835 protein-coding genes, 20 tRNA genes, 3 rRNA genes, 1 other RNA gene, 19 pseudogenes and 4 riboswitches (2 of these 882 only partly in view) are annotated in these 906,944 nt (G+C 71.0%); of the genes and pseudogenes, 419 read left to right on the top strand and 459 right to left on the bottom strand.

Annotation, left to right across the window (positions count from 1 at the left end):
• The 10 genes from CRP49_RS15965 to CRP49_RS15920 form a co-directional block, all read right to left on the bottom strand.
• On the bottom strand, positions 1-68 hold the 5' end (the start) of the coding sequence (locus tag CRP49_RS15965; RefSeq protein WP_097253963.1) for an isopenicillin N synthase family oxygenase. Its footprint begins 973 nt before the window's first position; only the first 68 of its 1,041 coding nucleotides appear in the window; it begins with the start codon at positions 66-68; the stop codon falls past the left edge of the window.
• Between the two features lie 207 nt (positions 69-275).
• Entirely contained in the window at positions 276-905 is a 630-nt protein-coding gene (locus CRP49_RS15960) for a TetR/AcrR family transcriptional regulator (RefSeq protein ID WP_257033415.1), read from the bottom strand.
• A 4-nt stretch (positions 906-909) separates the two neighbouring features.
• On the bottom strand, positions 910-1,647 hold the full coding sequence (locus CRP49_RS15955) for an enoyl-CoA hydratase family protein (RefSeq protein WP_097253962.1): 738 nt from the start codon (positions 1,645-1,647) through the stop codon (positions 910-912).
• On the bottom strand, positions 1,644-3,212 hold the full coding sequence (locus CRP49_RS15950; protein WP_097253961.1) for a 4-coumarate--CoA ligase family protein: 1,569 nt from the start codon (positions 3,210-3,212) through the stop codon (positions 1,644-1,646). Before CRP49_RS15950 ends, CRP49_RS15955 begins: the two co-directional genes overlap by 4 nt.
• A gap of 29 nt (positions 3,213-3,241) precedes the next feature.
• Complete coding sequence (locus tag CRP49_RS15945) at positions 3,242-4,402, bottom strand: acyl-CoA dehydrogenase family protein (RefSeq protein ID WP_097253960.1); 1,161 nt, start codon at positions 4,400-4,402, stop codon at positions 3,242-3,244.
• Positions 4,403-4,409: 7 nt separating this feature from the next.
• Positions 4,410-6,257: a biotin carboxylase N-terminal domain-containing protein gene (locus tag CRP49_RS15940; RefSeq protein WP_097253959.1), complete on the bottom strand. Its 1,848-nt coding sequence runs from the start codon at positions 6,255-6,257 to the stop codon at positions 4,410-4,412.
• 5 nt (positions 6,258-6,262) lie between these two features.
• The gene (locus tag CRP49_RS15935; protein ID WP_097253958.1) at positions 6,263-7,861 is read right to left on the bottom strand and encodes an acyl-CoA carboxylase subunit beta; all 1,599 of its coding nucleotides are present in this window, start codon (positions 7,859-7,861) and stop codon (positions 6,263-6,265) included.
• Positions 7,858-9,534: an acyclic terpene utilization AtuA family protein gene (locus CRP49_RS15930; RefSeq protein WP_097253957.1), complete on the bottom strand. Its 1,677-nt coding sequence runs from the start codon at positions 9,532-9,534 to the stop codon at positions 7,858-7,860. Before CRP49_RS15930 ends, CRP49_RS15935 begins: the two co-directional genes overlap by 4 nt.
• Positions 9,531-10,325, bottom strand: coding sequence for a TIGR03084 family metal-binding protein (locus CRP49_RS15925; protein WP_097253956.1), 795 nt, complete (start codon positions 10,323-10,325; stop codon positions 9,531-9,533). The genes CRP49_RS15930 and CRP49_RS15925 overlap by 4 nt, the downstream gene beginning before the upstream one ends.
• Before the next feature lie 91 nt (positions 10,326-10,416).
• Entirely contained in the window at positions 10,417-12,129 is a 1,713-nt protein-coding gene (locus CRP49_RS15920; protein ID WP_097253955.1) for an NAD-dependent malic enzyme, read from the bottom strand.
• A 255-nt stretch (positions 12,130-12,384) separates the two neighbouring features.
• On the opposite strand from CRP49_RS15920, the gene CRP49_RS15915 reads away from it, so the two are divergent.
• A complete protein-coding gene (locus CRP49_RS15915) occupies positions 12,385-13,128 on the top strand; it encodes a class I SAM-dependent methyltransferase (RefSeq protein WP_097253954.1) in 744 nt (247 codons plus the stop codon).
• A 35-nt stretch (positions 13,129-13,163) separates the two neighbouring features.
• On the opposite strand, the gene CRP49_RS15910 is transcribed toward CRP49_RS15915, so the two are convergent.
• The 5 genes from CRP49_RS15910 to CRP49_RS15890 form a co-directional block, all read right to left on the bottom strand.
• The gene (locus tag CRP49_RS15910) at positions 13,164-14,102 is read right to left on the bottom strand and encodes a DMT family transporter (protein ID WP_097253953.1); all 939 of its coding nucleotides are present in this window, start codon (positions 14,100-14,102) and stop codon (positions 13,164-13,166) included.
• A gap of 129 nt (positions 14,103-14,231) precedes the next feature.
• Positions 14,232-16,271 carry an ABC transporter ATP-binding protein gene (locus tag CRP49_RS15905; protein ID WP_097253952.1) on the bottom strand — a complete coding sequence of 680 codons (2,040 nt, stop codon included), beginning with the start codon at positions 16,269-16,271 and terminating at the stop codon, positions 14,232-14,234.
• Between the two features lie 440 nt (positions 16,272-16,711).
• Complete coding sequence (locus tag CRP49_RS15900; RefSeq protein ID WP_097253951.1) at positions 16,712-17,833, bottom strand: peptidoglycan bridge formation glycyltransferase FemA/FemB family protein; 1,122 nt, start codon at positions 17,831-17,833, stop codon at positions 16,712-16,714.
• Positions 17,834-17,864: 31 nt separating this feature from the next.
• Positions 17,865-18,638, bottom strand: coding sequence for a metallophosphoesterase (locus CRP49_RS15895; RefSeq protein WP_097253950.1), 774 nt, complete (start codon positions 18,636-18,638; stop codon positions 17,865-17,867).
• Positions 18,635-21,463 (bottom strand): FAD-binding and (Fe-S)-binding domain-containing protein, encoded by a 2,829-nt coding sequence (locus CRP49_RS15890; protein ID WP_097253949.1) that lies wholly within the window; start codon positions 21,461-21,463, stop codon positions 18,635-18,637. The genes CRP49_RS15895 and CRP49_RS15890 overlap by 4 nt, the downstream gene beginning before the upstream one ends.
• A gap of 156 nt (positions 21,464-21,619) precedes the next feature.
• Between CRP49_RS15890 and serC the strand changes: the two genes are divergently transcribed.
• Entirely contained in the window at positions 21,620-22,738 is a 1,119-nt protein-coding gene (serC, locus tag CRP49_RS15885) for a phosphoserine transaminase (protein WP_097257381.1), read from the top strand.
• A gap of 225 nt (positions 22,739-22,963) precedes the next feature.
• Here serC and CRP49_RS15880 read toward each other — a convergent pair.
• From CRP49_RS15880 to CRP49_RS15870, 3 genes and pseudogenes are all read right to left on the bottom strand, one after another.
• Positions 22,964-23,671 (bottom strand): annotated as a pseudogene (locus CRP49_RS15880) (sensor histidine kinase); the annotation flags it as partial.
• A gap of 713 nt (positions 23,672-24,384) precedes the next feature.
• Positions 24,385-25,881, bottom strand: a complete 1,497-nt coding sequence (locus CRP49_RS15875) for a cellulase family glycosylhydrolase (protein WP_097253948.1) — start codon at positions 25,879-25,881, stop codon at positions 24,385-24,387.
• Positions 25,882-26,000: 119 nt separating this feature from the next.
• On the bottom strand, positions 26,001-26,990 hold the full coding sequence (locus CRP49_RS15870; protein ID WP_097253947.1) for a hypothetical protein: 990 nt from the start codon (positions 26,988-26,990) through the stop codon (positions 26,001-26,003).
• A gap of 89 nt (positions 26,991-27,079) precedes the next feature.
• Here CRP49_RS15870 and CRP49_RS15865 point away from each other — a divergent pair, with 89 nt between their 5' ends.
• The 3 genes and pseudogenes from CRP49_RS15865 (at position 27,080) to CRP49_RS15855 (ending at position 29,027) form a co-directional block, all read left to right on the top strand.
• Positions 27,080-27,763: an SGNH/GDSL hydrolase family protein gene (locus CRP49_RS15865; protein ID WP_097253946.1), complete on the top strand. Its 684-nt coding sequence runs from the start codon at positions 27,080-27,082 to the stop codon at positions 27,761-27,763.
• 36 nt (positions 27,764-27,799) lie between these two features.
• A pseudogene (locus tag CRP49_RS48840) lies at positions 27,800-27,949 on the top strand (DUF397 domain-containing protein); the annotation flags it as partial.
• An 85-nt stretch (positions 27,950-28,034) separates the two neighbouring features.
• The gene (locus tag CRP49_RS15855) at positions 28,035-29,027 is read left to right on the top strand and encodes an aldo/keto reductase (protein WP_097253944.1); all 993 of its coding nucleotides are present in this window, start codon (positions 28,035-28,037) and stop codon (positions 29,025-29,027) included.
• Between the two features lie 138 nt (positions 29,028-29,165).
• Here CRP49_RS15855 and thpR read toward each other — a convergent pair whose 3' ends face one another.
• Entirely contained in the window at positions 29,166-29,738 is a 573-nt protein-coding gene (thpR, locus tag CRP49_RS15850) for an RNA 2',3'-cyclic phosphodiesterase (RefSeq protein WP_097253943.1), read from the bottom strand.
• A 77-nt stretch (positions 29,739-29,815) separates the two neighbouring features.
• Here thpR and CRP49_RS15845 point away from each other — a divergent pair, with 77 nt between their 5' ends.
• Entirely contained in the window at positions 29,816-30,349 is a 534-nt protein-coding gene (locus tag CRP49_RS15845; RefSeq protein WP_097253942.1) for a GNAT family N-acetyltransferase, read from the top strand.
• Positions 30,350-30,371: 22 nt separating this feature from the next.
• On the opposite strand, the gene CRP49_RS15840 is transcribed toward CRP49_RS15845, so the two are convergent.
• Entirely contained in the window at positions 30,372-31,643 is a 1,272-nt protein-coding gene (locus tag CRP49_RS15840) for an MFS transporter (protein ID WP_097253941.1), read from the bottom strand.
• A 96-nt stretch (positions 31,644-31,739) separates the two neighbouring features.
• Entirely contained in the window at positions 31,740-32,177 is a 438-nt protein-coding gene (locus CRP49_RS15835) for a MarR family winged helix-turn-helix transcriptional regulator (protein ID WP_094217179.1), read from the bottom strand.
• Between the two features lie 155 nt (positions 32,178-32,332).
• On the opposite strand from CRP49_RS15835, the gene CRP49_RS15830 reads away from it, so the two are divergent.
• Positions 32,333-32,515 (top strand): ribbon-helix-helix protein, CopG family, encoded by a 183-nt coding sequence (locus CRP49_RS15830; RefSeq protein WP_097257380.1) that lies wholly within the window; start codon positions 32,333-32,335, stop codon positions 32,513-32,515.
• Positions 32,516-32,525: 10 nt separating this feature from the next.
• Here CRP49_RS15830 and CRP49_RS15825 read toward each other — a convergent pair.
• Positions 32,526-33,976, bottom strand: a pseudogene (locus CRP49_RS15825) (NCS2 family permease).
• Positions 33,977-34,138: 162 nt separating this feature from the next.
• Between CRP49_RS15825 and CRP49_RS15820 the strand changes: the two are divergent.
• A complete protein-coding gene (locus CRP49_RS15820) occupies positions 34,139-34,408 on the top strand; it encodes a DUF2530 domain-containing protein (protein WP_094217177.1) in 270 nt (89 codons plus the stop codon).
• A gap of 106 nt (positions 34,409-34,514) precedes the next feature.
• Positions 34,515-36,911 carry an HAD-IC family P-type ATPase gene (locus tag CRP49_RS15815; RefSeq protein WP_097253939.1) on the top strand — a complete coding sequence of 799 codons (2,397 nt, stop codon included), beginning with the start codon at positions 34,515-34,517 and terminating at the stop codon, positions 36,909-36,911.
• A 3-nt stretch (positions 36,912-36,914) separates the two neighbouring features.
• Here CRP49_RS15815 and CRP49_RS15810 read toward each other — a convergent pair whose 3' ends face one another.
• Together CRP49_RS15810 and CRP49_RS47880 are read right to left on the bottom strand one after the other, a co-directional pair.
• Complete coding sequence (locus CRP49_RS15810) at positions 36,915-38,474, bottom strand: FG-GAP-like repeat-containing protein (RefSeq protein WP_179851635.1); 1,560 nt, start codon at positions 38,472-38,474, stop codon at positions 36,915-36,917.
• Between the two features lie 89 nt (positions 38,475-38,563).
• Positions 38,564-39,043 (bottom strand): hypothetical protein, encoded by a 480-nt coding sequence (locus CRP49_RS47880; RefSeq protein WP_257033412.1) that lies wholly within the window; start codon positions 39,041-39,043, stop codon positions 38,564-38,566.
• Between the two features lie 443 nt (positions 39,044-39,486).
• Between CRP49_RS47880 and CRP49_RS15800 the strand changes: the two genes are divergently transcribed.
• Positions 39,487-43,149 carry an ALF repeat-containing protein gene (locus CRP49_RS15800; protein WP_179851634.1) on the top strand — a complete coding sequence of 1,221 codons (3,663 nt, stop codon included), beginning with the start codon at positions 39,487-39,489 and terminating at the stop codon, positions 43,147-43,149.
• A complete protein-coding gene (locus tag CRP49_RS15795) occupies positions 43,146-43,505 on the top strand; it encodes a DUF6086 family protein (RefSeq protein ID WP_097253937.1) in 360 nt (119 codons plus the stop codon). The genes CRP49_RS15800 and CRP49_RS15795 overlap by 4 nt, the downstream gene beginning before the upstream one ends.
• Positions 43,506-43,578: 73 nt before the next feature.
• Here CRP49_RS15795 and CRP49_RS15790 read toward each other — a convergent pair whose 3' ends face one another.
• The 4 genes from CRP49_RS15790 to CRP49_RS15775 form a co-directional block, all read right to left on the bottom strand.
• Entirely contained in the window at positions 43,579-44,409 is an 831-nt protein-coding gene (locus tag CRP49_RS15790; protein ID WP_097253936.1) for a hypothetical protein, read from the bottom strand.
• 206 nt (positions 44,410-44,615) lie between these two features.
• Positions 44,616-45,545: a hypothetical protein gene (locus tag CRP49_RS15785; protein ID WP_097253935.1), complete on the bottom strand. Its 930-nt coding sequence runs from the start codon at positions 45,543-45,545 to the stop codon at positions 44,616-44,618.
• A gap of 165 nt (positions 45,546-45,710) precedes the next feature.
• Complete coding sequence (locus tag CRP49_RS15780; RefSeq protein WP_097253934.1) at positions 45,711-48,839, bottom strand: sacsin N-terminal ATP-binding-like domain-containing protein; 3,129 nt, start codon at positions 48,837-48,839, stop codon at positions 45,711-45,713.
• 111 nt (positions 48,840-48,950) lie between these two features.
• The gene (locus CRP49_RS15775; RefSeq protein ID WP_097253933.1) at positions 48,951-49,877 is read right to left on the bottom strand and encodes a DUF3027 domain-containing protein; all 927 of its coding nucleotides are present in this window, start codon (positions 49,875-49,877) and stop codon (positions 48,951-48,953) included.
• Positions 49,878-50,688: 811 nt separating this feature from the next.
• On the opposite strand from CRP49_RS15775, the gene CRP49_RS15770 reads away from it, so the two are divergent.
• The 4 genes from CRP49_RS15770 (at position 50,689) to CRP49_RS15755 (ending at position 54,188) form a co-directional block, all read left to right on the top strand.
• Positions 50,689-52,095 (top strand): MFS transporter, encoded by a 1,407-nt coding sequence (locus CRP49_RS15770; protein WP_097253932.1) that lies wholly within the window; start codon positions 50,689-50,691, stop codon positions 52,093-52,095.
• Between the two features lie 62 nt (positions 52,096-52,157).
• Positions 52,158-52,631, top strand: a complete 474-nt coding sequence (locus tag CRP49_RS15765) for a DUF2771 domain-containing protein (protein WP_097253931.1) — start codon at positions 52,158-52,160, stop codon at positions 52,629-52,631.
• Positions 52,628-53,350 carry a futalosine hydrolase gene (locus tag CRP49_RS15760; RefSeq protein ID WP_257033670.1) on the top strand — a complete coding sequence of 241 codons (723 nt, stop codon included), beginning with the start codon at positions 52,628-52,630 and terminating at the stop codon, positions 53,348-53,350. The genes CRP49_RS15765 and CRP49_RS15760 overlap by 4 nt, the downstream gene beginning before the upstream one ends.
• Complete coding sequence (locus tag CRP49_RS15755; RefSeq protein ID WP_097253929.1) at positions 53,340-54,188, top strand: 1,4-dihydroxy-6-naphthoate synthase; 849 nt, start codon at positions 53,340-53,342, stop codon at positions 54,186-54,188. The genes CRP49_RS15760 and CRP49_RS15755 overlap by 11 nt, the downstream gene beginning before the upstream one ends.
• Positions 54,189-54,202: 14 nt before the next feature.
• Here the strand turns inward: CRP49_RS15755 and CRP49_RS15750 are convergent, their stop codons facing one another.
• On the bottom strand, positions 54,203-54,712 hold the full coding sequence (locus CRP49_RS15750; protein WP_097253928.1) for a hypothetical protein: 510 nt from the start codon (positions 54,710-54,712) through the stop codon (positions 54,203-54,205).
• A gap of 17 nt (positions 54,713-54,729) precedes the next feature.
• Positions 54,730-55,113: a cold-shock protein gene (locus tag CRP49_RS48835; protein WP_097253927.1), complete on the bottom strand. Its 384-nt coding sequence runs from the start codon at positions 55,111-55,113 to the stop codon at positions 54,730-54,732.
• Between the two features lie 173 nt (positions 55,114-55,286).
• Here CRP49_RS48835 and CRP49_RS15740 point away from each other — a divergent pair, with 173 nt between their 5' ends.
• Positions 55,287-55,538 (top strand): hypothetical protein, encoded by a 252-nt coding sequence (locus CRP49_RS15740; RefSeq protein WP_097253926.1) that lies wholly within the window; start codon positions 55,287-55,289, stop codon positions 55,536-55,538.
• Here CRP49_RS15740 and CRP49_RS15735 read toward each other — a convergent pair.
• Both CRP49_RS15735 and CRP49_RS15730 read right to left on the bottom strand, forming a co-directional pair.
• Positions 55,514-56,149 (bottom strand): HAD family hydrolase, encoded by a 636-nt coding sequence (locus CRP49_RS15735; RefSeq protein WP_097253925.1) that lies wholly within the window; start codon positions 56,147-56,149, stop codon positions 55,514-55,516. The genes CRP49_RS15740 and CRP49_RS15735 overlap by 25 nt on opposite strands.
• A 34-nt stretch (positions 56,150-56,183) precedes the next feature.
• Entirely contained in the window at positions 56,184-57,188 is a 1,005-nt protein-coding gene (locus tag CRP49_RS15730; protein WP_097253924.1) for a hypothetical protein, read from the bottom strand.
• A gap of 252 nt (positions 57,189-57,440) precedes the next feature.
• Here CRP49_RS15730 and CRP49_RS15725 point away from each other — a divergent pair, with 252 nt between their 5' ends.
• The 3 genes from CRP49_RS15725 to CRP49_RS15715 all read left to right on the top strand — a co-directional run bounded on the left by CRP49_RS15725 (position 57,441) and on the right by CRP49_RS15715 (position 62,208).
• Positions 57,441-59,045: a hypothetical protein gene (locus CRP49_RS15725; RefSeq protein ID WP_143669988.1), complete on the top strand. Its 1,605-nt coding sequence runs from the start codon at positions 57,441-57,443 to the stop codon at positions 59,043-59,045.
• Between the two features lie 97 nt (positions 59,046-59,142).
• Complete coding sequence (locus CRP49_RS15720; protein ID WP_179851633.1) at positions 59,143-59,592, top strand: carboxypeptidase-like regulatory domain-containing protein; 450 nt, start codon at positions 59,143-59,145, stop codon at positions 59,590-59,592.
• A 78-nt stretch (positions 59,593-59,670) separates the two neighbouring features.
• Positions 59,671-62,208, top strand: a complete 2,538-nt coding sequence (locus CRP49_RS15715; RefSeq protein WP_097253921.1) for a helicase C-terminal domain-containing protein — start codon at positions 59,671-59,673, stop codon at positions 62,206-62,208.
• A 27-nt stretch (positions 62,209-62,235) separates the two neighbouring features.
• Here CRP49_RS15715 and CRP49_RS15710 read toward each other — a convergent pair whose 3' ends face one another.
• Entirely contained in the window at positions 62,236-62,775 is a 540-nt protein-coding gene (locus CRP49_RS15710) for a hypothetical protein (protein WP_097253920.1), read from the bottom strand.
• Positions 62,776-62,923: 148 nt separating this feature from the next.
• On the opposite strand from CRP49_RS15710, the gene CRP49_RS15705 reads away from it, so the two are divergent.
• Positions 62,924-64,567 carry a DNA repair helicase XPB gene (locus CRP49_RS15705; protein ID WP_097253919.1) on the top strand — a complete coding sequence of 548 codons (1,644 nt, stop codon included), beginning with the start codon at positions 62,924-62,926 and terminating at the stop codon, positions 64,565-64,567.
• 53 nt (positions 64,568-64,620) lie between these two features.
• On the opposite strand, the gene CRP49_RS15700 is transcribed toward CRP49_RS15705, so the two are convergent.
• From CRP49_RS15700 to CRP49_RS15690, 3 genes are read right to left on the bottom strand one after another with little or no spacing between them, the layout of a single operon-like run.
• Positions 64,621-64,917: a hypothetical protein gene (locus CRP49_RS15700; RefSeq protein WP_097253918.1), complete on the bottom strand. Its 297-nt coding sequence runs from the start codon at positions 64,915-64,917 to the stop codon at positions 64,621-64,623.
• Positions 64,914-66,119: a glycosyltransferase 87 family protein gene (locus CRP49_RS15695; protein WP_373560351.1), complete on the bottom strand. Its 1,206-nt coding sequence runs from the start codon at positions 66,117-66,119 to the stop codon at positions 64,914-64,916. The genes CRP49_RS15700 and CRP49_RS15695 overlap by 4 nt, the downstream gene beginning before the upstream one ends.
• Before the next feature lie 18 nt (positions 66,120-66,137).
• Entirely contained in the window at positions 66,138-66,320 is a 183-nt protein-coding gene (locus tag CRP49_RS15690; RefSeq protein ID WP_094217152.1) for a hypothetical protein, read from the bottom strand.
• A gap of 302 nt (positions 66,321-66,622) precedes the next feature.
• Between CRP49_RS15690 and CRP49_RS15685 the strand changes: the two genes are divergently transcribed.
• Positions 66,623-68,689, top strand: a complete 2,067-nt coding sequence (locus CRP49_RS15685) for a UvrD-helicase domain-containing protein (protein WP_097253916.1) — start codon at positions 66,623-66,625, stop codon at positions 68,687-68,689.
• Between the two features lie 43 nt (positions 68,690-68,732).
• Entirely contained in the window at positions 68,733-69,500 is a 768-nt protein-coding gene (locus CRP49_RS15680) for a hypothetical protein (protein WP_257033411.1), read from the top strand.
• Positions 69,501-69,503: 3 nt separating this feature from the next.
• On the opposite strand, the gene CRP49_RS15675 is transcribed toward CRP49_RS15680, so the two are convergent.
• Positions 69,504-70,202 (bottom strand): copper homeostasis protein CutC, encoded by a 699-nt coding sequence (locus CRP49_RS15675; protein WP_097253915.1) that lies wholly within the window; start codon positions 70,200-70,202, stop codon positions 69,504-69,506.
• Positions 70,203-70,279: 77 nt separating this feature from the next.
• Positions 70,280-70,951, bottom strand: a complete 672-nt coding sequence (locus CRP49_RS15670; RefSeq protein WP_179851632.1) for a maleylpyruvate isomerase family mycothiol-dependent enzyme — start codon at positions 70,949-70,951, stop codon at positions 70,280-70,282.
• 50 nt (positions 70,952-71,001) lie between these two features.
• On the opposite strand from CRP49_RS15670, the gene CRP49_RS15665 reads away from it, so the two are divergent.
• Both CRP49_RS15665 and CRP49_RS15660 read left to right on the top strand, forming a co-directional pair.
• Entirely contained in the window at positions 71,002-71,646 is a 645-nt protein-coding gene (locus CRP49_RS15665) for a hypothetical protein (protein WP_097253913.1), read from the top strand.
• A 26-nt stretch (positions 71,647-71,672) separates the two neighbouring features.
• A complete protein-coding gene (locus tag CRP49_RS15660) occupies positions 71,673-72,773 on the top strand; it encodes a GNAT family N-acetyltransferase (RefSeq protein ID WP_179851631.1) in 1,101 nt (366 codons plus the stop codon).
• Positions 72,774-72,818: 45 nt separating this feature from the next.
• Here the strand turns inward: CRP49_RS15660 and CRP49_RS15655 are convergent, their stop codons facing one another.
• Both CRP49_RS15655 and CRP49_RS15650 read right to left on the bottom strand, forming a co-directional pair.
• Entirely contained in the window at positions 72,819-73,100 is a 282-nt protein-coding gene (locus tag CRP49_RS15655; RefSeq protein WP_097253911.1) for a DUF4031 domain-containing protein, read from the bottom strand.
• A 7-nt stretch (positions 73,101-73,107) separates the two neighbouring features.
• Positions 73,108-73,491 (bottom strand): hypothetical protein, encoded by a 384-nt coding sequence (locus tag CRP49_RS15650; protein ID WP_097253910.1) that lies wholly within the window; start codon positions 73,489-73,491, stop codon positions 73,108-73,110.
• 55 nt (positions 73,492-73,546) lie between these two features.
• On the opposite strand from CRP49_RS15650, the gene CRP49_RS15645 reads away from it, so the two are divergent.
• From CRP49_RS15645 to CRP49_RS15625, 5 genes are all read left to right on the top strand, one after another.
• Entirely contained in the window at positions 73,547-74,452 is a 906-nt protein-coding gene (locus tag CRP49_RS15645) for a MurR/RpiR family transcriptional regulator (protein WP_097253909.1), read from the top strand.
• 50 nt (positions 74,453-74,502) lie between these two features.
• Positions 74,503-75,432, top strand: a complete 930-nt coding sequence (gene murQ, locus CRP49_RS15640) for an N-acetylmuramic acid 6-phosphate etherase (RefSeq protein WP_097253908.1) — start codon at positions 74,503-74,505, stop codon at positions 75,430-75,432.
• A gap of 16 nt (positions 75,433-75,448) precedes the next feature.
• Positions 75,449-76,969: a PTS transporter subunit EIIC gene (locus CRP49_RS15635; RefSeq protein WP_097257376.1), complete on the top strand. Its 1,521-nt coding sequence runs from the start codon at positions 75,449-75,451 to the stop codon at positions 76,967-76,969.
• 30 nt (positions 76,970-76,999) lie between these two features.
• Positions 77,000-77,218, top strand: coding sequence for a hypothetical protein (locus tag CRP49_RS15630; protein WP_097253907.1), 219 nt, complete (start codon positions 77,000-77,002; stop codon positions 77,216-77,218).
• A 181-nt stretch (positions 77,219-77,399) separates the two neighbouring features.
• Positions 77,400-77,972 carry a hypothetical protein gene (locus CRP49_RS15625; RefSeq protein WP_097253906.1) on the top strand — a complete coding sequence of 191 codons (573 nt, stop codon included), beginning with the start codon at positions 77,400-77,402 and terminating at the stop codon, positions 77,970-77,972.
• On the opposite strand, the gene CRP49_RS15620 is transcribed toward CRP49_RS15625, so the two are convergent.
• The 4 genes from CRP49_RS15620 to CRP49_RS15605 all read right to left on the bottom strand — a co-directional run bounded on the left by CRP49_RS15620 (position 77,969) and on the right by CRP49_RS15605 (position 81,319).
• The gene (locus CRP49_RS15620) at positions 77,969-79,522 is read right to left on the bottom strand and encodes a carboxylesterase/lipase family protein (RefSeq protein WP_097253905.1); all 1,554 of its coding nucleotides are present in this window, start codon (positions 79,520-79,522) and stop codon (positions 77,969-77,971) included. The two genes, CRP49_RS15625 and CRP49_RS15620, sit on opposite strands and share 4 nt — an antisense overlap.
• A 69-nt stretch (positions 79,523-79,591) precedes the next feature.
• A complete protein-coding gene (locus CRP49_RS15615; protein WP_097253904.1) occupies positions 79,592-80,719 on the bottom strand; it encodes an NADH:flavin oxidoreductase in 1,128 nt (375 codons plus the stop codon).
• A gap of 142 nt (positions 80,720-80,861) precedes the next feature.
• On the bottom strand, positions 80,862-81,089 hold the full coding sequence (locus CRP49_RS15610) for a hypothetical protein (RefSeq protein WP_097253903.1): 228 nt from the start codon (positions 81,087-81,089) through the stop codon (positions 80,862-80,864).
• Positions 81,086-81,319: a hypothetical protein gene (locus CRP49_RS15605; RefSeq protein ID WP_097253902.1), complete on the bottom strand. Its 234-nt coding sequence runs from the start codon at positions 81,317-81,319 to the stop codon at positions 81,086-81,088. Before CRP49_RS15605 ends, CRP49_RS15610 begins: the two co-directional genes overlap by 4 nt.
• A gap of 115 nt (positions 81,320-81,434) precedes the next feature.
• On the opposite strand from CRP49_RS15605, the gene CRP49_RS15600 reads away from it, so the two are divergent.
• From CRP49_RS15600 to CRP49_RS15585, 4 genes are all read left to right on the top strand, one after another.
• A complete protein-coding gene (locus tag CRP49_RS15600) occupies positions 81,435-82,271 on the top strand; it encodes a helix-turn-helix transcriptional regulator (protein WP_097253901.1) in 837 nt (278 codons plus the stop codon).
• Positions 82,258-82,449 carry a DUF397 domain-containing protein gene (locus CRP49_RS15595; protein ID WP_097253900.1) on the top strand — a complete coding sequence of 64 codons (192 nt, stop codon included), beginning with the start codon at positions 82,258-82,260 and terminating at the stop codon, positions 82,447-82,449. The genes CRP49_RS15600 and CRP49_RS15595 overlap by 14 nt, the downstream gene beginning before the upstream one ends.
• A gap of 278 nt (positions 82,450-82,727) precedes the next feature.
• The gene (locus CRP49_RS15590) at positions 82,728-83,546 is read left to right on the top strand and encodes a hypothetical protein (RefSeq protein ID WP_097253899.1); all 819 of its coding nucleotides are present in this window, start codon (positions 82,728-82,730) and stop codon (positions 83,544-83,546) included.
• A 59-nt stretch (positions 83,547-83,605) separates the two neighbouring features.
• Positions 83,606-84,277 carry a Uma2 family endonuclease gene (locus CRP49_RS15585; RefSeq protein WP_097253898.1) on the top strand — a complete coding sequence of 224 codons (672 nt, stop codon included), beginning with the start codon at positions 83,606-83,608 and terminating at the stop codon, positions 84,275-84,277.
• An 81-nt stretch (positions 84,278-84,358) separates the two neighbouring features.
• Here CRP49_RS15585 and groL read toward each other — a convergent pair whose 3' ends face one another.
• The 4 genes from groL to thrC form a co-directional block, all read right to left on the bottom strand.
• Positions 84,359-85,981 carry a chaperonin GroEL gene (gene groL / locus CRP49_RS15580; RefSeq protein WP_097253897.1) on the bottom strand — a complete coding sequence of 541 codons (1,623 nt, stop codon included), beginning with the start codon at positions 85,979-85,981 and terminating at the stop codon, positions 84,359-84,361.
• Positions 85,982-86,305: 324 nt separating this feature from the next.
• The gene (locus CRP49_RS15575) at positions 86,306-86,512 is read right to left on the bottom strand and encodes a cold-shock protein (protein WP_019057200.1); all 207 of its coding nucleotides are present in this window, start codon (positions 86,510-86,512) and stop codon (positions 86,306-86,308) included.
• Positions 86,513-86,955: 443 nt separating this feature from the next.
• Positions 86,956-87,231: a MoaD/ThiS family protein gene (locus tag CRP49_RS15570; RefSeq protein ID WP_094217122.1), complete on the bottom strand. Its 276-nt coding sequence runs from the start codon at positions 87,229-87,231 to the stop codon at positions 86,956-86,958.
• Positions 87,228-88,511: a threonine synthase gene (gene thrC, locus CRP49_RS15565; RefSeq protein ID WP_097253896.1), complete on the bottom strand. Its 1,284-nt coding sequence runs from the start codon at positions 88,509-88,511 to the stop codon at positions 87,228-87,230. Before thrC ends, CRP49_RS15570 begins: the two co-directional genes overlap by 4 nt.
• A gap of 17 nt (positions 88,512-88,528) precedes the next feature.
• A riboswitch (SAM riboswitch) is annotated at positions 88,529-88,670 on the bottom strand.
• 158 nt (positions 88,671-88,828) lie between these two features.
• Between thrC and CRP49_RS15560 the strand changes: the two genes are divergently transcribed.
• Positions 88,829-89,773 (top strand): glucosyl-3-phosphoglycerate synthase, encoded by a 945-nt coding sequence (locus CRP49_RS15560; protein WP_097257375.1) that lies wholly within the window; start codon positions 88,829-88,831, stop codon positions 89,771-89,773.
• A gap of 86 nt (positions 89,774-89,859) precedes the next feature.
• The gene (locus CRP49_RS15555) at positions 89,860-91,278 is read left to right on the top strand and encodes a trehalose-6-phosphate synthase (RefSeq protein ID WP_097253895.1); all 1,419 of its coding nucleotides are present in this window, start codon (positions 89,860-89,862) and stop codon (positions 91,276-91,278) included.
• A gap of 8 nt (positions 91,279-91,286) precedes the next feature.
• Here the strand turns inward: CRP49_RS15555 and otsB are convergent, their stop codons facing one another.
• The 3 genes from otsB to CRP49_RS15540 are packed head-to-tail and all read right to left on the bottom strand — an operon-like array spanning position 91,287 to position 93,677.
• Entirely contained in the window at positions 91,287-92,120 is an 834-nt protein-coding gene (gene otsB, locus CRP49_RS15550) for a trehalose-phosphatase (protein ID WP_097253894.1), read from the bottom strand.
• A gap of 49 nt (positions 92,121-92,169) precedes the next feature.
• Positions 92,170-92,394 carry a DUF3263 domain-containing protein gene (locus tag CRP49_RS15545; protein ID WP_097253893.1) on the bottom strand — a complete coding sequence of 75 codons (225 nt, stop codon included), beginning with the start codon at positions 92,392-92,394 and terminating at the stop codon, positions 92,170-92,172.
• A 38-nt stretch (positions 92,395-92,432) separates the two neighbouring features.
• The gene (locus tag CRP49_RS15540; protein ID WP_097253892.1) at positions 92,433-93,677 is read right to left on the bottom strand and encodes an extracellular solute-binding protein; all 1,245 of its coding nucleotides are present in this window, start codon (positions 93,675-93,677) and stop codon (positions 92,433-92,435) included.
• A 139-nt stretch (positions 93,678-93,816) separates the two neighbouring features.
• Here CRP49_RS15540 and CRP49_RS15535 point away from each other — a divergent pair, with 139 nt between their 5' ends.
• The 3 genes from CRP49_RS15535 to CRP49_RS15525 all read left to right on the top strand — a co-directional run bounded on the left by CRP49_RS15535 (position 93,817) and on the right by CRP49_RS15525 (position 97,019).
• On the top strand, positions 93,817-94,761 hold the full coding sequence (locus CRP49_RS15535) for an ROK family protein (protein ID WP_097257374.1): 945 nt from the start codon (positions 93,817-93,819) through the stop codon (positions 94,759-94,761).
• Positions 94,761-95,972, top strand: coding sequence for an N-acetylglucosamine-6-phosphate deacetylase (nagA, locus tag CRP49_RS15530; RefSeq protein WP_257033410.1), 1,212 nt, complete (start codon positions 94,761-94,763; stop codon positions 95,970-95,972). The genes CRP49_RS15535 and nagA overlap by 1 nt, the downstream gene beginning before the upstream one ends.
• 117 nt (positions 95,973-96,089) lie before the next feature.
• Positions 96,090-97,019: a 1-phosphofructokinase family hexose kinase gene (locus CRP49_RS15525; RefSeq protein WP_097253890.1), complete on the top strand. Its 930-nt coding sequence runs from the start codon at positions 96,090-96,092 to the stop codon at positions 97,017-97,019.
• Here the strand turns inward: CRP49_RS15525 and CRP49_RS15520 are convergent.
• Positions 97,016-97,957, bottom strand: coding sequence for a carbohydrate-binding protein (locus CRP49_RS15520; RefSeq protein WP_097253889.1), 942 nt, complete (start codon positions 97,955-97,957; stop codon positions 97,016-97,018). The genes CRP49_RS15525 and CRP49_RS15520 overlap by 4 nt on opposite strands.
• A 117-nt stretch (positions 97,958-98,074) precedes the next feature.
• Positions 98,075-99,730: a diguanylate cyclase CdgB gene (gene cdgB / locus CRP49_RS15515; RefSeq protein ID WP_097253888.1), complete on the bottom strand. Its 1,656-nt coding sequence runs from the start codon at positions 99,728-99,730 to the stop codon at positions 98,075-98,077.
• Between the two features lie 294 nt (positions 99,731-100,024).
• On the opposite strand from cdgB, the gene CRP49_RS15510 reads away from it, so the two are divergent.
• The gene (locus CRP49_RS15510; protein ID WP_097253887.1) at positions 100,025-100,597 is read left to right on the top strand and encodes a flavin reductase family protein; all 573 of its coding nucleotides are present in this window, start codon (positions 100,025-100,027) and stop codon (positions 100,595-100,597) included.
• 56 nt (positions 100,598-100,653) lie between these two features.
• Positions 100,654-100,990 (top strand): annotated as a pseudogene (locus CRP49_RS47870) (GNAT family N-acetyltransferase); the annotation flags it as partial.
• Between the two features lie 51 nt (positions 100,991-101,041).
• Here the strand turns inward: CRP49_RS47870 and arfB are convergent.
• The gene (gene arfB / locus CRP49_RS15500; protein WP_097253886.1) at positions 101,042-101,479 is read right to left on the bottom strand and encodes an alternative ribosome rescue aminoacyl-tRNA hydrolase ArfB; all 438 of its coding nucleotides are present in this window, start codon (positions 101,477-101,479) and stop codon (positions 101,042-101,044) included.
• Between the two features lie 151 nt (positions 101,480-101,630).
• Between arfB and CRP49_RS15495 the strand changes: the two genes are divergently transcribed.
• Entirely contained in the window at positions 101,631-102,206 is a 576-nt protein-coding gene (locus CRP49_RS15495) for a TerD family protein (RefSeq protein ID WP_097253885.1), read from the top strand.
• Between the two features lie 70 nt (positions 102,207-102,276).
• On the opposite strand, the gene CRP49_RS15490 is transcribed toward CRP49_RS15495, so the two are convergent.
• Entirely contained in the window at positions 102,277-102,714 is a 438-nt protein-coding gene (locus CRP49_RS15490; protein WP_097253884.1) for a hypothetical protein, read from the bottom strand.
• Positions 102,715-102,811: 97 nt separating this feature from the next.
• Between CRP49_RS15490 and CRP49_RS15485 the strand changes: the two genes are divergently transcribed.
• Both CRP49_RS15485 and CRP49_RS15480 read left to right on the top strand, forming a co-directional pair.
• Positions 102,812-103,753, top strand: a complete 942-nt coding sequence (locus CRP49_RS15485) for a bifunctional GNAT family N-acetyltransferase/NUDIX hydrolase (RefSeq protein WP_097253883.1) — start codon at positions 102,812-102,814, stop codon at positions 103,751-103,753.
• 311 nt (positions 103,754-104,064) lie between these two features.
• Complete coding sequence (locus tag CRP49_RS15480) at positions 104,065-105,624, top strand: M4 family metallopeptidase (RefSeq protein ID WP_097257373.1); 1,560 nt, start codon at positions 104,065-104,067, stop codon at positions 105,622-105,624.
• Positions 105,625-105,661: 37 nt separating this feature from the next.
• Here the strand turns inward: CRP49_RS15480 and CRP49_RS15475 are convergent, their stop codons facing one another.
• Positions 105,662-107,056, bottom strand: coding sequence for a M1 family metallopeptidase (locus CRP49_RS15475; protein WP_179851629.1), 1,395 nt, complete (start codon positions 107,054-107,056; stop codon positions 105,662-105,664).
• 70 nt (positions 107,057-107,126) lie between these two features.
• Here CRP49_RS15475 and CRP49_RS15470 point away from each other — a divergent pair, with 70 nt between their 5' ends.
• Positions 107,127-107,627: a hypothetical protein gene (locus CRP49_RS15470; protein ID WP_097253882.1), complete on the top strand. Its 501-nt coding sequence runs from the start codon at positions 107,127-107,129 to the stop codon at positions 107,625-107,627.
• A gap of 29 nt (positions 107,628-107,656) precedes the next feature.
• Here the strand turns inward: CRP49_RS15470 and CRP49_RS15465 are convergent, their stop codons facing one another.
• Positions 107,657-108,358 (bottom strand): pentapeptide repeat-containing protein, encoded by a 702-nt coding sequence (locus CRP49_RS15465; RefSeq protein ID WP_097253881.1) that lies wholly within the window; start codon positions 108,356-108,358, stop codon positions 107,657-107,659.
• Between the two features lie 140 nt (positions 108,359-108,498).
• Between CRP49_RS15465 and CRP49_RS15460 the strand changes: the two genes are divergently transcribed.
• Both CRP49_RS15460 and CRP49_RS15455 read left to right on the top strand, forming a co-directional pair.
• Positions 108,499-109,659, top strand: coding sequence for an NAD(P)-binding protein (locus tag CRP49_RS15460; RefSeq protein ID WP_097253880.1), 1,161 nt, complete (start codon positions 108,499-108,501; stop codon positions 109,657-109,659).
• A gap of 55 nt (positions 109,660-109,714) precedes the next feature.
• Positions 109,715-110,689, top strand: coding sequence for a zinc-binding dehydrogenase (locus tag CRP49_RS15455; RefSeq protein WP_097253879.1), 975 nt, complete (start codon positions 109,715-109,717; stop codon positions 110,687-110,689).
• 116 nt (positions 110,690-110,805) lie between these two features.
• Here CRP49_RS15455 and CRP49_RS15450 read toward each other — a convergent pair whose 3' ends face one another.
• On the bottom strand, positions 110,806-112,212 hold the full coding sequence (locus tag CRP49_RS15450) for an FAD-binding oxidoreductase (RefSeq protein WP_097253878.1): 1,407 nt from the start codon (positions 112,210-112,212) through the stop codon (positions 110,806-110,808).
• A gap of 216 nt (positions 112,213-112,428) precedes the next feature.
• Between CRP49_RS15450 and CRP49_RS15445 the strand changes: the two genes are divergently transcribed.
• Positions 112,429-116,250: a CHAT domain-containing protein gene (locus CRP49_RS15445; RefSeq protein ID WP_143669987.1), complete on the top strand. Its 3,822-nt coding sequence runs from the start codon at positions 112,429-112,431 to the stop codon at positions 116,248-116,250.
• Positions 116,251-116,258: 8 nt separating this feature from the next.
• Here CRP49_RS15445 and CRP49_RS15440 read toward each other — a convergent pair whose 3' ends face one another.
• Positions 116,259-116,936 carry a rhomboid-like protein gene (locus CRP49_RS15440; protein ID WP_257033409.1) on the bottom strand — a complete coding sequence of 226 codons (678 nt, stop codon included), beginning with the start codon at positions 116,934-116,936 and terminating at the stop codon, positions 116,259-116,261.
• A 10-nt stretch (positions 116,937-116,946) separates the two neighbouring features.
• On the opposite strand from CRP49_RS15440, the gene CRP49_RS15435 reads away from it, so the two are divergent.
• Genes CRP49_RS15435 through CRP49_RS15425 form a run of 3 tightly spaced genes read left to right on the top strand, consistent with a single transcriptional unit; the run spans position 116,947 to position 120,056 of the window.
• Positions 116,947-117,840 carry an aminoglycoside phosphotransferase family protein gene (locus CRP49_RS15435; RefSeq protein ID WP_097253876.1) on the top strand — a complete coding sequence of 298 codons (894 nt, stop codon included), beginning with the start codon at positions 116,947-116,949 and terminating at the stop codon, positions 117,838-117,840.
• Positions 117,841-117,899: 59 nt separating this feature from the next.
• Positions 117,900-118,970, top strand: coding sequence for a nitrous oxide reductase family maturation protein NosD (locus tag CRP49_RS15430; RefSeq protein ID WP_097253875.1), 1,071 nt, complete (start codon positions 117,900-117,902; stop codon positions 118,968-118,970).
• Between the two features lie 57 nt (positions 118,971-119,027).
• Positions 119,028-120,056: a methyltransferase gene (locus tag CRP49_RS15425; protein WP_097253874.1), complete on the top strand. Its 1,029-nt coding sequence runs from the start codon at positions 119,028-119,030 to the stop codon at positions 120,054-120,056.
• Positions 120,057-120,143: 87 nt separating this feature from the next.
• Here the strand turns inward: CRP49_RS15425 and CRP49_RS15420 are convergent, their stop codons facing one another.
• The 7 genes from CRP49_RS15420 to CRP49_RS15390 form a co-directional block, all read right to left on the bottom strand.
• A complete protein-coding gene (locus tag CRP49_RS15420) occupies positions 120,144-120,467 on the bottom strand; it encodes a TcmI family type II polyketide cyclase (protein ID WP_097253873.1) in 324 nt (107 codons plus the stop codon).
• Between the two features lie 22 nt (positions 120,468-120,489).
• A complete protein-coding gene (locus tag CRP49_RS15415; protein WP_097253872.1) occupies positions 120,490-120,969 on the bottom strand; it encodes an SRPBCC family protein in 480 nt (159 codons plus the stop codon).
• A gap of 1 nt (position 120,970) precedes the next feature.
• Positions 120,971-121,228 carry an acyl carrier protein gene (locus tag CRP49_RS15410; RefSeq protein WP_094217094.1) on the bottom strand — a complete coding sequence of 86 codons (258 nt, stop codon included), beginning with the start codon at positions 121,226-121,228 and terminating at the stop codon, positions 120,971-120,973.
• A 19-nt stretch (positions 121,229-121,247) separates the two neighbouring features.
• Positions 121,248-122,495 carry a ketosynthase chain-length factor gene (locus CRP49_RS15405; RefSeq protein ID WP_097253871.1) on the bottom strand — a complete coding sequence of 416 codons (1,248 nt, stop codon included), beginning with the start codon at positions 122,493-122,495 and terminating at the stop codon, positions 121,248-121,250.
• Positions 122,492-123,772, bottom strand: a complete 1,281-nt coding sequence (locus tag CRP49_RS15400; protein WP_097253870.1) for a beta-ketoacyl synthase — start codon at positions 123,770-123,772, stop codon at positions 122,492-122,494. Before CRP49_RS15400 ends, CRP49_RS15405 begins: the two co-directional genes overlap by 4 nt.
• Complete coding sequence (locus CRP49_RS15395) at positions 123,769-124,206, bottom strand: cupin domain-containing protein (RefSeq protein ID WP_097253869.1); 438 nt, start codon at positions 124,204-124,206, stop codon at positions 123,769-123,771. The genes CRP49_RS15400 and CRP49_RS15395 overlap by 4 nt, the downstream gene beginning before the upstream one ends.
• A gap of 86 nt (positions 124,207-124,292) precedes the next feature.
• Positions 124,293-125,375 (bottom strand): SchA/CurD-like domain-containing protein, encoded by a 1,083-nt coding sequence (locus CRP49_RS15390; RefSeq protein ID WP_097253868.1) that lies wholly within the window; start codon positions 125,373-125,375, stop codon positions 124,293-124,295.
• 200 nt (positions 125,376-125,575) lie between these two features.
• On the opposite strand from CRP49_RS15390, the gene CRP49_RS15385 reads away from it, so the two are divergent.
• Complete coding sequence (locus CRP49_RS15385) at positions 125,576-127,204, top strand: FAD-dependent monooxygenase (RefSeq protein WP_097253867.1); 1,629 nt, start codon at positions 125,576-125,578, stop codon at positions 127,202-127,204.
• Between the two features lie 72 nt (positions 127,205-127,276).
• Here CRP49_RS15385 and CRP49_RS15380 read toward each other — a convergent pair whose 3' ends face one another.
• Together CRP49_RS15380 and CRP49_RS15375 are read right to left on the bottom strand one after the other, a co-directional pair.
• Complete coding sequence (locus CRP49_RS15380) at positions 127,277-130,033, bottom strand: hypothetical protein (protein ID WP_143669986.1); 2,757 nt, start codon at positions 130,031-130,033, stop codon at positions 127,277-127,279.
• A gap of 228 nt (positions 130,034-130,261) precedes the next feature.
• Positions 130,262-130,335, bottom strand: a tRNA-Thr gene (locus CRP49_RS15375).
• Between the two features lie 205 nt (positions 130,336-130,540).
• Here CRP49_RS15375 and msiK point away from each other — a divergent pair.
• On the top strand, positions 130,541-131,677 hold the full coding sequence (gene msiK, locus CRP49_RS15370) for a diacetylchitobiose ABC transporter ATP-binding protein MsiK (RefSeq protein ID WP_097253865.1): 1,137 nt from the start codon (positions 130,541-130,543) through the stop codon (positions 131,675-131,677).
• Here the strand turns inward: msiK and CRP49_RS46845 are convergent.
• A complete protein-coding gene (locus CRP49_RS46845; protein WP_179851628.1) occupies positions 131,667-131,807 on the bottom strand; it encodes a hypothetical protein in 141 nt (46 codons plus the stop codon). The two genes, msiK and CRP49_RS46845, sit on opposite strands and share 11 nt — an antisense overlap.
• A 97-nt stretch (positions 131,808-131,904) precedes the next feature.
• On the opposite strand from CRP49_RS46845, the gene CRP49_RS15365 reads away from it, so the two are divergent.
• Positions 131,905-132,366, top strand: coding sequence for a hypothetical protein (locus tag CRP49_RS15365; protein WP_097253864.1), 462 nt, complete (start codon positions 131,905-131,907; stop codon positions 132,364-132,366).
• 85 nt (positions 132,367-132,451) lie between these two features.
• Positions 132,452-133,182, top strand: a pseudogene (locus CRP49_RS15360) (NDP-sugar synthase).
• A 149-nt stretch (positions 133,183-133,331) separates the two neighbouring features.
• Here the strand turns inward: CRP49_RS15360 and CRP49_RS15355 are convergent.
• The 7 genes from CRP49_RS15355 to CRP49_RS15320 all read right to left on the bottom strand — a co-directional run bounded on the left by CRP49_RS15355 (position 133,332) and on the right by CRP49_RS15320 (position 140,097).
• On the bottom strand, positions 133,332-134,978 hold the full coding sequence (locus CRP49_RS15355) for a DoxX family protein (protein WP_179851627.1): 1,647 nt from the start codon (positions 134,976-134,978) through the stop codon (positions 133,332-133,334).
• A 128-nt stretch (positions 134,979-135,106) separates the two neighbouring features.
• The gene (rlmB, locus tag CRP49_RS15350; RefSeq protein WP_097253862.1) at positions 135,107-136,048 is read right to left on the bottom strand and encodes a 23S rRNA (guanosine(2251)-2'-O)-methyltransferase RlmB; all 942 of its coding nucleotides are present in this window, start codon (positions 136,046-136,048) and stop codon (positions 135,107-135,109) included.
• Positions 136,049-136,135: 87 nt separating this feature from the next.
• Complete coding sequence (cysS, locus tag CRP49_RS15345) at positions 136,136-137,539, bottom strand: cysteine--tRNA ligase (protein ID WP_097257370.1); 1,404 nt, start codon at positions 137,537-137,539, stop codon at positions 136,136-136,138.
• A 45-nt stretch (positions 137,540-137,584) separates the two neighbouring features.
• Complete coding sequence (locus CRP49_RS15340; RefSeq protein WP_097253861.1) at positions 137,585-137,989, bottom strand: PPOX class F420-dependent oxidoreductase; 405 nt, start codon at positions 137,987-137,989, stop codon at positions 137,585-137,587.
• 60 nt (positions 137,990-138,049) lie between these two features.
• Positions 138,050-138,547, bottom strand: coding sequence for a 2-C-methyl-D-erythritol 2,4-cyclodiphosphate synthase (gene ispF, locus CRP49_RS15335; RefSeq protein ID WP_097253860.1), 498 nt, complete (start codon positions 138,545-138,547; stop codon positions 138,050-138,052).
• On the bottom strand, positions 138,537-139,289 hold the full coding sequence (gene ispD / locus CRP49_RS15330) for a 2-C-methyl-D-erythritol 4-phosphate cytidylyltransferase (protein ID WP_097253859.1): 753 nt from the start codon (positions 139,287-139,289) through the stop codon (positions 138,537-138,539). Before ispD ends, ispF begins: the two co-directional genes overlap by 11 nt.
• A gap of 325 nt (positions 139,290-139,614) precedes the next feature.
• Complete coding sequence (locus CRP49_RS15320; protein ID WP_003953493.1) at positions 139,615-140,097, bottom strand: CarD family transcriptional regulator; 483 nt, start codon at positions 140,095-140,097, stop codon at positions 139,615-139,617.
• Between the two features lie 639 nt (positions 140,098-140,736).
• Between CRP49_RS15320 and CRP49_RS15310 the strand changes: the two genes are divergently transcribed.
• On the top strand, positions 140,737-141,414 hold the full coding sequence (locus CRP49_RS15310; protein WP_097253858.1) for a DUF461 domain-containing protein: 678 nt from the start codon (positions 140,737-140,739) through the stop codon (positions 141,412-141,414).
• Between the two features lie 85 nt (positions 141,415-141,499).
• Here CRP49_RS15310 and CRP49_RS15305 read toward each other — a convergent pair whose 3' ends face one another.
• The gene (locus CRP49_RS15305; RefSeq protein WP_010358452.1) at positions 141,500-142,180 is read right to left on the bottom strand and encodes a response regulator transcription factor; all 681 of its coding nucleotides are present in this window, start codon (positions 142,178-142,180) and stop codon (positions 141,500-141,502) included.
• A complete protein-coding gene (locus CRP49_RS15300; protein WP_094217078.1) occupies positions 142,177-143,430 on the bottom strand; it encodes a cell wall metabolism sensor histidine kinase WalK in 1,254 nt (417 codons plus the stop codon). Before CRP49_RS15300 ends, CRP49_RS15305 begins: the two co-directional genes overlap by 4 nt.
• Positions 143,431-143,665: 235 nt before the next feature.
• On the opposite strand from CRP49_RS15300, the gene phoU reads away from it, so the two are divergent.
• Positions 143,666-144,355: a phosphate signaling complex protein PhoU gene (gene phoU, locus CRP49_RS15295; RefSeq protein ID WP_094217077.1), complete on the top strand. Its 690-nt coding sequence runs from the start codon at positions 143,666-143,668 to the stop codon at positions 144,353-144,355.
• Between the two features lie 132 nt (positions 144,356-144,487).
• Positions 144,488-144,643 (top strand): hypothetical protein, encoded by a 156-nt coding sequence (locus tag CRP49_RS46840; RefSeq protein WP_179851626.1) that lies wholly within the window; start codon positions 144,488-144,490, stop codon positions 144,641-144,643.
• 84 nt (positions 144,644-144,727) lie between these two features.
• Here CRP49_RS46840 and CRP49_RS15290 read toward each other — a convergent pair whose 3' ends face one another.
• Positions 144,728-145,528, bottom strand: coding sequence for a GAF and ANTAR domain-containing protein (locus CRP49_RS15290; RefSeq protein WP_257033408.1), 801 nt, complete (start codon positions 145,526-145,528; stop codon positions 144,728-144,730).
• 119 nt (positions 145,529-145,647) lie between these two features.
• On the opposite strand from CRP49_RS15290, the gene CRP49_RS15285 reads away from it, so the two are divergent.
• Positions 145,648-146,166: a hypothetical protein gene (locus CRP49_RS15285; RefSeq protein ID WP_097253857.1), complete on the top strand. Its 519-nt coding sequence runs from the start codon at positions 145,648-145,650 to the stop codon at positions 146,164-146,166.
• A 75-nt stretch (positions 146,167-146,241) separates the two neighbouring features.
• A complete protein-coding gene (locus CRP49_RS15280) occupies positions 146,242-146,550 on the top strand; it encodes a hypothetical protein (protein WP_097253856.1) in 309 nt (102 codons plus the stop codon).
• Positions 146,551-146,643: 93 nt separating this feature from the next.
• Here the strand turns inward: CRP49_RS15280 and CRP49_RS15275 are convergent, their stop codons facing one another.
• Complete coding sequence (locus CRP49_RS15275; RefSeq protein WP_097253855.1) at positions 146,644-146,964, bottom strand: GYD domain-containing protein; 321 nt, start codon at positions 146,962-146,964, stop codon at positions 146,644-146,646.
• Between the two features lie 196 nt (positions 146,965-147,160).
• Complete coding sequence (locus tag CRP49_RS15270) at positions 147,161-147,922, bottom strand: phosphoglyceromutase (protein ID WP_097253854.1); 762 nt, start codon at positions 147,920-147,922, stop codon at positions 147,161-147,163.
• Between the two features lie 155 nt (positions 147,923-148,077).
• Here CRP49_RS15270 and CRP49_RS15265 point away from each other — a divergent pair, with 155 nt between their 5' ends.
• From CRP49_RS15265 to CRP49_RS15255, 3 genes are all read left to right on the top strand, one after another.
• Positions 148,078-149,337 (top strand): MFS transporter, encoded by a 1,260-nt coding sequence (locus CRP49_RS15265; protein WP_097253853.1) that lies wholly within the window; start codon positions 148,078-148,080, stop codon positions 149,335-149,337.
• Positions 149,338-149,440: 103 nt separating this feature from the next.
• Positions 149,441-149,914: a carboxymuconolactone decarboxylase family protein gene (locus CRP49_RS15260; protein WP_097253852.1), complete on the top strand. Its 474-nt coding sequence runs from the start codon at positions 149,441-149,443 to the stop codon at positions 149,912-149,914.
• 419 nt (positions 149,915-150,333) lie between these two features.
• Complete coding sequence (locus tag CRP49_RS15255) at positions 150,334-150,981, top strand: DUF2637 domain-containing protein (RefSeq protein ID WP_097253851.1); 648 nt, start codon at positions 150,334-150,336, stop codon at positions 150,979-150,981.
• Between the two features lie 41 nt (positions 150,982-151,022).
• Here CRP49_RS15255 and CRP49_RS15250 read toward each other — a convergent pair whose 3' ends face one another.
• Positions 151,023-151,484, bottom strand: a complete 462-nt coding sequence (locus CRP49_RS15250; protein ID WP_097253850.1) for a DUF2000 domain-containing protein — start codon at positions 151,482-151,484, stop codon at positions 151,023-151,025.
• Positions 151,485-151,533: 49 nt separating this feature from the next.
• On the opposite strand from CRP49_RS15250, the gene CRP49_RS15245 reads away from it, so the two are divergent.
• Positions 151,534-152,325: an AraC family transcriptional regulator gene (locus CRP49_RS15245; RefSeq protein WP_097253849.1), complete on the top strand. Its 792-nt coding sequence runs from the start codon at positions 151,534-151,536 to the stop codon at positions 152,323-152,325.
• Here the strand turns inward: CRP49_RS15245 and CRP49_RS15240 are convergent.
• From CRP49_RS15240 to mshA, 3 genes are all read right to left on the bottom strand, one after another.
• Entirely contained in the window at positions 152,304-153,959 is a 1,656-nt protein-coding gene (locus CRP49_RS15240; RefSeq protein WP_179851624.1) for a glycosyl hydrolase family 28-related protein, read from the bottom strand. The genes CRP49_RS15245 and CRP49_RS15240 overlap by 22 nt on opposite strands.
• A gap of 101 nt (positions 153,960-154,060) precedes the next feature.
• Positions 154,061-154,561: a YbjN domain-containing protein gene (locus CRP49_RS15235; protein ID WP_094217065.1), complete on the bottom strand. Its 501-nt coding sequence runs from the start codon at positions 154,559-154,561 to the stop codon at positions 154,061-154,063.
• On the bottom strand, positions 154,554-155,891 hold the full coding sequence (gene mshA, locus CRP49_RS15230; protein ID WP_097253847.1) for a D-inositol-3-phosphate glycosyltransferase: 1,338 nt from the start codon (positions 155,889-155,891) through the stop codon (positions 154,554-154,556). The genes CRP49_RS15235 and mshA overlap by 8 nt, the downstream gene beginning before the upstream one ends.
• Positions 155,892-156,089: 198 nt before the next feature.
• On the opposite strand from mshA, the gene CRP49_RS15225 reads away from it, so the two are divergent.
• The 3 genes from CRP49_RS15225 to CRP49_RS15215 all read left to right on the top strand — a co-directional run bounded on the left by CRP49_RS15225 (position 156,090) and on the right by CRP49_RS15215 (position 159,922).
• On the top strand, positions 156,090-156,941 hold the full coding sequence (locus tag CRP49_RS15225) for a class I SAM-dependent methyltransferase (RefSeq protein WP_373560350.1): 852 nt from the start codon (positions 156,090-156,092) through the stop codon (positions 156,939-156,941).
• 221 nt (positions 156,942-157,162) lie between these two features.
• The gene (locus CRP49_RS15220; RefSeq protein ID WP_097253845.1) at positions 157,163-158,248 is read left to right on the top strand and encodes a C40 family peptidase; all 1,086 of its coding nucleotides are present in this window, start codon (positions 157,163-157,165) and stop codon (positions 158,246-158,248) included.
• Between the two features lie 375 nt (positions 158,249-158,623).
• The gene (locus tag CRP49_RS15215) at positions 158,624-159,922 is read left to right on the top strand and encodes a PP2C family protein-serine/threonine phosphatase (protein ID WP_097253844.1); all 1,299 of its coding nucleotides are present in this window, start codon (positions 158,624-158,626) and stop codon (positions 159,920-159,922) included.
• Positions 159,923-159,954: 32 nt separating this feature from the next.
• Here CRP49_RS15215 and CRP49_RS15210 read toward each other — a convergent pair whose 3' ends face one another.
• From CRP49_RS15210 to CRP49_RS15190, 5 genes are all read right to left on the bottom strand, one after another.
• On the bottom strand, positions 159,955-160,302 hold the full coding sequence (locus CRP49_RS15210; protein ID WP_179851623.1) for a DUF2516 family protein: 348 nt from the start codon (positions 160,300-160,302) through the stop codon (positions 159,955-159,957).
• A gap of 112 nt (positions 160,303-160,414) precedes the next feature.
• Positions 160,415-161,011 carry a hypothetical protein gene (locus CRP49_RS15205; RefSeq protein ID WP_097253843.1) on the bottom strand — a complete coding sequence of 199 codons (597 nt, stop codon included), beginning with the start codon at positions 161,009-161,011 and terminating at the stop codon, positions 160,415-160,417.
• Between the two features lie 88 nt (positions 161,012-161,099).
• Complete coding sequence (locus CRP49_RS15200; RefSeq protein ID WP_097253842.1) at positions 161,100-161,591, bottom strand: helix-turn-helix domain-containing protein; 492 nt, start codon at positions 161,589-161,591, stop codon at positions 161,100-161,102.
• 122 nt (positions 161,592-161,713) lie between these two features.
• Positions 161,714-162,439 carry a bifunctional 2-polyprenyl-6-hydroxyphenol methylase/3-demethylubiquinol 3-O-methyltransferase UbiG gene (locus tag CRP49_RS15195; protein ID WP_097253841.1) on the bottom strand — a complete coding sequence of 242 codons (726 nt, stop codon included), beginning with the start codon at positions 162,437-162,439 and terminating at the stop codon, positions 161,714-161,716.
• Positions 162,440-162,505: 66 nt separating this feature from the next.
• Positions 162,506-163,303, bottom strand: a complete 798-nt coding sequence (locus CRP49_RS15190) for an MBL fold metallo-hydrolase (RefSeq protein ID WP_097253840.1) — start codon at positions 163,301-163,303, stop codon at positions 162,506-162,508.
• Between the two features lie 86 nt (positions 163,304-163,389).
• Here CRP49_RS15190 and CRP49_RS15185 point away from each other — a divergent pair, with 86 nt between their 5' ends.
• The 7 genes from CRP49_RS15185 to CRP49_RS15160 all read left to right on the top strand — a co-directional run bounded on the left by CRP49_RS15185 (position 163,390) and on the right by CRP49_RS15160 (position 168,038).
• A complete protein-coding gene (locus CRP49_RS15185; RefSeq protein WP_097253839.1) occupies positions 163,390-163,983 on the top strand; it encodes an ABATE domain-containing protein in 594 nt (197 codons plus the stop codon).
• Entirely contained in the window at positions 163,880-164,482 is a 603-nt protein-coding gene (locus tag CRP49_RS15180; RefSeq protein ID WP_373560391.1) for a class I SAM-dependent methyltransferase, read from the top strand. Before CRP49_RS15185 ends, CRP49_RS15180 begins: the two co-directional genes overlap by 104 nt.
• Before the next feature lie 68 nt (positions 164,483-164,550).
• Positions 164,551-165,411: a GNAT family N-acetyltransferase gene (locus CRP49_RS15175; RefSeq protein WP_097253838.1), complete on the top strand. Its 861-nt coding sequence runs from the start codon at positions 164,551-164,553 to the stop codon at positions 165,409-165,411.
• Positions 165,412-165,516: 105 nt separating this feature from the next.
• Positions 165,517-165,645: a hypothetical protein gene (locus CRP49_RS48830; protein WP_306459740.1), complete on the top strand. Its 129-nt coding sequence runs from the start codon at positions 165,517-165,519 to the stop codon at positions 165,643-165,645.
• Positions 165,646-165,656: 11 nt separating this feature from the next.
• Positions 165,657-165,773, top strand: a complete 117-nt coding sequence (locus CRP49_RS49105; RefSeq protein WP_373560349.1) for a hypothetical protein — start codon at positions 165,657-165,659, stop codon at positions 165,771-165,773.
• 43 nt (positions 165,774-165,816) lie between these two features.
• Complete coding sequence (locus CRP49_RS15165; protein WP_097253837.1) at positions 165,817-167,022, top strand: NAD(P)/FAD-dependent oxidoreductase; 1,206 nt, start codon at positions 165,817-165,819, stop codon at positions 167,020-167,022.
• Between the two features lie 119 nt (positions 167,023-167,141).
• Positions 167,142-168,038: an RNA polymerase sigma-70 factor gene (locus CRP49_RS15160; protein ID WP_097253836.1), complete on the top strand. Its 897-nt coding sequence runs from the start codon at positions 167,142-167,144 to the stop codon at positions 168,036-168,038.
• On the opposite strand, the gene CRP49_RS15155 is transcribed toward CRP49_RS15160, so the two are convergent.
• The 3 genes from CRP49_RS15155 to CRP49_RS15145 form a co-directional block, all read right to left on the bottom strand.
• Complete coding sequence (locus CRP49_RS15155; RefSeq protein WP_097253835.1) at positions 167,962-169,374, bottom strand: MFS transporter; 1,413 nt, start codon at positions 169,372-169,374, stop codon at positions 167,962-167,964. The genes CRP49_RS15160 and CRP49_RS15155 overlap by 77 nt on opposite strands.
• A 173-nt stretch (positions 169,375-169,547) precedes the next feature.
• Entirely contained in the window at positions 169,548-170,033 is a 486-nt protein-coding gene (locus CRP49_RS15150) for an HAD domain-containing protein (RefSeq protein WP_097253834.1), read from the bottom strand.
• A gap of 11 nt (positions 170,034-170,044) precedes the next feature.
• A complete protein-coding gene (locus CRP49_RS15145; RefSeq protein WP_097253833.1) occupies positions 170,045-170,668 on the bottom strand; it encodes an RraA family protein in 624 nt (207 codons plus the stop codon).
• A 158-nt stretch (positions 170,669-170,826) separates the two neighbouring features.
• Here CRP49_RS15145 and CRP49_RS15140 point away from each other — a divergent pair, with 158 nt between their 5' ends.
• Entirely contained in the window at positions 170,827-171,666 is an 840-nt protein-coding gene (locus CRP49_RS15140; protein ID WP_097253832.1) for a nitroreductase family deazaflavin-dependent oxidoreductase, read from the top strand.
• Positions 171,667-171,687: 21 nt separating this feature from the next.
• Here CRP49_RS15140 and CRP49_RS15135 read toward each other — a convergent pair whose 3' ends face one another.
• From CRP49_RS15135 to CRP49_RS15120, 4 genes are all read right to left on the bottom strand, one after another.
• Positions 171,688-173,736: an AAA family ATPase gene (locus CRP49_RS15135; protein ID WP_097253831.1), complete on the bottom strand. Its 2,049-nt coding sequence runs from the start codon at positions 173,734-173,736 to the stop codon at positions 171,688-171,690.
• 40 nt (positions 173,737-173,776) lie between these two features.
• On the bottom strand, positions 173,777-174,403 hold the full coding sequence (locus CRP49_RS15130) for a TetR family transcriptional regulator (RefSeq protein WP_097253830.1): 627 nt from the start codon (positions 174,401-174,403) through the stop codon (positions 173,777-173,779).
• Between the two features lie 23 nt (positions 174,404-174,426).
• The gene (locus tag CRP49_RS15125; RefSeq protein ID WP_097253829.1) at positions 174,427-176,646 is read right to left on the bottom strand and encodes an aminoglycoside phosphotransferase family protein; all 2,220 of its coding nucleotides are present in this window, start codon (positions 176,644-176,646) and stop codon (positions 174,427-174,429) included.
• Between the two features lie 78 nt (positions 176,647-176,724).
• Entirely contained in the window at positions 176,725-177,828 is a 1,104-nt protein-coding gene (locus tag CRP49_RS15120) for an aminoglycoside phosphotransferase family protein (protein ID WP_097253828.1), read from the bottom strand.
• 241 nt (positions 177,829-178,069) lie between these two features.
• Here CRP49_RS15120 and CRP49_RS15115 point away from each other — a divergent pair, with 241 nt between their 5' ends.
• Complete coding sequence (locus CRP49_RS15115; RefSeq protein WP_097253827.1) at positions 178,070-178,816, top strand: HAD family hydrolase; 747 nt, start codon at positions 178,070-178,072, stop codon at positions 178,814-178,816.
• A 98-nt stretch (positions 178,817-178,914) separates the two neighbouring features.
• Entirely contained in the window at positions 178,915-179,901 is a 987-nt protein-coding gene (locus tag CRP49_RS15110) for a hypothetical protein (RefSeq protein ID WP_097253826.1), read from the top strand.
• Here the strand turns inward: CRP49_RS15110 and CRP49_RS15105 are convergent.
• From CRP49_RS15105 to CRP49_RS15095, 3 genes are all read right to left on the bottom strand, one after another.
• Positions 179,898-180,782, bottom strand: coding sequence for a winged helix-turn-helix domain-containing protein (locus CRP49_RS15105; protein WP_097253825.1), 885 nt, complete (start codon positions 180,780-180,782; stop codon positions 179,898-179,900). The two genes, CRP49_RS15110 and CRP49_RS15105, sit on opposite strands and share 4 nt — an antisense overlap.
• Positions 180,783-180,866: 84 nt before the next feature.
• Positions 180,867-181,607 carry an HAD family hydrolase gene (locus tag CRP49_RS15100; protein ID WP_257033407.1) on the bottom strand — a complete coding sequence of 247 codons (741 nt, stop codon included), beginning with the start codon at positions 181,605-181,607 and terminating at the stop codon, positions 180,867-180,869.
• A 32-nt stretch (positions 181,608-181,639) separates the two neighbouring features.
• Positions 181,640-182,491: a winged helix-turn-helix domain-containing protein gene (locus CRP49_RS15095; RefSeq protein WP_097253824.1), complete on the bottom strand. Its 852-nt coding sequence runs from the start codon at positions 182,489-182,491 to the stop codon at positions 181,640-181,642.
• 157 nt (positions 182,492-182,648) lie between these two features.
• Between CRP49_RS15095 and CRP49_RS15090 the strand changes: the two genes are divergently transcribed.
• On the top strand, positions 182,649-182,837 hold the full coding sequence (locus CRP49_RS15090) for a hypothetical protein (RefSeq protein WP_097253823.1): 189 nt from the start codon (positions 182,649-182,651) through the stop codon (positions 182,835-182,837).
• A 12-nt stretch (positions 182,838-182,849) separates the two neighbouring features.
• Here the strand turns inward: CRP49_RS15090 and CRP49_RS15085 are convergent, their stop codons facing one another.
• The 3 genes from CRP49_RS15085 to CRP49_RS15075 form a co-directional block, all read right to left on the bottom strand.
• A complete protein-coding gene (locus CRP49_RS15085; protein ID WP_097253822.1) occupies positions 182,850-183,758 on the bottom strand; it encodes a GntR family transcriptional regulator in 909 nt (302 codons plus the stop codon).
• A gap of 303 nt (positions 183,759-184,061) precedes the next feature.
• Complete coding sequence (locus CRP49_RS15080) at positions 184,062-185,300, bottom strand: GNAT family N-acetyltransferase (RefSeq protein ID WP_097253821.1); 1,239 nt, start codon at positions 185,298-185,300, stop codon at positions 184,062-184,064.
• 72 nt (positions 185,301-185,372) lie between these two features.
• Positions 185,373-185,963 (bottom strand): aerial mycelium formation protein, encoded by a 591-nt coding sequence (locus CRP49_RS15075; RefSeq protein ID WP_097253820.1) that lies wholly within the window; start codon positions 185,961-185,963, stop codon positions 185,373-185,375.
• A gap of 159 nt (positions 185,964-186,122) precedes the next feature.
• Here CRP49_RS15075 and dtd point away from each other — a divergent pair, with 159 nt between their 5' ends.
• Positions 186,123-186,548 carry a D-aminoacyl-tRNA deacylase gene (gene dtd / locus CRP49_RS15070; RefSeq protein ID WP_097257365.1) on the top strand — a complete coding sequence of 142 codons (426 nt, stop codon included), beginning with the start codon at positions 186,123-186,125 and terminating at the stop codon, positions 186,546-186,548.
• 113 nt (positions 186,549-186,661) lie between these two features.
• On the opposite strand, the gene CRP49_RS15060 is transcribed toward dtd, so the two are convergent.
• From CRP49_RS15060 to CRP49_RS15030, 6 genes are all read right to left on the bottom strand, one after another.
• A complete protein-coding gene (locus CRP49_RS15060) occupies positions 186,662-187,627 on the bottom strand; it encodes a folate-binding protein YgfZ (RefSeq protein WP_097253818.1) in 966 nt (321 codons plus the stop codon).
• 10 nt (positions 187,628-187,637) lie between these two features.
• On the bottom strand, positions 187,638-188,075 hold the full coding sequence (locus CRP49_RS15055) for a Fur family transcriptional regulator (protein ID WP_097253817.1): 438 nt from the start codon (positions 188,073-188,075) through the stop codon (positions 187,638-187,640).
• Between the two features lie 16 nt (positions 188,076-188,091).
• On the bottom strand, positions 188,092-188,667 hold the full coding sequence (locus CRP49_RS15050) for an FABP family protein (RefSeq protein WP_097253816.1): 576 nt from the start codon (positions 188,665-188,667) through the stop codon (positions 188,092-188,094).
• Between the two features lie 209 nt (positions 188,668-188,876).
• Positions 188,877-189,719: a hypothetical protein gene (locus CRP49_RS15040; protein WP_097253815.1), complete on the bottom strand. Its 843-nt coding sequence runs from the start codon at positions 189,717-189,719 to the stop codon at positions 188,877-188,879.
• Complete coding sequence (locus tag CRP49_RS15035) at positions 189,716-190,486, bottom strand: hypothetical protein (RefSeq protein WP_097253814.1); 771 nt, start codon at positions 190,484-190,486, stop codon at positions 189,716-189,718. The genes CRP49_RS15040 and CRP49_RS15035 overlap by 4 nt, the downstream gene beginning before the upstream one ends.
• On the bottom strand, positions 190,483-191,202 hold the full coding sequence (locus CRP49_RS15030) for a hypothetical protein (RefSeq protein ID WP_257033406.1): 720 nt from the start codon (positions 191,200-191,202) through the stop codon (positions 190,483-190,485). Before CRP49_RS15030 ends, CRP49_RS15035 begins: the two co-directional genes overlap by 4 nt.
• A gap of 114 nt (positions 191,203-191,316) precedes the next feature.
• On the opposite strand from CRP49_RS15030, the gene CRP49_RS15025 reads away from it, so the two are divergent.
• Positions 191,317-191,679 carry a DsrE family protein gene (locus tag CRP49_RS15025; RefSeq protein WP_094217032.1) on the top strand — a complete coding sequence of 121 codons (363 nt, stop codon included), beginning with the start codon at positions 191,317-191,319 and terminating at the stop codon, positions 191,677-191,679.
• 10 nt (positions 191,680-191,689) lie between these two features.
• Here the strand turns inward: CRP49_RS15025 and CRP49_RS15020 are convergent, their stop codons facing one another.
• From CRP49_RS15020 to CRP49_RS14990, 7 genes are all read right to left on the bottom strand, one after another.
• Positions 191,690-191,953 (bottom strand): DUF3099 domain-containing protein, encoded by a 264-nt coding sequence (locus CRP49_RS15020; protein WP_097253813.1) that lies wholly within the window; start codon positions 191,951-191,953, stop codon positions 191,690-191,692.
• 89 nt (positions 191,954-192,042) lie between these two features.
• On the bottom strand, positions 192,043-192,330 hold the full coding sequence (locus CRP49_RS15015; RefSeq protein ID WP_010351646.1) for a DUF1416 domain-containing protein: 288 nt from the start codon (positions 192,328-192,330) through the stop codon (positions 192,043-192,045).
• Between the two features lie 44 nt (positions 192,331-192,374).
• Positions 192,375-193,220, bottom strand: a complete 846-nt coding sequence (locus CRP49_RS15010) for a sulfurtransferase (RefSeq protein ID WP_097253812.1) — start codon at positions 193,218-193,220, stop codon at positions 192,375-192,377.
• A 131-nt stretch (positions 193,221-193,351) separates the two neighbouring features.
• Positions 193,352-193,432, bottom strand: coding sequence for an Ms5788A family Cys-rich leader peptide (locus CRP49_RS49100; protein ID WP_350751515.1), 81 nt, complete (start codon positions 193,430-193,432; stop codon positions 193,352-193,354).
• 199 nt (positions 193,433-193,631) lie between these two features.
• Complete coding sequence (locus CRP49_RS15000; protein WP_097253811.1) at positions 193,632-194,327, bottom strand: DUF2993 domain-containing protein; 696 nt, start codon at positions 194,325-194,327, stop codon at positions 193,632-193,634.
• Positions 194,328-194,440: 113 nt separating this feature from the next.
• Positions 194,441-194,716: a hypothetical protein gene (locus CRP49_RS14995; RefSeq protein WP_097253810.1), complete on the bottom strand. Its 276-nt coding sequence runs from the start codon at positions 194,714-194,716 to the stop codon at positions 194,441-194,443.
• Complete coding sequence (locus tag CRP49_RS14990; protein WP_097253809.1) at positions 194,713-195,087, bottom strand: hypothetical protein; 375 nt, start codon at positions 195,085-195,087, stop codon at positions 194,713-194,715. The genes CRP49_RS14995 and CRP49_RS14990 overlap by 4 nt, the downstream gene beginning before the upstream one ends.
• A 172-nt stretch (positions 195,088-195,259) precedes the next feature.
• On the opposite strand from CRP49_RS14990, the gene CRP49_RS14985 reads away from it, so the two are divergent.
• Both CRP49_RS14985 and CRP49_RS14980 read left to right on the top strand, forming a co-directional pair.
• Complete coding sequence (locus CRP49_RS14985; RefSeq protein ID WP_097253808.1) at positions 195,260-196,099, top strand: helix-turn-helix transcriptional regulator; 840 nt, start codon at positions 195,260-195,262, stop codon at positions 196,097-196,099.
• Positions 196,081-196,281, top strand: a complete 201-nt coding sequence (locus tag CRP49_RS14980) for a DUF397 domain-containing protein (protein ID WP_097253807.1) — start codon at positions 196,081-196,083, stop codon at positions 196,279-196,281. Before CRP49_RS14985 ends, CRP49_RS14980 begins: the two co-directional genes overlap by 19 nt.
• Here CRP49_RS14980 and CRP49_RS14975 read toward each other — a convergent pair.
• From CRP49_RS14975 to CRP49_RS14965, 3 genes are read right to left on the bottom strand one after another with little or no spacing between them, the layout of a single operon-like run.
• Complete coding sequence (locus CRP49_RS14975) at positions 196,278-197,396, bottom strand: hypothetical protein (RefSeq protein ID WP_097253806.1); 1,119 nt, start codon at positions 197,394-197,396, stop codon at positions 196,278-196,280. The two genes, CRP49_RS14980 and CRP49_RS14975, sit on opposite strands and share 4 nt — an antisense overlap.
• A gap of 4 nt (positions 197,397-197,400) precedes the next feature.
• Positions 197,401-197,655 carry a MoaD/ThiS family protein gene (locus CRP49_RS14970; RefSeq protein ID WP_097253805.1) on the bottom strand — a complete coding sequence of 85 codons (255 nt, stop codon included), beginning with the start codon at positions 197,653-197,655 and terminating at the stop codon, positions 197,401-197,403.
• A 52-nt stretch (positions 197,656-197,707) separates the two neighbouring features.
• Positions 197,708-198,559, bottom strand: a complete 852-nt coding sequence (locus CRP49_RS14965) for an alpha/beta hydrolase (protein WP_097253804.1) — start codon at positions 198,557-198,559, stop codon at positions 197,708-197,710.
• Between the two features lie 181 nt (positions 198,560-198,740).
• Here CRP49_RS14965 and CRP49_RS14960 point away from each other — a divergent pair, with 181 nt between their 5' ends.
• The 8 genes and pseudogenes from CRP49_RS14960 to CRP49_RS14925 all read left to right on the top strand — a co-directional run bounded on the left by CRP49_RS14960 (position 198,741) and on the right by CRP49_RS14925 (position 205,642).
• On the top strand, positions 198,741-199,520 hold the full coding sequence (locus CRP49_RS14960) for a response regulator transcription factor (protein ID WP_094217020.1): 780 nt from the start codon (positions 198,741-198,743) through the stop codon (positions 199,518-199,520).
• A gap of 97 nt (positions 199,521-199,617) precedes the next feature.
• A complete protein-coding gene (locus tag CRP49_RS14955) occupies positions 199,618-200,643 on the top strand; it encodes a LacI family DNA-binding transcriptional regulator (protein WP_097253803.1) in 1,026 nt (341 codons plus the stop codon).
• A 94-nt stretch (positions 200,644-200,737) separates the two neighbouring features.
• Entirely contained in the window at positions 200,738-201,748 is a 1,011-nt protein-coding gene (locus tag CRP49_RS14950; protein WP_097253802.1) for a S1C family serine protease, read from the top strand.
• Positions 201,749-201,778: 30 nt separating this feature from the next.
• A complete protein-coding gene (locus tag CRP49_RS14945) occupies positions 201,779-202,009 on the top strand; it encodes a hypothetical protein (protein WP_097253801.1) in 231 nt (76 codons plus the stop codon).
• Between the two features lie 90 nt (positions 202,010-202,099).
• Positions 202,100-202,834, top strand: coding sequence for a response regulator transcription factor (locus CRP49_RS14940; RefSeq protein WP_094217016.1), 735 nt, complete (start codon positions 202,100-202,102; stop codon positions 202,832-202,834).
• Positions 202,831-204,309 carry a cell wall metabolism sensor histidine kinase WalK gene (locus tag CRP49_RS14935; protein WP_097253800.1) on the top strand — a complete coding sequence of 493 codons (1,479 nt, stop codon included), beginning with the start codon at positions 202,831-202,833 and terminating at the stop codon, positions 204,307-204,309. Before CRP49_RS14940 ends, CRP49_RS14935 begins: the two co-directional genes overlap by 4 nt.
• A gap of 359 nt (positions 204,310-204,668) precedes the next feature.
• Positions 204,669-204,851, top strand: a pseudogene (locus CRP49_RS14930) (pectin esterase); the annotation flags it as partial.
• 68 nt (positions 204,852-204,919) lie between these two features.
• Positions 204,920-205,642, top strand: a complete 723-nt coding sequence (locus CRP49_RS14925) for a PH domain-containing protein (protein ID WP_097253799.1) — start codon at positions 204,920-204,922, stop codon at positions 205,640-205,642.
• 11 nt (positions 205,643-205,653) lie between these two features.
• Here CRP49_RS14925 and CRP49_RS14920 read toward each other — a convergent pair whose 3' ends face one another.
• The 3 genes from CRP49_RS14920 to CRP49_RS14915 all read right to left on the bottom strand — a co-directional run bounded on the left by CRP49_RS14920 (position 205,654) and on the right by CRP49_RS14915 (position 209,612).
• Positions 205,654-207,435 (bottom strand): ABC transporter ATP-binding protein, encoded by a 1,782-nt coding sequence (locus tag CRP49_RS14920; RefSeq protein ID WP_097253798.1) that lies wholly within the window; start codon positions 207,433-207,435, stop codon positions 205,654-205,656.
• A gap of 94 nt (positions 207,436-207,529) precedes the next feature.
• Entirely contained in the window at positions 207,530-207,652 is a 123-nt protein-coding gene (locus tag CRP49_RS47865) for a hypothetical protein (RefSeq protein WP_257033405.1), read from the bottom strand.
• 166 nt (positions 207,653-207,818) lie between these two features.
• The gene (locus CRP49_RS14915) at positions 207,819-209,612 is read right to left on the bottom strand and encodes a bifunctional UDP-sugar hydrolase/5'-nucleotidase (RefSeq protein WP_097253797.1); all 1,794 of its coding nucleotides are present in this window, start codon (positions 209,610-209,612) and stop codon (positions 207,819-207,821) included.
• Between the two features lie 169 nt (positions 209,613-209,781).
• On the opposite strand from CRP49_RS14915, the gene mshD reads away from it, so the two are divergent.
• The gene (mshD, locus tag CRP49_RS14910) at positions 209,782-210,708 is read left to right on the top strand and encodes a mycothiol synthase (RefSeq protein ID WP_097253796.1); all 927 of its coding nucleotides are present in this window, start codon (positions 209,782-209,784) and stop codon (positions 210,706-210,708) included.
• A gap of 30 nt (positions 210,709-210,738) precedes the next feature.
• Here mshD and CRP49_RS14905 read toward each other — a convergent pair whose 3' ends face one another.
• The 4 genes from CRP49_RS14905 to CRP49_RS14890 form a co-directional block, all read right to left on the bottom strand.
• On the bottom strand, positions 210,739-212,265 hold the full coding sequence (locus CRP49_RS14905; RefSeq protein WP_097253795.1) for an ABC transporter permease: 1,527 nt from the start codon (positions 212,263-212,265) through the stop codon (positions 210,739-210,741).
• Positions 212,262-213,128, bottom strand: a complete 867-nt coding sequence (locus CRP49_RS14900; protein ID WP_097253794.1) for an ABC transporter ATP-binding protein — start codon at positions 213,126-213,128, stop codon at positions 212,262-212,264. Before CRP49_RS14900 ends, CRP49_RS14905 begins: the two co-directional genes overlap by 4 nt.
• A 66-nt stretch (positions 213,129-213,194) precedes the next feature.
• Positions 213,195-214,034: a zf-HC2 domain-containing protein gene (locus CRP49_RS14895; RefSeq protein ID WP_097253793.1), complete on the bottom strand. Its 840-nt coding sequence runs from the start codon at positions 214,032-214,034 to the stop codon at positions 213,195-213,197.
• Positions 214,031-214,582, bottom strand: a complete 552-nt coding sequence (locus CRP49_RS14890) for an RNA polymerase sigma factor (RefSeq protein WP_094217006.1) — start codon at positions 214,580-214,582, stop codon at positions 214,031-214,033. The genes CRP49_RS14895 and CRP49_RS14890 overlap by 4 nt, the downstream gene beginning before the upstream one ends.
• Positions 214,583-214,694: 112 nt before the next feature.
• Here CRP49_RS14890 and CRP49_RS14885 point away from each other — a divergent pair, with 112 nt between their 5' ends.
• From CRP49_RS14885 to CRP49_RS14840, 11 genes are all read left to right on the top strand, one after another.
• A complete protein-coding gene (locus CRP49_RS14885) occupies positions 214,695-215,081 on the top strand; it encodes a GntR family transcriptional regulator (protein ID WP_097253792.1) in 387 nt (128 codons plus the stop codon).
• On the top strand, positions 215,078-215,974 hold the full coding sequence (locus tag CRP49_RS14880) for an ABC transporter ATP-binding protein (protein ID WP_097253791.1): 897 nt from the start codon (positions 215,078-215,080) through the stop codon (positions 215,972-215,974). The genes CRP49_RS14885 and CRP49_RS14880 overlap by 4 nt, the downstream gene beginning before the upstream one ends.
• Complete coding sequence (locus CRP49_RS14875; RefSeq protein ID WP_097253790.1) at positions 215,971-216,984, top strand: ABC transporter permease; 1,014 nt, start codon at positions 215,971-215,973, stop codon at positions 216,982-216,984. Before CRP49_RS14880 ends, CRP49_RS14875 begins: the two co-directional genes overlap by 4 nt.
• Positions 216,981-217,838 carry a hypothetical protein gene (locus CRP49_RS14870; protein ID WP_097253789.1) on the top strand — a complete coding sequence of 286 codons (858 nt, stop codon included), beginning with the start codon at positions 216,981-216,983 and terminating at the stop codon, positions 217,836-217,838. Before CRP49_RS14875 ends, CRP49_RS14870 begins: the two co-directional genes overlap by 4 nt.
• Positions 217,839-218,209: 371 nt before the next feature.
• Positions 218,210-220,441, top strand: coding sequence for an RNA degradosome polyphosphate kinase (locus CRP49_RS14865; RefSeq protein WP_097253788.1), 2,232 nt, complete (start codon positions 218,210-218,212; stop codon positions 220,439-220,441).
• Positions 220,422-221,522, top strand: a complete 1,101-nt coding sequence (locus tag CRP49_RS14860) for a CHAD domain-containing protein (RefSeq protein WP_097253787.1) — start codon at positions 220,422-220,424, stop codon at positions 221,520-221,522. The genes CRP49_RS14865 and CRP49_RS14860 overlap by 20 nt, the downstream gene beginning before the upstream one ends.
• A 19-nt stretch (positions 221,523-221,541) precedes the next feature.
• A complete protein-coding gene (locus tag CRP49_RS14855; protein ID WP_097253786.1) occupies positions 221,542-221,955 on the top strand; it encodes an NUDIX hydrolase in 414 nt (137 codons plus the stop codon).
• A gap of 26 nt (positions 221,956-221,981) precedes the next feature.
• Positions 221,982-222,227, top strand: a complete 246-nt coding sequence (locus tag CRP49_RS14850) for a hypothetical protein (RefSeq protein ID WP_097253785.1) — start codon at positions 221,982-221,984, stop codon at positions 222,225-222,227.
• Complete coding sequence (locus tag CRP49_RS46835; RefSeq protein ID WP_179851621.1) at positions 222,167-222,907, top strand: hypothetical protein; 741 nt, start codon at positions 222,167-222,169, stop codon at positions 222,905-222,907. The genes CRP49_RS14850 and CRP49_RS46835 overlap by 61 nt, the downstream gene beginning before the upstream one ends.
• 75 nt (positions 222,908-222,982) lie before the next feature.
• Positions 222,983-223,852, top strand: a complete 870-nt coding sequence (locus tag CRP49_RS14845; RefSeq protein ID WP_097253784.1) for a hypothetical protein — start codon at positions 222,983-222,985, stop codon at positions 223,850-223,852.
• 95 nt (positions 223,853-223,947) lie between these two features.
• Positions 223,948-224,130 (top strand): hypothetical protein, encoded by a 183-nt coding sequence (locus CRP49_RS14840; protein WP_094216995.1) that lies wholly within the window; start codon positions 223,948-223,950, stop codon positions 224,128-224,130.
• Positions 224,131-224,139: 9 nt separating this feature from the next.
• Here the strand turns inward: CRP49_RS14840 and CRP49_RS14835 are convergent, their stop codons facing one another.
• Positions 224,140-224,445: a metal-sensitive transcriptional regulator gene (locus CRP49_RS14835; protein WP_020940900.1), complete on the bottom strand. Its 306-nt coding sequence runs from the start codon at positions 224,443-224,445 to the stop codon at positions 224,140-224,142.
• Positions 224,446-224,651: 206 nt separating this feature from the next.
• On the opposite strand from CRP49_RS14835, the gene CRP49_RS14830 reads away from it, so the two are divergent.
• Both CRP49_RS14830 and CRP49_RS14825 read left to right on the top strand, forming a co-directional pair.
• A complete protein-coding gene (locus CRP49_RS14830; protein WP_094216994.1) occupies positions 224,652-225,272 on the top strand; it encodes a DUF47 domain-containing protein in 621 nt (206 codons plus the stop codon).
• A 7-nt stretch (positions 225,273-225,279) separates the two neighbouring features.
• The gene (locus CRP49_RS14825) at positions 225,280-226,278 is read left to right on the top strand and encodes an inorganic phosphate transporter (RefSeq protein ID WP_097253783.1); all 999 of its coding nucleotides are present in this window, start codon (positions 225,280-225,282) and stop codon (positions 226,276-226,278) included.
• Between the two features lie 203 nt (positions 226,279-226,481).
• Here the strand turns inward: CRP49_RS14825 and pstB are convergent, their stop codons facing one another.
• From pstB to pstS, 4 genes are all read right to left on the bottom strand, one after another.
• Positions 226,482-227,258 (bottom strand): phosphate ABC transporter ATP-binding protein PstB, encoded by a 777-nt coding sequence (gene pstB, locus CRP49_RS14820; RefSeq protein WP_094216992.1) that lies wholly within the window; start codon positions 227,256-227,258, stop codon positions 226,482-226,484.
• Positions 227,259-227,334: 76 nt separating this feature from the next.
• On the bottom strand, positions 227,335-228,396 hold the full coding sequence (gene pstA / locus CRP49_RS14815; RefSeq protein ID WP_097253782.1) for a phosphate ABC transporter permease PstA: 1,062 nt from the start codon (positions 228,394-228,396) through the stop codon (positions 227,335-227,337).
• On the bottom strand, positions 228,393-229,400 hold the full coding sequence (gene pstC / locus CRP49_RS14810) for a phosphate ABC transporter permease subunit PstC (RefSeq protein ID WP_097253781.1): 1,008 nt from the start codon (positions 229,398-229,400) through the stop codon (positions 228,393-228,395). The genes pstA and pstC overlap by 4 nt, the downstream gene beginning before the upstream one ends.
• A 141-nt stretch (positions 229,401-229,541) precedes the next feature.
• On the bottom strand, positions 229,542-230,669 hold the full coding sequence (gene pstS, locus CRP49_RS14805; protein WP_097253780.1) for a phosphate ABC transporter substrate-binding protein PstS: 1,128 nt from the start codon (positions 230,667-230,669) through the stop codon (positions 229,542-229,544).
• Between the two features lie 323 nt (positions 230,670-230,992).
• Here pstS and CRP49_RS14800 point away from each other — a divergent pair, with 323 nt between their 5' ends.
• Complete coding sequence (locus CRP49_RS14800; protein ID WP_097253779.1) at positions 230,993-232,552, top strand: FAD-binding oxidoreductase; 1,560 nt, start codon at positions 230,993-230,995, stop codon at positions 232,550-232,552.
• A gap of 53 nt (positions 232,553-232,605) precedes the next feature.
• On the opposite strand, the gene CRP49_RS14795 is transcribed toward CRP49_RS14800, so the two are convergent.
• The 3 genes from CRP49_RS14795 to CRP49_RS14785 form a co-directional block, all read right to left on the bottom strand.
• A complete protein-coding gene (locus CRP49_RS14795) occupies positions 232,606-233,307 on the bottom strand; it encodes a phosphatase PAP2 family protein (RefSeq protein WP_097253778.1) in 702 nt (233 codons plus the stop codon).
• Between the two features lie 230 nt (positions 233,308-233,537).
• Positions 233,538-234,539 (bottom strand): bifunctional lytic transglycosylase/C40 family peptidase, encoded by a 1,002-nt coding sequence (locus CRP49_RS14790; protein ID WP_097257363.1) that lies wholly within the window; start codon positions 234,537-234,539, stop codon positions 233,538-233,540.
• 111 nt (positions 234,540-234,650) lie between these two features.
• The gene (locus tag CRP49_RS14785) at positions 234,651-235,253 is read right to left on the bottom strand and encodes a ScbR family autoregulator-binding transcription factor (RefSeq protein ID WP_167444167.1); all 603 of its coding nucleotides are present in this window, start codon (positions 235,251-235,253) and stop codon (positions 234,651-234,653) included.
• Between the two features lie 135 nt (positions 235,254-235,388).
• Here CRP49_RS14785 and CRP49_RS14780 point away from each other — a divergent pair, with 135 nt between their 5' ends.
• From CRP49_RS14780 to CRP49_RS14770, 3 genes are read left to right on the top strand one after another with little or no spacing between them, the layout of a single operon-like run.
• Positions 235,389-236,330, top strand: coding sequence for a ScbA/BarX family gamma-butyrolactone biosynthesis protein (locus tag CRP49_RS14780; RefSeq protein WP_097253777.1), 942 nt, complete (start codon positions 235,389-235,391; stop codon positions 236,328-236,330).
• A gap of 2 nt (positions 236,331-236,332) precedes the next feature.
• Positions 236,333-236,596, top strand: coding sequence for a LysR family transcriptional regulator (locus CRP49_RS14775; protein WP_094216985.1), 264 nt, complete (start codon positions 236,333-236,335; stop codon positions 236,594-236,596).
• A gap of 47 nt (positions 236,597-236,643) precedes the next feature.
• Complete coding sequence (locus CRP49_RS14770) at positions 236,644-237,342, top strand: HAD family phosphatase (protein WP_097253776.1); 699 nt, start codon at positions 236,644-236,646, stop codon at positions 237,340-237,342.
• Between the two features lie 107 nt (positions 237,343-237,449).
• Here the strand turns inward: CRP49_RS14770 and CRP49_RS14765 are convergent, their stop codons facing one another.
• Entirely contained in the window at positions 237,450-238,028 is a 579-nt protein-coding gene (locus tag CRP49_RS14765; protein WP_179851620.1) for a TetR family transcriptional regulator, read from the bottom strand.
• An 84-nt stretch (positions 238,029-238,112) separates the two neighbouring features.
• Here CRP49_RS14765 and CRP49_RS14760 point away from each other — a divergent pair, with 84 nt between their 5' ends.
• From CRP49_RS14760 to CRP49_RS14735, 6 genes are all read left to right on the top strand, one after another.
• Positions 238,113-239,246: an acyl-CoA dehydrogenase family protein gene (locus CRP49_RS14760; protein ID WP_097253774.1), complete on the top strand. Its 1,134-nt coding sequence runs from the start codon at positions 238,113-238,115 to the stop codon at positions 239,244-239,246.
• Positions 239,247-239,372: 126 nt separating this feature from the next.
• Positions 239,373-240,953 (top strand): arginine decarboxylase, encoded by a 1,581-nt coding sequence (locus tag CRP49_RS14755; RefSeq protein WP_097253773.1) that lies wholly within the window; start codon positions 239,373-239,375, stop codon positions 240,951-240,953.
• Between the two features lie 5 nt (positions 240,954-240,958).
• Complete coding sequence (locus tag CRP49_RS14750; RefSeq protein WP_097253772.1) at positions 240,959-242,545, top strand: class I adenylate-forming enzyme family protein; 1,587 nt, start codon at positions 240,959-240,961, stop codon at positions 242,543-242,545.
• 55 nt (positions 242,546-242,600) lie between these two features.
• Positions 242,601-243,626 (top strand): DMT family transporter, encoded by a 1,026-nt coding sequence (locus CRP49_RS14745; RefSeq protein WP_097253771.1) that lies wholly within the window; start codon positions 242,601-242,603, stop codon positions 243,624-243,626.
• A gap of 251 nt (positions 243,627-243,877) precedes the next feature.
• Positions 243,878-244,390 carry a hypothetical protein gene (locus CRP49_RS14740; RefSeq protein ID WP_097253770.1) on the top strand — a complete coding sequence of 171 codons (513 nt, stop codon included), beginning with the start codon at positions 243,878-243,880 and terminating at the stop codon, positions 244,388-244,390.
• Positions 244,391-244,519: 129 nt separating this feature from the next.
• Positions 244,520-246,265, top strand: a complete 1,746-nt coding sequence (locus CRP49_RS14735; RefSeq protein WP_097253769.1) for a S8 family serine peptidase — start codon at positions 244,520-244,522, stop codon at positions 246,263-246,265.
• Between the two features lie 102 nt (positions 246,266-246,367).
• Here CRP49_RS14735 and CRP49_RS14730 read toward each other — a convergent pair whose 3' ends face one another.
• The 6 genes and pseudogenes from CRP49_RS14730 to CRP49_RS14710 all read right to left on the bottom strand — a co-directional run bounded on the left by CRP49_RS14730 (position 246,368) and on the right by CRP49_RS14710 (position 250,392).
• The gene (locus tag CRP49_RS14730) at positions 246,368-247,138 is read right to left on the bottom strand and encodes a trypsin-like peptidase domain-containing protein (protein WP_097253768.1); all 771 of its coding nucleotides are present in this window, start codon (positions 247,136-247,138) and stop codon (positions 246,368-246,370) included.
• Positions 247,139-247,272: 134 nt separating this feature from the next.
• A complete protein-coding gene (locus CRP49_RS14725; protein ID WP_097253767.1) occupies positions 247,273-247,464 on the bottom strand; it encodes a hypothetical protein in 192 nt (63 codons plus the stop codon).
• Between the two features lie 66 nt (positions 247,465-247,530).
• Positions 247,531-247,625, bottom strand: a pseudogene (locus tag CRP49_RS46830).
• A gap of 110 nt (positions 247,626-247,735) precedes the next feature.
• Positions 247,736-248,920, bottom strand: a complete 1,185-nt coding sequence (locus CRP49_RS14720) for a flotillin family protein (protein WP_097253766.1) — start codon at positions 248,918-248,920, stop codon at positions 247,736-247,738.
• A gap of 11 nt (positions 248,921-248,931) precedes the next feature.
• Entirely contained in the window at positions 248,932-249,183 is a 252-nt protein-coding gene (locus CRP49_RS14715) for a hypothetical protein (protein WP_097253765.1), read from the bottom strand.
• Positions 249,184-249,444: 261 nt separating this feature from the next.
• Positions 249,445-250,392, bottom strand: a complete 948-nt coding sequence (locus tag CRP49_RS14710; protein WP_097253764.1) for an oxidoreductase — start codon at positions 250,390-250,392, stop codon at positions 249,445-249,447.
• Between the two features lie 108 nt (positions 250,393-250,500).
• Between CRP49_RS14710 and CRP49_RS14705 the strand changes: the two genes are divergently transcribed.
• From CRP49_RS14705 to CRP49_RS14695, 3 genes are all read left to right on the top strand, one after another.
• The gene (locus CRP49_RS14705; protein WP_097253763.1) at positions 250,501-251,106 is read left to right on the top strand and encodes a TetR/AcrR family transcriptional regulator; all 606 of its coding nucleotides are present in this window, start codon (positions 250,501-250,503) and stop codon (positions 251,104-251,106) included.
• A 266-nt stretch (positions 251,107-251,372) separates the two neighbouring features.
• Positions 251,373-252,737 carry a S53 family peptidase gene (locus tag CRP49_RS14700; protein WP_097253762.1) on the top strand — a complete coding sequence of 455 codons (1,365 nt, stop codon included), beginning with the start codon at positions 251,373-251,375 and terminating at the stop codon, positions 252,735-252,737.
• A gap of 328 nt (positions 252,738-253,065) precedes the next feature.
• Positions 253,066-254,370, top strand: coding sequence for a S53 family peptidase (locus CRP49_RS14695; RefSeq protein WP_097253761.1), 1,305 nt, complete (start codon positions 253,066-253,068; stop codon positions 254,368-254,370).
• Positions 254,371-254,432: 62 nt separating this feature from the next.
• Here the strand turns inward: CRP49_RS14695 and CRP49_RS14690 are convergent, their stop codons facing one another.
• Both CRP49_RS14690 and CRP49_RS14685 read right to left on the bottom strand, forming a co-directional pair.
• Positions 254,433-255,293, bottom strand: a complete 861-nt coding sequence (locus CRP49_RS14690) for a hypothetical protein (RefSeq protein ID WP_179851619.1) — start codon at positions 255,291-255,293, stop codon at positions 254,433-254,435.
• 132 nt (positions 255,294-255,425) lie between these two features.
• The gene (locus CRP49_RS14685; RefSeq protein WP_097253759.1) at positions 255,426-255,875 is read right to left on the bottom strand and encodes an ATP-binding protein; all 450 of its coding nucleotides are present in this window, start codon (positions 255,873-255,875) and stop codon (positions 255,426-255,428) included.
• Positions 255,876-256,071: 196 nt separating this feature from the next.
• Here CRP49_RS14685 and CRP49_RS14680 point away from each other — a divergent pair, with 196 nt between their 5' ends.
• Entirely contained in the window at positions 256,072-256,917 is an 846-nt protein-coding gene (locus CRP49_RS14680) for a helix-turn-helix transcriptional regulator (RefSeq protein ID WP_097253758.1), read from the top strand.
• A gap of 11 nt (positions 256,918-256,928) precedes the next feature.
• Complete coding sequence (locus tag CRP49_RS14675) at positions 256,929-257,273, top strand: DUF397 domain-containing protein (RefSeq protein WP_097253757.1); 345 nt, start codon at positions 256,929-256,931, stop codon at positions 257,271-257,273.
• 117 nt (positions 257,274-257,390) lie between these two features.
• Here CRP49_RS14675 and CRP49_RS14670 read toward each other — a convergent pair whose 3' ends face one another.
• The 3 genes from CRP49_RS14670 to CRP49_RS14660 all read right to left on the bottom strand — a co-directional run bounded on the left by CRP49_RS14670 (position 257,391) and on the right by CRP49_RS14660 (position 259,716).
• Positions 257,391-258,110 carry a contact-dependent growth inhibition system immunity protein gene (locus CRP49_RS14670; RefSeq protein ID WP_179851618.1) on the bottom strand — a complete coding sequence of 240 codons (720 nt, stop codon included), beginning with the start codon at positions 258,108-258,110 and terminating at the stop codon, positions 257,391-257,393.
• Between the two features lie 132 nt (positions 258,111-258,242).
• Complete coding sequence (locus tag CRP49_RS14665; RefSeq protein ID WP_097253756.1) at positions 258,243-258,773, bottom strand: hypothetical protein; 531 nt, start codon at positions 258,771-258,773, stop codon at positions 258,243-258,245.
• Positions 258,774-258,780: 7 nt separating this feature from the next.
• A complete protein-coding gene (locus CRP49_RS14660; RefSeq protein WP_097253755.1) occupies positions 258,781-259,716 on the bottom strand; it encodes a DNA/RNA non-specific endonuclease in 936 nt (311 codons plus the stop codon).
• Positions 259,717-260,441: 725 nt separating this feature from the next.
• Between CRP49_RS14660 and CRP49_RS14655 the strand changes: the two genes are divergently transcribed.
• The 6 genes from CRP49_RS14655 to CRP49_RS14630 all read left to right on the top strand — a co-directional run bounded on the left by CRP49_RS14655 (position 260,442) and on the right by CRP49_RS14630 (position 267,563).
• Positions 260,442-260,750 carry a hypothetical protein gene (locus CRP49_RS14655; protein ID WP_014673544.1) on the top strand — a complete coding sequence of 103 codons (309 nt, stop codon included), beginning with the start codon at positions 260,442-260,444 and terminating at the stop codon, positions 260,748-260,750.
• A 168-nt stretch (positions 260,751-260,918) separates the two neighbouring features.
• Positions 260,919-261,740, top strand: coding sequence for a hypothetical protein (locus tag CRP49_RS14650; protein ID WP_094216962.1), 822 nt, complete (start codon positions 260,919-260,921; stop codon positions 261,738-261,740).
• A complete protein-coding gene (locus CRP49_RS14645; RefSeq protein WP_097253754.1) occupies positions 261,730-263,061 on the top strand; it encodes a hypothetical protein in 1,332 nt (443 codons plus the stop codon). The genes CRP49_RS14650 and CRP49_RS14645 overlap by 11 nt, the downstream gene beginning before the upstream one ends.
• Entirely contained in the window at positions 263,058-264,617 is a 1,560-nt protein-coding gene (locus CRP49_RS14640; RefSeq protein ID WP_097253753.1) for an SCO6880 family protein, read from the top strand. Before CRP49_RS14645 ends, CRP49_RS14640 begins: the two co-directional genes overlap by 4 nt.
• A gap of 14 nt (positions 264,618-264,631) precedes the next feature.
• Positions 264,632-266,044, top strand: coding sequence for an ATP-binding protein (locus tag CRP49_RS14635; protein ID WP_094216959.1), 1,413 nt, complete (start codon positions 264,632-264,634; stop codon positions 266,042-266,044).
• A gap of 16 nt (positions 266,045-266,060) precedes the next feature.
• Positions 266,061-267,563, top strand: a complete 1,503-nt coding sequence (locus tag CRP49_RS14630) for a type IV secretory system conjugative DNA transfer family protein (protein WP_097253752.1) — start codon at positions 266,061-266,063, stop codon at positions 267,561-267,563.
• 4 nt (positions 267,564-267,567) lie between these two features.
• On the opposite strand, the gene CRP49_RS14625 is transcribed toward CRP49_RS14630, so the two are convergent.
• Positions 267,568-268,128 carry a GNAT family N-acetyltransferase gene (locus CRP49_RS14625; protein ID WP_179851617.1) on the bottom strand — a complete coding sequence of 187 codons (561 nt, stop codon included), beginning with the start codon at positions 268,126-268,128 and terminating at the stop codon, positions 267,568-267,570.
• An 82-nt stretch (positions 268,129-268,210) separates the two neighbouring features.
• Between CRP49_RS14625 and CRP49_RS14620 the strand changes: the two genes are divergently transcribed.
• Positions 268,211-268,759: a cysteine hydrolase family protein gene (locus tag CRP49_RS14620; protein WP_097253750.1), complete on the top strand. Its 549-nt coding sequence runs from the start codon at positions 268,211-268,213 to the stop codon at positions 268,757-268,759.
• Between the two features lie 54 nt (positions 268,760-268,813).
• Here the strand turns inward: CRP49_RS14620 and rrf are convergent.
• The 4 genes from rrf to CRP49_RS14595 all read right to left on the bottom strand — a co-directional run bounded on the left by rrf (position 268,814) and on the right by CRP49_RS14595 (position 275,153).
• Positions 268,814-268,929, bottom strand: a 5S ribosomal RNA gene (rrf, locus tag CRP49_RS14615).
• A gap of 85 nt (positions 268,930-269,014) precedes the next feature.
• Positions 269,015-272,134: ribosomal RNA gene (locus CRP49_RS14610) — 23S ribosomal RNA — on the bottom strand.
• 296 nt (positions 272,135-272,430) lie between these two features.
• Positions 272,431-273,956: ribosomal RNA gene (locus tag CRP49_RS14605) — 16S ribosomal RNA — on the bottom strand.
• The 16S, 23S and 5S rRNA genes sit together here, the layout of an rRNA operon.
• Before the next feature lie 645 nt (positions 273,957-274,601).
• A complete protein-coding gene (locus tag CRP49_RS14595) occupies positions 274,602-275,153 on the bottom strand; it encodes a MarR family winged helix-turn-helix transcriptional regulator (protein ID WP_097253749.1) in 552 nt (183 codons plus the stop codon).
• Between the two features lie 110 nt (positions 275,154-275,263).
• On the opposite strand from CRP49_RS14595, the gene CRP49_RS14590 reads away from it, so the two are divergent.
• Entirely contained in the window at positions 275,264-276,553 is a 1,290-nt protein-coding gene (locus tag CRP49_RS14590) for an MFS transporter (protein ID WP_257033404.1), read from the top strand.
• A gap of 139 nt (positions 276,554-276,692) precedes the next feature.
• On the opposite strand, the gene CRP49_RS14585 is transcribed toward CRP49_RS14590, so the two are convergent.
• Both CRP49_RS14585 and CRP49_RS14580 read right to left on the bottom strand, forming a co-directional pair.
• A complete protein-coding gene (locus CRP49_RS14585) occupies positions 276,693-278,339 on the bottom strand; it encodes a SpoIIE family protein phosphatase (RefSeq protein ID WP_097253747.1) in 1,647 nt (548 codons plus the stop codon).
• A gap of 130 nt (positions 278,340-278,469) precedes the next feature.
• Positions 278,470-279,849, bottom strand: coding sequence for an NAD(P)/FAD-dependent oxidoreductase (locus CRP49_RS14580; RefSeq protein WP_097253746.1), 1,380 nt, complete (start codon positions 279,847-279,849; stop codon positions 278,470-278,472).
• 380 nt (positions 279,850-280,229) lie between these two features.
• Between CRP49_RS14580 and CRP49_RS14575 the strand changes: the two genes are divergently transcribed.
• Positions 280,230-280,991: a TetR/AcrR family transcriptional regulator gene (locus tag CRP49_RS14575; RefSeq protein WP_097253745.1), complete on the top strand. Its 762-nt coding sequence runs from the start codon at positions 280,230-280,232 to the stop codon at positions 280,989-280,991.
• 406 nt (positions 280,992-281,397) lie between these two features.
• Complete coding sequence (locus CRP49_RS14570) at positions 281,398-283,311, top strand: sigma-70 family RNA polymerase sigma factor (protein ID WP_097253744.1); 1,914 nt, start codon at positions 281,398-281,400, stop codon at positions 283,309-283,311.
• Here CRP49_RS14570 and CRP49_RS14565 read toward each other — a convergent pair.
• Together CRP49_RS14565 and CRP49_RS14560 are read right to left on the bottom strand one after the other, a co-directional pair.
• Positions 283,308-286,604, bottom strand: a complete 3,297-nt coding sequence (locus CRP49_RS14565; protein ID WP_097253743.1) for a BTAD domain-containing putative transcriptional regulator — start codon at positions 286,602-286,604, stop codon at positions 283,308-283,310. The two genes, CRP49_RS14570 and CRP49_RS14565, sit on opposite strands and share 4 nt — an antisense overlap.
• Before the next feature lie 438 nt (positions 286,605-287,042).
• The gene (locus tag CRP49_RS14560; protein ID WP_097253742.1) at positions 287,043-289,121 is read right to left on the bottom strand and encodes an asparagine synthase-related protein; all 2,079 of its coding nucleotides are present in this window, start codon (positions 289,119-289,121) and stop codon (positions 287,043-287,045) included.
• A 734-nt stretch (positions 289,122-289,855) separates the two neighbouring features.
• Here CRP49_RS14560 and CRP49_RS14555 point away from each other — a divergent pair.
• The 4 genes from CRP49_RS14555 (at position 289,856) to CRP49_RS14540 (ending at position 294,894) form a co-directional block, all read left to right on the top strand.
• On the top strand, positions 289,856-291,280 hold the full coding sequence (locus CRP49_RS14555; RefSeq protein WP_097253741.1) for an MFS transporter: 1,425 nt from the start codon (positions 289,856-289,858) through the stop codon (positions 291,278-291,280).
• A gap of 115 nt (positions 291,281-291,395) precedes the next feature.
• Positions 291,396-292,607 (top strand): L-2-hydroxyglutarate oxidase, encoded by a 1,212-nt coding sequence (gene lhgO / locus CRP49_RS14550; protein WP_097253740.1) that lies wholly within the window; start codon positions 291,396-291,398, stop codon positions 292,605-292,607.
• A gap of 94 nt (positions 292,608-292,701) precedes the next feature.
• Positions 292,702-293,544: a tRNA (guanosine(46)-N7)-methyltransferase TrmB gene (gene trmB, locus CRP49_RS14545; RefSeq protein ID WP_097253739.1), complete on the top strand. Its 843-nt coding sequence runs from the start codon at positions 292,702-292,704 to the stop codon at positions 293,542-293,544.
• Between the two features lie 36 nt (positions 293,545-293,580).
• Positions 293,581-294,894, top strand: a complete 1,314-nt coding sequence (locus CRP49_RS14540) for a PrsW family intramembrane metalloprotease (RefSeq protein ID WP_097253738.1) — start codon at positions 293,581-293,583, stop codon at positions 294,892-294,894.
• Positions 294,895-294,969: 75 nt separating this feature from the next.
• On the opposite strand, the gene CRP49_RS14535 is transcribed toward CRP49_RS14540, so the two are convergent.
• The 5 genes from CRP49_RS14535 to CRP49_RS14515 form a co-directional block, all read right to left on the bottom strand.
• Positions 294,970-295,914 carry an aldo/keto reductase gene (locus CRP49_RS14535; RefSeq protein ID WP_097253737.1) on the bottom strand — a complete coding sequence of 315 codons (945 nt, stop codon included), beginning with the start codon at positions 295,912-295,914 and terminating at the stop codon, positions 294,970-294,972.
• A 105-nt stretch (positions 295,915-296,019) separates the two neighbouring features.
• Complete coding sequence (locus CRP49_RS14530) at positions 296,020-297,054, bottom strand: M23 family metallopeptidase (RefSeq protein ID WP_097253736.1); 1,035 nt, start codon at positions 297,052-297,054, stop codon at positions 296,020-296,022.
• 7 nt (positions 297,055-297,061) lie between these two features.
• A riboswitch (cyclic di-AMP (ydaO/yuaA leader) is annotated at positions 297,062-297,221 on the bottom strand.
• Positions 297,222-297,473: 252 nt separating this feature from the next.
• On the bottom strand, positions 297,474-298,709 hold the full coding sequence (locus tag CRP49_RS14525) for a PP2C family protein-serine/threonine phosphatase (protein ID WP_097253735.1): 1,236 nt from the start codon (positions 298,707-298,709) through the stop codon (positions 297,474-297,476).
• Positions 298,710-298,900: 191 nt separating this feature from the next.
• Positions 298,901-298,974 (bottom strand) — tRNA-Met (locus tag CRP49_RS14520).
• A 66-nt stretch (positions 298,975-299,040) separates the two neighbouring features.
• Complete coding sequence (locus CRP49_RS14515) at positions 299,041-300,174, bottom strand: dihydrofolate reductase family protein (protein WP_097253734.1); 1,134 nt, start codon at positions 300,172-300,174, stop codon at positions 299,041-299,043.
• Positions 300,175-300,268: 94 nt separating this feature from the next.
• Between CRP49_RS14515 and CRP49_RS14510 the strand changes: the two genes are divergently transcribed.
• Complete coding sequence (locus CRP49_RS14510; protein ID WP_373560348.1) at positions 300,269-300,856, top strand: MarR family winged helix-turn-helix transcriptional regulator; 588 nt, start codon at positions 300,269-300,271, stop codon at positions 300,854-300,856.
• A gap of 99 nt (positions 300,857-300,955) precedes the next feature.
• Positions 300,956-301,591 carry a GTP cyclohydrolase II gene (gene ribA / locus CRP49_RS14505; protein WP_097253733.1) on the top strand — a complete coding sequence of 212 codons (636 nt, stop codon included), beginning with the start codon at positions 300,956-300,958 and terminating at the stop codon, positions 301,589-301,591.
• A 130-nt stretch (positions 301,592-301,721) separates the two neighbouring features.
• On the opposite strand, the gene CRP49_RS14500 is transcribed toward ribA, so the two are convergent.
• On the bottom strand, positions 301,722-303,149 hold the full coding sequence (locus CRP49_RS14500) for a DHA2 family efflux MFS transporter permease subunit (RefSeq protein WP_097253732.1): 1,428 nt from the start codon (positions 303,147-303,149) through the stop codon (positions 301,722-301,724).
• 16 nt (positions 303,150-303,165) lie between these two features.
• Complete coding sequence (locus CRP49_RS14495) at positions 303,166-303,774, bottom strand: NADPH-dependent FMN reductase (protein ID WP_373560347.1); 609 nt, start codon at positions 303,772-303,774, stop codon at positions 303,166-303,168.
• Between the two features lie 142 nt (positions 303,775-303,916).
• Between CRP49_RS14495 and CRP49_RS14490 the strand changes: the two genes are divergently transcribed.
• Complete coding sequence (locus CRP49_RS14490; RefSeq protein ID WP_097253731.1) at positions 303,917-304,603, top strand: TetR/AcrR family transcriptional regulator; 687 nt, start codon at positions 303,917-303,919, stop codon at positions 304,601-304,603.
• 6 nt (positions 304,604-304,609) lie between these two features.
• Here CRP49_RS14490 and CRP49_RS14485 read toward each other — a convergent pair whose 3' ends face one another.
• The 4 genes from CRP49_RS14485 to CRP49_RS14470 form a co-directional block, all read right to left on the bottom strand.
• The gene (locus CRP49_RS14485; protein ID WP_097253730.1) at positions 304,610-305,056 is read right to left on the bottom strand and encodes a hypothetical protein; all 447 of its coding nucleotides are present in this window, start codon (positions 305,054-305,056) and stop codon (positions 304,610-304,612) included.
• A gap of 124 nt (positions 305,057-305,180) precedes the next feature.
• Positions 305,181-305,603 carry an arsenate reductase ArsC gene (locus CRP49_RS14480; RefSeq protein ID WP_097253729.1) on the bottom strand — a complete coding sequence of 141 codons (423 nt, stop codon included), beginning with the start codon at positions 305,601-305,603 and terminating at the stop codon, positions 305,181-305,183.
• Between the two features lie 25 nt (positions 305,604-305,628).
• Complete coding sequence (locus CRP49_RS14475; protein WP_179851616.1) at positions 305,629-306,363, bottom strand: MIP/aquaporin family protein; 735 nt, start codon at positions 306,361-306,363, stop codon at positions 305,629-305,631.
• Complete coding sequence (locus CRP49_RS14470; protein ID WP_179851615.1) at positions 306,360-306,734, bottom strand: helix-turn-helix transcriptional regulator; 375 nt, start codon at positions 306,732-306,734, stop codon at positions 306,360-306,362. Before CRP49_RS14470 ends, CRP49_RS14475 begins: the two co-directional genes overlap by 4 nt.
• 106 nt (positions 306,735-306,840) lie before the next feature.
• Here CRP49_RS14470 and arsM point away from each other — a divergent pair, with 106 nt between their 5' ends.
• Entirely contained in the window at positions 306,841-307,599 is a 759-nt protein-coding gene (gene arsM / locus CRP49_RS14465) for an arsenite methyltransferase (protein ID WP_097253727.1), read from the top strand.
• A 33-nt stretch (positions 307,600-307,632) separates the two neighbouring features.
• Here arsM and CRP49_RS14460 read toward each other — a convergent pair whose 3' ends face one another.
• The 4 genes from CRP49_RS14460 to CRP49_RS14445 form a co-directional block, all read right to left on the bottom strand.
• Positions 307,633-308,799 carry an acetylhydrolase gene (locus tag CRP49_RS14460; protein ID WP_257033403.1) on the bottom strand — a complete coding sequence of 389 codons (1,167 nt, stop codon included), beginning with the start codon at positions 308,797-308,799 and terminating at the stop codon, positions 307,633-307,635.
• A gap of 29 nt (positions 308,800-308,828) precedes the next feature.
• Positions 308,829-309,518: a response regulator transcription factor gene (locus tag CRP49_RS14455; RefSeq protein ID WP_097253725.1), complete on the bottom strand. Its 690-nt coding sequence runs from the start codon at positions 309,516-309,518 to the stop codon at positions 308,829-308,831.
• The gene (locus CRP49_RS14450; RefSeq protein ID WP_257033402.1) at positions 309,509-311,095 is read right to left on the bottom strand and encodes a sensor histidine kinase; all 1,587 of its coding nucleotides are present in this window, start codon (positions 311,093-311,095) and stop codon (positions 309,509-309,511) included. Before CRP49_RS14450 ends, CRP49_RS14455 begins: the two co-directional genes overlap by 10 nt.
• Before the next feature lie 174 nt (positions 311,096-311,269).
• Positions 311,270-312,328 (bottom strand): oxygenase MpaB family protein, encoded by a 1,059-nt coding sequence (locus tag CRP49_RS14445; RefSeq protein WP_097253724.1) that lies wholly within the window; start codon positions 312,326-312,328, stop codon positions 311,270-311,272.
• Between the two features lie 91 nt (positions 312,329-312,419).
• Here CRP49_RS14445 and CRP49_RS14440 point away from each other — a divergent pair, with 91 nt between their 5' ends.
• Positions 312,420-313,070: a TetR/AcrR family transcriptional regulator gene (locus tag CRP49_RS14440; protein WP_097253723.1), complete on the top strand. Its 651-nt coding sequence runs from the start codon at positions 312,420-312,422 to the stop codon at positions 313,068-313,070.
• A 40-nt stretch (positions 313,071-313,110) separates the two neighbouring features.
• On the opposite strand, the pseudogene CRP49_RS14435 reads toward CRP49_RS14440, so the two are convergent.
• The 6 genes and pseudogenes from CRP49_RS14435 to CRP49_RS14410 all read right to left on the bottom strand — a co-directional run bounded on the left by CRP49_RS14435 (position 313,111) and on the right by CRP49_RS14410 (position 317,609).
• Positions 313,111-313,562: pseudogene (locus tag CRP49_RS14435) on the bottom strand (nitroreductase).
• 1 nt (position 313,563) lies between these two features.
• The gene (locus CRP49_RS14430; protein ID WP_097253722.1) at positions 313,564-314,292 is read right to left on the bottom strand and encodes an SDR family oxidoreductase; all 729 of its coding nucleotides are present in this window, start codon (positions 314,290-314,292) and stop codon (positions 313,564-313,566) included.
• A gap of 99 nt (positions 314,293-314,391) precedes the next feature.
• Positions 314,392-315,060 (bottom strand): nitroreductase, encoded by a 669-nt coding sequence (locus CRP49_RS14425; RefSeq protein ID WP_097257359.1) that lies wholly within the window; start codon positions 315,058-315,060, stop codon positions 314,392-314,394.
• A gap of 220 nt (positions 315,061-315,280) precedes the next feature.
• A complete protein-coding gene (locus CRP49_RS14420) occupies positions 315,281-315,685 on the bottom strand; it encodes a MarR family winged helix-turn-helix transcriptional regulator (RefSeq protein WP_257033401.1) in 405 nt (134 codons plus the stop codon).
• 243 nt (positions 315,686-315,928) lie between these two features.
• Positions 315,929-316,001, bottom strand: a tRNA-Lys gene (locus CRP49_RS14415).
• Between the two features lie 87 nt (positions 316,002-316,088).
• Positions 316,089-317,609 (bottom strand): amino acid permease, encoded by a 1,521-nt coding sequence (locus tag CRP49_RS14410; protein ID WP_097253720.1) that lies wholly within the window; start codon positions 317,607-317,609, stop codon positions 316,089-316,091.
• A 250-nt stretch (positions 317,610-317,859) separates the two neighbouring features.
• Here CRP49_RS14410 and glgA point away from each other — a divergent pair, with 250 nt between their 5' ends.
• Positions 317,860-319,050, top strand: coding sequence for a glycogen synthase (gene glgA / locus CRP49_RS14405; RefSeq protein ID WP_097253719.1), 1,191 nt, complete (start codon positions 317,860-317,862; stop codon positions 319,048-319,050).
• 107 nt (positions 319,051-319,157) lie between these two features.
• On the opposite strand, the gene CRP49_RS14400 is transcribed toward glgA, so the two are convergent.
• The 6 genes from CRP49_RS14400 to CRP49_RS14375 form a co-directional block, all read right to left on the bottom strand.
• A complete protein-coding gene (locus CRP49_RS14400) occupies positions 319,158-320,750 on the bottom strand; it encodes a GMC family oxidoreductase (RefSeq protein WP_094218865.1) in 1,593 nt (530 codons plus the stop codon).
• A 55-nt stretch (positions 320,751-320,805) separates the two neighbouring features.
• A complete protein-coding gene (locus CRP49_RS14395; protein WP_097253718.1) occupies positions 320,806-322,347 on the bottom strand; it encodes a GMC family oxidoreductase in 1,542 nt (513 codons plus the stop codon).
• Between the two features lie 9 nt (positions 322,348-322,356).
• Positions 322,357-322,686, bottom strand: coding sequence for a Nif11-like leader peptide family natural product precursor (locus tag CRP49_RS14390; RefSeq protein ID WP_097253717.1), 330 nt, complete (start codon positions 322,684-322,686; stop codon positions 322,357-322,359).
• Positions 322,683-323,018, bottom strand: a complete 336-nt coding sequence (locus CRP49_RS14385) for a Nif11-like leader peptide family natural product precursor (protein ID WP_094218862.1) — start codon at positions 323,016-323,018, stop codon at positions 322,683-322,685. Before CRP49_RS14385 ends, CRP49_RS14390 begins: the two co-directional genes overlap by 4 nt.
• Positions 323,019-323,122: 104 nt before the next feature.
• Positions 323,123-324,391 (bottom strand): low temperature requirement protein A, encoded by a 1,269-nt coding sequence (locus CRP49_RS14380; protein ID WP_097253716.1) that lies wholly within the window; start codon positions 324,389-324,391, stop codon positions 323,123-323,125.
• A gap of 7 nt (positions 324,392-324,398) precedes the next feature.
• Positions 324,399-325,349: an NAD(P)/FAD-dependent oxidoreductase gene (locus tag CRP49_RS14375; RefSeq protein WP_179851614.1), complete on the bottom strand. Its 951-nt coding sequence runs from the start codon at positions 325,347-325,349 to the stop codon at positions 324,399-324,401.
• A 201-nt stretch (positions 325,350-325,550) separates the two neighbouring features.
• Between CRP49_RS14375 and CRP49_RS14370 the strand changes: the two genes are divergently transcribed.
• Entirely contained in the window at positions 325,551-326,585 is a 1,035-nt protein-coding gene (locus tag CRP49_RS14370; protein ID WP_097253715.1) for a zinc-binding dehydrogenase, read from the top strand.
• A 188-nt stretch (positions 326,586-326,773) separates the two neighbouring features.
• On the opposite strand, the gene CRP49_RS14365 is transcribed toward CRP49_RS14370, so the two are convergent.
• From CRP49_RS14365 to CRP49_RS46825, 21 genes are all read right to left on the bottom strand, one after another.
• Positions 326,774-327,409 (bottom strand): disulfide bond formation protein DsbA, encoded by a 636-nt coding sequence (locus CRP49_RS14365; protein ID WP_097253714.1) that lies wholly within the window; start codon positions 327,407-327,409, stop codon positions 326,774-326,776.
• Between the two features lie 127 nt (positions 327,410-327,536).
• Positions 327,537-328,955 carry a DHA2 family efflux MFS transporter permease subunit gene (locus CRP49_RS14360; protein WP_179851613.1) on the bottom strand — a complete coding sequence of 473 codons (1,419 nt, stop codon included), beginning with the start codon at positions 328,953-328,955 and terminating at the stop codon, positions 327,537-327,539.
• A gap of 178 nt (positions 328,956-329,133) precedes the next feature.
• Complete coding sequence (locus CRP49_RS14355) at positions 329,134-329,556, bottom strand: CoA-binding protein (protein ID WP_097253712.1); 423 nt, start codon at positions 329,554-329,556, stop codon at positions 329,134-329,136.
• Positions 329,553-331,805, bottom strand: coding sequence for a 1,4-alpha-glucan branching protein GlgB (gene glgB / locus CRP49_RS14350; RefSeq protein WP_179851439.1), 2,253 nt, complete (start codon positions 331,803-331,805; stop codon positions 329,553-329,555). Before glgB ends, CRP49_RS14355 begins: the two co-directional genes overlap by 4 nt.
• Positions 331,802-333,883: an alpha-1,4-glucan--maltose-1-phosphate maltosyltransferase gene (locus CRP49_RS14345; protein WP_179851612.1), complete on the bottom strand. Its 2,082-nt coding sequence runs from the start codon at positions 333,881-333,883 to the stop codon at positions 331,802-331,804. The genes glgB and CRP49_RS14345 overlap by 4 nt, the downstream gene beginning before the upstream one ends.
• A 35-nt stretch (positions 333,884-333,918) precedes the next feature.
• The gene (locus CRP49_RS14340; RefSeq protein ID WP_097253710.1) at positions 333,919-334,719 is read right to left on the bottom strand and encodes a MinD/ParA family protein; all 801 of its coding nucleotides are present in this window, start codon (positions 334,717-334,719) and stop codon (positions 333,919-333,921) included.
• A gap of 20 nt (positions 334,720-334,739) precedes the next feature.
• A complete protein-coding gene (locus CRP49_RS14335) occupies positions 334,740-336,020 on the bottom strand; it encodes a PP2C family protein-serine/threonine phosphatase (protein ID WP_097253709.1) in 1,281 nt (426 codons plus the stop codon).
• Positions 336,021-336,030: 10 nt separating this feature from the next.
• Positions 336,031-336,543, bottom strand: coding sequence for an ATP-binding protein (locus CRP49_RS14330; protein ID WP_097257356.1), 513 nt, complete (start codon positions 336,541-336,543; stop codon positions 336,031-336,033).
• Between the two features lie 11 nt (positions 336,544-336,554).
• Positions 336,555-336,866 (bottom strand): STAS domain-containing protein, encoded by a 312-nt coding sequence (locus CRP49_RS14325; RefSeq protein WP_097253708.1) that lies wholly within the window; start codon positions 336,864-336,866, stop codon positions 336,555-336,557.
• Positions 336,867-336,892: 26 nt separating this feature from the next.
• Entirely contained in the window at positions 336,893-339,037 is a 2,145-nt protein-coding gene (gene glgX, locus CRP49_RS14320) for a glycogen debranching protein GlgX (protein WP_097253707.1), read from the bottom strand.
• Complete coding sequence (locus CRP49_RS14315; RefSeq protein WP_094218851.1) at positions 339,034-339,375, bottom strand: STAS domain-containing protein; 342 nt, start codon at positions 339,373-339,375, stop codon at positions 339,034-339,036. Before CRP49_RS14315 ends, glgX begins: the two co-directional genes overlap by 4 nt.
• Complete coding sequence (locus CRP49_RS14310) at positions 339,372-341,210, bottom strand: AGE family epimerase/isomerase (RefSeq protein ID WP_097253706.1); 1,839 nt, start codon at positions 341,208-341,210, stop codon at positions 339,372-339,374. Before CRP49_RS14310 ends, CRP49_RS14315 begins: the two co-directional genes overlap by 4 nt.
• Positions 341,211-341,212: 2 nt before the next feature.
• Positions 341,213-341,812, bottom strand: coding sequence for a DJ-1/PfpI family protein (locus tag CRP49_RS14305; protein WP_094218849.1), 600 nt, complete (start codon positions 341,810-341,812; stop codon positions 341,213-341,215).
• A complete protein-coding gene (locus CRP49_RS14300) occupies positions 341,805-343,451 on the bottom strand; it encodes a thiamine pyrophosphate-binding protein (RefSeq protein ID WP_097253705.1) in 1,647 nt (548 codons plus the stop codon). The genes CRP49_RS14305 and CRP49_RS14300 overlap by 8 nt, the downstream gene beginning before the upstream one ends.
• A 54-nt stretch (positions 343,452-343,505) precedes the next feature.
• Positions 343,506-344,342: a type 1 glutamine amidotransferase domain-containing protein gene (locus CRP49_RS14295; RefSeq protein ID WP_094218847.1), complete on the bottom strand. Its 837-nt coding sequence runs from the start codon at positions 344,340-344,342 to the stop codon at positions 343,506-343,508.
• 29 nt (positions 344,343-344,371) lie between these two features.
• Complete coding sequence (locus CRP49_RS14290; RefSeq protein WP_257033400.1) at positions 344,372-345,037, bottom strand: EthD domain-containing protein; 666 nt, start codon at positions 345,035-345,037, stop codon at positions 344,372-344,374.
• Positions 345,038-345,170: 133 nt separating this feature from the next.
• Positions 345,171-346,661, bottom strand: a complete 1,491-nt coding sequence (locus tag CRP49_RS14285; RefSeq protein ID WP_097253703.1) for a maltokinase — start codon at positions 346,659-346,661, stop codon at positions 345,171-345,173.
• A complete protein-coding gene (locus CRP49_RS14280) occupies positions 346,658-347,968 on the bottom strand; it encodes a transposase (protein ID WP_097253702.1) in 1,311 nt (436 codons plus the stop codon). The genes CRP49_RS14285 and CRP49_RS14280 overlap by 4 nt, the downstream gene beginning before the upstream one ends.
• A 202-nt stretch (positions 347,969-348,170) precedes the next feature.
• On the bottom strand, positions 348,171-348,866 hold the full coding sequence (locus tag CRP49_RS14275; protein ID WP_097257355.1) for an SDR family oxidoreductase: 696 nt from the start codon (positions 348,864-348,866) through the stop codon (positions 348,171-348,173).
• 46 nt (positions 348,867-348,912) lie between these two features.
• Positions 348,913-350,259: a sugar phosphate nucleotidyltransferase gene (locus CRP49_RS14270; protein ID WP_097253701.1), complete on the bottom strand. Its 1,347-nt coding sequence runs from the start codon at positions 350,257-350,259 to the stop codon at positions 348,913-348,915.
• A 45-nt stretch (positions 350,260-350,304) separates the two neighbouring features.
• The gene (locus CRP49_RS46825) at positions 350,305-350,451 is read right to left on the bottom strand and encodes a hypothetical protein (protein WP_167444252.1); all 147 of its coding nucleotides are present in this window, start codon (positions 350,449-350,451) and stop codon (positions 350,305-350,307) included.
• Positions 350,452-350,760: 309 nt separating this feature from the next.
• Between CRP49_RS46825 and CRP49_RS14265 the strand changes: the two genes are divergently transcribed.
• Positions 350,761-351,576 carry a LuxR C-terminal-related transcriptional regulator gene (locus tag CRP49_RS14265; protein ID WP_257033399.1) on the top strand — a complete coding sequence of 272 codons (816 nt, stop codon included), beginning with the start codon at positions 350,761-350,763 and terminating at the stop codon, positions 351,574-351,576.
• A gap of 625 nt (positions 351,577-352,201) precedes the next feature.
• Here CRP49_RS14265 and CRP49_RS14260 read toward each other — a convergent pair.
• On the bottom strand, positions 352,202-353,068 hold the full coding sequence (locus tag CRP49_RS14260; RefSeq protein WP_097253699.1) for a hypothetical protein: 867 nt from the start codon (positions 353,066-353,068) through the stop codon (positions 352,202-352,204).
• Positions 353,069-353,667: 599 nt separating this feature from the next.
• On the opposite strand from CRP49_RS14260, the gene CRP49_RS14255 reads away from it, so the two are divergent.
• Positions 353,668-355,593 (top strand): helix-turn-helix domain-containing protein, encoded by a 1,926-nt coding sequence (locus tag CRP49_RS14255; protein ID WP_257033398.1) that lies wholly within the window; start codon positions 353,668-353,670, stop codon positions 355,591-355,593.
• An 86-nt stretch (positions 355,594-355,679) separates the two neighbouring features.
• On the opposite strand, the gene CRP49_RS14250 is transcribed toward CRP49_RS14255, so the two are convergent.
• From CRP49_RS14250 to CRP49_RS14240, 3 genes are all read right to left on the bottom strand, one after another.
• Complete coding sequence (locus CRP49_RS14250; RefSeq protein ID WP_097253698.1) at positions 355,680-357,827, bottom strand: DEAD/DEAH box helicase; 2,148 nt, start codon at positions 357,825-357,827, stop codon at positions 355,680-355,682.
• A gap of 215 nt (positions 357,828-358,042) precedes the next feature.
• Positions 358,043-358,546 (bottom strand): hypothetical protein, encoded by a 504-nt coding sequence (locus tag CRP49_RS14245; protein ID WP_097257353.1) that lies wholly within the window; start codon positions 358,544-358,546, stop codon positions 358,043-358,045.
• A 97-nt stretch (positions 358,547-358,643) separates the two neighbouring features.
• Positions 358,644-358,994 carry a metallopeptidase family protein gene (locus CRP49_RS14240; protein ID WP_097253697.1) on the bottom strand — a complete coding sequence of 117 codons (351 nt, stop codon included), beginning with the start codon at positions 358,992-358,994 and terminating at the stop codon, positions 358,644-358,646.
• A gap of 83 nt (positions 358,995-359,077) precedes the next feature.
• Here CRP49_RS14240 and CRP49_RS14235 point away from each other — a divergent pair, with 83 nt between their 5' ends.
• The 8 genes from CRP49_RS14235 (at position 359,078) to CRP49_RS47860 (ending at position 365,967) form a co-directional block, all read left to right on the top strand.
• Positions 359,078-360,631: a metallophosphoesterase gene (locus CRP49_RS14235; protein ID WP_097253696.1), complete on the top strand. Its 1,554-nt coding sequence runs from the start codon at positions 359,078-359,080 to the stop codon at positions 360,629-360,631.
• 80 nt (positions 360,632-360,711) lie between these two features.
• Positions 360,712-360,784 (top strand) — tRNA-Glu (locus CRP49_RS14230).
• A gap of 38 nt (positions 360,785-360,822) precedes the next feature.
• A tRNA-Asp gene (locus tag CRP49_RS14225) sits at positions 360,823-360,897 on the top strand.
• 24 nt (positions 360,898-360,921) lie between these two features.
• Positions 360,922-360,995: transfer RNA gene (locus CRP49_RS14220), tRNA-Phe, on the top strand.
• Between the two features lie 120 nt (positions 360,996-361,115).
• Positions 361,116-361,427: a hypothetical protein gene (locus CRP49_RS14215; RefSeq protein ID WP_179851610.1), complete on the top strand. Its 312-nt coding sequence runs from the start codon at positions 361,116-361,118 to the stop codon at positions 361,425-361,427.
• A gap of 58 nt (positions 361,428-361,485) precedes the next feature.
• Positions 361,486-365,430: an ATP-dependent RNA helicase HrpA gene (gene hrpA / locus CRP49_RS14210; protein WP_097253695.1), complete on the top strand. Its 3,945-nt coding sequence runs from the start codon at positions 361,486-361,488 to the stop codon at positions 365,428-365,430.
• A 96-nt stretch (positions 365,431-365,526) separates the two neighbouring features.
• Positions 365,527-365,601, top strand: a tRNA-Asp gene (locus CRP49_RS14205).
• A gap of 168 nt (positions 365,602-365,769) precedes the next feature.
• Positions 365,770-365,967: a DUF6274 family protein gene (locus tag CRP49_RS47860; RefSeq protein ID WP_097253694.1), complete on the top strand. Its 198-nt coding sequence runs from the start codon at positions 365,770-365,772 to the stop codon at positions 365,965-365,967.
• A gap of 410 nt (positions 365,968-366,377) precedes the next feature.
• Here CRP49_RS47860 and bldC read toward each other — a convergent pair whose 3' ends face one another.
• Both bldC and CRP49_RS14190 read right to left on the bottom strand, forming a co-directional pair.
• Positions 366,378-366,584 (bottom strand): developmental transcriptional regulator BldC, encoded by a 207-nt coding sequence (gene bldC, locus CRP49_RS14195; RefSeq protein ID WP_003949541.1) that lies wholly within the window; start codon positions 366,582-366,584, stop codon positions 366,378-366,380.
• Positions 366,585-367,102: 518 nt separating this feature from the next.
• On the bottom strand, positions 367,103-367,945 hold the full coding sequence (locus CRP49_RS14190; protein ID WP_097253693.1) for a hypothetical protein: 843 nt from the start codon (positions 367,943-367,945) through the stop codon (positions 367,103-367,105).
• A 200-nt stretch (positions 367,946-368,145) separates the two neighbouring features.
• Between CRP49_RS14190 and CRP49_RS14185 the strand changes: the two genes are divergently transcribed.
• Together CRP49_RS14185 and CRP49_RS14180 are read left to right on the top strand one after the other, a co-directional pair.
• Positions 368,146-369,240 (top strand): Glu/Leu/Phe/Val dehydrogenase dimerization domain-containing protein, encoded by a 1,095-nt coding sequence (locus CRP49_RS14185; RefSeq protein WP_097253692.1) that lies wholly within the window; start codon positions 368,146-368,148, stop codon positions 369,238-369,240.
• 317 nt (positions 369,241-369,557) lie between these two features.
• Complete coding sequence (locus CRP49_RS14180) at positions 369,558-369,809, top strand: DUF3073 domain-containing protein (protein WP_094218832.1); 252 nt, start codon at positions 369,558-369,560, stop codon at positions 369,807-369,809.
• A gap of 82 nt (positions 369,810-369,891) precedes the next feature.
• Here CRP49_RS14180 and purM read toward each other — a convergent pair whose 3' ends face one another.
• The 7 genes from purM to purS all read right to left on the bottom strand — a co-directional run bounded on the left by purM (position 369,892) and on the right by purS (position 377,318).
• Positions 369,892-370,959, bottom strand: a complete 1,068-nt coding sequence (gene purM, locus CRP49_RS14175) for a phosphoribosylformylglycinamidine cyclo-ligase (RefSeq protein ID WP_097253691.1) — start codon at positions 370,957-370,959, stop codon at positions 369,892-369,894.
• A 34-nt stretch (positions 370,960-370,993) separates the two neighbouring features.
• Positions 370,994-372,523, bottom strand: a complete 1,530-nt coding sequence (purF, locus tag CRP49_RS14170) for an amidophosphoribosyltransferase (RefSeq protein ID WP_097253690.1) — start codon at positions 372,521-372,523, stop codon at positions 370,994-370,996.
• Positions 372,524-372,724: 201 nt separating this feature from the next.
• A complete protein-coding gene (locus CRP49_RS14165; protein ID WP_257033397.1) occupies positions 372,725-373,147 on the bottom strand; it encodes an META domain-containing protein in 423 nt (140 codons plus the stop codon).
• 56 nt (positions 373,148-373,203) lie between these two features.
• Complete coding sequence (locus tag CRP49_RS14160) at positions 373,204-374,001, bottom strand: maleylpyruvate isomerase family mycothiol-dependent enzyme (protein ID WP_097253688.1); 798 nt, start codon at positions 373,999-374,001, stop codon at positions 373,204-373,206.
• A gap of 103 nt (positions 374,002-374,104) precedes the next feature.
• On the bottom strand, positions 374,105-376,381 hold the full coding sequence (purL, locus tag CRP49_RS14155; RefSeq protein WP_097253687.1) for a phosphoribosylformylglycinamidine synthase subunit PurL: 2,277 nt from the start codon (positions 376,379-376,381) through the stop codon (positions 374,105-374,107).
• On the bottom strand, positions 376,378-377,058 hold the full coding sequence (purQ, locus tag CRP49_RS14150; RefSeq protein WP_097253686.1) for a phosphoribosylformylglycinamidine synthase subunit PurQ: 681 nt from the start codon (positions 377,056-377,058) through the stop codon (positions 376,378-376,380). The genes purL and purQ overlap by 4 nt, the downstream gene beginning before the upstream one ends.
• On the bottom strand, positions 377,055-377,318 hold the full coding sequence (gene purS, locus CRP49_RS14145; RefSeq protein ID WP_097253685.1) for a phosphoribosylformylglycinamidine synthase subunit PurS: 264 nt from the start codon (positions 377,316-377,318) through the stop codon (positions 377,055-377,057). The genes purQ and purS overlap by 4 nt, the downstream gene beginning before the upstream one ends.
• A gap of 311 nt (positions 377,319-377,629) precedes the next feature.
• Between purS and CRP49_RS14140 the strand changes: the two genes are divergently transcribed.
• The 8 genes from CRP49_RS14140 (at position 377,630) to CRP49_RS14105 (ending at position 382,131) form a co-directional block, all read left to right on the top strand.
• Complete coding sequence (locus CRP49_RS14140) at positions 377,630-377,947, top strand: Lsr2 family protein (RefSeq protein WP_031164632.1); 318 nt, start codon at positions 377,630-377,632, stop codon at positions 377,945-377,947.
• A 156-nt stretch (positions 377,948-378,103) separates the two neighbouring features.
• Positions 378,104-378,175, top strand: a tRNA-Gly gene (locus CRP49_RS14135).
• Between the two features lie 82 nt (positions 378,176-378,257).
• Positions 378,258-378,333 (top strand) — tRNA-Gly (locus tag CRP49_RS14130).
• Between the two features lie 118 nt (positions 378,334-378,451).
• Complete coding sequence (locus CRP49_RS14125; RefSeq protein WP_097253684.1) at positions 378,452-379,390, top strand: ABC transporter ATP-binding protein; 939 nt, start codon at positions 378,452-378,454, stop codon at positions 379,388-379,390.
• Positions 379,387-380,166, top strand: a complete 780-nt coding sequence (locus CRP49_RS14120; RefSeq protein ID WP_097253683.1) for an ABC transporter permease — start codon at positions 379,387-379,389, stop codon at positions 380,164-380,166. Before CRP49_RS14125 ends, CRP49_RS14120 begins: the two co-directional genes overlap by 4 nt.
• Before the next feature lie 14 nt (positions 380,167-380,180).
• On the top strand, positions 380,181-381,422 hold the full coding sequence (locus CRP49_RS14115; RefSeq protein WP_097257351.1) for a sensor histidine kinase: 1,242 nt from the start codon (positions 380,181-380,183) through the stop codon (positions 381,420-381,422).
• Positions 381,419-382,033: a response regulator transcription factor gene (locus CRP49_RS14110; RefSeq protein ID WP_094218820.1), complete on the top strand. Its 615-nt coding sequence runs from the start codon at positions 381,419-381,421 to the stop codon at positions 382,031-382,033. The genes CRP49_RS14115 and CRP49_RS14110 overlap by 4 nt, the downstream gene beginning before the upstream one ends.
• A gap of 22 nt (positions 382,034-382,055) precedes the next feature.
• Positions 382,056-382,131: transfer RNA gene (locus tag CRP49_RS14105), tRNA-Gly, on the top strand.
• Between the two features lie 38 nt (positions 382,132-382,169).
• On the opposite strand, the gene CRP49_RS14100 is transcribed toward CRP49_RS14105, so the two are convergent.
• The 6 genes from CRP49_RS14100 to ffs all read right to left on the bottom strand — a co-directional run bounded on the left by CRP49_RS14100 (position 382,170) and on the right by ffs (position 390,947).
• Positions 382,170-383,069: a phosphoribosylaminoimidazolesuccinocarboxamide synthase gene (locus tag CRP49_RS14100; protein WP_097253682.1), complete on the bottom strand. Its 900-nt coding sequence runs from the start codon at positions 383,067-383,069 to the stop codon at positions 382,170-382,172.
• Positions 383,070-383,183: 114 nt separating this feature from the next.
• Entirely contained in the window at positions 383,184-384,680 is a 1,497-nt protein-coding gene (locus CRP49_RS14095) for a N,N-dimethylformamidase beta subunit family domain-containing protein (RefSeq protein WP_097253681.1), read from the bottom strand.
• 232 nt (positions 384,681-384,912) lie between these two features.
• Positions 384,913-386,775 carry a hypothetical protein gene (locus CRP49_RS14090; protein WP_097253680.1) on the bottom strand — a complete coding sequence of 621 codons (1,863 nt, stop codon included), beginning with the start codon at positions 386,773-386,775 and terminating at the stop codon, positions 384,913-384,915.
• 276 nt (positions 386,776-387,051) lie between these two features.
• Positions 387,052-388,338 carry a phosphoribosylamine--glycine ligase gene (gene purD / locus CRP49_RS14085; RefSeq protein WP_097253679.1) on the bottom strand — a complete coding sequence of 429 codons (1,287 nt, stop codon included), beginning with the start codon at positions 388,336-388,338 and terminating at the stop codon, positions 387,052-387,054.
• A gap of 132 nt (positions 388,339-388,470) precedes the next feature.
• The gene (locus tag CRP49_RS14080; protein ID WP_097253678.1) at positions 388,471-390,789 is read right to left on the bottom strand and encodes a DNA polymerase III subunit gamma and tau; all 2,319 of its coding nucleotides are present in this window, start codon (positions 390,787-390,789) and stop codon (positions 388,471-388,473) included.
• A gap of 62 nt (positions 390,790-390,851) precedes the next feature.
• An RNA gene (ffs, locus tag CRP49_RS14075) (signal recognition particle sRNA small type) lies at positions 390,852-390,947 on the bottom strand.
• Between the two features lie 96 nt (positions 390,948-391,043).
• On the opposite strand from ffs, the gene CRP49_RS14070 reads away from it, so the two are divergent.
• Positions 391,044-391,131: transfer RNA gene (locus CRP49_RS14070), tRNA-Ser, on the top strand.
• Between the two features lie 64 nt (positions 391,132-391,195).
• On the opposite strand, the gene CRP49_RS14065 is transcribed toward CRP49_RS14070, so the two are convergent.
• From CRP49_RS14065 to argH, 16 genes are all read right to left on the bottom strand, one after another.
• The gene (locus CRP49_RS14065; protein WP_116129416.1) at positions 391,196-391,822 is read right to left on the bottom strand and encodes a histidine phosphatase family protein; all 627 of its coding nucleotides are present in this window, start codon (positions 391,820-391,822) and stop codon (positions 391,196-391,198) included.
• Complete coding sequence (locus CRP49_RS47855) at positions 391,819-392,301, bottom strand: SRPBCC family protein (protein WP_101373972.1); 483 nt, start codon at positions 392,299-392,301, stop codon at positions 391,819-391,821. Before CRP49_RS47855 ends, CRP49_RS14065 begins: the two co-directional genes overlap by 4 nt.
• A 15-nt stretch (positions 392,302-392,316) precedes the next feature.
• Positions 392,317-394,077: a carbamoyltransferase C-terminal domain-containing protein gene (locus tag CRP49_RS14060; RefSeq protein WP_306459739.1), complete on the bottom strand. Its 1,761-nt coding sequence runs from the start codon at positions 394,075-394,077 to the stop codon at positions 392,317-392,319.
• A gap of 55 nt (positions 394,078-394,132) precedes the next feature.
• Positions 394,133-395,179 carry an FAD-binding oxidoreductase gene (locus tag CRP49_RS14055; RefSeq protein ID WP_097253676.1) on the bottom strand — a complete coding sequence of 349 codons (1,047 nt, stop codon included), beginning with the start codon at positions 395,177-395,179 and terminating at the stop codon, positions 394,133-394,135.
• An 88-nt stretch (positions 395,180-395,267) separates the two neighbouring features.
• Positions 395,268-396,227 (bottom strand): hypothetical protein, encoded by a 960-nt coding sequence (locus CRP49_RS14050; protein ID WP_097253675.1) that lies wholly within the window; start codon positions 396,225-396,227, stop codon positions 395,268-395,270.
• A 342-nt stretch (positions 396,228-396,569) separates the two neighbouring features.
• Positions 396,570-397,022 (bottom strand): nucleoside deaminase, encoded by a 453-nt coding sequence (locus CRP49_RS14045; protein WP_179851893.1) that lies wholly within the window; start codon positions 397,020-397,022, stop codon positions 396,570-396,572.
• Positions 397,023-397,489: 467 nt separating this feature from the next.
• Complete coding sequence (gene xdhC / locus CRP49_RS14040; RefSeq protein WP_094218810.1) at positions 397,490-398,299, bottom strand: xanthine dehydrogenase accessory protein XdhC; 810 nt, start codon at positions 398,297-398,299, stop codon at positions 397,490-397,492.
• A 1-nt stretch (position 398,300) separates the two neighbouring features.
• A complete protein-coding gene (gene xdhB, locus CRP49_RS14035) occupies positions 398,301-400,733 on the bottom strand; it encodes a xanthine dehydrogenase molybdopterin binding subunit (protein WP_097253674.1) in 2,433 nt (810 codons plus the stop codon).
• Positions 400,730-402,199: a xanthine dehydrogenase small subunit gene (locus tag CRP49_RS14030; RefSeq protein ID WP_097253673.1), complete on the bottom strand. Its 1,470-nt coding sequence runs from the start codon at positions 402,197-402,199 to the stop codon at positions 400,730-400,732. The genes xdhB and CRP49_RS14030 overlap by 4 nt, the downstream gene beginning before the upstream one ends.
• Positions 402,200-402,736: 537 nt before the next feature.
• Entirely contained in the window at positions 402,737-404,002 is a 1,266-nt protein-coding gene (locus tag CRP49_RS14025; RefSeq protein ID WP_097253672.1) for a cation:proton antiporter, read from the bottom strand.
• Positions 404,003-404,033: 31 nt separating this feature from the next.
• Positions 404,034-404,798 carry an enoyl-CoA hydratase/isomerase family protein gene (locus CRP49_RS14020; protein ID WP_097253671.1) on the bottom strand — a complete coding sequence of 255 codons (765 nt, stop codon included), beginning with the start codon at positions 404,796-404,798 and terminating at the stop codon, positions 404,034-404,036.
• A complete protein-coding gene (locus CRP49_RS14015; protein ID WP_097253670.1) occupies positions 404,785-405,153 on the bottom strand; it encodes a hypothetical protein in 369 nt (122 codons plus the stop codon). Before CRP49_RS14015 ends, CRP49_RS14020 begins: the two co-directional genes overlap by 14 nt.
• A 43-nt stretch (positions 405,154-405,196) precedes the next feature.
• Positions 405,197-406,045, bottom strand: a complete 849-nt coding sequence (locus CRP49_RS14010; RefSeq protein WP_097253669.1) for a DMT family transporter — start codon at positions 406,043-406,045, stop codon at positions 405,197-405,199.
• 70 nt (positions 406,046-406,115) lie between these two features.
• Positions 406,116-407,063: a methionyl-tRNA formyltransferase gene (locus tag CRP49_RS14005; RefSeq protein WP_097253668.1), complete on the bottom strand. Its 948-nt coding sequence runs from the start codon at positions 407,061-407,063 to the stop codon at positions 406,116-406,118.
• Positions 407,064-407,086: 23 nt separating this feature from the next.
• Complete coding sequence (locus CRP49_RS14000) at positions 407,087-408,259, bottom strand: argininosuccinate synthase (RefSeq protein WP_097253667.1); 1,173 nt, start codon at positions 408,257-408,259, stop codon at positions 407,087-407,089.
• Between the two features lie 44 nt (positions 408,260-408,303).
• Positions 408,304-409,845, bottom strand: coding sequence for an argininosuccinate lyase (argH, locus tag CRP49_RS13995; RefSeq protein ID WP_179851609.1), 1,542 nt, complete (start codon positions 409,843-409,845; stop codon positions 408,304-408,306).
• Between the two features lie 451 nt (positions 409,846-410,296).
• Here argH and CRP49_RS46820 point away from each other — a divergent pair, with 451 nt between their 5' ends.
• The 14 genes from CRP49_RS46820 to CRP49_RS13930 all read left to right on the top strand — a co-directional run bounded on the left by CRP49_RS46820 (position 410,297) and on the right by CRP49_RS13930 (position 428,400).
• Positions 410,297-410,461, top strand: coding sequence for a hypothetical protein (locus CRP49_RS46820; protein WP_179851608.1), 165 nt, complete (start codon positions 410,297-410,299; stop codon positions 410,459-410,461).
• Positions 410,462-410,616: 155 nt separating this feature from the next.
• Positions 410,617-411,624: a helix-turn-helix transcriptional regulator gene (locus CRP49_RS13990; RefSeq protein ID WP_097253665.1), complete on the top strand. Its 1,008-nt coding sequence runs from the start codon at positions 410,617-410,619 to the stop codon at positions 411,622-411,624.
• A gap of 508 nt (positions 411,625-412,132) precedes the next feature.
• Positions 412,133-413,389, top strand: coding sequence for a beta-ketoacyl synthase (locus CRP49_RS13985; RefSeq protein WP_094218797.1), 1,257 nt, complete (start codon positions 412,133-412,135; stop codon positions 413,387-413,389).
• 38 nt (positions 413,390-413,427) lie between these two features.
• The gene (locus CRP49_RS13980; RefSeq protein WP_097253664.1) at positions 413,428-414,849 is read left to right on the top strand and encodes an NAD(P)/FAD-dependent oxidoreductase; all 1,422 of its coding nucleotides are present in this window, start codon (positions 413,428-413,430) and stop codon (positions 414,847-414,849) included.
• Positions 414,850-415,003: 154 nt separating this feature from the next.
• Entirely contained in the window at positions 415,004-416,485 is a 1,482-nt protein-coding gene (locus tag CRP49_RS13975; protein ID WP_097253663.1) for a class I adenylate-forming enzyme family protein, read from the top strand.
• Positions 416,482-417,627: an acyl-CoA dehydrogenase family protein gene (locus tag CRP49_RS13970; protein WP_097253662.1), complete on the top strand. Its 1,146-nt coding sequence runs from the start codon at positions 416,482-416,484 to the stop codon at positions 417,625-417,627. The genes CRP49_RS13975 and CRP49_RS13970 overlap by 4 nt, the downstream gene beginning before the upstream one ends.
• A gap of 2 nt (positions 417,628-417,629) precedes the next feature.
• Entirely contained in the window at positions 417,630-418,259 is a 630-nt protein-coding gene (locus tag CRP49_RS13965; RefSeq protein WP_097253661.1) for an FMN-binding negative transcriptional regulator, read from the top strand.
• A gap of 8 nt (positions 418,260-418,267) precedes the next feature.
• Positions 418,268-421,300, top strand: coding sequence for an AMP-binding protein (locus CRP49_RS13960; RefSeq protein ID WP_097253660.1), 3,033 nt, complete (start codon positions 418,268-418,270; stop codon positions 421,298-421,300).
• Positions 421,290-422,489, top strand: coding sequence for an alanine racemase (locus CRP49_RS13955; protein WP_097253659.1), 1,200 nt, complete (start codon positions 421,290-421,292; stop codon positions 422,487-422,489). The genes CRP49_RS13960 and CRP49_RS13955 overlap by 11 nt, the downstream gene beginning before the upstream one ends.
• Positions 422,489-426,364 (top strand): non-ribosomal peptide synthetase, encoded by a 3,876-nt coding sequence (locus tag CRP49_RS13950; RefSeq protein WP_097253658.1) that lies wholly within the window; start codon positions 422,489-422,491, stop codon positions 426,362-426,364. The genes CRP49_RS13955 and CRP49_RS13950 overlap by 1 nt, the downstream gene beginning before the upstream one ends.
• Positions 426,361-426,606: an acyl carrier protein gene (locus CRP49_RS13945; protein ID WP_097253657.1), complete on the top strand. Its 246-nt coding sequence runs from the start codon at positions 426,361-426,363 to the stop codon at positions 426,604-426,606. Before CRP49_RS13950 ends, CRP49_RS13945 begins: the two co-directional genes overlap by 4 nt.
• 38 nt (positions 426,607-426,644) lie before the next feature.
• Positions 426,645-427,484: a TauD/TfdA family dioxygenase gene (locus CRP49_RS13940; RefSeq protein ID WP_097253656.1), complete on the top strand. Its 840-nt coding sequence runs from the start codon at positions 426,645-426,647 to the stop codon at positions 427,482-427,484.
• Positions 427,485-427,531: 47 nt separating this feature from the next.
• On the top strand, positions 427,532-428,044 hold the full coding sequence (locus CRP49_RS13935; RefSeq protein WP_097253655.1) for a peroxiredoxin-like family protein: 513 nt from the start codon (positions 427,532-427,534) through the stop codon (positions 428,042-428,044).
• The gene (locus CRP49_RS13930) at positions 428,041-428,400 is read left to right on the top strand and encodes a rhodanese-like domain-containing protein (protein WP_218892960.1); all 360 of its coding nucleotides are present in this window, start codon (positions 428,041-428,043) and stop codon (positions 428,398-428,400) included. The genes CRP49_RS13935 and CRP49_RS13930 overlap by 4 nt, the downstream gene beginning before the upstream one ends.
• A gap of 50 nt (positions 428,401-428,450) precedes the next feature.
• On the opposite strand, the gene argJ is transcribed toward CRP49_RS13930, so the two are convergent.
• The gene (argJ, locus tag CRP49_RS13925) at positions 428,451-429,605 is read right to left on the bottom strand and encodes a bifunctional glutamate N-acetyltransferase/amino-acid acetyltransferase ArgJ (RefSeq protein WP_097253653.1); all 1,155 of its coding nucleotides are present in this window, start codon (positions 429,603-429,605) and stop codon (positions 428,451-428,453) included.
• A 120-nt stretch (positions 429,606-429,725) separates the two neighbouring features.
• Here argJ and CRP49_RS13920 point away from each other — a divergent pair, with 120 nt between their 5' ends.
• From CRP49_RS13920 to CRP49_RS13905, 4 genes are all read left to right on the top strand, one after another.
• Positions 429,726-430,505 carry an enoyl-CoA hydratase/isomerase family protein gene (locus CRP49_RS13920; protein WP_257033396.1) on the top strand — a complete coding sequence of 260 codons (780 nt, stop codon included), beginning with the start codon at positions 429,726-429,728 and terminating at the stop codon, positions 430,503-430,505.
• On the top strand, positions 430,502-431,947 hold the full coding sequence (locus CRP49_RS13915; protein ID WP_097253652.1) for an asparagine synthase C-terminal domain-containing protein: 1,446 nt from the start codon (positions 430,502-430,504) through the stop codon (positions 431,945-431,947). Before CRP49_RS13920 ends, CRP49_RS13915 begins: the two co-directional genes overlap by 4 nt.
• Positions 431,948-431,979: 32 nt before the next feature.
• Positions 431,980-432,837 (top strand): catechol 1,2-dioxygenase, encoded by an 858-nt coding sequence (gene catA / locus CRP49_RS13910; RefSeq protein WP_097253651.1) that lies wholly within the window; start codon positions 431,980-431,982, stop codon positions 432,835-432,837.
• 130 nt (positions 432,838-432,967) lie between these two features.
• The gene (locus CRP49_RS13905; protein ID WP_097253650.1) at positions 432,968-434,191 is read left to right on the top strand and encodes an FAD-dependent monooxygenase; all 1,224 of its coding nucleotides are present in this window, start codon (positions 432,968-432,970) and stop codon (positions 434,189-434,191) included.
• On the opposite strand, the gene CRP49_RS13900 is transcribed toward CRP49_RS13905, so the two are convergent.
• The 6 genes and pseudogenes from CRP49_RS13900 to CRP49_RS13875 form a co-directional block, all read right to left on the bottom strand.
• Positions 434,168-434,785 (bottom strand): poly-gamma-glutamate hydrolase family protein, encoded by a 618-nt coding sequence (locus CRP49_RS13900; RefSeq protein WP_179851607.1) that lies wholly within the window; start codon positions 434,783-434,785, stop codon positions 434,168-434,170. The two genes, CRP49_RS13905 and CRP49_RS13900, sit on opposite strands and share 24 nt — an antisense overlap.
• 2 nt (positions 434,786-434,787) lie before the next feature.
• Positions 434,788-436,575 (bottom strand): copper resistance CopC/CopD family protein, encoded by a 1,788-nt coding sequence (locus CRP49_RS13895; protein ID WP_257033395.1) that lies wholly within the window; start codon positions 436,573-436,575, stop codon positions 434,788-434,790.
• Between the two features lie 57 nt (positions 436,576-436,632).
• Complete coding sequence (locus CRP49_RS13890; protein ID WP_097253647.1) at positions 436,633-437,394, bottom strand: SDR family NAD(P)-dependent oxidoreductase; 762 nt, start codon at positions 437,392-437,394, stop codon at positions 436,633-436,635.
• Positions 437,391-437,867: a cupin domain-containing protein gene (locus CRP49_RS13885; protein ID WP_097253646.1), complete on the bottom strand. Its 477-nt coding sequence runs from the start codon at positions 437,865-437,867 to the stop codon at positions 437,391-437,393. Before CRP49_RS13885 ends, CRP49_RS13890 begins: the two co-directional genes overlap by 4 nt.
• Entirely contained in the window at positions 437,854-438,456 is a 603-nt protein-coding gene (locus CRP49_RS13880; protein ID WP_097253645.1) for a GNAT family N-acetyltransferase, read from the bottom strand. Before CRP49_RS13880 ends, CRP49_RS13885 begins: the two co-directional genes overlap by 14 nt.
• Positions 438,434-440,595 (bottom strand): annotated as a pseudogene (locus tag CRP49_RS13875) (penicillin acylase family protein). The gene CRP49_RS13880 and the pseudogene CRP49_RS13875 overlap by 23 nt, the downstream one beginning before the upstream one ends.
• Before the next feature lie 78 nt (positions 440,596-440,673).
• Here CRP49_RS13875 and CRP49_RS13870 point away from each other — a divergent pair.
• From CRP49_RS13870 to CRP49_RS47850, 5 genes are all read left to right on the top strand, one after another.
• Entirely contained in the window at positions 440,674-441,396 is a 723-nt protein-coding gene (locus tag CRP49_RS13870; RefSeq protein WP_097253644.1) for a siderophore-interacting protein, read from the top strand.
• Between the two features lie 24 nt (positions 441,397-441,420).
• Positions 441,421-442,014 (top strand): HhH-GPD-type base excision DNA repair protein, encoded by a 594-nt coding sequence (locus tag CRP49_RS13865; protein WP_097253643.1) that lies wholly within the window; start codon positions 441,421-441,423, stop codon positions 442,012-442,014.
• Positions 442,015-442,116: 102 nt separating this feature from the next.
• On the top strand, positions 442,117-442,785 hold the full coding sequence (locus CRP49_RS13860; RefSeq protein WP_097253642.1) for an HdeD family acid-resistance protein: 669 nt from the start codon (positions 442,117-442,119) through the stop codon (positions 442,783-442,785).
• A gap of 77 nt (positions 442,786-442,862) precedes the next feature.
• Positions 442,863-443,186, top strand: coding sequence for a hypothetical protein (locus CRP49_RS13855; RefSeq protein ID WP_257033394.1), 324 nt, complete (start codon positions 442,863-442,865; stop codon positions 443,184-443,186).
• A gap of 46 nt (positions 443,187-443,232) precedes the next feature.
• Positions 443,233-443,358: a hypothetical protein gene (locus CRP49_RS47850; protein ID WP_257033393.1), complete on the top strand. Its 126-nt coding sequence runs from the start codon at positions 443,233-443,235 to the stop codon at positions 443,356-443,358.
• 495 nt (positions 443,359-443,853) lie between these two features.
• Here CRP49_RS47850 and CRP49_RS13850 read toward each other — a convergent pair whose 3' ends face one another.
• Positions 443,854-445,401, bottom strand: a complete 1,548-nt coding sequence (locus CRP49_RS13850) for a helicase HerA-like domain-containing protein (RefSeq protein ID WP_097253640.1) — start codon at positions 445,399-445,401, stop codon at positions 443,854-443,856.
• A 115-nt stretch (positions 445,402-445,516) separates the two neighbouring features.
• Between CRP49_RS13850 and CRP49_RS13845 the strand changes: the two genes are divergently transcribed.
• Positions 445,517-445,813 carry a type II toxin-antitoxin system VapB family antitoxin gene (locus CRP49_RS13845; RefSeq protein ID WP_003999914.1) on the top strand — a complete coding sequence of 99 codons (297 nt, stop codon included), beginning with the start codon at positions 445,517-445,519 and terminating at the stop codon, positions 445,811-445,813.
• 99 nt (positions 445,814-445,912) lie between these two features.
• A complete protein-coding gene (locus tag CRP49_RS13840; protein ID WP_257033392.1) occupies positions 445,913-446,545 on the top strand; it encodes a LytR C-terminal domain-containing protein in 633 nt (210 codons plus the stop codon).
• A gap of 36 nt (positions 446,546-446,581) precedes the next feature.
• Here the strand turns inward: CRP49_RS13840 and upp are convergent, their stop codons facing one another.
• Entirely contained in the window at positions 446,582-447,217 is a 636-nt protein-coding gene (upp, locus tag CRP49_RS13835; RefSeq protein ID WP_097253638.1) for a uracil phosphoribosyltransferase, read from the bottom strand.
• A 96-nt stretch (positions 447,218-447,313) separates the two neighbouring features.
• Here upp and CRP49_RS13830 point away from each other — a divergent pair, with 96 nt between their 5' ends.
• The 9 genes from CRP49_RS13830 (at position 447,314) to CRP49_RS13790 (ending at position 452,743) form a co-directional block, all read left to right on the top strand.
• A complete protein-coding gene (locus tag CRP49_RS13830) occupies positions 447,314-447,511 on the top strand; it encodes a hypothetical protein (RefSeq protein WP_097253637.1) in 198 nt (65 codons plus the stop codon).
• Positions 447,512-447,856: 345 nt separating this feature from the next.
• Positions 447,857-448,390, top strand: a complete 534-nt coding sequence (locus tag CRP49_RS13825) for a hypothetical protein (protein ID WP_097253636.1) — start codon at positions 447,857-447,859, stop codon at positions 448,388-448,390.
• 56 nt (positions 448,391-448,446) lie between these two features.
• Positions 448,447-448,878: a tRNA adenosine(34) deaminase TadA gene (gene tadA, locus CRP49_RS13820; protein ID WP_244201952.1), complete on the top strand. Its 432-nt coding sequence runs from the start codon at positions 448,447-448,449 to the stop codon at positions 448,876-448,878.
• Positions 448,879-448,923: 45 nt separating this feature from the next.
• Positions 448,924-449,008, top strand: a tRNA-Ser gene (locus tag CRP49_RS13815).
• Positions 449,009-449,163: 155 nt separating this feature from the next.
• Complete coding sequence (locus CRP49_RS13810; RefSeq protein ID WP_097253635.1) at positions 449,164-449,343, top strand: hypothetical protein; 180 nt, start codon at positions 449,164-449,166, stop codon at positions 449,341-449,343.
• A gap of 31 nt (positions 449,344-449,374) precedes the next feature.
• Entirely contained in the window at positions 449,375-449,668 is a 294-nt protein-coding gene (locus CRP49_RS13805; protein WP_094218764.1) for a Dabb family protein, read from the top strand.
• A 175-nt stretch (positions 449,669-449,843) separates the two neighbouring features.
• A complete protein-coding gene (locus CRP49_RS13800) occupies positions 449,844-450,713 on the top strand; it encodes an RNA polymerase sigma factor SigF (RefSeq protein ID WP_097253634.1) in 870 nt (289 codons plus the stop codon).
• Positions 450,714-451,025: 312 nt separating this feature from the next.
• Entirely contained in the window at positions 451,026-451,952 is a 927-nt protein-coding gene (locus tag CRP49_RS13795) for an RNA polymerase sigma factor SigF (protein WP_094218762.1), read from the top strand.
• Between the two features lie 38 nt (positions 451,953-451,990).
• The gene (locus CRP49_RS13790) at positions 451,991-452,743 is read left to right on the top strand and encodes a hypothetical protein (RefSeq protein WP_097253633.1); all 753 of its coding nucleotides are present in this window, start codon (positions 451,991-451,993) and stop codon (positions 452,741-452,743) included.
• Between the two features lie 9 nt (positions 452,744-452,752).
• On the opposite strand, the gene CRP49_RS13785 is transcribed toward CRP49_RS13790, so the two are convergent.
• Positions 452,753-452,956 carry a hypothetical protein gene (locus tag CRP49_RS13785; RefSeq protein ID WP_167444247.1) on the bottom strand — a complete coding sequence of 68 codons (204 nt, stop codon included), beginning with the start codon at positions 452,954-452,956 and terminating at the stop codon, positions 452,753-452,755.
• Between the two features lie 204 nt (positions 452,957-453,160).
• Here CRP49_RS13785 and CRP49_RS13780 point away from each other — a divergent pair, with 204 nt between their 5' ends.
• The 4 genes from CRP49_RS13780 (at position 453,161) to CRP49_RS13765 (ending at position 457,678) form a co-directional block, all read left to right on the top strand.
• Positions 453,161-453,655 carry a MarR family winged helix-turn-helix transcriptional regulator gene (locus CRP49_RS13780; protein ID WP_097253631.1) on the top strand — a complete coding sequence of 165 codons (495 nt, stop codon included), beginning with the start codon at positions 453,161-453,163 and terminating at the stop codon, positions 453,653-453,655.
• Positions 453,656-453,668: 13 nt separating this feature from the next.
• Entirely contained in the window at positions 453,669-456,212 is a 2,544-nt protein-coding gene (locus tag CRP49_RS13775; protein WP_097253630.1) for an MFS transporter, read from the top strand.
• A gap of 105 nt (positions 456,213-456,317) precedes the next feature.
• Positions 456,318-457,139, top strand: a complete 822-nt coding sequence (locus CRP49_RS13770; RefSeq protein ID WP_097253629.1) for a YceI family protein — start codon at positions 456,318-456,320, stop codon at positions 457,137-457,139.
• A gap of 68 nt (positions 457,140-457,207) precedes the next feature.
• Positions 457,208-457,678: a PPOX class F420-dependent oxidoreductase gene (locus CRP49_RS13765; protein ID WP_097253628.1), complete on the top strand. Its 471-nt coding sequence runs from the start codon at positions 457,208-457,210 to the stop codon at positions 457,676-457,678.
• A 90-nt stretch (positions 457,679-457,768) separates the two neighbouring features.
• Here CRP49_RS13765 and CRP49_RS13760 read toward each other — a convergent pair whose 3' ends face one another.
• The 8 genes from CRP49_RS13760 to CRP49_RS13725 all read right to left on the bottom strand — a co-directional run bounded on the left by CRP49_RS13760 (position 457,769) and on the right by CRP49_RS13725 (position 467,620).
• Positions 457,769-458,530, bottom strand: a complete 762-nt coding sequence (locus tag CRP49_RS13760) for a TetR/AcrR family transcriptional regulator (RefSeq protein WP_179851606.1) — start codon at positions 458,528-458,530, stop codon at positions 457,769-457,771.
• 79 nt (positions 458,531-458,609) lie between these two features.
• A complete protein-coding gene (locus tag CRP49_RS13755) occupies positions 458,610-460,028 on the bottom strand; it encodes an MFS transporter (RefSeq protein WP_179851605.1) in 1,419 nt (472 codons plus the stop codon).
• A gap of 71 nt (positions 460,029-460,099) precedes the next feature.
• Positions 460,100-462,292 (bottom strand): glycosyltransferase family 39 protein, encoded by a 2,193-nt coding sequence (locus tag CRP49_RS13750; RefSeq protein WP_097253626.1) that lies wholly within the window; start codon positions 462,290-462,292, stop codon positions 460,100-460,102.
• Positions 462,289-463,755 (bottom strand): bifunctional glycosyltransferase family 2/GtrA family protein, encoded by a 1,467-nt coding sequence (locus CRP49_RS13745; RefSeq protein WP_097253625.1) that lies wholly within the window; start codon positions 463,753-463,755, stop codon positions 462,289-462,291. The genes CRP49_RS13750 and CRP49_RS13745 overlap by 4 nt, the downstream gene beginning before the upstream one ends.
• Positions 463,756-463,769: 14 nt before the next feature.
• Positions 463,770-465,407 (bottom strand): HAMP domain-containing sensor histidine kinase, encoded by a 1,638-nt coding sequence (locus CRP49_RS13740; RefSeq protein WP_097253624.1) that lies wholly within the window; start codon positions 465,405-465,407, stop codon positions 463,770-463,772.
• Positions 465,404-466,144 carry a response regulator transcription factor gene (locus CRP49_RS13735; RefSeq protein ID WP_165955629.1) on the bottom strand — a complete coding sequence of 247 codons (741 nt, stop codon included), beginning with the start codon at positions 466,142-466,144 and terminating at the stop codon, positions 465,404-465,406. Before CRP49_RS13735 ends, CRP49_RS13740 begins: the two co-directional genes overlap by 4 nt.
• A gap of 170 nt (positions 466,145-466,314) precedes the next feature.
• Positions 466,315-467,187: a DUF2797 domain-containing protein gene (locus CRP49_RS13730; RefSeq protein WP_097253623.1), complete on the bottom strand. Its 873-nt coding sequence runs from the start codon at positions 467,185-467,187 to the stop codon at positions 466,315-466,317.
• A gap of 64 nt (positions 467,188-467,251) precedes the next feature.
• Entirely contained in the window at positions 467,252-467,620 is a 369-nt protein-coding gene (locus CRP49_RS13725; protein WP_097253622.1) for an HGxxPAAW family protein, read from the bottom strand.
• 83 nt (positions 467,621-467,703) lie between these two features.
• Between CRP49_RS13725 and CRP49_RS13720 the strand changes: the two genes are divergently transcribed.
• Together CRP49_RS13720 and CRP49_RS13715 are read left to right on the top strand one after the other, a co-directional pair.
• The gene (locus tag CRP49_RS13720; protein WP_097253621.1) at positions 467,704-468,195 is read left to right on the top strand and encodes a helix-turn-helix domain-containing protein; all 492 of its coding nucleotides are present in this window, start codon (positions 467,704-467,706) and stop codon (positions 468,193-468,195) included.
• Positions 468,196-468,295: 100 nt separating this feature from the next.
• Positions 468,296-468,877, top strand: a complete 582-nt coding sequence (locus CRP49_RS13715) for a hypothetical protein (protein WP_218892959.1) — start codon at positions 468,296-468,298, stop codon at positions 468,875-468,877.
• Between the two features lie 596 nt (positions 468,878-469,473).
• Here the strand turns inward: CRP49_RS13715 and CRP49_RS13710 are convergent.
• From CRP49_RS13710 to CRP49_RS13700, 3 genes are all read right to left on the bottom strand, one after another.
• Complete coding sequence (locus CRP49_RS13710) at positions 469,474-470,529, bottom strand: HTTM domain-containing protein (RefSeq protein ID WP_097253620.1); 1,056 nt, start codon at positions 470,527-470,529, stop codon at positions 469,474-469,476.
• A 79-nt stretch (positions 470,530-470,608) separates the two neighbouring features.
• Positions 470,609-471,223, bottom strand: a complete 615-nt coding sequence (locus CRP49_RS13705; RefSeq protein ID WP_257033391.1) for a DUF5819 family protein — start codon at positions 471,221-471,223, stop codon at positions 470,609-470,611.
• A gap of 313 nt (positions 471,224-471,536) precedes the next feature.
• Complete coding sequence (locus CRP49_RS13700; RefSeq protein WP_257033390.1) at positions 471,537-472,643, bottom strand: ice-binding family protein; 1,107 nt, start codon at positions 472,641-472,643, stop codon at positions 471,537-471,539.
• A gap of 799 nt (positions 472,644-473,442) precedes the next feature.
• Here CRP49_RS13700 and CRP49_RS47845 point away from each other — a divergent pair.
• The 6 genes and pseudogenes from CRP49_RS47845 to CRP49_RS47840 all read left to right on the top strand — a co-directional run.
• Positions 473,443-473,754, top strand: a complete 312-nt coding sequence (locus CRP49_RS47845) for a hypothetical protein (RefSeq protein WP_257033389.1) — start codon at positions 473,443-473,445, stop codon at positions 473,752-473,754.
• A 190-nt stretch (positions 473,755-473,944) separates the two neighbouring features.
• The gene (locus tag CRP49_RS13690; RefSeq protein WP_097253618.1) at positions 473,945-474,550 is read left to right on the top strand and encodes a DUF5994 family protein; all 606 of its coding nucleotides are present in this window, start codon (positions 473,945-473,947) and stop codon (positions 474,548-474,550) included.
• A 5-nt stretch (positions 474,551-474,555) separates the two neighbouring features.
• The gene (locus CRP49_RS45895) at positions 474,556-474,717 is read left to right on the top strand and encodes a hypothetical protein (protein WP_179851604.1); all 162 of its coding nucleotides are present in this window, start codon (positions 474,556-474,558) and stop codon (positions 474,715-474,717) included.
• A gap of 308 nt (positions 474,718-475,025) precedes the next feature.
• On the top strand, positions 475,026-475,382 hold the full coding sequence (locus tag CRP49_RS13685; protein ID WP_097257345.1) for an STAS domain-containing protein: 357 nt from the start codon (positions 475,026-475,028) through the stop codon (positions 475,380-475,382).
• A 56-nt stretch (positions 475,383-475,438) separates the two neighbouring features.
• Entirely contained in the window at positions 475,439-475,933 is a 495-nt protein-coding gene (locus tag CRP49_RS13680; protein WP_179851603.1) for a hypothetical protein, read from the top strand.
• A gap of 84 nt (positions 475,934-476,017) precedes the next feature.
• A pseudogene (locus CRP49_RS47840) lies at positions 476,018-476,330 on the top strand (hypothetical protein); the annotation flags it as partial.
• Here CRP49_RS47840 and CRP49_RS13670 read toward each other — a convergent pair.
• Positions 476,296-476,368: transfer RNA gene (locus CRP49_RS13670), tRNA-Arg, on the bottom strand. The pseudogene CRP49_RS47840 and the gene CRP49_RS13670 overlap by 35 nt on opposite strands.
• A 206-nt stretch (positions 476,369-476,574) precedes the next feature.
• Positions 476,575-476,665, bottom strand: a tRNA-Ser gene (locus tag CRP49_RS13665).
• 195 nt (positions 476,666-476,860) lie between these two features.
• Here CRP49_RS13665 and CRP49_RS13660 point away from each other — a divergent pair.
• Both CRP49_RS13660 and CRP49_RS13655 read left to right on the top strand, forming a co-directional pair.
• Positions 476,861-477,403 (top strand): SSI family serine proteinase inhibitor, encoded by a 543-nt coding sequence (locus CRP49_RS13660; protein ID WP_097253617.1) that lies wholly within the window; start codon positions 476,861-476,863, stop codon positions 477,401-477,403.
• 264 nt (positions 477,404-477,667) lie between these two features.
• Positions 477,668-482,107, top strand: coding sequence for a PAS domain-containing protein (locus CRP49_RS13655; protein ID WP_097253616.1), 4,440 nt, complete (start codon positions 477,668-477,670; stop codon positions 482,105-482,107).
• Here the strand turns inward: CRP49_RS13655 and CRP49_RS13650 are convergent.
• Complete coding sequence (locus CRP49_RS13650) at positions 482,104-482,697, bottom strand: TetR family transcriptional regulator (RefSeq protein ID WP_097253615.1); 594 nt, start codon at positions 482,695-482,697, stop codon at positions 482,104-482,106. The genes CRP49_RS13655 and CRP49_RS13650 overlap by 4 nt on opposite strands.
• A gap of 126 nt (positions 482,698-482,823) precedes the next feature.
• Between CRP49_RS13650 and CRP49_RS13645 the strand changes: the two genes are divergently transcribed.
• On the top strand, positions 482,824-484,038 hold the full coding sequence (locus CRP49_RS13645; RefSeq protein ID WP_097253614.1) for an MFS transporter: 1,215 nt from the start codon (positions 482,824-482,826) through the stop codon (positions 484,036-484,038).
• Positions 484,039-484,125: 87 nt separating this feature from the next.
• On the opposite strand, the gene CRP49_RS13640 is transcribed toward CRP49_RS13645, so the two are convergent.
• The 8 genes from CRP49_RS13640 to CRP49_RS13605 form a co-directional block, all read right to left on the bottom strand.
• Positions 484,126-485,781, bottom strand: coding sequence for a long-chain fatty acid--CoA ligase (locus tag CRP49_RS13640; protein ID WP_097257343.1), 1,656 nt, complete (start codon positions 485,779-485,781; stop codon positions 484,126-484,128).
• 99 nt (positions 485,782-485,880) lie between these two features.
• Positions 485,881-486,438 (bottom strand): SigE family RNA polymerase sigma factor, encoded by a 558-nt coding sequence (locus CRP49_RS13635; protein ID WP_097253613.1) that lies wholly within the window; start codon positions 486,436-486,438, stop codon positions 485,881-485,883.
• 147 nt (positions 486,439-486,585) lie between these two features.
• Positions 486,586-487,752 carry a lipid-transfer protein gene (locus CRP49_RS13630; protein WP_094218741.1) on the bottom strand — a complete coding sequence of 389 codons (1,167 nt, stop codon included), beginning with the start codon at positions 487,750-487,752 and terminating at the stop codon, positions 486,586-486,588.
• On the bottom strand, positions 487,749-488,192 hold the full coding sequence (locus CRP49_RS13625) for a MaoC family dehydratase (protein WP_097253612.1): 444 nt from the start codon (positions 488,190-488,192) through the stop codon (positions 487,749-487,751). Before CRP49_RS13625 ends, CRP49_RS13630 begins: the two co-directional genes overlap by 4 nt.
• Positions 488,182-489,285: an acyl-CoA dehydrogenase family protein gene (locus CRP49_RS13620; protein ID WP_097253611.1), complete on the bottom strand. Its 1,104-nt coding sequence runs from the start codon at positions 489,283-489,285 to the stop codon at positions 488,182-488,184. The genes CRP49_RS13625 and CRP49_RS13620 overlap by 11 nt, the downstream gene beginning before the upstream one ends.
• Position 489,286: 1 nt before the next feature.
• A complete protein-coding gene (locus CRP49_RS13615) occupies positions 489,287-490,222 on the bottom strand; it encodes a bifunctional MaoC family dehydratase N-terminal/OB-fold nucleic acid binding domain-containing protein (RefSeq protein ID WP_257033388.1) in 936 nt (311 codons plus the stop codon).
• Entirely contained in the window at positions 490,219-491,370 is a 1,152-nt protein-coding gene (locus tag CRP49_RS13610; RefSeq protein WP_097253610.1) for an acyl-CoA dehydrogenase family protein, read from the bottom strand. Before CRP49_RS13610 ends, CRP49_RS13615 begins: the two co-directional genes overlap by 4 nt.
• 202 nt (positions 491,371-491,572) lie before the next feature.
• Complete coding sequence (locus CRP49_RS13605; RefSeq protein ID WP_097253609.1) at positions 491,573-491,884, bottom strand: hypothetical protein; 312 nt, start codon at positions 491,882-491,884, stop codon at positions 491,573-491,575.
• Positions 491,885-492,251: 367 nt separating this feature from the next.
• On the opposite strand from CRP49_RS13605, the gene CRP49_RS13600 reads away from it, so the two are divergent.
• Positions 492,252-493,151 carry a bifunctional DNA primase/polymerase gene (locus CRP49_RS13600; protein WP_097253608.1) on the top strand — a complete coding sequence of 300 codons (900 nt, stop codon included), beginning with the start codon at positions 492,252-492,254 and terminating at the stop codon, positions 493,149-493,151.
• On the opposite strand, the gene CRP49_RS13595 is transcribed toward CRP49_RS13600, so the two are convergent.
• Positions 493,139-493,810, bottom strand: coding sequence for a hypothetical protein (locus tag CRP49_RS13595; protein ID WP_097253607.1), 672 nt, complete (start codon positions 493,808-493,810; stop codon positions 493,139-493,141). The two genes, CRP49_RS13600 and CRP49_RS13595, sit on opposite strands and share 13 nt — an antisense overlap.
• Positions 493,811-494,257: 447 nt before the next feature.
• Here CRP49_RS13595 and CRP49_RS13590 point away from each other — a divergent pair, with 447 nt between their 5' ends.
• The gene (locus CRP49_RS13590) at positions 494,258-494,602 is read left to right on the top strand and encodes a hypothetical protein (protein ID WP_097253606.1); all 345 of its coding nucleotides are present in this window, start codon (positions 494,258-494,260) and stop codon (positions 494,600-494,602) included.
• A gap of 143 nt (positions 494,603-494,745) precedes the next feature.
• On the opposite strand, the gene CRP49_RS13585 is transcribed toward CRP49_RS13590, so the two are convergent.
• Positions 494,746-494,833, bottom strand: a tRNA-Ser gene (locus tag CRP49_RS13585).
• A 72-nt stretch (positions 494,834-494,905) separates the two neighbouring features.
• Complete coding sequence (locus CRP49_RS13580) at positions 494,906-496,408, bottom strand: S1C family serine protease (RefSeq protein ID WP_097253605.1); 1,503 nt, start codon at positions 496,406-496,408, stop codon at positions 494,906-494,908.
• Positions 496,409-496,703: 295 nt separating this feature from the next.
• Here CRP49_RS13580 and CRP49_RS13570 point away from each other — a divergent pair, with 295 nt between their 5' ends.
• The 3 genes from CRP49_RS13570 to CRP49_RS13560 all read left to right on the top strand — a co-directional run bounded on the left by CRP49_RS13570 (position 496,704) and on the right by CRP49_RS13560 (position 499,528).
• Positions 496,704-497,531: a glycerophosphodiester phosphodiesterase gene (locus CRP49_RS13570; RefSeq protein WP_097253604.1), complete on the top strand. Its 828-nt coding sequence runs from the start codon at positions 496,704-496,706 to the stop codon at positions 497,529-497,531.
• Positions 497,532-497,703: 172 nt separating this feature from the next.
• Positions 497,704-498,342 carry an ATP-binding protein gene (locus CRP49_RS13565; RefSeq protein WP_097257341.1) on the top strand — a complete coding sequence of 213 codons (639 nt, stop codon included), beginning with the start codon at positions 497,704-497,706 and terminating at the stop codon, positions 498,340-498,342.
• A gap of 223 nt (positions 498,343-498,565) precedes the next feature.
• Entirely contained in the window at positions 498,566-499,528 is a 963-nt protein-coding gene (locus CRP49_RS13560) for a DUF5926 family protein (RefSeq protein ID WP_094218730.1), read from the top strand.
• Between the two features lie 243 nt (positions 499,529-499,771).
• On the opposite strand, the gene CRP49_RS13555 is transcribed toward CRP49_RS13560, so the two are convergent.
• Together CRP49_RS13555 and CRP49_RS13550 are read right to left on the bottom strand one after the other, a co-directional pair.
• A complete protein-coding gene (locus CRP49_RS13555; RefSeq protein ID WP_257033387.1) occupies positions 499,772-500,398 on the bottom strand; it encodes a hypothetical protein in 627 nt (208 codons plus the stop codon).
• Between the two features lie 56 nt (positions 500,399-500,454).
• Positions 500,455-501,120, bottom strand: coding sequence for a bifunctional DNA primase/polymerase (locus CRP49_RS13550; RefSeq protein WP_097253603.1), 666 nt, complete (start codon positions 501,118-501,120; stop codon positions 500,455-500,457).
• A gap of 606 nt (positions 501,121-501,726) precedes the next feature.
• On the opposite strand from CRP49_RS13550, the gene CRP49_RS13545 reads away from it, so the two are divergent.
• From CRP49_RS13545 to CRP49_RS13535, 3 genes are all read left to right on the top strand, one after another.
• A complete protein-coding gene (locus CRP49_RS13545; protein WP_097253602.1) occupies positions 501,727-503,163 on the top strand; it encodes a PP2C family protein-serine/threonine phosphatase in 1,437 nt (478 codons plus the stop codon).
• Between the two features lie 159 nt (positions 503,164-503,322).
• Positions 503,323-504,783 carry an aminopeptidase P family protein gene (locus tag CRP49_RS13540; protein ID WP_097253601.1) on the top strand — a complete coding sequence of 487 codons (1,461 nt, stop codon included), beginning with the start codon at positions 503,323-503,325 and terminating at the stop codon, positions 504,781-504,783.
• Positions 504,784-504,876: 93 nt separating this feature from the next.
• Positions 504,877-506,241, top strand: coding sequence for a PLP-dependent aminotransferase family protein (locus CRP49_RS13535; protein ID WP_097253600.1), 1,365 nt, complete (start codon positions 504,877-504,879; stop codon positions 506,239-506,241).
• A gap of 38 nt (positions 506,242-506,279) precedes the next feature.
• Here CRP49_RS13535 and CRP49_RS13530 read toward each other — a convergent pair whose 3' ends face one another.
• The 4 genes from CRP49_RS13530 to CRP49_RS13515 form a co-directional block, all read right to left on the bottom strand.
• Positions 506,280-507,149, bottom strand: a complete 870-nt coding sequence (locus tag CRP49_RS13530) for a triphosphoribosyl-dephospho-CoA synthase (protein ID WP_097253599.1) — start codon at positions 507,147-507,149, stop codon at positions 506,280-506,282.
• A 9-nt stretch (positions 507,150-507,158) separates the two neighbouring features.
• Positions 507,159-508,088, bottom strand: coding sequence for an intradiol ring-cleavage dioxygenase (locus CRP49_RS13525; RefSeq protein ID WP_097253598.1), 930 nt, complete (start codon positions 508,086-508,088; stop codon positions 507,159-507,161).
• Between the two features lie 118 nt (positions 508,089-508,206).
• Positions 508,207-508,770 carry a GNAT family N-acetyltransferase gene (locus CRP49_RS13520; RefSeq protein ID WP_097253597.1) on the bottom strand — a complete coding sequence of 188 codons (564 nt, stop codon included), beginning with the start codon at positions 508,768-508,770 and terminating at the stop codon, positions 508,207-508,209.
• A 53-nt stretch (positions 508,771-508,823) separates the two neighbouring features.
• Positions 508,824-509,270, bottom strand: coding sequence for an ATP-binding protein (locus CRP49_RS13515; RefSeq protein WP_097253596.1), 447 nt, complete (start codon positions 509,268-509,270; stop codon positions 508,824-508,826).
• A gap of 253 nt (positions 509,271-509,523) precedes the next feature.
• Between CRP49_RS13515 and CRP49_RS13510 the strand changes: the two genes are divergently transcribed.
• The 9 genes from CRP49_RS13510 (at position 509,524) to CRP49_RS13470 (ending at position 519,332) form a co-directional block, all read left to right on the top strand.
• Positions 509,524-510,351, top strand: coding sequence for a hypothetical protein (locus CRP49_RS13510; RefSeq protein ID WP_179851602.1), 828 nt, complete (start codon positions 509,524-509,526; stop codon positions 510,349-510,351).
• Positions 510,352-510,530: 179 nt separating this feature from the next.
• Positions 510,531-511,265, top strand: a complete 735-nt coding sequence (locus CRP49_RS13505; protein WP_097253595.1) for a YcnI family protein — start codon at positions 510,531-510,533, stop codon at positions 511,263-511,265.
• Between the two features lie 91 nt (positions 511,266-511,356).
• Complete coding sequence (locus CRP49_RS13500; protein ID WP_097253594.1) at positions 511,357-512,010, top strand: SCO family protein; 654 nt, start codon at positions 511,357-511,359, stop codon at positions 512,008-512,010.
• Positions 512,007-512,468 (top strand): copper chaperone PCu(A)C, encoded by a 462-nt coding sequence (locus tag CRP49_RS13495; RefSeq protein WP_097253593.1) that lies wholly within the window; start codon positions 512,007-512,009, stop codon positions 512,466-512,468. The genes CRP49_RS13500 and CRP49_RS13495 overlap by 4 nt, the downstream gene beginning before the upstream one ends.
• Positions 512,469-512,481: 13 nt before the next feature.
• Complete coding sequence (locus tag CRP49_RS13490) at positions 512,482-514,395, top strand: copper resistance CopC/CopD family protein (RefSeq protein ID WP_097253592.1); 1,914 nt, start codon at positions 512,482-512,484, stop codon at positions 514,393-514,395.
• A gap of 8 nt (positions 514,396-514,403) precedes the next feature.
• The gene (gene efeB / locus CRP49_RS13485; RefSeq protein WP_097253591.1) at positions 514,404-515,687 is read left to right on the top strand and encodes an iron uptake transporter deferrochelatase/peroxidase subunit; all 1,284 of its coding nucleotides are present in this window, start codon (positions 514,404-514,406) and stop codon (positions 515,685-515,687) included.
• A gap of 81 nt (positions 515,688-515,768) precedes the next feature.
• Positions 515,769-516,701, top strand: coding sequence for a prephenate dehydratase (gene pheA, locus CRP49_RS13480; RefSeq protein ID WP_097253590.1), 933 nt, complete (start codon positions 515,769-515,771; stop codon positions 516,699-516,701).
• Positions 516,702-517,254: 553 nt separating this feature from the next.
• On the top strand, positions 517,255-518,532 hold the full coding sequence (gene serS / locus CRP49_RS13475) for a serine--tRNA ligase (RefSeq protein ID WP_094218715.1): 1,278 nt from the start codon (positions 517,255-517,257) through the stop codon (positions 518,530-518,532).
• A complete protein-coding gene (locus CRP49_RS13470) occupies positions 518,529-519,332 on the top strand; it encodes an HAD family hydrolase (protein ID WP_097253589.1) in 804 nt (267 codons plus the stop codon). Before serS ends, CRP49_RS13470 begins: the two co-directional genes overlap by 4 nt.
• A 40-nt stretch (positions 519,333-519,372) precedes the next feature.
• Here CRP49_RS13470 and CRP49_RS13465 read toward each other — a convergent pair.
• From CRP49_RS13465 to CRP49_RS13440, 6 genes are all read right to left on the bottom strand, one after another.
• Positions 519,373-519,457 (bottom strand) — tRNA-Ser (locus tag CRP49_RS13465).
• Positions 519,458-519,698: 241 nt separating this feature from the next.
• Positions 519,699-519,941, bottom strand: coding sequence for a hypothetical protein (locus CRP49_RS13460; protein ID WP_097253588.1), 243 nt, complete (start codon positions 519,939-519,941; stop codon positions 519,699-519,701).
• 78 nt (positions 519,942-520,019) lie between these two features.
• Positions 520,020-520,739 carry an ABC transporter permease subunit gene (locus CRP49_RS13455; protein ID WP_097253587.1) on the bottom strand — a complete coding sequence of 240 codons (720 nt, stop codon included), beginning with the start codon at positions 520,737-520,739 and terminating at the stop codon, positions 520,020-520,022.
• 10 nt (positions 520,740-520,749) lie between these two features.
• Positions 520,750-521,661, bottom strand: a complete 912-nt coding sequence (locus tag CRP49_RS13450; RefSeq protein WP_097253586.1) for an ABC transporter ATP-binding protein — start codon at positions 521,659-521,661, stop codon at positions 520,750-520,752.
• Positions 521,658-522,575: a hypothetical protein gene (locus CRP49_RS13445; protein ID WP_097253585.1), complete on the bottom strand. Its 918-nt coding sequence runs from the start codon at positions 522,573-522,575 to the stop codon at positions 521,658-521,660. The genes CRP49_RS13450 and CRP49_RS13445 overlap by 4 nt, the downstream gene beginning before the upstream one ends.
• Entirely contained in the window at positions 522,565-523,527 is a 963-nt protein-coding gene (locus CRP49_RS13440; RefSeq protein WP_097257338.1) for an ABC transporter ATP-binding protein, read from the bottom strand. Before CRP49_RS13440 ends, CRP49_RS13445 begins: the two co-directional genes overlap by 11 nt.
• Before the next feature lie 248 nt (positions 523,528-523,775).
• On the opposite strand from CRP49_RS13440, the gene CRP49_RS13435 reads away from it, so the two are divergent.
• The 6 genes from CRP49_RS13435 to CRP49_RS13410 all read left to right on the top strand — a co-directional run bounded on the left by CRP49_RS13435 (position 523,776) and on the right by CRP49_RS13410 (position 530,158).
• Entirely contained in the window at positions 523,776-524,618 is an 843-nt protein-coding gene (locus tag CRP49_RS13435) for a M24 family metallopeptidase (protein WP_094218709.1), read from the top strand.
• Between the two features lie 11 nt (positions 524,619-524,629).
• A complete protein-coding gene (locus CRP49_RS13430) occupies positions 524,630-526,381 on the top strand; it encodes an SDR family oxidoreductase (RefSeq protein ID WP_097253584.1) in 1,752 nt (583 codons plus the stop codon).
• Positions 526,382-526,631: 250 nt separating this feature from the next.
• Positions 526,632-527,579 carry a MerR family transcriptional regulator gene (locus CRP49_RS13425; protein WP_097253583.1) on the top strand — a complete coding sequence of 316 codons (948 nt, stop codon included), beginning with the start codon at positions 526,632-526,634 and terminating at the stop codon, positions 527,577-527,579.
• A 121-nt stretch (positions 527,580-527,700) separates the two neighbouring features.
• Entirely contained in the window at positions 527,701-528,240 is a 540-nt protein-coding gene (locus CRP49_RS13420) for an RNA 2'-phosphotransferase (RefSeq protein ID WP_097253582.1), read from the top strand.
• A gap of 43 nt (positions 528,241-528,283) precedes the next feature.
• Positions 528,284-529,186, top strand: coding sequence for an LLM class flavin-dependent oxidoreductase (locus CRP49_RS13415; RefSeq protein ID WP_097257337.1), 903 nt, complete (start codon positions 528,284-528,286; stop codon positions 529,184-529,186).
• Between the two features lie 84 nt (positions 529,187-529,270).
• Positions 529,271-530,158 carry an HAD hydrolase family protein gene (locus CRP49_RS13410; RefSeq protein ID WP_179851601.1) on the top strand — a complete coding sequence of 296 codons (888 nt, stop codon included), beginning with the start codon at positions 529,271-529,273 and terminating at the stop codon, positions 530,156-530,158.
• Positions 530,159-530,239: 81 nt separating this feature from the next.
• Here CRP49_RS13410 and cydD read toward each other — a convergent pair whose 3' ends face one another.
• Genes cydD through CRP49_RS13395 form a run of 3 tightly spaced genes read right to left on the bottom strand, consistent with a single transcriptional unit; the run spans position 530,240 to position 536,337 of the window.
• On the bottom strand, positions 530,240-533,743 hold the full coding sequence (cydD, locus tag CRP49_RS13405) for a thiol reductant ABC exporter subunit CydD (protein WP_097257336.1): 3,504 nt from the start codon (positions 533,741-533,743) through the stop codon (positions 530,240-530,242).
• Positions 533,744-533,802: 59 nt separating this feature from the next.
• Positions 533,803-534,813, bottom strand: coding sequence for a cytochrome d ubiquinol oxidase subunit II (cydB, locus tag CRP49_RS13400; RefSeq protein ID WP_097253580.1), 1,011 nt, complete (start codon positions 534,811-534,813; stop codon positions 533,803-533,805).
• 15 nt (positions 534,814-534,828) lie between these two features.
• Complete coding sequence (locus CRP49_RS13395; protein WP_097253579.1) at positions 534,829-536,337, bottom strand: cytochrome ubiquinol oxidase subunit I; 1,509 nt, start codon at positions 536,335-536,337, stop codon at positions 534,829-534,831.
• Positions 536,338-536,543: 206 nt separating this feature from the next.
• Here CRP49_RS13395 and CRP49_RS13390 point away from each other — a divergent pair, with 206 nt between their 5' ends.
• The gene (locus tag CRP49_RS13390; RefSeq protein ID WP_097253578.1) at positions 536,544-536,918 is read left to right on the top strand and encodes a cyclophilin-like fold protein; all 375 of its coding nucleotides are present in this window, start codon (positions 536,544-536,546) and stop codon (positions 536,916-536,918) included.
• A 74-nt stretch (positions 536,919-536,992) separates the two neighbouring features.
• Here CRP49_RS13390 and hisC read toward each other — a convergent pair whose 3' ends face one another.
• A complete protein-coding gene (gene hisC / locus CRP49_RS13385) occupies positions 536,993-538,072 on the bottom strand; it encodes a histidinol-phosphate transaminase (RefSeq protein ID WP_097253577.1) in 1,080 nt (359 codons plus the stop codon).
• A 429-nt stretch (positions 538,073-538,501) separates the two neighbouring features.
• Here hisC and CRP49_RS13380 point away from each other — a divergent pair, with 429 nt between their 5' ends.
• The 3 genes from CRP49_RS13380 to CRP49_RS13370 all read left to right on the top strand — a co-directional run bounded on the left by CRP49_RS13380 (position 538,502) and on the right by CRP49_RS13370 (position 542,094).
• Positions 538,502-539,614, top strand: coding sequence for a LacI family DNA-binding transcriptional regulator (locus tag CRP49_RS13380; protein WP_097253576.1), 1,113 nt, complete (start codon positions 538,502-538,504; stop codon positions 539,612-539,614).
• Between the two features lie 357 nt (positions 539,615-539,971).
• Positions 539,972-541,048 carry a metallophosphoesterase gene (locus tag CRP49_RS13375; RefSeq protein ID WP_097253575.1) on the top strand — a complete coding sequence of 359 codons (1,077 nt, stop codon included), beginning with the start codon at positions 539,972-539,974 and terminating at the stop codon, positions 541,046-541,048.
• 182 nt (positions 541,049-541,230) lie between these two features.
• A complete protein-coding gene (locus CRP49_RS13370; RefSeq protein WP_097253574.1) occupies positions 541,231-542,094 on the top strand; it encodes a hypothetical protein in 864 nt (287 codons plus the stop codon).
• 89 nt (positions 542,095-542,183) lie between these two features.
• Here CRP49_RS13370 and thiC read toward each other — a convergent pair whose 3' ends face one another.
• The gene (thiC, locus tag CRP49_RS13365; protein WP_097253573.1) at positions 542,184-543,968 is read right to left on the bottom strand and encodes a phosphomethylpyrimidine synthase ThiC; all 1,785 of its coding nucleotides are present in this window, start codon (positions 543,966-543,968) and stop codon (positions 542,184-542,186) included.
• A riboswitch (TPP riboswitch) is annotated at positions 543,961-544,134 on the bottom strand. Its footprint overlaps the gene before it by 8 nt.
• An 80-nt stretch (positions 544,135-544,214) precedes the next feature.
• Here thiC and CRP49_RS13360 point away from each other — a divergent pair.
• Positions 544,215-545,660, top strand: a complete 1,446-nt coding sequence (locus CRP49_RS13360; RefSeq protein ID WP_097257335.1) for a YibE/F family protein — start codon at positions 544,215-544,217, stop codon at positions 545,658-545,660.
• 97 nt (positions 545,661-545,757) lie between these two features.
• On the opposite strand, the gene CRP49_RS13355 is transcribed toward CRP49_RS13360, so the two are convergent.
• From CRP49_RS13355 to CRP49_RS13340, 4 genes are all read right to left on the bottom strand, one after another.
• Positions 545,758-546,195 carry an SsgA family sporulation/cell division regulator gene (locus tag CRP49_RS13355; protein WP_094218695.1) on the bottom strand — a complete coding sequence of 146 codons (438 nt, stop codon included), beginning with the start codon at positions 546,193-546,195 and terminating at the stop codon, positions 545,758-545,760.
• A gap of 99 nt (positions 546,196-546,294) precedes the next feature.
• Positions 546,295-547,209 carry an IclR family transcriptional regulator gene (locus CRP49_RS13350; RefSeq protein ID WP_257033386.1) on the bottom strand — a complete coding sequence of 305 codons (915 nt, stop codon included), beginning with the start codon at positions 547,207-547,209 and terminating at the stop codon, positions 546,295-546,297.
• 201 nt (positions 547,210-547,410) lie between these two features.
• The gene (locus tag CRP49_RS13345) at positions 547,411-547,623 is read right to left on the bottom strand and encodes a DUF5326 family protein (RefSeq protein WP_094218693.1); all 213 of its coding nucleotides are present in this window, start codon (positions 547,621-547,623) and stop codon (positions 547,411-547,413) included.
• A gap of 166 nt (positions 547,624-547,789) precedes the next feature.
• Positions 547,790-548,107, bottom strand: coding sequence for a cupin domain-containing protein (locus CRP49_RS13340; RefSeq protein ID WP_094218692.1), 318 nt, complete (start codon positions 548,105-548,107; stop codon positions 547,790-547,792).
• A gap of 60 nt (positions 548,108-548,167) precedes the next feature.
• Between CRP49_RS13340 and CRP49_RS13335 the strand changes: the two genes are divergently transcribed.
• The 5 genes from CRP49_RS13335 to CRP49_RS13315 all read left to right on the top strand — a co-directional run bounded on the left by CRP49_RS13335 (position 548,168) and on the right by CRP49_RS13315 (position 551,882).
• The gene (locus CRP49_RS13335) at positions 548,168-548,545 is read left to right on the top strand and encodes a phage holin family protein (protein WP_097253571.1); all 378 of its coding nucleotides are present in this window, start codon (positions 548,168-548,170) and stop codon (positions 548,543-548,545) included.
• A gap of 7 nt (positions 548,546-548,552) precedes the next feature.
• Positions 548,553-549,044 carry a low molecular weight protein-tyrosine-phosphatase gene (locus CRP49_RS13330; protein ID WP_097253570.1) on the top strand — a complete coding sequence of 164 codons (492 nt, stop codon included), beginning with the start codon at positions 548,553-548,555 and terminating at the stop codon, positions 549,042-549,044.
• The gene (locus CRP49_RS13325; RefSeq protein ID WP_097253569.1) at positions 549,041-550,189 is read left to right on the top strand and encodes a cystathionine gamma-lyase; all 1,149 of its coding nucleotides are present in this window, start codon (positions 549,041-549,043) and stop codon (positions 550,187-550,189) included. The genes CRP49_RS13330 and CRP49_RS13325 overlap by 4 nt, the downstream gene beginning before the upstream one ends.
• Before the next feature lie 217 nt (positions 550,190-550,406).
• Entirely contained in the window at positions 550,407-551,312 is a 906-nt protein-coding gene (locus CRP49_RS13320; RefSeq protein ID WP_097253568.1) for a LysR family transcriptional regulator, read from the top strand.
• 87 nt (positions 551,313-551,399) lie between these two features.
• Entirely contained in the window at positions 551,400-551,882 is a 483-nt protein-coding gene (locus tag CRP49_RS13315) for an NUDIX domain-containing protein (protein WP_094218687.1), read from the top strand.
• A 12-nt stretch (positions 551,883-551,894) separates the two neighbouring features.
• Here the strand turns inward: CRP49_RS13315 and CRP49_RS13310 are convergent, their stop codons facing one another.
• Together CRP49_RS13310 and CRP49_RS47835 are read right to left on the bottom strand one after the other, a co-directional pair.
• Entirely contained in the window at positions 551,895-553,385 is a 1,491-nt protein-coding gene (locus tag CRP49_RS13310) for a globin domain-containing protein (RefSeq protein ID WP_097253567.1), read from the bottom strand.
• A gap of 319 nt (positions 553,386-553,704) precedes the next feature.
• Positions 553,705-553,836 (bottom strand): annotated as a pseudogene (locus CRP49_RS47835) (hydrolase); the annotation flags it as partial.
• Positions 553,837-553,987: 151 nt separating this feature from the next.
• Between CRP49_RS47835 and CRP49_RS13300 the strand changes: the two are divergent.
• The gene (locus tag CRP49_RS13300; RefSeq protein WP_097253566.1) at positions 553,988-554,854 is read left to right on the top strand and encodes a GNAT family N-acetyltransferase; all 867 of its coding nucleotides are present in this window, start codon (positions 553,988-553,990) and stop codon (positions 554,852-554,854) included.
• Positions 554,855-554,931: 77 nt separating this feature from the next.
• Here CRP49_RS13300 and CRP49_RS13295 read toward each other — a convergent pair whose 3' ends face one another.
• Both CRP49_RS13295 and CRP49_RS13290 read right to left on the bottom strand, forming a co-directional pair.
• Positions 554,932-555,351 (bottom strand): heme-binding protein, encoded by a 420-nt coding sequence (locus CRP49_RS13295; protein WP_097253565.1) that lies wholly within the window; start codon positions 555,349-555,351, stop codon positions 554,932-554,934.
• 128 nt (positions 555,352-555,479) lie between these two features.
• A complete protein-coding gene (locus tag CRP49_RS13290; protein WP_097253564.1) occupies positions 555,480-556,688 on the bottom strand; it encodes an MFS transporter in 1,209 nt (402 codons plus the stop codon).
• Between the two features lie 143 nt (positions 556,689-556,831).
• On the opposite strand from CRP49_RS13290, the gene CRP49_RS13285 reads away from it, so the two are divergent.
• Positions 556,832-557,290, top strand: coding sequence for a MarR family winged helix-turn-helix transcriptional regulator (locus CRP49_RS13285; protein ID WP_097253563.1), 459 nt, complete (start codon positions 556,832-556,834; stop codon positions 557,288-557,290).
• 9 nt (positions 557,291-557,299) lie between these two features.
• Complete coding sequence (locus tag CRP49_RS13280) at positions 557,300-557,752, top strand: GNAT family N-acetyltransferase (RefSeq protein ID WP_097253562.1); 453 nt, start codon at positions 557,300-557,302, stop codon at positions 557,750-557,752.
• Positions 557,753-557,807: 55 nt separating this feature from the next.
• Here the strand turns inward: CRP49_RS13280 and CRP49_RS13275 are convergent, their stop codons facing one another.
• Positions 557,808-559,196, bottom strand: coding sequence for a serine hydrolase (locus CRP49_RS13275; protein WP_097253561.1), 1,389 nt, complete (start codon positions 559,194-559,196; stop codon positions 557,808-557,810).
• Between the two features lie 62 nt (positions 559,197-559,258).
• Complete coding sequence (gene dnaB / locus CRP49_RS13270) at positions 559,259-560,737, bottom strand: replicative DNA helicase (protein ID WP_097253560.1); 1,479 nt, start codon at positions 560,735-560,737, stop codon at positions 559,259-559,261.
• Positions 560,738-561,195: 458 nt separating this feature from the next.
• Between dnaB and CRP49_RS13265 the strand changes: the two genes are divergently transcribed.
• Complete coding sequence (locus CRP49_RS13265) at positions 561,196-562,533, top strand: MATE family efflux transporter (protein WP_097257334.1); 1,338 nt, start codon at positions 561,196-561,198, stop codon at positions 562,531-562,533.
• 138 nt (positions 562,534-562,671) lie between these two features.
• On the opposite strand, the gene rplI is transcribed toward CRP49_RS13265, so the two are convergent.
• The 4 genes from rplI to rpsF form a co-directional block, all read right to left on the bottom strand.
• Positions 562,672-563,118, bottom strand: a complete 447-nt coding sequence (rplI, locus tag CRP49_RS13260) for a 50S ribosomal protein L9 (RefSeq protein ID WP_097253559.1) — start codon at positions 563,116-563,118, stop codon at positions 562,672-562,674.
• Between the two features lie 18 nt (positions 563,119-563,136).
• Positions 563,137-563,373 (bottom strand): 30S ribosomal protein S18, encoded by a 237-nt coding sequence (gene rpsR / locus CRP49_RS13255; protein WP_003949403.1) that lies wholly within the window; start codon positions 563,371-563,373, stop codon positions 563,137-563,139.
• A gap of 41 nt (positions 563,374-563,414) precedes the next feature.
• Positions 563,415-564,005, bottom strand: a complete 591-nt coding sequence (locus CRP49_RS13250; protein WP_094218673.1) for a single-stranded DNA-binding protein — start codon at positions 564,003-564,005, stop codon at positions 563,415-563,417.
• 74 nt (positions 564,006-564,079) lie between these two features.
• Positions 564,080-564,370: a 30S ribosomal protein S6 gene (rpsF, locus tag CRP49_RS13245; protein ID WP_003956532.1), complete on the bottom strand. Its 291-nt coding sequence runs from the start codon at positions 564,368-564,370 to the stop codon at positions 564,080-564,082.
• A 264-nt stretch (positions 564,371-564,634) separates the two neighbouring features.
• Here rpsF and CRP49_RS13240 point away from each other — a divergent pair, with 264 nt between their 5' ends.
• The 3 genes from CRP49_RS13240 to CRP49_RS13230 all read left to right on the top strand — a co-directional run bounded on the left by CRP49_RS13240 (position 564,635) and on the right by CRP49_RS13230 (position 567,365).
• Entirely contained in the window at positions 564,635-564,949 is a 315-nt protein-coding gene (locus CRP49_RS13240) for a hypothetical protein (RefSeq protein WP_097253558.1), read from the top strand.
• Positions 564,950-565,128: 179 nt separating this feature from the next.
• Entirely contained in the window at positions 565,129-566,250 is a 1,122-nt protein-coding gene (gene femX / locus CRP49_RS13235; protein WP_097253557.1) for a peptidoglycan bridge formation glycyltransferase FemX, read from the top strand.
• Between the two features lie 83 nt (positions 566,251-566,333).
• Positions 566,334-567,365: an alanine racemase gene (locus CRP49_RS13230; RefSeq protein ID WP_097253556.1), complete on the top strand. Its 1,032-nt coding sequence runs from the start codon at positions 566,334-566,336 to the stop codon at positions 567,363-567,365.
• A 99-nt stretch (positions 567,366-567,464) separates the two neighbouring features.
• Here the strand turns inward: CRP49_RS13230 and CRP49_RS13225 are convergent, their stop codons facing one another.
• Both CRP49_RS13225 and CRP49_RS13220 read right to left on the bottom strand, forming a co-directional pair.
• Positions 567,465-568,997 carry a glycosyltransferase family 87 protein gene (locus CRP49_RS13225; protein WP_179851599.1) on the bottom strand — a complete coding sequence of 511 codons (1,533 nt, stop codon included), beginning with the start codon at positions 568,995-568,997 and terminating at the stop codon, positions 567,465-567,467.
• Positions 568,998-569,126: 129 nt separating this feature from the next.
• Complete coding sequence (locus CRP49_RS13220) at positions 569,127-571,394, bottom strand: transglycosylase domain-containing protein (RefSeq protein WP_097253554.1); 2,268 nt, start codon at positions 571,392-571,394, stop codon at positions 569,127-569,129.
• Positions 571,395-572,152: 758 nt separating this feature from the next.
• On the opposite strand from CRP49_RS13220, the gene CRP49_RS13215 reads away from it, so the two are divergent.
• The 3 genes from CRP49_RS13215 (at position 572,153) to CRP49_RS13205 (ending at position 575,368) form a co-directional block, all read left to right on the top strand.
• A complete protein-coding gene (locus CRP49_RS13215) occupies positions 572,153-572,836 on the top strand; it encodes a PadR family transcriptional regulator (protein ID WP_097253553.1) in 684 nt (227 codons plus the stop codon).
• A 43-nt stretch (positions 572,837-572,879) separates the two neighbouring features.
• Positions 572,880-573,962: an inositol-3-phosphate synthase gene (locus CRP49_RS13210; protein ID WP_094218665.1), complete on the top strand. Its 1,083-nt coding sequence runs from the start codon at positions 572,880-572,882 to the stop codon at positions 573,960-573,962.
• Positions 573,963-574,057: 95 nt separating this feature from the next.
• Positions 574,058-575,368, top strand: a complete 1,311-nt coding sequence (locus CRP49_RS13205) for an MFS transporter (protein WP_097253552.1) — start codon at positions 574,058-574,060, stop codon at positions 575,366-575,368.
• Between the two features lie 45 nt (positions 575,369-575,413).
• Here the strand turns inward: CRP49_RS13205 and CRP49_RS13200 are convergent, their stop codons facing one another.
• Positions 575,414-576,856: a CCA tRNA nucleotidyltransferase gene (locus CRP49_RS13200; RefSeq protein ID WP_097253551.1), complete on the bottom strand. Its 1,443-nt coding sequence runs from the start codon at positions 576,854-576,856 to the stop codon at positions 575,414-575,416.
• A gap of 257 nt (positions 576,857-577,113) precedes the next feature.
• On the opposite strand from CRP49_RS13200, the gene CRP49_RS13195 reads away from it, so the two are divergent.
• From CRP49_RS13195 to trxA, 7 genes are all read left to right on the top strand, one after another.
• Complete coding sequence (locus tag CRP49_RS13195; RefSeq protein WP_097253550.1) at positions 577,114-579,480, top strand: DUF6049 family protein; 2,367 nt, start codon at positions 577,114-577,116, stop codon at positions 579,478-579,480.
• A gap of 46 nt (positions 579,481-579,526) precedes the next feature.
• Positions 579,527-581,881 (top strand): murein biosynthesis integral membrane protein MurJ, encoded by a 2,355-nt coding sequence (murJ, locus tag CRP49_RS13190; RefSeq protein WP_097253549.1) that lies wholly within the window; start codon positions 579,527-579,529, stop codon positions 581,879-581,881.
• Between the two features lie 118 nt (positions 581,882-581,999).
• Positions 582,000-583,700, top strand: a complete 1,701-nt coding sequence (locus CRP49_RS13185) for a protein kinase family protein (RefSeq protein ID WP_097253548.1) — start codon at positions 582,000-582,002, stop codon at positions 583,698-583,700.
• A 21-nt stretch (positions 583,701-583,721) separates the two neighbouring features.
• Complete coding sequence (sigM, locus tag CRP49_RS13180; protein WP_097257333.1) at positions 583,722-584,447, top strand: RNA polymerase sigma factor SigM; 726 nt, start codon at positions 583,722-583,724, stop codon at positions 584,445-584,447.
• Positions 584,444-585,379: an anti-sigma factor gene (locus tag CRP49_RS13175; protein WP_097253547.1), complete on the top strand. Its 936-nt coding sequence runs from the start codon at positions 584,444-584,446 to the stop codon at positions 585,377-585,379. The genes sigM and CRP49_RS13175 overlap by 4 nt, the downstream gene beginning before the upstream one ends.
• A 171-nt stretch (positions 585,380-585,550) precedes the next feature.
• Complete coding sequence (trxB, locus tag CRP49_RS13170; RefSeq protein ID WP_097253546.1) at positions 585,551-586,516, top strand: thioredoxin-disulfide reductase; 966 nt, start codon at positions 585,551-585,553, stop codon at positions 586,514-586,516.
• 46 nt (positions 586,517-586,562) lie between these two features.
• On the top strand, positions 586,563-586,889 hold the full coding sequence (gene trxA, locus CRP49_RS13165; RefSeq protein ID WP_097253545.1) for a thioredoxin: 327 nt from the start codon (positions 586,563-586,565) through the stop codon (positions 586,887-586,889).
• A 77-nt stretch (positions 586,890-586,966) separates the two neighbouring features.
• Here trxA and CRP49_RS13160 read toward each other — a convergent pair whose 3' ends face one another.
• The 9 genes from CRP49_RS13160 to rpmH form a co-directional block, all read right to left on the bottom strand.
• The gene (locus CRP49_RS13160; protein ID WP_097253544.1) at positions 586,967-587,584 is read right to left on the bottom strand and encodes a GNAT family N-acetyltransferase; all 618 of its coding nucleotides are present in this window, start codon (positions 587,582-587,584) and stop codon (positions 586,967-586,969) included.
• 318 nt (positions 587,585-587,902) lie between these two features.
• Entirely contained in the window at positions 587,903-589,003 is a 1,101-nt protein-coding gene (locus CRP49_RS13155) for a ParB/RepB/Spo0J family partition protein (RefSeq protein WP_097253543.1), read from the bottom strand.
• Positions 589,000-590,073 (bottom strand): ParA family protein, encoded by a 1,074-nt coding sequence (locus CRP49_RS13150; protein ID WP_097257332.1) that lies wholly within the window; start codon positions 590,071-590,073, stop codon positions 589,000-589,002. Before CRP49_RS13150 ends, CRP49_RS13155 begins: the two co-directional genes overlap by 4 nt.
• Before the next feature lie 265 nt (positions 590,074-590,338).
• On the bottom strand, positions 590,339-591,055 hold the full coding sequence (gene rsmG / locus CRP49_RS13145; RefSeq protein ID WP_097253542.1) for a 16S rRNA (guanine(527)-N(7))-methyltransferase RsmG: 717 nt from the start codon (positions 591,053-591,055) through the stop codon (positions 590,339-590,341).
• 118 nt (positions 591,056-591,173) lie between these two features.
• A complete protein-coding gene (locus CRP49_RS13140; protein WP_094218653.1) occupies positions 591,174-591,686 on the bottom strand; it encodes a R3H domain-containing nucleic acid-binding protein in 513 nt (170 codons plus the stop codon).
• Between the two features lie 15 nt (positions 591,687-591,701).
• Positions 591,702-592,973, bottom strand: coding sequence for a membrane protein insertase YidC (yidC, locus tag CRP49_RS13135; RefSeq protein ID WP_097253541.1), 1,272 nt, complete (start codon positions 592,971-592,973; stop codon positions 591,702-591,704).
• 3 nt (positions 592,974-592,976) lie between these two features.
• The gene (gene yidD, locus CRP49_RS13130) at positions 592,977-593,342 is read right to left on the bottom strand and encodes a membrane protein insertion efficiency factor YidD (protein WP_097253540.1); all 366 of its coding nucleotides are present in this window, start codon (positions 593,340-593,342) and stop codon (positions 592,977-592,979) included.
• The gene (gene rnpA, locus CRP49_RS13125; protein ID WP_094218650.1) at positions 593,339-593,710 is read right to left on the bottom strand and encodes a ribonuclease P protein component; all 372 of its coding nucleotides are present in this window, start codon (positions 593,708-593,710) and stop codon (positions 593,339-593,341) included. Before rnpA ends, yidD begins: the two co-directional genes overlap by 4 nt.
• A 21-nt stretch (positions 593,711-593,731) precedes the next feature.
• Positions 593,732-593,869, bottom strand: coding sequence for a 50S ribosomal protein L34 (gene rpmH / locus CRP49_RS13120; protein ID WP_005482975.1), 138 nt, complete (start codon positions 593,867-593,869; stop codon positions 593,732-593,734).
• Positions 593,870-594,243: 374 nt separating this feature from the next.
• Here rpmH and dnaA point away from each other — a divergent pair, with 374 nt between their 5' ends.
• The 9 genes from dnaA (at position 594,244) to CRP49_RS13070 (ending at position 607,051) form a co-directional block, all read left to right on the top strand.
• Positions 594,244-596,205, top strand: a complete 1,962-nt coding sequence (gene dnaA, locus CRP49_RS13115) for a chromosomal replication initiator protein DnaA (protein WP_097253539.1) — start codon at positions 594,244-594,246, stop codon at positions 596,203-596,205.
• A 918-nt stretch (positions 596,206-597,123) separates the two neighbouring features.
• Complete coding sequence (dnaN, locus tag CRP49_RS13105; protein WP_094218648.1) at positions 597,124-598,254, top strand: DNA polymerase III subunit beta; 1,131 nt, start codon at positions 597,124-597,126, stop codon at positions 598,252-598,254.
• Positions 598,255-598,455: 201 nt separating this feature from the next.
• Positions 598,456-599,331: a phosphogluconate dehydrogenase (NAD(+)-dependent, decarboxylating) gene (gnd, locus tag CRP49_RS13100; RefSeq protein WP_097253538.1), complete on the top strand. Its 876-nt coding sequence runs from the start codon at positions 598,456-598,458 to the stop codon at positions 599,329-599,331.
• Positions 599,332-599,383: 52 nt separating this feature from the next.
• Positions 599,384-600,505 carry a DNA replication/repair protein RecF gene (recF, locus tag CRP49_RS13095; protein ID WP_097253537.1) on the top strand — a complete coding sequence of 374 codons (1,122 nt, stop codon included), beginning with the start codon at positions 599,384-599,386 and terminating at the stop codon, positions 600,503-600,505.
• Entirely contained in the window at positions 600,502-601,047 is a 546-nt protein-coding gene (locus CRP49_RS13090; protein WP_097253536.1) for a DUF721 domain-containing protein, read from the top strand. Before recF ends, CRP49_RS13090 begins: the two co-directional genes overlap by 4 nt.
• Positions 601,048-601,411: 364 nt before the next feature.
• On the top strand, positions 601,412-603,481 hold the full coding sequence (gene gyrB / locus CRP49_RS13085; protein WP_097253535.1) for a DNA topoisomerase (ATP-hydrolyzing) subunit B: 2,070 nt from the start codon (positions 601,412-601,414) through the stop codon (positions 603,479-603,481).
• A 42-nt stretch (positions 603,482-603,523) separates the two neighbouring features.
• Entirely contained in the window at positions 603,524-606,118 is a 2,595-nt protein-coding gene (gyrA, locus tag CRP49_RS13080) for a DNA gyrase subunit A (RefSeq protein ID WP_097253534.1), read from the top strand.
• A gap of 18 nt (positions 606,119-606,136) precedes the next feature.
• Entirely contained in the window at positions 606,137-606,865 is a 729-nt protein-coding gene (locus CRP49_RS13075) for a DUF3566 domain-containing protein (RefSeq protein ID WP_097253533.1), read from the top strand.
• Between the two features lie 112 nt (positions 606,866-606,977).
• A tRNA-Ile gene (locus CRP49_RS13070) sits at positions 606,978-607,051 on the top strand.
• Between the two features lie 225 nt (positions 607,052-607,276).
• Here the strand turns inward: CRP49_RS13070 and CRP49_RS13065 are convergent.
• Together CRP49_RS13065 and CRP49_RS13060 are read right to left on the bottom strand one after the other, a co-directional pair.
• A complete protein-coding gene (locus CRP49_RS13065) occupies positions 607,277-611,449 on the bottom strand; it encodes a WD40 repeat domain-containing protein (RefSeq protein WP_097253532.1) in 4,173 nt (1,390 codons plus the stop codon).
• Positions 611,450-611,846: 397 nt separating this feature from the next.
• The gene (locus tag CRP49_RS13060) at positions 611,847-612,332 is read right to left on the bottom strand and encodes a hypothetical protein (protein ID WP_097253531.1); all 486 of its coding nucleotides are present in this window, start codon (positions 612,330-612,332) and stop codon (positions 611,847-611,849) included.
• A gap of 253 nt (positions 612,333-612,585) precedes the next feature.
• Here CRP49_RS13060 and CRP49_RS13055 point away from each other — a divergent pair, with 253 nt between their 5' ends.
• Positions 612,586-613,002: a hypothetical protein gene (locus CRP49_RS13055; protein WP_097253530.1), complete on the top strand. Its 417-nt coding sequence runs from the start codon at positions 612,586-612,588 to the stop codon at positions 613,000-613,002.
• Between the two features lie 68 nt (positions 613,003-613,070).
• Complete coding sequence (locus CRP49_RS13050; RefSeq protein WP_097253529.1) at positions 613,071-613,259, top strand: ferredoxin; 189 nt, start codon at positions 613,071-613,073, stop codon at positions 613,257-613,259.
• Positions 613,260-613,276: 17 nt separating this feature from the next.
• Here CRP49_RS13050 and CRP49_RS13045 read toward each other — a convergent pair whose 3' ends face one another.
• The 3 genes from CRP49_RS13045 to CRP49_RS13035 form a co-directional block, all read right to left on the bottom strand.
• The gene (locus CRP49_RS13045; RefSeq protein ID WP_097257330.1) at positions 613,277-614,035 is read right to left on the bottom strand and encodes a glycosyltransferase family 2 protein; all 759 of its coding nucleotides are present in this window, start codon (positions 614,033-614,035) and stop codon (positions 613,277-613,279) included.
• Between the two features lie 8 nt (positions 614,036-614,043).
• Positions 614,044-614,691, bottom strand: a complete 648-nt coding sequence (locus CRP49_RS13040; RefSeq protein WP_097253528.1) for a GntR family transcriptional regulator — start codon at positions 614,689-614,691, stop codon at positions 614,044-614,046.
• Positions 614,692-614,860: 169 nt separating this feature from the next.
• Positions 614,861-615,193 carry a DUF6344 domain-containing protein gene (locus CRP49_RS13035; RefSeq protein ID WP_097253527.1) on the bottom strand — a complete coding sequence of 111 codons (333 nt, stop codon included), beginning with the start codon at positions 615,191-615,193 and terminating at the stop codon, positions 614,861-614,863.
• A gap of 348 nt (positions 615,194-615,541) precedes the next feature.
• On the opposite strand from CRP49_RS13035, the gene CRP49_RS47470 reads away from it, so the two are divergent.
• Entirely contained in the window at positions 615,542-615,670 is a 129-nt protein-coding gene (locus tag CRP49_RS47470) for a DLW-39 family protein (RefSeq protein ID WP_003999697.1), read from the top strand.
• Between the two features lie 200 nt (positions 615,671-615,870).
• Positions 615,871-617,226 (top strand): hypothetical protein, encoded by a 1,356-nt coding sequence (locus CRP49_RS46815; protein ID WP_257033385.1) that lies wholly within the window; start codon positions 615,871-615,873, stop codon positions 617,224-617,226.
• Here CRP49_RS46815 and CRP49_RS13020 read toward each other — a convergent pair.
• Together CRP49_RS13020 and CRP49_RS13015 are read right to left on the bottom strand one after the other, a co-directional pair.
• Positions 617,190-618,752 (bottom strand): serine/threonine-protein kinase, encoded by a 1,563-nt coding sequence (locus tag CRP49_RS13020; protein ID WP_097253525.1) that lies wholly within the window; start codon positions 618,750-618,752, stop codon positions 617,190-617,192. The two genes, CRP49_RS46815 and CRP49_RS13020, sit on opposite strands and share 37 nt — an antisense overlap.
• Before the next feature lie 138 nt (positions 618,753-618,890).
• Positions 618,891-619,439 carry a DNA-binding protein gene (locus CRP49_RS13015; RefSeq protein ID WP_094218632.1) on the bottom strand — a complete coding sequence of 183 codons (549 nt, stop codon included), beginning with the start codon at positions 619,437-619,439 and terminating at the stop codon, positions 618,891-618,893.
• A gap of 184 nt (positions 619,440-619,623) precedes the next feature.
• Between CRP49_RS13015 and CRP49_RS13010 the strand changes: the two genes are divergently transcribed.
• A tRNA-Ala gene (locus CRP49_RS13010) sits at positions 619,624-619,696 on the top strand.
• Positions 619,697-619,801: 105 nt separating this feature from the next.
• Here the strand turns inward: CRP49_RS13010 and CRP49_RS13005 are convergent.
• Positions 619,802-620,626, bottom strand: a complete 825-nt coding sequence (locus CRP49_RS13005; protein ID WP_097253524.1) for an SDR family oxidoreductase — start codon at positions 620,624-620,626, stop codon at positions 619,802-619,804.
• Between the two features lie 259 nt (positions 620,627-620,885).
• Complete coding sequence (locus CRP49_RS13000; RefSeq protein ID WP_097253523.1) at positions 620,886-621,587, bottom strand: DUF5324 family protein; 702 nt, start codon at positions 621,585-621,587, stop codon at positions 620,886-620,888.
• Between the two features lie 244 nt (positions 621,588-621,831).
• On the opposite strand from CRP49_RS13000, the gene CRP49_RS12995 reads away from it, so the two are divergent.
• Positions 621,832-622,365 (top strand): peptidylprolyl isomerase, encoded by a 534-nt coding sequence (locus CRP49_RS12995; RefSeq protein ID WP_097253522.1) that lies wholly within the window; start codon positions 621,832-621,834, stop codon positions 622,363-622,365.
• 120 nt (positions 622,366-622,485) lie between these two features.
• Positions 622,486-623,376, top strand: a complete 891-nt coding sequence (locus tag CRP49_RS12990) for a rhomboid family intramembrane serine protease (protein ID WP_097253521.1) — start codon at positions 622,486-622,488, stop codon at positions 623,374-623,376.
• Positions 623,377-623,626: 250 nt separating this feature from the next.
• Here CRP49_RS12990 and crgA read toward each other — a convergent pair whose 3' ends face one another.
• Positions 623,627-623,881 carry a cell division protein CrgA gene (gene crgA, locus CRP49_RS12985; protein ID WP_094218627.1) on the bottom strand — a complete coding sequence of 85 codons (255 nt, stop codon included), beginning with the start codon at positions 623,879-623,881 and terminating at the stop codon, positions 623,627-623,629.
• A gap of 140 nt (positions 623,882-624,021) precedes the next feature.
• Here crgA and CRP49_RS12980 point away from each other — a divergent pair, with 140 nt between their 5' ends.
• The 7 genes from CRP49_RS12980 to CRP49_RS12950 all read left to right on the top strand — a co-directional run bounded on the left by CRP49_RS12980 (position 624,022) and on the right by CRP49_RS12950 (position 628,886).
• Entirely contained in the window at positions 624,022-624,810 is a 789-nt protein-coding gene (locus tag CRP49_RS12980) for a DUF881 domain-containing protein (RefSeq protein WP_097253520.1), read from the top strand.
• Positions 624,811-624,832: 22 nt separating this feature from the next.
• Positions 624,833-625,522 (top strand): class E sortase, encoded by a 690-nt coding sequence (locus CRP49_RS12975; RefSeq protein WP_097253519.1) that lies wholly within the window; start codon positions 624,833-624,835, stop codon positions 625,520-625,522.
• Positions 625,523-625,575: 53 nt separating this feature from the next.
• Entirely contained in the window at positions 625,576-625,737 is a 162-nt protein-coding gene (locus tag CRP49_RS12970; protein WP_097253518.1) for a hypothetical protein, read from the top strand.
• The gene (locus CRP49_RS12965) at positions 625,734-626,372 is read left to right on the top strand and encodes an aminodeoxychorismate/anthranilate synthase component II (RefSeq protein ID WP_097253517.1); all 639 of its coding nucleotides are present in this window, start codon (positions 625,734-625,736) and stop codon (positions 626,370-626,372) included. The genes CRP49_RS12970 and CRP49_RS12965 overlap by 4 nt, the downstream gene beginning before the upstream one ends.
• Positions 626,369-627,502, top strand: coding sequence for a class E sortase (locus CRP49_RS12960; protein ID WP_097253516.1), 1,134 nt, complete (start codon positions 626,369-626,371; stop codon positions 627,500-627,502). Before CRP49_RS12965 ends, CRP49_RS12960 begins: the two co-directional genes overlap by 4 nt.
• A 14-nt stretch (positions 627,503-627,516) precedes the next feature.
• Positions 627,517-628,272 (top strand): class E sortase, encoded by a 756-nt coding sequence (locus CRP49_RS12955; protein ID WP_097253515.1) that lies wholly within the window; start codon positions 627,517-627,519, stop codon positions 628,270-628,272.
• A 173-nt stretch (positions 628,273-628,445) separates the two neighbouring features.
• On the top strand, positions 628,446-628,886 hold the full coding sequence (locus CRP49_RS12950) for a hypothetical protein (RefSeq protein ID WP_097253514.1): 441 nt from the start codon (positions 628,446-628,448) through the stop codon (positions 628,884-628,886).
• 93 nt (positions 628,887-628,979) lie between these two features.
• On the opposite strand, the gene pknB is transcribed toward CRP49_RS12950, so the two are convergent.
• The 6 genes from pknB to CRP49_RS12920 form a co-directional block, all read right to left on the bottom strand.
• A complete protein-coding gene (gene pknB / locus CRP49_RS12945; RefSeq protein WP_097253513.1) occupies positions 628,980-630,971 on the bottom strand; it encodes a Stk1 family PASTA domain-containing Ser/Thr kinase in 1,992 nt (663 codons plus the stop codon).
• 454 nt (positions 630,972-631,425) lie between these two features.
• Complete coding sequence (locus tag CRP49_RS12940; protein ID WP_097253512.1) at positions 631,426-632,913, bottom strand: penicillin-binding protein 2; 1,488 nt, start codon at positions 632,911-632,913, stop codon at positions 631,426-631,428.
• The gene (locus tag CRP49_RS12935; RefSeq protein WP_097253511.1) at positions 632,910-634,358 is read right to left on the bottom strand and encodes an FtsW/RodA/SpoVE family cell cycle protein; all 1,449 of its coding nucleotides are present in this window, start codon (positions 634,356-634,358) and stop codon (positions 632,910-632,912) included. Before CRP49_RS12935 ends, CRP49_RS12940 begins: the two co-directional genes overlap by 4 nt.
• A 24-nt stretch (positions 634,359-634,382) precedes the next feature.
• Positions 634,383-635,927: a Stp1/IreP family PP2C-type Ser/Thr phosphatase gene (locus CRP49_RS12930; RefSeq protein WP_179851889.1), complete on the bottom strand. Its 1,545-nt coding sequence runs from the start codon at positions 635,925-635,927 to the stop codon at positions 634,383-634,385.
• Between the two features lie 132 nt (positions 635,928-636,059).
• Complete coding sequence (locus tag CRP49_RS12925; protein WP_094218614.1) at positions 636,060-636,578, bottom strand: FHA domain-containing protein; 519 nt, start codon at positions 636,576-636,578, stop codon at positions 636,060-636,062.
• 10 nt (positions 636,579-636,588) lie between these two features.
• The gene (locus tag CRP49_RS12920) at positions 636,589-637,449 is read right to left on the bottom strand and encodes a DUF3662 and FHA domain-containing protein (protein ID WP_097253509.1); all 861 of its coding nucleotides are present in this window, start codon (positions 637,447-637,449) and stop codon (positions 636,589-636,591) included.
• Positions 637,450-637,807: 358 nt separating this feature from the next.
• Between CRP49_RS12920 and CRP49_RS12915 the strand changes: the two genes are divergently transcribed.
• A tRNA-Leu gene (locus CRP49_RS12915) sits at positions 637,808-637,891 on the top strand.
• Positions 637,892-638,309: 418 nt separating this feature from the next.
• Positions 638,310-638,639, top strand: a complete 330-nt coding sequence (locus tag CRP49_RS12910; RefSeq protein ID WP_097253508.1) for a helix-turn-helix transcriptional regulator — start codon at positions 638,310-638,312, stop codon at positions 638,637-638,639.
• On the opposite strand, the gene CRP49_RS12905 is transcribed toward CRP49_RS12910, so the two are convergent.
• Positions 638,636-639,433 (bottom strand): hypothetical protein, encoded by a 798-nt coding sequence (locus CRP49_RS12905; protein ID WP_097253507.1) that lies wholly within the window; start codon positions 639,431-639,433, stop codon positions 638,636-638,638. The genes CRP49_RS12910 and CRP49_RS12905 overlap by 4 nt on opposite strands.
• A 398-nt stretch (positions 639,434-639,831) precedes the next feature.
• On the opposite strand from CRP49_RS12905, the gene CRP49_RS12900 reads away from it, so the two are divergent.
• The 21 genes from CRP49_RS12900 to CRP49_RS12800 all read left to right on the top strand — a co-directional run bounded on the left by CRP49_RS12900 (position 639,832) and on the right by CRP49_RS12800 (position 662,180).
• Positions 639,832-640,500, top strand: a complete 669-nt coding sequence (locus CRP49_RS12900; protein WP_097253506.1) for a response regulator transcription factor — start codon at positions 639,832-639,834, stop codon at positions 640,498-640,500.
• Positions 640,497-641,609 carry a sensor histidine kinase gene (locus CRP49_RS12895; RefSeq protein WP_097253505.1) on the top strand — a complete coding sequence of 371 codons (1,113 nt, stop codon included), beginning with the start codon at positions 640,497-640,499 and terminating at the stop codon, positions 641,607-641,609. Before CRP49_RS12900 ends, CRP49_RS12895 begins: the two co-directional genes overlap by 4 nt.
• A gap of 9 nt (positions 641,610-641,618) precedes the next feature.
• Positions 641,619-642,545, top strand: a complete 927-nt coding sequence (locus CRP49_RS12890) for a histidine phosphatase family protein (RefSeq protein ID WP_257033384.1) — start codon at positions 641,619-641,621, stop codon at positions 642,543-642,545.
• Positions 642,546-642,831: 286 nt separating this feature from the next.
• Positions 642,832-643,671 (top strand): helix-turn-helix domain-containing protein, encoded by an 840-nt coding sequence (locus CRP49_RS12885; protein WP_097253503.1) that lies wholly within the window; start codon positions 642,832-642,834, stop codon positions 643,669-643,671.
• Between the two features lie 98 nt (positions 643,672-643,769).
• Entirely contained in the window at positions 643,770-644,645 is an 876-nt protein-coding gene (locus CRP49_RS12880; RefSeq protein WP_097253502.1) for an MBL fold metallo-hydrolase, read from the top strand.
• A gap of 213 nt (positions 644,646-644,858) precedes the next feature.
• A complete protein-coding gene (locus CRP49_RS12875; RefSeq protein ID WP_257033383.1) occupies positions 644,859-646,340 on the top strand; it encodes an MFS transporter in 1,482 nt (493 codons plus the stop codon).
• A 79-nt stretch (positions 646,341-646,419) separates the two neighbouring features.
• Positions 646,420-647,457, top strand: coding sequence for an AvrD family protein (locus CRP49_RS12870; protein ID WP_097253500.1), 1,038 nt, complete (start codon positions 646,420-646,422; stop codon positions 647,455-647,457).
• 65 nt (positions 647,458-647,522) lie between these two features.
• Complete coding sequence (locus CRP49_RS12865) at positions 647,523-648,218, top strand: AAA family ATPase (protein ID WP_094218597.1); 696 nt, start codon at positions 647,523-647,525, stop codon at positions 648,216-648,218.
• 140 nt (positions 648,219-648,358) lie between these two features.
• On the top strand, positions 648,359-649,366 hold the full coding sequence (locus CRP49_RS12860; RefSeq protein WP_097253499.1) for a beta-ketoacyl-ACP synthase III: 1,008 nt from the start codon (positions 648,359-648,361) through the stop codon (positions 649,364-649,366).
• A gap of 303 nt (positions 649,367-649,669) precedes the next feature.
• Positions 649,670-649,936, top strand: a complete 267-nt coding sequence (locus CRP49_RS12855) for an acyl carrier protein (protein ID WP_094218595.1) — start codon at positions 649,670-649,672, stop codon at positions 649,934-649,936.
• 91 nt (positions 649,937-650,027) lie between these two features.
• Positions 650,028-650,777: an HAD family phosphatase gene (locus CRP49_RS12850; RefSeq protein WP_097253498.1), complete on the top strand. Its 750-nt coding sequence runs from the start codon at positions 650,028-650,030 to the stop codon at positions 650,775-650,777.
• A complete protein-coding gene (locus tag CRP49_RS12845) occupies positions 650,774-651,379 on the top strand; it encodes an AAA family ATPase (protein ID WP_097253497.1) in 606 nt (201 codons plus the stop codon). The genes CRP49_RS12850 and CRP49_RS12845 overlap by 4 nt, the downstream gene beginning before the upstream one ends.
• Positions 651,380-651,439: 60 nt before the next feature.
• A complete protein-coding gene (locus tag CRP49_RS12840; protein WP_097253496.1) occupies positions 651,440-652,387 on the top strand; it encodes an NADP-dependent oxidoreductase in 948 nt (315 codons plus the stop codon).
• Between the two features lie 106 nt (positions 652,388-652,493).
• A complete protein-coding gene (locus CRP49_RS12835) occupies positions 652,494-655,268 on the top strand; it encodes a non-ribosomal peptide synthetase (protein ID WP_097253495.1) in 2,775 nt (924 codons plus the stop codon).
• Between the two features lie 19 nt (positions 655,269-655,287).
• Entirely contained in the window at positions 655,288-656,244 is a 957-nt protein-coding gene (locus CRP49_RS12830) for an NAD(P)-dependent oxidoreductase (protein WP_257033382.1), read from the top strand.
• Positions 656,241-657,269, top strand: a complete 1,029-nt coding sequence (locus CRP49_RS12825) for a methyltransferase (RefSeq protein WP_097253494.1) — start codon at positions 656,241-656,243, stop codon at positions 657,267-657,269. The genes CRP49_RS12830 and CRP49_RS12825 overlap by 4 nt, the downstream gene beginning before the upstream one ends.
• 50 nt (positions 657,270-657,319) lie before the next feature.
• Positions 657,320-658,717 (top strand): FAD-dependent monooxygenase, encoded by a 1,398-nt coding sequence (locus CRP49_RS12820; RefSeq protein ID WP_097253493.1) that lies wholly within the window; start codon positions 657,320-657,322, stop codon positions 658,715-658,717.
• Positions 658,718-658,923: 206 nt separating this feature from the next.
• Entirely contained in the window at positions 658,924-660,366 is a 1,443-nt protein-coding gene (locus CRP49_RS12815; protein ID WP_373560346.1) for a DUF2252 domain-containing protein, read from the top strand.
• Positions 660,367-660,430: 64 nt separating this feature from the next.
• Positions 660,431-660,907 (top strand): hypothetical protein, encoded by a 477-nt coding sequence (locus tag CRP49_RS12810; RefSeq protein ID WP_097253492.1) that lies wholly within the window; start codon positions 660,431-660,433, stop codon positions 660,905-660,907.
• A gap of 81 nt (positions 660,908-660,988) precedes the next feature.
• Positions 660,989-661,801: a hypothetical protein gene (locus tag CRP49_RS12805; protein WP_097257326.1), complete on the top strand. Its 813-nt coding sequence runs from the start codon at positions 660,989-660,991 to the stop codon at positions 661,799-661,801.
• 49 nt (positions 661,802-661,850) lie between these two features.
• Complete coding sequence (locus CRP49_RS12800) at positions 661,851-662,180, top strand: rhodanese-like domain-containing protein (protein ID WP_097253491.1); 330 nt, start codon at positions 661,851-661,853, stop codon at positions 662,178-662,180.
• Between the two features lie 31 nt (positions 662,181-662,211).
• Here the strand turns inward: CRP49_RS12800 and CRP49_RS12795 are convergent, their stop codons facing one another.
• The 6 genes from CRP49_RS12795 to paaA all read right to left on the bottom strand — a co-directional run bounded on the left by CRP49_RS12795 (position 662,212) and on the right by paaA (position 667,146).
• Entirely contained in the window at positions 662,212-663,345 is a 1,134-nt protein-coding gene (locus CRP49_RS12795; protein ID WP_097253490.1) for an acyl-CoA dehydrogenase family protein, read from the bottom strand.
• Positions 663,346-663,529: 184 nt separating this feature from the next.
• Positions 663,530-664,594 (bottom strand): 2Fe-2S iron-sulfur cluster-binding protein, encoded by a 1,065-nt coding sequence (locus CRP49_RS12790; protein ID WP_097253489.1) that lies wholly within the window; start codon positions 664,592-664,594, stop codon positions 663,530-663,532.
• Positions 664,594-665,142 (bottom strand): 1,2-phenylacetyl-CoA epoxidase subunit PaaD, encoded by a 549-nt coding sequence (gene paaD / locus CRP49_RS12785; protein WP_097253488.1) that lies wholly within the window; start codon positions 665,140-665,142, stop codon positions 664,594-664,596. Before paaD ends, CRP49_RS12790 begins: the two co-directional genes overlap by 1 nt.
• Positions 665,136-665,855: a 1,2-phenylacetyl-CoA epoxidase subunit PaaC gene (gene paaC / locus CRP49_RS12780; RefSeq protein WP_097253487.1), complete on the bottom strand. Its 720-nt coding sequence runs from the start codon at positions 665,853-665,855 to the stop codon at positions 665,136-665,138. Before paaC ends, paaD begins: the two co-directional genes overlap by 7 nt.
• On the bottom strand, positions 665,852-666,139 hold the full coding sequence (gene paaB / locus CRP49_RS12775; protein WP_094218582.1) for a 1,2-phenylacetyl-CoA epoxidase subunit PaaB: 288 nt from the start codon (positions 666,137-666,139) through the stop codon (positions 665,852-665,854). The genes paaC and paaB overlap by 4 nt, the downstream gene beginning before the upstream one ends.
• Positions 666,136-667,146: a 1,2-phenylacetyl-CoA epoxidase subunit PaaA gene (paaA, locus tag CRP49_RS12770; protein WP_097253486.1), complete on the bottom strand. Its 1,011-nt coding sequence runs from the start codon at positions 667,144-667,146 to the stop codon at positions 666,136-666,138. Before paaA ends, paaB begins: the two co-directional genes overlap by 4 nt.
• A gap of 310 nt (positions 667,147-667,456) precedes the next feature.
• Between paaA and CRP49_RS12765 the strand changes: the two genes are divergently transcribed.
• From CRP49_RS12765 to CRP49_RS12755, 3 genes are read left to right on the top strand one after another with little or no spacing between them, the layout of a single operon-like run.
• Complete coding sequence (locus CRP49_RS12765) at positions 667,457-668,269, top strand: DUF5819 family protein (RefSeq protein ID WP_097253485.1); 813 nt, start codon at positions 667,457-667,459, stop codon at positions 668,267-668,269.
• Positions 668,266-669,483 carry an HTTM domain-containing protein gene (locus CRP49_RS12760; RefSeq protein WP_097253484.1) on the top strand — a complete coding sequence of 406 codons (1,218 nt, stop codon included), beginning with the start codon at positions 668,266-668,268 and terminating at the stop codon, positions 669,481-669,483. The genes CRP49_RS12765 and CRP49_RS12760 overlap by 4 nt, the downstream gene beginning before the upstream one ends.
• The gene (locus CRP49_RS12755) at positions 669,480-670,244 is read left to right on the top strand and encodes an RNA methyltransferase (RefSeq protein WP_097253483.1); all 765 of its coding nucleotides are present in this window, start codon (positions 669,480-669,482) and stop codon (positions 670,242-670,244) included. Before CRP49_RS12760 ends, CRP49_RS12755 begins: the two co-directional genes overlap by 4 nt.
• Here CRP49_RS12755 and paaN read toward each other — a convergent pair.
• Positions 670,241-671,932 carry a phenylacetic acid degradation protein PaaN gene (gene paaN, locus CRP49_RS12750; RefSeq protein ID WP_097253482.1) on the bottom strand — a complete coding sequence of 564 codons (1,692 nt, stop codon included), beginning with the start codon at positions 671,930-671,932 and terminating at the stop codon, positions 670,241-670,243. The genes CRP49_RS12755 and paaN overlap by 4 nt on opposite strands.
• Positions 671,933-672,092: 160 nt before the next feature.
• On the opposite strand from paaN, the gene CRP49_RS12745 reads away from it, so the two are divergent.
• Together CRP49_RS12745 and CRP49_RS12740 are read left to right on the top strand one after the other, a co-directional pair.
• Entirely contained in the window at positions 672,093-673,607 is a 1,515-nt protein-coding gene (locus tag CRP49_RS12745; protein WP_097253481.1) for a 3-hydroxyacyl-CoA dehydrogenase, read from the top strand.
• Complete coding sequence (locus tag CRP49_RS12740) at positions 673,604-674,191, top strand: TetR/AcrR family transcriptional regulator (protein ID WP_097253480.1); 588 nt, start codon at positions 673,604-673,606, stop codon at positions 674,189-674,191. Before CRP49_RS12745 ends, CRP49_RS12740 begins: the two co-directional genes overlap by 4 nt.
• Positions 674,192-674,226: 35 nt before the next feature.
• On the opposite strand, the gene CRP49_RS12735 is transcribed toward CRP49_RS12740, so the two are convergent.
• Positions 674,227-674,721, bottom strand: coding sequence for an Lrp/AsnC family transcriptional regulator (locus tag CRP49_RS12735; protein WP_373560345.1), 495 nt, complete (start codon positions 674,719-674,721; stop codon positions 674,227-674,229).
• 175 nt (positions 674,722-674,896) lie between these two features.
• On the opposite strand from CRP49_RS12735, the gene pdhA (CRP49_RS12730) reads away from it, so the two are divergent.
• The 7 genes from pdhA (CRP49_RS12730) to CRP49_RS12700 are packed head-to-tail and all read left to right on the top strand — an operon-like array spanning position 674,897 to position 682,773.
• The gene (gene pdhA / locus CRP49_RS12730; RefSeq protein ID WP_097253478.1) at positions 674,897-676,042 is read left to right on the top strand and encodes a pyruvate dehydrogenase (acetyl-transferring) E1 component subunit alpha; all 1,146 of its coding nucleotides are present in this window, start codon (positions 674,897-674,899) and stop codon (positions 676,040-676,042) included.
• Entirely contained in the window at positions 676,039-677,043 is a 1,005-nt protein-coding gene (locus CRP49_RS12725) for an alpha-ketoacid dehydrogenase subunit beta (protein WP_094218572.1), read from the top strand. Before pdhA (CRP49_RS12730) ends, CRP49_RS12725 begins: the two co-directional genes overlap by 4 nt.
• Positions 677,043-678,362, top strand: coding sequence for a dihydrolipoamide acetyltransferase family protein (locus CRP49_RS12720; protein WP_097253477.1), 1,320 nt, complete (start codon positions 677,043-677,045; stop codon positions 678,360-678,362). Before CRP49_RS12725 ends, CRP49_RS12720 begins: the two co-directional genes overlap by 1 nt.
• 46 nt (positions 678,363-678,408) lie before the next feature.
• The gene (locus CRP49_RS12715; RefSeq protein WP_097253476.1) at positions 678,409-679,299 is read left to right on the top strand and encodes an NTP transferase domain-containing protein; all 891 of its coding nucleotides are present in this window, start codon (positions 678,409-678,411) and stop codon (positions 679,297-679,299) included.
• Positions 679,296-680,651, top strand: a complete 1,356-nt coding sequence (locus tag CRP49_RS12710) for a molybdopterin molybdotransferase MoeA (RefSeq protein WP_097253475.1) — start codon at positions 679,296-679,298, stop codon at positions 680,649-680,651. Before CRP49_RS12715 ends, CRP49_RS12710 begins: the two co-directional genes overlap by 4 nt.
• The gene (locus CRP49_RS12705; protein ID WP_097253474.1) at positions 680,648-681,745 is read left to right on the top strand and encodes a TrkA family potassium uptake protein; all 1,098 of its coding nucleotides are present in this window, start codon (positions 680,648-680,650) and stop codon (positions 681,743-681,745) included. Before CRP49_RS12710 ends, CRP49_RS12705 begins: the two co-directional genes overlap by 4 nt.
• 47 nt (positions 681,746-681,792) lie before the next feature.
• Positions 681,793-682,773 (top strand): NAD(P)H-quinone oxidoreductase, encoded by a 981-nt coding sequence (locus CRP49_RS12700; RefSeq protein ID WP_097253473.1) that lies wholly within the window; start codon positions 681,793-681,795, stop codon positions 682,771-682,773.
• Positions 682,774-682,786: 13 nt separating this feature from the next.
• Here the strand turns inward: CRP49_RS12700 and CRP49_RS12695 are convergent, their stop codons facing one another.
• Positions 682,787-683,413 carry a hypothetical protein gene (locus tag CRP49_RS12695; RefSeq protein WP_097253472.1) on the bottom strand — a complete coding sequence of 209 codons (627 nt, stop codon included), beginning with the start codon at positions 683,411-683,413 and terminating at the stop codon, positions 682,787-682,789.
• A 169-nt stretch (positions 683,414-683,582) separates the two neighbouring features.
• On the opposite strand from CRP49_RS12695, the gene CRP49_RS12690 reads away from it, so the two are divergent.
• A complete protein-coding gene (locus tag CRP49_RS12690; RefSeq protein WP_097253471.1) occupies positions 683,583-684,122 on the top strand; it encodes a bacterial proteasome activator family protein in 540 nt (179 codons plus the stop codon).
• A 71-nt stretch (positions 684,123-684,193) separates the two neighbouring features.
• On the opposite strand, the gene CRP49_RS12685 is transcribed toward CRP49_RS12690, so the two are convergent.
• The gene (locus CRP49_RS12685; RefSeq protein ID WP_097253470.1) at positions 684,194-685,828 is read right to left on the bottom strand and encodes a protein kinase; all 1,635 of its coding nucleotides are present in this window, start codon (positions 685,826-685,828) and stop codon (positions 684,194-684,196) included.
• Positions 685,829-686,171: 343 nt separating this feature from the next.
• On the opposite strand from CRP49_RS12685, the gene CRP49_RS12680 reads away from it, so the two are divergent.
• On the top strand, positions 686,172-687,791 hold the full coding sequence (locus CRP49_RS12680; protein WP_097253469.1) for a protein kinase: 1,620 nt from the start codon (positions 686,172-686,174) through the stop codon (positions 687,789-687,791).
• A gap of 179 nt (positions 687,792-687,970) precedes the next feature.
• Here the strand turns inward: CRP49_RS12680 and CRP49_RS12675 are convergent, their stop codons facing one another.
• Entirely contained in the window at positions 687,971-689,014 is a 1,044-nt protein-coding gene (locus tag CRP49_RS12675; protein ID WP_179851595.1) for a phosphotransferase, read from the bottom strand.
• Between the two features lie 120 nt (positions 689,015-689,134).
• Positions 689,135-689,260: pseudogene (locus CRP49_RS47830) on the bottom strand (DNA-binding response regulator); the annotation flags it as partial.
• A gap of 305 nt (positions 689,261-689,565) precedes the next feature.
• Between CRP49_RS47830 and pdhA (CRP49_RS12670) the strand changes: the two are divergent.
• Genes pdhA (CRP49_RS12670) through CRP49_RS12660 form a run of 3 tightly spaced genes read left to right on the top strand, consistent with a single transcriptional unit; the run spans position 689,566 to position 693,190 of the window.
• A complete protein-coding gene (pdhA, locus tag CRP49_RS12670) occupies positions 689,566-690,777 on the top strand; it encodes a pyruvate dehydrogenase (acetyl-transferring) E1 component subunit alpha (protein ID WP_097253468.1) in 1,212 nt (403 codons plus the stop codon).
• A 2-nt stretch (positions 690,778-690,779) separates the two neighbouring features.
• On the top strand, positions 690,780-691,766 hold the full coding sequence (locus tag CRP49_RS12665; RefSeq protein WP_097253467.1) for an alpha-ketoacid dehydrogenase subunit beta: 987 nt from the start codon (positions 690,780-690,782) through the stop codon (positions 691,764-691,766).
• 11 nt (positions 691,767-691,777) lie between these two features.
• Complete coding sequence (locus tag CRP49_RS12660; RefSeq protein ID WP_097253466.1) at positions 691,778-693,190, top strand: dihydrolipoamide acetyltransferase family protein; 1,413 nt, start codon at positions 691,778-691,780, stop codon at positions 693,188-693,190.
• Between the two features lie 69 nt (positions 693,191-693,259).
• Here CRP49_RS12660 and CRP49_RS12655 read toward each other — a convergent pair whose 3' ends face one another.
• Positions 693,260-694,237: a BRO family protein gene (locus CRP49_RS12655; RefSeq protein ID WP_097253465.1), complete on the bottom strand. Its 978-nt coding sequence runs from the start codon at positions 694,235-694,237 to the stop codon at positions 693,260-693,262.
• 130 nt (positions 694,238-694,367) lie between these two features.
• Here CRP49_RS12655 and murJ (CRP49_RS12650) point away from each other — a divergent pair, with 130 nt between their 5' ends.
• The 3 genes from murJ (CRP49_RS12650) (at position 694,368) to CRP49_RS12640 (ending at position 698,003) form a co-directional block, all read left to right on the top strand.
• A complete protein-coding gene (gene murJ, locus CRP49_RS12650; protein ID WP_097253464.1) occupies positions 694,368-696,026 on the top strand; it encodes a murein biosynthesis integral membrane protein MurJ in 1,659 nt (552 codons plus the stop codon).
• Positions 696,027-696,210: 184 nt separating this feature from the next.
• On the top strand, positions 696,211-696,963 hold the full coding sequence (locus CRP49_RS12645; protein ID WP_097253463.1) for a hypothetical protein: 753 nt from the start codon (positions 696,211-696,213) through the stop codon (positions 696,961-696,963).
• 122 nt (positions 696,964-697,085) lie between these two features.
• Positions 697,086-698,003 carry an alpha/beta fold hydrolase gene (locus CRP49_RS12640; protein ID WP_097253462.1) on the top strand — a complete coding sequence of 306 codons (918 nt, stop codon included), beginning with the start codon at positions 697,086-697,088 and terminating at the stop codon, positions 698,001-698,003.
• On the opposite strand, the gene CRP49_RS12635 is transcribed toward CRP49_RS12640, so the two are convergent.
• The 3 genes from CRP49_RS12635 to CRP49_RS12625 all read right to left on the bottom strand — a co-directional run bounded on the left by CRP49_RS12635 (position 698,000) and on the right by CRP49_RS12625 (position 699,968).
• Complete coding sequence (locus tag CRP49_RS12635; protein WP_143669983.1) at positions 698,000-698,452, bottom strand: hypothetical protein; 453 nt, start codon at positions 698,450-698,452, stop codon at positions 698,000-698,002. The genes CRP49_RS12640 and CRP49_RS12635 overlap by 4 nt on opposite strands.
• Positions 698,449-698,991: an RNA polymerase sigma factor gene (locus tag CRP49_RS12630; RefSeq protein ID WP_097253460.1), complete on the bottom strand. Its 543-nt coding sequence runs from the start codon at positions 698,989-698,991 to the stop codon at positions 698,449-698,451. Before CRP49_RS12630 ends, CRP49_RS12635 begins: the two co-directional genes overlap by 4 nt.
• Before the next feature lie 65 nt (positions 698,992-699,056).
• Positions 699,057-699,968, bottom strand: coding sequence for a D-alanyl-D-alanine carboxypeptidase family protein (locus CRP49_RS12625; RefSeq protein WP_097253459.1), 912 nt, complete (start codon positions 699,966-699,968; stop codon positions 699,057-699,059).
• Positions 699,969-700,158: 190 nt separating this feature from the next.
• Here CRP49_RS12625 and CRP49_RS12620 point away from each other — a divergent pair, with 190 nt between their 5' ends.
• Positions 700,159-700,809, top strand: coding sequence for a GntR family transcriptional regulator (locus CRP49_RS12620; protein WP_094218882.1), 651 nt, complete (start codon positions 700,159-700,161; stop codon positions 700,807-700,809).
• Positions 700,806-702,104, top strand: coding sequence for a nitrate/nitrite transporter (locus CRP49_RS12615; protein WP_097253458.1), 1,299 nt, complete (start codon positions 700,806-700,808; stop codon positions 702,102-702,104). Before CRP49_RS12620 ends, CRP49_RS12615 begins: the two co-directional genes overlap by 4 nt.
• Before the next feature lie 96 nt (positions 702,105-702,200).
• On the opposite strand, the gene CRP49_RS12610 is transcribed toward CRP49_RS12615, so the two are convergent.
• Together CRP49_RS12610 and CRP49_RS12605 are read right to left on the bottom strand one after the other, a co-directional pair.
• Positions 702,201-702,980 (bottom strand): cyclopropane-fatty-acyl-phospholipid synthase family protein, encoded by a 780-nt coding sequence (locus CRP49_RS12610; protein WP_097253457.1) that lies wholly within the window; start codon positions 702,978-702,980, stop codon positions 702,201-702,203.
• Between the two features lie 60 nt (positions 702,981-703,040).
• Positions 703,041-703,865: a maleylpyruvate isomerase family mycothiol-dependent enzyme gene (locus tag CRP49_RS12605; RefSeq protein ID WP_097253456.1), complete on the bottom strand. Its 825-nt coding sequence runs from the start codon at positions 703,863-703,865 to the stop codon at positions 703,041-703,043.
• 217 nt (positions 703,866-704,082) lie between these two features.
• Between CRP49_RS12605 and CRP49_RS12600 the strand changes: the two genes are divergently transcribed.
• Positions 704,083-704,877, top strand: coding sequence for a carbon-nitrogen family hydrolase (locus tag CRP49_RS12600; protein ID WP_097253455.1), 795 nt, complete (start codon positions 704,083-704,085; stop codon positions 704,875-704,877).
• Between the two features lie 24 nt (positions 704,878-704,901).
• On the opposite strand, the gene CRP49_RS12595 is transcribed toward CRP49_RS12600, so the two are convergent.
• Positions 704,902-705,396 (bottom strand): LURP-one-related/scramblase family protein, encoded by a 495-nt coding sequence (locus CRP49_RS12595; protein WP_097253454.1) that lies wholly within the window; start codon positions 705,394-705,396, stop codon positions 704,902-704,904.
• Positions 705,393-706,427, bottom strand: a complete 1,035-nt coding sequence (locus CRP49_RS12590; RefSeq protein WP_257033381.1) for a GlxA family transcriptional regulator — start codon at positions 706,425-706,427, stop codon at positions 705,393-705,395. The genes CRP49_RS12595 and CRP49_RS12590 overlap by 4 nt, the downstream gene beginning before the upstream one ends.
• 51 nt (positions 706,428-706,478) lie before the next feature.
• Here CRP49_RS12590 and CRP49_RS12585 point away from each other — a divergent pair, with 51 nt between their 5' ends.
• The 3 genes from CRP49_RS12585 (at position 706,479) to CRP49_RS12575 (ending at position 709,810) form a co-directional block, all read left to right on the top strand.
• Positions 706,479-706,865, top strand: coding sequence for a cupin domain-containing protein (locus CRP49_RS12585; protein ID WP_097253453.1), 387 nt, complete (start codon positions 706,479-706,481; stop codon positions 706,863-706,865).
• A gap of 148 nt (positions 706,866-707,013) precedes the next feature.
• Positions 707,014-707,865 (top strand): calcium-binding protein, encoded by an 852-nt coding sequence (locus CRP49_RS12580; RefSeq protein WP_097253452.1) that lies wholly within the window; start codon positions 707,014-707,016, stop codon positions 707,863-707,865.
• Between the two features lie 121 nt (positions 707,866-707,986).
• Entirely contained in the window at positions 707,987-709,810 is a 1,824-nt protein-coding gene (locus CRP49_RS12575) for a thioredoxin-like domain-containing protein (protein ID WP_097253451.1), read from the top strand.
• A 10-nt stretch (positions 709,811-709,820) separates the two neighbouring features.
• On the opposite strand, the gene CRP49_RS12570 is transcribed toward CRP49_RS12575, so the two are convergent.
• The 4 genes from CRP49_RS12570 to CRP49_RS12555 form a co-directional block, all read right to left on the bottom strand.
• The gene (locus tag CRP49_RS12570; protein WP_097253450.1) at positions 709,821-710,072 is read right to left on the bottom strand and encodes a hypothetical protein; all 252 of its coding nucleotides are present in this window, start codon (positions 710,070-710,072) and stop codon (positions 709,821-709,823) included.
• A 95-nt stretch (positions 710,073-710,167) separates the two neighbouring features.
• Positions 710,168-711,808, bottom strand: a complete 1,641-nt coding sequence (locus CRP49_RS12565) for a hypothetical protein (RefSeq protein ID WP_097253449.1) — start codon at positions 711,806-711,808, stop codon at positions 710,168-710,170.
• 124 nt (positions 711,809-711,932) lie between these two features.
• The gene (locus CRP49_RS12560; protein ID WP_097253448.1) at positions 711,933-713,231 is read right to left on the bottom strand and encodes a M18 family aminopeptidase; all 1,299 of its coding nucleotides are present in this window, start codon (positions 713,229-713,231) and stop codon (positions 711,933-711,935) included.
• A gap of 94 nt (positions 713,232-713,325) precedes the next feature.
• A complete protein-coding gene (locus CRP49_RS12555; RefSeq protein WP_097253447.1) occupies positions 713,326-715,152 on the bottom strand; it encodes an acyl-CoA dehydrogenase in 1,827 nt (608 codons plus the stop codon).
• 143 nt (positions 715,153-715,295) lie between these two features.
• On the opposite strand from CRP49_RS12555, the gene CRP49_RS12550 reads away from it, so the two are divergent.
• The 4 genes from CRP49_RS12550 (at position 715,296) to CRP49_RS12535 (ending at position 720,176) form a co-directional block, all read left to right on the top strand.
• On the top strand, positions 715,296-715,760 hold the full coding sequence (locus CRP49_RS12550) for an SseB family protein (RefSeq protein WP_094218542.1): 465 nt from the start codon (positions 715,296-715,298) through the stop codon (positions 715,758-715,760).
• 193 nt (positions 715,761-715,953) lie between these two features.
• Positions 715,954-717,885 (top strand): YncE family protein, encoded by a 1,932-nt coding sequence (locus CRP49_RS12545; protein WP_179851594.1) that lies wholly within the window; start codon positions 715,954-715,956, stop codon positions 717,883-717,885.
• Positions 717,886-718,017: 132 nt separating this feature from the next.
• Complete coding sequence (locus CRP49_RS12540) at positions 718,018-718,995, top strand: pirin family protein (RefSeq protein WP_097253445.1); 978 nt, start codon at positions 718,018-718,020, stop codon at positions 718,993-718,995.
• Between the two features lie 134 nt (positions 718,996-719,129).
• Entirely contained in the window at positions 719,130-720,176 is a 1,047-nt protein-coding gene (locus CRP49_RS12535; protein WP_097253444.1) for an AI-2E family transporter, read from the top strand.
• On the opposite strand, the gene CRP49_RS12530 is transcribed toward CRP49_RS12535, so the two are convergent.
• Positions 720,137-722,251 carry a SpoIIE family protein phosphatase gene (locus CRP49_RS12530; protein WP_097253443.1) on the bottom strand — a complete coding sequence of 705 codons (2,115 nt, stop codon included), beginning with the start codon at positions 722,249-722,251 and terminating at the stop codon, positions 720,137-720,139. The genes CRP49_RS12535 and CRP49_RS12530 overlap by 40 nt on opposite strands.
• Positions 722,252-722,541: 290 nt before the next feature.
• Here CRP49_RS12530 and aspS point away from each other — a divergent pair, with 290 nt between their 5' ends.
• Together aspS and CRP49_RS12520 are read left to right on the top strand one after the other, a co-directional pair.
• Positions 722,542-724,305, top strand: coding sequence for an aspartate--tRNA ligase (gene aspS, locus CRP49_RS12525; RefSeq protein WP_097253442.1), 1,764 nt, complete (start codon positions 722,542-722,544; stop codon positions 724,303-724,305).
• A gap of 130 nt (positions 724,306-724,435) precedes the next feature.
• A complete protein-coding gene (locus CRP49_RS12520) occupies positions 724,436-725,326 on the top strand; it encodes an intradiol ring-cleavage dioxygenase (protein ID WP_097253441.1) in 891 nt (296 codons plus the stop codon).
• A 12-nt stretch (positions 725,327-725,338) separates the two neighbouring features.
• Here the strand turns inward: CRP49_RS12520 and CRP49_RS12515 are convergent, their stop codons facing one another.
• The gene (locus CRP49_RS12515; RefSeq protein WP_097253440.1) at positions 725,339-726,007 is read right to left on the bottom strand and encodes a nucleotidyl transferase AbiEii/AbiGii toxin family protein; all 669 of its coding nucleotides are present in this window, start codon (positions 726,005-726,007) and stop codon (positions 725,339-725,341) included.
• Between the two features lie 92 nt (positions 726,008-726,099).
• On the opposite strand from CRP49_RS12515, the gene CRP49_RS12510 reads away from it, so the two are divergent.
• Positions 726,100-726,447 carry a DoxX family protein gene (locus CRP49_RS12510; protein WP_097253439.1) on the top strand — a complete coding sequence of 116 codons (348 nt, stop codon included), beginning with the start codon at positions 726,100-726,102 and terminating at the stop codon, positions 726,445-726,447.
• 100 nt (positions 726,448-726,547) lie between these two features.
• Complete coding sequence (locus CRP49_RS12505) at positions 726,548-727,891, top strand: polysaccharide lyase family 1 protein (protein WP_257033380.1); 1,344 nt, start codon at positions 726,548-726,550, stop codon at positions 727,889-727,891.
• A 79-nt stretch (positions 727,892-727,970) separates the two neighbouring features.
• Here the strand turns inward: CRP49_RS12505 and metG are convergent, their stop codons facing one another.
• From metG to CRP49_RS12480, 5 genes are all read right to left on the bottom strand, one after another.
• Positions 727,971-729,686 (bottom strand): methionine--tRNA ligase, encoded by a 1,716-nt coding sequence (metG, locus tag CRP49_RS12500; RefSeq protein WP_097253437.1) that lies wholly within the window; start codon positions 729,684-729,686, stop codon positions 727,971-727,973.
• A gap of 137 nt (positions 729,687-729,823) precedes the next feature.
• The gene (locus CRP49_RS12495; protein ID WP_097253436.1) at positions 729,824-731,620 is read right to left on the bottom strand and encodes a VWA domain-containing protein; all 1,797 of its coding nucleotides are present in this window, start codon (positions 731,618-731,620) and stop codon (positions 729,824-729,826) included.
• A 123-nt stretch (positions 731,621-731,743) separates the two neighbouring features.
• A complete protein-coding gene (locus CRP49_RS12490; RefSeq protein WP_097253435.1) occupies positions 731,744-733,681 on the bottom strand; it encodes an FUSC family protein in 1,938 nt (645 codons plus the stop codon).
• 38 nt (positions 733,682-733,719) lie between these two features.
• Positions 733,720-734,679, bottom strand: a complete 960-nt coding sequence (locus tag CRP49_RS12485) for an endonuclease/exonuclease/phosphatase family protein (RefSeq protein WP_097253434.1) — start codon at positions 734,677-734,679, stop codon at positions 733,720-733,722.
• A 10-nt stretch (positions 734,680-734,689) separates the two neighbouring features.
• Entirely contained in the window at positions 734,690-735,490 is an 801-nt protein-coding gene (locus CRP49_RS12480) for an alpha/beta fold hydrolase (protein ID WP_097253433.1), read from the bottom strand.
• A gap of 90 nt (positions 735,491-735,580) precedes the next feature.
• Between CRP49_RS12480 and CRP49_RS12475 the strand changes: the two genes are divergently transcribed.
• The gene (locus CRP49_RS12475; RefSeq protein WP_097257324.1) at positions 735,581-736,909 is read left to right on the top strand and encodes a PLP-dependent aminotransferase family protein; all 1,329 of its coding nucleotides are present in this window, start codon (positions 735,581-735,583) and stop codon (positions 736,907-736,909) included.
• Between the two features lie 371 nt (positions 736,910-737,280).
• Here CRP49_RS12475 and CRP49_RS12465 read toward each other — a convergent pair whose 3' ends face one another.
• Positions 737,281-738,222: a hypothetical protein gene (locus tag CRP49_RS12465; RefSeq protein ID WP_097253432.1), complete on the bottom strand. Its 942-nt coding sequence runs from the start codon at positions 738,220-738,222 to the stop codon at positions 737,281-737,283.
• A gap of 231 nt (positions 738,223-738,453) precedes the next feature.
• The gene (locus CRP49_RS12460; protein WP_097253431.1) at positions 738,454-738,900 is read right to left on the bottom strand and encodes a hypothetical protein; all 447 of its coding nucleotides are present in this window, start codon (positions 738,898-738,900) and stop codon (positions 738,454-738,456) included.
• A gap of 92 nt (positions 738,901-738,992) precedes the next feature.
• On the opposite strand from CRP49_RS12460, the gene CRP49_RS12455 reads away from it, so the two are divergent.
• Complete coding sequence (locus CRP49_RS12455) at positions 738,993-740,210, top strand: PP2C family protein-serine/threonine phosphatase (RefSeq protein WP_179851593.1); 1,218 nt, start codon at positions 738,993-738,995, stop codon at positions 740,208-740,210.
• Positions 740,211-740,274: 64 nt separating this feature from the next.
• Positions 740,275-741,333, top strand: a complete 1,059-nt coding sequence (locus CRP49_RS12450) for a hypothetical protein (protein WP_097253429.1) — start codon at positions 740,275-740,277, stop codon at positions 741,331-741,333.
• A 21-nt stretch (positions 741,334-741,354) separates the two neighbouring features.
• Here the strand turns inward: CRP49_RS12450 and CRP49_RS12445 are convergent, their stop codons facing one another.
• The 4 genes from CRP49_RS12445 to CRP49_RS12430 form a co-directional block, all read right to left on the bottom strand.
• Positions 741,355-743,322, bottom strand: a complete 1,968-nt coding sequence (locus tag CRP49_RS12445) for a YncE family protein (protein WP_373560344.1) — start codon at positions 743,320-743,322, stop codon at positions 741,355-741,357.
• Positions 743,323-743,447: 125 nt separating this feature from the next.
• Positions 743,448-744,689: an amidohydrolase gene (locus CRP49_RS12440; RefSeq protein WP_097253427.1), complete on the bottom strand. Its 1,242-nt coding sequence runs from the start codon at positions 744,687-744,689 to the stop codon at positions 743,448-743,450.
• 68 nt (positions 744,690-744,757) lie between these two features.
• A complete protein-coding gene (locus tag CRP49_RS12435; protein WP_097253426.1) occupies positions 744,758-745,243 on the bottom strand; it encodes an NPP1 family protein in 486 nt (161 codons plus the stop codon).
• A 13-nt stretch (positions 745,244-745,256) separates the two neighbouring features.
• The gene (locus tag CRP49_RS12430) at positions 745,257-746,828 is read right to left on the bottom strand and encodes an LCP family protein (RefSeq protein ID WP_257033379.1); all 1,572 of its coding nucleotides are present in this window, start codon (positions 746,826-746,828) and stop codon (positions 745,257-745,259) included.
• Positions 746,829-747,108: 280 nt separating this feature from the next.
• On the opposite strand from CRP49_RS12430, the pseudogene CRP49_RS49095 reads away from it, so the two are divergent.
• Both CRP49_RS49095 and CRP49_RS12420 read left to right on the top strand, forming a co-directional pair.
• A pseudogene (locus CRP49_RS49095) lies at positions 747,109-747,730 on the top strand (hypothetical protein).
• A 271-nt stretch (positions 747,731-748,001) separates the two neighbouring features.
• The gene (locus CRP49_RS12420; RefSeq protein WP_097257323.1) at positions 748,002-749,345 is read left to right on the top strand and encodes a helix-turn-helix transcriptional regulator; all 1,344 of its coding nucleotides are present in this window, start codon (positions 748,002-748,004) and stop codon (positions 749,343-749,345) included.
• Between the two features lie 28 nt (positions 749,346-749,373).
• On the opposite strand, the gene CRP49_RS12415 is transcribed toward CRP49_RS12420, so the two are convergent.
• Positions 749,374-750,156: a hypothetical protein gene (locus tag CRP49_RS12415; protein ID WP_097253424.1), complete on the bottom strand. Its 783-nt coding sequence runs from the start codon at positions 750,154-750,156 to the stop codon at positions 749,374-749,376.
• A 342-nt stretch (positions 750,157-750,498) separates the two neighbouring features.
• On the opposite strand from CRP49_RS12415, the gene thrS reads away from it, so the two are divergent.
• Both thrS and CRP49_RS12405 read left to right on the top strand, forming a co-directional pair.
• Entirely contained in the window at positions 750,499-751,758 is a 1,260-nt protein-coding gene (thrS, locus tag CRP49_RS12410; RefSeq protein WP_373560390.1) for a threonine--tRNA ligase, read from the top strand.
• A gap of 34 nt (positions 751,759-751,792) precedes the next feature.
• A complete protein-coding gene (locus tag CRP49_RS12405; RefSeq protein ID WP_097253423.1) occupies positions 751,793-752,773 on the top strand; it encodes a nucleoside hydrolase in 981 nt (326 codons plus the stop codon).
• On the opposite strand, the gene CRP49_RS12400 is transcribed toward CRP49_RS12405, so the two are convergent.
• Positions 752,770-753,867, bottom strand: a complete 1,098-nt coding sequence (locus CRP49_RS12400) for a HoxN/HupN/NixA family nickel/cobalt transporter (RefSeq protein ID WP_101374084.1) — start codon at positions 753,865-753,867, stop codon at positions 752,770-752,772. The genes CRP49_RS12405 and CRP49_RS12400 overlap by 4 nt on opposite strands.
• Positions 753,868-753,894: 27 nt before the next feature.
• Positions 753,895-754,079, bottom strand: a riboswitch (cobalamin riboswitch).
• 115 nt (positions 754,080-754,194) lie between these two features.
• Between CRP49_RS12400 and CRP49_RS12395 the strand changes: the two genes are divergently transcribed.
• On the top strand, positions 754,195-755,841 hold the full coding sequence (locus CRP49_RS12395) for a glycoside hydrolase family 13 protein (protein WP_097253422.1): 1,647 nt from the start codon (positions 754,195-754,197) through the stop codon (positions 755,839-755,841).
• Here the strand turns inward: CRP49_RS12395 and CRP49_RS12390 are convergent.
• The gene (locus CRP49_RS12390) at positions 755,838-756,587 is read right to left on the bottom strand and encodes a DUF4142 domain-containing protein (RefSeq protein WP_097253421.1); all 750 of its coding nucleotides are present in this window, start codon (positions 756,585-756,587) and stop codon (positions 755,838-755,840) included. The genes CRP49_RS12395 and CRP49_RS12390 overlap by 4 nt on opposite strands.
• Positions 756,588-756,833: 246 nt before the next feature.
• Here CRP49_RS12390 and CRP49_RS12385 point away from each other — a divergent pair, with 246 nt between their 5' ends.
• Both CRP49_RS12385 and CRP49_RS12380 read left to right on the top strand, forming a co-directional pair.
• On the top strand, positions 756,834-757,520 hold the full coding sequence (locus CRP49_RS12385; RefSeq protein WP_097253420.1) for a DUF6445 family protein: 687 nt from the start codon (positions 756,834-756,836) through the stop codon (positions 757,518-757,520).
• Positions 757,521-757,682: 162 nt separating this feature from the next.
• On the top strand, positions 757,683-758,099 hold the full coding sequence (locus CRP49_RS12380) for a hypothetical protein (RefSeq protein WP_097253419.1): 417 nt from the start codon (positions 757,683-757,685) through the stop codon (positions 758,097-758,099).
• A 45-nt stretch (positions 758,100-758,144) separates the two neighbouring features.
• On the opposite strand, the gene CRP49_RS12375 is transcribed toward CRP49_RS12380, so the two are convergent.
• Positions 758,145-758,417 carry a DUF2871 family protein gene (locus CRP49_RS12375; RefSeq protein WP_097253418.1) on the bottom strand — a complete coding sequence of 91 codons (273 nt, stop codon included), beginning with the start codon at positions 758,415-758,417 and terminating at the stop codon, positions 758,145-758,147.
• 111 nt (positions 758,418-758,528) lie between these two features.
• Here CRP49_RS12375 and CRP49_RS12370 point away from each other — a divergent pair, with 111 nt between their 5' ends.
• The 5 genes from CRP49_RS12370 to CRP49_RS12350 all read left to right on the top strand — a co-directional run bounded on the left by CRP49_RS12370 (position 758,529) and on the right by CRP49_RS12350 (position 764,038).
• Positions 758,529-758,765 carry a hypothetical protein gene (locus tag CRP49_RS12370; protein WP_097253417.1) on the top strand — a complete coding sequence of 79 codons (237 nt, stop codon included), beginning with the start codon at positions 758,529-758,531 and terminating at the stop codon, positions 758,763-758,765.
• Positions 758,766-758,927: 162 nt separating this feature from the next.
• Positions 758,928-761,504 carry a hypothetical protein gene (locus CRP49_RS12365; protein ID WP_097253416.1) on the top strand — a complete coding sequence of 859 codons (2,577 nt, stop codon included), beginning with the start codon at positions 758,928-758,930 and terminating at the stop codon, positions 761,502-761,504.
• 47 nt (positions 761,505-761,551) lie between these two features.
• Positions 761,552-762,256 carry a DUF4328 domain-containing protein gene (locus CRP49_RS12360; protein ID WP_097253415.1) on the top strand — a complete coding sequence of 235 codons (705 nt, stop codon included), beginning with the start codon at positions 761,552-761,554 and terminating at the stop codon, positions 762,254-762,256.
• A 60-nt stretch (positions 762,257-762,316) separates the two neighbouring features.
• The gene (locus CRP49_RS12355; RefSeq protein WP_097253414.1) at positions 762,317-762,982 is read left to right on the top strand and encodes an SDR family NAD(P)-dependent oxidoreductase; all 666 of its coding nucleotides are present in this window, start codon (positions 762,317-762,319) and stop codon (positions 762,980-762,982) included.
• Positions 762,983-763,084: 102 nt separating this feature from the next.
• Positions 763,085-764,038 carry an MIP/aquaporin family protein gene (locus CRP49_RS12350; protein WP_097253413.1) on the top strand — a complete coding sequence of 318 codons (954 nt, stop codon included), beginning with the start codon at positions 763,085-763,087 and terminating at the stop codon, positions 764,036-764,038.
• Here CRP49_RS12350 and CRP49_RS12345 read toward each other — a convergent pair.
• From CRP49_RS12345 to CRP49_RS12330, 4 genes are all read right to left on the bottom strand, one after another.
• Entirely contained in the window at positions 764,035-764,394 is a 360-nt protein-coding gene (locus CRP49_RS12345; protein WP_097253412.1) for a transcriptional regulator, read from the bottom strand. The two genes, CRP49_RS12350 and CRP49_RS12345, sit on opposite strands and share 4 nt — an antisense overlap.
• The gene (locus CRP49_RS12340) at positions 764,391-764,840 is read right to left on the bottom strand and encodes a hypothetical protein (protein WP_097253411.1); all 450 of its coding nucleotides are present in this window, start codon (positions 764,838-764,840) and stop codon (positions 764,391-764,393) included. Before CRP49_RS12340 ends, CRP49_RS12345 begins: the two co-directional genes overlap by 4 nt.
• Positions 764,841-764,961: 121 nt before the next feature.
• Entirely contained in the window at positions 764,962-766,074 is a 1,113-nt protein-coding gene (locus CRP49_RS12335; RefSeq protein WP_094215955.1) for a sensor histidine kinase KdpD, read from the bottom strand.
• Between the two features lies 1 nt (position 766,075).
• Entirely contained in the window at positions 766,076-766,831 is a 756-nt protein-coding gene (locus CRP49_RS12330) for a response regulator transcription factor (RefSeq protein ID WP_097253410.1), read from the bottom strand.
• Between the two features lie 105 nt (positions 766,832-766,936).
• On the opposite strand from CRP49_RS12330, the gene CRP49_RS12325 reads away from it, so the two are divergent.
• Genes CRP49_RS12325 through CRP49_RS12315 form a run of 3 tightly spaced genes read left to right on the top strand, consistent with a single transcriptional unit; the run spans position 766,937 to position 769,168 of the window.
• Positions 766,937-767,635, top strand: a complete 699-nt coding sequence (locus CRP49_RS12325; protein WP_097253409.1) for a glycosyltransferase family 2 protein — start codon at positions 766,937-766,939, stop codon at positions 767,633-767,635.
• A gap of 52 nt (positions 767,636-767,687) precedes the next feature.
• Positions 767,688-768,305, top strand: a complete 618-nt coding sequence (locus CRP49_RS12320; RefSeq protein WP_097253408.1) for a DUF2064 domain-containing protein — start codon at positions 767,688-767,690, stop codon at positions 768,303-768,305.
• Between the two features lie 8 nt (positions 768,306-768,313).
• Positions 768,314-769,168 (top strand): bifunctional 2-polyprenyl-6-hydroxyphenol methylase/3-demethylubiquinol 3-O-methyltransferase UbiG, encoded by an 855-nt coding sequence (locus tag CRP49_RS12315; protein WP_097257321.1) that lies wholly within the window; start codon positions 768,314-768,316, stop codon positions 769,166-769,168.
• 328 nt (positions 769,169-769,496) lie between these two features.
• Here CRP49_RS12315 and CRP49_RS12310 read toward each other — a convergent pair whose 3' ends face one another.
• A complete protein-coding gene (locus CRP49_RS12310; RefSeq protein ID WP_257033378.1) occupies positions 769,497-770,822 on the bottom strand; it encodes a molybdopterin-dependent oxidoreductase in 1,326 nt (441 codons plus the stop codon).
• Positions 770,823-770,935: 113 nt separating this feature from the next.
• Between CRP49_RS12310 and CRP49_RS12305 the strand changes: the two genes are divergently transcribed.
• On the top strand, positions 770,936-772,261 hold the full coding sequence (locus CRP49_RS12305; protein WP_097253406.1) for a hypothetical protein: 1,326 nt from the start codon (positions 770,936-770,938) through the stop codon (positions 772,259-772,261).
• A gap of 37 nt (positions 772,262-772,298) precedes the next feature.
• On the opposite strand, the pseudogene CRP49_RS12300 reads toward CRP49_RS12305, so the two are convergent.
• The 5 genes and pseudogenes from CRP49_RS12300 to CRP49_RS12280 all read right to left on the bottom strand — a co-directional run.
• Positions 772,299-772,796 (bottom strand): annotated as a pseudogene (locus CRP49_RS12300) (helix-turn-helix domain-containing protein); the annotation flags it as partial.
• A 54-nt stretch (positions 772,797-772,850) separates the two neighbouring features.
• Complete coding sequence (locus CRP49_RS12295; protein ID WP_097253405.1) at positions 772,851-774,311, bottom strand: FG-GAP-like repeat-containing protein; 1,461 nt, start codon at positions 774,309-774,311, stop codon at positions 772,851-772,853.
• Positions 774,312-774,336: 25 nt separating this feature from the next.
• Positions 774,337-775,743, bottom strand: a complete 1,407-nt coding sequence (locus CRP49_RS12290; protein ID WP_097257320.1) for an FG-GAP-like repeat-containing protein — start codon at positions 775,741-775,743, stop codon at positions 774,337-774,339.
• A 152-nt stretch (positions 775,744-775,895) separates the two neighbouring features.
• A complete protein-coding gene (locus CRP49_RS12285; protein WP_097253404.1) occupies positions 775,896-776,885 on the bottom strand; it encodes an NAD(P)-dependent oxidoreductase in 990 nt (329 codons plus the stop codon).
• 83 nt (positions 776,886-776,968) lie between these two features.
• The gene (locus CRP49_RS12280) at positions 776,969-778,027 is read right to left on the bottom strand and encodes a CdaR family transcriptional regulator (protein WP_097253403.1); all 1,059 of its coding nucleotides are present in this window, start codon (positions 778,025-778,027) and stop codon (positions 776,969-776,971) included.
• A gap of 239 nt (positions 778,028-778,266) precedes the next feature.
• On the opposite strand from CRP49_RS12280, the gene CRP49_RS12275 reads away from it, so the two are divergent.
• Entirely contained in the window at positions 778,267-780,474 is a 2,208-nt protein-coding gene (locus CRP49_RS12275; protein ID WP_097253402.1) for a hypothetical protein, read from the top strand.
• An 87-nt stretch (positions 780,475-780,561) separates the two neighbouring features.
• Positions 780,562-785,454 (top strand): DNA repair ATPase, encoded by a 4,893-nt coding sequence (locus CRP49_RS12270; protein ID WP_097253401.1) that lies wholly within the window; start codon positions 780,562-780,564, stop codon positions 785,452-785,454.
• Between the two features lie 85 nt (positions 785,455-785,539).
• Here the strand turns inward: CRP49_RS12270 and CRP49_RS12265 are convergent, their stop codons facing one another.
• Positions 785,540-785,746 (bottom strand): hypothetical protein, encoded by a 207-nt coding sequence (locus CRP49_RS12265; protein ID WP_097253400.1) that lies wholly within the window; start codon positions 785,744-785,746, stop codon positions 785,540-785,542.
• Positions 785,747-785,779: 33 nt separating this feature from the next.
• Between CRP49_RS12265 and CRP49_RS12260 the strand changes: the two are divergent.
• Positions 785,780-786,058, top strand: a pseudogene (locus CRP49_RS12260) (response regulator transcription factor); the annotation flags it as partial.
• 11 nt (positions 786,059-786,069) lie between these two features.
• Here CRP49_RS12260 and CRP49_RS12255 read toward each other — a convergent pair.
• Together CRP49_RS12255 and CRP49_RS12250 are read right to left on the bottom strand one after the other, a co-directional pair.
• A complete protein-coding gene (locus CRP49_RS12255) occupies positions 786,070-786,630 on the bottom strand; it encodes a GNAT family N-acetyltransferase (protein ID WP_097253399.1) in 561 nt (186 codons plus the stop codon).
• On the bottom strand, positions 786,627-787,997 hold the full coding sequence (locus CRP49_RS12250) for an ATP-grasp domain-containing protein (protein WP_097253398.1): 1,371 nt from the start codon (positions 787,995-787,997) through the stop codon (positions 786,627-786,629). Before CRP49_RS12250 ends, CRP49_RS12255 begins: the two co-directional genes overlap by 4 nt.
• A 342-nt stretch (positions 787,998-788,339) precedes the next feature.
• Here CRP49_RS12250 and CRP49_RS12245 point away from each other — a divergent pair, with 342 nt between their 5' ends.
• From CRP49_RS12245 to CRP49_RS12240, 3 genes are all read left to right on the top strand, one after another.
• Complete coding sequence (locus CRP49_RS12245; protein WP_097253397.1) at positions 788,340-789,242, top strand: hypothetical protein; 903 nt, start codon at positions 788,340-788,342, stop codon at positions 789,240-789,242.
• Positions 789,230-789,361, top strand: a complete 132-nt coding sequence (locus CRP49_RS47825; protein WP_257033376.1) for a hypothetical protein — start codon at positions 789,230-789,232, stop codon at positions 789,359-789,361. Before CRP49_RS12245 ends, CRP49_RS47825 begins: the two co-directional genes overlap by 13 nt.
• Before the next feature lie 163 nt (positions 789,362-789,524).
• On the top strand, positions 789,525-789,983 hold the full coding sequence (locus CRP49_RS12240; protein ID WP_143669982.1) for a hypothetical protein: 459 nt from the start codon (positions 789,525-789,527) through the stop codon (positions 789,981-789,983).
• Between the two features lie 4 nt (positions 789,984-789,987).
• Here CRP49_RS12240 and CRP49_RS12235 read toward each other — a convergent pair whose 3' ends face one another.
• Positions 789,988-790,761: a VOC family protein gene (locus CRP49_RS12235; protein WP_097253395.1), complete on the bottom strand. Its 774-nt coding sequence runs from the start codon at positions 790,759-790,761 to the stop codon at positions 789,988-789,990.
• A gap of 128 nt (positions 790,762-790,889) precedes the next feature.
• Positions 790,890-791,255: a helix-turn-helix domain-containing protein gene (locus tag CRP49_RS12230; RefSeq protein ID WP_097253394.1), complete on the bottom strand. Its 366-nt coding sequence runs from the start codon at positions 791,253-791,255 to the stop codon at positions 790,890-790,892.
• A 117-nt stretch (positions 791,256-791,372) separates the two neighbouring features.
• Here CRP49_RS12230 and CRP49_RS12225 point away from each other — a divergent pair, with 117 nt between their 5' ends.
• Positions 791,373-792,023, top strand: coding sequence for an FMN-dependent NADH-azoreductase (locus tag CRP49_RS12225; RefSeq protein ID WP_097253393.1), 651 nt, complete (start codon positions 791,373-791,375; stop codon positions 792,021-792,023).
• A 117-nt stretch (positions 792,024-792,140) separates the two neighbouring features.
• Here CRP49_RS12225 and CRP49_RS12220 read toward each other — a convergent pair whose 3' ends face one another.
• Entirely contained in the window at positions 792,141-792,977 is an 837-nt protein-coding gene (locus tag CRP49_RS12220; protein ID WP_097253392.1) for a DUF2182 domain-containing protein, read from the bottom strand.
• 180 nt (positions 792,978-793,157) lie between these two features.
• Between CRP49_RS12220 and CRP49_RS12215 the strand changes: the two genes are divergently transcribed.
• On the top strand, positions 793,158-796,220 hold the full coding sequence (locus tag CRP49_RS12215; protein WP_097253391.1) for an FG-GAP-like repeat-containing protein: 3,063 nt from the start codon (positions 793,158-793,160) through the stop codon (positions 796,218-796,220).
• A gap of 32 nt (positions 796,221-796,252) precedes the next feature.
• Here the strand turns inward: CRP49_RS12215 and CRP49_RS46805 are convergent, their stop codons facing one another.
• A complete protein-coding gene (locus tag CRP49_RS46805; RefSeq protein ID WP_179851591.1) occupies positions 796,253-796,957 on the bottom strand; it encodes a pentapeptide repeat-containing protein in 705 nt (234 codons plus the stop codon).
• 521 nt (positions 796,958-797,478) lie between these two features.
• On the opposite strand from CRP49_RS46805, the gene CRP49_RS12205 reads away from it, so the two are divergent.
• Positions 797,479-798,027, top strand: coding sequence for a hypothetical protein (locus CRP49_RS12205; RefSeq protein WP_257033375.1), 549 nt, complete (start codon positions 797,479-797,481; stop codon positions 798,025-798,027).
• A 20-nt stretch (positions 798,028-798,047) separates the two neighbouring features.
• Here the strand turns inward: CRP49_RS12205 and CRP49_RS46800 are convergent, their stop codons facing one another.
• Genes CRP49_RS46800 through CRP49_RS12190 form a run of 3 tightly spaced genes read right to left on the bottom strand, consistent with a single transcriptional unit; the run spans position 798,048 to position 801,744 of the window.
• Positions 798,048-798,962, bottom strand: a complete 915-nt coding sequence (locus CRP49_RS46800; RefSeq protein ID WP_097253388.1) for a peptidoglycan-binding protein — start codon at positions 798,960-798,962, stop codon at positions 798,048-798,050.
• A 38-nt stretch (positions 798,963-799,000) separates the two neighbouring features.
• Positions 799,001-800,695 carry a transglycosylase domain-containing protein gene (locus tag CRP49_RS12195; RefSeq protein ID WP_097253387.1) on the bottom strand — a complete coding sequence of 565 codons (1,695 nt, stop codon included), beginning with the start codon at positions 800,693-800,695 and terminating at the stop codon, positions 799,001-799,003.
• Positions 800,692-801,744: a sigma factor-like helix-turn-helix DNA-binding protein gene (locus tag CRP49_RS12190; protein ID WP_097253386.1), complete on the bottom strand. Its 1,053-nt coding sequence runs from the start codon at positions 801,742-801,744 to the stop codon at positions 800,692-800,694. Before CRP49_RS12190 ends, CRP49_RS12195 begins: the two co-directional genes overlap by 4 nt.
• 181 nt (positions 801,745-801,925) lie before the next feature.
• Here CRP49_RS12190 and CRP49_RS12185 point away from each other — a divergent pair, with 181 nt between their 5' ends.
• From CRP49_RS12185 to CRP49_RS12175, 3 genes are all read left to right on the top strand, one after another.
• On the top strand, positions 801,926-802,444 hold the full coding sequence (locus tag CRP49_RS12185; protein ID WP_097253385.1) for a SigE family RNA polymerase sigma factor: 519 nt from the start codon (positions 801,926-801,928) through the stop codon (positions 802,442-802,444).
• On the top strand, positions 802,434-803,132 hold the full coding sequence (locus tag CRP49_RS12180; protein ID WP_097253384.1) for a hypothetical protein: 699 nt from the start codon (positions 802,434-802,436) through the stop codon (positions 803,130-803,132). The genes CRP49_RS12185 and CRP49_RS12180 overlap by 11 nt, the downstream gene beginning before the upstream one ends.
• A gap of 128 nt (positions 803,133-803,260) precedes the next feature.
• Positions 803,261-805,219, top strand: coding sequence for a nitrate- and nitrite sensing domain-containing protein (locus CRP49_RS12175; protein WP_097253383.1), 1,959 nt, complete (start codon positions 803,261-803,263; stop codon positions 805,217-805,219).
• A 285-nt stretch (positions 805,220-805,504) separates the two neighbouring features.
• Here the strand turns inward: CRP49_RS12175 and CRP49_RS12170 are convergent, their stop codons facing one another.
• The 3 genes from CRP49_RS12170 to CRP49_RS12160 form a co-directional block, all read right to left on the bottom strand.
• Positions 805,505-806,521, bottom strand: coding sequence for a zinc-dependent alcohol dehydrogenase family protein (locus CRP49_RS12170; protein ID WP_097253382.1), 1,017 nt, complete (start codon positions 806,519-806,521; stop codon positions 805,505-805,507).
• A 173-nt stretch (positions 806,522-806,694) separates the two neighbouring features.
• Positions 806,695-807,129, bottom strand: a complete 435-nt coding sequence (locus tag CRP49_RS12165) for a nuclear transport factor 2 family protein (RefSeq protein ID WP_097253381.1) — start codon at positions 807,127-807,129, stop codon at positions 806,695-806,697.
• Positions 807,130-807,179: 50 nt separating this feature from the next.
• On the bottom strand, positions 807,180-808,100 hold the full coding sequence (locus CRP49_RS12160; protein ID WP_097257318.1) for a zinc-binding dehydrogenase: 921 nt from the start codon (positions 808,098-808,100) through the stop codon (positions 807,180-807,182).
• A 119-nt stretch (positions 808,101-808,219) separates the two neighbouring features.
• On the opposite strand from CRP49_RS12160, the gene CRP49_RS12155 reads away from it, so the two are divergent.
• Positions 808,220-809,170 carry a LysR family transcriptional regulator gene (locus CRP49_RS12155; protein ID WP_097253380.1) on the top strand — a complete coding sequence of 317 codons (951 nt, stop codon included), beginning with the start codon at positions 808,220-808,222 and terminating at the stop codon, positions 809,168-809,170.
• 44 nt (positions 809,171-809,214) lie between these two features.
• On the opposite strand, the gene CRP49_RS12150 is transcribed toward CRP49_RS12155, so the two are convergent.
• The 9 genes from CRP49_RS12150 to CRP49_RS12110 all read right to left on the bottom strand — a co-directional run bounded on the left by CRP49_RS12150 (position 809,215) and on the right by CRP49_RS12110 (position 814,496).
• Positions 809,215-809,502, bottom strand: a complete 288-nt coding sequence (locus CRP49_RS12150) for an SCO5918 family protein (protein WP_097253379.1) — start codon at positions 809,500-809,502, stop codon at positions 809,215-809,217.
• A 68-nt stretch (positions 809,503-809,570) separates the two neighbouring features.
• The gene (locus CRP49_RS12145; protein ID WP_179851589.1) at positions 809,571-809,969 is read right to left on the bottom strand and encodes a CBS domain-containing protein; all 399 of its coding nucleotides are present in this window, start codon (positions 809,967-809,969) and stop codon (positions 809,571-809,573) included.
• 79 nt (positions 809,970-810,048) lie between these two features.
• Positions 810,049-811,515, bottom strand: a complete 1,467-nt coding sequence (locus CRP49_RS12140; RefSeq protein ID WP_097253378.1) for a DEAD/DEAH box helicase — start codon at positions 811,513-811,515, stop codon at positions 810,049-810,051.
• A 162-nt stretch (positions 811,516-811,677) separates the two neighbouring features.
• A complete protein-coding gene (locus tag CRP49_RS12135) occupies positions 811,678-811,881 on the bottom strand; it encodes a cold-shock protein (protein WP_007383480.1) in 204 nt (67 codons plus the stop codon).
• A 229-nt stretch (positions 811,882-812,110) separates the two neighbouring features.
• On the bottom strand, positions 812,111-812,452 hold the full coding sequence (locus CRP49_RS12130; RefSeq protein ID WP_097253377.1) for a MerR family transcriptional regulator: 342 nt from the start codon (positions 812,450-812,452) through the stop codon (positions 812,111-812,113).
• A gap of 149 nt (positions 812,453-812,601) precedes the next feature.
• Positions 812,602-813,000 (bottom strand): DUF5994 family protein, encoded by a 399-nt coding sequence (locus tag CRP49_RS12125; RefSeq protein ID WP_097253376.1) that lies wholly within the window; start codon positions 812,998-813,000, stop codon positions 812,602-812,604.
• Positions 812,997-813,452: an STAS domain-containing protein gene (locus CRP49_RS12120; protein ID WP_220378271.1), complete on the bottom strand. Its 456-nt coding sequence runs from the start codon at positions 813,450-813,452 to the stop codon at positions 812,997-812,999. Before CRP49_RS12120 ends, CRP49_RS12125 begins: the two co-directional genes overlap by 4 nt.
• A gap of 71 nt (positions 813,453-813,523) precedes the next feature.
• Positions 813,524-814,018, bottom strand: coding sequence for a DUF5994 family protein (locus CRP49_RS12115; RefSeq protein ID WP_257033374.1), 495 nt, complete (start codon positions 814,016-814,018; stop codon positions 813,524-813,526).
• 217 nt (positions 814,019-814,235) lie between these two features.
• Positions 814,236-814,496, bottom strand: coding sequence for a hypothetical protein (locus CRP49_RS12110; protein WP_097253375.1), 261 nt, complete (start codon positions 814,494-814,496; stop codon positions 814,236-814,238).
• 325 nt (positions 814,497-814,821) lie between these two features.
• On the opposite strand from CRP49_RS12110, the gene CRP49_RS12105 reads away from it, so the two are divergent.
• A complete protein-coding gene (locus CRP49_RS12105) occupies positions 814,822-815,505 on the top strand; it encodes a hypothetical protein (RefSeq protein WP_097253374.1) in 684 nt (227 codons plus the stop codon).
• Positions 815,506-815,538: 33 nt separating this feature from the next.
• Here CRP49_RS12105 and CRP49_RS12100 read toward each other — a convergent pair whose 3' ends face one another.
• The 3 genes from CRP49_RS12100 to CRP49_RS12090 form a co-directional block, all read right to left on the bottom strand.
• Positions 815,539-817,302, bottom strand: a complete 1,764-nt coding sequence (locus CRP49_RS12100; protein ID WP_097253373.1) for a SpoIIE family protein phosphatase — start codon at positions 817,300-817,302, stop codon at positions 815,539-815,541.
• A 141-nt stretch (positions 817,303-817,443) separates the two neighbouring features.
• On the bottom strand, positions 817,444-817,938 hold the full coding sequence (locus CRP49_RS12095; protein WP_097257315.1) for a DUF5994 family protein: 495 nt from the start codon (positions 817,936-817,938) through the stop codon (positions 817,444-817,446).
• 374 nt (positions 817,939-818,312) lie between these two features.
• A complete protein-coding gene (locus tag CRP49_RS12090; protein ID WP_257033373.1) occupies positions 818,313-818,921 on the bottom strand; it encodes a TetR/AcrR family transcriptional regulator in 609 nt (202 codons plus the stop codon).
• 90 nt (positions 818,922-819,011) lie between these two features.
• Here CRP49_RS12090 and CRP49_RS12085 point away from each other — a divergent pair, with 90 nt between their 5' ends.
• The 3 genes from CRP49_RS12085 (at position 819,012) to CRP49_RS12075 (ending at position 820,541) form a co-directional block, all read left to right on the top strand.
• Entirely contained in the window at positions 819,012-819,773 is a 762-nt protein-coding gene (locus CRP49_RS12085) for an SDR family NAD(P)-dependent oxidoreductase (RefSeq protein WP_097253372.1), read from the top strand.
• A gap of 139 nt (positions 819,774-819,912) precedes the next feature.
• Entirely contained in the window at positions 819,913-820,134 is a 222-nt protein-coding gene (locus tag CRP49_RS12080) for a type II toxin-antitoxin system VapB family antitoxin (RefSeq protein ID WP_174523383.1), read from the top strand.
• Positions 820,131-820,541: a PIN domain-containing protein gene (locus CRP49_RS12075; RefSeq protein ID WP_097253371.1), complete on the top strand. Its 411-nt coding sequence runs from the start codon at positions 820,131-820,133 to the stop codon at positions 820,539-820,541. The genes CRP49_RS12080 and CRP49_RS12075 overlap by 4 nt, the downstream gene beginning before the upstream one ends.
• A 647-nt stretch (positions 820,542-821,188) precedes the next feature.
• On the opposite strand, the gene CRP49_RS12070 is transcribed toward CRP49_RS12075, so the two are convergent.
• Positions 821,189-821,533 (bottom strand): helix-turn-helix domain-containing protein, encoded by a 345-nt coding sequence (locus tag CRP49_RS12070; RefSeq protein ID WP_097253370.1) that lies wholly within the window; start codon positions 821,531-821,533, stop codon positions 821,189-821,191.
• 695 nt (positions 821,534-822,228) lie between these two features.
• On the opposite strand from CRP49_RS12070, the gene CRP49_RS12065 reads away from it, so the two are divergent.
• Entirely contained in the window at positions 822,229-822,603 is a 375-nt protein-coding gene (locus CRP49_RS12065) for a hypothetical protein (RefSeq protein ID WP_097253369.1), read from the top strand.
• A gap of 127 nt (positions 822,604-822,730) precedes the next feature.
• Here the strand turns inward: CRP49_RS12065 and CRP49_RS12060 are convergent, their stop codons facing one another.
• The 4 genes from CRP49_RS12060 to CRP49_RS12045 form a co-directional block, all read right to left on the bottom strand.
• Positions 822,731-823,045 carry an SCO5918 family protein gene (locus CRP49_RS12060; protein ID WP_097253368.1) on the bottom strand — a complete coding sequence of 105 codons (315 nt, stop codon included), beginning with the start codon at positions 823,043-823,045 and terminating at the stop codon, positions 822,731-822,733.
• Between the two features lie 47 nt (positions 823,046-823,092).
• Positions 823,093-823,362: a hypothetical protein gene (locus CRP49_RS12055; protein ID WP_097253367.1), complete on the bottom strand. Its 270-nt coding sequence runs from the start codon at positions 823,360-823,362 to the stop codon at positions 823,093-823,095.
• A gap of 115 nt (positions 823,363-823,477) precedes the next feature.
• Positions 823,478-824,968: a DEAD/DEAH box helicase gene (locus CRP49_RS12050; protein WP_179851588.1), complete on the bottom strand. Its 1,491-nt coding sequence runs from the start codon at positions 824,966-824,968 to the stop codon at positions 823,478-823,480.
• A gap of 181 nt (positions 824,969-825,149) precedes the next feature.
• Positions 825,150-825,353: a cold-shock protein gene (locus tag CRP49_RS12045; protein ID WP_004986771.1), complete on the bottom strand. Its 204-nt coding sequence runs from the start codon at positions 825,351-825,353 to the stop codon at positions 825,150-825,152.
• 438 nt (positions 825,354-825,791) lie between these two features.
• On the opposite strand from CRP49_RS12045, the pseudogene CRP49_RS47820 reads away from it, so the two are divergent.
• A pseudogene (locus CRP49_RS47820) lies at positions 825,792-825,890 on the top strand (VapC toxin family PIN domain ribonuclease); the annotation flags it as partial.
• Positions 825,891-826,432: 542 nt separating this feature from the next.
• Here CRP49_RS47820 and CRP49_RS47815 read toward each other — a convergent pair.
• The 7 genes and pseudogenes from CRP49_RS47815 to CRP49_RS12000 all read right to left on the bottom strand — a co-directional run.
• Positions 826,433-826,612 (bottom strand): annotated as a pseudogene (locus CRP49_RS47815) (VapC toxin family PIN domain ribonuclease); the annotation flags it as partial.
• Positions 826,613-826,738: 126 nt separating this feature from the next.
• Positions 826,739-827,314 carry a hypothetical protein gene (locus CRP49_RS12030; RefSeq protein ID WP_097253365.1) on the bottom strand — a complete coding sequence of 192 codons (576 nt, stop codon included), beginning with the start codon at positions 827,312-827,314 and terminating at the stop codon, positions 826,739-826,741.
• Complete coding sequence (locus tag CRP49_RS12025) at positions 827,311-828,705, bottom strand: hypothetical protein (RefSeq protein WP_097253364.1); 1,395 nt, start codon at positions 828,703-828,705, stop codon at positions 827,311-827,313. The genes CRP49_RS12030 and CRP49_RS12025 overlap by 4 nt, the downstream gene beginning before the upstream one ends.
• On the bottom strand, positions 828,702-829,511 hold the full coding sequence (locus CRP49_RS12020) for an ABC transporter ATP-binding protein (protein ID WP_373560343.1): 810 nt from the start codon (positions 829,509-829,511) through the stop codon (positions 828,702-828,704). Before CRP49_RS12020 ends, CRP49_RS12025 begins: the two co-directional genes overlap by 4 nt.
• 20 nt (positions 829,512-829,531) lie before the next feature.
• Positions 829,532-830,350, bottom strand: a complete 819-nt coding sequence (locus CRP49_RS12015; protein WP_097253362.1) for a hypothetical protein — start codon at positions 830,348-830,350, stop codon at positions 829,532-829,534.
• Positions 830,347-830,893, bottom strand: a pseudogene (locus tag CRP49_RS12010) (RNA polymerase sigma factor). The gene CRP49_RS12015 and the pseudogene CRP49_RS12010 overlap by 4 nt, the downstream one beginning before the upstream one ends.
• A 757-nt stretch (positions 830,894-831,650) precedes the next feature.
• Positions 831,651-833,282, bottom strand: a complete 1,632-nt coding sequence (locus tag CRP49_RS12000) for a glycosyltransferase family 39 protein (RefSeq protein ID WP_097253360.1) — start codon at positions 833,280-833,282, stop codon at positions 831,651-831,653.
• Between the two features lie 70 nt (positions 833,283-833,352).
• Between CRP49_RS12000 and CRP49_RS11995 the strand changes: the two genes are divergently transcribed.
• The 6 genes from CRP49_RS11995 (at position 833,353) to CRP49_RS11965 (ending at position 838,650) form a co-directional block, all read left to right on the top strand.
• Positions 833,353-833,820: a GntR family transcriptional regulator gene (locus tag CRP49_RS11995; protein WP_306459775.1), complete on the top strand. Its 468-nt coding sequence runs from the start codon at positions 833,353-833,355 to the stop codon at positions 833,818-833,820.
• Entirely contained in the window at positions 833,807-834,718 is a 912-nt protein-coding gene (locus CRP49_RS11990; RefSeq protein ID WP_097253359.1) for an ATP-binding cassette domain-containing protein, read from the top strand. Before CRP49_RS11995 ends, CRP49_RS11990 begins: the two co-directional genes overlap by 14 nt.
• On the top strand, positions 834,715-835,686 hold the full coding sequence (locus CRP49_RS11985) for a transporter (protein WP_097253358.1): 972 nt from the start codon (positions 834,715-834,717) through the stop codon (positions 835,684-835,686). Before CRP49_RS11990 ends, CRP49_RS11985 begins: the two co-directional genes overlap by 4 nt.
• A gap of 116 nt (positions 835,687-835,802) precedes the next feature.
• Positions 835,803-836,606 (top strand): class I SAM-dependent methyltransferase, encoded by an 804-nt coding sequence (locus tag CRP49_RS11980; RefSeq protein WP_097253357.1) that lies wholly within the window; start codon positions 835,803-835,805, stop codon positions 836,604-836,606.
• A gap of 380 nt (positions 836,607-836,986) precedes the next feature.
• Positions 836,987-837,607, top strand: coding sequence for an RNA polymerase sigma factor (locus CRP49_RS11970; RefSeq protein WP_097253355.1), 621 nt, complete (start codon positions 836,987-836,989; stop codon positions 837,605-837,607).
• Complete coding sequence (locus CRP49_RS11965; protein WP_097253354.1) at positions 837,604-838,650, top strand: CU044_5270 family protein; 1,047 nt, start codon at positions 837,604-837,606, stop codon at positions 838,648-838,650. The genes CRP49_RS11970 and CRP49_RS11965 overlap by 4 nt, the downstream gene beginning before the upstream one ends.
• A 465-nt stretch (positions 838,651-839,115) precedes the next feature.
• Here CRP49_RS11965 and CRP49_RS11955 read toward each other — a convergent pair whose 3' ends face one another.
• The gene (locus CRP49_RS11955) at positions 839,116-839,514 is read right to left on the bottom strand and encodes a hypothetical protein (RefSeq protein ID WP_257033372.1); all 399 of its coding nucleotides are present in this window, start codon (positions 839,512-839,514) and stop codon (positions 839,116-839,118) included.
• On the opposite strand from CRP49_RS11955, the gene CRP49_RS46795 reads away from it, so the two are divergent.
• Positions 839,515-839,658, top strand: a complete 144-nt coding sequence (locus CRP49_RS46795) for a hypothetical protein (RefSeq protein WP_179851438.1) — start codon at positions 839,515-839,517, stop codon at positions 839,656-839,658.
• Between the two features lie 264 nt (positions 839,659-839,922).
• A complete protein-coding gene (locus CRP49_RS11945) occupies positions 839,923-840,279 on the top strand; it encodes a hypothetical protein (RefSeq protein WP_097253353.1) in 357 nt (118 codons plus the stop codon).
• A gap of 192 nt (positions 840,280-840,471) precedes the next feature.
• On the opposite strand, the gene CRP49_RS11940 is transcribed toward CRP49_RS11945, so the two are convergent.
• Positions 840,472-840,822 (bottom strand): hypothetical protein, encoded by a 351-nt coding sequence (locus CRP49_RS11940; RefSeq protein ID WP_373560342.1) that lies wholly within the window; start codon positions 840,820-840,822, stop codon positions 840,472-840,474.
• A gap of 187 nt (positions 840,823-841,009) precedes the next feature.
• Between CRP49_RS11940 and CRP49_RS11935 the strand changes: the two genes are divergently transcribed.
• From CRP49_RS11935 to CRP49_RS11925, 3 genes are all read left to right on the top strand, one after another.
• Positions 841,010-841,291, top strand: coding sequence for a hypothetical protein (locus tag CRP49_RS11935; protein WP_097253352.1), 282 nt, complete (start codon positions 841,010-841,012; stop codon positions 841,289-841,291).
• Positions 841,288-841,686 (top strand): PIN domain-containing protein, encoded by a 399-nt coding sequence (locus tag CRP49_RS11930; RefSeq protein ID WP_097253351.1) that lies wholly within the window; start codon positions 841,288-841,290, stop codon positions 841,684-841,686. Before CRP49_RS11935 ends, CRP49_RS11930 begins: the two co-directional genes overlap by 4 nt.
• A 266-nt stretch (positions 841,687-841,952) precedes the next feature.
• Positions 841,953-842,330: a hypothetical protein gene (locus CRP49_RS11925; protein ID WP_257033371.1), complete on the top strand. Its 378-nt coding sequence runs from the start codon at positions 841,953-841,955 to the stop codon at positions 842,328-842,330.
• Positions 842,331-842,864: 534 nt separating this feature from the next.
• On the opposite strand, the gene CRP49_RS11920 is transcribed toward CRP49_RS11925, so the two are convergent.
• Positions 842,865-842,935 (bottom strand) — tRNA-Gly (locus tag CRP49_RS11920).
• 586 nt (positions 842,936-843,521) lie between these two features.
• Here CRP49_RS11920 and dcd point away from each other — a divergent pair.
• Complete coding sequence (gene dcd / locus CRP49_RS11915) at positions 843,522-844,097, top strand: dCTP deaminase (protein WP_094215902.1); 576 nt, start codon at positions 843,522-843,524, stop codon at positions 844,095-844,097.
• Positions 844,098-844,110: 13 nt separating this feature from the next.
• On the top strand, positions 844,111-844,608 hold the full coding sequence (locus CRP49_RS11910) for a phosphoribosyltransferase (RefSeq protein ID WP_094215901.1): 498 nt from the start codon (positions 844,111-844,113) through the stop codon (positions 844,606-844,608).
• Positions 844,609-844,695: 87 nt separating this feature from the next.
• On the opposite strand, the gene CRP49_RS11905 is transcribed toward CRP49_RS11910, so the two are convergent.
• The 14 genes from CRP49_RS11905 to CRP49_RS11840 form a co-directional block, all read right to left on the bottom strand.
• A complete protein-coding gene (locus CRP49_RS11905) occupies positions 844,696-845,748 on the bottom strand; it encodes a Yip1 family protein (protein WP_097253350.1) in 1,053 nt (350 codons plus the stop codon).
• 111 nt (positions 845,749-845,859) lie between these two features.
• The gene (locus CRP49_RS11900; protein ID WP_097253349.1) at positions 845,860-847,281 is read right to left on the bottom strand and encodes an FG-GAP-like repeat-containing protein; all 1,422 of its coding nucleotides are present in this window, start codon (positions 847,279-847,281) and stop codon (positions 845,860-845,862) included.
• Between the two features lie 31 nt (positions 847,282-847,312).
• The gene (locus CRP49_RS11895; RefSeq protein ID WP_097253348.1) at positions 847,313-848,692 is read right to left on the bottom strand and encodes an FG-GAP and VCBS repeat-containing protein; all 1,380 of its coding nucleotides are present in this window, start codon (positions 848,690-848,692) and stop codon (positions 847,313-847,315) included.
• A 97-nt stretch (positions 848,693-848,789) separates the two neighbouring features.
• On the bottom strand, positions 848,790-850,271 hold the full coding sequence (locus tag CRP49_RS11890) for an FG-GAP and VCBS repeat-containing protein (protein ID WP_097253347.1): 1,482 nt from the start codon (positions 850,269-850,271) through the stop codon (positions 848,790-848,792).
• Positions 850,272-850,466: 195 nt separating this feature from the next.
• Complete coding sequence (locus CRP49_RS11885; RefSeq protein WP_097253346.1) at positions 850,467-851,753, bottom strand: VCBS repeat-containing protein; 1,287 nt, start codon at positions 851,751-851,753, stop codon at positions 850,467-850,469.
• 138 nt (positions 851,754-851,891) lie between these two features.
• Positions 851,892-852,146: a hypothetical protein gene (locus tag CRP49_RS11880; RefSeq protein ID WP_094215896.1), complete on the bottom strand. Its 255-nt coding sequence runs from the start codon at positions 852,144-852,146 to the stop codon at positions 851,892-851,894.
• Positions 852,143-852,373: a hypothetical protein gene (locus tag CRP49_RS11875; protein ID WP_097253345.1), complete on the bottom strand. Its 231-nt coding sequence runs from the start codon at positions 852,371-852,373 to the stop codon at positions 852,143-852,145. The genes CRP49_RS11880 and CRP49_RS11875 overlap by 4 nt, the downstream gene beginning before the upstream one ends.
• A 12-nt stretch (positions 852,374-852,385) precedes the next feature.
• Positions 852,386-853,228, bottom strand: a complete 843-nt coding sequence (locus CRP49_RS11870; protein WP_097253344.1) for a peptidoglycan-binding protein — start codon at positions 853,226-853,228, stop codon at positions 852,386-852,388.
• 20 nt (positions 853,229-853,248) lie between these two features.
• Positions 853,249-853,899, bottom strand: coding sequence for a hypothetical protein (locus CRP49_RS11865; RefSeq protein WP_097253343.1), 651 nt, complete (start codon positions 853,897-853,899; stop codon positions 853,249-853,251).
• Positions 853,896-854,081, bottom strand: coding sequence for a hypothetical protein (locus CRP49_RS11860; RefSeq protein ID WP_094215892.1), 186 nt, complete (start codon positions 854,079-854,081; stop codon positions 853,896-853,898). Before CRP49_RS11860 ends, CRP49_RS11865 begins: the two co-directional genes overlap by 4 nt.
• Before the next feature lie 92 nt (positions 854,082-854,173).
• The gene (locus CRP49_RS11855) at positions 854,174-856,564 is read right to left on the bottom strand and encodes a hypothetical protein (RefSeq protein ID WP_097253342.1); all 2,391 of its coding nucleotides are present in this window, start codon (positions 856,562-856,564) and stop codon (positions 854,174-854,176) included.
• On the bottom strand, positions 856,551-857,387 hold the full coding sequence (locus CRP49_RS11850; protein WP_097253341.1) for a hypothetical protein: 837 nt from the start codon (positions 857,385-857,387) through the stop codon (positions 856,551-856,553). The genes CRP49_RS11855 and CRP49_RS11850 overlap by 14 nt, the downstream gene beginning before the upstream one ends.
• Positions 857,388-857,414: 27 nt before the next feature.
• Positions 857,415-858,392: a hypothetical protein gene (locus tag CRP49_RS11845; RefSeq protein WP_257033370.1), complete on the bottom strand. Its 978-nt coding sequence runs from the start codon at positions 858,390-858,392 to the stop codon at positions 857,415-857,417.
• A 43-nt stretch (positions 858,393-858,435) separates the two neighbouring features.
• Positions 858,436-858,957 (bottom strand): hypothetical protein, encoded by a 522-nt coding sequence (locus tag CRP49_RS11840; protein ID WP_097253340.1) that lies wholly within the window; start codon positions 858,955-858,957, stop codon positions 858,436-858,438.
• A gap of 86 nt (positions 858,958-859,043) precedes the next feature.
• Here CRP49_RS11840 and CRP49_RS11835 point away from each other — a divergent pair, with 86 nt between their 5' ends.
• Positions 859,044-859,433, top strand: coding sequence for a DUF3592 domain-containing protein (locus tag CRP49_RS11835; RefSeq protein WP_097253339.1), 390 nt, complete (start codon positions 859,044-859,046; stop codon positions 859,431-859,433).
• Between the two features lie 284 nt (positions 859,434-859,717).
• On the opposite strand, the gene CRP49_RS11830 is transcribed toward CRP49_RS11835, so the two are convergent.
• The 7 genes from CRP49_RS11830 to CRP49_RS47810 form a co-directional block, all read right to left on the bottom strand.
• The gene (locus CRP49_RS11830) at positions 859,718-860,005 is read right to left on the bottom strand and encodes a hypothetical protein (protein WP_373560341.1); all 288 of its coding nucleotides are present in this window, start codon (positions 860,003-860,005) and stop codon (positions 859,718-859,720) included.
• Between the two features lie 116 nt (positions 860,006-860,121).
• Positions 860,122-860,412, bottom strand: coding sequence for a hypothetical protein (locus CRP49_RS11825; RefSeq protein ID WP_094215886.1), 291 nt, complete (start codon positions 860,410-860,412; stop codon positions 860,122-860,124).
• Between the two features lie 79 nt (positions 860,413-860,491).
• Entirely contained in the window at positions 860,492-861,085 is a 594-nt protein-coding gene (locus tag CRP49_RS11820; protein ID WP_097253338.1) for a phage tail protein, read from the bottom strand.
• 23 nt (positions 861,086-861,108) lie between these two features.
• Complete coding sequence (locus CRP49_RS11815; protein ID WP_306459774.1) at positions 861,109-861,444, bottom strand: hypothetical protein; 336 nt, start codon at positions 861,442-861,444, stop codon at positions 861,109-861,111.
• A gap of 326 nt (positions 861,445-861,770) precedes the next feature.
• Entirely contained in the window at positions 861,771-861,959 is a 189-nt protein-coding gene (locus CRP49_RS11810) for a helix-turn-helix domain-containing protein (RefSeq protein WP_094215883.1), read from the bottom strand.
• Positions 861,956-862,501, bottom strand: a complete 546-nt coding sequence (locus tag CRP49_RS11805) for a hypothetical protein (RefSeq protein ID WP_179851587.1) — start codon at positions 862,499-862,501, stop codon at positions 861,956-861,958. Before CRP49_RS11805 ends, CRP49_RS11810 begins: the two co-directional genes overlap by 4 nt.
• A 41-nt stretch (positions 862,502-862,542) precedes the next feature.
• Positions 862,543-862,764: a WhiB family transcriptional regulator gene (locus tag CRP49_RS47810; protein ID WP_257033369.1), complete on the bottom strand. Its 222-nt coding sequence runs from the start codon at positions 862,762-862,764 to the stop codon at positions 862,543-862,545.
• Positions 862,765-863,057: 293 nt separating this feature from the next.
• Between CRP49_RS47810 and CRP49_RS11795 the strand changes: the two genes are divergently transcribed.
• From CRP49_RS11795 to CRP49_RS11785, 3 genes are read left to right on the top strand one after another with little or no spacing between them, the layout of a single operon-like run.
• Complete coding sequence (locus CRP49_RS11795) at positions 863,058-863,504, top strand: helix-turn-helix transcriptional regulator (RefSeq protein WP_257033368.1); 447 nt, start codon at positions 863,058-863,060, stop codon at positions 863,502-863,504.
• A 16-nt stretch (positions 863,505-863,520) separates the two neighbouring features.
• On the top strand, positions 863,521-863,949 hold the full coding sequence (locus CRP49_RS11790; protein WP_097253335.1) for a hypothetical protein: 429 nt from the start codon (positions 863,521-863,523) through the stop codon (positions 863,947-863,949).
• Complete coding sequence (locus CRP49_RS11785; RefSeq protein ID WP_097253334.1) at positions 863,946-864,272, top strand: antibiotic biosynthesis monooxygenase; 327 nt, start codon at positions 863,946-863,948, stop codon at positions 864,270-864,272. The genes CRP49_RS11790 and CRP49_RS11785 overlap by 4 nt, the downstream gene beginning before the upstream one ends.
• A gap of 54 nt (positions 864,273-864,326) precedes the next feature.
• Here CRP49_RS11785 and CRP49_RS11780 read toward each other — a convergent pair whose 3' ends face one another.
• The gene (locus CRP49_RS11780) at positions 864,327-865,094 is read right to left on the bottom strand and encodes a GntR family transcriptional regulator (protein ID WP_097253333.1); all 768 of its coding nucleotides are present in this window, start codon (positions 865,092-865,094) and stop codon (positions 864,327-864,329) included.
• Positions 865,095-865,106: 12 nt separating this feature from the next.
• On the opposite strand from CRP49_RS11780, the pseudogene CRP49_RS11775 reads away from it, so the two are divergent.
• Together CRP49_RS11775 and CRP49_RS11770 are read left to right on the top strand one after the other, a co-directional pair.
• Positions 865,107-865,408, top strand: a pseudogene (locus tag CRP49_RS11775) (hypothetical protein).
• 176 nt (positions 865,409-865,584) lie between these two features.
• On the top strand, positions 865,585-867,051 hold the full coding sequence (locus CRP49_RS11770; RefSeq protein ID WP_097253332.1) for a hypothetical protein: 1,467 nt from the start codon (positions 865,585-865,587) through the stop codon (positions 867,049-867,051).
• Positions 867,052-867,151: 100 nt separating this feature from the next.
• Here CRP49_RS11770 and CRP49_RS11765 read toward each other — a convergent pair whose 3' ends face one another.
• The gene (locus tag CRP49_RS11765; protein WP_097253331.1) at positions 867,152-869,419 is read right to left on the bottom strand and encodes a (Fe-S)-binding protein; all 2,268 of its coding nucleotides are present in this window, start codon (positions 869,417-869,419) and stop codon (positions 867,152-867,154) included.
• Between the two features lie 207 nt (positions 869,420-869,626).
• Between CRP49_RS11765 and CRP49_RS11760 the strand changes: the two genes are divergently transcribed.
• The 5 genes from CRP49_RS11760 (at position 869,627) to CRP49_RS11740 (ending at position 874,905) form a co-directional block, all read left to right on the top strand.
• Entirely contained in the window at positions 869,627-870,646 is a 1,020-nt protein-coding gene (locus tag CRP49_RS11760; protein ID WP_097253330.1) for an MraY family glycosyltransferase, read from the top strand.
• A gap of 94 nt (positions 870,647-870,740) precedes the next feature.
• On the top strand, positions 870,741-872,588 hold the full coding sequence (gene dnaK, locus CRP49_RS11755) for a molecular chaperone DnaK (RefSeq protein WP_097253329.1): 1,848 nt from the start codon (positions 870,741-870,743) through the stop codon (positions 872,586-872,588).
• Positions 872,585-873,247: a nucleotide exchange factor GrpE gene (gene grpE, locus CRP49_RS11750; RefSeq protein ID WP_094215867.1), complete on the top strand. Its 663-nt coding sequence runs from the start codon at positions 872,585-872,587 to the stop codon at positions 873,245-873,247. Before dnaK ends, grpE begins: the two co-directional genes overlap by 4 nt.
• Positions 873,248-873,283: 36 nt before the next feature.
• Complete coding sequence (dnaJ, locus tag CRP49_RS11745) at positions 873,284-874,450, top strand: molecular chaperone DnaJ (protein WP_097253328.1); 1,167 nt, start codon at positions 873,284-873,286, stop codon at positions 874,448-874,450.
• A 5-nt stretch (positions 874,451-874,455) separates the two neighbouring features.
• Positions 874,456-874,905: a heat shock protein transcriptional repressor HspR gene (locus tag CRP49_RS11740; RefSeq protein ID WP_097253327.1), complete on the top strand. Its 450-nt coding sequence runs from the start codon at positions 874,456-874,458 to the stop codon at positions 874,903-874,905.
• A 60-nt stretch (positions 874,906-874,965) separates the two neighbouring features.
• On the opposite strand, the gene CRP49_RS11735 is transcribed toward CRP49_RS11740, so the two are convergent.
• A complete protein-coding gene (locus tag CRP49_RS11735) occupies positions 874,966-876,663 on the bottom strand; it encodes a PA14 domain-containing protein (RefSeq protein WP_097253326.1) in 1,698 nt (565 codons plus the stop codon).
• A gap of 296 nt (positions 876,664-876,959) precedes the next feature.
• Here CRP49_RS11735 and CRP49_RS11730 point away from each other — a divergent pair, with 296 nt between their 5' ends.
• Entirely contained in the window at positions 876,960-878,066 is a 1,107-nt protein-coding gene (locus CRP49_RS11730) for a sugar ABC transporter substrate-binding protein (RefSeq protein ID WP_097253325.1), read from the top strand.
• Positions 878,067-878,456: 390 nt separating this feature from the next.
• Positions 878,457-879,500 (top strand): helix-turn-helix transcriptional regulator, encoded by a 1,044-nt coding sequence (locus tag CRP49_RS11725; protein ID WP_097253324.1) that lies wholly within the window; start codon positions 878,457-878,459, stop codon positions 879,498-879,500.
• Here the strand turns inward: CRP49_RS11725 and CRP49_RS11720 are convergent.
• The 5 genes from CRP49_RS11720 to CRP49_RS11700 all read right to left on the bottom strand — a co-directional run bounded on the left by CRP49_RS11720 (position 879,463) and on the right by CRP49_RS11700 (position 884,513).
• On the bottom strand, positions 879,463-880,443 hold the full coding sequence (locus CRP49_RS11720) for a helix-turn-helix transcriptional regulator (RefSeq protein ID WP_097253323.1): 981 nt from the start codon (positions 880,441-880,443) through the stop codon (positions 879,463-879,465). The genes CRP49_RS11725 and CRP49_RS11720 overlap by 38 nt on opposite strands.
• Positions 880,440-881,429, bottom strand: a complete 990-nt coding sequence (locus CRP49_RS11715) for a helix-turn-helix transcriptional regulator (RefSeq protein ID WP_097253322.1) — start codon at positions 881,427-881,429, stop codon at positions 880,440-880,442. The genes CRP49_RS11720 and CRP49_RS11715 overlap by 4 nt, the downstream gene beginning before the upstream one ends.
• Complete coding sequence (locus tag CRP49_RS11710) at positions 881,426-882,430, bottom strand: helix-turn-helix transcriptional regulator (RefSeq protein WP_097253321.1); 1,005 nt, start codon at positions 882,428-882,430, stop codon at positions 881,426-881,428. Before CRP49_RS11710 ends, CRP49_RS11715 begins: the two co-directional genes overlap by 4 nt.
• A 67-nt stretch (positions 882,431-882,497) precedes the next feature.
• Complete coding sequence (locus CRP49_RS11705) at positions 882,498-883,481, bottom strand: helix-turn-helix transcriptional regulator (RefSeq protein WP_097253320.1); 984 nt, start codon at positions 883,479-883,481, stop codon at positions 882,498-882,500.
• 21 nt (positions 883,482-883,502) lie between these two features.
• The gene (locus tag CRP49_RS11700; RefSeq protein ID WP_244201798.1) at positions 883,503-884,513 is read right to left on the bottom strand and encodes a helix-turn-helix transcriptional regulator; all 1,011 of its coding nucleotides are present in this window, start codon (positions 884,511-884,513) and stop codon (positions 883,503-883,505) included.
• Between the two features lie 297 nt (positions 884,514-884,810).
• On the opposite strand from CRP49_RS11700, the gene CRP49_RS11690 reads away from it, so the two are divergent.
• Positions 884,811-885,146: a hypothetical protein gene (locus CRP49_RS11690; RefSeq protein ID WP_094215856.1), complete on the top strand. Its 336-nt coding sequence runs from the start codon at positions 884,811-884,813 to the stop codon at positions 885,144-885,146.
• A 179-nt stretch (positions 885,147-885,325) separates the two neighbouring features.
• On the opposite strand, the gene CRP49_RS11685 is transcribed toward CRP49_RS11690, so the two are convergent.
• The gene (locus CRP49_RS11685) at positions 885,326-885,739 is read right to left on the bottom strand and encodes a pyridoxamine 5'-phosphate oxidase family protein (protein ID WP_097253319.1); all 414 of its coding nucleotides are present in this window, start codon (positions 885,737-885,739) and stop codon (positions 885,326-885,328) included.
• A 160-nt stretch (positions 885,740-885,899) separates the two neighbouring features.
• On the opposite strand from CRP49_RS11685, the gene clpB reads away from it, so the two are divergent.
• Positions 885,900-888,497 carry an ATP-dependent chaperone ClpB gene (gene clpB / locus CRP49_RS11680; RefSeq protein ID WP_097253318.1) on the top strand — a complete coding sequence of 866 codons (2,598 nt, stop codon included), beginning with the start codon at positions 885,900-885,902 and terminating at the stop codon, positions 888,495-888,497.
• Positions 888,498-888,711: 214 nt separating this feature from the next.
• Here the strand turns inward: clpB and CRP49_RS11675 are convergent, their stop codons facing one another.
• Positions 888,712-889,182, bottom strand: coding sequence for a hypothetical protein (locus CRP49_RS11675; protein WP_143669981.1), 471 nt, complete (start codon positions 889,180-889,182; stop codon positions 888,712-888,714).
• Between the two features lie 139 nt (positions 889,183-889,321).
• Between CRP49_RS11675 and CRP49_RS11670 the strand changes: the two genes are divergently transcribed.
• The gene (locus tag CRP49_RS11670; protein WP_094215852.1) at positions 889,322-889,852 is read left to right on the top strand and encodes a YbjN domain-containing protein; all 531 of its coding nucleotides are present in this window, start codon (positions 889,322-889,324) and stop codon (positions 889,850-889,852) included.
• Between the two features lie 44 nt (positions 889,853-889,896).
• On the opposite strand, the gene CRP49_RS11665 is transcribed toward CRP49_RS11670, so the two are convergent.
• The gene (locus tag CRP49_RS11665) at positions 889,897-891,081 is read right to left on the bottom strand and encodes a pyridoxal phosphate-dependent aminotransferase (protein WP_097253316.1); all 1,185 of its coding nucleotides are present in this window, start codon (positions 891,079-891,081) and stop codon (positions 889,897-889,899) included.
• Between the two features lie 140 nt (positions 891,082-891,221).
• Here CRP49_RS11665 and CRP49_RS11660 point away from each other — a divergent pair, with 140 nt between their 5' ends.
• The 4 genes from CRP49_RS11660 to CRP49_RS11645 all read left to right on the top strand — a co-directional run bounded on the left by CRP49_RS11660 (position 891,222) and on the right by CRP49_RS11645 (position 895,055).
• The gene (locus CRP49_RS11660) at positions 891,222-891,539 is read left to right on the top strand and encodes a hypothetical protein (protein WP_097253315.1); all 318 of its coding nucleotides are present in this window, start codon (positions 891,222-891,224) and stop codon (positions 891,537-891,539) included.
• 315 nt (positions 891,540-891,854) lie between these two features.
• Positions 891,855-892,382 (top strand): DUF2617 family protein, encoded by a 528-nt coding sequence (locus CRP49_RS11655; protein ID WP_094215849.1) that lies wholly within the window; start codon positions 891,855-891,857, stop codon positions 892,380-892,382.
• Positions 892,383-892,534: 152 nt separating this feature from the next.
• Positions 892,535-894,175, top strand: a complete 1,641-nt coding sequence (locus CRP49_RS11650) for a polyamine aminopropyltransferase (RefSeq protein ID WP_097253314.1) — start codon at positions 892,535-892,537, stop codon at positions 894,173-894,175.
• 79 nt (positions 894,176-894,254) lie between these two features.
• Positions 894,255-895,055, top strand: coding sequence for an SRPBCC family protein (locus CRP49_RS11645; RefSeq protein ID WP_097253313.1), 801 nt, complete (start codon positions 894,255-894,257; stop codon positions 895,053-895,055).
• A gap of 10 nt (positions 895,056-895,065) precedes the next feature.
• Here CRP49_RS11645 and CRP49_RS11640 read toward each other — a convergent pair whose 3' ends face one another.
• Positions 895,066-895,443, bottom strand: a complete 378-nt coding sequence (locus CRP49_RS11640) for a YciI family protein (RefSeq protein WP_097253312.1) — start codon at positions 895,441-895,443, stop codon at positions 895,066-895,068.
• A gap of 63 nt (positions 895,444-895,506) precedes the next feature.
• Here CRP49_RS11640 and CRP49_RS11635 point away from each other — a divergent pair, with 63 nt between their 5' ends.
• From CRP49_RS11635 to CRP49_RS11620, 4 genes are all read left to right on the top strand, one after another.
• Positions 895,507-896,295 carry an aldose epimerase gene (locus CRP49_RS11635; protein ID WP_097253311.1) on the top strand — a complete coding sequence of 263 codons (789 nt, stop codon included), beginning with the start codon at positions 895,507-895,509 and terminating at the stop codon, positions 896,293-896,295.
• A gap of 10 nt (positions 896,296-896,305) precedes the next feature.
• Complete coding sequence (pyrE, locus tag CRP49_RS11630; protein ID WP_097253310.1) at positions 896,306-896,854, top strand: orotate phosphoribosyltransferase; 549 nt, start codon at positions 896,306-896,308, stop codon at positions 896,852-896,854.
• Between the two features lie 147 nt (positions 896,855-897,001).
• Positions 897,002-898,024: a class II fructose-bisphosphate aldolase gene (gene fbaA / locus CRP49_RS11625; protein WP_094215843.1), complete on the top strand. Its 1,023-nt coding sequence runs from the start codon at positions 897,002-897,004 to the stop codon at positions 898,022-898,024.
• Positions 898,025-898,090: 66 nt separating this feature from the next.
• Positions 898,091-899,545, top strand: coding sequence for an MFS transporter (locus tag CRP49_RS11620; RefSeq protein ID WP_097253309.1), 1,455 nt, complete (start codon positions 898,091-898,093; stop codon positions 899,543-899,545).
• Positions 899,546-899,733: 188 nt separating this feature from the next.
• Here the strand turns inward: CRP49_RS11620 and CRP49_RS11615 are convergent, their stop codons facing one another.
• Complete coding sequence (locus tag CRP49_RS11615; RefSeq protein ID WP_097253308.1) at positions 899,734-900,672, bottom strand: sigma-70 family RNA polymerase sigma factor; 939 nt, start codon at positions 900,670-900,672, stop codon at positions 899,734-899,736.
• Between the two features lie 10 nt (positions 900,673-900,682).
• On the bottom strand, positions 900,683-901,885 hold the full coding sequence (locus CRP49_RS11610; RefSeq protein ID WP_097253307.1) for an NAD(P)/FAD-dependent oxidoreductase: 1,203 nt from the start codon (positions 901,883-901,885) through the stop codon (positions 900,683-900,685).
• 415 nt (positions 901,886-902,300) lie between these two features.
• On the opposite strand from CRP49_RS11610, the gene CRP49_RS11605 reads away from it, so the two are divergent.
• The 5 genes from CRP49_RS11605 to CRP49_RS11585 all read left to right on the top strand — a co-directional run.
• The gene (locus CRP49_RS11605) at positions 902,301-902,714 is read left to right on the top strand and encodes a DUF3151 domain-containing protein (protein ID WP_097253306.1); all 414 of its coding nucleotides are present in this window, start codon (positions 902,301-902,303) and stop codon (positions 902,712-902,714) included.
• Between the two features lie 152 nt (positions 902,715-902,866).
• Positions 902,867-903,715, top strand: coding sequence for a tryptophan 2,3-dioxygenase family protein (locus CRP49_RS11600; RefSeq protein ID WP_097253305.1), 849 nt, complete (start codon positions 902,867-902,869; stop codon positions 903,713-903,715).
• Positions 903,708-904,892 carry a kynureninase gene (gene kynU / locus CRP49_RS11595; protein ID WP_097253304.1) on the top strand — a complete coding sequence of 395 codons (1,185 nt, stop codon included), beginning with the start codon at positions 903,708-903,710 and terminating at the stop codon, positions 904,890-904,892. Before CRP49_RS11600 ends, kynU begins: the two co-directional genes overlap by 8 nt.
• Positions 904,893-905,100: 208 nt before the next feature.
• The gene (locus CRP49_RS11590) at positions 905,101-906,000 is read left to right on the top strand and encodes an alpha/beta hydrolase (protein WP_097253303.1); all 900 of its coding nucleotides are present in this window, start codon (positions 905,101-905,103) and stop codon (positions 905,998-906,000) included.
• 292 nt (positions 906,001-906,292) lie between these two features.
• On the top strand, positions 906,293-906,944 hold the 5' portion of the coding sequence (locus CRP49_RS11585) for an alpha/beta hydrolase family protein (protein ID WP_257033367.1). It continues 350 nt past the right edge of the window; the window shows 652 of its 1,002 coding nt (coding positions 1-652); its start codon is at positions 906,293-906,295; the stop codon falls past the right edge of the window.

Here is a 906,944-nt window from a genome sequence, read left to right as displayed (position 1 = left end):
GACAGGTCGATGATCGGGAGCTGGGCGTACGCGTCGTACGAGGGGTTCGTCGCGGGGTGCGTCGTCATGGGTGCGTCCACAGGGTGTGTGGGCACGGGCAGGCCGCCGAGGGTGGGGCGGCGCGCGCCCGGGATGCCGTGAGGGGGAGAAAAGGGGCTGAGGTCAGGCGGAAGGCCGACAGCCCATGCTCGTGACGCGCACGTAGTCCACGTGGCGGCGGCGAACGAGCATCGGAAGCATGGGCCCAAGGGTAACGCGCTCCCGCGGTAACCCGTTCAGCCCAGTGTTTCCTCCAGGAGCAGCGCCCACTGGGCCACCACGCGCTCGCGGCGGGCGGTGTCGTCGGTGAGGAGGTTGGCGAGGCCGAGGCCGCGGGCCATGTCGAGCAGGCCCTGGACGGTCTCCCGGACGCCGGGGCGGGACTCGTCGGCGCCGAGCAGGTCGACGGCGATGCGGTGGGTCTCGCGGCCGACGCGGGCCTCCAGCTCGGTGACGCGCGGGCGCAGCTGTTCCTCGTCGGATGCGGCGACCCACAGGTGGAGGGCGGCGCGGAAGAGGGGGCCGGTGTAGAGGTCGACGAGGGCGAAGACGACGGCGCGGCGGTCGGCTGCGCCGTCCGGGAACAGGGCGCGCAGGGCGGTGGAGCGTTCTTCGGCGACGTACTCGACGGCGGCTGTGAAGAGGTCCTCGCGGGTCGGGAAGTGGTGCTGGGCGGCTCCTCGGGAGACGCCGGCGCGTTCGGCTACGACGGCGACGGTGGAGCCTGCCCAGCCGTGCTCGGCCAGGCAGGCCACGGCGGCTTCCAGGAGCCGCTGCCGGGTGGCCCGGCTGCGGTCCTGCTTGGGGCTGCGGTCCGGCTTCGGGTGCTGTCCCGGCAGGCGGTCGCGTTCCGCCGTCGTGCTCACGTCCTCACACCACCCATGCCGCGTCCCGTCTTTCCAGGAAGGCCGTCATCCCCTCCCGGGCCTGGGCGGTGGAGAACAGCCGGGCCGAGAGCGCGGTCAGTTGTGCCGCGTCCCGGTCGAACGTCTCCAGCACCCTAGCCGTGAGCAGCTGTTTCGTCTCGGCCAGGGCCTGGGGGGAGGAGCGGCGCAGGCCGTCCAGGACGGGGGCGAGGGCTTCGTCCACGTCGTCGGCGGTGGTGGTGAGCAGGCCCAGGTGTACGGCCTCGGCGGGGGTGAAGCGTTCGCCGGTGAGGTAGTAGCGGGCCAGGGCGCGGGGGTCGGTGCGCGGGATGACCGGGAGGGAGATCACCGCGGGGGCCACGCCGATGCGGACCTCGGTGAAGGCGAAGGTGGCGGTGGTGGAGGCGGCGGCGATGTCGCAGGCGGCGAGGAGGCCGAGGCCGCCTGCGCGGACGTGTCCGGTGATCCGGGTGAGCACGGGTTTGGGCAGCTCGACGATCTGCCGGAGCAGGCCCACGAAGGTGTCCGGGTCGGGTGGGTCGCGCAGGTCGGCGCCGGCGCTGAAGGTGGTGCCGGTGTGGGTGAGGACGACCGCCCGGACGTCCTCGTCCTTGCCGCAGTCGGTCAGGGCCTCGGCCAGTTGGGAGACGAGGGCGGCCGAGAGGGCGTTGCGGGTGTCGGTGGCGTCCAGGCTGAGGGTTTCGACGCCACGCGCGCGCGTGCGTCCGATCAGTGGGCTCACGTGTGCTCCCTGAGCTGCCGTCGCAGGATCTTCCCGCTGGCCGCGCGGGGGACGGTGTCGATGAAGGTGATCCGGCGGACGCGTTTGTAGGGGGCGACGCGTTCGGCGACGTACAGCATGATCTCGTTCTCGCCGAGGTCGGCGGCGGTGGGCTGGCGGACGACGAAGGCGTGCGGGATCTCGTTGCCGTCGTCGTTGTAGGCGCCGATGACGGCGGCGTCGGCGATGCCCGGGTGGGTGAGCAGGAGGGCCTCCAGTTCGGCGGGGGCCACCTGGAAGCCCTTGTACTTGATGAGTTCCTTCACCCGGTCGACGACGAACAGCCAGCCGTCCTCGTCCACGTGGCCGATGTCGCCGGTGTGCAGCCAGCCGTCGGTGTCGATCATGTCCGCGGTGGCGTCGGGGCGGCCGAGGTAGCCCTTCATCACCTGGGGGCCGCGGATGAGGATCTCGCCGGGGTCGCCGGGCGCGAGGTCCTTGCCGGGGTCGTCCAGGGAGACGATCCGCATCTCGGTGCCGGCGATGAGTTTGCCGACCGTGCCGGGGGGCGCTTGGTGCAGGGCGTCGAGCGGGACGACGTGGGTGCCGGGTGACAGTTCCGTCATGCCGTAGGCCTGGCCGATCGGGGGCAGGCCGAGGCGTTCGGCGCAGGCGGCGGCGAGGGTGGCGTCCAGGGGGGCGGCGGCGCTGATGACGTACTTCAGGGAGGAGAGGTCGTAGCGGGCGACCGCCGGGTGCTTGGCGAGGGCGAGGACGATCGGCGGGGCGACGTACAGGCCGGTGATGCGGTGGTTCTCGATGGCGGCGAGGAAGGTCTCCAGGTCGAAGCGGGGCAGGACGACGACGGTGGCGCCCTTGCGCAGGGGCGCGTTCATCAGGGCGGTCAGGCCGTAGATGTGGAAGAACGGCAGCACGGCGAGGATGCGGTCGCCGGGTCCGGCCGGGACGGGGGGTTCCAGCTGGGCGAGGTTGGTGGCGATCTGCCGGTGGGTGAGCATGACCCCCTTGGGGATGCCGGTGGTGCCGGAGGAGTACGGCAGCGCGGCGATGTCCTCGGCCGGGTCGAAGTCGATCTCCGGTTCGGGTGCGGCGGAGGCGAGCATGTCGATGAGCGAGCGGTGTCCGGGTGCGTTGTCGCACACGAATATCTCCCGTATTCCGCCCGCGAGTTCGGCGGCCCGTCGGGCGGACTCCAGCAGCGGGGAGACGGTGACGATCCAGCGGGCGCCGCTGTCGGCGAGCTGTTTGGCGAACTCCTCGGGAGTGGCGAGCGGGTGCACGGTGGTGACGGAGGCACCCGCGCGCGTGGCCGCGTAGAAGGCGGTCGGGAAGGCGATCGTGTTGGGGCTGTGCAGGGCGAGGACGTCGCCCTTGCGTACTCCGGCGTCGGCGAGCGCGGCGGCCAGCCGCCGGTGGAACCGGTCCACTTGTTCGTACGTGAGGGTGGTGCCGTCCGTGCCGTCGATGAGGGCCGGCTGGTCGCCGAAGTCGGCGGCGCGGCCCAGGACGGCCTCGTGGATGGGGAGATCTACGGGCGGAACGTCTGCGTACTCGCTACGGAACACGGTTCCTCCAAGCGGCTGCCGGTGCCGCCCTAGTACGACTTGGGCAGGCCCAGGGTCTGGTGGGAGACGTAGTTGAGAATCATCTCCCGGCTCACCGGAGCAATACGAGCCACACGCGCGGCCGTTATCAACGAGGCGAGCCCGAACTCGCGCGTGAGGCCGTTGCCGCCGAGGGTGTGCACGGCCTGGTCGACGGCCTTCACGCAGGCCTCCCCGGCCGCGTACTTGGCCATGTTGGCGGCCTCGCCCGCGCCGATGTCGTCGCCGGCGTCGTACAGATGGGCCGCCTTCTGCATCATCAGCCGGGCCAGTTCCAGGTCGATGTGCGCCTGCGCCAAGGGGTGTGCGATCGCCTGGTGGGCGCCGATGGGGGCCTTCCAGACGGTACGGTCGCGGGCGTACTCGATCGCCTTGGAGAGCGCGTAGCGGCCCATGCCGATCGCGAAGGCGGCGGTCATGATGCGCTCGGGGTTGAGTCCGGCGAACAGCTGCAGCAGGCCGGCGTCCTCGTCGCCGACGAGCGCATCGGCGGGGAGCCGTACGTCGTCCAGGACCAGCTCGAACTGCTTCTCGGCGGCGTTGAGTTCCATGTCGATGGGGTTCTTCTGGAAGCCCTCGGCGTCCGTCGGGACGATGAACAGGCAGGGCTTGAGGCGTCCGGTACGGGCGTCCTCGGTGCGGCCGACGATGAGGACGGCGTCCGCCATGTCTACGCCGGAGATGAAGACCTTGCGGCCGGTGAGGAGCCAGTCGGTGCCGTCTTTGCGGGCTGTGGTGGTGATGCGGTGGCTGTTGGAGCCGGCGTCGGGTTCGGTGATGCCGAAGGCCATGAGGCGGGTGCCGTCGGCGAGTCCGGGCAGCCAGGTGCGCTTCTGTTCCTCCGTGCCGAAGCGGGAGATGACCGTTCCGCAGATGGCTGGTGAGACGACGAGCATGAGGAGGGGGGAGCCTGCGGCGCCCAGCTCTTCCAGGACGATGGAGAGTTCCGTGATGCCGCCACCCCCACCGCCGTGTTCCTCCGGGAGGTTGACACCGAGGTAGCCCAGTTTGCCTGCCTCGGACCAGAGTTCGGTCAGTGGCTTTCCCTCGGCGATGGTGCGGGAGAGGTAGTCGCGGCCGTAGCGCTTGCCAAGGGCGGCGACGGCGGATCGGAGGGCCTTGTGCTCTTCGGACTCGATGACGGGAGTCATGGGGCTCCTAAGAAGAGGTTTCCTGTACTACGGCGAGCAACATGCCTGGCTCCACCTGCTGGCCGGCCTTGGCGTGCAGGGCGCTGAGCGTGCCTGCGACGGGCGCCGTGATCTGGTGCTGCATCTTCATCGCCTCCAGCCAGATCAGGGGCTGGCCGGCCTGTACGGCGGCTCCCTCGGTCAGGTCCTCGGCGATGCGTACGACCGTGCCGGGCATCGGGGCGAGCAAGGATCCCGGGGCGAGCTGGGCCGTCGGGTCGGGGAAGCGGGGCAGGGCGGTGAGGCGGGCTCCGTTGACGTACACCTGGTCGCCGTAGCGTGTGACGTCGAACTTGCGCTGTACACCGTCCACTTCGAGTACGACCCTGCGCGCGTCGGCGTGTACGACGCGCACCCCGTCGGCGGTGAGGCCCTGCCTGGTGTGCCGGTAGTGGACCTCGTGCTCCTCCCCCGCCATCTCGTACCGCTTGGCCTGCGGCTGTGAGGGAACGTTGCGCCAGCCGCCGAAGCGGGAGCGGCCGTGGGTGTCGGCGAGGGCGGCGGCCAGGGGGGCGTACGGGTCGGGGGCGAGGGCGGTCAGGTCGGTGAGGTGGCGGTCGTAGAAGCCGGTGTCCATGTGGCCGCCGGTGAACTCCTCGTGCCGCAGCGAGCGTACGAGCAGCTCCCGGTTGGTGAGCGGGCCGTGGAGTTCCGCTCGCTCCAGCGCTCCGGCGAGTTTGCGGAGCGCCTCCGCGCGTGTGGGGGCGTGGGCGACGACTTTCGCGAGCATCGGGTCGTAGTGGACGCCGATCTCGTCGCCGTCGGTGTAGCCCGTGTCGAGGCGGACGGCGGCGGGTACGGCGAGGCGGTGCAGGGTGCCGGTCTGCGGGGCCCAGTCGCGGGCGGGGTCCTCGGCGTACAGGCGGGCCTCGACGGCGTGGCCACGCGCGCGTGGAGGGGTCTTTTCGAGGGCCGTGCCTTCCGCGACGCGGAGTTGTTCGGCAACTAGGTCGAGGCTGAAGACCGCCTCCGTGACGGGGTGTTCGACCTGGAGGCGGGTGTTCATCTCCAGGAAGTGGGCCCTGCCGTCGGCGACCAGGAACTCGACCGTGCCGGCGCCCACGTAGGACACGGAACGGGCGGCGCGTACGGCCAGCGCGTACAGCTCGTCCGTGAGCCTCTCGGAGAGTCCGGGGGCCGGGGCCTCCTCGATCACCTTCTGGTGGCGGCGCTGCAGGGAGCAGTCGCGGGTGCCGAGCGTCCAGACCGTGCCGTGGGTGTCGGCGAGGATCTGCACCTCGACGTGGCGGCCGTGCTCTACGTACGGCTCGACGAAGACCTCGCCGTCGCCGAAGGCGCTCGCGGCCTCGGCGCCCGCGCCCTCGAGTGCGGCCGGCAACTCCTCCAGGCGGCGCACGATCCGCATCCCGCGTCCCCCGCCGCCGGCGGCCGCCTTCACGAGCACCGGCAGGTCGGACTCGGTGACCTCGCCCAGGGGCGCGATCCCCATCAGCTCCTTGGCGCGCGTCTTGGACGCCATCGCCTCGATCGCCTCGGGCGGCGGCCCGATCCAGACCAGTCCGGCGTCGAGGACGGCGCGGGCGAACTCGGGGTTCTCGGAGAGGAAGCCGTACCCGGGGTGCACGGCGTCCGCGCCGGCGGCCAGCGCCGCCTTCACGATCAGGTCGCCGCGCAGATACGTCTCGGCGGGCGTCGCGCCCGGCAGCCGTACCGCCGTGTCGGCCGCGCGCGTGTGGAGCGCGTTCTGGTCCGCGTCCGAGTGCACGGCGACCGTTCGGATTCCCAACTCACCGCAGGTGCGGAAGATCCGGCAGGCGATCTCGCCCCGGTTGGCGACCAGCAGAGTCGAAATCATGAGCCTCACATCCGGAAGACGCCGAAGCCACCGCGCGCGCCCTCGTAGGGGGCGCTGTGGATCGCGGACAGGCACAGGCCGAGGACGGTGCGGGTGTCGCGCGGGTCGATGACGCCGTCGTCGTACAGCCGCCCGGACAGGAACATCGGCAGCGACTCGGACTCGATCTGCTGCTCCACCATGGCGCGCAGGGCCGCGTCCGCGTCCTCGTCGTACGGCTGCCCCTTCGCCGCCGCCGACTGCCGGGCGACGATCGACAGCACGCCCGCGAGCTGCTGCGGGCCCATGACAGCCGACTTGGCGCTGGGCCAGGCGAACAGGAAGCGGGGGTCGTAGGCCCGCCCGCACATGCCGTAGTGGCCGGCACCGTACGACGCCCCCATGAGGACCGAGAGGTGGGGGACGCGGGAGTTGGACACCGCGTTGATCATCATCGCGCCGTGCTTGATGATCCCGCCCTGCTCGTACTCCTTGCCGACCATGTAGCCGGTGGTGTTGTGCAGGAAGAGGAGCGGGATGTCGCGTTGGTTGGCGAGCTGGATGAACTGGGCGGCCTTCTGGGACTCCGCGCTGAACAGGACCCCTTGGGCGTTCGCCAGGATGCCGACCGGGTAGCCGTGCAGGCTCGCCCAGCCGGTCGCGAGGCTCGTGCCGTACAGCGGCTTGAACTCGTCGAAGTCGGAGGCGTCGACCAGGCGGGCGATGACCTCGCGCGGGTCGAAGGGGGTCTTCAGGTCGCCGGGGACGATGCCGAGCAGGTCGTCCTCGTCGTACTTGGGCGGGGCCGCCGGGCCCGGATCGCCGTACGCCTTGCGGTGGTTGAGGCGGGCCACCACCCGGCGGGCCTGGCGCAGGGCGTCCTGCTCGTCCACGGCGAAGTAGTCGGCGAGGCCCGACACGCGCGCGTGCATCTCGGCACCGCCGAGCGACTCGTCGTCGCTCTCCTCGCCGGTCGCCATCTTCACCAGCGGCGGCCCGCCGAGGAACACCTTCGCCCGCTCCTTGACCATGATCACGTGGTCGGACATGCCGGGGATGTACGCGCCGCCGGCGGTGGAGTTGCCGAAGACGACGGCGACGGTGGGGATGCCGGCGGCGGACAGCCGGGTCAGGTCCCGGAAGATGGCGCCGCCGGGAATGAAGATCTCCTTCTGGGAGGGCAGGTCGGCGCCGCCGGACTCCACCAGGCTGATGCAGGGCAGCCGGTTGGCGAGCGCGATGTCGTTGGCGCGCAGGGCCTTCTTCAGGCTCCAGGGGTTGCTGGCGCCGCCGCGCACGGTCGGGTCGTTGGCGGTGATCAGGCACTCCACGCCCTCGACCACGCCGATCCCGGTGACCAGGGACGCGCCGACCGTGTAGTCGCTGCCCCAGGCGGCCAGCGGGGACAGCTCCAGGAACGGGGTGTCCGGGTCGAGGAGCAGCTCGATGCGCTCGCGGGCGAGCAGCTTGCCGCGTTTGCGGTGCCGTTGGATGTACTTCTCGCCGCCGCCCGCGAGCGCCTTGGCGTGCTCGGCCTCCAGGTCGGCGAGCTTGGCGAGCATGGCCTCGCGGTGGGACTGGTAGTCGGGACTGCCCGTGTCCAGGGCGGAGGTCAGGACGGTCACAGAAGAACCTCCGGGATGTCCAGGTGGCGGGAGCGCAGCCATTCGCCGAGGGCCTTGGCCTGCGGGTCGAAGCGGTGCTGGGCGGCGACGCCGGCGCCGAGGATGCCGGTCACGACGAAGTTGAGGGCACGGAGGCTGGGCAGGACATGCCGGGTGACGGGCAGGTCGCGGCTCTCGGGGATCAGCTGCCGGAAGGTGTCGGCCGTCACCGTGTGGGCGAGCCACCGCCAGGCGTCGTCGGTGCGGGCCCAGATGCCGACGTTGGCGTTGCCGCCCTTGTCCCCGCTGCGGGCGCCGACGACGAGGCCGAGAGGGGCACGGCGGACGGGACCTGCCGGAAGGGGCTCGGGCAGCGGTGGCTGGGGCAGTTCGGCGGGTACGAGGGTGTCCTGGGCCGGTGCCACAGTCACCCGGCGCCCGTCATGGAGGACCGCCACATGGTCGACGGCACCATGGGGCACGTACACATCCTCGAAGACCCCATAGGGCGCGCCCTTTCCGGGTGGCGCCAGCACATGGAAGCCCGGGTAGCTGGCCAGTGCCAGCTCGATGGCGGCTCCGCTCAGCGCACGCCCGACGACCTGCTGGTCCGGGTCCCGTACGACGAGTCGCAACAGGGCGCTGGCCGTCTCCTCGGTGTCCGCGTCGGCCCGGTCGGTGCGGACGAGATCCCAACGGACCTCGGCGGGAGGCGACTTGGCGAGGGCGTCGGACAGCTGCTCCCGGACCAGTTCCGCCTTGGCCTCGATGTCGAGTCCGGTGAGGACGAAGGCGACCTCGTTGCGGAAGCCGCCGAGCCGGTTGAGCCCGGCCTTGAGCGTCGGCGGCGGAGCCTCCCCGCGCACGCCCTCGATCCGCACCCGGTCGGGGCCGTCCTGGCTCAGCCGTACGGTGTCCAGCCGGGCGGTGACGTCGGGGCCGAGGTACCGGGCGCCGCCGGTCTCGTAGAGCAGCTGCGCGGTGACCGTGCCGACGTCGACGAAGCCGCCGGTACCTGGGTGCTTGGTGATGACGCTGGTGCCGTCCGCGTGGATCTCGGCGAGCGGGAAGCCGGGACGGCGTACGTCCCCCTCCTGGAAGAAGGAGTAGTTCCCGCCGGTCGCCTGCGTCCCGCACTCCAGGACGTGTCCGGCGACGACGGCGCCGGCGAGGCGGTCGTACTCCCCCGGCTGCCAGCCGAAGTGGGCGGCGGCCGGCCCGGTGACGAGCGCCGCGTCGGTCACCCGGCCGGTGATCACGACGTCGGCGCCGGCCCGCAGGCACTCGGCGATGCCGAAACCGCCGAGGTAGGCGTGGGCGGCCAGGGTGCCCGGGTGGGCGGCGGTCAGGTCGTCGCCCTCGACATGGGCGACCCGCACGGGGATGCCGAGCCGGTCGGCCGACTGCTGTACGGCGGCGGCGAGTCCGGCCGGGTTGAGGCCGCCGGCGTTGGTGACGATCCGCACCCCGCGCTCGTGGGCGAGGCCGAGGCAGTCCTCCAGCTGGCGCAGGAAGGTGCGGGCGTATCCGGCGGCCGGGTCCTTGAGGCGGTCGCGGCCGAGGATGAGCATGGTCAGCTCGGCGAGGTAGTCGCCGGTGAGGACGTCGAGTTCGCCGCCGGTGAGCATCTCGCGCAGGGCGTCGGCGCGGTCGCCGTAGAAGCCGGAGAAGTTGCCGATGCGCAACGGGTTCACCGGGTGCCCTCCTTCGGCGGGCGGCCGGTTCCGGGCGGGCCCGCGAAGGCCTGCGCGATGTCGAGCCAGCGGTCGGCGTCCGGGCCCACGGTGTTCAGGGCGAGGTCGGTTCGGTGGGCGCGCTGGGTGACCAGGAGGCAGAAGTCGAGGGCGGGGCCGGTGACGTGCTGGGGGGCGCCGGACGGACCGTAGGCCCACAACTCGCCGGAGGGAGACGTGAGTTCGATGCGGAACTCCTCGGCGGGCGGGGTGAGTCCGTGGACGCCGAAGGCGAAGTCCCGCGTGCGCACACCGAGCCGGGCGATGTGCCGGAGCCGGTCGGTGGGGGCGCGGGTGACGCCGAGGGCCTGCGCCACGTCCAGTGCGTGGGCCCAGGTCTCCATGAGGCGGGCGGTGGCCATGGAGGCGGCCGACATGGGCGGGCCGTACCAGGGGAAACGCGCGCCGGGTGCTGCCGCGCGCAGGGCCTGGTCGAGGGCGGCACGCCCGCCGCGCCACGCCGCGAGCAGGTCGGCGGCCGGGAGCCGGGCGCCCTCCTCCGCGCCCTCGTCCACGAAGGAGTCGGGGCTGGCGAGCGCCTTCTCGACCAGCGCGCGGAACGCGTCCGCGTCGGTGACGGCGAGCAGCGCCGACCGGTCGGTCCAGGCGAGGTGGGCGATCTGATGGGCGACGGTCCAGCCGGGAGCGGGCGTCGCGAGCGCCCACTGCTCCGGGGTCAACTCGGCTACGAGTCGGTCCAGTTCGTCGCTCTCGGCACGCAGGTCGTCGATGACGGGCGTCGGGTCGGCCATGGGGGGAGCATGGCAGCGGGGGCAGAAACAATCAAGCGTGCTTGCATTAATTTGGTTCGGAGGGCTCTGTGGGATGCCCGCCTCGCCGGTGTCACACGGCTTCCACCGGCGGATACACCGGCTCCCACCGCGCCGCCCGCACCGCCGCCTCGACGTCGTCCACGCCCGCCCGGGCCACCCCCTCCTCCATCGCCGCACGAGCCACGGCCACGGCGACCGCCTCCGAGGTGGCGCGCAGGTCGCGGATCGGCGGGAGCACCGGCGCGTTCAGCCGGGCGACGTCAGTGTCGTCGGTCCGGCGGGCCACCGCGTCCGCCGCCGCGCGGAGCATCTGGTCGGTCACCCGGGAGGCACGTGCGACGATCACGCCGAGGCCGAGACCGGGGAAGACCAGGGCGTTGTTGGCCTGGCCGATCTCGTACGTCGTACCGTCCCGCTCGACCGGCGCGAAGGGGCTGCCCGTGGCCACCAGTGCCTTGCCGCCGGTCCAGTCGAGCAGGTCGGCGGGGGTGGCCTCGGCGAGATCGGTGGGGTTGGACATGGGCAGGATGATCGGGCGCCCGGTGTGCCGGGCCATCTCGCGGACGATTGCCTCGGTGAAGGCGCCGCCCTGCCCGGAGGTGCCGATGAGGATGGTCGGGCGGACCCGGCGGACCACCTCGTCGAGGGGGATGCCGGGGAGATCGGCGTCGTGCCGCCAGTCGGCGACCTGATCGACGGGGCGGGCGTACGACACCTGGAAGTCGCGGAGCTTGTCGCCCTGGTCGGCGGTGAGGAGGCCGTACCGGTCGACGCACCAGAAGCGGGCGGTGGCCTCCTCGGCGGACAGGCCCTCGGCGACGAGGGCGTCCCGGAGCTGGTCGGCGATGCCGATGCCGGCCGTACCCGCGCCGAAGACCACGATCCGGTGCTCGGTCAGGGGCACGCCCGCGGCCCGTACGCCGGACAGGACGGCGGCGAGGTTGACGGCACCGGTGCCCTGGATGTCGTCGTTGAAGGTGAGGACCTGGTCGCGGTAGCGGTTGAGGACGCGACGGGCGTTGGCGGTGCCGAAGTCCTCCCAGTGCAGCAGGGCGTTCGGGAAGAGTTTCGTCGCGGTGGTGACGTAGGCGTCGATGAAGGCGTCGTAGGTGTCGAGGTCGACGCGAGGGTGCCGGTTGCCGAGGTAGAGCGGGCTGTCGAGGAGTTCCCGGCGGTTGGTGCCGACGTCGAGCATGACGGGCAGGGTGCGCAGCGGGTCGATCCCGGCGGCGGCCGTGTAGACGGCGAGCTTGCCGACCGCGATGTCGATGCCGCCCACGCCCCAGTCGCCGATACCGAGGATGGCCTCGCCGTCGGTGGCCACGATCAGGTCGACGCCGTCGGCACCGAGGCCGCTCGCGCGCAGGGAGCGTTCGATGTCGTCGGGCGCGTCCACGGAGAGGTAGATCCCGCGCGGACGCCGGTACTCGTAGCTGTAGCGCTCGATGGCCTTGCCCACGGTGGGTGTGTAGACGATGGGCAGCATCTCTTCGAGGTGGTCGCCGACGAGCCGGTAGAACAGCACCTCGTTGCGGTCGTGCAGGTTGGTCAGGTTGACGCTCTTGGCCAGGTCGTTCGGCTGCTCCCGGAACTGCGCGTAGGCGCGTTCGGCCTGTTCGTCCTGGGTGAGCACACCGGGCGGGACCAGTCCGACGAGGTCCAGGGCCCGGCGTTCGGCCTCGGTGAACGCGGTGCCGCGGTTGGTTCGGGGGTCGGCGAGGACGGCCCGGCCGCGCGCCGCGGTCCTCAGGGGGCGGGGGGTGGTGTCGCGAGCGTCGGTCATGGGGTCCGCCTTCCGTCCGGCTCTGCCCTGCTCTGCCCCCTTCAGGAGTGTGCCGGAGGCGTGGGGGATCCGCAGGGAAGGGCGCGGTCGGCCTTGGACGGCACTCACTGGGTGAGGACGCGGATCGGGTGTTCCGGGTCGCGCCGCCGGGCCCGCAAACAGGAGCTGCGGGTCGTACGGCACGGGGTGCGTGCCCTGGTCGTAGCGTCGGAAAAGCGCGCGCGTCGCTGATGGTTCCCGCAGTACCGTCAGCTTGTGCCCGATGAAGACGGTTATTTCGGAGAAGCGGTCGCGGCGCGGTACGACGAGTCGTCCGCGGGGATGTTCGAGCCGGAGGTCGTGGCGCCGGCCGTCGATTTTCTGGCGGAGCTGGCGGGTGCGGGCGGCCGGGCGCTGGAGCTGGGGGTCGGTACCGGGCGGATCGCGTTGCCGCTGAGGCGGCGCGGGGTCGAGGTGCACGGGATCGAGTTGTCCCGGGCGATGGTGGAGCGGATGCGGGCCAAGCCGGGCGGAGCCGCGATCGGGGTGTCGATCGGGGACTTCGCGGCGACGAAGGTGGCCGGCACCTTCTCCGTCGCCTACCTGGTCTACAACACGATCATGAACCTGACGTCACAGGACGCCCAGGTGGAGTGCTTCCGCAACGCCGCGGACCATCTGGAACCCGGCGGCTGCTTCGTCGTCGAGGTCATGGTGCCCGACCTGCGCCGGCTGCCGCCGGGGCAGAACGCGGTGCCGTTCCGGGTGGACGACGGACGGCTGGGCTTCGACCTGTACGACGTGGCGACGCAGTCGATGAGTTCGCACCATGTGGAGGTCGTGGACGGCCGCGGTTCGTACCTGGCCGTTCCGTTCCGGTACGTGTGGCCGGCGGAGCTGGATCTGATGGCCCGGCTCGCGGGGCTGCGGCTGCGTGAGCGGTGGGACGGCTGGAGCCGGGAAGCCTTCACCGGTGAGAGCCGGCAGCACGTGTCGGTGTGGGAGAAGACGGGCGACTGAGGTCGTCCGGGGAGCGCGCGTCCCGGAAGTGTGCGTCAGGCCTCCGGGGTTTGCGCCCGCACCTTCCCCCGCCCCACCTGGGTTCGCACCGCGCCGATGCTCGCCGCGATGACCAGCGTAATCGCCGCCGCCTCCGTGGCGGACAGGGCCTGGCCGAGGATCAGGAAGCCGGCCGTGGCCGCGATGGCCGGTTCCAGGCTCATGAGGATGGCGAAGGTGGAGGCGGGCAGGCGGCGCAGGGCCAGGAGTTCGAGGGTGTAGGGCAGCACCGAGGAGAGCAGGGCCACCGCCGAGCCGAGGGCGAGGGTGGTGGGGTCGAGGAGGCGGGTGCCCGCCTCGGCGATGCCCAGGGGCAGGAAGAGCAGGGCCGCCACCGCCATCGCGAGGGCCAGTCCGTCCGCCTGCGGGAAGCGGCGGCCCGTACGGGCGCTGAAGACTATGTAGGCCGCCCACATGGCACCGGCGCCCAGGGCGAAAGCGACACCGGTGGGGTCGAGGTCGCTGAAGCCTCCGCCGCCGAGCAGGAAGACGCCCGCGAGGGCGAGGCCCGCCCACACCGCGTTGACCGCCCGGCGGGACGCCAGGACGGACAGGGCCAGTGGGCCGAGGACTTCGAGGGTGACCGCGGGGCCCAGCGGGATACGGGCGACCGCCTCGTAGAAGAGGCCGTTCATCGCGCCCATGGTGATGCCGAAGACGACCACCGTGCCCCAGTCGGTGCGCGAGTGGCCGCGCAACCGGGGCCGGCACACCAGCAGGAGGACCACGGCCGCCGCGAGGAGCCGCAGGGCGACGACGCCGAGCGCGCCGGCCCGCGGCATCAGGGTCACCGCGAGCGCCCCGCCGAACTGGACCGAGATCCCGCCGGCCAGCACCAGCCCCACCGGGCCGAACGAACCGAGGCGGCTCGGTGCACCACCCGGGGGTACGGGCGCGTGCTGCGTCGAGGGTGCGGTGGCGCTGGGGGTGCTCACGGGCGGTCCTGGGGGCTGGCTCGGATCAGATCATGTTCATCTCGATGTACTACCGAGTCCAGGGTAATAGACCGCGTCAGGAGTGTGAACCCCTTATGTAGCTGTCCTGGATGCTGAGATTCATCGCGCTCAGATGCCGGGCCAGGGCTCCTCGTCCCGGAACAGGGGGCGGCCGTCGGGAAGTGTGGTGGGCACCGACACATGGGCCTCAGACATATGGGCCTCATACACAGGCTGGGGCCAGGCGGTGACTTCGACGGCGTACGGGTCGTAGCCGTACTGCTGCTGGTACCCCGGCGTGTACTCGTACGCCGGTGCCGGCTCGGGCCTCTCCTCGAACAGCGGCAGCCGCAGCTCGGCCGTGTCCATGGACGCGTTGTTCTGCGAGCGGTGCAGCCGCGCGTAGGCCCCGCCCCGCGCGAGCAGTTCCTCGTGGCGGCCGGTCTCGACGATGCGGCCGCGGTCCACGACGAGGACGCGGTCGGCGTCGGGGGCGAGGTTGAGGTCGTGGGTGATCATGATCGTCGTACGGCCCGTCATCAGCCGGCGCAGCGGCTTGACCACCCGGCGGGCGGCCATCGCGTCCAGGCCGGTGGTCGGCTCGTCGAGGACCAGGACCGGGGCGTCGCGCAGGATGGCGCGGGCGATGGCCAGGCGCTGGAGCTGGCCGCCGGACAGCCGGGCCGAGTTGGGGTCGACCCTGGTGTCGTAGCCGTCGGGGAGCCGGACGATGAAGTCGTGCGCGTCGGCCGCCCGGGCCGCCTCCTCGATGGCCTGGTCGCTGGCGCCGGGCCGGCCGCAGGCGATGTTCGCGCGGACCGTGTCGTGCAGGACGAGGGTCTTCTGGGGGAGGAGCGTGACGTACTCGCGGAGGCGGGCCAGCGGGAAGTCGCGCAGGGGCACGCCGTCCAGCAGGACCTCGCCCGCGTCCGGGTCGTAGAAGCGGAGCAGGAGCTTGGAGACCGTGGACTTTCCGGCGCCGCTCGGGCCGGTGACGATCACCAGTTCACCGGGGCTGACGGTGAAGGACAGGCCTTCGAGGGCCGTGCGGTCGGCGCCGGGGTAGCGGAAGGAGACGTCCCGGACCTCGACCGTGCCGTCCGGGCGGCCGGGCGCCGTGCCGTGCCGGGGGTCGGTGACCGAGGGCCGCACGTCCAGGATCTCGATCAGCCGCTCGGCGCCCGCCGTGGCCGCGGTGACCGTGAGCCCGAGCTGGGCCAGGCCCCGCACGGGCGGGTAGAGGTAGCCGAGGAACGCGGCGAAGGCGAGGAGCTGGCCGAGGGTCATCCGGCCGGTGGAGATCTCCCAGGCCCCGATGCCGATCACGGCGAGCACGCAGACCGTCTCGATGACCTGGACGAGCTGCTCGTAGGCCTCGTTGAGCCGGGTCGAGCGGACGGAGGCGCGGAACCAGGCGTTCGCCTCCTCGCTCAGCCGCCGGCGTTCGGCGTCCCGGCGGTCGTAGGCCTGGGTGAGCACGATTTTGCCGAGGGACTCCTCGACGACGGAGGTGATCGCGCCGTCGGCGACCCGGCCCTCCCGGGAGACGTCCTTGATGGAGCCGGAGAAGCGGCGGGCGGCCAGCCAGAACAGGGGCGCGAGGACGAAGGTGGCCGCGGCCAGGTCCCAGCGCAGCCAGAACGCGGCGGCCGCGTAGAAGAGGGCGGAGAAGGCGGCCGAGGCGGCGCCCACCAGGCCGGACACGACCATCGTCTCGATCGCCTCGACGTCACTGGTCAGGCGGGAGAGCAGGTCGCCCTGGCGGTGGCGCTGGAAGAAGTGCGGGGGCAGTTGCTGCACATGGTCGAAGACGTGCTCGCGCAGCCGCATCACGAAGCGCTCGGTCGCCCACGCGGCAAGGGAGTTGCCCGCGTACGCGATCAGCGCGCCGACCACGGCGATGCCCAGCCACTTGACGGCCGGACTCCAGAACGCGGCCAGCGAACCCTTCTGCAGGGCGTGGTCGGTGAGGTCGCCGAAGAGCAGGATGGCCTCGGTCTCGGCGAGCGCGGCGAGCACCGTGCACACCCAGACGAGGACCAGCCAGCGGCGCAGTCCTCTGGTCAGCGGCCAGAAACGGCGGAACGCGGTGCGGGCGGGAATGGTCGGGGTGTCCTCGTGCTCGAGTTCCTCGCCGTCATCGATCTCATCATTCTCATCGATTTCCATGCACATTCCCTCCGCTTTCTCGCACCCGTCCCGCTGGAATTCAGGAACTCATGGGAAAAGGGGTCGACGGTGCACCATCGACCCCTTTCAGCTCAGCGTCGGATCAGCGGTCCTGGCCGGGCAGCGGCTTGGGCGCGTGCTTCTTGGGCTTCGGCTTCGGCGGCGGGAGCTGCTTCGACTTGGGCTTCGGGGGCAGCGGGGCAAGCTTCTTGAAGCTCATTCCGACTCCTGGTGTTTCGCAGTTCTATGGTCCGTGAATTCCGCGTCCGGAACCCGACATCGAAGAACCTACACGCCACCCAAGCCCCCGAACGGCAAAAATGGCAAAGGGGCGCTGTGAGTACCTGGGAGTACCTTGGCGATTCCTGAGAGACGCTCCCGAACCTGAGAGTTCTCTTATGAACCCGATACGAACCTGAGAGTCGCCTTATGAACCGGGCTCAGCGCCGGGCCATGTAGACGCCGAAGGCCTTGTGCAGCAGCCGGTTGAGCGGGAAGTCCCACTCCCCCAGGTACTCCACGGCCTCACCGCCCGCGCCCACCTTGAAGCGGAGCAGCCCGAGCAGGTGGTTGGACTCCTCCAGGGTGTCGGTGATGCCCCGGAAGTCGTAGACGTGGGCGCCGAGTTCGTGGGCGTCGGCCATCATCCGCCACTGCATCGCGTTGTTGGGCTGGACCTCGCGCTTGCGACTGGTGGAGGCGCCGTAGGAGTACCAGACATGGCCGCCGACGATCAGCATGGTGGCCGCGGCGAGCACCTCACCCTCGTGGTGGGCCAGGTACAACCGCATCCGGTCGGGGTGTTCGGCGGCGAGCGCCGTCCGCATGCGCTGGAAGTACGGCAGCGGGCGCGGGATGAACCGGTCGCGCTCGGCGGTCTCCGCGTAGAGGCCGTAGAAGACCTGCAGGTCCTCGTATCCCCCGCGTACGACCTTCACGCCCGCCTTCTCGGCCTTCTTGACGTTGCGCCGCCACTGCTGGTTGAGCCCGCGGTGGACGTCCTCCAACGACCGCCCGGCGAACGGCACTTGGCACACATAACGCGGCTGCCCGGCGGCGAAGCCCTCCTCGCTCCCCGCCTCCGCCTGCCGCCAGCCCATGCGGCGCAGCCGGTCCGCCAGCTCCAGGGCACGCGGCTCGTACGACGTCGCCTCCGCGTCCCGCAGCCGGTGCGCGCCCGGGTCGGCGATCGCGGCCTTGACCGCCTCGGGACTCCACCGCCGCACGACGACGGGCGGCCCCATCTTCACGGAGAAGGCACCGCGCCCCTTGAGGTAGGCCAGCATCGGATCCAGCCAGCGCTCCAGATCAGCCGCGTGCCAGTCGATGACGGGCCCTTCGGGCAGATAGGCCAGGTACCGCTTCACCTTCGGCAACGGCCGCAACAGCGCCAGCCCCGCCCCGACGAGCCGCCCGCCCTCGTCGAACCACCCCAGACTCTCCGCCTGCCAGTCGGGCTTCACGTCTCCCCAGGACGGCAGCTGCATATGGCTGACGGAGGGCAGGGAGGCCACGAAGGCCAGGTGCTCGGGGCGGGTGATGGGGCGGAGGGTGAGGGGCATGGGCGGGGCTCCTTCGAGGTCACTGGTCTCCTCACCCTACGAAGCCACCCCTCCCGTCCCTCGGTCCGAACGCCGTCAGCGCTTCCGTGTCCGTCACGCGGGAGTTGAGGTAGAAGTCGGCCCACTCCGCGATGTCCGGATAGGCGCACTCGGAGGTGAGCCGGGTGATCGCCGCCGGTATGTCGTACGACGTCACGCGCAGGTCGGCTCCGGGGCCGAGGAGGCACCAGTGGGCGCCGGGGCGGCCGTACGGCATGCCGACGCTGCCCGGGTTGACCACCAGCCTGCCCTGGGCCAGGCGGACGTAGGGCATGTGGGTGTGGCCGCAGACGATCGTGCCTGCGTCGGGGGCGAGGTCGGTGAAGACCTCCGCCCAGCGCTCGGGGCGGGAGTCGACCAGCACGACCTCCTCGTCGTCGCGCGGGGTGGCGTGGCAGAACAGGACCTTGCCGAGGCCGCGGACGCGGAGGGTGAGCGTTCTGGGGAGGGCCGCGAGGAAGTCGACCTGCTCCTCGCTGAGCGCCTGCGCTGCGAAGGGGCCGATGGGGTCCGGGATTTCCGTGCGCTCGCCCCGTCGGTACTCCACCAGCTCCCGGTCCGCGTTCCCGCCGACCCACAGCACCCGGTCACCCAGCGACCGCAGCAGGTCCAGCACCTCGGACGGCTGCGGGCCCGCCGAGATGTCGCCGGTGAGGACGATCCCGTCGGCGGCGGCCACCTCGGGCTCCGCAAGGACGGACTCCAGGGCGGGGAGTACGCCGTGGATGTCGGAGAGGACTGCCAAGCGGTCGTATTCCTCGGTCACTTCTCAACCCCCGGTTCCTTCTCCAGTTCCTCCGCCAGCACCTCCGCCAGATGCCGCCCCCGCACCCCCGCCAGCTGCTCCAGCTGTGTGCGGCAGGAGAAGCCGTCCGCCAGGATCACCGTCCCCTCGGACGCGTCCCGCACCGAGGGCAGCAGCTGTTCCTCCGCGCACGCCTTCGACACCTCGAAGTGGCCATGTTCGAAGCCGAAGTTGCCCGCCAGGCCGCAGCAGCCGCCGCTCAGCTCGCCGGTCAGGCCCGCGGACTCGCGCAGGCCGCGGTCGGCGGTGTCGCCCAGGATCGCGTGCTGGTGGCAGTGGGTCTGGCCGGCGACCGGGCGGTTGACTCCGGGCGGGGTCCAGTCGGGAGCATGGCGCTCAAGTGCCTCGGCGAAGGTGAGGACCGCTGACGCCAGCCGGGGCGCGCGCGGGTCGTCGTGCAGGAGTTCCGGGAGGTCACCGCGGAGGGCCGCCGCGCAGCTCGGCTCCAGGACGACGACCGGGGTGCCCCTGCGCAGCACCGGTTCCATCAGGTCCAGGGTGCGGCGCAGCACCGCGCGGGCCCGGTCCAGCTGGCCGGTGGAGACGTAGGTCAGGCCGCAGCAGACCCCGCCGCCGAGCGGGCGGGACGGTGGCGGTACCGGCCTGAGGCCGGCGGCCTCCAGCACCCGTACGGCCGCCTGTCCGACCGAGGGTGAGAGGTGCTCGGTGAAGGTGTCGGGCCACAGGACGATCGGGTCCCCCACCGTGCGCCGCTTCCGCCGCCGCCACCAGTGGCTGAACGTCTCCGGCGCCACCCGAGGGATCTGCCGTTCCGGTGCGATTCCGCCCAGCCGTTTCCCCGCCCGCGCCAACAGCCTTACGGAGGCGAGTCTGTTGAGGAGGGGGGCCGTGCGGGTTCGTGCCACCCAGCGCAGCCACACCGGGAGCCGGCCCATCGTGTAGTGGGCGGCCGGGCGGCGCCGCCCCTCGTAGTGGTGGTGCAGGAACTCGGCCTTGTAGGTGGCCATGTCGACGCCCACCGGGCAGTCCGAGCGGCAGCCCTTGCAGGACAGGCACAGGTCGAGCGCGTCCCGGACCTCCGTGGAGCGCCAGCCGTCCGTGACCAGCTCGCCCGCGAGCATCTCGTGCAGCAGCCGGGCCCGTCCCCGCGTGGAGTGTTCCTCCTCGCCGGTCGCCCGGAAGGAGGGGCACATCACGGCGGGGCCGGCCGCCGTGGTCGTACGGCACTTGGCGACGCCGACGCAGCGGCGGACGGCCGCGCGGAAGTCGCCGTCGTCGGCCGGGTAGCCGAAGGCCACGTCCACCGGGCGGCGGGGCAGGACGGAGAAGCGGAGGTTGGTGTCGAGCGGGGCGGGGCGGACCAGCATGCCGGGGTTGAGGAGGTCGTCGGGGTCCCAGACCGCCTTGGCCCGCTCGAAGAGCCGTACCGTCTCCGCGCCGTACATCCGCGGCAGCAGCTCCGCGCGGGCCTGGCCGTCGCCGTGCTCCCCGGACAGCGAGCCGCCGTGGGCGACCACCAGGTCGGCCAGTTCCTCGGAGAAGCGGCGGAAGCGGCCGACGCCCGCCGCGGTGAGCAGGTCGAAGTCGATGCGGACGTGAATGCAGCCGTCGCCGAAGTGGCCGTAAGGAGTGCCGCGCAGGCCGTGGGCGGTGAGCAGGGCGCGGAAGTCGCGCAGGTAGGGGCCGAGCCGGGCGGGCGGTACCGCGCAGTCCTCCCAGCCGGGCCAGGCCTCGCTGCCGTCCGGCATGCGGGTCGCCGTCCCGCTCGCGTCCTCGCGGATGCGCCACAGGGACCGCTGGGCCGTCGCGTCCGTCACCACCAGGGAGTCGACGACGTCGGCCGCGCGGACGATCGCCTCCGCACGCGCGCGTGCCTCGGCCGGCGTCTGCCCGCCGGTCTCCACGAACAGCCAGGCACCGCCCTTGGGCAGGCCGGCCGGCGAGCGCACCAGGTCGGCGGCCATGCCCTCCACCGTCAGCGGGCCGTGCGGGAGCAGACCTGCGGCGGCCTCGGCGGCCGCGCTCTCGTCGCCGTACGCGAGCACCGCGAGGGCACGCGCGCGTGGGGCCTCCACGAGCCGTACGACCGCCTCGGTGAGGATGCCGAGGGTGCCCTCGGAGCCGCAGAAGGAGCGGGCGACGTCGGCGCCCTTCTCGGGCAGCAGGGCGTCCAGGGCGTACCCGGAGATGCGGCGGGGCAGGTCGGGGAAGCCGGTGCGCAGACGGGCCAGGTCCCCTTCGACCAGGTCGCGCAGCCCGTCCGGGGCGCCCGCCCAGCCCTGCCCGAGCCGCAGCCGCTGCCCGCGCCCGGTGATGACGGACAGCTCCCGGACACTGTCCGCGGTCGTCCCCCAGGCGACCGAGTGGGAACCGCAGGAGTTGTTGCCGATCATTCCGCCGAGCGTGCACCTGCTGTGCGTGGCCGGGTCGGGGCCGAAGCGCAAGCCGTGCGGGGCGGCGGCCCCTTGGAGGCGGTCGAGGACGAGCCCCGGTTGGACGACGGCCGTACGGGTGCCCGGGTCCAGCTCCAGCAGGCCGTTCATATGCCGGGTGAAGTCCAGCACCACGCCCGTGCCGGTCGCCTGCCCCGCGATCGACGTGCCCCCGCCGCGCGCCACCACCGGCACCCCGCGCGCCCGGCACACCTCCAGCACCGCCACCACGTCCTCGGCGTCGTGCGGGGCCACCACTCCCGCCGGGACCCGCCGGTAGTTGGACGCGTCCATGGTCACGAGCGCCCGGGCGGTGACATCGAAGCCGACCTCACCCCGGACGACCCCGCGCAGCTCCGCCTCAAGGCCCGAGAGACCCGCCAGATCCGTCATGCGTCCAGGATGCATCCGATCACGCACAGTCACCGCGACTTTTCCACAGCCCCGCACGTTTCGTCGTACAACCTCACAAGTCCACAGTTCAGCGATCTCGTCTCATCGGACGGACACGGTTCCGTCCCGTTTCGCGTGGGCGATACCCTCCGACTCGTGGCCGACATCCAGATTCCCGCTGACATCAAGCCCGCCGACGGACGATTCGGCGCGGGCCCCTCCAAGGTGCGCACCGAGGCGCTCGACGCGCTCGCCGCGACCGGAAGCTCTCTGCTCGGCACCTCCCACCGCCAGGCCCCGGTCAAGAACCTGGTGGGCCAGGTCCGCGAAGGCATCAGCTCCCTGTTCTCGCTCCCCGAGGGCTACGAGGTCGTCCTCGGCAACGGCGGCTCCACCGCCTTCTGGGACATCGCCACGCACGGACTGATCGAGAACAAGTCCCAGCACCTCAACTTCGGCGAGTTCTCCTCCAAGTTCGCCAAGGCCGCCAAGCTCGCCCCCTGGCTGGCCGAGCCGACCGTCATCGCCACCGACCCGGGCACCCACCCCGAGGCGCAGGCCGAGGCGGGCGTCGACGTCTACGCCTTCACGCACAACGAGACGTCCACCGGTGTCGCCATGCCGATCAACCGCGTGGCCGGCGCCGACGAGGGCGCGCTCGTCCTCGTGGACGCCACCTCCGGCGCGGGCGGCCTCCCGGTCGACATCGCCGAGACCGACGTCTACTACTTCGCCCCGCAGAAGTCCTTCGCCTCCGACGGCGGCCTGTGGATCGGCGTCTTCTCCCCGGCCGCGATCGAGCGCGCGGAGCGCGTCCACGCGTCCGGCCGCCACATCCCGGAGTTCTTCTCGCTCCCCACGGCGATCGACAACTCCCGCAAGAACCAGACGTACAACACCCCGGCCCTCGCCACCCTCTTCCTGCTCAACCAGCAGCTGGAGTGGCTCAACGGCCAGGGCGGCCTGGCCTTCTCCACCGGCCGCACCAAGGACTCCTCGACCCGCCTCTACACCTGGGCGGAGGAGTCCAAGTACGCCACCCCGTTCGTCGCGGACCCGGCCAAGCGCTCGCAGGTCATCGGCACGATCGACTTCTCCGACGAGATCGACGCGGCGGCCGTCGCCAAGGTGCTGCGCGCCAACGGCATCGTGGACACCGAGCCGTACCGCAAGCTCGGCCGCAACCAGCTGCGCATCGCGATGTTCCCGGCGATCGACCCGGCGGACGTCGAGGCGCTGACGAAGTGCATCGACTTCGTGATCGAGAAGCTCTGACCTCCTTCCTTCGACGTCGCTGAGGGGCGCCCCGGTTTTGCCGGGGCGCCCCTCGTCGTACGACGGCCACGCCCCCCTACGCCTTCGCAGCCCGGCCTGTCATGGGTGCGGACGCTCGATGGACAGGTGGCCGGAGTCGCAGATGGTGAAGAGGTGTGCCGTGGCCGTGGGCATCTGCCCGCCGCCGTGGTCGAGGTAGCCGGGGTCAAACTGGTCGGCAACGAACTCGCTGCCGTTCTCGTTGGCGTCGACGGGCAGCATGACCAGCGCGGCCGTACCACCGGTGACGGAGGGGCCCAGCTGGATGCGGATGCCGTGGCGCCGGGACAGACGACCGACCACGAACAGACCCATGCGGTGGGCGACCGACACATCCACGGAGGGCGGCGAGGCGAGCCGCTCGTTGATCTCGGCGAAGTCCTCGGCGGTCAGACCGAGACCGGAGTCGTGGATCTCGATCATCACACGGCCGTCGGGCAGTGCCTGCCCGGTGACCTTGACCCTGGTCCGCGGCGAGGAGAAGGACGTCGCGTTCTCGAGCAGCTCGGCGAGCAGGTGCACGAGGTCGGTGACCACACGGCCGGCGATCTCGACGGTGGGCACGCCGGTCAGCTCGATGCGCTCGTACTGCTCCACCTCGGACGCGGCGGCGCGGAGCACGTCGACCAGTGCGACCGGCTGGGTCCAGCTGCGGCCGGGCTCTTCACCAGCGAGAACGAGGAGGTTCTCGCAGTTGCGACGCATCCGGGTGGCCAGGTGGTCCAGTTTGAACAGCGACTCCAGCCGGTCCGGGTCGGCCTCGCGGGACTCCAGCTCGGCAAGGAGTGACAGCTGGCCTTCGATGAGCCCATGGGAGCGATGCGAGAGGTTGATGAACATCGCGTTGATGTTGCTCCGAAGGAGGGCCTCGTCAACAGCCAGTCGCGCGGCCTCCGTCAACTGGCGCAGCGCGGCTTCCGGGTCCGCCGGCCGGTGCTCGGCCACCTCGGCGGCCTTGGCCAGACGCAGCCGTTCCTCCCTCGCCCGCCGCTCCGGCTCCGCTCGCTCAGCGGCCTCCTGCGCCACGGCCAGTTCGGCTTCCAGCTCCCGGCAACGCGTCCGCGCGGCGTCCCGTTCCCGCTCCGCCTCCGCGAGCGCCTTCTCCAGACGAGCGACCTCGTCCCGCGGCCGCGCGCACGCCTCCTCCAGCTCCTCCTTGCGCATCCGGTGCCGTTCCAGGTCCGCCCGTAACGAGCCCCGCTCCTGCTGCTCCGCCGCCTCCAGCCGGCGAAGCTGTGACTCCAGTGCCCACAACTGCTGCCTCTGCCCCTCCGCGGCCCTCCTCAGTTCCCGGATCTCCAGCTGCGCCTCCTCCTCACGCAGAACGGCGTCCTCCAGCCGGTCGCCGGCCATCTGCTCCCGGTACCGGGCCGGGTCCTCGGCCAGCAACGCGTCCCGATGCAGCCGGGCCGCCTCCTCGCGGTCATCGTCCCCCACCACCGTCTCCTCTCACCGGATGCGTCCGGGATGTACGTACAGGAACCCGACAGGCCGCCTGTCCCTCACCGTCATGTCAACGACGGCAACCGGTCTCGGTCAGTGCACCTGGGAACACATATCGAGGGGCGCCCGGTGCCAACACCGTGCGCCCCTCGGTCATACGGCCGTCAGGCCGCCGTACACGTCAGCGAAGGCACCGCCCCGCCGCCCGGCGCACCCCCGAACCCGAAGCTCGCCGAACCGCCCACCGGCACGCTCCCGTTGTGAGCGGCGTTCACAGCCGTGACGCTTGACACGCTCTGCGTGTACGACGCGTTCCACATGTTCGTGACCTGCTGTGAACCGCTCCACTTCCACGTCACCTTCCAGGAGGAGAGCGCGGTCGTCCCGGTGTTCTTCACGGTCACGTCGGCGTTGAAGCCGCTTCCCCAGTCGCTGCTGACGGTGTAGGTCGCGCTGCAACTCGCCGGGGTGCTCCCGCCGCCTCCTCCCCCGGTGCCCGGGAACAACGGCGCCTTGACGCTCGCCAGATACCCGTCCTTCACCGTGTCCACGGTCGCCCAGTCGTCCTTCAGGATCCCGCCCGTGTCACCGGAGTCCGGGTTCCACGACCAGAAGGTCCACTGGAAGGAGTCGGCCCCGTACGTCGACGTCGGCCGCAGGTAACTCACCAGTGCCGCCAGCCACTTCTGGTCCACGGTCGACTGCAGCGTCGTACCGAACTCGCCCACCCACACGGGCGCGATGTTCTGCTGGAAGATGTAGCCCCAGTACTTGTCCCAGACGCCGGGCATGTTGGCCGGGAAGGACGGGTCGCTGAACCAGCTCTGCTGGGCGACGCTGGTGGCGTAGTCGTGCGCCGAGTAGACGACCCGGTTGGCCACGCCGAGCTGCACGGGGTACTGGGCAACGCCCATCAGGTTGCCACCCCACCACCCCGACACACCGTTGTACGACTGCACGCCCTCGACGAAGATCAGCAGGTTCGGGTTGACGGACAGGACGGCGTTCCCGGCGCGCTGGGCGGCGAGGCGCCAGTCGGTGGCCTGGTCGCCACAGCCCCAACAGGCGGGATCGTGCGGCTCGTTGTGCAGGTCGATGCCGATGACGGTGTCCTGGCCCTGGTAGCGGGTGGCCAGCACCTTCAGGTCGGCGATCCACGTCGACTCGGGGACGGACGCGGTGTACCAGAGCGCGGACTGGCCACCGGAGTCGGGGCGGTGCCGGTCCAGGATGACCTTCAGGCCGTCCTGGCCCGCGTACGCCACGATCCGGTCCATGACCTGGAGGGACGTCAGCCCCTGGAGGTCGGCGTTCTTGCCGCCGGAGAAGTCGATGCTGTCGGGCATCGTGCCGCTCTTGAGGATGTCGTCGCTGTAGGGCAGCCGGATGGTGTTGTAGCCCAGCGACTTCATCTGGTCGATCATGCTCTTGTAGTCGCGCGACCAGAGGCCGTGCACCACGTGGTTGCCGGTCTCGAAGCCGAACCAGTTGATCCCGGCGATGCGCACCGGCTGCCCGGCAGCGTCCAGGATCTGCCGGCCGCTGGTGTGCCAGTATCCGGTTCCGGGGGCGGCGGCCGCATGCGCCGGGTGCGCGCCGGCCAGGGGCAGGAGGAGCGCGGCGGCGGCAGCACACAGCGCCCTTCGCAAGCTGCGGAACATGTGCCTGTTCCTCTCGGGGAGGCGCGGCCCCGGAACAGAATGGGAGCGCTCCCATACGCCGCGCACCTCCCAGAGAACTGACACACCGCACGCGCGTCAAGACATCGGGAACCGCCGGTTCAACTCCTGCGCCGCAGCCGCCGCAGGCCGAAGAAGGCGGCCGCGCCGACGGCGACGATGACGGCTCCGACCTTGATGCTCCCGCTGTTGCCGGTACTGCTGCCGCTGCCGTCGGCGGAGGCGGAACTCCCGCTGCCGGACGGCTCCTTGCTCGCCGCCCCCGCCGGTGCGTCCTGCGCCTCCACCGAACTGTCGGCGCCCTCGCTGCCGTACATCAGCTTGGTGCCGTCGACGGAGTACGACACGGACTCCCCCTGCCCCTGCAGGGGGGCGTCGAGCCGCCCTTCCTTCTTGATCTTCCCGCCGTTCCAGTCGTAGTAGAGGCCACCGAAGTACCCCCGCACCGCGAGCTGCCGGCCGTTCGGCGAGAAGGCGGCGTCGGTGGCCCAGAGGTCGATGGCGGCGACGGGCCTGAAGATGTTCGCGCCGGAGGTGGAGAGAGTGGCGGGCCCTTCGTACAGATGCCCGCCGTCCTCCTTCTTGTCGATGATGTACACGCGCCCGGTCTTGGGGTGCACCACCAGCGACTCCGCGTTCCTCGCCCCGTCCGAGTACTTCACGACGTACTGCGTGGCCCTGGCCGTCTGGTCCTTCAGCACCTTCGGCTCGGGCAGCCGGTAGATCCAGACGTACGGCCACTTGCCGTCCAGGTTGTCGCCGATGTCGCCGACGTAGATCTGGTTGTCCGGTCCGATGGAGATGGCCTCCACGTCACGAGGGGAGCCGACCCCGCCCAGGGTCACCGTGGCGACGGTCTTCCCGGTCGCGCTGTCCACGGCGTAGATGTACGGCCCGTCGTCGCTGTCGTTGTGCGTCCAGTAGATGCCGGGATGCAGACGGGAGGCGGCCAGGCCGCTGGACTCGGTGATCCGGGGGTCCTTGATGGTGAACCCCTGGTCACCGGTGCTGTCACCATCAGCGGCGGAGGCGGGCAGCGCGCAGGCACCCGCGAGCAGGACCCCGGCGAGCAGGGCGAACGGTCGACGCATGCCACCAAGCCTGCCATTCCCTCCGGGGGTTCACGGGGCGTGGTAGGCCTCACATCCCACATGCAGCCGTGATCGTCCATCATGACCGGATGCTTAGGTTCATGCCCGTGGGCGACTCCATGACGATCGGGAGCGCGGGCGAGCACACGTGGCGTTACCGACTGTGGCGACACCTGTGCGAGTCGTACGGCGGCCCGTTCACCTTCGTCGGCCCGCGCGAGGAGCTGTACGACAAGACGGCCGAGGCACCGACGTCGTACGCGTACGCCGAACCCGGCTTCCCCCGCGCCCACCTGGCCGGCTGGGGCGAGGGCTGGCAACACATGGCTCCGCTGATCGGGGATGCCGTGCGCGCGCACCGGCCGGATGTGCTGCTGGTGTCGTTGGGCCTGATCGACCTGGGCTTCTACACGGACGCCGAGCAGACGGCGGAGAACGTACGGGCCTTCGTCGCGGGCGCCCGTGCGGCCCGCCCGCGCATCCGCATGGTGCTGCTGCCGGTGATCCCGAACATCCGCGCCACGGCGGACGCCGCCTTCGCCGAGCAGGTGGACCGGTTCAACGTCCTGCTCGCCAAGGCGGTCGCCGACCTGGACGAGCCCCGGTCGCCGATGCTGCTGGCCTCGCCGCCCGAGTCGTACGACATCCACGCCGACACGTACGACGGGACGCATCCCAACGCGAGCGGGGAGCACCGGATCGCGGGGGCGTTCGCGGGGGCGATGTGGGAGGCGTGGGGGGTCGGACAACCGTACGAGGCCGGAACGGGCTGACCGAATTCCGGCGTCTCCTGGTCACCGTGCGTATCGTTGAGCCGCGCGGCTGCACTCGTCGGTGGGGGCAGCCGGGGCGCTGACCCGTCCGTTGGGCGGTCCCTGACGCCCGCCGTCATCCACATCCGCGACTCCAAGCACCCCACCGCCCCCGCCCTCACCGTCACCCCCGCCACCTGGTGGGCGTTCGTCAACTCACTGGGCCAGAACATCCCGTTTAGTGGCAAGATCGCTTGCCTAGAGCGCACTCCAAGCCGTTGGCTGGTTACCCATGAAGTACACGCAGCTAGGACGCACGGGACTCAAGGTCAGCCGACTCGTCCTCGGCACCATGAACTTCGGCCCGCAGACCGACGAAGCCGACAGTCACGCGATCATGGACGCGGCGCTGGACGCGGGCATCAACTTCTTCGACACCGCGAACGTGTACGGCTGGGGTGAGAACAAGGGCCGTACCGAGGAGATCATCGGCAACTGGTTCGCCCAGGGCGGCGACCGGCGCGACAAGGTCGTGCTGGCCACCAAGGTGTACGGCAACATGGCCGCCGACGGCGACTCCTGGCCCAACCACGACAAGCTGTCCGCGCTCAACATCCGACGGGCCGTGGACGCCAGCCTGAAGCGGCTGCAGACCGACTACATCGACGTCTACCAGTTCCACCACATCGACCGCCGGACCCCCTTCGAGGAGATCTGGCAGGCCATCGACGTGCTCGTGCAGCAGGGCAAGATCCTCTACGTCGGCTCCTCCAACTTCCCCGGCTACAAGATCGCCCAGGCCAACGAGATCGCCGCCCGGCGGGGCGGCACCATCGGGCTGGTCAGCGAGCAGTGCCTGTACAACCTCGCCGAGCGGCGGGCCGAGATGGAGGTCATCCCGGCCGCGCAGGAGTACGGCCTCGGGGTCATCCCGTGGTCGCCGCTGCACGGCGGTCTGCTCGGCGGAGTGATCAAGAAGGAGGCGCAGGGCGGGCGCCGTGCCTCCGGGCGGGCCGCCGACTCGCTCGCCAACACCAGCATCCGCGCGCAGATCCAGTCGTACGAGGATCTGCTCGACAAGCACGGTGTGGAGCCCGGCGAGGCCGCCCTGGCCTGGCTGCTCACCCGCCCCGGCGTGACCGGCCCGATCGTCGGCCCGCGCACGTCCGAACAGCTGGAGTCGGCCCTGCGGGCCGTGGAGCTGGAGCTGGGCGAGGAGCTGCTGGCGGGCCTGGACGAGATCTTCCCGGGTCCGGGCCCGTCCCCGGAGGCCTTCGCCTGGTAGCCGTGGCCGACGGTACGTACAGCCGTCTCGGCGGCGGTCTACCTCCCGACCGCCGCCGACACGGCAACCACCACGAACATCAGCACAAGCACACCGGCCATGATCCGGTTCCGGGTTTTCGGGTCCACGTACCCGAGCCTAACCGGCCCCGCCGAGAGCCCAGCGGGCGACCGTCTCGTACCGGGGCTGCTCCCCGGGCACCCCGGATCTGGGCAGGTTGCTGCGCACCAGGTGCAGCTCGGCCACGGTCCAGGTGCGGCTGGTGAAGTCGCGGAGGCTCTCGACGTACGGCCGTACGTCCACCGAGTCGCGGCTGCGCGCCACCGTCAGGTGGGCCTTGTAGCGGCGGTGCTCCCCCATCGGCACCCCGGCCTTCCGTGCCGCCGCCTCCGTGCGGTCGGCCAGCAGGCCCAGGGTCTCCAGGTCGCCGTTGGCGCCCGTCCACAGGGCCCGTCCATGGCCGAACTGGCCGCCGCCGGCCAGCGCCAGCGGGAAGGGCTCGGTGCGGTGGGCCGCGCGCTCCAGCCGGTCCGACAGGTCCGGTACGAGTTCGTCGTCGACCTCGCCGTAGAAGGCGAGGGTGAAGTGCCAGCCGGGGCGGCCGGTCCAGCGCAGTCCGTCGGCGCCGGGCAGCCCGCGCAACACGGCGACCTCGGCGGCGAGTTCGTTCGTCACGTCCTCCGGGGGCAGTACGGCGGCGAAGAGTCTCATGTCGTCACCCTCCCAGGGAACGGATCACCGGGCCATACGGCTGCCCGGACGCGCCCCGGACCGGCATGATCAGGTGCATGGAGAAGAACGGGAAGATCAGCATCCGAGAAGGCGGGCCGGACGACGTCCCCGTGATACTCGGCATGTTCGACAGTGCCGTGGAGTGGCTGGTGGCGCAGGGGCGCACCCGGCAGTGGGGCACCACGCCCTGGTCGGAGAACCCGAGGGCGGTGGCCATGGTCACCCGGTACGTCACCGAGGGCGCCCCGTACATCGCCGAGTACGACGGTGTCCCGGCGGCCACGCTGACCCTCACCGACGCGCCCGGCGAGTACCTGCAGCCCGCCGACGAGCCCGAGCGCTTCATCCACATCCTCGCCTCGGACCGCCGGTTCAAGGGCCTCGGCACGGGGGCCGCCCTGCTCGCCCACGCGGCCCAGGAGACGGGCCGGGCCGGGATCTCGCTCCTGCGCGTGGACTGCTACGCGGGCGACGACCGCAAGCTGGTCGCCTTCTACGAACGCAACGGCTTCATCCCGACCGAGCCCTTCACCGTCCCCGTCGGCGAGGACGACTGGCCGGGACAGGTCCTGGCCCGGAGGGTCCTGTAGAGACCCCCCGGGGGCCGTACGGTCACGCCGTCGTAGCCAGCCGCTCCCGCTCCCGCGGTACGAACCGCACCCGCGGGTGACCGTGGTGCCAGCCCACCGCCAGCCGCAGGCCGCCGATGCGGGCCAGGACCAGACCGATGGTGGCGGCCGCGGCGGTGGAGACGATGCCGCCGACGGCGAAGCCGACGCGGGGGCCGTAGGTGTCGGTGATCCAGCCGACGATCGGTGCGCCCAGTGGCGTACCGCCCATGAACACCATCATGAACAGGGCCATCACCCGGCCGCGCATGGCCGGGTCGGTGGCCATCTGCACGGCCGTGTTCGCGGTGACGTTGACCGTCAGGCCGAAGATGCCGATCGGGACCATGAGCAGCGCGAACAGCCAGTACGACGGGGCCAGCGCGGCCACGATCTCCAGCGCGCCGAAGGCCACCGCGGCGGCGATCAGGATGCGCAGGCGGGCCGTGCCGCGGCGGGCGGCCAGCAGGGCGCCGCCGAGGGAGCCGACGGCCATCAGTGTGTTGAAGAGGCTGTAGGCGCCTGCGCCGGCGTGGAAGACGTCGTCGGCGTAGGCCGACAGCCACACCGGGAAGTTGAAGCCGAAGGTGCCGATGAAGCCGACCAGGACGATCGGCCAGATCAGCTCGGGGCGACCGGCGACATAGCGCAGGCCCTCGCGCAGCTGGCCCTTGCCGCGCGGCGCCCGCTCGACCGCGTGCAGGTCGCGGGCGCGCATCAGCAGCAGGCCGGCGATGGGCGCGGCGAAGGACAGGCCGTTGGCGAGGAACGCCCAGCCGGTGCCCACGCCGGTGATCATCAGGCCGGCGACGGCGGGGCCGACCAGACGGGCGGACTGGAAGTTCGCGGAGTTCAGGCTGACCGCGTTCTGCAGCTGCTCGGGGCCGACCATCTCGGAGACGAAGGACTGCCGGGCCGGGTTGTCGACCACCGTGGCGAGGCCGACGGCGAAGGCGGCGACGTAGACGTGCCAGACCTGGACGTGGCCGGTGAGGGTCAGCGCGGCGAGCGCGAGGCCCGTGACGGCCATGGCGGTCTGGGTGACGAGCAGCGTGGGGCGCTTGGGCAGGCGGTCGACCAGGACACCGCCGTAGAGGCCGAAGAGCAGCATCGGCAGGAACTGGAGGGCCGTGGTGATGCCCACGGCCGCGGAGGAGCCGGTGAGGCTGAGGACCAGCCAGTCCTGGGCGATGCGCTGCATCCAGGTGCCGGTGTTGGACACGACCTGGCCGATGAAGAACAGGCGGTAGTTCCGGATCTTCAGCGAGCTGAACATCGAGGATCTACGAGGGTTGTGGGTGGATGTCGGTGCGGGGGCGGAAGGTGTTCCGGGTCCCGTACTCAAAAGCGTTCGCCTCCTTGCGAATGGTGCTTACAGATGCGCGAGCTTCTCCAGCACGGGGGCGGCGGCGCGCAGTTTGGCCCACTCGTCCTCGTCGAGGCCATCGACCAGGCCTGCCAGGAACGCGTTGCGCTTGCGGCGGCTCTCCTCGAGCATCGCCTCGGCCTGCTCGGTCTGGGTGACGACCTTCTGGCGCCGGTCCTCGGGGTGCGGCTCCAGCCGGACCAGCCCCTTGGCTTCGAGCAGCGCGACGATGCGGGTCATCGACGGCGGCTGGACGTGCTCCTTGCGGGCCAGCTCGCCCGGCGTGGCCGAGCCGCAGCGGGCCAGGGTGCCGAGCACCGACATCTCGGTGGGGCTCAGCGACTCGTCGACCCGCTGGTGCTTGAGCCGACGGGACAGCCGCATCACGGCGGAGCGGAGTGCGTTCACGGCGGCAGCGTCGTCGCCATGGGTTAGGTCCGGCATGTTCTTTAGCGTAACTCATTACTCTCGCTAAAGACCAACCGCGACACGCCCGAATGCCCGTGACGCCCGCCACTGAACCGTCCGATCACTCATATGAGTGAGTAGGTTCCAGAAAGTGACGCGCGGGACGGCCTGATGTGGCGACCCTCGTACGCATGGGGACCACTGTGCTCAGCCTGCGGATAGACGGGGAGCTGCTCGAAAGGCTCCGGCACCACGCGGCCAGAAGGGGAATGAGCGTGCAGGACTATGTGGTCCGCACGCTCATCCGGGACGACTTCGACGAGCGGTTCCAGGCCGCCGTCGAGGAGACGGAGAAGTTCTACGGGGTCACCTGACCCCGGGTGATCAGGTCAGGCCCAGGGCCGGCATCAGGTAGTAGAAGAGGAAGACGGCCGAGACGACGTACATCGGCACCGGGATGTCCTTCCCGCGGCCGGCCGCCAGGCGCAGCACCACGAAGCTGATGAAGCCCATGCCGATGCCGTTGGTGATCGAGTAGGTGAACGGCATCATCAGCATGGTCACGAAGGCCGGGATCGCGATCGTGTAGTCGGCCCAGTCGATCTCCTTGACGGAGTTCGACAGGATCAGGAAGCCGACCGCGATCAGCGCCGGCGTGGCGGCCTGGGACGGGACCATCGTGGCGACCGGGGTGAGGAAGAGGGCCACCGTGAAGAGGCCGCCCGTGACGACGTTCGCGAGACCCGTGCGCGCGCCCTCGCCAACACCCGCCGTGGACTCCACGAACGCGGTGGTCGCCGAGGCAGAGCTGGCACCGCCCGCCGCGACCGCGAGGCCGTCGACGAAGAGGACCTTGTTGATGCCCGGCATGTAGCCCTGGGCGTCGGTCAGCTTGGCCTCGTCGCTGACGCCCATGATCGTGCCCATGGCGTCGAAGAAGCAGGACAGCAGGACGGTGAAGACGAAGAGGACGCCGGTCAGCACGCCGACCTTGGAGAAGCCGCCGAACAGGCTGAACTGGCCGATCAGGCCGAAGTCGGGGGTGGACACCGGGTTGCCCGGCCACTTCGGGACCGTCAGACCCCAGGTCGTCACGTGGGCGACCGAGTTGATGATCAGCGCGAGGACGGTCATCCCGACGATGGAGATCAGGATCGCGCCCGGCACCTTGCGCACGATGAGGGCGAAGGTGAGCAGCGCGCCCAGGATGAAGATCAGCACCGGCCAGCCGTCGAGGTGACCGTTGCTGCCGAGCTGGAGCGGCACGGTGGTCTGGGCGGCGTCCGGGATACGGCTGACGAAACCGGAGTCGACCAGGCCGATCAGCATGATGAACAGGCCGATACCGATGGAGATCGCCTTGCGCAGGCCGAACGGCACGGCGTTCATCACGCGCTCGCGCAGACCCGTGGCGACCAGCAGCATGACCACGAAACCGGCCAGCACGACCATGCCCATGGCGTCCGGCCAGGACATCCGGGGCGCCAGCTGGAGCGCGACGACCGAGTTCACGCCGAGACCGGCGGCGAGCGCGATCGGGACGTTGCCGATGACACCCATGAGGAGGGTGGCGAACGCGGCCGTCAGGGCGGTCGCCGTGACCAGCTGGGCGTTGTTCAGGTGATGCCCGTACATGTCCTTCGCGCTGCCGAGGATGATCGGGTTCAGCACGATGATGTACGCCATCGCGAAGAAGGTGGCGAAACCGCCGCGGATCTCGCGGGCGAGGGAGCTGCCGCGCTCGGAGATGCGGAAGTAGCGGTCGAGAGCGCCGTAGGCGGGGGTGCCGCCCGGCTGCTCGGGGCGGGGACCTTGGCGGGTGCCGAGGTGGACATGCGGGACCTCATCACCTACGGGGTCCCCCCGAGCCCCGTTGGAGTTTCATACGAACAGAAGTGGTCAAAGGTAAACGGTTTCAGTATGAACGTATGACTCTCACATCGCCATCTCCGCGCGTAGACCATTCAGCCCCGGCATCGCCTCGTAAGCTGTGCCCCATGGCTAAGTGGACCCCGAAGCACGAGGCGCCGGAGCCCCTGGAGGGCCCCGTGGTCGCCACCATCACCGGCGGCACGATCGTGTGGTTCGTCCTCTTCCTGGTCCAGCTCCCCTTCTACGGCTGGTACGCCGACCACGACCGCACCTGGTGGCTGTGGACCTGCCTGGCCGGGGCCGGTCTTGGGCTCATCGGCATCTGGTACGTCCGCAAGCGGGACGCGGCGATCAAGCGGGACGCGGCACTGAAGGCGGCCACCGCAGCGGAGTAGCCGGCGGCCCGGCGCTACAACCAGCGCACGACCCGGCTCCTCCCCAGGTCGGAACTTCCGCGCACTCGGCAGGTGAAGGCGCAAAACCGCACGTACCGTCGAATGCATGACCCACATAGACGCGGGCGCGGAACTCGACCCCGTCCATCCCGTGGCCCTACCGGCGACCAGGCCGGCAGGGCTGACCGCCGCCGAAGTGGTGGAGCGCCTCGCGCGCGGGCAGGTCAACGACGTGCCGGTGCGCAGCAGCCGCTCCCTGGGCGAGATCGTCCGCGCGAACGTCTTCACCCGGTTCAACGCGATCATCGGCGTGCTGTGGCTGGTCATGCTGTTCGTCGCGCCGATCCAGGACAGCCTGTTCGGCTTCGTGATCCTCGCCAACACCGGCATCGGCATCGTCCAGGAGTGGCGCGCCAAGCAGACCCTGGACTCGCTCGCCGTGATCGGCGAGGCCCGGCCCACCGTCCGCCGCGACGGGAACGCCGTCGAGGTGGCCACGAACGAGATCGTCCTGGACGACCTCATAGAGACGGGCCCCGGGGACAAGATCGTCGTGGACGGGGTGTGCCGGGAGGCCGACGGGCTGGAGATCGACGAGTCGCTGCTCACCGGTGAGGCCGATCCGGTCGTCAAACGCCCCGGCGACCGGGTGATGTCCGGCAGTTTCGTGGTCGCGGGCGGCGGAGCCTTCCAGGCGACCAAGGTGGGCCGCGAGGCGTACGCGGCCCAGCTCGCCGAGGAGGCCTCCCGCTTCACCCTCGTCCACTCCGAGCTGCGCTCCGGCATCTCCACGATCCTCAAGTACGTGACGTGGATGATGGTCCCGGCCGCGATCGGACTCGTCGTCACCCAGCTGGTCGTGAAGAACAACGGCCTGAAGGACGCGGTGGCCCGCACGGTCGGCGGCATCGTCCCGATGGTCCCGGAGGGGCTGGTGCTCCTCACCTCCGTCGCCTTCGCCATCGGGGTCATCCGGCTCGGCCGGAAACAGTGCCTCGTGCAGGAGCTGCCCGCCATCGAGGGCCTCGCCCGCGTCGACACCGTCTGCCTGGACAAGACCGGCACGCTGACCGAGGGCGGCATGGACGTCACCGAGCTGCGGACCCTCGACGGTTACGACGAGACGTACGTGCGCAGGGTCCTCGGCGCCCTCGGCGAGTCCGACCCGCGCCCCAACGCCTCCCTCCAGGCGATCATCGACGCCTACCCGGACAGCGAGGAGTGGCGCTGCATCGAGTCGCTCCCCTTCTCCTCGGCCCGCAAGTACAGCGGCGCCGCCTTCAGCGAGGGCGACGGCGAGGCCAGCACCTGGCTGCTGGGCGCCCCCGACGTCCTGCTCGCCCAGGGCGACCCGGCCCTGGCCGAAACCGAGCGCCTCAACGAACAGGGCCTACGCGTCCTGCTGCTCGCCCGCGCCACCCGCGACCTGGACGACCCCGAGCCGGCCCGGGGCGCCCGCCCCACCGCCCTCGTGGTGCTGGAGCAGCGGCTGCGGCCCGACGCCGCCGACACCCTGCGCTACTTCGCGGACCAGAACGTCCGCGCCAAGGTCATCTCCGGTGACAACGCGGTCTCCGTCGGCGCGGTCGCCGCCAAGCTGGGCCTGTCCGGTACGACGATGGACGCGCGCCGGCTGCCGGCCGACCCGCGGGGCATGGCCGAGGCGCTGGACGAGGGGACCGTGTTCGGCCGGGTCACCCCGCAGCAGAAGCGGGACATGGTCGGCGCGCTCCAGTCGCACGGGCACACGGTCGCGATGACCGGCGACGGCGTGAACGACGTCCTCGCCCTCAAGGACGCCGACATCGGTGTCTCGATGGGCTCGGGTTCGGAGGCGACCCGGGCGGTCGCGCAGATCGTCCTGCTGAACAACAGCTTCGCCACGCTGCCCTCGGTGGTGGCCGAGGGCCGCCGGGTCATCGGCAACATCACGCGGGTGGCGACCCTGTTCCTGGTCAAGACGGTCTACTCGGTGCTGCTCGCGGTGCTGGTGGTGTGCTGGCAGGTCGAGTACCCCTTCCTGCCGCGCCACCTGACCCTGCTCTCCACGCTCACCATCGGCGTCCCGGCCTTCTTCCTGGCCCTGGCGCCCAACAAGGAACGGGCCCGGCCCCACTTCGTCCGCAGAGTCATGCGGTACTCCGTTCCCGGCGGGGTGGTGGCCGGAGTGGCGACCTTCGTGACGTACCTGATCGCCCGGCACCACTACACCGGCCCTGGCGCTCTGGACGCGGAGACCAGCGCGGCGACCCTGACCCTGTTCCTGATCTCCATGTGGGTCCTGGCGATCATCGCCCGCCCCTACACCTGGTGGCGTGTCACCCTGGTGGCGTCGATGGGCGTCGCCTTCCTCTTCGTGCTCGTCGTCCCGGCCCTGCAGAGCTTCTTCGCGCTGAAGCTGGTGGGCGTGGCGATGCCGTGGACGGCGGTCGGGGTGGCGGTGGTGGCGGCGGCCGCCCTGGAGTTCCTGTGGAAGTGGGTCGACCGCCGCTTCGCGGTGTGAGCGTCAGACGGTGGGCCACATGGTCTTGCCCGGCGCCAGTCCGCCCTTGCCGTTGCCGGCGAACCAGCTCAGCTGGCCGTTGACCTCCATGGAGGCGATGTCGGCCTTGCCGTCGCCGTTGAAGTCGCCGCTCAGCAGGGGCCGGTAGCTCGTCCAGTCCTGGCCGGACCACATCGAGCGGGCCTTGTCGAAGGTGCCGTCGGCCTTGCCCGGGTAGAGGCCCAGGGACCCGTCGGAAGCGGCGGCGGCGATGTCCTCCCGGCCGTCCCCGTTGAAGTCACCCGTGGCGATGTGCTCCTTCTTCCAGGTCTTGTCCGGCCACATCGACTTCTTCTGGTTGACCAGGTTGCCGTCGGCGTCCCGCTTGTAGGTGTAGAGGGAGCCGTCGGGCCACTGGAAGATCGGGGTGTCGTGGCCCGGGGTGGCGCTGTGCAGGACGGCGGCCGGCAACGGCTCCTTCCAGGCGGCGTCCGTCCAGAGCTTCTTCCTGGTCCACACGGGCAGCGGCACGCGCTTCTGGCCCATGAACAGGTCACCGCTGTCCGAGACGGTGATCATCTCGAGTCCCGCCGTCTCCTCGAAGTCACCCGCGAGGATCACTCCCGTTCCCGGGCGGCCGAGGGCGCCCAGGTAGGTGCCGAACTCCAGCGTGCCGTCGGGGCGGCTGTAGAAGACCTGGATCGAGTCGTTCGCCATCAGGGCCACGACGTCCGAGCGGCCGTCGCCGTTGAAGTCGGCGGTCGACATGGCGTCCTTGATGTACTTCTGCCGGTTGACCATGCGCACGCGCTGCACCCAGTCCGCGATGTCGTCCACGCGGGTGGCGACGGCCCCGGTGCGGGTCTCGTCGGAGTTGAGGCAGCCGCCGCCCCAGGACGCGGTGACCACGGCGGTCAGGTTGCCGCGCGCGTTGAGCACCGGGCCGCCGGCGTCTCCGGCGCACAGGGCGCCGCCGGAGGTGGGCGAGATCGCCAGCGTCGTGGCGGCGACGGAGTCCACGCCGAACGCACCGGTGTGTGCCTTGCCCGGAGCCCACTCGGTCTTGGTACGGCCGTAGCCGACGGCCCTGAGCTGGTCGCCCTGGGCCGGTGCCGTCGAGTCGAGCTTGGCGGCGGCGATGTCCGGGAACGGACCGTCCAGCCGGTCCTCGATGCTCGGGTCGTCGATGCGCGCCATGACCAGGTCACGGTCGGGGTGCGGGACCAGCTGCAGCACCGTCAGCTTCTCCGGTGCCGTGGCGGGCCGGTTGCCGTCGGCGGTGACCACGGTCGGGAACTGCGGCTTGCCCGCCGGGATCTTCGTGGCGTGCTGGGGGTCGGCCGCGAAGCAGCTGGCCGAGGTGAGCACCCACTGAGGGTCGACCAGGGTGCCGGAGCAGGCGCGTTCGTTGTCCTTGCCGAAGGCGATGTGCAGCTTCACGGTGAACTGGTCGGCGTCGGTCGCGACCTGGTCACCGACGACGGACTGGGCCGGCGCCGCGCCCATGAGTCCGGCCGCGAGACCGGCCGCCAGGACCCCGGCGGTCCACGCCGTGCGCTTCCCGCGCGAACTTGGGTGTGTCACGTTTCCTCGCATCACAAGACGTGCTCTGCAGACGCAGAGGCCATTCGGGTCCGTGCGGGGTGTCACGCACGGACGGGGAGGTCGGCGGATCAGCCGGTCACGCGGAGTTCGACCAGCACCGACCTGGCGCCGCCGACGGTGCCCTCACCGACGGACTCGAAGCCGCCCTGGGGCACGTTGACCGTCGTGGTCCTGCCGTCGGCGGTGAGGTCGGCGCTGACCGGATGGTCTGCGGCCTCCACCGCGAAGACACGCGGCAGTTCGAGCGTGAGGCGGCCGGTCTTGGCCGTGGCCCGGAAGCAGTACGTGCCCTGACGGCCGACCGAGTCGTCCTTGACGGTGAGCACACGGATCTGCTGGGCGGCCTGGTCGCAGTCGGCGAGCAGGATGTGGCCGTCGCCCTTCTTCAGCTTGATCCCCTTCTCGACCAGGATGCGGTCGGCCCCGGGATACCCGTAGTCCTCGACCGCGACAGGCGGAGTCGACGGGGACGGAGCCGGGGGCGGGTCGTCGGCCGAGGCCACGGAAACGCCCGCGAGTGTGGCGACTCCGGCCACGAATACGGACACCGCTATTTTTCGGGCATGGAAAAGCACTGAGGAGTCCCTTCAGGAAGGAATTCTCGAAAGAGAAATGACCTCAATTGCAGGCATGCCGACAGCACTGGAGACGTCGCAAAATAACCCCCGCAATTAAAAGAAATGGGGCAGAAGAGGGCCCCGGCAAGAGACACTGCTGGTCAGGCAGCGGCAAAGACAGGCCATAGGTTAGTCAAAGATCAGCCACACGTCAACGCGCAACCTTCACACCTTCGCCAACCAACTCCCTTGAACCATGAGCCAGTTGCCACCATAAAGCCACAAAGAGGGCATCCTGCCGACCGGTGCTCCGCCGCACGGATTCAGCGAGGAAATCCGATTCGATTTGCAAAGATGATGGGCGCTACGCTGCCTTCTCCATTATTCGGCGACTCGCATTCGGGGGCGTCGCCGATCACCGAGACAGGTGTTCAGTGAATCGAAGAACTGACCAGCTCGATAGCGCCGGAAAAGCGGCGCGTCTGATACGCCGAACGGCATTCACCCTGCTCCCTCTGGCCCTCACCGCCGGCCTGCTGGGCGCGGCGCCCGCCGCGGGAGCCACGCCGGCCGGGGGGAGCGTCCGGGCCGCCGCACAGGCACAGACCACCGCCGAACAGCGCGGCCTGGTCGTCGACTACTGGGAGGAGGGCGGCCCCGGCGTCAAGGCGGCGGCCGAGGCGGCACTCACCGGCAGCGACGCCGACGTCCGGGCCTTCCTGGCCGCGGTCGGCGACCTCTCCTTCCAGGACGAACGGGTCAGCGCCGCCCAACTCGCCTCCGTCGGGGGCCCGGAGCTGCTGACCGCCGCCCGCCAGGCACTCGCCGGAACACCGGACCAGCTGCACGAGTTCCTGGACGACGGCTGGGAAGACCCCATGGAGCAGGACAACCGCGTCCGGGTCGCCCAGATCATCGACACCTCCGGCCCCAACGTGCAGAGCGCCGGCCGGGCCGCGCTCGCCGGCAGCGCCGAGGACGTCCGGAAGTTCCTCACCGAAGGCCGGCAGACCCAGCAGGAGGAGGACGAGCGGGTCCAGCTCGTCCAGATCGTCAGCGTGGGCGGCACCAACGTGAAGGCCGCCGGGCGCCTCGCGCTGAGCGGCAGCGCCGCGGACATCCGCGAGTTCCTGCAGGTCGGCCAATTCGTCGCCCGGGACAAGGACGAGGAGCACGCCTCGGTCGCCGAACTCGCCGATCAGGCGAAGGAAGCGGGCCGGCAGGCCGCCAAGGAGACCGCGGCCGCCAAGACCGAGTCTTCCAAGGCGGTCAAGGCCGCCGAGCTGGCCAAGGACGCCGCCCTGGAGGCCCAGGCGGAGGCCAAGGCCGCCAAGGACGACACGGACCGGGCCGCGCGCGCCGCCAAGCGGGCCGCCACGGCCGCGTCCGAGGCCGCGGCCGCCGCACAGCGGGCGATCGACGCGGCCAACGCCGCGAACAACTCGGCGCGCGTCGCGGCCAACGCGGCCGCGCAGGCGGCCGCCGCGGCGGCCGGTGCCTCGCAGGCCGCCGCCCGGGCGCGCAACTCCGCCGCCGACGCCGCGGTCGATGCCAAGAAGGCGGACGCGGCGCGTAAGGCGGCCGAGGACGCCGACAAGGCCGCCAAGGGGGCCGAGCTGGCCGCCGACGCCGCCGACCAGGCGGCCAAGGCAGCCGACGCGGCCGGGGACGCCGCCCACTCCGCGGCCGGCGCGGGCGCCAACGCCAAGGCCGCCGCCGACGCGGCCGCGGAGGCCGGCAACTACGCGGGCCAGTCGAGCGCCGAGGCCGCCGAGGCGCGCTCCGCCGCGGCCGCCGCGAGGCGCCACGCCGGTGAGGCCAACCGTGCCGCCGGCGAGGCCGAGTCACTGGCGCGCAAGGCGGGCAAGGCCGCCCGCGAATCCCGGGACGCCGCGACGTCCGCGGCCACCCACGCCCGGAACGCCGGCAAGGCGGCCCGGGAAGCGGCCGAGCACGCCGGCGAGTCCGCGAAGGCCGCCACCAAGTCCACGGAACACGCCAACGCCGCGACCGAGGCCGCGGGCGCGGCCACCGCCGCCGTGACCAAGGCCCAGGAGATCTACACCCTCGCCCGCCAGGTCGAGGCCGAGGAACTGCAGGGCCGCACCAACGCCGGCATCGAACGCGCCCGGGACGACAAGGAGCAGGACGACGCCCGTACGGCCGCGCAGGCCGCGCTGGAGAAGGCCGCCAAGGACCGGCAGGCCGAGCGGGACCGCCTGGTGGCCGAGGCGGCGGGGCCCGACGCCGACCTCGCCGCCGTCGCCAGGCAGGGCCGTGCCCTGGCCGTGCGCGTGATGAAGGGCGGCACGGCCTGGGGACGCGGCGCGGCCGAGGCCGCGCTCGGCGGAACCGACGAGGTCGTCGTCGACTACCTGCGCAACGGCTGGAAGACCGCCGAGCAGCAGGATCAGCGGTCCTACGTGGAGCGCCTCGCCGAGGAGAGCGAGAACAAGGCGGTACGGGACGCGGCCGAGACCGCTCTCGACGGTGACGCCGCCACCATCAGCGAGTTCGTGGACAACGGCCAGTACCAGGTGGCCGCCGAGGCCATGCGCGTCGCCATCGCCCAGGTGCTCGACGGTGCCGGTCCCGTGCTCACCGACGCGGGTCGCAAGGCCCTCGCCACCGGGGACCCGAAGAAGTTCAGCGAGTTCCTGCTCACCACGCAGCACACCGCGCGGACGCAGGACGAGCGGGTCCGGGCGGCGCAGCTGGTCGACAGCGGCACCCCCGAGGTGAAGTCCGCCGCGCGGATCGCCCTGGAGGGCTCACCGCAGGCCCTGCACGCCTTCATCGTCTCCGGTCAGTACAAGGCGCTGCGCAAGGACTACCTGTCCGCCACCCACGTGGCCCAGGTGCAGAAGCTGATCGCGGACGCGGCGAAGGTCGCCGCCACCGCACGGCAGAACGCCGCCACGGCCCAGAAGGTGGCCGCGACCGCCCGCAAGGCGGCCGCCGAGGCCAACGACTGGGCGAAGAAGGCGAACGCGGCCTACGCCGACGCGCAGGAGTACGCCAAGAAGGCCGACCAGTACGCCAAGGACGCCGAGACGTCCGCGGCGCAGGCCGCCGCCTCCGCCAAGACGGCCCGCGATGCCGCGAACCGCGCCGATCGCGATGCTGCCGACGCGGCCAGGTCGGCGGCGGACGCCACGCTCTCCTCGGAGGCCGCCCAGGCGGCCGCGTCGAACGCCTCGTACTACGCCGACCAGGCGTGGAAGTCCGCGGTTGCGGCGGGCAAGGACGCCGACGCCGCGATGAAGGCGGCCACCGACGCGTTCAAGGTCTCCGTGCAGAAGTACCGCGAAGAGGCGGAGGCACGGCGCAAGGCGGCCGTGGAGGCCAAGGAGAAGGCCAAGAACGACGCCGGGGCGCGCGCCCGTGAGCTGTACCGCTGCGGGCAGGCGATCGTCCCCTGCGACCCGGTGGACTTCGCCCGCTGGTGCCAGCACCAGGAGATCTACTGCGACATCCTGGCGCACGGCAAAGAGTTCGGCGACGCCATGGAGCAGCTGTGGAACGTGGAGAAGGAGCTGCTGGGCCTCGGCCAGTACGAGGACTGCATGGAGAAGAAGGACTTCGACTCCTGCAGCGGTCTCGTGGTGGACGCCCTGCTCAAGAGCAAGTTCAAGGTCCTGGACCGGGCCTTCGAGGAACTGAAGCTGCTGAAGCGCGGCTGCAAGCTGGTCTCCAAGGCCTCCTTCGCCCGCCCCGCCTCGTTCCGGACCCAGGCACGGGCCGCCGCCGGGAGCAACCCCGTCAAGTGCCTGGAGGGCCTGAAGGACCACGACGTCTACGACCCCGTCTCCGGGAACCGCATCACCGACATCGACCTCTTCGAGAACGGTGTGATGTGGGAGCTGAAGACGGCGATCTACGCTGACGACAAGTGGCTCGACGACAAGGTCAACAAGAAGCTCGCCGCCTATCTCAGGTGCCGCGAGCTGCTCCCCGGCTACGAGAGCGCGCCCATCGGGTTCCGCTTCACCAGGTCGGGGATGGATCCGCGGTTCCGGACGGCCCTGCAGGAGCGGTTCAAGGAGCTCAGGCAGAAGTACCCGGAGCTCGACCTCAGACTGGAGATCGCAGATTGAGTTACCCCTTCGAGTACGGCGACGAGACGCTCTGGGAAGCGGGGTATCACGGCGGGCAGCTGTACCACGCCCTCGCCCAGGGGGCGGCCGGATTCCTCGGTGTGCCGTCGGGGCTGACGCCCACCCCGCAGGGGAGCTGCTCGGTGGACGGCGAGGTGTTCCAGGTCTTCGTGCAGCGCCTGTACGAGCTGTACACCTCCAGTTCCAACGAGGTCCTGCGGGAACTGGGGCACGGCCTGCTCGTCACCTCGCTCGTCCTGCTGGACCGGACGGGCGGACGGATCGCCGTACGGCCCGAGGACACGGCGGCCCTCGATGAGGCGAGGGCGGCTCTCGCCCGGACCATGGCGTCGTAGGAGCCGGACGACCACCACGTGACCGGGGGCCGCCTTGGAAGGCGGCCCCCGGTCTCATGTATGCGGCGAAGGGCTACTGCACGTCGACGAAGTCACCCGTGGCGCTGACCGCCGGGGTCGTCGAGGTACCCGCGAAGCTGAAGCGCCAGTAGCCGTCGTAGTTCGCGGTGGTGGTGGTCTTCAGGTTGCCGGAGGAGTCCGTGTACACCGTCTTGACGGTGGTGTACGTGCTCGTGCCCGCCTTGCGGAACTGCAGCTTGACCGGCTGGTTGGTGTAGCCGTGGTACAGGTTGTCGTCCCAGTTGGCGCGGGACAGCTTGCCCGTCACCGTGAGGGTCTTGCCCTTGGCGACCGGCTCCGGGCCGGCGTTCACCGTGAGCTTGGAGTAGCGCTGCACCAGGGTGCTGCCCAGGCCGCTCTTGTCGTTGTAGCCGACCTTGCTCAGGTCGGGGTTTTCCTGGTCCTGCCCGTTGAAGGCGACCGCCTCGGCCGCCACGCCCCAGGTGCCGGCGTCCGCGCTCTTCGGGTCGGGGTCGGTCGGGTAGATGTCGACCGTGCCGGTGCAGGTGGCGGTGGTCGCCGTGGTGGGCGTACAGGTCGCCGGGTTGTCGCCGTACAGCTCGGGGGACGAGTCGCTGTAGGTGCCCTTGTAGAGGAAGGCGTCCGTGTAGAAGTCACTCGCGGTGATGTCCACGTCCGCGCCGTGCGTCAGCGTGTACGAGTACGTCGTGCTGACCTTGTTGGTCGTACCGACCTTGATCGCCTTGGCGATCGTGACGTTCGAGAAGCTCACGTTCAGCGTGTACGGGGTCCCGCTGGTCGGAGCGGCCTGCGCGGCCGGCACGGCGAGAGCGGAGAGGGCCAGGGCGCCGGAGACGGCGGCCACGGTGGCACGAATACGCATGTGCGTTCCCCTGGAGGGAGAAGTGATCTTGGAGTCGGTTGACTCAAGCGATCAGATCCGTGAGGGGTGCAGTTGGTTGTACGTCAAGAGCGGCTCCCGGCCAGATTTTGGCCTCGCATTGCCAGCCCGTGACACAAGTGAGAGGAAACGTTCCGGCTCCGGAAGCCTTGGGCGTCCGGAGCCGGAACGGGGCGTGCGCGACCGTGCTACTGCACGTCGACGAAGTCACCCGTGGCGTTGACCGCCGGGGTGGTCGTGGTGCCCGCGAAGGCGAAGCGGTAGTAGCCGTCGACCGACGCGGTGGTCGTCGTCTTCAGGTCGCCCGTGGAGTTGGACTTGATGGTCTTCAGCGTGGTGTAGGTGCTGGAGCCCTTCTTGCGGAACTGCAGCTTCACCGACTGGCCGGTGTAGCCGTGGTACTGGTGGTCCTCCCAGTTGGCCCGGGACAACTTGCCCGCGACCGTGATGGTCCTGCCCTTCTTCACCGGCTCCGGGGCCGCGTTGACTGTCAGCCTGGAGTAGCGCTGGACCAGCGTGGTGCCGAGGGAGCCCTGGTCGGCGTAACCGACCTTGGTGACATCGAAGTCGGCGCTGCTCGGGTCCTGGCCGTTGAGCGCGATGGCCAGAGCCGCACCGTGCCAGGTGCCGGCGTCGGAGTTGAACAGCTCGTCGTCACCCGGGTAGATGTCGATGAGGCCCGTGCAGGTCTCGGTGGTCGACGAGGTGGGGGCGCAGGTGGCCGGCTGGTCGCCCAACAGCGTGTTGTCCGGCTTGTCGTAGGAGCCCTTGTAGATGTAGGGCCCGGTGAGGAAGTCATCGGCGGTGACGTCGACGTCGGCGCCGTGGGTCAGCGTGTAGGTGACCGTGGTGGAGACGTGGTTGGTCGTACCGACCTTGACGGCCTTGGCGATCTTGAAGTCGGAGAAGGTGACATCCATCGCGTACGGGGCGCCGTCGGCCGCGGTGGAGGCGCTGAACGCGGTCTTGTCCGACGTGGCGGCGTGCGCCGCCCGGAGGACCTTCGCGGCCTCCGCACGATAGGACGAACCGGCGTCGGCGGCCTGCGCGGCAGGCATGGCGAAGGCGGAGAGAGCCATGGCGCCGGAGACGGCGGCCACGGTGGCACGAATGCGCATGCGATCCCCTACGGAGAGTCGGGTCCGGCGGCGGTCGCACCGCGCGGGTGCAACCGCCACCGGACCCAATTGATCTTGGGAGCCTGCTGGCTCACCTGACCAGATCCGCGACGCACGGGAATGGTTGTACAGGATTTAATGATTCCGTGAGAGGTCGCGGGAGGTTCAGTCGAACCACCGGTCCCGCGCCAGCTCCTCCGTCCGCGTCGGGTCCTCCAGCAGGGCCGCCACCTCGAAGCGGCGCGGCCACTGGCCCGCCGCCCAGGACAGGCCCGCGGCAACGCCCTCCAGGGTGGCCGCGTGCAGGACGCCGTCGCCGGTCAGCCGCCAGTCGATCTCCACACCGTCGACGACCAGTTCCTCGTGCTCGACATAGGTGTCGGGGGTCCGCGGACCGAGCAGCACCCGCACCGGGTCCGGCACGTCGTGCTCGGCGCCCTCGGAGGTCACCTCGCCGGTGACGGACTCGCTCAGCCGCCGCACCTGGAACAGCTCGGCCAGCTCGGCGGCCCGGGACGGACGGACCGGCAGCAGCGGGACACCGGAGGTGAAGGGCAGCAGGTCGGGCGAGTCGACCACGACCGCGTCGGCCGCGTCCACCACCGTCACCCGCCCGTCGGTCACGGCCCGCAGCTCGTCCGGCAGGGTCACCTGCTCCGGCTCCAGCTCGGCCAACGCACCGTACAGACCGTGCAGTTGGGCCGCGGTGACCGGCCGCTCCGGCTCGGCGAGGCGCTCCAGCAGCTCGGCGGCGCCGCCGGGTTCGTCCAGCAGGGCGGCCACCGAGGTCCGCACGCCCAGCGCGCGCAGCACCTGCTCGTCGTCGAAGCCGGTCGCGTCGGCCTCGTCGTACAGGCCGCGCAGCAGCGGGTCCCCGCCGGCCGCGAGCAGACCGGCCGGACGGCGGCCGTCGAGCACCGGGTGCCCGCGCAGCCACCACGCCGTGTACGGGCGTACGACCTCGTGGGTGCCGTCGGGCAGCAGGATCCGCACCGGCTGGGTGAGGGCGTCACGCAGCGGCGGGCGGGCGAGCAGCGAGAGGGCCTCGGGCCAGTGGTCGTCGTCCACCAGGTCGAGGTCCCGTACGGCGACGAGTTCGGTGGCGACCGGAGGTACCGGGCTGTCCGGGAAGCGGTCGAGGATGTCCTCGCACCACACGTCCACGGCGTCCAGCAGACCCGCGTCGTCCGGCTCGGCGAAGTCACCCTCCCGGGGTTCCAGTTCGTCCGGGTCGAGAACCACGTCCGTGGCGCGCACCAGCGCGAAGTCCGCGAGGACGCCACAGGCGGTGAGCGGCTGCTCGCCCCACTTCGCGGCCAACTCGGCGTCCACAGCGGCCAGTTCGTCCTCGCGGATCACCCGGGCGAAGGGGCTGCCGGGGAAGACCAGTTCGCCCGCCGGGGCGAGTTCGCCGTCCTCGTCGGGCAGCGCGAGGGCACCCAGCCAGGGCTCGTCACCGGGCTCCAGACCCGCGTCCCGCACCAGGGCGAGCACGGTGTCGGCCAGCTCCTCGGCGTCGGGAGCGTCCTCCTCCCACAGCGCCCCGCCCTCGTCGTCCAGGGAGTTCGCCACGGCGGCCCGGACCTGCGGGGTGGTCAGCACCGCGCGCGGGGACGCGGGCAGCGCGCCCAGCTTCTCCAGCAGCGGGTGCGCGGCCGCCTCGTGGGTGACCTTGAGCCCCAGCCGGCCCAGGATGTCCGGATCGATGGGCGCGGCGTCCGCCGTGGGCAGCAGCACCTGCCGGGGCCCGATGGTCGTACGACCGTCCGCGAGGGGCACCGGAAGTCCCGAGAGCCGGTCGGGGTCGACCCCGGCGAGGCTGTCGTAGAGCCGCCACCACCACTCGGGGTCCTTCTCCAGACCGGCGAGCCGGTCGACGGCGTCGGCGAGCGGGAGCCGGGCGACCCCGAGGGTGCGCAGCTCGACGCGGCGCTCCAGCCCCGCCGGGAGCAGGGTGGGCAGCACCTCGGCGAGGACCCGTACGGTGTCCGCCCCGGCGCCCTCCACCACCTCGGCGTCCCGCGGCCGCAGCGCCTGCGGAAGCTCTTCGTCGGTCTTGGAGTCGACGGCCGGGGGCAGGAACGCGGTACGCGGCAGCCGCTCCAGGACCGCCTGCCGCAGCGCGCCGTCCAGCTCGCCCTTGCCCAGCGGCCCGGGTACGAGGTCGATCACGCCCTCCGTCACCGGCCGCCATTCGGCGAGCAGTTCGGCGTAGGCGTCCGCCGCCCGCTGCACCAGGAAGTCGGTCAGCGGACCGGGGGCCGCGTGCCGGCGGGTGGTGTCCAGCGGGAAGGAGGCGATGAGCAGGGCGGGGACACCGAGGGGCTCGTCGCTGGGGGTCGGGGCGTGCACGACCGGGCTGGTGCGCGGCCGGACCGGGCGGCCGTCGGCGTCCGCCGGTACGGCCCAGGTCAGCGACCAGTGCGGGCGCAGGCGCTCCTCCACCGGGCGGTCGGCGAGCAGGTCCGGGGTGAGCGGCCCGTGCGCGGAGACGGTACGCCAGTGCGTGGTCCCGTCCCGTGAGTCCTCCACGACGGTGACGGCGCCCTCGGTACGGCGGCGGAGGGTGCGCGGGGCGCCGCCGTCGACCTCCACCACCACTTCCTCCAGCCCGGGCAGGGCGAGGAGCAGGGCGTCGTCGACGGCGCCCAGGAGGCGCTCGGCGAGGTCGGCGGCGGCGGTGTCCCGCAGGGGCAGGATGACGGCGGTGTCGTACGGCTCCGGGGCGGATCCCTCGGCGGCGAACGGGAGGCGGAGCAGTGGGACATGTCCGTCGCGGCGGCGGATCTCGTCACCGAGGCCGGGGCTGTGCCGGGCGGTGTCGGCGGCCAGCTCGCGCGCCTCGGCCAGGGCCCAGCGGACGCCGCCGTGCCGGCCGACGATCGCGGGCTCGTCGGTGACGGAGAGTACGGCGGCGAAACCGACACCGAACCGGCCCACGGCGCCGTGGGTGTCGTGGGCGTCCCGTTTGGCCGAGGCCCGCAGGGTGGACAGCGACTCGACACCGGCCGCGTCCAGGGGGGCGCCGGTGTTCGCCGCGACCAGGACGCCGTCGCGGAGGGTGAGACGCAGCCGGCCCGGTGTCCTCGCCCGGGCGGCGGCGTCGGCGGCGTTCTGGGCCAGCTCCACCACGAGCCGGTCCCGGTAGCCGCCGAGGACCAGGTCCTCCTCGGCGTTGGCGTCCTCACGGAACCGGGCGGGACTGGTGGCCCAGGCGTCGAGGACACCGCGGCGCAGACGGGCGGTGCCGAAAGGGTCGGCGCCTTCGGCCGCCGGCCGCACGTACTTGCTCACGTTCACTCTCCTCATCGGCGTGAGGACGAAGGTACAGCGAGTACGGCATGGGGACCGAAGGCACAGGTCAGGATCCGGAGACGGAGGAAAGGGACGCCCGGACCGCTCTGGCTACGAGTGGCCGAGTTCCGCTGCCTCCTCGTCGCCCGCCTCCGGGACCGAGCCCGAGTCGGCGGCCGGGCGGAGCGGGAAGACGTCGACCTTCAGCTCGTCGATCACCGGCTCAGCGGGCTGGGGCGGCTTCGGCATGACCGCCGCCTCCGAGTGGCCGCCGCAGCCGTACGCCAGGGAGACCACGCGGCCGTCGGCCGGGGAGAACTCGTTGGCGCAGACACCGAAGGCCTGGCCCAGGGAGCCGCCGATGGGGTTGAGGAAGCCGCAGGTCAGACAGGTCGCCGGGGCCGCCTGGGCCATCGGGGTCTTGGGGCCGAAGCCCTCCTCCCAGCGGTCGGCCGCGGTGTGCAGGCCGTAGCGGGACAGGACGCGGGCGCGACGCAGGCCCAGTTCCTGGGCCACCGCGGCGATCGAGCCGCGGGTGGGGACCGTCGGCTGGGTGGCGGGCGTACCGCGCGTCACGTCGGCGTCCTCGGCGTCCGCCAGCTCGACCATGTCCTCCGACATCACGGAGTTCGGCAGGGGCTGCTCCTCGCCCGTGTAGCCGGGCTCCAGGCGGAGGTCCTCCTGGTCGGTCGGGAGCAGGTCGCCGGGGCCGAGGTCGCCGGGGCGCAGGCGCTCGCTCCACGGGACCCACTCGGGGGCGAGGAGGGCGTCGGGGCCGGGGAGGAGGACCACCTCGTCCAGGGTCACGATCTTCGCGCGGGAGGCGCGGGCCACGGTCGCCGCCCAGCGCCAGCCGCGGTAGCCCAGTTCCTTGCACTCGAAGAAGTGCGTGACGACTCGGTCGCCCTCCGCCACCAGGCCGACGTGCTCACCGACAACTCCGGGCGCGGCGGCCTCCTCGGCGGCGGCGCGGGCGAGGTCCACGGCCTCGGCGCACAGACGGTCGGGGGTGCGGCTTCGCGTTGTCGCTGCGCTCACAGGTATCGCTTCTCTCCTACGCCGTCTGCAATGAGTGCGGCTGCCTCCGGCGGTCAGGCGGACGGAGCGGACCGGGGGACCGCATCAACGTCTGCATCCGACTCGCGCTCGGGCGCACCTCTGCCATCCATTGTGCGTTATGGCTGAGATACGCACGCTACCTCGTCGTCGGCGGTCGGGAACAGTCCGGCGCTGCGCGGCGATGTTTCCCACCCACCCACCCGCCTCGGTCGGCTGCGAAGTGGGCGCGGTGTTCCGGCTCGGTCGGCGGCGAAGCGGCGCCGGTGTTCCGCCTCGGTCGGCGGCGAAGTGACCCCCCGCGTTCCGCCTCGATCGGCCGTCAAGAACCCCCGGCATCCCGCCTCGATCAGCCGCCGAGAACCCCCGCATCCCGCCTCGGACAGCCGCCAAAAACCCCGGCGTTCCGGCTCAGTCGGCTGCCAAGAGGCCCCCGCGTTCCGGCTCGGACGGCCGCCAAAACCCCCGGCACCCCGCCCCGGACAGCCGCCCAAAACCCCCGCACCCCGCCCCAGACAGCCGCCCAAAACCCCCCACACCCCGCCCCAGACAGCCGCCCAAAACCCCCCACACCCCGCCCCAGACAGCCGCCAAGAACCCCCCACACCCCGCCCCGGACGACTGTGAAGCGACCCCGGCGCTGCGGCTCGGTCGGCTGCACAGTGGCCCCGGCATCCCGTCTCCGTCGGCTGCCAAGTAGCCCCGGCATCCCCGCTCGGTCCGCTGCGAAGTCGGGCCCGCAACCGACTCGCTTGGTTTCAAACCGCACTATCGGGCGGTGTCTCGGGGCACTATGAACCACGTGGCAGCCGCGGACAGGGGGAGCGTTCGAGGTGGCGGTTCGGGCCGGGTCGGCGGTGCCGTCCGCGCGGTGGGGCGTGCCCTGCACTTCCCTGTGACCGGTACCGCGCGCGGGATCCGGAAGGCCACGCACGCCCATGGTGCGGGCGAGTCGGGGCTGGGCAAGCTGATCGAGCTGCACGCGGTGAACGGCGCCGGGGATGTCATGATCACCATCGCGCTGGCCTCGACCGTGTTCTTCTCCGTGCCGACCGATGAGGCGAGGGGGCGCGTCGCGCTCTATCTCGCCATCACCATGGCCCCCTTCACCGTCCTCGCCCCGGTCATCGGGCCGCTCCTCGACCGGCTGCCGCACGGGCGGCGGGCCGCGATGGCCGCGGCGATGCTGGCGCGGGCGCTGCTCGCGCTGATCATCTCGGGGGCCGTGGCCAGTGGGAGTCTGCAGCTGTATCCCGCCGCCCTGGGGGTGCTGGTCGCGTCGAAGGCGTACGGGGTGGTCCGCAGCGCGGTCGTGCCCCGGCTGCTGCCGCCCGCCTTCTCTCTGGTGAAGGCCAACTCCCGGGTCACCCTCGCCGGACTCCTGGCCACGGGCGTGGCCGCGCCGATCGGGGCGGGGCTGCATGCCGTCGGGGACCCCTGGCCGCTGTACGGCGCCTTCGTGATCTTTGTTGCAGGGACGTTCCTGTCCTTCTCCCTGCCGCCCAAGGTGGACTCCGCCAAGGGCGAGGACCGGGCCCTGCTCGCCGCCGACGAGGAGCATCTGCACGGGCCGCACCGCAAGGAGACGATCAGGCGACGGCCGGGGCTGCGGACGGTCGGGCCCGCCGTCACCCATGCCCTCGGCGCCAACGCCGCCCTGCGCTGTCTGTCCGGCTTCCTGATCTTCTTCCTCGCCTTCCTGCTGCGCGAGCACCCGCTGACCGGAGAGAGCGCGGCGGTCTCACTGGGGATAGTGGGGGTCGCGGCGGGGGCCGGGAACGCGCTGGGCACGGCCGTCGGCGCCTGGCTGAAATCGAAGGCGCCGGAGATCATCATCGTGACCGTCGTCGCCGTGGTGCTGGGGACGGCGATCGTGGCCGCCGTGTTCTTCGGGGCCTTCCTCGTGGCCTGTCTGGCCGCCGTCGCCGGGTTCGCGCAGGCGCTGGCCAAGCTGTCCCTGGACGCGCTGATCCAGCGGGACGTGCCCGAGCTGGTGCGGACGTCGGCGTTCGCGCGGTCCGAGACGCTGCTTCAGGTGGCCTGGGTGTTCGGCGGCGCCGTCGGCATCGTGATGCCCCTCAACGGCACCCTCGGCCTCACGGTCGCCGCCGTCATCGTGGCCGCCGGCTGGCTGACCACGCTGCGCGGGCTGCTCGCCTCGGCACGGCACGGCAGCAGGCCGCGGGCGCGAGTGGCGTAACGAACCGGGCACGCCGCACCCCACATGGGCGGCGGGCTCCGGGTGCCCGATAGCCTTCGGCCATGACCACGCTGCAATCCGCACTGCGACGCCGCCGCGCCGTCGCCGCCGCCGGCGCCGTTTCCGCCGGACTGCTCGTCCTGTCGGCCTGCGAGAAGCCGTCGCCCGTAGCGACGATCACCGTCGGCCGAAACTCGGTCAACTCCGAGGCTCTCTGCTACAACGACGGCAAGGCCCTGGACGCCCAGTCGCTGGCGAAGTGCGCCAAGAAGGCCGAGGACATCGAGTCGATCAAGGTGGACCCGGACGAGACCGTCCGTTTCGGCGTCGACCCGAAGATCGCGGACGCCGGCTGGATCCTGCTGGTGAACGGCCGTCAGTTCACCGACGTGAGCAAGAAGACCTACACCACCATCCCTGGCAGCGCGTTCTTCAACGCCCAGTACGGCACCCAGGGCAACAGCAACACCGTCTCCATCCAGATGGGCCAGCAGCCGGCCAAGGGCCTGTGGTCCTTCAAGCTGAAGAAGGCCTGACCACGCCCTCCGTACGCGTTCTCGTAGCCACCGCAGTCCCGGCCGAACGGGATGCGGTGGCCCGGGCGTTCCCGGACGCGGGTGAGGAGGTACGGCTGCCGGGCGTCCGTCTGGTCCGGACCGGCTCCGGGTACGACCTGCTGGCCGCCGGTGTCGGGCCCGCTCTCGCCGCCGCCTCCACCGCCACCGCGCTCACCGCCGCCGCCCTCGACGGCAGCCCCTACGACGTCGTCGTCTCGGCCGGGATCGGCGGTGGCTTCCAGCCGGGGGCAACGGTCGGCTCGCTCGTCGTCGCCGACGCGATCACCGTGGCCGATCTGGGCGCCGAGACCGCCGACGGCTTCCTCCCGGTCACCGAACTCGGCTTCGGGACCGTCACCCACCGGCCGCCGGCATCACTCGTACGAGGCGTGTCCGAGGCCACCGGCGCCCGTCCCGGCACCGTCCTGACCGTCTCCACCGTCACCGGCACCGCCGCCCGCGCCGCCGAGCTGCGCGCCCGCCACCCGCAGGCCCTCGCCGAGGGCATGGAGGGGTTCGGCGTGGCCGAGGCGGCAGCCGCGCACGGGGTGCCCGTGCTGGAGATCCGCGCGGTGTCCAACCCGGTCGGCCCGCGCGACCGCGCCGCCTGGCGCATCGGCGACGCGCTCGCCGCCCTCACCGAGGGGTTCGGGAAGCTCGCGCCCGCATTGGAGAGTTGGAACACGCATGACCAGTGATGCGATGCAGATCGCCTACTCGCCCTGTCCGAACGACACGTTCGTCTTCGACGCCCTCGCCCACGGCCGGGTCCCCGGCGCCCCCGCGCTGGACGTGACCTTCGCCGACATCGACATCACCAACGGCATGGCCGAGCGCGGCGAGTTCGACGTGCTGAAGGTGTCGTACGCCGTGCTGCCGTACGTCCTGGACGAGTACGCGCTGCTGCCCTGCGGGGGCGCGCTGGGGCGGGGCTGCGGGCCGCTGGTGCTGACCCGGGAGGCGGGGACCGACCTGACGGGCCGTACGGTCGCGGTGCCGAGCGAGAGGTCGACCGCGTACCTGCTGTTCCGCCTCTGGGCCGCGGACACGCTGCCCGGCGGGGTCGGCGAGATCGTCGTCCTGCCGTTCCACGAGATCATGCCGGCCGTACGGGACGGCAAGGTGGACGCCGGACTCGTCATCCACGAGGCACGCTTCACGTACCAGAACTACGGGCTGCACAAGCTCGCCGACATGGGCGAGCACTGGGAGCGCACCACCGGGCTGCCGATCCCGCTCGGCGCGATCATCGCCAAGCGGTCGCTGGGCGCCGAGACCCTCGGCCGGCTCGCCGACTCGATCAAGGTGTCCGTCCGGGCCGCCTGGGACGACCCCGAGGCGTCCCGGCCGTACGTCATGGAGCACGCCCAGGAGATGGACCCGGCCGTCGCCGACCAGCACATCGGGCTGTACGTCAACGAGTTCACCGCCGACCTCGGCGAGGACGGCTATGCGGCGATCCGCGGGCTGCTCACCCGCGCGGCGGCCGAAGGGCTGCTGCCGCCCCTAGGCCCGGATGCGCTCGACTTCCCCTGAGCGGTCCGGCCGGCTCAGGCCTCCGGGGCGGCGGGCTCCCCGTCGCCGTCGGCAAGGGGCGTGGCCAGCGGCCACTGGGCCAGCGACAGCATCCCCAGGACTTTGCGGATGAGGAAGCCGGCCAGGGGCAGTTCGACGAGCACCGCGAGCGCCGCCGCCAGCCACACGTCCGGGGTGCCGAGCGCGAGCGACACGTCGAACCACGCATCACAGACCAGCAGCGCTCCCGTCGCGACGGCCGCTATGACGACGGCCCGGTGCCGGCGCCAACCGAGGAAGGCGGTGGACGCCATCGCGAGCACGAGCAGGACGTCGAATCCGACCCAGGTCGCGCGCCACTGGCGGACCGTGTACCCGCTCGGCAGCGTGCACGCCAGCAGGATCGTCCACGGAACGAGACCGACGGCGCACACAGTGAGTAGTTCCAGGGTGTGCCGCCGCTGCCGCCGTATCCGCTCCAGCAGCTCGGGGGCCGGGGTCCTGGCCGCGGCCCCGTCGCGGGAGTCGGTTCGTATGTCGCTCAAGTCGGCTGTTCCAGGGATTACACGTCCAGCTGGTCGGCGACCGCGCGCAGCAGTCCGGCGATCTGCTTGCCGGAGGCCTTGTCCGGGTAGCGGCCCTTCTCGAGCATCGGCGTGATGTTCTCGAGAAGAGTCGTCAGGTCCTGCACGATCGAGGCCAGCTCGTCCGGCTTCTTGCGCTGCGCGGCCGCGACGGACGGCGTCGGGTCGAGCACGATCACGGAGAGGGCCTGGTCACCGCGCTGACCGGCGACGACGCCGAACTCCACGCGCTGTCCCGGCTTGAGCACATCGACTCCGGCGGGGAGAACCGAGGAATGGACGAAGACGTCACCGCCGTCGTCGCGGGAGAGAAAGCCGAAGCCCTTCTCGCTGTTGAACCACTTGACCTTGCCGGTAGGCACGTCTGTCCTCGTCCTCGTACTCGTCGGAAAACTACTCGGAAACGGCTCTTGATAGCACTAGAGCGGGTCGACCATGACCCGCCGCTGACAAGCGCTACCAAGGCTAATGCTCTTCGGGCGGGTGACAAGACGTCCCCCGGTTGTTCTCTTGCGCTGGGAACTACCCTGGTCCGGTGCGTGACAAAACCCAAACGAATTCCGCCGGGCCCGGTGACCGACTGATCCGCGCCGGTGCCGTGGTGTTCTTCATCGGGGCCGTGGCCACCCTCGTCACGGTGGCCCCGCTGTTCCTCGGTGCGAAGCCTTTTCCGACATACATGTTCGGTCTGAGCATGCTCATGGCCGTCGGCTTCCTCGTCGCCGGGGCGGGTGTGCTGCGTTCCGTCGCCGCCGGGCGGCGTCAGGCGCGGGGCGCCGCGCGGTAGGCGGCCAGCCAGGCCGGGAAGGCGGAGAGGTCGTCCAGCACGACATCCGCCCCCGCGGCGCGCAGTTCGTCGCCGTCGCACGGTCCGGTGGCCACGGCGACCGACAGCGCGCCCGCCGTACGGGCCCCGCGGACGTCTCCGACGTGGTCACCGACGTACACGCCCGCGCCGTACTCGCGCAGGGCCTCCGCCTTCCGCTCGGCCCACAGGTCGCCCACGACCACGTCGGGTTCGATGCCCAGGTGGGCCAGGTGCAGCTTGGCGTTCGGCTCGTACTTCGCCGTGACCACCATCGTGCGCCCACCGGCCGCCCGTACCGCGTCCATCGCTTCCCGCGCGCCCGCCATCGCGGGCGTCGCGGCGATGGCTATCGAGGGGTACATCTCGCGGTACAGATCGGCCATCGCGGCGACCTCCTCCAGCGGGAACCAGTTGACCAGCTCCTCCACGAGCGGGGGTCCCAGCCGGGTCACCGCGAGGTCGGCGTCGATGTACGTCCCGGTCCGCTCCGCCAGCGCCAGGTAGCAGGCGTGGATGCCCGGGCGGGAGTCGATGAGGGTCATGTCGAGGTCGAAGCCGATGGTGAGGGCGGGGGCCGGGGTGGGCGTCATGGGGGACATTGTGCCGGGTGCCGCCGACGCCCCTCTAACGCTTTCTCTGTGACCGCCAGACCAGGAACAGTGCCGAGGCCACGGCCGCGCCGCGGACCACCCAGGGCCAGGTCTCGGCCAGGGCGTCGTTCATGTGGCCCTGGGGAATGGGGGTGCCCCAGCGGCCGGTGTTACGGCCCCACAGCCACAGCAGGCCGGACGCCAGGGCCAGACCGGGGACGCCCAGTACGGCCCACTTGGTCTCCGCGGGAGTGAGGCGGCGGGAGCCGTAGGCGATCAGCCAGCCCAGCAGGAGCGCGAACCAGTTGCCGAGCACGGCACCGGCGACCAGTGCGGCGGCGGCCAGCAGGAGGAGGGGGTTGCTCCAGCCGGCGGCGGGGATCAGGCGGCGGGCGGCCGGTGCGGGGGCGGGTGCCTTGCGGGCGAACAGGCGGCGGCGTGGGGCGGCGGCCTGTTCCACCGCGTCCGGGGTCTCTTCCTGGCGGGGCTCCGGCTCCTTCTCCCCCGTCTCCGTCGGCGGGCGTTTGAGCAGGTCGGGGATCTCCACCCCGCCCACGAACCCCGGTACGGCGTCACCGGCGGGCGTACCGAACGGGCTGCCCTCCACCCGCCACCAGTCCGGGTGCGTCGCGCTGTCCCCCAGCTCGTCCGCGGTGGCGAGATGCGGTGGGGACGGGGTGGTGCGCGGCTCCGGCTCGGCGGGGCGCGGCCGGGGTACGACCCGGCGCAGCCCCTTGGGGCGTTCCTCCGGCCGTGGCTCCGGCTCCCGCTGTACGGGCACGGAGGCGGGCGCCGACCGCGGCACCCCCGTGGTGCTTCCCGCGGCCTCGACCACCTCGTCCGGGGTGCCCAGCCGGTCCAGGATGCGGCGTACGGCGGCGGGGCTGTCCACCGCCACCTTGGCCCGGTGCCGGTCGATCTCGTTGCGCAGCTCCGACACCAGCCGCATCCGCGCGGACGACGGCAACTGCCGCTGCTGAGCGATGTCTCCGACGCGGCTCAGATACTCGTAGACGACCTGATCGCTTTCGATCCCCACGGAAAACCCCTCTGGGGCAACGGTGATGACACCCCGTTGGACGAAGGTACCGCGTGCGTGCGGGTGACCGGTGGCGCGCCTCAACTGGCCATCGATCGGAATCACTTCGGTGTTCAACCACCCAAACGGCCGTTCAGGTGGATTTGGGTGAAATATTCCTGAGGTCGCAAAGTTTCCGAATGTTCTCTCTCATGCTGTGCGTGACCTGCTCGCCGGCCGCCGAGGCCGCGAAGCGAAGAGAGGAAGTCTGTCTTGACGACCAGACGGAGAGCGCGCCGCGTCGTACCAGCGATGCTGGCCGCGCTCGCGCTGAGCCTGGGCCTGGCCCAGGGGGCCGGGGCGGCGGCTCAGCCCAAGGCTGAAGGGAACCCGGTCAAGGCGACCCAAAGGGTTCACCTGTCCAAACCGAGGTTGGTCAACCCGACCGGGCACGCCAAGCCGAAGGTTCAGAAGAGCCAAGCTCCCCTGCCCACCATTTCCCGCCAGAAGCTCGCCGAGCTGAAGGCCGACGCCACGAAGCACGGCGCGAAGAACCGGCCGAACATGCACGGCGGGAACAGCGCCAGGATGGCGAAGCAGCCCTCCCAGGGCAGCTTCGAGGGGCTCAGCCAGCCCTGCTGCCTCCGGCCGCCGGACACGACCGGCGCCGTCGGCAAGGGCCAGTACGTGGAGACCGTGAACGGCGCCGGCTTCGGCGTGTTCAACAAGTCGGACGGCAGCCTGCTGAAGAACGTGTCGTTCGCGAGCTTCTTCGGCTACAGCGCCGAGGACATCTTCGACCCGCGCGTCCTCTACGACAAGAAGTGGAACCGCTGGGTCATCTCGGCCGAGGCGTTCCCGGAGAACAGCACGGTCCAGAAGGTGTTCTACGCGGTGTCCACCAGCTCGGACGCCACCAAGCCGTTCCTCATCTCCACGTTCGACCCGCCGGAGAACCCCGGTGACTTCTACGACTTCCCGCAGCTGGGGCTCGACCAGGACGCCGTGATCGTCACGGCGAACATCTTCGACTCCTCGAACAACTACGTCCGCACCCGCGCCTTCGGCCTGGCCAAGGCCGACCTGTACAACGGCATCGGCACCAGCTTCCTGTACTTCGACCTGGGCACGCCGGGCACGGTCGCACCTCCCGTCGTGGACGACAACAACGCGAACTCCTTCCTGGTGGCGGCCGCCCCCACGAGCGACCATCTGAGCCTGTTCAAGGCCACCGGCCTGGGCCGGAGCAACGAAGCCATCTCATTCCAGGCCGACGTGCCGGTGACCTCCTACACCGTGCCGCCGGCCGCCCGCCAGCCCGGTACGAGCAGCCTGCTGGACTCTTCGGACTCCCGGTTCTCGAACAACAGCACGCAGATCGGCAACCAACTGCTCAACATCCACACCATCTCTTCCGGCGGGCTCCCGACCCCGGTGTGGTACCAGATCAACACCGACACCAACGCGCTGACCGGTGCCGGTGCCGTGTTCGAGGCCAGCAACTCGGACGACTTCAACGCGTCGGTGGCCGGCTCCCCCGTGGGCGGCACCATTAGCAACCCGATCGGCCGGATGTTCTTCACCTGGTCCTCGACCCAGGTGAACAGCCCCACCCACCAGGTGCGGGTCAAGAGCGGCGGCCGCCTCGCCACCGACTCGCCCAACGTCATCGGCGGCAACACCCACTCCACGGCCTCGACGTTCTACGACCCGACGGGCGACCCCGTCGAGCGCTGGGGTGACTACTCCGCCGTCACCATCAACCCGTCCGCGACCAACACCTGCGCCGTCGGCAACCGTGCCTACGTCGTGAACGAGCGCCAGATCAGCACCACCTCGTGGGGCTCGCGCATCGGCAGGCTCGGCTTCTGCAGCTAGCAGGCAGGACCGGACACCACTGACACACCCCAGGGCGGAGGGGGTGGCCACCGTGCCACCCCCTCCGCCCTTCCCGCTGTCTGCCTACAGTGGAACCGTGCTCCCGCATCGCCGCCGCTCCGCCCGGCGGCCGCCCGGCGGTCTGCTTCTCGCGGTCGTGGCGCTGGCCGTGCCGGTGGCGCTCGCCGCGTGCTCCGGAGCGGTCCCGAACGGGCCGGGCAGCGCCTCGGCGGACGCCCGGTCCGGGGTGAAGGGCGTCGTCGTCCTCTGGCCGACCTGCCCCGTGGAAGGCGCTCCCGGGAGCCGGGACTGCGGCAGCAAGCCCGCCGAGGCGACCGTGCGGGTGCGGGACCGGGCCTCGGACACCGAGGTGGCGAGCGTGCGCACCGGTCCGGACGGCCGGTTCCGGGTGCCGCTGCGGGCCGGTACGTACGAGGTACGGGCGGCCCGGGCCTCCGGTACCGGGTACTGCGCCCCGGTCGACGTCACCGTCCGCCCCGACGCGTACACGGAGATCACCATCAGGTGCGACACCGGCCTGCGCTGACTCCGGCGGGCCGGTACGACGCCGTACGACACCGCTGTGCCCGCCCCGGCGGCTGCCCTGTCGGCTACCGTTGGCCGGATGAGCCCCGAGGCCCCCTCAGCCCCCCGGTCCCTGGCGGAAGCGCTCCGCGCGAGGGACGACGCCTCGCTGGCCGCGCTGCTGCGCAGCCGACCCGACCTCATCACCCCCGTCCCCACCGACCTCACCCAGCTCGCCACCCGCGCCGGCACCCGCGCCTCGGTCCTGCGGGCGCTGGAGCGCCTCGACCGGTTCGCGCTGCAGACCGCGGAGGCCCTGGCCGTGGCCCCGGAACCGGCGTCGTACGACACCCTGCTCGGTCTGATGGCGGGGGACGCCAGGGACGAGACCGTCGCCGCCGCGCTGCCGCGCGCGGTGGCCACCCTGCGCGAACAGGCCCTGGTGTGGGGCGACGACGAACGGCTGCGGCTGGTGCGGACCGCGCGGGAGCTGCTGGCGCCGTCCGCGCAGCACCCCTCCCCGACCGGTCTCGGCCCGAGCGTGCAGGAGGCCACCGCGGGCATGTCCCCGGGGCGGATCCAGGAGATCGTCGGCGCCGCCGGGCTGGCCTCGACGCACGACTCGGTCTCCGCCGCGGCCGCGCTCACCGCCCTGTTCACCGACCGGAAGGCGATGGCCGCGCTGCTCGCGAAGGCCCCGGAGGCGGCCCGCGAGGTGCTGTCCCGGCTGGTGTGGGGGCCGCCGTACGGGCAGGTCACCGCCGAGCCGGCCGCCCATCTGCGCTGGCTGCTGGACCGCGGCCTGCTGCTGCCCACCGCGCCCGGCACGGTCGTCCTGCCCCGCGAGGTCGCCCTGCACCTGCGCGAGGGCCGCGCGCACCGGGCACCCGAGCCGCTGCCGCCCGCCGTCGAGCCGGCCGCGGCGCACGCTCCGCAGATCGTGGACGCCACCGCGGCCGGGCAGGCGTACACCGCGCTGACCACCGTCGAGGAGCTGCTGAAGGACTGGGACGAGGGCGGCCCGGCCGTGCTGCGGGCCGGCGGGCTGAGCGTGCGGGACCTGAAGCGGACCGCCGTCGCCCTCGACGTGCCCGAGCCGGTCGCCGCCTTCTGGGTCGAGCTGGCGTACGCGGCCGGTCTGCTCGCCTCCGACGGCGAGGCCGACGAGCGGTACGCGGCCACCCCCGCCTACGACGAGTGGCTGGAGCGGCCCCCCGCCGAACGCTGGGCCCGGCTCGCCGAGGCCTGGCTGGCGGCCACCCGGACACCGGGGGTGGTCGGCGGCCGGGACGCGAAGGACCGTACGTTGTCCGCGCTGGGGCCGGGACTCGACCGGTCCGCCGCCCCCGAGGTACGGCACCGGGTGCTGACCCTGCTGGCCGGGCTCCCGCACGGCGCCGCCCCCACCGCCGAGTCGGTGCTGGCCCGGCTGCGCTGGGAACGGCCGCTGCGCGGTCCGCAGCGCGACGGCGACGGTGCCGACGACCTGCGCTCCCGGCTCGCCCGCTGGACCCTCTCGGAGGCGGAGCTGCTCGGCGTCACCGGGCGCGGGGCGCTGTCGGCGCAGGGGCGGGCGCTGCTCGGCGCACCCGCGGCCGCTCCGGCCGCCGCCCCGGAACCCTCCGGGCCCGGCGACAAGCTCCCCGTCCACCACCGCCCGGCCGCCCTCCACGAACCCCTCTCCACCACCGAGCAGGCCGTCGCCACCGCCGCCGCGGCCCGGCTCCTCGCGCCCCTGCTGCCCGAACCCCTGGACCACGTCCTGCTCCAGGCGGACCTCACGGCGGTGGCCCCCGGCCCGCTCCGGCGTCCGCTCGCCGACATGCTCGGGGTCCTCGCGGACGTCGAGTCCAAGGGCGGGGCGACCGTCTACCGCTTCACCCCGGCCTCGGTCCGCCGCGCCCTGGACGCCGGCCGGGCCGCCGCCGACCTGCACGCCTTCCTCACCGCGCACTCCCGTACGCCGGTCCCGCAGCCGCTCGCCTATCTGATCGACGACGTGGCACGCAAGCACGGCCATCTGCGGGTGGGCGCGGCCTCGGCGTACGTCCGCTGCGACGACGACGCCCTGCTGAACGAGATCCTCGCCGACAAGCGGGCCGCCGCCCTGCGCCTGCGCCGCCTGGCCCCGACCGTCCTGGCCGCCCCGACGGACCCGGCCACACTGCTGGAGGGCCTGCGCGCGATGGGCTTCGCGCCCGCCGCCGAGTCCGCCGAGGGCGACGTCCTGATCACCCGCGCCGACGCCCACCGCACCCCGCCGCGCACCGCGCCCGAGCCGGTGCCGGACGGACCGCCGCCGCCCGACACCACGCTGCTGTCGGCCGCGATCCGCGCGATCCGGGCGGGCGACCTGGCCGCCACCGCCCCGCGCAAGCCCTCGGGCAGCGCCCTCGCGGGCGGTGAGCTGCCCCGCACCAGCTCCGCCGAGACCCTGGCCACCATGCAGGCCGCCGTCCTGACCGGCGAGTCCCTGTGGATCGGCTACGTCAACGCCGAGGGCACCGCCAGCCAGCGCGTCATCGCCCCGATCCGTGTCGAGGGCGGTTTCGTGACGGCGTACGACCACACGGCCGACGAGGTGCGGACGTATCCGCTGCACCGGGTCACGGGGGTCGCGGAGCTGGCGGAGGAGTAGGTCCTGTCCCGGCTGGGGCGGGCCCGGTCAGCAGTCCTTGACGGGAGCGTCCGCGGGCAGGCCGAAGTGCTTGCGGGCGGCGGCCTCCAGGTCGCCGGCCGCAACCGAGTCCGCGGGGCCGGGCTCGGCGAAGAAACTGAAGTGGTCCGCCACCCAGTTCGCGTTCCCCTCGCCGTCCGGCGCCTCCTCCCGCGACACCACGCGATAGCCGCCGTCCGCGTCCCGCCGCAGCCGCACCACCTGCGGGACGTCGGCGCCGGAGCACTCCATCAGAGCGCCCTTCCGTACCCCGTACTCCATGCACAACGTGGTCACGCCGGCCCGTACGACGCCGTCCTTCTCGTCGAGGTCCCGCACCCTGGCCCCGCAGAACCACTGCGCCCGGAGAGCGGGCTGTGTCTCCCCGTACCCACCGCCCTTCGAGTCCGCCACCAGCCGGGCCTCGATCACCGGCCGCACCTCGCTCCACAGGTGCTGATCGACGCCCGCCGGCCACACCACCCACGCCCCGGCCGCCACCAGCACCGCCGTGGCTCCCAGGCCGATCCCCCACCTGCGTACCGACATCGCCCCGCGCTCCTCCCCTGACCGCGCCCCCGCGCCGCTCCCGCGCTTCAAGACCCGGGTCGGGGGCACATGGTTGCAGCGGCCCCGCCCTGATCATCCGCCGGTAGGGCACACTGGACGTTTGGCCGTGCGGAAGGGAAGTACCTCGGTGAACGGACCGCTGATCGTCCAGTCGGACAAGACCCTGCTCCTGGAAGTCGACCACGAGCGGGCCGACGACTGCCGGCGTGCCATCGCGCCCTTCGCCGAGCTGGAGCGGGCCCCGGAGCACATCCACACCTACCGGGTCACGCCGCTCGGCCTGTGGAACGCGCGGGCCGCGGGGCACGACGCCGAGCAGGTCGTGGACGCGCTGGTGCAGTACAGCCGCTACCCGGTGCCGCACGCGCTGCTCGTGGACATCGCCGACACGATGGACCGGTACGGGCGGCTCACCCTCAGCAAGCACCCCGCGCACGGACTCGTCCTCACCACCACCGACCGGCCGGTGCTGGAGGAGGTGCTGAAGTCCAAGCGGATCGCCCCGCTGGTCGGGCCGCGGATCGACCCGGACACCGTGATCGTGCACCCCTCCGAGCGCGGGCAGATCAAGCAGACGCTGCTGAAGCTGGGCTGGCCGGCCGAGGACCTCGCCGGGTACGTGGACGGCGAGGCGCACCCCATCGAGCTGCTGGAGGACGGCTGGGCGCTCAGGCCGTACCAGAAGCAGGCCGTGGAGAACTTCTGGCACGGCGGGAGCGGCGTGGTCGTGCTCCCCTGTGGCGCCGGAAAGACGCTGGTCGGCGCCGGGGCGATGGCCCAGGCGAAGTCCACCACCCTGATCCTCGTCACCAACACCGTCTCGGCCCGGCAGTGGAAGCACGAGCTGGTGAAGCGGACCTCGCTGACCGAGGACGAGATCGGCGAGTACAGCGGGACGAGGAAGGAGATCCGCCCGGTCACCATCGCCACCTACCAGGTGCTGACGACCAAGCGGAAGGGCGTCTACCCCCACCTCGAACTCTTCGACTCCCGCGACTGGGGTCTGATCGTCTACGACGAGGTGCACCTGCTGCCGGCCCCCGTCTTCAAGTTCACCGCCGACCTGCAGGCCCGCCGCCGCCTCGGTCTGACCGCGACCCTCGTGCGCGAGGACGGCCGCGAGTCCGACGTCTTCTCGCTCATCGGGCCGAAGCGGTTCGACGCTCCCTGGAAGGAGATCGAGGCGCAGGGCTACATCGCGCCCGCCGACTGCGTCGAGGTCCGGGTGAACCTGACCGACTCCGAGCGGCTCGCGTACGCCACCGCCGAGACCGAGGAGAAGTACCGCTTCTGCGCCACCACCGAGACCAAGCGGAAGGTCACGGAGGCGATCGTCCGCCGGTTCGCCGGGCAGCAGATCCTCGTCATCGGCCAGTACATCGACCAGCTGGACGAGCTGGGCGAGCATCTGAACGCCCCGGTGATCAAGGGCGAGACGTCCAACGCGCAGCGCGAGAAGCTCTTCGACGCGTTCCGTGAGGGCGAGATCAGCGTGCTCGTGGTGTCGAAGGTCGCCAACTTCTCCATCGACCTGCCGGAGGCCACGGTCGCCGTCCAGGTGTCCGGCACCTTCGGCTCCCGGCAGGAGGAGGCCCAGCGCCTCGGCCGGGTCCTGCGCCCCAAGGCCGACGGCCACCAGGCCCACTTCTACTCGGTCGTCGCCCGCGACACCATCGACCAGGACTTCGCCGCCCACCGCCAGCGCTTCCTGGCGGAGCAGGGGTACGCGTACCGGATCGTCGACGCGGACGAGATCCTGGCGGGGGGCTAGGCGAAGGCCGGCCCAGGGACTCGGGACACGCGGTCCCGAAGGGGGAGTACGGCCTAGAAGAAGGCGTGCTCCTCCATCCAGCCCTTGGTCTTGCCGAACTTGCCGTAGTACCAGCTGCCGTGCTTGGCGGTGCAGTACACACGCACCTTGTTGCCCGCGAACACGGACTTCTTCACCTTGGACTTGAAGCTGGGGCTGGTGTACATGTCGGCGTGGTCCCACTGGACCACCGGCAAGGTCGCGTCCTTGATGTTCTCGGTGCACGCGGAGGAGCCGACGGCCGATGCGCTGGGCGCGGCCATGAGGGTGGCTCCGAGGGCGAGCGCGGTGGCGGCGGTCAGACCGCTCACCGCCTTTCGGAACGGAAGCGTCGAGAAAGGCATGCCAGTTTCCCCGTTTGCTCGGTCGAATCGATCTGACAGCTGATCATGCTGTCATACGAGCCGATCAACCCCAGCGCCAGGAGGGGGTAAGCGGCCGCCAACGGCTGCTGCCACCACGGGAGTTCCAGGTCCAGGTCGCCCTCGTGCGGCACCAGCCACATGGTGCGGGCGGTGAAGACGAGGGCCACCAGTGCCGCCGTACGGGTACGGCCCTCCGCCAGCAGCACGGCCAGCAGCGGGACGCACCACACCCAGTGGTGGGTCCAGCTGATCGGGCAGACCAGCAGGGCCGTGAACGCGGCGAGCAGGACCCCGTGGCCCTCCCGGCGGGCGCGGGCGGCCAACGACAGGCCCACCACGGCCGCCAACGCCGCCGGAAGTACCCAGGCAAGGCCCGGCGCGGAGTCGCCGAGGACCCGCGCCACCAGCCCTCGCAGGGACTGGTTGTCCACGATCCACGCCTTGCCCACCCGGCCGGTCTCGTACAGGCGGCGGGTCCAGTAGTCGGTGCTCGCGGACGGCAGCAGCAGGGCGCCGAGCAGGACCGTGCCGGCGAAGCCGGCCGTCGCCGTGGCCGCCTCCCGTTTGCGTCCGCGCAGGAACACGTAGACCACGAACACCGCCGGGGTGAGCTTGATCCCGGTCGCCAGGCCGAGGGCCAGGCCCTTGGCGCGGGCGCCCGGCGGCCGGGTCAGGTCCCACAGGGCCAGGCAGGTCACGGCGAGGTTGATCTGCCCGAACAGGAGCGTCTGGAAGACCGGCTCCAGCCAGAGGGCGAGGGCCGTGCACGCGCAGAGGAGGGGCAGGGGCAGGGGGCGGGCCGCCAGGCGGGCCGAGAGGGTGACCAGGCCGGCGAGCAGGAGCGCGTTGCCCGCCAGGAAGGCCGCCTTCAGCGCCGGGACGGGGAGCCAGGTGGCCGGGACGAAGAGGATCGCCGCGAAGGGTGGGTAGGTCGCCGGGAGCCGCCACTCGGTGACCGTGAAGCCGTACAGGTCGCCGCCGTGGGACGCGGCAGCGCCCTCGGCCCGGTAGACCAGCAAATCGGCCATCGGGGCCCGCTGCAGGACGCACAGGGCGGTGAAGGAGCAGAGGGAGACCGCGAGGAGGAGCAGGGACAGCAGGGCGGGGGACAACAGGGCAGGGCGGGACGCCACCGTCCGTTTCGGCACGGAGGTGACCCTATGCCGCTACTTACGGTGTATGCCCGCTTCCTCGCCGTACTCGCCGAGGATCACGACGCTGAACGCGGCCTCCACGAACACCTTGACGGCGCGCAGGGCGTTGCCCAGGGGGTGGTGATGCGGGCCGTCCACGGCCGTGGCGCCGGACGGGGGGCGGACAGAGGCTGGATGGATGGTTGCTGCGCTCATGTCTCCATGGTGGAACTTCGGACCCCCCTCGCGCATCGGTCTCCAGAGCCAATCCCGGAGGCCTCCGCGTAGCTCTCCGGGTGGACCCCCACCCCTACGCCGGGCGGGCCCCGTCCCCTAGGGGTCGCCACCTCCGGAGGACCCGCGAGGAAATTCATTGGCCTCCTCCTGGCCACCCCACCTACAATCTCCGCTCTTGCCCGCCTCCCCACGGAGTGCCGCCGCCCGGACGGAAACCGGGCGGCCCCCAGTCATGCCACGAGGCTCCCAGCCACGCCCAGAGCAGATCCGGAGGCACCCCCTTGTCCACGCCCGCCCACGAACCGCTCGACGCGCCCCTCGACGACCCGCTCGCCCGGGAGCGCACCCACCTCGCCTCGTCCCGGTCCGCGCTGCGCGCCATGCGCGAGGACGTCGAGGCGCTGGACATCCGCGACGTCACCGCGAACTGGGTCAACGCCGAGGTGCTCGCCCACCAGATCGACGAGCGCATCAAGGCGCTCGCCGACCTCAGCGACACCCCCCTCTTCTTCGGGCGGCTCGACTACCTGCACACCCCGGGCGCCGACCGGGCGGAAGGGGCCGAGGGCGAGAGGTTCTACATCGGGCGACGGCATGTGCACGACGCCGACGGCGACCCCATGGTCATCGACTGGCGCGCCCCGGTCTCGCAGCCGTTCTACCGCGCCTCCAAGAAGGACCCGATGGACATCGGGCTGCGCCGCCGCTTCGGCTACACCGGCGGCGACCTGACCGCGTACGAGGACGAGCACCTGTCCGACCCCGCCGAGGCGGCCGCCACCAGCAAGCTGCTCCAGCAGGAGATCGAGCGGCCCCGCGTCGGCCCGATGCGGGACATCGTGGCGACCATCCAGCCCGAGCAGGACGAGATCGTCCGCAGCGGCCTTGGCGGGACCGTGTGCGTGCAGGGCGGCCCCGGCACCGGAAAGACCGCCGTCGGCCTGCACCGCGTCGCCTACCTCCTCTACGCCCACCGGGAGCGGCTCGCCCGCACCGGCACGCTCGTCATCGGGCCGAACAAGTCCTTCCTGCACTACATCGAGCAGGTCCTCCCCGCGCTCGGCGAGCTGAGCGTGCAGCAGGCGACCGTGGACGACCTGGTCGCCCACGTCGAGGTGCGCGGCACGGACGAGGCGGCCGCCGCCGTCGTCAAGGGCGACGCCCGGATGGCCGAGGTGCTGCGCCGGGCCCTGTACTCCCACGTGAGCATGCCCACCGAGCCGGTCGTCGTCGTACGCGGCTCGCGGCGCTGGCGGGTTCCGGCGTACGAACTGGAGGACCTTGTCCGCGAGTTGCTGGAGCGGGACATCCGGTACGGCGCCGCCCGCGAGGCCCTGCCGCAGCGGATCGCGCACGCGGTGCTGGTGCAGATGGAGCGGGCCGGGGAGGCGCCGGACGACCGGGTGCAGGACGCGGTCGCCCGCAACAGCGCGGTGAAGGCGGCCGTGAAGGAGGCCTGGCCGGCCGTGGACCCGGCGAAGCTCGTGCTGCGCCTGCTGACGGACGCCGGCTTCCTCGCCGAGCACGCCGAGGGGATCCTGAACGAGGACGAGCAGAAGACGATCCTGTGGGCGAAGCCCGTGCGCAGCGTGAAGTCGGCGAAGTGGTCGGCGGCGGACGCGGTGCTGATCGACGAGGCGGCCGACCTGACGCAGCGCACGCACTCGCTCGGGCACGTGGTCCTCGACGAGGCACAGGACCTGTCCCCCATGCAGTACCGGGCCGTCGGCCGCCGCTGCACCACCGGCAGCGCGACCGTCCTCGGCGACCTGGCGCAGGGCACGACACCCTGGGCGACCCGGAGTTGGGACGAGGCGCTGGCCCACCTCGGCAAGCGGGAGGGCGTCATCGAGGAGCTGACGGCGGGCTTCCGCGTCCCCACGGACGTCATCACCTACGCCTCCCGCCTCCTCCCCCACATCGCACCCGGCCTCACCCCGGTCGCCTCGGTCCGTGAGAACCCCGGCTTCTTCGACCTTCGTACGAGCACGGAGACGGCCGAAGTGGTCGCCGCCTGCGAGGAGTTGCTGCGCAACGAGGGCTCGACCGGTCTGATCGCGGCCGACGCCCGCGTCCCGGCACTCGCCGAGGCCCTGACCGCGGCCGGGATCACCTACCTGGCCCCGGGCGAGGAGACCACCCGCGAGACCCGCCTGACCCTGGTCCCGGCCTCCCTCGCCAAGGGTCTGGAGTACGACTACGTGGTCCTGGACGAGCCCCAGGCGGTGGTGGACGGCGAGCCGGACGAGCGCACGGGCCTGCGGCGGCTGTACGTGGCCCTGACCCGAGCGGTGTCGGGCCTGATCGTGACGCACGCGGCGCCACTGCCGTCACAACTCGCCGAGTAGGGTGCTGCGCCGTCCCCGTCATATCCTTTGGAAAAGGCCTGCGTTGAGCTACCCGCCGCATCCCCCGCACCGACAGCCGTACCAGCAGTCGTACCAACAGCCGTACCAGCAGGCTCCCGGGCCGTATCCGTCCGCTCCCGGATGGCCGCAGCAGTACGCCGGCGCGATGCCGATGGGCGGGCCGCCGGCCGGGTGCGAGGTGTGCGGGGCGTCGCCCGCCGCGCCGGTGACGGTCCGCGGCCATCAGGGCATGCTGGTGATCATGCGGTTCCTGCGGCGGCAGGGGATGTTCTGCCGCACCTGCGCGCTGGCCGTCTTCCGGGACATGCAGGCGGACACCATGGTGCTGGGCTGGTGGGGTCCGATCTCGGTCTTCGTCACCCCCTTCACCCTGCTGGCCAACGTCAGCGCCCTGTCCGGCATCAAGCGGATCCCGGCACCGGTCACGGCCGGGTGGCGGCCACCGTTGGACCCGGGCAAGCCGGTGTTCCGGCGGCCGGCCGGTGTGCTGGCCCTCATCCCGCTGGGCGTGCTCGGCCTGCTGCTGCTCGCCGTTCAGATCCTCTTGGTCATCGGTCTGGTGGCCGAGTCGAGCGGGAGTGACCACCCGACCCTGACGGTCGGGTCGTGTGTCCGCAACGACGGCGACTGGATCGACCAGGACCTCAGGACGGTGCCCTGCGGCTCCTCCGACGCCCAGTTCCGGGTCTCCGATCCGAGCACCAGCGTGTGTCTCCCCGAGGACCATCGGGCAGGCCTGGAGTACAGCGAGGACGGCGCGACGTCGTTCTGCCTGCGCTCCCTGAAGTGACGGCTAGGCGGCCTCGCCGTCCAGCACCGCCCGCCACTGCGCGACCGCGTCCACCGAGACAGGCCCCTCCCAGCCCTGCGGCCGGGCCGCGCCGCCGATGTGGAAGGCGTCGATGCCGGCGTGCCGGAGGGCCGGGACGTGGTCCAGGCGCAGGCCGCCGCCGACGAGGATCGTCTGGTCGTAGCCGGGCTCGCCCCGTCGGCGCGCCTCGGCGACCAGGGTCGGCAGGCCCTCGTCGACGCCGGAGGCGGAGCCGGCGGTGAGGTAGGTGTCCAGGCCGGGCAGGTCGGCGAGCTGCTTGCGCAGGGCGTCGCGGTCGGCGGCGCGGTCGATGGCCCGGTGGAAGGTCCAGCGGCAGCCGTCCAGCGCGGCCACCACCCGCTCCACCGCGGCCAGGTCCACCGAGCCGTCCGCCTCCAGGAACCCGAGCACGAACTGGTCGGCGCCGGCCGCCCGCAGCTCGCCCGCCGACCGGACCAGGCCCTCGGGGTCTCCCGCCGCGAACCCGTCCGTCAGCCGCAGCATCACGCGCAGGTCGATGTCGACGGCTGCCCGGATCCCGGCGACCGTGGCCGCCGACGGGGTGAGCCCGTCGGCCGCCATCTCGGTGACCAGCTCCAGACGGTCCGCGCCTCCGGCCTGGGCGGCGACCGCGTCCTCGACGTCGAGGGCGATCACCTCCAGGACTGCACGCTTGCTCATGGCACCCCATTCATCGGCGGCTACAGGTCTAGTCCAATTCAAGACTACGCCGGTTCCGTACCCGCCCGGGCCACCCCTTACCCGAAGATGTTCAGTTCCCCCGCCGCCGCGCCCGCCAGCTCGTACGCGGCCCCGTCCAGCGGCCGCCCCGAGTACAGGCGTACGAGGGTGGCGGCGTCGCCGATGTACCGGGCGGGCGGACCCCCCGCCGCCGCGTCCCCCAGCCGCAGCGGCTCGTCCACGTCGTCGAGGTCGGCGTGGAGCGGCACGTGCTTCTTCTCCCGGGTGACGCGGACCAGCAGGGTCAGCGCGTCCGGCAGCCCGGCCCCCGCGTACGCCCCCGGCGCGCCGAAGACCTCGCGCACGTCACCCGCGTGCACCCACTCCCCCAAGGCGATCATGTCCAGCACCCCGCCCGCCTTGGCGATCACCGGCCCCGCCTCGGTCATCCCGCGCTCCAGCTCGTCCACGACCCGCGCGTTCGTCCACCCGGCACGTTCGGCGATGTCCCGGTCGTTGGACTCGGGCGAGAACACCCCCTTCTCGTACCGGCTCTCCACCACCCGCATCAACGCGGCGGAACAGTGCGCGAGCACGTCCCGTACGGTCCACCCCGGACACGCGGCGGTCGGCAGCGCGAAGTCCGCGTCCGTGCGCGAACGCAGCAGCGGTATCAGCGCGTCCCGCTCGACCGCCAGCAGCCGACCGGGGAGTTCGGGGTCACGTGGTACCTCGCGTATGTCAGTCATGGGCCCCAAGCTAGGGGCCTGCCCCGCGCACGTCACGGAAGAATGAGCACATGGACGATCTCGACGCCCTGCGCCTCCGCTTCACCCGCGCCCTGGAAGGAGCCCGCGCCCCCGGCGGCGGCCCCGACCCCGCCCCGTACGCCGACAACCTCCTCACCCGCTGGCAGGAGCCGCAGCGCCACTACCACACGCTGGCCCACCTCACCGCGGTCCTCGACCACGTCGACGTGCTGGAGGAGTGCGCGGCCGACCCGGACGTCGTACGCCTGGCCGCCTGGTTCCACGACGCGGTCTACCTCCCCGACCGGTCGGAGAACGAGGAGCGGTCCGCGCACCTCGCCGAGCGCGCCCTGCGCGAGGCGGGGGTGCCGGAGGCGAAGACCGCCGAGGTAGCCCGCCTCGTCCGCCTCACCGTCACCCACGACCCCGCCGACGACGACCGCGACGGCCAGGTCCTGTGCGACGCGGACCTCGCGATCCTGGCCGCACCCCCGTCGGCGTACGCCGCCTACACCGCCGAGGTCCGCGAGGAGTACCACTTCGTCCCCAACGACGCCTTCCGCGAGGGCCGTTCGGCGATCCTTCGCCAACTCCTCGACCTGCCCCGCCTGTTCCACACCCCGTACGGGCAGAAGCACTGGGAGCCCACCGCCCGCTACAACCTCGCGGCCGAGCTGGAAATGCTGTCGACCTGAGGGAACCGGCACCCTAGGGTTCGCCCATGCGACCGATAAACGGGGATGACGTGATCGCGGCCGTCGAGGGCAGCGCGACGACACTGGGCACCGCGGTGGACCGGGACTGGAAGGGCGTCAAGGCCTGGCGGATGGAGTGGAGTTGCCAGGAGACGGCCGAGCACGTCGCGCAAGCCCTGTTCGGGTACGCGAGCCGCCTGGTCACCGGCGCCCAGGACTGGCTCCGCTGTGACCTCACCTTCGACGAGGACGCCGACGGCACCGCTGTGCTGGAGGTGATCCGGTCGACCGGCGGCCTGCTCGCCGCGACCGTCCGCACCACCCCGCGCGAGGTGCGTGCCGTCCACCCCTACCCCTTCGGCAGCGCCGACCGCGAGGGCTTCGCCGCGATGGGCGTCGCCGAGGTGCTGCTGCACACCCACGACATCGCCCGGGGCCTCGGCATCGCCTACGAGCCGTCCGAGGACCTCGCCGAGTCCGTCCTGACCTGGCTCTTCCCGCACGTCCAGCCCGGTCCCGCGCCCTGGCCGACCCTGCTGTGGGCGACCGGCCGCGGCGAGCTGCCCGGCCGCGCCCAGGTCACCGAGTGGCGCTGGCGGAACAACCTCGTCATCCCCGCCGAGCGCTTCACCCTGGTCGGCGTCCGCCCGGCCGCCGCCCGCGACCTCCGCATCGGCGGCGACGGCGGCTTCGAGTGGATCGAGAACGGTCCGTACGAGGGCACGCGGGAGGCCGCCAGCTACCTGGTGAAGGCGTACGAAGCGGGCGTGCACCGGCCCGAGTTCGGCGTCTTCGCCCTCGTACGCCACGAGGACGGCCGCGCCATCGGCGGCATCGGCTTCCACGGCGTCCCGGACGAGGAGGGTCGGGTCGAGGTCGGCTACGACCTCGTCGAGGGCGCACGCGGCCACGGTTACGCGGCCGAGGCCCTGCGCACGCTGACGGAGTGGGCACTGACCCGCGACGACGTCGACACGGTCTTCGCGACGATCGAGGGGGACAACCTTCCCTCGCAGCGGGTGGTGTCCCGGGCGGGGTTCACCCGGGCGACCGTGGAGGAGGAGCGGACGGCGCAGGACGAACACGGCATGGAGAGCGGGCTCCAGCTCTACATCCGCCGGGGCTGAGCCAGAAGACATCCGCCGGGGCCGAGCCGGCAGCCGGGACCTGGTTCAGTCCCGCACCGAAGGAGCCGGCCGCCCCTTCGGACGCCGCAGGCCCGCCTCGGTGAGCCTGCGGACCAGTTCCTTGGAGCCGATCTCCACCGCCCCGGCGGCCACCGCGTCCGCGTACCGGTGCGACGGGATGTCGTAGTGGTCGCGCTCGAAGGCCCGCCGGGGTACGCCCAACTCATCGGCGAACCGGTGCAGTTCGTCGTACGAGACGTCGCTCACCAGGTGCGACCACATGCGCCCGTGGCCGGGCCAGGACGGCGGGTCGATGTACACCGTCACGGGAGCCTCACGAGGACTGCATCCCGCCGGTGGCCCGCCCCAGCGCGCCCACCGCGGCGACCTTCACGCCCGCCTTGTGGCACACCCAGTGCGGGTCGGGCCCCAGTTCCGGCTCGACGTCCAGCGCGTGCGGGTCGCCCGAGCCGCACACCGGGCACAGCGGCCAGCGGCCGTACCGCTCCAGCAGCGCGTCCTGGACGTCCTGCGCGACCAGCCCGGCCACGTAGTCGACGCCGTCCGGCCACTGCTCGACCCACCAGCGGCGCTGCGCGACGGAGTCCTCGACCAGGGAGACGACGTCGGCCTCGGCGACGTCGCCCGCGACCAGATCGGCGAGCACCAGCGCGCGGGCGGCGTGCAGCGCCTGCTCAAGCGGGGTTAGGGACTCCATGGTCCCATTGTGCGCACTCTTGACCGCGAGACCGAAACGAAAATATCTTTCATTGGTGACCCAGGAAGTGAAGGAAATTTTCGGCAGTCCGGGCGGCTCGCTCGCCGCCAAGGTGCGCACCCTCGCCCCTTCCATGACCCGGTCCATGCAGCGCGTCGCCGAGGCGGTCGCGGGCGACCCGGCCGGCTGCGCCGCCCTCACGGTCACCGGCCTCGCCGAACTGACCGGCACCAGCGAGGCGACGGTCGTACGCACCGCCCGGCTGCTCGGCTACCCCGGCTACCGCGATCTGCGCCTCGCCCTCGCCGGGCTGGCCGCACAGCAGCAGTCCGGGCGCGCGCCCGCCATCACGACGGACATAGCGGTGGACGACCCCATCGCCGACGTCGTGACCAAGCTCGCCTACGAGGAGCAGCAGACCCTCGCCGACACCGCCGCCGGACTCGACACCGCCCAGCTGGGCGCGGCCGTCACCGCGCTCGCCGGCGCCCGCCGCACCGATGTGTACGGCATAGGGGCGTCCGGTCTGGTCGCCCAGGACCTCACGCAGAAGCTGCTGCGGATAGGGCTCATAGCCCACGCGCACAGCGATCCGCATCTCGCGGTGACCAACGCCGTGCAGCTTCGGGCGGGGGACGTGGCGATCGCCATCACGCACTCCGGGTCGACAGGGGACGTCATCGAGCCGTTGCGGGTGGCGTTCGAGCACGGGGCGACGACGGTGGCCATCACCGGACGGCCGGACTCTCCGGTGACGCAGTACGCCGACCATGTGCTGACCACCTCCACGTCCCGGGAGACCGAGTTGCGGCCCGCCGCGATGTCCTCTCGGACCAGTCAGCTGCTGGTGGTGGACTGTCTGTTCGTGGGAGTCGCCCAGCGGACCTACGAGAGCGCGGCTCCTGCGTTGGCCGCGTCTTACGAGGCGTTGGCCCATCGGCACCGGAGTTCGCCTCGATAGAACGTACCTAGGGAACTGACCAGCCCTGAACTGGAGAAGAGCCGCCCCCCATGACCTCCACCCCCCGTCGGCTCCAAGCCGAACTCGCCTCCCTGACCACCGAAGCCTTCCGGCCGGAACTCTCCGAGATCGACCAGTTGCCCACCCTCGACATCGCCCGCCTCATGAACGGTGAGGACGCGGGTGTGGCCGCCGCCGTCGGCGCGCGGCTGCCGCAGATCGCCGCCGCCATCGATGCCATCGCCGAGCGCATGGCACGCGGCGGACGGCTGGTGTACGCCGGTGCCGGTACCGCGGGCCGGCTCGGTGTCCTCGACGCCTCCGAGTGCCCGCCCACCTTCAACACCGACCCCACTCAGGTCGTCGGGCTGATCGCGGGCGGGCCCGAGGCCATGGTCACCTCGATCGAGGGGGCCGAGGACTCCGAAGAGCTGGCCCGCGCGGACCTGGACGCGCTGAAGGTCGGCGCGGACGACACCGTCGTCGGCATCTCCGCCTCCGGCCGCACCCCGTACGCCATCGGCGCCGTCGAGCACGCCCGTGCGCTCGGCGCCCTGACCGTCGGACTGGCCTGCAACGAGCACAGTGCGCTCGCGGCCGCCGCCGAGCACGGCATCGAGGTCGTCGTCGGGCCCGAGCTGATCACCGGCTCGACCCGGTTGAAGGCCGGGACGGCACAGAAACTGGTGCTCAACATGCTGTCGACGATCACGATGATCCGTCTGGGCAAGACCTACGGGAACCTGATGGTCGACGTCCGCGCCTCCAACGACAAGCTCCGGGCCCGGTCGCGGCGGATCGTCTCCCTGGCCACGGGAGCGAGCGACGGGGAGATCGAGAAGGCGCTCACCGAGTCGGGCGGCGAGGTGAAGAACGCGATCCTGGCCATCCTCGCCGGCGTCGACGGCCCGACGGCCGCCCGCCTTCTGGAGGAGTCCGGCGGTCATCTGCGTGCCGCGCTGGCGGACGCGGGCACCTGACCCGCACGCTCGGGGCGTGCGCAACGACCCCACTTCCACCGCAGCCGCCGTCCTCGCCCGGGTCGGCGGCCCCGCGAACGTCACGTCCGTCGCCCACTGCATGACCCGGCTCCGGCTGGCCGTCGCCGATCCGACGGCGGTGGACGAGGAGGGGCTGCGGGGGCTGCCCGGGGTGCTGGGGGTGGTCGCGGACGGGGGGTCGTCGGTGCAGGTCGTGCTGGGGCCGGGGGTGGTCGGGGAGGTCACGGAGGCGGTGCGGGAGCGGGTCCGGGAGGTCCCGGAGGCGGTACGGGAGCAGGTCCGGGAGGTCCCGGAGGAGGTACCGGAGCGGGTCGCCGAGGAACCGGGCGGCGGCGCGGGCGCGCGGGTCGCCGATCAACCGGTCGGTGCCGGCGCCCCGTTGAAGGAGCAGCTCAGGCAGCGCAACGCCACCCCCTTCAAGACCGCCCTCCGCCGCATCGCCGCCGTCTTCGTACCGCTCATCCCCGCCCTGATCGGCTGCGGCATCCTCGCCGGGATCAACGGGCTGCTGGTCAACGCCGGTTGGCTGCCCGGCCTGACCCCCGCCCTGGCTGCCGTCGCGTCCGCCTTCATGGCGCTGATCGCGGTGTTCGTCGGGTACAACACGGCGCAGGAGTTCGGCGGCACGCCCGTGCTGGGCGGGGCGGTCGCGGCCGTGGTCGTCTATCCGGGCGTGGCCAAGGTGACCGTGTTCGGGGTGCACCTGGCCCCCGGCCAGGGCGGGGTGCTGGGTGCGCTCGCGGCGGCGCTGCTGGCGACCCGAGTGGAGAAGTGGTGCCGGGGCCGGGTGCCGGGCGCGCTGGACGTGCTCCTGACCCCGACCGTGACCGTCCTCGTCTCCGGCCTGGTCACGCTGTACGGCCTGATGTACGCGGCCGGCGTGGTCGCCTCGGCGATCGGCACGGCGGCGAACTGGCTGCTGGCCACCACCGGAGCCGTGGCCGGACTGGTCCTCGGCGGCCTGTTCCTCCCCCTCGTCATGCTGGGCCTGCACCAGGCCCTGATCCCCATCCACACCACCCTCATCGAGCAGCAGGGCTACACCGTCCTGCTCCCGCTGCTGGCCATGGCGGGCGCGGGCCAGGTGGGCGCGGCGCTGGCGGTCTACGTCCGGCTGCGCCACGACACCTCACTGCGTACGACGATCAGGTCGGCGCTCCCGGCGGGCCTGCTGGGCGTGGGCGAGCCGCTGATCTACGGCGTCTCGCTCCCCCTGGGCCGCCCGTTCGTGACGGCGTGCGTGGGCGGGGCGGCCGGCGGGGCCTTCGTCGGGTTCTTCGCGATGCTCGGGGACCAGGTCGGGGCGACGGCCATCGGCCCGTCGGGCTGGGCCCTGTTCCCGCTGCTGGCGGGGAACAGGGGCGCGGGGGTGGCGGCGGCCGTCTACGGGGGCGGCCTGCTCACCGGGTACGCGGTGGGTTTCGCGGCGACGTACCTCTTCGGCTTCCCCCGCCGCCCGCGCTCCCGTGCCCGCTCCCGCTCCGACTCCGGCTCCCGTGTGGCCGCATCGGCGTGACGGACCGTCGGGACCGTTCGTTTCCCCGGCATGATGAAAAAGCTCCTGGCCACCGCCGCCCTGACCGCCTCCGCCGCCGCCCTCACGGCCCCCGCCGCCCAGGCCGACGACCACTGGACCGCCACCGGCACCGCCCTGTGCGCCGGTGACCTCGTCGTCGGCCCGGCGGCCAAGGCCGTCTCACCACTGCCGCTGGCCGACGCCGCCCCCACCTGCGGCAAGGGAAGCCTCATCCGCAACAAGGGCTGACGGCCTCGCCACCGGCACCCGCTGGATTCAGCGGCTGGGGGGCACGCCAGACAAGGATGTAGCGCCAGAAGAGCCGACCCGACCACGAAAGCTGCACGGGTGGTGCGGGTGGGAACACGGACCCGGCCGAAGGCCGGGTGCCCACCCACCGGCCGGAGGCAACCGCGCTACCGTCGACACCATGAACCACGCCCAGCTCACCGCCCTAGGCCGGGCCCTGCGGCTGCTCGGGGAGCACGGGGAAGCGCTCAACCCCGACACCCCGGACGCCCGGCTGCACGAGGTCAAGGCCGATCTGCGGCGGGCCCTCGACCTGCTGGACGAGACCGTCGGCACCGGCGCGCCCACCACCCGCTGCCCCGAGCATCCGCACGGGCCCGTCGACGAGAGCGCCCCCGATCTGTGCCTGCTCTGCGAGACCCGGCGCCGGGCCGCCCGGCGGTCGGAATACCAGAGCGGCAGGCCACAGCCGGCCGAGCCCGCTGCCAAGGCCCCCTCCCGTTACGGCGTCCGCGCCGACCGCCCCCAGCCCCAGCAGCGATGGCTGCCGGAGGCGTGGAACGGGCGCGAGTGGGAGCTGTGCGGGACGCCCCGGCGGGACCGGCACGAGGCCGAGGCGTATCTGACCGCCCAGCGACGCGGATCCCGGCCCGCCATGGCGTACCGGCTCGTGCACGAGTTCACCGACTACGAGGTGCTCCGGATCTGGGGGACGCCGGTACAGGTCGACATCGAGCCCTTGGGCAACCTCTAGCCGAGAAGGGGCAGGGGCGGGAAGTCGTACCTCTCCCACAGCAGCCTGCTGCGCTCCTCCGGGTAGGCCGTGACCTTCGGCTCCGCGTCCAGGACCTGCACCAGGCGGGCCTCGGTGTCGTACGCCGGCCAGCCCGGGTCTCCCGTGCGGGCGAACGACGTCCACGCGCGGCGGAAGCGGGCGGACAGCTCCTCCGCCTCGGCGGGTATGTCACCCCTGGCGAACAGGAGATTTCCGAGGTCGGCGCGGAACGTGCCGAACAGCAGGGCGATGTCCAGGGCGTGGCAGGCGCCCAGGGCGCCGCCGTTGCCGGGCGCCTCCCAGGTCAGTTCGTAGACGTGGGCCCGGCCGCCGCCCGCCAGCTGGGCCTGGGCGAGGTGCAGGGTCGGTATCGCGAACAGCCAGTCCGTCTGGACCCGTTCGTACAGCTCGGACGCGTCCGCGTCCGGGAAGGCCGCCCGGTAGGCCCGCTCGCCCGCCTCGCCGCCCGGGGCCAGCAGGCGCAGGGCCGCCGTCGTCCGGTCCTCCGTGATCTTGCCGAGCATGGCGCCCAGGACCAGGAACAGGCGGTACTCGTCACGGTTGTGGCCGGTCAGCAGGTCCACGTCCCTGGCCGCGCCCGCCGCGAGGGCCTGCCAGGGGGTGGTGGGCAGGACGTCGCCGTCCACGACCGGGGAGAAGGGCGTGACCGTCGGGGCCGCCTGGCCCCACCGGTCCGTGTACTGGAGCATCTTGGCGCTCAACGCCTGCCCCGCGTCCGGCAGCCGGCGGGGGTCCACCGCAGCCAGATCCGCCGCCGTGGGCCGTCTGCCCGCCTCCGCCGCGAGCGCCCCGGCCATGTCGCGGGCCAGCTCGGCGGAGAAGTACGTGCCCGGCACGCTCTGTGCCACCGCCCGCCGGAACAGGCCGCGGGCCCTCGGCATCGCCAGCAGCGAGGCCACCGAGCCCGCTCCGGCCGACTCGCCGAAGACGGTGACCTCGCCGGGGTCGCCGCCGAACGCCCCGATGTTCTCCTGCACCCACTCCAGGGCCGCGACCTGGTCCAGCAGGCCCCGGTTGGCCGGCGCGCCCTCCAGGAGGGTGAAACCCTCTATGCCCACTCGGTAGTTGAAGGTGACCACGACGACGTCGCCGTCCCGGGCGATGCGCTGTGCGTCGTAGCCGGGCTGGCCGGAGTGGCCCGCCTTGTAGGCGCCGCCGTAGATCCACACCATGACCGGGCGGGCGGCGGACGGGTCCGCGTCGGGCGTCCACACGTTCACCGTCAGCCAGTCGTCGCCCGTGGGGCCGGTCGCCTCGCCCGTACGGCCCAGGAGGCCCGCCTCCTGGGGAGGAGGGGGCCCGAAGGCGTACGCCTCCCGGGTGCCGTCCCAGGGCCGGGCCGGGCGCGGGGCCTGGAACCTGGCCTCGCCGACCGGGGGTTCGGCGAAGGGGATGCCACGGAAGACCGCCAGACCGTCCTCGTGGCGGCCGCGCACCGCTCCGGAGGCGGTGCGCACCACGGGTCCGGCGGTCTCCGCCGCCCGGGCCCCGGACTCGCTCGTCGTCATGCTCGCTCCTCACTGGTCATCAGGGGAACGGACGGGAACGATCACAAGTGCCCGGCCGGCTCGGCCACTTCAGCTCAGCGTCTGCAGGGCGGCCGCGTCGTAGGGCTTCAGCTCGTCGAAGCGGTCCGCGAGCACCTTCGCCGCCCACTCCGGGTCCTGAAGCAGCGCGCGGCCGACGGCCACCATGTCGAACTCGTCGGCCTCCAGGCGGTCCAGGAGGTTGTCGATGCCCTTCACCGGGGAGCCCTCGCCCTGGAAGGCGTTGATGAAGTCGCCGTCGAGGCCGACCGAGCCGACGGTGATGACCGGCTTCCCGGTGAGCTTCTTCGTCCAGCCAGCGAGGTTCAGGTCGGAGCCGTCGAACTCGGGCAGCCAGTAGCGGCGGGTGGAGGCGTGGAAGGCGTCGACGCCGGCGGCGGCCAGCGGGGTGAGGATCGCCTCCAGCTCCTCGGGGGTCTCGGCGAGGCGGGCGCCGTAGTCCTGCTGCTTCCACTGCGAGTAGCGGAAGAGGACCGGGAAGTCGGGGGAGACGGCCTCGCGGACCGCCGCGACGATCTCCGCCGAGAACTTGGTACGGGCCACCAGGTCGCCGCCGTAGGCGTCGGTACGGCGGTTGGTGCCGGCCCACAGGAACTGGTCGAGGAGGTAACCGTGGGCACCGTGGATCTCCACGCCGTCGAAGCCGATGCGCTCGGCATCGGCCGCCGCCTCGGCGTACGCGGCGACGACGTCGTCCAGGTCCTGCTGGGTCATGACCTTGCCGGTCGGCTCGGCACCCTCGGTGACCAGCCCGGACGGCCCGACAGCGGGAGCGTCCGGGTAGGGAGCGTCGCCCTGCTTCCGGACCATGCCGATGTGCCACAGCTGCGGCACGATCGCGCCGCCCGCCGCGTGCACCGCCTCGGCGACCTTCGCCCAGCCGGCCAGCTGCTCCTCCCCGTGGAACCGGGGCACACGGTCGCTCTGCCCCGCCGACTCGTGCCCGACATACGTCCCCTCGGTGACGATGAGCCCGACACCGGCGGCAGCACGGCGCGCGTAGTACGACAGCACGTCCTCGCCCGGGATGCCGCCCGGGGAGAACATCCGGGTCATCGGCGCCATCACGATCCGGTTGGGAACCGTGAGCCCGTTGAGGCTGATCGGGCGGGAGAGGATCTGGGCCGCGCGGGAGGCGGGAGGCGTCGTGTCGGTCACGTGGGGGCTCCTCGGGAATGGATCGGTGGACCGGCTGGTATGTGCACACGCATTGTTGCACCCCCTAAAAGAACCCTCTATGCGGTGCGGCACATTCCGAATCCGGGGCTGACCGCCCTGTGATCCCGGCCACGCCTGAACATCAGGGCAGCTCGACCGCTGCGCGCGAACGGGCATCCCGGTTCAGCCGCCGCACCCGTTCCCGCAACACCTCGTCCGGCGCCACCTCTCCCAGCTCCCCGGGTGGACAGTCCCACTCCCGCCCGCCGCCGACGGGCCGGAGCTGCACATAACCTCCTACGCGCGCCATGACCTCGCCGATCCGCCCGCTCCGTACGTCGACGGCGTACGTCCCGATCTCTCCGGTCACGCATCCCCACCCGACCGCCGCAACGCCGCCGCCAGCCGCGAGGCCACACCCAGGTTGCAGCGGCCGAGGTCGACCAAGGCGTACGGCTGCCCGTCCGAGCCCGTTACTGGGTCGATCCGCAGCGACGGCAGGACGATCCCCACCTCGTGCAGGGCGGCACGCAGCCGCTCCACGGCCTCCTCGGTGGTCCGGGCGGGCCGCTCACCCGTCGTCGAATTCACCGTCTCCATTGCGCCAATCCCTCCACGCTGAGTGTTCGCTTTCACCACACAGCGTGGCCGCCGCCCCCCTAACCTGGCCAGATACGGCGTCCCAACAAACTCTGCTGTCAGATCGGGAGTTGCCATGGCAGGACCGAAGGACCTCGATCCGTCATCGTCGCCGCGCGCGTTGCTGGGTGCCGAGTTACGGCATGCGCGCGAGCGGAAGGGGCTGAGTCAGGAACAGTTGGGCCAGAGACTGTTCGTGAGCGGGTCGTTCATCGGGCAGCTGGAGGCGGGGACTCGGCGGATGCAGCCGGAGTTCGCGCGGATGCTGGACGAAGTGCTGGAGACGGACGGCTTCTTCACGCGGAATTGCAGGGCGGCGGCCAAGTCGAAGTTTGAGGAGCACTTCGAGGTGGTGGCGGAGGCGGAAGCTCAGGCCACTGCGATCAGGGAGTACACGCCGCTCTTGATCCCCGGGCTGCTACAGACGCGCGCGTACGCACAGGCCGTGAACCGCGCGCACGACCCAATGGCGCCAGAGGAGACCATCGAGGAGTGGACGGAAGGCCGGATGGAACGGATCCGTCTACTCGACCATCCAACAAAGCCGTTGTTGTGGGCGGTGCTTGACGAAGCGTCGTTGCGCCGGGAGGCCGGTGGCCGGGCGGTGATGGCGGAGGCCCTGAGCCACATCGTCGACTTGGCCCGCCGGAACCGAGTCATCGTGCAGGTGCTGCCGTTCAGTGCAGGTGCACACGCGGCGATGCAAGGCGCTCTGAAGCTGATGGAGTTCGCGGACGCCGCTCCGATGGTCTACTTCGAGGGAGTGCGCAACCGGCACCTGGAGGACGACCCGGCCAAGGTCGCCCAACTGAGGTTCGTGTACGACCTCCTCGTGGCCTCCGCGTTCTCGCGGGAGAAGTCCCTGGCCCTCATCGAGGCGTTGGCGGAGGATTACACCCATGAGGATCCCTGACTACGACCTGAGCTGGCGCAAGTCGACGTACAGCACCGGCGGCGACAACTGCCTCGAAGTCGCCGACGGCCACCCCACCCTCATCCCCGTCCGCGACTCCAAGACCCCCCTCGGCCCGAAGCTCGCGTTCCGGGCCGAGGCGTGGTCGGTGTTCGTGGAAAACATCAAGCACAGCTGATCCACATCGGCCCCGGGGCTCAAGCGCCAAGCTCCGAGCCGTCTTTGCATGGAATGGGCGGAGGGCTCAACCCACCCTCCCACCCCGCGAGTTGACTTGGCGCGACCGACTTGCGACGGACAGTCACGAGCCTCTAGCGTGCCCGCATAACGAACAACCCCCGCCAGGTGCTGCAACACCTGCGGGGGTTTGACCTACGAGACCGGCAAGGACCCGATCCCGTGGCTGAAGCCAAGCTTAGTGCTGCCCCCCTGCCCGCGCACGCGTCCCCGCACCCGATGGCCAATCCGGGCTACGGCAAACGCTCCGCACCAGACCAACTCCCCTGCACCAACCACGACTTCTCCCACCTCCCGCCCCGCGAAGCCGCCATCGCCGCGTACCTCGACCGCCTCCCCGACGGCGCCGACATCTCGGTGAAGACACTGGCCAAGACACTCCCGTACGGCCAGTGCGCGCTCCGTACGGCGCTCAACCGCATCCAGGCGGCAGGGCACTTGAGGCGAGGCCGGGAACGGCTGGAGACCGACTCGGGCGGCTCGCGCTGGATCACCCGATCGTGGTGGACCCGTACCGCGCGTGACGACGCCTGGTGGGCGGCCTTCACGCGCGGTGACGTACCGGAGGACTCACCCGAACGGCCCGGCCCCACCCGCTCCCGCGCCCACATCCTCCTCGCCGCCCTGGGTCGTACGGCCCCGGTGCTGTCCCTGTCAGCCGCCGACTGCGCGGCGCTCGCCCCGCTGGTGGAGGAGTGGTTCGCGCGCGGGGCCACCGAGGAGATGCTCCTGGCCGCGCTGACCGCGGGGCTGCCGACGCCCGTGCACAGCCCGGCGGCCCTGCTCCGCCGCCGGTTGACCGACAAACTCCCGCCGGAACCACCGGCTCCCCGCCCACCCCGCCGAGTCCTGGAGTGCGCGGAGTGCGGGGTGCCGGGGCGGCCGGAAGCGCTACCGGGAGGCGTATGCAGCGCCTGCCGGGGCGAACGCGCTCCCGCGCACCCTCGTACGCCCCTGCCCGCCCCCGCAGTCCAAGCCCGCGTGGGCGAGATCCGGGCTGCGATGTCCCTGAAGCGACGAGAGAGGACACCCGTATGACCGCTCCTACGGTCCGACGACACAACGCCGGGGCACGATGGAGGGGAGGAGGCGACGCCATGACCCCCAGCACCGCCGAACGCCCGCAGATGCCCATCGAGGACTTCGAGGAACTTGCCAGCGTGGCCCCGGAGAACGTGCGCCTCGAATTCGCCGACGGGCGAGTCCGCACCAAGGACCCGCTCAGCGTCGAGGACTTCGAGGAACTGGAGCGCCGGGCGCCGGAGACCGTCCGGCTTGAGTACATCAACGGGAAACTAGAGGTCAAGGCGATGCCGGACGGCAAGCACCGGTCGATTTACGTGTGGCTGGTGCGCCAGTTTCTGCTCCACCGTCCCGACCTTGATCTCGCGCCCGAGTCCGGGGTCAAGGCCGAGGCGTACCGCAAGGGACGCGCCCGCACCGATGCAGCACTCGCACCCGTGGATCACTTCGTCGAGGACGGCGAATGGTCCGAGGCCGACGGCATCCTGATGGCCCTGGAGATCACCTCCCGCGACCGTGACACCAACCAGCGCGACCGCATCGACAAGCCCATCGGCTACGCCGAGGCCGACATTCCTGTCTACCTCCTCGTCGACCGTGACAACTGCACAGTCGTCGTGTACAGCGAGCCCAAAGACGGCCGCTACCGTCAGTCCCCCTCCTACCCCTGGGGAGCAATCATCGAGCTCCCGCCCCCGGTGAGCATCACCCTCGACACCGAGCCTCTGAAGAAGTACGCCTACTGAAACGCCCAAGGGCGGCACCCCCAGCCAGAAGCTGGACGTACCGCCCTCGGTCCGAAGGACAGGCGATCAACCAGAGGTCGATCAGAAGTCCATGTCACCGCCCGGCATGCCGCCCGGAGCGGCCGCGGCGGCCTTCTCCGGCTTGTCGGCGATGACGGCCTCGGTGGTGAGGAACAGCGCGGCGATGGAGGCGGCGTTCTGCAGGGCAGAGCGGGTCACCTTCGCCGGGTCGATGATGCCCTCGGCGATCATGTCGACGTACTCACCCGTGGCGGCGTTCAGGCCGTGGCCGACGGCCAGGTTGCGCACCTTCTCCACGACGACGCCGCCCTCGAGACCACCGTTGACGGCGATCTGCTTCAGCGGGGCCTCCAGCGCGAGCTTCACGGCGTTGGCGCCGGTCGCCTCGTCACCCTCGAGGTCCAGCTTCTCGAAGACGTTGGAGGCCTGCAGCAGGGCCACGCCACCACCGGCGACGATGCCCTCCTCGACGGCGGCCTTCGCGTTGCGGACGGCGTCCTCGATGCGGTGCTTGCGCTCCTTCAGCTCCACCTCGGTGGCGGCACCGGCCTTGATGACCGCGACACCGCCGGCGAGCTTCGCCAGGCGCTCCTGCAGCTTCTCGCGGTCGTAGTCCGAGTCGCTGTTCTCGATCTCGGCGCGGATCTGGTTCACCCGGCCGCCCACCTGCTCCGAGGAGCCGGCGCCGTCGACGATGGTGGTCTCGTCCTTGGTGATGACGACCTTGCGGGCGCGGCCCAGGAGGTCCAGGGTCGCGTTCTCCAGCTTGAGGCCGACCTCCTCGGAGATGACCTCGCCGCCCGTGAGGATGGCGATGTCGCCGAGCATGGCCTTGCGGCGGTCACCGAAGCCCGGGGCCTTGACGGCGACGGACTTGAAGGTGCCGCGGATCTTGTTGACGACCAGGGTCGACAGGGCCTCGCCCTCGACGTCCTCGGCGATGATCAGCAGCGGCTTGCCCGACTGCATGACCTTCTCGAGGAGCGGGAGCAGGTCCTTGACGGAGCCGATCTTGGAGTTGGCGATGAGGATGTACGGGTCCTCGAGCGACGCCTCCATGCGCTCCATGTCGGTCGCGAAGTAGGCGGAGATGTAGCCCTTGTCGAAGCGCATGCCCTCGGTGAGCTCGAGCTCCAGACCGAAGGTGTTGCTCTCCTCGACGGTGATGACGCCTTCCTTGCCGACCTTGTCCATGGCCTCGGCGATCAGCTCGCCGATCTGGGTGTCGGCGGCGGAGATGGACGCGGTGGAGGCGATCTGCTCCTTGGTCTCGACGTCCTTCGCCTGCTCCAGGAGGGCGGCGGAGACGGCCTCGACGGCCTTCTCGATACCGCGCTTCAGAGCCATCGGGTTGGCGCCCGCGGCGACGTTGCGGAGGCCTTCCTTGACCAGGGCCTGGGCCAGGACGGTCGCGGTCGTCGTGCCGTCACCGGCTACGTCGTCCGTCTTCTTGGCGACTTCCTTGACCAGCTCGGCGCCGATCTTCTCGAACGGGTCCTCGAGCTCGATCTCCTTGGCGATGGAGACACCGTCGTTGGTGATCGTGGGGGCGCCCCACTTCTTCTCGAGGACGACGTTGCGGCCCTTGGGGCCGAGCGTCACCTTCACGGCGTCCGCGAGCTGGTTCATGCCGCGCTCGAGGCCGCGCCGCGCCTCCTCGTCGAACGCGATGATCTTGGCCATGTGAAGTGGTCCCTCCAGGACTGGGGGTGATTCCTTCGGACCGCGCCCGCGCCCGCGACGGACGGCTCGCCGGCCTGTGGTTCCTTGCCCCACCTGGCCTGCGGGCCTCACCGACCCGGTCCTTCTTTGTCACTCTCACCTTCAGAGTGCTAACGCCAATGATTAGCACTCGGCACCCCCGAGTGCAAGCGCCTCGGGCATGCCGGAGGGGGCCTCAGCCGCGCGCGAACAGGGGGCGGCGGGCACGACGAAGGGCCCGTACCCCAGGAGGTACGGGCCCTTCGAAGATGAACAGAAGAACGTCGCTGTCAGTCGACGCGTGCTTCAGCTGGTCGCCAGACGGACCATGTCCGCCTGCGGGCCCTTCTGACCCTGCGAGATCTCGAAGTCGACCCGCTGTCCCTCTTCCAGGGTGCGGTAACCGTCCATCTGGATCGCGCTGTAGTGGACGAAAACATCCGCACCACCGTCGACCGCGATGAAGCCGTACCCCTTCTCCGCGTTGAACCACTTGACGGTGCCCTGAGCCATGCCTAACTCCCCTATTACTGGCCCTTGCACAGATCCACACTTCGCGGACCCGGGTCAGACCTCACCCCCCATTGGTCGGGGGCGTGCGCCGGAACGCGTCGACCGCGGCTGAATGTATCTGTCCAACTGCCGTCTGCAACAGGTCAATCGGACGAGAATTCTGGACGAGACCGGTCCGGAATCTGCCGAGAATTCGTCCGAATTCAGGGCAAGTCGGGCCCTATAAAAGCCACAAAAGCGGCATATAACCCGCGCACTTTGGCTGTTTCTCGCCGGGGCGTAGTGCATGATTCCGGGGCTTGCGACCCGCAGGTCCGGAACGCGTTCCCCAACTGTACCGCGCTCAATCACACAGAATGGCCCCCTCCGCTTCTCTCACGGAGGAGGCCATTCGATGAACAATCGGTAACCGGGGTTACCGACGGTAATGATGTGTCATTCGGTCAGCCGCCGGCGACGGCCGGAATGATGGAGACACCGGCACCGTCCGGGGTCGCGGTCTCCAGACCCTGCTCGAAGCGGACGTCGTCGTCATTGACGTACACGTTGACGAAACGGCGCAGCTTGCCCTGGTCGTCGAGAACGCGGGCCGCGATGCCCGTGTGGTTCTTCTCCAGGTCCCCGATGACCTCGGCGAGGGTCGCCCCCTCAGCGGCGACCTCGGCCTGGCCCCCGGTGTAGGTGCGCAGGATGGTGGGGATGCGAACGGTCACGCTCATGCGAGGCCAGCCTCTCGGAAGGAGTCCAGGGTCGGGCGGATGGTGGCGGTGAGCCCCGTACCGGCCACCGCGTCGAGGGTCTTCAGGCCGTCACCCGTGTTGAGAACGACCGTGGTGAGCGACGGGTCCAGCACACCGCTCTCGATCAGCTTCTTCGTCACGCCGACCGTCACGCCACCGGCGGTCTCCGCGAAGATGCCCTCGGTGCGGGCCAGCAGCTTGATCGCGTCGACGACCTGCTCGTCGGTCACGTCCTCCACCGCACCACCGGTGCGACGGGCGATGTCCAGGACGTACGGGCCGTCGGCCGGGTTGCCGATCGCCAGCGACTTGGCGATGGTGTTCGGCTTCTGCGGGCGGACCACGTCGTGGCCGGCCTTGAAGGCGGTGGACACCGGCGAGCAGCCCTCGGCCTGGGCACCGAAGATCTTGTACGGCTTGTCCTCGACGAGCCCGAGCTTGATCAGCTCCTGCAGGCCCTTGTCGATCTTCGTGAGCTGGGAGCCGGAGGCGATCGGGACCACGATCTGGTCCGGGAGCCGCCAGCCGAGCTGCTCGCAGATCTCGTACGCCAGGGTCTTGGAGCCCTCCGCGTAGTACGGCCGCAGGTTGACGTTGACGAAGCCCCAGCCCTCGCCGGCCGGGTCACCGATCAGCTCGGAGCAGAACCGGTTCACGTCGTCGTAGTTGCCCTCGATGCCGACCAGCTCGCCGCCGTAGACCGCGGCCATGACGACCTTGCCCTGCTCCAGGTCGTGCGGGATGAACACACAGGAGCGGAAGCCGGCGCGGGCGGCGGCGGCGCCGACGGCACCGGCGAGGTTGCCGGTGGAGGAGCAGGAGAGGGTGGTGAAACCGAAGGCGCGGGCGGCCTCCAGGGCCTGGGCGACGACGCGGTCCTTGAAGGAGTGCGTCGGGTTGCCGGAGTCGTCCTTCACGTACAGCCCGCCGGTGACGCCCAGCTCGCGGGCCAGGTTGTCGGCCTTGACGAGCTTGGTCCAGCCGGGGTTGATGTTGGGCTTGTCGGCCACGTCGGCGGGGACGGGCAGCAGCGGCGCGTACCGCCAGATGTTCGCGGGGCCGGCCTCGATCCGCTTGCGCAGCTCTTCGGTGTCGTAGGCGGAGAAGTCGTAGGCGATCTCCAGCGGGCCGAAACACTCCTCGCAGGCGAACACCGGCCCGAGGGGCACCTGGTGACCGCACTCGCGACAGCTCAGCGCTGCGGCGGGGCCGAGGTCTACGGTGGGATTGCTGGTGCTTGCAACTGTCTGCACAGCCATGGAGGCGAGGCCCTTTCTCCTCATCTTCCTCACGACGCATCTCGCCGTGAGACGGATTTGGCACCTTCCCTAGCCGGGAGCCTCGCTGGAGAACGAGAACCGACTGGAGGGTTGCCGGGGCTTCATCGGGCCGTTTCCCTCTGCCCCTCTGGATGAGCTGTATGTGGTTGTCAACGCTCGTTGACCCGGACATGCGATGGTCACCGGCGTTGTTCAAGACTGTAACCGAAGGCCAGGACAGTTGAGATAGTCGTCCGAACCGCGAGATGGATCACACGGTCACCCCCTGTGATCACGACAGTGAGGAGCCGCAGACCGTGCTGGAAGAAGTCGACCGCTGGCTGGCCACCCGCTCCTGGTCCGTGACCGATCGTCCGCTCCACCGGATACTCGCCGCCAAGCAGCGCACCGGTCAGTCCGTCTCCGTCGTCCTGCCCGCGCTGAACGAGGAGGAGACGGTCGGCGACATCGTCGCGATCATCCGTCACGACCTCATGCAGCAGGCCCCGCTCGTCGACGAGATCGTCGTCGTCGACTCCGGGTCCACCGACCGTACCTCCGAGATCGCCGCCAGGGCCGGCGCGCGGGTCGTCCACCGCGACGACATCCTGCCGCGCATCCCGGCCGTCCCCGGCAAGGGCGAGGTGCTGTGGCGCTCCCTGCTGGTGACCAGCGGGGACATCGTCTGCTTCATCGACGCCGACCTGAAGGAGTTCTCCTCCGACTTCGTCTCCGGCATAGTCGGCCCGCTGCTCACCGAGCCGGGCGTCGACCTGGTCAAGGCGATGTACGACCGCCCGCTCGGCGGCGCTGCGGGACAGGGCGGCCGGGTCACCGAACTCATGGCCCGCCCGCTGCTGAACATGCACTGGCCGCAGCTGGCCGGTTTCGTGCAGCCGCTCGGCGGCGAGTACGCGGCCCGCCGCTCACTGCTCGAACAGCTCCCCTTCCCCGTCGGCTACGGCGTCGAGCTGGGCATGCTGGTCGACGCCCTGCACCTGGTGGGCCTGGACGCGCTCGCCCAGGTCGACGTCGGTGTGCGCAAGCACCGCCACCAGGACGGACAGGCTCTCGGCCGGATGGCCGCGGCGATCTACCGCACGGCGCAGCTGCGGCTCGCCCGCGGGCATCTGATCCGGCCGTCGTTGACCCAGTTCGAGCGGGGTGAGGACGGATTCGAGCCGCGCACCTACTCGGTGGACACCGAGGAGCGGCCGCCGATGGCGGAGATCGCGGAGTACGCGGCGCGCCGGGTGGCGTGAGGGGCGCACGAGAACGGCTGTATACAGCCCCCTTCCGGGGCAGACCGTACGTTTGAGCGTTTCCGGGCCGGGCTAGGTTGAGGACCATGGCTTCCACCCACGGTGCTGAGGTGCTGGTCGCGTCCAATCGCGGCCCGGTTTCGTACGAGGTGATCGAGGACGGCTCGCTGCTCGCCAAGCGGGGCGGCGGCGGGCTGGTCTCGGGTCTGTCGGCCATCGGGCCGGAGACCAACGCGGTCTGGGTGTGCGCCGCGCTGGGCGGCGGCGACCGTGAGGCGGTACGGCGCGCGGGCGGCGGGCTGCTGCCGGCCGAGGAGACCGGCGGGCAGCGGGTGCGGATGCTCGACATCGACGCGACCGTGTTCGCCGACGCGTACAACGGCATCGCCAACTCGGTGCTGTGGTTCGTCCACCACATGCTGTACCAGACCCCGCTGGAGCCGATCTTCGACGCGGAGTTCCGGCGGCAGTGGGCGTCGTACGAGGCGTACAACCACGCCTTCGCCGAGGCGCTGGCCGAGGAGGCGGCGGACGGCGCCGCGGTGCTCATCCAGGACTACCACCTGGCGCTCGCCCCCCGGATGCTCCGCCGGCTCCGCCCCGACCTGCGCATCGGCCACTTCTCACACACCCCGTGGGCCCCGCCGGACTACTTCCGCCTGCTGCCCGACGACATCGCGGCCGAGCTGCTGACCGGCATCCTGGGCGCGGACCGGGCGGCCTTCCTGACCCAGCGGTGGGCGGACGCCTTCACCGACTGCTGTCACGCGGTGCTGGGCCCCGGCATCCCGTCCGGGACCCGGATCGGGGTGCACGGACTGGGGGCCGACGCCGACTTCCTGCGCGAGCGGGCGCACCGGCCGGACGTGGACGAACGGATGGCCGCGCTGCGGGAGGAGATCGGCGAGGGGCGCCGGACGATCGTCCGGGTGGACCGCACCGAGCTGTCCAAGAACATCGTGCGCGGCCTGCTGGCGTACCGGCAGCTGCTGGAGGACCACCCCGAGTGGCGCGAACGGGTGGTGCATCTGGCGTTCGCGTACCCGTCCCGGCAGGATCTCGCCATCTACCGCGAGTACACGGCCGAGGTGCAGCGGGTGGCGGAGACGATCAACTCCGTGTTCGGGACCGAGGGTTGGACGCCGGTCGTGCTGCACGTCAAGGACGACTTCGCCCGCTCCCTGGCCGCGTACCGGCTCGCGGACGTGGCCCTGGTCAACCCGATCCGGGACGGCATGAACCTGGTCGCCAAGGAGGTACCGGTCGTCTCCGACGAGGGGTGCGCGCTGGTGCTGTCGCGGGAGGCGGGGGCGTACGAGGAGCTGGGCGAGGACGCGCTCGTGGTGAACCCGTATGACATCGGGGGGACGGCGAGGGCGTTGCACGAGGCGCTGAGCCTGGCGGGGGGTGAGCGGGCGGAGCGGTCGAAGAGGTTGGCCGCGGCTGCTACTGCGTTGCCGCCGGCGCAGTGGTTCCTGGATCAGCTTGGTGCGCTTGAGCAGTGATGGCGTTGTCACGCCATGTGTACCGCCAGTGCTCGGAGTAGCGCTACGACTCCCTCCGGGCCGTCCACCACCATGTCCGCCCGCTCCGCCAGTTCCGTGACCTCTGCGCTGCCGCTGCAGATCAGGAGGCCGGGGATGCCGTCGGAGCGGAGTTTGTCGATGGCCGCGTAGGCGGGGAGGTCACCCAGGTCGTCGCCGGCGTAGACCACGCACTCGGCGCGGGTGGTGCGGGCGTGGTCGAGGAGGGCGACGCCCTTGTCCATGCCGGGCGGGCGGAGTTCGAGGACCAGCCGGCCGGGCTCGACGATCAGGCCGTGCCGGGTGGCGAGGTCGGCGAGGGGGTCGCGGAGGGCCTCGAACGCGGCCTGGGGGTTGTCGGCGCGGCGGGTGTGGACGGCGACGGCGCGCCCCTTCTCCTCGATCCAGGTGCCGTGCCCGGCGCCGACGCGGTCCAGGAGACCCGGCAGCTCGGCGCGGACCGCGGCCACGCCGGGGTGGGGCGGGGGTGCGGTGACCGTGCCGGTCGCGGCGTCCCAGCGCTCGGCGCCGTAGTGGCCGAGGACGACGAGGTGCTCCAGGCCGGGGACGCCGGCGAAGCCGCCGTGCCGGACCGCCACCTCGGCGGGTCTGCCGGTGACCACGGCCACCGAGGCCACCTTGGGGGCGAGGGTGGTGAGTGCGGGGACCGCGTCGGGGTGGGCTCGGGCCTGCTCCGGGTCGGCGACGATGGGGGCCAGCGTGCCGTCGAAGTCGAGGCCGATCACCGCGGTGTGCGGCTTGGCGAGCAGTGCGGCGAGTCCATCCCGGCCGGCCTGGGTCACCGGGGTCGGCAGAAGGTCCATACACCGACAGTATCCAGCGCGGGCCGGGGTCACTCCTGGCGGCGAAACCTCAGCGCTCGGAGCGGCGTGCCTCCCGTACGCGCCGCAACCGGTTCACCGTCACCGGATCCAGCGCCAGTGCCCTCTCGTCGTCCAGTAGGGCGTTGAGGAGCTGGTAGTAGCGCACCGGTGCCAGGCCCAGTTCCTCGCGTATCGCCCGTTCCTTCGCGCCGGGGCCGGGGAAGCCCCGGCGCTCCAGCGCGAGGATGGCTTTTTCGCGGGTGCCCAGTTCCATGGGGGCCACCGTAACGCCGGGCACTGACAGGCGGCGGCTCAGTTCACATCCTCGCTGTCGGCCTCGGTCGCCGTCGCCTGGAGGCCGGTCAGGACGCCGGCGGGGCTGCCGGCGGGGGTGACCGCCTGGCCGATCTGCTTCTTCACGGCCGCGCTGACCGCCGCCCAGGAGGTCTTGCCGACGGGATACAGCTCGGAGGTCGGAAGCTGGTCGAGGAAGGGGTGCAGGGCCTTGTCCGGGGCCGAGTCCGACTCGGTCATGGTGTTGGACGCGGAACCGGTGACCGGGAGGAGTCCGTACTCGCGGGAGAAGGCGAGGACGTTCTTCTGGTCGTAGACGAAGTCGAGGAAGTCGCCTATCTGATCGGCGTGCCCGTGCTGCTTGAAGCCCATCATCCAGTCGGCGACGCCCATCGCGGCCCTGGCCTTGCCGCTGCGGCCCGGCATCGGGACCATGCCGAACTGCACGCCCTTCTTGGCTGCCTGCTGGATCAGCGTGGGATGCCCGTTGAGCATGCCGACCTGGCCGTCGGCGAAGGCGGCGAAGGCGTCCGCGCGGTTGAGCTTGCCGGGGGCGACCGGACCGGTCAGGCCCTTGCCGACCAGCTCGTCCTTGAGCCAGGTGAAGGTCTGGACGTTCTCCGCCGAGTCGATGGTGTAGGTGCCGATGTCGTCGGTGTAGCCCTTGCCGCCGCTCAGCAGCCACTGCATGGTCTCGGCCTGCGCCTCCTCGGGGCCGAGCGGCAGCGCGTAGGGGTACTTCACCCCCTCGTCCTTGAGCGCCTTCGCGTCGGCGGCCAGCTCGCTCCAGGTGGTGGGCGGGGTGATGCCGGCCTTGGCGAAGAGGGTCTTGTTGTAGAAGAGCACCCGGGTGGAGGCGGCGAACGGGATGCCGTACTGCACGTGCTTCCACTCGCCCGCGTCGGCGAGCTGGGAGAGGAAGTCGGCCTGGGTGCGGATGGAGAGCAGGTCGGAGGCCTGGTAGAGCTTGCCCGCGGCCGCGTAGTCGGCGTAGGCGCCGATCTGGGCCAGGTCGGGTGCGTCTCCGGCGTCGACCATCTCCTTGACCTTGCGGTCGACGTCGTTCCAGGAGTAGACGCTGACCTCGACCTTCACGCCGGAGTGCTGGGACTCGTACGCCTTGACAAGGTTGTCCCAGTACTTCTTCGAGCTGTTGGCGGCCGAGTCGCCGTAGTCGGCCGCGACCAGTCTGAGGGTCACGTCGGAGGAGCCCGTACTCCCGCAGCCGCCGAGGACCGCCGTCATGCCCAGTGCGGACACCACCGCGATCGTTCCTGCCGTACGCCGACGCACCGTCAAAGCCCCAACCCTGCTGTCTGACCGTTCAATATGTGGACACATAAGGTCTACACCACGTGAGTGGACTAGACCTCTTGTGGGTCCGCGGGCCACACTGTCCCCCGTGAGACATGTCATCGCCCTGGACGTGGGCGGTACCGGGATGAAGGCGGCCCTCGTCGGAGACGACGGCGCGCTGCTGCACCGCGCCCGCCGGGCCACCGGCCGCGAGCGCGGGCCCGAGGCGGTGGTCGGGACCATCCTCGACTTCGCCTCGGAGCTGCGCGCGTACGGCATCGAGCGCTACGGCGAACCGGCCGCCGCGGCCGGCCTCGCGGTCCCCGGCATCGTCGACGAGGAGCACGGCATCGCCGTCTACGCGGCCAACCTCGGCTGGCGGGACGTACCGCTGCGCGCCCTGCTCGCCGACCGGCTCGGCGTGCCCGTGGCACTCGGCCACGACGTGCGCACCGGCGGGCTCGCCGAGGGCCGGATCGGCGCGGGCAAGGGCGCCGACCGGTTCCTGTTCGTGCCGCTGGGCACCGGCATCGCCGGCGCCATCGGCGTGGACGGGCGGGTGGAGGCGGGCGCGCACGGCTTCGCCGGCGAGATCGGCCATGTCGTCGTGCGCCCCGGAGGCACCCCCTGCCCCTGCGGGCAGCGCGGCTGCCTGGAGCGGTACGCCTCCGCGTCCGCCGTCAGCGAGGCGTGGGCGGCGGCCTGCGGGGACCCGGACGCGGACGCCGCCGACTGCGCGAAGGCCGTCGCGTCCGGCGACCCGAACGCCGTCCGGGTCTGGCAGGAGGCGGTGGACGCGCTGGCCGACGGCCTGGTCACCGCCCTCACCCTGCTGGACCCGCGCACGCTGATCATCGGTGGCGGCCTGGCCGAGGCGGGGGATGTGTTGTTCCAACCACTGCGGGACGCCGTCCGGCGCCGGGTCACCTTCCAGAAACTGCCGTCCATCGTCCCGGCCGCCCTCGGCGACACGGCCGGCTGCCTGGGCGCGGGGCTGCTTGCGCGGGACCTATTGACCAGCACTCCTACGACTCCGGAGGTAAGCACCTGATGGCCACTGAGCGGGACTGCCCAACTCCGGAGGCTTCGCCAGAGGCGCGGGGAACTGCGCGACGAGCCCCCACCGGCCCGCAGGTACTCACCGGCGCGAACGTGGTGCTTCCCACCGGCACGGTGAAGAACGGCCAGGTACCCGTAGACGGCAAGCGCATCGCCAGCACAGCGCCAGCCAACGCTGAGGTGATCGACGTATCCGGCCACTGGCTAGTACCCGGCTTCGTCGACATCCACAACCACGGCGGCGGCGGAGCCTCCTTCTCCGGTACGGCCGAGGACATCCTGACCGCCATCCACACCCACCGCCTGCACGGCACCACCACCCTGGTCGCCTCCACCGTCACCGACGAGATGGACCTGCTGGTGCGGCAGGCGGGGCTGCTGAGCGAGCTGGCCGAGCAGGGCGACATCGCCGGGATCCACTTCGAGGGGCCCTTCATCTCGCCGTGCCGCAAGGGCGCGCACTCCGAGGAGCTGCTGCGTGACCCGGAGCCGGCCGAGGTGCGCAAGCTGATCGACGCGGGGCGCGGCAAGGCGACGATGGTCACGCTCGCCACCGAGCTGCCGGGCGGCATCGACTCGGTACGGCTGCTCGCGGAGCACGGAGTGATCGCGGCGATCGGGCACACGGACGCCACGTACGAGCAGACGGTCGAGGCCATCGACGCGGGCGCCACGGTCGCCACCCACCTCTTCAACGCCATGCCGACTCTCGGCCACCGCTCCCCCGGCCCGATCGCCGCGCTGCTGGAGGACGAGCGGGTCACGGTCGAGCTGATCAACGACGGCACCCATCTCCACCCCGCCGCGCTGGAGCTGGCGTTCCATCACGCGGGCGCCTCCCGGGTCGCGTTCATCACCGACGCGATGGACGCGGCCGGCATCGGCGACGGCCGCTACATGCTCGGCCCGCTGGAGGTCGAGGTCAGTGAAGGTGTGGCCCGGCTGGTGGAGGGCGGCTCGATCGCGGGGTCCACGCTCACCCTGGACCGCGCGTTCAAGCGGGCGGTGACGGTCGACAGGCTGCCGGTGGAGGACGCGGTAGCGGCGCTTTCCGCCACCCCGGCCCGCCTCCTGGGCCTCTCCGACCGCATCGGCTCCCTGGAGCCCGGCAAGGACGCCGACCTGGTGCTGCTGGACCAGAACTTCGACCTCAAGGGCGTGATGCGCCGGGGTGAATGGGTGGTGGCGCCCCAACTGCCCTGATCCGTCCCCCTCTTCGCCGGACGGCGGCCGATCCTCGTACTGGGCCGGCCGCCGTCTCTTTGGCATGATCGGGGCCCCGGAACCGAGGCGCACGTACTTCGAGGGAGGTCGGCCCGGGTGATCCTCACGGTCACACTGAACACCGCTCTCGACATCACCTATCGCGTACGGTCCCTGCGGCCGCACGCCTCGCACCGCGTCTCGGACGTCATCGAACGGCCGGGCGGCAAGGGTGTGAACGTGGCCCGGGTGCTGGCCGCCCTCGGGCATGAGGTGACGGCCACCGGGTTCGCGGGCGGCGCCACCGGCCAGGTACTGCGCGAGCACCTCTCGGCCACGCCGGGGGTGACGGACGCGCTCGTCCCGATCGCGGGTGCCACCCGCCGCACGATCGCGGTCGTGGACGATCTCTCCGGCGACACGACCCAGTTGAACGAGCCGGGCCCGCAGATCTCCCCCACCGAGTGGGGCCTCTTCCTGGACCGCTACGAGGAACTGCTGGCCCCCGCCTCGGCGGTGGCCCTCTCCGGCAGCCTGCCGCCGGGGGTACCGGTGGGCGCGTACGCGGGCCTGATACGCACGGCCCGCGCGTTCGGCGTCTCCGTGCTCCTGGACACCAGCGGCGAGCCCCTGCGCCGGGGGGTGGCAGCCCGCCCCGACATCATCAAGCCCAACTCCGACGAACTGGCCGAACTCACCGGCTCCCACGACCCGTTGCGCGCCACCCAGGACGCCCGCCGCCGCGGCGCCCACACAGTGGTCGCCTCCCTCGGCCCCGAAGGCCTCCTCGCCGTAACCCCCGAGGGCCGCTGGCGCGCCGCCCCACCCGCCCACATCCACGGCAACCCGACGGGCGCGGGCGACTCGGCGGTCGCAGGCTTGCTGTCGGGTCTGGTGGAACGACTTCCGTGGCCGGAGCGGCTGGCCCGCGCGGTCGCGCTGTCAGCGGCGACTGTACGGGCCCCGGCGGCGGGCGAGTTCGACCTAGCGGCGTACGAGGAGCTGGTGGGGCGGGTGGCGGTGACCGGGGTGGCCAGCGCGGCCTAGCTGTCCCGCTTGACCTGGCCCTTCTTCAGCCAGAGCTGGTCCAGCAGGACATCGCACTTGTCGCCGGGCTGGCAGGAGAGCGAGATGGTGTTCGGGCCCTTGTTCAGCGTCGGCCAGGCGTAAGTCTCCGTCCAGGCCTCTGCCGGGTCGTTCTTGTGGGTGAAGTTGCCGAGGTTGAACTTGCCGCCGAACGGCTTGCCATTGACGGTGAGGGTCATCGACTGATCCTCACCGGCGTTGCTGAACCGCGCGAAGATCGTGTAGGTGCCGTCCTCGGGGATGTTGTTGAACGTCCAGGTCACCGAGGAACCGACCGTGTTCAGCCCGCCCACATACGTACCGCCCGCCGCCTGCGCACCCTTGACGTCCGATGCCTTCGTCGCCTCGCCGGCCAGCTGGAGAGCGCTCGCGTCCGTCTTCGGCAGGTCGCCCGACGCTGCCGAGTTGCTGCTGGACGGGCTCGGCTTGCCGCTCTGGGACTGGGTCGGGGAGGTGCCCACCTGGCTGCTGGACTTGTTGTCGTCCGAGCCGCCGTTGAGCATCGCGACGCCGATGCCGATGACGACCGCGGCGACCACCGCGATGGCGCCGATCAGCAGGCCCTTGGTGTTCGGGCCACGGCGGCCGGGGGCCGGCGCGGCGGGCTGGCGGCTGGTCGGGGCGCCGCCGGGGAGGGTCTCGGGGGCCTGGTAGTGGGCGTTCGGCTGGCCGTAGGCGCCCTGCTGCTGCGGCGGGACACCGGGCTGCTGCTGGCCGTACTGCGGCGCCTGCTGCCCGCCGTAGGTACGCTCGCCGACCGCACGCACTCTGCTGACCGAGTTCGGGTAGCCGTAACCACCGGACGGCGGCTGGGCTCCTCTGGCCTGACCGTCGGCGTACAGGTAGCCGAACGGGTCGTCGTCCTCGGGCGTGCTCGGGCTGTTTTCGCCGGGCGTCATCCCTTGGTCTCCTCAGCAGGTGCGGGTGGATCCGGTACAGGTCTGGAATGGCGAGCCTACCCGCTCCAGCTGGCCCAAACGGGTGACTCAGACCGCATCAACTCACTGACCTGCGGATCATCCGGCGCGTCGGTGCTGTTTGGGACGAGATCGTTTCTCTACGTACATCCGCTCGTCGGCTGACTTCAACACTTCGTCCGCAGTCATGCCGCAGTGTGCCCAGCCGATGCCGAAGCTGGCGCCCACCCGGACGGCCCGGCCCTCGGCGCGGATCGGCTGGATGATCTCGTTGCGCAGACGTACGGCCAGGTCCTGGGCGTCGGCCTTGCCGAGGCCGTCGGCGAGGATCACGAACTCGTCGCCGCCGAGGCGGGCCACCGTGTCCCCGTCGCGCACACCCCTCGACAGCCGCCGGGCGACCTCGATCAGGACCGCGTCGCCCGCGTTGTGCCCGAACCGGTCGTTGATCGACTTGAAGCCGTCCAGGTCGCAGAAGAGCACCGCGAGGCCCTTGGTGCCGTCGTCGTGGCCCTCCTCGGGGGCCGCGATGTGGACGTGGTGGTCGTACCCGTCGTACGCCTCCGCACCCGGTGCGAAGTCGAAGCCGTGGCCGACGGGGCTGTCGTACGCGGGGTGGCCGTAGGCCGCGTCCAGGGACTCCAGCGCGCCGGCGTGGGCCTGCCGCTGGCAGAGGCGGCCCGACAGGCGGGAGCGCAGCTCGGCGGAGTTCGGCAGGCCGGTGAGGGAGTCGTGGGAGGCGCGGTGGGCGAGCTGCAGCTCGCGGCGCTTGCGCTCCTCGATGTCCTCGACGTGGGTGAGCAGGAAACGGGGGCCGTCGGCGGCGTCCGCGACGACCGAGTTGCGCAGGGACACCCAAACGTACGTGCCGTCGCGGCGGCCGAGGCGGAGTTCCGCGCGGCCTCCCTCGGCGGAGGTCCGGAGCAGGGTGCCGATGTCCTCGGGGTGGACGAGGTCGGAGAAGGAGTAGCGGCGCATCGCGGAGGCGGGGCGGCCCAGCAGACGGCACAGCGCGTCGTTGGTGCGCAGGATCCGGCCGTGCTGGTCGCCGCCCATCTCGGCGATCGCCATGCCGGAGGGGGCGTACTCGAACGCCTGCCGGAAGGATTCCTCGCTGGCGCGCAGCGCCTGCTGGTCGCGCTCCAGGCGGACCAGGGCGCGCTGCATGTTCGCACGTAGACGCGCGTTGCTGATCGCGATGGCGGCCTGGAAGGCGTACATCTGCAGGGCCTCGCGGCCCCAGGCGCCGGGGTGGCGGCCGTTGCGCGGCCGGTCGACGGATATGACACCGAGCAGCTCGCCGGAGGAGCCGCCCTGCACGCCGGGTGTGTACATGGGCGCGAAGAGCCGGTCGGAGGGGTGCCACTCGTCCTCGAAGCGGGGCGCGGGCCCGTCGGTGTACCACTGCGGGACGTCATCGTCGTCCAGCACCCAGCCCTCGGTGTGCGGTATGAACACCAGGTCGCCCCACTGCTCACCCATGCTCAGCCGGCGCAGCCAGGAGTCACGGGAGCCGACCCGCCCGGTGATCAGGGCCTCGGCGGCGGAGTTGCCGGAGAAGGCGGCGACGACCAGGTCGCCGTCGGGGCGTACGAGGTTGACGCACGCCATCTCGTACCCGAGAGCGCCCACGACGCCGTCGGAGACGGTCTGCAGTGTGTCCGCCAGGCTGCGTGCCGTGTTCATGTCGGCCATGACCTGGTGCAGCTGTCGCAGGGACGCAAGACGGACATACGGCTCCGACTCGGTCTCCATGCTCGCCCTCCCCCCGAGACCTCGCAGCGAATCAAGGGTTCTCATCGGCGTATCGCCATTACCAGCTTCCGCCACTGAATCACAGCGCGCTGCCCACTCGGTACACAGGGTCAACAATTAACGGGCCTTGTGACTCAAGTCACAGAAGAACGTGAACAATTGAGTGGAGTTTCTGCGTTTCCCCTGTGTGTTTCCTGGACGCAGGCTTTGTGATGTGTCCTTCCCTGGTCCTAGGACCCGGCTAGGGCGCAGGCCCGATGCGCCGCGCACGGTGCGGAGATTAGCGTCACCGGCGTGCTGAACACTCCCTCACCCACCGCCACAGCCGCTTCCGGGCATGCTGAGGGGGTGAGCAACGACGAGTTCCGGGCCGCGATGTCCCGGCTGGCCGCGGGCGTGGTCCTGGTGACCGCGCAGGAGCCGCCGCTGGACCCGGACGACCCGACCGCGCCGGGCGGCGAGGACGTCGGCATGACCGCCACGGCCTTCATGTCCGTCTCGCTGGACCCGCCGCTGGTGCTGGTCAGCCTGCGCACGGGCGCCCGCATGGACGACCTGCTCGACGAGCAGCCGCTGTGGGCGGTCTCGGTGCTCACCGAGAGCCAGCGCCACGTCGCCGGCCGCTTCGCCATGAAGGGCCGCATCAGCGACCGCCTGCTCTTCGAGGACCTGCCCTGCATCCGCGGGGAGGCCTCCGGCGCCCCGCTGGTGGGCGGCGCGCTGGCCACCCTGGAGTGCCGCACCGAGCAGCGGGTGACGGCCGGGGACCACACGCTCGTCATCGGCCGGGTGCTGACCGCGCGGGTGCCGAGCGCGGAGGGCGGGCCGCTGATGTATTTCCGCGGCCGGTACCGGCAGTTGGGGTGATCGGGCGCGCCGGAATTCCGTGGCTGCGCCGTCATCGATCTGCTTAATGCGCGCGGATGACTGCTGATCCGACTGCGCATCTGACTGCTCATCCGACTGTTCATCTGGAAGAGATAACGCCCCGGAATCTCGAAGCCGCTCTCGCCATTCGCATCCGCCCCGACCAGGAACACGCGGTCGAGCCGGTGGCCCACTCCCTCGCCGAGGCGTACGTCCACCGAGCCGGTCTCGCCTGGCCCCGGCTGATCGTGGACGGCGACCGCCCGGTCGGCTTCCGCCGCCGAGGAACAGGGCAAGGGGTACGGCCGCTTCGCCGTCGACTCCGTCACCGCGGAACTGCGCAGCCGGGGCGCCAAGGAGATGTACGTCACCTGGCATCCCGGCCCGGACGGCGGTGGGGTGGCCTCGTGGCAGGCGAGGTCGGCTCCTGACAGCCGGAGCCGGCTAGCCCCAGTCCCGGCCCGAGCGGCCCCGCTTCGTGTCCGAGCGCTGCTTCTTCTCGCGCAGTCGGCGCTCGTTGATGCCGCGGGGGATGCGGGTCGGTCTGCGGGGCTTGGGCGGGGGTGCGGTGGCCTCGGCGAGGAGGGCGGCTAGGCGTACGGCGGCGGTCTCGCGGTTGCGCCACTGGGACCGGTGCTCGGAGGACCGTACGACCACGACCCCGTCGACCAGCCGCCCGGCCAGCCGCTGCAGCGCCCGCTCCTTCCACACCTCGGGAAGCGCCTCGGTGGCCGTGAGGTCGAAGCGCAGCTCCACCTGCGAGTCGCTGGTGTTCACATGCTGGCCACCGGGCCCGGAGGATCTGGAGAAACGCCACGTCAGCTCGGCCTCGGGTAGCGAGACCGAGCCACGGATGAGGTAAGGCCCGGACATGCATCCCATGTTCCCGGTCCGGCCCGCCTCACGTCACCCGGTTTTCCTTATGGGTAAAAAAGGTAAAGGGATCCGGAACCATCGGGACCCCCCTCGACGTTCTCCCCGGTGACGGTAGCTTCGTCGGCACAGAAACCTAAAAGGGAAGGGACTCCCAATCATGGCTGTAAGCCTGTCCAAGGGTGGCAACGTCTCGCTCACCAAGGAGGCTCCGGGCCTGACCGCCGTCACCGTGGGCCTCGGCTGGGACGTCCGCACCACCACCGGCACGGACTTCGACCTGGACGCCTCCGCCATCGCGGTCAACGGGCAGGGCAAGGTCTACTCGGACGCCCACTTCGTCTTCTTCAACAACAAGCAGACCCCGGACAACTCGATCGTCCACACCGGCGACAACCGCACGGGCGAGGGCGCGGGCGACGACGAGGCGATCAACGTCAACCTGGCCGCCCTCCCGGCCGACATCGACAAGATCGTCTTCCCGGTCTCCATCTACGACGCCGAGAACCGCGGCCAGAACTTCGGCCAGGTCCGCAACGCCTACATCCGCATCATCAACCAGGCCGGCGGCGCCGAGATCGCCCGCTACGACCTCTCCGAGGACGCGGCCACCGAGACCGCGATGGTCTTCGGCGAGCTGTACCGCAACGGCGCGGAGTGGAAGTTCCGCGCGGTGGGCCAGGGCTACGCCTCGGGCCTGGTGGGCATCGCCCAGGACTTCGGTGTGAACGTCTGACGGACGCCGCGCTGCGCGGGGACCCCTGGCTTCGGCCGGGGGTCCCGGCATTCGGGGCCGTGAAGCAGCCCTACCAGCCCGTCGGCCGGTAATAGCCCAGCACGGCGGACAGTTGGGCGAACCACTCCCCCAGCCGCGCCCTCGGCTTCGCCTCGACCACGCACTCGTAGAACCGACCGTCCGGGAGGACCACCGCCACCATCAGGGCCTTGCCGGACGGAGCCACCTTGTAGTGGACGCTGCGGATCTCCTGCCAGGGGAAGTCGACGGACATGCCGTGGTCCTCGAAGGCCACGCCCTGGGTGTCGACCACGATCGAGTTGTGGCGGTCGACCGCCATGAACTCCGGGCCGCTGACATGCGGCTGGGGTGAGGTCGGGGCGTAGGCGTACTGGGGTGGCGGGGGGCCGAAGCCCGCTTGAGCGGTGGCCGGCGGGAGCGGTGGTGGTGGCGGTGGCTGTTGGCCGTAGGGGGGCTGGTTGCCGTACGGCGGTGGCTGGGTGGTCATCGTCTTCCGTCTCCCCGGACATGGTGTGGCTCCTGCGGAAATCTATCCAGCACCCCGGCGCCCCCAGAAGGACCCGGTCAGTGGATAGGGTCCCGTCATGCTCCTCGAACGGCTCTCGTCGACCGACGGCTCCCTCCCCGCTGAGCTGCTCACCGAGCTGACGGCGCTGTACGCCTCCCACCACGAGTTCCACGCCCTCAGCGGCGACTTCCCCGACCCGGACGACATCCGCCCCGAGCAGGTGGCGGTCGCGCTGGCCGACGACCTGGCCCACCCGGACGCCGAGGTACTGCTGGCCCGGTCCGAAGGGCGACTGGTCGCGATCGTGATCACGCTGGCCCACCACCCCGACCCGGCCGACCCGGACCCGTGGATCGGGCTGCTGATGGTCGACGCGGCCGAGCAGGGCAAGGGGTACGGCCGGCGGGTCGCCACGCTGGTCGAGGAGCGCTTCCGTGCCGCCGGGCGCCGGGCCGTTCGACTCGCCGTCCTCGACAACAACCCGAAGGGCCTGGCCTTCTGGACCGCCCTCGGCTACGAGGTCGTCGACCACCGCCCCGACCGCGCCCTCGGCCGCCCCTGCGCCGTGCTGCGCAAGGTGCTGCGAACCCCCCGGCAGGCGGCCCGAGTCGCCGTCGTCGACCCGGAGGGCTCCGTCCTCCTCTTCCGGTACGACAACGTCGAGGTCGGCGTCCACTGGGCCCTGCCCGGCGGCGGCCTGGAGCCCGGCGAGGGCCCACGCGAGGGCGCCCTACGGGAACTGGCCGAGGAGACCGGCTGGACCGACCTGGAGCCGGGCCCCCTGCTGTGCACCTGGGAACACGACTTCACGCACTCCTCCACCCCCGTCCGCCAGCACGAGCACATCTACGTCACCCACGGCCCCCACCGCGAACCGGCCGGCCCCGCCCTCGCCGCCGCGCACGCCGCCGACGGCATCCTCACCTGGCGCTGGTGGAGCAGGCAGGAGCTGGCCGAGGAGGCGGAGCCGGTGTGGCCGCCGGACCTCGCCCGGCTGCTGGACGAGTGGGAAGGCTGAGCGGACTGTGGGGCATCAAGTTCGCTTGATTCAAAGGAAGTTGACCGCACGCGCCGCGTCCGGATAGCGGATTTCGCAGCACGTCTTTCGGATACGAACACGTAAAGTCTTGTCGGCACCCTGTCAAACGGGCCGTTCCCGGTGTCACTCTCTCCTCGCCGCCGCAACTCTGTGCATCCCCTGTGTCCCGTCTGTGTCTCCAACCCCACGGAGACCAGCCTGAAGGAGATCGAGTGAGACAGCAGCCCCACGCTCCCCGCACCTCCCGCAAGACCGCCGTGCGCGCCGCCGCCCTGGTCGGCTCGGCCGCGATGGTCGTCCTCGCGCTGCAGAACGGCGCCGCGACCGCCGCCCCCACGCACACCCCCGGCGCCACGGCCCTCCCGCTCGGCGTCACGGCCCGTGCCGCCGCCATCGAGTCGGCCCAGCGGCACGCCGGTGCGGCGGCCCGGGAACTCGGCCTCGGCGCCAAGGAGAAGCTGGTCGTCCGGGACGTGGTGAAGGACGTGGACGGTACCGTCCACACCCGTTACGAGCGGACGTACGCCGGTCTCCCCGTCCTCGGCGGCGACCTGGTCACCCACGCGGCGAAGAACGGTTCGCTCAAGGGCGTCAGCAAGGCGACCAAGGCCCGGATATCCGTGCCGACCACCACCGCGGCCGTCTCCCCCGCGAGTGCGAAGAAGAGCGCCCTCAAGGCCGCCGGCAGCGCCGCCAAGGCCACCGCCTCGACCTCCCGCAAGGTCGTCTGGGCGGCCGGTGCCAAGCCCGTCCTCGCCTACGAGTCCGTCGTCAAGGGCCTCCAGCACGACGGCACCCCGAGCGAACTGCACGTCATCACCGACGCGCAGACCGGCAAGAAGCTCTACTCCTACCAGGGCATCGACACCGGCACGGGCACCAGCCGGTACAGCGGCACCGTCACGCTCGGCACCACCCCCTCGGCCTCCGGCGGCTACGACCTGATCGACGGCGGCCGCGGCGGGCACAAGACGTACGACCTGAACGGCGGTACGTCCGGCACCGGCGCCCTCTTCCACGACGCCGACGACGTCTGGGGCGACGGCACCGTCACCAACCGCCAGACCGCCGCTGTCGACGCCGCCTACGGCGCCGCCGTCACCTGGGACTTCTACAAGTCCGCGTTCAACCGCAACGGCATCGCGGGCGACGGCAAGGCCGCCTACTCCCGCGTCCACTACGGCAACGCCTACGTCAACGCCTTCTGGGACGACAGCTGCTTCTGCATGACGTACGGCGACGGCTCCGGCAACACCGACCCGCTGACCTCCCTCGACGTGGCCGGCCACGAGATGAGCCACGGGCTGACCGCGGCCACGGCGAAGCTCAACTACAGCAAGGAGTCCGGCGGTCTGAACGAGGCCACCTCGGACATCTTCGGCACCTCGGTGGAGTTCTTCGCGAACAACTCCTCCGACCCCGGTGACTACCTCATCGGCGAGAAGATCGACATCAACGGCAACGGCACCCCGCTGCGCTACATGGACAAGCCCAGCAAGGACGGCGGCTCCGCCGACTACTGGTCGAGGACGGTCGGCCGGCTCGACGTGCACTACTCGTCGGGCGTCGCCAACCACTTCTTCTACCTGCTGAGCGAGGGCAGCGGCGCGAAGACGATCAACGGTGTCTCCTACAACTCCCCGACGTACGACGGCTCCACGGTCACCGGCATCGGCCGAGCCAAGGCCGACCAGATCTGGTACAAGGCCCTGACCACGTACTTCACCTCGACGACCACCTACGCGGGTGCCCGCACCGGCACCCTGCAGGCCGCGGCGGACCTGTACGGCTCGGGCAGCGCGGAGTACAACGCGGTGGCGGCGGCCTGGAAGGCGGTCAACGTCAAGTAACCGCACGCGCACGGCAGTACGACGGCCGGGCCGCCCGTCAGGGGTGGTCCGGCTTGCCGTTGCCGTACAGCCAGTCCTTCCAGATCTCGCCGAAGTCCTTGTCCGGGGCCTTCTTCTCCACGTACGCGGTGAAGTCGGCGGTGTCGGCGGTGCCGTAGCGGTGGGCGGCGGCCCAGCCCTGGATGATGTCGTAGAAGGTGTCGTCGCCGACCTTCTGGCGGATCTTCTGCAGGACCATCGCGCCGCGCTCGTAGACCGGGCTGTCGGAGATGTGCGCGGCGCCGGAGGGCTTGGCCGGCGGGAAGGCCCAGATGCCCTCGTCGTCGCCCTCGTACAGCTCGGTGAAGGTCTGCTGGGCGCTCTTGCCGCCGTGGTCCTCCGCGTACAGCCACTCCGCGTACGTCGCGAAGCCCTCGTTGAGCCACATGTCCCGCCAGGTCCTCGGGGTGACCGAGTCGCCGTACCACTGGTGGGCGAGTTCGTGCACGAGGGTGCTGGTGTCGAGCTGGTCGGCGGGGAAGACGGGCCGGGTCTGGGTCTCCAGGGCGTAGCCGGCGTCGCCCGGGCGGTCGACGATCGCGCCGGTGGAGGAGAAGGGGTACGGCCCGAAGTTGGTCTCCTCCCAGTCGATGATGTCGGGGATCTTCGCGAGCACCTTGGCACTGGCCTCGGCCTGGGTGGGGTCGACGGCGGTGAGGACGGGCAGGCCGTGCGGGCCCGTGGTGTGGGTGATGTCGTAGTGGCCGATGGCGACAACGGCGAGATAGCCGGCCATGGGCTGGGCGGAGTGCCAGGCGAAGGTGGTCCGGCCGCCCTTGGTGCTCTGGCTGGTCAACTCGCCGTTGGAGACGGCCTGGAGGCCCTTCGGGACGGTGACCGTGATGTCGTACGTCGCCTTGTCCGAGGGGTGGTTGTTGCCCGGGAACCAGGCCATGGAGCCGACCGGCTCGCCGAGGGCGAGCGCGCCGTCGGCGGTGGGCAGCCAGCCCTCTTCCGAGCCGTCGGGGTCGGTGAGGGTCTTCGGGGTGCCCGCGTAGCGGACGGTGGTGCGGAACGTCTCGCCCTTGTCGAGGTCGTCATGGGGCCGGACGGTGAGTTCCTGGCCGGCGCGGTTCCAGCGGGCGCGCTTGCCCTCGACGGTGACTGAGTCGACGTCCAGTCCGGAGAGGTCGAGGTCGAAGGCGGACAGGTCCTTCGTGGCGCGGGCGGTGATGACGGCCTTGCCGGTGAGGTGGCGGGTGCCGGGGGTGTAGTCGAGGATGAGGGCGTAGTGGGTGACGTCGTAGCCGCCGTTGCCCGCCTTCGGGAAGTACGGATCGCGCACGCCGGAGCCGCCCGGGGTGCCGTGGACCCCGCCGTCGCACGCGGTGCCGGTAAGGGCGAGGGCGAGCAGAGCGGCAGCTGCCGGGACAAGGCGCGCGGATCTGGACATGTCAGTGATCCTAGGCGGATGAGGGGCATCGCAGCAGGGCCGGGGCTGTGGGCGTGACACCATCTCTCCCGTGCTCGACATCGGCTACGCCCTCTCCAACCGCTTCCCGGACCCGCCGCAGACCGACTACCGCCGCGCGGACGTCCACACGCTGCGGCACGACCTGTTCTGCGGGGACGTCTATCTCGCGGACACCAAGACGGACCGGGAGCTGTCCACAGCCTGGGGATGGGTGCCGGTGCTGGACTTCGCGTGGGCGCTGTGCGACATCGCGGAGCAGTTGGACCGGGACCCGATGGGCTCCCGCGCCTCCCGGCCGCAGCACGTGGAGCTGGACTTCACCGAGTCCACCGACCGGATGCTGTTCGAGCGCCGCTTCGGCTGGGTGGACATCGAGGCCGACTGGATGCCGGCCGAGGAGCCCCCGCTCACCTTCTCCCACACCGAACTCCGCCGCGAGGCCCGCGACTTCCTCCACGACCTCCTCGCCGACCTGACCGACCTCCACGAGGACCTGGCGGAGAACCCGGCGATCTGGACGCTCCAGGCCCGCTTTCCCCGCGTGTCCTGAGCATCGCTTCAGCCGACCCCACCGACCCGTCACCCCTCCACCCGGATGCCCAGCTCCCCCGCCAGCACCGGCGCCAGATCCAGCAGTTGCCCGGTGCTGATCACCGCCCCCGAGAGCCGGTCGAGACCCCGCGCGATCTCCAGCGGAACGGCCCCGCGCAGGTCCACGTCCTTCAAGGTCGCGCCGCCGAAGTCGGCCTTTCTCAGGGCGCAGTCGACGAACTCGACCCGCTCCAGGTGGGCGCCGGAGAAGTCCGGTTCGACCAGGACGCAGGACTCGAAGACGACGTCCTTGAGGCGGGCCTGGCGGAGGTTGAGGTAGTCGATCTTGCCGCCTCTGATCACGACCCGTTCCAGCACGGCGCCGTGCAGCTGGGTGCCGCCCAGGCGGGGGTCGGCCAACTCGACGTCGCGGAACGTGGACTCGGCCAGGTCCGTGCCGACGCCCCGCAGGCCGGTGAGGACCGAGTCCAGGAAGCGGGCCCGGCCCAGTGCCGTCTCGTCCACCGCGCAGCCCGTCAGCGCGCAGTCCATGAAGCGGGCGCCCACCCCGTCCTGCCCGGCCAGGTCCGCCTCCCGGAACTCCAGCCCGTCGTAGTCGCCGTCCGGCGCCAACTCCCCGTCCGTCCAGGGTTCCAGGGGTGGCAGCCGCAGCTCCGGCCGCCGTGCGCCCTTCACCACCGAATTACCCGTGCCCGTGCCCGCGCCCGTGCCCGTCGCTCTCCTCGCCATGCCCCCATGCTGCACCCCGCCACTGACAATCCGCCTGAGCTGCGGACATCGGATCCGCGGTCGGCCGATGTCACATTTCAGGGCGCTCAAACGGTCGTACTCATGGACAAGGTGAACCGACCCGAGGGAGAGCGCACCCCATGCATCGCATCACCGTCGTCGGCGGCGGCTTCGCCGGGCTCACCGCCGCCATCACCGCCGCCGAGGCAGGCGCCAAGGTCACCGTGTACGAGGCCCACCACACCCTGGGCGGCCGGGCCCGCACCGCCGAGGGGCCGTACCGGACCAACGAGGGCCCGCACGCCCTCTACAACGGCGGCCCGCACTGGATCTGGCTCAAGCAGCGGGACCTGATCGGGCCGCTCGCCCCGATCCCGCCCCTGGAGGCGGCCCGGCTGCGGCTGCGCCACCACGGCGTCCTGCGCCGCACCCCGCCCTTCGCCCTGCTCAAGCTGCTGCGCCCCAGCGTCCGTCAGGCTCCCGTCGACACCGACTTCCTCAGCTGGGCGACCGGCATCGCCGGCGAGGAGGGCGCCCGGGCGGCCGCCAACTACTCCGCCGTCGCCCTCTTCCACCACGACCCCGGCGCCCTGTCCGCCGCCTTCGTGCAGGAGCGGCTGCGCCGGGCCACCAAGCTGCCGCCGGAGGCGCACTATCCGCGGGGCGGCTGGGCGAGCGTCATCGACCGGATGGCCGCGCGGGCCTGGAACCTCGGTGTGCGGATCGAGACGCTGTCACGCGTCGACACCCTGCCGACCGACACACCCGTGGTCGTCGCCACCTCCCTGCCCGCCGCCCGGCGGCTGCTCGGCGACGACTCGCTGACCTGGTCCGGCGGCCGTACCGTCCTGCTCGACCTCGCCCTGCGCACCCGGCGCGGGGACGCCTTCGCCGTCTCCGACCTGGACGCACCGGGCTGGATCGAACGGTTCACGGCGCAGGACCGGACCCTCGCCCCGGCCGGCGAGCAGCTGCTCCAGGGGCAGATCCCGATCGGGCCCGGCGAGGCGCGCGCCGACGGTCTCGCCCGGGCCGAGGCACTGCTCGACCTGGCCTTCGAGGGGTGGCGGGAGCGGGTCACCTGGCGGCGGGAGGCGGTGGCGGACGGTCGTACGGGCGCCGTGGACCTGCCGGGCACCAGCTGGCGGGACCGGCCCTCCGTGGACCGCGGCGACGGCGTCTACCTGGCCGGCGACCAGGTGGCGGCGCCGGGCGTGCTGTCCGAAGTCTCCTTCAACAGCGCGGTCACGGCGGTGTCGCTGATCCTCGGCCGGACGGCCCTTGACCTCAAGCATGCTTGAGGTCGAAGAGTGGCCTACGGAGATGGAGACCGAGACACGATCACTGGGGGATGCCATGCACGCCGTACGCCTGTACGCCTTCGGGCCGGCCGAGAACCTGACCTATGAGACGGCCGTGGACCCGGTCCCGGGGCCGGGCGAGGTGCGGATCGCCGTGGCCGCGGCCGGGGTGCACCTCCTCGACACCGCCCTGCGCGAGGGACAGCAGGGCCCGCTGCCCGAGCTGCCCACCCTGCCGACCGTCCCCGGCCGCGAGGTCGCGGGGGTCGTGGACGCCCTCGGCGACGGCGTGGCGGAGGCCTGGCTCGGCCGGAGGGTGGTCGCCCACCTGGGCTTCGCGCCCGGCGGCTACGCCGAACTCGCCGTCACCGGCGCCGAACGCCTGCACGAGATCCCGGACGGACTGGGCTTCGCCGAGGCCGTCGCGATGATCGGGACGGGGCGTACGGCGCTGGGGATCGCGCAGTTCGCCGAGCCGGGGCCGGACGACGTGGTCGTCGTACCGGCGGCCGCGGGCGGCATCGGCACACTGCTCGTGCAGCACGCCAAGAACGCCGGAGCGACGGTGGTCGGCCTGGCGGGCGGCCCGGAGAAGACCGCCCGGGTGCGCGCGAACGGCGCCGATCTCGCCGTCGACTACACCGACTCCGGCTGGCCCGCCAAGGTCCGCGCCCACCTCGGCGGGCTCCCCGCCACGATCGTCTACGACGGTGTCGGCGGCGCGGCCGCCCGGGAGTCCGTGGCGCTGCTCGGACCCGGCGGCCGGCATCTCATCTTCGGCTGGTCGGCGGAGGGCATCGGGGAGGGACGTCAGGGCTACTCCGTCGACGGGCTCTCCGAGTCGGTGCTCGGCCCGGCGATGCTCCAGAAGGCCGGCGGCCTGCGCGCCCTCGAACTGCGCGCCCTCACCGAGGCCGGCGAAGGCCGCCTGCGCCCGGCCGTCACCCGCTTCCCCCTCTCCGAGGCGGCCGCCGCGCACCGCGCGCTGCAGAACCGCGGCACGATCGGAAAGGTGGTGCTGGAGCCATGAGGCACAAACGTGGCGAAGCCTTGCGGCAGGGATGCGGCGAACCCCTGAGGCAGAGGCCCGGCGCCCCCCGAAGCAGGGGCACGGCGAACCTCTGAGCCCCGGCCACCGCCGGTGCCTCAGTGCCGCCCCGCCACCCGGTCCGCGACACGGGCCAGCCGTGAGGACTCCGTGCTCGGGTGGAGGAGTTCGTTTCGGTCGGCGGCGCGGTAGGTGGCGTACATGCCCTGGACGCCCAGCCAGCGGAAGGGTTCCGGCTCCCACTTGCGGACCTTGTGGTTCACCCAGGGCAGGTCCGTCAGCTCGGTGCGGCCGGCCTGGCCCGAGTCCTGCTGGACGAGGTCGCGCAGGGTGCGGGCGGCGAGGTTGGTGGTGGCGACGCCCGAGCCGACGTAACCGCCCGCCCAGCCGAGGCCGGTGGCCCGGTCGAGGGTGACCGTGGCGCACCAGTCGCGCGGGACGCCGAGGACGCCGGACCAGGCGTGCTCGATGCGCAGGCCGGCGAGGGCGGGGAAGAAGCGGGTCAGGATCTCCCGCAGGGCCTCGATCGTCTCCGGCTGGGTGCGGCCGTCGTTGTCGGTCCGCGAGCCGAAGCGGTACGGCACCCCGCGCCCGCCGAGCGCGATCCGCCCGTCGGCCGTGCGCTGCGCGTACATGTAGGCGTGCGCCATGTCGCCCAGCGTCTCCCGGCCGTCCCAGCCGATCGCCGCCCACTGCTCGTCGGTGAGCGGCTCGGTGGCGATCATCGAGGAGTTCATCGGCAGCCAGGTGCGCCGCTGGCCCTTCAGGGAGGCGGTGAAGCCCTCCGTGCAGCGCAGGATGTACGGGGCGCGCACCGTGCCGTAGGGGGTCACGGCGTGCTTGGGGCGGATCTCGGTCACCGGGGTCGACTCGTGGATGGTCACGCCGAGCGCCTCGACGGCCGCCGCGAGGCCCTTGACCAGCTTCACCGGGTGCAGCCGGGCGCCGTGCGGGGTCCAGGTCGAGCCGACCGCGCCGGCCATCCTGATCCGCTCGGCGGTCTGCCGGGCGCCGTACAGCTCGCGGTCCTTCTCGCCGTACGACAGCTCGTGCTCGTGGAACGCCTTGAGACGGGCGAGCTGGGCGGGTGTGGTCGCCACTTCCAGTACGCCGCCCCGGTGCACGTCGGCGTCGATGCCCTCGGCCTCGGCGACGGCGACGACCTCGGCCACGGTGTCGTTCATCGCCTTCTGCAGCCGTACGGCGGCCTCGTGGCCGTGCAGCTTCGCGTACCGGTCGCGGCCCGCGATGCCGTTGTACAGCCAGCCGCCGTTGCGGCCGGAGGCGCCGTAGCCGCAGAACTTCTGCTCCAGGACGGTGATACGGAGGAAGGGGGCGGCCTTCTTCAGGTAGTACGCCGTCCACAGTCCCGTGTAGCCGCCGCCGACGATGACGACGTCGGCGGACGCGTCCCCGGGCAGCGGCTCCCGCACCGCCGGAAGACCGTCGTCCGCGTACCAGAAGGAGATGCCACCGTTGACGACATCGCTTGCCGAGGTGCTCATGCGCGGACGTTAACCCACGCAGCAGTCGGTGTCTCCTTCGGATTCCGTGCTTTTCGGGGGCGACAGGGCCGGTCTGGGCGGGTTCCTCGGACGGTGGACGGTGGCAGTGCGACTGGGGATGCTCGCCCGGCAAAGCCTTTCAGGGCCGAGTAGTTGACGTAGAGACTGAGTGGAAGCGGGTCCTACGGGGCGAGGCACGCGCACGGCTGGGAGCCGGTGGGCAGCGAGGTTCGACGGGACGAGGGCGGGGCCGGGGCGGCTGAGCGGCAGAGGGAGCTGGCCGAGGCCGTCCAGGATGCCCACCGTGTGTTGGACGACAACACCACGGCCCGGTCCGTCGAGGCGCTGAGTCCGGTGATCGAGCGGCTGGCCCGCGTCGAGGCCGCGTTGGCGGAGCACGGGGAGGACTTCTCCGCCGTCTTCATCGCCCTGGGTCTCGTGCTCGGCGCGCGCTGTCTGAGCAGGGGTGAAGACACGCCGTCGGGCTCCGGTTCCAAGGACCGGACCGAAGCGCTACGGCGCCTGCGGTGGGCGGACCGCCACGGGCCGCCGGCCCACCTGCTCGTCGTGCAGGCCCGCATGATGCTGATCTTCCTGCTCGCGCCCTGGAACCTGCCCCGCGCCGACGGCACCCGCACCGTCCTGCGGAACGCGCTGCTCACCTCCGGCCACCAGGAAGACCTGCTGACCGAGTCGCTGCGCCAGGACCTCACCGAGGCCGGCGAGGTCGCCGACCGGATCGCCGCGGCACCGCTCGACGCGGAGTTCCAGGAGCGGACCGCGAGGGTCAAGGGGGTCATCGAGCGGATGCTGGCTCCGGGCGCCGCCTTCGCCGACGACACGGCTGGGGCCGGCGGCGGGCCGGATGCCGACGACACGGCTGCCGCCGGCGGTGGACCGGACGTCGATGACTTCGATGACGTCGATGACACGGACGGCACCGAGGACACGGACGACCCCGAGAGCGTGCTGCTTGATGCCGTACGCGGCCTGGTGTCCCTGGCCGGCGCACGCAGCACGGCGAAGTTCACCCGCATTCTGCTCTGGCTGATCGCAGCGTTGGGGCCCCGGACCGGCGACCACGCGGGCGAGGATCTGGAGCTGGACTCGGAGGCCTCGGCGCTGTTGCGCCGGGCCGCCGTCGGCCGCGCGGCCGGCACCGAAGGCATCCGCCACGCTGCCGACCTGGCACTGAGGACCCTCCACACGCTGCCGCCGGACGCACCCGAACGGGGCCGGGTCGCCAGGCTCCACGCCTACCTGCTGGTCGAGGTGGAGGCGCTCGAACCCGGATCGGTCGACTTCCGCACCGTCGAGCGGCCCACGCCGGACCGGGCCGACGACGACGGCAACCGTCTCGAGGACTGGCCGGTCGGTCTCACCCTGGAGCCAGGTCTGGCCGCCTGTCTCGACGGCCGGCTACGGGACTTCGCTGCCGAACTCGGCGTGCGGGAGCGGCGCCAAGCGGCCGCCATCGACCGGCTGCTGGCCTACCGGACGGGCGATACCGGCTACCTGGAGGACGCGGCCACCCTGCTCGCGGAGGCGATCGACGCGAGCCCCGACTCCTGGTGGGTCATGGCCCTGCGGACGGAGCTGGCCGAGATCCAGGAGCAGGCCGCCTCGTACGGCGGCAGCTTCCACGACGCGGACAGCTCCCTGGCCACCATGCGAGAGCTGGGCGTGGCCCTGCGACACGACGGCTCGCTGCCGCTCGACGCGCCGTTCACCCTGGAGCTCCTCCTCTCCACCGCGGACAGCGAACTGCGCCATGCGGAGCGCACCGGAAACCACGAGGCCCTGCCGCGCCTGGTCGAGGAGCTGCGCGCCCGGTATGCCGCCCTGCCCGAGGACAGCGAGTGGCGGGGCAAGGTCGCGGAGCGGCTGAGCCAGTTCGACCAGCTGGGCACGGACGGCGAGGGCGCGGTTGCCGAGGCGGTGGACCTCGCCGCCGAGCGGGCAGACCTGGAACGCGTGCTCGCCGAGACCCGCCGCAAGCTCGGCGAGCCGGAGGTGTACGCCCAGCACGAGTACGACCAGCGTGTCGTGCTCGGCATGCGGATGTACCTCTCCTTCCTGCGCGGCCTCAAGGACCCCGCGCTGCTGGACGGCGCCATCACCGAGCTGACCCGCGCCCGCGCACTGCTCGCCGAGGGGCGTGGCGGAACGCGGCGCGTGGACGTCCTGATGAAGCTGGCCGAGGTCCACATGATCCGTGCCGCCGGGGGCGGCCCGCGTGCCTCCGAGGACAGGCGGGCCTTCGTGGAGATCACCCGCGAGGCGCTGGGCGAACTCGCCGCCGACGTCCTGCTCCAGATCGGCGCCGACCACGGCCTGTCGGCGGCGCTCCTGGGCGCCGTACTGTCGCGGCGGCTGGCGCTCGTCGCCCACCGCACCGGCCGGCCGGCCGACGAGGTGGCCGATCTGGAGAAGGGGCGCGCCCTGGTGCTCAAGGCCGCCGCCGCATCCCGACGAAGCATCCCCGAACTCCTCGACACCGCCGGTCACCCCGACCTGGCCCGACAGTGGCGCGCGCAGATCCATGCGGACCCACTGCGGCCGACGCCCGAAAGGGACCCATCGCGGCCGACACCCGAAACAGACCCACCACCCCCACCAACCGCAGCCACAGCCGCACCACCCCCACCCACCAACGGCCCACCCATCCCCAGCGCCCTCCGCCGCAAGGCACTCGCCGCGCTCGGCGTCCGCCCCGGCACCGCCGAAGGCCCGGGCATCCGGCAGTTGGTGGGCGCCGCCGACGTGGCCCAGCTGACGGCGGGCCTCGCCGCCACGGGCACGGACGCGCTGGTCTATCTGGTGCCCGGGGCGCCTCTGGCCAACGGCTCGTGGCCCGGCCACGCGCTGATTCTGCGTCCCGGCGCCCGCCCCACCACGCTTTCCCTGCCGGAGTTGACCAACCCCGACAGCGGGCCGCTGGGGCGTTTTCTCGACGCCGGGGCAGGACGCTCCCGGGCGCTCGCCGACCCGAAGCTGCACGCGTCGTGGAAGGCCGCCTGGGAGGGGCACTGGCAGGCCGCGCTGCGCGAGCTGTGCGAGTGGGCCTGGAAGGCGGTGATGGGCCCGGTGCTCACGGCCGTACGCCCGAAGCTCGCGGCCCTGGGACCGCTGGCCCGGCCGCCGAGGATCGTGCTGGTGCCCTGCGGCCGGCTCGGTGTCGTGCCGTGGCACGCCGCACGCCTCCGGGGGCTCGGCGAGCACGGCCACCGGTACGCCTGCCAGGAGGCCGTCCTCAGCTACGCCCCGTCCGGCACCCACTTCCTCGCCGCGGCCGCCCGGCGGCGGATGCCTCCCGCCGACGGGCCGCAGGTGCTCGTCGCCGACCCGGAACTGACGCTCCCGTGGGCCGAGGTGGAGACGGTCGCGCTGCGTGCCGGCTGCTATCCCGACGCCCTCCGGTACGGCGAGTTCGTCACCACCGACGAGGTGCCGGACGCCGAAGGCACGCCGGCGGAGCTGCTCGCCGTGCTGCCCGGCGGCGCGTCGCCGGCGTCGGTGGTCCACCTGTCCTGCCACGCCGTCGCCGCGCCACGCCCCACCGACTCCGCACTGTGGCTGGCCGCCCCGCCCGGCGCGGGCCAGGACGCCGGCCGACTCACCGTGGCCGGCATCCTCGACGGCGCGTCGGGGCGCCGGCCGGACTCCGCGGGTCCGCTGGTCGTGCTCAGCGCCTGCGAGACCGACCTGAGCACGCGCCACCACGACGAGGCGCTGACCCTCGCCACCGCGCTGGTCACGGGCGGCGCCGCCGACGTCGTGGGCTCCCGCTGGGCCGTGCACGACAGCGCCACCGCCGTGATGATGGCCGTCTTCCACCACCACCTCACCGCCGGCGGGCTGGCCCCGCCCGACGCCCTGCGCGCCGCCCAGTTGTGGATGCTCAACCCGCACCGCAAGGCCCCGCGCACCCTCGACGGCCTCCTCCGCCGCGAGGCCACCCGCCCCGACCTCCACCGCCTGCACAACTGGGCCGCCTTCACCCACCAGGGCAACCCGGCGCCCGCGCCGGCGGGATGAGGGGCACGTCAACCGGTGAAGGCGGCCCGCAGAGCGGCCAGTGTTTCCTTCGGATTCCACACCTTGCCGCGGCCTCGGACCAGCGGATAGCAGCCGAGGCCGATCAGTACCGACAGGAAGTGCCCGAAGTCGGTGAAGGTGCGGCTGGTGGCGAGCGGGACCGTGTAGATCGCGAGCAGGACGGCCAGGTACAGGTACCGCCAGGGCGCCGCGATCCGGTAGGTGAGCACCGCCATCACGCCCGCCAGGGCGTAACTGACGCCGATGTCCAGGGTGTTGACCGCCGAGTGCGGGGCCATGCCGTCGCGGATCGCCTTCAGCAGGGCCAGCTCGCTGATCAGCGTGGCGAACGCGTGCGCGGACACGCACACCGCGAGCCAGCGCAGGGTGCCGAGCCAGCGTTCGGCCTGGGCGTGGAAGACGGTGTACAGGACGGCGTACGGCAGCCAGCGCCCGCTGTCGATCCACATCGCGCTGGTGATCAACACCCGTACCGGGTTCTGGGACAGCTCGTGGATGTTGGTCGACCGCTGCCGCAGGAAGTCCTCCTCGAAGTCCGGCGACATGTGGTGCAGGGCGACGGTGGTGAGGAACAGGATCAGCAGCCAGACGTAGGTGCCCGGGGCGCTGCGGACGTAGGCCGCGACCGCCCGGAGCCCACGCCGAAATCGGATGATCCGGTTCACAGAAGTCAGTATGGTCGGCAAGGTGATCGAGGTGCCTGGCGAGCTGGCCGCTTCTCAGCAGAAATTCAACGGGGAGGCGGGGCGGGCGTTCATCGCGGACCTGCCGCGGCGGGCCGGGGATTTCCTCGGGCGCTGGGAGCTGCGGGTCGACGGACCCGCGATGTACGGGGTGACCGCGCTGGTCCTGCCGGTCGTGCGGGGCGACGGCAGCCCGGCCGCGCTGAAGCTGCAGCTGCTCGACGAGGAGAGCGCGGGCGAGCCGGTGGCCCTGCGGACCTGGGCCGGGGACGGGGCCGTACGGCTGCTGGAGCACGACGAGCCGACCTGCACGCTGCTGCTGGAGCGGCTGGACGAGAGCCGCATGCTGACAGGTCTGCCGGACGCGCGCGAGGCGGTCCTGGTCATCGCCGGGCTGCTGGAGCGGCTGACGTCCGTACCTGCCCCCGCGGGACTACGCCGTCTGGGCGATGTCGTGCGGGCGATGCTGGACCAGGTCCCCTGGGCGCTCGGCCGGATCGCGGATGCGGCGGACCGCCGTCTGGTCGCGGACTGCGCGGCCGCGGTGCACGAGGTGGTCGCCGAGCCCGGTGACCGGCTGCTGCACTGGGACCTGCACTACGACAACGTCCTGGCGGCCGACCGGGCGCCGTGGCTCGCCATCGACCCCAAGCCGCTGGCCGGCGACCCCGGCTTCGACCTGCTGCCCGCGATCGACAACCGGTACGACCCGGCCGAGACCCGCTGGCGCTTCGACGCACTGACGGCGGCGCTGGGCCTGGACCGGGAGCGGGCGCGAGCCTGGACGCTGGGGCGGGTGCTGCAGAACTGCCTGTGGGAAGTCGAGGACGGCAGGCCGTTGGAGGACGTGCAGCTGGAGATCGGGCGGGAGCTGCGCGGCGGCTGACACGCCACCGGATGGCCTATCCGGACATCATTGAATAAACCAGTCATACCGTACGCGATATGAAGAGATGTCACATCGCATATCTCGCGTGCACCGCGGCCCTCATCGGCGCGGGGCTGGGGGCGGCTCCCGCTGCGGCCGCCCACAAGACCCTGGTGGTCCACCCGGGCGAGTCCATCCAGAAGGCCGTGGACGCCGCACAGGCCGGGGACACCGTTGTCGTGCTCGGTGGCACCTATCACGAGAGCGTCAAGATCACGACGCCCCGGGTGACCCTGCGGGGCGTCGGCGCCGGGACGGTGATCAAGCCCGTCAACAAGAAGTCCGCGCAGAAGGCCGCCAACAGCTGTGCCGAGGGCGGCTACGGCATCTGTGTGGTGGGCACCAAGGCCAAGAACGTCGAGGGCGTCACCGTCGAGGACCTGGCCGTGACCGGCTTCAGCCGGACCGGTGTGTTCGGCATGGCGACGGACACCATGACCGTGCGCCGGGTGTACGCCTACAAGAACGGCGTGTGGGGCATCGCCATGGAGCGGTCCGTGCACGGGCAGCTCCTGTACAACTACGCGCACGACAACGGCGACGCGGGCCTGCTCCTCGCCAACACCATCACGGAGGAGGCGGGCGCCTACGACGCCAAGCAGACGCTGGTCGCGCGCAACCGTCTGGAGGGCAACCGGGTCGGCGTCACCGTCCGCCGGCTGCGCAACCTCACCGTCGCGGAGAACTACGTCACCGGCAACTGCGCCGGCGTGTTCGTCGTAGGTGACGAGAACAAGCCCAAGGCCGGCGCCCTGGAGGTGGCCTCCAACCGCGTCGTCAGGAACAACAAGTCCTGCCCGAAGACCGACCGGCTGCCCGCCCTGCAGGGTTCCGGCATCGTGCTGACCGGCACCGAGAAGGTCTCGGTCACCGGGAACGTGGTCACCGGCCACGCGGGCAAGTCCCCGCTGTCGGGCGGCATCGTGCTGTTCAAGAGCTTCGTGGGCGCCACCGGCGAGAAGAACCGGGTCAGCGACAACATGCTGGCGGACAACTCCCCGGCGGACCTGGTCAACACCGAAACCGGCAAGGACAACGCCTTCGCGCACAACGCCTGCCGGGCCTCCAAGCCCGCGGGCCTGTGCTGACCGCACACGCACTGCCCCTGCTGGACCGACGAAGGCCGAAGAGAGAGAGGGCGGCAGATGACGACCGCTGAAACAGCCCCACCGCCACCCATGCGGCTGCGCGAACTCGTGTTCGGCGCGGCCTGTGCCGCCGCCGTCCGGGCGGCGGCCCGGCTGGGCGTCGCCGACGCCCTCGAGAACGCGCCGATGGCCGTCGAGGACCTCGCGGCCGCGGTGAAGACCGAACCGAAGCCGCTGCGCCGGCTGCTGCGGGCCCTGTCCTGCTACGGCGTCTTCGCCGAGCAGCCGGACGGCACCTTCGCGCACACCGAGATGTCCCGGCTGCTGCGCGAGGACGACCCGAACAGCCTGCGCGCCATCGCCCTGTGGTGCACCGAGCCGTGGACCTGGGACGCCTGGCCCCGGCTGGACGAGGCGGTGCGCACCGGAAAGAACGTCGTGGAGGACCTCTACGGCAAGGAGTTCTTCACCTACCTCAACGAGGACGCCCCCGAGTCCGCGGACGTCTTCAACCGCGCGATGACCCGCTCCAGCGAGCAGTCGGCGCGGGAGGTGGCGGCCCTGCTTGACCTGTCCGGAGCCAGGTCCGTCGCGGACATCGGCGGCGGCCAGGGGCACGTGGTGGCGTGCCTGCTGGACAAGTACCCGGAGATGCGCGGCAGTCTGCTCGACCTGCCCCGGGTGGTGGAGAACGCCCTGCCGCGGCTGCGCGAGGGCGGCGATCTCGCCCACCGCGCGCGGATCGTGCCCGGCGACGCCAGGGAGGCGATCCCGGTCCCGGCCGACGTCTACATCATCAAGAACATCCTGGAGTGGGACGACGAGAGCACGGCCCGGTTGCTGCGCAACGTCGTCGAGGCGGGCGGCCCCGGCACCCGGGTCGTCGTCATCGAGAACCTGGTGGACGACACCCCCTCGATGCGCTTCAGCACCGCCATGGACCTGCTGCTGCTCCTCAACGTCGGCGGGGCCAAGCACACCACCGACTCCATGGTGAGCAGGCTGACCGCGGCGGGCCTCAGGGTGGAGGACATCCGCCCGGTCAACCCGTATCTGCACGCGTTCGACTGCCACGTGTCCGGGTGACGGGGCACCCGGACACACAGCACCGGCCGCCGGGCCCGCGACGCTGCGGGCCCGGCGGCCGGTGGCCGTCCGGGGGTACCGTACGGCTCAGTCGCGCTCCCAGACATAGAAGCGGTGGGCCATCGCGTCCTTGGGGGACCTCCAGGTCTCCGGGTCGTACGCGCTGACGTACGCCTGCAGCCGCTCGCTGACGTCACGGAACTCGGGGTGGTTCGTCACCTTGGCGATGGCGGGTCCCGGCTCGCGCTCGGACTCGATCAGGTGCATGTACACATCGCCGAACTGGAAGAGGCTGCGCCGCACGACACCGACGAGGTGGGGCAGCTCTCCGCGGTCGGAGTCCGCGAACACCTTGGCGATGTCCGGGGCGGAGCCCGGGGCCATCCGGGCGACGATCAGGGCCTGGTGCATGGGACGTGCTCCTCCTTCCGGTTCAGTCGGCCAGGGCCGGTGCGGGCCGGTGTCCGGCGGCGGCCTTCTCGATCTTGTCCCGGATGAGGGCCAACTGGACCTTGGAGTTCTTGTTGATGTTGTCGGTCATCCAGGCGTCGTCGACCGGGGCGTCGGGCTTCATCGCGAAGTCCTGCGTCCAGATCATCCGGGTGCCGGCCGGGGCCTCCTCGTACCGCCAGTGGATGTCCATGTGGGCGAAGGGGCCGGTCTCGACGCGGCGGGCCTTCACGGTGAGCGTGTCGCGGTCGGGCGTGCGCTCGGAGACCCAGCTCCAGACGGTGCCGTTGTCGTCCGGGTGCATGGTCAGCCGGAACGTCGTCTTCTTCCCCTCCCGGGAGAGGATCTCGACGGACGCGTACTCGCTGAACAGCTGGGGCCAGCGCTCCAGGTCGTTGGTCATGTCCCAGACCAGGTCGAGCGGCGCGGCGATGGTGATCTCGTTCTGCGTGTGTCCTGCCATGTCAGGCTCCTGCCATCAGAGTGCTGTTGACGAGGTCGAGGAACTGCCGGGGCGTCTTGCAGCGCTCCGCGTCGGGCGGCATCGGGGTGCCGTGCCGGTTCTCCAGCTCGCCGACGATGCCGAGCAGGCCGAGCGAGTCGACGCCGAGGGCGTCGAAGCCGGACTCGCCCTGCTCCAGCAGCAGGTCCGGGGCCACGGTGACCCCGGCGGCCTTCTTCATCAGCGCGGCCAGTTCTTCCACGGTGATCTGTGCGGTCATGCGATTCCCTCCTGTACTGCTAGGCGTTCACGGCGCCGTGCCGGAGCACCAGCGCCGAGTTCGACCCCATGAGTCCGCGGCTGAGCACCAGCGCCGTACGCAGCTCGGCGACGCGGGCGCGGCCGGTCACGAGGTCGAGGTCGTGGCAGACGTCGAAGACGTTCGGCGTCGGCGGGATCAGTCCGTGCTCCATCGCGAGCACGGCCGCCGCGGTGTCCAGCACGGGCGCCGCGCAGTAACCCCGGCCGATGCCGGTCTTCGGCGCCGTGACCGGTACCCGGGTGCCGTGCGCGCCGAGGGCGTCGGCGAGCGCGAGCGCCTCGGCCCGGTCCGCCTCCGGCACCCCGAGGGCGTCGGCGAAGACGACGTCGACCTCCTCGGGCGCACAGCCGGCCTCGGCCAGGGCCTGCCGGATGGCGTGCGCCAGACCGTCCTGGGACTCGGCCCAGCGGGAGGCGCCGGTGAAGGTGGCCGCATGCCCGGCGACGAAGGCCCGGATGTCCGCGCCGCGCTCGCGGGCGGAGCGCTCCGCCTCGACCACGAGCATCGCGCCGCCCTCGCCCGGCACGAAGCCGCAGGCGGCGTCTGTGAACGGGCGGTAGGCGCGGGCCGGATCCTCCTCACGGCTCAGCTCCTCGTAACCGAGCTGGCAGACCATCGAGTACGGCGCCAGCGGCGCCTCGGTGGAGCCGGCCACGATCACGTCGGTGCCGCGCCGTACCGCCCGCGCCGCGTGTGCGAGGGCGTCCAGACCGCCGGCCTCGTCGGAGGCGACGACCGAGCAGGGGCCCTTGAACTTGCGGCGGATGGAGATCTGGCCCGTGCTCGCGGCGTAGAACCAGGCGATGGACTGGTACGGGCCGACGAACCGGCTGCCCTTGCCCCACAGCTGCTGCAGCTCGCGCTGGCCGAACTCGCCGCCGCCGGACCCGGCGGCGGTGACCACCCCGATGGAGTACGGCTCCTCGGAGGTGTCGGCCTGCCCGAGCCGGGCGTCGTCCAGCGCGAAGTCGGCCGCGGCCATGGCGAAGTGCGTGAACCGGTCGGTCTGGACCAGGAACCGCTCCTCGATCGTCACGGACGGATCGAAGGCGCGGACCTCGCCGGCCACCTTCAGCGGAAGGTGCTCACAGCCCTCGCGGGTGATCCGGTCGAGGACGCTGAGACCTCCCTGGGTGGCCTTCCAGAAGGTGTCGGTGCTGGTGCCGTTGGGCGCGACCACCCCGATGCCGGTGACGGCCGCGCGCCGGTCATGCGGTTCGCTCATCGTGTCCTCTCCCTAGTCCGGTCCCTCGTCCGGGTCAGGACCACCGCGGACTGGAAGCCTCCGAACCCGCTGCCCACGGACAGGACGCTGGTCAGCTTCCGTTCGCGGGCGACGCGCGGGACGTAGTCCAGGTCGCACTCGGGGTCGGGGGTCTCGTAGTTCGCGGTCGGGGGTACGACCTGCTTGGCGAGGGCCAGCACACACGCGACCACCTCGATCGCCCCGATCGCCCCGAGGGAGTGCCCCACCATCGACTTGATGGAGCTCATGGGGGTGTCGTAGGCGTGGTGGCCGAGCGCCCGCTTCACAGCCGCCGTCTCGTGGCGGTCGTTCTGCCGGGTGCCGGAACCGTGGGCGTTGACGTAGTCGATCGCCGTGGGGTCGAGCCGGGCGTGGTCGAGCGCGGTCTCGATCGCCCGGGCCATCTCCAGGCCCTCGCTGGTCAGGCCGGTCATGTGGTAGGCGTTGCCGAAGGTGGCGTAGCCACCCAGCTCGCAGTACACGTGCGCACCGCGGGCCCGGGCGTGTTCCAGCTCCTCCAGGACGAGCACCGCACCGCCCTCGCCCATGACGAACCCGTCACGGTGGTTGTCGAAGGGCCGGGAGGCGTGTGCGGGGTCGTCGTTGTTCGGGGACGTGGCCTTGATCGCGTCGAAGCACGCCATGGTGATCGGGGAGATCGGCGAGTCCGACGCGCCCGCTATGCAGATGTCGGCCCTGCCCTCCTCGACGGTGTGGAAGGCGTACCCGACCGCGTCCAGGCCGGAGGTGCAGCCGGTGGAGACGGTCTGCACCGGCCCCTGGGCGCCGAAACGTTCCGCCACCGCGGCGGCGACCGTGCTCGGCGAGAACGCCCGGTGCAGATGCGGCTCCGCCTCCCGGTCGTCGACGTCCCAGCGCTGCCCGCGGTGGCTGACCAGGACGTAGTCGTGCTCCAGGCGGGTGGTGCCGCCGACCGCGGTGCCCACCGAGACCCCGACCCGCCAGGGATCCTCCCGGGCCAGGTCGAGACCCGAGTCCCGGACCGCCTCCTCCCCGGCGACCAGGGCGAACTGGATGTACCGGTCCGCCCGGGCGACCTGGTCCGCGTCCAGGCCGTGCGCCGCCGGGTCGAAGTCGCACTCGGCGGCGATCTGCGACCTGAGCCCCGAGGGGTCGAAGAAGGTTATGCCCCGCGTCGCGGTCCGGCCGTCGGCAAGCAGATCCCAGAATGCCGGTACGCCGATGCCGCCCGGAGCAACGATGCCTATGCCAGTGACCGCCACGCGCCGGGTCATGACCGAACCCGACCCCGGTCGGCCGCGTGCGCGGCACCCGCCTCGGTGACCACCGCGGCGGCCCCGATGACCTCGGTCTCCTCGGTGTCGACATGGCCCAGCTGCGGCCGCGGGGCCAGCGGACCCAGGTGGAAGACGATCCGCGCCTCCACCTTGCCGACGTTGCGGAAACGGTGCCGCATGTGGGCCGGGATCATCAGACCCTGCTCGGGCCTGAGCGCGTGCGGCTCACCGTCCAGGTCCACCTCCAGCTGCCCGCAGACGACGTAGACGAACTCCTCGGAGTACGGGTGGTAGTGCTCGCCGATGCGGTCACCGGGCTGCACGATGGCCACGCCCATGAAGCCGCTGGTGGAGCCGACCGTGGCAGGGGTGAGCATGGCGCGCAGGTCGCCACCTCGCCGGACGTTGGGCTCGACCTCACTGAGGTCCACGATTTTCGGACGGGGTTTGATGGACAACGTTTCCTCCGTTGGGTGTCTGCGTCGGCGCGCGGCGCTGGGGAGACCCGGCCGCCGGATCAGGCGTCCGGCGAACGGCGGTCGGTGATCAGGTCCATACGGGCGACCTCGGCGTCGAGCAGCTCCCGCACCTCGGCGGCCACCCGGGCCTCCCGGGGCAGCACCTCGGCCTCCTGGTCGCCGCGCATGTCGACCAGGCGCACCACCACGTCGTCCCGCTGGAAGACCGTGCTGCGCAGCACCGGGCTCGCCGGGTCGTCCGCGGACGCCGTGTCGGCCTGCGCGATCAGCTCGGCCAGCCGCATCCCGCGGCCGGGCCGGGCCGGGTAGTACAGGGCCTGCCGCCTGCCCTCCGACTGGTCCTCCGTGCTCACGTGGTGCACGGCCGGCAGCGCCGCCCGGGTGAAGAACATCCGGGCCGAGTCCTGGTCGTTGAGGTCCCGGTCCTGCTCCAGATACGGGTTGATCGCCTCCTCGACGGCCCGCACCTCCGGCTGGCTGGCCACGTGCCGGAGCGCCGCGAGCAGATCGCCGCGCACCTCGATGGCCCGCACCACCCGGTTGCCGTGCATGAACAGCGAGGTCCGGCACAGCCGCGTCGTGTCGTCGACCCGGGCCTCGGGCGAGGCGTAGTCCGCGAGGATCCTCGCGACCTTCTTCTCGCTGCCCGGCTTGACCGTGAAGGTCAGCGCGTGCCGGATCACCCCGTCGCCGATGCGCGGGTGAGCCTGCAGCCGGCGCTCCGCCGACTGGTGCTGCTCGGCGCCGCCGGTCTCACGCACGATGTGGAAGCGCAGCGACCGGGTGTCCCGGACACAGCTGTGCAGCGGCTGCACCATCCGCACGTGCTCCTCGCTGTTCACCCAGGTGAGGAACGGCGGAGCACTCTCCCACTCACTCGTGATGAGCCATTGGGACGGATTCTCGATCGACTGGCACAGTTGGTCGCTGACATGGCCGGGCACCGACGCAACCTGCTTGCACAGCTGCTCGTACGCCTCGAGGAACTGCTGCTGTGCGCCGTCGTAGACGTCGACCAGGAGGACGACCCGGAGCCGGGAGCCGTCGAACACGGACTGGGAGACACGCTTCGACACCTCGCGTGTCAGCTTCTCTGAAAGACGTTCAGACGTCGTGGTCATCCTGCACACATCTCCTTCGCGGGGCAGAGCCATCGCCGGCCGCGAGTGACGCGACGGCAGCGTTCCTTGATCCTGTGCCGGACCCCACAAGCCCGCGACTCGTATGAACCACGCGGGTGATTGGGCACGCGGAGCAGGCGCCACCGGGCAAGAGAACTCACAGGCGCCCCACACGCGCACCCCTGCCTCTGGAGGCCTCGATGCAGCAAAGAGCCGACCACCGGATCCCCGTCCTCATCGTGGGCGGCTCCCTGGTGGGCCTGTCCATGTCCGTGTTCCTGGGCCGTCTCGGTGTGCGGCACATGCTCGTCGAACGGCACTCCGGGACCTCGGTCCACCCACGCGGACGCGGCAACAACGTGCGGACGATGGAACTCTTCCGGGTGGCCGGCATCGAGCCGGACATCAGGGCGGCGGCCTCACTCCTCGCCGACAACCACGGCATCCTCCAGACACCCACTCTTGTGGGTGATGCCGGCGAATGGCTCTTCAAGCACATCGACCCCGGCGGCGGACTCGCGAGGTTCAGCCCCACCAACTGGTGCCTGTGCAGCCAGAACGACCTCGAACCCGTCCTCCTCGACAACGCCCGGGAACTCGGCGGCGACCTGCGCTACTCCCACCGGATGGAGTCCTTCGAACAGGACGACTACGGAGTGACCGCGGTGATCCACGACCGCGCCGCCGACGAGCGCTACACCGTCCACGCCGACTACCTGATCGCCGCCGACGGCCCCCGCAGCCCCCTCCGCACCGCGCTCGGCATCCGCCAGACGGGCCCCGGCGACCTCTTCGCCAACGTCAGCGTCACCTTCCGCTCCGCAGGCCTCGCCGACGTCGTCGGCGACCGCCGCTTCATCTGCTGCTACCTCACCCACCCGGACGCCGACGGCGCCCTCCTGCCCGTCGACAACAAGGAACGCTGGGTCTTCCACGCCCCCTGGCACCCCGAGCACGGCGAAACCCTCGACGCGTTCACCGACGAACGCCTCCAACGCCACATCCGCCAAGCCGTCGGCGTCCCCGACCTCGACGTCAAAATCACCGGAAAGGCGTCCTGGCGCGCCGCCGAACGGGTCGCCGACCGCTACTCCTCCGGCAGGGTCTTCCTCGCCGGCGACTCCGCCCACGAGATGTCCCCGACCGGCGCCTTCGGCTCCAACACCGGCATCCAGGACGCCCACAACCTGGCCTGGAAACTGGCCGCCGTCCTGGCTGGCTGGGCCGGCCCCGGCCTGCTCGACTCGTACGACACCGAACGCCGCCCGGTCGCCCTCGCCACCAGCGCCCGCGCCTCCGCCCGCTCCGTCGAACACAGCCACCCCGGCTTCGCCCCCGCCCCCGGCGTCGGCGGCGGCAAGCGCGGCGGCATCCTCAACGTCGTCCTCGGCTACCGCTACCCGCACGACACCGACCCCGACCACCCGGTCGTCCCCGACACCCTCGACCTCACCGGACAGCCCGGCACCCGCGCCCCCCACCTCTGGCTACGCCGCGCCGGCACCCGCCTGTCCACCCTCGACCTCTACGAACGCTCCCTGGTCCTGCTCACCGACGCCCCGGACGACGCGGGCTGGCACGCGGCGGCCCGCCGCATCGCCGACACGGACGGAGTACCACTCGCCGCATACCGCATCGGCCCGGGCGCCGACGCGGACCTCACCTACGACACCGAGCCCACCGACTGGGCCCAGGCCCACGGCACGACCGCCGACGGAGCGGTTCTGGTACGGCCGGACGGGTTCGTGGCATGGCGCGCCACGGGCGCCGTACCGGATCCGGAAGGGACCCTGCGGGGGGTCCTGAGGACCCTGCTCCGCCCGGCCTGACCCGCGCAAACGAAGAAGGCCACCCGCACGGTGAGGTGTGGGTGGCCCTCGTTTCGCATGGCGCCGGGTCGGTCACCTCTGGAAGGTGCGGTTCATCTCGGCGATCCGCCCCGCGTGGTAGCGAATGCTGGGGTGGATGGCGCGGGCGTCCGGGGGCAGGGCGTCCGCCTGCTTCTTGATCTTGTCGACCAGTGCGGGCTGATCCGCCCCGGTCAGCCGGAGGACGGCACCGGTGACACCGGCCGCGCCCAGGACCCGCAGCGTGCGCCGCGCGTCGCCGAGGCCGTTGACCTCCTTGCCGTCCGGTCCGAGCACCGCGACGAGCCGGGTGCCGGCGCCCAGCAGCGCGGCCGCGCCGCCGGGGTAGTCGGCGTCCTGTCCGATGGTGTAGACGATGCGGCTGAAGGTGGACAGGCGGCCCTGGAGATCGGTCGTGCCGAACCGGCCGGTGGTGGTGTACCGGACGGTGACGGGCAGATCGGTCGTGCGAAGAGTCGGCTCCCATACCGGAAGCGAGAAGGCCCCGATGCCCGGCAGGGTGTTGCGCCGGTTGAAGCCGCCCGAGACGAAGCTCAGGTCCCGCTGGATCTCCGCCTTCCGGGCCGGGCTCGCCGAGTCCCACTCGGCGCGCAGCCCCTTCGGGTCCAGCGCGCCTTCCGGACCCCTCGGATAGTCGGCCCCGAGTTTCGCCGGGCGCGCACCCCAGGTGACCTGACGGGTGACGTAGTGGGCCTGCTCCACCTCGGACGCGCCGCCCGCGCCACCGCCGACCACCAGCAGGTCGTCGTCGGGACGGTAGCTGGCGCTGGTGTTCTGCCCGCCGTACTGGACCCGGTGGGCCCGGACCAGGGCGTCGAGACGAACCAGCGTCTCAGGCGGGAGGCTGGTGCGGTCGACGGGCTCGCCGCTCGCGGTCAGGACCACGGCCCCGGTCATCGGGTGGACCGAGTAGGCGGAGTCCGGGTCGGCGACGAACCTGGGGTCGCGGTAACCCCCGGGCCGGAAGCCGAGCCGGGCCCGCAGCTCCGGATCCAGGCTCGCCGGGTCGACCACCACTCCGTCCGGGGCGTACGCCGTACGCGTCTCGGGATCCACCGAGTAGCGGGACTCGGGGTCGATCACACGGCGTTCGGTCGGTCGGCCCTGCGGGTCGAGCAGGAACGGCTCGTACAGCCGCTTCGGCAGGCCGTCGACGTTCTGCACACCGAGCAGCCAGCCGGCGTTCGCGGGCAGCTGTCCGGTGAACGCCTCGCCCCGCGGGTCGAGGATCCGTACGTCACCACGGGGGTCGAACACCGCCTGGTAGCCCGTTGCCGGATCGACGAAGGTGCGACCGGCCAGCTGGTCGCCGGCCGCCTGCGGAATCTTGGGCGGGCCGAGACCGGTGGCCACGTCCAGCGAGGCCGCGTACAGCGTCCGGCTGTCACTGGTCGTCAGCCGGTACCGGGCGTCGGCGGGCCAGTCCGCCACGGCCTCCTTGTCCGCTCTGGCCTCGATCCCGGTGACGTTCGCCTGGTACGTGGGCATGCCGGCCAGGGCTCGGGCCACACCGACCGCGCGCCCGAAGGCGGTGGACATCACGAAGTCGTTGCGGTCCTCGGCGAAGTCACCGGGCTGGAAGGGAGCGCCGGGCAACTCGTTGTCCATCGCGGGCTGGGTCAGCCGGAAGTCCCCGAGGTTGTTGACCACCCCGTAGCCGGCGGACACGGTCAGGACGGGCGGCACATCGGTGCCGGTGCTCGTGACCGGGGGCAGGGTGAGGTAGTCGACCGTGGCCGCCCATCCACCGCCGACGATCACATGGGGGATGACCGGCAGCCGCGGATAGCGCGTGTTCAGGGACTTCGTCAGCTCGGCGTCCGCGGTCTCCCGCTGGGCGATCACGCCGTCGGCCCGATCCCTCAGCTCGCGGCGCTCACAGTCCCGTTCGGCGCGGATGTCCTTCAGGACCGCCTGTGAGCCGGCCTTGCGCGCGAGGTCGAGCACCTTGTCGAGACCGGCGGCCGAGCCGGGCACCCGCGCCCGGGCGGATGCGGCCCGCGCCGTCGCGGCCGCCGTGCCGGCCAGCGGCGCGTTGCCCTCCATACGGTGCACAGGGCGGGCCGGCTCCTCGTCGAGCAGACCCATCGCGATCGCGGAACCCAGTGCGGTGTTCTTCACCCGGGCCGAAGCGGCGGGCAGTTGGTCACCGAGGACGCCGAGGGCCGCGACCCGACCGATGTCCCTCGGGCTGAGCGGGATGCGTCCGGCGGTGTCGGCCGTGGTGAGCACGCCCTCGGTCAGCCCGCTGGTGACATCGGGCCGCCGGTTGTCCGCACGGTCGGCGACGATCACCGCCACCTCGGTGAGCCGGGCGGCCACCGCCTGCCGGATCAGATCGGCCGACGCCCGGTCGGAGACCCGCACCACGGCCGCGTGCGGCCCGAGGAAGTGCACGGTCGCCACGGGCGCGTAGGGCAGCGTGCCCGGCATCCGGGTCGGCACCACGCTGATCGTGAAGGAGCCCTGGCCGTCGGGGACCAGGACCTGGTCCCCCACCAGCCGGGCCCCGGCGGGAAGCGGACCCGCGATCAGCGCGGCCTTGATGACGGTGGCCGTACGGGCGGCGCTCGCCGTACTCAGCTCCTTGCCACCGAAGTCGAGCCCGGCGGCCGCATGCGCGATCGGCTCCGGGGCCACGCACACCGCGGTCGCGGTGGTGGCTTCTCTGAGTTCATCGGTGAGCGCGTGGGCGCTCTGAGCGCCCGGGCCGAACGGACCGGCCAGCACGGCACCGGCGCCGCACCACAGGGCCACCGTCCGCCTGAGTCGTGGGAATTCACCGTGCACGGGGATGCCAGGCCCTCCTGTCACTGGGCGGCACCGACCGCCCGACATCTCTGCCGAGCGAAATGATCACAACACGGAGAGTGACATCCAAGGGTCCGTCGGAGGAATCACCCGAGCGGCGGAAGGGGAATCGAGACAGTCCCGGAACAGCACGCGCACCGACGCCGGACACACGCAGGAGCCCTCCCGCTCATCGAGCGGGAGGGCTCCTGACCTGGCATTTCCCGGAGCCCCCTGTCGGATTCGAACCGACGACCTTCGCTTTACAAGAGCGGCGCTCTGACCAGCTGAGCTAAGGAGGCGTGCGCTTGCGCGCCCGTGCAGTGTACCCAGGTCCGAGGTGCCCCTTGTCGAAAATTTCCGCGAAGTTCACAGTCGCCCGGGTACTGACAGACGAGTGAACGCCAGGTACCGTCCTGAGCCAGTTCACTCGCGTGGACTACACCAACCACCTTCCTACAACGGATCGTCCGGCACGTTCCTGCCGGTAGAAGGGGGCCCATCACCATGGCCACAGTCACGTTCGACAAGGCGACCCGGATCTACCCGGGTTCCACCAAGCCCGCCGTCGACGGTCTCGACATCGAGATCGAGGACGGCGAGTTCCTCGTCCTGGTCGGCCCGTCCGGTTGCGGAAAGTCCACCTCCCTGCGGATGCTCGCGGGCCTGGAGGACGTCAACGGCGGCGCCATCCGCATCGGTGACCGAGACGTCACGCACCTGCCGCCCAAGGACCGGGACATCGCCATGGTGTTCCAGAACTACGCCCTCTACCCGCACATGACGGTCGCCGACAACATGGGCTTCGCGCTCAAGATCGCCGGCGTCAACAAGGCGGAGATCCGGCAGAAGGTCGAGGAGGCCGCGAAGATCCTCGACCTCACCGAGTACCTGGACCGCAAGCCGAAGGCGCTCTCCGGTGGTCAGCGCCAGCGTGTCGCCATGGGCCGCGCCATCGTCCGTGAGCCGCAGGTCTTCCTCATGGACGAGCCGCTGTCCAACCTGGACGCCAAGCTCCGCGTCTCGACCCGTACGCAGATCGCGTCCCTGCAGCGCCGCCTCGGCATCACCACCGTCTACGTCACCCACGACCAGGTCGAGGCCATGACGATGGGCGACCGGGTGGCCGTGCTCAAGGACGGTCTGCTCCAGCAGGTCGACTCGCCGCGCAACATGTACGACAAGCCCGCGAACCTCTTCGTCGCCGGCTTCATCGGCTCCCCGGCCATGAACCTGGTCGAGGTCCCGATCACCGACGGCGGCGTGAAGTTCGGCAACAGCGTGGTGCCGGTCAACCGGGACGCGCTGAAGGCCGCCGCCGACCGGGGTGACCGCACGGTGACCGTCGGCGTCCGGCCCGAGCACTTCGACGTGGTCGAGCTGGGCGGCGGTGCCGCCGCCTCCCTGTCCAAGGACACCGAGGACGCCCCGGCCGGTCTCGCCGTCTCCGTGAACGTCGTCGAGGAGCTGGGCGCCGACGGCTACGTCTACGGCACCGCCGAGGTCGGCGGCGAGGTCAAGGACCTGGTCGTCCGCGTGGGCGGCCGCCAGGTGCCGGAGAAGGGCGCCACCCTGCACGTCGTACCTCGTCCGGGTGAGACCCACGTGTTCTCGACGTCGACGGGTGAGCGACTCACCGACTGACCGGCCTGATCGCCCTGAGCAGGGCGTTTTCACGCAGGTTGACGAACAGGGCCCCGCGGACCGCCGCGGGGCCCTGTTCATTGGCCTTCATTGCCGAGAAATACCCCGGCACAGCGATCATTTCGGGCACCGCGCGTCAACCCCTTACCCAGAAAGCGGCACTACTTCATCCCCCGTAAGGGTGACTAAATGTCGCCAAATCATTACCGGGCGCTACCCTCACACGCGTGAAGCACTCCACCAACCCTCAGACGCGAAGCGGCCATCGGGGCGGCCCTGCCCGCCGGGTCGGCCGCACTCTCGCCCTCGTCCTGCCCGTCGTCCTGGTGCTCTCCGGAACCCTCGCGGTCACCCGGGTCAACTGGACGGGAAGCCCCTCCGGCTCGGTGCTCACCGCCTCGGACATCTCCTCGGCGGAGGTCTCCACCAAGGCGGTCTCCCACGCCCCGCAGGACGTGCTGCGCGACCAGCTGATGACCGAGCTGCAGGACAAGAACCCCGGCGTGGTCCTCACCCACCTCCAGGAGGCCGTGAACGGGCACCCCGCGCTGGCGAAGCACTGCTCCTCCATCGCCCGCGCCCTCGGCAGGGCGGCGGTGCGCATCTACGGCGCCTCGCGCGCCCAGTCGTACGCCCGCCCGGTCTGCGACACCGCCTTCGCCACCGGCGTCCTGGCCGCGCACAGCTAAGTGCGGGTTGGGAACTCGGTAACGGCTCCTTAAGGAGCCGGTTGCGATCGGAATTCCGGCCGGGGCGCCACGTACAGTTCGGGGCATGACCCATCCGAGCGCGGCGTTGCGCCCCACTCAAGCCGTCGTCCTGGCCGGGGGCCAGGGCTCACGGCTGCGTCCCTACACCGACGACCGGCCCAAGCCGATGGTCGAGATCCCCGGTACGGGCACTCCGATCATCGGCCACCAGCTGGCCTGGCTCGCCGAGGAGGGCGTGACGGACGTGGTGGTCTCCTGCGGCCACCTCGCCGAGGTCCTGCAGAAGTGGCTGGACTCGGCCGATCTGCCCGTGTCCGTCACCACCGTCGTCGAGACGGAGCCCCTCGGCCGTGGCGGCGGCCTCAAGTACGCCGCCGCGCACCTCCCCCACCCCGACCGGCCCTGGTACGCCACCAACGGCGACATCTGGACCCGCTTCTCCCTGCGGGACATGGCCGACTTCCACACCGAGCGGGACGCTGTCGCCACGTTGGCGCTGGCGCGGCCTCGGATTCCCTGGGGTGCGGTGAAGACCGACGGGTTCGGGCACATCACCGACTTCATCGAGGCGCCGCCGTCTCCGTTCGAGATCAACGCGGGTGTGTATGTGTTCTCCCCGAGTTCGAGGCGATGCTGCCCGAGCGGGGGGATCATGAGCGGACCACGTTTCCGCGGTTGGCTCGGGAGCGGAAGCTATTCGGGTTCCCGATTCCGCAGGGGGCGTATTGGCGGGCTATTGATACTGCTAAGGACCTGACTGAAGCGGCTAAGGAATTGGCGGCGCTGGGTCGCTGACAGTTCCGCGGGGGCGGTTGTGGGTTGTCTGCGGGTGCGTTGTGGCTTGTCGCGCAGTTCCCCGCACCCCTGGGTTTGCTGCCCCCTCCGTACGTGAAAAAGGGCCCCGTACCGTCGGTGGTACGGGGCCCTTTGTTGTCTTGTTGGGGCTAGCCCAAGATGCCGCCTACCAAGCCCGGCTGGCCGGAGGAGGTGCTGCCGCCGGTGCTGGGGCCGCCGGAGGATGTGCCGCCAGACGTCGTGCCACCGGTGCTGGTGGGGCCCGCCGTGGTGCTGGGGGCGCCGCCTGTCGGGGAGGACTGGTGGGGCGGGACCTGGCCCGTGGTGCCCTGGGTCTGGGTGGGCGTCGTGGTGGTGGTGCCGGCGCTGTGGCTGGCGCCCGGGGTCGCCGCCGCCCCGGAGGGGCTCGCGCCGGCCGTGGCGCCGCCCGTGGGCGAGCTGGAGACCGACGGGGTCGTCCGGTGCCGCTGACCGGGCTCCTGGGGCAGCGCGGAGCCCGGCAGGTTGTTGCGCGGGGCCTCGCCGGGGCCGGGGACGACCACGCGGCTGGAGTCGCGTACGGCGCCGCCCAGCAGGGAGCCGGCGAGCAGGGTGAGGCCGACGGTGACGGCCGTGATGAGGGAGCCGCGGCGCAGGACGTAGCGGCGCAGTTCCCAGATGTCGGAGCGGGGGCCGAGCCGGCGCCAGGCGCTGCCGGCGAGGCGGCCGTCGACGGAGTAGACGGGGGCGCCGGCGATGATCAGCGGGGACCAGGCGGCGAGGTAGATGATGTCGGGGGCGTCGTAGGCGGGGACCGTCTTCCAGCTGACGGTGACGATCAGCGCGGCGGAGAGCAGGGCGCCGACCACGGCGGCGACGCGCTGCCAGCAGCCGAGGATGGTCAGGACGCCGACGACCACCTGGAGGAAGGCGATGACCAGGCCGGAGCCGACCGGGTGGTGCAGGGCGAACTGGCGCAGCGGCTCGGCGACTTCCCAGGGGTGCAGGGTGTTGAGCCACTTGACCATGGAGCCGCGCTTGCCGCCGTCGAAGTAGACGGGGTCGCACAGCTTGCCCATGCCGGCGTAGATGGAGATGAAGCCGAGGAAGATGCGCAGGGGGAGCAGGACCACGCCGAGGTTCATCCGGCGGCCGGGGTAGTAGGCGTGCCGGGCGGGGTCGTCGCCGTGGCGCTTGGCGGGGCGGTCGCCCGCGTCCCCGGCGCTCTCGTCGTAGTCGTCGTAGTCGTCGAACTCGTCGTCGGCGTAGGCCGGTTCGTCGTAGGCGCTGCCGGCCGTGCGCATGTGGGGCAGGAGCCGGGTGCCGTCCTCGGGGGCGGTGCGCTGGTGGCCGACGACGGGGGTCTCGACGGTCTGGTCGAGGTCGTCGTAGCCGTCCGCGTACCCGGTCCCGACGCGTGGGATGACCTGGGTGGCGCCGGCCTCGGCGGGCTCGTCGGCGTGGCGGACGCTGCTGCCCCGCACGGCCTGGAGCAGCCGGTGGGCTCCGGTGTCGTCGGGGGCGGACTTGCCGCTCCACACGACGGGGCGGCGGCGGCCGGCCGCGGCGCCGGCCCGGCCCGCCGTGCCCATGACCGGCATACGGGCGGTGTCCTGGGTGGCGCTCAGGTGCCCGGCGATCCGCGGGGATTGGCTGCGTTTCGCCGACGCGCCCAGCTGCACGCGGAAGCTGGCGTGATTGACGATGACCTGCGCCGGATCGCTCGGCACCTTCACCATGCTCAGCGCGGGAGCGTCGTCGAATCCCGACGAGCGGTCCCCCGTGGGTGTGCGGGGTGTTCTGGTGTCCACACTCATCTAACCGAGTGACGTGGAGTTAGGACACTGCTTTGACCGGGCGGATGTGTCCGGACCGCGTCAAAGCGGCCCGGAACGCCATATGGACCCCGGAATTACCCCGTACGGGTGAGGTTACGGACGCCTGTTCAGGCGCGTCGGCGCGCCGCCTCGTACAGGACGATGCCCGCTGCCACACCGGCGTTGAGCGACTCGGCGCCACCCGGCATCGGGATGCGGACGCGGAAGTCGCAGGTCTCGCCGACCAGGCGGGACAGGCCCTTGCCCTCGCTGCCGACCACGATGACCACCGGGCCCTGCAGGGCCTCCAGTGCGCCGAGTTCGACCTCGCCGTCGGCGGCCAGGCCGACGACCGTGATGCCGGCCTTCTTGTAGGCCTCCAGGGCCCGGGTCAGGTTGGTGGCGCGGGCGACCGGGGTACGGGCGGCCGTACCGGCGGAGGTCTTCCAGGCGCCGGCGGTCATGCCGGCCGAGCGGCGCTCGGGGACGACGACGCCGTGGCCGCGGAAGGCGGAGACGGAGCGGACGACGGCGCCGAGGTTGCGCGGGTCGGTGACGCCGTCGAGCGCGACGATCAGCGGGTCCTCGCCCTCGTCGTAGGCGGCCGCGGCGAGGTCCTCCGGGTGCGCGTACTCGTACGGCGGGACCTGCAGGACCAGGCCCTGGTGGTTGAGGCCGTTGGTCATGCGGTCCAGCTCGGGGCGCGGGGCCTCCATGAGGTTGATGCCGCCGCGCTCGGCGGCGAGCTGGAGGGCCTCGCGGACGCGCTCGTCGTTGTCGATGAACTGCTGGACGTAGAGGGTCGAGGCGGGCACGCCCTCGCGGAGCGCCTCGACGACCGGGTTGCGGCCGACGACCAGCTCGGACGGCGACTTGCCGCCCCGGCCTCGGGGCGCCGGGCGGCGCACGGCCTGCTTGGCCTTGGCGTTGGCGATGCGGTTCTTCTTGTGACCCTTGCGCATCTCGGCGGGCGGGGTCGGCCCCCTGCCCTCCAGGCCCTTGCGTCGCTGGCCGCCACTGCCGACCTGCGCGCCCTTCTTGCCGGACATGCGGCGGTTGTTCGCGGCCATGACCTACCTGTCTTCGTGAGCTTCGTACGTACGTCTTATGCAGTGTGCCGCCCGGAGGGCCGGGCGGCACAATCGATCATGCGGGGGCTAGCGCGGGCCGAGGGTCCAGCGCGGGCCCTGCGGGCTGTCCTCGATGACCAGACCGGACTGGTTGAGCTGGTCGCGGATGGCGTCGGCGGTGGCCCAGTCCTTGCGGGCGCGGGCCGACTCGCGCTGGTCGAGGACGAGCCGGACGAGGCTGTCGACCACGCCGTGCAGGTCCTCGCCCCGGTCGGCGCCCTCGCCGGCCCAGTGCGCGTCCAGCGGGTCGAGGCCGAGGACGCCGAGCATCGCCCGTACCTCGGCGAGGCGGGCGACGGCGGCCTCCTTGTCGTCGGCGGCCAGCGCGCTGTTGCCCTGCCGGACGGTGGTGTGCACGACCGCGAGCGCCTGCGGGACACCCAGGTCGTCGTCCATCGCCTCGGCGAACGCGGGCGGGACCTCGGCCGCCGGCTCGACGACTCCCCCGGCCTTCTCCACCACGCGCTGCACGAAGCCCTCGATGCGCGCGAACGCGGACTCGGCCTCGCGCAGGGCGTCCTCGCTGTACTCGATGGTCGAGCGGTAGTGCGGGGTGCCCAGGTAGTAGCGCAGGACGATCGGGCGCCACTGCTTGACCATCTCGCTGACGAGGACCGAGTTGCCGAGCGACTTGGACATCTTCTCGCCGCTCATGGTGACCCAGGCGTTGTGCACCCAGTACTGGGCGAAGTCGTCGCCGTAGGCCTTTGCCTGGGCGATCTCGTTCTCGTGGTGCGGGAAGATCAGGTCGAGGCCGCCGCCGTGGATGTCGAAGGCCGAGCCCAGGTACTTGTGGGCCATGGCGGAGCACTCCAGGTGCCAGCCCGGGCGCCCGCGGCCCCACGGCGTCTCCCAGTCGGGCTCGCCGGGCTTGGTGGCCTTCCACATGGCGAAGTCGCGCGGGTCCCGCTTGCCGGTGATGCCCTCCTCGGCGGGCTGCCGCATCTCGTCCAGGTCCTGCTTGGACAGCTCCAGGTAGGAGGGCCAGGAGCGGACGTCGAAGTAGACGCTGCCGTCGGCCTCGTAGGCGTGACCGCGCTCGATGAGGACGCGCATCATCTCGACCATCTCGGTGATGTGGCCGGTGGCGCGGGGCTCGTAGGTCGGGGGGAGGCAGCCGAGGGCGTCGTAGCCGTCGTTGAAGGCCCGCTCGTTCTCGTACCCGATCGACCACCAGGGGCGGCCCTGGTCGGCCGCCTTCCAGATGATCTTGTCGTCGATGTCCGTGACGTTCCGGATGAACGTCACGTCGTAGCCGCGGAACGCGAACCAGCGGCGCATGATGTCGAAGTTGAGGTACGAGCGGACGTGCCCGATGTGCGGTGCCGCCTGCACGGTGGCGCCACACAGGTAGATCGAGACACAACCCGGCTTGAGCGGGGTGAAGTCACGGATCTGCCGGGCGCTGGTGTCGTACAGGCGAATAGTCACCACTCCAGGGTAGTGGGCCCGGAGTAATGCCTCGTGCCGCTTGCCTCACATCATCCCGACGACCTTCTCGGGCGTGATCCTGACGATCACGCGGTCGGCGTCCTCGGCGGAGGCCGGGTTGAACTCGGCGTACTTCTTGCCGGTGTACTTCAGCGACAGTTCGTCGATCAGTTCCCTCGCGCCCTGGGTGCTCAACTCCGCGGTGCCCCGGATCTCGGCGTAGACGTAGGGCATCTGGGGGTCCTGGACGACGACGCTGACCCGGGGGTCGCGGTCGAGGTTCTTCTTCTTGCGGCGGTCGACGGTCGTGGAGAACACGACCTGGTCCCCGTCCCGCTTCACCCACACCGGGGACAGCTGCGGGCTGCCGTCGGGCTGGACCGTGCCGACCACGATGAAGACGGGACCGTCGAGCAGGGACTTGAGCCGGTCGGGCAGGGCGGCGGGCATGGGGGTACCTCCGGGACCTCGGGTGTTCACTGGTCGCTCTGCAGGCACCCTCGCACGCGCTCAGCCCACCCGCACCACGAGCGCCGTGGCCACCGCCATCAGCCCCTCCTCGCGGCCGAGGAAGCCGAGGCCGTCCGTCGTCGCGCCGGACACCGACACGGGTGCGCCCGCCGCCTCGGAGAGGATCTTCTGGGCCTCGTCCCGGCGCTTGCCGATCTTCGGGCGGGGGCCGACGACCTGGACGGCGATGTTGCCGATGGCGAACCCGGCCGCGCGGACGATCCGGGCGGCCTCGGTGAGCAGGGTGACCCCGGAGGCGCCGGACCACTCGGGGCGGCCGGTGCCGAAGTGCTGGCCGAGGTCGCCGAGCCCGGCGGCGGAGAAGAGCGCGTTGCAGGCGGCGTGGGCGACGACGTCGGCGTCGGAGTGCCCGGCCAGGCCGGGACCCTCGCCCTCCCACTTCAGGCCGGCGCACCACAGCTCGCGGCCTTCCTCGAAGGCGTGGATGTCGGTGCCGATGCCGACCTGGGGAAGCAGGGGGAGCTGCTCAGAAGCCATCGTTCAGCCTCCTGCGGGCCAGGACCGCCTCGGCGAGGACGAGGTCGAGGGGGCGGGTGACCTTGAAGGCCTCCTCGTGGCCGGGGACGGTGACGACCCCGAGGCCGAGCTGCTCGACCATGCTCGCGTCGTCGGTGACGTCCTCGGTGACGGTCTCGTGGGCGCGGACCAGGGTCTCCCGGTCGAAGCCCTGGGGCGTCTGCACGGCCCGCAGCCGGGCCCGCACGGGCGTGGCCACGACCGGCTCGGGGTCGCCGGGGACGGCCGCGGGCTCGACCTCCTTGACGGTGTCGGCGAGCGGCAGCGCCGGGACCACGGCGGGGGCGCCCCCGCGTACGGCCTCGATGACCGCGTCGACGGTGTCCACGGGGACGAGCGGGCGGGCCGCGTCGTGGACGAGGACGATGCCGTACTCGGGCGGCAGGGCGTCGAGGCCGAGCCGGACCGACTCCTGACGGCTGTCCCCGCCGGGGACGACGAGGAAGTCGGTGCGCTCGGGCAGCGCGTGCACGTCGAGCAGGGACTTGACCTCGGCGGTGCCGTCCGGCGGTGCGACGACGACCACCAGGGAGACATGGCGGGACGCGGCGAGGGCGCGGAGCGCGTGGATCAGCATGGGCGTGCCGTTCAGCGCGCGGAGCGCCTTGGGGGCGCCCGGGCCAAGGCGTACGCCCCGGCCGGCGGCGGGAATCACGGCGGCGACGGGGATCTGCGCGGGTGCGGGGCGCGAATCGTCAGACATCGGTTCCTGTCAGGTTTGTGTGCTCGACCTAGGTGGGTATGGCCTGGAGGAGTGCCGGGCGCGACGCCTTGACCGGACCCTTCCGTGACCCTGGTCGAGCCATCTGCCCGGGCCCGGCACACCAAGTATCGGGGGGCTTCCCCCGAGATGAACGACAGGCGTTACCGGCGGCCTCGCGGCGGCTGGATTCTTCCGGGGACGTACGGCCGGATTCTTCCGGGGCCGAACATGCCGCAGCGCCCGGCGACAGGGTCAGTGTCATCGGGCACCGCGGCAGTTCACTGTGCTGAGCGTGCTGAGGGCAGCGGGTGCTGCCGGTGGCGCGTCAGGAGGCGAGCACCTCGTCGAGCAGGGCCTCGGCCTTGTCCTCGTTCGTGTTCTCCGCGAGAGCGAGCTCGCTCACCAGGATCTGGCGAGCCTTGGCGAGCATGCGCTTCTCACCGGCGGAGAGACCACGCTCGCGCTCGCGACGCCACAGGTCACGCACGACTTCCGCGACCTTGATGACATCGCCGGAGGCGAGCTTCTCCAGGTTTGCCTTGTAGCGACGGGACCAGTTCGTGGGCTCCTCGGCATACGGCGCGCGCAGCACCTCGAAGACCCGGTCCAGCCCGTCCTGACCGACCACATCACGCACGCCCACGAACTCCGCATTGTCCGCTGGCACACGCACCGTCAGGTCACCCTGGGCGACCTTCAGCACCAAGTAGGTCTTGTCCACGCCTTTGATCTGGCGAGTTTCGATGGCCTCGATCAGCGCGGCCCCGTGATGGGGATAGACCACGGTGTCGCCAACCTTGAACGTCATGTGACAGGTACCCCTTCCGTGGCTATCCAGGGTAACACGGATTCGGCGTGTTCTGAATGGCGTTTTCGCAGGTCAGGGCATATCTCGGGGCTTGACAACCGCAACAGGAACGTGCTTCGAAGGCACTCGCCGGGCCGGGACGCAACAGGTATTCGCAGGTCGGAGCAGCTCTCCGGGCGAGGTGAAACGCGTACGTTACAACCTCGCGGAGTCTCGCCCAAGAGGTTGAACGTCCCGATTTGTCTACTTCCAAGCGTGCGACTTCCGCTACTCCGTTCGGTGGCAGGAGGCGGGTACGAGACGAATCCGGAATTGATCACAGGAGCCCGGACGGGGAGTGGATGATCAATATCCGGGGTGGCCATGCATTCCTTCACGGAAAATTTGCGGACCGTGTTGCGGGGATGCGGACTGCGGTGTTGCGGGCGCGTTATGTGAATGGCGGACGAGCGCCTCGGCAATGTGACTCGTGAGTCACTTGTGGGCGGCGAGGTACCCCCACCCGGAGGGAAGCCCGGTGCTTGGGGGAGGGTCGGGTGCGGCCACGCGGGAACGGCTCGGTAACCTAAGGCCGCTGACAGACACTTAGGGCGGCTTTATAAGTGGAGCCGCCCCTGCGTTCAAGGAGTTGCCGCCGCCGTGAGCAGCAGCCTTCGACGCGGCGCCCTCGCCGCGTCCGCCATCGTCTTCTCGATCGCCTCGCTCGCCGCCTGCGGCGCCGGCAACAACTCCCAGACCCTGGAGATCAAGCCGGACAACGCGGCGACCAGCGTCGGCGACATCAAGATCCAGAACGCCACGATCATCACGCAGCCCGACCTGAAGGCGTCCGGCCCGGCCGTCATCTCCGGCACCGTCTTCAACATGGGCAACACCAACCAGACCCTGCAGTCGATCTCCGTCGAGGGCAGCAGCGAGCCGGTCAAGCTGTCCGCGGCCAAGGGCCAGAGCCTGACCGTCCCGGCGCACGGCTCGCTCGTGCTCGGCGGCAAGGACAACGCGTCCGCCGTGATCGCCAGCGGCCGTGAGGCGGTCCAGGACGGCAACGCGCAGAAGGTGACCTTCACCTTCAGCAAGACCGGTCCGGTGAGCCTGCGCGCGTTCGTGGTCCCGGCCACCACCTACTTCAGCGGCTGGGGCCCGAGCGAGATCCCGACCGCCTCGGCGACCACCACCGCGGCGCCGGGCTCGACCGCGTCCAGCAACGGCAAGCCGGGCAAGGGCGGCAAGTCCAGCCCGTCGGCGACCGCCACCGACACGGCGACCACGGGCGCGACCCCGAGCGACTCGGCGTCGCAGTCGGCCGCGGGTCACTGAGCAGTCGTACACAGTCGTAAGCCGAAGGGCGGCACCCCGATGCGGGGTGCCGCCCTTCGTTCGTGCACGGTGTGTGCCGTACGGCTTACGGCTCGAACTTGTAGCCCAAGCCCCGCACCGTCACCAGATACCTGGGCGCGCCCGGGTCCGGCTCGATCTTGGCGCGGAGGCGCTTGACGTGGACGTCGAGGGTCTTGGTGTCGCCCACGTAGTCGGCGCCCCAGACCCGGTCGATGAGCTGCATGCGGGTCAGGACGCGGCCGGCGTTGCGCAGGAGCATCTCCAGGAGGTCGAACTCCTTGAGGGGGAGGTCGACCTTCGAGCCGGACACCGTCACCACGTGGCGGTCGACGTCCATGCGGACCGGGCCCGCCTCCAGGGCGGCCGGGGTGACCTCCTCCGGCTCGCCGCGGCGGCGCAGGACGGCCCGGATGCGGGCCACCAGCTCGCGGGACGAGAAGGGCTTGGTGACGTAGTCGTCGGCTCCTATTTCGAGGCCTACGACCTTGTCGATCTCGCTGTCCTTGGCGGTCACCATGATCACGGGGACGTTGGAGCGGCCGCGCAGCTGGCGGCACACCTCCGTGCCGGGCAGACCCGGCAGCATCAGGTCGAGGAGGACGAGGTCGGCGCCGTTGCGCTCGAACTCGTCGAGTCCGTCGGGGCCGGTGGCCGCGACGGCGACCTCGAAGCCCTCCTTGCGGAGCATGTAGGACAGGGCGTCGGAGAAGGACTCCTCGTCCTCGACGACGAGCACTCGGGTCACGGAAGGACCTCCGGGGCGGGAAGCGGTTCGTACGGGGTTGGGTCGGCGGTGCCGCCGGCCTCGTCGTCGAGGTCGGGGTGCTGCTGTGCACGGTCGCGGGCCGCACCCGCCTCCGGCAGTCTGAGGGTGAAGGTGGAGCCCTGGTTCTCGGCGCTCCAGACCGTGACCTCCCCGCCGTGCGAGGCGACCACGTGCTTGACGATCGCGAGACCCAGACCGGTGCCTCCGGTCTGCCGGGAGCGGGCCGGGTCGACGCGGTAGAAGCGCTCGAAGATGCGCTCCTTGTCCTTGTCGGAGATGCCGATGCCCTGGTCCGTGACGGCGAGCTCGATCATGTCGCCGCCGGGGGCGTTGACCCGGCGGGCGGCTATGCCGACGCGGGTGCGGGCCGGGGAGTAGTTCACGGCGTTCTCGACGAGGTTGCCGAGGGCGGCGGCGAGCTGGCCGCGGTTGCCCCAGACGTGCAGGTCGGCGGTGCCGCCCGCGGCCATCGTGATCTGCTTGGTGCCCGCCTGGTGGCGGCAGCGGTCGACGGCCTCGGCGACGAGTTCGTCCACCCGGACGGGCTCGGCGTCCTCGAGGGGGTCGTCGTTCTGGACCCTCGACAGGTCGATCAGCTCCTGGACCAGGTTGGTCAGCCGGGTCGCCTCGATCTGCATCCGGCCCGCGAAGCGCTGTACGGCCTCGGGGTCGTCCGAGGCGTCCATGACGGCCTCGGAGAGCAGGGAGAGCGCGCCGACGGGCGTCTTCAGCTCGTGGCTCACATTGGCCACGAAGTCGCGTCGTACGGCCTCGATCCGGCGGGCCTCGGTGAGGTCCTCGACCAGCAGCAGGACCAGGCGGGAGCCGAGCGGGGCCACGCGCGCGGAGACGGCGAGGGCCTCGCCCCGTCCGGTGCCGCGCCGGGGCAGGTCCAGCTCGACCTGTCGTATCTCCCCGTCCCGTCTCGTGTCCCGGGCCATCTGGAGCATGGGCTCGATGGCGAGCTTGCCGCCGCGGACCAGCCCGAGGGCGTAGGCGGCGGAGCTGGCCTTGACGACGGCGTCGGCCTCGTCGAGGACGACGGCCGAGGAGCGGAGGACCGACAGAACGGTGTCCACTCCGGGCGGGAGTACGGGATCGGTGTGCAAAGAAGTCCTGGTCGGTCGCTTCTGGTCGCGTTCGCTCCAGCGGAACGCCAGCATGGCGATGACACCGGTGAGCACCCCGGCGATCGCTGCCGCTGCGGCGACCGCCGCGTTCACGTCCATGCATCCAGGTTAGGCATGGGGTACGACATGACCACAGCCGTCGGAGTGCGACCTCGGACACTCGTCGCCCAGAGTTCACCTTGGAGCCAGTAGTGGTTCATTTGGGGTGGAAGAAACGGACGCGTGCAAGGCTGAACGTGGGAGCGTGGGGTTCGCACCGCCGGTTTTCGCCACGGGGCGCGTGGTGTCACGGCCCCCGGAAACCCCCGAAGCACACGTACGAGAGGGAACCCTGATGCGGGACGCGTACCACGAGGAACTTGATTCGATCGGCGACGGTCTGGTGGAGATGGCCCGGCTGGTCGGGTCGGCGATCGGGCGCGCCACGACGGCCATTCTCGACGCCGACCTGAAGCTGGCCGAGAGCGTGATCGAGGCCGACCAGAAGGTCGACGAGCTCCAGCACGACCTGGAGGCTCGGGCCATAGCCCTGCTCGCCCGTCAGCAGCCGGTGGCGACGGACCTCCGTATCGTCGTCACGTCGCTGCGTATGTCCGCCGACCTGGAGCGCTCCGGCGACCTCGCCCAGCACGTGGCGAAGCTGGCCCGGCTGCGCTTCCCCGCGCGCACGATCCCGCACGACCTGCACGCGACCATCCTGGAGATGGGCCAGCTCGCGCAGCGCCTGATGGCGAAGGCCGCCGAGGTGATCGTGACCAAGGACGTCGACCTCGCCCTCCAGCTGGAGTCGGACGACGACGAGATGGACCTGCTGCACCGCACCCTCTTCCAGCACCTGATCGACGAGCGCTGGAAGCACGGCATCGAGACCGCCGTCGACGTGACCCTGCTGGGCCGCTACTACGAGCGGTACGCCGACCACGCGGTGGCCGTCGCCAAGCGCGTCGTCTTCCTGGTCACGGGTGAGCACGCCGATGAACTGCAGCCGGACATCCAGCCCGCCACCGGGGTCGACGGAGCCTGACACCGGCCTTGCCTCGGGGGCTCGAAGGCCGTTGGGCGGGGCGCGCGGGCGCCTCTGTGCGCCGTTGATGCGCCCAGTAAAACGGGCATGGAATGGGCGAGGGCATCTGGCCCCAGTGTCGAGGAGGGACCCATGGCCGAATCCCCCAGCACCACGCCCGACCCCACCCAGGAGCGCGAGACCGACCAGCCCGCCGAGATGAGGAGCCTGCCGCTCGTGGCCGCGTGCGGCTGCGGTTCGGGCTGTGGCTGCGGCTGCCAGTCGGGCGCTCCCTGCCAGTGCGGCTGACGGCGTACGACCGTGAGGGGCCCCGGTGACTCCGGGGCCCCTCACTTTGTCCACGGGCTACTGGCTACTGATTGCTGGAAGTGGCTACTGGAAGCGGATCTTGCGGGCCAGGACCTTCCGGGCGACCTGGGTGACCGTACGGCCCTCGGCGAAGGCGCGGGCGCGCATCCGGTCCAGGGCCTGCTCGGGGTCCACGTCGAGCTGCACCATCAGCATGCCGACCGCCTGGTGGACCTCGGTGTGATCGGCCTGCGAGCCGTGCACCCAGGACGCCGTCTCGCCCTCTTCTCCCGTGGGCCGCAGCCCCGTCAGGGCGTCCGTCATCGCGTCCCGCACCCACAGTGCGGTCCGCAGATCCGGCTCGGACAGGTCGCCGGGCCGGTCGCAGTACAGGTCGAGGGTGCCGATGGCGGTGCCGCCGACGCCGAGGGGCAGCGAGAACACGGCGGCCGCGCCGAGCCCGACGGCTTCGTGGGCGAAGATCGGCCAGCGGCAGGTGTCGCGTCGTGCGGCGAGGTCGGCCGCGAAGACCGGGGTGCCCTGATCGAGGGCGGTCTGGCAGGGCCCGTCCCCCACGGTGTACTGCAACTCGGCGAGCCGTGCGGCGACGCGGTCACTGGCGCACCAGGTCACCCGGATCCCGCGCCCGCCGGAGATCGACACGGAGGCCCCGGTGACGGGCAGCAGCCGTACACACACCGTGCACAGCGCGTCCGGGATCCGCCGCGGATCGCCGGCCCCCCGCGCGGCAGCGGCGAGCACCTCGTCGACCCGCAACCGCCCCTCCACCTCCGGCGGCACACCACCCCCGGCCGCCTGCTGGGACTGCCCGGACTTCATGGTCATCACCCCCGGCGTGGCGTGCGGTGAGCGGGTCCCGTGCATGCCGGGTTCCCCCGTTACGGGGAGGTAGTGCACGGAGCGGCGGAGTGAAGCTCACATCTTCCTCAGGAATGGCACGGAAGCTCGTAGTCCGCCTCCCGGCGCTGACAGGATCCGTTGCCATGTCTCGCCGAACCCTCACAGGACTGGCCGTCGCCTGTGCCGCGCTGCTCGTTCCGCTCGCCGGTTGTTCCTCGGATCACCCCGAGGCCGCGAAGCCTGCGCGGACGACCGGCCAGGAGCGCAGCGCACGACTCCCCGCCCCCGATCCCACGGATCCCCCGGAGCTGGACGCGGACGAAACCCTCGCCGGCCGCCAGAAGACGACCACCGGGAACGCGAGCATCGCCTTCCGCGAGGGGAAGAAGGGGGACGCGCTGATCGTCGCGGTGCGCTGCCAGGGCGCGGGCAAGATCAAGGTCGCGGTGCGGCCCGTGCGCATGTCCTTCCCGCTGGAGTGCCACGCCGGCAAGGCCGACACCGTCTACAACCAGGTGGCGGTCGGCGGCGCGGACCGCGGCGGAGTCGCCTCCGTCGAGGCTCCCTCCTCCGTGCGCTGGTCGATGACGATCGGCCGCGGTGCGCCTGTCCAGGAGGAGCCGCCCATCGAGGCGGCCGGCAATCCAAAAGGGCGCCTCTGACGTATCGGAATAGTAGGGCCGCAACCTGGGGTACGCCCTTGGTCGGCTCGTTCCGGAAGGAAGAGTGCATCCATCATGCGAGCACACTGCGCGGGGCGTCTCCTCGCGGCGTCCGCAGCCGGCGTTCTGCTGGCCGGCGGCGCTGCGATCGGCACGGCGGGCACTGCCGCGGCGGCCCCCGCTGTGCACACCCATGTGACCACCGACTCGTGCTTCGGCCACGACGACGGGCGGTGCTTCGACCACGGTGGGTTCCGCTTCGACCACCGCGGGTTCTGCTTCAACCATCCCGGGTTCTGCTTCGGCCACCGCTTCGATCACCGATTCGACAACCGCTTCGACCGCTTCGACAACGGATCCGTCGTGGTCATCGTGATCGGGTGACGGCGGGTGGGCCCGGGACCACCCGGAAAGAAAAACGGGGGCAAGCAGAAGGCCCGGTACTCCGACCCGGGCCTTCTGCCGGCGTCAGTTTGGTCAGGCGCCGGGCGCGCGGAATCCCACCTGTCGACGGGCGGCCTCGTCGATCTCGTCGAGGGTGAGGAGCGGGGTGGCCCGGGTGTGAAGGGCACCGCTGGCCTTGACGGTAAGGCTGACGGCGGCCATGGAGACCGGGTCGGGAAAGTCGACGATGAGCACGACGTCGTCCTCCCCGAAGGCGAAGTACATGGCCTCGACCGTCCCGCCGAGGCCGGTGACGACCTGGTCGACGGCAGCGCGCCGGCCACTCGCGCCTTCCCTGAGCAGCCCTTTCGTGCCCTCCGCCGTGTAGCTGGCCTGGATGAGGAATTTCGGCATGGGAACACTCCCTACCCATCGCTTGTCCGGTACGCAGGAGGGGTTCCCCGCTGTCCCATCGGTCGCCGCTTGCCGAACTGCATTCACTCGTTAGCCGCGCTTCCGGGCCTCTGAGTCGAAGCAGAGACTGCCCCAACACAGCGACAAGCCCCCCACCCGCAGAGAACCTGCAGGCAGAGGGCTTGATCAGTGGGGCTTACTTCTTCTTGCCCTGGTTCTTGACCGCCTCGATGGCCGCCGCAGCAGCCTCCGGGTCGAGGTACTTGCCGCCGGGGGTGACCGGCTTGAAGTCGGCGTCCAGCTCGTAGTAGAGGGGGATGCCCGTCGGGATGTTCAGGCCCGCGATGTCCGCGTCCGAGATGCCGTCCAGGTGCTTGACCAGGGCGCGGAGGCTGTTGCCGTGGGCCGCGACCAGGACGGTGTGGCCGTCGAGGAGGTCGGGGACGATGCCGTCGTACCAGTAGGGGAGCATGCGGACGACGACGTCCTTGAGGCACTCCGTGCGGGGGCGCAGCTCCGGCGGGATGGTCGCGTAGCGCGCGTCGTTCGCCTGGGAGAACTCGGAGTCGTCCGAGAGCGGGGGCGGCGGGGTGTCGTACGAGCGGCGCCAGAGCATGAACTGCTCCTCGCCGAACTCGGCCAGCGTCGCCGCCTTGTCCTTGCCCTGGAGGGCGCCGTAGTGGCGCTCGTTCAGGCGCCAGGAGCGGTGGACCGGGATCCAGTGGCGGTCGGCGGCCTCGAGGGCCAGCTGCGCGGTGCGGATCGCGCGCTTCTGGAGGGACGTGTGGACCACGTCGGGGAGAAGGTCGGCGTCCTTCAGGAGCTCGCCACCGCGGACTGCCTCCTTCTCGCCCTTCTCGTTCAGGTTCACGTCCACCCAGCCGGTGAACAGGTTCTTCGCGTTCCACTCGCTCTCGCCGTGGCGGAGGAGGATCAGCTTGTACGGTGCGTCGGCCATGACTGAGAGCGTAATCCACGCATTCGGCCCCCAAGGGCGGACGCCCAGCAGCCGGACAGTTGACGGCATCTGTTAATTGAGTGGCCTCCGCCAGCCCTGCCCTTGTAAGTTGCGCTTGCCTGTTGAGCCACTTACAGCACCGTGGGGGTCCCGCCATGTCCGTCGCCCGTCTGAGACGAGCCGCTCGGGAGACCGTCTCCGGGCTCCCCCGCGAGTTCTGGTGGCTGTGGACCAGCACCCTCGTCAACCGGCTGGGCGCCTTCGTCGCCACCTTCATGGCGCTCTATCTCACGCTCGACCGTGGGTACTCGGCCTCGTACGCCGGTCTCGTGGCCTCCCTGCACGGGCTCGGCGGGGTCGTCTCCTCGCTGGCCGGTGGCGTGATGGCCGACCGGCTCGGGCGACGGCCGACCCTGCTGATCGCGCAGACCGCCACCGCCGGGTCCGTCGCGCTGCTCGGGTTCATGCAGGACCCCGTCGCCATCGCCGCCGTCGCCTTCCTCGTCGGCATGGCCTCCAACGCCTCCCGGCCCGCCGTACAGGCGATGATGGCCGACATCGTGCGACCGGAGGACCGGGTGCGGGCCTTCTCGCTCAACTACTGGGCCATCAACCTCGGCTTCGCCGTCTCCTCGATGGGTGCGGGGTTCATCGCCGAGTTCAGTTATCTCGCCGGGTTTCTCATCGAGGCCGGGATGACCCTGGCCTGCGCGGTCGTCGTGTTCCTGAAGGTGCCCGAGTCCCGGCCCGCCGCCGCGGCCAAGCAGGACGGCGGCGACGTCAGCCTCGTGACCGTGCTGCGCGACGGGCGGTACATGGCCGTCGTCGGACTGTCCTTCCTTGTCGCCCTCGTCTTCCAGCAGGGCTCGGTCGGACTGCCGGTGGCCATGGGGCGGGCCGGGTTCACGCCCGCCGACTACGGCCTGGCCATCGCCGCCAACGGCATCCTGATCGTCGCCCTGCAGATCCCGGTCACGCGCTTCATCGAGCACCGCGATCCGCGCACACTGCTGGTCGTCTCCTCGGTCCTCGCGGGCTACGGCTTCGGGCTCACCGCCTTCGCCGGGTCGGTCGGCGTCTTCGCGCTCACCGTGTGCGTGTGGACGCTCGCCGAGATCGTCAACGCGCCGACCCAGACCGGGCTCGTCGTCCGGCTGTCGCCCGTGCAGGGCCGTGGGCGCTACCAGGGCGTGTACACGCTCTCGTGGTCCGTCGCCGGCCTGGTCGCGCCGCTCATGTCCGGTGCCGTCATCGACCGGTTCGGGGCGGAGTGGCTGTGGGCCATGTGCGCGGCCGTCGGGACGGTGGCGGGGGTCGGGTACGGCGTGCTCATGCGGCGGCTTCCCCCGGAGGAGGACGCGGCCATGTCCTCGCGGCGGCGGCAGCGGGCGCAGGCGTCCGAACAGGCCGCCTGACCCCCACCAACTGAGTGACGCAGGTCACACTCGGTCCTGTCACGTCTTGCCGAGTCGCTCCGTCAAGGAGGTGTAGCCAACAGCAACCACACAGGAGCCCACGATGGAAGCTCGCCTGAACCTCTTCGCCAACCCGGTCGCCGGCAAGTTCATGCGGTACATCAACTCCGCGGGCAAGGCGGTCTCGGACTCGACCCTGCCGGCCGCGACCCAGGAGCTGGTAAAGATCCGCGCCAGCCAGATCAACGGCTGCGGCTTCTGCACCGACATGCACACCAAGGACGCCGCCCACGCCGGCGAGACCGCCCAGCGCCTCCACCTGGTCGCGGCCTGGAGGGAGGCCAAGGTGTTCACCGACGCCGAGCGGGCCGCCCTTGAGCTGACCGAGCAGGGCACCCGGATCGCCGACGCGGCCGGTGGCGTCAGCGACGAGGCCTGGGCCGACGCCGCCAAGCACTACGACGAGGACCAGCTCGCCGCCCTGGTGTCCCTGATCGCCCTGATCAACGCCTACAACCGCCTCAACGTCGTCGTCCAGCAGCCCGCCGGCGACTACGAGCCCGGCATGTTCGGCTGAGCGACCAGCGCATCGACGCATGCACACGCGCCCCCTCCGGCAGCTCTGCGGGAGGGGGCGCGGACGTGAGCATCTAATTCCAGTATTCGCGGAATGTAATTGCCTGGGTATTCGGAATTCCTTCAAGCATATCTTGGCAGGCGCTCAAAAATTCCCCTTTCGAGCGACCCGTATCCCCCGAACGCCTCACAACCCCGCCTCCGGTGACCGTCGTTAGGTGACCGTGACGCGATTCCACTGGTGCGCAAGGGAAGATCATCAGACGACCACTCTTCGCTGGGACGGCGATGTGGGTCCCAAGTCGTGCTCGGAGCTGCTCGATGATTTCCTGAAGAATATCAACAGAATGGAAAAAGAATATAGGCGGGCGATGGCGGATCTGTGCGGAGCGTCCTGAGGCGGGGTGCGGAGGTCTATCGATGGACAGGATTCACGACGAAGCCGGTCTCTACGACCACGCCTGGGCCGTCCCGGAGCCGGACATCGCACCGAACGACTGGGATCCGGTCGAGGAGCTGGCCCAGATGCTGTCCACGACGGCCGGCGCGCCCCCCGCTCCCACGCCGCTGAACATCCCGGCCCCCCGCCGGAGCAGCCGTCGCCGGATCCGTCAGGAATCGCATTTCCTCGACGGCGGTCGGCGCGTCACGCACATCTCGTTGCTGATCGCCACGGTCTCGCTGTGCGCGGTGTGCATGCTGGGCTGGTCCGTCTGCTATTCCTACGGCCAGCTGCGCGGGATCGCCGCGTCGGTGCTGCCCGGGAGACTGGCGCAATGCTGGCCGCTGACGGTGTACGGGCCGTGGTTCGTGGCCGCTCTCTCGGTTCTGCGGGCCACCGCTCAACGGCGGAGTGCGCGGCGGTCCTGGTGCGTCGTGGTGGCCGCCTCCGCGATGGCCGTGGCGCTGTGTGTCAGCCACTCGTCACACGCGCTGCTCTCATTAGTGATTTTCGGAATTCCGCCGGTCACCGCTCTGGTGTGCTTCTGGGAACTGGTCGGCCAGATCTCGTCCAGGAGCCGGCCCCGGCACGCCACACACGCCGATCGGCCGGCGGCCAAGCCGTGAAGGCGGCATCCGAGCCGTGAAGGGGTGCGCGGCCATCGGCCTCACGGATGCATCCGCGCCCCCTTCAGCAGCTTGTCGACCCCGTTCCGCGGGCCGTACACCGCAAGGCCCACCAGGTCCAGCTCCGCGGTCGGTACGGCCCGTACCGCGGCGCGGTTGTCGCGGTCGTTGCCCGTCGTGAAGAGGTCGGCCGTGAACACCGCGCGGGGCAGGGCCCGCGAGAGGGCCCGGGCGTGCGCCGCCTTCAGGGTCTCCTTGCCGCCCTCGAAGACCAGCACCGGCTGGCGGAACATCGGCAGGTACGACACGCCGTCCGCGTCCTCGTACGGGTCCCCGATCACCTCGGGGACCTGGCTGCCCAGGCCGCTGACCAGGAACGCGGTGACGTTCAGGCGCTGCCAGGGCTCCAGGTCCTCGCGGAGCAGTACGGCGATCTTGGTGTCGATGGGGGTCCCCCCGCTCGAGCGAAGTCGAGAGTGGGGGAGGATCGGTTCAGTGCTCATGGAGTGAGACTGCCGATCGGTCCATGGCCCCGTCTTGTACGTTTTTTGCATGGCCGCCCGGCAGGAAGTCACCGCGTGGCGCCCTCGTGTCCCGGGCGTCACCGAGGTCTTCCACGCCCACTTCACCGAGTACGCCTACCCGATGCACGTCCACGACGCCTGGACGCTGCTGATCGTCGACGACGGAGCCGTACGGTACGACCTCGACCGGCATGAACACGGCACTCCGCACGACACCGTCTCGCTGCTGCCGCCGCATGTTCCGCACAACGGCTCCCCGGCCACCCCGCACGGCTTCCGGAAGCGGGTGCTCTACCTCGACAGCAGCCTTCTCGGGGACGAGCTGATCGGGCCGGCCGTCGACGGGCCCGACCTCAGGGATCCCGTGCTGCGGCATCGGGTCGGGCAGGTGCACGGCGCGCTCGGGCGGCCCGGGGACGAGTTGGAGGCGGAGAGCAGGCTGGCCCTTGTCGGGGAGCGGCTGCGGGAGCATCTGCGACGCCGGGCCACCCGGCAGCGGCCCGATCCGGCCCTCGCCCGCTCGCTGCGCGAACTCCTCGACGGGCACGTCACCGAGGGGCTGGTGCTCGCCGACGCCGCCCGGCTCCTGCACGCCCACCCCGCCCACCTCGTACGGGCGTTCAGCACCGCTTACGGCATCCCCCCGCACCAGTACCTGATGTCCCGCCGCGTGGGCCGCGCCCGCCGGCTGCTGCTGGACGGGCTGGCCCCGGGTGAGGTGGCGGTGGCGACCGGGTTCTGTGATCAGGCCCATCTCACGCGGCACTTCAAGAAGTTGGTGGGGGTCACCCCGGGGCGCTACCGGCTCAGTTCGCGCTGAGCGTCGTACAGGTTGCGCGGGCGCACCGCGTCCGTGGTGCCGTACAGCTCCAGGCGGGAGTGCAGGTCGCCGGTGAAGTCGGGGACGTCGGTCTGGTCGAACTCCCGCACCTCGTTGAGGCCCACCGTCGCGGAGTAAGGCGCCAGGCCGTCGATCTTCATCAGGCCCGCGCGGCCGTTGGTGACCCGGATGTTCCAGTGCGTGAAGCGGGCGCCGAAGAGCGGGCCGGCGCTGGCGTCCCCGCCGTGGCGGCCGTCGTTGTTCACCGTGATGTCGGTGCGCACGTCGGCGAAGGGCAGACCGCGGTGCGAGTCGAAGGTGCCCATCTCCATCGCGCCGCGCGACCAGACGTTGTGGGAGGACAGGCCCTCGACGTTGATGCCGTGGAGCTGGGTGCCGGCGGGCGCGGGCACGGTCCGCTGTTCGATCGTGAAGTCCTCGATCAGGTTGTCGTGGGAGCCCTCGCGGCAGAAGTACGGGTGGTGGGAGCCGCGGCCCGCGACCCGGGTACGGCGCAGGGTGCAGGCCGAGGCCGCGACCAGGCCGAAGCCGTTGTCCACGTGCCGGACCGTGACGTCGTCCACGAAGCAGTCGTAGGCGCACTGGAGGACGACCCCGTTGTAGCCCTTGTCGAGGAGGTGCGGGGACTGCGGGGTCTCCACCGCCTCCAGGGTCAGGCCCGCGACGCCCGAGCCCGTCAACTCCTGGACGTGCGTGGTCAGTCGGGGGTCCCACTCCGGGCGCAGGTCGAGTGGGAGCGGGCGTTCGAGGGTGATGCGGCGGCCGTGGACGCGGGTGATGCGGACGGGCCATTCGTAGGGGACGTAGGAGGTCAGCTTGGTCTTGTCGGCCCAGGAGTAGGCGGCGGGGCCCGGGCCGCCGCCCGCCATGTGCTGCAGGAGGGTGTGGGCCGGGTCGTCGGCCAGGCGCAGGAGGACCAGCTGCCCCGGCGCCAGGTGGTCCGCGTCGGTCACGGTCACCGTCCATGAGCCCTGGCGGGCCGGCTCGATGGTCGTGAGGGTCGTCCACTCGTCGCGCCTGTTGCCGGTCCAGCCCTCGAAGGGCCAGGCCTTCGACCTGATCGCCGCCACCAAGGAGTCCCAACGGGCCCTCGGTGCCAGCCAGATGAGGCCTCCCGCCCAGGACCAGGACGACTTGTCGCCGCCGTAGCGGGAGCCGTAGACGCCGATCAGTTCGGTGAGGTTCTTCGTGGCGTACAGGGTCGTACGGCCGCTGCCGGCGCCGCGCAGGACCACGTTCGGGTCGGCTATGCGGATCAGGTCGTCGATGCGGAAGGTGCCGGGCGGGATGGTGACCGTGCCCCCGCCGGCCCTTCCGGCTGCGGCGAGGGCACGGTTGATCGCGGGGGCGCAGTCCGTGGTGCCGTCGGGTACGGCGCCGTAGTCGGTGACGTCGGCGAGGGTGCGGGGGCGGGGGAAGCGGCGCGATCCGGCGCGGTGGCCCGCCCGGCCGACGTACGGGATCTGCGGGTGGGTGAACGGGGTGCGGGTGAACTCCCGCCAGAGGGAGGGGACTTCCGTCGGTGCCGCAATCGCCGTGCCGGTTGCCGCGCCCAGGGCCACGGCGGTGGCGCCGGTGAGGAGTGTCCGTCTGCCGAGGTGGCCGTTGCTCATGTCCGCCCGCCCTTCCATATTCATGGATATGAACGATGTTCAGGAATGCGTCGGCGGTGAGCATGCCACTGCCCCCGCCGTGAAGGGAAGGGGTCCGACAGTCAGTCGGTCGGGCGCTCGATCAGATGCTTGAACGCGTCCAGGTTCCGCGTCGACTCACCGCGGGACACCCGCCACGCGTACTCCCGGCGGATCGCGGAGGCGAAGCCCAGCTCCAGCAGGGTGTTGAAGGCCCCGTCCGCCGCCTCCAGGACCTGGCCGAGGAGGCGGTCGATCTCCTCGGCGGTGACGGCGGTCAGGGGCAGGCGGGCGGTGACGTAGACGTCGCCGAGCCGGTCGACGGCGTAACTCACGCCGTACAGCTTGAGGTTGCGCTCCAGCAGCCAGCGGTGGACGCCCGCCTCGTTCTCGTCGGGGTGGCGGACGACGAAGGCGTTGAGGGAGAGGGTGTGGCGGCCCACCCGCAGGGAGACCGTGGTGGAGAGCTTGCGGGTGCCGGGGAGCTTGACGACGTAGGTGCCGGGCTCCGGGCTCTCCCACTCCAGTTCGGCGTCCTTCAGGACCCCCTCGATGACCTGCGCCGCCTTGTCCACATCACCCATGCTGGGAGCGTACGCGACGGCGGTGGGCCTGGGTCGCGGCCATGTACACGTCGGCGGTGGCGGCCGCCGCGGTGTCCCAGCCGAAGGACCGCGCATGCCGGGCGGCGGCCGCGCCCATGCTGTCCGCAAGGGACGGCTCGTCGGCGAAACGGCGCAGCACGCGCGCGTACTCGGCCGGATGGTGGCCCTTGACCAGGAAGCCGGTGGCGCCGTCGCGCACGGCCACCGGGAGGCCGCCGACCGCGGCCGCGAGCACCGGGGTGCCGGTCGCCTGCGCCTCTATGGCGACCAGGCCGAAGGACTCGCTGTAGGACGGCATGACGAGGACGGAGGCGGCCCGGAACCAGTCCGCCAGCTGCTCCTGGCCGACCGGCGGCCGGAACCGTACGACGTCGGCGATGCCGAGCCGGGCGGCGAGCTTCTGCAGGCCCTCGGGCTTGGCCAGACCACTGCCGCTGGGGCCGCCGACGACGGGTACGACGAGCCGCGAGCGCAGCTCGGGGCGCTCCTCCAGCAGGACGGCGACCGCCCGGAGCAGCACGTCGGGAGCCTTCAGGGGCTGTATGCGGCCCGCGAAGAGCGGGATCAGCGCGTCCTGGGGCAGGCCGAGGCGGGCGCGGGCGGCGGCCCGGCCGTCGGCGGGGCGGAAGCGGTCGAGGTTCACCCCGGGGTGCACGACGGCGACCTTGGCCGGGTCGGCGGCATAGTGCCGCACCAGCTCGTCGGCCTCCTCGGCGGTGTTGGCGATGAGGCGGTCGGCGGCGGCGACGATCTGGGTCTCGCCGATGACCCGGGCGGCGGGCTCGGGGGTGTCGCCGTCGGCCAGGTTGGCGTTCTTGACCTTGGCCATGGTGTGCATGGCGTGCACCAGGGGGACGCCCCAGCGCTGGGCGGCGAGCCAGCCGACGTGGCCGGAGAGCCAGTAGTGGGAGTGGACGAGGTCGTAGTAGCCGGGGCGGTGGCCGGCCCAGGCCTGCATCACGCCGTGCGTGAAGGCGCACAGCTGGGCGGGCAGGTCCTCCTTGGCCAGGCCCTCGTAGGGGCCGGCGTCCACGTGCCGGACGAGGACGCCAGGCGCGAGCTGGACCGTGGGGGCGAGGCCGCCGGCCGTGGCCCGGGTGAAGATCTCCACCTCGATGCCGATGGCGGCCAGGCGCTGGGCCAGCTCCACGATGTAGACGTTCATGCCGCCGGCGTCGCCGGTGCCGGGCTGGTGGAGCGGTGAGGTGTGCACGGAGAGCATGGCGACGCGGCGGGGCCTGCGGTGGAGCCTGAGCCGCGAGGGGGCCGCCGGGGAGCGACGCCCGAGCCTGCTGACGTACTGGCTCACGTGGCGTTCCTCCTTGCTGCGGGCATGCCTGCCGGAGGACCGACCTCGCCCTCCAAGGTGGTGCAACAGCGGCGGGGGCGGCTCGAATTCCCTTGCGGCAGGCTTTGCCTAATCATTACCATGATCCGCTCAACCGTTCGACAGGTACCGCTACTGGCGGCGGCACCTGGCCCCCAGAGGCCGCCTACCCTCGTAGGTATGACAGCCCGCGCGACGACCCTCCCCCACTCTCGGCTTCGCTCGACCGGGGGGACCCCCATCGTAGGAACGGTGACGCGCGGGACGACCAACCCCAACCGGCTGCGGCGCATGGACCGCTGGATCGCGGCCACGCACGGCGCCGAGCTGCGGCGTGCCGGGGATCCGGTGGCGGTCGACCTCGGGTACGGGGCGGCGCCCTGGACCGCCGTCGAGCTGCTCGGCCGGCTGCGGGCCGCCGCGCCCCGCGCGCGCGTGATCGGCGTCGAGATCGAGCCGGCCCGGGTCGCGGCGGCGAGGCCGTACGAGCGTGAAGGGCTGACCTTCCGGCACGGGGGCTTCGAGATCCCGGTCGCCGGGCGCCCGGCGCTGGTCCGGGCCGCCAATGTGCTGCGCCAGTACGACGAGGACGCGGTCGCCGCCGTGTGGGAGCGGCTGTGCGCGCGGCTCGCGCCGGCGGGCGGTGGCTCGCGCGGCGGACTGCTGGTCGAGGGGACCTGCGACGAGATCGGGCGCCGGCACGTGTGGGTGGCGCTCGGCCCGGAGGGCCCGCGGACGGTGACCTTCGCGACCCGGCTGGGCTCCCTGGAGCACCCCTCGGACCTCGCCGAGCGCCTGCCGAAGGCCCTGATCCACCGCAATGTGCCCGGCGAGCCCGTCCACACCTTCCTCCGCGACTTCGACCGCGCCTGGGCGGCCGCCGCCCCCTACGCCTCCTACGGCGCCCGCCAGCGCTGGATCCGCACGGTCCGGGACCTGCGCACCGACTGGCCGATAACGGACTCGCCGACGCGCTGGCGCCAGGGGGAAGTGACGGTGGCCTGGGGGGCGTTGGCGCCGCGGGGGTACTGAGCACCCCAGGGAACGATCTCCGTGCGTCGTTCGTCACATCGGCGCGGGGATCGTCGTATCCCGTGTGGACAGGGGGAAGTGCGCGAGGGGCGGAGGGGGGCGCGCCGGGTGGGTGGGGGCGAAAATCCGACTTCCCGTGACCTCTGTCGTTTTGCGCGTCACCGTGGCACGATCCCTCAGGCGATCGTAAGTTACTGACGGTAAATCAGCTTGGGGGACCTATGGGTACGGGCAAGCGCGGTCTGCTCACGGCCGCCGTGACGGTGGTCTGCGCCGTGACCGCGCTGGCGGCGCCCGGCACGGCGTTCGCCGCCCCTTCCCGCACACCGAGCCCGACCGCGTCCCCGAGCGCGTCCCCGACTCCCCCGCCCAGCAAGGACCTTGAGAAGGTCCGCGAGAAGCTCGACAAGCTCTACCACGACGCCGCCGTCGCCACCGACGTCTACAACGCGGCCGAGGAGAAGACGAAGGAACAGTCCGCCCTCATCGTCGAGCTGGCGAAGAAGATCGTCGAAGGACAGCAGAAGCTGGAGCGGCTCAAGAACCAGGCCGGCGCGGCGGCCCGGGCCCAGTACCGCACCGGCGGACTGCCGCCCACCGCCCAGTTCCTGCTCAGCGACGACCCGCAGCAGTTCATCGACGGGGCCGGCACGGTGCTGAACGGCCAGCGGGCGACCACCAAGCTGATCGCCGAAATGACCCGCACCCAGAAGGACTTGCAGGGCTACGCCGACGACGCCTCCGCCCAGTGGCAGAAGCTGGAGGCCAACCGCAAGGCCAAGGCGGCCGCCAAGAAGAAGATCAAGCAGCAGATCTCCGAGGCGGAACAGCTCGAGTCCCGGCTGGAGAAGAAGGAGCGGGAGCGCCTCGCCGAACTGGAGCAACAGGCCGCCTACCAGGCCCAGACCAAGTGGCTGGACACCGGCATCCTCGACGAGATCAACGGCAAGGCCTCCGCACAGGGCAAGAAGGCCGTCGAGTTCGCCAGCGCCCAGCTGGGCAAGCCGTACGTGTGGGGCGCCGAGGGCCCCAAGTCCTACGACTGCTCGGGCCTGACCTCCCAGGCCTGGGCGAACGCCGGCCACCCCATCCCGCGCACCTCGCAGGAGCAGTGGAAGCAGCTCAAGCACGTCGACATCAAGGACATGCGCCCCGGCGACCTCATCATCTACTTCGACGACGCCAGCCATGTGGCGATGTACGTCGGCGACGGCGCGATCATCCACGCCCCGCGCCCCGGACGCACGGTGACGGTCGCGGGCGCGGGTTCGATGCCGATCCTGGGGGTCGTACGGCCGGATGCGTGAGCGTCGTACGGCCGGACACTTGAGCGTCGCGGCCGGACGCGTGCGCGCTGTACGGCCGCACGGGTGAACGTCGTACGGCCGGACGGGTGAGCCAGGTCATGTGACCGCCCCCACGCGCCTCCGCGACCCCTCCCGTGTGACCCACCGCACGCCCAACCCCCGCCCAAACCCCGGCGGTGCGTGAGCTTCGTCATCCCCGCCCGCCGGGCGTCCTGTCCAACTGCGGTACGGATCGCGGCATATGACAGAGGACTGCGCCCGAGCGACGCGGCTCACACCATTCCATCGGGGTGGGCAGTACCGCTATGGTCACCCGACGGTGGGTCGAGGTCCCTCGCCCCGCCTGCCCTCGGGGGGAGGGAAGGAACCAAGACAATGCCCGTACCCGTACCGCGGCAGAGAGCGATCCCGGCCGTGGAGAGTGGTCAGGCGCAGGCCGTCTCCCATGGCGGCCCCCTCAAGGAAGAGGCTCACCGCAGCGCCACGGCCGGCGGTGCCACCGGCGCCACTCTCACGCTGCTGCTGATCGAGGACGATCCGGCAGGCTCGCCGATCGTGCCCGAACTGCTCGACGCCTCCGGCAAGCCGGTCCGCGTCCGCACCGCCCGCAACCTCACCGAGGCCGGGCGGCTGCTCACCGACGACGTCCACTGCATCCTGCTGGACCTCGCGCTCCCCGCGCCCGGCAACGCCGAGGGCGACGACGAGCTGGCCGTGCTCAAGCATGTGCTGGAGCTGGCGCCCCGGCACGCCGTGCTCGCGCTGACCGCCTCCGGCGACGCCGAGCGCGGCGCCGAGGCCGTGCGCGTCGGCGCCCAGGACTACCTGTTCCGGGACGAACTGGACGGCCGCCTGCTCAGCCGCGCCATTCGCTACGCGGTGGAGCGGAAGCGTTCCGACACCGCCGAGCGGCGCCTGGCGGAGGGCCGGCTGCGCGCCCAGGAGAACCGCCGGCTGGAGCGGGGCCTGCTGCCCACGCCCCTGCTGGAGGGCTCCTCGCTGCGGTTCGCCGCCCGCTACCGCCCCGGCCGCTCCCGGGCCCTGCTCGGCGGCGACTTCTACGACGCCGTCCGCACCCCCGACGGCACCGTGCACGCCATGATCGGCGACGTCTGCGGCCACGGCCCGGACGAGGCCGCGCTCGGCGTGGAGCTGCGCATCGCCTGGCGGGCGCTGACGCTGGCCGGACTGTGCGGGGACGAGCTGCTGGGCACGCTCCAGCAGGTGCTGGAGCACGAGCGCGCGGACGAGGAGATCTTCGCGACGCTGTGCACGGTGGACATCGCCCCGGACGGCCGCTCGGCGGGCCTGTGCCTGGCCGGCCACCCGGCCCCGCTGCTCGCCCGCCCCGGCCGCACCGCGAAGCTGCTGCCGTACGACAAGAACGGCCCCGCCCTCGGCCTGCTGCCCGGCGCCCGCTGGCCTCGGATGCAGGTGGAGCTGGGTGCCGAGTGGAGCCTGATGCTCTACACCGACGGTCTGATCGAGGGCCGGGTGGGCACGGGTGGGGAGCGGCTCGGGCAGGACGGGATGGTGGACCTGGTCCGCCGGCAGCTCTCTGAGGGTCTGCGGGGCGAGGAGCTGCTGCGGGCCGCGGTGAGTGAGGTGCGGGACCTCAATGGGGGTGAGCTGACGGACGACGTGGCCGTGGTGCTGCTGGATCGCACCGGCTGAGCGGAAGCCCGCCGTCGAACCTTTGGGGCGCTTCAGCGGCCGCCGTTGTACGGGCCGTACGGGCCGTCGCTGCTGCTTCCGCCGCGGCGGCGGTTCCAGCCGTTGCCGCCGGAGACCCGCTTGAGCGCGGGGCGGACGTCGACGATGTAGACGATGCTGGCGACCAGGCCGGCGATCGGCAGGATGCCCAGGATCGAGAACAGGTAGCTGACCACGAGCGCGATGCCGAGGATGATCAGCCAGAAGACCTTGTTCTGCTTGTCGGCCGCGCGGAAGGCGTCCTCGCGCCGGAACGCGGCGTCGAAGAGCCCGAACGCGGCGAGGGCCATCAGGATGATCTTCAAGATCCCCATGAACCCCGCGAAGCCCAACATCAGCATGCCGCCCACCGCCCGCCGTCTCCCGATCCGTACCTCGACCTCGCCACCGTACCCATAGAACGGGCCGGACACCCCAAAGGTGCCCGGCCCATCCATGTCTCGTCGGTGGGGATCACTTCGCCGGCGGGGTCGTCTTCTTCGCGGTGGCGGCCTTCCGCGGGGCCGGGGTCTTCCTGGCCGCGGGCTTCTTCGCCGCGGCGGGCTCGGTCTTGGCCTCGGCCGGCTTCGGCTCCTCCTCGGTCTCGGCCGGCTCGGACCTGCCCTCGACGGTGATGGCCAGTTCCTCGATCTCCTCGGCGGCCTCGCCGCGCCAGGTCTTCACGGCCTGCTCGCCGTGCTCGGCGACCCGCTCGTAGGTCTCGCGGGCCTTGACGGCGTACTCGGCGGCGACGCCGACACCGCGCAGGGCGAGGTCCTGGGCGCTGTCGCCGAACTTCTTCAGGTCGACGTCGAGGGTGCTGATGAACTCGTTGACCTTGGTCTGCAGGGTGGTCTGCGCCTCCTTGGCCCGGGCGGCGGCCTTCTCCTGCACGGCCTTCGGGTCGGTGTTGCGCACGGCCTCGATCCGGGCCGGCGCCTCGGCGCGCAGCTGCTCGACCAGACCGGGCACCTTCTTGGCCTGCTGGAGGGCGAGGTCGGCGGTGCCGGCGGCGAAGTAGAGCGGGGTCGGGTCGCTGAGGGTCTTGCGCAGGTCGTCGGTGATGGCCATGGTGATGGTCCTCCCGGATTCGCGTTCGGCTGAGGGTTGGTGTGGTCCGCGGTGTCGGCGGCCGGAGGCTGACTTGTCGAGGGCCCGCCTATCCGGCCGTCCGCCGCGGACCGGCATCACTGCCGCCGGCCGTGCGGGTGCCGCGTACGTCGGTGTCGCTCGGGTCATCGGTGTCGCCGGGCGGTTCCTCCGCGGCCCCCTCACCGAGGTCCTCGGCCGGTTCGCCGACCCCGAATCCGTTCTCCTTGCGGAAGGACTCGTAGATCTGGAGCAGCACCTGCTTCTGCCGCTCGTTGAGCGAGGGATCGGCGAGGATGACGGCGCGGGTCTCCACGTCGTCCCGATCCCGTTCGGCGTCGAGGATGCCGGCGCGGACGTACAGCGTCTCGGCGGAGATGCGCAGCGCCTTGGCGACCTGCTGGAGCACCTCCGCGCTGGGCTTGCGCAGCCCGCGCTCGATCTGGCTCAGGTACGGATTGGACACCCCGGCGGCGTCGGCGAGCTGCCGCAGCGAGAGCTGGGCGTTGCGCCGCTGCTCGCGCAGGTACTCACCGAGATTGCCGACGTTGAGCGATGCCATGCCCCCACCTTGCACCACCCGCGCTAACTATTGCAAGCACCTGCTTGCAAAAGTGCGCCACGCCACGCCCGGACTTCACCCGGACGCCGCAAGGGCGCCCGTCCGGTCTCCCGCAGGTCGTCCTACGGCCGCCGCGCGACGAAGACGAACTCCCTGCCCGGCCGGTCAGGTGCGTCGCGGACGCTCTCCACCACATACCCCTGCTCGGCCAGCTCGGTCTCGATCTCCTGCCGCTCGCGGAAACGCAAGGTGGAGTCCGATGTGAGCACCTGCCCGTCCGCGGCGAACACATAGGTCCAGCGGAACGTCACCAGCGGCTCGCTCACCTCGATCAACCGGACCCAGCTCTCGACGGCGCCGACGCCCGGGATCTCCGTGACCCGGTACCAGGCCTCACGGTTCCACTCCTCCCAGGCGCGCCTGGCCGGATCCCTGGTCTCGAACACCAGATGCCCGCCGGGTCGCAGTGCCTCGTAGGCGCCTCGCAGGGTCTTCCGCCACGTCGGTGGATCGGCGATGGCCTGGGCGACGTTCGCCGTCATGGTCGCCAGGTCGACCCGCAGCGGCGGAAGTGTCGTCGCATCGCCGCAGATCCAGCGCACGCGCTCGCTGCCCGGCTTGCCGCGGGCCACGTCGATGGACGCCCGGGCGGGATCGACGCCGACCACTTCGATCCCGCGACCGGCCAACAGGAGGGCGAACACGCCGGTCCCGCAGCCGATGTCCAGCACCTGACGCGCCTCGAACTCTTCCGTCATGTGGACGTACGCGTCGAGATCGCCGCGGTCGGGGTCGAGTGGGTCGTAGATCGCGGCGAGGCGTGGATGCCCGAAACACTCGTCAGCCATGCGGACGAACGTAGGGGTGGCCGGGCTTGAGCGCCTACTCGATTTCCAGCAGTGCCGGTGTCCCCGTCAGTGGCCCCAGTCCAGGCGGTCGGCCAGACCGGCGGCGGTGAAGGCGGCTGCCAACTCGTCGCGGCCTTCGGTGAAATGGGCCCAGCTGTCGTAGTGGACGGGGACCACGCGGCGGGCGCCGAGGATCTTGGCGGCCTCGGCGGCCTGGGCGCTGTCCAGGACGATCAGCTGGTTGTCGAAAAGTGCGCGGAAGCGGGGGGCACCGGCGAAGAGGAGGGCGGTGTCGACGGGGGCGAAGCGCTCGGCGATCTCCTTGACCGCGTCGAGGGAGGCGTTGTCGCCGCTGACGTAGACGGTCGGCAGACCCTCGCCGGTCAGGACGAAGCCGACGACCTGGCCGGTGATCGGCTCGACCTGCGCACGCGGGCCGGGGCCGTGGACGGCGGGGACGCCGGTCACGGTGATCGTGCCGCCGTCGGGGCGGTTCAGCTCGATGGACTCCCAGTCGGCCAGGCCCTTGACCTTCTCGCCGAGGGCTTCGCCTAGGCGTTCGCCGCCGCCGGGCGTGGTCAGGGTGAGGGGAACGCCGGCGAGCAGAGCCCGGCCGGAGATGTCGAGGTTGTCGGGGTGCTCGTCGTGCGAGAGCAGGACCACGTCGATGCGGCCGAGGTCGGCGGGGGTGCCGCTGGAGGGGGCGGTCTTGGTCAGGAACCGGCCGCCGCCACGGGCGTAGTCACCCGGGGCGTCGAAGGTCGGGTCGGTCAGGAAGCGCAGGCCGCCGTACTCGAAGAGGGCGGTCGGGCCGCCGAAGACGCGGACCGGGAACGGGTTGGTCGTTGCGGGGAGAGAAGACACAGAGCACCTCACGGATGAATGCCATCGAACCGTGAGGCGACCGTAGCCGCTTCTCACGGATGCGCGCAAGCCATACCATGAGGAGCATGAAGGAGCCCGTGACCGAAAAGCCCGGCCCGCCACCCGCACAGGGCGAGGACCAGCACCTCTCTCTCGCCCTGGCCAACAGCGCGATGGCGCTGCCCGGCGGACTCACAGTCGATCTTCTGGGCACTCCCGCGCAGGCGAACCAATGGCTGACGGAACGCGGGCTCGCCCCGGTCGACGCCGGCATGCGGGAGATGTGCGCGACACAGCTGCGCTCGCTGCGCGAACAGATCAGGTCGCTGTTCGCCTCCCGCGCCGAAGGCCTGCCCGCCCTCCCCGCCGCGGTCAGGGCCGTCAACGACGCGATGACCCGCGTCCCCACCGCCCCGCTGCTGCAGTGGGACGACAGGACCGGCCCCTACCGCACCGCGCCCCACCCCACCACCGCGCTCGTGGACCACGCCCTGGCCACCCTCGCCGCCGATGCCGCCGACCTGCTCACGGGCCCCGACGCGGACCGCCTCACCGCCTGCGGCTCCGCCCCCTGCAATCGCTACCTGCTCCGCCACGGCCGCCGTCACTGGTGCTCCACCCGTTGCGGCGACCGCGCCCGCGCCGCCCGCGCCTACGCCCGCCGCACCACCTCCCCATGACGCTGCGGCCACGGATCTGTCGGGAACGGACAGCCGTCAGCACCCGGTGGCCGACCGCGGGCCGGTCGCCGACCTCGGATGCGGGCCCGGCAAGGTCACGGCGCATCTGGCAGAGCTGGGGGTGCCCGCGTTCGGCGTCGATCTGTCCCCGAAGATGATCGAGCTGGCCCGACAGGCCTATCCGGGGCTGCACTTCGAGGTGGGCTCGATGACCTCGCCGGCGATCCAGGACAACCATCTCGGCGGCATCCTGGCCTACTACTCCACCCACCACACACCGCCGGAGTCGTTGCCCCGCGTGTTCGCCGAGTTCCCTCGCACGCTCGCACCCGGCGGCCATCCGGTGTCCTTCGAGTCCCACCTGCTCCCGGCGGATCGGATCGTCGCGCTGCTGGACCAGGCCGGACTCGCCCTCACCGCACGCCTGTTGCAGGAGCCGGCCGAAGGAGCGAACAGGACGATCGCCACCTTCCTGACACAGAAGCCCGGACAGCCGTGAGGAAGCCCTGCCGCCTCGCCCTGGCGGAAAACCACGGGGCACACCCGCGGCACGGGGAATCATGAAGCATGCGCCCGGATGACTGGCACCTCACCGAAGACGTCGACGACTTTCTCGCCCGAGCCGGGGACTTCCTGCGCTCGCGGCCCGGCACGCACATCATGCAGCTGACGTGGGCCGAGAGAGTGCGCACGCGTGGGGCGGACGCGTTCGGCACCGCAGCCCCCGTCTTCGGCGTGCTGGAGCGAGCGGGCGAGGTCCGGGCCACCTTCTACCGCCTCCCGCCCCGCGCTCTGGGCCTCTCTCCGCTCTCGCCCGAGCAGGCCGACTCCCTCGCCGCCCGCCTGGCCGCCCTCGGGCACTCCCTTACCTCCGTCAGCGCGGACCACGGCACCGCCACCGCCTTCGCCGAGGCCTGGCAGCGGCACACCGGCGCGACGCCGAAACTCCGCGACACACGGCTCCGTCTGTACCGCCTCGGCGCGCTCACCCCACCGGAGCCGCACCCGGCAGGCCGTGGCCGCGTCCTGGGCGAGCAGGACCTTGAGCAAGTCATGTTCTGGTGCGGCGAGTTCGCCAAGGCCGTCGGGGAAGCCGTCTCCATCGACGCCGACTCATGGGCCGGCACACGCTACGCCGACAAGCGCTACACGCTCTGGGAGACCCCGGACGGCACCCCCGTCTCCATCGCGGGCATGAACCCGCTGATCGGCGGCCAGGTCCAGGTGGATGTCGTCTACACCCCGGCCCACCTGCGCGGGCGCGGCTACGCGGCCGCCGTGACGGCGGAGGTGAGCCGGGCCGCGCTGGCCGCGGGCGCGCGGGAGGTGGTCCTGTTCGCGGACCTGTCCAACCCCACCAGCAACGCCCTCTACCAGCGCCTCGGCTATCGCACGCTCACCGACTGGGCTGCGTACGACTTCTCGTGACCCGACACATCTCCCTGTGTGAAGTGATCTGACTCACACCCTGTCACAGCCGTCCACCGCGCGGTGTCTTGAGGCCGAACTCCCGAAACGAAGGAGGAGGACCTCATGGACCTCGCGCTGTGGATCGCTGCCGGACTGCTCACCGTCGTCGCCCTGGCCGGTGGTGAGGCGTTCATGCCCTTGGAGAAGCTGGCCGCGGCCCCCGGCGGGCCGCCGTCTGCTGGGTCCTGCTGATGGTCGGCGCGATGATCACCCATATCCGCCACGACGGTCTCAAGTTCGTGGTGTTGAACCTGGTCCATCTCGCGCTCGCGGCCTTCATCGCATGGGGTCGCTTCGGCCCCGCGCCCTTCACCGCCTGACCGACGGCTCCGCGTACCGAACCCCGAAGCGAAGGAAGAGATCATGACCGAGAACACCCATGTGCTCGTGATCGGCGGCGGATACTCCGGCGTCATGGCGGCCAACCGCCTGACCCGGCGCGACGACGTGACCGTGACCCTGATCAACCCGCGCCCGTCCTTCGTCGAGCGGATCCGCCTGCACCAGCTGATCGGCGGGTCCCACGACGCGGTCGTCGACTACAGCAAGGTCCTGGCCGGGGGCGTACGGCTGGTGGTCGACACCGTGACACGGATCGACGCGGTCGAGCGCGGCGTGACGTTGGCGGGCGGCGGCACGGTCGGCTACGACTACCTGATCTACGCCGTGGGCAGTGGCAGCGCCGATCCGAGCGTGCCCGGAGCGGCCGAGTTCGCCTACCCGATCTCCTCCCTGGAGGAGGCGCAGCGGCTGCGGCCGGCCCTCGACGCCGTGCCCGGGGCGGCCGCGGTGACCGTCGTAGGAGCCGGTCCGAGCGGCATCGAGACCGCCGCCGAGCTGGCGGAGCAGGGCCGTACCGTGACCCTGGTCTGCGGCGGGGTGCTCGGCCCGTACCTGCACCCGCGGGGCCGGCGCTCGGTCGCGAACCGGCTGGCCGAGCTCGGTGTGACCGTGCTCGACGGCCCCGGCACGAAGGTGACGGCGGTGACCCGCGATGCCGTACAGCTCAGCGGCGGCCGCGAGCTGCCGAGCGCGGTGACCGTCTGGACCGCCGGATTCGGCGTGCCGGACCTGGCCGTGCGCAGCGGGCTGAGCACCGACGCCCTGGGCCGTCTGCTCACGGACGAGACCCTGACGAGCGTGGACGACGTGCGCATCGTCGCGGCCGGGGACTCGGCTGCGCCGTCGGACCTGCCGCTGCGGATGAGCTGCCAGGCCGCGATGCCTCTGGGCGCGCGGGCCGCCGACACGGTGTTGGCCAAGATCGCGGGTGAGCAGCCCTCGACCCTGAACCAGGTGTTCGCCGGCCAGTGCATCAGTCTGGGCCGACGCGCCGGCATCTTCCAGTTCGCCCACAGGTACGACGTCGCGGTGGGGTTCCACATCGACGGTCGCCCTGGCGCGAGGCTCAAGGAGTTCATCTGCGCGGGCATCGTCAAGCAACTGGCCGACGAGGCGGGCAAGCCCGGTTCCTACCGCCTTCACCGCTTCTCAGGAGGTGCCAAGCGCCGGCAGCTGCTGGAGGCCAAGCGCGACGCGGCACCGGCCGTCGCCGAACGGACGGCCTAGGGCCTGTCATGCGCGGCCGGCCCTTGAGCAACGGATTGTCGGCGGATGAGGATCTTGCCGTGGATGCACGTCAAGGCCGCCGGCAGCCAGGGCCGGCCGCGCACGAGGGGGATCGAGAGATGAGCGACCACGTCAGCGACCCGGCGACCGAGGTGTTCGCCGCCCACCGCAACCTGCTCTTCACCGTCGCGTACGAGATGCTCGGATCGGCGGCCGACGCCGAGGACGTCCTCCAGGAGACCTGGCTGCGGTGGGTCAAGGTCGACCTGGGGCAGGTGAGCGACCAGCGCGCCTACCTGGTCCGGATCACGACCCGGCAGTCGCTCAACCGGCTGCGCACCCTGCAGCGCCGCAAGGAGGCGTACGTCGGCCAGTGGCTGCCCGAGCCGCTGCTCACCGCGCCGGACGTGGCCGAGGACGTCGAGCTGGCCGAGAGCGTGTCGATGGCGATGATGCTCGTCCTCGAGACGCTGTCGCCGACGGAGCGCGCCGTCTTCGTGCTGCGCGAGGTCTTCGACGTCGGCTACGACGAGATCGCGACCGCCGTCGACAAGAGCCCCGCCGCCGTCCGCCAGATCGCCCACCGCGCCCGCCGGCACGTCGATGCCCGCCGCCCTCGCGAGGTGGTCTCCGCGAGCAGGAACCGGGCGGCCCTGGAGTCGTTCCGGCGCGCACTCGACACCGGGGACCTGCAGGGTTTCCTCGACGTGCTCGCCCCCGAGGTCGTCCTGGTGGGCGATGGCGGCGGCATCAAGCAGGCCGCGGTGCGGCCGATCGTCGGCGCGGACAAGGTGGCCCGCTTCATGCTCGGTGGGCTCGGCAAGAACAAGCTCCCGATCGCCGTCGCTCCCACCGTGGTCAACGGCAGTCCGGCACTCCTCGTACACCTGGACGGCGAGATCGACGGCGTCATGGCGTTCCGCTTCGAGGACGGTCTCATCACCGGCCTCTACTACGTCCGGAACCCGCAGAAGCTGACCCGCGTCGCGTCCGAGACCCCGCTGACCCTGCGCTGACCGACGCGCCGTCGGCGCGGGCGGGAACGGCCTGGTGGACGACCAGGGCGGCGGCGAGGCACACGGCTCCGGCGACGGCCAGTCCGGATGCGGGGCCGAGAGCCGCCGTCACCCCGGTGGCGGCCGCCAGGGTGAGTGTCTCCAGGCTCATCCGCGTCGTGCTGAACAGCGCGGCGCCCGCGCCTCCGCGATGGGCGGGCACGTACGTGAGTGCCTGCCCGTCCGGGACGCCCTCGGTCAGCCCGAGGCACAGGCCGATGACCCCGGCCGCGACGAGAAGAGCCGCGGGACGGCCGGTCACCTGGAGGACGGCCGCGGTGCCGGTGCAGGCGAACAGGACGGTGGTCACCAGCGGCCTGGCCAGTCGGCGGGCGAGCCGTGCGGCAAGAAGCGGGAGGACCGTCGAGGGCACGGTCAGCAGGCTGAGCATGACCGCGGCCTCGCCCGCCCCCAGGTGCTGGACGGAGCCGAGTTGAGGGAGCGCGGTCAGTCCCACCACGAGCATCCCCATGAAGGCGCCCGTCGCCACGGCGTACGCGCGGTAGGCGGGGATCCGCAGCAGGTCCACGGGGATCGCGGGATCGGCTGCGCGCCGCTCCACGCGGACGAGTCCGGTGGCGCAGGCCGCCGCGACGAGCATCAGCCCGGTCGGCCCCCACCACGGGACGCCGGCCCCGAAGCCCAGCCCGAGTGCGGTCACCGCGGCGGCGACGGTCACCCCGAAGAGGACGGCGCCGGCACGGTCGAAGCTCCCGGACGGCTCGGGGTTGCGCAGGCCCGGCAGCCCGAGCGTGGTCAGGGCCGCTACGGCGGCGACGGCACCCGGCACGACGAAGACGAGGGGCCAGCCTCCGACGGCCATGAGGGCCTGGGCGACGACCGGGCCCAACGCCAGACTGCTGCCCAGCACGGCGCCCGCGTAGCCGTACACCCGACGCCGTTCCTCTGGCGGGTACACGGCGAGGACCATCGACGATCCACCGGCGGCACACATCGCCGCCCCGATGCCGCCGACCGCGCGCAGCGCCACCAGGGACGGCAGGTTGGGAGCGAGGGCGGAGAAGAGGCCGGTGGCCGCTACGACGATGTTGCCGATGGCGAAGAAGCGGGTGCGGGTGCTGCGATCCGCCGTCGCTCCCGCCAGCAGCAGGGCCGCGGCGAAGAGGCCGTTGTAGGCGAGGACGATCCACGGACCCAGGGCGGCCGGGCCCGGCAGTTGGGCCGACACATCGGGGACAGCGGCTGTCGCGCCGGTGATGGCGAGGGGGAACACGGCCGTGGAGACGAGGTCGGCGACGAGGACACGCCGACGCTGACGAACAGACAGGGTGAACATGGGGTGCGCTCCGGAACAGGGAGATCCGAGCGCCACGAAGGCGCTCCTGGCCAGGGGTCAGGAGCGACGGCGAGAACTGGGGTTGTGCGCCGCCGCTCTAGCGACGGCGCACCCTGTCTGTTTCCGGCACAGGCTCACGCTAACAGCGGCCTCGGTGAGCGGGACACCCGTTTTCAGGTGCTGTGGAGCCACTCGCGCAGGGCCTCGAAGTCGGTCTCCGTCAGGCCGTAGCGGTGGTCGACGCGGTGCAGGAGGGCCGGCCCGGGATGGTGGACGGCGACCCAGGAGCGGTCGGCCTCGGTGAGTTCGTCGTCGATCCAGACGAAGGGCCGGCCGGCCGCCCAGGCGACCAGGGGGCGGGTCTTCCAGTGCAGCAGGCCCGGTGGTTCGTCCTCGTCGGGCCACTCCACGACCGGCAGCGGGGGCAGGCCCAGCCAGGGCCCCAGAGAGGTGTTCGCGTCGTCCATCCAGGTCGTGGCCCACACCAGCTCGCAGCCCAGCGCCGCGAGCCGGCCGCCCAGCGCGGGGTCGACGCGGTTCAGCAGCGGATGCCCGGCGGCGTCCGGCGGCAGGGCGCGGACGCTGTCGTACACCGGGTAGGCGCGGTCCGCCGCCCCGAACGGGATGAGCGGACCGTCGACGTCGAGGAAGAGCAGCATCACCGACAGGATCAGCCCTCGAAGCCCCCCTCGGCGAGGATGCCGTCGATGCGGGCGCGGTGCGCCTTCTCCCAGTCGTCCAGGCTCTCGGCGGCCTCCTTGGCCAGCTTGGCCCGCGCGGCCGCGAGGACCTCCGCCCGGCGGGCGGCCGGTACGGCGACCACGCCCTCCTCGTCGGCCACGACCACGTCCCCGGCCTCGATCCGCACCCCTCCGCAGCACACGGGCTCGTTCAGCGGTCGTACGGCCTTCTTGGCGCCCGGGATCGGGATCACGCCCCGCGCGAAGACCGGGAAGCCGCTCTCGCGGACCTCGGCGAGGTCGCGGATCAGGCCGTCGGCGACGAAGGCCACGACACCGCGCCGCTGGGCCACCGCGCAGACGTTCCCGCCGGCCAACGCCCAGTCCAGGTCCCCCGACTCCACGACGATCACCGAGCCGGGCTCCGCGCGGTGGATCGCCGCGTGCAGCATCAGGTTGTCACCGGGCGGGCAGCTCACCGTGAACGCCGGTCCGGCGATCCGCGGCACCGGGGTCCACAGCGGCCGTATGCCGATGTCCATGACCTGGTCGCGGCCGAGCAGGTCGGCGAGGGTCGTCGTGGGGATGTCCTGGAACTCGGTGGCGTCAGTCATGAACAGGACGGTAGCGTCACGGCCATGACTGCCGGGTCGGCCTTGAGCCGTGAGCGAGTCGGGTGCCCGGCCTCTGAGTGAGGTCCGCGCGGGCCAGGAGCCCGCCGCTTTCTCTGCGCACCGAGAACAGCCATCAGCCGCAGAGAAGGAAGACTTGAGTGCCCAACCCGTTCAATCAGACGATCATCGATGAGTTCCGCGCCCACCACGGCCGCATGAGCGGCTACTTCGAAGGCGCCCGGCTCATCCTGCTCACCACCACCGGCGCCCGCAGCGGCGCCCCGCACACCACCCCCGTGGGCTATCTCCCCGACGGCGGCGAGCGGATTCTCGTCATCGCCTCGGCCGGGGGCTCGCCCCGGCACCCCGACTGGTACCGCAACCTGCTCGCCCATCCCGAAGCGACCGTCGAGAGCGGGGTGTTCACCTACCAGGCACGCGCCGAGGTACTCACCGGCGAGGAGCACGACCGGGCCTTCGCGCGGGCGGTGGAGACCGACCCGGGCTGGCAGGCGTACCAGGAGAAGGCGGGCGGCCGGGTGATCCCCGTCGTCGCGCTGCACAACATCGCGCAGGGCGGGCCGGGAAACATCGCCGCGGACTCCCCCGGCGAGGCGATCCGGCTCGTCCACGACGTGTTCCGGCGTGAACTCGACCTGATCCGCAAGGAGATGGCCGCGGGCAACGGCTCCACGCTCGGCGCCCAGCTCCGCGTCAACTGCCTCACCCTCTGCCAGGGCCTCCGCAACCACCACACCGGCGAGGACACCGTCCTGTTTCCGTTCCTCGCCGACCGCCATCCGCAGCTCGCCCCCACCCTGGAGCGGCTGGAGCGGGAGCACGGGCGTATCGCGGACCTTGTGGAGCAGCTGCGCCGCGCGGTCTCCGGCGACCACCCCGACCCGGCCGCGGCCCGCGCCGAGGTGGACCGGCTGACGGCCGAGCTGGAGGCCCATCTGGCGTACGAGGAAGAGCAGTTGGTGCCCGTACTGGGCTGAGGCACGCGTGGGCGGCCGCCGCTAGAACGGCAGCGGCCGCCCGTGTACGACGTCCAGCCGGGACACCGCCCGCGTGAGCACCACGTACAGCCGGTGCGCGCCGCGCTCCTCCGCCTCGACGACGGCGGCCGGTTCGACGGCGACGACATGGTCGTATTCCAGGCCCTTGACCAGGCTCGCGGGCACCAGGGTCAGCCGGGCGCCGAGTGCGTCCGGTCCGGCCGGGTCGAGGCCGGCCGCGGTGAGCGCGTCGCGCAGGCGGGCCACGTCCGCGTCCGCCGCGACGACACCGACCGATCCCTCGTGGGCGAGCGCCTCGCGTACGGCCGTCACGGTCGTGCCGGGCACGTCGTCGGTCGGCCGGAGGGTCAGCTCGCCGTCCGTCCGCAGCGACCGGGCGGCGGGTACGGCCACGTCCAGCCGGTCCAGCAGTCGGTTGGACAGCTCGACCACCGCGGCGGGCACCCGGAACCCGATGGTCAGCGGCACCACGGCCGCGTCCGCCTTGCCGAGGTGGCGCAGCTGGACGTCCCAGTCGCGGGCCGCCCACGGGGTGGTGCCCTGGGCGAGGTCACCGAGGACGGTCAGCGAGCCGAAGACGGCCCGGCGGGAGATGGCCCGGCACTCCATCGGCGAGAGGTCCTGCGCCTCGTCCACGACGAGGTGGCCGTACCCCTCGGGGTGCTCGATCAGCCCCGACAGCTCGTCCAGGAGGACGAGGTCGGCGGCCGACCAGCGGGCGGACTTCCACGAGCGCGGCGGACGCGGCCACCGCAGCGCGGCCTGCTCGTCGGGGTCCAGCAGCCCGTCGGCGGCCCGCGCCAGCGCCTCGCCGTCGGTCAGCAGTCCGGCCAGGACCTCCTCGGGCCGGACCTTCGGCCACATCACGTCGAGCCGGGCGGTGAGCGCCCGCAGCCGCTCGATCCGGCGCAGCCATGCGTTCGGCGGCGGCCCCGACCGCCGCTCCACCTGCTCCTGCAGCCGTCGTACCACCCTGGCGCGGACCCGCTCGCGCCCGATGCCGTACGGCGACCCCTCCGCGCGCACCTCGTCGACGATGTCGGCCAGCTGCCCGGCGGTGACCCGCAGCCAGTAGGAGCCGTCCCGTACGGCGAGGTCGGTCACGCCGGTGGTGGACACGCGCGCGTACAGCGCCCGGCGCAGCACCTCGGCCATGCGGGCGTCGTGCTTGACCGCGGCCGTGGGGGTGGGGTCGGTGCCGGTGACCGGGTGCCGGGCGATCTCGTCCAGGAGGGTGGACTGCCGGACCCCGCTCTCACCGAGGGAGGGCAGCACCTCGGCGATGTAGGAGAGGAAGGTGCGGTTGGGGCCGAGGATCAGCAGGCCGGAGCGCTGGATGCGCCGGGGGTGGGTGTAGAGCAGGTAGGCGGCGCGGTGCAGGCCGACGGCGGTCTTGCCGGTGCCCGGGGCGCCCTGGACGCACACGGAGGCGGTGAGGTCGCCGCGCACCAGGTCGTCCTGCTCGGGCTGGATCGTGGCGGCGATGTCCCGCATCGGGCCGATCCGGGGCCGCTCGATCTCCCGGGCGACGATGTCGCTGACCTGGGCCTCGCCCCGGCCGAGGTACTCGTCCTCCAGCCCGGTGAGGTCGGCGGAGTCACCCTGACTGCCCGGCGCCCAGCCGAACCGGCGCCGCACCTCGACGCCCTGCGGCTCGCGCGCGCCGGCCTGGTAGAAGGCGCGGGAGACCGGGGCCCGCCAGTCGACGACGAGGGGTGGGGCGGCCGGGTCCTCGGTGATCCGCAGCCGGCCCACGTGGTAGTGCTGCCCGCCGTGCTCGGGGTCGGTGTCGGCGAAGTCCAGCCGGCCGAAGAACAGCGGGCCCCGGGGCAGTTCGCGCAGCGCCTTGGCCTGACTGCGCAGCCGGTGGCCGAGGACCTCGGCGTCGGCACCGGAGGCGGAGACGTCCTCGCCGATGACGACCTGTTCGGCGGCGCCGTCGACCATGGCGGCGAGGGCGGCGCGGCAGGTGTCGTGGTAGGCGCGTTCGCGGTGGAGGGTGACCTCGATGGCCTCGTTGTCCTCGGGGGCGGGGTGGAGTGACGTCATGGATCCACCGTACCCAGAAAACGTAACCGAGTTAAATATATTACCGAGTCTCATCCGACTGGCCGGTCAGCCCGGGCAGCCCCGCCGCCAGCCGTCCGAAGGCCCGCTCGGCCGCCTCCACCGCGTCCGGCCGCACCTGCTCCACGCCCTCCCCCGCCGCGATCCGCCGCCAGTTCTCCAGCGCGAGGATCCGCTGGACGGCGATGATCTGCCCCGCGGCGAGCCGGGCGTCGAGGCCGCCCCCGAGCGCCTCGGCGAGCGCCGCCTCCGACCGCTCCAGATAGCCGTACACCCGCGCCACCAGGGCGGGAGTCCCGTACAGCAGCCGGTGGAAGGCGAGCACCGCGGGATGGTCGTTCAGGCCCGTGACCGGATCGCACCGCTCCAGCCCGTCCAGGAAGTTCCGGCGCAGCGCGTCCAGCGGGTCGGCCGCCTGGGCGACCACCCGTGCGGCCTCCGTCTCGTGGTCCGCGATCCGGTGCAGGACCAGGTCCTCCTTGGCCGGGAAGTACCGGAAGAGGGTCGGCTTGGAGATCCCGGCCGCGGCGGCGACCTCCGCGACCGACACGGCGTCGAAGCCACGCTCCAGGAACAGCCGTACGGCCGTGTCCGACACGTCCTGGTACATCCGCCGCTTCTTGCGCTCGCGCAGGCCCATCTCACCCATGGGGCGAGCCTACGCAGTGCCGGTCAGGCGAGGGCGCGGGCGAGATATGGGTTGGGCCGGCGGGGGACCGCCAGGCCCAGGGAGGCGGTGGCCGCCGCCAGCGTCATCGCGTACGAGTCCAGCGCGCGGCGCACGTTGGGCGCCTCCCGGCTCGCTCCGGTGACGAGCCGGTCGAGATCGACGTACGCGGAACGGACGATCTCGGTCCACCGGTACACCTGCCAGTCCTCACGCCAGTTCCAGGTGTACTCCGAGGGCAGGCGGCGCTCCCAGCGGCGGAACAGGCGGTCCCTGATCTCCGGCCGGGTCGGGGTGAGGTGCATGTGCCGGACCAGGTCGTAGAGCGGGTCGCCGACCAGAGCCATCTCCCAGTCGATCAGGGTCAGCGCCAGGCCGTCGTCGCGGCGCACCAGGTTCCAGGGGTTGAGGTCGCCGTGCAGCAGGGCCGGGGCGCGGTGGGCGACCTGGTGCCGGGCGAGGATCTCGCGCAGCCGGGGCGCGTCGGGCAGACCAAGGAAGCGGGCCAGTTGCAGGGACTCCTGGGGGAGGCGGGCGACCAGGGCGACGAGTTGGTCGCTCAGCCAGTCGTAGAAGCCCGTCCAGTCCGTCACCGGGTCGATCAAGCGGTAGTCGACCGCCGTGAGCGCAGCCAGTTGGTCGACGAGCCCGTCCGCTTCGTGCGGGAGCAGTCCGTTGACCGGGTGACTCGGGTGCTGCCGAGCGTCACGGGCCTCGTAGGTCTGGATGGCGAAACGGTCACCGGGGCGCGTCAGCCTGTCGGGCCCCTTCGGCAGGCTCTCCCCCAGCGCCAGCACCCGGGGCGCGGCCACCGCCACGCACGACCGCTCGATCGCACGCAGCACCGCGTGTTCGCTGAGGAAGCTGCGCTCACGGCGCACGACGTTCATCAGCCCGCGGCGGACGACGACGGGGAAGCCGATGTCCGGAACCTGGACAACCGTGTTCACATGCGCGACACCCCTGAACACCCGGCCGGACGCGGCCGTGGCCTCCAGTGTCAGCGCCTCGGAGACCGCGGAGAGCGGAAAGTCCGGGCGCTCCGGGAGACGTCGGTCGGGCTTCCATTCGAACGACTGGCGAACGCGCCCGCGCCAGCCGCCGCCGAGGGCCTGCGCGGCCGTACGCCAGCGCAGAAGGATCGTCTCGATCTCCTCGACCGCCGGCACCCGGGAGAGCCGCAACGGCTCCGCTGCGGCCTCCAGGGCTGTCCGTACGGCGTTCGTCGCCTTGTCCAGACTCTGCTGGTCGTAGGAGTCCTCCAGGGACTTCGCCGCCCGCATGACGTCCGGGTAGACGGACTGCGCCCGCTCGAAGGCCACGTAGTGCCGCAGATCCCTGGCCACCCCCCGCACGGCGGCGGGCCGGACCTCCAGCATGGCCCCCGCCCAGGCCTCGACGACCTCGTCCCACTGATGGGCCGGGTACTGCATCCGGACCAGATGGGTCGCGAGGTCGTGCAGGGGGTCGCCGAAGGTGGCCAGCTCCCAGTCGACGCAGATGAGGGGCGGGTCACCGTCGTACGACATGATCACGTTGTCGCGGTGCAGGTCGGCGTGGAGCAGGTGGTACGGCCGCCGGGCCATGGCCGGCACCCGCTCCGCGAACTTGGTCAGGGCGTCCTCCGGGACGCCGAGACACATGAACAAACCGCCGAAATAAGGCCAGTTGTGCTGCCGGATCCGAACCTCCGCCAGCTGGGCCAGCGTTTGAAGAAAGCCGCAGCTGTCGGTGTGGTTTACGGGCCAGGCAGACGGCAGGGGGAGCAACTCGCCCAGACCTACCCGAGCGTTGTCGGCCAGCAGACCCGCCAGCGCCTTCACCAACACCCGGTCGACCGGCTTGCCGTTGGGGCAGAGCGACGAGAGCGGTACTCCGTCCACATAGCTGTGGAGCGCGAACCCTTCTCCCTCGGCCAGGCACTCCGGCACATTGGTCAGCACGTTCCCGAGGGCGCGGAGGATCTTCGGCTCGTCGTCCCAGGTCCGGATCACCACGCGCAGCGCGTCCATCCGCCGGACACGCGCGATCACCGGGGTACCGGGCTCACGGCCCACGAGTTGCGCCACCCGATCCGTCAGCGGCAGCACGTAGTTGTGGTTGTGAAAGCCGTTGCTCGCCTGCCCCTGCTCGTAGGCAAGCTCCAGAAACGCTTCGTACACGGCAGCGGCCCGGACTCCTTCGGCACTCCCGGGCCGCAGAGGGGGGACGGGCGGTGCGCCCACTGGCCGCTCCTGGTGCTCAGGCGGAGAACGGACGAAGTGCCAACACCATACGACCGGGGTCGCGCGGCCCCAACGGAATCACGGCAAAACCTCACCACGGGGGGTCCCGTACTCACGGCACCAGCGCAGAAGTGCCGTCACGATCCTGCGGGTTCCCGGAACTGGGTCGAGCCCCAGTGGCAGTGCGGCGTCGGCCAGGGCCCGGCGCAGCTTGAACGCGGCGGGAGCGATCTGCCGCCAGCCCACCTCCGAGCCGGCGTCCAGCTCCAGTGCCGTCCGGATCACGTCGGTGAAGACAGACTGGGCCTTCTTGTAGTCGAGCAGACGTCCCAGATCCTGCTCCCAGCCGTTCGAAGTGCCGGCACGAACCCCTTCGACGGTCTCGCGCCAGCGCTGGGCGACGGCACGCTCATGCCGTGCCGGGTAGCGCATCAGGTGAAGATGGGTCGCCAGGTCATAGAGCGGGTCGCCGAGCATCGCCAGTTCCCAGTCGATCGTCCACAGGCGGTCTTCGGCATCGACGATGAAGTTCTCGCGGTGCAGATCGGCATGCAGCAGGCAGAAGGGGCGCTCCTTGAGTCCGAAGACGTTCTTCCGTAGGTGCCGGAACGACTCCTCACTCAGCCAGAGGTCCTCGAAGAGTCCTGCGAACCTCTCCAGGTTCGCCTGGTAGACGCGTTGCTCGGTGAAAAGAACGAGGCGCTCCAGAAAGGCGTCGGTGTCACCGTCCTCGGGACGGTCGTCGGGCTCACAGCGCCGTTCGGCGGAGAGGGCGTCGGGCCGCACCGCGACCATCTGTCGGAACAGATCCATGATCTGGCGGACAAAAATATCGGGAACCGGAGTCCCCGATTTATGAAAGCAACCGAGCGTACACCCTTCGATAAAACGCTGCAGACCGAGTCCGCTCACCTCGATGATGTCCGGAATTCCGAGGATCCGGCCACTGAGGGCCTTCAGCAGTTGCTCTTCGGAAGCAAAACACCGACGGTCGAACCAGAGCAGGTCGGCCCGCGGCTCCCGGCATTTCCATCGCCCCGACCGCTCGCCCGCCGTGTCGCCGGGCAGCGGAAACACATAGGTCTCGTGGTGGTAGCCGTGGAGCGGCCCCTCGACCGCGCTCTCGTCACCACTCGCCTCGACCGCGTGCAGTCGAGCAAGGGAAGCAGGTTCGGGTGACATGGCCCGTTTCTCTCACCGTGACCCTTCCGAAGGGTGCAGAAGTGGGAGCACGGTACTCCTGTTCCGGCGTGCATCGCGCCAGACGTCCACGACACGTCGAACTCGGTCCCGCTGGACAACGACTGGACGCACACGTGCGCAGCGACGTATCCCCCTGCGTCCGTAGCGCGCGCCATGAGCTGCGGTGCTGGCCGCCACGCCCGACGTGGTCCAGACTGGGACGAGACGACAGGAGGAGCCCATGGGCGGCGCAGTCGATCAACCTGCGGCTCTGCAGCGGTTGCTGAAGGACGTACGTGCCGTGCTGCTCGACTTCGACGGACCGGTCACCGACCTGTTCCGCGACGAATCGACGGCTCCTGTGGCGCGCAAGATCAAGGCGACCGTACGGGCATTCTGGGGAACTCTCGATCCCGATGTCGAGGAATGCGACGACTCCCACGGGATCCTGCGCCGCCTGAGGGACATGTTCGATCGGCCGGCCCCCGAGTCGCGCGATCCGCGGGCGCTGGTGGCGGCCGAGGAAATCGTCACCGGGTACGAGTACGAGGCCGTCAAGTCGGCGGTTCCGGCTCCCCATCTGACCCGCCTCATCGATGTGCTCGCCGACCACGGGCTGCCTCTCGTGATCGTCAGCAACAACGCAGACGGCCCCATCTGGGAATTCCTCAAGGGCGAGAGGGTCCAACGGCAGGCCAAGGTCGAGGCCGTCGTGGGCCGCGACCCGCTCGAACTTCGGCACATGAAGCCCGACCCCGACCCGGTGTACCGCGCCCTGGATCACCTGGGGATGCCGCCCGGGGCCTGCCTTCTCATCGGGGACCAGGTGACGGATCTCAAGGCCGCCCAGGCGGCCAGCACCCCCTTCCTGGGCTACACGCAGTCCCCCGAACGCGAGGCGGAGATGCTGGGCCTCGGTGCGGACTGGGTCGTGTCCTCGCACGAGCCCCTCATCGAAGCCGTGGAGAGCTTGTCGAGTCCCAACTGACCTTCTAGTGCTACAGAGTTGTCCCGGGCATGATGCTTGCCAGTGGAATACGGGGCCTCGCCGCCAGATCGCAGCAGCGGCGCGCACAGGGGGTATGAGTGTCTTCTCTCAGTCCGGGCGGCAACGGCCCGAACAGACTCGACCGCATTCGGTACACGCTGAGCGACTGGAAGCCCCGAATCGTCAAGTCGCTGCTCGCGCTGGTCGCCGCACTCGGAGTCGCCGCCGAGCTCATCGAGCCGCTCGGCAACGCGCTCAAGGGCCAGCAGCTCCTGGGCGGTTCCTTCGCGGCACTGATCGCCCTCATCCTCTTCGACGCCATCAGCGAGTCGGGGTCGAAAGAGGTCCCGGGCGTCTACGTGTTCGCCGACCGGAACAATCTGCATGACGAGTTCAGGGAGGCGTTCGAAGCCCGCCGTGTACGGGTCGACTTCTCCGGTTTCACCATGGAGACGCTGCTCGAGGCGCTCGCCGTACCGCTGGGAAAGATGGCCGACCGTGAAGTACGCACGGTCGAGCTGAAATTGTGCCTGATCATTGCCCACCTGAACCTTCCGATGGGGCTTCCGGGAGGCCTCGTACCCGCACCACGGAACGGCGACTCCGACACCACGAAGTACTATTTCAAAGACTCCCAGGCAAACCGCGAACGTATGCGAGAGGAGTTCACGAAGCGGAATTGGTCCAAACTCAAGGTCATGCTCAACCAAGCGCAGGAAAAGAACCCGCACATGACCATATCCTGCGAGATCCGGGAGTCGCCACAGATACCGGAACGAAAGGTGTACATCCTGAACCAGGAGAGGGTCTTCACCACTCCGTACGGGATTGAGCCGGACAGCATCGAATGGCGGGGAAACCGGTTCGAGATCCTCGACACCCCGGGTTTCGCACCGCTCTACGGCAGGGCTCGCTACATCGGCTGGGATCTGCGTTCGAAGTCTCGCTCGACCAAGCAGATCGCAGAACACCACATGGAGTGCCACCGGAACCTGTGGAAGAAGCTGGCCGACATCAAGCCGGAGCGTCCCGTGATCAGCGATCCTCGGTGGACACGTCCGAGGCGCCAGGACGCGTCCTCTTAGCCTGCCTCGATCGTGAGCAGGCGCCACACGGCCTCGAACCACGCCGTCATGCTGTCCACGAAGGTCGACCCCGGGGAGTCGGGGTCGCCGTCGCGGACGTGATGGGTGAGCGTCGCGCCGAGCCCCAGGACGTCCACGGCCTCGATCTCCTCGCCGGTGTCGAGCATCAGCGTCCGTTCGACCGGTATGTAGGGGCCGTGCAGCACCTCATCACGGTTGATGACGTAGAGCTTGCACGACGGGGTCAGGGGGGCGTGCCGGAACTCGTACTCCACCGACGGGACCAGCTTCTCGGTGCGCAGTTCCCCGAGGACCTTGTGGAGCGAGGCGGTGTGCCGCTCGGCGATACCGCGCAGCCGCTTCAGCAGCCGGGCGTCGTCCCCAGAGTCCTTGCCTCGCGGGTAGGGCAGGGCCTCGATGGCGGACGGTGACGGGAGCACCATGCGCAGGGCGATGCGCCGGGGCTCGATGAGGCCGGCCCGGATGCGCTCCGCCTGCATGTGCATGTGGATGTCCAGGCTCTCGGAGGTCAGCGTGAAGATGTCGAGGGTCACTTCGCCGCGCTCGAACGCCTCGCCGATCAGCGGGCCCAGCGTCATCGGGTGCCGGGACCGGGTGGCCCGGGGCGTGGACGACTGGATGCGCTGGTTCCTGACGACCCTCGAGCCCTGCCCCTGCCGCGACTCGATCCAGCCCTCGCTGCGCAGCTCCCGCAGAACCCGCTGCACGGTGTCGCGGGAGACCCCGAACTGCTTCGCCAGCGCGTTCTGCGAGGGCAGGAACGTGTCCAGCGGATAGCCGCCGTCGGCGATCCTCACCCGCAGCTCCTCCGAGACCCGGCGGAACTCGCTGCCGCCGGCCTCGTCCTTCCGATTGACCATCACACGCCGTACATACCTCTCGCGTGACCACGGCAATCGACAACCTGACCCAACTGGCCTTCCGGGGCGCGGATCCGCCGGCCGCTAGCCGCGCAGCACCTGCAGCAACGGCTCCAGCGACCCCACCACGCAACCGGCTCCGGCCGCCCGCAGAAGCTTCGCCTTCTGGCCGTTACGCGCGTAGCCGAGGAACGGGACGCCGGCGCGTTGTGCGGCGGCGAGGTCCGAGGGGGAGTCGCCGATCATCACGGCGGCCGAGGGGGCGGCGCCCATCGCGTTCAGGGCCCGGTTGAGGCAGTGCGGGTCGGGCTTGAGGAGGTGCAGGTCCGGGGTGCGGCCGTAGATGTGGGGGGCGAAGCAGCCGGTGAGGCCGCGGCCGTCGAGGTAGGCGCGGACCACCCGGGGGGAGTTGTTGGTGGTGATGGCCAGGCGGGAGCCGACGGCGGTCCAGGTGCGTATCAGGGGGTCGGCGTAGGCGGTGGGCAGCGCGGAGGTCGCGGCCCGCAGCTCCTCCTGGGTGAGACGTTCCTCCAGCTCCGTGACCAGGTCGCTGCCGGGGTGCCGGCGGTCCACGGCGCGCAGCACCGCATGCGGGTCCAGCGAGTCGTGCCCGGTGTCGCTCTCGGTGTCGCTGAGCAGTCCGTGCAGCCCGCGCCCGGCCAGCCACTGCACCAGCCCGGCCGCCACCCGCTCCGCCTTGTGCCCGGCGAACAGGCGGCAGATCGGCCCGTCGAAGTCCCAGAGCACGACCCGGGCACGGGTGATCAGTTCCGACAGCTTCTCGATCTCGTTCGCGGTCTGTTCGTCCGCCGGTTCGGTCGCCACCGGTCCAGTCTGCGTCGTCGTCTCAGAAGTCACTAGGAGAGTGTCAGGTCCGTGGTGATGGTTTCCCAGAGGGCGTCGAACCACTTCTGGGACTCCTCCACGAACGCGGCGTCGCGCCGCCCGGCCCGCTTCTCGAAGGAGAACAGGAGGGACTCGGAGCCGACGGTGTCGTACATCTCCAGCGTTCCACTGTCCGTCGGCTCCTCGCGGCGCGTGATCATGTAGTACGCGTACAGCGCCTCCACGCCGTTGAGCAGGTACAGCTTGGCCGGCGGGGTGAACGGCAGGGCCCGGAAGGTGACGTGTACGTCGATGTCGTGGGTGGAGCGCAGGGCCTGGAGGTTGTACTGCAGGACCTGGCCCTGGGCGTTGCGCATCGCCAGCCAGCGCTGGTGCACGGTGTCGTCGTCGGGGCGGGCGTCGACCGAGACCGGGAAGGCGAGGTTGATGTCCCGGGACGGCAACAGGATGCGGACGTCGATCCGGTCGGGGCGCAGCCGGCCCTCGTGGATCAGGCGGAGTGGCTCACCCAGGGCCGGGATGAGGGACTGCGCGGTCAGGCAGGCCGCGTCGATGCGCACGTGCGGGGCGGAGAACGCCTCGGTCAGCCGGGGGGCGAGGCCCACCATCGTCGGCTGGGGTTCGTCGCGGGCGGGGGCGGGCCCGGCGACGCGCGGGGGGCTTCCCTTGCTGACGTTGCTGAGCAGACCGTCGGCCGCGAGTGCCCTCAGGGCCTGGCGTACGGCACCGCGCTCCACCCCGAACTCCACGGCCAGATCCGCCTGGGTGGGCAGGCGCTCGCCCGCCTTCAGGTCGCCGGTTCGGATGCGTTCCCGCAGGATGTCGGCGATCTCCTGGGGTGTGAGCCTTCTGCTGCCGTTCACTGCCACGTTCTCCTGAGCCACGACCAAACGCTACAACCCTCATCCATCTAAAGGGAGTTGTTCCGAAGTTGTTTGTAAGTAGCGACCAAGTGGGGACAACATAATCAGAGTTGGTTGCCAACTTGGTCAAGTTGGCAGGCCGAAAGGGGGAACCACCATGCCCGTCCTCGCACTCCTCTGCGCCGTCTTCGTCGTCGGCTTCGAGCAGGTCGTCCAGTGGAAGTACGGCGCCGCCGGCATCGTCGGCCTGCTGCTGCTCTCCGTCGGCATCAAGGCCAAGAGCCCGGCGGTCAGCTCCGCCGGTGCCGTGCTGCTCGCGGTGCTCCTCACGGGACCCACCCTCTGATCCGGGCCCCCGCTACGTCAGCACCAGCTCCGAACTGATCGTCTCCCACAGTGCGTTGAACCACAGATGGGACTGCTCCACGAACGTGGTGTCGCGCAGGTCGGCGCCCTGTTCGAAGGCGAACAGCATCGACCGCGTGCCCTCGGCGTCGTACAGCGCCAGGTGCTCGTGGTCGATCTCCCGCTCGCGGCGGGTGAGCGTGTAGTACGCGAACAGCGCCTCAGCGCCGTTGAGCAGATACAGCTTGACCGGCGGGGTGAACGGCAGCGCGCGGAAGGAGACGCGCACGTCGATGCCGTGCGTGGTGCGCAGCGCGTTCAGGTTGTGCCGCAGCACCTGGCCCTGGGCGTTGCGCTGGGCCAGCCAGCGCCGGTGCAGCAGGCCGCCGTCGGAGGCGTCCACCGGCGCCGGGAAGGCGAGGTCGATGTTTCGGCTGGGCAGCAGGACCCGGACGTCGATCTTGGCCGGTTTCAGCTGTCCGGCGTGGATCTGGCGCAGCGCGACGCCCAGGGCCAGCGTGAGCGAGACCGAGGTCAGGCAGAGGGCGTCGATCTCGACGTGCGGGGCGGCGAAGGCGGCCGCGATCCGCGGGGCGAGGCCCACCATGGTGGGCTGCGGCGCCGCGGGGCCGGCCGCGGGGCGGGCGTGCCCCTCGGGTGCGGCCACGGTGGCGGGGCTGCCCTTGGACACGTCGGTCAGCAGGTGCTCCGACTGCAGGATGCGCAGCGCCTCCCGTACGGCGCCGCGCTCCACGCCGAACTCGTCGGCCAGCTTGGCCTGGGTGGGCATGCGCTGGCCGGGTCGCAGCGCACCGGAACGTATCCGGGCGCGCAGTTCGTCGGCCACCTCGCGATGTGACGTGCGTGACCGCTGTGGCCTCTTCCGTTCACTGGCGGAGGCGTGTTCCGGGTCCACGAACAAACACTACAACTTCCCGCCATCTTCCGGCAGTTCGCGGAAAGGTGGTTATGAGACGCATCCAAGCGGAGATAAGCACAGTGAAGTTGGTCGCCAACTTGAACAACATGGTCGAGCTTCCCCAGTGGTTGGCCGACCGGGCTCCCTTCCGGAGGGGAGCCGGGAGCCCGGGCAGGGGGCGGCCACCGAAGCGCACAGTCACAACTGAACAGCCGGCACAGCCACAACTGAACACGGTCACCGCACAGCCACAACTGAACAGCTAGCTACGGATGCACAGTCAGCGTCGGCCGGACGAGGGGAGCCTCAGAAGATGTCCGGGCACCACGGTCGCCCGGACGTGCGAAACAGGGCGTCGGCCTTCCGGGCGGCGCCCTCTCGTTCTTCCCGGACCCGGCCGAGGGCCGCGAGCCGTACCAGGGACTCGTCCCCGAGCCAGACCGTGGCCAACTCGCCCACCGGCAGCGTGAGATCGGCGGCGGCACCGCCCGCCGGAGCGCAGGACGCGCCCTCCGGCGAGGCCTCCAGACGGAACCGGCCCCCGGCCAGCCCGTCCCCGTCCACGACCTCCAGCACCAGCGAGCCCGTGCCCTCGTACGTCCGCGCCTCCAGGGCCCCTACGACGTCCAGGATCCGCACCCAGAGCCAGTCCGCGTGGTCGGTGACCCTGGCGGCACGCGGGTCGGGCAGGAAGAACGGCAGCAGGTCGTCCGGGCCACGCCAGCCGCTCTTGACCTTGGTGATCCAGTCGATCGAGCACAGGTACCGCCACAGGGCGCGCTCGGCCGCGGGGGTCGTGGCGATCAGCCAGCTGACGTCGGCGGTGTTGTGCGGCTGCTTGTCGTGCCAGTTGTCGTCCGACCGGTACGACACCAGGCCCTCGACCTCACCGGAGGCGGAGCGGTACACGGCGAAGAACGGCTCGGTCCAGTCCTTGACGAAGAGCACGGTGCCGGTGATCTTCTGCCACCACAGCTCGTCCCGGCTGACCGCACCGGGCTGGGCACGGCGGACCCGCTCGTGCAGCTCCGGGCCGAGCTTGCGGAGGTCCTCGCCGTCCACCAGGTCGATCCGGCCGCCGTCCTCGGGGCCGGACCAGCGCGGATCGAGACCCGCCCGGGGCACCTCGACGGTCCACTCGGTCGTCCAGGTCGCCGGACCGAAACCGTAGCGGCCGTAGATCGGGTACTCCGCCGCGATCAGGGTGGCGAGGACGTCACCGCGCTCCTTCGCCGCCGCGAGGTCCCGGCTCATCATGCGGGTCAGCAGGCCGCGGCGGCGGTGGGTCGGGGTGACCGTGACGTTGGAGATGGCGTTCGCGGGGACGAACGCGCCACCCACCGCGGTGACTTCCTGGGCGAAGGAACGGAAGGTCGCCACGCAGCGGTCGCCGTCGAAGGCACCGAGCACGCGGGAGGACACGCACTGCCGCCGGTGGGCCTCGATCTGGTCCTCGTTCGGCCCCGGTTCTCGCAGGAACCCGGTGTTCAGGGCGCGCAGCCAGCCCTCGAAGTCGGCCTCGGAGACGGTGCGTACGTCGGTCATGGAGCCACCGTAGGCACTCTCCGGACGGCGTGTCGCCCCAATTTCAGCCCGCCATGTCACGCTCGGCACCCCTCACATCAGCAGGTCGTCCACCTGCGCCTCGCCCTCCCGGTAGCGGCGGGCGATCTCGCCGCTGCAGTCGTCGGCGGTGCGCTGCAGGTGCTGGCGGCGCCGGGAAACCTCCTGCTCGTAGCGGACCAGGCGGCCCATGGCCGTGGTCAGCTCCAGGTCGGTACGGGCCTCCAGGTCCGACAGCTCGACCTCGCCGAGCATCTCCGCGGCCAGCCGCCGGTACTCCTCGTTGTGCGGGGTGCCGAGCGTGACATGGCGGGCGGAGGAGCGCTGTCTGGCCGGGGCGTCGGTGAGGATCTCCGGGAGCCGCTCCACCACGGAGGCGTCCGCGGGCGCCGGCACGGACGCCCGGCCGCGCCGGGCCAGTTCCGCGCGCAGGATGTCGATCCGGCCCTGCAGCAGCCGCCGCACATAGCTGAGGTCCGCCTCGTCGCGCTGGGCGTCACGGCGCACCACGCGCAGTTCGGGCAGGCTCAGCCGGGCCAGGTCGTGCTCGGGCGGCTCCGCGGGCAGCGACGCGCCGGACGGGCCCTCGGCGCGCTGCGCGGGCGGCCGGTGGGTCTCCAGCCGCCCCGTACTCGGTGTGCTCATGTGCTTGTGACCGTCCCCTCGACCGGCGTGTGGAAGCATCGTGCCACCCCAAGTGGCCGCTATGTGACCGAGTGCCCCCGAACGGCCGCAGATGGGGGCTTAAGGATCAATAATGGACCGCCTGTGTCCGCGGCCGGGGCACCCGGCATGATGGTCCGCATGCGTGCGGTGGTGCAGAGAGTGGACGGCGCGAGTGTCGTCGTGGACGGCGAGACGGTGGGCGCGATCGAGGGCGAGGGCCTGTGTGTCCTGGTCGGGGTGACCCACGAGGACACCAAGGAGAAGGCGGCCCAACTGGCCCGCAAGCTCTGGTCGATCCGCATGCTGCACGACGAGAGGTCCTGCTCGGACATCGACGCCCCGCTGCTCGTCATCAGCCAGTTCACCCTCTACGGCGACGCGCGCAAGGGCCGCCGCCCCACCTGGAACGCGGCGGCCCCCGGCGATGTCGCCGAGCCCCTGGTGGACGAGGTGGTCGCCCAGCTGCGCGCGCTGGGCGCGACGGTGGCGACGGGTCGGTTCGGGGCGCAGATGCGAGTGTCTCTGACGAACGACGGGCCTTTCACGGTGCTGCTCGAAATGTGACACCCGGCGCTGGGGCTGAGCGGGGGTGGGTCGCGCGGCCCGGCGCTTGCGGGGCACCGCCCGCGCCCACCCGTGCCGCCCCAGCGGCACGACTGCCCGCGGCTTGACGAGACCTACGGCTCGACGACCACTTCCTGAGCGGCAGCCGTCTCCCCCGCCACCAAGCGCGCATCGAGCGGCACGTTCCGCTTCACCAGGGCCAACGCGATCGGGCCCAGTTCGTGGTGGCGTACCGATGTCGTCACGAAGCCGATCTTGCGGCCGTCGGGGCCCTCGTCCGCGAGGCGGATCTCCGTGCCGTGGACCGGCAGGTGGACCTCGCTGCCGTCCAGGTGCAGGAAGACCAGGCGGCGCGGCGGCTTGCCCAGGTTCTGTACCCGGGCCACCGTCTCCTGGCCGCGGTAGCAGCCCTTCTGGAGGTGGACCGCGGTGCCGATCCAGCCCAGCTCGTGCGGGATCGTGCGGTGGTCGGTCTCGAAGCCGACGCGGGGTCGGTGGTGCTCGACGCGCAGCGCCTCGTGGGCGAGCAGACCGGCCGCGGGGCCGTACTCGGCGGCGAAGGACTCCAGGTCGGCGCGGGGCAGGAAGAGGTCACGGCCGTACGCCGTCTCGCGTACGACGACCCCCTCCGGGACCTCGGCGATCGAGCCGGCCGGCAGGTTGACGACCGCGAAGTCGGCGGTGCGGTCGGCGACCTCGACCCGGTAGAAGAACTTCATCGATTCCAGGTAGGCGAGCAGCGCCTCCTGGGTCCCGGGCTCCACATGGGCCCAGACCGTCGTCCCGTCGTCCACCAGGTACAGCGCGTGCTCGATGTGGCCGTGCGCGGAGAGGACCAGGGCCTCGGTGGCCTCGCCCACGGGCAGATCGCTGACGTGCTGGGTGAGCAGCAGATGCAGCCAGCTGAGGCGGTCCTCGCCGGTGACGGTGACCACTCCGCGGTGGGAGAGGTCGACGAATCCGGTGCCGTCGGCGAGGGCACGCTGCTCGCGGAACAGGTCGCCGTAGTGGGCGGCGACACCTTCGTCCACACCCTCGGCGGGGACGGCGCCGGGCAGGGACAGCAGAGGGCTCTTCATACGGGTAAGCCTACGACTTGGTACTTGAACCCTTGAGCGAACAGTCCTGGCAGCGGCCGAAGATCGCGAAGTGCTTCATGTCGGTGTCGAAGCCGAACTGCTGCCGCAGCTTGGCCGTGAACTCCGCCGCCACGTCCACGTCCGCCTCGATGACGTTCTCGCAGTCGCGGCACACCAGGTGCAGATGGTGGTGGCGGTCGGCGAGGTGATAGGTGGGCGCGCCATGGCCGAGGTGGGCGTGGCTGACCAGACCCAGCTCCTCCAGCAGCTCCAGCGTGCGGTACACGGTGGAAATGTTGACCCCCGACGCGGTCTTCCTCACTTCACCGAGGATGTCGTCGGGGGTCGCGTGCTCAAGGGTGTCCACGGCTTCGAGCACGAGTTGCCGCTGCGGCGTCAGCCGATAGCCGCGCTGCCTGAGGTCGCTCTTCCAGTCGGTGCTCACCACACCGACGAGTCTAGAACTACTTGAAGAAGGCGATGCCGTCGTCCGGCATGTCGTCGGGCAGGGCCTTGGCCCAGCGCTCCACGTCCTCCGGGGTGACGACCTTCTTCAGGTGGGCCGACATGTAGGGGCGCAGCTCGACCTCGGGGGTCTGCTTCTCGCCGACCCACATGAGGTCGCTCTTGACGTAGCCGTACAGACGCTGGCCACCGCTGTAGGGCTGGGAGGCGGCCGTGCGCGCGACCGTGTCCGTGACCAGCTCGATCTGCGGCTTCTTCGCGGCCATCTCGCCGTACCAGATCTCGATGACGCCGTCGTCGCGGGTCATCGTCACCTCGACCTTGCGGTCGGCGTCGATCCGCCAGAAGCCGTGCTCCGACTCCAGCGGGCGGACCTTGTTGCCGTCGTTGTCCAGCACCCAGGTGTGGGACTGGTACTCCAGGAAGTCGCGGCCGTCGTGGGTGAAGCTGACCTCCTGCCCGAAGTTGCACTTCTCCGAGCCGGGGAAGTCGTGGACGCCCGCGCCGGCCCAGTTGCCGAGCAGGAAGGCGAGGGGGACCAGGTCCTTGTGGAGGTCGGACGGGATCTCGATCATGAGCGGCAGTTCCTAGGTGTGGGTCAGCGCTGGCCCTGGTACAGCTTCTTCACGGTCAGTCCGGCGAAGGCGAGGACGCCGACGCAGACCAGGACCAGCAGGGTTTCGAAGAAGATCTCCACGGATGCTCCTTGAGCGAGGGTGGGCGTACGACAGAGCCGGGCCCCAGCTTACGCGTCCGGGGCCCGGCGCTCCTGGCCAGGTGCGCCTCAGCCGAGCAGCTGGCTCTGCAGGACGACCGTCTGCTGGAAGGGGACGGCGGGGGCGGTGCCCTTGCGGGACTGCAGGATCACCGCGAAGACGTCCCCCGCGGCGACGTAGGCCTGCCGGACCTGCTCGGCGCCGTACGGCTTCGCCTCGACGTAGGCGGTGCGCTCGACCCGCGAGACGGCGGCCCTCTCGGGGAAGCCCTCGTCGTAGACGGCCTCGCCGGAGCCGCGCACCTGGTAGGCCGGGGTGCTGTAGGCGACGTTGTCGCTCGCGAACTGGTTCTCGACGACGTTCGCCGTGCCGAACTGCAGCAGGTAGATGCGGGTCCGGGTGCCGTCCGGGGTGGTCCAGCCGCGGGCCGCTATGTGCCGCAGACCGGTGTCGACCAGCTTCTGCCGCAGTTCGTCCCGCTCCTCCTTGAGGGCGTACTCCGCCAGGTAGTCCTTCGTCGCCAGCCAGCCGTCCGAGCCGCGCAGCGCCTTGTCCTCGTTGGCGCCCTCGGGCGCGGGCAGGAGCAGGGCGCGCAGGTCGGCGTAGTGGGCGCCGGCCCGGTTCGCGTCGGCGAAGGGCGCGGGGCTGCCGGAGGGCAGCGGCGGCCGGGTCAGCTCGGGGTAGGCCCAGCGGCCGTCCGAGGCGGTGGCCAGACCGGGGACGTCCGTCCGGTCCATCCGGGTGATCCCGTACGCCGTTCCCGCCCCGACCGCCGCGAAGACGGCGAGGGCCGCGGTCCAGCGCAGGAGCGCGCGCAGGGCGCGGCGGTCCTTGCCGGGGGCGGGCAGCGGGGCCTCGGGCTGCTCACTGGTCACGATCGTCGTCTCCGGTGCCGTCTCCTGCTCGCTCATACGGCCTCCCCCGGTTCGGCGATGCGGTCGAGTTGGGTGCGCAGGAGCTTCGCGACCCCCTCGGTGTCGAGTGGCTGCCCGCCGGTCGCGGTGGCGGTGACCAGGATGTCGCCGACGTACGCGGAGCAGAGCACCGTGTCGAGGTCCTCGTCGGTGCCCTTGGGCGAGCGGAAGCACCTGGCGTTCTCGTGGCCTTGGATCTTCGGGCCCGCGCGCAGGCTTCCCAGGGCGTCGAGGAACGCGTTCTGGTAGGTCGAGGCCGAGCGGACTGCGGCCCTGTCCTCCATCCGGGCCAGCACGATGCTCACCGAGTAGTCGCCGTCGTTCCACATGTCGGCCTGTGACGCCCCGCTGAAATAGCTGCGCATCGCCATGCCCTTGATGTGCTGCCGGTCGATCTGCTTCTCCAGCCGCCGGCGCAGGGACCGGGGCAGACCGCTCACCGACTCCTTCCGCAGGGCGGTGGCCTGGGCACCGCTGAGCTGGGCGTCGGAGCCGAACTGTCCGATGTCGGGGCCGCGGACCCAGAGGCCGGTCCCGAACGGTACGAGCATGCCGGCGAGCCCGTGCCGCGTCGCCGCTGCCTTGTCCTTGTCGGCGGTCACCTTGGGGAACTTCCAGACGGGAGCACCCGCGTCACGGTCGGCGCCCCGCACGGTCACGACGGTGTATCCCACTCCGGCGACGAGGGCCGCGGCCAACAGCGCGGAACCGACGACGGCGGCGATACGGCCCCGGCGCCGGGGCTCGTTCTGCTTCTCGGTCACAGCCGCTCCATCTGCCGCTCGGCCAGGTCCCTGATCGTCTTCTTGCTGATCGGCTTGGTGCCGTAGATCCAGATCTCCATCGCGATGTCCCCGCGCCAGGCATGCGCCTCGGCGCTGTAGAACGGCCCGCGGTTGTACGCATACGCCCTGCCGTCCCCTGTTCCGGGGATGCTCCAGCTGTCGGTCGGGGACGCGGACTCCGCGTCGTCCTGGAGGTTGTGGCTGGTGTCGACGGCGCCCATGGAGTCCTCCTGCCGGTACTGGACCAGCCGGATGTTCACGGCGTACGCGCTGCCGACCTTCCAGCCGGTGACGGCCGCCCGGCGGAACTCGTGCGCATCGAGATCGCTGAACTTGTCTCCCGGGTCGGGGTACTCGTCGGCGTACGCGGCCAGGCCCATCCAGCCGTCGGCCGGCACCCAGTTCGCCTCCCTCGCACCGTTCGGCTTCGCCAGCAGCAGCTTGCGCAGGTCGCCGTCGGTCCTGACCTCGCGGTCCTGCGCGGCCGAGAGCGGCTCGACCTCGCCCGTGGCCTGCTTGATCACCGGCTGGGAGAGCGACGGCAGCTTCGTGGGCCTGCGGTCGGCCTGGACGACGTACCCCGCACAGGTGCCGGCGACCAGGCCGAGCACGGCGGCGGCGCCGATCAGCTGGGGCGTACGGCCGCGCCAACGTGGTCTTTCTTCTGGTTCTGCCAGCACTTCTGGTTCTGCCAAGACGTCTCCCTGGATACTCCCTGGACAACGGGAAGCGTGGATTCCGCCATCCGCGCGCACAGAAGACTCATGGCATGTGCATGGAGTTGTAGGGGGACGGATTACGATTCGGACATGGCGAAGAAGCTCGTGATCAAGGTGACCGCCGGGGCCGACGCACCCGAGCGCTGCTCACAGGCGTTCACGGTGGCGGCGGTGGCCGTGGCCAGCGGGGTCGAGGTCTCGTTGTGGCTGACCGGGGAGTCGTCCTGGTTCGCGCTGCCGGGGCGGGCGGCCGAGTTCGAGCTGCCGCATGCCGCTCCGCTGCCGGACCTGATCGACTCGATCCTCGCGGCCGGCCGCATCACGCTGTGCACGCAGTGCGCCGCCCGGCGCGAGATCACCGAGAAGGACGTCCTGGAGGGCGTACGGATCGCGGGCGCGCAGGTCTTCGTACAGGAGGCGCTGGGGGACGAGACGCAGGCGCTCGTCTACTGAGCAGCCCGTCTCACGTCTTGGGCCGCTTCTTGCCGTCCAGCTCGTCCCACCACTCGTCGGACTGCGGGTCGCCCGAGGGGTCGTCCCACCAGCGGTCGTCGGGGCCGCGCCGGTTGGCCACCATCGCGGCCACCGGCGGGATGATCATGGCGACCACGCACATCCCGACCGCCGCGGGGATCGACCAGAAGCGCACGACTCCCCAGGCCAGGACGAAGAGGACGAGGCAGATCCCCATCATGGCGAAGTAGATGTGACGTCGCCGAGCCAGCATGAGTCCAGGGTAGATCCGGGCAGGCCGAAGGGCCGCACCCCAGGCGTCCAACCCGGGGGGTGCGGCCCTTCAAGCGGTGCCGAGGTTGCTCAGACCGCGATCGCCACCTCCGCGAGACCGCCCTGCTGGGCGACGACCGTGCGGTCGGCGGTGGCACCGGGAACCAGGGCACGGACGGTCCAGGTGCCCTCGGCCGCGTAGAAGCGGAACTGCCCCGTGGCGGAGGTGGGGACCTCCGCGGTGAACTCGCCGGTCGAGTCCAGCAGACGGACGTAGCCGGTCACCGGCTCGCCGTCGCGGGTCACCTGACCCTGGATCGTGGTCTCACCGGGCTTGATCGTCGAGGCGTCCGGGCCGCCGGCCTTCGCTCCACACATGTCTATCTCCAGAGGGGTCTGACCAGAAGGTCGGTCGGGATGGGTTACTTGTTGGCGCCGAGCTCGATCGGCACGCCGACGAGGGAGCCGTACTCGGTCCAGGAGCCGTCGTAGTTCTTGACGTTCTGGACGCCGAGCAGCTCGTGCAGCACGAACCAGGTCAGGGCCGAGCGCTCACCGATGCGGCAGTAGGCGATCGTGTCCTTGGCGAGGTCCACGCTCTCCTCGGCGTACAGCTCCTTCAGCTCGTCGTCCGACTTGAAGGTGCCGTCGTCGTTGGCGTTCTTCGACCACGGGATGTTGCGGGCGGTCGGGACGTGGCCCGGACGCTGCGACTGCTCCTGCGGGAGGTGCGCCGGGGCGAGCAGCTTGCCGGAGAACTCGTCGGGCGAGCGGACGTCGACCAGGTTCTGCGCGCCGATCGCGGCGACCACGTCGTCGCGGAAGGCACGGATGGAGGTGTCCTGCGCCTTGGCCTTGTAGTCGGTCGAGGCACGCTCGGGCACGTCGGAGCCGTCGACCAGCTCGCGGGCGTCCAGCTCCCACTTCTTGCGGCCGCCGTCGAGGAGCTTGACGTTCTCGTGGCCGTACAGCTTGAAGTACCAGTAGGCGTACGACGCGAACCAGTTGTTGTTGCCGCCGTAGAGGATCACCAGCGTGTCGTTGGCGATGCCCTTCTTCGACAGGAGCTTCTCGAAGCCCTCCTGGTCGATGAAGTCACGGCGGACCGGGTCCTGGAGGTCCTTGGTCCAGTCGATGCGGATCGCGTTCTTGATGTGGTTCTTCTCGTAGGCGGACGTGTCCTCGTCCACCTCCACGATGGCGATCGTGGGGTCGTCCAGGTGGTCCTGGACCCAGTCGGCGTCTACGAGGACGTCGCTGCGGCTCATGCTCTTTCTCCTCCGGGGCAGTTGCGGCGAGGCGTGCGAGTGCGTACGGGTGCGGTTCCGGTTTCGTCCGGAGGCGCACGGGTGCCCTTCCAGCAGGGCAGGGGTGAGATGCGGAAGTCGGGGACTTTCGCTCAGAAGGGGCGACAGAGCATGGCGGCAACGCGGCACAGGTCGACTGCCCGCCGCTTTGTGAGATCCGCCTGTCGCTTCATGGGCCCGATCGTAGGGACGTCCGGGCGGGCGTGTCACCGGTGTGTCGGATTTTGAGACGCGATCGTCCGAATGCCGGGACAAGAGAAGCGCCCGGGGCGTCGGCGGGACGACCTCCGGGCGCTTGCGCCGCTCATGCATCTGCGGTGCGGACGAGGGTGTCTCGCCTGTCGGACACCCGCCGTTCCACCGCCTGTCGTACTACCCCGCCAGCCTGACGTCCGAACCCTTCACGCTGATCTCCACACCGTCCTGGGCGGCCTGCACCTTGTCCAGCTTGATACCGCCGGGCAGCTGGCCGATCTTCACCTCGGAGACGTCGACCGCCTGGTTGCCGAACTTGGGCAGCCCATCGGCGTGCACCTTCACGGTGTCGCCCTGGAGCGTGACCGTGCCGAGCACCGGGAGCGGCACACCGGCGACCACGACCGTGGCCCTGACCTTGCCGTTTCCGCCGTAGGCGAGGCCGGTCACCTTGCCGGTGGCGCCCAGGGGCAGGTCGACCGGCTCGTCCTTGACCGCGTTCAGCAGCTGGTCGTAGGCGATCGTCGCGGTGCCGGTGGCGGTGGCCGCGGTGGCGGAGCTGTAGTCGCCGGAGAAGTCGACGCCCTTCATGTCGGCCGAGAGGTCGTCGATGCGGATGGTCTTGCCGTTGGTGCCGGTGGCCGCCTCGTAGTCCTTGATGCCGACCTCGACGTCGTCCAGGGAGCCGCCCGCGACCTGGGTGAGGAACGGGAAGCCCTTGATGTTCACGTCCGGGGTCGACGCCAGGTTCTCCGACGTCCGCAGCTTGTCCGCGGCCTCGCCCTCGGCGAAGTGCACGGCGACACGGTCGGCGATCACGAAGAGCCCGCCCAGGATCACGACGAGGATCAGGATTATTCGCAGGGCGCGCATGGTGGTGTTTCCCCCGGGTCGGCGGTCGTGTGCGGTGGTGTACCGGTACGCCACGGTAACCGGACGCACCGGACCGCCGGGGGATTGTGGATCACCTGTGACAAGGGCCCGGTTCAGCGGCCGGCCGCGGCAACGGTTGCCGCGAGCAGCGCGGCGACGCAGAGGGCGAGGAGTACGCCGCTCACCGCCGCGCCGTCGACCCGCCGGGGCCGCCGGGCGTGGGGGGCGGGACCGCGGCCGGCGTCGGGAGCGTCAGCCGCACTACCGGCCAGCCCGTGATGGAACGGCGGGAGCGCATACGCCGGCCAGTCGCGCGTCCGGTCTCGCGGCGCCGCGTGCCTCTGCTGCCGCCGGCACTCCTCGTACGGCAGACCTCCGCCACCCCTCATGCGCGGTGCTCCTGTCCCTGGTGCTGCCGGAGCAGGACGTTCGCGTCGGTCTCGGCACTGCGGTCGAACACCGCCCGCGCGGCCTCCCGCCGCTCCCCCAGCTGCAGGCACGCCGGGCACCCAGGCACCGGCCGGGGCGGACGGCTGACGACGTCGAGCGGCGCGGACGGCAGTGCCGCGGTGCGGTCGTTCGCGGCGCGCACACCGGCGTGCAGCCGTTCCCGGTCCGTGGCCGGACGCAGCGCGTCGGGGTCGGCCTGCCATTCGCGGCCGCCGCCGACGGGGCGCAGCATCGCGTACGGCCCCGACCGGTCCTGGTACTCACCGACTCTGTCGGTGGCGGGATCGTAGAGCAGAGTTCCGAGCTCCATGAGTTTACCTCCTTTTGCCCAACATCTATACGGAATGCGACAGTTGGACTACTCTGCGTATTCCTGGGTGTTACGAGCATGGCCCAGGACGGAGGCGGATACGCGCAGAACGGCCGCTAGTTCCACAGCGGGCGCTCCAAATTCCACAAATTCCACAGCCGGGAGGGGTGCGGTGCCGCAGCGGAGGGCGATCACGGGGCGCAGTCAGGAGCCGAGGTTGCGGTTCGCGGAGGAGCTGCGCTTATTGCGGGCCGAGCGGGGCGTGTCCCTGCGGGGCCTGGCGGAGGTGGTGGGCTGGGACGCGTCCCAGTTCGGCAAGCTGGAGAACGGGCACACGCTGGGCGGCCCTGAGGTGATCCAGGCGCTGGATCAGTACTACGGCACCAACGGGATGCTGCTCACGCTGTGGGAGCTGGCAGTGGCCGACCCGACGCAGTTCAAGGAGCGGTATCGGCGGTACATGGTGTTGGAGGCCGAGGCGGTGAGTATGTGGCAGTACTCGCCGAGCATCATCCACGGCCTGTTGCAAACGCCCGAGTACGCCACCGAACTGCTCACGCAGGGCGGGCTGACGGGGGCGGAGCTGGACAAGCAAGTCCTGGCCCGTATGGGGCGTCGTGAGCTGCTACTCGCAGACGGCGGGCCGCAGTTCCGCACCATCCTCTCCGAGACGGTGCTGCGCAGCCCGCTCCGTGACCTGGCCGCTTGGCACGCGCAATTGCGCCATCTTCTGGTGATGGGAGGGAGCCCCAACGTCACCATCCAGGTGCTGCCGTTGGCGAAGGGGCTGCACGGATTGACGAACACCGACACCATGTTCCTGCACGGCGCCGGCCGGATCGTCGCCTGGGTCGAGACCGGCTACTCGGGCGAACTAGTCCAGGAAACTACGGCTGTCGACCAGCTCCAGCTCCGATACGATCGAGTACGCGATTTGGCCCTAACTCCGGACGAATCGCGGGAGTTCATCGGACGGATCCTGGAGGAGGCGCCATGCGAGCCATCGATCTGAGCACCGTCACGTGGCGCAAGAGCAGTTACAGCAACCAGGACGGCGGCGCCTGCGTCGAAGTCGCGGACAACCTCCCCCTCGTCCCCGTCCGCGACAGCAAGGCCCCCTCCCAGGGCGCCCTCCTCTTCGAGGCCGGCGCCTGGGCCGCCTTCGTGGACGGAGTCAAGCGCGAGGGGCGCTAAGCCAGCGCACGCCCCAGTACCCACACCACCGGCGCCGCCGCCGACAAGGGAAGTGCCACCCCCGCCGTGAAGTGGACGAAGCGGGACGGGTAGTCGTAGCTGGCCACCCGATGTCCGATCAGGGCGCAGATCGCCGCCGCCGCTCCCAGGGCCGCGCCCTTCGTGCCGAAGCCCGTCATGCCGCCGACCGCGATACCCGCGCCGGAGGCGGCAAGCAGGGAGACCACGACCGACGCCGGGGTCGGCAGGGGCAGGGCGCGGGCCAGGACGGCTACCGCGACCGCCGCCGCGCCGACCGAGACCGCGTGCGGCTGGGCGGCGAGGTAGCCCGTGGCCAGGACCGCGAGGGACGAGGAGGCGACCGTGGCCATCAGGCCGTACATCCGCTCGTCCGGTGAGGCGTGCGAGCGGAGCTGGAGGACCAGGGAGAGCAGGACCCAGACGCCCAGGGGGCCGAGGATCGCGGCCGGTGCGTGGTCGCGGCCCGCGGCCAGGACAGCCGCGTCCGCGGTGAGTCCGCCCAGGAAGGCCAGCGCGATGCCCTGCCGGGCGGGCCACATGCCGTTCAGCCGGAACCAGCCCGCCGCCGTCACGGCCTGGAGCATCACCAGCGGTACGACGAGGGCGTACGAGGCGATGGCGGCCGTCACCGCGAGGAGCAGGCCCAGCCCGGCGGTGAGCAGCGCCGGCTGCATGCCGGGCTCGATGATCGGGGAGCGGCCCTCCAGGCGGGCGCGCTGCGCGTCGGTGACGCGGGAGTTGCCGGCGAGCGTGGCGGGGCCGTAGGCGGTGGCCGCCTCGGCCTCGGGAGCGGGCTCCGGCTGCTGCGGCTGAGGGGGCTGGGGGGCCGGTGCCTGCGGGGCGTACGGCTCCTGCGGCGGCAGGTACGACGTCTCCGCCGCCCGCACGTGCGCGTGTGTCTGCGTCTCCCAGGTCTGGCCCTGCCACTGCTGGGTGTACTGCTGGTCGTAGCCCTGCTGCGGGTACGCGTCGGCGTACTGGTCGTACCCGGCCTGGGACTGCCCGGGCCAGGCCTGCGGCGCCGCCTGGTGCTGCTGCTGTCCGTACGGGTCGTACCCCTCGTACGGCCCGCCCTGATACGGCTGGTCGCTCATCGCCTCATCCTCCTGCGAACGGCGGGAGCACCTCGACCGTGCCGCCCTCGGCCAGCCGTACCGTCTCATGCGCACGGGTCCCCACGGGGTGACCGTCGACGATGAAGGAGCATCGCTGCAGGACGCGCGTGAGTTCACCGGGGTGTCGCTCACGCACCGCGGCGAGCGCGTCGGCGAGCGTGGCCGCGGCGTACGGCTCCTCGGCGACCTGGGCCGCGGCCTTGGCAGCGGCCCAGTAGCGGACCGTGACCTTGGGCATCTGGTTCCTCAATCGACAGCGAGAGACACATCAAAAGATTGTTGGAGTCAGGCTAGCTCGCCCTCGCGGCCACCCAGTCGCCGATCCGGGCCAGCAGGGCCTCGTCCGCCGCGTGTTCGGCGTGGCCCATGCCGGGCTCCAGCCAGAGTTCGCCGTGGTCACCGGCGGCCTCGGCGAGCATCCGGGGGTGGTCGAGGGGGAAGTAGCCGTCGCGGTCGCCGTGCACGATGAGGAGCGGGGTGGGGGCGATCCTCGGGACGGCCTGGACCGGGGAGAGCGGCACCGGGTTCCACTCGCGGTGGTGGATGCGGGTGCGCAGGCCGTAGCGGCCGACCAGGCGGCCCTCGGGGCGGGTGACCAGCCAGTGCAGGCGGCGCATGGGGGCCGTACCCCGGTAGTACCAGCGCGCGGGGGCGCTGACCGAGACCACCGCGTCGACCGTGCCCGGGTACAGGGCCGCGTGCCGCAGCACCACCGAGCCGCCCATGGAGAAGCCGACGGTCACCACGCGCGCGTGCCCGAAGCCGCGCGCCCACTCCACCGCGGCGGCCAGGTCCAGCACCTCCTTGTCGCCGACCGTGGACCGGCCGCCCGAGGCACCGTGGCCGCGGAAGGAGAAGGTGACGACGGCGCCGTAACGGGCGAGCACGTCCGCCACCCTTCGTACATGCGGCCGGTCCACGTCCCCGGTGAAGCCGTGGGCGATCACGAACGCCGGGCCATCGGAGGGTGTACGGGAGGCGTCCGGCACTGCTTCGTATACGACCGCTGCCGGGTTGTATACGGAATCGACCGGAACACCGTCAGCCGTGCACAGAAACGTCCGGATAGGGGCCTTTCTGCCTGTCTCGCTATTCGGACGAACGGTGGAACGTGCCGCATGACCTGCCGGACGGTTGCTCATGTGGGCTATTCTGCTGGGCAGAGGACTCGGGCAGCGTAGCCCCCGGGTCCTTTTGTGCTTTCGGAAGCGTTGTATACGAAGCGGGAAACCTCAGGTGACCGCTGATGTACGGGGCCTTCGGGATCGCAGAGCAGTGCCGCACCGCACACGTCCTCGCAGGGACCGAGGAGGAACCAGACGTATGAGTTCTCTGCTGCTCCTGACCAACGCCCTCCAGCCGTCGACGGAGGTGCTGCCCGCGCTCGGCCTGCTCCTGCACAATGTGCGGGTCGCCCCGGCCGAGGGACCCGCTCTCGTCGACACCCCCGGCGCCGACGTCATCCTCATCGACGGCCGCCGTGACCTGCCGCAGGTGCGCAGCCTCTGTCAGCTGCTGCGCTCGACCGGCCCCGGCTGTCCGCTTCTCCTCGTCGTCACCGAGGGCGGCCTGGCCGCCGTCACCGCCGACTGGGGCATCGACGACGTCCTGCTCGACACCGCGGGCCCGGCCGAGGTCGAGGCCCGGCTCCGGCTCGCGATGGGCCGGCAGCAGATCGTCGCCGACGACTCCCCGATGGAGATCCGCAACGGCGACCTGTCCGTGGACGAGGCGACCTACTCGGCCAAGCTCAAGGGCCGGGTCCTGGACCTCACCTTCAAGGAGTTCGAGCTCCTCAAGTACCTCGCCCAGCACCCGGGCCGGGTCTTCACCCGCGCCCAGCTGCTGCAGGAGGTGTGGGGCTACGACTACTTCGGCGGCACCCGGACCGTCGACGTGCACGTACGGCGGCTGCGCGCCAAGCTCGGCCCCGAGCACGAGTCGCTGATCGGGACCGTCCGGAACGTCGGTTATCGATTCGTTACGCCCGAAAAAGGCGACCGGTCCGCTGACGAGGCCAAGGCCAAGGCGGACCGGGCAAAGGCGGAAGATGCGGACGCATCGGCGGCCCTGGACGGGTCCGAGGTCCACGTCGACGCATAGCGGAGGCATGGGAACCGCTTGTGCGGGGCATTGCTTCCGCACAGGCGGGATCCGATACGCCCTGCCCAGAGCGGGTCCATCCGCGTAGACTCCGCGCGTGGCCAAGGTGACTCGGGATGATGTGGCACGGCTGGCTGGAACTTCCACCGCCGTCGTCAGTTATGTCATCAACAACGGACCCCGGCCGGTCGCCCCGGCCACGCGCGAGCGTGTCCTCGCGGCGATCAAGGAGCTGGGGTACCGGCCCGACCGGGTCGCCCAGGCCATGGCGTCACGGCGCACCGACCTCATAGGCCTGATCATCCCGGACGCCCGCCAGCCCTTCTTCGGCGAGATGGCGCACGCCGTCGAGCAGGCCGCCTCCGAGCGCGGGAAGATGGTGCTGGTCGGCAACACCGATTACATCGGCGAACGCGAGGTGCACTACCTGCGCGCGTTCCTCGGTATGCGGGTGTCCGGCCTGATCCTGGTCTCCCACGCCCTGAACGATCTGGCCGCGGCCGAGATCGAGGCCTGGGACGCCCGGGTGGTGCTGCTGCACGAGCGCCCGGAGGCCATCGACGACGTCGCCGTCGTCACCGACGACCTGGGCGGCGCCCAGCTCGCCGTACGCCACCTGCTGGAGCACGGCTACGAGTACGTCGCCTGTATGGGCGGTACGGCCGAGACGCCGGCCGTCGGCGACCCGGTCTCCGACCACGTCGAGGGCTGGAAGCGGGCCATGGCCGAGGCGGGCGTCTCCACCGAGGGCCGCTTGTTCGAGGCGCCGTACAACCGCTACGACGCCTACCGCGTGGCCCTGGAGGTGCTCGCCGGCCCGAACCGGCCGCCCGCCGTCTTCTGCTCCACCGACGACCAGGCGATCGGCCTGCTGCGGGCCGCGCGCGAGCTGCGCATCGACGTGCCCGGGGAGCTGGCGGTGGCCGGGTTCGACGACATCAAGGAGGCGGCGCTCGCCGACCCGCCGCTGACGACGATCGCCTCGGACCGCTCGGCGATGGCCCGGGCCGCGGTGGACCTCGTCCTGGACGACGGGCTCAGGGTGGCGGGCTCGCGGCGCGAGCGGCTGCGGACGTTCCCGTCCCGGCTGGTGGTCCGCACGAGCTGCGGCTGCGGGGTCTGAGCCCAGGCTTCCTCATATCGGGCAAACGAGGTTCTGCCGGGCTTCTCAGGGAGCACTCAGGAAGCTCTCATGGTCGCGGGTCATGCTCATTGTCATGACCGAGAGCCAGGGCGCATACAACCAGCAGCACAGCTACTCCGCTCCCGTGAACCCCGAGTGGCCGCCCCCGCCGCCGTACGAGCCCCCGACGGCCACGATGCCGGCCCCCGAGCCCGCCCCCGCGCCGCGGCGGAAGCGCACCCGCGGCCCGATCGGGCTGCTCGCGGCGGTGGCGATCGTCGCGGCCGCGGTCGGCGGCGGCACCGCCTACGCCTTCCAGGAGCTGACCGGCAAGGACACGGTCTCCTCCTCCGGTACGACCACCACGGTGGTCCCCTCCAGCAAGAAGGGCGACGTCGCCACGATCGCCGCCGCCGTCAGCCCGAGCGTGGTCGAGGTCCAGGCGACGCTCAGCAACGGCTCGTCCACCGGCTCGGGCGTGATCATCGCCAGTGACGGCGAGATCGTCACCAACAACCACGTCGTCTCCGGCGCCACCTCGATCAAGGTGCGCACCAGCGACGGCAAGAGCTACACCGCCGAAGTCGTCGGCACCGACAGCTCCAAGGACCTCGCACTGATCAAGCTGAAGGGCGCCTCCGGTCTGAAGGCCGCCTCGCTCGGCAACTCCTCGAACGTCCAGGTCGGCGACACGGTCGTCGCGATCGGCTCCCCCGAGGGCCTGACCGGCACCGTCACCAGCGGCATCGTCTCCGCGCTCGACCGTGACGTGACCGTCTCCACGGACGAGAACCAGGGCCAGAACCAGGGCGGCGACGGGCAGTGGCCGTTCCAGTTCGGCGGCCGCCAGTTCAACGGCGACACGGGCTCGTCCACCACCACCTACAAGGCGATCCAGACGGACGCCTCGCTCAACCCCGGCAACTCCGGCGGCGCGCTGATCGACGCGAGCGGCAACATCATCGGGATCAACTCCGCGATGTACTCGTCGAGTTCGCAGGCCTCGTCCTCCTCGGACGCGGGCAGCATCGGCCTGGGCTTCGCCATCCCCGTCAACACCGTCAAGTCCGACCTGGCCAAGCTGCGGGCGGGCTCCACCAGCTGAGACCCCCCGCGGGGCACGAGGGAGTACGTCATGATCGAGCAGGTTTCCCACCAGGCCGCCGGCACCGGTCCGGCCGACCTCACCCTGGCCCTCTCCGTCGCGCACGCGCTGCACGCGCTGACCTCGGTCCCGCGCGCCCCGGAGGTGCCGCCGGTCCCCCAGCTGATGGGCCTGCGCACCTCCACCGACCGCCCGCACCGCCGCAAGGTGCCGCTGCACCGCCTCGCCGGGTTCCGCGAGCTGAGCACGCTGGGCGCCTGAGCCCGGCGCACGTTCCCGGCGGCCTCGACTCGTGCGAGGCTGAGAGACACCCGTCCACCCGACCCACCGCACCCCGAGGAATCGCGAGCGATGAGCCCCGCCGAAGGCGACCGTGACCCCCAGCGCATCCTGATCGTCGACGACGAGCCCGCCGTCCGCGAGGCGCTCCAGCGCAGCCTCGCCTTCGAGGGGTACGACACGCAGGTCGCCGTCGACGGCGCGGACGCGCTGGACAAGGCCCAGGCCTACCGGCCCGACCTGGTCGTCCTGGACATCCAGATGCCGAGGATGGACGGGCTGACGGCGGCGCGCCGCATCCGGGGCGCGGGGGACACCACGCCGATCCTGATGCTCACGGCCCGCGACACCGTGGGCGACCGGGTGACGGGGCTGGACGCGGGCGCCGACGACTACCTGGTCAAGCCCTTCGAGCTGGACGAACTCTTCGCCCGCATCCGCGCCCTGCTGCGCCGCAGCACCTACGCGGCGGCCGTGTCCGCCGAGGCCCAGGAGGACGAGGCGCTGACCTTCGGCGACCTGCGCATGGACCTCGCGACGCGGGAGGTCACCCGGGCCGGCCGCCAGGTCGAACTGACCCGTACGGAGTTCACCCTCCTGGAGATGTTCATGGCCCACCCGCGCCAGGTCCTCACCCGCGAGCAGATCCTCAAGGCGGTGTGGGGCTTCGACTTCGAGCCGTCGTCCAACTCCCTGGACGTCTATGTCATGTACCTGCGCCGCAAGACGGAGGCCGGCGGCGAGCCGCGGCTCGTGCACACGGTCCGGGGTGTGGGGTACGTCCTTCGTCAGGGCGGCGCGGAGTGAACAAGCTGGTACGCCGGTACCGGGCCCTGCCGATCCGCGCGCGCCTCGCGATGCTGGTGGCGGCGGCGGTCGCGTTCGCGGTGGCCGCGGTGTCGGTCACGTGCTGGTTCATCGTGGAGCGGAAGCTGTACGACCAGCTCGACAGCGATCTGCTGAAGGCCTCGTCGCCCCAGCGGCCGGGGGACACGATGACCACGCTGGAGTCGTGCCCGCAGAAGCCGAGCGGGTCCGACATCGGCGGCTTCCGCATCCACAGCAACTACTACCAGCTCGTGAAGCGGGACGGCACCGCCTGTGTGTTCGCGAACTCCGCGGGCCGGGTGAAGACCACCTCCGCCGACATCGAGGTCATCACCGAAGCGTCGGCCCGCGGCGGCATGGTGCACCAGAACTACCTCGTGCGGACCGGCACTGACTCCGAGGGCAACGCGGTGCGCGTGCTGACCCAGCCGCTGACCATCACCCAGGGTCCGGGAACTCCGCCCCAGCTGTATCCGGACACTGGTCTCCAGGTCGCCATCCCGCTGAAGAACACCCAGAACACCCTCAACGACCTCGCCCTGATCCTGCTTCTCGTCTCCGGCATCGGAGTGATCGGGGCCGGCGCGGCGGGACTCGCGGTGGCCCGTGCGGGACTGCGTCCGGTCGACAAGCTCACGGAGGCCGTCGAACACGTCGCACGGACCGAGGACCTGAGTGTCCGCATCCCCGTGGAGGACGAGAGCGAGGACGAGGTCGCCCGGCTCTCGCGCTCCTTCAACTCGATGACCACCGCGCTGGCCAGCTCCCGCGACCTGCAGCAGCAGCTCATCGCGGACGCCGGCCATGAACTGCGCACCCCGCTCACCTCCCTGCGCACCAACATCGAACTGCTCACCCGCAGCGAGGAGACGGGCCGCCCGCTCCCCCCGGAGGACCGCAAGGCGCTCCTCGCCTCGGTGAAGGCGCAGATGACGGAACTGGCCGCCCTCATCGGTGACCTGCAGGAACTGTCCCGCTCGGAGGGCCAGCGAGGCGAACGCGTCCAGGTCGTCTCCTTCCAGGACACCGTCGAGGCCGCCCTGCGCCGGGCCCGCCTGCGCGGTCCTGAGCTGACGATCACGGCGGACCTGGAGGCCTGGTTCGTCCGCGCGGAGCCCTCCGCCCTGGAGCGGGCGATCGTCAACATCCTCGACAACGCGGTGAAGTTCAGCCCCGAGGGCGGCACGATCGAGGTCCAGCTGACCGACGGCGCCCTGACCGTCCGCGACCACGGCCCCGGCATCCCCGCCGACGAACTCCCCCACGTCTTCGACCGCTTCTGGCGCTCCCCCAGCGCGAGGGCCCTCCCGGGCTCGGGCCTGGGCCTGTCCATCGTGGCCCGCACGGTACAACAGGCGGGCGGCAAGGTGACGCTGGCACGGGCGGAGGGCGGCGGCACGGTGGCGACGGTACGGCTACCGGGGGCGGCTACGGCTCCGCCGGAGGTTCCGTGAAAGACACGGGACCGACATCGTAGGTGTCGCCGATCGCCCGCCTCCAGTGCGCATCGAAGTCGGGAAGGAGATGGGGCGTCTTCAGCGATGGCTCTGCGCAGCGCGTTCGGTGTCCGCTCTCGGACGCAGCTGAGACGGCCGCGGCAACCTTCCCCGCCCCCGCGGCAACTCCAAGTCACCCCACACCACCACCGGGACTGGAGTCGCCCATGAGCCCCCGCACCCCCCGCCACCGCAGAAGCCGCCAGGCCCTGGCCCTTGGCCTGCCCCTCGCCGTGACCGCTGCCGGCGCCCTGGCCTACGGCCTCTTCGGGGCCGGTACCCAGCCGAAGGCATCCGCCGCCACCGCCGCCGTACCCGCCTCCACCCCCTGGACGGACATGAGCGGCTTCTCCTGGAAGAACGACCGGTTCGCCGAGTACAGGAACACCGGGGCGGGCGCCGGCGCCGCGAGCAGCGACCGGCCCCAGCTGACCGACGCCCAGGCCGCACAGCAGGAGGTCGCGGACTGGCTGGGGGACTGGACGCCCGCCGCCTCCTGACCTGACGTCGACGCCCCGCTCTATGATCCCTCCGCACAAGTGTCCGAGGAGAGATCGGTGGGCGGGGCGTGGACACGTACGACGGCGGGATCGAGCGCGAGTACCGCGAGCGGAAGAAGAGATCGTCTTTCATAGCCCTCTTCATGGGGCTGCTGGGGCTGAACGCCTTCTTCCAGACGAACCGGCACCACACCATGCCCGAGTGGGTCCCGGCGTCACTCGCCGCGAGCTACCTCCTGCTGGCCGCACACGTGCTGCTGTACATGCGCCGCGCCCGCACGCTCGTCGGGGCCCGTGGGATCACCGCACGGCGGGCCCTGACCGAACGCAGCCGGTCCTGGCACGAGATCTACGACATCCGGGCCGAGCCAGTGCCGAACACCACCGCGTACTCCCGCAAGTGGATCACGTACCTGTACGACACCGACGGCCGCCGGTTCGTCCTGCCGCACATGGACGGCTGGCAGCTGGACGACCCGCCGACCGAGGTCGCCACGCTGAAAGAGGCCGCCGCCCGGCACCGGGGCATGGGGTGGGAACAGCGGCCCGAGGTGGAGGCGCGGATCCGGCGCAGGGCCGGGCACCACAAGGCGTGGGAGCGGGCGATCACCGCCGGCGTCATCGCCCTCCTCTGCGGATTCCTGCTGTGGCTGGTGCTCAGGTTCACCACGCCGCATCCGCCGACGCTCCTCCTCTTCCTGTGGCTCCCGCTGGGCACCTTCGCCGCCGTCGCCGCCCTGCTGCACTGGCGCTGGGAGTCCCAGGTTCCCTGGGCCCTGCGACAGCGCTGAGCGGCGGCTCCTTACCAGCGCAGGATCATCGTCTCCTCCGGCGCCGGTGCCGCGGCCGCCTCCGGCAGCGGCGACGCCAGGCGTGCGTACGCGCCGCCCCGCGCCAGCAGTTCCCCGTGCGTCCCCGCCTCCACCAGGCGGCCGTGCTCGACGACCAGGATGCGGTCGGCGTCCGGGGCGAGGCTCAGGTCGTGGGTGATCATGATGGTCGTACGGCCGGACATCAGACGGCGCAGGGGCTGGACGACCTGGCGGGCGGCCACCGCGTCCAGGCCCGCCGTGGGCTCGTCCAGGACTAGGACCGGGGCGGCGCGCAGCATCGCGCGGGCGATGGCGATGCGCTGGAGCTGACCGCCGGAGAGCGCGGCCGTGCCCGGGGCGATGTGGGTGTCGTAGCCGTCGGGCAGGGCGGTGACGAAGTCGTGGGCCGCCGCGTCCCGGGCCGCCTGCTCGATCTCGGTGTCGGTGGCGCCGGGGCGGCCGCAGCCGATGTTCTCGCGGATGGTGCCGTTGAGGATCAGCGTCTGCTGCGGCAGCAGGGCGATCTGCTCGCGCAGGAAGTGCAGCGGTACGTCGGTGAGCGGGACGCCGTCGAGGGTGATCACGCCGGTCGAGGGGTCGTAGAAGCGGGTGAGGAGCTTGGCGAGGGTGGACTTGCCGGCGCCGCTCGCGCCGGTGACCAGGACCAGCTCGCCCGGTCCGGCGGTGAAGCCCACGCCCCTCAGGGAGGCGCGGCGGGACTCCGGGTAGCGGAAGGAGACGCCGTGGAAGCCGACCCAGCCCTGGACCGGCCAGGGCGCCACCGGTTCGACCGGATCCGTGACCGACGGCTCGGCGTCGAGGATCTCCCCGATGCGCTGCGCGCCGGCGGTGGCCGCGGTGACGGTGAGGCCGAGCTGCCCGAGGCTGCGGATCGGCGGGTACAGGTAGCCGAGGAAAGCGGCGAAGGCGAGCAGTTGCCCGAGGCTCATCCGGCCGGCCGAGATCTCCCAGACCCCGAGTCCGATGACCGCGAGCACGCACAGCGTCTCGACGACCTCGACGAACTGCTCGTACATCTCGCTCAGCCGCGCCCCGCGCACACTGGCCCGCATCCAGGAGCGGGCCTCGCGGTCGAGCCGCCGCTCCTCGTCCCGCTGCCGGTTGTAGGCCTGGGTGAGCACGACGTTGCCCAGCGACTCCTGCACCACCGAGGTGATCGCGCCGTCGGCGACCCGCTCGTCCCGGGACGCCTGCTGGATACGGCCGGAGAAGCGGCGGGCGGCGAGCAGGAACAGGGGCGCGAGGACGAAGGTGGCCAGCGCCAGGTCCCAGCGCAGCCAGAAGGCGGCGCACGCGTAGAAGACGGCGGAGAACGCGGCGGAGACGGCCCCCACCACACCCGACACCACCAGCTGCTCGATGGACTCGACGTCCCCGGTGAGCCGCTCGACCAGGTCCCCCTGCCGATGCTTCTGGAAGAAGTGCGGCGGCAGACCCTGCACATGCCGGAAGACGGCCGCCCGCAGCCGCAGCACGAATCTCTCGGCGGTCCAGGTGGCCAGCGAGTTGCCGAGGTAGCCGACCAGCGCGGCGAGCGCGGCCACCCCGAGCCAGGCACCGGCCGGCCCCCAGAAGGCGGCCAGCGAACCGGCCTTCAGGGCGTGGTCGGTCAATTCGGCGAACAGCAGGATCGCCGTGGTCTCCGCGACCGCGGCGACCACCACACACGCCACGATCACCATCAGCCATCTGCGGTCCCCGCGCGTCAGCGGCCAGAACCGGCGAAAGGCCTCGCGGGCTTCCCGCACCATCGACAACTCCTTTCCACAGCTGTGGACATGGCCGAGGCGGGGCCATCGGTGCGACCACACGACACCGAATGACCCCGCCTCACGGCGCGCTGTCTCAGCCCTTGCCACCGACCGGCCGACGCTTCGGCGCGGGCACGGGCTTCTTCGGCGCCGGCTTCTTCGGGGCCGGGGCGGGCTTGTGGTGCTTCTTGACGGGGGCGAGCTTGTGGAAAGACATTGGCTTTTCCTTTCGAGTCGTTCGCTTTCGACATGGAAAACATTACGGGATTCGAGAGCCGGAAAAGGCCAATTCCGATGAGACCTCAATGAAATAGCCCTGAGAGAGATTCTCAGGGCTATTCCGGAACCGCAGTGCTATTCACACAGGTTTTATGTCACGGGTTTTACTTCACGACCGTGATCCGGTCGGCCGCCGGCGGCGCGAGCGGTGCCGTCGGGGACGAGTGCGCGGTCAGGTACTTCTCCAGTGCGCCCAGGTCGTCACCGCCCACCAGGTCGCCGGTGCCCTGGCCGAGGGTCGGGAAGCCGTCGCCGCCGCCCGCCAGGAAGCTGTTGGTGGCGACGCGGTAGGTGGTCGCCGGGTCGATCGGCGCGCCGTTCAGACGGATGGAGTCGGTGACCACGCGGTCGGCACCGGTCTTCGTCAGGTCCAGCGTGTACGTCAGGCCGGCCGACGGCTGCAGGATCTTGGGGGCCGCCGCGTTGGCCCCGCTCACCTGCTCCTTGAGTACCTGGACCAGCTGGGCGCCGGTGAAGTCCTGCAGGTTCACGGTGTTGGCGAAGGGCTGGACCGTGAAGCCCTCGGCGTAGGTGACGACCCCGTCGCCCTCGGCGCCCTTGGCCGTGTAGGTCAGGCCCGCCCGCACGCCGCCCGGGTTCATCAGGGCGAGGCTGGTCTTCGGGTCCAGCTCCCGGCCGTAGGCGAGCTGCGCGTCGGCGATCAGGTCGCCCATCGGGGACTCGGTGCCGGTGTTGTTGACGTCGGCCGAGATGTAGCCGATGGCGCGGTTGCCGATGGGGGCCGCCAGGGTGTTCCAGCGGGAGATCAGGTCCGTCATGTCCGGGGCCTTCGGGACGTCCCGGGTGACCACGTGGTTCGCGGACTTCACGGCCGTACGCGCGATGTCGCCGGTGAAGCGGTCGTACGTCAGCGTGGTGTCGGTGTACAGGCGGCCGAAGGAGGCCGCCGAGGTGACCATGCGGGGCCGGCCCGACGGGTCGGGGATCGTGCAGACGTAGGCGGCGTGGGTGTGGCCGGTGACGAGCGCGTCGACCGCCGGGGTCACGTTCTTCGCGATGTCGACGATCGGGCCCGAGATGCCGGCGCCCGCGCCCGGGGAGTCGCAGTCGTAGTTGTACGCGCCCGAGGCCGGGAAGCCGCCCTCGTGGACCAGGGCCACGATCGAGCGGACGCCCTGGCGCTGGAGCACCTTGGCGTACTTGTTGATCGTCTCGACCTCGTCCTTGAAGGTCAGGCCCTTGACGCCGTCGGCGGAGACGATGTTCGGGGTGCCTTCGAGCGTGACGCCGATGAAGCCGATCCGGACGTCCTTCTTCTTCCAGATCCAGTACGGCTTCAGGATCGGCTTGCCGGTCTTCTCGTCCAGCACGTTCGCGGCCAGGTACGGGAAGTCCGCGCCCTGGAACTCCTCGTCCGCGTAGCAGCCGTCCGTCGGGTGGCAGCCGCCGTTCTGCAGGCGGGCCAGTTCCCTCGCACCCTCGTCGAACTCGTGGTTGCCGACCGAGGTGACGTCCAGCTTCAGCTTGTTGAGCGCCTCGATCGTGGGCTCGTCGTGGAAGAGCCCGGACAGCAGCGGGGAGGCGCCGACCATGTCGCCGCCGGCCGCGGTGATGGAGTACGGGTGCCCCTCGCGGGCCGTGCGCAGGTGGGTGGCGAGGTACTCGACGCCGCCCGCGTCGACCGTCTTCGTCGTGCCGTCCGGCTGCAGCTCGGTGACCCGGCCGGAGGAGCCGGACGGGGGTTCGAGGTTGCCGTGCAGGTCGTTGAAGGAGAGCAGCTGGACGTCCTGGTAGCGGCTCGGCAGCGGGTGGCCGCCCTGGTCCTGGTGGGCCTGCGCGGGGAGCGCGGCGGCCAGGGCGGCGGCCGTGGCGAGAGCGGCGGTCGCGCCGAGGAAGGCGTAGGTACGACGTCTGGTGCGCCGGGGCGCGGCTGGCATGGGACCCCCCTGTGGGTCGGCTGTGGCGAGTGGCCGTTCCGGCGCAGCCTAGGGTCAACGCGCGTAGCGCGACAGGGGGTTCATGGTTACATGCTGTTTTCCCTTTGGTGATTCCTTTAAGCGCTGCGGTGTCGGCACTTCCGCCCGCCCGCCCCGTACCCTCGTACGCATGAGCAGCGACGACGACGTACGACCCTTCCCCTCCCGCTCCATCGAGACCTTCTCCGCACTCGACCCGGACCGGGCCGAGGCCGTGCTCGGGCTGCTCGCCGAGGCCGCCCGCGTCGACGGGCAGCAGCCGGTGTCCGAGCAGGGGCGGTTGCAGCTGCGCGGCGGCGCCCGTGCCGGTGTGTCGCATCTGCTGCTGTCCGTCGGGGACGAACTCGTCGGCTACGCCCAGCTGGAGGACACCGACCCGGTGGAGGCGCCGGCCGCCGAACTGGTCGTCCACCCCGCACACCGCGGGCACGGGCACGGGCGGGCGCTGGGCTCGGCGCTGCTCGCCGCCTCGGGCAAGCGGCTGCGGGTGTGGGCGCACGGCGGGCACTCCGCCGCCCGGCACCTCGCCCAGGTGCTGGGGCTGACCCTGTTCCGCGAACTGCGCCAGATGCGGCGGTCGTTGACCGATCTGGAGCTGGCCGACCCGGTGCTGCCGGAGGGCGTGAGCGTGCGCACCTTCGAGCCCGGCAAGGACGACGCGGCCTGGCTCGCCGTCAACGCGGCCGCCTTCGCGCACCATCCGGAGCAGGGCTCGCTGACCCAGCGCGACCTGGACGACCGCAAGGCCGAGGCGTGGTTCGACCCCGCCGGGTTCTTCCTCGCCGAGCGGGCCGGGGAGCTGGTCGGCTTCCACTGGACCAAGGTGCACGCGGAGGAGGGGCTCGGCGAGGTGTACGTGCTCGGGGTCCGCCCGGGCGAGCAGGGCGGCGGCCTCGGCAAGGCCCTGACCACGATCGGCCTGCGCCATCTGGCCGGCCAGGGAATGCCGGCGGCGATGCTGTACGTCGACGCGGACAACACGGCGGCGGTGTCGGTCTACGAGCGGCTGGGGTTCACCACGCACGAGACCGACCTGATGTACCGCACGGAGACGTGAGCCCGTACCGCACTCGGATGTGAGCGCGGCTCAGCGTCCGCCGCAGTCGTCGGCGCCCTTCGGCACCCGCACCCCGAGCAGCTTCGCCGCCTGGGCCGTGGTCGTGTGCGACGAGGTCAGCTCGGTCCAGTGGGCCTTCACCCGGGCCGCGATCTCGTCGTGCGGGCGGGCCAGCAGCCGCTTGACGACCGCGGTCTGCTGGGCCGAGACGCGCAGGCTGCCGGTGGGCGCGAGCACCACCCCCGAGCCGCTGAGGCTGTCGTCGACGCGGAGGTGGCGGAAGGTGGTCAGCGGGTCCGGGTCGGAGCCGAGGGCCAGCCACATGGTCGTCACCACCCGGGCGTCGCACATGGAGGACGCGGTGTCCTCGTCGCCGGCCACCAGCACCGAGGCGACTCCGACCGCGAACTCGGGAACCCGGTTGCCGCCCCAGCGGGTGCCCACGGTCACCTGGTCCGGGGTGCGGGTGGGCAGGGCGGTGCTGTCGCTGGAGAGGTCGAAGACCTCGCCGATGCTCTGGCGCACCGTGAGCCGTACCGTGGCGGCCCGGCCGCCCGCGTCCGCCTGGAGCCGGTCCACGACGGCCGCCCAGTGCCCGGTCCAGCCCCGCCACTCCGGGAAGGCGCAGTAGGCCGAGCCGCCCCGGTCCACGCACGACTGGAGCTTCTCCGGCGTCCGGTACGCGGCCTCCCGCGCCGCCCGCAGCCGCGCCGAGTCGCCCGGCGCCTGACCGACGGCGCCGACGGCCGTGGCGGCGAGGGCCAGCACGGTCACCGCCCGCAGGGCCCCGGTGCGCCCGCCGGCCACCAGGACCGCGAGGGCCACGCACAGCGCGGTCAGGCCGGCGAGATACAGCGCGTGCCAGGCGGCCGGGCGGCCCAGCAGACCGGACGGGATCGGGTCGGAGCTGAACTCGCCGACCGTGGGCCACAGCCACTGCACCGCGTGCGCGCCGGAGGTCAGCGTGTTGAGGACCAGCACGACGAGGTAGAGCACGACCAGGAACAGGGCGGGGGCCACCGGGTGCGGGGCGACCCGGGCGAGCAGCACCGCGAGGGCGCCGGAGAGCAGCACGGCCAGCGGGGCCACGGCCAGTTCGGCGACCGAGCCGTGCCCGGCGGCGCCCGGCTTCAGCGCCGCCCAGCCGAACTGGACGGCGGCCAGGAGGGCGCTGAGGGCGGCGTACGGCACGACCGACAGGGCGTGGGCCAGGGTGCGGCGGGCGCGCCCCATCGCCAGTACGTCGAACTGTTCCTCCGTGTGCTGCCGCCGGGAGCGCAGGGCGGCGCGGTTGACGCAGACGAGCAGGGCGAGGGAGAGCAGGAGGGCGCCGGACTGGGTTGCGCGGTCGACGTTCTGCAGGACGGGGTAGGCGTCCATGCCCTCCGCCTTCCCGACCAGCCCGCCGAACATGTTGTCGGCGGTGTTGAGGACGTACAGCAGGCCGAAGAGCAGGACCGGGATCTGGGTGAGCAGATCGCGGGCCTCGAAGCGGGCCAGGTCGAGGAGGGCCGCGGTACGGCGGGGTGCGGGGGCGGTCGCGAGGGTCGTGCTCATGCCGCGGCCTCCGTGGTGTCGTGCCGGGTGTCCAGGACGAGCAGGTAGCCGTCCTCCAGGGTGGGTTCGAGAAGCTGCGCGCCCGCCGGCGGGTGTCCGACGTTGCGGAAGGTGCCGTCGCCGGTCCGCCAGCCCGCCCTCGCGCCGGGGTCGCGCCGGGTACCGCTCCACACGCGCCCGGCGGCGCGGGCGGTCAGCTCGGCCGGGGTGCCCTCGAAGTGGACGCGGCCGGCGGCGAGCACCACGACGTACTGGCAGAGCATCGCCACGTCCTCGGTCTGGTGGGTGGAGAGCAGGACGGTCCGGCCCTCCCCCGCCTCGGCGATCAACTCCCGGAACCGGATGCGCTGTTCGGGGTCGAGTCCGACGGTCGGTTCGTCCAGCACGAGGAAGCCGGGGTCGCCGACGAGCGCTGCGGCCAGTGCGACCCGCTGCCGCATCCCGCCGGACAGCCGCTTGATCCGCTTGCCGCGGACCTCCCCGAGGTCGACGGCCTCCAGCACCCGCCGCACCTCCCGGTGCCGGGCCGCGCGGTCGGTCAGCTCCTTGAGGATCGCCACGTAGTCGACGAACTCGAAGGCGGTGAAGTCCGGGTGGTGGCCCGGCGTCTGGGGCAGGTAGCCGAGGGCACGGCGGGCGGCGAGCCGGCCGTCCGGGGTGGCCGGGTCGTGCCCGAGCACCGTGAAGGCACCCCGGTCCGGCGGCACGGCCGTCGCCAGCACCCGCAACAGGCTGGTCTTGCCCGCCCCGTTGGGCCCGAGCAGCCCGGTGACGCCGGGGGCGAGACGCAGCGAGACGCCGTCGAGGGCGGCGGTACCGCCGTAGCGCAGGGTGAGGCCTTCGGCCGAGACGGTGGTGGTCATGCGGGGCTCCAAGTCGGAGGGTCTGTCGGAGGGTCTGAGGACAGGGGCCGACAAGCGGCCCAGGTGTCACGTGCCGTCGCGTTCCGGGAAGCCCCCGTAAGGCCTCGCGTCGAAGTGGTCGCGGGCCCGGTAGAGCAGGACCGCGGCCAAGGCGGTGACGGCTGCCGCTGCCGACTGGCCGGCCGGGGTGAACGGCACCGGCGTCGCGCCGGCGTGTGTGTAGACCGCCCAGGCCACCAGCGCCAGCCATCCGCCGCCGACGAGGGCGGGCGCGAGGAGTGGTCCGAGGCGGGCGGAGAGGGCGAGCGCGGCCGCGGTCAGAGCGAGCGCGGGCAGCAGCCAGGCCAGGGCCAGCAGCCCGTAGCCCGGCAGGGCGAGGGTGGCCATCCCGTTGAGCGCGAGGCCGGTGCCGAGCGCGGCGACCGTGCGGATCATCAGCAGCTTGAATCCGTGCAGCGGGGCGACCACGGCCATCTCGTACGTCGGGTCCAGCGCGGGCCGGTACGACAGGGCCACACTCGCGAGTGGGGCCAGCGGGGCGAGGGCCAGGAACAGGACGGGCGTGTGGATCACGTGCACCGCCAGCACCGTCAGCATCAGCACCAGGCCGGTCGCCAGCAGCCAGGAGCGGCGCAGCACCGGGGTCGCGGCGAGCAGTCGCGCCGTGTGGTCGGCGGCTCCGAGCCGGACCAGCAGCGCCTCGAACACTCCGCGCCGGGGTGCGTCCAGTTCGGCGTCCAGCCGCTCCCAGCCGGCGTCCAGCAGGGCCGGGTCGCTCGCCTCGGCGAGCAGCGCCCGGCAGTCGGCGCAGGCGGCGAGGTGCGCGTCGGCGGACCAGAGTGCCGGGGGCGCCAACTCACCGCGCGCATAGGCGCGTACGTCCTCTTCGGTGACGTGCCAGCTCATGCCAGTGCCTCCCGCAGCTGCTTGCGGGCGCGCATCGCCCGTGTCTTGACGGTTCCGGCCGGTATGCCGAGCAGCACCGCCGCCTCCCGGGTGGTCAGCCCGTCGACGACCGTGGCCTGCAGGACCGCCCGCAGTTCCGGCGAGAGCCGGACCAGGGCACCGGCCAGGTCCCCGTGCTCCACCCCCGCGAGCACGCGTTCCTCCGCCGACGCCTCGTCCCGGTGCCGCAGCCGGGCGAGCGCCTGCCGCAGCCGGCCCCGCGCCCCGTCACCGCGCAGCGCGTCGACCAGCCGCCGCGACCCGATCCGCCACAGCCACCCGGCCGCGTCCCCGGCGTCACCGTCCTCGCGGTAGCGGGCGCTCCCCCGCCACACCGCGAGGAACGTCTCCTGGACCACGTCGTCGACGACCCCGGCGTCCGCGCACCGGCTGCGCAGCCGGGCGGTCAGCCAGGGCGCGTACCGCCGGTACAGCTCCTCGAAGGCGCGCCGGTCCCCGGCCGCGGCGATGGCCCGCAGCAGCTCCCCGTCGCTCTGTGGTGTGCTCACGTCTCCTCATCGGACGAGCCCCGCCGATCGGTTCACGGAAGTCTGACTTGACTTCCACCACCCCCCTCCACCACCCTTTCACTACTCAATTAGTGAAAGGGTGGTTCAACGCGTGGTCGAATTCCGCATCGACCGGCACAGCGGTGTCGCCACCTACGTCCAGATCGTCCAGCAGACCAAACAGGCCCTCCGCCTGGGCCTGCTGCAGCCCGGCGACCGGCTGCCGACGGCCCGCGAGGTCGTGGAGGCCACCGCCATCAACCCCAACACCGTCCTCAAGGCCTACCGCGAGCTGGAGCGGGAGGGCCTGGTCGAGGCGCGGCGCGGGCTCGGCACCTTCGTCCGGCGGTCCCTGGGCGCCGCCCCGGCCGACTCCCCCCTGCGGGCGGAGCTGGAGGCGTGGGCGGCGAAGGCCGTCGACGCGGGGCTGGACCGGGACGACGTGGCGGCCCTCTTCACCGCCGTACTCGACAAGCACTTCCAGGGAGAAGGTTCATGAGCGACACGGCTCTGGAGGCCACCGGCCTCGGCAAGCGCTTCGGGCGCCGGGGAGGCTGGGCGCTGCGCGACGTCGCCTTCCGGCTGCCCGCCGGGCGGGTGTGCGCCCTCGTCGGGCCCAACGGCGCCGGCAAGTCGACACTGCTCGCCCTCGCCGCCGGGCTGCTCCCGCCCACCGAGGGCCGGCTGACGGTGCTCGGCGGCACGCCCGCCGGGGCCCGCGCCCGGGTCGGCTTCGTCGCCCAGGACAAGCCGCTGTACCCGCAGCTCACCGTCGCCGAGACGCTGCGGATGGGCGCCGACCTCAACCCCGAGCGCTGGGACGCGGCCACCGCCGAGCAGGTCGTGGCCGGCGGCGACCTGGACCCGCGGTCCCGCATACGGTCGCTGTCCGGCGGACAGCGCACCCGCGTCGCCCTCGCCCTGGCCCTCGGCAAGCGGCCCGAACTGCTGCTGCTGGACGAGCCGATGGCCGACCTCGACCCGCTGGCCCGGCACGAGCTGATGGGCACCCTGATGGCCGAGGCCGCGCAGTACGGCACCACCATCGTGATGTCCTCGCACGTGGTGGCCGAGCTGGAGGACTCCTGCGACCACCTGCTGCTGGCCGGCGGCGGCCGGATCCGCCTCGCCGGCGAGATCGACGACCTGCTCGCCGCCCATCTGCGGGTCAGCGGGGCCGCCGGGTCCACCGACCTGAGCGCGCACACCGTGGTCGAGTCCCGGGTCACCGGCCGCCAGCTGACCGCGCTGATCCGCCCGGCCGGACCGCTCCCCGGCGACCTGCGCACCTCGGTGCCCTCGCTGGAGGAACTCGTCCTCGCCCACCTGCGCAACCCCGAGGCCCCCACGCTCAGCGCCGCACCGGCCGTGACCCAGGGGAGTGCCGCGTGACCGCCGTGACGACGCCGGCGGCCGTCCGCCGCCCGCACCTCACCCGCTGGGTGCTGCGCCTGCACCGGCCGGAACTGGTCGCCTGGGCAAGCCTGGTGATCCTCGGCGCCGCCCTGCTGCTGTGGCTCGGGGGACCGCTCACCGACGCGGCGGCGGACGGCTGGCGCCAGTACAACGCCTGCGACTGGTCCGACAAGTGCTCCTACGACCAGGACGCGATCCTGCGCTACAAGGACGCGTACAACTACCTCACGCTCACCCTCGCCGCGCTGCCGCTCCTGGTCGGGGCCTGGGCGGCCGCCGCCCTCACCGGCCGCGAGCTGGAGTCCGGCACCGCGCAGCTGGCCTGGGCGCAGGGCGTCACCCCGGCCCGCTGGCTGGCGACCAGGCTGGCCCTGCCGGCCGTCGCGGTCACCGCGGGGACGAGCCTGCTGGTGTTCCTGCACCACCGGGCGTGGTCGGCCGCTCGCGGCCGCGTCGACACCGCGAAGAGCCAGTGGGACACCTGGACCTTCGTCACCAACGGCCCCGGCACCGTCGCCCTCGCGCTGGCCGCCCTGGCCGTGGGCGCCCTCGCCGGCCTGACCCTGCGCCGCGCCCTGCCCGCGCTGGCCACCGCCGTCGTCGCCACCGCGGGCCTGTGGGGCCTCGCGCAGTGGCTCATGCCGCACCTGTGGCCGGCCGTCACCCGCGTGACCGGCCTCCAGCACCCCTTCGGTTACTCCTCCGGCGGCCTGGGCGTCGACCAGGGCCTGGTCGCCCGCACCGGCGGCCACATCCCCGAGCCCGTCTGCCACGCGGACGCCTGGGAGGACTGCCGACGGCTCTTCGAGAAGCGGGGCGGGGTCGGCTTCTACTACACCTACCACCCCGACGCGCACCACTGGCCGCTCCAGCTGGCCACCGGCGCCTTCGTCCTGGCCCTGGCCTGCCTGTTCGCAGGGGCCGCGTTCCTGGTGCTCAGACGCCTCACCGGCCCGTTCCGGCCCGGCAAGGGGGCCACCGCATGAGCGCCGCCCTCCAGGGCCTGCCCCGCACCGTGCTGCGGCTGCACCGCACCGCCCTGCTCGTCTGGGCCGCCGTCGTCGCCGGCCTGACCGGCTGGCTGGTGTACCTGAACGAGGTCACCGCGGCCGCCACCCGCAGGGCCGAGCGGGCCTGCGCCCACACGGACGTGTGCATCGACTCCTTCGACCGCTTCGACTACGGCACCACGGTCGGCTGGATCGGCACCCTCATCTGCTACACCTTCCTCGCCGTCGCCGCCTTCGCGGGCGGCGCGCTCGTCGGCCGCGAACTGGAGTCCGGCACCGCGCGGCTGGCCTGGACGCAGGGCGTCACCCCGGTGCGCTGGCTGACCGCCAAGCTGGCCCTGCCCGCCGTGGCCGTCGCCGCCGGAGGACTGACCCTGGTCCTCGCGTTCCGCTGGGGCTGGTCGGCGGGCGAGGACCTGATCCCGATCACCCACTGGTACCAGAGCGACATCATCGTGGCCCGCGGCCCGCTCACGGTGGCGTACGGCCTGTGCGCCCTCGCCGTCGGCGCGCTCGCCGCGCTGCTGCTGCGCCGCACCCTGGCCGCGCTCGGCACCGCCTTCGCCGCGATGTGGCTGCTCAACTTCCTGCTCACCCGCTACCGCGCCGACCTGTGGCCCGCGGTCACCCGCACCTCCGGCAGGAGCATCGAGCTGCCCGACAACGCCTGGCGGGTGAACTCGGGACGGAACGCCGACGGCTATTTCGCCGTCTACCACCCCGCGTCCCACTTCTGGCCACTCCAGTGGGTGGAGACCGGCATCGTCCTGGCCGCGGCGGCGCTGACCACCGCCGCCGCGTACGCGGTACTGCGCCGCCGGGCGGCCTGACACCGAGGCGAGCCGAGGCTCCGTACGCCCCTTCGGTCCCGTACGTCCCTTCCACGGGGGGAGTGACGTACGGGACCGTCGCTTTCCCGGGTACCGGACCGTCGCCTTCGCGGGTACCGGATCGTCACTTTCGGGCGCACGGGATCGTCACTTGCGCGCCTCGGACCTACCCCTTCGAGCCGCCCCGCGATATCCCGCACGTCATGTCTCCGTAACCATCGATTCAGACGGTCTTGCGACGCTCAGCCAATGAACCCCGCCGTGCCAGAGCCTTCGCCGCCCCCGAGGGGATCGCGAAAAACGGGACCGTGAAGCTCCCTCCCGCACGTTCCGACGCGCCTGTCTCGCCCTTGGCGCGGAAGAATGGGTTCATGAGTCAGCAAGACACCCAGGCAGAGGTCCAGCACGTCCAGCCCTCCGTGGGCTCCATCGCCGCGCACCGGCCGCACACCGTGGCCGCGGCGGTCTCCGACCTCGAACCCGACATCGATGCCGACCTCGACGCCTACGAGGAGGCGCCGGGTGAGGGGGCACCGCTGCCGCAGGGTCGTTTCCTCGACCGGGAGCGAAGCTGGCTCGCGTTCAACGAGCGCGTACTGGAACTGGCCGAGGACCCGAACACGCCCCTGCTGGAGCGCGCCAACTTCCTGGCGATCTTCGCCAGCAACCTGGACGAGTTCTTCATGGTCCGGGTGGCCGGTCTGAAGCGCCGTATCGCGACGGGCGTCGCCACCCGTTCGGCCTCCGGCCTCCAGCCGCGCGAGGTCCTGGAGATGATCTGGGCCCGCTCCCGCGAGCTGATGGCCCGGCACGCCGCCTGCTACCACGAGGACGTCGCCCCCGCGCTCGCGGAGGAGGGCATCCACCTGGTCCGCTGGAACGAGCTGACCGAGAAGGAGCAGGCGCGCCTCTTCACGCTCTTCCGGCACCAGATCTTCCCGGTCCTCACCCCGCTGGCCGTGGACCCCGCGCACCCGTTCCCGTACATCTCCGGCCTGTCCCTGAACCTGGCCGTCGTCGTACGCAACCCGGTCAGCGGCCACAAGCACTTCGCCCGGGTGAAGGTGCCGCCGCTGCTGTCCCGCTTCCTGGAGGCCGCGCCCGGCCGGTACGTCCCGCTGGAGGACGTCATCGCCGCGCACCTGGAGGAGCTGTTCCCGGGCATGGAGGTGGTGGAGCACCACGCCTTCCGGCTGACCAGGAACGAGGACCTGGAGGTCGAGGAGGACGACGCCGAGAACCTGCTCCAGGCCCTGGAGAAGGAACTCATGCGGCGCCGCTTCGGGCCGCCGGTGCGCCTGGAGGTCGAGGAGTCCATCGACCGCGAGGTGCTCGACCTGCTGGTGCGCGAGCTGAAGATCAGCGAGGCCGAGGTGTACCCGCTGCCGGGTCCCCTGGACCTCACCGGTCTCTTCCGCATCGCCGGCATCGACCGCCCCGAGCTGAAGTACCCGAAGTTCATCGCGGGCACCCACCGCGACCTCGCCGAGGTCGAGTCGGCGTCCGCGCCCGACATCTTCGCGGCCCTGCGCAGCCGGGACGTCCTGCTGCACCACCCGTACGACTCCTTCTCGACGTCCGTGCAGGCCTTCGTGGAGCAGGCGGCCGAGGACCCGGACGTCCTCGCGATCAAGCAGACCCTGTACCGGACCTCCGGCGACTCCCCGATAGTCAACGCGCTCATCGACGCCGCCGAGGCCGGCAAGCAGGTGCTCGTCCTGGTCGAGATCAAGGCCCGCTTCGACGAGCACGCCAACATCAAGTGGGCGAAGCGTCTGGAGGAGGCCGGCTGCCACGTCGTGTACGGCCTGGTCGGCCTGAAGACCCACTGCAAGCTGTCCCTGGTGGTCCGCCAGGAGGGCGAGACGCTGCGGCGCTACAGCCATGTCGGCACGGGCAACTACCACCCGAAGACGGCCCGCCTGTACGAGGACCTCGGCCTGCTCACCGCCGACCCCCAGGTCGGCGCCGACCTCTCCGACCTCTTCAACCGCCTCTCCGGCTACTCCCGCCGCGAGACGTACCGCCGGCTCCTGGTCGCCCCCAAGTCCCTGCGGGACGGCCTGGTCCAGCGGATCAACAAGGAGATCCAGCACCACCGGGCGGGGCGTCCGGCCTTCGTCCGCATCAAGGTCAACTCGATCGTCGACGAGGCGCTCATCGACGCCTGCTACCGGGCGTCCCAGGCGGGTGTGCCGGTCGACATCTGGGTGCGGGGCATCTGCGCCGTCCGCCCGGGCGTCGCGGGCCTGTCGGAGAACATCCGGGTCCGCTCGATCCTCGGCCGGTTCCTCGAACACTCCCGGGTGTTCGCCTTCGGCAACGGCGGCGAGCCCGAGGTGTGGATCGGCAGCGCCGACATGATGCACCGCAACCTCGACCGCCGGATAGAGGCCCTGGTCCGGGTCACCGACCCCGGCCACCGGGCGGCCCTGAACCGGCTGCTCGACACGGGCATGTCCGACGCCACCGCCTCCTGGCACCTCGGCCCCGACGGCGAGTGGACCCGGCACGCGACCGACGCGGACGGACAGCCCCTGCGCAACGTTCAGGAGATGCTCATAGACGCCCGGAGGCGCCGGCGTGGCAACGCAACACCTTGACCCGACGGACCCGACGGCCTCGGAGGTGACCGGGGACGCCCTCGCGGGCTACCTGCGCTCCCAGGCCACGGAGTTCCTCCGCGCGCTGCGCCTGCACCGGGAGAACGGCAGCGGTGGGGGTGCCCCCGCGGGAGCGTATTCGAGCGTGGGGGAGAACGGCGCGGAGGAGTCCGTCGACGCGGCCCGGGCCCTGCGCCGCTCGGCCCGCCGCATCAGCGGCAGCCTGCACACGTTCCGCCCCCTCCTCGACACCGACTGGTCGGAGGAGATGCGCCCGGAACTGGCCTGGCTGTCGGGCACGCTGGGCCTTGAGCACGCGTACGAGTCCCGCCTGGAACGGCTGCTGCTGGCACTGCACCGGCTGTCGGGTTCCACGTCACTGCCCGCACAGGCCGTGATCACCACCGACCTGGCTGCGGGCGGTCGTGCCGCCGGCCCGACGCCCACACCGGAACGCGGCAACCTCACCGTGGGCGCGGCAAAAGCAGGCGCCCTACTGGAACGACAGCTGACCCTGGCCCGGACCCGCGCCCACTCCACCGCCCTCCAGGCCCTGGGATCCAGCCGCTTCCACGCCGTCGCTGACAAGGTCGCCGTACTCGCCAGCGAGGTCCTCCTCACCCCCACCGCCCCCACCACCGACCTGCGCCCCCTCGCGGCCGCCGCCGAAGAACGCCTCACGGACGCCATCGCCGCCCTCCCGCTGCTCACCGCCGGCCACCCCTACAACGCGGAGGCCCTGGTCCACGGCCTGTCCCCGGACCCGTCCCCGCACCCCCAGGACGGCCCCTGGCACCAGGTCCGCCTGCTGCTGCGGCTGCACCGCTACGCCCGCGAGGTGCTGTACGCAGGCAGCGCCCCCGTGGACGTACGCCTGCTGGCGGCGGGCCAGGCCCTGAACCGGCACCGGGACGCCTCGGAGGCGGCGGCCGCGGCCGCGCAGGCGGCCCGTACGCCCCGCATCGCGCCGGCCACGGCGTACGCGCTCGGCGTGCTCCACGCCGACCAGCGGCACGAGGTGGAGGCGGCCCGGTTCGCCTTCCAGCAGGCGTGGCAGAAAGAGACGGTCAACGCACCCTGAACCCTCCCGAGGAGGCGGTGTGAACGACACCCTGGTCCAGGCAGCCGGATGCGTGCTGTGGCGCCGCTCGCCGGTCGACGGCGAGCTGGAGGTCTGCCTGGTCCACCGGCCGAAGTACGACGACTGGTCCCACCCGAAGGGCAAGCTCAAGCGGGGCGAGGACCCGCTCGCGGGCGCCCTGCGCGAGGTCGCGGAGGAGACGGGCTACACGGCGGAGCCCGGCACCGAGCTGCCGTCCCTGCACTACCTGGTCAACGGCCGCCCCAAGCAGGTGCGTTACTGGGCGGCCGAGGCCGTCTCCGGCCGGTTCACCCCGAACGACGAGGTGGACCGGATCCTGTGGCTCTCCCCCACCGCGGCCCGGGGCCGGCTGACCCAGCCGCGCGACCGCGACCTCGTGGACACCCTCGTCCGGGAATTCGAACACATGTAGCGGAAGGATCCGGCCAGGGCCAGCCGGTGAAGAACAACGCGGCCTCGGCCACCAACCTCGACCCCGACTGCACCGCGAGCATCTACTACAACAGCGGCCGGAGCGGCCCGGCCGACTACATCCCGGCCAAGTCGTCGGTCTCCCGCCTGAACAACACCTACAACAACAACGCCTCCAACCACTGGGAATTGCCCGCCGCCACGGCTACCACATGGCCCCGGACGTCGACCCGCGCGTGCCCGCGAACCAGAAGAAGCAGACCGACCTGGTGACCTCCCGGCAGCCGAAGACGGCCGCGGACCGCCGGGTCCGCGCCCTCGTGCTCCACGGCACCGCGTCCGACACCCTCACCGAGGCGGACGCCCGGCGCGCCGACGGCCCCCGGCCGCTGCGCGAGGCCAAGGTCATCGGCACCTACAAGGACCGCCCGGTCCGCGAGGGCGGCTGCGCCGAGGAGGCCCGCACCCGGATCGTCGGAGACGGCGGCAGCGAACGCAACCCGGTCGCCATGCGCATCTACCTCAACGGCTTCGCACAGGCCGAGAAGGACCCGGAGGTGCGCAGGGCCGTCAAGGCCTGGTCGTCCTGCATGGCCCGCAAGGGCTACGCGTACGACTCCCCGCTGGCGCATGCTGGAGCGTGCGCTGAAGGTCCTCGCCACCACCAGGGACGCGGCCTTTTGAACCTCGTCACCGGCGGACCGGGCTCGTCACAGGCTCGTCGCGTGGCCCTCCGCGTCCGTTCTGGCCTGGCTGCGCGCCCGGCGGGCCGGGCCGCGCCAGCCGCAGGTGCAGCGGGCCACACAGAAACGGCCCTGCTCGGTCGTAGAAGTGAAATGCCCCTGCCCCTGCCGGACTCGCTCCGGCCCGTCCTGCTGCGCCACGGTGACAACGTTACCGACACCGCGGTTAAAGCGTTTGTATGCCCTATCCCAGCGTTCGGCAGTGCGTGACGGCACTCCCTACTCGTCGTTAACCGGAACAACAGGGGGCCCGTGACGGACGTACCGGCTGGGGGTAGGCAGGCGATGGATCGGCGGCAGCGAAAGCGGGCGGGCAGGACGGTCGTCGCGGTGGGGATCATGGCCGCGCTCGGGGCGGGTGCCACGGGGTGTTCCGGCCGCGGGGCCGCGGCCGAGGGTGTGAACGGCGCGGGCGGCGACCCCGTGACCACCCTGCGGCGCGCCGCCGACACCCTGCGCGGCGCGGGCAGCTCCAAGGCCACCACGTCCATGGAAATGGCGACCGGCGGCACCCGGGTCACCATCCGCGGCAGGGGCGTCTACGACTACCGGCGCCGGCTCGGACAGCTGACCGTCGTGCTGCCGGAGGACCCCGCGGGCACCTCCGAGCACCGGCCCATCACCGAACTCCTCGCCCCCGGCGCCCTGTTCATGAAGAACCGGGGTGCGGGGGTGCCCGCCGACAAGTGGGTGCGGGTGGAGACCGCGAGCCTGTCCGACGGCAACCTCGTCACCGGCGGCGCGACAGACCCGTACGCCGCCGCCGAGGTGCTGCGGGGGACGCGTACGGCGACGTACGTGGGGCGGACGGAGGTCGGCGGCACGCGGGTGCGGCACTACCGGGGGACGGCCGATCTGTCCCATGCGTCGAGGCGTGCCTCGGCCGATGACCGGGCGTCCCTGGCAGCGGCGGCGAAAGGGTTCGCCACGGCCGAGGTTCCGTTCGACGCCTACCTGGACGACGAGGGCCGCATCCGCAAGCTGCGCCAGCACTTCAGCTTCGTCAACGGCCGGGAGAAGACCGCCGTGGCGGTCGCCTCGACGACCCTGCTGTACGACTTCGGCGCCCCGGTGGACGTCCACCTGCCGAGCCCGAAGGACATCTACGCGGGCCGCATCGCCGAGAGCGAGGCCGAAAAGCGATCGGCGCACTAGTCAGGGACGCCACCCGCGAACTAGCCCGTCCGTGCCATGCGCGGTGTGTAGACCGCTCCCTACTCTAGGAAGTCGGTGACGGTTGAGAAGAGGTGATGCACGTGGCTCCGGTCGGCGGTACGGCAGTTCAGGACCACGTGGCCCTCGCCGAGATCGAGCTGTGCGGAGAGCTGATCATCGCCGCCTCGGCCGCCGAGGACCGGCTGAGCCTGGAGAGCATCGACGAGGTCCTGCGGGTGGCCGAGGAGCGGGAATCCGCCGATTTTGATCGGCTGTGATCAGGTGCGTCAGGTGCGCAGGAGCCGGCCGATCGCCTTCGTGGCCTCGTCCACCTTCGCGTCGATCTCGTCGCCGCCCTTGAGGGCCGCGTCCGCGACACAGTGCCGCAGGTGCTCCTCCAGCAACTGCAGGGCGAAGGACTGCAGGGCCTTGGTGGAGGCGGACACCTGGGTGAGTATGTCGATGCAGTAGGTGTCCTCGTCGACCATGCGCTGCAGACCGCGGATCTGGCCCTCGATCCGGCGCAGTCGCTTGAGGTGCTCGTCCTTCTGCTTGTGGTAACCGTGCGTGGCGCCGGCCTCGGTCGTCGTCATCGCGGGCCTCCATCTCGGGACGAACGGCGGATATATACCCCTGGTGGGTATATGGTAACGAATTTTGCTGGGTAAAGGGCCCTTGGTACGCCCCTGTGCTGATCACTGTGCCCGATGGGCGACACTGGGGGACGGCCCGATAGCCGTGGCCGGATGATGCGCCTAGCATCAGCCTGACCGAAACCGAAGCACCCCGAGGACCACACGTGCGCTTTCGTCTGACCCCCAGGGAGACGAGCTTCTACGACATGTTCGCCGCCTCCGCGGACAACATCGTCACCGGCTCGAAACTCCTGATGGAACTGCTCGGGGCGGACGCGTCTGCCCGGGCCGAGATCGCAGAGCGTATGCGGGCCGCGGAACACGCAGGTGACGACGCCACGCACGCGATCTTCCACCAGCTGAACTCCTCGTTCATCACGCCGTTCGACCGTGAGGACATCTACTCCCTCGCCGGGTCCCTGGACGACATCATGGACTTCATGGAGGAGGCCGTCGACCTGGTCGTCCTCTACAACGTCGAGGAGCTGCCGAAGGGCGTCGAGCAGCAGATCGAGGTGCTGGCGCGCGCGGCCGAACTGACGGCCGAGGCGATGCCCAACCTCCGCACGATGGACAACCTCACCGAGTACTGGATCGAGGTCAACCGCCTGGAGAACCAGGCCGACCAGATCCACCGCAAGCTGCTCGCGCACCTCTTCAACGGCAAGTACGACGCCATCGAGGTGCTCAAGCTCAAGCAGATCGTGGACGTCCTGGAAGAGGCGGCGGACGCGTTCGAGCACGTGGCGAACACGGTGGAGACCATCGCCGTCAAGGAGTCCTGAGGCGTCGATGGACACCTTCGCCCTGGTCGTGACCATTGCGGTCGCGCTCTTCTTCACGTACACGAACGGTTTCCACGACTCCGCGAACGCGATCGCGACGTCGGTGTCGACGCGGGCGCTGACCCCGCGGGCGGCTCTCGCCATGGCCGCGGTGATGAACATGGCCGGCGCGTTCTTCGGAACCGGGGTCGCCAAGACCGTCAGCGAGGGCCTGATCGAGACGCCCAAGGGCTCGACGGGCATGGGCATCCTCTTCGCCGCCCTCCTCGGCGCGATCGTCTGGAACCTCCTCACCTGGTACTTCGGCCTGCCCTCCTCTTCCTCCCACGCCCTCTTCGGCGGTCTGGTGGGGGCGGCGCTGGCGGGCGGTACGGAGGTGCTCTGGAACGGCGTCCTCGACAAGGTCGTCATCCCGATGTTCGTCTCGCCGGTCGTCGGTCTGCTCGTCGGTTACCTGGTCATGACGGCGATCCTGTGGCTGTTCCGTAAGGCCAACCCGCACAAGGCCAAGCGGGGCTTCCGCATCGCGCAGACCGTCTCCGCGGCCGGCATGGCCCTCGGACACGGTCTTCAGGACGCCCAGAAGACCATGGGTGTGGTGGTCATGGCACTGGTGATTTCCGGCCACCAGACGTACGGCGACCCGATCCCGGTCTGGGTGAAGATCGTCTGCGCGCTGATGCTGTCGCTGGGCACGTACGCGGGTGGCTGGCGGATCATGCGGACCCTCGGCCGCAAGATCATCGAACTCGACCCCCCGCAGGGGTTCGCCGCCGAGACCACCGGCGCGTCGATCATGTTCACCACGGCCTACCTCTTCAAGGCGCCGATCTCGACCACCCATGTCATCACGTCCGCGATCATGGGCGTCGGCGCGACGAAGCGCGTGAACGCCGTCCGCTGGGGCGTGGCCAAGAACATCGTCCTGGGCTGGTTCATCACGATGCCGGCAGCGGCCCTGGTAGCAGCCCTGGCCTTCGGCCTCCTCAAGCTGACGATCCTGTAGCCCCGCACCGGCTCACCCACCACACCCACCCGTCTCGGCCAGCTGAAAAGCCGGCCAGGAGGGGTGGGTGTTCGCTTTCCGGCCAACCGAGACGGGTCGGCGGAGGCAAACGCAGTGGGCCCGCCCCCGGGAGCCAGGGGCGGGCCCTCTTGCATCCTCGCGGTGGCACCGCCATGCAGCACCGCGAGGGGATCAGTGGAGGCTCAGCCGAAGCGGCCCGAGATGTAGTCCTCCGTAGCCTGGACCGAGGGGTTCGAGAAGATCCGCTCGGTGTCGTCGATCTCGATCAGCCGGCCCGGCTGCCCGACGGCAGCCAGGTTGAAGAACGCCGTACGGTCCGAGACACGCGCAGCCTGCTGCATGTTGTGCGTCACGATGACGATCGTGAACCGCTCCTTCAGCTCACCGATCAGGTCCTCGATGGCGAGCGTGGAGATCGGGTCCAGGGCCGAGCAGGGCTCGTCCATGAGCAGCACCTTCGGCTCGACCGCGATCGCCCGCGCGATGCACAGCCGCTGCTGCTGACCACCCGACAGCCCGGAGCCCGGCTTGTTCAGGCGGTCCTTCACCTCGTTCCAGAGGTTCGCGCCCTTGAGGGACTTCTCGACGATGTCGTTCAGCTGGGCCTTCTTGTAGCTGCCGTTCAGCCGCAGCCCCGCCGCCACGTTCTCGAAGATGGACATCGTCGGGAACGGGTTCGGGCGCTGGAAGACCATGCCGACCTCGCGGCGCACGGACACCGGGTCGACGCCGGCGCCGTACAGGTCCTCGTCGTCGAGGAGCACCTTGCCCTCGACGCGCCCACCGGGCGTGACCTCGTGCATACGGTTCAGGGTGCGCAGGAACGTCGACTTGCCGCAGCCGGAGGGGCCGATGAACGCCGTCACCGAGCGGGGCTCGACGGTCATCGAGATGTCCTCGATCGCCTTGTGGGAGCCGTAGTAGGCGGTGAGTCCGCTTACGTCGATTCGCTTGGCCATTGTCTACTTCACTTCCAGAAAAGTCTTGGTCAGTCGCCGATTGGCCGCCACGCGGCGGTAGCCGCACATTGATGCTCTAGCGACCGGCCTTGGGGGCCTTCCAGCGGGCGATGCCGCGAGCCACCAGGTTCAGGATCATCACGAAGGCGATCAGCGTCAGGGACGCCGCCCACGCACGGTCGTACGCCGCGTTCGCTCCCGCGCTCTGCGAGTACTGCTGATAGATGTACAGCGGAAGCGACGCCTGCGCACCCTCGAAGGGGTTGTTGTTGATGAACGGGTTGCCGAACACCAGCAGCAGCACCGGCGCGGTCTCGCCCGCGATACGGGCGATGGCCAGCATGATGCCCGTGGTGATACCGCCGATGGAGGTCGGCAGGACCACCTTCAGGATGGTCCGCCACTTCGGCACGCCGAGCGCCAGCGAGGCCTCGCGCAGCTCGTTCGGGACGAGCTTGAGCATCTCCTCGGTGGAGCGGACGACGACCGGCATCATCAGGATGGCCAGGGCCAGCGAACCGGCGAAGCCGAACGGCTGCATCTTGAAGATGAGCATCAGGCTGAGGATGAACAGACCCGCGACGATCGACGGGATGCCCGTCATGACGTCGACGAAGAAGGTGACCGCGGAGGCGAGGCGACCGCGCCCGTACTCCACCAGGTAGATCGCGGTCATCACGCCGATCGGGGCGCCGATCAGGGTGGCGAGGCCGACCTGTTCCAGGCTGCCGATGATGGCGTGGTAGATGCCGCCGCCCGGCTCGGAGTCGGCGACGACACCCATGGAGTGGGTGAGGAAGTAGACGTTGAGGACCTTCACGCCGCGCGAGATGGTCACCCAGACCAGGGAGACCAGCGGAACGACGGCGACCAGGAAGGCGACCCACACGAGCGAGGTGGCGACCCGGTCCTTGGCCTGACGGCGGCCCTCCACGCGGGCGGCGATGCCGTAGGTGCCGAGGATGAAGAGGATCGCGGCGATCAGGCCCCACTGGACGCTGCTGTGCAGGTCGGCGGCGAAGCTGATGCCGATGCCGAGGGCGAGCGAACCGGCGGCGATCGCCCAGGGCGACCACTTCGGGAGGCTGGCGGCCCGCAGCGTGCTGGGGCGCTTGTCGGCGACAAGTGCGTTGCTCATGCGTTGGCCCCCGAGTACTCCTTGCGGCGGGCGATGATCGCACGGGCCGCGCCGTTGACCAGCAGGGTGATGACGAAGAGCACCAGACCGGAGGCGATCAGCGCGTCCCGGCCCTGCTCGGTGGCCTCACCGAACTTGCTGGCGATGTTCTGGGCGAAGGTGCCGCCGCCCGGGTTGAGCAGGCTGGCCTGGATGTCGTAGCTCGGGGAAAGCACGGTGGCCACGGCCATGGTCTCGCCGAGGGCGCGGCCGAGGCCGAGCATCGAGGCGGAGATCACGCCGGAGCGGCCGAAGGGCAGCACGGACATGCGGACGACTTCCCAGCGGGTGGCGCCGAGGGCCAGGGCGGCCTCCTCGTGCATCCGCGGAACCTGGCGGAAGACCTCGCGGCTCACGTTGGTGATGATCGGCAGGATCATGATCGCCAGCAGGATGCCGACCGTGAGCATGGCGCGCGGGGCGCCGCCGTCCCAGGAGAAGATGCCGGTCCAGCCGAGGTAGTCGTTCAGCCAGCCGTACAGGCCCTGCATGTGCGGGACGAGGATCAGGGCGCCCCAGAGGCCGTAGACGATGGACGGCACCGCGGCGAGCAGGTCGATCACGTAGGCGATCGGACCGCTCAGCTTGCGCGGGGCGTAGTGCGTGAGGAACAGCGCGATCGCGACGGCGACCGGGACCGCGAGGGCCATGGCGATGATCGAGGAGACGACCGTGCCGAAGGCGAGGACCGCGATACCGAAGACCGGCGGCTGGAGGTTGGTGTTCCACTCGAACGTGGTCAGGAAGTTCCCGTGGTCCTTGCTGATCGCGAGCGAGGCGCGGTAGGTGAGGAAGACCGCGATGGCGGCCATGATCACCAGCAGCAGGATGCCGGAGCCGCGGGACAGGCCGAGGAAGATGCGGTCGCCGGGGCGGGTGGCGCCGCGGGCGTTGCGCTTCTGCAGGGCTACGGACGGCTCGGGCGTGGGGGGAGATGCGTCAGTTGTCTGAGTCGATATGTCCATCGGGGTTCTCCGGTTTGCGGAGCCGCGGGGTGTGCGGCTCGGTGGAGCCGTTCTCCCTTACGGGGTCATGGCTCCGGGCGGCGGTGCACCGGACGGTGCGGCCCGGGTCGGTGAGGAACCGGGCCGCACTCTCGGATCAGGTCAGCTCAGGCCGGCGATGGTGGTGCGGACCTTGGCGATGATCTCGTCGGGGATCGGCGCGTAGTCGTTCTCCGACAGAACCTTCTGACCGTCCTCGCTGGCGATGTAGGTCAGGAAGGCCTTGGTGGCGGGCAGGGTGTCCGCCTTGTTGCCCTTGTCGCAGACGATCTCGTACGTGACCAGGGTGATCGGGTAGGCGCCCTCGGCCTTGGTCTTGTAGTCGAGCTGCAGCGTCAGGTCGTTGCCGGTACCGACGACCTTGGCGGCCGCGATGTCGGCGGTGGCGGACTCGGTGGAGGGCTTCACCGGGGTCTTGGCGCCGGTGGCGATGGAGACGGTGTTGATGTCCTTGGCGTAGGACAGCTCGAAGTAGCCGATCGCGCCGGAGTTCTGCTTGACGCCCTGGGCCACACCGGCGGAGCCGGAGGCCGCCTGGCCGCCCTTGGCCTGCCAGGCCTTGCCGCCGGAGTACTTCCAGTTGTCCGGGGTGGTGGCGATCAGGTACTTGGTGAAGTTGTCCGTGGTACCGGAGTCCTCGGAACGGTGGAAGGCCTGGATCTTCAGGTCGGGAAGCTTCGCCGAGGGGTTCAGCTTCTTGATCGCCGGGTCGTTCCAGTTCTTGATCTTGCTGTCGAAGATCTTGGCGAGCGTCGGGGCGTCCAGGACCAGGTTGTCGACACCCGGGACGTTGTAACCGAGGGCGATCGGGCCGCCGACCATCGGGAGGTCGATGCCCTGGCCGCCGGAGCAGACCTTCTTGGAGGCGGTGACCTCTTCGGGCTTCAGGGCGGAGTCCGAACCGGCGAACGCGATCTGGCCCTGGTTGAAGGAGGTGACACCGGCACCGGAACCGGCACCCTTGTAGTTGATCTGCACGCCACAGGCCTGCGAGAAGTTCTTGACCCAGGCGTCGATGGCGTTCTTCTGCGCGGACGAGCCGTCGGCGAGCAGCTGACCCTTGGCGTTGTCGCACTTGATCGAGCCCGCGGCGGCCGAGCTCGACGGCTTGCCCGTCGCGGTGCTGTTGCCGTTGTCGTCCGAGCCGCACGCCGACAGGGCCAGGGCGCCGGAGACGGCGAGAGCACCGAGAGAGAGGGCGCGCAGCCGGTTCTTGCGCTGAAGCATCACTTTCGGAAGTTCCTTCCAGGAGCCGCCGCAGGCAGTCGGCGGCGTGCGAGGTAGTGCGTGCGCGAGCGCATCCAGACCGCCCCCGCACCGGGTAGGGCCGAAATTAGGCAGATCAGGTGAAGCCGCCGATGGCCATAAGTGAACGGGGGGTGAACCCCTGCCGTCGGTGCGGTGAGGTCACGGAATGCTTACGGGGAGGGCACACCTCGGTTCCGACGGGCGGGTTACACGTACGCGTATTCGAGACTCGTTCCCTTGTCGGCGGGAACCCTTGTGCGCATGGCGTCGTCTCGTTCCAGGAGAGCCGAGGAAAGGCGACGAACATGGAACGGCGTACGTTCATCTCGGGCGGCGCGGCCGCCCTGGCGGCGACCGCGCTGGCCGGGTGCAGTACTGGCCCGGACACCTCCGCCAGGTCCTCGGCGCACACGCAGTCATCCTCCGGCACGGCGCTGAAGACCACCAGTCAGGCCGCCGCCGCGAACTGGGCGGCCCTCGCCCGCGACCTCGACGGACCCCTGGTGCGCCCCGGGGACGCGACCTGGAAGACGGCCCGCCAGCTGTACAACACCCGCTTCGACGGACTGAAGCCGGCCGCCGTCGCCTACGTCGCCCACGCCGACGACATCCGGACGACCCTGGCGTACGCCCAGTCCCACCAGATACGGGTGTCGATACGCAACGGCGGCCACTCCTACGCCGGCTACTCCTCGGGCGACAACCGGCTGATCCTCGACGTGTCCAAGCTGAACCGGGTCCGCGTGAGCGGCGGGACGGCGGTGGTCGGCGCCGGCTCCAAGCTGATCGACGTCTACCGGGCGCTGGGCGCGAAGGGCGTGACCATACCCGCGGGCTCCTGCCCCACGGTCGGCGTCTCCGGCCTGGTCCTCGGCGGCGGCCACGGGGTCGCCTCCCGCGCCTACGGCCTGACCTGCGACAGCCTCACCCAGGCGACGCTGATCACCGCCGACGGCACTCAGGTCACCGCGAACGCCACCTCCCACTCCGACCTCTTCTGGGCGCTGCGCGGCGCGGGCAACGGCAACTTCGGCGTCGTCACCGAGCTGCAGTTCAAGACCCACGCGGCGCCGCAGGCGGTGACCGCGTACATGACCTGGTCCTGGTCCAAGGCGGCCGCGGTGATCAAGGCCTGGCAGGAGTGGGGGCCGAGCCAGCCGGACGAGATCTGGTCCTCCCTCCACCTGTCGAACACTCCGGGCGGCACCCCGACCATCTCCGTGGCCTGCTTCTCCCTCGGCACCTACGGCGAACTCCAGAACGCGGTCGACCAGCTGGCGCACAAGGCCGGTGCCAACGCCCGGTCCGTGTCCCTGCGCCGCCGGGGCTACGAGGAGGCGATGGAGATCTACGCCGGCTGCTCCTCCTTCTCCAGCGACGCCCAGTGCCACCTCCCGGGCTCCACCCCCGGCCGCTCCCCCCAGGGCGGCCTGGGCCGGGAGACCTACGCGGCCCGCTCCGACTTCTTCGACCGCTCCCTGTCCGCGGCGGGCATCCAGACCCTGCTGAAGCAGATCGGCTCCGTCCGGGGCGGCGGGGGCAGCATCGCCTTCACGGCCCTCGGCGGCGCGGTCAACCGCGTCAGCCCCACGGCGACGGCCTTCGTCCACCGCCGCTCCCGCATGCTGGCCCAGTACATAGCCTCGTGGGGCTCCGGCTCCTCCGGCAGCACGGCCCAGTCCTGGCTCACGTCGGCCCACAACGCGATGAAGCCGTACGCCTCCGGCGCGGCGTACCAGAACTACACCGACCCGACGCTGACGAACTGGCGCAAGGCGTACTACGGCGACGCGGTGACCCGCCTGGGCAAGGTGAAGAAGCAGTACGACCCGGACAGGTTCTTCTCTTACGCGCAGGGGTTGTAAGAGGTTGTCGGTACGACTGCCCGCATCGCACAGCTGCGGGCAGCAGTACCGGGCTACGCGGCCAGGTCCTTCTCCTCGGACTCCACCGGCCGACGCGCACCCGGCATCAGCGCATCCCCCTGAGCCCCGCTCACCGACCTCCGCACGATCCACCCCGCCCGCCGCGACCGCTCCACCGCCTTCATCAGCGGGGTCAGCAGGGCCATGGCCAGAGGCGACAGCAGCAGTACGACCGCCGTGCCGAGCGCGAAGCCCCCGACCACGTCCGTCGGATAGTGCACGCCCATGTACACCCGGCAGAACCCCTCCAGCAACGCCAGCCCTATGCCCACGAGGCCGAAGCGGCGGTTGGCGACGAAGAGCCCCACCCCCAGCGCCATGGTGATCGTCGCGTGGTCGCTGACGAAGGAGAAGTCGGTCTTGCCGGTGACGAGGACGTCCAGGTCGTGGTGGTCGACGAAGGGGCGGGGGCGTTCGACGAAGCCCCGGATCGGCACGTTCACCAGCACCGCGATACCGGCCGCGAGCGGCGCCCACACCAGCGCGGCGACGGTGGACGCGGCGTCCTCCTCGGCCCGGCGGCGCACCGACCACCAGCACCACAGCACCAGCAGCACCATGGCCAGAAGCAGCCCGTACTCACCCACGAACTCCATGACCCGGTCGAACCAGTGCGGCGCGTCCTTGGCCAGGCCGTTGATGTCGTAGAGCAGGTCGACGTCGGGGTTCGATCCGGATTCGGCGAGTACAGCCATCGTGCTGCGGCCCCTTCGTCGTCTTCCCGGACGCACCTCGTGTGCGTCGCTCCAGCCCCCCGTGGTTCGTAGATCCGCTTCCGCTGCACTGCCGCACTGACGTCCGCTCGGCTACGTCAACAGGAACGCACAGCCCCCATTGATACGTTCCACTCTCCACCGAATGATCACTCAGACGTTATCGAAGAGAGACTCATCACCGCAGCTCAGGGGGTGGGTTCACACTCGGTTCACACCGCCGTCGGGAGCGCTTTTGCGCCATCTTCGGTGACTCGCGTGGCCCCGAAGTAGTCGGGGGTGTCGACCGGGTCGAACCGGATCACGGCTCCCGACCGCGGCGCGTCGATCATGTACCCGCCGCCCACGTAGATCCCCACGTGCCGGATGGCCCGCGAGTCGGTGAGGTCGTCGGAGAAGAACACCAGGTCACCGGGGAGCAGTTGGTCCCGCGAGGGGTGCGGCCCGGCGTTGTACTGATCGTTGGCCACGCGCGGCAGGCTGATGCCGACCTTGTCGTACGCGGCCTTGGTCAGACCCGAGCAGTCGAAGCGCCCGCCCTGGTCGGCGGTGCCGTTGCCGCCCCACAGGTAGGGCGTGCCGAGCTTGCTCTGGGCGAAGGCGATGGCGCCCGCGGCCTGCCGGGTGGGGTCGATCCGCCTGACCGGCGCGGCGAAGCTCTTCTCCAGGCTGCGGATCCGCTGCACGTAGTTCTGCGTCTCGCTGATCGACGGAACGCCGCCGGCCTTTATGACCCGGTAGGCACCCGCGTTGTAGGCGGCGAGCATGTTGTCGGAGACGTTGCCGGGAACGTCCTTGACGTACTTGGCGAGTTCGCAGTCGTACGAAGCGGCCGACGGGATCGCGTCGTTCGGGTCCCAGATGTCGCGCTTGCCGTCGCCGTTGCCGTCGATGCCGTGGGTCGCCCAGGTGCTCGGGATGAACTGGGCGATGCCCCGCGCGTCGGCGGGGCTGACGATGGTCGGGTTCCAGCCGCTCTCCTGGTACAGCTGGGCGGCGAGCAGGGCCGGGCTGAGCGCGGGGCAGAGGTTCCCCCACTGCTGCACGAGCCCCTTGTAGGCGGCCGGTACGGCTCCCTTGGCGAGCCCGCGGCTGCCCGCGGTGACGCTGTTGACGAGGTTCCCGGCGACGACGTACACGCCGACGACGAGCAGCATCACGAACGCGAGCGCGGCGCCGACACCGGCCCCCGCCGCGATCCATGCCTTACGCACCGTCAACCGCCCCTCACCGCCCGGGAGTACGCCGGGGGTCAGTGTACGGCCGCAGGCCCCGGAGCCAGCCGTAACCGGCCCTGGTCAGACCCTGTCCAGTCGGGATCCCGCCTAATCGCGCAGCCCCTCCAGCACGACCGTCCGCAACTCGGCGTACCGCTCGGCCAGATCGGAGCGCCGGCTGAGCACGTCCGAGACGTGCTGCATGCCGAAGAACGCGGAGACGAGGACCCGGGCGGCCGAACGCGGGGTGACGCCGGCGCGCAGTTCACCGGCCTTCTCGACCTCCTCGACCAGGCCGGTGAGGTAGTCCTCCCAGCCGACGTACGGCTCGGGCAGGTCGGCGTCGATCAGCGACCGCTCGATCTGCAGCCGGGCACCGGCCTGCACCACGACGTCGTCGCGGAAGGCCTCGGTGACCCGGTCCAGGACCGCGACGAGCGCCTCGTACGGCGGCAGTTCGCGGGCCGAGACCGCCTCCAGGATCACCGGCCAGCGGGCGTAGTGCTCCTGCACCACGGCGACGGCGAGGTCTTCCTTGTTCTTGTAGTGGAAGTACACCGCCCCCTTGGTCATCGACGCCCGCTCGGCGACGTCCTGCAGCGTCACCGTGGCGTAGCCGCGTTCGGCGAAGAGTTCGGCCGCCATCTCCAGGATGTGGGCCCTGGTCCGCCGGGCCCGTTCCTGCTTCGGCTCCGCCCTGCTGCTTGGCATGTACTCCACCTTCCCGAGGATCTCCATTGCAATATACATTCCCGAAGGTATATTTCTTGTGGCGGGGGGCGCCAGGCAGCCGAACGGGCACCCCCCATCTGCGCGTAACGCAAACAGCCTTGGGGGGAAACAGGCATGTCTGTCAGCACGCTGCGGTCCACGTCTCCGCTGGAGCACGCCCGGGCCGGTCTCACGTTCGACCGCACGGTTCCGCGCCAGTTGGTGCACCGTGCCTCCGTCACCGAGGTCTTCCTCACCGACGCGGCCGCGGCCGCCGCCGACCGCTTCCTGGTGGGCGCCCAGTGGCCGCGCCACCACGCGCTCTACCACCCCGACGAGTCGGGCCGCTGCGACTTCATGCTGCTCGCGGAAACGGTTCGTCAGGCGGGGATCTACCTGCTCCACCGCTTCTACGACGTTCCGCTCGGCCACCACTTCGTCTTCAAGTCCCTCGACGTGCACATCGACGACCAGGCCGCCCTGCGGGTGGGGGGCACCCCGCTCGGCGCGGTCCTGGACGTGTCCGTCACACCGGCCGGCGACCCCGGCTCGGGCCGCTTCGACGCCCGGCTCGACGTCACCATCGAGGTCGACGGGCAGCCGTGCGCGTACAGCACGGTCGCCGTCGTCGTGGTCGACACGCGTCGCTACGAGGTCCTCAGGCACCGCGGCCGGGACCTCACCAGCAGCATCAGGGCCACCTCCCCGACGACGCCCTCGCGGGCACCGGTCATCGCCGGCCGCCAGGACGCCAACGTGCTGCTGCGCACCGCGGCCGACGACGACTCCTCGACCTGGCTGCTGCACGTCGACCTCCAGCACCCGGGCTACTTCGAGCACCCCTCGGACCACGTGCCCGGCATGATGCTGCTGGAGGCGTTCCGCCAGGCGGGCCATCTGACCGCGGCCAGCAACTGCGTCCTCACCGCGCTCGAGGCCAGGTTCCGGTCCTTCGGCGAGCTGTTCCAGCCCATCGTCATCCGCTCGGCCACCGGCCCCGACGGACTGCTGCGGCTGACCGCCGTACAGGGCGAGCGCACCCTCGCCGAGGCCGACGCCCTCTTCATCCGGGACTGACCATGGACCTCCAGCGTCTGCGCACCTTCCGGGAAGTCGCCCGGGAGCTGAGCTTCACCCGCGCGGCCCGCAACCTGCACTACTCGCAGCCGACCATCACGGCGCAGATCAAGGGCCTGGAAGAGGCCGTCGGCACACCGCTGTTCGTGCGCCGCGGCAACCGCGCCGTCGAACTCACCTCGGCGGGCGCCCGGCTGTGCCCGTACGCCGACCGGATCCTGGACCTGGTCGAGGCCGCCCACACGGAGCTGCACGCCGGCCGCTGACCCCGGCCCGCCACTCCCCACACCACCCGTAAAGGTTTCCCATCCTCATGACGACCGACCCCGTCAGAGCCGCGTTCTTCGACGTCGACGAGACGCTCATCACCTGCAAGAGCATGCTGAGCTTCCTCGACTTCCACTGGGGCCGCGAGGGCCGCGCCCCGGCCCGCCTGACCGCGGCCCGGGCCGCACTCGGCCACCAACTCCGCTCGGGCGTACCCCGGGAACAGGTCAACCGCGCCTACTACCGCCTGCTGCGCGGCAGCCACGAGTCCGACCTGGAGGAGAGCGGCCGCCTCTGGTTCGCCCGCGAGAACGCCCGCGGCCTCTTCCACTCGCCGGTCCGCGAGGCCTTACGGCAGCACCACCGGGCCGGCGACCTCACGATCCTGCTCTCCGGTTCCTTCGCCGCCTGCCTGGCCCCCATCGGCCAGGCGGTCGGCGCCGACCTCCTCGTCTGCACGACCCCCGAGATCACCGACGGCATCCTCACCGGCGACCTCACCGACCGCCCGATGATCGGCCAGGCCAAGTCGGAAGCGGCCCACCGCATCATGACGGCCTTCGCCCTGGACCCGTCCGACTGCCACGCCTACGCGGACGACGCCACCGACCTGCCCCTCCTGACCAGCGTGGGCCACCCGGTGATCGTGGGCAGCGACCCAACCCTGACCACAAGGGCAACCAGGGAGAACTGGCCCCGCCTACCGGGCCCGGCCCTCAACGGCCTACTGGCAAGGGCAGCCTGAGAAACGCCCACGCCGCAGTTCCCCGCACTGCAACCCCCTAGGGGCGCGGGGAACTGCGCGACAAGCCACCACGCACCCGCACCCGCGAACGCATCGGGCCACCCGAGCTATGGGGCACCTCGCGCCTCCAACGCACACAACACGAGATCCCACAGCTCACCAACCTCCTCAGCCCCGCTCCACCGTGTCGCGTGCGCCCCCATCAGCACCGCCACCACAAACCGAGCCAGCACCTCAGGCCGATGCCTCGCATCGATCCGCCCCTCGCACTGAGCATCCCGGATCAACTCAACCAATCTGACCCGGAGTTCACCGAAGGGCACAGGTTCCCGCCGAGACACCCGGGCCGCATCCGCCGTAAGCCGAAGCCCCGCGGCAAACCGCACATCCTCGTCCATCCGCCGAGCCAGCCCCACGGTCAGCTCGCGCAGCGAACCCGGTGAACTCCCGGACGGGGCAAGCAACTTCCCCCACTCCTCCTCGAACCCCCGGGTCAGCTCCTCGGCCAACTCCGCCTTGGAGTCGAAGTGGCCGTACAACGCGCCCTTGGTGACACGAGAGCGGGCGGCAACGTCCGAGAGGTTCGTGCCCGCGAAGCCGTGGAGCACGAACTCGGCCGCCGCCGAATCGAGAAGCAGCTCGTGTGTGCGCCGTGCTCTGTCCTGCTTCACCTCGTCCGTCCCCACTGTCGACCGGTGTAACCACCAAAGAAAATACCTTCTCGATCGAATCTTTTTCTACCCGCCCACTCTTCTTCACGAAAGGCCCCCATGACCACCGCCCTGCCCGCCCCACCCCTCGCTCCGACCGCCGTGACCGCCCTGGCGGCCCGGCACGCCCGCACCGCCGAGGAGGCCGCACGCCTGCACCCGGACGTGGTCGACGCCCTGCCGGCGGCCGGCTTCGCCCGCCACTTCGTGCCGCGCCGCTGGGGCGGACGGGCGGGCGGCTTCACGGAGTTGGTGAGTGCCGTGGCCGCCGTCGGCGAAGCGTGCGCCTCCACCGCGTGGTGCTGCGCGCTGCTGGCCGGGCACGCCCGGCTGGCGGCCCATCTGCCCGAGCGGGCCCAGGCGGAGCTGTGGGCCGACTCGCCCGACGCGGCGATAGCCGCGGCGGTGGTCCCGCCCGCCGGCCGGCTCACCCGCGTCCCCGGCGGCTGGCGCCTGGCCGGGCGCTGGGCGTTCGCGAGCGGGGTCGAACACGCCGACTGGATCCTGCTCGCCACGCTGGAGGAACAGCCGGCCGGTCCGCCCGCCTACCGCATCCTGCTGCTCCCCCGCCACGACGTCCGCGTGCACCACACCTGGGACAGCGTCGGTCTGCGCGGCACGGGCAGCCACTCGGTCGGCGTCGAGGACGTGTTCGTACCCGAACACCGCTCCTGCCTGCGGGACGCCCTGATGACCGGCGTACGCGAACCGGACGCGGCGCCCTGCCACCGGGTGCCGTACCCCCTGGTCGCCGCGCTGCTGTTCTGCGCGCCCGCGCTCGGCGCCGCCCGGGGCGCGCTGGACGCCTGGACCGCGCTGACCGAGGAGCGCGGCGCCTCGGCCGACCCCGGCATCCAGCGGACCCTCGCCCGCTGCTCGGGCGACATCGACGCGGCCGCCTTACTGCTGGAGTCGGCGGCGCAGCGCGCGGACCGGGCGGCGCTCACACCTCCGGCGGCGTTCGAGCCCGAGACGGCGGCCCGCAACCAGCGGGACGCCTCGCGCGCCGCCGAGCTGCTGACCGACGCGGTGGAGCACCTGTTCCGCACGGCGGGCGCCCGCGCCCTGGCCCGGTCGAACCCCCTGCAGCGCGCCTGGCGCGACATCCACGCGGTGACGGCCCACGCGACCCTGCAGCCAGGCCCGGCGGCGACGGCGTACGCGGGGACGGTGTTTCCGCGGGACAAGGCGTAGGGCGGGGGCAGCCGCAGGGCCCGGAGCAGCTTCTTGCTCCGGGCCCTGCGCCGCGCTTGCACCCCCGTTCCATCAGCGTTCCCGATAATATTTGATACCTTCGCGAAGGTTTTGTTTTATGGAGGCATGACCGAACCCACCAGCTCCACTCCCGCCTCCGGGGAGGGCCCGCAGGCGCCGCTTCCCGGGCGTCACGGGGCGAGCAGGACGCCGCTGGCCGATGCCGTGCTCGCGGTGGCCCGCCGGGACATCGCCTCCTTCCACGCCCTTCCGCTCTCCCACGGCCGGTCGATCCGCGACTCCCGCGTCCGGGAGTCCTACGAGGCCCTCTTCGGCGCGGCCCAGCTCGCCGCCGACGTGTCGTACAGCGGCACGATGCTCGACTCCTTCTTCCGCCCCCGCGGCCCGCTCCGCGAGGCCCAGCGGCTGGCCGCCGACAGCTTCGGCGCCGACGCGACGTTCTTCCTGTCGACCGGCACCAGCACCGCCAACCGGGTCGCCCTGACCGCGCTGGCCCGCCCCGGCAGTCGCGTCCTGGCCGACCGCAGCTGCCACCAGTCGGTGCACTTCGCGCTCGGCGCGCTCGGCGTGGACGTCACCTACGCGCCCATGCAGAAGTGCTGCGCCGACTGCCCCCGCACCTTCGGCGACCTGCCCCGGCTGCTGGAAACGTTCCGGACGGCGGTGGCGGAGGGCCGACCGTACGACACGGTGGTGCTGTCGGCGGTGTCGTACGACGGTGTCCGCTACGACCTGCCCACCGTGCTCGCCGAACTGGCCGCGGCCCACCCCACGGTGTCGGTTCTGGTCGACGAGGCCTGGGGCGCGGTGCACCGCTTCCACCCCCAACTGCGGCCGCTGACCGCGCTGCACGCGGTGGAGACCCTGCGCCGCACCGAACGCCCGCTGCCCCTGCGCGTGGCCGTGACGCACTCGGCGCACAAGTCGATGTCGGCGCTGCGGCAGGGCTCGTACCTGCATCTGATCGGCGACGGCGAGGCCCAGGAGCGCACCGCACAGGCGCTCTTCCAGCACCACACCACCTCACCCAGCTGGCCCGTGCTGGCGAGCCTGGACCTGGCCCGGCTGCAGGCCGAGACCGAGGGCGAGCAGCTGCTGGAGCGCTCCCTGAACCTGGCCCGCACCCTGCGCGCCGAACTCGGCACCGACCCGCGCCTGTCGGCGTACCGCGCGCTCGGCCCGGACGGCCATCTGACCGACCCGGCGCTGCTGGTGAGCGACGACCCGACCCGGGTGCTGGTGGACATCAGCGCGCTCGGCATCACCGCGGCCGACTTCCGCCGGATCCTCTTCGACGAGTACGCCCTCTACGTGGCCCGGGAGAGCGGCGACGCCGTGCTCTTCCACGTCCACATCGGTGTCGACGAGGCCACGCTGCTACGGCTGCTGGACGCGCTGCGCACCATCCAGCGCACCTACCGCACCGCGTCCGCGGCCCTGACCCAGGGCACCTCGGACCACTTCATCATCGCCTACCCGCCGGGCATCCCGATCACCGTGCCCGGTGAGCGCCTGTGCGACCGCACCCTCGGCGAGATCGACGCGCTGCGCTCCAGCGGCTGCGAGATCTACACGCTGCACCAGCCCGGTGCCTCCACCGCCGCCTACGGCGTCCCCTCGGGCCCCGCCGTCCCGGCCACCCCCGCCGTCTCTGCCGTACCTGCCGTTTCCGCCGGAAGGAAGTGACCGTAATGATCAAGCTCTCGGACATCCGCAAGCACGCCGAGCGTCGCCCCGGACACGTCGCCGTGGTCGACGGCGAGGTCCGGCTGACCTGGGCCAACCTCGCCGACAAGGTGGCCCGCGTGGCGACCGCGATCGAGGAGCGACTGCCCGGCATACGTCGCGCCCGCGCGGTGTTCGTCGCCGAGAACCGCTGGGAGCTGGTCGTCGCCATGGCGGCGGTCTCCTCGCTCGGCATCCCGTGCGTCGGACTCGACTACACCGCCGGGCCCGAGGCCACCGCCGGCGCGCTGGAGCAGCTGCAGCCGACCGTGATCATCAGCACCTCCGACCAGCGCGCGGTGCTCACCGAGGTCGGCTGGCCCGAGGGCCGGGACGTCCTCGACATCCGGCTGGACAGCGACCCGCCGAAGAACGCGCCGGGCGTCGCCTTCACCGACCTGCTGCTGTCGGAGCCGGGCGAACCGCGGCCGGTGGAGCAGCCGTTCGAGGCGTTCTCCTTCACCTCCGGCACCAGCGGCATCCCCAAGCTGGTGATCCGCCGGGCCTCCTTCGAGGCGCGCCGCTTCGCCGACCTGGTCGACCAGTACTCCTTCGACGAGGACGACGTCCACCTGGTGACGGTCCCGCTGTACCACGCCTCGGGCCCCGGCTGGGCGCGCATCTTCCTCTCCCTCGGCGGCACGATCGTCCTCGGCCCGTACGACGACACGGCCGCCCTGATCCGCCTGATCCAGGACGAGGGCGTCTCCACGACCCTCATGGTCCCGCCGGTCCTCAAGCGGGTCGTCGCCCACCCGGCCTCCGAGCACCTGCACAAGACGTCCCGGCTGCACTTCGTGCTCTCCGGCGGACGGCACCTGAACCGCTGGGTCGTCAACAACACCTGGGACCGCCTCGGCCCGGTCCTGCACCTCTACTACGGCACCACCGAGACCGGCGTGAACGTCATGATCGGCCCCGAGGAACTGCATGTGGCGCCCTGCCGCTCCGGCCGCCCGATGCCGGGCAACACCATCGCCGTACTGGACCCGGAGAACCGTCCGGTCCCCAAGGGCATGCGCGGCCGGGTGGCGATCGCCAGCTACCAGCTGATGGACGCCTACGCCACCGCCGAGCCGGAGTTCCTCGACCTCGACTACGGCGGCCGCACCCAGCGCTTCCTGCTCACCGGCGACAGCGGCTTCATCGACGAGGCCGGCCGGCTCGAACTCACCGGCCGCAACGACGGCGTCTCCAAGGCGGTCGAGGGCAAGCCGCTCGACGTCAACATCTTCGGCCTCGAGAACGACCTGATGGACCTGCCCTGCGTCCGCGAGACCGCCGTACTGCGCACCAAGCTCCAGGACACGGGCGAGGAGGTGCTGATCGTGCCCTTCGCCCCGGTCTCCCCGGAGCGGCTGGAGAGCGGCCGGCGCGCGGTCGCCGCCGCCTGCGCCCGCCGGGTGCCGTGCCTGCCCGCGTACGTGATCCCGGTGGAGGCGATCCCGTACAGCCCGACCGGCAAGGTGCGGGCGGCCCGCCTGCTGGAGACGGTGCTGCCGCTGGTCCGCGCCGAAGCCACGGCCCGCCGCACCGACCTCGTCCCCGCCTGACCCGACCCGACGACCACCACTGTCCTTGCCGTCCCCCCACTCGACAGGAAGAGTCATGAACGATCAGAAGAACTACGGCCGAGGCCTGTTGCTGTGCCTCCTGGCCACCGTGTCCTGGGGAGCGATGTTCCCCCTCATGGACGTGACCCTGAAGCACATCGACCCGTTCACCTTCACCTGCCTGCGGTACGCGATCGCCGGCGCGATGTTCCTGGTGTTCCTCAAGCTGCGCGAGGGTGCGGCCGGGTTCAAGCTGAAGGGCGAGCGGATCGGCCTGGCCTGGCTGTTCGGCACGGCCGGCTTCGCCGGCTTCCAGTTCCTGGTGTTCTTCGGTCAGGACCTCATCGGTGAGCGGGGCGCCCTGAACGCCTCGATCATGATGGCGACCATGCCCATGATGGGCTTCCTGGTGAACTGGGTGCTGCGCAAGGTCGTTCCGCCGAAGGGCGCGCTGGCCTTCATCGCGATGTCCTTCGTCGGCGTCATCCTGGTGGTCTCGGACGGCAGCCTCAGCTCCCTCTTCGCCCACCCGTCCGACTTCGGCCCGGACGCGCTGCTGCTGTTCGCCGCGCTGTGCTGGGTGATCTACACCTCCGGTGCGACGTACTTCCCGACCTGGTCGCCGATCAAGTACACCGCGATCACCACGGTCCTCGGCCTGGCCAGCGCCTCCGTCATCACGGCGATCATCCTGGCCACGGGCGGCGTCCCGGTCCCGACCGGCGGCGACGTGACGGCCATCCTCCCCGAGCTGGCCTACATGAGCATCATCGCCGGCTTCGTGGGCGTGCTCGGCTGGAACTTCGGCAACAAGTACCTCGGCCCGCTCAACGGCGTCCTCTTCATGGACGTCGTCCCGATCACGGCGTTCATCATCTCGGCCCTGACCGGCGTGATCCCGGCGAGCATGCAGGTGGCCGGCGCCTCCCTGACCGCACTGGCACTGGTCCTCAACAACCTGTACCTGCGCAAGGTCACCAAGCGCACGGCGGCGGAGGCGGCGGCGAAGGCTGCCGCGGAGAAGCAGGCGGTGGCGTCGGCCGCTTCCGAGAAGCCCGCGGCGGTGACGGCGGCGCGCTGACCCGGCTCGTCGCGAACGGACGCGGCTGCCGTGGGGGTACGACTCCCACGGCAGCCGCGCTGCTGTGTCCGCCGGGCTCACGGATCGGCTGTGGCGTCCTCATGCCCGCCGAGCACGGCGGTGGCCCCGAGAACACCCTTCCGATTGCGGTCCGTGTGACGGCAACTTAGCGTCAGGGCGTCGGAATCTTCCGATATGCCACATAGGACACCTATGTCGGAATCACTCAAGGCACATCGAATGGAGCATTCATGTCGGTGATGACCGCTGCCCAGCCCCAGCAGCAGTTCGGCCAGCAGATCGGCACTGCCCAGCAGCCGATCGCGCAGCTCGTCCAGCAGACCATCCAGCAGGCCTGCCAGCAGGCGAGCGTGCAGATCGCGCAGCGCATGCAGCAGACGCTGCAGCAGCTCCAGCAGGTCCAGCAGCAGCTCCAGCAGCAGGGCCTGGCCCACCAGGCGCACCCCTACCTGTCCGTCGCACTGCACCACACGCTGCGCGAGGGCATCCGCAGCGCGGTGGAGCAGTCCGTGCAGCAGGCGCTGCCGACCGCGATCGTGACGCTGCTCCAGCAGAGCCAGCAGGGTCAGCAGAGCCAGCACGGTCAGCAGGGTCAGCAGGGTCAGCAGGGTCAGCAGGGCCTGCAGGGTCAGCAGCCGTGGGGCGCGGGCTTCGGCCAGCAGCCTTACGGCCAGCAGTTCCCGCAGTACCAGCAGCCCGGCTTCGGCTACGGCCAGATGAGCCAGCCCTTCGGCATCGGCTGACACACGGCGGCGCGCGATGCGGTGTGCCCAGGAGCGATTCCCGGGCACACCGCATCCCCGTGGAAGCGCGAGCCGCCCGTCACCGGATCAGGAGCACAGGGACGACGTAGGCGTGGTGAAGGTGGAGTGATGGTCAAGGAAAGGCCGGCAAACAACCGCGAGAGCGGGTCCGAGGGTGCGGGAGTCGGGGGGCCGGGCCCTGAGGGCCCCAAGAGCAAGGAGACCGAACCGCGCGGGAAGGGCGCGCCCGCACCCATCGCGGTGCAGCCGCGCCGGGCGCGGTACATGGTGACGCCACTGCCGCAGAGCATGCTCCCGCCCGGGGTGGACGAACTCGGTATGGACGCGGTGTGCGACCGGCTCGACCGGTTGCCCGAGGTCACGGTGGTCCGCAGGCTCCGGCCGTCGGAGAAGCTGCAGGGCGCCGGTCTGTACCCCTCCTGTCCGGAGATCGCGGTCGTCGAGGCGGCGGAGGCCCAGGTTCCGGCGATGCGGTCGCTGCACGTGCACATCGAGCCGGATCTGCCGCTGTCCGCGGCCGTACCCGCCGCCGCGCCGACCGCGGGGATGCCGCCGCTGCTCGATCCGGGACTGGTCGCGCCGCTGGAGCAGCCCCTGGAGATCTCCTTGCGCGTCTGCGGCCCGGACGACGAACCACTGGCCGGTGCGGGCGTGTTCCTGATCGGCGCGACCTGGCCGAGCCAGGGCATCACCGGGGCCGACGGAACGGTCACCCTCACCCTGGCGACGGAGACCGCGGAGTCCGTCCAGGCCCTGTACGTCCGCCCCGCAGGCGGCTACGCGGACCGCTGGATCCACCGCCCCGACCTGTCGGCGAGCCAGGAGAATCTCGTCACCCTCACCCCGCTGGCCAAGATGTATCCGGAGCTGGAGAAGCGTCAGCAATACGGCTGGGGCCAGCAGGCGATGGGGCTGGACCGGTTGCCGCCCACGTTCCGCGCCTTCGGTGTCAGGATCGGCCTCATCGGCTCCGGCGTCAGCGCCGAGCACCCCGATCTGGCGCAACGGGTGGACTCGGGCGCCGATCTCGTGCGCGGCACGGACAAGGGCTGGACCCACGACGCGATGGGCACCGGAACCCACGCGGCGGGCATCATCGCCGGAGCGGACACCGGCCGGGGCATCATCGGCATCGCCGTCGACGCCGAGATCGAGGTCTGTCAGGTCATGCCGGACGGGCACTTCAGCGACCTGATCGCCGCCCTGGACCACTGCATCGAGCGCGAGGTCGACATCGCGCACATCGCGGTCGCGACCCCGTACCCCTCGGCGCTGGTCTCCCGAAAACTCGCCGACGCCAGCGCGGCAGGCGTCGCCTGCGTCGCCCCGGCGGGCGACACCGGCGGACCGGTCGCCTTCCCGGGTTCGCTGCCCACCGTGTTCACGGTCGGCGCACTCGGGGCCTACGGTTCGTACGCCCAGGAGACCTCCCAGGCCACCCACTGCGGACCGCAGTTGACTCCGGAGGGACTGTTCGCCGCCCCCTTCAGCTGCTACGGATCCGGAGTCGACGCGGCCGCCCCCGGAGTGGCGGTCCTGTCCTGCGCCGCACAGGGCGGATACACGGCCCTCGACGGCACCGGCACGGCATCGGCGCATGTCGTCGGCCTCGCCGCCCTCGTCCTGGCCCACCACGAGGACTTCCACGGCCAGTTGCTGCCCCGCGGACCCGGCCGGGTACAGCACCTGTTCGACATCATCGGCACCAGCTGCCGCCAACTGACTGCTTCGGGGACCATGGAAGCGGCCCGCGTCGGCCGCGGCCTGCCCGACGCCCTGGTCGCCCTCGGCCTGGCACCCGGAGTACAGCTCGCTCCGGCCTTGTCGCCCTACGCCCCGTCCATGGCCGGTTAGCCGACGCTCGGCCGGCGGGAAAGGGCGGTTGGGGGGCGTCGCCGCGGTGCGTTGAGGCTGGGTGGCTTCCACCTGCCCTCGGCCCACCGCAGCCGACGCCGCTCACCGCCCGCCCGCTGCATCCCTGTACAACTCGTCCGCCTCCGCCCCCAGCACCACGCTGTAGGAGATGTCGGCGGTGGCACCACCGTGCTCGTGCCCGCCCAGCACCCCGACGACCTGCTTGGCCCCGTTCACCCAGGGACTGCCACTGGTCCCTCCGGTGAACTCGGGACAGTTGATCCGCTGCTGGGTACGGCTGTGCAGGGCCGGCTTGTTGGTGCAGGTGATGGGCACCTCACCCTCGTCCGGATACCCGGTGACGGTCACGGCGGTGGCCCCGGTGGCGGTCCCGGTGACGAACCGGTTCCCGCCCACCACGTCCTCGACCCGCTCCCCACCCAGCTCGTCGACGTAGGCGAAGGCGATGTCACTGTCCTCGTTCTGCCCCTTGGCCCACCCGTCGGGCAGGAACCGCTTCCCCACCTTCCACACCCCGAAGGGCGCGTGCCCGTCCCGGTACCCCGGCGCGAACACCAGATCCCCGTCATCGCCATCCACGCAATGCGCGGCCGTGACAATGAGATCCCGCTGCCGGCTGTGCACGACCGAGGCGGTGCAGAAGTGCCCGCCGACCAGCTTGCCGACCCGGTCCGCGCCGAACAGCGCGCCGACCCGCACGCTCTGCCGCGTCGCGACCGTGGCGGCGGTGACCCCGAAGGGCCCCGGCCCGTCGGAGGCGGAGGCCACGGACGCCGACGTCAGGCCGAGCGTCACCACACCGCACAGCAAGGCGGGACGCGAAGTGAGCCAGATGCGTGAGATGCGCTTCATCAGGCGTCACTCTCTCCCATGAAGGTGAGAAACCCGTCCCGACTTCACTGAGATTTTCCTGTGAACCGTCCCTATGGCCGTGGGGCGCCGGGCTCCACCGTACTGTGGAGCCTTCACTCCCGCCTCCTCACTCGTCACGCCCAGTCATCGCCCCAGCAGTCCGCCCGCTCGTACGAGGTGCAGGCCGCGTCCCGCTTCGGCATGGTCACGACCGACCGCCAGAAGTGGCACGCCTTGGTGTAGGCGATCTCGAAACTGCTGCTCATGGAGGCCGAGTATTCGAAGGTGGCCTTGGTGTCCCAGCCGGCGTGGGCCTCGCCGACCACCGTGTACTTGGTGCTGTCGCTGACGTGGAACTTCCACCAGTCGCAGGTGAGGTGGATCCGTACAGGCGGAGAGGGCAGGATTCGAACCTGCGTGGGCCCCGTGGGGCCCGACCTTGAGGCGTGCTCGCTGGTCCCCGATCAACCACTCCGGGCACCTCTCCTTGCTCCCGGCCTCCGGTTTCCCGTGCCGTTCACATGAACAAGAGTGCAGGCAGGGGCTGACGGCCCGCTGACGGACCGCTGACCCCCACCGTGCATCCGGAGCAGGGGCCTAGTCGACGTCCACCGGACCGTCGTCCGACTTCTTCTCCTTGCTCGCGGGCAGCTGGATCAGGCCGTTGACCTTGCTCTCCTCGGGGCGGCGGCCGTCGGAGTCCTGCCCGTTCAGGTTCTGCCGGACCGAGTCGAGGATGGTCAGGCCCTGGGACACCAGGCCGGCGGCGATCTCGCCGAGGCCGTCCGCGCCGTTGAGGACGTTGACGTTGGCGCCGGCGAGGCCCCCGGCGGCCTCCTTCACGATCTGCGGGAGCTGGTCGATCAGCATCCGGTCGAGCGCGACCCGGTCGTACGAGGCCGCCGCCTCCGCCTGGATCTTCATCCGCTGTGCCTCGGCGGCGGCGAGGATCCTGACCCGCTCGGCCTCGGCCTCGGCGGGCTTCACGACCTCGGCCACCAACTGCTGCTGGCGCAGCTTGGCCTGGCGCTGGGCCAGCTCCGTCTGGGCGGCGAGCACCTCCTGCTGGGCGTGCGCCTGCGCCAGCGGTCCGGCCTGCGCGGCCTGCGCCTGGGCGCGGTCCACCTCGGCCGAGTACTCGGCCTTGACGATGGCGGTCTGCCGGGCGTACTCGGCCTGGTTGCGGGCCGCCACCTGCTCCGCCTCGACCGAGGCCTGGGTGGCCTGTGCCTGGGCGATCTGGGCCTGCCGCTGGATGGCCGCCTTGTGCGGCGCGGACATCGCGTCGATGTAGCCGGTGTCGCCGTCGTCGATCGACTGGATCTGCAGCGAGTCGACGATCAGGCCGATCTTCGCCATCTCCAGCTTCGAGGTGTCCAGGACCTCCGCGGCGAGCTTCTGCCGCTCGGTGACGATCTCCTCGACGGTCATCGAGCCGATGATCGCCCGCAGGTGACCGGCGAAGATCCGGCCGGTCAGGACCGACATCTGCTCCTGGTCGGAGAGGAACCGCTGGCCCGCGTTGATGATGCTCTCGTGGTCGTTGCCGACCTTGAAGGCGATGACCGCGCGGACGTGCAGCGAGATGCCCTGCCTGGTCACACAGGTCTCGGTGACCTCGGACTCGCACATCGACAGGGTGAGGAAGCGGACCTTGCGGAAGACCGGCAGCACGAACTTGCCGTGCCCCGTCACCACCCGGAACGGCGCGCCCCCCAGTCCCCGCCGGCCTCCCGAGATCAACATCGCCTCGTCGGGTGCGGGAACGCGGTATCCGAACATGCCTGTACTCCTCAGCCGGCGTCGGCGGGGTCGCCGCCGAGCGCATCCAACGGATCCACCCACTCGATGACACCGACTTCGCGGCATCCACGGGATTCGATCACGAGGACCGTCGCGCCCGTCGGCAGGGGCTGCTCCGACCACGCGAGGAAGGTCTCGGAACCTCCTCTGACCCGCACCAGGACCTCACCGGGGCCCGCGGATCCACGCGTTCCGATGAGCACTTTCCCCGTGCAGCCGATCACGGCCTCGTCCTGCGGCATCACCGGCCGTCCTCCTCGTCCTGGCCCCAGTATTCCGACGATAGACCCAGTCGGGGCGGGGACCCAACGGGCAGGAGGACCTGGCCCCACCGCCGGGACGGACGGGCTCCGAGGCGCCGCGACGGACGGGCTCCGACGGGCCGCGACAGACGGGCTCTGAGGGGCCACGACGGACGGGCTCTGAGGGGCCGCGACGGACGTACCCTGACGCACCCTCTCCGCCCTACCCCACCCATTCCGCCCTACCCCACCTTCTCCGCCCTACCCCACCTTCTCCGCCCCAGCCGGCCGCGCCGCCGAAGCGAGCCCCCACTCGACCCCGGTCAGCTCCTCCGACAGCGTCCACAACCTCCGCGCCGCCTCCGGATCGCTGGCCGCCGCGCTGCGGCCCACCAGCGTCGGCGCGCCCCGCATCTCGCCCAGCCCGTCGGGACCGACGTACGCCGCGCCCGGCAGGTCCTGGCTCGCCGCGTAGAGGGTCGGGAGGGCGCCGGACCTGTCGTCCTGGGCGAGGAACTTGTTGCCGAACACCATGCCGATCCGCGCGAGGGGGTTCGCGGCATGGCTCTGCAGGTTGGTCGCCGCATAGCCGGGGTGCGCCGCCAGGGCGCGTACGGACGAGCCCGCCTCGGTCAGGCGGCGCTGGAGTTCCAGGGTGAACAGGAGGTTGGCCAGCTTGGACTGGGCGTAGGCGCGGGTCGGGGAGTAGCGCCCCCTGAGGTTCACGTCGTCGAAGTGGATGATCCCGTCGCCCCCGCGGTGGAGTCCGGACGACACCGTCACCACCCGGTCCCTGACGTACGGCAGCAACAGGTTGGTCAGCGCGAAGTGCCCGAGGTGGTTCGTGCCGAACTGCATCTCGAAGCCGTCCCTGGTGCGCTGCTCCGGCAGCATCATCACGCCCGCGTTGTTGATCAGCAGGTCCAGCGGGCGGTCCCAGGAGTCGGCGAACTCCCGCACCGAGGCCAGGTCCGCCAGGTCGAGCCGCCGCACCTCCGTACTGCCGCTCACCCTCGCCGCGGCGGCACCGCCGCGCTCGAGGTCCCGTACGGCGAACACCACGTGCGCGCCCGCGCGGGCCAGCGCGTCGGCGGCGGCGAATCCGATGCCGCTGTTGGCGCCGGTGACGACGGCGGTGCGGCCGGAGAGGTCGGGGAGGTGGGTCGCGTTCCATGTGCGCGCCTTGGGCGCGTCGGTCTTCTCAGCCATGTCCGCCAATGTAGGCGCCGCCAACAATGCTGTCAATGACAACAAAGGTGACGCCGCCAACAATGGTGACATCGACAACAATGCTGCCGCCGACTACATGCGGTTACGATGGTCCGCATGCCCGAGAGCCGCCCCTACCACCACGGAGACCTGCGCGCCGCCCTGCTCAAGAGCGCCGAGCGCACCCTGAGGGAGAAGGGGGTCGGCGCGCTGTCACTGCGCGAGCTGGCCCGTGACATCGGGGTGAGCCATGCCGCCCCGGGCCGGCACTTCAAGGACAAGCAGGCCCTGCTCGACGCCCTCGCGCTGGACGGGTACGAGCGCCTGAACCAGGCCGTGGGCACCGCCGCCGCGCACCCCGGCCTCACCTTCGAGCAGCAGATGACGGCGCTCGCCCGGGCCTATCTCGGGTTCGCGATCGAGAACCCGGAACTCCTGGAGCTGATGTTCGCGCGCAAGCACGACCCCGACAGCTCCGCACAGCTCGCGGCCGCCGTCGACCAGTCGCTCGGCTCCTTCGCCCGGATGATGGCGGACGCCCAGGAGCGGGGCGAGATCGTCCAGGGCGATCCCGAGCGCCTCACGCTAGTCGCGGCCGCGAGTCTGCACGGACTCGCCGCCCTCATCGCCAGCTGCGCCCTGGAGGCGGACGAGGCCCTGGCCGGCCTGGACGAACACGTCCATCTGCTGCTGCACGGCCTCAAGCCCCGGTGAGCCACGGAGCATCTGCGCACCACTGAGCGTCTGTGTACTCCCTGTGCGCCCGGTCAAGAGCGGGCCAGCACACAGCCAGCACAGAGTTATTGATCAGTAAGCCCCCAACCCCCTTCGGTATGGCGGAAGTCAGGATTCCGAAACCCGTCTTGTTTGTCGCGTACTCAACAAGCGATCGTCGTGGCGGGCCGCCGCCCCCACCGGCCACCACACCGGTGGTCCCCCCACCCGCAGGCCTCTGTCACCCACTCACAGGAGGCTGTACGTTGCGTACGCCCACCCCCACCACCCCCCACATACGCGGCAGATGGCGCCGTATCGGCTCCGCCGCCGCGGCCACCGCCGCGCTGGTGTTCGCCGGACTCGGCACCGCCGCCCACGCGAACGCGGCCACCCCCACGGCCACGAAGCACGTGAGCGCGAAGACCATCGCCGCGCAGGTCGCCAAGGCCCATGTGCGGTACACCAACGCGTGTGACGCGACCCCGAAGAAGGGCTACGCATCCTGTCACGCGCTGCGCGTCACCGGCGGCACCACCGCCTTCCAGGAGGAGCAGGCCGCCAAGAAGGGCATCGCGCCCAAGACCGTCTCCCCGAAGGCGTCCTCCGACTCCCCGACCGGGTACGGCCCGAGCGACCTCCAGTCCGCCTACGGCCTGACCGACGCCGCCTCCGCCAACGGCTCCGGCGAGACCATCGCGATCGTCGACGCGTACGACGACCCGAACGCCGAGGCGGACCTGGCCACCTACCGCTCGTACTACGGCCTGTCGGACTGCACCACCGACAACGGCTGCTTCAAGAAGGTCAGCCAGACCGGTTCGACGACCTCCCTCCCCACCGCCGACAGCGGCTGGGCCGGTGAGATCTCGCTCGACCTCGACATGGCCTCCGCCGTCTGCCCGAACTGCAACATCCTGCTGGTCGAGGCCAAGTCGTCGAGCATGACCAACCTGGGCACGGCCGTGAACGAGGCCGTCAAGCTCGGCGCCAAGTTCGTGTCGAACAGCTACGGCGGCTCGGAGTCCTCCTCCGACACCTCGTACGACTCCTCGTACTTCAACCACCCGGGCGTCGCCATCACCGTCAGCGCGGGCGACGAGGCGTACGGCGCCGAGTACCCGGCCGGCTCGAAGTACGTCACCGCCGTCGGCGGCACCGCCCTGAAGACCTCCTCCAACAGCCGCGGCTGGACGGAGACGGTCTGGAAGACCTCCAGCACCGAGGGCACCGGCTCCGGCTGCTCCGCCTACGACGCCAAGCCCAGCTGGCAGACCGACACCGGCTGCACCAAGCGCATGATCGCCGACGTCTCCGCGGTCGCCGACCCGGCCACCGGCGTCTCCGTCTACGACACCTACGGCTCCGACGGCACCGGCTGGAACACCTACGGCGGCACCAGCGCCTCCTCCCCGATCATCGCGGCCGTCTACGCCCTGGCCGGCACCCCGGGCTCCAGCGACTACCCGTCCTCCTACCCGTACGCCGCGGCCGGCACCTCCGCCCTCAACGACGTCACCAGCGGCAACAACGGCACCTGCTCCACCAGCTACTTCTGCACCGCCAAGTCGGGCTACGACGGCCCGACCGGCTGGGGCACCCCTCAGGGCACGGACGCCTTCACCGGCTGACGCGCATGTGAACCGCCCCGTCGGGTCACGGGGAGCCGCCATCTGAGGGGGACGTGGGGTCCCTTCGGCGGCAAGGAAAGGAAGACGGGCCACGGCATCCGGCCGCGGCCCGTTTTCCCTGTCCGCCTTTCCTTCCTGAGCAACCGCCCAGAAACACCTGTGAGTTGAGTCAAGCGCGCGGCATCGTTCGGTAACCCGGAGGCCAGGATTCCGACGATTACTTGTTGTCGCGTACTCAACAAGTCATCGTCTTCGTCGTACCGCCGCACGCACCCGCAATGCACCGCCCTGTTCCCACCCCCCACCCGGAACATCAGGAGGCTGCACCATGCGTACGACTCCCCCCGCCAGACCGGCCGCACCCGGCCGCTGGCGCCGTATCGGCTCCGCTGCCGCGGCCACCGCCGCGCTGCTCCTCGCCGGATTCGGCACCGCAACCCACGCGGACGCTGCGGCACCCTCGTCCTCCAAGGTCACCTGGACGAGTGCCTGTTCCACCCCCGCCAAGGGGCAGATGGCCTGCAAGGCGCTGCGCGTCACCGGCGGCCTCACCGCCTTCCAGCAGGCGAAGGCCAAGGCCGACGGCGTCACCCCGAAGGCCGCCGACGCCGCGACCCCGTCCGGCTACGGCCCCTCCGATCTCCAGTCGGCCTACGGCCTCACCTCCGCCGCCGCCTCCAAGGGCTCCGGCGAGACCATCGCGATCGTCGACGCCTACGACGACCCGAACGCCGAGGCCGACCTGGCGAAGTACCGCTCGTACTACGGCCTGAGCGCCTGCACCACGGCCAACGGCTGCTTCAAGAAGGTCAGCCAGACGGGCTCCACCACCTCGCTCCCCTCGGCCAACACCGGCTGGGCCGAGGAGATCTCCCTCGACCTCGACATGGCCTCCGCCATCTGCCCGAACTGCAACATCCTGCTGGTCGAGGCCAAGTCCGCGACGATGGCCAACCTGGGCACCGCCGTCAACGAGGCCGTCACCCTGGGCGCGAAGTACGTGTCCAACAGCTACGGCGGCTCGGAGTCCTCCTCCGACACCTCGTACGACTCCTCGTACTTCAACCACCCCGGTGTCGCCATCACCGTCAGCGCGGGCGACAGCGGCTACGGCGCCGAGTACCCGGCCGCCTCCAAGTACGTGACCGCCGTCGGCGGCACCGCCCTCTCCAAGGCCACCTCCACCACCCGCGGCTGGGCGGAGACGGTCTGGAAGACCTCCAGCACCGAGGGCACCGGCTCCGGCTGCTCCGCCTACGACGCCAAGCCGACCTGGCAGACCGACACCGGCTGCACCAAGCGCACCATCTCGGACGTGGCGGCCGTGGCCGACCCCGCCACCGGCGTCTCGGTCTACGACTCCTACGGCGTCACCGCCGGCTGGTACACCTTCGGCGGCACCAGCGCCAGCTCGCCCATCATCGCCGGCGTCTACGCCCTCGCCGGCACCCCGAGCAGCAGCTCCTACCCGGCCAAGTTCCCGTACACCGCGGCCGGCACCTCCGCCCTGAACGACGTCACCAGCGGCAACAACGGCACCTGCTCCACCACCTACCTGTGCACCGCCCAGTCCGGCTACGACGGCCCGACCGGCTGGGGCACCCCGGAGGGAGTCTCGGCCTTCGCGGGCTGATCGCAAGCGGCACGTGAGACGGGCCCCGGCTGCGGCTGGGGCTCGTCTCTGGTGTACGGGGCCTACTCGTCCGCGAAGATCTCGTCGGCGGAGGGTGCGGTGACAGCTCGCCGGAGCCAGCGGCGCAGGATCTCGGGGTCGTCGCAGCCGGTGATGCGTTCGCGGGCTTCTTCCGGGACGTCGATGCCGCGCTCCTCCAGGACGGCCAGGACGTCCTCGGCGGCACGCTGCGCCCGGATCTCTTCGGCGAGGGGGGACTTGTAGAAAGAGAGGTCCACGGCCACCAGTTTCCTCCACAGTTCCGAGGCCGGGAGCTTGCCCAGACCTTGTGCGATGAGTTCGATGATCGGGTTGGCGATGCTGTGCGGTTCGTCCCGCAGAACCGTCGTCACTGCTTTGAGTATGGCCCCGACGTCCGGATTCTTGGCGTGCGTGATCGCGGACAGCGTGGCGAGGGCAAGGTCCTTGCGAACCTCGGCCGGGTCGGTGATCACCGGCATGTTGTGCGGTCCCGCGACCAGCGGCCGCAGGATGAGCACGGGCCACTGGCGGGGGCCGAAGCTGACCGGTTGCTCGGCCCATTCCGCCGTGGCGCGGTCCTGGCAGACGACCAGCAGCATCGGCTGCAGCCGGTATTTCGTGAGCAGGAACGAGGCGTAGTACGCCCAGCTCGCGGGCTTTTCCGGGTCCTTCTTGCCCTGGGATTCGATGGCGAGGAGTAACGGCTCGTCGTCCTCCGTCTCCAGCCGCAGGAGGGTGTCCACGCGGCGCTCGACCGGGCTGGTCTCGGTGAGGTCGTTGGGCAGGACGGTGACCGAGGTGGGCGGGGAGAAGTCGACGCCCAGCACCTCGGAGACCCGGGAGAAGAGCTCCGGGTGGTCCTGGAAGATGCGGTGCATCGCCTCATGGGACGAGCTGACCATGGTGTGGTTGCGGGCCTTTCGTCGGTGTGCCGGCGCAGCTCTAGCGGGTGCCGGACGGTTGGTGACGGCGCGGGGGCGCGGTACGGGGGTGGGAGAGGCAGCGACTGGATGTGCACGCCGAACCCGACACCCTCACCGCAAGCGCAGAGCGCCTTCCTGGCAGTCGGCCCACAGCAGCTTCCCGCCCTTCGACGCGCCCAGTTCCCGCAGTACGGAGGCTCCCCAGGAGTCGGCGCAGGCCCGTACGAGGTGCAGGCCGCGGCCGGTTTCGGTGTCGGGCGGGGGTACGGCGACGGGGGCGGCGTCGGCGGCGAACGCGGGCGGGACTCTCGGGTCGGTGTCCCAGACGGCGATGCGCAGCCGGCCCGGTTCGCTCCCGAGGAGGCGGAGGGCGTAGGGGCCGGTGGTGTGCAGGTGCGTGTTGGTGAGGAGTTCGGCAGCCAGGAGTTCGGCCGTGGGGACCACCTCGGTGAGGTCGTGCGCGGCCAGTACGGCACGGAGGGTCGCGCGGGCGATCCCCGGTGCGCGTGGATCGTGCGGGAGTTGGAGGGTGTAGGACCAGGGCGGGGATACGGTGGACATCGGAAGTCTCCGATCAACATGGGGAGTTGGGAACGTGCATTCGGTTGCCCAGTGACCGTCGCCGCTCCGTCGAGCGGGGCACTTCTGGGCGGGGGCCCAGTTGTAAGGTAGCGGTGCACAGTGAAGGCCTTCACTAAAATGCAGGGATCTTCTTCACTACCACCCATGTGAGTCACGGCAAGGAGGCGGCAAGCCCGTGAGGAACCCAACGGGTCGCCAACTGCGCTTCGGCGCCGAACTGCGGAAACTGCGCGAGCATGCGGGCTTGAGTTCCACCGAGGCCGGTCAACTCCTCGGCATCAAGCAAGCACAGGTCAGCAACATGGAGGCCGGCCGCGTAGGCGTGAGCCCCGAGCGGGTACGCGCGATCGCCTGCCGCTACGACTGCTCCGACCAGCCCCTCGTCGAGGCGCTCAGCGACATGACCTCGGAGCGCACACGCGGTTGGTGGGAGCAGTACCGCGAACTCCTGTCCAGCTCACTCGTCGACCTGGCCGAACTGGAACACCACGCCCTGTCGTTGCGTGACTCCACCACAGCCCGTATCCCAGGTCTGCTCCAGACGCGCGAGTACGCACTCGAGATCTTCCGTCAGGCGGTCACCGAACTGTCGCCACCCGACATCGAGCACCGCCTGTCGTTCCGCATCAAACGACAGGCGATCCTCTTCCGCGAGGACAGTCCGACCCCGTACGAGGGGATCATCCACGAGGCCACCCTGCGCATGAAGGTCGGCGGCTCCACGGTCGCCCGAGCGCAGTTGCAGCACCTGCTCGACATGAGCGACCGAGACCACATCACCCTGCGCGCCATCCCCTTCGACGCCGGCGCCTACCCGGGATCCGGGCAATCGATCCACTACGCCCACGGCCCGGTACCGCAGCTGGACACCGTCTACCTCGACCAGGCCCACGGCCTCGCGTTCCTCGACGCCGAGGCGCAGTTGCACAAGTACCGCACACTGTTCGAACGGGTCGCGGCTGTTGCACTTCCGCCGGAGAAGACCCGAGACCTCATCCACAACGTGATGCGAGAGCTGTGAAGGGAACGCCTGTGAACCCGCGCTGGCAGAAGTCGTCGTACTGCTCCGAGGGCGCCTCCTGCATCCACATATCCGCCACCTCCGGAACAGTCCACCTCACCGAGTCCTCCGACCCCACCGCAACGATCCTCACCACCACCCCCGCCGCCTTCGGCGCCTTCATAGCGGTACTCAAGAGAGAACCGCACCGCACGACCCCCATAGAAGCGACCCCGATAGAAGTCGCCTTCGGCGAAGAGGGCGTCGTCCACCTCCGCGGCACCAGCACCCCAAACACCATCGTCACCACCGACCGCCGCAAGTGGAACGCCTTCGTCCTGGGCATCCGGGCCGGCGAGTTCGACCACTTCGTGTAGGACCTGGCCTTCCAAGCGTGGACGTGAGCGCCGTCGGCCGGGGGCGCAATTGCGCCTCGCAGGCACACCGAGTTGCTCTGTCGGCTTGCGGGGCGTGGGGCTGGGTGCCCGCCCGGCTCACCGGTTGCTCCAGTCCGGCTGGCGGCCGGCCGCTGTCGTAACGCCGTCGGGCTCAGTTGCGCCGGGTGCGATAATGAGGATGTCCCGGATATCTGTGAGCCACTGGCGCAGGGAAACGCCTGTCGGCAAGGGCCCGTGGAGGCCGAGTGTGGTGGCTGCCTCGCGCAGTTCGTCCTCTGACTGGTTCAGAGCCAGGCACTCGCCGATTTCGGCTGCGGCTTTCTCGATGTCCTCGGTCGGCTCACCGGAGAGGTAGTCGTCGACCGCCTCGGCGTGTGAGCAGTACTCCAGCTTGAGGCTGTCCTGGTAGAAGTACGCGCCGAGGAAATGGCCCATCGCCGGGAGCCGTTCCCGCCACTCCCACCGGCTCTTGGGGCGAAGCGAAGGCCGGGGCGGTGGCGGGGCCGCCAGGAAACGCTCAAGATGCTGCTGGATGACCCGCAGGCAGTCCTCAACGCCGACGCCTCGGGGCGGATGGATGTGAGGTAGCAGTTCAACGTCGTCGGCGATCTCATCGCTGAACAGGCCGACCATGAGAAGGTCCTGGATCTCCCGCAGGGCTGCCGCCGCGCGCTCCGGAGCAAAGGCAGCCATTCGGAGGTACGCGCTCAGTGCCGATCCCGGTGCCTCCAGCGTGTCATCGAAGGCATAACCAGGCTTCTCGTACGCCCGCAGGAGCTGACGCAACTCCTGGAATCGGTCATCCACCGGTGTCATCGTTGCTGTCGGACCTGTCTGGTTCTAGGGTTGATGGACACCCTTCGGACATTTGATCGACCGCTCGCCAGGTCGGGTGGGGGCTGCCTGGAACCGAACGTGGCTGCCTCGTGGACCAGCCGAGTGAAGACCTCAGATACGGGGATTGCGCTCGTAGGAAGGGTGCTCGTCGGGGAAGTCGTCCGGGAAGACGTCGCTGACCAGGTCTCCGCGGAGGACGTGTAGGAGGTAGGACTCGACGGGGCCCTCGAAGAGGTCGTAGTCGTTGCCGCGGCCTTCCACGACGAGGACGGCCCACTTTCTGGGGTCGGGGTGCGGGATGAGGAAGCAGGCGTCCGCATTGTCCGTTCCGCCCCAGCGGACCAACTGGGCGGTGTTAACGCCGCGTTGGGCCAGGAGGTCGCGGATGTGCGGACGGATTTCGAAGAACTTCTCCCCGACTTCTTTCGTCCGGGACACGAGATCGACATTCTCGTTGTCGGCACCCGCCCGGTATACGCGCAGGAAGTCGTCGAACTTTGCGCCGCCGAACACGTCCAGGAAGCGCATGAAGGCGGAGGGGAAGGTGACTCCCAGTGCAGCCTCGGTCCGTTCCCAGTCGTTGACGACCATGCCCGCCTCGCCGGTCGCCGGGAGTGCCGCCAGGAGTTCCAGATCCGTCATGAGCTGCCTACTTGTTGATGATGGTTTGGTCGATGTCGAGGCCACCGCCTTTGGCGGTCACGTGAACGCCGGAGGGGATCAGGTCTGTGGGGTTCCTGTAGACGGGCGTCGCCGAGTACTGCACGTCGTGACCGGCGTCGACCACCTTATAGATCTCCTGCTCCAGGTCCTTCATAACCTCGTTGTTTGCCTTGTCGTACATGATCACGATGTTTTCCGGGGCGGCCCCGTCACCGCCCAAGGACTTCGCGAGCAGGTGTCCTCGGGTGTGGTTGGCCGTTTCCCCGGCCCAATCCGGTGGCTTGACACGCCTGCTGGCCTTGGTACCCGTGTTGAGCATCGACTTGGTGATCGTCGTCTCGACGCCCTGGGCCCGGTCGAGGGCGTCGAGCGGCTTGCAGTACGGCGGTGGCTGGCGGACCGCTCCGTAGCCACCTCCTCGACCCGTGCGGAGTGCCACACCCAGGTCATCCGTGCTGGCAGCCAGGCCACCGGGCAGCGCCACCTGCGGCGCCATTCCTGGTATCCGTACTCCACCCAGAAGTTCCGTCCAGCCACCGGCATTGCCTGCGGCTCGGACCGCTGCACCCCCTCCGCCGAGCAGTCCCCCGGTAAGAGCCCCGTACAGCCCCGCCTCATGTGCCTCGTCGAGGTCGAGCCCGCCCTTCTGCTCCCCCAGGGCAATGGAGACGGGCTGGGTGACGGCGAGGTCGACGGTGACGGACTCGATGCCGGCGAAGGCGGCAGTGGACAGGGTGGTGCCGGCGATGGCGGCGATCTCGGTGGTGACCGTCACGCCCAGGGTGCCGGCGAGTTCGGTGACCGTCGCCGCGGCCGCCACGGCGGCACCCTCGGAGATGCCCGCGGTGAAGATGGCCAGGGCGGTGCCCGCGACGAGGGTATCGGCGATCTTGATGTCGAGTATCTCGCCGCTGTCACCCATGACTTGGCGTCTTCCCCCTCCGTTGACTGCACGGATGTACGCCCCTAGTTGCCGGTCGTAACTTCACGACTGCGAGTTACGCAATGGCGGAGTAAAGGTCCACTGGGCGGGTGTGAGTTCTCTCACCGGCCATCCCGCCACGGTTCCCCCAGTCCCCGCATGTCACCGCCACGCGCGTGGCCCGCAACCGGATGTCACCTCGCGCTCCGGCACCGTATGAGCCTCACAGTCGGTCGAACATGCTCGCGTATGGATATCGCGGGAGCAACGCCTGTCCCGGCAAGGTGGCTGGATCTATGCGAGGGATTTCCGCATGAGTGTGCCTAGTGCACCGGCGGCCCCGGTCCAGCCGGGCGGGCCGCGCGGCGGCCGGACCATGAGCGGTACCTTGGTCACGCTTGCCATAGAGGCGGCCAGGATTCACCCGTGCGAGGGGCATGACAGCCAACCGCGGCCGACAGCTGCCTACCCGACCAGCCGTCAGAAACCCTGCCTGGCCGTAAAGGGGGTCAACGACGGAACCACACGACAGGTTCCGCTCAGGCCTCGTTGCCCGGCGTGACCTGCCGTGATACACAGAGTGACCGTACGAGGTATTCGTACGAAACCCGCCAGTCAATGACGTCAAGTCGACATACGACCGCGACGTTGTCGGCGAGAATGAGACCTGACCTCTGCACACGGCAGGGGCAACGCGGAACTACCCACCAGGGGCGGTGACTTACATGCTCTTTGCGGCCGACAAGGGAGACATCAACACCATCATCGGCGGGATCGCTCCGGACTGGGGCCCCTTCGGCAGCCTGGGCAACGAGGCCAAGGTGATGATCGAGGTGGTGATGGCCGTGGCCATCCTGCTCTGCCTCGGCATCGCGGTCTGGGGTGCGGCCAAACAGCGGATCGGTGCGACGGCCCTGCGTGACACGTTCAGCGCGGAACAGGGCAAGGGCCTGATCATCGCCGGTCTCACCGGGGTCTTCATCATCGGCTCCCTCGGCACACTGTTCACGATCGTGTACGGCATGGCGGTCTGACGCCCCTTCTGCTCCGGGCGCGCCCGGTCGTCCCCCTCCACCCCACCCATCCGTCGTGCCCACCGGCAGAGGTTGCGTTTCCCTGATGTCGAGTCACCACACCGCGCCCGCGCGGGAACCAGCACGGCTACCGTCGTATCTCTACGAGGTGGAGGGGGCATACGCGGCATGAGTCCCACAGACGAGCAGGGTTACCCCGAAACGGGCCAGACCCGAACCCGCCTGCCCGGCGGCGACCCCTACGGCGGCGCACCCCGCAGAACCGGCCGCTCCTCCTCCCGGGGCCTGATCACGGTGGTCGGCGTGGTCGTCCTCCTCATCGCAGCGATCGCCTTCGCGAACAGGGGAGACGGTTCGTCTGCCGACGGCTCGACCGGGAAGGGCGACCAGCCGCGAACTTCCTCCACGGCGGCGAGCGGGACCAAGCCGGTGGAGTCGAAGAGCGGGGGGATTCCTTCGGGGTTCGCGCACAGCGGGCAGGGGGCGGAGAGCGCTGCCGCTAACTATGCGGTGGCGTTGGGGTCGGCCGAGATGTTCAACACCGCCTGGCGGCACCAGATCGTCGACGCTGTCTACGCCCGGGATGTCGCAACCGCCAAGCAGTCGGCCATGGACAGCGCCTACTCCAACGAGAAGTTCCTCTCCAACATCGGCCTGGCCAAGGACGGCTCCGCTCCGAAGGGCCAGACGTTCGTCTCCCGAGTCATCCCCGTCGGCACCAAGGTCACCTCGTCGGGGACGGACGCCACCACGGTCGAGGTCTGGTACACCTCGCTGTTCGGCCTCTCCGGTGAAGCCTCGAAGAACCCGGTCACCGAGAGCTGGTACACCACGACGTACGAACTGAAGTGGGTCGACAACGACTGGAAGGTCACCGACTTCCAGCAGAAGGACGGCCCCGTCCCCGTGGGCCGCGATCAGACGGCTTCCACCGCCGACGACATGACGAAGGCCGTCGAGGAGTACGGAGGGTTCACGTATGCGCGCTAACCACCGCATCCTCAAGATCTCGGCGGTCCTCGGAGCCGTTCAGACGACGACGCTGCTGCTGGCCACCCACGCCGTAGCCGCGCCCAGTCCCACTCCGTCCCCCACGAAGAGCAACGACCCCTGTGACCTGATCCGGGGCGCCGCCAAACAGTTCTGCGAAAAAGACAACTCCGGCGGAGGCTCCGGCGGCGCCACCACCGACAACCCCCTCACCGACACCCTCGACCCCCTCGCCTCCCTGGCAAAGGGCTGTGCCGACGCCGCCTCCTGGACGATCGGGAAGCTCAGTGGTGCCGTGAAGGAGACCGCGAACGTCGACTTCACGAACACGAAGTTCCTGCAGCAATACGCCGTCGTGTTCGCGGCGTCCACGATCCTCACCCTCCTGCTGTGGCTGCTGGCCGTGGCCAAGCGGGCCGTGCGAGGCGTGCCCCTCACCACCGCGATCGGCGAAGCCGTCGGCTTCCTCTGGCTCACCGTCCTCGCCTCCGCGTTCACCCCGCTGATCCTCTACACGGTCGTATCAGCCACCGACGGCGTGACGGAGGTACTCGCGAAGGCGACCGGCGACCAGACGGACACCTTCTTCGGCACCTTCTCCGGCGCCCTCAACAAGGGCAACGACATCGGCGGCGGCCCGATCATGCTGATCGTCGTCTCCCTGGTCAGCATCCTCGCCGCCGGCGTCCTCTGGCTGGAGCTGGTCATCCGCGCCGCCCTCCTCTACGTGGGCGCCCTCCTCGGCACCGTCGTCTACGCGGGCCTGGTCGACAAGAACCTGTGGGGACACGTCAGGCGCTGGGCCGGGATCATGATCGCCGTCATCCTGGTCAAACCGGTGATCGTCATCGTGCTCGGCCTCGCCGGCGCCCTCTCCGGCGACAGCGGCCCCGACGCCTTCTCCGCCGTCGTCTCCGGCCTCGCCATCATCCTGCTCGCCATCTTCGCCAGCGCGATGATCTACCGCTTCGTCCCCGGCTTCGGCGACGAGATCGCGAACGGCCGCAACAACCGCATCATGCAGGGCGCCGAGGGCAAGGCCGCGGCCGTCATCAGCTCCCCCGCCACCCTCGTCGCCCAGGGCATCAAGACCCACAGCACCCGCGCCGACAACAACGGAGGGGGCGGAGGCGGCTCCAGCAGCGCCCGCCCCGCCAACCCCGCCTCCGGCGGCGTCGCCGCCCACAGCAGCCGTACCCCCCAGGGCGGCGGCGGAGCAGTCCCCTCCGCCGCGCCCGCGCCGCGCGCACCCAGCCCGGCCAACACCCCGCACGCCAGCAACACCCGCAACAGCAACCGCTCGGGAGGTGAAGGGCGTTGACGACCGAGTCCCACCTGTCCCATCCGGTCACGCCCCGCCGTACGTATCTCATCGGCCGCGCCCGGCCGAACGCGATCGTCGGCCGGAACCGTGAGTCCGGCGAGATCGCGCTGATCATCGCCGGCGCGTTCCTCGGCATGATGTGCGGCCTCCTCGTCCCGGTCCTGTCCATGCGGATCGTGCTGCTCACGGGCTTCCCGCTGCTCGCGCTCGCCGCGGTCTACGTGCCGTACAAGCGCCGCACGTTCTACAAGTGGTTCGAGATCAACCGCTCGTACAAGCGGACCGTCAAGCGCGGGGCCACGTACCGCTCCGGTGCGGTCGAGGCCGGTACGCGGCTCGACGGGCGCGAGGTCGAGATCGGACCGCCGCCGGGAATCGGGCGGATCAGCTGGCTCGCCGCCCCCTTCGGCCCCGACGAGATCGCCGTACTCCTGCACGCCGACCGCAGGACGGTCACGGCCGCCATCGAGATCGAGGGCCCCGGCGTCGGCCTGCGCGATTCCGAGGACCAGGAGGCCCTCGTCGACCGCTTCGGCACGCTGCTCAAGCACGTGGCCAACGGCGACGGGTTCGTCACCCGCATCCAGATGCTCGCCCGCACCCTCCCCGCCGACCCCGACGCCCATGCCAAGGACGTCGCCCTGCGCGGGGACGAGAAGGCGGCGGACTGGCTGGCCCGGTCGTACGACCAGCTCCAGTCCATGGTCTCCACCAGCAGCGAGCAGCACCGCGCCTACCTCGTCGCCTGCATGCACTACACCCGCGAACTGGCCGCCGAGGCCCAGGCCATGGCACGGGCCGCGCGGCCCCAGGCCGGGCGCAAGCTGGACCGGGACGCGGGCCTGGCCGTCGTCATGGCCCGTGAGCTGACCGACATCTGCTCGCGCCTCCAGGAGGCCGACATCCGGGTACGCCAGCCCCTCGGGCAGGGCAGGCTCGCCTCCCTCATCCACTCCATGTACGACCCGGACCACCCCATCGACCACATCCAGGCGATGACCCGGCGCAACGCCTGGCCGGCCGAGCTGGACGCCATGGAGCCCACCTACCTCCAGGCCAAGACCCGCGAGTCCAACACCCGCGCCCCCTGGTGCCACGCCACGGCCTGGGTGAAGGAGTGGCCGATGACCCCCGTCGGCGTCAACTTCCTCGCGCCGCTGCTCGTCCACACCCCCGACGTCATCCGAACGGTCGCCGTGACGATGGATCTCGAACCCACCGAGGTAGCCATCGAACGCATGCTGACCGAGAAGACCAACGACGAGGCCGAGGCCTCCCGCGCCGCCAAGATGAACCGCACGGTGGACCCGCGGGACATCGCCGCGCACAACCGCCTCGACCAGCGCGGCGAGGACCTGGCGAGCGGCGCGGCGGGCGTGAACCTCGTCGGCTACATCACCGTCTCCTCCCGCTCCCCGGAGGCCCTCAACCGCGACAAACGGACCATAAGGGCCTCCGCAGGAAAGTCGTACCTGAAGCTGGAGTGGTGCGACCGCGAGCACCACCGGGCCTTCGTGAACACACTTCCCTTCGCCACCGGCATTCGAAGGTAGGGGCTGATGCGCTGATGCGGGACCCGCTGTCCGTCCTCACCGACGCCTTCACGTCCTTCCTCTTCGGCAAGGTCGAGACGACCCGCCTGCCGGTCCGCACCTCCACGGGCCAGGCCCAGGCGGTCTACCTGCCGACCGCCGCGCCCGGCCTCGGCGACTCCGGCGTCATCATCGGCCGCGAGGTGTACTCCGGGAAGGGCTACATCTACGACCCCTTCCAGCTCTACGGCCAGCAACTCCCGGCCCCCCACTGGCTGGTCCTCGGCGAGTCCGGCAACGGCAAGTCGGCCCTGGAGAAGACGTACGTCCTACGGCAGCTGCGCTTCCGCGACCGCCAGGTGGTCGTCCTCGACGCACAGGGCGAGGACGGGGTCGGCGAATGGAACCTCATCGCCGAGGAGCTGGGAATAACTCCCATCCGTCTGGACCCGACGGCGGCCCTGGACCACGGCATCCGCCTGAACCCCCTGGACCCGGCGATCACGACGACGGGCCAGCTGGCGCTCCTGCGCACCATCATCGAGGTCGCGATGGGCCACGGCCTGGACGAACGCTCCGGCTTCGCCCTCAAAGTCGCCCACTCCTACGTCAACGAGTCCATCCTCGACCGCCAGCCGGTCCTCACCGACATCGTGGAACAGCTACGGCACCCCGAGCCGGAGTCGGCCGAGGCGATGAACGTCGCCATAGACGACGTACGGGCGTGGGGCCTGGACGTGGCCCTGGTCCTGGACCGCCTGGTCGACGGTGACCTGCGCGGCATGTTCGACGGCCCGACGACGGTCGGCATCGACCTGGACGCCCCTCTCATCGTCTTCGACCTGTCCCACATCGACCGCAACTCCATCGCCATGCCGATCCTGATGGCGATCGTCGGCGTGTGGCTGGAGCACACCTGGATCCGCCCCGACCGCAAGAAGCGCATCTTCCTCGTCGAAGAGGCCTGGCACATCATCAACAGCCCCTTCGTGGCCCAGCTGTTCCAGCGCCTGCTGAAGTTCGGCCGACGGCTGGGCCTGTCCTTCGTCGCGGTCGTCCACCACCTGTCCGACGTGGTGGACGGCGCGGCCGCGAAGGAAGCGGCGGCGATCCTCAAAATGGCCTCGACCAGGACCATCTACGCCCAGAAGGCGGACGAGGCGAGGGCCACGGGCCGGGTACTGGGCCTCCCGCGCTGGGCCGTGGAGATCATCCCCACCCTCACCCCCGGCATCGCCGTCTGGGACGTCAACGGCAACGTCCAGGTGGTCAAACACCTGGTCACAGAGACGGAACGCCCGCTGGTCTTCACCGACCGCGCGATGACCGAGTCCTCCAGCGACCTGGTGGCCGACGACGCCCTGCGCGCGGCCGAGCTGGAGGCCGAGCAGCGGGCGGCGGCCTTCGTGGAGCAGCACCTGGGCGACTCCGAATCGACGGTGGCGTAGGGCGGAGGGGCAGAGCGTGAGACCGGACGACCGCGACCGTCACGACAGCCGTGACAACCGCCGGGAAGGCCAGGGCGGCATCCCCGACGGCCTCCTGATCGGCATACTCGGCTTCCTCCTCGGCATGACCCTGCTGGTGTGGACGGCCACGGGTCTGGCGGCCCTCTTCTCCAAGGGCGCCTGGCCCAAGGGCGTCACCTTCACCCGCACCCCCCTGGCCATGCGCCACCTCATCGGCCGGCCCCACGACCTCGCCGGCGCCTGGCCGGACACCCCCACCACCCAACTCTCCGGCTGGGGCCTCTTCTGGGGCCTGCTCATCGGCCAACTGATGATCCTCTTCGTCCTGACCCTGTTCGTGATGGGGACAGTGGCACGGTGGCGAGCGGGAAAGGTACGGAGGGCGTTCGAGCGGGGGGCGACGAAGGGGCGGGCACAGTCGACGGCGTCGGCTCCAGCACCGGAAACGCACTACGAGGTCCCAGTACCCCGCACGGAACCGGAACCGGAACCGGAACCGGAACCCGAACCCGAGCCGGTGGAGCACCTCTCGACCGACGGCGAACGGGCGGGTGAGTGGGAAACACACCGCACCGAAGGCGCGGTGCGCTACGGAGCACCCGCAGCCCGCCACACAGCGGCAACCCAGGCCATCCAGGACGCACAAGGGCCCACCGTGGTCGTCACCTCGAACCCCGCCCTCTGGTCGGAAACCAAGGACGCCAGAGCCAAACTGGGCCCCACCCTCCTCTACGACCCCACCCACCGCTGCGACACCCCCGCCCGCCTCCACTGGTCCCCCACCACAGGCTGCGAAGACAAACAGACGGCCCTGCAGAGAGCCACCGCCCTCCTCAGCCCCGTCCAACCCACAGCCAAGATCGACCAAGCAGTGGCGGACACAGCGACAACGCTCCTGCGGAGCTACCTCCACGCCGCCGCCCTGGAGAACCGCACCATCCGCCACGTCCACCGCTGGTCCCAGGGCACCCAGATCCAGGACGCCGTACGCACCCTCCGTACCCACCCCAAGGCCGCCCCCGGCGCCGCAGGCGAACTCGAAGCCACCCTCACCGCACACCCCGAACGCCGCGACATGGCCCAGGAGTTGACCAGCCGGGCCCTCTCCGCGCTCTTCACGGTCAACATCCGCGAGGCCTGCACTCCAAACCGAACTGATGCGCTCGCCTTGGATTCCTTCGTCCACGAAGGGGGCACGCTTTATGTGGTCGGTGAATCCATCGAGGACCCCAGGACCAACCCAGGCGCGATGCCCCTCCTGACGGCCCTCGTCTCGAGCGTGGTCGAGCGCGGCCGGCGCATGGCCGAACGGTCATCCTCCGGTCGGCTCGACCCACCACTCACCCTGGTCCTGGACGACATCGCGGCCGTGGCGCCGCTCCCCCAGCTGCCGGACCTGCTGGCCACCGGAGCCGACCAGGGAATGCCCACCCTCGCCCTGCTCCGCTCCCGCGAACAGGCCAGATCCCGCTGGCCCCACCAGGAACTCCCCGCTTGACGGACTACCGCTCCAGAACGAACTCCAGCTCGTTCTCGGCCTCGTCCTTCACGAACGACACCACCAGCCCGCTCGGCCCGAACCCCAGCTTGCGGTACGCCCCCTGCGCCCGCGCGTTGTCCGCGTGGACGAACAGCCGTACCCGCTCGGCACCCTGCTCCCACGCCCAGGCCACACCAGCGTCGAACAGAACCTTGATCAGCCCGTTACCCCGGTGCTCCGGCCGCACGAACACACCGACCACATGCCCCTGCCGCCGCTCGACCGGATACCCGGCCCAGTCCTTGGTCCCGGCTTCCTCCAGCAGTACGGTGACCGTGCCGGCCCAGCTCCCGTCCGGCGCCTCGGCGATGAACTGCCGTGCCGAGCCGGACCCTTCACCGGATCTGACGGCCCGCTCCTGATAGAAGGAGTCCGGCCTGTCCAGGGCGTCCTCGTAGGTCTCCAGGAAGGCGATGGGCGCGACCGGATCCCGCAGCGCGTCCAGACGCAACTGCTTCACGGCGGCCCACTCGTCGGGTCGTATCGCACGGACGACATAGTCATCGCTGGTCGGGCTACTCATGGAGCCACGGTAGCCCGCACCCCCGGCACCCCTCACCCGATATTCAGGCCCGATTGTCAGTGGCCGGTCCTACTGTGGCCCCATGACCACCCTTCCCGATCGACCCAACACCGCAGTGCTCGTCATCGACGTGCAGAACGGCGTGGTGGCGAACTCCCACAACCGCGACGACGTCATCGCGAACATCAACACCCTGATCGACAAGGCCCGCGCGGCGGACGTGCCGGTCGTCTGGGTGCAGCACTCCGACGAGGAGCTGGCGTACGGCAGCGAGACCTGGCAGTACGTGCCGGAGCTGACCCGCCAGGACAGCGAGCCCCTCATCCACAAGAAGTACGGGGACTCCTTCGAGGACACCGACCTTGAGTCCGTGCTGGCCGAGCGGAAGGTGGGCCGGCTCCTCGTCACGGGCGCGCAGACGGACGCCTGCATCCGCTCCACCCTGCACGGCGCGATCGTCCGCGGGTACGACACGACGCTGGTCGCCGACGCCCACACCACGGAGGACCTGTCCAAGTACGGCGCTCCCGCCCCGGAGCAGGTGATCGCCCACACCAACCTCTACTGGAGATGGCACAGCGCCCCCGGCCGCCAGGGCGGGACCGTGGAGACGGCCGAGGTGACCTTCTAGCACGTGAACGCAGAAAACCCCCGCATCGAAGATGCGGGGGTTTTCCCAAAATTTGTTCGGCGGCGTCCTACTCTCCCACAGGGTCCCCCTGCAGTACCATCGGCGCTGTGAGGCTTAGCTTCCGGGTTCGGAATGTAACCGGGCGTTTCCCTCACGCTATGACCACCGAAACACTATGAAACTGACAACCAGACCATGCGTGGCCACATGGGGCTGTTCGTGGTTTCAGAACCAACACAGTGGACGCGAGCAACTGAGGACAAGCCCTCGGCCTATTAGTACCAGTCAACTCCACCCGTTACCGGGCTTCCATATCTGGCCTATCAACCCAGTCGTCTACTGGGAGCCTTACCCCATCAAGTGGGTGGGAGTCCTCATCTCGAAGCAGGCTTCCCGCTTAGATGCTTTCAGCGGTTATCCCTCCCGAACGTAGCCAACCAGCCATGCCCTTGGCAGAACAACTGGCACACCAGAGGTTCGTCCGTCCCGGTCCTCTCGTACTAGGGACAGCCCTTCTCAAGACTCCTACGCGCACAGCGGATAGGGACCGAACTGTCTCACGACGTTCTAAACCCAGCTCGCGTACCGCTTTAATGGGCGAACAGCCCAACCCTTGGGACCGACTCCAGCCCCAGGATGCGACGAGCCGACATCGAGGTGCCAAACCATCCCGTCGATATGGACTCTTGGGGAAGATCAGCCTGTTATCCCCGGGGTACCTTTTATCCGTTGAGCGACGGCGCTTCCACAAGCCACCGCCGGATCACTAGTCCCGACTTTCGTCCCTGCTCGACCCGTCGGTCTCACAGTCAAGCTCCCTTGTGCACTTACACTCAACACCTGATTGCCAACCAGGCTGAGGGAACCTTTGGGCGCCTCCGTTACTCTTTAGGAGGCAACCGCCCCAGTTAAACTACCCATCAGACACTGTCCCTGATCCGGATCACGGACCCAGGTTAGACATCCAGCACGACCAGACTGGTATTTCAACGACGACTCCCACCATACTGGCGTATGGCTTTCACAGTCTCCCAGCTATCCTACACAAGCCGAACCGAACACCAATATCAAACTGTAGTAAAGGTCCCGGGGTCTTTCCGTCCTGCTGCGCGAAACGAGCATCTTTACTCGTAGTGCAATTTCACCGGGCCTATGGTTGAGACAGTCGAGAAGTCGTTACGCCATTCGTGCAGGTCGGAACTTACCCGACAAGGAATTTCGCTACCTTAGGATGGTTATAGTTACCACCGCCGTTTACTGGCGCTTAAGTTCTCAGCTTCGCCCCACCGAAATGGAGCTAACCGGTCCCCTTAACGTTCCAGCACCGGGCAGGCGTCAGTCCGTATACATCGCCTTACGGCTTCGCACGGACCTGTGTTTTTAGTAAACAGTCGCTTCTCGCTGGTCTCTGCGGCCACCCCCAGCTCGAACAGCAAGTGTTCTCACCAGGAATGGCCCCCCTTCTCCCGAAGTTACGGGGGCATTTTGCCGAGTTCCTTAACCATAGTTCACCCGAACGCCTCGGTATTCTCTACCTGACCACCTGAGTCGGTTTAGGGTACGGGCCGCCATGAAACTCGCTAGAGGCTTTTCTCGACAGCATAGGATCATCCACTTCGCCACAATCGGCTCGGCATCAGGTCTCAGACTACATGCAAGGCGGATTTGCCTACCTCACGTCCTACACCCTTACCCCGGGACAACCACCGCCCGGGATGGACTACCTTCCTGCGTCACCCCATCACTCACCTACTACCATCTTGGGTCAGCGGCTCCACCACTTTCCTTTCCCCGAAGGGTCCGGAACGGCTTCACGGCCTTAGCATCAATAGGTTCGATGTTTGACGCTTCACAGCGGGTACCGGAATATCAACCGGTTATCCATCGACTACGCCTGTCGGCCTCGCCTTAGGTCCCGACTTACCCTGGGCAGATCAGCTTGACCCAGGAACCCTTAGTCAATCGGCGCAAACGTTTCTCACGTTTGTATCGCTACTCATGCCTGCATTCTCACTCGTCAACCGTCCACAACTACCTTCCGGTGCTGCTTCACCCGGCAGACGACGCTCCCCTACCCATCACAGCACCCGTTGGGGCTATATGCTGCAATGACACGACTTCGGCGGTACGCTTGAGCCCCGCTACATTGTCGGCGCGGAATCACTAGACCAGTGAGCTATTACGCACTCTTTCAAGGGTGGCTGCTTCTAAGCCAACCTCCTGGTTGTCTGTGCGACTCCACATCCTTTCCCACTTAGCGTACGCTTAGGGGCCTTAGTCGATGCTCTGGGCTGTTTCCCTCTCGACCATGGAGCTTATCCCCCACAGTCTCACTGCCGCGCTCTCACTTACCGGCATTCGGAGTTTGGCTAAGGTCAGTAACCCGGTAGGGCCCATCGCCTATCCAGTGCTCTACCTCCGGCAAGAAACACACGACGCTGCACCTAAATGCATTTCGGGGAGAACCAGCTATCACGGAGTTTGATTGGCCTTTCACCCCTAACCACAGGTCATCCCCCAGGTTTTCAACCCTGGTGGGTTCGGTCCTCCACGAAGTCTTACCTCCGCTTCAACCTGCCCATGGCTAGATCACTCCGCTTCGGGTCTTGAGCGTGCTACTGAAGCGCCCTATTCGGACTCGCTTTCGCTACGGCTTCCCCACCCGGGTTAACCTCGCAACACACCGCAAACTCGCAGGCTCATTCTTCAAAAGGCACGCAGTCACGAGAATGTGCAAGCACATTCCGACGCTCCCACGGCTTGTAGGCACACGGTTTCAGGTACTATTTCACTCCGCTCCCGCGGTACTTTTCACCATTCCCTCACGGTACTATCCGCTATCGGTCACCAGGGAATATTTAGGCTTAGCGGGTGGTCCCGCCAGATTCACACGGGATTTCTCGGGCCCCGTGCTACTTGGGTGTCTCTCAAACGAGCCGCTGACGTTTCGACTACGGGGGTCTTACCCTCTACGCCGGACCTTTCGCATGTCCTTCGCCTACATCAACGGTTTCTGACTCGTCCTGTCGCCGGCAGACGACAGAAGAGAGATCCCACAACCCCGCATGCGCAACCCCTGCCGGGTCTCACACGCATACGGTTTGGCCTCATCCGGTTTCGCTCGCCACTACTCCCGGAATCACGGTTGTTTTCTCTTCCTGAGGGTACTGAGATGTTTCACTTCCCCTCGTTCCCTCCACACTGCCTATGTGTTCAGCAGCGGGTGACAGCCCATGACGACTGCCGGGTTTCCCCATTCGGAAACCCCCGGATCAAAGCCTGGTTGACGACTCCCCGGGGACTATCGCGGCCTCCCACGTCCTTCATCGGTTCCTGGTGCCAAGGCATCCACCGTGCGCCCTTAAAAACTTGGCCACAGATGCTCGCGTCCACTGTGCAGTTCTCAAACAACGACCAGCCACCCATCACCCCGAACCACAAGATTCGAGTGCACTGGGGCCGGCGACTGAGGAAAACCATTCCCTCAGACACCCAACAGCGTGCCCGACACCCTCGCCTTCTTCTTCATCCGTTCCACGCCGAAGCAGTACTAGGAAGAGAAGCAGACCGAGTGTGCCGAATAATCAACGTTCCACCCATGAGCTAACCACCGCCAGACATTCGCTGGCGTAGTGGCTCTGGCTGCCTTGCGGCAGCTAGATGCTCCTTAGAAAGGAGGTGATCCAGCCGCACCTTCCGGTACGGCTACCTTGTTACGACTTCGTCCCAATCGCTAGTCCCACCTTCGACAGCTCCCTCCCACAAGGGGTTGGGCCACCGGCTTCGGGTGTTACCAACTTTCGTGACGTGACGGGCGGTGTGTACAAGGCCCGGGAACGTATTCACCGCAGCAATGCTGATCTGCGATTACTAGCGACTCCGACTTCATGGGGTCGAGTTGCAGACCCCAATCCGAACTGAGACCGGCTTTTTGAGATTCGCTCCACCTCACGGTATCGCAGCTCTTTGTACCGGCCATTGTAGCACGTGTGCAGCCCAAGACATAAGGGGCATGATGACTTGACGTCGTCCCCACCTTCCTCCGAGTTGACCCCGGCGGTCTCCTGTGAGTCCCCATCACCCCGAAGGGCATGCTGGCAACACAGAACAAGGGTTGCGCTCGTTGCGGGACTTAACCCAACATCTCACGACACGAGCTGACGACAGCCATGCACCACCTGTACACCGACCACAAGGGGGGCACTATCTCTAATGCTTTCCGGTGTATGTCAAGCCTTGGTAAGGTTCTTCGCGTTGCGTCGAATTAAGCCACATGCTCCGCCGCTTGTGCGGGCCCCCGTCAATTCCTTTGAGTTTTAGCCTTGCGGCCGTACTCCCCAGGCGGGGAACTTAATGCGTTAGCTGCGGCACCGACGACGTGGAATGTCGCCAACACCTAGTTCCCACCGTTTACGGCGTGGACTACCAGGGTATCTAATCCTGTTCGCTCCCCACGCTTTCGCTCCTCAGCGTCAGTAATGGCCCAGAGATCCGCCTTCGCCACCGGTGTTCCTCCTGATATCTGCGCATTTCACCGCTACACCAGGAATTCCGATCTCCCCTACCACACTCTAGCTAGCCCGTATCGACTGCAGACCCGAGGTTAAGCCTCGGGCTTTCACAATCGACGTGACAAGCCGCCTACGAGCTCTTTACGCCCAATAATTCCGGACAACGCTTGCGCCCTACGTATTACCGCGGCTGCTGGCACGTAGTTAGCCGGCGCTTCTTCTGCAGGTACCGTCACTTTCGCTTCTTCCCTGCTGAAAGAGGTTTACAACCCGAAGGCCGTCATCCCTCACGCGGCGTCGCTGCATCAGGCTTTCGCCCATTGTGCAATATTCCCCACTGCTGCCTCCCGTAGGAGTCTGGGCCGTGTCTCAGTCCCAGTGTGGCCGGTCGCCCTCTCAGGCCGGCTACCCGTCGTCGCCTTGGTGAGCCATTACCTCACCAACAAGCTGATAGGCCGCGGGCTCATCCTTCACCGCCGGAGCTTTCCAACCCCCAAGATGCCTTGGAGGCTCGTATCCGGTATTAGACCCCGTTTCCAGGGCTTGTCCCAGAGTGAAGGGCAGATTGCCCACGTGTTACTCACCCGTTCGCCACTAATCCACCCCGAAGGGCTTCATCGTTCGACTTGCATGTGTTAAGCACGCCGCCAGCGTTCGTCCTGAGCCAGGATCAAACTCTCCGTGAATGTTTACCGGTAATCCGGTGCACACATCACGAGAGCGGTCCAAGAGGAGGAATGATCCTCTCGGACACAGCGTCCTCGCTGTGTTATTTCAAAGGAACCTCGTCCCAGCCGTGATGGCCGGAGACGGGGTATCAACATATCTGGCGTTGATTTTTGGCACGCTGTTGAGTTCTCAAGGAACGGTCGCTTCCTTTGTACTCACCCTCTCGGGCTTTCCTCCGGGCGCTTCCCTTCGGTCTTGCGTTTCCGACTCTATCAGATCTTTTCTCGATCCGATTTCCTCGGTGCTTTCCAGGTTTCCGCTCTCGCGGTTTCCTTTCCGGCGGTTCCGACTCTATCAGATCCTTTCGGCGTCTGACCCCCAGTCAGCGGGGCTTGTCTTCACGGCTGTTGGGCCGTTCCGACGTCTCAAACCTTAGCGGATCCGCCCGGCGATTCCCAATCGGGCCGCCGAGTCCCTATTCGAATTGAATTCGGGCACGCCGAAATCAATCCCATCGGGAGATCGTGCTGGTGGAGTGAGGTGCCGCTCGAAGCGGCGGAGGTGCTGTCGAAGAACCGTTACGGCTCTGCGGCAACCCGGAGAACTTTACGGATCGCTCAGGGGTGTGTCAACCATCCCTGTCAAGATCTTTTACCGGTGCCTCAGTCCAGGTCGCTGAGGCGGCCGCCGGCGTCCGGCTGGGCGTGTTCCACCCGGCGGAGCAGCCTGGTCAGGACCTCGCCGAGCACCGCGCGCTCCGCTGGGGTGAGGTCCTGGAGCAGGTCCTCCTCGAAGACGCTCGCGAGACGCATCGCCTCCAGCCACTTCTCCCGGCCCTCGGGAGTCAGCTCGACGATCACCCGGACGCGGTTGGACTCGTCGCGCTCCCGGGTGACCAGCCCCTCGGCGACCATGCGGTCGATCCGGTGGGTCATGGCGGCCGGGGTGAGGCCGAGTCGCTTGGCGAGGTCGCTGGGGCCCATGCGGTACGGGACGCCGGAGAGGACCAGCGCCTTGAGGACCTCCCAGTCGGCGTTGCCGATGCCGAGGGCGGCGGTCTGGCGGCCGTAGGCGACGTTCATACGGCGGTTCAGCCGGGACAGCGCCGACACGATCTTCTCGACCTGGGGATCGAGGTCCAGGAACTCGCGCTGGTAGGCGGCGATCTGTTCTTCGAGCGTCGGCTCCGTGACGCCGCCGGGGGTCTCGGACATGGCCGCAGTATCGCACGGAGCCACTTTGCCTTGAAGTCCTTCGCTGTGTACTCTTTAGCTTCGAACTTTAGCTTTGAAGTCTTCACTCCTAACTAGTGAGAGAGGTGAACGTGACCAGGGCGATGGGCGCAGCGATGCGCCGGATCCACGTGGGCAACGCACTCAGCGCATTCGGGCTCGGCTTCACGGTCCCCTACCTGTACGTCTATGTGGCGCAGGTGCGGGGTCTGGGAGCCATGACGGCGGGACTCGTGCTCGCCGTCTTCGCCGTTGCCGCGCTGATCGTGCTGCCGTTCGCCGGTCGGGCGATCGTGCGGCGCGGCCCGCTGCCGGTCCTGCTCGCCGCCCTGGTCACCGCCGCGCTGGGTGCGCTGAGCCTCGGGCTCGCCGGGAGCGCGGGTGCCGTACTGCTGTCCGCCGCGGCGCTCGGGGCGGGGCAGGCCGTGATGCAGCCCGCGCTGGCGACGATGATCGTGGACTGCTCGACCGCGGAGACCCGGTCGCGGGCGTTCGCGATGCAGTTCTTCCTGCAGAACCTGGGGCTCGGCGTCGGTGGACTCATCGGCGGTCACCTCGTCGACACCACGCGGGTCTCGTCCTTCACGCTGCTGTTCGCGATCGAGGCGGCGATGTTCGTGCTGCTGGCCGTGGTGATGGCGACGGTGCGGCTGCCGCACTCGCCGCGGATCGCCGACGCGCCGGCCGCTTCGGCGAAGGGCGGCTGGAAGCAGCTGCTCGGTAACCGGGCGATGGTGCAGCTGTGTGTGCTGGGCTTCGTGCTGTTCTTCGCCTGCTACGGGCAGTTCGAGTCGGGGCTGAGCGCGTACGGCGTGGAGGCCGCTGGGATATCCACCTCCGCGCTCGGTACGGCGCTGGCTGCGAACACGATGATGATCGTTGTCGCGCAGTTCGCCGTGCTGAAGTTCGTGGAGCGGCGTCGGCGGTCTCGGGTGATCGCCGGTGTGGGGCTCATCTGGGCCGTGGCCTGGCTTGCGGCGGGGTATGCGGGGCTTGGGCACGGCAGCCAGGAGATGGCGACGGCTGCGTTCGTGTCGACGTACGCCCTGTTCGGGCTGGGTGAGGCGATGTTGTCTCCGACGGTTGCTCCGCTCGTGGCCGATCTGGCGCCGGAGGAGATGGCTGGGCAGTACAACTCTGCTTTTGCGCTGGTCAAGCAGCTTGCGTTGGCTGTTGGGCCGGCGGTGGGCGGGCCTCTCGGGGCCTCGCTGCATGCCCCGTACGTCGTGACCTTCCTGCTGTTCTCGCTGGGCATCACGGTGCTGGCGCTGCGGCTGGGGAGTCGGCTGACTGCTGCCCAGGATCAGCCGTGGGCTGCGGCGAGGAGCCGTGTGGTGGCCCGGGGTGGGGCCCCCGCGGAGCCGGTTGCCGCGGAGGCATAAGGCACCCGGCGTCGGCGCGGGCCGGGGGTGGGTGCGCTCGCCCGCGCTGGCGGGGCTGCGACTCCCTAGGGGCGCGGGGAACTGCGCGATCAGCCCCCTCGCGCCCGCACCCGGAAGACGGGCGGGAGCCCTGCCGCGCCTAGCCCCTCGGCAACAGGAACTCGCACCACACTGCCTTGCCCCCGCCGGGGGTTCGTCGCGACCCCCAGTTCGAGGCGATCGTGGCGACGATGGCGATGCCCCTGCCCGACTCGTCGCCAGGCTCGGCTCGGCGGCGGCGGGGAAGGTGGTCGTCGCCGTCCGTGACCTCGATGATCAGGCGGCGGTCGGTGCGGCGGAGCCGGAGTCGCATGGGTGGGGTGCCGTGCTGGAGGGAGTTGGCGACCAGCTCGCTGGTGGCCAGGACGCCCAGGTCGTGCAGGTCGGCCGGGAAGCGCCAGCTCGTCAGGACGCCGGAGGCGAACGCGCGGGCACGGGGGGCCGCTTCCACGCCGCCGAGGAGTTCCAGGGCCGCGTTGCGGAAGAGGTCGCCCTCGGGGCCCGTACGAGCGGGGTGCTGGAGGACCAGGACGGCGACATCGTCGTCGTGGTCGGCGGTGACGCCGGCCGAGCGGACCAGGCGGTCGCAGACGACCTGGGGGGTGCCGGTCGCGCCGGAGAGGGCGCGTTCGAGGGCGGCGATTCCCTCGTCCAGGTCCTCGTTACGGCGTTCGACCAGGCCGTCCGTGTAGAGGACCGCCGTGGAGCCGGGGCTCAGCGCGATCGAGCCCGAGGCGTGCATCCAGCCGCCGGTGCCGAGCGGCGGGCCGGTGGGTTCGTCGGCGCGCACGACCGTGCCGTTCTCGTCGCGGACCAGGATGGGCAGATGGCCGGCGGAGGCGTACACCAGGCGGCCCTCGTTCGGGTCGTGGACGGCGTACACGCAGGTGGCGATCTGGTTGGCGTCGATCTCGGTGGCGAGGCCGTCGAGGAGTTGCAGGACCTCGTGCGGGGGAAGGTCGAGGCGGGCGTAGGCGCGGACGGCCGTACGGAGCTGGCCCATGACGGCGGCGGCGCGGACGCCTCGGCCCATGACGTCGCCGATCACGAGCGCGGTGCGGCCGCCGCCGAGGGTGATCACGTCGTACCAGTCGCCGCCGACCGCGGCCTCCGTGCCGCCGGGCTGGTAGGTGGCGGCGATGCGCAGGTCGTCCGGCTGCTCCAGTTCCTGGGGCAGGAGCGAGCGCTGCAACGTCACCGCCGTCTCGCGCTGGCGGCGCTCGCTGGCGCGCAGGCGTTCGGCGGCCTCGGCGTGGTCGGTGACGTCGGTGGCGAAGACGAGAACCGCGCCGTCGCCGCCGTCCTCGGCCACCGGCGTGCAGGTGAAGGTGTAGGAGCGGCCGTCGACGGCCTTGCGGGACTTCAGGGTGCGGGGCTTGCCGCTGCGCAGCACCTGGTCGAGGAGGGGCAGGAGGCCCAGTTCGGCGAGTTCCGGGAGCGCCTCGCGGGCCGGTGCGCCCGGGGGGCGTACGCCGAAGGCCGCCGCATAGGCGTCGTTGACGTAGGCGATGCGGTGGTCGGGGCCGTGGACCAGGGCGACGAGGGCCGGGACGCGGTCGAGGACGTCGCGCGCGGGCAGTTCGTCGACGGCGGGTACGGGCGGTGCCCCGTCGGCCGGTTGTTGTTCGGCGCGGGCCGCGGGCACGGAGCCTTCCCCCCGCCGGTCCGGGGAGACCGCGGTCTCGGTCCGCGCTGCGGCGCGGCGCTGCGTTCCGGGGAGCCGGGCGCTCCAGCGCGTGAAGTTCACAGTGGGGAAAGCCTCGTGGGTGCTGAGGGCGGGCAGGTGCCCGTCCGAGGACGTGGGGCAGTGTGGCAGGTGGCCGTCCGCGGCGTTATCCGTCAGACGCCGGGGCGGGCCGGGTAGTTCCTGGGTCCGGTCAGGACGACCCCTTCGGGTTGTCCGAGGGGCTGTGAGGAGGCTTTCCACCGGCCGCGAGTTCGAACTCCGCTCGGGGATGTTCGAGCGAACCGAGCGAGACGATCTCCCGTTTGAAGAGCCCGGCCAGGGTCCATTCCGCCAGCACACGGGCCTTTCGGTTGAAGGTGGGCACCCTGCTGAGGTGGTACACGCGGTGCATGAACCAGGCAGGGTAGCCCTTCAGCTTGCGCCCGTAGACCTGGGCGACGCCCTTGTGCAGGCCCAGGGAGGCGACGGAGCCGACGTACTTGTGCGCGTACGTCTCCAGGGGTTCGCCGCGCAGCGCGTGGACGATGTTGTCACCGAGGACCCTGGCCTGGCGGACCGCGTGCTGGGCGTTGGGGGCGGTGTCGGTGCCGGGTTCGGCGGCGGTGACGTCGGGTACGGCCGCGGCGTCACCGGCGGCCCAGGCGTGCGGGGCGCCGTCGACGGTCAGTTCGGCGGTGCACTTGAGGCGGCCGCGCCCGTTGAGGGGCAGGTCGGTGGCGGCGAGCAGCGGGTGCGGTTTGACGCCGGCGGTCCACACGACCGTACGAGTCGGGAAGCGCTGGCCGTCGCTGAGGACGGCGACGCGGTCGGCGCAGGAGTCCAGGCGGGTGTCGAGCAGGACCTGGATGTTGCGGCGGCGCAGCTGGGTGACGGTGTAGCGGCCCATCTCCTCGCCGACCTCGGGAAGGATGCGGTCGGAGGCCTCCACGAGGATCCACTTCATGTCTTCCGGGCGGACGTTGTGGTAGTAGCGCGCGGTGTAGCGGGCCATGTCCTCGAGTTCGCCCAGTGCCTCGACTCCTGCGTAGCCGCCGCCGACGAAGACGAAGGTGAGGGCGGCGTCGCGGATCGCGGGGTCGCGGGTGGAGGAGGCGATGTCCATCTGCTCGATGACGTGGTTGCGCAGGCCGATCGCCTCTTCGACGGTCTTGAATCCGATGCCGTACTCGGCGAGGCCAGGGATGGGCAGGGTGCGGGAGATCGAGCCGGGGGCGAGGACGAGTTCGTCGTAGCCGAGGAGTTCGGCGGCCTTGCCCTCCTCGGTGGTGGCGAGCGTGGTGACGGCGGCGGTGCGCACCGCGTGGTCGATGGAGGTGACCTCGCCGACGACGACGTGGCACTGGTCCAGGACGCGGCGCAGCGGTACGACGACATGACGAGGGGAGATCGAACCTGCGGCCGCTTCGGGGAGGAACGGCTGGTACGTCATGTAGGGGTCGGGTGTGACGACGGTGATGTCGACCTCGCCCCGCCTCAGCTCCTGCTTCAACCTCCGCTGCAGACGCAGGGCCGTGTACATCCCGACGTAGCCGCCGCCGACAACCAGAATGCGCGCACGTTCCTTCACCATCCCATGACGCACCCGGCGCTGTTGTTTGTCCACAGCCCCGGCAATTTGTGTGACCGGCGAGCGGGTGTGCGCGGGGGCGGGTGCGCCGTCGGGACCGGGCGAAAGCGGGCAGGTCAGCAGGGGCGGGAGGGAGGGGGCGAAGGCGTGGAATCGGGACATAAATGACCCGTACTCCGATCGGGGGGCGCTCTGTGCGGAACCTGCCCCTTCTGAATTGACCCTCACTCAACTATGTTCGTGTGTCGACGGGGTGTAGGGAATGTGGTCGAACGGGTCCGCGACGGGCGGATCCGCTCGGGACCGATGCCACTTCCGCGCACTCCGGTATTCAGTGACGGGGAGAGTCTCCGGGGGGAGACGTCATTAACCGGGGGAAACACATGCATGTTCAGGACACTCATTGGTCATCGGCAGCCGCCCTCGCATCGGGCGGGCCGGCAGTGAGCGCGGCGGCGGGCAGCGGGCGCGCCGACGGGGTGCGTACGACGCCGCTGCGGGTGGACGCACAGCGCAATCTGGAGCACGTGCTGCGTGCGGCGCGTGAGGTGTTCGGCGAGCTGGGGTACGGCGCGCCGATGGAGGACGTGGCGCGGCGGGCTCGGGTCGGTGTCGGCACGGTGTACCGGCGCTTCCCGAGCAAGGACGTACTGGTCCGGCGGATAGCCGAGGAGGAGACCGCGCGGCTGACCGAGCAGGCGCGGGCCGCGCTCGGGCAGGAGGACGAGCCGTGGTCGGCGCTGTCCCGCTTCCTGCGGACGTCTGTGGCGTCGGGGGCGGGGCGGTTGCTGCCGCCGCAGGTGCTGCGGGTGGGGGTCGCGGACGAGGAGTCCAGCGGTTCTGCCGGGGCGGCCGAGGAGGCTCGGGTGCCTCAGCAGCGGTCTCAGCCGGGTGCGGGTGAGCTGCGGCTGGTGTCGGAGTCGGGCTCGGACGACGGTGGGGCCGGTGCGCTGCTCGAAGTTGTGGGGCAGTTGGTGGACCGTGCCCGGGCGGCGGGTGCGCTGCGGGCGGATGTGTCCGTGGCGGATGTGCTGCTGGTGATCGCTACGGCGGCGCCGTCGTTGCCGGATGCGGCGCAGCAGGCTGCGGCCTCGGCTCGGCTGCTGGACATTCTGTTGGAGGGGCTTCGGTCTCGGCCGGCGTAGGGGGCGCCAGTCGCCTCGGCTTCGCCTTCGGCGGATTGCCACCCGCACCACCCGTGCGACTGGCGCGGTCGGGTGCGGGTGGCCCCTGTGGGGCGGATTCGCCGTCGGCGACTGCGGGAGCGTGGATCGGGTGCCATCCGGCAGGCGCCCGTGCGGCTAACGCGGGCGGGTGCGTGTGGGCCCTGCGGGGCGGATTCGCTGTCGGCGGGTGACGGACCGTGAGGCTGACCGTCATGCGGCGGGACTTCGGTGCTTGCCGGGCTCGTTCGGGGGATGTTCGGTTGCTCGTGGTGACAAGTGCGCTCGGATGAGTGGATGGTGCGTACGGGCTGTCCTTGAACGAAAGACAATGTGGGACCCTGAGCCGTGACGGGTTGGGCTGGGCCGGTGTCGGGGGCTTTGCGCGATGGGCGTTGACGGGTGGGACGAGTCACGCGGTGACGGTGGCTCCGAGACCGGAGGGCTGACCTCGCCGCAGGTGCCGAGTCAGGGCGGGCGGGGCGGAGCGGCTCCGGCCGGGGCGCCCAGGGATGAGAGCGTGCCTGCTCAGCGTGGTGGCAGTGCGCTGCCGCCGCCCCGGGAAATGCCGTCCGGCGACGGTGAGTTGATCGAGCGGATGCGGGCGGGGGACGACTCCGCCTACGAGGAGCTGTACCGGCGACACGCGGATGCGGTGCGCCGGTATGCCCGTACCTGTTGCCGGGACGGGCACACCGCGGACGACCTCACCGCCGAGGTCTTCGCCCGCATGCTGCAGGCGGTGCGTGGCGGGTCGGGGCCCGAGCACGCCGTACGGGCCTATCTGCTGACCTCCGTGCGGCGCGTTGCCGCGCACTGGGGCAAGTCCACGCGGCGCGAGCAGCTCGTCGACGACTTCGCCGTGTTCGCGCAGCAGGCCTCCCGGGGATCCGAGGTGTCGGCCGGCGACACTCTGGACCTGGGTGCCGATGTGCGGGCCATGCACGGGGCCGAGCAGTCCATGGCCATGCAGGCCTTCCGCTCGCTGCCCGAGCGCTGGCAGGCCGTGCTGTGGCACACCGAGGTGGAGGACGAGTCGCCGAGCCAGGTGGCCGTCCTGTTCGGGCTGGACGCCAACGGCACCCGGGTGCTGGCGAGCCGTGCCCGCGAGGGGCTGAAGCAGGCCTATCTGCAGGCTCACGTCAGCGCCTCGCTCGCCGGCGACGAGGAGTGCGCCCGCTACGCCGACCAGCTCGGCACCTACGCCCGCCGCAAGTTGCGCATCCGTGCCGAACGGGGTCTGCGCAAGCACCTGGACGAGTGCGCCCGGTGCCGGCTGGCGGCCGCGCAGATCGAGGAAGTCGCGAGCGGGATCCCCGCGGTGGTGCCGGTCGCGGTCGTCGGCTGGTTCGGGGCCGCCGGGTATGCGAAGGCGCTCGGGATCATCGCCGGTGGCGCCGGGGTGGGTGCGGCAGGTGCCGCGGCCGCCGCCGGCGGGTCCTCCGGTGGTGCGGGTGCGAGTGCGGGTGGTGGTGCGGCGGCCTCGGAAGGGCTCGGGGCGCCGTTGAAGGCCGGGATCGCGGCCGGTGTGGTCGGCGTGGCCGCCACCGTGGTGGCACTGGCCCTGGTCAACGACAGCCATCCGGCCAAGGAAGTGGCCAAGCCGGCGGCGTCACCTCCGGCCGTCCAGCAGCCGCAGCCGCCGACGCCCGCTCCCACCCCCACGCCCGGCAAGAAGAAGCCCGCGCCGGTGCCGGTGGCGCTGGCCCCCGAGCCGAACCCCACGCCGACGCCGACTCCCTCCCTGAAGCCCACGCCCACTCCCACCCCGAAGCCGGCCCCCACACCCACCCCGACGCCGACGCCGAGACCCAAGCCGACCCCGACGCCCACACCCACTCCCACCCCCACGCCGCCACCGGCTCCCGTCGTCTACGAGTGGAGCGATCTGCGGTACGACGTCAACGGCGACGGCACCCGGCCCGAGATGCGGCTGCGCGAGAGCAGCTGGGTGTGGCAGCGGTACGGGATGTCGATCGCCGGCAAGCAGTACGCGCGCGGTGTCACCGTGCACGGCCAGTCCTCCGTCACCATCGACCTCAACCGCCAGTGCACCGCCTACGACGCCCTGGCCGGTGTGGACGACCTGACCCTCGGGCTCGGCAAGGTCTCCTTCTCCGTCTACGCCGACGGGGTCCGGCTGTGGCAGTCCGGGATGGTCAAGGGCTGGGACGCGGCCGTGCCCGTCCATGTCGATCTGACCGGACGCAGGACCGTACGGCTCGTGGTGGAACCGCACAGCAACGTCTTCGACCGGGGCGCGCTGGCGGACTGGGCCGAGTCCCGGTTCACCTGCCGCTAGCGGGGATCACCGGTCCGGGCGGTCGCCGGCGCCTCCAGTTCCCGTAGGACGTCCTCCGGGGTGAACGACGCGCCCCGGGCTCGCTCGGCCGCGAAGCGGTCCGCAGGCAGCTCCGCGCGGGCCTCGGTGTCGATCCGCTCGGCCCGGGTGCGCTCCGGCTCGGGGCGCGGGTGGCCGGCGCGCCAGTGCTCGGCGGCCGCGAACAGCCGTACCGCGCCCGCCAGGTCGCCGAGCCTGGCCAGCAGGTCGGCGCCGATGTCCGCCAGCCCCGCCGTGAACGACTCGGCGCAGCGCCGCTCCACCGCCTCGCGCAGTGCCTCGGCCACGATCGGCAGGGCCGGCCGGGGACCGGACTCGCCGGCCGTGATCAGGGCCTCGACCGTGCGCAGGGCGGCCGTGAACTGCGGTGGCGGGGTGCCGCCCGCCGAGACCGTGCAGGTCGTCTCGTACAGCTCCCGCGCGCGGGCCAGGTCGCCGTCGCTCACGGCGATGTGGGCCCGCAGCATCAGGACGAACGCCCGGGACTCCGCCACCCCGTACCGGTCGGCGGCCGTGCCGGCCTCGTCCAGGGCCGCGAGGGCGCCCGCGCGGTCCCCGGAGCGGTAGGCGATCTCGGCGAGCCGCGCCATGAGGAAGGGCGACTCGGCGTAGGCGCCCACCTCGTAGGCGAGCCGCAGCGCCTCCTCGTACTCGCCGCGGGCCTCAGCGAACCTGCCGCGGGCCATGGCCGCCTCACCGGCCGCGCTGCACACCTGTGCCCGCATCCAGCGGTCGCCTACGCGGCGGCTGAGGGCCCGCAGCTCCGCCAGGTCCTCGTCCACGCCGCGCAGGTTGCCCGGCGAGTCGACGACCACGTGGGTGCGGTACATCAGGGAGACGCCGATCTCCCAGTCCCCGCCGTGTCTGCGGCAGTTGGCGACCGCCGCGGCCATGTCGGGTCCCAGGTCGACCGGGCCGCCCAGGTAGTAGGCGGTCAGCGGCCAGACGATGCCGGGCAGGCGGGCGGCCTGCGGACCGCCGTGCTCGAAGCCGGCCCGTACCCGCGCGATGTACTGCGGGGCCCGCTCGTCGGCCGCGAGGTTCGCCGTGCTCGTCTCGGAGGTCAGGAACAGGTCGAGCATCCGCAGGTCCATGCGCAGCTCGCGCAGCGGGTGGCCCGCCTCGCCGTCGGGTGCGGCGAGGAAGGCGCCGACCGGGTCGGCCGACTCCGTCAGCGCGGCGAGAGCGGCCTGCGCCGCGCCCTCGGGCAGGGCGTCGCGGGCAACGCCCAGGCGCAGCACCTGCCGCACCCACTCCACCGCCTCCTGGCGGTAGTTGCGCAGCCACCAGAACCAGCCGATCGCCAGGACGATCGCGCCGGCCTCCGCCTCGTCCCCGGCGCGCAGCGCGCGGTCCAGAGCCGCGCGGATGTTGTCGAGCTCGCTCTCCAGACGGCCGATCCAGGGTAGTTGGGCCGCCGAGCGCAGCTGGGGCTCGGCCTGTTCGACCAGTACGCGCACCCACGCGCGGTGCCGCCGCTCGGCCGCCACGCGCAGCTCGGGGAACTCGGCGGTGCGCTCGGTGGCGTACTCGTGGATGGTCTCCAGCATCCGGTACCGCATGCCGTCGAAGGAGTCGGAACCGTCCGGGGCGGCCACGACGAGGGACTTGTCCACGAGGGCGCCGATCAGCTCCGCCGCCGGGCCGGTGCACACCGCCTCGGCCGCCGTGAGGTCCCAGCCGCCGGCGAACACCGACACCTCGCGCAGCATCGTCCGCTCCCGCTCGTCGAGCAGATCCCAGGACCAGTCGACCACCGCGCGCAGGGTCTGCTGGCGGGGCAGGACCGTGCGGCTTCCGGAGGTGAGCAGGCGGAAGCGGTCGTCCAGCCGGTCGGCGATCTGCCGCGGGGTGAGCAGCCTGAGCCGGGCCGCGGCCAGCTCGATGGCGAGCGGCAGCCCGTCCAGGCGGCGGCAGATCTCCGCGACGGCCTCGGTGTCGCGGAGCACCGCGTCGGCGTCGGGACGGACGGCCTGCGCGCGCTCCGCGAAGAGGCGGTGCGCCTGCTCGGGGACGAGGGGTTCGACCGGGCGCACCGACTCACCGGGGACGCCCAGAGGTTCACGGCTGGTGGCGAGGACCGTGAGCCCGGGGCAGTGGGTGAGGAGGGTCTCGGCGAGGGCGGCGGCCGCGCCGATGACGTGTTCGCAGTTGTCAAGGATCAGGAGTTGGCTGCGCGGGGCGCAGTACTCGATCAGCAGGGCCGTGGAGTCGGCCTGCGGGGTCGCCAGGTCGTTGGCCAGGAGCACGGTCTCGCGCAGACCGAGGGCGCTGACCACCGCGCCGGGCACCGCCTCCGGTCGGTCGAGCGGGGCCAGCTCGACCAGCCATGCCTGGGGCAGCCCTGCGGCGGCCTCCTCGGCGAGGCGGGTCTTTCCCGAGCCGCCCGGTCCGGTGAGGGTGACCAGGCGGGCCCTGTGCAAGTCGGAACGAATGGCTTCGAGTTCTGGTTCCCGGCCGACGAAGGACGTCAGGCGGGGGCGGAGGTTGCCCGTCCGCTCCGGGGGGCGGGTGGGGGCCGGGGCGGGTGCGGGCGGTTCCTGCTCCAGCAACGACCCGTGCAGGGCTTTGAGTTCCGGGCCGGGGTCGGTGCCGAAGGTGTCGGCGAGGGTGCGGCGGGCGGACTCGTAGGCGGCGAGGGCGTCGGCGGGGCGGCCGGCGTCGCGCAGGGCGCGGATGAGGAGGGCGTGCAGGGGTTCGTCGTACGGGTGGGCGGTGGTCAGTTCCGTCAGGTCCGGTACGACGTCCTGGGCGCGGCCCAGGCGCAGGCGGCCCTCGGCGCGGGCCCGGAGCGCCTCCAGGCGGAGCGCGTCCGGGCGGGCGGCGGCGGTGCAGTCGGGGAGGTCGGCGAGGGCGGGGCCGTGCCACAGGGCGAGCGCCTCGTCCAGGGCGTGGGACGCGGTGCGGGCGTCGTCGCGGTCCAGAGCCGCCGTGGCCGTGCGCACCAGGGACTCGAAGACGAAGAGGTCCACGTCGTCCTCGGTGGCGGCGAGGCGGTAGCCGCCGGGTTCCAGGGTCACGGTGTCCTTGCCGAGGGCCCTGCGGAGGCGGCCCACCAGGGCCTGGAGGGCGGCCGGGGCGTCCTCGGGCGGGTCGCCCGCCCAGACCTCCGCGATCAGGGTCTGGGGGGCGGTGACCCTCCCGGGGCGGAGCGCCAGTGCGGTGAGCAGCGCGCGCAGGCGGGGGCCGCCGACCGCTCCGACGGTTCCCTGGTCGTCCTCCGCCTGGGTGACGCCCAGGATTCTGTACCGCACCGGGTCATTGTCGCGGGGGGTGCGGGGTTGGGCCACGGTGTTTCGGTGGCGGGGGTCTGGGGTGCGGGTCGGCTGGGCGCGGGGTCCGGTACCGGCGCTGGATCGGCACCTGGAGCTGCGGTGGGCCGGGGGCGGGTTTCGCTCGCCCGCGCTGGCGGGGTGTAGCTGCGCCCACCCGTGCCGCCCCAGCGGCACGACTGCCCGCAGCTACGGCGGCATGTCAGACCGCGGTCGATCGGCTGCGGCTGCCCGCAGCTACGCCGGGACGACCGGCCGCAGCCGGCTGCGGCTGCGGCGCCCATGCAGCGCCGACGGGGCTGCAACCCCCTAGGGGCGCGGGGCTGTATCGATTTGCGGCTCCGCCGCGTGGGCGCGATCAGCCCCCACCTGCCCGCACCCGGCATACGGGCTGCAGCCACGGCGGAGCGGCCGGCAGGCTCACGCTCCCGAGGCCAGCGCGCTTCTTCTTGGGGTGATGCCGGAGGGGACCGCGCGGGCTCGGGCCGGGGTGCCTGTCCAGCAGGTGCCTCGGCGGGAGAGGAGGCGGCGGAGCCAGAGTTCGAGGGAGATCAGGTCGGCGAGGCCGTCCAGGGGGAGGGGTTCGCCGGATGCCGCCGCGCGCAGGGCCTTGCGGACCACTCGGGCCTCCACCAGGCCGGCATCGGCGAGGAGGGGGGTGGAGAAGAGGTCCACCAGGGGGTCCGCCGCCACGCGCAGGCCCGCGCGCGCGGCCGCCGCGGAGGAGCCGTGGGAGGGGGTGCCCCAGCCGGGCGGGAGGTTGGTGACGCCGGCGCCCTCCAGGACCGTACGCAGGACGGCGGAGCGGGCTCCGGGCTGGACGCGCAGGGCCTCGGGGAGGGCGCGGCAGGCGCGGACGACCTGGTTGTCGAGGAAGGGCGCGTGCAGGCGCTGGGAGCGGATCTCGGCGGCCTGCTCCAGGACGCGCAGGTCGGCCGCGTGGCGAGCCAGCACCGCACGCGCGCGGAACTCGCCGGGGCGCGAGGCGGAGCCCCCGGAGGAGCGCTCCGCCTCGGCCTGGAGAAGAACCGATACTTCAGCCAGTGCCTCCCCGGTCAGCCAGCGCGCCGCCGGCCCCGGTCTCCCCCAGGTCAGCGCGGCGAGGGACGCGCCGACCGCACCCCCGGGCTCGTCGAAGCGGTGCCGGATCAGCCGCTCGGCGAGCAGCTCAAGGCCCGCCCGGTACGGGGTGCGCGCCAGCCGCCGGGCCGCGCCGTACACGCGCGCGGGGACCATCACCGAGCCGTCGGCCCGGGCGAGCGCCGCGACCGGCCGTACCAGGTGGCGCCGTTTGCGGTCCATGAGGAGGTCCGCGAGGCGGGCGGGGTGGGCGTCCAGGACCTGGCGGGCGCCGTGGCCGGTGAAGTGGTCGGCGCTGCCCGCGGCAAGCCGCGCGCGGTGGCGGGCGGCCGTGACCAGGGAGGGGCCCGGCTCGTCGGTGAGGGGGCCGTCGAGGTCGGCGTACGGCAGGGTCTCCTCGCCGCCGGTCACCACCACGTGGTGCAGGCGCGGGTTGGCGGCGAGGGCTCCCGCGCGCTCCAGTTCGGCCTCGCGGCCGCCGACGGCCAGGTCGTTGAAAGTGACGGCGAGCAGCCGCTCGCCCGCGCCCGTGCCGTGGCCGAGCAGCGTGCCCGGCCGGCCGGGCAGTCCGGCGGCCAGCAGCGCCAGCGAGCCGGAGGCCGGTCCGCCGGACAGGTCGGCGCCGATCCCCGGCACCGGCATCCCGCGCGCGGCCCGCCGCTCCGCGGGGCCCATGCCCGGCACCGGCCCGGGGTCGAGGTCGGGCACATGCCGCGGCGCCGACAGCCGTGCGCGTACCGCCTCGACGAGCGCGTCCCGCACGGCGTCCACGGCGCGGTCCGGGTCGGCCGGGGGCGCGGCCACCGCGAGGGAGGCGACCGGCTCGTACCCGGCGATCTCTCGCGCCCCGGCGCGCAGCACGAGCGCATGCCCCGGGGGAATGCGCCGTACGCCGTCGTACGGGGTGGTGTCGCGCAGGGCGGCCGGTACGTCGGGGGCGGCGAGCAGGGCCGCCAGGTGGCCGAAGTCGAGGTTGGCCTCGATGAGGTCGGCGAGTGGCAGCGCGGCCGTGGCGTAGGCCGTGCCGCCGGCCCAGGGGGTGTGGAACACCGGGCGGGCGCCCGCGAGATCGCCGCAGACGGTGATCCGGCGGCCCACCTGGACGACGGCGGTGTAGCTGCCGGGCCAGGTGGTCAGATGGCGCAGTGCGCCCCCGCGCGCGGTGAACAGTCCGCGCCGCAGCTCCTCGTCGGTGGCGCCGCAGGTGCCGAGGACGGCGATCCGGTTCTGCGCGTCGGCCTTCACCACGCGCACCTCGTCCGGGCGCCAGTCGCCGACGGCCCACAGGGGATCGGGGTCGCCCCACAGGAGGTGGGAGCCGACCGGGTGCAGGGTCTCGCCGTCGTATCCGGTGGCGCCCGCGGAACCGATTCCGGCGGCGCCCGTGGCGGTGCTGCTCCAACCCACCAACCACCGCATCGACGCCTCCACAGGCTGTGGACAACATGTGCACCGCAGGAACCGGGTCCCCATGCTGCCATGAAGAACGCGCTGTGGAGGGGCGGTGGCACCGCCTTCGATCGAGGGAAACGCGCGAGGGTGGGCGCGGGCGGCCGAGGGGTGGACGACTGAACGCCCGTACGACGCACGGCGGATGACCGAGGTGCACCAGGTGGGTGCGACGCGAATGCGCCCCCGGTATGCGCCCCGAAAACGCCCTTCGCGCCCTCAAGTCCCGTGGTGGGAGCGGGAATCGCCCGTCGAGGCCCGGGTCGATTTTCAGCCAAATCGACGACGGCCACGCGAAATCGAGCACGCTCCGTACAGGCCTGCGGAGCGCCCCGCGGCACCGGAACGCGCACAGTCCGGGAGGCGGGCATCGCCTCCCGGACCGGTCCGCCACCCGCGGGGATGAAGGTGGCGGTGTCCCCCAGCCCACTGGATCCAGTACAGCGGGCCGACCCACGCAAGAGCCATGGAACCGCTCCCCCGGTGGCCGGAGAAGAGCGCACGGGCGGGCGCACGGCCACACGGGCGGGGGCACGCCGCGACAGCGCGTGCACGGTGCGTACAGGGCCGCACTCCCGTACGGACCACAATCCCGCCATCCGGAACAATGCCCCTTAACGCTTGGGATGCGGCGAACTACGCTGGGTTTACGAATGCCGCATGGTTATGCCAGCGCGGCAGCCGTCTGTGTCGAGGGGTGGCTCATGTCCAGGGAGCAACGCGGGCCGAACGAAAAACTCGGCGCCGTTCTCGCCCTCGCGGGAATCAGCAACGCAGGCCTCGCGCGACGCGTCAACGACCTTGGCGCTCAACGCGGGTTGACACTTCGCTACGACAAGACCTCGGTGGCGCGCTGGGTGTCGAAGGGGATGGTGCCGCAGGGAGCGGCGCCGCACCTCATCGCGGCCGCCATCGGCCAGAAGCTCGGCCGCCCGGTGCCGCTCCACGAGATAGGCCTGGCGGACGCGGATCCCGCACCCGAAGTCGGCCTCGCCTTCCCGAGAGACGTGGGACAGGCGGTGAAGTCGGCCACCGAGCTGTACCGGCTCGACCTCGCCGGGCGCCGGGCCGGCTCCGGCGGCATCTGGCAGTCGCTCGCCGGGTCGTTCGCAGTGAGCGCGTACGCAACGCCTGCCTCGCGATGGCTGATAACCCCCGCCGACAGCTCGGTCGCGCGGGAGGTGAACTCCGCCGAGGACTCCGGCGCACCGATCAAAGTCGGCCACAGCGATGTGCAGAAGCTGCGGGAGGCCGCGGAGGACGCCAGGCGCTGGGACTCCAAGTACGGAGGCGGCGACTGGCGTTCGTCGATGGTGCCGGAGTGCTTAAGGGTGGAGGCGGCGCCGCTGCTGCTCGGCTCGTACTCCGACGAGGTCGGCCGCGCCCTGTTCGGGGCCACCGCCGAACTCACCCGGCTCGCGGGCTGGATGGCCTTCGACACCGGTCAGCAGGAAGCGGCGCAGCGGTACTACATCCAGGCGCTGCGGCTCGCGCGCGCGGCGGCCGACGTCCCGCTCGGGGGCTATGTGCTGGCCTCCATGTCGTTGCAGGCGACGTACCGGGGCTTCGGCGACGAGGGTGTCGATCTGGCGCAGGCCGCCCTGGAGCGCAACCGGGGGCTGGCGACCGCGCGCACCATGAGTTTCTTCCGGCTGGTCGAGGCGCGGTCGCACGCGCGCGCAGGTGATGCGCAGGCCGCCGGCGCTGCGCTGAAGGCCGCCGAGGGGTGGCTTGAGCGGTCACGGGAGGGTGACAACGATCCTTCTTGGCTTGGTTTCTATGGATACGACCGTTTTGCCGCTGATGCTGCGGAGTGCTACCGGGATCTGAAGGCGCCTCGGCAGGTGCGGAGGTTCACCGAGCAGGCCTTGTCCAAGCCGACGGAGGAGTTTGTGCGGTCGCACGGGCTGCGGCTCGTCGTTTCCGCCGTCGCCGAACTGGAGTCGGGGAATCTGGACGCGGCGTGCGAGCAGGGGGTGCGGGCCGTGGAGGTGGCCGGGCGGATCTCCTCTGCTCGGACCACGGAGTATGTGAAGGATCTTCTGCACCGGCTGGAGCCGTACGGGGATGAGCCGCGGGTGGTGGAGCTGCGGGAGCGGGCCCGGCCCTTGTTGATGGCTCCGGCGTGAGGGCTCCGGCGTGAGGGCTCCGACGTGATGGCTTCGGCACAAACGCACGGAACACCCGCCTGCGTTTGAAGCCGCTGTCAGTGGCGCAGTGCACTATCGAGGTGGGAGGTGGTGCATGGTGCGGGACGGTGCGTACGACTGTGACGTGCTGGTGGTCGGGGGCGGGATCGTCGGGCTGTCCACGGCGTATGCGATCACGCGGGCCGCGCCGGGTACACGGGTGACCGTGCTGGAGAAGGAGCCGGGGCCGGCCCGGCACCAGACGGGGCGCAACAGCGGGGTCATCCACAGCGGGATCTACTACCGGCCGGGCTCGCTCAAGGCGCGGTACGCGGTGCGGGGCGCGGCCGAGATGGTGAAGTTCTGCGCCGAGTACGGCATCGCGCACGCCGTCACCGGCAAGCTGATCGTCGCCACCGAGCGCGAGGAGCTGCCGCGGCTGCACGCGCTCGTCCAGCGCGGGCGGGAGAACGGGATCCCGGTGCGCGAGCTGGGCCCCGCGCAGATCGGCGAGTACGAACCGGAGGTGCGGGGGCTCGCGGCCATCCACGTCGGTACGACCGGGGTGTGCGACTTCGTGGGCGTCGCCCGGCAGCTGGCGCGGGCCTCGGGGGCGGAGATCCGGTACGGGGCCCGGGTCGTACGGGTGGACCGGCGGCCGGAGCGGGGTGTGGCCGTGCTCACCGCGGCCGGGGACGTCGTACGCGGGCGGGTGCTGGTGAACTGCGCCGGGCTGTACTGCGACGAGGTGGCGCGGCTGACCGGGGACGAGCCCGGGGTGCGGATCGTGCCGTTCCGGGGGGAGTACTACGAACTGGCGCGGCCCGAGCTGGTGCGGGGGCTGGTGTATCCGGTGCCGGACCCGGCGTTTCCGTTTCTCGGCGTGCATCTGACCCGCGGGATCGACGGGGGTGTGCACATCGGGCCCAATGCGGTGCCGGCGCTGGCCCGGGAGGGGTACGGCTGGGGGATCGTACGACCCCGGGAGCTGGCCGGGACGGTGGCGTGGCCGGGGTCCTGGGTGATCGCCCGGCGGCACTGGCGGTACGGGGCGGGGGAACTGCGGCGGTCGGTGTCCAAGGGGGCGTTTCTGGAGGCGGTGCGGAGATTGTTGCCCGTGGCGGAGGAGGGGGATCTGGTGCGGGCCCCTGCCGGGGTGCGGGCGCAGGCGGTGTTGCGGGACGGGACGCTGGTGGACGACTTCCTGATTCGTGAGGGGGCTCGGGCTGTGCATGTGCTCAATGCGCCGTCTCCGGCCGCTACCGCTTCGCTGCCGATCGGCCGGGAGGTGGGGCGCCGGGCGTTGGAGATGCTCGGCTCGTTGTAGTGCCGTACCAGGGGGCTCCGCCCCTGGACCCCCGTTTGCCCGCCCGCCCACTCGACTCGGTACGTCGAGAAGGCGCCGTAAAATCAGTCTCACTGTGTCTGACTCCCTGAATCTCCCCGAAGCCCCCCGGTCCGGTGCCGCCGAGCCGCAGTCCTCGCATGTTCCCGGTGTGTCCGTTCGGCACAGCCGGGCCAAGGGGGAGCCGCGGTTTCCGGATGGGCCCAGGGCTGATCCCGCCGGGTCGCACTTCGAGCGGCGGATCCGGAGTTTTCAGCCGCGCCGGAGCCGGGTGACGGCCGGGCAGGCGGACGCGCTGCAGCGGCTGTGGCCCCAGTGGGGGCTGGACATCGACGGACGGCAGGTCATCGATCTCGGCGAGCTGTTCGGGAACGACAAGCCCGTCGTGCTGGAGATCGGGTTCGGGATGGGCGAGGCCACCGCGCAGATGGCCGCGGGAGATCCTGACACCAACATCCTGGCCGTGGACGTGCACACTCCGGGGCAGGGGAATCTGCTCAACCTCGCCGAGCAGAACGGACTGTCCAACGTCCGGGTCGCGAACGGCGACGCGATCATCCTGCTCCGGGAGATGCTCCGGCCCGACTCGCTCGACGGGCTGCGGGTGTACTTCCCGGACCCCTGGCCCAAGAAGCGGCACCACAAGCGGCGGCTGATCCAGCCCGAGTTCCTGACGCTGGCCGCGACCCGGCTGAAGCCGGGGGCGATCGTGCACTGCGCGACCGACTGGGAGCCGTACGCCGAGCAGATGCTCGAGGTGCTCGCCGCCCATCCGGACTTCGAGAACACCCAGGCCGACGGCGGTTTCGCGCCGCGTCCCGAGTTCCGGCCGCTGACCCGTTTCGAGGGGCAGGGACTGGACAAGGGACATGTGGTGAACGATCTGCTGTTTCGTCGCGTACCGCATCAGCAGCAGTAGCAGCCCCTTCGTCCTGTCCTCGTTAGGGTCGATGCCGTGGCCATCAGTCCTCCGTACCCGACCTACTCCCCCGGCCCCGACCCCGTGTCGCGAAGCGGAGCGCATCCGCACTGGTGGCAGCGCCGGTGGGTGCGCTACGGGGCGCTGATCACGCTGCTGGCGCTGTCCGGGCTGGTCATCCTCGCTCTGGTGCGCCGGCAGACCGGCACGGAGGGCTTCCTGGTCGGGCTGGGGCTCGCCGTCCTGCCCGTGCCCTGGCTCATAGCCGCCTTCCGCTGGCTGGACCGGGTCGAACCGGGCCCCTGGCGGAATCTGGTCTTCGCGTTCGCCTGGGGCGCCTGCGCGGCGGCGCTGATCGCCATCGTCGCCAACAGTTTCGCCACCAAGTGGATCGCCACCTCGACCGCCGACCCGGCCAGTGCCGACACCCTCGGCGCGACCGTGATCGCGCCCATCGTGGAGGAGTCCGCCAAGGCCGCGGCCGTGCTGCTGGTCTTCCTCTTCCGCAGACGGGACTTCACCGGGATCGTCGACGGTGTCGTGATAGCCGGGGTCACCGCCACCGGGTTCGCGTTCACCGAGAACATCCTCTACCTGGGCACGGCCTTCGGGACCGACCAGCTCACCGGCGACCGCGGCATCGCCTCCGTCACCGCCGCCACCTTCTTCGTGCGCATCGTGATGTCCCCGTTCGCGCATCCCCTGTTCACCGTGCTCACCGGCATCGGCTTCGGCTTCGCCGCGCTCTCCACGGAACGGCAGCACACCCGGCGCGTGCTGCTACCGCTCGGCGGACTGCTGCTCGCGATGAGCATGCACGCCTTCTGGAACGGCTCCTCGGCCTTCGGCGAGTTCGGGTTCTTCGCCGTCTACGGCGCCTTCATGGTGCCCGCCTTCGGGCTGCTGACGTGGCTCGCGATCTGGACGCGGCAGCGGGAGCTGCGGACCGTGCGGGAGGAGCTGCCGGCGTATGTCCACGCCGGGTGGCTGGGGCCGGCCGAGCCGTTCGTGCTCGGGTCGATGCGGGCGCGGCGGATGGCCCGGAACCACGCCCGCCGGTACCTCGGGGGGCGACCGGCGGCTCGGGCCGTCGCGCAGTACGAGGCGTACGCCACCTCGCTGGCGTTCCTGCGGCACCGGGGGCAGCGGGGGCGGGCCGGAGCCGACTTCGTCGTACGGGAGCGGGAGTTGCTGGCCCAGTTGTGGCAACGGAGGGATGTCGCCCGGCCCGCGCTGGAGTACGCGGCGCGGGTGGCTGCGCCGGCTCGGCCGTTGTACGGGACGCCGGTGCCTTACTGGTACGGCTATCCGGCGGCGCCCCACCCCGCCTACAACCCGTATCGGTCGTAGCCGTACCGGTCGCGGAGGGTTCGGCACCGCCGGAATGGCCGCCGTGGCTGAGCAGCGTTGCGGCGGAGAGAAGGGTCAGGCGGACGCTTCCGTCAGCTGCTTCAGTTCCGTGTCCGTCAGCCGCAGCTCCGCCACCCCCAGCAGCGCCGGAAGCTGGTCCACCGTCCGGGCCGACGCGATGGGGGCCGTCACCGTCGGCTGGGCGGCCAGCCAGGCGAGGGCGACCGTGGCGACGGGGGCCTCGTGGGCGGTGGCGATCTCGTCCAGGGCCGTGAGGACCTTCTGGCCGCGCTCGGACTCGAGGTGCTTGGCGGCGCCCTGGGCCCGCGCGCTCTCGACCGTCGTACCGGGGCGGTACTTGCCGGTGAGGAAGCCGGAGGCGAGGGCGAAGTACGGGACCGCCGCGAGGCCCGCACGGGCGGCGAGGTCCTGCAGCGGGCCCTCGTAGGTGTCGCGGGAGACCAGGTTGTAGTGGGGCTGGAGGGCGACGTAGCGGGCCAGGCCCTCGCGGTCGGAGAAGTCCAGGGAGGCCTGGAGGCGCTCCGCCGAGATGTTCGAGGCGGCGATGTGCCGGACCTTGCCCGCCTTCACCAGCTCGTCGAGCGCGCCGATGATCTCCTCGACCGGCACCTCGGGCTTGTCGAAGTGGGTGTAGTAGAGGTCGATGTAGTCGGTGTCCAGGCGGCGCAGGGAGGCGTCGGCGGCCGCCTTGATGTTGGCCGCGCTCAGGCCCTGGTACTCGGGGTGCTGGCTGACCTTGGTCGCGATGACGACGTCGGAGCGGTTGCCGCGGGCCTTGACCCACTTGCCGATGATCGTCTCGGACTCCCCGCCCTTGTTGCCCTCGATCCACGCCGAGTAGGAGTCGGCGGTGTCGACGAAGTTGCCGCCGGCGGCCGTGTAGGCGTCGAGGACGGCGAAGGAGGTCGCCTCGTCGGCGGTCCAGCCGAAGACGTTGCCGCCGAGGGCGAGCGGGAAGACCTCGAGGTCGGAGGAGCCGAGTTTGCGCAAAGAAGTCATGCTCTACGTCAACACCGGCGGCGGATGATCGCATTCCGTCCGCCGGTGCCAAGTTCCCGCGAAGAAGGACCTGTCAGGGGAAGGGCCTGTCGGGGGGAGGACCTGTCAGGGGTTGAGGCCCTTGCCGCGCAGCCACGCCATCGGGTCGATGCCGGTGGCCTGGCCGCCCGGGTGGACCTCCAGGTGGAGGTGCGGGCCGGTGACGTTGCCGGTGGCGCCGACGCGGCCGATGACGTCGCCGGTGCCGACCTTCTGGCCGACGGAGACGCTGATCGAGGACTGGTGGCAGAACCACAGCTCGGTGCCGTCGTCGAGGGTGAGGATCGTGCGGTAGCCGTAGGAGCCGGCCCAGCCCGCCTCGGTGATCGTGCCGCTGTGGATGGCCTTGATGAGCGTGCCCGTGGGCGCGGCGAAGTCGAGGCCGGTGTGGTAGCCGGAGGACCACATCGAGCCGGCCTGGCCGAAGGTGCCGGTGATCGTGTACGAGACGACCGGCAGCTTGTACTGCTTGGCCAGGGCGGCCAGGCGCTCCGCCTCGGCCTTCTTCTTGGCGGCGGCCTCCGCCTCCGCCTTGGCGTCGGCGGCCTTCGCGGCGGCTTCCTTCTCCGCCTTGGCGGCCGCGTCGGCGACCTGCTTGTCGGCGGCGGCGACGGCGGCCGCGGTGGCCTTACGGTCGACCTTGCTCTGCTGCTGCTCGGCCTGGGCCATGATCCGGTTGCGCAGGGCCTCGCCCGCGTCGCCCTGGTCGCTGTCGGCGGAGGTCGTGCCGATGTTGCTCAGCGAGGCCGTGGTGGCCTTGGGCGCGTCGGAGGCGGAGGAGTCGTCGCCGAACAGGGAGCCGACGGAGTCCAGGTCGGGCATGGAGATGGAGACCGGCGGCTTGCCGGTGTTGGCGCTGGCCATGCCGCCCGCGCCGACGGCGGCGATGACACCGACGCCGAGGACGGTGGAGCTGCGGGCGAGTCCGCCGCCGCGCTGCTTGGCCACGCGGTGCCGACCGCGTACCGGCTGTATGGACTCCTCGGTGGGGTTCCACTCCTCCCAGGGGCCCTCGTCGGTGTTCCGGGCGCCGAAGTAAGCGAAGGTCTCGGTATCGCTCGGCATGAACGGGGCTTCTGGGGCAGGCCGGTTGGACGCCACGAAGGCGCACTCCTTTCCTTCCTCCGCCTACCGGGTTAGCTGACGGGTTCGGAGCAGGAAGGTCTCCTACGCGCGTATACCTGCCGTGCTTCCACGGCGGCATCCGCGTGATTCACCCCAAGGTGGTGGTTCCCCGGTTCCCTTGCGGGATTCGGCGCGTGCGCACGGAGCCGCCTCTTGTGACGGCTGGGACGACCGCGCTGCGTTATCGAACGTTAATAGACCCGGACGTCAGATTCCAAGCCGTTCCGCTTGATCGTTAATGGCTTTCAGGGTGGACGTAGGGGTCACGACCGGTGGAAAACGGGCGAGTTGACCAGCGCTCAGGAGTCTCAGCGGTTTTGATGGTGTCTCAGATGTTATGCGGAGGGCTTTCGTACGATCACCTTGGGTGACAGCGGGCGCGGCGGGTCCGGGTGTCAGGGGCGCCGTACGGCCAGCAGCGCCATGTCGTCCGCCATCCCGCCCCCGGAGTGCCGGCGTACTTCCGCGGCGAGGCGGCCGAGCAGGGAGCGGGGGTCGGAGAAGCGGCGTCCGGCAAGCCGGCGCAGGGGGTCGTAGAAACGGCCGTGGGCGTCGCGGGCCTCGGACAGGCCGTCGGTGTAGAGCAGCAGGGTGGCGCCGCTCGGGAAGCCGGACTCGGTCGCGCGGTCGGGCCACCGGCCCAGGTCGGCCATGCCCAGCGGCAGCGCGGGCTCGGGCGCGGCCAGGGTGCGCAGGGTGCCGTCGTCGTGCAGGAGCAGCGGTGGCGGGTGGCCGCGGTTGACGATGCGGACGACGCCGTCGTCGCTGCCGTCGCTGCTGCCGCCGTGTGGGAGTTCGGCGAGGACGGCGGTGGTGAAGCCCTCGAAGGCGTCGATCCCGTCCCGCCGGGTTCGCTCGCGGGCCAGCGCCCGCTCCAGCCGCTGGGCCACCGCCTCCAGCGTGGTCTCCTGCTCGGCGGCCTCCCGGAACGCCCCGATCACCACGGCGACGGCGGCGACCGCGCCCATGCCCTTGCCGCGTACGTCCCCGACGACCAGCCGTACGCCGTGCGGGCTGTCCTGCACCGCGTACAGGTCTCCGCCGATGAAGGCGTCCTCCTGTGCCGCCTCGTACCGGGCCGCGATGTCGAAACCGGCGATACGGGCGTCCGGTTCGGGCAGGACGGCCCGCTGGGCGGCCTCGGCGATCTCCCGGGCGGAGGCGAGCCGCCGGTCGCCGAGGCGCAGGACGCGGTTGATGGCGGCGGCCAGCAGGGCGACCGTGCTCACGGTGACGACCTCGGTGATCGTGTGCACGTCCGGCTCCAGACCGAACCGGGCGTGTACGGCGACGGTGGCGGCGAGTGCGGCGAGGCCGGTGAGGAGCGTGGTGCGCAGCGAGGCCAGGGGCGCGGCGATCAGCGGGGCGGCCGTGAAGAAGGGCACGGCGGTGAAGACGCGGGGGGTGAGGAGGTCGTAGAGGATCCCGGCGGCGATCAAGAGGGCGGGCAGGAGCCGGGCCAGGGTGCGGGGGGTGAGGTGGTGGGGGTGGCGGCGCTTGTCTGGGGGGAGGGGGGCGGGGGCTGGGGCGGGACCCGAGACGCGGCCGGGGGCAGGGGCGGGGGCGGGGTCGTCGGGGAGGTGGTCGCCGGGTCTGGCGTTTGGGTTCTGCTCCAGCTCACCAGGGCGCACTGCTCGTCTCCCGTGCCCTTTCCCGTGTCCTTGACGTGCGTCCAGCCTGGCGGGAGCGGGGAGGGCGGGCGACTGCTGTGGACCGAGCGGATGATCGAGTGTGACGTATGCCACTAGGCAGCCTGTCGCGGGGAAGCCGGGAAACACTCAGGGCCGGAATCCATTGCTGGATTCCGGCCCTGAGCCTTCAGTAGCGGGGACAGGATTTGAACCTGCGACCTCTGGGTTATGAGCCCAGCGAGCTACCGAGCTGCTCCACCCCGCGTCGTTGTGTCTCAAGAGTACCCCATGGCCAGACCACAAAGCACACGGGTTTCCGTGAGGGTGCCGCTCAGGGCAGCAGGTGGGCGTTCGGCTGCTTCGCCAGGGCCTCGTACTCCGGCAGCACCACGGCCGCCACGCCCGCGCTCAGCAGCGCCCCGGTCCCGTCGGCCGCCGTCACGAAGGTGTCCGGCTCCCGCCAGGCCGTGACCACTCGCCGTACGCCCGCCCGCAGGATCAGTTCGGCACAGGGGGCGGGGCGGGAGGCGCGGCGGGTGCAGGGCTCCAGGCTGCTGTAGACGGTGGCGCCGGGCAGGCGCGGGTCGGCGGGGTCGATCTTCGCGAGGGCCGCCTCCTCCGCGTGCACGACGAGGTCGCCGCCCTCGCGCGAGTGGCCGCGGGCCAGCTCCGTGCCGTCGGCCGCGACCACCACGGCACCGACACTGAACGCGGTCTGCGAGGGCGGGCACAGGGCGGCCAGTTCGCAGGCGGTGCGCAGCCAGTGGCGGTCGGCGGCGGCGGGGGCCGGGCCGGTGCCGGGGGCGGTGGGCTCGTAGCGCATGAGGACGACGTCCTCGATCCGGCGGGTCTCGGTGAGGCGGAGCCGGCCGCCCTGGTACGACCCCGGGCCGAACAGGCGCGGGGCCGCCGGGTCGCCCACGAACAGCGGGGCGAGGACCAGCTGGAGTTCGTCGGCGAGGCCCTGCTGGAGGAGCTGGGTGTGGATGGTTCCGCCGCCCTCGACCATCAGGCGCCGCACCCCGCGCACGTCGTACAGGTGCTCCAGCAGCGCGCGCCAGTCGAGGTCGGGGCCGAGGGAGACCACGTCGGCGGTCCGGCCGAGGGCGCGGGAGGCCGGTTCGGCGCCCTTGTCCGTCGTGTAGACGAGCTTCTCGCCACCCGTGTGCCAGAAGTTCGCGGCCGGGTCCAGGTCGCCGGTGGCGGTGACGGTGACTTTCAGGGGGTACTCGGGCCTGCCGTCGGCGACGCGGGCCGCCCTTCGTTCGGGTGAGTTCACCAGCAGGCGCGGGTTGTCGGCGCGGATGGTGCCGGCGCCGATCAGGATGGCGTCGACCGAGGCCCGTACTTCGTCGACCCGGTCGAAGTCGGCCGGGCTGGAGAGGAGGAGCCGGTCTGGGCCGGTGTCGTCCAGACAGCCGTCGAGGGAGACGGCGGCGGACAGCAGGACGTACGGGTACGGCATCGGCGCGGTCTCCCTGGCGAGCGGTCACGGCGGTTGGCGAGCGGTCACAACTGGCGGTCTTGGTTCAAGTTTGAAACAAACCTACACTGATGGCATGACGACCCGCTGGCTCACCCCCGAGGAGCAGCGCGCCTGGCGCGCCTACATCGCCGCCTCCCAGCTCCTGGAGGACGCGATCGACCGGCAGCTCCAGCAGGAGGCCGGCATGCCCCACCTGTTCTACTCCGTGCTGGCCAACCTCTCCGACGCACCCGACCGGCGCCTGCGCATGACGGATCTCGCCGAGACGCTGAAGATCACGCGCAGCAGGCTGACGTACGCGGTGACGAGGCTGGAACGGGACGGGCTGGTGCGGCGGGAGAACTGCCGCTGGGACAAGCGCAGCAGTCTCGCGGTGCTGACGGACACGGGGATGGCCGTGCTGGAACGTACGGCGCCCGGGCATGTCGAGACGGTGCGCGCGACCCTGTTCGACCGGCTCACGCCGGAGCAGGTGGGGCAGCTGGAGGAGATCTGTACGGGGATCACGCGCGGGCTGCAGGGGGACGACGCCGGAGCGGGTGACGTCCCGTGGCGGCGGCGTTCGTCCTGCTCCTCGCCCCGGCCGGCCGACTCCTCGTCCCAGCCCGCCGACTCCTCATCCCAGCCCGCCGACTCCTCGTCCGAGTCTGCTGACTCGTGAGTCACACGCGAGAGCAATTGCTTTAACTTTTAAGCATGAGGTAGGGTCCCTACGTCCGTCTGCTTCAAATATGAAGCAAGCCCACCCGGAGGGACCCGCATGCCCGACACCCCCGCCGCCACGCCGCGCTCCCGCGTCCGGGTACCGCTGCACTTCCACGACGGCTACCGCGTCGACGCCGAACTCGTCACCTTCCACGGACTGGCCGACGGCCAGGAGCACGTGGCCGTGGTCCTCGGCGACCCCGGCCCCGTCCCGCTGGTCCGGCTGCACTCCGAGTGCCTGACCGGGGACGTCTTCGGCTCCGCCCGCTGCGACTGCGGTCCCCAGCTGCGCGAGGCGGTGGAGCGGATCGCCGAGCGCGGGGGCGTCCTGCTCTACCTTCGCCAGGAGGGGCGCGGCATCGGGCTGTACAACAAGCTCGACGCCTACGCCCTCCAGGACCAGGGCCTCGACACGTACGAGGCGAACGCCGCGCTCGGCCTCCCGGAGGACGCTCGCGATTACACGGCCGCCGCGCAGATGCTGGGCGCCCTCGGCATCGGGGAGCTGGATCTTCTCTCCAACAACCCTGACAAGGCGGAGCAGTTGCGCTCGCTCGGTGTCGTCGTACGGGATCGGGTGCCGACCGGTGTCTTCACCACGGCGCACAACGTCCGCTACCTGCGGGCGAAGGTTTTGCAGACCCAGCACACGCTGCCGCTGGGGGAGCTTACGGAGCTGAGCGCGGGCTGAGCTTGGCGGATGGCGGCGCCGGCGGCGTTCTGAGGTGCGCTGCGCTTCGGGCGCCGTCCCAGGGGGCTCCACCCCCTGGACCCCCGGCCTATGCCCACCCACCACCCGACTCGGTAGGCGGAGAACGCCCTCAACCCCGCCGCCCGCCCGGCAACCACAGCGCCGGCAGGATCGCCAAGGCCAGCAGGGCCGCCGCGATCGCGTACGTGATCCGGAAGCCCGCCGGAGTCGTGCCCGCCGCGCCCAGTGCCACCGACAGCACCGCCGTTCCGACGGACGCTCCCAGTTGGGAGTTGATGCTCAGCGCGGTGCTGGCCGCGGCGACGCGGTCGGTGGGCAGGTTGCGGGTCGCGGTTGTCATCGTCGGCATCAGGACCATGCCGGCACCGACGCCCATGACCATGCCCGGTACGACGACCCGCCACATGGGCACCCCGCTCTGCCCGGCCTGCACCGCCACCAGTGCCATCCCGAGGGCGCCCACCGCGATCCCGGCCGGGATCAGCCGGCGCGGTGAGACCCGGTCGATCCGCCGGGCCGCGATCTGCATCGTCACCCCGACGGCCAGCCCTACCGGGGCGCCCAGCAGCCCGGCGCCGGTCGCGCTGACCCCGCGCTCCTGCTGCCAGTACAGCGGCCCGAGCAGCATCGACCCGAAGTAACCGCAGGTGAACAGGGCGAGCGTGGCGATACCGGCGGCGAAGGAGCGGTCGCCCAGCAGCCGCAGGTCCAGCAGCGGATCGCGGACGGTGAGGGCCCGTCGTACGAAGGCGGCGGCGAGGACGGCACCGGCGAGCACGGGCAGGAGCGCGCCCGGTGCCGTGAAGTCTCCGTGCTCGCCGCCCCGGGCCAGGCCGTACAGGAGCAGGGCGAGACCCGGCGAGAGCATCAGCAGGCCGGGGACGTCCAGGCGGGGCGCCGCGGCGGTACGGGCCTCGGGCGCGTCCCTGGGCAGCAGCCGTGCCGCGAGGGTCAGCGCGAGCGCGCCCACGGGCAGGTTGACCAGGAAGATCCAGTGCCAGGACGCGGAGTCGACCAGCCAGCCGCCGAGCAGCGGCCCGGCGACCGGGCCGACCAGGATGGGCAGCCCGAGCAGGGCCATCGCGCGGCCGAGCCGGGCCCGGTCGGCGATCCGCATCACCATCGCCATGCCAACCGGCATCAGCAGCCCGCCGCCCAGCCCCTGCACCGCGCGGAAGGCGATCAGGCTGCCCGCGTCCCAGGCGCACGCGGCGAGCAGCGAGCCCAGGGTGAACAGGGTGAGCGCGGTCAGATAGGTGCGCTTGGCGCCGATCCGCCCCATGGCCCACGCGGCGGTCGGAATCACCGCGGCGAGCGCGAGCGTGTACGCGGTGGCGGTCCACTGGATGGTCTCCAGCGGGGCCCCGAAGGACTCCGAGAGGCGGCGCAGCGCGACATTGACGATGGTCATGTCGAGCACGGACATCACGGAGGCGATGACGGTGACGGCGACGACGCGGTAGAGCGCGGCGGATGCGTCCGGTGCGGGCCGGGCGGGCCCGGCGGCGGCCGCCTCGGCGGTCTCGGTCCTGTTCATGTCCCCCACCCCGCCCTCAGCCCGCGTACGGCCGCTCGGCGCGGGCGGCCCGCAGGGCCCGCCCCCACCAGGCGAGTTGGCCGAGCATGCCCTTGGCGGCACCCGCGCAGACGGCCGCGTCGCGCGGCGCGCCGTCCTCCCCGAGGCCCGACCACGGCCCGTGCAGGCTGACCGAGTCACGCACGGTCACCGCGTGCAGCTCGGCGAAGACCAGCCTGAGCTGCTCGACCGCGCGCAGACCGCCGCCGAGACCGCCGTACGACACGAAGCCGACCGGCTTGGCCTGCCACTGGGCGTGGTGCCAGTCGACGAAGTTCTTCAGGGACGCCGGGAAGCTGTGGTTGTACTCCGGTGTGACGACGACGAACGCGTCGGCGGCGGCGAGCCGCGGCGAGACGTCCTTCAGCGTGGCGACGGCCTCGGGGCTCGGCGTGCCGCCCCAGCCGGGCAGCACCAGCGGCAGGTCCACCTCGGCGAGGTCGATGACGTCGAGGTCCAGGCCCTCGTCGGCGGCGGCGGTGCCGAGGAACCAGTCGGCGACGGCCCGGCCCTGCCGGCCCTCGCGGACGCTGCCGACGATCACGGCGACGCGGAGCGGGACTTCATTGATCACGGATGCGGACACAGGGATCCCCCAGTTCAGGCTCACGGCAGGACGGCCGCCCGATGCGGTCGCGCCGACCTCCCCAGCAAAGTACAACGAGCGTTGTAGAAAGTACAACGCTCGTTGTAATCCAGGTAGAGTGCAGGCGGAGGAGGGAGTGGGAGTGGACGAAAGCAACGAATCCCGGCTGGCCCGGGCGCAGCGCGAGGTGTCACCGCGCAAGCTGGAGAAGCAGATCGCCCTCGCGAGCGCGTCCTGCACGCTCTTCGGCCGCGAGGGCTACACCCGCGCCTCGGTCGACGCGCTGGCCGCCGAGGCCGGCGTCTCCACGCGCACGCTCTACAACCACTTCCCCGGCGGCAAGGCGCAGCTCTTCCAGACGGTGGTGACATGGACGTCGAGCGAGGTCCGGGACGCCCAACTGGCCCGTCTGCGCGCGACGTTGGACCCAGAGCGCCCCCCGCGGCCCGACACCCTGGAACGCGACCTGGTCGCCCTCGCCCGCGCCTTCGTCGGGCTCATGAGCGACTACCCGAACCACTTCGCCCTGGTCCGCCACATCCACGCCGAGGCCGACCACGTACCGCCGGAGGTCCTGAAGGCCTGGCGCGAGGCGGGCCCGGAACCGGTCGGCCGCGCGCTCGCGGAGGCGATGGCCCGCCTCGCCGAGGCCGGCCTGCTCGACGTGCACGGCGACCCGGCCCTGACGGCCGCCCACTTCACGGCCCTGACCTCGCACACCATCGTCCAGTCCACCCACTACGGCGTCCTGCCCCTGCCCCCGAAGGAGACGGACCGCCTGATCACGGGCGGGGTGGCGGCGTTCCTGCGGGCGTACGGCGTCCGGTGAGGGCCCTCAGTCCCACCAGTTGAACATCAGCTCGCCGAGCGTCCGGGGCCGCCAGTACCGGACCTGCCGCAGCTCGGCCTCGGCCAGGTCACGCAGATCCACGCGATCGATCCCCACGCCCAACTCCTCACCGCCGAGCGCCCGGAACCCCACCTCGGCGAAGACACCGGCCCACCCCGGCGGATCCACGAACTCCCGCACGGGACCTGCCGGGACGACGGGCACGGCGGTGAAGGCCACGACCGGCAGGGTGCAGTGCGCCAGGACGGCGGTACCGCCGATGTCCACGGCGCGGTAGCTCGCGGCCACGCCGGTGTCGCGAGCCCGGACCCTGAGCCGGGCCGTGCGCGCCGCCGTATGACAGGCCCACTGGAAGGAGGCCAAGTCGGGCTCGGGAAGGGGGGCTTCGCCGACGGCCCGGAAGCCGGTGGCCCCGCGCTCGGCGCGTATCACCCGGCACGCTCCACGAAGCCCGCCACCACGCGCCGCGCCTTCGCGCCCACCGGGTGGCGCGGGTTCTGTGAGCCGTACGGCCGCTCACGCATCGCTCGCCTGGCGCAAGTGGGCGCCGTCGCGGTCATGCCGCCGCCGGGATGCCGAGTTCGGCGAGCAGGCCGCGTACATGCTCCTCGATGGCGTCCCGGATCGGGCGGACGGCTTCGACGCCCTGGCCCGCCGGGTCGGCCAGCTGCCAGTCCAGGTACCGCTTGCCGGGGAAGACCGGGCAGGCGTCCCCGCAGCCCATCGTGATCACCACGTCCGAGGATCGCACCGCCTCGGTGGTGAGGACCTTCGGCGTCTCGGCGGAGATGTCGATGCCCACCTCCGCCATGGCCTCGACCACGGCCGGATTGACCGTGTCGGCGGGGGCGGAGCCGGCCGAGCGGACCTCGACGCGGTCGCCGCCGAGGTGGGTGAGGAAGGCAGCGCCCATCTGGGAGCGGCCGGCGTTGTGGACGCAGACGAACAGCACGGAGGGGCGCGGGGCGGGAGTGCTCATGGGGATGTCTTTCCGGGAAGGCGGGTCAGAGGGAGGCCGGTTCAGGCGCACCGTGCGGGGCGGCGACCTTGCTGCCGGCGGAGGTGGGACGGCCGTGGACCGCGATGACGGCGCCCAGTCCGAGCGCGGCTCCGGCCAGCTGTGCGGCGATGAACGGGGCGACGGAGGCGGGGGCGATCCCGGCGAACGTGTCGGTGAAGGCCCGGCCGATGGTCACCGCCGGGTTCGCGAACGAGGTGGAAGAGGTGAACCAGTAGGCGGCTCCGATGTACGAGGCCACGGCCGCCGGCGCGAGGGACGTACGGCCGATGCGGTCGAGCCCGAAGATCAGCAGGATCAGGCCGGCCGTGGCGACCACTTCACCGAGCCACAGGTGCGCGGCGGACCGGTCGTGCGTGGACCACTCGACCAGCGGCCTGGCGAACATCGCGTCGGCCAGGAGCGCCCCGCTGATCGCCCCGGCGATCTGGGCGGGCACGTACGCGGCCGCCTCCCTCAGGGTGAGGCCATCGGGGGTGCGGCGGCCGGTGAACCAGGCGGCGAGGGTGACGGCGGGGTTGAAGTGCGCGCCGGAGACCGGCCCGAGGACCAGGATCAGGACGCCGAGGCCGAAGACGGTGGCGAGGGAGTTGGCGAGGAGCTGCACGCCCACGTCGTGGGACAACTCGGTGGCCTGGATGCCGGAGCCTACGACGACCGCGACCAGCAGCCCGGTACCGACGGCTTCGGCGGCGAGCCGTCGGCCCAGCGGCGCGGTCACGCGACGGCTCCCGCGGTCTGCGGAGTGGTGAGGAACGCGGCGAGCTGGTCCAGGACGCCGGGCAGCACCCAGTAGTAGACCCAGGTGCCGCGGCGCTCGCAGTCGATGAGGCCGGCCTGCCGCAGGAGCTTGAGGTGGTGGGAGATCGTCGGCTGGGACAGGTCGAACGCGGGCGTCATCTCGCACACGCACACCTCACCGCCCTCGCGGGAGGCGATCATCGACAGCAGCCGCAGCCTGACCGGGTCCCCGAGGGCCTTGAACACCTTCGCCAGCTCTGCGGCCCGCTCATCACCCAGCGGCGCGGATGCGAGCCCGCCGCAGCAGCCGTCGCCGTCCTGGCCGAGCACCTCAAGCTCTTGTTTCGACATTTCTCTATGTTGACGTTTTTCGATTCAAGGCGCAAGGTTGCATCAATGAACGTCGATACAGGCTGTTCCGAGGCATCGCCATGCCTCGTCACCCAGGAGTGAAGTCATGCACGAGCAGTCCACCGACCTACGCGAAACCGTCCGTCGACGCTACGCGGCGGCGGCCCTGAAGGTCACCGAGGGCGGCACCGCCTGTTGCGGGCCGCAGCCGGTCGAGGTCGACGAGAACTTTGGCTCCACCCTCTACGGCGCCGCCGAGCGCGACGCCCTGCCCGCGGAGGCCGTCGCCGCCTCCCTCGGTTGCGGCAACCCCACCGCCGTCGCCGAACTCCGCGAGGGCGAGCGCGTCCTGGACCTCGGCTCCGGCGGTGGCATCGACGTCCTGCTCTCCGCCCGCCGCGTCGGCCCCACCGGCAGGGCGTACGGGCTGGACATGACCGAGGAGATGCTCGCCCTCGCCCTCGCCAACGCCGCGCAAGCGGGCGCGACGAACGTGGAGTTCCTCAAGGGCACCATCGAGGCCATCCCCCTGCCCGCGAACACGATCGATGTCGTGATCTCCAACTGCGTGATCAACCTGTCCGTCGACAAGGCCGCCGTGTTCGCCGAGACGTTCCGCGTCCTGAAGCCCGGCGGCCGGCTCGGCGTCTCGGACGTCGTCGCCGACGACTCCCTCACACCTGAGCAGCGGGCCGAGCGCGGTGACTACGTCGGCTGCATCGCCGGCGCGCTGTCCTTCGCCGAATACCGCCAGGGCCTGGAGACCGCCGGCTTCACCGACATCGAGATCACCCCGACCCACCGGGTCGCGGACGGTATGCACTCGGCGATCGTCCGGGCCGGCAAGCCGGGGGCGTTCTCGTAGGCCCTGTGGGACTCGAACCCACAACCCCTCGCCTCAGGGAATGAACTTCACCTCAGGGAAGGCCGCACTCGGACCGTCCAGCAGGGGCTCCCGGCGGTGCCGCAGATGCAGGTCGAAGAACGCGAGCGGGTACGCCTGCTGGATCCGTACCGCCCGGGCCGGATCGAGGGTGCCGATCCAGCCCTGGAGGTCCGCGTCGCTCATCCCCACGGCCTGGGCCAGCTGCGGGATCAGAAACTGGACGTCGCAGTACGACGAGTGCACCGCACCCTCCGCCTGGACATTGAGCCGCCATCCCCGCAGGCGCGACCAGAACTCGGCCACGCTCGGCTGCGTGGCCCGGGGGAACTCGGCGGTCATCAGCATGAACGGCCGGTCCAGGTCGGTGGTGATCGTCGGTTGCATCGGGCCGTCGAAGCTCAGCCCGGCCCGGACGCGCTGGTCCTCGCTCATCACAAAGGCCGTGGCCGACGCGCCTTTCGACCAGCCGAACATGCCGATGCGATGCGGATCGAGACCGCCGCGCAGGCCGGCCGGGAGCGGTCGGTGTTCGGCGTCGGGGTTGCGCCCGGCGCCGAGTTCCTCGATGCGATCGAGCACGAACCGGATGTCCGTGGCGAAGTCCCGCGGCCCCAAGGCCGGTTGGTCGAGCGGGACCGTGAGCCGGCCGTCGGGGAACTCGCTGAACGCGTCGTACGTGTGATCCACCGTGATCACCACGTACCCGTGACTGGCAAGCTCCTGAACCACGATGGTGGTGTCCGCCCGGTGATCGTGCGCGCCGTGCGAGAACACGACGACGGGCAGTCGTCCTCCGGTTCGCCGCACCGGAGCGCCCTCGTGGCCGGCCGTGAGTGGCGCCAGCGCGACATCGACCGGAAAGCCCGCCGCCGTGAGGAGCGCCCGCGCCACGGCGGGGGACGTCCAGCGCGCCAGTGGATACCGCTCGACGCCCCGGGCGGGGTACCAGACGCCGGCCATCAGCTCACGGTGATGCCCGGGGCCGGCCACGGGATCCGGACGTGAACGGTCGACGAGGTGCAGGGGCACCGTCCCCACCGGGTACGGTCCGGTGGGCGCGGGCAGGGTGAGCTGCACCGGGCCCGGGGCGGTCGAAGCCGCCCGCGCCTGGCGTGCGACGCCGATCGGTAAGGCGGCCCCGACTGCCAGCGCGGCTCCGAGCATGCGACGGCGCGTCATTCCTTCTTGGTTCATGAACGGTGTGGTTGTCACGGACTCTCCCGGGGTTGGGTGCGGCCTTCACGCGGCATGGACATGAGGTAGGCGAGTACGGCCAGCACGCGGCGGTTGTCGTCGTCGGAGGGGGCGAGTTCCAGCTTGGTGAAGATGCTGGTGCTGTGCTTGGACACGGCCTTCTCGCTGACGAAGAGCCGGTTCGCGATGGCGCTGTTGGAGCGTCCCTCGGCCATGAGTTCGAGCACCTGGCGTTCCCGCTCGGTGAGCCGGGAGAGGCGCTCGTGTTCGCCGCGGCTGCGGCGGCCGAGCAGCTTGGTGACCACTTCGGGGTCCATGACCGTGCCGCCCGCGGCGACCGTACGGATCACGTCGACGAACTGGTCGTCGCTGAACACCCGGTCCTTGAGCAGGTAGCCGACCCCGCCCGCCTGGTCGGCGAGCAGTTCCTGGGCGTAGATCTGCTCGACGTACTGAGAGAGCAGCAGGATCGGCAGCCCGGGTATCCGTTCCCGGGCGGCCAGTGCCGCACGGAGCCCGTCGTCGGTGTGGGTGGGCGGCAGCCTGATGTCCACGATCGCGAGGTCCGGCCGGAATTCCAGCAGCGCGTCGAGCAGGCCGGGAGCGCTGTCGGTGGCCGCCGCGATCTCGAACCCGCGCGCCTTGAGAAGCCGGACCAGTCCCTCCCGGAGCAGGAAGAGATCTTCCGCGACGACTACCCGCACGGCACCTCCATGACCACGATCGTCGGCCCCCCGGGCGGGCTGCTGACCGCGAGGATGCCGTCGAAGGCCGCGAGCCGTCGCTCCACCCCCGCCAGTCCCGTGCCCCGGGCCGGGTCCGCGCCGCCCACCCCGTCGTCGACCACCTCGATGCGCAGCAGTCCGCCCGCCTGGGCCATCCGGATCTGGAGGCCGTGCGCCGAGGCGTGCCGGACGGCGTTGGTGACCACCTCGGCGACGGCGAAGTAGCAGGCCGACTCCAGCGGAGCGGCGAGCCGTTCGGGCAGATCGATCTCGGTCTCACAGGGCAGGGGCAGGTCCAGTGCCAGCGCCCGGACCGCCTCCCCGAGGCCCCGGTCGGCCAGCATCGGCGGGTGCATCCCCCTGATCAGGCCGCGCAGTTCCTCCAGCGCCGCCGATGAGGCCACGCGAGCCTCCACGACCAGCGCGGCGGCTTCGTGCGGGCTGCTGTGGATCATCTCCTCGGCGACCCTGAGGTTCATCCCGATGGCGACCAGCCGTCCCTGTGCGCCGTCGTGCAGATCGCGCTCGATCCTGCGCAGCTCCGCGGCCGCGGAGCTGACCGCGTCGGCCCGCGTCTCGGTCAGCTCCCGCACCCGCCGGGCCAGCGCCGGATCCGGCTCCCGCCCCAACAGCCGCCTGGCATCCGGCAGTACGGTCAGCGTCAGCAGCCAGAGTCCGAGGGCCAGCACCACTGCCCCCTGGATGCCACCGAGGACCGACGCATGGTGTGCCAGCCCCTTGGGGAGGGACGGCGCCGGCCCCTGCGGGGAGCCGATCTTGTGCACCACCACGTACTGCCCGAACCCGCTCTGGGCGACGTCGTACGCCCCGATCCCGACCAGCCCCAGGGCCGCCAGGTCCGCCGCCGCCCTCGGCCACCGCACCAGCCCGACCACGACGGCCGCCAGCAGCACCAGCCCCACCAGATGACCCGCCACTGACGGCACGATCCCGATGCCCGGCGGCGGGGACTGCCACAGATCGAGGCCGAACAGGTCACCGCTCATCACCACGACGGCGGGCAGCAGCAGGGCCCAGCGCGCCGACCTGGGCGCGTCGGCTCCGGCCAGACGCGCGGGTCTGCCGGTCGCCGGCCGGAGCAGAGCCGCACCGGCGAGGGCGGCGATCACCGGCACGCTCACACCGCCCACCAGGACGTTCAGCGGTGTCCGGCCCGAGGAGGCAGCGGGATGCGTGAGCCAGTACGTCGCTTCCAGCAGTTCGCCGGTCACCGCCGCGACCACGGGCAGCACCCACCGCCTGGGCGCGGGCGCCGAGGTGAGCAGCGCGGTGGCCAGCAGGCCGGCCATCAGCAGCGCCGCCGGGAGCAGCCCGCCGGGCTCCAGATCCGGCAGGGTGACGACATAGCCGGGCAGTGCGGCGGAGTTGTGCAGGGCGGCCAGCAGGGCCGGCACGCTGCCGTACGCGGCCGTACCCACCAGTCCCGCCACGACCGGCCAGCCGATCCGCCCGGCCGGCCGCGCGGTACGCGCCGGCCGGTCCCGCGCCAGCTCCGCCCTGAAGGCCAGCGCGGCGCAGACCGCGGTCAACGCCACAAGCACGCCCGCCGGCCAGGGCGTCACGCCCACCGGAAACGGCCACATATCCGTCCCCCGTCCCGTCATCCATGCCACACACCGTGGCCTGGAGATCATGCTGCTGCGAGGGGTCCGGCAAGCACCATGGGCCGAGACCTACTTCTGAGGTGGGCAAACACCTACCTGGACCTGCTAGAGCGGTCCCAGGATCTCCTGGGACTCGATGAGCCCCTGCTCGCTGGGGGCCTCGCCGTCGCCGAAGACGCGGGTGGCCTGCCGGGCCCGGAATTCGAGATGTGCTTCGGCGGGCTTGGCGTAGCCGTACCGGGCGCGGGCTTCCGCCGGGGTCAGCACTTCCTCGTTGCGGGGAGGTATGCCGAGCTTCATCGGCGCGATCACCGGAACCGTGGAGGGCGACAGCCGTGCCATCAGGCGCAGTTCGGCCTTGGGGTTGAGGTGGACGAGCGCGAAGGCCGTCTTCATGACGGGCACGATGAGTGTGTCGAGGAGCCGTGACTGCCGGATCCCGGCCATCTCGCGCATCCAGCGCGGCATGGTGGCGAGCGTGGCGATCCGCTGCGCCCGCGCGACGACCAGGCTCGCGGGCTTGGCCCAGCGCGGCGTCGGCGGCAGTACGAGCTCGCTCCTGAGCAGGTGGTTCATGGCCTGTCGGGCGATCGGGCTGGCGGACAGGTGCGGGCGCATACGGTCGAAGTACGCCCGGACGCCGTCACGGCTGCGGGGGATGTCCTCGGGGGAGCAGGTCTGCAGTTCCGCGGCGATGGCGCATGCCTCCCAGTACTCCTTCTCCTCCTGCGCGGTGAGCTTCCCGGGCCCGTACTTCTCGTAGGCGTAGAGGATCGAGTGCCAGCCGGTGAGCTGGATCCACAGCTGCGAGGCGGGGTCGTTGGCGTCGTAGGTCCCGCCGCCGTAGGGAAGCCGGCCGATCGCCTTGGAATGGACCTTGACCAGGACGTCCGCGGCTTTGCACACCTCCCGTGAACCGGCGAAGGCCACCATCGCGAAGTAGCGCAGGGTCCGGTCGTAGCGCGTGCGGGAGCGCCGGTAGATGCCCTGGGTTCCGTGGACGGCGGCCACCAGTGGCGGGTCCAGTTCCTCCACCACCACGGACCGCTGGAAACCCACCGTCGGCGCCGTCGGATAGCTCCAGACCTTCCACACCACCGAGCCCGGGCCGAAGAAGCCGTAGTCCTCGTGCGGTTCGACCTCGCCACGCTTCAGCTTCGCCATGGAGCCGCTCCCTGTGCGTCCGCGGCGTGCGCCGCCCTCAATTACGACACTGCTGTCTTAAATTAAGACACGCCTGTCGTAAACTGCCAAGGTGTCAGCGTCCACAGCTTCGGAAGACAGGCCACGCAAGCGGCGCCCCTACGCCCCACGCGTCCCCCTCGCGCAACGCCGCGCGCAACTGCTCGACGCGGCCCTCGCCGTGATCGTGAGCGACGGCTACGACCGGGTCTCCATCGACGCCATCGCGAAGCGGGCCGATGTCGCGCGGTCGGTGGTCTACGGCGCCTTCGAGAACCTCGACGCCCTGCTGAGCGCCCTGCTCGACCGGCAGCAGGCACGCGCCTTCGCACGACTGCTCGAGACGATTCCCGACACCGGGGACCTGCGCGACCCCGCCGCGTTCGTCTCCGAAACCGTGCGCCGGATGTCCACGATGCTCCACGAGGACCCGGATACGTGGCGGCTGATCCTGCTGCCCCCCGGCAACATGCCCACGGTCGTCCGCGACCGCATCGAGGCGGACCGGGAGCGGTTCCGGCTCCGGGTCGAGGCATGGCTGTCGCTCGTCCTGGCCGACCGGAGTGATCCGCGGCTCGACCCGCAAGTCCTCGCCCATGCACTCGTCGCCTGCGCGGAACACTTCGGCCGCCTCGCCCTCACCGACCCCGGCAAGTTCGACCCGCCACGTCTGATCGGCCAGGTACAGGTCATCCTCGGCGCCGTCTGGCCGCGGACGCGTTGACGGCAGGTCAGCGGAGAACAGCAACCTCAGCGTCGCGAATCTACCCCTCGACGAACGTGACGGTCTCGTCGAGCGGCGCCCGGTCCGTACGGGGTGAACTCACCGTGACATCCTCGAGCCCGATCGACATGCCGCAGAAGAGGACGAGTTCGTCCGGTGGTGACAGGACCTCCGCGACCGTCTTGCGATACACCGACCACGCCATCTGCGGGCAACTGTGCAGCCCTTCGGCGCGGAGCAGCAGCATGACGGTCTGCAGATACATGCCGACGTCGGACCATTGAGGCCGGCCCATGTCGCCGTCGATGTAGCAGAACAGGGCGGCGGGCGCGCCGAAACAGTCCCAGTTCGCGGCGGCGGCCCGCTGGCGCGCCTCTTGAGCTCGGCCAGCGGCCCACCGGTCAGCACGTAGGCGCGCCACGGCTGGAGATTCGATCCGGACGGCGCCCAGGCCGCGGCGGGGCTGGGACAGGACACGCAGGAGGCCGGGATGTCAGGAGAGCCAGTCGGTGTAGCGGGTGGGGGCGAGGTGGGCGTTCTTGTCGGTCAGGACGTCGCCCTTGACGACGGCGAACATGCCGGCGGTGGGGTCGACGACGACGGTACGGCTGTCCCCCTTGTGGGACAGGGTGATCCGGCCCAGCTCGTCCAGGCTGAAGATCTCGGGGCCGGCGATGTTGCGGATGCCGTTCAACGGGGTTCCGGCGGCGACCTCCGCCACCGCGGCGGCCACGTCTTTGGAGGCAATGGGCTGGATGGGCGTGGCGGGCAGCCGGACGGTGTCGGCGTCCGCGGTCCAGGACAGGACCGCGTCCATGAAGTCCATGAACTGCGTGGCCCGGACGATCGAGTAGGGGATCGGCCCGGCCGCGAGGATCTTCTCCTGGAGCGCCTTGGCGCGGTAGTAGTCCAGCTCCGGCACCTGGTCCACGCCGACGATCGAGAGGATGACGAAGTGGCCGACGCCGCCCTTGTGGGCCGCGGCCAGGAGGTTGTCCATCGAGGTCTGGAAGAAGGCCGGGGAGGCTTCGTCGAAGGTCGGGGAGTTCGTCAGGTTGACGACGACGTCGGCTCCCGCCACCGCCTCGTCCAGTCCCTGGCCGCTGATGATGTCGACTCCGGTGGACTTCGAGTGCGGTACCGCCTCGTGTCCGGCGGCGTTCAGGTCCTTGACGACCTGCGACCCGATCAGCCCGGTACCGCCGATGACTGCGATCTTCATGACATTCCTTTCGCCGGGATTACATGCGCAATATGGCATATGAACCGCTATATGGGTGCGGTATGAAACGGCTCGTTGATCGACCAATGAGGTACGGCGTCAGAGACCGTCGACGAACGTGACCGTCTCGTCGAGCGGCGCCCGGCCTATGCGGGCGTCGCCCACTGTTGCGTCTTCGAACCCGATCGACATGCCACAGAAGAGGGTGAGTCCGTCCGGGGGCGACAGGACCTCCGCGACGGTCTTGTGAAACTTCGCCCAGGCCATCTGCGCGCAGCTGTGCAGCCCTTCGGCGCGGAGCAGCAGCATGACGGTCTGCAGATACATGCCGACATCGGCCCATTGGGGCGAACCCATGTCCTTGTCGATGTAGCAGAACAGGGCGGCGGGCGCGCCGAAGCAGTCCCAGTTCGCGGCAGCGGCCCGCTGGCGCGCCTCCAGGTCCTCACGCGCGATGCCGAGCGCACCGTAGCGCTGCTCGCCGAAGGCGGATCGGCGCTCGCGGTACGGAGACTTCAGCGCGGGCGGATACATCTCGTACTCCGGTGCGTCCCAGGGGTCGCCCGAGGCCAGGCGCTCGCCGGCACGCTTCTTGAGTTCGGCCAGCGGTGCGCCGGTCAGCACATAGGTGTGCCACGGCTGGATGTTCGATCCGGACGGCGCCCAGGCCGCGGCGGACAGCACGCGCTCCAGCGTCTTCCTCGGGACAGGCTGGTCGGTGAATCGACGCACCGCTCGTCGGCTCGTGACCGCCTCGTAGACGTCCACGATCACGCGCCTCCATCTACTCAAGGGGTCCATGTTCGTTACAGTGAATATAGTATCACTCGATACCATCTCGCATGCAACCATCATCGAGGAACTGGAGGCGGCTCCTACGCGCCGGGCACCCGGAACCCGGCCATGTCAGAGCTGGTCCCCCTCTACGAAGCCGTGCGGAGGGAGGACTCGGTCCGTCGGCAACAACACCCTGGCCAGTCGCCCGCGCTTACGCCTCGTCGCCTGAGGGATGGGCAAGCCGGGTCAGCAGGGCCGCCAGTTGCTCGGACTCGCCGGGTCCCAGTTCGGCGATCAGCCGCTCAGCCAGCGGCCCCGCAGCCACATGGGCCGCGTCGAAGAGTTCGAGTCCCTGAGGCGTGATCTCCACTGCTCGCGCCCGCCGGTCCCCCGGAACGGCCTTCCGTACGGCCAGACCCTTCCGCTCCAGGTCGTCCACGACCCGCATGATTCCCGCCTTGTCCGACCCCGTCGCCGCCACCAGGTCCCGCTGCACCGTGGGCCCGTGGTTGACCAGCTCGATCAGCACCGCGAAATGCCGCAACTCGACGCCGAGCGGACGAAGCGCCTCCCCCATCACCGCCGCCGCGTGCCAGTGCGCCCGGCGCAGCAGCAAGCCGAGAGCGAAAGGCGAGGCATCCCCGGGGCGGTCAGTCGCACGCGAGGCGGTGGTTCGGTGAGGAACGTCGGCGGCCATGAACCCAGGCTACTTCAATCGATACGGTATCGTTTGAAACGAAATCGGGCTGCGCGGCGGCGCCCTGGTCCCGGCCGGCATCGGGCCGGCGAGCGATCGTGAACCCTGGTCAAAACGAAGAGGACCCCAGCTCGTTCGTGCACTGAGCTGGGGTCCTTCCCGTAGGCCCTGTGGGACTCGAACCCACAACCAATGGATTAAAAGTCCACTGCTCTGCCAATTGAGCTAAGGGCCCAGGCGATGTTGCCTGTCCGAGCATAGCCGGACGAGGCCGTGTCTCCGATCGGGTATCGAGGACGCGGCCACGTCGGGAGGGTGAAGGTTACTTTTCGACCGGTTCGGGGGAGCGGGTGGCGTGGGTCGGGGCGAGGAACCAGTGGCGGGCCGAGGCCAGCCACCAGGTGGCGGCGAAACCGAGGACGACCAGGACGGCGACCGGGGCGTAGTTGAAGGTCTTCCAGGTGACCGGGGAGACCTGGGGGAGCATGAAGAGGATGGTGATCAGCGCGACCCAGGTGACGGAGACGAGTCCGATGGGGACGGACCAGCGGCCCAGGTGCCAGGGCCCGCGTTCGAAGGCGTCGCCCTTGCGGACGCGCAGGAGGGTCGGGATGACGTAGGCGATGTAGAGGCCGATCACCGCGATCGAGGTCACCGCCGCGTAGGCCGTGGAGTTGATGAGGTAGGGGAGGCCGAGGGCCAGGGCGGCGAGTGCGGCCAGCCAGACCGCGGCCACGGGGGTGCGGGTGCGGGGGCTGACCGTGTGCCAGATGTGCGAGAAGGGCAGCGCGCCGTCGCGGGAGAAGGCGTAGATCATGCGGCTGTTGGCGGTGACCGAGGCCATGCCGCAGAAGAGCTGGGCGCCGATCACGACCAGGAGCAGGAGCTTGCCCGTTGTCGCGCCCAGTGCGTCCAGGAGGATCTGGGCGGGGGGTGCGCCGGTCGGGGACGTCAGCTCCTCGCCGTAGGACTGGATCGCGAAGGTGAAGCCCAGGAGGAGGACGAAGCCGGCTATCCAGGACGTCCAGATCGAGCGGACGATGCCCTTCGGGCCCGCCGTGGACGCGTCGTGGGTCTCCTCCGTCATGTGGGCGGAGGCGTCGTAGCCCGTGAAGGTGTACTGGGCCATGAGGAGGCCCAGCAGGACGACGTAGACCCCGTTGCCCCAGCCCGTCTCGTTGACGAACTTCGTGAACACGAAGGACGCCGACTGGTGGTGGTCGGGGACGAACGCCAGTGCGCCGACGATGACCGCGACCCCGAGCACGTGCCACCACACGCTCACGCTGTTCAGGAACGCGACGATCCGGACGCCGAAGGTGTTCAGCAGGCCGTGCAGGAGCAGGATCGCCGCGAAGAGCAGGACCGTGCGACCCGGGGTGACCTCGAAGCCGAACTGGAGGTTCAGGTAGGCGCCGAGGAAGGACGCCGCGCCGAAGTCGATGCCCGCCGTCACCGCCACCTGGCCCAGCACGTTGAACCAGCCCGTGAACCACGCCCAGGCCGCCGCCGAGCGCGGGGGCGCCAGGCGGTGGGCCCAGAAGTACAGGCCCGCCGAGGTGGGATAGGCGGAGCAGATCTCGGCCATCGAGAGGCCCACGAACAGGGTCATCAGGCCGACCGCCACCCAGCCCCAGGTGATCACCGCGGGGCCGCCGGTGATCATGCCGAAGAGGTAGAGGGTCAGGCAGCCGGAGAGGACCGAGATGATCGTGAAGGACACGGCGTAGTTCGAGAACGCCGACATACGGCGGGCGAGGACCTGGGTGTAGCCGAGCTGGGCCAGTCGTTCCTCGTCCGACAGCCCGGCCGCTCCACTGCTCGCTCTTGCGTCTTCTGTCATGTCCCCAGCGATTCCCTCGCGGGCTTCGTGACATGCGTCACAAGGGTCTCGCTCTAGCGTGGATTCCGGATCCGTGGCCGCCGAGCTCCACCCCCGTCGTCCGGCGGCCACGGATTCCCTGGTCACACCGGGCACAGGCATGCCGCTCCCGCGCTCTCCGCCCCCGGTTCCTCCACCGAAGAGCCCCGAAGACCCGGGCCCGGCATGCACGGAAACCGCCGCTCACGGCCGCAGACGTCAGGAAGTACGGATGAACACACGCGTGGATCTGCTCACCAAGGAATTCCCGCCCGCCGTCTACGGCGGCGCGGGCGTGCACGTCACCGAGCTGTCCCGGCAACTGCGCACCCTGGTCGACCTGCGGGTGCGCTGTTTCGGCGAACCCCGCCCCGATCCAGGGGTGTTCGCCTACCCGGAACCCCGGCTGGCGGACGGAGCGAACGCCGCGCTGCGCACCCTCGCCGCGAACGTCGAGATGAGTGCCGCGTGCGAGGGCGCGGACCTGGTGCACAGCCACACCTGGTACGCGAACGCCGCGGGGCATCTGGCCCGGACCGTGTACGGCATCCCGCACGTGGTGACCACGCACAGCCTGGAGCCCCTGCGGCCGTGGAAGGAGGAGCAGCTGGGCGGCGGCTACCGCCTTTCCTCGCTGGTGGAACGTACGGCCGTGACGGCGGCGGACGCCGTGATCGCCGTGTCGCAGGGGATGCGCGAGGACGTCCTGCGCGTCTACCCGGACGTCGATCCCGAGCGGGTGCACGTCGTGCACAACGGCATCGACACCGAGGCGCACCGGCCCGATACGGGTACGGCCGCGCTGGAGCGGTACGGCGTCGACCCGGAGCGCCCGCTCGTGCTCTTCGTGGGACGGGTGACCCGGCAGAAGGGCCTGCCCCAGCTGCTGCGCGCCGCCTTCGAGATCGATCCGGCGGCCCAGCTGGTGCTGTGCTGCGGGCAGCCTGACACGCCCGAGATCGCGGCGGAGACGGCCGCGCTGGTCGACGAGCTGCGGCGGATCAGAGGGGGTGTCGTCCGCATCGACGGCATGCTGGACGCCGTCTCGCTGCGCCAGTTGCTGACGCACGCCTCCGTGTTCGTCTGCCCTTCGCTGTACGAGCCGATGGGCATCGTCAACCTGGAGGCGATGGCCTGCGGTACGGCCGTGGTGGCCACCGCCACCGGGGGGATACCCGAGGTGGTCGCGGACGGTGTCACGGGGCTGCTGGTGCCGATCGAGCAGGAACAGGACGGTACGGGCACCCCGCTGGACGAGAAGCGCTTCGCCTCCGACCTCGCCGCGGCGGTGAACCGGCTGCTGGCCGAGCCGGCGCTCGCCCGCACGATGGGCGAGGCGGGGCGGGTGCGGGCCCGGGAGCACTTCTCCTGGCGGGCTGCCGCCGAGCGGGTGCTGGACGTCTACCGCCGGGTGCTGGCGTGAGGGGCCGGAGAGCGCCGGCCGCCGCATGACGTCGAGGACGGGGTCCCGCCGCTGGTGGGGCCCCGTCCTCGTTCTCTTTCCGCGGCTCTCCGCGGTCGCCGTTCGCGTCAGCCGCGCGCGGCGAGGTCCTCCTTGATGAAGTCCGCGGCGCGCTCGCCGATCATGACGGCCGTGGTGTGGGTGTGCGCCGAGACGATCGACGGCATGACCGAGGCGTCGGCCACCCGCAGCCCCTCGATCCCGCGCACCCTCAACCGGGCGTCCACCACGGAGAGTTCGTCGATGCCCATCTTGCAGGTGCCCGAGTAGTGGTGGAACGAGCCGGTGTTGTGCGCCACCCAGTCCCGCAGCTCGGCGCGGGTCTGGACATCCGGTCCGGGCGCGACCTCGCGGACGCCCCACTGGCTGGTGAACGCCTTGGAGCGGAACACCTCACGGGCGATCTCGGTGATGTCGGTGGCCCGCTCCAGGTCGGCCCGCTCCCCGTAGAAGTTGGGGTTGACCCGGGGCCGTACCGTCGGGTCGGCACTGGCCAGTCGTATCCAGCCGCGCGAGAGCGGGCGGATCACGGCCGGCAGCATGATGACCAGCCGCGGGTCCACCTCGTCCTGCACCGAGACCGACGAGGTGCTGCCCGTGCGCTTCCACTCCATGAGCTTCTCGATCAGCTTCTCGCCCCACGGCGCGCGCGGCAGGAACCACAGTTCCATGTCGGGGGCGGGCAGGCCGGGCTGTGAACCCCAGTAGAGCGCCGGCTCGTTGATGACGCCCTCGGCGGGACCGGGCTTGTCCATGTAGCCGGTGGGCCCGATGACCAGCGGGTGGTTCTGGTAGTTCTCACCGACGCCGGGCAGGTCGGCGACGACGTCGATACCGAAGGAGGTCAGCTGCTTGGGGTCGCCGATGCCGGACAGCAGCAGCAGCTTGGGCGACTCGATGGCGCCCGAGCTGACCACGACCTCCCGCTCGGCCCGTACGGTCTTGCGCTCGCCCTCGTGGAGGTACTCCACGCCGACGCACCGGGTCCCCTCGAACAGCAGCCGGGTCGCGGTCGAGTCGGCCCGCACGGTGAGGTTCGTGCGCGCGCGGGCGGGGTCGTAGTAGGCGGTGCGGACGCCGTTGCGCTTGCCGTCCCGGAGGTCCAGGTGGTGCCAGCCGACCCCGAAGCGGTCCACGTTGACGTCCGCCACCTCGGGGTAGCCGAGTTCGACGCAGCCGTCGACGAACGCCTGGGAGACGGGGTTGCCCTCGTCCCCGGTGTTGACGACGTTGATCGGGCCGCCCTGCCCGGCCGTCGGGTTGGTGCCGTCCTCCTGGTTCTCGATCCGCTGGAAGTACGGCAGCACGTCCTTGGCGGACCAGCCGGCGGCGCCCTGGTAGGCCCAGGTGTCGTAGTCGGCGTCAGGACCCCGGTTGTGGATCATGTGGTAGATGTTCGAGCTGCCGCCCACTCCGCGACCGGCCGCCGAGTAGACCGTCTCGCCGCCGAGAGCGGGCTGCGGCTCGGTGAGGTAGGACCAGTCGAACTCGCTCAGATTGGTCTGGGACCACAGTTCGGGTACTTCGAGCAGGCGGTCGTCCTTGGCGCTGCCGGCCTCGATGACCAGCACGGAGACGTCCTCCAGCTCACTGAGCCGGGTGGCCGTCACCAGACCGGCGGTTCCGCCGCCGACGACGACGAAGTCGTAGGTCTCGGTCATGGCTGTCCTCTCCCTGGTTGCCTGGTGGATGGTTCGCATGGGCCGCGCCGCCCGCTCAGGCGCCGGCCCCGATCAGGTCCGCCGCCTTCTCGCCGATCATCACCACGGCGGCGTTGGTGTTGCCCGTGGTGATGGCCGGCATGACGGAGGCGTCGGCGATCCGCAGTCCGTCCACCCCGTGCACCCGCAGCCGGGCGTCGACCACGGAGCCGCCGTCCAGGCCCATGCGGCAGGTGCCGACCGGGTGCCAGACGGTGGAGGCGGACTCGCGGACGTAGCGGGCGAGTTCACCAGGGGAGGTGACGTCCACGCCCGGGGCGAGTTCGCGGCCGCGGAACGGGGTCAGCGCCCGGGTGTGGGCCAGCTCGCGGGCCAGCGTGATGCCCCGGACCAGGACCTCCAGGTCCTCCTCGGCCTCCAGGTAGTGCGGGTCGACCACGGGCGGCGCGAGCGGGTCGGCCGAGGCCAGCGTGACCGTGCCCCGGCTGCGCGGCCGGGCGAGGATGGGGGCGAAGGTGAAGCCGGGCGCGTCCGTCTTGTAGCGCTCGTCGACGAACTGCACGGGCCCGAAGAAGTACTGCAGGTCCGGTACGTCGTCCTCGCCGGTGGGCCGTGCCGTGGTGAACAGGCCTGCCTCGGCGAGGAGTTCGGGGGCGGGCAGCTCCCGCGGGCTCTCGTAGGCGACCCCGAACAGCAGGTGGTCCTGCAGGTTCTGGCCCACCCCCGGCAGATCGACGACCGGGTCGATGCCGTGGCCGCGCAGCTCGGCGGCGGGGCCGATCCCGGAGAGCAGGAGCAGCCGCGGGGTGGCCAGCGCGCCCGCCGACAGCACGACCTCGGCCGTGGCGACGGCGGTGTGCCGCTCGCCGTCGCGCAGGTACTCGACGCCGGCCGCGCGGCCACCCCGCAGCACCAGCCGGGTCGCCGTCGCACCCGTGACGACGGTCAGGCGGGGGTCGCCCAGCACCGGGTGCAGATAGGCGACCGCGGTGCTGGCCCGGCGGTCGTCCTTGGTGCGCGTGGACTGGTAGAAGAACGCGGTGTTCTCCTGGCGTTCGGCGTTGTAGTCGCCCGGGCGGTCGAAGCCGAGTTCGCCGGCGGCGGCCACGAAGGCGCGGGACACCTCGGCGGGCCGCGCGTACGGCACGACCGAGAGGGGACCGTCCGCGCCCCGGTACCGGGAGGCGCCCTCCTCGTACGACTCGGACCTGCGGAAGTACGGCAGGACGTCCTCGTACCCCCACCCCTCGTTGCCGAGGTCCCGCCAGCCGTCGAAGTCACGGCGGTTGCCGCGCACGTACATCATCGCGTTGACGGAGCTGCCGCCGCCGAGCATCCTGCCCTGCGGGACGGGAATCGTCCGGCCGCCCAGACCGGCCTGCGGGACCGTCTCGTAGCCCCAGACCGTCCCCTGCGGCCCCCACAGGGAGACCATCGAGGGGATGTCGGTGCGGTGCACGGCCTCGGCGTCGTCCGCGCCGCCTGCCTCCAGCAGCAAGATCCGGGCATCGGTCCGCTGCAGCAGCCGTGCGGCCACGACGCATCCGGCGGAGCCGGCGCCCACCACGACGTAGTCGTAACTCTCCTCGTTCTGCATGGGGGCTCCTTACGGCAGCTGCGGCGTCTCCGTGAACGTGGGCAGCAGCTTGGTCTCCTGGAAACTCGGAATGAGGTCGACCACCAGGTATTCCAGGTAGTACTTGCCCCACATCGTCTGCCACAGCGGGAACGTGCCGTCGAAGTTCTCGCCGCGCACTCCGGCGAGCTTCGCCTCCAGGTCCCAGATCAGATCGTCGAACTCCTGGTTGCTGAAGGGGAATCCGAAGGATTCCGCGGCCTGGATCACCTCGTCCTTGCTGCGGTGCTTGAGGGAATCCAGCAGGTCCGGTCGCACGGCGACCGTGCGCAGGAACTCGATCACGTTCTTGCTGCTCATCGGAGTGCGGCTCCGTTCGTCTCGGCGAGGGTGCGCAGTTCGTCGTCGGTGTGCCGGGCGACCACCCGGTCCAGCAGGTAGCCGAGGTGGGTCTGGCCCCACATCGCGCGCCACAGCGAGCTGTTGCCGTCCACCGGCTCCGCGTCCTTCTCGATGATCACGCCCATTTCCAGCTGGGAGACGACCTCGGCCATCTCCTCGGGGGTGAACTCGAATCCCTCGTTCTTGGCGTGGAAGACCAGCTGGCTCAGATTGCGCGACTCGTACGCGGCACGCTTCGCCGGATCGTCCCGGGCGGCCAGGAGGAATTTCACGAAACTCTGCTGGGACATGTGCGCCCTCCGCTGGAAAACTCCGGTGCGCACGGAATGTGCGCCGGAATGAGCCTGGCCGGAAAGGGTGCTTGTCCGCAAAAGTCGGGACGAGACTTCCTGAATTACCGGTCCGTCGCGGCGTCGCCCGCGGATTTCCGGGCGCTTTTGGGCAGGCGCGGCAGGTGCACGAAGAGGACCCGCCGGCCGGTGGAGACGATCCAGTACTCGAAGGCGTTGAGACCGACCAGTACCAGGGCCACCAGGACGCCGGTGACGAACAGCGGCAGACGGGGGGCGAGCGGGACCAGCGCGAGGCAGAGCAGGGCCGCGGAGAACCGGCTGACTCCGGCCGCGCCGAACATGCGCCAGCGGGAGTAGCAGAAGCCGAACAGGTACAGCGCGGCGCCCGGGGCGAGCAGCAGCCCGGGCAGGCCGTGCGGGGGCCCGAACGGGTCGACGCACAGCTTCTTCAGGCCCACCGCCACGCAGATGATGGCGGTGACGTAGATGAAGTGGCCGTAGTTGAAGACGTCCCGGACGATGCGGGCCTGGACCGGGTCGGTGCGCAGGCTGTGCCGCACCGCGGCGGCGCCGAAGTGGAAGTAGCTCCACCACAGGCCGAGGATCACCACGAAGCTCACCGCGAGCGAGGCGAACTGCGCGGCGCCGAGCGGGCTGCCGGAGACCTTCGTGCCGACCGACATCACGGTCTCGCCGAGCGCCATGATGATGACCAGGCCGAAGCGTTCCGGCAGGTGGGAGGTCTCGAACCGCATCCGGTCCAGCCGGTGGCCCAGCAGCACCGGTACGGCCACCTCCAGCACGGCCGCGCCGGCCCACGCCAGGGTGCGGGCCGGCTCCGGGAGCAGTCCGCCGGCCAGGAACACCGGGCAGACGACCAGCAGGTTGATGCCGAAGGGCTCCACCCGCAGGTCGCCGAAGAGCGGCAGCCGCCGCATCCCGGCCCACAGCAGCAGCCGCATGGCGACGTAGCAGAGCGGGAACAGCAGTCCGTGCCCGCCGTAGGCGTGCGGCACCGCCACCGTCATGGCGAGACCGCAGGCCCCGAGGGCGAAGAGCAGGAAGCGGCCCGAGGGCCGGTCCAGCGCCTCGCCCGCGGAGTTGCCGACCAGGGTGGCGCTGGTCCAGCCCCACCACAGAGGGACCAGCAGCACCAGGGTGCGCAGCAGCTCCATCGGGCCACCCGCGGTGCCCAGGCTCGTGGCGATCTGCGTCAGCGCGAACACCCACACCAGGTCGAAGAACAACTCGGCCCAGGTGACGCGCTGTTCGGCGCCCTGCTCCGCCGGCCCCGCGTCCTCGGTGCCGGCGATGTCCACGTCCGCGTCCGGGTGGTAGGCGGAGTCCCGGTCGTCCGTCTCCACGCTCATGAGGGTCTCAGTCGGCCTTCAGCTCGGGCGGGTAGAGGAAGTAGTTGGCCGCCGACGCCGCCTGCGCGCCCTCGTGGACGGCCGCCGTGACCTGGTGGGAGTGCAGGGCGGTGAGGTCGCCGGCCGCGTAGACGCCGGGTACGGAGGTCTTCTGCTCGGAGTCGACCTGCACGTAACCGCTGGGCGCGAGCCCGACGCCGAGCTGCCGGGCGAGCCCGGTCTCCGGGGTGGCGCCCTGGATGGAGAACAGCGCGTCCAGTTCCAGCCGGAGGCCGCGGCGGGTGAGCACCGCGGAGAGCAGGCCGTCCTCGCCCTCGACCTCCTTGATCCGGTCGTGCACCACGGGGATCCCGGCTCGCTCCAGCCGCCGCCGGAACTTGGGGCTGATCTCGTCGCTGCGGCTGTTGGTCAGCAGCCGCACCCGGTCGGTGAGGCTGTGCAGCTGCATGGCCTCGCCCGCGGCCGCGTCGGTGTGGCCGACCACCAGGATGCTCCGGCCCCGGTTCTCGTACCCGTCACAGGTGATGCACCAGAACATCGAGCGTCCGACGTACGACTCCCAGCCCTCGAAGTGGGGGAAGTGGTCGAGCACTCCGGTGGCCAGCAGCAGCGACCGGGCCTGCCAGGAGTGGCCCTGGGAGCGGACGGTGAAGCCCTCGACCGCGTTGCCCTCGGCCTGGGTGATCAGGTGGTGCACCACCCGGGCGTTGGGGTAGCGGGAGAGCTGCTCCAGGCCCAGCTTGCGCAGGTCGACGGTCGGGATGCCCGAGGGGAATCCCAGGTAGTTGTGGTTGGTCTGGTGGTGGGTCGAACGGCCGTGGCCGGTGTCGAAGACCAGGACCTCGCGGTTGTAGCGGGCCAGGTAGAGCGCCGCGGACAGGCCGGCCGGGCCTCCCCCGACGACGATGGTGTCGACCGGCTGCCCGGCCTCGGACCGTGTGCTGGCGGGCGTTGCCAAGTCCCCTCCCTGAATGGTTCCGTTCCGGCGGCCGACGCTAACCGGGGGGCGCGGAAGGGGCCCAACGATCCGGGCGGACAATCTGAAGTCGGGCCGGGCGGCGGACCTCAGATAGCCCGAGCGGAATTCTTGCCGGTGCCCGGCGGCCCCGGATTGAGTCGTGAACTCCCCATGTCCACCTGCTTCTAGGCGGGAGCTCTCATGCGCGCGAGTGTCATTCACGGCCACCGGGACGTCCGGGTCGAGGAGGTTCCCGACCCTCGGCTCCGCTATCCCACCGACGCCCTGGTGCGGGTCACGCACGCCTGTGTGTGTGGCAGCGATCTGCTGGGCTACCGCAATCCGGCGCCGCGTCCGCGGAGCCAGCGCACGGGCCACGAGTTCATCGGCGTGGTCCAGGCGGTCGGCTCCGCGGTCACCACCCTGCGCGAGGGCGACCGGGTCATCGCGCCGTTCACCTGGTCCGACGGCGTCTGTCCGCACTGTGTCGCGGGGCTGCACACCTCCTGTGTGCGCGGCGGCTTCTTCGGCCAGCCCGGTTCCGACGGCGCGCACGGCGAGGCGGTCCGGGTGCCCTTCGCGGACGGAACGCTGGTGACGGTGCCCGAGGACGCCGAGGCCCCGCCGACCGCGCTGCTCGCCCTGTGCGACGTGATGGGCACCGGCCACCACGCGGCGCTGTGCGCCAAGGTGCGGCCGGGAGCGACGGTGGCCGTGGTCGGTGACGGCGCGGTCGGGCTGTGCGGGGTGCTGGCCGCCCGGCGGCTCGGGGCGGAGCGGGTCATCGTGCTCAGCAGCCACCCGGACCGGGCCGCGGTCGCCCGGCGGTTCGGGGCGAGCGACATCGTGACCGAGCGGGGCGAGGCCGCCGTGGAGTCGGTACGGGAGCTGACCCGGGGGCTCGGCGCCGAGGCCGTGCTGGGTGCCGCGGGCACCGGCGAGGCCCTGCACACCGCGCTGGGCATCGCGCGCGACGGCGGCGCGGTGGGCTTCGTCGGGGTGCCGCGCGACGGCAACGAGGGCATCGACTTCCGCCAGATGTTCCGGCGCAACGTCGCGCTGAGCGGGGGCGTGGCTCCGGTCCGCGCCCACATCCCCGAGCTGCTGGCCGACGTGGTCGCCGGCCGCCTAGACCCCTCCCCGGTCTTCGACCTCACCGTCAAGCTGGACGGGGTGCCGGAGGGCTTCCGGGCAATGAACGAGCGACGGGCCATCAAGACGCTGATCGAGTTCTGATACGGGTCGAGGGCTGATCGGGCGCCATGAGCGCGGCGGGCCTGGTCACGCGGCGGGCCCGGCCACACCACAGGCCGGTCGCGCCGCGAGCCCGGTCGCCGGCAACGCCAGTGGCCGGCATCAGCACAGGCCCGGTCACCAGCAACGCCGGTGGCCGGGCCTGTCGCCGTCGTGGTCGGCCGCAGGGCTCAGCGGAAGTCGGGGCCGTGGGTGCGGGTTCGCTTCAGTTCGCTGAAGCCGGGTGTGGCGGAGACCAGGACCACCCCGTCCCACAGGCTGCCCGCCGCCTCGCCCCGCGGAGTCGGGGTGACGACCGGGCCGAAGAACGCCACCTGCCGGCCGCCCTCGTCAGGACCCTCCAGCGCGATGACGGGCGTGCCCACGTCGTCGCCGACCAGCGCCACCGCCGCCCGGTGGGACTGGCGCAGCGCCTTGTCGTGCTTGAGAAGGGTGAGGTGGTCGGCGAGGGAGAGCGGCAGCCCGACCTCGGCCAGCGCGTCCTCCACCACCTCCCGGTTCTGGGGCAGGCCGCGCTGGTGGAAGCGGCTGCCGAGGGCGGTGTAGAGCGGACCGACCAGCTCGGCGCCGTACTCCTGCTGTGCCGCGGCGCAGACCCGGGCCGGGCCCTGTGCGTCGAGCAGCATCTGCTGGTAGGCGCGGGGCAGCCGCGGGTTCTCCTGCAGGATGGCGAGGCTCATCACATGCCAGCGGGTCCACACCGGCCGGACCTGCTCGACCTCCAGGATCCAGCGCGAGGTCATCCAGGACCAGGGACAGATCGGGTCGAACCAGAAGTCGACGGTACGCGGCTCAGTCGTGTTCATGTTCTCCTCCGGGGCGCGGCGGATTGCGCGCGGGGGCGGGCCGGGGGCAACGACCGCCGCGCCGGTCACCGTGCGGGACGTCGGGCGGACGTCCCGTGCGGTAGCCGGCGACGGCGGTCCGCCCAGGTCAGGACTGGGACGTCGGAGTACGGCCGGGCAGCAGGGCGAGCGCCCCGAGCGTGGCCAGCACCGCGAAGCCGGCCGAGCCGAACAGCGCCGTGCGGTAGCCCTCGGTCAGCGCGGCGGGCAGCGCGCTGCCGTCGCCGACGGCGTCCGCGGTGGCGGAGCCGGCGACCGTGACCAGGATGGCGAGGCCGAGGGCGGCGCCGACCTGGTTGGCGGTGTTGAACAGGCCGGAGGCGAGGCCGGCCTCCTCCTCGGTGGCCTCGGCGGTCGCGGCGACCGTGGCGCACACCCAGACGGTGCCGCCGCCCAGGCCGGTGAGCACCTCGGGGCCGAACTGCTCGACGAAGAAGGCGCCCTGGTCGATCTGGGTGGCCCACAGCGTGCCGGCGACCACCAGCAGGGTGCCGATGATCGTGGTGCCGCGCAGGCCGAGCTTGGGCAGGACGCGGCCCACGTTGGTGGCGGCGATGACGACGCACAGGGCGAGCGGCACCAGCGCCAGACCGGACTTCAGCGGCGAGAAACCGCGCACCAGCTGGGTGTAGAGGGTCAGGAAGAAGATGGCGGGGATGACGGCCATCGGGATCAGCCCGCCCACGAGGTTGGCGCCGCGCAGCGTCTTCTTGCGGAAGATGCCCAGCGGGACCAGGGGCTGCCTGAGGCGCGACTCCAGCACCACGAAGCCGACGAGCAGCACCAGCGCCAGCCCGCCGAGTCCGAGGGTGCGGCCGGAGGTCCAGCCCACCTTCTCCGCCTCGACCAGGACGTAGACCAGCAGCGCCAGGCCACCCGTGCTGAGGACGGCACCGGCGAGGTCGAAGCCACCGGAGGACCGGGCCTCGGCGCGGTCGCCCGGGAGCAGCTTGCCCGCGAGGAGGATCGCGCCGAGGGCGATGGGGACGTTGACGTAGAAGACGGCGGACCAGCCGAACCAGTCGGTGAGCAGACCGCCGAGGATCATGCCCGCGGCACCGCCCGCGCCGGAGACCGCGCCGTAGACGCCCATGGCCTTGTTGCGCTGCTGCTGCTCCTCCTCGGTGCCGTTCGGGAAGACCGTCATCAGCAGGGACAGCGCGGCGGGCGCGGCGAACGCGGACGCCAGACCCTGCAGGGAGCGGGCGGCGATCATGATGGCGGGCGAGCCGGCCAGCGCGCCGAGCAGCGAGGCCGCGGCGAACAGCAGCAGGCTGGCGGCGAACAGCTTGCGGCGGCCCACCAGGTCGGCCAGCCGGCCGCCGAGCATCAGGAAGCCGCCGAACAGCAGCAGGTAGGCGTTGGTCACCCAGGACAGGTCGGCCTGGGAGAAGCCGAGATCCTTGCCGAGCGAGGGCAGCGCCACCGCGACGATGGTGGAGTCCAGGACGAGCATGAACTGGACCGCGACGAGTAGTGCCAGTGCCGCGCCAGGGCGCCGGACCACTGGGTTGAGCGAAGTCTCAGTGACCGCTGGAGCGGACATGAGAGTAACCCCCAGAGTTGAGTAGGTGAGCGAAGCGGCAACCGAAAGTAGCCACGGCCCCCGGGGTGGGGGCAAAGAACGCGTCCCGACAACTTGAAGTCGGCTTGTTGCGGGCGCGACTTGGGGCGCCGGGCGCCCCTCAGATGTCCCCGGCGAGTTCCAGTTCCGCGTGGACCGCGCCGAGGCAGCGGTTCATGACGACGCTGAGCCCGCCGGACTCGGCGATCTCGTGGGCCCGGTCGGAGACGATGCCCAGCTGCAGCCAGAGGGCACGGGCCCCGATGGCCACGGCGTCCCGGGCCACGTCCGGTGTCTCGGGCGCCGGCCTGAAGACGTCGACGATGTCGACGGGTTCGCCGATGTCGAGGAGCGAGGGGACGGCGGGCACGCCGAGCACCTCGCTGTGGTGCGGGTTGACCGGGATGACCCGGAAGCCCTTGCGCTGGAGGTAGGCCGGTATCTCGTGCGCGGACTTGCCGGGTTCGGCCGAGGCACCCACCACGGCGATCGTGCGCGCCCCGCTCAGGATGTGCCGGTACTCGTCCCACAGGCGTTCGGTCATGGGTGCCTTCCGTTCTCGTGTCGGGTGGGCGGTGCGGTGGCGGGTTCCGCGGCCGGCCGCAGGGGCCGCAGCCAGACGACGCCGAGCGGCGGAAGGGTGATCTCGGTGCTCCACTCGACGCCCTGCCAGGGGCGGGAACGTGCGGTCAGCGGGCCAGAGTTGACCACGCCGGAGCCGCCGTAGCGGGCGGCGTCGGTGTTGAGGATCTCCGTCCACTCGCCGCCCGCCGGCAGGCCGATGCGGTAGCCGTGGCGCACGGTGGGCTGGAAGTGGTACACGCACACCAGGGGGCTGCCGTCGGTGTCGTAGCGGACGAAGGAGTAGACGTTGTCGTCGGTGGCGTCGGCGTCCAGCCAGCGGAAGCCCGCGGGGTCGGCGTCCAGGCTCCACAGGGCGGGCAGCCCGAGATAGTGCGCGTTGAGGTCGCGCACCAGGTCCCGTACCCCCGAGTGCGCGGGCTGGGCCAGCTCCGCCCAGTCCAGGCCGCGCTCGTGCGACCACTCGCTCTCCTGGGCGAACTCCTGCCCCATGAACAGCAGTTGCTTGCCGGGGAAGCCCCACATGAAGGCCAGACAGGCCCGCACGTTGGCGAACTTCTGCCAGCGGTCGCCCGGCATCCGGCCGAACAACGAGCCCTTGCCGTGCACGACCTCGTCGTGGCTGATGGGCAGCAGGTGGTGCTCGGCGTACGCGTAGACCATCGGGAAGGTCAGCGCGTGGTGGTGGTAAGACCGGTGCACCGGGTCCCTGCCCAGATAGGACAGGGAGTCGTGCATCCAGCCCATGTTCCACTTGAGCCCGAAGCCCAGCCCGCCGAGGTCGGTACGCCGGGTCACGCCGTCCCAGGCCGTGGACTCCTCGGCGATGGTGATCACGCCGGGGCAGCAGCGGTGGACGGCGGCGTTCATCTCCTGCAGGAACTCCACCGCCTCCAGGTGCTCCCGGCCGCCGTACGCGTTGGGCAGCCAGCCGCCGTCGGGGCGGGAGTAGTCGAGGTAGAGCATCGAGGCGACGGCGTCCACCCGCAGGCCGTCGATGTGGAACTCCCGGCACCAGTACAGGGCGTTGGCCACCAGGAAGTTGCGTACCTGGTCGCGGCCGTAGTCGAAGACGAGGGTGCCCCAGTCGGGGTGTTCGCCGCGGCGCGGGTCGGGGTGCTCGTACAGGGCGGTGCCGTCGAACCGGGCCAGCGCCCAGTCGTCCTTCGGGAAGTGCGCCGGCACCCAGTCGACGATCACGCCGATGCCCGCCCGGTGCAGGGCGTCGACGAGGAACCGGAAGTCGTCGGGGGTGCCGAGCGCGGACATGGGCGCGTAGTACGAGGTGACCTGGTAGCCCCAGGAGCCGCCGAAGGGGTGCTCGGCTACGGGCAGGAACTCCACGTGGGTGAAGCCCAGCGCCTTGAGGTAGCCGGGGAGTTCGGCGGCCAGCTGGCGGTAGGTGCGGCCGGGCCGCCAGGAGCCCAGGTGCAGCTCGTACACGCTCATCGGCGCCCGCTGGGCCGGCCGCCGGCCGCGCTCGGCCATCCAGGCGGCGTCGTTCCAGCGGTGTCGCGAGGTGAACACCACCGACGCGGTGCCGGGGGCGGGCTCCGCCGACCGGGCCAGCGGATCCGCCTTGTGCCGCCAGACACCGTCGTGCGCGAGGATCTCGTACTTGTAGCGGCAGCCGTCGCCGACGCCCGGCACGAACAGCTCCCACACGCCCGAGGCTCCGAGCGAGCGCATGGGGTGCCCGGTGCCGTCCCAGTGGTTGAAGTCGCCGACCACCCGGACCGCGCGGGCGTTCGGCGCCCAGACCGCGAACGACACACCGGAGACGGACTGGTGCTCGCGGACGTCGGCCCCGAGGACCGTCCACAGCCGCTCGTGCCTGCCCTCGGCGATCAGATGCAGGTCGAGTTCTCCGGGCACGGGTACGAACCGGTACGGGTCGTCCGTCTCGAACTCGCCCTGCGGATAGCGCACCCGCAGCCGGTACTCGGGGATGCCCGGGCCGGGCAGCGTCCCGGAGAAGACACCGCCGCCCTCGTGGGCCAGTTCGGCCAGGACACCGCCCGCAGGGTCCACGGCCCACACGGCCCGCGCGAGCGGCTTGAGGACGCGCAGGGTGACGCCGCCGGGTCCCGGGTGCGGGCCGAGCAGGCTGTGCGGATCGCTGGACTCGCCGGTGGTCAGTCGCCTGAGGTCGGTGGCGGACAGCCGGGCGGGGGCGGTCCGGACGGGGTGCGCGGTTGCTACCGGGTTCACGAGAGGGCCGTCCTGTCCGTGATGATGTGGGCGACCTGGTGCCGCGGGTCGAGGCGTACGTAGTTCTCGCGGCCCCAGCGGTAGGTCTCGCCGGTCAGCGCGTCGTGCGCGTCGAAGGGCTCGGCGCGGTCGAGGCCGAGGGCGGGCAGGTCGAGGAAGACCGTCGCCTCCCGCACGCTGTGCGGATCCAGGTTGAGCACGACCAGGACCCAGTCGTCCCCGGCGCGCTTGGAGAAGCAGACGACCGCGTCGTTGTCCACGCGGTGGAAGCGCAGGTTGCGCAGCCGGCGCAGGGCGGGGTGGGCCCGGCGCAGCCGGTTGAGGGCGGTGATCAGCGGGACGAGGGTGTCGCCGGCCGCCTCGGCCGCCTTCCAGTCGCGGGGCCGGTACTGGTACTTCTCCGAGTCCAGGTACTCCTCGCTGCCGGGTCCGGCGGGCACGTTCTCGTACAGCTCGTAGCCCGAGTAGACCCCCCAGGTGGGGGCGGCCGTCGCCGCGAGGACGGCACGGACGGCGAAGGCCGCGCGGCCGCCGTACTGCAGGAAGGCGTTGAGGATGTCCGGGGTGTTCACGAAGAGGTTGGGCCGCAGGTAGGCCGCGCTCTCCTCGCCGCCGAGACCGGCGAGTTCGGCGAGGTAGGACTCGACCTCCTCCTTGGAGTTGCGCCAGGTGAAGTAGGTGTACGACTGGTGGAAGCCGACCCGGGCCAGGCTGTGCATCATGGCCGGCCGGGTGAACGCCTCGGCCAGGAAGATCACGTCCGGGTCGGTGCGGTGCACCGCCTCGATGAGCCGCTCCCAGAACCACACGGGCTTGGTGTGCGGGTTGTCCACGCGGAAGATCCGCACCCCGTGCGCCATCCAGTGGTGCAGGATGCGCAGACACTCCGCGTACAGCCCGTCGGGGTCGGCGTCGAAGTCGAGCGGATAGATGTCCTGGTACTTCTTCGGCGGGTTCTCGGCGTAGGCGATCGACCCGTCGAGCCGGCGGCGGAACCAGTTGGGGTGCTCGGTCACCCAGGGGTGGTCGGGCGAGCACTGCAGCGCGAAGTCGAGCGCCACCTCCAGGCCCAGCTCGCCGGCCCGGGCGACGAAGTGGTCGAAGTCGTCCAGCGTGCCCAGGTCCGGGTGGACGCTGTCGTGGCCGCCGGCCGGTGAGCCGATCGCCCAGGGCGATCCCGGGTCGTGCGGGCCCGCGGAGAGGGTGTTGCCGGGGCCCTTGCGGTGGGTGGTGCCGATCGGATGGACCGGGGGCAGGTACACCACGTCGAAGCCCATCTCGGCGATGGCCTCCAGCCGTTCCGCCGCGGTGCGCAGGGTCCCGGAGCGCGCCGGCTCCAGCACCCCCTCGGTGTTCACCGTGGCCGGCACCGCTCCCTCCGAGCGCGGGAAGAACTCGTACCAGGACCCGAACAGCGCGCGCTCGCGGTCCACCCGCAGCGGCAGTTCCTCGGAGGAGGTCAGCAGCTCGCGCAGCGGGCGGGCGGCCAGCAGGGCGGCCGGTTCCGGGTCGAGCACGGCGGCGAGCCGGTCGTCGGGGCCGAGCGTGCCGTCCAGGAGCCGGGCCCGGGCCGCGGTGAGCACGCGGCGGGCCCGCTCCGGGTCGGCGGCCGGGGCATCGGGTCCCGTCCCGCCGGGGATGCCCGGCAGCCGGTCGAGCACCCGCTGCAGCAGCTCCGCCCCCTCCTGCAGGACCGGTTCCACGTCGATCCGGGCCGGGATCTTGATCTGCGCGATGTGCCGCCAGGTGGCGACCGGATCGGCCCAGGCCTCGACCCGGTACGTCCACTCGCCCTCCCGGTCGGCCGCGACCAGGGCCGTGTACCGGTCGGTGCCCGGCGCGAGCAGCCGCATCGGCGTCCAGGGGCCGGACGCGCCGTCCGGGTCGGTCAGTACGACGTTCGCGGCGACCGCGTCGTGGCCCTCCTTGAAGACGGTGGCGGACACCTCGAACAGCTCGCCGGGTACGGCGCGGGCGGGGCGGCGGCCCGCGTCCACCTGAGGGCGCAGGTCCCGCACGGGGATCCGGCCGACGGTGGGCACCAGCCGGCGGGCCTCGGGCTTGCCTTGCATGTTCATGCCTCCTGGCACGGAAGAGCGGTCGTGGACGTGCGTCATGACAGGGCGGGAGGGTGCTGCGCCCCCCGGCGCAGCGCCGTGGTCCCGTTGCTCACGTCGGCGATGATGCGGCGGTAGCCCGCCACCAGCGGGTGCTGCGGATACGCGGTGCTGAACAGCTGCTCCCCGGCCAGCGAGGCCATCTCGGGGGCGTACGGCAGGGCCGCGGTGATCCGGGTGCCGAACGCGCCGCCCACCTCGTCGCGCAGCCGCTCCTCGGCCATCCCGGCCGGCACCATGTTCACCGCCACGCTCAGCCGGCCGCAGCCGAGCCGGTCGGCCAGCGACATGGTCTCGGCGGCGCCGGCCATGTCCAGCCGGTCCGCCCGGGTGACCACCACCAGGGCGTCCGAGCTGGCCATCGCGGTCACGGTCTCGTTGTTGAAACCGGCGTGGGTGTCCAGGAGCAGCACGTCCAGGGCGAGCGAGTCGATCAGCCGGTCGAAGCCCTCGCGCAGCAGCCCGACGTCGTAGCCGCGGCCCATGATCTCGTTGATGCCCGCGGCCCGGGCCCGGCTCCGGGCGGGCACCACGAAGAAGCCGTCGTGTCCCGCGTCCGCCTCGGCCGGGTAGGCGGCGTCCTCGATCTCGCAGCGCCCGACCAGGTAGTCGCTGAGGGAGCGCCGTACCGTGCCGAGCGTGTCACCGAACAGCACGTCCAGGGCCGGGGTCTGGATGTCGGTGTCCACCAGGGCGACCCGGCGGCCCGCGGAGGCCAGGAGCACCGCCAGGTTGGCGGCGGTGCTGGACTTGCCGGTGCCGCCCCGGTACGAGTGCACGGTGATGATCTGCGACATGGTGTCCCCCCGGGCTTCCGTCACGAGTCCCGGCGCTGCGGGACCGGCCGGTCGGCGGGTACGGCACCCGCGGTGCGCCGGTGCACGGCCATCATGGTGATGTCGTCCGACTGCTCGGCCGGGCCGACGAACTCGCCCAGCGCACCGTCCATGTGGTCGAGGAGTTCCTCACCGCGCGCCGCGGCCTCGGTGAGCTGTGTGATCAGCTGTTCGTCCCCGAAGAACCGCCCCGAGTCCGACCGTGCCTCGGTCACCCCGTCGGTGTAGATGAAGAGGGTGTCGCCGGGGCTGATCTGTGCGTAGCCGAGCGAGAAGGTGACGTCGGGGATGACGCCCACGGCCGGCCCGGTCGGCTCCAGCAGCACGGGTTCGCTGCCGTCGGGGCTGACCAGGACGGGCGGGTTGTGGCCGCCGTTGATGTACACCAGGTTGCCGGTGACCGGGTCGAGGACGCCGAAGAAGAGGGTGGCGAAGTAGCCCTGCCGGATGTGGTTGCGGGTCAGGTAGTTGTTGGTGCCCACCACGGCGTTCAGCAGCGGGGTGGCGCCGACCACGGGTATCGCCCGGGTCTGCTCCTCCCACACATGGGTCTCGTTGAGCAGGTCGGCGGCGATGAGGCTCTGCAGTCCGCTCTGCTCGGCGGTGTGCCGCAGCAGGCTGCGGATCAGCGCCATGAACAGGGCGGCGCCCACGCCCTTGTCGCAGACGTCGGCGACGACCAGGGCCAGGCGCCGGCGGTTGACCAGTTCGAAGACGTCGTAGAAGTCACCGGCGACCGTCCTGGCCGGCCGGAAGCGCACGTCGATCTCCCAGTCCTCGGGGCTGGGCAGCGCGTCCGGCAGGAAGCCGAGCTGGATCTCCCGGCCGATCTCCAGCTCCCGCTCGTAGCTGAGCAGTTCGGCGTGGGCGGCCACGTCCTCCAGGGTGCGGTCCAGCTCGGCGCGCTCGTGGCAGGTGCGCAGGCGGGCCCGGACCAGTTCCGGGTAGAACGGCGGCACGAGATAGTCCGAGCCCGCCTGGATGTGGCTGCCCAGCAGGTGCAGATCGTGGTCGGCGAACGCCACGACGGTCGGCTGCTGTCCCTCGTCGTCGAGGCGCCGGGCGACCGCCTTCACCGTGGCCGGAGCGAGCCGCGCGGAGACGAGCAGTACATCGGTACGGCCCAGTTCGCCGGGCGCCAGGGCGAGCGTCTCGCCCGGGGTACGGCGGTGGACCTCGGCCTGCAGCGACTCCAGGGCGGCCAGCAACTCGGGCGGCGCGCCACGGTGTTCATCAAGGATCAGCACCTTCGTGTGTGACATCTCGTCTCGTCTATCCGTGTTCGCTGCGGTGGATCGCCAGAATGCTGACGTTGCGGCCCGCCACCAGCTCGTAGTCGAAGGAGTCCACCGCCGTCAGGGCCAGGAACACCCCGAGCCCGCCGACGCTGCGCTCGCCCAGCGGCACCTCCAGATCAGGTGCTTTCATGCCGGTGCGGGGATCGAAGGCCGGGGCGTCGTCGTGGAACCGCACCCACACCCGGTCCGCCTCGACGCCGCCGTCGACACAGATGCCGCCGGACGCCCCGCGATAGCCGTGCATGACGATGTTGGTCGCCAGTTCGTCGGCGGCCAGCCGCAGCCGGTAGGTCTGGCTGTCGCTCAGCCGGCCCTGCCGCCCGAGTTCCAGGACGAACCGGGCGACCAGGTCCAGGGAGTCGAGGTCCGCGGGGATCCGCAGCCCCGACGCGGTCCCGGCGGCGAGCGGCTGACCGGCGCAGCGCGCCTTGCACCTCTCCTGCCCGGCGGTGTGTTTGGCCGACGCGGCCCCGGAGTCGATCGCCATCATCCGCCCCCTCAGGCGTCGATCAGCTCGATGCTGTGGTCGAAGCCCGCCAGCCGGATGGTCCGGCTCACCGGCTCCGTGGCCCCGATCACGGCGATGCGCACCTCGTCGCCCATCTTCTGGCGGGCGAAGACCAGCGAGCGCAGACCCGCGCTGGCCAGGAAGCCGAGGTTTCGGGCGTCTATCTCCAGCCGCACGGCGCCCTGCTCGGCGGCCTGGTCGACCAGGTCGTGGAAGCGGGGCGCGGTGGAGGCGTCGAGTTCGCCCTTGACCTCGATCGTCGCGATGCCCTCGGACACGCTCAGGGTTCCGTCGAACGACATGAGCAGCTCTCCTTCTGTGAAAGGGGTCAGCCGGTGCGCCGGTCCCGGCCGACGAGGATCACCAGCGCGTGCGGGCCGAGGTGGTAGCGGCCCGGATGGTGCAACTCGCTCTCGGCGCCCACCTCGGCGAGACCGTGCGGGGCGGCGAGACCGGTGTCGGCGAACAGATGCCACGCCTGTCCCTCGGGCAGACCGGGCAGCTCCAGGTCGTGCGACTCCCAGTGGGCGTTGATGCCGATGTAGACGTGGTCGTCGGCGACGGCTCCGCCCTTGGCGTGCCGCCCGCACCGCATCAGCCCGACCACCCTGCTGTGCGCGGACCAGTCCGGCCGCCAGGCCCCCACGCCGTGCCAGCTGATGTCGGGGTAGCCGCTGCCGACCCGGTCGGAGCCGACCGGGTGGTCGACCGTGCGCAGCACCGGGTGGGCGTGCCGGAAGGCGATCAGGCGCCGGGTGAACTCCAGCAGTTCGGCGTTGGCCTCGACGAGTCCCCAGTCGAACCAGGAGAGTTCGTTGTCCTGGCAGTAGCCGTTGTTGTTGCCGAGCTGGGTGCGCCCGACCTCGTCCCCGGCCAGGATCATCGGCACGCCCTGGCTGGTGAGGAGGATGCCCAGCATGTTCTTCATCTGGCGCGTCCTGAGGTCGCGGACGTGCGCGGAGGCGCTCGGACCCTCCTCGCCGCAGTTCCAGCTGTGGTTGTCGTTGCCGCCGTCGCGGTTGTCCTCGCCGTTGGCCTCGTTGTGCTTGTCGTTGTACGACACCAGGTCGTTGAGGGTGAATCCGTCGTGCGCGGTGACGAAGTTGACCGACGCCGAGGCGGTACGGCCCCCGTACAGGTCGGGGGAGCCGGCCATGCGGGTGGCCAGCTCGCCGACCAGGCCCGGCTCGCCCTTGATGAACCGGCGCACGCTGTCGCGGTACTTGCCGTTCCACTCCGACCAGCGGCCGTAGTTGGGGAACGCGCCCACCTGGTAGAGGCCGGCCGCGTCCCAGGCCTCGGCGATCAGCTTGGTGTGGCGCAGGATCGGGTCGTGGGCCAGCTGTTCCAGCAGGGGCGGGTTGGGCAGCGGGGTGCCGTCGGGCGCCCGGTCGAGGATGGCCGCGAGATCGAAGCGGAAGCCGTCGATGTGGTACTCGGACACCCAGTAGCGCAGACAGGACAGCACGAAGTCGCGGACCACGGGGTGGTTGCAGTTGACGGTGTTGCCGGTCCCGCTGAAGTTGTAGTACTCGCCCTGGGGCGTGAGCATGTAGTAGGTGGCGTTGTCCAGGCCCCGGAACGAGATGGTCGGGCCGTCCTCGTTGCCCTCGGCGGTGTGGTTGAACACCACGTCGAGCACGACCTCGATGCCGGCCCGGTGCAGCTCCCTGACCAGGGTCTTGAACTCGTCGGCCTGCATCCCGAACCGGCCCGTGGCCGCGTAGCCGGCCTTGGGCGCGAAGAACGAGACGGTGTTGTAGCCCCAGTAGTTGTGCAGCCGCTCGCCGGTCGCCGGGTCGGTGCGCGGGTTGTCCAGCTCGTCGAACTCGAACACCGGGAGCAGCTCGACGCAGTTGACGCCGAGGTCCTTCAGGTAGGGGATCTTCTCCCGCAGGCCCGCGTAGGTGCCGGGGGCGCTCACCCCGGAGGAGGGGTGCCGGGTGAAGCCGCGGACGTGGGTCTCGTAGATGACCAGGTCCTCGGTGGGGATGCCGAGCGGAGTGTCGTCGCCCCAGTCGAAGTCGTCCTCGAGCACGTTGGCGCGGTAGGGGTAGACGTCGTCCCAGTCCGGCTCCCGCCCCCATACGTCCCGGCCGGAGACCAGCCGGGCGTAGGGGTCGCTGAGCACCTTGCCGGCGTCGAACCGGTCACCGGCCTGCGGGTCGAAGGGGCCGTCGGCGCGGAAGCCGTACTCCAGGTTCTCGGCGTCCAGGTCGAAGACGGTCATCGCGTACACGCTGCCGATGCGGAACTCCGGCGGGAACTCCAGTTCGGCGACCGGCCGCGGGGCGCCCTTCTCGAAGAGGACCAGCCGCATCGCGGTGGCCCGGTCGGAGTAGACCGAGAAGTTGACTCCCCCCGGCACCGGATGGGCGCCGTACGGGAAGGGCCGTCCGGCCCGGACCCGGTAGCCGCCGATCCGGCGGGTCGGGAACGCGTCGACGCGCTCGCGTGTCTCCTGGACGGTCATCGGCCCGTGCGTTCCCGTGCGGCGTCCAGGTCGTCCTCGATCTCGAAGAAGTCGAGGAACCCGGTCGCGGACATCACGAACCGGACCTCCTCCGACAGGCCGACCAGGATCACCCCGGTCCGCAGCTGCTGGGCCCTGCGGTGCACGATCAGCAGGGTGCGCAGGCCCGCGCTGGAGACGTAACTGACCCCGCTGAGGTCGATCAGCAGCCGGCTTCCCTCCCCGACGAAGGGCAGCAGCTGGGCCTGGAGCCCGCCGGACGTGGTGGAGTTGATCTCCCCTTCGAGGACGACCACCGTGGTGTCGCCCTCGGTGCGGGAGCTGAGCTTGACGGTCATCCCGTCACCTCCGTACGGGCCACGGGGGCCAGCCGGACCTTGACCTTCACCCGGCCGGACGTCTCGGGCAGGTGCACGAGCAGGCCCTCGGCGTCGAAGCCGGTGTGCGGCTCGCCCTCGATCTCGACGGACTCGATGCGCACGGATCCGCGCGGCAGCAGGTCCGGTGCCACCCGCAGCACCCGGCCCTCGATCAGCGCGGGGTCCGGCTTGAACCAGAAGTCCATGGCGCTGCCCCCCAGCAGCAGGTTGTTGTAGACGGCCGCGAGGTAGCACAGCTCGGCCGAGTGGTACATCGACATCGAGTGGCTGCCCTTGAGCCGCTCGACCCCGAGCAGGTACGGCAGCCCGTTCGCGAGCACGTTGAAGTAGACGGCGCCCTCGTCGTGGTCGAGGAAGAAGGCGTTGTAGAAGGCCTGGGCGTCCCGGGCCTCGCCCTGGAAGTCCGTCCGGCCGGTGATGCCGTGCAGGATGAGGTAGGCGAGGATCGCCTGCTCCTGCTGCCACCACGCCTTGCGGTCGTGCCAGGTGAACCGGTGCCGGTCCTCGCCGTCCGCCCGGACCCGCTCCAGCACGTCGTACCAGCCGCCGCGCTGCCGGTCCGCGCCCCACTCGGGCATGGTCGCGCCGAGGGAGGTGGCCAGCTCCAGATAGCCCTCCTTGGGACGCAGCGAGTGCATCCGCATCAGGTTCCAGGCGATCTTGAGGTTGTGGCCGACGACCGCGCGGTTCTGCTGCCAGCCGTGCGTGGTGTCGTGGGACCAGTCCTTGTGGAATCGTTCCTGCACGAAGGGGCTGTGGTCCGCGTCCGGGAACCGCTCGACGATCGTGTCGAAGGTGTACTCCAGCATGTCGGCGTAGGTCTTCTCACCGGTGGCCAGGTACAGGTTGATCAGGTAGGCCGGTGCGTGGTCGCCGACCGAGTTCCAGTTCTTGCGGGCCCGGTTGGGGCCGAGCGACTCGTGCTCCGGGCTGAGCAGGATCGGGTCGATGTGCGAGTAGTACCCGCCGTGCTCCGGGTCCAGGTAGAACCGGTCGAAGAGCCGGATGGTGGCGTCCGCGTCGGCCTTGATGCGCGGGTCGCCGGTGATCCGGTACGTCTGGATCGGGCCGGCCAGCGCGTAGATCTGCTCGTAGGCGGGCAGCGCGTCGTAGTCGTCGGAGAACTCCGAGGTGAACAGCTTGGTCTCGACGTCCCCGTCGACCTTGAGGCCGTGGTACCAGTACACGACGTTCTCGTCGGCGTCCACGAACCGCATGTGCTCGCGCAGGTACTCGGTGCCCCGCTCGGCGATCTCCAGGTACTCGTCGTCGCCGGTGAGCAGGAACGCCGAGGCCATGCCGTAGACCAGCCGGGAGATGGTGTCCGTCTCCTGGATGTGGCTGGCGGTCTTGTCACCGCTGAGCCGGATCTCGGTGCGGTACTGCGAGAAGTCGATCGGCCCGTCGCCGAACTGGGCCCTGCGGTAGAAGGCGGCGATCTCGCGGATCTGCCGGATCCACCAGCCGGCCTCCTCGAACCGGTGGTCGTCGGTCTGCCGGCCGGTGAAGATCAGCCGCTTGGCCTCGAACCGCAGCCCGTCGGCCCGCGGGTAGAAGATGCCGTACGCCAGGACGTAGCGGCCCTCCTCCAGCAGCGCGTCGATGTGGCCGGAGGCGTCCTGGTAGGGCTCCCCGAGGTTGTGCAGCAGCTCGGCGCCGGGCCCGCCGTCCAGGGAGACCTCGAAGGGCCGGCCGTCGGCGGTGACGAGGGTGAAGACGCGCGCCTCCCGGTCGAATCCGGCGACCCGGCCCGCGATGGTGTCGGAGAACGTGAAGTTGACGGTGTCGGACATGGTCACGCCCCTCGCAGCACGAGTTCGTCGATGATGGTCCTGGCGAACAGATGGCAGTGGTCGCCGGTGCGGGCGGTGACCAGGTCGCCGTCCACGACGACGTCCTGGTCCACGTAGTTGGCGCCCATGTTGCGCACGTCGCCGATGAGGTTGTTGTGGCAGACGACCTTGCGGCCGCGCACGACGTAGGGGATGGACGAGGCCAGCCACATCCCGTGGCAGATGATCCCCTTGACGATCCCGGACCGGGCGAAGGCCCGGCGCAGCAGGTCGGTGGCGGGGGCGAGGCGCTCGATGTCCTCGGTGTAGCGCAGCCGGTCGGCGACCATCCCGGACGGGACGATCAGCGCGCTGTACTCGCGCAGCCGCAGGTCGTCGAGGTCCTCCAGGCTGCGGCTGACGGTCAGCGGGGCCCGGTACTCGTGCCCGCTGAAGGTGATCGAGGCGTTGCCCCACAGCCGGGTCAGGAAGTCGACGCGCGCGCCTTCCTCGGCGAACCGGCGCTGGTAGTAGGCGATCTCGGGCTCGTAGAAGTCGCTCTCGGTCAGTACGGCGATCCGGCGGCCGGTCAGGACGCCGTCGCGGGACGGTGTCTCAGGCATGGTCCGCCCCCTCGGCCGTGCGCAGGTCGACGAGGAACGGCCGGTCGTCCTGGAGCATCCGCTTCACCGCGTCGGTGACCTGGCCGGGCTCGTCCACGCGGACCGCGTCCACGCCGAAGCCCCGCGCGATCTCGACGAAGCCGAGGTCGGGGTGGGACAGGTCGAACGGCGTCGGACGGTCGTGCTCGGGGATGCCGCGCTCGCGCCAGTACTGCTCGATGTTCAGGTCGAGCAGCTTGTAGCTGCGGTTGTTGCAGATGACGAACTTGGCGCCGATACCGTGCCGTACGGCGGTGTAGAGCGCCTGGATCGTGTACATCGAGCCGCCGTCGCCGGTGAAGCCGATCACGGTCTTGCCGGGGTGGGCGAGCTTGATGCCGAGCGCGCCCGGGATGCCGACGCCCAGCGAGCCGCCGCGGGTGGAGAACCAGTGGCCCGGCAGGCGGCCCGGCAGATGGGCGCCCAGCGCGCCCGCCGCGGTCAGCGCCTCGTCGAAGATCATCACGTCCTGCGGCACCCGCTCGGCCAGCTCGCCGAGGAAGGTGTGCAGCAGTGATCCGTCGCCGGCCGGCTGCTCGGCCCGCTGCCGGGTGCGTTCCTCGATGCGGGAGCGCGCCGCGGCCCGGTCCCGCTCGGTCAGCCTGGTCTCCAGCTGGTCCGCGAGGGCGGCCAGCGTGGTCTTGGGATCGGCGACCAGGCCGAGCGTGACGGGGTGGTTCTTGGCTATCTCGTAGCCGTCGAGGTCGATGTGGACGATCCGCGCGTCCTCGCGGAACGGGCTGTGGAGCGCGGGGAACACCTCGGGGAAGACATAGGTGCCGACGATCAGCACGGCGTCGGCCTCCCGCACGATCTCCGTGCTGACCTCGCCGAACATGTGCCCCGTCTGCCCCCGGTACAGCGGGTGGCGGGCGTCCAGGTTGACCTCGGAGTAGTCGACGCCCCACACGTCCGCGCCCAACTGCTCGGCCACCCGGACCAGTTCCGCCTGCCCGCCGGAGGCCGAGACCCCGTCGCCCACCAGGACGACCGGCCTCTCGGCACCGGCGAGCAGCGCGGCCGCCTCCTCCACGAGGGAGGGGACCGGGGCCACCCGGGTGCTGACGAAGGTGGACGGTACGACGGGCTCGGGAGTGACCGCGTCGAGCACGTCCATCGGGAGCGCGACGAAGACCGGCCCGCGCGGCGGAGTCATCGCGATCTTCATGGCCCGCCGCAGCACCCGGAGCACCGAGCCGGGGTCGGTGACGCGGGTGGCGTACTTGGTCACCGGCTCGGCCATGGCGACCAGGTCGGCCGCCATCTGGGCGTCCATCGCCTCGTACTTCACCCCCGCCTCACCGGCGATGACCAGCAGCGGCGAGTGCCCGCGCCTGGCCTGGTACAGCATGCCGACGGCGTTGCCCAGGCCGACTCCGCTGTGCAGCTGCAGCAGGGCGGGACGGCCGGTGGCCCGGGCGTACCCGTCGGCGATGCCCGCGGCGACCGTCTCCTGCAGGGTCAGGATGTACTGGAGGTCGTCGTACTTCTCCAGTTCGTCCAGGAATCCCTGCTCGACCGTTCCTGGATTTCCGAACATAAAAGGAATTCCATCGGCGATGAACTGCTCGATGATCGCCGCTTTGCCCTGCCTGGCCATGTCTTCCTTCTCTCGATGTGACCTCGATCGAAATACCGCCGGAACCGGGCGGAATCACCAGCCGTAGCGGCGCAGCCCGTCCTCCAGGACCTCGACGATCTTCTCGCCCGTCAGGTACGAGTCCGGCGTCGAACGCCCGGTGATGAACGGGTAGTCCACGATCACCGAGGTCTCCTTGCCGAAATTGCCGATGTACCGGCCGTCCGGACCCGTCGCATCGCGCAGGATGTACTCCAGCGGATACGGCGGCGGGCCCATCACGAAGTCGGTGCCGAGGAATCCGGTGCCGGCCTTGTAGTCGTATTCCTTGCAGTGGCCGGTGATGTGCTTGCCGCTGATGATGGAGGCCCGGTCCTCCCAGTCGCGGGCGAAGGCCAGCGCGGTCACGCCGTAGCACTCGGCCGCGATCGGCTTGTCGGCCCGCAGGAAGGCCAGGATGAGCTCGTGGACGCGCTCGTTGTTGCCGAGGTCCACGATCGGTCCGCTGCCGCCGACGAGGAGCAGCGCGTCGTACGCCTCCAGCTCCTGCTCCACGACGGACAGCGCCCGGTGGTAGGCCTCCAGCTTGCGCAGGTAGTCGTCGTCCGAGGTGTAGGGCCGCTCGGGCAGCCAGGCGGAGATGTCGATGGGGTCGTCCAGCCGGTCGGAGTCGTCCAGCCGCCGGGTGAGCCGGGCGACCTCCTCCGAGGTGACCGAGCGGCCGAGCGGCGGGTCGATGTACTCCGGGTCCATCGACGGCGGCAGGGCGTGCGCCCGCTTGCCGGTCGGGGTCGCGAAGTCCACCTGGTAGCCGCGCTGGTCGAAGTGGTGCAGGGGCCCGACGAGTTCCTCGCCCCAGTAGCCGTACTCCGACAGAATCACGAGGATCTTCTTGGCGTTCCTTCTGGCCACGCCTGCTCCTTTGGGTTGGGTGCGGTGGATCAGCGGGCCTCGGGACCGATGATCCAGTTCTCCTCCACGGCGAGGGAGAAGACGTACTTCGGGTCGGCGATCTCGTCCCGGGCCGCCGTGACCCGCTCGCGGAAGTACGCGGAGTTCAGGGCCTCTCGCAGCGCGTCGACGTCGTCGAACCACAGCTGCTCGACGGAGTCGAAGGCCGCCTCGCCGAAGACGTAGGCGCCGTCGACGGTGTGGGCGTGCAGATGGCGGCGCAGCCCGGGGATGTCCCTGACCACGGCCGCGTAGCCGTCCAGGGTCTGCTTGCGGTAGTCGGCCAGATCCAGGCCCGGGCGCCGCTTCAGCAGCACGGTGAGCTTGACCCAGTCCCGGTCGCGACCCTCGCCGGGGCCGGGGACCAGCTCATGGGCGGTGGTGTCGACGACGATGGTCTGCCAGAACGCGGCCCACCTCGGCTCGTCGAGCCGGGCGCCCTGCAGGAACTCCTCCGTCTGCAGCGAGGCCAGCTGCTCCTCGCCGTTCGCCAGCCAGATCTCCGCGATGCCCTGGTGCGGCAGCGCCGGCTCGCCGAGATTGCCGTCGAAATCAATGGTGGTGTCGACCATGTACTTGCGGATCTGGGGAATCTTCGCGGCGTATTCCACCGCGTGTACGCCGACCCAGTAGTCCTGGAATTCCTGTGCCGTCATACCCGGCTTGGGTGCCGCAAGAATGAACTGATGGATCATCGATATCTCCCTCTCCCGACATTCCGCGAACGTGTCATATCCTCATGGCCGCCGGATCTCCCGGACAAATGCGGGACATGGACTTCCTGACGTTTCAGGCGGGTTGCCCGCTCGTTCCGTCCACCGGTGCGGACGAGCGGCGCCATTGGGCGAGCCGGCGCACGGCGGAAAGCGGAATGGGGAGCCATTCCGGCCGGTTCCGGGACTCGTACACCGCCTCGTACACGGCTTTGTCCGCCTCGAAGCAGCGCAGCAGCACCGGGGCGCACCGCGGGTCCTGGCCGCCGCCGTCGGCGTAACCCGTGCAGTAGGCCCGCCGGTTGTGCACCGCCCATGCGGAGGCCCGGCGCGCCATCCGGACGGCACGCGGATCGTGCGGTCCGGAGTCTCCCGGCGGCCGGTCCAGCACCGCGGACAGGGCGTGGTGGGCCGCGTAGTCGAAGGAGCGCAGCATCGCGGCGACATCGCGCAGGGCCGGCTGCGGTCTGCGGCGCTGTTCGGGCGAGCGGCCCGGTTCGCCCTCGAAGTCGACGAGGATCCAGCCCTGTTCGCCGCGCAGCGCCTGTCCCAGGTGCAGATCGCCGTGGATCCGCTGCACGTGCGGCGCCCCGCCCCGCCCGACGATCTCTCTGAGGTCGTCCTGCATGGCCCACAACGCCCGGGCGTACGGCGCCAGTTGCGGCACCGCCCGCAGCCCCTGGGCCAGGCGGTCGGCGAGCAGATCCAGCAGGTCCTCGCTCTCCGGGCGGGTGAGCGGGCGGGAGCCGAGCTGCTCGGCGAGCGCGGTGTGCACCCGGGCGGTGGCCAGCCCCAGGGCGTACGCCTCCGCGGCGAAACCGCCGTGCGGCTCGACCGTCTCGCACTCCCCCGCCATGCAGGCGCGGGCCCGGTCGACGGCGATCGTCCAGCCGTCGCCCCGCGAGCGCACGAACTGCTGCAGCAGGGCGAGCGGGCGGGCGCCCACCGCCGAGGAGGCGGAGGTGCGCACCTGGGCGAGCGGGGCCGCGCTCGGCACCCCGCCGGCCCGCCGCAGCGCGGTGAGCAGCTCCAGCTCCGGGTTGCCGCCGAGCACGGGACGGCGCAGCACCTTCAGCATCGCCCGGTCCGCGAACGCCACCGAGGTGTTCGACTGCTCCGCCGCGCTCGCCACGCCCGGTGACCCGACGGGCAGTTCGACGCCGGGTGCGGGTTCGAAGCACAGCGGGCCCGTGCGGCCGCCGGCCGCGATACGGGCCAGCAGCGCGCCCATCAACTCCGGATCCTGCGTGGCCTCGTAGAGGAACACGCCGGATCCGTCCGGGGCCTCCAGCCGGCCGATCACCGGCTCAGGCGATGGCGGCACCGGGTCCCGGCGTACGCCGATCAGCGCCTGGTACGGCCCGTCCGCACCGGCGTCGAACACCGCGACCAGGAGCGCCGGATCACCCGGCAGCACCACGTCGAGCAGCCGGGTGGTGACGTCCGGCGGGGATCCGGCGCCCTTGCCCGCGTACCAGCGCCGGCCGGGCAGCCAGGCCGGGAGCAGCGCGTCGAGCGCCGCCCGTATCCGCGCGAGGTCCAGGGGCGGGTCGGACAGGGCCGTCATGCGGCACGCATCCGCACCTCGCGGGACGCGGTCGGCCGCATCACGGCAGGACCGGCCTCGGGGTGCGGCGCCGAGGACAGCACGGTGGCCGCGTGGGCCAGCGAGACCATCGTCATGTGGTGGTGCCAGCCGCGGAAGGAGCGGCCCTCGAAGTCCCGTACGCCCAGCCCCTCGCCGATCTCCGCCTGGTCCCGTTCGACCCGGCGGCCGAGCATGGCGGTGCGGAAGACGGTGCCGAGCTGGGACTGGGGAAGGTTCGTCAGCCAGTACTCGCTCGGGGTGCGCCGCGACGAGTCCTGCCAGGCGCCCATCAGCAGCAGTTCCTGCTGGTCCGCCGGGGCGGGCCGGAGGACGCCGGAGGCCGGGCGGCCCAGCAGGACCCGGGTGGCGCCGACCGAGGTCGCCCGCAGGGCGCCCATGGAGTGGTCGAACCACTCCACCGGCATGCACTGCCGGCTCAACTCGGAGACCAGCGCGAACGCGGAGCCGGGCGGATGCGGAACACCCGTCTGGGCGGCCGGTGCCTCCGCCGTGCCGGTGGCCCGGGAGCCGGCGCGCGGTCCGGACCGCACGGCGTGCAGCGCCAGACCCCGGGCCGCCGGGTCGATCCGGACGGCGAACGGCAGCCGGCGCTCCAGCAGCACCGCGCAGATGTCGTACGGGTCGCACTCGCGCAGGTCCATCACCACCGGCCGGTGCGGGATGCCCCAGTCCCGCGCCATCTCGGAGACCGCGTCCACCGCGCACTGCTCCGGCGGGCACGGGCGGACGCCGTCCGGGATCGAGGCACGGCGCCGCAGCGCCGCGTCACCCGTCCAGCTCTCGGGCAGCTCCAGCCGCCACTCGACCGGGCAGGACGCCTGGTCGGCGGCGAGCCAGACGCCCACGGCCCGCTGGCAGTTGACGACGCGTCCGAACTCGGAGACCCACCGCCGCTCCACGCCCACCGAGTGCTCGCCCACCTTGGCGATCACCAGCGGCTGGACCACCCAGGCCCGGGGCTGGAGGCGCAGCAGCAGCCCGGCCAGTTCCCGGCGCACCGGTTCGGCCGCCCACGGGGACTTGGTGATGAACTGATAGAGGCTCTGCTCCACACCGCCGCCCGCACCGTCGGCGATGGCACGCATCGTCTTCTTCCCGGAAACCGAGAGCAGACCCCTCACATAGATTCCGCCCCAGCGCCTCTGGTCACTTCGCGGAATGGATCGGAACGTACGGGAAATGATCTCGGAGACCACTTCCTCGGAAATAGCTGCGGATTCTTCGGAAATCTCGGCGGACCCGTAATTCTGACGTTCGCCGGGCATGGCTCGGCCCTCTCTGGAATACAGAAGTGCAAAAGAGCGTGGGGTGCGCTTTACCGGTGCGGTCCGAGGCCGGCGGGCATCGGGGCCTGTGTGGCCCGGTGCCGCGCCGGCCCCGGCGCGGACCCGCCGGCCTGGGGGACATGACCGGCGGGCGGGGACGGGGCGGGCGGTCGGGGGACCCGCCCTCGTCGTACGGCGGGTCCTACGGCATCAGGGCCAGGACCCGATCGGGGGTGAGCCCGTGGAACAGGGGCTCCCAGTCGGCCGGGGCCGGGCCCGGCTCGTTGTAGATCTCGAACGTCCGGCCGGTGGCCGCGGTGGAGCCCAGCGCCCGGACACAGGCCTCGGCCACCGAGGCGCGCGACACCCAGCCGTCACCGCGGTCGCCCTGCTCCAGCCGGACACCGGCGCCCGGCGTACCGTCGTCGGTCAGCCAGCCGGGCCGGACCACCGTGTAGGGGAGCCCGGAGTCCCGTACCGCCTCCTCGCCGCGCCGCCGCCAGTCGAGCAGCCGCCCGTAGGCGTTCATGGGGTGCTCGCGGCGGGTCACGAAGATCTGGCTGACCAGGACGAGGCGCGGGCGCTCCGGCTGGTCGGCCAGCGCCGCGAGCACGTTGCGGACACCGCCGTACATCGTGGTCTCCGGACTGTCCGGACCGGAGTCCGCGGTGCCCGGCTCCACGCTGAGGACCACGGCGGCCGAGCCGCGCAGCGCGGGCCCCAGCGTGTCCGCGTACCGCACGTCCGCCTGCCGTACCTCGGCCTCGGCGGGTGCGGCGGCGCCGCGCTCCGGGTGCCGGCTGACCACGCGGACCCGTTCCCCCGCCCCGGCCAGCCTGGCGGTCACCAGGGCACCGAGCCGGCCCGCCCCGCCGATCACCGCTATGGGGCCGTGCATGTGCATGATTCCCCTCTCGTGTACCGACCCGCGTCCACCGCCGGGATCACACCCAGCGCAGGACGTCGTCGGCGCTCTTGAGCTCGGTCGCGGCGGGCACCCCCGTCAGGGTCGGCACCCTCAGCCGTGGATAGACGGTGATGCCGCGGAACCGTGACCCCGGCCGCAGCACCGCTCCGTCGCCGATCGCCGTGTGACACTCCAGCCGTGCCGGCCTGCCGCGTTCGGAATGGACCACGGCCATCGGGCCGACGTAGGAGTCGAGGACGTCGGCGTGGGCGCCGATCACCGCGGACTCGCCCACGGCCGAGTTCACCAGCGTGCTTCCTTCGCGGATCTCGGCCCCGTCGCCGACATCCGTGTACTCCAGCCGCACCCCCGGGCCGATCTCGACCTCGTGCCCGATGCGCACACCGGGCCCGATCCGCACCGACCCCTCCTCGATCTTCTGGGCGAGGGTGGTGCCGGTCAGGTCGTCCTTGGTCTGCAGGCTGCTCTCGTGGATCCAGCCGTGCGCTCCGGCCGGCCCGGGCCGCGCCATGAGCCGGTTCATGTGCTCGTAGGCGCCGTCCAGCACCAGCCGCAGGGTGTGCAGATAGTCCGGTACGTTGCCCAGGTCGCCGAGCCTGCCGATGGCGTGGGTGGCGACCGGGTGGCCCTGCCCGGCCAGCCAGGGCAGCAGGTCGCCGCCCCAGTCCAGCCGCTGGTGGGACTGCCGGAACAGGCCGGGCTCGCGGGCCAGCAGGCGCAGCCGCCGGCAGTCCACCAGGTACATCCCCGCGTTGGTGGGCAGGGTCGCCCGCTCGTCCGCGGCCGTCTGCGGGAACAGTTCCCGCAGCCCGGCGAGCGACGGCTTCTCGACGAAGCCCGTCACCAGGCCGCGGGCGTCGGTCCGCATCACGCCGTACTTGCCGGCGATCTCCGCCCCGGTGCGGGCCACGGCGGCCACGGTCACCAGGGCGTCGTACGCGTCGTGCGTCGCCCGCATCGCGGCCAGGTCGAAGTCGAAGAGCGAGTCGACCGGCAGGACCAGGGCCCGCCCCTGCAGGTCCCACTGTTCGAGGTTGTGCAAGGTGGCTCCGGCGGATCCCACGTTGTAGCGGTCCAGGCGCGAACGCGAGTACCTGACCTCGACGCCGTGGTGTTCGCCGTGCCCCAGCAGGAGCTTGATCTGGTTCCGGTTCTCCAGGCCGTGGGCGACCACGAAGAAGCGGCGGATGCCCTGGTCCCGGCAGGCCTCGACGACCCATTCGACGAGCCGCTTCCCGACGAACGGAATGAGCGCCTTGCTGCGAATGTAGTCGGCCGACTTCAACGTGATGGGCTTGGCTCGCTCGCCTCTGCCGCCCGCGAGAATGATTCCGACGGTCTCCGATTGCCGACGAGCGGCCATTTCTCCCCCTAGTGCGTTCGTCGGGCGCTCAGCGCCGGCCGCCGGTCATCCCCATTCCGGATCGTGCGGGCCGACGTGAACCACCCGGGAGGCCGCCTGGACCGAGCTGGTGCCGGCGCTCGCCTGGACGCCGATTCCGACGAAGAGCAGAAGTGCGAGTATCGCGGTGAATCGCTTCGTGGTCGCTTCCATGAAAAGCATTCGTTTCCCCCTGGCAGATGGCTGATAGGCGTTTTCGCCTCCGCTGCTTGAAAGCATGCAGCAGCCAGTGGCCGATTCCGGGCGCTTGTTAGCCTCGACAACACGCAATGCGCAACTAAGAAGGGGGTACAGATGTGCAGAAAAGCGGACAATGAGTCACATACCAACGTGGTCAGGCTGTGTGACCGGGGCCTGGCCCGCTACCGGGAAGCCTTGACGAATGGTCCGATTGATGGTGATGTCCCGGACTGCCTGATCGAGTTGGGGCTCATGCGGCCGTTGGCCGAAAACCCGCGGATCATGACCGTGGTGCCGCCCGACATCGCCGCGAACGAACTCACCCGTCCCGTGGAACGGGCGATTCTGGTCCAGCAGCAGGCCGTCGCGGCCATCCGCGAGGCGCTCAGCGCCGCCGAGGACGTCTACCGCGAGGAACAGGGCACCGGCTCCGCCAACATCCGTCTGCTGCACGGGGCGGACGTGATCAGTGCGGCCCTGCAGAAGTCGGCCGACAACTGCCGTACGGAGCTGCTGACCGCCCAGCCCGGCGGCGGCCGGGCCACCGCGCTGCTCAGCAAGGCGCTGCGCCGGACTCTGGAGCTGGCCGAGCGCGGCATCCGCCAGCGGAACCTGTACCAGCACGCCGTCCGCACCCACGGGCCCACGCTCGGCTACATCGAGCAGGCCACCGCCGTCGGCGTCGAAGTCCGCACCCTGAACGAGCTGTTCGACCGGCTCATCATCTTCGACCGCTGTATCGCCTTCATCCCCGACCCGCGCCACGACCTCAGGACGACCGCCCTGACCATCGAGCACCCGGCGATCGTCCACTACCTCGCCACGGTCTTCGACCACGCCTGGCAGCGCGCCGAGCCGCTCAGCATCACGCAGGAGCAGACCCGCCCTCCGCTGATGACCGACGAGACCCGGCGCACCGTCCTACGGCTGATGATCGAGGGCCACACCGATGCCGCCATAGCCAAACGCCTCGGCATCAGCCCCCGCACCGTCTCGACCCACATCGGCAAGGCATCGGAGGCCCTCAGCAGCAAGAGCCGCGCCCAACTCGCCTACGCCCTGGCCCAGTCCAGACTCCTGGAGGACACGGCCGGCTGACCGCCCGAAGGCCCGAGCACCCGTACGGGACGGGTGGGGCCCGCCCCACGACCGACGGGCCGCGACCCCACCGCCCCGAGGACGACGGGACACAGCCATGCCCCCGACCGCCGCACCCCGGCACCGCCACACCCCCGACCGCCGCACCCCGGCACCGCCACACCCCCACACCCCCGACCGCCGCACCCCGGCACCGCCACACCCCCGACCGCCGCACCCCGGCACCGCCGCACCGCCGCACCCCGGCACCGCCACACCCCCGCACCCCCGACCGCCGCACCCCGGCACCGCCGCACCGCCGCACCCTCGACCCCCGCACCGCCGCACCGTCGCACCCCGGCACCACCGCACCCCGGCACCACCGACCCCCGCACCCCCGCACCGCCGACCCCCGCACCGCCATACCGCCGCACCCCCGCACCGCCATACCGCCGCACCACCCGCACCGCCGACCCCCGCACCGCCGCACCGCCGCACCCCCGCACCGCCATACCGCCGCACCACCCGCACCGCCGTGGGCAGTCGTTCCGCAGGGCGGAACGGGTGGGCACGGCCTGCAGCGCCGGGCGCGCCGCCACCAACCCCAGGTGCAGCACAGGCAGGGCGCGCAACCCCGCCCGCGACCTCACCGCCCCGACGCCCCTCCAAAGGCAGCCACCGCAGCCAACACCGCGGCCACATCAGCCTGCCCCTGATGGGAAGGCGCGAGCACGCCGGACACCTCCCGCCCCGGCGTCCGCGCGCGCAGTGCCCGAAGCACCTCCTCCAGCATCCACGCAGCCGCCGTCACGACCGACGGCCCGGGCCACGAGGCGAGTTCGGCGGCCGCAGCGGCCAACCGCACCTCGTCCAGGTAGACGAGATGGACATGGCCGAGCCCAGGCGCGGTGGCACGCGTCGCCAGGGCCAGCCGGGTACCGGCCTCGCCCACGGACACCAACCGCGCCCCTGCCCCTGCGGACCCGCCCAACTCGTCGGCGACGAGCGGCACTTCATCGACCGCACCGTTCGGCCGGTACGGCCAGAGCGGCCCAGGACGGTCACCGAGCACCAGGCAGTACGGCCGCCGCGACCGCGCCACCTGCCGCACCATCGCCCGGGTCTCCTCCTCGCCGCACGGGACGGCGAGCGGCACACAGGTCTTCTGCCGGACCTCCACCGACCCTTCCCCGGACCCCTCGGGCGGCAGCACCACCGTGGCGCCGGCCTCCACACAGGCCCGCCACAGCCACCGGTTCCCGACCGCCCGGCCCGGCGCCGTACCGCCCGGCCCGACCACCACGAACGGCCGGAACCCGGCCGCGACCAGACCCGTCACCATCTGCGCCAGCACCGGGCCACCGGACGGTAAGGAGAAGAAACGTTCCGGGTGAGCGGCCTCGAAAGGATGGTCCCGGTACGGGGACCAGGTCTCCAGGCAGACCACCCGGCCGTCCCGATGTGCGATCGACGTAAGTTCGCCACGGAAGGCGTCGCGCCCCGACAGGGCCACCGCCGTACCCCCTTCTCTGCGTCCGCTCCACGGGGGACGTCCAGAGTTCGGTCATGAGCGGCCGGTGGGGGTCGCGCAACGACGCCGGTGCGGAACAGCCGCTCATCTGTGTGTAGTCCACGCCCTCGACAGGACGGCAAATCCGGCCCGAACTCGACTCCTGCGGCCGGGCCGTGACGCCTCCTCAGGGCGCCCGAGCGGTCCTACGACGGCTCGGCGCCGTCCGCGTGGATCTCCGGCATCAGGTGCGAACGTAGACAGCTCGGTGCCTCCGTCAATGGCCCATCCCCCGTTGAACATTCCCCCGTTGAGCATTTCCCCCGTTGAGCTGCACCTCCCGGCCGGGTGGTGCGCTGTCGGCACCATTGTCCGGCGCGCGGGCGGCCCGGCGGAAGGTTCAGGGACAACCCCCACAGACGGCAGGAGTGGTGTTCCGGTCACCGTCAGACGGACCGTCACATGTGGATTCAGCCAAACATAGGGGCTTCAGTACTGGTTTAAGTCATTGTTGACGGCTTCCACGCCGACAATCTAGTTTCGCGGGCGGCTAGCGAGAGTCAATCGCTGCATGCGCGCGGATCAACTGGGGGGTGGGGTCGGTGCGGCGCACGGACGACTTCGTACGGGACGAACTGCTCAGGCTCCTTGAACTGCTCGCCCTGGAGGCTCCACCGCACCAGTTCACACCGCCCACGGGCACCGGCACCGACGACTGGATGTCCGCCGAGTCCCAGGCCCTCCTCGACCGGGCGCGGACCCTGGCGCTCGACATCCACGGTCTGTTCGCGCGCCGCCAGCAGCGCGAGGCCGCCCTGGCCGCGCTCGTGGACACCGCCCGGGAGCTGACCCTCCCCTACGACGTGGACGCGCTCCTGCAGGTGATCGCCCGGCGGGCCCGGCTGCTCCTCAATTTCGACATGGCGTGGATCACCCTCCGGGACCCCACCGACGGCTGTACCCGGGTACGCGTCTCCGACGGCCATACCTCCACCCTCACCCCCGGGTTCGTGGTCCCGGCCCACGGCGGCGTCGGCAACGCGGCCGCCGACCGCTCGGCCCCCTTCTGGACCCCCGACTACCTCACCGACGAACGCTTCCCGCACTCCCCACCCACCGACGAGGTGGCCGTCGCGGAGTGCCTGCACGGGCTGATGGCGGTGCCCCTGAAGGAGGGCACCGACACCTTCGGCGCGCTCTACGGCGCCGATCGCTCCGTGCGCCACTTCACCCCCGACGAGATCACCCTGATGTCCTCGCTGGGCGACCTCGCCTCCCTGGCCATCAAGAAGGCCCGGCTGCTCGCCCAGACCCGCTCCGAGCTGAGCGAACTCGAACTCGACGTCTCCCGGGCGCTGGACTCCTCCAGCGCCGCGCTCCGGCTGGGCGGCATCCACACCCAGCTCATCGACATGGTGCTGAGCGGACAGGGGCTGAGCAAGGTCGCCGCCCACGCCGCGGCCGAGCTGGGCGGCGCGCTGATGGTGCGGGACGCGACCGGCAGGACGCTGGTCGTCACGGGCGACTTCCCGGGCCTCGACGAGACGGCACTCTTCCAGCGCACCCTGGACGCCCACGCCGAACTCGCCGCCGTCCGCTCGGCGGAGGGCATGTGGCTGTGTCCGGCCACCGCCGGCCGCGAGGTGCTCGGCACCCTGATCCTGGCCCCGGACGGGCCGGTCACCGACCACCAGCTCCAGCTCCTGCGGGCCACGGCCCAGTCCATCGCGGTCCTGCTGCAGATGGAGGCCGGCGCCGAGGCCTCCCCCGACGGGGGCCGCGGCCGGCTGCTGCAGGACCTGATCACCGACTCGCCCCGCTCGCCCGAGCAGCTCGCGGTGCACGCCCGGCGCCTCGGCGTCGCCCTCGACGACCCGCACGTGGTGCTGATCGCCCGGCCGGACGGCGGGGCGAGCGGCCGCTCCCTGGTCTGGGCCTCGTCGTACGCCCACCGCATGGCCGGACTGCAGACCATCGTGGACGACTGCCTGGTCCTGCTGGTGCCGGGCACGGACTCGGGGGCCGCGGGGCGGGCGGTCACCGCCGAGCTGTCCGCGGTGACCGGCCGCCGGGTGACGGTCGGCTCGGCCGGGCCGGTCGCGCACCCGGGCCCGGTCCACGCCACCTACCAGGAGGCCCGGCGCTGCCTGGAGGCGCTCACCGCGCTCGGCACCGACGGAGGCAGCGCCTCGGCACAGGAACTGGGCTTCCTCGGCCTGCTGCTCGCCGACAGCCCCGACATCCCGGCCTTCGTGCAGACCACCATCGGCCCGGTGATCGCCTACGACCTACGGCACTGCACCGATCTGGTGCACACCCTGGAGGCCCACTTCGCGTCCGGGGGCAGCCCCCGCCGCGCCGCCGAGGCCCTGCACGTCCACCCCAACACGGTCTCCCGGCGCCTGGAACGGATCACCGACCTGCTCGGCCCCACCTGGCAGCAACCCATGCGGGCGCTGGAGGTACAGCTCGCCCTGCGCCTCCAGCGCACCCGGCACGCGGTCCGCTCCCCGCTGTCCGCCTGCTGACACCGTCCCGCGCAGAAACGAAACAGCCGCGGGCCCCGGATGATCCGGGGCCCGCGGCCGTTCGTTGTCGCTCAGCTTGTCATCGCTCAGCCGTTGCGCTTCCAGCGCGGCTTGTCGTCGCGGCGGCCGAAGGAGCCGGAGCCGGAGCCGGTGCCACGGTGGTCGTCACGACGGCCGAAGGGGCGGTCGTGACCGGCGGAGCGGAAGCCCGGGCGGTCGTCACGACGGTCGCGGTTGAACGGACGGTCGCTGCCCCGGTGCCCACCGCGCTCGTCCCGGCGGAAACCACCGCGGTCGTCGCGGCGCTCGAAGGAGCGGCCACCACGGTCGTCCCGACGCTCGAAACCGCGCTCACGGTCCCGGTCGAACGGCCGACGCTCGTCACGACGCTCGAAGGAACGCCCACCACGGTCACCACGGTCGTCGCGGCGCTCGAAGGAGCGGCCACCACGGTCGTCCCGACGCTCGAAGCCACGCTCACGGTCCCGGTCGAACGGCCGACGCTCGTCACGACGCTCGAAGGAACGCCCACCACGGTCACCACGATCGTCCCGACGCTCGAAGGAGCGGCCACCACGGTCGTCCCGACGCTCGAAGGAACGCCCACCACGGTCACCCCGGTCACCGCGGTCGTCACGGCGCTCGAAGCCCCGCTCGCCACGGTCCCGGTCGAAGGAGCGCCGCTCCCGGCGCTCGTACGACGCCGCCGGACGCTCCTCGCGCTCGGTCTCGCGCACCGCCGGCTCCTCGGCCACGGCCGCCTCGACCACGGCCTCGGCCGCGGCCGCCTGGGCCTCGGCCACCGCCGTCTCGGGGTCCTCGCCACGGTCGCGGGCGACCCGGGCGACCAGCCGGTCGGCCTCCTCGCGCAGCTCGGTCGCGCGGCGCTGGGCACGCTCCAGCTGCTTGGTGAGCTGGGCGACCTCACGCTCGGCCTGCTGGGCGGCGTTGCCCGCGGACTCGGCCTGGACCTCGGTCATGGAGCGGGCGCCGGTGATCTCGGCGACCTCCGGCTCGAAGGCCGAACCGCCCTGGATGATGTGGCGCCCGGCGTCGACGCCGGCGTCCTCCATCAGGCGGAAGATCTGGCGCCGCTGGTGCGGCAGGGACAGCGAGACGACCGTGCCCGTACGACCGGCACGCGCGGTACGGCCCGCACGGTGCAGGTAGTCCTTGTGGTCACCGGCCGGGTCCACGTTCAGGACCAGGTCGATGCCGTCGACGTGAATACCGCGAGCCGCGACGTCCGTGGCGACCAGGACGTTGACGTAACCGTCCTTGAAGTCGGCCAGCGTCCGGGTACGCGCGCCCTGGGTCATGCCGCCGTGCAGCGCGTCGGCCTTCACGCCCGCGTCGCGCAGCTGCTCGGCGACGCGGTCGGCGCCCAGCTGGGTGCGGACGAAGATGATCGTGCGGCCCTTGCGGGAGGCGATCGCGGCGGTGACCGGCGCCTTGTCCTTGGGCTTCACGATGAGGATGTGGTGGGACATGGTCGTCACCGCGCCCTGGGCCGCGTCCACCTCGTGGGAGACGGGGTTGTTCAGGTAGCGGTCGACGAGGGTCTGGATCTCGTTCTCCATGGTGGCGGAGAAGAGCATGCGCTGGCCGCCGGCCGGGACCTGGTCGAGCAGCTCGGTGACCTCGGGCAGGAAGCCCAGGTCGGACATCTGGTCGGCCTCGTCCAGGACGGTGATCTGCACGTCCTCCAGGGAGCAGGCGCCGCGGTTGATGATGTCGCGCAGCCGGCCCGGGGTGGCGACGAGGATGTCGACACCGCGCTCCAGGGCGTAGATCTGGTTGCCCATCGACGTACCGCCGCAGACGACCTTCATCTTCAGGCCGAGGACGTCGCCGTAGGGCTGCAGGGCGTCGGCCACCTGCATGGCCAGCTCACGGGTCGGGGTGAGGATGACGGCACGCGGCCGCTTCTTCTCGGTGCGGCCGCCGGCCAGCGTGGCCAGGGTCGGCAGACCGAAGGAGAGGGTCTTGCCGGAGCCGGTGCGGCCACGGCCGAGGATGTCCTTGCCGACCAGGGCGTCCGGGATGGTCGCGGCCTGGATCGGGAAGGGGGTGGTCACGCCGTTCTGTGCGAGCTTGCGCACAACACCCTCGGGGAGGCCGAGGTCGGCAAAGGTGGTCTGGGGGGTCTCAGCTGTTTCGGTGACCTCGGTCACCAGATCGTCGTCCTGGTTGTTCTCGGACATGACGATGTGATCAGTGCTGGACACGGACATGCGAATGTGAAACCTTCCGGAGTCTCTTCGGCACGCGCCCGTCAACTCCGTGAATCGCTCACGACCGCCTCAATGCGGTCCGCCACGGCAAGGGAGAGTACGCGCCACACGGCGCGCTCTGCAGTGGCGCCGGGCAAATGGGATCAAACGATCTACCACCATACGCACCCAACGCCCCCCAAGGCAAACCGAGCCCAGGAGACGCTCGTCACGTCCTACGCCGGCGACCCCGCCGCGGGCGCCGGCTCCCGTTGGGCCAGTTGGGTTCCGGTCTCCTCGTGGGCCGAGGAGGACGGTTCGGCGGACGGCGGCGGGGGTGGCTCGGACGTCGGCTGTTCGGTGGGCGGCGGGGGCGGCTCGGGCGTCTGGGTGGGGGTCGGCTCGGCAGTCCGCGTGGGAGTCGGGTCCACGGTCCTCCCCGGCTGCGGAGGCGCCGCCGAAGCGCTGCCCGTCGTGGACGGCGTGGCCGAGGGCGAGGCCGACTCCCCCGGCTTCTTCTTGCCCCCGTGCTCGTGCTTGCCGTCCCCGGAGCCGCCGCCGTAGCCGAGGCCGCCCCCGCCCTCCACCGGACCTCCGTCGGGCGCCTCGCCGCCCCGCTGCCCCGCCGAGTGCGAGGGCCTGGCCCGGCCGGCGTCGTCACCCACGCTCACACAGCCGGCGGCGGCCGTGAGGGCCAGCACCGTGACGGCCAGTCGGACGGGTACGTACATGGGGCGCACGGCGGCCACCTCCGGAGGCAAGGACGGGAGTCAACCTCCCCAACTCCCGCCGCCCGCAAGAGGACACGCGGACCGTTCGAATCGGCGTTTCGTCCGATCACCCGTACCCGAGCGCGTGCAGCCGGGCGTCGTCGATGCCGAAGTGGTGGGCGATCTCGTGCACCACGGTGACCTCGGTCTCGGCGACGACGTCCTCGCGGCTCTCGCACATCCGCAGCGTCGGCCCCCGGTAGATCGTGATCCGGTCCGGCAGCACACCCGCGTACCACTCGCCCCGCTCGGTCAGCGGCGTCCCCTCGTACAGCCCGAGCAGCTCGGGATCGTCCGCGGGCGGTTCGTCCTCGACGAACACCGCGACGTTGTCCATCAGCCGCGTCAGCTCCGGCGGGATCCGGTCGAGCCCCTCGGCGACCAGTTCCTCGAACTCCTCGCGCGTCATCTCCAGCACAGGTTCATTGTCCGGTACGGGACGCCCGTACGAGGGTGGCGAACCGTCGCATATCCGCGCCCGGACGCGGGCATACGGCCCCAATGGCCCGCGTCCGCCTCCCCGCCGCAGCCCTCCGTACCCGCCGCGCCCGCAGGACCCGTCTTCCCGCGCTCGAACTGGCGGCCCGCCCGAACCCCTGGCTGCGCGCCCTCGGCCTCACCGCGGTGGTCCTGGTCGGCGCCTGGCTGGGCCTGCTGATCGTCGGGAACGTACGGGCCCCGGTCGGCCCGATGGACACGACGATGGCGCTGCGCCCGTCCCTCACCGGCGGTACGAAGATCAACGTCTCCCCGCTGGGCGCGCTGACCCTGGACAGCCATGTCGCCCCCGTCCGCCTGGACGTCAACGTCGACCAGCTCGACCCGCTCCGTTCCCAGGCCCTCGTCGACCACCCCGAACGCCTCTCCGGCCTCCAGGACGAGGTGGCCCACGACGTCGAGCACGGCACCCTCGACCTGGCCGTACGCTCCGGCGTCGCCGTGGTCTCCGGGGCGACCGCCCTCGGCCTCGCCGTCTACCGCCGCCCGCGCCGCGCTCTGACGGCCGGCGGCCTGGCGCTGGCCCTCCTGGCCGCCTCCGGGGCGACGGCGTACGCCACCTGGAACCCCAAATCGGTTTTGGAGCCGAGATTCTCGGGCCTGCTCTCCTCCGCACCCTCCGTGGTCGGCAACGCGCGCAGCATCGTCACCGAATTCGACGTCTACCAGAAGGAGTTGGCGCGCCTGGTGACGAACGTGACGAAGCTGTACGACGTCACGTCCACGCTCCCGGCCTACCAGCCGGACCCCGCCACCCTGCGGGTCCTGCACGTCTCCGACATCCACCTCAACCCGGCGAGCTGGAAGATCATCGCCTCGCTGGTGGAGCAGTACAAGGTGAACGTGATCGTGGACTCCGGCGACACGATGGACCACGGTACGGCGGCGGAGAACGGCTTCCTGGACCCGATCGGGGACCTGGGGGTGCCGTACGTCTGGGTCCGCGGCAACCACGACTCCCTGACCACCCAGCGCTACCTGCGGCGCATCAAGAACGTGCACGTCCTGGACGACGGCCGGGCGGAGACGATCGCGGGCCTGCGCTTCGCGGGCATCGGCGACCCCCAGTTCACCCCCGACCGCTCGACGCCGACCGGCGGGGACGCGGCCGAGCGGCTGGCGGGCGACCGCCTGGACTCGGCCCTGCGCGACCAGCGGGCGGCGGGCACCCCGGTCGACGTGGCCATCGCGCACGAGCCCTCCGCGGCCCGGGAGACGGACGGCGAGGTCCCCCTGGTCCTGGCGGGCCACCTCCACCACGAGGGCACGGAGGTCATGAAGTACGGCACACGCCTGCGGATCGAGGGCTCCACGGGCGGCAGCGGCCTGCGCGCCGTGGAGGGCAAGTACCCCGACCCGATCGAGGCCTCGATCCTCTACTTCGACCGCGACAGCCGCCGCCTCCAGGCCTGGGACGAGATCAGACTGGGCGGCCTGGGCCTCACCACGGCCGAGGTCAGCCGCCACCTCCCGGAGGAAGTGTTCGATCAGCGGCTCCGCCGCGGACTCCCGAGCGCCACGCCCTCCCCCACGGCCCCGTCTCCCACGAGGTCGTAAACCGTTTTGGCGATACTCCCCGCCATCCCATATGCTTCTCACGTCCCCGACGCGCTGAGAAGCGCCCAGGCGGGCCGATAGCCCTCATCGTCTAGCGGCCTAGGACGCCGCCCTTTCAAGGCGGTAGCACGGGTTCGAATCCCGTTGGGGGCACGCAAGATCGTGTGCGACACTGTTGCACACACAAGCTTGGTCCTGTGGAGCAGTTTGGAGTGCTCGCCACCCTGTCAAGGTGGAGGCCGCGGGTTCAAATCCCGTCAGGACCGCTGAGGTTTCCCCGGAAACCTCGTGGCTGGGTAGCTCAGTTGGTACGAGCGATCGCCTGAAAAGCGATAGGTCGCCGGTTCGACCCCGGCCCCAGCCACAACCAGAAGGCCCCGTTCACCAGAACGGGGCCTTCGCCGTTTCGGCGGACTTCTTGGCAGGTCACCCCGGCGGCGCTACGTTCTGGATGATCGGGTGTGACCGTCGGGGGGCAGGGACGATGAGCCGGGATGAGGCCAGGGCCATTCGGGATACCGAGTTGGAGAAGGATCGCGCGCGGTACGGGCTGCTCGCGGTCGTCGTCAGCAATCTCGCCATCGCCGGAGTCGCGATCTTCGGGGTGTGGCGGCTGAACGGGGACAAGGCCGTGATCGTCGGGGTGCTGACCGCCGCCTTCACCGCGGTGACCAGCCTGACCACCGCCTACCTGGGCATCAAGGCCGTCTCCAACACCGCGAAGTCGATCGCCCTGGGCGACGGACCGAACCGGCAGCGCACGGAGGCGGCACCACCCGCCCAGCGCACGCCCTGAGCGCCCCCGCGCAAATCGTTCGCCAGTGATTTCCCCGAGGTGAGATCCTGGATCGCGTATGTCTACGCACCCAGCCCCCGCCCTCGGCACCCTCGCCCCCCGCCTGACCGAGCTGTCGCTGCGCGAAGCGCACCGCCTCGGCCGGCGGCTCGAGGGCGCGCGCAAGATCCGTAAGCCGGAGGCCCGCGCCGCCGTCCTCGCCGAGATCGAGGCCGAGGTCGCCAAGGCCGAGGCCCGGATGGACGAGCGGCGCTCCCGTGTGCCCGCCGTCACCTACCCCGAGCAGCTCCCCGTCAGCCAGAAGAAGGACCTGATCGCCGAGGCCATCCGCGATCACCAGGTCGTCATCGTCGCCGGCGAGACCGGGTCCGGTAAGACCACGCAGATCCCCAAGATCTGTATGGAGCTGGGCCGGGGCGTCCGCGGCATGATCGGGCACACCCAGCCCCGCCGTATCGCCGCCCGGACCGTCGCCGAGCGGGTGGCGGAGGAGCTGAGCACCCCCCTCGGCGAGGCCGTCGGCTGGAAGGTCCGCTTCACCGACCAGGTGAACCCGGACGCCACCTTCGTCAAGCTGATGACGGACGGCATCCTGCTCGCCGAGATCCAGACCGACCGCGAGCTGCGCGCCTACGACACGATCATCATCGACGAGGCCCACGAGCGGTCCCTCAACATCGACTTCCTGCTGGGCTACCTGGCGCAGCTGCTGCCGAAGCGGCCCGACCTGAAGGTCGTCATCACCTCGGCGACCATCGATCCGGAGCGCTTCTCCCGGCACTTCGGGGACGCCCCGATCATCGAGGTCAGCGGCCGCACCTATCCCGTCGAGGTGCGCTACCGGCCGCTCCTCGAAGAGGACTCCGACGACGCCGACCGGGACCAGATCACCGCGATCACCGACGCCGTCGAGGAGCTGATGGGGGAGGGCAAGGGCGACATCCTCGTCTTCCTCTCCGGCGAGCGGGAGATCCGGGACACGGCCGACGCGCTCACCAGGAAGCAGTACCGCTTCACCGAGATCCTGCCGCTCTACGCCCGCCTCTCCCACGCCGAGCAGCACCGCGTCTTCCAGCCGCACACCGGGCGCAGGATCGTTCTGGCGACCAACGTCGCCGAGACCTCCCTCACCGTCCCCGGCATCAAGTACGTCATCGACCCCGGCTTCGCCCGGATCAGCCGCTACAGCCACCGCACCAAGGTCCAGCGGCTGCCCATCGAGCCGATCTCCCAGGCCAGCGCCAACCAGCGCAAGGGCCGCTGCGGCCGTACCTCCGACGGCATCTGCATCCGGCTGTACGCCGAGGACGACTTCCTCGCCCGCCCGGAGTTCACCGACGCCGAGATCCTCCGTACGAACCTCGCCTCCGTCATCCTCCAGATGACCGCGGCCGGCCTCGGCGACATCGAGAAGTTCCCCTTCATCGACCCGCCGGACCACCGCAACATCCGCGACGGCGTCCAGCTGCTGCAGGAGCTGCACGCGCTGGACCCCGAGCAGAAGGACCCGCGCAAGCGCCTGACCGACACCGGCCGCAAGCTCGCCCAGCTGCCCGTCGACCCGCGCCTGGCCCGGATGGTCCTGGAGGCCGACAAGAACGGCTGCGTCCGCGAGGTCATGGTCATCGCGGCCGCGCTGTCCATCCAGGACCCGCGCGAGCGCCCGGCCGAGAAGCAGGCCCAGGCCGACCAGCAGCACGCCCGTTTCAAGGACGAGACCAGCGACTTCCTCGCCTACCTGAACCTGTGGCGGTACGTCCGCGAGCAGCAGAAGGAGCGGGGGTCCAGCTCCTTCCGCCGGATGTGCAAGCAGGAGTACCTGAACTTCCTGCGCATCCGCGAATGGCAGGACATCTACACCCAGCTGCGCACGGTGGCCAAGCAGATGGGCATCCACCTCAGCGAGGACGACGCCCCCGCCGACCGCGTCCATGTCTCCCTCCTCGCCGGCCTCCTCTCCCACATCGGGATGAAGGACGTGAAGGACGGCAACAAGAACGAGTACCTGGGCGCCCGCAACGCCAAGTTCGCGATCTTCCCGGGCTCGGCGCTGTTCCGGAAGCAGCCCCGCTTCGTGATGTCCGCCGAGCTGGTGGAGACGTCCCGCCTGTGGGCCCGGGTCAACGCGAAGATCGAGCCGGAGTGGGTCGAGCCGCTCGCCGACCACCTCCTGAAGCGGACGTACAGCGAACCGCACTGGGAGAAGGACCAGGCGGCCGTGATGGCGTACGAGAAGGTCACGCTGTACGGCGTCCCGATCGTCGCCCAGCGCAAGGTGAACTACGGCCGGATCGACCCCGAGGTCTCCCGGGAGCTGTTCATCCGCAACGCGCTCGTCGAGGGCGACTGGCGCACGCACCACAAGTTCTTCGCCGACAACCGCAGACTCCTCAGCGAGGTCGAGGAGTTGGAGCACCGGGCGCGGCGCCGGGACATCGTGGTGGACGACGAGACCCTCTTCGACTTCTACGACGCCCGGGTGCCCGAACACGTGGTCTCCGGCGCCCACTTCGACTCCTGGTGGAAGCGGAAGCGGCACGAGCAGCCCGAGTTCCTGGACTTCGAGCGGGAGATGCTCATCCGGGAGTCGGCGGAGGCGGTCACCAAGGCCGACTATCCGGACAGCTGGCGTCAGGGACCACTGAAGTTCCGTGTCACCTACCAGTTCGAGCCCGGCGCGGACGCCGACGGCGTGACCGTCCACGTCCCGCTCCAGGTGCTCAACCAGGTCACCGACGAGGGCTTCGACTGGCAGATCCCGGGCCTGCGCGAGGAGGTCGTGACGGAACTGATCCGCTCCCTCCCGAAGCCCATCCGCCGCCACTACGTGCCCGCGCCGAACTACGCGAAGGCGTTCCTGGAGAAGGCGGTGCCCCTCCAGGAGCCGTTGACCGTGACGATGGCGCGCGAGCTGAAGCGCATGGTCGGTGTGCCCTTCGAAGCGGAGGACTTCGACTGGTCGAGGGTTCCCGACCACCTCAAGATCACCTTCCGGATCGTCGACGAGCGGCGCCGGAAGCTGGCCGAGGACAAGGACCTGGAGGCGCTGAAGCTCCAGCTGAAGCCGAAGGCGCGCCAGGCCCTGTCCCAGGCGGCGGCCGCGACCGCCTCCCGCGAGGGCGGCGAGTCCCTGGAGCGCAAGGGCCTGACCGACTGGACGATCGGCACGCTCACCCGGGTCTTCGAGACCCGCCGGGCCGGGCAGCCCGTGAAGGCGTACCCGGCGCTCGTGGACGACGGCGACACGGTCTCGGTCCGTCTCTTCGACACCGAGGCCGAGCAGGCGGAGGCCATGTGGAAGGGCACCCGGCGCCTGATCCTGCGCAACATCCCGGTGAACCCGGCGAAGTTCGCGTCCGAGAAGCTGACGAACGCCCAGAAGCTGGCGCTCTCCGCCAACCCGCACGGCTCGATCCAGGCCCTCTTCGACGACTGTGCGATGGCCGCGGCCGACAAGCTGATCGCGGACTTCGGCGGCCCGGTGTGGGACGAGGAGTCGTACCGGAAGCTGTACGACAAGGTGCGCGCGGAGATCGTGGACACGACGGTCCGTACGGTCACTCAGGTCCAGCAGGTGCTGGCCGCCTGGCAGGCCTGTGAGCGCCGCCTGAAGGGCGTACGCAGCCCCGTCCTGCTGGCAAACCTGACGGACGTCCGCAAGCAGCTGGACGCCCTTGTGAAGCCCGGTTTCGTGACCTGGGCGGGGATACGCCGGCTGCCCGACCTCATGCGCTACCTGGTGGCCGCGGACCGGCGTCTGCAGCAGATGCCGACGGGCGTCCAGCGGGACACCACGCGCATGGAGAAGGTCCACGAGATGCAGGACGAGTACGCCTGGCTGCTGGAACAGCTCCCGAAGGGCCGGCCGGTGCCGCAGCAGGTGCTGGACATCCGCTGGATGCTCGAGGAGCTTCGGGTCAGCTATTTCGCCCACGCGCTGGGCACGGCGTACCCGATCTCCGACAAGCGGATCGTGAAGGCGATCGACGCGGCCGTCCCGTAACCGCGCGCGTACAGAGGGTGAGTTCGACCAGGACCCGCACCCTCCTGTACAGTCCTTCTCGCAGCGCAACGCAGCAAGCCGAGCGCCGCGAAACCTGGTCCTGTGGAGCAGTTTGGAGTGCTCGCCACCCTGTCAAGGTGGAGGCCGCGGGTTCAAATCCCGTCAGGACCGCAAGAGAGAAGGGCCCCCGAAAGGGGGCCCTTCTGCTGTTCTGCCAAATCCCTGCGCCTGCTGACCTGCTGAGGCCCGGCGCAGCCGCTCGCGCCCTTGACGACGTCACATTCCGCCGGTACCCAGAAACCAGGGCCCGCCCCCCTGTGCGGCCCCTGGAGGTGGCGTATGGCGGCATCGGCCAGGCACGAGACGCGGGCGCTGCTGAGGGCGCATCTGGCGGCCGCGTCGTCCTACCGGCACCTCACCCGCCACTGCCCGATCTGCCATCACTTGCTGCGGCTGGCGATGGACGCCGGCCCACGGTCCCAGGACGCGAGCGAAGAGACCCTGGAGGACGAAAGTCCTGCACACTGGAAGAGGTAGTTCCACTACCGCACGTGCGCCAGAGGCAACAAGATCCCTGGCATGTGACGGGAGTCACCGCACGACTTTTTGAAACGGCGGAACTTACCCCCCTCCTACAACTGGTCAATTTAATATGTGCAATTGCACCCGTCTCAGGGGCCGTGCACAGAAGTTCCGACAGCCCTCCCCAGACTCCGACAAGGCCGCTCACAGCGACCCCGACACGCCCACGACCAGCGCACAAAAAAGATCGCGCTGGACCCGGCGGAGTCCAGCGCGATCTACGACGCACCCTGTGTCGCTGCCTACAACGTTCTCTTCGGCTTGGGCGTGGGCCCTGTTGGGGCAGGTCCCGCGTCGCTTGGAGCTAGGGTTTCGGGCGCCTCGACCAGTGGGGGACCAGCCGGTTTGCCCGGTTATTCAGTTGTTCAGGCCTCGCTGCGCTGCTGCGGGATGCCCGCGAGCAGAGCGCGGACTTCGGCCTCGCGGTAGCGGCGGTGCCCGCCGAGCGTACGGATCGACGTGAGCTTGCCGGCCTTCGCCCACCGCGTGACCGTCTTGGGGTCGACGCGGAACATCGTGGCGACCTCAGCCGGGGTCAGCAGCGGCTCGGCATCAGGGGTGCGAGCGGTCATGAGCGGCCTCCTCGGGAGAACCGAACCTTCTCGGTTCTTTCCTCTAAATTCTGCACCTTGACCCGCGTTGCCCGAAATGGACGACGCGAGTCGAGTCGGTTATAGGACGAACGGCTTGTCCTCGGCACTACAACTACACCATCTGTCCAGCCGCGTCGGCCAAACCGATGGAATTGCCCTCCCAGGTGTTCATCAGCGACGGAAGCCGATGGACCATGCCATAGCGGACAGTCACGCCACTGTGACGATCAGTCACAGGACGATCAGGAGTCACCAGACCCCCCAAAGCGTGCAATGCGGAGATTCCGCCCACAGTGGAGCATAGTTGGACGGACGGAGCCCTCCCCGGACTCCTTGTCCTATTTTGGCACGAGGGGCGGCACACAGGGCAAGACTCCTGTAAGTGCCGTCCATCACCCTTGGGACAAAAGCCCGGATCGGGACCTACGTCCCGTCAGGTGGTCAAGTGTCGTAGACCGTACGTCGTTCAGCGGGGTTTGGGCCGTGACCTACGTCACTCAGTTCGCGGAACGCCTGTCTCGTACCGCCCGCCACCGCTCCACCAGCCGCCCGTAGGCCTCCCCGGCGGCCGTCCCGTCCCCCCGGCGCAGCGCCTCGATGCCCTCGGCCACGTCCGCCGCCGAGTGGTCGCCCTCCAGCTCGCCGGCCGGCAGCGCGTGCACCAGGCCGCCGTAGTCCAGCTCCACCAGCGAGCGCGGGTGGAACTCCTCCAGCCAGCGGCCGACGTCCACCAGGCCGTCGATCAGCGGCCCCTCCTCGATGGTGTCCTTCAGCGTGCGCAGCGCCCGCGCCACCCGGCGCCGGGCCTGCACCATCGGGGTGCGGTAGCGCAGCATCGGCGGCACCTCGCCGGACCTCTTCTCGTACCGGCGCTCGTCGTCGGAGACCAGCACGAACCAGTTCAGCGGGACCTGCCAGGTCGCCGTGCGGATCCAGGGGCGGGCGTCCGGGTTGCGGGCGAGCCAGCGCTCATAGTCCTGGGCGGCCTGGTGGCGCACCAGGGGCGGCAGCACCGCGTCCAGCACCGACGGGGGCAGCTCCTCGGCGAGGTCGCCCAGGGCCTGCCAGCCGCGCAGCCGGGTCCGCCAGGGGCAGACGCAGACGACACCGTCGACGTCCAGCACGAAGGCGTCGCTGCTCTCGTGCACCGGCACCGGGATCGGCGGGGTGGGCAGCAAGTCGGCCAGCGAACGGCGCAGTTCGTCCTGGTAGGAGGGGCGGTCGGGGCGTCGGGCGTAGCGCGCCCAGTGGGTGCGCTCCGGCTCCGGGAAGGCGGCCAGCGGCTCGTAGACGCGCAGGTACGCGGCGTAGGGGACGACCACGGAGGACACCTTGGGCACGCCTGCTCCCTCCCCATAGAGCCCGGCTCGAAACCACTGCAAATCGTCCCATGGTCATGCGTGCGCCGGCGGCACGGCAGAGTGATCCTGAACACTGCGAGGATGGCTGGTGGGCACAGGCTCTACGCTCATGCCACAGCACCCGCCACCCGCACGGGAGCTGAGCCCCACTCGCCGCTATTTACACAGGAGTCACCACAGTGACCGACGTAACCGGCGCACCTGCTGATGTCCTGCACACCCTGTTCCACTCGGACCAGGGAGGCCATGAACAGGTCGTGCTCTGCCAGGATCGCGCCAGCGGTCTCAAGGCCGTGATCGCCATCCACTCCACCGCCCTGGGCCCGGCCCTCGGCGGGACGCGCTTCTACCCGTACGCGACCGAGGCCGAGGCCGTCGCCGACGCCCTCAACCTCGCGCGCGGGATGTCGTACAAGAACGCCATGGCCGGCCTGGACCACGGCGGCGGCAAGGCCGTGATCATCGGCGACCCGGAGCGCGACAAGACCGAGGATCTGCTGCTCGCCTACGGCCGCATGGTCGCCTCGCTCGGCGGGCGCTACGTCACCGCGTGCGACGTCGGCACGTACGTCGCCGACATGGACGTCGTGGCCCGCGAGTGCCGCTGGACCACCGGCCGCTCGCCCGAGAACGGCGGCGCCGGCGACTCCTCCGTGCTCACCGCCTTCGGCGTCTACCAGGGCATGCGCGCCTCCGCCCAGCACCTGTGGGGCGACCCCTCGCTGCGCGGCCGCAAGGTCGGCATCGCCGGCGTCGGCAAGGTCGGCCACCACCTGGTCCGGCACCTGCTCGACGAGGGCGCCGAGGTCGTCATCACGGACGTACGCCGGGAGGCCGTCGGGCGGATCTCCGACCAGCACCCGACCGTGCAGGTGGTCGCCGACACCGACGCGCTCATCCGCGTCGAGGGCCTCGACATCTACGCCCCGTGCGCCCTGGGCGGCGCCCTGAACGACGACACCGTGCCGGTGCTGACCGCCCGGGTGGTGTGCGGTGCCGCCAACAACCAGCTCGCCCACCCGGGCGTCGAGAAGGACCTCGCCGACCGCGGGATCCTCTACGCGCCGGACTACGTGGTGAACGCCGGTGGCGTCATCCAGGTGGCCGACGAACTGCACGGGTTCGACTTCGAGCGGTGCAAGGCGAAGGCGGCGAAGATCTTCGACACCACGCTGGCCATATTCGCACGTGCGAAGGAAGACGGGATTCCGCCGGCCGCCGCGGCCGACCGGATCGCCGAGCAGCGCATGGCCGAGGCCCGCTCGGCGCGCTGACGGAAGCAGAGGGAACGCGATCGGGTGTCCGATCGCACGGGTGAGCGGTACCCGCCGGCGGGAACTTAGAGAGAACTCTCACTTCCACCGGCGGGTCGTACCCCGATAAGTGGTTAAAATCGCCACTGACCAGCGAGGACAGGGCACCTCGAGGGTCCTGGGCAGACGCGCGTGCTGCGGGCGACGTACCGTATGGGCGCGGGCTCAGGTACCGTGGAAGCCCTACGGACCGGCCTCTCTGCGGAGGGTCCGTTCCGGATCATGAACGCGTGTCAGACTCTGGGGCCGTCAAGCCCCGTCACCGAGGGGGTCGAGCCATGGGGCGCGGCCGGGCCAAGGCCAAGCAGACAAAGGTCGCCCGCCAGCTGAAGTACAACAGCGGTGGGACTGACCTCTCGCGTCTGGCCAATGAACTGGGCGCATCGACTTCGAGCCAGCCGCCGAACGGCGAGCCGTTCGAGGACGATGAGGATGACGAGGACGATCTTTACTCTCGGTACGCCGACCTCTATGAGGACGACGACGAGGGTGAGGATGATGGTCCTTCACAACACCGTCGCGGCGCTTGACCTTGCACTGAGCACTCACCCGGTCGGTGGCACTGCCACCGACCGGGTTCTGTGCTGCCCGCAGGTTCGGACCGCGGCGCCTTTAGATTGAATACGTCCCGACCAGCTCGGCGCCGGTCTCCTTGTCGCCCCGGTCCGTGATCTCGCCGGCCACCCAGGCGTCGACCCCGCGGTCGGCCAGGGTCGCGAGGGCCACGTCCGTCGACTCCTCCGGCACGATCGCCATCATGCCGACGCCCATGTTCAGGGTCTTCTCCAGCTCCAGGCGCTCGACGTTCCCGGTCCTGCCGACCAGGTCGAAGATCGCGCCCGGGGCCCAGGTGGCCCGGTCCACGGTCGCGTGCAGCTCGTCCGGGATGACCCGGGCCAGGTTGGCCGCGAGCCCGCCGCCGGTGATGTGGCTGAACGCGTGCACCTCGGTGGTGCGGGTCAGCGCCAGGCAGTCCAGCGAGTAGATCTTGGTGGGCTCCAGCAGCTCCTCGCCGAGCGTGCGGCCCAGTTCCGCGACCTCCGCCTCCAGGGCCAGGCCCGCGCGGTCCAGCAGGACGTGGCGCACCAGGGAGTACCCGTTCGAGTGAAGCCCGGAGGACGCCATGGCGATCACGGTGTCACCCTTACGGATACGATCCGCGCCCAGCAGCCGGTCGGCCTCCACGACGCCCGTACCGGCGCCGGCGACGTCGAAGTCGTCCTCGCCCAGCAGACCGGGGTGCTCGGCCGTCTCGCCGCCCACCAGGGCGCAGCCGGCCAGCACACAGCCCTCCGCGATGCCCTTGACGATCGCGGCGACCCGCTCGGGGTGGACCTTGCCGACGCAGATGTAGTCGGTCATGAACAGCGGCTCGGCACCGCACACCACGATGTCGTCCATGACCATGGCGACCAGGTCGTGGCCGATGGTGTCGTAGACGCCCAGCCGGCGCGCGACGTCGACCTTCGTGCCGACGCCGTCCGTGGCGGAGGCGAGCAGCGGGCGCTCGTAGCGCTTGAGGGCGGAGGCGTCGAAGAGCCCGGCGAAGCCGCCGAGGCCGCCCAGGACCTCGGGGCGCTGGGTCTTCTTGACCCACTCCTTCATCAGCTCTACTGCGCGGTCGCCCGCCTCGATGTCGACGCCCGCGCTCGCGTAGCTGGCACCAGTGGTCTCTGACATGACCTTGAGAACTTTCGTGTCGTCCTACGGGGGCTTACGGGCGACGGATCGCGTCGGCCGCGGCCGTGGCGGCCGGACCTGCGGCCAGCTCGGTCTCCAGGAGCTGCTTGCCGAGCAGCTCGGGGTCCGGCAGCTCCATCGGGTACTCGCCGTCGAAGCAGGCGCGGCACAGGTTCGGCTTGGCGATGGTGGTCGCGTCGATCATGCCGTCGATGGAGATGTACGCCAGGGAGTCGGCGCCGAGCGAGGTGCCGATCTCCTCGATGCTCATGCCGTTGGCGATCAGCTCAGCGCGGGTGGCGAAGTCGATGCCGAAGAAGCAGGGCCACTTCACGGGCGGCGAGGAGATCCGGATGTGGACCTCGGCGGCGCCCGCCTCGCGCAGCATGCGGACCAGGGCCCGCTGGGTGTTGCCGCGCACGATCGAGTCGTCCACGACGACCAGGCGCTTGCCCTTGATGACTTCCTTCAGCGGGTTCAGCTTCAGACGGATGCCGAGCTGACGGATGGTCTGCGAGGGCTGGATGAAGGTGCGGCCCACATAGGCGTTCTTCACCAGGCCGGCGCCGAAGGGGATGCCGGAGGCCTCCGCGTAGCCGATGGCGGCCGGGGTGCCGGACTCCGGGGTCGCTATGACCAGGTCGGCCTCGACCGGGGCCTCCTTGGCCAGGCGGCGGCCCATCTCCACACGGGAGAGGTACACGTTCCGGCCGGCGATGTCGGTGTCCGGGCGGGCCAGGTACACGTACTCGAAGACACAGCCCTTGGGCTTCGCTTCCGCGAAGCGGGAGGTGCGCAGGCCGTTCTCGTCGATGGCGACGAACTCGCCCGGCTCGATCTCCCGCACGAAGCTGGCGCCGCAGATGTCCAGGGCGGCGCTCTCGGAGGCGACCACCCAGCCGCGCTCCAGGCGGCCGAGGACCAGCGGGCGGATGCCCTGCGGGTCACGGGCGGCGTAGAGGGTGTGCTCGTCCATGAAGACGAGCGAGAAGGCGCCCTTGACCTGCGGGAGGACCGCGTGGGCGGCCTCCTCGATGGTCAGCGGCTTGCCGTCCTCGTCGACCTGGGCGGCCAGCAGGGCCGTCAGCAGGTCGGTGTCGTTGGTGGCCGCGACCCGGGTGGAGCGGCCGTTGTTGTCCTTCGGGAGGTCGGCGACCATCGCGGCGAGCTGCGCCGTGTTGACCAGGTTGCCGTTGTGGCCGAGCGCGATCGAGCCGTGCGCGGTGGCACGGAACGTCGGCTGGGCGTTCTCCCACACGGAGGCACCGGTGGTCGAGTAGCGGGCGTGTCCGACCGCGATATGACCCTGGAGCGAACCGAGAGAGGTCTCGTCGAAGACCTGGGAGACCAGTCCCATGTCCTTGAAGACGAGGATCTGGGAGCCGTTGCTGACCGCGATTCCCGCGGATTCCTGACCCCGGTGCTGGAGGGCGTAGAGCCCGAAGTACGTGAGCTTTGCGACCTCTTCACCCGGAGCCCAGACACCGAAGACGCCGCAAGCGTCCTGGGGGCCCTTTTCGCCGGGAAGCAGATCGTGATTGAGTCGACCGTCACCACGTGGCACGGCTCCGAGTGTAGGCGAGGTCGACCACTGGTCCGAATTGGGGATACACGGCGTTAACGGGTCAGGGCTTGCCGATCACCTTGGTGCTTTCTTCGTTTCCGCAGGTCAGCGAGGTGCTGAAGCAGTCGGAGCGGCCGCCGGCGGGCCTCTGGACGGCGACCCGAAGCCCGCTGGCCGTATCCATGAGTGAGGTGTCGCACATCATTCGGGTGCGCCGCGGCTGAGGTGGACGACATCGCCGTCGCCGTCGGTGAGCGTCAGCTTCCCGTCGTCGGTCCTGGCGGTGAGCGTGCCGGTGGTGAGGGTGCGGGCGAAGGCGCGCTCGAAGTCCATCCGCGCCTGGTCGCAGGCCATCTTGGTGGCGCGGACGTTCCCGATCGTGATCCGGTCGCCCTGCACGGTCGCCTGGGCGCTGAACTGGTTGCAGCCGAGGTTGCCGGCCGCGAGACCGTCCGTGCCGATCCGGATGTGGGCCGTGGCGGGCGCGTGCCGGGTGGTGCCCTCGGCGGTGAGGCTGTCCACCCGCCAGTCGACGCCGGTCACGGGCTGCCCGGCCTCCGCGCCCTGGCTACTGGCGCAGGCCAGGGTGAGCGGGACGAGCACGGCGGCCGCTGTCAGGGTCATGCGCTGCTTGTGCCGGTTCATACGGATTCGACGGCCCGCCCGGACCGCCGGTTCCGTCAGGCCATGAGCGGCAGCAGGTCCCCGATGTCCGCGCGCTCCCCGCTCGCGCTGACCTTGGCCTCCGCCAACACGTCCTTCCAGGCCACACGGCCGGCGGCGAGCCGGATCCAGGTCAGCGGGTCGGTCTCCACCACGTTGGGCGGGGTGCCGCGGGTGTGCCGGGGCCCCTCGACGCACTGCACGACGGCGTACGGCGGCACGCGCACCTCGGTGGAGCCGCCGGGCGCCTTCACGGCGAGGGCGTCGGCGAGGAGCCGGGTGGCGGCGGCCAGGGCCTGGCGGTCGTACGGCACGTCCAGGCCGGGGACGGCGGCGTTGAGGTCGTCGGTGTGGACGACGAGTTCCACGGTCCGGGTGACCAGGTAGTCGTCCAGGGACAGCGCGCCCACGCTGGTCTGCAGGAGCCGGGTGCCGGGGTGCTCGGCGAGGAGCGCGTGCAGGGACTCGTCGATGCCGGCGAGACAGGCATCGAGGTCCTGGTGGTCCGCGGCGACCTTGCGGGTGAACTCGTCGATGGCCGCCGAGTTGACGGCGGTGGCGAAGGGCCAGTCGAGGAGCACGGCGTCCGGCCTGGGCGGCTCCGGCAGGGCCAGCGCCCGGTGGACGGCCGTGACCGCCATCCCGATGTGCGCGACGAGGTGCCGTACGGTCCACTCGCCGAGCCGTGTCGGCAGTTCGAGCTGCTCGGTACTCAGGCCGCGCACGGCCTGCCGCACGTGTCCGAACTGGGCGAAGACCGCGGCACGGGTCTTGACGGGGTCATAGCTGCGGGCGCGCTTCTTGGCCGGGGGCATGACAGTGACCCTATGTCTGCCGGGGGCGGGGCTTCAGCCGGTTGTCGCCTCCGGCACGCGAAGGGCCCGCCCGGGCGGTACCGGGCGGGCCCTCGCGTCGTGCCTAGGCGAGCAGCGCCTCGATCGTGCCCTCGTGGGCCTCGCGCAGCTCGGCCAGGGGGAGGGAGAACTCGCCCTGGATCTCCACCACCGCATTTGAATCAGACGCAGTGCCGTCGACGACACCGATGCGGGTGGCCGGGAGGCCGCGCGCACCGCACATGTCGTTGAAGCGGACCTCCTCCGAGCGCGGCACCGCGACGATCGCACGCCCGGCCGACTCGGAGAACAGGAAGGTGAAGGCGTCCAGCCCGTCCGGTACGACCAGACGCGCGCCCTTGCCGCCGAGCAGCGCCGACTCCACGACCGCCTGGACCAGACCGCCGTCGGACAGGTCGTGCGCGGAGTCGATCATGCCGTCGCGGGAGGCGGAGATCAGGATCTCGGCCAGCAGGCGCTCGCGCTCCAGGTCGACGGCCGGGGGCAGGCCGCCGAGGTGGTCGTGGATCACCTGGGACCAGGCCGAGCCGCCGAACTCCTCACGCGTGTCGCCGAGGAGGTAGATCAGCTGGCCCTCCTCCTGGAAGGCGACCGGCGTGCGGCGGGCGACGTCGTCGATGACACCGAGGACGGCGACCACCGGCGTCGGGTGGATGGCGGCCTCGCCCGTCTGGTTGTAGAGCGAGACGTTGCCGCCGGTCACCGGGGTGCCCAGCTGCTGGCAGGCGTCGGCGAGGCCGCGCACGGCCTCCGCGAACTGCCACATGACCGCCGGGTCCTCGGGGGAGCCGAAGTTCAGGCAGTCCGACACCGCGAGCGGCTTGGCGCCGGTCGTCGCCACGTTCCGGTAGGCCTCGGAGAGCGCCAGCTGCGCGCCCGCGTACGGGTCGAGCTTGGCGTACCGGCCGTTGCCGTCGGTCGCGATGGCGACGCCGAGGCCGGTCTCCTCGTCCACGCGGATCATGCCGGAGTCCTCGGGCTGGGCGAGGACGGTGTTGCCCTGCACGAAGTGGTCGTACTGCGAGGTGATCCACTTCTTGGAGGCCTGGTTGGGCGAGCCGACCAGCTTCAGGACCTGGTCCTTCAGCTCCTCGGCGGTCTTCGGCCGCGGCAGCTTGTTCGCGTCGTCCGCCTGCAGCTCGTCCTGCCAGGACGGGCGGGCGTACGGGCGCTCGTACACCGGGCCCTCGTGGGCCACGGTCCGCGGGTCGACGTCGACGATCTTGCCGCCGTGCCAGTAGATCTCCAGACGGTCGCCGTCCGTCACCTCACCGATGACGGTGGCGATGACGTCCCACTTGGCGCAGATCTCCAGGAAGCGGTCGACCTTCTCGGGCTCGACCACGGCGCACATGCGCTCCTGCGACTCGCTCATGAGGATTTCCTCGGGCGAGAGCGTCGAGTCACGCAGCGGTACGTCGTCCAGGGTCACGCGCATGCCGCCGGAGCCGTTGGAGGCCAGCTCGGAGGTGGCGCAGGACAGGCCCGCCGCACCGAGGTCCTGGATACCGACGACCAGCTTCTCCTGGAAGGCCTCCAGGGTGCACTCGATGAGGAGCTTCTCCTGGAACGGGTCGCCGACCTGGACCGCGGGACGCTTCGACGGCTTGGCGTCGTCGAAGGTCTCGGAGGCCAGGATCGAGGCGCCGCCGATGCCGTCGCCGCCGGTGCGGGCGCCGTAGAGGATGACCTTGTTGCCCGCGCCGGAGGCCTTGGCGAGGTGGATGTCCTCGTGCCGCATCACACCGATGGCACCGGCGTTGACCAGCGGGTTGCCCTGGTAGCAGGCGTCGAAGACGACCTCGCCGCCGATGTTGGGCAGGCCCAGGCAGTTGCCGTAGCCGCCGATGCCGGCGACGACGCCCGGCAGGACGCGCTTGGTGTCGGGGTGGTCGGCCGCGCCGAAGCGCAGCGGGTCCACGACGGCGACCGGGCGGGCGCCCATCGCGATGATGTCGCGGACGATGCCGCCGACGCCCGTGGCAGCGCCCTGGTAGGGCTCGACGTAGGAGGGGTGGTTGTGCGACTCGACCTTGAAGGTCACGGCGTAACCCTGGCCGACGTCGACGACACCCGCGTTCTCGCCGATGCCGACGAGCAGCGCGTCCGACTCGGGCGCCTTCTCGCCGAACTGGCGCAGGTGGACCTTGGAGGACTTGTACGAGCAGTGCTCGGACCACATGACCGAGTACATGGCGAGTTCGGCGCCGGTCGGGCGGCGGCCGAGGATCTCGACGATCCGCTCGTACTCGTCCTTCTTCAGGCCGAGTTCGGCCCAGGGCAGCTCGACGTCGGGGGTCCCGGCCGCGTGCTCGACCGTGTCCAGAGGCGTCCGGCTCATGCGTTGACCAGCTTCTTGAGGATCGAGGTGAAGAAGGGGAGGCCGTCGGTACGGCCCGTACCGATCAGCGGCTCGACGGCGTGCTCGGGGTGCGGCATGAGACCGACGACGTTCCCGGCCTCGTTGGTGATGCCGGCGATGTCCCGCAGCGAGCCGTTGGGGTTGAAGTCGAGGTAGCGGAAGACGACCCGCCCCTCGGCCTCCAGCTTGTCGAGCGTGTACTCGTCGGCGACGTACCGGCCGTCCATGTTCTTCAGCGGGATGTGGATCTCCTGGTCCTGGCGGTAGTCGCCGGTCCAGGCCGTCCCCGCGTTCTCCACCCGCAGCTTCTGGTCGCGGCAGATGAAGTGGAGGTGGTCGTTGCCGAGCATCCCGCCCGGGAGGAGGTGGGCCTCGGTGAGGATCTGGAAGCCGTTGCAGATACCGAGGACCGGAAGTCCGGCCTTCGCCTGCTCGATGACGGACTCCATCACCGGCGAGAACCGGGAGATGGCCCCGGCCCGCAGATAGTCGCCGTAGGAGAAACCGCCGGGCAGCACCACGGCGTCGACCTGCTTGAGGTCCTTGTCCTTGTGCCAGAGGGCAACCGGTTCGGCACCCGCGAGGCGGATCGCGCGCTGGGTGTCCCGGTCGTCGAGACTCCCCGGGAAAGTGACGACGCCAATACGAGCGGTCACTTCGCGGCCTCCGCGACTTCCTCCACCTTGACGGTGAAGTCCTCGATCACGGTGTTGGCGAGGAAGGATTCCGCAAGATCGTGGATGCGGGCGAGCGCGGCCTCGTCAACCGGCCCGTCAACTTCCAGTTCGAAACGCTTTCCCTGACGTACGTCCGCGATCCCCTCGAAACCCAGGCGCGGCAGCGCACGCTGGACCGCCTGGCCCTGGGGGTCGAGGATCTCCGGCTTGAGCATGACGTCGACTACGACGCGTGCCACTGGCACTCCCGGTGTGTGGTGCTGAGCAGGTTCCTTCAGACTACCCGCACAAAATTTCTACGCGAGTAGAGTTGTAGGAAACTACGTGAGGCGCATCACGATCGGGTGACGGGCGGGCACCCTCGCGAAAAGTTCTGGGAAAGTTCCACAGGTCCGCCCACGACGCCTATTGCACTGGGACACGCTGACGGATTTAGTCGGGCTTCACTTTGCATTGCCGGGCACTGTACAAATGAATTGGCAATAGCCGATACTCGGCACGTCATCGCCGATGAGCTGTATCGACGTGCCGCACGAAGGGACCGATATTCGTGGCGCAAAAGGTCGTGGTCACTCTCTTTGACGACATCGACGGCTCGGAAGCGGCGGAAACGATCGCCTTCGGACTCGACGGCAAGTCGTACGAGATCGACCTGAACGAAACCAACGCCAAGAAACTGCGCAAGGCGCTCGCGCCCTACGTGGAGGCCGGTCGCAAGCGCTCGCGCTCCGGCAAGGCGTACAAGCAGACGGAGGTCGCCCCCGATCCGGCGGCCGTCCGGGCCTGGGCCCAGGCGAACAAGATGGACGTGCCGGCGCGCGGACGCATCCCGAAGAAGGTCTACGAGGCGTTCAGCGCCGCGCAGTGAGGCCCGCGAAGGGGCAGTCCTCAGGGTCCGTCAGCGGGCCCTGAGGGCCGTGCACTTGGCCGTGGCGGGAGCCGACTTGCGCTACCCCCCTGCTGATCAGCTAATGTCTGGGACACGCCGAGGGGCGAGGCCAAAAGGCCGGATCCCACGGACCGTGCGGGTGTAGTTCAGTAGCAGAACATCCCCCTTCCAGGGGGAAGGCGCAGTGTGCAATTCCTGTCACCCGCTCTGGCACCGGTCGTCACGACCACTCCTGTGGATCAGGTAGGCTGGTGCTCGCACCGATCGGTGGGAGCCGGTCGGGAGCAGTGCGGACGTAGCTCAGTTGGTAGAGCGCAACCTTGCCAAGGTTGAGGTCGCGAGTTCGAGCCTCGTCGTCCGCTCCAGAGAAGCCCCGGTCATATGACCGGGGTTTTTTCGTGCGTGCACATGACTGACATTTGTCATGCCGAGTGATGACACCGCGCACTGCTGTTCCGCCCCGTCCGCCGGGACGCTGAACTCATGAACACCAACGAACACGAGCACGTGATCGAGGTCACAGACCTCAGCCGTGTCTACGGGGGCGGGTTCGAGGCCGTGCGCGGAGTCACCTTCTCCGTGGCGCGCGGGGAGATCTTCGCCCTGCTGGGCACCAACGGCGCGGGCAAGACGTCGACGGTCGAGCTGCTGGAAGGCCTCGCGGCACCGGCCGGCGGCCAGGTCCGCGTCCTCGGCCACGACCCCTTCCGGGAGCGGGCCGCCGTACGCCCCCGCACCGGAGTGATGCTCCAGGAAGGTGGTTTCCCCTCCGACCTGACCGTCGCCGAGACCGCCCGGATGTGGGCGGGCTGCACCAGCGGGGCCCGGCCCGAGACAGAGGTGCTGGAGCTGGTCGGGCTGGCCCGGAAGACCGGCGTACGGGTCAAGCAGCTGTCCGGCGGCGAACGGCGGCGCCTGGACCTGGCGCTCGCCCTGCTCGGCGACCCCGAGGTGCTCTTCCTCGACGAGCCGACGACCGGGCTCGACGCCGAAGGCCGCCGGGACACCTGGGAGTTGGTGCGCGGCCTGCGGGCGGCGGGCACGACCGTGCTGCTCACCACGCACTACCTGGAGGAGGCGGAAGGCCTCGCCGACCGGCTCGCCATCCTGCACGAGGGGCGCGTCGCCGCCTCCGGAACCCCGGCCGAGGTCACCGCCGGCCGGCCCTCCCGGATGTCCTTCGAGCTGCCCGACGGCTACTTCCTCGGGGATCTGCCGCCCCTCGCCGACCTCGGCGTCTGCGGGCACGAGAGCGACGGCAGCCTCGTACTGCTGCGCACCCGCGAGCTGCAGCGGACCGCCACCGGGGTGCTGGCCTGGGCCGAGCGGGCCGGGGTCGAGCTGCGCCGCCTCGATGTGCGCTCGGCCTCACTGGAGGAGGCGTTCCTCGGGATCGCACGGGAGCAGGAGGTCATGGCATGAGCACTCTCACCTGGGCACCGGCGGGCCGGCGGCTGCGCGCGCTGGCCCGCGCCGAACTCGCCCTCCTCGGCCGCAACCGCAGCGTCGTCTTCACCGCCCTGGTCGTACCGCTCGCCCTGCCGTTCAGCGTGCGGCCCGCCCTCGACCAGATCGACCTGAAGAAGGAAGGGCTCTCCATCGGCACGGTCATGATGACCGCCGCGATCGGCTACTCCCTCCTCTTCGCCGTCTACACCTCCCTGGTGAACGCCTACGTCGCCCGCCGCGAGGAACTCGTCCTCAAGCGGCTGCGCACCGGCGAACTCTCCGACGCCGAGATCCTCACGGGCACGGCCCTGCCGGCCGTCGTCCTCGGCCTCGCCCAGGCCCTGCTGCTGTGCGCGGGCTGCGCGGTGCTGCTGCACACGGGGGCGCCCAAGGCGCCGTACCTGACCCTGCTGGGGCTGGCGGCGGGACTCGTGCTGAGCGCCGCGCTGGCCGCGCTCACCGCGTCCTTCACCCGCAGCGTGGAGAGCGGACAGGTCACCGCGCTGCCGCTGGTGTTCTTCTCGATGATCGGCTCCGGCATCGCGATCCCCACCGAGGTCCTGCCCGACCGGCTCGCCTCGGTCTGCGAACTCCTGCCGCTGTCCCCCGCGATCCGGCTGGTCCGCGGCGGCTGGACCGGCCAGTTGACCGCCTCCGAGGTTCTGGCCACGGTCGCGACCGCGCTGGCCTGGACCGTCGTGGCGGTGTTTGCTGTACGGCGGTGGTTCCGGTGGGAGCCGCGGCGCTGAGCACGGGGGCACACATGGTGGGGCGGATACGGCGGTGGCACCAGCGTCACTGGCACGAGCGCAGCAAGGCCGAGCGGGTCGAGCTGCAGAGCGTGGTCACCTGGCACGGCAGCATCTGGGTGCTGCCGATCGGCTGGCTGATGCTGCCGCTCGTGAGCGGGCTCGACCACCGGCCCCTGCCGATGGCGCTCGGCGGGCTGCTGATCGCCGTGGACCTGCTGCAGTGCGCGGCCGCGAGCCGGGTTCTCCGGCCCGCGCTCGACGTCTACCTCGGACGCGCCGAACTGCCGCCACGCGCCCAGCGCGGGCCCGCCGTCCTGCTCGGCCTGGCGCTCGGCGCGGTCGTGGCGCTCGCCGCGGTCGACGGGACCGATCCGGTCACCGCCCGGCTCGCGGTCGGAGCGGTGCTCATGCCGTTCGGGCTGCCGTACGCGCTCATCGTGCCCATGGGCGTGTTCCTGCGCCGCGCCGCGTACCTCGCGGTGCTGATCGTGGCCGCCTTCGCGGTCGTGCGCGGCGACGGCCTCGGTCTCTTCGCCACGGTGCTGGTGACCGCCTTCGCCGCCGCCTTCTCCCTGATCGCCGCCCGCTGCGGTGCCTGGACCCTGTCCGTGCTCTGGGAGGCGGAGCGCGCCCGGGAGGTCGAGGCCCGGCTCGCCGTCGCCGAGGAGCGGCTGCGGTTCGGGCGGGACCTGCACGACGTGCTGGGGCGAAACCTCTCCGTGATCTCCCTGAAGAGCGAGCTGGCCGTGCAACTGGCCCGGCGCGGGCGGCCGGAGGCCGTGGAGCAGATGATCGAGGTGCAGCGCATCGCCCAGGAGTCGCAGCGGGAGGTGCGGGACGTCGTACGCGGCTACCGGGAGGCCGACCTGCTGGTCGAACTCGCCGGTGCCCAGGGCGTGCTGACGGCCGCCGGGATCGACTGCGAGGTCCGCGCCGAGGCCGGCGGGCTGCCCGCCGGGGTGCAGTCCGCGCTCGGCTGGGTGGTGCGCGAGGCGGCCACCAACGTGCTGCGGCACGGGGACGCGGGACGGTGCGCGCTGAGGCTGCGGGTGCGGGAGGGGTGTGTGGTGCTGACGGTGGAGAACGACGGGGCGGCGGGCCCGAGCGGCAGCGGCGGCTCGGGACTCGCCGGGCTGCGGGAACGGCTGGCCGCCGTGGGCGGGACGCTGGAAGCCGGACTCGTCGGCAAGGACCGGTTCCGGCTGGTGGCCGAGGTGCCGGTGAAACAGGAAGTGAGCGGAGTCACCTCATGAGCAGCCCGGTACGGCTGTTGCTCGCCGACGACGAGCATCTGATCCGGGGCGCGCTGGCCGCCCTGCTCTCCCTGGAGGACGACCTGGTGGTCGTCGCGGAGGCGGCGAGCGGGCCGGAGGCGCTGGCGATGGCCCGGGCGCACGAACCCGACGTGGCCGTCCTGGATCTCCAGATGCCGGGCGCCGACGGTGTGAAGGTCGCCACATCCCTGCGCGCCGAACTGCCTGGCTGCCAGGTACTGATCGTCACCGGTCACGGGCGGCCCGGGCACCTCAAGCGGGCGCTCGCGGCCGGTGTGCGGGGGTTCGTCCCGAAGACGGTCAGCGCCCAGCGGCTCGCCGAGATCATCCGGACCGTGCACGCGGGAAACCGTTACGTCGACCCGGAGTTGGCCGCCGACGCGATCTCCGCCGGGGACTCCCCGCTGACCGCCCGGGAGGCCGAGGTGCTGGAGCTGGCGGCCGACGGCGCGCCGGTCGCGGAGATCGCCGAGCGGGCCGCGCTGTCGCCCGGGACCGTGCGGAACTACCTCTCCTCGGCCGTCACGAAGCTCGGTGCGGAGAACCGTCATGCGGCAGTGCGTCTCGCACGCGACCGAGGTTGGGTATAGTTGGCCTCGCGCCACGGCGCATGCGGACGTAGCTCAGTTGGTAGAGCGCAACCTTGCCAAGGTTGAGGTCGCGAGTTCGAGCCTCGTCGTCCGCTCCAGTACGAAGGCCCCCGGTTCCCACCGGGGGCCTTTCGCGTTACGCCCAGCTGGTGCCCGTCAGGCGCTCGTAGGCCTCCACGTACTTCGCGCGGGTCGCCTCCACAACCTGCTGCGGCAGCGGCGGCGGGGGCTGCTCGCTCTTGCGGTCCCAGCCGGACTCCGCCGAGGTCAGCCAGTCACGGACGAACTGCTTGTCGTACGACGGCTGCGCGCGGCCCGGCTGCCACTGGTCGGCCGGCCAGAAGCGCGAGGAGTCCGGGGTGAGCACCTCGTCGGCGAGGACGAGCGTGTCGCCCTCGAAGCCGAACTCGAACTTGGTGTCCGCCAGGATGATCCCCCGGTCGCGGGCGATGTCCCGGGCGCGGGAGTACACCGCGAGGGTGGCCTGGCGCAGCTGGGCCGCGGTCTCGGCGCCGACCTGGCGGGCGACCTCCTCGTAGGAGACGTTCTCGTCGTGCTCGCCGACCGCGGCCTTGGTGGCCGGCGTGAAGATCGGGCCGGGCAGTTCCGAGCCGTCGACCAGGCCCTCGGGGAGGGCGAGGCCGCAGACGGTCCGGGACTCGTTGTACTCGAGCAGGCCCGAGCCGGTGAGGTAGCCGCGGGCCACGCACTCCACCGGGACCATCTGCAGGGACTTGCAGATGAGCGTGCGGCCCGCCCAGTCGGCGGGGGCGCCCTCCGGCAGCTCCGTGCTCAGCACGTGGTGGGGGGCCAGGTCCCGCAGCTGGTCGAACCACCACAGGGAGAGCTGGGTGAGGACGCGGCCCTTGTCGGGGATCTCCGTGGGCAGCACCCAGTCGTAGGCGGACATACGGTCGCTGGCGACCATCACGAGGTCGCCCGCCTCGTTCTGGTACAGCTCGCGCACCTTTCCGGTGTGCAGGTGCACCAGGCCCGGAACCTGGATCGGCTCGGGCTTTTCTACGAATCCGGACACGGTTCCTCCCCGTGGTTCTGTCCAAGTGCCTCGATTCTCCCTTATGGGGGCGATCGGTTTCGGCCAGGGGGGTGGCGACGGTCCGCCGGGGGGTCGGTGACGGTCCGCCGGGTGTCAGTCGCGTTTGCAGATGCGGTCCAGCAGATTCGCCGTGGCCCGCTGGACACGGGGGTCCACATGGCCGGGGCGGTCCAGGGACGGGGACCAGGCGAAGGTGCCGGAGGCGAAGACCCAGGCGCCGGAGGGGGCCCGGTAGAGGGAGGTCTCCTGGTGGCGCAGGGCGCCGTCGTTGTCGGTGTAGGGGGAGTGCGCGAGCAGGATGCGCTCCTCGTGCTCGGGCAGCGGGGTGCGCGGGAAGTAGCGGTCGGCCTCGCCGGCGACCAGGCCCTCGATCTCGTCGCCCTCGTGCGCGCCGGTCGCGTCCCACAGCCAGTGGCCCGCGTTGCGGACGATCAGCGGGTACGGCTCCGGGACCCGGCCCGCGTACTGGATGCCGACCAGCTGCTGCTCGGGCCGGTCGATCTCGCGCCACAGCACCGGCCTTCCGGGGCCCTTGCGTTTGCGGCAGGTCAGCAGCCGGTCGGGGACACCGGACGGGGAGGGGCCCAACTCCACCTGCCAGTACATGGTGTTGGCGGAGAGGAAGACCAGCGAGGTGCCGCGGTCGCGGGCGTCCTCGACGGCGCGGCGCATCGACACCGACCAGTACTCGTCGTGGCCGGGGAAGACCAGGCCCCGGTACCGGGTGGGGTCGACCCGGCCGGCGTGCAGGTCGCGGGCGTCGGCGTAGGCGAGGTCGTAGCCGTAGCGCTCGGCCCAGCGGATGAAGTCGTAGGCGTGGCCGACGTGCAGGGGCAGGCCCGCGCCCGCGTACGGGCGGTCGAAGGAGACCGTGGTGGCCGCGTCCGCCTCGCCGAGCAGGCGGCCCTTCTCGTCCCAGGCGTGGTAGAGGCTGGCGCCGGTGTGGCCGTCCTCCGGGTAGAGGTTGTACGCCTGCCAGGTGATGTCGGGCAGCAGCAGGAGCAGGTCGGCGGGGTGGTCGTCGCGGACCGTGAACGGCACGTGGGAGCGGTAGCCGTCGGCGGTGGTGAGGACGGCCACATAGGCGCCGATGCTCCAGTGGGAGGGCACCTGGAGGCGCCAGGACAGCCACCAGTGGTGGCAGGAGACCGTGCGGTCGGCGGTCAGCGGCTGGGGCTGGACGATGCCGGAGAGCCGGGGGCTCGTGGTGATCTTGGCGGCGCCGTCGCCGCCGTAGTGGCCGATCCGGTAGATGTCCACGCTGAACTGCTGGGGCGGGTCGACCGTGATGTGGAAGTCGATCGCCTCGCCGGGCGTGACCGCGCCGGTGGAGGTGAAGCCCTTGATCTGCCGGTGCACGTCGTCGGCCGAGCGGGGGCCGGAGCCCGCCGCACGCGGCGCCGGGACGCGCGGCTGCTCACCGGCCGGCTGCCGCGGGCTCGGGTCGACGTACCAGGGCACGACGTGTCCCGTGTCGTCGAAGTAGGTCTCGCTGCCGCGCAGCCAGGGGACCGGGCCCTGGCCGAAGGGGTCCGTGACAGCGTGCGCGAGTGCTCCGGACTCCCAGCGGCGGATGTGGTCCGAGGCCATGGTCGCTCCCCTCCCTCATGCCCCCGTGTCGCTCTGGCGGTGGTGCGGTGTGGTGCTCGGTCGTGCTGTCGTATGTCGCATGCGCTTGCCATGTGCGAGGTCGGTCCCCAGCACATCACATAACGCACGGACCTGGTCACTGTTCGTTGCGAATTGACCTGAAGTGGAAGACGCTTCTCCGGTACGACGCCCAGGACGCCGGGTGGGTCACGGCGCTCGGTGGTGGCCGGTTTCAGACGAGCCGCACCGGCTTCTCCGGGCGTATCCCGGACGCGGCCAGCCAGTCGCGCAGCGGGCCCGGGTCTCCCTCCTCGATCAGGCTGAGCACCTTGGGCGCGAGGTCGGCGGCTCGCACGCCGCCCAGCAGCAGGGAGGGGCCGTCGAGCCAGTCGAGGCCGGGGGCCGCCCCGGCCGTGTCGACGGCGGCGCAGCACACCATCGCCGTGACGTGATCGGTGAGCAGCTCGCGGGCGGTACGTGGGGGTTGCAGCGGGAACAGGGGCAGCGTGGCGTCGTCCCACAGGGCGCTGTCGGGGGCTCGGCCGGCGGCGGTCGCGCCTCTCGGTGCGGCGGCCTCCTCGCGGGCCAGGGCGGCGGTGAGGCCTGCGGCGAGGGCGGCGCTGCGTTCGGTGCCGGGGTCTGTGTCGTCGGGTGGCCCCGCCTCGGCCTCGCCTTCGGCGGGGAATTCGTTCCGACCCGCACCACCCGTGATGCTGTCGTCGTCGGGTGCAGGTGGTCCCGGTGGGGGGTCCTCGCCGTCGGCGGCTTGCGGGGTGTTCTGCGGGGCTTCCCGGACAGCGGTTTCCGTCAGGTGGTCCAGGACTCGGGACAGGGTGGGGCCGGCGGGCTCGGGGGCTGTGGGGTCCGCGGTGGGGCGGACGCCGAGGGAGTCCAGGACTCGGTGGAGGCGGGCCGCGTCGGCGCGCCAGGTGCGGTCGACCACCTCCTCCGGGTACGCCTGCCAGTCCACCGGGGCCCAGTCGGGGCCGCACTCGGCCGGGCCGCCGTGGAAGAGGCGGGCGGCGAGCAGGGAGGCGGCCTCGTCCACCGCGCCGGGCTCCTCCAGGAGGTCGCAGGCGGGACGCTCGCCGAGGCGGGAGGCGAAGCCCTCGGCCAGCCGGTCGCGCCGGGACAGCTCGGTGAGCGCGGCCACGACGCCCGCGTCCAGCCGGGCGGGCCAGCGGCCCATGCGCCAGGCGGGCAGCGCCACCCGGGTCAGCAGCCGGTCCCAGCCCGCGTAGGCGAGACCGACCTGCTCCTGGGCGACGATCCGCAGTCCGTAGTCCACGGCCTGCGCGCGCTCGGCCGCCGCCGCCGCGACCCCGCGCTCCATCAGCGCCGCGTGCTCGCGACAGCCGCGCAGCAGCAGCCGGGCGACCCAGCCGACGGCCGCGCACACGGCCCGGGTGAGCGGGCAGCGGCCGGGTGTCGAGGCCGCGCCGACCGCCGCGTCCAGACCGCGCACGAAGCGGCGGGCAGCGGCTATGTCCGGGTGCGCGGAGGGGCCCGTACCGGCGACGACCGGGGCGAGGACCGCGCGCAGCTCGCCGACGCGCATCCACCACAGGAACGGGGAGCCGATGACCAGGACCGGGGCGGTGACGGCCCGGCGGTGGGCGCCGAAACCGGATCCCTGGCCGGGGCCCGCCAGCTCGTCGTGCGCCGGCCGCGGGGGCGGGCCGTGGGCCGGGTGGGTGCGGTCCTCCAGCCAGCTGTCGCAGTCCGGGGTGAGCGCTATGGCCGAGGGTGCGGGGACCTCGAGCCGCTCGGCGAGGTCGCGCACCAGCCGGTACAGGTCCGGAGCGGAGGCCTCCGGGACGGGAACCGTGGGGCTCATGGCGGGGCGGGCCCGGGCCACGACCAGGGCGACAGCGGCGGCGGCCAGCAGCACGACCACGGCCAGCACGCCCACGACCCAGCGGGCGGCGGACCAGCCCGGGCCGACGAGATGGCCGGTGGAACCGCCGGTCAGCAGGATCACCTCGGCGGCCGCGGGCAGCACGGCCACGGCCAGCGCCCGGCCGCGGATGCGCAGCACGGCGAGGGCCCGCGAGCGCGCGGCCTGCGCGCCCACCTCCACACCGATTCCGGTCACGAGCGGATCTCACCCCCTCCCTGCCGATCCCGGGCTGTCCTGGGGTTGCTCACTCCCCCACTGTGGCACCCGCCACTGACATCGCAATGCCGGTGGGCCAAGTGCCGGAATGCTTGCGCCGCACCCTAGTTGGGGCCTCGGCCCCCGTCAGCCGGATGGGCGATTGCTCACTCGATGGAATGGCTTTGGTCAGAGGTGGGTGACAGACAGCAAAGATCAGGCCCCGGATTTTCGTCCGGGGCCTGGGTGGGTGCGGGATGCGTGCGACCGGCGGCTTTACGCCTCCGCCGCCTCTCCCGCCCGCTCGGCTTCGTTTGCTCCCGCAGCCTTCGCGGCGATGTCGGTGCGGTGCTGCGAACCGTCCAGGCGGACCCGGGCCACCGCCCGGTACGCCCGCTCGCGGGCCTGGGCGAGGTCCTTGCCGGTCGCCGTGACGGACAGCACCCGGCCGCCCGCGCTGACGACCGCGTCGCCCTCCTGCTTCGTCCCGGCGTGCAGGACGTAGGCGTGCGGGGCGTCCTCGGCGGCCACCTCGTCCAGACCGGTGATCGGGTCGCCGGTGCGCGGGGTGCCGGGGTAGTTGTGCGAGGCGATGACCACCGTGACGGCCGCGTCCTCGCTCCAGCGCAGGCGCTCCAGGTCATCGAGGGTGCCGTTCGCGGCGGCCAGCAGGACACCGGCCAGCGGGGTCTTCAGGCGGGCCAGCACGACCTGGGTCTCGGGGTCACCGAAACGGGCGTTGAACTCGATGACCCGGACACCGCGCGAGGTGATCGCGAGCCCGGCGTAGAGCAGACCGGAGAAGGGCGTGCCACGGCGGCGCAGCTCGTCCACGGTCGGCTGCAGCACCGTCTCCAGCACCTCTTCGACCAGCTTCGGGTCCGCCCACGGCAGCGGCGAGTACGCGCCCATGCCACCCGTGTTCGGGCCCTCGTCGCCGTCCAGGGCGCGCTTGAAGTCCTGGGCGGGCTGCAGCGGCACGACGGTACGGCCGTCGGTGATGGCGAACAGGGACACCTCGGGCCCGTCGAGGAACTCCTCGATGACGACCCGCTCGCAGCCGGCCGCGTGGGCCTTGGCCGCCTCCAGGTCGTCCGTGACGACGACACCCTTGCCGGCGGCCAGCCCGTCGTCCTTGACGACGTAGGGGGCACCGAAGGCGTCGAGGGCCTCGGCGGCCTCCTCCTCGGTGGTGCAGACGTACGACCGGGCCGTGGGCACCCCGGCCGCCGCCATCACGTCCTTGGCGAAGGCCTTGGACCCCTCCAGCTGCGCGGCCTCGCCTGAGGGGCCGAACACCGGGATGCCCGCCTCGCGCACGGCGTCGGCGACACCCGCGACCAGCGGGGCCTCCGGGCCGACGACGACGAGTTCGGCACCGAGTTCGCCGGCCAGCGCGGCCACGGCCTTGCCGTCGAGCGCGTCGACCTGGTGCAGCTCGGCGACCTCGGCGATGCCGGCGTTGCCGGGAGCGCAGTGGAGCGCGGTGACGTCGGGGTCGAGGGACAGGGAGCGGCACAGGGCGTGTTCGCGGGCGCCGCTGCCGATGACGAGGACCTTCACGGGGGTCAGCCTAATGGCAAGGTTGCCGAAGGCCGGGGGGCGGGGAAGCTGTGCGTTCCTACGAAGGGCGCCCGCTGCCGGCCTGAACGGCCTCGTCCTCGAACGCCGGACGGGCCGAACTCGCGCCCGTACCTACTCGTTGGAGAACTCCTCCACCACCGTCGCCCCCAGCTCCCGCACGATCAGTTCGTGGCCGGACAGCGCCGACTCGTCGAGATCGGGGTCGTCGTCCTCGGGGATGTCGTCCTCGGGGGCGACGGGAGGCGGTTCGGGGGCGGCCTGCGGGGCAGGGGGTGCCGGGGCGGCCGGGGCGCCGCCCTGGGGTGCGGAGGGCGCGGGGGCCACCGGCTGGGGTGCCGCGGGGCGAGGGGCGGCGGGGGCGCCGTAGCCACCGGCGGCGGGGGCGCCGTAGCCACCGGCGGCGGGCGTGCTGCCGTAGCCCGCGCCGCCGCCTCCGCCGAAGCCCGGGGAGCCGCCGGACGGCGGGGGCGCGGAGCCGCCCGAGGGGTCGACGATCGCCTCGATCTTCCACTGCACGTTGAACTGCTCGGCCAGCGCCTGCCGCAGCACGTCCTCGCTGCCGCTGCTGGCGAAGTTGTCGCGCGCGCCGGCGTTGACGAAGCCGAGCTGGAGGGTGGTGCCGTCGAAGCCGGCCACCTGGGCGTTCTGGCTGAGCAGGATCCAGGTGAAGCGGCGGCGGTTCTTGACGGCCTCCAGGATGTTCGGCCAGAGCATGCGGGGGTCGAGGCCGCCGGTGGGGGCGGCCGGGGCCGGAGCCTGGGCCGGGGCCGAGGGTGCCGCTGGGGCAGGGGGTGCCGGGGGCTGGGCCTGGGCCGGGGCGGGGCCCTGCCGGCCGCCCGCGGGAGCGGCCGTGGGCCAGCCACCGGGGCGCCGGCCGCCGCCGGCCTGGGCGGCGGTGGGCCAGGCGCCGGGGGCCGGAGCCTGGGCCGCCGGGGCAGGGGCTGCGGGGGCAGGGGCTGGCGGGGCAGGGGGTGCCGGAGCGACGGCTGCCGGAGCAACGGCTGCCGGAGCGGGCGCAGGGGGTGCCGGAGTCGGCGCAGGGGCGGGCGCAGGAGCCGTAGACGCCCCCGCAGCCGCGCCACCGGAGCTGCCCGGTCCACCTGGTCCACCGGGCGCACCCGAACCCCGTACGGCCGCACGAGCGGCGGCGGGCCCACCACCGGGCGGCACCGGCGCACCCCCCTGAGCCATACCCGCCTGGGCCATGCCCGCGTGGGCCTCGGGTCCGGGGACGTACCCCATGGCGGGCGCGCCGCCGGCGCCCACGAAGTTGACGCCGCGCTCAAGGCGGTCGAGGCGGGCCATCACGGACCGCTCGTCCCCGTAGGCGGCGGGGAGCAGGACGCGGGCGCAGATGAGTTCGAGCTGGAGGCGGGGCGAGGTGGCGCCGCGCATCTCGGTGAGGCCCTCGTTGACGAGGTCGGCGGCGCGGCTCAGCTCGGCGGCGCCGAACGTGCCGGCCTGGGCCTGCATCCGCTCCAGGACGTCGGCCGGGGCGTCGAAGAGGCCCTTCTCCGCCGCGTCCGGCACGGCGGCGAGGATCACCAGGTCCCGCAGCCGCTCCAGCAGGTCGGCGACGAAGCGACGCGGGTCGTTGCCGCCCTCGATGATGCGGTCGACGACCTCGAAGGCGGCGGCCCCGTCACCGGTGGCGAAGGCCTCGACGACGGAGTCGAGCAGGGACCCGTCGGTGTATCCGAGGAGGGAGGTGGCCATGGCATAGGTCACACCTTCCTCCCGCGCACCGGCGAGGAGCTGGTCCATGACGGACATGGAGTCACGCACGGAACCGGCACCGGCCCGCACGACGAGCGGCAGCACACCCTCCTCGACGGGGATGTTCTCCCGCTGGCACACCTCGGCGAGGTAGTCCCGCAGCGTCCCCGGCGGCACGAGCCGGAACGGATAGTGATGGGTCCGCGACCGGATCGTCCCGATGACCTTCTCGGGCTCGGTGGTGGCGAAGATGAACTTGAGGTGCTCCGGCGGCTCCTCGACGACCTTCAGCAGCGCGTTGAAACCGGCCGACGTGACCATGTGGGCCTCGTCGATGATGTAGATCTTGTACCTGCTGGCGGCGGGCCCGAAGAAGGCCTTCTCGCGCAGCTCACGGGCGTCGTCCACACCACCGTGGGAAGCCGCGTCGATCTCGATGACGTCGATCGAACCCGGGCCGTTCCGCGCCAGGTCCCGGCACGACTGGCACTCCCCGCACGGGGTCGGCGTGGGACCTTGCTCACAGTTCAGGCAGCGCGCCAGGATCCGCGCGCTGGTCGTCTTGCCACACCCGCGCGGCCCGCTGAACAGGTACGCGTGATTGACCCGGTTGTTCCGCAGCGCCTGCTGCAGCGGGTCGGTGACATGCTCCTGCCCGATGACCTCGGCAAAGGTCTCCGGGCGATAGCGGCGGTACAGCGCGAGAGACGACACGCATACGAGGTTATAGGCGCCCACTGACAACCAACCCCGCCGAAGGCTCCCGCCCCAGCAAACACAAGGGCCCCCCACGCACCCGCCAGAGCCAACCTACCCTTGCTGCCTTCCGGCCCTGGGGAGTTCAGTCAGATAGCGCCGCGTGAGGGGCTGCGCCCACAGTACCCGATCGCGGCCCTCGGGCTGTACCCGATGACGGCCTGCGGGAACGGGTTCGCGAGCACTCCCCTCGGTCATGTAATGTTTCCGGCGGAGGATTCGCCTAGAGGCCTAGGGCGCACGCTTGGAAAGCGTGTTGGGGGCAACCCCTCACGAGTTCGAATCTCGTATCCTCCGCCAGTGCCTCACCGGGCACGATGTCGAAGGGCCCCACCGTTCGCGGTGGGGCCCTTCGACGTGCAGTTCAGTTCAAGTGGTGGGTGTCATTGAGTGCCTGCACCGTGGCGGTGCCGTCCTCGTCGTACGTCACCGTCGACAGGGAGGCCGCTGCGACCTCCATGTGGAACAAGCTGTGTGGTGGGGCCTGGAGAGCGAGGCGAATCAGGGTTCTGAGTGGTCCGACGTGGGAGACGACCAGAACCGTGGCGCCGGCGTACTGGGCCACGAGGCCGTCTCGTACGGCGGCGACCCGGCGGGTGACCTGTTGCATGCTCTCGCCTGCGCCCGAGGGCGGACTCTCGGGCGAGGCGAACCATGCGCTCAGGTCGTCCGGGTAGCGTTCGCGGACTTCGGTGAAGGTCAGGCCTTCCCAGGCGCCGAAGTCCGCTTCCCGCAGGTCCCGGTCGACCTGGACGCTCAGGCCAAGGCGCGCGGCCACGGAATGAGCGGTCTCCTGGCAGCGCCGCATCGGTGACGTGACGACCGCCGCGATGTCGCCGCGGTGGGCGAGAGCCTCTGCTGCCGCTTCGGCTTGGCGGCGTCCGGCCGGTGAGAGTCCCGGGTTGGATCCTCCGCTGCCGGAGAGCCGCCGCTCTGGGGTGAGCAGGGTTTCGCCGTGCCGCAGCAGTACGAGCGTCGTCGCGTCACTCACTTCGCGGTCTTCGCGAAGTGGTCCCGCACGGCGTCGGTCTGCTTCTCCATGACGTCGATGATGGCCTCGACCACGTTCAGGTCGGCGTCCTCGGCGATCTCCAGGATCCGCGACCAGTCGAAGAAGCTGCGGGCCGGGTCGTTGGTGATGGGGAATACGCGGATGGTGGCCTCGTACTTGGCGACACCGCTGGTGGGGGCGACAGCCCGGTAGGACTGGGTCTTGTTGATCTCGTCGCGGGCGGCGATCTCCTGCTGGACGAGACGGCCGTTGAGCGTGAGCCTGAAGTCGTAGCGGGCCGGGACGGTGTCGACCGAGCCGCCCTCCACCCAGCTGACGTCCCGGTGGATGTCCAGGTCGCCCGGGGACACGATGTCCAGGATCTGCATGGCGTCGCGGACGGTCGCCCACACGGTGTCCGGGTCGGCCTCGAGGATGGTGGAGTGGTACATGGTGTGCTTGCGCTGGATCGTCGGCACGGAGTGCTCCTTCTTCTAGTTCTTGGCGATGACGTGGTTGCCGAGGATCAGGTAGTCGATCTCGGTGCCCATGAAGCAGTTCAGGGCGTCGGTAGGGGTGCAGACGATGGGTTCGCCGGCGACGTTGAACGAGGTGTTGATCAGGCACGGGGTGTCGGTGAGTTCGATGAACTTCCGCAGCAGTGCCGTGAGCCGCGGGGTTCCCTCGTCGGTCAGGGTCTGGATGCGCGAGGTGCCGTCCACGTGCACGGCGCCGGGGATCCGGTCCTTGTACTCGTCGCGGACCGGGAAGACGAACGTCATGTACGGGGAACTGGTCTTGCGCCCCATGTCGAAGATCTTCGGCGCCTGCTCCTCGAGGACGAGGGGAGCGAACGGGCGGAAGGGTTCGCGGTGCTTGACCCGGGTGTTGATGATGTCCTTGATGTCGGTGAAGCCGGGGTTGGCGAGGATGCTGCGATGCCCCAGCGCGCGCGGCCCGTGCTCGACGCGGCCTTCGAACCAGCCGATGACGACCTTCTTCGTCAGCAGCTTCGCCACATGCTCGACGACCTCGTCATCGTCCAGGCGCGAGGCGGCCACGCGGCCGGCGAAGCCCTGGAGGGCCTCCTCGATCGCGGCCTCGTCATAGGCCGGGCCCAGATAGGGGGTGACGGGGGTGGAGGCGGCGAGGATGTCCGCGGGGGCGGTGTCGGCGTGGTTGAGCCAGGCGTGGGCCGCGGCTCCGATGGTGATGCCGGTGTCGGAGGCGCCGAAGCTGACCTGCATGTCCTCGAAGCGCGAGCCCTCGAACAGCGGGGTGTTGTTCAGGCAGTTCAGGGCGACGCCGCCTTCGAACAACAGCCGGTCGAGATCCGTCCGCTTCTCCAGGTGGCGGACCTGGTGGGCGGTGGCGACGTTCAGCATCTGCTGCGCGGCGGCGGCGACGCGGGACGTGTATTCGAGGGTGTCCTCGAAGGGTCCGAAGTACTCCTCGAACAGGGCGTCGTGACTGTGCAGGTTGTCGGTCTGAAGGGGCTTGGTGAAGGTGTAGCGGCCGTCGTCGTGCAGCCTCAGAAGGTTGTCGATGAACGGGTTCGGAGTCGGGGGTTCGGCGTATCCGGCCAGGCCCATCACCTTGTACTCGTCGTTGTTGGGGACGAAGCCGAGGAAGCGGGTGATGGAGGAGAACAGGGTGCCCATGGAGTGGTGGGCGCCGGTGACGGTGTCGTCGAAGACGGTGATCTTGCCGCCGCGGATCTCGCCCGTCAGGGTCGAGAAGCGCTCGGCGCGGCCGTCGCTGACGAGGAAGGCCGCGTCCTTCATACCGGCGAGGTAGTAGCCGGTCGTGGCGTGGGCCAGGTGGTGCGGAACGAAGCGGACCTTGGCCGGGTCCGGGCGGTGCCCGGTGCGGGCCTCGAAGTCCGCGAGGATCGCTTCGTGGCTGACGACCTGGTCGAACAAGTCGGCCATGTCGCTCATGAGGCGGGTCTTCGCGGCCTGCGGCATCGGCGAGGTGCGGATGCCGTCCAGGATCTCGTTCAGAACTTGGGTGGACCAGTTCCAGGGGAAGGCGAACAGGCCGACGTCATCGAACGTGATCCCGGCTTCCTCGAGACACCAGTCGATCGCGTTCGCGGGGAAGTCGGTGGTCTTCTTCTCCCGGTTGAGGCGTTCTTCCTCCACCGCGGCGACCAGACGGCCGTCGATCAGGAGTGCGGCGGCGGCGTCGTGGCCCAAGAGGTAATGCTTGTTGATGCCGGTCGCACCGAGCCGTTCGGAGAAGAACTCCGACACCCGACTGAAACCATTACATCCAAGAACAATCACGGCGTTCCTACCTGTTATGGGGCTACTTGACGATCAGCAGGTCCCGGAGCTTCTCCCCGGCCGCGGGTGCCTGGCACAGGCCCGCGCCGGTGAATCCGGCCGCGTACAGGAAGCGGCGGGTGGGGTGTTCGCCGATGACGGCGGTGTTGTGGGGACTGGCGTCGAAATCGCCGCTCCACGCGCGGTGCAGGCCGATGCCGTCCAAGGAGGGGAATAGGGTGCCGAGATGGCCGACGATGCGGCCGAGCCAGGCTTCGCGCGTTTCGCCGGCCTTGGGTGCGCCCATGGCGAGGAGGATGCGGTCCTTCCATGAGCGGATCCGCAGGCCGGATGTGGCGTGCATCGTCATGGGCATCTCGCGATGCGGGGCGGGCGGGATGTCGGTGAACAGCATCTCGATCACGTGGGGTCTCATCGGCAGGTCGACCGACGCCATGGATGCCACCTCGCCGGACCAGGGCCCGGCCGTGCACACAATGCTGTCCGCCTTGATGCTGCCCTGCGGGGTGTGGACGGTGTTGTCGTCGTCGATGCGTGTGACGGGTGTGTGGGTGAACAGGCGCGCGCCGTGATTGCGGGCGGCGGCGGCGTAGCCGCGGACGATGTCGAGGCCGTCCACGTGGTACGCCTCGGGCGACCAGGCGGCGGCCAGGACGGCGCGCTCGTTGATCAGCGGGTTGAGTCCGGACGCTTCGCGGGCACTGATCAGGCCGACTTGGACGCCGGCGGCCTGCTGGGCTTGATGGCCGGCCTCGAAATCGGCGATCTGCTGTTCGTCGGTGAACAGCACCATGAAACCGAGCCGCTTCAGGGCGAGGGGGGCTGCGGTGTGGCGGGCGAAGTCGTGATAGGCGTTCAGGCTGCGCACGGCCATCTGCCCGGTATGGGGGTCGCCGGGGAAGTAGGTGCGGACCATGCCCGCCGTGTGCGCGGATGCCCCGCCACCGAGGCTTCCGCGTTCCAGCAGCACGGTGTCCACGCCTGCTTCGGCGAGGTGGTAGGCGGCGGAGGTTCCGATCACTCCCCCGCCGATGACGACGGCGTCAGCGCGGGCAGGCAGGGCGCTCAAGGTCTTCCTTCTCCTGTGGTGTGGGTTTCAGGTGGCGGGGATGAGCGCCGGTGTGTCATCTCCTCGGCGGACTCCGCTCCGGGCATGGCTACGCGCCAACCGTGGCGGCCTGCTGGCGCAGGTGGTCTCCGGTCTCCCACGGGTACAGCTGGAGGTTCCAGCCGCCGAGGCAGTTGATGTAGAGGGCCATCTGGCTGGTGACGGCGTAGAAGTCGTCTCGGTCGAGGCGGTCGAGGACGTCGAGGAAGCGCTGGGTGAACGCCCACAGCTTCTCCAGACCGCAGTAGCCCAGGAACTCGGCGGGGACTCCGACCAGGAGGCGGGCCATGTGGACGAGGGAGGCCATGGGCATGTCCTGGACGGCGGCGCGGACGAGTCCGCCGTAGGTGGCGTAACCCAGGGGCCGGGTCTCGCCGTTGACGAACAGCAGGGTGGGCAGGACGGTGCCGAAGTTGCCTGCCTGGGAGGGGATGATGCCCCGGTGGAGGTCGTCCAGCTCGGCCGGGGGTGCGAGCCAGATCTTCTCGGTCTCGGCGACGATGTCGGCGATCAGGTGACTGGCGGCCGTGTTGGTGGCGTGGAGCATCGGGATGCGGTGGCCGCCCGGCTCGCCGGCGCGGCGGACTTCGGCGACGATCTGCTTCTTCGTGGAGTAGACGGCGTCCCAGATCGCGGCCCCGGCTTCCAGCAGGGCGGGCATGTCCGCCTCACGAATCTGGCCGACGGGGGTGGCGGGCATCGGCTCGGTCAGGGTGCCGTACTTGATGCCCAGGTGCTGCAGGCCGGAGCAGAACACGGTGCCGTTGGGGGCCTCGCGCCGGTCGGGGACACGGGTGGCGTGGGGGGTGTGCAGCAGAGTGGGTATCGGCGCCACGTGGTAGAGGTGTTCTCCCGCGATGAGGGCGTGTCCCTGGAGGCTTTGGTAGGGCAAGGACTCCCACAGGGCGTCGGCAAGTGCCGGGTTGCGGTCGTCAAGGTCGGCGGTGACCGTAATGCCAAGGTCGGGCCAGGAGATCTCGATCTGACGGCCAGGCAGCTTCTCGGACAAGGCTTTTCCAGTTCGTCGATTCGGCTTGTCCGAGGAGTTCATCTCCAACAGGCCTGTTCCAGCGAGGCGTTGAAAACATGAAACCTTGATCGCCCTGAGATCCGCGGTTCGTGTGATTCAGCGGAACCGCAGCTCAGGTGGGCTGGTGTGCGGCGGCCTCGTGGTTTGTTGCACCGTCCGGCCGACAAGGATGGAAAGCCAACGAGGCCCCCAGGCTGCTGTGTTGAGATGTCAGACATCTCGATCAGCAGCCTGGGGGCCTCGTCCGGGTTCGCGTCGACCAGCCCGGCACCTGAGCCGTGTGACGACGAGGTTCCTGGAGACCTCCGGTCAACCGGGTTTTCAGTAGTCGATGCGGTCGGACTTGGCCAGCCACGCGTCGAACGGCGCCGTACGGTTCGGCATGTCCACTCGCTCGATCGCCATCGGCCACAGCTCCGCGGGCCTCTTTTCGAACAGGTCGTAGAACTTGCGATCATCGAAACCGGCCACCGCGGCGTCGTCTCGATCAGCGGCGAAGATGATTCGGTCGACTCGCGCCCACAGCGCAGAGGAAAGACACATCGGGCACGGCTCACACGAGGTGACCAGGACACAGCCCTCGAGCGAGAAGGTGCCCAGCTTCTGGCAGGCGGCCCGGATCGCGCTCACCTCGCCATGCGCCGTCGGGTCCAGGTTCGAAGTGACCTTGTTGTTCCCGATCGCAACAATCTCGCCATCCTTGACGATCAGTGCGCCGAACGGACCGCCGCCGTTCTTCACGCTGTTGGTGGCAAGGCCGATGGCCTCGTCCATCCAGGCGCGCTCGCCCTCCTGGATGCTCGCTTCTTGGATGTGCGCGGTCACGGTTACTCCTTTTTTTGCAGTCGGTGGCAAAAGTGGGGCGGGGCTCCGCAGGTGCCTCTGGATGGCGTTCACGACCACCGGGGTTGCGGAAAGGGTGGGCGGCTCGCCGACACCACGTACGGCTCTCTTCATTCGGATCGGCGTCGTTCGTTTCGAGCCAGAGGAATGAAGTCCCTTCCGTGACTCGTTCACGTGCTTCCTGCGGAATAGCGCAAGTACACCCGCCGGGCCCCGTCGAGGGTCAGTCACCGAAACCATGAAGGAGTTGGCTGGTCGGCTGGCCCCTCTTGTAGATTCGCATGACTGGCAGGACTCGGTAACCCCAGCACCTTCTGCCGGAAACATCGGGCGATCCGGTGCGACTCCCGTGCCCCGCTCGGCTGCTTGGCCAGGTGCTGCTCCATCCGGTCGGAGAGTCAGTTCTCCTCGGTCTCGAAGGTGCGCAGCAAATCGGCAGCGACGCTCACGGCAATGGTCGCGGGTTCCTTGCCGGTGATGTCGGCCAGCCCGATCGGGGTCTTGATCCGATCGATGGTGGCTTCGTCGTGACCGCCCTCGGTGGCGAGGCGTTTGCGGAACCGCACCCACTTGGCCGCCGACCCGATCAGCCCGATGGAGCCGAGATGGGTTGTGCGCAAGGCGGCGTCGCACAGAGCGGCGTCCTCGGCGTGATCATGGGTCATGATCAGGATGTGGGTGCCGCGCGGCAACTCCTCCAGCACCTCCTCGGGCAGCAGCGGCGTGTGATGCGTGTGCACCTGCGCCACCGCGTCTGCCAACACGTCGAGCCGCTCCTTGGTGAGGATGTCGGAGCGGGTGTCGATCAGATGGAGGTCGAGGTCCTGACGTGCCAGGATGCGCGCCAGTTCCAGCCCGACGTGCCCGACGCCGAAGATCGCCACCGCCCGTACCACCGGCAGCGGTTCGAGCAGCACCTGGACCGTGCCGCCGCAGCACTGCACGCCGTGCTGGTTGGTCACCTTGTCGTTCAGCGCGAAATCCATCAGCTCGGGCTCCGGCTTGGACACGGCGATCATCTCCCTGGCCCGATCGATCGCGACGGCCTCGACATTGCCGCCACCGATCGAGCCCCACGTGTCGGTCTGCCCCACAACGAGTTTCGCACCGGCGTCACGCGGGGCATGACCGCGCACGGTCGCGACGGTCACCAGCACACCGGGCTCCCGGCGTGCTCGCAACCGTGCGACCGCGGCGATCCACGTCATGTCAGGCACCGCTCAACGCGTTTGCGTCGGTTCGGACCTTGCCGTTTGCGGCCTGGCCGTTGGCGGCGGATCCGTTGAGGGCGTGACCGTTCTGGGAGGCTTCGCCCTGGCGAGCCTCCTGGATCGCCCAGAACACCGCCTCGGGCGTCGCGGGGCAGCCCAGATCGACACTGACCCCGCTCGGCCCGAACGCGGCGGCGGCCTGCCGCAGCGCCTCGCGCACCGAGAACGCCAGCATCAGCGGAGGCTCACCCACGGCCTTGGAGCCGTAGACCGCACCCTCTTCGGTGGCGTTCTCAAGGAGCGTGACGTTGAACTCCTCGGGCATCTCCGAGAAGCTCGGCAGCTTGTAGGTGCTCGCCGCCTGGGTCAGGAACCGGCCACGGTTCGGGCCGTCGCTGGTGTCCCAGCGCAGGTCCTCGAGCGTCAGCCAGCCCGCGCCCTGCACGAAGCCACCCTCGACCTGACCGATGTCGATCATCGGGGAGAGGCTCTCGCCGACATCGTGCACGATGTCCACGCGCCGGATGCGGTACTTGCCGGTGAAGCCGTCGACCTCCACCTCGGTCGCCGCGGCGCCGTAGGCGAAGTACTTGAACGGCGTGCCCCGGAACGACTTCGCGTCCCAGTGAAGCCCCTCGGTCCGGTAGAAACCGGACGCCGACAGCTGGACCCGCTGGAAGTACGCGGTGTGCACCAGGTCGTCCCAGGCCAGCTCCTTGTCGCTGCCCAGGACGCGCGCGACGCCCTCGACGATGCGCACGTCCGAGGCGTTCGCACCCAGCTGGGAGGCGGCCACCTGGAGCAGCCGCTCGCGCAGCTGCTCACAGGCGTTCTTGATCGCCCCACCGTTGAGGTCCGCACCGGAGCTGGCGGCGGTGGCGGAGGTGTTGGGCACCTTGTCGGTACGCGTCGGGGCCAGCCGCACCTTGTGCAGCGGGATGCCCAGCGTGGTCGCGGCCACCTGCATCATCTTGGTGTGCAGGCCCTGGCCCATCTCGGTGCCGCCGTGGTTGATCAGGACGGAGCCGTCCTTGTAGATCAGCACCAGCGCGCCGCCCTGGTTGAAGGCGGTGAGGTTGAACGAGATGCCGAACTTGATGCCGGTGATCGCGAGGGCCCGCTTGGTGTGCGGGTGCGCGGCGTTGAAGGCCGCGATCTCGCGCTTGCGGTCGGCGATGCCGGCGTCGTCCTGCACCTGCTGCCAGATGGTGGAGATCCGCTCGGCCTGCGTGACCGGTTGCCCGTACGGCGTCGTCTGGCCCTGGCCCGGCTGGTAGAAGTTGCGCTCCCGCAGCTCCATGGCGTCCAGGCCCAGCTGCGGCGCGCAGCGGCCCAGGATGTCCTCGATCACCAGCATGCCCTGTGGTCCGCCGAAGCCGCGGAAAGCGGTGTTGGAGACCGTGTTGGTCTTGGCGATGCGACCGGCGACGCGCGCGTTCGGGATCCAGTACGTGTTGTCGATGTGGCACAGCGCGCGGGCGAGCACCGGCTCGGACAGGTCCAGGCTCCAGCCGCCGTCCGCGACCAGGGTGGCGTCGAGGGCCTGGATACGGCCGTCGGCGTCGAAGCCGATCTTCCACGTGGCGTGGAACCCGTGCCGCTTGCCGGACATGGTCATGTCCTGAGTCCGGTTGAGCCGGAACCGGACCGGCCGACCGGTGAGCTTGGCGCCGAGCGCGGCGACGGCCGCGAACCCGTGCGGCTGCATCTCCTTGCCGCCGAAGCCGCCGCCCATCCGCAGGCACTGCACGGTCACCTCGTGGGCGGGCACACCGAGCACGTGCGAGACGATTTCCTGGGTCTCCGACGGGTGCTGGGTGCTGCTCTGGATGAACAGCTGCCCGTTCTCGTCGACCTGGGCCAGCGCCGCGTGCGTCTCGAGGTAGAAGTGCTCCTGACCGGAGAACTGGAACTCGCCGGTGAAGACGTGCGCGGAGTCGGCGAAGCCGGCGTCGATGTCGCCGTGCACCATCAGGGGCTGGGCGCCGTGATAGCTGCCCGCCGCGATCGCGTCCTGCAGCGAGATCAGGGAGGGCAGCTCCTCGAGCTCCACCTCGACGGCCGCCGCACCGAGCCGGGCCGCCTCCAGGGTCTCGCCGAGCACCCAGGCGACCGCGTGGCCGTGGAACATGACCTCGTCGGGGAACAGCGGCTCGTCGTGCTTCATGCCGGCGTCGTTGACGCCGGGCACGTCGGCACCGGTCAGCACGCGCACCACGCCGGGCACGGCGAGCGCGGGCTCGGTGCGCAGCGCGGTGATCCGGCCGCGGGCCTTCATGACCTGGACCGGGTAGGCGTGCAGCACGTCCTTGGTGCGCTGGACCAGGTCGTCGGTGTAGAGCGCGGTGCCGGTGACGTGCAGGAAGGCACTCTCGTGCGGCATCGAAACGCCGACCACGGGCTTTTCCGGACGCTCGGAAAGATGACTCATGACGACACCGCCTCGGTGGTCTGTGCGTGCAGCTTCAGCAGGCTCTGGCCGAGCATCGCGGAACGGTAGAGGGAGCTGGCGCGATGATCGTCCATCGGCGTGCCCTCACCCCGCAGCACCCGGGCCGCGGCCTCGACGGTCTCCGCCGACCACGGCTTGCCCTCAAGCGCGGCCTCGGTGGCGAGGGCGCGGATCGGGGTGGCGGCCACGCCGCCCAGGCCGATCCGGGCCTTGCGGACGATGCCGTCCTGGATGTCGAGCGCGAAACCGACCGCGACGCTGGAGATGTCGTCGAAGCGCCGCTTGGCGATCTTGTGGAAGGCCGTGACCGGCGACAGCGGCGTCGGGACGCGCACCGCGCGGATCAGCTCGCCGGGACGGCGCACGCTCTGCCGGTAGCCGGTGAAGTAGTCGGCCAGCGGGACCACGCGCTCACCGTCGACGTCGGCGAGCACCAGCGACGCCTCGAGCGCGAGCAGCACCGGCGGGCTGTCACCGATGGGGGAGCCGGTACCCAGGTTGCCGCCGAGGGTCCCACTGTTGCGGATGAGCCGGGATGCGAACTGCGGGAACAGCTCGGCAAGCAGCGGGACGTCGCCGTCGAGGCGGCGCTCGATCTCGGTGAGCGTCAGCGCCGCACCGATCTCGATGTAGTCGGACTCGACGCGCAGCTCCCGCAGCTCGGGCAGCCGGTCGATGGCGACCACGCACTCTGCACGGCGGGAGCGGATGTTCACCTCGACGCCATAGTCGGTGGAGCCGGCGACCACCACCGCGTCGGGCCGCTCGCGCAGCAGCTGCAGCGTTTCGGCCAGGGTTTCCTTCCGCAGGAACGTGCTGTCGTCCTGGGTGTACTCGGTGGCGACCGGCGCGGGCGGGGCCTGCTCGCGACGCTGCGCCAGCGGGTCCTCGTCCGTGGGCTCACCGACGGCGAACGCGGCATCGCGAATCGGGCGGTAACCGGTACATCGGCACAGGTTTCCGCTCAGCGCGTGCAGGTCGAAACCGTTCGGACCGTGCTCGTGGTCGGTGCTGTCGGCCGAGTCCGAGTCCGCGTGCGCGCAGCGGTCGGGCCGGTAGTACTCGGAGGCCATGCTGCAGATGAATCCCGGCGTGCAGTAGCCGCACTGGGAGCCGCCGCGGACGGCCATCTCCTCCTGCACCGGGTGCAGGGTGGGCGCCGTGCCGTCTTCGCCGACCGTGGCGAGGCCCTCGGAGGTGATGACCTCCTGGCCGTCAAGCGCCGCGGCCGGGACCAGGCAGGCGTTGACCGCCACCCAGTCGGTGGGCTTGTTCACCCCGGGACGGGCCACCAGGACCGAACAGGCGCCGCATTCACCCTCGGCGCAGCCCTCCTTGGTACCGGTGAGGCCACGCTCGCGCAGAAAATCCAGCACTGTGGTGTGGGGCGCAGCCGGTGAAATCGGTGTTTCTTTCCCGTTGACCGTGATCCGCGCCTCTGTCATGACAGGCCTTCGTTTCCGTGCGTGATCGGTCGATTCATGATGTTCGCCAATTTCAGGCAGCTTTCTGTGTTCAGGCGCGCCACATGAGAGGAGCGGGCGCAAAACGGCACGCAACAGCGACGTACCGGAAAATGGTGACGGGAAACCCGGAATGTGCCGCGGACGGGCACATCAGAACGGCGTGCTCAGCAGCCGTGCGCGATCCGACCCGGAACCCAGACCGTGCGCTGGGCGAGGCGACCAAGATCAGAGCTGGTGTTCATCTGCTGGCCGCCTCCTTTCGGTGGTTATGGGTCGACGTCTACCGCAAAATAGTGGCCGGGGCCACCGGGGTCAAGGGGTCGACCTCGGCATCTCGAGAGCCGATCGGATTCGAGGCCGGGGCGCCACCGGTGCCGGTTGCCGAAGTGGCGGGAGACCTCGTCGGGGCAGGTCACCGTCTTCACCTCGGACGTGGACGACCTGGACAAGCTCCTCCCGGACACCATCGTCGTCAAGAAGGTATGACCCGGCGCCCTGGTCTCCTCATGCCGTCGTTCAGGCGGCCTGAACCTCATGTACCTCGGGCTCCTCGGTTGCCGGCGCAGGGCGGACCAAGCGGCTGAGGGCCACGGATGTGACGGCCGTGGTGAGCAGGGCCATGAGAACGAGGATGGTGAACAGGTCCTGTCCGATCACGCCGAGTTCGAGACCGACGTTGAGCACCACCAGCTCGGTGAGACCACGGCAGTTCATCAGTGCTCCGATGGCCAGGGCCTCGCGCCAGGGCCGCCCCGTGGCCCGGGCCGCGCCCGTGCTTCCGCCCCATTTGCCGATGACCGCGACGGCGAGGACCGCGAGGCCCCACAGCCACTGCACCGGATCACCGGCCAGGGCTGACACATCCGTGCGCAGGCCGGTGACGACGAAGAACAGGGGCAGCAGCACCGGCAGGGTGAAGGCACGCAGTTGTTCCGCGCAGCGTTCGACGGTCCGGGAGCCACGAGGTGTGATCACCCCGAAGATGAAGGCCCCGAACAGCGCATGGACACCGATCCGGTCGGTGATCAGCGCCGACAGGCACAGGCCGCTGAACAGGACGACCATGCCGATGCCGTCCGGGACCCGTCCTGCGCGGGAGGTCCAGCGGGCGAGCAGCGGGCGCCCGAGCCCGACCATGAGGGCGAGAAACCCGGCGGTGAGCAGAGCGGCGGTGACCGCCTCGGAGGGCGACCCGCTGGTGCTGAGGGCGACGACCACGGTCAGCAGGCACCAGGCGGTGACGTCGTCGGTGGCCGCGCAGGCCATGGCGAGTGCGCCCAGTGGCGTCCTGTACAGGCCGCGGTCGGTGAGGATACGGGCGAGCACGGGGAACGCCGTGATGCTCATCGAGACGGCGATGAACAGGACGAAGTCCGCTCGGCCCACGCCACGGGGAGCGAAGGAGCCGTACATGCCGAGACCGAGCAGGGAGCCCAGGACAAGGGGCAGCGCGATGCTGGCCTGGCTCACCGTGATCGCTGTCCGGCTGTGCCCTCGCAGGGTTCCGAGGTCGAGTTCCAGGCCCACGAGGAACATGAAGGCGAGCAGGCCGAGGTTGCCGAGCAGACCGATGTACGGCATCACGGTGTCCGGGAACAGCCAGTGCAGGCCGGCCGGCCAGAGCCAGCCGAGCAGCGAAGGGCCGAGCACGATACCGGTGGCGATCTCGCCGACCACGGGAGGCTGGCCGAGCCTGCGCATCAGCCAGGCCCCGGCCTGACAGGCCAGGATCACCGCCGGAACAGCGACCAGCACATCGGGCAGAGGATCCGCGGCGGGCAAGTCGGAACTCCTTTGGCAGGGAGGGGAAAGGTCAGTCGTCGCCGAGGATCCGACGCATGCGCCGTTGGGGCAGGCCGGTGGCGAAAGCGGCCCTGTGCGAGGAACGGGCGGTGCGTTGCACGTCGCGGAGTCCCAGGGCGTAGGACCGGTTGAGGTGGCGTTTGGTGACGCGGAACGCCGTGGCGTCGTACGCTGCGAAGCGTTCGGCGAGTTTCAGCGCGGTGGCGGCCAAGTCGATGTCAGGGACGACTCGTTGCAGCAGGCCGTCGCTCAGAGCGTCCTCGGACGACCACGGTTCGCCCGAGACCAGCATCTCCTGCATCAGCGACCGGCCGAGGGAACGCTCAAGGACGTACCCGGCGCAGACCCCGACGACGCCCAGCTCGAAGTGCGGCATGCGCAGGGAGCAGCTCTCGGACCCGACGCGGTAGTCGCAGGCGAGGGCGAGCAGCACGCCGACGCCCATGACATGGCCGTCCAGGGCCGCCACGATCGGCTTGGTGACCTCCAGCGTGGTGACGCACAGGTCGGCGATGTCGTCGCTCCACGCGTCGGCCTCGGCGCCTCCGACGAAGTACCGCATCTCGTGGAAGTCGCCTCCCACGCTGAAGGAGTACTCCTCGTCGGCGCGCAGGACCACCGCCCGCACGGTCGGGTCTGCCTCCAACCTCAGGAGCAGGCCGCGCAGTTCACGCATGCGCCGTCGGCTCAGGGCGTTCGCATGGTGCGGGCCCGTGAACACCACGACCGCCACCGGCCCGTGGCGTTCGCATCTGAAGGTCTCAGCGTCGGACACCGCTGCGGCGCTCCCAGTCCTCGACGATCACGTCGAGATCGCAGAGCGTGAACCCGGCGGCGGCCATCTCGCGCGTCTTCTGCTCACCGACGACGGCGCGCAGCGACGCCACCGGGTCCGTGCCGCCCCGCACCCGTTCCCAGACGTCGAGGGGCAGGCCGCGCAGGGCGGGGAGGGTGAACCGGACGCCCTTGAGCCGGTAGTGGAAGGGCCCGGGGAGCGTTTCGGTGCGCTCGGCGGCGAGCTGGTCGAGCGACAGGGCCGCGTCTTGCGCCGACGGTGCGCGCGAGGGGCGCGCGGCGTGTTCCGCGAAGGGCAGGACCCGGGGCGGCGCTATCGGGTCGCTGGCAGGCATGCGGTCTCCAGACAGGAATCGGGGGTGGGACGGTGTGGCCGGGTCAGCCCCAGGCGAGCAGCAGCACGCTTCCGAGGGCGAGGACGACACCGACGTGCTGGACCGTGCGGATGCGTTCCTTGAGCACGAACCGCGCCAGCAGCACCGTGCTGACCGGGTAGAGCGAGGAGAGCAGGCCGACGATGGCGAGGCTGCCCGCCTTGACCGCGATCAGGAACAGGATGCTCGACCCCATGTCGAGCACCCCGGACAGCAGCGCGAGCCGGGCCGGCGCGGCCGGCAGCCGCAGGGACGTACGACGGACCAGGCCCAGGATCAGCAGCAGTGTCAGCGAGGCGCAGCGGGCCCACACCAGCGGCCACAGGCTGGAGTCGCTCGGGGTGTGGGCCAGCAGCACGAAGAACAGCCCGAAGCCGGCGCCGGCCAGCAGGGCGAACCCCACGCTGCGGGCCATCTTGCGCCGGTCGGCCGAGCCGCCGGAGTCGTCGCCCGACAGGGACACCAGCAGGACCGAGGCAAGGGCGCACAGGACGCCGATCACGGCCAGGCCGGTGAGCCGGTCGCCCGACAGCACCCCGGCGATCACGGGCAGGGCGGCGGCCGCCGCCGCGGTCGTCGGGGCGACCAGGCTCATCACGCCGTTGGCCAGGGCGTGGTAGAGGAGGATGGCCCCCAGGCTGCCGCAGAGCCCGGCGAGGCCGCCCCAGACCGCCTCGGACCAACCGGTCCCTCCGTGGGAGAGGATCCCGGCGAACACCAGGGCCGTCAGCAGACCGGCGGTGTTCGACCAGCAGACGACCACCGCGGCGCGGGCGTGTTTGGTCGCCAGTCCGCCGACGAAGTCGGCGGAGCCGAGCACCATCGCGGACGCGAGGGCCAGGAACAGATTCACCGGGTACTCCTTGGGAGGGGCAGGAGGCGGTCCCCGGCGGGGACCGCCTCGACAGGGGGCTGAGCCACCGTTACGGCCGGCTCGTCAGATATCCGCCCATGGTGCGGAAGAAGTCGACGCCGCGCAGCTCCCGCCCGTCGTCGGTGCGGACCCGCTCCACGACCAGGCCGTACTCCGAGCCGCGACGCGCGTCGGGGCCGCAGACGACGGCCACGCCTTCGCCCTCCGGGCGGAAGACCCGGCCGACGGTGCCGCCGAGGCGAAGCTGGGAGACCGAGGCGGACAGGATGCGGATGCGCTCGCCCTTGTAGTACGCGAACGCGTTGGGGTACGGGTCGACCTGGGCCCGGACGAGATTCGTGATGTCCCGCGCGGACCAGGTCCAGTCGACGCGGCTGTCCTCGATCGACCGCTTGTGGAAGAAGGTGGCCTGCGCGGGGTCCTGCTTGGTCCAGTCGGTGCGGCCGGAGGCGATGAGGTCGATGGCCTCCAGCGTTGCCGGGACGAACAGGTCGACCGTCTTGTGGAACAGGTCCGTGACGGTGTCCTTGTCCTCCACCGGCACCCGCTTCTGCACCACGATGTCGCCGAGGTCGAAGTCCTCGTTCATGAAGTGCACGGTCACGCCGACCTCGCGTTCACCGTTGATCAGCGCCCAGTTCAGCGGTGCGAAGCCACCGTAGCGGGGCAGCAGCGCGTCATGGACGTTGATCGCGCCATAGGTGGCCAGGCCGTAGATGCGGGGGGCCACCCAGGTGCGCCAGTCCGAGGAGACCAGCAGATCGGGGCGCAACTCCTCGAGCAGCGCGGCCACTTCGTCGTCGTTGGCGTACTTGCGCTCCAGTACGGGTATGCCGTGCTGTTCGGCGAGCTGGACCACGGAGTCGTTCCAGATGGTCTCGTAGACATGGCCGCTGGTGGGGTGGGTGATGACGAGCGGAATCTCGTGCTCGGACTTCAGCAGGGCTTCGAGGACCCGGTGTCCCCAGGTCTGGTAGCCCATGAAGACGATGCGCATGCGGTTCGCCTCGTTCCTTCCGGTCACGGTCGTGTGAGGGGCAGGGACCACACGTAGGCGAAGCCCGCGCCCGCCTTGTGGTCGAAGGTGTCGCCGGCCTCGTAGGTGGCCAGTCGGCCGCTGTAGCGGGAGTTCTCGGAGCGACGGCCGAGCACCGTGCACGAGCCCTTGTACAGCTCCATCGTGATCTCGCCGGTCACCTGGGGCTGCACGCTGGCGACGAAGCCGTCCAGGGCGCGGCGCAGGTCGGAGAACCAGTAGCCGTAGTAGGCGAGTTCGGCGTAGCGCAGGGCGAGCGCCTGCTTGTGGTGGAGGGTCTCGCGGTCGAGGACGATCGCTTCCAGCTCCTCGTGCGCGGCCATCAGCACGGTGGCGGCGGGCGCCTCGTAGATGCCGCGCGTCTTGAAGCCGACGATGCGGCTCTCGACGATGTCGATGCGTCCCACGCCGTGCTTCGCCGCCCGGGAGTTGAGCCGGCGCACCAGCTCCACCAGCTCCAGCTTCTCCCCGTCGAGGGCCACCGGGACGCCGCTCTCGAAGCGGATCGTGACCTGCTCGGCCTGCTCGGGGGCGGACTTGGGGTCGGCGGTGAGCTGCCAGGCGTGCGGCGGGGGCGGCTGCTCGATGTCGTCCAGCTCACCGCACTCGATGCTGGTGCCCCAGATGTTGGTGTCGATGCTGTACGGGTTCTCCTTGGTGACGGAGACCTCGATGCCGTGCTCGCGTGCGTACGCCAGCTCCGACTCCCGGGTGGTCAGCTCCCAGTCGATGACCGGGGCGAGCACCTTCAGGCCGGAGTCGAGCGCGGTGACGCTGGTGTGGAAGCGCACCTGGTCGTTGCCCTTGCCCGTGGCACCGTGCGCCACGGCGTCGGCGCCTTCGGCGTGCGCGATCTCCACCATGCGCTGGGCGATCAGCGGCCGGGAGAGCGGCGCGGCCACCAGGTACTTGTTCTCGTAGCGGGCGTGCGCCTGCAGGGCGGGCAGGGCGAAGTCGCTCAGGAAGCGCTCGGCGAGCGGCTCCATGTAGACCTTCGAGGCCCCGGTGCGCAGGGCGCGTTCCTTGACGGCGTCGAGGGATTCGAGCTGGCCGATGTCCGCGCAGAAGGCGATGACCTCGGCGTCGTAGCGCTCTTTGAGCCAGTGCAGTGCCACGGAGGTGTCGAGGCCTCCGGAGTAGGCGAGCACGATCTTCATGGGTTCTCCGGGATGTCGTGTCGGCCGGGGTCGGCCCGGTGGGGTCAGCGCTGGTGCACGGCGGGCAGGTCGGCCGTGACGGTGTCGAGGACCTTGGCGAAGTCCGCGCCGTCGGCGATCTCGCGGGCCGCCCGGAGGGTGGCGGCGTGCGCGGTGTCGAGCTTGTCCCGGGTGCGCTCCAGCCACTCCCCGTGCCCCTGCACCGCCTGCCGCAGCTCGGCGCGGACGGCCTCGACGCTCTGCGGGGAGGTGCCGCCGGGGCTGGTGTAACTGGTCACCGCGGCGCGCGGCGCGAAGAGGCGGACGAGGGTCTGCTCCTCGACGGGGTGGCCGAGTCCGGCGAGGATCTCGGCGCCCGCGGCGGTGTCCCGCAGGGTCGCGCCGCGCTTGAGCAGGGCGCCGACGAGCGAGCCGGTGACGTGGTGCGCCTCACGGAAGGGCAGGCCGTGGTCGGAGACCAGGTAGTTGGCCAGCTCGGTCGCGGTGGAGAAGTTGTCCCAGCACAGGTCCTCACCGCGCTCGCTGTTGAAGCGCAGCCCCCTGGTCTGGCCGGCGACGATACGCAGCGTCGACAGGTAGGTGTCGATGGCGTTCCACAGGTACGGCTTGTCGTCCTGGAGGTCGCAGCTGTAGCCCAGGGTGACGCCCTTGGCCATGGTGAGCAGCTGGACGAGGGTGCCGGCGGTGCGGCCCGCGCGGCCGCGGGTCAGCTCGGCGACGACCGGGTTCTTCTTCTGCGGCATGATCGAGCTGCCGGTGGCGTACGCGTCCGAGACCTCGACGAGGCTGTACTCGTGCCCGCTCCACAGCACGATCTCCTCGGCCATGCGGGAGAGGTTGTTGCCGCCGATCGCGAAGGCCGCCGCGCTCTCGATGAGGTAGTCGCGGGCGCTGGTGGCGTCCAGCGCGTGGCTGAGCACGCCCCGGAAGCCCAGCAGCCGGGCGCTGAGTTCCCGGTCCAGCGGGAAGGAGGTGCCGGCCAGCGCGCACGCGCCCAGCGCGGACTCGTCGGTACGGTCGAAGACGTCACGCAGCCGCCGTACGTCCCGCAGCAGCATGCTCGCGTGGGCGGTCTTCCAGAAGCCGACGGAGACCGGCTGGGCGGCCTGGCTGTGGGTGTAGCCGGGGAGGATGGCGAGCAGGTCCTCCTCCGGGAAGGACAGCAGGACGTCGATGAGCGCCAGGTTCGCGGCGACGGCGTCGAGCTGGACGCGGCGGAGGTACATGCGGGCATCGGTGGAGACCTGGTCGTTGCGGGACCGGGCCGTGTGCATGTGACCGCCGACCTCGCGGCCGAGGTCCTCGATGACCATCTGCTCGATGTTGAAGTGGACGTCCTCGAGTTCGGGGCGCAGCCGCAGCTCGCCGCGCTCGTGCCGCTCCGACAGCCTCAGCAGCGCGCCGAGGATCGCCCGCGCGTTCTCGGCCGGGATGATCTCGCGGCGGCCGAGCATCAGCACATGGGCGATGTCCTGCCACAGGTCGGCGAAGACGAGCCGCACATCGACGTCTGTGGTGAGCGTGTAGTCCAGGACATCGGGGGTGATGTCCTCGTCGAACCGGCCGCCCCACAACTTGTCAGTCACTGTTGGTCCTTTGCGTACGGGAAAGTCCGGCCGTTCCAGGCAGCGCCGGAGGACAGGCCCCGTCCCGGGGCTCCTCGGTCGCACAGCGTCTCTGCCGACGGCTGACTCGATCCTCGGCGGGGCCACAACAGGCTGTCCACAGCGGGACACTGGCCGTGACATGCCGTGTCCGGCTCCGGACAGGGAGCGCATCCGGGGCGGGCTCGCCACAAGATTCCTCGTGGAACCCGCCGCCGAATCGACAACTCCCCTTTCGGCCGCGGGACTTGTGGAGGATTTCCGGAACTTGCCCTTCCCCGGGGCCATTTCTGTGCGCTGCGTTACATGGCCGCAATGTGCCATGACCCTTCCTGGACGACGGACTTCTCTTTCCCGGCGCTACGCGAGGGGGGCAGCATCGGATCGCCACCGGAACGCCGTACCGGTGGCTCGAATTGACGAGGGGGATGTAATGCGTAACGAGAGCATTCAGGCCAAGGGGAGCTGTCTGGCCGCGCTCTTGATGGGGGCCGCGATGCTCGCGGTGCTGGCCGGCGCCGTCGAACGGCCGGCGGGAGGGGCCGAGGCGCCGGCCGTGGCGGCGGCCGCGGCACCGGACGATCTGGCCTGGGGCTGATCAGCCACCTGATGCCGACGCGGAGCGGGTCATCGCAGCAGCCGATGGCCCGCTCCGGCGTGTCCGGCGGAGCCGTGGCGACCCCGGAGCGATCTCACTGTTTGGATATGCCATAGTCGGCATGAATATGAAGGAGTGGATCGCGTGTGCGCCATATGCTGACCGACCAGGGCCATCGCCTTCTGCGGCTGCTGCTCAGCGACCCCTCGGTGGGTCCGCGTGCGGCGGGCGAGGCGCTGGACCTGTCCGAGGCTGAACTGGACCGCGCCCTGGACCAGTTGAGCCGGACCGGGCTGGTGCGCCGGCTGGGCGGCCGAGGTGAGGTGGTCACGCTCAGTCCGGACGCGGTCCTCGCCCGGATGGTGGCCCTGCAGGAGGAGGCGGCCGGCGAGTGCCTCGCCGAGCTGGAGCGCGCCCGGGCCACCCTTTCGGTGCTCAGCGCCTCGCTGATGCGGCTGCGCACCGACGGCGAGCGGCCCTCCCTTGCCAGCCGGCTGGTCGGTCAGCGCGAGATCTCCGTCGCGTTGGAGGGAGCGGCCACTCAGGCCCGTACCGAGGTGCTGAGCATGCACCCGGGCTCCCCGCTGCCGCACACCATGCTGAAGGACAGCATGAAGCGCAACCGCGAGGTCATCGACCGCGGTGTCACCATGCGCTCCATCCACCTGAGCACGATGCTCAAGGTCCCGCACGGCCGAGCCCACCTGGAAGAACTCCAGGAGGCGGGCGCCCAGGTCCGGGTGGCGTCGGTGCTGCCGTTCCGGCTCATCGTGGTCGACCGGGTCGTGGCCTACGTACCGGCCGGAACCGCCGAGACCGACCCGGACGCGAACCCGGACGCCATCACGGCCCTGGAGGTCCGGGACCCCGACATGCTCGCTCTGTTCGTGTCGGTCTTCGAGTTCTGCTGGGTGCACGGCGCCACCGCGTCGGCGGCCGTCGCCCCGAACGCGGACACCGCGGACGAGGACCTCGACAGCCGGGAGCTCTCCCTGGTGCGGATGCTCAGCCAGGGCATGAAGGACGACGCCATCGCCCGGTCGCTCGGGATCTCCTCGCGCACGCTGCGCCGCATCATGACCGACCTCATGCGCAAGCTCAAGGCGGACTCCCGCTTCCAGGCCGGCGCGCATGCCGCGGCCCGCGGCTGGCTCGACGTCTGACCGGACGCCCGCCCTCGTTCTCTCGGCGTCCCCCCTGTCTCCCACGCGCTTTCGCCACGTCCAGTCTGGCAGTCGGCGCCCCCTGTCGTGACCCAGGGGGCTGACCGCCCGGTGCCACGACCGCACTCGGCCAGCCCCGCGCAGGGGCCGTCGAGGGGTCGGCCGGGATAGGTTTTCAGTCACCGAGGGTCAGAAACCTTCGCGCTCAACTGGCCATTTACCGACGGGACTTACCCGGGTCTCGATATGTGGAAAGATCTTGTGCGGCTGATTGGAACTGTGATGTGGTCACGTTCCGGCGAAGCAGTGTCATGAATTCCCACGCTCGCCGCGTTCCTGGACAGGTAATTCCGTCCAGGAGCCGCTAATTACCGTCCCTGCGATATCTGAGGCAGTTCTGTGCGACTGCCCGGCAGGCGAATCGAATTCTGCGCGATCCACGGCGTCGAACCGGCGCGTATTCAGCGACCGCCCCTGCTCTGGGGAGCGGTTCAGGAGAGGACAGACGATGGACCGACGTGTGGTCATCACCGGTCTCGGGGCCGTAACCCCGGTCGGCGAGCGTGTCGACGAGATCTTCACCAACCTCATGAACGGCCACAGCGGGGTACGGGAGACCACCCGTTTCGACACCTCCCGCTGCCCGGTCAAGACCTCCGGCGAGGTCGTCGGATTCAACCCCGAGGACCACGGAATCTCCCCGCGGGACCAGCGCGTTCTGGACCGCTATCAGCAGTACGCGCTGGCCGCCTCCAACGCCGCGCTGCTCGACGCGGGCCTGGACCTGCCCCGCAACGAGATCGTCTCCCGCAAGAAGTCCGACCAGCGGTTCCAGCGGTACGGCGCCGCCATCGGCATGGCGTTCTCCAGCACCGAGGTGCTCCAGGACCAGTTCGCGAAGATGGCGGAGAAGGGCACGCGGGGCGTGTCGCCGCGGCTGTTCAACATGACCCTGCCCAACGCGGGCACCTCGCTGCTGTCCGTGCGGTACGGGCTGTGCGGGCCGCTGGTCACCGTCTCCGGCGCGTCGGCCTCGGGCTCCGACTCGGTCATCGCCGCGTACGACAAGATCCGGCACGGCCGCGCCGAGGTGATGCTCGCCGGTGGTGCCGAGTCCCCCGTCACCGAGATCATCGTCTCCGGCTTCGCGCAGAACCACACCGGGGCCGCCTCCGGCGCGTGCCGGCCCTTCGACCGCGACCGCGACGGCACGGTGCTCGGCGAGGGTGCGGCCGTGTTCGTCCTGGAGGAGCGCGAGCACGCCCTCGCCCGCAAGGCCCGTATCTACGGAGAACTCCTCGGCTACGGCCTGCGCGGCGACGCCTTCGACATGAGCGACATCCCGCCGAGCGACGCCCCCGGCATGACCGCGTGCCTGGAGGAGGCCCTCGCCGACGCCGGCATCACCCCGGAGCAGGTCGGCTACCTCAACGTGCACGGTACGGCGACCAAGTCCAACGACCCGGCCGAGGTCACCGCGATCCGCAAGGTGTTCGGCGGGCACGCCGACAACCTGCGGGTCAGCGGCATCAAGGGCGCCACGGGGCACATGCTCGGCGCGTCCGGCGCGATGGAGGCCATGACCGCGCTGCTCGCCTCCTGCCACGACCAGGTGCCGCCGACCTGGGGTCTGCGGGTGCCCGACGAGGGCTGCGAACTCAACCACGTCATCGACAAGGGCGCGCACACGCCGGTCGACGTCGCCGTCTCGACCAGCGTCGGAATGGGCGGCAACAACTCCGCGCTCGTCTTCCGCGGCGCGTGAACCGTCCTCCCATCCGCACCCAGGACCGGAAGCAGGTCATGACCGTACCGAGCAACGTCCTCGTCGTGGGTGGCGGCCCGGCGGGGTCCGTCACCGCGACCCTTCTCGCGCAGGAGGGATTCGACGTCCGGCTGGTGGAGAGCCGGCAGTTCCCGCGCTACCACATCGGGGAGTCCCTCACCCCCTCCACCCGGCACGTGCTCCAACTGATCGGTGTCGCCGACAAGTTGGACGCGGGCGGGTTCCAGGTCAAACGCGGCGGCGCGTTCCGCTGGGGCGACGACAGCTGGGTCATCGACTGGAGCAAGCAGTTCGGCGACCATGTGAGCACCTGGCAGGTCGACCGGGCCGCCTTCGACGCGCTGCTGCTCGACAACGCCCGCGAGAAGGGCGTCCGGGTCGAGCACGGGATCGCCGCGAAGTCCGTGGACTTCGACGAGGACGGCCGCCCCCGCGCGGTGCACTGTGTGCGCGAGGGCGAGGGACCCGTCACCCTCGACGGGTTCGACTTCCTCATCGACGCCTCGGGCCGCGCCGGACTGCTCAGCGCCCAGCACTTCCGCAACCGGCAGCAGCACCGGTTCTTCCGCAACGTGGCCCTGTGGAGCTACTGGGAGAACGCCCGGCTGCTGCCGGACAGCCCCGAAGGCGGGGTGAACGTGATCTCGTCGCCCAAGGGCTGGTACTGGGTCATCCCGCTGCACGGCGGCCGCACCAGCATCGGTCTGGTCACCCACAAGGACGTCTTCGCGCGGGACCGCCGCGCCCACGGCTCCCTGGACGACCTGTACCGGTCGGTGATCGCCGAGTCCGACATCGTCAGCGACCTGGTCGCGGACGCCACCTGTGTCGCCGAGGCGCGGGCGGAGACCGACTACTCGTATGTCGCCGACCGGTTCGCCGGCCCCGGCTACATGCTGATCGGCGACGCGGCGTGCTTCCTGGACCCACTGCTGTCGACGGGCGTCCACCTCGCCCTGTACGGCGGCCTGGTGGGGGCGGCGGCGCTGGCCTCGGTGCGGCGGGGCGAACTGCCGGAGGCCGAGGGGCTCACCTTCTTCGAGGCCGCCTACCGCCGCGCCTACACCCGCGCCCTCGCCCTGGTGAGCAGCATGTACGAGACCTACCAGGGCAAGGACGACTTCTTCTGGACCGCCGACCGGCTGGTCCGGGAGGACGCCGGAGCCGAACGCGGGGCCCGGGACTCGGTCTCCTTCGGCGAGATCATCGCCGGCATGTCGGACATCCGCGAGGCGACCGACGCCCGTACGCGGGTGCTGACCGACCGCCTGGCGGACGAGGCGCTGCGCGTCCAGAAGGAGGCCACGGCGGGCGACCCGGACGTCGGCGAGCCGTCGTTCGACGTCCTGCGGACCGAGCCGCACCGCGACGACAGCCTGCTGGGCCTGCGCGTCGTGACCGAGCCCCGGCTCGGCCTGCGTCCCGCCGACCCGGTCTGATCACCCAGCCCGTGACACCTCGGCTCGGACCGGGGCCGGCCCCCGGTCCGAGCCGCCAAGACCGCAGCAACCCGGCTCGGACCAGGCCCCGTTCGCCCCGTCCGAGCCGCACGACGCGCGCCCCGGCGCGCCCTCACCAGGGAGGAGGTCCACCATGACGGACGGCATCCACACCGCCCCGGACGGCGAGTTGTACCCGGCGTTCCGCACGGTGGCGCTCGCCGCGCCCGGGGCCCGGGCGGTGGTCGGCTACGACGGCACCGAGTCGACGTACGCCGAGCTGCTCGCCGCCGTCGACGCCGCGGCCGGTGAGCTGGCCGCCCGGTCCGGCCCGCGCGATGTGCTGGGGCTGGCCGTCGACGACCCCTTCACCTTCCTGTCGCTCTACCTCGCCGCCGCCCGGCTCGGCATCGTCACCGTCCTGCTGGACAGCCGCCTGTCCGCATCGGAGCGCAAGCACAACGCGGCCCGTTTCGACGTCGGTCTGCTGGCCGTGGACCAGCCGCCGTACCCCGGGCGGGGCGCGTTCGCCCTGCGGGCGGTCGAGGACTCCGAGCGGCACCGTGCCCGGGCGGCGACCGGCTACGCGCCCGGCGACTGGGTGGTGCACTGCACCTCCGGCTCCACCGGCGAGCCCAAGGGCATCGTCATGAGCCAGGCGGCCATCGGCGCCCGGGTCCGGCTGTGGGGCGGCGAGCTGGAGCTGACCCCGGACGACGTGGTCCTGTGTCCGCTGCCGCTGGCGCACTGCCACGGCATCGACGTCCTCACCCTGCCGGCCCTGCTCGCCGGGGCGACCGTGGTGTTCGCCCGGGGCGGCCGGCTGACCGGCCGGGGCCTGGCCCGGCAGATCGGCCGCAACGGCGTCACGCTGATGAGCGGGCTGCCCGTCCTGTACCAACTGCTCACGCAGGCACGGCAACTGCCGCCGGCCTGGGCGCGTTCGCTGCGGACGGTCATCTCCGGGAGCGCGCCCCTGGGCCTCGACACGCAGGAGAGGTTCCACGAGCGGTTCGGGGTGCCGCTGCGCCAGGTGTACGGCCTGTCCGAGATCGGCGTCATCTGCTTCGACCGGACGTACGTCGGCCACGGCTCCATCGGCACCCCCGTCGCCGGTGTGGAATGGCGGCTGGAGCCCGTGCCCGACGGCACCGGCCAGGAGCCCCTGCACGAGCTGTACGTCCGGGGCCCCGCGCTCGCCCGCGGCTACTACCACGACCCCGGGTCGAGCGCCGAGATGTTCGAGGACGGGTGGCTGCGCACCCGCGACCTCGTCCGCGCCGACCGCGACGGCTGGTACGTACGGGGCCGGTTGTCCGGCTTCATCAACGTCGCCGGGAACAAGGTCGGCCCCCTCCAGGTCGAGGCGGCGCTGCGCCGCTGCCCCGGGGTGCTGGACAGCGCCGTGGTCGGCGTCACGGACGCGGGACAGACCGAGCGGGTCGCCGCGCTGCTCGTCGCCGACGACGGGTTCGACCTGACCGAGGTACGGCGGCTGCTCGGCGAGCGGCTGCTGTCGTACCAGCTCCCCCAGCGGTACGAGATCACCTCGGCGATCCCGCGCACCCCCCTCGGAAAGACCGACTACGCCGCCGTACGGCGGCTCATGCACGCTCAGGAGGGCAGCACCCAGTGACCGGTCGTGAGATCGAGGACGTCGTCGTCGCCGACGCCCGGGCAGGACTGGACGCGATGGCCGACGGGCTCTTCGCCGCCCTGTCCGCCCGGTCGGCCGAGCAGCACGAGCAGGACGCCGGGCCCGCGTTCGCGGCGCTGAAGCGGACCCGCGCCACGGCTCTGCTCGTGCCCCGGGAGTACGCGGGCACCGGGGCGTCGGCGGCGGACGCCGTACGCTTCCAGGTCGCGCTCGGCACCCTGGCCCCGGCCGTGGCCATCGCCACGACCATGCACCACTACAAGATCGCCGCGCTCGGCCGGGTGGCGCGCTCCGGCGACGAGCGGGCCGCGGCGATCGCGAAGGACCTCGGCACCGGCGCCGGGCTGCTCGCCTCGGGCGGCGCGGAGTCGACACCCGGCCACGACCTGCGCACGCTCGGCAGCTGGGCGGTCCGCGACGGCGCCGACTGGCTCGTCACCGGCCTGAAACGGCCGTGCTCCCTGTCCACCAGCATGGACGTGCTGTCCCTGATGGCCGAGCTGCGCGCGGCCGACGGCGCCCCCGAGGGATACGCGCAGGTCTTCGTCCCGGCCGGGGCCGAGAGCCTGGAGCGCGAACCGTTCTGGACCAGCCCGGTGTTCGGCGCCGCGGAGAGCCACGCCGTCCGCCTGTCCGGTGTGCGCGTACCGGACGACCGCGTCTTCCCGCTGCGCGGCGAGACCGGCCGGCGCTTCGCCACCGACTGCTACACCTGGTTCCAGCTGCTGATCAGCGCCTCCTACCTCGGCGTCGCCCGCTGCCTGGCGACCGCCACCCCGGCCGACCGGCGGGCGGGCTCCAGGCGGTGGACCGAAGCGTTCGACGGGCTGCGCCGACTGCAGGCGGAACTGCTCGACGCGGCCGACGCGATCGACACCGGCCGGCCGGCGGGCGACCAGCTCAACCTGGCCGTCCGCGCCCGCGACCGCGTCGAGGACGAGATCGGCGCCCTCGGCGGACTGCTGCTGCGCGCGGCCGGTGGCGGCACCTTCGCCCGTACGGGCTTCTTCACCCTGCTCGCCGGAGCCCTGCACGCCATCGCGTTCCACCCGCCGCAACGCGGAGCCCGCGAGGGCATCGGCCTGGAACCGCTGGACGCCGAGTCGAAGGACCGTCGCTGACCATGTACACCCGAGAACACTTCAGCCTGCCGCTGCCCGCCATGGTCGACTTCGTACGGGCGAAGTCCTTCGGGGTCCTCGCGACCCATCACGCCGGCACGGTGTACACCTCGCCACTCCCCGTGGACCTGCGCGGCAGCGAGCAGAGCGGACTGTTCGTCGCCGGGCACGTCGCCCGCGCCAACGCGATGACGGCGGCCTTCGAGGCGGGCGCCCCGGCCACGATCACCGTGCTCGGCCCGGACACCTACGTGCCCGCCGAGTGGTTCGGCACCCGCAGCCGCATCCCCACCTGGCTGTACTGCGCGGTGGAGATCTCCGGCCGGCTGGAGGTCAGCGACGCGGCCCGCACCCGCGCCGACGTCACCGGCCTCATCGACCGGCTGCAGAAGGAGACCGTCGAGGGGTCGACCTGGTCCCTGGACGAGATGCCGGCACAGCTCACGGAGGGCTATCTCAAGAACATCGTCGGCTTCCGCCTGTACGACCTCCGGCTCGCCTCCTGCTTCCGGCTGAACCAGCGCAAGGACCACTCCGGCCGGCTGGCCGAGGTGCTCGCCGCGAGTGACGACGCCGCCCGGCAGGAACTCGCCCGGCTGGTCCTGCGGCCGCCGACCGCCCGGACCGAGTGAGCGCCGCCATGCAGACACCGGATGCCCTGAGCCGGCTGCTCGGCCTCGGCCGGGCCGACCGCACGGCCGTCGAGTGGTGCGGGCACGAGCTGTCGTACGCCGGCCTCGGCGCGGCCGTCGACGACGTGGCCCGCCGCCTGACGGAGGCGGGCGCGGCACGGACCAACGTGCTGCTCCTCGGCCCGCTGACCCCCGCCTACGTCGTCGGGCTGCTGGCCGCGCTGCGCAGCGGTGCCGTCCCCGTGCCCGTGGACGCCGGGATGACGTCCGCCCAGTACGCGTGGGCCGAGCGCATCTCCCGGCCGTCGGTCCTGCTGAGCAGCGACGTCTCCCCGGTGGCGCACTTCCGTGGCGCCACCGGCGCGGACGTCGGCGAGCTGGTCGTCGACGCGGCCACCGGCCGGGTCGTCCTCGACACCACGGGCCCGCGGCGCCCCGACAGCGCCTGGCGGTACCCCGGCGACGACGCCGCCTACCTCATTCCGACGTCCGGTTCGACGGGCGCCCCGAAGGCGATCGTCGGCAGCAGGACAGGCCTGAACGCGTTCCTGTCCTGGTTCGTCGAGGAGTTCGAGCTGGGCGAGGACGACACCTGCGCCGCCCTCACCCGCGTCAACTTCGACCCCTCGCTGCGCGAGCTGCTCGGCGTGCTCGCCGCCGGCGGCAGACTGAACCTGCCCCCCGTGGACGTCCAGCTGGACCTGGCCGCGCTCGGCAGACACCTCGTCGAGAGCAGGCCGACGCTCGCCTTCCTCGTCCCGTCCCTCGCCCGGCGCGTCGCGGACGTCCTGCGCACCGACTCCACGCGACTCGGCGCGCTGCGGCTGGCCTTCTTCGCCGGGGAGGTGCTGCCCGCGCGCGTGGCGCAGCAGTGGCGCGGCCTCGCCCCCGGCACCGAGATCGTGAACCTGTACGGCATGACCGAGGGCACCCTCGCCCAGCTCTTCCGGCGCGCGGCGCGCCCCGAGGACGCGGCCGGGACCTGGGGGCTGCCCGTCGGACGGCCCCGCCCCGGGGTGACGGTGACGCTCGCCGAGCCGGACGCGGACGGCCGGGGCGAGGTGCTCATCGCCTCCGCCGCGCCGGCCCTGGGCATCCTCACGGACGGCCCCGGCACAACCCCGCGCACCTTCCACCTCGAGCCGATGCCCCCCGTCCTGCGCACCGGCGACATCGGCTTCCGCGTCGGCGACGATCTGGTGATCGCCGGGCGCGCGGGCAACGACCTGAAGGTGTCCGGCCGGCGCGTCTCGTACCACCGCTTCGTCGCCGAGGCCGAGGAGCTGGCGGGCGTGGCCCAGTGTCTCGTCGTCGACCGGCAGGGCCCGCACGCCTTCGTCGCCGTACGGGATCTCGCGCCCGAGGACGAGGGCACGCTGCGGGAGCGGGTGCGCGCGGTGGCGGGGCGGCTGGGGCTGCCCGCGCCGGACGTCCATGTGCGCCGGGAACTTCCGTTGCTGCGCAGCGGGAAGGTCGACCGGATGGCGCTCGCGGCCTCCGTCTCCGCGGAGGAGGTGTCCGGGCCGGGTGCGCCGAGCCAGGAGGCGACCACGCCGGACATCCTGCTCGAACTACTGGATTCGCAGGGGGAGTTGACCGCATCGACCGCGTTCGTCGAGGCGGGCCTCGGCTCGCTCGACATGATCGCGTTCGTCGCCCGGGTCAACCGGCACTTCGGGCTGGCCCTCTCGGCCCAGGACTGCTTCGGCCACCGCGATGTGGCCTCCCTCGCCGCGGCGGTCGAGCGGCTGGGCCGCACGGGGACACCCGCGCCGGCCGTGCCCGAGGACGCCACGGACACCGTTTCCGGCGAGCCGGGCACCCACCCCCTCTCCACCCGGCAACTCGCCTACATGGCCACCTGTATGGCGGACGGCAACGCCAACTGGTGCAACCTCTCCCGCGAGGTCCGCGTCGAGCGGACGGTGACCCCGGCCGAGGTGCGTGCCGCGCTGGACGCGCTGGTGGCCCGGCACGACGTGCTGCGGCTCTCCCTCACCCCGGAGTGGACCGGGCAGGTCCACACCGAGCCCGCCGGGGTGCGCTGCCCGCTCACCGTCCACGAGGCCGGATCCCGCACGGTGCAGGAGGCCCGCTTCCAGGCGGTGACGCGGCTGATCGACCCGACGACGGCTCCCCCGCTGCGGGCCGTCCTGGTGCCGGGCGAGGGCACGACGTCCGTGGTCGTGGTCGCCCACCATCTGTTCCTGGACGGGCTGAGCATGGACCTGATCGCCCGCGAGCTCCGCGCGCTCCTGCTCGGCGCACCTCTCGGCGACGCCCCACCGCCGGACGGCTTCCGCACCTACTGCGCGGCGACGCGCCGCCCGACGGAGCCGACGCCGGACGCGGAGTACTGGCGGGAGGCACTGAAGGGCGCCGGGCAGACCGAACTGCCCGAGGCGGCCGGCGCGCGCGACGGACTCCTGCTCTCCCGGCCCTTCGGCGTACGGGCGGTACGGGCCGCCCACCGGCTCGCGGCGGCGACCGGGGTCTCGGTCTTCGCGGTCGTCCTCGCCGCCTTCGACCAGGCCGTCTCCCGGACCTTCGGCCTCGGCGCGCTGAACGTCGTCGTCCCCGTCCAGGCCCGCGACGGCATGCCGGACACGGCGGCCGGCATGTTCATGAGCCAGCTCGTGCTGCGCGGCGGCGGACCGGCCCCGGTCGAGGACAAGGCCAGGGAGTACGCCGGCCAGTTGGCGGCCGGTACGGCGCACAGCGCGTGGGAGTTCGACCAGCGGGCCGCGGAGCACGGACTCGACGGCGCCGACCGCTTCCCGTTCTCCACGGTGCTGTTCAACCAGCACCCCAAGGAGCGCGGCCTGCGGGCCCGCGACCTCGGCTCCTGGGAGCCGCGCCCGCTGGGCCGCTCGCTGCGCTACCAGCTCCAGGGCGAACTGCAGATGTCGGCGGCGGAGATGGCGCTGACCTACTACTACCGACGGGGGATCGCGATGCACGGAACCGACGTCATCGACCGGCTCCACGCCTGCGTCATCGAAGCGCTGTGTCAGGCGGGAGGGACCCGCTGTGCGCACTGACGAACCTTCCGTCCCGGCCGGGTTCTGGATGCCCACCGAGCGCGAGGCCCGGCTCCTGGTGCAGCGCGCCGGCGGAACCCCGGCGTTCGTCTACAGCCGTGCCGCCCTGCGCGCCGCCGTCGACCGGGTCCGGGCCGCCTCGGTATCCGGCGCGGACCTCTACTACTCGCTGAAGGCCAACCCGCACCCCGGCGTCGTCACCGCCCTGGCGTCCCTCGTGGACGGCTTCGACGTGTGCTCCACGGCCGAACTGGAGACCGCGCTGAACGCTGGTATGCCGGCCGCGAAGGTGCTGTTCACCGGCCCGGCGAAGACGCGGTCCGAGGCGGCCGCCGCGCTGGCCGCCGGGGTCGCGGTGACCGTCGAGTCCCCGGGCCAGGCCCGCCTGTTCGCCGAGGTGGCGGACGAACTCGGCGTCGGCGGGCGGGCCGTCGTACGCCTGAACACGCCGTATCCGGGCCGCACCCCGGGCAGCGCGCCGTCCCCCAACCAGTTCGGGGTGGCGGCGGAGGATCTCGCCGAGGTCGTGGACGTCCTGCGGGGCTCCGCCCTGTCGGTCGACGGCCTGCACCTGTTCTTCGGCTCGCAGTACGCCGACGCGGGTGTCATCGGCGCGGCCCGGCGGGCGGCCCTGGAGCGGGCCCGGGACGTCGAGGAGCGGTTCGGGCTGAAGCTCGGGCTCGTCTCCGTCGGCGGCGGCATCGCCCTGCCGTGGTGCGCCGCCGACCCGGACGTGGACTGGGCGGGGCTGGAGGCGGCGAGCGACGAGCCGCAGGCGTGGGGAGACGACGGCGACCGGACCGTCGTCTGCGAGTACGGCCGCGCCATCGCCGGCCCGGCCGGGGTGCTGCTCACCACCGTGCTGGACGTGAAGACCGTCGGCGACCGGCGCTATGTGGTCGTCGACGCCGGCCTGAACCACCTGTTCGTCGCCGGCCGGCTGGTGGCCGGCGGCGGCCGGGGCGAGCCCCTGGTCCGGGCGGTGGGTCCGGGGCGCCCGGGTGCTCCGGGCCGCGCATACGTGACCGGGCCGCTGTGCTCGCAGCTGGACGTGCTCGCCGAGGACGTGCCGCTGCCTCGGGTGGCGGCCGGCGACACGCTGATGTTCCTCGGCGTGGGCGCCTACGGGCCGACGTTCAGTCCCAGCGGCTTCCTCAGCCGCGACAAGGCCGGGGAGATCGTCCACTGATGACCGAGACCGCAACCGAGGCAGTGACGGCCGTCCTGCCGCCCGACGCGCTGAGCCCGATCCAGCGCGCCTACCTGGTCGGCGAGCAGGCGGGCATGGAACTCTCCGGGCCCGCCCGGTACTACGTGGGCTGCGACCTGGACCCGGCGCGCGTCCCCGGGCTCGGGGACCGGCTGCGCCGGCTGGTGCGCGCCAACCCCCTCCTGCGCGTCGCCCTGGCCGACGACCTGTCGATGCCGGTCCTGCCCGAGGCGGCAGCGGCCGAGACCGACGTCGAGATCCGCCGGGTCGCCGACGCCGACTTCGACGCCGTCGACACCGCCGTCCGCGAGGCCTGCACCGCGGACACGTTCGCCTTCGCCGGCGGGCCGCGCCTGCGCGTCGTCGCCGTGTGCTCGGAGCGGCGGGCGCGCCTGCACCTCGTCTACGCCCTGTGGCTGATGGACGCGGCGTCGCTGGACGTCTTCCTCGCCGCACTGGTGTCGGACCGGGCGGCCACCGGCACGGCCCCGGCCCCGGCCGGCGTCTCTCGCGCGGCGGGCCGCCGGGACCGGTCCGCGCGGGACCGGCGGTTCTGGAGCGAGCGGGCCGCCGCCCTGCCCGACCCGGCGGAACTGCCGCTGCGACCCGACTGGCGGCGCGCGGGCCCGGACGTCACGCACCGCATGCTGACCGTCGACGCGGCCACCGCGCGCACCCTCGCCGGGACGGCACGCGAGCACGGTCTGACGCCCGCGATGGTCTACCTCGCCGTCTACGGCGTCCTCCTGGGCCGCCTCGGCGGCGGTGTCCCGCACACCCTGACCGTGCTGTACTCCCGGCGCGCCGGACAGCCGCCGGCCCTGGACGCCCTCGGCAACCACGGCACCACCATGCCGCTGGAGATCCCGGCGACCACCGGGCAGGGCTTCGCCGGGATCGCGGGGACCGTGCAGCGCCGCTACCTGGCCCAGGCCCTGCACGGCTCCCTCAGCGGCGCCGAGATCGCCCGGCTGGCAGACCCCGGCGGCGACCCGCGCCGGCTGCCGTACCCGTTCGCCTTCACCGCGCTGGCGGCCGACGGGCGCCGCGAGGCGGACCTCGGGTTCCGGCGGCGCTGGGACGAGGTGCAGCTGAGGGTGCCCCAGGTACTGCTCGACCACCAAGTGGTCATGGACGCCGACGGCAGCGTCCGGCTGGGCTTCGACTGGCGGACGGACGCCTTCGACGCCGGCTTCGTCGAGGACTTCGTCGGCCAGTACGCCGACCTCGTCGGGGAACTCGCCGTCTCCCGCGGCCACTGGGCGCGCCTGCCCTACCGCACCCCGGCCCCGGCCCGGCCCCTCGCCTCCGCCGCGGGGGAGACCCTGCACGACCGGGTGATGCGCCGCGCCGCCGAAACACCCGACGCTCCGGCCGTGCACGACGAGCAGGGCACCCTCGGCTACGCGGAGCTGGCCGCACACGCGGCGGCGGTGGCGGACGCCCTGCGCGCGGCGGGCGCCCGCCCCGGGGACAAGGTCGCCGTGCATCTGCCGCGCGGGCGCGGCCAGGTGATCGCCGTCCTCGGCAGTCTGCTCGCCGGCTGCGTCTACATCCCGCTGGACCACGGCATCCCCGCCGGCCGTCTCGACAGCATCGCGCGGCGCGGCGAGGTCCGCTTCGCGTTCACCGACGGCGGGCCGGAGGCGGACCAGGGCTGGGCGCGGCGCGGGGTACGGCCCCTGCGCCTGCCGGAGCCGGACGCCGTGCCCTCCGGGCCGCCCGCGCACCGCCCGGCCCCGGACGCGACGCCCACGGCGTACATCATCTTCACCTCCGGCTCGACCGGTGAACCGAAGGGCGTGGTGATCTCGCACGCCGCGGCCCTCACCACGATCGACGCGGTCAACGACGAACTCGGCGTCGGCGCCGGGGACCGCGTGCTGTCGGTCTCGTCGATCGGCTTCGACCTGTCCGTGTACGACATGTTCGGACCGCTGCTGCGCGGCGGCGCCGTCGTGATGCTCTCCGAGCGGTCCGCGCGCAACCCCGCCGCCTGGGCCGACCTCATCGGCCGGCACGGCGTGACCATCTGGAACTCGGCCCCCGCGCTGGCGTCCCTGCTGGCCGAGGAGGGGACCGCCGTCCCGACGGTGCGGACCTTCATGCTCAGCGGCGACTGGATCCCGCTGACACTTCCCGCCGCCCTGCGGCGCCTTGCGCCGGCCGCGCAGGTGATGAGCCTGGGCGGGGCGACCGAGGGCGCGATCTGGTCCATCCGGCACCCGGTCACGGACGCCGACTGCGCGGGCCGTTCCATCCCGTACGGCACGGCCCTGCCGGGCCAGGACATCCATGTGCTCGACGCGGAACGGCGGCTGTGTCCGGACTGGCACATCGGGGAGATCTGCATCGGCGGCGCGGGCGTGGCCGACGGCTACGTCAACGACCCGGAGAAGACGGCGGCGGCGTTCGTCGACGACCCCGTGTTCGGGCGGATCTACCGCACCGGCGACCGGGGCCGCCGGCACCCGGACGGCGTGGTGGAGTTCCTGGGCCGCACCGACACCCAGGTCAAGCTCAACGGACACCGGGTGGAGCTGGGCGAGGTGGAACACCTCCTGGACCGCCTGCCGGGCATCCGGGGCAGTGCCGCGTGCGTTCGTGGGGAAGGCCGCCGCAAGAGCCTCGTCGCGTACGTCACCCTCACCGAGGACCCGCCGGGGACCTGGCAGCGGGACGCGTACGCCGCGCTCGGCAAGGCCCTGCCGCACTACATGGTCCCGGACGCCGTGGTCGCCCTCGACGAGATCCCCCTGACCGGCAACGGCAAGGTGGACCGGCGCCGGCTCCAGTCGCTGCCCCTGCCCGACGACGAGCGCGCGGACGCGGAACCCGCGGTCCCCGCGGGCGAACCGCTGGGCCAGGAGATCGCCGGGTGCTGGCGGGAGGTGCTGGGCGAACCCCCGGGCCGACGAGGCTTCTTCGAGGCCGGAGGCAGTTCGTACGACGCGATCCGGCTGCTCTCCCTGGTGCGCGGCCGGCTCGGACACGAGGTGTCGTTCGGCGACTTCATGGCGGACCCCACGGTCGCGGGCCTGGCCTCGCTGTGCCGCCGGGTGCGGGGCGAACGCGGCTCCGGCATCTGGACGTACCGTCCGCGCGCCGCCGTGCGTCCACGGCTGCGGCTGGTGCTCTTCCCGCCGGTGGGCGGTGGTGTCTCCTGCTATGCGGGGCTGATCCGGGAGCTGCCGGGCGACATCGACGTCCATGTGGCCGGGTTCGACGCTCCGGTGGCCCGGTCCGGCCCGGCGGTCTCGCTGACCGGGCTCGCCCGGGGCTGTCTGCGGGAGCTGCCCGCCGAGGTGCTGTCCGGTGCCGAGCCGCTGGTCTTCGCCGGGTGGTCCTTCGGGGGCGCGCTGGCCTTCGAAGCGGCACGGATCTGCGGGGTGCCCGTGGCCCGTGTCGTGGTGGTCGACACCCCGGTCTCCGCCGCGTCCCGTGCCCACGGCGACCCCGGGGACGGTGCCCTGCTCGCGGGGTTCCTCAGGGACATCCGGGAGACCAGCGGGGCGGACGTCGACCGGGCCGACGTGGCCACGGATCCGACGTTGCGTACCCGGTTCGAGGTGTACCGGCAGAACATCGCGGCGCTGGCCGCCTGGAGTCCGCGACCGGCCGCCCTGCCCGTCGTGGAGTTCCGGGCCGGTGAGCGACCGGCCGAGCGGGACGCCGGTGCCTGGGGTCGGGTGGCGCGGAGCGCCGGTACGGCGGTGCTGACCGGCGGGCACTTCGACGTGTTCCGGCCGGACAACGCCCGTCACGTCCGGGACGCCATCGACGCCGTCGACGGGATCGAAGGCATCGAAGGCATCGAGGAATTCGACGGGATCGAAAGGGCCGAAAGCCGATGACCAGAACCGATGTACCGGTCGCCGTCCGCGAGGAATTCGCCTCCCGGGGCCACCCGCTGTCCCCGTCGCAGGACGACGTGGATCTGATCAGCCTCGGCGTCAACTCGGTGACGCTGATCCAGGTCCTGTCCGCGCTGGAGGACGTCTTCGGGATCGATTTCGACATGGAACGCCTGTTCTCCGCGCCCGTGACGGTGGCCCGGCTGGAGACGGAGATAGCGCGCGGCACCGCGCCCGCGTAACGGCACACGCAGAAAAGCACTTTGGGAGGGGATTCGGCATGTCCGACATCGAGAACACCGAGAACGACGACTATCAGCGGCTGACTCCGTCCGGCATGGGCGCGGTCATTCCCTGGAGTCCCGGCCGGCCCGTCGAGGCACTGGCCCAGGAGACCAAGCGGGCCGCGCTGGGCAACGGGTGCGCCCTGGTCCGCGGACTCGGCCTGGACGAGGCGGACTTCAAGCTGCTGGTCCGCTCGCTCGGGGACACCGTCGACCACAAGTTCGGCGAGGGCGGCGCCGACCTGCTCAAGCTCAACGCCTCGCACGACGAGGGGAAGGTCGTCACCGGGCGCGGCCCGCTGCCCGTCCACACGGACGGGCTGCTGGTCGGCGAGCGCGTCGACCTGATCATCCTGTACGCCGCCGAGTTCTCCGACGTACCGGGCTCCGGCGAGACCTACATCAGCGACCAGCTCACCGCCTGGGCGGAAATGCCCGAGCACCTGCGCCGGGTCCTCGACGAGTACGAGATCGAGTACCTGGTCACCGAGCGCGGCTACTTCCCGACGGTCCCCGAGGACTGGTACGCCATCCCGGTGACCCGGGACTACGGCCGGGTGAAGTCCCTCAACCTGGCGACGGCCTTCCCTCCCGACGTCACCCCGCGCTCCTGGGAGGTCAGGGTCAAGGGGATGGACCCCGAGCTGTCCGACCGGTTCTTCACCGAGCTGGACGCCTTCCTGCGCTCCGAGCGGTACGCGTACACGCACCGCTGGCAGGTCGGGGACCTGCTGATCATCGACAACCAGCGGACCCTGCACGGCCGTACGGCCATCGGCCCGGGCGGCACCCGGGTGCTGTTCCGGGGCCAGCTGACCCTGTCCGACGCGGCCTGAGCCCCGTCCCGAACGCCCGATCGTCCTCGCCGTCACTGGAGCCTCACATGCCCATACCCCGTCAGCCCGTCCCCGCCCTCGACGTCCCGCTGGTCGGCGGCGGCCGCTGGGTCCTCGCCGACCAGCGGCCCGACCGCTTCAGCCTGGTGGTCTTCTACCGGGGTGTGCACTGCCCGATGTGCCGAGCCCACGTCACCGAACTCGACGGACTGATCGACGAGTTCGCCGCCGTGGGAGTGGACCGCGTCCTCGCGGTCAGCGGAGACGACGAGGGCCGCGCCCGGCGCGCTGTCGAGGAGTGGGGAATCAGCCGGGTCCCGATCGGTTACGGCCTGTCCCTCGCGTCCATGCGGGAGTGGGGCCTGTACGTCTCCAAGGCCATCAAGGAAGGCCAGCCGAACGAGTTCAGTGAGCCGGGCCTGTTCCTCGTCCGCCCGGACGGCACCCTCTACGCGGCCGTGCAGACGACGATGCCGTTCCTGCGGCCGCATCTGGACGAGGTCGTGGAGACGGTCCGCTGGATCAACGAGAACGACTACCCCGCGCGGGGCGAGTTGTGAGCGGCGACCGGCACCGGGCGGCCCCGGCCGACGGGTCCGCCATCACACCACGGCACCTGAAGCGACTGCTCGACCAAGGGGCCCCGATCGACCTCGTCGACGTCCGGGAGCCCCACGAGTGGGAGATCGTGCGCATCCCCGGTGCGCGCCTGGTTCCGATGCGGGAATGGCTGGACGGTTCCGCCCTGCCGACGTTGCGGCAGGGCCGTACACCGGTCTTCTACTGCCGGACCGGCCGACGCACGCTCGAGGTCCTGGCCGTGGCGCGGGAGGCCGGGTTCGCCGACGCCGTACACCTGGAAGGGGGCGTCGTGGCATGGGTGAACGAGATCGATCCCCGGCTCCCGGTGTACTGAGCGCGGCCCTGCGGCACGGTCCGGGCGGACCGTGCCGCGCCGCGGCCGGCTCAGGTGGTGTAGTCGGCGTTGAGCTTCACGTAGCCCTCGGTGAGGTCGCAGCCGTAGACCGTGAACGCGCCCTCGCCGATGCCGAGGTCCACCCGGATGACCACCTCGTCGCCGGTGAGATACCGCGCCGCCCGCTCCAGCAGCGCGTCGCTCGGCTCCTCCGGGTGCATGGGGAGATCGCCGAACCAGATGCGGACGCGGTGCGGCTGGATGTCGGTCTCGTCGTCGAGCTTGCCGATGGCCATCGCGACCCGGCCCCAGTTGGGGTCGGCGCCGTGCACCGCCGTCTTCACCAGGGGGGAGTTGACCACGCTCTTGCCGACCCGCTTGGCCTGGGCGTCGTCGCGGGCCCCGGTGACCTGGACCTCGATGAGCTTGCTGGCGCCCTCGCCGTCCGAGGCGATGTCGCGTACGAGGCGCAGCGCGACGGTGTACAGCGCCTCCTCGAACTCGGCGAGGTCGACGGGTCCGGCCAGGCCGTTGGCGAAGAGCGCGGCCGTGTCGCTGGTGGAGGTGTCGGTGTCGATGCTCAGGGCGTTGAACGTCCGGTCCATCACGCGCCGGAACAGGGCGTCGAGTTCGGCGGCCGGGATGTCGGCATCGGTGAAGAAGAACGTCAGCAGGGTCGCCATGTTCGGCTCGATCATGCCGACGCCCTTGGCGATACCGGCGAGGACGGCATCGCCGACCCGCACGCTGAAGTGCTTCGGGCGGGTGTCGGTCGTCATGATGGCCGCGGCCGCCGTCGCGTAGTCCGCTTCCGGGAACGGCCAGGACAGCGCGTCGAGTCCGGCCCGGATGCTCTCCATGGGATAGGGGCGGCCGATCACACCGGTCGAGCCGATGACCAGCTCCTCGGGGTCGATGCCGACGATCTCGGCGACCCTGCGGCGCACTTCGGCGGCGTTGTCCGCGCCCGCCTTGCCGGTGGCCACGTTGGCGTTCCGGGAGAGCACGACCATGCCGCGGCTCTGCTGCCGGGGCGCCACCTCGCGGCTGATGACGACGCTCGGTCCCGCGAAACGCGAACGCGTGAACACGGCGGCGGAGCGGGCGGGAACGTCGGAGACGACGACCGCGAAGTCGTCCTCGATGTCCTTGAGCCCCATGTTCCTGGTCACGCTGCGAAAGCCCTTCGGGCCCGTGATCGCCATGTCTCACATCCCTTCTCGATGAATGAACATTCCGATCACCGTACATTCAATCAACTCCTCGTGCACCAGGGCACCGAACCGACCGCATAAATATTCCAACTGTTTGCTGAGGGAGGGTCCGTGTCGACGATCGACATCGAGACAGCGACCATGAAGTGCGAGGTACTTTCCGAGGGCATCGCCCTGGTGGAGTTCTCGCAGGCACACGAACAGAACCCGTTCAGCAGGGCGCGCATGCGCGAGCTGACCAGGGTGATGACCGACCTCGACGGCGACGACCGGATCCGCTGCGTCGTCCTGTACGGCGGCGCGGGCCGGTCCTTCGGGGCCGGCGGCGACTTCCACGAGGTCTCGGAGTTCTCCGGCGGCGACGAGGTCGACGCCTGGATCGACGACATCACGGACCTGTACGGCACCATCGCCGGCATCTCGAAACCCGTCGTCGCCGCCATCGACGGCTTCGCGATCGGCGTCGGACTGCAGATCGCCCTCTGTTGCGACCTCCGCATCGGCAGCCGTACCTCGACGCTGGTGATGCCCGAGTTCCGGGTCGGCATCGCCTGCAACTTCGGCGGCTACATGCTGGAGACGGTGGTGGGCCGCAGCGTCATGCAGGAGATGCTCTACACCTGCGCCGAGTGGCCCGCCGACCGCGCCCTCACGGACGGCCTCCTCCAGGAGGTCACCGCCCCGGAGGACCTGCTGGACAGCGCGCTCGGCCACGCCCGGCGCATCGCCTCGTACACCGCCGCCGCCGTGCAGTCGACCCGTGCCCGGGTCAACGGTCCCTTCGTGGAAGGCCTGCGCCGGGTCCGCGACGAGGGCAAGCGATCCCACCGCACCGCCTTCTCGGCGGGCGAGGCCCAGCAGCGCATGCGCCGGATCATCGGAAAGGCGTGACCGTGACCTCCCTCGTCGACCTGCCTCCGGTCAGCAAGTGGTGCGTGGTCACCAACGCGCCCGTGCCGGAACTGGCCCGCCTGTCCCAGAGCGCCGACCTCGGCGACCTGAACGTGTACTACCGGGGGCCCGCCGGCGCCGTGCTCCCCGACAACCCCCCGTTCACCCTCGACGTGCGCACCCTGACCGCGTCCCCTGAGGACCCCGGCCACACCGCCGCCACCGTCCTGCGCGTCGAGGCGGACACGGTCACCCTGCACATCTCCGCGTTCAACGAGGACCCGGTCTACTACGCCGTCAACCGCCTGCGCGGCCTGTTCGCCTACTTCACGGACCTGCTGCTCGCGCCCCTCGTGCTGCCCGCCCTCGACCTGCCCGTCGCGTCCACCGAGGGCACCCCCGGCCACGAGCGCGGCACCCTCCTGCTCGGCGTGAACCGGCTGCGCCACGGCATCCACACCCGCACCCGCCGCACCGGCGGCGCCTGGCTGATGGAGGCCCGCGACGAGCACGACCCGCTCGCCTCGTTCCGCGCCCCGCTCCGCGACGACCCGCTCGCCGCCGGCGAGGCCCAGATCGAGGCGCTGACCGAGGAGATCCGCCGGATCGCCGCGGCCACCCCCGAGGGCACCGGCTACGCCACCCTCCTGTCGGGCGGGATCGACTCCGGCACGGTGACCTACCTCGCCGCCCGGGCCGGCCTGCCCGTCACCCCGTACAGCGTGGCCACCCCCTGGGGCGACGAACTCGCCGACGCGGCCGAACTCTGCGCCGAACTGGGCATCGCGCTCGAACCCGTCCATCTGACCGAGGACGAGATCATCGCCTCCATACCGGAGGCCGTCCGCTGGCTGGGCGTCACCGACCCCGAGGTCGTCGAAGTCGCCCTGACCGCCACGTCCGTGCAGCGGCTCGGCGCCGTCGCACCCGAGAAGGTGCTGCTCACCGGCTACGGCAGCGATCTGATCAACGCCGGCCTCTACCGCCCCTTCAACCACCGCGACGACCTGATCGACCAGTGCCTCACGGCCGTCGACCGCACCCGGCGCAGCAACGAACTGTCCAACCGCATGCCGCTCGCCTACGGCACCACCACCCACCACCCCTTCTGGGCCTGGCCGGTGATACGGGTGGCCCTGGAGACCGCGCCGGAGTGCAAGGTGCGCGAGGGCCGCGAGAAGTACCACCTGCGCACGGCGATGGGCACACGGCTGCCCGAGCCGATCGCCTGGCGCAAGAAGATCGCCGTGCACCACGGCGGCGGACTCCAGCAGGGCGTGATCCGTCGCCTGGAGAAGGAGACGGGCCCCGTCGACCGTGAACGCCTCTACCGGGCCTGTTTCGCCGAACTCCTCGACCGGGCCGCGCAGGGCGAACTGGAGCCCGCCGACCCCTGGGCCCTCCTGGAGGGCGCGGTACGCCGCGTCCGCCGCCCGCACTGACCACGACAGCACCCGTAGAACCGAGGGAACCGATGACCGAGCAACTGACAGCACCGACCGCCACCGCGGCTTCCTCCGGTGCGGCCGCCACCGAGCAGTTCCGCGCCCGCCAACGCGACCAGGCGCCGGTCGCCGACACCGCGAGGGTCAGTGCCCTCGCCGGCGAACTGATCGGTGCCGCACGCGACATCATCCGCCGCCACAAGGTGACGTACGCCGAGTTCGACGCGCTGAAGGCGTGGCTCATCCAGGTGGGCGAGGACGGCGAGTGGCCGCTGTTCCTCGACGTCTGGATCGAGCAGACCATCGAGCAGGTGGCCAACGAGAACCGGGACGGCACCAAGGGCAGCCCGGAGGGCCCGTACTTCGTGCCGGACGCCCCGCGCCTGCCGGCCGACAGCGCGCTTCCCATGCGGGAGAGCGAAGGGGGCGTCCCGCTGGTCTTCCAGGGCCGGGTCACCTCGACCGACGGAACCCCCCTGCCCGGCGCGACCATCGAGATGTGGCAGGCCGACGACGACGGCGTGTACTCCCAGTTCGCGCCCGGCCTGCCCGAATGGAACCTCCGCGGCACGGTGGTGACCGGCGACGACGGCGCCTTCAAGGTGCGCACCGTCGAGCCGTCTCCGTACGAGATTCCCACCGACGGCTCCTGCGGCAGGCTCATCGCCGCGGCGGGCTGGCACGCGTGGCGCCCTGCCCACCTGCACGTGCGGGTGTCCGCCGAGGGACACCACGTCCTGACCACCCAGCTGTACTTCAAGGGCGGCCCGCACATCGAGGACGACATCGCGTCGGCGGTCAAGCCGGAACTGATCCTGGACCCCACGCCCGTCGGGGACGGCAGCAGCCGTGAAGTGACCTACGGCCTGGTCCTCGACCCGGCCTGACGACCGACGACAGCCGAGCACGGGACCACACCGCCGACCGGAGGGCGACCGGTCCGGTCCGGCGCACCAGGGCGTGCGCCCGGCCGGACCGGACCGTCGTGGGTCGGCCACGAGAAGCGGGGACTACGAAGTGAGGCGACGCGTTCGCACTCAGGTGGGCATCATCGGTGCGGGACCGGCGGGCCTGGTCACCGCCGCCGTACTGGGCCAGGCGGGCATCGACCACGTGGTGCTGGAGCGGCAGACCCGTGAGCACATCGAACAACGCGCCCGCGCGGGCCTGTTGGAACATCGCACGGTGGAATACCTCCGAAGCCGGGGACTGGCCGGCCGCCTCGTGGCGGAGGGCCGCCGGGCCGGCTGGTCGGACTTCCGGATGACCGGCAGCCGCATGCGCCTGGACTACGAGACACTCACCGGCGGCCTGCGGCACTGGGTGTACCCGCAGCACCTTCTGGTGCGGGACCTGTGCGACGAACTGGCGGCCGCCGGACGGGCGCCGCTGTTCTCGCACCCCGTCCGGGAGGTGAACGGCCTGACCGGACCGACGCCCCGCATCGTCTGCGACGACGTGGAGATCGACTGCGATTTCGTCATCGGGTGCGACGGCTACCGGGGCATCGCGCGCACGCTCGTGCCCAGCGGGCCGAACTCCCCCCAGGACGCCGCCGTACGGTATCCGTACGAGACTCTGACCATGCTCGCCGAGGTGGACGTCCCGGCAGAAGGGGTTCTCTACGCGATCACGGAGGACGGGTTCGCGGGAATGATGCCGCGCACCCCGCGGATCAGCCGCTTCCACCTGCAGATCCCGCACGGGGACACTCCCGGGGACTGGCCGGCTTCCCGCATCAGGGAACGACTGGCCCGCCGCCTGGCCGACAGTGGCACCGGGGCGCCGAAGATCGGCGCCGTCACCGAAGTACGCACCCTGCTGATGCGCAGCCACATCGCCGGGTCACTGCGCCACGGTCGGCTGCTGCTGGCCGGGGACGCGGCCCACATCCTGACACCGTTCGGCGGCAAGGGGGCCAACCTGGCGATCGCCGACGTCGCGGACCTGACTCGGGCCCTGATCGCGCATTACCGGCACGGTGCCGACCACGAGCTGGACACCTACAGCGACCGGCGCATGCGCGAGATCTGGCAGGTCCAGGAGTTCTCCCACCGTCTTCTGCAGCTGGTGATGCTGCCGGCCGGTATCAGCACCCCCGCTGAACGCCGCTTCGCACTCGGCCTGAAACGCACCGTCGTCGAACGCATCACCCAAGGACACGAAGCCGTGGCATTCGCCCATGACTATGTGGGGTCCGGAACCAGGCGGTGCCGGTCAGCAGTCGCGGAACTCGGGTGACGACTCCATCAGCTGCCGGACCCCGGCCGTGAGTGCGGTCGTCACCGTCGGGGGTGGGGTGTCCGGGGCTCCGAAGGTCTTCTGAGGGCCCTGGGTCCGGGCGCTCAGGGGGAGTTCGATCTGGACCCCGCCGGCCGGGGTCAGGTTCACCGGGTTGCGGGGGCCGAGGCCGCGCAGGCCGGTCGGGATGTGGTCCAGGTCGGCGACGGTCTCGAAGTCCGGGGCGAGGAGGGTGAGGCTGTGGGCCAGGGTGCCGGCCGCCGCGCGGTTGCGGCCGCCCAGGAAGATCGAGCGGGGGGCCTCGGGCCTCAGGTGACCGTGCAGGGAGATCGTCAGGGACACATGGGCCAGGAACCGCTGCAGGGCCCCGCAGGTGGGCACGGACATGCGGTGCGAGGGGATGTGCACCGGGTCGCCGGCGGGCTGGGTGAAGACGAGGCAGCTGGCGCCCGTGCGGGCCGCCACCTCGTGGGCCAGTTCCGCCGTGCCGCCCTCCTTGCTGCCGTGCAGGGCCAGCAGCCCGACACCGGACGACCGGACCGTCAGGGCGGCGGCGAACTCCACGCCCTCGATCAGCACGCGCTCGGTCGCCACCGCTAGCGCACCACCCGCACGGTCTTCGCCACCGTCACCTGGTCCACCTCCGACACCCGTACCGTCACCTTCATCGTCCATGTGCCCGGGATCGGCACGTTGAAGGCGTCCGCGGCCCAGTAGCCGCCCCGGTCGGTGACCCTGGTGTCCAGGGGGCCGATCCGCTGGGCGGGGAGGGTGAAGGTGATGCGCAGTTCGGGGACCGCGGACAGGCCGCCGTCGGGACCGTAGACCACCGCCTGGACGGAGTTCGTGCCGACCCGGCCGGCGTCCAGGGTGATCTGTACCTTGCCGTGGCCGCCGGGGGTGCCGACGTCGAAGGGGATCGTGGTGACCGAGGCCGCCTGGATGCCGGTCGTCGCCGTGCCCGAGTCCGCCGCCTCGGCCGCCGCCCGGCCCGGGAGCGTGCTCGTCAGGAGGGTCGTCAGGACGAGCACCACGATGCCCACGCCCATCTCGGCCAGCACCCAGCGGCGCAGGTGGCGAGCGTCAGGGGAGGGAGCGGGTGAAGGGGCCGGATCCGGAGGGAGCGGGGGACCGCCGGCGGGCTCCGGGACGCGGTCCCGTTCGCGTGCCGTGGGCAGGCTCGCCAGGCGGGTCGTCCAGCGGCGGGAGCGGGACGCGGCCGCGAGCAGGAGGGTGACCGCCGCCAGCTTCGCCAGCAGGATGCGGCCGTACGTCGTGTCGCTGAGCGCCTGCCAGGAGCCGAGGCCCCGCCAGGACTGGTAGACGCCGGTCACCACCAGGACCGTCACCGAGGCGAAGGCCAGCCGGGAGAAGCGGGTGACGGTCCGGGCCGGCAGCGCGGCCGGGACCGGTGCGGTGCGGCGCAGGGTCAGCAGCAGGGCGGTCAGGCCGCCCAGCCAGGCCGCCATCGCCAGCAGGTGGAGCGTGGCGGAGGTGATCGCCACGGGTACCTGGAGGCCCGCCGAGGCGTGCTCCGAGGCCGCCCAGGTCAGGGCGAGGGCGACCGAGAGGACCGCGGCGGTCGCCAGGGCGGCCCGGCGGGGGATCCCTCGGCGCCATCTCCGCACGGCCAGTGCGCAGGCTCCGGCCAGGAGCAGCAGGGCCAGGCGGGTGAGGAGGAGTTCGCCGGGGCGGGTCGTCGTCGTGCGGGAGAGGGCGGAGAGGGCGAACGCCGTCGTCGGGGCGGTGCCCTCCTCGTACGGGGCCCGCAGGAGGAAGAGGGCGATCGTCGAGGCGAACAGGGTGCCCCAGGCGGCCACCACCGGTGTGCGCAGGTGGGCCGGCCGCGGCGGGCGGCAGTACGCCACGAACGCCGCCGGGCCCAGCAGCAGCGCCACGGCCAGGTAGGCGAGGTAGCGCGCGATGTTGTAGAGGCTGGTCGTCGCCCGGTTCTCCGCACGGTCCGGGAGCACGCTCGTCGCCGTCGCCGTGCGTTTGCCGACCGAGAAGGTGAGCGCGCCGGACACCGGGTGGCTGTCCGCCGACACCACCCGCCAGGCCACCGTGTACGTGCCGGTGCCCAGCTTGGCGGGCAGGCGGACCCGGACGGTGTCGGAGCGGCCGGCGGCGTGGTCCGCCTCGCCGGTGCGGACGCGCCGGTTCTGGGGGTCGTAGACGCGCAGGGAGTCGGTCAGCAGGCCGACCGACTCCGTGAAGGTCAGGGTCACTTGGCGCGGCGCCGTCCTGAGGACGGTTCCGTCGGCGGGGTCCGTCTGGCGCAGGGCCGCGTGGGCCGAGGCGGGGGCGGTCGTGCCGAGGAGGAGCAGGAGCAGGCCCGCGCCGAGGACGGTCAGCCGTCGCAGCCACCGGTGTTCGTCGCGCACCTCACCCCTCCGTCCCACTGGCCTTCTGTGTACGTACGGATGGATCGGCCGCCGCGCTCACCAGGTCGGCCGGGCCGACACCCCGCCGTCCACCACCAGATCATGGCCCGTGATCCAGGAGGCGAGCGGCGAGGCGAGGAACACACAGGCGTCGGCCACGTCCCGCGCCCGGCCCAGCCGCCCGGTGGGAACGACGTCGAGCCAGCGGCGCACGCCCTCCGGCCAGGCCTGGGCCAGGCCCTCCCGGTCGATGAGGCCCGGCGAGACCGAGTTGACCCGGATGCCGAGGGGGCCGTACTCCAGGGCGGCCGCGCGCGCGTGCATGACGACGGCGGCCTTGGCGGCGCTGTAGTGGGCGTGGCCGGGGGCGGGCCGGTCGGCCTCGATGGAGGCGATGTGGGTGATGGTGCCGCCGCCGTGCTCGCGCAGGTGGGCCGCGGCGGCCTGGGTGCAGGCGAAGACGCTGGTGAGGTTGGTGTCGACGACCGTGCGCCACTCGGCCGCCGTCATCCCGGCCAGCGCCTGGACCGGCTGGACGGCCGCGTTGTTGACGAGGGCCGTGAGGCGGCCGCCGGACCAGTCGGTCATCTCGCGGACCAGCCGGTGGCATGCCTCCTCGTCCGTCAGGTCCGCCCGCAGGACGACCGCCTCGCCGCCCAGCTCCCGGATGCGGGCGGCGACTTCACCGGCCGCCTCCACCGCCGTACGGCAGTGGAGGGCCACCGCCGCGCCCTCCTCGGCGAAGCGCAGGGCGATGGCGGAGCCGATGCCGCCGCCCGCGCCGGTCACCAGGGCGGTCTGTCCGTCGAGGAGGGTCATGGGCGGCACAGTTCCGCGATCCGGGCGGCCTCCGCCGGGTAACGCGCCGTGAGGTCCCCCGGGTCGCCGTGTTCGTAGCCCTTGTAGGTGAATCCGGGGGCCATCGTGCAGCCGAAGAAGGCCCAGGCGCCGCCGGGGGCCACCCGGGCGCCCATCCAGGTGCGGGCGGGCACGGTGAGCTGGAGGTGCTGGCCGTCCCGCAGCCCGGGGCCCAGGACGGTGGTGCGGGTCGTGCCGTCGGGGGCGAGGAGCAGCAGGTGGAGCGGGTCGCCCAGGTAGAAGTGCCAGATCTCGTCGCTGGGCAGGCGGTGCAGGGCGCAGAAGTCGTCCGCGGTGAGCAGGGCCACTATGGCGGAGCCCTCGGGGCGGCCGTCCGGGCGCTCGGGCCCGGCCCAGGTGCGCCGGAACAGGCCGCCCTCGCGGGGGATCGGCTCCAGGCCGTAGTAGGCGATCAGCTCCTCAGGCGTGGTCACCCGGGAAGGCTACCTCCCGGTCCAGAAAGGCCAGTTGGGCACGCTTCTCGGGCAGGTACACGTCCGGGATGTCAACCTCGGGGAGGACCACCTCGGGGCCGCGCCGGAACCCCTGGCGTTCGAAGCGGGCGATCGCCTTGGTGTTGCGCCCGTCCGGGTCGACCACGACCCGGCGGCGGTCCAGGTCCAGCAGCACGTACGACGTCATCGCGGTCAGCAGGGCCGCGGTCCAGCCGGGGCGCGGGCCGGCCGCCGCGGCGGGCGCGAGGAGGAGGTGGACGCCGATGTCGCCGGGGCGGACCTCGTAGCACTCGCCGACCCGGTCGGCCCCGGGCTCGTAGGTCTGGAGCAGGGCTGCCGGTTCGCCGTCCTTGGTGACGAGGTGGGCGTGGTGGCTGTCGAGGCCGGCCATGTGGGCGTAGACCTCGGCCACTTGGGCCCGGGTGAGGCCGGTCATCCCCCAGAACGCGGCCCGTTCGTCGCTCACCCAGGCATGGACCACCTCCGCGTCGGCCGCCGGGTCGAGGGGGCGGATGCGGACGGTGCCGTAGCCGTCGATCACCTGTTCATGGACGTGCGGGTCGGTCATCGGTCTCCTTCTCCAGGCGGTCCCAGTCGGTGACGACGGGAACGAGTTCTCCCCTGAGCCACAGGGGGAGTTGGTCACGGTGGTGCGGTGAGCCGGGGACCCCGGACGCGCCGAAGGGCACCACCCAGCGGCTGTCCTCACGGCGGGCCAGATCCCAGACGTAACGGGCCGCCGGGCCGCGCGCGGCGAGGTCGGTCAGACCGGGCACGGCGGAGGTGCACAGCACGCAGTCGTGGTCGCCGGACAGGCCCGGTTCGTCGTACGACTCGTCGGGCAGCGCCCGCCAGGGGGCGAGGCGGTGGGTGCCGCCCCACGGGCCCGCCGGCGCCCCGGCGGCGACCTCCTCGACGGCGGCGCGTACGGCGGCGGGCCGGTCGACGCCGTACAACTCCTCGGCGCTCAGCAGATGTTCGAGGGCGAAGCCGATGCGCGGGACGAGGGCGAGCCAGGGGAGGAGGACCTCCGGGTAGGCGGGTGCTTCGGTCAGCGCGGCGAACGCCGGGTGCGCGGCGAGGTGCCGTACGACCGCGCCGCGCACCGCCGCGTACGTCGCCGCGTCGGCGCTGTCCGCGTCCATGCGGCGGTTCCAGGCCAGGAGGCGGTCCCTGAGCCGGGCGGCCTGGGGGGTGAGGTCGTCGAGCTCGGCCAGGTGGTCCAGGAGGGGCGCGGCGGAGGCGAGGTGGGTGTCCATGTGGATCGCGGGCAGGGCGTCGGCGGACCAGGTACGGCGCTCGTCGAGGAGGGTGCGGATGCGGGCGGCGCGGTGCGGTGGGGCGAACTCGGTGCCGAGGGGGTGGCCGGGCCGCGCTGGTTGGCCATCACCGCGATGCCGTCGGTCAGGTCGGCGCGGGGCATCTCGTGCCAGCCGTGCCAGTCGTGGCCGGGGTGCCAGGCGGGTACCAGACGGGTGCGGTTGGCCTCCGGCCGTACGGGTACGCGGCCTGCGACCCGGTGCAGGGTGGCGCCCTCGGTGTCGGCCGCCTGTACGACGTTGACGGGCTCGGCCCAGGTGTCGAAGGCGTGGTCGACGTCCTCGACCCGGCGGGCTCTGAGGAGGGGGAGGAGGGTGCTGAAGCCGAGGTCTTCTGTGACGCGGGGTGGGTAGCGGAGGGCCAGGGCCGACCCGGCTTCGCCTTCGGCGGCTCGTGGAGTGTCGTCTGCCACCTTCGCCTTGGCTCCGCCATTGGCGGCTCGCCTCGGTTCCGTTGACTCCAGGCCCTCCGGGCCGCCGGCGATCACCGGGCCCCGGTCTGTCTCGATGACCTCGATCTCCAGCGGGTCCTCCCCCGCGATCCGCACGGTTTCCGTGTGCCGACGGGCGCGGTGCCAGGTGCCGTCGGGGCCCAGGGCCTCGACACCCGCGCCCGTGCGGCGGAGGCGTTCGCGGTAGAGGTCCTGGTAGTCGGCCATGGCGTTGGTGATGGACCAGGCGACCGTGCCGGTGTGGCCGAAGTGGGCGATGCCCGGGACTCCGGGGACGGCCAGGCCGACGACGTCGAACTCGGGGCAGGAGAGGCGGATCTGCTGGTAGACGCCGGGGGCCTCGATGAAGCGGTGCGGGTCGCCGGCGAGGAGGGGCAGGCCGCTGACCGTGCGGTCGCCCGCGAGGAGCCAGCCGTTGCTGCCCGCCGTGCCGGGGCCGTCGGTGGCGAACAGGCCGACCGCCTCCGGGCCGAGGTGCCGTATCGCCTCCTCGCGCCACAGCTTGGCCGGGAAGCCCGCGAACAGGATGTGCGTGGCGAGCCAGATGCCGAGCGGGGTCCACGGCTGCCAGGGGGTGGGGGTGAGGCCGGTCCGGGTGAACTCGGGGGCGCGGCGGGCTCCTTCCGGCAGGCCCTCGTTGACGCCGTCCACGTACGCCCGGACCCAGTCCGCCGTCTCCGGGTCCCGTCTCTCCAGCGCGGTGAAGCAGCGTCTCGCGGTGTCGTCGAGGCGGGCGCGCCGGGCGAAGACGTCCCAGGGGAGGGCGCTCGCGCCGAGGAAGGCGGCCGAGGTGCCCTCGGAGCGGTGCCGCTCGACCTCCAGCTGCCAGGCACGGTCCAGGGCGGTGACGCGGCCCTGGGCGTGGGTGAGTTCGCGGGCGCCGGCGGCACGCAGGTGGGGGATGCCCCAGGCGTCGCGGTAGGTCTCGGTGGTCACCTTGGGACACCCCTTCGTTTTAGGTTAGCCTTGCCTAAGTCGATCGTGCAGGAATCGTACGCGAGGGGTGGAGACGCGATGGGGCAGGGGCGGGGCTGGGAGGGAGCGGTCCTACGACTGCTGCGCGCCAAGGACTTCGTGTGCACGGTCACCGAGGCGGAGGACGTCAGCCCGCACTACCGGCGGCTGCGGATGGCCGACGGCGGGCTGCTCGCCGCTGCCGGCGTCCACCCCACGATGTGGATACGGCTGTGGTTCTCCGACGCCGGCCGCCCGCACCAGCGGGCCTTCACCCTGGTCGACCCGGACCCGGCGACCGGCACCTTCGGCCTGGAGTTCGCGCTGCACGAGGGGTGCGCCAGCGACTGGGCGCGGGCCGCGCGGCCCGGGGACACCATCGAGGCGACCGTCCAGGGCACCGGGTTCCAGCAGCCCGATCCCGCCCCCTCGCATCTCGTCGCCGTCGGTGACCCGGCCTCGCTGCCCGCGATCAACTCCCTGCTCGGCGCCCTGGGTTCCGCCCCGGCGACGATCTGGTTCGAGGGCACCCTGGACGGCCTCCCCTGCCACGCCGACCCGTCCCGCCACGAGATCCGCGAGGTGCCCCGCCGCGACGCGGGGGCCCACCTGGCCGAGCGGGTCCGCGCCGAGCTGCCCGTCGTGCTCGACGGCACCCCTGACCCGTACGTCTGGATCGCCTGCGACACGGCCACCACCCGCACGCTGACCTCGTACGTGCGCAAGGAGCTGGGGCTGCCGAAGACCCGGGTGCATGCCCTGGGGTACTGGCGCGCGTCCTGACGCCCCAGGCGCGATCATCGACCCATGGACGTCACTCTGCACCTCGCCCAGGACCCCGAGGCCGACGCGCTGCTCGGGCGCAGTCCGCTCGCCGCGCTGACCGGGATGCTGCTCGACCAGCAGGTTCCGATGGAGTGGGCGTTCAAGGGGCCCGCGACCATCGCCGGGCGGATGGACGCCGAGGATCTGGACGCGCACGAGATCGCCGTGATGGACCCGGAGGCCTTCGCCGCGCTGCTCTCCGAGAAACCCGCCGTGCACCGCTACCCGGGCTCGATGGCCAAGCGGATCCAGCAGCTGTGCCAGTACCTCGTCGAGCACTACGACGGAGACGCCGAGCTGGTCTGGAAGGGCGTCGAGGACGGGCGTGAGCTGCTGCGGCGGCTGCAGGACCTGCCCGGGTTCGGCCGGCAGAAGGCCCAGATCTTCCTCGCCCTGCTCGGCAAGCAGCTGGGCGTCACACCCACGGGGTGGCGGGAGGCCGCCGGCGCCTACGGCGAGGCGAAGTCCTTCCGCTCCGTCGCCGACATCACCGGCCCCGAGTCGCTGGCCAAGGTACGCGCCCACAAACAGGAGATGAAGGCGGCGGCCAAGGCCGCGAAGACCGCGGGGAAGTAGGGCAGGCACCCGACCCGGGCGGCGGGGCGCCCGCGGGGGCGGGGCTCACCCGGACGATCCACCCCGGTGGCCGGGCCTGTCCGGGCGGGCCAAGCATGGAGCATGACCGAGGCACCCAGCGGTGACCCCTCCTGGGGGCGCGAGTACGACGATCGCAACGTCCACGCGGGAGGGGGCCCGCAGACACACCACGAGCCCGAGCCGCCCTTCGAGGGCCCCCTGCACGCGCTGTCCCGGGCCGCCTGGCAGGTCGTGCTGCTCACCGGCATCGCCTCGCTGGTCCTCGGCGTCCTGGTGCTGATCTGGCCGGGCCCCTCCCTGCTCGCCGCGGGTGTCCTGTTCGGCGTCTACCTCCTGATCAGCGGCATCTTCCAGCTGGTCGCCGCGTTCGGCACCCACAAGACGACCTCGCTGCGGGTGCTCGCCTTCATCAGCGGCGCCCTGTCGATCGTGCTGGGCCTGTTCTGCTTCCGCGGGCCCATGCAGTCGATCCTGCTGCTCGCCCTGTGGATCGGCATCAGCTGGGTGATCCGCGGGATCACCCAGACCCTGGCCGCCGCCTCCGACAGCCGTATGCCCGCCCGGGGCTGGCAGATCTTCCTCGGGATCGTCACCTTCATCGCCGGGATCGTGCTGATCGACTCGCCGTTCGAGTCGGTCGCCGTGCTGACCCTGGTCGGCGGCTGGTGGCTGGTGGTCGTCGGCGTCGTGGAGATCGTCACCGCGTTCCGCATCCGCGGCCGCGCCCGGCAGGTTCCGCACACCGTGTGATCCCCGTGGTACGCCGAGCGGGCGAATCTCCCGGCATGCGGGCTGCGGGGCGGGTGCCCGGCGGGCACAGAACCGCCGTGAGCGGGACCCCGAGCCTCCCCCGGAGCCGTACCTGGCTGCGGGTGCTCGTGCTGCTCCTCGCCCTGTGGGTGCCCGGCGCCCATCTGCAGGCCCAGGCGGCACCCGCCCCGGCCGTGTCGGCCGAGACCTCCGAACACGACGTCCTCGACACACTGCTACGGCCGCCCGCCCGCACCCTCCACCACACCGACGCACCCGAGCGCGCCGCTCCCCTGCCCGACCCGCCGGCGCCGGTACGCCCGGCCCTGCGCCCCTGCCCCGCCGTGCCACGGCCGCCGTACGCCGTCCCCCTGCTCAGAACGGTGGTCCTGCGCTGCTGACCGTGCCCTTTCCCCAGGCCAGTCAGCTCGACGCAAGGAACCGACCATGCCCACAGACCCGTACGCGGTCCTGCGCGCCCTGCTGCGCGCGGAGGCCCGACGCAGCGCACCACCCCAGCCGGAACGGAAGAACCCGCAACCACGGCAGCCGGCGAAGGAGGACGACCGCTGACACACCGGCGGAGGCGACCACCGCCTCCGCCGGCCCACACGACACGGCCAACGCCCCCGCCCAGCCCCGCGGCACGGCCAACGCCCCGCCCAGCCCCGCGGCACGGCCAACCACGCCGCCCTGCCGAGCGGTACGGCCAACCACGCCGCCCGGCCGCACAGCACCGCCGCCGCCCCGCCCAGCCCCGTGGCACGCGGCCAACCACGCCGCCCTGCCGAGCGGTACGGCCAACGCCCCTGCCCGGCCGCACAGCACCGCCGCCGCCCCGCCCAGCCCCGCGGTACGGCCGAGACGCCCCCGCCCGCCCCCGCGACCCGACCGACGCCCCCGCCAAGCCGCTCGGTACAGGTAGCGCCCCACCGCGCCACACCGAACACCCACCGACACGCCCGGCCGCCCACTACGGATTGCGTCCACCGGGCCACACCGAACACCCACCGCCCCCGCCCAGCGCCACGGAACGCCTGCCGCCCCCGCCCGGCCCCCGCCGAACGCCTACCGTCTCCGTCGCGCGGTGCCGAACAGGGACCGGGTGATCTCGCGGCCGATCTGGGTGCCGACCGAGCGGGCCAGGGACCTGAACATTCCGCTGCTGACGACCTGTTCGACGAGGGACGGCTCCTCCTCGGGAGCCTTGGGAGTCGCGGGAGGCCTGGCGGCCTTCGGGGCGGCCTCGGGCGCCTGTGGCCGCTCGGCGCTCAGCTTCTCGTACGCCGACTCACGGTCCACAGCCTGTGCATAACGCCCGTGGAGCGCGGACCCCTGCACCGCGCGGTCCAGCTCGGCCCCGTCCACCGGGCCCATCAGGGACTCCGGTGCGCGCAACCGGGTGGCGGCGACCGGGGTCGGGGCGCCCTTCTCGCTGAGCACGGTCACCACGGCCTCGCCGGTACCCAGGCCGGTGAGGAGTTCCTCCAGGTCGTAGGCGGAGTTCGGGAAGGTCTTCACGGTCGCCTTCAGCGCCTTCTGGTCGTCCGGGGTGAAGGCCCGGAGCGCGTGCTGGACCCGGTTGCCGAGCTGGGCGAGGACGTCGGACGGTACGTCCTTCGGGGTCTGCGTCACGAAGAAGACGCCCACCCCTTTCGAGCGAATCAGGCGCACGGTCTGCGTGATCGACTCCAGGAACGCCTTGGAGGCGTCGTTGAAGAGCAGGTGCGCCTCGTCGAAGAAGAAGACCAGCTTGGGCTTGTCGGCGTCACCGATCTCCGGCAGGTCGTGGAAGAGGTCGGCCAGCAGCCACATCAGGAACGTCGAGAAGAGCAGCGGCCGGTCCTGGACGGCCGGGAGTTCGAGCACCGAGACGACGCCCCGCCCGTCCGGCGCCGTACGCAGCAGATCCGCCGTGTCGAACTCCGGCTCCCCGAAGAAGTCCGCCATGCCCTGCGCCTCGAAGGCGGTCAGGGAGCGCAGGATCACCCCGGCCGTGGCCGTGGACAGGCCGCCGATGTTCCTCAGCTCGGCCTTGCCCTCGTCGGAGGTCAGGAACGCGACGACCGCCCTGAGGTCCTTGAGGTCGATCAGCTCCAGGCCCTTGGTGTCGGCGTAGTGGAAGATCAGGCCGAGGGACTGCTCCTGGGTCTGGTTGAGCTGGAGCACCTTCGACAGCAGCACCGGGCCGAAGCTGGTGATCGTGGCCCGCACCGGGATGCCGTGGCCGAGCCCGCCGAGCGCGAGGAACTCAGCCGGGAAGCCGGCCGGCGTCCACTGCTGGCCCACCTCGGCGGCGCGCCCCTGGACCCGGTCGCTCGGCTGCCCCGGCCGCGCGATGCCGGACAGGTCGCCCTTGATGTCCGCGAGGAACACCGGCACACCCTGCGCCGACAGCTGCTCGGCGATCAGCTGGAGCGTCTTGGTCTTGCCGGTGCCGGTGGCGCCCGCGACGAGACCGTGCCGGTTCAGCACGGGGAGCGGGATGCGGACCGGCGCGCCCGGGTGACAACCGCCGTCCCACAGCAGGGCGCCGAGGTCGAGCGCGGGACCGGTGAAGGCGTACCCGGCCGCGATCCGCTGGGCCTCTGCGGGGAGCGTCTCGCTGTCACTCATCTCCAACCCCTGTTCCCGATAGGCCCCGCTATGATCCGTTTCGCCACGGCTTTTCCAGCGTCGCACTCCGTCGCCTTGGCTGCGCCCGGAACGTCTTGACCGGTAGGCTTTCCGTGTGATCTTCAAGCGCATCGGAAACGGCCGGCCGTACCCCGACCACGGCCGGGAAAGCACCCGGCAGTGGGCGGACGTCGCGCCGCGCCCGGTCCGCCTCGATCAGCTCGTGACGACCAAGGGGCAGCTCGACCTGGAGACCCTGCTGGCCGAGGACTCGACGTTCTACGGCGACCTCTTCGCGCATGTCGTGAAGTGGCAGGGCGACCTGTATCTGGAGGACGGCCTCCACCGTGCGGTCCGCGCCGCCCTCCAGCAGCGCCAGGTACTGCACGCGCGCGTGCTCGAACTCGACTGACCGCGGCACGACACGGCCGTTGACCCTTTTGGGTTCCGCTGAGCGGCGTCGACTGATCATCTAATAGGCATCGCCGCCCGGGCGCACTACGCTGCGCTCATGAGCATGCTGACTCCTCCCGGCATGGGCGGCCAGTACCGGATCACGGGGGACAAATACCCTCGGATGCGCCCTCCCCGGCGACGCGGCAGGCTCGTGTTCGCCGTGGTGGCGTCCGTCGCCGTCCTCGGCCTGATCGGCTGGGGCACGCTGCAGCTCATCGACGCCTTCACCGGCGGCGACAAGAAGACCGCGGCGTCCGGCCCCAGGGCGGAGTGCCGTACCAAGGCGAGTACCGCCGCACAGGTGAAGGCGCTGCCCAAGCCCGGCGAGATCACCGTGAACGTCTACAACGCCACCGCGCGCACCGGGCTCGCCAAGGACACGGCGGACGAACTGAAGAAGCGCGGCTTCAAGATCGGCAACGTGGGCAACGCGTCCAAGCAGTACGACAAGAAGGTCAAGGGCACCGGAATACTCCTCGGCCCCGCCTCCGCCCTGAACACCTCACTGCCGGTCCTCGCCACCCAGCTGACCGACACCGAACCCCGCACCGACACCCGCAAGGGCACCGACGTCGACCTGATCATCGGCGACGGCTTCAAGACCCTCACGCAGCGAACGGCCGCCGACCAGGCACTGGTCAAGCTGACAGCACCCGAGCCGACGGCGTCTACGAAGAAGAGCTGCTGAACAACTCCCCAGGGGCGCGGCAAGGCGCCCCGGCCCTTACTCCGCCGCGCCGTAAAGCCGATCCCCCGCGTCCCCCAGCCCCGGCACGATGTACCCGTGCTCGTTGAGGTGATCGTCGACAGCCGCCGTCACCACAGTCACCGGCGTCCCCGCCAGCTCCCGCTCCATGACCTCGACACCCTCGGGCGCGGCAAGCAGCACCACCGCGGTCACATCATCCGCACCGCGCTTGATCAGCTCCTGGATGGCCGCGACCAGCGTGCCGCCGGTGGCCAGCATCGGGTCCAGCACATACACCTGCCGCCCCGAGAGATCCTCCGGCATCCGCGAGGCGTACGTGGACGCCTGCAGCGTCTCCTCGTTGCGGATCATGCCCAGGAAGCCCACCTCCGCGGTCGGCAGCAGCCGGACCATGCCGTCCAGCATGCCGAGACCGGCGCGCAGGATCGGCACGACCAGCGGGCGCGGGCGGGCGAGCTTGACGCCGGTGGTCTGCGCGACCGGCGTCCGGACGTCGACGGCCTCGGTCCGTACGTCCCGCGTGGCCTCGTAGGCGAGCAGGGTGACCAGTTCGTCGGCGAGCCGCCGGAAGGTCGCGGAGTCGGTGCGCTGGTCGCGCAGCGTGGTGAGCTTGTGGGCGACCAGGGGGTGGTCGACGACGTGGAGACGCATGCCCCTAACAGTAACCGCGCTCGGTGGCCCCTTGCTCTGGCATCAAACCGCCCGTCCGAGGGAAAGTGGGAGGGACGGACCGGGGGTGGTGTGACTGTGCCTGACCAGCCTGACCGCAAAACCGACGCCGCCGAGCCGGAACAGCCCGAGACCGAAGCCGAGCGCCGGCGCCGCCGCGCCCAGTTCCTGCGCGATCTCGCCGAGGCCCGCGCGCTGCGCGAGCGCGTCCAGCCCCGGCGCACCAAGGCCGCCCGACTGCGCCACGCCATGCGGATGCGGACCTTCCGCTGGTAGGGCGGGACCGGGTGCACGGGCAGCGCAAGGTGAGATCCCGGTGAGGAAGATCCGTGCCCGCTCCGACATTTGGGAGGTGGGCGTGCGTGGGTGCTCGGAAAAGCCGCGTACGATCCGCAGGTGGCGGCAACGAGTGCGCTGGTGAGTCCTTCGCCCCCGGAAGTTCCCCCGGGTGCCGGACTCACGATCAAAACAGCCAGACACAGGGAGCCGAAGACGTCCCCTGAACGCCTTGTTTCTGCCACGATTCCGAGTGGGTGGGGCTCGGAGCACAGCTCTCTCCGCCCAGAACCTCCGCCGGGGGGACCCCCAACCGGCACGCCTATGACCAGTGGGAGAGTCACGGTGTACTTCGCCGCACTGCTCGCGCGCACCGAAGACGGGTGGGAAGCGAGCGACACAGAGCTCGACGATGTGGAGACCCTGTCGGATCTGGCCGACCTGGCCCGGGAAGCCACTCCCGACGAGGACACGGTGTTCGTCCTGATCGAGCAGGAGGACGCCTGGTTCGGTCTCGTCCGCGTGGACGGCGAGGAGGACCCTCGCATCTTCGTCTCGGACGCGGCCGCCGCCGCCCGCAGCGCCTACGGTGAGCTGCTGCTCACCGACGAGCTCCTCGGCCGGGAGCCCGGCTCCGACGACGGCCCCGACCTGGACTCGCTGGACCTCGACGGCACCGAGGACGGCGAGACCGAGGACGAGGACGACGAGGAGGGCTCCGCCGTCGGCGCGGTGCCGCACGGCCCGGTGGGCGACGGCCGCATCCTCGACGACCTGGGCGTCAGCGAGAAGGAGCTGCTGGGCCTGGACCCGAACGAGGCGCTGGCCGAGATCGCCGAGGCCCTGGGCGCCTCGGACGTGCTGGAGACCGTCCGCTGACCGCTTCGCACACGGAAGGCGCGCCGGACCCGGTACGCGACCGCTGGCGGGCCGCGATGCGGCTCGCCCTGGACGAGGCCGAGCTGGCCGTCCGGGGCGGGGACGTCCCCGTCGGCGCCGTCGTGCTGTCCCCGGACGGTACGACGGTGCTCGGGGCCGGGCACAACGAGCGCGAGGCCACCGGCGACCCCACGGCCCACGCGGAGGTCCTGGCGATCCGGCAGGCCGCAGCGAGGCTCGGTGAATGGCGGCTGAGCGGATGCACGCTGGTGGTCACCCTGGAGCCCTGCACGATGTGTGCGGGCGCGCTCGTGCAGTCCCGCGTGGACCGGGTGGTCTACGGCGCCCGCGACGACAAGGCGGGCGCGGCCGGCTCCCTCTGGGACGTCGTACGGGACCGGCGGCTCAACCACCGGCCCGAGGTCATCGAGGGCGTCCTGGCCGAGGACTGCGCCCGGATTCTCACGGAGTTTTTCCGGGGCCGCTGAATACCGATTTCAAACCCTGCCCCACCTTGCTGTAAGGTCTCCCTCGGTAGCGTGTCCGAGCGGCCGAAGGAGCTCGCCTCGAAAGCGAGTGTGGCGCAAGTCACCGAGGGTTCAAATCCCTCCGCTACCGCTGAAGAAGGGCCCCGTCGCGAGACGGGGCCCTTCGTGCATGGTCGGCAAAGGACCCCGACGGGCGGGCCGTTGGTCCCGGAACGGGGCGTGAAGGTTACACTCGCCGCCGGCAACAGGGGTCCCACGGGGCACACAGGCACAGGGGAGGCCGCGGTGACGGTGAACGCCAAGAAGATCGCCGTGTACGTGCTCGTGGTCTTCGCGCTGTACGTGATCATCACGGATCCGGCCAAGGCGGCCGACTACGTCCAGATAGCCTTCGAGGGCATATCGGACGCGGCCAAGGCCATAGGTGACTTCATGACCTGGATCGCCAACGGAGCAAAGAACTGAGCACGCAGCCGAGAGAGCTGAGGTACACCCCATGATCCGCCACCTGGTCCTCTTCAAGCTCAACGAGGGCGTCGAGCGCGACGATCCGCGGGTCGTCGAGGGCGTGGAGGCCTTCCGGGCGCTCGGCGGCCAGATCGAGGAGCTGCGCTTCTGGGAGTGCGCCTGGAACATCAGCGACCGGCCGATCGCCTACGACTTCGCGATCAACTCGGCGGTCGAGGACACGGACGCCCTCAAGCGCTACCTGGAGCACCCGGCCCATCAGGCGGGCGTCGCGCTGTGGCGGGAGTTCGCCACGTGGGTGATCGCCGACTACGAGTTCTGAGCCCCTCGCCCCAGGAGCCCTCCGCCGGGAACGGCGGGGGGCTTTCGTGCGTCTTATGGCCCAACTTGGCGCCGTTTGACCACAACACGGCGCTATCCGGTGCTTGCACACAGTGCACATGTCTTGTGATGCTATGACCGCTTTTGACGGATGATTGACCGATGAAGAGGTGGCGTTGACCGTGTCGGCCAGTACTGCGCCGCCCCAGGACGAGGCGCCCGCCCCAGCCCCCGCCTCCGCTCCCCCCGCCCCCGCCACGGCCCCTCCCGCCCCCGAGAAACGCCGCGGCGCCGACACCCGCGCCCTGACCCAGGTGCTCTTCGGCGAGCTGAAGGACCTCAGGCCGGGCACCCCGGAGCACAACCGGGTACGCGGGGCGCTCATCGAGGCCAACCTCCCGCTCGTGCGCTACGCCGCCGCCCGCTTCCGCTCCCGCAACGAGCCGATGGAGGACGTCATCCAGGTCGGCACCATCGGCCTGATCAACGCCATCGACCGCTTCGACCCCGACCGGGGCGTGCAGTTCCCGACCTTCGCGATGCCGACCGTCGTCGGCGAGATCAAGCGGTACTTCCGGGACAACGTCCGCACGGTCCACGTACCGCGCCGGCTGCACGAGCTGTGGGTCCAGGTCAACAGCGCCACCGAGGACCTCACCACGGCCTTCGGGCGCCAGCCGTCGACCGCCGAGATCGCCGAGCGGCTGCGGATCGGCGAGGACGAGGTGCTCTCCTGCATCGAGGCCGGGCGGTCGTACCACGCCACCTCGCTGGAGGCCGCGCAGGAGGGCGACGGGCTGCCGGGCCTGCTGGACCGCATCGGCTACGAGGACCCGGCCCTGGACGGCGTGGAACACCGCGACCTGGTCCGCCATCTCCTCGTCCAACTCCCCGAGCGCGAACAGAGAATCCTTCTCCTGCGCTACTACAGCAATCTCACCCAGTCTCAGATCAGCGCGGAACTCGGCGTGTCCCAGATGCACGTCTCGCGGCTACTCGCGCGTAGCTTTCAGCGGCTGCGTTCCGCGAATCGGATCGAGGCATAACCGGCGCACGGGCGCACGGACCGGAACACACCAGCTCGCACCCGTTCGCAAGCAGGATCGATCGGTAACCGGCGAGAGCGAATCGCTCACCAGGGCGGTTCCCGACAGTTGTGCCCCGAAAAGCCGTCAGACCCCTTCTTTCCAGGGCCGATTCGTAACTCACGTGTCGACATGTCACTACAGCGTGTTGCCGACATGTGACATTCTGCGGGAAGCGCGTTTGCCGGGCCTCCGGCACCGGTATTCAGGTGAAGGCTGCGTTGCTCGAAAGGCATCGCCGCCGCGACCGTCCCGCGACCCAAAGGGGGTGGCATGTCCGCAGACCAGGGCAGCTCGAAGGTGCTCACGCCCACGAGCGAGGCAGCGCCCAAGGAGCTCCACGCTCTCGACGTCCTCGATGACGTCACGGCCCTCGAAGCCGTGCCGGCCCCGCCCGTCCAGGCCCCCGATGCCGCTCCGGCCCTCCCGGCCACGGCGGACATCGACACCCGCACCCTGTCCCGCTCCCTGTTCCTGCGGCTCGCCGCACTCGACGAGAACAGCCCCGAGCGCGCCTACGTCCGGGACACCCTGATCGAGCTGAACCTCCCGCTCGTGCGCTACGCGGCGGCCCGCTTCCGCTCGCGCAACGAGCCGATGGAGGACATCGTCCAGGTCGGCACCATCGGCCTGATCAAGGCGATCGACCGCTTCGACTGCGAACGGGGCGTGGAGTTCCCGACGTTCGCGATGCCGACGGTCGTGGGCGAGATCAAGCGCTTCTTCCGCGACACCTCGTGGTCGGTGCGCGTGCCGCGCCGGCTCCAGGAGCTGCGGCTGGCCCTCACCAAGGCCAGCGACGAGCTGTCCCAGAAGCTGGACCGCTCCCCGACGGTGACCGAACTGGCCGCGGTGCTCGGCGTCTCCGAGGAGGACGTGGTCGACGGCCTCGCGGTCGGCAACGCCTACACCGCCTCCTCGCTCGACTCCCCGGCCCCCGAGGACGACGGCGGCGAGGGCTCCCTGGCCGACCGGCTCGGCTACGAGGACACGGCCCTGGAGGGCGTGGAGTACCGCGAGTCCCTCAAGCCGCTGCTCGCCAAACTGCCGCCCCGGGAGCGCCGGATCATCATGCTGCGCTTCTTCGCCAACATGACCCAGTCCCAGATCGGCGAGGAGGTCGGCATCTCCCAGATGCACGTCTCCCGCCTGCTGACCCGGACCCTGGCCCAGCTGCGCGAGGGGCTCATCTCCGACTGAGGCTTCCCATCTGACGGAGCGTCAGCCACCATGGCCGGATGCTTCGCACCCGGACACTTCGTACCCGGACATCTCGTACGACGACACGGACACAGGGCCGCCGAGGCGCCGTCACGGCAGCGTCGGCGGCCGTCGTGTGTCTGGGCGTGACCCTGGCCGGGTGCGGGGGCGGCGACCGGGACGGGTACGCGGCGGTGGGCGGCGTGCCGAGCCCTGCGGGTTCGGCGGGGGCGCCGACAGGAGCGGTACGGATGGTCCCGCTGGACGGGCCGACCTCCGACTCCAACTCACGGTCGGGCAGGCCGCCTTCGGATACGCCCTCCGAAACACCCCCGTCAGGGATCCCGTCGGCCGGCGCGAGCACCACACCCGACAGCACCACACCCGACCCTGCGGACACCTCACCGAGCCCCACCGGCGCGGGCACGACCGCCCCGGAGCAGCCGTCGCCCACCCCAACTCCCAGCCGCACCAAGCCCCCCGCGCCCGCCGACCTCAGCTGGGGCGATCCGTCGCGCCAGGGCACGGACAAGCGCTGGTGCGAGAAGGTGACCGTCGGCTTTCACAACTCCGGCGGTACGGCGGTGCGTTCGGGCACGGTGACGTTCGGGACGCACATCATCGGCGCGCTCGGCATCGACTGGGGAACGGTCGAGTCGACCGCGGACCTCCCGGTGCCGATCGGGCCGGGCGCGCGCACGGACCACACCTGGACGGTGTGCGTGGATGCCTGGCGCGTCCCGCTGGGCATGCACATCGAGACGCGGGACGTGTCCGCCGAGTGGAAGTAGCCGTACGCCTTACTTGAGCGCCAGCCAGGCCACCGCCGCGACGACGGCCACGGCGACGACGACGCCGATGATCAGGCCGATGCGCGGTCCCGAGGAGGAGGCGGCGGCCGCCTGCTGCCGGCCCCCCTGGGGAGCCTCGTCGACGAACGCGCGGAACATCTGGGTGCTGCCGGCGGGGTCGTAGTTGCCCTGGGGGCCCTGGGTGTTAGCCATGGCCCGAGACACTAGCGAATCCAGGTGGCCGACCCAAGTGCGGGGCCACCGGGACAGAGGGGGGCAGGCCACCCGCCCCCACCTGCGTATTTACAGTCGCAATACTTGCCTTTGCCAAGTTTTTGCGCCAGCCGCCCCCGATTTGTTTGCCTGCAGCAACCAACAGATCTATGGTTGCCCCAAGCAACGAATACGGGAGGTGTGATGGCCGGGCAGGCGCAGTACGAAGAGCTGGCGCGTCAGCTCAGTGCCGTCGGAGCCGTGAAACGGGACATGGGGCGGATCCTGCCGCCCGAGTGCCCGGGCGGCTCGGCCGCCGTGCTGACCCTGCTCGGTCGCCACGGCGACATGCGCATGAGCAAGCTCGCCGAGCTGCTCGCCGTGGACATGTCGGTCACCAGCCGGCATGTCGCGCACGTCGCCGCACGCGGCTGGATCGAGCGGTCACCGGACCCCGCGGACAAGCGCTCGCGCATCCTGCGCCTGACGCCCACGGGCCTGGAGCAGCTCGACGAGCTGTCCCGGCGGACCACCCATCTGCTCGCCGACCGGCTGAGCGACTGGACCGACGACGAGGTCGGCCAGCTCATCCGGCTGATGACGCGCCTGCGCGACAGCTTCGGCGACTGCCGGTCCGCCCCGCCACGGCCGCCCGCACCCGTACTCGAAGAGACCACCCGTACACCCGCAAGCACGTAAGCAAAGGAAGCCCATGGCAACGACCACACCAGCCGGTGTGCGGGCTCACGCCAAGCACGGGGGAGGTTCCTCGGCGGACCACGCCCCGATGACGCACCGGCAGATCATGGAGGCCCTGTCCGGGCTGCTGCTCGGCATGTTCGTGGCGATCCTGTCGTCCACGATCGTCTCCAACGCCCTGCCGCACATCATCGGTGACCTCGGCGGCGGTCAGTCCGCCTACACCTGGGTGGTCACCGCCGCCCTGCTGTCGATGACCGCGGCCACTCCCCTGTGGGGCAAGCTCGCCGACCTGTACAGCAAGAAGGCGCTCGTCCAGATAGCCCTGGTCATCTACGTCCTGGGCTCGATGGCGGCCGGCCTGTCGCAGAACGCCGGCATGCTGATCGCCTGCCGTGTCGTCCAGGGCATCGGCGTCGGCGGCCTGTCCGCCCTGGCGCAGATCGTCATGGCGGCGATGATCTCCCCGCGTGAGCGCGGCCGTTACTCCGGCTACCTGGGCGCCACGTTCGCCGTCGCGACCGTCGGCGGCCCGCTGCTCGGCGGTGTCATCACCGACACCTCCTGGCTGGGCTGGCGCTGGTGCTTCTACGTCGGTGTCCCCTTCGCGATCATCGCGCTGATCGTGCTGCAGAAGACCCTGCACCTGCCCGTGGTCAAGCGGGAGGTCAAGGTCGACTGGGGCGGCGCGTTCGTCATCTCCGCCGCCGTGTCGCTGCTGCTGATCTGGGTCACCTTCGCCGGTGACAAGTACGACTGGATCTCGTGGCAGACGTACGCGATGGTCGGCGGCTCGATCGTCCTCGGCGCGCTGTTCGTGCTGGTGGAGTCCAAGGCGAGCGAGCCGATCATCCCGCTGCGCCTGTTCCGCAACCGCACGATCACGCTGGCCTCGCTCGCCTCGCTGTTCGTCGGTGTCGCGATGTTCACCGGCACGGTGTTCTTCAGCCAGTACTTCCAGCTGGCCCGCGACAAGTCCCCGACGATGTCCGGCGTCATGACGATCCCGATGATCGGCGGTCTGTTCATCTCCTCGACCGTCTCGGGTCAGTTCATCACCCGCACCGGCCGCTGGAAGGCCTGGCTGGTCAGCGGCGGCGTGCTGGTGACGGCCGGCCTGATGATGCTCGGCAGCCTCCGCTACGACACCGACTACTGGAAGATGGCCATCTGGATGGCCCTGCTGGGTCTCGGCATCGGCATGATGATGCAGAACCTGGTCCTCGCCACGCAGAACCAGGTGGCGCCCTCCGACCTCGGCTCGGCCAGCTCCACGGTCACCTTCTTCCGCTCGCTCGGCGGTGCGATGGGCGTCTCCGCGCTGGGCGCCGTGATGTCCCACCGGATCACGCACTACGTCACCGACGGCATCTCCGCCCTGAGCCCCAAGTACCAGGCCGCGCTCGCCGGTTCCAGCTCCACCGACAGCATCCCGGACATGGACAAGCTCCCGGTCCCGCTGCGCACGCTGCTGGAGAGCGCCTACGGCCACGGCATCGCCGACGTCTTCTTCATCGCCGGATGCCTCGCCGCCGTCGCCTTCCTGATCACGCTGTTCATCAAGGAGGTCCCGCTGAAGACCAAGGGCGCGCTGGCCCAGGCCGCCGAGGGCGAGACCCCGGCCACCGCCCCCGTGGAGCACACCCTGGAGCAGCCCGTGCAGGAACCCACCCCGGAGCAGGTGCCCAGCTGGGCCGCGCCCGTCGCCTCGACGGCCGGCTCCCCCGAGGCGCCCGCCACCGCCACCCGGCCGATGACCGCGGTCGCCACGATCGCCGAGCCCGGCCCGGCGGGCGGCGGCACCCCGGTCCACGGCTTCGTCCGCGGCGCCGAGAGCGCCCCGGTCCCGCAGGCCGCGGTCACCCTGATCTCCCTCTCCGGCCGCCAGCTGGGCCGCTCGGTCGCCCAGGCCGACGGCTCCTACGGGCTGGCCGCGCCGGGCACGGGCTCGTACGTGCTGATCGCCTCCGCCGACGGCTACCAGCCGCAGGCCTCCACGATCGTGGTGGGCGAGGAGCCGCTGTCGTACGACATCCTGCTCAGCGGCACCAGCGGGCTGAGCGGTGTGGTCCGGGCGGCCGGGAGCGCGCTGCCGGTCAAGGACGCGATGGTGATCGTCACCGATGTGCGCGGGGACCTGCTGGCCACCGCGGCCAGTGGGGAGCAGGGCGAGTTCGCCTTCACCGAGCTGGTGCCGGGCGTGGTGACCGTCGCGGTGAACGCGGCCGGGTACCGTCCGCGCGCCCTGCCGGTCGAGATCGGCGCCACCGGCGTCACCCGGATCGAGGTCGACCTCGACGCCGGCGCCCAGCTGCTGGGGGTCGTACGGGCCCCGCACGGTCCGCTGGCCGACGCCCGCGTGACCCTCGTGGACGCGGCGGGCAACGTGGTCGGCACGGCCACCACCGGGACGGACGGGGCGTACGCCTTCGCCGACCTGGACAACGGCGAGTACACCGTCATCGCGACGGGCTACCCGCCGGCGGCCACCGCCCTGACCGTCTCCGGCACCGGAGTCGACGGCCACGACATCGAACTCGCCCACCCCGGCGAGTAGTTCACACCCCGGCCCGTGGTGCGCGCACCGCCATGCGCGCGCCACGGGCCGGTCTCATACGACCAATTTGTAAGCCTTTGTAATTCCTTGCAGGGAGAAAACGGGATGGGACTGACCGCGAGGATCCGTACCCGGGACGGATGGGCCGTGTCGCACGCGGTCGTCACGGTGACGGACATGACCGGTACGCAGGTGCTGCGGGCCGAGGCGGACGCCGAGGGTGCCGTACGGGACACCACCGGGCTGGCGCCGGGGGCGTACACGGTGATCGTGACCGCCGTCGGGTACGCGCCCGCCGCCTCCAGCGCGCTCGTCACCGCGAGCGGGCGGGCCGAGGTCGGCACGGTGACACTCGCCCGGCAGGGCGGCACCGAACTGCCGCCGCCCGGCCCGTGGACCGTCGACCCGGTGCACTCCTCCGTCGCCGCCGTCGCCCAGCACCTGGGCATCTCCAGCGTGCACGGCCGGTTCACGGAGTTCGGCGGGTCGATCGAGATCGCCCCCGACGACATCACCAAGTCCCGCGTGGAAGCGGTGATCCGGGCCGCCTCCGTCGACACCGGCAACGGGATGCGCGACACGCACCTGCGCTCCGCCGACTTCCTCGACGTCGAGCGGCACCCCGAGATCACCTTCCGCTCGACCGGCCTGTCCCAGGCCGGCCCGGACCGCTGGACGGTCCACGGCGAGCTGGCGATGCACGGAGTCGTACGGCCCGTCGACCTGGACCTGGCCTACCTCGGCACCGGCGCCGACCCGTGGGGCGGCACCCGCGCCGCCTTCCGCGCCACCACCGAGCTGCACCGCGAGGACTTCGCGATGAACTACAACCAGGTCCTCCAGGCGGGCATCGCCGCCATCGGTACGACCCTCAGGGTCGAGCTGGACATCCAGGCGGTCCAGGGCGACACACTGCCCACCGCCTGACGTGCACCGGTGAGCCTGTGCCCGGCAGGGTCAGGCTGACCGGTCCACCGGCGCTCTAGGCTGCGCCCATGGCACCCAACATCGCGACGAACACCCGCGTCTCGCTGGACGACCTGCTGGACTTCGTACGACCCCGCCACCGCGCGATCCTGCTCACCCGCCGCGCCGACGGCAGCCCCCAGGGCTCCCCGCTGACCTGCGGGGTCGACGACTCGGGCCGGATCGTGGTCTCCACCTACCCCGAGCGCGCCAAGACCCGCAACGCCAAGCGCGACCCGCGGGTCAGCCTGCTCGTCCTGAGCGACGAGTGGAACGGCCCCTGGGTCCAGATCGACGGCACCGCCGAGGTCGTCGACGCCCCCGACTCCGTGGAGCCCCTGGTCGAGTACTACCGCAACATCGCCGGCGAGCACCCCGACTGGGACGAGTACCGGGCGGCCATGATCAAGCAGGGCAAGTCGATCATCCGGGTGACTCCGGAGCGGTGGGGGCCGGTGGCGACCGGCGGCTTCCCCGCGCGGCTTGCTCCGCAGGAATGACGGTGGCCTAAGAGCTCGGGGGCCTGGGTGTGCGTGCGGCTGCGGGTGCGTTGTGGCTAATCGCGCAGTTCCCCGCGCCCCTGGGGCGCTTCAGTCGCCGCCCTTTTCCACCATCGCCTCGATGCCGGCCACCAGCAGGTCCAGGGCGAAGGTGAAGTCCCGGTCCAGCATCTCGGCGACCGTGTCTCCGCCGCGGGCGTCCATGATCTCCTTGGTCTCCTGGAGATAGTCCGCGGCCTCGGGGTCCTGCCGGGCCGACGTCATGGCCTGCTGGAAGTAGTCGTCCGGGGGCAGGCCGGAGTCCGCGATCCGGGACAGGAACTGACCCTCCAGCGTGCCGTAGCCGTACACGAACTGGAACACGGCCGAGATGGCGCTCGTCACCCGGTGCGCGGGCAGCCCGGCACGGCGGATGACCCGCTGCACCGTGCGCGAGAAGGCGAGCGACTCGGGGCCGATGTTGAGGTACCGGCCGGCCAGCGGCGACATCCAGGGGTGGCGCACCAGCAGCGCCCGGTACTCGGCGGCCAGCGCCCGCAGCTGCTCCCGCCAGTCGCCCTCGTCCTCGACGGCGGGCAGCCGCAGCTCGCCGTAGGCCGCGTCCAGGGCGAGTTCGAGCAGGTCGTCCTTGGTGTCGACGTACCAGTACAGGGACATCGCGGTGACGTTCAGCTCACCGGCGAGCCGCCGCATGGAGAACTTCGCCAGCCCCTCCGCATCCAGCAGCCGCACACTCTCGGCGGTGATCCGCTCCCGGTCGAGCCCCGAGGGCTGCGCGCTACGCCCACCACGCCGCGCCTTCCCCTCCAACCACACACTGGCCCGCACCGACCGCGCATCACCCTTCGCCATCAACGCACCTCTCTGGACTTCCGGCCACTTCTCAAGATGCTAGATGTGCAGCAGCACACATACCCATCCCCCCGAACTGTCAGGCGACATTCCGCTCCGCCCGCCGCAGAAGCCCCGCAGCCACAAACCCACCCACCAGCACAGCAACAGCCCCCACCAACTGCCCGGCCCCGAGCCCAGAAGACAACGACTCCCCCGAGGCAACGGAAGAGCTGAGCACAGCCCCCAGCACGGCAACCCCCAGACCGTTGCCGAACTCAGCCAACGTGCCGTTGATCCCGGCCCCCACCCCCGCCTTCTCCGAAGGAATCGCACTCATGATCGCGTGCGCCATGGCCGGGTTGGCGACAGCGCATCCCACACCGATCAGCAGCAACCCCACCAACGTCCCCGCATACCCCCCGGAGTCCAGCTCCGCGATGGACACCAGCCCCAACGACATCAGCACCATCCCCATCGCGATCGACACCGGAGTCCCCAGCCGCTGCCCCCACTTCGCCGACACCCCCGAGAAGTTGAGCACCACCACCGCCAAGGCCAGCGGAGCCGTCCGCAACCCCGCCTCCAAGGGGCCGTACCCGAGCACGAACTGAAGGTGCTGGGTCAGCAGAAACAGCGCTCCGCCCATACCGAACGTGATGAGCACGGCCCCGGCCACCGCCCCCGTGAACCGCCGGTCCCGGAAGAAGTACGGGTCGAGCATCGGCTCGTCGACCCGGCTCTCCCAGTACGCGAACCCGGCGAGCACCACGACCGCGAGGGCGGCCGTACCGAGCACCCGCGGTGAGGTCCAGCCGTGCTCGGGACCGGAGATGATCGCGAAGACGAGCGAGGCCATGCCGATCGTCGACAACAGCGCGCCGAGCAGGTCCGGGCGGTCGCCGCGGCCCGGGGGTCCCGGGGGTGTCCCCCGGGAAAATGCAGCCTTCGACTCCGGCACAAGGGCCACGGCCGCGGCCAGGCCCAGCGCCGCGACCGGGATGTTGATCAGGAAGATCGCGCCCCACCAGAAGTGGTTCAGCAGGAAGCCCCCGATGAGCGGGCCGGCCGCGAAGCCCAGCGCGTTGACCGCGCTCCAGATGCCGATCGCCTTCGGCTGCTCCTCGGGGGCGAAGACCTGCATCGCCACGGCGAGCGTGGTGGTGACCAGCAGCGCCCCGCCGACGCCCATGCCGGCCCGGGCGGCTATCAACTGGCCGGTGGAGTGGGCGAGTCCGGCCGCCAGGGAGCCGATGCCGAACAGGGCGAGCCCCGCGATCAGCATCTTCTTGCGGCCGTAGCGGTCGGCGGCGCTGCCCGCGGTGAGCAGCAGCCCGGACTGCACCAGGGAGTAGGCGTTGATCATCCACTGGATGTCGGACGTGGTCGCGTGCAGCTCGCGGGTGAGCGAGGGGATGGCCACGTTCAGCACGGTGTTGTCGAGCAGCACGGTGAGCTGGGCGAGACAGATGACACCGAGGATCAGCCAGCGCCGGGGATGACCTTGGGAAACGGACATGCTGTACACCGTATAGCTGCTGCTATACGGTGTACAGCACGTTTCTGTCGGCTGATCTGCCGGCCGCTCTGTCAGCCACTCGCCTTCTGCGTGAGGTCGTAGAAGGTGGCCGAACCGACCGTCACCTTCTTGAAGTTGCTCTCGACCCACGAGGTGATCTGGGACGACGTACCGCTGCTGCTGCCGCCCATGCCGCCGCCGGCGATGAAGTAGTGGATCTTTCCGTCGGCCACGTACTTCTTGAACTGGGCCAGCGTCGGGGACGGGTCGGTGCCGTTGAAGCCGCCGATCGCCATCACCGGGTCACCGGTGGCCAGCTGGTAGCTCGCGGCGTTCTGGGAGCCGATGGAGGCGGCGACCCAGGTGTAGCTCCCCGCGTCCTTCTCCAGCAGCTTCTTGGCCGCGGAGGAGACGTTCGCGCCGTTCAGCAGGCCGCCGGCGCCACCCCCGCCGCCCATACGGCCGCCTTCGCCCAGCTGACCACCGCCCGGGAAGCCGTTGCCGTTCTGCTGGCCCTGGCTCTGTCCCTGCCCCTGGCTGTTGCCGTTCTGGCCCGGCATGCCGCCACCGGGGAAGCCCTGGCCCTGGCCGCCCGGCAGGGTCCCGTTGCCGTTCTGCTGACCCTGCTGACCCTGCTGGCTCTGGCCCGGCGTTCCGCCGCCGAAGCCGCCGCGCATGCCGCCGCCGGTGCCGCCCGGGCGGCCGCCGCCGAAGCCCATCATGCTCGCGCCCGCCGGGCCGGCCGTCGGGATGGAGCCGGTGTGCGCGGAGTTCACCGTGCTGAGGGTGTACGCGGTCGGACCGGCCAGCGCGGCCAGCAGGCCCACCGCCGCCGCGCCGAGGGCGAGCTGACGCGAGATACGGCCCGCGAAGACCAGGCCGAACGCGGCCGCGAGCCCGCCGATCAGGACCAGCCACTTCAGCCAGGGCAGATAGCTGGAGGTGCGGTTGAGCAGGACGTAGCCCCAGACGGCCGCGGCCACCACGGCGGCGGCGAGGGTGATCGACGCCCAGGTCTCCTTCCGCTTCTCCCACAGCAGCCCGGCGCCCATGCCGGTGACGGCCGCGATGTAGGGGGCGAGGGCCACCGTGTAGTACTGGTGGAAGATGCCCGCCATGTAGCTGAAAACCACCATGGTGATCAGCAGCGAGCCGCCCCACACCAGGAACGAGGCGCGCGTGACGGACGTACGCCGGGACTTGCGGGTCGCCCACAGGCCCGCGACCAGCAGGATCAGCGCGGCCGGGAGCAGCCAGGAGATCTGGCTGCCGATCTCGGAGTTGAACATCCGGTCCCAGCCGGTGGCGCCCCAGCGGCCGGAGCCGCCCGCGCCACCACCGCCGCCGACGCTGCCGGTCTCGTCGCCGTTGATCCGGCCGAGGCCGTTGTAGCCGAAGGTCAGCTCCAGGAAGCTGTTGTTCTGCGAACCGCCGATGTAGGGGCGCGAGGAGGCCGGCCACAGCTCGACGATCGCGACCCACCAGCCGCCGGCCACGACGAGCGCGACGGTCGCCAGGCCCAGCTGCACCAGCCGCTTGCGCAGCCTCACCGGACCGCAGACGGCGTACACGATCGCGAGCGGCGGCAGGATCAGGAAGGCCTGCAGGGTCTTGGCGAGGAACGCGAAACCGATCGCGGCCCCCGCCCACACCAGCCACTTCGTCCGCCCGTCCTCCACGGCCCGTACAACGAAGTAGCAGGCCAACGCCATCAGCAGGGCCAGCAGCGCGTCCGGGTTGTTGAACCGGAACATCAGCGCCGCGACGGGGGTCAGCGCGAGCACCGCGCCCGCGATCAGACCGGCCGCGGGGCTGAACCGGCGTCGTACACCCGCGTACACGACCGCGACCGTGCCGACGGCCATGAGGACCTCGGGGGTGAGGATCGCCCACGAGTTCAGGCCGAAGATCCGCACCGACAGCTCCATCGGCCACATGAAGGCCGAGGGCTTGTCGACAGTGATGGCGTTGCCCGCGTCCAGCGAGCCGAAGAAGAACGCCTTCCAGGACTTGCTGCCCGCCTGGACGGCCGCCGAGTAGAAGGAGTTGGCGTAGCCGGAGGCGCTCAGGTTGTACAGGTAGGTGACGAGGGTGAGGGCCAGCAGGCCGAGGAAGGCCGGGCGCGCCCAGCGCGGGTCCTCGGGGCGGCCGCGCCACAGTCTGCGGACGAAGGGCTGGTCCGGTGTGTGCGGGGGAGCCGTGGGCGGCGGGTCCCAGGCGGTGGCGCCGGTCTGCTGGGCAGGCTGGTCGTAGTGGGTGGTCATCGGGGGTCCCCCGGGTCGGTGTCGTGAGGGCGCACCGGCTGCAGCCGCATGGTGGCGTCCCTCCAGCTGCCGTCCGCGGCTTCACCGGCGCGGACCTGGGTGGTCTGGTACGGCTGCTGGTACGGCACCGGGCGCTGCGGGAGCGGTGCGTATGGAGCCGTCGTGCTGTAGGTGGGCGAGGACGGGTGGTGGGTGGCCACCACCGTCGACTCCCGGCCGGACTCCTCGCGGTCCGGGAACACCCAGGCGCGGAAGAGGAGGAACCGAAGGACGGTCGCCGCGAGGTTGGCGGCGATGAGCACCGCCAGCTCGGTGGAGTGCGCCGGGTCGCCGGTGGCCGCGTTCAAGGCGGCCAAAGAGCCGCTGGTCAGGGCGAGTCCGATGCCGAAGACGACCAATCCCTGCGCCTGGTGCCGGACGGCGCCGCCCCGGCCGCGCACCCCGAAGGTCAGCCGGCGGTTGGCGGCCGTGTTGGCGATCGCCGAGACCAGCAGGGCGAGCGCGTTGGCGATCTGCGAGCCGGAGAACTGCCGGAAGACGCTGTAGAGCACCAGGTAGAAGAGGGTCGACAGGCCGCCGACCACGCAGAACCCGACGAGCTGGCGGGCCAGCCCCTTGGGCACGTCCTGGATCTCGCGGTCGCGCGGGTCGTCGCCGAAGGGCCGGGTGAGCCGGTCCAGCGGCAGCGAACCGGTGGCCAGCGCCTTGCCGATGCGCCACACGCCCTTGAGGTCGTCGGTGGCCGTCTTGACGATGTGCACGGTCGAGTCGGGGTCGTCGACCCAGTCGACCGGCACCTCGTGGATCCTGAGCCCCGCCCGCTCGGCGAGCACCAGCATCTCGGTGTCGAAGAACCAGCCGGTGTCCTCCACCAGGGGCAGCAGCACCTGGGCGACATCGCGCCGGATGGCCTTGAAGCCGCACTGCGCGTCCGAGAAGCGGGCCTGCAGCGAGCCGCGCAGGATCATGTTGTAGGCCCGGCTGATGAACTCACGCTTGGGGCCGCGCACGACCCGGGAGCTGCGGGCGAGCCGGGAGCCGATCGCGAGGTCCGAGTGGCCCGAGATCAGCGGCGCCACCAGCGGCAGCAGGGCGTTGAGGTCGGTGGACAGGTCGACGTCCATGTACGCGAGGATCGGCGCGTCGGAGGCGGACCACACGGTCCTGAGGGCGCGTCCGCGGCCCTTCTGCTCCAGCCGGAAGTTGGCGACCTCCGGGATCTCCGCCGCAAGCCGCGCCGCCACCGCAGGGGTGCTGTCCGTGGACGCGTTGTCCGCGATCGTGATGCGGAAGGCGTACGGGAAGGTGCGCGCGAGGTGCTCGTGCAGTCTGAGCACGCACGGCTGGAGGTCCTTCTCCTCGTTGTAGACGGGGATCACTACGTCCAGGACAGGCGTACCGGCGTTTCCGGCCGGGAGGTGCTCCCGCGCCGGCAGGGTGCCGGGAGAAGAGTCGGTTCGCATGGAACCGACTCTCGTCAGGCGCCCTGTTGCACCCATGTGGTGGCACTGTGCTGTGCCTGTGAGTGCTGTTGCCAGCTCATTTCCGGCTGCGGCTGCGGGGCGAGCGCCGGCAGGTGCACCGTGAACACGGTCCGTCCGGGCACGCTGTCCACGGTCACGGCACCGCCGTGCGCGGCCGCGACGGCCTGCACGATGGCGAGCCCCAGACCGGTGGAGCCGGTGGCGCGGGAGCGCGCTGAGTCGCCGCGCGCGAACCGCTCGAAGACGTGCGGCAGCAGGTCCGCCGGGATGCCCTGCCCGTTGTCCTCGACGTCGATGCACATCCAGGGCCCACGCCGCTGCACGCGTGCGGTGACGGTCGTACCCGGCGGGGTGTGGTTGCGGGCGTTGCCCAGCAGATTGACCAGCACCTGCTGGAGACGGGCCGCGTCCGCCGACACCAGGGCGGGCTCGTCGGGCAGGTCGAGCCGCCAGTTGTGGTCCATGCCGGCCGCGCGGGCGTCGCTGATGGTGTCCACGACGAGCGGGATGAGGTCGGTCTGCTCGAACTGCAGCGGCCGGCCGGCGTCCAGCCGGGCCAGCAGCAGCAGGTCCTCCACGAGGAGGGTCATCCGCCCGGCCTCGGACTCGATCCGCCCCAGCGCATGCCGGGTGTCGGGCCCGACCTGCTCCCGCCCGCGCCGGGTCAGCTCGGCGTACCCGCGGATGGAGGCGAGCGGAGTCCTCAGCTCATGGCTGGCGTCCGCGACGAACTGCCGTACCCGCGTCTCGCTCTGCTGGCGGGCGTGCAGGGCGCCGTGCACATGGTCGAGCATCCGGTTGAGCGCGGCGCCGACCTGGCCGACCTCGGTGTGCGGGTCGGTCTCCGACTCCGGGACCCGCTCGCTGAGGTTGACCTCGCCGGTGTGCAGGGGGAGTTCGGAGACCCGGGTGGCGGTGGCGGCGACCTTGCGCAGAGGGCGGGTGGCCACGCCGACGATGACGAAGCCGGCGAGGGAGGCGGCGAGCAGGCCCGCCACGGTGACACAGACCTCGACGACGATGAGGGTGTCGATGTTGTCGTCGACGTCCTTGGTGGGCAGGGCGACGTAGTAGGCGTCGCCGCTGCCGTCGGGGCTCACCTTGTACTGGACGCGGTAGTCGCCGAGCCCCGGCAGCTCCACCGTGTGCGGCTTGCCGTCCTTGGACACCTTGGCGAGCGCCCGCTGCTGCGCGGCGGTGAGGTCGACGCGGTCCATCTTGCGGAACCGGTTGTAGCTGTCGTTCAGCTGCACGGCCTTGCCGGCGCTGGCGATCGAGCCGTTCTGCACGAACGCCGCGACGGTGTTGGGCTGCGTCGGGCCGTTGGTGAGGAGGTGCTCGATCCGTTCGCTCGGCGTGGAGCTGTTCTTGGAGTCGGAGTCGGGCACCGGCAGGGCGCCCGGTCCCGTACCGCCCGGCAGCCGGCCGCCCGCCGCGCGCATGCCGATCTCGCCGACCTTGCCGTCCAGCTGGTCGTACAGATGGGTGCGCAGCGCGAGCGTGGTCACGGTGCCGATCACCGCGCAGACCACGGCGATCAGCACCACGGACGCGACGACGAGCCGCGTCCGCAGGGTGCGCGGCTGTCCTGCTCGTCGCTTCTGCGGACGCGGCCGTCGTCGTCCGCTCATGACGCGGCGGGCTTGATCAGGTAACCGGCCCCACGCCGGGTGTGGATCATGGGCTCACGCCCGGCGTCGATCTTCCGCCGCAGATACGAGATGTACAGCTCGACCACGTTGGCCTGCCCGCCGAAGTCGTACGACCACACGCGGTCCAGGATCTGTGCCTTGCTGAGCACGCGCCGCGGGTTGCGCATGAGGAAGCGCAGCAGCTCGAACTCGGTGGCGGTGAGGTGGATGGAGTCCCCGGCCCGCGAGACCTCGTGGCTGTCCTCGTCCAGGGTCAGGTCCCCCACGACGAGTACGGAGTCGGACCGCCGGTCGGCGGCTCCGGACCGGCGGATGAGCCCGCGCAGCCGCGCCACGACCTCTTCCAGGCTGAACGGCTTGGTGACGTAGTCGTCGCCGCCGGCGGTGAGTCCGGCGATACGGTCCTCGACGGCGTCCTTGGCCGTGAGGAAGAGGACGGGCACGTCGGGCAGCTCGCGGCGCAGCCGGCCGAGGACGGTCAGCCCGTCCATGTCCGGCAGCATCATGTCGAGGACGACGGCGTCGGGCCGAAACTCACGGGCCGTCTGTATGGCGCCCTGGCCGTCCCCCGCACTCCTGATCTGCCAGCCCTCGTAACGAAGAGCCATGCTCAGCAGTTCGGTGATCGACAGCTCGTCGTCCACCACAAGCACTCGGACGGGGCTCCCGTCCGGCCTCAGCAGTTCGGTGCGCCCCTGGGGCGAGGTCGTGGTCATGGTCGACACCATGTCGGGGTCCTCTGAGAACACGCTTTCACGAATCTGTGATTTCCCTAAGAAACGCACAGGCGCCTCTCAGGGAATGCCTGGGAAGCACTCACACACGCGTGAGGCGACGGAGATCGCGAGCCCGCCGGGGGTGTGGGCGACACCTTCGAGCCCGTGGGTCAGAAGAGCCCCTCCGGTTCCCTTCTGAACTCCCTTGCCGGAACGGTGAAAGCGCCGGCCTCCGTCGGCAGCGGCATCAGCTCCCATCCGGTCATGAGCCGTGTGTCGAGGACGACGACCCCGCGCCCGTCGACCGCCAGGTGCAGATCGGGCCCGGCGGCGGCGACCAGCTCACCGCTCACGACCCCGCCCGGGACCAGCTCGACGACGTCACCGACGGCGGCCGGTGCACCGAACAGCCCGAACTGCCCGACGTGGTCGACCGGTTGACAAGGCTCCCGGGTCAACGACTCGGGCCACGCTTCCAGTACGACGGCCCGCGCATGCAACTCCCTTACCTCGGCGGCCCGCTCGGCCTCCGTCCGCGGCAGCACCGCCCGCAGCGCCCGCTTCTCGGCGTACGGAATCCGGTCCGGGACCTGGAGGGCGGCCCGCAGCAGCTCCTCGGTACGCCGGGCGGCCATCAGCGGACCGGTGCCCAGCCAGCTGAAGCAGACGGCACCCTGCTCCAGCAGCCGCGCCGAACCGCGCTCGACGGCGGTGATGCCGACCTTGACCCTGCCGGGCCCGAACCACGCCAGATAGACGCGGTACGGCCGCGGATCGTCGGCGATGGTGTCGGCGGCCACGGAGTGCGCCCGGTCCAGTCGCGCACACTCCTCGCACCGGGCCCCCGTACTCCGCCCCGGCACCACGGCCCGCACCGGACACGCGTGCCCCCGCGCCCCCGCACACCGTCGCACCGAGCCCTCCGCGACGGCGAACGCGACCCGCTTCCCCCACGGCAGCGCACTGCGCCGCCCGCCGTCCCACACCAGCGAGGGGCCGTCCGGCGTCCAGCGCAGTCCGGAGCATTTCCATACGTGTGCCATCACTCATGAGCGTAGAAGGGGGCACTGACAACGCCCTGCAGACGACATCAGTCGGCAGATGACATCAGTCGGCAGATGACAGAGGCGCCGCCTCGGCGCGCACCTCGCCCGACACCACCGGCACGGCGCTCGCCGCGGTCCGCCCCCGCCCCGCCAGCCGGCAGCCCACGCACCCGGCGTGCCCTTCCCGGGCCCGGGTGTCCCGGACCCGCATCCCCCACTGCTCCCGCGGCCGCACCCCCGGCGGCTTGCCCCAGCCGGACAGGTGCAGCACCCAGGTGACCAGGACGCTCACGCCCACGATCGCCAGCCCTCCCACGACGGCCGGCACGGAGACCGTGCACACGCCGAACCCCACGACACCGGTTCCTACGGCAGCGATGCCGAAACCGGTCCAGCCGGCGACCGTGTGACCCTCGTCGTACAGACTCATGGAACCGCCTCCAGGGACAAGATCCCTCACGAGCTAAGACATTTACTCGCCCGAATATCTCACGAGCTAAGGGATTAAGAAAGATGGACGGCACACCCCGACCGCCCGCCAGCCCGGCCCAGGCGCTGTCGGCGATGGACCACCTCATCGCCGCGCACCTGATCGGACAGCAGGAACTGGCCCGGCGGCTGGGACTGAACGTCACCGACCTGACCTGCTTCGCCTTCGTCCTGGAGGCCGGCGAGGAGCTGCTCACGGCCGGCGACCTCGCGGCCCGCGCCCATGTGACCACGGGCGCGGTGACCGGCATCCTCAACCGCCTCGAACGCACCGGCTACGTCACCCGCCGCCCCGACCCCGTGGACCGCCGCCGGGTGCGCGTGGCCGCCGTACCGGACGCCGTGACCCGCGTCGAGGCCGTGTACGCGGGCCACTACCAGCGCCTGACCGCCCTGTTCGCCGACTACTCCGCCGGGGAACTGGCGGTCATCACGGACTGGTTCACCCGGGCGACGGCACTGGCCCACGAGTACCTGGAGAAGCTGAACCGGAACGACCCGGAAGAGGAGTGCTGAGACCCACTCCCTCCTTGCGGTCTTCATTCCAGCCTTGACTCAAAATCATCTTTAGGTGAGCCTTACCTAAGTCAAGCTGTGCATGCCCTAGGAGTCGTCTGTGTCCGCGCTGCCCTCGGAGCCGTCCGTGTCCCCTCAGGCGGCGCCCCTCCGGCGACTGGGTCTGTACGACACCTGGTGGACGGTCACGGCCGCCGCACTCGCCGCCTGCCTCTGCCTCTCGGCCTGCGCATGGATATCCACGCACCTGCGGGTGGACACCGCCCTGCACACCGTGGCGCTCTTCGCCCACCTGGCCTCGCTCGTACTCGGCTTCGGAGCCGTCCTGGTCGCCGACTACTGGGCGCTCCTGTGGCTGACGGGCCGGAGCACCCTGCACGACACCCTCACCGGCGCGGCCCGCCTCCACGTCCCGATCTGGGCCGGCCTGGCCGGACTCGTGGCCAGCGGCGTGATGCTCCAGCCCGACCTCGGCTCCGCCCCCACCCGTATCAAGCTGGGGCTGGTGCTCGCCCTCACCCTCAACGGCCTGCAGGCCGGACTCCTCAACCGACGCATGTCCCAGCGGAGCACCACCGCACTCACCCCGCGCCTCCTCGCCCGGGGAGCGGCAACGGCCTTGGTGTCCCAGGCCTGCTGGTGGGGCGCCGTGATCATCGGCTTCCGCAACAGCCAGCACTGACACCGGCGCGGCAGGACTGGAACCTCCCCTGGTTCAGCGCGGTTTGCAGAGCCTTCACGGCGACGGGGCCCCAGATCCCGTCCACGACCAGCCCGGCGCCGTCGTCGATGCACACGAAGCAGGCGGACTCGGTGGCCGGACCCCACAGACCGTCAGCACGCCGGCTGCTCCGGGGACACCTGCCTACAGAGCGATCCTCCGGCCATGGACTGCGGCGTAGCCCCGGAACGCCCGTGGGCCAGTACTCGGTGACCATCCACCTGATCGCGTGGGAGGACGAGGCAGGCAGCGTCAACCCGGATGGGACTCCCTCCGGGACAGCCCTGCCCGGCTTCGTCGCACTCGTCGATCCCACCTCTCCGGACTCGTTGGCATCCTCTGCGTCGAGGCGGAGCCATGGCGCAGGCGGCTGCGGTGCACGCCCATCAGCCGTGGGTTGGACATCAGGGCAGATTCACGGTCGCGGCACCAGTCCACGCCTGTCCGGCCGACAACGCTGGGGTCTGGCGAGGGCGCCCACTCCGTTCGCGATGGGATCGTCACCCTGCTCCTGGGGGCGGAATCCGGCCGCCGCACAGAGGTACCAGGTGCCGGCCTCAGCCCACCGGTCCCGACTGCGCAGGCACCAGTGCAGCCTCAGTGGGGGTCGGAGTCCGCGCCTCCCTGACATCGGCCCACGGGACAACACGCCGCCACAGCTGTCCCAGGTACCGGTAGAAGCGGTCCGGAAGGAACACGGCGTCCGCGACGATCATCGCGCCGGAGAAGAGCGGCAGGCCCAGGAACACCGCGATACCCACGTGCAAGCCCAGCAGCATCGTCAGGACGGGGTACTTGAGCCTGCCGAACAGGACAAACGGGAAGGCCACCTGCAACAGCACCGTCAGGTAGCAGGCGATGGCGATCAGTACGTCGTGTTCGTCCGCCATGGCGGAGAGCTCGGGCCAGGGCTGGAACAGGTCGAGATTCAGGACGTAATGGAGGGCGGTGCCGTTGCCCCAGGAGGCGCCCTGCACCTTGTACAGGCCCGCGGATCCGTAGAGGAAGCAGACCTGGGCGGCGATGACGAGCATGCCGCAGTTGTGCAGCACGGTGATCACTGTCAGGCGCGCGTCGCGGAGGTGGCGTCGCAGCTCGCCGGATGCCTGGTCCAGCGGAAGCCGGACTGTCATGCCGGCGGATGCTCGGAGCCGGGTCCTGCGCGCGTCGAGGGACCAGCGTCGGCCGCATGCGGTGACGACGAGGTAGAGGGCCATGAGGAGGATGAGGTTGTCCCCTCCGTCCACCATGTAGATCGCCCTGGCGTGGAACGACGCCACTACGACCGCGAACAGCATGGACACCGCTCTGGTCCGCCAGCCCAGCATGAACAGTGCGGAAGTGACGATGGCTGCCGCGTAGCAGACCTCGAAGTAGGCCCGGCTGTCGGACAGGGTGAGGATGCTGGCCCACCCGGTCTGGTCGAAGAGTTGCCTGGCCAGTGCCGGAGTCCACGGTGAGCCGGGACCCCAGATCGCGTCGCGGTGGGGGAACTCGCGCAGCAGGAAGGTGAAGTAGAGGAACCCGTACCCGATGCGCAGAACCGCGGCGGCGTACAGGGAGATCGGCTGCTCCAGCAGGAGGGTGAGGAGCGTGGCGATACGGGCCGGCATCTGCTCCGGCGCGGGTGCGCTCGCTCGCTCGGTGCCGTGTCCGGGGCGCGTCGGCGTGGCCGCCGCGACCGATGTCTGCTCAGCCTGTTGCATTGCGGGCCACCTTCCACCAGGGCAGATAACGGGTGTCGGCGGGCCCTGGTGCGGCCGCGCCGGGACCGGGTCCGCCCGCAGCGGGCGGCGCGGTGATGGGCAGGGTGATCACCCGCAGCTGGATGGACTCGAATGTGCCGTGGCGATGGGCGGCGACGCGATCCGCCGCGATGTTGCGCAGGTATTGCTGGATCATCAGAGCGCGCTGCGAGCGCGGACGGTCGTCGCCGCCGTGCGTTTCGAGGTAGGAAGTCCAGGCCCGGCGCAGCATGTTCTGTGCTGTGTGGCTCGGGAAGGGGTTGTGTTTCACTGCGGATGTGTCGACGGCGGTCAGGTCGAACCAGCCGCTGACCTGGACGGTGCCGTCCGGAGCGGTGTGCATGGTCCTTGCCGAAATCTGCCGGTTGACCGACTCCGGGTCCGGGGCGAAGAGTCGCCAGTTCTGTTCGAACAACGGGAAGACCCAGGCGTTGACCTGCCGGCTGTACAGCCGGGACATGGGATTCGGTGGTGCCACCTGCAGGAACACCAGGAGCACGTGTACCAGGGCCGTCGCCAGACAGAGGACCACGGTGACCCGTACTCCGGCCTTCAGGGCCACGGGCGGCTCTGAAGGTGCTGGGAACGCAGGCGGTCTGCCGCCTCCCTGCTGCGCGGTCGGCCCGGCGCCGGCCTGGTCCGACTCGTCGGCATCCGCCGATGCAACGCCACCCCGCACGGCTCCATCCGGCCTTTCTGTCCCGAGTTTTCTCACCTGGTTCTCCTGAGCTTTGGCCGACGGCGTGCGGCGGAATCAGCGACGATTCGCGCCGCACGCCGCCCGTCCTACTCGCGCATATGGGCGGCTGCCTCCGAGCACTCACCCCGCCGGAGCGGGCCATGCATGCTAGGCAGGATCGCCCAGCAGACCATGCTCAACTTCCGGTGGCAGGCTCACAGTCGTAGTCACCGCCGGGCTGGTACCCGGGCTTGCAGCCGTACCCGCCGGTGGTGCCACCGGTGCCACCGGTGGTCCCCGTGGTCCCCGTGGTCCCCGTGGTCCCCGTGGTCCCCGTGGTCCCCGTGGTCCCGGTGGTCCCCGTGGTCCCGGTGGTCCCCGTGGTCCCGGTGGTGCCGGTGGTGCCGGTGGTGCCGGTGGTGCCGGTGGTCCCAGTGGCGGTCCCGGTGGTGCCGGTGGTCCCGGTGGTGCCGGTGGTCCCAGTGGTGCCGGTGGTTCCAGTGGTCCCAGTGGTCCCAGTGGTCCCGGTGGTGCCGGTGGTCCCGGTGGTCCCAGTGGCGGTCCCGGTGGTGCCGGTGGTCCCAGTGGCGGTCCCGGTGGTGCCGGTGGTCCCGGTGGTGCCGGTGGTGCCCGTGGTGCCGGTGGTGCCGGACGCGCACTCCGGCCGGGTGATCGTGTTGGTGTCCAGCGTCACGGCAGCGTTACGGGCCAGCGCCCGCCCCTCGATGGTCGCGCTCGTGTTGGCAGTGATCGAGGTCATGGCCAGGATGTTGCCCACGAACGCGGTGCTGGTGCCGAGGGTGGCCGAACTGCCGACCTGCCAGAACACGTTGCACGGCGAGGCGCCGTTGATGAGGGACACGCTGCTGCCGGACGCCGTCGTCAGACCCGAACCGATCTGGATCACCCAGACGGCGTTGGGGTCGCCCTGGGCGTCCAGGGTGAGGGTGCCGGTGAGTTGGAGAGTGGAGGAGGCGGTGTAGACGCCCGGATACAGCGTCAGGCCACCGGCGTCCGGGGGAAGTGCCCCGTTGGGGGAGGTGGGTTCTCCGGCGGCGACGTCGTACGCCGTCGCCAGGTCGGTCTGGGCGTCCCGGGCCACGGTGTCCGCAGAGTGGAAGGTCCCGTTCACCACGGCGGGCGGCCCGTAGCCGGTGATCGACGATCCCGGATACACCCCGACATCTCCGGTGATCACCGAGGGGCCGGTGTTGGTGGTTGCCGAACCGGCCAGCACCGCGAAGCTGTCCGCCCTGCCCAGATCCACAAACGTGGCGAGGGCACTTGCCTGTGTCGTCGTCACGGCGACTACGACAGCGGAGATCACCACGGCAAGTACCGCCGCGGTCCATACCGACAAAGTGCGCCGTAGAGGCGCCACAGGGATATTGAGCGTCATTGAATGGCCAACTCCTGTGAGGGGATGGAGACGTATTTGGCGGTTCTCGGTCGCACAGAATCGCCTGTTTCTGTCGCTGGCATATTACTCAGGAACAAGTGCCAGGTTACGATTCATGCGAGTGGTTTCGCCGAACCTGACGAGCCGATCGCAAATGCTAGAAAATCATTAATGGGCTGAATGGTCGTTCCTGCTTAGTCGAGACGGGCGACACGGTGACGTCACTTCCCTGGTCGGCCCAGGCGGCGACGAAATTCATGCATCCGTAGTCCCTGGGTCCATACCGCCGCCCTTCGACGCCCGGCATCTCACCGGCGCGTTGAGTAAATAAGCAGCTCCGCGGTTCTCTCCGGAGCAGTAGTCGCATCAATGGCGGAGCGGAAGGTGTACCGCCAGAAGGTCATGGAAGCTTTGCGTGAGGCCAGGGGAGGAAACCGGCTTCTGACGCGTCACCTGAGCGGCACTTCCCCGCTATCCAGGGATCCGCGAAAGAGGAATTGACCACAGCCTGTACCTAACTTTCGGGTGAGGACCTGATCAAGGTCGACTGGGGCACCGGCAAGGCTCACCCGGACGCACCAAAGCGTGCGGCGCATGGTGGCGCCGACCCCGGCGTGTACGGGGCTCCCGGTCCGGCAGTTGCGCTGCCACATTCCGTGGAACGGCTCGCGCCGAGCGGCACCCCGCCCAGCAGGAAGAGGGCATGATCCAGGCAGCCGACATCCGCGAGTGGCGCAACCACGACGTCATCGACCCGAAGGGCCACAAGATCGGGGTGCTCGAGGCGATCTACGTGGACACCACCACCGACGAACCGGCCATGGCCACCGTCGGCGTTCCACTCATGGCGGTCTTCCTGTTGATCGTCCTCGTGGCTGTCGTGCTGGGACTCGTCGGGGCAACAGTGGCGGGGCTCAGCTATCTGCTGGTCATCGGCATCGTGCTCCTCGTGGCTGACCTGGCCCTCGCCGCCGTGCGGTTGTCCCGGCGCTCCCGTCGGCGTCTCCTCCGCTGACTACGGCGGCGGACGACCAGGGCCTCGTGTTCCGTTCAGCCCGTCGCTCCGCATCGGTCCGCCGGGCGTCGGCGAGGAGTATCCTGGTGATTACCGAGAGCATCTCGTACACCGGCTTCCACGCCGGGTCGTTCTCGGCGATTCAAAACAACCGGGCCGGCCGTGACCGGCCCGGGGTTGGGTCCGCATCATGACCGCGACCATTCTGTTGACGCCCACGGTCGAGGAGCGGACCCCTTCTTCGTTGCCGCCCCGACTCGTGCTGGCACCCGCCGACACCGCTCCGGCCCTGATCGACGGTGCCTGGTGGCCCCGCTCCCGCGACCTGAAGGCGCAGCTTCCGGCGCTCATCGAGGTGCTCGACCCGCTGTGGGGGCGGATCACCCGGGTAACGGTGAACCCCGCGTTCTGGCCGGTCATCCCGCGAAAGGTGCCCGTCCACGGGCACGTGGTGCACGTCGGCTGGTTCGAGGCCGAGCAAGACCCGCACGAGCTGCTGCTGCTCTCCTACACCGTCGGCCGCTGGGACCTGCTGGTGATCCCACCGGAGACAGCGCCGGCCACCGCGGCCCGGCTCATGGCCACGGCCACCGACCCGTCGCGGAGCCTCACGGCGACCGGCCTGATCCATGAGGCCGAACGCTTCCGGACCGCGGCAGAGGCAGCGGCCGACTCGGACTCGCTCCGGGAGGCGGTCTGGGACTCCGAAGGCGGACATGACGCCCGCCACCCGGCCTCACGTACTCCTGCTGAAGCGGTCATCTGCCACGTGCCTACCCCGGCAGTAGGAGTGTGAGGGGCATGGACACCTTCGCGACGGTGAGCGTGCTCCTCGCTGTGATCGTCTTGGGCGTGATCGTGATTCAGCTGTTCACCGCGAGCCACGATGACCGTCTGGCGACCTTGCCCTCCGGCCGTCCCCGGCGGTGGCGGCTATGGCCGCGGCACCGCACGGAGAAGTGAACCTGCCTGCACCATCGGCTCAGCCTGCGACAACGGCTCAGTGGAAGGGGCCTCGGCCCTGACCGCGACTGTGCCGCGCAGAGACGTCGAAGTCCCAGATTCCGATGCGCGTTGCCTGCGGTAGCGGACTCCGTCCGATCGCCCAGCGCATCCCCCGAGGGAACCAGTTGGCCCTGCGCCTGGAACACAGGCCACTGGACCGGCCGTTCGCCTCTCTGCACGAGAGCACGACCGTGTACGGAGCGCAGGAAGAGCCGGGAATCCGGCTCGTACGGCGCTGCCCGGCCGGTCTTCTGAACCGAGGCGCCATGTCCATCCCACAGCTGACCCTCTACCGGCACGACAGGCACAGCCGGGCGTTGATCACCCTGGCCGGTGAGATCGACCTGGCAACAGAGCACCTCGTGCGCGACGGGCTGGGGCGATGCCTGCGGGACGGCATCCGCACCATCGACGTCGACCTGACGACCGTCACCTTCTGCGATGTGACCGGCCTCAACGCCTTCCTGCATGCGGCGCGGGCCATCGCCGTGGCCGGCGGATCCCTGCGGTTGCACCACCCACCACAGGTACTGGCTCGAATCATCGCCCTCACCGGCAGTGGCACCCTGCTCCTCGGCCTCCCGGGCGACCTGCCCGTGGGCCTACCGGAGCGTGTGTGGTGAGGGAGCGATCCGGGACAGGGCAACCGCAGAAACCCAGTGGCCATGAGCCGTCCGCCATGGACGCGGTCCGTCTGCGCCGACTCAACCGCTGGCAGACCGAGAGCCTGAAAGAGGACCTGGCCGATCTGTACGTCGAGTCCTCCGACACGGCCGCCGGCGAGGGGTACCACGACCGCCAGGACTTCCTGCGACGCCTCACGGACGACGTCCGGAGGCCGGGGTTCGCGATGCTGGTCGCGGAGACCACCACGCTGGTCGGGTGCGCCTTCGGATCTCCCGTAGGTCGCGACGGTTCCTGGTGGCAGGGATTCGACGCGACTCTCCCCCGGAGCATCGAGCAACTCACGGCATCCGGGCATGTCTTCCCCGTGGCCGACCATGCAGCCCGTGCCGCCTTCCAGTCCTGGGGATGGCAGGACATCGGAGAAGTACACCGGCCGCTCGACCCGGGCCCGGCGGTGTTACGAACACTTGTCCTTCCCCTCGGGGGGCGAACAGCGACCAACCCGGACGGCCTTGCGCACAATGCGGGGACGCAGCGGCCCGCATAGCCGCCACGCGCGGGGCCCGAACCGGGACGCACGGGAGCAGGCTCCGCTCCCAGGAAAGACGATCTGCTGCGAGCAGGGCATGAGTCGCAGGTCGGCACCCCGATCGAGCCGGGCAATCTCACCCGCATGTTCGCCCTACGGGCCCGGCGCGCCGGCCTTCGGGTCATACCGCTCCGGAACACCCGTCACACATGCAGCTCGCTCCTCGTCGCCCTGAAGGTGCAACCCGAAGGTGGCACAGCGGATCCTGCGGCACTCGCAGATCGCCATGGGCGGTACCGCTAAGACCGTTGCTGTACTTCGCTGCTGTACGCCCCCGAAACGCAAGAGGCCCCGGATCTCTCCGGGGCCTCTTACCTGTGTGCACTCGGCAGGATTCGAACCTGCAACCTTCTGATCCGTAGTCAGATGCTCTATCCGTTAAGCTACGAGTGCTTGTTTTTCGTCTTCGCTCTCGGCCCTTTCGGCCCGCTCGCGGCGACAGGAAGAACATTACATGACTGCCGCCGCCATGTGAAATCCGATTCGCATACCCCTTGTGACCTGCGAAAACGTCGATCAGGCGGGGAGGGGGAAGGTCCTCGGGGGGGTCCGGGAACGCCGAAGCCCCGGTCCTGGGGACCGGGGCTTCGGGATCGGTGCGGAGGCGGAGGGATTTGAACCCTCGATGGGCTTTAAGGCCCAAACCGCATTAGCAGTGCGGCGCCATAGACCGGACTAGGCGACGCCTCCAGCACAACCACTCACGCGAGCGCGCGACTGGTGCGTGCAGATGATGACACAGTCGAGCGTGCTGTCACCAATCGGCTCCCACGGTACTAGGCGCGAGGGCCGCAGGGCAAAGGGCTTCGCCCGGCGGGGCGGCAGGTCCGGGGTCCGGCGCAACGTACGAGGGCCGCGAGCGTTGGGCAGGGCATGGTCTCTGTCATGTCGGTCGTCCCGCGCATGGTCATGTCGGTCGCCCCGCGGGGCGTCCTGGTGGCGTCCCTCGCCGCCGCCTCGTTCTCGTCACTGGCCGTCCTCGCCGCCGTACCGGCCGCCGCGGCCGCGCCGGCCCTGCCCCCGCCCGTGCGGCCCGAGGACCGGGCCGGTGATCACCTCACCGTCGTCGTGGAGCACGCCGGCGCGGGGCGGGACGGGACGTTCGACGTGTCCTGTCATCCCGGGGCCGGGGATCACCCGGACGTGGCAGGGGCCTGCCGGGTGCTCGACTCGCACACACGCTGGGGGCGGGACACCTTCGCCCCGGTGGCCCCCGGCAGCGACTGCACCATGCTCTATGGCGGCCCGGCCACCGCCCACGTCACCGGCACCTGGGCCGGACGCCCGGTCGACGCCCGGTACGACCGCAGCAACGGGTGCGAGATCGGGCGGTGGGACCGGTTGGTGCCCCTGCTGCCGAGCCTCGGTTCGCCCACGGACTCGCCTTCGGGTTCGTCTCCGGATGAGTCTCCGGGTTCGCCTTCGTAGGTGCTTCGGTGGCTCTCAGCTGTTTCCTGGCGGAATCACCGACCTCGTAAAGGTCCCGCGAAGGTCCTGCGGAGCCGGGGCCGGGGCCGGGGCGCCGAGCGGGCATACGGTCACATGTTCGCCGTCACTTCCTCGTGCGACCTCCCTCTCATCCGGCGTCGCGAGCGCAACTCGTGCCTTTAGACTCCCTCGCGTGACACGCTGCGGGCCGGTTGGCAAGATGGCCCGAGCGGTCGGAAAGCGGTAACAGGGAGGAAGCGTCTCGTGAGCAGCAGGCCATCCCGAGGCGCTGCTCGCCTCGCAGCCATACTCGACGCGCTGCCCGACGCGTTGGTGCTGGTCAACGCGAACGGAACCGTCGTCAACGCCAACACCATCGCCCTGGAGGCCTTCGAGGCGCCGGGCACCGCGCTCGTCGGGCGGGGGCTGCTCGATCTGCTGCCGCAGTTCGACTCCCGGCTCATCCCCGGCTCCATGCGGCGCCCCGATCACATGGACCCGCAGGGGCGGACCAAGCCCACGCGGATGATCGCGCGGCGGACCGACGGGACCGAGTTCCCGGTCGAGGTCACGAGCGCGAACCTGGAGAACGGGCAGCAGGCGTACGACGGTTACGGCTACACCGGCGACGAGCTGCTGATGATCGTCGTGCGGGACCTGTCCGGGACCGTGGACACCGAGGCCGAGCTGGCCCGCTCGCAGCGGCAGACCGAGATGATCCTGCGGGCCGCTGCCGAGGGTGTCGTCGGCACTGACACCGACGGGCGGATCGTGCTGGTCAATCCGGCCGCCGCCCAGATACTGGGCTACCGGGCCGGTGAGCTGGGCGGCAAGGAGCTGCACGACCTCGTGCTGCACTCCCGTGCCGACGGCTCCCCCTTCCCGTACGAGGAGTCGCCGCTCGCCGACACCCTGCGCTCCGGACGCAAGCACCGGGTGCGCGGGCAGGTGCTGTGGTCCAAGGGCGACAAGAAGGTCGCGGTCGACCTGACCACCGCGCCCGTGCGCGACGGCGACCAGCTCGTCGGCGCCGTCATGACCTTCACCGACCGGCGGCCGTACGACGCCCTCGCCGAAGAGAAGGAAGCGCTGGAGAAGGCGCACGCCGAGGAGCTGGAGCAGCTCTCCGAGAAGCACGCCTCCGACCTGACCGGGCTGCGCCAGCAGCACGTCACCGAACTCGAAGAACTGCGCGAGGAGCACGAGGAGGAGCTGGCGGCCGGCGAGGAGCGGTACGCCGCGCTCGCCGAGCGGGAGAAGGACCGGTACGAGGCCCTCTCCGGGCGGCACGAGCAGCTGCTCACGCTGCTCGCGCGGTCCCTGCGCGGGCCGCTGGACGAGCTGCGGCGCGAGCTGGCCGCCCTGGCCGCGGACGACGCCGGGCAGCTGTGGCCCGAGGCCAACCAGGTGCTGCACCACCTCTCGGCCGGCTACTCGCGCATCACCACCCTCATCGACAACGTCCTCGGCTACCAGCGGCTGGACGCGGGCACGGAGGACATCACCCGTACGAAGGTGATGCTCGACGCCGTCGTCGCCGCCGGTGTGGAGGGGGCGGTGGAGCTGATCGGCCCCGGCCGCGTCCAGTTCGCCGTGCACGCGCCGCCCATCGAGGCCGAGGTCGACCCGCAGCGGCTCGCCACCGCGCTCGCGCATCTCGTCGCGGACGTGGCGGGTGTCGACGCCACCGGCAACGCGCCCGTGTCCGCGGGCGGTTACATGGACAACACCGTCGTGGTCGCGGCCGCGCAGCGCGGTGAGGTCGCACGGATCGAGGTGCGCGGGCCGTACGCAGGGGGAGACCCGGTGCACGAGCCGATGGTGCGCGGGATCGTACGGGCGCACGGCGGTGTGCTGCAGACGCACGAGGTGCCGGGCATGAGCGGCAGCGCGTACGTCCTCGAAGTGCCGCTCGGCGGTGGGGCCGGCGCGGTCGCCGCGCCGGCCGAGGACACCGCTGCCGAGACTGCCGGGGATGCCGAGCAGGGCACCGGTGGCGGTCGGCGGCGGGCCCGACGGGCCTCCACGGACGCCTTCCTGGGGAGCGACGTTCCCGGTGAGACCGGTGAGTCCGGTGACGGCGGGGCGGATGCGCCCGCGCCGACCGGGCGCCGTAGGCGTGCGGTGGCTGCCGTCGAGGCGGCGGATCCGGTCGTCGGCGAGGGCGCGTCCGGACGGCGGCGCGGACGGCCCGCCGACATCGGCGCCGGTACGGAAAGCGCCGGTACGGAACGGGAGGGCGTGGCCGAGGGTGCCGTGGTGACCGCGGCCGAGCATGCCGCGGGCACCGCCGCCACGGGCAACGGACTCGGCGGCGCGGTGCCGCCGCAGGGCGTGCCCGTGCCCACGGGCCGCCGGGCCCGGCGTGACTCCGGCGCACCGCAGGCCGCCCTGCCGCCCGCGCTGCCCGCGGCCGGTACCGAGAGCGCGCAGCCCGTTCCGGTCGAGGCGGCCGAGGCCTCCGGCAACGAGCAGCCGACCGGCCGGCGCCGGCGTGCGCTGGCCGCCGCCGCGGAGCGGGCCGCCGCGCAGGAGGCGGGGGCCCGTACGGTCTTCGCGCTGCCCCCGGCCGAGGCCGACCGCTCGCCCGACTCCGCCGATACGGCGACCGGTGCGGGGGTGGCCGTGGCTCCGGGCGCGGGTGCCCAGCCCCAGGTCCCCGGTCAGGTGCGGGTGTCCGCGCCGGGAGTTCCCGACGACGGCCGGCATGACGCCGTACCGCTCGACCAGGCCGAGGACCACACCCCGCCCCAGCCGCACCCCACGAACGCACCGACCGGCCGCCGCCGGCGGGCCGTGGCCCATCCGGGCGAGGCCGTAGAGGCGGCGTCCGCGGTGGCCGCTGCTCCCGGGGCCCCTGGCCAGGGCATTCCGGCGCTCCCTGCTCAGGCCACTCCGGCACAGGGTGTGGGCGCGCCAACGGGGGCTGCGGGTCAACCGGGCGTCGTGGCTCCGGCTGGTGTCGTGGCGCAGGCTGCTGTCGTAGCTCAGCCCGGTGTCGTAACTCAGCCCGGTGGGGCAGCTCAGGCCGCCCCCGGGCAGTCGGCGGCCCTGCCCAGCGCGGCCATGCCCAACGCCGCCGTGCCCGCGCAGGGCACGGCCGGTCAGGTCGTACCGGTTGCGCCGGGCCAGCCGGTTCCGGCGCAGGTGGCCCCCGGCCAGCCGATCCCCGCGCAGGCCGCCCCCGGGCAGCCCGTACCGGCACAGCTGGCACCCGCCCAGCCGGTCCCTGCGCAACTGGCACCCGCCCAGCCCGTACCCGCGCAGGCCCCTCAAGGCCAGCAGCCGCCCGCCGCGCCCGCCCCGGCAGCACAGGCCACCCCCGCCGCCGGTACCCCGGCCGTGCCCCAGTCCGCCCAGCCGCTCCCGGCGGAGGCGGCGGCCGGCCAGGTCGCGGTGGGCCAGAGCACGCCGGCCGCAGGCACCCCCGCGGCCGCCGTCCCCCAGCAGTGGCCCGGCGCCGACGACACCTCCGGCGCGGGCGTCCCGGCACCGCAGCCCGGCACCCCGCTCCCGCCGGCGGCGGCTCAGCCTCTGCCCGCCGAGGCCGCGGGGCCCGCGGTCGACCCGAACTCCACCCAGGGCCGGGCGATCAGCGTCCGCACGCTGGGGCAGGGCGTGCCGTTCGCGCGGCAGGCCGCGCAGGTGCAGCAGCCGACGGCGACCCCGCCCCCGCACGCGCCGGGCGGTTCCGGCCGCCGGCGGAAGCTCGGCACGCCGCCCGACCCGGCCGGGCGCCAGGAGCAGCAGCCGGAGCAGGCGGCCCGTCCGCATCCGCCGGCCGAACCGCTGCCCGCGCAGCCCTCGCTCGCGGGGCAGTCCCGGCTCGCCCCGGCCACCGAGGGCGCCGGACGCTCGTACGCCATAGGCGCCCCGGACGCGAACGCGGCCGAGGGGCCCGAACCGCTGGACGGTCCCGGCGGGGCCGTCGAGGTCGCGGACACCCCGCGTCCGCAGCCGCTGGACGACGAACTGCCCCCGGAGCCGCTGGACAACCCGCGCCGGCTGCTGGTGTGGCCCGCGCCGGACGTGACGACCCAGCAGGCGCTGAGCGACCGCGGCTACCGGCCCGTCATCGTGCACTCCCGCGAGGAGGTCGACGCACAGATCGCGGCGTTCCCGGCCGCGCTGTTCGTGGACCCGCTGACCGGGCCGATCACCCGTACCGCGCTGCAGTCGCTGCGCCAGGCCGCGGTCGCGGCCGAGGTGCCGGTGCTGGTCACGGCCGGGCTCGGGCAGGCGACGCGGGAGGCGGCGTACGGCGCCGATCCCGCCGTACTCCTGAAGGCGCTGGCGCCGCGCGACAGCGAGCAGCATCCGCCGCGGGTGCTGCTCATCGAGGAGCACGCGGAGATCGCGCTGGCGCTGACCTCGACGCTGGAGCGGCGTGGGATGCAGGTGGCGCGGGCCGCGAGCGACAACGACGCGGTGACGCTGGCGGGGCAGCTCAGGCCGAACCTCGTGGTGATGGACCTGATGCAGGTGCACCGGCGGCAGGCCGGGTACACCGGGATCATCGACTGGCTGCGCGCGAACGGGCAGCTCAACCGCACCCCGCTGGTCGTCTACACCGCCGCCGTCGACCCGGCCGACCTGCCGCGGCTGGCCTCGGGCGAGACGGTGCTGTTCCTCGCGGAGCGGTCCACCAGCAACGAGGTGCAGAGCCGGATCGTGGACCTGCTGGCGCGGATCGGCACCAACTAGGGGGTGTCCTGGACGGCCACCAGCCTGCGGGCCGCCTCCTTGATCGAGGCCCGCAGGCGGTCGCGGTCGGTGTCCTCGACGCCGGTGAGGATGCGCCGCATCTGGGGGACGACGGTGGCCCAGTTGGCCAGCGACACCAGCAGGATCAGCAGGTCGCCGGGCGGGATCGCGTCGCTGATGACGCCCCTGGCCTGGCCGTCCGCGATCGCCGCGACCTTGTGTGCGTAGTGCTCCTGGCGCTCGGCCTCGTCCGGCAGCTCACCGGTGCCGTACTCGATGCCCTCCCAGTAGAGGAGGCGCAGCAGCTCGGGGTGGGCGGCGTGGTAGTCGAGGAGGCGGTCGATCCAGCCCTCGATGTCGTCCGCGTCGACGGGTACGGCCGCGGCCAGGTCCACCATGCACCTGCCCAGGACGCGCGTGAACAGCTCCGCCTTGTTGCCGAAGTAGGCGTAGATCAGCTGCTTGTTGGCCTTGGCCGCGCCGGCGATGCGGTCGATGCGGGCGCCCGCGATGCCGTACCGGGAGAACTCGGCGACCGCCGCGTCGAAGATGCGGGCCCTGGTGGCCTCGGGGTCCCTGACTGCTGCCATGCGGTCAGCGTAGCGCTCTTGTAACCAACCGTTTGGTTGACGGGGAATTACGGGGAGGCGCACCCTGTTGTCGCATCCAACCAACCAGTTAGTTGTGAGAGTCGGCTCGAAGGAGTACCTCCGCTCATGCCGTCACCGACCAGCACCACCAGCCACCGGGCACCCGAGATCCGGGTCCCCGCCCGGGAACGGCCCGCCGCCTCCGGCCGGCTCTTCCTCCTGCTCATCGCCGTCTGCACGGCCGTCACGGCCGCCAACATCTACCTCGCGGCCCCGCTGTTCCCGCTGATCGCCCACGATTTCGGCACGGTCCCCTCGGCGGTCGCCTGGATCGCCTCGGTCGCCCAGTTCGGCTACGCGGCCGGCCTGCTCTTCTTCGCCCCGCTCGGCGACCGCGTCAACCGGCGCCCGCTGGTCGCCCTGCTCTCGCTGGCCACGGCGGCCGCGCTGGGGCTCGGCGCGGTCGCGCCCGGCACCGCCGCCCTCGCGGCCGCCGTGTTCGTCGCCGCCGCGGCGACCGTCATCCCCCAGCTGCTCGTCCCGCTGGTCGCCGAGCGCGCCCCCGCCCACCACCGCGCCCGCCATGTCGCGGCCGTCATCGCCGGTCTGTTCACCGGCATCGTCGGGGCCCGGGTCGTCGGCTCCCTCGCCGGGCAGGCCTTCGGCTGGCGGTGGGTGTTCGCCGGGTCCGGCGCGCTGACCCTCGTCCTGGGTCTGGCCACGGCACTGGCCCTGCCGTCGGAGCGGCGGGCTCGCACGGGAGCGCTGTTCTCGGGCATCACCGAGCTGCCCGGACTCGTCCGCCGCTCGCCCGACCTGTGGCGGGCGTGCGTGCGCCAGGCCGGGATGTTCGGCGCCTGGAGCGCCCTGTGGACCTCGCTCGCCCTGCTGCTGACCGGCCCGGCGTACGGCCTGTCCACCGCGACCGCCGGTCTGTTCGGCCTCTTCGGCCTCACGGCCACCGCGGTGGCCCCGCTCGCGGGCGGCCTGGTCGACCGCTTCGGCGCCGCGAAGGTCGTACGGTCCGCGTATCTGCTCGCGGCCGTGTCCGTGCCGCTGTTCTGGCTGGGCGGACAGGTGCTGGCCGCGCTGTTCGTGGCCGCCGTCGCCATCCACGCCGCCCTGGTCGCCTCCCATGTCGCCAACCAGACCCTGGCCCTGACGACCACCTCCGCCCCGGCCACCGCCAACACCGCCTACGTCGTCGCCGGCTTCACCGGCGGCGCCCTCGCCTCGACCCTGGCGGGCATGGCCTTCACCCACTGGGGCTGGGGCGGGGTCAGCGCGGTGGCGGGGGTGTGGCTGGTGCTGGGGTGGGCGACGACTGCGGTACGGCGCTAGGTCCTGTCGTGGGCGACCACTGCGGTACGGCGCCAGGCCCTGTCGTGGGTCCGGCGCTTGCCGTACGGCCGCCCACCCCTCGTCCGGTCAGAGGCTGGTGACGTCCAGCTCCCCCTCCGCGTACCGCCGGCGCAGCACCTTCTTGTCGAACTTGCCCACGCTCGTCTTCGGGACCGCCTCGACGATCGTCCAGCGCTCCGGGAGCTGCCACCTGGCGATCTTCCCCTCCTCGGCGAGGAAGGTGCGCAGGGTCTCGAAGCCGACGGAGGAGCCCTCCTTGAGGACGACCGTGGCCAGCGGGCGCTCGCCCCACTTCTCGTCGGGTACGGCGACCACGGCGGCCTCGGCGACATCCGGGTGCGCCATCAGCGCGTTCTCCAGCTCGACCGAGGAGATCCACTCGCCGCCGGACTTGATGACGTCCTTGGCGCGGTCGGTGAGCGTCAGGAAACCGTCGGGGGAGATGGTGCCGACGTCGCCGGTCTTCAGCCAGCCGTCCTCGCTGAACTTGTCGGCGGGGCGCAGCGGTTCGGCGTCTGGGCCGTTGTAGTAGGCGCCCGCGATCCAGGGGCCGCGCACCTCCAGCTCGCCCGCCGACGCGCCGTCCCAGGGCAGGCGCTCGCCACCGGGGCCGGTGAGGCGGCCCTCGACACTGGCCGGGAAGCGGCCCTGGGTGACGCGGTAGGCGAACTCCTCCTCGGTGCCGATCGCGTGGGCCGGCGGGCGGGACACCGTGCCGAGCGGGGAGGTCTCCGTCATGCCCCAGGCGTGGCAGACCCGCATGCCGAGCTTGTCGAAGGCCGCCATCAGGGCCGGCGGACAGGCGGCGCCGCCGATGGTGACCTGGCCGAGGGAGGAGACGTCCCGGGGGCGGGCGGTGAGTTCGGCGAGCAGGCCCTGCCAGATGGTGGGGACGGCGGCCGCGTGCGTCGGCTTCTCCCGCTCGATCATCTCGGCGAGCGGGGCGGGCTGCAGGAAGCGGTCCGGCATCAGCAGGTTGACGCCGGTCATGAAGGTGGCGTGCGGCAGGCCCCAGGCGTTGACGTGGAACTGGGGGACCACGACCAGCGAGGTGTCCTGGTCGGTCAGGCCCATCGACTGGGTCATGTTGACCTGCATGGAGTGCAGGTAGATCGAACGGTGGCTGTACACCACGCCCTTGGGGTCGCCGGTCGTGCCGGAGGTGTAGCACATCGCGGCGGCCTGGCGTTCGTCCAGCTCGGGCCAGTCGTAGCTCGTGGGCCGGCCGGCGATCAGCTCCTCGTACTCGTGCACCCGCGCGGTGGCCCCGTCGAGCGGGGCACGGTCACCGGGACCCGTCACGACGACGTGCTCCACCGTCGGCAGCTTGGACAGCAGCGGCGCGATCAGCGGGATCAGCGAGCCGTTGACGATGATCACGCGGTCGGCGGCGTGGTTGACGATCCATGCCAGCTGCTCGGCCGGGAGGCGGAGGTTGAGGGTGTGCAGGACCGCGCCCATGGAGGGGATGGCGAAGTAGGCCTCGACGTGCTCGGCGTTGTTCCACATCAGCGTCGCGACCCGGTCGTCGCCCCGGACACCGAGTTCGTCCCGCAGGGCGTGCGCCAGCTGGGCCGCGCGGGCGCCGGTCTCGGCGAAGGTACGGCGCTGCGGCTCGCCCTCGCCGGTCCAGGTGGTCACCCGCGACGATCCGTGGACCGTCGACCCGTGGGTCAGGATCCTCGAGATCAACAGCGGTACGTCCTGCATGGTGCTCAGCACGGCGTCCTCCATGGCGACATTGCCTACGCGGGAGTAGAGGTTGCGCTGATTCTGCGCACATACCGCGCGGTATGTCACTAGGGGAGGCGAAACTGAGGCCTAGCGCACCAGCCCCAGCTCGGGGTCCTCGCGCAGCTTGCCCAGGGCCCGTGAGACCGCTGACTTCACCGTGCCCACCGAGACCCCGAGCACCTCGGCCGTCTGGGCCTCGCTGAGGTCCTCGTAGTACCTGAGGACGACCATCGCCCGCTGCCGCGCGGGCAGTTTGGTGATCGCCCGCCACATGGCGTCGTGCAGCGCCTGCCGCTCGGCCGGGTCCTCCTCACCGGGTACGGGCTCGGGCTCGGGCAGCTCGTCGCAGACGAACTCGTCCACTCTGCGCTTGCGCCACTGCGAGGTCCGCGTGTTCAGCAGGGCCCGGCGCACATAGCCGTCGAGCGCCCGGTGGTCCTCGATCCGCTCCCAGGCCACATAGGTCTTGGTGAGCGCGGTCTGCAGCAGGTCCTCGGCATCGCTCGGGTTCGCGGTCAGCGAGCGCGCGGTACGCAGCAGGATCGGCTGACGGGCCCTGACGTACGAGGAGAACGACGGGTATGCAGGGGTCTGCCGCGCGGGTGCGGCGGCGGCCGAGGCGCTGGTGCAGACGGGTGTGGTCATGGCTCCACGCTAGGAGCGGACCGCACCGCGGCGGATCGGCCCCAGGTCCCGAAGCGGGGTCCCCCTCAGGTTGTAGGGGTGGGGTTGCCTACACCTCCTGAAGGTGGACTACGGGGTGACCTCGTCTGCGGGTTCACCCCTGAGGGCTCACCCGTCGGCCGCCAGGACCAGCCCCGACGTCGGCACCCCCGTGCCGGCCGTCACCAGGGTCCGGGCCGCCCCCGGTATCTGGTTCACCGCCGTGCCCCGCAGCTGGCGCACCGCTTCCGCGACCCCGTTCATCCCGTGCAGGTAGGCCTCCCCGAGCTGTCCCCCGTGGGTGTTGATCGGCAGCCGCTCCTCGGCCACCAGGTCCGCAGCCTCCCCCTTCCCGCAGAACCCGAACTCCTCCAGCTGCATCAGCACGAACGGTGTGAAGTGGTCGTACAGGATCCCCACGTCGATGTCGGCCGGGCCCAGTCCCGACGTCCGCCACAGCTGGCGGGCCACCACGCCCATCTCCGGCAGTCCGGTCAGGTCGTCCCGGTAGAAGCTGGTCATCTGCTCCTGCGCCCGGCCGGCGCCCTGGGCGGCCGCCGCGATCACGGCGGGCGGATGCGGCAGGTCCCGGGCCCGCTCCAGGGACGTCACCACCAGGGCCTGGCCGCCGTCGGTCTCCTGGCAGCAGTCCAGCAGCCGGAGCGGCTCCACGATCCAGCGGGAGGCGGTGTGGTCGGCGAGGGTGATGGGGCGGCCGTGGAAGTAGGCCGCCGGGTTCGTCGCCGCGTACTTCCGGTCCACCACGGCCACCTGCCCGAACGCCTCGGGGGTCAGCCCGTGGGCGTGCAGATACCGCTGGGCCGCCATCGCCACCCAGGAGGCCGGGGTGAGCAGCCCGAACGGCAGCGCCCAGCCGAGCGCCACGCCCTCCGCCGACGGCTCCCGGTGCTGCACGCCCGCGCCGAATCTGCGGCCCGACCGCTCGTTGAAGGCCCGGTAGCAGACCACCACCTCGGCCACGCCCGTCGCCACCGCGAGCGCCGCCTGCTGGACGGTCGCGCAGGCCGCCCCGCCGCCGTAGTGGACGCGGGAGAAGAAGGACAGCTCACCCATCCCGCAGGCCTGGGCCACGGTGATCTCCGGGCTGGTGTCCATCGTGAACGTCACCAGGCCGTCCACGTCGGCGGGGGTGAGCCCCGCGTCGTCCAGCGCGGCCCCCACCGCCTCCACCGCCAGCCGCAGCTCACTGCGGCCGGAGTCCTTGGAGAACTCGGTGGCCCCGATGCCGACGATCGCCGCCCGGCCGCCGAGGGAGTCCCGGGTGCGCACACTCATGACGCGGCCTCCTCGTCCGATACGGAGGACGGTGCCGGGACGCTGACCGTCACCGTGCCGGTCACATGCCGGCCGATGGCGTTGGCCCCGACCACGCGCACCGTCGCCGTGTCACCGTCGACCTCCTCGACCCGGCCCGTCAGCACCATCGTGTCCCCCGGATAGTTGGGCGCGCCCAGCCTGATGGCGACCTTGCGGAGCACCGCGGACGGGCCGAAGTGGTCCGTGATGTACCTGCCGACCAGCCCGTTGGTCGTCAGGATGTTCATGAAGACGTCGGGGGAGCCCTTCTGCCGGGCCAGCTCCGCGTCGTGGTGCACGTCCTGGTAGTCCCGGGAGGCGATCGCCCCGGCCACGATCAGCGTGCGGGTGATCGGGATCTCCAGCGGCGGCAGTTCGGCGCCCGCCACCGGAAAGGGTGCCCGCGTCTCACTCCCCATGTGCGATCAACTCCCCCAGTTCCTGCAGTACTTCGGCCCCGCTTCCCAGGTAGGCGTCCAGCTGCCGCCCCCACAGGAAGTGCCGGTGCACCGGATGGTCGAGGTCGGCTCCGGCCCCGCCGTGCAGATGCTGACCGGTGTGGACGACCCGCTGTCCCGCCTCGGAGGCCCACCAGGCGGCGGTCAGCGCGTGCGTGGCGTACGGCAGCCCCGCGTCCCGCCGCCAGGCGGCCTCGTACGCCGTCACCCGTATCGCCTCGGTGTCCATGTGGGCGTCGGCGGCCCGGAGTTGGACGGCCTGCCGGGTGGCGAGCGGGCGCCCGAACTGCTCCCTGGTATTGGTGTGCGCCACCGCCCGCGCCAGCGACCCGGCGCACACCCCGGCCTGGAGCCCGGCGAAGGCGGTGCGGGCGGTGGCGAGGACGTCGGCGTATGCGCCGGTGCCCGGGCCGCCGAGGGGTTCCGCCGGGGCACGGTCGAGGGTGAGACGGCCCGCGGACCAGGGCGCCGTCAGCTCCACGGGGGTGATCCCGGTGCCCTCGCCGAGCGCGGCCAGCCACAGGCGCCGGTCGGTGTCGGCGACCAGGACGTGGGTGGCGTCCCGGAGCCAGGGGACGACGGGGACGGAACCGGTCAGCTCGCCCTGCCCAGAGGCCTTGTCCTGCCCCGAGGCCCGCACAGCCCCCTGTCGCTCAGCGGCCCGTACACCCCGCTGCTGCTCAGTGGCCCGTACACCCCCCTGTGCCGGAAGCGCCCCGCCGACCACCACCGAGCCGTCCTCGATACCCGGCAGCAGCCGCTCCCGCTGCTCGGGGGTGCCGTGGGAGGCGACCGCAAGGAGGCCGTACACGCACGTCGCCGCATAGGGCGCCTGGGCCGTCGTACGCCCCTGTTCCTCCAGGAGCAGCACGAGCCCGAGCAGGCCCAGCTCCGTCACAGCGCCGACCAGGCCCGCCGTGCACAGGGCCTTGAACAGCTCGGGGTCGCTGCCGGTGCCGGCGGTCTTCAGCCGCTCGTGGGTGGCGAGGTCGCCGAAGATCCGCGCGGCCAGGTCGCGGGCCTCGGTCTGGGCCTCGGTGGGCGTGAAGTCCATGTCACCCCTCGCCTTCGACGACCCGGAAGACCGGCAGGACGAGTGCGCCCTCCTCGTCCTCGTAGCCGCGGAACTCCACCCGGACCGGCAGACCGATGCGCACCTTGTCGTACGGCACCCCCACCACGTTGCTCACCATCCGCACGCCCTCGGCGAGTTCGATCAGGCCGACCGCGTAAGGAGGCTCGAAGGCCGGGAAGGGCGGGTGGTGCATCACCACGTACGAGTAGACCGTGCCCTCGCCGCTCGCCTCGACCGTGTCCCAGTCCAGGCAGCCGCAGGCGTTGCAGCCCGGCAGCCAGGGGTGGCGCAGGGTGCCGCAGCCCGTGCAGCGCTGGATGAGGAGCCGGTGTTCGGCCACTCCCTCCCAGAAGCCGGAGGTGTCCCGGTTGACCACTGGGCGGGGGCGCCGGGGGCGCTTGGCCTGGGATTCGCGGCGGGCCGGGGCGTACTTGAGGATGCGGAAGCGGTGGGTGCCCGCGAGTTCGCCGGCGACCCGTACGTCCATGCGGGTCGTGACGAAGTACCCCGTGCCCAGCTTCGTCGTCTTGCGGTCGGAGACCGACTCGATCACCGCGTCGAAGGTGACCTCGTCGCCCGGGCGCAGGGGCCGTGGATACTCCTGCTCGCAGTCGGTGGCCACCACGGACGTACAGCCCGACTCGTCCAGCAGGCCGAGGAGTTCGTCGTAGGCGTCGGTGCGCCCCTCGTGGCCGGACAGGCCGCCCATCGTCCACACCTGGAGCATGGTGGGCGGGGCGATGGCACCGGGTCCGCGGTACGCCGGACTGGTGTCGCCCATCGCCTCGCACCAGTGCCGGATCATCGGCGCGTTCACCGGGTCCTTGCCGACCCCTGCGACGGCGGCCGCCCGCCCCTCGTACGCCTTGAGCCGCGCGCCCAGCTCGTCCACCGCCTCGCTCAGCTCCTCGCTCACCTCCGCCCCCTCGTCATCCCGAGCCGCATCGTCGCGACGATCTCCCGCTGCACCTCGCTCACCCCGCCCCCGAACGTGTTGATCTGCGCCGCCCTGTTCAGCCGCTCCAGCTCGCCGTCCTCGAACGCCCCCGGCGACCCGGAGCGGACGAGTCCCGCATCGCCGACGATCTCCTGACACATGCGATACGTCGCGACAGCCGATTCCGTTCCCGCGACCTTCACCGCACTGGCGTCGCCCGGGGCCAGCCGGCCCGCCCCCACGTCCCCCACCAAACGCCAGTTGAGCAGGCGCGATGCCGCCAGACGGGCATGTACCTCGGCCAGCCGAAAACGCACCCACGGCTCGTCAACGCGGCACCTGCCGGTCACCTGATCGGGGGTGCGGGCGGCGGCGAGCGCGGCCACGTAGAACTCCTCGGCCTGCATGCCGATGGCGGCGAGGGCGACCCGTTCGTGGTTGAGCTGGCTGGTGATCAGCGACCAGCCCTCGTTCTCGGCGCCGACCAGGTTCCGGGCGGGGACGCGGACACCGTCGTAGTACGTGGCCGTCGTCGTCTGCCCGCCCACGGTCTCGATCGGCGTCCAGGAGAAGCCCGGGGCGTCCGTGGGGACGAGGAGGAGGGAGATGCCGCGGTGCTTGGGCGCGTCCGGGTCGGTGCGGCAGGCGAGCCAGATCCAGTCGGCGTGCTGGGCGCCCGAGGTGAAGATCTTCTGCCCGTCGATCCGCCAGCCGTCGCCCTCCCGTACGGCCCGGGTCCGCAGCGAGGCGAGGTCGGTGCCGGCGGAGGGCTCGGTGTAGCCGATCGCGAAGACCAGGTCACCGGAGAGGATCCGGGGCAGGAAGTAGGCCTTCTGGTGCTCACTGCCGTACTTCATCAGCGTGGGGCCGACCGTGTTGAGCGTGACCATGGAGACGGGGGCGCCGGCCCGGTACGCCTCGTCGAAGAACACGAACTGCTCGTCCGCGCCCCGCCCCTGGCCGCCGTACTCGGCCGGCCAGCCGAGTCCCAGCCAACCGTCGGCACCGATGCGGCGCAACAGAGCGCGCGCGTCGGCGGGTTCGCCCCGGTCGGGCAGCACGGTCCGGAAGTAGGCGCGGAGTTCGGCGCGCAGCCGCTGCTGCCGCTCGGTGGGGGCGAGGTGCACGGCGGGCCCTCCCGGCCTCGCTTGCCTGACAGGACGGTTTCTGACTGTCCGTCAGATACCAGTCGGTGTCAAGGTCGGCGGCCCGGGAACCGCGCACCGGACAACGCCTGCGCGGCGGCACCGAAGCACCGCCGCGCAGACGCGTTACGACCCCGAAGCACACCCCGCGAGGGCCCTCAGCGAGAGGGGCCTCGACCCCGGCTCACCACAGGTGGGTGAAGTGGACGGCGACGTTCTCGTTGCCCTGCTGGAGGGCCGTCCAGGCCGAGCCGTTGACCTGTGCGGTGTTGCTCTGGTTCGAGGCGCCGGAGCCGACCGCGTTCTGCTGCGTGGTGGACGAGTTTCCGTTGTTGTCGTGGCCGACACCGCTGCCGATGATGCTCGCCACGCCGGCGTTCGATCCGTTGTCCGCGAAGGCGCCGTTGTCCGCGGCAGCGACACCGGAGAAGAGGGCGGCTGCGAGCGGGAGAGCGGAGACGGCGGCGAGAACGCGGGCGGTACGGATGCTTGCCATGTTGTTCCTCCAGAACGGAACACTCTCGACACGGAGGCCGAAGGTGCGTCAAGTACGGCTTGTATCAAGGCAGTTGGCCGACCGCCTCGGTTGTCGTGAACGACGTCGCGCATCCAGACTTGCCCACCGAATCCCCGGCGAACCACCCTGGAAGGCCCGATTCGCACGCAAGCGTGATGACAAGTCGATAAACCCCTATCGCCATCTTTGGTCATCTCACGTCACAACACGGCACAGTCCAGACCTTCACTCATCAAGCACCACAAGAGGTGAATCGTTCCGGCGCATTTCCGGCCAATCTCCCCACCCCGGCGCGTCACCGCCGACCCCCCTTCCCTTTTTCGAACATGAGTACGAACATGGAGGCATGGCCACCACCGACCGGCAGGCCACGACGCTGGCCCTCGCACACGCCCTGTCAGCCGCCGAACGCGGGCTGGCGGTCATCCCCCTGTCCCGGACGAAACTCCCGGCCCTGCGCTCCCCGCACCGCGACGCCCCGGAACCGGCGGGGCCGCCCTGCCACGGCGAGTGCGGCCGCTTCGGCCACGGTGTGTACGACGCCTCGACCGACCCGGTCCGCATCCGCGAACTGTTCGCCGCCGCGCCCTGGGCCACCGGCTACGGCATCGCCTGCGGGCTGCCCCCGCACCACCTCATCGGCGTCGACCTGGACACCAAGTCCGGCACCGACTCCTCGGCCGCGCTGCGCGAACTGGCGCTGCGGCACCTGTTCACGATCCCCGAGACGGTCGTCGTCCTCACCCCGAGCGGCGGCCGCCACCTGTGGCTGACCGGCCCGCCGGACGTCGTCGTCCCCAACTCGGCGAGCCGGCTCGCCCCCGGCATCGACATCCGGGGCGCCGGCGGCTACCTCGTGGGCCCCGGCTCCCGCACCGCCCACGGCGTGTACGCCACCGCGCCCGGCACCGCGCGCCTCGCCCCCGCCCTGTGCCCACCGGCCCTGCTACGGCTGCTCCTGCCCCCGCCCCGACCCGCGCACCCGGCGCCGCCGACCGGCGACCACGGCCGCGGTCTGGTCCAGTTCGTCCTGACCGCGCACGAGGGCCAGCGCAACACCCGCCTGTTCTGGGCGGCCTGCCGCGCCTACGAGAACGGCCTGGGGCCCGCCCTGCTCGACCCCCTGGTCGAAGCGGCCGTCCACACCGGCCTGTCCGAACACGAGGCCCGCGCGACGATCGCGTCGGCGGCCCGGATGACGGGGCACGGGAACCAGGGCGGGGTGTGGGGCGACTACGGCGTGTAGACCTGCTCCAGCCGGTCGATGGAACCGTCGGCGGCCACCTCGTACTTGAACACCAGGCCGGAGTCGGGGTGCGCCTTGACCCAGTCCATCAGCTCCCCCACGCCGATGCGCTGGTTCGTACTGCTGTCGGTGATGGGGTTGGTGGCGGTGACGTACGCGGCCTGGTCCATGGCCCAGCGGCTGTCCTCGCCGCTGACGACGAACGGCTTGCCGTCGCTGTCCCCGCCGGAGCATCCCCAGGCGCCGTGCTGGATGACGAGGTTCACCTTGCCGGTGCTGCCGGGGAGTTCCTCGACGCGGTAGAGGGCGAACTCGTCGGGGTCGTAGTGGTCCGGGTCCGGCGCCTTGGTGACACAGCCGGCGGCCGGCGTCGCGGTCTTGGCCGGTCCGGTGCCCTTGCCTGCGGGCGTCGCGGCCGCGGTGGCCCCCTTGCCGCTGCCGGTGCCGGTGCCCTCGCCGGTGCCGCTGCCCTTGCCGGTGCCGCTGCCCTTGCCGGTGCCGCCTGCCGTGCTCGGCGTCGCCGAACCGGCCGTGGCCCCGGCGCTCGGCGCTCCGGCGGCCCCCGCGGCGGAGTCGTCCCCCTGGCATCCGGTCAGTACGGCGGCCAGCGCGACGGCCGTGAGCGCGACGACGACGGGTCTGAGGCGATGGGCATTCATGTGGGACGTCCCCCCTGGTCACGGGCGGCCCGACCGGCCGCACCCGGATTCGGACCGTAACGCCCTCCCCGTGCGCACCGCACCACCACAGCAGCCTGTGTCACGGACTCGGGACAGTGCCGTCACCGCGCCCGGATCATGTGACGCGCACAGGCCGGAACCGGAATGCCCCTGCCCTGGGCCAACAGCAACGGCCCTGGACCGGTTCCACACCCACCGCGTAGTTGAGCGGCCCCGGACCCGGTCGAGGACGCCTATCCAGCGGGGCACGTAATAACGCGCCCGAGCCTTTACACCCAGACGCTTCCTTCAACAACCCACCCGCTACTCAACACACCTCGCCATCACCCGAATGGACGCATCCGAATGGCGGTACCAGATCTGGCAACTCTACGGTCGGTTCAGATCTCGGTTCCGAGACAGGTGGGCTAGCTAGGGAGGTCAACCATGAACCGACTTCGCACCCTCGCCATCGCGGCCGCGCCCGCGGCATTGCTGATCGGCCTGGCGATTCCGGCTCCCGCCGCACCCGCGCCGAAGGCGCCGACGACGCCGAACGCCGGCTGCTACATGCCGCGGGCTGACCAAGTTCTCACTGCCCAGGAAGGCATCAAGCTCGCCAGCGCCTGCAAGACCAAGAAGTCCGACCCCTCGTGGCACTGGATGGGCAACTACGGCTCGGTCTACGACGTGGTCAACGTCGCGAACAGCAGGGGCGTCGGCGTCGGCGGGCTGGTAACGATACCGAATGCCAGCGGCGGCGGACTGATCCCGACGTTCATGTACTACTGAACAGGCGGCTGAGAGCGTCCGCCGGTAGGTCATGAACGCGTCGGAGTGGCGGCACACACCTGATTCACGGTGAGACAGAACGAACGCAGAAGGGGTGTCTCTCGCGAGAGACACCCCTTCTGACCAGCACTTGAGTTGAGCTGTGGCGGTGGGTGTGGGATTTGAACCCACGGTGACTCGCGCCACGACGGTTTTCAAGACCGTTCCCTTAGGCCGCTCGGGCAACCCACCTCGGCTCCGCACCGCCCGGGGCGGAGCGGGGTACAGCGTACCGGGAGCGGGGCGGGCCGTGGGGCGGGCGGGTCAGTTGTCGCCCGCGCGGGAGCCGAGGGTGAGGTCCACGGTGTGCTCCTGGCCGCCGCGCGTGTAGGTGATCGTGACCTTGTCGCCGGGCTTGTGGGTCCAGATCTCGCCGATCAGGGTCGGGCCGCTGTCGATCACGTTGTTGTCGAGCTTGGTGATGACGTCCCCGGGCTTGAGGCCCGCCTTGTCGGCCGGGCCGCCCGACTCGACCGCGGCGGCGCCGCCCGCGCCCTGGTCGGTGATCTTCGCGCCGCCGGTGGAGTCCTCCAGGGAGACGGACGCGCCGATCTTGGCGTACACCGGCTTGCCGGTCTTGATCAGCTGCTGGGCGACGTACTTGGCCTGGTTGATCGGGATCGCGAAGCCGAGGCCGATCGAGCCGGACTGGCCCGAGCCGAAGCCGCCGCTGCCGCTGGACTGGATGGCCGAGTTGATGCCGATGACCGCGCCGGAGGCGTCCAGCAGCGGTCCGCCCGAGTTGCCGGGGTTGATGGACGCGTCGGTCTGCAGGGCGCTCATGTAGGACGCCTTGCTGGACGAGCTGCCGTCGCTGGAGGCCACCGGGCGGTTCTTGGCGCTGATGATGCCCGTGGTCACCGTGTTGGACAGGCCGAAGGGGGCGCCGATGGCGATGGTCTCGTCGCCGACGGCCACCTTGTCCGAGTCGCCGAGGGTGAGGGGCTTGAGGTCGGAGGGGGCGTCCTTGAGCTTGATGACGGCGACGTCGTACCCCTGGGCGTGGCCGACGATCTCGGCGTCGTACTTCTTGCCGTTGGGGAACGTAGCGGTCAGCTTGCCGCCGTCGACGGCGTCCGCCACCACGTGGTTGTTGGTGACGATGTGGCCCTGGGTGTCGAAGACGAACCCGGTGCCCGTGCCGCCTTCGCCGCTGGTGCTCTCCGCCTCGATGGTGACCGTGCTGGGCAGTGCCCTGGCGGCCACGCCGGCGATCGTGCCCGGGGCGCGCTTGACCTGGGAGGCGCTGTTGTCGGAGGCGGAGACGGTGGTGGAGCCGTTGTTGTCGTTGTCCTTGGCCAGGGTGTAGCCGAGGCCGCCGCCCAGACCGCCCGCGACCAGCGCGGCCACCAGGACCGCGGCGACCAGCCCACCGCGCCCGCTGCGGGGCTTGGGGGCGGGCTGCTGGTACGACGCACCCCAGACGGTGCCCGAGCCACCCGGGCCACCGGGGCCGCCGTCACCGTAGGCGGGCGTGGCCGGAGCCGGCCAGGAGCCGTCGGGGGCGGGGCCGGGGTAACCGGCCGGGGCGGGGTCGGGGTAACCGGCGGGGGGCTGGTGTCCGTCGGACGGGCCCTCCTGGGCCTGTGCGGACGGCGCCGGGCCCTGCCCGGGCGCGCCAGGGGTGCCGGGGGGCACCGGCGGCAGCTGAGCCGTCGGCGTCGCGTCCGGCGCGGGGTCCTGCGGGGAAGCAGCGGGAGATGCCACCGGCACGGGAGGTGCGGACGGCGCCGGGGGTACCGCGTTGCCCTCGTTCTCGGTGCTCACAGCTCTTCTCCTCGATCCACGGCTGTTGTCCTAGGTCGCACTCGGTCACGCTCGTTCACGCTGTCGTCAGTCCGTTGCGAACAGCTGTGCATGGTCCTGTGTCGTGCTTGTATGCAGTCAGCTTTTCCCACGGGCCGTCAGAGCACCATAAGCGGTGGCTGTGGGTCCAGGGTCATCCTTTACATGACACCTTTCTCGCAAAAGTTACATAAAAGGGCATGGTGGGTGCCTCCGTTCGCCCGACGGACGCGGCCGCGCCGCCCCACGTACCCCGCGCGGGTGGCACCATGACGCGGTGACCCACGCACCACAGCACCCCATCCAGGTCGTCGCCCATCGGGGGGCCTCCGAGGACGCGCCCGAGCACACCCTGGCCGCCTACAAGAAGGCGATCGAGGACGGCGCGGACGCCCTGGAGTGCGACGTACGGCTGACCGCCGACGGCCATCTGGTCTGCGTCCACGACCGGCGGGTGAACCGCACCTCCAACGGCCGCGGGGCTGTCTCCGCCCTGGAGCTGGCCGATCTCGCCGCCCTGGACTTCGGCTCCTGGAAGACGCGCGAGGCCTGGCGCGGCCGCGACGAGGAGCCCGACTGGGTGCACCGGCCGGAGGACCCGGCGGACACCTCCGTACTCACCCTGGAGCGGCTGCTGGAGCTGGTCGCGGACGCCGGGCGGCGGGTGGAACTGGCCATCGAGACCAAGCACCCCACACGCTGGGCCGGACAGGTGGAGGAGCGGCTGCTGCTCCTGCTGAAGCGATTCGGCCTGGACGCACCGGCCTCGGCCGCCGAGTCGCAGGTGCGGGTCATGAGCTTCTCGGCGCGCTCGCTGCAGCGCGTGCGGGCCGCGGCGCCCACGCTCCCGACGGTCTACCTGGTCCAGTTCCTGTCGCCCCGGCTGCGCGACGGACGGCTGCCGGCGGGTGTGGGGATCGCGGGCCCCTCGATCCGTATCGTGCGCAACCACCCGGCGTACGTGGAGCGGTTGAAGCGCGCCGGCCACCAGGTCCACGTCTGGACCGTGAACGAGCCCGAGGACGTCGACCTCTGTGTCGATCTGGGCATCGACGCCATCATCACCAACCGCCCGCGCGCGGTGCTGCGGCGACTGGGGCGTTGAGCACGGGAAGGTGAGCCCAAGAACCCGGTAAGGACCGGTCCGCACCCCTTGACCCGGACGCCCGGCTCGACCATTCTCCGTTCTCGGCCACACCAACGAAATCCAGCCACACGACGACAGGCCCGTCACAGGGAGTGCTCCGGCGCATTCGCTCCGTATGCGGTCGTTGCGAATGCGTCACCGGAAGAGGATTGGCCGGTTTCCGGTACAGGCCAATGGGGCATCCACACCGTGGCGTGGGGCAAAGGAGGTCTCGGGGGTGGCGTTGGTGGTGGCACAGGAGGTGCCCACGTCGTCGAGCATGGCCGTACCCCATGGCCCTGCGGGCGTGGGGAAGGCGAGGCACCGTATGCGTGCGCAGTTGCGCAGCGGTGGCGTATCGGAATCGGTCATCGACGATGCCGTACTGATCCTTTCGGAGCTTTTGAGCAACGCCTGCAAACACGGGCGCCCCTTGGGCGACGCTCCGCCCGGGGACGGCGACGTACGCGCCGCCTGGCGGGTGGACGTGCGCGGGCGGCTCACCGTGGAGGTGACGGACGGCGGCGGCCCGACCCGCCCGGCTCCGGCCACCCCGTCGGTCACCGCGCACGGCGGCCGCGGGCTGAACATCATCACGGCCCTCGCCGACGACTGGGGCGTCCGGGACGACATCCAGGGCGAGGTGACGGTCTGGGTCGTGGTCAACGAGGACGTTCATGATCCGGATGCCGGGTGCCGTCACGGTGGTTTCGCTACGCGCGTCACCTCCTCCACGGTTCCGGCCATGGCCGAACTGGACTTCGTGGACGCGTTCGACGACCTGGACTGAGCACGACGGGGACATGAGGACCCGGACTTCCTGAACCGGGCGGGGACACGAGGACCGGACTGCCCGAGCGGTCGGGCACACGGGAGTTGTCCACAGGTTCACCCCGTGGGTTCACCCCGTCGGCGTCGCCCAAGTGTCCGTTGTCCACAGGTTCCCGTCGGTCGTGGCGCGAACGGCTAGGCTCCCGCCCGTACGAGACGAGCCCTAACCGGGAGACCCCACGATGGCCAAGAAGCGACCCCAGACGAAGGCCAAGCCGCAGATCACGGACGGAGAGATCCCGGTTGTCGGCGCCCGCGAACCCTGCCCCTGCGGCAGCGGTCGGCGCTACAAGGCGTGCCACGGCCGGGCCGCCGCCCACGCCGCGACCGAGCTGGTGCAGCGCCCGTTCGAGGGGCTGCCGGGCGAGTGCGACTGGGTGGCCCTGCGCGAGCTGGTGCCGGCCGCCACGGTGGAGTTGACCCTGACGGCCGGCCTGCCCGAGGGCGTCCCGTCGGTCACGCTCGCCACGGTGCTGCCGATGGCCTGGCCCGCGCTGCGCCGCGACGACGGCTCGGTCCTGCTCGGCCTGCAGAACGACACGCCCTCCGGCGACATCAGCCGCGACCTCGCCGACACGCTCCGGCGTGCGCTGGAGGCCGCGCCCGGCACGCCGGTGGAGGGCCGCCGTGCCCCTGCGGGGGGTCCGCGGCTGCAGGAGCTGCTCGACCCCGAAGGCGCGTTCGAGCCAGTTGTGCACAGCGGCTTCGAGTTCTGGGTGCCGGACGCGGAGAACGCCACCCCGGACGTGGCCGCCTCCCTGGAGCGGGCCAACGCCGCCGCCATCCCGACCGTGAAGCTGTCCGGCGTGGATGCCGCCTACTGGTGCGAGACCCCGGAGAAGAACCACCTGCGCTGGGTCATGCCGCATCCGGAGGAGCAGCTTCTGGACGCTCTCGCCCGGCTGCACGCGGCGGGCCGCTCCAGCCTCGGCGAGGGCACCCGACTGGTGGGCTCCTTCCGTGCTCACGGCCTCACGGTGCCGGTCTGGGACCTGCCGAGCGGCGTCACGGCCGAGGACGTGGAGAAGCCGGCCGCCGAGTTCGCCGAGCGGCTCGCCACCGCCCTCGCGGCCACCGAGCCGCTCACGGCCGACGAGCGCCGCGCGCGCGGCGGGCTGACCAACCGGCAGGTCACGCTCAGCTGACGCTTCCCGGGCACGCGTCACGGCTGAACGGTCGGTCAGCCGTGACGACGGCGCCCGAATCAGGTGACTCCTGTCACAACTCCCCGTCGCGACAGGGAAATCGGTGTCCGAATAGCCGAGATCGAATTTGCGAACCGCCGATCTCTTGTTACCGTTCCAGTAGCCCGGTTGCTGGTGCATCCCCCGTCGCCAGCAACCGGGCCTTTCCGTGTCCGCGTACGGTGTACAGCACCGCGCGGAGCGTCAACTCCCCTTCGTCTCCTCGGAGTTGCTGCCCGAGCGCAGCAGCAGCGGCCCATCGGCACCGTGCGCGGCGAACTCGGCGACGGCCGTGTAGCCGTCCAGCGAACCCCGGGTGCGTTCACGGGGTGTCTCACAGGTGGCGGGCTCGTCGGCGGCGTCCGTGGCGCAGTGCGTCTGCACGGTGCGGCCGGCCGGCTCCATCAGGCTCAGCACGGAGTCCACGGCCTCGCCGCTGGTGTTGCGGTAGTAGGTGCGCGCCCAGGTGTCCTCGCCCTGGGTCAGTACACAGGTCTGCGCCTCGACGCCCTCGGGCGAGGAGAGTTCGGGCCCGCAGCGGGCCGCGGTGGCCACGCCCAGGCCGAGCAGCAGGGGGGAACGCGTGGGCGCGACGGAGGGCATCTTCGCGTCACCGAGCAAGGACGAGGACGACGGCGCGTGTACGCCGGCCCCGCCGCCCGCCCCCGGAGATCCCGCGGCGTCGCCCACCTGCCCCGCGGACGCCACGGCCAGCGGCAGCGCGACGACGCCCACCACGACGCCCAGGAGAGCGAGCAGACGAAGCCTTCGGGGGTCCGGCCCGCCGCGGTGCGACGACCGATTGCCGTGACCCCCAGAAATGCGCAGCATGTAGCGGAAGATAACGACCACGGGCGGACATCCGGCCGCACCCGCGCCCGACACCCCTACAACTCGGGCGCGCTCACACCCGTACGAGTGAGGGCGTCGACCACGGCGTCCACCACGGCCTCCACATCGGGCACCCAGGGCGAGGCCGAGCCCGGCAGCGGGGCGCGCTCCCAGCGGACGGCACCCTGGCCGGTCTCGGAGGGCGGCAGGGCGAGGTAGCCGCCCTCGCCGTGGAAGCGCAGGGAGCCGGGCACGAAGTCCTTGGCGTAGAGCAGCTCGCCGAGCTGCTCCATGGAGTACGGCTTGACGAGCACCGACCAGCGGGTCGGCGCGGCGATCACCGGTCCGAGGCGCATGCCCCGCCGGTCGAGCAGGTCGAGGGCCTGGGCCGCCGCGGGCGCCGGCAGGCTGACCGCGCAGGGCGCGTTGCCGCCGGTGGCGAGGATGATCGGCGCGCTCGGCCGGTTGCTCCACCACCAGCGCACCATGCGCCCGTCGGTGGTGGCGGCGAGCAGGCCGGGGTCGAAGGGGTGCGCACCGGGCACCGTGCACTCCGGGTCGGGGCAGGCGCAGCGGGCCCGTCCCTGCGGGTCCGGGGCCACGCCCGGGAGCACGGGCCACTGCCATTCCGTCGCGAAGGTCAGGGCCGCGCTGATCAGCTCAGGCCTCCCGTCTTTCCGCCTGGACAGGAGCCTGCGTCGCCTTCCGAGGATCTCGCGCATGAGCGCTCGTTCCTTTCCGTTGCACCGCTGGCAACACCGTGGACCACATCACACCATGTGTCGATCACTTCACTGTGCGTACCTGTTGGCGCATCACACCCCTGCGTATGACAAGGGGAACCCCAAGGGGTCGAGCGTTGGCCGCGTCCATAGTGCGTCTATCAAAAGCACGGGTGCGGCATGGGGGTGGCGAAGTCTGGCGTTTTGCCGTCGCGCGTATTTCTCTCCGCCTCCACCACGGGAGGATGGGGCTCGGCCGTCGGTGGCTATGACGCCCGGGTCCGTTGCCAGGTTCCGGGTGGCCCCCAACCACCCCTGGCCTTCACCGAGTACGTACCCATCACGACCGCAGTGACGCTCAGTGGAGCAAGGCCAGTCGACCGCAATGGACCGATACCTGAGGCAGTTTTAAGCCAACTTGGCAGTAAGGCAAGGGTTTCGAAGGAAACCCACATCAGACCCATGGACACCAGGAATCCCTGCAGGACAATGCTGGACATCCCCTCACGAGTGCGTGTACATGTGGAGACACTGCTAGCGGCGCAGAATGACATGGGGGTTTGCGATGCTTTTGAGCAATACGCACAGGTCTGAAGGCCGGACGCCATGAACGCTCCGCACCCTCCGAAAGTGGCTGGAATCGATCCAGCGGTTCCCCCACCCGCACACACTGTCGCGCCCACACCCGCCGCCCCGGGCGCCGGCCCCTCCCCGGACAGCGCACTTCCGGCCAGGAACACCCCCGCCCCCACCGGCCCCGCCCCCGGCACCCTGCTCCAGGACCGGCTGGCCGGCTGGGTCTCGGACCTCACGACCCTCCACGAACTCACCGAACGCCTGTCCCGCACGGACGCACTCGAGCCCGCACTCGAGGAGCTGCTGCGCGCCGGATCCGCCCTCGTCGGCGCCCGCCGCGGTCTGGTCGTCCTGGAACCTGCCGACGGACTCGCCCCCCGCACCACCATCGGCTTCGGCCTCGGCCGCGCCGACCTCGGCCACATGGAGACCGTGCCGCGCGGCTCCCTGCCCCACGGCGCCCTCCTGGACGCCGGCGCGGGCACCGTCGCGAACGCCGAGATCGTGCACGCCGACCTGCTCGCCGAGCACGGCCTCGACCCCCGCCACCGCGAGGTGGCCGCCCGCCTCGGCTACGCCGCCAGCTACGCTGTCCCCCTGACCACCGAGTCCGCCGGCCGCCTCGGCGCGGCCGTGTGGCTGTACGACGAGCCCGCCGAGCCGGACGAGCACCACCGCCACCTGATCGGCCTGTACGTCCGCCACGCCGCCGAACACCTCGCCCTGCTGGTGGAGGTCGAACGCGCGCGTACGTGCGCTGCGACCATCGCCGAGGAACTGCTGCCCTCCCGGCTGACGCGGGTGGCCGGCGTCCAGCTCGCCGCCCGGCACCGCACCGGCCCGCGCGGCGGCGGCGACTGGTACGACGCGCTGCCGCTGCCCGACGCCGCCCTCGGCCTCTCCGTCGGCTCGGTCACCGGTTCCGGACCCAGCGCGGTGGCCGCCATGGGCCGGCTGCGCGCCTCCCTCAGGGCCTACGCCGTGATGGAGGGCGAGGACCCGGTCGCCGTCCTGTCCGACCTGGAGCTGCTGCTGCGCCTGACAGAGCCCGCCCGCTCGGCCACCGCCCTGTTCGCCTACTGCGAGCCGGCCGTGCGCAGGATCACCCTGGCCGGCGCCGGGCACAGCCCGCCCCTGCTGATCGGCGAGCGGCGCACCGAGTTCGCCGAGACCTCCGTCTCCGCGCCGCTCGGCATGCTCGCCTGCTGGGAGGCGCCGAGCGTGGAGATCCAGGCCGAGGCCGGGGAGACCGTGCTGCTCTACACCGACGGGCTGCTGCACCGTACGGGCGACCCCATGGACCGCGCCTTCGCCCGGCTGCACGCGGCCGCCGCGAGCATCCCGCGCACCCTGCGCCGCGACCCGGGGGCGGTCGCCGACCACGTGCTGCGCACGGTCCTGCCCGACGGCCTGGACACGGCCGACAGCGAGGAGGACGTGGTCCTGCTCGCGGCCCGCTTCGACTGAGAGCGCTCCCGCACCGCCTGGCATGGGTGGGCATAGCAGGTCTTCCGGCCCCGGGGCGCTTTCTGTACGACCGTACGATGATGGTGGTCCCCTGCTCGGGCACGATCGCGAGCATCACGGGCCCGGGGGGAGATCACATGCCGTACCGAGGAGGATCACGTGTCCGACGCGCTCAACCCGGAGACCCCGGAAGCTGAGTCCGAGGAGCCCATCAAGCAGCGGAAGAACGGCCTGTACCCGGGCGTCTCCGACGAGCTGGCCGAGAACATGAAGTCCGGGTGGGCCGACACCGAGCTGCACGACCTGGAGCCGGTCCCGCAGGCCGCCGAGACCGCCCGGCGCCGCGCCGCGCTCTCCGCGCGCTTCCCGGGCGAGCGCCTCGTCATCCCCGCGGGCAACCTGAAGACCCGCTCGAACGACACCGAGTACTCCTTCCGCGCCTCGGTCGAGTACGCCTACCTCACCGGCAACCAGACCGAGGACAGTGTCCTCGTCCTGGAGCCCACCACCGAGGGCCACAAGGAGACGATCTACCTCCTGCCGCGCTCCGACCGCGAGAACGGCGAGTTCTGGCTCTCCGGCCAGGGCGAGCTGTGGGTCGGCCGCCGCCACTCCCTGACCGAGTCCGAGGCGCTGTACGGCATCCCCGCCGCCGACGTGCGCGAGCTGGCCGACAAGCTGCGCGAGGCCACCGGCCCGGTGCGGGTCGTCCGCGGCTACGACGCCGGCATCGAGGCCGCCCTGACCGACAAGGTCACCGCCGAGCGCGACGAGGAGCTGCGGGTCTTCCTGTCGGAGGCCCGGCTGGTCAAGGACGCGTTCGAGATCGGCGAGCTGCAGAAGGCCGTCGACTCCACCGTGCGCGGCTTCGAGGACGTCGTGAAGGTCCTCGACAAGGCCGAGGCGACGAGCGAGCGCTACATCGAGGGCACGTTCTTCCTCCGCGCGCGCGTGGAGGGCAACGACGTCGGCTACGGCTCCATCTGCGCGGCCGGCGCACACGCCTGCACGCTGCACTGGGTGCGCAACGACGGCCCGGTGCGCTCCGGCGACCTGCTCCTGCTGGACGCGGGCGTGGAGACGCACACGCTGTACACCGCCGACGTCACGCGCACGCTGCCGATCAACGGCACGTACAGCGAGATCCAGAAGAAGGTCTACGACGCCGTGTACGAGGCCCAGGAGGCCGGTATCGCGGCCGTGAAGCCGGGCGCCAAGTACCGCGACTTCCACGACGCCGCCCAGCGCGTCCTCGCCGAGCGGCTCGTCGAGTGGGGCCTGGTCGAGGGCCCGGTCGAGCGCGTCCTGGAGCTGGGCCTGCAGCGCCGCTGGACCCTGCACGGCACCGGCCACATGCTCGGCCTGGACGTCCACGACTGCGCGGCCGCGCGGGTCGAGACGTACGTCGACGGCACGCTGGAGCCGGGCATGGTGCTCACCGTGGAGCCGGGCCTGTACTTCCAGGCGGACGACCTGACGGTCCCCGAGGAGTACCGGGGCATCGGTGTCCGCATCGAGGACGACATCCTCGTCACCGAGGACGGCAACCGGAACCTCTCGGACGGCCTGCCGCGCCGCTCCGACGAGGTCGAGGCCTGGATGGCGTCCCTGAAGGGCTGATAGGACTACTGACGGCCGGGCACCCGGAGGTGCCCGGCCATCGGCGTGTCCGTACGCGTGTGAAGGCTTCGCGTGCCTAGGGGGAGGGTTTTCGTGGACGACTTCTGGTCCGGTGTGGGTGTGGACCTGCATCTCGAACCCGACGCGGCCGACGGCCGCCGGGTCGGTCTGGAACGGGCGCTCAGGGACGCCGTACGCGACGGGCGCCTCGCACCCGGCACCCGGCTGCCGGCCACCCGTCGGCTCGCGGCGGAACTGGGCATCTCGCGCGGCACCGCGAAGTCGGCGTACGACCAGCTCGTCGCCGAGGGCTATCTGACCGCCCGGCAGGGGTCCGGCACCCGGGTCGCCGAACTGCCGGCCCTGCGGGAGGAGGCGCCGGGAACGGCACCACACGCGCGTGCGCCGCGTTTCGACCTCCGGCCGGGCAGTCCCGACGTGGGCGCCTTCCCGGCCGCGGCGTGGCTGCGCGCGCTGCGCCGCGCCATAGCGACGGCGCCCTCACTGGCGTACGACTACGGCGACCCGCGCGGCCGGATCGAACTGCGCACCGCGCTCTCCGGCTACCTCGGGCGGGCCCGCGGGGTGCTCGCGCCGCCGGAGCGGATCGTGATCACCTCCGGGTACGTACAGGGGCTCGCACTCCTGACGCGTGTGCTGGACGGCGCCTCGATCGCGATGGAGGACCCGGGGCTGCCCTTCCACCGGGAGGTGGTGCGGCGCAACGGCGGCACCGTGCTGCCGGTGCGGGTGGACGAGCGCGGAGTGCGTCCCGCGGAACTGGGTGAGGCGGCCGCCGTGGTGGTCACACCGGCCCACCAGTACCCGACCGGTGTGACCCTGCACCCCGAGCGACGCCGCGCGCTCAGCGACTGGGCACGCGCGCGCGGGGGGCTCATCGTCGAGGACGACTACGACGGCGAGTTCCGCTACGACCGCCAGCCGGTGGGCGCGTTGCAAGGCATGGCCCCGGGCCAGGTCGTCTACCTGGGCACCGCCTCCAAGACCCTCGGCCCCGCGCTGCGGCTCGGCTGGATGGTGCTGCCGCCGCAGCTGGTCGACGCGGTCGCCGACGCCAAGCTGCACAGCGACCACCACACCGAGACCATCGGGCAGCTGGCGCTCGCCGAGCTGATCGACAGCCACGCCTACGACCGGCATGTACGCGCGTGCCGCCTGCGCTACCGGCGTCGCCGGGACCAGCTGCTGGACCGGCTGGGCGCGCGGCGGAGCGTGCGGGGCATCGCGGCCGGGCTGCACGCGCTGATCGACGTCCCCGACGAGGCCGAGGCCCTGGCCCGCGCCGAGGCGGAGGGACTCGCCGTCGGCCATCTGGGCAGCCACTGGCAGACCCCCGCCGAAGGCCGGCCGCAGGGCCTGGTCGTCGGCTACGGCACCCCGCGGGAGCGGGTGTATCCGGAGGCGCTGGAGGTGCTGGCGAAGGTCCTGGACGCCTGAAGCGGGCGGCGGCTGAAGCAGCAGTGGCTTGGTTCTGCTCAAGGAGCCAACGCGTCCAGGAACAACGCCCCCGCCAGCAGACCCGCGCTTCCCCGGGGGCTCCACGCGCGCGCGTGGAGGTCGGCGTCGAGCGCGGCCAGGGCCTCGGCACCGGCCGCCGTCGCCGTGCCGCCCGCCTCCAGGACGGCGCGGGCGCCCGCCTGCACCCGGCGCAGGCCGATCGGGCCCGCGATGTGCAGCAGCTCGGTGTCCTGCAAGGTGGACATCACGGTGAGCAGGGCGTCCAGCCGGGCCTGCCCCTCATCGGCACCGCCCGCCCGGGCCGCGCCCAGTGCGTCCAACGCCCGCCGCACATGCGGAAACCCGGCCCGCGCCTCACCCCGGGCACCCGCGGCCCCGTACTTGACGGAGACGGCGGAGCCCCTGGTGGGCCGGGGCGGGGCACCCCGGTCGGGGTGAGCGGCGAGCTGCCGGGCGAGCGCGGTGATGCGGTGGGCGCGGGCGTCCTGGGTGGTATCGCCGGACCCGGGTACGCGCGTGACCGATGCCGATCCGCCCGCCCCCGACTCCACCGCCACCCCCGCGACCAGCAGGCCCAGCACCCACAGGGCTCCCCGGTGGCCGCCGCCCGCCAGGGTGAGGGTGCGTTCGGTGCTGCGGCCGATCGCGCCGAGTTCCGCGCGGAGCGCCGGTGTGGGTTCGGCGGTGCGGCGGGCGGCGGCGGCCATGGCCGCGAGGCCGGGGGTGAGCGCCTTGGCGGACCAGCGCAGGGCGCGGTGGTCCGCGTGGGTGGTCCGGGCGTTCAGGTCGCGCGGGTCGGGCAGCCCCGGTTTGGGTGCCAGCGCCAGCTGACCGGTGAGCGCTGCCACTGCGGCCCGCGCCAGCGCCTCGTCCTCGCGGCTGTTCATCGCCCTCCCCTAGGAGGAGGCCGACGCCGAAGGGGAGGGGCTGTCACTCGGCGGGGCACCCGTGGGACCGCCGCTCGGCGGGGTGCCCCCGCCGCCGCTGCCCGCGCCGGTGTTCTCCGCGTCCGGGTCGATGCCCAGCGTCAGGAAGCCCTTGTACCCCTTGGACGGGTCGCTCTTGTGCACGGGCTTGAGGGTGAGCAGGCCGCTGGAGGCGCCACCGCCGTCGTAGACCATGTCGTTGGCGAGGGTGGTGTAGCTGCCCGAGTGCTTGGAGTAGGGCTCCAGGGCGAAGATCTCCTCGGCGATGTCGTCGTCGAAGAACAGCTGGCCGGTGAAGTTCACCTTGCCGCCCTCGTAGGTGCCGTCCGCCTTCTCGCCGCCGGTGTGCACCTTGACGTGGATGTGGCAGGTGCGCGGGGTGTACCAGCCGGGGAAGATCGTCTCGAACTTCACGACCCCGTTGGCGTTGGCGATCTGATAGCCGCGCAGATACGTGGCGTCGTCGGCGCTGTCGCCCTCCTCGCTCTCGGCCGGGGCCGAGCCGCCGGGGTTGGCGGTGGTGTAGCCGGAGTAGTAGCCCCAGGCGTCGCAGTGCCAGATCTCGACCGCGGCGCCGGAGACCGGCGTGCAGCCGTCGGTGGCGTCCACGACGGTCAGCCGCAGGGTCAGCGGGACGCCGCTCTTGCCCTCGGTGATGTCCTTGCGCACCAAGGCACCGTCGAGGTAGTACGGCCCCTCCGTGACGCTCGACATCAGCTGCATGCAGGTGCCGCTGGTCGAGGTCGCCGAGGCCGTCGCGGTCGCCTCGGCGTCCGCGGCCGTGTCGGCGAACGCCGACTGGTAGCCGGCGACCGCGAGGCCGCCGGCCGCCACCGTGCCGCCGGTGACCGCGAGGGCCCGGCGCCGGGTGATCGAGGTGTTTCTGTGTTTTCCCGTCATGGCCGAGGAAGTTAGGAACGCGGCTTGTCAGTCCGATGGGCATGACCTGGGAAAGGGCTGTGAAGGAAGGGAAGCCGGAGAAAAGGCCGAAAACGCACCCTCAGGCGAAAACGCGCCCTTACGGGACCGGAGCGTGGTCGTGCAGCACACGCTGGAAGAGCCGGCAGTCCCGCCATTCCCCGTTGATGTGCAGGTAATCGGGAGCGAGTCCGATCGCTTTGAATCCGCATTTCGCCAGAACCCGCTGCGAACCGGTGTTGTCGGTCAGCGTGGACGCCTCGATCCGGTGCAGCCCGATCGTGTCCCGGGCGATGCGGCAGACCTGCTCCACGGCAGAGCTGGCCAGCCCCTTGTTCTGCTGGTCGGCGGCGACCCAGTACCCGAGATAGGAACTGCAGAAAGGGCCGTGCGAAATACCGGACAAGGTGATCGCCCCTACGATCCGGCCGTCCGGATCCTCGAACACCCACGGCACCACGACACCCTCGGTGAAGTGCCGCAGCAGCCCGTCGATGCGCTCCGCCTGGCCCTCGGCGGTGAAGAAGGATTCCGGTCTGACCGGCTCCCACGGTTCCAGGTGTTTACGGTTCTCGGTATAGGCGGAGGCGAGCGCGAAAGCATCGGCCGCGGCGAGGGGGCGCAGGATCACTCCGTGCGCTATTTCCTCGTTCTTCAGATCCATGTCTCTGCCATGCATGCGCGCACCCTAGCCGCGCGGGCCCAATAGAGGGACCGTCATGCCGTAAGCAGGGAAGGATCTTTCTTCCACTTGAGCATCTTGTCGAAGCTCACCACCGTCCCGCCCCGGCCCGGCTTGGCGCCGATGTGCACGTGATCGGCGAGTTCCCGGATCAGACAGAGCCCGCGGCCATGCTCGGCGTCCGCGCGCGCGGGTCTGATGTCCTGGGTGCGGGTGAACCCGGGCCCGGAGTCGGCCACCTCGATCCGGCACTTCTCGCCGTCGAGGTAGGCGGTCACCCGGTAGGCCTCCGAGCGGCCGTCGCGCGAGCCGTACCCGCCGTGCTCGACCGCGTTCGCGCAGGCCTCGCTTAGTGCGACGGACAGGTCGTAGGAGACGTCCGGGTCGACGCCCGCCGTCTCCATGGTGCCGATCAGCAGCCGCCTGGCGAGCGGAACGCTCGCAGCCTCGCGCCGCAGATGGAGTGACCACCAGATGCTCATGCTCCAGCCTCCTGGCCGCGGCTCGACATACCAGTACCTATTGCCGCCCGTGCCCGGCTGTAAGCACTCCGTTGACGTGACTCCGCCCATACGGTCGATGTGTCCCGGGAGGAATCGGTGTATGTGGGCACGGTCTCGGGCGGAGGATGATCTTCCATTCGTTTCGGTGATCTTCCCGCCGGTCTTCCGCCGGGGCGGAATCCCGCGCCCTGCCGTAGGGAGCGGGTAAGGCCAGTGCGATGATGAGGCCGCCATGACTGCCCCCCACCCGCGCACGGCGCGCCCCGGAGCCGGGCTCCGGTTCCTGCGGGCCGCGGTGTTCGCCGCGGTCAGCGTCGCGCTGGCCGCGGCCGGGCACACACTGGCCTCCTGCGCGCGCGTTCCCCTGTGGACGCTCGGCGCGGGATTCCTGGGCTCCCTGCTGCTCGTGGCACCGCTCGCCGGACGGCAGCGCTCGCTGCCCGGCATCGCCGCGCTCCTCGCACTCGGCCAGACCGTGCTACACACGCTGTTCGGGCTGGGTCAGGACGGGACGACCGGCGCGATGTCGATGGGCTCGACGGACGGGTCGCTGAGCAGCGGCGCGCTCGTCGAGCGGGCCGCCCGGCTCGTGTGCGGGTCCAGCCCCGCGGCGCTCACCCCCGGGCACGCCTACCGGCTCCTGGCCGACGCGCACCTCATCGACTCCTCGGGCCGGGCCGTGGGCGCCACACCGACCATGCACCACATGGCCGACGCCACCGGTTCCTCCGTGTCGTTGCTGCCCTCCCTGCCGATGCTGCTCAGCCACGTCCTCGCGGCCATCGCCGCCGGCTGGCTGCTGCGCCGCGGCGACCTGGCCGTGCTGCGTCTGATCGAGCTGTCGGCGCACGGAGTCGCGGAGGGGGCGCTCGTACGATCCCTGCGCGGGGCGCTCGCGCTGGCGCACGCCCTGTGCGCCGGGCTGCTGCCCGCGACCGAGCCCGGCCCGCGGGGCCGTCGTACCGCCCGGGACGAGGTGCCCGCCCCGCACACCACCGCGCTCCAGCACACGGTGATCCGGCGCGGCCCGCCCGCCGCCGCGTTCCTCCTCGCCGCCTGACGCGACGCGACCACCACACCACCACCGGAGCCGGAAACGGAGAGCCGGTCGGGAGGGGCCGCCGTCGCGCGGCACGCGCGCGTGCGCACATCGACCCGTGGCACCCCGAGTGGTACCGCCACGCGCACGCGTACTCCCGATCACCACCGGAACTCACTCGGAGTGGAGTGCTCCCTGCCATGAAGGCTTCTCGTATCGCCGCCGCCACCGCCGTCGCGGGCACGGCCGTCCTCGCCGTCTCCGCCCCCGCCTTCGCGCACGTCAGCGTGCAGCCCGAGGGCACCGCGGCCAAGGGCGGCTACGCGGTCGTCGACTTCAAGGTCCCCAACGAGCGCGACAATGCCTCGACCACCAAGGTCGAGGTGAACTTCCCCGCCGACCACCCGCTGGCCTCCGTGATGCCGGAGCCGATCCAGGGCTGGAAGATCGAGGTCACCAAGTCCAAGCTGGCCAAGCCGCTGACCATGCACGGCGAGAAGATCGACGAGGCCGTCACCAAGGTCACCTGGACCGCTGACGGCGACGGCATCAAGCCCGACTACTTCCAGAAGTTCCCGCTCTCGGTCGGCGCCCTGCCCGAGGACACCGACCAGCTCGTGTTCAAGGCCATCCAGACGTACTCCAACAAGGAGGTCGTGCGCTGGATCGAGGTGCAGAAGGAAGGCCAGGAGGAGCCGGAGAACCCGGCCCCGGTGCTGGAGCTGGCCGCCGCCACCGGTGACCACCACGGCACCTCGACCGCCGAGGACGCCTCCGACAAGACCGACGCCAAGAACGAGACGACGGCCGCCGCCGACGAGGACGCGAAGAGCGGCAGCGACACCACCGCGCGCGTGCTCGGCGTGGTCGGCATCGTCATCGGTGTCGCGGGCGTGGCCTACGGCGTCCTCGCCGGCCGCCGCCGGACCGCCTGACCCCACCGTTCCGCGTGTGCACCAGGGGTCGTGCGAGGCTGTCGTACGACCCCGGTGCGCGCCGGAGTTCTCACATCTGGGACATTTTTCTATGCGCAAGAAGACGTTCGCCGCGGCCGCGCTGCTCGCCGCCGCCACCCTGGCCCTCTCCGCCTGCGGCAGCGGTGACGACGGCAAGTCGCCCGTCTCCGTCGTCTCCGAGGAGACCGACTCGGGCAAGGCCGCGACCATCCTCGACCAGCCGTTCGAGAAGCCGGACCTGGTCCTCACCGACACGCACGGCAAGAAGTACGACCTGCGCGCCGAGACCAAGGGCCACCCGACCCTGGTCTACTTCGGCTACACGCACTGCCCCGACATCTGCCCGACGACGATGAGCAACATCGCCGTCGCCAAGAAGGCGCTGCCCAAGGCCGAGCAGGACAACCTCAGGGTCGTCTTCGTCACCACCGACCCCGACCGCGACACCCCCGCAGAGCTGGGCAAGTGGCTCAAGGGCATCGACCCCCAGTTCATCGGCCTGACCGGCGACTTCTCCACCATCCAGGCCGGCGCCCGCTCCCTCGGCATCTCCATCGAGCCGACGAAGAAGGACAAGAACGGCAAGGTCGTCTCGGTGCACGGCACCCAGGTCATCGCGTTCTCCCCGAAGACCGACGGGGGTTACGTCCTCTACGGCGAGGACGCCACGGTCGACGACTACACCAAGGACCTGCCGAAGCTCGTCAAGGGAGCCAAGCCGTGAGGCGTGCCGTTCTGACCGCCGCCGCGCTGGCGGGCGCCCTCACCCTCGCGGGGTGCGGCACCGGCTCCGACTCCGGCTCCTCGAAGGCCGAACTGTCCGTGAGCGCGTCCTACATGCCCCAGCCGGTCTCCGCCGACATGGCCGCCGGGTTCCTGACGATCACCAACAAGGGCGGCACGAAGGACGAGCTGACCGCGGTCACCAGCGACGTCGCCGGCCAGGTCACCATGCACAGCACCGTCGGCGGGTCCATGGAGGAGAAGACCTCCTTCGCCGTCCCGGCGCATGGTCAACTCGTGTTCAAAAGCGGTGGCAACCATCTGATGTTCGAGAAGCTGAAGCACAAGCCGGAGCAGGGGCAGAAGGTCACCCTGAAGCTCACCTTCGCCAAGTCCGGGCCCCTCACCGTCGAGATGCCGGTGGAGTCCGCCACGTACAACCCGTCGACCGGCCACTGAGGGAGGGACCACCTTGACCCGGACCATCGCCCCCCGCCTGCGGACCCTGGTGCTGCTGCTCCTCACCGTCACCGGCGCGCTGCTCGCGGGCGCCGGACCGGCCTCCGCGCATGCCGCGCTGACCGGCAGCGACCCCGCGCAGGGGGTGGTGGTCGACAAGGCGCCCACCCAGGTGTCGCTCACCTTCTCCGAGAAGGTGGCCATGAACGACGACTCGCTGCAGGTCCTCGACCCCAAGGGCAAGAAGGTCGAGGTCGGCTCGCCCACCAACCTGAGCGGCACGACCTACGCCGTGCAACTCAAGAGCGGCCTCGCCAAGGGCACCTACACGGTCGCCTACCAGGTCGTCTCGGCGGACAGCCACCCCGTCTCCGGCGCCTACACCTTCTCCATCGGGGCGCCCTCGCAGACCGTCGTCTCCGGCGTCGGGACCGCGGCGGGCGGCGGGGTCGTCGGCTGGCTCTACGGGTTCGGCCGGTACGTCTCGTACGCCGGCTTCATCGTGCTCGCGGGCGGCGCCGCCTTCGTGCTGGCCTGCTGGCAGCGCGGCTCGGGCGTACGGGCCCTGCAGCGGCTCGTGGTCGGCGGCTGGCTCGCGCTCACCGCGGCCACCCTGTGGCTGCTGCTCCTGCGCGGCTCCTACACCTCCTCCGGGAAGTTCGGCGACGTCTTCGATCTCGACCTGCTCGGCCAGGTGCTGCAGACCAAGGCCGGCGCCGCGCTGGTCTCCCGGCTGCTGCTGCTCGCGGCCGCCGCGCTGTTCATCGCCGTCCTCTTCGGCGCCTACAACCGGCGCGAGGAGGCCGAGGAGAAGCGGGACCTGACCTTCGGGCTCGCGATCGGCGGGGTGGTCGTGGCCGCCGGGCTCGCGGCGAGCTGGGCCATGGCCGAGCACGCCTCCACCGGGCTCCAGCCGGGCATCGCCATGCCCGTCGACGTCCTCCACCTGCTGGCCGTCGCCGCCTGGCTGGGCGGCCTGACCGCCCTGCTCGTCGCCCTGTACCGGGCGCCTGCGGACACGCCGATCGAGGCCGCCGCCGTCCACCGGTTCTCCGGCCTCGCGTTCGGCTCCGTCCTCACCCTGGTCGCGACCGGCACCTACCAGTCCTGGCGCCAGCTCGGCTCCTGGTCGGCGTTCACCGAGACCCGGTACGGACAGCTGCTGCTGGTCAAGATCGGGCTGGTGGCGCTGCTGGTGGGCATCGCGTGGATCTCGCGGCGGTGGACGGGACGACTCACCGACATCACGGACACGGTCACCGCCAAGAAGGCCAAGCAGCGCGAGAAGGAGCACGTCTCCGCGTCGAAGACCGCCGGCAAGGGTGCCGCCTCCGGAGACGGCAAGCGCGCCGCCCAGCTCGCCCGGCAGCGGGCCGCGGCGGACGCCGCCCGGCAGAAGCGGCTGCGGGACGCCGACGCGAACCGCTTCGGTCTGCGCCGCTCGGTGCTCGCCGAGGCGGGCGTCGCGGTCGTGCTGCTCGCCGTCACCACCTGGCTGACCCAGACCGAGCCGGGCCGCACCGAGCAGGAGGCCAAGGCGGCCACCTCGTCGTCCTCCAGCTCCTCCTCGTCGTCGTCCTCGTCCGGCGCGCTGACCCTGGACATGCCCTTCGACACCGGCGGCACCGACGGCAAGGGCCTGGTGCGGCTCGACCTCGACCCCGCGCGCGTGGGCGGCAACGAGATGCACGTCTACGTCCAGCGGCCCAACGGACGCGCCTTCGACATCCCCGAGGTGAAGGTCGCCTTCACCCTCACGGAGAAGAAGATCGGGCCGCTTCCGGTGACCCCCGACCACATCACCACCGGCCACTGGACGGCGAGCAGCGTGCAGATCCCCATGGCGGGCGACTGGAAGATCGCCGTGACCGTGCGGACCTCCGACATCGACCAGGTGACCGTCTCCAAGAACGCGCAGATCGGCTGAACCCCACCATGCCCGACCAGTCCCTTCCCCAGGCCCGCACGCCCGAGTCCGCCGTGCGGGAGCCCGCTGCCGACGGCGGCCACGGCATCTCCCGGCGCGCACTGATCGGCACCGCCGGGGCCACCGGGCTCGTGCTCGGCGCGGCCGGCGGAGCCGCGGGATACGCGGCCGCGCCCGCCCCGGCCACTCCGCTGACCTCGGTGGGCTCCGAACGGGCGATGTTTCACGGGAAACATCAGCCCGGCATCACCGAGGGACTGCAGGCCCGCGGCCACCTCGTCGCCTTCGACCTGGCGGCGGGCGCGGGCCGCAAGGAGGCGGCGGCCCTGCTGCGCCGCTGGTCGGCGACGGCCGAGCGGCTCATGGCGGGTGAGGCGGCGCCGCACGACGACACCGATGTGGCCCGGGACGCGGGCCCGTCCGCACTGACGATCACCTTCGGCTTCGGCCACAGCTTCTTCGGGCGGACCGGTCTGGAGAAGCAGCGCCCCGGCGCCCTCGACCCGCTGCCCGACTTCTCCTCCGACCAGCTCGACAAGGCACGCAGCGACGGCGACCTGTGGGTGCAGATCGGCGCCGACGACGCTCTGGTCGCCTTTCACGCGCTGCGCGCGATCCAGAAGGACGCCGGCAGCGCGGCCCGGGTCCGCTGGCAGATGAACGGCTTCAACCGCACCCCCGGCGCCACCGCCCACCCCATGACGGCCCGCAACCTCATGGGCCAGATCGACGGCACCCGCAACCCCAAGCCGGCCGACGCCGACTTCGACAAACGGATCTTCGTGCCCGCCTCGGGTGAGCCCGCGTGGATGGCGAACGGCTCCTATGCCGTCGTACGCCGTATCCGCATGCTCCTCGACGACTGGGAGAAGCTGTCGCTCACAGCCCAGGAGGCGGTCATCGGGCGGCGGAAGGCCGACGGGGCGCCGCTGTCCGGGGGCACCGAGACGACCCCGATGAACCTGGAGAAGGCCGACGCCAAGGGCGAGTACGTCGTCCCGATCAACGCCCACGCCCGGATCACCCGGCCCGACCGCAACGGCGGCGCGGCCATGCTGCGGCGCCCGTTCTCCTTCCACGACGGCATCGACGCGGACGGGACGCCGGACGCCGGGCTGCTGTTCGTGTGCTGGCAGGCGGACCCGCTGCGCGGCTTCGTACCGGTGCAGCGCAAGCTCGACCGCGGGGACGCGCTGTCGAAGTACATCCGGCACGAGTCGAGCGGTCTGTTCGCGGTGCCCGGGGGCGCGGCCGACGGAGAGTACGTGGGGCAGCGGCTGCTGGAGGGGTGATTCCGGGATTCAAACCACCCGGTCGGGTGGCTTCCATGAGACACGGGGGACGCGTTCGTCAGCGCCCATTAGGGTGAGGACATGCCAGCGAGCTATGCGTATCTCGGCCCCGAAGGCACCTTCACCGAAGTCGCCCTGCGCACGCTTCCGGAGGCGGCCACCCGCGAGCTGATCCCGTACGTCTCGGTGCAGTCCGCGCTGGACGCGGTGCGGGCCGGCGAGGCCGAGGCCGCGTTCGTGCCGATCGAGAACTCCGTCGAGGGCGGCATCACCACCACCCTGGACGAGCTGGTCGCGGGCGAGCCGCTGATGATCTACCGCGAGGTGCTGCTGTCGATCACCTTCGCGCTGCTGGTCCGGCCGGGCACCAAGCTGTCCGACATCAAGACGGTCTCCGCGCATCCGGCCGCCCAGCCGCAGGTCCGCAACTGGCTCAAGAAGAACCTCCCGGACGTGCACTGGGAGTCGGCCGCCTCGAACGCGGACGCCGCGCGGCTGGTCCAGGAGGGCCAGTACGACGCCGCGTTCGCGGGCGAGTTCGCGGCCGCGCGGTACGGCCTTACGGCCCTGGAGACCGGGATCCACGACGCGGAGAACGCGCAGACCCGGTTCGTACTGGTCGGCCGTCCGGCCCGGCCCGCCGCGCCGAGCGGTGCCGACAAGACCTCGGTGGTGCTGTGGCAGCGGGACGACCACCCCGGTGCCCTGCGCGACCTGCTCGGCGAGTTCGCCACCCGCGGCATCAACCTGATGCTGCTGCAGTCCCGGCCGACCGGCGCCGGTATCGGCAACTACTGCTTCTGCATCGACGCCGAGGGCCATATCTCCGACCGGCGGGTGGCCGAGGCGCTGATGGGGCTGAAGCGGATCTGCCTGCAGGTTCGTTTCCTCGGCTCCTACCCGCGCGCGGACATCAAGCCGGGCGAGGCCCGGGCCACGCTGCCGGGGACCTCGGACGAGGAGTTCGTGGGGGCCGCCGACTGGGTGGCGCGCTGCCAGGACGGCCGGTTCTAGAGCCGCTCGCAGGCCGCTTCCGGCCAGTCATACCTGCATATCTTCGTTATCCACAGAAGTTATCCACAGGTCCGCTTCTCGACCTGGGGACAAGTCGACAAGCCAGTGCCATCCGGTCGACAAATCGCCCTGGACGTCCCAGATGCGGCCACCGCCCGGCAGGTCACCCTTCGTCCACTCGTTTCCTTCGGTTCATCTTTTGGAGCGACCCCTTTCCACCCGAAAGTGGGTGTCACCCCTGTTTGAACCGGGAATTCCTCAGTCCGGCCGGAACTTCCGGAGTGATCAATTCCGAAGTCCACAGACTTTCCGCACAGCCTGTGGATAACTCTTCCCGGCGGGTGGATTCCTGTGGACAACGGCCCCGCCAAGTGCCGCTCTCCACAAGGGAATCCAGTCAACCAGGGGCCGGCCGGCTGCCCCGTCCCAGGGAATGAGACGGCTTTTATTGACGCTGCTCGACACTCTGCGCAATTGCCCCATAACGGCACGTAAGGCGCGAGTCGCAATAGTGAGTCGTGACGCGGGAGCCGACACCGGTAGCCTTGGCCTCGTGATTGACCTTCGCCTGCTTCGTGAGGACCCCGACCGTGTGCGCGCGTCCCAGCGCGCCCGTGGAGAGGACGTCGCGCTCGTCGACTCCCTCCTGTCTGCCGACGAGCGGCGCAGGTCCTCCGGCGTCCGCTTCGACGAGCTGCGCGCCGAGCAGAAGCAACTCGGCAAGCTGATCCCCAAGGCCGGCGCCGAGGAGAAGGCCGAGCTGCTGGCGCGTGCCGAGCAGCTGAAGGCCGACGTCAAGGCGGCCGACGCCGAGCGCGACGCGGCCGACGCCGAGACCCAGCAGCTGCTGCTCCGGCTCGGCAACCTCGTCCACCCCGACGTGCCCGTCGGCGGCGAGGAGGACTTCGTCACGCTGGAGACGCACGGCACGATCCGCGACTTCGGTGCCGAGGGCTTCGATCCCAAGGACCACCTGGAGCTGGGCCAGATCCTCGGCGCGATCGACGTCGAGCGCGGCGCCAAGGTCTCCGGCTCCCGCTTCTACTTCCTCACCGGTGTCGGCGCCCTGCTGGAGCTGGCCCTGGTGAACGCGGCGATCGCGCAGGCCACCGAGGCCGGCTTCACGCCGATGCTCACCCCGGCGCTGGTGCGCCCGCAGTCCATGGCCGGCACCGGCTTCCTCGGCCAGGCGGCCCAGGACGTCTACCACCTCGACAAGGACGACCTGTACCTGGTCGGCACCTCCGAGGTCCCGCTCGCGGCGTACCACATGGACGAGATCATCGACGCCGACCGGCTGCCGCTGCGCTACGCGGGCTTCTCCCCGTGCTTCCGCCGCGAGGCCGGCTCGCACGGCAAGGACACGCGAGGCATCTTCCGCGTGCACCAGTTCGACAAGGTCGAGATGTTCTCGTACGTCGCTCCCGAGGACTCGCAGCAGGAGCACAAGCGCCTGCTGGAGTGGGAGAAGCAGTGGCTGACCTCGCTGGAGCTGCCGTTCCGGGTGATCGACGTCGCCTCCGCCGACCTCGGCTCGTCGGCCTCGCGTAAGTACGACTGCGAGGCGTGGATCCCGACCCAGGGCAAGTACCGCGAGCTGACCTCGACCTCGGACTGCACCGAGTTCCAGTCCCGCCGGCTGCAGATCCGCGTCCGTGACGGCAAGCAGGTCAAGCCGCTGGCCACGCTCAACGGCACGCTGTGCGCCGTACCGCGCACGATCGTGGCGATCCTGGAGAACCACCAGCAGGCCGACGGCTCGGTGTACGTGCCCAAGGTGCTGCGTCCGTACCTCGGCGGCCGGGAGGTCCTGGAGCCGGTCGCCAAGTGAGCGCCGGATTCCCGTTCCGACTCATCGCCACCGACCTCGACGGAACGCTCCTGCGCTCCGACGAGTCGATCTCGCAGCGCACCCGTGAGGCGCTCGCCGCGGCCACCGCGGCGGGCGCGGCGCACATCGTCGTCACCGGCCGCGCGGCCCCCTGGACCCGGCACATCCTCGACGACCTCGGCTACGACGGCCTCGCCGTCTGCGCCCAGGGCGCGCAGGTGTACGACGCCGGGGCGCACCGCCTGCTGACGTCCGTGACCCTGGACCGGCAGCTGGCGGGTGTGGCCCTGGCGAAGATCGAGGCCGAGGTCGGTCCGCTGTACCTGGCGGCGAGCCGGGACGGCCTGGACGGCGAGGTGCTGGTGGGGCCGGGGTACGCGGTCACGGGCTCCCTCCCCGCCACCCCCTTCACGGACGCGTCCGACCTCTGGGCCGCCCCGCTGAACAAGATCTACATCCAGCATCCGACGCTGAGCGCCGACGAGCTGACGGAGGCGGCCCGCCGGGCGGCCGGCGGATTCGTCACGGTCGCCATGGCCGGCGAGCACATCGTGGAGCTGCTGCCCCTCGGCCTGTCCAAGGCCACGGGCCTGTCCCTGGCGGCCCGCCGCCTGGGCATGAAAGCCGCGGAGACCATCGCCTTCGGCGACATGCCCAACGACATCCCGATGTTCGCCTGGGCGTCCCGCGGCGTGGCCATGGCCAACGCCCACGAGGAACTGAGGGCAGTGGCGGACGAGATCACGACCTCCAACGAGGAGGACGGGATCGCGGTGGTGCTGGAGCGGTTGCTGGGCTGAGCGTTCGGTCTCTTCTGCGCTGAGCTTTCAGCTTCTTCTGCGGAGGATGCACGGATCGAACGTGCGCGGGGTTGCCCCCGACCGCGGCTTAGCAAGCCGGTGCCTTACCACTCGGCCAATCCTCCGGGTGGGCGGCCCACGCGAGAGACACATCGCGTGCTCGAAGCGGCCGCCCCGGGCAGCTCCCTCGGCTCCACGGAGGGGTAGCGATTACTCCGGAGCCTGCCTCGGGCTGCCCTGTCGGGAGCTGGACGTACTGCCGTGCATGGACATCGCCCTGCTCCTCTCCCAGAACGTGGCGCCGGGGCTTCCCGGCGGTGCGGACACCAACCACTGTGCCTTCACCCCGAGTTGACCGCCACCGAATTACCGGCGGCGCCACCTGCGCCGACGCACCTTGCTGAAGAACCAGCCCGCCGGCGGGTCGTCCGACCGCCACGGCTGCGGTTCCGGTTCCTCGGCGCGCCAGCGGGCGGCGAGCATACGGGCCCGGGCGGACGGCTCGGAGGTCTCGGCGGACGACACGAACGCCTCGTCCAGGACCAGCTCGTCCCAGACGTCGCCGCCGGACCGCCCTCGTCCCTCGAACTGCGGGATCTCCTCTGCCATCTGCGGCCTCCTAGCCGTACATCCGCTTTGCCCAGTGTGCCCGGACCGAGGTGAAGCCCCCGTCAAGATCGGGACCAGTCACTCCTCGCCGGCGAGCTTCAGCGTCCGCAGCTTCTGGCCGGCGTACCACGTGGCGAGCACGGTGACCACGACCAGCAGCACCGTCGCCGTGGGCAGTCCGACGTCCGAGGTCACCAGGTCCCCGCCGGCCACCTTGTGGGCGACGGCGAGCGACCACTGCTGGACGCTCAGCGTGCGTGCGCCGGACACCAGGGAGCCGAACAGGGCCTCCCAGACGAGGGCGTAGACGAGACCGAACACCACCGCGTGCCGGGACACCGTGCCGAGCAGCAGGAACATCGCCGCGTAGGCGATCGACGCGACCAGTGCGGCCACCGTGTAGGCGACGGCGATCTGCTGGCCGTTGCCGTTGAGGATGAAGCCCGCGATGAGCGTCGGCAGGGCCGAGAACACCATCGTCACGGCGATCGCCACGATCAGCTTGGTGAAGATGATCGTCGGGCGCTTCACCGGCTTGGCCAGCAGGTAGACGACGGAGCCGTCGTCGATCTCCGGGCCGATCGCGCCCGTGCCCGCGATGACGCCGATGATCGGCACCATCGTGGCGAGTGCCAGCCCGCCCAGCAGGTCAGAGGCTGTCTGGTCGTCGGCGCCCGCGAGGCCGCGCACGACGACGGAGATCGCGATCAGCAGGAGCGGCAGGGCGCCCAGGATGAGGGCCCGGCGACGGCCGAGCAGGGCCCGGTAGGTGAGCCGGGCGACTGTGGGGTCGTACATATTCGGCCTCCTACGCCGCGACCAGGTACGAGAACACGGACTCGAGGGACTCGTCGGACGGCGAGACCGTGAGCAGCCGGATGCCGTGGTCGCGGGCGACCTTGGGCAGCAGGGCGGTGAAGCGGCCGAAGTCGACGGCCTGGATACGCAGGGCGTCCTCGGTGTGGTCGACCTCGATGCCGGACGTCGACGGGTCGGCGATCAGCGCGGCCGCGAGCGTGCGGTCGTCGCTGGAGCGCACCAGGTAGCGGTGCGGTCGGTCGGTCATCAGGCGGCGGATCTTGCGGAAGTCGCCGCTGGCCGCGTGCCGCCCGGCGACGACGACCTCGATGTGCCGGGCGAGCTGCTCGACCTCTTCGAGGATGTGGGACGAGAACAGCACCGTGCGGCCCTCGTCGCCCATGCGCCGCAGCAGCTCCATGAGCTGCATCCGCTGGCGCGGGTCCATGCCGTTGAAGGGCTCGTCGAGCAGGAGCAGCGACGGGTCGTGCACCAGGGCACTCGCCATCTTCACGCGCTGGCGCATGCCCTTGGAGTACGTCGAGATCTTGCGGTCCTGCGCGTACTCCATCTCGACCGTGGCCAGGGCCCGCTGGGCGGCCTTCGCGCCCAGTCCGTGCAGCTCGGCGTTGGCGACGACGAACTCACGTCCGGTGAGGAAGTCGTACATCGCCTCGCGCTCGGGGACGATGCCGATGTGCTTGTAGATGGCCTCGTTGCGCCACACCGGCTGCCCGTCGAGGGTGACGGTGCCGGTGGAGGGGGCCAGGAAGCCGCCCATCATGTTGATGAGGGTGGACTTTCCGGCGCCGTTCGGGCCGAGCAGGCCGGTGACGCCGGGGCCGATGGTCATCGTGATGTCGTTGACGGCGACCACGTTGCCGAACCAGCGGGAGACGTGGTCGATGGAGAGCGTGGTCACAGTCCCACCTTCCGGTAGCGGCGCAGCAGGAGGCCGTAGCTGGCGGCGATGAGGCCCAGGACGGCGAGGACGTAGACCACGCCCTCCCCGTTCGTGGGTCCGACCGCTCCGGGGAACGCCGAGGTCGCGCCCAGGAACGCGGACTGCACTCCGTCGATGAGCGTGACGGGCGAGAAGAGGCCGATCCAGGGGATGGCGCCGGTGCTGTTCTGCGCCTCGGCGATGGCCTGGAGCGTGGAGACGGCGCCGTAGGAGATCGTCATGACGGCGATGACGGCCGCGATGCCGAAGCCGCGCCGCGGGGTCACCGAGGCGATGACCAGGCCGATACCGGCGAAGAGCAACGAGAGCAGTGTCACGGAGACGAGTCCCTGTGCGAATCCCTTGGTCTGGTCGGCGAAGTCGAGCTTGGCCAGCAGCGCGCCGATGTAGAGCACGAGCAGCGGGGCCGCGGTGAGGACGAACAGCGCGGAGGCCAGCGCCGCGTACTTCGCCCGCACGTAGTCGGCGGTCTCGATCGGCCGCGAGAAGTACAGCGGCACGGTCTTGAAGCGCAGGTCGCGCGAGACGGACTGGGGCGCCTGCGAGGCGACGTACAGGCTGATGACGGCCTGCATGAGGATCGCGTAGCGCGTGTAGTCGACGGGCAGGTCCTTCGCCTTGGTGGCGACCGCGACCGCGACCATGATGGCCGCGGGCACGCACATCACCACGAACAGCAGCATCGGCAGCACCTTGGACTTGACCGACCGGCCGAGGCCGTACGCGCCGCGCAGGGACTGCGAGTAGAGCGAGCGGGTGGCGTAGGTGCGGCCGAGTCGGGGGCCGTCGTAGGTGCGGTAGCCGATGTTGTGGATGCGGGTCTGGTCACCCGACGGTGCGACGGGTGTCCGCACGGGCTGCTCAACTGCCATGGACGGCCGCCTCCTTCCGCTCTTCTGCCTCGCTCGTGAAGACCTCCGAGATGTGGTGCCGGCGCTGCTCCATGCGCACCAGGCCGAGGCCCAGGTCGGCGACGATGTCGCGCACCAGGTCGTACGTCTCCTCGCCCTGCGCGGTGAGCAGCAGGATGTGCCCGGCGCCCGGGAGGCCGCTGCTGTCGTGGGTGTCCACTCCGCGCGCGTGGAGTGCCTCGCGGACCGCGCGGGTGCCGTCGGGGTGTTCGTCGCTGTCGGTGACCTCGATCGCGAGGGTCGTCGTGGTCTGCGTGAAGTCGGTGGTGGAGCTGGAGCGCAGCAGCTTGCCGCCGTCGACCACGACGACGTGGTCGCAGGTGCGCTCGAGTTCGCCCAGCAGGTGGGAGGTGACCAGGACCGAGATGCCGAAGTCGGTGTGGATGCGGCGGATCAGGCCGAGCATCTCGTCGCGGCCGACCGGGTCGAGGCCGTTGGTCGGCTCGTCCAGGAAGACCAGCTGCGGGTCGTGCACCAGGGCCTGGGCGAGCTTCACACGCTGCTTCATGCCGGTGGAGTAGCCGCCGATGGGGCGGTAGCGCTCCTCGTACAGGCCGACATGGCGCAGGGTGTCCGCGGTGCGCTCGCGCGCGGCGGCGGGCGGCAGGCCGGACATGCGTGCCATGTGGACGACGAACTCGGTGGCCGAGACGTCGGGCGGCAGGCAGTCGTGCTCCGGCATGTAGCCCACGCGCTCACGGATGGCGGCGCCCTTGGTGGCCACGTCGAGGCCGAGCACCTCGGCGCGGCCCTCCGTGGCGGGGGACAGACCCAACAGGATCTTGATCAGGGTGGACTTGCCGGCGCCGTTGGCTCCGACGAGTCCGGTCACACCGGGTCCGATGTCCATGGACAGCCGGTCGAGCGCGGTCACCCGGGGGAACCGCTTGCTCAGGCTTTCGGTCGCGATCACAGTCACGTCTTCGACCGTAGTGATCCAGGCCACGCCAGTCGTCAGACCTCAGAGCCGTCTTGGCGTCAGACTCGAGTATTACGGGGCCCTAAGGGATCCCCTGCCTGAGAGTTATCCACAGCCGCTCACGGAGCGTTGTCCACAGGCCTTGATCCCGCCTATTGACGCCGCCTCTAACAACTGTCACATTCACCAGTGTCAAGTTACGGACGCGTACCGCAGTCGACGGCACGACGGGACGGGGCGGCATGACGACGGCAGTGAGCAGCGAACTCCCCGTGGAGTTGCAGGGGTTCAGGCGGGTGCAGCGCCTCGCCTACGAGTGCGCGGAGGCGGTCGCGGCACGCCTCGAGCCGGGTGTGACCGAGCGCGAGGCAGCCCGGATGCAGCGCGAGTGGCTGCGCGAGCGAGGGGTGCGGGACTGGTTCCACCTGCCCTTCGCCTGGTTCGGCGACCGCACCGCGTTCGTCAACTTCCGCATCCCGCTGCAGTTCTTCCCGACCGACCGCGCCCTGGCGCCCGGGATGCCGTTCATCCTGGACATGGCCCCGGTCTACGAGGGATACACGGCCGACATCGGCTACTCGGGCTCACTGGGCGTCAACCCCGTGCAGGACCGGCTGATGGCCGATCTGGAGGCGCACCGCGAGCTGATCCTGCGCGAGGTGCGCGAGCGGCGGCCGCTGCGCGAGATATACGAGGACGTGGACCGCCTGATGGTCCGCCAGGGCTACGCCAACCGACACCGGGCGTACCCGTTCGGCGTGATCGCCCACAAGGTGGACCGGGTGAAGCAGCGCCGCTGGTCGCCCCATCTGTTCGGGTTCGGCACCCAGTCCCTGAAGGGTCTGGCCGCCGACGCCCTGCACGGCCACCGCGAGGGCTGGTCGCCCCTGTGGTCGCCGTACCGCTTCTCCGACCACCCGCCGCAGCCGGGCCTGTGGGCGGTCGAACCCCACCTCGGCTTCCGGGGTACGGGCGCGAAGTTCGAGGAGATCCTGGTGGTCACCGACTCCCGGGACCCCGAGCAGAGCGCGTTCTGGCTGGACGACGATCTGCCGCACGTGCGGCGCTGGGCGGAGGCGAAGTGACGACACCTTCGATGCCGAAGGGTGCGCGTGAGCGCCGGGTGCACACCGGCGGGGTCGAGCTGTGCGTGGCCGAGCTGGGTGACCCGCAGCAGCCGACGGTGGTGCTGGTGCACGGCTACCCGGACAGCAAGGAGGTCTGGTCGGAGGTCGCCGTCCGCCTCGCCGACCGCTTCCACGTCGTCCTCTACGACGTGAGGGGCCACGGCCGCTCCACGGCACCGCAGCCGCTGCGCGGCGGCTTCACCCTGGCCAAGCTCACGGACGACTTCCTGGCGGTCGTGGACGCGGTGAGCCCGGACCGCCCGGTGCACCTGGTCGGCCACGACTGGGGCTCGGTGCAGTCCTGGGAGTTCGTCACGGTGGGCCGCACGGAGGGCCGTATCGCCTCCTTCACGTCGATGTCCGGCCCCTCTCTGGACCACTTCGGGCACTGGATCAACGCGCGCGTGAAGCGTCCCACGCCCCGCCGGGTGGGCCAGCTCCTCGGGCAGGGCGCCAAGTCCTGGTACGTCTACCTGCTGCACACCCCCGCCCTGCCGGAACTGGCCTGGCGCGGCCCGCTCGGCAAACGCTGGCCGAAGATCCTCCAGCGGACCGAGAAGGTCCCCGGCGGCGACTACCCGACCCCTTCCCTCCCCTCCGACGCGGCGCACGGCGCCTGGCTGTACCGGGACAACGTCCGCGCCCGGCTGCTCAGGCCCCGCCCGGACGCGTACGCGCACGCGCCCGTGCAGCTCATCACGCCCCTGGGGGACGCGTTTCTGTCGGAGCGCCTGTACGACGACCTGGAGCAGTGGGTGCCGCAACTGACCCGGCGCACGCTCCCCGCCAAGCACTGGATCCCGCGCACGCGTCCCGACCAGGTGGCCGCCTGGATCGAGGAGTTCGTGACGAGCGTCGAGGGCGGCCGGCCGCAGCCCAAGGCCACCGGCCGCCACGCGGACCGGTTCGGCGGTCAGTTGGTGCTGGTCACCGGAGCGGGCAGCGGCATCGGCCGGGCCACGGCGTTCGCCTTCGCGGAGGCGGGCGCGCGCGTGGTGGCCGTCGACCGCGACGCCGAGGCCGCCGCCCGCACCGCCGAGCTGTCCCGGCTGGTCGGCGCCCCCGAGGCGTGGGCGGAGACGGCGGACGTCTCCGACGAACAGGCCATGGAGAAGCTCGCCGAGAAGGTGCACCGCGCGTACGGCGTCCTGGACGTGCTGGTCAACAACGCGGGGATCGGCCTGTCCGGCTCCTTCTTCACCACCACGCCCGAGGACTGGCGCAAGGTCCTGGACGTCAACCTCTGGGGTGTGATCCACGGCTGCCGCCTCTTCGGCGCCCGCATGGCCGAGCGCGGCCAGGGCGGCCACATCGTCAACATCGCCTCGGCGGCCGCCTATCAGCCCTCCCGGGCGCTGCCCGCCTACAGCACCTCCAAGGCGGCGGTCCTGATGCTCTCCGAGTGCCTGCGCGCCGAACTCGCCGCGCAGGACATCGGCGTCACGGCGATCTGCCCCGGCATCGTCAACACCAACATCACCTCCACGGCCCGCTTCACCGGCGTCGACGAAGCCGAGGAACGCCGCCGCCAGAAACACTCGGCCCGCCTGTACGGCCTCCGCAACTACCCGCCGGAGAAGGTCGCCAAGGCGGTCCTGGACGCGGTGACCCACAACAGGGCGGTGGTACCGGTGACACCCGAGGCACGGGGCGCGCATCTCCTGTCGCGCTTCATGCCGGGGGTGTTGCGGGGGATTGCCCGGGTGGAGCCGAAGCTGTGAGCGGGGTTGCTTGGCTGGGGGCGGGCGTGGCTGCGTGGCTGGGGGCAGTCGCCCCGCCATGGCCGCCGCAGTTGCGGGAGCCGCACCGCTGGGGCGGCGCCCACCCCGCAGCGGCCGTCATACCGGCCTAGCTGCGGGCAATCGTGCCGCTGGGGCGGCACGGGTGGGCGCAGCGGCACCCCGCCGGCGCGGGCAAGCGAAACCCACCCCCGCCCAGCCCCAACTCCGGTCACCAGCCGAGGAACCCCACATGACCGAGCCCCCGGCCCAAAAGACCTACCGCATCGAAGACCTGGCCCACCACACCCACACCACCGTAAGAACCATCCGCGCCTACCAGGACAAAGGCCTCCTCCCCCGCCCCGAGCGCCAGGGCCGCGCCAACCTCTACTCCGACGCCCACCTCACCCGCCTCCACCAGATCACCCACCTCCTCGCCCGCGGCTACACCCTCGCCTCGATCAGGGAACTCCTGGACGCCTGGGACACCGGCCGCGGCCTGGGCGGTGTCCTAGGCCTGGTCACCGAGGTGGAAGGCCCATGGACCGACGAGGAACCGACCCGCATCACCCGCACCGAGCTGAACGCCCGCTTCGGCGGCACCCCCGACGAGGACGCCGTGGCCGAGGCCGTCGAACTAGGCGTACTGGAACCGCTGGCCGACGACCCCGACACCTTCCTCGTGCCGAGCCCCCAAGAGCTGTCCGTCGCAGCCGAGTTGCACGCCGCCGGGGTCCCGCTCTCCGCGATCTCGGGCCATCTCAGGGAGTTGAGGGGCCAGATGGAGCACATAGCCGCCCGTTTCCTGGAGTTCACCGCCGAGTACGTCTTCGCCCGCTACCTCGACGACCCCACCCACCGCACGGACGCCCACGCGGCAGAAGCGGCCTCACTGGTGCGCCGCCTCCGCCCCCTGGCCCAGCAGACGGTGGACGCCGAACTGGCCCGGGCCATGCGCGCGTTCGCGGTCCAGCACCTGCGCACACGCCTCGGCGCCGAGGATCCACCGGAGTCACCCGCTCGGACGCGTTCCATCGACCTCCCCGCAGAGACGATCAGCGCTGTGGAACGCCTCGTTGGCCGCGCACACACGTCCACATTCATCGCACTGGCTGCCGAACGGGAGGTCAGGGCAAGAGCCTTGGACTACCTGTCCTCACCGACACGATCACCCAGCGAAGTTGGCGAATCCACCTAAAACGCCAGCCACTTGTCCACAACTTCTCCAATTCCCCTGTGGATAACTGCACTTGCTTGTGGATCAAACCCGGGAGCGAAAACAACCTGCGTGATCCGCGTCTCTCCAGCACCCTGGAGGCATGGAAGAAAGACGCACCGTGAAGGTGTCGAAGTACCTCTCGAAACACCTCCGCCACCAGCCCGAGCGCATCGGCCTCACGCTCGACCCGGGCGGCTGGGTCGAGATCGACACCCTGATCGCCGCGGCCGCCGCACACGGGTTCCGCCTCACGCGCGAGGAGCTGGACCACGTGGTGGCCGCCAACGACAAGCAGCGCTTCGCGATCGAGGGCACGAGGATCCGTGCCAGCCAGGGCCACACCATCGAGGTCGACCTCGGCCTGCCCCCGGCAACCCCGCCGTCGTACCTCTACCACGGCACCGTGGCGCGGAACCTGGACGCGATCCGAGCCGAGGGCCTCCGGCCCATGAGCAGGCACGACGTCCATCTCTCGGCCGACCGCGAGACCGCGACCCGGGTCGGCGCCCGCCGCGGCCGCCCCGTCGTGATCGCCGTGGACGCCGGCGCCATGCACCGCGACGGCCACGTCTTCCACGTCAGCGCGAACGGAGTGTGGCTCACCCAGGCGGTACCACCCCGCTACCTGCGGTTCTCTTGATCGATTTCGGCCAATGTCGGTGGCCCCCCGTACCCTCGGACGCATGAGTCTGCGTCTGAGCACCGTGATCCTGCCGTACCGCCGCTGGAGCGAGGGCGGCCGTTCGGCCTGGGTGCGGGCCGAGCAGCTCGGCTTCCACACCGCGTACACCTACGACCACCTGTCCTGGCGCAGCTTCCGCGACGGCCCGTGGTTCGGCGCCGTACCGACGCTGACCGCCGCCGCGGCCGCCACCGACCGGCTCCGCCTCGGCACGCTGGTCACCTCGCCGAACTTCCGGCACCCGGTGACCCTCGCCAAGGAGCTGATCTCCCTGGACGACATCTCCGGCGGCCGCATCACCCTGGGCATCGGCGCCGGCGGCACCGGCTTCGACGCGACGGCCCTCGGCCAGGAGCCGTGGACGCCGCGCGAGCGCGCCGACCGGTTCGCCGAGTTCGTGCCGCTGCTCGACCGGCTGCTCACCGAGGACGCGGTGACGTACGAGGGCCGGTTCTACTCGGCGCACGAGGCGCGCAACATCCCCGGCTGCGTGCAGCGGCCCCGGCTGCCCTTCGCGGTGGCGGCCACCGGCCCGCGCGGACTCAAGCTCGCCGCGCGGTACGGACAGGCGTGGGTGACCACCGGCGACCCGAAGCTGTACGAGAGCGGCACGCCGGAGCAGTCGGTCGAGGCGCTGCGCGGGCAGCTGGAGAAGCTGTCCGAGACCTGCGCGTCGATCGGCCGGGACGTGACCGGGCTGGAGAAGGTCCTGCTCACCGGCTTCACACCGGACCGCGGCCGGCCGCTCGAATCCCTGGACGCCTTCGTGGACTTCGCCGGCCGCCACCAGGAGCTGGGCTTCACCGAGATCGTGATCCACTGGCCCATCCCGGACTCGGACTTCGCCGCGGACGAGAAGGTCTTCGAGCGGATCGCCATGGAGGCGCCCGCCCAGCTGGCCTGACCGGGTGACAGACGTTGTCCGTCGGCCATGTGCGATGTGTCAGTGGACTCATCTGTGCGGACTTCCGCACGGGCGTGCTGGCATATGCGTGAGAATGGCCCGGTGACCTCAGCGACCAGACAGCCCGGGACCCCGGCCGCCGCTCTACCGCCGCGGCTGATCGCCACCGACCTCGACGGCACCCTCCTGCGCGACGACAAGTCGGTCTCCCCGAGGACGGTCGCGGCGCTGGCCGCCGCCGAGGCCGCGGGCATCGAGGTCTTCTTCGTCACCGGCCGCCCGGCCCGCTGGATGGACGTCGTCAGCGAGCACGTCCACGGTCACGGCCTGGCGATCTGCGGCAACGGCGCCGCCGTGGTCGACCTGCACGGCGGCCCCGGCGCCCACCGCTTCGTGAAGGTGCGCGAACTGGCCCGGGAGAACGCGCTGGACGCCGTACGGCTGCTGCGCGCCGCCGCACCCGGCACGGTGTTCGCGGTCGAGCAGACGTACGGCTTCCACCAGGAACCGGCCTATCCCAAGCTGCACATGGAGATACCGGACAACCTCCTGCCCGCCGAGGCTCTCCTCGCGGCCGACGGCCCGGACGCCGACCAGCCCGTGCTCAAGATCCTGGCCTACCACCCCGACCTCGACCCGGACGCCTTCCTCGCGCTCGCCCGCCTCGCTGTCGGTGACCGGGCCAACGTCACCCGCTCCAGCCCCAGCGCCCTGCTGGAACTCAGTGGCCCGAGCGTCTCCAAGGCCAGCACGCTCGCCCTGTGCTGCGCCGAGCGCGGCATCACGCCCGAGGAGGTCGTCGCCTTCGGGGACATGCCCAACGACGTCGAGATGCTGACCTGGGCCGGCCAGTCGTACGCGATGGGCAACGCCCACCCGGACGTCATCGCCGCCGCCTCAGGCCGTACGGTCGCCAACAACGAGGACGGCGTGGCGGTCGTGATCGAACGGATGATCGCCGAACGCGTCTGACCCAGCCCCACCGGCAGAGGGTCGCCGGCAGGGCGCCTCACGTTCTGTCGCGGGCACTCGGGCGAGGCACCCGTACGACCGTCACCGCGCTCCCGCCGGCTCCTCCGCCGCCGACTCGCGCAGCACCAGGTCCCGCAGTGGCCCGTCCACGCCGGCCAGCTCCGCGTACCGCCCCCGCTGCACCACCCGGCCGGCGTCGAGCACGACCACCTCGTCGACCGCGTCGAGCCCGGCCAGCCGGTGGGTGATCAGCAGGGTCGTACGGCCCTCTGTGGCGGCCAGCAGGTCCGCGGTGAGCGCGTCCGCCGTCGGCAGGTCCAGGTGCTCAGCGGGCTCGTCCAGGACGAGGACCGGGAAATCGGCGAGGAGCGCGCGAGCCAGCGCGAGGCGCTGCCGCTGCCCGCCGGACAGCCGCGCCCCGTGCTCGCCGACGAACGTGTCCAGCCCGTCGGGCAGCCCGTCCACCCAGCCCAGCAGCCGGGCCCGGGCCAGCGCGTCGCGCAGGTCGGCCTCGGTGGCGTCCTTCTTCGCGAGCAGCAGGTTCTCGCGCACGCTGCTGTCGAAGAGGTGCGCGTCCTGCGCGCACAGCCCGACCAGCCGTCGTACGTCGTCGCCGGCCAGCGCGTACGCGTCCACACCGGCGAGCGTGTACGAGCCCTCGTGCGGGTCGAGGAACCGCAGAAGCACCTGGGCGAGGGTCGTCTTGCCGGAGCCGGAAGGGCCGACCACGGCGATCCGGCGGCCCTGCTCCAGCATGAGGTCGAGTCCCGCGAGCGCGTCCCGGTGCTGCCCCGCGTGCCGGGCGCCCAGGCCCCTCACCACGACCGGGAAGGGCGAGGCGGGCGCCTGCCGGGGCTGCTCCGGCTCACGTACGGGCTCCGGGGCGTCCAGTACCTCGTACACGCGCTCCGCGCTCCGGCGCACCCGCTGCCGGTAGCGCACGGCGAGCGGCAGCCCCAGTACGGCCTCGAAGGCGGCCAGCGGGGTGAGGACCACCACCGCCATCGCCACGCCACCGAGCCGGCCCGCGGCCACCGCCTGGGCGCCGAGCAGGGCGGAAGCGGTGACGGTCAGGCCGGAGATCAGCGCGGTGAGCCCGTCACCGAGCGCGGTGACGGCGGCGGCGCGCGAGGCGATGCGGGTGAGCGTGCCGTCGGCCTGCCGGGCAGCGGCGGTACGGGCCGGCAGCGCGCCGGCGACGGTCAGCTCGGCGGTACCGGTGAGCAGGTCGGTCACCCGGGTCGCGAGCACTCCACGGGCGGGCGCAAGCCGCCGCTCGGTCCGCCGGGCCGCGGCCGAGGTGACCAGGGGGACACCGACACCGGCCGCGAGGAGCCCCGCCGTAAGGGCCGCTCCGGCCTCGGGCAGCAGCCAGGCCGTGAAGGCGACGGAGGCGGTGGAGACGGCAACCGCGACGCCGGCGGGCAGCAGCCAGCGCAGCCAGTAGTCCTGGAGCGCGTCGACGTCGGCGACCAGCCGGGAGAGCAGATCGCCGCGGCGGGCCGTGCGCAGCCCCGCGGGCGCCAGCCGCTCCAGCCGCCGGTAGACGGCGACCCGGGTGTCGGCCAGCATCCGCAGCACGGCGTCGTGCGACACCAGCCGCTCGGCATACCGGAAGACGGCCCGCCCGATCCCGAAGGCCCGCGTCGCCGTCACGGCCACCATCAGGTACAGCACCGGCGGCTGCTGCGAGGCCCGCGAGATGAGCCATCCGGAGGTGGCCATCAGCCCAACGGCACTACCGAGCCCCAGGCTCCCGAGCAGCAGAGCGAGCAGAAGCCGACCACGCCGGGGACCGGCCAGGCCCCGGACCCGGGCAAGCGCACTCCGATATCGCGTCGGGGGCTGCTCTGTCGGGCCACTTACCAGGTGACCGAGTCGGGTGGCGGGTGGGCTGAGGCGGGCGTCCATCAGCCCCCTGGGAGGCTGACTGCCACTCCGGGCCGCCATCGGTTCCGCCCCCTCCAACCGCACCACCCGGTCCGCCACGGCAAGAAGCGCCGGCCGATGTACAACGAGCAGCACCGTGCGGCCCACCGCAAGCCGTCGCACCGCCGCCACAACATCCGCCTCGGTAGCCCCGTCCAGCGCCGCGGTCGGCTCGTCCAGCAACAGCACGGGCCGGTCGGCGAGGAAGGCCCGGGCCAACGCGAGCCGCTGCCGCTGCCCTGCGGACAGGCCGGCCCCGTCCTCGCCGAGCACCGTGTCGGCCCCCTCGGGCAGCGCGTCCACGAACTCCAGCGCGCCCGCATCCCGCAGCGCCCGGCGCACGGCGGTGTCGTCCGCGTCGGGCCGGGCCAGGCGGACGTTCTCGGTGATGGTCCCGGCGTACAGGTGCGGCCGCTGCGGCACCCACGCGATGCGCGACCGCCACTCCTCGATGTCGACGTCCGCGAGATCGGCTCCCCCGACCCGCACCCGGCCCTCGGCGGGCCGTACGAACCCCATCAGCACGTTCAGCAGCGTCGACTTGCCCGCGCCGCTCGGTCCGACCAGCGCCAGTGTCTCGCCGGGCTCGACGGTGAACGACACGTCGGTCACGGCATCCGCCGACCGCCCCGGATAGCGGACCGTCACGCCGTCGAAGGCCACCGGGCCCTCGGGCGCCACGGTGGTGCCGGACGCCGGTACCGGCGTCTCCAGCACGGCGAAGATCTCCTCTGCGGCGGCCAGCCCCTCCGCCGCCGCGTGGTACTGCGCTCCCACCTGGCGCAGCGGCAGATACGCCTCGGGCGCCAGCACCAGGATGACCAGGCCGATGTACAGGTCCATGTCGCCGTGCACCAGACGCATGCCGATCGTCACGGCGACCAGCGCGACCGACAGCGTGGCCAGCAACTCCAGCGCGAACGAGGAGAGGAACGCGATCCGCAGGGTCCGCAGGGTGGCCTGGCGGTACTCACCGGTGATCCGGCGGATGGACTCGGCCTGCGCCTTGGCCCGGCCGAACACCTTCAGCGTGGGCAACCCGGCGACCACGTCCAGGAAGTGGCCCGACAGCCGGGACAGCAGCCGCCACTGACGGTCCATCCGGGATTGGGTGGCCCAGCCGATCAGCATCATGAACAGGGGGATCAGCGGCAGGGTGCCGACGATGATCGCCGCCGACACCCAGTCCTCGGTGACGATCCGCGCCAGCACGGCCACCGGGACGACCACCGCGAGTCCCAGCTGGGGGAGATAGCGCGAGAAGTAGTCATCGAGGGCGTCGACCCCACGGGTGGCCAGGGTGACCAGCGAGCCGGTGCGCTGCCCGCTCAGCCACCCGGGGCCCAGCTGAGCGGCGCGCTCCAGCAGCCGCCCCCGCAGCTCCGACTTCACGGCCGCGCTCGCCCGGTGCGCCGCGAGTTCGGTGAGCCACGCGACAACCGCTCGTCCCACGGCCACGGCCGCCAACAGCATCAGGGGAGTTCGCAGTTCAGCGACTGACTGCCCGTGCTGGAACGCTCCGACCACCACCTCGGCGATGAGCATCGCCTGGGCGATGACCAGCCCGGCCCCGAGGGCGCCGAGGCCGACGACCGCCACCAGGAAGAGACGGGTGGCGCGGGCGTAGTGCAGAAGGCGTGGATCGATTGGTTTCACGTGAAACATGCCCTTCGGCCCAGAGGGTGTGTTTCACGTGAAACACACCCTCGGTGGACTCAGTGTGCGGCAGCGTCAGGAGCGATGTGCTGCGTGCCGATCCGCTTGCGGAACACCCAGTAGGTCCAGCTCTGGTAGAGCAGAACGATCGGCGTGGCGATGGCCGCGCACCACGTCATGATCTTCAGGGTGTACGGGCTCGACGAGGCGTTGGTGACCGTCAGGCTCCAGTCCCCGTTGAGCGTGGACGGCATGACGTTCGGGAAGAGCGACAGGAAGAGCATCGCCACGGACGCCACGATGGTCACGCCGGACAGTGCGAACGACCATCCCTCGCGCCCCGCCTGATTGGCCACCAGAGCGGCCACTAGGGCGGCGACGGCCACGATCAGGGCCACCAGGCTCTTGCCGTCACCGTTGTCGGCCTGCGTCCACAGCAGGAAGACGAGCGCCAGGACGGCCGTGACGAGACCGACCCGCAGTGCCAGCTTCCGTGCCCGCAGCCGGATGTCCCCGACGGTCTTCAGCGTCGTGAAGACCGCCCCGTGGAAGGTGAAGAGCGTCAGCGTCACCAGACCGCCGAGCAGGGCGTAGGGGTTGAACAGGTCCCCGAGGGTGCCGACGTACTCGAAGTGCTGGTCGATCTTCACGCCCCGCACGATGTTCCCGAAGGCCACGCCCCACAGGAACGCCGGGATGAGCGAGGTCCAGAAGATCGCATGCTCCCAGTTGCGCTGCCAGTTCTCCTCGGGCCGCTTCGCCCGGTACTCGAAGGCCACACCCCGGACGATCAGGCAGACCAGGATGACCAGCAGCGGCAGATAGAAGCCGGAGAAGAGGGTGGCATACCAGTCCGGGAAGGCGGCGAAGGTCGCACCGCCCGCCGTGAGCAGCCATACCTCGTTGCCGTCCCAGACGGGCCCGATGGTGTTGATCAGCACCCGGCGCTCGGGCCGGTTCCGGGCGAGCAGCTTGGTGAGGATGCCGACCCCGAAGTCAAAGCCTTCCAGGAAGAAGTAGCCGGTCCACAGGACGGCGATGAGGACGAACCAGACATCGTGAAGTTCCATGACTGTCCCCTCGGCCTAGTACGAGAAGGCCATCGGCTTGTCGGCGTCACGGGTGTCGCCGCCGATCTTCGTGGGCGGGTTGAGGTCGGCCTCGGTCAGCTCGGGCGGGCCGGCCTTGACGTACTTCGCGAGCAGCTTGACCTCGACGACGGCGAGGATCGCGTACAGCGTGGTGAAGACGATCATCGAGGTGAGGACCTCGCCCTGGGAGACACCGGGGGAGACCGCGTCCCGGGTCTGCAGGACGCCGTAGACGACCCACGGCTGACGGCCCATCTCGGTGAAGATCCAGCCCCAGGAGTTGGCGATCAGCGGGAAGGCCAGGGTCCAGATCGCGATGCGCCAGTACCAGGTGGTCAGCTGCGGGCCGAGCGCCTTGTTCCTGAACAGCACCAGGTGCGGCACCTCGTCGTCGCCGACCCTCAGGTGCTGCGGCAGCATGAACTTCTTCCGGGTCAGCCACAGTCCGGCGAGGCCGATGGCGAAGGAGGTCATGCCGAAGCCGATCATCCAGCGGAAGCCCCAGAAGGCCACCGGGATGTTGGGCCGGTAGTCACCGGGCCCGAACTTCTGCTGCTCGGCCTTGTTGACGTCGTTGATGCCGGGGACGTACGAGGTGAAGTCGTCGTTGGCGAGGAAGGACAGCAGGCCCGGGATCTCTATCGCGACGGTGTTGTGGCTCTTCTCGACGTCGCCGTAGGCGAAGATCGAGAACGGCGCCGGCTTCTGGCCGTCCCACAGCGCCTCGGCGGCGGCCATCTTCATCGGCTGCTGCTTGAACATGACCTTGCCAAGCACGTCACCGCTGACCGCGGTGAGCAGGCCGGCGATGACCACGGTGACCAGGCCGAGCCGCAGCGAGGTCTTCATCTCGCGGATGTGCTTCTTGCGGGACAGGTGGTAGGCCGAGATGCCGACCATGAAGGCGCCGCCGGTCAGGAAGGCCGCGGAGAGGGTGTGGAAGGCCTGGCTGAGCGCGGTGTTCTGGGTCAGGACATGCCAGAAGTCGGTGAGCTCCGCCCGGCCCTTCGCCTTGTTGATCCGGTAGCCGACGGGGTGCTGCATCCAGGAGTTGGCCGCCAGGATGAAGTACGCCGACAGGATCGTGCCGATCGAGACCATCCAGATGCAGGCCAGGTGGATCTTCTTCGGCAGCTTGTCCCAGCCGAAGATCCACAGCCCGATGAAGGTGGACTCGAAGAAGAACGCGATCAGAGCCTCGAAGGCGAGCGGGGCACCGAAGATGTCACCGACGAAGCGCGAGTAGTCGGACCAGTTCATGCCGAACTGGAACTCCTGGACGATGCCGGTGACCACGCCCATCGCGATGTTGATCAGGAAGAGCTTGCCCCAGAACTTCGTCGCCCTGAGGTACTTCTCCTTCTCCGTACGCACCCAGGCCGTCTGGAGCCCCGCGGTGAGCGCGGCCAGGGAGATCGTCAGCGGGACGAACAGGAAGTGGTAGACGGTGGTGATGCCGAACTGCCAGCGCGCCAGTGTCTCCGGCGCCAAAGCCAATTCCACGTCGTCAGCTCCTTACTCCGCCGTGGTAGCGGCAGCTTGCCCCATTTGTCACGCGCATCACGGGAGCAACCGGACAAGCTTGTGAACGCGTTCACATTCACAAGCCATTATGACGCACTGATTTTCGGCGAACGAAGGGGGGTCCCCCCTCTGCCGCCGCGTCAAGGTCTTGGCAGCGACTTCAACATCTTGTTGAATTGCGCGCCATGCAGATACGTATTTCCTGGCCCGCGGGCAACACCACCGCGACCCTCGACGACACACCGACCGCCCAGGCCCTGGGCAAGGCCCTGCCGCTCGCCTCCACCGCCCACACCTGGGGCGAGGAGGTCTATTTCGATACAGGTGTCTCTGTTTCACGTGAAACAGACGCCCGGCAGGTCGTGGAGCCGGGCACGGTGGCCTTCTGGACGGACGGCGACGCCCTCGCCCTCCCCTACGGGCCCACGCCCATCTCGCGAGGCGACGAGTGCCGGCTCGCGAGTCCGTGCAATGTCCTGGGTCGCCTGGACGGGGACGCCGCGATCCTGGCGACCGTGCGGGACGGCGACCCCGTACGCGTGGAACTGATCGACGAGTAGGTACGGAACGACGAGTAGGCCCCGCGCACGCGAGGCCCACCCGGAACCGCTTCGGTGCTCCCGACGGAGCCCGCTCAGATCTCCTTGTGGAACGCTTCCGCCACCTTCAGGAAGATGTCGTTCGCCTCGGTCTCGCCGACCGTCACCCGCACACCCTCGCCCGGGAACGGCCGGACCACCACACCGTGCTCCTCGCAGGCCGCCGCGAACGCGACCGTGCGCTCCCCCAGTCGCAGCCACACGAAGTTGGCCTGGGTCTCCGGCACCGTCCAGCCCTGGGCGCGCAGCCCGTCGACCACGCGCGTGCGCTCGCACACCAGCGAGCCGACCCGGCCCAGCAGCTCGTCCTCGGCCCGCAGCGAGGCGATCGCCGCCTCCTGCGCGAGCTGGCTGACACCGAAGGGCACCGCCGTCTTGCGCAGCGCCGCCGCCACCGGTTCGTGCGCGATCGCAAAACCGACGCGCAGCCCGGCGAGGCCGTAGGCCTTGGAGAACGTGCGCAGGACGCAGACGTTGGGCCGCTTCCGGTACAGCTCGACACCGTCGGGCACCTCGGGGTCGCGGATGAACTCCCGGTAGGCCTCGTCCAGCACCACCAGCACATCACTGGGCACCCGGTCGAGGAACCGTTCCAGCTCGGCCCGCCGCACCACCGTGCCGGTCGGGTTGTTGGGGTTGCAGACGAAGATCAGACGGGTCCGGTCGGTGATCGCCTCCGCCATCGCGTCCAGGTCGTGCACATCGCCCGGCGTGAGCGGCACCGGCACCGACCGGGCGCCGCTGATCTGCGTGATGATCGGGTACGCCTCGAAGGACCGCCAGGCGTAGATCACCTCGTCGCCGGGACCACTGGTGGCCTGGATCAGCTGCTGGGCGACACCCACCGAGCCGGTGCCGGTGGCCAGGTGGGAGAGCGGGACACCGAAGCGCTCCGACAGCTCGTTCATCAGCCCCGTACAGGCCATGTCCGGGTAGCGGTTGAAGTTGGAGGCGGCCGCGGTCACGCTCTCCATCACACTGGGCAGCGGCGGATACGGGTTCTCGTTGGAGGACAGCTTGTAGGCGACCGGCCCGCCGGCCGCGGCAGGCTTGCCCGGCTTGTAGGTGGGGATACCCTCCAGCTCGGCGCGCAGCTTGGGGCTCGTCTCGCTCACCGCAGTCCTCCTCGTGACCACCGGCGGACCGTCGACGCCGCCGGCTTCCAATACTCCACACCTTATGAGGATTCGGCGCCCCTGCGAACAGGTGCGGGACAGCAAGAGGCAAACCTCATCGATCCCACAGGCATCAGGGGCATCACCAGACGAAGGCGTACGTATCGGGGGGCGCGCCCCACATATATCTATGCGCCGGTGGCTCGCGCCGTGGCGCGCATCACCCGTGAAGGTGAGTTGAGACCTCTTCGAGACATCGAGCACTTGGCAGGCCCATGCGCGTCGACAAGTCACGTCTTACCATGAGAGCGCTCAACTTCCTTACTTTCTAAGGCAGTTGGGATGCTATGACCATGCAGAAACGTGCCTGTCAACGCGTGCATATGCGTCCGCACTACCCCACCGCATGAGCCCTACTATCGGCTCGCCATGACAGCAGCAGGGAAGCACCAGGTGAGCCGCGCGGAAACCTCACGTCGAGGCAGTCGGCCGGGCCGGGCGGGCATCAGAGACGTGGCCGCCGCCGCCGGAGTCTCCATCACGACCGTCTCTGACGCCCTCAACGGCAAGGGCCGGCTCCCGGATGCCACCCGACGCCATGTCCGCGAGGTCGCCGACCGGCTGGGGTACCGCCCCTCGGCCGCCGCCCGCACCCTCCGTACCGGCAAGTCGGGCCTGATCGGCCTGACCGTGACGACGTACGGGGATGAACCTTTCACCTTCACAGAGTTCGCCTACTTCGCCGAAATGGCCCGGGCCGCGACCTCGGCCGCGCTCGCCCGCGGCTACGCCCTGGTCATCCTGCCCGCGACCTCCCGCCACGACGTGTGGTCCAACGTGGCCCTGGACGGCACGGTCGTCATCGACCCCTCCGACCAGGACCCGGTGGTCAGCGAACTCGTCCGACAGGGGCTGCCGGTCGTCTCCGACGGCCGCCCGGCCGGCTCGCTCCCGGTCACCGCCTGGGTCGACAACGACCACGAGGCCGCCGTCCTCGGCATCCTCGACCACCTCGCCGACGCGGGCGCCCGCCGGATCGGCCTGCTCACGGGCACGACGACGGACACCTACACCCATCTGTCGACCACGGCCTACCTGCGCTGGTGCGAGCGCGTCGGCCAGGACCCGGTCTACGAGGCCTACCCGGCGCACGACCCGTGCGCGGGCGCCGTCGCCGCCGACCGGCTGCTCGCCCGCCCCGACCGCCCGGACGCCGTCTACGGTCTCTTCGACCCCAACGGCACCGACCTGCTCGCCGCCGCCCGCCGCTACGGCCTGCGCGTCCCGGACGACCTGCTGCTCGTGTGCTGCAGCGAGTCCACGGTGTACGCCAACACCGAGCCGCCCATCACCACGCTCTCCCTGAAACCGCGCCGGATCGGCACCGCGGTGGTCCAGCTCCTCATCGACGCCATCGAGGGCGTCGAGTCGGACCAGCCCGTCGAGCAGGTGATACCGACCGAGCTGATCGTGCGCACCTCGTCCCAGCGGCGTCCCCCGCGCACGACCGTCAGCCCGCCGCGGACCCCGGAAGAGGGATAGCGGGGGTATCGCAGGCGGGCATGCCTGGCGGACGGGTCGGATCACCCGCTGCGGCCTGAGGGCCGGGGTCCGAATCCGGGCCGCCGGGCTCCGCCGTCTCGCTGCACGCGGCTCCGCAGGCCGCCAAACGGGTCGGTCGACCGTCCAGCCGTGCGGCCGACGCCTGATGGGCAGCCGGTCGAACCCCTGCCCAAACGGGGCGAAAGCCGCGGTGAACTGGAGTCTTGCTCCGATTCACTACCCCTGGGTCATCACACGGCGCGACGCGCATTCCTATGATGGGCCCACGACACCGCTGGCCGCTGCGACCAGGCAGTCCGAAGCGGTGCAGCTGCGGCGCGATGGTGGAGGGGTCTGATGACTCAGGGGGCCGGTCAGGGACCCGAGGTGGAGCGGACGGCGACGTTGCGCGACTTCCGGGTACCCGCTTACGTCCACGAGACCGGTCCGTACGTCCAGACCCACCCCGGTGACAGCCTCCCGCCCGTGGACGAGGCGTACCCCGAGGGCTACACGCCCACCCAGCGCGACCTGCCCGTCATCAACCGCGGCGACACGCTCCAGGTCCCCGTCGAACCGGTCCCCGCCGCTCCGGCCGAACAGCCCACGGCCGGCCCCGGTCCGCTGTACGTCGTCGGCGACGTCCACGGCTACCTGGACGAACTGGTGGCCGCCCTGCAGGAGAAGGGGCTGATCGACGCCTCCGGCCAGTGGTGCGCGGGCACCGCCCGGCTGTGGTTCCTCGGCGACTTCACCGACCGCGGCCCGGACGGCATCGGCGTCATCGACCTGGTGATGCGGCTGTCCGCCGAGGCGGCCGCGGCCGGCGGCTACTGCAAGGCCCTCATGGGCAACCACGAGCTGCTGCTACTCGGCGCCAAGCGCTTCGGCGACACCCCCGTCAACTCCGGCGCGGGCACTGCCACCTTCCAGGCGGGCTGGCTGCTCAACGGCGGCCAGAAGACCGACATGGACCGCCTCCAGGACCACCACCTGCAGTGGATGGCCCGCCTCGACGCCGTCGAGGAGGTCGACGGCTACCTGCTCGTGCACTCCGACACCACCGCATACCTCGACTACGGCGACTCGATCGAGGCCGTCAACGACACCGTCCGTGAGACGCTCACACGCAACGACGCGGACGAATGCTGGGACCTGTTCCGGAAGTTCACCAAGCGCTTCTCCTTCCGCGACGAGGGCGGCGCCGACGCCGTACGCTCCCTGCTCGATACGTACGGTGGCACCCGCATCGTTCACGGCCACAGCCCCATTCCGTACCTGCTCGGCGAAGTCGGCTCCGAGGACGGCGAGGAGGGCGGCGGGCCGGTCGTCGAGGGACCGCACGTCTACGCCGAGGGACTCGCCATCGCCATGGACGGCGGAGTGACCATGGCCGGAAAACTGCTGGTCCAGCAACTTCCCCTGGATATCTGAGCGTTCCCGGGGCAGGCGCACCCCATACCGCATGAACGCAGGTCGGCACGCAAATTCCGGCAACCCCCTGTCACCGTGTGCCGTCACGGCTCTACCATCGGCTTATCCGTAGCAGGCTCCCCTCCGTTTCTGCCCGACGGCTCGCCGGCATGCGAGCCCCAAGCCCTACGGAGCATCGGGGGATGCACATGAACAGCGTTCCGCAGCACCTGCTGAGCGAGGACCGCCAGGAATTCGAGCGGATCCTCGATGAGGCGCTGCGCTCCGCACCACACCGACCGGAACTGGCCGCTGTCGGACAGCGGCTGAACCCCGAACAACTGCGCACCATGGCCCTCAACGCCACCGCGCTCATCACGGCCGCCGTGGCGACCGAGTACCAGCACTACGTGAAGGCCCGCGAGGAACTGCGCCACCCGGCGCCGTCCACCCCCGTGGCCGCCCGCGATTCCGGTTCCGTCGAACCGGGTGCGGACGCGATGGGGCTCGCCGCCGGCATCGGCGAGGCCGCCGAGACGACCGGTGCGGGCGCCATCGCCGTGATCGCGGTGCTGGCTCCCGTCCTCGCCGGGACCGCCGCGGCGATCTTCCTGCTCGTCGGCTACATCCTGAGAATGCTGGCCCCCGGCCAGGCCTTCGCCCAGACCATGCTCACCGCGGGCTGGGTGTTCGGCGCCGTGGCCGCGGCCGCGATCCTCGTCGCCGCGGTCGGGCTGCTGCTCACGGCCCTGCGCAACAGCGCCGCGGCGGAAGCCGGAACCCACGACGCAGCGAGCGAGGAGGTGGCCAGGGCCAGAGAGGCCTGGCGGGACGCCCTGCTGGAGCGCGGCATCCTGCCGTTCCTGCGGGACGCACTCGCCCAGCCCGGCGCGGCCGCCCTGCACCGCGCGGCCCCGCCGGCCCCGACCGGCCGCATGCCCCGTCTGGGCTACGACCGGCCCGGCTTCAGCAGCCCCGACGACGGCGCCGCCTCCGGCCGTCCCAGCTTCACCAGCCCGGACTACACGAGCCCCGACTTCGGTGGCCCGGAACACCAGCCGGAATAGCCCGGCTTGCGCCCCGGCCAGGGGCGCGGCCGGACACCCGGCCCGGAGACGCTCGCACGTCTCCGGGACCGACGGTCACCGCGGCGGGATCAGTCGGCGAGCGGCAGGTACACCCGGTTGCCCGCTGCTGCGAACTCCTTCGACTTCTGGGCCATGCCCTCCTCGATCTCGGCCCGGCTGCCGCCGTGTTCGCGGCGGATGTCCTGCGAGATCTTCATGCTGCAGAACTTCGGCCCGCACATGGAGCAGAAGTGGGCCGTCTTGGCGGGCTCGGCCGGCAGCGTCTCGTCGTGGAACTCCCGTGCCGTGTCCGGGTCCAGGGCGAGGTTGAACTGGTCCTCCCAGCGGAACTCGAAGCGGGCGTCGGACAGCGCGTCGTCCCACTCCTGTGCTCCGGGGTGCCCCTTGGCGAGGTCGGCCGCGTGCGCCGCGATCTTGTAGGTGATGACGCCGGTCTTGACGTCGTCACGGTTGGGCAGGCCCAGGTGCTCCTTGGGCGTGACGTAGCAGAGCATCGCCGTGCCCCACCAGGCGATCATCGCGGCACCGATGCCGGAGGTGATGTGGTCGTACGCCGGAGCAACGTCCGTCGTCAGCGGGCCGAGCGTATAGAACGGAGCTTCATCGCAGATCTCCTGCTGAAGGTCGATGTTCTCCTTGATCTTGTGCATCGGGACGTGTCCCGGGCCCTCGATCATGGTCTGTACGTTGAAACGCTTGGCGATCCGGTTGAGTTCCCCGAGCGTGCGCAACTCCGCGAACTGCGCCTCGTCGTTGGCGTCCGCGATGGAACCGGGGCGCAGGCCGTCGCCCAGCGAGTACGTGACGTCGTAGGCGGCGAGGATCTCGCACAGCTCCTCGAAGTTCTCGTACAGGAACGACTCCTTGTGGTGCGCGAGGCACCACGCGGCCATGATCGAGCCGCCGCGCGAGACGATGCCGGTCTTGCGGTTGGCGGTGAGCGGCACGTACGGCAGGCGCACGCCCGCGTGGACGGTCATGTAGTCCACGCCCTGCTCGGCCTGCTCGATGACCGTGTCCTTGTAGATCTCCCAGGTCAGTTCCTCGGCCCTGCCGTCGACCTTCTCCAGCGCCTGGTAGAGCGGCACCGTGCCGATGGGGACGGGGGAGTTGCGCAGCACCCACTCGCGGGTGGTGTGGATGTTGCGGCCGGTGGAGAGGTCCATGACCGTGTCGGCGCCCCACCGGGTCGCCCAGGTCATCTTCTCGACCTCCTCCTCGATGGAGGACGTGACCGCGGAGTTGCCGATGTTGGCGTTGACCTTCACCAGGAACCGCTTGCCGATGATCATCGGCTCGATCTCCGGGTGGTTGACGTTGGCCGGCAGCACCGCACGGCCCGCCGCGATCTCCTCGCGGACCACCTCGGGAGAAACGTTCTCGCGGAGGGCCACGAACTCCATCTCGGGCGTGATCTCGCCGCGGCGGGCGTACGCGAGCTGTGTGACGGCCTTGCCGTCACGGCCCCGGCGCGGCTGACGCGGGCGCCCGGGGAAGACCGCGTCCAGGTTGCGCAGCCCGCCGCGCGGTGAGGTGTGCTTGATCCCGTCGTCCTCGGGACGGACGGGACGGCCGGCGTACTCCTCGGTGTCGCCGCGGGCGATGATCCAGTTGTCCCGCAGCGGCGGCAGGCCCCTGCGGACATCTGTGTCGACGAGTGGATCGGTGTACGGGCCCGATGTGTCGTACAGCGTGACCGACTGCCCGTTGGTGAGGTGCACCTGGCGGACCGGCACGCGCAGGTCGGGGCGGGTGCCCTCGATATACGCCTTGTGCCAGCCGATGGACTTCCCGGCCTCCTGGGACTTGTCGTCCTGGACGGAGGCAGGCGTGCGTGCGTCCTTGTTGGTCATGAGACCTACTCCCTACGCCGGCATTACCCGGTAACAGGTTCGGCGGTCGACGCAGCGGTTTCCGTCTGCCGATGTTTCCCGTGAAACCACGTTCCACGTGAAACATCGCGAATACGGAGGTCAGCGTCCTCTCAGCCCGGTGCTCCGAGCTCCCGCGTGTGCAAAGGTGCCTCCACGCTAGCGTCAATTCGGGCGCGGTGACCAGAGGGCCCCTGGCGTTCTTGCGATGATCTGGCGGTGACCACCATGGAGCAGTACCCGTACCCGCCTTCCGAACCGCCGCGCGGAGGCGGTTCCGGACAGGGCGACGGACACGGCCATGACGGCGACGGACACGGGCACCAGCACGTCCCGGGCCCTGGCCACGGCCACGGCCACGGCCACGGCCACTCGCACGGTCACAGCCACAGCCACGGACCCGCCGCGCCGGTCTCGAAGCATCTGCGCAAGGTCATCGCGGCGATCCTGATCCCGTTCGCGGCCGCGGTCGTGGTCGGCCTGGTGGTGCTCTGGCCCGGGGGAGCCCCACCGCACGAGCGCACGGGCGTCGGCTTCGACCGCCAGACACAGCAGGCCACGGTCACCAAGGTGGTCGAGGTGAGCTGCAAGTCGGTGAACGCCTCGGGGGACACCCCGACCGGAGACACCTCCACCGCTGAGGGCAACTCCGCGCAGCAGGAGGCGAAAGGTACCTGCAAGAAGGCGACGGTCCGGGTCGACACCGGCAACGACCAGGGCCGTACGTTCACCGAGATCGTGCAGCCCGACCAGTCACGGCAGTTGCACCAGGGCGAGAAGGTCGTGGTCGCCTACGAGCCCTCGGCGCCGAAGGACCTGCAGTACTCCGTCACCGATGTGAACCGCAAGTTCCCGATGGCGCTGCTCGCGGGGATCTTCGCGCTCGCCGTCGTGGTGGTGGGACGGATGCGCGGTGTGATGGCGCTGGTCGCGCTGGCGGTGAGCTTCATGGTGCTGACGCTCTTCATCCTGCCCGCGATCCTGCAGGGCTCGAATCCGCTGCTGGTGGCCGTCGTCGGGGCGAGCGCGATCATGCTCATCGCGCTCTACATGTGCCATGGACTGTCGGCCCGTACGTCGGTGGCGGTGCTCGGCACGCTGGCCTCCCTCCTGCTGATCGGCGTCCTCGGCTCGGAGTTCATCGACTGGGCCGCGCTCACCGGCAACACGGACGACAACACCGGTCTGATCCACGGCCTGTATCCGTCGATCGACATGAGCGGTCTGCTGCTGGCCGGCGTCATCATCGGTTCGCTGGGCGTCCTGGACGATGTGACGGTGACGCAGACCTCGGCGGTCTGGGAGCTGCACGAGGCCAATCCGGCGATGGGCTGGCGCGGGCTGTACCGGGCGGGCATCCGCATCGGCCGCGACCACATCGCCTCGGTGGTCAACACCCTCGTCCTCGCCTACGCCGGCGCCGCGCTGCCGCTGCTGCTGCTGTTCTCGATCGCACAGAGCAGCGTGGGCACGGTGGCCAACAGCGAACTGGTGGCCGAGGAGGTCGTGCGCACGCTGGTGGGCTCGATCGGCCTGGTCGCCTCCGTCCCGGTCACCACCGCGCTCGCCGCCCTGGTGGTGTCGGCCGACCGGCCGGGACCGGACGCGGCGGCCCCCGCCGGGGCACAGCCCGCTCCGGCGCGCGGCGGCAGGGGCCGACGCCGGAAGCGGTGAGCGGGGCCCGGCAGGGGCCGGAAGTCCACTGAAGAAGCGTTCCTGCACAGTCACACGCGGCAGGGCAGAGCGCCTGGCGCCCCGTCGCCGCAACGCCTCAGCCGGCGCTCTGCTCCTCGGCCAGGATGCGGTCCAGGGCCTCGTCGAGGTGGGCGTCGAAGTCGGCCAGCGCGCCCTCCTGACCGAGCGGCACGAGCTTGTCCGTGCGGTCGAGGAAGGCCACGAGCGGCGGCGCCGAGGAGCGGAACATGGCCTGGTCGCCGCCGACCTGAAGCCGGATCAGCACCTCGCCCAGCACCTCGGAGTCGACGGGGGCGATGTGCACGTCCCCCTCGCCGCACGGCCGCCCGACCCCGTCGATCAGCAGCTCGCGGCCGAAGGCCCAGGTCACCGGGGCATCTCCGGGCAAATGGAAGGTCAGCCGCACGGCATAGGGATCACAGGTCTCATAACGCAGCTCCACCGGAATACGGAAGGAGAGTTCCTCCGACACGAGAAAGCTCATCATGACCTCTGCCTGTACGGATTCGCGCATCGCCTACCCCGTCAAATGACATGGACTGGCCGGGATTGATCCCTCGACCGTGGGTCAAATCTTGCTGAACGTACACGACAGATCACAAGGAGTGAGTTTTCAGATACTGATAGAGAGCATCAACGCCCCCAGATGGCGCCCGATCTCGGTCTGCAACCGTTGGGCGGCGGGCAGCAGCCGGTCGGCCTGGTGGGCGGGGAGCGAGATGGCCATCGTGGCCGCCGTGGTGCCGACCGTGATCGGAATCGCCGCGCAGACCGTCCCGAGCGCGTACTCCTGACGCTCCACCACCGGCTCCATCCGCGGCATCCGGTCCAGTCGGCGCAGCAGGGCATGGTTGTCGCGCACGGTGTACGGGGTGATGGACTGCACCGGATAGCGGGTCAGGTGGTCCCGGCGGGCGTCCTCGTCCAGCTGGGAGAGCAGACACTTCCCGATCGCGTGCGCGTGCCCCGTCTCACGGAAGTCGGCCCACTCCTCGACCGCGGGAGTCTCCCGCGAGTCGGAGACGCACATGACCTCGATCTCGCCGTCCCGGTACATCGCGTAGTACACCGGAGCACCGATCGAATCGCGCCAGTGCGCCAGGGTGTCGGCCACCGTGCTGCGACGTTTCTGCTGCGCTCCGCTGCTGCTCAGCCGCTCGGCTGCGTCGCCCAGGAAGAACAGCCCTTTCTCACGGCGCAGATAGCCCTCGTGCACGAGGGTGCGCAGCAGGTGATAGGTCGTGGGCAGGGCGAGGCCGGTCTCGCGGGCGAGTTGCTTGGCGGGGGCGCCGTACTCGTGTGCCGCGACGGTCTCCAGCAGGCGCATCGCGCGCTGCACGGATCCGATGAGGGTCGCGGCGGACGGTTGACCCGGGACGTCCGCGGAGTGCGAGGGTCCGGGGAGGGACGCGGCGCGTGGCTGTCCCGGGACGGTCGCGGCGGGTGGCCGCTGCAGCGGGGGTGTGCAGGAGTGCGGCTGGGCGGGGGGTGCGTGGGGTTCTGCCGGTGCGGTGTCAACCGTGGCCAAGGGTCACTCCCGTAGCGCGAGGGTGGGGGCAGCCCGTGCGGTGAGGCACGGGTGGGGGTGTACGCCGCCAGCGGGGCCCGGCCCCGCGTGGGGTTCCGGACTCTAACCGCCCGCCACCGCGTGCAGACGGCCTGCCGGGGAAACTTCCCTCCCCCGAGGGAACCGGCGATTCGCGTTACCGCTCACCGGCTCCCGCGTCCCTCACCAGTCGCTGCGCGACGAGGAGTTCGACATGAACTTGCGCACGATGTAGATCAGTCCGCCGACCAGCGCGACGAAGACCAACGCCTTGAAGAGCAGGCCGATCACGAATCCGACCACGGTCGCTATCAGGCTGCCGAAGACGACCAGGGCGATGACCGGCACCGCGACCCACTTCACCCACCACGGCAGCCCCGCGAAGATCTCTCGCATTGCCCTCGTCCTTTGCGTTCCGGTGCGTTCACGGCGTACTGCGCGCTGTCGTGGACGCAGTTCTCGATGTCTGCACTCGATGCTAGGGCCGCCAGAGGGTCCCGCGGGGGCCTCGCACCCCTTGTCCTCCCCTGAGCCTCCCCCTAGGGAACCCCGAGGGCCGGCCTCAGGCCTCAGGCGGAGAGAAGACGACCAGAACCCGCAGATCCTCGCTGATGTGGTGGAACTTGTGGGCGACACCGGCCGGCACGTACACCACGCTGCCCCGCGCCACCTGGGTGGTCTCCTCACCGACCGTGATCGACGCGCGACCGCTGACGACGAAGTACACCTCGTCCTGATTGTGCGGCCGCTGTGGATCGTGCTCGCCCGCGTTGAGGGCGTACAGGCCGACCGACATGTGCCGCTCCCGCAGAAACTGCAGGTAGGCACCTTCGTTGGCGGCGCGCTCCGCCTCCAGTTCGTCCAGCCGGAATGCCTTCATCGCCGTTTGCCGCCCTCGCCCCACTGCTCGCCGTCGATCTGGTCTGCCACGATCAGACACATGAAGAATTTCGTAGTCAAGACGATCGCCAACGCGGGCGCACTGGCGGTCGCCGTGTGGCTGCTCGACAAGATCACCCTCACAGGTGACAGCACGGCCAAGAAGGCCGGCACGCTGATCGTGGTCGCGCTGATCTTCGGCCTGGTGAACTTCCTGGTCAAGCCGATCGTGAAGGTGCTCACCTTCCCGCTGTTCATCCTCACCCTCGGACTGATCACCCTGATCGTCAACGCGCTGATGCTGCTGCTGACCTCCTGGGTGTGCGGCAAGCTCGACCTGAGCTTCCACGTGGAGGGATTCTGGACGGCCGTGCTCGGCGGTCTGATCATCTCCATCGTCTCGTGGGCGCTGAACCTCCTCCTGCCCGACGAGGACTGAGCCGGCCATGACCTACCGCGTCTGTTTCGTGTGCACCGGCAACATCTGCCGCTCCCCGATGGCCGAGTCCGTCTTCCGCGCGCGCGTCGAAGAGGCCGGTCTCGAGGACCTGGTGGAGATCGACAGCGCCGGCACCGGCGGCTGGCACGAGGGGGATGCCGCCGACCCGCGCACCGTCTCGGTCCTCGACGAGCACGGCTACGGCACCGAGCACGTCGCACGTCAGTTCCAGCCCTCCTGGTTCGCCCGCCTCGACCTGGTGATCGCCCTCGACTCCGGCCATCTCAAGGCCCTGCGCCGCCTCGCGTCCACCGAGGAGGACGTCCGCAAGGTGCGCCTGCTGCGCGCGTACGACCCCGCGGCCGGCGACGACCTCGACGTGCCGGACCCGTACTACGGCGGCCGGGACGGCTTCGAGGAATGCCTTGAGATGGTGGAGGCGGCGAGCACCGGTCTGCTCGCCGCGGTACGGGAACAGCTGGAGGGACAGGCCGCATGAGCGACCCCGGCAAGGACGCGGACCGCATCGGCGACGGCACGCGCACGGTACGGGCCGGACTCCCCGAACCCGTCAAGAACGAGCCGACCCTGCCCGGACCGGTGTTCGCCGCGCACTTCCACCTGCCCGGCGAGGTGACCGGACCGTACTCCTACGGCCGTGACGACAACCCCACCTGGACGCTGCTGGAGCGTGCCATCGGGGAGCTGGAGGCGCCCGGGCAGGACGACGTCGAGACGCTGGTGTTCGCCTCCGGCATGGCCGCGATCTCCTCGGTGCTGTTCTCCCAGCTGCGCGCCGGAGACGCGGTCGTCCTGCCCTCCGACGGCTACCAGGTGCTGCCGCTGGTCCGCGCCCAACTGGAGGCCTACGGCATCGAGGTGCGCACCGCGCCCACCGGCGGCGACGCCCAGCTGGAGGTCCTCGACGGCGCGCGGCTGCTGTGGATCGAGTCGCCGTCGAACCCGGGGCTCGACGTGTGCGACATCCGGCGGCTGGCCGAGGCGGCACACGCGCGGGGCGCCCTGGTCGCCGTCGACAACACCCTCGCCACCCCGCTCGGGCAGCGCCCGCTGGAGCTGGGCGCCGACTTCTCCGTGGCCAGCGGCACCAAGCAGCTGACCGGGCACGGTGACGTCCTGCTGGGCTACGTCACCGGTCGCGACGCCGAGGCGATGGCCGCCGTACGCCGCTGGCGCAAGATCGTCGGCGCCATCTCCGGGCCCATGGAGGCCTGGCTCGCGCACCGCTCCGTCGCCACACTCCAGCTGCGCGTCGACCGGCAGAACGCGACGGCCCTCGCGGTCGCCGAGGCCCTGCGGCAGCGGCCCGAGGTCTCCGGGCTGCGCTATCCGGGGCTGCCCGACGACCCTGCGCACAAGGTCGCCGCCCACCAGATGCGCCGCTACGGCTGCGTGGTCTCCTTCACGCTGCCCCCGCGCGCGCGAGCCGAGCGTTTCCTGGAGGCGCTGCACCTGGTCGAGGACGCGACGAGCTTCGGCGGTGTGCGTTCCACGGCCGAACGCCGCGGCCGCTGGGGCGGAGACCCGGTCCCGGAGGGATTCATCCGGATGTCTGTCGGCGCCGAGGACCCCGAGGACCTGGTGGCGGATGTGCTGCGGGCCCTGGACGAGTCCGCCGAGTGACCGGATCAGAGGCCGCCCGACCCGCTCTGCGGCGGTCCGAGCCTCCCCCCTCGTGGCTCGGACCGCCTTCGGTTCCGCGCGCGAAGAACCGCGCGAACAAGGCTAGTTGACTCTCTGTCAGTGTCCAATCACGGTAGCGACAGAGACCTATCGACTTATTTATAGTTGGTGCCTGCCTCGGGAGCCGGAGGAGGGCAGGGAGAGGGAAGGGCGTGCCATGGATCTGGCCTTGCTGCGCACGTTCGTCACCGTGCACCGGGCCGGTTCTTTCACCCGCGCCGCCGCTCTGCTGGGCCTCTCCCAGCCGGCCGTCACCTCCCAGATCCGCACCCTGGAGCGGCAGTTGGGCCGCCCCCTGTTCCTGCGGCAGGCCCGTGGGGTGACGCCCACGACCATCGGCGACGAACTCGCCCACAAGGCCGCGCCGCACCTCGACGCCCTGGTGGAGATAGCGGAGAGCGGCCTGGACGACGAGTCCTCGTTACGGACGCTGCATCTGGCCGGCCCGCCGGAGTTCACCGCCGAACGCGCGCTTCCCGCCCTGACGGAGCTGACCGGCGACGACGGCCAGGGCTTCGCACTGCGCGCCTCCTTCGGCACCGCGGAGGAAGCACTGGAGGGGCTGGCCGCGGGACACCACGACCTGGCCATCAGCACGGTCCGGCCGCGCGGCGCCCTCCTGACCGCCACCGCACTCTGCGACGAGGAGCACATGCTGGTCGCCGCCCCGCGCTGGGCCGAGCGGATCGGCCCCGGAGCGCTGCGCCTCAAGGGAGCGCTCGCACTGGAGAACCTGCCGGTCGTCGAGGTCCACGAGTCGCTGCCCTTCGTCTCGCGCTACTGGGCCTCCGTCTTCGACTCACGCCCGGCCGCCTCCGGCACAGTCATCGTCCCCGACCTGCGCGCGGTGCTCGCCTGTGCGACGGCGGGCGCCGGACTTGCGGTGCTTCCCCGCTATCTGTGCACCCCCGGCCTCGAGCGCGGGGAGATCATGACGCTGCACGACCCCGCGGTGCCGCCACTGCGGACGTACTTCCTGGCGGTGCGCACCGGAACGCTCGCCATGCCGCATGTCGCGCGGGCGCACGAGTGGCTCCTGCGGGCGGCCGCGAGCTGGTCCTGAGCCTCCACTCCGGGGTTTTACGCGGTGCGCTCGGGTGGTGGCGCCATGCGATGTTTCACGTGGAACCAGCCGGGCCACATTTCTCCCATGACCGTCCGACCCGTGGTCAAGCGCACCGCCCGTGCCGTTCTCCTGGACGGTGACGACCTGATCCTGATCAAGCGCACCAAGCCCGGTGTCGATCCCTACTGGGTCACTCCCGGTGGCGGGGTCGAGGCCGCGGACCCGACCGTCGTCGACGCTCTGCACCGTGAGGTGTACGAGGAACTCGGCGCCAAGATCACCGACGTCGTGCCCTGCTTCGTGGACACCGTGGAGCACATCGGCGAGGACGGCGGCGCGACCGGAGTGAAGGTGCAGCACTTCTTCGTCTGCCGGCTGGAGTCCATGGACCCGTCGCTGCGCCACGGCCCCGAAGTGGAGGAGCCGGCAGGTGAGTACGAGATCGTCCGTATCCCGTTCACCCGGGTCGGCATCGCCTCCGTCCACCTCGTGCCGCTGTCGCTGCGGCACTATCTGGACGGCAATATCGAGGGCGTCCGCGCCATGCACGCCCCCGACCTCGGGTAATCGGTCGGCCGGTCAGTTCCCGACGACGACCAGCTCCTCGACCGAGTCGTGCCGTATGCGGTCCGAGGGAATGCCGATGTCCCGCAGGGCGTGGACCCCGCTGCGGATCATTCCGGGCGGGCCCGAGAGGTAGGCGTCGTACTCGTTCCAGGGGCCGTACTCCCGTATGGCGTCGGGAAGCTGGAGATGGGCCAGCTGATCGATGATCGCCCGTACGGAGAGCCACGGGTGATTCTGCTGGAGCCTGAGCATGGTGTCGATGTCGTACAGGTCGTGGTCGGTACGGGCGCCGTAGAACACCTCGACCTGACGGCGCCGGCCGTGCTCGGCCACGTCCTCGACGAGGGCCTTGATGGGCGCTATGCCGGTGCCGCCACCCAGGCAGAGCAGCCCGTTGTCGGTGGTGTGGTCGACGGTCATCGAGCCGGCCGGCGGGCCGAGGCGTATGACGTCTCCGGGCCGGGCGCGGTGCACCAGCGCGTTGGAGACCCAACCGGCCGGGACGGCCTTCACATGGAACGTCAGCAGGCCGTCCGAGCGGGGCGCCGAAGCGAAGGAGTAGTGCCGCCAGACCCGTGGCCACCAGGGCGTCTCCACGCTGGTGTACTGCCCGGCGAGGAAGGGGTAGGGCTGGTCCGGGCGGACGGTGACGACCGCCACATCGGGGGTCCTGAGGTCGTGCGTGACGACCTCGGCGTGCCACCAGGCCGGGGCGCGCAGTTCGTCCGCCGCCGCGGCGTCGATCATCACCTGGGAGATCGTGGTGTAGGCCCGCACCCAGGCCGCCTCGGTCTCCGGGTTCCAGATGGCGGAGGCGTACTTGCTGAGGGCGCCGATGAGGCATTCGCCCACGGCCGGATAGTGCTCGGCGCGCGTGCCGTACTTCCGGTGTCCGCGTCCCAGGTTCTGCAGGTAGTCGACGAGTACCGGCTTGTTGTCGATGTGTTCGGCCGCGGTGAGCAATGCTTTCAGCAGCCGGTCCCGCTGGGCGTCCATCGCCGGCGGGAACATCGGGCGCAGTTCGGGGTGGCGGACGAAGAGGAGTGCGTAGAAGTAGGAGGTGACCTTGTCGGCGACCGGGGCGATCTCGGCCATCGTGCCCCGGATGACGAGGGCGTCCGGGGATGCCTCCTCGACGACGGGCGGCGCGGAGCGCTGGGCGGGCACGCGCTGCGGCTCGGTCGCCGCGACGACCGGGTGTGAAGGCTCGTAGGCCACTGCCGGCTGGAGGCTCGGAGGGCTGGGCGGGGCTGGTACTAGCGGCTCCGCGGGCTGCTCGGTGGGGGCGTCAGGAGCGCGGTGGGCCACGGGAGCGTCGGACCCGGGGCGAGCGGCGCCCTCCCGGTTCGGCCGACCCACCGGGCGTACCACGGCCGGCCTGCGTCCCTCGGCCGTCTCCTGATCACCGTCCGGCGGCGGGGTCGGAGGCGCCTTGCGCGGCGTGAACCAGCCGCCTCCGCCCGCTATGCCGTTCTCCCCCGACGTGGTGGTCGGAGCGTCCATGGTGCCCTCGCCTCGAACATCTCTCGGTCGGTCTGCGCACCTCCTCCTCGGAAGGTGCATGCTTTCCCCCGGCGGGCGGCCAGCCGTAGCACTGCCGCAGCATCCCATCCTGACCGGATGCTGCGGCCGTATACCCGGAAACGCGGTTTTCGATCTCTTCGTCCCGTTAGGCTGCCTGCCCTGCTCTCGGCCCGCACGGGATGCGTGCACTCCATCCCGGACGTGAACCGGAGTCGACCCTACCGGCCGTCGCCATGCACACAAGTCCCCCCTTGCTTCCCCATGGAACGGGCAAGGGGCGAACCATGACGTCTCTCAACTACCGGACGTGTGTCACCAATTCATAGGCATCCCACAGATCACGGCCGGTGTAGGAGTATGCGGCAAGTCCGGCCGGATGCCCGTCCGCAGTGACCGCGACGGAAACCGGTACAACAGCAAACAGTTCCTGTCCGACGACGAATCGGGCCACCCTCCGTCGATGTTTCACGTGAAACACGCTCTCGACGGTCTGCGCGAGTGGCCACGACATGGCCAAAAGCACCTGCGTATGCATTGAAACGGGTGGACGTCAGGGGTTCCGGTCGGACAGCCTGACCTGCGTGCCGACTCCTTCCCTCGCTGCCCTGCCCGTCCGCCGACTGACGCTCCGCGATCTCACTGCCTGCGCCGACTTGTCCGAAGATCGGGGGTGGCCACGCGAGGAACACAAGTGGGGCTTCCTCCTCACAGCCGGCAAGGGCTACGGCATCGACGACCCCGACGGAGGGCTCGTCGCCGCCTGCGTCGTCACGGAGTACGGCTCTTGGGAGCGGTCGGAGCTCAGCGCCATCGGCATGGTCCTGGTCGCCGAGCGCCACGCCCGCCGTGGCGTCGGACGCCGCCTGATGCGGCATGTCGTAGCGGCCATGGGCACCACACCTCTGACCTTGCATGCCACGCCCTACGGGCGCCCGCTCTACGAGGAACTGGGCTTCAAGGTCACGGGCCGGGCGGAGATGGTGGTGGGGAACTTCATCCCCGGCGGGCCGGAATACGGGGTGGCGACCCGTGCTGCCACCGCGGAGGACCTGCCTTCGATCCTCCGTCTCGACGAGGAGGTGTTCGGCGTCGATCGCACGCCCCTCGTCACCCGTCTGCCCGCCTTCGCCGACCAGCTGCGCGTGGCCGAGGACGGCGGCCGGATCATCGGCTACACGGCTGCGTGGCCCAACATGGACACGCATGTCGTCGGCCCGCTGATCGCCCGGGACACCGAGACGGCCAAGGCCCTCATCGCCTCGCTCGCGGCCCGTACAGACCGTCCGCTGCGCACCGACATCGACGTACGCCACGAGGAGCTGCTGGCCTGGGCCAAGGCACGGGGGTTGGCGTCCGTGGCTTTCAACGCGGTCATGACCTACGGCATCACGGACCTGCCGGGGGACTGGACGCGCCGGTTCGCGCCGCTGACGGTCGCCGCCGGCTGACCGGTCGCACGGCACACGCCGGCCCGCACCGCACCAGGGCGGCGAGGGCCGGCGTTGTCATGTCTCGGAGCGTGCGGTCAGACGAGCGCCTGGACGGCCGCGGTGGCGAAGCCGTGGTCCTGGTCCGGGGCACCGCCGCCGACGCCGATCGCGCCGATCAGTCGGCCGTCCCGGTGGACAGGAACACCGCCCGCGATGAAGAGCAGGGGCCGGTCGAGGGCCGTGGGCAGCGTGTGGAAGAGACCGCCGGGCTGGACGGCGTCGACGAGGTCGGCGGTGGCCGCGTTCAACTGAAGCGCGGTGTAGGCCTTGCGGGTGCTGGTCTCGCCGGAGATCAGCACGGCACGGTCGTCCCGGCGGAAGGCGAGCAGGTGGCCACCGGCGTCCAGGACGGTGACGCTGACGGTGACTCCGGCCTCCTCGGCCGCGCGACGGGCCGTGACGACGAGCAGCTCGGCGTCCTCGATGGTGAGCGGGGCGACGGCGGTGGTGCTCATGGAGCGTTCTCCTTGGTGCGATACGTGCGTGAGGTGAGGGGTGCCGCGCGGACCGGGGGCGGCCTACGCCCCCAGCGGTCCGCGTGACGGTCGAGTACGGGTGGAGATGCCCTGCGGTCGGGGCTGGCTCAGTGGTGGACGGCGGTCCGCTGCCCAGCGGGGCTTCCGGAGGCCACCACAGCGCTCCGCCCGCTGTCGCGGCGCTCCAGGGCGGCCGAGAGGACGGCGAGGACCAGAGCGGACGCGGCAAGGGCGGCGCCGACCCAGTTGGGGGCCGTGTAGCCGAAGCCGGCCGCGATCACGATGCCGCCGAGCCAGGCGGAGAGGGCGTTGCCCAGGTTGAAGGCGCCGATGTTCACTGCCGAGGCGAGCGTCGGAGCGCCGTGGGCCTGGTCGAGGACGCGCTTCTGCAGCGGCGGGACGGTCGCGAAGCCGAGGGCGCCGATCAGGGCGATGGTCACAGCGGCCGCGATCTTGTTGTGCGCGGTGAGTGTGAACAGCGCGAGGACGACGGCCAGGGCGCCCAGGGAGACGTACAGCATCGGCATCAGCGCGCGGTCGGCGAACTTGCCGCCGATGAGGTTGCCGCCGACCATGCCGAGGCCGAACAGAACCAGCAGCCAGGTGACGGACCCGTCGGCGAAGCCGGCGATGTGGGTCATCATCGGCGCGATGTAGGTGATGGCCGCGAAGACACCGCCGAAGCCGAGCACGGTCATCGCCATGGCGAGCAGGACCTGGGCGTTCTTGAAGGCGGCCAGTTCATGGCGCAGGTGCACCCCTTCGGTCCTCGGCATCTCGGGCACCAGCCTGGCGATGCCGGCCAGGCCGACGACACCGAGCGCGGCGACCACGCCGAAGGTGACGCGCCAGCCGACGTTCTGCCCGATGAGCGTGCCCAGCGGGACACCGACGACATTGGCGACGGTCAGGCCCGTGAACATCATCGCGATGGCGCCGGCCTTCTTGTCGGGAGCCACCAGCTCGGCCGCGACGACCGAGCCGATGCCGAAGAAGGCACCGTGGGCGAGGGAGGCGATCACCCGTCCGGTCAGCATGATCGCGAACGTGGGGGCCACGGCGGAGAGCAGGTTTCCGGCGATGAACAGGACCATCAGCAGCATCAGCATCCGCTTGCGCGAGATCTTGGTGCCGAGCACGGTCATCAGCGGGGCACCGATCACCACGCCGAGGGCGTATCCGGTCACGAGCAGGCCCGCGGTGGGGATGGAGACCCCGAAGTCACCGGCGACCTCGGGTAGCAGACCCATGATCACGAACTCGGTCGTTCCGATTCCGAAGGCCCCGATCGCGAGGGCCAGAAGCGCGAGAGGCATGTGGGGGTACACCTTCCCAGACGATTGCATGAGCGCTTAGCGTGCGTCCACAATAGTTGCAGACGCGGGCTAAGCGCAACCGCCGACTATTGCGGGAGTGCTCTACCCTTGATTCAGCCGCTCCGGGACGGAGGAAAACGCCAATGACAGCGACGGACCCCGCGCTCACCGCCCTCGCCCAGGGCTGGTCCGCCCTCGCCCTCCTGCACGGGAGGATCGAGGCACACATCGAGCGCGCCCTGCAGGCCAAGCACGACCTCAGCGTGCGGGAGTACTCCCTGCTCGATGTGCTCAGCCGGCAGCACGAGGGCCAGGGCGGTCATCTGCAGATGAAGCAGGTCGCCGACGCGGTCGTGCTCAGCCAGAGCGCCACCACGCGACTGGTGACCCGCCTGGAGGACCGTGGTCTGCTGGAGCGCTACCTGTGCCCCACCGACCGTCGCGGCATCTACACCAACGTCACCGAGGCGGGCCTGCGGCTGCTGGAGGAGGCGCGGCCCACCAATGACGGCGCCCTGCGCGAGGCCCTGGACGAGGCGGCCAGGAACCCCGAGCTGGCCCCGCTGGTACGCGTCGTGGAGTCCCTGAACGTGCCCGCATAGGGTGCCGCCATGGGAGATCTTGAAATACGCCGTGCGACCGCGGACGACCTGCCCGCGATCGTCGCCATGCTCGCCGACGACCCCCTGGGCGCCCAGCGCGAGTCACCCGACGACCTGACGCCTTACCTGGCGGCCCTGGAGCGGCTGAACGCGGACCCGAACCAGCAGCTCGTCGCGGCGGTGCGGGAGGGTCGTGTCATCGGCACCCTCCAGCTGACGCTCATCCCCGGGCTCTCCCGCAAGGGAGCGACCCGCTCGATCATCGAGGCCGTCCGCATCCACGCCGACGAGCGCGGGAGCGGCCTGGGCACCCAGCTCATCGAGTGGGCCGTCGAGGAATCCCGGCGCCAGAACTGCCAGTTGGTGCAGCTGACCTCCGACAGCAGCCGCACGGACGCCCACCGTTTCTACGAACGCCTCGGCTTCACCGCCTCGCACGTGGGTTTCAAGCTCCAGCTCTGAAAAACGCCCGGGGGTGGGTGTTTCACGTGAAACACCCACCCGGCCAGCGAGCCATCTACTCCGCGATCCCCCGCCAGCCCTTCGGATCCACTCCGCCGGGCACCTCGGCCCCCTCCTCGTACGGCTGCCGCGTGAACACGAACGACCCGAGGTCCAGATGGATCACGGACCCGTCCGGACGCCGTACGGGCCGGAGCAGCTCTCCGGCGTAGTAACCCTCCAGGCCCGTCCATGTGCCGTCGTCGTTCGATCGGAAGCGGGCCCGGCGGCCGCCGCCGGTCAGCGGTCCCAGCGCGAGGAGCCCGTCGGCCGTCGCCCGCAGAGCGAAGGCGTGCGTCCCCCAGAACCACTGCCCGGCCAAATCCAGGACGTCCCGGTCGACTTCACGCAGCGGACGCCACGGCTCGGGGATGCGTGGCTCTGCCTCGGCGACGATGCGGACGAGGTCCGCACCCACCGCTCCCAGCAGCGGGCCACTGGTGCAGTTGGCCAGCACCACCGCCGCCACGTCGTCCTCCACACTGATGGTGAGGTTCGCGAGAAAGCCCGGGAGCGAGCCGGAGTGTCCGACGAAAAGCCTGCCGTCCCGCTGCTGGATCTGCATGCCGAGGCCGTAGGTGGCCCCGTCCACCACATCCGCGGCTTCGGCCGGCGCCGCGGGCGTCCGCATCTCCCGCACCGACTCCGCACTCAGCACCCGGTCGTCTCCCCCGGCCAGGAAGGCGGCGAACCGCGCGAGATCCCCGGTGGTGGACCACAGCTGGCCGGCGGGGGCCATCCGGCCGAGATCCTCCAGCGGTTCGGGCAGCAGCGCGTCGGCCCAGGGATGCACCGCCCAGCCGCCCGCATGCGGCGCCTGCGGCTGTGCGCTGGTGCGGTGGAGGCCGAGGGGTTCGAGCACTTCGCCGCGCAGTACCTCCTCCCAGGAAGCGCCTCGAAGCTCCTCCACCAGTGCGCCGAGCAGGGTGTAGCCGGGATTGGAGTAGTGGTGGCGCCGGCCGACGGGGTGCAGGAGGGGCTGCTCGCCGAGGACATCGCTCAGCTCGGGACGCAGCGAGCCGGGGGTCCGCTCCCACCAGGGCGCGGGTGACTCGGCCGCCAACCCGGAGGTGTGTGCGAGCAGTTCGACGATCGTCGCCTCGCCGGCTCCGGTGCCCGGCAGATGCTTCTCCAGGGGATCACCGAGATCGAGCACGCCCTCGTCGCGCAGCCGCAGCACGAGTACGGCGGTGAACGTCTTGGTGATCGACCCGATCCTGTACTGCACGTTCTCGTCCGGTCCGTGCCCGTCCACCGAACTCCGTGCCCCGTGCCAGACGGCCCGCCCGTCCCTCACGACCGCGGCGACCAGCGAGGGAGCCCGCCCTTCGGCCTGCGCGACCGCGATCCGGTGCAGCAACGCCCGCCGGGTGCCCGGGAGCAGCTCTTCCTGAGATGTCGTCATGGGCCCAGTCCATCCGCTGGGGCGCCATGCGTCGAGTTCATTTCCCCCGCGGTCCGGCCGGGTCAGGTCTGGGCCATGTCCACGAAGCGGGAGTAGTGGCCCTGGAAGGCCACCGTGATCGTCGCCGTGGGACCGTTACGGTGCTTGCCCACGATGATGTCCGCCTCGCCCGCTCGCGGTGACTCCTTCTCGTAGGCGTCCTCGCGGTGCAGCAGGATGACCATGTCGGCGTCCTGCTCGATGGAGCCGGACTCACGCAGGTCGGACACCATCGGCTTCTTGTCCGTGCGCTGCTCGGGACCACGGTTGAGCTGCGAGAGCGCGATCACCGGGACCTCCAGCTCCTTGGCCAGCAGCTTGAGGTTACGAGACATGTCCGAGACCTCCTGCTGACGGCTCTCGGAGCGCTTGGAACCACCGGACTGCATCAGCTGCAGATAGTCGATGATCACGAGCTTGATGTCGTTGCGCTGCTTCAGCCGGCGGCACTTCGCGCGGATCTCCATCATCGACAGGTTCGGGGAGTCGTCGATGTAGAGCGGCGCGGACGAGACCTCGGGCATCCGGCGCGCCAGGCGGGTCCAGTCCTCGTCCGTCATGGTGCCCGAGCGCATGTGGTGCAGGGCCACGCGTGCCTCGGCCGACAGCAGACGCATCGCGATCTCGTTGCGCCCCATTTCGAGGGAGAAGATGACGCTGGCCAGGTTGTGCTTGATCGACGCCGCGCGCGCGAAGTCCAGCGCGAGCGTGGACTTACCCATGGCGGGACGGGCCGCGATGACGATCATCTGGCCCGGGTGCAGACCGTTGGTCAGCGAGTCGAGGTCCGTGAAGCCGGTGGGCACACCGGTCATCTCGCCGCTGCGCGAGCCGATCGCCTCGATCTCGTCGAGGGCGCCCTCCATGATGTCGCCGAGCGGCAGATAGTCCTCGCTGGTGCGCTGCTCGGTGACCGCGTAGATCTCGGCCTGGGCGCGGTTGACGATCTCGTCGACGTCGTCGTCGGCCGCGTATCCCATCTGCGTGATACGGGTGCCCGCCTCGACCAGACGACGCAGGACCGCCCGCTCGTGGACGATCTCGGCGTAGTACTCGGCATTCGCCGCCGTCGGCACCGTCTGGACGAGGGTGTGGAGGTACGACGCCCCGCCGACCTTGTTGATCTCGCCGCGCTTGGTGAGTTCGGCGGCGATGGTGATGGGGTCGGCCGGCTCACCCTTGGCGTAGACGTCGAGGATCGCCTGGTAGATCGTCTCGTGCGCGGGCTTGTAGAAGTCGTGGCCCTTGAGGATCTCGACCACGTCGGCGATGGCGTCCTTGGACAGCAGCATGCCGCCCAGGACGGACTGCTCGGCGTCCAGGTCCTGCGGTGGCACCCGCTCGAAGGAGGAGCCACCGCCGTCCCAGCCGCCGTTCTCCCGGCCCCGGTCGTGCTGTTCGTCACGGCCCCGGCCGCCGTCACTTCGGCGACGGGAGGCGGGCAGACGATCGCTGGGTCCGCTGTCGGCCCACGGATCGTCCAAGGGCTCGGAAATGCTCACCGAGCCACCTCCTCCCGTCCGCACGGCGGACCTCGCCGTGCCCTCTGTTGTACGGCACGACACTGACAATTGAGAGGCCCAACTCCGCTTCTGGCGCGTCGGTTTTGTGACGTTTCCCAGGCCGAGGGAAGGAGCGGGCGCCGGACAACGGTAGGCCTGTCGGCACCGTCAGCCAATCTGGTTATCCACAGGCCATGTGGACGACGGCCCGGATGCTGTGGAGAACCCGCCGAAACCTGTGCACGACCCGGTGGACAGCCCTGTGAACAAGCCCTCGATCCCGTCGATCGCAACGCCCTGACCTGCATCTTTACAGTCCACCGGCTGTGCAGAAGAAAAACTTCCCCAGTCGGACCAAGATCGCCTCGAACGATGCGTTCATGTGCACGGATCGAGACAGAAGGTAAGGGTCACTATCTAATTGCATCTCTTACCTGTGGACGATTAGATTAGTGCTCATGACACAGGCTCCAGCGATACCCCAGGCCACCCGCCGTCGGCACGACCGAGAGATCATCGCGCTGGCTGTCCCGGCCTTCGGTGCACTCGTCGCCGAGCCTCTGTTCGTCATGGCCGACAGTGCCATCGTCGGCCACCTCGGGACCGCCCAGCTCGCCGGTCTGGGAGTGGCCTCGGCCCTCCTCATGACCGCCGTGAGCGTCTTCGTCTTCCTCGCCTACGCCACCACGGCCGCCGTGGCCCGGCGCGTCGGCGCCGGCGACATCCAGGCTGCCATCCGCCAGGGCATGGACGGCATCTGGCTCGCGCTGCTCCTCGGTGGGGCGGTCATCGCCCTCGTCCTCCCGCTGGCCCCGGGCATCGTGGACCTCTTCGGCGCCTCCGCCACCGCGGCCCCCTACGCCACGACGTATCTGCGCATCTCCGCACTCGGCATCCCGGCCATGCTGATCGTGCTCGCCGCCACCGGTGTGCTGCGCGGCCTGCAGGACACCCGGACCCCGCTGTACGTCGCCGTCGCAGGCTTCGTCGCCAACGCCGGACTCAACGCGGGACTCGTCTACGGCGCCGGACTGGGCATTGCCGGATCCGCCTGGGGCACCGTCATCGCACAGTGCGGCATGGCGGCCGTCTATCTGGCCGTGGTCGTTCGCGGGGCCCGCCGTCACGGGGCCTCCCTGCGCCCGGACGCCGCCGGCATCCGGGCCTCGGCCCAGGCCGGAGTCCCCTTGCTCGTCCGCACGCTGTCGCTGCGGGCGATTCTCATGATCGCCACGGCTGTCGCGGCACGCCTCGGTGACGCCGACATCGCCGCCCACCAGATCATCCTGTCCCTGTGGAGCCTGCTGGCCTTCGCCCTCGACGCGATCGCGATCGCCGGGCAGGCCATCATCGGCCGCTACCTCGGCGCGAACGACGCCCAGGGCGCCCGCGAGGCCTGTCGGCGCATGGTCCGGTGGGGCGTCGCCACCGGTGTCGTACTGGGCCTCCTCGTGGTGGCTGCCCGTCCGCTGTTCCTCCCGCTGTTCACCAGCGACTCCGTGGTCAGGGACGCGGCACTGCCCGCCCTGCTGATGGTGGCCCTCTCCCAGCCCGTCTGCGGGATCGTCTTCGTCCTGGACGGTGTCCTGATGGGTGCCGGGGACGGACCGTATCTGGCCTGGGCGATGGTGGCGACCTTGGCGGTGTTCGCCCCGGTGGCACTGTTCGTCCCCACGCTGGGGGGAGGACTGACTGCCCTCTGGGCCGCCATGACCCTGATGATGACGGTCCGCATGCTCACCCTGTGGCTGCGGACGCGCGCGGGCAGCTGGATCGTCACGGGCGCCACCCGCTGAGCGGCTCGCCGGGCTCACCGCGTCCCGGTTTCACGTGAAACATGACGCGGCCTGTGCGCAGCCGTCCTGACATCGAACGCGAAGAGGGGCCGCCCCGTAGGAGGCGGCCCCTCTCAGCTGCTCAAGCCGAGCGCAGCGTCACGCCGCGACGACCTCGATGTTGACCTTGGCGGCAACCTCGGGGTGCAGACGCACGGACGCCTCGTGGGCGCCCAGGGTCTTGATCGAAGCGGACAGCTCGATGCGGCGCTTGTCGACCTCGGGGCCACCGGAGGCCTTGATCGCGGAAGCGATGTCAGCCGGGGTGACGGAACCGAAGAGACGACCGGCGTCGCCGGAGCGGACTGCCAGACGGACCTTGACGCCCTCGAGCTGGGCCTTCACAGCGTTGGCCTGCTCGATGGTCTGGATCTCGTGGATCTTGCGGGCGCGGCGGATCTGCTCGACGTCCTTCTCGCCACCCTTGGTCCAGCGGATAGCGAACTTCCGCGGGATGAGGTAGTTGCGAGCGTAGCCGTCCTTGACGTCGACGACCTCGCCGGCGGCACCGAGGCCAGAGACCTCGTGGGTGAGGATGATCTTCATGTTTCGGTCACCCTTCCCTTAGCGCGCGGTGGACGTGTAGGGCAGCAGCGCCATCTCACGGCTGTTCTTGACGGCCGTGGCGACGTCACGCTGGTGCTGCGTGCAGTTGCCGGTCACGCGGCGGGCACGGATCTTGCCGCGGTCGGAAATGAACTTCCGCAGCATGTTCGTGTCCTTGTAGTCCACGTACGTGACCTTGTCCTTGCAGAAAGCGCAGACCTTCTTCTTAGGCTTGCGCACAGGCGGCTTCGCCATGGTGTTTCTCCTGTGTGATCAAGAAGTGGGGATGCGAGCCCTTAGAAGGGGGGCTCGTCCGAGTAGCCGCCGCCACCGCCGCCGGAGTTTCCACCCCAGCCGCCACCGCCGCCGCCCTGGTTGCCACCGGCGGGAGCGCCGGTCGCCCACGGGTCGTCGGCGGGAGCACCGCCGCCCTGCTGGCCGCCGCCGGAGTTTCCACCCCAGCCGCCGCCACCCTGGCCGCCACCGCCGCCGTAACCGCCCTGGCCACCGCGGCCGGCACCGCCGGCGGTCTTGGTGACCTTGGCCGTGGCGTTCCGCAGGCTGGCGCCGACTTCCTCGACGTCCAGCTCGTAGACCGTGCGCTTGACGCCCTCACGGTCCTCGTAGGACCGCTGCTTCAGCCGGCCCTGCACGATGACGCGCATGCCTCGCTGGAGCGACTCGGCGACGTTCTCCGCCGCCTGACGCCAGACCGAGCAGGTCAGGAACAGGCTCTCGCCGTCCTTCCACTCGTTCGTCTGGCGGTCGAAGGTGCGGGGAGTGGACGCGACGCGGAACTTCGCGACCGCCGCACCGGACGGGGTGAAGCGCAGCTCGGGGTCATCGACAAGGTTGCCGACGACCGTGATGACGGTCTCGCCTGCCATGGGGGAACCTCTCGGCGGGTTTGCTGCTGGCTGCTTGCTGCTACTCGAATCCCGAGATCAGCTGAGCAGAAGGCTCAGTGGGTCTCGGGGCGGAGGACCTTGGTCCGGAGGACCGACTCGTTCAGGTTCATCTGGCGGTCGAGCTCCTTCACGACCGCAGGCTCGGCCTGCAGGTCGATGACCGAGTAGATGCCCTCGGGCTTCTTCTTGATCTCGTACGCGAGACGACGACGGCCCCAGGTGTCGACCTTCTCCACCTTGCCGTTGCCCTCACGGACGACGGAGAGGAAGTTCTCGATCAGGGGGGCGACAGCGCGCTCCTCCAGATCGGGGTCGAGGATGACCATCACCTCGTAGTGACGCATGTGGAACCCACCTCCTTTGGACTCAGCGGCCACGGTCGTTCCGTGGCAGGAGGGTTGTGATGCGTACGCAACGGTATCGGCCACCACTGACAATCGGGGGCTCCTCGGGGGATCCCCGCAGCGGCCTGGGCAGACACCGGTGCAGACGGTACAGACTACCTGCACACGTGCTTCCGGTTGAAATCCGGCGGCGAGGGCCCTTCAATCTGTACACATCGGGTGTGTAAGGCGCTACCGTGCGCCGCGATCCGCAGGAGGTGCCTCATGACACAGGCATTGCGACCCAACACCGCCGGATCCCTCTTCGCCACCGACGGCAAGGTCCGTCCACTCCAGGACACGCTGATGGCGGTGACCCTGGTCCTGGGCCTTGTCTCCTTCATCACGTCCTTCTTCCACGGCCTGCACCTGCTCACGTCCTGGACCGGCCTGCTGGGCATCTTCACCGGCGTGTACGGGCAGTGGATCTCGGAGACCACGCGTGAGCGGACCGGTCTGATCCTGGGTCTCGGTGCCGCCGGAGTCGGCTTCATGCTCGGCATGGCACACGGCGGACTGTTCGGCGGCCTCATCGGCTGACCCGTCCGGCCGTCGGTCCGGCACCTTCCCCGACACCGTGAAAACGCCTCGGCGGCCAGAAGCCGGGGCGAAGGTGCCGTACGCCCCAGTCGGGGTGCGCGCAAGGCGCAGTAGGCTTCGGCGCGAGAGCCGGAGCCCCTGTACCCATGGGGACACACCAGCCCGAGGAGCGCCCCGACATGAGCCTGACCCTGAGGACCATCAGCCGCGAGCAGCATCTGGCCTACATCCAGAGCCTGCCGGCGGCTAGCCACATGCAGGTCCCGGCCTGGGCCGACGTGAAGGCGGAGTGGCGCTCGGAGCACCTCGGCTGGTTCGACGAGCGCAACGGCGAGATGGTCGGCGCCGGCCTGGTCCTCTACCGCCAGCTGCCCAAGATCAAGCGCTACCTCGCCTACCTCCCCGAGGGCCCGGTCATCAACTGGTTCGCGCCGAATCTGGACGACTGGATCCAGCCGATGCTGGCGCACCTCAAGCAGCAGGGTGCCTTCTCCGTGAAGATGGGCCCGCCGGTGATCATCCGCCGCTGGAACGCGGAGACCATCAAGAGGGGCATCCAGAGCCCTGACGTGAAGCGACTGCGCGACATGGAGGCCGACTTCATCGAGCCGCGCGCCTTCGAGGTCGCCGACAAGCTGCGCCGGATGGGCTGGCAGCAGGGCGAGGACGGCGGCGCCGGCTTCGGCGACGTACAGCCCCGCTACGTCTTCCAGGTGCCGCTGGCGAACCGTTCCCTGGAAGAGGTCCACAAGAACTTCAACCAGCTGTGGCGCCGCAACATCAAGAAGGCCGAGAAGGCCGGCGTCGAGGTCGTCCAGGGCGGCTACCAGGATCTCGCCGAGTGGCAGCGGCTGTACGAGATCACGGCCGTGCGCGACCACTTCCGGCCCCGCCCGCTGTCGTACTTCCAGCGCATGTGGACGGCCCTCAACACCGAGGACCCCAACCGGATGCGGCTGTACTTCGCCCGCCACAACGGCGTGAACCTGTCCGCCGCGACCATGCTGATCGTCGGCGGACACGTCTGGTACTCCTACGGCGCCTCCGACAACATCGGCCGTGAGGTCCGGCCGTCGAACGCGATGCAGTGGCGGATGCTGCGCGACGCCTACGCGCTCGGCGCCACCGTCTACGACCTGCGCGGCATCTCCGACTCGCTGGACGAGACGGATCACCTGTTCGGCCTCATCCAGTTCAAGGTCGGCACGGGCGGGCAGGCCGCCGAGTACCTGGGCGAATGGGACTTCCCGCTGAACAAGCTGCTCCACAAGGCGCTCGACATCTACATGTCGCGCCGCTGAGCCGCGGGCGTTTGATTCCATAGCCCTCACAGCTTTCGCACTTCTGACACACGGCAGCCACGAGAAAGGTTCCGGGTCCGGCCATGGCGCTCACGCTCTACGTCGACACCGCGCGCTGGCGGGCGCACCACAAGCACGTGCAGGAGCAGTTCCCGGGCCTCGTCCCGGTCTGCAAGGGCAACGGCTACGGCTTCGGACACGAACGACTGGCCGAGGAGGCCACGCGCCTGGGCGCGGACATCCTCGCCGTCGGCACCACGTACGAGGCCGCGCGCATCAAGGACTTCTTCAGCGGCGACCTGCTGGTGCTGACGCCGTACCGGCGCGGTGAGGAGCCCGTCCCGCTGCCGGACCGGGTGGTCCGGTCGGTGTCGTCGATCGACGGCGTGTACGGCCTCGTGGGCGCCCGTGTCGTCATCGAGGTGATGTCCTCGATGAAGCGGCACGGCATCAGCGAGCAGGACCTGCCCCAACTGCACCAGGCCATAGAGAACGTCCGGCTGGAGGGCTTCGCCATCCATCTGCCGCTGGACCGCACCGACGGCTCGGACGCCGTCGAGGAGGTCATCGGCTGGATGGACCGGCTGCGTGCGGCCCGGCTGCCGCTGCACACCATGTTCGTCAGCCACCTCAAGGCCGATGAACTCGCCCGGCTCCAGCAGCAGTTCCCGCAGACCCGGTTCCGCGCCCGCATCGGCACCCGGCTGTGGCTGGGGGACCACGAGGCCACCGAGTACCGCGGCGCCGTCCTGGACGTCACGCGCGTGGCCAAGGGCGACCGCTTCGGCTACCGGCAGCAGAAGGCGGCCTCGGACGGCTTCCTGGTGGTCGTGGCGGGCGGTACGTCGCACGGGGTGGGCCTGGAGGCCCCGAAGGCCCTGCACGGCGTCATGCCGCGCGCCAAGGGCGTCGCACGGGCCGGCCTCGCCACGGTCAACCGGAACCTTTCTCCGTTCGTCTGGGGCGGCAAGCAGCGTTGGTTCGCCGAGCCGCCGCACATGCAGGTGTCGATCCTGTTCGTCCCGTCGGACGCCCCCGAGCCGACGGTCGGTGACGAGCTGGTGGCCCATCTGCGGCACACCACAACGCAGTTCGACCGGATCGTGGACCGCTAGTCCGGGCTGCCGAAGCGAAAGGCCGTACACGACGTTCGTGTACGGCCTTCTTCATGCCCACCGAGGAGCCGCCGATGGGACGCCCCAGGGGGTGTTCGCTCAGAGCGAACGGTCCTCGTACGGTGGCGGTTCCGGCCTTCCCCAGTTCACCTGAGGAGCCTCGAAATGGGCGGCGTGCCGCGGGGGATGGGCCGCCGCGCCGAGCACGAAGGCGTCCTCCGCACCGTCGAGAACCCCGCCCGAGGGATCGTCGTCGCCGGACCGGCGCACCACGTCCCGCTCGGGCATCAGGATGTCCCGTACGACGACGGCGCACAGGTACAGCGTGCCCAGCAGGTGCAGGGCGATCGCCCACTGGTAGCCCTGCGTCGGCAGACCCTTGTGGGCGTCTCCGCTGGTCGTGTAGGCGAGGTACATCCAAATGCCCAGGAAGTACGCCACCTCGCACGCCTGCCAGATCAGGAAGTCCCGCCACTTGGGCCGGGCGAGGACGGCCAGCGGCACCAGCCACAGGACGTACTGCGGGGAGTAGACCTTGTTGGTGACGATGAAGGCCGCCACCATCAGGAACGCGAGCTGGGCGAAGCGCGGCCGGCGCGGGGCGGTGAGCGTCAGGGCCCCGATACCGAGGAAGCACAGCACCACCAGCACGGTGGCCGAGGTGTTGACGAAGTCGGTGGAGGGCGGGTTGCTGGTGTTCTGCGCCCAGATCAGCCAGAAGGATCCGAAGTCGACGCCCCGGTCGTGGCTGAACGTGTAGAACTTCGACCAGCCCTGGAAGGCGAAGACCATCACCGGCAGGTTCACGACGAGCCAGGCGACGACGGCTCCGCCCACGGCCTGGAAGAACTCCCGCCACTTGCCGGCCCGCCAGCACAGCACGAGCAGCGGGCCGAGCAGAAAGATCGGATAGAGCTTGGCGGCCGTGGCGAGCCCCAGGAGAACTCCGAAGGCCAGGGCGCGGCCCCGCGACCACATCAGCATCGCGGCGGCCGTCAGGGCCACCGCCAGCAGATCCCAGTTGATGGTGGCGGTGAGAGCGAAAGCAGGCGCCAGAGCGACCAGCAGGCCGTCCCAGGGGCGCCGGTGGTGGGTGCGGGTGACACAGACGGCGATGACGGCCGCGCACACCATCAGCATCCCGGCGTTGACGAACCAGTACACCTGCTCCTGGTGCTGGATGGTGCCGCTGCCGGGCGTGAGCCAGGCGGCCACCTCCATGAACACACCGGTCAGCACCGGGTACTCGAGGTAGTCCATGTCGCCCGGGAGCTTGTCGAAGTACGGCACCAGCCCGTCGGCGAAGCCGCGCCCCTGATAGAGGTGCGGGATGTCCGAGTAGCAGGCGTGCGTGTACTGCGAGCTAGCGCCGAAGAACCAGCCGCTGTGGTAGCAGGGCGCCTTCTGGACGAGACCGAGCGCGAACATGCCGATCGCGACGATCGTGATGACACGTACGGGGGTCCACCAGCCCGTCCCGAGCAGGGCGTACCGCCCGATGGGGCCACCGATCAGCTCACTCCCGGCCGCGGCGACCTCGTCCTCCCTGGTCGGCCGTACCGGCTCCGCGTCGGCAGGCCGCACGGGCTCGGGCTCGTGCACGCTCGCGGGCGTCATCTCTGCACTGGGCATGGGCCACATCCTGCCGTACCTGCCTAGGAATACGCCGAGGGCCGCCGCACCTCGTGGGTGCGGCGGCCCTTGTTTCACGTGAAACACCCTTGGCGGGCGATATGACCGCCAACCGGTCAGACTGCCTGGCTATCCGTTCTGACCTGCGAAGATGCCTCCGTTGCCGTTACCTCTGGTGTTTCCGGTGCCAGTGGTGTCGGTGGCTGTCGGCGTGGGCGTCGTCCCGCCGTCCGTGCCACCGGTGTCCGTGCCGCCGCCGTTGCCGTTGCAGTTGTTGCCCCAGCCGAGCTGGCAGGAGTCGCTCGGCGTCGGAGACGGGGACGTGGCCGTGTCGCTCGGCGTCGGGCTCGGCGAGTCGTCCGGCGTCTGGCTCGGCGTGATGGTGACCGACGGGGTCGGGGAAGGCGCCCCCGCCTCGTCCTGGACCTTGCCGATCTCGATGGCATCCGGGAAGCCCGAGTCGTTCGCGTTCTTCAGCGCGTCCTTCATGTACTCGGTCCACACGAGCGTCGGGATGTCACCACCGTGGATGGAGTCCTTGCCCGCCGTGCCGTTCATGGAGAGCAGCTCGTGGTCCTTGGGGTTCTCACGGAACATCGCGATCGAGGTCGACAGCTGCTGGGTGTAGCCGACGAACCAGGCCGACTTGTTGCTGTCGGTGGTACCGGTCTTGCCGGCCGCCGTACGGCCCAGGGCCTTGGCGTTCTGAGCCGTACCGTTCTGGATCACGTTCTCCAGGACGTCCGTGACGTTGTTGGCGATGTTCGCCTCCATGGCCTGCCTGGGCTTGGGCTTCTCGAAGCCGGGCTGGTCCACGCCGTCCTTCTTGAGGGCGGTCACCGAGTACGGATCCACCTGCTTGCCGGAAGCCGCGAAGGTCGCATAGGCGTCGGCCATACGGATAGCACTGGGAGTGGACGTACCGATGGCGAACGACGGGTTGAGGTCCTTCGACATGCTCTGGTCGAGGATGCCGGTCGACTTGGCGACGTCCCGCACGTGCGTCATTCCCACGTCTACGCCGAGCTGAACGAACGGCGTGTTGATGGACTGCTCCATCGCCTTGCGCAGGGTGATGTAACCCCACTTGTGAGGACTCTCGTTGTTCTGGAAGAAGGTCGAGTTGTCCTTGTTCAGGTAGAACGATCCGTCTGGCTTCATCACCTTGAGGTGGTCGTTGCCGTTGTACTTGCTCAGCGGCGAGACCGGCGTGCCGGGAGATTTGTACGTGCCGTACTCCATGGCCGCGGCCAGCACGAACGGCTTCCACGTCGAGCCGACGGGGACACCGGAGGTGTCGGCGTTGTTGGTGAAGTGGCCGTTCTCGTAGCCGTCACCGCCGTAGAGAGCGACGATCGCACCGTCGTTGGGCTTCACCGACGCGGCGCCGAACTGGACGTACTTGTCCAGGCTGCGGTGCTTCGGGTCCAACCGCTCCTTCTGGATCTTCTTCACCGCCGCGCTCAGGGCGTTGACCTTGTTCTTCTGGAAGGTCGTGTAGATCTGGTAGCCACCCCGGTCGAAATCCGCCTCCGTGATGTGGGAGTGGTTCAGGACGTACTTCTTCGCCGTGTCGGCCAGGTAGCTGATCTGCCCGGTCATGCCCTTGGTCGCCTTGCGGCCGTCAGGCATGGGGTACCTCTCGAGGGCCTTCTGGTACTGCACGTCGGTGAGGTGCTTGTCCTTGTGCATCTCGCCAAGAATCCAGCGCCAGCGATCCTGCGAGCGCTTGGTGTTGTTAGTCTCGGTCGCCGACTTGTCGAGGTCCGGGTTGCCGGCCGGGTCGTAGTACGTCGGGCCCTTCAGCAGCGCCGCGAGGACGGCGCACTGGCTCGGCGTGAGCTTGACCGCGTCCACGCCGTAGTAGGTCTGGGCGGCGGCCTGGATGCCGTAGGCACCGCGGCCGTAGTACGAGGTGTTCAGATAGCCCTGGAGGATCTGCGGCTTCGAGAGCTTGGCACCCACCTTGATGGAGATGAACATCTCGCGGAACTTGCGGGTGACGGTCTGGTCCTGGCTCAGGTACGTGTTCTTGACGAACTGCTGGGTGATGGTCGAACCACCCTGTGTCTGTCCGCCTCGTGCCATGTTGGCCAGGGCTCGGGCGATACCCATGGGGTCGACACCCGAGTCCTGGTAGAAGCTCTTGTTCTCGGCCGAGATCACTGCCCACTGCATGGCCTCGGGGATCTTGTCGATGGTGACGTTCTGGCGGTTGACGCCGGTGCCGGTGGCCACCATCTGACTTTTGTCGGCCCAGTAGTAGACGTTGTTCTGCGACTGGGCGGCGATGTTCTCGCTGGGGATCTGCACCATCGCGAAGCCGATGCCGACCATGGCGACCAGGCTGCCGACGAAGCCGATGAACAGCCCCGAGACGAGCTTCCAGGACGGCACCCAGCGATGCCAGCCGTACTTGCCCGCCCTCGGGTAGTCGATGAACCGCTTCTTACCGGGTGCGGTCGTCGCACGGCCTCTGCCGCGCCCGGGACCGTTCGGTCCGCCCGGGCCGCCGCGCCGGCCGCCGGGGCCTGCGTTGTCGGCGGCCCGGCGTCGGCCGCCGCCTCTCTGCGCCGCCCGGCGGGCCTCGGCACGGCCGCCGTAGGGGCGCTCTTCACCCCCGAGCCATAGGCGTCCGACCCATGGGAACTGGAACCATAGGAGTCGGCAGAAGACCCGGTGGCGCCTCGCGGTGCCGCACGGCGGCCGGAGGACGGGCCGGGCTGGCCGCGTCGGGCCGCGGCACGTCCGCCTTCCTGCGGCTGCGGCGGTTTGCGACGGTGCTCGCTCATCGAACGATTACTCCTCGGGCAGGCGCACCCGTGCGCGCCTGGAAACGGCGGCTGGTTTCCGGTCCCCCGAAGTACGGATGTGGTCGGTTCCGCATTCACCCGTACTGCACCGGGGACGACGACGCTCCCCAGGCGTCACTTGGTTCCCGGTGGTGTGCATGCCGCACAGACTACGCACCGCCAAAACCCGCCGAGCCCCGAAGTTCACCCCAAAACAGGCAACTCGCTTCCTACGAATCGGTGATGTGATCCCGTTCACCGTCTTCCCTCTTGTCGCATGCGGAAGGCCGTTCTATCGTCGGGATGTATCGAGTCGATACATCAGCGCGAGATAAAGAAGCTGCGGACCGAGAGGAGGCGATCATGAGCCGGCGTTCCGGCATCCTTGAGTTCGCCGTACTCGGGCTGCTGCGCGAGTCCCCGATGCACGGCTATGAGCTGCGCAAACGACTCAACACGTCACTGGGTGTGTTCCGGGCGTTCAGCTACGGGACCCTGTACCCCTGCCTCAAGACGCTGGTCGCCAACGGCTGGTTGATCGAGGAACCGGGCAACACCCATGAGGACGCCCTCGCCGCTCCCCTCGCCGGACGCCGGGCGAAGATCGTCTACCGGTTGACGGCGGAAGGTAAGGAGCACTTCGAGGAGCTGCTCTCGCAGACCGGCCCCGACGCGTACGAGGACGAGCACTTCGCGGCACGATTCGCCTTCTTCGGGCAGACCTCGCGCGATGTGCGCATGCGCGTGCTGGAGGGCCGGCGCAGCCGCCTGGAGGAGCGCCTGGAGAAGATGCGCGCCTCCCTGGCACGCACCCGGGAGCGCCTCGACGACTACACGCTTGAGCTCCAGCGCCACGGGATGGAGTCCGTGGAGCGCGAAGTGCGCTGGCTGAACGAGCTCATCGAGAGCGAGCGGGCCGGCCGGGACCTGAAGGGTTCCGCGTCCGGGGGGTCCGCTCAGCAGGACACCACAACTGGAGCGACGGGCGGCCTGCCCCGTCCCGGGGACACCCCCCGGACGGATACGCCCGGCGACACCGCCACGTGAGACCCACTCAGGGCCTCACTCGTACACACAGGGAGCAACCGGAATGGGTTCGGTTCGCGTAGCCATCGTCGGCGTGGGCAACTGCGCCGCGTCGCTGGTGCAGGGAGTCGAGTACTACAAGGACGCCGACCCGGCGTCGAAGGTCCCCGGCCTGATGCACGTGCAGTTCGGCGACTACCACGTCGGTGACGTCGAGTTCGTCGCCGCCTTCGACGTGGACGCCAAGAAGGTCGGCCTCGACCTCGCGGACGCGATCGGCGCCTCCGAGAACAACACCATCAAGATCGCCGACGTTCCGAACACCGGCGTCACGGTCCAGCGCGGCCACACCCTCGACGGCCTCGGCAAGTACTACCGCCTCACCATCGAGGAGTCCGCCGAGGAGCCGGTCGACGTCGTCCAGGTCCTCAAGGACAAGCAGGTCGACGTTCTCGTCTGCTACCTGCCCGTCGGCTCCGAGGACGCGGCGAAGTTCTACGCCCAGTGCGCCATCGACGCCAAGGTCGCCTTCGTCAACGCCCTCCCGGTCTTCATCGCCGGTACCAAGGAGTGGGCGGACAAGTTCACCGAGGCGGGCGTCCCGATCGTCGGTGACGACATCAAGTCCCAGGTCGGCGCCACCATCACGCACCGCGTCATGGCGAAGCTCTTCGAGGACCGTGGTGTGCGCCTGGAGCGCACGATGCAGCTGAACGTCGGCGGCAACATGGACTTCAAGAACATGCTCGAGCGTGACCGCCTCGAGTCCAAGAAGATCTCCAAGACGCAGGCCGTCACCTCGCAGATCCCCGACCGGGACCTCGGCGACAAGAACGTCCACATCGGCCCGTCCGACTACGTCGCCTGGCTGGACGACCGCAAGTGGGCGTACGTCCGCCTCGAGGGCCGCGCCTTCGGCGACGTCCCGCTGAACCTGGAGTACAAGCTCGAGGTCTGGGACTCCCCGAACTCCGCCGGCATCATCATCGACGCCCTGCGCGCCGCCAAGATCGCCAAGGACCGCGGCATCGGCGGCCCGATCCTGTCGGCGTCGAGCTACTTCATGAAGTCCCCGCCGGTCCAGTACTTCGACGACGAGGCCCGCGAGAACGTCGAGAAGTTCATCCGCGGCGACGTCGAGCGCTAGTACCAGCCGCTCGCACGAGAACGCTCCTGCCAGGGCTGTGAGGGTCCCCGGGTTTCCTGACCCGGGGACCCTCGGCATATGTGAGGCTTTGCTCCATGCCCGTCGTCCGTGACCTGCGCGTCCTGCTGCGTCTGCGGGACTTCCGACGCCTGCTGTCCGTACGCCTCCTCTCGCAGGGTGCCGACGGTGTCTACCAGGTCGCGCTCGCCGCGTACGTCGTCTTCTCCCCGGAGAAACAGACCTCGGCCGCGGCGATCGCCTCGGCGATGGCGGTGCTGCTGCTCCCTTACTCGCTGGTCGGTCCCTTCGCGGGCGTCCTGCTGGACCGGTGGCGGCGCCGCCAGGTCCTCGTGTACGGCAACCTGCTGCGCGCGCTGCTGGCGGGGGCCACCGCCGTACTGATGGTCAACTCGGTGCCGGACTGGCTGTTCTACGTGTCCGCGCTGTGCGTCACGGCCGTCAACCGCTTCGTCCTCGCCGGGCTGTCCGCCGCCCTGCCGCGCGTGGTCGACACCGAGCGTCTGGTGCTCGCCAACTCCCTGTCCCCGACGGCCGGAACGCTCGCCGCGACCGCCGGCGGCAGCCTCGCCTTCCTCGTACGGCTCGTGGCCTCGGGCTCCGATGCCGCGGTCGTCCTGCTCGGCGCCTCCCTCTATCTCTGTGCCGCTCTGACCTCACTGAGCATGGCTCCCGCACTGCTCGGACCCGACCGGGTGCCGGCGCAGCCCCATCTGCGGACCGCGCTCGCCGACACGGCACGCGATCTGCTCGCGGCCGTCCGGCATCTGACCGAGCCCCGGCGCCGGGAAGCGGCCTGGGCGCTGGCCTCGATGACGCTGATGCGCTTCTGCTACGGCGCGCTTCTCGTGCTGCTGCTCATGCTGTGCCGGTACACCCTCGCCGCCACCCCCGATGAGGGACTCCGGCTGCTCGGACTCGCGCTGGGGGTGTCCGGTGCGGGCTTCTTCGCAGCCGCCGTGGTGACACCGTGGGCGGTGGGGCGGCTCGGCCCCGGCCGCTGGATCGTCGCCTGCTCCGGCGCGGCCACGATTCTGGAACCCGCACTGGGCCTGCCGTTCGCCACCGGCCCCCTGATGGTCGCGGCCTTCGTCCTGGGGCTGATCACCCAGGGAGCCAAGATCGCCACGGACACGATCGTCCAGTCCTCGGTCGAGGACGGCTTCCGGGGCCGGATCTTCTCCGTGTACGACGTCCTCTTCAACGTCGCCTTCGTGGGCGCTGCCGGAGTGGCCGCCTTGATGCTCCCGCCGGACGGCCGCTCGGCGGTGCTGGTGGTACTCGTTGCCCTGATCTATGGCGCAGTCGCTGTGGGCATGGCCCGCTTCGAAGCACGCCGAGACAGCGAAGGGGGCGATGTTTCACGTGAAACATCGCCCCCTTGCTAGGGCCTCGGGTCATGTTTCACGTGAAACATGACCCCTCTCAAAGCCTCAGCTCTGTTCGACCCACCACTCCTTGAGGGCTGCCACCGCCGCGTCGTGGTCCATCGGACCGTTCTCCAGGCGCAGCTCCAGCATGTGCTTGTACGCCTTGCCGATGACGGGGCCGGGGCCGACGCCCAGGATCTCCATGATCTGGTTGCCATCGAGATCCGGGCGGATCGCGTCCAGCTCCTCCTGCTCCTGGAGCTGCCCGATGCGCTCCTCCAGGCCGTCGTAGGCCCGCGACAGCGCGGCAGCCTTCCGCTTGTTCCGCGTGGTGCAGTCGGAGCGGGTCAGCTTGTGCAGGCGGTCCAGAAGCGGGCCCGCGTCACGGACGTAGCGGCGCACGGCCGAGTCCGTCCACTCGCCGGTGCCGTAGCCATGGAAGCGCAGGTGGAGTTCGACCAGGCGTGAGACGTCCTTCACCAGGTCGTTGGAGTACTTCAAGGCCGTCATGCGCTTCTTGGTCATCTTCGCGCCGACCACCTCGTGGTGGTGGAACGAGACCCGACCGTCCTTCTCGAAGCGGCGGGTGCGCGGCTTGCCGATGTCGTGCAGCAGCGCGGCCAGGCGCAGCGTGAGATCGGGACCGTCCTCCTCCAGCGCGATCGCCTGCTCCAGCACGATCAGCGTGTGGTCGTAGACGTCCTTGTGCCGGTGGTGCTCATCACGTTCCAGGCGCAGGGCCGGCAGCTCGGGCAGGACATGCTCGGCGAGTCCACTGTCGACCAGGAGGCCCAGGCCCTTGCGCGGGTTCGCGGAGAGGATCAGCTTGTTCAGCTCGTCCCGGACCCGCTCGGCCGAGACGATCTCGATCCGCCCGGCCATGTCCGTCATCGCGGTGACGACCTCGGGGGCGACCTCGAAGTCCAGCTGGGCGGCGAACCGGGCGGCCCGCATCATCCGCAGCGGATCGTCCGAGAAGGACTCCTCGGGCGTGCCGGGGGTGCGCAGCACCTGGGCCGCGAGGTCCTCCAGGCCGCCGTGCGGGTCGATGAACTCCTTCTCCGGCAGCGCCACGGCCATCGCGTTGACCGTGAAGTCCCGGCGGACCAGATCCTCCTCGATGGAGTCGCCGTACGACACCTCGGGCTTGCGTGAGGTGCGGTCGTACGCCTCCGACCGGTAGGTGGTCACCTCAATCTGGTAGCCGTCCTTCTGCGCCCCCACCGTGCCGAAGGCGATCCCGACCTCCCAGACGGCGTCCGCCCACGGTCGCACGATCTTCAGTACGTCCTCGGGGCGCGCGTCGGTGGTGAAGTCCAGGTCATTGCCGAGCCGGCCGAGCAGCGCGTCGCGGACCGAGCCGCCCACCAGGGCGAGCGAGAACCCGGCCTCCTGGAAGCGGCGGGCCAGCTCGTCGGCCACGGGGGCCACCCGTAGCAGCTCGCTCACAGCGCGTTGCTGCGCCTGGCTCAGGGCAGAGGGATTGTCATCGTTGGGGTTCGGCACAACAGAAGAGGGTACGTGGCCCCGGCTACCCGGGGCGCCTCGATTGAGCGGGTACGGACGCCTCCCGCCATAACCGCACAAGCACTGCGCTTACGGCGTACATCCGCTCTCCCCTCGATACTGGATATAGAGGACGGGTCGCCGCTGTTCCCCGATCTTGTGGAGCAGACCGCGGCACTTCCGCTCAGCGCGCCTCGTTACCATGCGTGGACGCACATTCCGACGACCACTGACGACGACGAGGGACGGGCGAGCGCGTGGCCGAGGCGGCTGACTTCCAGGGGACCAGTGCCTCACCTGCGCGCCGGTGGCTGCGGCGCACCGGAGGACTGCTCGCCGGGGCGCCCCTGCTGGCCGGGCTCCTCCAGCTGCCCGCCGCGGGGCCCGCACAGGCCGCCTCCTCGGACACGGTGTCCGTCTCGGTGGACTCGCTCAGCCCCAGCGCCCCCACGGACGGGGACACCCTGACGGTGTCCGGCACGGTGACCAACAACGGCAAGCAGACCGTCACCGGCGCCCATGTGGGCCTGCGGGTGGGTCCCCCGCTGACCACGCGCTCGGCGATCGACAGCGTCGCCCGGCACTCCGACGACCTGCAGAGCGGCACCGGCACCGAGGTCGGCGGAAAGTACGAGGAGAAGTTCTCGAAGCTGGCCCCGGGCGTCGCCGAGCACTTCAGCATCTCGGTCCCGGTGGACAAGCTCGACCTCGGCGAGGACGGCGTCTACGAGTTCGGCGTCGCCCTGTCCGGCCAGACCTCCGCGCAACCCTGGAACCAGCTGCTCGGCATCCAGCGGACGTTCCTGCCGTGGCAGCCGTCCGAGGCCGACACGAAGACGAAGACGACGTTCCTGTGGCCGCTGATCTCCACGGTCCACATGACGGCCAGGACGGGTGCCGGCGAGCTGCAGACGCCGGTCTTCCTCAACGACGACCTGGCCAAGGAGATCGCCCCGGGCGGCCGGCTGGCGCAGATGCTGGACCTGGGCAAGGACCTCGATGTCACCTGGGTGATCGACCCGGACCTGCTGGCGTCGGTGGACGCGATGGCGGGCAACTACCGCATCCAGGGCGACGGCGGCACCACCACGGCCGGCACCCACCAGGCGCTCGCCAAGCAGTGGCTGGCCGGCCTGCAGAAGGCCGTGGCGGGCAAGGAGGTCGTCGCGCTGCCCTTCGCCGACCCGGACCTGGCCTCCCTCGCGCACAACGGCACCAGCGTCACCGGCTCGCTCAGCCACCTCAAGGACGCCACCGACGTCGCCGCCATCACCGTGAAGACGGTGCTTCACGTCACACCGAACACGGACTTCGCCTGGCCCGTGGAAGGCGCCGTCGACCCGTCGATCATGAAGGTGGCCACCTCGGCCGGTGCCGACCGGGTGATCGCCCGCAGCGACAGCCTCCAGGAGACCGCCGGGCTGTCCTACACCCCCTCCGCCGCCCGCCCGGTCGGCGGCGGCACGACGGCGGTGGTGGCCGACGCACGGCTGTCCACGGCCTTCGAGAGCGATCTGACCAAGGCGGACTCGGCCACGCTCGCCGTGCAGGAGTTCCTGGCGCAGAGCCTGGAGGTGAACGCGCAGACGGACGAGCAGCGCAGCATCGTCGTCGCTCCGCAGCGCATGCCGTCGGCGAGTCAGGCGCAGGCGATGGCGGCGGCGCTGAAGGTGCTCCAGGACGGGGCCTGGTCCCAGTCACAGAGCCTCACCGCGGCCGCCAAGGCCAAGCCCGACCCGGACGCCACCACGCGCATCCCGTCCACGTCCGCCTACCCCTCCTCGCTGCGCAAGCAGGAGCTGCCCAGGACGGCCTTCGAGCAGATCGCGCGCACGCAGGACAAGCTCGACAACTTCAAGGTGATCCTCAGTGACCAGTCCCGCGTGGTCACCCCGTTCGGGCGGGCCATAAACCGTGAGATGTCCACGTCGTGGCGAGGCAGCGGTACGGAGGCGGACAGCTTCCGGGGCGACGTGGAGAACTGGCTCGACGAGCTGGCCGACCAGGTCAAGCTGATCGACAAGTCCGAGACCAAGCTCTCCGGGCGCAGCGCCACCATCCCGGTGACGGTTCAGAACAACCTCGTCCAGCCCGTGAACCACCTGGTCCTGCGGCTCACCTCGACGAACCCGACCCGCCTGAAGATCGGTGGCAAGGCCTACTACGAGCAGCCCGTCGAGGTCTCCGGCGGGCACAGCCAGTCCGTGAAGTTCACCACCTCGGCCAACGCCAACGGCCGGGTCGCGGTCTTCGCCCAGCTGTACACCGAGGACGGCCAGGAATACGGCAACCTCGTCCAGTTCGATGTGAAGGTCACCGAGGTCACACCCACGGTCATGCTGGTCATCGGCGGCGGCGTGCTCCTCCTCGTCCTGGCCGGCTTCCGGATGTACACCCAGCGCAAGCGCGCGGCCGCCCGCCAGGCCGAGGACGGCGGCCCCGACACCGCAGGTGAGGGCACCGGCGAAGACCCCGGGAACCCCGGCGCCCCGGGCGACCGTCTCCCGGAGGAGTCCGACGCCCCCTCCGGGGCAGACGACCCGGAGCAGCCGAGTGACCCTGCACCGGACACCGCACCGGAAAGCGCCGACCCGTCCGGGACGGGTGAGAGAGTGGACCGTTGAGCGATGTCGTGGCCGGTGTGGCCCGGGACGATGAGGTGGGGTAACCATGAACGCGCCGTACGACGGTGACCGCGGGCAGGGCGCGGCCGGCTCCGGCTACCCCGAGCCGCAGCCCGAGCCCGGTCAGGTCCCGCCGCAGCACGCGGCGGACATGTACCTCCAGGACGCCTACGACCAGGATCCCTACCGGGACCACGATCTGGCCGCCCAGGACCCGGTCGCCGAGGCGCTCTACGACCGCGCCGCGCACCCCCCGCCGCCCCCGGGCACGTACGAGCAGCAGCAGCCGCTGTACGGCACGCCGGCCCAGTCTCCGTACGCCCCCGACCCGCGGGTGTGGGCGCAGACCCCGGCGCCCGAGCCGGAGGGCGCGGCCCAGTACCTGCCGTACGGCGACGACCCCCGTACGACCCAGTTCGTGGGCGTGGACGACCTGGTGACGCACTCCGGCGAGGAGTACCACGAGCCGGACGCCTTCGCGCACCTCTTCCGGGACCAGCAGCAGGGCGGTGCGCCCGCGCCGATGGATCCGCCGGCCGTCCCCGGGCCGGCTGCCGGGCAGGGCCCCGTGGCTCCGTACCCGGCGCCGACGCAGGCCCAGAGCCCGCCGTACGGGAACCAGTACTCCGAGACGCCGTACCAGGCCGGTCCCCTCGCCGCCGGAAACCCGGTGCAGCCCCCGGTGCCGGCTCCGGCCGCGGCCCCCGAGCCCGCCGGTCCGTCCGCTCCCGCCGAGGCATCCGCGCCCGCGGCTCCCGCCACGAAGAAGGGCGGGAAGGCCGGAGGGCTGCTCAAGTCCAGCGCCGTCATGGCGGCGGGCACGATGGTCTCCCGGCTCACCGGTTTCATCCGCTCCGCGCTGATCGCCGCCGCGCTGGGCCTCGGCTTCCTCGCCGACTCCTTCCAGGTGGCCTACCAGCTGCCGACGATGATCTACATCCTCACCGTCGGCGGCGGTCTCAACTCCGTCTTCGTGCCCCAGCTGGTGCGCTCGATGAAGGAGGACGAGGACGGCGGCGAGGCCTTCGCCAACCGGCTGCTGACCCTCGTGATGGTGGCCCTGGCCGCGCTGACCGGTCTCGCGATGTTCGCGGCGCCGCTCCTGGTGCGCATGCTCTCGAACCCGGTCGCCACCAACCCGGCGGCCAACGACGTGGCCGTCACCTTCACCCGCTACTTCCTGCCCTCGATCTTCTTCATGGGCATCCACGTGGTGATGGGTCAGATCCTCAACGCGCGCGGGAAGTTCGGCGCGATGATGTGGACCCCGGTCCTGAACAACATCGTCATCATCGTGACGCTCGGCATGTTCATCTGGGTCTACGGCACCGCCGCCGACTCCCACATGACCGTCACCAGCATTCCTCTGGAGGGCCAGCGGCTGCTCGGCGTCGGTGTGCTGCTCGGTCTGGTCGTCCAGGCCCTCGCGATGATCCCGTACCTGCGCGAGACCGGCTTCCGGATCCGGCTGCGCTTCGACTGGAAGGGCCACGGCCTCGGCAAGGCCGCGATGCTCGCCAAGTGGACGGTCCTGTTCGTCCTCGCGAACCAGGCCGGCGCGATGATCGTCACCCAGCTGTCCACCGCGGCCGGCAAGGACTCCGGCACCGCCGGCACCGGCTTCGCCGCCTACGCCAACGCCCAGCTGATCTGGGGTCTGCCGCAGGCCATCATCACGGTGTCCCTGATGGCCGCCCTGCTGCCGCGCATCTCGCGCTCGGCCGCCGAGGGCGACGGCGGCGCCGTCCGCGACGACATCTCCCAGGGCCTGCGGACGACCGCCGTCGCCATCGTCCCGATCTCCTTCGGCTTCCTCGCACTCGGCATCCCGATGTGCACGCTGATCTTCGGCTCCTCGGGTACCGGCGCGGCCACCAACATGGGCTTCATGCTGATGGCCTTCGCCCTCGGCCTGATCCCGTACTCCGTGCAGTACGTGGTCCTGCGCGCCTTCTACGCCTACGAGGACACCCGGACGCCCTTCTACAACACCGTCATCGTGGCGGCGGTCAACGCGAGCGCCTCCGCGCTCTGCTACTTCCTGCTGCCGTCCCGCTGGGCGGTCGCGGGCATGGCTGCCGCGTACGGCCTCGCCTACGCGATCGGTGTGGGCGTCGCCTGGCGGAGGCTGCGCAAGCGGCTCGGCGGTGACCTGGACGGCGCACGAGTGCTGCGGACCTACGCCCGGCTCGGCATCGCCTCGGTCCCGGCGGCCCTGCTCAGCGGCGCGGCCTGCTACGGCATCGGGCACACCCTCGGCCAGGGCGTCGTCGGCTCCTTCGCGGCCCTGGTCGTCGGTGGTGCCGTCCTGCTCGGCGTCTTCTTCGTGGCCGCCCGCCGAATGCGGATCGACGAACTCAACTCGCTCGTGGGCATGGTGCGCGGGCGTCTGGGACGCTGAGGCGGGGGTAGGCGCACAACCATCGTCCGCTGCTGTGTGTCGTGCATAGCGGCGGACTGTGGGCACAATTGGTTTCGGCGTCGGACAGCGTGCAACGGATGGGGAGGCAGGGACGACGGTGGCGGAACGGAGCACGGCTGCCGTCGACGTGGCAGACAACAGCGGCGAGCAGCCGCTGACCGCCAAGGCGGACCAGTCCACGGCCGACGGGGTGGCCCAGAACCCGGAGCGGGACACGGACAGCGACGAGGGGCAGGGGAACGGCGGGACGGACGGTCCCGGAAAGAAGGCGTCACCGCCAGAACTGCACAGCGGTCACAAACTCGCCAGACGCTACCGTCTCGAGGAGTGCGTCACCCGTCTGGACGGATTCAGCAGCTGGCGTGCGGTCGACGAGAAACTCCGTCGTGCCGTCGGCGTGCACATCCTGCCGGCGGACCATGTGCGGGCCCGGTCCGTACTGGCCGCCGCCCGTTCCTCCGCGCTGCTCGGCGATCCGCGCTTCGTCCAGGTCCTGGACGCCGTCGAGGAGAACGACCTCGTCTACGTCGTGCACGAATGGCTGCCCGACGCCACCGAACTGACCGCGCTGCTGGCGGCCGGCCCGCTGGAGCCGCACGACGCCTACCAGATGGTCAGTCAGATCGCCTCCGCCATGGCCGCCGCACACCGCGAGGGCCTCGCCCATCTGCGGCTGAACCCGAACGCCGTCCTGCGCACCTCCTCCGGCCAGTGGCGCATCCGCGGCCTCGCCGTGAACGCGGCGCTGCGCGGTATCAGTTCCGACACCCCGCAGCGCACCGACACCGAGTCGATCGGCGCCCTGCTGTACGCGGCGCTGACCCAGCGCTGGCCGTACGAGAACGACGCCTACGGCCTGTCCGGCCTGCCCAAGGACATCGGCCTGATCGCCCCGGACCAGGTGCGCGCCGGGGTCCACCGCGGTCTGTCCGAACTCGCCATGCGCGCCCTCGTCAACGACGGGGCCACCGCGTCCCGGCACGAGGCTCCGTGCACCACGCCGGAAGAGCTGGTCAAGGCGATCGGTGAGATGCCCCGCATCCGCCCGCCGGAGCCGGCGTTCACGGCCCCGCCGGAGTACCAGCGCACGACGTACCAGCAGGGCACGTACGGCCGCCCCGCACCGCGCCCCGGTGTCACGCAGCCGATCACGGCCCCGCCGCCCCCGCTGCAGAGCCGCACCGGCAAGGCCCTGAAGTGGGCGGTCTCGGCGCTGCTCATCGCCGCGCTGGGCCTGGGCAGCTGGCAACTGGCGGACGCCCTGATGGATCAGGGCGGCAACTCGGACGACACCAACAAGACGCAGACTCAGGACGGCGGCGACAAGGGCCCGAAGAAGCCGACGTCCGGCACTCCCATCGCCATCAAGGGCGCACGTGACTTCGACCCGTTCGGCAAGGACCAGTCCGAGAAGCCCGAAGGCATAAAGAACGCCTACGACAACAGCCCCGCCACGTACTGGCAGACGGACTTCTACCTGAGTCCGAGGTTCGGCAACCTGAAGTCGGGCGTCGGCATCATCCTCGACCTCGGCAAGGTCCAGCAGGTCGGAAAGGTGTCCGTCAGCTTCATGGGGGAGACTTCGGTCGAACTCCGTGCCGCGAGCGCGGACGCAGGAGCGGAGCCGACGTCCTTCGCCGCCTACAGCAAGGTTGCCAACGGATCGGGCACGTCAGTGACACTCCAGCCCGGCAAGTCCCTCAAGACCCAGTACCTTCTGGTGTGGCTGACCCAGCTTCCTCCGGACAACGAGGGCCACTGGCGGGGCAGGGTGGCAGACATCAAGGTGACCAGCTAGGTTCCCCCCGTGGAGGGGCAGATGGCAGAGGGCGCCGGATACGGCGGGGTGAGCGATCAGGACCTGCTCTCCCGCCACGTGGAAGGCGACCCTGATGCCTTCAGTGAGATTGTCCGGCGGCACCGGGACCGGCTCTGGGCGGTGGCGCTGCGGACGCTGGGGGACCGGGAGGAGGCCGCTGACGCCGTCCAGGATGCGCTGGTGTCCGCCTACCGGGCCGCGCACACCTTCCGGGGTCAGTCGGCCGTCACGACCTGGCTGCACCGGATCACCGTGAACGCCTGTCTGGACCGGGCCCGCAAGGCCGCCTCCAGGAAGACCGCTCCGGTCGACGACACCGAGCGGCTGGAGCAGCTGCTGGAGCCGCACGAGTCGGCCTCCGCTCCCGCCGAGCGCAACGATCTGCACCGCCAGCTCCTTGAGGCGCTCGGCACGCTTCCGTATGAGCAGCGTGCAGCTCTGGTCCTGGTGGACATGCAGGGTTACCCCGTGGCCGAGGCCGCTCGGATTCTCGATGTGCCCACGGGGACGGTGAAGAGCCGGTGCGCCCGGGGCCGGGCCAGACTTCTTCCGCTGCTCACCCATCTACGGCCCGGAAGTACCGGTGACGAAAAAGAACCCGGGCCGGGACGGAACCGGGTGGAGGGGACATCCGTCCCACCTGCGACGAGTCCTCATGACGCAGGTCCTGGACGTACGGGTCCGAGCGATTCAACCGTAGTGAAGGGCGGAGGTGGGCGAGCGTGACTTCCTCGACAGACACGGCCGGGCACCCGGACGTCGCCGAGATCTCCGACCTCACCGAGGGCCTCCTCCCACCGGACCGAAGCGTGGCGGTACGGCGCCACCTGGAAGGGTGCGAGCTGTGCGCGGACGTGCATGCCTCGCTCGAGGAGATCCGGGGGCTGCTCGGCACCATGCCGGGACCGCCGCGCATGCCGGCCGATGTCGTCGGGCGTATCGATGCCGCCCTCGCCGCCGAAGTGCTGCTGGCCTCCACCGCACCTGAGTCCCTGGACGCGCCCGTCCTCGTTTCCGGGCCCGAAGAGCCGGCGGGCACCGGCGGTCGTGTTTCACGTGAAACATCGGCTCCGTCGGACCGCCCCCTCGGACGCCCCAGCGGATCGACCGGCCCTGGGCGGAAGGGACGCGAGCGCGGTCGGCGCCGCAGGGCCGTCGCCCTGGGTGCCGTTCTCACCGCCGCCGTCCTGGGGACCGGGTCCCTCGTCCTCCAGTCGTTCATCAGCGGCAGCTCGAATACGGCGGCACACGGCCGACCGCCGGCAGCCGCCAGCGCCTTCTCCGGGGACAGCGTGCAGAGCCAGGTGAAGGATCTGCTCGCCACGAAGAAGAGCACAGAGCCGCGCTCCGAAAGCAAGCGCCCACGCTCGGGCGCCGATTCCGAGCAGAACAGCCCCGGGTCGACTCAGAGCGCGAACACCCTGATCCAGAGCCAGCCCCCGGTTCCCGACTGTGTCCGGCAGGCGATCAACAGCAGCGGCGACGTTCTCGGCGCCAAGACCGGCACCTACGCCGGCAAGAGTGCCTACCTCGTCGTGGTGCCCGACACCGGCGACAGCACCCGGGTCACGGCCTATGTCGTCGATGCCTCGTGTGTCCACCAGGAGCCCGCCTCCGCCGGCAAGGTCCTGCTCAAGCAGTCCTTCCCTCGAACCTGAGTCCGGGGAAGGATTCGTCTCCGTCTGTGCGGTCATCCGTACCGTGTGCGATCCCCGTGTGCCCGGACACACCGGGAATGCGCGCCCCTTAGGATCCGTTGGGTGGGGTGAGAGTTCTGAAAGGGGCTCCCACCGGTCGACTGACACAGACCAGAGACGAGGAATCAAGCCGTGAGCGACGTCCGTAACGTGATCATCATCGGCTCCGGGCCCGCGGGCTACACGGCGGCGCTCTACACCGCGCGCGCCTCGCTGAAGCCTCTGGTGTTCGAGGGTGCCGTCACCGCCGGTGGCGCCCTGATGAACACCACCGAGGTGGAGAACTTCCCGGGCTTCCGCGACGGCATCATGGGACCCGAGCTGATGGACAACATGCGGGCGCAGGCCGAGCGCTTCGGCGCCGAGCTCATCCCGGACGACATCGTCTCCGTCGACCTGACCGGTGAGATCAAGACGGTCACCGACACCGCGGGCACGGTCCACCGGGCGAAGGCCGTCATCGTCACCACCGGCTCCCAGCACCGCAAGCTCGGCCTGCCGAACGAGGACGCCCTCTCCGGCCGCGGCGTCTCCTGGTGCGCCACCTGTGACGGGTTCTTCTTCAAGGACCAGGACATCGCCGTGATCGGCGGTGGCGACACCGCGATGGAGGAGGCGACCTTCCTCTCCCGGTTCGCCAAGTCCGTGACGGTCGTCCACCGCCGTGACACCCTGCGCGCCTCCAAGGCGATGCAGGAGCGTGCCTTCAACGACCCGAAGATCAAGTTCGTCTGGGACAGCGAGATCGCCGAGGTTCAGGGCGACCAGAAGCTCTCCGGGCTGAAGCTGCGCAACGTCAAGACCGGCGAGCTCTCCGACCTGCCGGTGACGGGCCTGTTCATCGCGATCGGCCACGACCCGCGCACCGAGCTGTTCAAGGGCCAGCTGGACCTGGACGAGGAGGGTTACCTGAAGGTCATCGCTCCGTCCACCCGCACCAACCTGACCGGTGTCTTCGCCGCCGGTGACGTGGTCGACCACACCTACCGGCAGGCGATCACCGCCGCCGGCACCGGCTGCTCCGCCGCCCTCGACGCCGAGCGCTTCCTCTCCGCCCTCGCGGACGAGGACAAGGCCGAGGCGACCGCCGCCGTCTGACCTTCCCCTTCCCCCGCCCCACCGCAGAAGAGATAAGGAGCCCACCGTGGCCCTGAAGAGCACGACCGACGCGTCCTTCGACCAGGACGTCCTCAAGAGCGACAAGCCCGTCCTGGTGGACTTCTGGGCCGAGTGGTGCGGCCCCTGCCGCCAGATCGCTCCGTCCCTCGAGGCCATTGCCGCCGAGCACGGCGACAAGATCGAGATCGTCAAGCTGAACATCGACGAGAACCCGGACACGGCCGCCAAGTACGGCGTCATGTCCATCCCGACGCTCAACGTCTACCAGGGCGGCGAGGTCGTCAAGACGATCGTCGGTGCCAAGCCGAAGGCGGCGCTGGTGCGTGACCTCGACGAGTTCATCGCCGAGTGACGTTTCACGTGAAACACGAATGGGCCAACCCCTGCGGGTTGGCCCATTTGCATGAGGCCCTCAGCTGACAGCAGCCGCTACAGCGGCCGCAGCGCTGGTTCCTTCTGTACGGCCCCCAGGAGCCGGTCGAGCGCCAGCTCCACGTCTTCCTTCCAGGAGAGCGTCGAGCGCAGCTCCAGCCGCAGGCGGGGGTGCATGGGATGCTGCCGGACCGTCTTGAAGCCCACAGCCAGGAGATGGTCGGCGGGCATCAGACAGGCGGGCTCCTTCCAGCGGGCGTCACCGAACGCCTCGATCGCCTTGAAGCCCCGGCGCAGCAGATCCTTGGCGACCGTCTGGACCATCACGCGGCCCAGCCCCTGCCCCTGATAGCCGGGCATGATGAAGGCCGTTATGAGCTGGACGGCATCCGGTGAGACCGGACTCGTGGGGAACGCCGAGGAGCGCGGGACGTAGGCCGGCGGCGCATAGAGAACGAAGCCCACGGGGACGTCGTCGACGTAGACCACCCGGCCGCACGATCCCCAGTCCAGCAGGACGGCGGAGATCCAGGACTCCTTCTCCAGCGCGGAGGTACCCGCCTTTATCGCGGCTTCGCCGCTGACGGGGTCGAGCTCCCAGAAGACACACGAGCGACAGCGCTTGGGAAGGTCCTGAAGGTTGTCCAGCGTGAGCGGTACGAGCCGACGCCCCATGAAGGCTGTTCCTCGCTTCCTTCGCCCGCTGCGTCGCGAGCGGCTGTCAGAGCGCTCCGTTCCCTCAGCAGGCTGCCGACGAATCCGCCGACGGCCCCAAGGCCCAAGCCCGCGCTCACCAGTCCGGTGCGGCTCATCGATCGCATGGCCCCTGTCTCCCCACTCAGAGATCCGCCAGGTGGATGCGCCATACCCCATCCGCATCGTATCCACGATGCGATTCCCTCGATACTGCCTCACAGCAAAGAGCGGACCGCCTTCCGATACACACCGGACGCGATCCGCTCCCCTGCACCATGCGGCGGGACCGCCGGAGGTTCAGTCGTCCTGCTCGTCCGAGTCGCCGTCGTGGAGACCCTTCTGCAGGACCGGACCCTCGCCCGGGGCGAGGGAGCTGAGGATCCGCTCAAGGTCCTCCATGGAGGCGAACTCCACGGTGATCTTGCCCTTCTTCTGCCCGAGGTCGACCTTCACCCGGGTCTCGAAGCGGTCCGACAGACGGGTGGCCAGCTCGCTCAGCGCCGGGGAGACCCGGGCACCGGCCCGCGGGCCCTTGGATCGCTGGGTCGTCTGGGGCCGCGAGCCCATCAGGGTCACGATCTCCTCGACGGCCCGCACGGAGAGGCCCTCGGCCACGATGCGGTGGGCCAGCCGGTCCTGCTCCTCCGAGTCCTCGACGGACAGCAGCGCCCGGGCGTGCCCGGCGGAGAGGACCCCGGCGGCGACCCTGCGCTGGACCGCCGGCGACAGCTTCAGCAGCCGCAGGGTGTTGGAGACCTGCGGACGAGAGCGCCCGATGCGGTCGGCCAGCTGGTCGTGCGTGCAGTTGAAGTCCTTCAGCAGCTGGTCGTAGGCGGCTGCCTCTTCCAGCGGGTTCAGCTGTGCCCGATGCAGGTTCTCCAGCAGGGCGTCCAGGAGGAGCTTCTCGTCATCGGTGGCCCGGACGATCGCCGGGATGGCCTCCAGGCCCGCCTCACGGCAGGCCCGCCAGCGGCGCTCACCCATGATCAGCTCATAGCGGCCGGGACCCAGCTGCCGTACGACGACGGGCTGGAGGAGACCGACCTCCTTGATGGAGGTGACCAGCTCGTGCAGGGCGTCCTCGTCGAAGACCTCACGCGGCTGGCGCGGGTTCGGCGTGATGGCGTCGAGGGGCAGCTCGGCGAAGTGGGCTCCCACCGGAGGCGCGGGAGCCTCCCCGACAGGACTCACCGAGGGATCCTCGGTTTCATGTGAAACAGGCGGCAGCGTGGCCACCTTCGCCGCGGCCACCCCGCGGTCGGTCGTCAGCACCGGGACCGCCGCCGGGGACGTGGACGCTCCACTCCCCATCGCGGCCGGAGCCGGGTTCTTCTCGGTCGGGGCAGCAGGAATCAGTGCGCCGAGTCCGCGGCCCAGCCCCCTCCGTCGCTCGCTCACTGGATCCCCTCCACCATGCTCGGGTCGTTCTGGGCGCCGATATGGGCCTGGCTGGCGTCGTAGCTGATGCCGATGCCCTTCAACGCGATTTCTCGGGCCGCCTCAAGATAGGAGAGGGCACCGCTCGATCCAGGATCGTAAGTCAGCACCGTCTGCCCGTAGCTCGGCGCCTCGGAGATACGGACCGAGCGAGGGATGCTCGTCCGCAGCACCTCGTCGCCGAAGTGGGTACGCACCTCTTCCGCGACCTGCGAGGCAAGACGCGTCCGGCCGTCGTACATGGTGAGCAGGATGGTCGACACATGCAGGGTGGGGTTGAGGTGCCCCCGCACCAGGTCGACGTTGCGCAGCAGCTGGCCCAGTCCCTCCAGCGCGTAGTACTCGCACTGGATGGGGATGAGGACCTCCTGGCCCGCGACGAGCGCGTTGACCGTCAACAAGCCCAGCGAGGGCGGGCAGTCGATGAGGATGTAGTCCAACGGCTGCTCGTACGCCTGGATCGCGCGCTGCAGCCGACTCTCACGGGCCACCAGGGACACCAATTCGATCTCCGCACCGGCGAGATCGATGGTGGCGGGGGCGCAGAAGAGGCCTTCGACATCGGGGACGGGCTGGACGACTTCGGCGAGCGGCCTGCTCTCCACCAACACGTCATAGATGGAAGGCACTTCGGCGTGATGGTCGATCCCCAGCGCCGTGGACGCGTTGCCCTGCGGGTCGAGGTCGATCACCAGAACGCGGGCGCCGTGCAGAGCCAGCGAAGCGGCAAGGTTGACGGTCGTCGTAGTCTTGCCCACGCCGCCCTTCTGGTTGGCGACCACGATGACTCGGGTCTGCTCTGGTCGCGGCAGGCCTTCGCCGGCACGGCCCAGAGCCTCCACCGCCAGTTGGGCAGCGCGACCGATGGGAGTGTCGTCCATCGGGGGCGGTGTTTCACGTGAAACATCCGCCCCCATCGACTCGGTACGGGGACCGGGGACCGGATCGGTCATCGGTCCCGCGATGTTGGCGTCGGACCGCACGGATTCACTCTCCTCGACTTCAGGCTCGCAATGAACAGAGCCTCCCATGTCTTCGGGGTCGTGAACCAGTGAGGCCTGGTGTTCTGTGGAGAAATCCACCTCTGTGGACAACTCCGGTGCCTCTCCGAGTGAACCGAGAGGCTTTCGGTCGCGAGGTTCGGCCGCGGCGCGGCCGCGACTGATGATGCCGTGCAGCAGTGAGCGACGTTTCACGTGAAACACGATGCACAGCGATGGCGGCCGGACCTTCGCGACACTCCGGCTTACGTGCGTTTGGCAGCTTGTGTGGAGTACGTCTCGTCCTCAGGACGGATCAGCGACGTCGCCGTGCCCGCCCCGTCCTGGCCGCCTTGGCCCGCTTCGCCGCGAAGCGCACACCGCCCGGGCTCTCTCCCACCTCGACCCGCACGACCGTGGACGGGGGATCCACCACGCCCTCGCCCACATGCAGGATGGACGTCGACACCGCACCGAGCTTGCTGAGCGCGGTGGCCGCCGCCTTCAGCTCCTCCTCGGCGGTGTCCCCCTTGAGCGCGAGCATCTCGCCGTACGGGCGCAGCAGCGGAATGCCCCAGGCGGCCAGACGGTCCAGCGGGGCCACGGCGCGGGCCGTCACCACATGGACCGGCGGCAGCTTGCCCATGACCTCCTCGGCCCGGCCCCGCACCACGGTGACGTGATCCAGGCCCAGCAGCTCGACGACCTCGGTGAGGAAGGTGGTGCGCCGCAGCAGGGGCTCCAACAGGGTGATGTTCAGGTCGTCCCGGACCAGGGCCAGCGGAATGCCCGGCAGGCCGGCGCCGGAGCCGACGTCGCACACCGTCACCCCCTCCGGGACCGCCTCCGAGAGGACCGCGCAGTTCAGCAGGTGCCGCTCCCACAGACGAGGCACTTCGCGCGGGCCGATCAGGCCACGCTGCACGCCCGCCTCGGCAAGCAGCTCCGCGTAGCGGACCGCATCGGCGAAGCGATCACCAAAAACTACCCGCGCCTGCTCGGGCGCGGGGGGAAGCTCCGCTGCCTCCGTCACGGGGACCGTCCTTCCGTACCGCGCCGGTGCTTCGCGCACCGGCCACCAGAACTACCAGGCTGACAAAGTTCGGCCCCGTCTGCTCAACAGACGGGGCCGGTGAAACGTGAGGGACCGATCAGGCGGGCAGCACGACGACGAACCGCTGCGGCTCCTCGCCCTCCGACTCGCTGCGCAGCCCGGCGGCCTTGACCGCGTCGTGCACGACCTTGCGCTCGAACGGGGTCATCGGCTTGAGCTTCACGGGCTCGCCGGTGTTCTTGACATCGGCGGCGGCCTTGGCGCCCAGCTCGGACAGCTCGGCGCGCTTCTTGGCGCGGTAGCCCGCGATGTCCAGCATCAGGCGGCTGCGGTCGCCGGTCTCCCGGTGCACAGCCAGGCGCGTCAGCTCCTGCAGTGCCTCCAGCACCTCGCCGTCGCGGCCGACCAGCTTCTGCAGGTCGCGGCTGCCGCTGTCGCTGATGATCGACACGGAGGCGCGGTCGGCCTCGACGTCCATGTCGATGTCGCCGTCGAGGTCGGCGATGTCCAGCAGACCCTCCAGGTAGTCCGCCGCGATCTCACCCTCCTGCTCCAGGCGAGTGAGGGTGTCTGCACCCTCGGCAGCGGCGGAGGTGGTGCCTTCCGTCACGGGATGGGCTCCTTCTTACTTCTTGGACGGGGACTTGGGCCGCTGCGGGCCACCCTTGCGCTGGCCGGACTGGGCCTTGCTGCGGGTGCCGGAGCCGGGCTTCTGGGGCTGCTTGGCAGCGGCGGGCTTGGCGTCCTCCGGCTCGTCGGACTTCTCCAGCGAGGTGGCCGACGTGTCGTCGCCCGCCGGCTTGGTCCCGCCGGTCTGGCGCTGGGCCTTGGTCTGACGCTTGGGCTGCTGGCGCCGAGGGGCGGTCGTGGTGGTCGTGCCGTCCTCGGCCTCCACCACGGCCTGGCTCTCGCTCTTCACCACGGTGCCGTCGACCTGGGCCGCGAGGCCCGCCTTGGTCAGGCCGTTGATGAACTTGCGCTCGAACTCGTTGCGCTCACGGCCCTTGGCGACGATCGCCTTGACGATGGTCTTCTCGCTCCGGCGACGGACCTTGCCGTGGTGCGCGACGTGCTTGGTGAGGCGCTCCAGGTAGGCGGCCTGGGCCTTGGAACCCGGGGTCGGGTTGTTGTGGATGACGTACATCTGCTGGCCCATGGTCCACACGTTGGTGGTCAGCCAGTAGATGAGGACACCGACCGGGAAGTTGATACCGAAGACGGCGAACATGATGGGGAAGACGTACATCAGCATCTTCTGCTGCTGCATGAACGGCGTCTTCACCGTGGTGTCGACGTTCTTCGTCATCAGCTGGCGCTGCGTGTAGAACTGCGACGCCGACATCAGGACGATCATGACCACGGTCACGACGCGCACGTCGGTGACCGAGGCGCCGAGCGCCTCGATGGTGCTGGAGCTGTCCTTGAACTTCGCGGCGAGCGGGGCCCCGAAGATGTGCGCCTTACGGGCGCTCTCCAGCAGCGACGCGTTGATGACGCCGATGGTCTGGCCCGACGCGATGCCGTTGAGCACGTGGTACAGGGCGAAGAAGAACGGGGACTGCGCCAGGATGGGAAGGCACGAGGAGAGCGGGTTGGTGCCCGACTCCTTGTACAGCTTCATCATCTCTTCGGACTGACGCTGCTTGTCGTTCTTGTAGCGCTCCTGGATCTTCTTCATCTCGGGCTGGAGCGTCTGCATGGCCCGGGTCGCCTTGATCTGCTTCACGAAGAGCGGGACCAGGCAGATGCGGATCAGAATCACGAGGGACACGATCGACAGGCCCCAGGCCCACCCGGTGTCGGGGCCGAAGATGGCGCCGTACACCGTGTGGAACTGGACGATGACCCAGGAGACAGGTGTCGTGATGAAGCTGAAGAGGCTGGCAATCGTGTCCACTAATCATGCTCCTTGGGCATGGGACGAAGTCTCTGCGGCCGGGCTCGAGGAAAGCTCGGAGTGAGGCTTCTCCTCGGTGGCCGGTTCGGCGGCGGAGGTCCCGCCCTTTCGTGCGCGCCAAGCGTTGCGCAGCATTTCGTGCCACCGCGGTCGCTTGCGCGGAGGAACATGGTCCACACCGCCGAGCGACCACGGATTGCACCGGAGGATGCGCCAGGCGGTGAGTGCCGTTCCCTTGATCGCACCGTGCCGGTCGATGGCCGTGTAGCCGTAGTGGGAGCACGACGGGTAGTACTTGCACACCGGCCCCAGCAGCGGACTGATCGTCCACTGGTACAGCTTGATCAGAGCCAGCAGCGGGTACTTCATCGCGCGCCCCCTCCCAGCAGCCGCTCGAGGGCGGCATCCAGGTCTCGGGCCAGCTGTGCGTGGTCTGCGTCGCCCGCTCCGGGCAGCGCTCGTACGACTACCAGGCTACCGGGGGGAAACAGGGCGACTCGGTCACGCATCAGATGGCGCAGTCTGCGCTTCACTTTGTTGCGCACGACCGCTCCACCCACAGCCTTGCTCACGACGAAACCCGCACGCGTCGGGGGAGCGCTCTCCCCTGGCGCGTGCGGGTCCGTGGCACCGCTACGAAGGTGGACGACGAGAGTCGGGCGGCCTGCCCGACGACCCCGTCGTACCGCGGTCGCGAAGTCCTCGCGCCGCCTCAGCCGATGCTCGGTAGGCAGCACGACGTCATGACCTGATCAGGATCAGGCGGACAGGCTGGCGCGACCCTTGCTACGGCGGTTCGCGAGAATCGCGCGGCCGGCACGGGTACGCATCCGCAGGCGGAAGCCGTGGGTCTTCGCGCGACGACGGTTGTTCGGCTGGAAGGTGCGCTTGCTCACTCGGGGGCTCCAGAAAGAATCGGTAGTTGGCGGGGTGCCGTCCTGGCTGTCACCGTGCGCCCACGAGTAGCTCGCGTCACGCCCGAGTGCACCGCTTCCCGATCACCTGAAGTGACCTGTGCCCATCGGAGGCAGGCGGCAGCAGCCATCGACAACTCGACCTGGTTACGGTACGCGGGGCTACGCCATCCGGTCAAACCGAGGGTCACTGAGAGACACTATCCACAGGCTGGGGACAACAACTTGAACCGTAGCCGCCGCGCTGACTACCGTGGCTGGACTCCGATTCGTTCCCTTATCCCCGCCCGCCCCGATTTTCATCCCGACCCGTCCCACAACCACACGTTCGTGGGACCTGTGAGAGAGCGTGCCCTGTGGCTGACGTACCTGCCGATCTTGCCGCAGTGTGGCCACGAGTACTCGAGCAGCTCCTCGGTGAGGGTCGCGGCCAGGGTGTCGAGGCGAAGGACGAGCACTGGATCCGGCGCTGCCAGCCGCTCGCGCTGGTAGCGGACACAGCTCTGCTCGCCGTGCCGAACGAATTCGCGAAGAACGTACTGGAGGGCCGTCTCGCGCCGATCGTCAGCGAGACCCTGAGCCGCGAGTGCGGCCGCCCCATCCGCATCGCGATCACCGTGGACGACTCCGCGGGCGAGCCGCCGGCCCCGCAGGCGCCCTCCGCACAGCCGCAGCGGCAGCGCTACGAGGAGCCGGAACTGCCCTCCGGACCGTACGAGGGCTACGGCCGGCACCGTGCCGCCGACCCGCTCCCGGGCAGCGAGCCGCCCTCCCGCGGGGACCAGCTGCCGACGGCCCGGCCTGCCTATCCGTCCGAGTACCAGCGACCCGAGCCCGGCGCCTGGCCGCGGCCCGGACAGGACGAGTACGGCTGGCAGCAGCCGCGCCTCGGCTTCCCCGAGCGCGACCCGTACGCCTCGCCGTCGCAGGACGCCTACGGCTCCTCGGGGCAGGACACCTACGGCTCGCCCTCCCAGGACTACCGCCCGCAGAACATGGAGCGCCCGTCGTACGACCAGCAGCGCGGCGACTACGACGCCCCGCGCCCGGAGTACGAGCGCCCCGACTACGACCGCTCGGAGTACGAGCGCCCGGACTACGGCTCCCACCGCGCGGAGTACGACCAGCGCGACCCCGTCCGTCGTGAGCTGCCCGACCAGCCGGCCGGCGCCGGCCCGGTGCACCGCGGCGGTCCGGGCCGCCCGGACCTGCCGCCGGCCGGCGGGACCGGTGCGCCCGGTCCGGCGGCCGCGAAGCCCGCGCCGGCGAGCGGTCCCGGTGAGCCCACCGCGCGACTGAACCCGAAGTACCTCTTCGACACGTTCGTCATCGGCGCCTCCAACCGGTTCGCGCACGCGGCCGCGGTGGCCGTCGCCGAGGCGCCCGCGAAGGCGTACAACCCCCTCTTCATCTACGGGGAGTCGGGGCTCGGCAAGACGCACCTGCTGCACGCGATCGGGCACTACGCGCGCAGCCTGTACCCGGGTACGCGGGTGCGGTACGTCAGCTCCGAGGAGTTCACCAACGAGTTCATCAACTCCATCCGCGACGGCAAGGGCGACAGCTTCCGCAAGCGCTACCGCGAGATGGACATCCTGCTCGTCGACGACATCCAGTTCCTGGCGGACAAGGAGTCGACGCAGGAGGAGTTCTTCCACACCTTCAACACGCTCCACAACGCCAACAAGCAGATCGTGCTCTCCAGCGACCGGCCGCCCAAGCAGCTGGTCACGCTGGAGGACCGACTGCGGAACCGTTTCGAGTGGGGTCTGATCACCGACGTCCAGCCGCCCGAGCTGGAGACGCGCATCGCGATCCTGCGCAAGAAGGCGGTACAGGAGCAGCTCAACGCCCCGCCGGAGGTACTGGAGTTCATCGCCTCCCGGATCTCGCGGAACATCCGTGAGCTGGAGGGCGCGCTGATCCGGGTGACGGCGTTCGCCTCGCTCAACCGGCAGCCGGTGGACCTGGGCCTGACGGAGATCGTCCTCAAGGACCTGATCCCCGGGGGCGAGGACTCGACTCCCGAGATCACCGCGTCGGCCATCATGGGGTCGACCGCCGACTACTTCGGCCTCACGATCGAGGACCTGTGCGGCTCCTCGCGCGGCCGCCAGCTGGTCACGGCCCGCCAGATCGCCATGTACCTGTGCCGCGAGCTGACCGACCTGTCCCTGCCGAAGATCGGCGCGCACTTCGGTGGCCGCGACCACACGACCGTCATGCACGCCGACCGCAAGATCCGCGCGCTGATGGCCGAGCGGCGCTCGATCTACAACCAGGTGACCGAGCTGACGAACCGCATCAAGAACGGCTGACGGCGGCCGTGGAACGGCGCTGAGGGCGCCCTCGGGAGGACATCCCGGGGGCGCCCTTTCGCGTCCCGGGCGGCCGCCGGCACCCGTCATCGCGACCTTCGGACGGCTCGTCGACGGCTCGTCACAGCCCCGTGGCCGTTCCTCCCCAGCCACCGAGTGTTCGATTAAGTGCCTGGTTACGGCCACTCTCCACAGATTCGGTGACTTTCTTCCGTCCACATCCTGGGGACTGTGGAGTTGTCCCGAACTGCATCCACAGGGAGCCTGGGGAACCAGCGTCCGCCCAGCTCAGCAGCCTGTGGAATCGTGGACAAACGATCTCCACAGACTGTGGACAAAGCGGAGATCCACAGGCTGTGCACGGAGTTTTCCACGGGAAGCCCACAGGCTGGGGCCGGTTGTCCCCAGCGAACCCGGGCTTCTCCACATGGCTGTCCACTGTTCGGCAACGCGACGCACCCGCTCACCGCGTCGAGTGAAAGCCGTCACACGAAGCTGCCGGGTTGGGGTGTGGGAAACGTGGGTAAACCTGGGGACACAGCTGGGGAGAACTGCCCTCAAGCTGTGGGCGGTGTGTGCAGAACTTTCTGTTCTCCACAGAGACCCTCGGTTGTCCACCGCCTCCACCCACAGGGCCAGTGGACAAAATTCCCGCTCTGACCTGGGCAAACGAGGTTATCCACGGTATCCACAGGCCCTACTACTACTCCCAACTAGAGAGAGCTGGGAATCCGTTTCGAAGCGGGGCCTGTGCACAACTTGCTCTCCCGAGCCCGGCTGCCCCTCGGACCGACTTGACCCCGACAGGCACCTACTGTCAGTGCGGTGCGTCAGACTGGTCCCCGGTGTCCTGCCCTTCGCAGTGGGCGGTGACACCGAGTCGGAGGACTCAGTAGCAACAGCAGGAGGCGGCTTACGGTGAAGATCCGGGTGGAACGCGACGTACTCGCGGAGGCAGTGGCGTGGGCAGCACGCAGCCTCCCGGCCCGTCCGCCGGCGCCTGTCCTCGCCGGCCTGCTGCTGAAGGCGGAGGACGGCCAGCTGAGCCTGTCGAGCTTCGACTACGAGGTCTCCGCCAAGGTGAGCGTCGAGGCCGAGGTCGAGGAGGAGGGCACGGTCCTCGTCTCCGGCCGCCTGCTCGCCGACATCTCCCGCGCTCTCCCCAACCGCCCGGTGGAGATTTCCACAGACGGTGTACGGGCGACCGTGGTCTGCGGCTCCTCGCGGTTCACCCTCCACACCCTGCCTGTGGAGGAGTACCCGGCCCTGCCGCAGATGCCGAACGCCACGGGCACCGTCCCCGGCGAGGTCTTCGCGGCCGCCGTCTCCCAGGTGGCCATCGCCGCCGGCCGTGACGACACGCTGCCCGTCCTCACCGGTGTGCGCATCGAGATCGAGGGCGACACGGTCACCCTGGCCTCCACCGACCGCTACCGCTTCGCGGTCCGCGAGTTCCTGTGGAAGCCCGAGAACCCGGACGCCTCCGCGGTCGCCCTGGTCCCGGCCAAGACGCTCCTGGACACCGCCAAGTCGCTCGGCGCCGGTGACAGCGTCACGCTGGCGCTGTCCGGCTCGGGCGCGGGCGAGGGCCTGATCGGTTTCGAGGGCGCGGGCCGTCGTACGACCACGCGTCTCCTCGAGGGCGACCTGCCGAAGTACCGCACGCTGTTCCCGACCGAGTTCAACTCCGTCGCCGTGATCGAGACCGCCCCCTTCGTGGAGGCCGTCAAGCGTGTGGCCCTGGTCGCCGAGCGCAACACCCCGGTGCGGCTGAGCTTCGAGCAGGGTGTGCTGATCCTGGAGGCGGGCTCCAGCGACGACGCACAGGCTGTGGAAAGGGTGGACGCGCAGCTGGAGGGCGACGACATCTCGATCGCCTTCAACCCGACGTTCCTGCTGGACGGTCTGAGCGCGATCGACTCTCCGGTGGCGCAGCTGTCGTTCACGACGTCCACGAAGCCGGCGCTGCTGAGCGGGAAGCCGGCGGTGGACGCTGAGGCCGACGACGCGTACAAGTACCTGATCATGCCGGTGCGGCTCAGCGGCTGAGGTTGTCCACAGTTGTGCACAGCGCTGGGCGCCCCTGTGGGTGCCCGGTGCTGTGGTTGGGCGGGGGTGGGCTGCGCGACCCGGCGCCAAAGTCGCAGGTGAGCGCGTATGCCCACAGCTGTGCGTGAGGGGCCACGACTAGGCTCGGACCGGGTACGCAGGTGCCCCACACACCACACAGCAACCTAAGGAACACAACTGATGGAGCTCGGTCTCGTCGGCCTCGGCAAGATGGGCGGCAACATGCGCGAGCGGATCCGCCGCGCGGGCCACACCGTCCTCGGATACGACCGCAACGCCGACCTCGCGGATGTCCACAGCCTGGAAGAGCTTGTGGGCAAGCTCAGCGGTCCGCGCGTGGTCTGGGTGATGGTCCCGGCCGGCGAGCCCACGCAGTCCACGATCGACCAGCTCGCCGAGCTGCTGGAGCCCGGCGACGTGGTCGTGGACGGCGGCAACTCCCGCTGGACGGACGACGAGAAGCACGCCGAGGAGCTGGCCGCCAAGGGCATAGGCTTCGTCGACTGCGGTGTCTCCGGCGGCGTCTGGGGCCTGGAGAACGGGTACGCGCTGATGTACGGCGGCGACGCCGAGAACGTCGCCAAGGTGCAGCCGGTCTTCGACGCGCTCAAGCCGGAGGGCGACTTCGGTTCGGTGCACGCGGGCAAGGTCGGCGCGGGCCACTTCGCGAAGATGGTCCACAACGGCATCGAGTACGCCATGATGCAGGCCTACGCCGAGGGCTGGGAGCTGCTGGAGAAGGTCGACTCCGTGGAGAACGTCCGCGAGGTCTTCCGCTCCTGGCAGGAGGGCACGGTTATCCGGTCCTGGCTGCTGGACCTCGCGGTGAACGCCCTCGACGAGGACGAGCACCTCGGCGACCTGCGCGGTTATGCACAGGACTCCGGTGAGGGACGCTGGACTGTGGAAGCCGCCATCGACAACGCGGTGCCGCTTCCCGCGATCACCGCGTCGCTGTTCGCGCGGTTCGCCTCCCGTCAGGAGGACTCGCCGCAGATGAAGATGATCGCCGCGCTGCGCAACCAGTTCGGCGGCCACGCCGTAGAGAAGAAGTAATCCACCGGGTCGCTCAGCGATCCACAACCCTGGGGGAGGTCGGCGAACGACCATGCACGTCACGCATCTTTCGCTGGCCGACTTCCGCTCGTACGCCCGGGTCGAAGTTCCGCTCGACCCGGGCGTCACCGCCTTCGTCGGCCCCAACGGGCAGGGCAAGACCAATCTGGTCGAGGCGGTGGGCTACCTCGCCACCCTCGGCAGCCACCGCGTCGCCTCCGACGCGCCCCTGGTCCGCATGGGTGCCGAGCGGGCCGTCATCCGGGCGCAGGTCAGACAGGGCGAGCGGCAGCAGCTGGTCGAGCTGGAGCTGAACCCCGGCCGGGCCAACCGGGCCCGTATCAACCGGTCCTCGCAGGTCAGGCCGAGGGACGTGCTGGGGATCGTACGGACGGTGCTGTTCGCGCCGGAGGACCTCGCGCTGGTCAAGGGCGATCCCGGTGAGCGGCGCCGGTTCCTGGACGAGCTGATCACCGCGCGCTCCCCGCGCATGGCGGGTGTGCGCTCCGACTACGAGCGGGTGCTCAAGCAGCGCAACACGCTCCTCAAGACGGCCGCGCTGGCCCGTAGGCACGGCGGCCGCTCCATGGATCTGTCCACGCTCGACGTGTGGGACCAGCACCTCGCGCGCGCGGGCGCCGAGCTGCTCGCCCAGCGTCTGGATCTGGTCGCCGCGCTGCAGCCGCTGGCCGACAAGGCGTACGAGCAGCTGGCCCCCGGCGGTGGTCCGATCGCGCTGGAGTACAAGCCGTCCGCGCCCGGCGAGGCGCACACGCGCGAGGACCTCTACGCCCAGCTGATGGCGGCTCTGGCGGAGGCGCGCAAGCAGGAGATCGAGCGGGGCGTCACCCTCGTGGGGCCGCATCGAGACGATTTGATTCTCAAACTCGGTCAGCTGCCCGCCAAGGGGTACGCCTCCCACGGCGAGTCCTGGTCCTACGCCCTCGCCCTGCGCCTGGCCTCGTACGACCTGCTGCGCGCGGAGGGCAACGAGCCGGTGCTGATCCTGGACGACGTCTTCGCCGAACTGGACGCCCGCCGCCGTGAGCGGCTGGCCGAGCTGGTCGCGCCCGGCGAGCAGGTGCTGGTCACCGCCGCCGTGGACGACGACGTACCGCATGTACTGGTCGGCGCCCGCTATGCGGTGGCCGACGGGACGGTGGAGCGCGTATGAGCACCGACGAACCCGCCCCGAAGGACCCGAAGAAGTCACCGGAGCCCTCCGGTGTCGACCTCGCGCGCGTGGCGTTGCGCGCCGCGAAGGAGCAGGCACGCGCGCGTGGGGACGCGGCGCGGCAGAAGAAGCAGGCGCGGCGCGGCGGCGGTCTGCGCTCCGGCGCGCGTGCCGACGGACGGGACCCGATGGCGCTCGGTGCCGCGATCAACCGGCTGCTCACCGAGCGCGGCTGGGAGACGCCGGCCGCGGTGGGCGGTGTCATGGGCCGCTGGCCGCAGATCGTCGGCGAGGACCTGGCCAAGCACTGCGTGCCGCAGCGGTACGACGAGGACGAGCGGGTGCTGTCCGTGCAGTGCGACTCGACGGCGTGGGCCACCCAGCTGCGGCTGCTGGCTCCGACCCTGGTCGCCCGGCTCAACGAGGACCTCGGCCACGGCACGGTCCGTCTGCTCAAGGTCAACGGTCCCGGTGGTCCCGCCCGGCGTTACGGCCCGCTCAGGGCTCCGGGAAGCACGGGTCCGGGCGATACCTACGGGTGACGTACCTCACGTCACCCGATCGATGAGCGGTGCCGTCGCACCCCCTGTCGCACCCCCGTGCGCAGGTGTGGATCACGAGCTGACCCCCCAGTAGCCAAGGGTTGACGGCCCGAAGCGCTGAGTGGCGCTGTGAGCCGCTTGGAGCCCCCTTCCGTATATCGGTACCCGGCCGAGACCGGTTGAGGGCGGCACATGCGGACTCAGGTACCGGCAAACCCCCATCACTGTCGGCGCTACCGGTAGACTGGAAGCCAATCCCGCCCCAATCGTGGGGACCGCCCGGGAAAAGCTGAGCAACGCTGATCAAGGCTTACCAACGCAACATGCCGCAGCCGCTCCGGCAACCCGCCGACGAGCCCGGCTCGTGCTGTGCCAGAAAGGGCGCTTCGTGGCCGATTCCGGCAACCCCAACGAGAACATCCCGTCCACCGACGCCGGCGTGAATGCCGAGGCCACCGCCTCCGCGTCCTACGACGCCAGCGCCATCACCGTGCTCGAAGGGCTGGACGCGGTCCGCAAGCGGCCCGGCATGTACATCGGCTCCACGGGCGAGCGCGGTCTGCACCACCTGGTGTACGAGGTCGTCGACAACTCGGTCGACGAGGCGCTGGCCGGCTACGCGGACACCATCGACGTGACGATCCTCCCCGACGGCGGTGTGCGCGTCGTCGACAACGGCCGTGGCATCCCCGTGGGCATCGTCCCCTCCGAGGGCAAGCCGGCCGTCGAGGTCGTGCTGACCGTGCTGCACGCGGGCGGCAAGTTCGGCGGCGGCGGTTACGCCGTCTCCGGCGGTCTGCACGGTGTGGGTGTGTCCGTCGTGAACGCGCTGTCCACGAAGGTCGCCGTCGAGATCAGGACCGACGGCCACCGCTGGACGCAGGACTACAAGCTCGGTGTCCCGACGGCCCCGCTCGACCAGCACGAGGCGACGGACGAGACCGGTACCTCGGTCACCTTCTGGGCCGACCCGGACATCTTCGAGACCACCGAGTACTCCTTCGAGACGCTGTCGCGGCGCTTCCAGGAGATGGCGTTCCTCAACAAGGGTTTGACGATCAAACTCACTGACGAGCGCGAGTCGGCGAAGGCCACCAGCGGTGCGGACGAGGCGGGTGCGGACGAGAAGGCCGAGGTCAAGTCGGTCACGTACCACTACGAGGGCGGCATCGTCGACTTCGTGAAGTACCTCAACTCCCGCAAGGGAGAGGCGGTGCACCCCACCGTGATCGACCTGGAGGCCGAGGACAAGGACAAGAGCCTGTCCCTCGAGGTCGCGATGCAGTGGAACAGCGGCTACACCGAGGGCGTGTACTCCTTCGCGAACATCATCCACACCCACGAGGGCGGTACCCACGAAGAGGGCTTCCGCGCCGCGCTGACCTCGCTGATCAACAAGTACGCGCGCGACAAGAAGCTGCTGCGCGAGAAGGACGACAACCTCACCGGCGACGACATCCGTGAGGGTCTGACCGCGATCATCTCGGTCAAGCTGAGCGAGCCGCAGTTCGAGGGCCAGACCAAGACCAAGCTGGGCAACACGGAGGCCAAGACCTTCGTGCAGAGGGCGGTCTACGAGCACCTCAACGACTGGCTGGACCGCAACCCGGTCGAGGCCGCGGACATCATCCGCAAGGGCATCCAGGCGGCCACCGCGCGCGTGGCGGCCCGCAAGGCCCGCGACCTCACCCGCCGCAAGGGCCTGCTGGAGTCGGCGTCCCTGCCGGGCAAGCTCTCCGACTGCCAGTCCAACGACCCCACCAAGTGCGAGATCTTCATCGTCGAGGGTGACTCCGCCGGCGGCTCGGCCAAGTCCGGCCGTAACCCGCAGTACCAGGCGATCCTCCCGATCCGCGGCAAGATCCTCAACGTCGAGAAGGCCAGGATCGACAAGATCCTGCAGAACCAGGAGATCCAGGCGCTGATCTCCGCCTTCGGTACGGGCGTGCACGAGGACTTCGACATCGAGAAGCTCCGCTATCACAAGATCATCCTGATGGCGGACGCCGACGTCGACGGCCAGCACATCAACACCCTGCTGCTGACCTTCCTGTTCCGCTTCATGCGGCCGCTGGTCGAGGCCGGGCACGTGTTCCTGTCCCGCCCGCCGCTGTACAAGATCAAGTGGGGCCGGGAGGACGTCGAGTACGCGTACTCGGACCGCGAGCGCGACGCCCTGCTGGAGATGGGCCGTCAGCGCGGCAAGCGGGTTCGCGAGGACTCGATCCAGCGCTTCAAGGGTCTCGGCGAGATGAACGCCGAGGAGCTGCGCGTGACCACCATGGACATCGAGCACCGCGTCCTCGGCCAGGTCACCCTCGACGACGCCGCCCAGGCCGACGACCTGTTCTCGGTCCTGATGGGCGAGGACGTCGAGGCCCGCCGCGCGTTCATCCAGCGCAACGCCAAGGACGTCCGCTTCCTCGACATCTGAGTCGGTCTCAGCTGACCGCACCAGAAAGGATCTTGACCAGCAATGGCCGACGAGAACACTCCAGTCACCCCTGAAGAGGGCGGCGACGCGACCGTACGCATCGAGCCCGTCGGGCTCGAGACGGAGATGCAGCGCTCGTACCTCGACTACGCGATGTCCGTCATCGTGTCCCGCGCGCTGCCCGACGTCCGGGACGGTCTCAAGCCCGTCCACCGCCGTGTGCTGTACGCGATGTACGACGGCGGCTACCGCCCCGAGCGTGGCTTCTACAAGTGCGCCCGTGTCGTCGGTGACGTCATGGGTAACTACCACCCGCACGGCGACTCCTCGATCTACGACGCCCTGGTGCGCCTCGCCCAGCCGTGGTCGATGCGGATGCCGCTGGTGGACTCCAACGGCAACTTCGGCTCTCCGGGCAACGACCCGGCCGCCGCCATGCGCTACACCGAGTGCAAGATGGCGCCGCTGTCGATGGAGATGGTCCGCGACATCGACGAGGAGACCGTCGACTTCACGGACAACTACGACGGCCGCTCCCAGGAGCCGACCGTTCTGCCCTCCCGCTTCCCGAACCTGCTGATCAACGGCTCGGCCGGTATCGCGGTCGGCATGGCGACCAACATCCCGTCGCACAACCTGCGCGAGGTCGCGGCCGGCGCCCAGTGGTGCCTGGAGAACCCGGAGGCCTCGCACGAGGAGCTGCTGGACGCGCTCATCGAGCGCATCAAGGGCCCGGACTTCCCGACCGGCGCGCTCGTTGTGGGCCGCAAGGGCATCGAGGAGGCGTACCGCACCGGCCGCGGCTCCATCACGATGCGCGCGGTGGTCGAGGTCGAGGAGATCCAGAACCGCCAGTGCCTGGTGGTCACCGAGCTGCCGTACCAGGTCAACCCGGACAACCTGGCGCAGAAGATCGCCGACCTGGTGAAGGACGGCAAGATCGGCGGCATCGCGGACGTCCGCGACGAGACGTCGTCCCGTACGGGCCAGCGCCTGGTGATCGTCCTCAAGCGGGACGCGGTCGCCAAGGTCGTCCTGAACAACCTGTACAAGCACACCGACCTGCAGACGAACTTCGGCGCCAACATGCTGGCGCTGGTCGACGGCGTGCCGCGCACCCTGTCCCTGGACGCGTTCATCCGCCACTGGGTGACGCACCAGATCGAGGTCGTCGTCCGCCGGACCCGCTTCCGGCTGCGCAAGGCCGAGGAGCGCGCCCACATCCTGCGCGGTCTGCTGAAGGCCCTGGACGCCATCGACGAGGTCATCGCGCTGATCCGGCGCAGTGAGACCGTCGACGTCGCGCGCACCGGCCTGATGGGCCTCCTGGAGATCGACGAGATCCAGGCGAACGCCATCCTCGAGATGCAGTTGCGCCGGCTGGCCGCCCTGGAGCGCCAGAAGATCGTCCAGGAGCACGACGAACTCCAGGCGAAGATCAACGAGTACAACGAGATCCTTGCCTCCCCGGTCCGCCAGCGCGGGATCGTCAGCGAGGAGCTGGCCGCGATCGTCGAGAAGTACGGCAACGACCGCCAGACCAAGCTGATCCCGTACGAGGGCGACATGTCCATCGAGGACCTGATCGCCGAGGAGGACATCGTCGTCACCGTCTCGCGCGGCGGTTACGTCAAGCGGACGAAGACGGACGACTACCGGGCGCAGAAGCGCGGCGGCAAGGGCGTGCGCGGCACGAAGCTGAAGGAAGACGACATCGTCGACCACTTCTTCGTCTCCACCACGCACCACTGGCTGCTCTTCTTCACCAACAAGGGCCGGGTGTACCGGGCGAAGGCGTACGAGCTGCCCGAGGCCGGCCGGGACGCGCGCGGCCAGCACGTGGCGAACCTGCTCGCCTTCCAGCCGGACGAGGCGATCGCCGAGATCCTCGCGATCCGCGACTACGAGGCGGCGCCGTACCTGGTCCTGGCCACCAAGTCCGGCCTGGTTAAGAAGACGCCTCTGAAGGATTACGATTCGCCCCGCTCCGGCGGTGTGATCGCGATCAACCTGCGCGAGCGCGAGGACGGCTCGGACGACGAGCTGATCGGCGCCGAGCTGGTGTCGGCCGACGACGATCTGCTTCTGATCAGCAGGAAGGCACAGTCGATCAGGTTCACCGCCTCGGACGACACCCTGCGCCCGATGGGCCGCGCCACCTCCGGCGTCAAGGGGATGAGTTTCCGCGAGAGCGATGAACTTCTGTCGATGAATGTTGTTCGACCCGGTACGTTCGTGTTCACTGCGACGGACGGCGGGTACGCGAAGCGGACCGCCGTCGACGAGTACCGCGTCCAGGGTCGCGGCGGCCTCGGCATCAAGGCCGCCAAGATCGTGGAGGACCGTGGTTCTCTCGTCGGCGCGCTGATTGTCGAGGAGAACGACGAGATCCTCGCGATCACCCTGTCCGGCGGTGTGATTCGTACGCGAGTCAACGAGGTCAGGGAGACGGGCCGTGACACCATGGGCGTCCAACTGATCAACCTGGGCAAGCGCGATGCCGTGGTCGGTATCGCACGTAACGCCGAGGCGGGGCGCGAGGCGGAGGAGGTCGACGGCGAGGATGCCGTGGACGAGACCGCCGAGGGTGCCGCGACCACCGGCACGGACGAGGGTGAGGCGCCCTCGGCCGAGTAGCACGAGGAGTGAGTCATCGTGAGCGGAGCCACGGGCGCGGGATCGGCCGGTACCTCTGTGGGTACGGAAACGGACGGCGGCGGCCGTGGCTCCGCCGCGCGTGCGGGGGACCCGCACACGACCCAGCTGCGCAAGATCGACGCAGGCAAGGCCGACTCGTCCTCGCCCGACACGCATGGATCCCAGGGGGGAACTGTGACGGACACCCGCGGCCCGCAGGCCCAGCCCGGCCCCGCCGAGCGGCAGCAGGCGTCCCCGCTGCCCGGCGAGCGCCGGCCCGAGCCCGCCGAGCCCTACCACCCGCCGCAGGCCTATCCGGCGCAGGCCCCCGCCGGGGCCGTGCGCCGGCCGCGCACCGGCGCGAAGACCGCGCCGCGCACGCGCAAGGCGCGACTGCGTGTCGCCAAGGCCGACCCGTGGTCGGTGATGAAGGTCAGCTTCCTGCTGTCCATCGCGCTCGGCATCTGCACGGTCGTCGCCTCGGCGGTGCTGTGGATGGTCATGGACGCGATGGGCGTGTTCTCGACGGTCGGCGGCACGATCTCGGAGGCGACGGGCTCCAACGAGGCGAACGGCTTCGACCTCCAGGCCTTTCTCTCGCTCCCGCACGTCCTGACGTTCACGGCGATCATCGCGGTGATCGACGTGGTCCTCGCGACGGCTCTGGCCACCCTCGGCGCCTTCATCTACAACCTCTCCGCGGGCTTCGTGGGCGGCATCGAGCTGACGCTGGCCGAGGACGAGTGACCCCACCTGCCGGACTCTCCTGACAGTCCCCCAACAACCGATTTTGGGACTGCCCCCCTCGTGCGCTAATCTTCAGGAGTCAGCGCGCGGGACACACACCGCAGAGCGCGGCGGGGCTATAGCTCAGTTGGTTAGAGCGCATCCCTGATAAGGATGAGGCCACAGGTTCAAATCCTGTTAGCCCCACAGAACGAAGACCCCCGGTCCACTTGGGCCGGGGGTCTTCGGCGTTCGAAGCTTCTGCGGCGCGGACTTCGCAGTGCGGCTTCCGCTTCACGGTACGAAAAAAGGCCCGACCGCTGGCGACGGGGGATGCACCAGCGATCGGGCTATGGCCAAGGGTAACAAGGTTGGGCGGCCTGCGGGAGATAACGGGTCTGTTGGTTGGGGTAGTTGGCTGATCTTGATCGGTCAGTCGGCGCACGGGGGGTCGTACGACAGGCGGGGGAGGTACTCGTGCCACCTCTCCGGGGTCAGAACGCCGCTGGTCACCGAGCAGATGTGCTTGATGGCCCGGTCGGCGTCCAGGCGCCACAGGCGGACCGTGTCGGCGCCGCTGGACACCCCGAGGACGTGGCTGTTGGGGCTGAAGGACAGGAAGTTGCCCGTCTTGGCGTAGGGGCTCATGGACTGGCCGATGGGGGTGGCCGAGGAGGGGTCGGTGACGTTCCACAGGCGGACCGTGTTGTCGTTGCCGCCGCTCGCCAGGGTCTGGCCGGATGCGGCGAACGTCAGGGACGTGACCGCCTCGGTGTGGCCGGTGAGCGGGGAGCCCAGCGCCCTGGCCGAGGAGGGGTCGGTGACGTCCCAGAGCCGTACGGTGTCGTCGTCGCTGCCGCTGGCCAGGGTGCGGCCGTCGGGGCTGTAGGCGAGCGCGTTGATCGGGCCGGTGTGCCCCGTGAGCGGGTGACCGGTCCGGGCGGGACGGGCCGGGTCCGTGACGTTCCACAGCAGGACGGTGCGGTCCGCGCTGCCGCTGGCGAGCGTGCGCCCGTCCGGGCTGAAGGCGAGGGCGTTGACGTAGCCCCGGTAGCCGGTGAGCGGCTTGCCGAGCGGGACGGCACGGGAGGGGTCGGCGACGTTCCACAGCTGGATGGTGTTGTCGTCGTAGGCGGTGGCCAGGATGCGGCCGTCGGGGCTGTAGGCCATCGAGTTGTGGCCCGCGAAGCGGGTGTGCAGGGCGAGGGGCGGCCTGGCCGGGACCGGGTGGGCCGGGTCGGTGACGTTCCACAGGTACAGCGCCGCGTGCCCGGTCCGTACGGCGAGGGTGCGGCCGTCGGGGGAGAACACCAGCGCACGCTGGTAGCCGTCCGCGGGCATGAACGGTTTGCTCAGGGACACGGGCCGGTCGGGAGCCGACACGTTCCACAGCCGGACCCTGCCGTCGTGCGCGGACGTGGCGAGGACCTTCCCGTCCGGGCGGAAGGCCCCGCTGCGGCCGATCATGTCCTGCGTCGGTACCGACCACAGGCGGACCTTGCTGTCCCCGCTGCCGGTGGCGAGGGTCTTGCCGTCGGGGCTGAAGCCCAGGGCGTACATCTCGCCGCTGCTGCCCGCGAGCGGTTCGCCGACCTGCGAGGGGGAGGCCGGATCGCTGACGTTCCACAGGCTCGCGGTGCTGTCCGCGCTGGCCGCGGCGAGCCTCTTGCCGTCGGGGCTGAAGGCCACCGACCAGATGGGGCCGGTGTGCCCGGTGAGCGGGGAGCCGATCGGGGCCGCGTGCGCCGGGTCGGAGACCTGCCACAGGCGGATGGTGTCGTCCGCGCTGCCGCTGGCGAGCGTGCGGCCGTCGGGGCTGAAGGCCACCGAGTGCACGATGTCCGTGTGGCCGGTCAGCACCGTGGGCAGGGGCTTCGGGTGCCGGGGATCGGCCGTGTTCCACAGCCGGACGGTGTCGTCGTCGCCGCCCGCCGCGAGCGTGCGCCCGTCGGGGCTGAACGCCACGCAGCGCACCGCCGCCGTGTGACCACCGAGCGTGCGCAGCGGCTCGGGCCGGCTCGGGTCGGCCACGTTCCACAGCCGGACGGTGCGGTCCTCGCTCGCGGAGGCCAGCGTCCGGCCGTCGGGGCTGAAGGCGACCAGGTAGATCGTGCCCGTGTGGCCGGTCAGCGGCTTGCCCAGCGGCACCGGGTGGGCGGGGTCGCGGACGTCCCACAGCCGGATCGTTCCGTCGTCGCCGGCGCTGGCCAGGGTGTGCCCGTCCGGGCTGAAGACCGCGCTGCTCACCCAGCTGGTGTGCCCGGTGAGGGGCTTGCCGAGCGGCTTGGGATGGCTGCGGTCGGCCACGTTCCACAGGCGGACGGTCCGGTCGTAGCTGGCCGTGGCCAGCGTCTTGCCGTCGGGGCTGAAGGAGGTGAGGTAGACGGCGCCGGTGTGGCCGAGCAGGGGGGTGGCCAGGGGCGCGTTCACGATCGAGATCAGACGGCTGTACGTCCCCTCGTCGCCCGACCGCAGGCGATGGGCCACCAGGTCGAGCTGGGCGGCCAGCGAGGGGTCCGTGTGCTGGACCCGGTCCGCCTCGGCGAGCACCTGTTCGAACACGGCGTCGTCCCGCTGCTGCCACGCCACCACCGCGGAGCCGGCGGCGAGCACGGCGAGGACCACCAGCGCCGCCACGGCCCCGCGGCTGATCAGGACCGTGCGCTTGCGCAGCCGGACCGAGGCGGCCAGGAACTGCACCGCGCTGCGGGTCAGATAGGTGTCCCCGGCGGACTTCGCCCAGCCGCGGGCCTGTTCCAGGCGGGAGCCGCGGTAGAGCAGCGAGCTGTCCCGGGCCGAGGCCTCCCAGGCGCGGCCGTCCTCCTCCAGCCGCTGGCGCACCAGATGGTCGCTGCGGTCCTCGTCGATCCAGTGGCGCAGCCGCGGCCAGGCGTGCAGCAGCGCCTCGTGGGTGATCTCCACGGTCTCCGCGTCGAGCGTCACCAGCCGGGCGCGCACCAGCGCCTCCAGCGACTCCTCCGTCTTGCCGGGGTCCGCCGACTCCTGCGCCAACTGGCGCCGTGTCCCGCGCCGGCGCGTGGCCTGGGTGTCCTCGCCCAGCCGGACGAGCCGCAGCAGGAGCAGCCGGGCGGCCGTGCGGGCGGCGGGGTCGAGGCTGGACCAGGCGCGCTCGGCGGTCGCCGCGACCGCGCCCTGGATGCCGCCGGCCGCGCGGTAGCCGGCCAGGGTCAGCCGTCCCGACTTGCGGCGCTGCCAGGTGGCGAGCAGGGCGTGCGAGAGGAGCGGGAGCACCCCGGAGTCGTGCGCTCCGCGCGGGCCGTCGGCGCTCACCTCCCGCACGATCAGCTCGGCCAGCCCCGGTTCCAGCTCCAGTCCCACGGCCTTGGCGGGTCCGGTCACCGCCTCGCGCAGCTCGGCGGTGGTCAGCGGCCCGAGCACCATGTGCCGGTGCTGCAGCGCGTCGGCCAGCTCCGGGTAGCCCAGGCACTGCTCGTAGAAGTCGGCGCGGATGCCGAGGACGACGAGGACGGGGGCAAGGGCGTCCGTCGGCGAGTCGGCGGGCGGGGTGCAGGCCGCGTGCAGGAACTGGAGGAAGGTGCGGCGGTTGGGCTCGTCGGGGCAGAGGGTGAAGGTCTCTTCGAACTGGTCGACGATGATGACCGGGCGGCCGCTGCCGGACACGGTCACGGCCGTGGTCGGGGATGCGGGGGTGATCGGGCGGGTGGCCGGGGAGGTGCCGGCGCGGGTGGTCCGGGATGCGTCGGCGGGGGTGGCCGTAGCGGTGTCGCCCGGTGTCCCCTCGTCCGGGGACGTCTCCCTGCTCGCCCACGCCGTGACGGCTGCACGCACCGCGTCGGCGAAGTGCGGAGCGTCGGATCCCGGTGCCGTCGGGTTCTCCGCGGCCTCTTCCTCGGCCTGCCGGGCCTCCGCCGCGAGGGAGGCGAGTTCCGGGATGCGGCGGGTCAGCTCGCCGAGCGGATCGGCGCCCGGCACGAGCTGGAGTACGGCGCTCGGCCGGCCGCTGCCGTCCCCGAGCGCGCCGCCCCGCACCGCGGGCACCAGACCGGCGTTCAGCAGCGACGACTTTCCGGCCCCCGAGGCGCCGACGAGCATGATCAGACCGCCCGACCGCTCCGCGGAGTGCAGCTGGGCCACGAGGGCCTCCGTGCTCCGCTCCCGCCCGAAGAACCAGCGGGCGTCCTCCTGGCGGTAGGGAGCCAGACCCCGGTACGGGCACACCCCGCCGGCGACGGGCGGGGCCTCCGCCGGTGGCCGCCGGTTCTCCTCCGGGGGCACCGCGGGGCGCTCGCCGGCCGGGTCGGCCAGCGCGCGCTCCCACAGGCGCTGCCACTGCGCGATGTCGTACAGGCCGCCGGAGGCGGGAACGGGCCGCGCGCGCCGGGCCTCCGGGATCAGGATCTGCAGGACGGCCGCGAGGGCGGCGAACTGGGCCGGTACGTTCTTGGCCCGCCGCCAGTCGCTGATGCGCTGGGCGGACACCCGCACGGGCCGCCCGCGCTCGTCCACCCGCTGCAGCCGTACGACCGCCTCGGACACGCTCTTGAGGGGAGGGTTGCCCGCCTCCTTGTACAGCAGCGCGAGGCGCTCGGCGAAGGCTATGCGTGCCCCTGAGTCGGAACCCAAGGTCCCACCCCTTACTCCCCCCGTGTCTGGACGTCCGGACCGGAAAACTCACCCTATACGGCTGACCTGCGGTTACACCGTGGTCCGGAGACCGGAACCTCCTCGTTCTGGACGACAAATGGCAGGATCACGACGCGGTATCCGGCTCGTCACACACCGTCCGGACAGGCCACCTGCACAGCGCTCGGAGAGACAGCAAGGCATCGAACGTTCTCGGTCAACTTCCGCCGAGGGCGCCGGCGACATCCAGGCGACATCACGGACACGCACTTCGGACACGCACTTCGGTCCGTGCCGACACGCCGACGCGGCACGGGTCGACGAACACCCGCTCCGTTCGGCACCGGCCCCCACGTGGGGAGGGGCCGGTGCCGAACGGGCCGGGTAACAGCTCTCTCTAAGCGATCCCGATCCACCCCGCCGCGCCGGCGGCGGTGACCGCGCGGCGTTCGGCCTCGTCGGCCGCGGTGTTCAGCGCCGCGTTCCGGCCCGGGGCGGTCCCGCCCGCGGCGGCCGCCGCGGCCTGGGAGGCGGCCAGGGCGGCGCGCAGGGCCGAGGCGGCGCCGGGGGTGTCGTGCGACGCGGCCACCTGGGCCGCCAGAGCGGCCGCCGCAGCGGCGTTCCGGGCGCAGCGGGCGTCCGCCGCGGGATCGGGCGCACTCGCGGCCAGGGCGTCGAGCGATCCGGCCGACAGCCGCAGCGCGGCCCCGGCCCTGCCGACGGGACTCGTCGGGACGAGCTGAGCGGCCTCCTGGGTGATGCCCGCGTGGCGGCAGGTGGCGACGGCACGGTCGTACGCGCTCTGGGCGCGGTCGGCGTGGATCCTTCTCAGCGCCGCCGCCGATGTCGAGGTTCCGGTGACTGCCTCTTCGAGTCCGCTCATTTTCGGTCTCCCTCTGTCGGGGACGGGGCGCGGGCAGGGTGCCATGCCGGCCGTGAAGAGACCAGAAGCGCGCCACGGATCGCGCCGTGGATCGCACCTCGGATCGCCCTGGAAACCTGACGAACCGTCAGCTAAGGTCGGCCCGCCTGCCGTTCCCGAAGGGGTGAGTGTCATGGTGAACCGTCCTGATCGTTCTGATCGTCTTGATCACCCTGATTGCCCGCAACCTCCCGGTGTCCCGCGTTGGGTCGCGATGTTCTACCAGCCGTCCAGGGCCGCTTGGCGGGTCGGCGCGGAGTCCCCCGACCGGACTCCGGTGCTGTACGCCGTGGGGGACATGGCCCAGACGGTCCGCGCGCGCGGAGACGAGGTGACGGTCGCACTGTGGGGCCCGCAGGACGGCGCCTGGCACCGGTTCGACACCCCGGCCGCCAAGCCGTCCGCGCCCGAGCCGTCCCCGGAACGCCCCGCGGAACCGGTCAAGCTCGCCGAGCGCATGTCGGACCGGCGCCACCAGGTGCTCATGGCCGGTCTGAGCAAGGCGGGTCTGTACGACCTCTCCCCCGAGGACGCGGAGGCGGTGCGGGCGCTGGTCGAGCGGCTCGACGAGCCGACGGTCCGCCGGGTCGCCCACTGGCTCTCCACCGCGGGCGGGCCGCGGCGCGGCTAGGAAGCACCGGTTCGCCGGACGGCCCACAGGGCAGTGACGTCCTGAAGTCACTCAAGGCTGGAGGACGTATGAAGGTCTCCGTCGACCGCGGCGTGTGCTACGGCTCTGCCGAGTGCGCGCACCGGGCTCCGTCCGTGTTCGCGTTCGAGGACGGATACGGCGTCGTCCGGCCCGGCAGGGACGAGGCCGGGGAGGATCCACAGGTGCGCGAGGCGGCCGAGAAGTGCCCCTCGCAGGCCATCGTGCTCACCGAATGAGACACGGCAGCTCCCGCTCAGCCACCGGCCGGGTAGGTCCACCCGAAGTCCGCCAGCGCCCGCGCCCTGGCCTCCGCAACGGCCATGCGCGCCTGCCGCTCGGCCGGGTCGACATGCGAGGCCTGGCCGGTCGCCTGCCCCTCCCACTTCCGGTACAGCAGCCCCACCTCGGCGGAGAACCAGCCGCGGCTGACCGCGTTCAGCGCCAGCAGCAGGCCCGTGTCCTCGGAGGCGGGCAGGGCCATCCAGCCGCCCAGGGCCGTCAGCAGGTCCCGGCGGACGAAGAGGGTCGCCGGATGGACCTGGGCCCGGAACCCGTTCTCCCGCCAGAAGCTCAGGACCGCCCCGCGCTCGACCGGGCCCTCGTCCGGGTCGCCGGGGAAGCCGGCCGTGGTGCCGTCGGGCAGCAGGTCCAGGACCCGGGAGGTCGTCCAGCCGATCGTGCGGTCGGCCTCCAGCACGGCCAGGTCGCGGGCGAGGGTGCCGGGCGGGAGCTGGTCGTCGGCGTCCAGGACCTTCACGTACTCGCCGACGGCGTGCGCCAGCGCGATCGTGCGGGCGATGCCGGGCCCGCCCGGCCGGCCCTGGCGGAAGCTCACCCGCTCGTCGCCCGGGACGTACGGGCGGACCGCGTCCGTCGCGCCGTCCTCCTGGATCACCCAGTCCCACTCCCAGCCGTCCGGAAGCCACTGCTCGCACAGGGACTTGTGGGCCTCCGGCAGGAAGCGGGCGGACGGGGCGTGGACAGCGGTGACTACGGTGATGCGCCCGGGCACGGCGGCATTCACCACCTTTCCAGACGCGTGGTGAAGAACAGTTCCGTACGGTCGCCGGGCAGCACGACGTCGGAGACGTCCACGACCCGGCCGCGGGTGTCGTACGAGGTCTTCCGGACCAGGATCACCGCCGTGCCGGCCGGCAGCTCCAGCTCCCGGGTCTCCTCCGGGGTCGGCGGACGCGCGGTGAACCGTTCCTCGACGCGCTCGATCTCGACGCCCACGGTGGCGAGCTGGTGGTGGGTGCCGCCGGGCCAGGGCTCCTTGGACGCGTCCAGCAGGTCGGGGTTGGCCGCCGCCACGGCGTGCAGGAGATAGGAGGTGACCAGGCTGAAGGGGGCCGTCTCCGCCGCGCACCGGGTGCGGTAGCTGCGTTCGAGGAGCGCCGTACCCTCCGTCACCCCGAAGGCCTCGGCCAGTTGCCCGGGTGCCTCGATCGTGCGGTACCGCGCGAGGAAGACGAGGTCGGCCGGTACCAGACCGGTGTCGTGCTCCGTGGCGCCGGCCGCGGCCCGGGTGATCCAGGGCTGCCGGGCCCGGTCCTTCTCCCACTGGTGACGGCCGTTGTCGCGCACCACGGGGGTGCGAGGACGCCGTACGAACGTGTCGCGCCCGTGCTGCCTGTCGTCCGCGAACTCCTCGTAGGCCTTGGACACGCGTCCAGGCTACGACTCCTGAAGAGGACCTGACGACTCGGCGGGCGTGGTGCCCCTGAGCAGCGCAAGACCCCCGGCCGAGCCCGGCCGGGGGTCTGTCCGTGTCGACTGATGCGTACGCAAGTCGCCGTGATGTCGAAACGTCTGCGCTCCTGCGTGCTGCCGTGGTTCAGCAGTCGAGGGGGGCTGTCAACCAGGGCGCCGCGTCCGTCTCCGCTTCCGTCTGGTTCAGCGGCCGGTGGCGGCAACTGGGGGACTTTCCGTGGGCCTCGGCCCGGATCCGCTGCTTCATCGTGGGGGGCAGTGACCTGCCATGGGACCAGGTCCAGTGGCTCATCGCCGGGATCGTCTGGACCGTCCGCTGCGCGGTGGTGCCCTGCGGGCCCTCGGTCCGGGGTGCGGCCGTCGCGGTGGTGGCGGTGACGAGTCCGAGCGCCGTGCACAGCGCGAGGAAGGCGGTGACGATGGCGGTCCACAGCTTCATGACCTTGATTCCGGTCATGGCCCCTCACTTTCGGGTTGGGCGATTTGCGTACTTTCCTCATGATGTGTATGTGGGTCGCGAAGTGGTGGACCTACGCCCGTGGCGCGTCGATGTTCAGATGAACACCACACGGATGGGTGCAAGCGGGTCGGAAAACCGCCAAAACCAGGTCAGGGAGAGCGAAGGGGGAGCAAAGTCACGGTCCGTGGAGGTGTGATCACCCTCCGATCGGAGCGGTGCCGACCTGGCCTATTGGGCTGCCGGAGGCGGGAGTTGGGCCCCGACGCAGGTCACCGATCGATATCGGTCGGTGTGTATAGTCGGGCGCCAGAGGTCCCCTACGTCAAGGAAAGACGAGGTCGCGCGGTGAAGAAGCTGCTCCTGGTCGCACTGGCCGCCATCGGCGGGCTCCTCGTGTACCGCCAGATCCAGGCGGATCGCGCCGAGCAGGACCTGTGGACGGAGGCGACTGACTCCGTGCCCACGGGTTCGTGAGTACCGATCCAGAATCTGATCAGACCCCGGCCGCCCGCGCGGTCGGGGTTTTGTGTTGTCCGGGCGGGTCCGTCGTCATGACTCGAATTGCGGGTCCTCGAGAGCTGGTGTAGCCGGCGCCGGGACACAGGAACGGGCGGTACGGGCGTTTCGGACGGCCGTACGGATTCCCCGGATGGCGCAGGGGCGCTCGGGGCAGGATGGGCCACGGTCGGGTACGCAGCGACAGGGGGTGGCACGTGCGGGGGCGAGGCCGTACGACGTGGTGGCGGCGGGGCGGCCGGGCAGCTGTCGTGACCGCCGTTCTGTGCGCCGTGGCCGCGCTGCCGGGCGGGATCGCGGCGGGCAGCGAGCCGGGGACGTACGCCTTCGCACCGGACGCCCTGCGGGTCACCGGCGCGGCGAGCCCCGCGGACGCCCCGCGGCTGACGCCCGGCCGGACCTACCGCAGCTCCCTCCCCAGGAACGGCAGGCTCTACTACCGCCTCGACCTCGCCACCGCGACGACCACGGCGTACGTCCCCGTCACCGCCGTACCCCCCGCCCACGCCACCGTCACGGCCACCGACGGCATCCGTGTCTCGGTCCAGGACGCCTCAGGCAGCTCCTGCGCCAACGCCTCCGCACGCTTCGGCGCCGCGCTGAGCCCCCGCCCGGTCACGGCCCTGGCCGAGCGCGAGCCCGGCCGGACGCTGTGCCCGGGCGCGGGGACGTACTACGTGCGCGTGGAACGCGTCGACTCCGGTACGGCGGACGCGGCGCAGCGCTGGGACCTGGAGATCAAACCGGTCACGGAACCGCGCCTGACGAAGACCGGGTCCACCACCGCGCCCCGGGCCTGGGACTCCGCCTCCCCCGAACCCCTCGCCGGCGACCCCCGCGACCGGACCGGCGGCGCCGGCTTCGTCACCGCCGCCCCGCTGGGCGAAGGGGTCTGGCGGACCCGTATCACCCCGGGCCGGACCCTCTTCTACAAGGTGCCGGTCGACTGGGGCCGCCAGGTGCACGCCGTCGCCGAACTGGACGGCTCCACGAGCGGCCACGGCTATGTCGGCGGCGCCCTGAACCTGTCGCTCTACAACCCCGTCCGCGGATCCGTCGACGACGCCTCCCTCGGCTACACCGGAACCCGCAAGTCCGTCGCCCTCGCACCGCTGCCGCCCGTCGAGTACCCCAACCGGTACGCCGTTCTGAGCGGGGAGAGCGCGATGCGCTTCGCCGGTGACTACTACCTGGTCGTGCACCTCAGCGAGCAGATGGCCGAGACGTTCGGGCAGGGGCCGTTCGAGGTGACGCTGCGGGTACGGCTCGACGGGCAGGCGCACGGCGGGCCCGAGTACGCCGGGCGGCCCGTGCCGGACGACGTCTTCACGCTCACGGAGCAGGACCGGGAGGCGGCGGCGACCGGAGGCACCGGCGGCGGAGACACCGCGATGAAGGCGCTCGCCGTCGGGGGGATCGGCGCCGGGACCGTGCTGCTGCTGGTGCTGGGCGTCTGGACGGTGGCGGCCCGGCGGACTCAGACCCGGGTCAGCGCCCAGAAGCCCACGGCGTAGCAGGCCAGCGCCAGGAGCAGGATCGGGATCGCCGCCTTGGCCGGGGGGCCGGGGCGGCGGTCGGCGCGGCGGGCCCGGCGGCGGCCGTGTGCGCGGGGCGGCCGGGTCGGCCCGGTCGGCTGTGCGAGAGGTGGAACCTGCGGGTCCTGAGCGGTGTACGCGGCGGTGGAGGTATCGATGCGTGGCCGCGCTTCCGGGACGGGGTGCCAGGACGCGTACGGCTGGGGGGAGGGCTGCGGAGGCGTGGGCGTGTGCGGGGCGAAGGCCGGGGGAGCGGTGGGCCCGGTGGCGGGGGTGGGCGGTTGCTCGGCCGGGTGCGGGCTGGGCAGGGCGCCGTGTCGTGCCTGCTCGGCTCGGGCGTACGGCTGGGGGCTCGGGGTCGGCTGTGGGGGCGGGAGGTGGAAGCTCCCGGTGTCCGACATCGAGGCGGGCCCGGGGTGCGGCGGCGTCCCGGTGTCGCCGCGGCGGGGATCGAGCGGGGTGTCGGCCGCGGCCGGCCCCTCTGTGCTCCCTGTTCCCCCTGTGCTGCCCGTGCCGTCGGCGGTGAAGCCGGTGTCGGAACTGGTGTCGGAGCCGGTGTCGGACCCGGAATCGGCGGTGTCCGTCGTCTGCCGTGCTTCCCGTACTCGTATCCCGGACGCGCGCCTGAGCGGTCCGTCGGGGCCGAACCCGGGTGGCAGCGGCCCGAGTTGGTCGAAGATCTCGATCAACTCGTCGTCGATGCCGGGCTCCGGCAGGAGTTCGGCGGCCGAGGCGAGCGCCTTGCGCGCTCCCGTGGCGGTGCGGAAACGGGCCGCCGGATCGGGCTGGAGCAGGGTGGCGACGACCTGCCAGAGCGGCTCCGGAACTCCCTTGGGCGGGCCGGGCGTTCCGTGCTCCACGAAGTACTGCACGAGCGCCTTGGCGTCGGGCTTGGCACCCTCCAGCAGATACAGGGCGACCAGGCCCACGGCGAACAGGTCGGCGGGGAAGTCCGGTTCGGCGCCCAGCATCTGCTCGGGCGCCAGGTAACCGGGCGTGCCCACCACGAGGTTGGTCTCCGTCAGCCGGGGCTCACCGAACCGCATGGCGATGCCGAAGTCGGACAGCCTCAGCCGCGGCCGGCCGGTGCCGGTGGCTTCGAGCAGCAGGTTGGCGGGCTTGATGTCCCGGTGGACGACCCCTTCCGCGTGCACCGCGGCGAGCCCCGACAGGAGCTGGTCGAGCAGGATGCACACGTACGCCGGCGGCAGTGGTCCGTAGTCGCCGACGAGGTGGACCAGCGAGCCGCCCCCGACCAGGTCCATGGTGAACAGGACCTTGTCGTCGTCGGCGGCCCAGCTGGCCGGGGCGAGGACATGGGGATGGTCGATGCGCAGGGCCTGTTCCCGTACGAAGCGCAGCAGTGAGTGGGCGTCGCGCTGCTGGAGCACCTTGGCGGCCACATAGCGCCGGCGCCGGTGGTCCCAGGCACGCCATACGGCACCCGCGCCGCCACGCCCGATCGGGTCGGCCAGCTCGTACCGGCCGGCGAAGACCTCACCCATGACCGTCCGCCGCTCCTCCCCCTAGCCCGGCATTCCCCCTGTCACCTTGTTCCCCCTCTACCCCCGTGCCCCCTGCATCCCCCCTCTTACGCCCCTTGGCCCGGCCCCGGACCCCCTCCGAGGAACCGGGCCCTGGGGTCAGTTCTGGTGGGACTGGTAGTGCGCGACCGCGTCGGAGGTGCGGCCGGCACCGTAGACCCGGAGGAACTCTGCCAGTTCGGGGTGGCTCGGGGCGAGGGTGTCGGCAGCGTCGATGATGTCGCCGGCGGCCGCCACCGAGCGGAGCAGGGACTGGATCTCGCGCACCACGCGCTTGACCGTCGGCGCCCCCGAACTGCTCGTGGTGTGCGTGGTGTTGCTGAGCACGGATCCCCCCTGGGACTTCTTGATCTCGTCCATACGGTCGGTCGCCTCGGCCGCGCTGACGCTGCCGTCCGCGACCTGGGCCGCCAGCTCCTGCAGCAGCTGCACCCGCTGGACCACGGCGGGATTGCCGATCTTGGCGCGCTGGCCGCTCATCAGCTGCGACAGCATCGGAGCCGACAGGCCCAGCACCGCCGCGAGACGGGCCTGGTTGAGCCCGAGATCGTCGATGAGCTTACGGAAGAGCGCCCCCAACGGCTCCCCGTACCAGTTCCGCTGCAGCTCCCGCGCTCTCGCGGTCGCTTCCTGCTGTGCGGCGTCCATTGCGTCTCCCCATCGCTTCCCCAAAAAATCCGCGGTTCGCTGTAGCGAACCACGTCGAGCATCTTACGGAGAGTGGTCATCCGCGGGGACCCCCAATCTTTTTGCGGGATACGGGGGGTGACCCGGTACTCTGGTCTGCGGCGCCCGCCGGAACGCGAGATCTCCGGCCGACGTCACCCTTTCCGGGGCCTTAGCTCAGTTGGTAGAGCGCCGTCTTTGCATGGCGGATGTCAGGGGTTCGACTCCCCTAGGCTCCACACCGAAAAAGCCCCTCCCACCTGTACAAACGCAGGTCGGAGGGGCTTTTGTGCGTCAGCTTCCGGTGTGGGCCGTGAACGGGCAGGGCGTCCTGGAGCGCCAGGTCACCGCTTGTTCAGGCGCAGGGCGGTACGGGAGATCAGGTCGGCGACGGCGGCGGGCGCGAGGCGCAGCAAGGGGGCCGGCACCGCCCCGGGACCGCAGCGGTAGCGGCGGCGCGGCTTCGGTGCGAGGAGGGCGCGGCGCACGGTGCGGGCGACGGTCTCCGGCCCCGGCGGTGACCACGAGGCGATGAGCCGGCGGGCGGCCATGTAGCCGTGCGCGTACCGCGAGTCGGCCGGGAAGTCCGCCAGGCCCTTGGAGAGCATGGGAGTGTCGATGAAGCCGGGCTCGATCAGGCAGGCGTGGACCCCGCTGCCGGCGATCTCCATGCGCAGGCTGTCGGTCAGGGCCTCCAGCGCGTGCTTGCTCGCGCAGAACCAGCCGTTGAACGGGACGGAGACCAGACCCCCGAGCGAACTCATCTGGACGATCCGTCCCTCGCGCCGGCGCCGCATGCCCGGCAGCACCAGACCGGTCATCCGGGCCACGCCCAGCAGGTTGACCTCCAGGGCGGCCCGGGCGTCCGCCTCGGCCACGTCCTCGAAGGCGCCGACCGGTGCGATTCCGGCGTTGTTGACCAGGGCCCAGGGGCCCCCGTCCGTCAGCTCGTCGATCTCCACGACGGCGTCCTGGCAGGAGCGCGGGTCCGTCACGTCGAGGAGGACGGTGTGCACGGTGAGGCCGAGTTCGGCCGCGGCGGCCGTGAGCTTCTCGGCCTTGTCGGGGGTGCGGGCGGTGCCGATGACATGGAAGCGGCGGGCGGCCAGGTCGAGCGCGGTGGCCTTGCCGATGCCGCTGGTGGCTCCGGTGACGACGACGGTCTTCAAGGGGCGGTCCTTGCGGTCCTTGCGAGGAGTGTGGTGGGGCGGTCCGGGGTCGGGCCGACGCCACCTCTCAGGGGCTTGACCGCCTTATGGGCAACTATGTCTCATGCGGAACCTGATATCCGTTTTGGACACGTCTGACGTGTGGTGCGAGCCGACGTGCGTGATCGCCCCTTGCAGGGCCCGTGACGGGCCGTGGGGCGGGCGACCGCACGTCGTCCGCCCCACGGCCCGTGTCGGCACCAGGCCGGTGCCGGCCGTCTCAGTCCGTGTCGTCGCGGTCGGCGACGTCCTCCTCGGCCTGCTTCGCCTGGACCTCCGGGTCCAGCACCGATTTGCCGGTGCCGTCCACCGAACTCAGCCGGCCGGACTCCGGGACCTCCGTCGCGGCGGGCGGCTCCACCAGCCAGTCGGGGTTGGCCTGCTTGTCCCACCACTTCCAGGCACAGAACGCAGCGCCCGCCACCAGGCCGACCAGCGCCAGCACCTTCACGGCACGGCCCCTGCGGGAACGCCGCTCGTTCCTGCGGGCCAGCTTCTGGATCTCCTGCGCCGAGACCTGACCGCGCAACGCGACCAGCGCGGCGGCCCCCCGCGCGGCGGCCTCGTCCGCCACCGGAGCGGCCGCGGCCATCGCGTGCTCGATCCTCGGACGCGAGTACTCGGCCGCCTGCCGGGCGGCCCTCCGGGTCAGGTCGGCGGCCTCCTGAGCGGCCAGGTCCACCTTCGGCGGCACATGCGCGAGGGCCTGCTCCAGCCGCGGGGCGAGCCGGGCGTCGTACTGCACACGGGCCTGTTCGGCGGCCTGCGACACCACCGGTGCCAGCCGTACGCGTGCCTCCTGCGCGTAGTACGCGGCACGCTCCTTGGCCGTGTCGGCGTAGGGCGCCACCACTTCCGCGGCGTGCAGCACGCTGTCCTTCGCCGAGCCGGTCGCGGCGCGCACGCTGTCGATGCGGGTCACGGGTTTCCTCCTCCTCGGTGGCGTACGGTAATTCGCCTTTCCACACTTTTACGGATCATGCCCGTCAACAGCCCGCGCGGCGCGCGAGGTCGGGCATATGGGTGCAACAAGGGCTCCCTGTCGACCCTGCCACGAATCGCCGCCGGGCGCTCCCTTCCCGGCGGAACTCACCGGCGGCCGGGCGTCGCCGGCCCCGCACCGTGCGAGGATCGGGGAGTCACACGAGGACGACGGAAGGCACATCGTGGCCGAGCAGCTCTACGCCACCCTGAAGACCAACCACGGCGACATCGTGGTGCGGCTGTTCCCGAACCACGCGCCCAAGACGGTCAGAAACTTCGTCGAACTCGCTCAGGGCGAGCGTGAGTGGACCCACCCGGGCACCGGCGCGGTGAGCCACGACAAGCTCTACGACGGCACGGTCTTCCACCGGGTGATCGGCGGCTTCATGATCCAGGGCGGCGACCCGCTGGGCAACGGCATCGGCGGCCCCGGCTACGAGTTCGCCGACGAGTTCCACCCGGACCTGCGCTTCGACCGGCCCTACCTGCTCGCCATGGCCAACGCGGGCCCGGGCACCAACGGCTCCCAGTTCTTCATCACGGTCAGCCCCACCCCGCACCTGAACCGCAAGCACACCATCTTCGGCGAGGTCGCCGACGCGGCCGGCCAGAAGGTCGTGGACGCCATCGCCCGCGTGGAGACCACCCGCCCGAACAACCGGCCGGTCGACGACGTCGTCATCGACACGGTCGTCGTGGAGACGCGCGAGAGCTGAACCCGGGTACGCCCCGGACCCCGGACTCCGCTCCAGGGAACCAAACGCCCCGCTCATCCGTAGGGAAGAGCGGGACGGGGTATGGGCCGGGGGACGAGCCACGACCAGCAAGGGGATCTCATGGAACAGGCCGAAGGCAGCACGCAGGACGCCCGCAGCCTGCCCGGGTGCTACCGGCACCCGGACCGCGAGACCGGCGTGCGCTGCACCCGCTGCGACCGCCCCATCTGCCCCGAGTGCATGGTCAGCGCCTCGGTCGGCTTCCAGTGCCCCGAATGCGTCCGCGAAGGCTCCGGCACGGGGCACGCCCCGGCCGCGTCCCGGCCGCGCACGGTGGCGGGCGGGACGGTCACGGCCGACCCTCGGCTGTTCACCAAGATCCTCATCGGGATCAACATCGCGGTGTTCCTGGTGCAGCTGTCCGTGGGCGACCGCTTCACCAACCGCTTCGAGCTGATCGGCCACGCCTACACGTACTACCTCCCCGGAGTACAGGGCATCGCCGAGGGCCAGTACTACCGCCTGCTGACCGCGATGTTCCTGCACGGCGGCTACGCCCACATCGCGTTCAACATGCTCAGCCTGTGGTGGATCGGCGGCCCCCTGGAAGCCGCCCTGGGCCGTGCCCGCTACCTCGCCCTGTACTTCGTCTCGGGCCTGGCCGGCAGCGCGCTCACCTACCTGATCGCCGCGCCCAACCAGCCCTCGCTCGGCGCCTCCGGAGCGATCTTCGGCCTCTTCGGCGCGACCGCGGTCCTCATGCGCCGGCTCAACTACGACATGCGGCCGCTCATCGCCCTGCTGGTGATCAACCTGATCATCACCTTCAGCCCGGGGATGAACATCGCCTGGCAAGCCCACATCGGCGGCCTCGTGGCCGGCGTCATCACCGGCTACGCCATGGTCCACGCCCCGAGGGAGAAGCGGGCGCTCGTCCAGTACGGCACCTGCGCGCTCGTCCTGGCCGTGGTCGTGGTCATGGCGCTGGTCAGGACCGCTCAGCTCACCTGATACCGAACCGTTGTCCACAGCGTGTGCCGGATCTTGTGCACACGGTGCGGGAACAGCTGTGCCCCCTGTCGCTCGGATGTGTTTCCGCAGGTCGGACAGGGGGCGAACGGATGTACGGGGGCCGGTAGGGCAGTCACACCGGCGTCAACGTCCGATGGGTTATCCACAGATCGTCTTTCTTTTTCCCCACTGTGGACAACTGCTGTGGATAACTCAGTGAACAGCCCTGGGCAGAGCTAGCACGGACCCGCTACTTCCACTGCGTGGAGACGCCGAACCCGGCGGCGATGAAGCCGAAGCCGACCACGATGTTCCAGTTGTCCAGGCTGTCGATCGGCAGCGAGCCGTCCGTCACGTAGAAGACGACGATCCAGGCCAGACCGATGAGGAACATGGCCAGCATGACCGGCGCGACCCACGCGCGGTTGGTCAGCTTGATGGCCTGCCCCTGCTTCACGGGCGGCGGCGAGTAGTCGGCCTTCTTGCGGATACGTGACTTCGGCACGAGGGTCTCTCCTGTCGATGCGCTGCGTGGCCGCGCAGGTAACTGGGTCGGTCCGGGGCAGCGTACAAGGGGACACTTAGCTCTCCCCCGGGCGTCCGTTAGCGTAGTGCTTCCGCGGCGCCGAAGGAGATAAGGGTACGTTGAGCAATTCTGCCGACTCCCCCGGGACGGGATCAACGGGTTCCGGCCCGGCGCGTGGACTTCGCTTCCGTCCGGCGCGGATTCTCACGGTCGCCGTGTTCGCGCTGGCCGGGCTCATCTTCTTCACCAGCTTCAACACGGCCAAGGGCACCGACATCCGCCAGGACGGCTCCCTGCTGAAGCTCTCCGACCTGATCCAGGAACGCAGCCACAAGAACAAGGGGCTGGACGAGTCCAACGCGACGCTGCGTGACAACGTGGACGCGCTCGCCGAGAGCGACGACGGGAGCAGCAAGGCCCAGGACGAGAAGCTCAGGGGGCTGGAGAACAGCGCCGGCACCCAGAAGCTCACCGGCAAGGCGATCACCGTCACCCTGAACGACGCCCCGCCGAACGCGACCGCCAAGCTCCCCGGCTACCCCGAGCCGCAGCCCGACTACCTGGTCATCCACCAGCAGGACCTGCAGGCCGTGGTCAACGCCCTGTGGCAGGGCGGAGCCGAGGGCATCAAGGTCATGGACCAGCGGCTGATCTCCACCAGCGCGGTGCGCTGCGTCGGCAACACCCTGATCCTCCAGGGCCGGGTCTACTCGCCGCCGTACAAGATCACCGCGATCGGGGACCCCGGCAAGCTGCAGCAGGCGCTCGCCGCGAGCAAGGCGATCCAGACCTACATGGTGTACGTGAACGTCTACGGCCTCGGCTGGAAAGTCACCGAGGACGGGACGGTGACTCTGCCGGGCTACTCGGGCACAGTGGATCTGCACTACGCGAAGCCAGTGGAGTAGGTCCCCCTGTCAGGAGCCGCCGGTGCGCGTGATCGTCAGGACCGTCAGCGAACTGTGCATCACCGTCGGCACCCTGATCGTGCTCTTCGTCGTCTATGTGCTGTTCTGGACCGGCGTGCAGGCCGACGGCGTCATGAGCGACCAGATCGACCAGCTGCACCAGCAGTGGTCGAAGGGGAGCGTCCAGCCCGCCGCGGGGAGCACCGGGGCCGCGGCGAGCGCGGCGAAACCGGTGTCGTACCACTACGGCAGGCCCTTCGCGATCATGTACATCCCGCGGCTCGGTTCCACGTGGAACAAGCCGGTGCTGGAGGGCACGGGCACCGACGTGCTGAAGAAGGGGCTCGCCCACTACGCCGGGACCGCCCGGCTCGGCGAGCAGGGCAACTTCGCGGTCGCCGGGCACCGGCGCACCTACGGCGACCCCTTCAAGGACTTCCCGCGGCTGCGGTCGGGTGACGCGGTGGTGCTCACGGACGGATCGACCTGGTTCACGTATCGGATCGACAAAGGGCCCTACAAAACCGTGCCGACGGACGTTGAGGTGATCGACCCTGTGCCACGTAAGTCGGGGTACACCCGTGCGGGCCGGTATCTGACGCTGACCACGTGCGATCCGGAGTGGGGGCACAGCCACCGGCTGATCGTCTGGGCGCACCTGGACTCCACACAGCCTGTGGAGTCAGGCGAACCGAGGGCGCTGCGCCGTTAGTCTGGTGCGGGTACGGCGTGAGTCTGGTGCCGTGGCGGAACGGAAGGGACGGCATGTACGGCTGGATCTGGCGGCAGCTGCCAGGAAACGTGTGGGTGAAGGCGCTGATCTCACTCGCGCTGGTCCTGCTGGTGATCTACGTCCTCTTCCAGTACGTCTTCCCCTGGGCCGAACCGCTGCTGCCCTTCAACGATGTGACGGTGGACAACCAGTGAGTGCGCGGATTCTCGTCGTCGACAACTACGACAGCTTCGTCTTCAACCTCGTCCAGTACCTGTACCAGCTGGGTGCCGAGTGCGAGGTGCTGCGCAACGACGAGGTGTCGACGGCACACGCTCAGGACGGCTTCGACGGCGTGCTGCTCTCGCCCGGCCCGGGAACGCCGGAGGAGGCGGGCGTGTGCGTGGACATGGTCCGGCACTGCGCGGCCACCGGGGTGCCGGTCTTCGGCGTCTGCCTCGGTATGCAGTCGATGCAGGTGGCGTACGGCGGTGTGGTGGACCGGGCGCCCGAGCTGCTGCACGGCAAGACCTCGCTGGTCGAGCACGAGGGCAAGGGAGTCTTCGCGGGGCTGCCCACGCCCTTCACCGCGACCCGCTACCACTCGCTCGCCGCCGAGCCGGCGACGGTCCCGGCCGAGCTGGAGGTGACCGCCCGCACCCACGACGGGATCATCATGGGGCTGCGCCACCGTGAACTCCCGGTCGAGGGCGTGCAGTTCCACCCCGAGTCGGTGCTGACCGAGCACGGGCACCGGATGCTGGCCAACTGGCTGGTGGAGTGCGGCGACCAGGGTGCCGTGGCGAGGTCTGCGGGGCTCGCCCCGGTGGTGGGCAGGGCCACGGCGTGACCGCGCTGCGCCCGGAGCGCGAGGACTTGTACGGCGAGACACCGTACGAGTCCTACGGCTCCGTGCCGTACGCGGCCGCGGGCGATCCTCCTACGGCGCCGATGCCCCAGGTGCCTGAGACGGCCTCTGCGGCTTCTGCAGCCTCTGTGACTTCGGTGGACGAGCAGGCGACCACGCTGCTGCCGCCGATCGACGAGGAGACGGTGGCGCTGCGGATCCCCGATCCGCTGCCCGGCCCGGAGAGCGGGCCCCTGCGCGCCTCTGCGGCCCCATCCGCCTCGTCCGCCACTGGAACCCCACCGGGCGGCCGTGCGGCCCGCAGAAAGGCCGCCAAGCGGCGTGGTGGCCGCCATGGCGGGTCGCGGGGTGTGGCGTCCGGCCCGGACACCTCCGCGGAGTCCGGGCCGCAGCGGCCGCTCTCCCGTGTCGAGGCCCGGCGGCAGGCGCGGCTGCGCAAGCCGAGTCCGGCCGTCGTCGCGAGCCGGGCGATCGGCGAGGTGTTCATCACCACCGGCGTGCTGATGCTGCTGTTCGTCACCTACCAGCTGTGGTGGACCAACGTCCGGGCGCATGCGCAGGCGGGCAGCGAGACACACCAGCTGCAGGACGACTGGGCCAGCGGCAAGCGCAGCCCCGGGGTGTTCGAGCCGGGGCAGGGCTTCGCGATCCTGCACATTCCCGAACTGGATGTGGTGGCGCCGATCGCGGAGGGCGTCAGCAACAAGAGGGTGCTCGACAAGGGCATGGTCGGGCACTACGGCGAGGGCGCGCTGAAGACGGCGATGCCGGACGCGAAGACCGGCAACTTCGGGCTGGCCGCGCACCGCAACACCCATGGTGAACCGTTCCGGTACATCAACAAGCTCAGGTCCGGCGACGCGGTCGTGGTCGAGACGCAGGACACGTACTTCGTGTACAAGGTGACCTCGATGCTGCCGGTCACCCCGCCGTCCAACACCAGCGTGCTGAACCCGATCCCGCGGGGCTCCGGATTCACCAAGCCGGGCCGGTACATCACCCTCACCACCTGTACGCCGGAGTTCACCAGCAAGTACCGGTTGATCGTCTGGGGCAAGATGGTCGAGGAACGCCCGCGCAGCAAGGGCAAGCCGGACGCGCTCATCGAGTAAGGCAGAGGGAACACGTGGCAGCGACCGCCGACGAGACCGAAGAGCACACGGACGCGTCCGACGCGGAGTCCGCCCCGCGCCGCCGGCGCCCCGGCCGGATCGCGATGGCGGTCAGCGTCTTCGGTGAACTCCTGATCACCGCAGGGGTGTTGCTGGGTCTCTTCGTCGTCTACTCCCTCTGGTGGACGAACGTGATAGCGGACCGCAAGGCCGACAAGCAGGCCGACAAGGTCCGCGAACACTGGGCCCAGGCCACCGACTCGGGCCCCGGCGCGCTGGACACCAAGGACGGCATCGGCTTCCTGCACGTACCGGCGATGCGCAACGGCGAGGTCCTGGTCGAGAAGGGCACGGGCACGGACGTCCTCAACGACGGCGTGGCCGGCTACTACACGGACCCGGACAAGGCCACGCTCCCCATGACCGGCAAGAAGGGCAACTTCACCCTCGCCGCCCACCGCGACGGCCACGGCGCGAAGTTCCACAACATCGACAAGCTGCAGAACGGCGACCCGATCGTCTTCGAGACGAAGGACGACTGGTACGTCTACAAGGTCTACTCGATCCTCCCCGAGACCTCGAAGTACAACGTCAAGGTCATCTCCCAGGTCCCGAAGGAGTCCGGCAAGAAGAAGCCGGGCCACTACATCACGTTGACGACGTGCACGCCGGTCTACACGTCCGAGTACCGGTACGTGGTGTGGGGCGAGTTGGTCCGCGTGCAGAAGGTGGACAGCAAACGGACTCCGCCGAAGGAACTGCGCGGCTGACGCGGGTTCTGTGAGGTCACGGCTGACTTGTTCCAGACAGCGCCTCTGTCGAATTCTGTTCTGTACATGATCTTGGTGATAGCCTTGCGGCGGCTCATTTGGACACGAATGGGCTATTCGTAACAGAAAAGGATTCGATGGTGCGTAATAAGCGCATAATCTCCGTTCTTTCCGTGCTGTTCTCCCTCTTCGGATTCGCGCTGATCACCGCGCCTTCCGCGAGTGCGGCGGGGTACGGGTGCAGCGGTTCTCTGGTCGACAACCACCCGATCAGAACGACGGAGAACGTGACGTACGGAAACCTGTACCTGTACTACGACTCCTCGACCGGGTACAACTGCGCCGTCGCGGTCAAGAACAGCGCCGGTGGCGCCGGCACCGCGAGCAAGACCACCGTCTCGATCTTCCGTTGCACGGCCGGCGCCTCGACGGGTGACGCGTGTACGACGGACGCCAGCGACGACGACAGCGGCAACTACAGCTCCTACGCCGGCCCGGTGAAGGTGTACGCGCCGAACCGCTGCATTCGGCTCTACGCCAACATCTGGCACCCGACCAACGGTTGGATCGCCTCGTACTGGGGCGGTAACGCGAACCTCGCGGAGCACTGCTAAGCGCTAAAAAAAGGGCGGTGCGGTCGGGCAATCTCCGTTGCCTGACCGCACCGCTCGCGTTTTCGCGACCCTCACCTCACCGGGCGCGGGGCTTTAGCCGGTGGTGCCGCCGAAGATGTTCGTCCCGCCGTTGTTGCCGTTGCCGTTTCCGCCCTGGTCCACCGTGAACAGGGTGACCGTGTCGCCCTGGTTGACGGTGCTGCCCTGGGCCGGGTTGGAGGTGACGACGATGGCGTTGTCGTCCTGGGAGCCCTGGACGTTGACCTGGAGACCCGCCTGCTCGAGCAGCTTGCGGGCGTCCTTGAGCGTGCGGTTCTGGACCGGCGGGACCGTGGTCTGCTGCTGGCCCTGCACCTTGCCGACGTTGATCACGATGGGCGTGTTCTTGGCCACCTGGCCGCCCGCCTGCGGACTGGTCGACAGGACCTTGCCGTCGTCGTCGGGGTTGTTGGTCGCGGTGTCGTTGCAGGTGGGCACCAGGCCCAGGTTCTGCAGTTCGGCCTTCGCGTCGTCGCAGGACTTGCCGATGACGTCGCTGGGGATGGTGATCTTCTCCTCGGCCTTGGCGACCGTGAGGGTGATCGTGGAGCCCTTCTGGACCTCCGTGCCCAGATCAGGGTCCTGCTTCAGGACGGTGTTCGCCTGCTCGGCGGAGACCTCTTCCTTCTTCTTGACGTTGAACTGGTACTTGTCGCTCTCCAGCAGCGCCTCGGCGTCGTCGAAGCTCTTGCCCAGGACGCTCGGTACCGCGACCTTCGGCGCGCCCGTCGACACGACCAGCGTGATCGTGTCGCCCTTCTTTACGTCCGTGCCCTGCGTGGGGTCCTGGGAGCAGACGTTGCCCTTCGGCTGGTTCGCGCAGGGCTTGCGGGTGGGCTCCGCCAGTTTCAGGTCCGAGTTCTTGGCCATCTGCTGGGCGGTGGTGTAGCTGTTGCCGACGAAGTTCGGGGCCGGGAAGGTCTCGTCGGCCTTCTTTCCGTCGAACGCCCACTTCCCGATCAGGATCGCGCCGATCAGGACCAGGACGGCCGCGACCACGAGGAGGATCGTGGAGGTGTTGTTCTTCTTCTGCTGACGGCGCCGGTCGGGGCGGTCGTCGTAGCCGTAGCCGCCGTCGTCCGGGTTCATCGGCGGGAGCATGGACGTCGCTCCCGCGTCGGCGCCCGGACGCAGTGCCGTCGTCGGCTGGTCGTCGGGGTAGCCGCCGTAGCCGACCGCGCCCATCGAGGCGGTCGCCGCGACCGGCTGGCCATCGAGGCAGGCCTCGATGTCGGCGCGCATCTCGTCGGCCGACTGGTAGCGGTAGTTCGGGTCCTTGACCAGCGCCTTCAGGACGATGGCGTCCATTTCGGGGGTGATCTCGGGGTCGAAGACGCTCGGCGCCTGCGGTTCCTCGCGGACGTGCTGGTAGGCCACGGCCACCGGGGAGTCGCCCACGAAGGGGGGCCGCACCGTCAGCAGCTCGTAGAGGAGGCAGCCGGTCGAGTAGAGGTCCGACCGGGCGTCGACCTGCTCGCCCTTGGCCTGCTCCGGAGAGAGGTACTGGGCCGTGCCGATGACCGCCGCGGTTTGCGTCATGGTCATGCCGGAGTCGCCCATGGCCCGGGCGATGCCGAAGTCCATCACCTTGACCTGGCCGTTGCGCGTCAGCATGACGTTCGCCGGCTTGATGTCGCGGTGGACGATGCCGTTGCGGTGGGCGTACTCCAGGCCCTGGAGGATGCCGATGGTCATCTCCATCGCGCGCTCGGGCAGGAGCTTGCGGCCGGAGTGAAGAAGCTCACGGAGCGTGGAGCCGTCGACGTACTCCATCACGATGTACGGGATCGAGACCCCGTCGATGTAGTCCTCGCCCGTGTCGTAGACCGCGACGATCGCGGGATGGTTGAGCGAGGCGGCCGACTGGGCCTCCCGGCGGAACCGGGCCTGGAAGGAAGGGTCGCGCGCGAGGTCCGCGCGCAGCGTCTTCACCGCCACGGTGCGGCCGAGCCGGGTGTCATGCGCGAGGTAGACCTCCGCCATGCCACCACGACCGAGCACCTGGCCCAGCTCGTACCGGCCGCCGAGGCGACGCGGCTCTTCCATAGCTACCTACCAGCCCTCTCCGTCGGTCCCGACCACACCGGTGTGTGGTCCGGCGGTGTGCTGTCCGGGGCATACGCTACCGGGCGGCACGCTTGTGCTTGGCACGGCACCGAAACCTGATACCGGACCGGTATGGCTCATTCGACCGGAGGGCGCCGGCGAAACCCGACTGCCGATCACATAGTGTGTTCCATAGTAGCGTGCAGTAGCGAAACCCCGGTGTGAATCGTTGCGGAGCATGCGGGGAGATTCAGTGGATATCAGCCGATTTCCGAATTCTGCTTGCTTTCTGCATCGTCGAGATAAATGGGCGCCGTGCAGCGACTGATCGGAATTCTTTATTCCGCATGATCACGGGGTGATTGCGGGGTGATACGGGATCACGAAAGGTGACAAAGAAAGCCCTGCCCCGTGTGGCCACGGGACAGGGCTGGGAAGAGCCGTCGGTCTGGCGTTACGACCCGGTCTTGGTCTTGATGACCGCCTGCATGACGCTCTTCGCGATCGGCGCGGCCAGGCCGCCGCCGGAGATGTCGTCGCGGTTGGCGCTCTCGTCCTCGATGACCACGGCCACGGCGACCGGCGAGCTGCCGTCGCTGAGCCTGGCGTAGGAGATGAACCACGCGTACGGGTTCGCGCTGTTCGCCACACCGTGCTGGGCGGTACCGGTCTTGCCGCCGACGGTGACTCCCCCGCCGATCTGCGCGTTCTTGCCCGTGCCGTCCTTGACGACCGTCTCCATCATCGACTGCAGGATCTGCGCGTTCTTCGGCGACAGCGGCTGGCTCATCTCCTTCGGCTCGGTCTTCTCGACCGGGTCGACGTTGGGGGACTGCAGCTCGTCGACCATGTACGGCTTCATCAGCTTGCCGTCGTTGGCGACGGCCGAGGCGACCATGGCCATCTGCAGCGGGGTGGCCGCGGTGTTGTACTGGCCGATGGAGGACAGGGCGGTCTGCGACTGGTTCATGCCTTCGGAGAACTGCGAGGCGTTGGAGCGGACCGGGGTGAACTGCTCGGAGTCGAATCCGAACTTCTTCGCCTCGGCGAGCATCTTGTCGTTGCCGAGGTCGGAGCCGATCTTGCCGAAGACGGTGTTGCAGGAGTACTGCAGGGCGACCCGCATGGTCGCGTTCTTGCAGGGGATGTTGCCCTCGTTCTTCAGCTCGCGCGTGGTGCCCGGCATGGTCCACGGCAGCGGCGAGTCGGTCGCCTCGTCGGCCGAGGTGTACTTGCCGTTCTCCAGCGCGGCCGCGGCCGTGACCACCTTGAACGTGGAGCCCGGCGGGTAGGTCTCGCGCAGCGCCCGGTTCAGCATCGGGTCGGCCGGGTTGTTCTTCTTCTGGAGCTTGGTCCAGTTCTTGGAGTCCACGTCGGTGGAGTTGCCCGCGAAGGACGAGGGGTCGTACGACGGGTAGGAGGCCAGCGCGAGGATCTTGCCGGTGGACGGCTCGAGGGCGACCACGGCGCCCTTGCCGCCCTGGCTCTTCAGGCCGTCGTACGCCGCCTTCTGCGCGGCCGCGTTCAGCGTGGTGACGACGTTGCCGCCCTGCTTCCGCTTGCCCGTGATCATGTCGAGGGTGTTGCGGAAGAAGAGCCGGTCGTCGTTGCCGGTGAGGATGCCGTCGTTGATCTTCTCCAGCTGGCTGCTGTCGAAGGCCTGCGAGGAGTAGCCGGTGACCGGGGCCCACATGGGCCCGTTCTTGTACGTGCGCTTGTACTTGAAGTCGCCGCTCTTGGACTCGACGGACCCGGTTATGGGGTCGCCGTCCACGATGATGTCGCCCCGCGGGTTCGCGTACCGCTCGATGGCGACCCGGCGGTTGTCCTTGTCGGTGCGCAGCGCGTCGGCCTTGACGTACTGGAGCCAGTTGTCGCGGATCAGCAGGGCCATGACGAGGAGGCCGCAGAAGATCGCGATCCGGCGCAGGGGCTTGTTCATGACGGGCGGACCACCTGGGTCATCTCGGCGTCGGGGTTGGCGGCGGGAGTGGGCGCCGGGCGGCGGGCGGTGTCGCTGATGCGGATCAGGATGCCGATCAGCGCCCAGTTGGCGATCACGGAGGAACCGCCGTAGGCGAGGAACGGCATCGTCATACCGGTCAGTGGGATGAGGCCCATCACACCGCCGGCCACGACGAAGACCTGGAGGGCGAAGGCGCCGGACAGGCCGATGGCGAGCAGCTTGCCGAACGGGTCGCGGGCGGCGAGGGCGGTGCGCACGCCACGCTCCACGATCAGCCCGTAGACAAGCAGGATCGCCATGATGCCGGCCAGGCCCAGCTCCTCGCCGAAGGTGGCGAGGATGAAGTCGGAGTTGGCGGCGAACCGGATCAGCTCGGAGTGGCCCTGGCCCCAGCCGGTGCCGAGGGTGCCGCCGGAGCCGAACGCCCACAGGGCCTGCTGCAGCTGGTCGGAGTGGACTCCGGTGACGCCCGGGGTGCGGCTGAGCACGTATTCGTGCATCGGGTCGAGCCACGCCTGCACACGGGTCTGGACGTGCGGCTCGAAGCTCGCCACGCCGACGGCGCCGGCCGCGGACATCAGCAGACCGAAGACGATCCAGCTGGTCCGCTCGGTGGCGACGTACAGCATGATGACGAACATTCCGAAGAACAGCAGCGATGTACCGAGGTCGGTCTCGAAGACCAGGATGAGGATCGAGATCGCCCAGACCACGAGGATCGGGCCGAGGTCGCGGCCGCGCGGCAGGTACAGGCCCATGAAGCGGCGGCTGGCCAGGGCCAGCGCGTCCCGCTTCACCATCAGGTAGCCGGCGAAGAAGATCGCGAGCACGATCTTGGCGAACTCACCGGGCTGGATGGTGAAGCTGCCGACCTGGATCCAGATCTTGGCGCCGTAGGTGAGGTCGGCACCGAGGCCCGGCACCAGCGGGAGCAGCAGCAGGACCAGCGAGGCCGCCATGGAGATGTACGTGTAGCGCTGCAGCGTGCGGTGGTCCTTGAGGAAGAACAGCACGGCGACGAACAGCCCGATGCCCATCGCGGTGTAGATCAGCTGGTTGGTCGCCTTGCCGCCGGCCACGCCGATGCTCTGCAGCAGTCTGGACTGGTCGAGCCGCCAGATGGCGACCAGGCCCAGCCCGTTGAGCAGCGTGGCCAGCGGCAGCAGCAGCGGGTCGGCGTACGGAGCGAACTTCCGTACGACGAGATGGGCGATGCCGGCCAGCAGACCGAGGCCCAGGCCGTAGCCCAGCAGGCCCGCGGGCACCTGGTCGTTGAGCGCCAGGCCCACGTTGGCGTAGGCGAACACCGGGATGGCCACGGCGAAGATCAGCAGGGCCAGCTCGGTGTTGCGGCGGCTCGGTGCGCCGATCGCGCCGATCGTGGACGTGTGATGGGTCGGCGAATTCGAAGTACTGCTCATCGTGTGACAGGGCCTCTCACGGCTTTACTGCTTGCCGCACTGATCGACGACCTTCTGCTCATCCTCGGAGAGGCTCGGGCCGGGGTTGGGCGTGGCGGTCGCGGACGGGGTCGGGGACTTGGTCGAGGGAGACGTCGTGGAGGCCGACGGGTTGGGCGTCGGTGATGCCTTGGACGTGAAGGCGGTACGGGTGGTTCCCGTGGTGCCTCCGGCCTCGCCCTGGCCCGTCTTGGCGTTCTTCTCGGTCTCCGCGGCCGTGCGTTCCGCCTGCTTCTTGCACGCGGAGGCCTGCACGGACAGTGCCTCGATCTTCGTCTGCGCCTGCTGCAGACCACCTGCGGCGATCGTGTTCTTGACCTGCTTCTGCTGGTACTGCGGCAGGTACTTGAGTTCGATCTCGGGGTGGTCCTTCTCCACCTCCGAGAGCGACACCCAGGCCAGGTCCTGGCTGATGCCGCGGTACAGCGCCACGTGCTCGCCGTTGGTGCCGACGTAGTACTGCGTCTGCGTCCAGCGGTAACCGCCGTACAGACCGCCGCCGATGACCGCGAGGGCGAGGCCGCCGTAGAGGGACCGCTTCAGCCACTTGCGGCTCTTGCGCGGCTTGACGAAGTCCTCGTCGGTGTAGTCGCCGAAGCCGCCGCTCGGGATGTAGCCGGTGGTGTCGCCGGAGCCGGGCGGGCCGAACTCGCCGCCGCCCCCGCCGTGGCCCTGGCGGCCGAGGTGGGAGGCGCGGCCGGCCGGGGTCTGCATGATGCCGTTGTCGTGCAGGTGGAGCTGGTTCTCGGCGACGGCGCCGACCACGACCGGGGTGTCGGACAGCTGCCCGGCGAGGGTGTCACCGGTGTCCAGGTCGAGGACGTCGGCGACGATGACGGTGATGTTGTCGGGGCCGCCGCCGCGCAGCGCGAGCTGGATCAGCTCCTGCACGGTCTCCTGCGGGCCCTGGTAGCTGGCGAGCGTCTCCTCCATCGTCTGGTGGGAGACGACGCCGGACAGGCCGTCGGAGCAGATCAGATAGCGGTCGCCGGCCCGGACCTCGCGGATCGACAGGTCGGGTTCGACGTGGTCGCCGCTGCCGAGGGCGCGCATCAGCAGCGAGCGCTGCGGGTGGGTGGTGGCCTCTTCCTCGGTGATCCGGCCCTCGTCCACGAGCCGCTGCACCCAGGTGTGGTCCTGTGTGATCTGCGTGAGCACGCCGTCACGCAGCAGATACGCGCGCGAGTCGCCCACGTGCACGAGACCGAGCCGCTGCCCGGTCCAGAGCAGGGCGGTGAGGGTGGTGCCCATGCCCTCGAGCTGGGGGTCCTCCTCGACCATGGCGCGCAGCTGGTCGTTGGCGCGCTGCACGGCGGTGCCGAGGGAGGTGAGGATGTCGGAGCCGGGCACGTCGTCGTCGAGCGTGACCAGGGTGGAGATGACCTCGGAGGAGGCGACCTCGCCGGCCGCCTGGCCGCCCATGCCGTCGGCGATCGCGAGCAGGCGCGGACCGGCGTAACCGGAGTCCTCGTTGCCCTCCCGGATCATGCCTTTGTGCGATCCGGCGGCGAAGCGCAGTGACAGACTCATGCGCACCTCGCCCGTCGGCTCCGGGTACAGCCGGTCGTGTCGAGCCACACTGCCCACCCTCCGGTCGGGAGCGCGCCGGAGACCGGGGTGCGGCCTGCCGCTGCGTGCTCGCTCCGCTCGCTCATTGTCGTACTACTTCCGCAGCTCGATGACGGTTTTGCCGATGCGGATCGGCGCGCCCAGCGGGATCGGTGTGGGAGTCGTCAGCCGGGAACGGTCCAGGTAGGTGCCGTTGGTGGAGCCGAGATCCTCGACGATCCACTGGCCGTCGCGGTCCGGGTAGATCCTGGCATGGCGGCTGGAGGCGTAGTCGTCGTCCAGCACGATCGTGGAGTCGTGCGCCCGGCCCAGGGTGATGGTCTGGCCCTGCAGCGCGACGGTGGTGCCGGTCAGTGTGCCTTCGCTCACAACCAGCTTGGTGGGGGCGTTGCGGCCGCGCCGGCCGCCGCCGCCCTGCTGGGCGCGCTGCTGCGGGGGCGCGGCCTGCTGCCGGGCCGCCTGCTGTGGACGCGCGGCCTCTCTACGCGACCCGCGCTGGGTGACACGCGTACCGAACAGGTCGCTCCGGATGACCTGCACGGCCACGATCACGAACAGCCACAGTACGGCCAGGAAACCCAGCCGCATGACCGTGAGGGTCAGCTCTGACATTGCCCCCGCTTCACCCTTCGGCTTGCCGGTAAATGATGGTGGTGCTGCCCACGACGATCCGCGAGCCGTCGCGGAGCGTAGCGCGGGTGGTGTGTTGCCCGTCCACCACGATGCCGTTGGTGGAACCGAGATCCTGGATCGTCGAGGGCGTTCCGGTCCGGATCTCGCAGTGCCGGCGGGAGACGCCGGGGTCGTCGATCCGCACGTCGGCGTCGGTGCTGCGGCCCAGCACCAGCGTCGCGCGGGAGATCTGGTGGCGGGTGCCGTTGATCTCGATCCAGTAGCGGGTGCGCCCGCCGCTCGCCGGGGCGGCCGCGGGCCGCTGCGGGGCGGGCTGGGGGTAGCCGTAGCCGCCACCGGGGCGGGCGCCGGGCGGCGGCGCGGACGGCATCGGAGGCGCTCCGGCGGGAGCGGCGGGCGGGTAGCCGTAGCCGCCCGGGGCGCCCTGGGCGGGGCGGCCGGCCGGGGCCGCGGGGGCCGCGCCCTGCTGGCTGGCGGAGGAGGCGAGGGTGCGCGAGCGCACCCGGTACAGACCGGTGTCGAGGTCGTCCGCCTTCTCCAGGTTGACCTTGATCGGGCCCATGAAGGTGTAGCGCTGCTGCTTGGCGTAGTCGCGCACCATGCCGGCCAGCTCGTCGCCGAGCTGCCCGGAGTAGGGGCTGAGGCGCTCGAAGTCGGGGGCGCTCAGCTCCACGATGAAGTCGTTGGGGACCACGGTGCGGTCCCGGTTCCAGATGGTGGCGTTGTTGTCGCACTCCCGCTGGAGCGCACCGGCGATCTCCACCGGCTGGACCTCGGACTTGAAGACCTTGGCGAAGGTGCCGTTGACCAGACCTTCGAGACGCTGCTCGAACTTCTTCAGGACTCCCATGGGGCACCTCCTCCGTCGCTGACGCTGCTTCCTTGCCCTGCTCTGTGCCGCTGTCCTGCCCGGTACTGCTCACTGATCGTATCTACGCGAACCGGCAATCAGCCGGTTCCCCCAGCGGCTCCCCTTCGAACTCCTTCTGGCAAGGATCGTAGAGGGGGGCACTCACCAGTGTCCCGCACCCGGCTGTGGTCCCGGTCCGCCTCCTGGGGAGATGGGCTGGACCGGTACGAGGTTGATACGGAGCCGAGGGGGCCGGGGGGCCGGTAAGGGATGTGAACGCACCCCGTACGACGTGCTAATGTTCTCGATGTCGGAAGGGGCCAGCCCAAAAGGGCCGGAGCCGGAAGACACACCCAATGCGCGGGTGGCGGAATAGGCAGACGCGCTGGATTCAGGTTCCAGTGCCCGCAAGGGCGTGGGGGTTCAACTCCCCCCTCGCGCACACAGAGGCTACGGGCCCATCGTGAAGACGATGGGCCCGTAGTCGTTTTGGTGTCCTGGTTCTGTGAGGGATCGCACAGCCTGGGGACGGACGCAGGGGACCCCGCCGGTGAGCTGGCTCACGGGCGGGGTCTACGACTTTTCCGCAAGTGATGTCGTCCTGTTACCGGGGCGGGAGGTCTCGCAAGATCACCGGTAGGCACACCAGGCCGCACACCCCCATTGGGGTGATGTTGGACCAGTCACGGATCGGGCGCCGCGTGGAGATCATCGTCGCAGGTCAAGGGCGCACTGACGGAGTGATGTGCGCCGTCGCGCCCGGGGATTTCGCGGGAACCGAGTGTTTAGTTAGACCTAAAGGTGGCATCCTTGGGGCAGCGGCAACATCCGCTGTCGTTACCTGAGTTGGGGGTCATGCCATGAGCTTCTTCGCTCGCAGTGAGAGTAACGCCGAGTTAGCCGGCGCTCAGTTGGCGCGGCAGGCGACAGCTTCTCTCGCGGGCTTGTTGGCGGGGCTGGGAAAGACACGTGCGGACCTTGCCAAGGCCATGGGTGTCAGCCCTGGTCGGGTCAGTCAGATCATGTCGGGTGACGCGAATCTGACGGTGCGTACGTTGGCTGCGGCGGCGGAAGCGCTCGGCGCTGACGTCGAGATCAGGTTTTCTCCCCGCCGCCCACACACCGCAGAGGGGACGTCTGCGAGCAGCGGAGAGTCATCGCCTCTGCGTGAGGTCGGCTCCCGCCACTAGGGGCGGTTGCGGCGGAGGCTGAACCGTCGCCGCTGCTGAGGCAGCGCGGAACTGTGGAAGGCGTCGTTGGACAGTGCCTTGGTGCGCAGTGCCTCAAGGTCGGCGTGTTCCGTGCGGCGTCCGTGCACGTAGGCGTACAGCAACAGGTCTCCGCAGCGGTTGAGAGCTTCACCGAAAGCGCTGCGGCACTGATAGACCTCTTCGTCGGTCGGCTCCCGCATCCAGGCGATGTGGATCTCACGGCGGGCCTCATCGGTCTTCGTCTGCACCTCGAGCGCGTTGATCATGGCCTTGTCGGCGGCGTCGAAGAGGTTGGTGACCGCTTTGGCGAGCGGGGGGTGCCGGTCCACCAGGTAGTTCTTGAGTTCGTGTACGAACACACGGAGCTGCGTCGACTTCTCGAAGCCGTCCATGAACCGGTCGCACCAGCGGCGAGCATCCAGCTGCATGCGGTACTCGAGTCGTTCCCTGAACCAGGCAATGCCCAGTGTCATGAACTTGACGTAGGGCTGGGTCGTCTCGTCCTGTCTCTTGCGCGGCATGGTCGTGACACCGGTGGCCAGGCCCGCGGCGACCGGAGGCAGCTTCGCCAGGTGCGGGAGCGCCAGCCCGGCGGCGATCCCGACGGCGCCGGTCAGAGCGAGAACCAGGAGCGTCAGGCCGGAGGATCTCCAGCTGCCCAGCAGCCGGCCCTTGCCGGCGCAATGGCGGGCTAAGCCGATCCACGCAAGGCCGGCGCTGAGCGCGGCCGGTAACGCGTAACCGGCGAGCCAGCTGTGGTGGTACCAGGTCATGAACGGCCCCAAGTCGTGCATGGACAGGTAGGACCGTCGCAGGCGAGCAGAGGGCGAGCCGGGCTCCCCCTCGGCATGTGCGCCCAGCCCCCTCGCTCCAGGCCTACAGCGAGAGGGCTGCCGCGAGTACCGCAGATGATGTCACCTGGCGTTGCCTTGCGGCATTACTTTGAGCAACGTGTGGCCACCGGCTGCGGTGATCCAGCCACTTTGTGCCTCGCGATGGCGGGTGCCCTTGCCCCGCACCTCGGCGGGAAGCCCCGATCGCCGGAGCGGGGAAGCAGGTCCGACCGGCTGGGGGCACGCCGCCAACCGGCGGGAATTCCGTTCCGGCCGCCCAAGGGCGGCTCCCGCGGGGGTACGCATCGACCGGCGGGCACGCGATGAGCGGAGCGCAGGTGATCCGGGTACTGGTGGTCGATGACGAAGCCTTGATCCGCACAGGCTTCACGCACATTCTCAATACGGCGGACGACATCGAGGTCGTCGCGGCGGTACCCGGAGGTCAGGCCGCGCGCGCGGTGCGGGAGCTGCTGCCCGACGTGGTCCTGCTCGACATCCGGATGCCGGACGTGGACGGGCTCAGCATTCTGGCCGACCTGCGCCGCATGCCGCAGGCCCCGGTGGTCGCCATGCTCACCACGTTCGACGCCGACGAATACGTGGCGACCGCCCTGCGTTCGGGCGCCGCCGGATTCCTGCTCAAGGACACCGACCCCGAGCAGCTTCCCCACCTCGTACGCACCCTGGCCGGGGGAGGGACCGTGCTGTCGTCCAAGGTCACCCGCCGAGTGGTGGACGGCTACCTCGACAACAGCGTTCGCGAGCCCACCGCCGTCCGCCTCGTCGCCCGGCTGACCGAGCGCGAGCGTGCCGTACTCGTCCTCATGGCCGAAGGACTCGCCAACACCGACATCGGCGAACGGCTGCACCTGAGCACCGGCACCGTCAAGGGCCACGTCACCAACGTGCTCGGCAAACTGCAGGTGAGCAGCCGCGTCCAGGCGGCGCTCATCGCCGAGCGCGCGGGTCTGCTGACTCCATCGCAGGACGAGGGCGCTCGGTGAGCTCCCGACAGCCGCCGGCTCTGCTGCTCGACATCGGTCTTGTCGGGCTCGCGGTGGCGGACGTATGGATTCACGTCGAAGTCGCGGATCGATGGGCCGCTGCCTGTGCGTTCCTCGGCGCCCTCGCCCTCATGCTGCGTCGCCGCATGCCACTGACGACCTTCGTCCTCACGCTCCCCACCGCCCTGGTCACCGACGCGGTGGTCGCCCCCATGACCGCGCTGTACACGCTCTCCTCACTCAGCCGCCACCGTCTCCTGCTGGCCGGCTGCGCGCTGATCTATGCGGTCATCGACTTCCTGCCCTGGCCGTGGTCGTCCCTGGACGCCACCGAACTGTCCCAAACGAGCTCCCTGTTCCGCATCAGCTACGACCTGGCCACCGCGGCCGCTCCCGTCTTTCTGGGCCAACTCGTCCAGGCCCGACGCGAACTCTCCCTGCGGCTCGCCGACATCACCGAGGCCCGCGAGCACGAGCGGCTGCTGACCGCCCAGAGCGTTCTGGCGAAGGAACGCGCACAGCTCGCCCGGGAGATGCACGACGTGGTCTCCCACCAGGTCAGCCTCATCGCCGTACAGGCCGGAGCACTCCAGGTGGGCAGTCAGGATCCCGAAACGCGACAGGCCGCGGCCGCGATCCGCCGCCTCAGCGTGCAGACCCTGGACGAACTGCGGCACATGGTCAGCGTTCTGCGGGCCTCCGGCAGCAGGCCCACGGAACTCGCGCCCCAGCCTTCCCTCGCCGACCTGGAGCGTCTCGTCGACGCCAGCGGTATCGAAGCGACGCTGGAGACCGACCTGCCCGACGGGCTTCCGCCCACCGTCCAGCGCGCCGTGTACCGCACCGTCCAGGAAGCGTTGACCAACGCCCGCAAACACGCTCCCGGAGCCGCGGTGACCGTACGGATCCATCGCAGGGACGGCACCCTCCACACCCGCATCACCAACACCGCCCCCACCCGACGCGCGCTCGCCCTGCCGAGCGCCCACCACGGCCTGGTCGGCCTGGCCCAACGAGCCGAGCTCCTCGGTGGCACCGTCACTTCCGGTCCCACGGCCCAAGGGGGCTACGAGCTCTGGCTGAAACTGCCCGTCGAAAGGAACCAATGAGCGCAACGGGTGACCGATGCCGCGTTCGGCCAGGTGGCGGGGGTGCACCGGCCGGTCGGCGGGGTGGTTCCGGACACCTGGCGGATGTCGCAGCGGGAGGCTTTCACCGACGCTGGAGCACATGAGGCACGACGCAGCGTCGGCCGTTCCGTCCACGGCCGGGGTCCGCTGATCAAGCATCCATCGCGTGGTCTCGCTCCATCCGGAGTCACGCCGGGCCAAGAAGGAGGTCGTCTCATGACGATCCGCCTGACGTTTCTGTGTGTGCCCGGCGGTGACGCCACCCTGGATCCACTCCTCGGTGACGCTCCCCTGAGCGAGCGCAGCCTGCTTTCGGCAGGCGCCGCGGGAGCAGCGCTCCCTCCTCATGAGCTGGCCGTCCGGGCGCCCTCGATCCGCTGCTCGCAGACCGCCGACGCCGTCGGCCTGGCGGCAGCGTCCGAGCCTGGGCTGCGCGATCTCGACGTCGGTACATGGTGCGGTCGCACCCTCGACGAAGTCGCCGCGACCGACCCCGACGGGTTCACCGCGTGGTTCACGGACCCGGATGCCGCGCCACACGAGGGTGAGTCCGTACGGCAGCTCTGCCGCCGGACAGCGAACTGGCTGAGCGGCCTGACGCCCGACACGGGCAGTGCGGTCGCTGTCACGGAAGCAGCCGTTGTCCGCGCCGCGATCATTCACGCTCTGGGGGTACCGGCAAGAGCCTTTTGGCATCTCGCCGTGCCGCCGCTGTCCCTGATCTCCTTCACCCGGCGAGGTGGCTGCTGGGATGTCCGGCTCGGCTACGTCCCTCCCCGGGAGGACCGGCCGTGGCTCCCGTCGCGATCAGCGACGCTGGTACACGCCGACAGGGTTCAGTCCACGCCGGCCCACCTGGGCGCCGGGGAACGATCAAGTTCGTCCCGGGATGCGATCTTCGTGAGCTGCAGGTAGGACCGCCCGCTCCGGGTGATGCGGTTGATTACCACCTTCTGGTGCAACTGCGAGGGCTCTCGCCGGCCTGGGTGCCCGCGCAGGACGACCAGGTGGCCGTGCTCTCCGGCACCAAGACCCGCCGCTACCGTTTCGTCTCGATGTCGGCCACGCAAACGGCTTCCGGGGCTGTTGCCGTGCCGGTGTCGGACGGTCGGTGTAACGCCGATCACGTACCGCACAAGGTGTGTCATACACGGGTAGGGTGATCGGCGTCTCAGGTCACACGGCTAGACAGGGGGATGCCATGCCGTCAGACCGTCAGTTGAAAGAACTAGGACAATTTCTGAAGGTGCGCCGGGCGGAGGTGACCCCCACCGAAGTGGGTCTGCCTGCGGCCGGAGTACGCAGAACACCCGGGTTGCGCCGTGAGGAAGTGGCGCTCCTGGCCGGCGTCGGAGTGTCCTGGTACACGTGGATCGAGCAGGGACGGGCCGAGAACGTGTCCGCCGAGGTGCTCTCCGCGATCTCCCGGGTCCTCAACCTGGACGACACCCAGCGTCAGTACGTGTGGCGGCTCGCCGGCCTGGGCTCGTCCCACACCGCCTCCTCGCCGCCGCCGGACGCGGAGTCCCTCCAGCCCTTCGTCGACAACTGGCTGCCCAACCCCGCCTACATCGCCGACCGGGTGTGGAACGTGGTGGTGGCGAACTCCGCGGCCCGCGAACTGATGGCGCTGGACTGCGGCAGTGGCAACGTGATGGAGGACTTCTTCCTCAACTCGCAGGCGCGCAACCGGTATCCGCACTGGGACCAGGACGCGGCGACGCTGGTGGCGCGATTCCGGGCGCATGCCGCCAACCACCCGGGAGACCCGCTGCTCGCGGCGGCGGTGGACCGGCTGCTCTCGCGGAGCAAGCAGTTCTCGGCGCTCTGGAACGCGCAGGAAGTGCAGGAGGACTCCTGCGGCATCGACCTGCTGGAGCACCCGCGGGCCGGCGAACTGTCCCTGCGGCGGACGACGCTGGACTTCACTCCCCGGCTGGGCCTGCGGCTCACCGTGTTCCTGCCGGTCCCGGGCACCCGGGCCGAGCAGGCCCTGAGGCTTCTCACCCTGACGCACGGACTGACGGGTTCGGCCGCCTGAGGGGTGGTGGTCCCGCCGCCGCACCGGCGGGACCACCGCCCTTTTCTTTCCTCTTCATTCTTTTCTTTCTTTTCTTCTCTGTCGAAAGAGACTTCGTCATGTCTGCTGTGTTGCCGCTGGAGCGGCTGACACGCCCCTCGCCGCTGCGCTCGCTCACCTTCGGGGACTGGCGGTTGACCCATGTCCCGGACGGAATGGTCCAGTTGAGGCCGGACGGCTGGTTCACCGGACTCGGCCCGGACGACCTCGCCGCGCTCGCCCCCTACCAGGACGCGGACGGTTTCCTGGTCGCTTCGGTGGGCGGCCTGCTGATCGAGCATCAGGGCCGGTCCCTGCTGATCGACGCCGGATTCGGCCCGCGGCGCCTGGAGGCGACGCAGACGCATCCCGCCCTGGGCGTGCTGGCGGGCGGCGAACTGGCCGAACACCTCCAGACCGCGGGGGTGCCCGCGGAAGCGGTGGACACGGTGGCCTTCACCCATCTGCACGACGACCACATCGGCTGGGCGCTGGCGGGCGGGGGTGCTCTCTTCGAGGGCGCCACGTCCATCGTGCTCTCGGCGACCGAATGGCGTGAGCGGGGCAGCCTGCTTCCGCCGCGGCTGGCCGGCCGGGTGCGTACGGTCGCGGACGGCGGCGAGGTGTTTCCCGGCGTGACCCTCCGGGAGTGGCCCGGACACACCGGAGGTCACGCGGGATACGTGGTGGACCTCGCCGACGCGCAGTCCGGGGACGACGGCGTCCGCCGGGTGCTGGTGCTCGGGGACGTACTGCATTCCCCCGCACAGGCGGCGCATCCCGAGTGGCCGGTGTTCTTCGACAGCGGCGGTGGCCAGGCGGTCGCGACGCGCCGGGCCGTGCTCGACGAGGCCGCCCGGCCGGGGACCGTCTGCTACGCCGGGCACTTCGCCGACGTGGTCTTCGGCCGGGTCACCGCCGCGGACGGCGGACACCGGTGGGAGGCCCTGGGCTGAACGGGCCATGTCCTGACGGGAGTTGAGCGGCCATGGGCCGGGGCGCCGCTGCGCCCCGGCCCTCCGTGTGTACTCCGGCCCCTCCGGTGCCAAGGATCCGCCCCTCAGGGCTCGCGGGCCCCTGGGAGCGAGGGGCCCGCGAGCCTGTTGGTGGCGACCAATATGTTGAGCGCGCACTGTTTGAAGATCGCGATCGCCGCGAGGCTTCTTGCCATGCCGAAGACACAGTCCGCACAACTCTCCATGACGGGGAAGCAGAAGGCGATCCTCATCGTCCTGCTGGGCGCCCAGTTCATGTTCGCCGTCGACTTCTCCATCCTCACCGTCGCCCTGCCGAAGATCGGCTCGGACCTCGGGTTCGGGCTCGACAGCCTGCAGTGGGTCTCCACCGCGTTCGCCCTGACCGCAGCCGGTTTCATGCTCCTCTTCGGACGCATCGGCGACCTGGTCGGCCGTAAGAAGCTCTTCCTGATCGGCATGGCGCTGCTGACCGTCTCCTCGCTGGTCGGCGGTCTGGCCACCAGCCCTGAGCTGATGATCGCGGCCCGTGTGGCCCAGGGTCTCGCCACCGCAGTCGTCACCCCGTCGGGCATGGCGCTGATCACCACCAGCTTCGAGGAGGGGCCGCTGCGCACCAAGGCGCTCGGCCTGAACGGTGCGCTGCTCTCCCTCGGGTTCGCGGGCGGCGCGGTGCTCGGCGGCGTGCTCACCGACCTGCTCTCCTGGCGCTATGACTTCTTCATCAACGTCCCGGTCGGCGTGGCTCTGTTCTTCGCCGCCACTGCGGTGATCAAGGAGTCGGTGTCCGAGGACCGGCCCAAGCTGGACGTGCCCGGTTCGATCACCGTCACCGCGGGTCTGCTCGCCTTCGTGTACGGCATCACCGGCGCCGAGCGCGAGGGCTGGGGCTCCCCGCAGACCTGGGGCACGCTGCTGGTCGCCGCCGTGCTGCTGATCTCCTTCTACGTGATCGAGCTGCGGGCCGCCGCTCCCCTCGCCCCGGTGCGCATCCTGAAGGCCAACTCCGTCAAGTTCGGCAACCTCGGCGGTCTGATCACCTTCTCCATGGAGTCCGCGCTCTCCTTCCTGCTCACCCTCTACCTGCAGCAGGTGCTGCACCTCAACCCGTTCCAGACCGGCCTGATGTTCGGCTTCCTGGGCCTCGGCGCGTTCCTCGGCGGCACCTTCGCCTCGAAGATCCTCGCCCGTACCGGGTCCAAGGGCGGCATGGTGCTCGGCCTGGCCGTGCAGGGTGTGATGACCGGCGTGCTGTTCCTGCTGGGTGAGAACAAGACCATGGGCATCGCCGCCGTCCTGGTCACCACGTTCGTCGGCGGCTTCGGCCACGTCCTGGCGATCGTCTCCTACACCGTCATCTCCACCTCCGGCATCGAGGACAGCGAGCAGGGCCTGGCCACCGGTCTGGCCGCCATGACCCAGCAGATCGGCTTCACGCTCGGCATCCCGGTGATGTCGGCCATCGCCGCCTCGCAGTACGGGGTGCTGAAGAACGGCGTCGCCTCCAAGGCCGGCGTCCTGGACGGCACCACCTTCGCCATCCTCGTCGACGGTCTGGTCGTCATCGCCGGTGCTCTCGTCATCGCCGTCCTGCTGCGCAGCGCGAACTCCAGCACCTCCGCCCCGGTCCGCGCCGCCAGCGACGAGGAGGAGCCCAGCCTCACGGCCGCCCACTGACCAGCGCTCCGGGTCCCCCACGCGGGCGCGGGGTTCCTCGCCCCGCACCCGCCCGTCAGTGCCCGAGGAAGGAAACCAGATGTCTGTCCAGTCTGCTTCGCCCGTTCTGCCCGCCGCGGCGCCGCCGTATCTCGCGGACGTCTCCGACTACCTCGGCGCGCCCGAACGCCGCTTCTTCGGCGAGGGCTACAAACGCGCCCGACACCACCTGACCGGCTTCCACATACCCGAGGCGGACGGCGCGGCCGCCGAAGCGCCCCGGCTGGGCGCCACCGCGCAGGTCACCTACCCGAGCGACTGGTCCCGCAAGGGCGACGTCGACCAGCGGCCGCACCTGTCCACGGTCGACGTCCTGCTGCTCGCCGCCCAGCTCACCGAGGCCCTGCTCACCGCCCACCTCGGGCTCACCGAGCAGGAGCTGGCCACCGTCTGGCTCGCCCGGGTCCGCATCAAGGCCGGTTCCCGTCCGGTGGAGGACGACCTGGCCGGGTTCCCGGTGACCGCCTACGTGGCCGACCGGCTGCCCTCCCCGCAGCCCGGTCGCGCCCGTACCGCCGTCGAGGCCACCGTGGGCACGCTGCGCGTCCGCCTGGAGGCCGACCACCCGGACATCCGTCCGGGCGAGCGTTCCGCCGTCGAACCCGCGGTCCGCGACGGCGGCTACGGTGACGCCGGCCGGCTCGGTGGCCAGCGCGTCGAGAGCATGCAGGTCAGGCCGGGCACCAACGTCGCCACCGCGGACGTCCGCCTCAGCGGCGGCCCGGACGGCGCACTCGGCGGCATGGAGGGCGAACACCAGCCGTCCGTGCACCTCGTGGACGCCTTCGTGACCGCCCTGCAGGTCGGACAGGTCCTGCTGTACGAGCTGGACCAGGTGCCGCGGTCCGCCTCCGACACCCTGTGGATGCGCAGCACGCTGCTGGAGGCCGCCACCCCGCACCGTCCGCGCATCGCCCCCGACGGCGGCCCGCTGCCGCTGCGCGCGGAGCTGCGCGACGCCGTCCTGCTCCACAACCGCCATGGCGAGACCTGGCGCCGCGCCGACATCGTCGCGACCCTCGCCGACATCACGGTCGTCTGCTCGGTGGCCCACCGCCTGTCGCAGACCACCACCTGAACCCACACACCACGGCGCTCAGACACCAGAGCCGCGGCGCCGTCCGTCACCCACGGGAGAATCACGTGAAGCTCGCCATCGCCGGCACCTACTCCGTCGGCAAGACCCTGACCACGATGGCCGTCTCGCATCTGACCGGCCTGCCCCGGTCCTCCGCCAAGACCATGCGGGAGCTGCTCCCGATCTCCATCCCCGGCAAGACGCTGGAGGAGTGCACCCCGGCCGAGCTGATCATGCTGATCATGCGGCGCAACCAGGAGCGCGCGGTCAACGAGTCCCACCTGCCCGACGGCTTCGTCTCCGACGGCTCCTCGCTGCACGAGTGGGCCTACGGCACCGTCCGCGTCCTGGTCGGCATCAACCCGAACGAGTCGATCAACCTGGAGACGGTCGAGGTCAGCGAGGAGGTCGGCTTCTACGCCAAGGTCCTCGAGCAGATGGCCGTGCCCGCCAAGCAGCACGCCCGCGCCACCTACGACTCCTTCGTCCACCTGCCCATCGAGTTCCCGCTGGTCCCCGACGGGCACCGCCCGGTCAACGAGCGCTTCCGGTCCCTCGCGGACGAGCTGATGCTCAAGACCCTGGACGAGCTGCACATCCCGTACCACTCGGTGGGCGGCACCATCCCCGAGCGCCTTCAGAAGATCATCGACATCTACGGTTTCAAGCCTGTGATGAGCATCGACGAGGCGATCGAGAAGGCCCAGGCCGAGTACGCGCTCATCGACACCAGCTCGGAAATCGCCCGCGTAGCCGCCTGAGCCCCGGCCGTGGGGCGGCCGTCGTCAGGCCGCCCCGCGGCGGGCCCGTACCCGTCCGTAAGCCACCACTACAGACAGAGCCGCCACAGACACACTCAGCACCGGACACCACACAAAAAAAGAAAGACGGGGGAGAACACATGCCGTACGCGGTCCTGCAAGGGCTGGGCACTTATCTACCGGCGAGGCGCGTCACCAACGACGAACTCGCGGAGATGTTCGACACTTCCGACGAGTGGATCACCACCCGTACGGGAATCAAGGAGCGTTGCTGGGCCGAGCCCGGCCAGTCCACGGGTGACCTGGCCACCGAGGCCGGCCGTCGTGCCCTGAAGTCCGCCGGTCTCGACGACGGGGCCGATGTGGGCCTTCTGGTCGTCGCCACCACCACACCCGACCATCCCTGCCCCGGTACCGCGCCCGACGTCGCGGCCCGGCTGGGGCTCGCGAACGCCGCCGCGTACGACATCTCCGCGGTGTGCTCCGGCTTCGTCTACGCCCTCGAAGCCGCCGCCAACGCCATCCAGGCGGGCCGGGTCGAGCGGGCGCTGGTCATCGGGGCCGAGACGTATTCCACGATTCTCAGCCCGAACGACCGCACCACCTCCGTGATCTTCGGTGACGGCGCCGGGGCTGTCGTGCTGTCCTGCGGCGCCGCGGACGAGCCGGGCCGGCTGCTCGGCTTCGACCTGGGCAGCGACGGCACCGGCAAGGACCTCATCCAGATCCCGGCGGGCGGGTCCCGGCAGCGCGGCAGCGGTCTGGCCGCGGCCGAGGACGACTACTACTTCACCATGCAGGGCAAGAAGGTGTTCGCCCACGCGGTGCACCGGATGTCGGACTCCTCGCTGGCCCTGCTCAAGAGCGTCGGCTGGAGCGCGGACCAGGTCGGGCACCTGGTCGGCCACCAGGCCAACCTGCGCATCCTCAGGGCCGTCGCCGAGCAGCTCGGCCTCGACACCGACCGTGCCGTCACCAACATCGAAAAGGTCGGCAACACCTCCGCCGCGTCCATTCCCCTGGCTTTGGCCGATGCGGCGGCCGCGGGAGCGTTCCAGCCCGGCGAGCGCATGCTGCTGACCGCTTTCGGCGGCGGCCTCACCTGGGGATCCGCCGCTCTCACCTGGCCGGACATCACCCCGGTCTGACCGGGTGGCCCCTCGTGTCGGGCACCGCCCACGGCGCGCGCGACACAGGGCCCCCGCAGTCGGACCCCGGGCGTGCACCACAGTCGCTGCACGCTCCCCATTCCCAGCGCGCACCACGGCCGTAGCGCGCTTCACCTGCCCTGCGCGCACCACAGCCGCTGCGCGCTCCGCATTCCTCGCGCGACCACAGCCGTCGCGCGCGTCACGTCCCCCACTCACAGCACAGCGTCCGCGGGCGCCACACGCCCCGCGCGCATCGCACCGGAACGTGCACCACACCGAACCGGAAAGGAAGCCCCTGCCATGAGCAGCTCCGTCGCGACCACCGCCGTCACCGCCCTCGCCGACGCGGTCCTGGCCCTCCTCGTCGACAAGTACGAGGCCCCCGCCGAGACCACCACCGTCGACACCGAATTCGAACTCCTCGGCTTCGACTCGCTCATCCTCGTCGAGGTCGCCGTCGACCTCAGCCGCCGCTTCGGTATCGAGGTCGCCGACGACGAGCTCCAGGAGGCGGGCACGGCCGCCGGGGCCGCCGAGGTCCTGGCCGCCAAGGGCGCGGTCGTCTGACCCTGCCGGCGCTCTAGTCCGGCCCCCTCCGTCACCAGCGCGGCCGGCCCTGCCCGGGCCGGCCGCGCCCCTCCACCGGGATGGACCCGCCATGACCTCCGCCGAGCACCGCCCCGCGGCCTTCTTCGACGTCGACAACACTCTGACCCGCGGCACCGCGCTCTTCCGCTTCCTCGCCTACTGGTACGCCGCCCAGGGCAGACCTGCGCACGACGCCGTACAGGAACGGCAGCGGCTGAAAGCCATGACCACGGCCGGTGTCAGCCGGGAGGAGACCAACCGGGCCTTCTTCCGGCTGCTCGCCGGCGCCCCGGCCGCCGAGATCACGCGGCTCGCGGAGGACTGGTTCCGTGCCGAACTGGCCCAGGGCTGCTTCTTCCACGAGCCGGTCCTCGAAGCGCTGCACGCCCACCGCCGGAACGGCGACCTGGTCGTCCTGGTCTCCGGCTCGTTCCCGGCGGTGCTCCTGCCCGTTCTGGAGCACTGCGGAGCGCATCACCTGCTGTGCACCGAGCCCGAGATCACCCCGGTCGCCCGCACCTACACCGGCCGGCTGGCCGACCGCCCGCACCAGCCGATGATCGGCAGCGCCAAGGCGGCGGCCGTGCGGGAGCTGGCCGCCGCCCACCGCATCGACCTGGCCTCCTCCACCGGCTACGGCGACCACGTCTCCGACGCCCCGCTGCTGTCCGTCACCGGCCGCGCCGTGATCGTCGGCGACGACCCGGACCTGAGGCGCCTCGCCGCCCACCACGGCTGGCACCGGCTCCCCAAGGCGCCCCTTCCCCCCGCCGTACCCCTGCCCGAACCGAACCCCGCCCGTCCAGGAGCACTGCTGTGAGGATCGCCGTCGTCGGCGCCTACGGAGCCGGCAAGACCACCCTGATCACCGCCGCCACCGCCCGTACCGGGCTGCCCGCCGCGCACGGCACCCCGATGCGCGACCCGCTCGGCAGCCGGCCCAAGCCGCTGGAGGAGGCCACCGAGCCCGAACTCGTCCAGCTCGTCGTGCGCCGCCACGCCGAGCGGCTCCTCGCCGAGGCCGCACACCCGAGGGGGTTCCTCTCCGACGGCTCCCTCCTCCACGAGTGGGTCTACGCCACGGTCCGGCTCGCCGTCGGCCTCCACCCCGGCAGTGACCGGGAGCCGCAGGCCGTGACGGCCGGCTCGGACAACCCCTACCGGCAGGTGCTCGACCATCTCGGCCGCGAGTTCCTGTACCGCGCCCTCGACTCCTACGACCTCTTCGTCCACCTCCCCGTCGCGTTCCCGCTCCGCGACGAACAGCCCCCCATCAGCGAGCACTTCCGCGCCCTGTCCGACCGGCTGCTGCTGGACACCCTCCGCACCGCCGGTGTCACCGTGCACACCGTCACCGGTGGTCCCGAGGCGCGGCTCGACGCCCTGCTCGACCTGGCCCGCCCGGTTGCCCGCACCCCCTGAGCAGGCCCCCCGGACCAGCCAACCCGACCCCGATCACCGGAAAGGAACCCCAGAACCACCATGCGTGCGATCGGCATTCCCTCCTACGGCTCGCCCGACGTCCTCGCCGTCGTCGAGCGCCCCGTGCCCGAAGCCGGCCCCGGCCAGGTACGCATCAAGGTCGCGGCCGCCGCCGTCAACCCCACCGACCTGATGCTCCGCTCCGGTGAACTCGCCCCCTACATGGCCGACTTCACCGCGCCGTACACCCCCGGCATGGACGTCTCCGGCCACATCGACGCTCTCGGGCCGGACACCGCGGGCTTCGCGGAGGGCGACCGCGTCGTCGCCTTCGTCAACCCGTTCACCGATCTGGGCGGCGCCCAGGCCGAGTACGTGGTCGTTCCCGCGGACCAGGTGGCCGCGCTGCCCGACACGCTGCCCCTGGTCGAGGCGGCCGGGCTGCCCATGAACGCCCTCACCGCCCATCAGGCGCTCGACCTGGCCGACCTCGCGCCCGGCGCGACCGTGGCGGTCACGGGCGCGGCCGGCGCGCTCGGCGGCTACGCCGTCCAGCTCGCCGCGCAGCGCGGTCTGCGGGTCGTCGCCGACGCGCGCGACGAGGACCGCGATCTGGTCCTGGGCCTCGGCGCTCACACCGTGGTACCCCGGCACGCCGACCCGCAGGACACCGTGGCCGCCTACCGCGCCGCCCTTCCGCACGGCGCCGACGCCGTGGTCGACGCCGCCGTACTCGGCGCCGCCGCGTTGGACATCGTCGCCGACGGCGGTCACCTGGTCCGCTGCCGCCCCTACGACCTGCCCGCACCCCGAGGCATCGTCCTGCACCAGGCCTTCGTCGTCGCCCACCCCGACAAGGCAGGCGCCCTGCGGGAACTCGTCGGCCTCGCGGCCCTGGGCGCCCTCAGCCTGCGCACCGCGGACCGGTTCGCCCCCGAGGAGGCCGCGGAGGCGCACCGCCGGCTGGAGAAGGGCGGCGTCCGGGGACGCCAGCTGATCGTGTTCTGAGGGCTTGCGCGGCCCCGCCCGACCTGTCGGGCGGGGCCGCGCTGTCGAAGGCGCGGGCCGCAGAGACAGGCCGACCAAGCCACACGTCACTTGAGGGAGGGGCACGATGACAACGAGCCAGGAGGCCACCGCCGATCTCGGCGGGCTGCTGGTCCGGGCCGCGACACAGTTCCCGGAGCACGGGGTGCGTTACCGCTCGGCGGAGCAGCCCCTCGACTTCACGCTCCGCACCTATCCGCACCTCCTGGCGGAGTCGCTCCGTCTGCTCGGCTCCCTGCGGAAGGCGGGGGTGCGTCAGGGCCGGGTCGTGGCGCTGCTGCTCGAACGCCCCGAGGACTTCGTACCGGCCTTCTGGGCATGCCTGCTCGGAGGCTTCACCGTCTGCCCGCTGGTTCCCACCCGGAACGACCCGCAGCGCTGGGCGGCGCAGCTGAGCCACGTCGACACCCTGCTCGACGGACCGCTCGTGGTCACCGACCGCCGGACCCGTGAGGAACTCCCCGCCGTCGAGGGGCTGGCGGTCGCCACGTTCGAGGACCTCATGGCGGCAGCGGCCGACACGGACCCGGACGCGGTCGAGGTGACCACCGCGGGTCCGGACGACGTCGCGCTGCTGGTGCTCACCTCCGGCTCCACCGGCGCCGCCAAGGCGGTCCGGCTCACCCACGGCAACCTGCTGGCCTCCATGGCCGCGAAGGCCGAGACGCAGTCGCTCACCTCGGACGACGTGACGCTCAACTGGATCTCGTACGACCATGTCGCCGCGCTGCTGGAGGCGCACCTGCTGCCGCTGTCCGTCGGGGCCGTGCAGCTGCAGGCCTCGCCGGAGTCGGTGCTGGCCGACCCCCTGCACTTCCTGGAGCTGATCGACGCCCACGGGGTGACGATGACGTTCACCCCCAACTTCCTGCTGGGGCTGATCAACAAGGCCCTGGACCAGCTGTCGTCCCCGCTGCCCCTGGACCTGTCCCGCCTGCGGCACATCGTCTCCGGCGGTGAGGCCAACCCGGTTGCCACGGGCACCGGCTTCCTCGACCGGCTGGCGCCGTACGGGCTGCACCGCGGGGCCCTGTGGCCCGCCTTCGGGATGACCGAGACCTGCGCCGGCAGCATCTACAACCGGGAGTTCCCGGACGCCGACCTCGGGGCCGAGTTCGCGGCGGTCGGCCGGCCGGTCGGCGGGCTCCGGATCAGGGTCGCGGCCGAGGGCGGCGACACCCCCCTCGCCGAGGGCGAGACCGGCGAGGTGCAGCTATCGGGCCCGATGATCACCGGCGGGTACTGGAACAACAAGGAGGCGACCGAGGACGCGTTCACGGCGGACGGCTGGTTCCGGACCGGTGACCTCGGCCGGCTCGCCGGGGGACGGCTGACCCTCGTGGGGCGCAGCAAGGACAGCATCATCGTCAACGGCGTCAACTACTACAGCCACGACCTCGAGTCCGTGCTCCACGACCTCGAAGGCGTCGAGAAGTCGTACGTCGCCGCGTTCCCGACCCGCCCGCAGGGCAGCGACACCGAGCAGCTGGCGGTCGCGTTCGCCGTCACCCCCGACGTGGCCGGCGACGAGGCGGCGCTGCACCGCCTGCTCATCGCGATCAGGAACAGTGTCGTCCTGCACTGGGGCTTCCGCCCGGCGCTGCTGCTGCCGCTGCCCAAGGACGCCTTCCCGAAGACCAGCCTGGGCAAGATCCCGCGCTCGCTCATGCGACGCCGGCTGGAGTCCGGGGACTACGCCGAACACGTGGCAGCGGTCGAGGAGGTGGTGACCCGTCAGCTCGGCGGCTACGTCGCCCCCGAGGGCGCGGTCGAAGAGACGCTCGCGGAGCTGTACGGCGACCTCTTCGAGTCCGACCCGTCCACGATCAGTGCCACGGCCGGCTTCTTCGACCTGGGCGGGACGTCCCTGGACATCCTGCGCCTGAAGAGCCTGATCACCCAGCGCTTCCCCGGCGCCGACCTTCCGGTCCTCGCGATCCTCACCTCGCCCAGCATCCGCGAACTCGCGGCACGCGTCGAGGCCGGCCGCAGCGGGGAGCCCGCACCGTACGACCCGATCGTCCCGCTGCAGACCAGCGGGGAGGGGACGCCCCTCTTCTGCGTCCACCCCGGGGTCGGCGAGGTCCTCGTCTTCGTCAACCTGGCCAAGTACTTCGTCCACGAGCGGCCCTTCTACGCGCTGCGGGCACGCGGGTTCAACCCGGGAGAGAAGCCGTTCGAGAGCTTCGACGAGATGGCGCGCAGCTACGCGGACGCCATCCGCGCCAAGCAGCCGCACGGCCCCTACGCGATCGCCGGGTACTCCTTCGGCGCGGCGGTGGCCTTCGAGGTGGCCAAGCTGCTCGATGCGGAGGGCGAGCGCGTGGACTTCCTCGGCAGCTTCAACCTGCCCCCGCACATCAAGTACCGCATGGACGAACTCGACTTCGTCGAGACCGCGGTCAACCTGGCCATGTTCCTGGACCTGATCACCAAGCAGCAGGCCAAGACCCTGCCCGCCGAGCTGCGCCCGCTGGGCAAGCGCGAGCAGCTCAGCCATCTGCTCGACATCGCTCCCCCGGACCGGCTCGCCGAACTCGACCTGGACCTGGAGCGGTTCACCGCCTGGGCGGACCTCGCCGACGGCCTCACCGGCCTCGGCCGGACCTACCACCCCTCCGGCAGCGTCGCCGCGATGAGCGTCTTCTACGCCGTCCCGCTGCGCGGCACCAAGCAGGACTGGCTGAACAACGAGCTGAAGCGCTGGCAGGACTTCACCCGCGAGGCGCCCCGGTACCTCGACGTGCCCGGCGAGCACTACACCCTCATGGGGCCCAGGCACGTGGCCGCCTTCCAGTCGATCCTGCGCGCGGAGCTGGACCGGGCGCTGTCCGGCAGCTAGGGAAAGGAGCGACTCACGGATGGACAGCACTTCGATGCCGACGGGCAAGAAGATCCTGATCACCGGGGCGACCGGTCTGGTGGCCCGCACCGCGGCCGAGACGCTCGCGGAGCACAACGAGGTGTGGTGCCTCGGGCGCTTCTCGGACCCGGAGGTGGAGCGCCGGTTCCAGGACCGGGGCATCCGGACCTGGCGCTGGGACATGGCCGGGGACGGACTCGACGGGCTTCCCGACGACTTCACCCAGGTGCTGCACGCGGCGGTCGAGCGCGGCGCAGGGGACTTCGAGGAGGTGGTGGCGGTGAACTCCGTCGCCACCGGCCGCCTGATGACCCACTGCCGCGCCGCGGAAGCCTTTCTGTTCCTCTCCACCAGCGCGGTCTACGCGCCCCAGGCGCTCGACCACCGGTACACCGAGTCCGACCCGCTGGGCACCGAGTCGGCGTTCCTGCCGACGTACCCGGTCGGCAAGCTGGCCACCGAGGGCGCGGTCCGGGCCCTCGCCGTGACGCTCGGCCTGCCCACCACCATCGCCCGGCTCAACGTCGCCTACGGGCCGCACGGGCACGGCGGGCTCCCGGTCATCTTCCACCGGCTGATGCTCGCCGGGGAGCCGATCGCCGTCCCCCACGACGGGCAGCACTACTGCTCCCTGATCCACACCGACGACATCGCGCGCCACGTGCCCGGGCTGTGGGCCGCGGCGACGGTGCCCGCAACCGTCGTGAACTGGGGCGGGGACGAGGTCGTCGGCGTACGGGACCTCATGACGTACGTCTCCGAACTCACCGGCGTCCCGGTCGACTTCGTGCCGAGCGACGCCACCCGCGCAGTCGTCGCGTACGACGACACCCGCCGCAGGAGCCTCGTCGGCGACTGCGAGAGGTCCTGGCGCGACGGGGTCCGGCAGGCCCTGGAAGCGCACTTTCCCGGCAGCGTCGTAGCCGGCCCCAAGAGAGAGGTTCTCCACCCGTGACCAGTGAAACGTCCACCGAACCGCAGGTGCTGGGGCTGCTGGAGCGCGCGCTGAGCGCCAGCTGTGCGGCCTCGCTGCGTGCGGCCGTGAAGCTCGGCCTCGCCGACGCCCTCGGTGACACCCCGGCGACCGCGGACGACCTCGCCCTGGCGGTCGGCGCCGACCCGGACGCACTGCGGCGGCTGCTGCGCTCGCTCACCTGCTACGAGGTCTTCGCCGAGGACGCCGAGGGCCGGTTCGTCCAGACGGAGGTCTCGCGGCTGCTGCGCACGGACGCCCCGGACGGCCTCGACCAGCTCGTGCTGTGGATGACCGAGCCGTGGACCTGGGAGCTGTGGGGCCGTCTCGACGAGTCGGTCCGCACCGGGAAGGACGTGTTCGTCGATCTGCACGGCCGGGAGTTCTTCGACCATGTGCACACCGCCTGGCCGGAGTCCGCGGAGGTGTTCGACCGCGCGATGACCCAGGCGAGCCGGCAGTCCGCCACGGCCATCGCCGGCGTGCTGCCGCTGTCCGGTGCGCGGACCGTCGCCGACATCGGCGGCGGACAGGGCTTCCTGCTGGCCTCGCTGCTGGAGCACCACCCCGACGTCCAGGGGATCCTGTTCGACCGGCCCGACGTGATCGCGGGCGCCGACGCCCGGCTGCGCGAGGGCGGGGCGCTCGCCGAGCGGGTACGGCTGCTGTCCGGCGACTGCCGCGAGGAGGTCCCGGCCGGCGTCGACGCGTACGTCTTCAAGAACATCCTCGGCATGAACGACGAGGACGCCGTCGTCGTGCTGGGCAACGTCATGAGGACCGCCCGCCCCGGCGCCGGCGTGATCATCGTGGAGAACCTCGTCGACGACGGGGCGGGGCAGAGGTTCAGCACCGCGATGGACCTGCGGATGCTCCTCACCGTCGGCGGCCGCAAGCACACCCGGCAGGGCCTGGTCGGGCTCGTGGAGCGGGCGGGCCTCGTCGTCCGGGACGTGCGGCCGGTCAACTCCTACCAGCACATGATCGAGGCCACGACGCCCGCGTAGCGGCGGCTGCCGCAGTCGGACCGATGGAGCGAGAGAAGGGTTGAGTCCACATGACCGAGGCCGCCGACGTACTGGTGGTGGGGGCCGGACCCACCGGCCTGCTGCTGGCCGGTGACCTGGCCACGGCCGGGGTGCGGGTCACCCTGCTGGAGCGGCGCGAGCACGCCGACGCCAACATGACCCGCGCCTTCGCGGTGCACGCCCGCACCCTGGAGGTGCTGGACGCCCGCGGCCTCGCCGACGAACTCATCCCCCTCGGCCGGACGGCGCCCGTCGTCGGGGTCTTCGGCAAGCTCGAACTGCACCTGCACCGGCTGCGCAGCCGCTTCCCGTTCGTGCTGATCACCCCGCAGTACAACGTCGAGGGGCTCCTGGAGCGGCGTGCGCTCGCCGCCGGGGTGCGGATCGTGCGCGGCGCCGAGGTGGTGGCGCTGCGGCAGACGTCCGACGCCGTGGAGGTGGACCCGGCCGCCGTGCAGCGGCTGACCGGGATCGGCTTCCCCGGCCGGTCGGTGGTGAAGTCGGTGATGCTCGCCGACGTCCGGCTCAAGGACGTACCCGTCGACGCGGTGACCACCAACGCGAACGAGCACGGCTTCGCCTCCCTGGTGCCCTTCGGCGACGGCTGGTACCGGGCGATCGGCTGGGTCGCCGGGGACGAGCGGTCCGATGAGGCGCCGGTGGTGCCCGAGGAGCTGGCCGAGCAGCTGCGCCGGGTGCTCGGCTCCGACTACGGCATGCACGACCCGCGCTGGATCTCGCGCTTCCACAGCGACGAGCGGCAGGCCGAGCGCTACCGCGAGGGCCGGGTGCTGCTCGCGGGCGACGCCGCGCACGTGCACTCGCCGGCCGGCGGCATGGGCATGAACACGGGACTGCAGGACGCCGCCAACCTGGGCTGGAAGCTGGCCGCGGTCGTCCAGGGCCGGGCCCGGGAGCCGCTGCTCGACTCCTACGAGCAGGAGCGCCACCCCGTCGGGAAGCAGGCGCTGCGGATCTCCGGGGCGATCACCCGGGGCGTGCTGGGCACCCGCCGCAGCGGCCGCGTGCGCCGGCTGCGAGGCCTCGTCATGCCCGTGGTCTCCAGGCTCAGCTCGGCCACCCTGCTGGGGGAGCGCCTGCTCTCCGGCGTCGGCGTCTCCTACCCGGCGCCGCGCGGCAGCCACCGGCTCACCGGCCGCCGGGCGCCCGACCTGCGGCTCGCGGGCGGACAGCGGCTGTACGACGTGCTGCGCGGCGGCCGTTTCGTGCTGATCACCCGGGGCCGGCCGGTGCCGGAGACACAGTGGCTGCGCCTCGCCGCCCCCGCCGGAAGCCTGCGCACCACGCTGCTGGTCCGCCCGGACGGCCACATCGCCTGGGCCGCCGACGACCTCGACGACCTCGACGACCTGGACACCGAAGGGCTGCGCGCGGAGCTGGAGCGGTGGCCGGCGGCGGATCGCTGAACCGTGGTCCACAGGCGCCGCGTGGCCCACGGGCGTCGAGTTCTTCGCAGGCGTCGTTTTCTCCACAGGCGTCGTTTTCTCCGCAGACCGAGTTGTCCACAGGGTGTGACGCGTTTCGGCCACCGGTTGTACCGTCTGCACGAGTTGATGTTCGAGCTGATCCGCGTGCGAGCGCGCGTGGGGGGTCTTCGGGGGAGGCGGTCGCGGTGACCGAAACCGGTGCGGGAACGGCGGGAACGGCGGAGACGGCCGAGCAGGCGGCGGTACCCCGGCTGCCCCGGATGCGCGGGTTCGCCGAGTGGCCGCCCCAGGGCTCGCCCAAGGAGGAGGGCAAGGCACTGCGGGCGAGCGTGCCGCGCGGTGCCCACCGCACCCTCGACCTGGACGGCTCCCGACCGGACGCGGTCACCGCGGTCGAGGAGTCCAACGCCGGCCGCATCCCCGAGCTGACGCCGATCCGCGTGGGCCGGATGGCGGCCACGCCGTTCGCCTTCCTGCGCGGCTCGGCCGGACTCATGGCCCACGACCTGGCGCGCACCCCCACGACCGGGATCGGCGCCCAGATATGCGGCGACGCCCACGCGGCCAACTTCGGCCTGTACGGCGACGCCCGTGGCGGCCTGGTCATCGACCTCAACGACTTCGACGAGACCGTGCACGGCCCCTGGGAGTGGGACCTGAAGCGGCTCGCCGCCTCGCTGGTGCTGGCCGGGCGCGAGGCGGGCGCCGACGAGGACACCTGCCGCAAGGCCGCCCGTGACGCGGCCGGCGCCTACCGGCGCACCATGCGGCTGCTGGCCAAGCTGTCGGTGCTGGACGCCTGGAACGCCATCGCGGACGAGGAACTGGTCTCCCACACCGACGCCCACGATCTGCTCGGCACCCTGGAGCGGGTCTCCGAGAAGGCACGGGCCAACACCAGCGGCCGGTTCGCGGCGAAGTCGACCGAGGAGGTCGCCGACGGCGGCCGGCGCTTCGTCGACGCGCCCCCGGTGCTGCGCCGGATACCGGACGCCGAGGCGGCCGCGGTGGCCGCGTCCCTGGAGCCGTACGTGGCGACGCTCTCCGAGGACCGGCTGCCCCTGCTGGCCCGGCACGCGGTGCACGACGTCGCCTTCCGGGTCGTCGGCACCGGCAGCGTGGGCACCCGGTCGTACGTGGTGCTGCTGCTGGACCACCGCGGGCAGCCGCTGGTGCTCCAGGTGAAGGAGGCCCGCCCGTCGGCGCTGGTCCCGCACCTGGCCACGGCCGGCTTCGAGGCCCCGCCGGTGGAGCACGAGGGACGCCGGGTGGTCCTCGGCCAGAAGCGGATGCAGGTGGTCAGCGACATCCTGCTGGGCTGGACGACGGTCGACGGGCGGCCCTTCCAGGTGCGCCAGTTCCGCAACCGCAAGGGCAGCGTCGACCCGGCCGCGCTCGCCGCCGACCAGGTCGACGACTACGGCCGGATGACCGGTGCCCTGCTGGCCCGCGCCCACGCCCACAGCGCCGACCCGCGCCTGATCGCCGGCTACTGCGGCAAGAACGAGGAGCTGGACGAGGCGATGGCCGACTTCGCCGTCGCCTACGCCGACCGCACCGAGGCGGACCACGCCGAGCTGGTGGCGGCGGTGCGCTCCGGGCGGATCGCGGCCGAGATGGGCGTGTGAGGGCGGGCGCGGGGAAGACAAGGGCTGAGGCGGTGGTGAGGGTGAGGTCCGAGGTGGTGGTGAGGTGAGGTACGTCGAGCTGACCGGCGGCGAGGGCGAGGAAGCGGGGTTCATCGACCCCCGGCCCTACCTCGACCGGCTGCCCTCCCTCGCGCCCGAACTGCCGCCGGGCGCCCGCGCGTTCGCCACCGACCCCGGGCACTACGACTTCGGCGGCAGACGCTGTGTGAAGGACCTCCGGCCCGAGCGGGTGCGCCGCACCGGCGACGGGAACCTCGAGATCCGCTTCCGGCACAACTGCTTCAAGCACGACGAGGACCTCCTCGTCCGCTACACCGGCGTCTCCCGCTTCCAGTCGGACGTCCTGGGCGTCTGCGACCCCGCCTCGCTCGGCGACGTGATCCTCGACGAGATCCTGCCGCACCCCGGCGGCTGCACCCACGAGCTGGCCTGCCGCCCCGGGACGCTCGTGGTCGCCTGCCGGGACCTGGAGGCCGAGTGGATCCCGGCCGACTGCCCGGACGCGGAGCCGCCCGGCTGAACCGGGACATCTTCCCGGACATCTCCCGGGACATCCCCGGCGATGGGTTTCGGCCGCGGCGACAGGGCCTACGCTGGTCGGGTGACGACCCCGGAAGCTGAGCAGTCCCAGGCACCGCGGCCCGAGGAACGGCTGGAACAGGCCGTACGGGCCGCCGAGCAGGCGTTGATCGAGTACGAGATCGCCGTGGAGACGTTCCGCGTCGAGGTCGAGAACTTCGGCCGGCTGCACGAACAGCGGCTCGGCCCGCTCTACGCCCGCATCGAGGAGCTGGACGCGGAGATCGCCGAGGCGAAGGCCGCCCGCACCGGCGACCCCGAGGACATCCGCCGGGCCGAGGAGGCCCGCGCCCGCGTGCTGCCCATCCCCGGCGTCGAGGAACTGCTGCACGGCTGGATGGACGGCCAGGGCCTGTTCCCGGAGGCCGCCGCCATGCTCACCGACCAGGCGGTACGGCCCCCCGAGCGGGTGCGGCCCAGCGAACAGGCCCGCAAGCTCTACCGCGACCTCGCCCGCCAGGCCCACCCCGACCTCGCCCAGGAGGAGGCCGAGCGGCAGCGGCGCGAGGAGTTCATCACCCGCGTCAACGCCGCCTACGCCCGCGGCGACGAGACCCTGCTCGCGGAACTGGCCGAGGAGTGGGCGGCCGGCCCGGTACCGCCCGAGCGGCGCCCCAGCCCCGCCGAGGAGCTGTACGCCCGCCTCGAATGGCTCACCCAGCGCAAGGAACTGCTCACCCTGGTCGCCCGCGAACTCGAGGACGGCGCGATCGCCGGCATGCTGCGCCTGGCCCCCGACGACCCCGACGCCCTGCTCGAGGAGATCGCCGCCCGGCTCCGCGCGGACATCGAGCAGCGGGAGACCACGCTGGCGGGCCTGCAGGGGCAGGGGTGAACTCCGCCGCCGGTCGGGTAGCGTCGTAGGCATGAGTTTCGGAGCTGTTGTGCCCACGGTCGAGGTCGCGGACCTCAAGGACGGCGACTTCCTGCTGGACGTCCGCGAGGACGAGGAGTGGCAGGCGGGCCACGCCGCAGGCGCGCTGCACATCCCCATGAGCGAGTTCGTCGCCCGGTACGGCGAGCTGACCGAGGCCGCCCCGCAGGACGGCCGCATCCATGTGATCTGCCGCTCCGGCGGCCGCTCCGCCCAGGTCGCGATGTACCTGGGCCGGCAGGGCATCGACGCCGTGAACGTGGCCGGCGGCATGCAGGTCTGGGAGGCCACGGGCCGCCCGGTGATCACCGACGCCGGGGCCCCCGGCGAGGTCGTCTGACCCTCCCGGCAGGACCTCCCGGCAGGCGCGGTCAGCTGAGCGGGTGCGCCGCCAGCAGGTCCCCGAGCGTCTCCTCGTACGCCGCCGCCGGGCCCAGCGCCAGCTCCAGCTGCTTGGCCCAGGCGTGGTACCGGTGCAGCGGGTAGTCGGTGTCCGCGCCGAACCCGCCGTGCAGGTGCTGCGCCGTCTGCACCACACGGCGCACGCCCTCCGCCGCCCAGATCTTCGCCACGGCGACGTCTCCGGCGGCGGGCAGCGCCCCCGGCGCACCCGAGGCGATACGCCAGGCCGCCTGCCAGAGGGTGGCCTCCATGGCACGCAGATCGATGTACCGGTCGGCGGCCTGGACGGCGACCGCCTGGAAGGTCGCGATCGGATGACCGAACTGCTCCCGCTTGCCGGTGTACTCACTCGTCATCTTCAGCACGCGCTCGCCCAGACCGAGGGCCAGCGCACAGGTGCCGGTGGCCAGCAGCGCGTGCAGCCACTCCCAGGCACCGTCGGCCTCGACGACGTCACCCGCCCCGACCCGCACGGACCGCAGCCGCAGCTCGGCCAGCCGCTCCCCGCTGGTGGACACCTGCTCCGCGAGCACCAGACCGTCCTGCTCGCGCCGCACCACCGCGAGCACGGTCCGGTCGGCCTCGGTGTGCGCCGGCACGAGCACGAGGTCCGCGTCGTACGCCCACGCCACCGCCGTCTGCACCCCGTCAAGCACCCACGCCGACCCGTCCCGCCGCGCGGTGACGGCGAGCCCGGCCGGGTCGTGCCCGGTACGGCCGTGCGCGGCGACGGTCAGCACCAGCTCCCCGCGCCCCGCCCGGGCCAGCAGCCGCTCCCCCAACTCATTGCCGCCGTAGGCCTGTACGACCGCGGCGGCCGCGCTGTGCTCCAGCAGCGGCACCCGGGCGAGCACCCTGGCGGACTCGCGCAGCACCAGGCACAGCGCGATGGCGTCAAGGCCCGCCCCGCCATACCGCTCGCCGACCAGCAGGCCGGTCAGGTCCGCACCGGCCAGCCGGGACCACAGCGCCCGGTCGAACCCCTCGGCCACAGCGCCGGCGGTGAGCGCCGGACTGGGCACCGCGTCCGGCGCCACCCCGGCGAACACCCCCCGCGCCGCCTCGGCCGCCGCCAACTGCTCCTCGCTGAAGGTGAAGTCCACGACCTGTCCTCCTGGCGCGTCCGGTCATCCGACGGTTCGTCCGACGCGATGCACGCGCCTGACGGGCCGTCAAGATAGAACAGGTTCTAGGAGAAGGGAATGGGGACGGACGGTGGGTGAGGGACGGTGAGGGAAGGCGCGGGCCGGCGCGGGACGGTGAGGGTGCCGCCGATGACGTCACGCCTCAGCGGTCGAAGTCCAGCTCCACTCTCTCCGTCAGCGGATGCGACTGGCAGGCCAGTACATATCCGGCGTCCGTCTCCTCCGCCTCCAGCGCGAAGTTCCGGTCCATGCGCACCTCGCCCGAGACCAGGAAGGCCCTGCACGTTCCGCACACCCCGCCCTTGCAGGCGTAGGGAGCGTCGGGGCGGTTGCGCAGCACCGTTTCCAGCAGGGACTCGCCGTCCTGGACCGGCCAGGTACCGCCGCGTCCGTCGAGCCGGGCGGTGACGGTGCTGTGCGCGGGTACCGGCACGGCGGCCGCCGGGACCGCCCCCGCGTCCACGTGGAAGATCTCCTCGTGGATACGGGCCCGGTCCACGCCCAGCTCCCGCAGCGCCTTCTCCGCACCCTCGACCAGCCCGAACGGCCCGCACAGGAACCACCCCGCCACCTGGTCCACCGGCAGCAGCGCCGGCAGCAGCCCGGTGAGCCGCTCCCGGTCGAGCCGGCCGGAGGGCAGGCCCGCCTGCTGCTCCTCACGGGAGAGCACGGTGACCAGCTGCAGCCGCTCCGGGTAGCGGTCCTTCAGGTCGGCGGCCTCCTCCAGGAACATCGTCGACGCGGCCGTACGGTCGCTGCGTATCAGGCAGAACCGGGCCTCGGGCTCGCGCGCCAGCAGCGTGGAGACGATCGACAGCACGGGGGTGATGCCGCTGCCACCGACGATCGCCGCGTACAGGCCGGGCGCCGGTTCGAGGGTGAAGCGTCCGGCCGGGGTCATCACCTCCAGCTCGTCGCCGACGCCGACCTCCTTCAGCGCGTACGTCGAGAACGCGCCGCCCTCGACCAGCCGCACCCCCACCCGCAGTGTGTCCGGGCCCGCGCCGGCCGGGTCGGGGGCGGGGGAGCAGATCGAGTACGTCCGCCGTATCTCGACGCCGTCCTCGCGCCGCCGCAGGGCGAGGTGCTGGCCGGGTGCGTGCCGGTAGTCCTCGCGCAGCTCGGGCGGGACGGCGAGGGTGAGCGCGACGGAGTCGTCGGTGAGCCGGTCGACCGCGGCCACCGGGAGCGGGTGGAAGCGTGCCATCACAACTCCTTGAAGTGGTCGAAGGGTTCACGGCAGGACAGGCAGCGGCGCAGCGCCTTGCACGCGGTGGAGGAGAACCGGCTCAGCAGCTCGGTGTCCGCGGATCCGCAGTGCGGGCAGCGCACCGGGTCGGTGTCCTCGGCGTCCACGGCGGCGTCCTCGGCGAGGGTGCGGGTGGCCCCCAGGGTCAGGGGTATCGGCCCGGAGTCGTGGCGCACGCGTGGGGGAGCGATGCCGAACTCCTGGAGCTTGCGGCGGCCTTCGGGGGTGATGTCGTCGGTCGACCAGGCGGGGCTGAGCACCGTGCGGACGGTGACCTCGCGCACGCCGTGGGCGCGCAGCACCCGCTCGATGTCTACGCTCATCGCCTCGATGGCGGGGCAGCCGGTGTAGGTCGGCGTCAGGTCGACCTCGACCGTGTCCGCGCCGCTGACGTGCACCGCGCGCACCACGCCCAGCTCCTGGAGCGTGAGCACCGGCAGTTCGGGGTCGGGCACCGAGCCGGCCAGCTCCAGCAGCTCCGCCTCCAGGGCGGTGGCGGTCACCATGACGCCCCCGGGTGGCTGCGGTGCAGGTGCTGCATCTCGGCGAGCATCCGCCCGAACGGTTCGGTGTGCAGGCCCTGCCGGCCGGCGCCCGCCGACCACGCGCCGGTGCGCGGCCCCTCGGGGACGGTCAGGGTGGCCCGGCCGAGGACGTCCGTCATGGACCGGAGCCACTGGGCCTCCATGCCCGCCCAGTCGGCGTCCAGGCCCTCCACCGGCTGGAACATCTCGCCGGTGAACCGCCACAGCGCCTCGCACGCCCGCTGCATCCGCTCCCGGCTGGTCTCGGTGCCGTCGCCGAGCCGCAGCGTCCACAGCTCGGCGTGGTCGCGGTGGTAGGCGACCTCCTTGACGGCCTTCGCGGCCAGGGGTGCGAAGGGGCCGTCGGACCCGGCCAGTTCGGTGTAGAGCAGCTGCTGGTAGGTGGAGAAGTACAGCTGGCGGGCGATGGTCTGCGCGAAGTCGCCGTTGGACTGCTCGACCAGCTGGAGGTTGCGGAAGGCGCGCTCCTCGCGCAGGTAGGCCAGCTCGTCCTCGTCGCCGGCCATCGACAGCAGGACCCGGGCCTGGCCGAGCAGGTCGAGGGCGATGTTGGCGAGGGCGACCTCCTCCTCCAGGACGGGGGCGTGCCCGGCCCACTCCCCCAGGCGGTGGGAGAGCACCAGGGCGTCGTCGCCGAGGGCGAGTGCGGCGGTCGCGGGGACGGTCGCGGTCACAGGTGCTTCACCCCTTCCGGGATCTCGTAGAAGGTCGGGTGCCGGTAGGGCTTGTCGGCGGCCGGCTCGAAGAACGGGTCCTTCTCGTCGGGCGAGGACGCGGTGATGGCGGCGGCCGGGACGACCCAGATCGAGACGCCCTCGCCGCGCCGGGTGTACAGGTCCCGGGCGTTGCGCAGGGCCAGCTCCGCGTCCGGTGCGTGCAGGCTGCCGGCGTGGGTGTGGGAAAGGCCGCGCCGGGAGCGCACAAAGACCTCCCACAGGGGCCAGTCGGTGTTGGTCATGCCTGCTTCGCTCCCGTCTCACCGGTGTGCTTGGCCGCGTAGGCCGCGGCCGCGTCCCTCACCCACGCACCCTCGTCGTGGGCGTTTCTGCGCTGGGTGATCCGCTGCTCGTTGCAGGGGCCGTTGCCCTTGAGGACCTCCCAGAACTCCGTCCAGTCGATCGTGCCGAAATCGTGCTGCTGCCGCTCCTCGTTCCACCGCAGGTCCGGGTCGGGGAGGGTCAGGCCCAGGGATTCGGCCTGGGGGACGCAGATGTCGACGAAGCGCTGGCGCAGCTCGTCGTTCGAGTGGCGCTTGATCTTCCACTCCATGGACTGGGCGGAGTGCTGCGACTCGTCGTCGGGCGGGCCGAACATCATCAGCGAGGGCCACCACCAGCGGTTCACCGCGTCCTGCGCCATCGCGTGCTGCTCCTCGGTGCCCTTGCTGAGGGCCAGCAGCAGCTCGTAGCCCTGGCGCTGGTGGAAGGACTCCTCCTTGCAGATCCGGACCATGGCGCGCGCGTACGGGCCGTACGAGCAGCGGCACAGGGGCACCTGGTTGGTGATCGCGGCGCCGTCCACCAGCCAGCCGATCGCGCCGACGTCGGCCCAGGTCAGGGTGGGGTAGTTGAAGATCGAGGAGTACTTCTGGCGGCCGCTGTGCAGCTTGTCGAGCAGCTCGTCACGGCTGGTGCCGAGGGTTTCGGCCGCGCTGTACAGGTACAGGCCGTGGCCGGCCTCGTCCTGGACCTTGGCCATCAGGATCGCCTTGCGGCGCAGGCTGGGCGCGCGGGTGATCCAGTTGGCCTCCGGCTGCATGCCGATGATCTCGGAGTGCGCGTGCTGGGCGATCTGCCGGACCAGGGTCGCGCGGTAGGCGTCGGGCATCCAGTCGCGTGGCTCGATACGTTCGTCGGCGGCCACGGCCGCGTCGAAGGCGCGCTCGTACTCCGCCGTGTCGCCGGCGGCGGTCCGTGCGCCGTCCGCGTCCGTGCGGGCCGTGCGGTGCGCGGCTGCTGTGGCCATGCGGTCCCCCTGACCTCGGGCTCTCCTTGAACACGGCACCGACCGATCGTTCGGTCCGTGCGCAATCAATGGTGTGCCGGGCCGCTGCGGGTGTCAACCGCTGTGGAAAACCTTGCGCGCCGCCTGTGGATAACCGTGGGCGGGGCGGCACGGCGTGGCGAGGGCCACTGACCCGGCCCGTACCCGGGGCTGCGCCGGACGGCCGGTGCTGAGTACCGTTCCGTGCGAGTGCCGAGGAGTGGCGCTCGGGAAGAGCGCGGCGCCTGTGACGGTGCCGGGACTGCCGATCGAAAGCGGGGGACGGGGCGGAATGGACGCGTACGACGAGGACTCGCAGGCCCGGCGCGGGCCCGACGGGTCGACCGGGGCGCGTCGCCCGCCGGACCCCGAGCACCATGAGAGGCCGGTCCGGGAGGCCCCGGGCGACCCCGACGGCTCCCCGCCTCCCGAGTCCCCGCCCCTGCCCCCCGCCCCCCGCACCGGCGTCGCCGCCCTCTCCCCCCGCTACCAGGTCGGCGCCGCGGTCGCGCTCGCGGTGGTGGCCGTCGCCGCCTGTGTGCATCTGGGAATGGTGTTCCTGAGCCTCGCGCCGGCGAACACCCTGACCAAGCAGCACGGCAAGGCGATAGAGGAGTGGGTGTACCCGGAGTTCGAGCAGAACTGGAAGCTGTTCGCCCCGAACCCGCTGCAGCAGAACATCGCCGTCCAGGTCCGCGCCGAGGTGCGGATGAAGGACGGCAGCCTGCGCACCACCGGCTGGAACGACCTCTCCGCCCAGGACGGCGCCGCCATCGACGGCAGCCTGGTGCCCAGCCACACCGAACAGAACGAACTGCGCCGCGCCTGGGACTTCTTCGTCGCCACGCACGGCACCGACAACCGGCCCGTGGGCATGCGCGGCGCGCTCTCCGAGCAGTACGTACGCCGGATAGTCGTGATGCGCCTGTACCGGGGGGACGCGATCAGCCGGGAGGGCGTCATCCAGCGCGTGCAGGTCCGCTCCAGCACCACCAATGTGCAGCCGCCGAAGTGGAGCCGCGAGAAGCTCTCCGACAAGCCCGTCTACCGGCTGCTGCCCTGGTGGACGGTGGCCGCCGACGAGGCCGCCGGAGGTGTCCGGTGAACCGTCTCTCCCTGACGCTCTCGCGCGGCATCGCCCGCGTCACCGAGTCGGCGCTCGGCCCGTACCAGAGCGCCGTGATCCGCATCGGCTTCGCCACGACCTGGCTGCTGTTCCTGCTGCGGGAGTTCCCCCACCGCCAGGAGCTGTACGGTCCCGACGGCCCCTGGGGCTGGGACCTGGCCCAGCAGCTGACCTCCGACAACCACGCCTTCACGGCCCTGATGTGGTCCGACGGACAGGCCTGGTTCGAGATCTTCTATCTGCTGGCGATCCTCGCCAGCGCGGCGCTGCTGCTGGGCTGGCGCACCCGGACCGCCTCCGTGCTGTTCATGGTCGGTGTGCTCTCGCTGCAGAACCGCAGTGTCTTCGTCGGTGACGGCGGCGACAACGTCCTGCACCTGATGTCTCTCTACCTGGTGTTCACGCGCTGCGGCCAGGTGTGGTCGCTGGACGCGCGACGGGCGGCCCGCGGCGAGGCGGCACGCGCGCGCGGGGAGCGGGTTCGCCCCGACCGGGTGGGACCGGTGCTGTGGCTGGTGCTCGGGCTCGTGCTCGTCGGTGCGACGCTGGCAGGCCGGTTCGACAACGGCCGGCTGGTGCCGGCGCTGCTGTGGACGGCGTGGGTGGGGCTCGGCCTGTGGTGGGCCGTGCAGCGCCGGGCGAGGTCGCAGGAGCCGCGGATCCTGCTGGACGTGATCGCCAACGTCCTGCACAACGGCGCCCTGTTCGTGATCATGGCGGAGGCCTGCCTGATCTACGCCACCGCCGGCTGGTACAAGATCCAGGGCTCGCGCTGGCAGGACGGCACCGCCGTCTACTACCCGCTCCACCTGGACTACTTCTCGCCGTGGCCCGCCCTGGCCGACCTGATGTCCTCCAGCGGCACGATCATGATGATCGTGACCTACGGCACGGTCATGGTGCAGGTCGCCTTCCCGTTCACGCTGTTCAACCGGCGGGTCAAGAACGTCCTGCTGGTGCTGATGATGACCGAGCACGCCGTGATCGCGGTCGTCCTCGGCCTGCCGTTCTTCTCGCTGGCGATGATCACCGCGGACGCGGTCTTCCTGCCGACGTCCTTCCTGCTGCTGCTCGGCGGCTGGGCGGCACGCGCGTGGGGACGGCTGGTGCGGCGCGGCGACGGCGACCTCACGCTGCCGCCGCAGCGCGCCCCGGAGGAGAGCACTCCGGGACGCGTAGGGTTCACGGCATGACCGACCCCGTGATCCGCTGGCGCGAGAGCGCCGGCGGAGCCGTGCTGCTCGACGGCTTCCACGCCCTCAAGCACGCGCTGCGCTTCGGTGCTCAGGTGCCGGTGGCGGTCACCACCGACCGGCGGGCGGCGCTCGCCCTCGCCGACGAGCTGGCCGGGGACGTCAGGGACACGCTGGACGCCCTCCTGACGGAGGTGCCGCAGGAGACGTACGCCTCGCTCGTGCCGCGTCCCCATCCGACGGGCGTGGCCGCCCTGGCCGTACGGCCGTCCCGCGAGGCCAATCTGCGGGCGCTCGCCCACACGCCCCGGACCGCGCCGATCGTGGTCCTCGACAACCCGCGCAACCTCGGCAACGCCGGGGCCGTGATCCGGCTGGCCGCCGGTTTCGGGGCGACCGGAGTGGTCACCACGGGCACCCTCGACCCCTGGCACCCCACCGTGGTGCGCGGCGGAGCGGGGCTGCACTTCGCGACCGCCGTGGAGCGGCTCGAGGTCGAGGAGCTGCCCGCCGGGCCGCTGTTCGCCCTCGACCCGGAGGGCGACGACATCCGGGGCACCAAGCTGCCGGACGACGCCGTGCTGGCCTTCGGGTCGGAGCGCAGCGGCCTGTCGGCCGAGCTGCGCGCGCGTGCCGACCATCTGCTGGCACTGCCGATGCGCCCCCAGGTCTCCAGCTACAACCTGGCCACCAGCGTGGCCATGACGCTGTACCACTGGAGTGCGACCGGGGGCGCACCCACGGCTTCCCAGCCTTCCTAGGCCTCTCGGCGGACCTCCACCACCCGGAAGCGGTTGGCCACGAACGCGCCGTCGGTGAGGGCCGCGTTCGCCGCCGGGTTGCCGCCCGAGCCGTGGAAGTCGGAGAAGGCGGCCGTCTGGTTCACGTACACCCCGCCGATCAGGTTGAGGGACAGCTGGGCGGCCTCCTCCAGGCAGACCTCCTCGATGGCCCGCGTGACGTCCTGGTCGGTGGTGTAGGCGCCGACCGTCATGGCGCCCTTGTCGCGGACCGTGCGGCGCAGCAGCTCCACCGCGTCGGTCGCCGAGTCGACCGCGACGGCGAAGGAGACCGGGCCGAAGCACTCGTTCATGTAGGCGGCCTCGTCGTCCGGCTTGGCGCCGTCCAGCTTGACGATCACCGGGGTGCGGACGACCGCGCCCGGGAACTCCGGGTTGCTGATCTCGCGCGAGGCCAGGGCGACCTCACCGAGGCCGGCCGCCGCCTCCAGGCGGGCCTTGACGTCCGGGTTGACGATCGCGCCCAGCAGGGCGTTCGCGCGGGCGTCGTCGCCGAGCAGGCCGTCGACCGCGCGGGCGAGGTCGGCGGTCACCTCGTCGAAGGTCTTGGAGCCCTCGTCGGTGCGGATGCCGTCGCGCGGGACGAGCAGGTTCTGCGGGGTGGTGCACATCTGGCCGCTGTACAGGGACAGCGAGAAGGCCAGGTTGGACAGCATGCCCTTGTAGTTGTCGGTCGACTCCACGACGACCGTGTTGACGCCGGCCTTCTCCGTGTAGACCTGCGCCTGGCGGGCGTTGGCCTCCAGCCAGTCGCCGAAGGAGGTCGAACCGGTGTAGTCGATGATCCGGATCTCGGGGCGGGTGGCGAGCGTCCTGGCGATGCCCTCGCCGGGGCGCTCGGCGGCCAGCGCCACCAGGTTCGGGTCGAAGCCCGCCTCGGCGAGGACCTGCCGGGCGACCTGCACGGTCAGCGCGAGCGGCAGCACCGCGCGCGGGTGGGGCTTGACCAGGACCGCGTTGCCGGTGGCCAGGGAGGCGAACAGGCCCGGGTAGCCGTTCCAAGTCGGGAAGGTGTTGCAGCCGATGACCAGACCGATACCGCGCGGGACCGGCGTGAACCGCTTGGTCAGCGCCAGCGGGTCGCGCTTGCCCTGCGGCTTGGTCCACTCCGCCGTCTCGGGCGTGCGGACCTGCTCCACGTACGCGTACGCCACCGCCTCCAGGCCGCGGTCCTGGGCGTGCGGGCCGCCCGCCTGGAAGGCCATCATGAAGGCCTGCCCGCTGGTGTGCATGACCGCGTGCGCGAACTCGTGCGTCCGGTCGCTGATCCGCTTCAGGATCTCCAGGCAGACCACCGCACGGGTCTCCGCGCCCGCGTCCCGCCAGGCGCGCTGTCCGGCCTTCATCGCGGGCAGCAGCACCTCGACGTCCGCGTGCGGGTAGGTCACGCCCAGCTCGATGCCGTACGGCGAGACCTCGCCGCCCACCCAGTCGTCGGTGCCGGGCTGGCCCAGGTCGAGGCGGGTGCCGAGGAGGGCGTCGAAGGCAGCCTTGCCCGCCGCCGCGTCCAGGCTGCCGTGCTCGCCGTAAGCCTTGGGATGCTCGGGATGCGGGGACCAGTACGCGCGCGTGCGGATCGCTTCCAGGGCCTGGTCGAGAGTGGGCCGGTGCTTCGCGATCAGCTCGTGCGCGGTCAGTTCGGCGGCCATGCGGGACCAACTCCTCGTCTGGAGAACTCTTCGTCGAGTTCATGACCTGGGCGGAAACAGAGGCGGGAAAAGGCGGTCAGAGCTAGAGTAACCGAACGATCGGTCGGGACAAGGGGGCCTGCCGCATCTGTGGAAAACGTCGTGCGGGAGGATCGCGCACATGACAGCACTCGACCTCAGCAGCCCCGTGGCCGTCGTCGGCACCGGCACCATGGGCCAGGGCATCGCCCAGGTCGCGTTGGTCGCCGGCCACCCCGTGCGGCTCTACGACACCGTGCCCGGGCGCGCCCGGGAGGCGGCCGAAGCGATCGGCGCGCGGCTCGACCGGCTCGTGGCGAAGGACCGGCTCGCCGCCGCCGACCGGGACGCGGCCCGCGCCCGGCTCACGCCCGCGGGCAGCCTCGCCGAGCTGGCCGACTGCGCCCTGGTCGTCGAGGCGGTCCTGGAGCGGCTGGACGTCAAGCAGCAGCTCTTCCGCGAGCTGGAGGAGATCGTCACCGACGACTGTCTGCTCGCCACCAACACCTCGTCCCTGTCGGTGACGGCCATCGGCGGCGCGCTCGCCAACCCCGGCCGCTTCTTGGGCCTGCACTTCTTCAACCCGGCCCCGCTGCTGCCGCTGGTCGAGGTCGTCTCCGGGTTCGCCACCGACGTCACGTCGGCCACGCGCGCGTACGAGACCGCACGCTCCTGGGGCAAGACCCCGGTGGCCTGCGCGGACACCCCCGGCTTCATCGTCAACCGCATCGCCCGGCCGTTCTACGCCGAGGCCTTCGCCGTCTACGAGGCCCAGGCCGCCGACCCGGCCACCATCGACGCCGTCCTGCGCGAGTCGGGCGGCTTCCGGATGGGCGCGTTCGAGCTGACCGACCTGATCGGACAGGACGTCAACGAGTCCGTCACCCACTCGGTGTGGCAGTCCTTCTTCCAGGACGTCCGCTTCACTCCCTCGCTGGCCCAGCGCCGGCTGGTCGAGTCCGGGCGGCTCGGCCGCAAGAGCGGGCACGGCTGGTACGACTACGCCGAGGGCGCCGAGCGCCCCGAGCCGCACACGGCGGAGAAGGAGCAGCCGCCCGCCTACGTCGTCGCCGAGGGCGGCCTGGGCCCGGCGGCCGAACTGCTCACGCTGATCCGTGAGGCGGGCATCGACGTCCGCGAGGAGGACGAGGACAGCGGCACCCGCCTGGTGCTGCCGAGCGGCGGCCAGCTGGTCCTCGCCGACGGCCAGACCTCCGTGGAGTTCCGCGACGTCGTCTACTTCGACCTCGCCCTCGACTACCGCAGGGCCACCCGCATCGCCCTGTCCGCCTCCCAGGACACCGCGGCGCAGACCCTCACCGAGGCCATCGGCCTCTTCCAGGAGCTCGGCAAGGACGTCAGCGTCATCGGCGACATCCCCGGCATGATCGTCGCCCGTACCGTCGCCCGGATCGTGGACCTCGCGCACGACGCCGTCGCCAAGGGCGTGGCCACCGAGGAGGACATCGACACCGCGATGCGCCTCGGCGTCAACTACCCGCTCGGCCCCTTCGAATGGAGCCGCAGGCTCGGCCGCGGCTGGGCCTACGACCTGCTGGACGACCTGCACCTGCGCGATCCCTCCGGCCGGTACGCGCCGTCCCTCGCGCTCTACCGGCACGCGTACGCCACCGACAAGCGGGAGAGCACCTCATGACCACCGCCAAGCGCGACACGTACACCCCCGAGACGCTGCTCTCCGTCGCCGTCCAGGTCTTCAACGAGCGCGGCTACGACGGCACCTCCATGGAGCACCTGTCCAAGGCGGCCGGTATCTCCAAGTCGTCCATCTACCACCACGTCAGCGGCAAGGAGGAGCTGCTGCGCCGGGCCGTCAGCCGGGCGCTGGACGGCCTGTTCGGGATTCTCGAAGAAGAGCCCGCGCGCGCGGGGCGCGCCGTGGACCGTCTGGAGCACGTCGTACGGCGCATGGTCGAGGTGCTCATATCCGAGCTGCCCTACGTCACGCTGCTGCTGCGCGTGCGCGGCAACACCGAGACCGAGCGCTGGGCGCTGGAGCGGCGTCGCGACTTCGACCACCAGGTCGCCGAGCTGCTGAAGGCCGCGGCCGCCGAGGGTGACGTACGCGGCGACGTGGAGGTGCGGCTGGCCACCCGGCTGGTCTTCGGAATGATCAACTCCATCGTGGAGTGGTACCGGCCCGACACCCGCGGCGCCAGCGGCCCCGAGGTGGCCGACGCGGTGGTCCGGCTGGCTTTCTCGGGGCTGCGCCAGAACTAGCTGCGCCAGAACTGGCTGCGCCAGGAACCAGCGGCTCAGGTCGGCTCCAGGTCCTCCTCCTCGAACACCAGCAGCGTGCGCGTGCTGAGCACCTCGGGGATCGCCTGGAGCCGGGTGAGCACCAGCTCGCGCAGCGCCCTGTTGTCGGGCGTGTGCACCATGAGCAGGACATCGAAGTCACCGCCCACCAGAGCGATGTGGGAGGCGCCGGGCAGCTGTCTGAGCTGCTCGCGCACCGTGCGCCAGGTGTTCTGGACGATCTTCAGGGTGACGTACGCCGACGTGCCGTGCCCCGCCCGCTCGTGGTCGACGCGGGCGCTGAACCCCCTGATCACGCCGTCCTCGACGAGGCGGTTGATGCGCGCGTAGGCGTTCGCGCGGGAGACGTGTACACGCTCGGCGACGGAACGTATCGACGCGCGGCCGTCCGCCTGGAGGATCTTCAGGATGTCCTGGTCTATGGCGTCCAGCGGACGCGGCGGCAGGGCGGTGCCGTCCTGCGGTCCACCGGCCATTTGTTCAGCTGCCATGTCCCCCCGCTTCATCGCCGTGGACGTCCTGCATTCATTGCAGGTTGTGGAGAACCGTTTGTCCACAGCCTGAAGGGGCCTGTAGCCAAAATGTGCCGACGACCGAACAATCGGTAGGTGAGGCGGGTCACAGCCGACACGCCTCCCGTAGCCGCTCCCACGAGGAGGTGCCGTCATGACGGTCATGGAGCAGCGAGGCGCGTACCGGCCATCGCCGCCGCCCGCCTGGCAGCCCCGTATGGACCCCGCGCCGCTGTTGCCCGACGCCGAGCCCTACCGCGTCCTCGGCACCGAGGCGGCCGCCAAGTCCGACCCGGATCTGCTGCGCCGGCTGTACGCCCAGCTGGTGCGCGGCCGCCGGTACAACGCCCAGGCCACCGCGCTCACCAAGCAGGGCCGCCTCGCCGTCTACCCCTCCAGCACCGGCCAGGAGGCCTGCGAGGTCGCCGCGGCCCTGGCCCTGGAGGAGCGCGACTGGCTCTTTCCCAGCTACCGCGACACCCTCGCCGCCGTCGCCCGCGGTGTGGACCCCGTGGAGGCCCTCACCCTGCTGCGCGGCGACTGGCACACCGGCTACGACCCGTACGCGCACCGCGTGGCCCCGCTCAGCACCCCGCTGGCCACCCAGCTCCCGCATGCCGTCGGCCTCGCCCACGCCGCCCGCCTCAAGGGCGACGACGTGGTCGCGCTCGCCATGGTCGGTGACGGCGGCACCAGCGAGGGTGACTTCCACGAGGCCCTGAACTTCGCCGCCGTCTGGCAGGCACCGGTGGTCTTCCTGGTGCAGAACAACGGCTTCGCCATCTCCGTCCCGCTCGCCAAGCAGACCGCCGCGCCCTCCCTGGCCCACAAGGCCGTCGGCTACGGCATGCCGGGCCGGCTGGTCGACGGCAACGACGCGGCCGCCGTGCACGAGGTCCTCAGCGACGCCGTACGGCACGCCCGCGCGGGCGGCGGCCCGACCCTGGTGGAGGCGGTGACGTACCGCATCGAGGCCCACACCAACGCCGACGACGCCACCCGCTACCGCGTCGACGCCGAGGTCGAGGCCTGGCGCGCGCACGACCCGATCCAACTGCTGGAACACGAGCTGACCACGCGCGGCCTGCTCGACGACGCCGGCCTCGAGGCCGCCCGGCAGGACGCCGAGGAGATGGCCGCGGACCTGCGCGAACGCATGAACCGGGACCCCGAACTCAACCCCATGGACCTCTTCGACCACGTCTACGCCGAGACCACCGTGCAACTGCGCGAGCAGCGCGCCCTGTTGCGCGCCGAGCTGGAGGCGGAGCAGGACGACCAGGAAGGCGACCTTCGATGACCACCGTCGCCGTCAAGCCCGCCACCATGGCGCAGGCCCTCACGCGCGCGATGCGCGACGCGATGGCCGCCGACCCCACCGTGCACGTCATGGGCGAGGACGTCGGCACCCTCGGCGGAGTCTTCCGGGTCACCGACGGGCTCGCCAAGGAGTTCGGCGAGGACCGCTGCACCGACACCCCGCTCGCCGAGGCGGGCATCCTCGGCACCGCCGTCGGCATGGCCATGTACGGCCTGCGCCCGGTCGTGGAGATGCAGTTCGACGCCTTCGCCTACCCGGCGTTCGAGCAGCTGATCAGCCATGTCTCCCGGATGCGCAACCGCACCCGCGGCAGGATGCCCCTGCCGATCACGGTCCGCGTCCCCTACGGCGGCGGCATCGGCGGCGTCGAGCACCACAGCGACTCCTCCGAGGCCTACTACATGGCCACCCCGGGCCTGCACGTCGTCACACCCGCGACCGTCGCCGACGCCTACGGGCTGCTGCGCCAGGCCATCGCCTCCGACGACCCGGTCGTCTTCCTGGAGCCCAAGCGGCTGTACTGGTCGAAGGACTCCTGGAACCCCGAGCACCCCACGGACGTCGAGCCCATCGGGCGCGCGGTGGTGCGTCGCCCGGGTAGCAGCGCCACACTCATCACCTACGGCCCGTCCGTGCCGGTCTGCCTGGAGGCCGCCGAGGCCGCCCGGGCGGAGGGCTGGGACCTGGAGGTGGTCGACCTGCGCTCTCTGGTGCCGTTCGACGACGAGACGGTCTGCGCGGCCGTACGGCGCACCGGGCGGGCACTGGTCGTGCACGAGTCGACCGGGTTCGGCGGCCCCGGCGGCGAGATCGCGGCCCGCATCACCGAGCGCTGCTTCCACCACCTGGAGGCACCGGTGCTGCGCGTGGCCGGCTTCGACATCCCCTACCCGCCGCCGATGCTGGAGCGGCACCACCTGCCCGGCGTCGACCGCATCCTGGACGCCGTGGCGCGCCTGCAGTGGGAGGCCGAGGGCTGATGGCACAGGTGCTGGAGTTCAAGCTCCCCGACCTCGGCGAGGGCCTCACCGAGGCGGAGATCGTCCGCTGGCTGGTGCAGGTCGGTGACGTCGTCGCCGTCGACCAGCCGGTCGTGGAGGTCGAGACGGCCAAGGCGATGGTCGAGGTCCCCTGCCCCTACGGCGGCGTGATCACCGCCCGCTTCGGCGAGGAGGGCACGGAACTGCCCGTCGGCGCCCCCCTGCTGACGGTGGCGGTGGGCCCCCAGGCCCCTCAGGCCCTTCAGGCAACGGGCGGGGACACCGCGGGATCGGGCAACGTCCTGGTCGGATACGGCACCTCCGAAGCGCCGGCCCGGCGCCGGAGGGTGCGGTCGGCGTCCCCCGCCAACGGGACGGCGAAGGAACCCGCTCCGGCACCGCCCGCCCCCGCCCCCGCGCCCGTGCTCGCCGAGGGCCCCGTGCCCGTGATCTCCCCGCTGGTGCGCCGGCTCGCCCGGGACAACGACATCGACCTGCGGCAGCTGTCCGGTTCGGGCCGCGAAGGGCTGATCCTGCGGGCCGACGTGGAGGACGCCCTGCGGGCCAAGACCACTCCCGCCCCCGCCCCCGTGGCAGCGGAACCGGCCGCCCGCGTCTCCCCCGTCCGCAACGGCATCCGCATCCCCCTCAAGGGCGTCCGCGGTGCCGTCGCCGACAAGCTGTCCCGCAGCCGTCAGGAGATCCCCGACGCGACCTGCTGGGTCGACGCAGACGCGACGGAACTCATGCGCGCGCGGACGGCGATGAACGCGGCCGGAGGACCGAAGATCTCCCTCCTCGCCCTGCTCGCCCGCATCACCACCGCAGCCCTCGCCCGTTTCCCCGAGCTGAACTCGTACGTCGACACCGGCGCCCGCGAGGTCGTCCAGCTCGACCACGTGCACCTCGGGTTCGCCGCGCAGACCGAGCGCGGGCTGGTCGTGCCGGTCGTCCGGGACGCCCACGCACGCGACGCCGAGTCGCTGACCGCGGAGTTCGCCCGGCTCACCGAGGCCGCCCGGACCGGGACGCTGACCCCCGGGGAACTCACCGGCGGGACCTTCACGTTGAACAACTACGGGGTCTTCGGTGTCGACGGCTCCACCCCGATCATCAACCACCCCGAGGCCGCCATGCTCGGCGTCGGCCGCATCGTCCCCAAGCCCTGGGTGCACGAGGGCGAGCTGGCCGTGCGCCAGGTCGTCCAGCTCTCGCTCACCTTCGACCACCGGGTGTGCGACGGCGGCACGGCAGGCGGTTTCCTGCGGTACGTGGCGGACTGCGTGGAACATCCGGCGGTGCTGCTGCGCACCCTGTGACGCACGCAAGGGCCGGAAGGAGAAGGAGGCAGGACATACTCGGGGGGTGACCGACAACGCTCCCGCCGCCCCCGGGACCGCCCCGCCGTACGACGCTGTCGTGCTGGCGGGCGGCGCCGCCCGGCGGCTCGGCGGGGCCGACAAGCCCGGACTGCGGGTCGGCGGGCGCGCGCTGCTCGACCGGGTGCTCGCGGCCTGCGCCGGCGCGGCCACGACCGTCGTCGTCGCCGACCCCCGGCCCACCGCCCGCCCCGTGCGCTGGGCGCGCGAGGAACCGCCCGGCGCCGGACCGGTCGCCGCACTGGAGGCCGGCCTCAGGCTCAGCACCGCCGAGCACGCCGTCGTCCTCTCCGCCGACCTGCCGTTCCTCGAAGCGGCCACGCTGGAGCGGCTGTTGACCGTCCTGCGGGCGGCGGGCGCCGACGGCGCGCTGCTCACCGACGCCGACGGCCGCGACCAGCCGCTCGTGGCCGCCTACCGCACCGCCGCCCTGCGCCGCGAACTGGCCGCCCTCGCGGCCGGGCCCGACGGCCTGACCGGCCTGCCCCTGCGCCGGCTGACCGGCGCCCTCGACCTCACCCGCGTCCCGGACCCGCTCGCGTCCTTCGACTGCGACACCTGGGACGACATCGCCAATGCCAGGGCACGCATCAGGGAGCATGGGCACGTGTTGGATGAATGGATCTCCGCAGTCAAGGACGAGCTGGGCATCGACCTGGACGTCGACACCGGCGTACTGCTCGACCTGGCCCGTGACGCCGCCCACGGCGTGGCCCGGCCGGCCGCGCCCCTGACCACCTTCCTCGTCGGTTACGCCGCCGCCCAGGGCAAGGGCGGCCCCGAAGCCGTAGCCGAGGCCGCCCGCAAGGCCGCCGCACTGGCGCTGCGCTGGGAGGAAGAGAACAGCGGGGGCGCATCCGCCCCGGACGCCGGATGACCGCCCCCGGCATCCGGGCCGAAGCGCCCGCCGAGGACAGCGACGACCTCGACGTCGAGGAGGCACTGGCCCTCGTGAGGGAAGCCAAGGACGACAGCACCGGCCCCGGATCCGGCTCCGCCGCCCGGGGCGGGCAGCGGCACGAGCGGCACCAGGCCACCCCCTGGTCCCACGCCCGCGAGATCGCCGCCCGCGCCGCCCGCTCGGGCGGCCGCCGCGCCCCCGTCTCGGTCTCCCTCGCCGACGCCCTCGGCCTGGTCCTCGCCACCCCCCTCGACGCGCTCACCGACCTGCCCTCCTTCGACACCTCGGCGATGGACGGCTGGGCGGTGGCCGGACCGGGCCCCTGGGAGGTCCGGGACGAGGGCGTGCTCGCCGGACACGCGCAGCCTGGGCCGCTGACCGACGGCGAGGCGGTCCGCATCGCGACCGGCGCCCGCATCCCGGCCGACACCACCGCCGTCCTGCGCACCGAACACGGCCGCACCGACACCCAGGGCCGCCTGCACGCCACCCGAGAGGTCAGCCACGGCCAGGACATCCGCCCGCGCGGCCAGGAGTGCCGCAACGGCGACCAGCTGCTTCCCGTCGGCACCCTCGTCACCCCGGCCGTCCTGGGCCTCGCGGCGGCCGCCGGATACGACACCGTCACCGCTGTCCCCCGCCCCCGTGTCGAAGTCCTCGTCCTCGGCGACGAGTTGCTCACCGAAGGACTCCCGCACGACGGGCTGATCCGGGACGCGCTCGGCCCCATGCTGCCGTCCTGGCTGCGCGCGATGGGTGCCGAGGTGACCGCCGTACGCCGACTGGGTGACGACGCCAGGGCCCTGCGCAAGGCGCTCACCAGCTCCGGCGCCGACCTCGTCGTCACCACCGGCGGCACCGCAGCGGGACCCGTCGACCATGTCCACCCCACCCTGGAACGCATCGGCGCCGAACTCCTCGTCGACGGCGTCAAGGTGCGGCCCGGCCACCCCATGCTGCTGGCCCGCACCAAGGAGAACCAGCACCTGGTCGGCCTGCCCGGCAACCCCCTCGCGGCCGTCTCCGGCCTGCTCACGCTCGCCGAGCCCCTGCTGCGCACCCTCGCCGCCCGCCCCGCGCCCGAGCCGTACACGCTGCCGCTCGGCGAAGCGGTGCAGGGGCATCCCTACGACACCCGGCTCGTCCCCGTGGTGCTGCGCGGCGACCGTGCCGTACCGCTGCACTACAACGGCCCGGCCATGCTGCGCGGGATCGCCGCCGCCGACGCGCTGGCCGTCGTACCGCCGGGCGGGGCCCGGCAGGGCCAGGAGACGGAGCTGCTGGACCTGCCCTGGGCGGCGGCCGGAATCGGGGTGTGTTTCACGTGAAACTTCCGGGCCATGACGCCATCGCCCGCCAAGCGGACGAGCATCTGGTGACCCATCGGGTGAAACTCCCGAAAAAAGTGGTGGAGCGCCCGATCCGCCAGGTCGCCAAACGGCTGCTCATGGCCCTCGCGGTGCTCATCGCCACCGCGCTGATCGTCTATGCCGACCACGAGGGCTACAACGACAACGCCGACGGCTCGGTCGACCTCCTCGACGCGTTCTACTACGCGACCGTCACCCTCTCCACCACCGGCTACGGCGACATCACCCCGGTCAGCGACGGCGCCCGGCTCACCAACATCTTCGTCATCACACCCCTGCGCGTGCTGTTCCTGATCATCCTGGTCGGCACCACGCTGGAGGTCCTCACCGAGCGCACCCGGGAGGAATGGCGTCTGAACCGCTGGAGGTCCACCTTGCGCGACCACACCGTCGTCGTCGGCTTCGGCACGAAGGGGCGGTCGGCCGTCCAGACCGTCTGCGCGACGGGACTGAAGAAGGAGCAGGTGGTCGTGGTCGACCCCAGCTCCAAGGTGATCGACGCGGCGACCTCTGAGGGCTTCGCGGGCGTCATAGGTGACGCCACCCGCAGCGAGGTGCTCAGGCGCGCCGAGGTGCACAGGGCACGGCAGATCATCATCGCCCCACAGCGCGACGACACCGCCGTCCTCGTCACCCTGACGGCCCGGCAGCTCAACCGGAGCGCGAAGATCGTGGCCGCCGTGCGCGAGGAGGAGAACGCGCCGCTGCTCAAGCAGTCCGGCGCCGACGCCGTCATCACCAGCTCCGGCGCGGCCGGCCGGCTGCTCGGCCTGTCCGTGCTCAGCCCCGCGGCCGGCATGGTCATGGAGGACCTGATCCAGCAGGGCAGCGGGCTCGACCTCATCGAACGCCCGGTGGTCCGGGCCGAGGCGGGCAAGTCCCCGCGCGAGACGGACGACCTCGTGGTGAGCGTCGTACGCGGGCACCGGGTGCTGGGCTACGACGACCCGTCCATCGGCACCCTCCAGCTGACGGACCGCCTGATCACCATCGTCCGCGCGACCCCCGGCGCCCAGGTCGCCCCGCACACCCGCCCGCTGCCCCGCGACTGAGCGGGGCTGCCCCGGAGAGGACACCGGCGGGGAGTAGCGTCGCGCTCATGCATGCGATCACGATTCCCGAACCTGGTGGGCCCGAGGCGCTGGTGTGGGACGAGGTGCCCGATCCGGTGCCCGGCGCCGGCGAGGTGCTGGTCGAGGTGGTGGCCAGCGCCGTCAACCGTGCCGACATCCTGCAGCGGCAGGGCTTCTACAACCCGCCGCCCGGCGCGTCCCCGTACCCCGGCCTGGAGTGCTCCGGCAGGATCGCCGCGCTCGGCCCCGGGGTCTCCGGCTGGGCCGTCGGCGACGAGGTGTGCGCGCTGCTCGCGGGCGGCGGCTATGCCGAGAAGGTCGTCATTCCGGCCGGGCAGCTGCTGCCCGTGCCCGGCGGCGTCGACCTGACCGGGGCGGCCGCGCTGCCCGAGGTGGTCTGCACGGTCTGGTCCAACGTCTTCATGGTCGCCCATCTGCGCCCGGGCGAGACCCTGCTGGTGCACGGCGGTTCCAGCGGTATCGGCACGATGGCGATCCAGCTGGCCAAGGCCGTCGGTGCCAAGGTCGCGGTGACCGCCGGGACGAAGGAGAAGCTGGAGCGCTGCGCCGAGCTGGGCGCGGACGTGCTGATCAACTACCGCGAACAGGACTTCGTCGCCGAGATCAGGGGGGCCACGGACGGCGCGGGCGCCGACGTCATCCTCGACAACATGGGCGCGAAGTACCTGGACCGCAACGTCCAGGCCCTAGCCGTCAACGGGCGGCTCGCGATCATCGGCATGCAGGGCGGGATCAAGGGCGAGCTGAACATCGCCGCCCTGCTGAACAAGCGGGCCGCCATCAGCGCGACCTCGCTGCGGGCCCGGCCGCTGAGCGAGAAGGCGGCCATCGTGGCCGCCGTACGCGAGCATGTGTGGCCCCTGCTCGCCGCGGGGCAGGTCCGCCCGGTCGTCGACCGCGAGCTGCCGATGCCGGAGGCCGCCGAGGCGCACCGGGTGGTGGAGGCGAGCGGCCACATCGGGAAGGTGCTGCTGGTGGCGCCGTAGCAGGCCGATCGGATCAGCCGCGCCGTACCCGAAGGCCCAGGAACGCCAGGCCCAGGCCCAGGCCGATGAGGACCAGGCCGCTGCCCAGGGGCAGGATCTGCAGGGTCGGTTCGGTGGGGGCCTGCCCCTGGTGGACGGCGTTCTGGCCCGCGGGCTGCTGCGGGGGCCGGGCGGGGTTCAGTCCGGCCTCCGCGGGCGACTGGGAGACCGCCGGTGCCTGGTCCGGGGTGACCGCGGTCTCCGGCTCCTCCGGGTAGCCGTTCTCCGGATCGCCGGTGTCGGGGGCCCCGGTGAACGGGCCGGTGTCGTCGTCGCCCTCCTCCTCCGCGGGCGGCCCGTCCGGCCGGCCCGGTCGCCTCCGGCCCTCACCGGCGCGGCTGCCCGCCCGCGACGGCTCGGGGTGAGCGGAGGGGGAGGCGGAGGCGTCGGAGGAGGACCGTGCGGCGGGCGCCGCGGAGACCCGCAGGGCGGGGGAGCGGAGCGCCGAGGGCGCGGGGGAGGGGGACGCCGAGGGCGCCGGGGAGTCCGGCGGGGCGGCCTCGGCGCCGTACGCGGTGGCCGCGCCGTACACGGGCACGGCCGTCGCGAGGACGAGCACCAGCCGCAGCAGGCGGAGCCTCAGTCGCAGCCATGGAGTCACGTCGGTGACCTCCCAAAGCCAGTCGTCGAACGTCGAACATCGACGAAAACAGCCTCACATTTCATGGCATCCAGGGCATTCCGGATTGGGCCGACAGGTCTAAACGGTGGATCACCCCCATGAGGGGGCACCACGGTGATGAGGTGTAGGCGTGCGAGAGAATGGCGGCATGGAGATGCCGAGGAACGAACGGTCACCGGAGAATCCCCAGATCCTGGTCGTGGGCCAGGACGGCATGGCGATTGGCGGCGGTGGCTCAGACGAGGACTCCCGCGAGGTTCCGGTGACGGAGCAGGTCGAGCAGCCGGCCAAGGTGATGCGGATCGGCAGCATGATCAAGCAGCTCCTGGAGGAGGTGCGCGTGGCTCCCCTGGACGAGGCGAGCCGTGCCCGGCTCAAGGAGATCCACCGCAGCTCGGTAAAGGAGCTGGAGGACGGACTGGCGCCGGAGCTGGTCGAGGAGCTGGAGCGGCTGTCCCTGCCGTTCACCGACGACGGAACCCCGAGCGACGCGGAACTGCGCATCGCGCAGGCCCAGTTGGTGGGCTGGCTGGAGGGCCTGTTCCACGGGATCCAGACCACGCTGTTCGCCCAGCAGATGGCCGCGCGGGCCCAGCTGGAGCAGATGCGCCGGGCGCTGCCGCCGGGCATGGGCCACGACGGCGACGAACACCACACAGGCGGCCGCTCCGGCGGACCGTACCTGTAACTCCCCCAGGCTGACCTCAGCACGAAGGGCCCGGCGGTAGTCCGCCGGGCCCTTCCTCATGCAGGTAGCCGCTAGGGGTTGCCCGACGACACGTTGAACTGGATCTCGACGTGCTTGGGGTCGACGTCCGTGCCCTGCTTGGGGAACTGGTCGATGATCGCGCCCTCGCCGAAGGTGTTCTCGTCGACTTTCTTGGTCGTGACGCGCCATCCGGCTGCGGCCGCGCAGTCCTTGACGGACTTGATGTACTTCAAACGGAAGTCCGGGAGCGTGATCTTCTTCGGGTCGTTGTACGACTCCTGCGGCTCCGTGCACTCGGTCTTGTCGACCGTCTTCGACGTGTCCGGACCCCGGTAGCCCTCCGCATGGGCCGACGCGGAGGGGCTGGCGTCGCCGCCGCCCTGGTTGTCCTCACCGCCGTTGTTCAGCGTCAGCGCGACGATCAGGCCCACGACCGCGACGAGGGACACCACGATCGAGCCGATGATCACCGGCTTGTTGCCCTTGCCACCGCCACCGCCGGAGGACTGCACCGCGGTCTGGGGCGTGAGGTTGTACGGCGGCGGGGTCGCCGCGGCCTGCTGCCCGTACCCCGCCGGCGGGGTCTGGTACCCGGCCTGCTGCGGGTAGCCGTACGCCGGCGCGGGGACCGGGGCCGGCGCCGGGGTGCCGTACGGGCCCGGAGCCGGAGTCGGCTGGTACGGCGTCTGGACCGGGCCGGTGGGCGCCGGGGTCGCCTGGTCGACCGGCGGGAACACCGCGGAGCCGACGCCCGCGCCGCTCTGCGTCGGGCCGGAGCCCGGCACGATGCTCGGCGCCGCGGTCTGGAGAGAGGCGGCCACGCGCAGGCACTCGTCGCGCATGGACTCGGCGGTCGGGAAGCGCTCGTTCGGGTTCTTCTTCAGCGCGCGGGTGATCAGCGCGTCCACCGCGGGCGGAAGGGAACGGTTGATCGAGGAGGGAGCGACCGGTTCCTCCTGGACGTGCGCGTACGCGATCGCCAGCGGGGAGTCCGCGTCGAACGGCAGCCGCCCGGTGACCAGCTGGAACAGCATGATGCCGACCGAGTACAGATCGGAGCGGGCGTCCACGCCGCGGCCCAGGGCCTGCTCGGGCGAGAGGTACTGAGGGGTGCCGACGACCATGCCGGTCTGGGTCATCGAGGTGACGCCGGACTGCATGGCGCGGGCGATGCCGAAGTCCATGACCTTGACGACGCCGCGCTTGGTCATCATCACGTTGCCCGGCTTGATGTCGCGGTGCACCAGCCCCATCTCGTGGCTGATCTCCAGCGCGGCCAGCACGTCCGCGGTGATCTTCAGGGCCTTGTCGGCGGGCATCGCGCCGTACTGCCGTACGTCCGCGTCGAGCACCGAGCCGAGCGGGCGGCCCTCGACGTACTCCATGACGATGTACGGCATCGTCGAGCCGCCAAGGTCGTCTTCTCCGGTGTCGAAGACCGAGACGATGTTGGTGTGCGTGAGCTTGGCCACTGCCTGGGCCTCGCGGCGAAAGCGCTCGCGGAAGGCCTGCTCCCGGCCCAGCTCGGTGTGGAGCGTCTTGATCGCGACCTGGCGGTCCAGCACGGCGTCGTACGCCAGGTGAACCGAGGCCATGCCGCCTTCACCGAGCAAGTCGCGCAGCTGGTAGCGACCGCCTGCCAGCGACCCTCCCGCGTACCGGCCCTGTGCGCCGTCCTGGCTCATCTCTCCGCGTCCCCCACTGGCCGTCCGGCGCCGTCATTGAGCGAACAAGCCTTGATCGAATGTGTCATTCCCGGCCAAGTCTGCCCCAGGGCACTGACACGTCAAGCGCGGTGCCCGTTCCGTGACCGTACGCGAAAGAAGCGTCGCGGAAGCGTTACAGCGGCCGTACGACCGGCACACAGAATTTGCACGAGAGCGCGTGCTAGAGGTTTCATGACCGGTCACTCCGGGGCCGGTCCCGGCACCGGATCCGGACCGGCGGCCCCCACGAAGGCTGTAGCGTGGCCGACGGAGACCGTAACAACACCGCGCGCACCGCGGGCAGAAACGACGGCGAGGACCGATGGCACAGACGCACAGCGCCCAGGGCCCGTCCGACCCCGAGGCGACTGGCGGCGGCATGTCAGACACGCCGGAGATGTGGGGCAACGGCGGGCTCGTCGGCGACGGCCGGTACCGGCTGACCCACCGGCTGGGCCGGGGTGGCATGGCCGAGGTGTTCGCGGCCGAGGACGTCCGTCTGGGCCGCACGGTCGCGGTCAAGCTGCTCCGCGCCGACCTGGCCGAGGACCCGGTCTCCAAGGCCCGCTTCACGCGCGAGGCCCAGTCGGTGGCCGGACTCAACCACCACGCGATCGTCGCCGTGTACGACTCCGGCGAGGACTACGTGGGCGGCCAGTCCGTGCCGTACATCGTGATGGAGCTGGTCGAGGGCCGCACCATCCGTGACCTGCTGCTGAACGCCGAGGCGCCGGGCCCCGAGCAGGCCCTGATCATCGTCTCCGGTGTGCTGGAGGCGCTCGCCTACTCGCACCAGCACGGCATCGTGCACCGCGACATCAAGCCGGCCAACGTCATCATCACCCACAACGGCGCCGTCAAGGTGATGGACTTCGGCATCGCCCGCGCCCTGCACGGCGCTTCGACAACGATGACGCAGACCGGCATGGTCATGGGCACTCCGCAGTACCTCTCCCCGGAGCAGGCGCTCGGCAAGGCCGTCGACCACCGCTCCGACCTCTACGCGACCGGCTGCCTGCTCTACGAACTCCTCGCGCTCCGGCCCCCGTTCACCGGTGAGACCCCGCTGTCGGTGGTCTACCAGCACGTCCAGGACATCCCGACCCCGCCCTCCGAGTTCTCCGACGGCTGCCCGCCGGAGCTGGACGGCCTGGTCATGCGCTCGCTCGCCAAGGAGCCCGACGACCGGTTCCAGACGGCCGAAGAGATGCGCGGCATGGTCCAGTACGGCCTGCAGATGCTGTACGACCAGGGCGGCCACACCGGCACCTGGAACACCGGGCCGGTGGCGGCGCACGACGGCCGGCAGACCCCGGCGGGCGGCTTCGCGGGTACGACCGCGATGCAGCACCCCGGCGAGTTCGGCGCCGGCACCACGCAGATCCCGCAGCCGATCCTGCCCGGCGGCTACGGCAACGGCGACGACGGCGGCTTCGAGGGACACGGCAACAAGGGCAGCGGCCGCGGCAAGCTGTGGATCCTCGCCGTCCTCGCGGTGATCGCGATCGCGGCCGGTGTCGCGATCGCGCTGAACAACACGGGCAACGGCACCGGCGGCGGCACCGATCCGACGCCGAGCCACTCGCAGACCAAGAAGGACGACAAGGCCTCCGAGACGCCGTCCGACGACAGCACCGACCAGCCCACGGACACGACCACGGACGACGGCTCGGCCACGGGCGGCACCGGTTCGGACTGGACGCCGTCGTACACGCCGTCGGCGACCCCGTCCGACACGGCCACCTCCGAGCCGACCGACCCGGCGACCTCGACGGAGCCGACGGATCCGGAGACCACCCCGACGGACGGCGGCACGGACGCGGGCACCACGGACGGTGGCACGGACGCGGGCACCACCGATGGCGGCACCGACGCGGGCACCACGGTCGGCGGCACCGACGCGGGCACCACGGCCGGCACCACGGCCGGCAACGGAACTTGAAGGCCACCGACCCCGTCGGCCCCGGCAACAGCCTGAGACATCACGGCTAGAGCACCCCACGCGCGCGTGCGAGCAACGGCTCCACGCGCGCGTGCCGTTGTGCGCGACCCCTCTGTGCGCGACCCCTCTGTGCGCGACCCCTCTGTGTGCGACCTCTGTGCGCGACCTCGTAGAGGCCGTCACTCCACGAAGGCGTCGCACACCGCGTCGTACTCCCGTGTCCACCACACCGCCAGCGCCGAGGCGGCTGGGAACTGGCAGTCCGCGCGTGTGTCACCGCGCTCGTAGTGCCAGCGCAGCATCCAGAAGTCGTTCAGGCGCTCCCACCACACCCGGTGCACGGCCGCCGCGAGCTCCGAGGGCGTGGCGCCGGCCGCGCGCCGGTAGGTGCGCGCGTACGCCCGCACCTTGGGCAGGTCCAGCGCTCCCGCGGGCCGTACGAAGAAGATCGCGGCGGCGCGTACGGCCTCCTCGGCGCGGGGCTGCACGCCGAGCCGGTCCCAGTCGACGATGGCGGCCGGGGCGTCGCCCTTGTAGAGCAGGTTGAAGGGGTGGAAGTCGCCGTGCACCCAGCCCACCGAGCCGCCGCGCGGGGGGCGCCGGTCGGCGTGCTGCTCCAGCAGTGCGCGGCGCTCCAGGAGGCGGTGGCGGGCCAGTTCGTCGAAGGCGTCGGCGGGGCGGTGGCGGCGGACGTGGGCGAGCAGGTCGTCGATGAGGGCGAAGGTGTCGGTCGGGTCGGCGCTCTCCACGGGATGCGGGCTCGTGGCCGGGCGCGTGCGCCCCTTGGGGGGCATCACGCGCTCCAGGCAGGCGTGTACGGCGCCCAGGAGCGCCCCCAGGCGTGCGCTCTCCCCGCGGGTCAGCTGGCCGCCGTGGCGGTGCCTGCCGTCGATCCAGGGGTGCAGGGCGTAGGCGTGGCCGCCGACGACGGCGACCGTACGGCCCTCGCGGTGCGCGAGCGGCGGGGCGACCGGGACGCCGAGATCGGCCAGGCGCTGGGTGGCCCGGTGCCGGCGTTCGATGGCGGCCGGGTCGGCGGTGTCCGGGTCGAAGTGGTGCTTGAGGAAGTAGCGGCCGCGGGTGGTGCACAGCCGGTAGCCGCGGTTGAGCAGGCCCTGGTCGACGGGTTCGCAGGTGAGGGCGGTACCGGCGGCGTACAGGCGCAGCAGGGCGCCCAGAGGGGGCGCATGGGGCGAGAGGGGTGGTACACATGAGCGCGGCACGCGCCAGATGTTAGGGCACGAAAAGCGGCCGTGAGCTGGGGCTTATCACAGGCAGTCGCCGCTGGTCGCTTTCGGTCACGCTGTGCACCGTGACGAACTCCGGATCGACGGTCAGGTGCACGGGTGGCGCTCGTCGAGCACGGTGACGTCGGGTCGGGTGGCCGGAATCCGTAGCGGCGCGTCGGCCGCGGTGCCATCCCATACCCGGATTTTTCCGCTTTCGTAGGCGAGGGCAGTGTCACACATTGACTCTTCCCGTGCCCGGGGTGGCCGGGATAACGTGCCGTTGCTCCGGCCTCCTGCAAGGCTGTGACCAGCGGTCTTCCGAGCCCTGCGGATTTACTTGGAAATCCAAGCAAAATCGCAGGTCAGGAGGGGTTTCACAGAAATGTGGAGCACTGGGTAACGTAAAAGTTGCAGGGCGCTCGCCGGGGCACCTGTCACGCCTGTTCCCGGCCGAGTGGCACCCACCCCGTGCCCGGTGGTCGAGAACAGGTGAGCCGCACTGGCCTACCGGCAACCCCGGGGGCCGGAACGACGGAGGAGCACACGTGACCGTGGACAGCAGTGCCGCGCGCAAGCCGCGACGCAGCGCCGCAGGCAAGGCCGGCACCACCGGCAGCAGTACCGGAACCACCGGCACCAAGCGCACCACCCGCACCACCAAGAAGAGCACCGACCCGGAACTCGTGCAGCTCCTGACGCCCGAGGGCAAGCGGGTCAAGAACGCCGAGTACGACGCCTACGTCGCCGGGATCACCCCCGAAGAGCTGCGCGGCCTGTACCGCGACATGGTGCTCACCCGCCGGTTCGACGCCGAGGCCACCTCCCTGCAGCGCCAGGGCGAGCTGGGCCTGTGGGCTTCGCTGCTCGGCCAGGAGGCCGCCCAGATCGGCTCCGGCCGGGCCCTGCGCGACGACGACTACGTCTTTCCGACCTACCGCGAGCACGGCGTCGCCTGGTGCCGCGGGGTGGACCCGGCCAACCTGCTCGGGATGTTCCGCGGCGTGAACAACGGCGGCTGGGACCCGAACAGCAACAACTTCCACCTCTACACGATCGTCATCGGCTCCCAGACGCTGCACGCCACCGGCTACGCGATGGGCGTCGCCAAGGACGGCGCGGACTCGGCCGTGATCGCCTACTTCGGCGACGGCGCCTCCAGCCAGGGCGATGTCGCCGAGTCGTTCACCTTCTCCGCGGTCTACAACGCCCCGGTGGTGTTCTTCTGCCAGAACAACCAGTGGGCGATCTCCGAGCCGACCGAGAAGCAGACCCGCGTCCCGCTCTACCAGCGCGCACAGGGCTACGGCTTCCCCGGCGTACGCGTCGACGGCAACGACGTCCTGGCCTGCCTCGCGGTCACCAAGTGGGCGCTGGAGCGCGCCCGCAACGGCGAGGGCCCAACCCTGGTCGAGGCCTACACCTACCGCATGGGCGCCCACACCACCTCCGACGACCCCACCCGCTACCGGGGCGACGAGGAGCGGCAGTCCTGGGAGGCGAAGGACCCGATCCTGCGCCTTCGCCGGTTCCTCGAGGCCTCAAACCACGCGGACGAGGGATTCTTCGCGGAACTCGAGGCCGAGTCCGAGGCGTTGGGCAGGCGAGTGCGCGAAGCGGTCCGCTCCATGCCGGACCCGGACCACTTCGCCATCTTCGAGAACGTGTACGCGGACGGGCACGCGCTCGTCGACGAGGAGCGAGCCCAGTTCGCCGCCTACCAGGCGTCGTTCGCGGACGCAGAGGCAGAGGGGGTCTGATCATGGCAGCCGAGACCAAGACCATGGCGCTGGCCAAGGCGATCAACGAGTCGCTGCGCCGCGCTCTGGAGACGGACCCCAAGGTCCTCGTCATGGGCGAGGACGTCGGCAAGCTCGGCGGTGTCTTCCGGGTCACCGACGGCCTGCAGAAGGACTTCGGCGAGAGCCGCGTCATCGACACCCCGCTCGCCGAGTCGGGCATCGTCGGCACCGCGATCGGCCTCGCGCTGCGCGGCTACCGCCCGGTGGTGGAGATCCAGTTCGACGGCTTCGTCTTCCCGGCCTACGACCAGATCGTCACGCAGCTGGCGAAGATGCACGCCCGTGCGCTGGGCAAGGTCAAGATGCCGGTCGTCATCCGCATCCCCTACGGCGGCGGCATCGGCGCGGTCGAGCACCACTCCGAGTCCCCCGAGTCGCTGTTCGCGCACGTGGCGGGCCTGAAGGTGGTCAGCCCCTCCAACGCGTCCGACGCGTACTGGATGATGCAGCAGGCCATCCAGAGCGACGACCCGGTGATCTACTTCGAGCCCAAGCGCCGCTACTGGGACAAGGGCGAGGTCAGCACCGACGCCATCCCCGGCCCGCTGCACAAGGCACAGGTCGTCCGCGAGGGCACGGACCTCACCCTGGCCGCCTACGGCCCGATGGTGAAGCTGTGCCAGGAGGTCGCGAACGCGGCCGCCGAGGAGGGCAAGTCCCTGGAGGTGCTGGACCTGCGCTCGGTCAGCCCCCTCGACTTCGACTCCATCCAGGCCTCGGTCGAGAAGACCCGCCGCCTGGTCGTCGTCCACGAGGCGCCGGTGTTCTTCGGCTCCGGTGCGGAGATCGCCGCCCGGATCACGGAGCGCTGCTTCTACCACCTGGAGGCCCCGGTGCTCCGGGTCGGCGGCTACCACGCCCCGTACCCGCCGGCGCGCCTGGAGGAGGAGTACCTGCCGGGTCTGGACCGGGTGCTCGACGCCGTCGACCGTGCCCTGGCGTACTGAGGAGAGGGTTCGTGACGACGATGACGGAAGCTTCCGTACGCGAGTTCAAGATGCCCGACGTGGGCGAGGGACTCACCGAGGCCGAGATCCTCAAGTGGTACGTCCAGCCTGGTGACACGGTCACCGACGGCCAGGTGGTGTGCGAGGTCGAGACCGCCAAGGCGGCCGTCGAACTCCCCATCCCCTACGACGGCGTGGTCCGCGCGCTGCACTTCCCCGAGGGCACCACGGTGGACGTGGGCACGTCCATCATCGCGGTGGACGTGGCCGGCGACGCACCGGCGGAGGTCCCCGCTCCCGCCGAGCAGCCGAAGGCGGCACCCAAGGCGGAGGAGCCCAAGGCGGAGGAGCCCAAGCCGGAGGGCCGCCAGCCGGTCCTGGTCGGCTACGGCGTGGCGACCACCTCCACCAAGCGCCGCCCGCGCAAGGGCCCGGAGGTCACCGTCCCGGCCGCGGCCCAGGCCATCCAGACCGAGCTGAACGGCCACGGCGCCGCCGTCCCCGCCCAGCCCCGCCCGCTGGCCAAGCCGCCGGTGCGCAAGCTGGCGAAGGACCTCGGCGTCGACCTCGCCACGATCACCCCGTCCGGCCCGGACGGCGTCATCACCCGCGAGGACGTCCACGCGGCGGCGGCCCCCAAGGCTGCCGAGGCCGCCGCGCCGGTCGTCGTGGAAGCCCCCGCCGCCGCACCGGTTCCCGCACCCGTCGTGGCCTACGACGGCGCCCGCGAGACCCGCATCCCGGTCAAGGGCGTCCGCAAGGCGACCGCGCAGGCCATGATCGGCTCCGCGTTCACGGCGCCGCACGTCACCGAGTTCGTGACGGTGGACGTGACGCGCACGATGAAGCTGGTCGAGGAACTCAAGCAGGACAAGGAGTTCCAGGGCCTGCGGGTGAACCCGCTGCTCCTGATCGCCAAGGCCCTGCTGGTCGCCATCAAGCGCAACCCGGACATCAACGCGTCCTGGGACGAGCCCAACCAGGAGATCGTGCTCAAGCACTACGTGAACCTGGGCATCGCGGCGGCCACCCCCCGCGGTCTGATCGTCCCGAACATCAAGGACGCCCACGCCAAGACGCTCCCGCAGCTGGCCGAGTCCCTGGGCGAGCTGGTGGCGACGGCCCGCGAGGGCAAGACGTCCCCCGCGGCGATGCAGGGCGGCACGGTGACCATCACCAACGTCGGCGTCTTCGGCGTCGACACCGGCACGCCGATCCTCAACCCCGGCGAGTCCGCGATCCTCGCGGTCGGCGCGATCAAGCTCCAGCCGTGGGTCCACAAGGGCAAGGTCAAGCCGCGCCAGGTCACGACGCTGGCGCTGAGCTTCGATCACCGGTTGGTGGACGGGGAGCTGGGCTCCAAGGTGCTCGCCGATGTCGCGGCGATCCTGGAGCAGCCGAAGCGGTTGATCACCTGGGCGTGAGGGCAGCTAGGTTGAGGGAGTGGGCGGTCGCAACTTGGTCTTGCGATCGCCCACTCCCTCCTCTGACTGTCAGAGCTGGTTGAGCACGTACACCGGCGCCCCGTCCTGCGCCGCGCCCTGTGAGCGGATGCAGGCGTGCTTGCGCAGCAGGCGGAGGCATTCGTTGACGCGGCGTACCGACAGACCCGTACGGGCCGCGATCGATTCGAGCGGCTCTCGCAGCTCACCCTTCTCGACGAGGACCGGGGCGATGACGACGGCCACCGTCCACACGTCCTCCGTCACGGACAGCCGTTCCCGCCAGTCGGCCAGCACGGACTCCGTGGTGGGCAGCACCGTGAGGTGCCCGCCGGGCTCCCGACGTTCGAGAACGAGAGCGTCGAACCGGTCCGCGATGCGTTCCATCGCATGGACCAGGGCCTGTTGCGCGGCGAGTGTGGCCTTCTGCGTGGCCAGCGTCTCCCTCTGGATCGCCAGCATCTCCTTCTGCAGCGAGATCGATTCGCGCTGCCCGTTCGCCAGCTCCTCGTCCAGCTGAAGGTTGTGCGCCTCAAGCCGCACGATGGCCTCGGCGACCTGCTCCGGCATGGCGTACGCGATGGGGGCACCGGGGGCGGTCGGCTGCACCTCGGCCTCTTCGAGAGTGTAAGAACCCTCCCGCTGCACGGTCTCGATGACCTCGGCGGCCCACTGCTTGAAGGGGGCGCAGGCAGCCTTCGTGCAGGATTGGACGAGGAGGATCAGGCCCTGGAGATCGATGAGATTCATGTCTCGGCGCCACTCCCGACCTGCGGGAATGCTGAGACCGTAACCTCCAGTTACGGTCTCGAGAATCTCTCGGTGCTCTTCCGGGACATGGTCGGAGAGAGCCTTCCTCGAGTTGGTGTGCCCGAGTTCCTTGCAGACATCCACCGCCGGAAACCAATGACTCCCGTCCGGCATGGTCAGTCGTCGTACCCGGGCTCCGGTCGCCGCGTACACGAAGTCGCTGACGTCGAGCGCCTCATGCCGCTCGCCCGCGTTGGGCCGCTTGCTGGGTTCGTTCATGTGAACCACCTCCGCTGCGGAACGTAGAGCGGAGCAAATCGAATATGCCAGCTGCAAGATGGATGTTCACCATTGCGAGGGAAGATCCCCTATTTGGCTGGACCCATCTCAACTCCCGTATCTTGACGCCATGGTGGCGGGGGCGAAGAGCACAGCACGGCATGCGAAAAGGCGGACGACGGAGGAGAAGGGCGGGCTCGCCCGGTCCTCCGTGCTGATGGCCGGAGCCACCGTCGTGTCACGCGCGACCGGGCTGATCCGGCAGGTGCTGCAGGGCGCGGCGCTCGGCAACGGGCTGCTGGCGAGCACGTACAACACGGCGAACACCCTGCCGACCAGCCTGTACATCCTGCTGATCGGCGGCGCGCTGAACGCCGTACTCGTGCCGCAGCTGGTGCGTGCCCGGGCCACCCACCCCGACGGCGGGCGCGCCTACGAGCAGCGGCTGGTGACCCTGGTCATCACGGTGCTGGCCGCCGGGACCGTACTCGCCGTCTGGGCGGCCCCGCAGATCGTGGGCCTGTACATGAGGGACACGCCGGACAGCCATCAGGCCTTCCGGCTCACCGTCGTCTTCGCCCGGTTCCTGCTGCCGCAGATCTTCTTCTACGGCCTCTTCACCATCCTCGGCCAAGTCCTCAACGCCCGCGAGAAGTTCGGGGCGATGACCTGGACGCCGGTTCTCAACAACTTCGTACTCATCGGCATGTTCAGTGCCTACCTGGGGCTGATGACCGTCCCGCACTCGGTCGCCGACATCACTGCCGCCCAGGTCCGCTGGCTCGGCATCGGCACCACCGTCGGCATCGCCGTACAGGCCCTCGCGCTGATCCCCTTCGCCCGCGCCGCCGGCTTCCGGTTCCGGCCCCGCTTCGACTGGCGCGGTGCCGGACTCGGCTCCGGCGTCCACGCGGCCAAGTGGACGTTGCTGTTCGTGCTGGCCAACCAGATCGCGCTCACCGTGGTCACCAACTACGCCAGTGCGGCCGACCAGGAACTGCCGAAGGCCGGCGCGGGCTACACGTCGTACAGCTACGCCCAGGCCATCTGGACACTGCCGCAGTCCGTGGTCACCGTCTCCCTGGTCACGGCGCTGCTGCCGCGCATGAGCAAGGCCGCGGCCGAGGGCCGGATCGCCGATCTGCGCGCGGACCTGTCCCGGGCGCTGCGGATCAGTGGGGTCGTCATCGTGCCCGCCGCCTTCCTGTTCGCCGCGCTCGGCCCACAGATCGCGACGCTGCTGTTCGCCCACGGCGCCGCCGACGCCTCCTCCGTCCGGCCCCTCGGCCACATGCTCCAGGCGTTCGGCCTCGGCCTGATCCCCTTCTCGGCCCAGTACCTGCTGCTGCGCGGCTTCTACGCCTTCGAGGACACCCGTACACCGTTCTTCATGGCGGTCTGGATCGGCGTCGTGAACATCGCCCTCGCCACCGCCTGCCACCTCCTGCTGCCCGCCCGCTGGGCCGTCACCGGCATGGCCGGCGCCTACACCCTCTCCTACTTCGCCGGCCTCGCCCTCACCGCCCGCCTCCTGGCCCGGCGCACCGGCGGCCGCCTGGCCGACGGCGCCCTGCGCAGTACGTACGCCAAGTTGCTGTGCGCCGGTGCCGCGGGAGCGGTCGCGGGCTGGGCGGCGGCGCGGGCCTGCGCGGCAGCCCTGGGCGGGAGCGGTACGGCGGCGACGGCCCTCACCACGGCCACCGGAACCCTCGCCCTGTCCGTGACGTACTTGGCCCTCGGCCGCCTGCTGCGCCTGCCCGAACTCCGGCGGCTGCCCGGCTTTGGCTGATCACCTGGGGTGTTGCCCGCGAGGGCCTCGCCGGCAGCGACGCCCCAGACCGATCAGCGACCCCGCACTCTGTACGTGGGATGCGGGGACCCGTCGGCCCCTGACACGGCATCAGGGTTGACTCGGGGTAGGGCCGGGGGCGTCACCGATGTGGTCGGTGGGGGCTGAGCGGCACGCTGATGTCATGTCGAAAACCAGCGCCGCTCGCTCCAGTTCCTCCGTCGTCCGCCGTGCCGCTGCCGCCCTCGCCGGTGCCGCCGTCCTGGCAGGTGCCGCGGCAGTGTGCGGGCCGGGAGTCGCGTACTCCGCGCCGCGTTCCACCACCCCGTCCGCGACCGACTTCAGCGACTGTCCCGCACTGCCCGACGGCGTCGACCCGGCCCGTTGGAGATGTGAAGTGCACACCGCTGCCCCGCGGTTGACCATCGGCAAGGTCACGGTGGACCTCGCCCCGATCACCATGACCCACGCCGAGGGTCCCCTGCCGGACGGCAGCAACGGGCAGGTGTGGGGAGCGATGCACACCGCGCCGACCGCAGTTCCGGGAGGGCTGACCGGCACCCCGGCAGGCGATCACGTGCCGGTCCTGGGGATGGCGATACAGCCGGAGTACGGTGGCCGGTCCGACTTCTACACCGGCCGGTTCAGCCTCCGCTTCCGGCTCATAGGACCGCTGTTGCCGCACGGCTGCACCATCGGGGCGAGCGAACCCGTCGACTTCCAGCTGAAGCGCTCGGGCCCCTCCAAGTGGGTCTCCCAGGATCCGCCGGTGATCGAGTTCTCGGCGTACGACGACACCTTCACCGCTCCGGCCGCCGAGCACTGCGGGCCGCTCGCCCCGTCCCTCAACCGACGGCTCGGTCTGCCGGCGGCCGACCAGAACCTGATGTCGTACGACGCCTCCTACACCTTCAAGACCTACGACCAGCTGACCTGAGGAGGCCTCGCGCAAGCCCGAGACACGAAAGAGAAAGGAGGGAACCTTTCGCAGCTGCCCCCACTCCTGACCCGGCGACGCGGACCCGACGGGGGACCGCACCGGCCCGAGAGGGGTCATGCATGGCACCGCACACCGCGGTCGTGTCCGACCGTCCGATGCCCGAGGACATGCGCGCCGAGCACCGTTGGCCGACGGTCCGGGGCACCCGGCTGCACCTCGCCGAGTACGGAGGCACCGACGGCACCAGCGCCACCGGCGTCCCGCTGCTGATGCTGCACGGTTTCCCGCAGCACTGGTACGCCTGGCACAAGGTCGCCGCCCTGGTGCCGGACGGGTACCGGCTGATCTGCCCGGACCTGCGGGGCTTCGGCTGGTCCGAGGTCACTCGGCGGGGGTACGACATGGACGGCCTGGCGGACGACGCCCTCGCACTGCTGGACGCCCTCGGGCTGGAGCGGGTCGGGCTGGTCGGTCACGACTGGGGCGCGCACCTGGGGTTCCGGCTGTGCCTGCGGGCTCCGGAGCGGTTCACCGGGTACCTGGCGCTGAACATGTCCCACCCCTGGCCCCGGCACCGGGCGGTCCTGCCCAACCTGTGGCGGATGTGGTACACCGCGTTCGTCGAGTACCCGGTGCTCGGGCGGGCCGTCCTGCGGCACTGGCCCGGCTTCACCCGCTTCCTGCTGCGTCACCAGGCGGCCGACCCAGCCGTGTGGACGGACGCCGAACTCGCCGAGTACGCGGCCGCGACCTCCGCGAGCGCGGCCGCCGCACAGTCCCTGTTCTGGCAGTACGTCCTGCACGACATCCCCGCGCTGGTCCGCGGCACCGGGCGCCGGCACCGGCTGACCGTACCCACACTGCTGCTCGGCGGGGAGCGGGACGTGGTGGTCCCACCGTCAGTGCTCGCCGGGTCGGAGCCGTACGCCGACGATCTGACCGTGCGGCTGGTGCCGGGGGCCGGACACTATCTGCCGCAGGAGCGGCCGGAGGAGGTCGCCGAGGCGATCGGGAAACTCTTCGCCGAGCCGCGCTAACGCAGTGCCGCCCGCTCGGTGAGCCGGTGTACGAACGCCTGGCCGCGCCGCTCGCCGAGCAGGCTGCCGTAGAGCCACTGGACCGGGCGCAGGGCGGTGGGGCGGGTGGCGCCGAGGACGGCGAAGCGCGTGCCGGCGCCCTCCGGTGCGGCCGCCATGCCGCCCACGATCAGGCGGGACTGCATCAGGCACCAGCCGGGGGCGAGGCGTACCTCGAAGGCTTCGCGCAGGCCCGAGCGGCCCACCGCCAGGGCCGGCTTGCGGTCGGCGTCGCCCGGCGGGACACGGAACTCACGCAGAAAGGGGACCAGATGGGGCAACTCCGAAGACAGGTCGGAGGCGACCGACCAGACCTGTTCGTACGGCAGTGGGAGGTGCTGCTCGGCGTACAGGCCGGCGTGCAGACCGGCGGCCAGGACGCGCAGGCGCAGTACGGGATCGGTGTTCATCGCGACCACGCCTTCCGGAACGCGGAACGGGCCCGGTGCAGACGGGACTTGACGGTGCCCGTGGGGACCCCGAGCAGTTCGGCCGCGGCGACCTCGTCCAGGCCCTCCAGCTCGCGCAGGACCAGGACCGCGCGGTGCCGTACCGGCAGCCGGGCGAGTACGTCCCGGATGTCTGCGGGCAGGTCGCCGTCGGTGCCGGTGCGCAGTCCGCCGAGCCGGGCCAGGTCGGAGGGGTCGGCCGGTTCCTCGACCGCGGTGCGCCGGGCGACCCGGACCGCCTCGCGGACGGTGACCGTGCGCACCCAGCCGTAGAAGGCGAGCGGATCGCGCAGTCCGCGCAGGCCCTTGAAGACCGCGACGAGCGACTCCTGTACGGCGTCGGGCACGTCGTGCGGCGCGATCGGGCGGCACAGGCGGGTCACGTACGGGGTCACCAGGGTCAGCAGCTCGTCCATCGCGAGGGCGTCCCCGTTCTGGGCGGCCCGGACCAGCTCGGCGGCGGTCTCCCACGGCTCGGCGGCGTCCCCCTGTGCGTCCATGACGGGGTCACCCTACGCGACGGGCCCGCCGCGATCCGCGACGGGCCCGGGTGCCGAAACGGCCGTCAGCCGAGCTTGGCGAAGCCGTAGTTCATGAGCTTCTTCGCGTCGGACTCACGGTTCGGGATGGAGGTGGAGGAGAGGACGGTGCCGATGACCGTCTTGCCGTTACGCGTGGCGGCGAAGACGAGGCAGTAGCCGGCCTCGGGGCCGGAGCCGGTCTTCACGCCGATGGTGCCGCTGTAGCTGCTGAGGAGCCCGTTGGTGTTGGTCCACGGGTTCATCGTGCGGGTGCTGCCCGTCTTGGTGATCGTCTTCGCCGTGTACGACTTAGTCTTGACGATCGTGCGGAACGTGGAGTTCTTCATCGCGCTGCTGGCGATCTTCGTCAGGTCGCGCGGCGTCGAGTAGTTGTTGCCGTTGCCGATGCCGTCGAACGAGTCGAAGTGCGTGCTCGTGCTCTTCAGGCCGAGGTTCTTCGCGGCGGTGTTCATCTTGCCGATGAAGGACTTCACGCGGTCGGCCATGGTGGCGCCGCTGCCGTACTTGTCGGCGAGGGCGTAGGCGGCGTCGCAGCCGGACGGCAGCATCAGGCCGTAGAGCAGCTGGCGGACGGTGACCTTGTCGCCGACGATCAGGTGCGCCTGGGAGGCGTTGTTCCTGACGACGTAGTCGCTGTACTCCTTCTTGATCGTCACCTTGGCGTCGAGGTTGAGGTTCGACTGGGCGAGCACGACCTTGGCGGTCATGATCTTGGTGGTGGAGCCGGTGGAGCGCTTGGTGTCCGCTGCCTTGGTGTACAGCGTCGAGCTGTTGGCGTTGTTCATCACGTAGCCGCCCTTGGCGATGATCGAGGGCGTCGTGACAGCTTGTGCGGGCACCGCGGTGAGGGCCCCGGTGGCGAGCATCGCGCCGGAGGTGACGGCGATGGCGGCTGCTCGGCGGATGCGGCGGGTGCCCTTAATGCCGGTAATCAAAGTGAGATACCCCGATTGTGTTGAATGCCCCTACTGTGCGGCCAAGTTGAGGGTGGCAAGGGAGCAGGGCCGCACGTGTGTGACACGTAAGTAGCACAGAAGGTTGTGCGGTCGCTGGGAGAGATCTGCGTCACGTCCGCATGCTGGACGAGAGCCTCCCATGCGTACGTGTTGTATCTATCCTGTGGGCATGGCCACGCCCACGAAGCAACCACCCGCCGCCGACCGTGTCTACAGCCACATCAAGCAGGGCGTCCTCGACCGCCGTTACGAGGGCGGGACGCTGCTCACCGAGGGGGAGCTGGCCGAGGCCGTGGGGGTCTCGCGCACACCTGTCCGGGAGGCGCTGCTCAAGCTGGAGGTGGAGGGCCTGATCAGGCTGTACCCGAAGAAGGGTGCCCTGGTCCTGCCGGTCTCCGCGCAGGAGATCGCCGACGTGGTGGAGACCCGGCTGCTGGTGGAGGAGCACGCGGCCCGCAAGGCCGTACCCGCCCCGCCGGGGCTGCTGGAGCGGCTGGCGGAGCTGCTGGAGCAGCAGAAGGCGCAGGCCGCGGCCGGTGACCTGGCCGCCGCGGCGAAGACCGACCGCTGCTTCCACGCCGAGATCGTGCGCAGCGGAGGCAACGAGATCCTGTCCCGGCTCTACGACCAGCTGCGCGACCGGCAGCTGCGGATGGGCGTCGCCGTCATGCACTCGCACCCCGACCGGATCGCCAAGACGCTCGCCGAGCACGAGGAGATCCTCGAGGCGCTGCGCTCCGGGGACGCGGAGGCGGCCGTCGGGGTCGTGCACCGGCATGTGAGCTGGTTCTCGCACCTCGCGCGGGGTGAGGTCCGGTGAACAACGCCACCCTGCCGGGTGACCCACCGGGCGGCCGCCGCGCCATCGCGGTGTGGTCCATCGGTGTCTCGGTCTACTTCGTCGCCGTCATCTTCCGTACGTCCCTGGGCGTGGCCGGGCTGGACGCGGCCGACCGCTTCCACGTCAACGCCTCCGCCCTCTCGACCTTCTCCATCCTCCAACTGCTGGTCTACGCCGGCATGCAGATACCGGTGGGCCTGCTGGTCGACCGGCTCGGCACCAAGAAGGTGCTCGGCATCGGCGCGGTGCTGTTCACGGCGGGCCAGCTCGGCTTCGCCTTCTCGCCCTCCTACGGCACGGCGCTCGCCTCGCGGGCGCTGCTCGGGTGCGGTGACGCGATGACCTTCATCAGCGTGCTGCGGCTGGGCAGCCGCTGGTTCCCGGCCCGGCGCGGGCCGCTGGTCGCGCAGCTCGCGGGCCTGGTCGGCATGGCCGGCAACCTGGTCTCCACCCTGGTCCTGGCCCGGCTGCTGCACGGCATCGGCTGGACCCCGGCGTTCGCGGGCAGTGCGCTGGCCGGTGCGCTCGTACTCGTCCTGACGCTGCTGTTCCTGAAGGACCACCCCGAGGGGCACGAGCCCGAGCCGCTCCCGCACCAGGGCGCGGCCTACGTCCGCCGGCAGATCGCGGCGTCCTGGCGGGAGCCCGGCACCCGGCTGGGACTGTGGGTGCACTTCACGACCCAGTTCCCGGCGATGGTGTTCCTGCTGCTGTGGGGGCTGCCGTTCCTGGTCCAGGCGCAGGGGCTGTCCCGTGCCACGGCCGGTGAGCTGCTGACGCTCGTCGTCCTGTGCAACATGGTGATCGGGCTGGTCTACGGCCAGATCGTCGCCCGGCACCACGCGGCCCGGCTGCCGCTGGCTCTGGGCACGGTCGGAGCGACGGCGTCGCTGTGGGCGCTGACTCTCGCCTGGCCGGGTGAGCGTGCTCCCCTGTGGCTGCTGGTGGTGCTCTGCGCGGTGCTCGGCGCGTGCGGTCCGGCCTCGATGCTGGGCTTCGACTTCGCCCGGCCGGCCAACCCGCCCGAGCGACAGGGCACGGCGTCGGGAATCACCAACATGGGTGGGTTCGTCGCCTCCATGACGACGTTGTTCGCGGTCGGGGTGCTGCTGGATGCGACCGGGGACGACTACTCGGTGGCCTTCTCGGTGGTGTTCGTCCTGCAGGCGGTGGGGGTGAGTCAGATTCTGCGGCTGCGGGGGCGGGCGGCTCGGCGGGAGCGGGAGCGGTTGGTGGCCAGTCGGGTGGAGACGGTGCATGTGCCTGCGGCTTGAGCCGCTTTTTCTCCCGCCCACGCACCGCCCGTTTCCCGTTGGCTGAGAAGGTGAGCAACCTGTGGGGGTGCTCGCCGTCGGCGACCGCCCCTCCGCTCAGCCGGTGACCGGCACGAGGGTGAGGTACGCGATCCCGAGTACGCCCCGGTAGGCCAGCCACTGGGCCCGGTGGCGGTTCAGGCGGTCGCGGGTCTCGGGGGCCGACGGGTGATCCGGATGGGTGGCCAGCCATACCTCCGTGTCCGCCTGGTACGCCGACTCGAACTCCTCCCACTCGGCCGGGCTCGCGGTCTCCGTCCACTCGGGGCGGAAGCCGGCCTCGACGGCAAGGTCGAGGAGGGTGGCGAGGTCGTAGTGGTCGTCGGCGCAGGCGCCCGGCCACATGCGGGCCAGTTCGGGCTCGGTGGGCGTGCGCTCCCAGAAGCCCTCGCCGAGCAGGACGCGGCCGCCGTCGTTCACCAGGCGCCGCAGCTCGCGCAGCGCCTCCGCCGTGGGTGGCTCGGCCTTGGTCAGGGCCTGGGTCGCGCCCAGGCAGAGCACCAGGTCGGCCGGGCCGCGGCGGGTGCCGACGGCGGACTCCTCGACGAACTCCACGCGGTCCGCGAGACCCCGTGCCGCGGAGTTCCGCCTGCCCCTCGCCAGGTCCTCGGCATTGACGTCGAGGCCGAGTCCCCGAGCGTCCGGTACGGCTTCCAGCACCCGGAGCATCAACTCGCCCCAGCCGCAGCCGATGTCCAGGACGCTGCCCGGCCGGGTTCCGGCGAGGCGCCGGACCAGGGCGGCCGCGCGGGCCTCGGAGAGGGGGCCGTGGAAGACGAGCCGGGTGAGCCGGGGCGGGAGGTCGTCGGTGCGTGGGGTCGCCGCAGTGTCCGTCATGGCGCGCACGCTAGTTCCGAGGGCGGAGCGGCGACACCGGTTTTCCGAGCGCCGGCGGGCCTACGGCGTCACCGCGAAGTTGCGCAGGATCGCCGCCGTCAGGTCCGGGTCGCCCTCCGTCTTCACCCGGTCCGCGACCGCCTCCGGGCTCACCCGGCCGCACGCCAGCCGGAAGTACGTCTCCCAGTCGAGGGCGAAGGAGGCGGCGGGGCCCAGGGCGGGGGCGGTCTCCAGGGTGCCGCGGCCCTGGATGTCCACGCGGATGGTGCGCAGGAACTCGACCGGCCCGTGCACGTCGAACACGATGGCCGAACTGCGCGGGGCGCTCGCGTCCTTGGCGACCACCTTGGGAAGCGCGTCCAGCAGGACGTCCCGGGTGACGTGCGCGCCCGGGGAGTCGAGGTTGCCGGGGCGGCCGAGGGCCGTGCGCAGGTCCTGCTCGTGTACCCACACGTCGAAGGCGCGGGTGCGCATCGCCTGTTCGAGGGTGACCTCGGCGCCCACGTAGCCGCGCACCTTGTGGCCGGGGTCGCGGGACTCGTTGCGCAGCTGGCGGTTGCGGCGGATGACCGTGTACTCCAGCTCGGACGTCATCTCCGGCGCCGTGTGGTGGCGGCGGACGTCGACCTGCATCTCCATGTAGCGCTGGTGCTCGTTGGTGACGTGGAAGAGGTCGCGGGGGAGGGTGTGGATGGGGCGCGGGTCGCCGAGCATCTCGCAGTCCAGGCCGATGACGTGCGAGACCACGTCACGCACCGACCAGCCTGGGCACGGCGTCCGCCGGTTCCACTCGCCCTCCACGAGCGTGCCCACCAACTCGGATATCGCTTCGATGGAGTGGGTCCAGGCGTCGGCGTAGGGCTGGAGGGTGGGATGCAGACTCACGGAACGGGACCCCTCGGCGGTCGGTACACGGGCGGTTGTGGCGGCGTTGCCAGTGGGAGGTGGCTGCACTCGGCGCGGTCTTGAAACTCCCCCGGTTCTCGACTTCGCTCGAACCGGGGGGACCCCCAAGTTACGCTGCTCTGAGGCACCCCGGCAGTGCTTTCGTGTGACGATCGTAGGCCCGTGTGGACTACTCGAATGCCAGGACGGTGGTAGTGTGCGCGCCTCGCTGATCCAGATTGCCGTAGACGAGGGCGAATCGGTTGCCGAACGGCGGCAGCGGGTGGCCGCGCTGGTCCGCGAACAGGCCGGGTCCGACCTGGTCGTTCTGCCCGAGCTGTGGACGACCGGTGCCTTCGCCTACGAGGAGTTCGGCCCCGAGGCCGAGCCGCTCGAAGGGCCGACGTACGAGGTGATGGCCAAGGCGGCGAGCGACGCGGGCGTGTGGCTGCACGCCGGCTCCATCCCCGAGCGGGACCCGGACGGCCCCCTCTACAACACCTCTCTCATCTTCTCCCCCTCAGGTGAGCTGGCCGCGGCCTACCGCAAGATCCATCGCTTCGGTTTCGACAAGGGCGAGGCCGTGCTGATGGGGGCCGGGCGGGACCTCGTGACGGTCCGGCTGCCCGGGACCACCCTCGGCGTGGCCACCTGCTACGACCTCCGTTTCCCCGAACTCTTCCGCTCCCTCGTCGACGCCGGCGCCGAGACGCTGGTGATCCCGGCGGGCTGGCCCGAGCGGCGACGCGCGCACTGGACGCTGCTGGCTCAGGCGCGGGCGGTGGAGAACCAGGCGTTCGTGCTCGCGTGTGGAACGGCCGGGACGCACGCCGGAGTTCCCCAGGCGGGTCACTCGATCGTGGTGGATCCCTGGGGCGAGGTGCTCGCCGAGGCGGGCGCCGGCGAGGAGGTCCTCACGGTCGACTTCGACCCGGCGAAGGTGGCGGCCACCCGCGAACAGTTCCCGGCCCTGAAGGACCGGATGCTGGGCCTGGAGCCACCGCGCCGCTGAACACGGGGCGGACCCGGGGCGGCGCTAGTCGTCCTCCCGCTCCCGCTGCGCCAGATGGATCACGCACACCGCCACCGCGATCAGCAGCGCCGGGTCCGCGTCGTCGCGCACGATGTCGACGCCGTACGTGTCCCTGAGGTGCAGCCAGCGGCGGGAGATCACCGCGAGGAGTTCGCCGTCGTACTCGATGGCGAACTCGTGGTCGAGGATCTTGCCGCTGACGTCCAGCTCTGTGCCGTCGACCAGGGCCACCCGGTAGTGGTTGCGCAGCAGGGACAGCCGTTTGCGCTTGATCGTGGCCAGGCCCTCGCCGTCCCGTTCGATCACCATGGTGTCGCGCAGGGCGAACATCTTCTGGTGGATGTCGACCAGGACCCGCCCGTGGGCGTCCTTCAGCTCGAAGGTGTCCCGCAGCCGCATGGCCTTGCCGTCGACGAGGAACACCTTCTGGCCGTGCTCGTCCTCGATCCAGTAGTCGTCACCGATACCGAGGAGCCGGTCGCGTACGAGGAGTCTCATGCGGATACCGTTCCCCGGCCCGGCGGGATCATCACGGAGCCGGAGGGAACGGAGCCGGACGCGACGGCGGGCTCCGGCCCGAAACGCCTCCTGTAGTCCGACGGGCTCAGCCCCGTCTCGCGCCGCAGCCGCGCGCGCAGGTTGGCCGCCGTGCCCAGGCCGCTGCGGGCCGCCACCACGTCCAGGCGCTCCTCGCCCCGCTCGATCAGCCGGCAGGCGAGCGCGACCCGCTCCCCGGTGAGCCAGGCCAGCGGGGTCGTACCGAGCTGGGCGCGGAAGCGGCGGTGCAGGGTGGCGGGGGAGACGGCCGCGCGGGCGGCCAGGTCCGCCACCGTCAGCGGCTCGCCCAGCCGCTCCTGCGCCCAGGCCAGCAGCGGGCCGAGCGACTCGTCGGGGACCGCGGGCAGCGGACGTTCCACGAACTGCCGCTGCCCGCCGTCCCGGTGCGGGCCGAAGACGAGGCGGCGGGAGACGTGGTTGGCGATCTCGGCGCCGTGGTCGCGCCGTACGACATGCAGGGCCAGGTCGAGCGCCGACGCGCTGCCCGACGCCGTGAGGATGTCGCCGTCGTCCACGAAGAGGACGTCCGGCTCCAGGCGCACCTCGGGGAAACGGGCCCGGAAGGACTGCTCCCACATCCAGTGGCAGGCCGCCCGGCGCCCGTCCAGCAGCCCCGCCTCCGCGATCGTGAACGCACCCGAGCAGAAGCCGACCAGCCGGGCGCCCCGCGCGTGTGCCCGGCGTACGACGTCCAGGACACGCTCCGCGCGCGGTACCTCGGTGTCGGGCCGGTTCGGCACGATCAGCGTGTCGGCCTCCTCGGCGGCCTCCAGTCCGGCGACCCCGGTGAGCGTGAAGAAACCGTCCCGCATCCGGGTGTGCGGCTCGCCGGCGCACAGCCGGAAGTCGTACAGCTTCCGCCCCAGTTCCGGCCTGGGCAGCCCGAAGACCTCGATGGCGCAGCTCATCTCGAACGGGTTGGAGTTCTCGTCGACGACGAGAACGACGCGGTGCGAGGATTCTTGCGGCATGTGCGATTTCTAGCACTCGTCGGCCGGTCCGGCACCCCGGACGATGAACGCATGGAACCGATCTCCCTGGAGGCGGCCCTCGCCTCCTTCACCGAGCAGTGGAGCCCGCGCATCGTCACCGCGGTCAACGACTACGACGTCCGCGTCGCCAAGGTCGAGGGCGAGCACGTCTGGCACGTCCACGACGACACGGACGAGTTCTTCCTGGTCCTCGACGGCGAACTGCACATCTCTCTCAGGGAGCCGGCCGGCGAGCGCACGGTCGTCCTCCCGAAGGGCTCGGTGTTCGCCGTCCCGCGCGGTACCTGGCACAAGCCGTACGCGCCCGTGCCCACCCAGATGCTGGTCTTCGAGCCCACCGGCACCTTCTCGGTGGGTGACCGGCACGACGAGGTGCCGGACCACGTGGACGCGACCATCGGGCACGCCCTCATCTGACCCGGCACCGGAATCCGGCGGGACGAGAGGTGTCTCGCGGGTGAACTTCCAGTTCCCGTAAGGAAGTTGCCCAACCAAGCAGGTGGGCGCCGAGTCGGACGTTGCACAAGTCGCACAGGCTCCGCACGTTCCTTTCGGAGGTCCGCCCATGTCCTCTCGTCCCGCCCGCAGCCGGGTCGTACGAGCCGTCACCCTGGCCCTCGGTACGGCCCTGGCCGCACCGCTCACCCTGGCCGGCACCGCCGGTGCCGCCACGCAGCCGGCCACCGCCTCGGTCAACCAGTACGACTGGCAGCTCACCTATGAGGCCGCCCCCGGCCAGACCAACAAGGCCACCGTCACCGCGGCGCTCACCGCGGACCGCGCGGGCATCACCTACGTGATAGACGACGTCGTCCCGATCAGCGCGGGCCACGACTGCGCCTACCCCGACAGCGCGGACCACACGAAGGTCTCCTGCACGGTCACCAACGTGGACAGCCAGGACCCGTACGCCGCCCTGATCATGAACCTCGGCGACCGCAACGACACGGTCACCTACGACAACACCACCGACCAGATCTACTACTACGCCGAGATCTCCCTCGGCGCCGGCAACGACAAGCTGACCGACAGCGGCCGCCTCGACGGCGCCTACGCCTCGGGCGACGCGGGCAACGACACCCTGACGGTGGGCGCGGAGGGCCTGGCCTGGGGCGGCGACGGCAACGACACGATCTACGCGAGCGGCGGCGACAACATCGTGCAGGGCGGCAGGGGCGACGACGTGCTGCACGGCGGTGCCCGGAGCCAGTACCTGTCCGGCGACGACGGCAACGACAAGATCTACGGCGGTTCCGCGGCCGACACGCTGTACGGCGGCAAGGGCAACGACGTCCTGTACGGCAACAGCGGCAACGACAAGATCTACGGCAACAGCGGGAACGACAGGCTGTACGGCGGCGCCGGCAGAGACACGCTGTCCGGCGGCCCCGGCACGGACGTGATCCGCCAGGACTGAAGGGCCTGAACTGGTTGTCCTTGGTTGTCCACAGGCGGGTCACCCACAGCCGGGTTGTCCACGCCCGGGTTATCCACAGGCGTCGAAGCGGGTGTCGGAGCCGGGTGGCACTCTTGGGGCCATGACCGACTCCGCACCCCGACGTGCCCGCGTCCGCGCCCCCGAGCTGATAGGCAAGGGCGGCTGGCTGAACACCGGAGACAAGCAGTACACCCTGGCCGACCTGCGCGGACGCATCGTCGTCCTGGACTTCTGGACCTTCTGCTGCATCAACTGCCTGCACGTCCTGGACGAGCTGCGCGAGCTGGAGGAGAAGCACCGGGACACGGTGGTGGTCATAGGCGTGCACTCGCCGAAGTTCGTGCACGAGGCCGAGCACGCGGCGGTCGTGGACGCGGTGGAGCGGTACGGCGTGGAGCATCCGGTGCTGGACGACCCCGAGCTGGCCACCTGGAAGCAGTACGCGGTCCGGGCCTGGCCGACCCTAGTCGTCGTCGACCCCGAGGGCTACGTGGTCGCCCAGCACGCCGGTGAGGGCCATGTGCACGCCATCGAGCGGCTGGTCCAGGAACTGGAGGCCGAGCACGAGGCGAAGGGCACCCTGCGCCGCGGCGACGGGCCGTACGTGCCGCCGGAGCCCGAGCCGACGGTGCTGCGCTTCCCCGGCAAGGCGCTGCTGCTGCCCGGCGGGACCTTCCTGGTCAGCGACACCACCCGGCACCAGCTGGTGGAGCTGGCCGAGGACGCCGAGACCGTCGTACGGCGGATCGGCACCGGCACGCGCGGGTTCGCCGACGGCGGCCCGCAGCAGGCCTCCTTCAACGAGCCGCAGGGCCTGGCACTGCTCGACGACGGCACCTCCGTGATCGTCGCGGACACCGTCAACCACGCCCTGCGCCGCCTGGACCTCGCCACCGGAGAGGTGACCACCCTGGCCGGCACCGGACGGCAGTGGTGGCAGGGGTCCCCGACCTGCGGCCCGGCCCGCGAGGTCGACCTCTCCTCCCCCTGGGACGTGGCGGTGTTCGGCGGCAAGGTGTGGATCGCCATGGCGGGCGTCCACCAGCTGTGGACGTACGACCCGGCCACGCGGACCGTCGCCGTCGGGGCCGGCACCACCAACGAGGGCCTGGTCGACGGCCCCGGCGCCGAGGCCTGGTTCGCGCAGCCCTCCGGCCTCGCGGCCACCGCCGACCGGCTCTGGCTCGCCGACTCCGAGACCTCCGCCCTGCGCTGGGTCGACCTGGAGGGACACGTCCACACCGCCGTCGGCGAGGGCCTGTTCGACTTCGGCCACCGGGACGGCGCCGCCGAGCAGGCCCTGTTCCAGCACCCGCTGGGCGTCACCGCCCTCCCGGACGGCTCGGTCGCCGTCGCCGACACCTACAACCACGCCCTGCGCCGCTACGACCCCGCGACCGGTGAAGTGACCACCCTCGCCACGGATCTGCGGGAGCCCAGCGACGCCGTGCTCGTCGGCGAGGACATCGTGGTCGTCGAGTCGGCCCGGCACCGCCTGACCCGCCTGCGCCTGCCGGAGGCGGCGGTGCGGGTGGCGGCCGTCGCCCACCGCACCCAGCGCGCGGCCACCGAAATAGCCCCCGGCCGGCTCCAGTTGGACGTCGTCTTCCAGGCTCCCGCCGGCCAGAAGCTCGACACCAGCTACGGCCCCTCGACCCGGGTCCTGGTCTCCTCCACCCCGCCCGAGCTGCTGCTCAAGGGTGAGGGCGCCGGCACGGACCTGTCCCGGACCCTGGAGCTGAACCCGGCCGTCACGGAGGGCGTCCTGCACGTCTCCGCGATAGCCGCGAGCTGCGACGACGACCCGTCGGTCGAATACCCCGCCTGCCACGTCCACCAGCAGGACTGGGGCGTCCCGGTCCGCCTCACCGAGGGCGGGGCGGACCGGCTGCCCCTCGTCCTGGCCGGGATGGACGACCAGTGACCGGGGGAGGTCACACGCCGTAGCCGTCCGTGTAGCTGTCGGCGCGGTGATGGTGGTGGGGTTCCTCCTCGACCACCGGCGCCGACGGCACGACGATCCGCCGGTTCCGTGCGATGCCGCTGAACGTGGCGGTGCCGATGAGGCCGACCGCCATCAGGATGACGCCGACGACGTCCAGGTTGACGCCCTGCATGTGCCAGTCGGTCGCGAACGTGAGGATGGCTCCCACGGCGATCAGGATGATGCATCCGCCTAGGCCCATGAGTTCTCGCCTCCCCTTCCGGTTCCGGAATCTCCGGAGCCGTCCGGGTACCCGAGTCCGCCCCGGGCATGCCCGGGGCGGACGGTGACGGCGCCTCAGACCACGTCGACGTAGTCCTCGTACCCGGCACTCACCAGGTGCGTGCTGTTCGGGTACAGGAGCACCGCGACCCAGGTGCCGTCCTTCGACGCCGTGGTGCCCTTGCTGAACGTGCCGTCGGTGCGGGTGGTGGCGTTGCCCATGTCGTACCAGCTGGAGGAGCCCTTGGGGCGGAAGAGGATCTTCACCTTCTGGCCGCCGTAGGCCTTCCAGGCGCCCGAGGTGTAGTGCTGCAGCTTGCCCTTGTAGGTGATCGTGCGGCCCTTGCGGACCGGCTCCGGGGAGGCGTTGCCGCCGGTGATCCGGGTCGGGGTGCGCTGGGCGTACACGACCTTGCTGTACGACTCCTGCCAGTAGCGGCTGCCCTTGAAGTGCGCCCGGTAGTAGCCCTTGTAGGGCGCGTCGAAGGTGCCCTTGAACGGCGCGCCGGACTCGGGGTCGGAGCTGCCCGGGGTGACGGTCTTCATCGTCTTCCAGCCGGTCTTACCGTCGGCGGAGTACTGCAGCTCGACCTTGTTGTCCGCGTACCCGGGGACGCTGGAGCCGGTGTGCAGCATGCCCTTGGCGGTCAGCTCGGAGTACTTGTTCAGCGTCGCGGTGAAGTCGGTGAGGGACGTCTTCTTCGCGACGTACACCTTGACCGTCTGCAGTGGGCTCGTCTTCACGTACGTGCCGCTGCGGACCTGCACCTCGACCGAGCCGGTGCTCGACATGGTCAGCTGCCCGGAGAAGCGGCCGGCGGCGTTCGTGACGGGGTGGGCGCCCGCGGAACCGATGTCGCTCTGCCACACCTCGTCGACGTTGGCCCCGGCGAGCGGCTTCCACGCCCCGCCGACGTACACCTCGGCGGTGCCGGAGACGGTCGCCGCCTGGCCGCCCTTGACGTCCAGTTCGGCGGCGTCGAGGGTCACGCGCGTCTCGGACTGCACGGGATCGACGTCCACGTTGGTGGCGTCCTGCGCGAAGGGCTCGGTGCCGGCGGGGTACAGCCAGGGGCTGACCGAGCCGCCGTACTCGTAGGTCTGTGTGTACGAGTAGGAGAAGCGGCCGTCGCTGTCGACCGGGACCATGGTGGAGTCGCCGGTGTTGGCCGTCGAGACCCTCACCTGCCCGTCCGCCGGGGTCGTCCCGCCGGTGCGCGGGTCCTCGATCGTGTAGCGCCCGGAGACGGAGACGTCCTGGTGCTCGTAGTCCGGGTTCCGGGGCGTGACCTGGAAGTCCGTCAGATGGGCCTGGAGCCAGTAGTCGTAGCCGTTGGCGCCCTGCGTCGAGGACGTGTCCCCGTCCGCGTCGGTCACATCGACCACGACACGGTAGGTGCCGAGGTCGGCCAGGCGCAGCGGGGTGCCGGTCTGCCATACGCCCGACTGCGCCGTGCCCGAGTTCAGGGTGAAGTCGCTGACCTCGGCGACCTCCGGGTCACCGGCGGCGGAGTCGGGCGCGTACAGGTGCGCCGTGATCGAGGTGATCGGGCTGTCGGACTGGGCGGACAGGGCCACCAGGCCACTGGCCGGCGACTCGGCGCTGCCCACCCAGAACAGCTCGGGCGCCACCGCCGCGTGCGCCGCCGGGACCGGGCCGAGCAGCACGCCCGCCGCGACGGAGGCGCAGGCGAGGGCCAGGGATCTCTTTCGCACGTGTAGTCCCCCCACGAGACCGGATACGCAGATAATTGAAGAGCGAAGCGCATCGTACGCTGCGGCAACCTTGTTTGAACAGGTTCAAAAATAACGGTTTCGCAGGGGGGACGAGCGGTGGGACTCAGCCCTCCAGGAACGCCGTCAGCGCGTTCGCCAGCAGGAACGGGTCGTCGGCGCCGCACAGTTCGCGCACGCTGTGCATCGACAGGATCGCCACGCCGATGTCGACGGTCCGGATGCCGTGCCGGGCCGCGGTGATCGGGCCGATCGTGGTGCCGCAGGGCATCGAGTTGTTGGAGACGAAGGTCTGCACCGGCACGCCCGCCTTCTCGCAGGCCGCGGCGAACACCGCCCGGCCCGAACCGTCCGTGGCATAGCGGTTGTTGACGTTGACCTTGAGGATCGGACCGCCGTTGACGCGCGGGTGGTGCGTCGGGTCGTGCCGCTCGGCGTAGTTGGGGTGGACGGCGTGGCCCGTGTCGGAGGACAGACAGACCGTGCCGGCGAAGGAGCGGGCCCGGTCCTCGTACGAGCCGCCGCGCGCGAACACCGAGCGCTCCAGCACGGTGCCGAGCAGCGGGCCGTCCGCGCCGGTGTCCGACTGCGAGCCGTTCTCCTCGTGGTCGAAGGCGGCCAGCACGGGGATGTGGGTGAGCGGGGCGCCGGAGGTCGCGGCGGCGACCAGGGCGGCCGCGCCGGCGTGCACCGACAGCAGGTTGTCCATCCGGGGACCGGCGACCAGCTCGCGGTCCCGGCCGAGATACGCGGGCGCCTCCACCGGGTGCGTCATCAGGTCCCAGCCGGCCACCGAGCCTGCCGTGAGACCCGCCTCCACCTCCAGGAAGGCGATCAGATCGCCGTCGCGCAGGTCGTCGCCGAGCCCCCACACCGGCTGCAGATGGCGCTGCTTGTCGAGCTTGAGGCCCTCCGAGGACACCGAACGGTCCAGGTGGATGGCGAGTTGGGGCACCCGCAGCAGCGGCCGGTCCACGTTGACCAGCACCGCGGTGCCGTCGCGCAGGGTCAGCCGCCCGGCCAGGCCCAGGTCCCGGTCGAGCCACGAGTTCAGCAGCGGGCCGCCGTAGATCTCCACCGCGACCTGCCGCCAGCCGTGCGCCCCCGCGTCCGGCCGCGGCTTGACCCTGAGGTTGGGCGAGTCGGTGTGCGCGCCGACGATCCGGAACGGCGTGTGCGGCTGGGTGCCTTCGGGGACGTACCAGGCCACGATCGCCCCACCGCGCAGCACGTACCTGCCGCCGCTCGACCCGTCCCAGGCGTCCGTCTCGGCGACCTGCCGGAAGCCCGCCTTCTCCAGCCGCTCGGCGCTGTTCGCCACGGCGTGGTACGGCGACGGGCTCGCCGCCAGGAAGGACATCAGGTCGTCGGTGTGGCCGCGGTCGAAGCGGGCTGGTGCGCTCATGGGGCTTACCTTAACGACGTGCGTGGGCCCGCCCCCGGTACGGGAGCGGGCCCACGCAGGCGATCAGTGGGTGCGGAGCGGGTCCTTCGGCAGGCTAGAACGCGGCCTCGTCCAGCTCCATCAGGTCGAGGTCGACCGTCTCCGAGACCTTGCGGGCCAGGGTGACGCCCGGCAGGACGTTGGCCGCGAAGAACTTCGCCGCCGCGATCTTGCCCGTGTAGAAGGCCTTGTCCTTCGCGGAGGCCGTCTGCAGCTTCTCGGCGGCGATGGCGGCGCCCTTGAGCAGCAGGTAGCCGACGACCACGTCACCGGAGGCCAGCAGCAGGCGGGTGGTGTTCAGGCCCACCTTGTAGATGTTCTTGACGTCCTGCTCGGTGGCCGCGAGGTCGGTCAGCATCAGGCCGACGATCGCCTCCAGCTCGATGGCCGCCTTCGCGAGGTGCTCGCGGGCGCCGGCCAGCTCCTCGCCGCCGGTGCCGAGCGCCAGGAACTTCTTGATGTCCTCGGCGAGGGAGTTCAGGGCGGCGCCCTGGTTGCGGACGATCTTCCGGAAGAAGAAGTCCTGGCCCTGGATCGCCGTGGTGCCCTCGTACAGGGTGTCGATCTTGGCGTCCCGGATGTACTGCTCGATCGGGTACTCCTGCAGGAAGCCGGAGCCGCCGAAGGTCTGCAGGGACTGGGCGAGCTGCTCGTAGCCCTTCTCGGAGCCGTAGCCCTTCACGATCGGCAGGAGCAGGTCGTTGAGCGCCTCCAGCGCGGAGAAGTCCTCGCCGGCGGCCTCCTTGACCTGGATCTCGTCCTGGACCGACGCGGTGTAGAGGACCAGGGCGCGCATGCCCTCCGCGTACGCCTTCTGCGTCATCAGCGAGCGGCGCACGTCCGGGTGGTGCGTGATGGTGACCTTGGGCGCGGTCTTGTCCATGAACTGCGCGAGGTCGGGACCCTGGACGCGCTCCTTGGCGTACTCAAGGGCGTTGAGGTAGCCGGTGGACAGCGTGGAGATCGCCTTCGTGCCGACCATCATGCGGGCGAACTCGATGATGCGGAACATCTGGCGGATGCCGTCGTGCTTGTCGCCGATCAGCCAGCCCTTGGCGGGGTGCTGGTCGCCGAAGGTCATCTCGCAGGTGTTGGAGGCCTTCAGGCCCATCTTGTGCTCGACGTTCGTCGCGTACACGCCGTTGCGCTCGCCCAGCTCGCCGGTCTCGAAGTCGAAGAGGTACTTCGGGACGAGGAAGAGGGACAGGCCCTTGGTGCCCGGACCGGCACCCTCGGGACGCGCCAGCACGTAGTGAAGGATGTTCTCCTCCATGTCGTGCTCACCGGAGGTGATGAAGCGCTTCACGCCCTCGATGTGCCAGGAGCCGTCCTCCTGCTGGACCGCCTTGGTGCGGCCGGCGCCCACGTCGGAGCCCGCGTCGGGCTCGGTGAGGACCATGGTGGAGCCCCAGGTCCGCTCGACCGCGATCTTCGCGATGTGCTTCTGGACGTCGTTGCCCTCCTCGAAGAGGATGCCGGCGAACGCCGGGCCGGAGGCGTACATCCACACGGCCGGGTTCGAGCCGAGCAGCAGCTCCGCGTACGCCCAGATCAGGGAGCGCGGGGAGGTGGTGCCGCCGATCTCCTCGGGCAGGCCGAGCCGCCAGTACTCGGAGTCCATGAAGGCCTTGTAGCTCTTCTTGAAGGACGCCGGGACCGGGGCGGTGTTCGTCGCGGGGTCGAAGACCGGCGGGTTGCGGTCGGCGTCCGCGAAGGACTCGGCCAGCTCGTTCTCGGCGAGGCGGGTCAGCTCCTCGAGGACGCTCTTGGCGGTCTCCGTGTCCATCTCCTCGAACGGACCGGTGCCGTACAGCTTGTCGCGGCCGAGTACTTCGAACAGGTTGAACTCGATGTCGCGGAGATTGGACTTGTAGTGCCCCATGGTGACGGCTCCGTTTAGGACTCGGCGAGGCACTGGCTCCTCGCATCTGGTTCACGTACCAACAAGTAGCTACGATGATGCTACCCGTCGGTAATAAGACGCAAGCCTGATCCCTTCATCTGTGACTCGTTACTCTTTGGGGCATGTACGGCTACGACCAGAACGTCGGTGCTCAGCAGCAGTACGCCGCACCCCAGCAGCCGATGTCCGGCGGCTACGGGCAGCAGCCGCCGCTGTACCCCGAGCCGTCCCCGCCCTCGCTCGCGGACGCGGTGCGCGCCTTCACCACCGGGCAGATGTCCGCCGAGGACTTCCAGCAGATCTTCGCCACGTCGAAGGTGTACTGCCCGCGCGGTGACACCCCCGGCTTCCTGGCCCTGCACAACACCCAGCAGCCGGTGATCCCGATGTTCACCTCGCTCAAGGAGCTGCGCCGGTACGCGGGCAAGGAGTCCAAGTACTTCGTGATCACCGGTGCCGAGGTGATCGACCTGCTGCCGACCGGGTACGGCTTCGTCCTGGACATGGAGGGCGAGCACCGGATGGTGTTCGACGCCAAGGCGGTCGAGCAGATGGTCGACTTCGCGATGCGCAGGATGTACGGCTAGGCGCCGTAGCCTCACGGACGGCTGACCGCCCCCCGGCGAAATGCGGCCCTGGTTTGTCGCAGGCATGCCATAGGGTGCCCAGGCAGCCGCGCCCCGTGTGCAACCGCTCTTCCGCGGTCGCGTCCGGGTGTCGCGCGGCGCTCTCGTCTCCCGGTGATCCCGGGTTTTTTCGTGGGGGTTCATCACTGTGCGCATGCGCAGCACTTCGGCCGCGACGGCGCTCGCGGTCCTGTTCGGCTCGGCGGCGCTGAGCGTCGTGTCCGCGGGGTCGGCGTCGGCCGTGACCGCCACCATCGGCTCGCCCGAGGGCATCGTCGTGAACGACACGCTCAAGCGGGTCTTCGTAGGCGACGACACGAACGACCGGATCGTCGCCTTCGACTACAACGGCAACCGCGTCGACTCGGTGAGCGGCATCGACGGCATCTTCGACCTGGCGCTCTCCGACGACGGCAGCACCCTGTACGCCACGGCGCGGGTCAGCCACGAGATCGTGGCGCTCGACGCGGCCACCCTCGACGTCAAGGCCCGCTACCCCGTGGCCGCCACCACCGGCCCGCTGCACCTCGAGTACGTGGGCGGCAAGGTCTGGTTCACCTACGAGGCGGGGGCGGAGGGCGACCTGGGCTCGATCGACCCGGCGGTGGACCCGGTCGCAGGGACCGACCCGGTGTCGCTCGGGCAGCTCCCGCTGGAGAACACCGGGGTCTCCGCCGCCGGGCTTCTGGACACCGACCCGTCCGCGCCCGGACTGCTGGCCATCGGCGCGAGCGACTTCTACGACCCGTCCAAGGGCCTGATGGCCGTGGTCGACGTCTCCGGCGGCACGCCGCGGCTGGTCGCCTCGCAGCAGAGCGACGTGGAGTACGTCAACGACATCGAACTCGTGCCCGGAGCCCGGCAGGTCCTGGTCGACGGCACGTTCCGGCACGCCTACGCCGACGGGAAGTTCACCGCGGCCGGCGCCTACCCGTCCGGGCACCACGCGGACATCGCCCCGAACGGCCTGGTGGCCCAGCTCGGCGAGAGCCAGGTGGCGGTCTACCGGCCCGACGCGGCCAAGCCGATCCGCACCTACGCCGCCGACACGTCCGACCTTGCCTGGGCCCCGGACTCCTCCCGGATCTTCGCGCTCGTGTCGTCGCCCGGCGGCTACACGCTCAAGGCGCTCACCGACCCGGCGCGCAGCGTCCCGACCCTCTCGGTGAACGCCCCGGCGACGGCCACGCGTGCCAAGCAGCTCACCGTGACGGGCAAGATCACGGCGACGGTCCCCTTCTCCACCGGCACCGAGCTGACCGTCACCCGTACCGACCTGGAGAGCCCGAGCGGCAAGACCCTCCCCTCGGTCACCGTGAAGGCGGACGGCGGCTACTCCTTCACCGACACCCCGTCGGCCGGTGGCAAGGTCACCTACAAGGTCGCCTACGCGGGCGACGCCGATCACCTGCCGACCGGCGCCTCCGACAGCGTCGATGTCTCCCGTGCCTCGACCTCGCTGACGCTGAACAACAACGGCAAGCTGTACAACTACGGCACCGACGTCAAGTTCGGCGCGCATCTCGCCACGACGTACAAGAACCGCTCGGTCTCGATCTACGCGGACCCCTTCGGCAGTGACAAGGGGAAGAAGCTGATCAAGACCGGCAAGGTCAACTCCTCCGGCGACATCAGCGCGTGGGTGGACATGACCCGCGACACGACGGTCACCGCGGTCTTCTCGGGCGACTCCCGCTACAAGCCGAAGACGGTGACGTCCACGGCGTACGCCCGGGTCAAGATCTCCACCGCCGTGACCAAGCACTACAAGACGGCCAAGATCGGCTCGACGTCGTACTACTGGTTCCACAAGAACACCGACCCCCTGCTCACCACGACGATGAGCTACTACCCGGGCCGTAAGCAGCGCTTCGATCTGCAGGTCTACTACCAGGGCTCGTGGCACTCGGCGGACTCGCAGTACTTCCCGCTCGGTGCGAACGGGAAGTCGGCCGTCCAGCTCGGGGCACCCGGCGAGTCGGGCATCCGGGCCCGGATGCGCTCGGTGTACGTCAACGGCTCGTCCGGTGACTCCGTGAACTCCACGACGTACGGCTCGTGGAAGTACCTGTACTTCGGCAACTGACACAGCCGACCCACGCACCCGGCTGCCTGTGCGACATCGACGGCCCGGAGGGAATGCCCTCCGGGCTTTCGCTGTTATGGGTGGCAGAAAGTTCAACGCTCAACTAAAGTGGGCGCACAAGGAGGTACCGACATGCCTGCAGTGACCGTCGAGAACCCGCTGACGCTGCCCCGCGTGGCCGCGCCGGCCGACGCCGTGGCCCGCCCCGTGCTGGCCGTCACGACCGCGCCGAGCGGCTTCGAGGGTGAGGGTTTCCCGGTGCGCCGGGCGTTCGCCGGGATCAACTACCGCCACCTCGACCCGTTCATCATGATGGACCAGATGGGCGAGGTGGAGTACGCGCCGGGCGAGCCCAAGGGCACCCCGTGGCACCCCCACCGGGGCTTCGAAACCGTCACCTACATCATCGACGGGATCTTCGACCACCAGGACTCCAACGGCGGTGGCGGCACCATCACCAACGGCGACACCCAGTGGATGACGGCGGGCTCGGGCCTCCTGCACATCGAGGCCCCGCCGGAGTCGCTCGTCATGTCCGGGGGCCTGTTCCACGGCCTGCAGCTGTGGGTGAACCTCCCGGCCAAGGACAAGATGATGGCCCCGCGCTACCAGGACATCCGCGGCGGCAACGTCCAGCTGCTGACCACCCCCGACGGCGGCGCGCTCCTGCGCGTCATTGCGGGCGAACTGGACGGCCACCAGGGCCCCGGCATCACCCACACCCCGATCACGATGATCCACGCGACCCTCGCCCCGGGCGCCGAGATCACCCTGCCCTGGCGCGAGGACTTCAACGGCCTCGCGTACGTCCTGGCGGGGCGTGGCTCGGTCGGCACCGACCGCCGCCCGATCCACCTGGGCCAGACCGCCGTGTTCGGCGCCGGCTCCTCGCTGACCGTCCGCGCGGACGAGAAGCAGGACTCGCACACCCCGGACCTGGAGGTCGTCCTCCTCGGCGGACAGCCGATCCGTGAGCCCATGGCCCACTACGGCCCGTTCGTCATGAACACCAAGGACGAACTGATGCAGGCCTTCGAGGACTTCCAGAAGGGGCGCCTGGGGACGATCCCGGCGGTGCACGGGATGTCGGAGGGCGGCCCGCAGGGCTGACCCGACCCGTCTCCCGACCGTCGCCCGGTCCGCCACTCCGGCGGGCCGGGCGACGGCGTCAGCTGGGACGCCGGTCTCACCCGCCTGGCGTCCCGCCGCAGGACAGCCGTAGCCCCCCATGCTCCGCTGGGAGCGTGTCGTTGCTGCCCGAGCCCGTTCGCCGGCTCGCCGCCTGGTGCGTCGTTCTGCTGCTCGTCGCCGGGGTCGGGTGGGTCGGGGTGCGGCTGTGTGCGGAGTTCCGGACCGCGGTCACCCCGGTGCTGCTCGCCCTGCTCGGGACCGCCCTGCTCGGGCCCCTGCACCGCAGGCTCGTGGCCGCGGGGGTGCAGCGGTCGCTCGCGGCCGGGGTGACCTGCGTGGCCGTCGTGGCCGTCGTCGGTGGCGCCGTCTACATCGTCGTCGCCGCGCTCATCGACACCGGCGACCAGATCATCGCCTCCCTTCGGCAGGCCGCCAAGTCCGTGGCGCAGCACTTCGGAGCCGCCGGGACCGGGCTCGACGACCTCGCCGCCAACTCGCGCAAGCTGCTCAGCGAGTTCGGGGGGACCGCGGCCTCCAACGTCATCAGCGGGGTCAGTGTCGTCGGCGAGAGCATCGCCATGGCCGTCCTCGCGCTGCTGCTCGTCTTCTTCTTCCTGCGCGACTCCCACCGCGTCGTCGAGACCCTGCGGGCCGTCGCGCCCGGGGGCACCGCCGACACGCTGGAGGCCATGGCGCGGCGCGCCTACGAGGCCGTCGAGGGGTTCATGCGCGGTACGACCGTCATCGCCCTCATCGACGCGATCCTCATCGGCATCGGCCTGCTGATCCTGCGCGTGCCCGGCGCGGTCGGCCTCGCGGCGCTCGTCTTCGTCACCGCCTACATCCCCTACCTCGGCGCCTTCCTCTCCGGCGCGATCTCCGTGCTGGTCGCCCTCGCCGACCGCGGCTTCGTCATCGCGCTGTGGGCGCTCGGGGTCGTGCTCGCGGTGCAGGTCCTGGAGGGGCATGTGCTCCAGCCGATGATCCAGAGCCGGACCGTGCAGATGCACCCCGCGGTGGTGATGCTGGCGATCACCGCCGGCGCGTCCGTCGCGGGCATCCTCGGCATGCTCCTCGCGGTGCCCCTGACCGCCGCCGCCTTCGGCGTCGTACACGAACTTCACACGCGGTACGGCGCCCCCGCGCCGTCGGACTCGTAGAGCTCGAACCAGATGCTCTTGCCCTCGCCCCGAGGGTCCACCCCCCACACGTGCGCGAGCAGTTCGATCAGGATGAGGCCGCGGCCGGAGGAGGCCAGCTCGCCCGGGCGGCGCCGGTGCGGGAGGTCGTCGCCGGCGTCCGAGACCTCCACCCGCAGCCGCCGCCCGCCCGGCTCCCCGGTGACCTCGGCGAGCAGCAGCGAGTCGGCGTCGGTGTGGACGAGGACGTTGGTGACCATCTCGGAGACCAGCAGCACCGCGGAGTCCACCTGCTCGTCCGAGGCCCAGTCGTGCAGCAGCTCGCGCAGGTGCCGGCGGGCCTCGGCGATCCGCTCGGGCTCGTCCTGCGCCACCGACAGCAGCGTGCGCCGTACCGTCGGCCGTACGGCCGTGTCCTCCGCGGGGCGGCACAGCAGCAGGACCGCGATGTCGTCCTCGCGGCGGTCGGCCAGCGGGCCGGTGGTGTGGTGCGAGGACGGCCCGTGCACGCCCTGCACCAGCGCGTCGGCCAGCGACTCCGTATCGCCCCGGTGGTCCTCCAGGATCGCGCGGATGCGTCGCCAGCCGCTCTCCATGTCGTGCCCGCCGGTCTCGATCAGACCGTCGGTGCAGATCATCATGGTCTCGCCGGGCTCCAGCGTGAACCGGGTCGTCGGGTAGTCGGCGTCCGGGTCGATGCCCAGCGGCAGCCCGCCCACCACCGGCCGCATCATCACCGTGCCGTCGGCCATCCGGATCGCCGGGTCCGGGTGCCCGGCGCGGGCGATCTCCAGCTGCCCGGTCGCCGGGTCGGCCTCCACGTACAGGCAGGTCGCGAAGCGCAGGTCGGTCATGTGCTCGTCGTGGGTGATGCCGTGCAGGAAGCGGGAGGCGCGGGTGAGCACGGCGTCCGGGCGGTGCCCCTCGGAGGCGTAGGCGCGCAGCGCGATCCGCAGCTGGCCCATCAGGCCGGCCGCCCGCACGTCATGCCCCTGGACGTCCCCGATGGCCAGCGCGAACCGGCCGCTCGGCAGCGGGATCATGTCGTACCAGTCGCCGCCGACCTGCAGTCCGCCCCCGGTCGGGACGTAGCGGGCGGCCACGCCCATCCCGGGGATCTCCGGGCCCAGCGAGGGCAGCAGGGAGCGCTGCAGGCCCTCCGCCAGCTCCCGCTGGGAGTCGGCGGCACCGGCCCGGGACAGGGCCTGCGCGAGCATCCGGGCGACCGTGGTCAGGACGGCCCGCTCGTCGGGGGTGAAGGCCACGGGGTACGTGAAGGCCGCCATCCAGGCGCCCATCGTGCGTCCGGCCGCCGTCAGCGGCAGGAACCCCCACGAGGACCGGCCGAACTTCTCGGCGAGCGGCCAGGTGACCGGGTAGCGCTCCTTGTACTCCGCGGGGGAGGAGAGATAGACGGCCCGGCCGGTGCGTACGACCTCGGCGGCCGGGTAGTCCGTGGCCAGCGACATGTGGGAGAAGGGGCCGTCGTCGCCGGGCTGGTGCCCGTGGTGGCCGATGATCGTGAGCCGGTCGCCCTCCACGCCGAACACCGCCAGCCCGTCCGGGGAGAACCCGGGCATGGACAGCCCGGCCGCGACCCGCAGCACCTCCGCGGTGGACCGCGCCTCCGCCAGCGCCCGGCCCGCGTCCAGCAGGAACGCCTCCCGGGAGCGCCGCCAGTCCCCGGTGACCGCCCTGCGGCCCGCCGGCGTGCCCGGAGTGGGCTCGGTGACCTCCTGGAGGGTGCCGATCAGCTCGTACGCGTGCCGCTCGGGGTGGTACGACGGCTTCGAACGGCTGCGTACGACCCGGACGATCCGCCCCTGCTCGTCCATGATCCGGATGCGCACCTCGGCCAGCGTGCCCTCGGCCACCGCGAGCTGCACCACCCCGGTGATCTCGTTCCAGTCGACCGGGTGGAGACGGGCCCGGGTCTGGGCCTCCGTGAGGGTGACCGGCTCCGCGGGCAGCCCCAGCAGCCGCGCTGCCTCCGCATCCACGGTGACCAGCCCGGCGGCCGTGTCCCAGTGCCACATCCCGGTCGCGAGGGCGACGAGGACGTCACCGACGGACGGCAGTGGCTCGCCTGTGCGCATTGCCCCACTTTAAGAAGATCTGTTCGGTGAGTGCCAGTGTGAGAAGGGCTGATCGGTGAGTGCTGACGCTGTTGGAGGTATTGCCGAAAGCCGGCCTGGAGCCGGTGCCGGGCGGGCGGGGAAGCCGGGCGGGTGGGCGGGGGAAAAGGTGTGCCGGTGGGCGGGGGAAAAGGTGGGGAGCCGATCTTGGGCCGCCCGGTACCCTTGATGGGTCCGGGCCCCGTGCCCGGCTCCCGTCGGGGCGGCAGCCCCGACAGTCATCACCCCACCACGAAGGACGATGAACGACGATGCATCGGTACAGGTCCCACACCTGCGGCCAGCTCCGCGCCTCTGACGTCGGCACCGACGTCCGGCTGAGTGGCTGGCTGCACAATCGGCGCGACCTGGGCGGCATCCTCTTCATCGATCTGCGCGACCACCACGGCATCACGCAGCTGGTGGCCCGTCCCGGCACGCCCGCGTACGAGGCCCTGGACAAGATCACCAAGGAGTCGACGGTCCGCGTCGACGGCCAGGTTGTTTCACGTGGAACCGAGAACGTGAACCCCGACCTGCCCACCGGTGAGATCGAGGTCGAGGTCGGCGAGGTCGAGCTGCTCGGCGCGGCCGCCCCGCTGCCCTTCACGATCAACGCCGAGGACGGGGTCAACGAGGAGCGGCGCCTGGAGTACCGCTTCCTGGACCTGCGCCGTGAGCGCATGCACCGCAACATCATGCTGCGTACGGCCGTGATCTCCGCGATGCGGCACAAGATGGCGGCGATGGGCTTCAACGAGATGGCGACGCCGATCTTGTCCGCCACCTCCCCCGAGGGCGCCCGCGACTACGTGGTCCCCTCCCGTGTGCACCCGGGCAAGTTCTACGCGCTGCCGCAGGCCCCGCAGCAGTTCAAGCAGCTGCTGATGATCTCCGGCTTCGACCGCTACTTCCAGATCGCGCCCTGCTTCCGCGACGAGGACGCCCGCGCGGACCGCTCGCCGGGCGAGTTCTACCAGCTCGACATCGAGATGTCCTTCGTCGAGCAGGAGGACATCTTCCAGCCGGTCGAGAAGCTGATGACCGAACTCTTCGAGGAGTTCGGCAACGGCCGTCACGTCACCAGCCCCTTCCCGCGCATCCCGTTCCGCGAGGCGATGCTGAAGTACGGCTCCGACAAGCCGGACCTGCGCGCCAAGCTGGAGCTGGTGGACATCACCGATGTCTTCGAGGGCTCGGAGTTCAAGGCGTTCGCGGGCAAGCACGTGCGCGCGCTGCCGGTGCCGGACGTCTCCGCGCAGCCCCGCAAGTTCTTCGACCAGCTCGGTGAGTACGCCGTCGAGCAGGGCGCCAAGGGTCTGGCCTGGGTGCGCGTGGCCGAGGACGGCTCGCTGTCCGGCCCGATCGCGAAGTTCCTCACCGAGGACAACGTCGCGGAGCTGACCAAGCGTCTCTCCCTGGCCCCCGGCCACGCGGTCTTCTTCGGCGCGGGCGAGTTCGACGAGGTCTCGAAGATCATGGGCGCGGTCCGTGTCGAGGCGGCCCGGCGCGCCGGCCACTTCGAGGAGGGCGTCTTCCGCTTCTGCTGGATCGTCGACTTCCCGATGTACGAGAAGGACGAGGAGACCGGCGGGATCGACTTCTCCCACAACCCCTTCTCGATGCCGCAGGGCGGCCTGGAGGCCCTGGAGACCCAGGACCCGCTGGACATCCTCGGCTGGCAGTACGACATCGTCTGCAACGGCGTCGAGCTGTCCTCGGGCGCGATCCGGAACCACGAGCCCGAGATCATGCTGAAGGCCTTCGAGATCGCGGGTTACGACCGCGACACCGTCGAGGAGAAGTTCGCCGGCATGCTCCGCGCGTTCCGCTTCGGCGCCCCGCCGCACGGTGGCATCGCGCCCGGCGTCGACCGTATCGTCATGCTCCTCGCCGACGAGCCCAACATCCGCGAGACGATCGCCTTCCCGCTCAACGGCAACGCCCAGGACCTGATGATGGGTGCCCCGACCGAGCTGGACGAGACCCGCCTGCGGGAGCTGCACCTGAACATCCGGAAGCCGCAGCCGAAGTAGGGCACGGTTCGGCAGGATCGGCAGGAAGGGCTCGAAACCGGCGTCGGTTTCGAGCCCTTCCGCTTGCGCACCTCGATTCACAGCTCTTTCCGATGTTCCCGCGGGGTTCCCCGCTTCTACGGTCCTGGCCATGACGGATACTCAGGAACCGCAGGACATGGGCAAGTTGACGCGCCGTACGATGCTGGCGGCCGGCGGTGTGGCCATCACGGCGGTGGGGGTCGGCGGCGCCTTCGCCGTCAGCGCCTCCGCGCAGGAGGACGCCTCGGAGGACGCGTGCTACACGCTGACCTCGGAACTGGTCGAGGGGCCGTACTACATCGACGCCGACAAGATCCGGCAGGACGTCACCGAGGACGAGGAGGGCATCCCCCTCGCGCTCAAGCTCAAGGTGATCGACGCGGAGACCTGCAGGCCACTGAGGGACGCGGCGGTCGACATCTGGCACTGCAACGCCGTGGGCGTCTACTCCGGGTACGAGGCGATGGGCAGCGGCGGGGGCGGGGGCGGCGGCCCGGCGCCGTCGGGCACGCCGACGCAGACTCCCACGGGCACGCCGACGGGCGCGCCCCCTTCCGGAGGGCCCGGTGGCGGTGGCGGCGGGCACCAGGAACCCACCGACGACAAGCGCTACCTGCGCGGCACCTGGCGCACGGACAAACACGGCCACGTCACCTTCCGGACGGTGTTCCCCGGCTGGTACCAGGGCCGCTGCGTGCACATCCACGTCAAGGTGCACGTCGACGGGACGTGGACCGACGCCGGCTACGAGGGCGGCCACACCTGCCACACCGGGCAGCTGTTCTTCGCCGAGAAGGCGGTGCTGCTGACGGGGGACGTGGAGCCGTACTCCACCAACACCACGACCCGCACCACCCTCGACGAGGACACGATCTACCCGGGCAACGGTCACGCGGGCGGCCTGCTGTACCTCGCGTACGACAGGAAGCACATCGCCAGGGGCGTACGCGCCCATCTCACCCTCGGCGTGGCCCCGGACATCACGAACAACGGCAGCTGACGCCGATGCCCGTCAGTCGGGGGACGCACCGTCCTCCAACAACCGCTCGGCGATGTCGTCGGACCAGCGCTGGGCCCAGGCGCGCAGGTCGTTGACCTGCGGTTCGGACAATCCGTAACGGACGAAGTCCGCATCCGCGTACCAGTCCGTTCCGGTGAGGCGGGACTGGAGGGTGGGCAGGTCGAAGGGGTCGTGGGCGTGGCGGCGGCCCAGTTCCTCCAGGTCGGGGAGGGAGAAGCGGGTCGCCGCCGCCTGCGCGTCGATCAGGTCGACGGCCGCGCCCCGGTCGTACAGGGCCCGGATCTTCGTGCCGACGGCGTCCTCCAGGGAGAGGGTGGGGCCGTACTCGGTGAGCTGCGGCGGCTGCCAGAACGCCTCCTTGTGCAGCGCGAGCGCACACGGTTCACCGGTCGGCGGGTCCGTGACGGTCAGCTGCGCGGTCAGCACGGTGCCGGCCCCGACCCGCACCTGCCGCCCCCGCGCCTCCAGCGCCGCACCGACGGCACCGGCGATCCGGTCCATGACCTCGACACTCTCGGTGGCGAAGTCGAGGTTGGCATGGGGGCGCTCCAGCAGGCCGTGCGCCTGGAGGGCGTATCCGCCGGCGAGCACGAGAACGTAGGGGCTGCCGACGAAGACGACGTCCGCGAGGAGTCGTCCGTGAGGTTCGGGAATGTTCACGGGAAGATTTTTCTGGCTTCCTGTCACACACGCGCGACGACGCGGGTCAGAGGGGTGTCCGTCACTCAGTGATCGCTCGTTGGGAGCCTCTCATGCGTACCGCCTATGTCGTCGTCACCCTGCTCGCCGCGCTGATGGCCGGGTTCTCCGGGACCGTGTTGCTCATGCGGGCCCAGTGGATCGTGCAGGCGCTCACCGACTACCGGGTGCCGCGGGGGTGGTGGACCCCGCTGGGGGTGGCCAAGGCCGCGGGGGCCGTGGGGCTGGTGGTGGGGTTGTTCGTGCCGGTTGTCGGGGTGCTGGCGGGGGTGGGGCTGGTGGTCTACTTCGTGGGGGCCGCGGTGACCGTGGCCCGGGCGCGGTGGTACTCGCACATTTCGTTTCCGCTCGTCTACGCGGCGCCCGTGGTCGGTGCGCTCGTGCTCGGGTACCTGGCCTAGCCGGCGGGAAAAGGAAATGTGTGCCGCGCGGCAACTTAACCGGGAGCGGCGGCCACTGAGGGGTCGTAAGGCATCTTCAGCAGACCCTAAGGACTCCTCCGTGGCAGCCTCCTCCCACCGCCGGTCCCTCCGTAAGCGGCGCACCCTCGCCGTGTCCGCCGCCGTCGTGGTCGCGGGCGTCGGCGCCGGTGTGTTCGTGATGAACGCGAACGCCGACGCCGCCGACCTGTACCACCAGACGCTGCCCGCCAAGGACGGCTGGGCCGCCTCGGGCACGGGGACCACCGGCGGCGCGAAGGCCGACTCCGCGCACACCTTCACCGTCTCCACCCGGGCGCAGCTCGTGAAGGCGCTGGGGTCGGCCTCCGACACCACGCCCCGGATCGTCAAGATCAAGGGCACCATCGACGCCAACACCGATGACAGCGGGAAGAAGGTGAGCTGCGCGGACTATGCGGCGGGGACCGGGTACTCGCTCTCCGCCTACCTGAAGGCGTACGACCCCGCCACCTACGGCCGCTCCAAGCTGCCCTCCGGCACCCAGGAGAAGGCCCGCGCCGCCGCCCAGGCCAAGCAGGCCAAGAACATCGTCTTCAAGGTGCCCGCCAACACCAGCATCGTGGGCGTCCCGGGCACCAACGCCGGGATCACCGGCGGCAGCCTCCAGGTGAAGGACGTCGACAACGTCATCATCCGCAACCTCGCCTTCTCCGCCACCGAGGACTGCTTCCCGCAGTGGGACCCGACCGACGGGGACGACGGCAACTGGAACTCCGCCTACGACGCCGTGACGCTGCGGGCCGCCAGCCATGTGTGGGCGGACCACAACACGTTCACCGACGCGCCCCACCTCGACAGCGCCAACCCCAAGTACTACGGCCGCGAGTACCAGATCCACGACGGCGCCCTCGACATCACCAAGGGCTCCGACCTGGTCACCGTCGAGCGCAACCGGTTCGTCGACCACGACAAGACGATGCTGATCGGCAGCAGCGACACGGACAGCACCGGCAAGCTGCACGTCTCCATCCACCACAACGTGTGGAAGGGCATCGTGCAGCGGGCGCCGCTCGCCCGCATCGGCCAGATCCACGTGTACAACAACGTGTACGACACGACGACCCTCGACGGGTACGCCCCGCTGTACAGCATCAACTCGCGCGCCAAGGCCCAGGTCGTCGCCGAGGACAACTACTGGAAGGTGCCGAGCGGCGGCAAGGTCTCCAAGCTTCTGAGCGGTGATGGTACGGGGTCCGTCGCGGGCGGCGGCAACCTCGTCAACGGGACGGTGACCGACCTCGTCGCCGCGTACAACTCCGCCTCGTCGAAGAAGATCAAGACGACGGTGAACTGGACGCCGACGCTCACCGCGGGCCTGGAGACGTCCGCGAAGAACCTGCCGACCGAGCTGGCGACGACGACCGGCGCCGGGGTGCTGAAGTAGACGCGCCTGTGTGACAGGCCCTTTCACGCCGAAAGGGGCGGAACCGGATCGGTTCCGCCCCTTGGCCGGGTGGCTCGGCTCAGCCGGCTTCGCCGCCGAAGCGCTCCTTGTAGGTCTCCAGGTCCTCGTCCGTCAGCTTGGCGAAGAGGACCGGGGGGACCGTGAAGGGGGTGCCGGCGGGGACGGAGGTGAGGGACTTCGCCGTCTCCGGGGTGGCCCAGGTCGCGGTGTCGTCCTGCAGCGAGAAGGCCTGGCGCATGGTGGCCGCCGTCGCCGGGATGAAGGGCTCCGAGACCACCGAGTAGAGGTGGATCAGGTTCATCGCCGTGCGCAGGGTGAGGGCCGCGCCGTCCTTGTCGGTCTTGATCTCCAGCCAGGGGGCCTTCTCCTCCAGGTAGGAGTTGCCGGCCGACCACAGGGCGCGCAGCGCGGCGGCAGCCTTGCGGAACTGGAGGGCCTCCATGTGCTCCTCGTACTCCGCGAGCAGGCGCGCGATCTCTTCGCCCAGCTTCGCCTCCGCCTCGCCGGGCTCGCCGCCCGCCGGGACCTCCTCGCCGAAGCGCTTCTTCGAGAAGGACAGGACACGGTTGACGAAGTTGCCGAGGGTGTCGGCCAGGTCCTTGTTCACCGTGGCCGTGAAGTGCTCCCAGGTGAAGGACGAGTCGTCGGACTCGGGCGCGTTGGCGATCAGGAAGTAGCGCCAGTAGTCGGCGGGGAGGATCTCCAGGGCCTGGTCGGTGAAGACGCCCCGCTTCTGCGAGGTGGAGAACTTGCCGCCGTAGTACGTCAGCCAGTTGAAGGCCTTGACGAAGTCGACCTTCTTCCACGGCTCGCGCACGCCCAGCTCGGTGGCCGGGAACATCACCGTGTGGAACGGGACGTTGTCCTTGGCCATGAACTGCGTGTAGCGGACGTCGGTGTCGACGTCGTACCACCAGGACTTCCAGTCGCGGTTCTCCGGGTCCTGGTCGGACCACTCCTTGGTCGCGCCGAGGTACTCGATCGGGGCGTCGAACCAGACGTAGAAGACCTTGCCCTCGGCCGCCAGCTCGGGCCAGGTGTCCGCGGGGACCGGGACGCCCCAGTCCAGGTCACGGGTGATCGCGCGGTCGTGCAGGCCCTCGGTCAGCCACTTGTGGGCGATGGAGGAGGCCAGCTGCGGCCAGTCCCTGTCGTGGCGGGCCACCCACTCGCGGACCTCGTTCTCCAGCTTGGACTGGAGCAGGAAGAGGTGCTTGGTCTCGCGGACCTCCAGGTCCGTGGAGCCCGAGATCGCCGAGCGGGGGTTGATCAGGTCCGTCGGGTCGAGGACGCGGGTGCAGTTCTCGCACTGGTCGCCGCGGGCCTTGTCGTAGCCGCAGTGGGGGCAGGTGCCCTCGACGTAGCGGTCCGGGAGGAAGCGGCCGTCGGTGGGCGAGTACACCTGGCGGATGGCGCGCTCTTCGATGAAGCCGTTCTCGTTGAGCTTGCGGGCGAAGTGCTGGGTGATGTCCCGGTTCTCCGCGGAGGAGCTGCGGCCGAAGTAGTCGAAGGCCAGCGCGAAGCCGTCGTAGACCGCCTTCTGCGCGTCGTGCGCCTGGGCGCAGAACTCGTCCACCGGGAGGCCCTGCTCCTTGGCGGCCAGCTCGGCAGGGGTGCCGTGCTCGTCGGTCGCGCAGATGTACAGGACCTCGTGGCCGCGCTGGCGGAGGTAACGGGAGTACACGTCCGCCGGGAGCATGGACCCCACCATGTTGCCCAGGTGCTTGATCCCGTTGATGTACGGAAGGGCGCTGGTGATGAGGTGTCGAGCCATCGCGGGCTGCTCCCAGGTCGGGGTGTTTTACGAACCTTGAAATCGTAGCCGACGTGTGTATGCCGCCCGCTTCCCGTTTTACGGGGTGAGAAGCGGGCGGCATGGGGGTGCGGAGGGTTGCGGAGAGTTACGAGTGGTTACGGGCGCCAGTTGGCCAGTACGCCCTCGTACAGCTCCGTGTCCGTCAGCTCGCGCGGGGTCGGGCCCGCGTGGAAGAAGGACGTGTTGTCGGTCTTCAGTTTGCGGAGGTAGTCGAAGGCCTTGTTGTCGTGCTCGCCGAAGGCGACGAAGGAGAAGAACACGGAGGGGTGGTTCTTCGCGGCCTCGGTGAGGGACTGGGTGGCGGGGGTCTTCGCGTCGGGGGCGCCGTCCGTCTGGAAGATCACCAGGGCGGGGGTGGTGTCCGCGGTCTTCTCGTGGTGGGTGAGTACGGCTTCCACGGCGGCGTGGTAGCTGGTACGGCCCATGCGGCCGAGGCCGGCGTGGACGTCGTCGATCTTGGTCTCGTGGTCCGGGGTGAGGGTGAGGTCGGTGGTGCCGTCGACCTCCGTGGAGAAGAAGACGACGTGGACCGTGGCCTCGGGGTCGAGGTGGGCGGCGAGGGCGAGGGTCTGGTCGGCGAGGGCCTGGGCGGAGCCGTCCTTGTAGTACGGGCGCATGCTCGCGGAGCGGTCGAGCACGAGGTAGAGCTTCGCTCGGGTGCCGGTGAGGTTGGTGTTCTTGAGGGTGGTGGTGGCTGCCTTGTAGGCGGTGGTGAGGGAGGGGGTGCGGGACTTTACGCGGGTGAGGGGGGTGGCCGGGGTGAGCTTGGCCGGTTCCGCCTCGGTGGTTGCCTCCGGCTGGAGCTGCGGTTCCGCCTCGGCTTCGCCTTCGGCGGTCTCGTTCCCACCCGCACCACCCGTGCTGCTTTCGTTGTCGGGTGCGGGTGCCCCCTGCGGGGCGTCCTCGCCGTCGGCGGCTTGCGGGTCGTCGTTCGCGGCCTTCGCCTCGGCTTCGCCTTCGGCGGCCGCCGGCTCCGGCTCGACGGCGGGCTCGGGCTCTGCCTCAGGCTCCGGGGTGGCCTCTGCGACGGGCTCGGGTTCCGGTGCAGCCTCTGCCACCGGTTCGGCTTCGATCACCGGCTCGGGCTCAGGCTCCGGAGCGGTCTCGGCCGCCGGCTCCGCCACGGGCTCGGCCTCGGCGACGGGTTCCGTGGTCGGCTCGGGCTCGGCCACCGGTTCGGCCTCGGCGACGGGCTCGGCCACGGGGTCCGCCACCGGTTCGGCCTCGGCGACGGGCTCGGCCACGGGGTCCGCCACCGGTTCGGCCTCGGCGACGGGCTCGGCCACGGGGTCCGCCACCGGTTCGGCCTCGGCGACGGGCTCGGCCACGGGGTCCGCCACCGGTTCGGCCTCGGCGACGGGCTCCGCCACCGGTTCCGCCGTGGGCTCGGGCTCGGCCACCGGATCGATCTCGGTGACGGGCTCGGCCACCGGCTCGACCTCTGCAAGGGGCTCCGCCACCGGTTCGGCGACCGGTTCGGCCTCGGCGATCGGTTCCGCGACCGGCTTGGCCTCGGCGACGGCCTCCGTCACCGGCTCAGCCACAGCCTCGGCGGCCGGCTCCACCACAGGCTCGACCTCTGCCGCCGGCTCGGCCTCGGCGACGGGCTCCGCCACAGCCTCGGCCACCGGCTCGGTGGTCGGGTCTGTCGGGTTCGGGACCGTCACGTTGTTGAAGGCTGCCGAGACCAGTTCGTGTTCGTCCGGAGACGCGGAGCGGGGCTCGGGGATTTCGGGGGTGGGGGTGGGGGTCGGCTCGGTGGCCGGGGAGGGGATCGGTGCCGGCTCCTGGTGCTGCTCCTGCGAAGGAACGTGTTCCGCACCCTCTGCCTCGGCGGCACGCGCTTTGCGTGACCGGCCGAACGCGTTCCGCAGGAGAGTGAGAATGCCCATGTGCGCAACCCTTCGCGTGAGTTGATGCCCGTTTAATCCCTGGCCAGGACGGACACGTAAGGTTAGCGGCCTTGGATTGCAATCTTGGGGAGGGGCGAGTCTCAGCCGAGTCTCGACCGCATGTCAGTGTGGCGACGCGATCGCCCGCGCCGCCGCCACCTCCTGGCGGAGGGGCTCCAGGACGCTCCCCGGCGGGCCGGTGAGGTCCGTGCGGACCGACACGAGTGTTTCCGCCTCTCGTACGCCCTCCGACAACTCCCTCAGTTGAAGGGTCACTTGGGAGATCTCTGCTGGTGATGGTGGTGGCGCCCCGTGTCGCACCCGGACCCGTGCCGCGGTCGTCGCGTCCACGATGCGTTCGACCGCGACCACCAGGGGCCACCAGGCCGCCGCGCGGCGGCCGGTCGGCGGGGGTTCCGTCAGGGCCCGCTGGAACTCCGTGCGGATGGTCGAGAGGTCGCGGTAGAGGCGGCGGCGCATGCGGGCGCGGGCGGCGGGGTCGGTGTCCTGGCCGAATGCCGCCTCGACGTAGGCCGCGGTGTCGGCCACCGCGTCCGCCAGGCGGTCGCCGACCCGGGTGTGCCAGCTCTCCGGCCAGAGCAGGTAGCCCGCGATCAGGGCGATCGCGCAGCCCATGAGGGAGTCCAGGAGGCGGGGGAACAGGAGGGCCGTGCCCTTGTGGTTCAGGATGTCGGAGAGGAGGAGGATCACCGGGGTGATCGCTGCCGTTTGGTAGCCGTAGCCCCTGGGGGTGAGGGCTGGGATCAGGGGGGCGAGCAGGAGCATCGCCGGGACGTCCCACCAGCCTGGCGGGACCTCTGCCAGTACCGCCGCCGCGATCACCAGGCCCGCCACCGTGCCCAGCGCCCGCAGCAGCGCCCGCGAGAACACCGAACCGAAGTCGGGCTTGAGGACGAAGGTGATGGTCAGGGCCACCCAGTAGGAGCGGGGGACGGGGACGAGGGAGACCAGGGCCTGGGCGATGCCGATGCATACCGCCAGGCGCAGGCCGTAGCTCCAGGAGTTCGCGGAGAGGACCACGTTGCGGGCGGCGCGGGCCGTGCGGATGCTCAGGGCGGCCGGGCGGCCCAGGCGGTCGTCGATTCCCCGGGGGTCCACGTCGGGGGACATGACGACCTCGGCCGTGTGGCGCAGGGCGTGGGCGACGGCCCGTGTGGTCTCCGTGGTGGTGGGGAGGGGTGGCAGGGGTATCGGGCCGGTGTAGCCGGTTTCGATGGCCTCGGCCAGGTGGCGGACCGCCTCCGGGACCTCCGGCGGGAGCGGGCGGCCGGTGAGGTGGACGGCGGGGGCCGCCTCGACCACCGGGGTGATCGCGTTCAACTGGGCGAGGAGGCGGGTGAGTTCGCGGCTGCGGCCGTGGTGGCGGGCGCGGTGGGCGAGGACGAGGTCGTAGGCCTGGTTGAGGGACTGGGTGACGTCGAAGCGGGTGGTGACGTAGCGGTCCGGGTCGCCGCAGGCGGCCAGCAGGTCGGCCACCGTGCGGTAGGCGGCCGCGACCGACGCGCGCTCCGGCACCCCGGCCCGCAGCGGCCAGGCGAGCAGCGCCAGGGCGAGGACGAGGAGGCCGCCGCCGGCCGTCAGGGCCGCGGGCAGCCACCAGGGGCCGGGGAGCGGAAGTCCCGCGCCGACCACGGCGTTCAGGAGCAGCAGGAGTCCGGATACGGAGGACACCGCGCCGATCGTCGAGATCATTCCGGACAGCAGGGCGACGGCGGTGACGGCGGCCACCGCGTACCACCCCTGGCCGTACACCAGGGAGCCCACGGTGATGCCCACCGCGCCGAAGAGCTGCGGGACCGCGATGTTGAGGATGCGCATGCGGTAGGCGTCGGCGGTGTCGCTGATGACGCCGGACAGGGCGCCCATGGAGGCGAGCGCGCCGTACGTCGGCTGCCCGGCCGCGAGCCCGATCGCCAGGGGGAGCGCCATCGCGAGTGCGGCCCGGACCATGGCGGGCCAGTTGAGGGGGGCGCGGTGGGGTTGGAGGTTCCGGACCAGCCAGTCGGGAGGGGTGAGGCCGATGGGGAACTCGCGGGACATGCGCCCATTATGACCGCTTCGATCCGGCCCGCCCGGGGTCATCCGCGCTGGTGGAGCGTGATGTCGACGACGAGTGCGCGGTGGTCGGTGCCGGTCAGGCGCAGGAAGCGGGCGTCGGTCGCGGAGAAGTCCGGGGAGGAGAGCAGGACGTGGTCGATCTGGGCGCCGATGACGGAGGACGTGCGGGCGGGCCAGCTGGCGGTGCGGTCGTGGCCGGCGAGGCGGGCGGCGTCGCTCAGGCCGGCGTCCAGGATGCGGCGGAAGGCCGCGTGGTCCTGGGACGCGTTGAAGTCGCCGGCGAGGATGGTGGGGGTGTGGGGGTCGGTGGCGGCGAAGGCGCGGAGCCGGCCGAGTTCCCGCTGCCAGAGGCCGACCTGGCCGGGGAGCGGGGGCATGGGGTGGGCGAGCTGGACGCGGACGGCGTGGCCGCGTACGTCGGCCACGGCGCCGGGCATGCCCATCGTGCCGGGGGCGCCGGCCGTGCCCTTCAGCGGGAAGCGGCTGAGGATGAGGGAGCCGCGGGAGCCGCCCGCGACCACGGCCTGCCGGTGCGGGTAGGCGCGGGCGAAGTCCCGTTCCAGTGTGGCCTGGCAGGTGTACTCGCACTCCTCGACGAAGACGAGGTCGGGGCGGTTGCGGCGGATCTGCGGGACCAGGGCGGGGGTGCCGCGCCCGAACTCGACGTTCGAGGTCAGCACGCGGAGGGCGGCGAGAGGCGGGCCGCCGGGTTCCGTGGTCTTCCCGTACGGATCCAGGTACCAGGCCAGCAGCCCCAGTACGACGACTCCCCACACCAGCCCCGGCCACCAGCGGGCCAGCAGCGCGCACAGCAGGGCGAGGGCGGTCGGCACGAGCAGCCAGGGCAGGAAGGCGAGCAGCTGCGGCACGGGCGTGATGCCGTCGGTGCCGGCCACCCGGCAGCCGACGACCACGCTCACCCCGGCGAGGAGCAGTCCGGCCGACCAGGAACCCAGTCCGCGCCCAGGGCCATGTGTCACGCCTCCGAGACTACGAGCGTGCGTCGACCTCGGTCAGGAATTCGCCCAACACCTCGTTGAACTCCTCCGCCCGCTCCAGGTTCGGCATGTGGGCCGCGCCCGCCACGACGTGCAGGACGGAGTCGGGCAGTGCCGCGTGCATCGCCTCCGCGTCCGCCACCGGGGTGTAGGTGTCGTCGGCGCCGACGACGACCAGCGCGGGCGCGGTGACCCTGGTCAACAGGGGCCGGTAGTCGGGGCGTTCGGCGCGGCCGCGCAGGGAGGCCGCGGCGCCCTCGGGGGCGGTGGCCGTCATCATGCGGTGGACGTGGGCCTTGACCTCGGGGTCGGCGTACGGGGCGACCATCTTCTCCAGGACCTCTTCGGCGTAGCCGCGCAGGCCCTCGGCGAGCAGCCGGTCGGCCATGGCGCGTCGGCCCCGCCTGCCCTCGGGTGTCTCGGGGTCGGGGAAGGTGTCGGCGAGGACCAGGCCCCGGACGCGGTCGCCGAAGCGGTCGTAGCACTCCATGGCGATCTGGCCGCCCATCGACAGCCCGGCCAGCACGAAGGAGTCCACTCCCAGGAAGTCCAGCAGTTCCTCGATGTCCTGGGCGTGGCGGGCGAGCGGGACGGTGCCGGGGGTCACGGGGGAGGAGCCGTAGCCGCGCAGGTCGGGGGCGATCACCCGGCGGCCGGTGGAGAACGCGGTCAGCTGCGGGGCCCACATGGTGCGGTCGAAGGGGTGGCCGTGGACGAGGACGAGGGGGACGCGGGAGGAGACATCGGTGTCTCCCTTATCCCCCTTGTCCTCGTATGCGAGGAAGGGGCTCATGTGATCGACCCTAGGCAGCTCCAACTCCTCGGTGCAATAAAATCTTTGCCCTCGGTGCAATGTGATGTGGCGGTGTGGTGGGGGGGACTTGTGGACGACTACCGGCGTATCGCCGACCGGATCGCCGGTGACATCAGCGGCGGGCGGCTCCGGCCGGGGCAGCGGCTGCCGCCGCAGCGGGCGTTCGCGCGGCGGCACGGGATCGCCGCGTCGACGGCGGGGCGGGTGTACGGCGAACTCGTCCGCCGCGGGCTGGTGGTGGGCGAGGTCGGGCGTGGGACGTTCGTCCGGGCCAGTGAGGTCGACGCGCAGCCGGGGCGTGCGCTGACCGAGGTGGCGGGGGCCGTACCCGTGAACCTGGAGTTGAACTACCCCTCCGCGCCCGGGCAGTCGGAGCTGTTGGCTCCCGCCCTTGCGGCCCTGCTGCGGCCGGACGCGCTGGGGGAGGCGCTGCGGCCCGCGCCGGCCGCGGGTACGGCGGCGGCGCGGGAAGCGGTTGCGGGGTTGCTGGGCGGGGGTGGGCTGCGGGCCGACCCCGAGCGGGTTCTGTTCACCGGGAACGCGCGCCAGGCCATTGCCGCGACCCTTGCGTCCCTGGTGCGGCCGGGTGGGCGGGTCGGGGTCGAGCCGTTGACGTATCCGCTGGTCAAGGAGATCGCGGGGCGGCTCGGGATCGTCCTCGTGCCGCTCGCGGTGGACGAGGAGGGGGTGGTCGCCGAGTCCGTCGTGGCGGCTCACCGTGCCGCTCCCCTGTCCGCGCTCTATCTCCAGCCGACGCTGCACAATCCGACCTCGCTGACGCTGGGCGCGGAGCGGCGGGTGCGGCTGGTCGAGGTCATCCACAGCCTGGGGATACCGGTCGTGGAGGACCGGATCTGGTCCTTTCTGCACCGCGGTGGCGAACCTCCGCTCGCCGCGCTCGCGCCGGGGCTTGTTCACCTTGTCGACGGGCTGTCCAAGCGGGTTGCGCCGGGGCTCACCGTGGGGTTCGTCCTCGTACCGGGGGAGCGGGTCGAGGCGGTGGCTCGGGCCATTCGGTCCGGGGGATGGAGTGCGGGGTCCTTCGCACTGGAGGCGGCTGTGCGGTGGATCTTGGACGGGACCGTGGGGCGGTTGGTGGAGGCGAAGCGGGGGGATGCGGGGCGGCGGCAGCGGGTGGTTGCGGAGGAGTTGGACGGGTTTGCCGTGCGGTCCGATCCGGCGGCGTACTTTGCCTGGTGGGAGCTGCCTGCGCCGTGGCGGGCGGACACGTTCACGGCGGCTGCGTGGGCGCGGGGGATTGCCGTCACTCCGGGTACGGCGTTCTCTGTCGGGGCGAGTCGTACGGCGGATGCGGTCAGGGTTGGGCTGGCGTCGGTGCCGGAGGGTGAGCTGGGGCGGGCGTTGCGGGTCCTTGGCGGGGTTGCGCGGGGTGGGTAGGCCGGGCCGCCTCGGCGGTTGCCTGCGGCTGCGGTTCCGCCTCGGCTTCGCCTTCGGCGGGGATTTCGTTCCCACCCGCACCACCCGTACCACTTTCGTCGTCGGGTGCGGGTGGCCCCGGTGGGGCGTCCTCGCCGTCGGCGGCTTGCGGGTCGTGCGCCTCGGCCGTCGGCGGCTCCGGCTCGACGGCGGGCTCGGCTCGATCACGGGCTCGGCTCGATGGCGAAGCTCGATCACGGGCTCGGCTCGATGGCGAAGCTCGGGCTCGGGCTCGGGCGGTCGCGGGCTGAGGCTCGGGCTCGGGCGGTCGCGGGCTCGGGCGATCGCGGGCTCAGGCTCGGGCGGTCGCGGTCGCGGTCGCGGTCGCGGGCTCAGGCTCGGGCTCGGGTAGGCGTCGGTGGCTGGGTCGGCGTGGAGGCCGTGGAGTCCCGGCGGCGACGGGTGGGGCGCGGTAGGTGCAGGCGGCAGGTCAGCCGGGCTGTCAGGGCCACCGTGAGGCCCAGGGCCAGTAGGAGCCAGGAGGTCGTGCGCAGGGTGGCGGTCAGGGCGTCGTAGATCGCGGCCGCGGCCGGGTGGGGGACGTCGGCGGGTAGGCCGGCGAGGGTGAGGGTGCGGCCGAGGGTGAGGGCGAGGATGAGGAGGGCGCCGCCCAGGGCCGTGCCCAGGGCTGTTGCCGTGACGGCGCGGCGGCGGTGGACGGCCAGGGCGATCCCGGTGACGGCGAAGACGACGGCCGCGACCGGGAGCCAGAAGCCGGCGACTTCGAGCACGTGGAATCCCTTCCTGAGCCGGCCCACCTCGCCCGCCTGGAGCACGGGGACCGCGATGTGCTCCACCGGGATACGGGCGGCGAGCGGAATGTGGTCGTGGGTGAGCTGCTGCTTGACCTGGGCGGTGACGGGGGCGAGGTCCACGGTGACCGGGCGCTCGCCCGCCTCCTCGGCCGGGTCCTCCGCGCGCAGGGCGCGCAGGATCGCGTCGTGCGTGACCCGGTTGCCGGTGTTCCAGGCCAGCCGGAAGGCACGGGTCTGGGTGAAGGAGCGCACCGCGTCGTGCACGAACGGAGCGACCGAGCCCCGCACCCCGCGGACGTCCATCCGCTGGTCCACCTCGCGCAGGATGCCGTCCCCGACCGTCTTGGCCACGGCTTCCCGCACATCCGGGTCGGCGGCGAGCGGGGCCATCGTGGTGACGTACCGGCCCGTGTCGGCGAGCCCGTACGACGCCCAGGCGGCCAGCGCGCCGAACGGCACGAGGAGGCAGGACAGGGCGATCAGTACGGCCGACAGGGCGCTCCTGAGGCGTGGGGGCACGCTTCCAGGCAAGGCCCGCGGGGCCCGGGGGGCGACCGGTACGCCTGCATTCGGGGGAAAAGTCAAGCCGAACGGCCGCGCCCCCTGGCGGAGCAGATGATCCCGCTCTCCGGTGGAGGGTTCGTCCGAACGGGTGTTTCCTGGTGCTGGTGAGGAGGGAGATACAGGGGAGTGCGTGGGCCCCGGCCGGTCTCCGGCCGGGGCCCACGCGCGTCCCGCATGCGTGGCTGCTCAGCGGATGCGGTGTCCTTCCGCGTCCTCGTGCGTGTAGTAGCGGTAGAACAGCACGCCGAACACGACCACGGCGAACGCCACGCCCATGCCCGCGGACCCCAGGATGGAGTGGCCGCGGCCGCTCAGGCTGTACAGGAAGCCGATCGAGATGCCCGTGAAGGCGGCCCACAGCGCCGCGTGCAGCTCGCGCGACAGGCGCGGGGTGAGGGCGGCCAGAGCCATCCAGACGGCCGCGAACACGATCGCGGTCACGAAGCCGAACAGCAGGTTCCAGCCGGTGATGGGTCCGCCGTAGCGGGTGTTGGCCGCGGCCCAGTACCCGTAGATGAGCCCGAGCACGATCGGAACGGCGTACTTGGCGACCGCGTGGGTGCGCTCGCTGAAAACGTCGGGAGTACGGCCGGCTCGGGTCATGCCGCCGGTCACCGGTGCCGCTTGCGCCATGAGAGCGCTCCTCTCTCTCCTCGCCCCCGCCTACCAGAGCACACCTGCCGGTACGCCCTGGCAAGTCGGCCGGAAGAGTGACGGGTGCCCGGATGCGGCCCGTATGTTCCCGTGTTTCGCTGAATCCCTGTGACGGACCTGGAGGGCTGCCCGCCGTGACGGACCTGGAGTACCGGCGCCGGCGGCAGTTGCTGCGGATCCGCGGCCGGAGCATCGCCTGGGTGCCGCCCCTGCTGCTGCTCGTCGGCATCGTGCTGGTGGACATCAACACCACCGAGCGGTTCCGGATCGTCTCCTGGATCGTCCTGGTCCCCGGCATCGCCTCCGCGATCTGCGGGGTGTGGGGGACGGCCGCCTTCGCCGTGCTGTCGCTGGTGACGTACGTCGTCGTGGACAGCCTCTGGCCGGGCGCGTACCAGGCCGGACTCGCCGACTTCGTCCTGGTCGCCCTCGGCGGTGCCCTCGGCGTGCTGGCCTCCGCCGTGCGGGTGCGCAGGGAACGGCAGATGCTGCACATCCAGGACATCGCCGAGACCACCCGCCGTACCGTGCTGCGCCCGCTGCCGCCGGTCTGGGCGGGCCTGAAGCAGGCGGGCGTGTACCTGGCCGCGGACGTCGACGCCCGGGTCGGCGGCGACTTCTACGACATCCAGCCGGGCCCGCACGGCACCCGCGTCCTCGTCGGGGACGTGCAGGGCAAGGGCCTGGGCGCGGTGGAGACGGCGGCCGCGCTGCTCGGCACCTTCCGGGAGGCCGGCTACCACGAGGCGGACCTGACGACCGTCGCCGAACGTCTCGAGGTGCGCATGGTGCGGCACCGTCGGCACACCACCGCGCTCGGCCGGGACGACGGCGACCGCTTCGCCACCGCCGTCCTGCTCGGCTTCCCCGAGGACACCCCGGGCACGATCGAGCTGATCAACTTCGGGCACGAGCCCCCGCTCGCCGTCGGGCCCCAGGGGGTGCGCACCCTGCCCTCCGGCGACGGCCTGCCGCTCGGGCTCGGCGACCTCGTGGCCGAGCGCCCGCCGCTGCACCGGGTGCCGCTGGGGTGCGAGGAGACCCTGCTCATGGTGACCGACGGGGTGACCGAGGCGCGCGACGGCGCCGGGGAGTTCTACCCGCTGGCCCGGGAGGTGGCCCGGGCGGTCGAGGCCGACCCGGGACGGGCCGAGCCGCGGCGGCTGGTGCGCCGGGTCCGGGACGGCGTGCTGCGGCACAGCGGCGGCCACCTGGGCGACGACACCACGGTCTTCGCCGTCCGGCGGGCGGCGGGCGAAGACCCCGTACAGGGACGTTTGCAGTCCTGAGACGCTCCTTTGCAGCCGCAGCGGTTACGGTGCTGGCTGTAGGGCGATCGACAGGGGAGGGACGATGCCCGGAACCGTGCTGCTGCTCGCGGCCTCGCCGCTGGGCCGGGGGCGTCTGGTGGACGCGGCCGGGGTGCTGCCCGTGCTGGCCGCGGTCGCCCCCGCCGTGCTGTCCGGCACCGACACCGCGAACGTGGTCGAACTCGCGGACCCGCTGGAACCACAGGCGGTCCTCACCCGGCTGCGCGCCGCCGCGGCCGCACCCGGACCGCTCACCGTGTACATCACCGGGCAACTCCACCTGGACCGCCGCCAGCACCAGCCCCACCTGGCCCTGGCCCGCACCACCCCGGCCACCGTCCGCTACACGGCCCTGCCGTGGCACTGGATCAGGGAGGAGCTGCGGCTGCGCTCCGCGGGGAGCACGGCGCTCTTCGTCGACCTGCACGCGGACGCCGAGACCTGGCAGCACCTCGCCCAGCGGCCGCTCGACTCGGGCCGCACCAGCGCGGTGTACGGCCGTATCGCACCCCCCTCCGGTCGGCGGGGTCTGGCCGAGCCGTCGTACATGAAGGCGGTGGCGACGCTTTTGCGTAGCGGACACCGGCCGCCGTTGGAGCAGTTGCACCAACAGGCGCTGGCCCGGATCGCCGACGAGGCACCGACGAACATCCTGCTCACCGCCGCACCTCGACCGAGTGGTGACCCCCACGCCGCCATCAGCGCCGCCGTCCAGGCCGGGCGGCACATCGACGCCGATGCCCTCGCCGCCCAGCATGAGCAGGCGGCCGTACGTGGCTATGGGCCCGCCTCCGACGAAGCCCTGCACTGGGCCGAAGTCCGCGCCGATCTCGCGATGTTCGCGGGGGACACGGTAGGCAGCTGCCGGGCCTGGTTGCGGGTGGCGGGGGTGCGGCTGGCCGCGGGGCAGGCGGTGGACGCGCCTGCCGTGGAGGCGGCCGTGGACCGGGCCCATCACCAGTGGGGGCGTATCAAGGACGCGGCGCGGGCCCGTGAACTCGGGCCCGCGCTCGCTGAGTTGAGGTTCCGGGTGCCGGGCCGCCGGCAGGGCGCGCTGGAGAACGTCCAGCGGCACCTGCGGCAGCTCCAGGCGGCCCGGTAGCGGCCTTGGCCGGCAGCGGCCTCAGCTGGTGAAGGTGAAGTACTTCCAGGCGCCGTGCGTCGTGGAGTTCACGGTGTCACCGGACGAGCCGTTGATGTACGACGAGCGGACCCGGAAGCGCCAGCCGACGTCCTCGCCGTGGTCGCCGGTGATCTGCACCCGGGACACACCGTCCGTGCCCAGCTTGAAGTACGCGGGGTCGCCGGGGTACCACCGGCCCTGGTAGTACACCTCGAACTCGAACTTCTGCTGACGGCCCGGGAAGTACGGCATCTTCGTCGTGATCAGCGGGTTCTTCGTCTTGTGGAAGAAGTAGTACGTGTGGCCCCACGCACTCTTCGCCTTGTAGTGGTTGCTGACCGAGGTGGACACGCTCACCTTGGCGCCGACCGTGCTGGAGGCCGACCGGGGCTGGTAGCGGGAGTCGCCCGCGAACTTCGCGGTGACCTTGGTGTCCCGCTTCAGGTCCAGCCAGACCGACAGGTTGCCGTCGGAGTTGACCTTCCCGGACTTCACCAGCTTGTTCGGCTTGTCGGAGCCGAACGGGTCGGCCCAGATCTCCACCGTACGGTTCTTGTAGGTCGTCCCCAGGTGGGCCGTGAACTTCACGTCCTTGCCGTAGGAGTAGACCTTGCCGTTGTTGTTGACCGTCAGCGTCGGCTTGGCGCGGGAGACGTCCACGGTGTCGGTGCCGGAGCCCGCCGCGTGCTCGGCGTCGCCCGCGAAGGCCACCTTGTACTTCACCTTGCCGCCGGCCGGCGGGGTGTCGGTGAAGGAGAAGGTGCCGTCGGCCTTGGTGGCCACCGAGGGCAGCGACTTGCCGTTCGGGGACTCCAGGTCGGTGCGGGTGACGGTCAGCTCGGTGCCGGCCGGGAGGGCCACCTTGGAGGTGACCTTGCCCTTGACGGTGAGCTGCTTGGCGCGGGCCGCGCTGGCCGGGGCGTCCACGGTGACCGTGGTGGCCGCGAGGGTGGGCCCCTGGAGGACGCGCAGGGTGTAGACGCCGTCGCTGTTGTACGACACCGCGAACAGGCGGGAGGCGTCCGGCGACCAGGCGAGGGCGGAGTCGGCGAGTTCGTCGGAACCGCTGGTGTGGCCCGTGTTGGGGAAGTCGTACTCGCGCACCGACGTGGTGGCACCCGGCTTGTAGACGAAGATGTCCGGGTTGTACCAGCCGTCGACGCCCGCCGCGACCGTCCCGTCCGGGGCGACGGCCACGGCGTTCGGGTAGGTGTCGCTGGCGTAGCTGCCGTCCGCCGTGAGGTCGGCGGTCTTGAACACCGGGTGCTGGTACGGGTATCCGCTGGCCACGACGACGTCCTGGCCGTTCGGCGTGACGGCGATGTCCTTCGTGTTCTCGCCGGCGCTGGTGGCGGCGAGCCGGTTCGGCGTGCCGGACGTGACGTCGTACGAGACGACCTTGCCGGAGCTGTCGCCGGTCTGCGCCCCGACCAGGACGTTCGAGCCGGGTGCCGCGTCCAGGATCGGCGCGCTGTACCAGTCGCTGTCCAGGCCCAGGGTGACCTCGTGCTGCTCGCTCGCGAGGTCGACGGAACCGATGTTGCCCGCGGCGGAACCGCCGTAACCGAACCACAGCTTGCCGCCCGCGAGGGCGACGCTGCGCGGCTGGTCGGCACCGACGTCGTACCGGGTGGTCTCGGTGTCGGTGGCGGTGTCGATGACCGCGATGGCGTCGAGCCCCGGTACGGCCGCGTAGAGCGTGCCGGAGTCGGCGGACAGTTCGAGGCCGCTGACGCCGGTCAGATTGGTGGTGAGCTGCTTGACGACATTGCCGGCGTAGTCGGTGACGACGATCTTGCCGTTGCTCGGGTCGCTGACGAAGACCTGCTGGTGGACCCCGTCGACCACGATGTCGGCGGTCTGCTTGACCGGCAGGGCCTTGCTGGTGTCGGCGGACGCCGGAGTGGCGGCGAGCGCCGCCGAGCTGAAGAGGACCGCCAGGGTGGTGGCAGTCGTGAGGGTGCGCATACGCACGCTGATTCGAACCCCCCGGAACGAATGAGTGAGGTGAGCGCCACGCGGCACGGCTGTTGTGTGAGCCCCCTGTGTGCCGTGCGTGGCGGATGAGCGAAGACTAGGCCGCGAAGACTAAGTCATGCCACTGACAAAAAGGCGAGCGCCCCCGACACCAGGGTCCGCACACCCGGGGCAACTGTGGACAGGTCGGGCGCGAAGCGGGGGCTGTGGTTGCTCGGCACGGCCGAGAACTTCTCCGGGAAGCTCGCGCCCGGCGCCTGTTCCCACACCTCGGCCGGCGTGGTCGTCACGAACCAGTACGAGTACGGGATCGAGCCCAGCGCCAGCTGCGGGAAGTCCTCGCTGCCCATCGCCGGGCCCGGGTCGAACACCGCGGCCGCGCCGAAGACCTCGCGGTGCACGGCGGCCACCGAGGTGTCCGTGCCGACGTCGTTGACCGTCTCCGGGAAGGTGTTGCCGAGGGTGATCTCGGGCTCGCGCGGGCAGCCGGCGGCCAGACACTCGCCCTGCGCGATCCGCCGGATCGCGGCCAGCATCCGCTCGCGCACCTCCGCCGACTGGGTGCGCAGGTTCAGCTCGATGCGCGCCTCGGACGGGATGATGTTGTGCCGGGTGCCCGCCTCGATACGGCCCACGGTCAGCACCGCGGCCTCGCGGGCGGCCAGCTCCCGGGAGACGACCGTCTGCAGCCGGGTGACCAGGTAGGCGGCGGTCACCACCGGGTCCACGGTCGACTCGGGCCGCGAACCGTGGCCGCCCCGGCCGTGCACCACGATGTCCACGTCCGTCGACGCCGACATGATCAGGCCCGGCGCGTGCGGGTACAGGCCCGCCGGTCCCGGGGCCGCGTGCTGCCCGAGCAGCACGTCCGGGCGCCCGAAGCGCTCGTACAGCCCGTCGGCGACCATCCGGGCCGCGCCCTGCCCGGTCTCCTCGGCGGGCTGGCCCACCACCAGCAGGGTGCCGTTCCAGGTCTCCCGCCCGGCCGCCAGCGCCCCGGCCGCGCCCGCCAGCCAGGTGACGTGCAGGTCGTGCCCGCAGGCGTGCATCACCCCGTCCGCCTCGGAGGCGTACGGCAGCCCGGTCTCCTCCTTGACCGGCAGCGCGTCCAGGTCGGCGCGCAGCAGCACCGTCGGCCCGTCGCCGTTGCGCAGCACCCCCGCGACCCCGGTCCCGCCGATCCCCTCGGCCGTCTCGAACCCGGCCTCCTTGAGCCGCCCGGCGAGCTTCCCGGCGGTGCGGTGCTCCTCCAGCGACAGCTCGGGATGACGGTGCAGGTCGCGGTAGAAGTCCTCCAGGTCCGGGACCGGGAGCCCGTCGGTGAGATCCAGAGCGGTGCGCGCCGCGGGAGAGGTCACGGGGGCAAGGGTAGGCCCCCGGCGGGGCAGGGGGGAGTGCCTCGCCGGGGGCCGCCGGTGTGGCGGGCTCAGCCGGCGCCGTAGGGGTTGAACGGGATGCCGGATGGCTTGGCCTTGTTCAGGGTGTCGTTGAACTTGGAGTCCTGGATCGGGAAGTTGGCGTGGCCGCCCCGGTGGCCGCCGATGCCGCTGCCGCTGGGGTCGGCCTGGTCCTTCTCGAAGTACAGGGCGTAGATGATCCCGCACCAGCCGTTGTTGCACTTGGCCCGTGAGTAGGTGTTGGCGTTGCCCAGGTGGTCGGTGCGGCAGCCGCCGCCGAGCGAACCGGTCGGCTTCAGGCCGCCGTTCAGGTTGCCCCACATGTCGATGGCGGTCGCGGGGAAGCAGCCGTCGGAGTCGTAGTCGAAGTAGGGCTGGAACGCCTTCTGGAACGAGGTCGCGCTCTCGGGCAGGTTCGTCAGGTTGGGACCCGCGGAGGCGCTCCCCGTGAGGGCGAGGGTCAGCGCGGCGGCACTGACCGCGACGAGCGCGCTCCTTCTGACTGCCTGGGACATGCCGGTACCCCAGTCACTCCTCCCACGTGAATCCCTTCTGCACCTCCATGCACGCGTCCTCCTTGTCCCCGGGCAGCACAGCCGCCGAATCGGGTGCCTTGGTCGGGCTCTTGGTCTTCGGGTAGGTGTCGCCGGTGCGCCAGTCCGCGCCGACGATCAGGGTGACGCCCGAGACGTCGGTCGACCTGCGCACCTGGCTCAGGGGGACGCCGAGCGCCTTGGCCACGGCCTGGGCGTCGCCCTCCAGGTCGGCGCTGGGGTAGAGGAGGAGGGTCTTGGCCTCGGTGGCGGCGGTGATGTCCGACTTGGCCTGGGTGAACCCCTTGGCCTGCAGGACCTGGGCGACCGCGCTCGCCCGCTGGGGTGTCGGGGCCTGGGCGGTCGTCCCGGTGCCGTTGCGGACCTGGACCGCGAGGGTGCCGGCCGGGGCCGCGGGGTCCTTCGACGTCTGCTCCGTCTTGTGCTTGGCGCCGCGGCCGTCCAGCGGGGTGTCGTCGCGGACCATGGAGATGAGCTGGTCGGCGTCCTCGGTGGCGGGCACAAGACGGTTGATGTCCTGCGACCACTCCACGGTGGGCAGCGTCGTCATCGTGATGCGCTTGGTCGGGACCTTCTGCAGTTCCTGGGAGAGGTCGTACAGCTTCTTGACCGTGCCGAGGCCGTCGTCGACCGTGAGTGCCTTCGTCGCGGCCTCCGCGAGCCGGCGCATCTCGGTGGGGTTGCCCAGCGTCGCGTTCGCGCGCAACTGACGGACCATCGAGTTCATGTACATGTGCTGGGCGTGGGTGCGGGCGACGTCGGTGCCGTCCTCGAAGCCGTACCGGGTGCGCAGCCACTGCAGGGCCTGCTCGCCCTTGACCGGGTGGGTGCCCGCCTTCAGCTTCAGGCCCGAGCCGTGGCCGTTGGAGGTGTGCGAGTAGACGTTCTGCCGGACGCAGACCGGGACGCCGCCGATGGCGTCCGCCATGTCGACCACGCCGGAGAAGTCGACCATCATGAAGTGGTCGATGTGGATCTTGGTGAGGCTCTGCCAGGTGGCGACGGTGCACCCCGGGCCGCCGCGGCCGAGCGACTCGTTCGCCATGGCCAGCGAGAGCGCCTCGTACTTCTTCTCGTCGGTGCTGCACTTGGGGATCGGGATCATCGTGTCGCGCGGGAGGCTGATCACGGACATGTTGCTGCGGTCGGCCGAGACGTGCAGGAGCATCTGCACGTCCGCGAGCGGCGGGCGGCCCACGTCGGCCTTGGACCCGCCGAGCTTCAGGTCCTTCGCGGTGTTCCGGCTGTCCGAGCCGATCATCAGGATGTTCAGCGGCGTCTGGCCGGCGGCGTTCGGGGTGGCCTCGGGCACGTCCGAGTCGCCCAGGTTCCGCTTGGCCTTCTTGATGTTGGCGTTGAGGTGCTCGTAATAGAGGTAGCCCGCGCCCGCGGTGCCGAGTATGACGACGGCCAGGGTGGCCGCCGTCCAGCGCAGTATCCGGCGCCCCGGGCGCGGTGCGTCCGGTTCGGCGCCGCCGCGTCTGCGGCCGCCGCCACCGCCGTGCCGCCCCCGGTTCTTCGGCCGCGCCTCCGCGTCCAGCGTCATTCCCCACCCTCCCGCCCGGACGAAGCGCATCTGACCTCGTCACGGCTGCACCGGATCGCACACATTAACGGCGCGGCCGTCTATGCAGGGGTGAGTGGTGAGATATGCCACTCGCGTACAACCTTCTCCGGGGTTGACGAACTGCCCTGATTTCTTTGGCAGTTCTGCTCGGTCTTCGGTTCCGCGAAGCCGCCGCCCGGCCGTTTGTCCGGACTTTACGTTGACTTCACCGCAGGCCCGTAGGACAGCCACAGCAAGCGAGCCCGAGGCAGGTGAGGTCATGGGGCGTCCCGAGCGACCCGTCGATCCCGGCGCCGGTCCCGTCCAGCGCCTCGCACACGAACTGCGGGAGCTGCGCAGGGCCGCGGGGAGCCCGTCGTACCGGGTCATGGCCGAGAGCGCGGGCTTCTCCGCGACCACGCTGTCCCAGGCGGCCGCCGTGTCGGACGAGACCGCACCCCCGTACCGGGGCCTTGCCCGGTTCGAGCCGGACGACCACGCGCTGTTCTTCGGCCGCGACCGGCTGGTGGAGGAGTTGCGGCGCCTGGTGTGCGATCACCGGTTCGCGGTGGTGTTCGGCGCGTCCGGGACGCTCGCGGTGGGCGGCGAGGCGGGGAGCCTGCAGCTGTGGGACATCGCCACGCAGCAGCCGCTGGGCGGTCTCCTGACGACGCCCGGCGAGGAGATCGACACCGTGGCCTTCGGCGCCGACAGCGGCACGCTGTACGCGGGGAGCGCGCACGTGCCGCTCCAGCGGTACACGATCGCTCCGTCGCGGGCGGTCGCGTCGGTGTGCGCGGGCGGGAGGCGGCGGTCTGACGCGGGAGCAGTGGCGGACGTACGTGCGTGATGTGCCGTACCGGGTAGGTGTGCGGTGTCTGAAAGGCCCCGCGCGGCCCTAGCCGTGCTGTACGGATGCCGTCTGCCGTGTCTGGTCCGCCGCCCGTGCCGGGCCCGCGTTCGCCGCCGTGATCAGGGCCGCTACGGCGAGGACGGCTGCGGCCACCCCCCTCAAGTACCGTGCGGTGGGGCGTTCGTATGGGGTGGAAGTACGACCGAGCACGACGACCTCGCAACAACAGCGACGTGTTAAGCATGCTTAATCCGCCGTTTAACCTAGAGGCTGTCGGAGCCGAACGGCAAGGGGTCCCAGGGGAGTTGGGGGTGCCGCAGATGCGGGAACGGGACGATCCGGAAGTCGTCGGCCGGCGCGTACAGCAATTGCGCACCGAACGCGGCCTGACGCAACGCCAGTTGGCGGAACCGGCGTACACACCCGCCTACATCTCCACCTTGGAGGCGGGCCGGGTCCGCGCCTCCGACGAGGCGCTGCGGCACATCGCGGACCGTCTCGGCGTCGCCTTCGAGGAGCTGGCCGTCGGCCGGCCCGCCCACCTCGCCACCGCCCTCCGGCTGCGGCTCACCGAGGCCCAGCGCACCCTCGCCGACGGCAAGGCGGAGGAGGCGGCAGGCCAGTACGCCGCACTGCTCACGGAGGCGGAGACGCACGGCCTGACCACCGAGCAGGCCACCGCCCTGCTGGGACTGGGCGAATGCGCCCTGCAAACGGGCGAGCTGACCCAGGCCCGCGACCACTTCGAGCAGGCCGAGCACCGCCTCGCGGCGGAGACCCTCCCCAGCCGCGTCCCGGCCGTCCGCGGCCGCGCGATCGCCCACTACCTCGCCGGCGAACTCCGTTACGCCGTCTACCTCCTGGAATCCACCCTCGACGAACTCAACCGCGGCGGCCTGCACGACCCCGACGCCCTGCTGCTCCTCTACGCCAGCGCCATCGGCCCCTACATGGACATGGGCGCCCACGCCCGCGCCGCCCAGGCCGCCGAGTTCGCGCTGGCCCTGGCCCCGCAGGCCGCCGACCCGGCACTCATCGCCCGGATGCACCGCTCGGTCGCCCGCACCCTGCTCGCCGAGGGCCGGGTCGCCGAGGCCGACGCCTCCCTCGCCAAGGCGGCCGAGCTGTACCGCCAGCTCCAGCTGCGCACCGAACTCGCCAACTGCCACTGGATGCGCGGCTACGTCTGCGCCCAGAACGGCGACCTGGACCGGGCCGAGGCCGAGCTGCGCCAGGCGCTCACCATGCTCGCCCAGACCCGGGCCGCCCTCTACCGCAGCCAGGCAGCCGTCGAACTCGCCGACGTCCTCCACCGCCGCGGCAAGTCGGCCGAAGCCGCCGACCTCCTCAACGGCGTCCTCGGCGACCTCTCCTCCGAACGCGGCGCCGTCCACGCCGCCGCCGCACACCGCCTCCTCGGCATCATCGCCGAGGACGCCCGCGACACCGAGGCCGCCGAGGAGCACTACGTCCGCGCCCTCAGCCTCCTGGAACGCGCCGGCGCGGCCGGTGACCTGGCCGACCTGTGCCGCCTCCTCGGCGACCTCCTGCGCCGCACCGGCCGCGTAGAAGCGGCCCTGGACGCCTACCGCACCGGCCTCGGCCACCGCACGGCCCCCGGCACCACGACCCTGGGCCCGGCCCCGGCACAGCCGCCGCTGTGAGCAGCGGCCGATGAGCCGCAGGCCTCCTTCACACCTCGACCCGCCCCTGCTTCCGTACGTCCGCCAGGCGCAGCGCGCCGATCTGGACCGCCAGTTGGGTCGCGTCGTTCGGGACGTCGCCCAGGCCGGCGTTGGTGAGGGCGAAGGCGTCCTCGCCGATGCGGACGGCGGCCACGTCCATCGTCAGGAAGACATCCTGCTCGTCGGACGTCGTGGTGGCGACGGTGACGTGCAGACCCTGGCGCACGTCGCCGACCTCCGGCAGCGGGGCGTCCTCGACCTGGACGTCCTCGATCAGGCCGTTCTCCGTGGTGGCCGTGAACCGGGCGCACTGGACCGGCATCGTCTGCAGCCACTTCAGCGCGGCGTCGACGTCCGACGGGCGACGGGCGCCGATCTGGTAGCGGAGCTGGGCGTCGGTGTCGGCGTCGTCGAGACCCACGGCGACCCGGGCGGGGGCGCCGAGGAGTTCGTCGGTGTAGAGGGCGTCGAGCAGGTGCTGGCACTCCCCGGCCGTGGTGGACGCCTTCAGCAGGGCGTCGCGCCAGGTGGCCGCCCCGCGCGTCGCGGACCAGGGGGCGCCGAGGTCGGTCTCCGTGATGAGCGCGGCCCGGGCCTGGTCGTCGGTGAGCGTGGATCCGTCGGCCCGGGGCGAGGGCTTCGCCGCGGGGGAGGGCTTGTCGACGGTGGGGAGGGGCTGGTGCGCGGACGGCGGGCGTTCCAGGCCGAGGGCCGCGCAGCCGGTGAGGGTGAGAAGGCCGGTGGCGAGTGCGGCGAGAGGGAGGACGTGGGGGCGTATGGCGGCGGTCATCTGGGGGTGCCTCCCTGGCGGGGCAGGTGGGGGTGGAGGTTCCTCCTCTCACGGCACCATCGCCACGACCTGCCCACCAGCGCTCCGGGCCGTCCGGGTGAGGGGTCCGGGGAAAATCCGTGGCCTTCGGCCGGGGCCGCCACTACGGTCGTCTCATGCAGCGCGTCCAGCAGTGTTCCCAGCAGTGCTTCCACAGCACGACGACGCCGGAGACCGTCCCGGCGCGCTGACACCTGACCCAGTCCGAAGCCCCGGGGCCAACGCCCCGGGGTTTCGGCATGTACCGGGGTGTTCGCCTCCCACAACGAGGAGCCCCCGATGACCGACCAGATGACCGACCAGATGACCGACCAGATCACCGACCCGGTGAACGACCGCCTCCCCGACCACCGCCGCCTCGGCCGTGAACTCGACCTGTTCGACACCGACCCGCTGATGGGCGCGGGCCTGCCCTACTGGCTCCCGGACGGGGCCGTCGTACGGCACACCCTGGAGGAGTACATCCGGGAGGCGGAACGCGCCGCCGGCTACCGGCACGTGTACTCGCCCGTGCTCGGCAAGCGCGAGCTGTACGAGATCTCCGGGCACTGGGACCACTACAGCGACGACATGTACCCGCCGATGAGGCTGGGCGCGGAGGAGTCCGAGGAGGTCGTGCTGCGGCCCAGCCTCTGCCCCCACCACGCGCTCATCTACCGCTCCCGCTCCCACAGCTACCGCGAACTACCGCTGCGCATCGCCGAGTTGGGCGCCATGTACCGCGCCGAACTGTCCGGCGTCCTCGGCGGCCTGACCCGCGTCCGCGCCATCCAGCTCAACGACGCCCATATCTTCTGCACCCTGGAGCAGGCCGTCGACGAGGCCCGGTCGGCGCTGGAGCTGATCGCCCGCGCCTACGCCGACCTCGGCATCGAGGCCGTACGCCACCGCCTCTCGCTGCCCGGCGAGGGCGGCAAGTACGTCGCCGACCCGGAGCTGTGGCGCCGGGCCACCACGCTGCTGAGGGAGGTGCTGGCCGAGTCCGGCGTGGCGTACGAGGAGGCGGAGGGCGAGGCCGCCTTCTACGGCCCCAAGATCGACGTACAGATCGCGGACCCGGCCGGCCGCGAGTCCACCCTGTCCACCGTGCAGATCGACTTCCACCAGCCCACCCGCTTCGACCTGCACTACATCGGCGCCGACGGCGCGAAGCACCGGCCGGTGCTGGTGCACCGCAGCGTCATCGGCAGCGTGGAGCGGGCCGTGGCCCATCTCGTCGAGGCGCACCGCGGGGCCTTCCCGGCCTGGCTGGCCCCGGTGCAGCTGGCCGTGCTGCCGGTCGCCGAGGCGCAGGTGGAGCGGGCGGCCGCGGTGGTCCGGGAGGCGGCCGCGCTGGGCCTGCGTGCCGAGCTGGCCGCCCCCGAGCAGGGCACCCTCGGCGCCCGCGTCCGGGCAGCTCGTCTGGTCCCGTACCAGGCGGTGATCGGCGACCGGGAGGCCGAGGCGGGCCTCGCGGCCGTACGGCTGAGGGACGGCCGCCGCCCCGGCGCCCTCCCCGTGCCCGATCTGCTGCGGCGCATCGCCGACCGGGTGGCGGCAAGGGGCACCGCACTGTGGTCCTGATCTAGTGTCGGCGGTACGACGGAAGGAGTCAGCTGTGACCGGTCAGCCCATCCCCGTGATCATCGACTGCGACACGGGCGTCGACGACGCCCTGGCCCTGCTGTTCGCCGTACGCCACCCGGGCCTGGACCTCAGGGCGGTGACCTGTGTGGCCGGGAACACGGATGTCGACGGGGTGGTCCACAACACCCTGACCGTGCTGGAGCAGGCGGGCGCCCCCGACATCCCGGTGGCGCGGGGCGCCGAGCGTCCGCTGATCGAGCCGGCCCGCTCGGCCCGGCATGTGCACGGCGTGGACGGGATGGGCGACCTCGGCCTGCCCGCCCCCCGACGCGGCCGCGCCGCCGTGGACGCCGTGACCCTGCTGTACCGCGAGATCCTGGCCTCCCCGACCCCGGTCACCCTGATCCCGACCGCACCGCTCACCAACATCGCCCTCCTGCTGCGCACGCACCCGGAGGTGACCCGGAACATCGAGCGGATCGTGTTCATGGGCGGCGCGGTCGCCACCGGGAACGCCACACCGGTCGCCGAGTTCAACGTCTGGCACGACCCGGAGGCGGCGGCGATCCTGCTCGGCGCCGGGGTGCCGGTCACCATGTACGGGCTCGACGTGTTCACCCGGGTCGTCGTACCGGGCGCGGACGTACGGCGGCTGCGGGCGAGCAAGGAACCGGGCACCCGGCTGGCCGGCGAGCTGCTGGCCCACCGCCCGTCCGCGCCCGACCCCGACGGCGACGACCCGGCCGGCGGCCTCGGTGACGCGGGCGCGGTGTGCGCGGTCGCGGACCCGGGCGGCATCGGCACCCGCCTGCTGCCGGTCGAGGTCTCCCTGGCTCCCGGCCCGACCCGCGGCCAGACGATCGTCGACCGCCGCGCCCGCCACGGCGAGTCCGAGATCCACCACGGCGCGCGTGAACAGGCCCTGGTGGACGTGGCGTTGGAGGTGGACGTGGATCGGTACGTGAAGCTGTACCTGGAGACGGTGGAGCGCCGCCACGCCACCAGGCCCTAGTCCGAGGCGGCGGCGCCGGCCGGGTTCGACCAGCGCTCCTCCACCCTGGCGATCCGCCAGTACGACAGCGCCGCCGCCCACACCACCACGAACAGGCCGACGATGATGTAGCCGACGCTGTCCAGGTCGATCCCGGCTATCCAGCCGGTGACGGCGTCGGTCAGGTCGAACTTGTCGTGCAGGACGCCGACCAGCTCGATCGTGCCGATGAAGAAGGCGACGGCGATGGACAGGCCGGTGATGGTGAGGTTGTAGAAGACCTTGCGGACGGGGTTCGAGAACGCCCACTGGTAGGCGAAGTTCATGAACGTGCCGTCGAGGGTGTCGAACAGGCTCATCCCGGCGGCGAAGAGGAGCGGGAGGCAGAGGATCGCGTACCAGGGCAGGCCCGCCGCCGCTCCCGAGCCCGCCATGACCATCAGCGTGACCTCGGTGGCCGTGTCGAAGCCGAGCCCGAAGAGGAAGCCCAGCGGGTACATCTGGCCGGGGCGGCTGATCGACTTGGTGAGGCGGCCGAGGAGCCGGTTCATGAAGCCCCGGGAATCCAGGTGCTGTTCGAGTTCCCTCTCGTCGTACGTCCCCGCCCGCATGGCCCGGAAGACCTTCAGGATGCCGGCCAGGGCCACCAGGTTGAGGGCGGCGATGAGGTAGAGGAACGTGCCCGAGATCGTCGTACCCAGGAAGCCGAGCACCTGGTGGGTGCGTGAGTGCTCGTTCATGACCCTGCCCGCGAGCTGGGTGCCGCCGGCGATCAGGGCGGCCAGCAGCACCACCACGCTGGAGTGGCCCAGCGCGAACCAGAAGCCCACCGACACCGGCCGCTTGCCGTCGGCCATCAGCTTGCGGGTGGTGTTGTCGATGGCGGCGATGTGGTCGGCGTCGAAGGCGTGCCGCATGCCGAGGGTGTAGGCGGTGACGCCGAGGCCGATGCCGAAGACGTCCCGGCCGACCTGGTAGTGCTCGGGGGCGACGAGCAGGAAGAGCACGCCGAAGGCGACGACGTGCAGCGCGGCGATGACCGCCAGCAGCCCCGCCGTCCTGATCGTGTCCTCCCGTCGCCAGCGGAAAGCAGCAGCATCGGGCATCCCGGCCATCCGGTTCACGCTCCAGCACCTCGTGGATCAACTCGTGAGTGCCGTGGCCGGTCTCCTGGCTTACGGGTCGTGCGTCCGCCGTTCCTGCCTTCCCGGTCGTACGACCAGTGGCCCGGCGGCTGCCGGACGGAACGGGAACTCCCCGATCACAGTGGCGAGGGCCGCGTCGACCTTCCATCGACTTCCCGAGCACCACGGCCCGCCCACCGTAGGCGGCGATCCATTCGGCTGCAAAGCCGCATACCTGCCCAGGTATTGAAGATCACACAGCCGGGCACATGGCCGACCCGAGGTTCCGTTTCCGGGCAAGGTGGACAGAGTTCGGGTATGGCAGACCTCTCCTCCAGGAATCCCGACTGGTGGCGCCAGGCCGTCATCTACCAGGTCTATCCGCGCAGCTTCGCCGACGCCGACGGCGACGGCCTCGGTGACCTCAGGGGCGTCACCGAGCGCCTGGACCACCTCGCCACGCTGGGCGTCGACGCCCTGTGGCTCAGCCCCTTCTACCCCTCCGAACTCGCCGACGGCGGCTACGACGTCGCCGACCACCGGGACGTGGACCCGCGCCTCGGCACCCTGGACGACTTCGACGCGATGGCCGCCGAGGCCCACCGGCTCGGCCTGAAGGTCGTCGTCGACATCGTCCCGAACCACACCTCGCACCAGCACCCCTGGTTCCGGGAGGCGCTGCGGGCCGGACCCGGATCCGCCGCCCGCGAGCGCTACGTCTTCCGCCGCGGCCGTGGTGCCGCCGGCGAACTCCCGCCCACCGACTGGCAGTCGGTCTTCGGTGGCAGCGCCTGGCGGCGGGTCCCCGACGGCGACTGGTACCTGCACCTGTTCGCCCCCGAACAGCCCGACCTGAACTGGGCGAACGACGAGGTCCGCGCCGACTTCCGCACCACCCTGCGGTTCTGGTCCGACCGGGGCGTCGACGGTTTCCGCGTCGACGTCGCCCACGGCCTGGCCAAGGACCTGACCGAACCGCTGCGGGACGTGGGCGACCTGGGCGCCACGGGCGAGGATGCCCTGCTGCGGGTGGAGCCCGGCACGCACCCCTACTGGGACCGCGACGAGGTCCACGAGATCTACCGCGACTGGCGCAAGATCTTCGACGCCTACAGCCCGCCCCGCACCGCGGTCGCCGAGGCCTGGGTCCCGGACGCCCGCCGCGCCCTGTACGCCCGCCCGGACGAACTCGGCCAGGCCTTCGACTTCGAGTATCTGCAGGCCGGTTGGGACGCGAACGAACTCCGTCAGGTCATCACCGGCTCCCTGGCGACGGCCCGTGCCGCCGGTGCCAGTGCCACCTGGGTGCTCTCCAACCACGACGTCGTCCGCCACACCTCACGCCTCGTGCTCCCGCCCGGCACCGACGAGAACGCCTGGCTGCTGTCCGGCGGCACGGCTCCGGCGCCCGACCAGCAGGCGGGCCTGCGCCGGGCCCGGGCCGCGACCCTGCTGATGCTGGCGCTGCCCGGATCGGCGTACGTCTACCAGGGCGAGGAACTCGGCCTGCCCGAGGTCGCCGACCTGCCCGCCGAGGTGCTGCGGGACCCGATCTGGGAGCAGACGGGACATGCCCGCAAGGGCCGCGACGGGTGCCGGGTGCCGCTGCCGTGGACGACGACCGGACCGTCGTACGGCTTCGGGTCCGGGGCCGCCTGGCTGCCGCAGCCGCCGTCCTTCGCGTCGTACGCCGTCGAGGCCCAGGCGGGTGCCGAGGGCTCGACCCTGGAGCTGTACCGCACCGCGCTCCGGCTGCGCCGCAAGCTGCTGGAGGGCGAGACGCTGACCTGGACGCCCGACGCCCCGGCCGGGGTGCTGGACTTCGCCCGCACCGAGACCTGGCGCTGTGTCGCCAACCTCACCGCTGAGCCCGTACTACTGCCTCCGGGCGAGGTGCTGCTGGCCAGCACCCCGCTCCCGGAGACGGGCGTCCTTCCGCCGGACACCACGGTCTGGCTGGGCTAGCCGACGGTCGGGCTCGGGCTGGGCGCGGCGTTCCCCCCGCCGCCGTTGCCGGCGGTGAGGCCGTCGATGTCCACCGGTGTGGACGTGGCGTTCGGCGGCGGGGTGAGCACCACCTCGGGCTGGCCCGCCGGCGGGGGCGGCGGGGTCAGGTCGGAGTCGGGCAGCTTCGGCGGGGTGGTCTGCTGGAAGAGGGTCTGGTCGAAGTCGACCAGACCGGTCTTCTCCATCACCGTGATGTGGTCGAGCACGGTGTCGTTGGCCTGGTCGGCCAGGGCCCGCACCAGTGAGTTCTTGGTCGTGGACCGGATCTTCGCCACCGTGTTGAAGATCGAGCCGTGCGTCATCCGCAGGATGTTGGCGAAGTCGGTGTCGAACTTCTTGCCGCTATCCGACTTCAGCGTGTTGACGAAGCCCTCCTGCTGGGGGCTCGCGATGTTGGGCAGCGTGATGTTCAGCATCGGCGCGATCTTGCGGCAGGTGGTGTCCAGCGCGGAGTGCCCGTCGACCAGGTGTTTGCTGGCCTCGATGACCCCCTTGGTGGTGCCCTTCTGCAGCCCGATCTGCCCCACCGGGTACTCCCACAGACCGGCGGCCCGCACCTTCACCACGAAGTCCCGGTCGGCCTCGGTGAGCGGGCCCCACTGGGTGTTGGCGATGACACGGTCCGGGGTGCTCGAGACCTTGCTCAGACCGAGCATGCTCGGGTAGGCGAGTGCGCCGAGGGTCAGGGCCATTGCACCGCCCACGAAGAGAGTTCCCGTCGCGTTCCGCGAAAAGCGCACCGTGCCTCCTGCCCGGCCGTGGATCCGCCCGCAGGCGGTTCGGACGCACAGCAGTACGGATGCGGAGGCGATCTGTGTCGGTGGTTTGGGTAAAGAATTCGGACCGGCTGGTCCTGACCGGCGCCATCGGCCTTCGCATGGGCCGCAGTTGGTCAAACGTTGACCTTTCCTCGGGAGAAGCAAGGGGAAACGCAGGCCTAGATTCGCCGCATGCCCCCACAGCCACCCCCCAGGGTGCCCGCCGCGCTTCCCGTCCTGCCCTACCGCAAGCCCACCAAGGGCCGCGACTACTGGGTCCTGGACGACGTCCTGCCGGACGTCGACGCCGTACGGGAGCGGTGTCTGGCCAAGGACGACTGGGTCGAGGGCTACCCGTACACCTCGGAGACCTGGCCCGGACTGCGCGCGATGCCCGGTCTGGAACCCGGTGAACTCGCCGTCATCGAGCGGCTGGTGAAGAAGTCGACCGGGGCCAAGGAGCTGTGGGTGCAGCAGGCGCCCGGCGGCGGCACCCTCAACCACAACTGCGTGCAGGTGGTCGGCGAGGGCGAGAGCGAGCCGCGCCCGCACACCGACTCGCGTGCGCTGTGCCGTTACGCGGCCGTGCTGTACCTCAACCCGCACGTGCCCAAGGACTGCGGCACCAGCTTCTTCCGCCAGTCCCTGCCCGGCGGCCGGCTCGGCGGCAACGTCGTCCAGGCCCCGCACAACAACCTCGTCGAGGCCCTGGGTACGCGGTTCGTGGCGCCGAACGCCTTCGAGGAGGACGTCCGCGTCCCCCACAAGTACAACCGCCTCCTCCTCTACAACGCCAACCTCGTGCACAGCGCGACCGGTTACTTCGGCAAGGAGCTGGCGGAGAAGCGGATGACGGCCGTCTTCTTCTGGATGGCCTGAGTCCGGACGGCCTGAGCCGCAGCAGCGGCCGGCCCGAGCCGTCCGCCTCCGCCCCCTGTCTCACCCGTACGGAGTACCCTCCGTGGTCACCCGGCCGGGTGGGCCGGATCGTCGTACGTACGACGATCCGGCTCGGGGTGACGACGGCGGAGGTACACGACCATGACGCAGCACACCGGACCGGCGCGGACGCGGAACGCCGACTGGGCCGAGGGAGGGCTCGTCTTCGCGGGGGTGCTGCTCCTGGTGAACGGCGTCCTCGCCATCCTCCAGGGCATCTCCGCGATCGCGGCCGACGATGTGTACACACGCATCGGCGCCTACGTCTACAAGATCAACCTCACCGGCTGGGGCTGGATCCTCCTCATCCTGGGCGTCGTGGCCGTCATCACCGGCGCGGGCGTCCTCAAGCGCGCCGAGTGGGCCCGGGTGGTCGGCATCGTCCTCGCCTCCCTGAGCCTGATCGCCCAGTTCCTGTATCTGCCGTACGCGCCGATCTGGGCGTTCATCATGATCGGCATCGACATTTTCGTGATCTGGGCGCTCGCCACGTACCGGCCGGGGCGTCCCGCCGACTGATCCGCCGCATGGGGCGCAGGTCACATCGAATGCCCGAGGGCGGCATCAGGAATCTGCGCCTGCAGGTGAACCCGGAGAAGCTGACGGGGCTGCGGCTTCCGACCGGGTGACTTCGGCGTCCTGCGGCCGTGAGGTGCCCGGCAGGCGCTTGCCCACCGTGATGAAGAACAGCACTTGTAGGTCCAGTACATGGGTGTGCACGACGGCGAGCTGGGTGTCGCCCTCGAAGTCCTTCGCCTTGGTCAGCTCGCGGTAGTACAGGCCGCTGACCAGCCCGACGATCATGTAGACGTGGGCGGTGTTGAGGATCTTCCTCATCTGCGTCTTCCCCCGTGAATCCGCGTCGTTGTCGGCCCCTTCCGCACCCCCTCCGGCCGTCCCATCCCCCGTGGCCCGGAGGTTTGGACGTGGCAGGAGGCGCTCACCGCCGTGGCCACCGGGCAGGCCGTCGCCTCGGTGTCGGGCGGCATAGCGGACTTCTACCCGTGGCCCAACCTGGCCTTCATCCCCATCCTCGACGCCCCACCGTCCCGTTGGGCCCCGGTCTGGCGCACGGCCGCCGAGACCCCGCACGTCCGCTCCTTCACCCGGGCGCCCTCCGATGCGCCGCCTGCGGTCGGCGAGGACTGCTGGTGCGCGCTTCCGGCGTCGGCTTCGGAGGCGTGAGCCAGCGCGGGCTTTTCGCCAGGTCGCTTTCGCCATCTCACCTTTTGTCCGGTGGCGCTTTTTGTCAGGTCATGACGGGAAGGGACCCCTCCGGATCAAGCCGTGTCATGCACGGGAGCTATTGTCCGGCTGGCTGGTTTTCACCCTCTTCCCAGGAGCAGCATGCGCCTCAAGCAGGTCTCCCTCACGACCGCGATATCGGTCGTCGCCGGGCTGACCACGGCCACCGTCGGCCTCACCGGCTCCGCCGCCTGGGCCGACAGCACGGCGGCGCTGCCGCTGTCGCACTACTCCCACCTGATGGTCGACACCGCTCACCGGCACATCTTCTTCAGCCAGGGCGCCGGCTCGACCGGCATCGTGGTGACCGACCTGTCCGGCACCCCCGTCACCACCCTGGCGGACGAGCAGGGCGCCACCGGTCTGGCGCTCTCCCCCGACGGCGGCACGCTCTACGCGGCCCTGGCGGACGGCGACGCGGTGGCCGCCATCGACACGTCGACCCTCACCGAGACCGCCCGCTGGTCGACGGGGACGGGCAGCGCCCCGGTCTCCGTGGCGGTGGCGGGCGGCAGGGTCTGGTACGGCTACACGGACACGACCGACGCGACCGACGCGAAGGGCGCGATCGGCTCGGTGGACCCGTCCGCCACCGACCCTGCGGCGACCCCTCAGCCCTCCATGTCGCACTGGTCGGTCGCGCCCCTCCTCACGACGGGCGGCGGGGTCCTGGCCGCCGAGGAGCCGCAGCAGAACCTCAGCCACGTGGCCACGTTCGACGTCTCCTCCGGGACGCCGTCGGTCAAGGCGGACACCTTGGTCCACGGCGGCACGGCGAGCGGGCTCCAGGTCACCGGTGACGGCGCGAAGGTGCTGCTCGCGGCCCCCCAGCAGCCCGCCCTCCAGGCCTACCGCGCCTCGGACCTGGACCTCGCGAGCCCTTCCGTCTACTACGCCGGCGGCATGAACTCGAACCCGAACTCGCTGGCGGTCGACGCCGACGGGACGATCGCCGTCGGCAGCACGGCAGGCTCGAACGCCGGCGTCTACCTGTACGCAGGCTCCAACCTCGCCGAGAACCATGTGACGTTCGACGCCGGGACAGTGGCTCCGGACGGTCTGGCCTGGGGAACCGACGGCGTGACCCTGTACGCGGTCACCCAGGACTCCTCGGGCGCGTACACCCTCAACGCGCTGGACACAGCGAAGCTGACGGACACCCAACTCTCCCTGAGCCTGTCCCAGTACGCCGTCCCCACCCAGCAGTTCACACTCACCGGATCGCTGAGCACGAACGGCTTCGTCCCCGCCGGTGCGACCCTGAAGGTCACCCGCGACGGCACCGAACTGCCCGACGCCCCGGTGGTCGGCAAGGACGGCTCGTTCTCCCTCAGCGACACCAGGCCGGACGAGGGCGCGTACACGTACGAGGTGACGTACGCCGGTGACGCGACGCACCGCTCCGCGAAGGCCTCGCTGACGGTGCACGTGGCACGCCTGTCGACCTCCATCCCCTTCCCGGAGTTCGCCTCGGCGACCCCGCACTCGGTGGCCTTCACCGGCTCGCTCTCGACCCAGCAGAACCTCGGCAGCCTCCCTCAGGGCACCACGGTCCAGGTGTCGAGGACGAACGAGGACACGCAGCAGACCACCCAGCTCCCGTCGGCCACGGTGGACCCGGCCACGACCGAGTTCACGGTCACCGACGCCCCGGACAGCGCGGGCAGATTCACCTACCACCTGTCCTACGCCGGCGACGCCGCCCACCAGCCGACGACCTCCGACGCCTCGGTGCAGGTCTCCCCGTACACCCCGGCCCTGACCCTCAAGGCCCCCGGTACGGCCACGCGCGCCACCGCGTTCTCCTTCGCCGGCAAGCTGGGCGACGCCCCCTACGCCACCGGCGAGACGGTCACCGTGACCCGCACGGACGCGGCCCACACGACGACGCCGGCGAAGTGGACGGCGCCCGTGGGAACCGACGGCACGATCACGGTCAAGGACACGCCGTCCATCGGCGGAGCCAACACCTACACGGTGAGCTACCCGGGAGACGCCTCCCACCAGCCGGCGAAGGCCTCCGCGATCGTCCAGGTCTCCCGCGCCGCGACGACCCTCTCCCTCACCACCAACGCGTCCACGTACTCGTACGGCGCGACGGCCACCGCCACCGCCCACCTGGGCACGACGTACAACGGCCGCACGGTCTCCCTCTACGCCCAGCCCGCCGGCGGCAAGAAGACACTGCTGAAGACCGGCACCGTGGACAGCAAGGGCAACCTGTCGGCGACGTACAAGCTCGCCCGCAACACGACCTTCACGGCATCCTTCGCGGGCGACTACCGCTACGCACCGACGACGGCGACCCGCACGGCCAACACCCACGTGAAAATCACGCAGTCGCTGGCCGGCTACTACACCACCACGAAGTACGGCACCACGACCTACCGCGTCTACCACCACACCGCCAAGCCCCAGGTGGCAGCCACGGTGACCCCGAACAAGTCCGGCCAGTGCCAACGCTTCCAGGCCCAGCAGTACTACAGCAGTGCCTGGCACACGATGACGACATCGGACTGCTTCTCCCTGGATTCGAACAGCACCGCCGTGACGAACCTGATCCTCACCAACGCGGTGAACAAGCGGTTCCGGGTGCGGACGGAGTATGTGCGCAGTGCCTCGGACAAGAGCAACGTCAGCACGTGGGGCGGGTGGCTGTATCTGACGGTCAGGACCTGACGCCAGGTCCCTGGCAAGTGGCTGTCCGTGTCCGTCAGGATGATGCGGTGAACGAACAGATAGTCGAGCCCGCTGCTCCCTCGCGGGCCCTTGCTCTGCGGCCCATCAAGCTGTCCGGGCAGCTGACCGCCGGAGCGTTGCTGCTCGCGGGGCTCGCCTGGGTCGTGCGGGCCGTGTGGGAGGTGCGGCTGGCCGTGGCCGGGGAGCCTGCCTCGGGGCCGCCGGAGCAGGGGGGCGGGGTGCACCGGCCGCTCAACGCGCTGGAGAACTCGTACCACTTCGTCACCAGCCTGGGGGGCGGCGCCGCGTTCCTGTGTGTGCTGCTCTTCATCTCGTGGCTGTGGCGGGTGCGGGACAACGCGCGTGTGCTCACGGGGCAGGCGCCGAAGTACGCCGGTATCTGGGTCTACCTCGGGTGGCTCGTGCCCGTCGTCAACCTGTGGTTCCCGCGGGGCATCGTCGCCGACGCCTACCGGACCACCGCGCCGGGGCGGAAGCTGCCCGTCTCCGTCAACGTGTGGTGGGGGCTCTGGCTGATCGGCATGCTCGGCGGCGTCGGGATCGTCCATCAGGACTCCACCGATGAGATCATCGGCCGCGCGTACACGGAGCTGTGGCCGCTGCTCGCCTCCGACGCCGCCGTCATCGGGGCCGCCGTGGCCGGCGCGTTCGCCGTGCGGGCCGTCACCGCCGTACAGGTGGAGCGGATTCGGCAGGGGCGGCGGGAGGGCGACGGTACTGGCTTGTGCTGAGACCGGGGTGCCGGCCGGCCGTGGGTGGTGGTGTGCCGCTGTAGGGGCAAGGATTTGTCCATGAGCACTATGGCCATCGTGGGCGCCGGGCCCGGGCTGGGTGCCGCTGTCGCTCGTCGGTTCGGGCGGGAGGGGTACGACGTCGCCCTTGTCGCGCGGGACAGGGAGCGGCTGCAGGTTCTCGTGGGCGAACTCGCCGACGACGGTGTCGTCGCGCGCGGGTTCGCCGCGGACGTGCGTCGGCCGGAGCAGCTGGTGGCGGCTCTGAAGGACGCCGCCGGCGTGCTCGGGACCATCGAGGTGCTGCAGTACAGCCCCGTCCCGCACCGGGATTTCATGCGGCCCGTGCTGGAGACCCGGCACCGGGATCTGCTCGGGCCGATCGAGTTCTCGGTGTACGGGCCGGTGGCCGCCGTGCAGCAGGTCTTGCCGGGTATGCGGGCGCTCGGGCGCGGGACCATCCTGTTCGTGAACGGCGGGACGGCCGCCGTGCCGCACCCGGAGCGGGCCGGGACGTCCATCGCCTTCGCGGCCGAGAGCGCGTACGGGCATCTGCTGCACGACCGGCTCGCGCCGGAGGGGATCCATGTCGCCCAGCTGGTGATTCCCGGGGCCATCACGCCCGGGCATGTGCGCAAGGATCCCGCCGTGCTCGCGGACACCCTGTGGGGCATGCACCGGGACCGGCACGGGTTCCGGCACTACGCCGACAACCTCGACGCGTAAATCTGCAGCGGCAGCCCCGGAGATCGCGTCGCCCTGCGTGAAGAGCATTTGTGGGCCAATATGGTCATGTCGGGCCGTACTGCTCTCTTCGAGGGGGCCTCAATGGCTGTCGAAATCCCCCCGCTCATCAAGCCCTCCCGGCTCAGGCGCCGGGGTGGCCTGCTGGGCGAGTGTATGGCGGAGTTCCTCGGGACCTTCGTCCTCATCTCCTTCGGCTGCGGCGTGGTCGCGATGGCAGTGGCCGCACTGCCCGGCTCGGGCCGTGCGGCGACCCCCACGACGATCTTCCTCGCGGCCGGCGACTGGCTGCTGATCACGTTCGGCTGGGCGTTCGCCGTTGTCTTCGGCGTCTACGTCGCCGGCGGTGTCAGCGGTGCCCACCTGAATCCGGCGGTGACGCTGGCGATGGCCATCCGCCGCGGGTTCTCCTGGCTCAAGGTCCTGCCGTTCATGCTCTCGCAGGTGGTCGGCGCGTTCGCGGGCGCGGCGCTGGTCTACCTCGTGTACCACGACGCGATCAGCGCCTACGACCAGGCCGCGTCGGGGCCGAAGGTGAACGGGCATACCAACGCCACGTTCTCCATCTTCGCGACCTTCCCGGCCGCGTACTTCCACGGCGGCATCTGGGGGCCGTTGATCGACCAGATCGTCGGTACGGCCTTCCTGCTCATGCTGATCGCCGCCCTCATCGACCTGCGCAACCAGGCCGTGAAGGCCAACCTCGGCCCGCTGCTGGTGGGCTTCGTCGTCGCCGCCATCGGCATGTCCTACGGCGCCAACGCGGGGTACGCCATCAACCCGGCCCGTGACTTCGGACCGCGGCTGCTCACCTATGCGGCCGGGTGGCAGAGTTATGCCTTCCCGGGCAGCGTGTCCGGCGTGTACAGCGGCTACTGGTGGATCCCGATCGTCGGGCCGCTGGTCGGCGGGACCATCGGGATCCTGATCTACGACCTGTTCATCGGCGACGTCCTGCTTGTGCGCTCCCAACTGGGCGAACTGCCCGAGCCGGGCCGGGCCCGGGGGACGAAGGAGGTCGACGAGGAGGAGTACTAGTCCTCTTCGGACTCCGACCGGTCCCCTTCGGGCTCCGCTCCCGCCCTGCGGGCCGCCGACGCGATCTCTTCCAGCGCCGTCAGGTGGCCCGCCAGCGCGCGCCGGCCGGTGAGCGTGAGCGCGGCCCAGGTGCGCGGGCGCTTGCCCAGGTAGCCCTTGCGGATGCTGACGTAGCCCGTCTTCTCCAGGGCGGAGAGCGTCTTGCTCAGCGTCGAGTCGGACACCTGGCAGTAGTCGCGCAGAACGGCGAACTCCGCCTCCCCGCACGCGGAGAGGTAGGCGGCGAGGGCCAGCCGGGTCGGGTGGTGGAGTTCGCGGTCCAGGGCCGGGGGCGGACCGCCCGTCCCGCCGGTCATGCGGTGCCCGTCCGGGTCGCGCGCAGCAGGTACTCGACGCCGCCCGCGAGGCCGAAGCCGATGAGCCAGCCCGGGGCGCCGTACGGCACGGCGGCCACCAGGCCCACGGCGACCGGGGCGAGGGGGAGCAGCCAGGCCCGCTTGCCGGCCTCGCGGCGCCGGTCGAACCAGGGGGTCGTACCGCCGTGGTGGGCCCCCAGCCAGACGAGGACGAGGAAGGCCGCCAGGCTCAGCACGCCGACGGTCAGGAGCCGGCCGGACCACTGCGAGCTGATGCCCGACAGGCCCAGCGTGGTGAAGCCGACGGCGCAGGCCAGGCCCTGGCCGAGGGTGTGGCCGCGGGAGCGGGTGCTGCCTGCCGCCCGCGCCGCGGCCTGAGCCGCGTGCGCGGTGCCGAGCGCCTGCTCGGCCTGGCGTGCGTCGATGGGGTCCCCCGTGCTGGCCATGCGTGTACCTCCGGCGTCGGAAGGGCGGTTGGTCGGACCGCCCGGTGATCACCTTCAGGATGGACAGTACTTTCCATGAATGCAAGTAATTTCCGGGCCGCGACAGCCGGTGTGTGGTGCTCTATGCCTCCGCCGCCGGCAGGGTCACCTCGAAGCGGCAGCCGCCCGGGATGTTGCGGACGGTCGTACGGCCCTGATGGGCCTCCACGATCCCTCGTACGATCGCCAGGCCGAGCCCCGCGCCCGCCGGCGGTGTGCGCGCGTCCGTGCCGCGCCAGCCGGTGTCGAAGACGCGGGGCAGGTCCTCCTCGGGGATGCCGCCGCAGCTGTCCGTCACGGACAGGACCACGCCGTCGGGGGCCCGTTCGGCGGCGATGGCGACCGTGCCGTCGGCGGGGGTGCGGCGGATGGCGTTCACCAGCAGGTTGGCGAGGACCCGGCTCATCTCCTTGCCGTCGACCTCCACCGGCACCGGCTCCACCCGGTCGCCCACGAGCCGTACGCCGTGCTCGCGGGCGAGCGGGCCGACCCCCGCGAGGGCGTCGCCGACCAGGTCGTAGAGGGAGATCCGGGCCGGGCTCAGGGGCAGCGTGCCGGCGTGGATGCGGGAGAGTTCGAAGAGGTCGCCGACCATGTCGTTGAGGCGTTCCACCTCGGTGCGGATCTGCTTGAGGTAGCGGTCGGGGTCGGCGGCCACCCCGTCCTCCAGGGCCTCCGACATGGCGCGCAGCCCGGCGAGCGGGGTGCGCAGATCGTGCGAGATCCAGGCGACGAGTTCCCGCCGGGAGGTCTCCAGGGCCCGCTCGCGTTCCCGGGAGGCGGCGAGCCTGGCGCTGGTGGCGGCCAACTCGCGGCTGAGCGCGTCCAGTTCGGCGGTGGCGGGGCTTGCGGGCGCGGCGAAGGATCCGCCGTCGCCGAAGTTCCGTGCGGCGTCGGCCAGTTCACGGCTGCGGGCGACGACCCAGCGGCCCAGCAGCAGCGCGGTCACCAGGGAGACCACGGCCGCCATGGCGACGACCGTGGTGACGACCCGCAGGTCGTGCGAGGACAGGAACATCGCCTGGGCCACGGCCATGGTCCCGGCGAGCATGGCGACCACGCCGACGGCGGCCACCACGGCGAGCGAGGTGGTGAGGGAACGCCGGCGGATCAGGCGCAGTACGGCCGCTCCGGCGAGGCCGGTGGCGGCGGCGCCGAGGAAGGCGTAGAGGGCGATGAGGAGGGTGTCGCGCATGTCAGTCGCCCTCCCTTCCGGTTCCGGTGGGGTCGAAGCGGTAGCCCACGCCCCACACCGTCTGGATGAGGCGGGGGCGGGCGGGGTCGTCCTCGACCTTGCCGCGCAGGCGGCGGACATGGACGGTGACGGTCGACAGGTCGCCGAAGTCCCAGCCCCACACCTCCCGCATCAGCTCCTCCCGGCCGAACGCCCGCCCCGGGTACCGCAGGAAGAAGGCGAGCAGGTCGAACTCGCGGAGGGTGAGGGCCAGTTCGGCGCCGTTCTTGGTGGCGCGGCGGGCCGCCGGGTCGACGGTCAGACCCGCCGCGCCCAGTGGGCCGCGCGGCACGGCGGGCCGGGCGCGGCGCAGCACCGACTCCACCCGCAGCACCAGCTCGCGCGGGCTGAACGGCTTGGTCACATAGTCGTCGGCGCCGACCTCCAGGCCGAGGATGCGGTCGTCCTCGTCGCCGCGCGCGGTGAGCATGACGACCGGCACCGGGCCGTGCTCGCGCAGCCGCCGGCACACCTCCAGGCCGTCCATCCCGGGCAGCATCAGATCCAGCACCACCAGGTCCGGCCGGTGCGCGGCGGCCCGCGCGAGGGCGGCCGGGCCGTCGGCGGCCCGGTCCACGGCGTATCCGGCCCGGTCCAGGTATCCCGCGACGACCTCGGCGACGGTCGGGTCGTCGTCCACGACGAGGATCCGGCCCAGGGGGGCGGGCCGCGGTTCGGCGTCCGGTGACGCGTCCGGTGATGGGTACGGCTGCTGCATGTCATCCACCCTGGCACCGCGCCGCCCGGGAGGCGCGGTCACGGCTCCGACGTCCGCGTTTCGTAAGGAGGCGATGACCGCTTTGCCCCGGTTCGGCTTCGTAGGGTGAACGCCGTGACGAGCACCTCTCCTCCCCCTGCCGACGTGGATGTCGTGCTGCCCTGCCTGAACGAGGCCGAGGCGCTGCCCTGGGTCCTCGCCCGCATCCCGGCCGGCTGGCGCGCCCTCGTCGTCGACAACGGCTCCACCGACGGCTCCGCCGACCTCGCCCGCGACCTCGGCGCGACCGTCGTCCGCGAGGACCGGCGCGGCTTCGGCGCCGCCTGCCACGCCGGGCTGCTGGCCGCCACCGCCGACGTGGTGTGCTTCTGCGACTGCGACGCCTCCCTCGACCCCGGGCACCTGGTCCCGTTCGTCCGCGAGGTCCGCGCCGGCGAGGCCGACCTGGTGCTCGGGCGGCGCCGCGCGCAGAGCCGGGGGGCGTGGCCGGTTCACGCTCGCGCGGGCAATTTCGCTCTGGCCCGCCTCCTGCGTCGCCGCACCGGGCTGCGTCTGCACGACCTCGGCCCGCTGCGCGCCGCGCGCCGTGAGTCGCTCTTGGCGCTGGACCTCACCGACCGCCGCAGCGGCTATCCCCTGCAGATGGTGGTCCGCGCGGCTGACGCGGGGTGGCGTATCACCGAGCACGACGTCCCGTATCTGCCTCGCAGCGGTGCGTCGAAGGTCACGGGGACGTGGCGGGGGACGTGGGAGGCGGTGCGGGACATGAGCCGGGTCCTGAACGAGCCCTCTGTCCCCGCGTAGCTGCGCCCACCCGCCCAGCACCAACCCCGGTCACCAGCCAAGGAAGGCCCACATGACCACCCTCCTCGTCATCGCCAAGGAGCCGCTCCCCGGGCGGGTCAAGACCAGACTCACCCCGCCCTTCACGCCCGAGCAGGCCGCCGCTCTCGCAGAGGCCTCCCTCGCCGACACCCTGCGCGCGGTGGCCGAAACCCCGGCCACGCGAAGGGTCCTCGTGCTGGACGGCCGGCCAGGCCCCTGGCTGCCGCCCGGTTTCGACGTCGTACCGCAGTGCGCCGGCGGACTCGACGCCCGCCTCGCCGACGCCTTCGCCCGCTGCGCCGGCCCGGCCCTGCTGATCGGCATGGACACCCCGCAGGTCACCCCGGAGCTGCTCACCGTGGACTTCGCGGGCTGTGACGCGTACTTCGGCCCGGCCGAGGACGGCGGCTTCTGGGCGCTGGGCCTGGCCCGCCCCGAACCCGCGCTGCTGCGGGGCGTGCCCATGTCCACACCGCAGACCGGTGCCGTACAGCGGGAGCGCCTGGTCGCCGCCGGGCTGCGGGTACGGGACCTGCCCCGGCTGCGGGACGTCGACACCGCCGCCGACGCCCGCGCCGTCGCCGCCCTCGCCCCGCACGGCACCTTCGCCGCCCGGCTGGCGGACTGCACGGCGACCGGTGCACGATGACCGGCCCGATGCCGGCCAGGTACGCGCGTCGCGCGGCAGTCGCCGACGGCGAACGCGCCCCACTGGGGCCACCCGCACCCGACGACGAAAGCAGCACGCGTTGTGCGGGTGGGAACGAAATCCCCGCCGAAGGCGCAGCCGAGGCGGTATGGGCGGCCTCCGACCCCTACGCCACCGCCCTCCGCACCGGCCGGGGCCCCCTGTACCTGCGCCGCACCGACGGCTGGCTGCTGCCGCTGGAGGTGGAGCGCTGGTGCGCCGGCGCGGACGACGTGGACCGGGCGGTGCTGGACCGCTGCGAGGGCGCCGTCCTGGACGTCGGCTGCGGCCCGGGCCGGCTGGTGGCGGAACTCGCGGCCCAGGGCCGTACCGTCCTCGGCGTCGACGTCAGCGAAGCGGCCGTCACCCGCACCATCACCGTCGGCGGCCAGGCCCTGCGCCGCTCGGTGTTCGACCCGCTGCCCGGCGAGGGCCGCTGGGGCACGGTCCTGCTCATGGACGGCAACATCGGCATCGGCGGAGACCCGGCCGTCCTGCTGCACCGCATGGCCCAACTCCTCGCCCCCGGCGGCCTGTTGATCGCCGAGACCGTCCCACTGGACGTCGAGGAGCACGCCGACGTGCAGGTCGTCGCCCACGGACGGGAAGCCGTCGGCGCCCCCTTCCCCTGGGTGCGGATCGGCACCCCCGCCCTGCTCCGGCTCGCGGACCGGGCCGCCGGGTGGCGCCCGGAGGCTCAGTGGACGGCCGGCGACCGCCGCTTCGTCGCCCTGCGCACCCGCACCACCAGCAGCAGCGCCGAGCCGCCGAAGAGCACGGCGGTGATCAGCAGCCAGCGGGCGAGGAAGACGCCCGCGGACTGACCGGTGGCCAGGCGGTAGCGCTGGTCCACCAGGTCGAGGATCAGCGGGAACCACACGAGCAGCAGCAGCCCCGACAGCACGGCCGGCACCCGCACGTACATCACCCACGCACGCCGCCCGACCGCGTCGAGACCGCGTACGACCGCCCGGTCGGCCACCGAGTACAGCGGCAGCAGCACGAGGTCGTGCAGCAGGGCCGCCCCCACGATCCACAGGGCCACCCCGAACCAGTCACCGGCGAGCAGCCGTACACCGGCGTACGCGGCGAGCGCGAACGAGCAGCAGAGCAGCAGGATGTGCAGCGGACTGCCCACAGGTAGACGGCGCATCACAGATCTCCGAAGGTCAGCCGGGCCACCCACTTGGTGTTGAGCACCCCGGGTGCGGCGGGCACGATGATGCGCGCCGGGTGGCCGTGGTCGGGGGACAGTTCCTCGCCGTTGACGTACAGGGCGAGCAGGGAGCGCGGGTCGGCCACCTGGTTGGCGCGCAGGGCCGCGCGGCGGAAGGCGCCGTGCCGTTGCAGGGACTCCACGAACACGTCCGGCGGGTCTCCGTCGTACCCGACGAGCGCCGCGAGGTCGCGCAGCCGCACCCCGCGCCACCACTGGTCGGCAGTGGACCAGCCCTCTACGCAGGCGATCGGCAATGAGGAGCTGTGCAAGGGCAGTTGGAGCAGTTGGGCGCGGCTGAGGCGCACGGTTCCGGTGCGCCCGGTGACGACGAGCCGCCAGGCCTCCGCGCTGGTCTCCGTCGCGTCGATCCCGGCGTACGCGGCCGTCTTGTTGATCTGGAAGCCGTTCGGGCCGCCGACCGGGTCGGCCCCGCCGTGCGGCGCGAGCAGGGCCGTACGACGGAAGGGTCCGCCCAGGCTCTGCCCCACCGTGGTCAGGAACAGCAGCAGCGAGCCGCCGCCGACCAGCCACAGCGCCCCGCGCCGGGAGACGGTGGGCGGGTCGGGGTCCGGCGCGACCAGGTCGTCGTCGTCCCGAGGCCGGACCTCCTCCCGAGACCGGACCTCCTCCCGAGGCCGGACTTCCTCTTGCGACCGGACCTCCTCCCGCGACCGGACCGCCTCCCGCAGTCGCCGCCCCCGCACGGCCCGCACCGCGGTCGGCATCTTCAGCACCGCGTGCGCCACGAACGCGCTGAAGAACACCCACGCGCCGTAGAAGTGGAGCGGATAGAAGGAGCCGGGGAAGACGTAGTCGAGCTGGACGTTGAGCACCCCGGTCGTGAACTCGAACAGGCCGCCGCCGACGAGCAGCAGCAGCGAGATCCGCTCCAGCGCGTGCGCGACGGAACGGGCCGGCGGCAGCGTGAACAGCTTCGGCACCACCGACCACAGCTTGGCCAGCAGGACCGGGATCAGGGTGATGCCGAGGGTGACGTGCAGGCCCTGGGTGAACCGGTACAGCCACACGGGGCCGGTCGGCCAGGAGAACAGATAGAACCCGAGGAGCCCCTTGTCCGGGGTCGTGTCGTTCACCCGGGACAGGTTCGGGTTGTAGGCCGCGTACGACACCAGACCGGTCACGAACAGCACGGTGATGCCGACGAGCAGCACGAGGCCGAGCACCGAGGTGAACCAGGTGCCGCGCAGGGGGCTGCGCCAGAAGCCGGGGGAGGTGGGAAGCCGGGGACGGTTGCGCATGCTTCGACCGTAGGCCCGCACCAGCCCGGGAAAGGGTGCGCGACCCATGACGAAACGCTGACGTCCGGCCCGTACGACGGCCTGTGCAGGTCCGTGCGGCCTAACGTGCCGACGTGACCCGCTCCCTCCGCCGTGATCTGTACGCCGCCGTCGCCGCCGCCCTGCTCGTGACGGTGGCCGTCCTGGTCGGCCGGCACATCCAGGACACCTACCGCACCCTCTTCGTGCACTGGCCGCCGGTACTGGCCGAATGGGACCCGCACGTGGGCCCCGGCACCCCGGCCGCCGCCCTCCTCGCGGCCGCCACCGTGGCCTACGGCCCGTCCCTGGCCGCCCGCCTGCCGTGGCGCGCCCTGCTCGCGGCCTCCTGGGCGACGGCGACGGCCTGGATCCTCTCCCTCGCCCTCGTCGACGGCTGGCACCAGGGCATCGCGGTCCGCCTCACCACCCGCGAGGAGTACCTCCGGGTCATCGGCCGCTTCCACGACATCCCGGCCACCCTGCGCGACTTCACCCACCACATCGTCGCCGGCACCCCCCACCCCTGGCCCGCCCATGTCGCCGGCCACCCCCCGGCCTCCACGCTCACCTTCGTCCTCCTCGACCGGATCGGGCTGCGGGGCGGCGGCTGGGCCGGGATGTGGTGCGTCCTCACCGGCGCGACGGCCTGCGTGGCGGTGCTGATCGCCGTACGCGCCCTGGCCGACGAGACCCTGGCCCGCCGAGCGGCCCCCTTCCTGGTCCTCGCCCCGGCGGCCGTCTGGCTGGGCACCTCCGCCGACGCCTACTTCGCGGCGGTGGCCGCCTGGTCCGTAGCCCTGCTCGCCCTCGCGGTCACGCGACGCTCCCTCGCCTGGGCGGCCGCCTCAGGCCTGCTCCTCGGCCTGACCTGCTACCTGTCGTACGGCCTCACGCTCTTCGCCCTCATCGCGGCGGCGGTCCTGCTCCTGGGCCGTGACGCCGTACGCAAGCGCCCCGCCCTCCTCCTGGCTCTCCTCGCCGGACTGGCCGTCGTCCCCCTGACCTTCACGCTCGCGGGCTTCAACTGGTGGACGGCGTACCACCTGTTGGTGACCCGCTACTACCAGGGCGTCGGCGGCACCCGCCCCTACGGCTACTGGGTATGGGCCAACCTGGCCTGCACGGTCCTCATCACCGGCCCGGCAACGGCGGCGGGCCTGCGCCGCACGGCCACGACCCTCACCCACCGCACCGACCCCGCCCCCGTCCGCCTGGCACTCCTCGTCTCAGCGACCCTCCTCGCCCTCCTCGTCGCCGACCTGTCCGGCATGAGCAAGGCCGAGACCGAACGCATCTGGCTCCCGTTCGCGATGTGGCTGCTCCCCGCGTGCGCGTACCTGCCCCACCCCCGGGCGTGGCTCACCGCCCAGGCGCTCCTCGCCCTGCTGCTCAACCACCTGCTGCTGACGGGGTGGTGAGCGGCTCTGTACACAGGCTGTGGATGGGCCGGCCCCTCACCCCTACGATCCCCTGCGGCTCCTGATCGGACAGACCCCGCATGCGCCGCAGCGTCTCCTGGCCGATGCCCCGGATGAAGTCGGCGATGGCAGGGTTCATCCCCTCGTGCACGAGGGGGACGCGTGCCTTCCTGCCGACCACACGGAACTCGTCCTTCTCCACGACCCGGTATCGCATACTGCTGCTCCCTTCGACGGTGAGGCGGAAGGACAGCCGTGGCTGGGATTGCAGACTCGCACCGGATCGCCTGGCCTCGCCGGGACCGACGCCGTGCACGACGCGGAACGCACACGCGAACGCCTCCCCGGACGTGTAGCCGTACCGCACCGCGATCTCCAACAGCGTCCGATCCCCGGCCAGCACCTCGGCACCGGCGACCGTGAGCCGCCTGCGCCGGATGTACTCCGACAGCGGAACCCCCGCCAGCGCGGAGAACAGCCGCCGCAAGTGATACTCCGAAGTCACCACGATCCGGGCCAGATCGGCCCCCTCGATCCGTGCCCGATCCGGTCGGGTACGACAAGCGTGTGATCTCCGCGTTCTGGCGAACTAGCCCGCCAGGTCCGCCCCGAAGCCGGTGTACTTGCCGGCCGGCAGTCCCACCTTCGTCGGGCCGAAGGTCGTCGTCGCCGTCGTCGAGTACAGCGTGGACGCGGCGCCCGGCAGGAACCAGACCGCGCCCTCGGGGTCGTTCTCCTGGTCGGCGACGGCCGTGAGGTCGGCCCGGCCGTCGCGGTTGACGTCGGAGGCGAGGAGCGTCCGGCCGAAGGTGTCGCCCCCTTCCCGGGTGTCCGGCACGCCGGGGCTGTCCTGCGTCAGGAACACCGGACGGCTGGTGGACAGGCCGGCGGACGAGCCTCGGAGCAGGGTGATCGCGCCCGCGGACGCGAGGTAGTCCGAGTCGTCGCCGAAACTCTCGCCGGGCGCGCCGACCGCCAGGTCCCCGTAGCCGTCCTTGTCGAAGTCGCCGATCGCCAGCGCCTGGCCGAAGCGGTCGCCTTCCTCGGAGGAGTCCGGGACGCCCGAGGTGTTCTGCGTGTACGAGACGCGGCGGGTGGCGCTCGGGCCGGACGAGGTGCCGTAGATGACGTGGATCTTGCCGCCGGTGGAGGCCGAGGGCTCGTCGGCCGGGTCCTCGGGGTTGCCGAGGACGATGTCGCCGTAGCCGTCCTTGTTCAGGTCGCCGATCGCGGCCGTCTCGGCGGTGCGCAGGCTCGCCGCCTTGCTGATGCCGTCGGCTGTGCCCTTGTAGTAGACGGCCGTGGCGAGGTGGTCGCCGTTGGGCTTCTGACCGGTGACGACCAGGTCGGCCTTGGTGTCGCCGCTGACTCGGCCGGCGGTCAGGGCCGGCTTGTCGATGCCGGGGGAGTAGGAGGAGACCCTGCCCGTCGAGCCGGACTTGGTGAACGGGCCCCGGATCAGGCGGACCCGCCAGCTGCTGGGGTTCTCGGTGTCGCTCTGCGCGGAGATCGCCAGGTCGGGCTTGCCGTCACCGGTGAAGTCCGCCGCCGCGATGCTCAGCCCGAAGTAACTGCCGTACAGCGTCTGCGGGTTCTTCACCGTCGTACCGCCGGACAGGCCGGTCTTCGAGCCCCAGACGATGACGACCGTGCCCGCGTCCTCGGCACTGCCGGCCTTCTCGTGCGGGGCGCCGACGACGAGGTCGCTGTAGCCGTCGCGGTTGAGGTCGGCGGTGGCGATCTGGTCGCCGAACTCGTCGTCCTTCTCGGCGGTGTCCGGGATGCCGGCGGTGTTCTGACTGATCAGCTGGTGCTTGGCGGGGTTCAGGCCGCTCGCCGTGCCGTAGACCACGGCGACCTGGCCGGCCCAGGACTTGCCGTTCACGGTGGCGGCGGGGGCCGCGACGGCCACGTCCCGGTACCCGTCTCCGTTGAAGTCGCCCTGGAGCCCGGAGGGGGCGGCCGAGGCGGGGGTGGACAGGGTCGCCGGGGTCAGGCCCGCGACGAGCAGGGCGGCGAGCGCGGTGCTGCCGCGCAGGGGGTGCTTCACGTCTGTGTCTCCGAGGAAGAGGGGGTCAGTCGGGCAGGCTCGCGCTGAACGAGGAACGGTTGCCTAGGCCCAGGGACTGAGGAGTGAACAGGGTCGAGCCGGTTCCGGTGGGGCCGGAAGCCGTGCCCGGCAGAAGGTGGAGGCGCCCGATCTCCCAGGCAGAGGCGACCAGTTCGGCCCGGCCGTCGCGGTTGAAGTCGCGCAGCAGGACGGAGGCGCCGAACCAGGCGTCGTTCTCGTCGGCCGGGTCGCCTTCGACGCCCGGGGTACTGGTGTCGTACTGCCGGGCGTTCTTGCCGGTGAGGCCGCCCCTGCCGCCGCGCAGGACGGTGACCGCGCCGGCGCGGAACATGTTGTCGCCGATGACCTCGCCAGGCACGCCCACCGCGAGGTCCGGGTAGCCATCGCCGTTCGTGTCCGCGGCCGACACGTCGTAACCGAAGTGGTCGACGGACTCGCGCGTGCCAGGGACGCCGGCCGTGTCCTGTGTGAACGAAGTGCCCGTGGTGCCCGGGCCCTGGGAGGTGCCCTTGTACACCCGGACGGTACCGCCCTTGCCCATGCGGGCGAGACCGACGGCGAGGTCGCCGTAGCCGTCCTTGTCGAAGTCCGCGATCGTGGCGCTCGCGTCCACCAGGCCGGAGTCGCCGAGCAGGCCGATCTTCCGCGTCGGCTTGGTGGGGCCGCCCGGGCCGCCGCGGTAGAACCAGGCGCGGTTGGTCCAGGTGTCCGAGTCGTAGCCGAGGACGGCGAAGTCGGCCGTGCCGTCCTTGGTGACCTTGCCGGAGACCACCAGGTCCGGCTTGATGTCCTCGCCGTCGATCGGGTCGAGGTTGGTGGCCGTGCCGCGCGAGCCGGACTTCGTGAACGGGCCGCGCACAACGTAGATGTAGTCGTCGGTGATGGCGACGACGTCCTGCTTGCCGTCGGCGGTGAAGTCGCCGACCGCGACGTCCTTGGCGAAGCCGCAGTCCTTGCAGCCCGGGCTCTTGAACGAAGTCCCTTCGGTCAGGCCCGACTTGGAGCCCCACAGGATGGTGAAGGTGCCGTGGTAGGCGCCGTCGTCCTCGCCGGGGGCGGTGACGACGAGGTCGCCGTAGCCGTCCTTGTTCATGTCCGCCGCGGTGACCTTCGCGCCGAAGAAGTCGTTCGTCTCCGCGGTGCCCGCGATGTACGGGGTGTTCTGCGTGATCACCGAGCGCTTGGCGGGGTCGGGGCCGTGGGCCGTGCCCCAGACGACCACGACCGCGCCCGCCTCCTTCTTGCCGGCCACGGTGGCGGAGCGGTCGCCGAGGGCGAGGTCGCGGTAGCCGTCGCCGTTGAAGTCGTCCGCGTACTTCGCCGTGGCCGCGGACGCGGGCGCGGCCAGCGCCAGCGGGGTCAGGCCGGAGGCGAGCAGCGTGGCGGTCAGCAGGAAGGTGCGCTTGCGCAAGGTGTCTCCCACGGATCGGGGTGGATCCCGCGCGCGCCAGGGTGGCGCGCGATCAGGAGACCTTCGGTAAATGGCAAGGGTTGTACGTGAGTTCGGTGAATTCTTGGGGTCTCCGGGGTGGTTGATTCACTCGGATGACGTCAGCCGACTGCTCAGCGGGCCCCGGCGAACTCCCGCATCCCCTCTTCGAAGGACACCTCCGGCTTCCAGCCCAGCTCCGTCCGCAGGCGCGACGAGTCCGCCGTGATGTGCCGTACGTCGCCCAGCCGGTACTCGCCGGTGATCAGTGGGTCGGGGCCGCCGTGGGCGGCGGACAGGGCGTGGGCCAGGTCGCCGACCGTGTGGGGGGTGCCGCTGCCGGTGTTGTACGCCGTGAGCGTTCCGGGGCGCGGCTCGGCCTCCAGCGCGGTGACGTTGGCGGCGGCCACGTCGCGGACGTGCACGAAGTCGCGGCGCTGGCGGCCGTCCTCGAACACGCGTGGGGGTTCGCCGCGTTGCAGGGCCGAGCGGAAGAAGGAGGCGACCCCGGCGTACGGGGTGTCGCGGGGCATGCGGGGGCCGTAGACGTTGTGGTAGCGCAGGGAGATCGCCGTGCCGTCGGTGCAGCGGGCCCAGGCGGCGGAGAGGTGTTCCTGGGCGAGTTTGGTGGCCGCGTACACGTTGCGGGGGTCGGTCGGGGCGTCCTCGCCCACCAGGCCGGGGGACAGTTCCGACCCGCAGGACGGGCAGTGGGGGTCGAAGCGGCCTGCCTTCAGGTCGGCCTCGGCCCGGGGGCCGGGGCGTACGACGCCGTGGATGGGGCAGTCGTAGCGGCCCTCGCCGTAGACCACCATCGAGCCGGCCAGCACCAGCCGGCCTACGCCCGCCTCGGCCATCGCGGCCAGCAGGACGGCGGTGCCCAGGTCGTTGCGGGAGACGTACTCGGGCGCGTCCGCGACACCGTTGCCGAGGCCCACCATGGCCGCCTGGTGGCAGACCGCGTCCACGCCGGTCAGGGCGCGGGTGATGGCAGCCGGGTTGCGCACGTCGGCGGACGGATCGTCCCGGACGTCGTACACGACCGGCTCGTGGCCGCGCGCCCGCAGCGCGTCGACGACATGGGACCCGATGAAACCGGCACCGCCGGTGACCAGTACACGCATACGGCCACGCTAGGTCCGCGGGCCGGTCGCAGCGGGGTGCGACGGGCGGTACGTCATCGGACGGTAAGGACTGTTCAGAGTGCTCACAGCGGCTTCGCGGGCCAGTCCAGCAGGCGGGCGCCGATCACCGCCGTCTGGAGCGGGTAGCGGTGGGCCGGGTCGGCCGGGTCGGCGCCGGTCAGCTTGTGGATGCGCTCCAGGCGGTAGGTCAGGGCGCGCACGCTGAGCGAGAGACGGCGGGCGGCCTCGGCGGCCACGCAGCCGGAGTCGAAGTACGCGGTGAGTGTGTCCAGCAGGGGCTGCGGGCCGCCGCGGGCCGCGGTGAGCGGGCCGAGGGTGTGGGAGACCAGGTCGGCCATCGCCTGCCGGTCGCGGGCGAGCACCGGGTAGACGAGCAGGTCGGCGGCGCGCAGCAGCGGCTCGTTCAGGTCGAGCCGCGCGGCCATCTCCAGCGTGGCGAGGGCCTCCTCGTACGACTGCACGACCCCGCCGGGTCCGTGCTGGGCGCGGCCGACCGCGACCCGGCAGCCCTCGGCCGCCGCGTACGCCTGCTTGGCGAAGTGGGTGAGGACGTCGTCCTCGTCGCCGGGCGCGATGCACAGCAGCCGGCCGTTCTTGGTGGTGAGCAGGATGCTGCGGGCGTCGAAGCGGGCCAGGACCGCCCGTTCCACCTGCCGGGTCACCGGGTCGCCCTCGGCGTGCGGGGCCGGGCCCTCGGCGACGGCGACCGCGTGCGCCCGGGAGAGGCGGAGGCCGAAGCGTTCGGCGCGTTCGGAGAGGCGGCCCAGGTCGCTGCGGCCGTAGAGGAGGTCGTCGATGAACTCCCGCCGCGCGGCCTCCTCGCGGCGCACGGCGGTCCGCTGGGCGCGTTCGTAGCCCTCGGCGAAGGCGTCGACGGCCTGTTGTACGGCGGCCAGGGTGCAGTCGGCCGAGCCGGGTGTGCCGGGCCAGGCGGCGCGGGCGGCGGACAGGTGGGCGACGACCAGGGCGCGCAGTCCGTGGCCGGCGTCGGCGGCCTGCTCGCCCAGGGAGCGGCGCACGGCCAGCTCCTCCCGGGTCAGCCGGCGACCGGTGGCCGCGACCTCGGCCAGGGTGTGCGCATAGCCGTCCAGATAGTGCTCCGGTATCGCCTGCTCGGTCACGCCGTCCCCGCTCCCCCGTGATCTTGACGCGCCGGTGACGGTTCCTTAGCGCCTCTCCGGCATCGAATCATTATGGAACGCTGCCGGGAACCGGCAATGCGCGGGCGCGCGCCCCTCCTGCACCATCGCCTCACGGGGGAGCACTACGGATGGCTCCGGTGCCGGACACCTGAAGGCGTCCGGCACCGGAGCCGGGGGGCGCTTCCGTCTTCATCGTCTGACGCACAAGGACGTATGCCATGGAAGCGCTCGGCGTGCTCGTCGCCGTCTGTCTCGTCGTCGTACTGCTCGCGCTGTTCTCCTTCTCCCGGCTGTACCGCAAGGTGGACCAGGGGCGGGCGCTGATCGTGTCCAGGACGCGCAAGGTGGACGTGACGTTCACCGGGCAGGTCGTGCTGCCGGTGCTGCACAAGGCCGAGATCATGGACATCTCGGTGAAGACGATCGAGATCAGCCGCTCCGGCCGGGACGGGCTGATCTGCCGGGACAACATCCGCGCCGACATCCGCATCTCGTTCTTCGTCAAGGTCAACAAGACCGAGGCGGACGTCATCAAGGTCGCCCAGAACGTCGGTACCGAGCGCGCCAGCCACCAGGACACGCTGCAGGAGCTGTTCCACGCGAAGTTCTCCGAGGCGCTGAAGACCGTCGGCAAGCAGATGGACTTCACCGACCTGTACACCAAGCGCGAGGAACTCCGGTACCACATCATCGAGTTGATCGGCGTCGACCTCAACGGCTACCACCTGGAGGACGCGGCGATCGACTACCTGGAGCAGACCCCGATCACCCAGCTCGACCCGGCAAACGTCCTCGACGCCCAGGGCATCCGCAAGATCACCGAGCTGACGGCGGTCGAGCACGTGCGCACCAACGAGGCACAGCGCACCGAGCAGAAGGAGATCACCCGGCAGAACGTCGACGCCCGCGAGGCCATCCTGGAGCTGGAGCGGCGGCAGGCGGACGCCGAGATCAAGCAGAAGCGGGAGATCGAGACGTCCCGGGCCCGCGAGGAGGCCGAGACCGCGCGGGTCGTCGAGGAGGAGCGGCTGCGCGCGCAGGGCGCCTTCCTGCGCACCGAGGAACAGCTGGGCGTGCAGCGGGAGAACCAGGCCCGCGAGGTCGCGGTCGCCGCGAAGAACCGCGAACGGGTCATCGCCGTCGAGAACGAGCGCATCGAGAAGGACCGGATGCTGGAGGTCATCGCCCGGGAACGGGAGACCCAGCTGACGAAGATCGCCGCCGAGAAGGAGGTCGAGGCGGAGAAGCGGGAGATCGCCGAGGTCATCCGGGAACGGGTCGCGGTGGACCGTACGGTCGCCGAGCAGGAGGAGTCCATCAAGAAGCTGCGCGTCGTAGAGGAGGCCGAGCGCGAACGCCAGTCCCTCGTCATCGCCGCCGAGGCGGAGGCGCAGGAGAAGCTGGTCAAGGACATCAAGGCCGCCGAGGCCGCCGAGCAGGCCGCGACGCACCGGGCCGCCGAGGAACTCACCCTCGCCGAGGCCCGGTTGAAGACCGCCGACCTGAACGCCCGGGCCAAGCTGCGGCTCGCCGAGGGCATCCAGGCCGAGGCCGCCGCGGAGGGTCTGGCCGCCGTGCAGGTCCGCGACAAGGAGGCCGAGGTCATCGAGAAGTCCGGCCGGGCGGAGGCGCAGGCCGCGGAGGCGAGGCTGCGGGCGGAGGCCGAGGGTGCCCGGGCGAAGGCGCTGGCGGAGGCGGAAGGCGCCCAGGCGGCGGCGCAGGCGACCGGGGCCCGGCTGAAGGCGGAGGCCGAGGGCGCGCAGGCCAAGGCGCTCGCGGAGGCCGAGGGCACGCGGGCCGCGGCGGAGGCCACCGAGGCCCGGCTGAAGGCCGAGGCGGAGGGCGCCCGGGCCAAGGCGCTCGCGGAGGCCACCGGCATCGGGGAGAAGCTGAAGGCCGAGGCGGCGGGCCTGACCGAGAAGGCCGCCGCGATGGCCGCCCTGGACGAGGCGTCCCGCGGGCACGAGGAGTACCGGCTGCGGCTGCAGGCGGAGAAGGAGATCCGGCTGGCCGGACTGGAGACGCAGCGGCAGGTCGCCGAGGCCCAGGCCACGGTCCTCGCGACCGGCCTGGAGAACGCCGACATCGACATCGTCGGCGGGGAGTCCGTCTTCTTCGACCGGATCATGTCGGCCGTCTCGCTCGGCAAGGGTCTCGACGGGTTCGTGGACAACTCCCTTACGGCACAGGCGCTGGCGAAGCCCTGGCTGGACGGCTCGGGCAGCTTCACGGAGGACCTGGGCCGTGTCCTCGGCTCGCTCGGCTCGGCGGACGTGCAGAACCTGACGGTGTCGGCGCTGCTGCTGAAGCTGATGAAGTCCGGCGGGCCCCAGTCGGTTCAGCTGCGCCAACTCCTCGACAAGGCGGGCGAACTGGGCCTGGCGGACACGCCGTTGACGGCGCTGAACGGTGCCGCCCGGAACTGAGGACCGGCTCCGGGCCGCCGTACGGGGGTCGGCGGCCCGGCAGCCCCCTGCTCACCCACTCGAAGCCCTTGAAGGGAAGCGCCGTCCATGGCAACCGCCCCGGAGACGGGCTCGTACGACACCGTCGACGCCGGCACCTACGAGGTGCTGCGCGACCGGCTCGCCGCGCAGGCCGCCGACCTCGCCCGGAGGGCGGACGCGCTGAACGCCCGCCGCGCCGAGGAGTTCGGCTCCGCCGGGCTGGGTCTCACGGCCACCGGGCGGCTGCGCACCGGGCACGCGTGCGTGCCCTGCGACGTCGTCGCCGTCGGGGACGTGCTGCTGTTCGGCAGCACCGGCCGGACGGCCGACGGGACGGCGGCGGTCGCGGACGTCCTCGCCCTGTACGACCGGGACCTGAACCGCCTGCGCGAGGACGCCGCACCCGGACTGCTCGACGACCCCGCGTTCGTGCGGGAGTTCACCGCCCTGCACCGCTACTACCGGCAGGCCCGGCTGCTGCGGCTGCGCCGCCTGGACGACCGGCTGCTGGCCGTGTTCCGTACCGGCGAGAAGGCCGACGACGTCCGGGCCCTGCGCTGGAGCCTGACCGCCGACGGCGGGGCCCGGTTCCTGGACGCGCGCGGCGACCGCGACGACGTGGTCCCGCCCGCCCACGACTTCGCCTGGACCGGGACCACCCGCGAGGACCACGTCCTCGGCCGGGACCCGTACGTCGCGGTGCCGGGCGGGCTGGGTGTGGCGACCGTCGGCGGCCGGCTCACCGTGCGCGGCCCGGAGGGCGAGGAGCTGTACGCCGAGCCGGTCGAGGAGCCGCTGCAGGCCCTCGCCGACGCCGGGGTCGCGCACGCGAGGGTGGGGGCGCTGGTCCTGCTGCGGGTGCGGCCGTACAAGGAGGACGCCGACCGGTACCTGGTGTTCGACACGCTGACCCGGTCGGTGGTCCGGCTGGACGGCATCGGGCAGGCGTGCCGCCGGCTGCCCGAGGACCGGGGGATCGTCTTCCCGGGCGGCTACCACCTGGCCTCGGGCGGGCACAAGACGTACGAACTCGACGTGGCGGGGCTGGAGTTCGAGCGGGAGGTACGCTCGCCCAACGGCGAGGACGTGCTGTACGCGTTCCGCTCCCGTACCGAGGGCCGCACGCTCCTGCTGTCGTACAACACCCTCCGCAAGGAGGTCGCCACCCCGCTGCCCTGCCGGGGCTGGGCCCTGTTCGAGGACGGCGCCCTGGCCGTGCTGCGCGCCGACGGCGACGAGCCCGCGCACACGCACCCCGTGCAGTGGTGGACCTCGCCGTACGTCTCCGAGACCCACGCGGCCGCCCTGCGCACCGGCACCGGCGCGCTGGCCCGGGTCGGCAACGCGGACCTCGTGCGCGGGCTCGCCGACTGCCTGTCCGTCGCCCGGCTCGTCACCGAGGGCATCGGGACGGGGGAGGGCTACCGGGAGCTGGCCGCTGCCTGCGTGCGCGCCGCCGACACCCACCACTGGCTGGGCGAGCCCGAACTCGGCGATCTGCACACGCCGTTGGCGGCGGTGCAGGAGACTGCCGAGCAGGTGCTGGCCGAGTTCGAGACCGTACGGACCCTGACCCGGCAGGCCGCCGAGGCCCTGGCGGAAGCCGCGGACCGGATCGCCGCCGTGGTGCGCCGGCTGCGCGGCGAGGCCCCGCGGGACGCCGCCTCCTGGGTGCGGGGGCTCACCGAACTCCGGCACGCGCACGGCCACCTGCTGACGCTGAAGGAGCTGCGGTACGCGGACACCGCCCGGGTGGACGAACTGGCCGCCGAGGCGGCGGCCGACCTCGCGGCCTTCGGGCGGCGCGCGGTGTCCTTCCTGGCCCGCGCGGACGCCTTCACGACCCAGCAGGCGGACGTCGAACGGCTCGTGGCGGAGGCGGGTTCGGCCGAGACGGTCGCCGCGGCCGCCCCCGTCGCCGCCCGGCTGGACGAGCTGGCCGACGGGCTGCGCACGGTCACCGAGGTCGTCACCGGCCTGGACATCGCCGACGCCACCGTCCGCACCGCCATCCTGGAGCGGATCGCCGAGGTGCTGGGCGGTGTCAACCGCGCCCGGGCCACCCTCGACGCCCGCCGCCGTACCCTCCTCGACCACGAGGGCCGCGCCGAGTTCGCCGCCGAGACGGCCCTGCTGGCCCAGGCGGTCACCGCGGCACTCGCCGTCGCCGACAGCCCCGAGGCGTGCGACGACCAACTCGCCCTGCTGCTCGGCCGGGTGGAGGACCTGGACGCCCGGTTCGCCGAGTTCGACGACTTCCTCGGCGAACTCGCCGACAAGCGCACCGAGATCTACGAGGCCTTCGCCGCCCGCAAGCAGTCCCTCGCCGACGCCCGCGCCCACCGCGCCGAGCAACTGGCCGCCTCCGCCGCCCGGGTGCTGGAGACCGTCGACCGCCGCGCGGCCACGCTCACCGACACCGACGCGGTCACCACCTACTTCGCCTCCGACCCGATGGTCGCCAAGGTCCGCCGCACCGCCGACGAGCTGCGGGCCCTCGGCGACGGGGTGCGCGCCGAGGAGCTGGACGGCCGGCTCAAGGCCGCCCGCCAGGAGGCCGCCCGCGCCCTGCGCGACCGCACCGACCTCTACGCCGACGACGGCCGCACCCTGCTCCTCGGCGGCCACCGCTTCGCCGTCAACACCCAGCCCCTCGACCTCACCCTGGTCCCGCACGGCGACGGCCTCGCCTTCGCGGTCACTGGCACCGACTACCGCCGCCCGGTGACGGACCCCGGCTTCGCGGACACCCGCCCGTTCTGGGGCCGCCACCTGCCGTCCGAGTCACCCGAGGTCTACCGCGCCGAACACCTCGCCGCCCGGCTGCTGGCCGAGCACGGCCCGGCCGCCCTCGCCGCGGCCGACCTTCCGGCCCTCGTCCGGGAGGCGGCGCAGGCGTCGTACGACGAGGGCTACGAGCGCGGGGTCCACGACCACGACACCACCGCGATCCTCACCGCCCTGCTCCCCTTGTACGACGACGCCGGCACCCTGCGCCACGAGCCTGCCGCCCGGGCCACGGCCCAGCTCTTCTGGGCCCACGGCACGACGTCGGGCGCGCGGGAGGCCTGGTCCCGGCGGGCGGTGTCGCTGGCCCGGGCCCGGGACGCGTTCGGTCCGTCGGGCGCTCTCGTCGAGCTGGTGGGGGAGCTGGCGGAGGCGATCGGGCAGTGGAGCGCCGGCAGGGCGGACGCGGGTGGGGGACTGTCCGTGCCGGGGGCTGACGGGCCGCTCGCCGGTGCCGCCGCCGCGTACCTCTTCGACGAGCTGACGTGCGGCTCCGAGGGCTTCGTGCTGGGCGCGACCGCGCGCTCGCTGCTGGAGAAGTTCCGTCACTCGGTGGGCGGTTCGGAGTACGCCCGGGACCTGGAGGCGCTGACCGAGCCGGCGGCGCGCCGGCAGGTCGCCGAGGCGTGGCTGTCGTCGTACGCCACCGCCTCCGGCGCCGAGGCCGGCCCGGGGGAGCTGGCCGAGGCCGTCGCCGCCGAACTCTGCCCCGGCCTGCCCCGCTACGAGGGCGACGCCCCGCTGACCGCGACCGCGGAGGGCCTGCTGGGCACCCACCCGCGGGTGACGGGCGGCCGGCTGCCGCTGCGCCTGGACGAGTTCCTGGCGCGGACGGCGCGGTTCGCGGAGCGGGAGGTCCCGGCCTACCGCGCGTACCAGCGCCGCCGTACGACCCTGGTGGCCGCCGAACGCGAGCGGCTCCGCCTCGCCGACCACCGGCCCCGGGTGATGTCCGCCTTCGTCCGCAACCGCCTCGTCGACGAGGTGTACCTCCCGCTGGTCGGCGACAGCCTGGCCCGGCAGCTCGGCACCACCGGTGAGTCGAAGCGCACCGACACCGGCGGGCTGCTCCTGCTGGTCTCCCCGCCCGGCTACGGCAAGACGACGCTCATGGAGTACGTCGCCGACCGCCTCGGCCTGATGCTGGTCAAGGTCAGCGGCCCGGCGCTCGGCCACGACGTCACCTCGCTCGACCCGGCCGACGCCCCGAACGCCACCGCCCGCCGCGAGATCGAGAAGATCAACTTCGCGCTGGCGGCCGGCAACAACACGCTCCTGTATCTGGACGACATCCAGCACACCTCGCCCGAGCTGCTGCAGCGGTTCATCCCGCTGTGCGACGCGACCCGCCGGGTCGACGGCGTGTGGGAGGGTGAGCCGCGCACCTACGACCTGCGCGGCAAACGCTTCGCGGTCTGCATGGCGGGCAACCCCTACACCGAGTCCGGGGACCGCTTCCGCATCCCCGACATGCTCGCCAACCGGGCGGACGTCTGGAACCTCGGCGACGTCCTCACCGGCAAGGAGGACGTCTTCGCGCTCAGCTTCGTCGAGAACGCCCTCACCGCCCACCCGGTCCTCGCCCCGCTGGCCGGCCGCGACCGTGCCGACCTGGACCTGCTGGTCCGCCTGGCCGCGGCCGACCCCACGGCCCGCGCGGACCGCCTCACCCACCCCGTCCCACCCGCCGAACTCGACCGCGTCCTCGCCCTCCTGCGCCACCTCCTCCACGCCCGCGACACGGTCCTCACGGTCAACGCGGCCTACATCGCCTCCGCGGCCCAGTCCGAAGCGGCCCGTACCGAGCCGCCGTTCCGCCTCCAGGGCTCCTACCGCGACCTGAACCGCATCGCCCAGCGCCTGAGCCCGGTCATGAACGCCACCGAACTCGCCGCCGTGATCAGAGACCACTACACGGCCGAGGCCCAGACCCTCACCACCGGCGCCGAGGCCAACCTCCTCAAGCTCGCCGAACTGCGCGGCACCCTCACCCCCGAACAGTCCGCCCGCTGGACCGAGGTGAAGACCGCCCACGTCCGCGCCCGCACCCTCGGCGGCCCCGGGGACGACCCCCTGACCCGCGCGGTGGCCGCCCTCGGCCTGCTGGCCGACCGGGTGGCGGCGGTCGAGTCCGCCATCACCCGGGCGACGGGCGTACGGAAGGGGGCCTGATGCTGTACTTCCTGGCCCCAACCATTCAGTCGAGGGAGCTGGCCCGGGGCGGCCAGTACCTCCGGTGCCATGTCCGTCGTGGTGCTCACGCTGCTGCTCCTCGTGGTTGGAGGGCCTCGGCCAGTCGCAGCGCCACGTCGGCACGCACGCGGCCGAGGTCCACGAGGTTGAGGGCCAGCGTGGCCGGGTCGACTGCGAGGGACGGCAGGACGATCCCGGCCCGGTCCAGGGTCGCCCGGAGAGACTCCACGGCGGTGAACGGGTCCACAGGGTGGTCGGATGGTGTGGCCATGAACGGGACCGTAGGGACGGGGTGTTGACGCGGGCCACCCGCGCCCTCATCACCCGCTTCCTCGCCGCCCCCGACCTGGGCGCCCTGCTGATGTCCCCGGAACGCCTCGCCGACCTCACCCCCCGCGAACGCGAGGTCGCCGCGCTGGCCGCCCGGGGCAGGTCCAACGCGGAGATCGCGGCCGAACTCGTCCTCAGCGTCCTGACCGTGCGCACCCACATCCAGCGCGCCATGACCAAGCTCGCCGCCCGCGACCGCGCCCAACTCGTCGTCATCGCCTACCAGACGGGGCTGGTACGGCTCCCGGGCTGAGCCGAAGGCGCTCAGGCGGGCAGCGGGATCCTGCCCAGCTCGGTCACCCGCGGGTTCCGCCCGGCCTGCGCCGTGGTCTCGAACAGCGCGCCCGCCGGAATGCCGGGGACGGTCCTGACGTGCCGCCAGCCCTGGCCGAGGTAGTACGCGTGGAGGCCGGCGTTGCCGGTCCAGGCGGCCAGGCGGACCACCCGGGCACCGTCGGCGGCGGCGCGGGCGAGGGCCCACTGCTGGAGGGCCGCGCCGATGCCGCGGCCGGCGTGCGGGCGGGCGACGACCACCTTGCGGAGGTAGCGGGCCGGGACGGCCAGTTCGGCCGGGGTCCACAGGCGCGGATGGCCGTGCGGGAGCAGCGTGAGGGTGGCCACCGGCTCGCCCTCGGGGGCGAGCATGGCCATCACGGTCGCGCCCTGCTCGATGAGGGACAGGGTGAGCCGGGGCCGGAAGGGTTTCGACCACTGGTCGGAGCCGTGCCGCACCGCCAGCCAGCCGGCGGCCTCCTGCCGCCAGCCGCCTAGGGTCGTCAGGTCCTCCGGGACGGCCGGTCGGACGTAGAGCGGCGGCGGGGTCAACTCCGCTCCTCCCCGAACGAGTAGAGGCGGCGCAGGGCCTGGACGAGACGGCGGCCGTCGGCGTTGAGGGAACGGCCGTCGGGTGCGGACAGCGGCCGCCGGGCGACCAGCCGGCCGAGGATGCCGCGGGGGTGCAGCACCGTCCCCTCCCGGGCCAGGTTGACCAGGACGCACTCGTCGGGCCCGCACTCCAGCAGCCCGTAGCCGGGGCGGCGGAAGACCAGCCGGTCGTCCTGGAGGGCGTAGACGCCGGGAGTGGGTGCGCTCGGCACGTAACAGGCTTCGGCAGCGGTGTGACGTACAGTCAGCTGGACGCCGTCCGCCGGGTCCTGGCCGGGCTTGCCGAGGGTCCGGTGGCCGTGCCGCTCGGCGACATGGCGGACCAGTGTCGGCACCTGCCCGTCTCGGAGTTCGATCTCGCCCAGCAGCCAGGTCGAGCCCAGCACCCGGCAGTTGACCTCCAGCGCGACGACGGAGTCCGCGCGCACGGCGAAGTCGGCGCCGAAGATGCCCCGGTAGCCGAGGCCGGCGAGCCCCCGGCCGATGCGTTCCATCGCGTCGTTCGTCCGGGCGAGCACGGCCGGCGGCAGCAGCGCGGGCGCGCCGAAGTCCGAACCCGAGTACGCGCCGAACCCGGCGCCCGCCTCCTCGATCCCGGCCAGTTGCAGGGCCGCGCGCAGCGTCGCGGCCGTCCCGTCGTGGGCGACGAAGCCGTAGCAGGCCAGGGTGGTGTCACCGACGTACTCGCTGACCAGCCACCGCTCCCGCGAGGGCAGGCCGGCCGCCGTGCTCTCGTCGGTGACCAGGTACGTGCCGTTCCCGCCCGCGCTCAGCGGCTTCTGTACGACGAACCGGTCGCCGAAGCGGCGCCGCAGCGCCGGGTAGTCGATGCCGTCGATCCCGCCCACGACCAGGTCGTCGGGTGTCGGCACCCCTTGCTGCCGGAACCAGTCCCGCATCGCGGCCTTGTCCTTGAGCGCCTCCCAGGCGTGCTGCACGTCCGGCACGAGCAGCCGGGCGCCGGTCGCCTCGATGGCCTGCCGCCAGTGCGGCCGGTACGTGCCGTAGGCGGCGAGGGCGAACTCGCGGCCCCGCCAGCGGTTCCCCACCAGGTCGGGCAGGTGGTCCATCAGGGCGTCCAGATCGCGGCCGCTCAGGGTGTCGGTGCGGCACCTGGTCCGCTCCTCCAGCGTGTACATGTCCGCGGTGAACCGGTCGGTCCAGCCCGTGTCCGCGCCTTCGGGCGTCAGCAGTCCGGCCAGGCAGCCCGTGCGGAGCAACGGCAGCAGGTAGAGCGGGCGCGGGGCGGTGCCGAGGAAGCGGGCGGGCCGCAGCAGGCGCTCGACGTCATCGAGGGACGCAATCACGCGGTGGATTATGCAGTCCGGCGATACGCCCCAAACACAAAGAAACCGTGGTCCGTCGGGGGTGCTGACGGGGCGTTAGAATGCTCGGCCGCCGGGCTCCGGCCGGGTGCCCTTTTCCGGCGGTCTCGTTCTCGGAGGGAGCCGAACACGCCGGCGCCGTACGGAACGGACACGCCTTGCGAGTGACGATGCTCGGCCACGCCGGGCTCTACCTGGAGACGACCGCGGGAAGCATCCAGTGCGATCCGTGGACCAGCCCCGCGTACTTCGCCTCCTGGTTCCCCTTCCCCGACAACAGCGCCCTGCCCTGGGACCGGTACGCGCACCCACCTGCGCGAACGCGTGGGCCGCGACACCACCGTCCTGCTCCCCGACTATCCCCTCGACGATCTGCGGGACGCGCTCGCGGCCCTCGGCTTCACCCGCTTCCGCCACCTGCCCAACGGCGAGCCCGTCGACCTCGGCGGCGGTCTGCGCGCGGCGATCACCGCCGTCAGCGCGCCGGTCGACGGCCCGATCGGGGACTCGGCCCTCGCGGTGGCCGACGGCACCGCGTGCATCCTCGACCAGAACGACGCCCGGCCCCTGCAGGCCGAACAGATCGCCGCCTTCGGCCCGTACGACGCGCACTTCCTGCAGTTCTCCAGCGCCACCTGGTGGCCGCTGGCCTACGACCTGCCGGCCCGCGCCAAGGCGGTGTACGGCAGAGCCGCCCGCCGTAACGGGCTGGCGCGGGCGCAGCGTTTCGTCGAACAGGTCGGCGCCCGGCACGTGGTGCCCAACGCCGGCCCCGCGTGCTCCCTCGACGACGACCTCTTCGACTTCAACGATCTGCGCGGCGAGGACCACAACCCCTTCGCGGACCAGTCGGTGTTCGTGGACCACCTGCACCGCAACGGCCACCCCGAGGCCGTACTCACCGTCCCCGGCACGGTTCTGGAGTTCACCCGGGGCCGCTGCGAGGTCCGTCACCCGGCCCCGGACGCGTTCACCCCGTTCCGGGACAGGAGGCGTACCTGCGGTCGTACGCGGCCCGGGCCCGGCCACGGATCGAACAGGAGCGCCGGACCTGGCGACCGGCCGGGACACGCGTCGATGTCCTCTCCGCCCTGCGGGACTGGTTCGAGCCGCTGCTGCGGATCGCCGACCGGATCTGCGCGGGTGTCGGCGGGGAGGTGCGCCGCTGGGACGGCGAACCGTGCCGTTACCGCTTCCGGTTCGAACGGGACCTGGTGGAGCGGCTGATCGCCGACCACCAGGTGGACTGGGTCAACAGCCTGCTGCTCGGCATGCGGTTCACGACCTCGCGGGTCGGCCCGTACAACGAACACGTCTACACGTTCTGGAAACCGGCCGCTGCCTGAACGCGTACGGGCACCGGCTCACCGCCCGTCCGGCCGGCGACGAGTGACCGCCGACGGGTGAGAACGGCAGGCGGAGCGCAATCCCCCGAGCGCTGCGAGCCGTATAAGAGGGCAGAGGGATCAATCCTGGCGAAACACTGCTCATTGCACAGCTGGAGTCATGATGACCTCCAATGCGACCGAAGTGACCCTGACTGGGCTGGGAGCGTGTTGTGCCGTCGGAAACACGGTGCTGCACACTCTGCTTGTTCCTGATCACCTTGAGGAGATGTTCTATATCGGCGTCCTTTTCGCCGTGGGCAGCGCCGTCATGCTGGTCGTGGCGGTGGCGCTCGTCACGGCGAGTCGCCCCATGGCCGCATGGCTGACCGGGGCGGTCGTCAGCCTCGGCATGATCGTCGGTTTTCTGCTGTCGCGCACCGTCGGCCTGCCGGACGGCTACTACGAACCCGGTTGGGAGGCGCCCTACGGCCCGCTCTCCCTGCTCGTGGAGGGAGTCTTCGTGCTCGCCTTCCTCACCTGGCTGGGAGTCAGGGCGGATGTGGATGCGGTGCCCACGCCGCCGCACCGGGCAGCCCGCGAACGGACCGCACAGGGCGGCAACGTGTCGAAAGGCTGGTGAGACGTCAGTTCTGGCGAGGGTTCGGCTTGAGTACGGCGAACACGGCCTGGCCCGGGTCCGTCAGCCAGGCGATGCGGCCGACGTCCGGCACGTCCGCGGCCGGCATCAGCACCGTCCCGCCGTTCCCCCGCACCGCCGTGACGACGGCATCCGCGTCGGCCACGGCGAAGTACGGCACCCAGCGCCCCGTCTCCTGCTCCCCCTGGAGCGGAGCCACGCCGCCGAAGGATCCCTCCTGCTGGTCGCCCTCCCGGATGCTCAGGACCCGGTACGTCATGCCGGGCGCCTGCATCTCCTGGGAGCGCCAGCCGAACAGCCCGTGGTAGAAGCGGATGGCCGCTTCCGGATCGGGGACGTGCAGCTCCACCCACACCAGCGTGTTGTCCACGGACGTCCGCTCCAGGCCCATCCGTGACTCCAGGACGGCGAACCGCGCGCCCTGCGGGTCGGTGAACTGGGCCAGCCGGCCCTCGCCCATGCTCATGGGCCCGACGCGCACACTGCCGCCGCCGGCGGTCACGGCAGCGGCGGTGGCCTCGGTGTCGTCGCTGCGGAAGTACGTCGTCCAGGCCGACGCGGCGCCCTCCTCGGTCAGCGGTCCGAGGGCGGCGACGGTCCTGCCGTCCTGCTGGAAGAACCCGTACCCGCCCGCCTCGGGCCCGAGCGAGAGGTGCTGCCAGCCGAAGACGGCGCCGTAGAAGGCGGCGGCCGCGTCCGTGTCGGGGCTGCCGAGGTCGAGCCAGACGGGCGACCCGGCGCGGAAGTCGGTGCCGAGCATGCGTGTCCTCCTGCGGGTCCGGTACGTGAGCCGTCGTCACTATGCCGTTCGCAGGGACGGCGCCCGGCGCAGCGGTCCGGATGTCCCGGGCGTTTCACCCGGCCTGGGGAACCCGCTCGGCCCGGCCGCTACCCGATCTCCCCGCAGGGCGGTGCGTCCGGCAGGTGCTCCTTGGCCCACGCGCCGAGTTCCCTGAGCGCGGGCTCCAGTGCGGCTCCCGACTCGGTCAGCCGGTAGGAGACCCGCAGCGGGGGTCCTTCGTCGACCTCGCGGACCACGAGTCCCGCTCCACCGAGTTCGGCGAGCCGGTCGGAGAGCATGCGCTCGCTGATGCCGGGGATGGCCCGGCGCAGGTCGGCGAAGTGGGTCCGCTGCCCCTGCAGGACGGACAGGATCGGGCCGTTCCAGCGCTTTCCCAGCACCTGGAAGACGCGGGTGATGCTGTCGTCCACCCGCCCGCACTCCGCCACGTCATGCGTCTGCTCCACCGCCATGGAGCCAGGGTACTACCCGGCCGTATGGGGATGAAAAAAAGTAAGCTCCTGTGTTAGATATAGCCGAGTACGAAACTTCAGCCCGCTTGCCGCGGGCTCGTTCCTCTGGAGACCCCCATGGCGACCCTGCTCCACATCGACTCCTCCGTCTTCCCGGGCGAGGCATCCGCCTCCCGCGCCGTGACCGACACCTTCCGCAGGACCTGGGAGGAGCAGCACCCGGGCGGCACGGTGATCTACCGGGACCTGGCCGCGCACCCCGTCCCGCACCTCGACGCCCACGCCCACACCGCCGGCTTCGTCGATCCGGCGGCCCACACCCCCGAGCAGGCGGCCGCCTTCGCCGACCGCCTGAAGCTCATCGAGGAGCTGGAGCAGGCCGACGCGGTGCTCATCGGCGCGCCGATGTACAACTACTCGATCCCCTCGACCCTCAAGGCGTGGCTGGACAACGTGATCCTGATCGGCCGCACCGGGGGCGAGACCCCCTCGGCCAAGGGCACGCCCGTCACCGTCGTGGCCAGCCGCGGCGGCTCCTACGCGCCGGGCACCCCGCGCGAGCCGTACGAGTACGTCCAGAACTACCTGACGGCGGTCCTCGCCGACGCCCTCGGGCTCGACCTCGACTTCATCGTCCCGGAGCTGACCATGGCCCCGCAGAACCCGGCGATGTCCGAACTGGTGCCCCTCTTCGAGGCCTCCCGCGACCGCGCCCTCCAGGACGCGGCCACCAAGGCGAAGACCCTCGCCGAACGCTTCGCCGCGTAAGCGGGGGAGCAGCCGCCGCCCCGGGACGCCCGGGGCGGTACCGAGTGTCTGGGCAAAGGCCGGGCTGTGAGGAGGCCGAAGGGGCTGCCCGCGGCCGGGCATGAACGCGTACGCGGGTCACATGCCGCCCATCGGCGGCATCGCGCCCCGCAGCCCCGGCAGCAGCCAGTCCTGGAAGGTTGCGAGCACGGCCAGGACCAGGAAGGCGACACCCACGACCCGGGCGAGCAGCGGGCCCCGGGACCACAGCTTCTCCACGAAGATCACCACGGCCAGTGCGGCCATCGCCGCCACGTCCATCACGCCGAGCGGAAGGAGGACGACCATCAGCCCCGCGCAGCAGCCGACGCAGTAGGCGCCGTGGTGGACGCCCACCCGCAGATCGCGGGCCGGCGGCCGGAAGGCGGCGCAGTGCGTCAGATGGCTCATGGGGTCGCGGCAGTGGCGCAGGCAGACGTACTTGAGGGGGCCGAGCTGGTACAGGCCCGCGAGCAGGAAGGCCACCGAGCCGATCCAGCGTCCGGCGGTGGGACGGTCGTGCACCAGGTCCCCGGTGAGGGCCAGAGCCGCGTAGGCGAGCAGTCCGAAGGCGGTCCACACCAGCAGATATCCGCCCACGAACGCGACAGTGCGGGCGGCCCGGGTCCAGCCGGACGACTGCCGGCCGATGCCGCGTACCCAAGCGAGGGCCACCGGCGCCATGGACGGCAGCATCATGGCCGCCATCATCGTCACCCAGAGCAGCAGGAACAGCGGCAGCGCCAGCCCCATCGTGCCGGGCCCGACCCCCATGTCCCGGGCCTGCCCGACGGTCAGCACCCAGGCGGGCGCGGTGATCAGGACGACCAGGAACCAGGCGACCGCGAGATCCCACGTCGGCAGCAACCGCCCGCCCGCACCTGTCGGCGCGGGCGACCGGGCGGATACGACGGCGGAAGTCCGGCTGTGACGCATCGGCGTGCTCCCCTGTGTACGACTCCAGGAGAGCACGCCTCCTTCCGCGCAGCGACCTCGTCGCTTCCCGCAGGTCATCACTTGTCATGGCCGAGGTAAACGACTGCTAATATCCGGCCACTCGCACAGTAGTTCGTGCCGCATCGCTCTTCCGTCTCCCGTCTCCTGTGGAGGAACCGAGTGGGCAGACGTGCCCTCATCCGTGGCGGTATCGCCGCCGCCACCACTCTCACGCTGGCCATGGGCCTCGGACCGCTCGCCCTCGACGCGCACGCGGACGCGCCCACGGAGGTGGTCATCCCGGCCGAGACGTCCCTGCTGCCCCGGACCTCCCTGCTGAGCGCGGGACCGTCCGGGTTCCTGCGCTACGAACCCGGACGTGGCCATCTGTGGACCACCTACACGGGTGAGGACACGGTGGTGGACGCCTCGGCCACCGAGGTGTGGGGCATGCCGGAGTTCGGCGCCGGTTCGGACGTCGTCGCCCGTTACGACGACAACGCGCGGACCGTGTCGCTGCGGGACATGGCGGCCGGCGGGACGACCGCGACGCTCCCGTTGCCGTCGGGCCACACCTACCGGGGGACGCTCGGCCGGACGGTCGTGACGACCGCCTGGTCGGACGGCAACTCGGGCTGGCACCTGCTCGACCTCCAGGACGACGGCACGGTGCGCGACCGCGCGGTGGCCGGTGTCCCCGACGGCATCGACCCGATGGGCGGCGGTGACTCGCCCGTGGGCGACGCCCACGGCATGGTCGTCCAGTACCGGGCCGACGGGACGGTCCGCAGCGCCTGGCTCGACGCCGACGAGGGCAAGCTGGTCGTGCTGCCGTACAACCCGAACATCACCACCACCGGGCGTGTGGTCCTCACCGCCACCCACCTGGTGTCGTGGGACGGCTCCACCGTCTCCGTCTACTCCCGCGACGACCTGACCGCCGCCGTCCGTACCGTGCCCCTGGCGGACGACGGACCGACGCACCTGATGGGCATGGTCGGCGACACGCTCCTGGTCTGCCGCTACGACTCCTCGCTGGGCGCCATGGACGGCAGCCTGCCCGTCTGGCGGGTCGACGCGGTCGCCCCCGACGGCTCGACGACCGGGACCGTGCTGGCCCGGACGCGGAGTCTGAGACTCGCCGTCCCCACCCCCGACGGCGGGCTCCTGGTGCCCGGCAGCGGCCCCGACACCGCCGACTGGGGAGTGAACCTGGTCCGCGCGGGCTCCGACGGCACCCCCGTGGTCAAGCGGGTCGCCGCCGCCGAGCTGAAGCCGGAGACCGACCCGGTGCAGGCCCTCACCCTGGACGGCGGCCGGCTGACCGTGACGGAAGACGACCGGGATCAGGGCCGTAGGGTCATGTACAGCCGGTCGATCGGCACGACCGGTGACACCCTCACGGTCGGCTCACGCACCTCCCACGGCTTCACCGAGGACAACCCCACCCTCGTGGGCACGGGGGACGGCCGCACGGTGGTGTGGAACCTGTGGGTCTCGAACGGCGACCGCGTGCCCCGGGTCGTACAGCCCACGGGTTCACTGCCCGGCACACCCGTCGATGCCCGGCACAACTACGTCCGCGTGTGGGACGCCAAGGGCCGGCACGTCGCGATGGCCACCGAGTACACCGACGAAGCCGGGTCGGAGACGAGGGTGATCGACCTCGACACGGGCGGCACGGTGCTCACCTCGGCGCAGCACGGCGTCGCGCTGTGGGGCACCACCCTGTGGGTGCGGGACGGCAACGACAGCGCCGTGCCGGTCGACGTCCGCACCGGGAAGCGGGGCGAGCCGGTGTGGTTCGGGCCGAAGTGCCTGCTGGAGGATCTGAAGGCCGCCGGGCGCTGGCTGCTGTGGTCGTGCGTGGGGTCGGGCGAGAGCCAGGGCGTCTACGACACCGTCGCGAAGACCAAGCTGACCCTCACCGAAGGCGCCTGGGAGACCGCGCAACTCGGTGACGGATTCGTCGTCACCGACGTGGACGGCACGCTGAAGGTGACCGACGTCCGCAGCGGAACGCCCGTGTCGCACACGGTGGGGACCCTCCCGTCGTGGCATTCCTGGGACGTCGACCCGTACACCGGCCTGATCGCGTACGTCGACGACAAGGGCGACATCCACGTGGTGTCCAGCGGCGTCCCCCTCTCACCGCTCACCCAGCTCGACGCGGCCGTCGCCGGCACGGCCGACGTGAAGGGCGGCGCCGCGCCCTGGAGCCCCAAGTGGTGGCTCTCGAAGCCGGCCGCCTCCTGGCAGCTCGTGATCAGGCACAAGGCCACCGGCGCGACCGTCCGCACCCTGTCCGGCGGTACGGCACAGGGCGTGCTCCCGGCGTCGTGGAACGGCAAGGACACGGCCGGCAAGCTGGTGCCCAACGGCGCGTACACCTGGACGCTGACCGCCACTCCGGCCGACGGACAGGGCGCGGCCCTGACGAAGTCCGCAACGGTGAAGGTCACCGGCGCGACCCCCGTCCGGCGGGACTTCGCCACGTCGGACGGCTTCGGCGAGCTGCTGACCCTGAACGGCTCGGGCGGGCTGACGTACCAGTACGGGACCGGCACCGGCACCCTCACCGGGAAGCGGACGGGATCCGGGTGGCCGACGACGGTGAAGGCGGTGCCCTTCGGCGACCTGAGCGGTGACCGGTGCAACGACGTGCTCGTACGCCTCAGCAGCGGCACCCTGCGCGCCTACCGGCCCGCCTGCGGCTCGGCGGTGACCCCGTCGACCGCGTACACCTCGCTGGGCACGGGCTGGAACCAGTACGACGTGCTGACCTCACCGGGAGACGTCAGCGGCGACGGCCGAGCGGACCTGATCGCGCGTCAGGCCTCTTCCGGAGACGTCTACCTCTACAAGGCGACGAGCACGGGGAAGCTCTCGGCGCGGGTGAGAATCGCGTCCGGGTGGACGGGCTACAAGAAGATCCTCGGCGCCGGCGACCTCAACGGCGACGGCTACGGCGATCTGCTGGCGCAGGACAAGTCGAACGAGCTGTGGCGCTACGACGGCACCGCGACGGGCAAGTTCAAGAGCCGGGTGAAGGTCTTCAACGACTGGGGCTCGTCGTACAACGCCGTCGTGGGCGTGGGCGACCTCACCGGTGATGGCAAGGCCGACCTCGTGGCCCGTGACACCACCGGCAACGTGTGGCGCAGCAACGGCAACGGCAAGGGCTCCTTCGGCAGCCGCACGAAGATCGCCGGTGGCTGGCAGAGCTACAAGGGCCTGTTCTGACGTGAGGTGACCTCGGGACTCGGGGTGACCCTTCAACTCGGGGTGGCCTCGGGTCTCAAGGTGACCTCGGAACTCGAGGTCGCCTCGGGACTCGAGGTCACCTCGGGCAGGTCCCCTTCCGGGCGGCGCGCACCGGTCAGGTTCGCGCCGTTCCATGTGGTCTCCGTCAGGTTCGCGCGGTCCAGCCTTGTCCCCGTCAGGTCCGCCCTGCTCAGGTTCGCGCCCGTCAGGTCCGCTCCCCGGAGGTCGGCCCGCGTCGCGTTCGCGTCGGTCAGATCCGCGCCGGCCAGATGCGCGCCGCTCAACACCGCCAACTTCAGCTTCACGCCCGTGAGATCGGCCTTCTCGAAATCGCCACCGGAGAGAACGGCCCCGCCGAGGTCGGCGTGGGTCAGGCTCGCGCCCTTGAGTTCGACCTTTCTGAGGCGGACTCCTCTGAGGTCGATGACGGCGTCTCCGTCATGGGACGGGTCGCGGTTGCCGAGCGCGTAGAGCGCCGCCTGGATGTCGGGGGCCTTGTCCACCGCCGCCGACTTCTTGGTGGCGCGATCCCGGATGTACTTGGACAGCATGTCGATCACCGCGGGCTGGGTCCGGGGGGAGTCGGTCATGATGCTCTGCATGGAGTAGATGGCACCCCTGCGGACATCGACGGAGTCGTCGATCAGTTTCTCCACGGCGGCGTCGTACCGATCGGCGATCTGCCCCTGCTCGGAAATGGTCAGCTCGTCGGACACCTGGGCCACAGAAATCCAGGTGAAGACCAGGGCGGCGACCGCGGCCAGTCCCGGAAGCGTCGTGGCGAGGAGATTCGCCCAGTGGGCCGAGCCGCCCGGCTGCTCGGTGGAACCGGAGGTCGTCCAGCGGCCACCGCCGCCTCGTTCCGGCGCCCTACGGCGGTGTCCTGGGCGACGTGCTCCCAGAGGTGGCCGTATCGGGCGAGGTCCATCTCGGTGCCCTGCCCGCTCCCGGCGGTCCGCGATCCGGCGAAGCTGTCGGCTGCGTGCTCCCGCACGAGGGATGCCTCTGCTCATGACTGCCATTTGATCGGATGTCAGCGGGCGGGCAAAAGCGCTTTCACACGGCCCGCTCCGGCTCCGACCGCCCCCTCCTGATCTCACTGATAGCTTGCTGCTTCTGCCAGTTCACTCTGTGGGGGACATCGATGAGCCAGCCGCCTTTCCAACCGCCACCGCCGCCTCACCAGCCACCACAGAGCCCGTACAACCCGTACAACCAGCCCGCCCCACCGCAGCAGATGCCTTTCACGAACCCGGCCCCGCCGTTCCAGACACCGCCCTTCCAGCAGCCGCCCTTCCAGCAGCCGCCCTTCGGGCAGCGGCCGAACGCGGGCGGTAATCCGGTCGGCGCGGTGTTCCTCGGGTTCGTCGTCTCGGTCGTCGTCTCGGGGGTCTACAGCGGTATCAACCTGGCCACGTACAAAGAGCAGTCGCTCACCGTGGCCAACGCCCTCTATCTGGCCCACGCCCTGCTCAACGGGGCGATCGTCGGCTGCCTGGTCGGTCTGGTGGGCCGCCGCAGCAACGGCGCCCGGATCGGGGCGGCCGTCATCGCCGCGCTCGGCGCCTTCTTCGGCTACACCAACTCCCTGCCGCTCATCATCGCCGACGCCCAGACGCCCTCTGTCGTCGGGGACCTGCTGAGCGACGACCCCTTCTTCCCGGCCAAGGCATGGTGGAGCAGCGAGGCCCACGGGGGAGTCGACTGGTACTCCCCGCTGGGCCTCGTGCTCGCAGCGGCGGCGGCCTGGGGTCTCGCCTATGTCGTCGGCAACAGGCGCCAGTAGAGGTGATCCGGGCCGTGGTGTCAGGAGAACAGCAGACGCCAGGTCAGCGGTCCGGGGTGGCCGTCGGCGTCGCCGCGCAGCTCCTTCCGTGACTTCTGGAAGTCCCGCACGTTCAGCTGGTCCGCCTCACCCCAGTTCCGGCTCGGGCCGACCTTGTAGTGGTCGCCGAAGCCGCGCTTCACCAGCTGCTTTCCGAGCCGGAGGACGTACGCGTTGGAGGCCCCGGCCACGAAGTACTTGCGGCCCGGGAACGCGGGGATCTTCGGCTTGGAGGGCGTGGGCTTCTCCGGGGTGTCGTCGTCCACGTCCAGGTCGGCCTTGGCGTACTTGAGGATCCGGGCGAAGTCGATCGCGCCGGGGTCGCCATGGACGTTCTCGGGCACGTGCATGTGCCCGCAGACGCCCTTGAACGCCGTCCACTGCGCACCCGTCATCCGCTGGCCGCCGCTCCCGTACGACGTCGGGTACGCGGGCCACGCCGTCGGGCCGGACAGCGGCACGCCGTGTTCCTCGTGCATCCAGGCCAGGAAGCGGGCGACGCCCTGCAGCGCCCAGTCGGGCGCGTCCGGCCAGTAGATGTGCGCCTGGCCCGAGGCCTTCCACTTCGCGTGGGTCTTCGGGTCGCAGGTGCCGACCAGCTCGATCTGGCACACGTTCAGGGTGTTGGTCTCGACGCCGCCCTTCAGATTGACCAGCGCTCTGGAGGAGGTCTCGATGTCGAAGTGCTGGTACCACTTCAGCTTCTTGGCGGCGAGGTCGGGAACCGCCGTCAGGTTCGGAGCGGTGGCGCCGCCGTCGTATCCGGGCAGGTTCGGACCCTCCGTGGTGTGCAGGACGACGACGTTGACCTCCATCGGGTCACCGCCGAAGTCGTCCTGGTACCAGTTCGCCCGGCTCGCTCCGGGGTAGCGCTGGGGTCCCGTCTTGGTGCTCATCACAGACTCCTGAGTCGAGTGTGGTGCTACGTGGAGAATCAGTGCCTTTGTCCGAGGATGGCAGCCTTCCAGATTCCCGCCGCCACCGTCTGCGCAAACTCGGTGGGCGGCGGCTCGTTCGGCAGCTGCGCGGGTACCGTCGTGGCCTTCTTGCCTTTCCCGCCGGCCGTCCGATCGGCGAACAGGGCGACGGTCAGGGCGAGTTGGCGATCGTATCCAGTGGTCCACACGGTTCGCCGGGTAATTCCGCCACCGGCACCGTCGGTGGCGAACACCTTCGCCTCCGTCTGCGCCTTCGCCTCCGTCTGCGCCTGCGTCTTCGCCGAGTCGGCGGAGATGGCGACGGGCAACGGCCCGGCCCCCGATCGCGCGGCCGCCATGAGCGCCTCCTTCTCGCCCAGCACCCGGCGCACCTCGGGACGCGCCCGGTAGACGGTGCGGCCCTCCCGCGTGATGCGCGCGACGGTGTACGGGGAGGCGTACCTGCCGTCCGCCGCGACCGTCGCGTACGCCGACGCCAGGTTCAGCGGGGTCGGCGCCGCTGTCTTCAGGATCCCGCGCAGGGGCTCGCCCGCCCGTGGCCCCACCTCGCGGAACGGATCGAGGGCCGTCCCCGCCTCCACCGCCCCGCTCACCGCGTCGTTGAACGGCTGCCGCGCGTAGTCCGAGCCGCCGTACAGCAGTCGTACCGCTCCGTCGCCGGGCACCATTCCCACGACGGCGGTGTGCACCCGGACGCCGCCCTTGCCCCCGGGACGGTCCTGGACCAGTTGCGCGGCGTTGTCCTGCAGCCCCAGGTCGAAGGTGGTCGTCACGCTGTAGCCGCCGCTCGCGAGCTGGTCCTCGGTGATGCCGAGCCGGTCGGCGGCCTCCTTCGCGGCGACGTCGATCAGATACTGCCGCTGCCCGTCGGTCTCGCCCGGCGGATAGAACCGGAACGCCGGGAAACGAGCCTCGACCCGCTGCTTCACCGTGATGCTCCCGCTCGCCGCCATCGCGTCGAGCACCCACTCCCAGCGCTTCTGCAGCTTCGCGGTCACCTTGGGATCGGAGCCCGCCTTCTCGTAGTACGAGGGGATGTTGACGATGGACGCCAGCGCGGCGCCCTGCGCGACCGTCAGGCTCTTCGCGTCCACGCCGAAGTAGTTGCGCGCGGCGGACTGGATCCCGGCGGCGCCCCGCCCGAAGTACACGGTGTTGAGATAGCCCTCCAGGATCTCGTCCTTGCTGCGGGTGCGGTCCAGCTTGATGGCGATGAGCGCCTCGCGCGCCTTGCGGGACAGCGAGTGCTCCGGGCTCAGCAGCGCGTTCTTCACGTACTGCTGGGTGATGGTGGAGCCGCCCTGCGGGTCACCGCCCGTCAGTGTCGCCAGCGTGGCCCGCGTGATGGCCCGCGGCGAGATCCCGGTGTCGGTACGGAAGGAGCGGTTCTCCGCGGCGATCACCGCGTCCTGCACATGCCGAGGGACCGCGGACAACGGGACGTCCTGCCGGTCGACCGGTCCGCGCCGGCCCAGATAGGCGCCGTTCGCGTCGAGGAACACGGTGCTCTGGGTGACGGTCTCGGGGTGCGGCTCCGGAACGGCCGTCAGGTGGTACGCCACGACGGCCGCCGCACAGAGCGCCGCGATCAGGGTGAGGAAGGCGTAGAGCAGCCGGCGAAGCAGCCGGCCCCGGGTGCGCCGGAACCGGACCCGCAGCGGCGGGCGCTCGCGGTGCCTGGGCCGCTTCATATCCGCCACCATTCGCGGGCCGACCGCGCGGCGACCTTGCCGGCGGCGTCGTACAGCGTGACGACCCGCTCGTTTCCGTCGGCGGAGAGGACCGACTTCACGTCCTTCTGGGACACCGGAGCGCTCGCGTACCAGATGCCCCAGCCCGGACTGCCCGCCAGGACCAGGACTTTCGCCGTGGTCTTCCCGTCGCCGGTCCGCACCTCGACGCGCCCCGGCTCACCGCTCAGGCCGTGGAACAGGCCCGACAGGAAGAACCCGCCCTTCACGGAGTCCACCCGCAGGGAGACGCCCGGTTCGCCGCGCGGGCGGTCGCCGTCGTCGCCCGCGAGGGCCACGGGTACCGACCAGTGACCGCCGTCGGCCGTCAGCCATACCCGCACTCCCGGCCCTGCGGTCACCCGCTCGCCCGGCGCCACGACCCGGACGGGACTCGTCTCCGCACGAGCGCCGGCACCGGACACCCCCTCGCCCGAACCACCGCCCCGCATCTGTCCGTCGGCCAGGACGGCGACCGGCGTGAGCAGCGCCGCGCAGACGGCCGCGGTCACGGCGACACGGCGCCGCCGCCGTACGCGCCCCCGCGCCTGGACGTCGGCCAGCGGCACCTCGGACGGGACCAGGTCCTCGACGGCACGGGCGTACTCCTCGCGCAGCCGTCCGGCATCGGCACCGGCTGCCTTCAGCCCCTGCCGGGCATGGGCCCGCACCGCGCCCGCCGAACACCCCAGCAGTTGCGCGATCTCCGCGTCAGCGAGTCCCTCCCAGACCCGCAGCACCAGAACCGCCCGCCGCCGTGCGGCCCGGCGTCCGCGCAGCCGGCACAGATGGCCCCGTACAAGACAGCGCCGTACATGGAAGTCCACGTCGTTGCGCGGAACGCGCCGCCACCGGGCGCACATTCGCACCAGCGTTCTCCGCGCCAGCTCCTCCGCCGCACCGGGGGCGTCGGTGAGCAGCCGCGCGGTCACGACCAGCCGGGACCAGTGCGTCCGGGCGTAGGCGGCGAAGTCGTGGCCGGCGGGGAGCACGTCGTGGGTGGGTGGCACGTGGGGGGTCCTTCGGCTTGGGAACTGGGACGGTCGTACGGGTAGGTTGAGGAGCCGGGGAGCCAACGACTCTGAGGAAAGGGGAGCCTGGGACACCTGTGCGCCGTCTTCCCGGACGGGACCTGTACGCACGGCAGAGGTGGCCGGGTTGCAAGGAGAGGGCACGGATTCCGGTGGGGGCATGACCGAGGACGAGTTCGACGCGTTCTACGCGGCCGCGTTCCCCCGGCTGACCGGACAGCTCTACGCCTTCACCGGAGACCACGGCGAGGCCCAGGACGTCGTCCAGGAGGCGTTCGTACGGGCCTGGGACCGGCGAGCGCAGTTCCTGGCGGACAGTGCTCCCGAGGCGTGGATCCGCACGGTGGCCATGCGGCTGGCGGTGAGCCGCTGGCGGCGGGCGAAGCGCTGGCTGGAACTGGTGCGGCGCACTCCGCCGCCCGACTCCACCCCGGGGCCGGGCCCCGAGTACACCGCGCTCGTGGCCGCCCTGCGCGAACTGCCCGAGGCCCAGCGGATGGCGATCGTCCTGCACCATTTGTGCGATCTGAGCGTGGAGCAGGTAGCCTCCGAGACCGGCGCGCCGGTGGGGACGGTCAAGGCGAGGCTGTCCCGGGGGCGGGCGGAGCTGGCGAAGCGTCTCGCGGGGGACGAGGCCGACGGGCCGATCCTCGGGAAGGAGAGCGGCCGTGTCCGATGAACTCTCCGCCGCGCTACGCGAGTTGGCCGCCACCCAGGCGACCCCGCCGGTCGTCGGCGGCGCCGGGATACGCGCCCGGGCGATCCGCCGCAGGCGCCGCCGCCGTGCCGCCGCAGCCCTCGGCGCGGGGACCGCGGCCCTGGCGCTGCTGGGCTTCGCCCTGACCCTGCACCTCGGCGAAGACCCGGACCACCGGGCCGGGGCCCGCCCCCCGGCCGTGACCCATTCCCCGTCCGCCCTGCCGCCCACGGCCACCCCGGTGCCCGTCTCCGGCACCCTCGACCTGCGCGGGCACACCCTCACGTTCGGCGGCCGGGTGCTGCCGGTCCTCTCGGCCTTCGACGTCCCGGCCGGCTACACGACCCCGATGACGGTGGTCGCGAAGCAGACCCGGAGAGCGCTGACCGTCGAGGTGCTCTCCAAAGGCCCGGTCGTGGTGGAGGTCCCGTACGCGGTCGAGCTGCGCGACGGGGAGGGCCGGCCGCTCTACGTCGGCTCCTTCGCCCCCGAGGTCAAGGTCCTGAGCGACTACGACGTGAGCGGCCGCGTGATCGGCCTCGGCACGGAGGACGCCCAGCGGTTCTACGCCCGGATCCGTCTCGGCGACACCATCTCGCTGACGACCGGCACGAGGCCGACGGCCGCACCCTCGGTCACCGCCACGGCATCCCCGTCCCCGACCGGCTGATCGTCGAGACCGATCACGGCTTCGTGCCCCTCTCACAGCTGCCGCGTGCGTCGGGTGAGCACCTGTGAATCGACGTCTTACGAAGGGGAAACGAGGCGCCTGCCGGGCCGCCTCTAGCCTCGCGGGGCATGAGGGGGAACCGAATCCGCCGACCTGACCTGTCCGTCCGCATTCCCGGCTGGGGCTCCATCCGTGGCCGTATGGCCATCGTCCTTGCCGTACCCACCTGTCTGCTCCTCGCCCTGACCGGGCTGGGTGTCGCCGACCGCGCCCACGACTGGTCCGCCGCGCGGGCCACGGAGTCCCAGGTCGGCATCCTGCTGCAGGAGCAGGACCTCGTCCGTGAGCTGCAGCGTGAACGCGGCCTCACCAACGGCCTGTTGAGCGGCGCCGAGCAGTACCGGGACGACGTCCGCAGGCAGCGGGCGCGCACCGACGCCGCGCGTACGTCCCTGAGGGCGGCGCTCGCGAAGGAGAGCGGCGATCTGCCCGGGGCCGCGGCCGCCGCCTTACGCCAGGCCCAGCTCCCGCTCGTCGACCTCATCGCAACCCGTACCGCCGTCGACACCGGCAGGGCCGACCGCGCTGCCACCCTCCGCTTCTACACCAGAGCCGTCACCGCCCTGATCGACGCCGAAGGGGTCGGCGCGCCCGACGGCGACCGCCGTATCGCGCGAGGCGTGCAGGCGCTGCAGGCCCTGGCGCGGGCCACGGAGGCCGTGGCCCTCGAACGTGGCTCCCTGAACGGCGTGTTCGCGGCCCGGCGGTTCCGCTCCGGCGAGTACCTCGACTTCACCGATGTCCGCGCCACGCGGGTCGCGGCCCTCGGCCAGTTCCGCCAACTTGCCGACAACGCCGAGAAGTCATCCCTGGACCAGGCCTTCGGGACGGCTGCCGCCCGCCGCGTCACCGGATACGAGGCCAAGGCCGAGGCGGGCGCCGACGGCTCGTCCCTCCACGTCGACGCCACCCGCTGGTGGGCCGACATGACGACGCTCGTCGACGCTCTGCACGGCGTGCGGAAACAGGTCGGTGACGACGTACGGGCACGGGCGGACCAGGTCGGCGGCGCGGCCACCCGGGAACTCGTCGGCTTCCTGGCCCTGGGCGGGCTGATCCTCGCCGTGGCCTCCGCGCTCGCGCTGTTCTCGGCCCGCTCCATCACCCGCCCCCTGGGCGCCCTGGCCGACGAGGCCGACGCGGTCGCGGGCAGCAGGCTGCCGGACGTGGTCAAGTACATCCAGGGGGCCGACCCCGACACCCCGTTGCCCGCGGAGCCCGAGGCGGCCGAAGTCCCCGCCACCGCACGGGAGATCACCCGGCTGGTCGCCGCACTGCGCAACGTCGAGCGCACTGCCGTGGGCCTCGCCGCCGAGCAGGCCGTCCTGCGCCGCAACAGCACCGAGTCCCTGGCCAGTCTCGGCCGCCGCAACCAGGCACTCCTCAGCCGCCAGCTCGGGCTGATCACCACCCTGGAGAGCCAGGAGCTGGATCCGAACGCCCTCGCCGAACTCTTCGAACTCGACCACCTGGCGACGCGCATGCGCCGCAACGCCGAGTCGCTTCTCGTCCTCGCCGGCGAGGAGCCCCCGGCCCGCCGCTGGCCCGGCACGGTCACCGTCACGGAGGTGGTGCAGTCGGCCGTCTCCGAGGTCGAGCAGTACCAGCGGGTCGCCGTCACCGACATCGAGCCGTGCCGAGTCCGTGGCCACTGTGTCGCCGAACTGTCCCATCTGCTCGCCGAGTTGGTGGAGAACGCGCTCATGTTCAGCCCGCCCCAGCAGCCCGTCGCGGTGTACGGCTGGCGGGACGGCGGCGAGTACTGCCTCGCCGTGGTCGACCGGGGCATCGGGATGACCGCGCAGCGGATGGCCCAGGCCAACGCCCTGCTGTCCGGCAAGGGCGGCTCCCTGCTCGCCGCGCCCACCCGCTTTCTCGGCCACCACGTCGTCGGCGCCCTCGCGACCCGCCTCGGCGCCCATGTGGAGCTGCGCGCCACGGAGGGCTCGGGCGTCACGGCGTACGTCGCCCTGCCCACGCGGCTGGTCCAACAGCCGGATGCGTCGGCCACGGCAGCGGCTACGTGAGGGTGGATGGAACGCTGGTCGGATGCCGTGGCCGGTCCGTCTCTGCCGGGTTCGTTGTCAGTGTCCGCGGCTATGGTCTCAAGCGCGCGGCGGGCTTCCGGGGGTTCCAGCTCTGAAGGGAATGGTTTACATCCCCGGCCTGTCTGGGGGCGGCCCGGAGACTCGTCCGGGACCTAACCGACGGTCGGGCTTCGTCGATGGCCAGGAGGAAACCTGCCAGCGCCCGCCGCGCACCACCTCTCTGGCAGGGGTGCGCGACGACGGCGGCCTGCCGCGGGTTGACGGTCAGGGCTTCAGCAGAGTCTTGATGGCGCGGCGCTCGTCCATCGCCTTGTAGCCCTCGGCGACTTGGTCCAGGGGCAGGGTGAGGTCGAAGACCTTGCCCGGGTTGATCCGGCCGGACAGGACCCGGTCGATCAGGTCGGGCAGGTAGCGGCGTACCGGGGCGGGGCCGCCGCGCAGGCCGACCTGGGAGAAGAACAGTTCCTGGCCGTCGACGGCCACCTCGTGCGGGACACCGACGAAGCCGACGTTGCCGCCGGGCCGGGCGGAGTGCAGGGCCTGCCGCATGGACTGGGCGGTGCCGACGCACTCCAGCACCGAATCCGCGCCGATGCCGCCTGTCAGCTCCTTCACACGGGCGACGCCGTCCTCACCGCGCTCGCTGACGATGTCGGTCGCGCCGAACTCCAGGGCCAGCTGCTGCCGGGGCTCGTGCCGGCTCATGGCGATGATCCGCTCGGCACCGAGTTCCTTGGCGGCGATGACCCCGCACAGGCCGACCGCGCCGTCACCGACCACGACGGCGGTGGATCCGGGCTCGACCTCGGCGGCGAGGGCGGCGTACCAGCCGGTGCCCATCACGTCGGAGACGGCGAGCAGGCCGGGGACCACCTCGCCGGCCGGGTGCTCGTCGGTGGCGACCAGGGTGCCGTGGGCGTTGGGGATGCGGACGTAGTCGGCCTGGCAGGTGCTCATGAACTCGCGGTGCAGACAGCTGGACTGCCAGCCGTTACGGCAGTTTGCGCAGGTGTTGTCCGAGGTGGCGAAGGAGCCGACCACGAACTGGCCCGGCTTGACGTTGGTGACCTCGCTGCCGACCTCCTCGACGATGCCGACGTACTCGTGCCCCATGGGGTGCGGATCGCCGATGGGTTCCAGGCCGCGGTACGGCCACAGGTCCGAGCCGCACACACAGGTGGCGACCGTGCGGATGATCGCGTCGGTGGGCCGGCTGATCTCCGGGTCGTCCAGGTTCTCGAAGCGCACGTCGCCGGGGGCGTGGATCACTGCTCCGCGCATGGTGGTGTTTCCTTCGGTGCGAGGGGGTTCAGGTGCCGCAGCCAGGGGGCGTGAACAGCGGGCTCGATAGCGAGCCTCACACGCGGGGGCGGACGCGAAAAGCGGTGAAAACCATCCGGGGAGAGGAACATCCTGGGCTGCCCGACACCGGCAGGCCCCGCCGGGTGACCTTGTTACTCGGTGCCGGCGGGACGATGGGCGTCCTCGTCCGGGAAGAGGGTTGCGGCCACGTGCTGGGTGTCGGCGTATTCGATGACGGAGACGATCTTGCCGCCGCGGACCGTGTAGATGCCGATGCAGCGGTTGTCGTAGGTGGCGCCGCGCACGGTCGTGGCCTTGGAGGTCCATTCGGCCACCACGCGGTCGCCCTCGGCGATCGTGCTGACCAGTTCGATTTCCACGGTGCCGGGGACGAAGACCGTTCCCATGCTGCCGAGGAACTCGTTGACGATCTCGTCGCGGCCGCGCCACACCTTGGAGACGGGCAGGTCGCCCGGGTAGTGCCAGGTCGCGTCCGCGTGGAAGCTGTCCTGGATGACGGCGGCGTCGCCGTCGCGGACGGCCTCGACGTAGCGGATGACGACGGTCCTGGGGTCGCTGGTGGTCATGTGCGTACTCCTTTGGTTGTTCTTGCGTCCGGTCATCGTTCGGGCGTGGATCAGGACAGGGTGAGGACGGCCTTGCCACGGATGCGGCGGTCGCGCAGTTCGGTGAGGGTCGCCGCGGTGTCGGCCCAGTCGGTGACACGGCCGATCTCGGGGTGCAGGCGGCCTTCGGCGGTCAGCCGGACGAGCGTCGCCAGGTCGTCGTCGAGGCGGCTGTCCGCGTCGAGGTAGTGGAAATGGCGGACGGTGGCCGATTCGGGTCCGGTGAAGAAGTCGAAGAAGTCGAGGGTTGCCGGTGTGCGGCTGGCCTGCCCGAACCAGATCACCGTGCCGCCCCTGGCGAGCCGCGCGAGCGCGAGGGAGAGCGCCGGTCCACCGGTCGACTCCAGCACGATGTCGTAAGGGCCCTGGGCGTCGGTGACGTGGTGGACGACCTCGGTCGCGCCGAGTTCGGCGAGCCGGGCGCCGCGATCGGAGTTCCTGGTCACCGCGGTGACCTCGGCCCCGGCGGCGGCCGCGAGTTCGGTGACGAAGTGGCCCACACCACCGGAGGCACCGGTCAGCAGTACCCGCCGTCCCAGCACCGGTCCGGCCGCGCGCAGCAGCCGCAGCGCGGTGAGTCCGGCGAGCGGCAGCGCCGCGCCCTGGACCGCGGAGACGCTGTCCGGCAGTTCGGTGAGTGCGTCGGTCGGCACGGCCACGTACTCCGCCCAGCCGCCCTGCATGGGGTGGCCGACCACCCGGGTGACCCCGGACGGTCCGCTGCCGTCGGCGGCCGGCTGCACCACCAGCCCCGCGATGTCCTTGCCCGGGCGGTCGCCGGAGGCGGGCTTCTCCAACTTGAACGTCTCGCCCCGGTTGACCGAGAACGCTTCGACCTTCACCAGCGCCTCGTCGGGGCGAGGCGTCGGCTCCGCGACGTCGGCGAGCACGACCGGCTCGGAGGGATCTCCGGTCGGCAGGAAGGCCTTCATGGTGATCATCCCCTCGGCGGCGGTGTCTTCGGGGACCATCTGACCGGGCGGAGCGGAGGCTCGGCCAACAACGCATCCGCCTGGCCGACAACGCCGGGTTGTCGCATAAGGTCAACGGCATGGACCTCGATCTCGCGCTGGTCCGCGCCTTTGTCGCGACCGCCCGGACGCTGCACTTCGGGAGGGCCGCCGAAGAGCTGAACACCAGCCAGCAGGCGCTGTCCAAGCGCATAGCGCGGCTGGAGAAGCTGCTGTCGGTGCGGCTGTTCGAGCGCCGGGGCGGCACCCGGCTGAGCGAGGCGGGGGAGCGGTTCCTGCCGTCCGCGCGGGAGGCGCTCGCGGCGGGCGAGCGCGCGATCGCGGCGGTGACGGGCGCCGGACCGGTCGTACGGATCGACACCTGGGGGCATCTGTACGCGCCGATGCGCACCGTTGCCGAGGCGGTTCAGGCGCTCGGTCCGGTGCGGTGGGAGCCGAGCCCGGGACGTGACTGGCCGTCGGTCGCGGGGGCGTTGCTGCGCGGCGACACGGACCTGGGATTCGGCCGGGTGCACCCACTGCCCGACGGCGGGGACGCAGGCCTCACCCAGCGGCTGGTGCGGCTGGAACCCGTCGATGCGGTCGTCGGCCCGTCCCACCCACTGTCCGCTGCCGATGCCCTGCGCCCGGCCGACCTGCGCGACAGCGTGCTGTGGTGCCCGGCCGAACTGCCCCGGCTGGACTTCCTACGGCGCTTCGCCGACGAATTCCGGATACTGCGCCGGCACGACGGCCCCAATCTGGGCCTGGACCATCTCGTGCGGCACATCCGCACCGAGCCCGATGCCTTCACCCTCTTCCCCGCCGACGCACCGCTGCCGGACCACGCGGGCCTGCGCTGCATACCGCTCGTCGAGCCGACACCGCTGTACGCGTGGTCGCTGGCCTGGCGTGAGTCCTCCCGCCACCCCCAGCTCGACACCTTGCTACGAGGCTTCACCGAAGCCGGCCGTACCCGGCGCTGGCTGGACTACACACCGCGGCGTGACTGGCTCCCCGACACCGACCATCCGAAACTTTCGGTTCGGTAGGCATGTTCGGCGGCGCCGTCCCTCTGCCGTCGCTCCTGAAACCGTCACCAGCCAGGTGCGCCCTCGTCGGCTCGTACATCCCGGGCCGGCGCGACCGGGCGCGCGTCGTGACAGGCGAAGCCGAGTCGGGTCAGTGCCCGGCGCATCTCGCCCGTGGTGATGTCGCGGCGGTTCTGCCTGGTGATCACTTCCCCTACCTGCATCACGGGGTAGACACGGCGGCCGATGGTCACGGACACGCCGGTGACGGGTTCGGGCGTGATGCCGCTCATCGACTGCTCGACCTCACTCTTGGTCAGGTCGAAGGGGAACCGGGCGATGACACAGCGCATGGATGCCTCCGCGGAGTCGAGGGAGAAACACTGGAGCGTCCGACCGCGCGACGGCGGTCGGACGGCGGTCAGGGGGTGAGGGCGAGGATGCCCAGGGCGTAGCCGTGCTCGTCGATCACGGGGGACACGTCCAGGCCGCGGACCCGCATGTCGGCTTCGGCCTCGCCGAGTGCGGCCACGGACGAGGTGAACGGTCCGCGGTCGAGCGGGATGTCCCGCAGCCGTGTCCGGTCGCGGTACCACGAGCCGCCGCGGTGTGCGGAGAGCTGGGCCCGGGTGACCAGTCCCGCGCACCGCCCGTCCTCGTCCTGGAGGAGCAGATGCGGTACGCGGGCACCGATGAGCAGGGAGAGAGCCACGTCTACGGCCATGTGGTCGTCCACCTGCGGCCCGGGAGCGTGCATGGCGTCACATGCGGTCAGACCGGTGTCGTCGGCCTGCCGCGTTCGGGGCGGAATCGGCGTCAAGGGCTTCTCCTCTTCATCGGGGCGGGCAGGACGGGCGACGGCTCGTCCGGGCCGCTGGGAGTGCGTCCCCGTGCTGTGGCTATGCGCTGTTCCTCGGGGCGGACCGACGGACTCGGGCGGCGGACGGGCCGCTCTCGCCACGGCCGGCAGCCCGGCCCCGGCGTCCGCGGCCGGCGGATCCCTTGCCCTCGCGCCGTTCGGCGGCCGGTGCGGTGACGGCGACGGGCACGCCGGAGGGGGTCCGGGCGCCGGTGATGCGATGCAGCTCGTCCTCGCCCGGCCGGATCCGGGCGGTACGCGCAGTGACGCCGGCGTCGGCCATCAGACGGTCCACCGTGCGACGCTGGTGCGGCAGGACGAGGGTGACGACGGTGCCGGACTCGCCGGCGCGGGCGGTACGGCCGCCGCGGTGCAGGTAGTCCTTGTGGTCGCTCGGAGGGTCGACGTTCACGACGAGGTCGAGGCTGTCGACGTGGATTCCGCGGGCGGCGACGTTGGTGGCCACCAGGGCCGTGACGTGGCCGTCCTTGAACTGGGCGAGTGTCCGGTTGCGCTGCGGCTGGGACTTGCCGCCGTGCAGGGCCGAGGCGCGCACACCCACGGACAGCAGGTGCTCGGTCAGCCGGTCCACCGCGTGCTTGGTGTCCAGGAACATGATCACTCGCCCGTCGCGGGCGGCGATCTCGGTCGCGGCGGTGTCCTTGTCGGCGTCGTGCACGTGCAGCAGATGGTGCTCCATGGTGGTGACGCTGCCCGCTGACGGGTCTACCGAGTGCACCACGGGGTCGTGGAGGTAACGGCGCACCAGGAGGTCGATGTTGCGGTCCAGGGTGGCCGAGAACAGCAATCGCTGGCCGCGGGAAGGGACTTGGTCGAGCAGTGCGGTCACCTGCGGCATGAAGCCCATGTCGGCCATCTGGTCGGCTTCGTCCAGGACGGTGACGGCGACCTGGTCCAGTCCGCAGGCTCCCCGCTCGATGAGGTCCGTGAGCCGGCCGGGCGTGGCGACGACGACTTCGGCTCCGCCGCGCAGGGCGCTCGCCTGACGGCCGATCGACATGCCGCCCACCACGGTGGCCAGCCGCAGCCGCAGGGCGCGGGCGTAGGGGGCGAGCGCGTCGGTGACCTGCTGGGCCAGTTCCCGGGTGGGAACGAGGACGAGGGCGAGCGGCTGTCGGGGCTGGGCCCGCTGCCCGTCCAGACGGGCCAGCAGAGGCAGACCGAAGGCGAGCGTCTTGCCCGAGCCCGTGCGCCCCCGGCCCAGGACGTCCCGGCCGGCCAGCGCGTTCGGCAGCGTGGCCGCCTGGATCGGGAAGGGCACGGCCACGCCCTGGGCACCGAGCGCGGCCAGCAGACGCGCGGGCATGTCCAGTTCGGCGAACGTCTCGACCGCCGGCAGCGGTTCGGTGAGGGTGACCGGCAGGGTGAACTCCTGTCGGCGTGTGGCGGAGCGTGCTCCTTGGCCGTTCTTCCGCCCGGTGCCCGGACGAGGACCTTGTCGGCCGAAGCGGCCGGAACTGCCACCGGTGCGACGGGTGCGGTTCATGACAGAACCTTCCTCGATGCGGCGTATCGAGGAATTCTGTTCAGCGGCGGGGCCGCACGAGGATTCGCAAGAATGAGCCGAAGGGAAATGCGAAAAGCCGGATAAAACAATGGGCTGGGGCCCGCACCCCCAAGAGGGCGGGCCCCAGCCACATGGTTCGCGTCAGGCGGGAACGATGTTCTCGGCCTGCGGGCCCTTCTGGCCCTGCGTGACGTCGAAGGTGACCTTCTGGCCTTCCTGAAGCTCGCGGAAGCCGCTGGTGGCGATGTTCGAGTAGTGGGCGAACACGTCAGCGCCGCCGCCGTCCTGCTCGATGAAGCCGAAGCCCTTTTCCGCGTTGAACCACTTCACGGTGCCAGATGCCATATTGAATCTCCCTTGGGGGCAGTGCCGACTCCGCACTTTACGGAGTCGAGTCGCCGCGATGATCACCCCTCCGGAAAGATCCGGAAAGCTCTGCAAAGAAAAAATCTCTGGCAACCAAAACTGCAACTGCTATCACGTTAACACAGGCCAAGTGGAAGCGGCCATGCGTTTTCGTGTTCGGCACGGTAATTCTCATCCGGCCGGAGTCCGTATTTCTGCACCGGCGGGGCTAGGTATCCGCGCCGTGCTCCTCCAGCTTCCGGCGCATTTCCCGGTTCAGGCGGAGGGCGTCCTCGAGCTGGTTCTCGAGCGAGATGATGCGGCACGCGGCCTCGACGGGGGTGCCCTGGCCGACCAGCTCACGGGCGCGGGCGGCGATGCGCAACTGGTGGCGGGAGTACCGACGGTGACCGCCTTCCGAGCGCAGGGGAGTGACCAGCCCGGCTTCGCCGACGGCCCGGAGAAAGGCCGGGGTGGTGCCGAGAACGTCGGCGGCCCGCCCCATGGTGTAGGCGGGATAGTCGTCGTCGTCGAGGTTGCCGGCGACTGGGGCGTCGTTCTCAGCGGGCATAGCACCTTCGTTTTAGGGGGCGCGGCGAGGGACCCGGGCGTACATGGCACCCGTGCTCCGAAGGAGTCAGCACCATCTGCCTCGTGCGACACCCTAACGCCGGCAGGCACGGACATGTGGCCTCGCCGTGACAGGTTTCCCCCGCGCACTCAGCTCGCGAAGTGGCCCTGCTCCAGCCCGACCGCGGACATGAGCGATTCGGCGGCCGGCTCGGTCGCCTCGGGCGGCACGACCAGCAGATCTCGGCGCCCATGGTTGGGGGCGGTCAGAACGATGGTGCTCGGCAGGTGCGCCGTGGTGGTCCTGCGCAGCCGGACGACCTGGTTGCGGACGAGCATGCGGCCCGGTGCCCCGGTCCACACCGTGTCGTTCACCACGACACTGGCGATCTGGCCCCAGGCACGGGGCAGACCGGAGAGCAGGGGCGGGACTTCCGTCAGGAGATCGAAGGTGCGCGGCCACCAGGCCCCGTCGATACGGCGTGGCACGGTGCTCTCGGGCGCGAGGTACAGGCGGAGGAGGGGCGGGAGCCGTAGTCGGTCGCTCATGAGGTGTCCCGTCGAGTGGTTCGGCGCGGTACGTCGTCCTCGGGCGGACGGTGTGCCTCGGTGGCCAGGAGCGCGCTCGCGGTGAGACGGAGGGCGGGGTGGGCCGTTCGTCCCTCCCAGGCGTCCTGTGCGCTCGCGTAGGCGGGGAAGCGGTCGAGGAGACCGGCGTGGCGGAAGACCAGGTCGGCCGTGTGGTTGTCGTAGACGATGCGCATCCAGCCGCCCCGGGCGCGGCAGTCGGACCACGCCTCGCGCAGTGGCGTCAGGATGCCGCAGTCGGTGAAGGTCACCTCGCTCAGGTCCACTATGAGGAGGAGCCGTCCGGGCCGGGCCGCGCGGGCCTCGGCCAGAGCACGGACCAGTGGTGCCAGGGTCCGCGTGTCCAGTTCGCCGTGTGCGCGGACGATGCGGCACTCCTCGAAGAGCGTGGGCGCTTCGTCCCGAGTGGTCAACGACTCGTGCGAGGAAGGTGGTTGAGGTCGGTCGGCCGTCCCTGCCGTGGGCTCCCAAGGGGCCGCGTGCCTCATTCCGCCTCCCCGGTCGCGCCCACAGGGCGACCCGTTTCGGCGAGCGCCAGCATCCGCGCGGCGGTGAGCGGGTTTTCGGGGTCGGCGGCGGCGGCCAGCAGCCGGGCGGCTGTTCCGGCGGGCTCCTCGGGCGGGACGACCAGGAGCACCCAGCGTCCCACGGTGCCGCAGTCCAGGGTGATGACGTGCGCGTCGCTTCCGGGTTCGGCCGGCTCCACGGCGATCACCCCGCCGGGCGCCATGACCGTGTGCGGGGCATCGGGCCATTCGGCGGGGTCCACGGTGACCCGTACCGCGGCGCCCGGGTCCGGTTCCAACGAGCCGACGAGCGAGGGCAGTTCGATTTCCAGCGCGTCGCAGCGCGGCCACCAGGCCCCGTCCAGCGGGCCATGGCTGACGTCAGGGGTGAGAGTCAGGCGAGGCAGGGGCATGCGGTACGTCTGCGCGTCGGCCGCGGACGCGCCTTCGGCCGGCGTTCTGCTCGGTTCCATCGTGCGGCCCCGTCCCGGGAGCCGCGGGACGACTGCCCGTTTCGTCACTCGCCGGGAACGGCACCGCCGGTAGCGCTGCGCGAAAAGCCCTCGGTACGGTCAGACTACTCCCGGCCGAGGAGACGCGGGCGGGTCAGCCGTCCGACTGTGGCTTCTCCGACTTCTCTGTCTTCTCTGTTTTCGCGACGGCGGAGCCTCGTGGCTTCACGGACCCGGGTCACACCTCGTCGGCGTGTGTCCGGTCCTGGTCCGTCGATTCGCTGGTCGCGAGCCAGGACCGGGCGGGTTCCGCGGTGCGCGCGGTGTCGAGGGTGAGATGGAGCCGGGTCCCTCCCTCGCGGCCGGCGGGGTAGCTGCGCTGCTCGGTCGAGGCGAAGCAGCGGCGGAGCACTGCGGCGACGCGACGGGCGACCTCCGGTGTAGCGGCGACGATACGGACCTCGGCGTGGCTCTCGGAGGGCAAGGGCTCGTGCTCCATACGGACCTCCTGGCAGGCGACGGGTACGAACCACGAAATCCGGTCGCTACCCGACTCGCCGGGCGACGGTGCGGGGGCTGCGGTGCGTTTCCACGGCGGCCCTCTTCTGAAGGGTATGCCGGGTAAGGGTGGCCGTGCGTGCCATGGGCGACCGGCCGTCCGACTGTCGCAGTCGGCGGGGCCCGCCGGGCCGCCGAGGCGGGCCCGGCCGGGAGTACCGTGGAGACACCGAGGGCACGCCGCGCACCGCCTCCGACGCCGGTGCCGTTCTCGGGGATCGACGACGCCGGGTCGGCCTGCGTCCGCGCCCGGGGCAGGGTTGGTCATGACCGCGCACGTGTTCCTCCCGACGACCTTGGCCCTCCCCGACCCCCGGCCCGCCCGGGGCAGGCCGCGCATTCGCGTGCCCGGCCCGCCGAGGGCGGAGCGCAGATCCTCACCCCAGGTGGCGGAACGCGTCCGCCCGCTGACGCGTGGTCAGGTCGAAGACCGCCTGCAGGAGCTGGGCGACCTGTACGCGGAGCTCTCCGGTGGCGGCCCATGGGCGTGGAACGAGGCGCGTGCCGCATTTCTGCGCCATCTGGCGGCCGACGCCCGACGCCCGGGGTTCTCGCTGCTGATCGCGGAGACCACCGCCCTGACCGGATGCGCCTACGGCTTTCCCGCGGACGGCGCCGGTCTGTGGTGGGGAGAGGGCTTCGAGGGACATCTTCCGGGGAAGCTGCTCCGCCGCGCCGCCTCCGGTCGGCTCTTCGTCGTCTCCGGAATCGTCGTCCCGCCTCGCGTGCGCCGGGAGTACCAGGACCATGTCTGGAACCTCGCCCGGCGGCTGCAGCGGCGACTGCTCGCCGACCACGGCGCCACGCTCGGCGTCACGCTGGTGGACGCCTGGGACGACGGGACCGTCGAGACACTGCGGTCCTGGGGCTGGCAGTGCGCCGGAGACGACACCCGTTCGGCCTTGCCGCCCGGCCCGTTCCGCGTTCTGGTGCTGGCTGCGGGGACCTGAGCACCCCTGTCGTCGATCGTGCCCCGGACCCGGTCAGGGCACGGGCAGGCGCAGGGCGAGGAGGGCGATGTCGTCGGTGCTGCCGGGCATCCGGGAGGACAGCCGGTCGCACAGCGTGTCCAGTGGTTCGCGGGCGAGGGCGAGGGCATGGCGGCGCAGTCGGCCGAGCCCGGTGTCCAGGTCGCTGCCGGGAACCTCGATCAGGCCGTCGGTGTAGAGCAGAAGCGTGGACCCCGGCGGCAGCGCGTGGGCGGCGCTCGGCCGATGACCGCCGGCGTCCAGGTCGGCTCCGAGGAGCAGTGCCTGCCCGGCCTCGAGGTACTGCGCGTTCCCGTCGGGGGTCAGCAGCAGGGGCGGCGGGTGCCCGGCACTGGTCCAGCGCAGCGTCCAGGGGCCGGTGTCCGGGCCTTCCACCAGGGCGAGGACGAGGGTGGCCATCGGCACGGTCGTGATGGCGTGCATGGCGTCGTCGAGACGGTCCACGACGGCACCGGGCGGCCCGGCGTGGTCCCAGGCGAGGGAGCGAAGGATGGCGTGCAACTGCGCCATGCCGGCCGCGGCGGTCAGATCGTGGCCCTCGACGTCGCCGATGACCAGGGCGAGCGTGCCGTCCTTCAGCATGAACGCGTCGTACCAGTCGCCACCGACCTGCGAGCCGGCCGGAGCGGGCTGGTACCGGGCGGCCAGCTGGATCCGGCCGGGCCGGGGCAGCGGGGGGAGGAGGTTGCGCTGCATGGCCTCGGCGACGGCGCGCTGGCGGCCGAACCGGCGGGCGTTGTCGATGACGAGGCCGACCCGGCGGCCGATGTCGCTCACCACGTCCACATCGCCGGTGCCGAAGGGGTGTGCCGGGTCGGTGCGCACCAGTGTCAGGGCGCCGGTGACCTGCCGTCTGGTGCCCAGCGGCACCGTGATGACGGATGCCGCGCCGGTTGCTCCGAGGAAGGCGCTGTGGACGGCGGCCAGGGGGGAGTCGGGCGGTGCGTCCATGTCCGCCCGGTCCTGCAGGACGGGACCGCCGCCGTTCAGCACCTGGACCAGGGGCGAGTGGGCCGCGTCCCCGGCCGACGGAAGATGACCACGCCAGTCTTCCTGTCCGGCGTCACGGCCCTCGGGGCCGGTCACCGCCACCCGGTGCACCTGATGGGAGCCGACCCGCAGGTCCACCGCCGCCCAGTCGGCCAGGCGGGGAACCAGAAGCCGGCTCAGCCGGGCGAGGGCCTCGTCCACCTCCAGGGTCTGGCCGAGCACGTCGGTGATCTCCGCGACGAGTGTCAACCGCTCGGTGAGACTCTCCAGAGCGCTCGTATGGGCGGCTCGTTCCGCCCGCTCTGCCCGTTCCGCCCGTTCCGCCCGTTCCGCGCGTTCCCTACGGGCACGGCGGTCCGCCGCGGTCTCGACGATCAGCACGACCATGCCCTGGGAGACGCCGTCGTCCGTCAGAGGCGTGGCCGACCAGGAGATCGGGATCAGCCGTCCGTCACCCCGCAGGCACCTGTCGTCGTCCCCGCGCGCCGAACGCCCCTCGGCCAGTGCCCGCAGCAGCGGGCAGTGCTCTCGGGGGATCCGGGCGCCTCCCGGGTCCCGATGGCACAGGTCATGCAGGTCCTGCCCGTACATCACCGCTGCCGCGCGCCCCAGCAGCCGCTCGGCGGCCGGGTTGACCGCGACGATCCGCCCCGCCGGGTCCAGCACGGCCACGGCCGTACCCAGCTGCTCGACCACGTGCCGCCACAGACCCGGCTCGGCCGCCGACAGCCGCCACTCCCGCTCTCCGTCGGGCCTTACGCCCTCCACCGCGCCGCCTTTCCTCTCACGGGACACTCCGCCGCGGGGCCCCGGCCCCGGTGTCACGGAAACTCCGGTGCCCGATGGTCCCGTGCGACAACCCGGCCACACGGTTGCCACGACGATCCGCTGGGCGATCGGGGCCTGCCGCTACACAGTCGGCCCGGTCGGGTGGACCTGATCACTGGCGGTGTCGACCAGGATCTGCCCGGCCTGCCGGAGGTTGCCGGTACGGACCGCATCGGCCATCGCGGCCCGCGCCGCGGGCATCGGCGTGTCCGGCGGGATCACGAGCAGCGAGAAGTGGTCTCGGCCGCCACGGGTCACGAGGGCGGTGCCGTCGCCCACGACGAAGGAGTCGATGTGCACGATGTGACCGCCGACGGTCATCCGGGTCGGCAGTTCGTCCCAGGCGTCGCGGTCCAGGCCGAGGCGGGCTACGGGTCCGAGTCGCTCGGTCAGCGCGGCGATGAGGCCGGGCAGTTCGGCGGTGGGGTTCCTGGAGCGGGGCCACCACGCACCGTCGAGGATGCCCGCGCGGTCGTGGGTCGTCGTGAGGCGCAGGAGTGCCGTTCCGGGGCGCAGGGACTCGTACAGGCCGTCCGCCAGGAGTCCGGCCGGGGGAGGAGGGTCGGAGACGGCCATGGAGCTCACCTGCCTGTCGGTTCCGGCAGGCCGCCAGACCGCCGGTGGCGGAGCGGCTGCCGCCGAGGGCACGGCGACTCCTCGCCACCCCTCGCTACCACGCTACTCCCCGCTGTGGCCGGCACGAGGGGGCCGGCGGCGAGAGCCGGCGGTGTACCGGTGAGGGATCCCACAAACGGGTCGATCAGTGGCGCGCGGACGCCGAGGGGGGCTATCTTCGAGAGGTAGAACGACCGGTCTTCCTACCTCGTGAGGAACGGCCGCGCGTCCCGGCGCATGTCGAAGAGAGATGGAAAAGCCCTATGAAAGCAACCCGAGCCCCGGCCCGGCCGGGGCCCCGCAACAGGCCGCTGCCTCGCGCGGCCCCGATGGGGTCAGTCGCCCGATCGGATCAGCCGGACCGCGTTCAGCAGGGTCCTGTGGGCGGCCGTCGAGTCGTCCAGGTAGCCGGCGGCCATCGCGCCGTCGTACAGCATCAGCAGTGCACCAGCGGCCGACTCCGGGTCGGTGTGGCCGAGCCGGGTGAGCAGATCCCGGAAGAGGGTGCGGATCCAGTCCCGGTGGGACGTCACCAGGCCGCGGACAGGATGGTCGGCGTCCGGGTACTCGGCGGCCGCGTTCATGAACGGCGAGCCGCGAAACCCGCGCTCGCGGGCGTGCTCGGAGATCGCCTCGAAGATCAGGTCGATCGCTTCCGCGGGCGGGTGCGCGGCGGCCAGCGGTTCGGCCACCTCGCGGTAGTAGGCGTCCTTGGTCAGCAGGTAGGCCACGACCAGGTCGTCCTTGGAGGCGAAGTGACGGTAGAAGGTCGCCTTCGTCACCCCGGCCTCGGCGATCAGCCGCTCCACGCCGATCGCGCGGACGCCCTCGTAGTAGAACAGCCGCGACGCGGCCCGGACCAGGCGTTCGCGGGGCGGTAGTTCGCCCTCGCTCTTGATCTTTTGGCGTGCGGCGTTGGTGGTCTTCTGCCCAGTGCTGCTCACTTCCCCATTGTGCCCTCGGCCCGGCGTCGAGCGGCCTCCACCCCCGTACGGCCCGCGGCAGCGCGGCCGTTCATCGAAAGGCTTGACCCCATGAATCGTCGTCTTGAAGGAACCGTCGCCCTGGTCACCGGAGCATCCAGCGGTATCGGCCACGCCACCGCGCTGGAGCTTGCCCGCGAGGGCGCCTCCGTGGCCCTGGTCGGCCGACGCGAGGACCGGCTCACCGGCCTCGCCGCCGAAATCTCCAGCGTCGGCGGAAAGGCCCTGGTCGTGCCCGCCGACATCACCACCGCCGAGGCCGCCACCGAAGCGGTCGAGCGGACCGTCGAAAACCTGGGCCGCCTGGACACTCTGGTCAACAACGCCGGCCTCATGCTCCTCGGGCCCGCCCCCAGCGCGGACCTGAACGACTGGCGCCGCATGATCGACATCAACCTCATGGGCCTGATGTACACCGCCCACGCGGCCGTCCCCCACCTGGTCAAGGCCGCCGCCGAGGAGCCGCGTCAGGTCGCCGACATCGTCAACATCGGCTCGCTCGCCGGCCGCAACGCCTATGCCATGTCCGCCGTGTACAGCGCCACCAAGTTCGGCGTCGGTGCCTTCAGCGAGGCACTGCGCCAGGAACTGGCACGGCAACACGTCCGCGTGTCCGTCATCGAGCCGGGCAGCGTCGACACCGAACTGCGCACGCACAACCCGGACGTCATCCAGCAGCACATCGTCGCCGCCCTGGGCGACATCGAGCGGCTGCAGAGCCAGGACATCGCCGACACCGTCGGCTACATCGTCACCCGCCCCCGGCACGTGGCCGTCGCCGAACTCCTCGTACGCCCCACCGAGCAGGTCTGAACACCGAGTCCGCGGCCGACTTGCTGACGAGAGCTCTTTTCCGTCGCGACTGCACACGTCGGTATCCGACACCCGGGCGTGGCGCCATGTTGGTGATGTATTCTTCTATGTACATCACCAACATAGCGGGAGGTGACGCATGTCCGTGACCCAGATCGACATCGATGACGACGCCCTGGCACGCGCCATGGCTCTGTCCAAGGTCAGGACCAAGAAGGAGGCGGTCAACCTCGCTCTGCACTTCTACGCCGAGCAGCAAGAGCGCGCGGCGCGCATCAGCCGTCACTTCGAACGTGCGCGTGAGTGGGGTGCCGTCGAGGATGCGGAGCGCTTGCACCAAGCGGAGAAGCGCAGCCGGTGATCTACTTGCTCGACACGTCCGGCCTGGTCCGGCTGCTCCGCGATCCAAAGCTGCAATCGGCCTGGTACGACGCGATCGACGCCGGGGCCATCACATCCTGCTACGTGCAACGCACCGAGTTTCTCCACAGCGCCCGGAACGGACGCGAGTACGACGAGATCACGGAGATGTTCACTGATCTCTACCCGGACGTGTCGGTGCCGAAGAACGCGGGGCGCTGGATCGGCGCGGTTCAACAACGTATGGCCCGGGCCGGGGAACACCGCAGCGCCTCGGCGGTGGACCTCGTCATCGCCGCGACCGCGGCCCACCACGGTCTTGCTGTCCTCCACGACGACGCCGACTACCGTGCCATTGCCCGGCACGCATCCGACCTGAGCGAGCACAACGTCCACGACGTCGCCTGAGGCGCTCCGGCCTTCCCGACAGGTTGTGACGGGGAAGTCTTACAGGTGGCCCCTCCTCGCGTCATGTGACTCGATTCGACGTGGGTGCGGTGCGGACTCATAAGCCCGAGAGCGCCTCGAATGGAGCTTTGCGATGGCGAACATGCTGGCCCAATGAGTGCGGCGCCAATCGGCACTGAGGACACTGCGTCGTATGGAAGCCTCTCGGCTTCACCCTCGACGAGATGCGCGCCGGCTGGAGGCCACCGACAGCCTCGACTCGGGCGAGGAACTGCCGCTAGGGGAGGGTGACCCTCCGCCGGAACCGATCCGCGGTTTCGAGCAGGCCGCCCAAGCAGTGGGTCGAGCATCGGGAGCGACCACAGCCCGCAGGGGCATTGATCTGGGCGTCGGCTGCACTATGTGATCGCAGCGGGGCGGTGGGGCTCGCCGTACCCGAACCGCGGCTTCGGTGCACAGCCCTTCTGATGCCCACCCTTGAGGTCGGCCCGGTGAGGGCTGGGTGCGCCGGACGGGCGGGAACCGGCCCAGCTCCATCCCGTCGCTCCCACGACAGCCGACGCTGTCGTCACCCCGACCGCGGGACTTCCGGCCCGTACTCTCGTGTGGCCACCACAAGGCGCTCCGGGTGGCCCGCGCCCACGCGGTCAGCTGGAACCGGAGCTGCCGGCCGCCTCGTCCGCGGCACGACGGTATGCGGCGTTGATGCGCTGAGCTTCCTCGAGCTGGTCCTCGAGGATGACGATGCGGCAGGCGGCCTCGATCGGGGTGCCCCTGTCGACGAGCTCGCGGGCGCGAGCGGCGATCCGCAGTTGGTAGCGGGAGTACCGGCGATGCCCACCCTCCGAGCGGAGCGGAGTGATCAGACGAGCCTCGCCGATGGCTCGAAGGAAGCCCGGGGTGGTGCCGAGCATCTCGGCTGCCCGGCCCATCGTGTAGGCGGGGTAGTCGTCGTCGTCCAGAAAATCACTAAGAGGGTTGTCCGCTGTCATGTCACCTCGCTGTGCAACGCGTCGAGGGGCCTTGGTGCCGTACGGCACCAAGGCCCCGAAGGAAATTCAACACCATCTGTCGGCCCTACTGCTGTGCCGACCTTCTGTTTCCGCTACCCGGCCCGGCAGAGGGCAGGGTAGCGGGGGATCGCAGCTGCTTGACCGGGGACCACCATCCATTCCGGGGTCTTGCGGTACCCGGGCCGAGTGCTTCTCGGGCCGGGCGATCCTGATGGCGTCTGCTCCTCCGTTCCTCTCTGAACCAACCACTGGATGAATCGGCACTGCGGTACTGCTGCGGCAGCTCCTCGACATGCGAGCCGCCCAGTGCGGCTCCCAGCTCCGTCGCCGTTCTGGGAAACCTTGGCTTCGAGGCTCGAGAGCCGCACTGACCTGCGAACTTCGTGTACAGCTACCCGCCAGTTCGTTTCTGCCGGGTCTCGTTCGACCGTGTTCTACGACAGGAAGCGTAACTACGCCGACAGGGAATGTCTACTCTGGCAAGAGTAGATTTCACCCCTATGGCAGAGGAGGAATCCTGCCACCTGCGACGATGACCTCCCCCTGGGCAGTCGCGCGCGGCGCCACGACGGATGGGGCGCCGCTCGGTCAGGAACCGCCTCCCGCCGTCCGCGAAGCTGCTCCACCCCCCGCGTGGCGGGCCCGAGACACGCAGCTGAATAGGATCTGCTCTCATGTCGAACCCTGATGAACTGCTTGTCGCTCTCTCCGCCGCGGTGGAGTCCGAGCGAAGCAATCAGATGTCGCTGACCGTGGTCGTCGGCGGCGCCGTCATCACCGGCCGGCTGGCTCCCGAGGCCGTGTGGAGGGAGCGGGTGGCGGAGGTCCTGAAGGAATCGGACCGCCTCGGCCCGTTCTCCGGCGTCTTCACCGGCGGCCCGCGAGGGGAACGGCCCGGCCGCCGCGGAGATCCCACGCATCTGCATTTCCATCTCGCGCGGATCCTGCAGGGCAGCCTCGGTATCCCGGAGACGGGCGGCATGTACCGAGTCGCGATCAAGGACGTCAGCGCATGGACCGTGGGTGATTTCAGCTACTTCGACCGGTGAGACGCCGTCCCCGCTCCGCTGCTCGGCCAAGAGTCTCCGAGCGGACGAGGACACAGCGGTGGGGGCTCTGTCGACGCACGTCGACAGAGCCCCCACCGGGATCCTGAGGGCGGTTACCCGCCCGTCCTCACACGTCCACAGGGCAGGTGCCGTCGAGCAGTGCCGACGGGGCCCGGAGCGGAAGGGGAACGCTCACGGGCGCGGCCTCGGGGCCGTCGTGGCAGGTGAAGCCGAGGCGCGCCATGGCCCGGGTGACTTCGCCGACGGTGAAGTCACGGCGGTCCTGTCCCGTGGTGACCTGGCCCACCTGCTTGACGGGGTAGCGGCGGCGGCCGATGGTCACGGACGCGCCCGTGACCAGCTCGGGCTTGACGCCCTTCATCGAGGCCAGCACCCCGATCTTGGTCAGGTCGAACGGGTACTGGGCGATGACACAACGCACGATGCCTCCCAGGCATGACGGAAAGGAACTGACCCGGGCGGGGTGGATCAGCCGCGGACGGGAACAGGCCGGAGCCGGCTGCCGAGGACGTCCCGCAGACGGATGCGGTCCGTGTACGTGGAACTGGCACGGAGAACGGCGAGCCGGGCCAGAGTGATCGAACCCGTGCTCTGGTCGTCGCCGTCGCACACAGTCAGGTACTCGACACGTGCACCCGCCATGACGGCCAGAGCCACCTCGACGGTCATGTCGTCACAGACCCGAGGCCCGTACGCTTCCATGCCGTCGACCACGGTCGTCGATGCGGGGTCCGTCACGCGGCGCTGCGTCTGAGTGGACGTCAAAACTGCCTCCTGCGGTGCGGGTTGGTCGGTTAGGTGGCCATTGCGGCCGGGGGAGACCGCTGCGGCTCCGGGGTCGGTCGTGCAGGGCCTAGGCCGCCGAGTCGATGGCGGTGCGCCGCTGTGCCCTGCGGCGCACCGCCGCGCCGGCGGGCCGCCCCTGGCCGGTGCGGCCCTGACGGCCACGGGACGGGGAAGACGTGCGGCGGGGACGTTCCACGGCCGGAGCGGTGATGACGACCGGGACACCGGACGGCGCCTGGGCGCCGGTGATGCGGCTCAGCTCCGCCTCACCCGAGCGCACCGGAGTGATGCGCGGGGTGATGCCGGCCGAGGCCATCAGTCGGCTCATGCCGCGGCGCTGGCCGGGTGTCACCAGGGTGACGACGCTGCCGGACTCCCCCGCACGGGCCGTACGACCGCCACGGTGCAGGTAGTCCTTGTGGTCGCCGGGCGGATCCACGTTGACGACCAGGTCGAGGTTGTCGACGTGGATGCCGCGGGCCGCGACGTTGGTGGCGACCAGCACCGTGACGTGACCGTCCTTGAACTGAGCCAGGGTCCGGGTGCGCTGCGGCTGGGACCTGCCACCGTGCAGGGCGGCGGCGCGGACGCCGCTGCTGAGGAGGTGCTCGGTCAACCGGTCCACGGCGTGCTTGGTGTCCAGGAACATGATGACCCGGCCGTCCCGTGCCGCGATCTCGGTGGTCGTCCGGTGCTTGTCCGCGTCGTGCACGTGGAGTACGTGGTGCTCCATCGTGGTGACGGCACCGGCCGACGGGTCGACGGAGTGGACCACCGGGTCGGTCAGGTAGCGACGGACCAACAGGTCCACGTTACGGTCCAGGGTCGCCGAGAAGAGCATCCGCTGGCCCTCCGGCCGCACCTGGTCGAGCAGGGCGGTGACCTGGGGCATGAAGCCCATGTCGGTCATCTGGTCGGCCTCGTCCAGGACAGTGACGGCGACGTCCCGCAGTCGGCAGTCGCCCCGGTCGATCAGGTCCTTGAGCCGCCCCGGTGTCGCGACCACGACCTCGGCCCCGGCCCGCAGCGCACTCGCCTGCCTGCCGATCGACATTCCGCCCACCACGGTGGCCAGCCGCAGCCGGACGGCGCGGGCATACGGGGTGAGCGCGTCGGTGACCTGCTGGGCGAGTTCACGGGTGGGTACGAGGATCAGGGCCAGCGGCTCCCGTGGTTCGGCGCGCCGGCCTGCCGTGCGGGCCATTACCGCGAGGCCGAAGGCGAGCGTCTTGCCCGACCCGGTACGGCCACGACCGAGTACGTCACGGCCGGCCAGGGAGTTCGGCAGGGTCGCCGCCTGGATGGGGAACGGTACGGTCACGCCCTCGTGGCCGAGCGCGGCCAGCAACGGCGTCGGCATGGCGAGATCGGCGAACGTCTCGACGGCGGGCAACGCCGGTGTGGTCGTCTTCGGTGGTGCGAACTCACCTTGTGCGGCCTGCCGATTTCCGTTGCCCTTGGAGCGGCTCTGAACACCGGAGCGGCCGACGGCAGCACTTCCTCCGAAACGGTCGTATGTGCGCGTCGTGCGTGTGCGAGTCGTGCGTGTGCGGTTCATGTGGAACCTTCCTCGACATGGGCGCGTATCAAGGAATTTCCGCAGCAAAACGAACGGCGCAGAGAATCGCGAGAACGAGCCGAAAAAAACAGGGCTGAATCGCCCTGAAAAATGAAGCGAGCTGGGGCCCGCACCCCAAAGTGCGGGCCCCAGCTGCGAAGTATGCGTCAGCGCCGACGCGTCACGCGGGAACGATGTTCTCGGCCGTCGGGCCCTTCTGGCCCTGCGCGATGTCGAACGAAACCTTCTGGCCTTCCAGCAGCTCACGGAAGCCCTGGGCGGCGATGTTGGAGTAGTGGGCGAAGACGTCGGCGCCGCCGCCGTCCTGCTCGATGAAACCGAAGCCCTTTTCCGCGTTGAACCACTTCACGGTGCCAGTAGCCATTTTGTTTCTCCTTCGGAGACGGTGTCAGGAATACGCTCTGTGCGCTTTCCGTGTCGCCGTGATGATCAGCCGCCGGAAAAACAATTCTGGCAACCACACCTGCAACTGATACCGACAGTAGCACGCCGTGAGCGACCCCACGCGGTGAACAATTCCTGGCCGTCTCCCACCTCAGGAATATTTCTCGTGCGCCGTGTCGATTTCTCACTTCGCGACCACAGGAATTGCTCTCCCGGGCCGCACTGTTGCCGTCGAGTCTGTCCGGTCGCAGCGCCGTGACCTCCTTCGACGGCTTGGGCGCGGCTGCCGTCGCCATCAGCTGACGACATGCCGACGAACGCGCCGAGACCCCGACAGCGAGACGAAGGCCACACGGCGGTTCCGGCGGGGCGACCGCGGCGGTCTTGCGGCCCGCGGGCCGATCGAGCTCCGCACTTGGACGCGATTCTCACCCTCGACCGGTGCGACTTCCGGGCTGTCTGCCCGCTGGGCCGCCACAAGGCATTCCGGGCGCTGCCCGACGATCCGCCACTTTGACGCGAGCGTCCTGGTACTGAAGTCCCATCCACAGACAGGACCTGGTCAGCCGTCACCTTCAGGCGCAGGGGCACGTGACTCGGCCTCACCGAGGGAACGGCAGGCCGAGGGCCAGGACATGCGAACGCTTGCCAAGTCGGCCACGAAACCTCAGGCCGTCGGCGCCCTTTGGCAAACGTGAGCGGTGATCATGGAGCGGGTGACGAGAATCGAACTCGCGCTCTCAGCTTGGGAAGCGACGGCGCTCGCGCGGTCGTATGGCCGCTGACCTGCGCTGATTCGTCCTGCTGGCGCCATTGCGCGCGGCCTGATCGCACCGGTTTTGACCGTGGTTGTCCGCTCTTACGGGCACGCTATGGGCACGTGGCGCAAAGAACGGTCGGCAGAGCGCGTGCACGGACGGTCGCTGTGTTGGGCGGGGCTCGGTCGGACGTCCAGTTGGGTAACACCTTCGCGCGTGCACAGAGCTGGGTGAGGCCCGTTCCAGGTTGCAAGGCCGACGGTCGCGGCTTCCTCGGAAACGGTCGACGCTTGCCGTTGGTTCATTTCCCGGCTTCGGGGCCGTACCACTGGAGCGCCTGACCAGTGACAGCGGTGATGCACTCGAAGTCCCGGTCACGGTGCAGCAGCGTCAGTCCCTGCAACTCGGCCGTGGCGGCCACCACGAGATCGACGGCTCCGGCACTGCGGTGCTGCCCGCGCTGGGGCAGGACCACCTGGACTAGGCAAGACGTGTTCGGCTGAAGGGGAGTGAGGGCCCCGATGAGGCTCGGTGGATGAGGTAGTGGACCACAAGCCGGAATGCCTCCGGTTCGATGTCGTCATTCGGATCCGTTGTCCCGGACCGGCTACCGCCTCGGTCCTGCGAAGGCGTAGGCCGTGGTGCCGGCGACCGTGAGGACCAGGGCCGTCCAGGTGCCGGCTGAGGTGCCGGGTGGCAGCAGCATCCAGGTCGCCACCCGCATCGGCGTACTCGTGGCGGGCGGGGCGAAGAACGTGAAGGAGAGCCAGGCGAACGGCAGCGTCCATGCGTACTGGCCGCCCGAGAGCGCCGCGCCCAGGGCGACCAGTCCCATCAGGCCCGCGCTGTCCCGTACGACGAACGCGGTGGTGGCCATGTCCTCGCCCATGGTCTGCACGCTCAGCAGCACCGCGCCGACGACCGTACCGGCGAGCAGCACGTGCGCCGCTCTGCGGGGCACCCAGCGGATCGCGGCCGTCCGCTCCAGCGCGAAATCCTGTCCGCTGAGCCCGACCGATGCCGCCATCGCCCCCGCGGCGAGGACGAGCACCGGCAGCCGCGGGTCACCGGGCGCCTCGCCCCCGTCCCGGGCGAGTGCCCACACCGCCACCGCGCTGACCACCACCGCGGCGAGCGACGCGGGCACCTGCCGCGAGCGCGCGTACAGCGTCAGCCATCTCACCGGGACGCACCGCCCTTCAGCGCGTCGAACGCGTCGCCCTTGCAGGAGAGCGCGGCGGCGCGCATCGCGTTGATCCGCGAGAGTTGTCCGGCTCGCGGCAGCGCCTTGAGTTCCTTCCACACCGGGCGGGTCGCGGCGTCGACCTCTCCGCGCAGATTCGCCGGTGTGCCGGGAAGTGGCTTGAGGTCCCCGAGGACCCAACCCGCCGCGACGGTCTGCGCGTACAGATCTCCCCCGAAGCTGGTCCAGCCGACGGGGGTGCACCCTGGCACCATGCCTTTGGCGATCAGAGCCCACGTCAGCTCCTCGCCCTTCGCGGTGGCGATGATGTCGTCGTCGAACTCGAAGAGCACGGTCTCGTGGGACCACTGCGGCGTGGAGCCCTCCGGCAGTACGGCGGTGTTCTCCCGGACCGAGACCGGCGCCTGGCCGCCCAGGGCACCGTGCAGCAGGCGCAGCGCCTCCTTACCGGGACCCGCCAGGTCGGCGAGTCGCGCCTGGTGCGTCCTGGCCACGCACACCGGACCGGCGCACACCGGCTCCGCGGCGGCCTCGTCGACGACATACATTCGGCGCGGGTCGGAGGGGAGGACGAGCAGGGCGAGCGTCGCGCCCGCCAGGACAGGCGTCAGGGCGATCAGCCGGGCGCGCGGGGTCGCGGCGACCAGCAGCGCGAAGCCGGTCGCGGCCATACCGAGCAGCCAGATCGTCTGCCCGACGTGCACGGAGGCGGAGAGTGTGACGAGCGCGTCGCGCACCTCCTGCACCCCCGGTGACAGCAGCGAGACCCGGTTCGGCTCCGTGCTCGGGATCCCCGTCGCCGTGGTCGTCTCCGTCCGCCCCAACGACATGTGCATGAGGGCCGTGAACACGAAGGCGACCGTGGCCAGGGCGGGCGGGGTGAGCACGGACGGCAGGGCCCGCCCGGCGCCCATGCCCAGCACGGCACCCGCGACGAGGAAGAGTGCCCCCACCAGCGAGATCGGCAACCAACCTAGGTGCGTGTACTCGGTGTTGGCGAGCACCTGAACCCCGCCCACGAGGACGAGGAGCGCGAAGGCCGAGGCCAGCGTGATCGCCGTCGTGCCCGCCAGCGTGGCCGCGCGGTGCCGGGCGGGCCGCGGTGTGCTCGTCAGCAGCTCGGACATCCTCGAGCGGTGGTCGCGCAGGCCCTGCAACGCCCCGAGCCCCACGACGAGCGGCCACAGGTAGAACAGCAGGGAGCGGGTCCACAGGGCCAGGCACGTCCACTGGGCCGTCCACGCCGTGGTGCCGCTCCACCACGGACCGTTCAGCAGGTACAGGAACGCCAGCGTGCCCGTCAGGACCACGGCCCCGGCCCACGGGGCGACGGAGCGCCTCAGCTCGATGCGCAGGACACGGATGTTCACCAAGTTCCCCTTTGTCGCTCGGGATTGAGCAGCATGGCCGAATAGCCGCGCTCCAGCGGGCTGTCACCCTCGTGCTCCGGGCCGCCGACCGAGGCCAGTTCGTCCGGCGGGCCCTGGAAGACCAGTCGACCCTCGGCGAAGAGCACCACGTCCGTACAGGCGGCGGCGACGTCCTCCACCAGATGGGTCGAGACGACCACGCAGGTGTCCGTACCCAACTCCTGCAGCAGCTCGCGGAAACGCAGCCGCTGCGCCGGGTCGAGGCCGACCGTCGGCTCGTCCAGCAGCAGGATCGACGGATCGTTGACGATGGCCTGAGCGATGCCCACCCGTCGCACCATGCCGCCCGACAGGGCCTTCATCTTCTCGTCGGCGCGGTCCGCCAGGCCCACCCGCTCCACTGCGCGTTGCACTGCCGCGGGGATGTCCGCCTTGGGGACCTCCTTCAGCCAGGCCATGTACTCGACGAACTCGCGCACGGTGAAGCGCTTGTAGTAGCCGAACTCCTGCGGCAGGTAGCCGATCCGGCGGCGCAGCGCACGATGCTCGCCCCTGCCGCCCGCGGACTCGCCGAGCAGCTCCAGGGCGCCCTCGGTGGGGCGCAGCACGGTGGCCAGCGCCCGGATGAGGGTGGTCTTGCCCGCCCCGTTGGGACCGAGGAGGCCGTGCACACCGGTGCCCAGCGACAGGTCGAGCCCGTCGACGGCCATCCGCTTCCTGCCGACTCTGACCTTCAGCCCGGAGGCCCGGATCTGCCAGGCGTAGGTTGTCGGTGCGATGTCGGCCGCGCTCCCTGCGGACGTCATGTGATGGTCCTTCCCGATGATCATCGATGGGCTCCCAGCACGGAGTACGCGCCCCTGCGGGCGATCACGACACCGATGCCGAGCGCGAGGATCAGTCCCCACGCAGGCAGACCGCCCGTCCGCAGGGCGAAGGTGATACGGCCGGCGGCCAGGGTCGGCGTCACGATCACGGCGGCCCACACGGCCACCAGCGCGCCGGCGGCACGGGTCACACCGACGACACCGCCGAGCGCCAGGGTCGTCGAGGTGAAGGCCAGACAGGGCAGCAGCCACTGGGCGACCATCACCCCCGTCGCCAAGCCGCCCACCAGTAGCGCGGGGACGACCACGGCGAGCACGGACGCGGTGCGCCGCAGCACCAGGTGGAGCCCGGCCCTGGGTACCGAGGCCGTCAGTTCGTACGCCGGGTCCAGGCCGCGCGACCAGGACGCCGCGACGCCGAGCACGGGCAGGACCGGGGCGAGCAGCAGCACCAGCGGCACCTCGCCGGAGCCGGGGCCGACCAGGTCCAGCACAAGCGCGAGCAGCGTCACGGTCGCGACCATGGCCAACCACGGCACCATCACCGGCGTCAGCCACAGCGACAACTGTGCCGACCAGCGCCCGCGGGGTGGCATGGAGGCGGTGCTGGCCAGTCGGGGCTCCAGGTCGGCCCACACGGTCTCGACCAGCGATGTCACGGCGGGCGCCGCGGCAGTGACGGCCGCCGACAGCCGGTCACGGCACAGTCCGCACGCCTCCAGATGGGCCTCCACGGCCCACACTTCGTCGGCGGCGAGGTCCGTGCCGCCGCGCGCGTAACCGTCGATGATCCGCATCGACGCGTGTTCCACGCTCATGTCAGCGCCTTCCGCATCGCGATCCGGGCCCGGCGGGCACGGGTCTTGACCGTGCCCTCGGGCAGCCCGAGCAGGACCGCGGTCTCCCGGACGGACAGGCCGTCGAGCACCATGGCCTGCAGTACCTGCCTGAGTTCCGGCGCCAGACGCCGTAGCGCGTCACCGACGTCACCGCCGACCGTCACCGCGAGCGCCTCCTCCTCGGCGGCGGGCGCCGCGTCGGCGAGAGCGGCGGCCGGCGGCGGTTCGGCAGGCGTCGACGAGGCGGCGCGCCGCGATCGTCCACAGCCAGCCGACGGCCGTCCCGCCCGCCGAGGCCCCCGCGAACGCGCCCGCCGCGCGCCACACCGCCAGATAGGTCTCCTGCATGACCTCGGCGACGATCTGCTCGTCGGCACAGCGACGACGCAGCCGCACCGCCATCCAGGGCGCGGTGCGCCGGTACAACTCCTCGAACGCCGCGCGGTCCCCTGCGGCCACCAGCCGGACGAGATGCTCCTCGTCCGGCTCGCCCGGTGCCGGTGCCTTCCTGACTGATCTCACACCCGCTAGACGCCGCCCCCGGACCTGCCGGTTTTCCCTATCGCATGATCCCCGTCACATGTCCGGCGGCGCATACTTCGGCCCGGCGATCGCGCAGCGCGCCGAGTTCCTCTCCAGCGCCTGGGGCAGGGGCACTGTGCCGTCGGCAGGGACGAGGCAGGTTCGGCCGGGCAGGTCGACGGCGTCGACGTGTACGCGTATGGCAGCCGTCATCCCGCCTTCACTCACGTCCATCCTCCCTCACGGACGCCGCCACGGCACAGCCGTGACACACGCGGCACATCGGCTGTGGACGGCGGTTCGTCGATGCGCCGCCTTCCTCGCACGGGCACGTGCACCGTCGGCACGCGGCTCGCCACCAAGGCACGTGAGGGACTGTGACACAGCGCTCGTCGCACACGCCCGCACGGGGCGTGGACCGGTCTTGTCAACACCGCTGCTGAACGCGGTTGTCCGCACGGAAGGGCAGGTAGGGGGCAGGCGGCCTTGGACCGGGGAGGGACCTGTGGGGTGGTGGCCGGGCAGCCCGCATCGGCATGCTCCGGCATCTGGGTCGTAGATCCGTCGCGAGCGCGCACCACGACCGTGTCTCACACGGCAGCACTTCACGGGGTTCGGGGGTTTGTGTGCCGGACCTGCGGGAGCCCATGGGTGATCGCGTCGGTGTCGGCAGGCCGTCGTCGCGACGGCGATCGACGCAGCCGCCGACGCTCGCCTCGCACGCTGTCGGCACCACGTCGCGGCTACGCCCGCCCCGTCACACCGAAGTCAGCGTGACCGCGGTCGCCGTGCCCAGCGCGCCGTCCGCGGGGATGGTCCGCACGGTGGTGTCGCGATCACCGATGAGGCGGGCCAGGGCGGTGTCGTCCGGTTGCAGGCGGCCGTGTTCGAAGAGGACCAGCGTCACCCGGGTTCCCGGAGGCGGGGGCGTGCGGCGGTACTGGGCGTAGGTGACCGCGTCACAGCCCGAATACCAGCCCATCTCCGGTTCGTACCCGGTGACCAGGAGGCACGGGCCGTCCGCCGCGAGCCGCTCGGCGACCGGGACGGTGGAGCGGCTGAGGCCGTCGGGGCCTGGCATCGCTCCGTGGGCCACCACTTGGGCTGTGCCGACGGTGGTCAGACCGGCCAGTCCGGCGACGGCGGTGAGCAGGCCCCTGTTCCGGCGGCCGGTCAGTTCCGCCAGGGCTTCGACCCCCAGGACGGTGAGCAGGATGACCGCGAGGTAGACGAACCGCGGTTCTCCGTCTGTCACCAGGCCGAGGACCACGAACACGAGGACGGACGTCGAGCCCAGGAACACACGGCGGGCGGCGTGCGCCCCGCGGTCCTGCCCGCGCAGGGCCCGTACCGCCAGAAGAAGCCCGCCGGCCATCACCACCGCTCCGAGGTCTCCGGCCAGGCGATAGGGGAAGATCGCGAGGTAGTAGACGAGTCCGTCGCCCACGTATGCGCGGTTGGCCTGGGAACCGGCCGAGAGAATCAGGCCCAGCGGTGATCCGGTGACCAGCGTGGCGTGCACGAAGTGCGGCAGCAGGCCGAGGGCGAGGACGGCCAGCGCGGTGGCGAGGCGGCGGCCCTGGGCGAGCCAGGCGCGCGGGCCGTATGCGAACAGGGCGGCGAGGGCTATCGCCAGAAGGGTGCCCACGCTGCCGTAGCGCAGGTAGAAGGCGCCCACTGCCACGGCAGCCGCGACGGGCAGGGCGTACGAGCGCCGTACCTCCTGGGCGCGTGTGACGAGGAGGACGACGATCAGCAACAGGCCGGTGGCGCCGATGTCATTGAGGAACTCCGGGACACGGCGCAGGAATCCGAGGCCGGAGAGCAGCAGAAGGACGACCACTACGGCGCGGCGGGGCGTGGTCCAGCGGGCCGTGACGAGGTAGGTGGTGATCAGGGTGAAGAGGGTGAGCAGCAGGGCCACCGCGCGCAGGCTGCCCACGTCGTCGTGGACGGCGAGCGCCACGCGTCCCAGCGCCGGGAGGCCGGGGGGACGGTAGCTGCCCCAGCCGGCGTCGGGGGTGCCGTCGGCCCAGGAGCGGGCCTTGTTGGCGTACACGGCCTCCTCGTGCGCCATGTACGGCTCGTGGTCCTGGAGCGTGGCCCAGATTGCGGCCGTCAGCGCCAGCACGGCCATCAGGTACGCGGTGCCGGGTATGCGGCGCAGCCCGCGTATCGCCCGTATCAGCCGCCGGGGTGGGTCCGCCCGCCGCCACCGGGGGCGCGCGAGCCACCAGGCCGGGGCCGCGCCCAGCAGGAAGGGCCACGGCTGCCAGCCGGGCAGCAGGCCGCCCAGGCCGGCGATCAGCAGGAGTTGCTGGGCCACCGCGGCGAGGGTCAGCGCGACGGCGACGACGAGGGCCGCTCGGGTGCTGCTTCTGATTGACATCCGTGCGACGCCTCCACCATGCTTGTGCTAATTCATTAATGGAAGCACACTGAAGCGGATGGAAGGTGACGTGCTCGAGTACCGGATCGACCGGGGCAGCGGCGTACCGGCCTATGTGCAGATCGTGGAGCAGACGGAACGGGCGCTACGGATGGGCACATTGAAGATCGGGGACAAGCTGCCCACGGCCAAGGAGGTGGTGGCGGCGACCGCCATCAACCCCAACACCGTGCTGCGGGCCTACCGCGACATGGAGCAGGCCGGCCTGGTCGAACTGCGCCGCGGGCTGGGCACCTTCGTGACACGGTCGCTCGCCCGGCCCGGCGCGGAGGTCGACTCGCCCCTGCGCGCGGAACTCGCCGACTGGACGGCACGCGCCCGGTCCGCGGGTCTCGAACGGGCCGACATCTTCGCCCTGGTCACGGCCGTCTTGGACGGCGAAGGCGGCGAGCAGGACGGCAATCCGAGCAAGCCGAGCAACACCAGCGCTCCCCGGGAGACCGGGAGCGGAAAGAGGAGGACACATGACCGGGCCTGACGCGCCGGCCGCGCTGCGCGCCACGGGACTCGGATTCCGGTACCGGGCGCGGGGCGGCTGGACGCTGCGGGACTGCGGGTTCACCGTGCCGGGCGGCCGTATCACCGCACTCGTCGGACGCAACGGCGCCGGCAAGAGCACCCTGCTGCACCTGGCCGGCGGCCTGCTGCACGCCGACGTGGGTGAACTGCGCGTACTGGACACCGTACCGGGAACCCGCGAGGCGCGTGCCCGGGTCTCCCTGCTCACCCAGGACAAGCCGCTCTACCCCCGCTTCACCGTGGCGGACACCCTGCGGATGGGCGAGAAACTGAACTCCAGATGGGACCGGGCCGCCGCCGAGCAGATCGTCCGCGAGGGCGGCATCCCGCTTGCCGCCCGCGTCGGCGAACTGTCCCCCGGACACCACACCCGCGTCGCGCTCGCCCTGGCACTCGGCAAGCGGCCCGAACTGCTGCTGCTCGACGAGCCGATGGCCGACCTCGACCCGGTGGCCCGAGGCGAGATCACGGCGACGCTGATGGCCGAGGTCGCCGAGCGCGGCACGAGCATCGTGCTGTCCTCGCACGTCCTGCCCGAATTGGAGCAGACCTGTGACTGGGTGCTGGTGCTGCGGAACGGCAGCATCGAGCTGAGTGAGGACTCCGACGCCCTGCGCGAGAACCACGCCGTGGTGACCGGACACACCGACCAGGACGACGCCCTGACCGGACCGCACACCGTCGTACACCGCCGGGTAGGCGGCCGGCAGATGACTGCCCTGATACGACAGCGCGGACCCCTGCGCGGCGACTGGCACGTCGAGCGGCCCAGACTGGAGGACATCCTGGGCGGCTACCTCCAGGCCGGCGACGAGGTGCGTCCGGCCGACTCCGAGCGGACGGAGGCGGCGGCGTGAAAGGCTCCCTCTGGAACGGCTCCTTCTGGCTCGCCTGGCGTCAGCAGCGGGTGCTGGTCGGCATCGGCGCCGTCGTACTGGCCGCCGCCGCGGCCATCGCCGCTTACTCCCGTTCGGGAATGCTGGACGCTCTGCGCAGCGGGTTGTTCGACCACTGCGATCCCGGGCCGCTGTCGTGCACGCGGTCCGACACCGGTCTGCCCCTGCTGCTGGACGTCGAGCCCCTGAGAATCCTCGGCGCGCTGAACATCGTCCTGCCCGTCGTCATCGGTGTCTTCTGGGGCGCCCCCTTGCTGGGCCGTGACCGGGAGCTGGGCACGCACCGCATGGTCCTCGCCCAGGGCGTGAGCCGGGGCCAGTGGTTCGCCTCCCGGCTGGCGCTCGCCGCGGTGACCACGGTGGTCCTCTCCGGCGTGCTCGCCGTGGTGTTCGCGTGGTGGTGGCGACCGGCCGCGGACCGGAGCTACGGCGTGTTCTGGTACGAGAACACAGCCCTGAGCGGCTCCGGCCCGCGCGTCGTGGCCGCCGCCCTGTTCGGCCTGGCGGCCGGCACGCTGCTGGGGCTGCTGGCCCGCCGGGTCCTGGCCGCGATGGGTCTGACCCTCCTGGTGACCGGGGCGGTGACGCTCCTGCTGGAGTGGACGCACCGGACGCGCCTGCTGGTCCCGCCGCGCACCTACACCAGCGCCGGCAGCATCCCCAAGCCGCCCATGGGCGAGAAGTGGTCCACCGGCAACTACGGCCTCGTCACTGCCTCCGGCAACCGTGACGACGTGCTCAAGTGCCCCTTCCCGTCCAGTGCCGAGCTCCGGGAGTGCATGACCCAGCACGGGTACGTCGCCCGCTTCTACGAGGCCAATCCGGCCGGCGACTACTGGACCTTCCAGTGGACCGACACCGCCCTCCTCGGCGGCCTCGCCCTCCTGCTCACGGCCGTCACCGTGCTGCTCCTGCGCCGCCGCGTCTGACCGGGCCACACCACCGCACCTGCTCCCACCAGCGGGCCCCCTTCTCAGGGGCCCGCTTGTCACCCAGCCACCGGTCCCCAACTCCGGGACCCCTTTCGCACGGAGGTCGCTTCGCCATGCCCGCCGACGCCAAGTCACCCAGGAAGCTGCGGAACAACCGCGCCGCCCTCACCCACAAGATCGGCTACGCGCTGCGCCACCCCGGCCGCGTCGTCCCGTACCTCGGCCGGGCCGGCCGGGACGCCTGGCTCAGCCTGAAACACCGCGACCATGTCGGCTACTACCGGGCCGTGATGGCCTCGGACACCCGCCGCAACCCGGAGGCCGCGGTCGGCAGCCGGACCCACGACCGCTGGCTGGCGCTCGGGCAGATGCAGTTCGACTACCTCGTCGAGCACGGGCTGCGCCCCGAACACCGCATGCTCGACATCGGCTGTGGCAACCTGCGCGGCGGGTGGCGCTTCATCGACCACCTCGACGTCGGCAACTACTACGGGATCGACATCTCGCCCGACATTCTGATGGCTGCCAAGAAGACCCTCAGCGAGCGCCGCCTCCAGGAAAAGCTGCCGCACCTGACCATCACCGGCGACCTCACGCTGGACTTCCTGCCCAGCAATCATTTCGACGTCGTCCACGCGCACAGCGTCTTCTCCCACTCGCCGCTGGAGGTCATCGACGAATGCCTCGCGCACGTCGGTCGCGTGCTGACCGACACCGGGTTCTTCGACTTCACCTTCGACCGCACCGAGGGCACTGAACACCAGGTGCTGCGTGAGGACTTCTACTACCGCACCGAGACCCTCCTGGCCCTGGCGCGCAAGCACGGACTGCAAGCACGCTTCATGGAGGACTGGGAGGAGCGCCCGCACGGCCAGTCGAAGATACGCGTCAGCCGTTCACCCCTGGCCGCCGCGTAGGCCGGCCCGTCGGCGTGCGAGTGCGGGTGCGGCTTCGCGCCGCGCCCGAAGGCGCGCTTCCGCGGCCCTTTCCGCAGCGGCTCGGGGCAACGTCCTGGATCGCGGCATGCCGGGACTCGACCTTGCATCGTTCTTCCCGGACTATCCGCCGAGCGCCGTCGTCGTGCGGCCGAGGCCGGCGAGGAGGGCGGCCAGGCTCCGCCGCGGGACCGCGTCGATCAGCTGCCGCTCGACGGCATGGACGGCGGACCGGGCCGCGCCGAGACGGTGCCTGTCGTCTGCTGCCCGGTCCAGGCAGTCCTGGTGTGGCGGAGGCCACAGGAACCCCGCCGGAGCTGCGGAGAGTAACGGGTGTGAGGCAAACAGAACCATCGGAGTCGATGCGTGCTCGCATACGGGCGGGGGACCGTGCGGCGTTCGCCGACCTGTACGACGCATACGCGCGGGCGGTCTACAACCATGCCCTGCGCCTGACCGGCAACTGGTCGGAGGCCGAGGAAGCCATGTCCGAGACCTTCCTCGCCGCCTGGCGTACCCGGGACAAGGTGGAGCCGGAGGGTGGTTCACTCAAGCCGTGGCTGCTCGGTATCGCCACGCACAAGGCGCACAACGCCAACCGTGGGCTGCGCCGTCGGCTCGTCTTCCTGGCGCGCAGCCCGGCGCCCCGACCCGTCGAGGACTTCGCGGACGAGACGGCAGGCCGGATCGACGACGCCCGCCGGCTCGCGGTGGTGCACGAGGCGCTGGGCCGCCTGCGCCGCCAGGACCGGGAGGTGTTCGCCCTGTGCGTCTCGGCCGGGCTGGACTACCAGCAGGCCGCCGAGGCGCTCGGCGTCCCGGTCGGCACTGTGAGGTCGCGGCTGTCGCGCGCCCGGGCGCGGCTCGCCCGGATCAGCTCCGGTGAACTCGACCGCACCAAGGCGGAACCGCGGGGCCCTCGCGGAGAGAAGGAGAGTGAGACCGCGTTCGCGGCCATGTTTCTGCAGGAGGAAACCGGATGAACAATAGCAATCCGCCCTGCGCCGCTTCCGCCGGGCGTGAGGCTGAGGAGTTGCTGTCGGCTCCGGCCGAATGGGACCTCCCGCCGAGCAGACACCTCCACTACAAGGACGTACTGATGCAGCACATCGACCACGACCGCACCCCCGCCACTCAGGCTCGCCCGACACCACGCCGTCGGCTGGCGCGTGGAGCCGTGCTGTTGCCCCTCGCGTCGATGGCACTGGCCGGGGCGTTGGTCGTCACGCTCTCCGGTGGTGACGACACCTCCGTCCCGGTGACCCGGGCCGGCCAGGCCAACAGTGCCTCCGCCACCCTCAACCGGATCGCCGTCGCGGCCCTGGCAACCGATGCGACGCCGGTGAAGGACGGGCAGTTCGTGTACGTCGAGAGCCTGACCCGCTCGAACGAGGGCACCCTCGGCGGTCCCGTGCGGCTCGGTGCCCTGCACGAGCGGGAGGTCTGGATGTCCCAGGACTCCGGCCCCGTCACCAGGACCGGGTGGATCCGGGAATCCGGCAAAGGCGCCGTGATGCCCGGTCAGACGATTCCCATCGACTCCTCCGACGCCGTCCGGGCGGGCATCGACCACCCCACCTACAAGTGGCTGGCCTCGCTTCCCACCGACCCCGACGCGCTGCTCGAACTGCTCTACGACCAGACCAGGGTGGACGACGGCGAGTCGAAGGAGCAGGCGGTGTTCTCCAAGATCGGCGAGTTGGTGGGCGAGACGATCATGCCGCCCGCGAACGCCTCCGCCTTCTACAAGGCAGCCGCGAAGATCCCCGGCGTGCGAGAGATCCCCGATGCCGTCGACGCCGCAGGCCATCACGGCATCGGAGTCACACGGGAAGACGCCTCCTCCGCCACGCGTGACGAATGGATCTTCGACAAGAACACCCTCGCGTTCCTCGGCTCGCGTTCGTACATCACCCGGGACGAGACCAAGGGGATCACTTCCGACACCCTGTTCGGGACCAGCGCCATCATGCAGCGCACGGTCGTCGACCAGCACGGCAAGACACCGGCCAAGACCGACAGCTGACCTGCACGAGCGGGCACCCCAGGCCGGTGCGGTCACCGTCCGGGGGTGCTTGCGAGCTTCCAGAGGGGTGCCGTCACCCCCAGGACCAGTGCAGTTGTGGCCGACCTCGACGATCACCGCTCGACCGAGGCCGCTTACGTGGTGCATGGCACCTGACGTGCTTCTGCCGACCTCGTCCACCACGTCCGGGCATCGAACCGGTGCGTGTGCAGCGGCGGGTCAGCGCGGTGGGCACGGTCATGGTCTGCCGACAGGTCGTCTCCCTCGGCCGCCCCTACGCGGGGCAGACCGTGACCGTACACGTGTCGGACGCGACGATCAGCATCGACCTGGACGGCCAGGTCCGGGTGATCCGGCGCACGCCCGACGTCCCGGTCCGTAACGTGAAAGCGAACAAGCCCCACGGGGCTCCCCATGTTGGCCAGGCCCACCGTCAAGCATCACCTGGGACCAGAACGTCAGGCATCAGCTGGGATCCGACACGGACGTGTGGGGCTGTCCTACTTCGTTTAAACCGTAGTTGGCGGTGATGATCGGCTGGGCGCCGACCCTCTTCGCGGTGGCCATGAAGTGGTCGAAGTCGGTACCGGGCGCGGCCCAGCTGCCGCCGGTGACGGTGTGGGTCTTCCAGTGGTAGGCGTCCGCGACCGAGCCGCCGGGGAAGCGCAACTGCCGGACCCCGGCCGCCTTCATCAGCGACGCCGCCTTGGCGTCGTTCATGTAGGCGTCGTAGACCGCAGTGTTGAGGCCGACCCCGGTGCTGGGCACCGTGCCCAGCGAGGTGCCTGCATCGACGGTGACGGCGACGGTCGGCGCGGCGCCCGCGCTGAGCGCCAGGACAAGGTGGACTGGTTCTTCGCGCACATGGACCAGGTGGCGAACGCGCATGTCGCCGGCTTGCTGTTCGGCCCGGGGCAGCAGGAACAGACATCGGTCGAGACCGACGGCGGAAACCTGATCGGCAAGACCATCGCCTACCACAACTCGGGCGGTACAGCGCTCAAGTAGGCGGAGGTGCGAACCCGACCCCATCCCTCGATGGGGTCGGTTTTGTCCTCTTCGGCGCGGTGATGTGAACGTCGCGCAATTCCCCAGGCAGAGGTTCATGGCCGTCCCCATGGGGGATCGCGGAGTTGCTCCGCGACGGCCACGGACGGCGCTCTTCTCGGCCCGCCTTGGACCAGATACTTCACACCCGGGCGGCCCGACTCCTCACCGCTCATCCGCACCGCACGGACGATCGGGGAGGACGGAGCGGGTCTGGGGAATTGCATGACCGTCGACACGCTGAGGACTTCTCGGCTGGTGCCGGGCATGCTGCCGTCGGTGCGGGCGCCGATCGATGCGGCCCTGGCGAAGGGGATGATGGTGTTGGTAGGTGACGGCAGGAGGCCGAGCTCCATCGCGAGGTCGAGACAGTGCGGGCCGGTCCATGAGTGCGTCGATGTGGTGGAAGGTCTCCAGATCACGGCGCAGGTCGGGATCGCAGGCGATGAGGATCGCACCTTTGCCCGCCGGCCAGGCGTGGTCAACCTCGGACGCGATGGCCACAGCAGTGGTTCGGCGCGGCACTGCAGACGGACGCCATTCGGGCCTGAGTGTGCGGTACCGGACTGGACCGTCAGGTGATGCTTTCCGCACGGAGATCGGTGGCCGAGGACCTTGAGGCGAGGCATTGAAACTGCCGTGTGGACTTGTGCAGCCGCACCGAGCCGATCCACGGGACAGGCACACCCGCCCTGGGCAGCTGAGCCGTGTGGGTGACCACGGCTGACGCCCCTCATTGCGTCAGCCGTACATCCCTGCGCCCGTTTCGACCGGTCAGCGCCGACGGTCGACGTCGTTCACTGCACTCGGGGCCTGCTGTCCGGTGGGCGCTGGGGAGGGGGCGCGTCGGCTGCCTCGGGCGGGCGTGTCATGGGGGTTTCCGGGTGCGGCGGGCAGGTGGGCGCTGCGCCGCAGCCGCCAGACGAGGACGTCGCTGATGGAGGCGGCGGTGTGGAGCTCGCGCCGTCGGGTGGCTTCGCTCAGCAGGGCGGCCGGGTCGTGGCCGGCTCTGCGGGCGTCGTCGAGGGTGGCAGCCAGGGCGGGCCAGCTGGCCTCGGCCTGGACGCGGTCGGCCAGCACCAGCGCAAGCTGGCGCAGGGAATCGACGCCGAGGTGCGGCAGCATCTGCGCGAGTCAGATGCGGGGCGGCAGCACGCACGCGAGGCGTAGCCGCCCTGCCATCACGGGGCGTGGGGCTCGGGCCAAGTGCCGTGCCGGAGCCCCGCGCTCTTCAGCGCTGTACCCCTTGCACGGCAGATCCGAGATCGACCACATCACTCGCAATGCCATTTTCAATGGCATACTTGGAGTCATGGCTGATGACGACGTGGACTTCCTCCCCGGTGACGGCCCCACCAGCGGTATCTCCGTCACCCTGACCGCCGGCACCCTGCAGGCGATCCGTGAGCGGGTCGGCAAGCGAGGCGTCTCGGCGTACCTGGAGAGGGCGGCGCAGCGGCAGATCGAGCGGGACAACCTTGACGAGCTGATCGCCGACTTCGACAAGGTGCACGGTCCGGCCGACCCGGAGGCGGTGGCGGCCAAGCGGGCACGGCTCACTGGCGGCGCCTCGAATGCCGGGGCGGCCGCGTGAGCGGTGCCCTGGTCCTGGACAGCGAGGGTCTGGCGAAGGCCGTGCGGCGAGACCGGGAGGTTCACGAGTGGCTGACGGCCGCCCGCGACGCCGACCTGCCGGTCGTCACCTCCGCAGCCGTCCTTGTCGAAGTCATCCACCCGAAGATCAACGAAGCCGCGCTGAAGTGGACGCTGTCCCGGATCCGCGTCGAGCCGGTCACACAAGGCTTGGCGCAGGCTGCCGCCACCCTGCTGCGGGCCGCGGGGCTGCACGGCCACAAGTACGCCATCGACGCCATGCTGTGCGCGACCGCGCTCCAGCATCCTGGCCGGGTGACGATCCTGACGTCCGATGTCGAGGACATCGGTCTGCTTACCGCCGGACATCCACGTTTGTTGGCCGAGAAGGTGTGAGGCACCGAGCGGCGTCACCGACCGGTGCGGTCGGCGAGCCGCCGTCGCGGCTGTGCGCGGGCCGTCCGGGACGGCTGCCTGCGCGACGTGATCGAACGCCGCGACTCCGTCGTCCAGAGAGCACGGGCTGTACCACCGATCCGGTCGAGATCCTGCCTGGTGCCTTGATGGGGGCGTCCACTCGCCGATGGGCAGGCCACGCGGCGGACTCCCGGCCATGAACGATGCCCCGTGCCGTGCCGAGAAGGCCGCTGCACGCAGGAGCGGTGGCTGACACCGGGTGTGAAAGTGATCGACACCGCGAGCTTCTTTGGGACGTCGGCCATGAGATTCCCACCACGCTGTTGCCGTCGCTGCTGACCGCCACGCTCGGCGCGATCGAAGGCGTCTCGGACGCTCTGGCTGGCGCGGTCCGTTTCGGCGGCGGCGTGCTCACCGGCGTCCCGGCCCGCCGCCGCAAGGTCGCCGTCGGCGACTACGCCGCCAACGCCGTCCTGGGCGCTGCGACCGCCGGGGCTACCGCGGCCCAGCTGTTCACTCGGGAGACGGGAGCGGTGTTCACTCAGCGGATGTTCGCTCTGTTCACTCAGGAAACGCCCGGACTTTCGTTCAGAGCCTGGGCAGGTGGTCCGCTCAGAGCTTGAACGGCCTGGCGATGTTCTGGGCAGGGAGCAGGGCAGCGGTGTGTGCCGCTTGGGATGGTCGCCTACACCCGGCTCGTCCCGATTCTGCTGCCCGTCGACAGGCTTACGGAGGACGTACCCGCCGCACCTTGAGCGACGGCCCAAAGCCACCAGCACCCCTGCCGCGCGGCGCGGTCTTCCTGCCCAGCGAGGTACCTCGCGCGAGCCTACAAACGGAGCGCCTCTCCCGCGCCCGCTGGCCCCGGCGCGCCTCAAGGACGAAGCCGGGCAGTCACCCCCCTTCGCGGTCGACGCCAGCGCGAACTGACGCTTTGCGTATGCGACTTCACCACTCCGACGCCCGCAAGTGGCGCATGTCATAGAAAATGCGTCTCACTATTCGAGGCGATCGGGTGACGCGCCATCAGAATTTGCCCTTCGCATGCCTTCTGGTGGCGCATTGGTGCAACTTAGGGCGCGCGGAGGGCACGCCGCCCCCAAATTGGTCTAGACAACAAGCAAACCCCAGGCCGCTGACCTGGGGTTTTTCTCAAGAGCGGGTGACGAGAATCGAACTCGCGCTCTCAGCTTGGGAAGCTGATGTTCTACCATTAAACTACACCCGCGTAAGACGGCCGGGACGGCTCCGCAGAGTCGATGTCCGAACGCTCGCTCACTGTACCTCATCGCGGACCCCCGGTGCTCGGACCGTGGGGTCCGGGTGCGTTGGGGGTGGGGTGGAAGGGTGGGATCCCCGTGCGGGGGGCGCGAGTTGGGGCGTACCGTGGAGGGGTGGGAGAGGGTCCGGGTGAGGCCGGAGCGCCGCCTGGAGAGTCGTCTCTTTGATCCCGTAATGTGGCTTTTGTCGTCAGGGTAGTAAGCCGGACGCGGCTCTTGGGGAAGGGACTTGAGGGACTTGATGGAACGCACCGTCGTTCGTTGTGCGGACGGGCACGTCTTCGGCACCGCTTCGTTCCCGATGCAGCAGGCCGAGCGGCTCGGCCCCGGCCGGCTCGTGAGGTGTCCGCGGTGTGCCCGGCTCCGCAGTGTGGTGCCGGTCGCCCTGCAGAAGCGGTAGTGCCGCAGAAGCGGTAGTGCCGCAGAGGCGGTAGTGCTGCACAAGCGGTAGCGGGCTGGGCCGCTGCAAGATCGAAAGGCGCGCGGAGTCGTCACGATTGTCATGGCTCCGCGCGCCTTGCGTATCCTCGGGACGTGCTTCTCTCAGACAAGGACATCCGGGCCGAGATCGACGCCGGGCGGGTGCGTATCGATCCCTACGACGAATCCATGGTGCAGCCGTCGAGCATCGATGTGCGGCTGGACCGCTTTTTCCGGGTGTTCGAGAATCACCGGTACCCCCACATCGACCCCTCCGTCGAGCAGGCCGACCTCACGCGGCTGGTCGAGCCCGAGGGGGACGAGCCGTTCATCCTGCATCCCGGGGAGTTCGTGCTCGCGAGCACGTACGAGGTCATCTCGCTGCCTGACGATCTTGCCTCCCGGCTCGAGGGCAAGAGTTCGCTGGGGCGGCTCGGGCTCGTGACGCACTCCACCGCCGGGTTCATCGACCCGGGGTTCAGCGGTCACGTGACCCTGGAGCTGTCCAACCTCGCCACCCTGCCGATCAAGCTCTGGCCCGGCATGAAGATCGGCCAGCTGTGCATGTTCCGGCTCAGCTCCCCCGCCGAGTTCCCGTACGGCAGTGAGCGCTACGGCTCCCGGTACCAGGGGCAGCGCGGGCCGACCGCCTCGCGGTCCTTCCAGAACTTCCATCGGACCCAGGTGTGAGGGCGGCCACGACATGAGTGACGTGCGGGAGAACCTGACCTACGAGCGGTTCGGCGCCGCCATCCGCGAGCTGGCGCAGACCATCGCCGACGACGGGTACGAGCCGGACATCGTGCTGAGCATCGCGCGCGGGGGCGTCTTCGTCGCCGGCGGGCTCGCCTACGCCCTCGACTGCAAGAACATCCATCTGGTGAACGTGGAGTTCTACACGGGCGTCGGGACGACCCTGGAGATGCCCGTCATGCTCGCCCCGGTCCCGAGCGCCATCGACTTCTCCGACAAGAAGGTGCTCATCACCGACGACGTCGCGGACACCGGCAAGACGCTCAAGCTCGTGCGCGACTTCTGCCTCGACACCGTCGCCGAGGTGCGCTCCGCCGTGATCTATGAGAAGTCCCACTCCCTCGTGAAGTGCGAGTACGTCTGGAAGCGCACCGACGAGTGGATCAACTTCCCGTGGAGCGTCGAGCCGCCCGTGGTGAAGCGGGCCGGACAGGTCCTCGACGCCTGAGAGCAAGAGAACACCTGAGAGCAAGAGAACAAAAGAGAAGGGCCCCCGGGTGGAGTACCCGGGGGCCCTTTCCTGTGCAGGTCGCCGCTAGAACGTGCCCAGCTTCACTATCGACAGCAGCGCGATCAGCTGGATCGCCGACGCGCCCAGCGCCTTCGGCCAGGGCAGGTCGTGGGAGCGGGAGACCATCAGGGTCAGCAGGGCGCCCGCGCCGACCCAGGTGGCCCAGCCGAGGAGCTGGACGAAGCCCGCGTTGCCGCCGAAGAACATGGCGAAGACCAGGCGGGGGGCGTCCGTGAGGGACGTGATCAGCATGGACAGGCCGACCGTGGGCTGCCAGGCGCCGTCGCCGCCGAGCTGGCGGGCCAGGGTATGGGTGACCACGCCCAGGATGAAGGCGCTCACGACCATCGCTACGGCGGTGATCAGGACGATCGGGATCGCGTTGGAGAGCGTCGCGTTGATCGCGTCCGAGCGGGCGCCGTCGAATCCGAAGACGGCGAGGAGGCCGTAGAGGAAGGTGACGATCAGGGCCGGGGCCCACATCGTGTAGTCCCGCATGCGCAGGAAGGTCTGGGCGGGGGAGAGGATGATCCCCTTCAGCAGTTCCTTCCAGTGCAGGGGCGGGCCGACCGGGCCGGACGGGGCGGCCGAGCCGGCGTGGTAGGTCGCGCCCTGGGTGTAGCCGGCGGCCTCGTCGATCGAGAAGGCCTGGGTGTGGCCCGGGTTGTTCGCCGCGTACGGATCGTGGCCGCCGCCGTGGGCCTGGCCCGGGTAGCCGCCGTCGCCGAAGTACTCCGGTCCGTCGTCCGCCCGGCCGCCCGGGTAGCCGTACGGCTGTCCCTGAGGCGGGTACGACGGCTGCGGGTACGACTGCTGCTGCGGCGCCGACGGGTAGCCGTACGACGGGCCCTGGGGGCGGCCCCCGGGCTGTCCGTGCCCGCGTCCCTGGGCCGGCCCCCGTCCCTGGCCGTGCCCGTGCGACGGTCCCTGCTGAGCCTGTTGTCCCTGGGGGGTGCGGTTGTCCCGGCCCCCGCGTCCGATCCTGAATCCAGCCACGTCATCGAACGTACCTGGTCCCGGAGGGTGACGTGCCGGACCCGGGGGTACGGGCCCGGCTTTGCTGCCGACCTGTGACATCCCCTAAGGGACCGTCAGCGGATGCGCCGGGGACGCGCCAGGGATTTCCCCGGTTTCACCGGCCCGTCTTCACAGACCGGTCTTCACAGACCGGTCTTCACCGGCCCGCCCTCACTGCCCCATCAGGCGCCCCAGATGCGGATACCCCGTGGCCGGGACCCCCGTCGCCCCCGGCCCGAAGGACACCGCCCCCGTCGTCCGGATGCCGGAGGCCGAGCCGCGCAGGCTCCACACCGCGCCGTCGGAGTCGTTCTCCCCGTGGGCGCCGATGGAGAGGTCCGCCTTGCCGTCGCCGTTCAGGTCGGACAGGCGGACCGCCGAGCCGAAGAAGTCGTTGTCCTCGGCGCTGCCGGGGACGCCGGCCGTGTCCTGGGAGAAGGACTGGGCGCCGGTGCCGGTCAGGCCGGCGGCGGAGCCGCGCAGCACGGTGACGGCGCCGGTCTGCCAGTCGGGACCGATGGCCTCGTAGATCGCGCCGACGGCCACGTCCGCGTATCCGTCGCCGTTGACGTCGCCGACGGAGAGGGAGTGGCCGAACCAGTCCTCCTTCTCGTCGGTGCCGGGGACGCCGGGGCTGTTCTGGGTGATCGTCGCCTGAGGCGTGGTGCGGATGCCGTCCGCGCTGCCCAGGTAGGCGCGGACCGAGCCGCCGTCGTTCGCGGAGACCGAGCCCGGGGCGGTGGACGCGACCACGTCGTCGTAGCCGTCGCCGTTGAGGTCGCCGACGGCGGCCGTGCGCCAGGCGCCGGAGTGCAGGAACGTCTGGAGGATGAGCGGGGTGTCGCCCGTCGAGCCCGTGTAGACGAGCTGGCCGTCGTCGTACGTCCGCTCGTCGGTGCCGCTGATCACCAGGTCGTCGACGTGGTCCCCGTTGACGTCGGCGGCGGCCAGGCCCTGGGCGCCGTGGATGACGCCGGCCTCCAGCTCCGTCCGCAGCACGAACCGGGACGCGGCGCCGGAGGCCTTGGTGAAGCCGCCCCGGAAGACCCACACGTCCTTGCCGAGGCTGCCGACGGCGAGGTCGGCGCGGCCGTCGCCGGTGAAGTCGCCGACCGCCAGGGACAGGGCGTACTCGTCGTGCGCCGAGGACGCGGGGCCGGGGACGGTCCAGCCGCCGGAGAGGCCGTTCTTGCCGCCCCAGACGACGACCGCGGTGCCGGTGCCGTCGTTCTCGTCCGGGGTGCCGACGACGAGGTCGGCGTAGCCGTCGCGGTTGAGGTCGCCGGAGGCGAGGGATGCGCCGAACTCGTCGTTCGTCTCTGCCGTGCCCGGGATGCCCGTGGTGTTCTGGGTGATCACCGTGTGCCGGGCGGCGCTGATCCCCGACTTGGAGCCGTAGTTCACGACCACGGCACCCGCCCGGGCCTTTCCGCCGACCGTGGCCGACGGGGCGGCGGTGACCAGGTCGCGGTAGCCGTCGCCGTTGAAGTCGTCGGAGAAACGGGCGGGGGCCGCGGAAGCCGTGGTGACGGGCAGGGTGGTGAGCAGGCCTGTGGTCAGGGTCGCTGCCAGCAGGAAGGCGCGCGTGCGCATGTGCGATCCGTTCATAAGAGGGGGGCGGGCGTCAGTCCTGGAAGCCGCCGCCGAGGTCCGGCAGGACGACCGCTCCGCTCGTCGTCGGCGTGGTGGCGGTGCCGGGCAGCAGGATTCCGCCGCCGCTCAGGGCGATCGCCAGGTCGGCCTTGCCGTCGCCGGTGAGGTCGCGCAGGCGGAGGCTGTAGCCGAAGGCGGTGTCGGAGTCGGCGCGGCCGGCGACCGTCTGCGGGATCCAGGCGGAGCGGGTGCCGGTCAGGCCGCCGGAGCCGCCGCGGAAGACGTGTACACCGCCCTGGTCCTGCTTGCCGTCGACGTCCTCGTGGGGCACGCCGACCGCGAGGTCCGCGTAGCCGTCGCCGTTGGTGTCGGCGGCCGAGACGTCGTAGCCGAAGTCGTCGTCGGTCTCCGGGCTGCCGGAGACGCCAGCGGTGGCCTGGGTGAGGGTCGTGGAGCCACTGGGGCCGGCCGAGGTGCCGCGCCAGACGGTCACCGCGCCCTTGCCCTTGTCCTTGTCGGGCTGCCCGATGGCGATGTCGCCGTAGCCGTCCTTGTCGAAGTCGGCGATGACGGCGTTGGCGCCGAGGCCGCCGTGCCAGGCGGACTCCAGCGTCTTGGACGCGCCCGAGGTGAGGCCGGAGGAGGCGCCCTTCAGGAACCAGGCGCGCAGGGCCGGGGTGTCGTTCGTGCCGGTGAACTGCTCGCCGAGGACCACGAGGTCCGTCTTGCCGTCGCCGTTGACCTTGCCGGCCGCCAGCCCGGACGAGTACCAGCCGGCACCGTCCTTGTCGATCTTGCTGACGGTTCCGGTGCCCCCCGCCTTGGTGAACGGCCCCCGGTACAGCCAGGCCTCCCCGCCGCCGATGACCGCGAGGTCGGGCGAGCCGTCGCCGGTGAAGTCGCCGGTCGCGAGGTCGGAGCCGAAGTGGCCCTGCGCGCTGCTCGCGCTGCCCTTCGGCGCCACGTTGGTGCCGCCGGACAGGCCGGAGCGGGAGCCCCACACGATGGTGACCGAGCCGCGGTACTGCGCGCTGCCCACGTGTTCGGTCTGGTTGCCGACGACGAGGTCGGCGTAGCCGTCCTTGTTCAGGTCGGCGCTGGTGAGCGAGTCGCCGAACATGTCGTCCTCCTCGCCCGAGCCGGGCACACCGGCGCTGTCCTGGTCGATGACCTGGGTGTGCGAGGTGTCGAGGCCGTTCGTGCCGCCGTAGACGATCGTGACGGCGCCGCCCCGGTGGTTGTCCCGGTTGTAGCCGAGGTACGCGAGGTCGCGGTGGCCGTCGCCGTTGAAGTCGTCGTACTGCTTGGCGACCGCGGCGGTGGCCGGGGCGGCCAGGACCAGCGGGGTCAGGCCGGCGGCGAGGAGGGCGGCCGCGAGGGCGGCGGGGGTGGCCTTGCGCGGGTGAGGCATCGGTGTGGTCCTCCGGGAGGTCACGAAGCGGTCGTGCGGCCGGGCCCGCACGGCTGCGGGCCCGGCCACGGGGAGTACGGCGTCTCCGGCGGGCGGGTCAGTCGGCGAACACGGCGCCGAACTGCGGGGTGCCGGTCGTCGAGACGCCCACGGTGCTCGCGCCGAAGGTGCGCGAACCGCTCGTGGTGATCTTCGTGCCGCTGGACGGCAGGTAGGTGACCGCGCCGTCGCCGCCGTTCTCGTACGAGCCCACGACCAGGTCGGCCTTGCCGTCGCCGGTGACGTCGTCGAGCTTGACGTCGGCGCCGAACAGGTCGGCCTTCTCGTCGGTGCCCGGGACGCCCGCGGTGCTCTGCGCGAAGGCCTGGGCGCCAGTGGCGGTGTTCACACCGGAAGCGGAGCCGTACAGGACGGTGACCTGGCCGGTGTTGGTGACGCCGCCGATGTCCTCGTTCGGGCTGCTGACGACGAGGTCCTGGAAGCCGTCGCCGTTGATGTCACCGAGGTCGAGGTCCCAGCCGAAGCCGTCGCCCTTCTCCGCGGTGCCGGGCACGCTGCCGGTGTCCTGGCTGACGGCCTTGGTGGTGCCGGGGCCGGAGGCGGAGCCGTAGGTGATGTTCACCCGGCCGCCCTTGGAGGAGTTCGGGATGCTGGTGCCGTCGCTGGTGGTGGTGTCCCAGTCGGCGCCGCTGACGATGTCGCCGAAGCCGTCGCCGTTGATGTCGCCGATGGCGGTGACGATGCCGGACTTGAGGGTCTTGGCGGAGGATCCGCTCAGGCCGCTCGCGGTGCCGGGCAGCCAGTAGTTGGTGTTCCAGCCGTAACGGGTGCTGGTCTCGTAGCCGTCGACCACGAGGTCGGTGCGGCCGTCGCCGTTGACGTCACCGGCGGTCAGGTTCAGCGGGCCGAACGGGGAGTCGTTGGTGCCCGACTCGATGGGCGGTGTGACGGTGGTACGGCTGCCCGCGGTGCCGGTGCTGCTGAAGCCGCCCTTGTAGAGGTAGAGGGTGGCGGAGGAGCTGCCCACCACCAGGTCGGCCTTGCCGTCGCCGTCGAAGTCGCCGGCGGCCAGGTCCTTGCCCCAGTAGTCGTGGGAGCCGGCGGCCGGGTCGGGCACGTCGACGCCCTTGCCGGTGAGGCCGTTCACGGAGCCCCACAGGAGGGTGACGGCGCCGCCGTTGGTGTCGGTGCCGACCTTCTCGTACGGGGTGCCGACGACGAGGTCGTCGTAGCCGTCGCCGTTGAAGTCGGCGTACGCCAGTTCGGCGCCGAAGCTGTCGCCGGCCTCGGCGGTGCCCGGGACGCCGGAGCTGTTCTGGCTGAGGGTGGTGCGCTGGGCGGAGGAGACGCCGGTGGACGTGCCGTAGAGGACGACGACCTGGCCGGCGTTCTTGAGGCCGCTGACGTAGGCGGTGGCCGCCGAGGTGGCGACGTCACCGATGCCGTCGCCGTTGAAGTCGGCCTTGGCCACCTTGACGGAGTCGGCGGCCGTGGCGGGCGAGCCGGCGAACGTGAGCAGACCGCCCGTCAGCGCGGCCGCGGTGGCCGTCGCGAGGGCGAGTCGGCGGTGCGTGTGCATGCTGGTTCTCCTGCGGCATGCGGGGGGATGCCTGGCGGGGCATCCCGCAGTCGATGGGGTGCGGACGTCCGTGTTCGTCGCGGGTTGTCCCGCGGTTCACGGAGCGTTCGGCGATCAGGAGACCGACGTCGGGGCGTAAGGGTTGTACAGGAGTTCGGTAAATTCTTGAGACTGTTGTGACCTGAGGGGCGACGGCTACGGCGCGAGGAACGCCGAGCTGGAGAAGGTCACCGCCGGCTTCGCTTCCAGCAGCCCCCGCTTCGTCCCCCGGTACACGGCGACCGTGTCCCGCGTCTCGCCCCGGTACGTCCGCACCACCAGGTCCGCCCGCCCGTCCCCGTCGAAGTCGCCGGCCGCGAGGACGCGGGTCGTGCCGGGCGCGGGCGGCACGACGGTGAGCGCGCCCTTCGTCGACAGGCCGGCCGTACCGGCGCGGAAGAGGCGCACCCGGGAGGCGCTGGAGACGAGTTCGTCGCGGCCGTCGCCGTCGAAGTCGGCGGTGTCGAGCAGCGAGCCCGGGGCGGCGAGGCCGGCCCGTGCGGCCGCCGGGAGGTCGTAGCGCAGGGACGTTTCCCCCGTGCCGCCGACCGCCGCGTCCAGCGCCCTGCCCCTGCCGAAGCGGCCCAGGGCGACGTCGGCACCGGCGGGCAGGACGGCTCCGGTGCGCGTCGGGCCGGCGGGGCCGCCGAGGACCACGGCCGAGGTTCCGGTGCCTTCCGCCGAGCGGACGACGAGGTCGTCGTAGCCGTCGCCGTCGACGTCGGCCGCGGGGCCGGTGGGCACCTCGCCGGGGGAGGGCAGGGGTGCACCGGCGGCGCGCGGGGCGCCCTTTCGGCTGAACGGGCCGCGCAGGTACGACAGCCTGCCCCCGGACGCGTGCAGCACCAGGTCCTTCTTCCCGTCCCCGTCGAAGTCGCCGCACACCGGCTGGTCCGGCCAGTCGTTGCCGAAGCGGGCCCGGTCCGGGACGGTCAGTCTGACGGCGCGGCCGGTCAGGCCGGCGGGGGAGCCGAAGAGGATCTGCAACGGCACCGGGGGCCGGCCCTGGCCGTCGTACGGCGGGTCGGTCGAGACGATGAGGTCGGTGAAGCCGTCGCCGTCCAGGTCGCAGCTCTCCTCCGCGCCGAAGACGGCCGGAAGTTGCCCCTTGGTGGGGGCCGCCTGCTTCTTCGGGCTGAGCAACTGCCGGGCGCCGGGCGTGAGTCCGTGCGGGCCGCCGTAGACGATCCCGATGCCGGCGTCGTCGGCGTGCCGCTGCTCCTTGACCAGGTCATCGAGGACGAGGTCGCGGTGGCCGTCGCCGTTGAAGTCGTCGGGGGTCCTGCTGCCCTTGCCGTGCGGGACGGGGAGCCGGGCGGGGGCGTCGGCGATGCGGGTGGGGGTGGCGTGGCCGGCGTCCGGGGCGGTGGGGCCGCAGGCGGCGAGGAGCAGGGTGCCGCAGAGGGCCACCGCCGTGGACGTCCCGCCTCTTCGCACGCGCACCGTTCACCTCGTCAGCAGCCTCGCCCAACAACCTCGCAATGATGCACGTGTTCGAGTGGCGGGGTAAGGGGCGGGGGGTGCGGGCTCGGTCACGCGGCGGCGCCCCCTGCCGGGGAGGGCAGGGGGCGCCGGGGCGGGTCATCTGCGGGCCGCCTCCCACAGGGTCAGGGCGAGGGCCGCGCACGAGGTCAGTGCCGCCAGGGACGGCAGGGGCCAGCGGGTGCGTTCGAGGGCGTCGAGGCGGTCCTCGTGGTCGCCGAGGGTCTTGTCGGTCTGGTCGGCGCGCTGGAGGAGGAGGGCCAGGTCACCGCGGGTGGTGGCGAAGCCGACGTCGACCGAGCGGCGGAGGCGTTCGAGTTCCAGGGCGACTCCTTCCGCTTCGCGGGTGGTCACGGCGACTCCTTCTTGGGCTGCTCCTCGGACTCCTCCCTGCGCAGCCAGGAAGGCAGCAGCCGCTCCACCTCCGGGAGGGACATCAGGCGGGTCAGCGCGGCGGCGACCGCCACCACGCCGGCGACCGCGGGGGCGTCGCGGGCCGCGGGTTCCCCGGCGAGCAGCGGTACGAGGGCGACGAGGGTCTGTACGGCCGTCCGGAGGGTGCGGCGCGTGGCGTCGGTCATCGGTCGGCCTCCTCAGCTCGTGCGCGGCACCCGCAGCCGGTCCCAGCTCGCCCGGCCCGGAACCCCGTCGGCGGCGGCACCCGTATAGCCGAGCTTGCGCTGCCACGCGGCGTACGAGCGGACGTCGGCCTCGCCCCACACCGGGCCGGGGCCGACGGCGTACCGCCCGCATCCCTCGGCGACCAGGCGCTCGCCGACCGCCGTGACCAGGGCGCCGCGGCGGCCGGGCACGAAGTAGGCGGCGCCCGGGAAGGGTTCGCAGGTCACCGGGCGCAGGCCCAGGCGGGCCTCGACGCGGCTGCGCATGCCCGGCATCGAGAAGGACGGGTCGATCTTGCGGCGGGTCCACTCCTTGTGGCCGACCACGCTCGCGGCGGACCAGCCGTGGGCGCGGCACAGGGCCGCCGACAGGCGTTCCACGGCGGCGAGTTGGGCGGGCGGGTACGGGTCGCGGCCGGTGCCCAGGTTCTCGATCTCGAAGCCGTAGAAGCAGGAGTTGCCGTCCACGGCGTCCGGCCCGGGGGCGGGCAGCGGGGTCCGCTCGGCGCGTACCGCGGCCAGGACCGCGCTGGAGCCCGCGCCGGCGTGGTTGGTGCGGCCGTAGCCCACCAGGTGCACCGCGCCGTCCTTGGTGACCAGGCCGATGCAGAGCGGGCCGGGCAGCGCCGCGGTGCCGTCCCGGCACAGGCGGAGGCTGTCGGTGCCGGCGGTGTGGTGCAGCATCACGCCGTGGACCGGGCCCCAGGGGCCCTTGTGGTTGCGGTTGTGGGTACGCCAGTCGGCGTGTTCGCGTAGGGCGACGCCTTCGTCGCGCAGGGCGCGGACGAAGGCGTCGGCGGACAGAGGTGTTGCCATGGGCGGATCTCCCGGTGGTTCTAGGGGATCGGGTCGATGCGGATGAACCGGCTGTCGAAGTTGGCCGTGTTGGTGGTCGCGCCCGAGCGGTAGGCGGGGGTGCCGGTGTAGGTGGCGCCCGGGGTCAGGCCGGTGACCAGGAACTGGGCGGACACCGACGCCTTGGAGGTGCTGTTGAGGAGCGCGGCCCGGTTGTCGTCGGCCGCCAGCACCACCGTGTTGGAGGAGTTGCGGATGTTGGCCGACATGAAGGAGGAGTAGTTGGCCACCGACGACCAGAGGTAGCCGCCGATGGTGACGAGGACCTGGCCGGAGGCGGGTGCGGTGAACGAGGCCGCCATCGGGTCGCCGACCGCGTTGTTGAGGGTCTCGGTGTACGTCGCCGTGGCCGTGTCGCCCGCGTCGAGGTTGATCTTGTAGACCGGGCTCGGGGCGGCGGGCACCCAGGCCGAACCCGTGTAGTACATCAGCCGGCCCGGGGTGCCGATCCAGGCGAGCATCCCGGCGACCGGGCTGGTCACCTTGGCGTCGCGCGCGGCCGCGTCCGCGAAGCGCAGCACGGTACGGCCGTCCAGCGCGTCGGCGAGCGCCTTGAGGTGGGCCGGCAGATCGGCCGGGTCGGTCGCCTGCGGGTAGGGAAGGCTGCTCAGCGGGGTGTACTGGGTGCTCATGCGGGCTCCTCGGGTACGAGCGCGGACTGGACGGGACCGTCGACGACGACCGTGAGCAGGCCGTCATCCGCGGCCGGCGGCGCCTCATCGGGATCGGGACCGGGCGCGGCGGCCTCGGCGAGTTCGGCGAGCAGCTCGGGCGGGGGTTGCACGGGCAGTGGCTCGGGCGGGGTCTCAGACATGTGGGGGCTCCTGGAGGTCGGGCGCGGGGGCCTCGGCGAGTTCGGTCGGCAGCTCCGGCGGAGGCTGTACCGGCACCGGCTCGGGCCGGGTTTCAGGCAAGTGCCGCCTCCTTCACGTCGTTCCAGGTGGCGTTGGCCGCGAGTACGTCCGCGAGGGTGGCGTAGGTCCCGGTGACGTCGGCGTAGGTGGCGGCCGGGGCCGGGGCGGGCAGGGCCGGGGTGTCCGGGGTGAGGCCGGTGTCCTGGGGGACGTCGTTCGCGCGGACACCGCGCAGGCTCAGGGTCTGCTGGACCCCGCCGTCCGGGGACGCGGCGGTGGTGATGCCCACGACCCAGGCCAGCGTGTCCAGCGCGGCCCCGGCGGTGTCCACGAGGCGTACGACGTCGCCGAGCTGGATCCGCGGGTCGTAGAGCACCTGGACGTCCCCGAACACGGGCACCGGGTACTCGCCCGCCGCCCGCATCGCGTCCGCCAGCTGCCGCGCCGCCGTCACGTCCTGCACCCAGTCGCTGGCGTCGCCGTAGAACTCCTGGCGCCCGTACCAGCGTTCGCTCGCCGAGCCGGAGACGTACGACACCGCCTGCCGCTCCACCGGATCCCTGTCCGGCCGGAGCGGGACGATACGGATGGACGGCTCGCCCTTCTGCGTGACCGTGTACAGCGTCTGGGCGGTGCGGTTGGTCAGCCGCAGCACGATCGTGCCGTCCTCGCGGCGCACCATCGCGTCCACCGCGCCCTTGATCGCCGGCGCCCCGGCCGCCCGTGAGGCGGACACCCGGAAGTTGGAGCCGGAGGAGATCACGCTGTCGTCGTCCGTGTCCGGCGGCCCGATGTCCAGTTCGTCCTCGCCGAAGGTGTACGAGACGGTGAGGGTGCCGCTGCCGGGGATCTCCCGGACCAGGCTGTCGACGACCGCGTCCCCGGCGACCAGCCCCACCGCGCCGTAGTCCTTGGCGGGCTGCACACAGAAGTTGCGGCAGGCGTCGATCTCCTCGGTGACGGTGAGCGCGGCGATGTCCCGCACCGACGTCAGGGTCAGGTCCGCCTCCTTGGGCACGGTCGCGAACCGGGTGAAGTTGCGCCACCGGAACCGGCCGCGCTCGTCCAGTTCGGCCGTCGACATGCTCGCCTTGGCGATCTGCCCGATCGCCTCCCACTGCGACCCCGACACCTTGGGGACCGTGCGCAGCGGCAGGATCGCCTCGTCCAGCTCGCCGGTCTTCGTCCAGGTGCCGGCCTGGGAGAACTCGCTCGCCGACGGCACCGCCGCGAGACCGCTGGTGACCTGTACGTTCTCCACGGCCATGGTGGTCACCAGGCGCACCTTGCGCAGCTCGGAGACCGGCTGCGGTCCGCTGGTGAGCGTGAAGGACCCGGTGGCGCCGGTCCACGTCGTGCCGTCCGGGGCGGTCATGACCGGGCGGACGACGGGCAGCGCGCTGCTCCCGCTGACCGCGGTCAGATCGAGGAACACGCCGACGTGCCACACACCCCGCTGCGTCTTCATCGCGGTGCCGTTGTCGCTCCAGACCAGACCGCTGCCCGGCACGGAGGCATCGCTGCTGAGCGACCAGACGGCGGCCTGCCCCTTGACGAAGTCCAGGGCGAGGGAGAGCGTGCCGACCCCGGTGCCGGTGCGGTTCAGCTCGACGTCCAGGCGGACGGTGTCACCGATGCCGACCGCGTTGTTCACCCACGCCTCGACGAACAGCCGGCTGCCCGGCACGGTGACCCGGCTGCGCGGGAACCAGGAGGCCGTCACCCCGCTCTCGCCGGGCGGCAGCCCCTTGGGCACCAGCGCCATCTCGAACGGCGCACCGGCCCGCGACCAGGTGTAGTGGCGCGGGTCCGGCAGGTCCTCCGGCATGCCGAAGGGGGTCGCGAACCCGCCGTGCAGGGTGGCGTGCACCAGGCTCAGCGGCTGGCCCGCGGTGAACTGGGCGGCGCGCGGCGGGGGCGAGGTGAGGATCCCGGCCTGGCGCAGCAGCTCGTCCACGCACCAGGTGGCGGTGGTGACCGGCCGGCCCCAGTACAACCCCGTGTACGGGCGCGGGAGTTCGGCCGGTGCGCGCAGCCGCTCGGCGCCGTCCAGGGCGGTGAGCTGCACGCTGTCGGTGCCGGAGGCGGCGCTGCGGTTGCGCAGGGTGCCGCGGAAGACGGGCAGCGTGCCGCCGCCCACGCCCGCCTCGTGCACGACGGTCTGGCCGGGGCGGGCCAGGTCGCCGGTGGCGTGCGGAGCCCACGGCGAGTAGAGCGCGGGGGCCGGCTGGGTGCCGTCGCCGCCGAGCTGCAGGGTGAGCTGGGCGGCCGAACTGCCCGAGAAGGCGCGCATCGCGGCCGGCAGGTCGGTCGCGTACGACCGCTCGACCTGCCAGGACTGCACCTGCGCGGAGACGTCCCGGCCGCCCAGCCGGGTGGTGTGCGTGACGGTGCGCTCGCCGGCCGCGAGGGCGTTCTTCGTCGTCTGGTCAGCCCGTTGCACCGGTCACCTCCACCAGGTCGACGCCGACGTTCCGGTACGGCAGCGGACGGCCCGGGGTGTCCGAGTAGCCGGTGACGGCCAGCTTGGGCAGGCCGTCCCCGGGTACGTCGTCGGCGGCGCCGTCACCGCCGTACGTCAGGCAGGCGCCGGCGAGGGAGTAGGTGCCGGCGGTGCCGGTCTTGGCGGTGGGGGTGAGGTGCGTGGCGCCCGCGGGCACGGTCGCCGCGACGAACGGCCCGGTCGCCGACACCGTGCTGAGATACGACCCGTCGGCCTTCTTGAAGTCGATGCCGACGGACACCGTGCCGAGGGCGGCGAACGCGCTCGGGGCGCGGAAGGACACCCGCAGCCCCGCGGCGGCCGGGAAGTTCCCGCTCCACGGCACGCAGCGCCAGGCGACCTGGCCGGTGGCGTCGGCGGCGGTGAACGCGAAGACACCGGGGGTGGTCTCCGTGACGGCACCGGTGGCCGACACCCTGAACCACTGCGCGAGCCCGCTCGCCCCGGCCGGCCCCCGGCCCGTGGCCTGCGCGGGCTCCAGGACGTTGCCGGCGGCGGGGTCGATCAGCACGAGCGGGCCGACGCCGTTGCCGCCGCCGTCGACACGGCGGGCGAGCCGGTCGAGGACGCGCGCGGTCTGCGGCTCCAGCATGTCCCAGCTGAGCTTGACACGGCGGACGGGCGGCGCGGTGCGGCTGAGGGTGATCCGGCCGGAGAGCGCCTTGAACTCGCTGACGCCGAGGTCGGCGGCGCGCTCGAACGACTTGGCCGCCCGGTCGATCTCGTACAGGGCGCCGGGCGGGCCGATCCAGAGGTTGCCCATGAACTCCTCCTTATTGAGGGCCGGTTGTCACCGGCGGGCGAGCTGCCGCTGGCCGAGGAACACGGCGCGGGCGATGGTCTGCGCGTCGACCTGGACGACGACGGGCCGCTCGGCGAGCCGCTCCACGGCGGCGGCGAGGCGGTGCAGGCCGCCGCCGGAGCCGAGCACCCGGTCGAGCTTCGACAGCGGGATGACGGCCTCGGACTCGCCGGCCTCGCCGAGCAGCGCGAGGGTGCCGCCGGTGCGGGCGGGCACGATGCCGCCCTGGGCGAGCGCGGGGATGTTGGGCAGCATCGGCAGGTTGACGCCGAACTCGCGGCCGCCGAAGTGGGGCACCCAGCCCGGGATCTTCACATGGATGCGGTTCAGGGCGCCGATCATCGCGTTGAGGCCGCTGATGTAGGCGCGGGGCAGGGCGGTGAAGGCGTTGATGATGCCCTTCATGACGGACTTGATCGGCCCGGCGTGGTTCTTGATGGCCCCGTAGATGGCGTTCCAGGCCCACTTCACGCCCTTGGCGAGGGCGGCGGAGATCTTGTCCATGTTGATGAACTGCGAGATGAGCGGCGCGAGCAGGGTCATGATCAGCCCGAAGGCGTTGGCCTTCATGGCGGTGTTGAGCCCCTTCTGCGCGAGGGTGGCTCCCTTCAGCCCCGTACCGAACCCCTTCATCGAGGTCCCGCTCGTCGTCGCCTTCTTGCCGGCGTTGCCGACGGACTTCTCCACGGCGTCGGACTGACGCTTGACGTCACGCAGGGCGTTCCTGGCGTTGTTGGAGGAGGACTTGAGGTGGTCGAGGGATGTCTTGAACTTGCCGGTCGAGGTCACGGACGCGCCGAGGGCGCCCTGTGCCCCCTTGGACGCGGACTTGATGGAGTCGATGCTCTTTCCGCCCTGCGCGGCGGCGCTGTGCAGCTGACGGGCGGACGACGACGCCTGTGTGGCGGCGCTGCGGAAGCGGGCGAGGGACTGAGTGGCCGTGGCCAGGCTGCTGGCAAGGGACACGGAAAGCTCCTTCCTGAGCCGGAGGTACCGGCCCGATCGGGGGTCAGGCGATCTGGGACGCGGCCTGCTTGGCCTCCTTGTGCAGATCGCTCAGCGACCGCGTGAGGGCGACGGCGGCACTGCGCATGCCTTTCAGGCGGTCCACGTCGATCTGGCTGACCGCCACTTGGCCGCCGGGCTTCGGGGCGGAGCCCACGCCCAAGAACTTCTCGCTCTTCAGTTCCAGGCCGATTCGGTCCAGCAGCTTCTTCCCCAGCACATCCCAGTTGAGGAGCTTGTTGAAGCCGAGAGTCGCCACTACCGCGACGGTGGCCGGAAGCCATTCCTTCTTGAGCAGGTTGCCGATGACGTCGGACAGGCCGGTCAGCGGCGAGAGCTGCTCCACCAGGCTCGGTTTGTCCTCCTCCTTCTTTTTGTCGGCCCCTTTGCCGCCTGCGGGTTTGCCGAGACCTTGGATCGCCTTGTCGAAGTGGGCTTTGGTGACCCATGTGTCCTGTCGGCCGGCCAGGAGCGTCTTGACTTCGACGACTTTCTCGTAGACCTCTTCATTGGTGCGATTGGTCACCTTTCCTCCTGCTTCCGATGGGGTGGGCGCATGGCCTAAGGTTTCGTGACGGTTGAGGTGCCGGTGACGCTGGAGGGGTGGGGAACGTGCTCGACGGGCTGCGCGAATACGGGCCGGCTGTCCTGATCTTCGGAATCCCAGTTCTGGCCGGGGCGATCCTGTTCATCTGGCGTGACGGAGCGCTGCGGCGCCGGGGAGTCACCGTTCGCGCCCGGTGCGTCAATCAGGGCCGGAACAAGGAGGGGGCGGTCGCTCTGCGGCTCCAGTACGAGGTCGACGGCGCGCAGTACGCCATCACGACCCAGCACTACACGTTTCCTCCGGCGGGAATCGGCCAGACGGTGGACGTCGTTTACGACCCTGTGCACCCCTCGTACGGGCAAATGGCATCGGAATTGGGCCGGGGTATCGTGCCGTGGATCGTCGGCGGCATCGCGACCGTGCTGCTCGTGCTGACGGGGATCTCCTACCTCTGACCCCCACCCTTCCTGGGGGTCATTGCAGCGATTTTCGAGATCTGCGCAGGTGTCGCCGCCGCCGCGTGGGGGGTGAACCTCTTTGTGCACGGCTTGCGTGAGCACGGGCGTAAAGTCACGCAGGAGGTCGAGATCCGTGATTCCGTCAAGCTGTCGACGGGAATTTCGTATCGATTCACGCCGGTTGACGCAAAGTCCGGTTCCGCTTCCCGGGACTTTTCTGGAACCCCACGCGGATTCAGTGGTCCGCAGTTCTCGCCGGGGGAGCGAATCAGCTCCGGTTCTCAGGCGAAGAACTGCTGGATCTCCCGGAGCGAGGGCAGGGGACCCGCGTCCCGGTCAGGGGCGGGCTCCTCCTCGGTGTCCGGCGCCTGCCCCGGTCGCGGTACCGGCCGCGGATACTCCGGCGGCTCGCTGTCCTCGTCCCGGTTGACCGTCGCGAACATCCAGTTGGCCTCGGCCAGTTGATCGACCGTGGCGGCCAGCAGGTGGTCCGTCACCGACCACTCCGCGGCCTCCCCGTGCAGCTCCCGCAGCAGTGCGCTGTCCCGCGGCAGATGCCGGACCAGCACCGCGAGCCGGCGCGAGGTGAGCCGGCCGCGGTGCCAGTCCAGGAGGTCGACGCCGTAGTGGCGGAGCAGATCCGCCTCCAGGGCCTCGGCGTGCTCATCGACGAGCGCGCCGAGGCTCAGCCTTCCCCCAGGCCGAGCCCCGTCTCCTTGCCGTAGGTCTCCAGGATCGCGGCGATGTCCTGCATGGTGACGTCGTGCTGCTCGAAGCGGGCGAACTGCTCCTCGCCCAGCAGGAGTCGGAGCAGCCCGTCCACGTCGTTGTCGTCGAGGTCGCGCAGCTTGCGGGCGGTCGTGCGGGTGAGCTCGGTCGGCAGCGTGAAGCGGTCGCCGTCCAGGGCGAAGGACCAGTCCCGGCCGAGGGCTTCCAGGCGCTGGGCGCGGGCGGCGTTGACGTCGAAGGCGGTCATGTGAGGCTCCCTGTGGGTGAGTTGGGGCGCGCGCCCGGCGTGTGCGCACACGCCGGGCACACAGCGGGGGTTACGGCGATCAGGCCAGCGCGGCCGGGTCGTTGACCAGCCAGGTGGCCAGCGGCTTGGTCGGGTCGTCACCGGACAGCGCGGTGAAGGTGACGCCGAGCTTGACCGCGCCCGACCGGCTCAGCGACAGCTCCTCGACCTCGGAGACGGCGCCGTACGGGATCACCAGGCGGTAGCGCAGGTCCTTGGTGCCGTTGTTGTCGGTGAAGTCGATGGCGAGGGCGCGCTGGTCCTGGCCGCCCGGGGCGCCGGAGATGTCGATCTTCTGCGCGGTGGTCTCCGTGGTGGACCCGGAGGCGACGATCGAGGACGACGGCACGCCCAGGTAGAACGGGAAGGTGTCCTTGTTGATCTGCAGCAGCTGGAACTTCAGGGTCAGGTCCCGGTCGGAGAGCATGAAGCGGGCCGGGGCCATCGACTGCCAGGTGTCGACCGGGTCGTTCTTGTCCTTCTTGTTGAACTTGACCCCGTCGGACGAGGTGAAGCCCAGGTTGACCCACGGGGCGGCCAGCGCGGTGGTCTCCTTGACGGTGGTCCCGGCCGGGGCCCACCAGACGTTGCCGGTGCCGGCGATGCGGATCTCGGCGTTCTTGAAGCCTGCCATGTGTACTCCTCAGTGTTGGTCGGTCATGCCGGGCGGATCGAGAGCCGGAGCGTGGCGAGGTAGCGGTTGCCGGCCGGCCGGTTGTAGTCCGGCAGCCAGCGCGGGCCGTCGGCCTCGTCCACGTCGGTGACGAGCGCGGTGCCGTACTGCGTGCCGGGCAGTTCCAGCACGCAGGCACGGGCCGCGTTGGCCGTGACGAGCGCGGTGGTCTTGTCCGGCCCGTACACCTCCAGGTCCACCAGCGGACGGTCGAGGTGGAGGTCGTCGATCCAGGCGCCGCCGGCGCGGGAGACGAGGACGACCTGCTGGGTGCCGTCGAACCCGGCGGGCGGCCGGTTGTCGACCGTGGTCCCGGCCATCTCGGTCCGGTTCTTCAGGAAGTCGACGACCAGCCGCTCCACGTCGGGGAAGTTCAGGATCGCCACATGGACGCTCCCTTCGGGGAGATGCGTGGTGATGCGGGGAGAAGGGCCCGGGTTTCCGGGCAGCAGAAAGCGGCAGGTCCGCCGCCCGGGATGTGGGCGCAGCTCTGCCGCTGCATTCAGTGTGACGGGGTGGCGCCGATCCTGCAACTGACGTTGTTTCAGGGGGAGTTGGGGCTTCGCGCGCACGTGAGGGCCCCGCCGCGATCGTGCGGCGGGGCCCTGGTGACGTACGACTGCCTCAGCGAGTGGTCAGCGAGTGGTCAGCGACCGGCGCGAGCGCGGTACGTCGCCCGCTCGGCGGCGAAGACGTCCTCCAGCCGGTACAGCTGCCGCCTGCCCTGTGTGCCGGCGGGCCGCAGATGCCCGCGCTGCACCCACTTGCGAATGGTGGCCGGGCTGACACCGGCCTCGGCGGCGGCCAACTCGGCGGTGATGAGGGGGGTGTTCACGAGGCGACCTCCGCTTCCGCTTCCGTGTCATGGCTCTTGCAGACGGGGTTCACACACCGCACCTCGGCCCGCTCCGGGAACGCCCGCAGCGAGACCGAGTCGCAGGCGGGGCAGCGCCCGGGCAGCCGGACCAGTTGCTCGGGGTCGCCGAGGGTGCGGGCGCAGCGGGCGGCCATGCGCCGGGTCTCGTCCTCGACGTGCGCGGCGAGGACGGGGTCGGCGGCGACCCGCTCCAGCAGCCCGGCGATCCGGCGCAGCCGCACCGGCACCGGGGCGGGAGGCACGGACCGCAGACCGAGCCGCTCCCGCACGGCCTCCTCCAGCTCGACGACACCGTCGGTGATGTCGCGCAGGGCATCGGAGACGTGCAGCCGCACAGGGGCGGTCGTACCCCCGACGGCCCCGCCGCCGCGCCGTTCCCGCAGCCCCCCGTGGGCTGCGGGCGCCAGCTCGGCGACGAGTTCGGGAAACCGCTTGAGGAGCGAGCCGATCCACACGGCGGCTCCGGCGTCCGGGACAGGCGTACGGCTCGTACTGCTCATACGACTCGCACGGCTTGTACTACTCGTACGGCTCGTACTGCTCATACGGCGACCACCCGCCCGTTGCGCCACAGCCGCCCGCCGCTGACGCCGTCGAACCAGTTGTGCGCAGGATCCACGATGGCCTCGCACTCCCGCCGGATCGGGCATTGATTGCATGCGCGCAACGTACGGCGGGCATCGGAGGGGTTACGGGTGAAGACGAGGCGGGGTGGAAGGTTTGCGCAGGCCGCAGCCCTGCGCCAGTCGAGTTCGCTGGTCACGTGTGATGCCTCCCGGAGGGAATGGAATATTTGTTCGACACGTGCGAACGCTGGCCAGCGTGGCACCGTGCGAGCGCGAGCGCAAGCGTTTAGCGGTGCCAGTGTGACGGAATGAGATGTGGCGGTCGCCCTTAGTGCTGACTCTCCGGTGATGCGTGCACTCTCGGCGCGCGGTGTGCGAACATGTGTTCGAAGGTGAGGTGAAGGTGTGAAAGCTCCTTGCGCGCGTGCGCGCACCGAACATGTGCGCGCGCGATCGGTACGCTGCTCCCTCGACGAGGGGAGAGCGGAGCATGGCGTCGAGCCCACGTATGGAGCGTCTGGAACGCACCGACGGACTCGAGGAGTTCGCCGCATGGGTCGAGGACCTGATGCGACAGCGCGGTTACGTCATCGACGGACCGCGCGGCGGCGGCAAGTCCCGGCTGGCGGACGACGCGGGGGTGCACCGGGCGGCAGTCACCCGGCTCCTGCAGCGGCAGAGCATGCCGGACCTGGAGACGATGCGCCGTCTGGCCGGCGTGCTGGGCGTACCGCTGCGGGACATGCTGATCCGCTCCGGACGCCTGTCGGAGGAGGACCTGCCGCTGGAGCCGGTGCCGGGCGGGAGCTGTGCGCCGGCGGGCCGGATCAGCCCGGAGGAGGCGGCCCGGCGGATGGGGGTCCCGGAGGATCTGCGCGGCCTGTTCGCGAAGGTGGCCCGGCAGTTCCTGCCGGAGGGCGGTTCTGGCGGTTCGTAGCGGAAGGAGTGCGCGGATGGCGAGCGATGCGGACCGGATCGACCAACTGCTGGGCGCGCTGCTGATCGAACTCGGCGAGAAGATACGGCAGGCCGGCGCCGAGGGCGTCCGCATCCTGACGGACGAGGAGCTGCAGCGGTCCCACCTCCAGTGGTACCGCATGGGCTGGGAGGAACACGCGAGAGCGGTCCGCCCTTACGGCCCCCCGCATTCCGCCACCGCTCCTCCACCTCCACACCGGGGCGACGCCTCCCTGGGCTCGCCTCCGCGCTCCACAGGTTCCTCCTCGTCGGCGGACCCCTCCTCCGACGCGTCCCGCCCATCCGGCCACCCCGCCGACCCCGACCCCCTGACCGAGGTGGGCCGCCTGCTCAGCTTTCCCCGGTCCGGGCGAACCCACCTGCCTGAGCCGGACAGAGGGAGCCGAGGCAGGATGGACCCATGAGCGTAGTCAAGATCAACGTGCTGACCGTTCCTGCTGAGCAGCGGGAGACCCTGGAGAAGCGGTTCGCTTCGCGAGCCCACGCCGTCGAGAACTCCGACGGCTTCGAGTGGTTCGAGCTGCTGCGCCCCGTCGAGGGCACCGACACCTACCTCGTCTACACACGCTGGCGGGACGAGGAGTCGTTCCAGGCGTGGATGGAGGGCCCGATGAAGTCCGCGCACCAGGGTGGCGGCGAGGGCGCCGAGCGGCCCAAGCCCGCGGCCAGCGGTTCCACCCTGTGGTCCTTCGAGGTGGTGCAGCAGGCGGGGCCGAAGGGCGAATAGCGAACAGGTCGCTGTGGCCTGTAAACGGCGAGGCGCAGTACGAGTCCCGTCCCGTCACTCCGGCGCGAACTCGTACTGCAACTCGTAGAGGTGCCCGGCTTTCACCATGGCCGTCACCTCGATGGGACGGCCGTGGTCCGTGTAGACGACACGAAGAGTGCACAGGACGGGCAGGCTGCTGGGCAGGCGTAGCGCCTGGAACTGTTCCTGCGTGGGCACGCGGGCCGAGACCCGGTCCACGCTCTGGCGGGCCGGATGGCCGAGTGATGCCAGGAGCGCGGGAGTCCCGCCCTTGATCCTGCGGCGTTCCATCAGCGGCGTGCCCCGGGCGATGTCCAAGAGGTAGTAGGACTTGACCAGTTCGGCCGGTTCGTCGTCGACCAGCAGGATCTGGCTCCGGAGCAGGACCGCGCTGTCCTCCGGAAGGCCGAGGGCGGTGCGGACGTCCGCGGGTGGGCGTGTCTCTGTCACGTCGAGGAGGGTGATGTGGGCCTCCGCGCCGTGCTTCTCCGCCTCGGCGAGCCAGGGGTAGGCCTCTCCGGCGGCGGCCGGTGCCAGGGACGCGGCTGGGCGTACCGTGCGTTGCCTGTGCTCCCGGACCGTCACCGCCGCACCTGCGCGCCCGACCACCAGACCCTCGTCCTTGAGGAGCTGGAGCGCCTTCTGGACTGTGGCGTTCGAAGCGTCGAAGCGGCTCCTGAGCTGTGCGGTCGAGGGCAGGTTGGCTCCCGGCCGCAGCTCGCCGCTCATGATGTCGTCGCGCAGGTCGGCGACGATGCGCTCGTGCCGCGAGTTGGCGCTGGCCGCCCTGGGGCAGGACATGCCCGGCCCGTACTGGATCCACGGGCTGGAGGTCGCGTGACCCAGCCGCCGCGTCTGCTGCCCTGGACCGGTTCCGGGGGCAAGCCCTGTTACCTGATCACCGACGACGGTGACGGGCCGCTCTCCCGACTGGCCGACGCCACGGAGTCCGTTCAGCTCGGCATGGGTGGCCAACTGCTGGACCATGCACGGGAGATACTGCCGGGCACTGCGCCCGGCGAACTCGTTTCCTCGCCGAGTGCTTGACCAAGGCCCTCGACGACGCCCTCCGAGTCGCGGAGAGCCGGGGGCGGCGGCTGGAGCGGCTGAACTGAGCCGAGCCGCTCAGTGGGCCCCGCCTCCAGTGCAGCGCGAAGGGCGTGATCCGTTCGGCCGCCCTGCCTGGCACCGTGTCAGATCACGCAGAAGCATGTTCCTGACCCCGGCCCCGCAGCCCAGCTCAGGAGACGCCATGCACCGTAGCCCAGACCGACATGCGTGGAGGCGAGCGGTGCCGCGGAAGTGTTGGCTGCTTCTGCTGTCCGTCGGGATGATCGCAGGTGCCCTCGCCTCCGGCAGCGCGCGGGCCGCCGATGGCGTCGGGTCCGCGGACCGGCGCTGCGACAGGACGCCGACCGACGTCGGTGTCGAGGAGCACTACCTGGACTTCACGGTGCCGCCCGGGCTCATGCCGGACGCGCAGTTCGACGGCCGCGCCGCGAAGATCCAGGTCCACCGCGTCCAGCCGGTGTACGCCCACGGGAGGTGTCCGAACGTTCCGAGCAGAGCCGCGGTGCTGGTCCACGGCCGCAGTCTGCCCGGCACACCGGTCTTCGACCTGCGGCAACCCGTCTCCCGGGACGAGACGCTCAGCATGCAGCAGGCCCTCGCCCGGGCGGGCATCGACACCTTCGCCCCGAGCCTCCTCGGCTACGCCCGCTCGACGCGGTTCGACACCGGGCTGGACGATCCCGGCAACGCGAGCCTGAGGCCGTATCTCCCGGACGGCTCCTGCCCCTACCCCGAGGGGTGCGACCGCAGCCACCTGCCCTTCTTCCGCCTCGACCAGCAGGGGACGCTGCTGCTGGACAACCCGCTGGGCGGGGCGCGGGCCGCGCACTCCAGCAACTCCCGCTTCGGCCGCACCGACGTGTGGGTGCGCGACGTCCGCCAGGTCATCGACGACGCGATCGCGCGGGCCAGGCCGACGGACGGCAAGGTCACGCTGGTCGGCTACTCGCTCGGCGGGAACACCGTCGGCCGGACCCTGTACGCGGCCAACCCGGTGCTCACCGGCAGCGACGCCGTCATCGCGAAGGTCAACCGCGCCGTGTTCTCGTCCTCGCTCTTCGGCACACCGACCGAGGAGGCGGCACCGGCGACGGGCTTCACGAGCTTCCCGACGAGCCTGACCGTCCGGGCGGACAGCGACGGCGCCTGGGCGATGCCGCACGACCGGGACGTCGCCTGCACCGGCCACACCGTCCCGGGCAGCCAGGAACAGATGTGGAACCAGCTCATGGAGGAAGATCCGGTCGGCAGAAGCTGGGGAGGGAGCGACCCCGCCCGTCCGACCGGCGTCAACCGCACGCCGACCTTCTCCAGCTACGGCTGGAACTCCACCGTCGCGCACCAGCAGACCACACCCTCGCTCGTCATCGACGGCCTCGACGACACGACACCGATGGCGACACCGGCCGACTCGAGGGCCCTCTACGACAGCCTCGGCACGTCGAAGAAGGTGCTGGTGCAGGTGCAGTGCGCGAGCCACGCGATGCTGTGGGAGGGCTGCTCGGGGTCGCGCTGCACACCGCGCACGGGAAGGCCCTACGGCATCCCCGCCGGCCGTGTCTGGCCCGGCCCCCACGCCACGGTCCAGGCCGCGATCACCGAGTGGATCAAGAACGGCACCTTCACCGGCGCCACGAACGGACGCTTCACGGTCGACGAGAGCGGCGTCGCGCATCCCGCTCCGTGACGGCCGCGGCAGCGTGGCCCCGGCACACGACGGCGCCCCCTGCCTGTGCGGGTCAGGGGGCGCCGTCGGGTCGTACAGCCGCAGTGTCGTACAGCCGGCGTTACTTCACCGGCTCCGGCTCCGGCTCGCTCTCCGGCTCCGGCTCGCCCGCCGGGTCGACCGGCGTCTTGACGGACTCCAGGAGCAGCTGGGAGACGTCCACGACCTGGATGGACTCCTTGGCCTTGCCCTCGTTCTTCTTGCCGTTGACCGAGTCGGTCAGCATGACGAGGCAGAACGGGCAGGCCGTCGAGACGATGTCGGGGTTGAGGGAGAGGGCCTCGTCGACGCGCTCGTTGTTGATGCGCTTGCCGATCCGCTCCTCCATCCACATCCGCGCGCCACCGGCGCCACAGCAGAAGCCGCGCTCCTTGTGGCGGTGCATCTCCTCGTTGCGCAGGCCCGGGACCTTGCCGATGATCTCGCGCGGGGGCGTGTAGATCTTGTTGTGGCGGCCCAGGTAGCACGGGTCGTGGTACGTGATGATGCCCTCGACCGGGGTCACCGGGATCAGCTTGCCCTCGTCCACCAGGTGCTGGAGCAGCTGGGTGTGGTGGATGACCTCGTAGTCGCCGCCGAGCTGCGGGTACTCGTTGCCGATGGTGTTGAGGCAGTGCGGGCAGGTCGCGACGATCTTCTTCGCCGACTTCGGCTTCTTCGTCGACTCGTCCTCGTCGTCCTCGCCGAAGGCCATGTTGAGGGCAGCGACGTTCTCCATGCCGAGCTCCTGGAACAGGGGCTCGTTGCCGAGGCGGCGGGCGGAGTCACCGGTGCACTTCTCGTCGCCGCCCATGATCGCGAACTTCACGCCCGCGATGTGCAGCAGCTCGGCGAAGGCCTTCGTGGTCTTCTTGGCGCGGTCCTCGAGGGCGCCGGCGCAGCCGACCCAGTACAGGTACTCGACCTCGGTGAGGTCCTCGATGTCCTTGCCGACGACCGGGACCTCGAAGTCGACCTCCTTGGTCCACTCCAGGCGCTGCTTCTTGGCCAGGCCCCAGGGGTTGCCCTTCTTCTCCAGGTTCTTGAGCATCGTGCCCGCCTCGGAGGGGAAGGCCGACTCGATCATGACCTGGTAGCGGCGCATGTCGACGATGTGGTCGACGTGCTCGATGTCCACCGGGCACTGCTCCACGCAGGCGCCGCAGGTGGTGCAGGACCACAGGACGTCCGGGTCGATGACGCCGTTCTCCTCGGCGGTGCCGATCAGCGGGCGCTCGGCCTCGGCCAGAGCCGCGGCGGGCACACCGGCCAGCTGCTCCTCGGAGGCCTTCTCCTCGCCCTCCACGGTCTTGCCGCCACCCGCGAGCAGGTAGGGCGCCTTGGCGTGGGCGTTGTCGCGCAGCGACATGATCAGCAGCTTCGGCGACAGCGGCTTGCCGGTGTTCCAGGCGGGGCACTGCGACTGGCAGCGGCCGCACTCGGTGCAGGTGGAGAAGTCGAGCAGGCCCTTCCAGGAGAACTGCTCGACCTGGGAGACACCGAAGACGTCGTCGTCACCGGGGTCGGTGAAGTCGATCGGCTTGCCGCCGGAGGTCATCGGGAGCAGGGCGCCCAGGGAGGTCTCACCGGTGGCGTTCCGCTTGAACCAGATGTTCGGGAAGGCCAGGAAGCGGTGCCAGGCGACACCCATGTCGGTCTTCAGGGCGACCGTGATCATCCAGATGAAGGAGGCCGCGATCTTCACGCCCGCGAAGAGGTAGGTGAGGTTCTGGAGCGTGGAGACGTCCATGCCCCGCAGCCACGACACCACCGGGTACGAGAGGAAGAAGGATGCCTCGTAGCTGTCGACGTGGTGCTGTGCGCCCTCCAGCGCGTGCAGCATGAAGATGCAGATGCCGACGGTGAGGATGACGGCCTCGACGAAGTACGCCTGGCCGAAGTTGGAGCCGGCGAAGCGGGACTTGCGGCCCGGCTTGTTCGGCTTGCTCAGCTGGCGGATCACGATCAGGACCGCGATGCCGAGCACGGTCATCGTGCCGATGAACTCGACGAAGATGTTGTACGGCGCCCAGTCGCCGATGATCGGCAGGATCCAGTCGGCCTGGAACAGCTGGCCGATGGCGTTGACGATCGTCAGCAGCAGGGAGAAGAAGCCCACCGCCACGAACCAGTGCGCGACACCGACGATGCCCCAGCGGTTCATCCGGGTGTGGCCGAGGAACTCCCTGACCACGGTGACGGTGCGCTGCACGGGCTCGTCGGTGCGGGTGCCCGCGGGCACGTTCTGGCCGAGCCGCATGAAGTTGTAGATCTGCAGGAGGGCGCGGGCGAACAGGGCCACGCCGACCACGATCAGAACCAGCGACACGATGATCGCGGCGAGTTGCATTTCGGGGCTCCTCGGGCCTGCGAGGGACTTCTTCGAGAGACATTACTAAGCGGTAACTTATGCAGTCCGTCTGAGACTACCCGCATCTTTACTTGCACTGTAGTCAGGGGCGAGGTGATCTGGGTCGCTGAGGGGAGCCTGAGCAGGCCAGGCAATCCGATCGTGTTATTCGTACCGAATTGCTACTTTCGGGCCTAACTTAGAGCCGTGCTCTACGGGATCGCCGCGGCCTCCGCCGCTCTCCTCCTCACCGCCGTGCTCGCGGCGCTCCTCCGGGTGCCCGCCCTGCGCGCGGGGATCGTCGACCGGCGCCGGCAGCGGCCGCTGCCGGCGCTCGGAGGGGTCGCCGTCGTGGCCGTCACCTGTCTGGTGGCCTGGGTGGGGGTGTGGACGAAGGTCGCCCCGCTGGGGGACGGGGTCGCGGAGCTGCTGGTCGCCGGTGCCGCGGTCGCCGTGCTGGGGCTGGTCGCCGACGTGTGGCGGCTGCGCGCACGGGTGCTGGTCGCCGGTACGGCCGTGGCGGCGGCCTGCGTGGTGCCGTACGACGAGACGGGCGTCTGGGGCGGGATCCTGGCCGTGGGCTGGATCGTCTTCGCCTCCGTCGCCTTCAAGGGGCTCGACCACGCCGACGGACTGGCGGGCACGGTCGGGGTGGTCGCCGCCTTCGGGACGGGGGTCTGTGCCGCCGCCGAGGTGATGGACGGGCTCGCGGTGCTGCTGAGCGTGTTCGCGGCCGCCCTCACCGGGTTCCTGATGCACAACTGGCATCCCGCGCGGGTCGGAATGGGAGCCTGCGGATCGTTGTTCACCGGGTTCCTGCTCTCCTCGGCCGCCGTCTTCACGCGCGCGGGGTACGCGCTCGGGCCGACCGCGGGTGTGCTGTTCTGCCTCGGTGCCGTGGCCGCCGGCGACTTCCTGCTCGTGGTCCTCGCGCGCGCGAGGACCCGCCGGCCGCTGCTCAGGCGCGGCCCGGACCATCTCGCGCACCGGCTGCGGCGGCTCGGGCTCACTCCGCCGGGGGCCGTCGTGCTGCTCGGCGCCGGGTCCTTCTCCACGGTGCTCGTGGGGGTGCTCGTCCATGCCGGCTGGACCGGGGACGGGGCCGTGCTGTGGGTGGCGGGAGGGGTGCTCCTCGTCGTTCTCGTACTCCTTCGCATCCCTGTCCAGCCGCCCCGGCGGACGGTATCCACGCAGGTCAGAGGGCAGTTGCGTGTAAGGAACGGATAAGAGTTGAGTCCGTTCGACTCAGGTCTGTTGACCCATCGCATCTCCTCATGCACACTTGAGCCTGTTCCACTCAAGTCAGCTGGAGGAATCAACCATGGCACGTGCGGTCGGCATCGACCTGGGCACGACTAACTCCGTCGTCAGCGTTCTTGAAGGCGGCGAGCCCACCGTCATCACCAACGCAGAGGGCGCCAGGACCACGCCGTCCGTCGTCGCCTTCGCCAAGAACGGCGAGGTGCTCGTCGGCGAGGTGGCCAAGCGTCAGGCGGTCACCAACGTGGACCGGACCATCCGCTCCGTGAAGCGCCACATGGGCACGGACTGGAAGATCGAGCTCGACGGGAAGCAGTTCAACCCGCAGCAGATGAGCGCCTTCATCCTGCAGAAGCTGAAGCGCGACGCCGAGGCCTACCTGGGCGAGAAGGTGACCGACGCGGTCATCACCGTCCCGGCCTACTTCAACGACTCCGAGCGCCAGGCGACGAAGGAGGCCGGCGAGATCGCCGGTCTGAACGTCCTTCGTATCGTCAACGAGCCCACCGCGGCCGCGCTCGCGTACGGCCTCGACAAGGACGAGCAGATCATCCTGGTCTTCGACCTCGGTGGCGGCACGTTCGACGTCTCGCTCCTGGAGATCGGCGACGGTGTCGTCGAGGTGAAGGCCACCAACGGTGACAACCACCTCGGTGGTGACGACTGGGACCAGCGCGTCGTCGACTACCTGGTCAAGCAGTTCCAGTCCGGTCACGGTGTGGACCTGTCCAAGGACAAGATGGCCCTCCAGCGCCTCCGCGAGGCCGCCGAGAAGGCGAAGATCGAGCTGTCCTCCTCCACCGAGACCTCGATCAACCTGCCCTACATCACCGCGTCCGCCGAGGGCCCGCTGCACCTGGACGAGAAGCTCACCCGGGCTCAGTTCCAGCAGCTGACGGCCGACCTGCTGGAGCGCTGCAAGACGCCGTTCCACAACGTCATCAAGGACGCCGGCATCTCCCTCGGCGAGATCGACCACGTCGTCCTCGTCGGTGGCTCCACCCGTATGCCCGCCGTCGCCGAGCTCGTCAAGGAGCTGACCGGCGGCAAGGAGGCCAACAAGGGTGTGAACCCGGACGAGGTCGTCGCCATCGGCGCCTCGCTCCAGGCCGGTGTCCTCAAGGGTGAGGTCAAGGACGTCCTGCTCCTCGACGTCACCCCGCTGTCCCTCGGTATCGAGACCAAGGGCGGCATCATGACCAAGCTGATCGAGCGCAACACCACGATCCCGACGAAGCGCTCCGAGATCTTCACGACGGCCGAGGACAACCAGCCGTCCGTGCAGATCCAGGTCTACCAGGGCGAGCGCGAGATCGCGGCCTACAACAAGAAGCTCGGCATGTTCGAGCTGACCGGTCTGCCGCCGGCGCCGCGTGGCGTCCCGCAGATCGAGGTCTCCTTCGACATCGACGCCAACGGCATCATGCACGTCACGGCCAAGGACCTCGGCACGGGCAAGGAGCAGAAGATGACCGTCACCGGCGGCTCCTCGCTGCCGAAGGACGAGGTCGACCGCATGCGCCAGGAGGCCGAGCAGTACGCGGAGGAGGACCACCGCCGCCGCGAGGCCGCCGAGACCCGTAACCAGGGCGAGCAGCTCGTCTACCAGACGGAGAAGTTCCTCAAGGACAACGAGGACAAGGTCCCGGGCGAGGTCAAGACCGAGGTCGAGGCCGCCGTCGAGGAGCTGAAGACCGCGCTCAAGGGCGAGGACACCGCCGAGATCCGCACGGCCACCGAGAAGGTCGCCGCGGTCTCCCAGAAGGTGGGCCAGGCCATGTACGCCGACGCCCAGGCCGCGCAGGCCGCCGGCGGTCCCGAGGGCGCTGCCCCCGGTGGCAAGGCCGCTGACGACGACGTCGTCGACGCCGAGATCGTGGACGACGAGCGCAAGGACGGTGCCGCGTGACGGAGGAGACCCCGGGCTTCGAGGAGAAGCCCGACGTCCCCTCCGGCGCGACCCCCGAAGACGCCGAGTCGAAGGCCGCTCCCGAGGAGGGGGCGGCCCCGGCCGGGGACGTAGCAGCAGACGCGGGTCTGGTGGCCCAGCTGGACCAGGTGCGCACGGCACTGAACGAGCGCACGCTGGACCTCCAGCGGCTCCAGGCCGAGTACCAGAACTACCGCCGCCGAGTGGAGCGCGACCGGGTCGCGGTCCGGGAGATCGCCATCGCGAACCTCCTGACCGAGCTTCTGCCCGTGCTCGACGACATCGGCCGCGCGCGGGAGCACGGCGAACTGGTCGGCGGCTTCAAGTCGGTGGCCGAGTCGCTGGAGACCGTCGCGGCCAAGATGGGCCTGCAGCAGTTCGGCAAGGAGGGCGAGCCCTTCGACCCGACGATCCACGAGGCCCTGATGCACAGCTACGCGCCGGACGTCACCGAGACGACGTGCGTGGCCATCCTGCAGCCCGGGTATCGCATCGGCGAGCGCACCATCCGCCCCGCGCGGGTGGCCGTGGCCGAGCCGCAGCCCGGCGCGCAGGCCGTCAAGGCGGAGGGCGCCGAGGACACCACCGAGGCGACCGCGGCCGACGACAAGGAGAACGGTGGCCCGGAGGAGGGCTGACGTAATCACTGAAGACAGGAAGGAGGGGCGTCGGGGATGAGCACCAAGGACTTCATCGAGAAGGACTACTACAAGGTCCTCGGCGTCCCCAAGGACGCCACCGAGGCCGAGATCAAGAAGGCGTACCGGAAGCTCGCCCGCGAGTTCCACCCGGACGCCAACAAGGGCAACGCCAAGGCCGAGGAGCGCTTCAAGGAGATCTCCGAGGCGAACGACATACTCGGCGACCCCAAGAAGCGCAAGGAGTACGACGAGGCACGCGCCCTGTTCGGCAACGGCGGCTTCCGCCCCGGGCCGGGCGCCGGCGGCAACTTCAACTTCGACCTGGGCGACCTCTTCGGGGGCAACACCCAGAGCGGAGGCGGCTTCGGCGGCGGAATCGGTGACGTCTTCGGGGGCCTGTTCAACCGCGGCGGTGCGACCGGCACCCGCACCCAGCCCCGGCGCGGCCAGGACATCGAGTCCGAGGTCACGCTGAGCTTCACGGAGGCCATCGAGGGCGCCACGGTGCCCCTCAGGATGTCCTCCCAGGCGCCCTGCAAGGCCTGTTCCGGCACCGGCGACAAGAACGGCACACCGCGCGTGTGCCCGACCTGCGTCGGCACCGGGCAGGTCGCCCGGGGCTCGGGCGGCGGCTTCTCGCTGACCGACCCCTGCCCCGACTGCAAGGGCCGCGGCCTGATCGCCGAGCACCCCTGCCTGGAGTGCAAGGGCAGCGGCCGCGCCAAGTCGTCCCGCACGATGCAGGTCCGCATCCCGGCGGGCGTCACCGACGGGCAGCGCATCCGGCTGCGCGGCAAGGGCGCGCCCGGCGAGCGGGGCGGACCGGCGGGCGACCTGTATGTGATGGTCCACGTCGGCGAGCACCCGGTGTTCGGGCGCAAGGGCGACAACCTCACCGTCACCGTGCCGGTCACGTTCGCCGAGGCGGCCCTCGGCGGCGAGGTGCGGGTCCCCACCCTCGGCGGCCCCGCCGTCACCCTGAAGCTGCCGCCCGGCACTCCCAACGGCCGCACCATGCGCGCCCGGGGCAAGGGCGCGGTCCGCAAGGACGGCACCCGCGGCGACCTGTTGGTCACCGTCGAGGTGAGTGTCCCGACGGACGTCTCGGGGAAGGCTCGTGACGCACTGGAGGCGTATCGCGAGGCGACCGCGGGCGAGGACCCGCGGGCGGAGCTGTTCGAGGCCGCGAAGGGAGAATGAGAGTGATGGACGGCCGTCGGCGCAACCCGTACGAACTGACCGAGGAGACCCCGGTCTACGTCATCTCGGTCGCGGCCCAGCTCTCCGGACTCCACCCGCAGACGCTGCGCCAGTACGACCGCCTGGGCCTGGTCTCCCCCGACCGCACCGCCGGCCGGGGCCGACGCTACTCGGCCCGTGACATCGAGCTGCTCCGCCAGGTGCAGGCGCTGTCGCAGGACGAGGGCATCAACCTGGCCGGCATCAAGCGGATCATCGAACTGGAGAACCAGGTCGCCGCGCTCCAGTCCCGCGTGGCGGAGATGGAGGCGGCCCTGGACGGCGCGGCGGCCGCGATGCAGCAGCGCGAGGCCGCCGTCCACGCCTCCTACCGCCGCGACCTGGTCCCGTACCAGGAGGTCCAGCAGACCAGCGCGCTGGTGGTGTGGCGGCCGAAGCGGCAGCAGAACGACTGAGGCGTCTGCGACAGATGAAAGGGGCCCGGATTCCGGGCCCCTTTCGCGTGCTCAGGGTCTTCAGGGCGCGAGGGCCACCCAGTCACCGCCGGGCGCGGACTCGGTCCCGTCCGCGTACAGCGCGACCACCCGGTAGAAGTGAGTGGTCCCCTTGGCGGCGCCGCTGTCCTCGTACGCGGTGTCCGTCGTGGCGCCCAGCTTCTCGTACGCCTTGCTGCCCGGGTTCCAGCGGTAGACCTGGTAGCCGGTGGCGTCCGCCACGGCGTTCCAGCCCAGCGCGACGCCCGTCCCCGCGGCGGCCGCCGACAGCCGGACCGGCGAGCCTTCGGGCGTCGCCTCGCTCGGCGTCATGTCCAGCTCGGTGACGGTCACGGCCTCGGCCGGGCCGTTCCACTTGATCGCGGAGTTGCCCTCGTCGTCCACGGCGTCGACGAAGAAGCAGACCTCGCCGCCGTCCGGGAGCGTGGTGTAGTCGTAGGACGTCCTGTCGGGCGAGACGTAGTCCGCCGTGCCGCCCCAGCAGATCTGGTCGCCCGGGTCGCCCACCACCTCGCCCCAGTGGATCTCGTAGTACTTCAGGTCCGTGGCCGGGTTCTTGTCCCAGTTCAGATGGAAGCCGTACTCGGTCGGGGTGACGCTCAGCCCGGTGACGAGGGCGGGCGGGTCGTTGTCCCAGATCTTCCCGCGCTGGGACTCGGACCGGGCGGACTCGTTGCCCGCCGCGTCGACGGCCGAGACGCGGTAGTAGTACACGACGCTCTCGGCGGCCGTGGTGTCCAGGAAGGTGAGCTGGTCCGTGCGCCCGATCTCCGTGTACGTACCGCCCTGGCCCGCCGCCCGCAAGACCCGGTACGACACCGCGTCCGCGACCTTGTCCCAGCCGACCTTCAGCCCACCCGTACCGCCGGTCGAGGTCACCTCGCCGGACGCGAGCACGATGGTGGGCGCGGCGGGCGCGACCAGGTCGACGGTGGTCACACCCAGGTCCGCCGTACCCGTGGACTCGTTGCCGACCCGGTCGTAGGCACGGACCTCGTAGTAGTACGTCTCACCCGCCTGGGGAAGGCCGGCGTCGGTGTACGAGGTGGAGGTGGTCGTGGCCAGCGGCTTGCTCCCGAACGACGCGCCCTTCAACCGCCGATAGACCCGATACCCCCCGAGGTCCATCTCCTTGTTCTTCGCCCAGGTCAGCTTCGCCTTGCCCGTCTCCTTGTCGTACGCCACCGAAGTCCCCGTCGGCACAAGCGGCTTGACCTTGTCGGCGTCGGCCGACAGCCGGGGCAGGTACGAGAGGGCGACGTTGGCGGTGCCGGTCCAGTTGACGTAGTCGACGCGCAGGGTGTGCTTGCCGGACGGGATCGTGACGTCGACGGACTTGCTCTGGTTGGTCGACACGTTCTTCCAGATGTCCACCTTGCGCACGCCGTCCAGGTACACCCGTACCCCGTCCTGGGTGCTGACCGGCAGCGAGAAGGGCCCACCGGAACCAAAGTCCCGCGTCACGCTCCAGCGCACGCCGAAGTTGTCCTTGGGCAGACCCGTGGCCGGGGCACCCGTGCCCCAGTTCTCGGAGATCCCTGAGTCGCAGTCGGTTTTCTTCGGAGTGCCGGAGAAAGTCGTGTTCGCGTAGAACGTCCGGGTGTACACCGGGGAGACGCAACTCGGGGCGGCGGACGCGGTGGTGGTGAGTGCGCTCAGCAGGGCGCCGGTGGTGGAGAGTACGGCGGCCGTGGCTGCCGTACGTCTGGCTGGGTTCATTCGGTCCTCTGCTCGAGTCGGAGAGACGGCGCACGGCCGCCGGTGATCACGACTCGCGAGGATTGCCGTTGGTTGTGCGGATCTTTGCCTGCCCATGAACTCCCCGTGGATGGAGGGTCCGTAAAGAGTGTTTGGAGGGGATTCCGTTCCTTCTTCACAGGTGCAGCGGAGCGTGCTGTTGCGCACTCGTTAAGTAGTTCCGCTTGACGCCGGGTAGCGGCTCCGCGTTGTCTTTTCAGACACCTGGGTCGTAAAGCAGCACCCACGTCCGGAACGCACCTGAAGTGAGCCCCCGAATGCGTCGTATCGCCATAGCCGTGGCTGCATCCACGATGACCCTTTCGCTCGTCGGCTGCGGCGTGCTGGACGCGACGGGGGACGGTGCGAGCGCGAGCCCGACCAAGGGCGACGACGTCACCATCGGGCTGCTGCTGCCGGAGAAGGCGAACACCCGCTACGACAAGTTCGACTACCCCATCATCAAGAACAAGGTCGCCGAGCTGACCCACAAGAAGGGCAAGGTCGAGTACGCCAACGCCGACGCGGACGCCGCCCGGCAGGCCGGCCAGCTGCAGCAGATGATCGACGACAAGGTCGACGTCATCCTGCTCGACGCGGTCGACTCGCACGCCATCGCCGGCCAGGTGAAGAAGGCCAAGGACGCGGGCATCCCGGTCATCGCCTACGACCGGCTGGCCGAGGGTCCGATCGACGCCTACATCTCCTTCGACAACGAGCTGGTCGGCGAGGTGCAGGGCCGTTCGCTGCTGGAGGCGCTGGGCTCGAACGCCGACACCTCCGACAAGGTCGTCATGGTGAACGGCTCGCCCACCGACCCGAACGCCAAGCAGTTCAAGCAGGGGGCGCTCTCCGAGCTGAACGGCAAGGTGACGATCGCGGACACCTTCGACACCCCTGACTGGAAGCCGGAGAACGCCCAGGCCGAGATGACCGAGGCGATCAACAAGATCGGCAAGAACAACATCGCCGGGGTCTACGCCGCCAACGACGGCATGGCGGGCGGTGTCATCAAGGCGCTGAAGGCGGCCGGCGTCACCAGCCTGCCCCCGATCACCGGCCAGGACTCCGAACTGGACGCGGTGCAGCGGGTCGTCGACGGCGAGCAGTACATGAGCGTCTACAAGTCCTACCCGGACGAGGCCGAGGCCGCGGCCCAGATGGCCGTCACCAAGGTGCAGGGCAAGGACATCCAGTTCGACGCCCTCACCCAGGACAAGGTCGACAGCCCGACCGCCAAGGGCATCCCGTCCAAGCTGGTCCAGGTGAGCGCCCTGACCAAGGACAGCATCAAGGACACGGTTCTCGCCGACGGGATCTACACGATCGGCGAGATCTGCACCGCCAAGTACAAGGCGGCCTGCGCGGCCATCGGCCTGAAGTAGGGCAGAAGCCCGGCTCGCGGCAGTGGGCTCGCACGTGACGCGGCGGGAGCCGGAAGGTCCTCGGCTCCTGGCCGCGTCACGCGCTGAGCGGCCCTCCCGTATCGCGCCACCCCCGTGGGCGCGATACGACGGCCCCGGCCGAACGGGGGGTGTCCGACCGGGACCGCTCCGGGTGTCGGTGCACCCGGGGGAAGCGAGATCAACGATGCCCCGGTGACGTGCGCCCCACCACCATCATCTTGTTGCAATGCGACGGGAGGAGGCCGGACGAAAACGGGTCGTAACGTCGGTTTTCGCCGCCCGCGGTGCGTGGAGCCGTGTTGCGGACCCGGTCCCGGCCGCGCATAGTTGCGCTGCGGAAGAGGCAGCAAGCCGGGGGTGGAATGGGCGATGGCCAGGCACGGGACGGAGCAGCATCCACACGGTGCCGACCGACTGTGCGGGGTCGGGGATCGCGTGTATTCCCGGGCCGTACGTCGGGGACGGGTGCCGCGCACCGACGCGGAACAGGTGCCCTGCCTGCTGGAACTTGCCCTGCTGCACCCTGACCCGGACGACATGGACTGGCTGGTGCCGACCTCCCCGCAGGAGGTCATGACCCGGCTGCTGCGCGGGGTCTACGACGAGGTCAGGGAGAGCCAGCAGCGGGTGGGTTCGGCGGTGGCCGCGGTCGAGTGGTACGCCGGTCTGGGCCGGCAGCTGCAGGCCCTGTCGGCACCGGGCGAGGGCACGGCCATCCGCGTGCTGGACGGGCTCTCCCGCATCCAGGCCGCGATGGACGAGGCGACCGAGGCGTGCACCACCGAGGTGCTCACCGTGCAGCCCGGCGGCATCCGGCGCGAGGCCGAGCTGACCGAGGGACTGCACCGGGCGCTGGCGCTGCGCGGCCGGGGCGTGCGCATGCGCGACCTGTACACGCATGTGGCCCGGCACGGGCAGGGGCTGCTCAACTACCTGGAGCTGATGGGTGACACGGTGGAGGCCCGCACCCTGGACGAGGTCATCGACCGGCTGATCCTCTTCGACCGCACGGTCGCCTTCATCCCCGCCAACTCCGAGCGCACGATGGCCCTGGAGCTGCGCCACCCGGCGCTGGTCGAGTACCTGGTCACGGTCTTCGAGCGGCTGTGGCGGCTGGCGCTGCCGCTGACGGCTCCCCTTCCCGACACCGGCATCGAGGGCATCTCGCACCGCGAGCGCTCCATCGCCGCGCTGCTCGCCGAGGGCCATCAGGACGCGGTGATCGCCGAACGGCTCGGCATAAGCGTGCGGACCTGCCGGGCCCACATCGCCCGCCTGTCGGACACGCTCGGCGCGGCCAGCCGTACCCAACTGGGCGTGCGCATCGCCCAGGTGGGCCTGAACGGCCCCCCGCACCCCGGCCCGCCGGCCGCGCTCACGCTTCCTGATCAAGGATCCCCGAGCGTGCGATGAGGTAGCCGAGCTGGGCGCGGCTGTCGCTGCCGAGGGTGGTGGCGAGCTTGGCGATGTGGACGCGGGCGGTGCGGACGTTCATGCCGAGGCGGTCGGCGATGACGGTGTCGGTGTGGCCCTCCACGAGGAGGGCGGCGATAGCGCGTTGGCGCGGGGTGACGCCGTTCAGCGAGGGCCGCTGGGCGGTCTCGGGGTACATGGGGGTGGCCAGCCGCCAGAGCCGCTCGAAGGTCGTGACGAAGTACGTCAGCAGGGCCGGGTGGTGCACCTCCAGGGCGAGCCGGCCGTCGTCGCCCGCGGGGATGAACGCCACCGTGCGGTCGATGACGATGAGCCGGTCCGGCAGTTCGTCCAGACCGCGGGTCACGACGTCGCCCCGCAGCCGCTCGAAACTGGCGTACACGACGGGCAGATGGCGCTGGGTGTGCTGGTAGAGGGCGCGGATACGGCCGCCCCGGTCGAGCAGCGCCTGGTCGCGTGCGTAGGCGGCGGCGCCGGCCGCCTCGCCGCGCGGGCCGCTGAGCCCGGCGTGCGACTGGATGCAGAGCACCTCCTCGGCGGCCTCGGCCATGGCCTCGGTGATGGCCCGGTTGATCCGCTCGGTGCCGCTGTGCAGCCGGAGCAGGGGGGTGCCGGGGCCGTCGGCGTGCGGGGCGTCGATCCGCATCAGCGACTCGAACTGCTCCACCAGCCGTTCCTCCCGCCGCCGTTCGTCGGCGACGCGCGCCGCCGAGGTGCTCAGCAGCCGGTGCAGGGCCGCGGCCGGGGAGACCGGCTCCATCAGCTCCGGGTCGTGCAGGACCGGGTGCAGCAGCCCGAGGTCGGTGAGGCAGGGCGCGTCCGCCGCGTCCACGGCCCGTACGTGGCCGTCCTGCAGGGCCTGCTCGTACAGCTCGGCGCCGGTGGCGCACAGCTCCTCGATCCCGTGCTCGCGGTGGCTCACCGGGCCGCCTCCTCCAGCTCCAGGATCCCGGACCTGGCTATCAGATACCCGAGCTGGGCGCGGCTGTCGCTGCCGAGGGTGGTGGCGAGCTTGGCGATGTGGACGCGGGCGGTGCGGACGTTCATGCCGAGGCGGTCGGCGATGACGGTGTCGGTGTGGCCCTCCACCAGCAGGGCGGCGATGGCGCGTTGGCGTGGGGTGACGCCGTTGAGGGAGGGCCGCTGGACGGCCTCGGGGTACATCGGGGTGGCCAGGCGCCAGAGGCGGTCGAAGGCGGTCACGAAGAAGCGGAGCAGGGCCGGGTGGCGTACCTCCAGGGCGAGCCGGCCGTCGTCGCCGGCCGGGATGAACGCCACCGTGCGGTCGATGACGATGAGCCGGTCCGGCAGCTCGTCCAGCGTGCGCGCCTCCGCCTCCCCGCGCAGGTCCTCGTACCGGGCGAGGACGAGCGGCACATGGCGCTGGGTGTGCTGGTAGAGGGTGCGGATACGGCCGCCCCGGTCGAGCAGCGCCTGGTCGCGGTCCATGGCCACCGCCTGCGCGGTCCGGCCGCGGTCGTTGTTGTAGTGGATGTTGGGCTGGATGCAGAGCAGTTCGTCGGCCGCCTCGGCCATGGCGTCGCTGATGGCGCCGTTGATGCGTTCCGTGCCGCTGAGGATGCGCAGGGTCGGGGTGTCGGTGTGGGTGCTGTGCCGGGGCTCGACGCGCATCAGCGGTTCGAACAGCTCCGTCAGCCGCTCCTCGCGCCGGCGTTCCTCGGCGATGCGGGCGCGGGAGCCGCGCAGCAGGTGGTTCAGCAGGGCGGCGGGGGCGACGGGTTCGAGCCGGCCGAGGTCGTCGACGGACGGGTGCAGCAGCCCGAGGTCGGTCAGACAGGGGGCGTCCGCCGCGTCCACGGCGCGGATGTGGCCGACCCGCAGGGCCTGCTCGTACAGCTCGGCGCCGGTGGCGCACAGCTCCTCGATCCCGTGCTCGCGGTGGTTCACCGGGTGGCCTCCTCCAGCTCCAGGATCCCGGACCTGGCTATCAGGTAGCCGAGTTGGGCCCGGCTGTCGCTGCCGAGGGTGGTGCCGAGCCTGGCGATGTGGTCCCGGGTGGTGCGGACGTTCATGCCGAGCCGCTCCGCGATCACGGTGTCGGTGTGCCCCTCGACCAGCAGCCGGGCGATGGCGCGCTGCCGGGGCGTGACGCCGTTCAGGGTGGGGCGCCGGACCGGTTGCGGGTACACGGGGGTGGCCAGCCGCCACAGCCGGTCGAAGGTGGTCACGAAGTACGTGACCAGCGCGGGGTGGCGGACCTCCAGCGCGAGGGTGCCGTCGTCGTCCGCGGGCAGGAAGGCCACCGCGCGGTCCATGACGATGAGCCGGTCGGTCAGCTCGTCCAGGCAGCGGCCCTCGATGTCGCCGACGAGCCGTTCGTTGTAGGCGTGGACGGCCGGCAGATGGACCACGGTGTGCTGGAAGAGGGTGCGGATACGGCCGCCGCGGTCGAGCAGCCGCTGGTCGCGGTGGTAGGCGACGTCATGGGCGGCCTCGCCGCGCGGACCGGCCATGCCGGCGCTCGGCTGGATGCACAGGACCTCCTGGCGCGCCTGCTCCATGGCCTCGGTGAGGGCCTGGTTGATCCGCTGGGTGCCGCTGTGCAGGCGCAGCAGCGGGGTGCCGGCTCCGGTGCCGGTGGCCCGCGGTCCGTCCGTCCGCATCAGCGGCTCGAACTGCTCCACCAGCCGGTCCTCGCGCCGGTACTCGTCCGCGATCCGGGCCCGGGAGCCGCGCAGCATCCGGATCAGGGCGGCGGCGGGGGCGACTGGTTCGAGCCGGGCGGGTTCGTCGCGGGCCGGGTGCAGCAGCCCGAAGCGGGTGAGGCAGGGCGCCTCGACGGCCTCCTCGACGCGCAACCGGCCGTCCCGCAGGGCCTGTTCGTACAGCCTCACCCCGGCGGCGCACAGCTCTTCGGCTCCGTGGTCCCGGTGTGGTGCCGCGGTCACTCCGATATCTCCTCCTGTTTCGGGATCTGCCGCGGCAGCCCGAACCGCAGCAGGCGGGGCGCCGCGCTCACTCGTGTTCCTCCTCCGGGTCGAGTATCCCCGACTGTCCGATGAGGTAGCCGAGTTGGGCCCGGCTCTCGCTGCCCAGGGTGGCGGCGAGCTTGGCGATGTGGACGCGGGCGGTGCGGACGTTCATGCCGAGCCGGTCGGCGATCACGGCGTCGGTGTGCCCCTCGATCAGCAGCCCGGCGATGGCGCGCTGGCGCGGGGTGACGCCGTTCAGGGTCGGCCGCTGGGCGGCCTCGGGATGCATGGGGGTGGCCAGGTGCCAGAGCCGGTCGAAGATGATCGCGAAGTAGTCCAGCAGTGCCGGGTGGCGGATCTCCAGGGCGAGCGTGCGGTCCTTGTTCGCCGGGATGAAGGCCACCCGGCGGTCGATGAGCAGCAGCCGCTCGGTGACCTCGTCCAGGGTGCGGGCCTCCACGTCGCCGCGGAGCGTCTCGTAGCGCCCGACGACGAGCGGCACATGGCGCTGGGTGTGCTGGTAGAGGGTGCGGATACGGCCGCCCCGGTCCAGCAGTGCCTGGTCGCGGGCCAGGGAGGTGGCCTGGGCGGCGAGGTTGCCCCGGGCGTGCGGCTGGATGGCGAGGATCTCTCCGGAGACCTGCTCCATGGCCTCGGAGATGGCGACGTTGATCCGGTCGAGTCCGCTGAGCATCCGGATGGCCGCGGCGTCCGCCGGGGCCGGGTCCGGCGCCGCGAGGGCGAGGAGCGGCTCCAGCGCCTCGGTGAGCCGGGCGCCCTGCCGGCGCCGGTGGGCTATGTCCTCGTCCACGACGCGCAGCAGGCGGGTGAGGGCGACGGCGGGTGCCACCGGTCGCAGTCGCCGCGCGTCCGCCACGTCCGGCTGCAGGAGCCCCGTGTCGAGGAGACAGGGCAGCGCGTCGGCGTCGCCGGCCGGGACCTGGCCCTCACGCAGCGCACGGGTGTAGAGCTGCAGACCCGCCTCGCACAGTTCCTCCGGTCCGTGGTCGTGCGCTCTCGCGGTCACGGGTGGCTCTCTCCCTGTGGTTCAGGGCTCCTGTTTCAGGATTCCGGACTGGGCGATGAGAAATCCGAGCTGGGCCCGGCTGCCGCTGCCCAGGGCCTGGGCGAGCTTGGCGATGTGGGCGCGGCAGGTGCGGACGTTCATGCCCAGGCGGCGGGCGATGGCCTCGTCGACATGGCCCTCGACCAGGAGCTTGGCGATGGAGTGCTGGATGTCGGTGATGCCGTCGGGGGCGGTCTCGTAGGGCGCGCCGGCGCTCAGTGGCACCGCCCGGTTCCACATGAACTCGAACACCTTGATCAGGTAGCGCACCAGGCCGGGGTGACGCAGCTCCAGGGCCACCTGGCGGTCGTCCCGGATGGGGATGAACGCCACGGTGTCGTCGCAGATGATGAGCCGCTCCACCAGTTCGTCGATGGTGCGGTACTCCACCTTGCCGGCGGCGAACTGGTCCACCCAGGCCAGCCGTTCGGGGCTGTATCTGGCGGTGTGCTGGTAGAGGGTCCGGATCCGGACTCCTCGCTCGATCAGGGGCTTGTCACGTTCGAGTGCTTCGATGAGCCTGCGTTCGGGGTGGCGGTGGGCCGGCTGGACCGTGAGGACCTCGTTCTGGCACTGGGCCGTCGCCAGGTCGAGGGCCGCGTTGATCCGGTCGAGGCCCTCCAGCACGGTGACAGCGTGCGCGGACGTCGTCGTCTGGGCGCTGAGGTCCATGAACGGCTCGAACGCCTCAGCAAGTTCGGTTGACAACTGCCTGCGCTCGGTGATTTCGCGCTCGAGGGGGTTGAGCCGCTGGGCCAGGGCGACCGATGCGGGGACGGGCCGCAGCCAGTTCGGGTCGTCAGGATCGGGATGGAGGAGGTCGAACTCCATCAGACAGGGGGCGACCTCCGCGTCCGCGCGGGCGATACGGCCTGTGCGCAGCGCGTTCGCGTAGAGACGGCTTCCTGCCTCGCACAGATCGGTCAAGGCATGGGGATGTGTCTCTTTAATGCGATTCGTCACCAAATCTCCACCCCCCAGGGTCCTGAACATGCAGGAACATGATGCACTGAATGTGTGGCCATGACGTGCCCGAATGAGCCATCGTCTTGTTCGACGGGGGAAGAGGGGACTTTCAAGTGAGGACGAAGCCGACTATGCGAAAGAGAATGCTTCGCTCGATACTTGTCGCCGCCTTCTCCGCCGTTGTGGCCTTCGGATCGCTGAGTGGCCTCTCTGGCGCGAAGGGTGACGTGCGAGCGGACACCGCTTGGTCTGTCACGGCCAAAACAGACCAGACCGACGCGGGCACCGCTGCCGCCTTCCCAGACGACACCGCGTGGAGCTGACGTGACCACTCCACCAGACGACCGCTCTTTCCGACGCGAAATGGCCACCGCCTACCGCTCGGGCTGGCACTTCATCGACCTGGTCACCGCCATCCCCCACAGCGGTGACTCGCTGATGGTGACCGTGTTCGGCGAGCCGGTCGTCGTCACCCGGGACGAGGACGAGGACGTACGGGCGTACCGGTGCCTGCGCAAGCCTCGCGGGGCGCCGCAGCCGGTCCGGTGTGCCATCCGGTACGGCATGATCTTTGTGAACCTGGACCAACGTGACCACCGGCTGGCAGAACCGGAGATCGCGGACTTGAGGACTATTTCGGCCACCCCCCGCAGTGCCTGACGCGATTCCCCCGTCGTAAAAAAATCGCTCAGGTGCTTCCCCCCGCAGCGGCGTCACCGTGACCTGAACACGGTGACGCCGCTGCAGTTTGTGCCGACATTTCGGGGTATGGGAGCGGTCCCAGGTGGCTGAAACCGACCGGTTGACCGGCCCGCCTCAGCCCTGCTTCAGCCCTCGCCTCAGCCCCGTCCGAGCGCCCGCTCCAGCGTGATCTCGATCACCACCCGGGAGGGGTTCTCCCCGGGCTCCCGGTGGTACCGCTCGGCGTACCGCCGCTCCGCCTCCGCCACCCGCTCCGGCTCGGTGCGCACATGTGCCCGGCCCTCCAGCGTGGCCCAGCGCCGGCCGTCCACCTGGCACACGGCGACCCGCGCGCCCTCGGGCCCGGCCGCGAGGACGTGGGACACCTTCGCGCTCGTCTTGTTCGTGATCACCCGGGCCAGCCGTGCCTCGGGGTCGTACGTCACCCCGACCGGCACCACGTGCGGGCTGCCGTCGGGTCGCAGCGTGGTCAGGGTGCACAGGTGCCGTTCCCGCCAGAAGGCGAGGTACGGCTCGTCCGGGGCGGCCGGGTCCTGGGAGTAGGTGGGCATGCGCCGAAACCTAGTTGCAGGAAGCTGCAATCCCCAAGGTGGGGGCCGCGCGCACCTTGAGTGGAATAGACTCAACTTTGTGTACGCTGGTTAAGTCAGCAGTGGGAGACAGTCCGGGAGAGACGGCCGACGAGCCGACGCCGAGGAGGAGAACGCGAACGTGGACGCCGAGCTGACCAACAGGAGCCGGGACGCGATCAGCGCGGCCGGCAACCGGGCCGTGACCGAGGGGCACCCCGACCTCACACCCGCTCACCTGCTCCTCGCGCTGCTCGCGGGGCAGGAAAACGAGAACATCACCGACCTGCTGGCCGCCGTGGAGGCCGACCAGGTGGCGGTACGCTCCGGAGCCGAGCGGGTGCTCGCCTCGCTGCCCAGCGTGACCGGCTCCACCGTGGCGCCACCGCAGCCCAACCGGGAGCTGCTCGCGGTCCTCGCGGACGCCGCCGAGCGGGCGAAGGCACTCGGTGACGAGTACCTGTCCACCGAGCACCTGCTGATCGGCATCGCCGCGAAGGGCGGCGCGGCCGGCGAGGTGCTCCAGGGGCAGGGCGCCGACGCGAAGAAGCTGCAGGAGGCCTTCAAGAAGGCCAGGGGAGGACGCCGCGTGACCACCGCCGACCCCGAGGGCCAGTACAAGGCCCTGGAGAAATTCGGCACCGACTTCACCGCCGCCGCCCGCGAGGGCCGGCTCGACCCGGTCATCGGGCGGGACCAGGAGATCCGCCGGGTCGTGCAGGTGCTGTCGCGTCGTACGAAGAACAACCCCGTCCTCATCGGTGAACCCGGCGTCGGCAAGACCGCCGTGGTCGAGGGGCTCGCCCAGCGGATCGTGAAGGGGGACGTCCCCGAGTCGCTGAAGGACAAGCGGCTGGTCTCCCTCGACCTCGGCGCGATGGTGGCCGGTGCCAAGTACCGCGGCGAGTTCGAGGAGCGGCTGAAGTCCGTGCTCGCCGAGATCAAGGACTCCGACGGGCAGATCATCACCTTCATCGACGAGCTGCACACCGTCGTGGGCGCCGGCGCCGGCGGGGACTCCGCCATGGACGCGGGCAACATGCTCAAGCCGATGCTGGCCCGCGGCGAGCTGCGCATGGTCGGCGCCACCACGCTGGACGAGTACCGGGAGCGGATCGAGAAGGACCCCGCCCTGGAGCGCCGCTTCCAGCAGGTGCTGGTCGCCGAGCCGACCGTCGAGGACACCATCGCCATCCTGCGCGGCCTCAAGGGCCGGTACGAGGCCCACCACAAGGTGCAGATCGCGGACAGCGCGCTGGTCGCGGCCGCCACCCTCTCCGACCGGTACATCACCTCCCGCTTCCTGCCCGACAAGGCCATCGACCTCGTCGACGAGGCGGCCTCCCGCCTCCGCATGGAGATCGACTCGTCCCCCGTCGAGATCGACGAACTCCAGCGCTCCGTCGACCGGTTGAAGATGGAGGAGCTGGCGATCGCCAAGGAGACCGACCCGGCCTCCCGCGAACGCCTGGAGAAACTGCGCCGCGACCTCGCCGACAAGGAGGAGGAGCTGCGCGGCCTGACCGCCCGCTGGGAGAAGGAGAAGCAGTCCCTCAACCGGGTCGGTGAGCTGAAGGAGCGCCTCGACGACCTGCGCGGTCAGGCCGAACGCGCCCAGCGCGACGGCGACTTCGACACCGCGGCCAAGCTGCTGTACGGCGAGATCCCGCAGCTGGAGAAGGAGCTGGAGGAAGCCTCGGAGGCCGAGGAGGAGGCCGCCAAGGACACCATGGTCAAGGAGGAGGTCGGCTCCGACGACATCGCCGACGTCGTCGCCGCCTGGACCGGCATCCCGGCCGGCCGCCTGCTGGAGGGCGAGACGCAGAAGCTGCTGCGCATGGAGGACGAGCTGGGCAAGCGGCTCATCGGCCAGACCGAGGCCGTACGGGCCGTGAGCGACGCCGTACGACGGGCCCGCGCGGGCATCGCCGACCCCGACCGCCCCACCGGCTCCTTCCTCTTCCTCGGCCCGACCGGCGTCGGCAAGACCGAACTCGCCAAGGCCCTCGCGGACTTCCTCTTCGACGACGAGCGGGCCATGGTCCGCATCGACATGTCGGAGTACGGCGAGAAGCACAGCGTGGCCCGCCTGGTCGGCGCGCCCCCCGGGTACGTCGGCTACGAGGAGGGCGGCCAGCTGACCGAGGCCGTCCGCCGCCGCCCCTACGCCGTGGTGCTGCTGGACGAGGTCGAGAAGGCCCACCCCGAGGTCTTCGACATCCTGCTGCAGGTGCTGGACGACGGCCGCCTGACGGATGGTCATGGCCGCACGGTCGACTTCCGCAACACCATCCTGGTGCTCACCTCCAACCTGGGCAGCCAGTACCTGGTCGACCCGGTGCTCGGCGAGGCGGAGAAGAAGGAGCAGGTCCTGGAGGTCGTACGGACCTCCTTCAAGCCGGAGTTCCTCAACCGGCTCGACGACCTCGTGGTCTTCTCGGCCCTGGACAAGGAGGAGCTGGCCCGGATCGCCCGGCTCCAGATCGACCGGCTGGCCAAGCGGCTGGCCGAGCGCCGGCTCACCCTGGACGTCACCCCCGAGGCCCTGGCCTGGCTGGCGGACGAGGGCAACGACCCGGCCTACGGCGCCCGCCCGCTGCGCCGCCTGGTCCAGACCGCCATCGGCGACCGGCTCGCCAAGGAGATCCTCTCCGGCGAGGTCAAGGACGGCGACACGGTCCGCGTGGACCGCTTCGGCGAGGGGCTGATCGTGGGCCCGGCGACGGGTAAGACGCTGTAGGACGCGTCGGCGTGCGGCCCCTTCCTCCGCTCACCTTCCGGTGGCCGCGGGAGGGGGCCCGCCGCGTTTCGGTGGTCGGCTCAGACGCTGGTCACGGCGTCGTACAGCGTCCAGAAGAACCAGATCGAGAAGCCCAGACAGCCCAGCCACAGGGCCCACAACACCCATCGCATCGGCCTTGGTATGCGCATGACCGCATCATCGCTCACCTGTGTCACACGGTGAACGCCGTGAACCTCACCAGCGCGGTGTCCGGGCCCTCGTACGTCACGTTCACGACGACCGCGTTCGCGTCGACGCCGGCCGGGGGCTCGTGCTCGTCGGTGTTCAGGTTCAGACACAGGTCCGCGCCTTCGTCGCACAGCTCCGTGCCGGGCGCGGGCCCCTTCGGGTAGGTGCTCCTCAGCCAGTCGCGCACCCCCGCCCGTGGCATCCGGAAGGTGGCGTCGTAGTCGGTGTCCATCCAGGCCTGCACCGTGCACTCGGTGTCGTACGCCCCGTCCGGCAGCTTCGCCCCGCCGAAGTCCAGGGCCTCGGCGCACGGCACCTTCTCCGGGCCCCCGCCCAGCGGATAGTCCGAGGTCGCGAACCTCACCACCACCACGGCCAACCACACCAGGACCAGTGCGGGAAGTGCCCCCACCAGGGCGAAAAGGCCCCATCTGGTCCACCCTCGTGCCGCCACGCCGCCCCCCGTCGCTCACCGACCCGCCACCCGTCCAGACGGATCATGTCAGCCGACGGCTGACAGGCCCCGTCGGGGCTTGCCACCCCCCTCCCCGCATGGGGGAGGATGACGGAATCCGTACGAAGGGAAAAACACGGTGACCATCGACCCGTCCTCGATTCCGAACTTCGGGGGCCAGCCCGAGCCGCAGCCCCAGGGACCGGGTGGCCCCGTCGTCCCGGATCAGGACCTCGTGAAGCAGCTCCTCGACCAGATGGAGCTGAAGTACGTCGTAGACGAGGAGGGAGACCTCGCGGCGCCGTGGGAGCAGTTCCGCACGTACTTCATGTTCCGTGGGGAGCCCGAGCAGGCGGTCTTCTCGGTGCGGACCTTCTACGACCGCCCCCACAAGATCGACGAGAAGCCGCAGCTGCTCGAGTCCATCGACGACTGGAACCGTCGCACGCTGTGGCCCAAGGTGTACACCCACACCCACGACGACGGCACGGTCCGCCTCATCGGTGAGGCCCAGATGCTGATCGGCACCGGCGTCGACATCAACCACTGGGTCTCCTCCACGGTCAGCTGGGTGCGGGCCGCGATCGAGTTCGACAAGTGGCTGGTCGAGCAGCTGGGTCTGGAGCAGGAGATCGACGACGCGGAGAAGCCCGAGGAAGACGGGGAGTAACCACGTCCGGCCAGGTCCGGGGGCCGTGAGCCCCCGGACAGGGCTCACATGCGCCGCAGCCGCTCCGCCGCCTCGCGCAGGACCTCCTCGCGCTTGCAGAACGCGAAGCGCACGAACGGCGCCCCCGCCTCGCGGTCGTCGTAGAAGACCGCGTTGGGAATGGCCACCACGCCCGCCCGCTCGGGCAGGGCGCGGCAGAAGGCGAAGCCGTCCTTCTCGCCGAGGGGGCGGATGTCGGTCGTGATGAAGTAGGTGCCGGCCGGCTTGAAGACCTCGAAGCCCGCCGCCGTCAGCCCCTCCGCGAGGATGTCCCGGCGGGCCAGCATGTCCCGCCGGAAGCCGTCGAAGTAGGAGTCGGGCAGCGCCAGGGCCTCCGCCACCGCGTACTGGAACGGGCCCGAGGAGACGTACGTCAGGAACTGCTTCGCCGAGCGGACCGCGGTCACCAGCTCCGGCGCCGCCGTCACCCAGCCGACCTTCCAGCCGGTGAAGGAGAAGGTCTTGCCGGCCGAGCCGATCGTCACCGTCCGCTCGCGCATCCCGGGGAACGCGGCCAGCGGCAGGTGCTCGGCGTCGTCGAAGACCAGGTGCTCGTAGACCTCGTCCGTCACCACCAGCAGGTCCCGCTCCACCGCCAGCTCGGCGATCGCGGCCAGCTCCGCGCGCGTGAGGACCGTACCGGTCGGGTTGTGCGGAGTGTTGATCAGCAGCAGCCGGGTGCGGTCCGTGACCGCCGCGCGCAGCTCGTCCAGGTCCAGCCGGAAGCGCCCCTCATGGGGCCGCAGCGTCACCGGCACCCGCCGCCCGCCCGCCATCGCGATGCTCGCCGCGTAGGAGTCGTAGTACGGCTCCAGGGCCACGACCTCGTCGCCCGGCTCCAGCAGCGCCAGCAGGGAGGCCGCGATGGCCTCCGTGGCGCCGGCCGTGACCAGCACCTCGGTGTCGGGGTCGTACGACAGCCCGTAGCGGGTCTGCTGGTGCGCGGCGATCGCGGTGCGCAGCTCGGGGACGCCCGGACCCGGCGGGTACTGGTTGCCGCGCCCGTCGCGCAGCGCCCGTACGGCGGCCTCCCGGACCTCCTCCGGGCCGTCGGTGTCGGGAAAGCCCTGGCCCAGGTTGATCGACCCGGTCGACACGGCGAGGGCGGACATCTCCGCGAAGATCGTCGTCCCGAACTCGGCGAGACGGCGGTTGAGGTGCGGGCGCGCGCTGGAGGTCATGCCGGCCATCCTGCGCCCAAGCTCTGGACTTCCTCAACTCTGCTTTGACGAATGAGACGGCCGGGCATCCCCCCGTCACCGCACGAGAGGCGGGAACGGACGAGGCGTCCACGGGGGCCGCTTCGGGGGAACGGAAAGAAGGTGACGCCATGGGCACCGTCTTCATCATCCTGGTGGTCGCGCTCATCTGCGTCGGGGTCGTCGCGTCCGCGGCCCGCCGTGGCGGATGGTTCGGCGGCGGCTCGTCGTCCTCGGCGTCGTACCAGGGGGACAGCAGCGGCAGCTGGTGGGCCGGCGGGGGAGACGGCGGATCGTCGTCCGGCGGCCACCACTCCGGGGGCCACCACGGGGGCCACTCCGGTGGGCACCACTCCTGCGGGGGCGGTCACTCGTCGTGCGGCGGAGGTTCCTCGTGCGGCGGGGGCTCCTCGTGCGGTGGCGGGGGCGGATGCGGGGGAGGCAGCTGACACGGGGCAGCCGAGCTTTCCCGCTGCCGGGCGCCCGTCGGACGAAGGCATTCCGCGGGCGCCTGGCCGTTTTGTCCGCGCGCCGGGCGTACGCCGTAGTTGAACAGTTGAGCTGTGGAGCCCTCTGAGGGATGGAAACCCCACGAAGTTGGGTAAAAACGCTGTGGCGGAGCCACTCTTCATGATTCCCTCTAATTCACCAACGCAGCCCCTCGGACGTCCTTGCAGACTCCCCTCCCCGGCCGGACCGGCCGGGCTGACCGGGCTGACATGGCCGATCTCCCCCTCTTCTTTGCGTGTTAGCGGAGCCGATCCATGCTCACGACCCTGAACACCTCCTATACCGATACCCGTGCTGCCGACCTCGCCTGGGCCCTGGGGCGCGAGCCGTTGCCCGCCCTGGCCACCCTCGATCTGGAACTGACCGGGGCGAAACTGCAGTTGAGACTGCTCGGCGCATCCCATCAGGTGCTCCTGGAGGAGCAGCGGGGTGACTGCTCGGAGACGGTCGCGTGCATCCCCGGGTCCAGTACCCCGCTGCCGCTGGGCGTCGCCAAGCGGGTCGGCGACTGGGAGTACGAGTTCGCGGCGCGCGTCGAGGTTCTCACGCCGGGCTCTTTCGCGGGCCGGGCTCAGGAGTTGCTGGCCCTGGTCTCCGACCATCCGCACGGCCTCGCCGGTGTCTTCCCCGGCAGCCCGCACGCCTTCACCGCGATGCTGGCCCAGCGCCACGAGGGCCAGGTGCACTGGCGCACCTGGCACGCCTACCCGCAGGACGGCCAGTTGGTGGCGACACGGACCCGGGTCGGGGCGCGGGTGACGGTGGTTCGGTCGAACCAGTAGCGGCGGTCCAGTCGAACCAGGAGCGGTGCCCGAGTCGATCTGGGACTCGTCGGACAGACTCTCGGCGGACATAAACCCCCGATGCGTCAAGTGCCCGAGTTCCACACGTGTGGGTGACGAAGCGTACCGAGCGTGTGACGTAACGTCGCAACGTGATCGAACCGCACGCCCCTGCGCGCCCGGGTGCCGCGCCCTGGACCGGCGGCCCCGCACGGCTGCCCGTCCGGCCCGGCACCGGGCGGTTCCTGGTCCTCGTGTGCGTCTTCGTGTGCGCGGCCTGCGGACTGGTGTACGAACTCGAACTCGTCGCCTTCGCCTCGTACTTGATCGGCGACTCGGTCACCCAGGCCTCCGTCGTGCTGTCCGTGATGGTCTTCGCGATGGGCATCGGCTCCCTCGCCGCCAAGCGGCTGCGCTGGCACGCGGCCGCCGGCTTCGGCGCGATCGAGACCGCCCTCGCCCTGGTCGGCGGCTGCAGCGCGATGGCGTTGTACGCGGTCTTCGCCTGGACCGGCGGCTGGGGCGGGGTGTGGGCCGACGGCCCGCGCGCTCTCCTGGTCGGCTTCTCCCTCGCCATCGGGCTGCTCGTCGGCGCCGAAGTCCCCCTGCTGATGGAGCTGATCCAGCGGATCCGCCGCCAGGACGCGGGCGGCGCGGTGGCCGACCTGTTCGCGGCGGACTACGTCGGCGCACTGGTCGGCGGCCTCGCCTTCCCCTTCCTGCTCCTGCCCTTCCTAGGCCAGTTGACCGGCGCCCTGCTCACCGGCACCGTCAACGTCGTCGCGGGCGGCGCCCTGGTCCTCGGCCTGTTCCGCCGCGACCTGACCCGCCGCGCCCGCTGGACCCTGCTGCTCGTCGGCCTCGCCGTCCTCGCCGTGCTCGCCTCCGCCGCCGCCCTCGCCGACGAGTTCGAACGCGCCGCCCGGCACGCGGTGTACGGCAGGGACGTCCGGGTCGCCCTGCAGACCGATGTCCAGGAGGTCGTCCTCGCCGGCGGCACTCATGGCCGCCCCCTCGACCTCTTCCTGGACGGCCGGCTGCGGGTCGGCGGCCGCGACGAGCGCCGCTACCACGAGGCGCTGGTCCACCCCGCGATGACCGGCCCGCACGCGCGCGTGCTGATCCTCGGCGGCGGCGACGGTCTGGCCGCCCGCGAAGTCCTGCGGTACGGCGGTGTGCGCCGCGTCGACGTCGTCGAACTCGACCCCGGCCTGATCGGCCTGGCCCGCAACGACCCGGGCCTGTCCGCCCTCAACGGCCGCTCCTTTGCCGACCCCCGCGTCCGCGTCACGACGGCGGACGCGCTCACCTGGCTGCGTGGGGCGCCGCAGACGGCGTACGACGTCGTGATCGCGGACCTGCCCGACCCCGGCATCACGGCCAGCACCAAGTTGTATTCACAGGAGTTCTACGGCCTGACCCGCCGCGTCCTGGCCCCCGGCGGCCGCCTGGTGGTGCACGCGGGCCCCGTCACCGCCCGCCCCCGCGTCTTCTGGACGGTGGCTTCGACGCTCCGAGCCTCCGGCTTCGCCGCTTCCCCGTACCGGGTCCTGGGCCACGACTCCGGCTTCCCGGCGGGGCCGGACCGCTCGGCGGGGGCGTCGCGGGCGCCGCACGACTGGGGGTTTCTGGTGGCGGTGCCGGGGGGCTCGGCTCCCCGCCTGACCCTGAGCCCCGGGGGCCCGCACCCGCGAACCCTGACGCAGGGTGACCTGATCGCTGACGCGAGGGCGGCCGAACGCACGCGGATCGACGGACTGCCCGCCTCGACGCTGGTGCATCCACGGTACTGAGGCGAGTGCTTCACTTTCCGGCCGGCCGGGACGGCGCGGGAGGGTACGTTCCGCTCGCTCCTGGGTAGGCTCAGCCGACATGGAGCACCAGGTCTTCGTCCCGGTTCCGGTCGAGCGGCTCAGAGAAGCCCTCGCCGACCCCGCACGGGTGGCGCGGGCGGTCCCCGGACTCCAGCAGGACGCCGGCGCCGAACCCGTCGCAGGACGCCTGAAGTTGCGCGTGGGCGGGCACTCCGTCACCTACCGCGGAGCGGTCCGCGTCACGCCCCGCGAGAACGGCACGTACGCCGTCGAGGGCGACGCCACCGAGGCCCGCGGCACCGGCAGCGTCAAACTCGCCCTCACCCTGCGCCTCACGGGCACCGAGGACGGCACCACCGTCACGGTCGAGGGCACGGCGGACGCGGACGGCCGCGTCGCGGAACTTCCGGCGGACGCGGTCGCCTCGGCGGCGACCCGGCTGCTGAACCGTTTCGTGGAGAGCCTGGCGGAGACCGCGGAGACCGCGGAGGAGCAGGAACCAGAGCCGGAGCAGGTGCCGGAGCAGGAACAGGAGCCGGAGCACACGTCGGTCTTCGACACCGAGGTCCCTCCGCCCTCCCTGGACCGCGACGCGGACGAGACCACCCCCGACGACCGCTTCACCGAAGACTTCGCCGACCTGGGCGAGCCCCCCGCCGAGGCCGCGCACGCGCGCCGCACGATGATCGGCCGCAGCGCGGAGGAGGTCGACCACGCCCCGCCGCGCGGCCGCTACGCCCCCGTACCGGCCCCCCAGACCGTCGCCGGGAACCCGGCCCTGCGCTGGGCGGCCCCCGCGGCGGCCCTGGCCCTGGCCTCGGCGATCGTCCTGGGCCGCGCCCTGCGCAAGCGCCGCTAGGGCACAGGATCTAGCGCCCCGGCCCCTCGTCGCCCATGCCGAACCAGTCGTGGATCGGCCGTACCTCGATCGCCACGACATGGAAGTCGAGGACGCGTTCGGCGATCTCGCGCGCCCGCTCCGGGCTCGCGCACTCGATGACGTAGTAGGCGGTGACCTGCTCGGCCGCGTCCGTGAGCGGACCGTCCGCCGCGACCGACCCCTGCCCGGCCCAGCGGAGGGTGGCCGTGTCCCTCGGGTAGGCCAGCCCGGCGCCGTTCAGTATCTCGCCGGTGTCCGCCAGGTCCTCGTGGAGCGCTTCGTGCCGCTGGAACACCTCGGCGCGCTGCTCGGCGGTCATGGCCTCGGTCGCCGCGGGGTCGGCGTACATCAGCACCATGTACTTCATCCCCCCACCCTGGCACCGCCCGGACGGCGCACGCCCTCTTGATCGCCCCAGTAGGGTCGTCCCGTGAGTAACGAAGACATCACGCTGACCGCGGGCGACGCGGAAGTGAGCGTGCGGCCCGGCAACGGCGGCCGCATCGGTGGGCTCCGGATCGGCGGCACGGAGGTGCTGCGCCAGGGCGAGCGCTACGGCTGCTTCCCGATGGTGCCCTGGTGCGGCCGGATCCGGGACGGCCGCTTCCTGGACGGCGCCACCGTCCGCCAGATGCCCCTCAACTCGCCGCCGCACGCCATCCACGGCACCGCACGCGACGGCGCCTGGCGCACCGCCCGCGTCGACGCGCACGAGGCCGTCATCACGCACGACCTGGTCGACCCCTGGCCACACCGCGGCCGTGTCACCCATGTCGTCACGCTGACCGAGGACAGCCTGACGCTGACGATGTCCGTGGAGGCGTACGACGACTCCTTCCCGGCGCAGATCGGCTGGCACCCCTGGTTCCACCGCAACCTGGGCGGTGAGGACGTCCGGCTGGACTTCACGCCCGCCTGGCAGGAGGAGCGCGGCGCCGACCACCTGCCCACCGGCAACCGCGTCGACCCCAAGCCCGGCCCCTGGGACGACTGCTTCGGCATGCCCGACGGCGTCGACGTCACCCTCACCTGGCCCGGACAGCTGGAGCTGAAGGTGACCAGCCGCGAGGAGTGGGTCGTCGTCTACGACGAGCAGGCGGAGGCGGTGTGCGTCGAGCCGCAGACGGGGCCGCCCAACGGCCTGAACACCCTGCCCCGCCTGGTCACACCGCTGGAGCCGCTGGAGGCGACGACCACCTGGAGCTGGCGGCGCCTCTAAGCTGTTCGGCATGACGGACGTACGTGGCGCGCTGCTGCAGCAGATCAAGGACAAGGCCGTGGTGCACGGCAAGGTGACCCTCTCCTCGGGTCTGGAGGCCGACTACTACGTCGACCTGCGCCGCATCACCCTCGACGGCGAGGCCGCCCCCCTGGTCGGCCAGGTGCTCCTGGACCTGACCGCCGACCTCGACTTCGACGCGGTGGGCGGCCTGACCATGGGCGCCGACCCGGTCGCCGCCGCCATGCTGCACGCGGCCGCCGCGCGCGGCAGGAAGCTCGACGCCTTCGTCGTACGCAAGGCCGCGAAGGCGCACGGGCTGCAGCGGCGGGTGGAAGGGCCGGAGATCGCAGGCCGACGGGTGCTCGTGGTCGAGGACACCTCCACCACCGGCGGTTCCCCGCTCGCCGCCGTGGAGGCCGTGCGCGAGGCCGGTGCCGAGGTCGTCGCGGTCGCGACCATCGTGGACCGGGCCACCGGCGCCGCCGAGAAGATCGAGGCCGGCGCGGGTGTTCCGTACCGGTTCGCCTTCTCGAAGGATGAACTGGGTCTGGACTGACGCGCCGGTTTGACCTGGACTTGACCGGGGGCGCCGACCATCACGTCATGTCTGGAAAGATGGGGACGACGATGACGTCGCCCCCAAGGTCTAGGTCAGGGCCGTAGTACGCAGATCGCCAACCCGCACACTCCAAGGAGCGGACAGATGCCCATCGCAACCCCCGAGGTCTACAACGAGATGCTCGACCGGGCGAAGGCAGGCAAGTTCGCCTACCCGGCCATCAACGTCACCTCGACCCAGACCCTGCACGCGGCGCTGCGCGGCTTCGCGGAGGCGGAGAGCGACGGCATCGTCCAGATCTCTACTGGCGGCGCCGAGTTCCTGGGCGGCCAGTACAGCAAGGACATGGTGAGCGGCGCGGTCGCGCTCGCCGAGTTCGCGCACATCGTCGCCGAGAAGTACCCGGTCAACGTCGCGCTGCACACGGACCACTGCCCGAAGGACAAGCTCGACGGGTACGTACGTCCGCTGCTCGCGCTCTCCGAGGAGCGCGTCAAGGCCGGCCGCAACCCGCTGTTCCAGTCCCACATGTGGGACGGCTCCGCCGAGACCCTGGCCGACAACCTGGCCATCGCGCAGGAGCTGCTGGAGCAGGCCCGCCGCGCCAACATCATCCTCGAGGTGGAGATCACCCCGACCGGTGGCGAGGAGGACGGCGTCTCCCACGAGATCAACGACTCCCTGTACACCACGGTCGAGGACGCGATCCGCACCGCCGAGGCCCTGGGCCTGGGCGAGAAGGGCCGCTACCTGCTGGCCGCCTCCTTCGGCAACGTGCACGGCGTGTACAAGCCGGGCAACGTCGTGCTCCGCCCCGACCTGCTGAAGGAGCTGAACGACGGCGTCGCCGCCAAGTTCGGCAAGGCCTCCCCGTTCGACTTCGTCTTCCACGGCGGCTCCGGCTCCACCGAGCAGGAGATCCTCACCGCGCTGGAGAACGGCGTCGTGAAGATGAACCTCGACACGGACACCCAGTACGCCTTCACCCGTCCGGTCGCCGCCCACATGTTCAAGAACTACGACGGCGTGCTGAAGGTCGACGGCGAGGTCGGCGACAAGAAGACCTACGACCCGCGCACCTGGGGCAAGCTGGCCGAGGCGTCGATGGCCGCGCGTGTCGTCGAGGCCACGCAGAACCTGCGCTCCGCGGGCAACAAGATCAAGTAAGCACGTCTCACGACGTCTGCGACGGACCCGGTGCCACAGCGCCGGGTCCGCTGTATACCTGGGAGCATGCCCGACGTCCGGATCACCGCGCCCCAGGGCAAGTGGATCCTGTTCACCACGGTCCTCGGCTCCAGCATGGCCATGCTGGACTCGACCGTCGTCAACGTGGCGCTCCCGACCATCGGCCGCGACCTGGGCGCGAGCCTCGCCGCCCTGCAGTGGACGGTCAACGCGTACATGGTCACGCTGGCCGGCCTGATCCTGCTGGGCGGCTCGCTCGGGGACCGCTACGGCCGCCGGAAGATCTTCGTGCTGGGGGTCGTCTGGTTCGCGGCCGCGTCCCTGCTGTGCGGCCTGGCCCCCACATCCGGGGTCCTCATCGCCGCCCGAGCCCTCCAGGGCGTGGGGGGCGCACTCCTCACCCCCGGCTCCCTCGCGCTCATCCAGGCATCCTTCCACCCGGACGACCGGAGCCGGGCGGTCGGCCTCTGGTCCGGCTTCGGCGGCATCGGGGCGGCCGTCGGCCCGTTCCTGGGCGGCTGGCTGGTGGACGGCCCCGGGTGGCGCTGGGTGTTCCTCCTCAACGTGCCGCTGGCGCTGCTGTGCGTCCCGGTCGCCCTACGCCACGTCCCAGAGTCGTCCGACGAGCGCTCTCACGGCCGCTTCGACGTCCTCGGCGCGGCCCTGGGCGCCCTGGCGCTCGCCCTGCTCACCTACGCGCTCATCGAGGCCCCCACCGGCTCCCTGGGCGTGACGCTGAGCGCGGTCGGGGGCGTGGCCGCGGCCGTCGCCTTCGTCTACGTCGAGAAGCACCGCCCCGACCCCATGCTCCCGCCGGACATCTTCGCCTCGCGCCAGTTCACGGCGGTCAACCTGGTCACCCTGTGCGTGTACGCGGCCTTCGGCGGCTTCTTCTTCCTCACCGCGCTCCAGCTGCAGGTGGTGGCCGGCTACTCCGCCCTGCAGGCCGGTACGGCCCTGCTCCCCACGACGGCCATGATGCTGCTGTTCTCGGCCCGCTCCGGCGCGCTGGCCGACCGCACGGGCCCGCGCCTGCCGCTCACCGTCGGCCCTCTCCTGTGCGCTTCGGCGATGCTGTTGATGCTCCGGGTGGGCCCCGACGCGAACTACCTCACGGACGTCCTCCCGGCCCTGCTCGTCATGGGCACGGGCCTGGTCACCCTGGTCGCCCCGCTGACCGCCACGGTCCTGGCCTCCGTCGACACCGCCCGGGCGGGCCTGGCCAGCGGCATCAACAACGCGGCGGCGCGGGCGGCGGGCCTGGTGGCCGTGGCCGCGCTGCCTCTTCTGGCGGGGATGGGGCCGGAGGCGTACCGCTCCGCGGCCGCCTTCGACGCCTCGTTCGACCGCGCGATGCCGATCTGCGCGGGCGTCCTGGTGGTGGGGGCGGCACTGGCCTTCACCCTGATCCGCCGCCCGCCCCCGGGCTGCCGCCACCCGGAATGCAAGAGGCACGGCTGTGTCACGTCTCCGCCGCTGGAGGCCGACGAACCTGCGTAGCTTTGGGCCGTCCTTCGGCTGCGGGCACGTTGTGGCTGGTCGCGTCCACGCGGCGGCAGCGGCACCACAAGCCGAGCCCGCATGTGCTGTGAGACCGACGTGCTCAGGCCGCCGTGCTGCTGTCCGGCGGGGGACGAAGGGGTTCCGTCCTCGTTCCGACTCAGGTCACTGGATTCCGGTGGCTCTGGTCACCATGCGGTGATGACCGGCGCGTCGGGTTCGTGTTGCCGCCAGGCCTCATTGAGGCGCGCGAGCCGGTCCGCGGCGCCGATGCCGCGCAGGGACGCGACCTTGCCGTCGCTGACTTCGAACGCCACGGCGCCCACGACCCGGTCGTCGACCACGGCGAGGACGGCCGGGGAGCCGTTGACCAGCGCGATGTGCATCGCGGGGGAGCCGCCGGCCAGCCGCCGCTTCGCCGGAGTCGGCTTGAAGCCGGCCCGCACGTAGGAGGCGACGCGCTCGCGCGTCTTGTACCGCAGCAGCCGCCTGGCCAGTCCGGCGCCGTCCGAGACCGCGGTCACGTCGTCGGTGAGCAGCGCCACCAGCCGTTCGGTGCGCCCCGACGTGGCGGCGGCGAGGAACTCCTCGACGATTCGGCGCGCGGACGCGGGGTCCACCGCGTCGCCGCCGCGGCGCTCGGCGGCGACCCGGCGTCGGGCCCGGTGGACATGCTGCTGGCTCGCGGACTCGGTGATGTCGAGGATCCCGGCGATCTCGGCGTGGGGGTACGAGAAGGCCTCGTGCAGGACGTAAGCGGCCCGCTCGACCGGCGAGAGGCGCTCCATGAGGGTCAGCACGGCCAAGGACACCGATTCGCGCTGCTCGAAGGTGTCGGCAGGGCCGAGCATCGGGTCGCCCTCGAGGAGTGGCTCGGGCAGCCAGTCTCCGACAGCGCGCTCATGGCGCGCCTGCGCCGAGCGGAGGCGGTCGAGGCAGAGATTGGTGACGACCTTGGTCAGCCAGGCCTCCGGCACCTCGATACGTTCCCGGTCCGCGGCCTGCCACCGCAGGAACGCGTCCTGCACGGCGTCCTCGGCGTCGGCCGCCGAGCCGAGCAGACGGTACGCGAGCGAGGCCAGCCGGCCCCGGCTGGCCTCGAACCGATCGATGGCTGCGCTGTCCATGCGGAGCAGCCTATGCGGCGACCCTCACACCGGTCCGGTCAGGCGCGGTGGCCAGGCGGCGCTTGCGCTTCGGCATGCCGAAGGTCGGGTGGGCGATGCTCCACCCGGCCCCCTTGAGCACGCCTGACTTGAGCCACGCGGCGGTCCGGCCGCCCAGGTACCAGGACTTCGACCGGACGTCCCCGTCCACCATCTGGAAGATCGCGTCCCGCCGCCCGAGGCTGATGTGGTTGCCGTAGTACTTCAGCCCAGTGGTCGGGACTTTGCTGCCCGTCAGGCGCGCGATGATCGCGGCGGTCGCCTGCATGTTGGTGTAGCCGGCCGAGGCGCAGGACATCGGCAGCGGCCGGCCGTTCTCGCCGATCGCGTAGGCGCAGTCGCCGGCGGCGTAGACGTCCGGGTGCGAGACCGAGCGCATGGTGCGGTCGACGACGATCTGGCCGCTCTCGGCGACCTCCAGGCCGCTGGCGGCCGCGATGGGGTGCACGGCGAACCCGGCCGACCAGACGATCACGTCGGCCTGGATGGACGTACCGTCGGCGGCGATCGCCCGTGTCGGCTCGACGGCTTCGATGCCGGTGTGCTCGTGGACGGTGATGCCGAGCCGGTCGAAGGCCTGGCGCAGGTGACGGCGGGCCTTCGGAGAGAGCCAGGCGCCCAGCTCGCCGCGGGCGGCGAGCATGACCGTGAGGTCGGGCCGGGACTCGGCGAACTCGGTGGCGGTCTCGATGCCGGTCAGCCCCTCACCGACGACCAGCACGGTGCCGCCCTCGCCCAGGCCGGCCAGGCGCTCGCGCAGACGCAGCGCCGAGGACCGGCCGGTCACATCGAAGGCGTTCTCGGCCACGCCGGGAACGCCATGGTGGGCTACGGAGCTGCCGAGTGCGTAGAGAAGCGTGTCGTACGCGAGCTCGCCGTCGCCGTCGCCGTCGCCGTCCTCGCCGGTCACGGCGACGGTCCTGCGCTCGGGGTCGACGCCGGTGACGCGCGCCAGGCGCAGCCGGACCCCGGTGCCCGCGAATACGTCGGCGAGCTTGCGGAACGCGAGGTCCTGGCCGATCGCGAGCTGGTGGAGCCGCATCCGCTCAACGAAGTCGGGCACGGCGTTGACGACGGTGATCTCGGCGTCGGCGGGGGAGAGCCGGCGGGCCAGGTTTCCGGCGGCGAAAGCCCCGGCGTATCCGGCGCCGAGTACGACGATGCGGTGCTTCATGGCGTTGCTCCTGTCTCGTTCGCGTGCCCCTTGAACGGGACGGCGCCCCGATTGCTGACAGGAGCCGGATGTGACGAGGGTCACCCGGGCGTCGGCGTTGGAGGCGACCCTGCGCGCTTGCAACCGGGCCGCCGGCTATACCTCGCAGCGCTGTCCGCGCTGCGGGCACACCGAGCGGGTCAACCGGCCCACCCTGACATGTGCTGGGGCTGGGTGGATGCGACCCGTGACCGTCCTGCCGTAGGGGATGGTCGGGAGCGCGACGAGGTGTGAACGATCGAGTGCACAGACTCGGACGTCCACGGCCGCGAAAGTGACGAGACCCTCCTCGGCTGCGTAACCACCGCCGCTGGGGTTGAAGGAAGGAGCACGGGGCACCCGAGAGGATCACGCCGCGGCGCGGCAGACTGGACCCATGACAACCCACCAGAACCTCCTCGGCGGCCCGCCCCCCACCCACCTCCCCGACGACCCGGAGCCCCGCGAACTCCTCGCCCAGGGCGCCGCGCCCGCGGACGTCGCCGCCAAGTACCCCACCTCCTCCCTCGCCTGGGCCCAGCTGGCCGACGATGCGTTCGAGCGGGGCGCGGTCGTGGAGTCGTACGCCTACGCCCGTACGGGCTACCACCGCGGCCTGGACGCCCTGCGCCGCAACGGCTGGAAGGGCCACGGCCCGGTCCCCTGGGAGCACGAGCCGAACCGCGGCTTCCTGCGCGCCCTGCACGCGCTCGCCCGCGCCGCCCAGTCCATCGGCGAGCAGGAGGAGTACGAGCGCTGCTCGCAGTTCCTGAAGGACTCCTCCCCGACGGCCGCCCAGACCCTGGGCTGACCCTTACGGGAGTTCCCGGTGTGGCCCGTCTGGCAGCAGACGGGCCTTGCCGTATCCGTTGGGATTGCGGAGGATTCCGCTTGGGGACCGGGGCCCCCGTGCCGGCATCGGCAGGGGCGGACCGCTACCCTGAGTAACAACAGGAGACAGTGATGTCCCACCAGGCTCGCCCCCCTCATGAGGCCGCTGAGCCCGAGACCCCGCATCTCGACTTCGCCGGTACGACGCCCTACGAGGACTACGTCAAGGCGGATGTGCTCACCCACCTCCAGCACACCCTCTCCGACGACCCCGGAGAGATGGTCTTCCTGGTCACGACCCAGGTCATGGAGCTGTGGTTCACGGTGATCGTGCACGAGTGGGAGACCGCCGCGAAGGCGCTCCGCTCGGACGACGTCCCGACCGCCGTCGCCGCGCTGAAGCGTTCCGTGCGGGAGCTGGAGGCCCTGAACGCCTCCTGGAAGCCGCTCGGCCAGCTGACCCCGGCCCAGTTCAACTCGTACCGCTCCGCCCTCGGCGAGGGCTCCGGTTTCCAGTCGGCGATGTACCGCCGCATGGAGTTCCTGCTCGGCGAGAAGTCCGCGTCCATGCTCGTCCCGCACCGCGGCGCCCCGCGCGTCCACGCGGAACTGGAGAAGGCCCTGCACGAGCCGAGCCTGTACGACGAGGTCGTACGGCTCCTCGCCCGCCGCGGCCACGCGATCCCCGAGTCGGTCCTGCACCGGGACGTGGCCCAGCGCTACGAGACGTCCGACGCCGTCGAGGCGGCCTGGGCGGAGGTCTACTCCGGCGACCAGAACTCCGAACTCGTCCGCCTCGGCGAGGCGTTGTCCGACGTCGCCGAACTGGTCTGGCGCTGGCGCAACGACCACCTGGTCGCCACCCGCCGCGCGATGGGCGCCAAGCCCGGCACGGGCGGCTCCGCGGGCGTGGCCTGGCTGGAGAAGCGCGCGGGCAAGAACGTGTTCCCGGAGCTGTGGACGGCGAGGTCCCATGTCTGAGCTGACTGTGCGAGCCGAGAAGCTGGACGCGGCGGACGAACTGGCCCCGCTGCGCTCCCGTTTCGTCCTCGACGAGGTCGTCTACCTGGACGGAAACTCCCTGGGCGCCCTGCCGGCGAACGTGCCGGCCCGGATCGAGGACGTCGTCCGCCGGCAGTGGGGCGAGCTGCGCATCCGCTCCTGGGACGAGAGCGGCTGGTGGACGGCCCCCGAGCGGATCGGTGACCGCATCGCTCCGCTGGTGGGGGCGGCGCCGGGCCAGATCGTCGTGGGCGACTCCACAAGTGTCAACGTTTTCAAGGCACTTGTGGCTGCCGTCCGCATGGCCGGCCCGGCCCGCGACGAGATCCTGGTCGACGCGACCACGTTCCCCACGGACGGCTACATCGCCGAGTCGGCCGCCCGCATGACCGGCCGCAGCCTGCGCCCGGTGACCCCCGCGGAGGTGCCCTCGGCGCTGAGCGACCGTACGGCGGCGGTGCTGCTGAACCACGTCGACTACCGCAGCGGCCGCCTGCACGACCTGCCGTCGCTGACCGCCGCCATCCACGCGTCCGGCGCGCTCGCGGTCTGGGACCTGTGCCACAGCGCGGGCGCCCTGCCGGTGGGCCTGGACGAGCACGGGGTCGACCTGGCGGTCGGCTGCACCTACAAGTACCTGAACGGCGGCCCGGGTTCACCCGCGTACCTCTACGTCCGCCGTGACCTGCAGGACCGCTTCGACTCCCCGCTGCCCGGCTGGAACTCCCACGCCGAGCCCTTCGGTATGAGTCAGTCCTACGCCCCGGCGCCGGGCGCCCTGCGCGGCCGCGTCGGCACCCCGGACATCCTCTCCATGCTCGCCCTTGAGGCGGCCCTGGAGATCTGGGACGACGCCTCCGTCGCCGCGGTCCGCGCCAAGTCCCTGGCCCTGACCGACTTCTTCCTGGAGTGCGTCACGGCGTACACCGAGCCGGGCCGGATCACCTCCGTGACCCCGGACGCCCACGAGGAGCGGGGCAGCCAGATCGCCCTGCGCTGCCCCGACGCGGGTGACGTGATGAAGCAGCTCATCGACCGGGGCGTGGTCGGCGACTTCCGCAACCCCGACGTCCTCCGCTTCGGCTTCAGCCCGCTGTACGTGAGCTTCGCCGAGACGGAGCGGGCGGCGCGGGTGCTGGGGGAGGTGCTCGGCTAGGGGAGGTGCTCGGCCGGCGGAGGTGCTCGGCCGGCGGAGCAGAGACAAGGGGGGCGGGGTGCGGTCGACCACCCCGCCCCCTCCTCGTCCCCCTCCCCTTACTCTGCCTCTCCATGCACGTCACCGGCCTGATACCGTCCCCGCCAACGGTCGACGAAGATTCGCCACCCGGTCCGCCAAACCCGTTCTGTCGCTGAGAGGTTGGAGCATGCCGGACGACGCCGCAGCAGCCCGCGCCGCCGCCGAAGAGGAGTCGGCCTTCTCGCACCCCCCGGTCGACCCCGACGTCACCGCCGCCTACGGCGACCACCCCGACCAGGTGATCGACTTCTACGCACCCCGGACCGACGCGACCCACGCCCCCCTGGTCGTCGTCCTGCACGGCGGGGCCTGGCGCGCCCCCTACGACCGCCGCCATGTCACCCCCTTCGCGGACTACCTGGCCCGTAAGGGCTTCGCCGTGGCCAACGTGGAGTACCGGCGAGGCGGCGACCCCCAGATCCCGGCCCAGAACACCGGATCCGGCACCGGGGCGCCGACCCCCCTGGCCGGCCGCTGGCCCGACACCTTCGACGACGTAGCCGCCGCCCTGGACGCCCTCCCCGCCCTGGTCCGCGAGGCGCTTCCGCAGGCCGACCCCCGCCGCATGGTCCTCACCGGCCACTCGGCGGGCGGTCACCTCGCCCTGTGGGCAGCGGCCCGCCACGTCCTGCCCGCCGACGCCCCGTGGCGCACGGACGGCCCGGCCCCGCTGCGCGGCGTGGTCGCCCTCGCCCCGATCGCGGACTTCGCGGTGGCGGAGAAGCTGGACGTCTGCGGCAACGCGGCCCTGCAACTCCTCGGCGGCCAGGACAGGTTCGCCGAGCGTCAGCCGTACGCCGACCCCGCCCTCCTCCTGCCGACGGGCATCGCGACGACCCTGGTCCAGGGCCGTGCGGACCTGGACGTACCGCAGGCGGTGGCCGAGTCCTACGCGGACGCGGCGGCGAAGGCGGGCGAGGTGGTGGGCCTGACGTTGCTGGAGGACGTGGGCCACTTCCCGCTGATCGACCCGGCGGCGGACGCGTGCGCGGTGGTGGCGGAGGAGATCGCCCAACTGGCGTGGTAGCCCTCTGACCCCCGACCCGGTCATACCCGTAGTACCTGAGAGCTACATCCCAGAACAGCTCCCTGGCGGGACGCCGACGACACCCCCCGATTCCTAACTTCCTCCTCAGACAAGCCCGATGGCCGGGCTCTCTGAGAGGAACCGAACCATGGGGCAGTCACGTCCGCCGAACCCGACCCTGCACCCACCGACGCCGCTGCCGCGCTCAGCCGACAACCCGCAGTCGCCGACGGTGCTTGCGTCCCACAGGGGCCACCCGCACCCGACAACGAAAGCTGCACGTGTGGTGCGGGTGGGAACCCAAACCCGGCCGAAGGCCGGGTGCCCACCCACACACCCGCACCCGAACGCGCACCCAAAACCGCACCGCACCTGGCGCCAGGCCCTCCTCACAGCCGCCACCGTCGCAGCCCTGACCGCAGCCGCCCACCCCCACATCCCGGCCCCCACCCCCGCCACCCTCCCCACCCTCACCCCCGCCACCCTCCAGGCGACCTACAAGGCGAACCGAGAAAACGCCACCCACGCAGCCCACATGGCCACCACCCACGGCGACAACCACCGCGCCACAGCCGACCGCACCCTCGCCACCCGCAACCTCCTCACCTTCGACGGCAGAGGCCCAGGCCAGGCCACAGAAGTCCTCGGCGACCCCACCCACGCAGACCACATCGCCGTCCTGGTCCCCGGCTCCGACACCTCCCTGGACACCTACGCCCGCTTCCACCGAACCGCAGTGGCCCTCTACAAGGCAGCGCACCGCACCAACCCCCGCACAGCGGTCATCGCCTGGCTCGGCTACAAAACCCCCGCCACGGTCAGCACCACAGTCACCACCACGACCCGCGCCGACCAAGCGGCCCACCAACTACGCGCCTTCATACGCGAGTTGCGCGGAATCACCCCCACCCCCACCACCCACATCTCCCTCCTCTGCCACTCCT

This window comes from Streptomyces sp. Ag109_G2-15 (assembly GCF_900215565.1).
GTDB lineage: Bacteria > Actinomycetota > Actinomycetes > Streptomycetales > Streptomycetaceae > Streptomyces > Streptomyces diastatochromogenes.
The sequence above is the reverse complement of the archived record's forward strand: the minus strand, read 5'-3'. Positions and strand labels throughout refer to the sequence as shown.

Bases quoted from the DNA above. Each gene is read 5' to 3' on its own strand.
- CRP49_RS15435 (WP_097253876.1), top strand. From the start codon at position 116,947: ATGGTCGGCAAGGTGATCGAGGTGCCTGGCGAGCTGGCCGCTTCTCAG.
- CRP49_RS15250 (WP_097253850.1), bottom strand. From the start codon at position 151,484: ATGAGCACTGAACCGATCCTCCCCCACTCTCGACTTCGCTCGAGCGGG.
- CRP49_RS11875 (WP_097253345.1), bottom strand. From the start codon at position 852,373: ATGACCGACGCCACGCGCCGCACCCTCCGGACGGCCGTACAGACCCTC.
- CRP49_RS12080 (WP_174523383.1), top strand. From the start codon at position 819,913: ATGTCCGTGACCCAGATCGACATCGATGACGACGCCCTGGCACGCGCC.
- CRP49_RS12050 (WP_179851588.1), bottom strand. From the start codon at position 824,968: ATGAACCGCACACGCACGACTCGCACACGCACGACGCGCACATACGAC.
- CRP49_RS15205 (WP_097253843.1), bottom strand. From the start codon at position 161,011: ATGGCCATCACCGACGACCTGCGCAAGACCCTCAGCGACCCGACCCCG.
- CRP49_RS12235 (WP_097253395.1), bottom strand. From the start codon at position 790,761: ATGCTCGGCACCGACTTCCGCGCCGGGTCGCCCGTCTGGCTCGACCTC.
- murJ (WP_097253464.1), top strand. From the start codon at position 694,368: ATGGTGGCGGGGGCGAAGAGCACAGCACGGCATGCGAAAAGGCGGACG.
- CRP49_RS12110 (WP_097253375.1), bottom strand. From the start codon at position 814,496: ATGGAGCACGAGCCCTTGCCCTCCGAGAGCCACGCCGAGGTCCGTATC.
- xdhB (WP_097253674.1), bottom strand. From the start codon at position 400,733: ATGAGTCATCTTTCCGAGCGTCCGGAAAAGCCCGTGGTCGGCGTTTCG.
- CRP49_RS15355 (WP_179851627.1), bottom strand. From the start codon at position 134,978: ATGAGTGTGGACACCAGAACACCCCGCACACCCACGGGGGACCGCTCG.
- CRP49_RS14265 (WP_257033399.1), top strand. From the start codon at position 350,761: ATGACCGTGGTGCCGCCCGACATCGCCGCGAACGAACTCACCCGTCCC.
- CRP49_RS13785 (WP_167444247.1), bottom strand. From the start codon at position 452,956: ATGGCTAACACCCAGGGCCCCCAGGGCAACTACGACCCCGCCGGCAGC.
- CRP49_RS15215 (WP_097253844.1), top strand. From the start codon at position 158,624: ATGCCCGTACCCGTACCGCGGCAGAGAGCGATCCCGGCCGTGGAGAGT.
- rlmB (WP_097253862.1), bottom strand. From the start codon at position 136,048: ATGGCCGCGAACAACCGCCGCATGTCCGGCAAGAAGGGCGCGCAGGTC.
- CRP49_RS47845 (WP_257033389.1), top strand. From the start codon at position 473,443: ATGATCCAGGCAGCCGACATCCGCGAGTGGCGCAACCACGACGTCATC.
- kynU (WP_097253304.1), top strand. From the start codon at position 903,708: ATGTCTGAGCTGACTGTGCGAGCCGAGAAGCTGGACGCGGCGGACGAA.
- CRP49_RS47865 (WP_257033405.1), bottom strand. From the start codon at position 207,652: ATGTCTTTCCACAAGCTCGCCCCCGTCAAGAAGCACCACAAGCCCGCC.
- CRP49_RS11980 (WP_097253357.1), top strand. From the start codon at position 835,803: ATGCCCGCCGACGCCAAGTCACCCAGGAAGCTGCGGAACAACCGCGCC.
- CRP49_RS12185 (WP_097253385.1), top strand. From the start codon at position 801,926: ATGACCGAGGACGAGTTCGACGCGTTCTACGCGGCCGCGTTCCCCCGG.
- CRP49_RS12570 (WP_097253450.1), bottom strand. From the start codon at position 710,072: ATGGGCCTAGGCGGATGCATCATCCTGATCGCCGTGGGAGCCATCCTC.
- CRP49_RS15710 (WP_097253920.1), bottom strand. From the start codon at position 62,775: ATGTCGGTACGCAGGTGGGGGATCGGCCTGGGAGCCACGGCGGTGCTG.
- CRP49_RS12910 (WP_097253508.1), top strand. From the start codon at position 638,310: ATGAGCTTCTTCGCTCGCAGTGAGAGTAACGCCGAGTTAGCCGGCGCT.
- CRP49_RS11735 (WP_097253326.1), bottom strand. From the start codon at position 876,663: ATGAACCCAGCCAGACGTACGGCAGCCACGGCCGCCGTACTCTCCACC.
- CRP49_RS12700 (WP_097253473.1), top strand. From the start codon at position 681,793: ATGCATGCGATCACGATTCCCGAACCTGGTGGGCCCGAGGCGCTGGTG.
- CRP49_RS13865 (WP_097253643.1), top strand. From the start codon at position 441,421: ATGGACGTCACTCTGCACCTCGCCCAGGACCCCGAGGCCGACGCGCTG.
- CRP49_RS15130 (WP_097253830.1), bottom strand. From the start codon at position 174,403: ATGGGTGAGATGGGCCTGCGCGAGCGCAAGAAGCGGCGGATGTACCAG.
- CRP49_RS15145 (WP_097253833.1), bottom strand. From the start codon at position 170,668: ATGACTGACGCCACCGAGTTCCAGGACATCCCCACGACGACCCTCGCC.
- argJ (WP_097253653.1), bottom strand. From the start codon at position 429,605: ATGGCGATCACGGGCCCGAAGGGCTTTCGCAGCGTGACCAGGAACATG.
- CRP49_RS12420 (WP_097257323.1), top strand. From the start codon at position 748,002: ATGCGGGAACGGGACGATCCGGAAGTCGTCGGCCGGCGCGTACAGCAA.
- CRP49_RS14595 (WP_097253749.1), bottom strand. From the start codon at position 275,153: ATGTCCGAGACCCCCGGCGGCGTCACGGAGCCGACGCTCGAAGAACAG.
- CRP49_RS14760 (WP_097253774.1), top strand. From the start codon at position 238,113: ATGACCACCGCCCTGCCCGCCCCACCCCTCGCTCCGACCGCCGTGACC.
- CRP49_RS14340 (WP_097253710.1), bottom strand. From the start codon at position 334,719: ATGTCGCAGATCATCACCGTGCACTCGTACCGGGGCGGCACCGGCAAG.
- CRP49_RS13770 (WP_097253629.1), top strand. From the start codon at position 456,318: ATGGGACTGACCGCGAGGATCCGTACCCGGGACGGATGGGCCGTGTCG.
- CRP49_RS46795 (WP_179851438.1), top strand. From the start codon at position 839,515: ATGGACCAGGTGGCGAACGCGCATGTCGCCGGCTTGCTGTTCGGCCCG.
- CRP49_RS13710 (WP_097253620.1), bottom strand. From the start codon at position 470,529: ATGCCGGCCCGTATCGCCACGCTCCTCACCCTCCTGCTGGAGCAGCCG.
- CRP49_RS15785 (WP_097253935.1), bottom strand. From the start codon at position 45,545: ATGCGCATTCGTGCCACCGTGGCCGCCGTCTCCGGCGCCATGGCTCTC.
- CRP49_RS13415 (WP_097257337.1), top strand. From the start codon at position 528,284: ATGAGTCTGCGTCTGAGCACCGTGATCCTGCCGTACCGCCGCTGGAGC.
- CRP49_RS46835 (WP_179851621.1), top strand. From the start codon at position 222,167: ATGGCCCCGGACGTCGACCCGCGCGTGCCCGCGAACCAGAAGAAGCAG.
- CRP49_RS14835 (WP_020940900.1), bottom strand. From the start codon at position 224,445: ATGACGACGACCGAGGCCGGCGCCACGCACGGTTACCACAAGCAGAAG.
- CRP49_RS12645 (WP_097253463.1), top strand. From the start codon at position 696,211: ATGTCGAAAACCAGCGCCGCTCGCTCCAGTTCCTCCGTCGTCCGCCGT.
- CRP49_RS12595 (WP_097253454.1), bottom strand. From the start codon at position 705,396: ATGAGACTCCTCGTACGCGACCGGCTCCTCGGTATCGGTGACGACTAC.
- CRP49_RS14515 (WP_097253734.1), bottom strand. From the start codon at position 300,174: ATGCCGTACCCGTACGTCCTGCTGTCCGCCGCCGTCTCCCTCGACGGC.
- CRP49_RS14745 (WP_097253771.1), top strand. From the start codon at position 242,601: ATGAACGATCAGAAGAACTACGGCCGAGGCCTGTTGCTGTGCCTCCTG.
- rpsR (WP_003949403.1), bottom strand. From the start codon at position 563,373: ATGGCGAAGCCGCCTGTGCGCAAGCCTAAGAAGAAGGTCTGCGCTTTC.
- CRP49_RS15660 (WP_179851631.1), top strand. From the start codon at position 71,673: ATGCGACCGATAAACGGGGATGACGTGATCGCGGCCGTCGAGGGCAGC.
- CRP49_RS11605 (WP_097253306.1), top strand. From the start codon at position 902,301: ATGACAACCCACCAGAACCTCCTCGGCGGCCCGCCCCCCACCCACCTC.
- CRP49_RS14335 (WP_097253709.1), bottom strand. From the start codon at position 336,020: ATGTCACACACGAAGGTGCTGATCCTTGATGAACACCGTGGCGCGCCG.
- CRP49_RS12855 (WP_094218595.1), top strand. From the start codon at position 649,670: ATGAGCAGCTCCGTCGCGACCACCGCCGTCACCGCCCTCGCCGACGCG.
- CRP49_RS13750 (WP_097253626.1), bottom strand. From the start codon at position 462,292: ATGACCACCCACTACGACCAGCCTGCCCAGCAGACCGGCGCCACCGCC.
- CRP49_RS12550 (WP_094218542.1), top strand. From the start codon at position 715,296: ATGTACGGCTACGACCAGAACGTCGGTGCTCAGCAGCAGTACGCCGCA.
- CRP49_RS12205 (WP_257033375.1), top strand. From the start codon at position 797,479: ATGCCTTTCACGAACCCGGCCCCGCCGTTCCAGACACCGCCCTTCCAG.
- CRP49_RS13055 (WP_097253530.1), top strand. From the start codon at position 612,586: ATGTTCTACCAGCCGTCCAGGGCCGCTTGGCGGGTCGGCGCGGAGTCC.
- CRP49_RS15150 (WP_097253834.1), bottom strand. From the start codon at position 170,033: ATGCTGCTCTTCCTCGACGTCGACGGTCCGCTCATCCCGTTCGGGGCG.
- CRP49_RS13660 (WP_097253617.1), top strand. From the start codon at position 476,861: ATGTCGGTCGTCCCGCGCATGGTCATGTCGGTCGCCCCGCGGGGCGTC.
- CRP49_RS15275 (WP_097253855.1), bottom strand. From the start codon at position 146,964: ATGCCGAAATTCCTCATCCAGGCCAGCTACACGGCGGAGGGCACGAAA.
- CRP49_RS46800 (WP_097253388.1), bottom strand. From the start codon at position 798,962: ATGAGCACCAAGACGGGACCCCAGCGCTACCCCGGAGCGAGCCGGGCG.
- CRP49_RS14110 (WP_094218820.1), top strand. From the start codon at position 381,419: ATGAGCAGCCCGGTACGGCTGTTGCTCGCCGACGACGAGCATCTGATC.
- CRP49_RS11865 (WP_097253343.1), bottom strand. From the start codon at position 853,899: ATGAGCACCCAGTACACCCCGCTGAGCAGCCTTCCCTACCCGCAGGCG.
- CRP49_RS14795 (WP_097253778.1), bottom strand. From the start codon at position 233,307: ATGGCTGTACTCGCCGAATCCGGATCGAACCCCGACGTCGACCTGCTC.
- CRP49_RS15000 (WP_097253811.1), bottom strand. From the start codon at position 194,327: ATGCGCGCCCTGCGAATAATCCTGATCCTCGTCGTGATCCTGGGCGGG.
- CRP49_RS13840 (WP_257033392.1), top strand. From the start codon at position 445,913: ATGAGCATGCTGACTCCTCCCGGCATGGGCGGCCAGTACCGGATCACG.
- CRP49_RS12585 (WP_097253453.1), top strand. From the start codon at position 706,479: ATGGAACCGATCTCCCTGGAGGCGGCCCTCGCCTCCTTCACCGAGCAG.
- CRP49_RS14840 (WP_094216995.1), top strand. From the start codon at position 223,948: ATGCACGTGGCTCCGGTCGGCGGTACGGCAGTTCAGGACCACGTGGCC.
- CRP49_RS15840 (WP_097253941.1), bottom strand. From the start codon at position 31,643: ATGTTCAGCTCGCTGAAGATCCGGAACTACCGCCTGTTCTTCATCGGC.
- CRP49_RS12395 (WP_097253422.1), top strand. From the start codon at position 754,195: ATGGCAGACCTCTCCTCCAGGAATCCCGACTGGTGGCGCCAGGCCGTC.
- CRP49_RS11645 (WP_097253313.1), top strand. From the start codon at position 894,255: ATGGAGCACCAGGTCTTCGTCCCGGTTCCGGTCGAGCGGCTCAGAGAA.
- CRP49_RS13250 (WP_094218673.1), bottom strand. From the start codon at position 564,005: ATGGCAGGCGAGACCGTCATCACGGTCGTCGGCAACCTTGTCGATGAC.
- CRP49_RS12480 (WP_097253433.1), bottom strand. From the start codon at position 735,490: ATGAGCCCCTTCCTCGCATACGAGGACAAGGGGGATAAGGGAGACACC.
- CRP49_RS12015 (WP_097253362.1), bottom strand. From the start codon at position 830,350: ATGAGCGTGGAACACGCGTCGATGCGGATCATCGACGGTTACGCGCGC.
- CRP49_RS12680 (WP_097253469.1), top strand. From the start codon at position 686,172: ATGGCACAGACGCACAGCGCCCAGGGCCCGTCCGACCCCGAGGCGACT.
- CRP49_RS12540 (WP_097253445.1), top strand. From the start codon at position 718,018: ATGCCTGCAGTGACCGTCGAGAACCCGCTGACGCTGCCCCGCGTGGCC.
- CRP49_RS14685 (WP_097253759.1), bottom strand. From the start codon at position 255,875: ATGTCCACCGTATCCCCGCCCTGGTCCTACACCCTCCAACTCCCGCAC.
- CRP49_RS14775 (WP_094216985.1), top strand. From the start codon at position 236,333: ATGGACCTCCAGCGTCTGCGCACCTTCCGGGAAGTCGCCCGGGAGCTG.
- CRP49_RS11765 (WP_097253331.1), bottom strand. From the start codon at position 869,419: ATGCAACTCGCCGCGATCATCGTGTCGCTGGTTCTGATCGTGGTCGGC.
- CRP49_RS11590 (WP_097253303.1), top strand. From the start codon at position 905,101: ATGCCGGACGACGCCGCAGCAGCCCGCGCCGCCGCCGAAGAGGAGTCG.
- CRP49_RS15220 (WP_097253845.1), top strand. From the start codon at position 157,163: ATGGGTACGGGCAAGCGCGGTCTGCTCACGGCCGCCGTGACGGTGGTC.
- CRP49_RS12870 (WP_097253500.1), top strand. From the start codon at position 646,420: ATGTCTGTCCAGTCTGCTTCGCCCGTTCTGCCCGCCGCGGCGCCGCCG.
- CRP49_RS12385 (WP_097253420.1), top strand. From the start codon at position 756,834: ATGCCCCCACAGCCACCCCCCAGGGTGCCCGCCGCGCTTCCCGTCCTG.
- CRP49_RS12840 (WP_097253496.1), top strand. From the start codon at position 651,440: ATGCGTGCGATCGGCATTCCCTCCTACGGCTCGCCCGACGTCCTCGCC.
- CRP49_RS14755 (WP_097253773.1), top strand. From the start codon at position 239,373: ATGACCGAACCCACCAGCTCCACTCCCGCCTCCGGGGAGGGCCCGCAG.
- CRP49_RS12725 (WP_094218572.1), top strand. From the start codon at position 676,039: ATGACCACCGTCGCCGTCAAGCCCGCCACCATGGCGCAGGCCCTCACG.
- CRP49_RS12140 (WP_097253378.1), bottom strand. From the start codon at position 811,515: ATGAACCGCACCCGTCGCACCGGTGGCAGTTCCGGCCGCTTCGGCCGA.
- CRP49_RS11815 (WP_306459774.1), bottom strand. From the start codon at position 861,444: ATGGCCGGGACCACGGTCGACAACCGGCCGCCCGCCGGGTTCGACGGC.
- CRP49_RS13975 (WP_097253663.1), top strand. From the start codon at position 415,004: ATGACGGACGGCATCCACACCGCCCCGGACGGCGAGTTGTACCCGGCG.
- CRP49_RS15225 (WP_373560350.1), top strand. From the start codon at position 156,090: ATGACAGCCCGCGCGACGACCCTCCCCCACTCTCGGCTTCGCTCGACC.
- CRP49_RS14120 (WP_097253683.1), top strand. From the start codon at position 379,387: ATGAGCACTCTCACCTGGGCACCGGCGGGCCGGCGGCTGCGCGCGCTG.
- CRP49_RS13595 (WP_097253607.1), bottom strand. From the start codon at position 493,810: ATGAATGCCCATCGCCTCAGACCCGTCGTCGTCGCGCTCACGGCCGTC.
- paaD (WP_097253488.1), bottom strand. From the start codon at position 665,142: ATGGTGACCGCCACCGCCCTGGAGGCGGAGCTGCTGGAGCTGGCCGGC.
- CRP49_RS13775 (WP_097253630.1), top strand. From the start codon at position 453,669: ATGGCAACGACCACACCAGCCGGTGTGCGGGCTCACGCCAAGCACGGG.
- CRP49_RS15430 (WP_097253875.1), top strand. From the start codon at position 117,900: ATGAAGAGATGTCACATCGCATATCTCGCGTGCACCGCGGCCCTCATC.
- CRP49_RS12165 (WP_097253381.1), bottom strand. From the start codon at position 807,129: ATGACCACCAGCGACCCCAGGACCGTCGTCATCCGCTACGTCGAGGCC.
- CRP49_RS14280 (WP_097253702.1), bottom strand. From the start codon at position 347,968: ATGCCCGGCGAACGTCAGAATTACGGGTCCGCCGAGATTTCCGAAGAA.
- CRP49_RS13345 (WP_094218693.1), bottom strand. From the start codon at position 547,623: ATGCGAGAGATCTTCGCGGGGCTGCCGTGGTGGGTGAAGTGGGTCGCG.
- upp (WP_097253638.1), bottom strand. From the start codon at position 447,217: ATGCGTCTCCACGTCGTCGACCACCCCCTGGTCGCCCACAAGCTCACC.
- CRP49_RS11940 (WP_373560342.1), bottom strand. From the start codon at position 840,822: ATGCTGCCGCACCTCGGCGTCGATTCCCTGCGCCAGCTTGCGCTGGTG.
- CRP49_RS13780 (WP_097253631.1), top strand. From the start codon at position 453,161: ATGGCCGGGCAGGCGCAGTACGAAGAGCTGGCGCGTCAGCTCAGTGCC.
- CRP49_RS15595 (WP_097253900.1), top strand. From the start codon at position 82,258: ATGAGGATCCCTGACTACGACCTGAGCTGGCGCAAGTCGACGTACAGC.
- CRP49_RS13015 (WP_094218632.1), bottom strand. From the start codon at position 619,439: ATGGACGCCGCACAGCAGGAAGCGACCGCGAGAGCGCGGGAGCTGCAG.
- CRP49_RS15585 (WP_097253898.1), top strand. From the start codon at position 83,606: ATGACCCCCAGCACCGCCGAACGCCCGCAGATGCCCATCGAGGACTTC.
- CRP49_RS13685 (WP_097257345.1), top strand. From the start codon at position 475,026: ATGTCCATCCCACAGCTGACCCTCTACCGGCACGACAGGCACAGCCGG.
- CRP49_RS12970 (WP_097253518.1), top strand. From the start codon at position 625,576: ATGTACGGCTGGATCTGGCGGCAGCTGCCAGGAAACGTGTGGGTGAAG.
- CRP49_RS14995 (WP_097253810.1), bottom strand. From the start codon at position 194,716: ATGAGGGGTGGCGGAGGTCTGCCGTACGAGGAGTGCCGGCGGCAGCAG.
- CRP49_RS13850 (WP_097253640.1), bottom strand. From the start codon at position 445,401: ATGAGTGACAGCGAGACGCTCCCCGCAGAGGCCCAGCGGATCGCGGCC.
- CRP49_RS13760 (WP_179851606.1), bottom strand. From the start codon at position 458,530: ATGGCGAAGGGTGATGCGCGGTCGGTGCGGGCCAGTGTGTGGTTGGAG.
- CRP49_RS14235 (WP_097253696.1), top strand. From the start codon at position 359,078: ATGGCCCGCGTCCGCCTCCCCGCCGCAGCCCTCCGTACCCGCCGCGCC.
- CRP49_RS12920 (WP_097253509.1), bottom strand. From the start codon at position 637,449: ATGGGAGTCCTGAAGAAGTTCGAGCAGCGTCTCGAAGGTCTGGTCAAC.
- CRP49_RS13020 (WP_097253525.1), bottom strand. From the start codon at position 618,752: ATGGGTGAGGTCTTCGCCGGCCGGTACGAGCTGGCCGACCCGATCGGG.
- CRP49_RS11965 (WP_097253354.1), top strand. From the start codon at position 837,604: ATGAACAATAGCAATCCGCCCTGCGCCGCTTCCGCCGGGCGTGAGGCT.
- CRP49_RS13870 (WP_097253644.1), top strand. From the start codon at position 440,674: ATGGGGCAGGGGCGGGGCTGGGAGGGAGCGGTCCTACGACTGCTGCGC.
- CRP49_RS13765 (WP_097253628.1), top strand. From the start codon at position 457,208: ATGGCACCCAACATCGCGACGAACACCCGCGTCTCGCTGGACGACCTG.
- CRP49_RS12095 (WP_097257315.1), bottom strand. From the start codon at position 817,938: ATGGCCGTCTCCGACCCTCCTCCCCCGGCCGGACTCCTGGCGGACGGC.
- CRP49_RS12070 (WP_097253370.1), bottom strand. From the start codon at position 821,533: ATGACAGCGGACAACCCTCTTAGTGATTTTCTGGACGACGACGACTAC.
- CRP49_RS12345 (WP_097253412.1), bottom strand. From the start codon at position 764,394: ATGACCGGCGGGACGGGCGGTCCGCCCCCGGCCCTGGACCGCGAACTC.
- pheA (WP_097253590.1), top strand. From the start codon at position 515,769: ATGCCAGCGAGCTATGCGTATCTCGGCCCCGAAGGCACCTTCACCGAA.
- CRP49_RS13315 (WP_094218687.1), top strand. From the start codon at position 551,400: ATGACCGTCCGACCCGTGGTCAAGCGCACCGCCCGTGCCGTTCTCCTG.
- CRP49_RS13275 (WP_097253561.1), bottom strand. From the start codon at position 559,196: ATGACGACATCTCAGGAAGAGCTGCTCCCGGGCACCCGGCGGGCGTTG.
- CRP49_RS14785 (WP_167444167.1), bottom strand. From the start codon at position 235,253: ATGCCAAGCAGCAGGGCGGAGCCGAAGCAGGAACGGGCCCGGCGGACC.
- CRP49_RS15420 (WP_097253873.1), bottom strand. From the start codon at position 120,467: ATGCACCAGGCCCTGATCGTCGCCCGGATGGCCCCGGGCTCCGCCCCG.
- CRP49_RS13680 (WP_179851603.1), top strand. From the start codon at position 475,439: ATGGACGCGGTCCGTCTGCGCCGACTCAACCGCTGGCAGACCGAGAGC.
- CRP49_RS13265 (WP_097257334.1), top strand. From the start codon at position 561,196: ATGACACAGGCTCCAGCGATACCCCAGGCCACCCGCCGTCGGCACGAC.
- murJ (WP_097253549.1), top strand. From the start codon at position 579,527: ATGAACGCGCCGTACGACGGTGACCGCGGGCAGGGCGCGGCCGGCTCC.
- CRP49_RS13225 (WP_179851599.1), bottom strand. From the start codon at position 568,997: ATGCCCAGTGCAGAGATGACGCCCGCGAGCGTGCACGAGCCCGAGCCC.
- CRP49_RS15790 (WP_097253936.1), bottom strand. From the start codon at position 44,409: ATGCGTATTCGTGCCACCGTGGCCGCCGTCTCCGGCGCCCTGGCCCTC.
- CRP49_RS14365 (WP_097253714.1), bottom strand. From the start codon at position 327,409: ATGAACACGACTGAGCCGCGTACCGTCGACTTCTGGTTCGACCCGATC.
- CRP49_RS14980 (WP_097253807.1), top strand. From the start codon at position 196,081: ATGCGAGCCATCGATCTGAGCACCGTCACGTGGCGCAAGAGCAGTTAC.
- glgX (WP_097253707.1), bottom strand. From the start codon at position 339,037: ATGACCGTCCAGGAGACACGCGAGCGCGTCGACGCGTTCCCGACCCGC.
- CRP49_RS13945 (WP_097253657.1), top strand. From the start codon at position 426,361: ATGACCAGAACCGATGTACCGGTCGCCGTCCGCGAGGAATTCGCCTCC.
- CRP49_RS15520 (WP_097253889.1), bottom strand. From the start codon at position 97,957: ATGACGCCCGGCGAAAACAGCCCGAGCACGCCCGAGGACGACGACCCG.
- CRP49_RS13380 (WP_097253576.1), top strand. From the start codon at position 538,502: ATGACAGCAGCAGGGAAGCACCAGGTGAGCCGCGCGGAAACCTCACGT.
- groL (WP_097253897.1), bottom strand. From the start codon at position 85,981: ATGGCCAAGATCATCGCGTTCGACGAGGAGGCGCGGCGCGGCCTCGAG.
- xdhC (WP_094218810.1), bottom strand. From the start codon at position 398,299: ATGACGTGGATCGCCGCGGTCGCACGGTTGCGAGCACGCCGGGAGCCC.
- CRP49_RS13620 (WP_097253611.1), bottom strand. From the start codon at position 489,285: ATGGACTTCACGCCCACCGAGGCCCAGACCGAGGCCCGCGACCTGGCC.
- CRP49_RS14125 (WP_097253684.1), top strand. From the start codon at position 378,452: ATGAACACCAACGAACACGAGCACGTGATCGAGGTCACAGACCTCAGC.
- CRP49_RS12790 (WP_097253489.1), bottom strand. From the start codon at position 664,594: ATGGCACGCTTCCACCCGCTCCCGGTGGCCGCGGTCGACCGGCTCACC.
- CRP49_RS14720 (WP_097253766.1), bottom strand. From the start codon at position 248,920: ATGTTCGGATACCGCGTTCCCGCACCCGACGAGGCGATGTTGATCTCG.
- recF (WP_097253537.1), top strand. From the start codon at position 599,384: ATGCACGTCACGCATCTTTCGCTGGCCGACTTCCGCTCGTACGCCCGG.
- CRP49_RS14845 (WP_097253784.1), top strand. From the start codon at position 222,983: ATGGATCGGCGGCAGCGAAAGCGGGCGGGCAGGACGGTCGTCGCGGTG.
- cydB (WP_097253580.1), bottom strand. From the start codon at position 534,813: ATGGAACTTCACGATGTCTGGTTCGTCCTCATCGCCGTCCTGTGGACC.
- CRP49_RS15940 (WP_097253959.1), bottom strand. From the start codon at position 6,257: ATGATTTCGACTCTGCTGGTCGCCAACCGGGGCGAGATCGCCTGCCGG.
- CRP49_RS15605 (WP_097253902.1), bottom strand. From the start codon at position 81,319: ATGGAGACGGTGAATTCGACGACGGGTGAGCGGCCCGCCCGGACCACC.
- CRP49_RS13725 (WP_097253622.1), bottom strand. From the start codon at position 467,620: ATGAGTCTGTACGACGAGGGTCACACGGTCGCCGGCTGGACCGGTTTC.
- CRP49_RS12830 (WP_257033382.1), top strand. From the start codon at position 655,288: ATGGACAGCACTTCGATGCCGACGGGCAAGAAGATCCTGATCACCGGG.
- CRP49_RS13735 (WP_165955629.1), bottom strand. From the start codon at position 466,144: ATGACCACGACCTCGCCCCAGGGGCGCACCGAACTGCTGAGGCCGGAC.
- CRP49_RS14560 (WP_097253742.1), bottom strand. From the start codon at position 289,121: ATGCGGTGGTTGGTGGGTTGGAGCAGCACCGCCACGGGCGCCGCCGGA.
- CRP49_RS13645 (WP_097253614.1), top strand. From the start codon at position 482,824: ATGCCGTCACCGACCAGCACCACCAGCCACCGGGCACCCGAGATCCGG.
- CRP49_RS13860 (WP_097253642.1), top strand. From the start codon at position 442,117: ATGACCGAGGCACCCAGCGGTGACCCCTCCTGGGGGCGCGAGTACGAC.
- CRP49_RS12445 (WP_373560344.1), bottom strand. From the start codon at position 743,322: ATGCGCACCCTCACGACTGCCACCACCCTGGCGGTCCTCTTCAGCTCG.
- CRP49_RS12000 (WP_097253360.1), bottom strand. From the start codon at position 833,282: ATGTCAATCAGAAGCAGCACCCGAGCGGCCCTCGTCGTCGCCGTCGCG.
- CRP49_RS15090 (WP_097253823.1), top strand. From the start codon at position 182,649: ATGCCCGTCCTCGCACTCCTCTGCGCCGTCTTCGTCGTCGGCTTCGAG.
- CRP49_RS13420 (WP_097253582.1), top strand. From the start codon at position 527,701: ATGGAAGAAAGACGCACCGTGAAGGTGTCGAAGTACCTCTCGAAACAC.
- CRP49_RS13965 (WP_097253661.1), top strand. From the start codon at position 417,630: ATGTACACCCGAGAACACTTCAGCCTGCCGCTGCCCGCCATGGTCGAC.
- CRP49_RS12885 (WP_097253503.1), top strand. From the start codon at position 642,832: ATGCCGTCAGACCGTCAGTTGAAAGAACTAGGACAATTTCTGAAGGTG.
- CRP49_RS11725 (WP_097253324.1), top strand. From the start codon at position 878,457: ATGGCCAGGCACGGGACGGAGCAGCATCCACACGGTGCCGACCGACTG.
- CRP49_RS12375 (WP_097253418.1), bottom strand. From the start codon at position 758,417: ATGAGGAAGATCCTCAACACCGCCCACGTCTACATGATCGTCGGGCTG.
- CRP49_RS48830 (WP_306459740.1), top strand. From the start codon at position 165,517: ATGGACCTCGCGCTGTGGATCGCTGCCGGACTGCTCACCGTCGTCGCC.
- CRP49_RS15020 (WP_097253813.1), bottom strand. From the start codon at position 191,953: ATGCTGGCTCGGCGACGTCACATCTACTTCGCCATGATGGGGATCTGC.
- cdgB (WP_097253888.1), bottom strand. From the start codon at position 99,730: ATGGAGACCGAGTCGGAGCCGTATGTCCGTCTTGCGTCCCTGCGACAG.
- thrS (WP_373560390.1), top strand. From the start codon at position 750,499: ATGACCGACCAGATCACCGACCCGGTGAACGACCGCCTCCCCGACCAC.
- purL (WP_097253687.1), bottom strand. From the start codon at position 376,381: ATGAGCCGGACGCCTCTGGACACGGTCGAGCACGCGGCCGGGACCCCC.
- CRP49_RS12490 (WP_097253435.1), bottom strand. From the start codon at position 733,681: ATGTCCCGCGAGTTCCCCATCGGCCTCACCCCTCCCGACTGGCTGGTC.
- rpsF (WP_003956532.1), bottom strand. From the start codon at position 564,370: ATGCGTCACTACGAGGTGATGGTCATCCTCGACCCCGATCTGGAGGAG.
- CRP49_RS13280 (WP_097253562.1), top strand. From the start codon at position 557,300: ATGGGAGATCTTGAAATACGCCGTGCGACCGCGGACGACCTGCCCGCG.
- CRP49_RS13430 (WP_097253584.1), top strand. From the start codon at position 524,630: ATGCCGAAGGGTGCGCGTGAGCGCCGGGTGCACACCGGCGGGGTCGAG.
- CRP49_RS12710 (WP_097253475.1), top strand. From the start codon at position 679,296: ATGACCGCCCCCGGCATCCGGGCCGAAGCGCCCGCCGAGGACAGCGAC.
- CRP49_RS15285 (WP_097253857.1), top strand. From the start codon at position 145,648: ATGTCTCGCCGAACCCTCACAGGACTGGCCGTCGCCTGTGCCGCGCTG.
- CRP49_RS11730 (WP_097253325.1), top strand. From the start codon at position 876,960: ATGCGTCGTATCGCCATAGCCGTGGCTGCATCCACGATGACCCTTTCG.
- CRP49_RS14270 (WP_097253701.1), bottom strand. From the start codon at position 350,259: ATGGCCGCTCGTCGGCAATCGGAGACCGTCGGAATCATTCTCGCGGGC.
- CRP49_RS11665 (WP_097253316.1), bottom strand. From the start codon at position 891,081: ATGGCCGGCATGACCTCCAGCGCGCGCCCGCACCTCAACCGCCGTCTC.
- CRP49_RS14895 (WP_097253793.1), bottom strand. From the start codon at position 214,034: ATGAGCTGGCACGTCACCGAAGAGGACGTACGCGCCTATGCGCGCGGT.
- CRP49_RS13505 (WP_097253595.1), top strand. From the start codon at position 510,531: ATGAAGGCTTCTCGTATCGCCGCCGCCACCGCCGTCGCGGGCACGGCC.
- CRP49_RS12270 (WP_097253401.1), top strand. From the start codon at position 780,562: ATGGCAACCGCCCCGGAGACGGGCTCGTACGACACCGTCGACGCCGGC.
- CRP49_RS14625 (WP_179851617.1), bottom strand. From the start codon at position 268,128: ATGAGTAGCCCGACCAGCGATGACTATGTCGTCCGTGCGATACGACCC.
- CRP49_RS11600 (WP_097253305.1), top strand. From the start codon at position 902,867: ATGTCCCACCAGGCTCGCCCCCCTCATGAGGCCGCTGAGCCCGAGACC.
- CRP49_RS12225 (WP_097253393.1), top strand. From the start codon at position 791,373: ATGGCGACCCTGCTCCACATCGACTCCTCCGTCTTCCCGGGCGAGGCA.
- CRP49_RS15650 (WP_097253910.1), bottom strand. From the start codon at position 73,491: ATGGAGTCCCTAACCCCGCTTGAGCAGGCGCTGCACGCCGCCCGCGCG.
- CRP49_RS12265 (WP_097253400.1), bottom strand. From the start codon at position 785,746: ATGGCCACACCATCCGACCACCCTGTGGACCCGTTCACCGCCGTGGAG.
- CRP49_RS13410 (WP_179851601.1), top strand. From the start codon at position 529,271: ATGCGTGAGAATGGCCCGGTGACCTCAGCGACCAGACAGCCCGGGACC.
- CRP49_RS13935 (WP_097253655.1), top strand. From the start codon at position 427,532: ATGCCCATACCCCGTCAGCCCGTCCCCGCCCTCGACGTCCCGCTGGTC.
- CRP49_RS13635 (WP_097253613.1), bottom strand. From the start codon at position 486,438: ATGACCACACCCGTCTGCACCAGCGCCTCGGCCGCCGCCGCACCCGCG.
- CRP49_RS13210 (WP_094218665.1), top strand. From the start codon at position 572,880: ATGGGTTCGGTTCGCGTAGCCATCGTCGGCGTGGGCAACTGCGCCGCG.
- CRP49_RS15865 (WP_097253946.1), top strand. From the start codon at position 27,080: ATGCTTAGGTTCATGCCCGTGGGCGACTCCATGACGATCGGGAGCGCG.
- CRP49_RS13515 (WP_097253596.1), bottom strand. From the start codon at position 509,270: ATGAGCATCTGGTGGTCACTCCATCTGCGGCGCGAGGCTGCGAGCGTT.
- CRP49_RS13650 (WP_097253615.1), bottom strand. From the start codon at position 482,697: ATGGCAGCAGTCAGGGACCCCGAGGCCACCAGGGCCCGCATCTTCGAC.
- CRP49_RS47850 (WP_257033393.1), top strand. From the start codon at position 443,233: ATGCCCACAGACCCGTACGCGGTCCTGCGCGCCCTGCTGCGCGCGGAG.
- CRP49_RS12355 (WP_097253414.1), top strand. From the start codon at position 762,317: ATGAGCACTATGGCCATCGTGGGCGCCGGGCCCGGGCTGGGTGCCGCT.
- CRP49_RS13290 (WP_097253564.1), bottom strand. From the start codon at position 556,688: ATGCCTCTCGCGCTTCTGGCCCTCGCGATCGGGGCCTTCGGAATCGGA.
- CRP49_RS15010 (WP_097253812.1), bottom strand. From the start codon at position 193,220: ATGAGCCGCAGCGACGTCCTCGTAGACGCCGACTGGGTCCAGGACCAC.
- CRP49_RS15455 (WP_097253879.1), top strand. From the start codon at position 109,715: ATGCACGCCGTACGCCTGTACGCCTTCGGGCCGGCCGAGAACCTGACC.
- CRP49_RS14355 (WP_097253712.1), bottom strand. From the start codon at position 329,556: ATGACCGAACGCCTGTGGGACGAGTACCGGCACATCCTGAGCGGGGCG.
- CRP49_RS12135 (WP_007383480.1), bottom strand. From the start codon at position 811,881: ATGGCATCTGGCACCGTGAAGTGGTTCAACGCGGAAAAGGGCTTCGGC.
- thpR (WP_097253943.1), bottom strand. From the start codon at position 29,738: ATGAGACTCTTCGCCGCCGTACTGCCCCCGGAGGACGTGACGAACGAA.
- CRP49_RS13150 (WP_097257332.1), bottom strand. From the start codon at position 590,073: ATGGGAGGCTCTGTTCATTGCGAGCCTGAAGTCGAGGAGAGTGAATCC.
- CRP49_RS11795 (WP_257033368.1), top strand. From the start codon at position 863,058: ATGGCGTCGAGCCCACGTATGGAGCGTCTGGAACGCACCGACGGACTC.
- CRP49_RS14445 (WP_097253724.1), bottom strand. From the start codon at position 312,328: ATGGCGAAGCTGAAGCGTGGCGAGGTCGAACCGCACGAGGACTACGGC.
- CRP49_RS15920 (WP_097253955.1), bottom strand. From the start codon at position 12,129: ATGACCGACGCTCGCGACACCACCCCCCGCCCCCTGAGGACCGCGGCG.
- CRP49_RS15115 (WP_097253827.1), top strand. From the start codon at position 178,070: ATGGGCGGCGCAGTCGATCAACCTGCGGCTCTGCAGCGGTTGCTGAAG.
- CRP49_RS14115 (WP_097257351.1), top strand. From the start codon at position 380,181: ATGGTGGGGCGGATACGGCGGTGGCACCAGCGTCACTGGCACGAGCGC.
- CRP49_RS14385 (WP_094218862.1), bottom strand. From the start codon at position 323,018: ATGTCCCAGCAGAGTTTCGTGAAATTCCTCCTGGCCGCCCGGGACGAT.
- CRP49_RS13050 (WP_097253529.1), top strand. From the start codon at position 613,071: ATGAAGGTCTCCGTCGACCGCGGCGTGTGCTACGGCTCTGCCGAGTGC.
- CRP49_RS12880 (WP_097253502.1), top strand. From the start codon at position 643,770: ATGTCTGCTGTGTTGCCGCTGGAGCGGCTGACACGCCCCTCGCCGCTG.
- CRP49_RS49105 (WP_373560349.1), top strand. From the start codon at position 165,657: ATGATCACCCATATCCGCCACGACGGTCTCAAGTTCGTGGTGTTGAAC.
- CRP49_RS13740 (WP_097253624.1), bottom strand. From the start codon at position 465,407: ATGAGCGGACGACGACGGCCGCGTCCGCAGAAGCGACGAGCAGGACAG.
- CRP49_RS13600 (WP_097253608.1), top strand. From the start codon at position 492,252: ATGGCCACCACCGACCGGCAGGCCACGACGCTGGCCCTCGCACACGCC.
- CRP49_RS12435 (WP_097253426.1), bottom strand. From the start codon at position 745,243: ATGTCCCAGGCAGTCAGAAGGAGCGCGCTCGTCGCGGTCAGTGCCGCC.
- CRP49_RS14015 (WP_097253670.1), bottom strand. From the start codon at position 405,153: ATGCCTGCCAGCGACCCGATAGCGCCGCCCCGGGTCCTGCCCTTCGCG.
- CRP49_RS15945 (WP_097253960.1), bottom strand. From the start codon at position 4,402: ATGACTCCCGTCATCGAGTCCGAAGAGCACAAGGCCCTCCGATCCGCC.
- CRP49_RS12655 (WP_097253465.1), bottom strand. From the start codon at position 694,237: ATGAACGAACCCAGCAAGCGGCCCAACGCGGGCGAGCGGCATGAGGCG.
- CRP49_RS14770 (WP_097253776.1), top strand. From the start codon at position 236,644: ATGACGACCGACCCCGTCAGAGCCGCGTTCTTCGACGTCGACGAGACG.
- CRP49_RS13940 (WP_097253656.1), top strand. From the start codon at position 426,645: ATGTCCGACATCGAGAACACCGAGAACGACGACTATCAGCGGCTGACT.
- CRP49_RS12665 (WP_097253467.1), top strand. From the start codon at position 690,780: ATGGCAGCCGAGACCAAGACCATGGCGCTGGCCAAGGCGATCAACGAG.
- CRP49_RS13230 (WP_097253556.1), top strand. From the start codon at position 566,334: ATGGCGCTCACGCTCTACGTCGACACCGCGCGCTGGCGGGCGCACCAC.
- CRP49_RS14920 (WP_097253798.1), bottom strand. From the start codon at position 207,435: ATGGTGCGGGAAGCCCGCGAGGCCTTTCGCCGGTTCTGGCCGCTGACG.
- CRP49_RS15570 (WP_094217122.1), bottom strand. From the start codon at position 87,231: ATGAGCGTGACCGTTCGCATCCCCACCATCCTGCGCACCTACACCGGG.
- CRP49_RS12930 (WP_179851889.1), bottom strand. From the start codon at position 635,927: ATGAGTCTGTCACTGCGCTTCGCCGCCGGATCGCACAAAGGCATGATC.
- CRP49_RS12065 (WP_097253369.1), top strand. From the start codon at position 822,229: ATGTCGAACCCTGATGAACTGCTTGTCGCTCTCTCCGCCGCGGTGGAG.
- CRP49_RS13605 (WP_097253609.1), bottom strand. From the start codon at position 491,884: ATGGCAAGCATCCGTACCGCCCGCGTTCTCGCCGCCGTCTCCGCTCTC.
- CRP49_RS14160 (WP_097253688.1), bottom strand. From the start codon at position 374,001: ATGCCCCCGGCCAAGAAGCGCGCCCGCAGCTATGACCCCGTCAAGACC.
- CRP49_RS13090 (WP_097253536.1), top strand. From the start codon at position 600,502: ATGAGCACCGACGAACCCGCCCCGAAGGACCCGAAGAAGTCACCGGAG.
- yidD (WP_097253540.1), bottom strand. From the start codon at position 593,342: ATGAAGTACCCGCTGCTGGCTCTGATCAAGCTGTACCAGTGGACGATC.
- CRP49_RS15260 (WP_097253852.1), top strand. From the start codon at position 149,441: ATGGAAGCTCGCCTGAACCTCTTCGCCAACCCGGTCGCCGGCAAGTTC.
- purM (WP_097253691.1), bottom strand. From the start codon at position 370,959: ATGTCAGAGACCACTGGTGCCAGCTACGCGAGCGCGGGCGTCGACATC.
- CRP49_RS12820 (WP_097253493.1), top strand. From the start codon at position 657,320: ATGACCGAGGCCGCCGACGTACTGGTGGTGGGGGCCGGACCCACCGGC.
- CRP49_RS14800 (WP_097253779.1), top strand. From the start codon at position 230,993: ATGGAACGGCGTACGTTCATCTCGGGCGGCGCGGCCGCCCTGGCGGCG.
- CRP49_RS12940 (WP_097253512.1), bottom strand. From the start codon at position 632,913: ATGAACAAGCCCCTGCGCCGGATCGCGATCTTCTGCGGCCTCCTCGTC.
- CRP49_RS14305 (WP_094218849.1), bottom strand. From the start codon at position 341,812: ATGCCTGAGACACCGTCCCGCGACGGCGTCCTGACCGGCCGCCGGATC.
- CRP49_RS14330 (WP_097257356.1), bottom strand. From the start codon at position 336,543: ATGGCGATCGACTCCGGGGCCGCGTCGGCCAAACACACCGCCGGGCAG.
- glgA (WP_097253719.1), top strand. From the start codon at position 317,860: ATGAACACACGCGTGGATCTGCTCACCAAGGAATTCCCGCCCGCCGTC.
- CRP49_RS11805 (WP_179851587.1), bottom strand. From the start codon at position 862,501: ATGAGCAGTACGAGCCGTACGCCTGTCCCGGACGCCGGAGCCGCCGTG.
- CRP49_RS14510 (WP_373560348.1), top strand. From the start codon at position 300,269: ATGACGACCCGCTGGCTCACCCCCGAGGAGCAGCGCGCCTGGCGCGCC.
- CRP49_RS12560 (WP_097253448.1), bottom strand. From the start codon at position 713,231: ATGAGCGCACCAGCCCGCTTCGACCGCGGCCACACCGACGACCTGATG.
- murQ (WP_097253908.1), top strand. From the start codon at position 74,503: ATGACCTCCACCCCCCGTCGGCTCCAAGCCGAACTCGCCTCCCTGACC.
- CRP49_RS15025 (WP_094217032.1), top strand. From the start codon at position 191,317: ATGGCGAAGAAGCTCGTGATCAAGGTGACCGCCGGGGCCGACGCACCC.
- CRP49_RS11820 (WP_097253338.1), bottom strand. From the start codon at position 861,085: ATGGCAGGCTTCAAGAACGCCGAGATCCGCATCGCCGGCACCGGCAAC.
- CRP49_RS14555 (WP_097253741.1), top strand. From the start codon at position 289,856: ATGTCCAGGGAGCAACGCGGGCCGAACGAAAAACTCGGCGCCGTTCTC.
- CRP49_RS15890 (WP_097253949.1), bottom strand. From the start codon at position 21,463: ATGACGGATCTGGCGGGTCTCTCGGGCCTTGAGGCGGAGCTGCGCGGG.
- CRP49_RS11780 (WP_097253333.1), bottom strand. From the start codon at position 865,094: ATGTCCTGCCCCAGGGCGGCCAGCGCCAACTCGCGGCACGAGCGCATC.
- CRP49_RS15490 (WP_097253884.1), bottom strand. From the start codon at position 102,714: ATGACCACCCAGCCACCGCCGTACGGCAACCAGCCCCCCTACGGCCAA.
- CRP49_RS12315 (WP_097257321.1), top strand. From the start codon at position 768,314: ATGCCGGCCAGGTACGCGCGTCGCGCGGCAGTCGCCGACGGCGAACGC.
- CRP49_RS12365 (WP_097253416.1), top strand. From the start codon at position 758,928: ATGCGCCTCAAGCAGGTCTCCCTCACGACCGCGATATCGGTCGTCGCC.
- CRP49_RS12990 (WP_097253521.1), top strand. From the start codon at position 622,486: ATGGAACAGGCCGAAGGCAGCACGCAGGACGCCCGCAGCCTGCCCGGG.
- CRP49_RS11910 (WP_094215901.1), top strand. From the start codon at position 844,111: ATGAGTGACGTGCGGGAGAACCTGACCTACGAGCGGTTCGGCGCCGCC.
- CRP49_RS12740 (WP_097253480.1), top strand. From the start codon at position 673,604: ATGACCACCGCCAAGCGCGACACGTACACCCCCGAGACGCTGCTCTCC.
- CRP49_RS12340 (WP_097253411.1), bottom strand. From the start codon at position 764,840: ATGGCCAGCACGGGGGACCCCATCGACGCACGCCAGGCCGAGCAGGCG.
- CRP49_RS13625 (WP_097253612.1), bottom strand. From the start codon at position 488,192: ATGGGGAGTGAGACGCGGGCACCCTTTCCGGTGGCGGGCGCCGAACTG.
- CRP49_RS14380 (WP_097253716.1), bottom strand. From the start codon at position 324,391: ATGAGCGTGGAGACGGACGACCGGGACTCCGCCTACCACCCGGACGCG.
- CRP49_RS13435 (WP_094218709.1), top strand. From the start codon at position 523,776: ATGACGACGGCAGTGAGCAGCGAACTCCCCGTGGAGTTGCAGGGGTTC.
- CRP49_RS11790 (WP_097253335.1), top strand. From the start codon at position 863,521: ATGGCGAGCGATGCGGACCGGATCGACCAACTGCTGGGCGCGCTGCTG.
- fbaA (WP_094215843.1), top strand. From the start codon at position 897,002: ATGCCCATCGCAACCCCCGAGGTCTACAACGAGATGCTCGACCGGGCG.
- CRP49_RS12860 (WP_097253499.1), top strand. From the start codon at position 648,359: ATGCCGTACGCGGTCCTGCAAGGGCTGGGCACTTATCTACCGGCGAGG.
- CRP49_RS15475 (WP_179851629.1), bottom strand. From the start codon at position 107,056: ATGTCCAGATCCGCGCGCCTTGTCCCGGCAGCTGCCGCTCTGCTCGCC.
- CRP49_RS12415 (WP_097253424.1), bottom strand. From the start codon at position 750,156: ATGACCGCCGCCATACGCCCCCACGTCCTCCCTCTCGCCGCACTCGCC.
- CRP49_RS15195 (WP_097253841.1), bottom strand. From the start codon at position 162,439: ATGGCTGACGAGTGTTTCGGGCATCCACGCCTCGCCGCGATCTACGAC.
- CRP49_RS12875 (WP_257033383.1), top strand. From the start codon at position 644,859: ATGCCGAAGACACAGTCCGCACAACTCTCCATGACGGGGAAGCAGAAG.
- mshD (WP_097253796.1), top strand. From the start codon at position 209,782: ATGAGCAGCGACGACGACGTACGACCCTTCCCCTCCCGCTCCATCGAG.
- paaA (WP_097253486.1), bottom strand. From the start codon at position 667,146: ATGGCCACAGCAGCCGCGCACCGCACGGCCCGCACGGACGCGGACGGC.
- CRP49_RS13755 (WP_179851605.1), bottom strand. From the start codon at position 460,028: ATGTCCGTTTCCCAAGGTCATCCCCGGCGCTGGCTGATCCTCGGTGTC.
- CRP49_RS47860 (WP_097253694.1), top strand. From the start codon at position 365,770: ATGGCGGCATCGGCCAGGCACGAGACGCGGGCGCTGCTGAGGGCGCAT.
- thiC (WP_097253573.1), bottom strand. From the start codon at position 543,968: ATGACCAACAAGGACGCACGCACGCCTGCCTCCGTCCAGGACGACAAG.
- CRP49_RS15270 (WP_097253854.1), bottom strand. From the start codon at position 147,922: ATGGCCGACGCACCGTACAAGCTGATCCTCCTCCGCCACGGCGAGAGC.
- CRP49_RS15670 (WP_179851632.1), bottom strand. From the start codon at position 70,951: ATGACTGACATACGCGAGGTACCACGTGACCCCGAACTCCCCGGTCGG.
- CRP49_RS14950 (WP_097253802.1), top strand. From the start codon at position 200,738: ATGACCGAGAGCCAGGGCGCATACAACCAGCAGCACAGCTACTCCGCT.
- CRP49_RS15135 (WP_097253831.1), bottom strand. From the start codon at position 173,736: ATGACGTCACTCCACCCCGCCCCCGAGGACAACGAGGCCATCGAGGTC.
- CRP49_RS13890 (WP_097253647.1), bottom strand. From the start codon at position 437,394: ATGACCCTCCTCGACGGACAGACCGCCCTGGTGACCGGCGCGGGCGGC.
- CRP49_RS15620 (WP_097253905.1), bottom strand. From the start codon at position 79,522: ATGACGACGAGCGAGTCCGGGGCCCGGGCGGCGGAGACCGCCGGACCC.
- CRP49_RS14990 (WP_097253809.1), bottom strand. From the start codon at position 195,087: ATGGAGCTCGGAACTCTGCTCTACGATCCCGCCACCGACAGAGTCGGT.
- CRP49_RS45895 (WP_179851604.1), top strand. From the start codon at position 474,556: ATGGACACCTTCGCGACGGTGAGCGTGCTCCTCGCTGTGATCGTCTTG.
- CRP49_RS12150 (WP_097253379.1), bottom strand. From the start codon at position 809,502: ATGCGCTGTGTCATCGCCCGGTTCCCCTTCGACCTGACCAAGAGTGAG.
- CRP49_RS12620 (WP_094218882.1), top strand. From the start codon at position 700,159: ATGGCCACGCCCACGAAGCAACCACCCGCCGCCGACCGTGTCTACAGC.
- CRP49_RS14390 (WP_097253717.1), bottom strand. From the start codon at position 322,686: ATGAGCAGCAAGAACGTGATCGAGTTCCTGCGCACGGTCGCCGTGCGA.
- CRP49_RS12460 (WP_097253431.1), bottom strand. From the start codon at position 738,900: ATGGCGCAAGCGGCACCGGTGACCGGCGGCATGACCCGAGCCGGCCGT.
- CRP49_RS13520 (WP_097253597.1), bottom strand. From the start codon at position 508,770: ATGGATCTGAAGAACGAGGAAATAGCGCACGGAGTGATCCTGCGCCCC.
- CRP49_RS15755 (WP_097253929.1), top strand. From the start codon at position 53,340: ATGACCAGTGATGCGATGCAGATCGCCTACTCGCCCTGTCCGAACGAC.
- CRP49_RS11895 (WP_097253348.1), bottom strand. From the start codon at position 848,692: ATGCCTCACCCGCGCAAGGCCACCCCCGCCGCCCTCGCGGCCGCCCTC.
- CRP49_RS13980 (WP_097253664.1), top strand. From the start codon at position 413,428: ATGACCGTACCGAGCAACGTCCTCGTCGTGGGTGGCGGCCCGGCGGGG.
- CRP49_RS14660 (WP_097253755.1), bottom strand. From the start codon at position 259,716: ATGGGTGACAGCGGCGAGATACTCGACATCAAGATCGCCGATACCCTC.
- CRP49_RS15175 (WP_097253838.1), top strand. From the start codon at position 164,551: ATGCGCCCGGATGACTGGCACCTCACCGAAGACGTCGACGACTTTCTC.
- pdhA (WP_097253478.1), top strand. From the start codon at position 674,897: ATGACGGTCATGGAGCAGCGAGGCGCGTACCGGCCATCGCCGCCGCCC.
- CRP49_RS13500 (WP_097253594.1), top strand. From the start codon at position 511,357: ATGCGCAAGAAGACGTTCGCCGCGGCCGCGCTGCTCGCCGCCGCCACC.
- CRP49_RS11660 (WP_097253315.1), top strand. From the start codon at position 891,222: ATGGGCACCGTCTTCATCATCCTGGTGGTCGCGCTCATCTGCGTCGGG.
- pknB (WP_097253513.1), bottom strand. From the start codon at position 630,971: ATGGAAGAGCCGCGTCGCCTCGGCGGCCGGTACGAGCTGGGCCAGGTG.
- pstA (WP_097253782.1), bottom strand. From the start codon at position 228,396: ATGAGCAACGCACTTGTCGCCGACAAGCGCCCCAGCACGCTGCGGGCC.
- CRP49_RS13355 (WP_094218695.1), bottom strand. From the start codon at position 546,195: ATGCGCGAATCCGTACAGGCAGAGGTCATGATGAGCTTTCTCGTGTCG.
- CRP49_RS14095 (WP_097253681.1), bottom strand. From the start codon at position 384,680: ATGGCCTCGGACCACATCCGCCGCTGGGAGTCCGGAGCACTCGCGCAC.
- CRP49_RS12735 (WP_373560345.1), bottom strand. From the start codon at position 674,721: ATGGCAGCTGAACAAATGGCCGGTGGACCGCAGGACGGCACCGCCCTG.
- CRP49_RS12175 (WP_097253383.1), top strand. From the start codon at position 803,261: ATGAGGGGGAACCGAATCCGCCGACCTGACCTGTCCGTCCGCATTCCC.
- CRP49_RS12495 (WP_097253436.1), bottom strand. From the start codon at position 731,620: ATGGGCATTCTCACTCTCCTGCGGAACGCGTTCGGCCGGTCACGCAAA.
- CRP49_RS11990 (WP_097253359.1), top strand. From the start codon at position 833,807: ATGACCGGGCCTGACGCGCCGGCCGCGCTGCGCGCCACGGGACTCGGA.
- CRP49_RS11700 (WP_244201798.1), bottom strand. From the start codon at position 884,513: ATGTTCAGGACCCTGGGGGGTGGAGATTTGGTGACGAATCGCATTAAA.
- CRP49_RS12125 (WP_097253376.1), bottom strand. From the start codon at position 813,000: ATGAGCGACCGACTACGGCTCCCGCCCCTCCTCCGCCTGTACCTCGCG.
- CRP49_RS12905 (WP_097253507.1), bottom strand. From the start codon at position 639,433: ATGACCTGGTACCACCACAGCTGGCTCGCCGGTTACGCGTTACCGGCC.
- efeB (WP_097253591.1), top strand. From the start codon at position 514,404: ATGCCCGACCAGTCCCTTCCCCAGGCCCGCACGCCCGAGTCCGCCGTG.
- CRP49_RS12020 (WP_373560343.1), bottom strand. From the start codon at position 829,511: ATGACGTCCGCAGGGAGCGCGGCCGACATCGCACCGACAACCTACGCC.
- CRP49_RS15425 (WP_097253874.1), top strand. From the start codon at position 119,028: ATGACGACCGCTGAAACAGCCCCACCGCCACCCATGCGGCTGCGCGAA.
- CRP49_RS12160 (WP_097257318.1), bottom strand. From the start codon at position 808,100: ATGAAGGCCTTCCTGCCGACCGGAGATCCCTCCGAGCCGGTCGTGCTC.
- CRP49_RS14635 (WP_094216959.1), top strand. From the start codon at position 264,632: ATGCGGGACCCGCTGTCCGTCCTCACCGACGCCTTCACGTCCTTCCTC.
- CRP49_RS14690 (WP_179851619.1), bottom strand. From the start codon at position 255,293: ATGGTCAGCTCGTCCCATGAGGCGATGCACCGCATCTTCCAGGACCAC.
- CRP49_RS12850 (WP_097253498.1), top strand. From the start codon at position 650,028: ATGACCTCCGCCGAGCACCGCCCCGCGGCCTTCTTCGACGTCGACAAC.
- CRP49_RS12635 (WP_143669983.1), bottom strand. From the start codon at position 698,452: ATGAACACCGATCCCGTACTGCGCCTGCGCGTCCTGGCCGCCGGTCTG.
- CRP49_RS14285 (WP_097253703.1), bottom strand. From the start codon at position 346,661: ATGACGGCCCTGTCCGACCCGCCCCTGGACCTCGCGCGGATACGGGCG.
- CRP49_RS12640 (WP_097253462.1), top strand. From the start codon at position 697,086: ATGGCACCGCACACCGCGGTCGTGTCCGACCGTCCGATGCCCGAGGAC.
- CRP49_RS12335 (WP_094215955.1), bottom strand. From the start codon at position 766,074: ATGCGCGACACCCTCCTCATCGCCCTCTACGCCTTCCTCGGCGCCGCC.
- CRP49_RS15265 (WP_097253853.1), top strand. From the start codon at position 148,078: ATGTCCGTCGCCCGTCTGAGACGAGCCGCTCGGGAGACCGTCTCCGGG.
- rplI (WP_097253559.1), bottom strand. From the start codon at position 563,118: ATGAAGATCATCCTCACCCACGAGGTCTCTGGCCTCGGTGCCGCCGGC.
- ispD (WP_097253859.1), bottom strand. From the start codon at position 139,289: ATGTCTGACGATTCGCGCCCCGCACCCGCGCAGATCCCCGTCGCCGCC.
- CRP49_RS14940 (WP_094217016.1), top strand. From the start codon at position 202,100: ATGAGCCCCGCCGAAGGCGACCGTGACCCCCAGCGCATCCTGATCGTC.
- CRP49_RS11945 (WP_097253353.1), top strand. From the start codon at position 839,923: ATGACCGTCGACACGCTGAGGACTTCTCGGCTGGTGCCGGGCATGCTG.
- CRP49_RS14655 (WP_014673544.1), top strand. From the start codon at position 260,442: ATGCTCTTTGCGGCCGACAAGGGAGACATCAACACCATCATCGGCGGG.
- CRP49_RS15290 (WP_257033408.1), bottom strand. From the start codon at position 145,528: ATGCACGGGACCCGCTCACCGCACGCCACGCCGGGGGTGATGACCATG.
- CRP49_RS13960 (WP_097253660.1), top strand. From the start codon at position 418,268: ATGCAGACACCGGATGCCCTGAGCCGGCTGCTCGGCCTCGGCCGGGCC.
- CRP49_RS11935 (WP_097253352.1), top strand. From the start codon at position 841,010: ATGGCTGATGACGACGTGGACTTCCTCCCCGGTGACGGCCCCACCAGC.
- CRP49_RS13990 (WP_097253665.1), top strand. From the start codon at position 410,617: ATGCTGACCGACCAGGGCCATCGCCTTCTGCGGCTGCTGCTCAGCGAC.
- CRP49_RS14215 (WP_179851610.1), top strand. From the start codon at position 361,116: ATGAGCCGGGATGAGGCCAGGGCCATTCGGGATACCGAGTTGGAGAAG.
- CRP49_RS12115 (WP_257033374.1), bottom strand. From the start codon at position 814,018: ATGGAACCGAGCAGAACGCCGGCCGAAGGCGCGTCCGCGGCCGACGCG.
- CRP49_RS11610 (WP_097253307.1), bottom strand. From the start codon at position 901,885: ATGAAGCACCGCATCGTCGTACTCGGCGCCGGATACGCCGGGGCTTTC.
- CRP49_RS14045 (WP_179851893.1), bottom strand. From the start codon at position 397,022: ATGGACGAGGCCATCGGCCTTGCCACCAACAGCGTGAAGAACGGCGGC.
- ribA (WP_097253733.1), top strand. From the start codon at position 300,956: ATGCCCGACACCCCCGCCGCCACGCCGCGCTCCCGCGTCCGGGTACCG.
- CRP49_RS13285 (WP_097253563.1), top strand. From the start codon at position 556,832: ATGACAGCGACGGACCCCGCGCTCACCGCCCTCGCCCAGGGCTGGTCC.
- CRP49_RS13390 (WP_097253578.1), top strand. From the start codon at position 536,544: ATGCAGATACGTATTTCCTGGCCCGCGGGCAACACCACCGCGACCCTC.
- CRP49_RS13240 (WP_097253558.1), top strand. From the start codon at position 564,635: ATGACACAGGCATTGCGACCCAACACCGCCGGATCCCTCTTCGCCACC.
- CRP49_RS13510 (WP_179851602.1), top strand. From the start codon at position 509,524: ATGACTGCCCCCCACCCGCGCACGGCGCGCCCCGGAGCCGGGCTCCGG.
- CRP49_RS13460 (WP_097253588.1), bottom strand. From the start codon at position 519,941: ATGGCAGAGGAGATCCCGCAGTTCGAGGGACGAGGGCGGTCCGGCGGC.
- CRP49_RS13295 (WP_097253565.1), bottom strand. From the start codon at position 555,351: ATGAGCACCACCGCCGTCGCCCCGCTCACCATCGAGGACGCCGAGCTG.
- CRP49_RS14470 (WP_179851615.1), bottom strand. From the start codon at position 306,734: ATGTCGAAACAAGAGCTTGAGGTGCTCGGCCAGGACGGCGACGGCTGC.
- dtd (WP_097257365.1), top strand. From the start codon at position 186,123: ATGCGTGCGGTGGTGCAGAGAGTGGACGGCGCGAGTGTCGTCGTGGAC.
- CRP49_RS11970 (WP_097253355.1), top strand. From the start codon at position 836,987: ATGCGTGCTCGCATACGGGCGGGGGACCGTGCGGCGTTCGCCGACCTG.
- pstB (WP_094216992.1), bottom strand. From the start codon at position 227,258: ATGGCCAAGCGAATCGACGTAAGCGGACTCACCGCCTACTACGGCTCC.
- CRP49_RS15410 (WP_094217094.1), bottom strand. From the start codon at position 121,228: ATGACCGCACAGATCACCGTGGAAGAACTGGCCGCGCTGATGAAGAAG.
- CRP49_RS12320 (WP_097253408.1), top strand. From the start codon at position 767,688: ATGACCACCCTCCTCGTCATCGCCAAGGAGCCGCTCCCCGGGCGGGTC.
- CRP49_RS13555 (WP_257033387.1), bottom strand. From the start codon at position 500,398: ATGCTGCGCATTTCTGGGGGTCACGGCAATCGGTCGTCGCACCGCGGC.
- CRP49_RS13560 (WP_094218730.1), top strand. From the start codon at position 498,566: ATGGCCAAGAAGCGACCCCAGACGAAGGCCAAGCCGCAGATCACGGAC.
- CRP49_RS12510 (WP_097253439.1), top strand. From the start codon at position 726,100: ATGCGTACCGCCTATGTCGTCGTCACCCTGCTCGCCGCGCTGATGGCC.
- CRP49_RS14480 (WP_097253729.1), bottom strand. From the start codon at position 305,603: ATGAGCACTCCCGCCCCGCGCCCCTCCGTGCTGTTCGTCTGCGTCCAC.
- CRP49_RS14645 (WP_097253754.1), top strand. From the start codon at position 261,730: ATGCGCGCTAACCACCGCATCCTCAAGATCTCGGCGGTCCTCGGAGCC.
- CRP49_RS12285 (WP_097253404.1), bottom strand. From the start codon at position 776,885: ATGCGTGTACTGGTCACCGGCGGTGCCGGTTTCATCGGGTCCCATGTC.
- CRP49_RS12590 (WP_257033381.1), bottom strand. From the start codon at position 706,427: ATGCCGCAAGAATCCTCGCACCGCGTCGTTCTCGTCGTCGACGAGAAC.
- CRP49_RS15210 (WP_179851623.1), bottom strand. From the start codon at position 160,302: ATGCTGATGTTGGGCTTCGCGGGGTTCATGGGGATCTTGAAGATCATC.
- CRP49_RS15665 (WP_097253913.1), top strand. From the start codon at position 71,002: ATGGACGATCTCGACGCCCTGCGCCTCCGCTTCACCCGCGCCCTGGAA.
- CRP49_RS14400 (WP_094218865.1), bottom strand. From the start codon at position 320,750: ATGACCGAGACCTACGACTTCGTCGTCGTCGGCGGCGGAACCGCCGGT.
- CRP49_RS15340 (WP_097253861.1), bottom strand. From the start codon at position 137,989: ATGCCCGCCGCCCTGCCCGACCGGCTCAAGTCCCTGCTCGACGGTCCC.
- CRP49_RS11860 (WP_094215892.1), bottom strand. From the start codon at position 854,081: ATGTCTGAGACCCCGCCCGAGCCACTGCCCGTGCAACCCCCGCCCGAG.
- CRP49_RS13805 (WP_094218764.1), top strand. From the start codon at position 449,375: ATGATCCGCCACCTGGTCCTCTTCAAGCTCAACGAGGGCGTCGAGCGC.
- CRP49_RS15200 (WP_097253842.1), bottom strand. From the start codon at position 161,591: ATGGCATCGCTCAACGTCGGCAATCTCGGTGAGTACCTGCGCGAGCAG.
- CRP49_RS15765 (WP_097253931.1), top strand. From the start codon at position 52,158: ATGACCACGCTGCAATCCGCACTGCGACGCCGCCGCGCCGTCGCCGCC.
- CRP49_RS12685 (WP_097253470.1), bottom strand. From the start codon at position 685,828: ATGAGCCAGGACGGCGCACAGGGCCGGTACGCGGGAGGGTCGCTGGCA.
- CRP49_RS15875 (WP_097253948.1), bottom strand. From the start codon at position 25,881: ATGTTCCGCAGCTTGCGAAGGGCGCTGTGTGCTGCCGCCGCCGCGCTC.
- CRP49_RS13320 (WP_097253568.1), top strand. From the start codon at position 550,407: ATGGATCTGGCCTTGCTGCGCACGTTCGTCACCGTGCACCGGGCCGGT.
- CRP49_RS13530 (WP_097253599.1), bottom strand. From the start codon at position 507,149: ATGAACAGCCGCGAGGACGAGGCGCTGGCGCGGGCCGCAGTGGCAGCG.
- CRP49_RS15235 (WP_094217065.1), bottom strand. From the start codon at position 154,561: ATGGGTGATGTGGACAAGGCGGCGCAGGTCATCGAGGGGGTCCTGAAG.
- CRP49_RS12275 (WP_097253402.1), top strand. From the start codon at position 778,267: ATGGAAGCGCTCGGCGTGCTCGTCGCCGTCTGTCTCGTCGTCGTACTG.
- CRP49_RS14780 (WP_097253777.1), top strand. From the start codon at position 235,389: ATGTCTGTCAGCACGCTGCGGTCCACGTCTCCGCTGGAGCACGCCCGG.
- CRP49_RS12195 (WP_097253387.1), bottom strand. From the start codon at position 800,695: ATGAAGCGGCCCAGGCACCGCGAGCGCCCGCCGCTGCGGGTCCGGTTC.
- CRP49_RS46815 (WP_257033385.1), top strand. From the start codon at position 615,871: ATGGGCCACGGTCGGGTACGCAGCGACAGGGGGTGGCACGTGCGGGGG.
- CRP49_RS14900 (WP_097253794.1), bottom strand. From the start codon at position 213,128: ATGACCACCACCGTCTCGGCCGAAGGCCTCACCCTGCGCTACGGCGGT.
- gyrA (WP_097253534.1), top strand. From the start codon at position 603,524: ATGGCCGACGAGAACACTCCAGTCACCCCTGAAGAGGGCGGCGACGCG.
- CRP49_RS12310 (WP_257033378.1), bottom strand. From the start codon at position 770,822: ATGCGCAACCGTCCCCGGCTTCCCACCTCCCCCGGCTTCTGGCGCAGC.
- CRP49_RS15060 (WP_097253818.1), bottom strand. From the start codon at position 187,627: ATGAAGAGCCCTCTGCTGTCCCTGCCCGGCGCCGTCCCCGCCGAGGGT.
- CRP49_RS12630 (WP_097253460.1), bottom strand. From the start codon at position 698,991: ATGGACGCACAGGGGGACGCCGCCGAGCCGTGGGAGACCGCCGCCGAG.
- otsB (WP_097253894.1), bottom strand. From the start codon at position 92,120: ATGGACCTTCTGCCGACCCCGGTGACCCAGGCCGGCCGGGATGGACTC.
- CRP49_RS46840 (WP_179851626.1), top strand. From the start codon at position 144,488: ATGGCCGAATCCCCCAGCACCACGCCCGACCCCACCCAGGAGCGCGAG.
- CRP49_RS13445 (WP_097253585.1), bottom strand. From the start codon at position 522,575: ATGGCAGTTGAGCAGCCCGTGCGGACACCCGTCGCACCGTCGGGTGAC.
- CRP49_RS14665 (WP_097253756.1), bottom strand. From the start codon at position 258,773: ATGACGGATCTGGAACTCCTGGCGGCACTCCCGGCGACCGGCGAGGCG.
- CRP49_RS12520 (WP_097253441.1), top strand. From the start codon at position 724,436: ATGACGGATACTCAGGAACCGCAGGACATGGGCAAGTTGACGCGCCGT.
- CRP49_RS12925 (WP_094218614.1), bottom strand. From the start codon at position 636,578: ATGTCAGAGCTGACCCTCACGGTCATGCGGCTGGGTTTCCTGGCCGTA.
- CRP49_RS13330 (WP_097253570.1), top strand. From the start codon at position 548,553: ATGACCTACCGCGTCTGTTTCGTGTGCACCGGCAACATCTGCCGCTCC.
- CRP49_RS12220 (WP_097253392.1), bottom strand. From the start codon at position 792,977: ATGCGTCACAGCCGGACTTCCGCCGTCGTATCCGCCCGGTCGCCCGCG.
- CRP49_RS13545 (WP_097253602.1), top strand. From the start codon at position 501,727: ATGAACGCTCCGCACCCTCCGAAAGTGGCTGGAATCGATCCAGCGGTT.
- CRP49_RS12450 (WP_097253429.1), top strand. From the start codon at position 740,275: ATGCCCGGAACCGTGCTGCTGCTCGCGGCCTCGCCGCTGGGCCGGGGG.
- CRP49_RS14670 (WP_179851618.1), bottom strand. From the start codon at position 258,110: ATGACACCGGTGGATGACCGATTCCAGGAGTTGCGTCAGCTCCTGCGG.
- CRP49_RS13375 (WP_097253575.1), top strand. From the start codon at position 539,972: ATGACTCAGGGGGCCGGTCAGGGACCCGAGGTGGAGCGGACGGCGACG.
- pstC (WP_097253781.1), bottom strand. From the start codon at position 229,400: ATGGACATATCGACTCAGACAACTGACGCATCTCCCCCCACGCCCGAG.
- CRP49_RS15320 (WP_003953493.1), bottom strand. From the start codon at position 140,097: ATGACGTTCAAGGTTGGCGACACCGTGGTCTATCCCCATCACGGGGCC.
- CRP49_RS14960 (WP_094217020.1), top strand. From the start codon at position 198,741: ATGAGTTCTCTGCTGCTCCTGACCAACGCCCTCCAGCCGTCGACGGAG.
- CRP49_RS49100 (WP_350751515.1), bottom strand. From the start codon at position 193,432: ATGAAGCGACAGGCGGATCTCACAAAGCGGCGGGCAGTCGACCTGTGC.
- CRP49_RS14695 (WP_097253761.1), top strand. From the start codon at position 253,066: ATGCGTACGACTCCCCCCGCCAGACCGGCCGCACCCGGCCGCTGGCGC.
- CRP49_RS15480 (WP_097257373.1), top strand. From the start codon at position 104,065: ATGGTCGTCCTCGCGCTGCAGAACGGCGCCGCGACCGCCGCCCCCACG.
- CRP49_RS15715 (WP_097253921.1), top strand. From the start codon at position 59,671: ATGAGCCCCGAGGCCCCCTCAGCCCCCCGGTCCCTGGCGGAAGCGCTC.
- CRP49_RS13730 (WP_097253623.1), bottom strand. From the start codon at position 467,187: ATGGCACACGTATGGAAATGCTCCGGACTGCGCTGGACGCCGGACGGC.
- CRP49_RS15415 (WP_097253872.1), bottom strand. From the start codon at position 120,969: ATGGCAGGACACACGCAGAACGAGATCACCATCGCCGCGCCGCTCGAC.
- CRP49_RS15155 (WP_097253835.1), bottom strand. From the start codon at position 169,374: ATGTTCACCCTGTCTGTTCGTCAGCGTCGGCGTGTCCTCGTCGCCGAC.
- CRP49_RS12545 (WP_179851594.1), top strand. From the start codon at position 715,954: ATGCGCAGCACTTCGGCCGCGACGGCGCTCGCGGTCCTGTTCGGCTCG.
- CRP49_RS13950 (WP_097253658.1), top strand. From the start codon at position 422,489: ATGACCGAGACCGCAACCGAGGCAGTGACGGCCGTCCTGCCGCCCGAC.
- CRP49_RS14345 (WP_179851612.1), bottom strand. From the start codon at position 333,883: ATGAACATGCAAGGCAAGCCCGAGGCCCGCCGGCTGGTGCCCACCGTC.
- CRP49_RS15075 (WP_097253820.1), bottom strand. From the start codon at position 185,963: ATGAGCACACCGAGTACGGGGCGGCTGGAGACCCACCGGCCGCCCGCG.
- CRP49_RS14865 (WP_097253788.1), top strand. From the start codon at position 218,210: ATGAGTCAGCAAGACACCCAGGCAGAGGTCCAGCACGTCCAGCCCTCC.
- CRP49_RS14310 (WP_097253706.1), bottom strand. From the start codon at position 341,210: ATGTCCGACACCGTCAACTTCACGTTCTCCGACACCATCGCGGGCCGG.
- CRP49_RS15815 (WP_097253939.1), top strand. From the start codon at position 34,515: ATGACCCACATAGACGCGGGCGCGGAACTCGACCCCGTCCATCCCGTG.
- CRP49_RS14905 (WP_097253795.1), bottom strand. From the start codon at position 212,265: ATGAGCACGACCCTCGCGACCGCCCCCGCACCCCGCCGTACCGCGGCC.
- CRP49_RS11640 (WP_097253312.1), bottom strand. From the start codon at position 895,443: ATGAAGTACATGGTGCTGATGTACGCCGACCCCGCGGCGACCGAGGCC.
- CRP49_RS14275 (WP_097257355.1), bottom strand. From the start codon at position 348,866: ATGCACGGCCCCATAGCGGTGATCGGCGGGGCGGGCCGGCTCGGTGCC.
- dnaK (WP_097253329.1), top strand. From the start codon at position 870,741: ATGGCACGTGCGGTCGGCATCGACCTGGGCACGACTAACTCCGTCGTC.
- CRP49_RS15185 (WP_097253839.1), top strand. From the start codon at position 163,390: ATGAAGGAGCCCGTGACCGAAAAGCCCGGCCCGCCACCCGCACAGGGC.
- CRP49_RS11825 (WP_094215886.1), bottom strand. From the start codon at position 860,412: ATGACCGCCTTCGACGTCAACGCCGCCCGCGCCCAGCGCCTGGAAGCC.
- CRP49_RS12400 (WP_101374084.1), bottom strand. From the start codon at position 753,867: ATGGCCGGGATGCCCGATGCTGCTGCTTTCCGCTGGCGACGGGAGGAC.
- CRP49_RS13325 (WP_097253569.1), top strand. From the start codon at position 549,041: ATGAGCGACCCCGGCAAGGACGCGGACCGCATCGGCGACGGCACGCGC.
- CRP49_RS13335 (WP_097253571.1), top strand. From the start codon at position 548,168: ATGAAGAATTTCGTAGTCAAGACGATCGCCAACGCGGGCGCACTGGCG.
- CRP49_RS15575 (WP_019057200.1), bottom strand. From the start codon at position 86,512: ATGGCTCAGGGCACCGTCAAGTGGTTCAACGCGGAGAAGGGGTACGGC.
- msiK (WP_097253865.1), top strand. From the start codon at position 130,541: ATGGCCACAGTCACGTTCGACAAGGCGACCCGGATCTACCCGGGTTCC.
- CRP49_RS13525 (WP_097253598.1), bottom strand. From the start codon at position 508,088: ATGACGGGAAAACACAGAAACACCTCGATCACCCGGCGCCGGGCCCTC.
- CRP49_RS12105 (WP_097253374.1), top strand. From the start codon at position 814,822: ATGACCGCGCACGTGTTCCTCCCGACGACCTTGGCCCTCCCCGACCCC.
- CRP49_RS12350 (WP_097253413.1), top strand. From the start codon at position 763,085: ATGGCTGTCGAAATCCCCCCGCTCATCAAGCCCTCCCGGCTCAGGCGC.
- CRP49_RS12575 (WP_097253451.1), top strand. From the start codon at position 707,987: ATGACCGACTCCGCACCCCGACGTGCCCGCGTCCGCGCCCCCGAGCTG.
- CRP49_RS14730 (WP_097253768.1), bottom strand. From the start codon at position 247,138: ATGAAGCGCATCTCACGCATCTGGCTCACTTCGCGTCCCGCCTTGCTG.
- CRP49_RS14710 (WP_097253764.1), bottom strand. From the start codon at position 250,392: ATGGCTGAGAAGACCGACGCGCCCAAGGCGCGCACATGGAACGCGACC.
- CRP49_RS12230 (WP_097253394.1), bottom strand. From the start codon at position 791,255: ATGGCGGTGGAGCAGACGCATGACGTGGCGGAGTGCGGGCGGGTGGAC.
- CRP49_RS15240 (WP_179851624.1), bottom strand. From the start codon at position 153,959: ATGAGCAACGGCCACCTCGGCAGACGGACACTCCTCACCGGCGCCACC.
- CRP49_RS15495 (WP_097253885.1), top strand. From the start codon at position 101,631: ATGGCTGTAAGCCTGTCCAAGGGTGGCAACGTCTCGCTCACCAAGGAG.
- CRP49_RS13550 (WP_097253603.1), bottom strand. From the start codon at position 501,120: ATGCGCGAGATCCTCGGAAGGCGACGCAGGCTCCTGTCCAGGCGGAAA.
- CRP49_RS11615 (WP_097253308.1), bottom strand. From the start codon at position 900,672: ATGGACAGCGCAGCCATCGATCGGTTCGAGGCCAGCCGGGGCCGGCTG.
- CRP49_RS13310 (WP_097253567.1), bottom strand. From the start codon at position 553,385: ATGGACGCTCCGACCACCACGTCGGGGGAGAACGGCATAGCGGGCGGA.
- CRP49_RS15690 (WP_094217152.1), bottom strand. From the start codon at position 66,320: ATGAGCGCAGCAACCATCCATCCAGCCTCTGTCCGCCCCCCGTCCGGC.
- CRP49_RS14945 (WP_097253801.1), top strand. From the start codon at position 201,779: ATGATCGAGCAGGTTTCCCACCAGGCCGCCGGCACCGGTCCGGCCGAC.
- CRP49_RS11785 (WP_097253334.1), top strand. From the start codon at position 863,946: ATGAGCGTAGTCAAGATCAACGTGCTGACCGTTCCTGCTGAGCAGCGG.
- CRP49_RS11620 (WP_097253309.1), top strand. From the start codon at position 898,091: ATGCCCGACGTCCGGATCACCGCGCCCCAGGGCAAGTGGATCCTGTTC.
- CRP49_RS15820 (WP_094217177.1), top strand. From the start codon at position 34,139: ATGGCTAAGTGGACCCCGAAGCACGAGGCGCCGGAGCCCCTGGAGGGC.
- CRP49_RS15835 (WP_094217179.1), bottom strand. From the start codon at position 32,177: ATGCCGGACCTAACCCATGGCGACGACGCTGCCGCCGTGAACGCACTC.
- CRP49_RS11850 (WP_097253341.1), bottom strand. From the start codon at position 857,387: ATGGGCAACCTCTGGATCGGCCCGCCCGGCGCCCTGTACGAGATCGAC.
- bldC (WP_003949541.1), bottom strand. From the start codon at position 366,584: ATGACCGCTCGCACCCCTGATGCCGAGCCGCTGCTGACCCCGGCTGAG.
- CRP49_RS13745 (WP_097253625.1), bottom strand. From the start codon at position 463,755: ATGCGAACCGACTCTTCTCCCGGCACCCTGCCGGCGCGGGAGCACCTC.
- CRP49_RS13795 (WP_094218762.1), top strand. From the start codon at position 451,026: ATGTCCGCAGACCAGGGCAGCTCGAAGGTGCTCACGCCCACGAGCGAG.
- CRP49_RS14325 (WP_097253708.1), bottom strand. From the start codon at position 336,866: ATGTCGTTCGACGGAACCCTGAGCGTGTCCGAGGGCATCGCGACGATC.
- CRP49_RS11655 (WP_094215849.1), top strand. From the start codon at position 891,855: ATGCTCACGACCCTGAACACCTCCTATACCGATACCCGTGCTGCCGAC.
- CRP49_RS12610 (WP_097253457.1), bottom strand. From the start codon at position 702,980: ATGACGGACACTGCGGCGACCCCACGCACCGACGACCTCCCGCCCCGG.
- CRP49_RS15845 (WP_097253942.1), top strand. From the start codon at position 29,816: ATGGAGAAGAACGGGAAGATCAGCATCCGAGAAGGCGGGCCGGACGAC.
- CRP49_RS14430 (WP_097253722.1), bottom strand. From the start codon at position 314,292: ATGAAGATCGCAGTCATCGGCGGTACCGGGCTGATCGGGTCGCAGGTC.
- CRP49_RS13985 (WP_094218797.1), top strand. From the start codon at position 412,133: ATGGACCGACGTGTGGTCATCACCGGTCTCGGGGCCGTAACCCCGGTC.
- CRP49_RS14750 (WP_097253772.1), top strand. From the start codon at position 240,959: ATGATCAAGCTCTCGGACATCCGCAAGCACGCCGAGCGTCGCCCCGGA.
- CRP49_RS13160 (WP_097253544.1), bottom strand. From the start codon at position 587,584: ATGGGGCGTCGGCTCGTACCGCTCACGCTGGACAACCTTCAGGACCTT.
- catA (WP_097253651.1), top strand. From the start codon at position 431,980: ATGACCGAGCAACTGACAGCACCGACCGCCACCGCGGCTTCCTCCGGT.
- CRP49_RS13205 (WP_097253552.1), top strand. From the start codon at position 574,058: ATGCCCGTCGTCCGTGACCTGCGCGTCCTGCTGCGTCTGCGGGACTTC.
- CRP49_RS13455 (WP_097253587.1), bottom strand. From the start codon at position 520,739: ATGTACGACCCCACAGTCGCCCGGCTCACCTACCGGGCCCTGCTCGGC.
- CRP49_RS12380 (WP_097253419.1), top strand. From the start codon at position 757,683: ATGACGCAGCACACCGGACCGGCGCGGACGCGGAACGCCGACTGGGCC.
- CRP49_RS15450 (WP_097253878.1), bottom strand. From the start codon at position 112,212: ATGAGCACCTCGGCAAGCGATGTCGTCAACGGTGGCATCTCCTTCTGG.
- CRP49_RS46820 (WP_179851608.1), top strand. From the start codon at position 410,297: ATGCGTAACGAGAGCATTCAGGCCAAGGGGAGCTGTCTGGCCGCGCTC.
- CRP49_RS12430 (WP_257033379.1), bottom strand. From the start codon at position 746,828: ATGACGCTGGACGCGGAGGCGCGGCCGAAGAACCGGGGGCGGCACGGC.
- CRP49_RS11905 (WP_097253350.1), bottom strand. From the start codon at position 845,748: ATGTCACAGGTCGGCAGCAAAGCCGGGCCCGTACCCCCGGGTCCGGCA.
- CRP49_RS12720 (WP_097253477.1), top strand. From the start codon at position 677,043: ATGGCACAGGTGCTGGAGTTCAAGCTCCCCGACCTCGGCGAGGGCCTC.
- CRP49_RS15770 (WP_097253932.1), top strand. From the start codon at position 50,689: ATGAACCACGTGGCAGCCGCGGACAGGGGGAGCGTTCGAGGTGGCGGT.
- CRP49_RS12580 (WP_097253452.1), top strand. From the start codon at position 707,014: ATGTCCTCTCGTCCCGCCCGCAGCCGGGTCGTACGAGCCGTCACCCTG.
- CRP49_RS14735 (WP_097253769.1), top strand. From the start codon at position 244,520: ATGGTCAAGGAAAGGCCGGCAAACAACCGCGAGAGCGGGTCCGAGGGT.
- CRP49_RS15015 (WP_010351646.1), bottom strand. From the start codon at position 192,330: ATGTGTGGAGCGAAGGCCGGCGGCCCGGACGCCTCGACGATCAAGCCC.
- CRP49_RS12155 (WP_097253380.1), top strand. From the start codon at position 808,220: ATGGACCTCGATCTCGCGCTGGTCCGCGCCTTTGTCGCGACCGCCCGG.
- CRP49_RS12690 (WP_097253471.1), top strand. From the start codon at position 683,583: ATGGAGATGCCGAGGAACGAACGGTCACCGGAGAATCCCCAGATCCTG.
- CRP49_RS14370 (WP_097253715.1), top strand. From the start codon at position 325,551: ATGCGCGCGAGTGTCATTCACGGCCACCGGGACGTCCGGGTCGAGGAG.
- CRP49_RS14460 (WP_257033403.1), bottom strand. From the start codon at position 308,799: ATGACGCGCCGTCGCATGCTCGGAGCCGCGCTGGCAGTCGGGGCCGCC.
- CRP49_RS11890 (WP_097253347.1), bottom strand. From the start codon at position 850,271: ATGCACACGCACCGCCGACTCGCCCTCGCGACGGCCACCGCGGCCGCG.
- CRP49_RS15280 (WP_097253856.1), top strand. From the start codon at position 146,242: ATGCGAGCACACTGCGCGGGGCGTCTCCTCGCGGCGTCCGCAGCCGGC.
- CRP49_RS13425 (WP_097253583.1), top strand. From the start codon at position 526,632: ATGACCGAGCCCCCGGCCCAAAAGACCTACCGCATCGAAGACCTGGCC.
- CRP49_RS14740 (WP_097253770.1), top strand. From the start codon at position 243,878: ATGTCGGTGATGACCGCTGCCCAGCCCCAGCAGCAGTTCGGCCAGCAG.
- phoU (WP_094217077.1), top strand. From the start codon at position 143,666: ATGCGGGACGCGTACCACGAGGAACTTGATTCGATCGGCGACGGTCTG.
- CRP49_RS13340 (WP_094218692.1), bottom strand. From the start codon at position 548,107: ATGAAGGCATTCCGGCTGGACGAACTGGAGGCGGAGCGCGCCGCCAAC.
- CRP49_RS14165 (WP_257033397.1), bottom strand. From the start codon at position 373,147: ATGACCCTGACAGCGGCCGCCGTGCTCGTCCCGCTCACCCTGGCCTGC.
- CRP49_RS12745 (WP_097253481.1), top strand. From the start codon at position 672,093: ATGACAGCACTCGACCTCAGCAGCCCCGTGGCCGTCGTCGGCACCGGC.
- CRP49_RS12530 (WP_097253443.1), bottom strand. From the start codon at position 722,251: ATGCGCACAGGCGAGCCACTGCCGTCCGTCGGTGACGTCCTCGTCGCC.
- CRP49_RS15900 (WP_097253951.1), bottom strand. From the start codon at position 17,833: ATGCCCCTCACCCTCCGCCCCATCACCCGCCCCGAGCACCTGGCCTTC.
- CRP49_RS14290 (WP_257033400.1), bottom strand. From the start codon at position 345,037: ATGACGGCACAGGAATTCCAGGACTACTGGGTCGGCGTACACGCGGTG.
- paaN (WP_097253482.1), bottom strand. From the start codon at position 671,932: ATGGCCGCCGAACTGACCGCGCACGAGCTGATCGCGAAGCACCGGCCC.
- CRP49_RS15555 (WP_097253895.1), top strand. From the start codon at position 89,860: ATGGCTTCCACCCACGGTGCTGAGGTGCTGGTCGCGTCCAATCGCGGC.
- CRP49_RS12085 (WP_097253372.1), top strand. From the start codon at position 819,012: ATGAATCGTCGTCTTGAAGGAACCGTCGCCCTGGTCACCGGAGCATCC.
- CRP49_RS15675 (WP_097253915.1), bottom strand. From the start codon at position 70,202: ATGAGCAAGCGTGCAGTCCTGGAGGTGATCGCCCTCGACGTCGAGGAC.
- CRP49_RS13035 (WP_097253527.1), bottom strand. From the start codon at position 615,193: ATGACCGGAATCAAGGTCATGAAGCTGTGGACCGCCATCGTCACCGCC.
- CRP49_RS13630 (WP_094218741.1), bottom strand. From the start codon at position 487,752: ATGAGTGTGCGCACCCGGGACTCCCTCGGCGGCCGGGCGGCGATCGTC.
- CRP49_RS14535 (WP_097253737.1), bottom strand. From the start codon at position 295,914: ATGACTTCTTTGCGCAAACTCGGCTCCTCCGACCTCGAGGTCTTCCCG.
- CRP49_RS15870 (WP_097253947.1), bottom strand. From the start codon at position 26,990: ATGCGTCGACCGTTCGCCCTGCTCGCCGGGGTCCTGCTCGCGGGTGCC.
- CRP49_RS12045 (WP_004986771.1), bottom strand. From the start codon at position 825,353: ATGGCTACTGGCACCGTGAAGTGGTTCAACGCGGAAAAGGGCTTCGGT.
- CRP49_RS15405 (WP_097253871.1), bottom strand. From the start codon at position 122,495: ATGAGCGAACCGCATGACCGGCGCGCGGCCGTCACCGGCATCGGGGTG.
- CRP49_RS11740 (WP_097253327.1), top strand. From the start codon at position 874,456: ATGGACGGCCGTCGGCGCAACCCGTACGAACTGACCGAGGAGACCCCG.
- CRP49_RS12240 (WP_143669982.1), top strand. From the start codon at position 789,525: ATGACCTCCAATGCGACCGAAGTGACCCTGACTGGGCTGGGAGCGTGT.
- CRP49_RS15925 (WP_097253956.1), bottom strand. From the start codon at position 10,325: ATGGCCGACCCGACGCCCGTCATCGACGACCTGCGTGCCGAGAGCGAC.
- CRP49_RS11685 (WP_097253319.1), bottom strand. From the start codon at position 885,739: ATGCCCACCTACTCCCAGGACCCGGCCGCCCCGGACGAGCCGTACCTC.
- CRP49_RS14300 (WP_097253705.1), bottom strand. From the start codon at position 343,451: ATGGCCAGGCAGGGCAAAGCGGCGATCATCGAGCAGTTCATCGCCGAT.
- CRP49_RS13590 (WP_097253606.1), top strand. From the start codon at position 494,258: ATGAACCGACTTCGCACCCTCGCCATCGCGGCCGCGCCCGCGGCATTG.
- CRP49_RS14825 (WP_097253783.1), top strand. From the start codon at position 225,280: ATGGACACCTTCGCCCTGGTCGTGACCATTGCGGTCGCGCTCTTCTTC.
- CRP49_RS46825 (WP_167444252.1), bottom strand. From the start codon at position 350,451: ATGGAAGCGACCACGAAGCGATTCACCGCGATACTCGCACTTCTGCTC.
- CRP49_RS15390 (WP_097253868.1), bottom strand. From the start codon at position 125,375: ATGACCACGACGTCTGAACGTCTTTCAGAGAAGCTGACACGCGAGGTG.
- CRP49_RS15465 (WP_097253881.1), bottom strand. From the start codon at position 108,358: ATGGCGAGGAGAGCGACGGGCACGGGCGCGGGCACGGGCACGGGTAAT.
- CRP49_RS11870 (WP_097253344.1), bottom strand. From the start codon at position 853,228: ATGGCAACACCTCTGTCCGCCGACGCCTTCGTCCGCGCCCTGCGCGAC.
- CRP49_RS13690 (WP_097253618.1), top strand. From the start codon at position 473,945: ATGACCGCGACCATTCTGTTGACGCCCACGGTCGAGGAGCGGACCCCT.
- CRP49_RS15830 (WP_097257380.1), top strand. From the start codon at position 32,333: ATGGGGACCACTGTGCTCAGCCTGCGGATAGACGGGGAGCTGCTCGAA.
- CRP49_RS15460 (WP_097253880.1), top strand. From the start codon at position 108,499: ATGCATCGCATCACCGTCGTCGGCGGCGGCTTCGCCGGGCTCACCGCC.
- CRP49_RS15160 (WP_097253836.1), top strand. From the start codon at position 167,142: ATGAGCGACCACGTCAGCGACCCGGCGACCGAGGTGTTCGCCGCCCAC.
- CRP49_RS15165 (WP_097253837.1), top strand. From the start codon at position 165,817: ATGACCGAGAACACCCATGTGCTCGTGATCGGCGGCGGATACTCCGGC.
- CRP49_RS12755 (WP_097253483.1), top strand. From the start codon at position 669,480: ATGACCGACCCCGTGATCCGCTGGCGCGAGAGCGCCGGCGGAGCCGTG.
- CRP49_RS14000 (WP_097253667.1), bottom strand. From the start codon at position 408,259: ATGAAGATCGTGCTCGCCTACTCCGGAGGCCTCGACACCTCCGTGGCA.
- CRP49_RS14395 (WP_097253718.1), bottom strand. From the start codon at position 322,347: ATGCAGAACGAGGAGAGTTACGACTACGTCGTGGTGGGCGCCGGCTCC.
- CRP49_RS15735 (WP_097253925.1), bottom strand. From the start codon at position 56,149: ATGACGCCCACCCCGGCCCCCGCCCTCACCATCGGCTTCGACCTCGAC.
- CRP49_RS14030 (WP_097253673.1), bottom strand. From the start codon at position 402,199: ATGACAGAGGCGCGGATCACGGTCAACGGGAAAGAAACACCGATTTCA.
- hrpA (WP_097253695.1), top strand. From the start codon at position 361,486: ATGTCTACGCACCCAGCCCCCGCCCTCGGCACCCTCGCCCCCCGCCTG.
- CRP49_RS14180 (WP_094218832.1), top strand. From the start codon at position 369,558: ATGGGGCGCGGCCGGGCCAAGGCCAAGCAGACAAAGGTCGCCCGCCAG.
- CRP49_RS14650 (WP_094216962.1), top strand. From the start codon at position 260,919: ATGAGTCCCACAGACGAGCAGGGTTACCCCGAAACGGGCCAGACCCGA.
- CRP49_RS14580 (WP_097253746.1), bottom strand. From the start codon at position 279,849: ATGGTGAAGGAACGTGCGCGCATTCTGGTTGTCGGCGGCGGCTACGTC.
- CRP49_RS15600 (WP_097253901.1), top strand. From the start codon at position 81,435: ATGGCAGGACCGAAGGACCTCGATCCGTCATCGTCGCCGCGCGCGTTG.
- tadA (WP_244201952.1), top strand. From the start codon at position 448,447: ATGCGGCTCGCCCTGGACGAGGCCGAGCTGGCCGTCCGGGGCGGGGAC.
- CRP49_RS15120 (WP_097253828.1), bottom strand. From the start codon at position 177,828: ATGTCACCCGAACCTGCTTCCCTTGCTCGACTGCACGCGGTCGAGGCG.
- CRP49_RS14570 (WP_097253744.1), top strand. From the start codon at position 281,398: ATGGGCGTTGACGGGTGGGACGAGTCACGCGGTGACGGTGGCTCCGAG.
- lhgO (WP_097253740.1), top strand. From the start codon at position 291,396: ATGGTGCGGGACGGTGCGTACGACTGTGACGTGCTGGTGGTCGGGGGC.
- CRP49_RS15385 (WP_097253867.1), top strand. From the start codon at position 125,576: ATGCAGCAAAGAGCCGACCACCGGATCCCCGTCCTCATCGTGGGCGGC.
- CRP49_RS14880 (WP_097253791.1), top strand. From the start codon at position 215,078: ATGAGCGACACGGCTCTGGAGGCCACCGGCCTCGGCAAGCGCTTCGGG.
- aspS (WP_097253442.1), top strand. From the start codon at position 722,542: ATGCATCGGTACAGGTCCCACACCTGCGGCCAGCTCCGCGCCTCTGAC.
- CRP49_RS12455 (WP_179851593.1), top strand. From the start codon at position 738,993: ATGCGGCCCGTATGTTCCCGTGTTTCGCTGAATCCCTGTGACGGACCT.
- CRP49_RS15400 (WP_097253870.1), bottom strand. From the start codon at position 123,772: ATGACCCGGCGCGTGGCGGTCACTGGCATAGGCATCGTTGCTCCGGGC.
- CRP49_RS14705 (WP_097253763.1), top strand. From the start codon at position 250,501: ATGGTCCGCATGCCCGAGAGCCGCCCCTACCACCACGGAGACCTGCGC.
- CRP49_RS13215 (WP_097253553.1), top strand. From the start codon at position 572,153: ATGAGCCGGCGTTCCGGCATCCTTGAGTTCGCCGTACTCGGGCTGCTG.
- CRP49_RS15080 (WP_097253821.1), bottom strand. From the start codon at position 185,300: ATGACCGACGTACGCACCGTCTCCGAGGCCGACTTCGAGGGCTGGCTG.
- CRP49_RS12765 (WP_097253485.1), top strand. From the start codon at position 667,457: ATGGACGCGTACGACGAGGACTCGCAGGCCCGGCGCGGGCCCGACGGG.
- CRP49_RS15300 (WP_094217078.1), bottom strand. From the start codon at position 143,430: ATGGACGTGAACGCGGCGGTCGCCGCAGCGGCAGCGATCGCCGGGGTG.
- CRP49_RS14005 (WP_097253668.1), bottom strand. From the start codon at position 407,063: ATGCGCATCGTCTTCATGGGCTACCAGACCTGGGGACACCGGGTCCTC.
- metG (WP_097253437.1), bottom strand. From the start codon at position 729,686: ATGGCTCGACACCTCATCACCAGCGCCCTTCCGTACATCAACGGGATC.
- paaB (WP_094218582.1), bottom strand. From the start codon at position 666,139: ATGACCAACACCGACTGGCCCCTGTGGGAGGTCTTTGTGCGCTCCCGG.
- CRP49_RS14975 (WP_097253806.1), bottom strand. From the start codon at position 197,396: ATGAGCGACCAGCCGTATCAGGGCGGGCCGTACGAGGGGTACGACCCG.
- CRP49_RS15625 (WP_097253906.1), top strand. From the start codon at position 77,400: ATGAACCACGCCCAGCTCACCGCCCTAGGCCGGGCCCTGCGGCTGCTC.
- CRP49_RS15630 (WP_097253907.1), top strand. From the start codon at position 77,000: ATGATGAAAAAGCTCCTGGCCACCGCCGCCCTGACCGCCTCCGCCGCC.
- arfB (WP_097253886.1), bottom strand. From the start codon at position 101,479: ATGGGATGCATGTCCGGGCCTTACCTCATCCGTGGCTCGGTCTCGCTA.
- CRP49_RS14410 (WP_097253720.1), bottom strand. From the start codon at position 317,609: ATGACAGAAGACGCAAGAGCGAGCAGTGGAGCGGCCGGGCTGTCGGAC.
- thrC (WP_097253896.1), bottom strand. From the start codon at position 88,511: ATGGCTGTGCAGACAGTTGCAAGCACCAGCAATCCCACCGTAGACCTC.
- CRP49_RS15905 (WP_097253952.1), bottom strand. From the start codon at position 16,271: ATGGAAATCGATGAGAATGATGAGATCGATGACGGCGAGGAACTCGAG.
- CRP49_RS14915 (WP_097253797.1), bottom strand. From the start codon at position 209,612: ATGCCAGCCGCGCCCCGGCGCACCAGACGTCGTACCTACGCCTTCCTC.
- CRP49_RS14250 (WP_097253698.1), bottom strand. From the start codon at position 357,827: ATGTCCGTGTCCAGCACTGATCACATCGTCATGTCCGAGAACAACCAG.
- CRP49_RS15590 (WP_097253899.1), top strand. From the start codon at position 82,728: ATGGCCAATCCGGGCTACGGCAAACGCTCCGCACCAGACCAACTCCCC.
- CRP49_RS15485 (WP_097253883.1), top strand. From the start codon at position 102,812: ATGCTCCTCGAACGGCTCTCGTCGACCGACGGCTCCCTCCCCGCTGAG.
- CRP49_RS15255 (WP_097253851.1), top strand. From the start codon at position 150,334: ATGGACAGGATTCACGACGAAGCCGGTCTCTACGACCACGCCTGGGCC.
- CRP49_RS14575 (WP_097253745.1), top strand. From the start codon at position 280,230: ATGCATGTTCAGGACACTCATTGGTCATCGGCAGCCGCCCTCGCATCG.
- gnd (WP_097253538.1), top strand. From the start codon at position 598,456: ATGGAGCTCGGTCTCGTCGGCCTCGGCAAGATGGGCGGCAACATGCGC.
- CRP49_RS12935 (WP_097253511.1), bottom strand. From the start codon at position 634,358: ATGAGCAGTACTTCGAATTCGCCGACCCATCACACGTCCACGATCGGC.
- CRP49_RS13060 (WP_097253531.1), bottom strand. From the start codon at position 612,332: ATGAGCGGACTCGAAGAGGCAGTCACCGGAACCTCGACATCGGCGGCG.
- CRP49_RS13880 (WP_097253645.1), bottom strand. From the start codon at position 438,456: ATGACCGACCCGCACGTCCATGAACAGGTGATCGACGGCTACGGCACC.
- dnaJ (WP_097253328.1), top strand. From the start codon at position 873,284: ATGAGCACCAAGGACTTCATCGAGAAGGACTACTACAAGGTCCTCGGC.
- nagA (WP_257033410.1), top strand. From the start codon at position 94,761: ATGGCCACTGAGCGGGACTGCCCAACTCCGGAGGCTTCGCCAGAGGCG.
- CRP49_RS15040 (WP_097253815.1), bottom strand. From the start codon at position 189,719: ATGAGCGAGCAGGAGACGGCACCGGAGACGACGATCGTGACCAGTGAG.
- CRP49_RS12835 (WP_097253495.1), top strand. From the start codon at position 652,494: ATGACAACGAGCCAGGAGGCCACCGCCGATCTCGGCGGGCTGCTGGTC.
- CRP49_RS15855 (WP_097253944.1), top strand. From the start codon at position 28,035: ATGAAGTACACGCAGCTAGGACGCACGGGACTCAAGGTCAGCCGACTC.
- CRP49_RS14715 (WP_097253765.1), bottom strand. From the start codon at position 249,183: ATGCCGCAGGACGAGGCCGTGATCGGCTGCACGGGGAAAGTGCTCATC.
- CRP49_RS12170 (WP_097253382.1), bottom strand. From the start codon at position 806,521: ATGCGCGGAGCAGTGATCCACGCCCCCGGCGACGTGCGCTTCGAGAAC.
- CRP49_RS14965 (WP_097253804.1), bottom strand. From the start codon at position 198,559: ATGAGCAACCGTCCGGCAGGTCATGCGGCACGTTCCACCGTTCGTCCG.
- CRP49_RS14500 (WP_097253732.1), bottom strand. From the start codon at position 303,149: ATGAACAGGACCGAGACCGCCGAGGCGGCCGCCGCCGGGCCCGCCCGG.
- CRP49_RS14970 (WP_097253805.1), bottom strand. From the start codon at position 197,655: ATGCCCAAGGTCACGGTCCGCTACTGGGCCGCTGCCAAGGCCGCGGCC.
- CRP49_RS15545 (WP_097253893.1), bottom strand. From the start codon at position 92,394: ATGGAACTGGGCACCCGCGAAAAAGCCATCCTCGCGCTGGAGCGCCGG.
- CRP49_RS14315 (WP_094218851.1), bottom strand. From the start codon at position 339,375: ATGACCGTCAAGCTCAGCTCCCGCACCGAGGGCGACACCACGGTGGTC.
- CRP49_RS13360 (WP_097257335.1), top strand. From the start codon at position 544,215: ATGGAGCAGTACCCGTACCCGCCTTCCGAACCGCCGCGCGGAGGCGGT.
- CRP49_RS14620 (WP_097253750.1), top strand. From the start codon at position 268,211: ATGACCACCCTTCCCGATCGACCCAACACCGCAGTGCTCGTCATCGAC.
- ispF (WP_097253860.1), bottom strand. From the start codon at position 138,547: ATGGCTTCTGAGCAGCTCCCCCTGCTTCCCCAGGTCGGCATCGGCACC.
- CRP49_RS14870 (WP_097253789.1), top strand. From the start codon at position 216,981: ATGAGCGCCGCCCTCCAGGGCCTGCCCCGCACCGTGCTGCGGCTGCAC.
- CRP49_RS15245 (WP_097253849.1), top strand. From the start codon at position 151,534: ATGGCCGCCCGGCAGGAAGTCACCGCGTGGCGCCCTCGTGTCCCGGGC.
- sigM (WP_097257333.1), top strand. From the start codon at position 583,722: ATGGCAGAGGGCGCCGGATACGGCGGGGTGAGCGATCAGGACCTGCTC.
- CRP49_RS15050 (WP_097253816.1), bottom strand. From the start codon at position 188,667: ATGATCGAGATCCCGTCCGACCTCCACAAGGACCTGGTCCCCCTCGCC.
- CRP49_RS12555 (WP_097253447.1), bottom strand. From the start codon at position 715,152: ATGGGGCACTACAAGTCCAATCTCCGCGACATCGAGTTCAACCTGTTC.
- pyrE (WP_097253310.1), top strand. From the start codon at position 896,306: ATGACGGACGTACGTGGCGCGCTGCTGCAGCAGATCAAGGACAAGGCC.
- CRP49_RS11900 (WP_097253349.1), bottom strand. From the start codon at position 847,281: ATGCGCACGCGCGCCTTCCTGCTGGCAGCGACCCTGACCACAGGCCTG.
- CRP49_RS13370 (WP_097253574.1), top strand. From the start codon at position 541,231: ATGCACATGAACAGCGTTCCGCAGCACCTGCTGAGCGAGGACCGCCAG.
- CRP49_RS13790 (WP_097253633.1), top strand. From the start codon at position 451,991: ATGCTTCGCACCCGGACACTTCGTACCCGGACATCTCGTACGACGACA.
- CRP49_RS13720 (WP_097253621.1), top strand. From the start codon at position 467,704: ATGGACGGCACACCCCGACCGCCCGCCAGCCCGGCCCAGGCGCTGTCG.
- CRP49_RS15105 (WP_097253825.1), bottom strand. From the start codon at position 180,782: ATGGTCAATCGGAAGGACGAGGCCGGCGGCAGCGAGTTCCGCCGGGTC.
- CRP49_RS13565 (WP_097257341.1), top strand. From the start codon at position 497,704: ATGCGTCACCGGAAGAGGATTGGCCGGTTTCCGGTACAGGCCAATGGG.
- femX (WP_097253557.1), top strand. From the start codon at position 565,129: ATGAGCCTGACCCTGAGGACCATCAGCCGCGAGCAGCATCTGGCCTAC.
- CRP49_RS12330 (WP_097253410.1), bottom strand. From the start codon at position 766,831: ATGCAGCAGCCGTACCCATCACCGGACGCGTCACCGGACGCCGAACCG.
- arsM (WP_097253727.1), top strand. From the start codon at position 306,841: ATGCACGAGCAGTCCACCGACCTACGCGAAACCGTCCGTCGACGCTAC.
- CRP49_RS12130 (WP_097253377.1), bottom strand. From the start codon at position 812,452: ATGCCCGCTGAGAACGACGCCCCAGTCGCCGGCAACCTCGACGACGAC.